This is a genomic window from Achromobacter aegrifaciens, assembly GCF_902859735.1.
GTDB classification, from domain to species: domain Bacteria; phylum Pseudomonadota; class Gammaproteobacteria; order Burkholderiales; family Burkholderiaceae_B; genus Achromobacter; species Achromobacter aegrifaciens.
Window position 1 is genome coordinate 1 of the sequence record NZ_CADIJY010000003.1, and the last position, 651411, is coordinate 651411.

Annotated in this window: 595 protein-coding genes, 8 tRNA genes, 2 pseudogenes and 2 riboswitches; of the genes and pseudogenes, 323 read left to right on the plus strand and 282 right to left on the minus strand. The window is 66.3% G+C overall.

All coding sequences use genetic code 11. The features are described from left to right. Together HV766_RS10000 and rsmA are read left to right on the plus strand one after the other, a co-directional pair. The coding region (locus HV766_RS10000; RefSeq protein ID WP_175181093.1) for a peptidylprolyl isomerase at positions 1-550 on the plus strand (550 nt) is incomplete at its 5' end. Positions 551-568: 18 nt separating this feature from the next. Further along, positions 569-1360 (plus strand): 16S rRNA (adenine(1518)-N(6)/adenine(1519)-N(6))-dimethyltransferase RsmA, encoded by a 792-nt coding sequence (rsmA, locus tag HV766_RS10005; RefSeq protein ID WP_119451439.1) that lies wholly within the window; start codon positions 569-571, stop codon positions 1358-1360. 55 nt (positions 1361-1415) lie between these two features. Here rsmA and HV766_RS10010 read toward each other — a convergent pair whose 3' ends face one another. Then, positions 1416-2558, minus strand: coding sequence for a glycerate kinase (locus tag HV766_RS10010; protein ID WP_175181094.1), 1143 nt, complete (start codon positions 2556-2558; stop codon positions 1416-1418). 106 nt (positions 2559-2664) lie between these two features. Here HV766_RS10010 and pyk point away from each other — a divergent pair, with 106 nt between their 5' ends. Next, on the plus strand, positions 2665-4107 hold the full coding sequence (pyk, locus tag HV766_RS10015) for a pyruvate kinase (RefSeq protein ID WP_054457531.1): 1443 nt from the start codon (positions 2665-2667) through the stop codon (positions 4105-4107). Positions 4108-4160: 53 nt separating this feature from the next. Here pyk and HV766_RS10020 read toward each other — a convergent pair whose 3' ends face one another. Then, positions 4161-5390 carry a nucleoside recognition domain-containing protein gene (locus HV766_RS10020; RefSeq protein WP_175181095.1) on the minus strand — a complete coding sequence of 410 codons (1230 nt, stop codon included), beginning with the start codon at positions 5388-5390 and terminating at the stop codon, positions 4161-4163. 153 nt (positions 5391-5543) lie between these two features. On the opposite strand from HV766_RS10020, the gene HV766_RS10025 reads away from it, so the two are divergent. Further along, positions 5544-7790 carry an acyl-CoA dehydrogenase gene (locus HV766_RS10025; protein ID WP_125473211.1) on the plus strand — a complete coding sequence of 749 codons (2247 nt, stop codon included), beginning with the start codon at positions 5544-5546 and terminating at the stop codon, positions 7788-7790. Positions 7791-7828: 38 nt separating this feature from the next. Here HV766_RS10025 and def read toward each other — a convergent pair whose 3' ends face one another. From def to glyQ, 8 genes are read right to left on the minus strand one after another with little or no spacing between them, the layout of a single operon-like run. Continuing rightward, positions 7829-8362 (minus strand): peptide deformylase, encoded by a 534-nt coding sequence (gene def, locus HV766_RS10030; RefSeq protein WP_054457527.1) that lies wholly within the window; start codon positions 8360-8362, stop codon positions 7829-7831. A 33-nt stretch (positions 8363-8395) separates the two neighbouring features. Then, on the minus strand, positions 8396-8791 hold the full coding sequence (gene gloA / locus HV766_RS10035; protein ID WP_054457526.1) for a lactoylglutathione lyase: 396 nt from the start codon (positions 8789-8791) through the stop codon (positions 8396-8398). A gap of 12 nt (positions 8792-8803) precedes the next feature. Beyond that, positions 8804-9946, minus strand: coding sequence for a 2-aminoethylphosphonate--pyruvate transaminase (locus HV766_RS10040; RefSeq protein WP_175181096.1), 1143 nt, complete (start codon positions 9944-9946; stop codon positions 8804-8806). 20 nt (positions 9947-9966) lie between these two features. Continuing rightward, the gene (locus tag HV766_RS10045; RefSeq protein ID WP_175181097.1) at positions 9967-10962 is read right to left on the minus strand and encodes a M48 family metallopeptidase; all 996 of its coding nucleotides are present in this window, start codon (positions 10960-10962) and stop codon (positions 9967-9969) included. Beyond that, positions 10949-11677 carry a lysophospholipid acyltransferase family protein gene (locus HV766_RS10050; RefSeq protein WP_054457522.1) on the minus strand — a complete coding sequence of 243 codons (729 nt, stop codon included), beginning with the start codon at positions 11675-11677 and terminating at the stop codon, positions 10949-10951. The genes HV766_RS10045 and HV766_RS10050 overlap by 14 nt, the downstream gene beginning before the upstream one ends. 4 nt (positions 11678-11681) lie before the next feature. Next, on the minus strand, positions 11682-12221 hold the full coding sequence (gene gmhB / locus HV766_RS10055; protein ID WP_175181098.1) for a D-glycero-beta-D-manno-heptose 1,7-bisphosphate 7-phosphatase: 540 nt from the start codon (positions 12219-12221) through the stop codon (positions 11682-11684). Further along, complete coding sequence (glyS, locus tag HV766_RS10060) at positions 12218-14356, minus strand: glycine--tRNA ligase subunit beta (protein ID WP_175181099.1); 2139 nt, start codon at positions 14354-14356, stop codon at positions 12218-12220. The genes gmhB and glyS overlap by 4 nt, the downstream gene beginning before the upstream one ends. Next, on the minus strand, positions 14357-15268 hold the full coding sequence (gene glyQ, locus HV766_RS10065) for a glycine--tRNA ligase subunit alpha (protein ID WP_025136700.1): 912 nt from the start codon (positions 15266-15268) through the stop codon (positions 14357-14359). A gap of 276 nt (positions 15269-15544) precedes the next feature. On the opposite strand from glyQ, the gene HV766_RS10070 reads away from it, so the two are divergent. Then, entirely contained in the window at positions 15545-16312 is a 768-nt protein-coding gene (locus HV766_RS10070) for a crotonase/enoyl-CoA hydratase family protein (RefSeq protein ID WP_054457517.1), read from the plus strand. A 159-nt stretch (positions 16313-16471) separates the two neighbouring features. After that, entirely contained in the window at positions 16472-17995 is a 1524-nt protein-coding gene (locus HV766_RS10075) for a fumarate hydratase (RefSeq protein WP_054457515.1), read from the plus strand. 452 nt (positions 17996-18447) lie between these two features. Here the strand turns inward: HV766_RS10075 and HV766_RS10080 are convergent, their stop codons facing one another. Genes HV766_RS10080 through HV766_RS10090 form a run of 3 tightly spaced genes read right to left on the minus strand, consistent with a single transcriptional unit; the run spans position 18448 to position 21462 of the window. Then, positions 18448-19683: a CaiB/BaiF CoA transferase family protein gene (locus tag HV766_RS10080; RefSeq protein ID WP_175181100.1), complete on the minus strand. Its 1236-nt coding sequence runs from the start codon at positions 19681-19683 to the stop codon at positions 18448-18450. Beyond that, a complete protein-coding gene (locus HV766_RS10085) occupies positions 19680-20540 on the minus strand; it encodes a MaoC family dehydratase (protein ID WP_175181101.1) in 861 nt (286 codons plus the stop codon). The genes HV766_RS10080 and HV766_RS10085 overlap by 4 nt, the downstream gene beginning before the upstream one ends. Positions 20541-20547: 7 nt before the next feature. After that, the gene (locus HV766_RS10090; protein ID WP_054457509.1) at positions 20548-21462 is read right to left on the minus strand and encodes an SDR family NAD(P)-dependent oxidoreductase; all 915 of its coding nucleotides are present in this window, start codon (positions 21460-21462) and stop codon (positions 20548-20550) included. A gap of 149 nt (positions 21463-21611) precedes the next feature. Between HV766_RS10090 and HV766_RS10095 the strand changes: the two genes are divergently transcribed. Both HV766_RS10095 and HV766_RS10100 read left to right on the plus strand, forming a co-directional pair. After that, positions 21612-22511 carry a LysR family transcriptional regulator gene (locus HV766_RS10095; protein WP_054457503.1) on the plus strand — a complete coding sequence of 300 codons (900 nt, stop codon included), beginning with the start codon at positions 21612-21614 and terminating at the stop codon, positions 22509-22511. A gap of 128 nt (positions 22512-22639) precedes the next feature. Next, on the plus strand, positions 22640-23635 hold the full coding sequence (locus tag HV766_RS10100) for a tripartite tricarboxylate transporter substrate binding protein (RefSeq protein WP_054457501.1): 996 nt from the start codon (positions 22640-22642) through the stop codon (positions 23633-23635). Here the strand turns inward: HV766_RS10100 and HV766_RS10105 are convergent. From HV766_RS10105 to HV766_RS10125, 5 genes are read right to left on the minus strand one after another with little or no spacing between them, the layout of a single operon-like run. Beyond that, on the minus strand, positions 23632-24594 hold the full coding sequence (locus tag HV766_RS10105) for an NAD(P)H-dependent flavin oxidoreductase (RefSeq protein WP_175181102.1): 963 nt from the start codon (positions 24592-24594) through the stop codon (positions 23632-23634). The two genes, HV766_RS10100 and HV766_RS10105, sit on opposite strands and share 4 nt — an antisense overlap. A 19-nt stretch (positions 24595-24613) precedes the next feature. Further along, a complete protein-coding gene (locus HV766_RS10110; RefSeq protein WP_175181103.1) occupies positions 24614-25588 on the minus strand; it encodes a Bug family tripartite tricarboxylate transporter substrate binding protein in 975 nt (324 codons plus the stop codon). 56 nt (positions 25589-25644) lie between these two features. Further along, a complete protein-coding gene (locus tag HV766_RS10115) occupies positions 25645-27165 on the minus strand; it encodes a class I adenylate-forming enzyme family protein (protein WP_175181104.1) in 1521 nt (506 codons plus the stop codon). A gap of 11 nt (positions 27166-27176) precedes the next feature. Beyond that, positions 27177-28349, minus strand: a complete 1173-nt coding sequence (locus HV766_RS10120) for a thiolase family protein (protein ID WP_054457495.1) — start codon at positions 28347-28349, stop codon at positions 27177-27179. Next, positions 28346-28750: a Zn-ribbon domain-containing OB-fold protein gene (locus HV766_RS10125; RefSeq protein ID WP_054457618.1), complete on the minus strand. Its 405-nt coding sequence runs from the start codon at positions 28748-28750 to the stop codon at positions 28346-28348. The genes HV766_RS10120 and HV766_RS10125 overlap by 4 nt, the downstream gene beginning before the upstream one ends. Positions 28751-28946: 196 nt before the next feature. Here HV766_RS10125 and HV766_RS10130 point away from each other — a divergent pair, with 196 nt between their 5' ends. Genes HV766_RS10130 through paaG form a run of 3 tightly spaced genes read left to right on the plus strand, consistent with a single transcriptional unit; the run spans position 28947 to position 32103 of the window. Continuing rightward, complete coding sequence (locus tag HV766_RS10130) at positions 28947-30137, plus strand: acyl-CoA dehydrogenase family protein (protein WP_119451449.1); 1191 nt, start codon at positions 28947-28949, stop codon at positions 30135-30137. Positions 30138-30172: 35 nt separating this feature from the next. Continuing rightward, the gene (locus tag HV766_RS10135) at positions 30173-31285 is read left to right on the plus strand and encodes an acyl-CoA dehydrogenase family protein (RefSeq protein WP_054457490.1); all 1113 of its coding nucleotides are present in this window, start codon (positions 30173-30175) and stop codon (positions 31283-31285) included. Further along, complete coding sequence (gene paaG, locus HV766_RS10140; protein WP_175181105.1) at positions 31282-32103, plus strand: 2-(1,2-epoxy-1,2-dihydrophenyl)acetyl-CoA isomerase PaaG; 822 nt, start codon at positions 31282-31284, stop codon at positions 32101-32103. The genes HV766_RS10135 and paaG overlap by 4 nt, the downstream gene beginning before the upstream one ends. A gap of 16 nt (positions 32104-32119) precedes the next feature. Here the strand turns inward: paaG and HV766_RS10145 are convergent, their stop codons facing one another. Next, entirely contained in the window at positions 32120-33013 is an 894-nt protein-coding gene (locus tag HV766_RS10145) for a LysR family transcriptional regulator (protein ID WP_054457486.1), read from the minus strand. A gap of 150 nt (positions 33014-33163) precedes the next feature. On the opposite strand from HV766_RS10145, the gene HV766_RS10150 reads away from it, so the two are divergent. The 4 genes from HV766_RS10150 to HV766_RS10165 are packed head-to-tail and all read left to right on the plus strand — an operon-like array spanning position 33164 to position 36943. Beyond that, complete coding sequence (locus tag HV766_RS10150) at positions 33164-33994, plus strand: HTD2 family dehydratase (protein WP_054457484.1); 831 nt, start codon at positions 33164-33166, stop codon at positions 33992-33994. Further along, positions 33991-35184 carry a CaiB/BaiF CoA transferase family protein gene (locus HV766_RS10155; RefSeq protein WP_175181106.1) on the plus strand — a complete coding sequence of 398 codons (1194 nt, stop codon included), beginning with the start codon at positions 33991-33993 and terminating at the stop codon, positions 35182-35184. The genes HV766_RS10150 and HV766_RS10155 overlap by 4 nt, the downstream gene beginning before the upstream one ends. Then, on the plus strand, positions 35181-36014 hold the full coding sequence (locus tag HV766_RS10160; RefSeq protein ID WP_175181107.1) for an HpcH/HpaI aldolase/citrate lyase family protein: 834 nt from the start codon (positions 35181-35183) through the stop codon (positions 36012-36014). Before HV766_RS10155 ends, HV766_RS10160 begins: the two co-directional genes overlap by 4 nt. A gap of 32 nt (positions 36015-36046) precedes the next feature. Continuing rightward, entirely contained in the window at positions 36047-36943 is an 897-nt protein-coding gene (locus tag HV766_RS10165) for a sugar kinase (protein WP_054457478.1), read from the plus strand. 23 nt (positions 36944-36966) lie between these two features. Here HV766_RS10165 and HV766_RS10170 read toward each other — a convergent pair whose 3' ends face one another. The 4 genes from HV766_RS10170 to hda are packed head-to-tail and all read right to left on the minus strand — an operon-like array spanning position 36967 to position 40217. Then, complete coding sequence (locus HV766_RS10170; protein WP_054457477.1) at positions 36967-37452, minus strand: 2-amino-4-hydroxy-6-hydroxymethyldihydropteridine diphosphokinase; 486 nt, start codon at positions 37450-37452, stop codon at positions 36967-36969. A 3-nt stretch (positions 37453-37455) separates the two neighbouring features. Continuing rightward, positions 37456-38820, minus strand: a complete 1365-nt coding sequence (gene pcnB, locus HV766_RS10175; RefSeq protein WP_054457475.1) for a polynucleotide adenylyltransferase PcnB — start codon at positions 38818-38820, stop codon at positions 37456-37458. Then, on the minus strand, positions 38821-39519 hold the full coding sequence (locus HV766_RS10180) for an HAD family hydrolase (RefSeq protein ID WP_013391641.1): 699 nt from the start codon (positions 39517-39519) through the stop codon (positions 38821-38823). Further along, positions 39516-40217 (minus strand): DnaA regulatory inactivator Hda, encoded by a 702-nt coding sequence (hda, locus tag HV766_RS10185; RefSeq protein WP_054457473.1) that lies wholly within the window; start codon positions 40215-40217, stop codon positions 39516-39518. The genes HV766_RS10180 and hda overlap by 4 nt, the downstream gene beginning before the upstream one ends. 368 nt (positions 40218-40585) lie before the next feature. On the opposite strand from hda, the gene purM reads away from it, so the two are divergent. Beyond that, the gene (gene purM, locus HV766_RS10190; protein WP_054457472.1) at positions 40586-41635 is read left to right on the plus strand and encodes a phosphoribosylformylglycinamidine cyclo-ligase; all 1050 of its coding nucleotides are present in this window, start codon (positions 40586-40588) and stop codon (positions 41633-41635) included. A gap of 61 nt (positions 41636-41696) precedes the next feature. Here purM and miaA read toward each other — a convergent pair whose 3' ends face one another. Then, positions 41697-42665, minus strand: coding sequence for a tRNA (adenosine(37)-N6)-dimethylallyltransferase MiaA (miaA, locus tag HV766_RS10195; RefSeq protein WP_054457470.1), 969 nt, complete (start codon positions 42663-42665; stop codon positions 41697-41699). 2 nt (positions 42666-42667) lie between these two features. Continuing rightward, positions 42668-44632 carry a DNA mismatch repair endonuclease MutL gene (gene mutL, locus HV766_RS10200; RefSeq protein WP_175181108.1) on the minus strand — a complete coding sequence of 655 codons (1965 nt, stop codon included), beginning with the start codon at positions 44630-44632 and terminating at the stop codon, positions 42668-42670. A gap of 102 nt (positions 44633-44734) precedes the next feature. Here mutL and HV766_RS10205 point away from each other — a divergent pair, with 102 nt between their 5' ends. Further along, positions 44735-45373 carry a VTT domain-containing protein gene (locus HV766_RS10205; protein WP_175163801.1) on the plus strand — a complete coding sequence of 213 codons (639 nt, stop codon included), beginning with the start codon at positions 44735-44737 and terminating at the stop codon, positions 45371-45373. 100 nt (positions 45374-45473) lie between these two features. Here HV766_RS10205 and HV766_RS10210 read toward each other — a convergent pair whose 3' ends face one another. Further along, positions 45474-46859: an N-acetylmuramoyl-L-alanine amidase gene (locus tag HV766_RS10210; RefSeq protein WP_054457465.1), complete on the minus strand. Its 1386-nt coding sequence runs from the start codon at positions 46857-46859 to the stop codon at positions 45474-45476. After that, positions 46787-47326 carry a tRNA (adenosine(37)-N6)-threonylcarbamoyltransferase complex ATPase subunit type 1 TsaE gene (gene tsaE, locus HV766_RS10215; protein WP_054457463.1) on the minus strand — a complete coding sequence of 180 codons (540 nt, stop codon included), beginning with the start codon at positions 47324-47326 and terminating at the stop codon, positions 46787-46789. Before tsaE ends, HV766_RS10210 begins: the two co-directional genes overlap by 73 nt. Before the next feature lie 163 nt (positions 47327-47489). Here tsaE and fumC point away from each other — a divergent pair, with 163 nt between their 5' ends. Beyond that, positions 47490-48884, plus strand: coding sequence for a class II fumarate hydratase (gene fumC, locus HV766_RS10220; RefSeq protein WP_054457461.1), 1395 nt, complete (start codon positions 47490-47492; stop codon positions 48882-48884). Between the two features lie 69 nt (positions 48885-48953). Here the strand turns inward: fumC and HV766_RS10225 are convergent, their stop codons facing one another. Beyond that, positions 48954-49853 (minus strand): AEC family transporter, encoded by a 900-nt coding sequence (locus HV766_RS10225; protein WP_175181109.1) that lies wholly within the window; start codon positions 49851-49853, stop codon positions 48954-48956. A gap of 241 nt (positions 49854-50094) precedes the next feature. Here HV766_RS10225 and HV766_RS10230 point away from each other — a divergent pair, with 241 nt between their 5' ends. Then, entirely contained in the window at positions 50095-51087 is a 993-nt protein-coding gene (locus HV766_RS10230; RefSeq protein WP_054457457.1) for a tripartite tricarboxylate transporter substrate binding protein BugE, read from the plus strand. An 87-nt stretch (positions 51088-51174) separates the two neighbouring features. Here the strand turns inward: HV766_RS10230 and HV766_RS10235 are convergent, their stop codons facing one another. Beyond that, positions 51175-52080, minus strand: coding sequence for a LysR family transcriptional regulator (locus HV766_RS10235; RefSeq protein ID WP_054457455.1), 906 nt, complete (start codon positions 52078-52080; stop codon positions 51175-51177). Between the two features lie 125 nt (positions 52081-52205). Here HV766_RS10235 and ggt point away from each other — a divergent pair, with 125 nt between their 5' ends. After that, positions 52206-53963, plus strand: coding sequence for a gamma-glutamyltransferase (ggt, locus tag HV766_RS10240; RefSeq protein ID WP_175181110.1), 1758 nt, complete (start codon positions 52206-52208; stop codon positions 53961-53963). 12 nt (positions 53964-53975) lie between these two features. On the opposite strand, the gene HV766_RS10245 is transcribed toward ggt, so the two are convergent. The 3 genes from HV766_RS10245 to HV766_RS10255 are packed head-to-tail and all read right to left on the minus strand — an operon-like array spanning position 53976 to position 57846. Further along, positions 53976-55103: a CaiB/BaiF CoA transferase family protein gene (locus tag HV766_RS10245; protein WP_175181111.1), complete on the minus strand. Its 1128-nt coding sequence runs from the start codon at positions 55101-55103 to the stop codon at positions 53976-53978. A gap of 11 nt (positions 55104-55114) precedes the next feature. Continuing rightward, positions 55115-56098, minus strand: coding sequence for a Bug family tripartite tricarboxylate transporter substrate binding protein (locus HV766_RS10250; RefSeq protein ID WP_054457449.1), 984 nt, complete (start codon positions 56096-56098; stop codon positions 55115-55117). Positions 56099-56145: 47 nt separating this feature from the next. Then, entirely contained in the window at positions 56146-57846 is a 1701-nt protein-coding gene (locus tag HV766_RS10255; protein ID WP_054457447.1) for an acyl-CoA dehydrogenase family protein, read from the minus strand. Positions 57847-57971: 125 nt separating this feature from the next. Here HV766_RS10255 and HV766_RS10260 point away from each other — a divergent pair, with 125 nt between their 5' ends. After that, positions 57972-58919, plus strand: a complete 948-nt coding sequence (locus tag HV766_RS10260; protein WP_054457446.1) for a LysR family transcriptional regulator — start codon at positions 57972-57974, stop codon at positions 58917-58919. A 3-nt stretch (positions 58920-58922) separates the two neighbouring features. On the opposite strand, the gene purU is transcribed toward HV766_RS10260, so the two are convergent. From purU to HV766_RS10290, 6 genes are all read right to left on the minus strand, one after another. Continuing rightward, a complete protein-coding gene (gene purU / locus HV766_RS10265) occupies positions 58923-59777 on the minus strand; it encodes a formyltetrahydrofolate deformylase (RefSeq protein WP_054457443.1) in 855 nt (284 codons plus the stop codon). A gap of 79 nt (positions 59778-59856) precedes the next feature. Continuing rightward, the gene (locus tag HV766_RS10270) at positions 59857-60966 is read right to left on the minus strand and encodes an NAD(P)/FAD-dependent oxidoreductase (RefSeq protein ID WP_175181112.1); all 1110 of its coding nucleotides are present in this window, start codon (positions 60964-60966) and stop codon (positions 59857-59859) included. Further along, positions 60963-61487 (minus strand): flavin reductase family protein, encoded by a 525-nt coding sequence (locus tag HV766_RS10275; RefSeq protein ID WP_059371570.1) that lies wholly within the window; start codon positions 61485-61487, stop codon positions 60963-60965. The genes HV766_RS10270 and HV766_RS10275 overlap by 4 nt, the downstream gene beginning before the upstream one ends. A 38-nt stretch (positions 61488-61525) precedes the next feature. Continuing rightward, complete coding sequence (gene pdxH / locus HV766_RS10280; protein ID WP_054457438.1) at positions 61526-62155, minus strand: pyridoxamine 5'-phosphate oxidase; 630 nt, start codon at positions 62153-62155, stop codon at positions 61526-61528. Positions 62156-62260: 105 nt separating this feature from the next. Continuing rightward, positions 62261-62923, minus strand: a complete 663-nt coding sequence (locus HV766_RS10285) for a gamma-glutamylcyclotransferase (RefSeq protein ID WP_054457436.1) — start codon at positions 62921-62923, stop codon at positions 62261-62263. A 2-nt stretch (positions 62924-62925) separates the two neighbouring features. After that, on the minus strand, positions 62926-64053 hold the full coding sequence (locus HV766_RS10290) for an MFS transporter (protein ID WP_054457615.1): 1128 nt from the start codon (positions 64051-64053) through the stop codon (positions 62926-62928). A 492-nt stretch (positions 64054-64545) separates the two neighbouring features. On the opposite strand from HV766_RS10290, the gene HV766_RS10295 reads away from it, so the two are divergent. From HV766_RS10295 to HV766_RS10310, 4 genes are all read left to right on the plus strand, one after another. Beyond that, complete coding sequence (locus HV766_RS10295; protein ID WP_175181113.1) at positions 64546-65733, plus strand: efflux RND transporter periplasmic adaptor subunit; 1188 nt, start codon at positions 64546-64548, stop codon at positions 65731-65733. A gap of 1 nt (position 65734) precedes the next feature. Then, entirely contained in the window at positions 65735-67693 is a 1959-nt protein-coding gene (locus tag HV766_RS10300; RefSeq protein WP_054457614.1) for a MacB family efflux pump subunit, read from the plus strand. Positions 67694-67698: 5 nt separating this feature from the next. After that, a complete protein-coding gene (locus tag HV766_RS10305; RefSeq protein WP_175159402.1) occupies positions 67699-69138 on the plus strand; it encodes an efflux transporter outer membrane subunit in 1440 nt (479 codons plus the stop codon). A gap of 653 nt (positions 69139-69791) precedes the next feature. Beyond that, positions 69792-70622, plus strand: coding sequence for a tRNA threonylcarbamoyladenosine dehydratase (locus HV766_RS10310; RefSeq protein WP_175159404.1), 831 nt, complete (start codon positions 69792-69794; stop codon positions 70620-70622). Between the two features lie 8 nt (positions 70623-70630). On the opposite strand, the gene HV766_RS10315 is transcribed toward HV766_RS10310, so the two are convergent. The 3 genes from HV766_RS10315 to HV766_RS10325 are packed head-to-tail and all read right to left on the minus strand — an operon-like array spanning position 70631 to position 72695. Then, on the minus strand, positions 70631-70942 hold the full coding sequence (locus tag HV766_RS10315; protein ID WP_054457428.1) for a non-heme iron oxygenase ferredoxin subunit: 312 nt from the start codon (positions 70940-70942) through the stop codon (positions 70631-70633). 17 nt (positions 70943-70959) lie between these two features. Beyond that, a complete protein-coding gene (locus tag HV766_RS10320; protein WP_054457426.1) occupies positions 70960-71433 on the minus strand; it encodes an aromatic-ring-hydroxylating dioxygenase subunit beta in 474 nt (157 codons plus the stop codon). A gap of 2 nt (positions 71434-71435) precedes the next feature. Then, positions 71436-72695: an aromatic ring-hydroxylating dioxygenase subunit alpha gene (locus HV766_RS10325; protein WP_054457613.1), complete on the minus strand. Its 1260-nt coding sequence runs from the start codon at positions 72693-72695 to the stop codon at positions 71436-71438. A gap of 210 nt (positions 72696-72905) precedes the next feature. Here HV766_RS10325 and HV766_RS10330 point away from each other — a divergent pair, with 210 nt between their 5' ends. After that, complete coding sequence (locus HV766_RS10330) at positions 72906-73808, plus strand: LysR family transcriptional regulator (protein WP_054457424.1); 903 nt, start codon at positions 72906-72908, stop codon at positions 73806-73808. Here HV766_RS10330 and HV766_RS10335 read toward each other — a convergent pair. The 3 genes from HV766_RS10335 to uvrA form a co-directional block, all read right to left on the minus strand. Next, on the minus strand, positions 73805-74437 hold the full coding sequence (locus HV766_RS10335) for an aminotransferase class IV family protein (protein ID WP_054457422.1): 633 nt from the start codon (positions 74435-74437) through the stop codon (positions 73805-73807). The genes HV766_RS10330 and HV766_RS10335 overlap by 4 nt on opposite strands. A 96-nt stretch (positions 74438-74533) precedes the next feature. Next, a complete protein-coding gene (locus HV766_RS10340) occupies positions 74534-75670 on the minus strand; it encodes an aminodeoxychorismate synthase component I (RefSeq protein ID WP_175181114.1) in 1137 nt (378 codons plus the stop codon). A 5-nt stretch (positions 75671-75675) separates the two neighbouring features. Further along, positions 75676-81438, minus strand: a complete 5763-nt coding sequence (gene uvrA / locus HV766_RS10345) for an excinuclease ABC subunit UvrA (protein WP_175181115.1) — start codon at positions 81436-81438, stop codon at positions 75676-75678. A gap of 242 nt (positions 81439-81680) precedes the next feature. Here uvrA and HV766_RS10350 point away from each other — a divergent pair, with 242 nt between their 5' ends. From HV766_RS10350 to HV766_RS30300, 4 genes are all read left to right on the plus strand, one after another. After that, a complete protein-coding gene (locus HV766_RS10350) occupies positions 81681-82466 on the plus strand; it encodes an IclR family transcriptional regulator (protein WP_054457416.1) in 786 nt (261 codons plus the stop codon). Between the two features lie 22 nt (positions 82467-82488). Continuing rightward, entirely contained in the window at positions 82489-83139 is a 651-nt protein-coding gene (locus tag HV766_RS10355; RefSeq protein ID WP_175181116.1) for a bifunctional 4-hydroxy-2-oxoglutarate aldolase/2-dehydro-3-deoxy-phosphogluconate aldolase, read from the plus strand. Continuing rightward, a complete protein-coding gene (locus HV766_RS10360) occupies positions 83132-84064 on the plus strand; it encodes a sugar kinase (RefSeq protein ID WP_175181117.1) in 933 nt (310 codons plus the stop codon). The genes HV766_RS10355 and HV766_RS10360 overlap by 8 nt, the downstream gene beginning before the upstream one ends. A gap of 229 nt (positions 84065-84293) precedes the next feature. Beyond that, positions 84294-84422, plus strand: a complete 129-nt coding sequence (locus HV766_RS30300; RefSeq protein WP_255423380.1) for a hypothetical protein — start codon at positions 84294-84296, stop codon at positions 84420-84422. An 89-nt stretch (positions 84423-84511) separates the two neighbouring features. Here the strand turns inward: HV766_RS30300 and HV766_RS10365 are convergent, their stop codons facing one another. Beyond that, positions 84512-85480 (minus strand): LysR family transcriptional regulator, encoded by a 969-nt coding sequence (locus HV766_RS10365; protein WP_119449706.1) that lies wholly within the window; start codon positions 85478-85480, stop codon positions 84512-84514. A 224-nt stretch (positions 85481-85704) separates the two neighbouring features. Here HV766_RS10365 and HV766_RS10370 point away from each other — a divergent pair, with 224 nt between their 5' ends. After that, the gene (locus HV766_RS10370; RefSeq protein ID WP_054457409.1) at positions 85705-86640 is read left to right on the plus strand and encodes a glycosyltransferase family 2 protein; all 936 of its coding nucleotides are present in this window, start codon (positions 85705-85707) and stop codon (positions 86638-86640) included. A 44-nt stretch (positions 86641-86684) separates the two neighbouring features. Here HV766_RS10370 and HV766_RS10375 read toward each other — a convergent pair whose 3' ends face one another. The 14 genes from HV766_RS10375 to HV766_RS10440 all read right to left on the minus strand — a co-directional run bounded on the left by HV766_RS10375 (position 86685) and on the right by HV766_RS10440 (position 104110). Further along, on the minus strand, positions 86685-87434 hold the full coding sequence (locus HV766_RS10375; protein ID WP_054457408.1) for an ABC transporter ATP-binding protein: 750 nt from the start codon (positions 87432-87434) through the stop codon (positions 86685-86687). After that, positions 87434-89227, minus strand: coding sequence for a branched-chain amino acid ABC transporter ATP-binding protein/permease (locus tag HV766_RS10380; protein ID WP_054457407.1), 1794 nt, complete (start codon positions 89225-89227; stop codon positions 87434-87436). The genes HV766_RS10375 and HV766_RS10380 overlap by 1 nt, the downstream gene beginning before the upstream one ends. Next, entirely contained in the window at positions 89224-90264 is a 1041-nt protein-coding gene (locus HV766_RS10385) for a branched-chain amino acid ABC transporter permease (RefSeq protein WP_119449705.1), read from the minus strand. Before HV766_RS10385 ends, HV766_RS10380 begins: the two co-directional genes overlap by 4 nt. A 235-nt stretch (positions 90265-90499) precedes the next feature. Beyond that, positions 90500-91651 carry an ABC transporter substrate-binding protein gene (locus tag HV766_RS10390; RefSeq protein WP_054457402.1) on the minus strand — a complete coding sequence of 384 codons (1152 nt, stop codon included), beginning with the start codon at positions 91649-91651 and terminating at the stop codon, positions 90500-90502. A gap of 190 nt (positions 91652-91841) precedes the next feature. Further along, a complete protein-coding gene (locus HV766_RS10395) occupies positions 91842-92570 on the minus strand; it encodes an SDR family NAD(P)-dependent oxidoreductase (RefSeq protein ID WP_059371593.1) in 729 nt (242 codons plus the stop codon). Positions 92571-92620: 50 nt separating this feature from the next. Continuing rightward, the gene (locus tag HV766_RS10400; protein WP_054457398.1) at positions 92621-93406 is read right to left on the minus strand and encodes a cyclase family protein; all 786 of its coding nucleotides are present in this window, start codon (positions 93404-93406) and stop codon (positions 92621-92623) included. A gap of 43 nt (positions 93407-93449) precedes the next feature. Continuing rightward, the gene (locus HV766_RS10405; RefSeq protein WP_175181118.1) at positions 93450-94691 is read right to left on the minus strand and encodes an SDR family NAD(P)-dependent oxidoreductase; all 1242 of its coding nucleotides are present in this window, start codon (positions 94689-94691) and stop codon (positions 93450-93452) included. Further along, the gene (locus HV766_RS10410) at positions 94688-95854 is read right to left on the minus strand and encodes a thiolase family protein (RefSeq protein WP_175181119.1); all 1167 of its coding nucleotides are present in this window, start codon (positions 95852-95854) and stop codon (positions 94688-94690) included. Before HV766_RS10410 ends, HV766_RS10405 begins: the two co-directional genes overlap by 4 nt. Beyond that, on the minus strand, positions 95851-97485 hold the full coding sequence (locus HV766_RS10415; RefSeq protein ID WP_175181120.1) for an AMP-binding protein: 1635 nt from the start codon (positions 97483-97485) through the stop codon (positions 95851-95853). Before HV766_RS10415 ends, HV766_RS10410 begins: the two co-directional genes overlap by 4 nt. A gap of 9 nt (positions 97486-97494) precedes the next feature. Then, a complete protein-coding gene (locus HV766_RS10420; protein ID WP_175181121.1) occupies positions 97495-97986 on the minus strand; it encodes an aromatic-ring-hydroxylating dioxygenase subunit beta in 492 nt (163 codons plus the stop codon). Further along, a complete protein-coding gene (locus tag HV766_RS10425) occupies positions 97983-99302 on the minus strand; it encodes an aromatic ring-hydroxylating dioxygenase subunit alpha (RefSeq protein ID WP_054457389.1) in 1320 nt (439 codons plus the stop codon). The genes HV766_RS10420 and HV766_RS10425 overlap by 4 nt, the downstream gene beginning before the upstream one ends. A 23-nt stretch (positions 99303-99325) precedes the next feature. Continuing rightward, positions 99326-100303, minus strand: a complete 978-nt coding sequence (locus tag HV766_RS10430; RefSeq protein WP_054457387.1) for a PDR/VanB family oxidoreductase — start codon at positions 100301-100303, stop codon at positions 99326-99328. 26 nt (positions 100304-100329) lie between these two features. After that, positions 100330-101874 (minus strand): indolepyruvate oxidoreductase subunit beta family protein, encoded by a 1545-nt coding sequence (locus HV766_RS10435; protein WP_175181122.1) that lies wholly within the window; start codon positions 101872-101874, stop codon positions 100330-100332. A gap of 13 nt (positions 101875-101887) precedes the next feature. After that, positions 101888-104110: a ferredoxin family protein gene (locus HV766_RS10440; RefSeq protein WP_175181123.1), complete on the minus strand. Its 2223-nt coding sequence runs from the start codon at positions 104108-104110 to the stop codon at positions 101888-101890. Here HV766_RS10440 and HV766_RS10445 point away from each other — a divergent pair. The 7 genes from HV766_RS10445 to HV766_RS10475 all read left to right on the plus strand — a co-directional run bounded on the left by HV766_RS10445 (position 104091) and on the right by HV766_RS10475 (position 110706). Beyond that, positions 104091-104279, plus strand: a complete 189-nt coding sequence (locus tag HV766_RS10445; protein WP_125472485.1) for a hypothetical protein — start codon at positions 104091-104093, stop codon at positions 104277-104279. The two genes, HV766_RS10440 and HV766_RS10445, sit on opposite strands and share 20 nt — an antisense overlap. Positions 104280-104480: 201 nt before the next feature. Then, on the plus strand, positions 104481-104978 hold the full coding sequence (locus tag HV766_RS10450; RefSeq protein ID WP_175181124.1) for a MarR family winged helix-turn-helix transcriptional regulator: 498 nt from the start codon (positions 104481-104483) through the stop codon (positions 104976-104978). Between the two features lie 188 nt (positions 104979-105166). Then, positions 105167-106738, plus strand: coding sequence for an ABC transporter substrate-binding protein (locus tag HV766_RS10455; RefSeq protein WP_054457379.1), 1572 nt, complete (start codon positions 105167-105169; stop codon positions 106736-106738). An 84-nt stretch (positions 106739-106822) separates the two neighbouring features. Continuing rightward, complete coding sequence (locus HV766_RS10460; protein ID WP_054457377.1) at positions 106823-107812, plus strand: ABC transporter permease; 990 nt, start codon at positions 106823-106825, stop codon at positions 107810-107812. Next, positions 107812-108726, plus strand: a complete 915-nt coding sequence (locus tag HV766_RS10465) for an ABC transporter permease (protein WP_054457374.1) — start codon at positions 107812-107814, stop codon at positions 108724-108726. Before HV766_RS10460 ends, HV766_RS10465 begins: the two co-directional genes overlap by 1 nt. A gap of 7 nt (positions 108727-108733) precedes the next feature. Further along, positions 108734-109714 carry an ABC transporter ATP-binding protein gene (locus tag HV766_RS10470; RefSeq protein ID WP_054457372.1) on the plus strand — a complete coding sequence of 327 codons (981 nt, stop codon included), beginning with the start codon at positions 108734-108736 and terminating at the stop codon, positions 109712-109714. After that, positions 109711-110706 carry an ABC transporter ATP-binding protein gene (locus tag HV766_RS10475; protein ID WP_054457369.1) on the plus strand — a complete coding sequence of 332 codons (996 nt, stop codon included), beginning with the start codon at positions 109711-109713 and terminating at the stop codon, positions 110704-110706. The genes HV766_RS10470 and HV766_RS10475 overlap by 4 nt, the downstream gene beginning before the upstream one ends. Before the next feature lie 58 nt (positions 110707-110764). On the opposite strand, the gene HV766_RS10480 is transcribed toward HV766_RS10475, so the two are convergent. Both HV766_RS10480 and HV766_RS10485 read right to left on the minus strand, forming a co-directional pair. Continuing rightward, positions 110765-111307 (minus strand): hypothetical protein, encoded by a 543-nt coding sequence (locus HV766_RS10480; protein WP_175181125.1) that lies wholly within the window; start codon positions 111305-111307, stop codon positions 110765-110767. A gap of 137 nt (positions 111308-111444) precedes the next feature. Beyond that, positions 111445-112242, minus strand: coding sequence for an AraC family transcriptional regulator (locus HV766_RS10485; protein ID WP_054457365.1), 798 nt, complete (start codon positions 112240-112242; stop codon positions 111445-111447). A gap of 100 nt (positions 112243-112342) precedes the next feature. Here HV766_RS10485 and HV766_RS10490 point away from each other — a divergent pair, with 100 nt between their 5' ends. The 4 genes from HV766_RS10490 to HV766_RS10505 all read left to right on the plus strand — a co-directional run bounded on the left by HV766_RS10490 (position 112343) and on the right by HV766_RS10505 (position 116117). After that, entirely contained in the window at positions 112343-113263 is a 921-nt protein-coding gene (locus tag HV766_RS10490) for a DMT family transporter (RefSeq protein WP_119449699.1), read from the plus strand. Positions 113264-113369: 106 nt separating this feature from the next. Beyond that, positions 113370-115043, plus strand: coding sequence for an energy-dependent translational throttle protein EttA (gene ettA / locus HV766_RS10495; RefSeq protein WP_054457363.1), 1674 nt, complete (start codon positions 113370-113372; stop codon positions 115041-115043). Between the two features lie 124 nt (positions 115044-115167). Further along, on the plus strand, positions 115168-115701 hold the full coding sequence (locus HV766_RS10500) for an isochorismatase family protein (protein WP_119449698.1): 534 nt from the start codon (positions 115168-115170) through the stop codon (positions 115699-115701). A 191-nt stretch (positions 115702-115892) separates the two neighbouring features. Then, positions 115893-116117 carry a YMGG-like glycine zipper-containing protein gene (locus HV766_RS10505; protein ID WP_042796532.1) on the plus strand — a complete coding sequence of 75 codons (225 nt, stop codon included), beginning with the start codon at positions 115893-115895 and terminating at the stop codon, positions 116115-116117. A gap of 84 nt (positions 116118-116201) precedes the next feature. Here HV766_RS10505 and minE read toward each other — a convergent pair whose 3' ends face one another. The 4 genes from minE to HV766_RS10525 form a co-directional block, all read right to left on the minus strand. Beyond that, positions 116202-116459: a cell division topological specificity factor MinE gene (gene minE / locus HV766_RS10510; protein ID WP_006217654.1), complete on the minus strand. Its 258-nt coding sequence runs from the start codon at positions 116457-116459 to the stop codon at positions 116202-116204. Between the two features lie 3 nt (positions 116460-116462). Then, the gene (gene minD / locus HV766_RS10515; RefSeq protein ID WP_041652327.1) at positions 116463-117278 is read right to left on the minus strand and encodes a septum site-determining protein MinD; all 816 of its coding nucleotides are present in this window, start codon (positions 117276-117278) and stop codon (positions 116463-116465) included. Positions 117279-117419: 141 nt separating this feature from the next. Continuing rightward, positions 117420-118286, minus strand: coding sequence for a septum site-determining protein MinC (gene minC, locus HV766_RS10520; RefSeq protein WP_054457360.1), 867 nt, complete (start codon positions 118284-118286; stop codon positions 117420-117422). Between the two features lie 160 nt (positions 118287-118446). Continuing rightward, a complete protein-coding gene (locus HV766_RS10525; RefSeq protein ID WP_054457358.1) occupies positions 118447-120213 on the minus strand; it encodes a glutamine--tRNA ligase/YqeY domain fusion protein in 1767 nt (588 codons plus the stop codon). A 136-nt stretch (positions 120214-120349) separates the two neighbouring features. Here HV766_RS10525 and HV766_RS10530 point away from each other — a divergent pair, with 136 nt between their 5' ends. Together HV766_RS10530 and HV766_RS10535 are read left to right on the plus strand one after the other, a co-directional pair. Then, positions 120350-121693 (plus strand): cytochrome ubiquinol oxidase subunit I, encoded by a 1344-nt coding sequence (locus HV766_RS10530; protein WP_054457356.1) that lies wholly within the window; start codon positions 120350-120352, stop codon positions 121691-121693. Then, the gene (locus HV766_RS10535; protein ID WP_054457351.1) at positions 121690-122742 is read left to right on the plus strand and encodes a cytochrome d ubiquinol oxidase subunit II; all 1053 of its coding nucleotides are present in this window, start codon (positions 121690-121692) and stop codon (positions 122740-122742) included. Before HV766_RS10530 ends, HV766_RS10535 begins: the two co-directional genes overlap by 4 nt. Positions 122743-122772: 30 nt before the next feature. Here the strand turns inward: HV766_RS10535 and recQ are convergent, their stop codons facing one another. Continuing rightward, positions 122773-124602, minus strand: a complete 1830-nt coding sequence (recQ, locus tag HV766_RS10540; protein WP_054457350.1) for a DNA helicase RecQ — start codon at positions 124600-124602, stop codon at positions 122773-122775. Positions 124603-124696: 94 nt separating this feature from the next. Further along, the gene (locus HV766_RS10545) at positions 124697-126001 is read right to left on the minus strand and encodes a fimbria/pilus outer membrane usher protein (protein ID WP_175181126.1); all 1305 of its coding nucleotides are present in this window, start codon (positions 125999-126001) and stop codon (positions 124697-124699) included. 217 nt (positions 126002-126218) lie between these two features. On the opposite strand from HV766_RS10545, the gene HV766_RS10550 reads away from it, so the two are divergent. The 5 genes from HV766_RS10550 to HV766_RS10570 all read left to right on the plus strand — a co-directional run bounded on the left by HV766_RS10550 (position 126219) and on the right by HV766_RS10570 (position 131729). After that, the gene (locus tag HV766_RS10550; protein WP_054457345.1) at positions 126219-126920 is read left to right on the plus strand and encodes a response regulator; all 702 of its coding nucleotides are present in this window, start codon (positions 126219-126221) and stop codon (positions 126918-126920) included. Next, entirely contained in the window at positions 126920-128482 is a 1563-nt protein-coding gene (locus HV766_RS10555; RefSeq protein ID WP_054457343.1) for a sensor histidine kinase, read from the plus strand. Before HV766_RS10550 ends, HV766_RS10555 begins: the two co-directional genes overlap by 1 nt. A gap of 87 nt (positions 128483-128569) precedes the next feature. Continuing rightward, positions 128570-129643: a Holliday junction branch migration DNA helicase RuvB gene (ruvB, locus tag HV766_RS10560; RefSeq protein WP_054457342.1), complete on the plus strand. Its 1074-nt coding sequence runs from the start codon at positions 128570-128572 to the stop codon at positions 129641-129643. 109 nt (positions 129644-129752) lie between these two features. Continuing rightward, complete coding sequence (locus tag HV766_RS10565; RefSeq protein WP_054457340.1) at positions 129753-130718, plus strand: threo-3-hydroxy-L-aspartate ammonia-lyase; 966 nt, start codon at positions 129753-129755, stop codon at positions 130716-130718. 102 nt (positions 130719-130820) lie between these two features. Next, entirely contained in the window at positions 130821-131729 is a 909-nt protein-coding gene (locus HV766_RS10570) for a complex I NDUFA9 subunit family protein (RefSeq protein WP_175181127.1), read from the plus strand. 7 nt (positions 131730-131736) lie between these two features. Here HV766_RS10570 and ruvA read toward each other — a convergent pair whose 3' ends face one another. The 6 genes from ruvA to HV766_RS10600 all read right to left on the minus strand — a co-directional run bounded on the left by ruvA (position 131737) and on the right by HV766_RS10600 (position 137258). Further along, positions 131737-132309, minus strand: coding sequence for a Holliday junction branch migration protein RuvA (gene ruvA, locus HV766_RS10575; RefSeq protein WP_013391723.1), 573 nt, complete (start codon positions 132307-132309; stop codon positions 131737-131739). A 125-nt stretch (positions 132310-132434) separates the two neighbouring features. Beyond that, positions 132435-132983 (minus strand): crossover junction endodeoxyribonuclease RuvC, encoded by a 549-nt coding sequence (ruvC, locus tag HV766_RS10580; protein ID WP_054457336.1) that lies wholly within the window; start codon positions 132981-132983, stop codon positions 132435-132437. Continuing rightward, entirely contained in the window at positions 132983-134572 is a 1590-nt protein-coding gene (purH, locus tag HV766_RS10585; RefSeq protein ID WP_054457334.1) for a bifunctional phosphoribosylaminoimidazolecarboxamide formyltransferase/IMP cyclohydrolase, read from the minus strand. Before purH ends, ruvC begins: the two co-directional genes overlap by 1 nt. Positions 134573-134673: 101 nt before the next feature. Beyond that, positions 134674-134913, minus strand: a complete 240-nt coding sequence (locus tag HV766_RS10590; protein ID WP_006217670.1) for a helix-turn-helix domain-containing protein — start codon at positions 134911-134913, stop codon at positions 134674-134676. Positions 134914-134949: 36 nt separating this feature from the next. Beyond that, positions 134950-135975, minus strand: coding sequence for a tRNA dihydrouridine synthase DusB (dusB, locus tag HV766_RS10595; protein WP_054457331.1), 1026 nt, complete (start codon positions 135973-135975; stop codon positions 134950-134952). A 113-nt stretch (positions 135976-136088) separates the two neighbouring features. After that, a complete protein-coding gene (locus HV766_RS10600) occupies positions 136089-137258 on the minus strand; it encodes a UbiH/UbiF/VisC/COQ6 family ubiquinone biosynthesis hydroxylase (protein ID WP_175181128.1) in 1170 nt (389 codons plus the stop codon). 79 nt (positions 137259-137337) lie between these two features. On the opposite strand from HV766_RS10600, the gene HV766_RS10605 reads away from it, so the two are divergent. Beyond that, positions 137338-137802 (plus strand): TM2 domain-containing protein, encoded by a 465-nt coding sequence (locus tag HV766_RS10605; RefSeq protein ID WP_175181129.1) that lies wholly within the window; start codon positions 137338-137340, stop codon positions 137800-137802. 23 nt (positions 137803-137825) lie between these two features. Here the strand turns inward: HV766_RS10605 and HV766_RS10610 are convergent, their stop codons facing one another. Next, positions 137826-139169, minus strand: a complete 1344-nt coding sequence (locus tag HV766_RS10610; RefSeq protein ID WP_119449696.1) for an aminopeptidase P N-terminal domain-containing protein — start codon at positions 139167-139169, stop codon at positions 137826-137828. 122 nt (positions 139170-139291) lie between these two features. After that, positions 139292-139486, plus strand: a riboswitch (yybP-ykoY riboswitch). A 52-nt stretch (positions 139487-139538) separates the two neighbouring features. Here HV766_RS10610 and HV766_RS10615 point away from each other — a divergent pair. The 5 genes from HV766_RS10615 to HV766_RS10635 all read left to right on the plus strand — a co-directional run bounded on the left by HV766_RS10615 (position 139539) and on the right by HV766_RS10635 (position 146677). Next, a complete protein-coding gene (locus HV766_RS10615; protein ID WP_119449695.1) occupies positions 139539-140543 on the plus strand; it encodes a sodium:calcium antiporter in 1005 nt (334 codons plus the stop codon). Between the two features lie 441 nt (positions 140544-140984). Then, the gene (locus HV766_RS10620; protein ID WP_054449923.1) at positions 140985-141338 is read left to right on the plus strand and encodes a hypothetical protein; all 354 of its coding nucleotides are present in this window, start codon (positions 140985-140987) and stop codon (positions 141336-141338) included. A 421-nt stretch (positions 141339-141759) separates the two neighbouring features. Beyond that, a complete protein-coding gene (gene mgtA / locus HV766_RS10625; protein WP_175159432.1) occupies positions 141760-144558 on the plus strand; it encodes a magnesium-translocating P-type ATPase in 2799 nt (932 codons plus the stop codon). A gap of 52 nt (positions 144559-144610) precedes the next feature. Continuing rightward, positions 144611-145714, plus strand: a complete 1104-nt coding sequence (locus HV766_RS10630; RefSeq protein ID WP_054449927.1) for a porin — start codon at positions 144611-144613, stop codon at positions 145712-145714. 87 nt (positions 145715-145801) lie between these two features. Beyond that, entirely contained in the window at positions 145802-146677 is an 876-nt protein-coding gene (locus HV766_RS10635) for a cytochrome c oxidase assembly protein (protein ID WP_156337297.1), read from the plus strand. A gap of 30 nt (positions 146678-146707) precedes the next feature. Here the strand turns inward: HV766_RS10635 and HV766_RS10640 are convergent, their stop codons facing one another. Continuing rightward, positions 146708-147556 carry a MerR family transcriptional regulator gene (locus HV766_RS10640; protein WP_125471652.1) on the minus strand — a complete coding sequence of 283 codons (849 nt, stop codon included), beginning with the start codon at positions 147554-147556 and terminating at the stop codon, positions 146708-146710. Between the two features lie 222 nt (positions 147557-147778). Here HV766_RS10640 and HV766_RS10645 point away from each other — a divergent pair, with 222 nt between their 5' ends. Together HV766_RS10645 and HV766_RS10650 are read left to right on the plus strand one after the other, a co-directional pair. Beyond that, a complete protein-coding gene (locus HV766_RS10645; protein ID WP_175181250.1) occupies positions 147779-149194 on the plus strand; it encodes an NAD(P)/FAD-dependent oxidoreductase in 1416 nt (471 codons plus the stop codon). 84 nt (positions 149195-149278) lie between these two features. Then, positions 149279-150724, plus strand: a complete 1446-nt coding sequence (locus tag HV766_RS10650) for an amino acid permease (RefSeq protein ID WP_175181130.1) — start codon at positions 149279-149281, stop codon at positions 150722-150724. A 28-nt stretch (positions 150725-150752) separates the two neighbouring features. Here HV766_RS10650 and galU read toward each other — a convergent pair whose 3' ends face one another. Continuing rightward, entirely contained in the window at positions 150753-151604 is an 852-nt protein-coding gene (gene galU, locus HV766_RS10655; RefSeq protein WP_054449934.1) for a UTP--glucose-1-phosphate uridylyltransferase GalU, read from the minus strand. Between the two features lie 57 nt (positions 151605-151661). On the opposite strand from galU, the gene HV766_RS10660 reads away from it, so the two are divergent. Further along, on the plus strand, positions 151662-153188 hold the full coding sequence (locus HV766_RS10660) for a M48 family metalloprotease (protein WP_054449936.1): 1527 nt from the start codon (positions 151662-151664) through the stop codon (positions 153186-153188). A gap of 36 nt (positions 153189-153224) precedes the next feature. Here HV766_RS10660 and HV766_RS10665 read toward each other — a convergent pair whose 3' ends face one another. From HV766_RS10665 to HV766_RS10680, 4 genes are all read right to left on the minus strand, one after another. Beyond that, positions 153225-154325, minus strand: a complete 1101-nt coding sequence (locus HV766_RS10665) for a YheT family hydrolase (RefSeq protein WP_054449938.1) — start codon at positions 154323-154325, stop codon at positions 153225-153227. A 17-nt stretch (positions 154326-154342) separates the two neighbouring features. Beyond that, positions 154343-154765, minus strand: coding sequence for a YybH family protein (locus tag HV766_RS10670; protein ID WP_054449940.1), 423 nt, complete (start codon positions 154763-154765; stop codon positions 154343-154345). A 37-nt stretch (positions 154766-154802) separates the two neighbouring features. Beyond that, positions 154803-155018, minus strand: a complete 216-nt coding sequence (locus HV766_RS10675) for a zinc-finger domain-containing protein (RefSeq protein WP_054449942.1) — start codon at positions 155016-155018, stop codon at positions 154803-154805. Between the two features lie 77 nt (positions 155019-155095). Further along, on the minus strand, positions 155096-156016 hold the full coding sequence (locus HV766_RS10680; RefSeq protein ID WP_054449943.1) for a branched-chain amino acid transaminase: 921 nt from the start codon (positions 156014-156016) through the stop codon (positions 155096-155098). Positions 156017-156212: 196 nt separating this feature from the next. Between HV766_RS10680 and HV766_RS10685 the strand changes: the two genes are divergently transcribed. From HV766_RS10685 to HV766_RS10695, 3 genes are all read left to right on the plus strand, one after another. Beyond that, complete coding sequence (locus HV766_RS10685) at positions 156213-156962, plus strand: AzlC family ABC transporter permease (protein WP_175181131.1); 750 nt, start codon at positions 156213-156215, stop codon at positions 156960-156962. Further along, positions 156959-157294, plus strand: coding sequence for an AzlD domain-containing protein (locus tag HV766_RS10690; protein ID WP_054449947.1), 336 nt, complete (start codon positions 156959-156961; stop codon positions 157292-157294). The genes HV766_RS10685 and HV766_RS10690 overlap by 4 nt, the downstream gene beginning before the upstream one ends. Before the next feature lie 323 nt (positions 157295-157617). Then, entirely contained in the window at positions 157618-159093 is a 1476-nt protein-coding gene (locus tag HV766_RS10695; protein WP_156337298.1) for a DEAD/DEAH box helicase, read from the plus strand. Between the two features lie 81 nt (positions 159094-159174). On the opposite strand, the gene HV766_RS10700 is transcribed toward HV766_RS10695, so the two are convergent. Then, positions 159175-159558, minus strand: coding sequence for a thioredoxin family protein (locus tag HV766_RS10700; RefSeq protein WP_175181132.1), 384 nt, complete (start codon positions 159556-159558; stop codon positions 159175-159177). A gap of 63 nt (positions 159559-159621) precedes the next feature. On the opposite strand from HV766_RS10700, the gene HV766_RS10705 reads away from it, so the two are divergent. From HV766_RS10705 to HV766_RS10715, 3 genes are all read left to right on the plus strand, one after another. Further along, entirely contained in the window at positions 159622-160431 is an 810-nt protein-coding gene (locus HV766_RS10705) for an EI24 domain-containing protein (RefSeq protein ID WP_054449954.1), read from the plus strand. Between the two features lie 34 nt (positions 160432-160465). Further along, positions 160466-161281, plus strand: coding sequence for a competence/damage-inducible protein A (locus tag HV766_RS10710; RefSeq protein WP_175181133.1), 816 nt, complete (start codon positions 160466-160468; stop codon positions 161279-161281). A 168-nt stretch (positions 161282-161449) separates the two neighbouring features. Then, positions 161450-162313, plus strand: a complete 864-nt coding sequence (locus HV766_RS10715; protein WP_119449688.1) for an IclR family transcriptional regulator — start codon at positions 161450-161452, stop codon at positions 162311-162313. 81 nt (positions 162314-162394) lie between these two features. Here the strand turns inward: HV766_RS10715 and HV766_RS10720 are convergent, their stop codons facing one another. Beyond that, the gene (locus tag HV766_RS10720; RefSeq protein WP_054449960.1) at positions 162395-163372 is read right to left on the minus strand and encodes a tripartite tricarboxylate transporter substrate binding protein BugD; all 978 of its coding nucleotides are present in this window, start codon (positions 163370-163372) and stop codon (positions 162395-162397) included. A gap of 376 nt (positions 163373-163748) precedes the next feature. Here HV766_RS10720 and phaP point away from each other — a divergent pair, with 376 nt between their 5' ends. Beyond that, positions 163749-164327: a TIGR01841 family phasin gene (gene phaP / locus HV766_RS10725; RefSeq protein WP_054449962.1), complete on the plus strand. Its 579-nt coding sequence runs from the start codon at positions 163749-163751 to the stop codon at positions 164325-164327. 149 nt (positions 164328-164476) lie between these two features. Here the strand turns inward: phaP and HV766_RS10730 are convergent, their stop codons facing one another. From HV766_RS10730 to HV766_RS10750, 5 genes are all read right to left on the minus strand, one after another. After that, positions 164477-165517: a quinone-dependent dihydroorotate dehydrogenase gene (locus HV766_RS10730; protein WP_175181134.1), complete on the minus strand. Its 1041-nt coding sequence runs from the start codon at positions 165515-165517 to the stop codon at positions 164477-164479. 67 nt (positions 165518-165584) lie between these two features. Then, on the minus strand, positions 165585-166322 hold the full coding sequence (locus HV766_RS10735) for an arginyltransferase (RefSeq protein WP_054449966.1): 738 nt from the start codon (positions 166320-166322) through the stop codon (positions 165585-165587). A gap of 42 nt (positions 166323-166364) precedes the next feature. Then, positions 166365-167138, minus strand: a complete 774-nt coding sequence (aat, locus tag HV766_RS10740) for a leucyl/phenylalanyl-tRNA--protein transferase (RefSeq protein ID WP_125471644.1) — start codon at positions 167136-167138, stop codon at positions 166365-166367. Next, positions 167135-167716: an NUDIX hydrolase gene (locus HV766_RS10745; protein WP_175181135.1), complete on the minus strand. Its 582-nt coding sequence runs from the start codon at positions 167714-167716 to the stop codon at positions 167135-167137. Before HV766_RS10745 ends, aat begins: the two co-directional genes overlap by 4 nt. A 10-nt stretch (positions 167717-167726) precedes the next feature. Next, entirely contained in the window at positions 167727-168659 is a 933-nt protein-coding gene (locus HV766_RS10750; protein ID WP_175181136.1) for a LysR family transcriptional regulator, read from the minus strand. 130 nt (positions 168660-168789) lie between these two features. Here HV766_RS10750 and HV766_RS10755 point away from each other — a divergent pair, with 130 nt between their 5' ends. Both HV766_RS10755 and HV766_RS10760 read left to right on the plus strand, forming a co-directional pair. Further along, entirely contained in the window at positions 168790-169191 is a 402-nt protein-coding gene (locus HV766_RS10755; RefSeq protein WP_125471643.1) for a DoxX family protein, read from the plus strand. A 97-nt stretch (positions 169192-169288) separates the two neighbouring features. Then, on the plus strand, positions 169289-169753 hold the full coding sequence (locus HV766_RS10760; RefSeq protein WP_175181137.1) for a nuclear transport factor 2 family protein: 465 nt from the start codon (positions 169289-169291) through the stop codon (positions 169751-169753). 9 nt (positions 169754-169762) lie between these two features. Here the strand turns inward: HV766_RS10760 and HV766_RS10765 are convergent, their stop codons facing one another. The 3 genes from HV766_RS10765 to HV766_RS10775 all read right to left on the minus strand — a co-directional run bounded on the left by HV766_RS10765 (position 169763) and on the right by HV766_RS10775 (position 171704). Then, the gene (locus tag HV766_RS10765) at positions 169763-170353 is read right to left on the minus strand and encodes a DUF2946 family protein (RefSeq protein WP_175181138.1); all 591 of its coding nucleotides are present in this window, start codon (positions 170351-170353) and stop codon (positions 169763-169765) included. Between the two features lie 119 nt (positions 170354-170472). Next, positions 170473-170679, minus strand: coding sequence for a hypothetical protein (locus HV766_RS30365; RefSeq protein ID WP_437340957.1), 207 nt, complete (start codon positions 170677-170679; stop codon positions 170473-170475). A 113-nt stretch (positions 170680-170792) separates the two neighbouring features. Next, a complete protein-coding gene (locus tag HV766_RS10775) occupies positions 170793-171704 on the minus strand; it encodes a LysR family transcriptional regulator (RefSeq protein ID WP_175181139.1) in 912 nt (303 codons plus the stop codon). Positions 171705-171802: 98 nt separating this feature from the next. Between HV766_RS10775 and HV766_RS10780 the strand changes: the two genes are divergently transcribed. Further along, complete coding sequence (locus HV766_RS10780; RefSeq protein ID WP_175181140.1) at positions 171803-172777, plus strand: D-2-hydroxyacid dehydrogenase family protein; 975 nt, start codon at positions 171803-171805, stop codon at positions 172775-172777. After that, positions 172774-173232 carry a hypothetical protein gene (locus HV766_RS10785; RefSeq protein WP_175181141.1) on the plus strand — a complete coding sequence of 153 codons (459 nt, stop codon included), beginning with the start codon at positions 172774-172776 and terminating at the stop codon, positions 173230-173232. The genes HV766_RS10780 and HV766_RS10785 overlap by 4 nt, the downstream gene beginning before the upstream one ends. 100 nt (positions 173233-173332) lie before the next feature. Here HV766_RS10785 and HV766_RS10790 read toward each other — a convergent pair. The 3 genes from HV766_RS10790 to HV766_RS10800 all read right to left on the minus strand — a co-directional run bounded on the left by HV766_RS10790 (position 173333) and on the right by HV766_RS10800 (position 174326). Continuing rightward, a tRNA-Cys gene (locus HV766_RS10790) sits at positions 173333-173406 on the minus strand. 55 nt (positions 173407-173461) lie between these two features. Continuing rightward, a tRNA-Gly gene (locus HV766_RS10795) sits at positions 173462-173537 on the minus strand. Positions 173538-173687: 150 nt separating this feature from the next. Continuing rightward, on the minus strand, positions 173688-174326 hold the full coding sequence (locus HV766_RS10800; protein ID WP_175181142.1) for a ProQ/FinO family protein: 639 nt from the start codon (positions 174324-174326) through the stop codon (positions 173688-173690). Between the two features lie 55 nt (positions 174327-174381). Between HV766_RS10800 and HV766_RS10805 the strand changes: the two genes are divergently transcribed. Then, positions 174382-174765 carry a hypothetical protein gene (locus HV766_RS10805; protein WP_175181143.1) on the plus strand — a complete coding sequence of 128 codons (384 nt, stop codon included), beginning with the start codon at positions 174382-174384 and terminating at the stop codon, positions 174763-174765. Here HV766_RS10805 and HV766_RS10810 read toward each other — a convergent pair. Further along, the gene (locus tag HV766_RS10810) at positions 174754-175389 is read right to left on the minus strand and encodes a hypothetical protein (RefSeq protein ID WP_125471636.1); all 636 of its coding nucleotides are present in this window, start codon (positions 175387-175389) and stop codon (positions 174754-174756) included. The genes HV766_RS10805 and HV766_RS10810 overlap by 12 nt on opposite strands. A 458-nt stretch (positions 175390-175847) precedes the next feature. Between HV766_RS10810 and HV766_RS10815 the strand changes: the two genes are divergently transcribed. After that, positions 175848-178802 carry an autotransporter family protein gene (locus tag HV766_RS10815; protein WP_175159442.1) on the plus strand — a complete coding sequence of 985 codons (2955 nt, stop codon included), beginning with the start codon at positions 175848-175850 and terminating at the stop codon, positions 178800-178802. Positions 178803-178974: 172 nt separating this feature from the next. Here HV766_RS10815 and HV766_RS10820 read toward each other — a convergent pair whose 3' ends face one another. Then, positions 178975-179589 (minus strand): hypothetical protein, encoded by a 615-nt coding sequence (locus HV766_RS10820; protein WP_054449988.1) that lies wholly within the window; start codon positions 179587-179589, stop codon positions 178975-178977. A gap of 111 nt (positions 179590-179700) precedes the next feature. Continuing rightward, positions 179701-179776: transfer RNA gene (locus tag HV766_RS10825), tRNA-Gly, on the minus strand. A 321-nt stretch (positions 179777-180097) separates the two neighbouring features. On the opposite strand from HV766_RS10825, the gene HV766_RS10830 reads away from it, so the two are divergent. The 10 genes from HV766_RS10830 (at position 180098) to HV766_RS10875 (ending at position 188615) form a co-directional block, all read left to right on the plus strand. Then, positions 180098-180832 carry a succinate dehydrogenase/fumarate reductase iron-sulfur subunit gene (locus HV766_RS10830; RefSeq protein WP_054449990.1) on the plus strand — a complete coding sequence of 245 codons (735 nt, stop codon included), beginning with the start codon at positions 180098-180100 and terminating at the stop codon, positions 180830-180832. Between the two features lies 1 nt (position 180833). Further along, positions 180834-181169 (plus strand): succinate dehydrogenase, encoded by a 336-nt coding sequence (locus HV766_RS10835; RefSeq protein ID WP_054449992.1) that lies wholly within the window; start codon positions 180834-180836, stop codon positions 181167-181169. Further along, complete coding sequence (locus HV766_RS10840) at positions 181166-181510, plus strand: succinate dehydrogenase/fumarate reductase transmembrane subunit (protein ID WP_054449994.1); 345 nt, start codon at positions 181166-181168, stop codon at positions 181508-181510. The genes HV766_RS10835 and HV766_RS10840 overlap by 4 nt, the downstream gene beginning before the upstream one ends. 1 nt (position 181511) lies before the next feature. Then, positions 181512-183251 carry an L-aspartate oxidase gene (locus HV766_RS10845; protein ID WP_175181144.1) on the plus strand — a complete coding sequence of 580 codons (1740 nt, stop codon included), beginning with the start codon at positions 181512-181514 and terminating at the stop codon, positions 183249-183251. A 12-nt stretch (positions 183252-183263) separates the two neighbouring features. Continuing rightward, complete coding sequence (locus HV766_RS10850) at positions 183264-184199, plus strand: fumarate hydratase (protein WP_054449999.1); 936 nt, start codon at positions 183264-183266, stop codon at positions 184197-184199. Next, positions 184193-184873 (plus strand): fumarate hydratase C-terminal domain-containing protein, encoded by a 681-nt coding sequence (locus HV766_RS10855; protein ID WP_119452069.1) that lies wholly within the window; start codon positions 184193-184195, stop codon positions 184871-184873. The genes HV766_RS10850 and HV766_RS10855 overlap by 7 nt, the downstream gene beginning before the upstream one ends. Positions 184874-184922: 49 nt before the next feature. Beyond that, a complete protein-coding gene (locus HV766_RS10860) occupies positions 184923-185756 on the plus strand; it encodes an amidohydrolase family protein (protein ID WP_125471633.1) in 834 nt (277 codons plus the stop codon). A 52-nt stretch (positions 185757-185808) separates the two neighbouring features. Then, positions 185809-186681: a LysR family transcriptional regulator gene (locus HV766_RS10865; RefSeq protein ID WP_054450007.1), complete on the plus strand. Its 873-nt coding sequence runs from the start codon at positions 185809-185811 to the stop codon at positions 186679-186681. 170 nt (positions 186682-186851) lie between these two features. Then, the gene (locus HV766_RS10870; RefSeq protein WP_119452067.1) at positions 186852-187853 is read left to right on the plus strand and encodes a Bug family tripartite tricarboxylate transporter substrate binding protein; all 1002 of its coding nucleotides are present in this window, start codon (positions 186852-186854) and stop codon (positions 187851-187853) included. A gap of 6 nt (positions 187854-187859) precedes the next feature. Continuing rightward, positions 187860-188615, plus strand: a complete 756-nt coding sequence (locus tag HV766_RS10875; protein ID WP_306650015.1) for a sulfite exporter TauE/SafE family protein — start codon at positions 187860-187862, stop codon at positions 188613-188615. A gap of 12 nt (positions 188616-188627) precedes the next feature. Here HV766_RS10875 and HV766_RS10880 read toward each other — a convergent pair whose 3' ends face one another. Then, positions 188628-190157: a CoA-acylating methylmalonate-semialdehyde dehydrogenase gene (locus tag HV766_RS10880; protein WP_119452066.1), complete on the minus strand. Its 1530-nt coding sequence runs from the start codon at positions 190155-190157 to the stop codon at positions 188628-188630. A gap of 119 nt (positions 190158-190276) precedes the next feature. Between HV766_RS10880 and HV766_RS10885 the strand changes: the two genes are divergently transcribed. Beyond that, positions 190277-191242: a LysR family transcriptional regulator gene (locus HV766_RS10885; RefSeq protein WP_119452072.1), complete on the plus strand. Its 966-nt coding sequence runs from the start codon at positions 190277-190279 to the stop codon at positions 191240-191242. Here HV766_RS10885 and HV766_RS10890 read toward each other — a convergent pair. The 6 genes from HV766_RS10890 to HV766_RS10915 form a co-directional block, all read right to left on the minus strand. Then, the gene (locus HV766_RS10890; RefSeq protein WP_054450013.1) at positions 191239-192240 is read right to left on the minus strand and encodes a Bug family tripartite tricarboxylate transporter substrate binding protein; all 1002 of its coding nucleotides are present in this window, start codon (positions 192238-192240) and stop codon (positions 191239-191241) included. The genes HV766_RS10885 and HV766_RS10890 overlap by 4 nt on opposite strands. A 62-nt stretch (positions 192241-192302) precedes the next feature. Continuing rightward, positions 192303-193934, minus strand: coding sequence for a thiamine pyrophosphate-binding protein (locus HV766_RS10895; RefSeq protein WP_175181145.1), 1632 nt, complete (start codon positions 193932-193934; stop codon positions 192303-192305). Between the two features lie 113 nt (positions 193935-194047). Beyond that, complete coding sequence (locus tag HV766_RS10900; protein ID WP_175181146.1) at positions 194048-195505, minus strand: catalase; 1458 nt, start codon at positions 195503-195505, stop codon at positions 194048-194050. Positions 195506-195589: 84 nt separating this feature from the next. Beyond that, entirely contained in the window at positions 195590-195823 is a 234-nt protein-coding gene (locus HV766_RS10905; RefSeq protein WP_054450019.1) for a hypothetical protein, read from the minus strand. 78 nt (positions 195824-195901) lie between these two features. Beyond that, a tRNA-Cys gene (locus HV766_RS10910) sits at positions 195902-195975 on the minus strand. Positions 195976-196245: 270 nt separating this feature from the next. Next, positions 196246-196321: transfer RNA gene (locus HV766_RS10915), tRNA-Gly, on the minus strand. A gap of 229 nt (positions 196322-196550) precedes the next feature. Between HV766_RS10915 and murB the strand changes: the two genes are divergently transcribed. Further along, a complete protein-coding gene (gene murB, locus HV766_RS10920) occupies positions 196551-197597 on the plus strand; it encodes a UDP-N-acetylmuramate dehydrogenase (RefSeq protein ID WP_175181147.1) in 1047 nt (348 codons plus the stop codon). A 67-nt stretch (positions 197598-197664) separates the two neighbouring features. Here the strand turns inward: murB and dapB are convergent, their stop codons facing one another. Beyond that, positions 197665-198456: a 4-hydroxy-tetrahydrodipicolinate reductase gene (gene dapB / locus HV766_RS10925; protein WP_054450025.1), complete on the minus strand. Its 792-nt coding sequence runs from the start codon at positions 198454-198456 to the stop codon at positions 197665-197667. 15 nt (positions 198457-198471) lie between these two features. Next, the gene (locus tag HV766_RS10930) at positions 198472-199008 is read right to left on the minus strand and encodes an outer membrane protein assembly factor BamE (protein ID WP_054450027.1); all 537 of its coding nucleotides are present in this window, start codon (positions 199006-199008) and stop codon (positions 198472-198474) included. 152 nt (positions 199009-199160) lie between these two features. Here HV766_RS10930 and fur point away from each other — a divergent pair, with 152 nt between their 5' ends. Then, positions 199161-199580 carry a ferric iron uptake transcriptional regulator gene (gene fur / locus HV766_RS10935; protein ID WP_043543731.1) on the plus strand — a complete coding sequence of 140 codons (420 nt, stop codon included), beginning with the start codon at positions 199161-199163 and terminating at the stop codon, positions 199578-199580. Between the two features lie 142 nt (positions 199581-199722). Here the strand turns inward: fur and recN are convergent, their stop codons facing one another. Continuing rightward, on the minus strand, positions 199723-201378 hold the full coding sequence (recN, locus tag HV766_RS10940; protein WP_119450762.1) for a DNA repair protein RecN: 1656 nt from the start codon (positions 201376-201378) through the stop codon (positions 199723-199725). A 13-nt stretch (positions 201379-201391) separates the two neighbouring features. Beyond that, positions 201392-202291: an NAD kinase gene (locus HV766_RS10945; RefSeq protein WP_054450031.1), complete on the minus strand. Its 900-nt coding sequence runs from the start codon at positions 202289-202291 to the stop codon at positions 201392-201394. Between the two features lie 141 nt (positions 202292-202432). Here HV766_RS10945 and hrcA point away from each other — a divergent pair, with 141 nt between their 5' ends. The 7 genes from hrcA (at position 202433) to dnaJ (ending at position 209271) form a co-directional block, all read left to right on the plus strand. Further along, complete coding sequence (gene hrcA, locus HV766_RS10950) at positions 202433-203437, plus strand: heat-inducible transcriptional repressor HrcA (protein WP_054450033.1); 1005 nt, start codon at positions 202433-202435, stop codon at positions 203435-203437. 45 nt (positions 203438-203482) lie between these two features. Beyond that, entirely contained in the window at positions 203483-204598 is a 1116-nt protein-coding gene (gene hemH / locus HV766_RS10955; protein ID WP_054451294.1) for a ferrochelatase, read from the plus strand. Next, positions 204588-204821: a hypothetical protein gene (locus HV766_RS10960; RefSeq protein WP_013391860.1), complete on the plus strand. Its 234-nt coding sequence runs from the start codon at positions 204588-204590 to the stop codon at positions 204819-204821. Before hemH ends, HV766_RS10960 begins: the two co-directional genes overlap by 11 nt. Positions 204822-205051: 230 nt before the next feature. Beyond that, the gene (gene grpE, locus HV766_RS10965; RefSeq protein WP_054450035.1) at positions 205052-205609 is read left to right on the plus strand and encodes a nucleotide exchange factor GrpE; all 558 of its coding nucleotides are present in this window, start codon (positions 205052-205054) and stop codon (positions 205607-205609) included. A gap of 14 nt (positions 205610-205623) precedes the next feature. Beyond that, positions 205624-206028 (plus strand): thioredoxin family protein, encoded by a 405-nt coding sequence (locus tag HV766_RS10970; RefSeq protein ID WP_054450037.1) that lies wholly within the window; start codon positions 205624-205626, stop codon positions 206026-206028. An 80-nt stretch (positions 206029-206108) separates the two neighbouring features. Then, positions 206109-208034: a molecular chaperone DnaK gene (gene dnaK / locus HV766_RS10975; protein WP_054450039.1), complete on the plus strand. Its 1926-nt coding sequence runs from the start codon at positions 206109-206111 to the stop codon at positions 208032-208034. Between the two features lie 109 nt (positions 208035-208143). Next, entirely contained in the window at positions 208144-209271 is a 1128-nt protein-coding gene (gene dnaJ, locus HV766_RS10980; RefSeq protein ID WP_059373782.1) for a molecular chaperone DnaJ, read from the plus strand. Between the two features lie 319 nt (positions 209272-209590). Here dnaJ and HV766_RS10985 read toward each other — a convergent pair whose 3' ends face one another. Continuing rightward, positions 209591-209980 (minus strand): DUF4148 domain-containing protein, encoded by a 390-nt coding sequence (locus HV766_RS10985; protein ID WP_119450764.1) that lies wholly within the window; start codon positions 209978-209980, stop codon positions 209591-209593. A gap of 284 nt (positions 209981-210264) precedes the next feature. Further along, positions 210265-213021, minus strand: coding sequence for a M16 family metallopeptidase (locus tag HV766_RS10990; protein ID WP_119450765.1), 2757 nt, complete (start codon positions 213019-213021; stop codon positions 210265-210267). A 121-nt stretch (positions 213022-213142) separates the two neighbouring features. On the opposite strand from HV766_RS10990, the gene HV766_RS10995 reads away from it, so the two are divergent. The 3 genes from HV766_RS10995 to HV766_RS11005 all read left to right on the plus strand — a co-directional run bounded on the left by HV766_RS10995 (position 213143) and on the right by HV766_RS11005 (position 215044). Continuing rightward, complete coding sequence (locus tag HV766_RS10995) at positions 213143-213742, plus strand: GNAT family N-acetyltransferase (protein ID WP_175181148.1); 600 nt, start codon at positions 213143-213145, stop codon at positions 213740-213742. 251 nt (positions 213743-213993) lie between these two features. Next, positions 213994-214371 (plus strand): hypothetical protein, encoded by a 378-nt coding sequence (locus tag HV766_RS11000; RefSeq protein ID WP_054450052.1) that lies wholly within the window; start codon positions 213994-213996, stop codon positions 214369-214371. A gap of 115 nt (positions 214372-214486) precedes the next feature. Beyond that, a complete protein-coding gene (locus HV766_RS11005) occupies positions 214487-215044 on the plus strand; it encodes a GNAT family N-acetyltransferase (RefSeq protein WP_119450767.1) in 558 nt (185 codons plus the stop codon). Positions 215045-215053: 9 nt separating this feature from the next. On the opposite strand, the gene HV766_RS11010 is transcribed toward HV766_RS11005, so the two are convergent. After that, on the minus strand, positions 215054-216226 hold the full coding sequence (locus tag HV766_RS11010; RefSeq protein ID WP_054450056.1) for a vWA domain-containing protein: 1173 nt from the start codon (positions 216224-216226) through the stop codon (positions 215054-215056). Positions 216227-216268: 42 nt separating this feature from the next. Beyond that, on the minus strand, positions 216269-217150 hold the full coding sequence (locus HV766_RS11015) for an AAA family ATPase (protein ID WP_042796600.1): 882 nt from the start codon (positions 217148-217150) through the stop codon (positions 216269-216271). A gap of 176 nt (positions 217151-217326) precedes the next feature. Here HV766_RS11015 and HV766_RS11020 point away from each other — a divergent pair, with 176 nt between their 5' ends. Together HV766_RS11020 and HV766_RS11025 are read left to right on the plus strand one after the other, a co-directional pair. Continuing rightward, complete coding sequence (locus tag HV766_RS11020; RefSeq protein WP_013391872.1) at positions 217327-217680, plus strand: c-type cytochrome; 354 nt, start codon at positions 217327-217329, stop codon at positions 217678-217680. Between the two features lie 12 nt (positions 217681-217692). After that, positions 217693-218055 (plus strand): c-type cytochrome, encoded by a 363-nt coding sequence (locus HV766_RS11025; RefSeq protein WP_054450058.1) that lies wholly within the window; start codon positions 217693-217695, stop codon positions 218053-218055. A 206-nt stretch (positions 218056-218261) separates the two neighbouring features. Here HV766_RS11025 and HV766_RS11030 read toward each other — a convergent pair whose 3' ends face one another. Continuing rightward, the gene (locus HV766_RS11030) at positions 218262-218687 is read right to left on the minus strand and encodes a DUF1841 family protein (protein WP_054450061.1); all 426 of its coding nucleotides are present in this window, start codon (positions 218685-218687) and stop codon (positions 218262-218264) included. A 203-nt stretch (positions 218688-218890) separates the two neighbouring features. On the opposite strand from HV766_RS11030, the gene icd reads away from it, so the two are divergent. The 3 genes from icd to HV766_RS11045 all read left to right on the plus strand — a co-directional run bounded on the left by icd (position 218891) and on the right by HV766_RS11045 (position 223292). Beyond that, positions 218891-220147 carry an NADP-dependent isocitrate dehydrogenase gene (icd, locus tag HV766_RS11035; protein ID WP_125472148.1) on the plus strand — a complete coding sequence of 419 codons (1257 nt, stop codon included), beginning with the start codon at positions 218891-218893 and terminating at the stop codon, positions 220145-220147. A 123-nt stretch (positions 220148-220270) separates the two neighbouring features. Then, a complete protein-coding gene (locus HV766_RS11040) occupies positions 220271-221530 on the plus strand; it encodes an O-antigen ligase family protein (protein WP_175181149.1) in 1260 nt (419 codons plus the stop codon). Between the two features lie 220 nt (positions 221531-221750). Then, positions 221751-223292, plus strand: a complete 1542-nt coding sequence (locus HV766_RS11045) for a methyl-accepting chemotaxis protein (RefSeq protein WP_175181150.1) — start codon at positions 221751-221753, stop codon at positions 223290-223292. On the opposite strand, the gene HV766_RS11050 is transcribed toward HV766_RS11045, so the two are convergent. The 9 genes from HV766_RS11050 to kdpF form a co-directional block, all read right to left on the minus strand. Next, positions 223270-224169: a 4-hydroxy-tetrahydrodipicolinate synthase family protein gene (locus tag HV766_RS11050; RefSeq protein ID WP_175181151.1), complete on the minus strand. Its 900-nt coding sequence runs from the start codon at positions 224167-224169 to the stop codon at positions 223270-223272. The two genes, HV766_RS11045 and HV766_RS11050, sit on opposite strands and share 23 nt — an antisense overlap. 3 nt (positions 224170-224172) lie before the next feature. Further along, positions 224173-224463: a hypothetical protein gene (locus tag HV766_RS11055; RefSeq protein ID WP_054450069.1), complete on the minus strand. Its 291-nt coding sequence runs from the start codon at positions 224461-224463 to the stop codon at positions 224173-224175. A gap of 177 nt (positions 224464-224640) precedes the next feature. Next, complete coding sequence (locus tag HV766_RS11060) at positions 224641-225417, minus strand: TorF family putative porin (protein WP_175181152.1); 777 nt, start codon at positions 225415-225417, stop codon at positions 224641-224643. A gap of 117 nt (positions 225418-225534) precedes the next feature. Next, the gene (kdpE, locus tag HV766_RS11065; protein WP_054450072.1) at positions 225535-226227 is read right to left on the minus strand and encodes a two-component system response regulator KdpE; all 693 of its coding nucleotides are present in this window, start codon (positions 226225-226227) and stop codon (positions 225535-225537) included. Between the two features lie 12 nt (positions 226228-226239). Then, the gene (locus HV766_RS11070) at positions 226240-229026 is read right to left on the minus strand and encodes a DUF4118 domain-containing protein (protein ID WP_175181153.1); all 2787 of its coding nucleotides are present in this window, start codon (positions 229024-229026) and stop codon (positions 226240-226242) included. A 51-nt stretch (positions 229027-229077) separates the two neighbouring features. Next, positions 229078-229686 (minus strand): potassium-transporting ATPase subunit KdpC, encoded by a 609-nt coding sequence (kdpC, locus tag HV766_RS11075; RefSeq protein ID WP_119450772.1) that lies wholly within the window; start codon positions 229684-229686, stop codon positions 229078-229080. Between the two features lie 25 nt (positions 229687-229711). Then, entirely contained in the window at positions 229712-231871 is a 2160-nt protein-coding gene (gene kdpB / locus HV766_RS11080; RefSeq protein WP_175181154.1) for a potassium-transporting ATPase subunit KdpB, read from the minus strand. A 9-nt stretch (positions 231872-231880) separates the two neighbouring features. Then, positions 231881-233683: a potassium-transporting ATPase subunit KdpA gene (gene kdpA / locus HV766_RS11085; RefSeq protein WP_175159456.1), complete on the minus strand. Its 1803-nt coding sequence runs from the start codon at positions 233681-233683 to the stop codon at positions 231881-231883. Beyond that, positions 233683-233772, minus strand: coding sequence for a K(+)-transporting ATPase subunit F (gene kdpF / locus HV766_RS11090; protein WP_013391886.1), 90 nt, complete (start codon positions 233770-233772; stop codon positions 233683-233685). Before kdpF ends, kdpA begins: the two co-directional genes overlap by 1 nt. A gap of 596 nt (positions 233773-234368) precedes the next feature. Between kdpF and HV766_RS11095 the strand changes: the two genes are divergently transcribed. Beyond that, the gene (locus HV766_RS11095; protein WP_054450082.1) at positions 234369-234647 is read left to right on the plus strand and encodes a DUF4212 domain-containing protein; all 279 of its coding nucleotides are present in this window, start codon (positions 234369-234371) and stop codon (positions 234645-234647) included. Further along, the gene (locus HV766_RS11100) at positions 234647-236737 is read left to right on the plus strand and encodes a sodium:solute symporter family protein (RefSeq protein WP_175181155.1); all 2091 of its coding nucleotides are present in this window, start codon (positions 234647-234649) and stop codon (positions 236735-236737) included. The genes HV766_RS11095 and HV766_RS11100 overlap by 1 nt, the downstream gene beginning before the upstream one ends. Here the strand turns inward: HV766_RS11100 and HV766_RS11105 are convergent. The 5 genes from HV766_RS11105 to trxB are packed head-to-tail and all read right to left on the minus strand — an operon-like array spanning position 236734 to position 240447. Further along, positions 236734-237825: a hypothetical protein gene (locus tag HV766_RS11105; protein WP_254593309.1), complete on the minus strand. Its 1092-nt coding sequence runs from the start codon at positions 237823-237825 to the stop codon at positions 236734-236736. The genes HV766_RS11100 and HV766_RS11105 overlap by 4 nt on opposite strands. 37 nt (positions 237826-237862) lie before the next feature. Further along, a complete protein-coding gene (locus HV766_RS11110) occupies positions 237863-238510 on the minus strand; it encodes a hypothetical protein (protein ID WP_175181157.1) in 648 nt (215 codons plus the stop codon). Continuing rightward, a complete protein-coding gene (locus HV766_RS11115) occupies positions 238507-238836 on the minus strand; it encodes a DMT family transporter (protein WP_054450090.1) in 330 nt (109 codons plus the stop codon). The genes HV766_RS11110 and HV766_RS11115 overlap by 4 nt, the downstream gene beginning before the upstream one ends. Then, positions 238833-239501 carry a Smr/MutS family protein gene (locus HV766_RS11120; protein WP_054450092.1) on the minus strand — a complete coding sequence of 223 codons (669 nt, stop codon included), beginning with the start codon at positions 239499-239501 and terminating at the stop codon, positions 238833-238835. The genes HV766_RS11115 and HV766_RS11120 overlap by 4 nt, the downstream gene beginning before the upstream one ends. Continuing rightward, positions 239488-240447 (minus strand): thioredoxin-disulfide reductase, encoded by a 960-nt coding sequence (gene trxB / locus HV766_RS11125; RefSeq protein WP_054450094.1) that lies wholly within the window; start codon positions 240445-240447, stop codon positions 239488-239490. Before trxB ends, HV766_RS11120 begins: the two co-directional genes overlap by 14 nt. 42 nt (positions 240448-240489) lie before the next feature. Here trxB and HV766_RS11130 point away from each other — a divergent pair, with 42 nt between their 5' ends. Together HV766_RS11130 and lolA are read left to right on the plus strand one after the other, a co-directional pair. Then, positions 240490-242874 (plus strand): DNA translocase FtsK, encoded by a 2385-nt coding sequence (locus HV766_RS11130; RefSeq protein ID WP_119450774.1) that lies wholly within the window; start codon positions 240490-240492, stop codon positions 242872-242874. Beyond that, positions 242874-243497 carry an outer membrane lipoprotein chaperone LolA gene (lolA, locus tag HV766_RS11135; RefSeq protein WP_054450098.1) on the plus strand — a complete coding sequence of 208 codons (624 nt, stop codon included), beginning with the start codon at positions 242874-242876 and terminating at the stop codon, positions 243495-243497. Before HV766_RS11130 ends, lolA begins: the two co-directional genes overlap by 1 nt. A 43-nt stretch (positions 243498-243540) precedes the next feature. Here the strand turns inward: lolA and HV766_RS11140 are convergent, their stop codons facing one another. From HV766_RS11140 to HV766_RS11180, 9 genes are all read right to left on the minus strand, one after another. Next, the gene (locus HV766_RS11140; RefSeq protein WP_118931699.1) at positions 243541-243954 is read right to left on the minus strand and encodes a RidA family protein; all 414 of its coding nucleotides are present in this window, start codon (positions 243952-243954) and stop codon (positions 243541-243543) included. Between the two features lie 53 nt (positions 243955-244007). After that, positions 244008-245462 (minus strand): N-acyl-D-amino-acid deacylase family protein, encoded by a 1455-nt coding sequence (locus tag HV766_RS11145; protein ID WP_175181158.1) that lies wholly within the window; start codon positions 245460-245462, stop codon positions 244008-244010. A gap of 13 nt (positions 245463-245475) precedes the next feature. Next, positions 245476-246348, minus strand: coding sequence for a MurR/RpiR family transcriptional regulator (locus HV766_RS11150; protein ID WP_054450103.1), 873 nt, complete (start codon positions 246346-246348; stop codon positions 245476-245478). A gap of 36 nt (positions 246349-246384) precedes the next feature. Beyond that, positions 246385-247386, minus strand: coding sequence for an ABC transporter ATP-binding protein (locus HV766_RS11155; RefSeq protein WP_054450105.1), 1002 nt, complete (start codon positions 247384-247386; stop codon positions 246385-246387). After that, complete coding sequence (locus HV766_RS11160; RefSeq protein WP_054450107.1) at positions 247383-248390, minus strand: ABC transporter ATP-binding protein; 1008 nt, start codon at positions 248388-248390, stop codon at positions 247383-247385. Before HV766_RS11160 ends, HV766_RS11155 begins: the two co-directional genes overlap by 4 nt. Positions 248391-248392: 2 nt before the next feature. Further along, the gene (locus HV766_RS11165) at positions 248393-249268 is read right to left on the minus strand and encodes an ABC transporter permease (RefSeq protein ID WP_054450108.1); all 876 of its coding nucleotides are present in this window, start codon (positions 249266-249268) and stop codon (positions 248393-248395) included. Between the two features lies 1 nt (position 249269). Beyond that, the gene (locus tag HV766_RS11170) at positions 249270-250211 is read right to left on the minus strand and encodes an ABC transporter permease (protein WP_054450111.1); all 942 of its coding nucleotides are present in this window, start codon (positions 250209-250211) and stop codon (positions 249270-249272) included. Between the two features lie 139 nt (positions 250212-250350). Further along, complete coding sequence (locus HV766_RS11175) at positions 250351-251907, minus strand: ABC transporter substrate-binding protein (protein ID WP_054450112.1); 1557 nt, start codon at positions 251905-251907, stop codon at positions 250351-250353. 118 nt (positions 251908-252025) lie between these two features. Then, entirely contained in the window at positions 252026-253297 is a 1272-nt protein-coding gene (locus HV766_RS11180; protein WP_054450114.1) for an amino acid deaminase, read from the minus strand. A gap of 153 nt (positions 253298-253450) precedes the next feature. Between HV766_RS11180 and HV766_RS11185 the strand changes: the two genes are divergently transcribed. From HV766_RS11185 to HV766_RS11200, 4 genes are all read left to right on the plus strand, one after another. Then, the gene (locus HV766_RS11185; RefSeq protein WP_082400636.1) at positions 253451-254242 is read left to right on the plus strand and encodes a deaminated glutathione amidase; all 792 of its coding nucleotides are present in this window, start codon (positions 253451-253453) and stop codon (positions 254240-254242) included. A 78-nt stretch (positions 254243-254320) separates the two neighbouring features. Continuing rightward, positions 254321-255661 (plus strand): replication-associated recombination protein A, encoded by a 1341-nt coding sequence (locus HV766_RS11190; protein ID WP_054450116.1) that lies wholly within the window; start codon positions 254321-254323, stop codon positions 255659-255661. 42 nt (positions 255662-255703) lie between these two features. Further along, complete coding sequence (serS, locus tag HV766_RS11195; RefSeq protein WP_175181159.1) at positions 255704-257062, plus strand: serine--tRNA ligase; 1359 nt, start codon at positions 255704-255706, stop codon at positions 257060-257062. Between the two features lie 232 nt (positions 257063-257294). Further along, the gene (locus tag HV766_RS11200; protein ID WP_082400638.1) at positions 257295-257543 is read left to right on the plus strand and encodes a hypothetical protein; all 249 of its coding nucleotides are present in this window, start codon (positions 257295-257297) and stop codon (positions 257541-257543) included. Between the two features lie 242 nt (positions 257544-257785). Here the strand turns inward: HV766_RS11200 and HV766_RS11205 are convergent, their stop codons facing one another. Together HV766_RS11205 and HV766_RS11210 are read right to left on the minus strand one after the other, a co-directional pair. After that, on the minus strand, positions 257786-258115 hold the full coding sequence (locus tag HV766_RS11205) for a virulence factor (RefSeq protein ID WP_119450778.1): 330 nt from the start codon (positions 258113-258115) through the stop codon (positions 257786-257788). A gap of 307 nt (positions 258116-258422) precedes the next feature. Further along, positions 258423-258935 (minus strand): ASCH domain-containing protein, encoded by a 513-nt coding sequence (locus HV766_RS11210; RefSeq protein WP_175159468.1) that lies wholly within the window; start codon positions 258933-258935, stop codon positions 258423-258425. A gap of 191 nt (positions 258936-259126) precedes the next feature. Between HV766_RS11210 and HV766_RS11215 the strand changes: the two genes are divergently transcribed. Both HV766_RS11215 and HV766_RS11220 read left to right on the plus strand, forming a co-directional pair. Continuing rightward, a complete protein-coding gene (locus tag HV766_RS11215; RefSeq protein ID WP_013391913.1) occupies positions 259127-259324 on the plus strand; it encodes a hypothetical protein in 198 nt (65 codons plus the stop codon). Positions 259325-259391: 67 nt separating this feature from the next. Next, entirely contained in the window at positions 259392-260588 is a 1197-nt protein-coding gene (locus HV766_RS11220) for an amidohydrolase family protein (protein WP_119450779.1), read from the plus strand. 10 nt (positions 260589-260598) lie between these two features. On the opposite strand, the gene HV766_RS11225 is transcribed toward HV766_RS11220, so the two are convergent. Further along, a complete protein-coding gene (locus HV766_RS11225; protein WP_054450126.1) occupies positions 260599-261477 on the minus strand; it encodes a LysR family transcriptional regulator in 879 nt (292 codons plus the stop codon). Between the two features lie 158 nt (positions 261478-261635). Here HV766_RS11225 and HV766_RS11230 point away from each other — a divergent pair, with 158 nt between their 5' ends. From HV766_RS11230 to HV766_RS11240, 3 genes are all read left to right on the plus strand, one after another. Next, positions 261636-262763, plus strand: coding sequence for a mandelate racemase/muconate lactonizing enzyme family protein (locus tag HV766_RS11230; RefSeq protein WP_054450128.1), 1128 nt, complete (start codon positions 261636-261638; stop codon positions 262761-262763). Positions 262764-262907: 144 nt separating this feature from the next. Continuing rightward, complete coding sequence (locus tag HV766_RS11235; protein WP_054450130.1) at positions 262908-263888, plus strand: Bug family tripartite tricarboxylate transporter substrate binding protein; 981 nt, start codon at positions 262908-262910, stop codon at positions 263886-263888. Between the two features lie 98 nt (positions 263889-263986). Continuing rightward, positions 263987-265573, plus strand: a complete 1587-nt coding sequence (locus HV766_RS11240; RefSeq protein WP_054450132.1) for an EAL domain-containing protein — start codon at positions 263987-263989, stop codon at positions 265571-265573. 15 nt (positions 265574-265588) lie between these two features. Here the strand turns inward: HV766_RS11240 and HV766_RS11245 are convergent, their stop codons facing one another. Then, on the minus strand, positions 265589-266428 hold the full coding sequence (locus tag HV766_RS11245) for an IclR family transcriptional regulator (protein WP_054450135.1): 840 nt from the start codon (positions 266426-266428) through the stop codon (positions 265589-265591). A 171-nt stretch (positions 266429-266599) separates the two neighbouring features. Here HV766_RS11245 and HV766_RS11250 point away from each other — a divergent pair, with 171 nt between their 5' ends. From HV766_RS11250 to HV766_RS11260, 3 genes are read left to right on the plus strand one after another with little or no spacing between them, the layout of a single operon-like run. After that, positions 266600-268252 carry an MFS transporter gene (locus HV766_RS11250; protein WP_054450137.1) on the plus strand — a complete coding sequence of 551 codons (1653 nt, stop codon included), beginning with the start codon at positions 266600-266602 and terminating at the stop codon, positions 268250-268252. Between the two features lie 14 nt (positions 268253-268266). Beyond that, complete coding sequence (locus tag HV766_RS11255) at positions 268267-269217, plus strand: carbon-nitrogen hydrolase family protein (RefSeq protein WP_175181160.1); 951 nt, start codon at positions 268267-268269, stop codon at positions 269215-269217. A gap of 3 nt (positions 269218-269220) precedes the next feature. Continuing rightward, positions 269221-269838: a flavin reductase family protein gene (locus HV766_RS11260; protein ID WP_054450141.1), complete on the plus strand. Its 618-nt coding sequence runs from the start codon at positions 269221-269223 to the stop codon at positions 269836-269838. Positions 269839-270651: 813 nt separating this feature from the next. On the opposite strand, the gene HV766_RS11265 is transcribed toward HV766_RS11260, so the two are convergent. Beyond that, positions 270652-270742, minus strand: a tRNA-Ser gene (locus HV766_RS11265). Positions 270743-271028: 286 nt separating this feature from the next. Here HV766_RS11265 and HV766_RS11270 point away from each other — a divergent pair. The 3 genes from HV766_RS11270 to yaaA all read left to right on the plus strand — a co-directional run bounded on the left by HV766_RS11270 (position 271029) and on the right by yaaA (position 273917). After that, positions 271029-272246 carry a cation:proton antiporter domain-containing protein gene (locus HV766_RS11270; RefSeq protein WP_054450164.1) on the plus strand — a complete coding sequence of 406 codons (1218 nt, stop codon included), beginning with the start codon at positions 271029-271031 and terminating at the stop codon, positions 272244-272246. A gap of 102 nt (positions 272247-272348) precedes the next feature. Then, complete coding sequence (locus HV766_RS11275) at positions 272349-273131, plus strand: 3-hydroxybutyrate dehydrogenase (RefSeq protein ID WP_119450785.1); 783 nt, start codon at positions 272349-272351, stop codon at positions 273129-273131. Positions 273132-273146: 15 nt separating this feature from the next. Then, the gene (gene yaaA, locus HV766_RS11280) at positions 273147-273917 is read left to right on the plus strand and encodes a peroxide stress protein YaaA (protein WP_054450168.1); all 771 of its coding nucleotides are present in this window, start codon (positions 273147-273149) and stop codon (positions 273915-273917) included. Between the two features lie 58 nt (positions 273918-273975). On the opposite strand, the gene HV766_RS11285 is transcribed toward yaaA, so the two are convergent. Further along, complete coding sequence (locus HV766_RS11285) at positions 273976-276198, minus strand: FUSC family protein (protein ID WP_175181161.1); 2223 nt, start codon at positions 276196-276198, stop codon at positions 273976-273978. 418 nt (positions 276199-276616) lie between these two features. Between HV766_RS11285 and HV766_RS11290 the strand changes: the two genes are divergently transcribed. The 4 genes from HV766_RS11290 (at position 276617) to pssA (ending at position 280934) form a co-directional block, all read left to right on the plus strand. Continuing rightward, positions 276617-278386: an acetolactate synthase 3 catalytic subunit gene (locus tag HV766_RS11290; protein WP_255423500.1), complete on the plus strand. Its 1770-nt coding sequence runs from the start codon at positions 276617-276619 to the stop codon at positions 278384-278386. A gap of 11 nt (positions 278387-278397) precedes the next feature. Beyond that, on the plus strand, positions 278398-278889 hold the full coding sequence (ilvN, locus tag HV766_RS11295) for an acetolactate synthase small subunit (RefSeq protein ID WP_054450173.1): 492 nt from the start codon (positions 278398-278400) through the stop codon (positions 278887-278889). A gap of 76 nt (positions 278890-278965) precedes the next feature. Continuing rightward, positions 278966-279982, plus strand: coding sequence for a ketol-acid reductoisomerase (ilvC, locus tag HV766_RS11300; RefSeq protein WP_013391929.1), 1017 nt, complete (start codon positions 278966-278968; stop codon positions 279980-279982). Positions 279983-280160: 178 nt separating this feature from the next. Continuing rightward, entirely contained in the window at positions 280161-280934 is a 774-nt protein-coding gene (gene pssA / locus HV766_RS11305) for a CDP-diacylglycerol--serine O-phosphatidyltransferase (protein WP_054450175.1), read from the plus strand. Positions 280935-281000: 66 nt separating this feature from the next. Here the strand turns inward: pssA and HV766_RS11310 are convergent, their stop codons facing one another. After that, positions 281001-281519, minus strand: coding sequence for a hypothetical protein (locus HV766_RS11310; protein WP_054450177.1), 519 nt, complete (start codon positions 281517-281519; stop codon positions 281001-281003). Positions 281520-281831: 312 nt separating this feature from the next. Here HV766_RS11310 and rpsO point away from each other — a divergent pair, with 312 nt between their 5' ends. From rpsO to HV766_RS11330, 4 genes are all read left to right on the plus strand, one after another. Continuing rightward, positions 281832-282101: a 30S ribosomal protein S15 gene (gene rpsO / locus HV766_RS11315; RefSeq protein ID WP_006223612.1), complete on the plus strand. Its 270-nt coding sequence runs from the start codon at positions 281832-281834 to the stop codon at positions 282099-282101. A gap of 90 nt (positions 282102-282191) precedes the next feature. Then, entirely contained in the window at positions 282192-284354 is a 2163-nt protein-coding gene (gene pnp / locus HV766_RS11320) for a polyribonucleotide nucleotidyltransferase (protein ID WP_054450179.1), read from the plus strand. Between the two features lie 287 nt (positions 284355-284641). Beyond that, complete coding sequence (locus HV766_RS11325) at positions 284642-285304, plus strand: hypothetical protein (protein WP_370127071.1); 663 nt, start codon at positions 284642-284644, stop codon at positions 285302-285304. 13 nt (positions 285305-285317) lie between these two features. Next, positions 285318-286535 carry a threonine ammonia-lyase gene (locus HV766_RS11330; protein WP_054450181.1) on the plus strand — a complete coding sequence of 406 codons (1218 nt, stop codon included), beginning with the start codon at positions 285318-285320 and terminating at the stop codon, positions 286533-286535. 15 nt (positions 286536-286550) lie between these two features. Here HV766_RS11330 and HV766_RS11335 read toward each other — a convergent pair whose 3' ends face one another. From HV766_RS11335 to HV766_RS11345, 3 genes are all read right to left on the minus strand, one after another. After that, positions 286551-287114 carry a PIN domain-containing protein gene (locus HV766_RS11335; protein WP_244958691.1) on the minus strand — a complete coding sequence of 188 codons (564 nt, stop codon included), beginning with the start codon at positions 287112-287114 and terminating at the stop codon, positions 286551-286553. A gap of 177 nt (positions 287115-287291) precedes the next feature. After that, a complete protein-coding gene (locus tag HV766_RS11340; protein ID WP_175181162.1) occupies positions 287292-287981 on the minus strand; it encodes a glutathione S-transferase family protein in 690 nt (229 codons plus the stop codon). Between the two features lie 523 nt (positions 287982-288504). Continuing rightward, the gene (locus HV766_RS11345) at positions 288505-289428 is read right to left on the minus strand and encodes a carbon-nitrogen hydrolase family protein (protein WP_175181163.1); all 924 of its coding nucleotides are present in this window, start codon (positions 289426-289428) and stop codon (positions 288505-288507) included. Between the two features lie 83 nt (positions 289429-289511). On the opposite strand from HV766_RS11345, the gene HV766_RS11350 reads away from it, so the two are divergent. The 5 genes from HV766_RS11350 (at position 289512) to HV766_RS11370 (ending at position 294805) form a co-directional block, all read left to right on the plus strand. Continuing rightward, the gene (locus HV766_RS11350) at positions 289512-290456 is read left to right on the plus strand and encodes a LysR substrate-binding domain-containing protein (RefSeq protein WP_175159487.1); all 945 of its coding nucleotides are present in this window, start codon (positions 289512-289514) and stop codon (positions 290454-290456) included. Between the two features lie 71 nt (positions 290457-290527). Next, complete coding sequence (locus tag HV766_RS11355) at positions 290528-291448, plus strand: LysR family transcriptional regulator (RefSeq protein ID WP_175181164.1); 921 nt, start codon at positions 290528-290530, stop codon at positions 291446-291448. Positions 291449-291617: 169 nt separating this feature from the next. Further along, the gene (locus HV766_RS11360; protein WP_082400642.1) at positions 291618-292826 is read left to right on the plus strand and encodes a CaiB/BaiF CoA transferase family protein; all 1209 of its coding nucleotides are present in this window, start codon (positions 291618-291620) and stop codon (positions 292824-292826) included. A gap of 70 nt (positions 292827-292896) precedes the next feature. Further along, entirely contained in the window at positions 292897-293856 is a 960-nt protein-coding gene (locus HV766_RS11365) for a Bug family tripartite tricarboxylate transporter substrate binding protein (RefSeq protein WP_119450837.1), read from the plus strand. A 22-nt stretch (positions 293857-293878) separates the two neighbouring features. Next, positions 293879-294805 carry a hydroxymethylglutaryl-CoA lyase gene (locus HV766_RS11370; RefSeq protein WP_119450838.1) on the plus strand — a complete coding sequence of 309 codons (927 nt, stop codon included), beginning with the start codon at positions 293879-293881 and terminating at the stop codon, positions 294803-294805. Between the two features lie 14 nt (positions 294806-294819). On the opposite strand, the gene HV766_RS11375 is transcribed toward HV766_RS11370, so the two are convergent. Both HV766_RS11375 and HV766_RS11380 read right to left on the minus strand, forming a co-directional pair. Continuing rightward, a complete protein-coding gene (locus HV766_RS11375) occupies positions 294820-295257 on the minus strand; it encodes a universal stress protein (protein ID WP_054450200.1) in 438 nt (145 codons plus the stop codon). A gap of 93 nt (positions 295258-295350) precedes the next feature. Beyond that, positions 295351-296907, minus strand: a complete 1557-nt coding sequence (locus HV766_RS11380) for an AMP-binding protein (protein ID WP_175159489.1) — start codon at positions 296905-296907, stop codon at positions 295351-295353. Between the two features lie 226 nt (positions 296908-297133). Between HV766_RS11380 and HV766_RS11385 the strand changes: the two genes are divergently transcribed. After that, the gene (locus HV766_RS11385) at positions 297134-298147 is read left to right on the plus strand and encodes a Bug family tripartite tricarboxylate transporter substrate binding protein (protein WP_054450205.1); all 1014 of its coding nucleotides are present in this window, start codon (positions 297134-297136) and stop codon (positions 298145-298147) included. 3 nt (positions 298148-298150) lie between these two features. Here HV766_RS11385 and HV766_RS11390 read toward each other — a convergent pair whose 3' ends face one another. Beyond that, positions 298151-299059 carry a LysR family transcriptional regulator gene (locus HV766_RS11390; protein WP_119450841.1) on the minus strand — a complete coding sequence of 303 codons (909 nt, stop codon included), beginning with the start codon at positions 299057-299059 and terminating at the stop codon, positions 298151-298153. An 87-nt stretch (positions 299060-299146) separates the two neighbouring features. On the opposite strand from HV766_RS11390, the gene HV766_RS11395 reads away from it, so the two are divergent. From HV766_RS11395 to HV766_RS11440, 10 genes are all read left to right on the plus strand, one after another. Then, positions 299147-300307: an acyl-CoA dehydrogenase family protein gene (locus tag HV766_RS11395; protein WP_175181165.1), complete on the plus strand. Its 1161-nt coding sequence runs from the start codon at positions 299147-299149 to the stop codon at positions 300305-300307. After that, on the plus strand, positions 300304-301443 hold the full coding sequence (locus HV766_RS11400; protein WP_175181166.1) for a CaiB/BaiF CoA transferase family protein: 1140 nt from the start codon (positions 300304-300306) through the stop codon (positions 301441-301443). Before HV766_RS11395 ends, HV766_RS11400 begins: the two co-directional genes overlap by 4 nt. 117 nt (positions 301444-301560) lie before the next feature. Beyond that, complete coding sequence (gene cobA, locus HV766_RS11405) at positions 301561-302352, plus strand: uroporphyrinogen-III C-methyltransferase (RefSeq protein ID WP_175181167.1); 792 nt, start codon at positions 301561-301563, stop codon at positions 302350-302352. Beyond that, on the plus strand, positions 302331-302678 hold the full coding sequence (locus HV766_RS11410; protein ID WP_082400648.1) for a c-type cytochrome: 348 nt from the start codon (positions 302331-302333) through the stop codon (positions 302676-302678). The genes cobA and HV766_RS11410 overlap by 22 nt, the downstream gene beginning before the upstream one ends. 7 nt (positions 302679-302685) lie before the next feature. After that, positions 302686-303855 (plus strand): cytochrome D1 domain-containing protein, encoded by a 1170-nt coding sequence (locus tag HV766_RS11415; RefSeq protein ID WP_175181168.1) that lies wholly within the window; start codon positions 302686-302688, stop codon positions 303853-303855. Next, entirely contained in the window at positions 303845-304843 is a 999-nt protein-coding gene (gene ahbB / locus HV766_RS11420; RefSeq protein ID WP_217472152.1) for a siroheme decarboxylase subunit beta, read from the plus strand. The genes HV766_RS11415 and ahbB (HV766_RS11420) overlap by 11 nt, the downstream gene beginning before the upstream one ends. Beyond that, complete coding sequence (locus HV766_RS11425) at positions 304836-305321, plus strand: Lrp/AsnC family transcriptional regulator (protein ID WP_175181170.1); 486 nt, start codon at positions 304836-304838, stop codon at positions 305319-305321. Before ahbB (HV766_RS11420) ends, HV766_RS11425 begins: the two co-directional genes overlap by 8 nt. Position 305322: 1 nt before the next feature. Further along, entirely contained in the window at positions 305323-305841 is a 519-nt protein-coding gene (ahbB, locus tag HV766_RS11430; protein WP_175181171.1) for a siroheme decarboxylase subunit beta, read from the plus strand. A gap of 13 nt (positions 305842-305854) precedes the next feature. Further along, the gene (nirJ, locus tag HV766_RS11435; RefSeq protein WP_175159506.1) at positions 305855-306994 is read left to right on the plus strand and encodes a heme d1 biosynthesis radical SAM protein NirJ; all 1140 of its coding nucleotides are present in this window, start codon (positions 305855-305857) and stop codon (positions 306992-306994) included. Next, positions 306995-307624, plus strand: coding sequence for a DUF4202 domain-containing protein (locus tag HV766_RS11440; protein WP_054450225.1), 630 nt, complete (start codon positions 306995-306997; stop codon positions 307622-307624). It abuts the gene before it with no gap. Positions 307625-307659: 35 nt separating this feature from the next. On the opposite strand, the gene HV766_RS11445 is transcribed toward HV766_RS11440, so the two are convergent. From HV766_RS11445 to HV766_RS11455, 3 genes are read right to left on the minus strand one after another with little or no spacing between them, the layout of a single operon-like run. Next, complete coding sequence (locus HV766_RS11445) at positions 307660-308652, minus strand: precorrin-2 dehydrogenase/sirohydrochlorin ferrochelatase family protein (RefSeq protein WP_217472153.1); 993 nt, start codon at positions 308650-308652, stop codon at positions 307660-307662. 14 nt (positions 308653-308666) lie between these two features. Beyond that, complete coding sequence (locus HV766_RS11450) at positions 308667-309014, minus strand: c-type cytochrome (RefSeq protein ID WP_054450228.1); 348 nt, start codon at positions 309012-309014, stop codon at positions 308667-308669. A 16-nt stretch (positions 309015-309030) separates the two neighbouring features. Further along, entirely contained in the window at positions 309031-310590 is a 1560-nt protein-coding gene (locus HV766_RS11455) for a nitrite reductase (protein ID WP_175181172.1), read from the minus strand. Between the two features lie 233 nt (positions 310591-310823). On the opposite strand from HV766_RS11455, the gene pdxR reads away from it, so the two are divergent. Then, a complete protein-coding gene (gene pdxR / locus HV766_RS11460) occupies positions 310824-312350 on the plus strand; it encodes a MocR-like pyridoxine biosynthesis transcription factor PdxR (RefSeq protein ID WP_119450852.1) in 1527 nt (508 codons plus the stop codon). 167 nt (positions 312351-312517) lie between these two features. Then, positions 312518-313879, plus strand: a complete 1362-nt coding sequence (gene ccsB / locus HV766_RS11465) for a c-type cytochrome biogenesis protein CcsB (protein ID WP_175181173.1) — start codon at positions 312518-312520, stop codon at positions 313877-313879. A gap of 47 nt (positions 313880-313926) precedes the next feature. On the opposite strand, the gene HV766_RS11470 is transcribed toward ccsB, so the two are convergent. After that, positions 313927-314014: transfer RNA gene (locus HV766_RS11470), tRNA-Ser, on the minus strand. A gap of 115 nt (positions 314015-314129) precedes the next feature. On the opposite strand from HV766_RS11470, the gene HV766_RS11475 reads away from it, so the two are divergent. The 4 genes from HV766_RS11475 (at position 314130) to HV766_RS11490 (ending at position 317574) form a co-directional block, all read left to right on the plus strand. Next, a complete protein-coding gene (locus tag HV766_RS11475) occupies positions 314130-315107 on the plus strand; it encodes an NAD(P)H-quinone oxidoreductase (RefSeq protein WP_054450236.1) in 978 nt (325 codons plus the stop codon). Between the two features lie 139 nt (positions 315108-315246). Continuing rightward, positions 315247-315993, plus strand: coding sequence for a triose-phosphate isomerase (gene tpiA, locus HV766_RS11480; protein WP_175181174.1), 747 nt, complete (start codon positions 315247-315249; stop codon positions 315991-315993). A 21-nt stretch (positions 315994-316014) separates the two neighbouring features. Further along, positions 316015-316506, plus strand: a complete 492-nt coding sequence (gene secG, locus HV766_RS11485; protein ID WP_054450241.1) for a preprotein translocase subunit SecG — start codon at positions 316015-316017, stop codon at positions 316504-316506. A 165-nt stretch (positions 316507-316671) separates the two neighbouring features. After that, the gene (locus HV766_RS11490; protein ID WP_225588996.1) at positions 316672-317574 is read left to right on the plus strand and encodes a MurR/RpiR family transcriptional regulator; all 903 of its coding nucleotides are present in this window, start codon (positions 316672-316674) and stop codon (positions 317572-317574) included. Here the strand turns inward: HV766_RS11490 and HV766_RS11495 are convergent. Further along, positions 317568-318407 carry an HAD-IIA family hydrolase gene (locus HV766_RS11495; protein WP_175181175.1) on the minus strand — a complete coding sequence of 280 codons (840 nt, stop codon included), beginning with the start codon at positions 318405-318407 and terminating at the stop codon, positions 317568-317570. The two genes, HV766_RS11490 and HV766_RS11495, sit on opposite strands and share 7 nt — an antisense overlap. A gap of 232 nt (positions 318408-318639) precedes the next feature. On the opposite strand from HV766_RS11495, the gene HV766_RS11500 reads away from it, so the two are divergent. From HV766_RS11500 to HV766_RS11560, 13 genes are all read left to right on the plus strand, one after another. Further along, the gene (locus HV766_RS11500) at positions 318640-319575 is read left to right on the plus strand and encodes a phosphate/phosphite/phosphonate ABC transporter substrate-binding protein (RefSeq protein WP_175181176.1); all 936 of its coding nucleotides are present in this window, start codon (positions 318640-318642) and stop codon (positions 319573-319575) included. 17 nt (positions 319576-319592) lie between these two features. Further along, complete coding sequence (locus tag HV766_RS11505; protein WP_054450248.1) at positions 319593-320432, plus strand: phosphonate ABC transporter ATP-binding protein; 840 nt, start codon at positions 319593-319595, stop codon at positions 320430-320432. Continuing rightward, positions 320429-321448: a phosphonate ABC transporter, permease protein PhnE gene (gene phnE / locus HV766_RS11510; RefSeq protein ID WP_054450250.1), complete on the plus strand. Its 1020-nt coding sequence runs from the start codon at positions 320429-320431 to the stop codon at positions 321446-321448. The genes HV766_RS11505 and phnE overlap by 4 nt, the downstream gene beginning before the upstream one ends. Before the next feature lie 86 nt (positions 321449-321534). Then, on the plus strand, positions 321535-321705 hold the full coding sequence (locus tag HV766_RS11515) for a hypothetical protein (RefSeq protein WP_166738396.1): 171 nt from the start codon (positions 321535-321537) through the stop codon (positions 321703-321705). Positions 321706-321742: 37 nt separating this feature from the next. After that, entirely contained in the window at positions 321743-323998 is a 2256-nt protein-coding gene (locus tag HV766_RS11520) for a phosphocholine-specific phospholipase C (protein ID WP_175159515.1), read from the plus strand. Positions 323999-324077: 79 nt separating this feature from the next. Continuing rightward, positions 324078-325499 (plus strand): YadA family autotransporter adhesin, encoded by a 1422-nt coding sequence (locus HV766_RS11525; protein ID WP_175181177.1) that lies wholly within the window; start codon positions 324078-324080, stop codon positions 325497-325499. Between the two features lie 86 nt (positions 325500-325585). Continuing rightward, positions 325586-326527: a LysR substrate-binding domain-containing protein gene (locus tag HV766_RS11530; RefSeq protein WP_119450858.1), complete on the plus strand. Its 942-nt coding sequence runs from the start codon at positions 325586-325588 to the stop codon at positions 326525-326527. Positions 326528-326608: 81 nt separating this feature from the next. Further along, positions 326609-328006, plus strand: coding sequence for a 2-oxoadipate dioxygenase/decarboxylase HglS (gene hglS / locus HV766_RS11535; protein WP_175181178.1), 1398 nt, complete (start codon positions 326609-326611; stop codon positions 328004-328006). Beyond that, positions 328003-329178: an alpha-hydroxy acid oxidase gene (locus tag HV766_RS11540; protein ID WP_175181179.1), complete on the plus strand. Its 1176-nt coding sequence runs from the start codon at positions 328003-328005 to the stop codon at positions 329176-329178. The genes hglS and HV766_RS11540 overlap by 4 nt, the downstream gene beginning before the upstream one ends. A gap of 98 nt (positions 329179-329276) precedes the next feature. Then, entirely contained in the window at positions 329277-330266 is a 990-nt protein-coding gene (locus HV766_RS11545; RefSeq protein ID WP_175181180.1) for a Bug family tripartite tricarboxylate transporter substrate binding protein, read from the plus strand. Positions 330267-330425: 159 nt separating this feature from the next. Beyond that, a tRNA-Leu gene (locus HV766_RS11550) sits at positions 330426-330510 on the plus strand. 283 nt (positions 330511-330793) lie between these two features. Next, a complete protein-coding gene (locus HV766_RS11555; RefSeq protein ID WP_119450861.1) occupies positions 330794-331063 on the plus strand; it encodes a hypothetical protein in 270 nt (89 codons plus the stop codon). Between the two features lie 41 nt (positions 331064-331104). Next, the gene (locus HV766_RS11560; protein ID WP_119450880.1) at positions 331105-331671 is read left to right on the plus strand and encodes a GrpB family protein; all 567 of its coding nucleotides are present in this window, start codon (positions 331105-331107) and stop codon (positions 331669-331671) included. 31 nt (positions 331672-331702) lie between these two features. Here HV766_RS11560 and HV766_RS11565 read toward each other — a convergent pair whose 3' ends face one another. The 13 genes from HV766_RS11565 to HV766_RS11625 all read right to left on the minus strand — a co-directional run bounded on the left by HV766_RS11565 (position 331703) and on the right by HV766_RS11625 (position 344844). Then, positions 331703-332911, minus strand: a complete 1209-nt coding sequence (locus tag HV766_RS11565; protein WP_119450862.1) for an NAD(P)/FAD-dependent oxidoreductase — start codon at positions 332909-332911, stop codon at positions 331703-331705. Positions 332912-333045: 134 nt separating this feature from the next. After that, entirely contained in the window at positions 333046-333225 is a 180-nt protein-coding gene (locus tag HV766_RS11570; RefSeq protein WP_054450268.1) for a hypothetical protein, read from the minus strand. Between the two features lie 256 nt (positions 333226-333481). Next, positions 333482-334114, minus strand: a complete 633-nt coding sequence (locus HV766_RS11575) for a helix-turn-helix domain-containing protein (protein WP_125472416.1) — start codon at positions 334112-334114, stop codon at positions 333482-333484. Between the two features lie 83 nt (positions 334115-334197). After that, on the minus strand, positions 334198-335652 hold the full coding sequence (locus HV766_RS11580; protein ID WP_175181181.1) for an N-acyl-D-amino-acid deacylase family protein: 1455 nt from the start codon (positions 335650-335652) through the stop codon (positions 334198-334200). A gap of 12 nt (positions 335653-335664) precedes the next feature. Continuing rightward, positions 335665-336678 (minus strand): ABC transporter ATP-binding protein, encoded by a 1014-nt coding sequence (locus HV766_RS11585; RefSeq protein WP_054450273.1) that lies wholly within the window; start codon positions 336676-336678, stop codon positions 335665-335667. 8 nt (positions 336679-336686) lie between these two features. Beyond that, the gene (locus HV766_RS11590) at positions 336687-337694 is read right to left on the minus strand and encodes an ABC transporter ATP-binding protein (RefSeq protein WP_054450277.1); all 1008 of its coding nucleotides are present in this window, start codon (positions 337692-337694) and stop codon (positions 336687-336689) included. 8 nt (positions 337695-337702) lie between these two features. Further along, on the minus strand, positions 337703-338578 hold the full coding sequence (locus HV766_RS11595) for an ABC transporter permease (protein WP_054450278.1): 876 nt from the start codon (positions 338576-338578) through the stop codon (positions 337703-337705). Between the two features lie 13 nt (positions 338579-338591). Then, positions 338592-339527 (minus strand): ABC transporter permease, encoded by a 936-nt coding sequence (locus tag HV766_RS11600; RefSeq protein ID WP_054450281.1) that lies wholly within the window; start codon positions 339525-339527, stop codon positions 338592-338594. A 52-nt stretch (positions 339528-339579) separates the two neighbouring features. After that, positions 339580-341151 carry an ABC transporter substrate-binding protein gene (locus tag HV766_RS11605; protein ID WP_119448993.1) on the minus strand — a complete coding sequence of 524 codons (1572 nt, stop codon included), beginning with the start codon at positions 341149-341151 and terminating at the stop codon, positions 339580-339582. 52 nt (positions 341152-341203) lie between these two features. After that, entirely contained in the window at positions 341204-342649 is a 1446-nt protein-coding gene (locus tag HV766_RS11610) for a M81 family metallopeptidase (RefSeq protein ID WP_175159527.1), read from the minus strand. A 127-nt stretch (positions 342650-342776) separates the two neighbouring features. After that, positions 342777-343193, minus strand: coding sequence for a RidA family protein (locus tag HV766_RS11615; RefSeq protein WP_054450287.1), 417 nt, complete (start codon positions 343191-343193; stop codon positions 342777-342779). A gap of 29 nt (positions 343194-343222) precedes the next feature. Continuing rightward, complete coding sequence (locus HV766_RS11620) at positions 343223-344359, minus strand: NAD(P)/FAD-dependent oxidoreductase (RefSeq protein WP_054450289.1); 1137 nt, start codon at positions 344357-344359, stop codon at positions 343223-343225. Positions 344360-344472: 113 nt separating this feature from the next. After that, positions 344473-344844, minus strand: a complete 372-nt coding sequence (locus tag HV766_RS11625; protein ID WP_119448997.1) for a tRNA-binding protein — start codon at positions 344842-344844, stop codon at positions 344473-344475. A gap of 181 nt (positions 344845-345025) precedes the next feature. Between HV766_RS11625 and HV766_RS11630 the strand changes: the two genes are divergently transcribed. After that, positions 345026-345625: a nitroreductase family protein gene (locus HV766_RS11630; protein ID WP_054450292.1), complete on the plus strand. Its 600-nt coding sequence runs from the start codon at positions 345026-345028 to the stop codon at positions 345623-345625. Positions 345626-345723: 98 nt separating this feature from the next. On the opposite strand, the gene HV766_RS11635 is transcribed toward HV766_RS11630, so the two are convergent. Continuing rightward, positions 345724-346491 carry an extracellular solute-binding protein gene (locus HV766_RS11635; RefSeq protein ID WP_175181182.1) on the minus strand — a complete coding sequence of 256 codons (768 nt, stop codon included), beginning with the start codon at positions 346489-346491 and terminating at the stop codon, positions 345724-345726. A 132-nt stretch (positions 346492-346623) separates the two neighbouring features. Here HV766_RS11635 and HV766_RS11640 point away from each other — a divergent pair, with 132 nt between their 5' ends. The 6 genes from HV766_RS11640 to HV766_RS11665 all read left to right on the plus strand — a co-directional run bounded on the left by HV766_RS11640 (position 346624) and on the right by HV766_RS11665 (position 353461). Further along, a complete protein-coding gene (locus tag HV766_RS11640) occupies positions 346624-347613 on the plus strand; it encodes a lysozyme inhibitor LprI family protein (RefSeq protein WP_306650121.1) in 990 nt (329 codons plus the stop codon). Between the two features lie 430 nt (positions 347614-348043). After that, positions 348044-348766 carry an META and DUF4377 domain-containing protein gene (locus tag HV766_RS11645; RefSeq protein WP_054450298.1) on the plus strand — a complete coding sequence of 241 codons (723 nt, stop codon included), beginning with the start codon at positions 348044-348046 and terminating at the stop codon, positions 348764-348766. A gap of 132 nt (positions 348767-348898) precedes the next feature. Then, a complete protein-coding gene (locus tag HV766_RS11650; protein ID WP_054450300.1) occupies positions 348899-349405 on the plus strand; it encodes a sigma-70 family RNA polymerase sigma factor in 507 nt (168 codons plus the stop codon). After that, on the plus strand, positions 349402-350385 hold the full coding sequence (locus HV766_RS11655; RefSeq protein WP_119449001.1) for a FecR domain-containing protein: 984 nt from the start codon (positions 349402-349404) through the stop codon (positions 350383-350385). Before HV766_RS11650 ends, HV766_RS11655 begins: the two co-directional genes overlap by 4 nt. Before the next feature lie 66 nt (positions 350386-350451). Continuing rightward, the gene (locus HV766_RS11660; protein ID WP_125472427.1) at positions 350452-352890 is read left to right on the plus strand and encodes a TonB-dependent siderophore receptor; all 2439 of its coding nucleotides are present in this window, start codon (positions 350452-350454) and stop codon (positions 352888-352890) included. Between the two features lie 127 nt (positions 352891-353017). Continuing rightward, positions 353018-353461, plus strand: a complete 444-nt coding sequence (locus tag HV766_RS11665; protein WP_125472428.1) for a CopD family copper resistance protein — start codon at positions 353018-353020, stop codon at positions 353459-353461. 40 nt (positions 353462-353501) lie between these two features. Here the strand turns inward: HV766_RS11665 and HV766_RS11670 are convergent, their stop codons facing one another. Further along, on the minus strand, positions 353502-353951 hold the full coding sequence (locus HV766_RS11670) for a DUF6389 family protein (RefSeq protein ID WP_054450307.1): 450 nt from the start codon (positions 353949-353951) through the stop codon (positions 353502-353504). Positions 353952-354045: 94 nt separating this feature from the next. Beyond that, positions 354046-354951, minus strand: a complete 906-nt coding sequence (locus HV766_RS11675; RefSeq protein WP_054450309.1) for a LysR family transcriptional regulator — start codon at positions 354949-354951, stop codon at positions 354046-354048. A 133-nt stretch (positions 354952-355084) separates the two neighbouring features. Between HV766_RS11675 and HV766_RS11680 the strand changes: the two genes are divergently transcribed. From HV766_RS11680 to mntP, 3 genes are all read left to right on the plus strand, one after another. Beyond that, the gene (locus HV766_RS11680; protein WP_125472429.1) at positions 355085-356668 is read left to right on the plus strand and encodes a sulfatase family protein; all 1584 of its coding nucleotides are present in this window, start codon (positions 355085-355087) and stop codon (positions 356666-356668) included. Between the two features lie 51 nt (positions 356669-356719). Further along, the gene (locus HV766_RS11685) at positions 356720-357688 is read left to right on the plus strand and encodes a Bug family tripartite tricarboxylate transporter substrate binding protein (RefSeq protein ID WP_054450312.1); all 969 of its coding nucleotides are present in this window, start codon (positions 356720-356722) and stop codon (positions 357686-357688) included. 33 nt (positions 357689-357721) lie between these two features. After that, a riboswitch (yybP-ykoY riboswitch) is annotated at positions 357722-357901 on the plus strand. A gap of 6 nt (positions 357902-357907) precedes the next feature. Beyond that, entirely contained in the window at positions 357908-358480 is a 573-nt protein-coding gene (gene mntP, locus HV766_RS11690) for a manganese efflux pump MntP (protein WP_119449005.1), read from the plus strand. Between the two features lie 43 nt (positions 358481-358523). Here the strand turns inward: mntP and HV766_RS11695 are convergent, their stop codons facing one another. After that, complete coding sequence (locus HV766_RS11695; RefSeq protein ID WP_054450316.1) at positions 358524-359474, minus strand: LysR substrate-binding domain-containing protein; 951 nt, start codon at positions 359472-359474, stop codon at positions 358524-358526. Positions 359475-359565: 91 nt separating this feature from the next. On the opposite strand from HV766_RS11695, the gene dsdA reads away from it, so the two are divergent. The 3 genes from dsdA to HV766_RS11710 are packed head-to-tail and all read left to right on the plus strand — an operon-like array spanning position 359566 to position 363779. Next, entirely contained in the window at positions 359566-360879 is a 1314-nt protein-coding gene (gene dsdA, locus HV766_RS11700) for a D-serine ammonia-lyase (RefSeq protein ID WP_175181183.1), read from the plus strand. A gap of 40 nt (positions 360880-360919) precedes the next feature. Beyond that, on the plus strand, positions 360920-362239 hold the full coding sequence (locus tag HV766_RS11705) for an MFS transporter (protein WP_054450320.1): 1320 nt from the start codon (positions 360920-360922) through the stop codon (positions 362237-362239). A gap of 16 nt (positions 362240-362255) precedes the next feature. Next, positions 362256-363779, plus strand: a complete 1524-nt coding sequence (locus HV766_RS11710) for a M81 family metallopeptidase (RefSeq protein WP_175181184.1) — start codon at positions 362256-362258, stop codon at positions 363777-363779. A 131-nt stretch (positions 363780-363910) separates the two neighbouring features. Here HV766_RS11710 and HV766_RS11715 read toward each other — a convergent pair whose 3' ends face one another. From HV766_RS11715 to HV766_RS11735, 5 genes are all read right to left on the minus strand, one after another. After that, a complete protein-coding gene (locus HV766_RS11715; protein WP_175181185.1) occupies positions 363911-365140 on the minus strand; it encodes a hypothetical protein in 1230 nt (409 codons plus the stop codon). A 94-nt stretch (positions 365141-365234) separates the two neighbouring features. Then, on the minus strand, positions 365235-366107 hold the full coding sequence (locus tag HV766_RS11720; RefSeq protein ID WP_175181186.1) for a nucleotidyl transferase AbiEii/AbiGii toxin family protein: 873 nt from the start codon (positions 366105-366107) through the stop codon (positions 365235-365237). Then, positions 366095-367165: a type IV toxin-antitoxin system AbiEi family antitoxin gene (locus HV766_RS11725; RefSeq protein ID WP_125472435.1), complete on the minus strand. Its 1071-nt coding sequence runs from the start codon at positions 367163-367165 to the stop codon at positions 366095-366097. The genes HV766_RS11720 and HV766_RS11725 overlap by 13 nt, the downstream gene beginning before the upstream one ends. A 110-nt stretch (positions 367166-367275) precedes the next feature. Further along, positions 367276-367794 carry a hypothetical protein gene (locus HV766_RS11730; protein ID WP_244300593.1) on the minus strand — a complete coding sequence of 173 codons (519 nt, stop codon included), beginning with the start codon at positions 367792-367794 and terminating at the stop codon, positions 367276-367278. Between the two features lie 14 nt (positions 367795-367808). Beyond that, positions 367809-368684 (minus strand): leucine-rich repeat domain-containing protein, encoded by an 876-nt coding sequence (locus HV766_RS11735; RefSeq protein ID WP_175181187.1) that lies wholly within the window; start codon positions 368682-368684, stop codon positions 367809-367811. Positions 368685-368823: 139 nt separating this feature from the next. Between HV766_RS11735 and HV766_RS11740 the strand changes: the two genes are divergently transcribed. The 4 genes from HV766_RS11740 to HV766_RS11755 all read left to right on the plus strand — a co-directional run bounded on the left by HV766_RS11740 (position 368824) and on the right by HV766_RS11755 (position 372062). Continuing rightward, positions 368824-369405 carry a CGNR zinc finger domain-containing protein gene (locus HV766_RS11740; protein WP_054451302.1) on the plus strand — a complete coding sequence of 194 codons (582 nt, stop codon included), beginning with the start codon at positions 368824-368826 and terminating at the stop codon, positions 369403-369405. A gap of 191 nt (positions 369406-369596) precedes the next feature. Then, positions 369597-370469 (plus strand): alpha/beta fold hydrolase, encoded by an 873-nt coding sequence (locus tag HV766_RS11745; RefSeq protein ID WP_054451303.1) that lies wholly within the window; start codon positions 369597-369599, stop codon positions 370467-370469. A gap of 129 nt (positions 370470-370598) precedes the next feature. After that, positions 370599-371540 carry a sensor domain-containing diguanylate cyclase gene (locus HV766_RS11750; RefSeq protein WP_054450338.1) on the plus strand — a complete coding sequence of 314 codons (942 nt, stop codon included), beginning with the start codon at positions 370599-370601 and terminating at the stop codon, positions 371538-371540. A gap of 78 nt (positions 371541-371618) precedes the next feature. Beyond that, positions 371619-372062, plus strand: coding sequence for a DUF695 domain-containing protein (locus tag HV766_RS11755; protein ID WP_119449014.1), 444 nt, complete (start codon positions 371619-371621; stop codon positions 372060-372062). 31 nt (positions 372063-372093) lie between these two features. On the opposite strand, the gene HV766_RS11760 is transcribed toward HV766_RS11755, so the two are convergent. Further along, a complete protein-coding gene (locus HV766_RS11760) occupies positions 372094-372954 on the minus strand; it encodes a DMT family transporter (protein WP_054450343.1) in 861 nt (286 codons plus the stop codon). Between the two features lie 118 nt (positions 372955-373072). Here HV766_RS11760 and HV766_RS11765 point away from each other — a divergent pair, with 118 nt between their 5' ends. Then, positions 373073-374458, plus strand: coding sequence for an aminotransferase-like domain-containing protein (locus HV766_RS11765; RefSeq protein WP_175181188.1), 1386 nt, complete (start codon positions 373073-373075; stop codon positions 374456-374458). Positions 374459-374603: 145 nt separating this feature from the next. Here HV766_RS11765 and HV766_RS11770 read toward each other — a convergent pair whose 3' ends face one another. After that, positions 374604-374927, minus strand: coding sequence for a hypothetical protein (locus HV766_RS11770; protein WP_175181189.1), 324 nt, complete (start codon positions 374925-374927; stop codon positions 374604-374606). A 551-nt stretch (positions 374928-375478) separates the two neighbouring features. Between HV766_RS11770 and HV766_RS11775 the strand changes: the two genes are divergently transcribed. After that, the gene (locus tag HV766_RS11775; RefSeq protein WP_175181190.1) at positions 375479-376534 is read left to right on the plus strand and encodes a hypothetical protein; all 1056 of its coding nucleotides are present in this window, start codon (positions 375479-375481) and stop codon (positions 376532-376534) included. A gap of 67 nt (positions 376535-376601) precedes the next feature. After that, positions 376602-377030 (plus strand): VOC family protein, encoded by a 429-nt coding sequence (locus HV766_RS11780; protein ID WP_054450349.1) that lies wholly within the window; start codon positions 376602-376604, stop codon positions 377028-377030. A 38-nt stretch (positions 377031-377068) separates the two neighbouring features. Here the strand turns inward: HV766_RS11780 and HV766_RS11785 are convergent, their stop codons facing one another. The 9 genes from HV766_RS11785 to HV766_RS11825 all read right to left on the minus strand — a co-directional run bounded on the left by HV766_RS11785 (position 377069) and on the right by HV766_RS11825 (position 386337). Then, positions 377069-377773: an ABC transporter ATP-binding protein gene (locus HV766_RS11785; RefSeq protein WP_088138874.1), complete on the minus strand. Its 705-nt coding sequence runs from the start codon at positions 377771-377773 to the stop codon at positions 377069-377071. Further along, positions 377773-378489, minus strand: a complete 717-nt coding sequence (locus HV766_RS11790) for an ABC transporter ATP-binding protein (RefSeq protein WP_175181191.1) — start codon at positions 378487-378489, stop codon at positions 377773-377775. The genes HV766_RS11785 and HV766_RS11790 overlap by 1 nt, the downstream gene beginning before the upstream one ends. Further along, on the minus strand, positions 378486-379499 hold the full coding sequence (locus tag HV766_RS11795; RefSeq protein WP_175181192.1) for a branched-chain amino acid ABC transporter permease: 1014 nt from the start codon (positions 379497-379499) through the stop codon (positions 378486-378488). Before HV766_RS11795 ends, HV766_RS11790 begins: the two co-directional genes overlap by 4 nt. Further along, positions 379499-380380 carry a branched-chain amino acid ABC transporter permease gene (locus tag HV766_RS11800; RefSeq protein ID WP_175181193.1) on the minus strand — a complete coding sequence of 294 codons (882 nt, stop codon included), beginning with the start codon at positions 380378-380380 and terminating at the stop codon, positions 379499-379501. The genes HV766_RS11795 and HV766_RS11800 overlap by 1 nt, the downstream gene beginning before the upstream one ends. Before the next feature lie 69 nt (positions 380381-380449). Then, the gene (locus HV766_RS11805; protein WP_119449019.1) at positions 380450-381709 is read right to left on the minus strand and encodes an ABC transporter substrate-binding protein; all 1260 of its coding nucleotides are present in this window, start codon (positions 381707-381709) and stop codon (positions 380450-380452) included. Between the two features lie 49 nt (positions 381710-381758). Further along, positions 381759-382988 (minus strand): serine hydrolase domain-containing protein, encoded by a 1230-nt coding sequence (locus tag HV766_RS11810; protein WP_175181194.1) that lies wholly within the window; start codon positions 382986-382988, stop codon positions 381759-381761. A 2-nt stretch (positions 382989-382990) separates the two neighbouring features. Continuing rightward, positions 382991-383920, minus strand: coding sequence for a phytanoyl-CoA dioxygenase family protein (locus tag HV766_RS11815; protein ID WP_175181195.1), 930 nt, complete (start codon positions 383918-383920; stop codon positions 382991-382993). Between the two features lie 24 nt (positions 383921-383944). Beyond that, complete coding sequence (locus HV766_RS11820; RefSeq protein ID WP_175159578.1) at positions 383945-385492, minus strand: class I adenylate-forming enzyme family protein; 1548 nt, start codon at positions 385490-385492, stop codon at positions 383945-383947. Beyond that, complete coding sequence (locus HV766_RS11825) at positions 385489-386337, minus strand: phytanoyl-CoA dioxygenase family protein (RefSeq protein WP_175181196.1); 849 nt, start codon at positions 386335-386337, stop codon at positions 385489-385491. Before HV766_RS11825 ends, HV766_RS11820 begins: the two co-directional genes overlap by 4 nt. Before the next feature lie 165 nt (positions 386338-386502). Between HV766_RS11825 and HV766_RS11830 the strand changes: the two genes are divergently transcribed. Further along, the gene (locus HV766_RS11830) at positions 386503-387468 is read left to right on the plus strand and encodes an AraC-like ligand-binding domain-containing protein (protein WP_175181197.1); all 966 of its coding nucleotides are present in this window, start codon (positions 386503-386505) and stop codon (positions 387466-387468) included. Positions 387469-387474: 6 nt separating this feature from the next. Here HV766_RS11830 and HV766_RS11835 read toward each other — a convergent pair whose 3' ends face one another. The 5 genes from HV766_RS11835 to HV766_RS11855 form a co-directional block, all read right to left on the minus strand. Beyond that, positions 387475-387795 (minus strand): DUF4148 domain-containing protein, encoded by a 321-nt coding sequence (locus HV766_RS11835; RefSeq protein ID WP_054450364.1) that lies wholly within the window; start codon positions 387793-387795, stop codon positions 387475-387477. A 301-nt stretch (positions 387796-388096) separates the two neighbouring features. Beyond that, a complete protein-coding gene (locus HV766_RS11840) occupies positions 388097-389182 on the minus strand; it encodes a helix-turn-helix transcriptional regulator (RefSeq protein WP_119449023.1) in 1086 nt (361 codons plus the stop codon). Positions 389183-389466: 284 nt separating this feature from the next. Further along, positions 389467-390552, minus strand: coding sequence for an ABC transporter substrate-binding protein (locus HV766_RS11845; protein WP_175181198.1), 1086 nt, complete (start codon positions 390550-390552; stop codon positions 389467-389469). Then, complete coding sequence (locus HV766_RS11850) at positions 390542-392011, minus strand: sensor histidine kinase (protein WP_225591409.1); 1470 nt, start codon at positions 392009-392011, stop codon at positions 390542-390544. Before HV766_RS11850 ends, HV766_RS11845 begins: the two co-directional genes overlap by 11 nt. Beyond that, entirely contained in the window at positions 391968-392675 is a 708-nt protein-coding gene (locus HV766_RS11855; protein ID WP_175181199.1) for a response regulator transcription factor, read from the minus strand. Before HV766_RS11855 ends, HV766_RS11850 begins: the two co-directional genes overlap by 44 nt. Before the next feature lie 156 nt (positions 392676-392831). Here HV766_RS11855 and HV766_RS11860 point away from each other — a divergent pair, with 156 nt between their 5' ends. Then, positions 392832-394172 (plus strand): CitMHS family transporter, encoded by a 1341-nt coding sequence (locus HV766_RS11860; protein ID WP_054450371.1) that lies wholly within the window; start codon positions 392832-392834, stop codon positions 394170-394172. A 38-nt stretch (positions 394173-394210) separates the two neighbouring features. Then, positions 394211-394951, plus strand: coding sequence for an SDR family oxidoreductase (locus HV766_RS11865; protein WP_054450373.1), 741 nt, complete (start codon positions 394211-394213; stop codon positions 394949-394951). Between the two features lie 10 nt (positions 394952-394961). Here the strand turns inward: HV766_RS11865 and HV766_RS11870 are convergent, their stop codons facing one another. Next, a complete protein-coding gene (locus tag HV766_RS11870; protein ID WP_175181200.1) occupies positions 394962-395927 on the minus strand; it encodes a tripartite tricarboxylate transporter substrate binding protein in 966 nt (321 codons plus the stop codon). A gap of 41 nt (positions 395928-395968) precedes the next feature. After that, positions 395969-397300 (minus strand): arylsulfatase, encoded by a 1332-nt coding sequence (locus HV766_RS11875; protein WP_054450376.1) that lies wholly within the window; start codon positions 397298-397300, stop codon positions 395969-395971. A gap of 96 nt (positions 397301-397396) precedes the next feature. Between HV766_RS11875 and HV766_RS11880 the strand changes: the two genes are divergently transcribed. Then, a complete protein-coding gene (locus HV766_RS11880; protein WP_175181201.1) occupies positions 397397-398290 on the plus strand; it encodes a LysR family transcriptional regulator in 894 nt (297 codons plus the stop codon). On the opposite strand, the gene HV766_RS11885 is transcribed toward HV766_RS11880, so the two are convergent. The 5 genes from HV766_RS11885 to HV766_RS11905 are packed head-to-tail and all read right to left on the minus strand — an operon-like array spanning position 398287 to position 402660. Then, positions 398287-399081: an SDR family NAD(P)-dependent oxidoreductase gene (locus tag HV766_RS11885; protein WP_175181202.1), complete on the minus strand. Its 795-nt coding sequence runs from the start codon at positions 399079-399081 to the stop codon at positions 398287-398289. The two genes, HV766_RS11880 and HV766_RS11885, sit on opposite strands and share 4 nt — an antisense overlap. Next, the gene (locus HV766_RS11890) at positions 399081-399875 is read right to left on the minus strand and encodes an ABC transporter permease (protein ID WP_054450381.1); all 795 of its coding nucleotides are present in this window, start codon (positions 399873-399875) and stop codon (positions 399081-399083) included. The genes HV766_RS11885 and HV766_RS11890 overlap by 1 nt, the downstream gene beginning before the upstream one ends. After that, entirely contained in the window at positions 399863-400672 is an 810-nt protein-coding gene (locus tag HV766_RS11895) for an ABC transporter permease (RefSeq protein WP_054450384.1), read from the minus strand. The genes HV766_RS11890 and HV766_RS11895 overlap by 13 nt, the downstream gene beginning before the upstream one ends. Then, the gene (locus HV766_RS11900) at positions 400665-401588 is read right to left on the minus strand and encodes an NAD(P)-dependent oxidoreductase (protein ID WP_054450385.1); all 924 of its coding nucleotides are present in this window, start codon (positions 401586-401588) and stop codon (positions 400665-400667) included. Before HV766_RS11900 ends, HV766_RS11895 begins: the two co-directional genes overlap by 8 nt. A 19-nt stretch (positions 401589-401607) precedes the next feature. Beyond that, positions 401608-402660, minus strand: coding sequence for a LacI family DNA-binding transcriptional regulator (locus HV766_RS11905; protein ID WP_175181203.1), 1053 nt, complete (start codon positions 402658-402660; stop codon positions 401608-401610). Positions 402661-402881: 221 nt separating this feature from the next. Between HV766_RS11905 and HV766_RS11910 the strand changes: the two genes are divergently transcribed. The 11 genes from HV766_RS11910 (at position 402882) to HV766_RS11960 (ending at position 414926) form a co-directional block, all read left to right on the plus strand. Next, complete coding sequence (locus tag HV766_RS11910) at positions 402882-403934, plus strand: ABC transporter substrate-binding protein (RefSeq protein ID WP_054450387.1); 1053 nt, start codon at positions 402882-402884, stop codon at positions 403932-403934. Positions 403935-403964: 30 nt separating this feature from the next. Continuing rightward, positions 403965-405278, plus strand: coding sequence for a sulfopropanediol 3-dehydrogenase (gene hpsN / locus HV766_RS11915; protein ID WP_054450388.1), 1314 nt, complete (start codon positions 403965-403967; stop codon positions 405276-405278). Between the two features lie 19 nt (positions 405279-405297). After that, a complete protein-coding gene (locus tag HV766_RS11920; RefSeq protein WP_254593310.1) occupies positions 405298-406059 on the plus strand; it encodes an SDR family NAD(P)-dependent oxidoreductase in 762 nt (253 codons plus the stop codon). Between the two features lie 24 nt (positions 406060-406083). Beyond that, positions 406084-407073: an alcohol dehydrogenase catalytic domain-containing protein gene (locus HV766_RS11925; RefSeq protein ID WP_054450392.1), complete on the plus strand. Its 990-nt coding sequence runs from the start codon at positions 406084-406086 to the stop codon at positions 407071-407073. A gap of 79 nt (positions 407074-407152) precedes the next feature. Beyond that, complete coding sequence (locus HV766_RS11930; protein WP_054450393.1) at positions 407153-407965, plus strand: ABC transporter permease; 813 nt, start codon at positions 407153-407155, stop codon at positions 407963-407965. Next, positions 407953-408771, plus strand: coding sequence for an ABC transporter permease (locus tag HV766_RS11935; protein ID WP_054450394.1), 819 nt, complete (start codon positions 407953-407955; stop codon positions 408769-408771). The genes HV766_RS11930 and HV766_RS11935 overlap by 13 nt, the downstream gene beginning before the upstream one ends. 68 nt (positions 408772-408839) lie before the next feature. Beyond that, positions 408840-409922, plus strand: a complete 1083-nt coding sequence (locus HV766_RS11940) for an ABC transporter substrate-binding protein (RefSeq protein ID WP_175181204.1) — start codon at positions 408840-408842, stop codon at positions 409920-409922. Positions 409923-409958: 36 nt separating this feature from the next. Beyond that, on the plus strand, positions 409959-410777 hold the full coding sequence (locus tag HV766_RS11945) for an ABC transporter ATP-binding protein (protein ID WP_054450398.1): 819 nt from the start codon (positions 409959-409961) through the stop codon (positions 410775-410777). Between the two features lie 12 nt (positions 410778-410789). Further along, entirely contained in the window at positions 410790-413018 is a 2229-nt protein-coding gene (locus HV766_RS11950) for an alpha-ketoacid dehydrogenase subunit alpha/beta (protein WP_175181205.1), read from the plus strand. Positions 413019-413041: 23 nt separating this feature from the next. Beyond that, on the plus strand, positions 413042-413494 hold the full coding sequence (locus HV766_RS11955) for a VOC family protein (RefSeq protein WP_175181206.1): 453 nt from the start codon (positions 413042-413044) through the stop codon (positions 413492-413494). A gap of 61 nt (positions 413495-413555) precedes the next feature. Next, on the plus strand, positions 413556-414926 hold the full coding sequence (locus HV766_RS11960) for an alpha/beta fold hydrolase (protein WP_175181207.1): 1371 nt from the start codon (positions 413556-413558) through the stop codon (positions 414924-414926). On the opposite strand, the gene gcvA is transcribed toward HV766_RS11960, so the two are convergent. Further along, positions 414889-415800, minus strand: a complete 912-nt coding sequence (gcvA, locus tag HV766_RS11965) for a transcriptional regulator GcvA (protein ID WP_054450403.1) — start codon at positions 415798-415800, stop codon at positions 414889-414891. The two genes, HV766_RS11960 and gcvA, sit on opposite strands and share 38 nt — an antisense overlap. Before the next feature lie 156 nt (positions 415801-415956). Here gcvA and HV766_RS11970 point away from each other — a divergent pair, with 156 nt between their 5' ends. The 4 genes and pseudogenes from HV766_RS11970 (at position 415957) to HV766_RS11980 (ending at position 420388) form a co-directional block, all read left to right on the plus strand. Further along, positions 415957-417168 carry a CaiB/BaiF CoA transferase family protein gene (locus tag HV766_RS11970; RefSeq protein ID WP_175181208.1) on the plus strand — a complete coding sequence of 404 codons (1212 nt, stop codon included), beginning with the start codon at positions 415957-415959 and terminating at the stop codon, positions 417166-417168. Then, positions 417165-418307: pseudogene (locus HV766_RS30200) on the plus strand (acyl-CoA dehydrogenase family protein); the annotation flags it as partial. The gene HV766_RS11970 and the pseudogene HV766_RS30200, both read left to right, overlap by 4 nt. Before the next feature lie 60 nt (positions 418308-418367). Beyond that, positions 418368-419375, plus strand: a complete 1008-nt coding sequence (gene acuI / locus HV766_RS30205) for an acrylyl-CoA reductase (NADPH) (protein WP_370528709.1) — start codon at positions 418368-418370, stop codon at positions 419373-419375. 44 nt (positions 419376-419419) lie between these two features. Further along, the gene (locus HV766_RS11980; protein ID WP_054450406.1) at positions 419420-420388 is read left to right on the plus strand and encodes a tripartite tricarboxylate transporter substrate binding protein; all 969 of its coding nucleotides are present in this window, start codon (positions 419420-419422) and stop codon (positions 420386-420388) included. A 51-nt stretch (positions 420389-420439) separates the two neighbouring features. Here the strand turns inward: HV766_RS11980 and norR are convergent, their stop codons facing one another. Further along, positions 420440-421963 carry a nitric oxide reductase transcriptional regulator NorR gene (gene norR / locus HV766_RS11985; RefSeq protein ID WP_054450408.1) on the minus strand — a complete coding sequence of 508 codons (1524 nt, stop codon included), beginning with the start codon at positions 421961-421963 and terminating at the stop codon, positions 420440-420442. A 152-nt stretch (positions 421964-422115) separates the two neighbouring features. On the opposite strand from norR, the gene ytfE reads away from it, so the two are divergent. Next, a complete protein-coding gene (gene ytfE / locus HV766_RS11990; protein ID WP_054450410.1) occupies positions 422116-422796 on the plus strand; it encodes an iron-sulfur cluster repair protein YtfE in 681 nt (226 codons plus the stop codon). A gap of 25 nt (positions 422797-422821) precedes the next feature. On the opposite strand, the gene HV766_RS11995 is transcribed toward ytfE, so the two are convergent. Continuing rightward, positions 422822-423130, minus strand: a complete 309-nt coding sequence (locus tag HV766_RS11995) for a DUF1272 domain-containing protein (protein ID WP_175181210.1) — start codon at positions 423128-423130, stop codon at positions 422822-422824. Positions 423131-423301: 171 nt separating this feature from the next. Between HV766_RS11995 and HV766_RS12000 the strand changes: the two genes are divergently transcribed. The 7 genes from HV766_RS12000 (at position 423302) to HV766_RS12030 (ending at position 431228) form a co-directional block, all read left to right on the plus strand. Beyond that, complete coding sequence (locus HV766_RS12000; RefSeq protein ID WP_175159617.1) at positions 423302-424219, plus strand: DUF808 domain-containing protein; 918 nt, start codon at positions 423302-423304, stop codon at positions 424217-424219. A gap of 205 nt (positions 424220-424424) precedes the next feature. Beyond that, on the plus strand, positions 424425-425294 hold the full coding sequence (locus HV766_RS12005; RefSeq protein WP_175181211.1) for an alpha/beta hydrolase family protein: 870 nt from the start codon (positions 424425-424427) through the stop codon (positions 425292-425294). 61 nt (positions 425295-425355) lie between these two features. Then, complete coding sequence (locus HV766_RS12010; RefSeq protein WP_054450419.1) at positions 425356-426300, plus strand: ABC transporter permease; 945 nt, start codon at positions 425356-425358, stop codon at positions 426298-426300. Next, positions 426297-427115: an ABC transporter permease gene (locus tag HV766_RS12015; RefSeq protein ID WP_054450421.1), complete on the plus strand. Its 819-nt coding sequence runs from the start codon at positions 426297-426299 to the stop codon at positions 427113-427115. Before HV766_RS12010 ends, HV766_RS12015 begins: the two co-directional genes overlap by 4 nt. Next, positions 427115-428770 carry an ABC transporter ATP-binding protein gene (locus HV766_RS12020; RefSeq protein ID WP_175181212.1) on the plus strand — a complete coding sequence of 552 codons (1656 nt, stop codon included), beginning with the start codon at positions 427115-427117 and terminating at the stop codon, positions 428768-428770. Before HV766_RS12015 ends, HV766_RS12020 begins: the two co-directional genes overlap by 1 nt. A 91-nt stretch (positions 428771-428861) precedes the next feature. Further along, on the plus strand, positions 428862-429482 hold the full coding sequence (locus HV766_RS12025; RefSeq protein ID WP_054450425.1) for a GntR family transcriptional regulator: 621 nt from the start codon (positions 428862-428864) through the stop codon (positions 429480-429482). Between the two features lie 186 nt (positions 429483-429668). Beyond that, complete coding sequence (locus tag HV766_RS12030) at positions 429669-431228, plus strand: ABC transporter substrate-binding protein (RefSeq protein WP_082400659.1); 1560 nt, start codon at positions 429669-429671, stop codon at positions 431226-431228. A gap of 45 nt (positions 431229-431273) precedes the next feature. Here HV766_RS12030 and HV766_RS12035 read toward each other — a convergent pair whose 3' ends face one another. From HV766_RS12035 to HV766_RS12075, 9 genes are all read right to left on the minus strand, one after another. Then, the gene (locus HV766_RS12035) at positions 431274-432269 is read right to left on the minus strand and encodes a Bug family tripartite tricarboxylate transporter substrate binding protein (RefSeq protein WP_175181213.1); all 996 of its coding nucleotides are present in this window, start codon (positions 432267-432269) and stop codon (positions 431274-431276) included. 43 nt (positions 432270-432312) lie between these two features. Further along, positions 432313-433239, minus strand: a complete 927-nt coding sequence (locus HV766_RS12040) for an allantoinase PuuE (RefSeq protein WP_175181214.1) — start codon at positions 433237-433239, stop codon at positions 432313-432315. Positions 433240-433263: 24 nt separating this feature from the next. Then, the gene (locus tag HV766_RS12045; protein ID WP_225588993.1) at positions 433264-433761 is read right to left on the minus strand and encodes an ureidoglycolate lyase; all 498 of its coding nucleotides are present in this window, start codon (positions 433759-433761) and stop codon (positions 433264-433266) included. Position 433762: 1 nt separating this feature from the next. Then, positions 433763-434401, minus strand: coding sequence for a GntR family transcriptional regulator (locus HV766_RS12050; RefSeq protein WP_054450430.1), 639 nt, complete (start codon positions 434399-434401; stop codon positions 433763-433765). 586 nt (positions 434402-434987) lie between these two features. Then, positions 434988-436553, minus strand: coding sequence for an ABC transporter substrate-binding protein (locus HV766_RS12055; protein WP_175181215.1), 1566 nt, complete (start codon positions 436551-436553; stop codon positions 434988-434990). A 36-nt stretch (positions 436554-436589) separates the two neighbouring features. Next, positions 436590-437726 (minus strand): C45 family autoproteolytic acyltransferase/hydrolase, encoded by a 1137-nt coding sequence (locus HV766_RS12060; RefSeq protein WP_175181216.1) that lies wholly within the window; start codon positions 437724-437726, stop codon positions 436590-436592. A 126-nt stretch (positions 437727-437852) separates the two neighbouring features. Continuing rightward, positions 437853-438617, minus strand: coding sequence for a polysaccharide deacetylase family protein (locus HV766_RS12065; protein ID WP_054450432.1), 765 nt, complete (start codon positions 438615-438617; stop codon positions 437853-437855). Then, complete coding sequence (locus HV766_RS12070) at positions 438614-439498, minus strand: polysaccharide deacetylase family protein (RefSeq protein ID WP_054450433.1); 885 nt, start codon at positions 439496-439498, stop codon at positions 438614-438616. Before HV766_RS12070 ends, HV766_RS12065 begins: the two co-directional genes overlap by 4 nt. Beyond that, positions 439498-440511 (minus strand): Bug family tripartite tricarboxylate transporter substrate binding protein, encoded by a 1014-nt coding sequence (locus tag HV766_RS12075; RefSeq protein ID WP_054450434.1) that lies wholly within the window; start codon positions 440509-440511, stop codon positions 439498-439500. The genes HV766_RS12070 and HV766_RS12075 overlap by 1 nt, the downstream gene beginning before the upstream one ends. A gap of 259 nt (positions 440512-440770) precedes the next feature. Here HV766_RS12075 and HV766_RS12080 point away from each other — a divergent pair, with 259 nt between their 5' ends. Then, a complete protein-coding gene (locus HV766_RS12080) occupies positions 440771-441541 on the plus strand; it encodes an IclR family transcriptional regulator (RefSeq protein WP_082400661.1) in 771 nt (256 codons plus the stop codon). A gap of 67 nt (positions 441542-441608) precedes the next feature. On the opposite strand, the gene HV766_RS12085 is transcribed toward HV766_RS12080, so the two are convergent. Genes HV766_RS12085 through HV766_RS12095 form a run of 3 tightly spaced genes read right to left on the minus strand, consistent with a single transcriptional unit; the run spans position 441609 to position 447321 of the window. Beyond that, positions 441609-443054: an efflux transporter outer membrane subunit gene (locus HV766_RS12085; RefSeq protein WP_054451308.1), complete on the minus strand. Its 1446-nt coding sequence runs from the start codon at positions 443052-443054 to the stop codon at positions 441609-441611. 2 nt (positions 443055-443056) lie between these two features. After that, positions 443057-446230, minus strand: a complete 3174-nt coding sequence (locus HV766_RS12090; RefSeq protein ID WP_175181217.1) for an efflux RND transporter permease subunit — start codon at positions 446228-446230, stop codon at positions 443057-443059. Next, positions 446227-447321: an efflux RND transporter periplasmic adaptor subunit gene (locus tag HV766_RS12095; RefSeq protein WP_082400744.1), complete on the minus strand. Its 1095-nt coding sequence runs from the start codon at positions 447319-447321 to the stop codon at positions 446227-446229. Before HV766_RS12095 ends, HV766_RS12090 begins: the two co-directional genes overlap by 4 nt. Positions 447322-447553: 232 nt before the next feature. Between HV766_RS12095 and HV766_RS12100 the strand changes: the two genes are divergently transcribed. Next, on the plus strand, positions 447554-448177 hold the full coding sequence (locus tag HV766_RS12100; RefSeq protein WP_119449046.1) for a TetR/AcrR family transcriptional regulator: 624 nt from the start codon (positions 447554-447556) through the stop codon (positions 448175-448177). An 18-nt stretch (positions 448178-448195) separates the two neighbouring features. Here HV766_RS12100 and HV766_RS12105 read toward each other — a convergent pair whose 3' ends face one another. After that, positions 448196-448576, minus strand: a complete 381-nt coding sequence (locus tag HV766_RS12105; RefSeq protein ID WP_054450441.1) for a VOC family protein — start codon at positions 448574-448576, stop codon at positions 448196-448198. A gap of 147 nt (positions 448577-448723) precedes the next feature. Here HV766_RS12105 and HV766_RS12110 point away from each other — a divergent pair, with 147 nt between their 5' ends. The 5 genes from HV766_RS12110 (at position 448724) to HV766_RS12130 (ending at position 457291) form a co-directional block, all read left to right on the plus strand. Next, positions 448724-450694 (plus strand): BCCT family transporter, encoded by a 1971-nt coding sequence (locus HV766_RS12110; protein WP_054450443.1) that lies wholly within the window; start codon positions 448724-448726, stop codon positions 450692-450694. 177 nt (positions 450695-450871) lie between these two features. After that, positions 450872-451999, plus strand: a complete 1128-nt coding sequence (locus HV766_RS12115; RefSeq protein WP_054450445.1) for an efflux RND transporter periplasmic adaptor subunit — start codon at positions 450872-450874, stop codon at positions 451997-451999. A 16-nt stretch (positions 452000-452015) separates the two neighbouring features. Next, positions 452016-455120 (plus strand): MexW/MexI family multidrug efflux RND transporter permease subunit, encoded by a 3105-nt coding sequence (locus HV766_RS12120; RefSeq protein ID WP_125473049.1) that lies wholly within the window; start codon positions 452016-452018, stop codon positions 455118-455120. 15 nt (positions 455121-455135) lie between these two features. Then, positions 455136-456581: an efflux transporter outer membrane subunit gene (locus tag HV766_RS12125; RefSeq protein ID WP_175181218.1), complete on the plus strand. Its 1446-nt coding sequence runs from the start codon at positions 455136-455138 to the stop codon at positions 456579-456581. Positions 456582-456634: 53 nt separating this feature from the next. After that, entirely contained in the window at positions 456635-457291 is a 657-nt protein-coding gene (locus HV766_RS12130) for a helix-turn-helix transcriptional regulator (protein ID WP_054450450.1), read from the plus strand. A gap of 4 nt (positions 457292-457295) precedes the next feature. Here the strand turns inward: HV766_RS12130 and oprZ are convergent, their stop codons facing one another. Genes oprZ through HV766_RS12145 form a run of 3 tightly spaced genes read right to left on the minus strand, consistent with a single transcriptional unit; the run spans position 457296 to position 463030 of the window. Further along, on the minus strand, positions 457296-458678 hold the full coding sequence (oprZ, locus tag HV766_RS12135; protein WP_054450454.1) for a multidrug efflux RND transporter outer membrane subunit OprZ: 1383 nt from the start codon (positions 458676-458678) through the stop codon (positions 457296-457298). Further along, the gene (locus tag HV766_RS12140) at positions 458675-461812 is read right to left on the minus strand and encodes a multidrug efflux RND transporter permease subunit (protein ID WP_175159636.1); all 3138 of its coding nucleotides are present in this window, start codon (positions 461810-461812) and stop codon (positions 458675-458677) included. Before HV766_RS12140 ends, oprZ begins: the two co-directional genes overlap by 4 nt. Positions 461813-461818: 6 nt before the next feature. Next, entirely contained in the window at positions 461819-463030 is a 1212-nt protein-coding gene (locus HV766_RS12145) for a MexX/AxyX family multidrug efflux RND transporter periplasmic adaptor subunit (RefSeq protein ID WP_054450461.1), read from the minus strand. Between the two features lie 223 nt (positions 463031-463253). On the opposite strand from HV766_RS12145, the gene axyZ reads away from it, so the two are divergent. The 7 genes from axyZ to HV766_RS12180 all read left to right on the plus strand — a co-directional run bounded on the left by axyZ (position 463254) and on the right by HV766_RS12180 (position 471204). After that, entirely contained in the window at positions 463254-463892 is a 639-nt protein-coding gene (gene axyZ, locus HV766_RS12150) for a multidrug efflux transcriptional repressor AxyZ (RefSeq protein WP_175181219.1), read from the plus strand. A 75-nt stretch (positions 463893-463967) separates the two neighbouring features. Then, positions 463968-464864, plus strand: coding sequence for a LysR family transcriptional regulator (locus tag HV766_RS12155; RefSeq protein WP_175181220.1), 897 nt, complete (start codon positions 463968-463970; stop codon positions 464862-464864). A 210-nt stretch (positions 464865-465074) separates the two neighbouring features. Continuing rightward, complete coding sequence (locus tag HV766_RS12160) at positions 465075-466577, plus strand: ABC transporter substrate-binding protein (protein ID WP_119449055.1); 1503 nt, start codon at positions 465075-465077, stop codon at positions 466575-466577. 185 nt (positions 466578-466762) lie between these two features. Next, positions 466763-468562 carry a gamma-glutamyltransferase family protein gene (locus tag HV766_RS12165; protein ID WP_175181221.1) on the plus strand — a complete coding sequence of 600 codons (1800 nt, stop codon included), beginning with the start codon at positions 466763-466765 and terminating at the stop codon, positions 468560-468562. Positions 468563-468641: 79 nt separating this feature from the next. Next, on the plus strand, positions 468642-469616 hold the full coding sequence (locus HV766_RS12170; RefSeq protein WP_054450469.1) for a diacylglycerol/lipid kinase family protein: 975 nt from the start codon (positions 468642-468644) through the stop codon (positions 469614-469616). Further along, on the plus strand, positions 469613-470395 hold the full coding sequence (locus HV766_RS12175) for a metallophosphoesterase family protein (RefSeq protein ID WP_175181222.1): 783 nt from the start codon (positions 469613-469615) through the stop codon (positions 470393-470395). Before HV766_RS12170 ends, HV766_RS12175 begins: the two co-directional genes overlap by 4 nt. Before the next feature lie 41 nt (positions 470396-470436). Then, entirely contained in the window at positions 470437-471204 is a 768-nt protein-coding gene (locus HV766_RS12180; protein WP_054450473.1) for a phosphatase PAP2 family protein, read from the plus strand. Here HV766_RS12180 and HV766_RS12185 read toward each other — a convergent pair. Genes HV766_RS12185 through HV766_RS12195 form a run of 3 tightly spaced genes read right to left on the minus strand, consistent with a single transcriptional unit; the run spans position 471175 to position 472663 of the window. Beyond that, a complete protein-coding gene (locus HV766_RS12185) occupies positions 471175-471612 on the minus strand; it encodes an NAD(P)-binding domain-containing protein (RefSeq protein WP_054450475.1) in 438 nt (145 codons plus the stop codon). The genes HV766_RS12180 and HV766_RS12185 overlap by 30 nt on opposite strands. After that, the gene (locus tag HV766_RS12190) at positions 471609-472052 is read right to left on the minus strand and encodes a PaaI family thioesterase (protein WP_054450477.1); all 444 of its coding nucleotides are present in this window, start codon (positions 472050-472052) and stop codon (positions 471609-471611) included. The genes HV766_RS12185 and HV766_RS12190 overlap by 4 nt, the downstream gene beginning before the upstream one ends. Beyond that, positions 472049-472663 carry a TetR/AcrR family transcriptional regulator gene (locus HV766_RS12195; protein ID WP_175181223.1) on the minus strand — a complete coding sequence of 205 codons (615 nt, stop codon included), beginning with the start codon at positions 472661-472663 and terminating at the stop codon, positions 472049-472051. Before HV766_RS12195 ends, HV766_RS12190 begins: the two co-directional genes overlap by 4 nt. 478 nt (positions 472664-473141) lie before the next feature. Between HV766_RS12195 and HV766_RS12200 the strand changes: the two genes are divergently transcribed. The 17 genes from HV766_RS12200 to HV766_RS12280 all read left to right on the plus strand — a co-directional run bounded on the left by HV766_RS12200 (position 473142) and on the right by HV766_RS12280 (position 492172). Continuing rightward, positions 473142-474251, plus strand: a complete 1110-nt coding sequence (locus tag HV766_RS12200) for a porin (RefSeq protein ID WP_125472577.1) — start codon at positions 473142-473144, stop codon at positions 474249-474251. A gap of 291 nt (positions 474252-474542) precedes the next feature. Next, the gene (locus HV766_RS12205; RefSeq protein ID WP_006217959.1) at positions 474543-474902 is read left to right on the plus strand and encodes an NADH-quinone oxidoreductase subunit A; all 360 of its coding nucleotides are present in this window, start codon (positions 474543-474545) and stop codon (positions 474900-474902) included. A gap of 39 nt (positions 474903-474941) precedes the next feature. Beyond that, positions 474942-475418 (plus strand): NuoB/complex I 20 kDa subunit family protein, encoded by a 477-nt coding sequence (locus HV766_RS12210; protein ID WP_006217960.1) that lies wholly within the window; start codon positions 474942-474944, stop codon positions 475416-475418. 75 nt (positions 475419-475493) lie between these two features. Next, complete coding sequence (locus HV766_RS12215; protein WP_054450481.1) at positions 475494-476120, plus strand: NADH-quinone oxidoreductase subunit C; 627 nt, start codon at positions 475494-475496, stop codon at positions 476118-476120. 3 nt (positions 476121-476123) lie between these two features. Next, complete coding sequence (locus tag HV766_RS12220; protein ID WP_054450482.1) at positions 476124-477380, plus strand: NADH-quinone oxidoreductase subunit D; 1257 nt, start codon at positions 476124-476126, stop codon at positions 477378-477380. Between the two features lie 47 nt (positions 477381-477427). Then, positions 477428-477922 carry an NADH-quinone oxidoreductase subunit NuoE gene (gene nuoE, locus HV766_RS12225; RefSeq protein WP_054450483.1) on the plus strand — a complete coding sequence of 165 codons (495 nt, stop codon included), beginning with the start codon at positions 477428-477430 and terminating at the stop codon, positions 477920-477922. Then, positions 477919-479286 carry an NADH-quinone oxidoreductase subunit NuoF gene (gene nuoF, locus HV766_RS12230; RefSeq protein ID WP_054450485.1) on the plus strand — a complete coding sequence of 456 codons (1368 nt, stop codon included), beginning with the start codon at positions 477919-477921 and terminating at the stop codon, positions 479284-479286. The genes nuoE and nuoF overlap by 4 nt, the downstream gene beginning before the upstream one ends. Positions 479287-479301: 15 nt before the next feature. Then, entirely contained in the window at positions 479302-481629 is a 2328-nt protein-coding gene (gene nuoG / locus HV766_RS12235; RefSeq protein ID WP_054450489.1) for an NADH-quinone oxidoreductase subunit NuoG, read from the plus strand. Further along, complete coding sequence (gene nuoH / locus HV766_RS12240; RefSeq protein ID WP_054450490.1) at positions 481629-482702, plus strand: NADH-quinone oxidoreductase subunit NuoH; 1074 nt, start codon at positions 481629-481631, stop codon at positions 482700-482702. The genes nuoG and nuoH overlap by 1 nt, the downstream gene beginning before the upstream one ends. Before the next feature lie 21 nt (positions 482703-482723). Beyond that, positions 482724-483212: an NADH-quinone oxidoreductase subunit NuoI gene (gene nuoI / locus HV766_RS12245; RefSeq protein WP_008161196.1), complete on the plus strand. Its 489-nt coding sequence runs from the start codon at positions 482724-482726 to the stop codon at positions 483210-483212. Between the two features lie 17 nt (positions 483213-483229). Then, positions 483230-483880, plus strand: coding sequence for an NADH-quinone oxidoreductase subunit J (locus tag HV766_RS12250; protein WP_054450491.1), 651 nt, complete (start codon positions 483230-483232; stop codon positions 483878-483880). Next, entirely contained in the window at positions 483877-484185 is a 309-nt protein-coding gene (gene nuoK / locus HV766_RS12255) for an NADH-quinone oxidoreductase subunit NuoK (RefSeq protein ID WP_006217969.1), read from the plus strand. The genes HV766_RS12250 and nuoK overlap by 4 nt, the downstream gene beginning before the upstream one ends. A 17-nt stretch (positions 484186-484202) precedes the next feature. After that, positions 484203-486224, plus strand: a complete 2022-nt coding sequence (nuoL, locus tag HV766_RS12260; protein ID WP_054450492.1) for an NADH-quinone oxidoreductase subunit L — start codon at positions 484203-484205, stop codon at positions 486222-486224. Then, positions 486221-487723 (plus strand): NADH-quinone oxidoreductase subunit M, encoded by a 1503-nt coding sequence (locus tag HV766_RS12265; RefSeq protein WP_054450494.1) that lies wholly within the window; start codon positions 486221-486223, stop codon positions 487721-487723. The genes nuoL and HV766_RS12265 overlap by 4 nt, the downstream gene beginning before the upstream one ends. Before the next feature lie 9 nt (positions 487724-487732). Further along, positions 487733-489217 carry an NADH-quinone oxidoreductase subunit NuoN gene (nuoN, locus tag HV766_RS12270; protein ID WP_119449060.1) on the plus strand — a complete coding sequence of 495 codons (1485 nt, stop codon included), beginning with the start codon at positions 487733-487735 and terminating at the stop codon, positions 489215-489217. Between the two features lie 15 nt (positions 489218-489232). Next, entirely contained in the window at positions 489233-489562 is a 330-nt protein-coding gene (locus HV766_RS12275) for a DUF2818 family protein (protein ID WP_054450498.1), read from the plus strand. A gap of 333 nt (positions 489563-489895) precedes the next feature. After that, positions 489896-492172: a TonB-dependent receptor gene (locus HV766_RS12280; RefSeq protein ID WP_054450500.1), complete on the plus strand. Its 2277-nt coding sequence runs from the start codon at positions 489896-489898 to the stop codon at positions 492170-492172. 88 nt (positions 492173-492260) lie between these two features. Here the strand turns inward: HV766_RS12280 and serB are convergent, their stop codons facing one another. Together serB and mfd are read right to left on the minus strand one after the other, a co-directional pair. Then, a complete protein-coding gene (gene serB, locus HV766_RS12285) occupies positions 492261-493118 on the minus strand; it encodes a phosphoserine phosphatase SerB (RefSeq protein ID WP_054450505.1) in 858 nt (285 codons plus the stop codon). A gap of 22 nt (positions 493119-493140) precedes the next feature. Then, positions 493141-496623, minus strand: a complete 3483-nt coding sequence (mfd, locus tag HV766_RS12290; protein ID WP_437340958.1) for a transcription-repair coupling factor — start codon at positions 496621-496623, stop codon at positions 493141-493143. Between the two features lie 29 nt (positions 496624-496652). On the opposite strand from mfd, the gene ispD reads away from it, so the two are divergent. From ispD to HV766_RS12305, 3 genes are all read left to right on the plus strand, one after another. Further along, positions 496653-497336, plus strand: a complete 684-nt coding sequence (ispD, locus tag HV766_RS12295; protein WP_054450509.1) for a 2-C-methyl-D-erythritol 4-phosphate cytidylyltransferase — start codon at positions 496653-496655, stop codon at positions 497334-497336. Next, a complete protein-coding gene (gene ispF / locus HV766_RS12300; protein WP_054450511.1) occupies positions 497333-497821 on the plus strand; it encodes a 2-C-methyl-D-erythritol 2,4-cyclodiphosphate synthase in 489 nt (162 codons plus the stop codon). The genes ispD and ispF overlap by 4 nt, the downstream gene beginning before the upstream one ends. 144 nt (positions 497822-497965) lie before the next feature. After that, the gene (locus tag HV766_RS12305) at positions 497966-500050 is read left to right on the plus strand and encodes a DUF4344 domain-containing metallopeptidase (protein WP_119450991.1); all 2085 of its coding nucleotides are present in this window, start codon (positions 497966-497968) and stop codon (positions 500048-500050) included. A 69-nt stretch (positions 500051-500119) separates the two neighbouring features. Here HV766_RS12305 and HV766_RS12310 read toward each other — a convergent pair whose 3' ends face one another. The 4 genes from HV766_RS12310 to risA all read right to left on the minus strand — a co-directional run bounded on the left by HV766_RS12310 (position 500120) and on the right by risA (position 503480). Beyond that, positions 500120-500638: a carboxymuconolactone decarboxylase family protein gene (locus HV766_RS12310; RefSeq protein ID WP_042796792.1), complete on the minus strand. Its 519-nt coding sequence runs from the start codon at positions 500636-500638 to the stop codon at positions 500120-500122. Between the two features lie 74 nt (positions 500639-500712). Continuing rightward, complete coding sequence (locus HV766_RS12315) at positions 500713-501261, minus strand: peroxiredoxin (RefSeq protein ID WP_006389231.1); 549 nt, start codon at positions 501259-501261, stop codon at positions 500713-500715. Between the two features lie 55 nt (positions 501262-501316). Next, positions 501317-502711: a sensor histidine kinase RisS gene (gene risS, locus HV766_RS12320; protein WP_059374934.1), complete on the minus strand. Its 1395-nt coding sequence runs from the start codon at positions 502709-502711 to the stop codon at positions 501317-501319. 34 nt (positions 502712-502745) lie between these two features. Next, positions 502746-503480: a response regulator transcription factor RisA gene (gene risA, locus HV766_RS12325; RefSeq protein ID WP_013392162.1), complete on the minus strand. Its 735-nt coding sequence runs from the start codon at positions 503478-503480 to the stop codon at positions 502746-502748. Between the two features lie 142 nt (positions 503481-503622). Between risA and tsaB the strand changes: the two genes are divergently transcribed. Both tsaB and HV766_RS12335 read left to right on the plus strand, forming a co-directional pair. Continuing rightward, a complete protein-coding gene (gene tsaB, locus HV766_RS12330) occupies positions 503623-504873 on the plus strand; it encodes a tRNA (adenosine(37)-N6)-threonylcarbamoyltransferase complex dimerization subunit type 1 TsaB (RefSeq protein WP_175181225.1) in 1251 nt (416 codons plus the stop codon). Then, positions 504870-505853, plus strand: coding sequence for a uracil-DNA glycosylase (locus tag HV766_RS12335; RefSeq protein WP_175164314.1), 984 nt, complete (start codon positions 504870-504872; stop codon positions 505851-505853). The genes tsaB and HV766_RS12335 overlap by 4 nt, the downstream gene beginning before the upstream one ends. A 75-nt stretch (positions 505854-505928) precedes the next feature. Here HV766_RS12335 and lplT read toward each other — a convergent pair whose 3' ends face one another. Continuing rightward, positions 505929-507242: a lysophospholipid transporter LplT gene (gene lplT, locus HV766_RS12340; protein ID WP_054450519.1), complete on the minus strand. Its 1314-nt coding sequence runs from the start codon at positions 507240-507242 to the stop codon at positions 505929-505931. A 298-nt stretch (positions 507243-507540) separates the two neighbouring features. Here lplT and smc point away from each other — a divergent pair, with 298 nt between their 5' ends. The 3 genes from smc to ligA are packed head-to-tail and all read left to right on the plus strand — an operon-like array spanning position 507541 to position 514309. Continuing rightward, positions 507541-511074, plus strand: a complete 3534-nt coding sequence (smc, locus tag HV766_RS12345) for a chromosome segregation protein SMC (RefSeq protein WP_054450521.1) — start codon at positions 507541-507543, stop codon at positions 511072-511074. Positions 511075-511120: 46 nt separating this feature from the next. After that, positions 511121-512200: a cell division protein ZipA C-terminal FtsZ-binding domain-containing protein gene (locus HV766_RS12350; RefSeq protein ID WP_054450522.1), complete on the plus strand. Its 1080-nt coding sequence runs from the start codon at positions 511121-511123 to the stop codon at positions 512198-512200. Further along, a complete protein-coding gene (gene ligA, locus HV766_RS12355) occupies positions 512201-514309 on the plus strand; it encodes an NAD-dependent DNA ligase LigA (protein ID WP_054450524.1) in 2109 nt (702 codons plus the stop codon). Between the two features lie 22 nt (positions 514310-514331). On the opposite strand, the gene HV766_RS12360 is transcribed toward ligA, so the two are convergent. Continuing rightward, positions 514332-515126 (minus strand): IclR family transcriptional regulator domain-containing protein, encoded by a 795-nt coding sequence (locus tag HV766_RS12360; protein ID WP_082400663.1) that lies wholly within the window; start codon positions 515124-515126, stop codon positions 514332-514334. Positions 515127-515275: 149 nt separating this feature from the next. Between HV766_RS12360 and HV766_RS12365 the strand changes: the two genes are divergently transcribed. The 4 genes from HV766_RS12365 to HV766_RS12380 are packed head-to-tail and all read left to right on the plus strand — an operon-like array spanning position 515276 to position 519288. Then, complete coding sequence (locus HV766_RS12365; protein ID WP_175181226.1) at positions 515276-516256, plus strand: Bug family tripartite tricarboxylate transporter substrate binding protein; 981 nt, start codon at positions 515276-515278, stop codon at positions 516254-516256. Positions 516257-516277: 21 nt separating this feature from the next. After that, positions 516278-517426, plus strand: coding sequence for a M24 family metallopeptidase (locus tag HV766_RS12370; RefSeq protein WP_175181227.1), 1149 nt, complete (start codon positions 516278-516280; stop codon positions 517424-517426). Between the two features lie 20 nt (positions 517427-517446). After that, positions 517447-518289: a TauD/TfdA dioxygenase family protein gene (locus HV766_RS12375; protein ID WP_054451310.1), complete on the plus strand. Its 843-nt coding sequence runs from the start codon at positions 517447-517449 to the stop codon at positions 518287-518289. Positions 518290-518298: 9 nt separating this feature from the next. Further along, a complete protein-coding gene (locus HV766_RS12380; RefSeq protein ID WP_175181228.1) occupies positions 518299-519288 on the plus strand; it encodes an alpha/beta fold hydrolase in 990 nt (329 codons plus the stop codon). Positions 519289-519372: 84 nt separating this feature from the next. Here HV766_RS12380 and HV766_RS12385 read toward each other — a convergent pair whose 3' ends face one another. From HV766_RS12385 to msrB, 4 genes are read right to left on the minus strand one after another with little or no spacing between them, the layout of a single operon-like run. Continuing rightward, on the minus strand, positions 519373-520149 hold the full coding sequence (locus HV766_RS12385; protein ID WP_175164515.1) for a peptidylprolyl isomerase: 777 nt from the start codon (positions 520147-520149) through the stop codon (positions 519373-519375). Between the two features lie 17 nt (positions 520150-520166). Next, a complete protein-coding gene (locus HV766_RS12390) occupies positions 520167-520436 on the minus strand; it encodes a BolA family protein (RefSeq protein WP_082400667.1) in 270 nt (89 codons plus the stop codon). A gap of 54 nt (positions 520437-520490) precedes the next feature. After that, a complete protein-coding gene (locus HV766_RS12395) occupies positions 520491-521069 on the minus strand; it encodes a septation protein A (protein ID WP_119450986.1) in 579 nt (192 codons plus the stop codon). Continuing rightward, positions 521070-521468 carry a peptide-methionine (R)-S-oxide reductase MsrB gene (msrB, locus tag HV766_RS12400; RefSeq protein ID WP_054450538.1) on the minus strand — a complete coding sequence of 133 codons (399 nt, stop codon included), beginning with the start codon at positions 521466-521468 and terminating at the stop codon, positions 521070-521072. It abuts the gene before it with no gap. Between the two features lie 52 nt (positions 521469-521520). On the opposite strand from msrB, the gene HV766_RS12405 reads away from it, so the two are divergent. The 7 genes from HV766_RS12405 to HV766_RS12435 all read left to right on the plus strand — a co-directional run bounded on the left by HV766_RS12405 (position 521521) and on the right by HV766_RS12435 (position 528576). Further along, the gene (locus HV766_RS12405; protein ID WP_054450540.1) at positions 521521-522198 is read left to right on the plus strand and encodes an energy-coupling factor ABC transporter ATP-binding protein; all 678 of its coding nucleotides are present in this window, start codon (positions 521521-521523) and stop codon (positions 522196-522198) included. Next, a complete protein-coding gene (locus tag HV766_RS12410; RefSeq protein WP_175181229.1) occupies positions 522195-522791 on the plus strand; it encodes an energy-coupling factor transporter transmembrane component T family protein in 597 nt (198 codons plus the stop codon). Before HV766_RS12405 ends, HV766_RS12410 begins: the two co-directional genes overlap by 4 nt. A 39-nt stretch (positions 522792-522830) precedes the next feature. Continuing rightward, positions 522831-523388 carry a biotin transporter BioY gene (locus HV766_RS12415; RefSeq protein WP_175181230.1) on the plus strand — a complete coding sequence of 186 codons (558 nt, stop codon included), beginning with the start codon at positions 522831-522833 and terminating at the stop codon, positions 523386-523388. A gap of 242 nt (positions 523389-523630) precedes the next feature. Further along, a complete protein-coding gene (locus HV766_RS12420) occupies positions 523631-524794 on the plus strand; it encodes an ABC transporter substrate-binding protein (RefSeq protein WP_054450546.1) in 1164 nt (387 codons plus the stop codon). A gap of 151 nt (positions 524795-524945) precedes the next feature. Then, positions 524946-525983, plus strand: a complete 1038-nt coding sequence (locus tag HV766_RS12425; protein ID WP_054450548.1) for a branched-chain amino acid ABC transporter permease — start codon at positions 524946-524948, stop codon at positions 525981-525983. Between the two features lie 5 nt (positions 525984-525988). After that, positions 525989-527824 (plus strand): branched-chain amino acid ABC transporter ATP-binding protein/permease, encoded by a 1836-nt coding sequence (locus tag HV766_RS12430; RefSeq protein ID WP_054450549.1) that lies wholly within the window; start codon positions 525989-525991, stop codon positions 527822-527824. Further along, the gene (locus tag HV766_RS12435) at positions 527824-528576 is read left to right on the plus strand and encodes an ABC transporter ATP-binding protein (RefSeq protein ID WP_054450551.1); all 753 of its coding nucleotides are present in this window, start codon (positions 527824-527826) and stop codon (positions 528574-528576) included. Before HV766_RS12430 ends, HV766_RS12435 begins: the two co-directional genes overlap by 1 nt. Before the next feature lie 51 nt (positions 528577-528627). Here HV766_RS12435 and HV766_RS12440 read toward each other — a convergent pair whose 3' ends face one another. The 14 genes and pseudogenes from HV766_RS12440 to fdxA all read right to left on the minus strand — a co-directional run bounded on the left by HV766_RS12440 (position 528628) and on the right by fdxA (position 542447). Beyond that, positions 528628-529026, minus strand: coding sequence for an ASCH domain-containing protein (locus HV766_RS12440; protein WP_054450553.1), 399 nt, complete (start codon positions 529024-529026; stop codon positions 528628-528630). Next, a pseudogene (locus HV766_RS12445) lies at positions 529023-531168 on the minus strand (phosphocholine-specific phospholipase C). The gene HV766_RS12440 and the pseudogene HV766_RS12445 overlap by 4 nt, the downstream one beginning before the upstream one ends. A gap of 71 nt (positions 531169-531239) precedes the next feature. After that, positions 531240-532085, minus strand: coding sequence for a branched-chain amino acid aminotransferase (locus HV766_RS12450; protein WP_054450557.1), 846 nt, complete (start codon positions 532083-532085; stop codon positions 531240-531242). Positions 532086-532171: 86 nt separating this feature from the next. Further along, positions 532172-533197, minus strand: a complete 1026-nt coding sequence (locus HV766_RS12455; RefSeq protein ID WP_175181231.1) for an ABC transporter substrate-binding protein — start codon at positions 533195-533197, stop codon at positions 532172-532174. A 106-nt stretch (positions 533198-533303) separates the two neighbouring features. Then, on the minus strand, positions 533304-534287 hold the full coding sequence (locus tag HV766_RS12460) for a branched-chain amino acid ABC transporter permease (protein ID WP_054450559.1): 984 nt from the start codon (positions 534285-534287) through the stop codon (positions 533304-533306). Continuing rightward, the gene (locus tag HV766_RS12465; protein WP_054450560.1) at positions 534284-535171 is read right to left on the minus strand and encodes a branched-chain amino acid ABC transporter permease; all 888 of its coding nucleotides are present in this window, start codon (positions 535169-535171) and stop codon (positions 534284-534286) included. Before HV766_RS12465 ends, HV766_RS12460 begins: the two co-directional genes overlap by 4 nt. Positions 535172-535268: 97 nt before the next feature. Then, complete coding sequence (locus tag HV766_RS12470; protein WP_054450561.1) at positions 535269-536483, minus strand: ABC transporter substrate-binding protein; 1215 nt, start codon at positions 536481-536483, stop codon at positions 535269-535271. 62 nt (positions 536484-536545) lie between these two features. Beyond that, on the minus strand, positions 536546-537256 hold the full coding sequence (locus tag HV766_RS12475; RefSeq protein WP_013392192.1) for an ABC transporter ATP-binding protein: 711 nt from the start codon (positions 537254-537256) through the stop codon (positions 536546-536548). After that, positions 537253-538026: an ABC transporter ATP-binding protein gene (locus HV766_RS12480; RefSeq protein WP_054450562.1), complete on the minus strand. Its 774-nt coding sequence runs from the start codon at positions 538024-538026 to the stop codon at positions 537253-537255. The genes HV766_RS12475 and HV766_RS12480 overlap by 4 nt, the downstream gene beginning before the upstream one ends. Positions 538027-538382: 356 nt before the next feature. Further along, entirely contained in the window at positions 538383-539018 is a 636-nt protein-coding gene (nth, locus tag HV766_RS12485; RefSeq protein ID WP_054450563.1) for an endonuclease III, read from the minus strand. Next, entirely contained in the window at positions 539015-539659 is a 645-nt protein-coding gene (rsxB, locus tag HV766_RS12490) for an electron transport complex subunit RsxB (RefSeq protein WP_119450984.1), read from the minus strand. The genes nth and rsxB overlap by 4 nt, the downstream gene beginning before the upstream one ends. A gap of 175 nt (positions 539660-539834) precedes the next feature. After that, on the minus strand, positions 539835-541061 hold the full coding sequence (locus HV766_RS12495) for a polyhydroxyalkanoate depolymerase (RefSeq protein ID WP_119450983.1): 1227 nt from the start codon (positions 541059-541061) through the stop codon (positions 539835-539837). A gap of 212 nt (positions 541062-541273) precedes the next feature. Beyond that, positions 541274-542074: a ferredoxin--NADP reductase gene (locus HV766_RS12500; RefSeq protein ID WP_054450568.1), complete on the minus strand. Its 801-nt coding sequence runs from the start codon at positions 542072-542074 to the stop codon at positions 541274-541276. Between the two features lie 49 nt (positions 542075-542123). Beyond that, positions 542124-542447, minus strand: coding sequence for a ferredoxin FdxA (gene fdxA, locus HV766_RS12505; protein ID WP_006389264.1), 324 nt, complete (start codon positions 542445-542447; stop codon positions 542124-542126). 156 nt (positions 542448-542603) lie between these two features. On the opposite strand from fdxA, the gene pncB reads away from it, so the two are divergent. Beyond that, entirely contained in the window at positions 542604-543779 is a 1176-nt protein-coding gene (gene pncB / locus HV766_RS12510; RefSeq protein ID WP_054450570.1) for a nicotinate phosphoribosyltransferase, read from the plus strand. A 72-nt stretch (positions 543780-543851) separates the two neighbouring features. Further along, positions 543852-544202: a RidA family protein gene (locus tag HV766_RS12515; protein WP_042796825.1), complete on the plus strand. Its 351-nt coding sequence runs from the start codon at positions 543852-543854 to the stop codon at positions 544200-544202. A 94-nt stretch (positions 544203-544296) separates the two neighbouring features. On the opposite strand, the gene HV766_RS12520 is transcribed toward HV766_RS12515, so the two are convergent. Next, positions 544297-544806 (minus strand): NAD(P)H-dependent oxidoreductase, encoded by a 510-nt coding sequence (locus HV766_RS12520; RefSeq protein ID WP_175181232.1) that lies wholly within the window; start codon positions 544804-544806, stop codon positions 544297-544299. Next, positions 544803-545636, minus strand: coding sequence for a M90 family metallopeptidase (locus tag HV766_RS12525; protein ID WP_119450980.1), 834 nt, complete (start codon positions 545634-545636; stop codon positions 544803-544805). The genes HV766_RS12520 and HV766_RS12525 overlap by 4 nt, the downstream gene beginning before the upstream one ends. 105 nt (positions 545637-545741) lie before the next feature. Here HV766_RS12525 and HV766_RS12530 point away from each other — a divergent pair, with 105 nt between their 5' ends. Continuing rightward, positions 545742-548009 (plus strand): RelA/SpoT family protein, encoded by a 2268-nt coding sequence (locus HV766_RS12530; RefSeq protein WP_054450575.1) that lies wholly within the window; start codon positions 545742-545744, stop codon positions 548007-548009. A gap of 40 nt (positions 548010-548049) precedes the next feature. On the opposite strand, the gene HV766_RS12535 is transcribed toward HV766_RS12530, so the two are convergent. Further along, complete coding sequence (locus HV766_RS12535) at positions 548050-549363, minus strand: MFS transporter (protein WP_059374811.1); 1314 nt, start codon at positions 549361-549363, stop codon at positions 548050-548052. A 120-nt stretch (positions 549364-549483) separates the two neighbouring features. Between HV766_RS12535 and argE the strand changes: the two genes are divergently transcribed. The 7 genes from argE (at position 549484) to HV766_RS12570 (ending at position 557424) form a co-directional block, all read left to right on the plus strand. After that, positions 549484-550635, plus strand: coding sequence for an acetylornithine deacetylase (gene argE, locus HV766_RS12540; RefSeq protein ID WP_054450578.1), 1152 nt, complete (start codon positions 549484-549486; stop codon positions 550633-550635). A 131-nt stretch (positions 550636-550766) separates the two neighbouring features. After that, on the plus strand, positions 550767-551966 hold the full coding sequence (gene trpB / locus HV766_RS12545; RefSeq protein ID WP_054451311.1) for a tryptophan synthase subunit beta: 1200 nt from the start codon (positions 550767-550769) through the stop codon (positions 551964-551966). Positions 551967-551976: 10 nt separating this feature from the next. Beyond that, positions 551977-552840, plus strand: a complete 864-nt coding sequence (trpA, locus tag HV766_RS12550; RefSeq protein WP_054450579.1) for a tryptophan synthase subunit alpha — start codon at positions 551977-551979, stop codon at positions 552838-552840. A 35-nt stretch (positions 552841-552875) separates the two neighbouring features. Further along, the gene (accD, locus tag HV766_RS12555; RefSeq protein ID WP_054450581.1) at positions 552876-553751 is read left to right on the plus strand and encodes an acetyl-CoA carboxylase, carboxyltransferase subunit beta; all 876 of its coding nucleotides are present in this window, start codon (positions 552876-552878) and stop codon (positions 553749-553751) included. A gap of 234 nt (positions 553752-553985) precedes the next feature. Further along, positions 553986-554534 (plus strand): acyloxyacyl hydrolase, encoded by a 549-nt coding sequence (locus tag HV766_RS12560; protein WP_054450583.1) that lies wholly within the window; start codon positions 553986-553988, stop codon positions 554532-554534. A gap of 288 nt (positions 554535-554822) precedes the next feature. Next, positions 554823-555830 (plus strand): Bug family tripartite tricarboxylate transporter substrate binding protein, encoded by a 1008-nt coding sequence (locus HV766_RS12565; protein WP_175181233.1) that lies wholly within the window; start codon positions 554823-554825, stop codon positions 555828-555830. Positions 555831-555876: 46 nt separating this feature from the next. Continuing rightward, positions 555877-557424, plus strand: a complete 1548-nt coding sequence (locus HV766_RS12570) for a UxaA family hydrolase (protein ID WP_054450586.1) — start codon at positions 555877-555879, stop codon at positions 557422-557424. 122 nt (positions 557425-557546) lie between these two features. Here the strand turns inward: HV766_RS12570 and HV766_RS12575 are convergent, their stop codons facing one another. Next, entirely contained in the window at positions 557547-558482 is a 936-nt protein-coding gene (locus tag HV766_RS12575) for a dihydrodipicolinate synthase family protein (protein ID WP_054450588.1), read from the minus strand. A gap of 173 nt (positions 558483-558655) precedes the next feature. Here HV766_RS12575 and HV766_RS12580 point away from each other — a divergent pair, with 173 nt between their 5' ends. Then, positions 558656-559552 carry a LysR family transcriptional regulator gene (locus HV766_RS12580; protein WP_054450590.1) on the plus strand — a complete coding sequence of 299 codons (897 nt, stop codon included), beginning with the start codon at positions 558656-558658 and terminating at the stop codon, positions 559550-559552. A gap of 142 nt (positions 559553-559694) precedes the next feature. Here HV766_RS12580 and HV766_RS12585 read toward each other — a convergent pair whose 3' ends face one another. Further along, complete coding sequence (locus HV766_RS12585) at positions 559695-562727, minus strand: Rne/Rng family ribonuclease (RefSeq protein WP_175181234.1); 3033 nt, start codon at positions 562725-562727, stop codon at positions 559695-559697. Positions 562728-563250: 523 nt separating this feature from the next. On the opposite strand from HV766_RS12585, the gene HV766_RS12590 reads away from it, so the two are divergent. The 4 genes from HV766_RS12590 to msrQ all read left to right on the plus strand — a co-directional run bounded on the left by HV766_RS12590 (position 563251) and on the right by msrQ (position 566671). Then, on the plus strand, positions 563251-564213 hold the full coding sequence (locus HV766_RS12590) for an RluA family pseudouridine synthase (protein ID WP_175181235.1): 963 nt from the start codon (positions 563251-563253) through the stop codon (positions 564211-564213). Between the two features lie 2 nt (positions 564214-564215). Beyond that, positions 564216-564866, plus strand: coding sequence for an HAD family hydrolase (locus HV766_RS12595; protein WP_054450595.1), 651 nt, complete (start codon positions 564216-564218; stop codon positions 564864-564866). Between the two features lie 182 nt (positions 564867-565048). After that, positions 565049-566011 (plus strand): protein-methionine-sulfoxide reductase catalytic subunit MsrP, encoded by a 963-nt coding sequence (gene msrP, locus HV766_RS12600; RefSeq protein ID WP_175181254.1) that lies wholly within the window; start codon positions 565049-565051, stop codon positions 566009-566011. A gap of 9 nt (positions 566012-566020) precedes the next feature. Next, positions 566021-566671, plus strand: a complete 651-nt coding sequence (gene msrQ, locus HV766_RS12605) for a protein-methionine-sulfoxide reductase heme-binding subunit MsrQ (RefSeq protein ID WP_175181236.1) — start codon at positions 566021-566023, stop codon at positions 566669-566671. 12 nt (positions 566672-566683) lie between these two features. On the opposite strand, the gene HV766_RS12610 is transcribed toward msrQ, so the two are convergent. Genes HV766_RS12610 through HV766_RS12620 form a run of 3 tightly spaced genes read right to left on the minus strand, consistent with a single transcriptional unit; the run spans position 566684 to position 568782 of the window. Then, on the minus strand, positions 566684-567469 hold the full coding sequence (locus HV766_RS12610) for an N-acetylmuramoyl-L-alanine amidase (protein ID WP_175181237.1): 786 nt from the start codon (positions 567467-567469) through the stop codon (positions 566684-566686). A gap of 3 nt (positions 567470-567472) precedes the next feature. Beyond that, positions 567473-568183, minus strand: a complete 711-nt coding sequence (locus HV766_RS12615; protein ID WP_054450604.1) for an SAM-dependent methyltransferase — start codon at positions 568181-568183, stop codon at positions 567473-567475. Then, positions 568180-568782 carry a Maf-like protein gene (locus HV766_RS12620; protein WP_119450972.1) on the minus strand — a complete coding sequence of 201 codons (603 nt, stop codon included), beginning with the start codon at positions 568780-568782 and terminating at the stop codon, positions 568180-568182. Before HV766_RS12620 ends, HV766_RS12615 begins: the two co-directional genes overlap by 4 nt. A gap of 240 nt (positions 568783-569022) precedes the next feature. Here HV766_RS12620 and HV766_RS12625 point away from each other — a divergent pair, with 240 nt between their 5' ends. The 18 genes from HV766_RS12625 to HV766_RS12710 all read left to right on the plus strand — a co-directional run bounded on the left by HV766_RS12625 (position 569023) and on the right by HV766_RS12710 (position 585866). After that, the gene (locus tag HV766_RS12625) at positions 569023-569571 is read left to right on the plus strand and encodes a YceD family protein (RefSeq protein ID WP_199728318.1); all 549 of its coding nucleotides are present in this window, start codon (positions 569023-569025) and stop codon (positions 569569-569571) included. Between the two features lie 52 nt (positions 569572-569623). Then, positions 569624-569806, plus strand: coding sequence for a 50S ribosomal protein L32 (rpmF, locus tag HV766_RS12630; RefSeq protein ID WP_013392223.1), 183 nt, complete (start codon positions 569624-569626; stop codon positions 569804-569806). Positions 569807-569865: 59 nt separating this feature from the next. After that, on the plus strand, positions 569866-570933 hold the full coding sequence (plsX, locus tag HV766_RS12635; protein WP_054450609.1) for a phosphate acyltransferase PlsX: 1068 nt from the start codon (positions 569866-569868) through the stop codon (positions 570931-570933). After that, the gene (locus HV766_RS12640) at positions 570933-571919 is read left to right on the plus strand and encodes a beta-ketoacyl-ACP synthase III (protein ID WP_054450612.1); all 987 of its coding nucleotides are present in this window, start codon (positions 570933-570935) and stop codon (positions 571917-571919) included. Before plsX ends, HV766_RS12640 begins: the two co-directional genes overlap by 1 nt. 98 nt (positions 571920-572017) lie before the next feature. Further along, on the plus strand, positions 572018-572953 hold the full coding sequence (gene fabD / locus HV766_RS12645; protein ID WP_054450614.1) for an ACP S-malonyltransferase: 936 nt from the start codon (positions 572018-572020) through the stop codon (positions 572951-572953). Between the two features lie 4 nt (positions 572954-572957). Next, positions 572958-573710, plus strand: coding sequence for a 3-oxoacyl-ACP reductase FabG (gene fabG / locus HV766_RS12650; RefSeq protein ID WP_054450615.1), 753 nt, complete (start codon positions 572958-572960; stop codon positions 573708-573710). A 215-nt stretch (positions 573711-573925) separates the two neighbouring features. Continuing rightward, a complete protein-coding gene (acpP, locus tag HV766_RS12655) occupies positions 573926-574165 on the plus strand; it encodes an acyl carrier protein (protein WP_003813816.1) in 240 nt (79 codons plus the stop codon). Positions 574166-574357: 192 nt separating this feature from the next. Further along, positions 574358-575587, plus strand: a complete 1230-nt coding sequence (gene fabF, locus HV766_RS12660; protein WP_054450616.1) for a beta-ketoacyl-ACP synthase II — start codon at positions 574358-574360, stop codon at positions 575585-575587. Positions 575588-576079: 492 nt separating this feature from the next. Next, positions 576080-576679 (plus strand): RNA polymerase sigma factor RpoE, encoded by a 600-nt coding sequence (gene rpoE, locus HV766_RS12665; protein WP_006389292.1) that lies wholly within the window; start codon positions 576080-576082, stop codon positions 576677-576679. A 12-nt stretch (positions 576680-576691) separates the two neighbouring features. After that, on the plus strand, positions 576692-577198 hold the full coding sequence (locus HV766_RS12670; RefSeq protein ID WP_054450617.1) for a sigma-E factor negative regulatory protein: 507 nt from the start codon (positions 576692-576694) through the stop codon (positions 577196-577198). Continuing rightward, entirely contained in the window at positions 577198-578280 is a 1083-nt protein-coding gene (locus HV766_RS12675) for a MucB/RseB C-terminal domain-containing protein (protein ID WP_054450619.1), read from the plus strand. The genes HV766_RS12670 and HV766_RS12675 overlap by 1 nt, the downstream gene beginning before the upstream one ends. Before the next feature lie 40 nt (positions 578281-578320). Further along, complete coding sequence (locus HV766_RS12680; RefSeq protein WP_054450621.1) at positions 578321-579808, plus strand: DegQ family serine endoprotease; 1488 nt, start codon at positions 578321-578323, stop codon at positions 579806-579808. Between the two features lie 199 nt (positions 579809-580007). Beyond that, positions 580008-581801 carry a translation elongation factor 4 gene (gene lepA, locus HV766_RS12685; RefSeq protein WP_054450623.1) on the plus strand — a complete coding sequence of 598 codons (1794 nt, stop codon included), beginning with the start codon at positions 580008-580010 and terminating at the stop codon, positions 581799-581801. A 22-nt stretch (positions 581802-581823) separates the two neighbouring features. Then, the gene (lepB, locus tag HV766_RS12690) at positions 581824-582708 is read left to right on the plus strand and encodes a signal peptidase I (RefSeq protein WP_054450625.1); all 885 of its coding nucleotides are present in this window, start codon (positions 581824-581826) and stop codon (positions 582706-582708) included. Between the two features lie 2 nt (positions 582709-582710). Further along, positions 582711-583472 (plus strand): ribonuclease III, encoded by a 762-nt coding sequence (rnc, locus tag HV766_RS12695; protein WP_054450627.1) that lies wholly within the window; start codon positions 582711-582713, stop codon positions 583470-583472. After that, the gene (era, locus tag HV766_RS12700) at positions 583469-584359 is read left to right on the plus strand and encodes a GTPase Era (protein WP_054450629.1); all 891 of its coding nucleotides are present in this window, start codon (positions 583469-583471) and stop codon (positions 584357-584359) included. Before rnc ends, era begins: the two co-directional genes overlap by 4 nt. Beyond that, entirely contained in the window at positions 584352-584939 is a 588-nt protein-coding gene (recO, locus tag HV766_RS12705) for a DNA repair protein RecO (RefSeq protein ID WP_054450631.1), read from the plus strand. Before era ends, recO begins: the two co-directional genes overlap by 8 nt. Before the next feature lie 18 nt (positions 584940-584957). Next, on the plus strand, positions 584958-585866 hold the full coding sequence (locus HV766_RS12710; RefSeq protein ID WP_054450632.1) for a LysR family transcriptional regulator: 909 nt from the start codon (positions 584958-584960) through the stop codon (positions 585864-585866). 24 nt (positions 585867-585890) lie between these two features. Here HV766_RS12710 and HV766_RS12715 read toward each other — a convergent pair whose 3' ends face one another. The 9 genes from HV766_RS12715 to HV766_RS12755 form a co-directional block, all read right to left on the minus strand. Next, positions 585891-586988, minus strand: coding sequence for a pyridoxal-phosphate dependent enzyme (locus HV766_RS12715; RefSeq protein ID WP_054450634.1), 1098 nt, complete (start codon positions 586986-586988; stop codon positions 585891-585893). 3 nt (positions 586989-586991) lie between these two features. Beyond that, on the minus strand, positions 586992-587972 hold the full coding sequence (locus HV766_RS12720) for a M14 family metallopeptidase (RefSeq protein ID WP_175181238.1): 981 nt from the start codon (positions 587970-587972) through the stop codon (positions 586992-586994). A 31-nt stretch (positions 587973-588003) separates the two neighbouring features. Further along, positions 588004-588966: a Bug family tripartite tricarboxylate transporter substrate binding protein gene (locus HV766_RS12725; protein ID WP_054450638.1), complete on the minus strand. Its 963-nt coding sequence runs from the start codon at positions 588964-588966 to the stop codon at positions 588004-588006. A 90-nt stretch (positions 588967-589056) separates the two neighbouring features. Beyond that, positions 589057-590346: an NTP/NDP exchange transporter gene (locus tag HV766_RS12730; protein ID WP_175181239.1), complete on the minus strand. Its 1290-nt coding sequence runs from the start codon at positions 590344-590346 to the stop codon at positions 589057-589059. A gap of 4 nt (positions 590347-590350) precedes the next feature. Further along, positions 590351-591268, minus strand: a complete 918-nt coding sequence (locus HV766_RS12735) for an aldo/keto reductase (RefSeq protein ID WP_054450642.1) — start codon at positions 591266-591268, stop codon at positions 590351-590353. A gap of 131 nt (positions 591269-591399) precedes the next feature. Next, positions 591400-592110, minus strand: a complete 711-nt coding sequence (locus HV766_RS12740) for a Bax inhibitor-1/YccA family protein (RefSeq protein WP_054450644.1) — start codon at positions 592108-592110, stop codon at positions 591400-591402. Positions 592111-592240: 130 nt separating this feature from the next. Beyond that, the gene (locus tag HV766_RS12745; protein WP_119450967.1) at positions 592241-592639 is read right to left on the minus strand and encodes a hypothetical protein; all 399 of its coding nucleotides are present in this window, start codon (positions 592637-592639) and stop codon (positions 592241-592243) included. A 46-nt stretch (positions 592640-592685) separates the two neighbouring features. Beyond that, positions 592686-593150 carry a DNA polymerase III subunit chi gene (locus HV766_RS12750; RefSeq protein ID WP_175181240.1) on the minus strand — a complete coding sequence of 155 codons (465 nt, stop codon included), beginning with the start codon at positions 593148-593150 and terminating at the stop codon, positions 592686-592688. Positions 593151-593172: 22 nt separating this feature from the next. Further along, the gene (locus HV766_RS12755) at positions 593173-594681 is read right to left on the minus strand and encodes a leucyl aminopeptidase (protein ID WP_054450650.1); all 1509 of its coding nucleotides are present in this window, start codon (positions 594679-594681) and stop codon (positions 593173-593175) included. A 57-nt stretch (positions 594682-594738) separates the two neighbouring features. On the opposite strand from HV766_RS12755, the gene lptF reads away from it, so the two are divergent. After that, the gene (gene lptF, locus HV766_RS12760; RefSeq protein ID WP_054450652.1) at positions 594739-595842 is read left to right on the plus strand and encodes an LPS export ABC transporter permease LptF; all 1104 of its coding nucleotides are present in this window, start codon (positions 594739-594741) and stop codon (positions 595840-595842) included. A 51-nt stretch (positions 595843-595893) separates the two neighbouring features. Here lptF and HV766_RS12765 read toward each other — a convergent pair whose 3' ends face one another. Then, positions 595894-596814: a LysR family transcriptional regulator gene (locus HV766_RS12765; RefSeq protein ID WP_054450654.1), complete on the minus strand. Its 921-nt coding sequence runs from the start codon at positions 596812-596814 to the stop codon at positions 595894-595896. Positions 596815-597036: 222 nt separating this feature from the next. On the opposite strand from HV766_RS12765, the gene HV766_RS12770 reads away from it, so the two are divergent. The 4 genes from HV766_RS12770 to HV766_RS12785 all read left to right on the plus strand — a co-directional run bounded on the left by HV766_RS12770 (position 597037) and on the right by HV766_RS12785 (position 601398). Next, the gene (locus tag HV766_RS12770; RefSeq protein ID WP_054450656.1) at positions 597037-598254 is read left to right on the plus strand and encodes an ABC transporter substrate-binding protein; all 1218 of its coding nucleotides are present in this window, start codon (positions 597037-597039) and stop codon (positions 598252-598254) included. A gap of 93 nt (positions 598255-598347) precedes the next feature. Further along, positions 598348-599841 carry a CoA-acylating methylmalonate-semialdehyde dehydrogenase gene (locus HV766_RS12775; protein WP_054450658.1) on the plus strand — a complete coding sequence of 498 codons (1494 nt, stop codon included), beginning with the start codon at positions 598348-598350 and terminating at the stop codon, positions 599839-599841. Between the two features lie 94 nt (positions 599842-599935). After that, the gene (locus HV766_RS12780; RefSeq protein WP_054450660.1) at positions 599936-600880 is read left to right on the plus strand and encodes a CysB family HTH-type transcriptional regulator; all 945 of its coding nucleotides are present in this window, start codon (positions 599936-599938) and stop codon (positions 600878-600880) included. Between the two features lie 194 nt (positions 600881-601074). Further along, a complete protein-coding gene (locus HV766_RS12785; RefSeq protein ID WP_054451313.1) occupies positions 601075-601398 on the plus strand; it encodes a DUF2325 domain-containing protein in 324 nt (107 codons plus the stop codon). Positions 601399-601554: 156 nt separating this feature from the next. On the opposite strand, the gene HV766_RS12790 is transcribed toward HV766_RS12785, so the two are convergent. Next, positions 601555-602214 (minus strand): C40 family peptidase, encoded by a 660-nt coding sequence (locus tag HV766_RS12790; protein WP_054450662.1) that lies wholly within the window; start codon positions 602212-602214, stop codon positions 601555-601557. A gap of 287 nt (positions 602215-602501) precedes the next feature. On the opposite strand from HV766_RS12790, the gene HV766_RS12795 reads away from it, so the two are divergent. From HV766_RS12795 to ltaE, 6 genes are all read left to right on the plus strand, one after another. Beyond that, positions 602502-604391 (plus strand): propionate--CoA ligase, encoded by a 1890-nt coding sequence (locus HV766_RS12795; RefSeq protein WP_175181241.1) that lies wholly within the window; start codon positions 602502-602504, stop codon positions 604389-604391. Then, a complete protein-coding gene (locus HV766_RS12800; protein ID WP_054450667.1) occupies positions 604388-604795 on the plus strand; it encodes a GlcG/HbpS family heme-binding protein in 408 nt (135 codons plus the stop codon). Before HV766_RS12795 ends, HV766_RS12800 begins: the two co-directional genes overlap by 4 nt. Next, a complete protein-coding gene (locus HV766_RS12805; protein ID WP_175181242.1) occupies positions 604792-606132 on the plus strand; it encodes an MFS transporter in 1341 nt (446 codons plus the stop codon). The genes HV766_RS12800 and HV766_RS12805 overlap by 4 nt, the downstream gene beginning before the upstream one ends. A 217-nt stretch (positions 606133-606349) precedes the next feature. Next, complete coding sequence (gene acs, locus HV766_RS12810) at positions 606350-608329, plus strand: acetate--CoA ligase (protein WP_054450671.1); 1980 nt, start codon at positions 606350-606352, stop codon at positions 608327-608329. 153 nt (positions 608330-608482) lie between these two features. Next, complete coding sequence (locus HV766_RS12815) at positions 608483-609370, plus strand: DMT family transporter (RefSeq protein WP_119450963.1); 888 nt, start codon at positions 608483-608485, stop codon at positions 609368-609370. A 38-nt stretch (positions 609371-609408) separates the two neighbouring features. Then, complete coding sequence (gene ltaE / locus HV766_RS12820) at positions 609409-610419, plus strand: low-specificity L-threonine aldolase (RefSeq protein WP_175181243.1); 1011 nt, start codon at positions 609409-609411, stop codon at positions 610417-610419. Between the two features lie 13 nt (positions 610420-610432). Here ltaE and aptA read toward each other — a convergent pair whose 3' ends face one another. After that, positions 610433-611767, minus strand: coding sequence for an omega-aminotransferase AptA (aptA, locus tag HV766_RS12825; protein ID WP_125472906.1), 1335 nt, complete (start codon positions 611765-611767; stop codon positions 610433-610435). A 159-nt stretch (positions 611768-611926) separates the two neighbouring features. Beyond that, positions 611927-612808 carry a GntR family transcriptional regulator gene (locus HV766_RS12830; protein WP_054450677.1) on the minus strand — a complete coding sequence of 294 codons (882 nt, stop codon included), beginning with the start codon at positions 612806-612808 and terminating at the stop codon, positions 611927-611929. A gap of 157 nt (positions 612809-612965) precedes the next feature. Here HV766_RS12830 and HV766_RS12835 point away from each other — a divergent pair, with 157 nt between their 5' ends. The 5 genes from HV766_RS12835 to HV766_RS12855 are packed head-to-tail and all read left to right on the plus strand — an operon-like array spanning position 612966 to position 619246. Beyond that, positions 612966-614072, plus strand: a complete 1107-nt coding sequence (locus HV766_RS12835) for a C45 family autoproteolytic acyltransferase/hydrolase (RefSeq protein WP_054450679.1) — start codon at positions 612966-612968, stop codon at positions 614070-614072. A gap of 50 nt (positions 614073-614122) precedes the next feature. Continuing rightward, positions 614123-615694, plus strand: coding sequence for an ABC transporter substrate-binding protein (locus tag HV766_RS12840; RefSeq protein WP_054450680.1), 1572 nt, complete (start codon positions 614123-614125; stop codon positions 615692-615694). Positions 615695-615700: 6 nt separating this feature from the next. Next, complete coding sequence (locus HV766_RS12845) at positions 615701-616645, plus strand: ABC transporter permease (protein WP_013392266.1); 945 nt, start codon at positions 615701-615703, stop codon at positions 616643-616645. A 7-nt stretch (positions 616646-616652) separates the two neighbouring features. Next, positions 616653-617474, plus strand: coding sequence for an ABC transporter permease (locus HV766_RS12850; RefSeq protein ID WP_054450682.1), 822 nt, complete (start codon positions 616653-616655; stop codon positions 617472-617474). After that, complete coding sequence (locus HV766_RS12855) at positions 617471-619246, plus strand: ABC transporter ATP-binding protein (RefSeq protein WP_175161939.1); 1776 nt, start codon at positions 617471-617473, stop codon at positions 619244-619246. The genes HV766_RS12850 and HV766_RS12855 overlap by 4 nt, the downstream gene beginning before the upstream one ends. Before the next feature lie 9 nt (positions 619247-619255). Here HV766_RS12855 and HV766_RS12860 read toward each other — a convergent pair whose 3' ends face one another. The 4 genes from HV766_RS12860 to HV766_RS12875 all read right to left on the minus strand — a co-directional run bounded on the left by HV766_RS12860 (position 619256) and on the right by HV766_RS12875 (position 623354). Further along, a complete protein-coding gene (locus tag HV766_RS12860; RefSeq protein WP_054450685.1) occupies positions 619256-619600 on the minus strand; it encodes an antibiotic biosynthesis monooxygenase family protein in 345 nt (114 codons plus the stop codon). After that, a complete protein-coding gene (locus HV766_RS12865; RefSeq protein ID WP_175161941.1) occupies positions 619597-620700 on the minus strand; it encodes a cytochrome P450 family protein in 1104 nt (367 codons plus the stop codon). The genes HV766_RS12860 and HV766_RS12865 overlap by 4 nt, the downstream gene beginning before the upstream one ends. Before the next feature lie 72 nt (positions 620701-620772). Next, a complete protein-coding gene (locus tag HV766_RS12870) occupies positions 620773-621633 on the minus strand; it encodes an NAD-dependent epimerase/dehydratase family protein (RefSeq protein ID WP_175181244.1) in 861 nt (286 codons plus the stop codon). 74 nt (positions 621634-621707) lie between these two features. Then, positions 621708-623354, minus strand: a complete 1647-nt coding sequence (locus HV766_RS12875; protein WP_054450691.1) for an electron transfer flavoprotein-ubiquinone oxidoreductase — start codon at positions 623352-623354, stop codon at positions 621708-621710. 112 nt (positions 623355-623466) lie between these two features. Here HV766_RS12875 and HV766_RS12880 point away from each other — a divergent pair, with 112 nt between their 5' ends. The 3 genes from HV766_RS12880 (at position 623467) to HV766_RS12890 (ending at position 625465) form a co-directional block, all read left to right on the plus strand. After that, positions 623467-623916 (plus strand): acyl-CoA thioesterase, encoded by a 450-nt coding sequence (locus tag HV766_RS12880; protein WP_054450693.1) that lies wholly within the window; start codon positions 623467-623469, stop codon positions 623914-623916. A gap of 185 nt (positions 623917-624101) precedes the next feature. Beyond that, entirely contained in the window at positions 624102-624800 is a 699-nt protein-coding gene (locus HV766_RS12885; RefSeq protein ID WP_025137174.1) for a CoA transferase subunit A, read from the plus strand. An 11-nt stretch (positions 624801-624811) separates the two neighbouring features. Further along, entirely contained in the window at positions 624812-625465 is a 654-nt protein-coding gene (locus HV766_RS12890) for a CoA transferase subunit B (RefSeq protein WP_054450695.1), read from the plus strand. 43 nt (positions 625466-625508) lie between these two features. On the opposite strand, the gene HV766_RS12895 is transcribed toward HV766_RS12890, so the two are convergent. Then, on the minus strand, positions 625509-625967 hold the full coding sequence (locus HV766_RS12895; RefSeq protein WP_054450697.1) for a GNAT family N-acetyltransferase: 459 nt from the start codon (positions 625965-625967) through the stop codon (positions 625509-625511). A gap of 190 nt (positions 625968-626157) precedes the next feature. On the opposite strand from HV766_RS12895, the gene HV766_RS12900 reads away from it, so the two are divergent. From HV766_RS12900 to HV766_RS12940, 9 genes are all read left to right on the plus strand, one after another. Then, positions 626158-627033, plus strand: a complete 876-nt coding sequence (locus tag HV766_RS12900; protein ID WP_054450699.1) for a MurR/RpiR family transcriptional regulator — start codon at positions 626158-626160, stop codon at positions 627031-627033. Further along, positions 627030-628010, plus strand: coding sequence for an isoaspartyl peptidase/L-asparaginase family protein (locus HV766_RS12905; protein WP_054450701.1), 981 nt, complete (start codon positions 627030-627032; stop codon positions 628008-628010). Before HV766_RS12900 ends, HV766_RS12905 begins: the two co-directional genes overlap by 4 nt. Positions 628011-628054: 44 nt before the next feature. Next, on the plus strand, positions 628055-629935 hold the full coding sequence (locus tag HV766_RS12910; RefSeq protein WP_054450703.1) for a dipeptide ABC transporter ATP-binding protein: 1881 nt from the start codon (positions 628055-628057) through the stop codon (positions 629933-629935). A gap of 66 nt (positions 629936-630001) precedes the next feature. Beyond that, a complete protein-coding gene (gene gsiB, locus HV766_RS12915) occupies positions 630002-631555 on the plus strand; it encodes a glutathione ABC transporter substrate-binding protein GsiB (protein ID WP_054450705.1) in 1554 nt (517 codons plus the stop codon). Positions 631556-631644: 89 nt separating this feature from the next. Next, entirely contained in the window at positions 631645-632565 is a 921-nt protein-coding gene (gene gsiC / locus HV766_RS12920; protein ID WP_013392281.1) for a glutathione ABC transporter permease GsiC, read from the plus strand. A gap of 7 nt (positions 632566-632572) precedes the next feature. Further along, positions 632573-633472 carry a glutathione ABC transporter permease GsiD gene (gsiD, locus tag HV766_RS12925; RefSeq protein WP_175181245.1) on the plus strand — a complete coding sequence of 300 codons (900 nt, stop codon included), beginning with the start codon at positions 632573-632575 and terminating at the stop codon, positions 633470-633472. Between the two features lie 108 nt (positions 633473-633580). Beyond that, entirely contained in the window at positions 633581-634675 is a 1095-nt protein-coding gene (locus HV766_RS12930; protein WP_119450955.1) for a DmpA family aminopeptidase, read from the plus strand. Between the two features lie 20 nt (positions 634676-634695). Beyond that, positions 634696-635520, plus strand: coding sequence for a M55 family metallopeptidase (locus tag HV766_RS12935; RefSeq protein ID WP_175181246.1), 825 nt, complete (start codon positions 634696-634698; stop codon positions 635518-635520). 14 nt (positions 635521-635534) lie between these two features. Further along, positions 635535-637325: an aminopeptidase P family protein gene (locus HV766_RS12940; RefSeq protein ID WP_175181247.1), complete on the plus strand. Its 1791-nt coding sequence runs from the start codon at positions 635535-635537 to the stop codon at positions 637323-637325. Positions 637326-637397: 72 nt separating this feature from the next. On the opposite strand, the gene HV766_RS12945 is transcribed toward HV766_RS12940, so the two are convergent. Then, positions 637398-638351, minus strand: coding sequence for a hypothetical protein (locus HV766_RS12945; RefSeq protein ID WP_225590355.1), 954 nt, complete (start codon positions 638349-638351; stop codon positions 637398-637400). Positions 638352-638619: 268 nt separating this feature from the next. Here HV766_RS12945 and pyrG point away from each other — a divergent pair, with 268 nt between their 5' ends. The 4 genes from pyrG to ftsB all read left to right on the plus strand — a co-directional run bounded on the left by pyrG (position 638620) and on the right by ftsB (position 642533). Continuing rightward, the gene (gene pyrG / locus HV766_RS12950) at positions 638620-640272 is read left to right on the plus strand and encodes a CTP synthase (RefSeq protein WP_054450715.1); all 1653 of its coding nucleotides are present in this window, start codon (positions 638620-638622) and stop codon (positions 640270-640272) included. Between the two features lie 203 nt (positions 640273-640475). Then, the gene (locus HV766_RS12955) at positions 640476-640760 is read left to right on the plus strand and encodes a DUF1330 domain-containing protein (protein WP_013392289.1); all 285 of its coding nucleotides are present in this window, start codon (positions 640476-640478) and stop codon (positions 640758-640760) included. A 4-nt stretch (positions 640761-640764) separates the two neighbouring features. Further along, positions 640765-642051 carry a phosphopyruvate hydratase gene (gene eno, locus HV766_RS12960; RefSeq protein WP_054450719.1) on the plus strand — a complete coding sequence of 429 codons (1287 nt, stop codon included), beginning with the start codon at positions 640765-640767 and terminating at the stop codon, positions 642049-642051. 68 nt (positions 642052-642119) lie between these two features. Next, positions 642120-642533, plus strand: coding sequence for a cell division protein FtsB (ftsB, locus tag HV766_RS12965; protein ID WP_054450721.1), 414 nt, complete (start codon positions 642120-642122; stop codon positions 642531-642533). 36 nt (positions 642534-642569) lie between these two features. Here ftsB and HV766_RS12970 read toward each other — a convergent pair whose 3' ends face one another. The 9 genes from HV766_RS12970 to HV766_RS13010 all read right to left on the minus strand — a co-directional run bounded on the left by HV766_RS12970 (position 642570) and on the right by HV766_RS13010 (position 651291). Then, positions 642570-643304, minus strand: a complete 735-nt coding sequence (locus tag HV766_RS12970) for a pilus assembly protein (protein WP_254593311.1) — start codon at positions 643302-643304, stop codon at positions 642570-642572. Between the two features lie 91 nt (positions 643305-643395). Continuing rightward, entirely contained in the window at positions 643396-644325 is a 930-nt protein-coding gene (hslO, locus tag HV766_RS12975; RefSeq protein WP_054450725.1) for an Hsp33 family molecular chaperone HslO, read from the minus strand. A gap of 73 nt (positions 644326-644398) precedes the next feature. Then, positions 644399-644920: a gamma carbonic anhydrase family protein gene (locus tag HV766_RS12980; RefSeq protein WP_175181249.1), complete on the minus strand. Its 522-nt coding sequence runs from the start codon at positions 644918-644920 to the stop codon at positions 644399-644401. 22 nt (positions 644921-644942) lie between these two features. After that, positions 644943-646637, minus strand: a complete 1695-nt coding sequence (locus HV766_RS12985; RefSeq protein ID WP_119450949.1) for an acetate--CoA ligase — start codon at positions 646635-646637, stop codon at positions 644943-644945. 127 nt (positions 646638-646764) lie between these two features. Next, positions 646765-647637 (minus strand): UDP-2,3-diacylglucosamine diphosphatase, encoded by an 873-nt coding sequence (locus HV766_RS12990; RefSeq protein ID WP_119450948.1) that lies wholly within the window; start codon positions 647635-647637, stop codon positions 646765-646767. Between the two features lie 143 nt (positions 647638-647780). Next, on the minus strand, positions 647781-648689 hold the full coding sequence (locus HV766_RS12995) for a DUF2167 domain-containing protein (protein ID WP_054450732.1): 909 nt from the start codon (positions 648687-648689) through the stop codon (positions 647781-647783). A gap of 147 nt (positions 648690-648836) precedes the next feature. Then, positions 648837-649355 (minus strand): RDD family protein, encoded by a 519-nt coding sequence (locus tag HV766_RS13000; protein WP_054450734.1) that lies wholly within the window; start codon positions 649353-649355, stop codon positions 648837-648839. A 129-nt stretch (positions 649356-649484) separates the two neighbouring features. After that, a complete protein-coding gene (locus tag HV766_RS13005; RefSeq protein WP_006389355.1) occupies positions 649485-649673 on the minus strand; it encodes a hypothetical protein in 189 nt (62 codons plus the stop codon). Positions 649674-649920: 247 nt separating this feature from the next. Then, entirely contained in the window at positions 649921-651291 is a 1371-nt protein-coding gene (locus tag HV766_RS13010; RefSeq protein WP_175181255.1) for a THUMP domain-containing class I SAM-dependent RNA methyltransferase, read from the minus strand. Between the last annotated feature and the right edge of the window lie 120 nt (positions 651292-651411).

The window sequence follows — 651411 nt, forward strand, 5'->3', positions numbered from 1 at the left end:
CCGCGCTCCGGCGCCGGCCCAGGCGCCGCAGCCCGCCGCCGCGCCCGCGCAGGCGCCTGCGCACCAAGGCCCTGTGGAAGTGATGCAGACTCGTGCGCGCCACATCCTGATCAAGACCTCCACCGTCATGAGCGACGAAATGGCGCGTCAGCGCCTGGAGCAGGTGCGCCAGCGCCTGGTGAGCGGCGGCGCCAAGTTCGAGGACATGGCGCGCCAGTATTCGCAGGACGCGACCGCCCCGCAAGGCGGCGAACTGGGTTGGTTGAACCCGGGCGAAACCGTGCCGCCGTTCGAGGCCGCCATGAACGCCCTGAAGCCGGGTGAAATCAGCCAACCGGTGCAATCGCCCTTCGGCTGGCACCTGATCGAAGTGGAAGAGCGCCGCCAGCACGACGCCACCGACGATATGGCTCGCATGAAGGCCCGTCAGACCTTGTTCGAACGCCGCGCCCAGCCGGCTTTCGAGGATTGGCTGGAGCAGCTGCGCGCCCAGGCGTACATCGACAATCGTCTGGAAAAGCAGCAGAAGATCCAGCAGAACAACCGCTAAACGCATTACAGGCTTTACATGTCCCAGCACCAGGCGCGCAAGCGCTTTGGCCAGAACTTCCTGACCGACGAGAGCGTGGTCGAGTCCATCGTCCGGGCGGTTTCGCCCGCCCGCGACGATACCGTGGTCGAGATCGGCCCGGGCTTGTCCGCGCTTACCCGGCCGTTGCTCGAACGCCTGGATCACCTGACGGCGGTCGAGATCGACCGCGACCTGGCGGCGCGCCTGCGCAAGCAGTTCGACGCCAGCCGCCTGACCGTGGTCGAGGCCGATGCCTTGACGGTGGATTTTTCCCAGTTCGGGCCTGCGCTGCGCGTGGTGGGGAACCTGCCCTACAACATCTCCAGCCCGTTGCTGTTCCATCTGATGACCTGGGCCGATCACGTCCGCGACCAGCATTTCATGCTTCAGCGGGAAGTGATCGACCGCATGGTCGCGCAGCCCGGTTCAGGCGACTTCAGCCGCCTGTCGGTGATGCTGCAGTCGCGCTACCGCATGCACAAGCTGTTCGACGTGCCGCCGGAAGCCTTTGACCCGCCGCCCAAGGTGGTGTCGGCGATCGTGCGCATGGTGCCCTTGCCGGCGGACCGTCTGCGTCCGGTCAGCGAGCGGGCCTTCGAAACCGTGGTGGCGCGGGCATTCTCACAGCGCCGCAAGATGCTGCGCCGGGTGCTGGCGGACTGGGCGCAGCAAGTGCCCTGGGAAGCGCTGGACATCGCGCCCACGGCGCGCGCCGAGGATATTTCGGTGGACCGGTACATCCGTCTGGCGGATGCGCTCGTGGCGGCCGGAGTGCTGCAGGCCGAGTGAGGCTGGATCCGCAAAATGAAGAAGCCCGCGCAAGCGGGCTTCTTCATTTGGGTTTCTACAACATGCGCTTCTGCGCGGTCATCCAGAGCTGCATGACGTCGCGGGCGCGGTCGGCCAGCAGTTTTTCGGCGTCCGTGAGCGCCTGCTGCAGCGTGATGGGGCCGGGCGCCAGGCTGAACGCGGCGCTGATGCCGCAGGCGTGCAGCGCTTCGTAGCCTTCGCCCAGCGAGCCGGCCAGCGCCACTACGGGCACGCCCGCGCGCTGCGCGATCTTCGCCACGCCGGCCGGAGTCTTGCCCCGCAGGGTCTGCGCGTCCATGCGGCCTTCGCCCGTGAACACCAGGGTTGCGCCTTCGACCGCCTGGGCCAGGCCGCCCAGTTCGGCCACGATCTCCACGCCGGGCCGGAAACTGGCACCCAGGAACGCCTTGGCGGCGAATCCCAGGCCGCCCGCCGCGCCCGCGCCTGGGTGGTCGCGATGGTCGGAGCCCAGGTGCTTGGCGCACACATCGGCGAAATTCGTCAGCATCTGATCCAGGATCAGCACCTGTTCAGGCGTCGCGCCCTTTTGCGGGCCGAACACATGCGAGGCGCCCTGTGGGCCGCACAAAGGGTTGTCCACATCCGAGGCGATGTCGATGCGGATCTGGGCCAGGCGCGGATCCAGGCCGTGGGTATCGATGCTGGCCAGCTTGCCGAGCGCGCCGCCGCCGGGCGGCAGGCTGCGGCCGTCAGCGTCCAGCAGGCGCACGCCCAGCGCAGTCAGCATGCCGGCGCCCGCGTCGTTGGTGGCCGATCCGCCCAGGCCCAGGATGATGCGCTTGGCGCCTGCGTTCAAGGCTGCCAGCATCAGTTCGCCCACGCCGTGGCTGCTGGCGCGCATCGGATCGCGCTTGGCAGGGGCGATGAGTTCCAGGCCCGCCGCCGCGGCCATCTCGATCACCGCCGTGCCGTCCTCGAGCAAGCCCCAGACGGCGTCGACCTTGTAGCCCAACGCATCGTTCACCGTCTGTTGGCGTTCCTTGCCGCCGGTTGCCGCGAGCACGGCTTCGACCGTGCCTTCGCCGCCGTCGGCCATCGGAATGCATACCGTGTGAGCGCCGGGAACAGCGGCCTTCACGCCGCGTGCAATGGCTGCCGCGGCATCGGGGGCGGACACGCTTTCTTTGAAAGAGTCGGGGGCGATGACGATTTTCACGGGTTCAGTCGAGCTCGTTTTTCGGTTGAGGTGATGCCCATGATACCTGCGCGGGCGCGGCCGGCGTACCATAGCGTTTTTGTTGTTTTAGCGAGAGTGGATCGTCATGCCCGTATTGCGCCGCACCAAAATTGTCGCCACCCTGGGACCTTCGACTTCGACGCCTGAACGCATAGAAGCGCTGATCCGCGCGGGTCTGGACGTGGCCCGCCTGAACTTCTCGCACGGCAGCGCGGACGACCATCGCGAGCGCGCCCGCATGGTGCGCGAGATCGCCGCCAAGCAGGGCCGCTTCGTCGCCATCATGGGCGACCTGCAAGGCCCCAAGATCCGCATTGCACGCTTCAAGGACAAGCTGGTCCAACTGCAGATCGGACAGCCGTTCACGCTGTCGCGCGTGCATCCCAAGGAAGAGGGCACGGCCAGCATCGTCGGCATCGATTACCCCGAACTGGTGCAGGACTGCCGCGTCGGCGACGAGCTGCTGCTGGATGACGGCCGCGTGGTGCTGGTGGTGGACAGCGTCGAAGGCGACGAGGTCCACACCACCGTCACCGTGGGCGGTCCGCTGTCGAACAACAAGGGCATCAACCGCCGCGGCGGCGGCCTGTCCGCGCCCAGCCTGACCGACAAGGACCGCGTCGACATCAAGCTGGCCGCCGAGATGGAACTGGACTACGTGGCCGTGTCGTTCCCGCGCTATGGCAGCGATATCGACGAGGCGCGCACGCTGCTGGCGGCCGCCGGCAGCCAGGCGTGGATCATCGCCAAGATCGAACGCGCCGAAGCCGTGGCCGACGACGAGGCGCTGGACGCGCTGATCCGCGCCAGCGACGGCGTGATGGTGGCGCGCGGCGACCTCGGCGTGGAGGTGGGCGATGCCGAACTCGTCGGCATCCAGAAGCGCATCATCCAGCACGCCCGCACGCTGAACAAGGTCGTCATCACCGCGACGCAGATGATGGAGTCGATGATCTCCAGCCCCATGCCCACGCGCGCCGAAGTGTCCGACGTGGCCAACGCGGTGCTGGACTACACCGACGCCGTCATGCTGTCGGCGGAAAGCGCATCGGGCCAGTATCCCGTGGAAACCGTGCAGGCCATGGCCCGCGTCTGCCTGGGCGCGGAAAAGCACCCGACCTCGACCAAGTCGCATCACCGCCTGGGCGAGACCTTCACCCGTTGCGACGAGACCATCGCGCTGGCGGCCATGTACGCGGCCAACCATTTCCCCGGCGTCAAGGCCATCATTTCGCTGACCGAAAGCGGTCACACGCCGCTGATCATGTCGCGCATCCGCTCGGGCGTGCCTATCTACTGCTACAGCCCGCACAGCATCACGCAAAACCGTGTGGCCATGTTCCGCGGCGTCTACACGATTCCGTTCGCGCCGTCGGACTACGAGCCTGCCGACCTGAGCAACGCCGCCATCGATGAACTGCGCAAGCGCAACCTGGTGCAGACCGGAGACTGGGTGATCCTGACCAAGGGCGACTTCTACCGCGACAGCGGTGGCACCAACGGCATGAAGATCCTGCTGGTGGATTGATACGGCGGGGCAGGAGCGCCGCCCGGGCGCTCCTTGCCGCCGCGCGGCGGGTTTCAGCCGAAGAACCAGTAGCACACGCCGATGGCCGCCAGCACGCCGGCCAGGTCGGCAATCAGGGCGCAGCCCACCGCGTGGCGCGCCCGCAATATGCCCACCGATCCGAAGTACACCGCCAGCACGTAAAAGGTGGTCTCGGTGCTGCCCTGGACCACCGCGGCCAGTAGCGCGGGGAAGCTGTCCACGCCGAAATGCGTCATGGTTTCCAGCATCATGGCGCGCGCCGCGCTGCCCGAGAATGGCTTGACCAGCGCGGTAGGCAGGGCATCCACGAAGCGCGTGTCCCATCCCGCTTGCACCGCCAGCCAGCGGATGCCGTCCAGCAGGAAATCCAGCGCGCCCGATGCGCGCAGCACGCCCACCGCGCAGAGCATCGCGACCAGATAGGGCAGCAGGCTCTTGGCGATGTCGAAGCCTTCCTTGGCGCCTTCGATGAAGGCCTCGTAGACCGGCACCTTCTTCCAGGCGCCCGCCACCAGGAAGGCGATCAGGATGCCGAACAGGACCAGATTGCCCAGCAGCGACGACAGCGAGGCGATGGCCGCCGCCGACATGCTGGCCAGCAGCGCCATGAATCCGCCCATGAGCAGCGCCGTGCCGCCCAGCCACAGCATCACGACCGGATCGATCAGGCGCAGGCGCTGGCAGGCCGCCACGGCCAGGAAACCTGCCAGGGTCGATGCGCTGGTGGCCAGCAGGATCGGCAGGAACACCAACGTCGGGTCCGGCGCGCCCTGCTGCGCGCGGAACATGAACAGCGTCACCGGCAGCAGGGTCAGCGATGACGCATTCAGCACCAGGAACAGTATCTGCGCGTTGCTGGCGGTTTCGGGCGTGGGGTTGAGCGACTGCAGTTCGCGCATGGCGCGCAGGCCGATGGGCGTGGCGGCGTTGTCCAGGCCCAGTCCGTTGGCGGCGAAGTTCAGCGTGATCAGACCGATGGCCGGGTGGTTGCGCGGCACGCCGGGCATCAGGCGCGCGAACAGCGGTCCCAGCACGCGCGCCAGTTTTTCCACCAGGCCCGCGCCCTCGGCGATGCGCAGAAAGCCCAGCCACAGCGTCAGCGTGCCGAACAGCAGCACCATCACTTCCACCGACACGCGCGCCATGTCGAACAGGCTGGCGACCATCATGCGGAAGACATCGGGGTCGCCGATGACCAGCCAGCGGTACAGCGCCGCCGCGGCCGCGGTAAGGAAAAAGCCCAGCCAGAGTTTGTTCAGCATGCGGAGACTGCCCGGATAGCGATGGATTGCGCGCTGCGCGCCGAGGCCCATTGTCGCAGAGTCGGCAGGCCGCAGCTTGGCCCGACGCCGCCAATTCTGGTACTTTGACCTGATACGCCCTGGGGCCTGGGGCCATAACAGTGAGGAAAACTCATGGACTTCAACGCATGGCGCCGGCGCCGCATCTCGGAACCCGCTTACCGCTGGGCGCGCAACGCGCTGCCCGCCATGTCGGCGACGGAGCGCGAAGCCATCGAGGCCGGCGACACCTGGTGGGATGCGGATCTGTTCACCGGCAATCCCGACTGGCGCAAGCTGCTGGACGTGCCGGCGGCCACGCTGACCGCGGACGAGCAGCGCTTCATAGACGGCCCGCTGGCGCGGCTTTGCGCCATGCTGGACGAATGGGACATCACCTGGAACCGGCGCGATCTGCCGCCCGAGGTGTGGGACTTCCTGAAGGCCGAACGCTTCTTCGGCATGATCATTCCGCGGCGCTACGGCGGCCTGGGCTTTTCGCCCTATGCGCACTCCGAGGTCGTGCGGCGCATTTCGGCCTACTCCATCACCGCGGGCGTCACCGTCATGGTGCCCAATTCGCTGGGCCCCGGCGAATTGCTGATGCAGTTCGGCACGCCGGCGCAGCGCGACTACTGGCTGCCGCGGCTGGCCGACGGCCGTGAGGTGCCATGCTTCGGCCTGACCAGCCCCGAGGCCGGTTCGGACGCCGCGTCCATGGTGGACACGGGCGTGGTCTGCCGCCAGGTGATCGACGGGCGCGAACTGATCGGCATCCGGCTGAACTGGCACAAGCGCTACATCACGTTGGGGCCGGTGGCGACGGTGCTGGGGCTGGCTTTCAAGCTATCGGACCCCGACGGCATCCTGGGCGGCGCCAAGGACATTGGCATATCGGTCGCGCTGGTGCCGACCGAAGCGCCCGGCGTGGAGATCGGGCGCCGCCACCTGCCCGCCATGCAGGTCTTCCAGAACGGCCCCAACCGCGGGCGCGACGTGTTCGTGCCCCTGGACGCGCTGATCGGCGGCGCCGAGCGCGCCGGGCATGGCTGGCAGATGCTGATGAGCGCGCTGGCGGCGGGGCGGGGCATTTCCTTGCCGTCGCTGTCGGCCGCGGCCGCCGTGATGTGCGCGCACACCACGGGCATGTATGCCCGCGTGCGCGAACAGTTCGGCATTCCCGTCGGCAAGTTCGAAGGCGTGCAGGAAGGGCTGGCCCGGCTGGCGGGCAATGCCTATCTGGTCGAAGCCGCCAGGCGCTTGACCTGCGCCGCGCTGAACCAGGGCGTCAAGCCGGCAGTGGTCTCGGGCATCATGAAGTACCACGCCACCGAGCGCATGCGCGGCTCGGTCAACGACGCGATGGACATCCATGCCGGCCGCGCCGTCATCGACGGTCCCAGCAATTACCTGGGCGCGCTGTACCGCGCCGTGCCCATCGCCATCACGGTCGAGGGCGCCAACATCCTGACGCGCAACCTGATCATCTTCGGCCAGGGCGCGATCCGCGCCCATCCCTATCTGATGCCGGAAATCCTGGCGTTGGGCAACCCCGACGAAGACCGCGGCATGGAGGTCTTCCACGACGTGTTCTGGCGGCATCTGCGCCACACAGGCATTAACGCGCTGCGGGCCATCGGCCGCGCCTGGACTGGCGGGGTGCTGGCGCCTGCGCCTTCATCCGGTCCCGTGGCTGGCCACTACCGGCGGCTGGGCCGCTATGCCTCGGGCTTCGCGCTGCTGGCCGATGCCACGCTGGCGCAGCTGGGCGGAGGCCTGAAGCGCCGGGAAATGATTTCCGCCCGCCTGGGCGACATCCTGTCCGAACTGTATCTGCAGTCGGCGGTGCTCAAACGCTGGGAAGACGAGGGCCGCAAGCACGACGATCTGCCGCTGGTGCAGTGGTGCCTGGAGCAGGGCTACGCCAGCATCGAGAAAAGCATGGATCAGGTCCTGCGCAATCTGCCGGGCCGCGTGTTGTCGTGGGGACTGCGCGCGGCCATCCTGCCGCTGCGCCTGGCCAAGGGGCCGAGCGACGCCTTGACCCGGGAATGCGCTGAACTGCTGCTCAAGCCTTCGCCCACGCATGTGCGCCTGGCGGCCGACCTGCATCGCGATGCCGGCGCTGCCGGCGACGATCCGGTAGGCCTTCTGACCCGCGCCTTCGCGCTGGCGGACGCCGTGCAGCCGCTGCGCGACCGCCTGCGCCAGTCCGGCGTGCGCGATTGGCGCGAAGCCCATCAGCGCGGCGCCATTACCGACGCGCAGGCGGCCTCGCTGGAAGAGGCCGAAGCCCTGGTCTCGCGGGTGTTGCAGGTGGACGATTTCGCGCCCGAGGAGTTGTCGCCGCAGGCCGCCAAGGCGGACTCCGGCGAGGCTTAGGGTAGGGACGCAAGCCCCCGCAAGGCGGGAGCGGGGCCTTAGTCGTCCTGATTCGGATCCATGTCCGGGAACAGGATTTCAGTGAACCCGAATTTGCTGAAGTCCTGGATGCGCGACGGGTACAGCCGGCCGATCAGGTGATCGCATTCGTGCTGCACCACCCGGGCATGAAAACCTTCGGCCTCGCGCTCGATGAGCTGGCCGTAGGGATCTCGCCCGCTGTAGCGGATGCGGCGGTAGCGCGGCACCACGCCGCGCAGGCCCGGCACCGACAGGCAGCCTTCCCAGCCGTCTTCCATCTCGTCCGACAGCGGCGTGATGACGGGATTGCACAGGATGGTCTGCGGCACGGCGGGGGCGTCGGGATAGCGCTCGTTGCGGTCAAAGCCGAAGATCACCAGCTGCAGATCCACGCCGATCTGCGGCGCGGCCAGGCCCACCCCTTGCGCGGCGGCCATGGTTTCGAACATGTCGTCGATCAGCGCATGCAACTCGGGCGTGTCGTAGCGCTCCACGGGCGCGGCCACGCGCAGCAGCCGCGGATCGCCCATTTTCAGGATGGTGTGGATCATGGAAGTGTCTTCCTGGCTTTGGCCGCGCGGGGCTCAGTCCTGGCGGCCCTTTTTCTGGATGAACTCGATCTTGTAGCCATCGGGGTCTTCGACAAAGGCGATGACCGTCTTGCCGTGCTTCATCGGGCCGGCTTCGCGCGTGACCTTGCCGCCTTTTTCCTTGACCTTGTCACAGGCTTCGTAGGCGTTGTCCACTTCCAGGGCGATGTGGCCGTAGCCGGTGCCCAGGTCGTACTTGTCCGTGTCCCAGTTGTGGGTCAGTTCGATGACGGCGCCTTCGGATTCGTCCTGGTAGCCGACGAAGGCCAGCGTGAACTTGCCTTCGGGGTAGTCGTTGCGGCGCAGGACGCGCATGCCGAGCACATTGGTGTAGAAGTCGATGGACTTGTCGAGATTGCCGACTCGCAGCATGGTGTGGAGCATACGCATGGGATGGTTTCCTTAAGCGGTGAGGGGGAACGGGAAGAATCCGCCGTTGCCGGCGGCTTCCCGGGTGATGCCGATGTCGCGCAGCGCGCCGCCCATGGCGTCGACTGCCTGCCGCATCTGGTCTGGCCCGAAGGCGCCGATGCAGCCGACCCGGAACGAAGGTTGTTCGGTGTTGTAGAAGTTGCTGAGCACGTAGCCGCGGCGCTTGAGGGCGTCCACGAACAATTGCAGGTTCCAGGTCGGCGCATCCGGGGCGCGGACGTTGACGACGATGGGCCCCTGCAGCGCGGGCGGCAGGTAAGGCGCCAGGCCCAGTTCCCTGACGCCATCATATAGCGTGTGCATGTTGGCGGTGTAGCGCGCCAGGCGGGCTTCGCGGCCTTCTTCGCGGTGCAGCTCCAGCGCCACGGCCAGCGCGGCCAGCGTGGGCGCGGGCGGCGTGAAACGCGGGCCGGCATTGGGCTGCTGGCTTTGCTGGTAGATGTCGGCCAGGTCCAGCGACCAGCTGCCGGCGATGCCGCGCGCCGCTTCCAGGCTGTCGCGCCGCGCCACCACGAAGGCGGCGCCGGGCATGCCTTCCAGGCACTTGTTGGCCGTCAACACCACTGCCTCCACGGCGGGCAGGGCGTGCAGCTCCAGGGGCAGCGCGCCGAAGGCGGATACGGCGTCGACGATGACGCTGCGGCCCAGCGCATGCGCGATGCGCGCGAGTTCGGGCACGTCGTGGCAGATGCCGCTGCCGGTTTCGCTGTAGACCAGCGCCAGGTGCGTGAGCGTGGGATCCTGTTCCAGCGCCTGCGCGACCGCTTGCGGATCGATCCGATCTGTGGGGCCTACGGGCAGCGGCACGGCGACGCGGCCGGCATCGCCGGCCAGCTTTTGCAGGCGGGCGGCGTAGGCGCCGGTGGAGGGCGCCAGCAGGCGGCCGCCGGCGGGGATGAGGCTGCGGATGGCGGCTTCCACCGCGAAGTGGCCGCAGCCCGGCAGCGCCAGCGCGGCATGCTCGTCGGGCGACGCCTGCGCCGCCCGCAGGACGCCATCGCAGACCTGCCGGTAGGTCTGACGGAAATCGTTGTCCCACGGTGCATAGTCTTGCGCCATGGCGGCCTTCACCCGCGCGTCGGTCGTGACCGGGCCCGGAATCAGCAGCAACATTTTCGTGTCTCCAGAATGCCTCAGAACTGAGGCAAGGATGCGGGGTCGTGACGTCGCAGGATGTTCTTGGCGTCTTCGAAATCGGGCAGGATCTGCCCTACTTCGCGCCAGAAGTCCTGACTGTGGTTCATTTCGCGCAAATGGGCAAGCTCGTGCGCGATGACGTAGTCGATGATGGCGGGCGCGAAATGGATCAGGCGCCAGTTCAGCATGATGTTGCCGTCGCTGGTGCAGGAGCCCCAGCGGGTGGCGGCCGAGGACAGGCGCCAGCGTTGGATCTTCAGGCCGCTGACCTGCAGGAAATGGGCCAGGCGCGCGCCGAACCAGGCGCCGGCGCGCTGCTGAAGCCAGGCTTGGGCCGAATCGCGGATGCGGCCCTGGTCCGCCGAGGACGGCAGCGCCAGCCACAGGGTGTCGCCGTCCTGGGGGGCGTCGGCATCGCCCGACAGGCTGGCCTGGCGGCTGTCGCCGCCCACGCCGATCACGATGCGCTTGCCCAGGTAGGGCAGTTCGCCTCCCGGCTGCCAGCGCGTATGCGCCATGGCCAGCTGCTGCTTGCGGGCATGCCATTCGCGCAGCTTGGTCAGGATCCAGCGGGCCTTCTCGCGCACGGCGTCGTCCACCTGCGTCAGCGTCACCCAGTTCGGGGCGGTGACGCGCAAGCCGTCGTCAGTGATCACGAAGCCTATGCTGCGGCGGCGCGAGCGCAGCAGCACGAAGCCGATGGACTGCTGCTCGGTCGCGACCTCGCGCCAACGCGCGCCGGGCGGCAGCGGGTCGGGGCAGGGCGTGGGGACGAGCGAGGCCGCGTTGGGCGACAGCGTCAGCAGCGGTTCGCCCGCAGGGGCGGCGGCCGGCGGCAGATCGGGGAAGAGGGGCTTGGGCGGGACCGGCTTGGGCGAGGCCGCCTCAGGCGCGGCCGGAGCCTTTGGCGCGGCGTTCAGCGGCGGCGCGCCCGTGGGCGCGTCGTGCTGCTGTTCGTCGAACAGGAGTTCGAGCTGATCAGTGCTGGCCATACCTTTCTGGATTGAGACGCCGCATTTCCCCTTCGATCCAGTCCTGAACCTTTTTGTTCAGTTCCTCGGGGGAGAGTCCCTTGGATTCTATCGCGGGACCGATGGACACGGTAACCATGCCCGGATACTTCACGAAGGCGTTGCGGCGCCAGCATTCGCCGGCATTATGCGCCACGGGGATGACGACCGCGCCGGTGCGCGAGGCCAGCAGCGCGCCGCCCATCTTGAAGCGGCCGGTCTTGCCGGGCGGCACGCGGGTGCCCTCGGGGAACAGCAGGGGCCAGCGGCCTTCGTCCAGGCGCGTCTGGCCTTGCTTGACCACTTGATCGAAGGCATCGCGACCCTTGGCGCGGTCGATCGGGATCATGCGCAGCAGCGCCAAGCCCCAGCCGAAGAACGGCACCATGTGCAGTTCCTTCTTGTAGACGAAGCAGACTTCGCGCGGCATGTGGGCCGGGAAGAACAGCGTTTCCCAGGCCGACTGGTGCTTGGACAGCAGCACCGCCGGGCCGTCGGGCAGGTTTTCCCAGCCCTTGACCTGCCAGCGGATGCCGCAGAAGAAGCGCGCGCCCCAGATGGCCAGGCGCGGCCAGCCCACGGTCAGCTTGTAGCGCCAGTGCAGCGGCAGCGGCGCCCACAGGATGCAGGCGAAGGCATAGGGAATGACCGTGACGGCCAGGAACAGGAAGTACAGCAGCGAACGTAGGCGGGCCATTGGATCAATGGTCCTGCAGCAGCGCGTCGACCACGGCCGACAGGTCGTCGCAGACGCGGGTGTTGTCAGGCAAACCGCCCTTGGCCAGCGCTTTCTTGCCGTTGCCGGTCAGCACCAGCCAGGGCGAGCAGCCGACCGAAGACGAGGCCTGCAGGTCGCGCAACGAATCGCCCACCGCCGGCACGCCAGCCAGGTCGACGTCGTAGCGGTGTCCGATCTGTTCGAACATGCCGGGCTTGGGCTTGCGGCAGGAGCAATTGTCATCGGGGCCGTGTGGGCACATGAAGACCGCGTCGATACTGCCGCCAGCGGCGGCCAGTTCGCGGCGCATCTTGGTATGGATGGCCGTCAGGGTGTCCATGTCGAACAGGCCGCGCGCCAGGCCCGACTGGTTGGTGGCGACCACCACCTTCCAGCCCGCCTGCGTCAGCCGGGCGATGGCCTGCAGGCTGCCGGGCAGGGCGATCCATTCGTCCGGATTCTTGACGAACGAATCGCTGTCCTGATTGATGACGCCGTCGCGGTCTAGGATGATGAGTTTCACTGTGCCAGCCTGGAGATGTCAGCGACCTGGTTCATCAGGCCATGCAACTGGCCCAGCAGGGCCAGCCGGTTGGCGCGCACGGCCGGGTCTTCGGCCATGACCATGACGTCGGCAAAGAAGGCGTCCACGGCTTCGCGGACCTGGGCCAGCGTGCTCAGGCTGCCGGCGAAGTCGCCCGCGGCCAGTTGCGCCTCGGCCTTCGGGCGCAGCGCGGAAACGGCGGCGGCCAGGGCCTTTTCAGCCGGTTCCACGAGCGCGGCGTCGTTCACCGCGCCGATCTCGCCTTCGGCCTTCTTGAGCAGGTTGCCGATGCGCTTGTTGGCGGCGGCCAGGCTGGCGGCCTCGGGCAGCTGCGCAAAGGCGGCGGCCGCGCGCACGCGCTCGGCCACCTGGTGCAACGGCGGGGTCAGCGCGATCACGGCTTCGACGGCATTGCGGTCGAAGTCATTGATCAGCTGGTTGCGGTAGCGTTCGTAGATGAAGGCGCGGACTTCGGCCAGCGTGTCGGCGGGGATCTTGCCGGCGGGGAAGGTCCCTGCGGCCAGTTCCAGCAGGCCGTCCAGCGACAGGGGGCCGGCCTCGCTGATCTTGAGCCAGCCGCCTGCGGCCAGTTGTTCGAAGGCGCTGATCAGGCCCAGCGCGGCGCGGCGCAGGCCGAAGGGGTCGCGCTCGCCGGTGGGCGCCAGGCCGATGGCCCAGATGCCGACCATGGTTTCCACGCGCTCGGCGATGAACAGGGTGGCCGCGGTCAGCGTGTCGGCGGTGACGGGCGCGTCGTAGCGGTTGCGGTACTGCGTGCGCAGGGCCTGCACCACGCTGTCGGGCTCGCCGTCGCCGGCCGCGTAGTAGGCGCCCATGACGCCTTGCAGCTCGGGGAATTCGCCCACCATGTTCGAGCCCAGGTCGGCCTTGGCCAGCATGGCCGCGCGGTCGGCGGCGGAGACGTCGCCGCCCAGTTGCTCGGCCACGCCGCGGGCGATGGCGCGCACGCGCTCCACGCGTTCCAGCTGGGTGCCCAGCTTGTTGTGGTAGACGATCGAGCCCAGTTGTTCGACGCGCGCCGCCAGCGGCGTCTTGCGGTCGGTTTCGAAGAAGAACTGCGCATCGGCCAGGCGCGGGCGCACCACGCGCTGGTTCCCTTCAATGATGTTCACCGGATTGTCGGTGTGCATGTTGCTGACGATCAGGAAGCGGTGCGTCAGGCGGCCGGTAGCCGGATCGAACAGCGGGAAGTATTTCTGGTTCAGCCGCATGGTCAGGATCAGGCATTCCTGCGGCACTTGCAGGAACTGCTCTTCGAACTGGCCCACGTAGGCGGTTGGGTGTTCGACCAGGGCCGTGACTTCGTCCAGCAGCGCGGCCACTTCGGGATCGTCGCCCAGGGTGGCGTTCAGGCGGCCGGCATGGTCCAGCAACTGGCGCTGGATCTCGTCGCGGCGACCTTCGAACGAGGCCACCACGCGGCCCTTTTCGGCCAGGGTGGCGGCGTAGGCGTCGGCGTCGGCGAAGGATACGGGGCCCGCGCTCATGAAGCGGTGGCCGAGCGTGTCGCGGCCGGCAGCCAGGCCCAGCGCGGACACCTGCACCACGTCGGCGCCGAACAGCGCGACCAGGCCGTGCGCCGGACGCACGAACTTGACGGTGGTGACGCCGTCGGCCAATTGGTAGCGCATGACCTTGGGAATGGGCAGGCCGTTGATGGCGGCGTCGATGCCTTCCTGCAGGCCGGCGGCCAGCTGGGCGCCGGGAGCGGTGCCGCGCGCGACCAGGTAGTCCTGCTTGCCGTCGGATTCACGTTCCAGGGTCGACAGGTCGATGTTCTCAAGGCCCTTGGCGGCCAGCTTCTTCTGCAGCGCGGGCGTGGCCTGGCCGTCTTCGGTCAGGCCGATCTTCACCGGCATCAGCTTTTCGGCATAGGGCTGGTCGGGCGCCTGAGCCAGCACGGCGGACAGGTGCACGGCCAGTCGGCGCGGCGTGGAATACGCGGTGGCGGCGCAGCCGGCGGCCAGCAGGCCGTGGCGCTCCAGCGTGGCGCGCACGCCTTCGGCAAAGGCCTGGCCCAGCTTCTGCAGGGCCTTGGGCGGGAGTTCTTCGGTCAGCAGTTCGACCAGCAGCGGGCGGATGTTCGTCGTCATTTATGCAGCCTCCCCGGCGGCCTTGTCGCGGCCCAGCATGGGAAAGCCCAGTCGTTCGCGGGAATCGTAGTAGGCCTGCGCGACGGCGCGCGACAGGTTGCGGATGCGGCCGATGTAGGCGGCGCGCTCGGTGACGCTGATCGCGCCGCGCGCGTCCAGCATGTTGAACGTGTGCGCGGCCTTCAGCGCGGCCTCGTAGGCGGGCAGCGCCAGCGGCACGTCCATCAGGCGCTTGGCCTCGGCTTCGTAGTCATTGAAGTGCGAGAACAGCATCTCGGCCGACGAATGCTCGAAGTTGTAGGTGGACTGTTCCACTTCGTTCTGGTGGAACACGTCGCGATACAGCACGCGGTTGCCGTTGGCGCCTTCGGTCCAGACCAGGTCGTACACGCTTTGCACGTCCTGCAGGTACATGGCCAGGCGTTCCAGGCCGTAGGTGATTTCGCCGGTGGTCGGCGTGCAGTCCAGGCCGCCCACTTGCTGGAAGTAGGTGAACTGGGTGACTTCCATGCCGTTCAGCCAGACTTCCCAGCCCAGGCCCCAGGCGCCGAGGGTGGGGTTCTCCCAGTCGTCCTCTACGAAGCGGATGTCGTGCTGGGTGGGATCGATGCCCAGCGCCTTGAGCGAACCGATGTACAGGTCCAGGATTTCCGGAGGCGCGGGCTTCAACACGACCTGGTACTGATAATAGTGTTGCAGGCGGTTGGGGTTTTCGCCGTAGCGGCCGTCCTTGGGGCGGCGCGAGGGCTGCACGTAGGCGGCGCGCCAGGGCTCCGGGCCGATCGCGCGCAGGAACGTGGCGGTATGCGAGGTGCCGGCGCCGACTTCCATGTCGTAGGGTTGCAGCAGGGCGCAACCCTGCTTGTCCCAGTATTCCTGGAGCGTAAGGATGATTTGCTGAAAGGTGAGCATAGGATTCTTGGAATTCGGCCGCCGGGCAAGGCTTGCCCTGGGCGTGGGAAACCCGACATTTTAACTGGCCTGGGGCGGTCCGGTTCCCGAATGCCGGGCGGACGGTTACATCTGGGCCTTCGGGGCGGTTCGCAGGGGGACAGTGTGCCGCTGGTGGACGCCCCGCGGGCCCGTCGCTGCGCCTGGAAACCAATGATCGTATGATTCCAGGTTGCGTACCAAGTCTTATATAAAACCCGGAACCCGATTCCGAGAATTCCCGGAAGGAGCAGTCCCATGTCAGACCTGATCAAGGTAGAAGTCACCGACGGCATCCAGATCATCACGATCAACCGTCCCGAGGCCAAGAACGCCATCAACCTGGAGACCGCGCAGGCCATGGCCGCGGCGCTGGACCAGTTGGACAGCCGCGACGACATCCGCATCGGCATCCTGACGGGCGGCGGCGGCACGTTCTCGTCGGGCATGGACCTGAAGGCTTTCGCCAAGTCGGGGCAGCGTCCCTACGTGGAAGGCCGCGGCTTCGCGGGCCTGAACGAGCGGCCGCCCAAGAAGCCGCTGATCGCGGCGGTGGAAGGCTATGCGCTGGCCGGCGGCTGCGAAATGGCGCTGGCTTCCGACCTGATCGTGGCCGCCAGCAACGCCAAGTTCGGCCTGCCTGAAGTCAAGCGCGGCCTGGTGGCGGGCGCTGGCGGCATGCTGCGCCTGCCGCGCCGCCTGCCGTACCACATCGCCATGGAAGTGATCCTGACCGGCGAAATGTTGACGGCCGAGCGCGCCCACTCCTTCGGGCTGGTCAACCGCATCACCGAGCCGGGCGCCGCCCTGGCGGGCGCTCTGGAACTGGCCCGCGCCATCGTCGAGAACGGCCCGCTGGCGGTGCAGACCGCCAAGAGCATCGTGGCGCAGTCGGGCGACTGGGACCAGGCCAGCATGTTCGACCAGCAGCGTCCGCTGATTGCGCACATCTTTTCGTCCGCCGACGCCAAGGAAGGCGCGACCGCCTTCGCCGAGAAGCGCAAACCGGTCTGGCAAGGCAAATAGGAAATGCCCCCACGCCGCGCCCCTGCGGGGCTAGCTGCCCCCCGAGGGGGCGCTGTTTGCCTTGGGGCGGCCCGGCGGCAAAAATAGTTCTTTCTCCATCGCGGCGGGCTAGTCACGCCGGCCGCGTTTTCACGTTTTTCATCTAGACCCGATATCGCCATGTCAGTCATCATCAAAGAAGAAGACTTCATCCAGTCGATAGCCGATGGCATCCAGTTCATCAGCTACTACCACCCGGTCGACTACATCCGTCACCTGGCCCGCGCCTACGAGCGCGAGGAAAGCCCCGCCGCGCGCGACGCGATGGCCCAGATCCTGACCAACTCGCGCATGTGCGCCGAGGGCAAGCGTCCGCTGTGCCAGGACACGGGCATCGTCAACGTGTTCCTGAAGGTCGGCATGGGCGTGCGTTTCGAGACCAAGCGCACGCTGCAGGAACTCTGTGACGAAGGCGTGCGCCGCGGCTACCTGAACCCGGACAATCCTTTGCGCGCCTCGGTGCTGGACGATCCGCTGTTTGCGCGCAAGAACACGCGCGACAACACGCCCTGTATCCTGCACGTCGAGCTTGTCCCGGGCGACAAGGTCGACGTGCAAGTCGCTTCGAAGGGCGGCGGTTCGGAAAACAAGTCGAAGTTCGCGATGCTGAATCCGAGCGATTCGCTGGTGGACTGGGTGCTGAAGACGGTGCCGACGATGGGCGCGGGCTGGTGCCCGCCGGGCATGCTGGGCATCGGCGTCGGCGGCACGGCCGAGAAGGCCATGCTGATGGCGAAGCAGTCGTTGATGGAAGACATCGACATGTACGAGCTGCTGGCCCGCGGTCCGCAGAACAAGCTGGAAGAGCTGCGTATCGAGCTGTATGAGAAGGTCAACGCGCTGGGTATCGGCGCGCAGGGCCTGGGCGGTTTGACGACGGTGCTGGACGTCAAGATCAGCACGTTCCCGACGCACGCGGCGTCCAAGCCCGTGGCGATGATCCCGAACTGTGCGGCGACGCGCCACGCGCACTTCGAACTGGACGGCTCGGGCCCCGCTCGCCTGGATCCGCCGTCGCTGTCGGAGTGGCCGGAAGTGCACTGGGCGCCGGACTACAACAAGTCCAAGCAGGTGGACCTGAATACGCTGACCAAGGAAGAAGTGGCCAGCTGGAAGCCGGGCCAGACGCTGCTGCTGTCGGGCAAGATGTTGACGGGCCGCGATGCGGCGCACAAGCGTATCCAGGACATGCTGGCCAAGGGCGAGCCGCTGCCGGTGGATTTCAAGAATCGCGTCATTTACTACGTGGGTCCGGTGGATCCGGTGCGCGACGAAGTGGTCGGCCCGGCGGGTCCCACTACCGCTACGCGCATGGATAAGTTCACGGACATGATGCTGGAGCAGACGGGCCTGATCGCGATGATCGGCAAGTCGGAGCGCGGTCCGGTGGCTATCGAATCCATCAAGAAGCACAACTCGGCTTATCTGATGGCGGTGGGTGGCGCGGCTTACCTGGTGTCGAAGGCTATCCGTGGCGCGAAGGTGCTGGGTTTTGCGGACCTGGGCATGGAAGCCATCTACGAGTTCGACGTGAAGGACATGCCGGTGACTGTGGCGGTTGACGCTCAGGGTACCTCTGTCCATACCACGGGGCCCAAGGAATGGCAGGCCAAGATCGGGAAGATTCCTGTCGCTGTGGCTTGATTCCGTAGGCTGTGAGAAAAACGGCTGCCAGGGGACTGGTGGCCGTTTTTTTTGGCTTTAGTGCTTAGTGCTTCGTAGGCCGCCCGTCGTCGCGGGCGTCTGGGTGGCGAGCGCCCACGATTGCGGTCCGGAGCGTTCGCTCCGGACTGCCCCGTTGTCATCCTCGTCCTCGCCTTCGGCGACTCCTACGGATTCCCTCGGGCGCATCGAGGTTGCTCGCCACCCAGACGCCCGCGCCGACGGGCTACGTTTGTCTTGGCCTGGCGCGCTACTGGAGCCGTGGTCGGGGGAGAGGCTTGATTTGCCCGTCATTATTGGCCGCCCGGGCGGCCAATAATGACATACGTGATTTATTTGATTGCTGTGGTGGCCGCTAGCGCGCATGCGGTGAGTGGCGTGTGGGGCTCATCGTCGTCCTGTGACTGGAGTCTTCGCTGTAGGCGCGGCCCGCGTCAGTTCGTCGTCTTTAATCCCTCGCGAAACACGGCGATCTCTTCTTGCGTCTTCCCCAGCACCTCCCGCAGCACTTCCTCCGTATGTTCCCCCAGCAGCGGCGGCGCGCGACGGTATTCCACCGGCGAGGCCGATAGCCGCAACGGGCTGGCTGTCACCGCCGCCATGCCGCCCGCCGGATGCGGCATATCGCGGCGCAGCTGACGTGCCAGCGCTTGCGGATGTGCCTGGGCCTGGGCGATATCGTTGATCGGTCCGCAGGGCACGCCCACGGCCTCGAGCTTGGCGATCCAGTCGTCGCGCTGGCCCTGGCGCATGATCTCGGTCAGCAGGCCGACCAGCAGCTCGCGGTTGGCCAGGCGCATGCGGTTGGTGGCGAAGCGCGGGTCGTCGCCCAGTTCGGGTGCGCCGATGGCGCGGCAGTATGCGCGGTACTGCGATTCATTGCCTGTGGCCACGATCAGGTGGCCGTCGCTGGCGGCGAACACCTGGTAGGGCACGACGTTCTGGTGGGCGTTGCCGGCGCGCTGGGGCGCCACGCCGGAGTTGAAGTAGTTCGAGTTCTGGTTGGCCAGCAGGGCGACGTGGCTGTCCAGCAGGGCGATGTCCAGGTGCTGGCCCAGGCCGCTGTTGTGGCGTTCCTGCAGGGCGGCCAGGATGGCCACGGTGGCGTACATGCCGGTGACGATGTCGGTGACCGCCACGCCGGCTTTTTGCGGACCGCCGCCGGGCAGGTCGTCGCGTTCGCCGGTGATGCTCATCAGGCCGCCCATGCCCTGGATCATGAAGTCGTAGCCGGGGCGTTGCGCGTAGGGGCCGTCCTGGCCGAAGCCTGTGACGGAGCAATAGATCAGGCGCGGGTTGATCTGCTTCAGGCTGTCGTAGTCCAGGCCGTACTTGGCGAGGCCGCCCACCTTGAAGTTTTCGACCAGGATGTCGCTGGCGGCCGCCAGTTCGCGGATCAGCGCGGCGCCTGCGGGCGTGGCCATGTCGGCTTCGACGGAACGCTTGTTGCGGTTGGCGCTGAGGTAGTAGGCGGATTCCTCGGTGTCTTGGCCCGCGCCGTCCTTGAGGAACGGCGGGCCCCAGGCGCGGGTGTCGTCGCCGACGCGCGGGCGTTCGATCTTGATGACGTCGGCGCCCAGGTCGGCGAGGTTCTGCGTGCACCAGGGACCGGCCAGGATGCGCGACAGGTCCAGTACGCGGATGCCGGTCAATGCGGGCGGGCGGGTCATGGCTTCAGCTCCGCGGTGCCGTGGCTCATGACCACCACGCCGCGTTCCAGCGCGCGGGCCTGGAAGCGGAGCTGGCCGTCGGGCAGGCGCCAGATGTCGCACTGCAGGGTTTCGCCGGGATACACCGGCGCCGAGAAGCGCGTGTTCAGGCTGACCAGGCGCGAGGCGTCGTAGCCGCAGCAGCTTTTGACGATGGCGTGCGCGACTACGCCGTAGGAGCACAGTCCGTGCAGGATGGGTTTGGGGTAGCCGGCCGCGCGTGCGACCTCGGGGTCTGCGTGCAGCGGATTGCGGTCGGCGTTCAGTCGGTACAGCAGGGCGGCGCTGGCGGGGATGCGGATTTCGCAGCTCAGGTCAGGGGCGCCGTCGGGCGCTGCGGGCAGGGCGGCGGGGCTGTCATCTCCCTGTCCGAAGCCGCCGTCGCCGCGGCAGAAGGTGCTTTGGCGCAGGGTGGCCAGGCAGGCGCCGTCTTCGCCGTGCAGGGTGCGTTCGGTGATGATGATGGCGCCCTTGTCGGCACCCTTGTCGATCACGTGCGTGTTGCGGCTTCTGCCGGTGACCACGCCCGCCGGCGGCAGGGGCGCATGCATGGTCAGCCGTTGTTCTCCGTGGACCACGCGTACCCAGTCGATGCCGGCGCGCGGATCCTGGACCCAGAAGCCCGGATAGCCCAGCACCACGCTCATGGTGGGGAAGGATTGCAAGCCTTTTTCGTACACGTAGCGCAACTGGCCGGCGTCTTCGGGGTCTTGCCCCAGGCCTATGCCCAGGGCGTACAGCATGGTGTCTTTTTCGTCGTAGCGCTGGCGGACTTCGTCGAAGCGCCAGTTCTTCACGGTTGCGTAGTCCAGGGGCATGGCGGCCTCAGATGGGATCCCAGTCGATGACGTCAGGCGAACGCTCCAACGCGTAGAAGTGCTTGCGCATGGCGGGCACGGCGATCTCGGCGATGCGCTCGGGCGTCCAGCCTTCGCCGTGGTGCACGGTGCGCAGCGGGCGCGGCTGGCTCATCAGCATGATCTCGTTGGCGCGCACCGCGAAGATCTGCGCGGTGACCTCGCTGGCCGCGTCGCTGGCCAGATACACGGCCATGGGCGCGACCTTGCCGGCTTCCATTTTCTTCAGCTTTTCGACGCGGGCTTTTTCTTCGTCGGTTTCGGCGGGAATGGAGCTGGTCATGCGGCTCCATGCGAACGGCGCGATGCAGTTGGAGCGCACGTTGTAGCGCGCCATGTCCAGCGCGATGGATTTCGACAGGGCCACGATGCCCAGCTTGGCCGCCGCGTAGTTGGCCTGGCCAAAGTTTCCGATCAGTCCGGACGTGGAGGTCATGTGCACGAACGCGCCGGACTCCTGTTCGCGAAAGTAGGGCGCCGCCGCGCGACTCATGAAGAAGGAGCCGTTCAGGTGCACGCCCAGCACCTGACTCCATTCCTCTTCGCTCATCTTGTGGAAAACCCGGTCGCGCAGATTGCCGGCATTGTTGACCACGGCATCGATGCGGCCGAAGGCGTCGATTGCCGTCTGCACGCAGCGGCTGGCGCTGTCGTACGCGGCCACGCTGTCGGTGTTGGCGACGGCCTGGCCGCCCGCCGCGACGATCTCCTTGACGACCGCTTGCGCGGGGCCATCCGCGCCGCCTTCGCCGGTGAGCGATACGCCGATGTCGTTCACCACCACCTTGGCGCCGGCCTGCGCCATGGCCAGTGCAATGCTGCGGCCGATGCCGCCGCCCGCGCCAGTCACGATCACCACTTTTCCGGAAACTATGCCGCTCATTGAAGCTGACTCCTGTGCTGCGGCGCGCGCGCCGTGTGGAAAACAGTTCCGCATCGAACGCTCTGGTTCGAGGGGATGCACCATGGTAGATTCGACGAGGCATGCGAAGAATTCAAAATTAGATATGCCCCCCTTCTGCGTGGTGGAACATGAGACACGATCTGACGGACCTGCGTTTGTTTCTGAACGTGGGGGAAACACTCAATCTGACCCGGGCTGCGGAACGCACCTTCCTGTCCCTGCCGGCGGCAAGCGCGCGGGTGAAGAACATGGAAGAGGCTTTCAAGGCCCGGCTACTGGTGCGCATGGCCACGGGCGTGGCGCTGACGCCGGCGGGCGAGGTGCTGCTCAAGCATGCGAACGCCGTGTTCCGCCAGCTGGAATGCCTGAACGCGGACCTGCAGCCCTATGCCAGCGGCCTGAAGGGACGCCTGCGCCTGCTGGCCAACACCACGGCCACCAATTCGTTCCTGGCCGACGCCTTGTCCACGTTTCTTGCGGAAAACCCTGACGTGGACGTGGAACTGGAAGAAAAAATATCTGGCGATATCGTCATCGCCATACGCGCAGGCCAGGGAGACCTGGGGCTGGTGGCGGGCAATATCGACGTGTCGGGCCTGGACGTCACGCCGCTGTTCCGCGATGAGCTCACCGTGGTCACGTCGCTGGACCACCCGCTGGCGGCCACGGAGTCCGCGCATTTCGCCGACTTGGTCGATGCCTACCAGTTCGTCGGCATCCATCCCGACAGCGCCATCCAGACCTTCCTGGAAGATATCGCCAGCGGCCTGGGCAAGCGCATCTGCCAGCGCGTGCACGTGGGTAGCTTCGAGGCCGTGTGCCGCATGGTGGAGGCGGGCGCGGGGATCGCGGTGGTGCCGCGCGCCTGCGCGGCGCGCTACAGCCGTCCGGATGCGCTGCACGTGCTCAAGCTGGATGACCCCTGGGCGTTGCGCGACCGTCTGCTGTGCCGCCAGCGCGGCCGCGACCTGCCCAGTTTCGCGGAATGCTTCATCGAACATGTGCAGCGTGCGGCCCGCGGTCTGTAGCGCGTTCCGAAGAGGGGCTTTTGCAAATATGTAGCGGTAGCTCCGCAGGTTCGGCAAATAATAAAAAAGGCGTCAGGCAGCAGTCCTAGAGCTTGGCCGCCCATAAAACCGAGAACCAGGAGACTGCCGTGACCGATCTACTACGCCGCCGCGCCGTTGCGCGGCTGGGCGCCGCGTGCGCCGCCGCCGCGCTGCCCGCGCTGTTCCCCAAGATGGCCCGCGCCGCCGCCTGGCCGGCGCATGCCGTGAACTTCATCGTGCCGTTTCCTGCGGGCGGCCCCGTGGACACGACCGCGCGCTTCACCACGCAGCCGCTGGGACAGCTGTGGTCGGTGCCCACGGTGGTCGACAACAAGTCGGGCGCTGGCGGCATCGTGGGCGCGCAGTTCGCGGCCAAGTCCGAGCCCGACGGCTACAACTATTTTTTTGCCTCCATCCACCATGCGGTGCTGCCCAGCCTGCGCGGCAATCTGAGCTACGACATTACGCGGGACTTCGTGCCGGTCGGCATGGCGGCGGTGTTTCCCATCGTGCTGGTGGTGAACGCGACGCTGCCCGTGAATTCGGTCAGCGAGCTGATCGCCTATGCCAAGGCCAATCCGGGCAAGCTCTCGTTCAGCTCGTCAGGCACGGGCGGCGGCACGCACCTGGCCGGCGAGTTGTTCAACGCCATGGCCGGCGTGCGCATCCAGCACGTGCCCTACCGCGGCAGCGCGCCCGCCATGCAAGACCTGCTGGGCGGACAGGTGCAGGTGATGTTCGCCGACGGTCCATCCGCCGTGCCGCATCTGAAGGGCGGCAAGGTGCGTGCGCTGGGGGTAGGCAATCCCACGCGTTCCAGCATGCTGCCCGACGTGCCTACCATCGCCGAGTCCGGTCTGCCAGGCTACGAGGCATACTCGTGGAGCGGCGTGATGGCGCCCAAAGGCACCCCGCCCGACATCGTGAAACGCGTGAATGCGGATCTCGTGAAGGTCCTGTCTGACCAGGCCACCGCGCAGGGCATGATCGCCGCAGGCGCCGAGCCCAAGCCCGGCACCCCAGAACAGTTCGGCGAGTTCGTCCGCGATGAAATCGCGAAATGGCGCGACGTCATCAAAACCGCCAACATCAAGCTGGACTAAAGCTGGCGCAGAGCTTCGCGCGCGGCGAGATATTCGGATTCCAGCTGATCCACCAGCATCGCGGCAGGCAGGATTTCCTGCGCCGCGCCCACGCCCTGGCCCGCGCTCCACACATCCTTCCAGGCCTTGGGCCGCGAACTCTTGTCCATGTTCGCGGGCGGGGCTACGCCGTTCCTGGCAAGCTCCAGGGGATCCAGGCCGGCTGCCCGGATGCTGGCCGACAGGTAGTTCGCGGGCACGCCCGAGAAGTAGGGCGTGTAGGTCACGTCTGCCGCCTGCGCCTGCAGCACCATTTCGCGATAGGCGTCGCCGGCCAGCGATTCCTGCGTCGCGATGAAGCGTGTACCCATGTAGGCGAAGTCGCAGCCCAGCACCTGCGCGGCCAAAATGTCCTTGCCGTGGCTGATGCAGCCGGACAGCGCCAGCGGGCCGTCGTAGAAGGCGCGGATCTCGTTGACCAGCGCGAATGGGCTGATCTGCCCTGCATGGCCGCCTGCGCCCGCCGCCACCAGGATCAGGCCGTCGACCCCGGCGTCCAGCGCGCGCTTGGCGTGCCGCACATTGGTGACGTCATGGAATACCAGCCCGCCATAGCCGTGCGCGGCGGCCACCACGGCTTCGGGGGCATGCAGCGAGGTGATGATGAGCGGCACGCGGCGCTCGGCGCAGATGGCCAGATCGCCCTGCCAACGCTGATTGCTGGGGTGGACGATCAGGTTGACGCCATAGGGCGCGATTTGCGCGTCGGGTGCGGCCTGGCGCTTCGCGGCCAGGCCGTTCTCGATGCGCGTGAGCCAGTCGTGCAGCTGCTCCTGCGGACGGGCGTTGAGCGACGGAAAGGTGCCGATGATCCCCGCCGCGCATTGCGCCACCACCAGGTCCGGTCCGGAGACCAGGAACATGGGGGCGCCGATGACGGGGAGGCGGGTGTGGGCGTGCAGCGCGAGCGGGGGATTCATCTGGATGCTCCGGTGGTACTCAATTGGCCTGGATGTTGGCGCTTTGGATGACGTCGGACCACAAGGCGTATTCACGGTCGATGCGCGATTGCAGCGCCTTGGAGTCGCCGGTGTTGATGGTGTAGCCGCCATCGGTCATGGCCTGGCGGAAGGCCGGATCGCTGGAGACTTCGTTCAGCGCGCGGGTCAGGCGGGCCGCGACGGCGTCGGGCAGTTTCTTCGGCCCAACCAGCGCGTACCAGCCGACCACTTCGTAGTCCTTCATGCCGGCTTCGACCATGGTGGGCACGTCGGGCAGTTCGGGGTTGCGGGTCTTGGACGTGACCGCCAGGGCGCGCGCTTTGCCGCTCTTGACGAAGGGGATGGCGGTGCTGGTGATGTCGAACATGAAGGTGATCTTGCCGCTGATCACATCGACCATGGCAGGCGAGTTGCCGCGGTAGGGCACGTGCAGCATGGGCGCGCCCGCCTGCTTCTTCAGCAGCTCGGCCGACAGGTGGTTGGACGCGCCGATGCCGGCGGAACCGAACGACACGGCATCCGGATGGGCGCGGGCGTAGGTGACCAATTCGCTGACGTTCTTGGCTGGGATCTGCGGGCCGATCAGCAGAACGTTGGCGTAGTCCACCACCAGCCCGATCAACGAGAAGTCCTTGCGCGGATCGAACAGCGTGCTGCGCTGTACCAGCGGCGACATGGTGAGGGTGGGGCTGGCGGCGAAGCCCAGCATGTAGCCGTCGGGCGCGGCCTTGGCGGTGGCGTCGGAGGCGATCATGCCGCTGGCGCCGGCGCGGTTTTCCACCACCACGGACTGGCCCAGCTTGTCGCCCAGGTACTTGGCGAAGACGCGGGCGGTGGTGTCCACAGGGCCGCCGGGGGCATAGCCCACCAGCAGCCGGATGGGGCGTTCGGGATAGGCGTCGGCCCAGGCGTTTGAGGCCGTGGCCAGCGCCGCCGTGGCGGCGGCCGCGGCGAGCAGGGTCTTGATGTTCACGCTGTAGTCTCCTTGTGGGTAAGTGGCGGGTCGTGCAGCGGAACAGCTAGCCGCGGCTACGCCAGCCTTTCTTTCAGCGGCTGCTTGAGGATCTTGCCGCTGACGGTGGTGGGAATGGTGTCGATGGGGATGATGCGGGCGGGCCGCTTGTACGGCGCCAGCTGTGCGCGCAGATGCAGCATCAGCAGGTTGGTGTTCACGGTGGCGCCGGGCAAGGGCTCGACGAAGGCGATGACTTCTTCGTTCTGGTCGGCGGTGGGGCGCCCGACCACGGCCGACAGGCGCACGCCGGGGAACGCGTTGATGACGGATTCGACTTCCAGCGGATAGACATTGAAGCCGGAGCGGATGATCAAGTCCTTGGAGCGTCCTGCGATGTACAGCGCGCCCTGTTCGTCGACGTAGCCGATGTCGCCGGTGTTGAGCCAGCCGCCGGGCAGCAGCGCCTGCGCCGTTTGTTCGGGACTGCGGTAGTAGCCCAGCATGACGCCCGGGCCGCGGATCAGGATGTCGCCGCGCTCTCCGGGTGCGGGCGCGCCGTTGTCGGGGTTGCCGATCCGCATTTCCACGCCTTCGACCGCATGGCCGGCCGAGCAGTCGCTGCGCGGCGCATCGATGCGGGTGACAAACATGGAGCCCGCGTATTCGGTGATGCCGTAGCCGTGGTGCATGGCGACGCCGAAATAGCGCTCGGCGTCGCGCTTTAGCGTGGGATCCAGCGCGGCGCCGCCCGTGTACAGGTAGCGCAGGGCAGGGGCCCGCAGCTCCGCGCGCGGCGGCGCCACGGCCATCATGCGGCTGAACATGGTGGGCACGCCCTGCAGGATGCTGACGCCGGGATGGGCCAGGGCCTTGAAGGCGTCGGCGGCGTCGAAGCGGCTGCGCAGCACCAGGCTGGCGCCGGCGTGCACCGTGGCCATCAGCACGGTGGCGATGCCGAAGATGTGCGACATGGGCAGTGCGGCGTAGCCGATGTCCTGCGGCGTCAGGCGGCGCGAGGCGGCGGACACGCGGGCGAAATGCAGCAGGCCGCGGTGCGGCACGAGGACGCCCTTGGGCGCGCCCGTGGTGCCGGACGTGTAGATCACGGTGGCCACTTCCGCGGCCGTGTCGTCAGTTTCGGCCTGCGTGGGCGCATCCGCTCTTGCGGTCTGCATGCCTGGGCCCCAGACGTCCGGGTCGGCATCGGCGGCGCCGGCGTGCTCGGCATGGGCTGCGGCGGCGGGCGAGACGCCGCTGGTGTAGAGCAGCAGTTCGGGCTGCGCGTGAACGCGGATGGCGTCGATCTCGCGCGCGGACAGGCGCGCGTTCACGCCCACCGGCCAGGCGCCCGCCACGCTGCAGGCAAACAACGCGGCGACCATGGCGGCGCAGTTTTCACCGGCGATCAGCACGCGGTGCCCGGGACGTACGCCCTGTTCTTCGAGCCATGCGGCCGCGGCCTGCACGCGCCGCCAGAACTGCGCGTAGCTCAGTTTGCCGCCGCCTTCCTCGTACAGAAAGGTGGCGTCGGGCCGCTGGCCGGCTTGCTGCGCCAGCAATTGATGGATGCGGGTAAGAGGGGCTGCCGGGGACATGGTTGCGTCGCTCAAAGCGTGGCCTGGGTGCCCAGGATGGCGGTGGATTGGCTGGACAGGGTGCCGCCGTTGCCGTGCACCAAGGCCAGATGCGCATCGGCGACCTGGCGCGCGCCGCATTCGCGGCGCAGCTGGCGGACGGCCTCGATCATGATGAAGACGCCGTACATGCCGGGATGCACGCAGCACAGCCCGCCGCCGTTGGTGTTGACCGGCAGCGCGCCGCCAGGGGCGATGGCGCCGCCCGCGATGAAGTCCTTGCTTTCGCCCTTGGCGCAGAAGCCCAGGTCTTCCAGGAACAGCAGGGTGTTGATGGTGAAGGCGTCGTACAGTTCCACCACGTCGATGTCCCGGGGCGCAACGCCTGCCATCTCGAAGGCCCGCTTGCCGGACTCGGCCGCGGCGGTCACGGTCAGGTCTTCCATGGACGAGATCTGGCGGTTCCAGACCGCGGTGGCGTTGCCCAGCACGTAGACCGGCGGACGCGGCAGGTCGCGGGCGCGCTCGGCGCGCACCAGCACGTAGGCGCCGGCGCCGTCGGTGACCAGGCAGCAATCGCGCACGCTCAAGGGATCGGACACCATGCGGGCCGAGAGGATCTGGTCCAGCGTGGCGGGTTCGCGCAATTGCGCTTCGGGATTCAGCTGGGCCCATTGGTTGGCGGCCAGCGCCACCTGTGCCAGGTGCTCGCGACGCGTACCGTATTGATGCATGTGGCGCGCGGCCGCCAGCGCGTAGGAGGACAGGGGACTCAGCGGCTCGTAGGGCGTTTCGTACGGCTGTGGATCGAACTGCTTGCGGACCCGGCCGATCTCGGCGCGGCTCAAGGTGGAAGTGCGCTGCGTGCTGCCATAGCAGACCAGCACCGCGTTGCACTGGCCGGATGCCAGCGCGTGCAGCGCGGGCAGCAGGTGCGCGACGAAGCTGGAGCCGCCCAGCATGGTGCTGTCGATGAAGCTGGGGCGGATGCCCAGGTGTTCGATGACCGGCATGGCCCACATGGGCGCGGCCACGCTGGCGGTGCAGATGCCGTCGATGTCGCGCATGGTGAGGCCGGCGTCTGCCACCGCGCGCTGCGCGGCCTGCACCAGGATTTCCATTTCGGTGTAGCCCGCGGCCTGGCCCAGGCCCGCGTGGCCCACGCCGGCCACTGCCACGGCGCCGCGCAGATCGTTCAGCGTCATTGCGCCTCCTGGTTGGGTCGGAAGATCAGGAGGCCGCGGCCGTCCTGCTGCGCCACCTGCGCGCGCACCGCCATGCCGATATGCACGGCGTCCGGCGCCACGCCTTCGACGCGGCTCATCAGCCTGACGCCTTCCTGCAGGTCTATCAGCGCCACGTTGTAGTCGCCGCCCGCCTCGGGCTTGCGGCGCACCACGGTGGTGGAATAGACCTCGCCGCGCCCGTCGGGCTCGGTCCAGGCGAGTTTGTCCGCGCCGCAATGCGGGCAGATCATGCGGGGGTAGAACACGGCGCGGTTGCAGCCCGCGCAATGCTGGATGAGGAAGCGGCCTTGGTCCAGCGCCTGGCGGTATTGCGCCTCGACGCCTTGCGGCGCGACGGCCTGCTGATCGGGAACGGTCATGATGCCTACGGGTTCCAGTGGATGACGCTTGCAAGTGTCGGCACTGGCGGCGGGTTCGGCCATTCTTCATTGCTGAAGCTGGCCTTCTGCCGGCCCGTAGTGGGGCGCCCTATGTCCTGCGCGAAGCCCGTCTTCGGAAGAGGCAGATTGTCCGGCGTGCCCCCGCGTGGCTAGATATCGGAAAAGGAGCCCGACCATGAATCTGACCTGGACGCCGCAGGAGCGGCTATTCCGCGAAGAAGTGCGCGCCTTCGCCACGGACAAGCTGCCGCAGGACATACGCGACAAGGTGCTGCGCCACCAGCGGCTGGAGCGCGAGGACTACGTGCGCTGGCATAACATCCTGGCCGACCAGGGCTGGGGCGCGCCGAACTGGCCGGTCGAGCATGGCGGCACCGGCTGGAATGCCTTGCAGCGGCTGATCTTCGAGGTCGAATGTTTCAAGGCCGGCGCGCCGCGCCTGTTGCCATTCGGCCTGTCCATGATCGGCCCGGTCCTGATGAAGTACGGCAGCGCCGAGCAGCAGGCGCGCCTCTTGCCTCGCATCATCCGCGTGGAGGACTGGTGGTGCCAGGGCTATTCCGAACCGGGGTCGGGGTCCGATCTGGCCTCGCTCTCGACCCGCGCCGTGCGCGACGGCGACGAATACGTCGTCAACGGCCAGAAGACCTGGACCACCCTGGCTCAGTACGCCGATTGGATGTTCTGCCTGGTCCGCACCGACCCCGAGGCCCGCGCGCAGCGCGGCATCTCCATGCTGCTGCTGGACATGCGTACGCCGGGCGTGACCGTGCGCCCCATCCGCACGCTGGATGGGGGGCACGACGTGAACGAGGTCTGGCTGGAGAACGTGCGCGTGCCCGTGGCCAACCTGGTGGGCGTGGAGAACCAGGGCTGGACCTATGCCAAGTACCTGCTGGGCCACGAGCGCACCGGCATCGCAGGCCTGGGCCATTGCCACCGCGAACTGGGCGTGCTCAAGCACATGGCGGTGCAGGCGCAGTCCCGGGGCAAGCCCCTGCTGGCCGACAGCCGGTTCCGCGACCGCATCTCGCGCATCGAGGTGGACATCATGGCGCTGGAAATGCTGCTGCTGCGTGTGGCCTCCAGCAACGACGGCACGCCGGGGCCGGAAGCGTCGGTGCTGAAGATCCGCGGCTCCGAGATCCAGCAGGACCTGGCCATGCTGCAGATGGAGGTGGCGGGGCCGGACGCCTGGCCCTATGACCCCGATTGGCTGCAGGCAGACCATGGATACAGCGGTCCTGGGCCGGAACTGGCGGCTGCGGCCGGCGCCGGCTATGCCGACATGCGCAAGACCTCGATCTACGGCGGCACCACCGAAGTGCAGAAGGGCATCATCGCCCGCCTGGTGCTGGGCCTGTAGGCCCGGCCTCGCGCAACCCGACAGGAAGACGACGCATGGATTTCATCTATACCGAAGAACAACGCATGCTGGCCGACAGCCTGCGGCGACTGGTGGACCAGGAATGGACGCACGCGCGCCGCCGGGCCCGGCAGGCGGCGGGCAAGCTGGATGCCGACGCCTGGGCCGCGCTGGCTGAACTGGGCGTTCTGGGCCTGACCATCCCGCAGGATTTCGGCGGCTTCGGCGAAGTGCCCGCCAGCCTGCTGCCCGTGCACGTGGAACTGGGACGCGGATTGGTGTCCGAGCCGGTCATTCCCAGCGCGGTCATGGGCGCGGCGCTGATCGAAGCCTGCGGCGGCGAAGCGCGCGGCTTGTGGCTGCCGGCCATCGCCTCGGGCGACGCCGTGGTCAGCGTGGCGTACCAGGAGCCCGGCCGCCGCTACGACACCGATCCGCGCGATTGCCGCGCCAGCAAGACTGCCGATGGCTGGCGGCTGGACGGCGCCAAGCATCTGGTCTGGCACGGCGCGGCGGCCACCGCGTGGCTGGTCAGCGCGCGCGGCGACGGGGGCGAGACCCTGTTGCTGGCGGTGCCGGCGGATACGGCAGGCGTGAGGATCACCGATACGCCCACGCTGGACGGCGCGCGCTGCGCCCGGCTGGATCTGAACGCGGTCAATCTGGCGCCCGAGGCCTTGCTGGCGCAAGGGACCGCCGCCGACCAGGCGCTGGCGCAGTCCTTGCAATGGGGCACGGCCGCGCTATGCGCGCACGCCGCGGGCGCAATGGAGCGGCTGCTGGAAATCACCGTCGACTACCTGAAGGCGCGCAAGCAGTTCGGCCAACCGCTGGCCTCGTTCCAGGCCTTGCAGCATCGCCTGGCGGAAATGCTGGTGGCCAAGGAACTGGCTTTGTCCATGGCTTATGTGGCAGTGGCGGCGCTGACCGAAACCGACGCTGCGCAGCGCCGCCGCATGATCGCCTCCGCGAAGTTGGAAGCCGCGCGCGCCGGACGCCTGGTGGCGCAACTGGCGGTGCAGCTGCATGGCGGCATGGGCATGACCGACGAGCTGGACGTGGGCGATTACTTCAAACGGCTGACCGTCGTGGACCAGCTGCTGGGCGATACGGCCGAACAACTGGCGGTGCTGGAGGAACTGGCATGAGCGCAGCGGCGACGACTCAGGTCGAAGGCGGCTACACCCAGATCCGCTTCACGCTGGAGCGGGGCGTGGGCGTCATCACACTGAACCGGCCCGACCGGCTGAACAGTTTCACGGAAGTCATGCATGCAGAGCTGGCGCGGGCGCTGGATGCCATGGAGGCGGACAGCGGCCTGCGCGGACTGATCATCACGGGCGCGGGCCGGGGCTTTTGCGCTGGGCAGGACCTGGGCGAGCGCAAGCCGGCTGAGGACGGAGCACGTCGCGACCTGAGCCTGATTCTTGAGCAGTGCTACCGACCGCTGATCACCCGGCTGCGTAACTTGCCGGTGCCGGTGGTGTGCGTGATGAACGGCGTCGCGGCCGGCGCAGGCGCCAGCCTGGCGCTGGCTTGCGACGTGGTGTTCGCAGGGGAGTCGGCGCGCTTCATTCAGGCCTTCAGCAAGATCGGCCTGCTGCCGGATGCCGGCGGCACCTGGTTCCTGCCGCGTTTGGTGGGCTCTGCGCGGGCCATGGGCGCCGCGCTGTTCGGCGAAGCGCTCAGCGCCAGGCAGGCGGAAGCCTGGGGCCTGATCTGGCGTGTGGTGCCAGACGCCGCGCTGGCGGACACGCTGGCCGAAGTCGCCGATACGCTGGCGGCCGGACCTACGCGCGCCTATGCGGCTACCAAGGCGGCGCTGCACGCGTCCAGCGGCAACACGCTGGCGCAGCAGTTCGATCTGGAATGCCGCTTGCAGCGCGAACTGGGCTACACCGACGACTACCTGGAAGGCATGCGGGCGTTCGCGCAGAAGCGCCCGCCGGCGTTCACCGGCGCCTGAGCTTTGCAGACGGCCGTCAGGGCGTCCGCGCCGCCTGGATCTGTTCTATGAGTTCGCGCGCGCAACCCGGCAGAGCGTCGATGTCGCGCACCAGTAGCTTGCGTTCGCGCACCACCCAGGGCTCGTCCAATTCGACCACGCGCAGCTTCATGTCGGCGCCATAGCGCCGCGCGGCGGAGTCGGGGATGACGCCGATGCCCACGCCCGCCTGCACCATCCGGCAGATGGAATCGAAGCTGTAGAGCTGGATGCGCTGGGGCAGGCGCTGGCCCACCTGTTCCAGCTGGTCGCGCAGGAAGGCGACCAGGGTGGAACCTTCGTGCATGGTGATGAAGGGGTAGCGCACCGCCTCGGCCAGCTTGATCTTTTCCTGATCCTGCAGCGGGTGGCCATTGGGCACCACCAGCACTAGCTTGTCGGTGCTGAAGTGGATGGTCTGCAATTCGGGCGCATCCACCGGGCCGGCCACAATGCCCAGGTCGGTGGTGCCGTCCAGCACGCCGCGCACGATGTCGCGGGTCAGGCGTTCCTGCAGGTCCACGGTGACGCCAGGGTGGCCGGACAGGAATTGCGCCAGGATGTCCGGCATGAATTCCGTGACCGCCGTGGTGTTGGCGAAGATGCGGATGTGGCCGGCGTCGCCGTCGGCCTGCTCCTGGAAGTCATGTTTCAGGTGGTCCACCTGGCGCATGATGACGCGCGCGTGCTGCAGCAGCTTCTGGCCCGCAGGCGTGATCTCCACTCCGCGGCTGTCGCGGTACAGGAGGCGGGTATTGAGCTGGTTCTCCAGCGCCTTGATGCGCACGCTGACGGCTGCCAGGGACAGGTGCGCCCGCTTGGCAGCCTGGGTCAGGCTGGGGGATTCGGCGATGTGGATGAACAGGCGTAGGTCGGCGAGGTCGAAGTGCATGGGCCATATATTACGGCGCGAGGCGTCGGGCCGGGAGGCAGGGGTGCGATTCAGGCAGCGCAAACCCCGCCTTGAGCAAAAACGAATTCACAAGCGGGACGGCTTGCGGGCATGCTTCAGTCTGTAAAAACCCCAGCAGAGGATATCGGCATGACATCTACAGATCCGGCCGCCTGGATCGGCAGCGGCGAACGCAGGGCGGACGCCATGGATCCTGGCCACGCCGCGCGCATCGCGGCAACCCTGGGCGGTCCGGCGCCGGTCCAGGGCGATGCTTTGCCGCCGCTGTGGCAATGGGCGTTCTTCATTTCCACGGTGGACATGGGCGGGCTGGGGACGGATGGCCATCCGGCGCGCGGCGGCTTTTTGCCGCCGGCCCAGGACCGCAACCGCATGTGGGCGGGCGGCCGGGTCGAGTTCCGCCGGCCGCTGTTGGTCGGCGTGCCCGCGGAGCGCGAATCCACGGTGATCGATGTCAAGGAAAAGGCAGGGCGCACTGGCGCACTGCTGTTCGTGACCGTGCGCCACGAGTTCCGCCAGGAAGGCGAGGTCGCCATCCACGAGGAGCAGGACATCGTCTATCGGCAGCCGACGCCGCCCAAGCTCACGGGCAGCGAGCCCGCGCCGCAGGCGCAGTGGCGCGATACCGTTGAGCCGTCGCCGGTGCTGCTGTTCCGCTACTCGGCGGTGACCTTCAACGGCCATCGCATCCACTACGACCATCCCTACGTGACGGGCACCGAGGGCTATCCCGGGCTGGTGGTGCACGGCCCGCTCATCGCCACCGAGATGGTTGCCGCCTTCTCCCGCGCCCATCCGCAGGCGCGCCTGACCCACCTGTCGTATCGCGGCCTGCGTCCGCTGATTGCGCCCGCACCCTTCCAGGTGGCCGGCCGCTTGACCGAGCCGGGCGTGGCCCAGCTCTGGGCTGAGCAGGACGGCACGCTGGCCCACCAAGCTGAACTGAGGTTTACAGAATGAGCATAGAGGCCCCCCGTCCCCTGGACGGCATCACCGTCGTCAGCCTGGAGCACGCGATCGCCGCGCCGTTCTGCACCCGCCAGCTCGCGGACATGGGCGCGCGCGTCATCAAGATCGAACGTCCCGGCGGCGGGGACTTCGCCCGCGGCTACGACGAGCGCGTGCGCGGCCTGTCCTCGCATTTCGTCTGGACCAACCGGTCCAAGGAAAGCCTGACGCTGGACCTCAAGCGCGAGGAGGCCGGCGGCGTCATGGAGCGTCTGCTGGAAACGGCCGACGTGCTGGTGCAGAACCTGGCGCCCGGCGCCGCCGCGCGTCTGGGGCTGTCGTTTGACGCCCTGCACAAGAAGTATCCGCGTCTGATTGTCTGCGATATCTCGGGCTATGGCGAAGGCGGGCCCTACCAGGACAAGAAGGCCTACGACCTGCTGATCCAGAGCGAAAGCGGCTTCCTGTCGGTGACCGGCACCAAGGACGATCCGGTCAAGGCCGGTTGCTCCATCGCCGACATCGCGGCCGGCATGTACGCCTATTCCGCGATCCTGAACGCCCTGCTGCTGCGGCAGAAAACGGGCCTGGGCAGCCGCCTGGACGTTTCCATGCTGGAGAGCATGGTGGAGTGGATGGGATTCCCCATGTACTACGCCTTCGACGGCGCCACGCCGCCCGTGCGCGCGGGCGCGGCCCACGCCTCCATTTATCCCTACGGGCCGTTCCCCGTGGGCGACGGCGCCACCATCATGCTGGGCCTGCAGAACGAGCGCGAATGGCGCGTGTTCTGCGCCCAGGTGCTGCGCCAGGCGGAACTCGCGGAAGACCCGCGCTTCATCTCCAATTCGCTGCGCACCGCCAACCGCGACGACTTGCGCGCGCTGATCGTGGCCGCCTTCGCCGACCTGTCCATCGAACAGGTGACGCAGCGGCTGGAGGACGCGCAGATCGCCAACGCGCGCGTCAACGACATGGCCGGCGTATGGGCCCATCCGCAGCTGCAGGCCCGCGGCCGCTGGAGCCAGGTGGAGAGTCCCGCAGGCGTTCTGCCCGCGCTGCTGCCTCCAGCCAGCAGCAACGCCTTCGCGCCGCGCATGGCCGCAGTGCCTGCGGTGGGCCAAAACACCGATGCGGTGCTAGCATCATTGGGATACGCGCCCGATCAGGTGGCGCAGTTCCATGCATCGGAGGTCGTGTGACGCATCCCGTTGTCCGTAGCGCGCTGTTCGTGCCGGCGTCGCGCCCCGAGCGCATCCCCAAGGCGCTGGCCGCGGGGGCTGACGCCGTCATCGTCGATCTGGAAGACGCGGTGGAGCATCTGGCCAAGGCGGCCGCCCGGGAAGCGCTGTGCGATTTCCTGGGGACGAATCCCCGCGCGCGGCTGTGGGTGCGTATCAATGATGCCTCCACCTCCTGGCACGACGACGACCTCAAGGCCTGTCGCGGCAAGCCCGGGGTGGCCGGAGTGCTGCTGCCCAAGGCCGAGAGCCTGGCTCAGGTGCGCCACGTGGTCCAGGCGGGCCTGCGGGTGATTCCCATCCTGGAGACCGCCCAAGGCATCCTCAACGTTGCGGAAGTCGCCGCCACGCCCGGCGTGGAGCGCCTGGCCTTCGGCAGTCTGGACTACGGCCTGGACCTGGGACTGACGCCCGATACGCCGGGGGCGCAAACCGTGCTGGACCAGGCGCGCGTGCAGGTGCTGCTGCATAGCCGCGCGGCCGGACTGGCGCCCGCGCTGGACGGCGTGTTTCCCGGCATCCAGGACCAGGCCGGGCTGGCGCATGCCGCCGGCCGCGCGCAGCAGATGGGCTTTGGCGGCATGCTGTGCATCCACCCCACGCAAGTGCCGGTGATCCACGCGGCCTTCGTGCCCGCCGCGCAGGAATTGGCATGGGCGCGCCGCGTCATCGCCACGCATCGCGACACTTCGGCCGGCACCTTCATGCTGGACGGCAAAATGGTCGACGCCCCAGTCATCGCACGCGCGCGGCTGGTGCTGGCGCAGGCGGGCGAAACCACCGGCGTCTAGGCCGGTTCCGATCACTACTTTCCGGCAGCTCCATGGGCGAAGCGCTCTTCATCGGACACACTTATATCGACGTCACCGTGCTGGCGGACGAATGGCCCACGGGCGATGAAAAAAGCGTGGCGCGCGACTACGCGGTGTCCTTCGGCGGCAACGCGGTGACGGCCGCGTTCGCCTGCGCGCGGCTGGGCACGCCGCCGGACCTGATCTGCTCGCTGGCATCGGATTGGCTGGGCCACATGTACACGGACATGGCGGCGGCGCACGGGGTGTCGCTGCATGCGCGCAAAGTGAGCCGTTCGTCCCTGTCCTTCATCATGCCCAATCACGGCAAGCGCGCCATCGTGCGTGCGCGCGACGTGGACTACCTGAACGACTTTCCGCGGCTGGACATCGGCGGCTACCGTGCCTTGCACCTGGACGGGCATCAGCCCGACGCCGCCCTGCATTACGCGCAGGCGTGTCGGCAGGCGGGCGTGCTGACCTCGCTCGATGGCGGCGGCGTGCGCGAGAACACCGACGAGCTGCTGCGCCACGTCGACGTGGCGGTCTGCGCGGAGCGCATGTGCGAACAATTGGGGCTTGCGCCGTCAGGCCTGCTGGAACTGCTGAAGGCGCGCGGCTGCCGCATCGGCGCGGTCACCATGGGCGAGCGCGGCATGCTCTGGTACGACGAGACGGGAACGGTGGATGTCCTGCCCGCGCTGGACGTGCCGGCCGCCAGCATTGTCGATACCTCGGGGGCCGGGGACGTGTTCCACGGCGCCTACGTCTGGTCCTATCTGAACCGGCCGGAACTGCCGTGGGCGGAGCACTTCACCTTTGCGCGCGCGGCTTCGGCCCACAAGATCCAGCATCTGGGCAATGAAGCGGGCCTGCCGCAGGTCGAGGACGTGGAGCGCGTGCTGATGGCCTACGCGCCGAAGGAATAGCGGGCGGGCTTGGCCGCCGGCGTTCAGTCCGCGATGCGCGTTATCGGCTGGTCGTGGATCGCGGCGATCCAGTCGCCGATGGGCTTGCCTTGCAGCGCCAGGCCGGGAGCCAGGTCGCGCAGGGGCAGCAGCACGAAGGCGCGCAGGTGCATGCGAGGGTGGGGCAGCGTCAGCCGCTCATGGTCCAGCACGGTGTCGCCGTACAGCAGCAGGTCCAGATCCAGCGTGCGCGGCGCATTCTTGTAGGGGCGCTCGCGGCCGTGCCGGTTTTCCAGCGCCTGCAGCGCATCCAGCAGGGCCAGCGGGGTCAGATGCGTGTCCAGCGCCGCCACGGCGTTGACGAAGTCGGGGCCGGTGGCTTCGACCGGCGCGCTGCGGTAGAACGGCGATGCCGCCACCGCGGCGATGCCGCCGGTTTCCTGCAATTCAGCCAGGACACTGCGCAGCGTGGCTGCGCCGTCGCCCAGATTGGCGCCCAGCGCGACGTAGGCGCGCACAGGAGCGGTCATGACTTAACCCGCTGCGGGCGGCGTGCCACGCGAGGGCGAACGGCGCGGACGGCGGCGCTTGCGCGGGGCGGAGGGGGCGTCGCCGGCATCGCGCGGTTGGCGGGACACCTCTTCGATCATCTCGCTGCGGGTGACGTCGTCGGCGTTGGCCAGGTCCATCCACCATTGCGCCAGCACGCTGTCGAACTCGCCGGCGGCGGCGCGCAGTTGCAGGAAGTCGCAGGCGGCGCGGAAGCGCGGCTGTTCGATCATGCGGTAGATGGTCTTGCCCATGCGGCGCTCGAAACGTGGCTGCATGAACCAGATCTCGCGCATGTCGGACGAGAAGCGGCGCTGGATGGCGAGCTTTTCGGTCTGTTCGTCCAGCACCGAATCGGCGGCTTGCGACAGGGCGGGGATGGTGTGCTCGCCCTGCGCGCGCAGCTGCTTCCAGCGCGCTTCCACCTGTTGCCACAGCAGCGCGGCGAACAGGAAGCTGGGGCTGATGGTCTTGCCCGAGCGCACGCGCGCGTCGGTGCGTTCCAGCGCAAGCTCCACGAAATGCTCGCCGCCGGGTTGCTCGAGCACCACGTCCAGCAGGGGCAAGAGGCCCTTGTGCAGGCCGTCGGCGCGCAGCTGGCGCAGGCAGTCCATGGCATGGCCGCAGGTCAGCAGCTTGAGCATTTCGTCGAACAGGCGCGAGGCCGGCACGTTCTCGATGAGCTCGGCCATGGTGCTGATGGGCTGGCGCGTGGCCGGGTCGATGGTGCCGTTCAGCTTGGCGGCGAAGCGCACGGCGCGCAGCATGCGGACCGGGTCTTCGCGGTAGCGCTTGGTCGGGTCGCCGATGATGCGGACCTGGCGCTTTTTCAGGTCGGCCACGCCGTTGTGGAAGTCGATGACTTCCTCGTTGTGCGGGTCGTAGTAGAGCGCGTTCATGGTGAAGTCGCGGCGCGCCGCGTCTTCTTCGTGCGAACCGAACACGTTGTCGCGCAGGATGCGGCCGTGTTCGTCGGTCTCCTGGTCTTCCGAGGCGGGGGCGCGGAAGGTGGAGGTTTCGATGATTTCCTGGCCGAAGACCACGTGCACCAGCTGGAAGCGGCGGCCGATGATGCGGGCGCGGCGGAACAGCGGACGGATCTGCTCGGGCGTGGCGTTGGTGGCCACGTCGAAGTCCTTGGGCTCCAGGCCCACGATCAGGTCGCGCACGGCGCCGCCGACGATGTAGGCGTCATAGCCGTGCTGGCGCAGCACCTCGCAGACCTTGATCGCGTGGCGCGAGACGTTGCGGCGGTCGATGCCGTGCTTGTCGCGCGCAATGCGCAACGGCCCCCGGGCTGCCGGCGCGAATAGTCGGCCGACGAATTTTTTTATAGTTTCAGTGATCATTTAGGACTTCGAATCTTCCATGTGGTCGAACAAGTCGATCACCTGCCAGCCGCGCTCCTGGGCGATGCCGCGCAGGGTGGGGCTGGGGTTGGCTGCGATCGGACGGGTCACTTTCTCCAGCAGGGGTACATCGTTGACCGAATCGCTATAGAAAAACGATTCCGAAAAATCCGCAAGCCCCAAACCCATGCCGGCCAGCCAGTCGTTGACGCGCACCACCTTGCCTTCCTTGAAACTGGGCGTGCCCAGGATGCGGCCGGTGTAGCGCCCGCGCAGGTATTCCGCGTCGGTGGCCACGAGGTGGGGCACGCCGAAGGCGCGCGCGATGGGAGCGGTGACGAAGCTGTTGGTGGCCGTGACCACCGCGCACAGGTCGCCGGCTTCCAGGTGCGATTGCACCAGGTCGCGCGCGGCGGGCGTCATGGACGGGCGGATCACTTCTTCCATGAAGGCTTCATGCCAGGCCGCCAGGTCGTAAGGCGTGTGCGCGGCCAGCAGGCCGAGCATGAACTCGGCCGCCTGCTCGGCGGTGAGCTCGCCGCGGTTGTAGCGATCCATCAGATCGTCGTTCTGGCGGCGGGCTTCGGCGGGATCCCCGGCGCGGCCCGTGCGTGCCAGATAGTCGGCCCATTGGTAGTCGCTATCCAGCGGCAACAGGGTGTGATCCAGGTCGAACAGGGCGAGACGTCGGGAGGTCATGTGCGTTGTGAATCAGGATCTGCGAGCATGGCCCGCAGCAGAGGTAGGGTGATGGGACGGCCGGTGGCCAGGGAATAGCGGTCCAGCGCGTCGATCAGCTCCGCCAGCTTGCGGATGTCGCGCTCGTGGTGCGTGAGCATCCAATTGATGATTTCGGGCGCCAGGTGCATGCCGCGGGCAGCCGCCTGGGCCGACAGGGCGGCCAGCTTGTCGGCGTCGGACAGCGGGTCCAGGCGGAAAACCAGGTCCCAGCCCAGGCGCGTGCGCAAGTCCTCGCGCAGCGGCATCGACAGCGGAGCGCGGTCGCCCGCCAGCGCCAGCGCGAAGGCGCGGCCGGTGGCGGCGGATTCGCGCCAGCGGTTGTAGAGCGCGAACAGGGCGGCCTGGCGGCTGTCGTTCATGCGGTGCACGTCGTCGACCGCCACGAACTTGGGCATGGGCGACTTGGAATCGGCTTCGGCCAGGCGGCGCAGCATGTTTTCGCCAGTCTCGGCGTCGATATAGACGGCGTCGGGGCGGGCGGTCAGCGCGCGCAGCAGATGGCTGCGGCCGCAGCCCGCGGCGCCCCAGATGTACAGGGCGCGGCCAGGAAGCAGCGCGCGCACTGCCGCCAGCGCTTCCCCGTTGGGGCCGGCGATATAGTTGTTCAGCGATGGCGCTGGCGCGGGAAGAACGTCAAGCAGCAGCTGGCGGTTCATGGGAGCTTACAGGGTGCCGAAACGAGGCGGGTAGTACGGGTCAATACGGCTACAGGTCAGTACAACGGGTCAAAACGTCGCTGGCCGGGCGCGAAACTCCGGGGTTTGCACCACGGAACCGACAAAATCAATACCGGCCAACCCTACACTTTAAACCACCTGGGGCCAGGGTGTCGCGTCGATGGGCCTGGGCTGGCTTGGGTTTGCGCCGATCCGGCCCCTCTTGCCCGCCCTGGCCGGGCGAGCCGGCGCGGTCGCCGTCCGGACCGCTTTGGCGGCGCCGATCCCTGCTAGTCCCCGCAACATCGTAAAATGCAGGGCGTTCCACCAAAATCCCAGCAATTGTTACATACCCCACGGCATTTCTCATGACGAATCAACCTACCGCCCCTATGACCTACCGCGATGCCGGTGTCGACATCGACGCAGGCGACGCCCTGGTCGACCGTATCAAACCGCTTGCGGCGCGCACCATGCGTCCCGGGGTGCTGGCCGGTATCGGCGGCTTTGGCGGCCTGTTCGAAGTGCCGAAGTCGTACAAGGAACCCGTGCTGGTCTCGGGCACCGACGGCGTGGGCACCAAGCTGCGCCTGGCGTTCGACTGGAACCGCCACGACACCGTGGGTATCGACCTGGTCGCCATGAGCGTCAACGACATCCTGGTGCAGGGCGCGGAGCCGCTGTTCTTCCTGGACTATTTCGGCTGCGGCAAGCTTTCGGTGGATACGGCGGCGGCCGTGGTGGGCGGCATCGCCAAGGGTTGCGAGCTGTCGGGCTGCGCGCTGATCGGCGGTGAAACCGCCGAAATGCCGGGCATGTATCCGGACGGCGAGTACGACCTGGCCGGCTTCGCGGTGGGAGCGGTGGAAAAGTCCGCCATCATCACCGGCCAGTCGATCAAGACCGGCGACGTGGTGCTGGGCCTGGCTTCCAGCGGCGCGCACTCCAACGGCTATTCGCTGTTGCGCAAGATCCTGGAACGCGCCAACGCCAAGCCCGACGACGATTTCCACGGCCAGCCGATGGTCGACGTGGTCATGGCGCCGACGCGCATCTACGTGAAGCAGGTGCTGGCCGCCCTGGCCAAGCACGGCACCAGCATCAAGGGCCTGGCCCACATCACGGGCGGCGGCTTGCTGGACAACGTGCCGCGCATCCTGCAGCCCGGCCTGTCGGCCAAGCTGCACCGCGCCAACTGGGAAATGCCCAAGCTGTTCCAGTGGCTGCAAGAGCAGGGCCAGGTCGAAGACACCGAGATGTACCGCGTTTTCAACTGCGGCATCGGCATGGTGCTGGTGGTGGATCCGGCGCAGGCCGAAGCCATCGCCGCCACGCTGCGCGAGCAGGGCGAGACCGTCAGCACGCTGGGCGAGATCGTTGAGCAGAAGGAAGGCATGGCGCAAACCTTCGTGGTGTAAGCCACGCTGTCCGCTACGAAGAACCGCGCCACGGCGCGGTTTTTTTGTGTCTGGCGCCTGGCTAGGCGCGTCCCGCCAGCGCGACGGCCATCGCGTCTATGGTTTGCGCCACGGCATCCGCCGCCAGGCAGTCGACGATGACGCGCTCGGGCTGCGCGCGCAGCCAGGTGATCTGGCGCTTGGCCAGCTGGCGCGTGGCGGCGATGCCTTGTTCGCGGGCGGTGGCGAGGTCGACCTCGCCGTCCAGGTGCGCCCACATCTGCCGGTAGCCCACGCAACGGACCGAGGGCAGGCCGGTATGCAGGTCGCCCCTGGCGCGCAGGGCGCGGACTTCGTCGAGCAGGCCGCGGTCCAGCATGGCGTCGAAGCGTTGCTCGATGCGGGCATGCAGCGCGGCGCGGTCGGAAGGCTCCAGGCTGATGGTGAGGTACTGGTTGCCCGTCGCGTCGCGCGGACGCTGGCTGCGCAGCAGCAGGGCCGACATGGGCTGGCCGGACAGCATGCAGATCTCCAGCGCGCGCTGGATGCGCTGGCTGTCGTTGGGCGCCAGGCGTGCGGCAGTGACGGGATCCAGCTGCGCCAGTTCGGCGTGCAGCGCGGGCCAGCCCTGGACGGCGGCGCGCGCTTCCAGCTCGGCGCGCAGCGCCGGATCGGCCTGCGGCAGATCGTCCAGGCCGTCGCGCAGCGCCTTGTAGTACATCATGGTGCCGCCCGCCAGCAGCGGGATGCGTCCGCGTGCGCGGATCTCGTCTATCAGGCGCAGTGCATCGGCGACGAAGTCGGCTGCGGAGTACGACTGGATGGGGTCGAGGATGTCCAGCAGATGCTGCGGCACCTGCGCCTGTTCCTCGGGCGAGGGCTTGGCCGTGCCGATGTCCATGCCGCGATAGATCGTGGCGGAATCGACGTTGACGATTTCCAGCGGCCAGCGCTCGGCCAGCGCCAGGGTGGAGGCGCTCTTGCCGGCCGCGGTGGGGCCGGCCAGGCAGATGACCAGCGGCGTCGCGTTGGGGGAGGAGGACGGCGACAAGCTTATTGTCCGCGCAGGAAGAGCTTGTCCAGGTCGGACACCGACCACTGGATCCAGGTGGGGCGGCCGTGGTTGCACTGGTCGGCGCGTTCGGTTGCTTCCATCTGGCGCAGCAGGCCGTTCATTTCTTCGATGGTGAGCTTGCGGTTGGCGCGCACGGAACCATGGCAGGCCATGGTGGACAGCAGCTCGTTGCGCTGTTCCGTCAGCAGGCGCGACACGCCCACGGCGCCCAGGTCGCGCAGCACGGCGCGGGCCAGCGTTTCGATGTCGCCGCGGGCCAGGATGGCCGGCACCGAGCGCACGGCGATCGAGGTGGGGCCGGACGGGCGCATTTCGAAGCCGAGTTCGTTCAGCTGCTCTTCGTATTCCTCGACCAGCGCCACGTCCTTTTCCTGGGCATGGAACACCACGGGCACCAGCAGATCCTGGCGCGGCAGGCTGCGCGCGTCCAGGGCTTGCTTGAGCTGTTCGTAGACCACCCGCTCGTGCGCGGCATGCATATCCACCAGCACGATGCCGCGGCGGGTCTGCGCCAGGATGTAGATGCCGTGCAGCTGCGCCAGCGCCATGCCCAGCGGATGTTCTTCGTCCGCGGGCAGGGCGGCGACGGGAGCAGGCACGGGTTCGCGCAGCGGCGCGGTTTTGGCGGCCGAGTCGTCATCCAGCGGGCGGTAGAGCGATTGCCAGTCCGCGGCCGGAATGCCGGCGGGTTCGGCGTGCAGGCGGAACGGCACCTGGGTGTGCGGGCGCTGCGGCGCGGGCGATGGGCGCAAGCCGTAAGACGATGATGATGAGTTGTCGCCGGCGTAGGCGGGCCGGGGCGCGTCCGTCATGGGCCGGGGGCTGCTGGCGGGCGCGTAAGGCGAGGCTTGCGGCGCGGCGTCGGTCGCCGCGGCGGTGGCGGGCCGGGCCACGGTTTCGAACCCGGCGTCGTCCGCGTCGTCGTTTTGCGCCGCGGGGGCTGCGGCGGACGCGCCGCCCGTCTGCGCCAGGGTCTGGCCGACCGCATGGGACACGAACCGATGCACCGCACCGCTGTCGCGGAAACGGACCTCATGCTTGGCCGGGTGCACGTTCACGTCCACGGCGGCCGGGTCGATGTCCAGGAACAGCACGTAGGCGGGCTGGCGGTCGCCATGCAGTACGTCCGCGTAGGCGGCGCGCAGAGCGTGGCTGACGGTGCGGTCGCGCACGTATCGGCCGTTCACGTAGAGATACTGGCGGTCCGCGCGGGCGCGGGCTGCGGTGGGACGGGTGATCATGCCCGCCAGGCTGACCGTGCCGACCGAGTGCGACAGCAGCAGGCCGTGTTCGGCGAATTCCGCGCCCAGCACGTCGCGGATGCGCTGCGGCGGTTCGGCGGGCAGCCATTGGCGCTGCGCGCGGTCGTGATGGAACAGGCGGAAGGCGATCTGCGGATGCGCCAGCGCGATGCGCTCCATGGCGTCGACGCAGTGGCCGAACTCGGTGGCCTCGGAGCGCAGGAATTTGCGGCGGGCCGGCACGGCGTCGAACAACTGGCGCACGTCCACCGTGGTGCCCGGAGGACCCGAGGCGGGGCTGACCTGCATGCTGCCTGCATCGATCTGCCAGGCGTGCTCGCCATCGCGGGTGCGGGAAATGATGGTGACCTGGGCCACGGACGCGATCGAGGCCAGCGCTTCGCCGCGGAACCCCATGGATGCCACAGATTCCAGTTCGTTCAAGGAGCGGATCTTGCTGGTGGCGTGGCGCGCCAGCGCCAGCGGCAGCTCTTCGGGCGGAATGCCGCCGCCGTCGTCGGTCACGGCAATGCGGCGTATGCCGCCGCCTTCCAGGCGCACTTCAATGGCGCGTCCGCCCGCGTCGATGGCGTTTTCGAGGATTTCCTTGAGCACGGATGCCGGCCGCTCGATCACCTCGCCGGCGGCGATCTGACTGATCAGCAGGTCGGGAAGCGCAAGAATGGAGCGGCGTTCGGTCATGTGGCTGGCGTTCAGGTATGGCTATGTGGACGATTTTAGCGTCATGGGCGGGTGGGCTATAGTCGCGGACTGATATCCCATTCCGCTGGCAGGGTTGCTTCAATGCTCGAATTCTTCAATATGGTGCTCCACATCGACAAGACGCTCGGCGTCTGGGTCGCGCAGTATGGCGTGTGGGTGTACCTGGTGCTGTTCCTGATCGTTTTTGCGGAGACGGGGCTGGTCGTGTTGCCCTTTCTGCCGGGGGATTCGCTGCTGTTCATCGCGGGCGCGTTCGGCGCGACCGGGCACATCGATCCGTTCCTGATGGGCGGGCTGCTGATCATCGCCGCCATCACCGGCAATACGGTGAACTACTTCATCGGACGCTATATCGGGCCGCGCGTGTTTTCGATGAACCTGCGCTTTCTGGACCGCGGCGCGTTGATGCGCACGCACGCGTTCTATGAAAAGCACGGCGGCAAGACCATCGTCATGTCGCGCTTCATCCCGGTCGTGCGCACTTTCGCGCCCTTTGTCGCGGGCGTGGCCGACATGCCGCAGTCGCGCTTCCAGCTGTTCAACATCCTGGGCGCGCTGCTGTGGGTGGTGAGCCTGGTGGCCGCGGGCTACTTCTTCGGCAACATCCCGCTGGTGCGCGAACACTTGAATACCATCGTGCTGTTGGGCCTGGCCGCCGCCATCGTGCCGGTGATCGGGGCGGGCCTGTTCAAGCTGATCAAGGCCAAACGCGGCGCGTGAAGCGCCGCAGAGCATGCTGCGGCACACGCGTCAAACCAGTGAATAGGGCGTTGCGCCGTGAAGCGCAACGCCCTTTTTCATGCGGCGGCAGACGTCGCCGTCAGCTCACATCGCCCAGCCGCGCCAGCGGCGGGTTGGCGGTGAAGTAACGCTGGATGCCCGTCATCATGGCCTGCGCCAGCTTGTCCTGATGCGAGGTGCTGCGCAGCAGGGCTTCTTCCTGCGGGTTGCTGATGAAGGCGGTTTCGACCAGCACCGAAGGAATGTCCGGCGCTTTCAGGACCGCGAAGCCGGCCTGTTCGACGCTGTTTTTGTGCAGGCGGTTGATCTTCTTGATTTCGTCCAGGAAGGCGCTGCCCACCTTCAGCGAATCGTTGATCTGCGCGGTGGTGGACAGGTCCAGCAGTACCTTGGCCACCTGGCGGTCGTGGCTGCCAAGGTTGACGCCGCCGATCAGGTCGGCCGCGTTTTCCTTGTCCGCCATCCAGCGCGCCTGGGCGCTGGTGGCGCCGCGCTGCGACAGCGCGAACACCGACGAGCCATTGGCCGAAGGCTTGATCCAGGCGTCCGCGTGGATCGAGATGAACAGGTCCGCGTGCACGCGGCGCGCCTTCTGCACGCGCACGTGCAGGGGCACGAAGTAGTCGTCGTCGCGCGTGAGATAGGCGCGCATGTAGGGCTGGCTGTCGATCAGCGCCTTCAGGCGCCGGGCGATGCGCAGCACCACGTCTTTCTCGCGCAGGCCGCTGCTGCCGATGGCGCCCGGGTCCTCGCCGCCGTGGCCGGGATCCAGCGCGATGGTGACCATGCGCTGCTTGCCGCGGCTGGCGGTGGCGGGCGGAGGCTTGGGCGCGGTGGGCAGCGGGGGCGCCGGCTGCTGGCCGCGCACGCGCGGCGGCTCGGGCGGATCGGCGCGGGTCACCGGGTTGCGCTGGATGTCTTCCAGGATGCGCGCCAGCGGGTCGTCCACGTCGGGGCCGGTCTGCTTGTTCAGGATCGCGACCAGCGGATCCTGGGCGATCTTCGGATACAGGTCCAGCACCAGACGGTACTGGTAGTCGGCCACGGGCTTGAGCGTGAACACCTGGGGCGCCACGGGCTGCTTCAGGTCGAACACCAGGCGCACCACGTTGGGGCGGTTTTGCGCCACCCGCAGGCTCTGGATGTAGGGGTCGTCAGGCCGGACCTTGGAAACCAGGTCGTTCAGGGCCGCGCTGATGGTCAGTCCCTCAATGTCCACCACCAGGCGGTGGGGGTTTTCAAGCGTGAACTGCTCAGCCTTGAGCTCGCTGTCGAGCTCCAGCGTGACGCGGGTGTATTCGTCGGCCGGCCAGGTGCGCACAGCCAGGATGGTCGCCGCCTGCGCCAGGCGCGGCAGGACCGGCAGGACGAGCAGGGTGGCGGCGACGCTGATCAGGCGGCGCCGGGTGGCGCCTGCCGAGGGGAGGGCGCCGACTGGGGCGGGGGGACAATCGCGTTCAACCATGTTTGTCCTCGAGCGGTGTACGCGGTCAGGGTGGCGTCGCGTCCGTCGCCTGCATAGGCTAGGGAAATCAGCAGGTCGGGAGGGGGCAAAAGGCCCCCGGCCCGCTCCGGCCATTCGATCAAAACGACTGCGTCGTCACGCAGTAAATCCCGGAATCCTGCGTCCAACCATTCTCGCGTATCACTAAATCTATAAAAATCAAGGTGATAGAAGTATAAGTTAGAAACTTTATAGGATTCAAGCAGCGCGTAGCTGGGACTTTTGATCCGTCCCGTGATGCCGCTTTCCCGCAACAGGGCCCGTGTGAAGGCCGTTTTCCCCGCGCCCAGGTCCCCCTGGAGGTGGATATGTCCCCCAGCCGGACCGGCCTGGCCGCCGGAAACCAGGGGGGCGAGCTGACGTGCCAGCGATTCCGTGGCGGCTTCGTCGGGCAGGTGCAAGGTCAGGCTGCAAAGAGGGGCGGACATGGCGCGGGGCGAGTGGTAAAAACGGTGGAGGGAGCACGGATGTTTGCGCAATTATAGGAATGCGGGTTTCTGCTAACCTATAACTGATTGTCATTCTCAACATTCTCGCGGCTGGCGCGCTGCCGTCAGCCGTAATCGACGTCGCCACGGAGTAGCACGCGCCATGAAGACCCGCATTGAAAAAGACACGTTTGGTCCCATCGAAGTCCCTGAGGATCACCTCTGGGGCGCCCAGACCCAGCGTTCGCTGCATTTTTTCGCGATTTCCACCGAGAAGATGCCGGTCCCCCTGGTCGAAGCGATGGCGCGGCTCAAGCGCGCGGCGGCCAAGGTCAATGCCGATCTGGGCGAACTGGATCCGAAGATCGCCGATGGCATCGTCCGCGCCGCCGATGAAGTCATTGCCGGTAAATGGCCCAACGAGTTCCCGCTGTCGGTCTGGCAGACCGGCTCGGGCACGCAAAGCAACATGAACATGAACGAGGTGCTGGCCAACCGCGCTTCGGAACTGATGGGCGGCGTGCGCGGCGAAGAACGCAAGGTCCACCCCAACGACCACGTCAACCGCGGGCAGTCGTCCAACGATACCTTCCCGACCGCCATGCACGTGGCGGCGGCGGTGCAGGTCGAGCATCATCTGCTGCCCTCGCTGAAGGCGCTGCGCGCCACGCTGGCGGCCAAGAGCGCCGAGTTCTACGACATCGTCAAGATCGGCCGCACCCACCTGCAGGACGCCACGCCGTTGACGCTGGGTCAGGAGCTGTCGGGCTACGTGGCCCAGCTGGACCTGGCCGAGCAGCAGATCCGCGCCACCCTGCCTGGCCTGCACCAGCTGGCCATCGGCGGCACGGCCGTGGGCACGGGCCTGAACGCGCACCCGCAGTTCAGCGCCAAGGTTTCCGCCGAACTGGCGCATGCCACCGGCACTGCCTTCGTGTCGGCGCCCAACAAGTTCCAGGGCCTGGCTTCGCACGAAGCGCTGCTGTTCGCGCACGGCGCGCTGAAGTCGCTGGCGGCCGGCCTGATGAAGATCGCCAACGACGTGCGCTGGCTGTCCAGCGGTCCGCGTTCGGGCCTGGGTGAAATCAGCATTCCCGAGAACGAGCCGGGCAGCTCGATCATGCCGGGCAAGGTCAACCCGACGCAATGCGAAGCCATCACGATGCTGGCGGCGCAGGTGTTGGGCAACGACGTGGCCATCAATATCGGCGGCGCCAGCGGCAACTTCGAACTCAACGTGTTCAAGCCGCTGGTGATCCACAACTTCCTGCAATCGGTGCGCCTGCTGACCGACGGCATGGCCAGCTTCAACGAGCATTGCGCCGCCGGCATCGAACCCAATCGCGAGCGCATCGCCGAACTGGTCGACCGTTCGCTGATGCTGGTGACGGCATTGAATCCGCATATCGGCTACGACAAGGCCGCGCAGATCGCCAAGAAGGCGCACAAGGAAGGCCTGTCGCTGAAGGAATCGGCGTTGGCGCTGGGCTACGTGACCGAAGCGCAGTTCGCCGAATGGGTGGTGCCGGCTTCCATGACCAACGCGCACAAGTCCTAGTAAGCGGGCCTGTGCGTGCATGAAAAAAGACCGCCGCCGCGGTCTTTTTTCGTTGTCGGGCCTTGCCGCTCAACCTGCGCCGGTGAGCATCAGCCACAGCGGAATCGTCAACGCCGAAAGCAGCGTGCCCAGCGATATCAGCACGGCCACCATGCGGCCGTCGCCGCCCATGCGCATGGCCAGCACATAGGCCGCGGACGCGGTGGGCAGGGCCGCGAACAATAGCAGCATCTGCGATTCCAGCGGCGGCAGCGCCAGCAGATGCGCGATCAGCAGGGCCGCCGCGGGCAGCGCCAGCAGCTTGACCCCGAGCATCCAGGCGATCAGCGCGCCATGGCCCTTGCCGCCTTCCCATGAAAGGCTGGCGCCCACGCACATGATGCCCAGCGCGAGCGCGGCAGCGCCCAGGCGTCCCAGCGCCGTGTCCAGCGGGCCGGGCAGATGCACGCCGGCCAGATTGCAGGCCAGGCCGGCCAGCGTGGAAATGACCAGCGGGTTGCGTGCCAGTTCGCGCAGCAGGTTGCCGCCGCTGTGGCGCGCCAGGCCGTAGACCGCCGCCATGTTGGCCATCGGCACGGCGAACCCGACGATCAGCGCCATGACCGTCTGGCCCTGGGCGCCGCCCAGGCTGGCCGACAAGGCCAGGCCGAGATAGGTGTTGAAGCGGTAGCCGCATTGCGCGGACGAGGCCAGGCTGAGCGGCGACGGCCGCAGCGCCCAGCGCGCCAGCCAGGTCAGCGCGACGCCGGTCGCGATGACGGCTGCGCAGGCCTGCAGCAGCATGGCGGCGTTGCCGGCGGTGATGGGGGTGCGCAGGATGGACTGGAACAGCAGTGCGGGGAGCAGGACGAAGTAAACCAGGCGCTCGGTGCCGGCGAAGAATTCGCGCGAGAAATCCAGTTTGTGACGCAGCGCCCAACCCAGCGCGACCAGCATGAAATCAGGGAAAACCAGAAGGGCAACGGACATGTGAGAGCAGGTATTTGATGCGCGTCAGAAGGGGATCCCGGCGCTATGCGTCTGTAAGCATTTGCTGCTATTCTCCGTCATTCTGGCGGGCGCATGTGCCACAAGCAACCTATAAAAGCAGTGCTCTCCCTGCGCACAGAACTTGCGCCCTCCCGCCGTTCATTGCTGACCTGTCTACAGGCAGGCGCATCACACAACGGTCCGTACACACACGGGCTCGCATATTGGAGGAAACACACCTATGAATAAAGTCCGCTCCCTGGCCGTGGCCATTGCCCTGGCCTCCGGCGTTGCCGGCACCTTTGGCGCCTCCGCCGCCTTCGCTGCCGACAAGTACCCGAGCAAGCCTATCCGCGTCATCGTTCCGTTCGCGCCTGGCGGCTCGACCGACATCATCGCGCGCCTGGTGACGCAGCGCATGAGCCAGGAACTGGGCCAGCCCATGGTTGTGGAAAACAAGGGCGGCGCCGGTGGCGCCATCGGCGCATCCGAAGCCGCGCGCGCCGATGCCGACGGCTACACGCTGTCGATCGCCACCGTGTCGACGATGGCCGTGAACCCCGCTTGCCGCCCCAATGACCTGCCCTACGATCCGATCAAGGACTTCCAGCCGGTCACCAACTTCGCCAACACCGCCAACGTGGTGGCCGTGAACCCGAAGTTCCCCGCCAAGGACTTCAAGGGCTTCCTGGAAGAGCTGAAGAAGAACCCGGGCAAGTACTCCTACGGCAGCTCGGGCACTTGCGGCGTGCTGCACCTGATGGGCGAATCGTTCAAGATGGCCACCGGCACGGACATCGTGCACGTGCCGTACAAGGGTTCGGGCCCGGCCGTGGCTGACGCCGTCGGCGGCCAGATCGAAATCCTGTTCGACAACCTGCCGTCGTCGATGCCGCAGATCCAGGCGGGCAAGCTGCGCGCCATGGCCATCGCGTGGCCGACCCGCATCGATTCGATCAAGGACGTGCCGACCTTCAAGGACGCCGGCTTCCCGGTGCTGAACCAGCCGGTCTGGTACGGTCTGCTGGCGCCCAAGGGCACGCCGATGGAAGTCGTGAACAAGCTGCGCGACGCTGCCGTGGTGGCCCTGAAGGACCCCAAGGTCATCAAGGCGCTGGACGACCAGGGTTCGGCGCCGTCGGGCAACACGCCGGAAGAATTCGCCAAGGAAATCAAAGAGCAGTATGACTGGGCGAAGGACGTCGTGAAGAAGCAGAACATCAAGCTGGATTGATGCCGCGCGGGGCGGGCGCTGCCTGCCCTGTCTGCACGCAATGACGGGCGCCTTCGGGCGCCCGTCTTTTTTTGTGCGCCGGCCGCTTCAGGCCGCGGCGTCGAGTCCGGCCTGCAGCGCTTCGCAGGCGGCGCGCAAGCGTTCGATGAAGTCGCGGTGCAGCGCTGACAGCGGATCCTGGTTGCGCACCATGATGCTGATCGGCACGCGCAGCGCGGGGTCCAGCCGGCGCAGGTTCATGCCGGGACGCAGCATCGCCTGCGCGGTGATGGCGTCCACGATGGCGTCGCCGCAGCCTGCGTCCACCAGCGCGCAGGCCACGTAGTGCGTTTGCACCTGGATGGCGACTTGCGGATCCAGGCCCTGCGCGTCCAATGCCATCTGCAGCAGGGCGCCGGAGGCGTCGGCCGCGTCCAGCACGATCAGCGTGTCGCCCGCCATGGCCGTCAGCTCCGCCAGCGGCAGCGGTCCCGTGCCTTCCTTGCGGCTGAGGTGCACCAGCTCCGTGTGGCCCAGCCCCATGCGGGTCAGGCCCGGATAGTCGTTGGTGTCGAAGGTGATGGCCAGGTCCAGTTCGCGCGTCAGCAGCCCCTGTACGAGTTCGGTGCTGTGATGCGTGTGGATGTCGAAGGTGATGCCGGGCTGCGCCTCCCGGCTGTCGCGCACCACGCCGGGCAGCAGCCCCAGGCCCAGCGCTGGCGCGCAGCCCAGTCGCAGGTGGCCGTTGGGATGGTCGCGCAGGCTGGCGGCCAGCCTGCGCACGCTGTTGAGGTCCTGGTTCAGGCGCGCGACTTCGGGCGTGAGGATCTCGGCTTCGCGCGTGGCGACGAGCCGGCCCTTGACGCGCTCGAACAGCTTGAAGCCCAGCTGCGCCTCGGCGTGCGCCAGGAGCTTGCTGGCCGCGGGCTGCGAGATATGCAGCGCGGCCGCGGCCTCGGTCAGGGATCCGGTACGGCGGATCGCTTCGAAAATCTCGATGTGGCGCAAACGCATGGCACGGTGGGGACGGTGGGCGGAAACCGCGATTCTAAGCCGGATGCGGCTGGCGTCGCGACAGCCGCGGGCGCCTTGACTATCATGAACCCCTGCCGGAAAGCCGGCGCACACTGGAGCTTCCCATGCGCGCACCCCGCCACGCCGCCGCCCTCATGCTTGCCGCCGCGCTTGCCGCCATGCCCGCGGCCTGGGCCCGCACGCCGCAGGCCGCCGAGGACCTGAACCCCGAGGCCGCCAGCGGCATACAGACGCGCCAACTGGTGCGTGCGCCGCATTTCATGATGGCATCGGCCAATCCGCTGGCGACGCAGGCGGGCGACGAGATGCTGCGCCGGGGCGGCAGCGCGGTGGACGCCGCCATCGCCGCCCAACTGGTCCTGAACCTGGTGGAGCCGCAATCGTCGGGCATCGGCGGCGGCGCCTTCATGGTGGTGTATTCGGCCAAGAGCGGCCGTATCCAGACCTACGACAGCCGCGAGACCGCGCCCGCCGCGGCCCAGCCGCAACGTTTCCTGGATGCGGACGGCAAGCCGGTGCCATTCGCCCGCGCGGTGAACAGCGGCCTGGCGGTGGGCGTGCCGGGCTTGCTGCGAGGCTTGGAGCTGGCGCACAAGGAGCAGGGCGCGCTGCCCTGGGCCGACTTGTTCCAGCCCGCGATCCGGCTGGCCGAACAAGGTTTTGCCGTGTCGCCGCGCTTGCATAAGCTTTTGGCCGGCAACAAGGAACTGCGCACGCAAGCCGCGGCCGCGGCCTACTTCTACGCGCCGGACGGCGCTCCCTGGCCGGTGGGCCACGTGCTGAAGAACCCGGAATTCGCGCGCACGCTGCGCGCGGTGGCGGAGCAAGGCGCGGACGCGTTCTACCAGGGCGACATCGCCCGGGATATCGTCGCCGCCGTGCGCAGCCACGCCGTACCCGGCGACCTGACCCTGGCCGACCTGGCGGGCTATCGCGCCAAGACGCGCGATCCCGTCTGCGGCGCCTATCGCGGCTACCAGCTGTGCGGCATGGGGCCGCCCAGCAGCGGCCCGATCGCGGTGCTGCAGATGTTGGGCGAACTGGAGCAGTTCCCCCTCGCCCGCTACAAGCCGGGCAGCCTGGAGGCGGTGCATTACTTTTCGGAAGCTGGCCGGCTGGCGTTCGCCGACCGCGATTTCTACGTGGCCGATCCGGACTTCGTGCGGGTGCCGGTGCGCGCCATGCTGGACCCCGCCTACCTGCGCGCGCGCGGCGCGCTGATCCAGCCGGACCGCAGCATGAAGGTGGCGCTGCCCGGCGATCCGGAAGGCAAGCTGCTGTCGCTGGGCAAGGACGACGCGTGGGCGCTGCCCTCGACCAGCCATCTGGTGGCGGTGGACGCCCAGGGCAATGCCTTGAGCATGACGACCACCATCGAAAACGAGTTCGGCAGCAAGATCTTCGTGCGCGGCTTCCTGCTGAACAACGAGATGACGGATTTTTCCTCGTCCTACAAGGATCCCGAGGGCCGCCTCGTCGCCAACCGCATCGAACCGGGCAAGCGCCCGCGCAGCTCGATGGCGCCGATGATCGTGCTGCGCGATGGCAAGCCCTATCTGCTGGTGGGGTCGCCGGGCGGTAGCGCCATCATCAACTATGTGGCCAAGACCATTGTGGGCGTGCTGGACTGGGGCCTGGACATCCAGGCGGCCATCGACCTGCCGAACATGGGCAGCCGCAACAAGGAGACCGAGCTGGAGAAGGGCACCGCGCTGGAGGCGCTGGCGCCAGAGCTTGAGCGCATGGGGCATCCGGTGCGCATCACCGAATTCCCCAGCGGCATCCACGGCATCGTGATCGATGCTGGCGGCCTGCAGGGCGGCGCCGATCCGCGCCGCGAAGGCGTGGCCCAGGGCGGCTGAGGCCGCGCGGGCCTATTCGCCGGCGTCAGCGGGACGCAGCGTCGGCGGCAGCTTGCGCAGCGTGGCTGGCGTGCGCGACAGCTTGATCGGCGAACCCACGCCGCGATAGTCGCCTTGCTCCAGCACCATGCCGCGATGGCGGGTATGCGGATGCGCCAAGGCCTGGTCCACGGTCTGTACGGCGGCGGCGGGGACGCCGCCACGCAGCAGACGGTCGGCCAGCGCAGCGGCGTCGTGGCCCGCCAGCAGCGCGGACAGGTCGTCGCGCAAGGATGAGCGGTTGCGCAGGCGGTCGGCGTTGGTGGCGTAGCGCGCATCGTCCGCCAATCCTGGCGCTTCCAAAGCCTGAGCCAGCTGCGCGAACTGGCGGTTGTTGCCGACCGCGAGAAAGATCGGGCCGCTGGCCGTGGGCAGCGTTTCGTAGGGCGCGATGTTCGGGTGCGCGTTGCCGCTGCGCGCGGGCACCTTGCCGCTGTAGAAGTAATTGGGCGCGTGCGGATGCAGCAGCGACAGGGCGCAGTCGTACAGCGTGATGTCCAGGAATTGCCCCAGTCCGCTGCGCGTACGCTCATTGAGCGCCAGCAGGATGGCCACGGCCGCGTTCAGGCCGGTCACCATGTCCACCACCGGCAGTCCGACCCGGGTGGCTTCGCCGTCCGCATCGCCGTTCACGCTCATCAGGCCGCACATGGCCTGGGCGCAGGCGTCGTAGCCGGGCAGGCCGCCCAGCGGACCGTCCGCGCCGAAGCCGCTGACCCGGCAATGGATCAAAGCGGGGAAGTCGCGGCTCAGCGTGTCGTATCCCAGGCCCCATTGCTCCAGCGTGCCGGGCTTGAAGTTCTCCACCAGCACATCGGCGTCGGCCAGCAGATGGCGCAGCAATTCCTGCCCAGCGGGCTGCGACAGGTCCAGCGTCATGCCGTCCTTGTTGCGGTTCACGCCGATGAAGTAGGACGCCGTATCGCCCAGGAAGGGGGGGCCCCAGCCGCGCGTCTCGTCGCCGCCGGGCGGCTCGATCTTCAGCACGTCGGCGCCGTGGTCGGCCAGGATCTGCGTGCAATAGGGGCCGCCCAGCACGCGCGACAGGTCTATCACTTTGCAGCCGGCGAGCGCGCCGGCGTTGGGCAGGGTTGCAGCCATGTGGGGTCCGTTCAGTCGATGGAAACGTGGGCGCTCTTGATGAGGTCGCGCCATTTGGGCACTTCGGCCGAGATGAAGGTCGCCAGGCCCTGCGGCGTCTGGTCCTGGGCTTCGACGATGCCCTGGCTGCGCAGCGTCTGCGCGACCTCGGGATCGGACAGTGCGGTCTTGAAGGCGCGGTTCAGCGTGTCCACTACGTCAGCCGGCGTGCCCTTGGGCGCGACGATGCCGAAGAAGACGCTGACGTCGTAGCCCTTGAGTCCCTGCTCGGAAAGCGTCGGCAGGTCGGGCAGCGCATCCGAGCGCTGGGCGCTGGCCAGGCCGATGGCGCGCAGCTTGCCCGCCTTGATGTAGGGCAGCGCGGTGAGGATGTCGGTGAACGACATCGACACCTGCCCGCCCAGCAGGTCATTGAGGGCCGGTCCCGTGCCTTTGTAGGGGATGTGCATGATCTGGGTGCCGGCCATATTGTTGAAGAGAATGCCGGCCAGGTGCGACGAGGCGCCGTTGCCCGACGAGGCGTAGCTCAGCTTTTCCGGATTCTTCTTGGCGTAGGCGATCAGTTCCTGCGCATTGTTGGCGGGCACTGACGGGTTCACCACCAGGATGTTGGGCAGGTGGCCGATGCGGATGATGGGCGCGAAGCTGGTCTCGGGGTTGTAGCCCTGCTTCTTGTACAGGCTGACGTTGATCGCCAGCGGCCCCGAGGTGCCGAACAGCAGGGTGTAGCCGTCCGGCTTGGCGGTCGCCACGTACTCGGAGCCGATGTTGCCACCGGCGCCTGCGCGGTTTTCGACGATGACGTTCTGGTTGAGCGGTTGCCGCAGCTTGTCGGCCAGCCTGCGCGCCAGGGCGTCGGTGGGACCGCCCGGCGGGAAGGGCACGATCAGCGTCACGGGCCGGGCCGAGGGATAGGCGTCCGCGGCCAGCGCGGGTGCGGCGGGGGCGATGGCGGCGGCAGCCGCCAGCAGCAAAGGGGCGAAGGTTCGGTTCATGCTTGTCTCCAGTGGTTGCGCGCCGGCTGTGCCGCCGGCGTCGGTTCTTACAGCGCGTATTGCAGGATGGCGCGGCACGCCGTGCTTTCGTCGGCCGCAATGGCATAGGGATCGCGCGGGCCCAGGCGATGCTGCAACACCTGGTCGGCCAGCAGCGCGCGGCTTTCCAGGCCGGGTTCGGTGGCTTCCCAGCGCAGGGCGGCCATGGAAACCGCGTGGTACAGCAGCGAAGCCGCCTGGCGCGCCAGCTCGGGGCGGTCGGCCTGCGCGGCGTGTTCGGCCAGGGCATAGGTCTGCTCCAGCGCGCGCGCCTGCATGTCGGCCAGTTCGGGCGGGCAGGGGCGGCCTGCGGCCAGCAGGCCGTCGATATGGCTGCGCAGCGCCGGCAGCGAGTTTTCCCGGGTGATGGCGCGCAGCACGTCCAGCGCCACGATGTTGCTGGTGCCTTCCCAGATGGAGCCCAGGTGGGCGTCGCGCACCAGACGCGGTTCGGTCCATTCCTCGATGTAGCCGCAGCCGCCGCGCACTTCCATGGCGTCGCCGGTCACTTTGCGCGCATCGCGGCAGGCGCGGAACTTGATCAGCGGCGTGAGGATGCGCGCCAGCGCCGGATCGGCCGCGCCCTGGTCCGCGTCGGCCAGCGCACGCGCCGTCTGGAACATCACGCTGCGGGCCTGTTCGGCCCAGACCGTCATCTTGACCAACTGGCGCTGCATCAGCGGCATGTCGATCAGGCGCTTGCCGAAGGCGCGCCGGTGCTGCGAGACATAGACCGCCTCGGTCACGGCGCGGCGCATCAGGCCGGCGGCGCGCATGCCGTTGGACAGGCGCGAATTATTGATCATGTCGGCCATGTGCTTGAAGCCGCGGCCGCGCTCGCCCACCAGCCAGGCCACCGCGCCTTCCAGGCGGATCTCGCCGCTGGCCATCGAGCGCGTGCCCAGCTTGTCCTTCAGGCGCAGGATGCGGTAGTGGTTGTGCGTGCCGTCGGCCAGGTCGCGCGGCAGCAGGAACAGCGATACGCCCTTCAGGCCGGCCTGGGCTTCGCTGCGCGCCAGCACCATGGCGTAGCCTGCGTCCGGATTGGAGCAGAACCATTTGTCGCCGTGGATGAGCCAGGTGCCGTCGTCCTGCGCCGTGGCGGTCACTTCGGTGGCGCTGACGTCGGACCCGGCGCCCTGTTCGGTCATGAACATGGCGCCCTGGCGCAGCGCATCGAAATCCTGCGAGGTCACTTCGGGCAGGACTCGCTCGACCAGTTCCGGGTCGCCGAACTTGCGCAGGGTGCGAGCCAGCGAGTCGGTCATGCTGACCGGGCAGCACAGGCCGAACTCCGCCTGCACGAACAGATGGCTGAGCGCGTACTTGGCGGCCGCGGGCATGGGTTCGGGCCAACCCAGGACGCCGCCGCGGTGCGACAGCGCCGCCAGGCCGAATTCGCTGTAGGCCAGGCGCTCCAGTTCGACGTAGGCCGGATGCTTGTCGATGCGGGACTCGTCGGCGCCGGCGCGGCTGCGCACGGACAGCGTGGGCGGGTGCTTGTCGGCGGTGGCGGCCAGTTCGTCCATGACGCCGCCTGCCAGCGCGCCCAGCCGTTCCAGGTGGGGCAGCAGGTGGGCGTGCAGCGCGGGCGGCAGGTAGCGCCGGCTGAGCGCCTCGGCGTAAGGGTCCGCGCTGAACAGGTTTTGTCCGCGCGAATCCGGAACGGGCGTGGCGGCGGTGGGCGCGGTCTTGACGGGGGTATCCATGGCGGCATCCTGCTGAAGACGGGAACGATGCCTGTGATGGTGCTTGCATGGATTAATCTATACAAATACTGTTTGTGTGTAGAACAATCCAAAAAAAGTATGGATTGCAGTCCCAGGGGAGACAAATGGACCTGGATCCGCGCCTGTTGCGCTATTTCATCGCCGTGGCCGAAGAACGCCACTTCAGCCGCGCGGCCACGCGGCTGCACATTTCCCAGCCGCCGCTCAGCTACGCCATCCGCCAACTGGAGGACAACGTCGGCGCGCGCCTGCTGACCCGCACCAGCCGCCACGTCGAGCTGACCGACGCCGGCCAGGTGCTGTACCGGGAAGCCCTGACGTTGCTGCGCCAGGCGGAAGAGGTGCGCACACTGGTGCAGCGCGTGGACGCGGGCCTGCGCGGCCGGCTGCGCATCGGCTTCGTCGGTTCCATGCTGTACCGCGGCCTGCCGGCGCTGCTCAACGCCATGCGCGCCGAGCTGCCGGACGTGGAACATGTGCTGACCGAATTGAATTCCCATGACCAGATCGAGGCCGTGCGCCGCGGCGAGCAGGATCTGGGCTTCATCCATGCCAATCCGGTGCCGCCAGGCGTGCTGGCGCGCGACTTGATGGCCGAGCCTTTCGTGGTGTGCCTGCCGCAGGCGCATCCCCTGGCCGGCCGGGAATCCCTGCGGTTGGCGGAATTGGCCGCGGACGACTTCGTGTTCTTCGCCCGGGCCGCTTCGCCCAGCTATTACGAGACGGTGCTGTCCATGTGCGTGTCGGCGGGCTTCATGCCCGTGATCCGGCACGAGGTCAGGCACTGGCTGAGCGTGGCGTCGCTGGTGTCGCAGGGGCTGGGCGTGTCCATCGTGCCGGCCTGCCTGTCGCGCAGCGGGCTGGCGGGGACGCGCTTCATTGCCTTCGAGCACGCGGCCCGCTCGGTCAGCCAGATGATCTGGCCCGAGGCTGCGCGTTCGCCGCTGCAGGAAAAGGCGGTGGAAATGGCGGCGCGCCAGTTCCCGCTGGGGGCAGGCGCGCCCGAGGATCCGCCGCCAGGCGAATCCGCCGGACGGCGATCCGCAAGCTGAGGATCAGCGGAAGACGACGGTCTTGTTGCGGTTGAGCAGGATGCGGTGCTCGACGTGGCTGCGCACGGCGCGCGACAGCACCAGGGATTCGATGTCGCTGCCGACCTGGGTCAGGTCCTGGGCGGTCATCGTGTGGTCCACGCGTTCGATGTCCTGGTCGATGATGGGGCCTTCGTCCAGGTCCGAGGTCACGTAGTGGGCGGTGGCGCCGATGATCTTGACGCCGCGCGCATGCGCCTGGTGGTAGGGGCGGGCGCCCTTGAAGCTGGGCAGGAAGCTGTGGTGGATGTTGATGGCGCGGCCGTTCAGCGCGCGGCACATGTCTTCCGACAGGATCTGCATGTAGCGGGCCAGCACCACCAGGTCGATGCCTTCCTGATCGACCAGGGCCAGCACCTGCTTTTCCTGTTCCGCCTTGGTGTCGGCGGTGACCGGCAGGTGGTGGAACGGGATGCCGTAGGACGCCGCCAGGCTGGCGTAGTCGTTGTGGTTCGAGACGATGGCGGCAACTTCGGCGTGCAGATGGCCGCTGTGCACGCGGAACAGCAGGTCGTTCAGGCAGTGGCCCTGCTTGCTGACCATGATCAGCAGGCGTTCCTTGCGGCGGGCGTCATGCAGCTTCAGCTCCATGCCGTATTCCGCCGACATCCCGTCCAGTCGCGCCCGCAGGTCGCTGGCGGCTACGCCCACCGGGACGTCGAAGTGCACCCGCAGGAAGAAGCGCCCGGTCTCTTCGTCGCCGAACTGCTGCGAATCCAGGATGTTGCAGCCCAATTCGAACAACAGGCCGCTGACGCGGTACACGATGCCCGTGCGGTCGGGGCAGGACAGGGTCAGGATGTAGTCGTTGTGCTGCATGGTTCAGGGAGAGGAGAAAAAGGAGAAGAGGTGACAGTATTTGTTGATGCCGCCACGCGCGGCATGCGCGGCGTGGGGATCATCCGTTCAGACGGGCCAGGGTCTCTTCGGCCAGGGCCAGGCTGGAGGTCAGCCCCGGGGATTCTATGCCGAACAGGTTCACCAGGCCGGGCACGCCATGCGCGGCCGGGCCGGCGATGACGAAATCGGCCGCCGGCTCGTGGGGGCCGGAGATCTTGGGGCGGATGCCGGTGTAGCCGGGCGCTAGCGCGTCATCGGGCAGGGCCGGCCAATAGCTGCGCACGGCCTCGTAGAAGACGTCGGCGCGGGCCGGGTCCAGCGTGTAGTCCTCGGTTTCGACCCATTCGGTGTCGGGGCCGAACTTGGCCTGGCCGCCCAGATCCAGCGTCAGATGCACGCCCAGGCCGGCATGCTGCGGCACAGGGTAGATCAGGCGCGAGAACGGCGCGCGGCCGGACAGAGTGAAATAGCTGCCCTTGCACAGGTAATCCTTGGGGATGCTGGACGCGGGCAGACCGTCGATGCGGCGCGCCAGCGCCGGCGCGTGCAGGCCGGCTGAATTGACCAGCACGTTGCAGCTCAGGGTCATGGCGTCGTCGCCGCCGAATTGCAGCTCGAAGCCGCCTTCGGGGCGGACCCGGCCGGACACCAGCGGCGTGTGGAAGACGCACTGGGCGCCGGCGTTTTCGGCGTCGCCCTGGAACGAGAGCATCAGCGCATGGCTGTCGACGATGCCGGTGGACGGCGAGGACAGCGCCGCGGTGCAGCGCAGCGCGGGCTCCAGGCGCATGGCGTCCTCGCCGGAAATGAACTGCAGGTCGTCCACGCCGTTGGCGCGGGCGCGCTGGGCAATGCCCTCCAGCTGCGCGGCCTGTTCCGTCGTGGTGGCGACGATGAGCTTGCCGAGCCGCTTGTAGGGCACGCCGCGCTCGGCGCAATAGGAGTAAAGCAGGTGCTTGCCGCGCACGCAGAGCCGGGCCTTGAGGCTGCCCGCCGGGTAGTAGATGCCGGCGTGTATGACTTCGGAGTTGCGCGAACTGGTGCCGGTGCCGATCGCCTCGGTGGCTTCCGCCACCAGCACCTCGCGTCCGGACTGGGCCAGCGCGCGCGCGATCGCCAGGCCCACCACGCCCGCGCCGATGACGACGCAATCCACATCCACGCTCATGGCGTTTTCCTTTCCGAACGGGCGCCAGCCGGGGTCAGGTCGAAACCGCCGGCATGGAAGACCAGCGGCGGCTCGCCGCTATGGCCGCAGCGCTCCACTTCGCCCACCATGATGACATGGTCGCCCTCGACGTAGCGGCTGCGGTTGTGGCATTCGAACCAGGCGGCGCAGTGGCCGTCCAGCATGGGCGTGCCGCCCGGCGCGTGGTGCACCGTGAGGCCTGCGTAGCGGTCCGGCGTCTTGCCGGTGGCGAAGCGGCGCGCCAGCGCGATCTGCTCCGCGCCCAATACGTTGACGACGTAGCGCTCGCACTGCTCGAAGGCGGCCAGCGACGACGAACTGCGCGACAGGCTCCACAGCACCAGTGGCGGGTTCAGCGACACGGAGTTGAAGGAGCTGACCGTCAGGCCGATGGGCGCGCCATCGGGGTCGGCGGTCGTCACGACGGTCACGCCCGTGGCGTAACGGCCCAGCGCGGTGCGGAAAAAGGCGGCGTCAAAATCAGGGGAGGAGGCGGTCATGCAATCGTTAATTGGGGGCGGGCGCGCGGCGCCCGGCATCAAGGCGACAGGCGTTCGATCTTCCAGGCCTGGCCGTCGGCGACATAGCGCAGGCGGTCATGCAGGCGCGAGGGCCGGCCTTGCCAGAATTCGAAGGCGGTGGGCTTCAGGCGGTAGCCGCCCCAGTGCGGCGGGCGCGGCGGCTGTTCGCCGAAGCGCTCGCGGAATTCCCGTTCGCGGGCTTCCAGCTCTTCACGGGTGATGGGCTGGCTCTGGCGCGAGGCCCAGGCGCCGATGCGCGAACCGGCGGGGCGGCTGTGGTAGTAGGCGTCCGACTCGTCGCCGGCCACTTTTTCGACCACGCCTTCGATGCGGACCTGGCGCTCCAGCGGCTGCCAGAAGAACAGCAGGCTGGCGCGCGGCTCGGCCTGCAGGTCCAGGCCCTTGCGGGATTCGTAATTGGTGAAGAACGTGAACCCGCGCTCATCGAAGCCCTTGATCAGGACGATGCGCGCGCTGGGCTGGCCGCTGGCGTCCACCGTGGCCAGGGTCATGGCGTTGGGTTCGGGGACCTTGGCGGCCAGGGCCTCGTCGAACCAGCGGGTGAACTGCTCGAACGGGGAGGCGGCGGCCTGGCCTTCGAGCAGCACGTTCTTGTCGTAGCTTTGACGCAGATCAGAGACGGACATGGGGCTAGTAGTTCAGCGTTGATAACAAGGAGTTTATACCGCCTGGGAGGCGGTACCCTCATTGACCCCGCTCAGGGCGCAGGCAAGATTTCCCGAGGCCGGGCCTCAGGCGCCTTCCGGCAGGGTGTGCCCGTCCAGCTCCAGCCGGCGCGCGATGGCGTCCAGGCGGGCGTCATGGATGCCGGCGGCGCGCAGCGCCTGGGCGGTCTGCACCACGTATTCGGTGCAGGGGCCGTAGCGTCCGGCGGCGCGGCGCACGATGGCCAGCAGCTCGGGTTCGGGCAGGGCGCGGATGTAGGCCGGATTGTCCCGGTTCATGATGAAGACCAGCGCCCGCACGGTGCCGGTATCGGTGGCGCAGTTGATCCAGCGGGGCAGATAGGCGCCAGTGGACATCTCGCGCTCCCAGAGCGCGGGGAAATAGGTTGGCACCTGGTCGCCCGCCAGGCGGTAGACCACCCCGCGGCAGGAGCCTCCCCGGTCCAGGCCGAATACCAGACCCGGACATTCCGGGGTGCCGCGGTTGACCCGCGACCACAGGCACAGCGCCCTGTGGTGGCCGCGCAGCGTTGCCAGCCGGCGCTCCACGAAGTCGAAGTCGGGCCGCCAGATCAGGGAGCCGTAGCCGTAGACCCACACGTCTTCGCCCGATTGCCAGTGGCGCAGCGCCTCGTCCAGTGATTCCTGCCGCTCTTGCGCAGTCCAAAGACGAAAGGGCAGGCTGGCGCCGGAATTGCCGGCGGCGGGAGGAGAGGACTGCATGTTCACGGCTACGCTTTGCGTTCAGATTCGATCGGGGGATTGCGGTTGGCCCAGCCTCCGGCCATCAGGGCCACGGAGTACGCCCAGAAGAGGGGGGCAACGCCAATTACCGCACCGAGCGCGCCGAAGGTCAACGGCAGGGACACCTGCGAGCCGTTGATCAGGGCCATCCGCAGGCCCACGGCCTCGGCGGCGCGGCCCGGCGGCGAATGCTGGTGCAGCAGGGAAAGCATACTCGGCTGACAGCAGCCCAGGGCCAGACCAAGGATGAAAGACAGCACGATCAGGACGTTAACGTCGGTGAACAGCGGGTAAAGCATGAAATCAATGGCGGCTGTCGCCATCGCTACCCGCACCAGCGTCCAGGACCGCACACGGCGCTGGATGAAGGGCAATATCAGGCGGATAACGAAAGTAGCCGCCGCGAAGGACGCAAGAATGACGCCAATGGTGGTGGCCGACAGGCCGATGGCGACGCCGAAAATGGGCACGACGAACAAATGGGTGTCCCACGCGCCGGACAAAATCGTGTTGACCATCAGGATGCGGCGCAATGCCGGCACTTCCAGCAATTCAGTAACGCGCCGCTTTTCAGCCTCTTTTTTGCCTGACAGCTGCGAATCCACCGCCTTCAATTGGTGACGCAAGACATAAAGGCCGCCCGCCGAAAGCAACGGACCCAAGGTCAGCAGGCCGAAGGCCAGACGCGTGCCCAGATGGTCGATCGCCAGCCCGGCGATCAGCGGGCCCGAGAATCCGGACCCCGCCAGCGCCAGCGACATAAAGGAGAAATTGCGTAGCCGTTGAGCCGGTTCCGCGTGGCCCAGCAGGTCTTGCGTGGCGACCTGATGCAACATGAAGCCGATGCCGATGCAACAGGAGGCTATCAGCAGGGCGAACTGGGTCTGTGAGATGAATGGCAGCGCGGTGCCCGAGGCGACCAGTGCCGTGCCGATGACCAGCGGCCGCACAATGCCGACCCGGTCGACCCAGCGGCCGGCGCGCACGGAGAACAGCATGGGCAGCACCGCGAACACCGCGACCAGCGTGCCCACCTTGAAGGTCGACAGCCCCATCTGCAGCGCAGTGAGGGAAACCGTGATCCGTCCCCCAGTGAGCGCCACGTGATTCATCATGGCCAGCAGGCACAAAAGCACCGCCCCGGAAAATTCTGGGGAACTGGGTGACGAAGAGGGGGATCTATGAGAAATGGACACGGATACGGCGTAACTGCGTTCATTCTGGCCATATCGTCGCCCTATGTCGAGGCGCTGCTGTTTTGCAGCGCCGCAAACGTATTTTGGCGCCAATCGCATGATGCCGGCTATCTAGGGGCGAAGTCGCATGCTTATGGCGCAAGATGGCGGCACGTTCGCCGCATCTGCGTGCGAGGGCTTGCGTGGGGGACGGACAAAGCGTTGTATCGTTCATGCAACGGAACAATCACGCGAACCTTGACGTTCCGTTCCGCTTTACTGTTTTTCACCGTTTCGCCACAGATCGTCGATGGTTCGGACGCACTAGACGTTTAGGATGTGCAGGCAGCGTGGGCAAGCCTCCCCTTGTCCGGTCCGCAATTCGCAATACCGGCGCTGGCTCGATTTCCAGCGCCACATCCGACAGGTTCAATGAAAAAGTCTCGCAGCAAGTTCAAGCGCTACGCCCTGATCGCCGTTTTTCTGCTTTTAGCCGGGTTCGGCGTGCGCGCCGCATTCTTTTCCGCGCCGCCGCCGCCCACTTTCGCGGTGGCCGAGGTCACCCGGGCCGACCTTGAAGACAGCGTGCTGGCCAGCGGCACCATCGACGCCATCGAACGCGTCAGCGTCGGCGCCCAGGCTACCGGCCAGCTCAAATCCCTGAAGGTGGCGCTGGGCGACCGCGTCAAAAAGGGCCAGTTGGTCGCCGAGATCGACGACATGACCCAGCAGAACGAGCTGCGCAACGCCGAGGCCGCCTTGCAGACCCGGCGCGCCGAGCGGGCCGCCAAGGTCGCCACGCTGAAGCAGGCCGAGCTGGCCTTCCGCCGTCAGCGGCAGATGCTGGCGGCCGACGCCAGTTCGCGCGAGGCCTACGAGAGCGCCGAGGCTACGCTGGGCGTGACCCGCGCCGAAATCGCCTCGCTGGAGGCGCAGATCGCGCAGGCCGAGATCCAGGTCGACACCGCCCGGGTCAACCTGGGCTATACGCGCATCGTCTCGCCCATCGACGGCATGGTGGTCGCGGTGGTGACCAAGGAAGGCCAGACCGTCAACTCGATCCAGAGCGCGCCCACCATCATCAAGGTGGCCCAGGTGGACACCATGACCATCAAGGCGCAGATCTCGGAAGCCGACGTGACCCGCGTGAAGCCCGGCCTGCCGGTGTACTTCACCATCCTGGGCGAACCCGACGAGCGTTACCGCGCCGCCCTGCGCGCCGTGGAGCCGGCGCCGGATTCCGTGCAGAAGGACGACGCGGCGTCTTCGCTTACCGGATCGACCAGCGGCAGCTCCACCACCGCCGCCGTCTACTACAACGGCCTGTTCGACGTGCCCAATCCGGACGAGAAGCTGCGCATCTCCATGACCGCCCAGGTCTTCATCGTGCTGGGCGAGGCCAAGAACACGGTCGTGGTGCCGGCCTCGGCGCTGGGCAAGCGCGGCGAGGACGGCCGCTACGCCGTGCGCGTGGTCCTGAAGGACAACAAGACCGAAACGCGCCAGGTCAGGATAGGCATGAACAACAACGTCCAGGCGCAGGTGCTGGAAGGGCTGGAGGTGGGCGAGCGCGTCGTGTCGGCGGATGCCGCGCCGGCCGCGGCTGCGCCGGGGGCCTGACATGAGCGGGCCTTTGATATCGCTTACGGGCGTGCGCCGCGAGTTTCCCGCGGGCGAACAGACCATCGCGGTGCTGAAGGACGTCAACCTGGCTATCGAGGCCGGCGAGATGGTGGCGATCGTGGGTGCGTCCGGGTCGGGCAAGTCCACGCTCATGAACATCCTGGGCTGCCTGGATCGCCCCACCCGCGGCGAGTACCGGGTCGACGGGCGCAGCACGGGCGAGCTGGACCCGGACGAACTGGCCGAGCTGCGCCGCGAGCACTTCGGCTTCATCTTCCAGCGCTACCACCTGCTGTCCGATCTGACCGCGCAGGGCAACGTCGAGGTGCCGGCCGTCTACGCCGGCAAGCGGCGCGAGGCGCGCCTGGAACGGGCCGATGAACTGCTCAAGCGGCTGGGATTGGGCGACAGGTCCGGGCACCGGCCCGGCCAACTGTCCGGCGGCCAGCAGCAGCGCGTCAGCATCGCGCGGGCGCTGATGAACGGCGGCGACATCATCCTGGCCGACGAGCCGACCGGCGCGCTGGATACGCACACCGGCCAGGAAGTGCTGCGCATCCTGGAAGAACTGAACGCGGCCGGCCACACCATCATCATCGTCACGCACGATATGAATGTGGCGCGCCACGCCCAGCGCATCATCGAGATCAGCGACGGCGAGATCGTCGCCGACAAGCGCAATCCCGACGCGCCGCGGCGCGAACGCGTCAAGGAAGATGCGCCGGCGCTGGCCGCGCGGCCTGTGTGGCAGGCCTACCTGGACCGTTGCCGCGAGGCTTTGCGCATGGCGCTTCTGGCGATGAATGCGCACCGGCTGCGCACCTCGCTGACGATGCTGGGCATCATCATCGGCATCGCGGCCGTGGTGTCGGTAGTGGCGCTGGGCGAAGGCTCGCGCCGCAAGATCCTGGACGACATCAGCGAGATCGGCACCAACACGGTGGAGATCTTTCCGGGCAAGGACTTCGGCGACGAGAAGGCCGTCAATATCCGCACCCTGGTGCCGGCCGACGCCGACGCCCTGGCGCGCGAATCCTATGTGGACAGCGTTACGCCGGAAGTCTCCACCAGCAACACGCTGCGCTATCGCAACGTGTCGGTGACCGGCGTGATCCAGGGCGTGGGCGAGCAATATTTCCGCGTGCGCGCCATCAAGCTGGCCCAGGGCAAGTTCTTCGACGAGACCAGCGTGCTGCGGCGTGCGCAGGAAGTGGTGATCGATGACGCCACCCGGCGCAAGCTGTTCGGCTCGCATACCGAGCCCATCGGGCAGGTGGTATTCCTGGGGTCGATGCCGGCGCGCGTGATCGGGGTGACGCAAAAGAAGGAAACCGTCTTCGGCAGCAATGATTCGTTGAACGTGTGGGTCCCCTACACCACGGCGCTGTCGCGCGTGCTGGGCCAGCAGCATCTGAAAAGCATCACGGTGCGCGTCAATGACGCCTCGCCGCCCGCCGCGGCGGAGCAGGCCATCGTGCGCGTGCTGACGCGGCGCCACGTGACCAAGGATTTCTTCGTGTTCAACACGGACGCGATCCGCAAGACCATCGAACGCACCACCGCCACCATGACGCTGCTGGTTTCCATGATTGCCTTGATCTCGCTGATGGTGGGCGGCATCGGCGTCATGAACATCATGCTGGTGTCGGTGACCGAGCGCACCCGCGAGATCGGCGTGCGCATGGCGGTGGGGGCGCGGCGCAGCGACATCATGCAGCAGTTCCTGATCGAAGCGGTGCTGGTGTGCCTGATAGGCGGCGCCATCGGCATCGTGCTGTCCCTGGGGCTGGGCGTGCTGGTGTCCAAGGCCACGGGCGGGTCGTTCCAGATGATCTATTCCACGACATCGATGGTGGCGGCGTTCAGCTGCTCGACGCTGATCGGTGTGCTTTTTGGCTATTTGCCGGCGCGCAATGCCGCGCGCCTGGATCCCGTCGAGGCCCTGGCCCGGGAATGAGGAAGATGAAAGCGGTTTCCCTGATCTGCAAACCTGCCGCCCTGGCGCTGCTGCTGGCCCTGGCCGGTTGCGGCAGCCTGCTGCACACCGACTACGAGCCGCCGCTGACGTCCATTCCAGCCGCCTGGACCCATGCGCCCGCAGGCGACTTCCAGGCCGGGCCGCTGGCCGATGGCGGCCAGTGGTGGCGCAATTTCAACGACCCGACGCTCAACGGCCTGGTCGACGCCGCGCTGGCGCGCAACAACAACCTGGCCGCCGCCGCGATCCGCGTGCGCCGGGCGCAGTACCAGGCTGGAATCACCGAGGACAAGCTGCTGCCGCAACTGGGCGGCAACGCCAATGTGACGCGCAACCGCAATCTGTACGGCGATCGCGCGATCTCTCGGACCAACGCGGCGGAGTTGACTGTCAGCTACGAAGTGGACCTGTGGGGCAAGCTGTCCAGCCAGCGCGACGCGGCGCAGTGGGATGCGCTGGCGACCGAGCAGGACCGCCAGAGTGCCGCGCTGTCCCTGGTGGGCACCACGGCCACGCTGTACTGGCAGACCGCCTTCATCAACCAGCGCATCGCCAGCAGCGCCGAGAGCATCGCGTACGCACGCAGGACGCAGGACCTGGTGCGCGCCCAATACGCGGCGGGCGGCGCGTCGGCGCTGGAAATGGCCGAGGCTGAACAGACCGTGGCCAGCCAGGAAGCCGCTCATACGCTGCTGGTGCAGCAACGGGTGGAATACGCCAACGCCCTGACCATCCTGTTCGACGGCCCGCCGGACCGCATGATGGCCGACCCGGCGCGATTGCCGGGCTATCCCTTGCCGCAAGCGCGCGCCGGCGTGCCGGCCGACCTGCTGGGCCGCCGTCCCGACTTGCGCGCCGCCGAGCTGCGCCTGCGCCAGTCCCTGTCCACCGTCGACGCAACCCGCGCCAGCTTCTACCCGCCGTTGACGCTGACCGGCGCCTTGGGAAGTTCGAGCCCTACGTTGTCCGATGTCCTGAAGAACCCGGTGGGCTCGCTGGGGGCGGCGCTGACGCTGCCGTTCCTGCAATGGAACCAGATGCAGCTCAACATCAAGATCTCCAAGGCCGACTACGAAGAGCGGGTGGTGAATTTCCGGCAGGCGCTGTACCAGGCGATGGCGGACGTGGAAAACGCGCTGTCCAATCGCACGCAACTGCGCTTGCAGGCAGAGCAGCTGGACGCGTCTCTGCGCGCGGCGCGCGAGGCCGAGCGTCTGTACGAAGTGCGCTACCGGGCGGGGGCGGTGCCGTTGAAGGACTGGCTGGACGCGCAGGAGAAGCGGCGGGTGGCTGAGGTTTCTCGGGATGAGAATATGTTGAATCGGTTGGTGAATCAGGTGACGGTTTATCAGGCGCTCGGGGGGGATGATGTTGTTGGCGGTGGTGCTGCTGAGTCTGCTGCTGGCGCAGCGGCGGGTTCTTAATCCGTCTGGCGCGTCGGTGCGCTGGGGCGCGCGGGGCAACGATTGCGGTCCGGAGCGTTCGCTCCGGACTTGCCTCGGCGGCCCCCCCCCTTCGTCATCGTCGTCCAGGCCTTCGGCCTTCCCTTCCGATTCCCTCGGGCTTATCGACGCCCCGCGCGCCCCAGCGCACCGACGCGCCAGACTCCGCTTTTGAAACTTGGCGTCAGCTGGGGTGACTGGTCTTCGTAGGATTCTCGCCGACGGTGGGGGTTGGGCGATGGTCTTGCGGGGCCCGCCCCAGGCCGGCCGCCCGGGCGGCCTTTTGGGGCTTACGCGGCGTCTTGCGATTGGTGATGCTGCTGTGCGCTGATGATGATCTGCGCTTGAGCAGGAATCGTTGCTGGGCGACGGATTGCATATGAGTGCATGCCTGCACCCGCGCGCAGCGCCATCCGTACAACTGACTGCAACCATATGCCAAAGAAGGCCGCCCGCGCGGCCGTCTTTGGCGTCCCTGCAAGATCTTTCTCTCTTCCTCGTCGGGGAGAAGAACGCCAAGCACACAACTCGTCCCAGCGGCCGGCAAGATTCAATCAGCCAGGGCGACGCCGTGCCAGGCGTCTCAAGAACCAGCACCCGTCCCCCAACACCCGCCTGCAATAAAATACGCCCTCATGAACACCCCAGAACCCCAAGCCGACCTCGACCGCCGCTTCGGCAGTCTTTCCCGCCTCTACGGCCCCGAAGCCCCGACCCGCCTGCGCAACGCCCATGTGGCAATAGCAGGCCTGGGCGGCGTGGGTTCCTGGACCGTCGAAGCTCTGGCGCGCTGCGGGGTCGGCGCGTTGACGCTCATCGACCTGGACCACATCGCCGAATCCAACGTCAATCGGCAGATCCACGCTTTGACCGAGACGCTGGGCCAGTCCAAGGTCGATGCCATGGCCGAGCGCGTGCAGGCGATCAATCCGGAATGCCGGCTGACGCGGGTGGATGACTTCGTTTCGCCAGAGAACGTCGCCCAGGTCCTGCCCGGCCCGTATTCGGTCATCATCGACTGCACCGACCAGGCCGCGGCGAAGATCGCGATGATCCTGCATGCGCGCGAAATCGGCGTGCCCATGCTGTTGTGCGGCGGCGCTGGAGGCAAGACCGATCCGCTGGCCCTGCGCGCCGGCGACCTGTCGGCTGCGGTCAACGATGCACTGTTGTCCAAGCTGCGCAACAAGCTGCGCCGCGAACACGGCTTTCCGCGAGCTTCCGATCAGAACGGCAAAGCACTGAAGCGCGTGCCGAAGATGGGCATCCATGCCCTATGGTTCGACCAGCCCGCCATCCTGCCCGACGCCTGGACTCGCCCCACGGAAGGCGAGGACGACATGGGCGCTTCGGGCCAGACCCTGGCGCCGCAAGGCCTGTCCTGCGCCGGCTATGGCTCGGTCGTGACCGTCACGGCCGCCATGGGCATGGCGGCCGCCAACGAGGCGCTGCGCCTCGCGGTCTGACAAAGACGCTACAACGCCACGAACACCACGCCGTCCTCGATCCTGACCGGATAGGCGGCAATGTTCTCGCGCAGCGGCGAACAGAGCGCGCGCCCGTCGCGCACGTCGAAGCGCCCCTGATGCAGCGGACATTCGATCTCATGCCCCTCCAGAAAACCGTCGCACAGCCGCGCATTGCCGTGCGTACAGAGATTGGCGGTGGCGTAGACCTCGCCGTCCACGCCATACAGCGCGATCTCGCGGCCGCCGGCCTGCACGGCGATGACGTCGTCTTCAGGCACCTCGTCCCGCGCGATGGCCTTGATCCATTGCGTGCTCATTGCTGTCGTGTCCTTTCTCAAATGGGGTAGATAAGCGAATTCGGCACCAGCTCGCTGTCGAAGATGCAGAGCCGCGATTCGAACTTGAGCCCGTCGGGGCCGCGCCGGACCACGTCCAGATAACGGCCCACGTTGAACACCGTGGTCAGTTGGCTGGGCTTGGTGCGGAACACGGCGTAGTTGGCCTCGGACTCGATGCGGTCGCCCTGTACCGACAGCACTCGCGGCGCGCCCACCACGTGGCGCTGGTAGTAGGGGTCGTGGAAGATGGTGTCGGTGGCGCCGTAGATGCGGTCCTTCAGCATGCCGCGGCTTTCGAAGGACATGGTTGCCAGCGGATAGCCGCGCTCGTGGTTCTCGCGCGGCAGCACCTTGTACACGCAGTCTTCCAGGAAAAACTCGGGCCACTTTTCCCATTGTTCCGCGTCCAGCGCGGCGGCGTAGTCGTTGTACAGGCAGGTCAGTTGGTAGTAGAGGGGAAAGTCCAGCATCGTCAGGCCTCCATGACCCGACGCCAATACGCGTACATGCCGCGGATCAGCGTTTCCGTGACCATGTGGTCGGTGTTTTCGGCGGTCTTGCCGCCCAGTTCCGCCACGCTGCGGTGCCAGGGCTTCTGTTCGAAGCCGGATTGCGAGAACTCGATGACCTCGCCGTCGTCCGCCGACACGAAGCCCGCCGGGCCGAACAGATTGGCCTGGCGCAGCCGGCGGCGCGTCATCTCCGGCGTGTCGTCGGCGAAACCGAAGTGCGTCCAGACGAAGTCGAAGGCGTCGTGGCCCACCGGCTGGATGTGGCGCGTGGACAGCGAGTTCACCTGCTGCTGGATGATGACGCTGGGAAACAGCGTCATCAGCACGGCGGTGGGGCCGTTCCACCAGGGCTCCGGCACGATGTCGAGAAAGCGGTCGTCGTTCAGCGACATCTGCTCCTTGAAGCTGGACACGCCGCTGGTCACGCTGCCCTTGCCGCCCTGGCCGCGCGTCGAGATCATGGCGGCGTGGCGCAAGTGCCGGTCCATCTTCAGCTCGGAGCGGTTGTCGGCCCGCCACAGGCCGAAGGTGACGAACCAGGTGTGCAGCAGGCCCGGATGATACGGATCCTTGATGTTTTCCTGCATCAGCTTCCAGTTGCCGGGGATGCGCTGGCGGCTGTAGCCGTGGATCACCAGTTCGCGGCCGTCGAAGACGCGGTCGAAATAATGCAGGATGTCCGGCCCCAGATAATCCTCCAGCGGCTCGACGTCGTGGTCGAACGAGGCGAACACCACGCCGTTGCGGCAGGCCACGGCCAGCTTGGTCAGGCCGTGCTCTTGCGGGTTGAAGTCGGGCGGCATGCCGCCGTTGACCTTGCCGTCCTGCTTGACGCCGCGGCGGAACGGCACGCCGATCAGATTGCCCTGCAGGTCGTAGTTCCACTGGTGGTACGGACAGACGAATTCGCTGCGGTTGCCCGAACGTTCGCGGCAGAACTGAACACCGCGGTGGGCGCACACGTTTTCCACCACGCGCACCTGGCCGTCATTGTCGCGCAGCAGGATGACAGAGCGTTCGCCCACCGCAGTGCGCTTGAAGTCGCCCGGGTTCGGGATCTCGGCTTCCAGGCCCACGTAGCTCCAGTGCGCGCGGTAGAAGAACCGCTCCATTTCGCGCTGATGCAGGGCGGCGTCGGTGTAGACGCCGAAGGGGATGCGGTGGGATCCGTCGTCCTGCCAGCGCGGGGCGAACTGGATGGGCTGCTCGGGGGCGTTCATGATCCGCTCCGGCGACAGGGCGCGGCGGCGGACAGCGTACAGGTACGCATGGCGTGTCTCCTTGGTTCGGCGGACCGCGGGCGCGATCCAGCAGAGCCGGCGCGGCATGGGCGCTGGCGTTTTTTGCATCATCGGGCAGAAGGTGAAATAAATAAATAGAATCTGCTTGATGAGATAAATCACCAGAATCAATATTGGTGGAGACAGCCCATGAACCTGCAAGACGTGGACCTGAACCTGCTGGTCGTCTTCAACGAACTGCGCAAGCACGGCCGGGTGTCGGCCGTGGCCGAGAGCCTGGGCATCTCGCAGCCGGGCGTCAGCAATGCGCTGGGCCGGTTGCGCAAGCTGTTGGGCGACGAGCTGTTCCTGCGGACCTCGCGCGGCATGGTGCCCACGCCCTACGCGCAGGATCTGGCGCAGCCCATCGCCGCCGCGCTAGAGGCGCTGCACAGCACCCTGAACGCGCGCGCCGCGTTCGACCCCGCGCATAGCGGTCGTGCCTTCGTGATCGGCGTGAACGATGTGGGCGAGACCTATTTCCTGCCGCGGCTGATGCGCGCGCTGGACCGCGCCGCGCCCGGCGTCACGGTGCGCACCGTGCGCACCACCTCGATCGACGTGAAGGACGAGATGGAGCGCGGCCGCATCGATCTGGCCATGGGCTTCCTGCCCGATTTGAAGAGCGGCTTCTTCCAGCGGCTGCTGTTCCGCCAGCCCTATGTGTGCATCTTCCGCCGCGACCATCCGCTGGCGCGCACCGGGGTCTCGGCGCGGCAGTTCCGCGCGGCCGAGCACGTGGCCATCGCCTCGGAAGGCACGGGCCACGGCGTGGTCGACCAGGTGATAGGGCAGGCCGGCATCCGGCGGCGCCTGCGCCTGACGGTGCCGCACTTCATTGCGGTGGGGCCGGTGCTGGCCGCCACCGACATGATCGCCGTGGTGCCGCAGCGCTTTGCCGACTGCGCCTGCGGTCCGTTCGGCCTGGCAACCGCGCCCTGTCCGGTGAAGATCCCGGAGTCCGTCATCAACGTGTTCTGGCATGCCCGCAACCACCGAGAGCCCGCCAACCAGTGGCTGCGGCAGGTGGTGGTCGACGAGTTTGCGGATTAAGTGTCGCGCAGCGTTACCGGAAACCAGCCGCGCAGCGCATTGGACAGGCGGATTTCCTCGGCGGCATGCAGGTCGGCCAGGGTCAGGACGCGTTCTTCCACCTTGCCCGTTTCGAGCAGTTCGGCGCGCTGCACGCCGGGCAGGCAGCCGCTGTCCACGGGCGGCGTGTACCAGTCGCCATCCAGGCGCAGATAAACGTTGCTGCGGCTGCCTTCGCAGAGTTCGCCGCGCTCATTCAGGTAGAGCAGATCGAAGATGTGCGGATGCGATGGCAGCCATTCGATGGTCTTGGTGTACCAGGGGCGGTAGGTGGTCTTGTAGCGCAGCAGCGGTTCGGATGAACGCAGCGCTTCGGGCGCCAGCATGGCTTCCTGTGCGGGTTGCAGGGGCGGCAGCGGCGCGGTCTGGATGTTGCGGCTGCCGTCGCGCGCCACCAGCAGGCGCAGCCGGTGCGGCCCCGGCGTGGCCAGGCCCAGCGCGGTGATCATGATGTCGGCTTCGACGGCCCGGCCTCCCCAGCCGTAGCCCAGGGCCTTGCAGGACGCTTCCAGACGCTTGAGGTGGCGCCCCAGCAGCGGCACGCGTCGTTCGGCATCGACCAGGATGGTCTCGATCAGTTCGGGTTGCATGGGACTCTCCTGGCGTAAAGGCGCGCTGCGGCCGCGCTCTATCCTACTACCGATGGCGGCCGGCGCGCAGGGGCGCCGGACATCCGGACTGTGGCCTCAGGCCCGCAAGATCCGGGCCTTCCAATGGCATTCCTGCCATTCCTCGGCCGGGTCGGAATCGTGCACGATGCCGCCGCCCACGCTATAGATGCCGTGGCCGGCGTGGTCCAGCACCAGGGTGCGGATGGCGACGTTCAGCGAGAAGTCGCCGTCCGGCGCCAGCCAGCCGATGCTGCCACAATACAGGCCGCGCGGCGCTGTTTCCATCTGGCGGATGCGGCGCATGGCCGCGACCTTGGGGGCGCCGGTAATGGAGCCGCAGGGAAACAGCGCGCACAGCACCTCTTCCAGCGAGGCGTGCGGCGCCAGCGCCGACACTGTGGACGTCATGGTCCAGACGGTGGGATAGCGCTCCAGCGAGAACAGCGCGTCGACCCGCACCGAGCCTGGCTCGGCCAGCCGGCCCAGATCGTTGCGCAGCAGGTCCACGATCATCAGGTTTTCGGCGCGGTTTTTTTCGCTGGCCAGCAGCGCCTGGCCCAGCCGTTCGTCCTCGGCCGGATCGGGGTCGCGCGGGGCCGTGCCCTTCATCGGGCGCGTGGTCAGGCGCGGGCCGTCGCGGCGCACGAACAGTTCGGGCGAAAACGACAGCACCGTGCGTTCGCCGTCCTGGATGAACGCGCCGTGCGCCACTGGGTTGCGGGCGGCGATGCGCCGGTACAGGGTGGCCGCGTCGCCCTGGAATTGCAGGTCCAGCGGCTGGGTGTAGTTCACCTGATACAGCTCGCCGTCGCCGATCAGGCCGCGGATGGCTTCGATCTGGCGCACGTAGTCGACCTCGGTCATGCGCGGCGCGGGCAGGTTGATGGCGGCTGGCGCGCTGTCTGCATCCGGCGCGTCCCAGGGCGCTTCGTCGTGCTTGCTTTCGAATGCAAGCGCCGTCAGGCGTGGCCTGCCGTCGTCGCGCGGCGGCGTCCAGGGGCCGGCGGGCGGCGCCAATGCGGCTTCGGGCAACAGCCATTCGCCCAGTTCGTAGTCCAGCAACAGGGCGATCCAGCGCCCCTGCTGCCGCTGCGCCTCGATGGCGGCCAGGGCCGGGGCGACCTCGGTGGCGCAGCGCGCCTCGATCCGCGAGCACAAGCCCTCGAATCGCAGCGCGCGGCCCGCCAGCCGGTCTTCAAAGCGACATTCCATGCTTCTTACTGCTGTTGATGTGCCAGGAATTCCTTCAGGACCCGCCCGGTATGGGAATGGTCGCTCAGGGTCATGACGTGTTCGGGCGAGCCTTCGCCCACCAGCTTGCCGCCGCCCGTGCCGCCTTCGGGGCCCAGGTCCAGCAGCCAGTCGGCTTCGGCGATCACGTCCAGGTTGTGCTCGATCACCACCACAGTATTGCCGGCTTCCACCAGCCGGTGCAGCACGTGGATCAGCTTTTCCACATCGGCCATCGACAGGCCGACGGTGGGCTCGTCCAGCACGTACAGCGTATGCGGGATGCGCGAGGCGCGGCCAGTCTTGATCAGACCGTCGGTGAGACGGGCCTTGGACAGCTCGGTCACCAGCTTGATGCGCTGTGCTTCGCCGCCTGACAGCGTGGGGGAGGGCTGCCCCAGCGTCAGGTAGCCCAGACCCACGTCCTGCATCAGCTGCAGGGGACGATGGATCTTGGGATGCGCGGCGAAGTAGCCGATGGCGTCGTCCACTTCCATGGCCAGCAGTTCGCCGGCGTTCTTGCCGCGCATCTGCACGCTGAGGGTGTCGTTGTTGAAGCGCGCGCCGTTGCAGGCGTCGCAAGGCACCTTCACGTCCGGCAGGAAGTTCATCTCGATGGTGCGCATGCCCTGGCCTTCGCAGATCGGGCAGCGGCCGTCGCCGGTGTTGAACGAGAAGCGCGCCGCGGTCCAGCCGCGCATGCGCGATTCCCGGGTGTCGGCGAACTGCTTGCGCACGTCGTCCCAGAAACCCACGTAGGTGGCCGGGCAGGAGCGCGGCGTTTTGCCGATAGGGGTCTGGTCCACTTCCAGCACGCGGTCGATGGCTTCCCAGCCCTTGATGCTGTCGCAGCCGGCCCAGCCCGGCGCCTTGCCTTGCGACACGGCCTGCATCAGATTGTCCAGCAGCACTTCGCGCGCCAGCGTGGACTTGCCCGAGCCCGACACGCCGGTCACCACGCTCAGGCGGCCGACCGGGATCTTCGCGTCCACGCTGCGCAGGTTGTGCAGGCGCGCACCCTTGATCTCGATCATGGGCGTGTCGGCCTCGACCGGCCGGCGGCCTTGCAGAGGATGCTGCAAGGGCTTGGCCAGGTAGCGGCCAGTGACCGATTCGGGCGCTTCGATCAGGTCCTGCGCGCTGCCCTGGGCCACCACGCGGCCGCCGCGGATGCCCGCGCCCGGACCGATGTCGATGATGTGCGAGGCGCGGCGGATGGTGTCGTCGTCGTGCTCCACCACCACCAGCGTGTTGCCGTTGCCTTCCAGGCGCGCCAGCGCGTCCAGCAGGATGCGGTTGTCGCGCGGATGCAGGCCGATGGTTGGCTCGTCCAGCACGTAGCAGACGCCCTGCAGGTTGGAGCCCAGCTGCGCGGCCAGGCGGATGCGCTGCGCTTCGCCGCCGGACAGCGTCGGCGCGGCCCGGTCCAGCGCCAGGTAGTTCAGGCCCACTTCCTGCATGAAGTTCAGGCGTCCGCGGATTTCCGTGAGAATGTCGCGGGCGATCTCGCCTTCGCGGCCGCGCGCCACCAGTCCGGTGAAGAAGGTATGCGCGTCCGACACCGGCAGCGAGGCGAGTTCGGCGATGGACTTGTCGCGCCAGCGCACGGCGCGGGCCACGCGATTCAGGCGGTCGCCATCGCACTGGGTGCAGACCTTGGCCTCTCCTTCGTACCACGCGTTCCATGCGGTTTCCTCGCCGGTCTGCTCTTCATCGAAGCCTTGCAGCTGCAGGCCGGTGCCGTAGCAGCCCGTGCACCAGCCATGCTTGGAGTTGTACGAGAACAGGCGCGGATCCGGTTCGGGGAAGCTGGTGCCGCAGGACGGGCAGGCGCGCTTGACCGAGAAGTGCTGCTGCTGCAGGTCGCTGTCCAGCGCCTCGTGCAGCTTGTTCACAGGCCAGACCACGGACATCACGCCCTGGCCGTTTTCCAGCGCGTTCTTGACCGCCGCGCGCAGCTCGGCCTCGTTGGCCGGATCCACGACCACGTCCGCGATCGGCAGTTCGATGGTGTGTTCCTTGTAGCGGTCCAGGCGCGGCCACGGGGCCACGGGAATGAACTCGCCGTCCACGCGCAGGTGCGAGTGGCCCTTGGATCCGGCCCATTTGGCCAGGTCCGTGTAGTAACCCTTGCGGGCCGTGACCAGCGGCGCCAGCAGGCCGATGTGCACGCCCTTGTGCTCGCGCAGCAGCCGCGCCACGATCTGGTCGGTGTTCTGCGGCTCTACCGCCACGTTGCAATCCGGGCAGTATTGCGTGCCCAGCTTGACGTACAAGAGGCGCAGGAAGTGATGGATTTCAGTCATCGTTGCCACGGTGGACTTGCGTCCGCCGCGGCTGGTGCGCTGCTCGATGGCGACCGTGGGCGGGATGCCGAAGATGGCGTCCACGTCCGGCTTGCCGGCCGGCTGCACGATGGCGCGGGCGTAGGCGTTGAGCGATTCCAGGTAGCGGCGCTGCCCTTCGTTGAACAGGATGTCGAAGGCCAGCGTGGACTTGCCCGAACCGGACACGCCGGTGATGACGGTGAACTTGTCGCGCGGGATTTCCACGCTTACGTTCTTCAGGTTGTGTTCGCGCGCATTGCGGATTTCGATCGCCATATTGGCCTGGCGGCGCTCGCGCATCAGGGACTGCAATGGGCGGCCGACGTCCGCGTTGTAGGTTTCGCCGGGCTCGGCGATGCGGGCCGTCAGGCCGGCCTGCTCGACTTCCTGCGCGTCGGCGTCGGTGCTTACCACCACGTCGGCCGGCAGGATGCTGACTTCGTAGTCGCGCAGGGCGGCGCCCGTATGCGACTTGGGGTTGTCCATCAGGTCCTGTGGCGTGCCGGTGCCGATGACCAGGCCGCCGGCGTCGCCGCCTTCGGGGCCCAGGTCGATCAGCCAGTCCGCCGCGCGGATCACGTCCAGGTTGTGCTCGATCACCAGCAGCGTGTGGCCGGCGGCCAGCAACTTGCGGAACGCGCGCATCAGCCGCGCCACATCGTCGAAGTGCAGGCCGGTGGTGGGCTCGTCGAACAGGAACAGGCTGCCCTTCTTGGCGACCTTGGCGGTGGAGATGCCGCTGCGCGCGGCTTCGGCCAGGTGGCCGGCCAGCTTCAGGCGCTGAGCCTCGCCGCCCGACAGGGTGGGCACGGGCTGGCCCAGCCGCACGTATTCCAGGCCCACGTCGGCCAGCGGCGCCAGGCCCGTCTGCACGTCGCGCAGGCCCTTGAAGAAGTCCAGCGCCTCGCTGACCGTCATCTCCAGCACTTCATCGATGGACGCGCTCTTGCCCAGATGCTCGACGCGCACTTCCAGCACTTCCGGGCGGAAACGCTTGCCGTCGCAGTCCGGGCAGCGCAGGTACACGTCCGACAGGAACTGCATTTCCACGTGTTCGAAGCCGGTGCCGCCGCAGGTGGGGCAGCGGCCGTCGCCGCCGTTGAAGCTGAACGTGCCGGCCGTGTAGGCGCGCTCGCGCGCCAGCGGTGCCTGGGCGAACAGCTTGCGGATCGCGTCGAACGCGCCCACGTAGCTGGCCGGGTTGGAGCGCGCGGTCTTGCCGATAGGGGTCTGGTCCACCATGACCACATCGGCGATCTGTTCGGCGCCCAGCAGGCGCTCGAAGGCGCCCGGCGCTTCCGATGGCTTGCCCTTCTGCTTGAGCAGGGCGGGGTAGAGCACGTCCTGCACCAGCGTGGACTTGCCCGAGCCGGACACGCCGGTCACGCAGACCAGGCGGCCCAGCGGCAGCTCGACGGAGACGTTCTTCAGGTTGTGCGCGCTGACGCCTTCCAGCAGCAGGCGCGGCGTGTTCGCCGCCACCGGCATGGGGCGCGGCGCTTCCACGCGCTGGCGGCCGCCCAGGTAGTCGCCCGTCAGCGTGCGCGCCGAGCGCAGCTGGGCCGGCGTGCCGTCGAAGACGATCTGGCCGCCGCGTTCGCCGGGGCCGGGGCCGATGTCGATGATGCGGTCCGCGGCGACCATGACCTGCGGATCGTGCTCCACCACCACCAGCGTGTTGCCGGCGTTGCGCAGCCGGTGCATGACTTCGACGACGCGGTGCATGTCGCGCGGGTGCAGGCCGATGGACGGCTCGTCCAGCACGAACAGGGTGTTCACCAGCGAGGTGCCCAGCGCCGTGGTCAGGTTGATGCGCTGCACTTCGCCGCCAGAAAGCGTTCGGCTCTGGCGGTCCAGCGTCAGGTAGCCCAGGCCCACGTCGCACAGAAACTTGAGGCGCGCGCGCACCTCGGTCATGAGCAAGTCGGTGGCGGCGTCCAGCGCGCCTGAGAACGACAGCGTGTCGAAGAAGGTCCGCACCCGTTCGATGGGCAGCAGCATCACGTCATGGATGGACAGGCCGCCCAGGTTGTCGAGCTGCTCGCGGCTCCAGTTGGCGCTCACCGGCATGAAGCGCTTGTAGCGGCCGTCTTCCGGCGGCAGCACGGTGTCGGCTTCTTCCTTGGTGCCCAGGCGCCAGAGCAGCGCGTCGGGCTTGAGGCGCGCGCCATTGCAGGTGGGGCAGGGCGTGTAGCTGCGGTACTTGGACAGCAGCACGCGCACGTGCATCTTGTAGGCCTTGGTTTCCAGCCAGTCGAAGAAGCGCTGCACGCCGTACCACTGGTGCTTCCAGGCGTCGTTGCCGCCCTTCCAGTCGGGAGTGCCATAGAGCACCCAGCGCTTGTGCTCTTCGCTCATTTTTTTCCAGGGCACGCCCAGCGGCACGCCGGCCTTGGGCGCGTATTTCTGAAGTTCGTCCTGGCATTCCTTGTACGACGGCGTGGTCCAGGGCTTGATGGCGCCTTCCAGCAGGGTCTTGTTTTCGTCCGGAATGACCAGGCCGAAATCGATGCCGATCACGCGGCCGAAGCCGCGGCAGGCCTCGCATGCGCCCAGGGGCGAGTTGAACGAGAAGCTGCTGGGCAGGGGATCGGTGTATTCGATGTCGCAGTCGGCGCAATGCAGGCGGTCGCTGTACTTCCAGATGTGGGCGTTGCCGCCCTCGGCGTCCATGACGTACACGGCCAGGTGGCCGGCGCCCATGCGCAGCGCCGTGTCCAGCGCTTCCATGACGCGTTCGCGTTCGGTGCCGGCGAAGCGGAAGCGGTCCTGCACCACGTGCAGGATGCGGCGTGATTCAGTGCTGCCTTTTGCGGCCTTGGCCTTCTTGGCGCCCTTGGCCGGGGCGGCTGTGCGCGGCGCGGCGTTTTCCTCGGCGTGCACGCGGGTGTAGCCCTGCTGCTCCAGGAAGCCGCGCACTTCCTCTTCGGTGAAGTTGGCGGGAACGGCAATGGGAAAAGTCACCACCAGCCGCGGATCGCCGGCGGCGGCGGCGCGTTCGGCCAGCGAGTGGTACACGGAATCCGGCGTGTCGCGCCGCACCACCTTGCCGCACCCGCGGCAATACAGTTTGGCGCCGCGCGCGAACAACAGCTTCAGGTGGTCGTTCAGTTCCGTCATCGTGCCGACCGTGCTGCGCGAGCTGCGCACCGGATTGGTCTGGTCGATGGCGATGGCGGGCAGGATGCCTTCGATGCGGTCCACCTGCGGCTTGTCCATGCGGTCCAGAAACTGGCGCGCATAGGGCGAGAAAGTTTCCACATAACGCCGCTGCCCCTCGGCGTACAGGGTGTCAAAGGCCAGCGAACTTTTGCCGGACCCCGACACGCCGGTCACGACGACCAGTTCGCCGGTGGCGATGGTCAGGTCCAGGTTCTTGAGATTGTTCTGGCGGGCGCCAACGATGCGAATTTGGGAGCTCATGGACGGTATCGTAGCCTGAGGGGAGAGGCCTGCCCGAGCGACAACCCATCGCTGGTTCCGAGCGCGGCGATATGGAATAATTGACTATATTGTGAGTCATGAGTCCAATATGTGGACAAAACAAGAACTCACTAGCTGTACAAATAAACAGTATCGCAGATTCGTCTGAAATTCGCGCTGTCGGCGTTGCACGTTCTGCAGATTCACTGCTAAAGGCATATGGCCATTAGCTGGAGACAAACTTGCTGGAAACCAAGGTCCCGGGCGCCGCGGCGTTCGCCAAATTCATGACGGTGCTGCAGGCGGTGGCGGATGCGCCCCAGCCGCCCACGGCCGCGTCGTTGGCGCGCAGCTGCGGCTATCCCCGGCCCACCGTCTACCGCATCGTCGCGGCGCTGGCCGAACAAGGCATGGTGGCCGAAACCGGCGGCGCCTACCGCCTGGGGCCGCGCCTGATGTCGCTGGCCAGCCGGGCCTGGTCGCAGTTCGACCTGCGCGCGGCGCTGGCGCCCGACCTGCAGGCCCTGCGCGATGAAACCGGCGAAACCGTGCACCTGGCCGTGCCTGCCGGACACGAGATGACCTATATCGACAAGCTGGAAAGCCCCGGTCCGGTGCGCATGGCCTCGCGCGTCGGGGCCAGCGTGGCGCTGCATTCCAGTGCGGTCGGCAAGGCTTACCTGGCGGCGCTGGATCCAGCCTCGCGGGAACGCCTCTTGCGCGAATTGCCGCTGACTGCCCGCATGCCCGGCACCGTGACCAGCCTGCCCGAACTGCGCGCCGTGCTGGACGCGGCCGCCGCCCGCGGCTACGCCACGGACGACGAGGAAAACGAAGCTGGCATCGTCTGCTACGGCGTAGCCTTGTGCGACGCGGCCGGGCGGCCCGTCGCGGGCGTCAGCGTCAGTACCCTGCTGTTCCGGCGGCGCGAAGACCCGCAAGCCGCCTATATCGAACCCTTGCTGCGGCTGCGCGATGCCGCCGCGGCCAAACTCGCCGTCCTGCCGGTATCGCCCGGCGGCGCCTGACCGTCTGCCCCCAAGGAATGCCATGACCGCAACCGCTGCCCCTCTTGCCTCCAAGCTCTCCACCCTCCTGGCCTCCCGGGTCGTCCCCGTGCTGCGCTACACGGACGCCGCCACCGCCGCCTATGCGGCCGAAGTCGCGGTGGCCGCCGGCTGCACCACGCTGGAACTGACCTGGACCATCCCCGGCGTCACCGACCTGCTGCGGGCGCTGCGCGACAAGCACGGCAGCGCGCTGCTGCTGGGCGTGGGCACGGTGCTGGACGAGCACCACGCGCGCGAGGCCTTGGTCGCGGGCGCGGACTTCCTCGTGTCGCCGGCGCTGGCCACCGACATCGTCGACCTGGCGCATGCGGCCGACGCGCTCTGCCTGCTGGGCGCCTTTACCCCCACCGAAGTGCTGGCGGCGCGCCGCGCGGGCGTGGACGTGGTGAAGATATTCCCCGCAGACACCGGCGGCCCCAAGCACCTGGCCGCGCTCAAGTCGGTGTATCCGGATACCATTTTCTGCCCCACGGGCGGCGTCACCCAGGACAACATGGGCTCGTACTTCGCTGCCGGCGCCGCCATCGTCGGCATCGGCAGCAATCTCTATGACAAGGCGGCCTTCGCTGCCCGCGACACCGCCGCGCTGGTGGCGCAGATCGTTCGCACCCGGGAGGCCGCCCATGGCTGATTTCGATATCGTCGCGTTGGGCGAGCCGCTGGTCGAACTGAACCAGACGCATCAGGACCAGCGCCAGTATCTGCAGGGCTTTGGCGGCGACACCTCCAACGCCGTCATCGCAGCCGCGCGGCAGGGCGCAAGCTGCGCCTATCTGACGCGTGTCGGCAACGACGCCTTTGGCCAGCAGTTCCTGGACTTGTGGCAGACCGAGGGCGTGGATACGTCAGGCGTGCAGGTGGATGAGCAGGCTCACACCGGCTTGTACTTCGTTCAGCACGGCCCCGACGGCCATGCCTTCAGTTACCTGCGCCGCGGCTCGGCCGCCAGCCTGATGACGCCGGCCAGCCTGGACTCGGGCCTGATCGAACGCGCCCGCTACCTGCACGTGTCGGGCATCAGCCTGGCGATCAGCACCAGCGCCTGCGACACCGTGTTCGCCGCCATCGAGCGCGCGCACGCGGCCGGCGTCCAGGTCAGCCTGGATTCGAACTTGCGGCTGCGCCTGTGGCCGGTGGACCGCGCCCGCGCCGTGCTGCGCGAAACCATGCGCACGGCCGACCTGTTCCTGCCCAGCATGGACGATATGCAGCATCTCACTGGCAACGACGATCCGGAACGCACGCTGGACTGGATCCGCGATGCCGGCGCCACCGGCGTGGTGGTGCTGAAGCTGGGCAAGGACGGCTCCATCATTGACGACGGCCAGCGCCGCGTACCCGTGGCCGCCTTGCGCGTGGATGCGGTGGACGCGACCGGCGCGGGCGACTGCTTCGCCGGCAGCCTGTTGGCGCGCCGTTGCCTGGGAGACTCCTGGGAAGACGCCGTGCGTTACGCCAATGCCGCGGCGGCCTTGTCCACGCTGGGCTATGGCGCGGTGGATCCGCTGCCGCGCAAGGAACAGGTGCTGGAGCGGCTGAAGAGCCTTTCCGGCTGATTGCAGGAGGGGCGTGGACGGGTGCGGGCGCCTATTCAGGCTGACTGGGGCGGCGTTCCGTCCCGCATTTTGATTGCGTCAGGCGCGAACGTGGCGGAAACGCCGCATTTTTCCGTCGCTGGCGCCGTCAGGGCATTTCAGGCTAAAATGCCAAGTTACCCGAATTTTCCGCCAGCCCAGTTTCCGGTTGTGCGGGCAACATTTCCGCAAATTCAACAGGAGAATCAACATGGCTGAACGCAAACGCGTGCGTCGCAACACCCTGGAACGTCGTTGCCTGGGCAAGGCTTTCAAGCGCTTGTTCGTCACGTCGCCCAAGGGCGTTTTCAAGATGCTGGAAAAGATCAAGCGCGTCTAAGTGACGCGTCCGGCCGTAGCCCAGGCTCGGCCAGATCAAAAAAACCGCTCGGTGCGCCGAGCGGTTTTTTTTGTCCTGCGGGGACCAGCCTATTTCTTGTCCTGGGGCGGACCGAGCTTGGGCCGGATGAAGTCCATGAAGGCCCGGGTCTTGGCCGGCTGGATGCTGGACGGATACACCACGTAGATCGAGATCGGATCCACCGACCAACCTGGCAGCACCCGCTTGAGCGAATTGCGCTTGATGATGGGCTCCAGCGCCAGGCAATGCGGCATGCGCGTGATCGCCAGATCCAGGCCCGCCAGGGTGCCCGCGATGCTCATGTTGTTGGCCGCCAGGTGGCCGCTGACCGGCACGCGTTCGCTGACCGCGCCGCGGCGCAGCGTCCAGTGCGAATGCGCCTCGTCGATGGTGGTGCGCAGGCACTGGTGCTGGGTGAGATCCGCCGGCGTCTTGGGCTCGCCGTAGCGTTCCAGGTAGCGGTCGGAGGCATACAGGTAGTTGTTCAGGGAGACCAGCTCCTGCACGACCGCCCCGCTGTGCATGCCCCGGTTGCCATTCAGATCGGCGGCGCTGGCCGACGCCAGCGGGTAATCCGCATTGCTGCCAAAGCGCAGCACGATGTCGAACGGCGTGCCTTGCGCGTCGGAGGCCGTCATCATGCTCAGGTCGAACTCGCATTCCACTTCCGGATAGCGGTCGGTGAAATCATTGATGGTTTCTGGCAACAGCCAGATCGCCAGGCTGTAGGGCATGGATACCCGGAGGTTGCCGGACGGACCGCCAGACAGGGATTGCAGCTGCTCGTGCGCCAACCTGGCTTCGTCGATCAGGCCCTGGCAGCGCCGCATATAGGCCGCGCCGGCTTCGGTGAGGTCGAGGCGGCGCGTGTTGCGGTTGATCAACCGCAGGCCGATGGCGCGCTCCAACTCGTTGATGCGGCGCGATAAAGTCGAGGTCGGCATGTTCAGCGCGCGCGCCGCCAGGCTGAAGCTCTTGCGCTTGGCAACCTCCACGAACAAGGCGATGTCATTGAGCTGGACGGTCGAAGCTTCCATAGGCATTCCGGTTTTGGCCGCCCGAGTGTACGCCACTACGGAGTGCGTCCCAAGGCAACTACGGCTTCGCGAAGTCCCGCGAATTGCAGTTTTTGTCAGATTTGATTGCAAATTTGAGGCCGACGGGGCCGGTACGCGCGAGCATATCCCCTAAACTTCAGGCGAAAACACCAAAACCAAGACCGCAGCGCTTGCTCGACGCATCGCAAAGGGGCTCAGTGGGCATGACCGACACACCAACTTTATTCACTGTTTTAACGCCCACCTACAATCGGGCGGGCACGCTGCACCGGGTATATGAATCCCTTTCCCGGCAGACTTTCCGGGATTTCGAATGGGTCGTGGTGGACGACGGTTCCACCGACAACACCCACGAATCGATCCTGGACTGGCAGGCGCGCGCCGATTTTCCCATCCGTTATTTCTGGCAGAACAACCGCCACAAGAAAACCGCCTTCAACCGTGGCGTGCGCGAGGCGCGCGGCGAACTCATCGTCGCGCTGGACAGCGACGACGAAATGCCGCCCGATGCCCTGGCCACATTCAAGGAGGCCTGGGACAGCATTCCGCCGGCGCGGCGCGAATCCTACGTGGCCGTGACGGGCCTGTGTGCGCGTCCCGATGGCAGCATCGTCGGCGACCGCTATCCGCAGGACGTGTTCGACAGCACGGCGGTGGATGTCTATTTCCGCTATCGCATCAAAGGCGAGAAATTCGGCTGTATGCGCACCGACATTCTCAGGAAGTACCCCTTCCCCGAGGATGTCGCGGGCTTTGTGCCCGAAAGCCTGGTGTGGTGGGCGATTGCGCGGGCGGGGTATCTCAGCCGCTTCATCAACCGCGTGGTGCGGACTTACCACGACACGCCCGGCGGCCTGAGCCAGGGCGCGGTTTCCGTGGGCAACAATGCCCAAGGCCTGTACCTGCTGGCCTGGGACGTGTTGCAGCATCACCTGGAATTCTTCCGCTACCGGCCGCGCGAATTCATCATGGCCGCGATCCGCTACACGCGCTTTCGGCTGCATCTGAAGCATTCCGGCGTGCCGACGGCGGTGCAAGCCTACAAGCTGACCAATCCCATGGCGAAGTTCATGGTCGCGGCCCTGTGGCCGCTGGGCTATGCCATGTACCGCCGCGACAGACGCCGCGGCGTGGCCTGAAGCCTGCCAAGCTGGCAGGCCCTTGGCAGGCTTCTGCCGGCGTTTCAGGCGGGCGTTGAGGCAGGGGCTCCGTGCCCCAGTCCCAGATACACCTCGACCACGCGCGGGTCTTCCGCCACCTGGGCGGCCGGGCCTTCCAGCGTGACGGCGCCTGTTTCCAGCACATAGGCATAGTCCGCCACCTGCAGCGCGGCGCGGGCGTTCTGTTCGATCAGCAGGATGGACACGCCCATCTCGCGCAAGCGCGTGACGATGCGGAACACTTCGCGCACGATGCGCGGCGCCAGGCCCAGGCTGGGCTCGTCCAGCATCAGGAGCTTGGGCTTGGCCATCAGCGCGCGGCCCACCGCCAGCATCTGGCGTTCGCCGCCGGATAGCGTGCCGGACAGCTGGGCGCGGCGCTCCTTCAAGCGCGGAAACAGTTCATAGACCTCGGCCAGCGTCTGGTCCTGGTCGCGCAGGCCGCTGCGGAAGCGGTGGAACGCGCCCAGCATCAGATTGTCTTCCACCGTCATCTCGGCGAACAGCTCGCGCTTCTCAGGCACCAGGTTCATGCCTGCCGCCACCATTTCCTCGATCTCGGCATGCTCCTGGACCTTGCCGCCAAAGACGATCCGGCCGCTGGACGGCAGCACGCCCATGATGGCAGACAGCAAGGTGGTCTTGCCGGCGCCGTTGGGGCCGATCACGGTCACGATCTGGCCTTCGCCTACTTCCAGGCTGACGCCCGAGACGGCCTCGACCTTGTCGTAGGCCACGCGCAGGTCGCGCACTTCCAGCAGTTTCGCGCTCATCATTCCACTCCGCCCAGATAGGCTTCAAGCACCGCGGGGTTGTTCTGGATCTCGGCGGGGAGGCCTTCGGCGATCTTTTCGCCGAAGTCCATGACCACCACGCGGTCCACCAAGCCCATCACGAAGTCCATGTCGTGCTCCACCAGCAGGATGGCCATGCCTTCGGCGCGCAGCTTCTTCAGCAATTCGGCCAACTCGCATTTTTCCTGGTAGCGCAGGCCGGCGGCGGGCTCGTCCAGCAGCAGGATGCAGGGGTCGGACGCCAGCGCGCGGGCGATTTCCAGGATGCGCTGCTGTCCCAGGGCCAGCGAGCCGGCCTCGTCGTGCAGATGCTTGCCCAGGCCCACACGCTCGACCTGGCGGGCGGCTTCGGCCAGCAGGCGCGCTTCCTCGGCGCGGTCCAGCCGCCAGGCGGCCGGCAGCACGCCGCGATGGCCGCGCAGATGGGCGCCGATGGCCACGTTCTCCAGCACGCTCATGCGGCCCAGCAGGCGCACGTGCTGGAAGGTGCGCGACAGGCCCAGCCGCGCGATGCGGCGCGCGCCGACGCCGGCCACGGAATGGCCCAGCAGCGTCACCGTGCCGGAAGTCGGCGTGTCCACGCCCGAGATCTGGTTGAACATGGTGCTCTTGCCCGCGCCGTTGGGCCCGATCAGCGCCAGGATTTCGCCGGCGCGGATTTCCAGGTTCATGGCGTTGTTGGCGACCAGGCCGCCGAACTTGCGGGTCACGTCCACGGCCTTGAGCACCACCTCGCCGCGCGGCGGCATGGGCTTGCGCGGCAGCGGCTCGGCGTTCATGTCCAGCTTGCGCTGTTGCTTCTTCACCGGCACGCAGCGCGTCAGCACCGGCCACAGGCCGCTGCGGGCGCGGTGCAGCAGCAGCACCATGCCGAAGCCGAATACGATCACCTCGAAGTTGCCGGTCTGGCCCAGCAGTTTGGGCATCCAGTCCTGCAGCCATTGCTTGAGCACGGTGAAGACGCCCGCGCCGACCAGCGCGCCCCAGACCTGCCCCGCGCCGCCGATGACGGTCATGAACAGGTACTCGATGCCCATCTGCAGGCCGAAGGGGTTGGGGTTCACGAAGCGCTGCATGTGCGCGTACAGCCAGCCCGAGGCGCAGGCCTGCAGCGCGGCGATGATGAAGATCACCATGCGCGAGCGCGCAGTATCGACGCCCATCGATTCGGCCATCACGCGGCCGCCCTTGAGCGCCCGGATGGCGCGGCCCTCGCGCGAATCCAGCAGGTTCTGCGTGGACCATACGGCCACCAGCAGGAAGGCCCAGATCAGGTAGTAGATGTTGTCGCCCTGGTTCAGCGTCCAGCCGAACAGGTTGATGGCGGGAATGTCCGGGATGCCGGTGTGGCCGCCCAGGCCCTCCACCGAGCCGAAGACGAAGTACAGCGACAGGCCCCAGGCGATGGTGCCCAGTGGCAGGAAATGCCCCGACAGCTTCAGCGTGATCGCGCCCAGCAGGTAAGCGATGACCAGCGTGAGCAACAGCCCCGCCAGCAGGGTCAGCCAGGGCGATGCGCCCAGCCATGCCAGCCAGGACGGCAGCGTGTCCGCGCGGGTGGTCAGCAACGCCGTGGTGTAGGCGCCCACGCCCACGAACGCGGCCTGCCCGAAACTCGTCAGTCCGCCGACGCCGGTCAGCAGCACCAGGCCCAGCGCCACCATGGCGTACAGGCCGATGTAGTTCAGCAAGGTGACGTAGAACGGTGGCAGCGCCAGCGGCGCCAGGGCCAGCAGCGCCAGGAATGCGAAGAGGATGTGGCGCGGGTTCATTCGTCTTCTTCCTCGACGTGATGGCTTTTCAGTGAACGCCAGAGCAGCACGGGGATGATCAGCGTGAACACAATGATTTCTTTGTAGGCGCTGGCCCAGAACGAGGAGAAGGCTTCGATCAGGCCGACCAGGATGGCGCCGGCCGCGGCCAGCGGATAGCTCACCAGGCCGCCGATGATGGCGCCCACGAAGCCCTTCAGGCTGACCATGAAGCCGGAGTCGAAGTACATGGTGGTGATGGGCGCAATCAGGATGCCCGACACCGTGCCGATCAGCGCGGCCAGGAAGAACGTGGCCTTGCCGGCGAAGATCGGCGAAATGCCCATCAGCCGCGCTCCCAGCCGGTTGAAGGCGGCTGCGCGTAGGGCCTTGCCGTACATCGAGCGTTCAAAGAACTGGTAGAGCACGACGATGAGCAAGGCCGACACCGCCACCACCCACAGCGCCTGGCTGTTGACGTTCAACGGCCCCAGCGCCAGGCTGGCGTCGCTGAAGGGCGCCGTGCGCGCGCCTTCCGCGCCGAAGGCCAGCAGCCCCAGGCCCACCAGCGCCAGGTGCACGGCAATGGAGACGATCAGCAGCACCAGCGTCGAGGCCGACGCGATGGGCTGGTAGAACAAGCGGTACAGCTGCGGTCCCATCGGCACCAGCAGCAGCAGCGTCAACAGCGCCTGCGCCGCCATCGGCAGCTGGGCCAGCGGCAGGTTGTAGAACAGCGCGGCCAGCACCAGCGGATAGGCCACCTTGACCGCCATGCGCCAGACGCCGCGGTTGCGCCCGGGGCGCTTGCGCCGCGCCAGCAGATCGGCGCCGACCTCGGCCAGCGCGAAGGCAAACAGCAGCCACACCAGCAGCACCGGCTTGCCGGCCTGCAACGCGGCCATGGTGAGCGCGCCGAACGCGACGAACTCGCCTTGCGGGATGAACAGCACGCGGGTGACGGTAAAGACCAGCAGGATGGACAAGGCCAGCAGCGCATAGATGGCGCCGTTGGTGATGCCGTCCTGCCCGAGTATCAGGGCAATCTGAGCATTCATGCGAAATTCCGGGTAAGACAGACAAGCACGCCAGGCACCTCATTCCCCATCCGCGCGCCCACGGAGCAAACTCTGCGCATCCTCGGGATGCCGCGGAGCCGGCTTTGCCGGTCCGCAGGCATGCCCCCTGGGGGGAAGCGCGGAGCGCTTCGGGGGGAGTCCACCTTGCGGAGCCGGGCTCTGCCGGTCCGCTGGCATGCCCCCCTGGGGGAAGCGCGCAGCGCTTCGGGGGGAGTTACTTCACTAGTGTCCAGGCGCCGTCCTTGACGGTGATGAGCTCGCGGCCGCGGTCGTCAAAGCCGCTGTGGTCGGCGGCCGTCATGTTGTAGACGCCTTGCGTGCCAACCAGCTCCTTGGTCTGTTCCAGCGCATCGCGCAGCGCGTTGCGGAACTCCTTGGTGCCCGGCTTGCCGGCCTTTTCCGCCAGCGGCACGGCCTTCTCAAGCAGCAGGCCGGCGTCATAGACGTTGGCGCCAAAGGTGGCGGGCTTGGAGCCGTTGAGCTTTTCGTAGGCGGCGATGTAGTCCGAAGCGACCTTCTTGGACGGGTTGCTGTCCGGCATTTCCGGCAGCACCAGCATCAGGCTGGCGGCCAGCACCGTGCCTTCGACCTTCTTGCCGCCCAGCTTCAGGAAGTCGGGCAGGGCCGCGCCGTGGGTCTGGTAGAACTTGCCCTTGTAGCCCTGGTCGAACAGGGTGGTCTGGGGCAGCACGCTGGCGGCGCCGGGGGCGGCCACCAGCACGGCGTCCGGCTTGGCGGCCAGGATCTTCAGCGCCTGGCCCGTGACCGAGCTGTCAAAGCGCAGGTAGCGTTCGTTGGCGGCGATCTTGATGCCCTTTTCGGCGGCCATGCCCGAGAAGACCTTGTACCAGTTCTCGCCATAGGGATCGTTCAGGCCGATGAAGCCGACAGTCTTGATGCCGGTCTTGGCCATGTGGTCGACCAGCGCGCGCGCAATGATGTCGTCGTTCTGCGTGGTCTTGAAGACCCACTTCTTCTGGTCGTTCATGGGCAGCACGACGGCGGCGGTGCCCACGGGCGCCAGCATCGGCACGCCGGCTTCCGCCGCGAACTGGATCACGCCCATGGCGTTGGGCGAGCCCGACGGGCCGATCAGCGCGTCCACGTTCTGCTCCGAGATCAGCTTCTTGAAGGCCGTCACCGAGTTGGTGGAATCGCTGGCGTCATCCAGCGAGATGTATTCCACGGTCAGGTCGCCGATTTTCTTCGGCAGCAGCGGCACGGTGTTCTTCTGGGGAATCCCCACCAGGGCCGTCGGGCCGGTGGATGAAGTGACGACGCCGACCTTGACTTGGGCCAGGGCGGGCAGGGCGAACAGCGCGGCTACCGCGGCGGCAGCGGCCAGGGGGAGTTTCTTCGACAGCATGGCAAAACCTCCGGATAGGGAGCAGGGTGGGGGTGCGGCTGGAAAACGGAGAAAACGGGTACTTCTGTGCTTGCTTGGTTTGCTTTAATACTTGTTGCTTAAACTTTCTGTGCGCAGGCTCGCACTGTAGACCTGGTCCGCAGTGCTTACCTATCCGTCAAAACCCGAAGCGGGCTCGCGCGACGCGTGTTCAGATGGTGATGGAGCTGACGCTGGCGCCGCCGCAGACGAACAGCGTCTGGCCGGTGACGAAGCTGTTGGCGGGATCCGAGAAGAACATGACGGCGCGCGCCACGTCGTCGGAACGCCCCAGACGCTTGACCGGTATGCCGGCCGCCAGCTGCTTTTCGCGCTCGCTGCCGGGCTCGATCACCTCGTAGAACATGTCGGTCTGGATCGGACCGGGAGCCACCACGTTGACCGTGATGCCATAAGGCGCCAGCTCCAGCGACCAGGTGCGCGCCATGCCCACCATGCCGGCCTTGGTGGCCGAATAGGCAGTGCGGGTCGGCAGGCCCAGTGCGCCGCGCGAGGACATCATCACGATGCGGCCGAACTTGCGCTCCTGCATGCCGGGCAGGGCGGCCTGCACCAGGCTGATGGCCGCGCCCAGGTGGATCTGGGTCAGGCCGTGCAGTTCTTCCTGCGTGACCTGCGGCAGCAGGTTGGGCCAGATGACGCCGGCGTTGTGAATGACGTGGCTGATGGGGAACCTGGCAGCGGCTTCGGCGCCCGCTTGCGCGGTGGCCTCGGCGTCCAGCAGGTCCACCTGCACGTTGTGCAGGCGCGGGTGGCTGAAGTCGGCGGCACGGCGTGCCATGGAAATCACTTCGTAGCCCGCGTCCAGCATGCTGCGGCAGATTTCGGCGCCGATGCCGGCGCTGCCGCCGGTGACGATGGCGACGTTGGTGTGCGTCATGGGTATCCCCCTGTTGTCGTTGTCGTGAGGCCGGCTCTGGGGCGGCCTGCTCAGGCCTTGGGCGCCAGCGCCAGCACGCGCAGCGGGCTGCCCGAGCCGCTGCGGATCTTGAGCGGCGCAGAGAAGATCACCGCGCCGGTGGGCGGCAGCTGGTCCAGGTTGGTCATGCATTGCAGGCCGTAGCGGTTGTTGCCATGCATGTAGTAGTGGCAAGGATAGGGGGGATCCAGGTGCTGCGCCTGGCCCGCGTCGGTGCCGACCGACTCGGTGCCGAAACCGTGCACGTCGCGTTCCTTGATCAGCCAGGGCACCACTTCAGCGTCCGGGCCGGGCGAGTGCGCGCCGTCTTCCTGCTGGTTCAGGTAATCGGCGGGCTTGGCGCGCTTGGACCAGTCGGTGCGCATCAGCACCCAGGAACGCGCGGGAATGCGGCCATGCTGCTCTTCCCATTTCTTCACGAAGTCGATGGTCAGCAGGAAATCGGGGTTGTCGCGCGACTCGGCCGAGCAGTCGATGACGCAGGCGCTGGCGATGAAGGCTTCCACCGGAATGGTGTCGACGGTGTTGTCCGGCTGGTCCTTGCCCGTGACCCAGTGGGCCGGCGCGTCAAAGTGGGTGCCGGTGTGTTCGGAGCACGAGAAGTTGTTCCAGTACCAGGCGGGGCCGCGCTCGTCGTAGCGCGAGATCTCCTCGATGCGGAACGGCCAGGCCTGGCCGAATTCCGGCGGCAGCACGATGGTCGGGAATTCCGGCGTCAGCGTTTCGGTCAGGTCCACCACGCGGATGCGGCCGGACATCAGTTCGGCCATGAATTGGGCAAGAATGTTTTGGCTCATGTGCTGTTCCTCTAGGTTCGTACGTTGTCGGGGCGGCGGGCCGTCAGGCTCCCAGCTCCCGTTCCAGTCCCTTGGGGTTTTCCGCCAGCCGGGCGCGGAATTCCTGCGCGACATCGCCGACGTAGACGTCCTCGATGCCGTCCTTGAGCGCGCGCACGATGGCGGCCGCGATCGCGGCAGGCGCCACGCGCGGGGGCGGCGTGCGCTGCTCCCATTCGTGATCCACCGGCCCGGGGAACACGTTCACCACCCGCACGCCCGCGCCGCGCATCTCGGCGCGCAGGCATTGCGCCAGGGACAGCGCAGCCGCCTTGGACGCCGACCACATGCCGCGCGACGGCAGGTTCATGTGGGCGTAGATGGACAGCACGTTGACCCAGGCCGTGGCGCTGTTCACGCCGTCCGCCGCGCGTCCGCACAGGGCCGGGCCGAAGCTCTGCGCCAGGCGCATCAGCCCCAGCACGTTCACGTCCATGGCGTCGCGCGCCGTGTTCACGTCCTTGCGGTTCAGCAGCCCGCCTTCGCGTTCCAGGTCGGCGGTGTTCACCAGGATCTCGACCTTGCCGCCGATGGAGGCGGCGGCGCGCTCGACTGAATCGGTATCGGTCACGTCCAGCACCACCGCCTGCACCCGCGGGTCTGCCGCCAGGGCCGCGTAGGCGGCGTCGCGCTTCCAGGCTTGCGGGTCGCCCAGGAACACGGTCGGGCAGCCGGCGTCCAGCAGGGCGCGCGCCACGGCCTGGCCCACCGCCGACTTGCCGTCGGTGACGAGCGCGCGGCGGAACTTCGGATCGCAAGAGGTTTCGCGCAGGGTCTTGTCGTCTTCCATGTTGGGCGTATTCCTTTCAGGCAGGGCGATCATCACGGCCTGGCCGCTGCGGTCCAGCTTCAGCGCCAGGCGCACGCGGTCGCCGTCGGCGCAGTCCTGGTGCACATGCGCCACCACGGATGGGCCGGCAGTCATGCGCACCGTGCCCACGCGCCAGGGCAGGCGTTCGCGGAAATACAGGTCGTTGCTGTGATGCAGGGTGGTGCTGACCAGCAGCACGCCGCTGGGATCGGCAGGCCGCCAGGGCAGATGCTCGGACAGGCAATGGCCGCAGACTTCGCGGGGCGGATACTGGACCGCGCCGCAATCGGCGCAGGTCTGCAGGTCGAAGCGGCCCTCGGCTGCGGCGGCGGTCAGCCCAAGCGCGCTGCGGCTGCGCCAGCCCGGCGGCAGCGTCGGCTGGCGGGTGCGGGCGATCGGGTTCTTGCGGGGCGGCTTGGCCAAGGGTTCGGTCATGCGTGGCTCCCCAGGATGGCCGCGGCCGTGCACAGCCCGCGGTCGTAATTGATCATGCCGAAGCCGCTCACCATGCCGAGGCGGGCGTCGGGCACTTGCGTGCCGCCGGCCGTGCCGCTCAACTGGCGCAGCGCTTCGACCATGCCCAGATAGCCGCCGGCGGCGCCGGCCTGGCCCACGGACAACTGGCCGCCGTTGGTATTGAAGGGAAAGCTGCCGTCCACGGTGAAGCTGTTGTTGCGCACGAAGTCGGGGGCCGCGCCCTTCGGGCAGAAGCCCAGGTCTTCCATCTGCATCAGGTTGATGACGGGATAGTCGTCGTAGGCCTGCAGGAAATCCATGTCGCCGGGCTGGACGCCGGCCTGGCCGTAGAGTTCGTCCAGGTCCACGGTCCAGCCGCCGCGGGTCTGGATCGGGTCCTCGATCCAGGCGTTGTGGCGTTCGATGGTGGAGAGGATGCGGGCGTAGGGCAGGTTCAGCGCGCGCGCCCGGTCTTCGCTCATGACCAGGAAGCCGTCGGCGCCGGCGCAGGGCATCACGCAATCGAACAGGTGTATCGGGTCGGTGATGACGCGGGCGTCCAGGTACTGGGCGAGCGTCAACGGCTTCTTCATCAGCGCGTGCGGATAGCGCAGGGCGTTGTCGCGCTGCGCCACGCAGAGCTTGCCGAAGTCCTCGCGGGTGGCGCCGGTCGCGCGCATGTAGTTGGCGGTCAGCAGCGCGAAGCTGGCGTTGGGGCCGCCTGCGCCATAGGGATAGACCGCGTCCTGCGCGAAGCGCGAGAACTGGCTGACCGTGTTGCGGAACGAGTCCACGTGGTTGGTGTCGCCTGCGACGCAGGCCACGATGCTGGCGTCGCCGGCCTGCACGGCGCGGGCCGCGCGGCGCAAGGCGGCCACGCCGCTGGCGCCGCCCATGGGGATGTGGTCCAGCCAGCGCGGGCTCATGCCCAGGTGCTGCACCAGGCCGACGGCGGTGTCGGGCGCCAGGGTGAAGCTGGACACGCAGAGGCCGTCCACCTCGGTCTTGGCGATACCGGCCTGGCGGATCAGCGCGCCCAGCGCCCGTCCCAGCCACCAGTGGGCCGCATGGGTGGAATAGCGTTCATACGGAATCGTGACGGGCAGGGCCGCCACCACGCCGTCATAGCCCAGGCGGTTCATCGCGCGGGCTCCTGGCGCTTCTTCATGTGGCCGGTGTCCACGCAGCGGGCCGTGCCGGGCAGCGTGGGCGCCAGAGCTTTCATTTCGCCGCGCTGGATCTTGTTGGTGGTGGTCAGCGGCAGGCTGTCGACGAAGGCGACGTAGCCGGGGGCCTTGTAATAGGCCAGCTGCTCCAGGCTCCATTGCACGATGCTGCGGGCGGCCTCGGCCATTGCGACGCCCTCGGCCGGCAGGCTTTCGGGCACCACGCAGGCCAGCACTTCGTCGCCGCGCACGGCGTCGGGCACGGCGGCGACCGCCACGGCCTTCACCAGCGGGTGCTGCAGCAGCACGCTTTCGACTTCCACTGCGGAGATGTTCTCGCCGCTGCGGCGGATGACGTTCTTCTTGCGGTCCACGAAGCGCAGCGCGCCGTCGGCGTCGCGGCGCACGATGTCGCCGGTATGGAACCAGCCGTCCTCCCAGGCCTGGGAGGTCGCGTCCTGGTCCTTGAGGTAGCCGGCGAAGAATCCGTAGCGCGGGTCATCGCCGGCGTGGCGCACCAGCAATTCGCCCGGTTCGCCGGCGGCGGCTTCCAAGCCGGAATCAGCGACGATGCGCACCAGCACGTCTTCTTCCTCGCGGCCGAAGCAGCTGCTGCCGATGTGGCGCGGCTCATGGTTGGCGATGATGACGGCGCCCGCGCCAGTTTCGGTCATGGCCCAGGCTTCCAGCAGCGGAAAGCCGAAGCGTTCTTCAAAGGGCTGGTGCAGCTTGCGGTCCACGCCCGCGCCGAAGCCGAAGCGGATGGCGGGCTGCTTATCCCGTGCGGACGGTTCGGCCTTCATCAGGATGGCGGGCATGACGCCCAGGTAGTGCAGCACCGTCGCGCCGGAATCGCGCACGCTGTCCCACCAGGTCTTGGGATGGAAGCGGTCCAGCGGAATCAGGCAGCCGCCGGTCAGGAGCATGGCCATGGCCGAGTACGCCATGGCGTTCATGTGGACCAGGGGCAGCGGCGTCAGCATGCGTTCCAGGCCAGGGCGCAGTTCGCACAAGCCGCCGATGCGCGCGTACCAACCGCCGGCATGCAGGAAATAGCGGTTGGGCAGGATGCAGCCCTTGGGCCGTCCGGTGGTGCCGGAGGTATAGAGCAGGGCGCATTCGGTCAGGATATCGGGCTCGCTGCCCGCCAGCGGCGCCGCAAAGGGCGCGGCGGGCGGCGTGTCGTCCGGTCCCATCACACGCAGTTCGCGGCCGGCGCGTTCTGCCGCGGCCAGCAGGTCGGCGTGGCGTTCGGGCAGGGCAACGGCCAAAGCGATCTCGGAATGCCCCGTCAGGTATTCCAGTTCCGCTGCGCGCAGATCGGGGTTGATGGGCACCACCGACACGCCCAGGGCGTTCAGCGCGAACCAGTGCAGGAAGAACGCGGGGCGGTTCTCCAGCAGCAGGCCGGCGCGGTGGCCGTGGCCGTAGCCGGCGCGCGCATAGGCCGCGCGCAGGGCCTCGATGGACTCGGCGGCCTGGGCGTAGCTTAGTTCGCCTGCGGCGATGCCATAGGCCTGGGCCGTTTCCGGCAGGATGCACAGGAAGGGCTGGGCGCCGTAGCGGGCCGCAGTGTCGCGGAATGCCTGATGGACCGTGGTGCTCACAAGCCGCTCCTACATGAACAATTGGATATTGCCGAAGGCCGCGTCGCAGTTGACGAGGTCCACGCGCTTGAGACGGATGCGCAAGACGCCGTCCTGCTCCACCAGGTGGTGGGTGGTCCAGCCTGCATACAGCGTCTGCGCGTCCTGCCGCGTCTCGACGTAATGGAAGGCGGTGCGTACCACGTGGCGGCCTTCGGCGGGGGCGGCATCGGGATGGCCGTGCTCCACCGTGGGCGCCTGCAGCAAGTGGTGGCAGCGGCTCTTGGGCTGTTGCGAAAACGTGCGCTGGCCGGCCAGCCGCTCCACGCGCACGCGCAGCAGCAGCTTGTCTTCGTACATGAGCGAGGCGTGCAGCCTGGGATCGGTCTGGCCATGGGCCAGCGGCATCCAGTAGTAGCCGTCTTCGGTGTACAGGTTCAGCCAGTCCTCGAAACGCAGCTCGTCCAGCATGCGCGCCTCGGCGTAGACAAAATCGATCAACTCGCGGTCGCTTGCGCTCATACCGACTCCGGTCCGGTCATGTAGCGGCCCCATGCGCGGTACTGGTTGCGCATCTGCCATTCATTGGTGCCATTGGTGGCGACGTTCTTTTGCCCGACCTCGTCGGGCGAGTACAGCCGGCCCACGTTGACCCAGTCCCGCGCCCGCGATTGCAGGCCGTCCTGGGCGCGCTCGTACATTTCCAGGTCGTCGTGCCCGACCACGGAGGTCGGCGCGTTGATGAGGCGGTTGTACATGAGCGTGCGTTCCAGCAGCAGGTCGGGCGCGCCCACCAGGCGGAAGGTCCAGGATTCCACCAGCGTGCGGTCGGCTGCGATGGGCTTGAAGACGCGCAGCGTCTGGATCGGGCCCTTGACCATGATGTTGGGGAAGTACACGGTGTTGTGGCGCACGTCGCCCAGGATCTGCTTGGCGCGTTCCTCGCCGTAGGCCGCGACCATGGAGTCCCAGTAGCCCGGAATGCCCGAGTACGAGGCATGGATGGAGTCCGACACGCCGGTATGGCCGTGGCCGTTCTCCCATACGCGGATGCCCATGTTCTCGAAGAACTCGTAAGGCGAGATGAAGGGGGCGAACAACTCGACGGCCATGGGCTTGGGCGTGCCTTCCGGCGCCTGTTCCCAGACCTTCACGGCGGTGCCTGCGGAGGACTCATGCGCCACCATCGGGTGGCAGGTGTCGGTCTGGTTGTCGACCAGCATCTTCCAGTTGCAGCGGTGCATGTAGCGCAGCACGCCGCCGGCGACTTCCAGCCGGCCCTCGGGCGAGCGGTCGACCATGTTGTCCAGGGTGGACAGCGATTCGCCGAAGAAATCCTCGAAGGACTGGCCCTCGGGGTTCAGGCGGCAGAACACGAAGCCGCGATGGTTCTTCACGTCCTTCACGGCAGCCATGCCCTGGCTGGCTTCGCAGTTTTCCAGGCCGGTGTTCTCGTAGCCCTTTTTCAGCGGGATGGACAGCAGGCTGCCGTCGGTCTTGAAGGTCCAGGCGTGATAGGGGCAACGGAAGAACTTGCCGGTGTTGCCGCAGGCTTCACCCGCCACCATGGTGCCCTTGTGCGGGCAGCGGTTGTGCAGCACCCGCACCGAGCGGTCGCTGTGGCGCACCATCACCACGGGCTGGTTGCCCACTGTGGTGGTGATGTAGTCGCCCGGGTTGGGGACCTGGCTGTCGTGGCCGACGTAGACCCAGGTGTTGGCGTACAGGCGTTCCATCTCCAGCTCGAACAGCTCCTGGTCGATGAACAGATCCTTGTGCACCTCGGTGTCGCGCAGCAGGGCGCGGATGGCGTCGGGGTTGTCGCGGTATTTGGCCATGAGGGCGCTTCCTTGCGTCGGGGCTACAGGTCCAGCACCAGGCGCGCCGATTTCGCGCGCGAGATGCAGATCTGGATGATCTTGCCGCTGGCCTTCTCGGTGTCCGAGAGGTAGTAGTCGCGGTGGTCGGGTTCGCCTTCCAGCACGGTGGCCTGGCAGACGCCGCATTCGCCGCGCTTGCAGTCGTACATCGGGTCGCAGCCTTCCTCTTCCATCACGTCGATGATGGTCTTGTCAGCGGGGATGGTCAGCACCCGGCCCGACTGGCGCAGCTCGACCTCGAAGGGCTGGTCGCCGGCCTGCGGTGCAGCGGTGGCGAAAAGTTCGAAATGGATATGGGCGTCGGGCCAGTGGCGTGCGTGCGCGCCCTGGATGACTGCGTCGATCAGGCCCTTGGGGCCGCAGACATACAGGTGCTGGCGCGGCGAGGATGCGTCCAGCAGCGCCTGCAGGTCGAAGCGGCAGGACGGATCGTCGTCCGCGTGCAGGCTCAGGTCGTCGCCGGCCAGGGCCTGCAGTTCGGGCAGGAAGGCCAGCTGGTCCTTGCTGCGGCCGCAGTAATGCAGATGGAAGGCGCGTCCCGCGGCCTTGAGCGCCGCGGCCATGGATGCCACCGGCGTGATGCCGATGCCGCCCGCGATCAGCACGACGGGTTCGTCGCCGGCAGGCGATTCGTGCAGCGGGAAATCATTCTTCGGGCCTTCGACATCGAGCGTGTCGCCCTCGGCCAGCGCATGCATGTGGCGCGATCCGCCCTGGCTGGTTTCCTCCAGGCGCACGCCGAGCCGGTACTCCGCGGGCTGCGCGAACTTGCCGGCTTCCGGCGCCAACTGCACCAGCGAATAGCAGCGCGGCTCGCGCAGGCCCGGCACCGTCACCTTCAGGTGCGCGCCCGGTCCGAAGGCAGGCAGGGGGCCGGCGTCTTCGCGCGCCAGCCGGAACGAGCGGATCAGCGGCGATTCCTGCCGGACTTCCCGGACGATGAGTTTCAGTGTCTGCACGGCGTTTGTCCCTATCTTTGCTTGTCTCAGGCCGCCAGCTTTTCAGCCAGCTGGCGTTCCATGGGGCCGCATTTCTCGTTGGCCAGCGCGGTCTCTCGCAGCGAGCGCAGCGTTTCGGCGGCGTCGGGCCGGCCGGCCAGTTGCTCTGCCGCCGCGATCAGCTGGCGGTACTTGCCGCCGCCGCGCACGTGGGTGTCGCTATAGCCTTTGACCAGGCGGCGGCAATTGACGGTTTCGACGGCCAGCGCGTAGTCGCGCGGGACCAGCCGGGCGATCAGGTCCAGCCATTGCGCGAGGCCGGCGGCCTCGGCCTGATGGCGCAGCGTGCTGCGGCGGAAGCGTCGCATGCCGGCCAGCGTGTACAGCATCAGGAAACCGCCCAGCGTGCCGCTCTGCATGCGACGGCCGTGGCCCAGCCGGCGTTCGACGAAGCCGCCGAACGACTTGGAGTTTTCGAGCCAGCGGCCCAGCCCGGCGGGCAAGGTGCCGCAGATCTCCTCCAGGCGCGGATGCATGAATTCGGTGGTGTAGACCAGCTGGTCCGGGCGCGCGCCCACTTCCTGGCGCACGCGGTCGAAACGCGTGGCGCGGGTCTTCAGGTCGGCGACACGGATCACGTCGTCGTAGGCCATGGCCGTGGCCACGTAGCGCGCGGCGGCACAGGTCAGCGTCCATTGCCGGGCCTCGCCGCCATGGGCGGCGTCCAGGTCGCGGATGGCCTTCATGTGGCGCAGGTATTCGGTGGCGTAGGCCAGGTCCTGGAATTCGATCTGGCGGCGCGTGCCCGCGGCCAGCATGGGCTGGGCACAGGCGGGAAAGTCGCGTTTGATCGTGTCCAGCAGGGCTTGGGCCTTGGCGCTGGCGGCGCGTTCCGGCACGGCGGGCACCGGCCGGGCCAGGTCGATGGGTGCGGGTTGCGCGGGCGCCTGGTCGGCGGATTCGTAGCCCAGCGCGAAGGCGCGCAGGCTGGCTTCCACGCCCAGGCCGGCGCGCCGCACCGTGGCTTCGAAATCGTCGCGCGAGAACGGCAGGGCGCCGCTGCCGGCTACCGCACCGAACAGGCTGGCGCTGATGACGCTGCCGGCGCGGTCGGCCAGGTCTTGCAGGTCGAAGCAGAGGAAGCGCTTGGCCGCGGCGCGGCCCGCTTCCAGCACCTTGTTGGGATCGGCGATACCGTTGCCGGGCGCGGATTTTTCGCTGACCGCGTAGCTGCGGTGCGACGAAGTGAGCAGCACCGTGCGTTCCGGCGTGACCAGTCCGCGCTGGATGGCGCGCCCGCCTTCCATCAATTCGGCGGCGACCACAAGGTCCACGTCGCCCGGGGTGGGCATCAGCGCCAGCGCGGGCTGGCGGCCGGCGCGTTGCACTTCGGCTTCGGGCAGCAGTTCCAGGTAATAGATGGTGGCGCCGGTGCGCTGGGCCACGCCTGGCACCGAGGTGGTCTGGGCCCACCAGCCGGCGTGCTCGGCCATGTCGACGATCCAGTCGGCCAGCACGCCGCCGCCTTGGCCGCCCATGGCCAGGATGGCGATCTTGATCGGATTGGCTTGTTGCATAGCGGCCGGGTTCATGGAACGGGAATCCTCAGAGGGCGTGGTGGGCCAGGCGCGCGGCGCGGCGGCGTTGCAGGAAGCCGATGACGGCGGTGCGCATGCGCGCCATGAAGCGGTCGCGGCCGGTCGGGTTGTGGACGATATCGGCGCGGTAGAAGGACGGGCAGAGCACCGCGGCATGGGCGACTTCGCCGCAGTTGCCGCAGCCTACGCAACTGCTTTCCACGTGCGCCACCGGATCTTCCTTCAAGGGGTCGCCGCTGTCCTTGACCGTCAGCGACGGGCAGCCCGACAGGCGAATGCAGGCATGGTCGCCGGTGCAGACGTCAGGGTCCACGCCGAAGCGTTCCTTGACCACGCGCTTGCCTTCCTTGACTGCCTTGTTGAACAGCGGCTTGATGCGGCGCTGCTTGTTCAGCATGCATTCCGATTGCGCGATGATGACCTTGGGGCCTTTGATGTCGGTGGTCAGCGCCTCTTCGATGGTGGCGCGCACCTTGGCCACGTCATAGGTGCGGTCCAGCGTGCGCACCCACTTCACGCCCACGCCGCGCACGGCCTGGTCGATGGGATTGTTGGTGGAGCGGTCCGGGTTTTCGGCGCGCGAGGACAGGATGTCCTGTCCGCCGGTGGCCGAGGCGTAGAAGTTGTCGACGATGACGATGACGCCGTCGTACTTGTTGAAGACCGCGTTGCCGATGCCCGAGGACAGGCCGTTGTGCCAGAAGCCGCCGTCGCCCATGATGGAGATGGGGCGCTTGGCGGCCGGCACGTTGAAGGCCGCCGCGCTGGAGGCGCCCAGGCCGTAGCCCATGGTGGTGGCGCCCAGGTTGAACGGCGGCAGGATCGAGAACAGGTGGCAGCCGATGTCGCAGGAAATATGGTGCTGGCCCAGCGTTTCCTGCGCCAGGGTCAGGGCCGAGAAGATAGGCCTTTCCGGACAGCCCGTACAGAAGCCGGCGGGCCGCGGCGGCACGACCGCCGCCAGGCCTTCGACGTGCTTGTGGAAGGTGATGGGCTGCTCGGCCGGACGCGCCGGCTTGGGCCGCGCCACCTCGGTGATCTGGAGCTGGCGTTCCGCGGCCTGGGCATCGGCCAGGGCGGCGGGATGCGTCTGCAGCGATTCCGGGCGTTGCCGCTTGAGGAATTCGCGCAGGCCGTCGCGCATGACCTGGGTGGTGTATTCGCCCGCCATCGGCAGCACGTCCTTGCCGGACAGCTTGGTGTCGATGCCGGCGCGGCGCAGCACGGCGTGCAGGTTCTGTTCGATGTAGTCCGGCTGGCCTTCTTCCAGCAGCAGCACGGCGCGCTTGCCGCGGCAGAAATCGATGACCTCGTCCTCGATGACGGGGTAGGTCACGTTCATGACGTACAGCGGGATGCGGCTGTTGCCGAAGTTGTCGGCCAGGCCCAGCAGCTGCAAGGCGCGGATCACGCCGTTGTAGAGGCCGCCTTGCAGGATCAGTCCGATATCGTCCTGGTCGCCGTCAAAGTGTTCGTTGAGCTTGTGTTCCTTGATGTAGCGGATGGCGGCGGGCCAGCGCTCCTTGATCTTTTCCTGTTCGTGCAGGAAGGAGGCAGGCGGCAGCACGATGCGGCTGGTGTCGCGCGCCGGGCTTTCCAGCGCCTGCGCCAGCGAGAAGGCGGGGCGCTTGTTTTCCTTGGCGATGAAGCGGCCGTGCACGTGGCAGCCGCGGATGCGCAGTTGCAGCATCACGGGCGTCTTGCTGGCCTCGGACAGCTCGAAGCCGTCTTCCACCGCCTTGACCATGCTTTCCAGGTTGGGGCGCGGATCCAGCAGCCAGATCTGCGACTTCATGGCGAACGCGTGCGAGCGTTCCTGCATGATGGACGAGCCTTCGCCGTAGTCTTCGCCCACGATGACCAGCGAACCGCCGGTGACGCCGCCGGAAGCCAGGTTGGCCAGCGCGTCGGATGCGACGTTGGTGCCCACGGTGGACTTCCAGGTGACGGCGCCGCGGATGGGGTACATGACCGAGGCGGCCAGCGTGGCCGCCGCGGTGGCCTCGGAGGCGCTGGCCTCGAAATGCACACCCAGTTCCTGGAGGATGTCGTTGGCGTCGGCCAGCACGTCCATCAAATGCGAGATCGGCGAACCCTGGTAGCCCGCGACGTAGCCCACGCCGGACTGCAGCAAGGCCTTGGTGACCGCAAGAATGCCTTCTCCGCGGAACTCTTCGCCCGCGCCGATGCGCAACTGCTGGACTTCTTTTTTGAAAGACCTTTCAGCCATTCTGGCACTCCTTCGCGGCCCGGCCTGCGGGTCTCAATGGTTGCTGCTGCGCAGCATCGTCACGTCAGGAAATTCTCGTCTTAAAAATACTTTAGGAGTCAACGTTTTAGCTGTCAACAAAAAAGATGAAATTTCATGGAAAACAAAAAATATCACGCTAAAACAATGACGTATATACTCGTTGTTCTCTAGGCCGCAGTGCTGTTCCGGCGCTGTGATGGTGCAAAAACGGGTTGCGATTCCGGGTATACCCTGTGCTGCGCAACAGCATTGCGGCACATCATGGCGCGCGCATGCGCCGGCGTGGTGCAATGCGCATTTCGTCGGGCCGGCGTCGGCCCTGGTTTCCGGTGCGTGGGAGCAAAGCAACATGCGGTTGGACAAGCAGCGGGACACGGCCGCGGCGGCGCACAAAGGCCGCTTCGTCGATGGCTATCTGGCCTATCTGCTGGCGCAGGCCAGCCAGCGCATTTCGGCGGAATTCCATCTGCAGGTGAAGGCGGCCGGCCTGTCGGTGACCGAGTGGCGGGTACTGGCCAGCTTGGAGGGCAGTCCCGGTGAAACCATAGGCACGCTGGCGGTGCTGGCGATCACCAAGCAGCCCACCTTGAGCAAGGTGGTGCAGCGCATGGAGGCCGAAGGGCTGGTGGCGCGCACGGGCGTGCGGGCGGACCGGCGGCAGACGCGCGTCTGCATCACCACCAAGGGCACGAATCTGATCGCCGCGCTGTGCGAGCAGGCCTTGCAGCACCAGAAGGCCGTGCTGGCCCCGTTCGGCGAGGAAAAGGCCGCGATGCTGATCGACATGCTGGAGGTGCTGATGACCGAGCACGTGCCGCTGGAATTGTCGGCGCCGGACGAGGAATAGGCGGGGGCGGGGGCGGGCCGCATGCCCAACACTGTTTACTTCGATTATTTTGTTACAAACTTATGTGTCCCCAATTGGTTCTCCCTCTGTGAAAACCGTCTACGGTACGCATAAACCCTCAATTGACGGAGGTCCTGCGGCTAGGCAATATCGCGCCGGTATTCAGACTACAGTCAGGAGTTGAACCTATGCGCCGCACTTTGATTGCTATCGCGATCGCCGCCGCCGTTGCCGTGCCCACGATCGGGCAGGCCAAGACCTTCCGCTGGGCCGCCCAGGGCGACATCCTCACCTTCGATCCGCACTCGCAGAACGAAGGCATGACGATCGCCGCCAACAGCTACGTCTACGAACCGCTGGTGGACTACGACAAGTCCTTCAAGGTCAACCCGCGCCTGGCGACGGAGTGGGAGCAGGTTTCGCCCACGCTGTACCGCTTCAAGCTGCGCCCCGGCGTGAAGTTCCATGACGGCGCCGCCTTCACCGCCGACGACGTGGTGTTCTCGATCCACCGCGCCATGGCGCCCACCTCGAACTACAAGGCCTACACCACCGGCATCAAGGAAGCCCGCAAGATCGACGACCTGACGGTCGAGATCGAGACCTCGGCGCCTAACCCGGTGCTGCTGCGCCAGCTGACCAACGTGTTCATCATGAACAAGGCCTGGTCGGAAAAGAACAACGTCGCCAAGCCGCAGGACTTCGTCAACAAGGAAGAGACCTACGCCGCGCGCAACACCAACGGCACCGGCCCCTACAAGCTGAAGTCGCGCGAAGTGGACGTGCGCACGGTGTTCGAGGAAAACAAGGACTGGTGGAACAAGGGCGGCAAGGTCGGCAACGTGACCGAAGTCGTGTTCACGCCGATCAAGCAGAACGCCACGCGTACCGCGGCGCTGCTGTCGGGTGAAATCGACTTCGTGCTGGATCCGGCGGCCCAGGACCTGGATCGCCTGCGCCAGTCGGCCAAGGTCGTGGAAGGCAACGAATACCGCACCATCTACCTGGGCCTGGACCAGAAGCGTCCGGAACTCCAGTATTCCAACATCAAGGGCAAGAACCCGTTCCAGGACATCCGCGTGCGCGAGGCGCTGTATCGCGCGATCGACGTGGACGCCATCAAGCGTGCCGTGATGCGCGGCCTGTCCGCGCCCACCGGCACGATGATCGCGCCGCAGGTGCACGGCTGGGCCCAGCAGCTGCAGGCGCGCGTGCCCTATGATCCGGAAAAGTCCCGTGCCCTGCTGAAGGAAGCCGGCTACGACGGCACGCTGAACTTCACGCTGGATTGCCCGAACAACCGCTACATCAACGACGAAGCCATCTGTCAGGCGGTGGTCGGCATGTGGGCCAAGGTCGGCGTCAAGGCCACCATGAACGCCATGCCGCGCTCCACCTATTTCCCCAAGGTGCAGTCGTTCGACACCAGCGCCTACCTGTTCGGCTGGGGCGTACCCACGTTCGACGCCATGTACACGCTGCAGAACCTGATTCGCACCAAGGGCGAGGGCGCGGACGGCATGTACAACCTGGGCAACTACAGCAACAAGGAACTGGACGTCATCATCGACCGGATCAAGACGGAAACCGATCCGGCCAAGCGTGACGCCGACATCATCACCGTGCTGCAAGGGCACGCCAAGGACTTCGGCCACATCCCGCTGCACGACCAGGTGATTCCCTGGGCCATGCGCAAGAACGTCACGGTCATCCACCGTGCCGACAATCGCCTCGTTGCCGATTGGGTCAAGGTTGACTGATCCAGGCTAATCAAACGGCGGGGCCCGTCAGCCTGTTCATGATGAACAGGCCGACGGGCTTTCGCTGTTTCGCCTTTTCCGCCTATGTTTGCTTTCATACTGCGTCGCCTGTTGCAGGCCGTAGCGGTGATGCTCACCGTCGCGCTACTGGCCTTTGTGCTTTTTCAATATGTCGGCGACCCTGTCACCATCATGCTGGGACAGGACGCCACCGATGCCGAGCGCATCGAACTGCGTGAGCGCCTGGGGCTGAACGAGCCCGCCATCGTCCAATTCGGCCATTTCGTGGCCAACGCCGTGCAGGGCAATTTCGGCATCTCCCTGCGCCAGAGCGAACCCGTATCTTCCTTGCTGAAATCCCGCCTGCCGGCCACGCTGGAGCTGTCCATGGTGGCGGCCTTGCTGGCGCTGCTGGTGGGCGTGCCGCTGGGCGTGTACACCGCGCTCAAGCGCAACAGCTTGCTGTCCCAGCTGCTGCTGGCCGGGTCGCTGCTGGGCGTGTCGCTGCCCACCTTCCTGATCGGCATCCTGCTGATCCTGGTGTTTTCCGTGCAACTGGGCTGGCTGCCCAGCTACGGGCGGGGCGACACCGTCAGCGTGGGCTGGTGGTCATCGGGGTTGTTCACCGCCACGGGCTGGAAGCATCTCATCCTGCCGTCCATCACCTTGTCGCTGTTCCAGATGACCCTGGTGCTGCGCCTGGTGCGTTCGGAAATGCTGGAGGTGCTGCGTTCGGACTACATCAAGTTTGCCCGCGCCCGCGGCCTGAAGCGTCGCGCCATCCACTTCGGCCACGCGCTGAAGAACACCATGGTGCCGGTCATCACCATCACCGGCCTGCAACTGGGCGGCATCATCGCCTTCGCCATCGTCACGGAAACCGTGTTCCAGTGGCCGGGCATGGGCCTGTTGTTCATCCAGGCGGTGCAATTCGCCGACGTGCCCGTCATGGCGGCCTACCTGTGCCTGATTGCGCTGGTGTTCGTGGTGATCAACCTGATCGTCGATCTTTTGTATTTTGTCGTGGACCCGCGCCTGCGTTCCGGGCTGACCCGCGGCGGGGGGGCTCACTGATGCGCGCCGTACTCAAACGCTGGTGGGACAGCGACATTGCCTGGGCCTGGCGCCGGGCGCCCGTGGCGATCATCGCCACCGTGATGCTGGCGCTCCTGCTGATCGGCTCCTTCGGGGCCGGTTGGGTGGCGCCGCACAACCCGTTCGACCTGACCAAGGTGGAACTGCTGGACGCCTTGCTGCCGCCCGCCTGGGAGGCCAATGGCCTGCCGACCTACCTGCTGGGCACCGACAGCCAGGGCCGCGACCTGTACTCGGCCATCCTGTACGGCACCCGCGTGTCGCTCTTGATCGGCCTGGCCTCGGTGCTGCTGTCGATGCTGATCGGCATCGTGCTGGGGCTGATCTCGGGCTACGCGGGCGGGCGCATCGATGCGTTCATCATGCGCATCGCCGACGTGCAGCTGTCGTTCCCCGCCATCCTGATCGCGCTGCTGATCGACGGTGTGGCGCGGGCGGCGGTGCCGCGCGAGCTGCATGAGCTGATCGCGTTCCCGGTGCTGATCGGCGCGATCGCGCTGGCGGGCTGGCCGCAGTATGCGCGCACGGTGCGCGGCTCCACCCTGGTGGAGAAGAACCGCGAATACGTGCAGGCGGCGCGCGTGATCGGCGTGGCCTCGCCGGTCATCATGTTCCGCCACGTGCTGCCCAATGTGCTGGGTCCGGTGCTGGTGCTGGCCACGGTGCACCTGGCCACGGCCATCATCACGGAGGCCACGCTGTCGTTCCTGGGCGTAGGCGTACCGCCGACCGCGCCGTCGCTCGGCACGCTGATCCGCATCGGCAACGACTTCCTGTTTTCAGGGGAGTGGTGGATCACCATCTTCCCGGGTGCGGCGCTGGTGCTGCTGGTGCTGTCGGTCAACTTGCTTGGCGACTGGCTGCGCGATGCGCTCAACCCGCGTCTGAATTGAGGTTTACATGAGCGCATTACTAGAAGTCCGCAACCTGCGCGTGGAATTCCCCACGCGCCGCGGCACGCTGCGCGCGCTGGACGACGTGTCCTTTTCCATCCAGGCTGGCGAAGTCCTGGGCGTAGTGGGCGAATCCGGCGCAGGCAAGTCCCTGACCGGCGCATCCATCATTGGCCTCTTGGAACCGCCGGGACGTATCGCCGCGGGCGAGATCCTGCTGGCGGGCCGCCGCATCGACAACCTGCCCGACGAGCAGATGCGCCGCGTGCGCGGCCGCGAGATCGGGGCCGTGTTCCAGGACCCGCTGACCTCGTTGAACCCGCTATACACGGTGGGCCGGCAATTGGCGGAAACCATCGTGACGCACCTGGACCTGAGCTGGTCCCAGGCGCGCGAACGGGCGGTGGAGCTGCTGGCGTCGACCGGCATTCCGGCCGCGCGCGAGCGCATCGACCACTATCCTCACCAGTTCTCCGGCGGCATGCGCCAGCGCGTGGTGATTGCGCTGGCCCTGGCGGCCGAACCCAAGCTGGTGGTGGCGGACGAGCCCACGACCGCGCTGGACGTGTCGATCCAGGCGCAGATCATCGAACTGCTCAAGCGCCTGTGCCGTGAAAACGGCACGGCGGTGATGCTGATCACGCACGACATGGGTGTGATCGCCGAAACCGCCGACCGCGTTGCGGTGATGTACGCGGGCCGCGTGGCCGAGATCGGCCCGGTGGCCGACGTGATCCACAAGCCCCGCCATCCCTACACGAAGGGACTGATGGGATCGATTCCATCGCTGGAAGGACACTCCGAACGGCTGGTGCAGATCGACGGCAGCATGCCGCGCCTGAACGCCATTCCGCCGGGCTGCGCCTTCAATCCGCGCTGCGGCCAGCGCCTGCCGCGTTGCGGCGTCGAGCGCCCGGAGCTGATGGCGGCCGGGACGTCCCGCGCGGCCTGTTGGCTGCACGACAACAACGATAAGGTGGCCGCATGACGACGCCCTTGGTGGAAGTAAAGGACGCCGCGCGCTGGTTCGATGTGTCACCGCCGTGGCTGGAACGTAAGCTCGCGGGCAAGCCGCGCGTGATGCTGCGCGCCGTGGACGGGGTGTCGTTCGAGATCGCGCGCGGCGAAACGCTGGCGCTGGTGGGCGAATCGGGCTGCGGCAAATCGACCGTGGCGCGCATGCTGGTGGGGTTGTATGGCCTGACCCGCGGCGACATCCGTTTCGACGGCCAGCCGTTGTCGCGCATGTCCGAGCCAGGCGGCCGCGCCTTGCGCAAGCGCCTGCAGATGATCTTCCAGGATCCCTATGCCAGCCTGAATCCGCGCTGGCGCGTGGGCCGCATCATCGCCGAACCCATGCTGACCCACACCACGATGACGCCTGACGAGCGCAGCGCGCGCGTGGGCGAACTGCTCAAGCAGGTGGGCCTGGACCCGGCCGACCAGGGCCGCTATCCACACCAGTTTTCCGGCGGCCAGCGCCAGCGCATTTCGATCGCGCGGGCGTTGGCGGTGAATCCGGAATTCCTGGTGTGCGACGAGCCGACCTCGGCGCTGGATGTGTCGGTGCAGGCGCAGGTGCTGAACCTGATGAAGGATCTGCAGCGCAACCTGGGGCTGACCTATCTGTTCATTTCCCACAACCTGGCGGTGGTGCACCATGTGGCCGACCGGGTGGGGGTGATGTACCTGGGCCGCATGGTGGAGGTGGCGCCGCGCGACGAGCTGTTCGCGCGGCCTCGCCATCCGTACACGCGCATGCTGCTGGAGGCCATTCCCGACATCAACGGCGCGGGCAAGCCGCGCACCGCGGTGGCGGGCGAGGTGCCCAATCCGCTGAATCCGCCGTCGGGCTGCACCTTTCATCCGCGCTGTCCGCATGCGAACGAGCGTTGCAAGTCAGAGGCGCCAGTGGCAATGGCCGCGGGAGTGTCGGTGGTGGCCTGCCACGCGGTGCAGGAAGGGCGGATCTCGGTCTGATCCGCGGACGGCGCGGTTGCGCGGCCATGCCGGCCGCAACCCGCCGCCCGGCCGCGCTTCAGTGGCGGTGGTTGTGGTCGTGAGAATGATCGTGGCCGTGGCCATCCGCATCATCCTCATCGTCCTCATCCGCTTCGTCCTCGTCGTCCTCGTCGTCCTCCGCGTCCGGGTCCTCCGGTACGGGTTCTTCCGTCAGGGCAAACGGCAGCACGTCTTCCAGATTGTCGGACCATGCGGACTCTTCGCCGTCGTGGTCCAGCTTGATGAAGCGCTCGCCTTCGTTCAGCGAGATCTCGATGGCCCAGAGGTAGAGACAGTCGTAGGTGTCGTCGTCGGACTGGGACAGGCCGCCGCGATTGCCCAGCAGGCGGGCGCCGGCGCCGCCCAGCTGCACGTGGGTCTGGTCTTCGTCGGGCTTGGCGTTTTCGTCCATGGGCACGCCATAGGTTACCCATTCGGTGCCATCATCGCCCAGCACCACTTCGGCCAGCACGGGCTTGCCCAGATAGGCGCTCAAGGCGTCGGCGGTCTTGGCCAGCATGTCCAGCTCGGCGGTGCTGAAATGGGTCAAGGAGGCGGGGGGAGTGGCGGAGGCAGACATGAAGGGGTTCCTGGGCGCGATGAAGCCGCGACGGCACGGCAAGATTCGGGCCCGCTGGCAGGCCCTGGCTACAGCCGTATTGTCTCGCGATCGGCCGCGCCTTGCATCAGGCGCTTGGATGACGCGGTTTTCCGGGGTCAGGGCGCGGGTGCGCCGCCCTGGCTGCGCCTACGCGCGTTGTCGGGCGATTGACCTGTAAGCCGCTGGAACATGGCGATGAAGGCCGACGGCGTGCTGTAACCAAGCTCGCGCGCCACAGATTGGACCGGCCGGCCCGCGTCCAGCATGCCCAGGGCGCTGACCACGCGCAGCCGCAGACGCCATTCATTGAACGACATGCCGAGGCGCTGCTGGCAGTGGCGCAGCAGCGTGCGCTCGGTGATGCCGGCCGTGGCTGCCCAGTGCGCGGCGCCGCGCTTATCGCCTGGACTGTGCTGCAGCGCCGACAGGATGGGTGCCAGCAACGGGTCGGAGGTGGAGGGCAGGTAGCTGGCGTAAGCCCGAGCCTGGCGGACCTGGTCGATGACGATCTGCGCCATGCGCCGGTCTTCCGGCGTATCCGGATAGCTGATGCCGCGCTGCTCGAAGTCGCCCAGGATCGCGCGCATGACCGGGCTGATCTCGAGCGTGCACGGTTCCGTGGGCAGGCCGGCGCAGGCCGCGGCGGGGATGTCGATGCAGGCGTAGTGCACTTCGCCTTCGTTCTGGCAGCAATGCTCGACATGCGGCGGTATCCAGATGGCGTACTGCGGCGGCGACAGGTAGGTGACGCCGCGTATGCCGATTTCCATGATGCCGGAGATGGCGAAGTTCAGTTCCGCCCAGGGCGAGCTGTGGCGCTTCATGCCGGAACGCGGCGTGAAATGCAGGATGCGGCAAGCCAGCGGGTAGGGCAGGTGGCTGGCCAGCGTGGGCGCGGAATCGATGGCGGACATGTCGGAACTTCGTCTGGTTTTGTCTGTTTTTCATTATATACATCAGGTCAGACAGATCCTACACTGGCCCTGTCTCCTCTACGCCTGTGCATTGCCCCTCATGACCCGCGCTTCCTCTCCGCATGTTCCCGCCCGTTATCTGCTTTATCCGTTGCTGGCAGCCTTGATCTGGTCGGTCAACATGATCGTCACCAAGATGGCGGCCAGCGCCATCGCGCCGGCCGCCATCGGCTTCTACCGCTGGGCCCTGGCCGGGGTGGTGCTGACGCCGTTCGTGCTGCCGGGCGTCTGGGCGCAGCGCCGCCAGATCCTGCCCCACCTGCCCAAACTGGCGGTGCTGGGCGGCTTGGGCATGGCCCTGTACCAGGGCCTGGCCTATGTGGCGGCCGCCAGCACCACGGCGACCAATATGGGCATCATCACGGCGATGATTCCGCTGATGACCATCGCGGTGGTGGCGCTGCTGCTGCGCGAACTGCCCTCGGTCATGGCCATGCTGGGTGGGCTGCTGTCGCTGGCGGGCCTGGCGCTACTGATCGGCGAGGGCGATCCCGCCCGCCTGCTTGAAGTGGGCGCCAACCGCGGCGATCTGCTGATGGGCGTGGGCGCGCTGGCCTATGCGCTGTACGGCGTGCTGCTGCGCCGCTGGGCACTGCCGGTGGGACCGTGGCAGTCGCTGTATGTGCAGGTCGCTTTCGGCGTGCTGTTCCAGCTGCCCGCTTTCCTGATGGCGCCGCCTTCACCGCTAAACGGCGACAACCTGCCCCTGGTGCTGTATGCGGCGGTATTCCCGTCGTTGTTCGCGCCCTTCCTGTGGATGCAGGGCGTCAAGCACCTGGGCCCCAACCGCGCCAGCATTTTCCTCAACCTCATGCCGGTGGCCACGGTGGCGATCGCGGCCGTGTTCCTGGACGAAAAGCCCCATCTGTTCCACATCGTCGGCGGGGCGATGGCGCTGGCTGGCGTGATGCTGGCGCAAATGCGCGCCGGCGGCCGGGCGACGCGGCCCAAGGCCGCCTGAAGGGCCGGGTACGCCGCAAGGGCCGGCCATTTGGCGGCGGACATACGCGGGTCAGGGTTCCGGCCTACAATCGACGGTTCATCAGCTATATCTCCTATACGAGCCCATGGCCCAATACGTCTACACCATGAACCGCGTCGGCAAGATCGTGCCGCCCAAGCGGCAGATCCTGCGCGACATTTCGCTTTCGTTTTTTCCTGGCGCCAAGATCGGCGTGCTGGGCCTGAACGGCTCGGGCAAGTCGACGCTGCTGAAGATCATGGCCGGCGTCGATAAGGAAATCGAAGGCGAAGCCATCCCCATGCCGGGCCTGAACATCGGCTACCTGCCGCAGGAACCGCAGCTCAACCCCGAGCACACGGTGCGCCAGTCGGTGGAAGAGGGCCTGGGCGCCGTCGTCTCGGCCAAGAAGCGCCTGGACGAGGTCTATGCCGCCTACGCCGAGCCGGATGCGGATTTCGACGCGCTGGCCGCCGAGCAGGCCGAGCTTGAGGCCATCATCGCCGCCGCCGCCTCCAGCGGCGCCGACGACATCGAACACCAGATGGAAATCGCTGCCGACGCGCTGCGCCTGCCGCCCTGGGACGCCATCGTCGGCAAGCTGTCCGGCGGTGAAAAGCGCCGCGTGGCGCTGTGCCGCCTGTTGCTGTCCAAACCCGACATGCTGCTGCTGGACGAACCCACCAACCACCTGGACGCCGAAAGCGTGGAGTGGCTGGAGCAGTTCCTGCACAAGTTCCCCGGCACCGTGGTGGGCGTGACCCACGATCGCTACTTCCTGGACAACGCGGCCGAATGGATCCTGGAACTGGACCGCGGTTATGGCATTCCCTGGAAGGGCAACTACAGCTCGTGGCTGGAGCAGAAGGAAGATCGCCTGAAGCAGGAAGAGGCGTCGGAGTCCGCCCGCCAGAAGACCATCAAGAAGGAACTGGAGTGGGTGCGCCAGAACCCGAAGGGCCGCCAGGCCAAGGCCAAGGCGCGTCTGGCCCGCTTCGAGGAACTGTCGTCCTACGAATACCAGAAGCGCAATGAAACCCAGGAAATCTTCATTCCCGTGGGCGAGCGCCTGGGCAACGAGGTCATCGAATTCAACAACGTCAGCAAGGCCTATGGCGACCGCCTGCTGATCGACAACCTCAGCTTCAAGGTGCCGCCCGGCGCCATCGTCGGCATCATCGGCGCCAACGGCGCCGGTAAGTCCACGCTGTTCCGCATGATCGCGGGCCGCGAGCAGCCGGATTCGGGCGAGGTCAACATCGGCCAGACCGTCAAGCTGGCCTATGTCGACCAGTCGCGCGATGCGCTGGAAGACAAGAAGACCGTGTTCGACGCGGTGGCCGACGGCGCCGACCTGCTCACGGTGGGCAAGTTCGAAATGTCGTCGCGCGCCTATCTGGGCCGCTTCAACTTCAAGGGCGGCGACCAGAACAAGGTCGTGGGCCAGCTGTCCGGCGGTGAACGCGGCCGCCTGCACATGGCCAAGACGCTGATCGCCGGCGGCAACGTGCTGCTGCTGGACGAACCGTCCAACGACCTCGACGTCGAAACGCTGCGCGCGCTGGAAGATGCATTGCTGGAGTTCCCCGGCAGCGTCATGGTCATCAGCCACGATCGCTGGTTCCTGGACCGGATCGCCACGCACATCCTGGCCTTCGAAGGCGACTCGCAAGTCGTGTTCTTCGATGGCAACTACCAGGAATATGAAGCCGACAAGAAGCGCCGCCTGGGCGAAGAGGGCGCCAAGCCCAAGCGCCTGCGCTACAAGGCCCTGAAGTAATCGGCGCCTGAAAACGATCCCGGCCTCGCGCCGGGATTTTTTTTGCCGGAGGTATGCTAAGGGCTGTTCAAGGCTTCGTTCTGCGTGAGCCTGCCTTGAGGACATCTTCCAGGAGCACCGCGCAATGTTGTTGTCCGCTACCGATTCCACCCTGCTGATCGTCGACATGCAGGGGCGCCTGATGCCCGTCATCCATGACAACGAGGCGGTGCTTCACGCCGCGCACAAGCTCGCGCAGGCTGCGCGACTGCTGGACGTGCCGGTGGTGGCTACCGAGCACCACGCCAAGATGCTGGGGACCACCGTGGAGCCGCTGCGCGAGCAAGTCCAGAGCGCCTTCCAGAAAATGCACTTCTCTTCGGCGCTGGAGCCGGGCTTTGAGGCCTGGTTGCCGGCCGCGCGCAAGACCATCCTGGTGGCGGGCTGCGAGGCGCACATCTGCGTGCTGCAAACCGTGATCGGCTTGATTGACCTGGGCTACCACGCGGTGCTGGTGGCGGATGCGGCGGGCTCGCGCAAGCCGGCCGATCATCACGCGGCGTTGCGCCGCGCGCGTGCGCATGGCGCTGAAATCGTCACGTCCGAGATGGCGATATTCGAGTGGATGCGCACTTGTGAACACCCGCGCTTCCGCGAGGTGTTACGTCTGGTCAAATAGCGGCCGCGCGCTGCAACAATGTCCCTGGGGCGCGCAAAGATTAACTCGCCCTTTGACACAATTCATGGGCAAACTTCACAGCCAGGGCAAGAATATTTTGCGATCCTGAAGGTTCCAGGCCCTTATGGGCGCCGCGCGCTCGCATCCAGTTTCATGCGCGGCTCCCGGGTACGAGAATAGGAACCACAAATATGAAAATCGCATCTCTCTCCAAAATCTGTGTCGCGCTGGCGATGACCGCCGCCATGGCTGGGTGCTCTTCGTGGGACGGCATGAGCCATCGCCAGAAGAGCGCCGTCGGCGGCGCTGCGCTGGGCGGCGTGGCAGGCGCTGTGATCACCAACGGCGGCATCCTCGGAACGGTGGGCGGAGCGGCGATCGGCGGCGTCATCGGCGATCAGGTCGGCAAGCGCTAAGCGTCCGTCGCCCCGAAGCAAATGCCCGGCATCGCCGGGCATTTTTTTTGATTGTGATGCGCGCCAGGGGCGCGCACAGCCGCATCAGGTCTCGTTCTGCGGCATTTCGATCTTGACCTCCAGGACCTCCAGCGTGTCCTGGCGTTCCAGGTGCACCTTGATGTCCTCGGGGTTGATCTTCACGTATTTCGAAATGACGGCGATAAGCTCCTGCTGCAACTGCGGCAGGTAATCGGGCGAGTCGCCGCGGCCCCGCTCGTGGGCCAGGATGATCTGCAACCGTTCCTTGGCGACGGATGCGGAGGTCTTCTTTTGACCAAGCAGAAACGACAGGAAGGACATTGCTTACTTGCCTCCGAACAGGCGTTTCAGGAAACCGGGCTTTTCATAGTCGGTAAAGCGCAGGGCCTTGTCTTCGCCAAGGTAACGGGCCACGACGTCCTTGTAGGCTTCGGAAACGTCGGTGTCTCTGAGGTGGATGGCCGGCAGGCCCTGGTTCGACGCTTGCAGCACCGCTTCGGATTCGGGGATCACGCCGATCAGCTTGATGCGCAGGATGTCCTCGATGTCGCCCAGCGACAGCATTTCGCCGTCGACCACGCGCTTGGGGCTGTAGCGCGTCAGCAGCAGGTATTCCTTGACCGGTTCATCGCCTTCCACGGCGCGCTTGGACTTGGCGGCGAGGATGCCCAGGATGCGGTCGGAGTCGCGCACCGACGAGACTTCCGGGTTGGTCACGACCAGCGCGTCGTCGGCGAAATAGGCGGCCATCAGCGCGCCCGTTTCGATGCCGGCGGGCGAGTCGCAGACGATGTAGTCAAAGCCCATGCCCTTGAGGTCATTGATGACCTTTTCCACGCCTTCCTGCGTCAGCGCGTCTTTGTCGCGCGTCTGCGAGGCGGGCAGGATGAACAGGTTTTCGAGCTGCTTGTCCTTGATGAGAGCCTGGTTGAGCGTGGCTTCGCCCTGGATCACGTTGACGAAGTCGTACACGACGCGACGTTCGCAGCCCATGATCAGGTCGAGGTTGCGCAGGCCGACATCGAAGTCGATGACAGCGGTCTTGTGGCCCCGCATCGCGAGTCCCGCAGAAAAACTGGCGCTGGTCGTGGTTTTGCCCACGCCGCCTTTGCCGGAAGTCACCACAACAATGCGTGTCATGACGATCAAACCCTTATGTTCGAATAAATCGCGTTATCGTAAAGCAAAAAGCCCTTGTAAGGCTTCTTACAGGATGTGTTGAAATTTGCGCGGGTGTCTGCGCGTGCGCATTGGCCGCCGCTGGCGGCCAGATTCCGGATATCAAGCCTTGAGGGCTTCGATGCGCAGCGTGTCGCCGTCCAGGCGGACCAGCGCGGGCTGGTTCTGCAGCGTGCGGTCCAGCTTGTCCTCGACCACGCGGTACACGCCGGCCACGGCCAGCAGCTCGGCGTCCAGGTGGGTCGTGAAAATGCGCGCGGAGGTATCGCCGCGTGCGCCGGCCATGGCCTTGCCGCGCAACGGGCCGTAGACGTGGATGTTGCCGTCGGCAATGACTTCGGCGCCCTGGCTCACCATGCCGATCACCACCAGGTCCGTGTGGCGCGCGTAGACGCGCTGGCCGGAACGCAGCGGCTTGGTAATGACCAGCGCCGATGACGAGTGCGGCGCGGCGGGCGTGGGACTGGAGGCCGAGGTGGTGTTGCTGGCTGCGCGCGCGGGCAGCGGTTCGCCCGCGGGTTTGTCGGCGGGCGCTTCCGGTTCGGCGGCTGCTTCGGTGGGAGCTGCCGCGGTTTCGATCGCGGCGGCCGGCACAGAAGGCACCGGCGTGGAGACGTCGTTGGGCGGCGCGGTGTCGATCACTGGCGCGGGTCGGGCCGCGGGCGTGGACAGTTCAACCGGAGTGAGGCCCGCCGCGCGCGCGGATTCCAGATTGGCGCCTTCGGCGACCACGCCGATGGGAGGCAGGTTATGGCCGCGCAATGCCGCCACCAGGGCGGTCCAATCGATTTTTTCCTCGACGCGGCTGGCGTCGACGACCACGGGTTCGTTTTCGAAGAAGCTGCCGGCATCGGCCATGCGCTTGGCCAGGGCGGCGTTCAGGCGTTCGGGGTCGGCGCTGTGCAGGACCACCCGGATGGCATAGAGGGTGGCGCTTTTGAAGTCCAGGGCTAGGGATTCAGTGTTCATCTTGATTGTGGCTGGCGGTCTTGGGGCCGGGAAACGGCGGGCTCGACCGGCTGCGGGGTTCGGGGGATGATAACCCGCCCAGGGGCCGCATGCGCAGGGGGCGGACCCAAAGAAAAAGGCGCCTTTCGGCGCCTATTTCCGGCAATGCGCGCGCGGCGCGTCAGCCTTGCGCCCAGGAGTCGCGCAGGGTCACGATGCGGTTGAGCACCGGCGCTTCGGGGCTGGATTCCTTCAGGTCGGCCGTGAAGTAGCCCAGGCGTTCGAACTGCCAGGTGGCGCCCGGCGTGGCGACGGTGCCCGGCTCCAGCCAGGCCGTGACGGTCAGCTTGGAATTCGGGTTCAGGCAGGCCAGGAAATCCTTGTCGCCGCCGTCCGGACGCGCGTCGGCGAACAGGCGGTCGTACAGGTGGATCTGGGCGGGCACCGCATGGGCCGCGCTGACCCAGGTGATGTTGCCCTTGACCTTGACGCTGTCGGCGCCCGGCGTGCCGCTCTTGGTTTCCGGCAGGTATTCGGCCTGGACCTCGATGACCTCGCCGGCTTCGTTCTTGGTGAAGCCGGTGCAGCGCACCACGTAGCCGTATTTCAGGCGCACGGTATTGCCCGGGAACAGGCGGAAGTACTTCTTGGGCGCTTCTTCGCGGAAGTCGTCGCGTTCGATCCAGAGTTCGCGCGACAGCGGGAACTCGCGCACGCCGGCTTCGGGATCGTGCGGGTTGCGCGGCGCGGTGCAGATCTCGGTCTGGCCTTCCGGGTAGTTGGTGATGACCAGCTTGAGCGGGTCCAGCACGGCCACCGAGCGCGGGGCGACCGGGTCCAGGTCGTCGCGCACTGCCTGCTCCAGCAGGCTGTAGTCGATGCGCGAGTCGGACTTGGACACGGCGGTGCGGTCGCAGAACAGGCGGATCGAGGAGGGCGTGTAGCCGCGCCGGCGCAGGCCGAAGATGGTCGGCATGCGGGGATCGTCCCAGCCGTCCACGTGGCCTTCGCGCACCAGTTGCAGCAGCTTGCGCTTGCTGGTGACGACGTAGCTCACGTTCAGGCGTGCGAATTCGTACTGGTGGGGCAGCGGCTGCGCCAGCTTGCCGAGTTCGGCCAGGCGCGCCAGGATCCAATCGTAGAACGGACGCTGGTCTTCGAATTCCAGCGTGCAGACGCTGTGCGTGATGCCTTCCAGCGCGTCTTCGACCGGGTGCGCCCAGCTGTACATCGGGTAGATGCACCACTGGTCGCCGGTGCGGTGATGGTGGGCGTGGCGCACGCGGTACATGACCGGGTCGCGCAGGTTGATGTTGGGCGAAGCCATGTTGATCTTCGCGCGCAGCACCAGGCTGCCGTCCGGATGCTTGCCGTCGCGCATTTCGCGCAGCAGCGTCAGCGACTCGGCGGCCGGGCGGTTGCGCCAGGGCGAGTCGGTGCCGGGTTCGGTCAGCGTGCCGCGGTTGGCGCGGATCTCTTCGGGGCTTTGCTCGTCGACGTAGGCGTGGCCGGCCTCGACCAAGGCCTCGGCGAACTCGTACATGTAGCCGAAGTAGTCGCTGGCGAAGTACAGGTTGTCATTGCCGTCGGCCTTCCAGTCGAAGCCCAGCCAGTGCACGGCCTCGATGATGGCGTCGACGTATTCCTGGTCTTCCTTTTCCGGATTGGTGTCGTCAAAGCGCAGATGGCAGACGCCGCCGAAATCGCGGGCCAGCCCGAAGTTCACGCAGATGCTCTTGGCGTGGCCGAGGTGCAGGTAGCCGTTGGGCTCCGGCGGGAAGCGCGTGCGGATGCGGGCCGAATCCAGTCCGCCTTGTTGTTGCAAGGCCGCCGGGCCAGGCTTGCCCGCCCAACGCTTGCCTGCGAAGCGCTGGGCTTCGAGGTCGTCTTGAACGATGTTGAGCAGGAAATTTGATGCGGCAGGGGTCGGCGTCGTGGCGGAGGTCATTCTTGAAAGAATAGGAAAAAGCAGCGACAAAGAGTCAATTTTGCCACGTTCCGCAGGCGGGGCCTTTTTGCTGCCGGTGCAACCGGTTTCAAACTGTCCCCACAGTCATGTAACTGGCTCTACACTACGGGCCATCATGGACATATCCACGTTATCCCTGGCCCGCACGCAGTTCGTGGCCAGCCTGAGCTTTCTGGCGTTTTTCCTGGCCTTCTCCCTGGCGCTCGCCTGGGTACTGCTGTTCTTCAAGATCAGGGCGCGCTGGTCCGGCCAGGGCGGCTGGACCGCCGCGTACCGCTTCTGGGTGCGGATATTCGCCCTGGCCTTCGTGCTGACGCTGGCGGCCAGCGTGCCGGTGCTGATCCAGCTGGGCAGCCTGTGGGCCGGCCTGATGGACAAGATCGGCAACGTGGCAGGCCCCTTGCTTGGCTACGCCATTCTCTCGGTCTTCATCCTCAAATCCTGTTTCCTGGGCGTCATGCTGTTCGGCCAACGCCGTGTGTCGGACGGCGCCCACACGCTGGCCGTGCTGATGGTGGCGGTGGGGCAGCTGGTGGCGGTGTTCTGGGTGCTCGCGCTGCAATCCTGGATGCAGACGCCGGACGGCGCGCTGCTGGTCGATGGACGCTATCAGGTCTATGACTGGATGGCCGTGGTGCTGAATCCCTCCGTGGGCTGGCGCATGGCGGTGGTGATGGTGGGTGCGGCGCTGGCCGCCGCGTTCCTGATGATGGGCGTGACGGCGCTGCAGGCCCTGCGGCGTCCGCTGGGCGACGGCGAGCGCAACGCGTTCAAGACCGCGCTGGTGGTCGCCGTGGTGGGGGCTTTCATGCAGTTGCCGGTCGCGACCGGCGCCGGGCAGATGATTGCCAAGCTGCAGCCCGCCAAGGCCGCCGCCGCCGCGGGCTATTGGGAAAGCGGCGCGGAGCCGCAACTGGTGCTGTTCGCCTGGCCCGATGCGCGCGCCCATACCAACGTGGCCGACGTGACCCTGCGCAACATGGGTGGGATGTGGCTGCACCGCAACCAGGACGGCACCTACCGCGGCCTGGACAAGTATTCAGGCATGCTGCCGCCGGTGGCGCTGACCTTCTGGTCGTTGCGCGTGGCGGCAGGGCTGGGCTTGCTGATGCTGGCCGTGGCCTGCGTGACCTTCCTGTGGACGTTCCGGCGCGGGCTGGACCCGTCCACGCTGCCGCCGTGGTGGCAGCGGGTGCTGTGCGGCATGATGTTCTCCGGCGCCATCGCCGTCGTGGCCGGGTGGTGGGTATCCATCCTGGGCTTGCAGCCGTTCGCGGTGAACGGCACCGTCACGCAGTCCGAGGTGCTGGGCATCGTGGCCTCCAGCACCGTGCTGTACGGGTTGATCGGCTATGGCGTGCTGTACCTGCTGCTGCTTGCGGCGTTCGTCGGCATGCTGTTCCACGCGGCGCGCTATGGCGTCGTGCCCGTGCGCAAACTGGCTGGAGGTACGCCATGATCGCCATGCTGGCCGCCTCCCAGGGCCTCAACCCCGACGATCCCTCTTTCTGGATGCCGCTGGCCTTCATGGCGCTACTGTTCGTGGTGATTGCCGCGGGCATGGTGCTGGACGGTTTCGACCTGGGCGTGGGCATCCTGCTGCAACTGGCGCCGGAACACGAGCGCGGCCGCATGATGAGCCTGCTGAGCCCGTGGCGCGACGCCAATGAGTTCTGGCTGCTGCTGGGCATGGGCCTGTTCGCGGCGGCGTTCCCGTTCGCCTGGGGCGCGGTGCTGGGCAAGCTCTACGGACCGCTCACCTGCATGGTGCTGGGCGTGGTGTTGCGCAGCGTCTCGTTCGAGTTCCGCATCCGCGCGCGCAACGAAATGAAGCCGCGCTGGATCTTCGGCTTCTGGGCGGGGTCGCTGATCACCGCTTTCGGCCAGGGCATGCTGCTGGGCCGCATCGCCACCGGCTACCAGTCCGATGCCGGCTACGGCTGGTTCTCCATGTTCGTCGGCCTGTGCGCGGTGGCGGCCTATGTGCTGCTGGGCGCGTCCTGGCTGGTCATGCGGGTGGACGGCGATCTGCAGCGCCGCGCCGCCAACTGGGCCCGCCACGCCATCCGCTGGACGGCGGTGGGCATGGTGGCCATCGCGGTCACGCTGGGTCTGGCCAACGCGGGTATCTTCTACAAATGGAGCAACATCGCCCACCTGAGCCTGGCGGCGACGGTCTGGGTGCTGATGCTGGCGGGTTTCGTCGCAGCCGAAATGCTGCTGGCGCGGTTGCCGGGCAAGGCCGACCGTTTCAGCTGGCTGCCGTTCGTGCTGTGCGTGGCGCTGTTCCTGCTGATGCTCAGCGGCCTGGCCTACAGCCTGTTCCCCTACCTGATCCTGGACGACATGACGCTGTGGGACGGCGCGGGCGCGCTGGGTTCGATGCGCCTGGTGCTGGCCGGGGCGGTGGTGGGCATACCGGTGGTGCTGGTGTTCAACATCCTGGCGTACCGCTCGGTGTTCGGCAAGGAACGCGCCCCGGTGCCGCTGCTGCCGCCGCCGAGCTGATCCGGCCGGGAAGTCCGGCCGGAGCCGTCGTCACAAGACCGGCTTCGCTACCCGCTGCAGGATTTCTTCGCCGTAGGCTTCCAGCTTGCGGGCGCCCACGCCGCTGATGTGGCTCAGCTCGTCCATGGATTCGGGTTGGGCCAGGGCGATTTCGCGCAGGGTCGCGTCGTGGAAGATGACGTAGGCCGGCACCCCGTGGCTCTTGGCGACTTCGCCGCGCCAGGCGCGCAGGGCCTCGAATACAGGTTGCAGTTCGGCCGGCAGGTCGATGGCTGCCGCCTTGGGGCGGCCGCTGCCGCTCTTGCCCGAGCGCGGTTTCTTTTCGGATTCCCGGCGCAGCATCAATTGGCGTTCGCCCTTGAGCACGGCGCGGCTGCCTTCGGTCAGGGCCAGCGTGCCGTAGCCTTCGTGGTCCACCGTCAGCAGGCCTTGCGCCAGCAATTGGCGCAGCACGCCGCGCCAGGCGGTGTCGCTCAGGTCCGCGCCCACGCCGAATACGCTCAGCGTTTCGTGGCCGTGCTGCTTGGTGCGGTCGGTGACCTTGCCGCGCAGGATGTCGATGATGTGGCCGGCGCCATAGCGCTGGCCGCGCTCCTTCCACAGGCGGTAGACGGCGGACAGCACCTTCTGCGCCGCGACCGTGCCGTCCCAGGCCTGCGGCGGTTCCAGGCAGACGTCGCAATTGCCGCAGGCCGTGATCTGCTGGCCGAAGTAGGCCAGCAGACGCACGCGCCGGCATTCCACCGTTTCGCACAGCCCCAGCATGGCGTCCAGCTGCTGGCCCAGGCGGCGGCGGTAGGACTCTTCGCCCGGCGATTCGTCGATCATGCGGCGCTGCTGCACCACGTCCTGCAGGCCATAGGCCAGCCAGGCCGTGGCAGGCAGGCCGTCGCGGCCGGCACGGCCGGTTTCCTGGTAATAGCCTTCCACGGACTTGGGCAGGTCGATGTGCGCCACGAAGCGCACGTCGGGCTTGTCGATGCCCATGCCGAAGGCGATGGTGGCCACCATGACCACGGCGTCCTCGCGCAGGAAGCGCGCCTGGTTGGCGGCGCGCACCTGCGCGCTGAGGCCGGCGTGATAGGGCATGGCGTCGATGCCCTGGTTGCACAGGAACTCCGCGGTCTCTTCCACGCGGGCGCGCGACAGGCAATAGACCACGCCCGATTCGCCTTCATGATCGGTCTGGATCATTTCCAGCAATTGCTTGCGCACCTCGTTCTTTTCGATGATGCGGTAGCGGATGTTGGGGCGGTCGAAGCTGGAAACGAAGTGGCGCGCATCGTCCAGCGACAGGCGCTGGGCGATTTCGCGGCGGGTGTCGGCGGTGGCGGTCGCGGTGAGCGCGATGCGCGGCACGTCGGGCCAGCGCTCGTGCAGCATCGACAGGCCCAGGTATTCAGGGCGGAAGTCGTGGCCCCACTGGGACACGCAGTGGGCCTCGTCGATGGCGAACAGCGCGATGCGGCCGCGTTCCAGCAATTGCAGGCAGCGGTCGGTCAGCAGGCGTTCGGGCGCCACGTACAGCAGGTCCAGCTCGCCGGCCAGGAAGGCCTGCTCGACGTCGCGGGCCACCCGCCACTCCTGCGTGGAGTTGAGGAAGGCCGCGCGCACGCCCAGTTCGGTCAGGGCGTCGACCTGGTCCTGCATCAGCGCGATCAGGGGCGACACGACGATGCCGGTGCCTTCGCGGACCAGGGACGGAATCTGGTAACAGAGCGACTTGCCGCCGCCCGTGGGCATGAGGACCAGCGCGTCGCCGCCGTCGATCACCTGTTCGACAATGGCTTGCTGGTCGCCGCGGAAGGATTCGTAACCGAAAACGCGCTGCAACACGCCGAGGGCGCGCGCGTCAGACATGGGGGTAGGCCGGGAGCATCATGGCAGGGATTTTAAGCCGCAATTCCGCCGGACCTTTTCCGGCAGGGAGATTTCTGTCCTGACCGCGGTCTGCCTACCAGCTCAGCCAGGTGCCGCGCATGAAGGTATCGACGGGCATGCTGAGGTTGGCGCGCCATTCGTAGTTGCCGGAAATGATGTCGCGGTCCGCGCCCACGGCCAGCTTGACCTTGGGCGCGACGAACATGCTGTGCGACAGGCCCACGCGCTGTTCGGCCAGCTCGGAGCCTTCCCGCAACCCCGAATAGGTGCCGCTGAGCACGCCCCAGCCGGTGATGGGGACGCCGGCGGAAAGCGTGTTGCGGGTGTGCGCCGCCGAAACCCCGCCGCCCGAGTAGCTGGACAGGTCGCCGTAGCCCGCGCCGACCTGCTCGTTGGAATAGCCCAGGTTGACGGCGTCGGCCAAGGCCACGTTGTAGTCGAAGCGATAACGCCACGCGCTGGCCGCGTCGAAGGTGCTTTGCGTGGCCCCGGCGCGGAAGGTTCCATAGTCGCCCGCGGCGTAGGTGGTACCCATGCCGCGCGTCGTCAGCGACGGCGCGCTTTGCATCTGGCCCTCCACGGTCAGCGCCGGCGTAAGGCCGTAGCGCACGCTGCCGCTGCCTACCGGGTCGCCGTAGTCCACGGCCCCGGAACTGGCGGCCGGGTCCATGCGGTTCAGGCGGCCCAGCGACGAGGAATAGCCGAAGCTGCCTTCCGGGGCCGTGGCGCCGGATCCGGCCCAGTTCGAGATCTGCAGCCCGCCCACCGGCGCGCCGCTGCCCCAGGCGGGCGCCCTGGCGTCGATGTTGCCGACGGCGACGGAGGGACCCGAGGTATTGCGGTAGACCCAGTTGCGGTTGCCGCCGTAGCGCAGGCCATCCTGGCTGCTGGCGGAGGCGAACCAGGGCCGGGAAGCGCGCGACACGCCAGAGATCATGACCACGGGTATGCGGGGCAGGTCGCCATCCTGGAGGGTGAGCGAGTAGTCCGGCGCAGGGTCTTCGGGCGTCGCGAGCACGGTGCAATCCTGCGGAACCGGCGCGGGCTGGGCATCGCCGGACAGTCCCAGTCCGGTGCCGGGGATCAGGTCCGTGTCGCCCGTGCTGTGTACGCTGGTGTCCAGCGCCGGCTCCATGGTCTGCATGTCGCAAGGGGACGGATCCAGCGGCACCGCGCGCGACGCCATCGAGGCTGCGGGGCGCACGGGCATGGGTTGAACCGGGGACAGTATGCCGATGCCGCGCGCAGAGGGCGGAGCGGGCATATAGGGGGACGCCGCAAGCGGATCGCCCAGGGCCGGGGCGATCGGGCAGGCAGAGGCCGCGACCAGCGCGGCGCGCAACAAGGGTTTTCGCCAGAGGAATGCAGGGGCGACCATAGGCACAGTGTAGAAAGGGAGCGCTGCCTTGCCTGTAAACGTTTTTTAGCAAAGCGGACAGAAGGCGGGCCGGGTTCCATTTTAGGGCCAGTCCGCATCGGGCGCTGCGCCGTGGCGGGAAAGCGCTGGTAAACGCGCTCAACATCGTGCAACAGGTATATTTCAGTTGATTTCCCGCCTCTTGCGGCTTGTAGCGGCGGGCCGCACTATGGCATCCATGGACAATCCCCACACCAAGCTGCTGGTCGTCGACGACGATCCGGCCCTACGGCAATTGCTGGCCGACTACCTGAACCGGCACGGCTACGACACCCTGCTGGCGCCGGACGCCACCGACCTGTCGTCCCGCATCACCCGCTACGCGCCCGACCTGCTGGTGCTGGACCGCATGCTGCCCGGCGGCGACGGCGCAGACGCCTGCCGCCGCCTGCGCGAGCAGGGCGAGGACATCCCCGTCATCCTGCTGACCGCGCGTGACGAGGCGGTGGACCGCATCATCGGCCTGGAGGCCGGCGCCGACGACTACGTCGGCAAGCCGTTCGATCCGCGCGAGCTGCTGGCCCGCATCGAAGCCGTGCTGCGCCGTAAGCGCGGCCCGTCCGCGCTGACCAAGGACGCGCCGGTCTCGTTCGGTCCCTTCGTGTTCGATCCCTCCACCCGCCAGTTGTCGCGCGAAGGCACGGTGGTCAAGCTGACCGGCGGCGAAATCAATCTGCTGGAGGCGCTGGTGCGCAACGCGGGCAAGCCGCTGTCGCGCGAACGCCTGCTGGCGCTGGCGCGCGACGACGACGCGGGCGAACGCAATGACCGCGCCATCGACATCGCCATCCTGCGCCTGCGCCGGGTCATCGAAGACGATCCCAAGCAGCCGCGCTGGATCCAGACCGTCTGGGGCATTGGCTACCGGTTTTCGCCCTGATGCGCTTTTCTCCTGGCTTCCTGGTGCCGCGTTCGCTGCGGGCAAGGCTCATCCTGCTGATCCTGGGCTCGGTCCTGCTGACGCAGGCGGCCACGCTGGTGACGGTGTCGTACTTCCGGCACAAGTTCATGGAAGACGTGGCCATCGGCTACATCGTCACCACCATCCGCACCTTGCGCGCCGCGGTGTCGCAGGTGCCGGCGGAGGAACGCGCCGACTTCGTGCGCGCCGCCTCGCAGAACCAGTGGCGCCTGTGGTCGCGGGTGCTGCCCGCCGAGGCCAAGCTGCAACGCTTCAATGGCCGCCGCCCGCCGCCGAAGGCCGCCCCGAAGCCGCCGCCTCCGCCGCCCGCGGACATGCAGATACACGGCCCTCCGGCGCCGCCCCCCCCGGAAGTGCGCGACGAGGAGCACGGCGATGAACGCGCCAGCGCCAGGGAAGGCGAGCGCGCGCGCGATCGCGACCGCGAAGAACACAGCCGCCGCTATCAGCCTGAACCGGATGACATCCGCCGCGACCTGCGGGTGCTGGTGCAGCAGCTCAATGAACGTTTGAACGACGGCACGCGCGTGGCGCTGTCGCGTGGACCCACGCCGGAGATCTTCATTTCGCTGGCGCCCAACCCCGCCAGCGAGGACGCGCCGCGCCTGCGCGAATGGCTGGTCATCCCGCTGGACCGCCTGGATCCGCCGGTTGCGACGCCGTTCATCGCCGCCTGGCTGGGCGGCCTGGGGCTGCTGCTGTTGCTGGCGGTGGGTTTTTCCTGGCACATCACGCGTCCCATCACCCGGCTGGCCGACGCGGCCGACCGGTTGGCGGCAGGGCAGCCGCAACGGGTCGAGCCCTCGGGCCCGCACGAAACGCGGGTATTGGGAGAACGCTTCAATGCCATGCTGGATGCGCTGTCCGAATCCGATTCGGTGCGCCGCACGCTGCTGTCGGGCCTGCCGCATGACTTGAAGGGTCCCTTGTCGCGGATGTGGCTGCGCATCGAGCTGGCCGACGACTCCAAGCTGAAGGAGGGGCTGCGCGCGGACCTGCAGGACATGCAGCACATGGTCGACCAGTTCATCGGCTTCGTGCGCGGCACCGACCCGGCCGCCTACCGCTACGCCTCGATGCTGCTGTCCGACTGGCTGACCGAGCGCGTGGGCGCCTGGCAGGGCGCCGGCACCGATATCAGCCTGCGGGCCGGCGACGACGTCGCGACCCTGGTGGTGCAGGCGGACGCCGTGGCGCTGGGCCGCCTGCTGGACAACCTGATCGGCAATGCGCTGAACCACGGCGCGCCGCCGGTCCAGGTCAGCCTGAGGCATGAGGGACGCCACGCGGTGCTGGACGTGGCCGACCATGGCTCCGGCATCGTGCCGGAACGGCGCCAGGAAGCGCTGCGCCCGTTCAGCCGCCTGGACGACGCGCGCACGCGCACCGGCAGCGTGGGCCTGGGGCTGGCGCTGGCCGAGGCCATCGCGCGGGCCCATGGCGGCTCGCTGGAGCTGCTTGAGGCGGAGTCCGGCGGGCTGTGCGTGCGGGTCAAGCTGCCGCTGTCCGAGACGCCCTAGGGGCGCCCGTAAGGGCGCTCGCTTCCCCCTGGGCGGGGCGCGCTACGGTACGATGCATCCTGCTCAGCATTTTGTCGTTTCCGCACCATGGCCATCCAGTCCGATTCGCTTTCCTCCCGTCCCGACGCCCCCCGTATCGTGGCGCCGCAGCCGGTCTCGCCCAACGAGGAGTCGATCGAACGCGCCCTGCGGCCCAAGGCGCTGGACGAGTATGTCGGCCAGCAGCGCGCCCGGGAACAGCTGGAGATCTTCATCGCCGCAGCCAGGAAGCGCGGCGAGGCCCTGGATCACGTGCTGCTGTTCGGTCCGCCGGGCCTGGGCAAAACCACGCTGGCCCACATCATTGCGCATGAAATGGGGGTGCAGCTGCGCCAGACCTCCGGTCCGGTGCTGGAACGCCCGGGCGACCTGGCGGCGCTCTTGACCAACCTGGAAAAGAACGACGTCCTGTTCATCGACGAAATCCACCGCCTGTCGCCCGTGGTCGAGGAAATCCTCTATCCGGCGCTGGAGGACTTCCAGATCGACATCCTGATCGGCGAAGGCCCGGCCGCGCGCAGCGTGAAGCTGGACCTGCAGCCCTTCACCCTGGTCGGCGCCACCACCCGCGCCGGCATGCTGACCAACCCCCTGCGCGACCGCTTCGGCATCGTGTCGCGGCTGGAGTTCTACAACGCCGCCGATCTCGGCCACATCGTCACGCGCAGCGCCGGCCTCTTGAACGCCGGCATCACGCCGGACGGCGCGGCGGAAGTCGCGCGCCGCGCCCGCGGCACGCCCCGCATCGCCAACCGGCTGTTGCGCCGGGTGCGCGACTATGCCGAGGTCAAGGCGGGCGGCACCATCGATGCGGACGTCGCGGGCCGCGCGCTGGCCATGCTGGAGGTGGACCCGCAAGGCCTGGACCTGATGGACCGCAAGCTGCTCGAGGCCATCATCCATAAGTTCGACGGCGGTCCCGTCGGCGTGGACAGCCTGGCCGCCGCCATCGGCGAAGAGCGCGACACCATCGAGGACGTGATCGAGCCCTATCTGATCCAGCATGGCTACCTGCAGCGCACGCCGCGCGGCCGCACCGCCACGCTGACCACCTGGCGCCACCTGGGGCTGACCCCGCCGGCCGGCGCCACGGCGGGCTCCGGCGATCTTTTCGGGAAGTAGGCTGCGGGCAAACCGGACCGTGCCCGGGCGCCGGAGGGCGCCCGAAGCCGGCCGCGGGTTTATCATCCGGAGGTTTTGATTATTCTCCGCGATCAAAGGACCCAAGCCCATGCAGCCCGAATTGCCCACCTATGACGACGTCGTGCGCGCCAGCGAGCGCCTGGCCGGCAACGCGCACCGCACGCCCGTACTGACCTCGGCTACCGCCGATGCGATCAGCGGCGCGTCGGTCTTCTTCAAGTGCGAGAACTTCCAGCGCATGGGCGCTTTCAAGTTCCGCGGCGGCTACAACGCCATCGCCCGCCTGACCCCGGAACAGCGCGCCGCCGGCGTGGTCACGTTTTCGTCGGGCAACCACGCGCAGGCCATCGCACTGGCCTCCAAGCTGCAAGGGGTGCAGGCCACCATCATCATGCCGTTGGACGCCCCGGCCGCCAAGCGCGCCGCCACCGAGGGCTATGGCGGCAAGATCGTCACCTATGACCGCTACACCGAGGACCGCGAGGCGATCGCCCGCCGCATCCATGCGGAAACCGGCGCCACCCTGATCCCTCCCTACGACCACGAAGACGTGATCGCCGGCCAGGGCACCGCCGCCAAGGAACTGTTCGAGGAAGTGGGCGAGCTGGACTACCTGTTCGTCTGCCTGGGCGGCGGTGGCCTGCTGTCGGGATCGGCCCTGTCCGCCTACGCGCTGAGCCCGCGCTGCCTGGTCTACGGCGTCGAGCCCGAGGCTGGCAACGACGGCCAGCAGTCCTTGCGCAAAGGCGAAATCGTCCGCATCCCGGCGCCCAAGACGCTGGCCGATGGCGCCGCCACGACGCACCTGGGCAACCTGACCTTCCCGCTCATCCAGAAGCATGTGCGCGACATCGTCACGGTGACGGACGAACAGCTGGTCACCACCATGCGGTTCTTCGCCGAACGCATGAAGATGGTGGTGGAGCCCACCGGCTGCCTGGGCGCGGCCGCCGTCATGCAGAACGTGGTGCCGGTGCGCGGTGCGCGGGTCGGCGTCATCATCAGCGGCGGCAACGTCGACCTTCCGGCCTACGCCAAGCTGCTGGCGGGCTGACCCCCTTCTGGCGGCCCCCTTGCGGGCCGCCGCCGCGCGCTTGCGGTTGTCGCGTGTGCAAGGCAGAATCGGGACTGAATCCTGACGAACAGGGGCTGCGACATGCGTATCCTTGTCATCGGCGGCACCGGTTTCATAGGCCGTCATCTGGTAGCGCGGCTATCCGCGGATCAGCATCAGATCGTCGTGCCCACCCGGCTCCACAGCCGCGGGCGCGACCTGCAGATTCTTCCCACCGTGACCTTGCTCGAAGCCGACGTGCACGACGACGCCACGCTGGACGGCCTGGCGCAGGGCTGCGACGCGGTCATCAACCTGGTGGGCATTCTGCACGGCAACGCCGGCCGGCCTTATGGCTCGGAATTCGCGCGGGCCCACGTGCTGCTGCCGCAGCGCATCGCGCAAGCTTGTCGCCGGCAGGGCGTGCGCAGGCTCATCCACATCAGCGCGCTGGGCGCCGATTCCAACGGCGACAGCATGTACCAGCGCTCCAAGGGCGACGGCGAAGCCGCCATCAAGCAGGAATTCCAGGGCAATCAGGACGGCGGCTGGACCATCTTCCGGCCCTCGGTGGTCTTCGGTCCGGACGACAAGTTCACCAATATGTTCGCCGGGCTGGCGCGGTGGCTGCCGGTGCTGCCGCTGGCCGGCGCGCATGTGCGCATGCAGCCGGTCTACGTGGGCGACGTGGTCGCTGCCATCGTCTCGGCCCTGGGCAATACGCACACCTGCGGCAAGACCTATGAACTGGGCGGACCCCAGGTCTACAGCCTGGGCGAGATCGCGCGCCTGTGCGCCGCCTGGAGCGGCCATCCGCGGCCGGTGGTCAGCATGCCGATGGGCGTGGGCCGCATGCAGGCCCGGCTGTTCGAATGCATGCCGGGCACGCCTTTGATGTCGCGCGACAATCTGGATTCCTTGCGCCGCGACAACATCTGCAGCGGGCCGATCGCGCCCGAACTGCACGTGGTGCCGACGGGCCTGGAAGCCGTGGCGCCGCGCTACCTGTAAGCCGGTTTCAGCGCACCAGTGCTTTCAATGCCTGCTTGATGCCGTCGGACACGCCCACGCCTTCGGGCAGCGTCTTCAGCGCCGACAGCGATTCCTTTTCTGAATAGCCCAGCGCCAGCAGCGCGTTCAGGATGTCCGACTGGTTGTCCGGCGCTGCATGCGGCGAGGCGCCGATGTCCGCGCCCAGTTTGCCCCGCATTTCCAGCAGCAGGCGTTCGGCGGTCTTCTTGCCGATGCCGGGCACGCGCGTCAGGCGGCCCGATTCCTGCAGCGTAATGGCCTGCGCCAGGTCAGCCACCGACAACCCCGACAGCACCGACAGCGCGGTGCGCGCGCCGATGCCGCTGACCTTGATCAGTTCGCGGAAAGCGCTGCGTTCGCCTGCCGAAGCGAAGCCGTACAGGATGTGGGCGTCTTCGCGCACCGTCAGGTGCGTGTAGAGCGTGACGCGCGCGCCCGTGTCGGGCAGCGAGTACAGCGTGCTCATGGGCACGTCGATGTCATAGCCCAGACCGCCCACGTCCACGCAGATGGTGGGCGGGAGTTTCTCGATCAGGGTTCCGGTGATGCGTCCGATCATGGTGATGGTGGCCTGGCAATGGTGAGGCCGCTGAATGCGCGGCGGATGCGGGGATTCTATACGCGCGGGCGCGCATGCGGCGGGAACGGGTCCCGCTTCGCGGCAAATCGCGGCGTGCCAGGCGTTCAGCCGATCAGGCGGCCGTTGCGGATGCGGGTCTTGCCGCTCATGCGCAGCGAGGCGCCCAGGCGTTCGAGCTTGTCCTGCAGCGGGCCGGCATGGGCATGGCAGATGGCACAGGCCAGCGCGTCCGCCGAGTCGGGCGCGGGCGCGCCGTCCAGCGACAGCAGGTGCTGCACCATCATCTGCACCTGCTCCTTGGCGGCGCGGCCGGTGCCGACCACGGCTTTCTTGATCTGCAGCGCGGTGTACTCGTGCACGGGCAGCGAACTGTCGGCCAGCGCGCACAGCGCGGCGCCGCGCGCCTGGCCCAGCAGCAGGGTGGAAGCGGGGTTGGTGTTCAGGAAGATGATTTCCAGCGCGGCCACGTCGGGTTGCGTGTCGCGAGCCACCTGGCGCAGATTGTCCAGGATGACCTTGAGGCGTTCGGATAGCGCCAGCGCCGGCGGGACCACGATGGTCCCGCTGGCCACATAGCGCAGCCGCGGGCCGTCGGCATCGATCACACCGAAGCCGGTGCGGCGCAGGCCGGGATCGATGCCGAGGACGCGCATCAGTGGCGGAAGTGGCGGGTGCCGGTCAGCACCATGGCGATGCCGTGCTCGTCGGCTGCGGCAATCACTTCGTCGTCGCGCACGCTGCCGCCCGGCTGGATCACGCAGGTTGCGCCCGCGGCCACCACCACGTCCAGGCCGTCGCGGAACGGGAAGAAGGCGTCCGACGCCACGGCCGAGCCCTTCAGGGTCAGGCCGGCGTTTTCCGCCTTGATCGAGGCGATGCGGGCCGAGTCGATGCGGCTCATCTGGCCGGCGCCCACGCCCAGGGTCATGCCGCCGCCCACGAACACGATGGCGTTGGACTTGACGTACTTGGCGACCTTCCAGGCGAATGCCAGGTCGTTCATTTCGGCTTCGGTGGGCTGGCGCTTGCTGACCACCTTGAGCGCGTCGCGCGGCACGTTGTAGGCGTCTGGGCTCTGCACCAGCCAGCCGCCGCCCACGCGCTTGATGTCGAAGGCGTTCTGGCCCGTGCCCATCGGCACTTCCAGCACGCGCACGTTCTTCTTGGCGGCCAGGATGGCCAGCGCGGCGCCGTCATAGGCGGGAGCCAGCAGCACTTCCAGGAACTGCGCGCTCACGGCTTCGGCCGTGGCGGCGTCGACCGGGCGGTTGAAGGCGATGATGCCGCCGAAGGCCGAGGTCGGGTCGGTCTTGAAGGCTTGCTGGTAGGCGCCCAGCGTGTCGGCCGCGACGGCCACGCCGCAGGGGTTGGCGTGCTTGACGATGACGCAGGCGGGCGCTTCGAAGCTGCGCGCGCATTCCCAGGCGGCGTCCGCGTCCGCAATGTTGTTGTAGGACAGTTCCTTGCCCTGCAGCTGGCGGTAGTTGCCCAGCAAGCCGGCCGGACGCTGCGCGTCCACGTAGAAGGCGGCGGTCTGGTGCGGGTTCTCGCCATAACGCAGGGCCTGTTCCTGCTTGACCTGCAGGGTCAGGGTGCCGGGCCATTCGTTGCGGGCCGGCACGGCTTCCTGCTTGGGCTCCGCTTCGGCCAGGCTGGTCAGGTAGGCGGCGATGGCGCCGTCGTAGGCGGCGGTGTGGGCGTAGACCTTGGAGGCCAGCGCCAGGCGCAGGCCATAGGAGGTGTTGCCGCCCTTGTCCATTTCGGCCAGCACGCGCGAATAGTCGACGGGGTCGATCACCACCGTCACGCCGCCGGCTTCGGTGCCGTGGTTCTTGGCCGCCGCGCGCAGCATGGCCGGGCCGCCGATGTCGATGTTCTCGACGGCGTCGGCGAAGGTGCAGTCCGGCTTGGCAACGGTTTCGCGGAACGGGTACAGGTTGACCACCAGCATGTCGATGCGGTCGATGCCCGCCGCCTTGATGGTGTCCATGTGCTCGGCGCTGTCGCGGCGCGCCAGCAGGCCGCCGTGGATTTTCGGGTGCAGCGTCTTGACGCGGCCATCGAGAATTTCGGGCGAACCCGTGTGGGCCGCCACTTCGGTGACGGTCAGGCCGGAGTCGGCCAGCAGCTTGGCGGTGCCGCCGGTGGACAGCAGGCGCACGCCGCGCGCAGCCAGGGCGCGGGCAAATTCAACGATGCCGGTCTTGTCGGACACCGAAAGCAGGGCGGTTTCGATTTTCATGGTGAGGGACGGAGTGGGGCGGGAGCGCCTTTCTCGTTCAGGTCGGATGGGAAATCTGGGGGAGCGGGCGGCGCGATGCGCCTGCCGCCCGCGCGCGAAAGCTATACCTGGATATTGTGCGCCAGCAACTTCTTGCGCAGGGTGTTGCGGGTGATGCCCAGCATTTCGGATGCCCGCGACTGGTTGCCGCCCGACCTTTCCAACGCCACTTCAAGCACCGGGCGCTCCACGCAGCGCATCACCATGTCCCACATGTCGTGGGGTTCGGATTCGCCCAAGTCTTCGAAATAGCGCTCCAGGCTGGCGCGCACGCATTCTTCCAGGACATCTTTCTTGCTCATTTGAGTACAGATATTTTTATGTTGGTGTTGAGGCGGTTATGCCGCCAGCAGGGCTTCTGCGACCGGCGCCGGATGGGATCCGCCGTCGCGCGAGATGAGGTCGAACCAGTCCGACACGGCCCGCCACTGGTCGCGGGTGTTGTCGATCAGATTCATGCGGGCGCAGAACGAATCCGCCCCCGGCAGGCCGTCCAGATACCAGCCTATGTGCTTGCGCGCCGTGCGTACGCCGGTGTGCTCGCCGTAAAACCGGTAATGGTCGTCGAGATGTTCGAGCAGCAGCTCGCGCATTTCCCCATAGGAGGGAGGGGCCAGTGTTTCGCCCGTGCGCAGGTAGTGGTCGATTTCGCGGAAAATCCAGGGACGGCCTTGGGCCGCCCGGCCGATCATGACCGCGTCGGCGCCAGTGTAATCCAGGACGTGCCGGGCTTTTTCGGGCGTAGTGATATCTCCGTTGGCGACAACGGGGATTTTCAGCTCGGCCTTGACGGCGCGGATAGTGTCATATTCCGCCTCGCCCGTATAGAGGTCGGCGCGGGTGCGGCCATGCAGGGTCAGGGCGGCGATGCCGGCGTTTTCGGCCATTTTCGCCACCCGCAGGGCATTGCGGCTTTCGCGGTCCCAGCCCGTGCGGGTCTTCAGGGTCACCGGCACGTCCAGCGGCGCGCAGGCGGATACCACCGCGTCCAGGATGCGGGCGATCTGGTCTTCATGGCGCAAGAGCGCCGACCCGGAGGCCACGTTGCAGACTTTCTTGACCGGGCAGCCCATGTTGATGTCGATGATCCGGGCGCCCTTGCTGGCGTTGAACACCGCCGCCTCCGCCATCATGGCAGGGTCGGCGCCGGCAATCTGCACCGAAATGGGGGCGATCTCGCCGTCATGGTTCAGGCGGCGGGAGGTTTTGACGCTATCCCACAGCTTGGGGTTGCTCGCGGCCATTTCCGAGACGGCATAGCCCGCCCCCAGCTTCTTGCAAAGCTGGCGGAAAGGACGGTCCGTGACGCCCGCCATGGGCGCGACCAGCACGTTGTTGGGAAGGGTCCATTGACCTATGCGCATGCTCACATTTTAACCGGCTCGTTCGCGCCCTCTTTGTCACCTGGAGAACAATTCGTAACAAAGGAAGGCGAAAGCAGACAACCGCCCCATTATCGGGGGCGGATAGGAAGAGTTCAGGCGCGGAAACCTTGCAGCAGATGCTGCGCCAGCGGCGCGCGCAGCGGAGAGGCCAGATCCATCCCCAATAAGGCCAGACCACAGGCGTGCTCCACCGGCGCCAGGCCGGTCGAGAAGATGCGGGGCATCAGATCGGTCAGGCCGGCGGTGATGAAGCGGTCCACGTGGCGCGCTCCGGCGAATTCCGCCAGGGCGGAGCCGGGATTGACCTCCGGGTGAGCCAGCCAGCCGGCCAGCGTCTGGGCCAGGCGGGCTGCGTCGCGCAGGCCCAGGTTCAGGCCCTGGCCTGCGACCGGATGCAGGGTTTGCGCGGCATTGCCGATCGCCGCCACGCGGCCGTGCACCTGGGCGCGGCGGGCGCTGAGCGCCAGTGGAAAGACATGCCGGGGCGCCTGGCTGGAAAGCCGTCCCAGGCGGTCGCCGAAGGCGACGGACAGCGCCCGCGAAAACGCGCCATTATCCAGCGCCGCCAGTTCGGCCGCGCGCTCGGGCGCGCTGCACCAGACCACCGAATAGGCGTCCGGGGTCTGCGGATGCGGCAGCAGCGCCAGCGGGCCCTCGGCGGTGAAGCGCTCCCAGGCCCAGCCGCGGCGGGGCAGGGTGGCGTGCGCCGTGGTCAGCACCGCGTGCTGGTCGTAGTCGCGGCGCACGTCGACCGCGCCCGCGCCGTCGGATTGCACCGCCACCCGGCACAGCAGCGTCGTGTCGCCTTGTTCGATGCGCACGCCGTCCGCGTCCTGCATGCCGATCCGGGCGGGCGGGCCCGGCAGCACGGTGACGCCGCAGGCGGCCACGCATTCGTCCAGCTTGGCATGCAGGCCGGAATAGGCGACCACGCTGCCCAGCTGCGGCACGCCGAAATCGGTGTTCTGGATCAGGGTCCGGCCCAGCCGGCCGCGTTGCGACACATGGATGTTGCGGATGTCGGCCGAGCGTTCGGGCCAGGCATGCAGCGACTCCAGCAGCACCCGGCTGCCGTGGTTCATGGCCAGCACGCGGGGATCCGTGGCGGGCGCCGCCGCCGACGGCGCGACCGGGGCGGGCGCGCTGGCGGCAAGCAGCGCGATGCGCGCGGGGTCGGGCGCCACGCGCGCCAGCATCAGGGCCAGCACGCGGCCCACCGGGCCCGCGCCTAGAATCGCTATGTCGAAGGCGGATGAAGTCATGCCCGGATTTTAACCGTCCACTACAATCCGCAGCAGCCGGCGCGTCTTGGCGCCGTGGTCCTCTTTCCGGTCGATCGACATGACGCAGCTACAGGCCTCATCCCCGTTGTCCGCAGCTTCCGCCCGCCGCCCGCGCGGCAAGGTCGCGGTCGGGCTGCTGGCCTGCCTGTTCGGGGCGGTGGGGGCGCATTGGTGGTATCTGGGGCGCCGCCACGCCTGGCTGGTGACCGCGTACACGCTGATCAGCCTGTTCTGTGCCGTCAGCTTCTACCCTGTCTGGTACGACAACCCCGCCTTCTTCCTGGTGTTCATACCCATGGTCGACGGGTTCATCGAGAGCGCGGTGTTCTCGTTGATGCCGGACGAGAAATTCGACCGCATCTACAACGACGGATTGGGCCGGCCGACCCAGACCGGCTGGGGGCCGGTGCTGGTTGCGATCCTGGCCTGCCTGGTCGGCGCCATCGTGTCCATGTTCGCCATCGCCATGGTGGTGGTCTACACCTGGATCGCCATGGGCTGGCTCGACGGCTACGTCTTTTAGCGCGGCTCTGGCGCGCCGCCAGCCTACTCGCGCATCAGCGCTTCGATCTCGCCGGCCTGCACCGGCACGCCGCGGGTGATGAGTTCACAGCCTTCGTCCGTGACCAGCGCGTCGTCTTCGGTGCGGATGCCGATGTTCCAGTAGGCCTCGGGCACGTCGTCAGCGGGCCGCACGTAGATGCCGGGCTCGATCGTCAGCATCATTCCCGGTTCCAGCTTGCGCCAGGGGCGTTCGGCGCCGTGGGCCGGGCCGGGCTGGCGGTAGTCGCCCACGTCGTGCACGTCCAGGCCCAGCCAGTGGCCGGTGCGGTGCATGTAGAAGCGGCTGTAGTCGCCGGATTCCAGCACCCCGTCCAGCGAGCCTTTCAAGAGTTTCAGGTCCAGCATGCCCTGCGCCAGCACGCGCAGGGCGGCCTGATGGCCGTCGTTGAAGCTGCGGCCGGGCGCCGTGGCCTGGGCGGCGGCATCCTGCGCGGCCACCGTCAGGTCGTACAGCGCGCGCTGCGGACCGCTGTAGCGGCCGTTCACCGGGAACGTCCGGGTGATGTCGCTGGCGTAGCTGTCGACCTCGCAGCCTGCGTCGATCAGCACCAGGTCGCCGTCGCGCAACACGGCTTCGCCGGCCGGGTAGTGCAGCACGCAGGCATTGGCGCCGGCGGCCACGATGCTGTTGTAGGCCACCGATTGCGCGCCGTGGCGGCGGAACTCGTACAGCAGTTCGGCCTCGATCTCGTATTCCCGCATGCCGGCGCGGGCGACGCGCATGGCGCGCACGTGGGCGCCGGCGGAGATCTTGGCCGCGCGCCGCATGGCCGCGATTTCCGTGGCGTCCTTGATCAGCCGCATCTCGGCCAGCAGCGGCCGGATGTCCTGTTGGCGCGAAGGCGGCGCATGGCCGCCGCGGCCGGCCTCGCGCGCCGCGGCCAGCCAGCGGTGCAGGCGCCCGTCGCTGCGCTTGTCGCCCGCCAGTGGGGCGTACAAGGTGGCATGGTCCTGCAGCAGCGCCGGCATCAGTTCGTCCAGCGCATCGAGCGGATGGGCGTCGTCGAAGCCGAAATGCGCGGCAGCCGCCTCGGGGCCGAAGCGCTTGCCCTCCCATATTTCATGTTCGATGTGGCGGGGGCGGCAGAAGAGCACGGCGCGGTCGGTCGCACCGGCGGTCAGCACCAGCCAGGCGCCGGGTTCGGTGAAGCCGGTCAGGTAGAAGAAGTCGCTGTCGTGCCGGTATGGATATTCCGCGTCGCGGTTGCGCGTGGCTTCCGGGGCGGTCGCCAGTATGGCGATGCCGCCGCCCTCCGCGCGCATCTGCGCCATCAGGCGTTGGCGCCGCGCGGCGTAAGGGGCGATGTCGTCGGGAGGCAGGCTCATGGTGGACTGGGGCGCGAACCCCGGCAGGGTGAGGATGCCGTTTACTTTACCTGCCATCCCCTGCTTGCGACAGCCCGCAAGGGGCGCACTGAATTCGCTGGACCGCGCAGGCCAAGCTGCTACAATCGCGGCTCTGTCATTGGGGAGTAGCCATCCTTTGTCCCCACAAAGGAGCTAGCGTCAACAGACTTGGTGGTTCAGCGCTGCGCAGCAGCCGCTAGAACTCCATGGCGCTAGTAGCGGTATCCATGCACGGCGGCACCCGCCGCATGGATCAGCCAGGCGAGACCTTTGGCCGCGTTGCGTTCACCCCAGCCGGGCGAGCCGCGACGTCGCGCCAATTGGTTTCTGCTCGTCCGGCTCGCCCATATGTTTCTCACCCTGTTCCTGTTTTTCCTGTCAGCGGCAGTGATCTACTTCGCCTGCGAGTTCTTCGTGAACGGCGTCGAATGGGTCGGCCATCGCTTCCAGCTTGGCGCCACCGCCACCGGCACCGTGCTGGCCGCGTTCGGTACGGCCTTGCCGGAAAGTGCCGTGACCTTCATGGCTGTCGTGTTTGGCGAAACCCCCGAGCAAAAAGACATAGGCGTCGGCGCCGCCATGGGCGGCCCGCTGGTGCTGGCGACGCTGGCGTATGCGGTGGTTGGCCTGGCTCTGTGGCGCTCGCGCCGCGGGCGGGCCACGCAGGCGGACTGTATCAACGCGGACCAGCGCCGGCTGGCCCGCGACCAGGCCTGGTTCATGGGCATCTTCATCTTCAAGGTGGGCCTGGGCCTGCTGGCCTTTGCCTGGAAGCCCTGGTTGGGCATCCTGTTCCTGGCCACCTACGGCCTTTACGTCAAGCGCGAGCTCAGCAACGACGAGGAGAGCCTGGACAGCGAGGACCTCGAACCGCTGAAGCTGCGCCCGCGCGACGAGGATCCGAGCATGTTCTGGGCAGTCACGCAGACGGTGCTGGCCCTGGTCGTGATCGCCGGGGCATCGCATGTGTTCGTGAACCAGATCGAGTTGCTGGGCGTGGCGATGGGCGCATCGCCTCATGTGGCCGCGCTGTTGCTGGCGCCGGTGGCGACCGAGCTGCCGGAAATCATGAACGCGCTGATCTGGGTGCGCCAGGGCAAGGAACGGCTGGCGCTGGCCAATATTTCGGGCGCCATGATGATTCAGGCGACCATCCCAAGCGCGCTGGGTATCTTCATGACGCCCTGGCTGCTGGACGGTCCCCTGCTCGCGGCAGGCCTGTTCACGATGCTGTCGATCGGCCTGCTGTGGCTCCGTTTCCGCCGCTCGGCCATGAGCGTGCCGGCGTTGTCGGCCGTGGGGGGCCTGTATGCCGTGTTCGCAGCCTATCTGGGCTGGCATTTCTACGTCTGACGGCGTTTAGTGCGCGGGGCTTGGGGCCCCGCGTTTTTTTCCGCATTCAGGCTCGATTTAGCGCCAAAAGCCTTGTCCATAAGTGGAAACCCGCGTAAAATCTTGCCCGTTATCCATCCCAGGAGCAGTCTTCGTGAATACCGATTCCGGCGAAAGTTGTCGATCTTGCATCGACGTCGCTGTTTAACAGGTCCACGCAGAACTCCGTCTGCCGCAGCCTGTTGAACAGGTTGCGGTTGTATCCCAAGCTCCAGGCGCAAGCCCGGGCAATCGCGCAAGCCAGCGGCTTGCCGGGAAACTCCCCAACATAAACCGCCAGAACCGCCGCTTCAGCCGCAGCGTCAGCGTTCGCGCACGTTTTTCTCGTGCCTGTCCGCCACGCGCAGCGCGCATGCGCGCGTATTCGCGATCACGCTCCCCATTCTTGCAATGGAGGTCGTTATGCGTTTCTTCGACTTGTTCCTACGCCGCGCCGGCGTGGACCGCGCCACCGCCCTGGGCCGCCGCCGCGGCACTTCGCGCCTGACGGTCATCTGTCCGCGCGACGAGCTGGGCGCCTTGCGCAAGCAGATCTGCCTGGACTTCAGCGCCGCCGGCCTGGACGTCTCGCAAGTGCAGATCGACCAGGGCCGGGATCCTGGCATGGCATCCGCCTGCATTACCGTCAATTGCCCCCCGGAGCTGCGGGGCGAACTGATGTCGCAGGCGCGCCGCCTGAGCGCCAATCCCGCCGTGCGCCACGTGCATTTCGGCACCCAGACCACGACGCCGGCCGCGCAGGCCGCGCTGGCCTGAAGCCGTCCTTTCTTCCACAGGAGAGATCATGCCCAGTGCCTTAGACCCCGAGCCTCGATTGCGCCCAGTGCGCGGCGCCGGCATGCCTGTCTGACCTGTCTCCTCGCTGCGAGCCGACAGGCAGGATAGTCATCCTGGCCCGTACGGAGTCCGCAGCCAAGAATCACCGGCCTGGCCCACGTCGCGTGCGCCTCTGCCGCCGGCACCGATTCCTCCGCTAGCTCCCATCCGTTTTCCGCACCCGGCGCATTTCATGCGATCCGGATACCGGCAACATTGCCCCGGCGCCTGCGCACGCCTGTACGCGGCGGTTTGACGGCTTTCTGCGCGAAAGCCGCGGACCGCTGCTGCCCGCGCGCAGCCAGCAGAGGGCAGGGTCGTCCGTGTCTCCAACAACTACACGTACAACCGGAGCACTCCGATGTTCAAGTTTCTCAAGTCCTTCTTTACGTCGGCGGCGGGCCTGCGCCATAGCGCCAGACACTTCCGCCGTTCGCCCATGCCGGAACGCGGCGTCGCGACCGCCGCGGCGTCTTCCGACACCGCGCGCCATGCCAACCGCCAGATGCTGGACCTGTCGCGCATGGGCTTCGGCGCCCTGTTCGCCCTGTTCGGCAGCAGCCGCGGCGGGCTGTCCGAGGCCCAGGCCCAGACCGCGCGCGAACGCTACGGCGCCAACGAGGTCGACCACGAAAAGCCGCTCTCCTGGTACACGCATCTGTGGCTGTCCTATCGGAATCCGTTCAACCTGCTTCTGACCGCGCTGGCGGCGCTGTCCTGGCTCACCGACGTGCGCATGGCCGTGCCGGACGACCAGTCCTGGACGGCGGTATTCATCATCGGCGCCATGGTGCTCATCTCCACCGTGCTGCGGTTTGCGCAGGAACAGCGCTCCAGCCGCGCCGCCGAGGCGCTCAAGGCCATGGTGCAGAACACCGCCACCGTGCTGCGCAGCGACCCGGCGACCCAGGCCGAGGGCGATGCCCGCCGCTATTTCGGCGTGGCGCTGCATGTCAGCGGCTCGCGCCAGATCGAGGTGCCGCTGGCGGAGCTGGTGCCGGGCGACGTGGTGCTGCTGTCCGCGGGCGACATGATTCCCGCCGACTGCCGCATCCTGAATGCCAAGGACCTGTTCATCGCGCAGGCCGCGCTGACGGGCGAATCGCTGCCTGTCGAAAAGTACGCCACGCAGCGCAGCGAGACCGCCAACGCGCTGGAACTTGAGAACATGGCGTTCATGGGTACCAACGTGGTCAGCGGCTCGGGCAGCGCCCTGGTGGTCGCCACGGGCTCGCGCAGCTACTTCGGCCAATTGGCCGGGCGCGTCACGCAGACCAGCCGTGCGCCGACCCAGTTCCAGCAGGGCATCAACCGCGTGAGTTGGGTGCTGATCCGTTTCATGCTGGTCATGGCGCCCATCGTCATGCTGATCAACGGCTTTACCAAGGGCGATTGGATGGAGGCGCTGCTGTTCGCGCTGGCCATCGCCGTGGGCCTGACGCCCGAAATGCTGCCCATGATCGTCACGGCCACCCTGGCCAAGGGCGCCGTGCGCATGTCGCGCCGCAAGGTCGTGGTCAAGCGGCTGGACGCGATCCAGAACCTGGGCGCGATGAACGTGCTGTGCACGGACAAGACCGGCACCCTGACCCAGGACCGCATCGTGCTGGAGCGCCACACCGACGTCTACGGCGCCAGCAGCGACGACGTGCTGGCCTACGCCTATCTCAACAGCTACTACCAGACCGGTTTGAAGAACCTGCTGGATGTGGCGGTGCTGCAGCACGCCGAAGTCGAGCGCAAGCTGGATCTGGCGGCAAAGTACCGCAAGGTCGACGAGATCCCCTTCGACTTTTCCCGGCGCCGCATGTCGGTCGTGGTCAACGAAACCGAGAATGGCCGCGAGCATCACGAATTGATCTGCAAGGGCGCGCTGGAGGAGATGCTGGCGGTCTGCACCCGCCTGCGCGTGGGCCACGAAGAGCATCTGCTGACCGATGCCCGCCGGGCCGACATCCGCCGGGTGACGGCGGACCTGAATCGCGACGGCCTGCGCGTCATCGCGGTGGGCGTCAAGGAAATGCCGCCCACCCAGCAAACCTACGGCGTGGCCGACGAGTCCGATCTGGTGCTGGTCGGATACATGGCCTTCCTGGATCCTCCCAAGGAATCCACCGCCCCCGCGCTCAAGGCGCTCAAGGATTCCGGCATCGAAGTGAAGGTGCTGACCGGCGACGTGGAGCTGGTGACGCAGAAGGTCTGCCGCGAGGTCGATTTCGAGGTGCGCAAGGTCTATCTGGGCGCCGATATCGAGGCAATGGACGAGGCGCAACTGGCCGCCGCCGTGCGCGAGGCCAATGTGTTCGCGCGGCTCACGCCGGCCCACAAGGAGCGCATTGTGCGCAGCCTCAGGGCCCAGGGAAACACCGTGGGCTTCATGGGCGACGGCATCAACGACGCGCCAGCCCTGCGGGCGGCCGACGTGGGCATCTCGGTGGATTCGGCGGTCGATATTTCCAAAGAGGCTGCGGACATCATCCTGCTGGAAAAGAGCCTGATGGTGCTGGAGGACGGCGTCATCGAAGGTCGCAAGACCTTCTGCAACATGCTCAAGTACCTGAAGATGACGGCCAGCTCGAACTTCGGCAATGTCTTCTCGGTCCTGGTCGCCAGCGCCTTTCTGCCGTTTCTGCCGATGCTGCCCATCCACCTGCTGGTGCAGAACTTGATGTACGACATTTCCCAGACCGCAATCCCGTTCGACAATGTCGACGAAGAATTGTTGAAGAAGCCCCAGCAGTGGGACCCTGACGGCCTGGGTCGCTTCATGGTGTTTTTCGGTCCGATCAGCTCCCTGTTCGACATCGCCACCTATGCGCTCATGTGGTACGTTTTCCAGGCCAATACGCCGGAACACCAGACGCTATTCCAGTCGGGCTGGTTCGTCGAAGGATTGTTGTCGCAGACGCTCATCGTCCATATGATCCGCACACGCAAGATCCCGTTCCTGCAAAGCCGCGCCGCGTGGCCGCTGATGGGCATGACCCTGCTGGTGGTGACGATGGGGTTGCTGCTGCCGTTTTCGCCCTTGGCCGAGTACCTCCAGCTGCAGCCGCTGCCGTTGAGCTACTTCCCCTGGCTGATCGGCATCCTGTTGGCCTATTGCACGCTGACGCAGTTCCTGAAGGGAATCTGGGTCCGCCGCTACGGCTGGCAATAAGTAGATGAGGCCCGCGGCGGGCGCAAGCCCGCCGCGCGATCAGGAGAAACACATGAGAATCGCTACTTTTGCCGCGCTGATGGCAGTGGGCCTGGCCCTTCCCTTGGCGGGTCGCTGCGCCGAGACCGGGCAGGGGCTGACGCTGTACGGGGTGGTGGACGCGGGGCTGGCCGTCACCTCGGTCTCGGGGCAGGGCAGTCACAGCGGGCTGCTCAACGGCGGATTGACCGATACCCTGTGGGGCATGACGGGGGCGGAAGACATGGGCGGGGGCTGGAGCGCCAGGTTCCAGCTGGAAAGCGGCTTCGATCCCTCGTCGGGCAAGCGGGCCGACGACGACCGCTACTTCAATTACGCCGCCTGGGTCGGCCTGGGGCATGACAGCTTCGGCGACCTGCGGTTGGGGCGCCAGCACACCATAGGCCAGGTCTACGGCAATTCCCTGGAAATCGCGTCCTGGAAGGAAATGGGCATGGGTGCCACCTTCAAGGCGTCCGACAACTACCAGCTCAGCAACCTGGTCAATTACTACACGCCGGTATGGCAGGGCTTCCAGGCAGGCATCGGCTATTCCTTCGACGCCGACGACCGCAGCCAGTTCAAAACGGCCAACAACAACCGCGCGCTCAGTCTCGGCCTGAAATATGAGGATGGACCCTTGCTGGCGGTCGCCACCTGGGACCAGCTGCGCCTGGCCGACGCGCCGCCGGGCAGCAACGGACGGCCGCAAGCGGTCCAGCTGGGCGCTTCCTATGACTTCGAGGTGCTGAAGCTGTCCCTGGCCTGGTCGCGCCAGCGCAACGGCGATGTCGGGCTGGACGGGGGCGATCCCGACGGACTGGGCATGGGCCTGGGACCGGCTGCCTTCGTGCGCGGCGGCACGGTCGATGCCTGGCTGGTCGGGGCCAGCGTGCCGGTCGGGCCTGGCGCCGTGCTGGTGCAATGGTCGCTGGCCCATCCGGACTGGCATTGGGACAACGGCATGACGGCGCGCAATGCGCAGGTGATGACGCTGGGCTATACCTACAGCCTGTCCCCGCGCACGACGCTCTATGCCTTCGCCGGCTATGCGTCGAACTACACGCTGGACGACCAGTTCGATCCTGCCCATTCCCACACCACGCGGGTGGGCACGGGCATTTCGCACCGTTTCTGAGCGCCGGGGCAGGGCGGGCCGGGGTCAACTACAATCGGCGAGTGCGGCGCATGGCGCCCGTCCTCGTACAGCCCCGACGTTTTCCGGATGGTTTGCATGGATAGTCTCGAATGGCTCATACCCTGGGAGTTCTCTCCCACGCTGGTGGCCTCCTTCCTGGTGGCCATCGTGCTGTTCGTGCGCGGCCAAAAGGTCCATCGCGTGACCGCCGCCCGCAGCATCCTGTTCTGGACCGGCATGGTGCTGCTGTACCTGTCCATGCATACCCGGCTGGACTACTACGCCGAGCGCATGTTCTTCATCCACCGCATCCAGCATCTGGTGTTGCACCATCTGGGGCCGCTGCTGGTGATGGCGGCATTCCCGGGGCAGGTGATGCGCGCGGGCCTGCCCATGCGCTGGCGCATCCGCCTGCGCGACTTCCTGCGCACCGGCGCCGGCCGTGCCACGGTGGCGGTGTTGACCCACAAGATCTTCGTGCCGACGCTGTTTGTTTTCCTGGTGCTGGTCTGGCTGATCCCGTCGGTGCAGTTCTATTCCATGCTGGACTGGCGCCTCTACCGCCTGATGAACTGGTCGGTGGTCATCAGCGGCTTCATGTACTGGAACCTGATCCTGGACCGCAGGCCCGCGCCTCCCGCGGCCATGACGCCGGGCGGCCGGGTCATTTCTCCCGTGCTGACGATGCTGCCGCAAATGGTGGCCGGCGCGGTCATTGCCTTCACTGAAAGCGACATCTATCCGCTGTTCGAACTATGCGGCCGCGCCATCGCCATGTCGGCCCAGACCGATCAGACCATAGGCGGCCTGACCATGTGGATTCCGGCCGCGCTGGTCGAGGTGATCGGCCTGATGGTGGCCCTGGGAACCTTGATGCGCCTGTCGGCCAAGGGGCGCTTGCGCAAGGCGGATCGCGATGCGCTGGCCCGTTCCAAGGCCCGTGCCCGCGCCGCTTCGGCCTGAAAACCGCGGCGGGTGGCATACGCCGTCAGCTTAGAAGCTCTTCGGCGTATTGACCCAGAACAGTTCCACGGTTTGCTCGCCGACGACTTTCCACGAATGAGGCCGTCCGCTCAGGAACGAAATGCTGTCTCCGGCGCGCAAGGTCACGGGCGCCGCCAGATCGACCGTAATGCTGAATTCGCCGGCGATGACGTGTATGCACTCCTCTCCATGGTGCGTATAGGCGCCTTCACTGCGGGCGCCCGGCGCCAGGACCCATTTCTGGCAGTCGAGCGAAGGCAGGCTCGTCGCGAGCTGCAGGATCTGGATGCCCGCGCCGAACGACGGGGCATGTCTTTCCTGGCCCTTGCGCACCACCTCGGCCGCGTTGCGCGACGGCTTGGGCGACACCTCCGACAGGGCCGTCAGCGACGTGCCATAACAGGTGGCAAGCAGCTTCAGGCTGGCGACGGTGGCCCCGCGGCCTGTCCGTTCAAAGGTGGAAATGAAGGACACGGGCAGGCTGGTTTCATCTGACGCTTCTTTCAGCGACAAGTCGGCGCTGCGGCGCGCGGTGCGAAAACGCAGTCCAAGCGCGGCGGCGTCAGCCATTTCACGGGCCTGGGATGCCGTGGCGCCTGAGGCGGTCGAGGGTGGCGCCGCGGACGCTGATCCGGCCTGCGACTCCTCCAGTACGCGACGGATCGCAGGCATGTTCAGGCCGTTGATCTGCCGCAGACGAACGATATGGGATACCCGAGCCAGATCTGCATCTGAATAGATGCGCTGTCCCGTTTCGGTGCGCGCCGGAACGAGGAGGCCGTGTTGCTCCCATAGCCGCAGCGTCGAAATGTTCGTGCCCGTGAGGCGCGCGACGTCGCCGATTCGATACTCAGACATGCGAGTGAAGTTCCTGTGCTGGTGCGGTGGATGGACCAGTGTGGCAGTTCGTACAGAATATATATAGATAAATTATATAAATCCGATCCTTCATGATAGGACCGGACATATTGGGGAAAGCCCCTATTTTTTGCAAAAATCAGCTTCGATAGGATCACAACCTACAGAAATTATGTAGATATATTCAATTCGAGGCGCGGCTGGATTAAAGCCGCTTTGCTCATGATCATTTCACGCCATACAAGCCAAGCCGAACCTTTCCTGCAACGCAGCTTCTGGATGCAGGAGGCGGAGCCCGCCATGCAGGCAAGTGCGCCCATGACCGGTAGCCAGGCCGCCGACATCGTGATTATCGGTGGAGGCTATGTCGGCCTGTGGACGGCGTTGAGCATCAAGGAGCTCAGCCCTTGGTCCAAGGTCGTGGTCCTGGAACGCGACGTTTGCGGCGGGGGCGCTTCAGGGCGCAACGGCGGCATGGCCATGTCCTGGTGGCCGAAAATCGCTTCGTTGCTTGCTTTCGCGGATGCCGACGAGGCGCTGTTCCTGGCCCAGGCCTCGGAACGCGCCATCGATGAAATCGAACAGTTCTGCGGCCGCCATCGCATCGATGCGCACATCCGCCGCGGGGGATGGCTCTGGACTGCCACTTCCGAGGCGCAACAGGAGTCATGGGACGGCACGCTCCAGGCCTGCGCCCGGGTCGGCGCGCGTCCCTTCGAGTACGTACTCCCGGAGGACGTTGCACGTCGAACCGGGTCTCGTATGCACAGGGCGGGCGTGTTCGAGCGCGGCAATGCCACGGTGCAGCCGGCACGGTTGGTGCGCGGTATGCGCAGGGTGGCCCTGGAGCGCGGCATCGTGATCCACGAGAACACGCCGGTGCTGGAGTTGAGCGACGGCTATCCGGCGGTGATCCGCAGCGCCTTGGGCACCATGCTGGCCAAAAGCGTCGTGCTGGCGACGAATGCATGGGCCGCGGCCATTCCTGAAATCTCAAGGCTGATCGTGCCCGTCAACAGTTCCATCGTCGTGACGCAGGCGATCCCCGAGCGCCTGGCTTCCCTGGGCTGGACCGGAGGCGAAGCCATCACCGATTCGCAGTTGATGGTCGGGTATTACCGGACCACAAGAGACGGGCGGATCGCGTACGGCAAGGGTACGGGGGCGCTTTCCCGGGGAGGCGTCATCGACGCCACCTTCAGCCGCCACGAAGAAAGCTGCCGGATGGCGGAACAGGATTTCCGCCGCGCCTACCCGATGCTTGCCGATGTGCGCGTCTCGCATGCGTGGTCGGGCCCGATTGATCGGACTTACGACAGCCTGCCCGTTTTCGGCACCTTGTCCGGTACGGGGCACATCCACTACGGAGTGGGTTGGAGCGGCAACGGCGTCGCTCCCAGCCTGTTGGGCGGCAGGATTCTGGCGAGCCTGGCGCTGGATCGCAACGATTCTTGGCGCCGCTGCGCCCTGGTTGGCCGCAAGCCCAAGCGGTTTCCGCCCGAACCCATCAAGTACTTCGGCGGTTCGCTGGTCCGCAACGCCGTACGCAGAAAGGAAGCGCGCGAAGCGCGGGATCTTGCGCCGCGCTGGCTGGACGCGCTCCTGGCCGGGTTCGCGCCCGCGGGACTTGAAGATTAGGGTCAGGCGCGCCCTGCATCAGGCCTGTGCGGAAAAAACAAAACAAGCGCGTTCCATACCGGGGGCGCGGTCAAAGGAGAAAGCATGTCTAAGGGTGAGGGACTCAAGGGTGGGCTGCAATCGCGCCACATGACGATGATTTCCATTGCCGGGGTCATCGGCGCGGCCTTGTTTGTGGGGTCCGGCAAGCAGATCGCGCTGGCCGGACCCGCAGTGATCCTGGCTTATCTGGGCGGCGGGATCCTGGTGTTTCTAGTCATGCGCATGCTGGGCGAGATGGCCGTGGCCCAGCCCGATACCGGTTCCTTTTCGACTTACGCGGATCGCGCTATCGGGCGCTGGGCGGATTTCACCATCGGTTGGCTGTATTGGTACTTCTGGGCGCTGCTGATGGGGTGGGAAGCCTATGTCGCGGGACAGATTCTGCATGGCTGGTTCCCCGTGGCGCCCAATTGGGTCTACGCGCTGCTCCTGACGCTTGGGTTGATAGGCGTCAACTTCATGAACGTCAGGAACTACGGGGAATTCGAGTTTTGGTTCGGCCTGATCAAAGTGGTGGCCACCGTCTTGTTCCTGGTGGTCGGAACGCTGGCGGTTGTGCACCTGTGGCCCTTTGGCGATGCCGGCGGCATGTCCAATCTCGCCGATCGGGGTTTCATGCCCAATGGGCCCGGCGCCGTGGTCACCGCATTGCTGGGCATCATGTTCGCAATGATGGGCGCGGAAGTCGTCACGGTGGCGGCGGGAGAGACCTCCGAGCCCGGTGGCCAAATCGTGAAAGCCATCCGATCGGTGGTCTGGCGGATCTGCCTGTTCTATGTAGGGTCCATCTTTCTGGTGGTTTGCCTGGTGCCCTACGACACGCCCGCCCTGGTCGACCCGACGCGTGGCAGCTACAACGTGGTGCTGGACGCGATGGGCATTCCCTACGCACAATTGATCGTCAACGCCATCGTGCTGACTTCGGTCTGCAGCTGCTTCAACTCGGCGCTTTACGTCTCGTCGCGCATGCTCTATTCATTGGCCCGTCGCGGCGACGCGCATCGCATCATGGCCGTTACTGGCGTTTCGTCCGGTGCGCCGTACGTGGGCGTGGTCATATCCAGCGTGTTCGCATTCGTTGCCGTCTACATGATGGCGACGTCCTCGATGGACCTGTACGACGTCCTCATGCAAACCACGGGCTGCGTAGCGCTGTTCGTCTACCTGACCATCGCATGCTGCCAACTGCGCATGCGGCAGCGCCTGCAGGCTCAGGGAGCCGAACTGAAGTTCAAGATGTGGTTGTTTCCCTGGCTGACCTGGGCGGTCATCCTGTTCATCTGCGCAGCCTTGCTGACGATGGTGCTGGAGGGTACGTACCGCCAGGAGGTGCTGTACACGTCCGCACTGGGCGCCGTGATCGTCCTGATGGGCGTGGCGGCACAGCGCTTTGGCATCGGCGGGCCGAAGGCCCATGAGCCCTCGGCGCGGAAGATTCTGGAACAAGGCTTCAACGGCCGGCGCGAGGCCGCGGCGCTCAAGCCTTGACGCGGCACGAATAGCCGCAGGCTTGCGGCTATTCCGGCAGCAGGCCGTGGTACTTCTTGCCCAGCGCCACGGTGGCCTGGAACATGCCGGCCTTGCTGCCACAGTCGTAGCGCACGCCTTCATAGCGGTGCGCATACACGGCGCGCTCGCGCATCAGCGAGGCGATGCCGTCGGTCAGCTGGATCTCGTTGCCGGCGCCCATCTTGGTCGAGCGCAGGTGGTCGAAGATCGCGGCTTCCAGCACGTAGCGGCCCACCACGGCGAGCGTCGACGGCGCGGCTTCGGGGTCGGGCTTTTCGACGATATGGGTGACGCGTTCCGTGCGGCCGCTGGCGCTTGCCTCTCCCTGGCGGGTGGCCACGATGCCGTACTTGCGGGTATCCGCGCGCGGCACGTCCTGTACGCCGAGCACACTGGCGTTCTGCGCCACGGCCACGTCGATCAGCTGCTTCAGCGCGGGCTGGTCGGAGTCGATCAGGTCATCGGCGAGCAGCACGGCAAACGGTTCGTCGCCCACGGCCGGCGCGGCCGACAGCACCGCATGGCCCAGTCCCAGCGGGGCCGACTGGCGGATGTAGAGGCAATTCACATGCGCAGGTAGAATGCCCCGCACCATGGCCAAAAGCTCGTGCTTGCCCTTGCTTTCCAGGTCCGATTCGAGTTCCGGCGCGGAGTCGAAGTGGTCTTCGATGGCGCGCTTGTTGCGCCCCGTCACGAAGATGAGATCGGTGATCCCGGCGGCCACGGCTTCTTCCACGGCGTATTGGATCAGCGGCTTGTCGACCACGGGCAGCATTTCCTTGGGCATCGCCTTGGTGGCGGGCAGGAAGCGCGTACCCATGCCGGCGACGGGGAAAACGGCTTTACGGACAGGACGCATTGAGACCTCGTTGGGGCTATCGATGAAACATTTTAAGCGCATCGCTATCATAGGCTTATGAACCGCAGGAAAATGCCATCCATTTGCTCGATTGCGAAACGGGGTGCAATCGTCGGGCTGTCCGTGGCCCTGGCCGTGCCCGCCCTCCCTATCGCCGCCTGGGCGCAGCCCGTAGGCCTGCCCTCGATGGGTGCGGCCTCTGCCGCTGAACTGTCCCCTGCGCTGGAGCGCAGCCTGGGCGAGGCCATCATGGCCCAGGGGCGGCGCGACCCGACCTATGTGGACGATTCCGAACTCAGCCAGTACCTCACCACCATGGGGCGCAAACTGGCGGCCTTTGCGCCCGGCGCGGTCCCCGAGGTCGAGATGTTCGGCGTGCGCGACCCCGAAATCAACGCTTTCGCCATGCCCGGCGGCTTCATCGGCGTCAATACGGGACTGATCGTGGCTTCCGCCAGCGAGTCCGAACTGGCGGCGGTGCTGGCGCACGAAATCGGCCACGTCGTGCAGCGCCACATCGCCCGCGGCATGACCCAGCAGAACCAGAACAGCATGGTGATGCTGGCGAGCCTGGCGGGGGCGCTGCTGGCGGCCCTGGCCGGGGGCGGCGGCAACCTGGCGGTGGGCGTGGCGGCATTCGGCCAGGCCGCGGCCATCAACCGCCAGCTGGGTTTTTCACGCGATGCGGAACGCGAAGCCGACCGGGCCGGGCTGCAGATGCTGACCAAGGCGGGCTACGACGCCGAAGGCATGGCGCAGATGTTCGGGCGCCTGATGAATGCGTCGCGCCTGAATGAAGGCGCGGGCGGCGGCTCATGGGCCAGCACCCACCCGCTGTCCATCGAGCGTATGTCGGACGTGCAGAATCGGGTGCGCAACCAGTCTCCGGTGGCGCGCCACGTGGATAGCGACGATTTCTGGTACATACGCGCCAAGATGCGCGTGGTGCAGGGCCGCGACGCGGTCAGCCTGCGCACCGCCGGCCAGCAATTGCAGGACGAGGCCCAGGCCCTGTCGGGCGTGCGCAAGTCGGCCGCCTACTACGGCCTGGCGCTGCAGGCGTTCCAGCGCAACAACCTGGCCGAGGCCGAGCGCAACTGGAACCTGGCGTCGGCGGACGGTCGAAGCTCGGCCCAGCTGGCCAAGCTCAGTGTGGATATCGCCCTGGCCCGCAAGGAGTACCCCCGGGCGCTGGAGCTCGCCCAGGCTGGCACCAAGCGCTGGCCCGCCCACCGAGCCCTGGGCATCGCCTACGCCCAGGCGCTGCAAAGCGTCGGCCGCCACACGGACGCGCAGGAATACCTGCGGGCCAAGATCAAGCAATGGGGCAGCGACGAGCCCAGCCTCTACCAGATGCTGGCGCAGAGCGAAGACCGCAACGGCAAGCCCGTGGCCGCGCGCCGCGACCAGGCGCGCTTTTACGTCATGACGGGCGCATACGCCGCCGCGGAATCGCAGCTGCAGCAGGCGCGCAACATGTCCACCGACTTCTACGAGCAGTCTCAGATCGACGTGCAGATCAAGGAAGTGAAGGACAAGCTGGCCGAAGAGCGCCAGTTGCTGGAACGCTTCAAGTCGGGCTGAGCGCCCGGCCGAGCCGGGCAGGGCGCAGGACGCGCCCTACAGGCCGGTTTCGAAGAAGCGTCCCAGCCGCTGGGGCAGCCAGTTCAGGTGGGCGGGGAAGCTGCCGGTCGGAAAACCGGCATGGCCGCCATCGGTAGGCTGATGCAGCAGGATGGTGGACGAGCATTCCTCGGGCGTCGGCAGCGACGCGGCCGGCACGAACGGATCGTTGCGGGCATTGAGCACCAGCGTCGGCACGGATATCTTCGGCAGCCAGGGCTTGCTGGACGCCCGCGTCCAGTAATCCAGCGCATTGCGAAAGCCGTGCATGGGCGCGGTGTACGTGTCGTCGAATTCGCGCAGATCATGCGCATGGGCGATGCGCATGACGTCCACGGCGCCGGGATAGCGGTGCGCCTTCTCCAGCACCTTGTGCTTGAGCGTCTTCAGGAAATGGGCGGTGTAGACCCTGCGGTTGAATATGCCGGTGGACAGCGTCTTGCCGCAGGCCACCAGGTCCAGCGGCACGGACACGCCCGCGCAGGCCGTCAGCCAGCCGGTATCCTCCTGGTGTTCGCCCAGGTATTTGAGCAGGGCGTTGCCCCCCAGCGATACGCCGACCGCATGCCAGCGAGCATGCGGGATGCGCTGGCGCACGGTATTCAGCATAAAACCGACCTCGGCCGAATCACCCGAGTAGTAGGCGCGGGCCAGGCGGTTGGGCACGCCCGAACAGCCGCGGAAATGCGCGATCACCACGATCCAGCCGCGCGCGCGGAAGTGATGCGCGATGGACTGCGCATAGCGGCTATTGCTGCCGCCTTCCAGGCCGTGGAACAGGATCAGAGCTGGGGTATCGGGCGTATGCGGCAGGGACTTCCAGTCCGCATCCGTCATCCACCGGGCCGCGGCGGTCTTGCCATTGGCAACCGGACGCTGGCCGCTGACGGGCGCACCGTCGGCGGACTTGTGTGGGAACAGGCCCGGACCGGTCCAATCGAAATCGACAAAGTCGGTGTCGGGCGTGTCCACCCGTTCGCGCACGAATGCGATGCGGTGATACTGCGCGAACAGGGCGGCATAAACCGTCTGGCTGTCGCCTCCGGGCAACCAGGAGGGGACGGGACAGGGCGTTGTATCAAGACGAGCAGCGGCCAACTAAAAATCCACCCGATTCAGTGCAGCATGTCGGGTACGTCGTGCAAGTCGAGCACCCCGGCTTCGGTGGGCGCCGGCGAGGCATGGTGCATGACCATGCGCCAGCCGGTGGGCCCCTTGTGGTAGATGTTGGTGGCGTAGCAATTGGCGAATTGCGTGCCTTCCCGCGTCTGCACCGCCACCTGTTCCACCAGCACGTGCACCGCGCACATCATGCTGAGCATGACCAGCGGGCGCAATGGGCGCACGTGCAGCGGGCCGTTGGCCAGCACCTGCTGCCAGGAATCGTGCACCGCCGAGTGGCCGACGATGCGCAGGCCCCCCGGATGGATGCAGACGACTTCCTCGTCGTCCGCCCAGACTTGCATCAGGCGTACGACGTCCGCCTGGTCGAGGGCTTCGTAGAACGCGTGCTCTGCTTCTTCGGGCGTGGCGAACATGGCGGCGGAAACGGGTGGACGTTGTAGAGCGGGTGACTCAGTGGCCGTGCAATACGGTGCCGGGCTTCAGGCGGTATTCGGCGCCGCAGTAGGCGCAACTGGCGGAGCCGGTGCGGGCCACGTCCAGGAACACGCGCGGATGCATGCTCCAGAGCGGCGCCTTGGGGCCCGGACAGAACACGGGCAGGTCGTCAGCGCCGACCTCGATGACTTCGTGGGGGTGGGGGACGGCGGCCGGAGCAGCAGCGGTCATGGATATTCCTGAAAAAAAACCGGTAATCGGCAGGTTGGGGCAATGATGCGGCCTGGTCATGGACCGGGCCGCGCGGATCAGACTTTACTCAGCCAGTGATGGTACTTCGGGTTGCGGCCATTCACCACGTCAAAAAAAGCTTTCTGCAGCCGCTCCGTGATCGGGCCGCGCCGGCCGGAGCCGATCTGGCGGTTGTCCACTTCGCGGATGGGGGTCACTTCGGCGGCCGTGCCGGTGAAGAACGCCTCGTCGGCGATGTAGACGTCATCGCGTGTCAGGCGCTTGGTCACCACGCGCAAGCCCAGGTCGGCGGCCAGCGCATGGATGGTGGAGCGGGTAATGCCGGTCAGGGCGGATGCGATCTCAGGCTCGCAGAGCACGCCGTCCTTGACGATGAAGAGATTTTCGCCGGAACCCTCGGCCACGAAGCCTTCCGTGTCCAGCAGCAGGGCTTCGTCGTAGCCGTCCTGCAGGGCTTCGGTATTGGCCAGGATCGAATTGGCGTAGGTGGTGGCCACCTTGGCGCGCGGCATCGTGACGTTCACGTGCTGGCGCGCGAATGACGACACCTTGACGCGGATGCCTGCGGACAGCGCCTCTTCGCCCAGATAGGCGCCCCAGGGCCAGGCGGCGATGGCCACGTGCACCCGGGCGCCCTTGGGCGACACGCCCATTTTTTCGGGGCCGTAGAACACCAGGGGGCGCAGGTAGCCGGCTTCCAGCTGGTTTTCGCGCACGACCGTCCGCTGCGCCTCGTTGATCGTGTCGCGATCGAAGGGCATCGGGATCTGGTAGATGTGAGCCGAATTGAAGAGGCGGTTGGTGTGGTCTTCGAGGCGGAAGATGGCGGTGCCGATCTCGGAGCGGTAGGCGCGCACGCCTTCGAATACCGACAGGCCGTAATGCAGGGAGTGCGTCAGGACGTGCGTGGTCGCGTCTCGCCACGGTACGAGCTTGCCGTCATACCAGATGAAGCCGTCGCGGTCTGCCATCGACATGGTCTACTCCCAAGCGCCCAAGAATCCCGAGGCCCGTATTGTATCAAGCAGCGAGGTTACAATACGCCCCTATTCGCGCCCCGGCGCGGCGCCGCCAGGCCCGCGCGTAGTGATCCCGGCGGGCGAACGGGTTGTCGTGCGTTCCTTTTCCTTAGAGTTTCCATGTCGTCCTGTCCGAATCGCCAGGGGCCAGCAGTTGTCCTCTGAATCCGCGCTTCCTGAATCCGAAGACCCCGTCGCGGTCCGCCAGGAGCGTATCGCTGCATTCCGGGCTGGCGTGCACGCCATCGTGCCCGCCCTGATCGCCACCGCAACTTGGGGGCTGGTCACCGGCGTGGCCATGGTCAAGTCGGGCTTGACCGAAACCATGGCGCTGGCCATGACCCTGTTGCTGTACGCGGGCTCGGCCCAACTGACGTCCCTGCCGCTCATCGCTACTGGCGCGCCGCTTTGGCTGATCTTCGCCGCCGGCTGCGTGGTGAACCTGCGCTTTCTCATTTTCGGCGCGGCGCTGCATCCCTATTTCCGCCACCTGTCCTGGCCCAAGAGGCTGGGGCTGGGGTATTTCACGACCGACATGGGCTTCGTGCTGTTCATGCCGCGCTTTGGCGATGCGGCCGTGCGCGGCACCCGCGAGCAGCTCTGGTTCTTCCTGGGCGCCATCGCGCCGGGCTGGTTCGTGTGGCAGACCTCGTCCATCGTCGGCATCTATCTGGGCTCCATGGTGCCCACGGACTGGTCGCTGGACTTTGCCGCGGTGCTGGCGCTGCTGGCCATCACGGTGCCGCTGGCCAGCACCAAGCCCATGCTGATTTCCATGCTGGCAGCCGGCGTGGTCGCCTGGACCGGGCAGGTCCTGCCGCTGCGCCTGGGCCTGGCCGCCGCCGTGGTGGCGGGCGTGGTCGCCGGCATTTGGGCCGAACGCTACTTCAAGGCCCGCGCATGACCCTCTGGCCTGCTGAAATCTACGTCTATTCCGCCATCCTGCTGCTGGCGCTGTGCAGTGTGCTGACGCGCGCCGGCTTCATGCTGTTCGGCGACTACATCCCCCTGCCGGAAGGCGTGCGCCGCGCCTTGCGCTACGCGCCCGCCGCCGCCCTGACCGCCATCATCGTGCCCGACCTGCTGCCCTGGAAGGCCGGCCTGGGGCCGGTGTTCGACTACAAGCTGGTCGCGGGCGTACTCGCCATCCTGGTATTCCTGCGCACCCGCAGCGCGGTGCTGGTCATCATCGTCGGCATGCTGGCGCTCTGGGGCCTGCGCTGGCTGGCCGGCTAAGAGTCATTACCCAAAACGTCCATCCAGTGGACGCGGCTGGTATGCCCGGCGGGCGCTTGCTGACAGCGGGCGGAAGGCGTTTGCAATGCCTTTCAGAAGGCGGCTGGACCGTGTGGTAATGCGGCTGCGCTAAAATCATGTTATCCACAGCAATCCGGGCCTGGTACTGCCCTCATAAGTATCGAATCCAGAATGCGCCGCCTGGCCAGCAAGGCAGGATGCAGATTGCGCGTGTTCAGGTTGTTCCGATGCATATGTAGTGCAGTGCGCGTAGCACTCTCGTTTTGTTCTTTTTCACTGGTCCCGGTATCTGCCTAACCCTGATGACTGAATCCACTCAATCCGTAGCACCTGCCGCGCCCGCGCCGACGTTCACCGATTTCGGGCTGCACCCTCTGCTTCTGCAGTCCATCGCCGAAACCGGCTACACCACGCCCACGCCGATCCAGGCGCAGGCCATCCCCGTCGTGGTGGAAGGGCGCGACGTCATGGGCGCAGCCCAGACCGGCACCGGCAAGACGGCCGCCTTTACGCTGCCCATCCTGCATCGCCTCATGCCGCTGGCCAATACCAGCGCATCGCCCGCGCGCCATCCGGTGCGCGCGCTGATCCTGACGCCCACGCGCGAACTGGCCGACCAGGTCTACGAAAGCGTCAAGCGCTACAGCAAGCAGACGCCCCTGCGTTCGGCGGTGGTGTTCGGCGGCGTGGATATCGGTCCGCAGAAGGAAGCCCTGCGCCGCGGCTGCGAAGTGCTGGTGGCCACGCCCGGCCGCCTGCTCGACCACGTCGAGCAAAAGAACGTGAACCTGAGCCAGGTCGGCATCCTGGTATTGGACGAAGCCGACCGCATGCTGGACATGGGCTTTCTGCCCGACCTGGAGCGCATCATCCGCCTGCTGCCCGCGCAGCGCCAGGGCCTGCTGTTCTCCGCCACGTTCAGCAATGAAATCCGCAAGCTGGGCCGCTCGTACCTGAATCAACCGGTCGAAATCGAAGTCGCGGCGCGCAACGCCACCGCCAACACGATCACCCAGATCGCCTACAAGATGCCCAGCGACGCCAAGCGCGCCGCGGTCGTGCATCTGGTGAAGTCGCGCGGCCTGAACCAGGTCATCGTGTTTTCCAACACCAAGATCGGCACGGCGAGGTTGGCCCGCGACCTGGAACGCGATGGCGTCAAGGCTGAATCCATTCATGGCGACAAGACCCAGGCTGACCGCATGAAGGCGCTGGAAGCCTTCAAGGCCGGCGAACTGGAAGTGCTGGTGGCTACCGACGTGGCCGCGCGCGGCCTGGACGTGGCTGGCGTGCCTTGCGTCATCAACTACGACCTGCCGTACAACGCGGAAGACTACGTGCACCGTATCGGCCGCACGGGCCGCGCGGGCGCATCGGGCGAGGCCATCGCCTTGTTCACGCCCGACGAAGAACGCTTCCTGCTCGACATCGAAAAACTCATCAAGCGCGAAGTGCCGCGCGGCACCCTGGATGTTCCTGCCGACCTGGTCGCGCGCAGCCACCGCCGCAGCGACGAGCGCCGCGGTTCGTCGTCGCGCGAAGGGCGCGAGGGTCGTGAAAGCCGTGACAGCCGCGGCGACCGCGGCCGTTCGTCCGACCGCCGCTCCGGCTATTCGTCCGGCGCGCCGCGCCAGCCCGTGGACGATTTCTTCCTGAAGCCCTACGAGCCCTCGGCGCCGTCCGCGCCCGCCGAAGAACCGGCGCCCAGGAGCAATGGCGCATCCTCGGGGCCGAAGCGCCAGATCGCCGTCCTGCTGGGCGGCAGCCGCAAGCCCTGAAAGGCGCCGGCATGAAAAAACCCGCAAGCCCTTAGGTTTGCGGGTTTTTTTATGGCTGGCCCGCGTGACGCCCGCTGCGGCTCAGGTGGCCAGCATGCGCGGCAGGTCCGGCAGCGCGGTGGCGACCGCAGGGCTGTTTTCATTCAGGCTTTCGAGCAGGCGTTCCAGGTGGCCGATGTGCGGCAGCATGGGGCCGTAGAACACCACCTTCGATCCGATCTGCACCAGCAGCGTGGGGAAGTTCTCCACGTCTTCGTCGCCCAAGAGTTCGGCGTGGTCCTCGATGTCGATCCAGGCGAAGACGTGCCGCGGCATGGCGGCGGCCAGCGCTTGCAGCTTGGGCTTGTATTGCTCGCAGGTGTCGCACCAGGCCGCGCAGAAGCAGGCCACCAGCCAGGCGTCGGGCGATGAGCCCAGCCGCGCGCGCAGCGCGGCCAGGTCGGTATCGGGTACAAGTAGGGACATGTGGGCAGATGAAGGCGTGTTTGACTATCATACCCGGGATGTCTACCCCCTCATTCCTCGTCCATGACTGCTTTGCGCACTGATTCCGCCACGCCCGACAACGGCCGATTTTCCGCTGCCGGGGCCGGCGCCGTCAGCGTGGGCCAGGCGTTCAAGCGCGCCCTGGTGTCCCAATGCCATCCCTCCATGCTGTTCGCGGTGCTGCTGCCGTTCCTGATCGCGCTGGTGGGGGCCCTGTTGCTGCTGTACCTGTTCTGGACACCGCTCAACGAATGGCTGGCGGCCGAGGCGGCGCGCTGGGACTTCGTCAACCGGGCCGAGGACTGGATGCTGGCGATGGGGCTGTTCTCGCTCAAGGTCTACATGATCCCCGTGATCGCGGTGGCCATCCTGTTGCCGGTATCGGGCATCCTCGGCCTGGCGATTGCCGCCGTGTTCGTGATGCCGCTGGTGCTGAACCACGTCGGCAAGCGTGAGTATGTGAGCGTCACGCGGCAAGGCAAGCATGCGACGGCGGTCAGCGTATGGAACGCGATCTGGGTATCGCTGGCCTTTGCCGCGGGCTGGCTGCTGACGCTGCCGCTGTGGCTGGTGCCGCCCATGGCTATCGCCTTGTCGATCTTCTGGTGGGCGTTCGCGTTTTCGCGCATGATGCGCGTGGACGCCATCGTCGAACACGCCAGCCCCGCCGAGCGCAAGCTGATCCTGGAACGCAACAACGGCGGCTTCTGGACCATAGGCCTGATCTGCTCGCTGTTGAACCTGTTGCCGCCCGCGTGGGTCATCCTGCCGGTGTTCTCGGCCCTGGTCTACGCCCACTACGGTCTGGAAGCGCTCAAGCGCTTGCGCGAGGACCGGGTCATCGACGTCTGAACCGCGTCATTCTTCTCAACTTCTGGAATCGGACATGGCCGCAGAATCCGCCGCCCGCCGCATTGGCCTCATCATCGTAGGGGACGAAATCCTCTCGGGCCGCCGTCAGGACAAGCATTTTTCCAAGGTCGTCGAGCTTCTGGGCGCGCGCGGCATGCAGTTGGGCTGGGCTGAAATCGTGCCCGACGACCGCGACACGCTCATCGCCACCTACAAGCGCAGCTTTGCCACCGGCGATGTGGTGTTTTCCTGTGGCGGCATCGGCGGCACGCCCGATGACCACACGCGCCAGGCCGCCGCGGCCGCGCTCGGCCTGCCGCTGGCGCTGCACCCGGAGGCCGAAGAGGCCATCGCGCTGCGCACGGCCGAGATGGCTGCCAAGGGGCAGGGCACAGCCGACATGAGCGCGCCGGAAAACCAGCAGCGCCTGCAGATGGGCGTGTTTCCGGAAGGCTGCGAGATCGTCCCGAATCCCTACAACCGCATTCCCGGCTTCTTCATCAAGGACCACACCTTCGTGCCGGGCTTTCCCGTCATGGCGTGGCCCATGCTGGAATGGACGCTGGACACGCGCTATCGTGCGCTGCAGCATGTGCGCGCCCACGCGGAGCATTCCTTCCTGGTATTCAGCATGCCCGAATCGCGTATTACGCCGGCCATGCAGGCCGTGGAAACGCGCTGGCCCGGCGTGCGCGCGTTCAGCCTGCCCAGCGTGGGCGAGGCCGGCGGCACCCCCCATATCGACCTGGGCGTGAAGGGCGAACCGGTCGCGGCAGCCGAAGCGCTGGAGTATTTGCGGGCCGAGGTGCTGCGCCTGGGAGGCAGGCTGGCGCCCCCGCCAGTAGCCTGAAGTCAGGGCCGCACCCGATGTGCGGCCCTTTTTTTGATACAAAAAGCGGTTGCCAAACGCGCCAGTAAATTTCACAATACGGGAAAGAACTGTTTGCTGCAATGCCGCAAGTCCGGTTCCCTAAGGTGGGGCCCTACAGGCGGCGCGGCTGTCCACGCCCCCCTTTCCATGTCCCGTCTCCCCACTACCCGCAACGCCCTGGACGCCGAGACCGAAGGCGCCTCCGCCCATCCCATCGCCATCCAGGTGATCGAACGCGCCATGCGTCTGCTCGATGCCCTGGCCGCGCAGCCGGATCCGGTAACGCTGAAAGAACTGTCCGCGACCACGGGCCTGCATGCGTCCACCGCGCATCGCATCCTTAACGACCTGGTCGTGGGCCGCTATGTCGAACGCGTCGACAACGGCCTGTATCAGCTGGGCATGCGCCTGCTGGAGCTGGGTTCGCTGGTAAAGGGGCGCCTGAACGTGCGCGAGGCGGCCATTTCCGCCATGCGCTCGCTGCACAAGCTGACCGGGCAGACCATCAACCTGTCGGTCCAGCAGGGCGACGAGATCGTCTACATCGACCGCGCCTGGAGCGAGCGTTCCGGCATGCAGGTGGTCCGCGCCATCGGCGGCCGCGCGCCGCTGCACCTGACCTCCACCGGCAAGCTGTTCCTGTCCACCGCCGATGCGCGCCAGGTCCGGGCCTACGCGCTGCGCACCGGCCTGGCCGGCCACACGCGCAACAGCCTGACCGACCTGGACCGCCTGGAGCGCGAACTGGCGTTAGTGCGGCGCCACGGTTATGCGCGCGACAACGAAGAACTGGAACTCGGCGTGCGCTGCATCGCCGCCGGCATTTTCGACGATACCGGCAAGTTGGTCGCCGGCCTGTCCATTTCGGCCCCCGCCGAGCGCCTGCAGGACGACTGGATCAAGGCGCTGGTCGACACCGCCGCCAGCATCTCGGAAGCGCTGGGCTACGAGCCCTCCGTTTCCACCGGCTTCAACGGTCTGGGCATGGCCGCAGAGGCTCTGCGCCCGTAATCCAGGGCCGGCCTGCAAAAAAAGAAAAGCCCCGGACGGGGCTTTTCTTTTTGCATGCGCCGCCAGGGCGCATGGTTTGGGTTACTGCTGTTCGACGCCAGCCTTCTTGAACAGCTCGCCCCACTGCGGGACTTGCTGCTTGACCTTGGCTTCCAGGGCTTGCGGGTTCGCTTCGGACGTCAGCACCGTCGCGCCCAGCTGCTTCATGCGTTCCTGGAATTTGGGATCGGCCAGGCCAGCCTGCAGGCTCTTGACCAGCTTGTCGACGACGGGCTTGGGCGTGCCCTTCGGCACCCACATGCCATGCCAGATGCCCACTTCGAAGCCCTTGTAGCCGGATTCGTCCATGGTCGGCAGGTTCGGCAGCGTGGGGACGCGCTTCAGGCTGGTGACTGCGTAGGCCTTCACCTTGCCGCTGTCGATCTGCTGGGTGGTGTTGGTGGTCTGGTCGCAGAGCAGGTCCACCTGCTTGCCCAGCAGGTCGTTCATGGCGGGCGCCGTACCCTTGTAGGGGATGGTCAGCAGCTGTACGCCCAGCGCCTCGACCAGCATGGTGCCGCACAGATGGCTGGCGGCGCCGATGCCGGCGTTGGCCAGGGACACCTTGTCCTTGTTCTGTTTGACGTACTCGGCCAGTTCCTTGATGTTGTTGGGCGGGAAGTCCGAACGCGCGATGATGGTCATCGGCACGTCGACCACCAGGCCGATGGGCTCGAAGCTCTTGTAGGGGTCGTACCCCGGATTCTTGTACAGCGAGGGCGCCGTCGAGAAGCCGGCGTGCATCAGCAGGACGGAGTAGCCGTCAGGCTGGGCGCGCGCTACCTGGGTCGTGCCGATGGTGCCGCCGGCGCCGCCCTTGTTCTCGACCACGACCGTCTGGCCCAGGCTCGGCCGCATGGCTTCCGCGAGCGAACGCGCGACGTTGTCCGTCGGGCCGCCAGCGGCGAACGGCACCACCATGTTGATGGGGCGATCCGGATATTCGGCTTGGGCGGCGCCGGCTGCGAGCATGGCGCTGGCCGCGAGCAAGGCCGAAAGCGTGCGGGGGATGAGGGTCATGGAGTCTCCAATTGCAGGGTTTGCTGCGATTTGCTGTTGCGCGCTGACTTGTGGGTTTATTTGTCTGTCATCAGCGTGAAAGCAGTTTAGAAAACAATTGATACGACGTCACTTCGGGTATTTCCTGAATCCTGGGAAACCTTTGTGCTGGATCAAACCCGGACAAGGCATGCACCGTCAAAGTGCAATTCTTTGTTGCGTCGCACAAAAACTCCTTGACAAGGATTTTTCTCAGCCTAGAATGTCAATTGTGCAGTGCATCAAACGGGCCGGCGGTAGCTTGTAGTACCAGTTTCCGCGCACGTTTCTATAGTTCGTCGCAGACAACCATTCCTTATTTGCCGGACAGCCTCCGGCTACCCTGAAGGAGCATTCTATGAGCGCTATCCCGCAACAAGTCCTGGACCGTCAAAAGGCCAGCATCAACACCATCGTGGCCGCCCAGTCGGCCGTGTTCGCCGGCTTCGAAAAGCTGGTCGAGCTGAACCTGAAGGTCGTCAAGGCCACCCTGGACGAAGTCGCCCAGAAGTCGCAGCAAGCCGCTGAAGTCAAGGATCCGCAGGAAGCGGCCGCTTTCGCCTCGGGCCTGCTGCAGCCGGGCGCCGAAAAGGCCATGGCCTACACCAAGCACGTGTACGACATCGTTGCCGGCGTGCAGACCAGCCTGGTCAAGCTGACCGAGGAACAGATCGCCGAAGGCCAGCAGCAGCTGAGCGAAGCCGTCGACCAGTTCTCCAAGAACGCCCCGACCGGCTCCGAAAGCGCCGTTGCCCTGATCAAGTCCTCGCTGGCCACCGCGACCAGCGCCTACGATTCGATGACCAAGGCCGCCAAGCAGGCCGCCGAAGTCGCCGAGTCGAACCTGAATGCCGCCGCCAACGCGACCTTCAAGGCTGCCTCGGATGCCGCCGACGCCGCCACCAAGGTTGCCAGCCGCAGCCGCCGCAGCGCCTAAGTTTTTGGCGCGCAGTGCTGCGCAAACCGCAGTTATGTAGTACTGTTGAGTGACAGAGCAGAGCTGGAATTAGGGCCACCCACCGGGTGGCCCCTTTTTTTGCCTGCTTTTTTCGCTGTACGGCCGGCGGATGCCGGCCGCGTCCGGGCTCAGCGCGCCACGGCGCGCACGCACTCGCCTACCAGCGCCGGGCCGCGGTAGATCAGGCCGGTATAGAGCTGCACGGCGTCGGCGCCCGCATCCATCTTTTCGCGCGCCTGGCGGCCAGACATCACGCCGCCCACGCCGATGATCGCCAGGCTGCCGCCCAGCTTTTCCTTCAGGCGGCGGATGACGGCCAGAGACAGTTCATGCACCGGGGCGCCCGACAGGCCGCCCGCTTCCTCGGCATGCGGTTGGCCGGTGACGGCGTCGCGCGAGAGGGTGGTGTTGGTGGCGATGACGCCGTCGATGCCGTGGCGCGGCAGCGTTTCCGCGATGGAATCGATCTGTTCGTTTGTCAGGTCCGGAGCGATCTTCACCGCCATGGGCACGCGCCGCTGGTGCTGGTCTTCCAGCGCGCGGCGCTTGTCCGCCAGTTGCGCCAGCAGGGCCGACAGTTCGTCGCCGCCTTGCAGCGCGCGCAGGTTCTTGGTGTTGGGCGAGGAAATGTTCACCGTCACGTAGTCGGCATGCGGATACACGCCTTCCAGCCCGATCAGGTAGTCATCCGCGGCGCGCTCGATGGGCGTGTCCGCGTTCTTGCCGATGTTCAGCCCCAGAATGCCGCCTTGCTTGCGCCAGGTGCTGCGCTGCACATTGGCCAGGAAGGCTTCCAGGCCCTGGTTGTTGAAGCCCAGCCGGTTGATCAGCGCATTGGCGCGCGGCAGCCGGAACATGCGCGGCTTGGGGTTGCCGGGCTGCGCGCGCGGGGTCACGGTCCCCACCTCGATGAAGCCGAATCCCAGGTTGCCCAGTGCGTCGATATAGGCGCCGTTCTTGTCCAGGCCCGCGGCCAGCCCGATCGGGTTGGCCAGCTGCAAGCCCATCAGCGTGCTTGGCGCCTTCGGCTGCGCGTGCATGAGCTTGCGGGTGGCACCGCATTCATAGGCGCGTTGCAGGCCCGACAAGGTGACTTCGTGGGCGGTTTCCGCGTCCATGGCGAACAGCGCCGGGCGGGCCAGGGGATAGGCGTGGAAGAGGATAGACATGGGGCGGAATTGTAGAGCGAATTTTGCCGGCCCTGCGCCGCCCCTGGCGCTTCAAAGAAGGGGCGGATCAGGCGGGCGGCAACGCGGGCTGGTCGCCCCACACGCCGTCGACCAGGAACTGGGCTGGATGGAAGCTGGATTTGTAGGACATCTTGCGGCTGTCGGCGATCCAGTAGCCCAGGTACAGCCAGGGCAGGTTCAGCGTGCGGCATTGTTCGATCTGCCACAGGATGCTGTAGGTGCCCAGGCTGCCGGCAATGTCGGGATCGTAGAAGGTGTAGACGGACGACAGGCCGTCGTCCAGCACGTCGATAATGGACACCATGACCAGCTCGCCGGTCTCGTCGCGGAACTCGACCAGGCGGGTGTTGACACGGCTGGTGAGCAGGAATTGCGCATACTGCGTGCGGCTGTCCTCGTCCATGCCGCCGCCCGGATGGCGGCCCTGCTGGTAGCGCGTATAGAGCCGGTAGTGCTCGGGCGACCAGGCCAGCTCCGCCACGAATGACTGCAAACCCTGGTGATCGCGCCAGGCGCGGCGCTGGCTGCGATTGGGCGCGAAGCCCGCCGTATCCACGCGCACCGGGATACAGGCGTGGCAGTTGTCGCAATGGGGCCGGTAGGTGAACAGCCCGCTGCGCCGAAAACCTTGCTCCACCAGTTGCGAATACGTCCCTGCGTTGATCAGATGGCCGGGCGCGGCAACCTGCGACCGTGCCTGGCGACCCGGCAGATAGCTGCAAGGGTAGGGAGCGGTGGCGTAGAACTGCAGGGTGGAGAAAGGGAGTTCTTTGAGCTGGCTCATCGGAGGTCCCGCAATGCGGCAGCAGGCCCGCAAGGGGAGTGGCTACATATTAACGCCGAACCCCGGGCCCGATGCTGTGTCGGGATGCAAGCGGCCAGCGCTGTCCAGCGTGCCCCGCGCCCACGCGACGGCAGGTAGCGCAGTGGCGGTGCGCACATGCTGCAGGAAAGCGGCGCGCGGGATGGGGCGCGCGCCCAGGCTGGCCAGGTGGCGCGTCTGCTGCTGGCAGTCGATGCGTTGCACGCCTTGCGCGGCCAGATAGCGCACCAGATAGGCCAGCGCGATCTTCGAGGCGTTGGGCGCGCGGGTGAACATGGATTCACCGAAGAACATGCGGCCCAGGCTGATGCCGTAGAGGCCGCCGGCCAGTTCGCCGTCAATCCAGGTTTCGATGCTGTGCACGTAGCCGGCCTCGTGCCAGGCGCGATAGGCCTGCTGCATGGCTGCGGTGATCCAGGTGCCGGGCTGGCCGTCACGTGGCGCGGCGCATTGCGCCATCACTTCGGCGAAAGCGGTGTCCACGCGTACCTGCACGCGCGGCGCGGCGCCTTGCTCCTGGCTGGCGATCTGCCGCAACAGCTTGCGCAGCGAATGCGAGGGCGCGAAGTCCTTCACGGCGAGCACCATGCGCGGATCTGGGCTCCACCACAGGATGGGCTCGCCCTCGGAGTACCACGGGAATATGCCGTTGGAATACGCCTCGATCAGCCTGGCCGTGGATAAGTCCGCGCCCGCCGCGAGCAGGCCGTCGGGATCCGCAAGCGCAAACTCCGCGGGCGGAAAAGGGGTGTCGACGGCGAGCCAGGGCAGTTTCAACGGTGCGATTCTAGGGTGTAGTGATGGGGGGGATACACGCCCTGCTTGCGGTCGTCGAAGTAGTGGCGCAGCGTGGTCGCCACGGTGCGGAACGCCAGGTCGTCCCAGGGGATCTCGGACTCGTCGAAAAAACGGGCCTCCAGGCTTTCGGGGCCGGGGTCCAGCGCGTCCGACAGCGCATCGGCCAGGTAGAACACGTGCACCTGATCGATCTGCGGCAGGTCGATGATGGTGTAAAGCTCGCCCAGCTTGATGCGCGCGCCGGATTCTTCCAGTGTTTCGCGGGCGGCGCCCTGCGCCGTGCTCTCGCCCAGCTCCATGAAGCCGGCGGGCAGGGTCCAGGTGTTGTAGCGCGGCTCGATCGCGCGCCGGCATAGTAGGACGCGGTTCTCCCAGACCGGCACCGTGCCGACCACCAGCCTTGGATTCTGGTAGTGGATCGCACCGCAGTGATCGCAGATGTCGCGTTCGCGGTTGTCGCCTTCGGGAACCCGGCGGCTGATGGGCGAGCCGCATTGGCTGCAGAAATGCGAACGGCGCGGCGCGGGGAAGTATTCGAGGGGCGATTTTGCGGTCATGGGTACGATTCTAACGGCTGCGGCGGGGGCTGGCGCGCCGGCCCGGAACGGCTGGGGAGGAGGCGCCGAAGCGGCCTTCCAGATGCTCCACGAAGGATCGTACCTTGGGCGACAGGAAGCGCCGGTGGGGGTAGACGGCGTACATGGAGATGGGGGTATGGGCGTAGTCGGTCAGCAGCGGAATCAGGCGCCCGGCGCGGACGTCGTCGCCCACCAGGAAATCGGGCTGCAAGATGACGCCGTGCCCGGCCAGGGCCGCGGTCCGCAGCACATCGCCGTTATTGGCCCGCAGGGCCGCGTTCACGCGCACCAGATGGGTCACGCCGTCTTTCTCGAAATGCCATTCGTTGCCGGTGCTGGCATAGGCGTAATGCAGGCAGCGGTGCTGCTTCAGTTCCTCGGGCGTCTGCGGCGTGCCATGGCGTTGCAGGTAGTCGGGCGCGGCGCAGACCAGCAACTGCTGCGGCGCCAGCGGCCGCGCGACCAGCGAGGAATCCTGCAGCGGCCCGATGCGCACCGCCACGTCGTAGCCGTCCTCCACCAGGTCCACCACGCGGTCGTTCAGGTCCAGGTCGATGATCACGTCGGGGTAGCGCTGCAGGTACTCGGCTATGGCAGGCCCCAGGTGCAGGATGCCGAACGACACCGGCGCGCTCACCCGCAGCCGGCCGCTGGGCCGTTGGCCCTCGGCCTGCAGCGACAGCTCCAGGTCCGCCACCTCGGCCAGGATGGGCCGCACGCGTTCATAGAAGGCGCGTCCGGCGTCGGTCATGCTCAGCTTGCGCGTGGTGCGGTTCAGGAGGCGCACGCCGTACTTCTGTTCCAGATAGGCGATCTGGCGCGTGACCACGGAACGGGCCTGGCCCATCTTGTCGGCCGCGGCCGCGAATGAGCCCAGTTCCACGACCTTGGCATAGGTCTGCATGGCGGTGTGCGTGTCCAAGATTGTTTCCTATCGGGGAACAATAATTTGCAATTCTGCATGTTTATCTTTGTTTTTGGAATCGCAAGAATAGCGCTCATCAAGAATCTTCCCATCCTGGGCGATTCCCCTACCGCTCTAGGAGAGTGCAATGGTTGATACCCGTACCGCGCCCTATGCCGCGCTGCTGCTGCGCGTGGCGCTCGGAGTCATGTTCCTGGCCCATGGCCTGACCAAGCTGCTGGTGTTCACGCTGCCCGGCACCGCGCAGTTCTTTGCCAAGATCGGCTTCGCCGGCTGGCTGGCATACCCGGTGACGTTTTTCGAGGTCGGCGCCGGCGTGCTGTTGATCCTGGGCGTCGTGCCGCGTTGGGTCGCCGTCATTGCCGTGGTGCAGTTGTTCGTGGCGTCGACGGTGCATTTTCCCAACGGCTGGGGCTTTGGCAATGCGGGCGGAGGCTGGGAATATCCGATCTTCCTGACCGTGGCTGCGGCCGTACTGGCGTTGCTGGGCGACGGCAAGTACGCGCTGGTCAAGAGCGGCCGCGGCTGATCGCTGCGCGCACCAGACTGTCTACCGCCACGGACGTGGCCGACAGGACGGCCGGACCATAGAATGGCCCGGCCGTTTTTCCATTCCGGAGTTCTCCATGTTCTTCTCCAAGCCGTATTTCAAGCGCGCCGCTGCCGCAGCCATGCTGGCCCTGGCGTTGTCTCCCGCCGCCCATGCGTCCGCCGAGCAGGAAGCCGCCAACAAGGCGGCCGTGCTGGCCTTCTACGAAAAGGGCCTGAACCAGAAGGACGCGGATGCCGCCTTGAAGTACGTCGGCGACCGCTATGTGCAGCACAATCCGAATGCGGCGGACGGCCCCGAAGGCTTCCGCAAGTTCATCGCCTTCCTGCGCGACAAGTTTCCGCAGTCACGCAGCGAGATCAAGCGAGTCTTCACCGATGGCGACTACGTGATCCTGCACGTGCATGCGGTGCGCCAGCCCGGCGATCGTGGCAGCGCCATCATCGATATTTTCCGCCTGGAGCAGGGCAAGATCGTGGAACATTGGGACGCGGTGCAGCCCGTTCCCGAGCAGTCCGCCAATTCCAACGGCATGTTCTGAACGCGCCGTTCAGGCGCGGGGATTCGCTTCGAAGCCCAATTCCCGCGCCACATCCTTTTGCGCTATCAGCGCCAGCGGCGCGGCCGCATAGGTTCCGGGCAGGACGGCCTGGACTGCGCCACCGGGCGCAAGATCCGCCAGCGCATCCAGCAGCGGGGCGCCGTCCGCCGTGGCCATCTTCTCCAACAGCGGCTGCAGATCGCGGTCCAGCACGATGCCGGCGCCCAGGGGCGTCATCGCATACAGCTGTCCCGCGTCGTCCAGCTTCCACGTATCGACCGAATCGACCGCGACGTTCGTGTGCGTGAGCAGTCGGCGGCTGTCGTCGCTCAGCCGCAGCACATAGGGCGCGGCGTCCAGCCGCAGGAACACGCGCTGCGGACCATTCTGGAAGAACCAGCAGCCCGCTTCATCGTGTTCGTAATTGCGGTTGATGAATTCCAGGATCTGCGTATTGGTGATGGACTCGCCCGGACCGCCTTCGGCTGATTGCCCTTGCGGATGCAGGCGCCAGCGGCCGCGCGCGTCCAGCGACAGCCAGCCGTATACCGCTGGCACGTCGGGCCAGCGGGCTAGCGCGTCCTTCACCGATTGATCCATGTTCAGGGGCGGATGATGATGGGGGGCGGGTTGATGACAATGGCGGGCGCCGGCATCACGGCCACCGGCTGCGGCACCTGCACATAGCCGTGGCGGTAGTCGTCCCGGCATTTGCGCTTTTACTGGTAGTCGCCATTGCGCTTCCATTTACGCTCGACCTTACAGGCGCCGTCCCAATACTGCTCTTTATACTCGCGCCCGTGGCGATGGCGGTGCTTGTCCGAATCGGCCTGCGCCGCAAGCGGGGCGAGCGTGAGCAATGCCGCCGTGGACAGCGTCAACAACGCGGAGGAGGGGCGGGCTCGAGAGTTCGGAATGGTACGCATAGGGTCCGTCATCAGTTGCAAACGGCGTCACCATAGCAATCATTTGATTGACGGCGCGTAGGGATGCGTAACCAGATGCTGGCAGAAAGCCGCAATCGTACCTGAGCCGCGGTTTACTGCGGCGCGGCAGGGCGCCGCTGCGAGCGTCTTTCGCGCCTTATGAATCCCAAGAGCGCTTCGGCAGCGGGTGAAAGGCTGCTGCCGCGGCGTTGCATCAGCACGAATGCCCGCGACACAGCGGGGCGCACCAAGGGCACCGCCGCCAGCATCGGATAGGCCCCAGGTTGCAGGGCGAGATCGGGAACGATGGCCACGCCCACTCCCGCCGCCACCATGCCCACCGCGGTCGTGCTTCTCTGGACCTCGAAGCGGGCCTGCAAGGCGATGCCCGCGGGCAGTTGATCATCAAGCAGGGGGCGGTTGCTGCTGCCCGCGCCAGGCAGGATCAGCGCTTCGTTCTCCAGCTCGGACCAGGGAACCGCCTTGCGCCGGGCCAGGCGGTGTTCATTTCCGCAAACCAGCACGAAACGGTCGTGCAGGAGTTCCTCGTATTCGATTTCGGGTACGAGTCTGTCCGCGATCCCTATGCCGAACTCGGCGGCGCGGTGCAGCACGGCCTGCTGCACGGCAGCGGAAGAGTGATCCAGCACGCTGACCCGGTTGTCCGGAAATGCCGAGGCATAGGCTTGCAGCACGCGTGGCAGAAAGCGGACGCCCACCGTCGGCACGCAGGCCATGGTCACGTTACCCGCGAGCGCCTGCCGTTGTTCCCGGATCTGCTGCAGAGCGCTTTCCAGTTCACCCAGCAGGCGCCGCGCCTGCGGCAGGAAGCTGCGGCCCACGGTGCTCAGCGAGAGCGTGCGGGTGGTGCGATCGACCAGGCGTACGCCCAGGTGGATTTCCAGGTTCCGGATGCGGCGGCTCAGCGCCGCCTGCGAGAGGAACAGCGACTCGGCGGCCTTGCCGAAACTTTCCCGTTCAGCCAATGCCACAAATGCTTGAACACCCAGGACGTCCAGTTTCATAGATTTTTTGCATCAATGAACGAAATCATTTCATTTTACGAGGGGCCCCGGGCAGCGTAAAAATTGAGCACTCACTCTCACCCAGCGGGGTACCGCAAATGAAGATCGCTATTCTGGACGACTGGTTCGACACTCTCCGTCGCCTTCCTTGCTATGCCCTCTTGCGAGATCACGAGGTCACCGTCTGGACGGATCACGCCGAAGATACCGATGTGCTCGCGCAGCGCCTCGCCGATACGGAAGCGTTGGTCTTGATCCGCGAGCGCACCACCATACGCCGCGAGTTGATCGAAAAGTTGCCCAAGCTGCGCCTGATTAGCCAGCGCAGCGTCTATCCGCATATCGACGTCGCCGCATGCAGCGACCATGGCGTCCTCGTTTGCTCGGACCTGCACGCCGATACGCCCTCTTATGCCGCGGCGGAGCTGACCTGGGCGCTGGTGCTGGCCGCCATGCGCCAATTGCCGCAGCAGGTGGAGTCCATGAGCCAGGGGCGTTGGCAGTGTGGGGTGGGCCACACCGTGCGGGGCAAGACCATGGGCATCTTTGGCTATGGGCGCATCGGTCGAGTGGTTGCGGGCTACGCGCGGGCGTTCGGCATGCGGGTGCTGGTCTGGGCGCGGCCCGAGTCGCTGCAGCGCGCACGCGAGGACGGGCACGAAGTCGCGGCCTCCAAGCAGGAGTTCTTCGCGTCCTGTGACGTGCTGTCGCTGCATATGCGCCTGGTAGCCGCCACCAAGGGCATCGTCAACGCGGCGGACCTCGCGGCCATGAAAGAAGGATCGTTGTTCGTGAACACCAGCCGTGCCGGACTTGTCGAACCTGGCGCATTGGAGCGGGCGCTGCGGGCAGGCCGTCCGGGTATGGCGGCGCTGGATGTCTTCGAGCAGGAGCCATTGACCGATACCGCGAATCCGTTACTGCAGATGCCCAATGTCCTGTGCACGCCTCACATCGGATACGTGACCTATGAGGAATGGGATCTGCAATTCAAGGACGTGTTCAACCAGATTCTTGCCTTTGCGGCAGGCCAGCCCGTGAACATGGTGAATCCGCAGGTGGCGTCGTCATGAACCTGTCCTTGGAACGCCTGGCGAAGCAGCTGGATCTGGCTGCCGCGAACCAGCAACGCCTGCGACTGGCTTTCGGCCTCGCCTGTGCGCAGCGGGTCGAGTATCTGCTCGAAGAACAGGAGGTCGTGGATTGCCTGGCGAGCCTGGGCCGTTATCTGGACGGCGCGATCGACCACGAACAGCTGGAGCAGATTTCCAGGCGGGCTGCGCGCCTGGCGAACCAGCACCAGGGATCGAAATCGTTGGACGGCTGCGGCCATGCCGCGGTGTCCGCGACCTATGCGGTTGCCAGCGCCCTGGCCGGCAAGGCGCTGCGCGCAGCCGAATACGCGGCTTACGCGGCGGTTTACGGACAGGGTGGTTACGGCGCCGTGTCTGATCCCGAAGCGTTCGGGGTGGAGTTCGCCTGGCAGACGAAATGTCTGGAGTCCTTGGCTGCCGGTAGGGTTGAATAGTCCGTATCGATGCTGTGGAACGGCGCCTTGTCGTGCGGAGCCCGGCATCTCGGAAAACAAAAAACCCGCAGATTTTCATCTGCGGGTTTCGGAAAATCGCTGGAGGCGCAAGCCGGAATCGAACCGACGTACACGGATTTGCAATCCGCTGCATAACCACTCTGCCATTGCGCCAGCACTTGCAAGAAAAAAGGAAGCGCGGTGTTGGCCGTTGCTTCCTTTTTGTATTTGGAGCGGGAGACGAGTCTCGAACTCGCGACCTCAACCTTGGCAAGGTTGCGCTCTACCAACTGAGCTACTCCCGCGGGGGTACTGCACTTTGGTGTGTTTTCTGATTTGGTTTTCAGAAAGGCCGTGTCCACCAAAGACAGCGATTATACACAGAATTTCGGGCTTGTGTAGCCTGGCGGGGCGGGGAAGTGAAAAATCCCCGCTCGCCGGGCCAAACAGTGTCCTCAGGGCGTATCGCTCGATGCCGGCGTCGTGACGGCCGCGGCTTCGGGGGCGGCTTCAGGCGCGGGGGCGTCAGCCGGGGCGTCAGCGGATGCGGCAGCCGGCGCGGCGGCCTTTTTCGCGGGACGAGCCTTGCCGGCCGGCCGGCGCGAAGCCTGGCGGCGCGCGTACGCGGCTTGTTCCGCCGTTACCGTGCCTGCGGGCTGGCCTTGCAGGTCGACGCGAGTGGCGTCCGCGACCATGCTGCTCCAGTAGCGGCTGCCCTTGCACCAGGTGGCGATGGCTTGTTTGAGCTGTTCTTCCGTCATGCCCAGCTTCTCGAGATGCTGGGCCGCGTCGGCCAGGATGCCTTGCTTGAGCGGCAGCTTGGGCGCGGGATTCTTGGGGAAAGCCTGCGGAAAGTGCTTTTGCAGGCGCCAGATGGCCTCGACCGCGGGGTCGACGGGCTCGCGTTTTTGCTGCGCGCGGGCGGCAGCCTTCGCTTGACCCGACTCGCGCTTTTGCTGCGGCCGCGCCGTAGGCTTCGCTTGATCAGGCTCCCGCTTCTTTGTCCGGCCTGCCGCCTTCGGTTGGACCGGCACCGCCTTTTGAGCCTGTGCCCGCAGCTGCTCGCGCAGGTCGGCAAGTTTTTCAAAACCCATTGTTATTTCCAAGACCTCAGATTTGTTCAGGCTGAAGGTTACCGCATGTGCGCGAATGCAGCACAGCCTGGGCGTTACGCGTGTGGCGCCGACGCCATGGCCGCAGGCGTCGGCGGATGCCGGTTTGCCGGCGGATCAGCGTTTGGAAGACGGGCAGGCGGGCTGGCCGGGCACCTGTATGTTTCCCTCGGTTTGCGGCGGGCCGGACCAGGCTGAGTCCGATCGGCGCGACGTCGATGATCTTGCGGTTCAGCGCGAGGCTGTCGATGAGCGCTGTCTGATGCCGTATCGCGGGCGAAACCAGCGTTTCCCTGATGTGGCGTACGCCCAGCTGGCGCCTTGGAAGCTGAAGGAGTCGCGGGCCAACCTTGCCGAGATCGAGCCGGTTGCGGAAGGAGAGGGGCCGCCGTGCAAGGCGACCCGGCTGTCATTGTCGTAAAGCGCATAGCTTGCGCCGTCGCTGGCGTGTTCCGCTGTGATGACGGAGGCGATGTCGTCGACTTCGAGTCCTACCCAGGTCTGCTCGTTGCCAGCCCCTTCGAGCGGCGTATACAGAAACAGATAATCGGTGGCGTCCGCTGTGGTGTCCGCCTAGCCGCGTGTCGTCCACCGCCAGGCGCGTCGAGCCGGGGCCTGCCAGCGTCGTGTAGACGATGCGCGCGTTGGCGGCGGCTACGTCCGCCCGGTTGCGGCGGGTAAGAATCAGCGCCCAATCGTAGGAGTCCGCCCCGTTCATCAGCGGGATGACGTTGACCTGTCCGGTCTGGCCGAAGGTCCTGGGCGTGTGCTGGGCTGGCATGCGGTCGGTGTTGCGCACTGACGAGGAGGCCACTGCCCGGAGCAGCGTTTCGCGCTGATCGAAGAATATCTGCGCGCGGTCAGCGGCGGCATTCATGCGGCGGCGGTAGCTGGAGACCTCGTCACTGAACGACCAGTACATCGACAGCATCGTGCCGATGAGTATGCATGCCTGCAGTGCCATGGCGAGCAGATGCAGCAGGATCATCGGCAATCTGGCGGTTGCCGGCGTGTATCCGTCGGGGAGGCTGGGGGCGGCCATCATGCCAGCGATGGTATGGGCCGGGCCGGGCTTCACGGATAAGAAAATTCTGGAAGCGCGATGGCGCCGGAGGCCTCGTTCCCATACGGCTATGTCAATTTGTTTCCCGATTGCCTCGGAAATCGGGAAATAGTGCGCCAGTTGTGTCGGCGTGGATGGTATCCGACAAGAAAATTTAAATAAATCGGATATTGGTCATTTTATTTATTTTCTACGTGCGGATGGTATCCATATTCAAATTCTGCGATTTTGGATGGTATCCAAGATACTGAATTAATTAATAAAGATGGTATCTATTCATTAATTTTAGATATTGAAAAAAAAGGGGTATAAATTGCCTCCTTTTTTCGCGAAAACTTGTTTCGGCCATTAGGTTTACCCGGTTACTTAATAATACTTTTATAGCGATCCGGTAATGCCTTGGATATCAGATTTATTAATCGACATATGGAGGATTTACGTTGATACACGACACGAAGAAATGGCTGACGGCGACGCTCGCGCTGAGCGCGTCCTACTGCGGTGGCGTTACGGCTGCGGACCTGACGGTTACGTCGGGCAATACGCAGGTGTTCGACGGCTCGGCCAATTTCCCCGGCGGGGTGGATGTCAACGGCGGCACGCTGGTGATCGGCGGCAATGGCGGCGGCTCGGGCGTTACGTTGGGCGGTAACGTCAATGCGAACTCGAACGGCACCGTCGCGGGCTTTGGCTCGATCAATGGCGACCTCAACGTGTCCGGCGCGCGCGTGGCGCCCGGCTATGAAGTCGGCACGCCCACTGGCGTCTCCAACGGCAATCTGGTCGTCAACGGCAACCTGTCGATGAACAATGCCGTGTTCAATTTCGAGACCGGCTACGCGGGGCTGCCGATTACGCAACCCGGCACCGGCGACAACATTACCGTGCGCGGCGATGCCGCCATCAACAACACCACGCTGAACGTCACGGTCAACACCCTGGGCGTCAATGCCGGCTACTACCGGATCCTGTCCTACGGCGGCAATCTGAGCGGCAACGGCCTGACGCTGGGTTCGGTCTCGGGTGATTCCGCCCCTGCCGCGACCATCCAGAACCTGACTGGCGACAAGCAGATCAACCTCATCCTGGGGCCGAGCACGACCAATCTGTGGAACGGCAACGGCGCGGCATCTGCAACCCGCTCGGGCGGCGGCAACGGCACCTGGAGCGCGGCCAGCACCAACTGGAACAGCCCGAGCAATGCCACGGGCGCTCTGCCCGACGGCGGCTATGCGATTTTCACGGGCGCAGCCGGCACGGTGACCGTGGACGGCAGCGCCGGGCCGGTGCGCGTGTCGGGCATCCAGTTCGCCACCGACCGCTATCGCCTGCAAGGCGCTCCCATCACCCTGGTCGGCAGCGGTGGCAACCCGCCCGCGATCGTGGTCGGTGACGGCACCTATGCTTCGGGCCAATTCGTCGACACCATCGACAACCCGCTGCAAGGCACGCAGGGCTTCGTCAAGACCGGCCCGGGATCGGTGATCCTGACCGCGGACAGCAGCGGCCTCACGGGCCCCATCCTGATCGCCGACGGCGCCCTGGAAATCGACGGCAAGCTGAACGGCCCGATGGACATCGGCCGCGAAGTCGTGCTGGCGGGCGTGGGCCAGGTAGGCACCACCAACCTCTATCCCACCGCGGTCATTTCTCCGGGCAATGACGGCACGCCCATGGGCACGCTCACCGTCAACGGCAACCTGACCTTTGGCCAGAACACCATCTACCGCGTGCATGCCGACCCGGCCAGCAGCCTCAGCGACCGCATCCACGTCACCGGCGTCGCCTACCTCGACGGCACCGTGGCGCATGTGGGGCCAGACGGCAACTACGCGCCGCGCACGACCTACAACATCCTGACGGCCGATGGAGGCATCCAGGGCCAGTTCACCGGCGCTTCGAGCGGATACGCGTTCCTGACGCCCACGCTCAGCTACGACCCGAAGAATGCGTACATGACCCTGACGCGCAACGACGTGCCGATCGGCAGCATCGGCGGCTCGGGCAACGAGAGCAACGTGGGTGGCGCGCTGGACCAGGAAGAGCCGCCCGCGACGGGCAACGGTTCGTCCTCGAACGGCAACGGCTCGACGTCGACGGGCAATGGCTCGTCTTCTGCCGGCAATGGTTCGACGTCGACGGGCAACGGTTCGTCTTCGGCTGGCAACGGTTCGACGTCGACGGGGAATGGTTCGTCTTCGACCGGCAACGGCTCGACATCGACCGGCAACGGTTCGTCCACAGCCGGCAACGAAACGCCCCCCGCCGGTAGCGGGTCCTCCCTGGTCGACAGCGGCGTCGCCGCGGGCAAGAACACCGGCGCCAGCCAGGTGGCGGCGGCCGTGCTCGCCATGACGCCGAACGAAGCGCGTTCGGCCCTGAAGATGCTGTCGGGCGAAGCCTACGCCAGCACCGCCAGCGTGCTGCTGAGCCAGGGCGACACCGTGCGCACGCTGCCGCTGTCGCATCTGCGCGGCAATCTCGACGCGCCGGTGCTTGCCGGACGGCCCACGGCCCAACTGGGCGCGCCGTCGTCCGACGCCATGCCGCAAAGCGGCGCCTCGCCGGTTTGGGCGCAAGCGTTCGGCAACTGGAGCAAGTTCGGCAGCGACGGCAACGCGTCCAGCGTGAGCCAATCGTCGGGCGGCCTCTTCGTCGGCGGCGATGGCGCGGTCGGCGGCGGCTGGCGCCTGGGCGCTGCGGTCGGCTACATCGGCAGCCACAACTCGATCGACGACGCGTCCTCGCGTACCAATGTGGACAGCTACACGGCCACCTTGTTCGGCGGACGGAACTTCCAGGCCGGCCCTGGTCACGTCCGGTTCATGGCCGGCGCGGCCTACACCTGGCATGACATCGACGCAAAGCGCGACGTGGCAGCCGGCAGCCTGAACCAGCGCCTCGAGTCGTCCTACCACGCCTCGTCGACGCAGGTGTTCACCGAACTCGGCTACAACCTGCCGCTGGGCGATGCCTACACCATCGAACCCTTCGCCGGGCTGGCATGGAACCAACTGCGCACGCGCGGCTTCGAGGAATCGGGCGGCACGGCGGCCCTGCACGGGTCCAGCAATTCCGATGACGTGACCAGCACCACGCTGGGACTGCGCGGCGGCTGGGAGTTCGGCTCTGACCGCACGCCGGGCCGTCTGACCGCGTCGCTGGGCTGGCGCCATGCCATGGGCGATGTCAAGCCCAAGCAACAGCTGGCCTTCGAAGGCGGCAGCACGTTCTCGGTGACGGGCGTGCCGATCGCCCGCGACGCCGCGGTGTTGGGCCTGGGCGCAGAAATGGCGATCACGCGCAACACGACGGCCGGCATTGCGTATGACGCGCAGTTCGGCGGCGGCAACCGCCAGCAATCGGGCGTACTCAAGCTGGCTGTGCGCTTCTGATTGGACGCCGCACAGGCACAACAGGCATCGCGATTGCGGCGCCCGTTGTGCCTGTGCGGGTTGGAATCCAGGCCAAATGAAAAGGGGCGAATCGAAAGATTCGCCCCTTTTTCCAGGACTTGCTCAAGAATGCGCGCTGAGCGAGGCCAGGGCGGACGAGACGCAGTTGGTCCTAGCGCTTATCGGCCCCTTGCCATCGCAGATAAGCCGAGCGGGTAACAGCAGACACTGAATCGAGGACTTTCCGGTGATCGACCTGATGCCGCAGCATCAGCCGTGCATCGGCCACGGCGCGGGATTTGCAGAACCAATGGCAACTGTGCTGCAGCAGATACAGCTCTGCCGAGAGGTGGTACGCGCGTTCTCTTGCATCCCAGTGGCTCTCGTTGTCCACGACATGGCGCAAGCCGGATGCATGGATGTACAGCAGTTCACGAAAATCCCGTGTCCTTGCAGGAAGAAAGCGCTCGATGTATGGCACGCAGAACGAGAGCGTGCTCACACGGGTAGCCTGCGGACTTTCCTTTTGCATGGCGTCGGCCAGCGACCGTACTTGTGCCGCCACGGCGCGTTCGGTCTGAGCGAAGGTTTCCAGCACCTGTAGCTGGCGTGTTTCGGCGTCTTCGCGGATGGCGCGTGTGTAGCCTTGCGTCAGGGTTTCCATGTGGCGCTCAAGCTGCAAACCGCCCAGATGACGGCCCAGCAGCGCGATGCGGGCGCGCTGGTAGCGCACGCGCAGCACCTGCCATGCAGCGACAAGCACCAGCAGGATCAATGCGGTATCCATTGCCCGTGTTCCTTCATTTTTCAAGCGGCGCAAACCGCAATGAAAAAAGGGCCCGTAGGCCCTTTCTCAAGGATTTTCAGAATTCCGAGAAGGAAGCTGGAAATCAAAATTTGGAGCGGGAGACGAGTCTCGAACTCGCGACCTCAACCTTGGCAAGGTTGCGCTCTACCAACTGAGCTACTCCCGCAATTTCTTGTCTGGAGCCAGCCCCAACTGGGCGGTTCCTGACAAGCGAGGCGGAAGTATACCCAATTTTTCCAAAGATGCACGCTGGCCGCGGAATGCCGCGATGCGGGCCCTCGAAGCGGCGCGCTGACGCTGCTTCGGCGCCCCGGTGGTCGCCATTGATTGAACATGCGGCGGCGCGGCATGCGCCGGATCGCCAGTCCGGCGCTATGAAAACTGGCAAATTATCTTCAAAAAATATCAACCAAATCCATATTGCTTCACTCATACGCGAGATTCAGAATTCTGTTCATGGGCGCAGCCTGTCGCCCGAGGGCGGAAAATGGATACCAAGAACTCCACGAATCAGAGACAACTCACGGTCCGCATTTCCCGGGGAACCGAGGACGGGGCCTACTCCACGTACTCGGTCCCCTGGCGCGAAAACCAGACGGTCCTGGATGTGGTGACCGAAGTCCAGCGCACGCAGGAGCCCAGCCTCTCGTATCGCTACGCCTGTCGCGTCGGCGTGTGCGGGTCCTGTGCCATGACGGTCAATGGCAAGCCGCGCTGGACCTGTCGCACGCATGTGAGCCGCGTCGAGGAAGGCGGCGTGATCGTGATCGAGCCAATGCGCAATATGCCGCGGATCAAGGATCTCGTCGTCGATATGAGCGAGTTCTTCCAGAAGTGGGCGCGCGCCGGGAACACCTTCGTCGGCACAGCCACACGCAACGATCCGCCGGCGTTGGTGTCGCCGCAGAGCAAGAAGCGCAAGCAGGCCGACGCGGCCATCGAATGCATCAATTGCGGCGTGTGCTACGCGGCCTGTGACGTGGTGTCCTGGGACAAGGACTATCTTGGCCCGGCCGCCCTGAACCGCGCATGGACGCTGTACAACGACGAACGACACGCCGACCCCAAGGACGTGCTGCGCAAGGCCACCTCCGGCAGCGGCTGCAATTCCTGCCACTCCCAGGGCAGCTGCATGAAGCACTGTCCGGTAAGCCTCAGCCCCACCGGCAGCATTGCCGGATTGAAGCGCAGCGCCATCTTCAGCCTGCTCAAGGGAGGCTGACATGGAAGCTCGTCTTTTCGCGCTCCAGCGTCTGACGGCGATGGTGATGGCGCCCTTTGTCCTGGTACATGTGGGCCTGGTCATCTATGCCGTGCGCGGCGGCCTGACCGCGGGCGAGATCCTCTCGCGTACCGAGGGCAACTGGTTCTGGATAGTCTTCTACGGCCTGTTCGTCGTGAGCGTCTCGGTCCACGTGCCGATCGGCGTGCGCAACATCCTGATCGAGTGGCTGCAGTTGGGCCGCGGCGCGGCGTCCGCGGTCGGACTGGCGTTCGGCCTGGGACTGCTCATCCTGGGCGTTCGCGCCGTCGCGGCGGTGGGAGGCCTGATGCCATGAGATCCGCGCGCAACCATCAGGCGTACTGGGCTTTCCTGGGGCATCGCATTTCCGGCCTGGCGCTGGCCCTGTTCCTGCCGGCGCATTTCTATGTGCTGGCGATGGCGCTGGACGAAGCGCGGCTGGACGGATTCCTGAAGCTCGCCGACATGCCGGCGATGAAGGTCGGCGAGTGGGGGCTGGTGCTGCTGCTGACCCTGCACATGTTCTTCGGGCTGCGCCTGCTCGCACTGGAGCTGCTGCCTTGGCGTTCGCCGCGGGACGCGCGCGTCGCGTGGATCGGCTGGGGCTTTGCGGTCTCCATGGCGACGGGCCTGGTTTTCATCGCGGGAGTGATCTGAGATGCGGATCGAGAACATCAAGACGGACATCCTTGTGCTGGGCACCGGCGGCGCGGGCCTGTTCGCGGCGCTGCACGCCAAGAAGGCGAATCCGTCGCTGCGCGTGACGGTGACGGTGAAGGGCCTGTTGGGCAAGTGCGGCTGTACCCGCATGGTCCAGGGCGGCTACAACGTCGCGTTGGCCGCCGGCGACTCGGTGGAACGCCATTTCATGGACACCATCGAGGGCGGCAAATGGCTGCCGCGCCAGGACCTGGCGTGGCGGCTGGTCGAAGGCGCCGTCGAGCGCGTGCGCGAACTGGAAAACGAGATCGGCTGCTTCTTCGACCGCAATCCCGACGGCACCCTGCATTCCAAGGCGTTTGCTGGCCAGAGCTTCGACCGCACTGTGCACAAGGCAGACCTGACGGGCATCGAGATCATCAACCGGCTCATGGAGCAGGTGCGGGCGCTGGACGTCGATGAACTGGAAGAGCATCGCGCCATCGAACTGATTCCCGCCGCCGACGGCTCTGGTATTTCCGGCGTGCTGTTCATCGACATGCGGACAGGCCTTTACCGCTACATCCAGGCCAAGGCCGTGCTGCTGGCAACGGGGGCGGGGCCGACCATGTACCGCTACCACACGCCTTCGGGCGACAAGACCTGCGACGGCCTGGCCATGGCGCTGCGCTACGGCTTGAAGCTGCGCGACATGGAGATGGTGCAGTTCCATCCCACCGGCCTGCTGGGCGGGCCGGACACGCGCATGACCGGCACGGTGCTGGAGGAGGGCCTGCGCGGAGCGGGCGGCTACCTGCTCAATGGCGACGGCGAGCGCTTCATGGCCAATTACGACAAGCGCGGCGAACGCGCCACGCGCGACGTGGTCAGCCGCGGCATCTACGCCGAAATGCGCGCAGGACGCACGGGGCCGATGGGCGGGGTCTACATCCAGATGAGCCATCTGGGCCCGGACAAGGTGGCCAAGACTTTTCCCGGCATGGTCAACCGATGCAAGGACTGCGGCTTCGATCTGGCGGGCGGCAAGGTGGAGGTGGTGCCGACGGCGCACTACCTGATGGGTGGGGTCGAATTCAATGTGGACGGTTCAACCGCGTCGCCGGGCCTGTATGCGGCCGGCGAGGATTGCGGCGGCGTGCACGGCGCCAACCGCCTGGGTGGCAACGGCGTCGCCAATTCCACGGTGTTCGGCGGCATCGCGGGCGATGCGATGGCGGCCTACGTTGCGAAGTCCGGCCAGTGGCGCGACCCCGACCAGGGCGTCATCGCGCGCGGCATCGAACGCGCCGAGTTCCCGTTTTCCCGGCCCGCGGGCCGCATCCACGAGCTGCGCGACGCGCTCTCGCAAACCATGTGGGACGACGTAGGCGTGCTGCGCCGCCAAGAGGCCATGGCGCATGGCCTGGATGCCATTGCCGGCCACCGCGCCGCCTTGCGCGATATCGGCGTGGCGGACGGCGACCGCCGCTACAACCTGACCTGGCACGACTGGCTCAACCTGGAAAGCCTGGTCGACATTTCCAAGGTCATCACGGTCTCGGCGCTGGCGCGAGAGAACAGCCGCGGCGCGCACTACCGCGAAGATTTTCCCGAAGCTGGCGACCTGCTCACCAGCTGCTACACGCGCGTGAGCGCGCAGGACGGCGAGGTGGCGCTGGAGATGGTTCCGGTTTCCTTCGACATCGTAAAACCCGGCGAATCGCTCATCGAGGGCGAGGCGGGCATTCCCCAGAGCTGAGGCACTCCAACCATGAGCATTCCTGTCCAGAAAGTTGAAGAGGCGGCGCTGGAGATCATGCGCCGCGCGGCCATCGAGATTCCGGCCGACTACAAGCGCGGCATCCAGGAGCTGCAGAAGAAGGAAACCGGCAAGCTGCCGCGTTTTGTCATCCACGCCATGGTGGACAACTGGGAAGCCGCCGATCAGGACCGGCGCCCAATGTGCGCCGACACCGGCCTGCCGCGCTACTACGTCAAGGTGGGCAACAACGCCTCGGTCGACAGCGGCTTCGTCGCCGTGGAACGCGCGCTGCGCCACGCCACGGCCGAGGCCACGGTCAGCGTGCCGCTGCGGCCCAACCGCGTGCATCCGCTCTGGCGTACCGACCATAACAACAACGTCGGCATCAATGCGCCAGAGGTCGAATGGTCCTTCGAGCCGGACTGCGACTGGATAGACATCACCACCGTGCACAAGGGTGGGTTGTTCGGCACCGACTACCGCATGCTGTTTCCAGGCGACGGCATAGACGGCATCAAACGCTTCGTGCTGGACACGCTGATCGCCTTCGGCAAGCGCGGGCTGGCCTGTCAGCCGGCCATCGTCGGCATCGGGCTGGGCGGCTCCAAGGACACCTGCATGCAGCTGGGCAAGCAGGCCGCCTGTCTGCGCACGGTCGGGGACCGTAATCCGGACCCCAAGGTGGCGGAGCTTGAATTGGAGCTGATGCAGCTGGGCAATTCCATCGGCATGGGCGCCATGGGTTTCGTCGGCTCCGGCATGGTGGTGGACTGCCATATCGAGTGCGGCTACACCCACACCGGGGGCATGCCCATCAGCCTGCACACTTTCTGCCTGTCTTCGCGCCGCGCCACTGCGCGGATCCATGCCAACGGGGAGATCGAGTACCGCACCGATCCCCAATGGTTCACGCCCTACATGCGCCGGGAGACGGTCGAATGGTAAGCAATGACGACGACATCAAGGTCTTTCATCTGGACCTGCCCGCCAGGCGCGAAGACATCGCCAAGCTGGAACTCGGCTCGGCCGTGTACTTGAACGGCGTGGTCTACACGGCCCGCGAAGGCGTATACAAGAAGGTGCTGGACCAGGGCCTGCCGCTGCCCGTGGACTTGCGCGCCATCAGCAATGTCAACTTCCATTGCTCGCCGGCGGCGGCGCCGGACGGTCGCGGCGGCTACAACGTGGGCGCCGTCACCGCCACCGCCTCGTTCCGATTCTCCAAGTGGATACCGCGTTGGCTGGAAGAGACCGGCTGCCGCATCCTGATCGGCAAGGGCGGGATGCCCGCCGACGATTACAAGCAGGTATTGGCGCCGGGCGGCGCGATCTACCTGACGACCGTGGGCTACGGCACGGGCGCACTTCTGGGCCGGGGCATCAAGCGCGTGCGCGAAGTGCATTGGCTGGACGAACTGGGCATAGCCCAAGCCATGTGGCTGTTCGAGGTCGAAAATTTCGGGCCCTTCATCGTCGAGAGCGACCTCGAAGGAAATTCGCTTTTCGCCCAGCACGCCGAGACCATCAATGCAGGCATCGAGAAACTCTACGCCGGGCTGAAGCCGCCCGCGTTGCACCGCTACGGCGAGACGGACGATCGCAAGGACGAAGTGATGTAGGCGTGCAAGCGCGGCCCGGGTAATTCCACCCCCTGACAAAGAGACTGCAATGATCATCGACTTTAGGCTGCGGCCGCCGGTAGGCGGCTTCCTGGATACGCTGATGTACTCGGCGGGAGAACGTCGCGATGGCTTTACGCGGACGGTGGGCTTCGAGCCCTCGGCCGCGGCGCAGCAGCAATCGATGGCGCTGCTGCTGAAAGAGATGGATGCCGCGCGGATAGACCGCGGCGTGGTCGTGGGACGCCTGGCCGGCGTGCTGGGCAGCGTGTCCAACGAGGACGTGCGAGGCATCGTGGCCGAGCATCCGGGCCGATTCATCGGCGCCGCCTCCATCGACCCCACCGACCGGCGCCGCGCGTGCCAGACCATCAGCCAGGCGCTGGAGGACGGCTTCAAGCTGATCAATATCGAGCCGGGCTCCTACCCGGTTCCCATGTACGCCGACGACAGACGCCTGTATCCGATCTACGGCCACTGCGAGGACCTGGGCCTGCCGGTGATCATGATGGTCGGAGGCACGGCGGGGCCGGACTTGAGCTATTCGGATCCGATACGGACCGACCGGGTGCTGGCGGATTTTCCCGCCCTGAACGTGGTGGTCGCCCATGGCGGGTGGCCCTGGGTCACTGAGATCCTGCACCTGGCGTTCCGGCGCCAGAACCTTTGGCTGTCGCCCGATATGTATTTTTCCCGCATGCCAGGCTGGGAGGAATACGTGAAGGCGGCAGACGGTTTTCTCTCGGACAGGATGCTTTACGCCAGCTCGTTCCCGTTCTGCCCGGTGCAAGGGTACAAAGAGTGGTTCGAGACCTTGCCGATCCGGGAAGATAATCTTGGGAAAGTCATGGGAGGGAACGCGCGGCGGCTGCTTGGCATCTGACGCGGCATACTCCTCCTTTCCGCAATGCCGTCAACACCAGGAACCTTCTTGCATGGATATCCGCACGCTCTACACGCTGATCGCGATTGCAGACCACGGCAGTTTCGCCGAGGCCGGCAATACCATCGGCCTGTCGCTGTCGGCGGTGAGCATGCAGGTTCGCGCGCTCGAGGACGAGCTGGGCATCACGATCTTCGACCGCAGCCGGCGTCCGCCCATCCTCACGGACACGGGGTTGGCGCTGGTGCACCGGGCGCGCGACCTGATCGCGCATTGGGAAAGCATGAGCGCCGCCTTGAAGAAGGGTACTTCGTCGGGATTGCTCAGGCTCGGCAGCGTCCATACCTGTGTGTCGGGCGTGCTGCCGCTGGCGCTGCGGCACCTGCAGAAGCAGGGCCACGGCCTGGAGGTCCATGTCACCACGGGACTCACGCACGACCTGGAGCGCGCCATCTATCACCGCCAGCTGGACGTGGCGATCGTGACCGAGCCCGATGCGCCGCGCTCGGGCCTGGATTTCCTGCCGTTCGTCGAGGAACAACTGGTCGTCATCGCCCACCGCTCGGTCAAGGGCGCCAGCGATCAGGAGATCCTGGAGCAGAATCCCTATGTCCGTTTCAATCGTTCGGCGCGCGTGGGGCATCTGGTGCAGGAAGAGATGGTGCGCAGGCGCATCACCGTGCGTTCGACCATGGAGATCGACAACCTGGAAGGCGTGATCGCCATGGTGGCCAATGGCCTGGGCGCATCGGTGGTGCCGGCCTGCCGCGGCAGGAACGAGTTTCCCCCGGGCATCCGCGTCATTCCGTTCGGCTCGCCCACGGTCACTCGTCGCCTGGGCATCCTGGCGCCGAAGGAGAACCCGCGGGCCCATCTTACGCAGTTGTTGCTCGACGCATTGAAGTCAGTCTGTGCCGGCCAGTAGTTCTTAGTCCGGTAGTTCTGTAGTTCAGCAGCCTAGTAGTCCGCAGAAAAACACCGCAACGCCCCAAAAAATCGAGCCATCGGCCCGAGGGTCAGTTGCTGCCTGGCGAATCGTCAGCCGGCCGAAAGCCGACCCGCTACGCCGTCCCGCGAACTGAAGGAGACAAAGCCATGAAGAACCAAACTCAACCCAATATTGCGCGCCGCCGCATCGTCAAGACGCTGGGCTGTGGCCTCGCGCTTACGCCGTTTATCGCCCTTCCGGCGCGAGCCGACTGGCCGGCGGACAAGGTCATACGCATGATCGTCCCGTTTTCGGCGGGCGGGGCCACCGACCTGCTGGGCCGCGCGTTGGCGGCCGAATTGGGCAAGGGCCTGAAGCAGAGCGTAATCGTCGAGAATCGCGCGGGCGCTGGCGGCAGCGTGGGCGCGCAGGCTGTCGCCAGCGCGCCGGCGGACGGCTATACGCTGTTGCTTGCGTCGGGCAGCATGTTCACGGTCAACCAGTTCATCTACAGCAAGCTGCCTTATTCGCTGACGGATTTCAGTCCCATCGGCAAGGTGGCAAACGGACCCATGGTCATCACCGTCAATGCCAACCTGCCGGTCAAGAACACGCGCGAGCTGATCGAGTACGCCCGCGCCAGGCCTGGCAAACTCAGCTTCTCGTCCGCGGGCGTGGGCAGCCAGACGCACATGGCGGGCGAAGCTTTCAGCGATGCGGCCGGGATCGAACTCATGCACGTCCCGTACAAGGGCGAGGGGCCGGCCTACACCGACCTCATGGCGGGCGTGATCGAAGTCGCCGTGGGCAATATCAATGCCATCGTGCCGTTGCTCAAGGGAGGACGCCTGCGGGCGCTGTCGGTGACGGGCAAGGAACGTTCCGCGTTGCTGCCGGACGTGCCGACCACGGCCGAGGATGGAGTGCCGGGGTTCGAGTTCACTGGGTGGTTCGCCCTGCTGGCGCCGGCGGGCACGCCCCAGGCTTCGGTCGACCGGCTGCTGGCCGATGCCAGGACGGCGGTGGCGCAGCCCAACATGCAGCGCTATCTGGCTGACCAGGGGATGTCGGCGACCATCGTGCCTGCCGCCGCGCTCAGGGAGGAGATCGCCAGGGAGTCCGCCAAGTGGAAGGCGCTGGTGGAAAAGAAGAAGATCACCGCAAGCTGAATCCGCATGATGCCGCCCGATACGCTCGCCTTTGCCGCACCCGTCGTCCTTGCCGCCTATGTCGTCTTCGGGATGACGGGATTCGGCGCGGCCATGGTGGCCGTGCCGCTGCTGGTCCAGTTCATGCCCTTGCAGTTCGCGGTTCCGCTGGTGGTGCTGTTCGACCTGGCCTGCACCGCGCTGGTGGGCGGCAGCAACTGGCGGCGCGTTTCCCTGGTCGAACTCAAGCGCCTGTTTCCCTGGCTGCTGCTGGGGATAGGGCTGGGTGTGACGCTGCTGCACAACGCCGGCGCTCGCTGGCCTTTGATCCTGCTGGGCAGCTTCGTGCTGGCGGTGTGCATCAAGGGCCTGCGGGGCGCGCGCGGGGCCAAGCCGTCGGCGCCGCTGAATACTTTCTGGGCCTTGCCGTTCGGCGTGTTCGGCGGCATCTTCAGTGCGCTGTTCGGGACCGGCGGGCCGATCTACACCATCTATCTGTCGCGCCGGCTGGATGCGCTGGACCAGTTCCGCGCCACGATCTCGGTGGTCATCCTGGCCAGCGGCCTCATCCGGGCGGCGGCCTTCGGCGCCGCCGGACTGTATGCGCAGCCGGAAATCCTGTTCGCGGCCGCCGTGCTGCTGCCCGTGGCCCTGATCGGCCTGTACGGCGGATCCCGCCTCAGGGTTCGGGTGTCCCCGGAACTGCTGAAGCGGGCCATCTTCGTTCTGCTCGCGATAGCGGGCGCAGGCGCCATCTATCGCGGATGGGTCTCGCCTGCGTGAGACAGGCTGCCGTTACTTGGCCGTCGGCATGGCGAACTCGGCGCCCTTGCCAATGCTTTCGGGCCAGCGCTGCATGATCGACTTCTGCCGCGTGTAGAAGCGCACGCCTTCTTCGCCATAAGCGTGCATGTCGCCGAACAGGCTGCGCTTCCAGCCGCCGAATCCATGCCAGGCCATGGGCACGGGGATGGGTACGTTGATGCCCACCATGCCAACCTCGATGCGGCGGCCGAACTCGCGCGCGACGTTGCCGTCGCGGGTGAAGCAGGCCACGCCGTTGCCGAATTCGTGGGCATTGATGAGATCCACGGCTTCTTTCAGATCCTTCACGCGCACGCAGCCCAGCACCGGGCCGAAGATCTCTTCCTTGTAGATGCGCATGTCCGGCGTGACGTGGTCGAACAGCGTGCCGCCCATCCAGAAACCGTCGCCGCAGCCTGCGCCTGCCTGAGAACCCTGGAAGCCGCGGCCGTCCACCAGCAGTTGCGCGCCTTCCTGCACGCCCAGATCGATATAGCCGCTGATGCGCTCATGCGCGGCGCGGGTCACGATGGGGCCCATCTCGGCCGCGGGGTTCTCGCCGTCCAGCACCTTCAGCGTCCTGGTGCGTTCGATCAGTCTGGGCAGCAGCCGGTCGGCCACGTCGCCCACCAGCACCGCCACGCTGATCGCCATGCAGCGCTCGCCGGCCGAGCCGTAGCCGGCGCCGATCAGGGCGTCGACCGCCTGGTCGATGTCGGCGTCCGGCATCACGACCATGTGGTTCTTGGCGCCGCCCAGGGCCTGCACGCGCTTGCCATGGCGTGCGCCGGTCTCGTAGATGTAGTTGGCGATGGGCGTGGAACCGACGAAGCTGATGGCTTTCACGTCCGGGTGTTCCAGCAGCGCATCAACCGCCACCTTGTCGCCCTGCACCACGTTGAACACGCCGTCGGGCAGCCCCGCTTCGCGCAGCAGTTCGGCGATGCGCAGCGATGCGCTGGGGTCGGTGGGGCTGGGCTTGAGCACGAAGGTGTTGCCCGCCGCGATCGCCACCGGGAACATCCACATGGGTACCATCACCGGAAAGTTGAACGGCGTGATGCCCGCCACCACGCCCAGCGGTTGGCGCAGCGTCCAGTTGTCGATGCCGGTGGAAACCTGCTCGGTGTGGGCGCCCTTCAGCAACTGGGGAACGCCGCAGGCGAACTCGACGATGTCGATGCCGCGAGTGACTTCGCCTTGCGCATCGCTGAAAACCTTGCCATGCTCGGCGGTGATCAGGTGGGCAAGTTCGTCGCGATGCTTGTTCATCAGTTCAAGAAACCTGAACAGCACGCGGGCGCGGCGGATGGGAGGGGTGTCCGCCCATTGCGGAAATGCCGCCCGGGCGCTGGCCACGGCGCGGTTCACCTCGTCGGGCGTGGCCAGCGCCACCTGCTTGGCGACGGCGCCCGTGGCCGGGTTGTAGACGGGCTGGCGGCTGCCTGTCCCGTCGACGAGGCTGCCGCCGATATAGTGTCCGGCATCGCGGGATTGGGCGCTGGCATTGCTTGCGGTCATGGCTGGCTCCTGGGCTCATGCATGGTGTTCTGGAGCTGGCAATGTCGCGCATTGCCGCCCGGACGTCCAGACCGCAGGGCTGGAATCAGTGTTTGATGTTTCGAACAATGGAGCAAGGCATGACGAAAACCAGGCGTCTGGAAGATCTGTGGTCGCATATCCATTGCCTTGGGGTGCTGGCCGATACCGGCAGCTATACGGCGGCCGCGCGCCGCCTGCAGATCAGCAAGGCGTCGGTGAGCCAGCGCATCGTGGAACTGGAGCAGGCGGCTGGCGTCCCCCTCGTGCGCCGCACCACCCGCAGCGTCGGCCTGACCGAGGCGGGGCAGAGCCTGGTCGACCAGACCGCGGCGGCCTTTCTGCGCATCGAAGAGGGCTTCTCGGCCGTGCGGGACCTGTCCGAGGGGCCGCGCGGCGTGCTGTCCGTGACCGCACCCGTAGCCCTGGGACGTCAGGTCATTGCGCCGCTGATACCCGGATTCCTGAAGAATTTTCCCGACGTGCGGATCCAGCTGGAACTCAGCGACCATCTGGCGTCCCTGGCCACCGAAGGCTTCGACCTGGCCATCCGGCATGTGGCCGGCGTGCCGGACACGCACGTCGCGTCGGTCATCTGCGAGACGCGCTCCGTGCTGGTTGCGGCCCCGGAGTACCTGGCGCAGCACGGCACGCCGAAGACGCCGATGGATCTGGCCGCCCACAATTGCCTGCACTACCTGCGGCGCAGCGGCAGCGCTACCTGGTCGTTCGAGTCGCGTGACGGAGACAAGCGCGTGGCGGTTCCGGTGCGCGGCAGCTTCACCGCGAACAACAGCGAAGTGCTGCGGGAGGTGGCTGCCGGATCCCTGGGGATCGCGCTGGTGCCGGATTTCAGCGCCAACCAGGCCCTGCGCAGCGGAGAGTTGGTCGAGGTCCTGCGCGGGTGGCGCGTGGTGGGCGAATATGCAGAACGGCTGTACGCAGTCAGGCCCTACACGCCGCGCGTGCCGCTGACCGTATCCTCATTCGTCGGTTACCTGCGCGAGGCGATCCCGGCGTCCGCCGGACTTGGCGGACCGCCTGGAGCGGGCAATGAGGCGGGTTAATTGACTTGCAACCCGGCCTTGGCCACAAGGTCGGCATAGATCGCGGCTCCCTGGCTGACGTATTTTTCCGTTTCCGCGGGGGACAGGACGTGGGGGATGCCGCCGAAGTTGGCGTTGCCGGCGATCCACTTCGGATCCTGTGCGATCTGCTTGAGCACGTCGGCCCATTTGGCCACCGCTTCGGGACTCATGCCCGGCGGCCCGAACAGTCCGCTCCAGCCTACGACAGCTTCGAGTTGAGGCAGCCCCAGCTCGCGCGCGGTCGGGATGTCGGGGAACTGCGCCAGGCGTTCGGGCGTGGTCGTCAGCAGGGCGCGCAGCTTGCCGCTGGCAAGTATGCCCGTCATCGAACTCAGGTTGTTGCAGGCGAAGTCCGCATCCTTGCTGAGCACCGCCAGCGCGACTTCGTTGCCGCCCTTGTAGGGGACGTTGACCACGGCCTCGGATTTCAGGCCGAGGCTGCTGAGCAGCAGCTGCGGCGCAAGATTCTGCACCGTGGCCGGACCGGAATGGCTGTAGTTGAGCTTGCCGGGATGGGCCTTCAAGGCCTGTGCCAGATCGCCGATTGTCTTGTAAGGGCTGTCCGGATGCACCACACAGACCACGGGGTTCAGCTCCAGCAGTCCGATGTACGTGAAGTCCCGGGCGGTATAGGGCGTGGTCTTGGGTTGTAGCGCGGGTAGCAGGACCTGGGAGCCTATTCGGCCGACGAGCAGGGTGTAGCCGTCGGGAGCGGCGTTCTTCACGGCGGCCGAGCCGATCGCGCCGTTCGCCCCGGCCTTGTTGACGACGACCAGCGGCTGGCCAAGCAGGCCTTGCGCGGCGGCGGACAAGTTGCGGGCCGCCATGTCGGCGTCGCCGCCCGCGCTGAACGGCACGATGAGCTGGACGGGTTTGGCGGGATAGGCTTGGGCGGTTGCCAGGCCCGGAAGCGCGGCCAGCATGCAAATCGCGGCGCGAGCGAACGCGCCCGGCCAGAGGCCGGTAGGTCTCATCATGAGAAGTCTCCTGTCGTGCTAAGGGACGAAACCGGACTGCAGCTGGGCTCGATGCTTCGAGGTCAATGACCGGTCGCGGACTGCGTTGATGCGCTGAAAACCGGAGCGGGTTCGCCCGCCAGGGATACGTTGACACATGCGGGCAGCCCGCTGTCCGCCGCCGCGCGCAGCGCGGTGGCGAGGCTGTCGCGGTCCCGGGCGGCGTAGCCGGCTCCGCCAAGCGCCGCGGCGACTTCGTGGTAGCGCGCGGTCGGCGCGAGTTCGCAGCCGATCAGCCTTTGCAGACCGTAGGTGCGCATCTGGATCAAGTGTTCCGCGTTCCAGCGCAGGTCGTTGCCGACCACGGCGACGATCGCGGCGCGCTCGCGTACGGCCGTGTCCAGCTCCATCAGGTGAAAGCCCGCCGTGCCGTCGCCCATGAGCACGGCCACGGTGGCCTCTGGTTGTGCGATCTTGGCGGCGATGGCGTAGCAGATGCCTGCGCCGATCGCGCCCGACATGCCGTTGATGATGCGCACCGGCGCCTGGCAGTATGCCTGCGCCCACTGGCCGAATTCGCCGCCGTCGCAGACCAGGATGGGATTGGGGGCGGACGTGAGAAACGCTTGGACCGCTTCACATAGCGCGCGCGGCCCCAATGCTCCATCGGCGCAAGCCGCGGCGCCCAGAGTGTTCCGGTTGCGCAGCGCTTCGTCCACGCGCGCGCGCCACGAGGCGCGCGCGGCCGGGGCTGGCGCCGCTGGCAATGCCGGCAGCACGGTGTAGGGATCGCCCTGCAGGGCCAGAGCCAGGCGGTCGCCCAGCAGGCGGGCCGCGCGTTCCAGCATCGCGGGGTCGGGGTCTATCGCCACGACCCGGGCCGTCTTGCCCAGCGCGCCCGTGCCGCCGAAGCCCAGCGTGAAGTCCAGGCACTTGCCGGCCAGCACGATGAGGTCCGCCTGCGGAATGATCTCGGCCAGGGAGCCCAGGGAAGGGTCCTTCAGGCCGCGCGGGCTTTCCATGGGGATGAGGTGCACGCCTAGCGTTGCTTCCAGCTTCTCGCGAACCGCGCGCATGTGCGGACGCGCTCCGGTGGGGCCTGCCAGCAACAGGGGGCGCTGCGCCGAGTCAAGCAGCGCGGCGAGCTGTTCCAGGCCGGCTGCGTCCACTGCAGCGGGCTCGCGCTTCGGTGTAGTGGCGGGCAGTTCTGCCAAACCCGTCTCCGCGGTCATCAGGTCGAAGGGCAGGGCCAGATGAACCGGTCCGCGCCGTGGGGCAAGCGCTTGCGCGACCGCGCGGTCGAGCGCGGGATAAAGCTCCTGCACGGTCCGCGGACGCAGCGATAGCTTGGTCAAGGAACGGGTGATGGAAACCTGGTCCAGTTCCTGGAACGCGCCCATGCCGTCTTCTCCTACCGAGGAGTCGCCGGAGATGAGGAGCACGGGGCTTTCCGCCTGCGACGCCGAGTAAAGCGGCGCCAGGCCATTGGTGATGCCGGGCGCGGCGGTCAGCATCGCGACGCCAAGCTCGCCGGTGATCTGGGACCAGGCGTCCGCCATGAAGACGGCGGCCGCCTCATGCCGCACATGGATGATGCGGATGCCTGCGTCGATACAGGCATCGTAGAGCGGCATGATCTGATTGCCGGACAGGCTGAAGATGGTCTTGACGCCCAGGCGATGCAGCGTACGGATAATCAACTGGGATCCAAGCACCTGTCTCTCCGCTGGGGCTGCGTCGGCTGTGCGCCGCGCGCCTGTTTTTTACCGGCTATGGGAGAGTTCAGTGTATCGGCTATCCGTGGCGGGTTGGTTGATGTTTTTTGAACCTAGGGGGCGGCCCGCGGACGGTCTTGTTCCGTCTGCGCGACCGCGTCGCGCACGCCTTGCCCATAGGCCGGGTCTGCCCGGGTGCAGTTGGCGATATGGCGTTCGATGACTTCCCTGGAGGCGCCGCGGATCGCGCGCGCGGTGTTCTGGAACAGTCTCTGTTTTTCGTCCGCCGCCATCAACCGGAACAGGTTGCCGGGCTGGGAGTAGTAGTCGGCATCTTCCCTGTGATCCCAGCGGGCCGCAGCGCCGCTGATCTCCAGCGGCGGTTCGGAATAGTCCGGCTGCGCCTGCAGGACGCCATGGCTGTTGGGCGTGTACGCGGGCGTGCTGCCGCCGTTGCCATCCACGCGCATCGCTCCGTCGCGGTGATAACTGTGAAATGGGCAGCGAGGCGCGTTCACCGGGATCTGCGGGTAGTTCACGCCCAGCCGATAGCGCTGCGTGTCGCCATACGAGAACAGGCGGCCCTGCAGCATCTTGTCCGGAGAGAAGCCAATGCCGGGCACGATTGCTGCGGGACTGAACGCGGCTTGTTCGACCTCGGCGAAGAAATTCTCGGGGTTTCGATTGAGCTCCAGGACGCCGACTTCGATCAGCGGATAGTCCTTGTGCGGCCAGACCTTGGTCAGGTCGAAGGGGTTGAGATGATAGGTATGAGCTTCGGCGTCGGGCATGATCTGTACATACAGGGTCCAGCGCGGAAACTCGCCGCGTTCGATCGCTTCGTACAGGTCACGCTGATTGCTTTCGCGGTCCGCCGCGATGACCTGACCGGCCTCGGCGTCCGTCAGGTTCTGGATGCCCTGCTGGGTCTTGAAGGTGAACTTGACCCAGAAGCGCTCGCGGGCGGCGTTGATGAAGCTATAGGTATGGCTGCCGAAGCCATGCATGTGGCGATAGCTCTTCGGAATGCCGCGGTCGCCCATGATGAGCGTCACCTGGTGCAGGGTCTCGGGCAGCAGCGTCCAGTAGTCCCAGTTGTTCTGCGGGCTGCGCATGCCGGTGCGAGGATCGCGTTTGACGGCCCGGTTCAGGTCGGAGAATTTCAGCGGATCGCGCACGAAGAAGACCGGCGTGTTGTTGCCGACCAAGTCCCAGTTGCCCTCCTCGGTATAGAACTTGAGCGCGAATCCGCGGATGTCGCGTTCCGCGTCGGCCGCGCCGCGCTCGCCCGCCACGGTCGAGAAGCGGGCGAACATTTCGGTCTGCTTGCCTACCTGGCTGAAGATCCTGGCCTTGGTGTAGCGCGTGATGTCATGGGTGACGGTGAACGTGCCGAAGGCGCCGGCTCCCTTGGCGTGCATGCGCCGCTCGGGGATCACTTCGCGGTCGAAGTGCGCCATCTTTTCCAGGAACCAGACGTCCTGCAACAGCGCCGGCCCGCGCCGGCCGGCGGTCATCGTGTTGTCGTCGTCGGGCACGGGGGCGCCGAACGCGGTGGTGAGTTTGCTCATGATGGGCTCCTTGCGTGGTTCAACGGGGCAGCGGCCTTCAAGAGCGGGAGCATCGCAACGGGCTCGGATCCGGCCGCGCCAATCTCAGACGTAGTGCTCGATGGGGGAATGGTCTTCCAGGCGCAGCACACGACCATCGATGACGAGGGACGGCAGGCGGGTGATGCCAAGCGCCCGGGCCTGGGCGGCGGACCCGGGCTGCCGCGCGAGATCGAATGATTCGTAGCGATGCTGAGGCGTCGCGAAGGCCGCGGCCATGCTGCGGTCTATGCCCAGGCAGAGATTGCAGCCGTCGTGGAACAGGGTGACTTGAATCAAGGCGATCTCCTTGGCGTGCCGCCAGGGCGGCTGCGTCCCGGCACCCGTGCCTCATGGGCCGACATGCCAGGCTGGTCTTGGAGGCGCGGGCTGGAATCGAACCAACCTCAGGAGATTTGCAATCTGCCGCATGACCACTCTGCCACCGCGCCGTTTTGTTTGTCCTAGGACGTAATGAATGGTACGGAAGCCGGGCAGGGCGCGGGCTTCCTCGAATCCACGAAAATTGTCCTGGCGTCCAGCATGAATGACGCAGGCCAAGGCCGCGTATGTCATAGGGCGTGTGACAGTGGGGGACGGAGAGGGCGGCGCAATATGGCCGCAGGCAGCGTGGGGAGATGCCCGCGTTGCGAGCAGAAATGAAAAAAGGGCCCGAAGGCCCTTTCTCAAGGATTTCCAGAAAGAATCTGGAAATCAGAATTTGGAGCGGGAGACGAGTCTCGAACTCGCGACCTCAACCTTGGCAAGGTTGCGCTCTACCAACTGAGCTACTCCCGCATGGGTTCTGCACTTGAAACAGCCAGAACCTGTTTTCTTATTCACTCTGATCAACTTGGTTATCGATCAGAAGGCGCGCATTCTACATGATTTTTTTGAGCTTGTCTTGGCCTGGACTTATTTGGGTCTGTTCACTGCAAGCAGTTTGCGAACAAAGCCTGAAATTCAGGGCAAGCACTCAATCAAGTAATATGAGCGAAGACAGAAACTATAGCAATCCGCAGCATCCATGTCAAATTCTCCCGCCAAAGTTCTTCCGTCCCCAGCCTTGTCGCCCGCCAGCCAGGATCTCACCCGGCTGAATACGTTGGGCCTGGCGTCGCGGACCGGGGCCTTTGTGACCCTGGAAGATGCGGCGCAGTTGCCGGCGTTGTCGCAGCTGGCGCACGAGGCGTCTTCCCTGCTGGTGCTGGGGGGAGGCAGCAATCTGGTATTGCCGAGCCAGGTGCAGGGATTGGTGGCTCGCGTCGCGTTCAAGGGCGTGCGCCTGCTGGAAGCTCGTCCGGATGCCTGGCTGATCGAGGCGGCGGGCGGCGAGACCTGGCACGGCTTTGTCGAAACCTGCGTGAACCAGGGCTGGGACGGGCTGGAAAACCTGGCGCTGATCCCGGGTACGGTGGGCGCGGCACCGGTGCAGAACATCGGCGCTTACGGCGTTGAACTGCAGGAGCGTTTCCACAGCCTGACCGCCTGGGACGTGCGCGCAGGGCGCCTGGTCGAAATGAGCGCGGCCGATTGCCGCTTTTCCTACCGCGACAGCCTGTTCAAGCACGACGAGCCCGGACGCTGGGTCATCGTGAGTGTGCGTTTCGCCTTGCCCCGGCCCTGGCGGCCTGTGCTGGGCTACCCTGATTTGCAGCGCCACGCGCGGCTGGCGGCGGGACAGCCGAGCGCCCGCGATATCTTCGACGCGGTGTGCGAGATCCGCCGCGCCAAGCTGCCCGATCCGGCGGTGACGGGCAACGCAGGCAGTTTTTTCAAGAACCCTATCGTGTCGGCGCAAGTGCGGGACAGGCTGCTGGACCGTTTTCCCGGTCTGGTGTCCTACGTCCAGCCCGACGGCGGCTACAAGCTGGCGGCCGGCTGGCTGATAGACCAATGCGGCTGGAAGGGCCGCTCGCTGGGGGCCGCGGGCGTGCATGAGCGCCAGGCTCTGGTACTGGTCAATCGCGGCGGGGCCACGGCGGCCGACATCATGGGCTTGGCGCATGCCATCCAGGCCGCGGTGTCCGAGCGCTACGGCGTGCGGCTCGAACCGGAACCCGTGGTGGTGTGAGGCCGTTTGGGCCGGGCAAGAAAAAAGGACCCCGCAGGGTCCTTTTTTGCAGGCGAGGGCTTGGGCTTCAGAGGCCCAGCACCGATTGCATGTCGTAAAGGCCGTTGTGCTTGCCTTCCAGGAAGCGGGCGGCGCGCAGGGCGCCTTCCGCATAGGTGGCGCGGCTGGCCGAGCGGTGCGTGATCTCGATGCGTTCGCCGGTGCCGCAGAAGGACACGGTGTGGTCGCCGACGATGTCGCCGCCGCGCAGCACCGAGAAGCCGATGGTGCCCGGCTTGCGCACGCCGGTATCGCCGTGGCGGCTCCAGGTGGCGACGTCCGGCAGGGCCACGTTCCAGGCCGAAGCAATGGTTTCGCCCATTTTCAGCGCGGTGCCCGAAGGCGCGTCGACCTTGTTGCGGTGGTGCGCTTCGAAGACTTCGACGTCGTAGCCGGAGTTCAGGATGCGAGCGGCCATGTCCAGCAGCTTGAGCGTGGCGTTCACGCCCACGCTCATGTTGGGCGCGAAGACGATGCCGATCTTCTGGGCGGCGACTTCGATCGCGGCGCGGCCGTTGTCGTCGAAACCGGTGGTGCCGATGACGGCGTTCACACCGTGCTTGACGCAGGCCTGCAAGTGTTCAAGCGTGCCTTCGGGGCGGGTGAAGTCGATCAGGCAGTCGGCCTGGGCCAGGGCGTCGAGGTCATCGGTGATGGCCACGCCCGTCTGCTTGCCCAGCGGCGCGCCGGCGTCCTGGCCCAGCGCGGCCGAGCCCTGGCGGTCCAGCGCCACGGCGAGCTGCAGGCCGGAGGCGTTCAGCACGGCTTCGATCAGCATCTGGCCCATACGGCCGCTGGCGCCGGCAATTGCGATACGCATAGATAGTCCTTGGTGTTACTTGAGCGGCTCTGGGGCGTTGCCGGGCTGGCCAGGGTACTGGTTGAGGGGGCTGACCGGGGCGGCGGAGTCGCGCTTGCGCTGGTCTTCCTCTTCCTTCTGGCGGGTTTCTTCTTCGATGAGGCGCTTGTCTGCCTTTTCGTCGGCGACGGCGTTGGGCGTATTGATCTGGTAAGGCTGCAGTTCTGGCTGCTTGTCGCCTTCCCAGCGGGTCAGGCGGTCGTTTTCGAACCAGACGGTGAATTTGCGTTCCTGGGCGTCGCCGTAGCCAGGCTTGTAGTAGTAGGGGTAGTCCCAGCGGTTGGCGTGCAGCACGCTGGTCAGCGTGGGGCTGCCAAGGGCGAAGCGCACCTGCTCGCGCGTCATGCCGGGCTGCAGCAGGGCGACCTGCTCCTGGGTGATCCAGTTTCCTTGCTGGACGCCGGCCTTGTAGGGGAAGCCCCACTTGTCCCCCGAGCATCCAGCCAGGGCGACGGCCAGAGCGGCCACCGCCAGGCCGGTCTTCAGCGAGCGGGAGGGAATTCGTGCAATCATGGACACTACGCGCCCCTATTATTTGGAAGCAGACAAAACCGTTATCATAAAGGTTTCATAAGGATAGTTCCGCGTGGCGGCATGATTTCGGTGAGCCGGCTCGCGGTGAACCTATCCTGCCCATGCCAACGCGGACGGAGAGCGATTACACCATGAGCGACCAAAGCGAACTGAAGAACATGGGTTTGAAGGCGACGTTTCCCCGCCTGAAAATTCTTGATATTTTCCGGAAATCGGATCAACGGCACCTGAGCGCCGAAGACGTCTATCGCGCCCTGATCGGCGAAAACGTCGAAATCGGGCTGGCCACCGTCTATCGCGTCCTGACCCAGTTCGAACAGGCCGGCATCCTTGCCCGCAGCCAGTTCGACAGCGGCAAGGCGGTGTTCGAGCTCAACGACGGCGATCACCACGATCACCTGATCTGCACGAATTGCGGCAAGGTGGTCGAGTTTTCGGACCCCGAAATCGAAAAGCGTCAGCAAAAGATTGCCAAGGACAACTCCTTCGCGCTGGAAAGCCACGCCATGGTGTTGTATGGCATCTGCGGCAGCTGCATGAAGGGCCGCTGATCCGGCCTGCCTACGGCCCGCGGCTACGCTCGCAGCGGGTCCGTGAGATCCAAATCCCCTTCAATGTGAAGGGGATTTTTTTATGGCGCGAATCGGCCCTGTTTTTTCCGGCGTCCCCGCCGTAAAGCGGCGGGCCAGCGCTTCAGTTCTGCCCGAAACCTTCCAGCATTTCGCGGGCGTGTTCGCGGGTGGTCGCCGTGAGCTTGATGCCGCCCAGCATGCGCGCGATTTCCTCCACACGGGAGGAAGCGTCCAGTTCCTCGATGCTGGAGCGGGTGGCGCCGCGCGATTCCGCCTTGCTGACCAGGAATTGGTTGTTGGCGCAGGCCGCGACCTGGGGCAGGTGGGTCACGCACAGCACCTGATGGCGTTCGCCGAGCTCGCGCAGCAGCTTGCCGACGGCCTCGGCCACCGCGCCGCCCACCCCGCTGTCGACTTCATCGAAGATCAGCGTCGGCACGCGCGCAGCGCGACTGGCGATGACCGACAGCGCCAGCGAAATCCGCGACAGTTCGCCGCCCGAAGCCACCTTGGCCAGCGGCCGCGGCGTGGTGCCGGCATGGCCGGCCACCAGGAATTCAACCTGCTCGTTGCCGTGCGCGGACGGCGCCGATTCGGCCAGCGTGGGTTCGAACTTGCCGCCCTGCATGGCCAGCGTCTGCATGGCTTGCGTGACCTGCTTGCCCAGGTCCTTGGCGACCTTGCGGCGCGCCGTCGTCAGCTTGGCGGCCGTGGCGTCGTATTGCGCCTGCGCAGCTTGCGTCTGGGCGCGCAGGGCATCGATGTCGCCCGCGGCTTGCAGCGCCTTGAGCTGCGCATGCAGCGTGTCGCGCAGCTCGCAAAGCGCGTCGGGCTCGACGCGGAATTTGCGAGCGGTTTCGAATACCAGGCCCAGGCGCGCCTCGACCGCTACGAGCCGCTGAGGATCGAGATCGACTCGGCTGACGTAGTTGTTCAGGTCCGATACGGCCTCGCTGATCGCGATGCGGGCCGATTCCAGTTCATCGTAGACGCCCTGCAAGCCGGGATCGTGGCGCAGCATCTGCTGGATGCGGTGGTTGGCCGCGGTGAGCCGGTGGTGCGCGGAATCGCCTTCGCCGTCCAGCCCTTCGAGGATCTGGTTGGCGCCATCCAGCAGGGATTGCGAATGCGACAGGCGGGTGTGCTCGGACTGCAGCGCATCCCATTCGTCGGGACCGAGATTCAGCTGATCGAGTTCGTCGACCTGCCATTGCAGGCGGTCGCGTTCGGTAGCCAGGCTTGCGGCGTCCTTTTCGGCGGATTCCAGCTGGCGCGCCAACGCGCGCCATTGCTTCCAGGCCTGGCCGACCGAGTTGCGCAGTTCGCCATGGCCGCCGTGGGCATCCAGCAGGTCGCGCTGGGCGTCGGCGCGCATCAGGCTCTGGTGCGCATGCTGGCCGTGGATGTCGACCAGGCTGTCGCCCAGTTCGCGCAATTGCGCCACGGTGGCCGGCGTGCCATTGATGTAGGCGCGGCTGCGGCCCTGGGCGTCGATGACGCGGCGCAGGGACAGTTCCGTGTCGGCGTCGATCTCGCGCTCTTGCAGCCAGGCGATCAGGCCCTTGGGGGTATCGAAGACCGCGGTGATGTCGGCGCGCGGCGCGCCCTCGCGCAGCATGCTGGCGTCGCCGCGTTCGCCCAGCGTGAGCGCCAGCGCGTCCACCAGTATGGATTTGCCTGCGCCGGTCTCACCGGAAAAGACGGTAAAGCCGGGGCCGAAATGGATCTCGGTCTGTTCGACGATGACGAAGTCGCGGATATGCAGGGTGCGCAGCATGTCGGGGCGCTTACTACTCTACGTTGTCGGAGGCTTCGGGCATCAGGTTCCAGTGCAGCTTGCGGCGCAGGGTGGAGAAGAAACTGTAGCCTTCGGGATGCACGAAGCGGATGGTATAGGGCGCGCGCTGCACGACGATGCGGTCGCCCGGCTGCAGGTCGGACCAGGTCTGCATGTCGAAATGCACGCTGGCGCCGACTTCCACGCGGCCCATGGCCGTGAGCGTCATGTTCAGCACGCCGGAGTCGGGAATGACGATGGGGCGGTTGGACAGGGTTTGCGGCGCCACCGGCACCAGCACCATGGCGTTCATGCCCGGATGCAGGATGGGACCGTTGGCCGACAGCGCATACGCGGTGGAGCCCGTAGGCGTAGCGATGATCAGGCCGTCGGCGCGTTGCGTGTACATGAAGGCGCCGTCCAGCTCCACCCGCACTTCGATCATGCCGCCGCGTCCCGCGCGGTTCAGCACCACGTCGTTCAGGGCCGACGCGGAATACATTTTCTGATCGCCGCGCCACACGCTGCCTTCCAGCAGCATGCGTTCCTCGATCTGGAAGCTGCCTTCGAGCACGCGCGCCAGCGCGCCATGCGCGTCCTGCAACGCGATGTCGGTGATGAAGCCCAGGCGTCCGTGGTTGATGCCGACCAGCGGCATGCCATAGGGAGCAAGGTGGCGGCTGGCGCCCAGCACGGTGCCGTCGCCGCCCATGACGACGGCCAGCGACGCGGTCTTGCCGATTTCCTCGAGCGTGGCGACGGGGTATTCGGTCAGCCCGGTGTTGCGCGCCGTGTCCGCATCGATGAGCACCTGCCGGCCCGCTTGCGTCAGCGCGTGGGCGAGTGCTCTCAGCGGTGTGTCCAGGCCGGTGTCCTGGTATCTGCCGATCAGGGCTACGGTAGGAAAATGCATGGCTGCTTGCGTATCAAAAAAGGCCGGACCAGAAGCCGAAACCTGCCCGGAATGGGCGGTTTAGCCGATTATATGGGGCCGCATATGTGCTTGCGGGACAAAAATCGCCTCAATTGAAAAAGATTCCCTAAAATACTTGTTATGGATGACCGCGCACGCGCACTACTGAAAGCGTTGATCGAACGCTATATCGCCGATGGGCAGCCAGTCGGCTCGCGGACGCTATCGAAAGTATTCGACTTGTCCCCGGCCACGATCCGCAATGTGATGGCGGATCTCGAAGAACTGGGACTGATCCACAGCCCGCACACCTCCGCCGGCCGCGTGCCCACGCCGCGGGGCTACCGCATGTTCGTCGATTCGCTGCTGGCGGTGCAGTCCTACCAGCTCGAACCGCACAACATGGGCGAGATGCTGGCGGCCGCCGAACCCACGCGCGCCGTCAATGCCGCCGCGGCCCTGCTGTCCAACCTGACCCAGTTCGCGGGAGTGGTGCTCACGCCCAAGCGCGCCCAGGTGTTCCGCCAGATCGAATTCATCCGCCTGTCCGATAAGCGCGTGCTGCTCATCATCGTCACGCCCGACGGCGATGTTCAAAATCGCATCCTTTTCGTTCAGCGCGACTATGCCGAAGCGGAACTGCTGGAAGCCGGCAATTTCTTCAACATGCATTTCGCCGGCAAGTCCTTCAATGTCGTGCGGCAAACCCTGTCGACCGAACTGGCGCAATTGCGCGAGGACATCTCGCGCCTGATGCAGGCCGCGGTCGAAGCCAGCGCGGAAGCCGCCGAGGACGGCGATGCCATGGTCATTTCCGGCGAGCGCAAGTTGCTGGACGTGACCGACATCGCCTCCGACATGGACCGCCTGCGCAAGATGTTCTCGCTGTTCGAGAAAAAGACCGACCTGCTGCAGCTCCTGGACGTGTCCACCCGCGCCCAGGGCGTGCAGATCTACATCGGCGGCGATTCGCAGCTGGTGCCGATGGAAGAGGTCTCGGTCATCACCGCGCCTTACGGCGTGGACGGCAAGGTCGTGGGCACGCTGGGCGTGATCGGTCCCACGCGCATGGCCTACGAACGCGTCATTCCCATCGTGGATATCACGGCGCGCTTGCTGTCCAACGCCCTCAGCCACAACCAGTAGGTCCATCCGAAGCTACGTCCTCCTTGCGGAGGAAGGGGAGTGTTTGTGTTTCTTCGCCTGTTCAAGTACCTGTGGCCTGAGCGCTATCTGCCGGAACCCGAGCAGGAGGACCCCTTCAACGAAGACCCCGCGCCTCGCGGGCCGGCCAAGGTCGGCGTGCTGCTGGTGAACCTGGGCACCCCGGACACCCCGGGTAAGCAAGACATACGCAAATACCTGGGCGAGTTCCTGTCCGACCCGCGCGTGATCGAGATCCCGCGCTATCTGTGGAAGCCCATCCTGCATTGCCTGGTGCTGACGATGCGGCCCAAGAAGCTGGAGCCGCGCTACGCCGGCGTCTGGATGAAGGAAGGCTCGCCCCTGATGGTGTACAGCCAGCGACAGGCCGATGGTGTGCGCGCGGCCCTGGCCGAGGCCGGAATCGACGCCGTGGTGGAGCTGGGCATGCGTTACGGCAACCCCTCGATCCCCGACGCCATTTCCCGGCTGCGCCGGCAGGGCTGCGAACGCATACTGACCGTCCCGCTCTATCCGCAGTACGCCGCCAGCACCACCGCCACGGTGGTGGATGCGGTCACCCGCCATGCCGGCCGCCTGCGCGACCAGCCCGAGCTGCGCTTCATCAAGCGTTTCCACGAAGAGCCGGCCTATCTGGACGCGCTGGCCGGTCGCATCGAACGCTATTGGCAAGAGCACGGCAAACCGCAGAAGCTGGTCATGAGCTTTCACGGCCTGCCGCGCTATTCGATCGAACTGGGCGACCCGTACTACCGCGACTGCATGGAAACGGCGCGCCTGCTGGGCCAACGCCTGTCGCTGCCGCGCGAACAGGTCGAGGTGACCTTCCAGAGCCGTTTCGGTACGGCCCGCTGGCTGGAGCCCTATACCGAACCGACCCTGAAGGCGCTGGCCGCCGCCGGGGTTACCGAGGTCGATGTGGTGTGCCCGGGTTTTGTGGCAGACTGTCTGGAAACCCTGGAAGAGATCAGCCTGGAGTGCCGCGACGCCTTTATCGGGGCCGGCGGCAAGCGTTTCCGCTACATCCCGGCGATCAACGACGATCCGGCCTGGATCGCAGGGCTGGCCGACCTGGTGGCACGCCACTTGCAGGGGTGGCCCACGCAAATCACGGACTTGAAGGAGAAGGCGCATGCACCATGATCCCAAGACTGGAAAGATCGTCAAAAAGGGGCAGGTCAGTACCCCGGTGGACGAAGATCAGGTGGAACACGAACTGGACGAGGCGCTTGCCGAGACCTTCCCCGCCAGCGACCCCATCGCGATCAGCCCCGAGCCGGACGAGGACCGCGCCGTGGACCGCGCCCTGAAGGACAGTTTTCCCGCCAGCGACCCGGTGGCGCCCGCACAGCCGCACAAGAAATAGCCTGGCGCAGAGGGCGTCCGCCATTTGCCGGATGGCGTCGAAAAGCGCTGAATCTATGCTTGCAGTCTGAGATTTGACGGCATTTGGCAGAAATTGGGCGGATTTCTGATTACATTCCGCCTGCCTCTGCTGGCTGGCGCCGTCAGGGAATATTTGCTTTCCCGGGCTTGAAATAGGGGTATTGGCCCCCATTCATGTCTGCGAAAGCCATACTTTTTGGAGGATTCCCCATGACGGCACCCAACGAGCCTGTAGATCAGACGCCCGAAGTCGGCCAGAACGCCGATGCGGCCTCCGCCGCCGAGGACGCCGTGCAGGCCGAGCTGAACGAGTTGCGCGCCCAGCTGGACGCCGCCCAGGCTACCGTCAATGAGCAGCAGGACCAGCTTTTGCGCATCCGGGCCGAAGCCGAGAACGTGCGCCGCCGTGCACAGGAAGACGTGTCCAAGGCGCGCAAGTTCGGCATCGAGTCGTTCGCGGAAAGCCTGGTCCCGGTCAAGGACAGCCTGGAAGCAGCGCTGGCCCAGCCTGAGCAAACCGTTGAAACCCTGAGCGAAGGCGTCCAAGTGACCCTCAAGCAGCTGACGGCCGCCTTCGAGCGCAATCTGCTCAAGGAAATCGCGCCGGCACAGGGCGACAAGTTCGACCCGCACCTGCACCAGGCCATTTCGTCCATCCCCGCCGAGCAGCCCGCCAATACCGTGGTCCAGCTGCTGCAAAAGGGCTACGCCATCGCCGACCGGACCTTGCGCCCCGCGCTGGTCGTGGTGTCCGCCGGCCAGGGCTGAGCAGGCGGCGTGCCATGACGGATCCCCGGTTCGACCCCGCCCAGATATTCCAGGTGTTCGGCATGCGGCACGTCGACACCGAGGGATTCGACGCGGCGGTGGTGCAGGCGCCGGGGACGGATCTGCGCTGCGTGTTCCTCTGGGGACAGGATTGCTATAACTGCAATATTTTCAAGCAGACCGCCTTGCTGCACCGGGACGCGCTGCTGGAGCTGGGGCTGACCTGGTTCGAAGCCGACGTCTACGCGGACGAAGCGCTGGGAAGGCGCTTCTCGCTGCATGGTGTCCCCACTTTTGTGCTGTACCGCGCTGGCAAGCGGCTGGGCCGCGTCACCGGCTGGCCCGGCCTGCCGCAATTCACCGCGGCCATGCGCCGCCTGCAGGAAACGGCTGTAGAAAATTCCGGCCAGGCGTCTTGAAAAACCCTGCGGGCAGCCCCAGTTATGTGGGGACAAGAAGTTTCTCCCTATTTTCATAGATTCAATCAAGGTAACCGACCATGAGCAAGATTATTGGCATTGACCTGGGCACGACCAACAGCTGCGTGGCTGTCATGGACGGCGGGCAGGTCAAAATCATTGAAAACGCGGAAGGCGCTCGCACCACCCCCTCCATCGTCGCCTACATGGACGATGGCGAAACCCTGGTCGGCGCGCCGGCCAAGCGCCAGGCCGTGACCAACCCGCGCAACACCCTGTATGCGGTGAAGCGCCTGATCGGCCGCAAGTTCGAAGAGAAGGCGGTGCAGAAGGACATCAACCTGATGCCCTATGCCATCGTCAAGGCCGACAACGGCGACGCCTGGGTGGAAGTGCGCGGCAAGAAGATGGCGCCTCCCCAAGTGTCGGCCGACGTGCTGCGCAAGATGAAGAAGACCGCCGAGGACTACCTGGGCGAAGAAGTGACCGAGGCCGTCATCACCGTGCCCGCCTACTTCAACGACAGCCAACGCCAGGCCACCAAGGACGCTGGCCGCATCGCCGGTCTGGAAGTCAAGCGCATCATCAACGAACCCACCGCTGCCGCGCTGGCGTTCGGCCTGGACAAGACCGAAAAGGGCGACCGCAAGATCGCCGTCTATGACCTGGGCGGCGGCACGTTCGACGTGTCCATCATCGAAATCGCCGATGTGGACGGCGAAAAGCAGTTCGAAGTGCTGTCGACCAACGGCGACACCTTCCTGGGCGGCGAAGACTTCGACCAGCGCATCATCGACTACATCATTGCCGAGTTCAAGAAGGAACAAGGCGTTGACCTGTCCAAGGACGTGCTGGCCCTGCAACGCCTGAAGGAAGCGGCCGAAAAGGCCAAGATCGAGCTGTCCTCGGCGCAACAGACCGAAATCAACCTGCCGTACATCACGGCGGATGCCTCGGGCCCGAAGCACTTGAACCTGAAGATCACGCGCGCCAAGCTGGAAGCGCTGGTCGAAGAACTGATCGAACGCACGATCGAGCCCTGCCGCGTGGCCATCAAGGACGCCGGCGTGAAGGTTTCCGACATCGACGACGTGATCCTGGTCGGCGGCATGACCCGCATGCCCAAGGTCCAGGAAAAGGTGAAGGAATTCTTCGGCAAGGATCCGCGCAAGGACGTGAACCCCGATGAAGCCGTCGCCGCTGGCGCCGCCATTCAAGGTTCCGTGCTGTCGGGCGACCGCAAGGACGTGCTGCTGCTGGATGTCACCCCCCTGTCCCTGGGCATCGAAACCCTGGGCGGCGTGATGACCAAGATGATCCAGAAGAACACGACCATTCCGACCCGGTTCTCGCAGACCTTCTCGACCGCTGACGACAACCAGCCGGCCGTGACGATCAAGGTGTTCCAGGGCGAGCGCGAAATCGCTGCGGGCAACAAGGCCCTGGGCGAGTTCAACCTCGAAGGGATCCCGCCGTCGCCCCGCGGCATGCCGCAGATCGAAGTCACCTTCGACATCGACGCCAACGGCATCCTGCACGTGTCCGCCAAGGACAAGGGCACCGGCAAGGAAAACAAGATCACCATCAAGGCCAACTCGGGTCTGTCGGAAGACGAGATCCAGCGCATGGTCAAGGATGCCGAGGCCAATGCCGAGGAAGATCACCGCGTTGCCGAACTGGCCCAGTCGCGCAACCAGGCCGACGCGCTGGTGCATGCCACCCGCAAGTCGCTGACCGAATATGGCGACAAGCTCGAGGCTTCCGAAAAGGAAGGCATCGAAGCCGCCATCAAGGAACTGGAAGACACGCTGAAGGACGGCGACAAGGCCGCGATCGACGCCAAGGTGGAAGCCCTGTCGACGGTTTCGCAGAAGCTGGGCGAAAAGATGTACGCCGACATGCAGGCGCAGCAAGCCGCCGGCCAGCAGCAAGCGGCCGACAACGCGAAGCCGGTGGACGACAATGTCGTCGACGCCGACTTCAAGGAAGTCAAGCGCGACCAATAATGGCCGGGCGCTGACCAGCCTCTGCCGCCCGGTAGCCGGAGAAATCCGCCTACCGGGCGTACTCATTCTGTAGCACTGAAAAGAAGGCTCGTTTTCGAGCCCACGGATCATGGCAAAACGTGACTATTACGAAGTCTTGGGCGTCGCGAAGAACGCCTCGGACGACGACCTCAAGAAGGCCTATCGAAAGCTGGCCATGAAGTACCATCCGGACCGCAATCCGGACAGCAAAGAAGCCGAAGAGAAGTTCAAGGAAGCCAAGGAAGCCTACGAGGTCCTGGGTGACGATCAGAAGCGCGCCGCCTACGACCGCTACGGCCACGCGGGCGTGGACCCCAACTCCGCCGGCATGGGCGGCGGCATGGGCGGCGGTTTCGCCGATGCGTTCGGCGACATCTTCGGCGAAATCTTCGGCGGCGGCGGCGGTGGCCGCCGTGGCGGCGGCCCGCAGGTTTACCGCGGCGCCGACCTGAAGTACGCGCTGGAAATCACGCTGGAGCAGGCCGCGGCCGGTTTCGACACCGAGATCCGCGTGCCCAGCTGGGAAAACTGCGACACCTGCCACGGTTCCGGCGCCAAGGCCGGCACCTCGCCCAAGACCTGCCGCACCTGCGGCGGCTCGGGCGCCGTGCGCATGCAGCAGGGTTTCTTCAGCGTGCAGCAGACCTGCCCGACCTGCCACGGCAACGGCAAGGAAATCACCGATCCCTGCCCCGCCTGCGACGGCGTGGGCCGCATCCGCCGCAACAAGACGCTGCAGGTCAAGATTCCGGCCGGCATCGATGACGGCATGCGCATCCGCTCCAGCGGCAACGGCGAACCAGGCATCAACGGCGGTCCTCCGGGCGATCTGTATGTGGAAATCCACATCAAGCAGCACAAGATCTTCCAGCGCGACGGCGACGACCTGCATTGCGAACTGACCATTCCGTTCACGTCGGCGGCGCTGGGCGGCGAGCTTCAGGTACCGACGCTGGGCGGCAAGGCCGAAATCTCGATCCCCGAAGGCACGCAGTCGGGCAAGACCTTCCGCTTGCGCGGCAAGGGCATCCGCGGCGTGCGCGGCAGCTACCCGGGCGATCTGTACTGCCATGTAGTGGTGGAAACGCCCGTGCGCCTGAGCGACGACCAGAAGAACATCCTGCGCCAGTTCGAGGCTTCGCTGAACGATGGCGGCGACCGCCATTCGCCGCAAAGCAAGTCCTGGACCGACCGGGTGAAGGAATTCTTCAGCTGAATTGGCTGAGGCATGCAAAAAGCCGCGATCATGATCGCGGCTTTTTTTTGCCCGGCGAGGGCGTGGGGGCGGGGGCAGCGCGCATATGAAAAGACCGCGGCTTGCGCCGCGGTCCAGTGCTACTGCTACTGCGAGTACTGCAACTGCTGTATCGACTGCAACTTCAACTTCAACTTCAGCTTCAGCTTCAGCTTCTACTGCTACTTTCACAGCTACTGCTACTTCTACTTCTACTGCTACTTCGACCGCCGCTGTCGCCGATAAAAACCGGCCTCAAACCATGATGCCGTCCGAGGCCGGCCGGGCCACAGCAAGCAGCTCACCGGGTGATCGGCGGGTACTCGAGTTCGCCGAACGTGTATTGGCCGCTGGCCTTGGCTTGCGCCAGTTCCTGCTGGACTTCAGCGCTGGTCTTGGCGCTGGCGGGGGCGGATACAGCCGCCGGGTATTCCAGTTCACCGAAGGTGTACTGGCCGCTGACCTTGGCTTGTTGCAGCTGGGCTTGCACTTCCTGCGAGCTCAGGCTGGTGGTCTGGGGCAGGGCGGGCGGATAGTCCAGCTCGCCGAAGGTGTACTGGCCGCTGATCTTGGCTTGCTGCAGTTCAGTGGCGACCTGGGCGCTGCTCTTGGCTTGTTCAACGCCGGCGGCTTGGGCGCCAACGCCAACCAGGGCCAGGGATAGCAGCAGGGTGGTGGTTAGGGTTTTCATGGTAGACCTCCAATTCGTCTTGGTTGGGGACCGAATCCGGCGGCCCTCCGTCGTGGTTCGTTGTGTGTTCCCGATGACTGAATTGTGCTCGTTATCCCACCTGGGATAAACCCGTATTTCTTGAAAACATCTTTCCAAATAATCGAGTAATCACGTTCGCTTTTATGATTTCATCCATTTTTGGCATAGTCGGGGGGGCGTTCTGGTGAATTTTGGTGAGCTGACCAGCGCCGGAAAGCCAAAAAAAGCCCCGCCGCAGCGGGGCTTGGGCGAGGCGGGCCTGGTCAGGGCGCCGGCTTCTTCTTGAAGTCGCCGGCAACCGCGGTGCTGAAACCGTCCGCGCGCAGATACTTGCGCAAAGCCGCATTGACCGAATCGGCCGTCAGCGCGGAGATCTTCTTGTCCATGTCGGCCGACCAGGCGAAGGTGCGGCCGCGCTGCATGTAATCCAGCCAGGTGCTGGCCAGGACGTCGTCCTGGGCGCGGGCCAGGTTGCGGTAGTTCAGCAGGGCCGTGATGCCGTCCGAGATTTCCTTGTCCGTGAAGCCGTCCTTCAGCACGCGCGCCAGTTCTTCGCCGATGGCCTTTTCCAGGCGCTCGCGGTTTTGCGGCGCGTAGATGGCGTACATGGTCCAGCTGGCGGAGGGCTCGAACGACGAGACCGACAGCGAGCTGCGCACGTTGTACGAGAGGCCGTCGGTTTCGCGTACGCGGTTCCACAGGCGCGAGGTTTCGGAGGCGCCGAACAGGTAGTTGGCCAGGTACAGCGCGGCGTAGTCCGCGTCCGTGTCCTGCAGCTTCAGCGGCATGCGCGAAATGTAGAACGCATTGGCCTTGTCGGGCGTGTCGATGTCGAACTGCTTGGCGGGAATGTCGCGGTACGGATTGGGCACGCGCGTGTAGCCAGGAGCCTTTTTCCAGCCGGCCAAACCGGTCTTGAGCGCCTTTTCCACGGCTGCGGGCTCGAAATCGCCCACCGCCGAGTACTCGATGTTGCCGGCGCCGTAGAACTTGGAATGGAACTTGACCAGGGCGTCGCGGTTCAGGGCGCGCACGCCGGCCAGCGATTCCTCGAAGGTCGGCACGTAGCGCAGGTCATTGGCGGGCCACGGATTGTCCTGGCGGGCCAGCGCGCGTCCGGCCAGTGCCGACGGTTCGGTCATGGCGTTCTGGATCGAGGTTTCGAGCTGGCGCTGATATTCCTCCAGTTGCTCCTTGGGGAAGTTGGCGTTGCGGACGATGTCCAACGCCAGCGCGGTGAGTTCGGGCAGGTTTTCGCCCTTGGTCGACATGGCGATCTTGAGCGTGGTGCCGCCGCCGCTGAAGCCGAGTTCGGCCTGCAGCTTGTCCAGGCGGTCCTGGATGTCCTGGCGCGACAGCTTGGCCGTGCCGCGGGTCAGCAGGTCGGCCACGGCGCTGGAATTCACGCGTTGGCCGAGCAGGTCTTTTTCGTTGCCGAACTGGATCAGCATCTGCGCCTGCACCCGGTTGCCGCGCGTGGCCTTGGGCAGCAGCGCCAACTGCACGGAGCCGTTGGGCAGGTCCAGCTTCTTGCGCTGCGTCAGCTTGTCGATGTTCTCGGGCGTGGGGTCGAAGGCCGATGCGGCCTTGAAGTCCGGATCGCCCTTGTAGTCCTTGAAGACGGCCGTCAGGTCCACCCGTTGTTCTTGCGGCGCGCGCACGGGCTTCTCGGTGGGGATGTAGCGGCCTTCGATGCTGTTGCTTTGGACCAGGTAGGTGGTCGCGGCGCGCTGCACTTCGGCCAGCGTGGCCTTGCGGGCGCGGTCGCGCTGCAGGAAGAACAGGCGCCAGTCGCCGGCGGCGATGGCCTCGGACAGCGCCACGCCGACCTGTTCGGGATCGCTATAGGTCTGTTCCCAGGCAGTCAGCCATTTGCTGCGGGCGCGGTCCAGCTCCTGCTGTGTGAAGGGCTTCTTGTCCAGGGTCTCCAGCGTGCCGGTCAGCGCCTTCATGGCGGCGTCCAGGCTCTTGCCCGGCGTCAGCTGGGCGGCGAACATCGCAAGGCCCGGATCCAGGTTTTCCATGGTGAAGCCGAACACGCCCGAGGCCAGCTTGGTCGGGACCAAGGCATGGTAGAGACGGCCCGAGGGCGTGTCGGCCAGGATGGTGGCGGCCAGGTCCAGCGGCACGAAGTCGGCGCTGCCGGCGGCAGGAATGTGGTACATGGCCGCGACCAGCGGCGTGCCGCCCGTGCGGCGCAGGGTTACGGAACGTTCACCGTCCTGCACGGGTTCCACCGTGTATTCGGGCGGGAGCTTGCGTTCGGGCTTGGGCAGCTTGCCCAGCGTTTCCTCGATGTCGGCCAGGGTCGCCTGCGGGTCGAACTTGCCCGCCACGATCAGCACGGCGTTATCGGGCTGGTAGTACTCGTGATAGAAGGCGCGCAACTGGCCGATGTCCACGTTCTCGACGTCGGAACGGGCGCCGATGGTGTTCTTGCCGTAGCTGTGCCACTGGAAGGCCGCGGCCTGCATCTTCTGCATCAGGATGCGGAAGGGGCTGTTTTCGCCGCTTTCCATTTCGTTGCGGACTACGGTCATTTCCGAGTCCAGGTCTTCCTTGGCGATCAGGGAATTGACCATGGCGTCGGCCTGCCAGCCCAGGTACCACTTGAGCGTGTCGGGGTTTGCGGCGAAGCTGGCGAAGTAGTTGGTGCGGTCGCTGGAGGTCGAACCATTGGCCTGCAAGCCGCGGCGCGAGAACTCGCCCATGGCGTTGCGGGTGGTCGAGGTGCCCTTGAACAGCATGTGCTCCAGTAGGTGAGCCATGCCTGTCTGGCCGTAGTTCTCGTTGCGCGAGCCCACCAGGTAGGTCATGTTGACGGTAGTGGACGGCTTGGATTCATCGGGAACCAGCAGCACCCTCAGGCCGTTGGCCAGGCGGTATTCGGTGATGCCTTCGATCGAGGCGGCCTCCGAGACGCCCGCCGGCAGGCTGGCGGCGCCGGCCTGAAAGGCCAGGAAGGAGGAAAACAGCAGCACGCTCAGCGGGCGCGGCAGCTTCGACAGGGACAGGCGCATGGCAGACAATTCCTTTGGCATGGCAGAATCCGTTGGAGTGTATACGTTGGCAATGGTTCAGGGGCGCGGCGCGGCGTTGTCCACGGCGCGCGGCCCGGGACCGCAAGCAAGGAAGTCCGTCATGTCTCTATCCCTGGAAGTCGAAACGCCACGCCTGGTGCTGCGCCAATGGCGCGCCGCCGACCGTGAACCTTTCGCGGCGCTGAACCAGGACCCCCGCGTCGCCGAGTACCTGCTGCCGCTGAATGCACAGGAAAGCGATGCGCTTGCCGACCGGCTGGCCGCCGGCATCGACGAGCACGGCTGGGGCTTCTGGGCCGTGGAGGCGCCAGGCGTGGCGCCCTTCATCGGTTTTGTCGGCATCAAGCCGCTGGCGCCCACTCTGCCGTTCGCGCCAGGCGTGGAGATAGGCTGGCGCCTGGCGCAGCGGCACTGGGGCAAGGGCTACGCCAGCGAAGCCGCCGAGGCGGCCTTGCGCGCGGGGTTCGAGCAGGTGGGACTGGATGAGATCGTGGCCTTCACGGCCACGGGCAACCAGCGTTCGCGCGCGGTGATGGACCGCTTGGGCATGAGGGAGGATCCGGAAGGTTTCGACCATCCCGCCGTTCCACAGGGGCATCCGCTGTGTCGACACGTGCTGTACCGCATTGGGCGTGAGGAGTGGCGATTGCGGCAAATTGGTGACACAGGTGAAGCAGCCGTGCCAGTTGCGGCGGCATAAGGGTCCAGGAGGGGCGTCCGGCTGTGATGTTGCGGCGCAATATGACGAAATGACGGGGCTGATTTGAGCTGTCCCGGCCCGCGGGTGTAAGCTTTTCAAGACGCAGTACCCAGTTGCAGACGGGATGCGCGACAGCCCGCCCACAGGTTTCCCGTCCAACGCCAGACGCCGTTTTCTGCCCGGCGCCGGTGCTTGTCGTTCGCGCCTTCGCCGCCGGCATTGTGCCGGCGCACTTACCGGAGGAACGACCCATGCTGACCGAGATCGTCACGCGTGCCTTGTCCCAATTGACCGGCAGCCCATTGAGCGGCGACGGGATCAAAGGACAGTTTCAGTACGCCTATGCCAGTGATGACGGCCAATTCGTGGCCATATTGACCCATGACATGACCACCTATGTGGTGGACTTGAGCACACAACGATATTTCGCGGAGTGCGGCGGCTCGCCACGGGGCTTCGCCGGGCACGTGCTGGAAATGGAAGGCGCGGCGGCGCGCAGCCATCCCTGGCCCGCCGCCAACGATCTGTTCGACCTGGACATGGATGCGGATGAGCTTGCATGGCGCAACTGCCCTGGCTTGCGTGGCGAGCCGCCCGCCGCCCGATCTGCTGAGAGCCGCGCCGCCTGAGAGTGGCCAGAAGCGGCAAGATCCAATTGAACCGGCGGCTCCGCCGGTTTTTTTTGCCTGTAGCGGCCGAAAGCCGAATCGCCGCAAGGCCTTGCGGGTCGCTACAATTTGCGCCATGACTACGCACGCCGAAACCCGCGCGCCGGATGGCGCAACCCTGGTCGATTGCACGCATGAGCGCCATGCCGACCAGATACTGGCCATATTCAACGACGCCATCGTCAATTCCACCGCGCTGTACGACTACAAGCCGCGGCCGCGCGAGGCGATGCTGGGCTGGTTCCAGACCAAGCAGCAGGGCGGTTTTCCGGTGCTTGGGTACGAGAATGCCGACGGCGAACTGATGGCCTTCGCCAGCTACGGCACCTTCCGCGCCTGGCCGGCCTTCAAGTACTCGGTGGAGCATTCCGTGTACGTGGACGGACGTTTTCGCGGACTGGGCTTGGGCGAGGCGCTGATGCGCGAGCTGATCCAGCGGGCGCGCGCCAATCAGGTGCACGTGCTGGTCGGCGGCATCGACGCGAGCAACCAGGGCAGCATCCGCCTGCACGAGAAGCTGGGCTTCACGCATGCAGGCACCATCCGCGAGGCAGGCTTCAAGTTCGGACGCTGGCTGGATCTGGCGTTCTATCAGCTGACGCTGGATACGCCTGAAAAGCCGGTCGACGGGTGACCGGCAGTCCTACTTCGATAGCACACGCATGGCCTGTTCCAGGCCGGCGACCGTCACCGGGTACATGCGGCCCTGCATGATGTCGCGCATCAGCGCGATGGACTGGCGGTATTGCCAGGACGCGGTGGGCTCGGGATTGAGCCAGACCGATTTGGGCCAGGCGTCCAGCAGGCGGCGCATCCATTCGGCGCCGGGCTCCTTGTTGTAGTGCTCGACGGAGCCGCCCGGCTGCAGGATTTCGTAGGGGCTCATGGTGGCGTCACCGACGATGATCAGGCGCCAATCCGGGTTGTACTTGCGCAGCACGTCCCAGGTGTCGAAGCGTTCGTTCTGGCGCCGGCGGTTGCTTTGCCACAGGCTTTCGTACGGGCAGTTGTGGAAGTAGTAGACCTCCAGGTTGCGGAATTCGCTGCGCGCCGCCGAGAACAATTCCTCGACGCGTCCGATGTGGTCGTCCATGCTGCCGCCCACGTCCAGCAGCATCAGCACCTTCACGGTGTTGTGGCGTTCGGGGACCATGCGCAGGTCCAGATGGCCGGCATTGCGCGCGGTGCTGGCGATGGTGTCGTCCAGGTCCAGTTCCATTTCGGCGCCTTGCCTTGCGAAGCGCCGCAGGCGGCGCAGCGCCACCTTGAAGTTGCGCGTGCCCAGCTCGACCTGATCGTCGTAGTCCTTGAACTGGCGCATGTCCCAGACCTTGACCGCGCTGCGGTTGCCGGCAGAGTCGCCGCCCACGCGTATGCCTTCGGGGTGGTAGCCGCCATTGCCGAAAGGCGAGGTGCCGCCGGTGCCGATCCATTTGCTGCCGCCGGCGTGGCGTTCCTTCTGCTCTTCCAGGCGCTCCTTGAAGAGCTCCATCAGCTTGTCCCAGCCGTGCTTTTCGATTGCGGCTTTTTCTTCCGGGCTCAGGCTTTTTTCGAACTGCTTGATGAGCCAGTCCAGCGGGATTTCCTTGCCTGGGGGCAGGGCGGCCGCGATGCCCTTGTAGTAGGCGCCGAAAGCCTTGTCGTAGCGGTCGTAGAGCGCCTCGTCCTTGACCAGCGTGGCGCGCGCCAGGAAGTAGAACTCGTCCAGCGTGGGCGCCATGAGATCCTGGCGCAGGGCGTCCACCAGGGTCAGGTATTCCTTGACCGAGACGGGCAGCTTATGCGCCCGGAGGTGATAGAAGAAGTCGATCAGCATTTGCGGGCTGCCGGTAGTTGCTGGCGGATCGTTGCTGGCAGATCAGCGGCGCTGGCCGCCGCGCGTCATGGCCGCCAGGCGTTCCAGCAGGTGCACGTCCTGCTCGTTCTTGAGCAGCGCGCCGGCCATCAGCGGCACCGCCGTGGCCGTGTGCGCGTCGATCTCGGCGGCGGTCGAACCCTCGGCCAGCAACAGGCGCAACCAATCCAGCAGTTCGGAGGTGGACGGTTTTTTCTTCAGGCCCGGCGCGTCGCGCAGCGCGAAGAAGGTGTCCAGCGCCGCGCGCAGCACGTCCTGCTTCAGGTGCGGGTAGTGCACGGCCACGATGTCGCGCATGGTTTCGCGGTCGGGGAAACGGATGTAGTGGAAGAAGCAGCGGCGCAGGAAAGCGTCGGGCAGATCCTTTTCGTTGTTGGACGTGATGATGACCAGCGGACGGTGCCGCGCGGAGATGGTTTCGCGCGTTTCGTACACGTGGAATTCCATGCGGTCCAGTTCGCGCAGCAGATCGTTGGGGAATTCGATGTCGGCCTTGTCGATCTCGTCGATCAGCAGCACCACCGGCTCAGGCGACTGGAAGGCCTGCCACAGCGTGCCCTGCACGATGTAGTTGCGAATGTCGCGGACCTTTTCGTCGCCCAGCTGCGAGTCGCGCAGGCGCGACACCGCGTCGTATTCATACAGGCCCTGATGGGCCTTGGTAGTGGACTTGATGTGCCACTGCAACAGCGGCCGTCCCAGCGCACGCGCCACTTCCTCGGCCAGCATGGTCTTGCCGGTGCCGGGTTCGCCCTTGATCAGCAGCGGACGCTGCAAGGTGAGGGCGGCATTGACGGCGAGTTTCAGGTCATCGGTGGCGACATAGTTGTCGGTCCCGTCGAAGCGGTCTGGCGAGGCGGAAGTAGCGGACTGGGCTGCGGACATGGTCTGATGGCTTCTGAGATTTGACGGTGATCAATACCATGGTAAAGGTATTAATCCTGAGCAATTATCGTACAATCAGGCGGTTTTGCTTTGGGTTCGACCCGCAACGTGTTTGCCGAGGGCCTTTTCGTGTGAGCAGGCCCTAGTCCTTAGCCATACCAAGAAGAGCCATTCCAATGAAGTTGCGAACCTCTCTGAAGTACACGGTATCCGTGTTGGCCGCGATGGCATCCTGTGCGATCGCCGGCCAGTCTGTTGCTGCAGACGCAGCAGTGGTCGGTAATGTCCAGAACGCCCGCGACAAGGTTTCCATGTGCATCGGTTGCCACGGCATCGAAGGCTACAAGGCAACGTTTCCCGAGCTGTACCACGTGCCGATGATCGCTGGGCAGAACGCCAAGTACATCGAAACCGCCCTCAACGAGTACAAGAAAGGCGCGCGCAGCCATCCCACGATGGACGCCATTGCCGGCAGCCTGTCCGACCAGGACATCGCCGATCTGGCCGCGTACTACTCGAATCTCAAGTAAGGGGGCAAACACATGAATCGCTACATGCTTGCCCTTGCGGGCGCGACCCTGGCCATGACGGGCGTTGCCGCCCAGGCGCAGGACCTGGCGGCCGGCAAGGCCGTCTTCGACAAATTCAACTGCGCTTCCTGCCACGGCGCCGACGCCAAGACGGCCGTGGATCCGGCCTATCCGACGCTGGCTGGCCAGCACGCGGACTACCTGGTTCACGCCCTGAAGGCCTACAAGCGCGGCGCGTCCGGCAGCGCGGCCACGGCCAACGTGCGCAAGAACCCCATCATGGGCGCTTTCGCGACCCAGCTGTCCGACCAGGACATCTCCAACGTGGCGGCATGGCTGTCGGCGCAGCCGAGCGACCTGGGCGTGCGCAGGTAAGCCGTCCGGATCCGTTCCGCAAACAAGAAAGCCCTCGGTCGAGGGCTTTTCTTTTTCCGCCGGGCCGTCCCAAGGAAAAATAGCCCCCTCGGGGGGCAGCAAGCCGAAGGCGCAGCGTGGGGGCTTTTCTTTTTCCGCCGGGCCGTCCCAAGGAAAAAAAGCCCCTCGGGGGGCGGCAAGCCGAAGGCGCAGCGTGGGGGCGGTGCTCAGCGGCTGGCGCGCTGGCGGATCAGGTCGATATAGGTGTCGCTGTCCAGCGGCGTGCCCAGGCGCTGCGCTTCCCACACCACCTGCCCCAGGCATTCCATGATTTCATGCGCGGCCTGGTGCGCGTCGCCGCGCGACACCAGCTGCTGGTAGGCCTGCCGGATTCCCGGCGGATGGTCGATGGACAGCTGCTCTGCAATGGCCAGATGCATGGACAGGTGCAGAAAGGGATTGGTGCGCCCCTTTTCCACCGAGTATTCGGCCGTCATGGCCTCGGGGTTTTCCAGGTCGCCGTGGTATTCGGGATGTTCGATGATCCAGTCCAGCGCGATGGCCTCGAGCGGTGTCAGCACTTCGGAGGCGCGATGCTTGCGCCAGGTTTCGATGAAGAATTCGCGGACTTGGTCGCGTGAGGGATTGAACATCTGATGGGGCTGAAAAGCGGGCTGGTGATGCATTATTTTACCGCCGCGCGCGGGCCGTCAGGCCCGCTGGCCCCTTTGCGATATAGAATTGGTTGCTATCGGCCATCCAGTGCGCGGTTCCCGTGGGCGATCTTCCCCGCCGGAACGGACGCTTCCCGATGCCGGCGCGTGCAGAAAAACCACTCGGAGCAAATGGAGCATTCATGTCCTACCAACATATCAAGGTTCCCGCTGGCGGCCAGAAGATCACGGTCAACGCTGATTTCTCGCTGAATGTGCCCGATCAGCCCATCGTCCCCTACATCGAGGGCGACGGCACGGGCGCCGACATCACCCCGGTGATGATCAAGGTCGTCGACGCGGCGGTGCAGAAGGCCTATGGCGGCAAGCGCAAGATCCACTGGATGGAAGTCTATGCCGGCGAGAAGGCCACCAAGGTCTACGGCCCCGACGTGTGGCTGCCCGACGAGACCCTGGACGTCGTCAAGGACTACGTGGTGTCGATCAAGGGCCCGCTGACCACGCCGGTGGGCGGCGGCATCCGTTCGCTGAACGTGGCCCTGCGCCAGCAGCTGGACCTGTACGTCTGCCTGCGCCCGGTGGCGTACTTCAAGGGCGTGCCCTCGCCGGTGCGCGAACCCGAAAAGACCAACATGGTGATCTTCCGCGAGAACTCGGAAGACATCTACGCCGGCATCGAATACATGGCCGAAAGCGAGCAGGCCAAGGAGCTGATCCAGTTCCTGCAGACCAAGCTCGGCGTGAAGAAGATCCGTTTCCCGAACACTTCGTCCATCGGCATCAAGCCGGTGTCGCGCGAAGGCACCGAGCGCCTGGTGCGCAAGGCCGCGCAGTACGTCATCGACAATGACCGTACGTCGCTGACCCTGGTGCACAAGGGCAACATCATGAAGTTCACGGAAGGCGGCTTCCGCGATTGGGGCTACGCGCTGCTGCAGAAGGAATTCGGCGCGACGCTGATTGACGGCGGCCCGTGGTGCAAGTTCAAGAATCCGAAGACGGGCCGCGAGGTCATCGTCAAGGACGTGATTGCTGACGCGTTCCTGCAGCAGATCCTGCTGCGCCCGGCCGAATACGACGTGATCGCCACCCTGAACCTGAACGGCGACTACATCTCGGACGCGCTGGCCGCGCAAGTGGGCGGCATCGGCATCGCCCCGGGCGCCAACCTGTCTGATTCGGTGGCCATGTTCGAAGCTACCCACGGCACTGCGCCGAAGTACGCAGGCAAGGACTACGTGAACCCCGGTTCCGAAATTCTGTCGGCCGAAATGATGCTGCGCCACATGGGCTGGACCGAAGCCGCGGACCTGATCATCTCCAGCATGGAAAAATCCATCCTGTCCAAGAAGGTCACGTACGACTTCGCGCGTCTGCTGGAAGGCGCGACCCAGGTGTCGTGCTCGGGCTTTGGCCAGGTGATGATCGATAATATGTGATTGCCCTGGGCGGCTTGCCGCGTATATTTTCCTTGAACCCGCCCGCCATCATGGCGGGCGGGTTTTGTGTACCTAGGCAAGTGGCATTGTGCATGCCGCGTCGCCTTTCTTTGGTTGAGTGTTGTGCCCCGACTGTATGTTTCCTTGGCCACATGGCTTACGTTGTTGGTTCCTGCCCTGGCTTTGACCAGTGCCGCTGGAGGACCGGCGATCATCTATTTGACAGGTTTGATTGCACTGATCGCGCTGGCCGCCAACGCGATCAAGCGCTACGAACCCATGGATTTCCGAGCCATGTGGCCCATGGCGCTGGCATTGCTGCTGCCGTTACTTTGCTTATTCATTACGTCCTTGGCGCGAGGCGTCTGGAGCGGCTCCGAATTGGAAAAACTGCTCCGGTTTGCGCTGGCGGTGCCGGTGCTCTGGCTATTGCTCAGGGCGCCGCAAGCGTGGTTGAAGCAGATCCAGTGGAGCATCCTGGCCGGTGCGCTGGCGGGGGCGGGAATTCTGATAGTCGCCATGACGTTCTGGGACAGAGGCGCAGTGGTCGATATTGGGGGCCGTTACAATGCAGTCGCCTTCGCCAACATGACCTTGCTGTTCGGTTCGATGGCCTTGTTATCCATCGGTTGGGGCGCCACGACGCGCTGGCCGCGAGCCGAAAATGGGCTCAAGGTACTGGCTTTCGTCCTGAGCGCATGGGCCACCTGGTTGTCCCAGACCCGTAGCAGCTGGATGCTACTTCCCATACTGGCCGTGGTGTTCCTGCTGGGGCTGCATGGCTGGAGCCGGCGCCACAAGATGTATTGCGCTTTCGCGCTCAGCGTGGTTCTGGTCGTTAGCGCGCTCGGAATCTGGAACTTCAGCAGTCGCATGAAAGAGGTTGTGACGGATTTTCAGAGCTTCTCCACGTCGGCCGACCGGGACACCTCGTTTGGCATCCGTCTTCAGCTCTGGCATGCGTCGATCCTCATGTTCCAGAAAAGCCCCGTCGTGGGCGTGGGCCCGAGCAATTTCCGTGGTGAATTGTTGGAGCTGGAAAAGCAAGGCGTGGTGTCGCACGAGGTCGTCGACGGTTATGGCGAACCCCACAATGACCTGCTGGCCGCCTTGTCCGGATACGGGCTGCTGGGCCTGCTGAGCAGCCTCGCACTGTATTTCGTGCCGGCTTACATTTTCCTGCGCCGGCTGGCCAGCAATGACCGTGTCATACGTGTCGGCGCACAGTTGGGCTTGCTGTTCTGCCTGGGCTATTGCGCATTCAGTCTGACTGAAATGATGTTCCGCAATATGCGCAGCGTACCGACGTATTCCTTGATCGTAGTGGCGCTGATCGCGTTGACCACGCCGCGCTCCGCAGGCGCCGCACGGGCTCCGGCCTAGGAAAGGGCTGTACAAAAGGCGGAATGAGCCGCCACGACGAAAAAAACGCAAGGCAAGCGCGCCTTGCGTTTTTTTTATGGGCCTTGCGTTAAATCAAACGCCCTCTGCAGTCTTGGTGAAAACCCTGGTGCTGTCCCTTATTCTGACGGAATACATACATAAACCGTCACATTCTGCCTTGATTAGTTTCATTGGGCGGGTGAAGAAGGATGAGAGGACTATGAAGAATTCCAGCTTGCGCAGGGAACTGCTGTGGTTTGTGTTCGCGGTCGGCGCCGTCGTGCTGGCCCTGGGCGCCTGGGACGCCTGGGAGCGCCGCGCCGAGATGGTGGCCGAGCGCAGGAGCGAGCTGCGCCACGTCCTCGATCTGGCGTCCGGCATCGTGCGCAATGGCAAGCAAAGCGTGCGCGAGGGCATGCCCCTGGACGAGGCCAAGCGCAATGTGGCGCGCCGATTGGCGCAACTGCGTTATGGCGAGGACGGCTATGTGGGCGCCTTCGGCGACGGCTACGACCTGCTGGTGCATCCCGATCCCAAGCTGGTCGGCACCAACGTCCGGGCCGTCAAGGACAGCGCCGGACAGCCGATCTTCGAAAACCTCTATGCCCAAGGCAAGGCGGGCGGCGGCTTTACGCGCTACCAGTTCCCGCGGCCGGGAACGGATCGGGCGCTGCCCAAGATCAGCTATGCCACCTACGACGCTGACTGGGGCTGGTTGTTGTTCACGGGCCTGTACGTGGATGACGTCGATCAGGCGTTCTACGGCACTTTGTGGCGGCAAGGCGGTGTGACGCTGGGCCTTCTGGTGTTGCTATTGGCGGCGGCGCTGCGCTTTTTCCGCACGCATATCCTCGGTCCGCTGGACCAGGCGGTGGTGGTGTGCGAGCGCGTGGCCAATGGCGACTTGTCGGGCAGCGTGCCGCGCAATCAGCGCGGCGAGATCGGCCGCCTGTTCGACGCCCTGGCGCGGATGCAGCAACGCCTGGACGGGGCGGTGCGCAGCATTGTGCATTCCACGGCTTCCATTGCCGCGGCCTCGCGGCAGATCGCGGCGGGCAGCATGGACCTGTCGGACCGCACCGAGAAGCAGGCCGCCGCGCTGGAGCAGACCGCCGCCAGCGTGGAGCAGATCACCGCGACCGCGCAGCAGAGCGCGCAACATGTGCGTGAGGTCAGCGCGCTGGCCGGTCAGGCAGCGCAACTGGCCAGGCAGGGTAGCGATGAAACGCAGCACGCCATCGACGCCATGCGCGAGATTTCGCATAGCTCGCAGCGCATCGACGAGATCATCCGGCTGATAGACGAGATCGCGTTCCAGACCAACATCCTGGCGCTGAACGCCGCGGTGGAAGCGGCGCGGGCCGGAGAACAGGGCCGGGGCTTTGCCGTGGTGGCGGGCGAGGTGCGCGCGCTGGCTCAGCGCTCGGCCACCGCCGCCAAGGAGATCAAGACGCTGATCGAAGCGTCGGCGGATTCGGTGGCTCGTGGCAGCCAGCGCGTCGAGCAGGCCAGCGCGACGATGGGCAACGTGCTGGAGTCCGCCGCCACCAGCGCGCCGCTGATGGGGGAGATTGCCACGGCCTCGGCCGAGCAGAGCGTGGGCATCGAACAGATCAATCAGGCCGTGACGCATCTGGACGGCGTGACGCAGCAGAACGCCGCGCTGGTGGAAGAGTTCGCCGCGTCGGCTGGCGCGCTGCGCGATCAGGCGGCCGAGCTGGCGAATGCGGTGTCCGTCTTCAGGCTGTCTGCAGCCGCCTAGGCGAGCCCTGCACCACGTTCATGGCCCGCTGCAGGCGCTGCCCAAGCTCTCGGCTGGCGCTGGTCATGGGCATGCGCAGCTCATCGGTGATCAGGCCCTGCATCGAGAGGGCGCGCTTGATCGGAGCAGGATTGGGTTCGGTAAACAGCAGGCGGATCAGGCCGCGCAGGGGCTCGAAGAGTTCGCGCGCGGCCTCCGCGTGGCCGTCTCGGGCCAGCTGCATGACCTCGACATAGCGCTCGGGATAGATATGCGCGGCGGCCGGGATGGCGCCGAGGCCGCCGGCCAGGAAGTGGTCCAGCAGGGCCATATCTTCCCCGCATAGCGGCGTCAGCGTGCCGCGCCGGTTCAAGGCCGCCAGTACCGCGGGATTGCATTCCTTGACGGCGCTGAAGTTGGGCAGCGCGGCCAGCGCTTCCATGGTTTCGACCGTCATGGTGACGCCGGTGCGCTTGGGGATGTTGTACAGGATGATGGGCCGCTGCGTGGCCCAGGCAATCTGGCGGTAGTGCCACAGGATGCCGGCCTGCGAAGGGCCCAGGTAGTAAGGCGGTGGCACCAGGTAGCCGGCCGGCTGGTACTTGTCCAGGCGCCGGATGGCGGTTGCGACGCCGCGCGTGTCCACGCCGCCCGCGCCGAACACCAGCGGCAGCGCGTGCGGATCGCTCGATATGGCTTCTATCATGTCGACCTTTTCCGGCACGCTCAGCAGATTGCCCTCGCCGGTGGAGCCAAACAGCACCAGGCCGGCGATACCTGCGTTGCGGTAATAGCGGGCCAGCGCCTGCGCGGCGTCCAGGTCCACATAGCCGCCGCGCATCGGCGTGACCATGGGCAGCCAGATGCCTTCAAACGCGGTCTTGCGTGGCGTGTCCATGGCTTACTGCCCCGTCATCGCGTATGCGGGAAGCACCGGACCGAACTCGGCGCGGGGCAGGCCCGACATCACCGCGTGCATCAGCGCATCCAGCTGCCCGCGTTCGCACTGCAGTTGCAGCACGCTTTGCGCATGGACGTGATCCACCGACAGCACATAGACGCCGATGCGTTCGCCCAATGCGCGATGCAGCGCCAGCCGCACGTTCAGTGCGTCCAGCGTGTCTATCCTGATGGTCAGCGCGACTCGTTCGACGCGGGCGTGCGTACGCTGCGCGGGCAGGATGTCGGACATGGGGGCGAGGCAGGCTTGAAGTCGGGGGATCATGGCGGGCAGCGGGACCGGAGGCGCCGCTTGCGGCGTTCCGGGGATCCGGTTGGTTAATGACGGTTCCACTATAGGAAGCGCGCCGTAAATCCTGCCGATAAAAGCGGACGCAGCGCGTAAAAAACGCGTCAACGTCCGGGGCGCTCAGAACGTCTTGGTCAGCGACAGCAAGCCCGTTGCGCGGCCCATGTCGCGGCCGCGCGTATTGGTGTAGACGGCGCGGTCCGCGTTGGTGTCCAGATAGGCCAACGAGACCGACAGGCCCCGGCCGAAGTCCTTCGTCAGCCCCAGCTTCCAGTCCGTGTAGTTGCCGTTGTCGACGTTGCGCACCAGTTGCCGGCCGACGTGCGCGTTGACGGTCAGGCCCCAGACGCCCGTATCGAAGTTGCCGGACAGGTCGAAGTACTGGCTGTGCTTGCTGTCGGCGAAGCCGAACAGGTTGGTCAGGGAGAGGGAGTACTTGAACATCAGAGGTCCATAGCCGATGCCGGCATACAGCTCGGTGGTGTCGGGACTGGTGTAGCCGGACGGATAGTCGCCAGGGTAGTAGTACTGCAGGACGCCCAGGTCGACGGGCACGTCCTGCGCGAGATTGCCCTTGTAGCCGCCGTAGAAGTCCATTTCCACGGGCGCGGACACGTCGCTGTTGCTGTCGTCGAGCCAGCTGATGCTGGAGTTCCAGTTGCCCAGGTAAAAGCCGCTGGAGTGGGCCAGGTCGAATCCGCCCTGGATGGCCGGCTTGTTATTGCTTTGCATCAGGCCGCGATAGCGGTATTGGCTGGCCAGGGTGACGTTGGCCGTCAACGTGAGGTCGGACGCGGCAGGCGCCGCTTCGGCGGGCGCGTCGGCGGCCAGTGCGTTGCCGGCTTGCGAGGCGGCCAGGGTCAGCAGCGCGAGCGCGGCCAAGGTGTGGCGGGGCATGGAATTGCTCCTACTGTTGGATGGGACCGCAACAATAGGAGCAAGCGCGTAAAGGCCGAGACAAGACTTGCGGGTTGCGCGTAAACGCGGCGTCAATGCGCGTCCGGGGCGCGTGCCTCAGCCGGCGAAGCGGTAGCCCACGCCGATCTCGGTGAGCAGGTAAACGGGCTGGGCGGGATCCGCTTCCAGCTTCTGGCGCAGATGGCCCATGTAGATGCGCAGGTAGTGGTTGCTTTCCACGTGCGACGGACCCCACACCTCGCGCAGCAGTTCGCGGTGCGTCATGACCTTGCCGCGATGCGCCAGCAGCGCCGCCAGCAGGCGGTATTCCATCGCAGTCAGGTGCACGTGCTGGCCGCTGCGCTCCACCACGCGTTTGGCGAAGTCCACGCGCACGTCGCCGAAGCTGATCTCGGAAGCATTGCCCGCGCCGCCTCTTGCGTGCCGCCGCAGCAGCACGCGCAGGCGCGCCAGCAGTTCGCTGACGCCGAACGGCTTGGTGAGGTAGTCATCGGCCCCGGCGTCCAGCGCGGCGACCTTGTCGGCCTCGGCGCTGCGGGCGGACAGCACCAGTACCGGCACCTCGGTCCAGCCGCGCAGTTCTCGGATCAGGATCATGCCGTCTTCGTCGGGCAGGCCCAGGTCCAGCACCACCGCGTCGGGCTGCCGGGTGCCGGCTTCGATCAGGCCGCGCTTGACGGTTTCGGCTTCGTGGACGACGCAGCCCTCGCTTTCCAGGGCCTGGCGCACGAAGCGCCGGATGTTGGCGTCGTCTTCAATGATCAGGACGGTAGGCTGGTAATCGAACATGCGTTGCGGCGTTCAAGGGGTTTCGGATTGGATCGGGGGCGGCGCGCCCAGTGGCAGCGTAAAGACGAACTGGGCGCCGGACTCCTGGCCCGGCGCGTGTTCTACCCAGATTTTCCCATGGTGGGCGGCGATGATGGCCTCGCACACGGCCAGGCCCAGGCCGACGCCCGGGGTGGCGGACTCGCGGTCGCCGCGCGTGAATTTTTCGAAGATGCGGCGCTCAGCGCCCGGCGGCACGCCCGGGCCGTTGTCGCTGACCGCCACGCGCAGTTCGCCCTCGTGTACGTCCGCATGCAGACGCAGGGCGCTGCCGGCAGGCGTGTACTTGGCCGCGTTCTCCAGCAGATTGCAGAGCACGCGTTCGATCAGTACGCCGTCGCATTCCACCAGCGGCAGATGCGACAGGCTGTCCACGGTGACGCGGTGCGCGGCCAGCGGTTCGCGCATGGCGGCAAGCGAAGCGCCGACCAGTTCTTCGATGGATTGCCATTCCAGGCGCAGCGGCGTGTCGCGGTTCTGCAGCCGCGCCATGTCCAGCAGATTGACCACCAGCGCGTGCATGCGCTGGGCCTGGTCGCGCATGGCGCGGACGGTGTCGTGGATGTCGGGCGGCAGCGTCGCCTGCTGGCGCATCAGCGTGTCCGTCATGCCGACCAGGCTGGTCAGCGGGGTGCGCAGATCGTGCGACACGGCCGCCAGCAGCGAGTTGCGCAGCTTTTCGGATTCCATGCTGACCAGCGCCTGCTGCGCCACTTCCACGTAGTGCAGGCGTTCCAGCGCGATGGCGATCAGGGTGGCGTAGGCCTCGATCTGGCGGCGCGAGTCTGGATTCAGGAACAGGCTGCGGCGCGGAGCGGCCAGCGCCAGCACGCCGCGGGTGCGCATCGGCGCCTTCAGCGGCAGGTACAGCAGTTCGCTGTTGGACAGGGTGGAGGTGCCTGCGCCGGCCGGCTGTCCGTGGTCGTAGACCCATTGGGCCAGCGCGGATTCCAGCGGCGGCATGTCGTCCGCGGCGGGAGACGCCAGCTTCAGGCGGTCGTCCATGCCCAGGATGTATAGCGCGCAGCGCGAACCGAAGGTGGCATGCACGAAGGCGCCCGCCAGGGTGACGATCTGCTCGGGCAGCAGCGCGGACGACAATTCGCGCGCGAATTCGTAGAGGCTGCGCGCATCGGCTTCGCGCTTGACCGAAGCCTGCGCCTGCAAGCGCAGGCCGGCCGTCAACTGGCCGATCAGCAGGCCCACCGACAGCAGCACGCCGAAGGTCAGCAGATACTGCACGTCCGATACGGCGAAGGACGCCAGCGGTTGCACGAAGAAGAAATCGAACAGCCCTACGCTGATGACCGAGGCCAGCGCCGCCGGTCCGCGTCCGTGGCGCAGCGCAACGGCCACCACCGCCAGCAGGAACAGCATGACGATGTTGGTCTGGTGCAGCGCCGGGAAGGCCAGCATGGACAGCGCGGTGGCCGCGGCGCAATAGCACAGCGCCCAGGCGTAGCCCGCCAGCGGCCGCGGATTGCGCTCGTCGGCGGCCTGGCGCGTACGTGGTCCCAGCGTGAGCGGATCGCGCCCCGGCGCGGATGCGGCCGGCAGCGGCGGCGCGCCCAGGCGGATGATGTCGATTTCGGGGCAGCCCGCGGCCAGCATGTCGGCAAAGCTGTGGCGGCGCCACAGCCAGCCCGGCGAGATGGCCGCGGTCAGCAGCGCGGACAGCGACAGGCGCAGGCGCTGCAGGCCGCTGGCGCGGGTGCGGCCGATGATGGCCTTGGTGATGTTGTGGCGGCGCACATAGCGCACCACGGCGTCGACCATGTCGCCGCCGGCCAGGACTTCGCTGCGCGCGCCCAATGCATCCGCCAGGGCCAGGCTGCGCTGGATGCGCTCCTGTTCGGCCTGGGGCGGCGGGGCCGCGCGCGGTGTGTCGATGGTGACCACGTGCAGATCGCATTCCAGCTGCTGGCTCAGGCGGTGTGCGCTACGGATGACGTACTCGGCGTCCACGTCCGGACCGATACACGCGACCACGGCTTCGCGCGTACGCCACACGGGTTCGATGGCGCGGTCGCGGCGGTAGGCCTGGACGTCGTCGTCGACGTGGTCGGCGGTGCGGCGCAGCGCCAGCTCGCGCAGCGCTATCAGGTTGCCCTTGCGAAAGAAATTGCGGGTGGCGTGGCGGGCCTGTTCCGGCAGATAGACCTTGCCTTCCTTCAGTCGGCGCAGCAGCTCGTCGGCCGACAGGTCCACCAGAATGACTTCGTCGGCCGCATCGAAGACCTCGTCCGGCACGGTTTCCCAGACGCGCACGCCGGTGATGCTGCCCACGGCTTCGTTCAGGCTGTCCAGGTGCTGCACGTTCAGCGTGGTCCAGACGTCGATGCCCGCCGTCAGGAGTTCCTGGATGTCCTGCCAGCGCTTGGCATGGCGCGAGCCTGGCGCGTTCGAATGCGCCAGCTCGTCCACCAGCACCAGGTCGGGATGGCGGGCCAGTGCGCCGTCCAAATCAAATTCCTTCAGCACGTGGCCGCGGTACGGCACGTCCTTGAGCGGCAGGACAGGCAGGCCTTCCAGCAGCGTGGCGGTTTCGCGCCGGCCGTGGGTCTCGACGATGCCGGCCAGCACGTTGGCGCCCTGGGCGGCCTGCGCGCGCGCCGCCTCCAGCATGGCGTAGGTCTTGCCCACGCCTGCCGACGACCCGAAGTAGACGCGCAGCTTGCCGCGCACCGCCTGGCGCGCGGCGTCGTCCAGGGTCTTCAAGAGCGCGTCGGGGTCGGGACGCTCGCCAGCGATATCAGCCATGAACGCGCAGTAGGTGTGAGGGAACGGCTGGCAATACTATACGCCGCGGCATCAGCGGGCTGGACGCAATTGGTCCAGCGCCAGGTTCAGCGTCAGCACGTTGACCGCGGGGTCGCCCAGCACGCCCAGCCAGGGCTTCTCGGTATGGGCCTGGATCAGCGCGTCGACCTGCGCGCGCGGCAGGTCGCGGGCGCGCGCCACGCGCGCCGCCTGGTAGGCAGCGGCGGCCGGGCTGATGTGCGGATCCAGGCCGCTGCCTGATGCGGTGACCAGGTCCACCGGCACCGGGACCGGGTTGTCCGGATCGGCCGCCTTCAGGGCAGCGATGCGCGCCTGGATGGCATCGGCCAGCGCCGGATTGCGCGGCCCCAGGTTCGAACCGCCGGAGCCGGCGCCGTTGTACGGCATGGGCGCGGTGGCCGACGGGCGGCCCCAGAAGTAGGCAGGCGAACTGAACGACTGGCCGATCAGTTCGGACCCGACGACGCGGTCGCCTTGCTTGATCAGCGAGCCGGCCGCTTCATGTGGGAAGACGGCGGCGGCGATGCCCGTGGTCAGGAAGGGATAGGCCAGGCCGGTCACCAGCGACAGCGCGGCGAAGACGACCAGCGCGGGACGCAGGATGCCGCCTTGGCGCGGCAGTGTGGCGGAATTTTTCATGATGGGTTCCTTGCGGTTTCGGGGCTCAGGCCCAGCCCAGGGCGGCCAGGACCATGTCGACCAGCTTGATGCCGGCAAACGGCACCAGCAGACCGCCCAGGCCATAGATGAGCAGATTGCGGCGCAACAGCACGGCCGCGCCCAGCGCGCGATAGCGCACGCCCTTGAGCGCCAACGGGATCAGCACCACGATGATCAGCGCGTTGAAGATCACGGCAGACAGAATGGCCGAGGCCGGTGTGGCCAGGCCCATGATGTTCAGCACGTTCAACTGCGGATAGACGGTGGCGAAGGCGGCCGGAATGATGGCGAAGTACTTGGCCACGTCGTTGGCCACGCTGAAGGTAGTGAGCGCGCCGCGGGTCATCAGCATCTGCTTGCCGATCTCGACGATCTCGATCAGCTTGGTGGGGTTGGAATCCAGGTCCACCATATTGCCGGCCTCCTTGGCGGCCTGGGTGCCCGAATTCATCGCCACCGCCACGTCGGCCTGCGCCAGCGCAGGCGCATCGTTGGTGCCGTCGCCCGTCATCGCTACCAGCCGGCCCTCCGCCTGGTAGGCGCGGATCAGCTTGAGCTTGGCCTCGGGCGTGGCTTCCGCGAGGAAGTCGTCCACGCCCGCCTCGGCGGCGATGGATGCGGCCGTAAGCTTGTTGTCGCCCGTGATCATCACGGTCTTGATGCCCATGCGACGCAGCTCCGCGAACCGCGATTGGATGTCCGGCTTGACGATGTCCTTCAGCTCGACCACGCCCAGCGCCCGATTACCGTCGCTGACCATCAGCGGCGTGCTGCCGCGGCGGGCCACGTCTTCGGCCAGGCGCAGGGCCTGTTCCGGCACGGTAGAGTCCTGCTCGGCCAGCCAGGCCTGCACGGCGTCGACCGCGCCCTTGCGGATCATGCGGCCATTAAGGTTCACGCCGCTCATGCGCGATTGCGCGGTGAAGGGCACGAATTCGGCATGCGCCGTGGGCGCGGCCGGGGCGTGGATGGACTTGTCGGCCAGCGCCACGATGCTGCGGCCTTCCGGCGTTTCATCGGCCAGCGAGGCCAGGCGCGCGGCCTCGGCCAGTTCGCGCGCGGACACGCCGGGGGCAGGTAGAAAGGTCGAGGCCTGGCGGTTGCCGAAGGTGATGGTGCCGGTCTTGTCCAGCAGCAGCACGTCCACGTCGCCAGCGGCTTCCACGGCGCGGCCGGACGTAGCGATGACGTTCGCGCCCATCATGCGGCTCATGCCGGCCACGCCGATGGCCGACAGCAGGCCGCCGATGGTGGTGGGGATCAGGCAGACCAGCAGCGCGACCAGCACCGTGACCGTCACCACAGAACCGCCGCCAGCGGCGTTGACCGCGTAGATCGAGAACGGCATCAGGGTCACGACCACCAGCAGGAACACCACGGTCAGGCCCACCAGCAGGATGGTGAGGGCGAGCTCATTGGGCGTCTTCTGGCGCTTGGCGCCTTCGACCATGGTGATCATGCGGTCCAGGAAGCTCTCGCCGGGGTCGGCGGCGATGCGCACGAAGATCCAGTCAGACAGCACCCGGGTGCCGCCGGTGACCGACGAGAAGTCGCCACCGGACTCGCGGATCACGGGCGCGGATTCGCCGGTGATGGCGCTTTCGTCCACTGACGCCACGCCGGCGATGACCTGGCCGTCGCCAGGGATGATGTCGCCCGCTTCGACCAGCACTACGTCGCCCCGGCGCAGCAGGCCCGAAGGCTGGCTGACTGCCTGGTTGCGCCAGGCGCCGGGCGCAGCCAGGCTGGCGTCGGCATCGCGAAAGCCCTTCAGCAGACGGGCGTCGATGGTGGTGCGCAGGCCGCGCAGGGTGGCCGCCTGCTGCTTGCCGCGGCCTTCGGCCAGGGCTTCGGCGAAGTTCGCGAACAGCACGGTGAACCATAGCCACACGGCGATCGCCAGGATGAACCCGGCGGGCGCTTCGGCCCGGCCGCGCAGGGCCATGACCCACAGCACCGTGGTCAGGATGCTGCCGACGTAGACCACGAACATCACGGGGTTCTTCAACTGCGCGGCGGGCGATAGCTTGCGCAGGCTGTCCAGCACCGCCGGACCGATCAGGGCGCGCGACCACATGCCGAACTGGCGTTCACGCGCAACGTCAGTCGCGGCGCGGGCGGCGCCGCCGCCGGCGCCGGTAGTAGAAGTTTCAATCTTGGCCATTTTTCATTCCTAGCCTTTAATTTGCAGGTGTTCCGCCACCGGGCCCAAGGCCAGTGCGGGCACGTACGTCAAAGCGCCTACCAGCAGCACCGCGCCGATCAACAGCACCACGAACAGCGGGCCGGTGGTGGGCATGCTGCCGGGACCGGCGGGCAGCCGGCGCTTGGCGGCCAGCGAGCCGGCCATCGCCAGGATGGCGACGATGATGGCGAAGCGGCCGAACCACATGGCGACGCCCAGCAGGACGTTGTAGAAGGGCGTGTTGGCCGACAACCCGGCGAAGGCGCTGCCGTTGTTGTTGGCGGCCGACGTCAGGCCATAGAGGATTTCGGAGAAACCGTGGATGCCCGGATTCAGCACGCCGGCCTGGCCGGCCGGCACCGAGACCGCCAGCGCCGTGCCGACCAGCACCAGCAGCGGGGTAGCCAGGATGACGATGGAGACCATCTTCATGTCATAGGCTTCGATCTTCTTGCCCAGGTATTCCGGGGTGCGGCCTATCATCAGTCCGGCGATGAAGACGCCCAGGATGGCGAAGGCCAGCATGCCGTACAGGCCCGAACCCACGCCGCCGAAGACCACCTCGCCCAATTGCATCAACAGCATCGGCGTCAGGCCGCCCATGGCGTTGAGCGAATCGTGCATGCCGTTGACCGCGCCGCAGGACGCCGCCGTGGTGACGGTGGCGAACAGCGAGGTGGCGGCGATGCCGAAGCGGGTTTCCTTGCCTTCCATGTTGCCGCCCGGCGAGAACGCGCTGAGCGCGCTGTCGGCGCCGGCCTGGGCCGCCATCGGATTGGGCTGCTGCTCGAAGTAGGCGGCGGATAGCGCAAACACCGCGAACAGCACGGTCATGGCCGCCAGGATCGCGATGCCCTGGCGCCGGCTGCCCACCATTTCGCCGAACGAGAAGCACAGCGCGGCGGGAATGGCCAGGATGGCCAGCATCTCCAGGAAGTTCGCCAGCGGCGTGGGGTTCTCAAAGGGATGCGCGGAGTTGGCGTTGAAGAAGCCGCCGCCGTTGGTCCCCAGCAGCTTGATCGATTCCTGCGAAGCGACCGGACCCATGGCCAGGGTCTGGGTCTTGCTGACGGCGGGATCGGTCACGGCCTGTCCCTGGGCGTCCAGCACGGGCTGGCCTTGGGCGTCCACGCGGGGCTGCTCGTAATGCACCGCCTCGATCGTCTGGACTTCCTGATAGGGGCTGAAATTCTGGATCACCCCCTGGCTGACCAGCGCCAGCGCCAGGACCAGGGACAGCGGCAGCAGCACGTACAGCGTGCTACGCACCATGTCGGTCCAGAAGTTGCCCACCGTGGCCGAGCAATGGCGCGACAGGCCGCGGATCAGCGCGAACAGCACGGCGATGCCGGTGGCGGCCGAGACGAAATTCTGCACCGTCAGCGCCAGCATCTGCGTCAGGTAGCTCATCGTCGATTCGCCGCCATAGCCCTGCCAGTTGGTATTGGCCACGAAGCTGATGGCGGTGTTCAGGGCTGAGTCCGGTGACACCGCGCCCATGCCGGCGGGATTGAGCGGCAGCATGCCCTGCAGGCGCTGCAAGGCGTAGACGGCCGCGATGCCGATGATATTGAAGGCCAGCACCGCCACGGCGTAGCGCTTCCAGCCCATTTCGGCCTGCGGGTCTATGCCCGCCAGCCGGTAGATGCCGCGCTCGATGGGACGGCCCCAGGCGGTCAGCCGGGATTGCCCGTTTTCCATGGCGATGCGGATATAACGCCCGAGCAGGGGCGCGATCGCAAGCAGGACTGCCAGGTACGCGACCAGCAATCCGACGAATTCGGCGGTCATCAGAATTTCTCCGGTTTGAACAGCGCGACCAGCAGGTACACGAACAACAAGGCGGCCGTCAGGCCGCTCAGCCAATAGAGCCAGTTCATGGCTGCTCTCCCGCAGACAAGGTTTCGCAGAACCGCAACAGGGCGAAAGTCAGCCCGGCCATGACGGCAAAGATGGCGATATAGAAGGCATCCACGTTTTTCCTCCCGGGAGCGGCGCTCCCTTCGAACGACGGGCCTGCTCGGCGAATAGGGATGCGCGCCGGGCAGGCGTAGTGACCAATCAGGACATCGGCAGGTTACGGAGCGGGGGGTAAAAACGGGGTATACGTTTGGGAGGGGGGTGTAAATGAAACGTAAAATCCCAATATTCAGTACGGGAACACCGAATTGCACCAAGTTGGTGCATGGAATATGTAAATGAATGCTCCTTCTTAGGGCATTCCCCTAGTGTGACAATCCCGCATCTGGTGCAGAATCTCTTCCCATGCAGGTGAGGAGACAAAGCCCTGCATGGGCAAATACCGGCGGCACCGGTACATAAAAAAAGTAAAGCAGTACCCAAAAAAAGCAAAACGCACAACGGCTGGCACCAGGTAGTGCCGGCCGTTGTCGCATAAAAAGCCGGCATTTCAAGCGCAAAGGCTTTTCAAGCGCCGCGTTTCGCGATAATCAGACAGGGTTCGCTCATCCCAGCTATGTCGGAATCGCGCCTTTCATCCTCGGCACCCGCCACGACTCCCTATTGGCGCCGCAACTTGTGGCTGATCCTGGTGTTGCTCGTCGCCTGGGCCGCGCTGACCTTCATTCCCGCTTTTTTTGCCCGCAGCCTGAACTTCGATTTCATCGGCTGGCCGTTCGCGTTCTGGATGGCGGCCTATGGCGCGCCGCTGGCCTACCTGGTCATCATCGGCATCTACGCCCGGATCATGAATCGCGCCGATGAGCGCTCCGACGACACGGGAGGGCACCGCTGATGCCGTTTTTCAGCGGAGACACGCCCCAGCAATTCAGAGTCCGGCTGCGCCGCATCTACGTGCTGTACACGGCGGGCTTCGCGTTGATGATCCTGTTGATGGCGCTGGCCGAGATCCTGGGCATGCCGCGCAACTGGATCGGCTATGTATTCCTGCTGGTCACGGTCAGCCTGTACGCCGGTATCGGCATCGTCTGCCGGACCTCGGATCAGGTGGAATACTACGTGGCCGGCCGGCGGGTGCCCGCGATCTACAACGGCATGGCCACCGCCGCCGACTGGATGTCGGTGGCTTCCTTCATCGGGGTGGCCGGCACGCTCTACCTGACGGGCTACGGTGGGCTGGCCTACATCATGGGCTGGACCGGCGGCTACGTACTGGTGGCGATGCTGCTGGCGCCTTATCTGCGCCGCTTCGGCCAATACACCATCCCCGACTTCATGGGTGCGCGCTATGGCGGCAACATGCCGCGCCTGGCGGGCGTGGCCTGCGCCATACTCTGTTCCTTCACCTACCTGGTGGCGCAGATCTACGGCGTGGGCATCATCACCACGCGCATGACCGGCATTTCCTTCGAGCTCGGCATCTTCGTGGCGCTGGGCGGCATGCTGGTCTGTTCGTTCCTGGGCGGCATGCGCGCGGTCACCTGGACGCAGGTGGGGCAGTACATCATCCTGGTCATTGCCTATCTGGTGCCGGTGGTCTGGCTGTCCATCAAGCACACCAACATGCCCGTGCCGCAGTTGTCGGCCGGGGTGGTGCTGCAGCAGGTCACTGAAAAAGAAATCTACCTGCAGAACGACCCGTCCGAAATCGAGGTGCGCAGGCTTTGGCAGGAGCGCGCCGACGAAATGGGCCGCCGGATGACGGCATTGCCAGAATCCTGGACACTGGAAAAGGACAAGCTGCGCAGCCGGCTGGCGCAGTTGACGGCGAACGATGCGCCCATGGTCGAGATCCGCTCGGCCGAACGCGAGCTGGCCGGCTATCCCCCCAGCGTGGAGGAGGCGCGTGTCGCATGGGCGCAGGCCAAGGCCGCCTTCGAGGCGCGGGCGGCGCCCGCCACACCGCATGCGGAACCGTTCCCGTCCAAGGATCCGGAAGAGCAGCGCAATATGCGCGTCAACTTCCTGGCGCTGGTGCTATGCCTGATGCTGGGCACCGCCGGCATGCCGCACATCCTGATGCGTTCATACACCACGCCTTCAGTCATCGAGGCGCGCAAATCGGTGTGCTGGTCGCTACTGTTCATCCTGCTGCTGTATTTCATGGCGCCGGCGCTGGCGCTGCTGGTGAAGTACGAGGTCTATACACAGGTGGTGGGGTCCAGCTTTCTCAGCCTGCCCAACTGGGTGCATGCCTGGAGCGCCGTCGACAGCAATCTGCTGGACGTGACCGACGTCAACCGCGACGGCATCGTGCAGTTGAGCGAAATCAGCATGGGTGCCGACGTGGTGGTGCTGGCCATGCCGGAAATCGGCGGGCTGCCCTACGTCATATCGGCCCTGGTGGCGGCGGGCGGGCTGGCTGCGGCGCTGTCCACCGCCGATGGCCTGTTGCTGACCCTGTCCAACTCCCTGTCGCACGACATGTGGTACCGCATGGTGTCGCCGCGCATGTCGGCGGCGCGCCGCGTGATGGTGTCCAAGATCCTGTTGCTGCTGGTGGCGTTCGGTGCGGCCTGGGTGGCGGCGCGCAAGCCGGCGGACATCCTGTTCATGGTGTCGGCCGCGTTTTCCTTCGCGGCTTCGTCGTTTTTCCCGGCGCTGGTCATGGGCGTGTTCTGGCGCCGAGCCAACAAATGGGGGGCGACGCTGGGCATGGCGGCGGGGCTAGCGGCGACGTTCGCCTACATGACGCACACGCATCCGTGGCTGCGCGAATGGGTGCTGGGCATTTCACGCACCCAGCCCGTGGACCTGTGGTGGGGCATCCAGCCGATCGCGGCGGGCGTGTTCGGCGCGCCGGTGGCATTCCTGACGATCATTGTGGTGTCCCTGCTGACGCCGCCTCCCGACCGGGCCACGCTGGCGCTGGTGGACTACCTGCGGCATCCGGGCGCACCCAAACCGCAGGGCGAACGCGCCTAAGGCGCTGCGCAGGCGTCGGCCTTCCGGTTTTCCGGATCGACGCAGGAAGCCCATGCCGCCGCGGGCATCGTTTGCAGCAGGGTATAGGTCTGGCCGGGCGCCCATAGCCATTGCACGCCGCCAGGCGTCTGGCCGGCGGCCTCCCAGACCCGTTTGCGTTGCGCGCTGGTCATGGGGAACTGTCCATCGTCGCCGCTTTTGCCTTTTGCCAGCACCTGGGCGGGGTCCCGCTTGGCGTCATAGATGCTGACCATGCCTGCGGCGGTCTGCTTGGGTTGCACGATGGTCCAGTCGTAGTTGTACGAATCCAGCGCTGGCGCTTTCCAGGCCGGACCGGGCAACACTAGTACGGCATAGTGGCCCGGACTTTCGCGGTAGGGCAGTCCCAGAACGGCGGGCTCGTCCGCCCACGCCGTCCGCTGGCGCAAGTAGCGCTGCGCCCTGCGGCCCTGAGCGTCATACGTCACGACTTCGAACGCGTCTTCGGATCTGTCTTGATAGGAAATCGTGCGCAACAGCCGGCCCGCCGCGTCATGCACGTAGCGGGCCATGGGCCGGGAGCGCGCCGAGCAATCGTTGGCGCCCAGCTCGGCCAGCCAGCCGTGGGCGTCGTAGCGCAGGCAGTAGCGCGCCGGCCGGTTGCGGCGGCCGTCCCATGCGCGCGAGCGCTCCTCGTAGCCAGTCAGCCGACCGGCGGCGTCATAGTAGAAGCGCGTTTCAGCGTCTGGCGGGGGCAGCTCGGCCTTGCCCGATGCGCGGGTTTCGTGGACTGCGTTGGCACTGTAACGGGCGATGCCGCACAAATGCTGGCGGCCGTCGGGGGCGCTTTCCCAGCGCAGCATCGTGACGCCGATGCGGGCGTGCGGCGCGGCGGCGTAGACGGACCAGTCCACCTGTTCGGCCCAGATGGCGGGGGAGGCGCGTCCGTCCGTGTCTATGGCGACGCCAGGCAGCCATGACCGGATGCGCGAGCCGTCCAGCGCCAGCAAGGTATTCGTGTAGTCCAGGGAAATGTCCATCACCCTGGTGTGGCGCTGCGCGGACGCCGCCAGTGGCTCGCAGAGCGCGCTGGCCAGCCCCGGCACCATGGAAAGTGCCGTCAGCGCAAGCAGACGCAGAGAGCAATCAAAGCGCGGCATTGTGCAGGTAGGCGATCAGCCCCCAGAGTTCGCTGCTGACGCCGCCCAGGCGCAAGGCGTTGTCGCGGGTGTCCATCAGCAGGAAGGGGTAGGCGTTGCGTTCCAGCTTGCCCGGAGGAGGTAGTCGGTAAGGCGTGAAGTGCTCGCCCGACAGCAGGTAGGTATTGGTCATGTCGCCGACATCCACATGCAGGTACCAGACGGTCAGCTCCGCGACGTTCAGGGCAGCATCCGCTTCCGGATACAGGCCGCCCTGGCCGGCGGGGATGGCACTGTCCAGCACGGCCATGAGCACGGCGCGCGGGCCAGGCTTCGGAAAGTTTGCGCCTTCACCGCCGCGCTGCGTGAACGCCTGGCGGATGAATCCCGCGCCGCGTGAGCCGGGCACCACCGTGCGGGCGAACATCGCCTCCAACTGGGCTTGCGACAAGGGGCCGGGCGTAGCGGACAACTGGTCCAGGTCCTGCTTGAAAGCGCTCAGCCAGGTGCGGTAGCGCACGAGCTCAGCCGCGCGGTTGCACTCCTGGGCCCAGGCATTGCCGGCCGGCAGCAAGCCCAGACAGCCCAGGCACAGCCAGGCCGCCAGCCAGCGGCGGATCCGGGAACTCGCCGTGGACCCGTCGCGGGGCTTCAATGCGAAACGGATTTCGAGAACACGTTCATCACCACCACGCCGGCGATGATGAGGCCGATGCCGATGAGCGCGGGCGTGTCCAGGTGCTGCTTGAACAGCACCGCGCCCACGATGGATATCAGCACGATACCCACGCCGGACCAGATGGCGTAGGCGATGCCCACCGGTATCTCGCGCAGGGTCAGCGACAGGAAGTAGAACGAGATCAGATAGCCGAACACCGTCACGATGGACGGCGCCAGGCGGGTGAAGCCTTCGGACCCCTTGAGCGCGCTGGTCGCGAAGATCTCGGCGATGATCGCTATGCCCAGATAGAGCCACTTCATTTGCGCGTTCCTTCGGCTTGTCGCAGCAGCACCAGCAGGGCGCCCGCGCCGCCTTCGCGCTCGGGCGCCTCGGAAAACGCCAGCACCTCGTTTTTCTGCACCAGCCAGGTGCGGGCCTTGTCCTTGAGCACCGGTTCCAGCCCCTGTGAGCCATAGCCCTTGCCGTGCACGATGCGCACGCAACGGATGCCGTGCTCCTGGCATTCGTCCAGGAACGACAGCAGGGCGTGGCGGGCCTGTTCCACCCGCAGACCGTGCAGGTCCAGTTCGGCGCCTGCGCGCCATTGGCCGCGGCGCAGGTTGCGCGCGGTGTCGGGCGCGGCGTCGCTGCGTACGAAGGCGGTGCCGCCTTCGGACAGCAGATGCGTGATTTCGCCGCCGTCTGAGACGCCGGCGTCGGCGCGCGTGGGCGTTTCGCCCAGCGCGTTGGCGCGGCGCAGCGCGGGCGCAGGCTGTGCCACGGGCTTGTGCTCCACCCGGGCGGCCTGCTTGATGGGCGTGACCGACTGCATCGTGCGCTTGAACGCCGCCATGTCGTCCACGGGGGCGGTGTCGGCTTTTTTCAGCACCGCCACCCGCTGGGCCAGGGCGGCGCGTTCGCGCTCGGCCTGCAGGTCTTTCTTCAGGCGTTTCAGGTCGGCCAGGCCGACCTTACTGCCCCGCATTCTCCAGCCACCGTTGTGCGTCCAGCGCGGCCATGCAGCCGGTGCCGGCGCTGGTGATGGCCTGGCGGTAGACGTGGTCCTGCACGTCGCCGGCCGCGAACACGCCCGGGACCGAGGTCATCGTGGCCATGCCGGACAGGCCGCTCTTGGTGACGATGTAGCCGTCCTTCATTTCCAGTTGGCCCTGGAAGATTTCGGTGTTGGGCTGGTGGCCGATGGCGATGAAGGCGCCGGTGGCCGCCATGTCTTCGGTGACGCCGGTGTCGACGTGGCGCACGCGCACGCCGGTGACGCCGCTGTCGTCGCCCAGCACTTCTTCCAGGGTATGGAACAGCTTGAGTTCCATGTTGCCGTTCTCGACCTTGCTCATGAGCTTGTCGACCAGGATGGGCTCGGCGCGGAACTTGTCGCGGCGATGGATCAGGGTGACCTTGCGGCAGATGTTCGACAGGTACAGCGCTTCTTCCACGGCGGTATTGCCGCCGCCGACGACGACGACGTCCTGGTTGCGGTAGAAGAAGCCGTCGCAGGTGGCGCAGCCGGACACGCCGCGGCCCATGAAGGCCTCTTCAGACGGCAGGCCGAGGTACTTGGCCGAGGCGCCGGTGGCGATGATGAGGGCGTCGCAGGTGTAGATCTTGCCGGTGTCGCCCGTGAGGGTGAACGGGCGCTTGGACACATCGACCTTGGCAATGTGGTCGAAGATCATTTCGGTGTTGAAACGTTCGGCGTGCTTCTGGAAGCGCTGCATCAGGTCCGGACCCTGCACGCCATCGGCGTCGGCCGGCCAATTGTCGACGTCCGTGGTGGTCATGAGCTGGCCGCCTTGGGCCAGACCTGTAACAAGAACAGGGCTCAGATTGGCGCGTGCCGCATAGACGGCCGCCGTGTAACCGGCGGGGCCGGAACCGAGTATCAAAACTTTAGCGTGCGTAGGCGTGGACATGGGCGGGTATCTTTAGGTTAACGCCCAATTATAATGAGCCGCATGCCGCGTATCTCGACTGCTTCTCCGCGCGCCTCGCGCAATACCCGTAACGGGCCTTCCCCCCTGCAGACGCGCTTGTCCGCTCTGCTGCGCGAAGCCCGCTGGATCCTCTTCGCCGCCCTGGCGGCCTGGCTGACGCTGGTGCTGGCCACCTGGAATGCGGCCGACCCTGGCTGGTCGCATTCCGTCCCCGCCGGCGCCATCCACAACAAGGGCGGGACCCTGGGCGCCTATCTGGCGGACATCCTGCTCTATCTGTTCGGCTTTTCCGCCTGGTGGTGGGTAATTTTGCTGCTGCACCGGGTGCGCGCGGGCTACCGCCGCCTGGCCAGCCATCTTCGCGTTACCAATAGTAAGCAGCCGGAAGTGTTGCCCCGCGTCCACTGGGAAGAGGGCATCGGTTTCTTTCTGCTGCTGGTGGGGTCGCTGGGCATGGAAGCCCTGCGCCTGGCCAGCCGCGGCACGCATCTGCCCGGCGCCTCCGAGAACACCAGCGGCGCCGGCGGCGTGATCGGCCAGACGCTGGCCGACCTGATCGGCCGCAGCATCGGTTTCACTGGCAGCACGCTGGCCTTTCTGGTCATGCTGGCCATCGGCCTGAGCCTGTTCTTCTCGTTTTCCTGGCTGTCCATCGCCGAACGCGTGGGCTCGTGGCTGGAGGGCCTGGTGCGTCGCGTGCGCGACTCCTACGCCGCCCGCGAAGACCGCAAGGTCGGCGAGGTCGCCAAGGCCGTGCGCACCGAACAGGTCGTGGCCAAGCAGGAAAAGCTGGTCCACGAGCAGCCGGTGCGGATCGAACCCGCCATTACCGTGGTGCCCAAGTCCGAACGCGTTGAAAAGGAAAAGCAGCAATCGCTGTTCTTCGCGCCCTCGGGCGGCGCCGAAGGCGATCTGCCCGCGATCAGCCTGCTGGATCCACCCCTGGCCAACCAGGAAACGGTGTCGGCCGAAACCATTGAATTCACTTCGCGCCTGATCGAAAAGAAGCTGGCCGACTTTGGCGTGTCGGTCACCGTGGTGGCGGCGCAGGCCGGCCCGGTCATCACGCGCTACGAAATCGAGCCCGCCACGGGCGTGAAGGGCAGCCAGATCGTCAACCTGGCCAAGGACCTGGCGCGCGCGCTCAGCCTGGTCAGCATCCGGGTGGTGGAAACCATTCCGGGCAAGAACCTGATGGGCCTGGAACTGCCCAACCCGCGCCGCCAGATGGTGCGCCTGTCCGAGATCCTGGGTTCGCAGACCTACCACGCCAGCCATTCCGTCGTGACGATGGCGCTGGGCAAGGACATCGCCGGCAATCCGGTGGTGGCCGACCTGGCCAAGATGCCCCACCTGCTGGTGGCGGGCACGACCGGTTCGGGCAAGTCCGTGGGGATCAACGCCATGATCCTGTCGCTGCTGTACAAGGCGGACGCGTCCCACACCCGGCTGATCCTGATTGATCCGAAGATGCTCGAAATGAGCGTCTACGAAGGCATTCCGCATCTGCTGGCGCCGGTGGTCACCGACATGCGCCAGGCCTCCAACGCGCTGAACTGGTGCGTGGGCGAAATGGAAAAGCGCTACCGCCTGATGAGCAAGATGGGCGTGCGCAACCTGGCGGGCTACAACACCAAGATCCGCGACGCCATCAAGCGCGAGGAACCCATTCCGAATCCGTTCTCGCTGACGCCGGACGCGCCGGAGCCGCTGTCGCCGCTGCCCACCATCGTGGTGGTCATCGACGAACTCGCCGACCTGATGATGGTGGTGGGCAAGAAGATCGAAGAGCTGATCGCCCGCCTGGCGCAGAAGGCGCGCGCCGCCGGCATCCACCTCATCCTGGCCACGCAGCGTCCCAGCGTCGACGTCATCACCGGCCTGATCAAGGCCAACATCCCGACGCGCATCGCGTTCCAGGTGTCGTCCAAGATCGACTCGCGCACCATTCTGGATCAGATGGGCGCCGAAACCCTGCTGGGCCAGGGCGACATGCTTTACATGCCGCCGGGCACCGGCCTGCCGGTACGCGTGCACGGCGCGTTCTGCAGCGATGACGAAGTGCACCGCGTGGTGGAAAGCCTCAAGGCGCAGGGCGAACCCAACTACATCGAAGGCCTGCTGGAAGGCGGCCTGGACGGGGATGCGGGCGAAGGCGCCAGCAGCGTCACCGGCATCGGCGGCGACGCCGAATCCGACCCGATGTACGACCAGGCTTGCGAAGTGGTGCTCAAGCACCGCCGCGCGTCCATTTCGCTGGTGCAGCGCCACCTGCGCATTGGTTACAACCGTGCTGCCCGGTTACTGGAGCAGATGGAGCAATCGGGTATGGTGTCGGCGATGCAGTCCAATGGCAACCGCGAGATCCTGGTTCCCGCAGCCGCCGCCGCCCGAGAGGAAGCTTGATGAAGATGTTCCGCCGACTGGCCGCCGTGGCGGCCCTGAGCCTGGCGCCCGCCATGGTGTTTGCCGCCAGCGCGCAGGAGCAGCTGCGCGCTTTCGTGGCCACGGTGACCTCGGCCACCGGCTCGTTCTCGCAGTACACGGTGAACAATCAGGGCCGCACGCAGCCCGCCCAGACCGGCGTGTTCTCGTTCCAGCGTCCCGGCAAGTTCAAGTGGGCGGTGCAGAAGCCCTATGAGCAACTGGTGATCTCGGATGGCCGCCAGGTATTCCAGTTCGATCCGGACCTGGCCCAGGTCACCGAACGCAAGGTCGATGCCGCCATCGGCACCTCGCCCGCCGCCATCCTGTTCGGCTCGGGGTCGCTGGAGCAGTCGTTCGACGTTTCGGCCCTGCCGTCCAAGGATGGGATCGATTGGCTGCGGGCCAAGCCGCGCACCGCCGATGCGGGCTTTTCGCGCGTGGACATCGGCATGAAGGACAACCTGCCGGTGCGCGTGGAGCTGCTGGATTCATTTGGCCAGACCACCCGCGTGGATCTGTCCGGCATTGCCGCCAATCCGCAGCTGCCGGCCAAGGAATTCCAGTTCGTCGCGCCCAAGGGTGTTGATGTCGTGAAGATGTGAAAAAAGCCTGGCAACGCCAGGCTTTTTCTTGTGTGGTGTCCGCTTAGGGACGCTTGTACGCGATGCAGTCGACCTCGACCTTGGCGTCGACCACCAGCGACGACTGCACGCAGGCCCGCGCCGGCGGGTTCTCGCCGAAGTATTCCTTGAACACCTTGTTGAACGACGCGAAGTCGCGCGCGTCGTCCAGCCACACGCCGCAGCGCACGACGTGTTCGGGGCCGTAGCCGGCTTCCTTCAGGATGGCCAGCACCTGCTGAATGGCCTTGTGCGATTGGGTCACGATGCCGCCTTCGACGACTTCGCCGTTGTCCATCGGCACCTGGCCGGACACGTGCAGCCAGCCGTCGGCCGCGACCGCGCGGGCAAAGGGCATGTGCGAGCCGCCCTGGCCCGTGCCGCCGGCGACGCCGTAGCGGGTGATGCCGTTGCTGTCGGCGGTGGGAGCATTGCTCATGGTTCTCTCCTTGAAATGAATGGCCGGTTTTGCACCGGGATTTCGCCCGTTGCTTACTGGAAGTTCTTGCGCAGGTCGCCACTGCGCGGCAGCCAGCGGCCGGCGCGGTCGCCGGTGGCCTCGCCCTGGCGATAGGACAGGGCGCCATTGACCCAGACCGCCTCGATGCCAGCGGCAGTCTGCACCGGCGCGGCGAAGGTGGCGCGGTCGATGACCGTGGCCGGATCGAACAGCACCAGGTCCGCGTGGTAGCCCTCGCGCACCAATCCGCGCTCGGCCAGGCCGAAGCGGGCGGCGGACAGGCCCGTCATCTTGTGCACGGCCTCCGTCAGCGGGAACAGCCCCACGTCGCGGCTGTAGTGGCCGAGCACGCGCGGGAATGCGCCCCAGAGCCGGGGGTGAGGCATGGGATCGTTGGGCAGGCCGTCGGAGCCCACCATGGTGAGCCGGTGCGACAGCACGCGGCGCACGTCGTCTTCATGCATGTTGTGGTACACGGCGCCGGCCGGCTGCAGGCGCGCGGCCGTTTCGAGCAGGCTCAGGCCCCAGTCGGCGGCAATGTCGGCCAGCTTGCGGCGGGCCTGCTCCGGATGCGGCACGGACCAGGTGATGTCGATGTCGAACTCGTCCGTGACCTGCTTCAGGTCCAGGGTCGAGGAGCTGGCGGAGTAGGGGTAGCAGTCGCAGCCCACGTGTTGCAGGCGGCCGGCGGTCTCGAGCGCGGACAGCACTTCTTTCGTGCGGCCCCAGTTGCCGGCGCCGGCGCATTTCAGGTGCGACACCACCACCGGCACGCGGGCATGCTGGCCGATGTCGAAGGCTTCCTGCATGGCCTCCAGGATGGCGGCGAACTCCGAGCGCAGATGGGTGGTGTAGAGCGCGCCGAATTCATCCAGCGCCTCGGCAAGCAGCTTGACCTCTTCGGTGTCCGCGTCGAACGCGGAGGCATAGGCCAGGCCGGTGCTCAGGCCGATGGCGCCATGGGCCAGCGCGTCGCGCAGCTGCTCGCGCATGGCCAGCACTTCCTCGCGAGTGGCGGCGCGGTCGAGCCGGTCCATGTGGTTGCTGCGCAGGGCGGTGTGGCCGACCAGCGCGGCCACGTTCACGGCGGGGCGCGCGGCCTCGATGGCGCGGGTGTAGTCCGCGAAGGTGGGGTAGCTGAAGTCCGCGCGGGCGCCCAGCAGGTTCATCGGGTCCGGCGGTTCGCCGCGCAGGGCCACGGGCGACGCGCTGATGCCGCAATTGCCCACCACCACGGTGGTCACGCCCTGGGACAGCTTGGGCAGCATGTCCGGCGTGCGGATGACGTTGGTGTCGTCATGCGTGTGCACGTCGATGAAACCCGGGGCCAGCGCCAGGCGGGTGCCATCGATGATCTTGCGCGCCGCCGCGCCGGGCAGGTCGCCGATGGCCGCGATGCGGCCGTCGGCCAGCGCCACGCTGGCGCGGTAGGCGGGTTCGCCGGTGCCGTCCAGGACCAGCACATTGCCTATGAGGGTGTCGTACATCTTGTGTTCCAGTTCAATCGCCCAGCGGCAGGCGGTTTGGACCGCCGCGGTGTTCGTCCAGCGCCAGCTTGATGCGGCGCAGGCGCTCCCGGTTTTCTTCTTGGTTCAGCATGGCCAGTTCGGTCGAGAGCAGGTCTATGGCCAGCATCATCGCGTAGCGCGATGCCGAGGGCTTGTAGATGAAGTCGGTTTCGTCGGTGCGGATGGGCAGCACCACGTCGGCCAGTTCAGCCAGGGCGGAGGTGGCGTCGGTGATGGCGACGATGCGCGCCTGGTACTGCTTGACGATGCGGGCCGCGCCCACGATTTCCGGCGTGAGGCCCGAGGCCGACAGGATCAGCACCGCGTCGCGTTCGTCCAGCGTGGCCGCGACCATGCGCAGCAGCACCGCATCGCTGTACACGGCAATGGGATAGCCCAGGCGCACCAGGCGCGACTGCACTTCCTGCGCCAGCACGGCCGACGCGCCGCCCATGCCGAAGACGTAGATCATGCGCGCGCCGTCCACAATGCCGGCGGCCGCCTCGAACAGTTGCTCGGTGAAGTTGGGCAGGTGGGCGCGCAGCGTGCTTTCGATGTCGGCGTAGATGCGGGCGTAGAAGGTGCTTTCCTCGGTTGGCGCGCTGGGGTCCAGGAAGCGGCTGCCCACTGTGCTGGCCTGGGCCAGCTTGAGCTTCAGGTCGCGGGTGTCGTCGCAGCCGACCGTGCGCGCGAAGCGCGAGATGGTGGCGATGCTGACGCCGGCCTTGGCCGCCAGCTGGTCGACGGTGGCGCTGGCGCCCCAGATGATGTCGTCCAGGATGGCGTCGGCGACCTTGCGTTCGGTCACGCTCAGCGAGTCCCGCCGACTGCGTATCTGGAAGACGATGTCGCGGATGATGTTCATGTGGGCTTCCTGGATCTGTTCTGGACTGGGCGGTTATCAGGCGGCCAGCTCGGCGTCGCCGATGCGCGAACACGCCACATAGTGGCCCGGGCCGACATTGGCGGCCTGCGCCTCGGTGGTTGCGCAGCTTTCGATGGCGTAGGGGCAGCGGGTGCGGAACACGCAGCCGGAAGGCGGGTTGACCGGGCTGGGGATGTCGCCCTTCAACAGGATACGCGAGCGCGGCGCGCGCGGGTCCGGCACCGGCGCGGCGGACAGCAGCGCGCGGGTATAGGGATGGCGGGGGCGGGCGTAGACCTCACTGGTCGGGCCGCGTTCCATGACACGGCCCAGGTACATCACCACGACCTCGTCGCACAGGTAGTCCACCACCGCCAGGTCGTGGGCCACGAACAGCATGGTCAGGCCCAGGTCGCGCTGCAGGTCCTGCAGCAGGTTCAGCACCTGCGCCTGCACCGACACGTCCAGCGCGGACACCGGCTCGTCGGCCACGATGAAATCGGGCTCGACTGCCAGCGCGCGGGCGATGCCGATGCGCTGGCGCTGGCCGCCGGAGAACTCGTGCGGATAGCGGCGGCTGTGGTCGGCGTTCAGGCCCACGCGTTCCAGCAGCTCGCCGATGCGGGCCATGCGGCGGTTCTGGGCAAGCCGGTGGGTGTCCAGCGCTTCGCCCAGGATCTCGGCCACCGTCATGCGGGGGTTGAGGCTGGCGTAGGGATCCTGGAACACGATCTGCATGCGGCGGCGCCAGGGCAGCATCTGCTTTTCGGACAGCTTGGTGATGTCCTGGCCGTCGAACAGGATGCGGCCGGCGGTGGGCGCGAACAGGCGCAGCAGGGCGCGGCCGGTGGTGGTCTTGCCCGAGCCGGATTCGCCGACCAGGCCGACGATGGTGTTGCGCGGCACGTCGAAGCTGACGCCGTCCACGGCCTTCACGACCGGCGCATGGCGCGCCTGCGAGGTGGGGAAGTGGACCTTCAGGTCCTGGATCCGCACCAGCGGCTCCTCGGCGCGGATGGGAATGGGGCTACTCGTCATATCGGATTCACCTTGATGCAGCGCGCGCGGTGGTCGGTCTGCACCGGCATGAGTTCGGGTACGGCGGCGCGGCAGTCGTCGGCAGCCAGCGGGCAGCGCGGCGCGAAGGTACAGCCGGCCGGCAGCGACAGCACGCTGGGCACGTTGCCCGGGATGGCGCGCAGCCGTTCGCCGGAGGCCAGCAGGGCGGCCGTGGGGATGCAGGACAGCAGACCGCGGGTGTAGGGGTGCGTGGGCTTTTCGAACAGGTCGTAGACGCCGGCGTCCTCGACCACGCGGCCCGCGTACATGACCGCCACGCGATGCGCGATCTCGGCCACCACGCCCAGGTTGTGCGTGATGAACAGGATGCTCATGTTCATCTCGGCCTGCAGCCGGCGCAGCAGGTCCAGGATCTGCGCCTGCACGGTCACGTCCAGCGCGGTGGTCGGCTCGTCCGCGATCAGCACGGCGGGGTTGCACGCCAGGGCCAGCGCGATCATCACGCGCTGGCGCATGCCGCCCGACATCTGGTGCGGGTACTCGTTGATGCGCCGCTCGGCCGCCGGGATTTCGACGCGTTCCAGCATTTCACGGGCGCGCCGCATGGCCGCGTCGCGGGAGCCGCCCTCGTGCTGCAGCACGGCTTCGGCGATCTGGTCGCCCACCGTGTACAGCGGATTCAGGCTGGTCATGGGCTCCTGGAAGATCATGGCGATTTCGGCGCCGCGGATCTTGCGCAGGGTGGCGGGCGAGGCCTGGGCCAGGTCGTGCTGCGCGCCCTGGCGGTCGCGGAACAGGATCTTGCCGGCCTCGATGCGACCCGCCGGCTTGGGCAGCAGGCCCATGATGGACAGGCTGGTCACGGACTTGCCGGAGCCGGACTCGCCGACGATGGCCAGCGTTTCGCCGCGGGCCAGGTCGAAGGTAACGCCGTCCACGGATTTGGCGATGCCGTCGCGGCTGTGGAACCAGGTCTTCAACCCTTCCACGGAAAGCACGACGTCTCGGGTGCTTGCGGTCATGATTACAGCTCCTTGCGCAGGCGCGGATCGAGGACGTCGCGCAGGCCGTCGCCGACCAGTTGCAGCGACAGCACGGACAGGACGATGGCGATGCCGGGGAAGATCATGATCCAGTCGGCCGAGCCCATGTACTGCTGGCCGGCGTTGATCATGGTGCCCCAGGTGGGGATGTCGGGCGACACGCCCACGCCCAGGAACGACAGGCCGGCTTCGGCGAGGATCGCGTAGGCGAAGATGAACGTGCCCTGCACCAGGATGGGCGACACCAGGTTGCGCAGCACGTGCACGGTGACGATGCGCCAGGTGGGCACGCCCAGCGCGCGGGCGGCTTCGACGAAGGGCAGTTCGCGGATCACCAGGGTCGAGGCGCGCACGATGCGCGCCAGGCGCGGCGTGTAGACGATGCCCAGCGCGATCACCACGTTGACCAGCGACGGCCCCAGCGCGGCCACCAGCGAGATCGCCAGCAGGATGTCGGGAAAGGCCATCATGGCGTCGATCAGGCGCGACACGAACTTGTCCGCCGTGCGGAAGAAGCCGGCGATCAGGCCCAGCGCGATGCCCAGGATGCTGGACACGATCACGACGGAGAAGCCCACCATCAGCGAGAGGCGGCCGCCATGGATGACGCGGCTGAACACGTCGCGGCCGAAGTCGTCGGTGCCGAACCAGTGCGCGGCGCCCGGCGCCTTCAACCGGTTCATGATGGACAGCTTGAACGGATCGTAGGGGCTGATCCAGGGCGCCAGCAGCGCAGCCAGGACCAGCACGACGATCACGATCAGGCTGATCAGCACGGTCTTGCGCGACACCAGCAGGCGCAGGACCTGCCAGCGGTCGGCGCCCGCGCCGGAATTAGCGGTAGTTGCGATAGCCATATCAGTAGCGGACCCGGGGATCGACCAGCAGGTAGAGCAGATCGATGAAGAGATTGATCAGGACGTAGATGGCCGCGATGATCAGCAGCGCGCCCTGGATGACGGGGTAGTCGCGGCGCAGCACGGCCGACACCACCAGGCTGCCCACGCCGGGCAGGCCGAACACGGTTTCGGTCACGACCGCGCCGCTGATCAGCAGCGCCGTGGTCAGGCCCAGCACCGTCAGGATCGGGATCAGCGCATTGCGCACGGCGTGCTTCAGGATCACCTTGCTTTCGGGCAAGCCCTTGGCGCGCGCGGTGCGCACATAGTCGTCGCGCAGCACGTCCAGCATGCTGGCGCGGATGAAGCGGGTGATCAGCGCCGAGTTCACCAGGCCCAGCACCACCGCGGGCAGGATCAGGTGCGACAGCCGGGTCATGAGCGAGGCGTCGGGGCCGCCATAGCCGGCCACGGGCAGCCATCCCAGCTTGACCGAGAACACCTGCATCAGCAGCAGCCCGAGCCAGAAGCTGGGCACGCTGGAGGTGAACATCGAGAACGACAGTACCGACTGGTCCAGCGTGGTGCCGCGTTTGACCGCGGACAGTATCCCCACCGGCAGCGCGATGGCGCTGGCGATCAGCAGCGACATGAGCGTCAGCAGGATGGTGGGTTCGGCGCGGTCGGCCAAGGCCGACAGCACCGGCTTGTTCATGAAGATGGATTGGCCCAGGTCGCCTTGGGCCAGCTTGCCCAGCCACGAAACGTACTGCACGGCCATCGGCTGGTCCAGCCCGAGCTGGGTGCGCAGGGCGGCGATGTCCTGCTGGCTGGCCTGCGGACCCAGCATCACGGCGGCGGGATCGCCTGGCGTGACGCGGATGATCACGAACACGATGGTCGCGACGATGAACATCACGGCCACCAGCCCGACCAGCCGGTTTAAGAGATAACGCAACACGATGGATGTCCTAAAAAAGCGTCGTATCGTGGGGAGGGGCGGCGCGCTTGTTGGAAGGGCGCGCTCTGCGGGTCATGCATTGATGCGTGGAGCGCGGCAGGAGGTCTTGTGTGCGCCTTTGCCCTGCCGCGCTACGCCATTACTTGGACTTCCAGGCGTTCCAGAAGTAGGGCCACGGCACGGCCTTGGTGCCTTGCAGCGACGGCGAGCGCGCGGCCTGGGCGTTGAAGTCGCCGACCTTGATGAAGGGCACTTCGTCGTACACGGCCTGCTGCACATCGGCCCAGCGCTTGATGCGCTCTTCCTGGTTGCTGGCCTGGTTGAAGGCGTCCAGCGCCTGGTTGCGGCGGGGGGTGTCCCACCAGCCCGGCGCGTCCTTGGACGGGAAGTCGATCAGGGCGGGTTCAGGCAGGAAGGGGCTGTGCGTGATGAAGACGTCCCACAGGGCCGGGTCCTGGCGGCGCTGCGTCAGCGTGGCCCAGTCCACCACCTGCATGTCCACGGTGAAGCCCGCGGCCTTCAGGTATTCGGCGGCGACCAGCGCCATCTTGTAGTGGAACTCGTACTGCTGGCTGGTCAGGATGCGGATCTTGCGGTCCTGCACGTTGGCGCCATCCACCAGCTTCTTGGCGCCGGCGGCGTCGCCCTTGTTGTAGACCTTGCCGCCCAGGGACGTGGCCCAGGGATAGCCCTCGGGATACAGGTCGCCGTTGAGCTTGTAGAAGTTCTTGTCGCCGAAGGCGGCGTACAGCATGTCTTCTTCGTTCAGCGCCAGCTGCACGGCCTGGCGGACCGCCAGGTTCGACATGATGCCTTGCTTGGTATTGAGCACCAGGCGCGGCCAGCCGAAGGGCTTGAGCATGACGGGGTCGGAGCGGCCGTTCTTGAGCTTGGGCAGCGATTCCACCGGCAGCGAGTCGACGTAGTCGAACTGGCCGGCCACCGCGCTTTCGACGCGGGTGTTGGCGTTGCTGACCGGCACGAAGCGGATCTCGTCCAGGTACTGCTTGCGCGCGCCGCCAAAGCCGTCGGGCTCGCCTTCGCGCTGCTTGTAGCCTTCGAAGCGGACCAGCTGGATGTACTGGTCGGGCACGCGCGCCTTCAACTGGTAGGGGCCGGTACCGACGAATTCGGTCAGGGCCGGAGCGATCTTGCCCTTGGGCATGATGACGGCGGCGCTGTTGTTCATGGCCAGCAGCGCGGTCAGGGGCGCATAGGGCTGCTTGAGCGTGATGCGGATGGTGTTGGCGTCCGGCGCTTCCATGCCGGTGATGATCTTGGCGGCCATCTTGCCGCGCGTGGCGGTCTCGGTCCAGCGCTTGAGCGAGGCCAGCACGTCGGACGAATCCATCTTGGATCCGTCATGGAAGGTGATGCCCTGGCGCAGCGGGATCGTGTAGGTCAGCCCGTCGGCGGAGACTTCCGGCAGCTTGTCGGCCAGGAGCGGGGTCAGGTTCCACTTGCCGTCGAAGGTGTACAGCGTTTCGAAGAAGTGCTGGGTCAGGATGCCCACCAGGTCGGCCGTGCTGGTCATCGGATCCAGCGTAGGCGGCTCGCCTATGGTGGCAACCGAAATCGTGCCTCCCTTGATCGGCGTGGCACAGAGGGCGGGGGTCGACAATGCGGTCAAGCCAATTGCGCCGGCCAGCAGCAGGCTATTGAGCCCACCGCCTCGCCGGGAGGTACGGAAGTTCATGATTCTCTCTCCAGAGGGTCAAAAACGGGTTTTGCTTGTAGTAATTAGAGGTTTGCGCCGGAATCCCGCGATTCCTCCTGCCCGCCGGGTACCGGCGCGGTGCGGCGGGCAGGGCCGTTCAGAAGAAGGTTTCGGCCACGTCGGTGACGCGGTATTGCTCGTCCACCAGCAGCACCTGGCGCCACTTGTCGAAGGTCAGGCACGGGTGGGAAATATCGAAGGCGATCATGTCGCCGACCTGGATGTCGTCGCCTGCGCCGATCTGCATGAAGGCGTGCTGGTCCATCATCGCGCTCAGCTTCCAGTGGCCGGGAGCCTGGCCGGGCGCGGCGTCACGGCCGGGGCGGTACAGCGCGGCGGGCGTGGGCAGGCCGGCGTCGAAGGCGGCGTCGCGCTTGCCCATGGCGACGATGGCGCGGCCCGGTTCGGGCAGAGACTGCACGTAGGCCCAGACCTGCAAGGCCGGCTGCAGGCCGGGTTCCATCTTTTGCGCGACCGGATTGTGGGCGTTGATGCGCTCGGCGGCCGAGCGGTAGATGCCGACGTCGTGCGACAGGTAGCAGCCAGGGCGCAGCACGATTTCCAGCGGCGCGCCGATGTCCAGTTGCGAGAATTCTTCGGCCACCACGTCGAACCAGGCGGAGCCGGCGCCAGAGATCAGGGCGGGGCCGTTCTTGCGCAGGCGGCCGGCGGCGGCGAGGCCGCGCAGGGCGTCGGCGGCGCGGCGCAGGAAGGCGCGGATGGCGTCTTCTTCCTGCAGCACGCCTTCGTAGACTTCGATGCCGGCCAGGGCCAGGCCGGGCCATTTGCCGATTTCGTCGACCAGCGCCCGCAATTGGGCGTCATCGCGCACGCCGGTGCGGCCACCCTGCGGGCCCAGCTCGATCAGCACCGGCAGGGTCAGGCCTTGTTCGCCGAAGTAGGCGCCCAGCTGGGCCGCGTTGGCCGGGGAGTCCACTATGCAGAAAAAGGTGAAGGCCGGGTCGCGCAGCAGGTGCGCGATGATGGCCATGTTGGCGCGGCCCACCAGCTGGTTGGCCATCAGGATCCGGCGCACCCCATGCTGGTAGGCGGCCCGGACCTGCGGGGCGGTTGCCAGCGTGATGCCCCAGGCGCCGCCGGCGATCTGGCGCTGGAACAGAGCCGGGCTCATGGTGGTCTTGCCATGGGGCGCCAGCTTGACCTTGTACGCTTCCATGAAGCGCTGCATCCATTGCAGGTTGTGGCGCACGCGGGCTTCGTACAGCACCGCCACGGGCAGGCTGACGTCCTCATTGAGCAGGTTCCAGTTCAGCGCCGCCACGCCGGCGGTGGTACAGGATTCCGGAAAGGCGCCCAGGCCTTTGCCGTTCACGTCCAGGGGGGCTGCGGGGAAGGAGGAGTTCGTCATGGGGGCGCCTGCTATGGAAAATATTTACGTCAAACCTGGTTTTTTTCATTATCGTGAAAATAATTTACAAGCGGGAGTTAGGAGTTTCCCGTAGTCGGCGCTGGCCGGCGGTTGGCGCGACAATAGGAAAAACCTCCGACACAAGGAAGCGTCATGCTGAAAGTTGCTTTGGGCCAGTTCGCCGTCAGCCGCGTCTGGGAAGAAAACGCCCAGGTCTGCATAGACTTGATGGAACGCGCCCGCGCCGGCGGCGCCGGCCTGCTGGTCTTGCCCGAAGGCATCCTGGCCCGCGACATCACCGATCCGCAGATCGTCCTGAAGGCTGCCCAGCCGCTGGACGGCCCCTTTATGAGCCGCCTGCTGGAAGCCAGCCGCGGCTCGCAGTTGGCGACCATGATGTGCGTGCATGTGCCGACCGGGGAAGGGCGGGTCTGGAACACGCTGGTGACGCTGCAAGACGGCAAGATCCTGTCGCAATACCGCAAGCTGCACCTGTACGACGCCTTCAACATGAAGGAATCCACCAACGTCACGCCCGGCGTCGACATCCCGCCGCTGCTGGACATCGGCGGCCTGCGCGTGGGCCTGATGACCTGCTACGACGTGCGCTTCCCCGAACTGGCGCGGCGCCTGGCGCTGGACGGCGCCGACCTGCTGGTGCTGCCGGCGGCCTGGGTTCGCGGCCCGTTGAAGGAAATGCACTGGGAAGTGCTGGTCACGGCGCGCGCGCTGGAAAATACCTGCTATGTGGCTGCCACCGGCGAATGCGGCGAACGCAACATTGGCTGCAGCATGGTGGTGGATCCGCTTGGTGTGGTGACGGCGCGGGCGGGCGAAGCCCCGGCTCTGGTTTTCGCCGATATCGACCCCGAACGCCTGGCCCATGCCCGCAAGGTATTGCCGGTGCTGGCGAACCGCCGCTTCGCGCCGCCGGGACTGGCCTAGGACCGCTAAGGGAGGCAGGCCCGCGCCATGGTGTAATGCTGGCTTGAATTACTTGCTGTCTCCCCTCATCTTCTGCCAATGAGCAACGATCTCTTCGCGGCCGATCCTGCGCATCGGCCCTATGTGCCCCTGGCCGAGCGGCTGCGCCCGCGGACCCTGTCCGACGTGGTCGGACAGTCGCATCTGCTGGGGCCCGACAAGCCCCTGCGCGTCGCCTTCGACTCGGGCCGGCCGCATTCCATGATCTTCTGGGGGCCGCCAGGCGTGGGCAAGACCACGCTGGCGCGCCTGATGGCGGACGGCTTCGACGCGCAGTTCATCGCCATCTCGGCGGTGCTGGGCGGGGTCAAGGACATCCGCGACGCGGTCACCGTGGCGCAGGTGGCGCAGGGCCAGGGACGACGCACCATCCTCTTCGTCGACGAGGTGCACCGCTTCAACAAGGCGCAGCAGGATGCCTTCCTGCCCTATGTGGAAAGCGGGCTGTTCACCTTTATCGGCGCCACCACCGAAAACCCCTCGTTCGAGGTCAATTCGGCGCTGTTGTCGCGGGCGCGGGTGTACGTGCTGCAATCGCTTACCGCCGAGGAGCTGCAACAGCTGGTCGACCGCGCCGTGCAGGCCCTGAACGACGGGCTGGAAGAGGGCGAGCGCATCCATGTCGAGGCCGACGCGCGCGAACAGCTGGCGGCCTGGGCCGACGGTGACGCGCGCCGCCTGATCAGCGCCGTGGAAGTGGTGGCCGAGTCGGCCCAGGCCGCCGGCCGCGATACGGTGGACGCGGCCTGGCTGGAGATCTCGCTGTCGCAGAACCTGCGCCGCTTCGACAAGGGCGGCGACGCGTTCTACGACCAGATCAGCGCACTGCACAAGTCGGTGCGCGGCTCCAACCCAGACGCCGCGCTGTACTGGTTCTGCCGCATGATCGACGGCGGCGCCGATCCCAAATACCTGTCGCGCCGGCTGGTGCGCATGGCGGTGGAAGACATCGGCCTGGCCGATCCCCGCGCCACCGACCTGGCCGTGAACGGCGCCGATATCTACGAACGCCTGGGCTCGCCAGAAGGCGAACTGGCCCTGGCGCAGGCGGTGGTCTACATGGCCTGCGCGGCCAAGTCGAACGCCGTCTACAACGCCTACAACCAGGCGCGCAAGTTCGCGGCCGAGCACGGCAGCGCGCCGGTGCCGATCCACCTGCGCAATGCGCCCACCAAATTGATGAAGCAGCTGGGCCATGGCAAGGCCTACCGCTACGCGCACGACGAGCCGCACGGCTACGCCGCCGCCGAGCAATATTTCCCCGATGGACTCAATCCCTCCTTCTATCGGCCGACCGATCGCGGCCTGGAGGCTAAAATCCAGCAAAAGCTGGCATTCCTGCGCGAGCTGGACGCACAGGAACGCGCCAAGAAACGGTAACGGGCGTCGCCCGTTGCTTCACGCAACCTCACCGATATCACCATGCTAGACCCGATACTGCTGCGCAAAGACCTGCAAACCGTCGTAGACCGCCTCAAGAGCCGTGGCGTGTCCTTCGACACGGAACGGTTCAATGAGCTGGAATCCCGCCGCAAGGCCGTCCAGACTGAAACCGAGTCCCTGCAAGCCCGCCGCAACGCGCTGGCCAAGCAGATCGGCCAGCTCAAGGCCAAGGGCGAGGACGCCAGCGCCGTCATGGCCGAATCGCAGGCCGTGCCCGTGCGCCTGAAGCAGCTGGAAGAAGAGCTGGCCGCCTTGCAGCAGCCGCTCAATGAACTGCTGATGTCGGTGCCCAACCTGCCGCACGCCAGCGTGCCGCTGGGCGAATCCGCCGACGACAACGTCGAAGTGCGCCGCTGGCTGCCGGGCGCGGCCGGCGCCGACGGCAATCCGCCGGCCCTGGCGTTCGAGGCCCGCGACCACGTCGCCATCGGCGAGCCCCTGGGGCTGGACTTCGACATGGCCGCCAAGCTGTCCGGCGCCCGCTTCTCGTTCATGCGCGGCCCGATTGCGCGCCTGCACCGTGCGCTGTCGCAGTTCATGCTGGACCTGCAGACGGGCACGCACGGCTACACCGAGTGCTACACCCCCTACATCGTCAATGCCTCGACGCTGTACGGCACGGGCCAGCTGCCGAAGTTCAAGGACGATATGTTCGCGGTGTCCAAGGGCGGCGGCGACGACGATCCCAAGGTCGACGACCAGGGCAAGCCGTACGTGCGTGAAGACCAGTACCTGATCTCCACCTCGGAAATCACCTTGACCAGCGTGGCGCGCGACACCATCCAGGCCGCCTCCGACCTGCCGCTCAAGCTCACGGCGCACACGCCGTGCTTCCGCTCGGAAGCCGGCAGCGGCGGCCGTGATACCCGCGGCATGATCCGCCAACACCAGTTCGACAAGGTTGAAATGGTGCAGATCACCCAGCCCGATCAGTCCTACGAGGCGCTGGAAGACATGGTGGGCCATGCCGAGCGCGTGCTGCAACTGCTGGGCCTGCCCTACCGCGTTGTGCTGCTGTGCACGGGCGACATGGGCTTCGGTTCGGCCAAGACCTATGACCTGGAAGTGTGGCTTCCCGCGCAGAACACCTGGCGCGAGATTTCCTCGGTGTCGAACTGCGAAACCTTCCAGGCCCGGCGCATGCAGGCGCGCTTCCGCAATGCCCAGGGCAAGCCGGAATACGTGCACACGCTCAACGGTTCGGGCCTGGCCGTGGGCCGCGCGCTGGTCGCCGTGCTGGAAAACCACCAGCAGGCAGACGGCAGCGTGCTGATTCCGGAGGCGCTGCAGCCTTATATGGGCGGCCTGACGGTGCTGAATCCGGCACCGAAAGCCTGACGCTTTTCAGCTGTCCATCCGTCATTTGGCGGAGTAAAAGACGGAGCCTTCGGGCTCCGTTTTTTTTTATTATCTGTACATATTCCTGTCGCCTCGGGCCTTTAAGCTGCCTGCGCGAGTGTTTGATTATGATGTGAGCAATTGTGTATTCCAATAAAAGGGCCGGATAGTTACGGCACAATATGCCCCGTGTGCTACACGCTTCATTCACTTAAATAACAAGGAGTTGCCCATGACTTCAAGAATGATTGGAGATTTTCGTGTGAGATGCTCCGTGGCTCAGGAAGACGAGCAGGGCTACCGTGTGCAGATATGGACGCGCCGGGTTGGCGGCACCGCGCCGGAAAAGTGCTGGACCGTGCCCGGACAGGCGCCGTTTTCGAGCCTGCACGAAGCCGAGCAGGAAAGCCTGCAACTGTTCCAGGGCATCAACGGCGTGCGTTTCAACGGTGAACCGGAGTTTGCCCATGCGTCCGCATAATGGTTGGTGGCGGTCGTCGAGCGAGCCCCGCCGTTGGATCGATCTCGTTCAGGAAACGCCGCGGTGGAGCGATGCCAAAGCCAGCAAGGCTCCGCAGCAACCGGTGGTGTTGGTCGGCAAACCCGTGCAGGCTCCTGCGGCCTGAGGTGCTTTCCGCGCGGCACCGGACATTGCCCCGCAGAAAAAAAGGCCACTCGCAAGAGTGGCCTTTGCTTTTTCTGGCGCCTGGCGGCCGTCACGCATTAATCGCGGTCATGTCCGCGGCCGCGGCCGTGGTGGTGGTCATGTCCGCGTCCGCGGCCATAGTAATAGCCGCGGTCGTAATAGCGGCCGCCGCCGCGGTAATACACCGGCGCCGGGTAGACCACCGGCGGCGCGACATACACCGGCGCGGGGCGGTAATAGACGGGCGGCGGGGGCGGCACATACACGGGCTGCGGCGCGACGTAGACCGGCGCGGGGTATACGATCCCCGGTATGCCGATCGAGATGCCGACGTCCACGCGAGCCAGGGCGACGCTGGAGATCAGCAGACCAGCGGCACCAGCACCAGCGATAAGCCATTTTTTCATCTTGCACCTGCCTGCCGCTTGACGCAGCAAAGTTGAGTATTCGTTGATGCCATTTTCGGGCTTTTCGATCAGGCAGACGTAAGCGGGCCCGCGTCAATCGCGACAATCCGCAACCGTCCCCGCCCATATGGCATGCGGCTTGCTGCTACGCAACAGCGTGAGTCCGCTCTGATGCGGCCGCGATTGAAATGGATTGAAATCGCCTGGAATCAGGTGAAGCCGGGTGGCCAGGTTACAGGCAGTCACCATCCGCCCCTGTTTCCGCGTAACGACGTTGCGCGGGCGCACCAGTTTTTTGGGGCAGGAGCTAGGCGTCCCGCTCCCCATCGGCCTGTTGGCGACGGAATTCGACCACCCAGACCCACGGGTTCGCTGCCCAGGCGTGCGAGCCGTAACGCTCGCACCAGGTCAAGGCGAAGGCGGTCTGCAGCGGCACGCCCGGCAACAGGGCGGAGCTTTGGTACAGGGCTTGCGTGCCTTCGGCGCGGGCATCGGCTTCGGACAGGGTTTGCAGGCGCTGGACGCGCACCCCCACGATAACGGCGGTGGCGAAGGTATTGCCGGCTTCGTCGGTCAATTCGATACTGTCGCCGGATTTTCCAAATGGGCACCTGACCCAGCTGGAGGTCTTGCGCAATTCGGATGGATTATCCAGCGACGGGCCCATGGCCACCCATCTGCCGGAATCCGCGGCGTCCGCATACCAGACCGTGGTCAGTTTGGTCGGTTGCGGCTTCAGGATGCGCCGGCTCTGCACTTTACGGCCGTCCAAAACAGCTTGTTTAAGCGGCTCGCTGAATTGAAGAGACTGCCTTTTCATACGCTCGCGGTTCCTCCAACGGTCAAAGCATATGCGCCAATGCGGCGACAGCCTGGTCGACGCATGCCTACTGTGCGGGCGGTTTGGGCCTGGAATCGGGAAGTATGCCGCCTCAAGGCCATCATGTCAGGCATGAGCTGGATTTATGTGTCTTTTTGAATACGGCGCGGGGATGTTTGTATACTCGAAACATGACTACGAACCTGCATGATCTCAAGCCGGGTTACTACTGGTACACCATGGCAAATGACCCGCTCGCCATCATTCATATCCATGAGGATGGCGGCGCCACGCTGATGGGTACGGATTACCGCATCGGCGCCGAAGGCGTGGCCGACATGGTCCGCCAGGGTGAACGTTTCTTCTGGATAGAACCGCCCCAAGCCTGAGCTTGATGGCGCGTGCCGCCTGGTCTGCGCAAGGCCGGCCGCCACGCGCGGCGCCTGGAATCCTGCCATGACCAATCTGTTTTTGAAGAATGTCCGCGCCCCGCAAGGAGGCCCGGTGGACGTGCTGGTGCGCGACGGGCGCATTCAGGGTATCGGGCCGGGCCTCGCCGCCGCGCCCGGCATGCCTGTCGAGGACGGCGCAGGCGCCTTGCTGCTGCCTGGCCTGGTCGAAGGCCATACTCACCTCGACAAGACCACCTGGGATTCGCCCTGGTACGTGAACGAAGTGGGCCCGGCGCTGACCGACCGCATCGAGAACGAACGCGTCTGGCGCGCCCGCAGCGGCCATGACGCGGCCAGCCATTCGCGCGCCCTGGCGCTGGCCTTCCTGCGCGAAGGCACGACCCGCATCCGCACGCACGTGGACATCGATACCGACGCCGGGCTGCGCCATCTGGAGGGTGTGCACGCCACGCGCCAGGAGCTGGCCGGACGCGTCGAGATCCAGACCGTGGCCTTTCCCCAGTCGGGCCTGCTGGTCCGGCCCGGCACGGCCGAGCTGCTGGACCAGGCGCTGGCGCAGGGCGCGGATGTGCTGGGCGGGCTGGATCCCTCGGCCATCGACCGCGATCCGGCGAGGTCGCTCGACGTGCTGTTCGGCCTGGCGGACAAGCATCACAAGCCCGTCGATATCCATCTGCACGAGCCGGGCGAACTGGGCGCCTTTACCCTGGACCTGATCCTGGACCGCGTCCAGGCGCTGGGTATGCAGGGCAAGGTTGTCATCAGCCACGCCTTCTGTCTGGGCGGCGTCGACGCCAAGCGGCTGGACGGCCTGCTGCGGCGGCTGGCCGCGCTGGACGTGGCCTTGCTGACGACCGCGCCGCCGTCGCGGCCCGTGCCGGCCGTGCGCGCCTGCCGCGAGGCGGGGGTGACGATCTTCGGCGGCAACGACGGCATCCGCGATACCTGGACGCCTTACGGCAGTCCCGACATGCTGGCGCGCGCCATGCTGATCGGGCTGCGCAACGACCTGCGGCGCGACGACGAGGTCGAATGGGCGTTCGATTGCGTGACCGCCGCCGCGGCCCGCGCCTGTGGTTTCAGGGACTATGGCCTGGCGCCGGGCGCGCGCGCCGACCTGGTGCTGGTCGACGCCAGCTGTATTGCGCAAGCCGTGGCAACGCGCGCGCCGCGCCGCCTGGTGGTGTCGGGCGGCGTGGTCGTGGCGCGCGACGGCCGCGACGCAAACGCACAGGGCTGATCTTCCGCGCTCAGTCCAGGCCGAGCTGGGTCTCGGCCATTTCCACGAAGGCCTGCATCAGCGCCGAACGCACGCCGGAGCGCAGCCAGACCGCGCCCACGGTGCGCACCGGGCATGGCGGCGGCAAGGGCCAGCGCCTGACGCGGGCTGACGGTTCACCGGTGGTCGCCCAATCCGGCAGCAGCGCCACGCCCAATCCTTCCGACACCAGTTTGGCAATGGAATCGATTCCATCCAGCTCGAAGCGCACGTGCGGCCGCAGGCTGCGCGCACGCAGGTAGTCGTCGGCCATCTTGCCGCCCACCACGCTGCGGTCATAGCAGATGTAGGGTTCGCGAGCGATGACTTCCAGCGGATCGCGCACCTTCATGTCGGCCGGCGTGACCAGCACCAGCGGTTCTTGCCGCAGGTCGCGCCAGGCGCAGGTCTTGGGGATGGCGAATAGCGGATGCACCAGCAGCGCGCCGTCCAGTTCGCCGGACAGCACCTTGCCGTAGAGCAGGGTGGTGGGCGCGGGTTCTATGTAGATTTCAATGTGGGGATGGCGCGCGGTCCAGGCGCGCAGCACGGGCGGCATGATGCCGGTCAGCGCGGTGGGCGTGGCGCCCAGGCGCAAAGGGCCCGCCGGCAGTTCGGTGTCGGACGCGGCCGAACGCAGGTCGCGCACGTCGCGCAGGATGGCGCGGGCGCGCTCCAGGATCCGCATGCCGGCCTGGGTGGGCTTCACGGTGCGGCCGGAGCGCGCGATCAAGGCGCTGCCCATGTCCGCTTCCAGCGCGCGCAGGCGCTGCTGCACCGTGGCGGGCGTCAGCCCCTGGTGGCGCGCGGCCTGGGCGATGGAACCCAGCTCCACCACGTGCACATAGGTTTGCAGAAAGCGCGAATCCACGAACCAGCTTCTCCTGAAAAGATGCTTTTTCCATATTCTAAAGATGGATGAAGATAATTGTTGTTTTCTTTTGCCGGGGCAAGAATACGTTCAGAGCGTTGAGGCCCCGCAAGCCGCGCAGGCCCCGCCCGACCATCCCGATTACCAAGGAGCCAGTTGTGCCCATCATTGAATCCATAGACGTGTGCGCCGCCGCGGTGCCCCTGGACAAGGTCACCTCGTTTTCGAACCGCACCGTGTCCACGCGGCACTACGGCCTGGTGAAGGTCCGTTCCTCCGACGGCGTGGAAGGCATCGGCTTCTGCTACGTGGGCAGCGCCGGCGGCGCCATCTTCGAAGCCGCGGTGCAGAACCTGCTGGGCCCCGTGCTGCTGGGCAAGGATTCGCTCGCCGTCGAAGGCCTGTGGCAGGCGATGTACCAGGAAGCCCTGCTGCAAGGCCGGCAAGGCACGGTAATGCGCGCATTGAGCGCCCTGGACATCGCGCTGTGGGACCTGAACGCCAAGACCGTCGGCCTGCCGCTGCACAAGTACCTGGGCGCGGTCGAGCTCGAAACCGTGCCGGCCTATGCCAGCGGCGGCTATTACCTCGACGGCAAGACGCCCCAGCACCTGGGCGAGGAAATGGCGAGCTACGTGGACAAGGGCTTTCGCGCCGTGAAGATGAAGACCGGCCGCCTGTCCCCGGCCGAGGAAGAGGCGCGCCTGAAGGCGGCGCGCGAGGCCATCGGCCCCGACGTCGAGCTGATGATGGACTGCAACAACGCCTGGCAGGACGTGACTCAGGCCATGCAGTACATCCGCCGCTTCGAACAGTACGATCCGTACTTCATCGAAGAACCCTTCGGCCCCGACGACATCGACAGCCACGCCAAGCTCGCGCGCCTGACGCGCCTGCCCATCGCCACCGCCGAGATTGGCTACGGCCGCTGGTATCACAAGGAGCTGCTGGACAAGGGCGCAGCCGGCATCCTGCAGACCGACGCCGCCGTCTGCGGCGGCATCACCGAATGGAAGCGCATCGCCGCTACCGCTGCCAGCTACGGCGTCGTGGTTTGCCCGCACTGGTTCCATGACGTGCATGCGCCGCTGGTCGCCGCGACGCCGAATGCACGCTACGTCGAATTTTTCTGGGACGATCAGGTCCTGAACTTCCGCAGGCTGGTCGACCGCCAGTTGACGCACAAGCAGGGGCGCGTGGTGTTGCATCAGGAGCCCGGCCTGGGCTTCGGCTTCGACGAGCGCATGGTCGAGCGCTATGGCAAGTGGAGCCGGGTCGCTGGTTGAGGGCAGGGCGCGCGGCCTGCCGGCCGCGCGCAGCAGCGCAGGAGCATCGCAGCCAGGCCGCGCCAGACGGCCGCTTGCGGTGAGCGGTGACAGAGTTTCGAGAACCAGTCGCCGGCCATCGGACCGGCGCGCGAGGAGACAGCAATGCAACGTAGGCAATTCATGACCGGCGCCGCGGCGCTGGGAGCCGCGCTGGTCCTGCCGGCGGCGGCGCGGGCGCAAGACCTGCCGCAGGGGCCGGTGAAGATCGTGGTGGGCTTTCCCGCCGGCGGCGGCACCGACGTGCTGGCGCGCCTGCTGGGGCAGAAGCTGGGCGTGATGTGGAATATTCCCGTCATCGTCGAAAACCGCGCGGGCGCGGCCGGCATCATTGCCGCCGAACAGGTGGCGCGCCAGCCCAACGACGGCAACACGCTGTTGATGGCGCACGTCAACAGCCACGGCATCGCGCCGGGCCTGCAGCCCAAGCTGGCCTATTCGGTGGACCGCGACTTCACGCCCATCGCGCTGGTCGGAAAGACGCCCACCATCCTGATCGGCGGCGCCTCTCAGCCCGCCAAGACGCTGCCCGAGCTGGTCGCGCTGTGCAAGGCGCAGCCGGGCAAGATCGTGTTCGGTTCGGCCGGCAGCGGTTCGGCGCAGCACCTGGCGCTGGAGATCTTCAAGGCCCGCGCCGGGATTGATGTGCTGCACGTGCCCTACAAGGGTTCGGCTCCCTTGATGAACGACCTGCTGGGCGGCCACGTGCAGTACTGCTTCGAAGGCATGACCACCGCCACGCCGCTGGTGCAGTCCGGCAAGGTGATCGCGTTGGCGCAGACTCTGCTGCAGCGCTCCAAGAGCCACCCCAATGTGCCGACCGTGGCCGAACAGGGCTATCCCGGCTTCGAGGCCAGCATCTGGTTCGGCATGGTCGGTCCGGGCAAGATGCCCGCCGCCATGGTCCAGCGCATGAACCAGGACATCGACCGGGCGCTGGCGATGCCGGATGTGCAGGAAAAGCTGGCGCAGGTGGGCGCGGAGGATGGCGGCGGCAGCGTCCAGCGCTTTGCCGACTTCATGAAGCAGGAGCAGCAGAAGTACGCCCAGACCATCCGCGACGCGAAGATCGTGGCGGAAGGCTGAAACGGCGGCTGCGAGCGGAAATTGATGGAGACACTGCCCCCTCAAAAAGTGTAAAAAGATATAACCTCGCCAGCCGGCGATCCCTGGGGACGGCCTCGATGCCGCGCAAGTTTGTAATCGGCATCGCCATCGCTCTCGCCGCCGCCGCGGCGCTGTTGCCCATCGGCTTCGCGCTGCACATGTCCTGGTCCCGCGCCGTCGCGGGCGAACAGCGCTATCTGGACGACCAGGCCCAGCGCATCCTGAGGGACACGCAGGACTTGCTGGACCAGACCGTGACCACGCTGCGCGATCTGGACGGGCTGGCATTCGAACCCTGTTCACCCCAGCATATCCGCCATATGCGGGCCCTGGCCCTGAGGGACCGGGCCGTGGACGATCTGGCCTACGTGGCGGGCGGCATCGTCCAGTGCACCACCTGGGGCGTGCCCAGCTACGAAGAGCCGCTGGTTCCGGCCCAGGTCGAACTGGCCAATGGTGGACGCCTGTTGCTGGACGCAGTGCCCGTCTTGAGCCCCGGCATCAGGATGGTGGCCGTGCGCCACGGCGATTACAGCGCCTTGTTCGAACCAGGCCGGTTCACCGAAAAGGCGCTCACGGACGGCGCGCAACTGGCCGTGGTCCTGCCGGGCGTGGGCATGCTGGGCACCCGCAACGACCCCGATCTCGTGCTGGTATCGCAGGCGCTGAATGGCGGCAAGCTGGACATCGACGAGGCCTATCTCAGCGCCGTCGCCCGCAATGCGGACCTGGCCGTCGTCCTGCTCGAACCTCAAACCGAAGCGCTGGACATGCTGCCGCGCGAACGCCTGTTCTGGTTGCCCATGGGGACGCTGGTCGCGGCGGCCATGATCGCGCTGGTCGTCTGGCTGTCGCGCCGGCGCCTGTCGATCGCGGGCGAATTGGCCGCCGGCATCAGGCGGCGGGAATTCGTCGTCCACTACCAGCCCATCATCGACCTGCGCACTGGCCGCTGCATCGGCGCGGAGGCGCTGGTGCGTTGGATCAGGCGCGGCGGCAAGACCCTGAGACCTGATCTGTTTATCTCGATCGCCGAGGACAACGGCCTGATGGCCCGCATCACCGAAGAGGTGTTTCGCCTGGTGATCCGGGATATGGAGGATCTGCTGGGCGAGGACCGGGGGGCGCACATCTCGGTCAACCTGAGCGCCAGCGATCTCAAGGATGGCGGGGCGTTGCGGGTGTTGCAGCGCATGCTGGAAGGCACGGTCATCGATCCCCGGCAGATTTGGCTGGAAGCCACCGAACGCGGCTTCATGGACGTGGACAAGGCCTGCAGCGTGATCGAACAGGCCCGGGCGCAAGGCCATGCCGTGGCCATCGACGACTTCGGCACGGGTTACTCCAGCCTGTCCTATCTGCAGCGGCTGCCGCTCGACTCGCTGAAGATCGACAAATCCTTCGTCGACACCATCGGCACCGATTCCGCGACCCACAAGGTCACGGACCACATCATCGACATGGCCAAGTCGCTGAACCTGTTGACCGTGGCCGAAGGCATCGAACGCCAGGAACAGGAAGACCACCTGAAAGCGCGCGAGGTGGATTTCGGCCAGGGCTGGCTGTACGGCAAGCCCATGCCGGCGCCGGAGTTCATCGCTTACTACAAGAAAAACGTGGCCAGCACGCCGCCGCCCAGCCGGCTGCCCGACGCGCGGAGGTGAGGGCGGCAGAAGCGCCTAGCGCGCCTGCGGCTCCACCCAGCCTGCCGTTGCCGAGATCGAGCGGGCTTTTTCACTGAGCAGCCGCGCCGTGTCGGATTGCAGGTCGTCGTCGATGGCGCCCACCGGGCCCATCAGCGTGATGGCCGCCTTCATCTCGCCCAGCATGTCGAAAATGGGCGCGGACAGCGACGTGAAGTGCGGCAGCAGCGCGTCGCGGCAACGGCTGAGGTGGTGTTCGAGCACTTCCTCGCGGATGGCCTGCACGTCCTTTTGCGTGTAGGACTTGCCGCCATATCCGTCCGAACCGGCCGAGGCCATTTCCTGTTCCAGCAGTTCGCGCGTGCTGGCTTCCGGCAGGTGCGCCAGGAAATTGCGGCCCAGCGCCGAGGACAGCAGCGGCAGCACGCTGCCCACGCGCAGTTCCAGCAGGGGGCGGCTGCGGGCGCCTTCGACGCGGTAGACGATGGTCGGGCCCTTGTTGCCCCAAACGCCCAGGAACACGGTGTGGCCGGTGACCGCGGCCACTTCGGCCATGATGGGCCGGGCGGTGGTGAATACGTCGAACTGTTCCAGGGCCGCCAGGCCCAGCCGCAGGGCATAGGGACCCAGGCCGTAGTGGCCCGTATCCGCGTGCTGCTGCACCACGCCGACCTTCTGAAAGCTGACCAGGTAGTAGTGGACGTTGGGTACCGTCAGTTCACAGGCATCCGCGATTTCCTTCAGGGGCAGGGGGCGGCCGGCCTTGCGGATGACGTCCAGGATCCGGAATCCCACTTCGATCGACTGGATGCCCCTGCGCGCGGCGGCAGGCGCCTGTTCCGCGTTCTTTTCCATCTTGCCGGCGGGCCTTGCCATTGCTGCCTCCACTGTTTTTCTGGCGGGAGTGTAGCAGCGGGGCGGACCCTCACCGCCCGGGCGCGCGGGCGGCTTCGCCGGGTTTCCCCTAGTTTTTCAGGCCCTGGGTTAAGTTTGATAATAGTTAATGAATACAGCATTATCAATCTAAAGCGATTGGGGAAAGCAAGCATGGAAGCGAATGTGGCAATGCCGCGGATCGACGCCGGTCCGACGCTCAGCAGGAAAGAGGAACGCCAGGTGGTGGTGGCCTCGACCCTGGGCACCTTGTTCGAGTGGTACGACTTTTTCATTTACGGGACCCTGGCCGTCTTCATGAGCCAGGTGCTGTTCCCGCAGGACAACCCCACGGTGGCATTGCTGGCCGCGCTGGGCGCGTTGGCGGTGGGCTTCATCATCCGGCCCCTGGGCGCCGTGATGTTCGGCTACCTGGGCGACAAGCTGGGCCGCAAGTACACCTTCCTCATCACCGTGGTGATGATGGGCGGCGCAACCGTCCTGATCGGCTGCCTGCCCACCTATGAATCGGCCGGCCACTTGTCATGGATCCTGCTGCTGACCCTGCGCGTGGTGCAGGGCCTGGCGGTGGGCGGCGAGTACGGCGGCGCGGTCATTTATGTGGCCGAGCACTGCGAGCCCAAGCGCCGAGGCCTGCTGACGGGCTGGATCCAGATCACGTCCTCGGCGGGCCTGATCCTGTCCCTGATCGTGATCCTGTGCACCCAGGCATCCATGAGCGCCGAGGATTTCCGCCAGTGGGGCTGGCGCCTGCCGTTCATCCTGTCGATCGTGATGCTGGCGATTTCGATCTACGTGCGCGCCAAGCTGCACGAGTCGCCCGTGTTCACGCGCATGAAGCAGCAGAACCGCCTGTCCAAGAACCCGGTCAAGGAGACCTTCGGCCAATGGTCCAGCCTGCGGCTGGTGCTGCTGGCGCTGATCGGCGTCACCGCCGGCCAGGGCGCTACCTATTTCACCGGCCAGTTCTACGTCATGATCTTCATGCAGCAGGCCGTGCAACTGGACCAGACCAGCGTCTACACGCTGATCCTGATCGGTTTCATCATCGGCGCGCCGACCTTCGTGCTGTTCGGCTGGCTGTCGGACCGCATCGGCCGCAAGTGGATCATGATGGTCGGCTTGTTCGTCGCGGCGCTGGGCTACCACTCCATGTTCGACGTGCTGCTCAAGGCGGGCAACCCGGCCCTGGCGCAAGCCATGCAGACCACCCCGGTGCGCGTGCATGCCGACACCAGCGGCGGCGCCTGCGATTTCGGACTGCAGGCCGCCATGATCGGTAGCCACGCCGACCACAAGAAGGTCTGCGTGCAGGCCAAGAAATTCCTGGTCGGCAAGGGCATCAACTTCGAATACGCCGCGCCGCTGCCCGGGCAGAGCATCGCCATGAGCGTGGGCGGCACGACCGTCAACGGCTTTGACCGCGCCGCCTACACCAGCGCGCTGACGGCCGCCGGCTATCCGGAGCGGGCCGACCCCGCACGCGTCGACCGCACGACCATCATCCTGATCCTGGTGCTGATGACGGCCGTGGTCGCCATGGTCTACGGCCCGGTGGCGTCCTATCTGGTCGAACTGTTCCCGGCCCGCATCCGCTATACGGCGCTATCCTTCCCGTACCACATCGGCGCCGGCATCTTCGGCGGCATCGTGCCCTTTACCGCCACCTACCTGGCTCAGGCCAGCGGCAATATCTTTGGTGGCCTGATGTATCCGGTCGTCGTGACCGCGGTGGTCGGCGTCATCGGCAGCCTGTTCCTGCCGAACACCCGCGCCCGCGCCATCGACGAAGACGCTGCACACTGAGAAAGAGGAGAGACATGTCCACGCAACAGAGCTTCAAGGCTGCCGTCATCCAGGCGGCCTCCATTCCCACCGACAGCGTCGCCTGCGCCGAAAAGGCGGCATCGCTCATTCGCCAGGCGGCCGAGCAGGGCGCCCGCGTGCTCGTGTTCCCCGAGGCGTTCCTGGGCGGCTATCCCAAGGGCAACTCCTTCGGCGCGCCCATCGGCATGCGCAAGCCCGAAGGCCGTGACGCCTTCGCCAGCTATCACAACCAAGCCATCCGGCTGGATGGCGAAGAGGTCGCGCTGGTGGCCCAGGCCGCGGCCGACACCGACAGCTTCGTGGTCATGGGCTGCATCGAGGCCGATGGCGGCACGCTGTACTGCACGGTGCTGTACTTCAATGGCCGTGAAGGGCTGGCGGGCAAACACCGCAAGCTCATGCCCACCGCCGGCGAACGCCTGATCTGGGGCTTCGGCGATGGTTCCACCATGCCCGTCTTCGACACGCCCTACGGCAAGATCGGCGCGGTCATCTGCTGGGAAAACTACATGCCCATGCTGCGCATGTACATGTACAGCCAGGGCGTGGCGCTGTATTGCGCGCCGACTGCCGACGACCGCGATTCCTGGATTCCCAGCATGCGCCACATCGCGCTGGAGGGGCGCTGCTATGTGCTCACGGCCTGCCAGCATCTGCGCCGCGATGCCTATCCCGGCGATTTTGAATGCGCGCTGGGCGACGCGCCCGACACCGTGCTGATGCGCGGCGGCAGCGCCATCATCGATCCGCTGGGCGAAGTGCTGGCAGGGCCGGATTTCTCAGCCGAGACCATCCTGTACGCCGACATCAACCCCAACCAGATCCTGCGCGGCAAGTACGACTTCGACGTCTCGGGCCACTACGCCCGCCCCGACGTGTTCCAGCTGCAGGTCGACACCCGTGAAAAGCGGGCCGTCTCGGCGCTGAATGCCGGGGAGGCTTGAATCATGCATTTTGATTTCAGCGCCTTGCCGACGCAGACGGTCTACAACGTGCTGACCTCGACCGTCACCCCGCGCCCGATCGCGTGGCTTACCACCATTTCGGACAAAGGCGTTGTCAACGCGGCTCCCTTCAGCTTCTTCAATGTCATGGGGCCTCAGCCGCCGACGGTCGCCATCGGCCTGATGCGCCATGCCAGCGGCGAACTGAAGGATTCCGGCGCCAACATCATCGAGAACGGCGAGTTCGTGGTGAACCTGGTGCCGGAGTCGCTGGTTGCGCAGATGAACCAGACCTGCGCCGATTACCCGGCGGACGTGGACGAGATGGCGGCGGCCGGCCTGACCGCGCTGCCGGCGACACACGTGCGTCCCCCGCTGATCAAGGGCAGTCCGGTGTCGCTGGAATGCGTCAGCCAGGCAACCATCGTGACCGGCCCGCGCCAGCTCGTGGTGATCGGCCGGGTGCTGGGCGCGCACATCGACGATGCCTATGTGCAGGACGCCGAGCGCGGCTACATGGACACGCCGGCCATGGGGCTGATCGCGCGCATGCACGGCGGCGGCTGGTACGCGCGCAGCACGGACCTGTTCCAGTTGGCGCGGCCAACGGCGCCCTTGTGATAGTCAGGCGGGGCGGCCCCGCCTTCGCTTGCTGCAATCCGATAGCGCTTCAGCAGGTTGAGGACATCGCCGGCGAAATTCCGGTCTCGAAAAGGCATGGGAGACGCCGATCTTCCTGTCTTGACAGGTATTGCCTCGCTCTGAATACTCCTGGCGCGCCGATGGGGGGGCTCGAGTCTGCGGCTTGCCATATGGTGCCAAAGTGACATGGGTCCATATCTGGCGATGGGGCGCTGTCGGGCCATTTCGATGCTCGCCCCGGTGGGGCTGCACTTCGGATCCCTCCGTCCGGCCACCGGCTCAAGGCATCTACCCATGAACGGGGTCCAAACCCAACGCATTAGGCAACTGCCAGCCGAGGACCCCGGAGCCATCCGAAGCGCAGCCCCACCGGGGCGAGCATCGGAATGGCGCAGGGCAGCCTCGGCGGCTAAAGGACTCTGGCATCCGCAAGCTCGAAGCCCTACCGCCCCGCACTTCGGTTTTGTGAGGCAGCGTTCTTGAGTCGCCGCCGTCCGGACTGCGGAATTCCGATGCTCGCCCCAGTGGGGCTGCGCTTCGGATCCCTCCGTCCGGCCACCGGCTCGCGGCATCTGCCCATTACGGGATCCAAAACCAACGCATTAGGCGCCTACCAGCCGAGGACCCCCGGAGCCATCCGAAGCGCAGCCCCACCGGGGCGAGCATCGGAATGGCGCAGGCTTGCCTACACGCAAGCCGGCGCGCGCCGAGCCTGTGCGTTTTTAGTTTTTATGAAGTCCGAAGGAAAAAGAAAAAGGCCAATCCCGAGGGATTGGCCTTTTTTGCAATACTTGGCGGAGAGGGTGGGATTCGAACCCACGGTACGGGGATACCGTACGCCTGATTTCGAGTCAGGTACATTCGACCACTCTGCCACCTCTCCGTGGCTGGGTTTCGTAACGGTGGTGTTCCTGGCTGGCCTGGGTTACCCCAAGGGCCGGGTCTTCCACTAAAGATCCCTGGTCGGAAGGATCTTCGTTGTCGAAGCAGCGAAGCCCGCAATTCTACAGGATTTTTTTTGTTTGTGTAAAGGGGGTGGTTGAAAGTCCCCCACAGCGGGTTTCAACCGGCTTTCAGCGGCGGCGATCTTTGCCCAGAATTCCGACATGCCCGGCGTCCCTGCCCGGCACTCTTCTCTTCTCGGCGCTCATCCCGGAACCGCTAGTCCCATGGATCTCATCCTTATCCTTTTGCTTGCGGCCGTGCTGTGCGTGCCCCTGACCCAGCTGCTGGGCCTGGGCGCGATCCCGGGCTATCTGCTGGCCGGCGTGCTGGTGGGGCCGTCCTGCCTCAGGCTCGTCACCAATGTGGACACCATGATCAATGTGTCCCAGTGGGGCGTAGTGATGATGCTGTTCATCATCGGGCTGGAGCTCTCGCCCAAACGCCTGTGGGCCATGCGCAACGAAGTCTTCGTGCTGGGTTCCTTGCAGATGCTGGCCTGCGGGCTGCTGCTGGCGGTGGTGTTCGGCGCGGCGCTGCGGCATCTGGCCGGCATGGAATGGCAGGCGGCAATCCTTTGCGGGCTGTCGCTGGCCCTGTCGTCCACGGCGGTGGCCTTGCGGCTGCTGGACGAACGCGTGCTGACGCGCACGCCCCTGGGCAGGTCGGCGCTGGGGATACTGCTGTTCCAGGACATGGCGGCGATCCCGATGCTGGTGGCGGCGGGCCTGCTGGGTTCGGATGGCGCCTCGGCGCCTTCCTTCAAGGAGGCGCTGATCGCCGTGGTGGTGGTCGCGGCGGCGTACCGGCTGCGGCTGCTGGGCTGGGCTGCCAAGGCGCAGTTGAATGAATTGTTCACGGCCGCCGCCCTGCTGATGGTGGTGGGCGCTGCTCAACTGTTCGACTACGCCGGCCTGTCCGCGGGCCTGGGCGGGTTCCTGGTGGGCGTGCTGATGGCCGAGTCGCGCTATCGGGATGACCTGGAAAAGGCCATCGACCCGTTCAAGGGGCTGCTGCTGGGCCTGTTCTTCGTAGCCATCGGCATGTCCGTGAATCTGAAGGTGGTGGCCAACCACTGGCCCTTCATTCTTGTAGGCGTATTCGCGCTGCTGCTCGTCAAGGCCTTGATTCTGTACGGCTTTTCGCGCTTTCTGGGCCTGCCGCGCTATCACCGCCTGCTATTCGCGCTGGCGCTGGCGCAGGGCGGGGAGTTCAGCTTCGCCATCTTCAACGAAGCCTGGGACAACAATCTGATGAACCTGGAACAGCGCGACTTGCTGTCCGTCATCGTGGCGATTTCGATGGGCGTGGTGCCGATGCTGATCAAGCTGCTGGAACGCATACCCGAGAACCGGGGCGGCATGGCCGATCTGCCGGCAGCGGAACCGGTACAGGACGAGGCGCCGAAACCTCCCGCGCCGCGCGATCCTCCTCCCGCTGCTTGACCCTGCGTGCCGTACGGGCATGGCATGATTGCCGTCATGCCGGGCAGCTACACTTGACCCTTGCTTGGCCCGTCCAATGTGCCCGACCACAGGAGAATGCTCATGCTTAAAGGAAAAGTCGCCCTTGTCACCGGTTCCACCAGCGGCATCGGCCTGGGTATCGCCACTGCCTTCGCCCAGCAAGGCGCCGATATCGTCTTGAACGGCTTCGGCGATGCGGCCGAAATCGAAAAGCTCCGCGCCGGCCTGGCCGACAAGCATGGCGTGAGGGTCATCTACGACGGCGCCGACCTGTCCAAGGGCGCGGCCGTGCGCGAGCTGGTCGAGAACGCCGTGCGCCAGTTGGGCCGCATCGACATTCTGGTCAATAACGCCGGCATCCAGCACACCGCGCTGATCGAGGATTTCCCCGCTGAAAAATGGGACGCGATCCTGGCGCTGAACCTGTCGGCAGTGTTCCACGGCACCGCCGCCGCCTTGCCGCACATGAAGAAGCAGGGCTTCGGCCGCATCATCAACATCGCCTCGGCCCATGGCCTGGTGGCTTCGGCGAACAAGTCGGCCTATGTCGCCGCCAAGCACGGCGTGGTCGGCTTCACCAAGGTCACCGCGCTGGAAACGGCCGGCCAGGGCATCACGGCCAACGCCATCTGCCCGGGCTGGGTACGCACTCCGCTGGTCGAAAAGCAGATCACCGCGCTGGCGGAAAAAGATGGCGTGGACCAGGAAACCGCCGCGCGCGAACTGCTGAGCGAAAAGCAGCCGTCGCTGCAATTCGTGACGCCGGAGCAACTGGGGGGCACCGCCGTGTTCCTGGCCTCGGACGCCGCCGCGCAAATCACAGGTACGTCCGTCTCGGTCGATGGCGGCTGGACGGCACGCTAAAAAAGGAATTCCCGAATGCTGTTTTTGCTTTCTCCCGCCAAGAAGCTGGATTACGACTCGCCGCTGCACATCGAGACGCATACCCAGCCGCTGTTCGTGGACCAGGCCGCCGGCCTCATCAAGGTGCTGAAGACCAAGTCGGCCGAGGACATCTCCGAGCTCATGAGCTTGAGCCCGGCGCTGTCCGAACTCAACGTGCAGCGCTATGCCCACTGGAAGCGCAGCTTCACGCAGGCCAACTCGCGCCAGGCGGTGCTGGCCTTCAACGGCGACGTCTACGAAGGGCTGGAGGCCGCGACCCTGTCGGCCAAGCAGCTGGACTGGGCGCAAGAGCACGTGGCCATCCTGAGCGGCCTGTATGGCGTGCTGCGCCCGCTGGACCTGATGCAGCCCTACCGCCTGGAAATGGGCACGCGCCTGGCCACGCCCAAGGGCAAGAACCTGTACGAGTACTGGGGCCCGGCCATCGCTGACTATCTCAACGAACGGCAGGCCGGCCAGAAGGCGCCCGTGATCGTCAACCTGGCGTCCGAGGAATACTTCAAGTCGGTCGACCTGAAGACGCTGAAGGCGCGCGTCGTGCAATGCGTATTCCAGGACTGGAAGAACGGCGCCTGGAAGGTCATCAGCTTCCACGCCAAGCGCGCGCGCGGCCTGATGGCGCGCTACGCGATCCTGCACAAAGTGTCCAAGCCCGAAGGCCTGCAAGGCTTCGACCTGGAAGGCTACAAGTTCGACGCCTCTGCCTCGTCGGAAGACAAGCTGGTGTTCCGCCGCAAGGTCTGATCCGGTCCCGGGCCTTGCGCCCGGGACTCCCCATTCCCGTCAGAGCCATCCACGCCGGTCATGCTGCCGCCGCCACCGGCGGCGCGTGCGTGGGATCGGCCAGCGCGTGCAGTTCCTGGCGGATCATGTGCGCCGCCTTCAGCATCTGCTTGACCGGATAGACCAGCGCCGCCTGTTCGCCTTCCGTGTCGAACTGGGTCGGCAGGCCGGCCGGCGCCTGTGCGCGGTTCTCATCCAACAGATCCACCATGCCGGTCAGCGCCCGCTGTACCGCTTCGGGCGTAGCCGGCAGGCTGGCCAGAATGGGGATGGCCGCTGTGATCTGCGAAGCCAGGATGTGGTTCTGGATCAGCAGGTTGTTCAGCTCCGGCACGCTTACCTGATGCGACGTGGGCTCGCTCATCATCCGGTAGAAAGCCTCGGCGAAATTGCTGAAGGAGATGTGCACGTTCTTGCGCGCCAGCCGCCAGGCCAGGTCGGCGTCCGTGACCGCCGGAGTCTCGCCGGCGGCGGCGCCCACGGGCGCGCCGTGGGCCTGCATGGCCTCGACGTAGCGCAGGCCGGCGATCAGGTATTCGCGGTTGGCGCGCGTGGCCGCGGCCGCCAGCGGTTTCAGGTAGCGGGCCTCCCACCAGGGCAGGATGTAGCTGCAGATCAGCGCCAGCGCGCAGCCGATCAACGTGTCGATGGCGCGTTCGCCGATCACCGACATGGACACCGTGCCCGGCGACACGAAGTGGAACACCAGCACCACGAACAGCGTGTTGAAGGTGGCGCTGGCCATGTAGTTCAGCTGCACCAGGCTGTTGCCCATGATGCAGGCGCCCAGCAGCGCGGCGAACAGCAGTTCGGGCCGGTCGGTCAGGTTGAACAGCAGCAGGGCCAGGATGCAGCCGATCAGCGTGCCCGTCAGGCGCCAGCTATTGCGCTGGCGGGTCAGCGCGAAACCCGGCTTCATGATGATGACGATGGTCAGCATGATCCAGTAGTTGTGCGCGGAAAACGCTGGCGAAAGCCATTGGCTGGCCAGCGTCATGGCGATGGCCGCGGCCGCGGTGACGCGCAGCGCATAGCGGAAGTGCGGCGAATCCAGGCGCAGGTTGCTGGTCAGGAGCCCCACGCGGAATTCCTGCCGCGAAATGAAGCGCGTCAGCGACTTGTTGATGCGCAGCACGTCGGTGGGCTTGGCGTCGGGCGAAGCCGCGGTGTGGTCGGCCAGGCGGTCGACGATGCGCGCCGAATTGCGCAGCCGGCGCAGCACCTGGACGATCAGCGCCAGCATCTCGGGCTCGCGCTCGCCCAGGCCCTGCTGCTTGAGCTGTTCGATCTCGTATTCGATGGCGCGCAGTTCGGCCTTGGCGCTGCTGCGGTACTGCACCTTGCGCCCGCGCGACACGTCCAGCGCGATGCGGTTGAGCTCCAGCGACATCTTCACCAGCGCATCGCGCATGAACATCAGGCAGTCGCTGCCGGCCAGCGCGCGGCGCAGCGCCGCGTAGTCGGTATGCGTGGCCACCAGCGTATCCAGCAGCTGCAGCATATCGACGAACATGTTCCAGATCATCACGCGCTGGCGGTCGCCCAGCCCTTTGCCGCGGGGCAGGGCGCGCAGCACCATGTCGCGCGCCGCCTGGTGCTTTTCCGTCATGACGGATTGGCGCTGGATCAGCTCGCGGTAGGCGTCGTCCAGATCGGCGGTTTCATCGTAGAAGGTGGCGCGCGCCGCCACGTAGTCGGCGGTGGCGAAGAGCGCCACCGACATGGCCTGCTGCTCCTCGCGCAGCCAGAACAGGCGCGAGACCCCCAGGCTGAATGCGACGTAGAACAGCGCCCCGCCCAGCGTGGCCGTGGCGTGCGCCAGCACCTCATGGGGCGCCAGCGGCGAATGCATGGTCAGGGTCATCAGCAACAGGCCGGCAAAGCCGATCAGCCCGCCGCGTTTGCCGAACACCGTGAACATCGAATAGACGAAGCACTGCACGATGACCGCCAGCCAGATCAGCACGGGGTGCGATGACGCCAGCCCTGTGATGATGACCGTCAGCGTGCCCAGCGCGGCGCCGCCCAGCATCTCGTTGGTGCGGTGGCGCTGCGGCCCGCCCGGCTGGTCGATGATGGCCAGGCATTGCGCCCCGAACGTTGCAACCAGACCCGTGGTGTAGTTGCCGAACAGGCCGCCCAGCACCAGCACGGGCAACAGCATCCCCACCCCCTGGCGCACCCCTCCGAAGAAGTAGTGGCTGTAGAGGAAGCGGCGGATGCTGGCAATGCGCAAATCCATGAGGCGGCGGCTCGGTTTCGGATGACGAAACAAGTATAGAGAGACTGCCTAAATTTTTGGGGTCGGATAGTTACCGAACCTTCCAAGCAACGGTCGAAGAAAAGTCGATTTGCTACCTTTGACGCAACGCGGTAAATTGCTCCACTTGCATCGGTCTGCCTATCCGAAACCGGTGCGTTGAGGCGGATTGCCAGGGTCACCTCCCAGCCATCCCGCAGCAGTTACACCTGCCGTTGGCCGCGCCACAAGCGTGTGTTGCCAAGGCTTCCATTTCGACCTCCAGCGTCCCCCAGGGGCGTTTGCACTGCGTTCTGTCGAGCGTGTGCCGGGTCGGCAAGGTGTCCGGGTGGCGTGGCTCCGTGAGCCGCAAAGCGCCGGATCATGTTGTCGGGACCGGTATGGGTTCAGTTGCCGCCGTATCCGGGCGAGCAGCAGTCAGGGTTGCAGGGCCGGTACTGAAAGGAATGACAACATGGAACTGAATGGCGCCGATATCGTCGTGCGCTGCCTGGCCGATGAAGGCGTGGAACACGTTTTCGGCTACCCCGGCGGCGCGGTGCTTTACATCTACGACGCGATTTTCAAGCAAGACAAATTCCAGCATATCCTGGTTCGTCACGAGCAGGCCGCCGTGCACGCCGCCGATGCCTATTCGCGCTCGTCGCAAAAGGTCGGCGTCTGCCTCGTGACCAGCGGACCGGGCGTGACCAATGCCGTCACCGGCATCGCCACCGCCTACATGGATTCCATCCCCATGGTCATCATCAGCGGGCAGGTGCCCACTGCGGCCATTGGCGAGGACGCCTTCCAGGAATGCGACACCGTCGGCATTACGCGTCCCTGCGTCAAGCACAACTTCCTTGTGCGCGACGTCAAGGACCTGGCCGAAACCATGCGCCGCGCGTTCTACATCGCGCGCACCGGCCGTCCCGGCCCGGTGCTGGTGGATATCCCCAAGGACATCACCATCGCGCAGTGCAAGTACACGCCGCCCAAGGGCGAGATCTCGATGCGCTCCTATGCGCCCGTCAACAAGGGCCACCAGGGGCAGATCAAGAAAGCCGTGCAGATGCTGCTGGCCGCCGAGCGGCCCATGATCTACACGGGCGGCGGGGTCATCCTGTCGAACGCCGCGCCCGAGCTGAACAAGCTCGTGTCGCAACTGGGCGCGCCCTGCACCAGCACCCTGATGGGTCTGGGCGGCTACCCGGCCAGCAGCGGCCAGTTCGTCGGCATGCCCGGCATGCACGGCACGTACGAGGCCAATATGGCGATGCAGCACTGCGACGTGCTGCTGGCCATCGGCGCCCGTTTCGACGACCGCGTGATCGGCAACCCCAAGCACTTCGCCCAGAACGCCCGCAAGATCATCCATATCGATATCGATCCCTCGTCGATCTCCAAGCGCGTGCGCGTGGACGTCCCGATCGTCGGTAACGTCAAGGACGTGCTGGCCGACCTCAGCGCGCAGTACGACATCGCCGCGGCCGAGCACAAGCCCGCTCCGATCGCCAAGTGGTGGGAGCAGGTCGAGTCCTGGCGCGGCAAGGAATGCCTGAAGTTCGCCAACTCGGACGAGGTCATCAAGCCGCAGTTCGTGGTGGAAAAGCTCTGGGAAGTGACTGGCGGCGACGCCTTCGTGACTTCCGACGTGGGCCAGCACCAGATGTGGGCCGCGCAGTACTACAAGTTCGACAAGCCGCGCCGCTGGATCAACTCCGGCGGCCTGGGCACCATGGGCGTGGGCCTGCCGTACGCCATGGGCGTGCAGATGGCCAATCCTGGGCACGACGTCGCCGTCATCACGGGCGAAGGGTCGATCCAGATGAACATCCAGGAACTGTCGACCTGCCACCAGTACCGCCTGACGCCGAAGATCATCTGCCTGAACAACCGCTTCCTGGGCATGGTCCGGCAGTGGCAGCAGATCGACTACGGTTCGCGCTATTCCGAGTCCTACATGGATTCGCTGCCCGATTTCGTCAAGGTGGCCGAGGCCTATGGCCACGTGGGTCTGCGCATCGAACGACCGGCGGACGTCGAGCCGGCGCTGCGCGAAGCGTTCAAGAAGCACAAGGATCGCCTGGTTTTCCTGGACTTCATCACCGACCGCACCGAAAACGTGTGGCCGATGGTCAAGGCCGGCCGCGGGCTGACCGAAATGCTGCTCGGCTCTGAAGACCTGTAAGGAGGCCACCCATGAAGCACGTGATTTCCGTCCTCCTCGAAAACGAACCCGGCGCGCTGTCGCGCGTGGTGGGCCTGTTTTCCGCGCGGGGCTACAACATCGAGACCTTGACCGTGGCGCCCACCGAGGACTCCACGCTGTCGCGCATGACCATCGTGACCACCGGTTCCGATGAAATCATCGAGCAGATCACCAAGCACCTGAACCGCCTGGTGGATGTGGTCAAGGTGGTCGACCTGACCGAAGGCGCGCACATCGAGCGCGAGCTGATGCTCGTGAAGGTGCGCGCGGTCGGCAAGGAGCGCGAGGAAATGAAGCGCATGGCGGATATCTTCCGCGGCCGCATCATCGACGTGACCGACAAGTCCTACACCATCGAATTGACCGGGGTGCAGGAAAAAGTACAGGCCTTCCTGGAGGCCCTGGACCGCAGTGCAATCCTTGAAACCGTGCGCACCGGCGTGTCCGGCATCGGACGCGGTGAACGGATTTTGAAGATTTGACCGGCCTTCCAGGCCAAGCCGCACCCTACATCTGAATTAAACAAATATCCAAAATACTGGAATCTGGAGCACAACCATGAAAGTTTTCTACGACAAAGACTGCGATCTCTCCCTGGTCAAGGGCAAGACTGTTGCCATCATCGGCTACGGCTCGCAAGGCCACGCGCACGCGCAGAACCTGCATGAGTCCGGCGTGAAGGTCGTGGTCGGCCTGCGCAAGGGCGGCGCCTCGTGGAACAAGGCCGCCAACGCCGGCCTGGAAGTCAAGGAAGTTGCCGACGCGGTCAAGTCCGCCGACATCGTCATGATGCTGCTGCCCGACGAGAACATCGCCTCGGTCTACAACAAGGAAGTGCACGCCAACATCAAGCCCGGCGCCGCCCTGGCGTTCGCCCACGGCTTCAACGTGCACTACGGCCAGGTCGTGCCGCGTGAAGACATCGACGTCATCATGATCGCCCCGAAGGCCCCGGGCCACACCGTGCGCAACACCTACAAGCAAGGCGGCGGCGTGCCCCATCTGGTGGCCGTGTACCAGGACAAGTCGGGCGCCGCGCGTGACGTGGCCCTGTCGTACGCCAGTGCCAACGGCGGCGGCCGTGCCGGCATCATCGAAACCAACTTCCGCGAAGAAACCGAAACCGACCTGTTCGGCGAACAGGCCGTGCTGTGCGGCGGTACCGTCGAACTGATCAAGGCCGGTTTCGACACGCTGGTGGAAGCCGGCTACGCGCCCGAAATGGCGTACTTCGAATGCCTGCACGAACTGAAGCTGATCGTCGACCTGATCTATGAAGGCGGCATCGCCAACATGAACTACTCGATCTCGAACAACGCCGAGTTCGGCGAGTACGAAACCGGCCCGAAGATCGTCACCGACGAAACCCGCAAGGCCATGCGCCAGTGCCTGACGGACATCCAGACCGGCGAATACGCCAAGAAGTTCATCCTGGAAAACACCGCCGGCGCTCCGACGCTGACCTCGCGCCGCCGCATCAACGCGGAATCGCAGATCGAGCAAGTGGGCGGCAAGCTGCGCGCCATGATGCCCTGGATCGCCGCCAACAAGCTGGTGGACAAGTCCAAGAACTGATCCATGCCATTGCGCGGGGCCTGCCCCGCGCAATCAGGGTCGAAGCGGCATGCCTGCGAGGGCATGCCGCTTTTTTTTGCAGGCTTCCCCTCGATTGGCCAGGCACGCGGCTTGCTCCGCCCCGCAAGCGGGGCCAGATGGGTTAACCTTTCAATGTTCGTTGTAAGTTATTGAGACCATGCCCAATTTTTCCATGCGCGATTCCGAGAACCGCCACCGCAGCATCTACCTGCTGCCCAACGCGTTCACCACCGCGGCACTGTTCGCGGGGTTCTACGCCGTCGTGCAGGCCATGAACGACCGCTTCGAAGTGGCCGCCATCGCCATTTTCGCGGCCATGGTGCTGGACGGCATGGATGGCCGGGTTGCCCGCCTGACCAACACCCAGTCCGCCTTCGGCGAGCAGTACGACTCGCTGTCCGACATGACCTCCTTCGGCGTTGCGCCCGCGCTGGTCATGTACGAATGGATCCTGAACGACCTGGGCCGCTGGGGCTGGCTGGCCGCGTTCGTCTATGTCGCCGGCGCCGCGCTGCGCCTGGCGCGTTTCAACACCAACATCGCCGTGGTCGACAAGCGCTACTTCCAGGGCTTGCCCAGCCCGGCTGCCGGCGCGCTGGTGGCGGGTTTCGTCTGGCTGGCCGTGGACAACAAGCTGCCCATCCATGACAGCCTGATGGCCTGGGCGGCGTTCACGCTGACCATGTACGCGGGCATTTCCATGGTGTCGAATGCGCCGTTCTTCAGCGGCAAGAGCTTCGCCCTGGGCCGCAGCGTGCCGTTCTGGGGCATCCTGCTGGTGGTGGCCGTGTTCGTGTTCGTGTCCAGCGATCCTCCGGTCGTGTTGTTCGGCCTGTTCGTGCTGTATGGCCTGTCGGGCTGGATCATGTGGGCCTGGCGCTGGAACCGCGCGCGCCGCCTGACGCAGGAACGCCGCAACCAATCGTCCTGATTGGTGAACGCCTTGAAAACAAAACCCGCCTGATGGCGGGTTTTGTTTTTTAGAGAGGCGGGGGAATCAGCGCCACATGAACCTGTCGTCGTCGTACATGGGGTCCGGGCCGGGATGGAAGTGCGTCAGCTTGCTGCCGTCGCGGCTCATGTAGACATACATCAGCGAGTTCCAGACGCCGTTTTCCTTGTAGCGGTACGACCAGACCACCTCGCGCTTTTCTCCCAGGCCGGCTTCCTCGATCTTGGCGGGCGGGCCGAATTCGCAGCGCACGCGGTCGGGACCCCATACGCCTTCGCTCAGCACCTTGAAGTGTTCGTCCGTCAGCAGCGGCACCACCTGGCCCACGCGTCCGTCGGCGCCGACGTTGGTGCCCCAGGCGTACTGGCCCATGGGCTGCTGGGTCCAGATCACGCGCCGCCCGCCATTGGCTTGCGGGCATTCGAAGTTGGGCCGGCCGAACTGGGCTTGCACGTCGGCGTAGGGCGTGCCGGGAGGAATCTGGGCCATGTTTGCGCAGGCGGCCAGGCCGGCCAACGCGGCGGCAGCCAGTGCCAGGCGCGCGCTTCTGTAATATTTAGACATATCTTCTCCTTACGTGGCATCGCGGCCTGCGGCGGGGCAGGCGGCCCTCATTGGGGTAATTCTAGCGAATCGGCTATAATCATCGAGCTTTATCAAGTGTATTGATCTTGCAACATCCTTTGCGCTGGCCGCAGAGCTGGTCCAGGTGCCAGGCCCCGGTGTCGAAACACCGCGTCCAACACCCGGATTCCAGGCTTCTGTTTGAGTCATCAATGGCAGCAGTGAGAAAGCGAATTCCGCCAGGTTCGCGCAAATTTTTTCCAAACCACGTCAGGGCGCCTCGGCCCTGTCGCATGTCCGAAGAGGTCATAAATGTCTGTAGCTGACATCAAGAAATCCGATATCGTCGCGCAATTCCAACGCGCTCAAGGCGATACCGGCTCCCCCGAAGTTCAGGTGGCTCTGCTCACCGCTCGCATCAACGAACTGACCGGTCACTTCAAAGAACACATGAAGGACCATCACTCGCGCCGCGGTCTGCTCCGTATGGTCAGCCGTCGCCGCAAGCTGCTCGACTATCTCAAGGGCCGCAATCCCGATTCGTACCGCGCACTGATCGAAAAACTCGGTCTGCGCAAGTGATCGACGGGGCTGGCTCCCCATGACGCAACCGTGGTCGGTGCGACGTATGTCGCGACGGCCACGGTTTTTCATTTGTAAGGAATAATCGTCATGTTCAACAAAGTGACAAAATCGTTCCAGTACGGCCAGCACACGGTCGTCCTGGAAACTGGCGAGATCGCTCGCCAGGCCTCCGGCGCCGTTGTGGTGTCGATCGAGGACACCGTCGTCCTGGCCACCGTCGTGGCTTCCAAGAAGGCCAAGCCGGGTCAAACGTTTTTCCCGCTGACCGTTGACTACATCGAGAAGACCTACGCCGCCGGCCGCATCCCGGGTGGCTTCTTCAAGCGCGAAGGCAAGCCCTCCGAGAAGGAAACGCTGACCTCGCGCCTGATCGACCGTCCCCTGCGTCCGCTGTTCCCCGAAGACTTCTACAACGAAGTCCAGGTGGTCATCCACACGCTGTCGGTCAATCCTGAAATCGATCCCGACATTCCCGCCATGATCGGCGCCTCGGCCGCGCTGGCCATCTCGGGCATCCCGTTCAACGGCCCCATCGGCGCCGCGCGCGTGGGTTACATCGATGGCCAGTACGCCATCAACCCGACCGCCTCGCAGCTGAAGTCGTCCAAGCTGGACCTGGTCGTCGCCGGTACCGAAAACGCCGTGCTGATGGTGGAATCCGAAGCCGACCAGCTGTCCGAAGAAATCATGCTGGGCGGCGTGGTCTACGGCCACCAGCAAATGCAGGCCGTCATCAACGCCATTCATGAACTGGTGAAGGACGCCGGCAAGCCCGATTGGGACTGGCAAGCGCCCGCCAAGGACGAAGCCCTGATCGCCGCGGTCACTGCAGCTGCCCAGGAAGGCCTGAACGCCGCCTACCAGATCCGCGAAAAGCAGGCCCGTACGACCAAGCTGCGCGAAGTGTCGGCTGACGTGTCGGCCAAGCTGGCCGCCGCCGCCGCCGAAAAGGGCGAAGCGCTGCCGGACGCCGTCGCTGTCGACAACATCATGTTCTCGCTGGAATCCGCCATCGTGCGCGGCCAGATCCTGAACGGCGAGCCGCGCATCGACGGCCGCGATACCCGCACCGTGCGCCCCATCAGCGTGCGTCTGGGCGTGCTGCCCCGCGCACACGGCAGCGCGCTGTTCACCCGCGGTGAAACCCAGGCGCTGGTCGTGGCCACGCTGGGCACCAAGCAGGACGAGCAGATCATCGACGCGCTCATGGGCGAATACCGCGACCGCTTCATGCTGCACTACAACATGCCTCCGTTCGCCACCGGCGAAACGGGCCGCATCGGTGTGCCCAAGCGTCGCGAAATCGGCCACGGCCGCCTGGCCAAGCGCGCGCTGATCCCGCTGCTGCCGGCTCCGGAAGACTTCCAGTACACCATCCGCATCGTGTCGGAAATCACCGAGTCCAACGGCTCGTCGTCGATGGCTTCGGTCTGCGGCGGCTCGCTGGCCATGATGGACGCCGGCGTGCCGGTCAAGGATCACGTGGCCGGCGTGGCCATGGGCCTGATCCTGGACGGCGGCAAGTTCGCCGTGCTGACGGACATCCTGGGCGACGAAGATCACCTGGGCGACATGGACTTCAAGGTTGCGGGCACCGAGAACGGCGTCACCGCACTGCAGATGGACATCAAGATCCAGGGCATCACCAAGGAAATCATGCAAGTGGCGCTGGCTCAGGCCCGCGAAGGCCGCCTGCACATCCTGGGCAAGATGAAGGAAGCGCTGGACGGTTCGCGCGGCGAGCTGTCGGCTTTCGCTCCGCGCATGCTGACCATCAAGATCAACCCCGAGAAGATCCGCGACGTGATCGGCAAGGGCGGCGCCACCATCCGCGCGCTGACCGAAGAAACCGGCACGCAGATCGACATCTCGGACGACGGCACGATCGTGATCGCCAGCGTCGACGAAGCGCAGGCCAAGGAAGCCCAGCGCCGCATCGTCGAACTGACCGCCGACGTCGAAGTGGGCCAGATCTACGAAGGCGCCGTGCTGCGCCTGCTGGATTTCGGCGCCATCGTGCAAGTGCTGCCGGGCCGTGACGGCCTGCTGCACATCTCGGAAATCGCCAACTACCGCATCGCCAACATCAACGATGTGCTGAAGGTCGGCCAGCAAGTCCGCGTCAAGGTCATCGAGGCCGACGACAAGGGCCGCCTGCGCCTGTCCATCAAGGCGATTGGCGGCATCGAGCAGCAGCAAGCCGCTGCGGCTCCCGAAGCTGCCCCGCAATCGGAACCGCAAGCTGAATAAGCCTGCTTGACCGGTAGCATGAAACGGCGCCTGCGGGCGCCGTTTTTCATGGGCCGGCGCGCACGCTTGTGGCCGGCATGATTCATCTTCTTGCTTCTTCAGACCCCGGACATCTCCCAACTGCGCTTACCTTCCTGTAAAGTCTTGCGCGAGAGCGAGGCCCCCCGACCACGGAGGATGGCCTGCGCAACGTGGCAAAGAAGGGGGAAACGGATGGGCAAGGCATGACGGCGTGGGCCAGATCCGCCAGTGCCGCGGCGCTGCTTGCGGCGTTGCTGAGCGGCTGCATGAGCAGCCCTGCGCCGGGCAAGGGCGGTCCCAAGAGCGAAGACATGTCCGCCGACCAGTTCGGCCAGACCGACTTCAACCGCACCGTCACGCTGGAGGTGCGCGACAACCTGGCCAGCCTGTATGTCCTGCTGGACAAGCTCTACCGCCGCAATCCGCGCGAATGGCGCAAGTCCGGCGCGCCCGACCTGGCCAAGGCGGTGTCGCTGGTCAAGCATTCCATCGAAGTCCGCATCCCGCCCAAGGACCTGGCGGGACTGCGCGACATCCAGATCCTGGCCGTGTCCCTGGACCCCAACTATTCGGGCGACCGGGTCGGCGCTTTCATTTACGGCCTGGCCGACACCATCATCGCCGCCCACAACGGCAAAACCCGCCTGTACGCCACCGACGCGCTGGACGGGCAGCGGGTCTACAATGCCGCACGGAACGTCGAGGCAGCCGCCTGGCTGCTGGCGTCGCGCCGCAATACCCAGGGCGAACCCTTGCTGCTGGCCAACGAAATGTCCCAGAACGCCACCAACCTCAGCTTTGAACGCGAATTCGGCGCCATCATCGGCCGCCTGGATCTGATCGCGAACCTGCTGGGCGAGAACACGCGGCGCATCGGGATCAACTACGCGCAGGGCCTGCTGCTGTTCAATTTCCTGCCGGTGCGCTAACAGGATTTCCATCGTGATCGATATTGCCTCCATTCAGACCGCCCGCGAGAACCTGCGCGGCCAGGTGCTGAAGACCCCGTTTACCCTGTCCCGCACGCTGTCCGACATCTTCGGCGCGGAGATCTGGCTGAAGTTCGAGAACCTGCAGTTCACGGCTTCGTTCAAGGAGCGCGGCGCGCTCAACCGCATGCTGACGCTGTCGGAAGCAGAACGCGCCAAGGGCGTGATCGCCGTGTCCGCCGGCAACCACGCGCAGGGCGTGGCCTACCATGCCCAGCGCATGGGCGTGCCGGCCGTGATCGTGATGCCGCGGTTCACCCCCACCGTCAAGATCGCCAACACGCGCCGCTTCGGCGCCGAGGTGGTGCTGGCCGGCGACACCTTCGACGATGCCAAGGCGCGCGGCTACGAGTTGGCGCAGGAGCGCGGCCTGATCATGATCCACCCGTACGATGACGAGGCGGTCATATCGGGGCAGGGCACGGTGGCGCTGGAGATGCTGGAAGACCAGCCGCAGCTGGACACCCTGGTCGTCGCCATCGGCGGCGGCGGCCTGATCTCCGGCATTGCCACCGCGGCCAAGGCGCTCAAGCCCGGCATCGAGATCATCGGCGTGCAGACCGAGCGCTTTCCGTCCATGTACGCCGCCGTCAAGGGCGTGTCCATGCCGCAGGGCGCCTACACCATCGCCGAAGGCATCGCGGTGAAGTCGCCGGGCGCGCTGACCCAGCCCATCGTCACCCAGCTGGTCGATCGACTGGAGCTGGTCAGCGAAAGCGATATCGAGCACGCCATCGTGGTGCTGCTGGAGATCGAGAAATCGGTGGTCGAAGGCGCGGGCGCCGCCGGCCTGGCCGCGCTGCTGCGCGCGCAGGAAGAGGGCAGCGACCGCTACAAGGGCAAGCGCATCGGCCTGGTGCTGACGGGCGGCAACATCGACCCGCTGATGCTGGGCGAACTGATCGAGCGCGGCATGGTGCGCGCCGGCCGCCTGGCGCGCATCCGCGTGGACCTGCGCGATCTGCCGGGCGCGCTGGCACACGCCACCAAGCTCATCGCCGACGCGCAGGCCAACATCACCGAAGTGCACCACCAGCGTGCGTTCACGTCATTGCCGGTGCGCAATGTCGAGGTGGATTTCGTGCTGCAGACGCGCGGCCACGAGCACATCCAGGAAGTGATCGACATACTGAACGCGGCGGGCTTTGCCGCCAGCAACCACGACCACTGAACACGCTGGCGCGGTTCAGGCGCCGCCGTTCTGCGCGGCGTCGCGCGCCAGCAGGTTCTTCAGGCCATACAGGCGCTCGCGGTGCAGCGTCGCCGACAGCGGCTCGGGTTCGCGCCCCAACGCCACATAGTCCGCGGGCACCTGTGCCGCCGCCGCACGGATGGCGTCGGGCGCGGCCTGCCACCATTGCGTCAGCATGCGGTCGGGGTTGTAGACGTCCAGCCCCTGGCGCCGCAGTTCGGAACGGTTGAAATCCTTCAGATTCCAGGTCAGCACCTGCACCACCGGCGGCTGTTGCAGGCCGCAGCGCGCGCGCCGCGCCAGGCCGGCCGCGATCACGTGGAAGTCCTTGGGGTCGCTGTAGCGCAAGGATGCCTCGTAGACCTGGGTGTCCGTCTCGCGGGCGCCGGGAAAGCGCGCGTTCATGTCGTCCCACATCTCCATCATCACCTCGGGCGGGATCTCCCAGATGCGCGAGGCGTTGCGGCGCCATTCCTCGCCGATGCGGTCGGTCCAGACCGGCGTGTACACGCCGGCTTCGGCCAGCCTGAGCAGCAGGCGGCGCAGGATGCCTGACATGAGGACGCAGGCGTCGAGGACGATGAAGGGCGGGGAGGAGAAAGCGGCGGTCAAGTGAGGTCTGAAGCCCCGCCGGCGCATGGCGGGCAGGGCTAAAACGTGGAAAACGAGGCGCAAGAATAACGTTTTTGGAAGCCGTCCGGGGCGGGCGGCCGCGCGCGGGAAGGGCGTCAGGCCTTAACCGAGTTCGGCGCGCACGGCATTGCACAGGCTCACCAGGTTGCGCCGCGACACCAGGCACTGTTTGAGCGGCGTGTCGATGGCGTAGAAATAGATATTGGCAAGAAAGCCGTAGAGCCCCGCGTCCACGCTACCCGGATTGGGGCCGAACATGAAGCCGTTGTCGCCCAGCAGGCTGGAGACGGCCTCCAGGTCGGCGATCCCGCGCGCATAGGCGTCTTCGGGGGCGTAGCGGCCTATGCCTTGGTAGTGGTAGCGCTGGAAGTTGTATTGGCGGGCGGCTTCCAGCTGCTCGGGTGTGACGTCCGGGTGGGCGTCCAGCAGCGCGCGGCGGAAGGTCGGCCAATAGCGGTCATCGCGCCAGCGCGAATAGGACATGACCCAGTACAGGTCGTCCAGCGCGCGGCGCACCAGCAAGTCCTGGCGCTGCTGCTCGGACGTGAGGGAATCGTCGATGGTCAGTTCGTACTGGCGCTTCAGGTAGGCGATGATGGCGTCGCTGTCGCCGATGCGCAGATCGCCGTCGGCGATGTAGGGCAGTTGGCCACGCGGGGCGGACTGTACGTCCAGCGTATGCCGGTGGTCGAACGGCAGCCGGCAGAGCTTCAGGAAGGCGTAGATCTTCAGGCCGTAAGGATTGTTGTCTTCCAGCCCATAGAGTCCGGGGTACGAGTAGAGGGTGATCATGGCGCGCTCCCTGGTTACCGGACTAGATTAGATCGGCGGGGGCAATTTTGCGCGCTTCAGTTTGACGAGGCAGGCGTTCGCCGGTTTGCGACGAAGGATGGACGCCTGGCCTGTGGCGGGGTGGTGCCCGAGACCGGAATCGAACCGGTACGGCCGCGAGGCCGAGGGATTTTCTTACCACTTCGGCTTTCGCCGCCAGCGCGGATGCGCTGTTCGTGGTCTGGAGCACGCCTTCACCATAGCCTTGCGGCCTTAGGTGCCCGCCGTCTGCTCTCTACACCTTCCCCGGCCGTGCGGCCAGGGCTTGGCTCGGCGTTGGCTCGGAACGGGTCCAGGGCATTCGCCGAGTTTGACGGGCTACACCTTTGGAGTTTCCCCCAAAGGGCTCAAATTAGTTCAAGTCCCTTGTGTCTACCAATTTCACCACTCGGGCGTTGCGCGGCCCGGAAGGGCCGGCAGCGGGCGAGACTATACCATCCCGGCGCCAGGTGCCCGGATTGCGGGCTCCCGTCAGCCGGGGCGTTCAGGAGACGAAGCGCACGGCGGGGCGCGGGCGTTCGTCCACGGTCAAGGAAAAGACGTCGGGGCGCGAGTAGTGGCCCACCACGTCGAAGTCGTAGCGGGCGCGCACCAGTTCCGCCGTGTCGACCTGGGCGGTCAGCAGGCCGGCCTTGCCGTGCAGCGGGCCCGCCAGCACGTCGCCCAGCGGGCCGACGATGACCGAGCCGCCGTTGATCAGAGGGCGGTTGGCGTCCCAGCCCGGCACGTCCTGGCCCAGTTCGGCGGGCGAGGGTTGCACCTGGCAGGCGCTGACCACGAAGCAGCGGCCTTCGTGGGCGACGTGGCGCATCGAGCACTGCCAGATGTCGCGTTCGTCCACGGTGGGCGCGCACCAGATTTCCACGCCCTTGGCGTACATGGCGGTGCGCAGCAACGGCATGTGGTTTTCCCAGCAGATGGCGCCGCCGATGCGGCCGGCTTCGGTGTCGACGACCGGCAGGGTCGAGCCGTCGCCTTGGCCCCAGATCAGGCGTTCGGTGCCGGTGGGCATGAGCTTGCGGTGCTTGGCGGCGAGGCCGGTAGCAGGTTCGAAGAACAGGGCGGTGCAATACAGCGTGTTGCCGCCGCGTTCGATCACGCCCACCACCAGGCTGGCCCCGGTGCGCTGCGACAGGGCGGCGAGCGCTTCGGTTTCGGGGCCGGGCACGTCGATGGCGTTGTCGTAATAGCGGGCATAGGCCTCGCGACCTTCGGGCAGGCGGTAGCCCAGGCGGGTGCCGAAGATCTCACCCTTGGGATAGCCGCCCAGCAGCGCTTCGGGCATGACCACGAGCGAGGCGCCAGAGGCGATGATCTCGCCCTCGTAGGCGAGGATGTCTTCCAGGGTGCGGGCTTTGCCCTCGGGGGAGGAGCCGATCTGCAGGGCGGCGACGGTTTTCGTGGTCATGGCGGGGGTCTCGGAAACGTGGCAATGGGCTTCAGTGTCCGGCCGGCCCTAAAATCAATCAATCCTGGTCAGAGATAAATGATATGAACCAGATTGATATCGAGTCAGCCGACCTGAACCTGCTCAAGATCTTCGAGGCCATCTATGACGAGGGCGGAGCGGGACGTGCCGCGCTGCGCCTGGGCGTGACGCAGTCCGCTGTCAGCGCGGCGCTGGGCCGCCTGCGCGCGCTTTACGGAGACCCCCTGTTCACGCGCACCGGCAGAGGGCTGACGCCCAGCCTGCGGGCGCGCGAACTGCGGCCCGTCATTGGCGAAGCCCTGGACAAGTGCCGTCAGAGCCTGTCGCTGGCGCGGCCTGGCGCGGCGGGCTTTGCCGGCAGGTCGGTGACGCTGGGGCTATCGGACGATTTCGAGATCGCACTGGGACGAGACGCGATCCACGCGCTGGCGCAGAGCGCGCCGGGGCTGCGCCTCATCTTCCGCCAGACCCACAGCCGGCTGGCGGCCGACATGCTGATGGCGCGCGAGGCGGACCTGGTGATCGCTTCGGGCGGACTGGCCTCGCAGGCCTTGCAGCGCGTGACGGTCGGGCAGGGCGGCTATGCCTGCCTGCTGGATCCCGCCAGCGTGGCGCCAGGCCAGACCACCTTGTCACTGGAGGAATTCATCCGCCGCCAGCACATTCTGGTGTCGTCCGGCGGCTTCATCGGGGTGGTGGATGAAGTGCTGCACGGGCTGGGACTGACGCGCCGGGTGCAGGCCTCGACCACGCATTTTTCGGCGTTGGCGTTCCTGTTGCGGGGCAGCGATGCCCTGTCGACCTTGCCCGCGCACGCGGCGCGCGGCCTGGCTGCCGCTTCCGGCCTGCGCATGCTGCCCTGCCCGGTCGCGATGCCGGGCTATGCCATCGAAATGGGCTGGCGCGCCGATGCCTTGCGGGATGAGGCGGTGGCCGTGGTCAGGCGCGGTTTGCTGGGCTTGCTGAATGGCTACGCATGGGAGGGCGGTATGGGCGTGCGGGGTTAAAGGCGCAAGGCGCCCCGGACCGGGAAAACCCCGATCCCTGCGCAGGCGCGCAAGGCACGACACTTCCCGGCATGAAGCCCGTCCCGTCTCCCCCGCCGCATCCCCGCGATATCGATCCCGTCTCGCTCCGCCTGTTCCTCGCAGCGCTGGAGGAAGGCAGCCTGGCGCGCGCCGCCGCTCGCGAGAATATCGTTCCTTCCGCCGTCAGCAAACGCATGTCGGAGATGGAGGATGCCTTCGGCGTGCCGCTGCTGGAACGCGGGGTCAGGGGCGTGCAGCCCACGCCGGCAGGCAATGCGCTGGCCACGCACGTGCGCATGGTGCTGCAGAGCATGGACCGCATGCGCCGCGAGATGGCGGGCTTTGCGACCGGCGTGCGCGGCAGTATCCGGCTCGCGGTCAGCGTGGCGGCGCTGTCCGGCGAACTGCCGGCGCAGATCCAGTCCTTTCGCCGCGCCTATCCCCAGATCGATATTTCCCTGGAAGAGGGCACCACCCAGGAGGTGTTCCGCGCGGTGCTCGACGGCCAGGCCGACGTGGCGGTGGGTTCCGATTTTGGTCATGACGGTTTGCAGGTCTTTACCTGTGGCCGCTGCGATCTGGCGGCGGTCGTGCCCGGCCAGCATCTGCTGGCCGACCGCGACACGCTGGACTACGCGCAATTGCTGCCCTTCGAGCAGATCGAACTGAACCGCGACAACGGCATCAGCGCGGTGTTCGAGCAGGCGGCGCAGGATGCGGGCGTGGCGCGGCGGATCAGCGCGCGGGTCAGCTCGCATGAAACCATCTGCATGCTGGTGGCGCGCGGCATGGGCGTGGCCGTGGTGCCCATGTATCTCAAGGCGCGCCACGCCAACCTGGACATCCGCTTCATTCCGCTCTCCGGAGCCTGGTCCAGCACTTCCTTGTGCATCGCCGTACTGGGGCTGGACGCCTTGCCGCCCGCCGCTCGCGTGCTGTTGGCGCATCTGGGCGTGGCGGACGCCGCCTGAAACGACGGGGCTCAGGGCTTTCCCGGACGTTCCCAAACGAGAATGCCCCCGTGCTGAAAGAGCGCTACCCGCTGATCCGGCTTGCCGCCGATGATGGGGCATGGGGCGGCGGCATGCATCGATCTTGCCGTTGCCTGTTTTTCAGCGCATCAGGCCCGAGGATATGCAGATGGCAGCAACACCGGCTTCACCCTTCATGGACCACACCGAATTACCGCTGCGCGGCATCAAGGTGCTGGAGCTGTCCCACATGATCATGGGCCCGGCGGCCGGCCTGGCGCTGGCGGACCTGGGAGCCGAGGTCATCAAGGTGGAGCCGATCGAAGGCGACCGCACCCGGCGCCTGAAGGGTTCGGGCAGCGGCTATTTCCCGGTCTTCAATCGCAACAAGCAAAGCCTGGCGATCGACCTGAAGGCGCGCGAGGGGCAGGCCGTGGTGCGCCAGCTGGCCTTGCAGGCGGACATGGTGGTGGAGAATTTTCGCGACGGCAGCCTGGCCCAGTACGGGCTGGACTATGAGTCGCTGTCGGCCGAGAACCCTGGGCTGATCTACGTATCGCTCAAGGGCTTTCTGTCCGGCCCCTACAAGCAGCGCACCGCGCTGGACGAAGTGGTGCAGATGATGGGCGGGCTGGCCTACATCAACGGCGGCGCGGACACGCCCCAGCGCGTGGCGGCCTCTGTCAACGACATCCTGGGCGGCACCTTCGGCGTGGTGGGCGCGCTGGCGGCGCTGCACGACCGCCACGCCACGGGGCGCGGCAGGCATGTGCGCTCCGGCCTGTTCGAGAACAACCTGCTGCTGGTCGCGCAGTTCATCGCGCAATACCAGCTGACGGGCGCGGCGCCCAAGCCCATGGGCGCGGAGCGCCGGCCGCCCTGGGGAGTGTATGACGTGTTCGAGACCGCCGACGGCCGCGTGTTCGTCGCCGTGGTGGGCGATGCGCAATGGCGCAACTTCGCCCAGAAATTCCTGCCGCCCGAGTGGGCCGCCGATCCGCGCCTGGCCACCGCCGTCGACCGCGAGGCGGCGCGGCCCTGGCTGGTGCCGGGCGTGGGCGAGATCCTGAAGACCTGGAAGACCGACGAGCTGTGCGCGGCACTGGAAGCCGCCGGCCTGTCCTATGGCCCGATACGCCAGCCGCACGACCTGCTGGACGATGCGCACCTGAACGCTGGCGGCGCGCTGCTCAAGACCCGGCTGCCGGACGGCGGGGAGATATCCGCGGCGGCGCTGCCCATCGAGTTCGACGGCCTGAAGGCCGGCAAGCGTTCCGATCCGCCGCGGCAGGGCGGCGACACGCAGGCCATCCTGCAGGGCCTGGGCTGGGATGCCGCGCGCATCGAGGTCCTGCGCAGCGCAGGCGTTATTGCATGAACGGGCGATAGCGCCCGATATCGGTCGAGGCGGCGCAGACCGCCAAGACTTCCATCAAAGAGGAGACAAGATGATCCGCAAACTGTTCGCGGTGGCCGCGCTGGCCGCCGCCTGTGCCGCACACGCCCAGGACTATCCCAGCAAGCCCATCCGCATCATCATCCCGTCCACGCCGGGCGGAGGCACCGACTACATCGGCCGCCTGATGAGCACCAAGCTGCATGAACTTAACGGCTGGTCAGTGATTCCCGAGAACAAGCCGGGCGCGGGCACGGCGCTGGGCCTGGCCGAAGCGGCGCGCTCGCCTGCCCAGGGTTACGACCTGGTGATCGGCCAGTCCGACAACGTCACCCTGATTCCGCTGCTGATGAAGGTGTCGTACGACCCGGTCAAGGACCTGGCGCCGGTGGCGCTGGTGGCCACTACGCCCATGGTGTTGCTGGTATCGGACAGCTCGCCCTACAAGACGCTGCCCGAAGTGATCGACGCCGCCAAGAAGGATCCGAACAAGATCTCCTATGGCACCTCGGGCACGGGTGGCGGCGTGCACATCGCCATCGAAATGCTGCAGCACGCGGCCGGCTTCAAGATGCAGCACGTGCCGTACAAGGGCTCGGCCCCGGCGCTGGCGGACCTGATGGGCGGACACCTGCAGTTCGCGGGCTCTTCGATTTCGTCGGCGGCCACGCTGATCAAGTCCGGCAAGGTGCGCGCGCTGGCAGTCACTTCGCCCAAGCGCAATCCGGCGCTGCCGGAGGTGCCCACGGTCGCGGAGCTGGGCTACAAGGATTTCAGCGTGGTGACCTACTACGGCGTGCTGGCCCCGGCCAAGACGCCGTCCGCGGTCGTGTCGCGCCTGAATAGCGACTTCAACAAGCTGCTGGCGCGCAAGGACGTGCAGGAGGCGCTGGCCTCGCAAGGCCTGGAAACCGATCCGGTGTCCACCGAACAGTTTGCCGCGTTGATCAATTCGGACATCGCCAAGGCGCGCCAGACCATCGAAAGCGCGGGCATCGTGGTGCAGCAGTAGGCCGGCCGGGAAAGGACAGCACATGAACCAGGAAATCAGGCTTTGCGAAGTGGGTCCGCGCGACGGGCTGCAAATGGCCAAGGGCATGATGTCCGCGGCCGACAAGCTGCGCTGGATCCGGCAGCTGGCCGACGCCGGCCTGCGCGAGATCGAGGCGGGCAGCTTCGTGTCGCCGCGCTTGGTGCCGCAGATGGCCGATACGGGTACGGTCCTGCCCGACGTCCTGAAGATCGAGGGCTTGACGGTGGTTGCCCTGGTCTGCAACCTCAAGGGCGCCATTGCGGCCTACGAGGCTGGCGCGCACGCGCTGTCGTTTCCTGTCTCCGTTAGCGACACGCATAGCCGCGCCAACGTCGGCAAGGGCACCGACGCACAGGTGGAGGTGCTGGCCTCCATCGTCGATTGGGTGCGGGCGCAGCCGCGGCCCGTGCGCATCGATGCGGCGGTCGCCACCGCCTTCGGATGTTCGATGGAAGGCGTGGTGCCGGTGCGTCGTGTCGCGCAGGTGGCCGCCGCCGCCGCGTTGGCCGGCGCCGACGAGATCTCGCTGGCCGACACCGTGGGCTATGCCCATCCGGCGCTGGTGCGCGATGCGGTGCGCGCCGCGCAGGACGCCGTGGGCGCGCGCCTGGTCAAGCTGCACCTGCATGACACGATGGGGCTGGGCCTGGCCAATGCGCTGGCCGGGCTGGACGAAGGCATCCGCGCTTTCGATTCCTGCCTGGGAGGCCTGGGAGGCTGTCCCTTCGCGCCTGGCGCGTCGGGCAATATCGTCACCGAAGACCTGGTCTTCATGCTGGAAAGCATGGGCTACCGCACGGGCGTGGATCTGTCGCGGTTGCTGCAGGCGCGGCCCTTGCTGGCCCAGGCGCTGCCGCAGGAAAGCCTGCGCAGCGGCGTGGCCGCCGCTGGCATACCGAAGACCTACGGAGCGCGCGCCGCGGTCTAGTCCAAGCGCCGGTCTTAGCGGTAGACGATCACCGGCAGCGTCGAATGCGCCATCACCTTCTGCGTCTGGCTGCCCAGCAGCACGGCCGCCAGTCCGCCGTGGCCGCGCGAGGCCATGGCGATCAGGTCGCAGCCTTGCGTCATGGCGATATCGATGATGGTCTGCGCCGGGTTGTTGCTTTCGCGCATTTCGGTGGTGCAGGGCACGCCCGCGGCGCTGGCTTGCGCGGCCGCTTGCGACAGGTACGACTTGGCGAGCTCCTGGGCCTCGCGCTCATATTCCGTATGCACGCCCTCCAGGTGCACCGTTTCCATGGAGGTCGGGCGGTAGGCGCTGTACACCGTCAGCACCGTGACGCTTGCGCCCAGGGCGCTGGCCAGGCCCAGTCCTTGCGCCAGGCCGGCATAGGAACGCTCGGATCCGTCGATGGGGATGAGTATGTGCTTGTACATGACAACCTCCTGAGGGTGTGGAGGGCGGCGCGAGTCCGCGCGGCCCTAGGAGCGTGAACAGCATCTATCCCCATACTACGCCTAGTGGTGCCCTTAGCCCACCTTTCTCTCCTCATGCGCCCAGTGCGCGTCCCTCAGTTGCTTGCGCGCGAGCTTGCCGTTGGCGTTCTTCGGCAACTCCGCCACCAGTTCGATGCTGCGAGGCTTCTTGAAATCCGCCAGGTGCTTGCGGCAATGCTCGATCAGATCGGCCGGGGTGGTGGTGTCGCCAGGCTTGAGCACGAGCACAGCCTTGACGGACTCGCCCCACACCTTGTCGGGCACGCCGAAAACGCAGGCTTCGTACACGCCCGGATGCTGATACAGCGCCTGTTCGACTTCAGTAGGGTAGATATTGAATCCGCCCGAGATGATCATGTCCTTCTTGCGGTCCACGACATAGAGGAAACCTGCATCGTCCATCCGAGCCAGGTCGCCGGTATGCAGCCGGCCATCGCGCAGGGCTTGGGCGGACAGCTCGGGTTCGCGCCAATAGCCTGCGAAGATGTCGGGGCCGGTGGCGGTAATCTCGCCGACCTCGCCGGGCGCGACCTCACGGCCGTCTTCATCCAGCAGACGAACCTCGCTTTCGCCGAATGGACGCCCGCAGGAGAGCAGCCGTTCCGGGTGGCCCGACATGGCTTCGGCATGGTCCAGGGCACTCAGCAGCACCAGGCCGCCGGTGGTTTCACCCGCGCCATAGCCCTGGCTGAGCTTGGGTCCCAGGGCTTCCCAGGCTTCGCGGATGCGGGCCGGCGCCATCGGCGCGCCGCCATAGGAAATCTGTCGCAGCGCGCTCAGGTCGTGCTGATGCAGCCGCGGATGCGCGATCAGCATGTTGACCATCGTGGGCACCATGAAGCTGAAGGCGGCGCGATGCCGGGCAGCGGAGGCCAGGAAGCTCTCGGGGTCGAACCGGTCATGCAGCAGGATCGTTCCGCCCTGGAACAGGAAGGGCTGCATGAACATGCCGCTGGCGTGGGTAATGGGGCCGGCGAGTGCCAGCACTTCGCCGGGATTGGCGCGCATGCGGCCCATCACGACCTTGCGCAGCGACGCCAGGCGGTTGCCTACCGTCTGCATGGCGGCCTTGAGCTTGCCCGTCGAGCCCGACGTAAAGTGCAGCACGGCCAGGTCGCCGGGTTGCATCGGCACGTCCGGGTTGCTGTCGGCGGCCGATTCCAGCAGGCGTTCGTATGAGCGCCAGCCTTCGATGTCGCTGGCGCCCATCACCAATCGATGCCGCACGTTCTCCAAGCCGTCCAGCAGGGATTGCGCTGCTTCCACATGGGCTGGGTCCACAATGAAGGCCGCCGCATCGGCATTGTTGACCGAATCCAGCACCTCCTGGTTCGACAGGCGCGCGTTCAGGGCCACTTTCACCAGTCCCGCCTTGTACAGCGCGCATTCGAGTTCGATGATCTCCGGGCAATTCCAGGCCAGAATGGCGACGCGATCGCCTTTCTTCAGCCCCAGGCCCAGCAAGGCGTTGGCCAGGCGGTTGGAGCGGGTTTCCAGCTGTCCGAAGCTCAGCGTCCTGTCGCCGAAAATGACGGCGGGACGGTCGCGCCAATAGCGCGCATTGCGGGTGGTGTATCGGCCTTGGTTCATGGTGTGTCCGTGTCTGGGTTTGGCTTGCCGCTATCCTGCGGGGCGGCAAGGCGCCCGCGGATAACCAGGACGCGAATCCTCATGCCGCGCCGTTATCGTGCGGGGGCGATTCCCCTGCGTTATGGAAATCGTTGGATGCGGCATGACGTTCAGGCGGCCTGCGGGTTACCTCTATGCGAAAGCGGGGCCAGCATCGGTCCCGCCTTGCACAAGAACAGGAGACAACATGAACCAGCGAAATTTCCGCCTGCGGGACAGGGCGGCCCGTTGCCTGGCGGCCGTCAGCCTGGGGCTTGCCGCGCTCATGGCGGGACCCGCGCAGGCGGCTGGCGCCGGGGCTGCCGGCTACCCCGACAAGCCCATACGCTTCATCGTGCCGTTCTCGGCTGGCGGCCAGTTCGACTACATCGCCCGCCTGGTCGCCGTGCCCCTGGGCAAGGAACTGGGCCAGACCATCATCGTCGAGAACGTGGGCGGGGGCGGCGGCAATCTGGGCGGCGCCAAGGTCGCGAACGCGCCTGCGGACGGCTACACCCTGCTGGAGTACGGCGGCAACTTCGCGATTGCCAAGCATCTTTCGCCCAAACTGTCGTTCGACCCCATCGCGGATCTGGCGCCTGTATCCGGACTCAGCATCGCTCCGCACGTGGTCCTGGTCAGCAGCGCCTTGCCGGTCAAGACATTCCAGGAGCTGCTCGCATACGCCCGCGCCAATCCAGGCAAACTGAGCTACGGCAGCCCGGGGGTGGGCTCATCCATGCATCTGACGTTTGAAACGCTCAAGCAGCATTTCGGCCTGGACGCCATACACGTGCCCTATCGGGGTGGCAGCAACGCGCTCAATGACCTTGCAGGCGGCCAGATCGATATCGGCATCGTTGCGGTCGCGCCCGCCATGCCCTTCATCGCCTCGGGGAAGATCCGCGCGCTGGCCGTCACCAGCGCCAAGCGCGCCGCTTCCCTCCCAGAGGTCCCTTCGGTGGCCGAGCTGGGTTATGCCGGCTTCGACAGCGGCAGCTGGGCGGGAATCGCCGTGCCGAAAGGCACGCCGCAGGAAATCATCGACCGGCTGAATGCCGCCGTCGGCCGCGCGATGCAGGATGCCCAGGTGCTAGAGGCCTTGGCGTCGCAATCGTTCACGCCCATACCCGGCACGCCGCAGCAGCTGCGCAAGCTCATCGATGATGAGTCCGCCCGCTATGGGCCGCTCATCGACAAGCTGGGCTTGCAGGCGGATTGAGGGCTAGGCGCCCGCCCGGGCGCGGGCATGCTCCCGCAGGATTTCCAGCAGCCGCTGCGTCAGCGGCGACTGGTAGCTATTGCGCCGCGTCAGCACGCCGATCTGCCGATGCCATGTCATGTCGTCCAGAGGCAGGATGCTCAGGCCCTGGCCGGCATGCGCGGACAGGGTGATTTCGCTTACCAGAGTCAGCAGGTCCGTGCTGTGCAGGATGCCCAGCAATCCCGATACCGACGCGTTGGATTCGATCGTCACGTTGGGCGGCGCCGACCCGTGTTGCTCGAACTTGGCTTCCAGCCAGCGCCGTGATGCCGCCTGCGGTCCCGGCAGCATCCACTGGCACCCCGCCAGATCGGCAAAGCGGATCTTGCGGCGGCCCAGCAAAGGATGGCCCGGACGCACGGCAACGAAAAGCTTGTCTGCGAACAAGGGTTCCCGCTCGAATTCCGCCGCGGAGGCGGATTCGAAGAGCGAACTGATGGCGAAGTCCAGGTCTCCCTGCCGTAACGCTGGAATCAAGGCATCGTTCAGGCTGACCATGACCTGGACCTTGGCGGCGGGTCGTTGCGCCAGCAGTTCGATGCAGGCCGGATTGAAGAACGATTCCGCGAGCAGCGGCGTGACGCCGACGCGCAGCAAGCCGATGCTTCCGCGGTGCAGGTCACCCGCTTCCTGCATGGCGTCGTCGAGTTCCCGCCTTGCCTGCATCGAGCGTTGATAGAACGCGCGTCCTGGAATTGTCAGCTCCATGCCCTTGGGCGTGCGGACAAAGAGCTGCAGTTTCAGTTCTTCTTCCAGGCGCCGGATGCCCTTGGTCAGTGCAGGCTGGCTGACGCCTATGCCGTCGGCGGCCCGGCCGACATGGCCCAGCCGCGCGACCGCCAGGAAATAGTCCAGATCTTCCAGCCTCATGATTCCGCCAGGTTATTGAAAACGAAGAAAAGATAATTGCGAGGATGCCGGGCGCTGTCAAGCTGGGGACTACTCAAAGGAGACGACATGGCCCAAGACGACAAACAGGCGCTGACCGGCCTGCGCACCCGGTTGCAGCAGTACCTGCAGGACGAACTCATACCGCTGGAACAGTCGCTCGGCCTGGGGTACGAGGACAAGTTCGGGCGCGACCTGGTGCAGTCCGTGTGGAAACGATGCCGGGCGCTGGGATTCTATGGAGCGCAACTGCCGCGCGAGCTGGGCGGGCAGGGGCTGTCCTACCGCGACCTGTGCGTGCTCAAGGACGACGTCGCGGCATCCGGCGCCATCCTGTTCCCCCATGTGCTGGGGGATTGGGGCGGTCCTTCGCGCATCGGCAACCTGGTCCAGTATGCGACCCCGTACCAGCACGACCGCTACATCATGCCCGTGGTCAACGCCGAGCGCGGCGCCTGCTTCGCCATGACCGAGCCGCAGTCGGGCTCCGACGCTACCCGCTTGCAGACCGTCGCGGTGGCCGACGGCGACGATTACATCGTGACCGGGGTCAAGCACTACATTACCGCCTCGACGTTCGCCGATTTCGCCATCACCATGTGCGTCACCGATCCTGACCGGGGCGCGGAAGGCATATCCGCGATTTTCATCGATCTGGACAGCCCCGGCGTACGGCTGGTGCACGATTGCGTGCCGATGACAGGCCAGTATGTCGATGCGGACATCGTGCTGGATCAGGTCCGGGTGCCGAAGAAGAACCTGATCGGCAAGGAAGGGCAGGGTTTCAAGATCGCCATGAACCGCGTCAGCGTAAACCGCCTGCTGCATTGCCCGACCATGATAGGCCTGGCGCGCCAGGCTTTCAGGCTGGCTGTGGACTACGCCAAGCACCGTCAGCAGTTTGGCGGCCCCATCAGCCGCTTCCAGGCCATCCAGCACATGCTGGCCGACATGGCGACGGCCCTCTATGCCTGCGAACAGATGGTGCTTGCCACGGCAGAGCGTGCCGACTCGGGCGAGGACGTGCGCGATGCGGCGTCGATGTGCAAGCTGTTCGTGTCCGAGCGTTGCTTCGAAATTGCCGACAAGGCCATGCAGATCCATGGAAACGTGGGAGTGACGAAGAACCATCCGGTGGAGTTCATCTTCCGCCGCCTGCGCCTGTACCGCATCGTCACTGGAACCAGCGAAATCCAGCGCAATACCATCGCAAAGGGGATACTCGCATGAGCGCCGGCGCAGAGCAGGGGGCGGCGGGCTACCTGAGCGGCATGTCTGTGCTCGACCTGGGCCAACTGCACCCTGGGCCGTACACCGCCATGTTGCTGGGACAGTTGGGGGCGACCGTGATCAAGGTGGAAAAGCCGCAGGGCGACACCGCTCGCCAGTTGGGAGCCGAGACCTTCGCCAAGTACAACCGGGGCAAGCAGTCCATCTGCCTCGATCTGAAGCGCGAAGAAGACAAGCGCGTCCTGCTGCAACTGGTGGCAGGCAGCGACGTCGTGGTGGAGGGTTTCAGGCCTGGCGTAATGGCCAATCTGGGACTGGACTACACGCAATTGGCGCGCGTCAATCCGCGGGTGGTGCTGTGTTCGATTTCGGGATTCGGGCAGACAGGGCCCTATGCGCAACGGCCCGGCCATGACGTGAATTACATGGCCCTGGCCGGATACTGGGCCGTGCCGTCGCAGGTGCGCGATGTCATGGCGCGGCCGCGATTGCGTCTGTCGGATTACTGCGCAGCCATGCACGCCGCGCTCGCGATACTGGCTGCCGTGCAGGACGCGCGCGAGTCCGGCGTGGGGCAGCATTTGGACGTGTCAATCCATGACACCATGACGGCATGGATGGCCCCTGCATTGCAGGCGATGAACGGTCCCGCTGGCCCGGAGGTGGCGCATCTGCCGCATGTCATGCCTGACAACGACGTCTTCGAGACGGCGGACGGCCGGCATCTTGCGCTCGGCATTCTGGAGGAATCGTTCTGGCGCAACCTTTGCGTGGCGCTGGCCCCGGTCTGCCCGGATCTGAACGCGCCGGGCTACCAGACGAGGGCGGGGCGGATGCGCGAAAAGCGGGTCTTGAACGATCGACTGCGTGAATTGTTCAAGAGCCGCAGCCTGGCGGATTGGGAACGCCTGTTCGACGGTCACGATATCCCCTGGGCGCCAGTACTGCGGCACGATGAAGTGTTCGAGGACCCGCACGTCAGACATCGCGGGGTCGTTGCCGATACGCCGGCAGGACGCGTGGTGGGCTTCCCGGTGAAGTTCTCCAAACCCCTGCCGTCGATGGCGCGGGAGGTCCCCGGCCTGGACCAGCATCGCGCACAGATCCTGGCGCGTTTGCGCGCCCAGGCGTCCTGAACGCCCCTGGCGCACCCATTGCACTTGCGTCGACCGTACCTATTGCAGCCGCCTGTCGCTTCCTACACTTCCTCCTGAAGCCTTATTTTGCGCAGCCTGGCTGCAAGGGAGGGAGTAGTGAGCGGAACGGTTTACCTGGTTGGCGCCGGTCCGGGCGATCCCGAATTGCTGACGGTGCGCGCCTCGCGGCTATTGCAGCAGGCCGATGCCGTGGTCTGCGACAGGCTGGTAGGCGGCGGCATCCTGCCCCTCATCAATCCCGCCGCGCAGTTCCATGACGTAGGCAAGATGGCGGGCGACTGCCGCCACCGGCAGGAAGACATCCATCAGCTGCTGTTGGCGCTGGCGGGGTCTTGCTCCCGCGTCGTGCGCTTGAAGGGCGGCGATCCGTTCATTTTCGGGCGCGGCGGCGAGGAGCTGCTGTTCCTGTCGCGGCACGGCGTGCAGGTTGAGGTCGTGCCGGGCATCAGCGCCGCCAACGGCTGCGCGGCAGCGCTGGGCATACCCCTGACGCATCGGGGCGTGGCGGCCAGCGTGCGTTTCATCACGGGTCATCTGCGGGACGACGCCGGCCTTGAACTGGACTGGAGTTCGCTAGCCGATCCCACCTGTACCCTGGTGTTCTACATGGCGGTGGCCAACGCCGCCGAGATCGTCGCGTCCTTGCAGCGGCATGGGCGCGGCGGCGACACGCCGGCCGCGCTGGTTCATTCCGGCACCACCGAAGCCCAGGACTGGACGGTGGCCCCCTTGCGCCAGATTCCGCAGCTGGTGGCCGGCTTCAAGCCGCCCACGCTGCTGGTGGTCGGCGACGTGGTGCGACTGGCGCAGCGCGCCTGGTCCGCCGCCGCGGCGGGACAGCTGTTGTTGCGTGACGCGGCCGAGCCATGCGCCCCGGTCGCGGCCTGACATGCCTGGCGCTGGCCTGTTGCACGGGGCTGGGAGCGGCGGTGGGCCGGACGCAGGCGGCGCCGGACCTCGATCCCGTCGATCAGCAGCGACTCATACACCTGGTGCGGCAGGACTGCGGCTCCTGCCATGGATTGCGCCTGAATGGCGGCCTGGGGCCGGCGTTGACGCCGCAAGCGCTTGCTGGCAAGCCGCCGGCCTATCTCGAACAGGCGATTCTGCACGGGCTGCCCGGCACCGCCATGCCCGGGTGGCGCGGCATGCTTGCGCCCGACGAAGCCGCCTGGATCGCCGCGCGGCTGCTCAAGGGCTTTCCAGAGGAATAAAACGTTCATGAAACTGCGTTTCCTGTTCGTCCTGGCCGCCGTTGTGCTGGCCGGCTGCGCCGCGGCCACCGACCCGCGCGGCACCAACGACCTGGGCATGGTGATAGAGCGTGCCGACGGCGCCGTCTCCATCGTCGAAACCAGCGGACAGACCCGGCTGGCGCGGGTCGAAGGGCTGGGCGACCTTTCCCATGCGCACATCGCCTATTCCCGCGATGGCCGCTACGGCTACGTCTTCGGCCGGGACGGCGGGCTGACCAAGGTGGATCTGCTGCGGAAACGCGTGGACCGTCGCAGCATCCAGTCCGGCAATGCGATCGGCGGCGCCATTTCGCAGGACGGGCGGCTGATCGTGGTGCAGAACTACACGCCCGGCGGCATCAAGGTCTTCGACGCTGTGACCTTGCGCCAGATCAGCGAAGTGCCCGCCGAGTATGCGCCGGGCAGGCGCTCCAAGGTCGTCGGCCTGGCGGACCTGCCTGGACAGAAGTTCGCCTACGCGCTGTTCGACGCGGGCGAGATCTGGATCACGGATCTGTCGGACCCCGCCCGGCCGTCCACACAACGCCACAAGGCCGGTCGCCAGCCCTACGACGCGCTGGTCACCCCGGACGGCCGCTATTACATCGCCGGGTTGTTCGGCGAGGATGCGCTGGCCATGATGGACCTCTGGCATCCGGAGGCCGGCGTGCGCAAGATCCTGCAGGGCTATGGGCGCGGCGAGGAAGCGTTGCCGGTCTACAAGATGCCCCACCTGCGAGGCTGGAGCGCGGCGGGCGGACGCCTGTTCCTGCCCGCCATCGGCAGGCACGAGGTGCTGGTGGTGGATACCGCCACCTGGCAGGAGACCGGCCGCATCGCCACGCTGGGCCAGCCGGTGTTCGTCATGGCGCAGCCCGATGGCCGCCGCGTCTGGGTCAACTTTGCGGTGCCGGACAACGGCCAGGTACAGGTCATCGACACCGAAACCCTGGCCGTGGTCCGGACGCTGGCACCTGGCCGCGGCGTGTTGCACATGGAATTCACGCCGCGAGGAGAGGCGGTATGGCTGTCGGCGCGCGACGATGACCGGGTGGTGGTGTATGACACCCGGACGCTGCAACGCGGCGCCACGCTGGACATTCCCAAGCCCAGCGGCATTTTCTTCACCAACAGGAGCGGCCGCATTGGCTTCTGAACTGTCCGATTCCGATCTGCGTCTGCTCGATGGCTGGCAGCGGGACTTTCCGCTGGTCTCGCGGCCCTATGCCTTGCTGGCCGAGCGCGTCGGCCTGGATGAAGACACGGTGCTGGCGCGCTTTCAGCGGTGGCAGCGCGAGGGGCTCGTGAGCCGTGTCGGTCCGGTGCTGCACCAGTCCTGCTTTGCCAGCGCGCTGGTCGGCATGCACGTGCCGTCCGCCCGCCTGGATCAGGTTGCCGCCTACGTCAGCAGCCTGCCACAGGTCAATCACAACTACGAGCGCGAACATGCCTTGAACTTGTGGTTCGTCGCCGCCTGCCGCAAGCCTGGCGCGTTGGCGCGCTTGCTGGCGCGGATCGCACAGGCCTCCGGCTGCGAGCCGCTGGCCTTGCCCATGGAGGCCGAGTACCACATCGACCTGGGTTTCAGTCTGAGCGCGCCACAACAACGCACGACGCCGCAGCGCAGCGGCGGACGAGCCGTGCTGCCACCCGCCGGCAGCGCGCAAGAGACCTTGCTCCATGCCGTGCAGGATGGGTTGGACCTTTGCGCGCACCCCTATCGCCGGTTGGGACTACTTGCGGGGCTGGATGAGGACGAGACGCTGCACCTGCTGGAGCGCTGGCAGCGCGCAGGCCTGTTCCGCCGTTTCGGCGTGGTGCTGAGACATCGCCAGCTGGGCTTTCGCGCCAATGCGATGTGCGTCTGGAACGTGGACGACACGCGGGTGGATGCGCTGGGGCAGCGGCTTGGCGCCGAGCCCGGCGTCACGCTTTGCTACCGGCGCACGCGGCGCTTGCCGCAATGGCCCTACAACCTCTTCTGCATGATCCACGGCAAGGAGCGGAAAGCGGTGCAGGCGCTGCGCAATGCCATCGCCGGCCGTCTTGGACTTGATGCCTGGCCGCATGCGGTGCTGTTCTCGACCAGATGTTTCAAGCAGCGCGGTGCGAGGTTCGTGCCGGAAGAGGCGACGCATGGTTAGGTCCAAGGACATTGCCGCGGGCATGCCGCTGGGCTTGGACGCTGCCGACCGCAAGCTGATCAACCGCCTGCAGGGCGGCTTTCCGATCAGCCCGCGTCCGTTCGCGGACGTCGCGCGGGCGCTGGGGCTGGACGAAGACGCCGTGATCGCGCGGGTAGCCCGCTTGCGCGAGTGCGGCGCGCTGAGCCGTTTCGGCCCGTTGTTCCAGATCGAGCGCGCCGGCGGCGCGTACTGCCTGGCGGCGATGGCCGTGCCGCAGGCGCAATGGGAGCGGGTCGTGGCCCTGGTCAACCGCCGGGTCGAAGTGGCGCACAACTACCGCCGCGAGCATGCGTTGAACATGTGGTTCGTGCTGGCGGCGGCTGATCCCGCCGAAGTTGCCGCCTGTTTGCGCGCCATTGAGCAGGAGACGGGCCTGCCCGTGCTGGCGTTTCCGAAGGAGCGCGAGTACTTCCTTGAAATGAAGCTGGAGGTCTGAGATGGACGCAGCCGGCCTGACTCCGTTCGAACTGTCCCTGGTCCGCGCCACGCAGGAGGGGCTGCCGATCCGGCGGGATCCATACCGGGCCGTGGCCGCGCGGCTGGGCGTCACCGAAGCCGAGGTGATGGCGCAGTTGCGCGACATGCTCGCGCGCGGCGTGATACGGCGCATCGGCGTGGTACCCAACCACTACGCGCTCGGATTCGTGGCCAACGCCATGTCGGTCTGGGACGTGGAAGACGGTCAGGCCGACGCTGTGGGAGCCTGGTTGGGTCAGCGCGCGGACGTGAGCCATTGCTACCGGCGTCCCCGGCATCCGCCGCTGTGGCGCTACAACCTCTACGCCATGCTGCACGGGACCGATCGCGCGGCGGTGCTGGCGCGCATCGATGACGTCGCCGAGGCTTTGCACGTGCGCTTTCCGGACGCCCTGCGTGCGCACGACGCGCTGTTTTCCTCGGCAATCCTGAAAAAGACTGGCCTGCGCCTGAAAGAAGGCCAGGGGCCGGCAGCATAGCGAGGAATTCCGCATGTTCCGCATCTCTGCCTTCGTGTCTGAACTGCTGCGTCCCACGCCGCTTGCGCCGCGCCGTGGGGCGGCCGGACCCGTGGTGATCTGGAACCTGATCCGGCGCTGCAACCTGCATTGCCGGCATTGCTACTCCGCTTCGGTCGACAAGGATTTCGCCGGCGAATTGGACTACGCCGAGGTCTGCGCAGTCATGGACGATCTGCATGCCTACGGTGTGAGGGCGCTGATCCTGTCTGGCGGCGAACCGCTGTTGCGGCCGGACATTTTCGATATTGCGCGCCGGGCCAAGGCCATGGGCTTCTACGTGGGCCTGTCGTCCAACGGCACCCTGATAGACCGGCGCAACATCGAGTCCATCGCCGGTTGCGGCTTCGACTATGTAGGTATTTCGCTGGACGGCCTGGGCGCGACGCACGACCGCTTCCGGGGCGAGGCGGGCGCGTTCGATGCCTCGCTGGCAGGCATCCGGCTGTGCAGGGACCGCGGCCTTAAGGTCGGCATCCGCTACACCCTGACCCAGGGCAACGCCGACGATCTTCCCGGGCTGCTGGCATTGCTGGACGCCGAGAATGTCGACCGCTTCTACTTTTCACACTTGAACTACGCCGGCCGCGGCGGCCGCAACCGGGGCGAGGACAGCCATCACCGCATGACGCGCGCGGCCATGGAGCGGATCTTCGAAACCTGCCTGGAACAAGCCGCGGCCGGCAGACCGCGTGAGTTCACGTCCGGCAACAACGATGCCGACGGCGTGTTCTTCCTGCACTGGGTGCGTCGCCGGTTCCCGCAGAGCGCGCCGCATATCGAGGCCAGGCTGCGCCTGTGGGGCGGCAACGCCAGCGGCATGAACGTCGCGAACATCGACAATCGCGGCAATGTCCATGCCGACACCATGTGGTGGCACTACACTCTGGGAAATGTGCGCTTGCGGCCCTTTTCGGAGATCTGGTCGGATCCCGCCGAACCCTTGCTCAAGCTGCTGCGGCTGCGGCCGCGGCCCGTCAAGGGACGCTGCGCCAGCTGCGCCCACCTGGACATCTGCAACGGCAACACCCGCATCCGTGCGCAGAAGCAGTCGGGCGACCTCTGGGCCGAGGATCCCGGCTGTTATCTGACCGAAGACGAGACAGGAGTGTGAATGGAATTCCCGCCCAACCCGGTGGATGCAGAAGACGCGCCGCTGCAGCGCGCCTGGCAGCTGTTCGATGAGTACAACCGGCGCGATCCCAATCTGGTCGCCTGGAATGGCGCGATGCAGCCGCGCGAATGGCTGCACGCCCAATTCCTCCACGCCTGGGTGACGAAGCTGGCCCCGCAGGCCGGCTCTGCCTTGCGGCTGGCCGCCCGCTGCCAGCACATCGGCCGCTGGGAGGTCCCGCGCGAGGCCTGTCCGGCCGGCAGGGCTGGCTATCTGCAATGGCGCAATACGCTCAAGGAGCATCACGCGGACGTCGCCGCAAGGCTGTTAGCCAGCGCAGGCCATGACGCGCAAACCATGCAGGCGGTGCTGAAGATCGTGCGCAAGCAGGGCATCAAGCGCGATGCCGACGTCCAATGCATGGAGAACGCGCTGTGCCTGGTGTTTTTGGAGCACCAGTACGAGGAATTCTGCGAACGCTATCCGGACAAGGTCGTCGCGGTGTTGCAGAAGACCTGGCACAAGATGGACGAAGCCGGCAGGCAGGCGGCTGCGTCGCTGTCCTTCAGCGAGCGGGGCCAGGCTTATCTGGCGGCTGCGCTGGCGGGTGGCGAGGAAGCGGGGACCTGACTTCCTGATCGCGGCGCTGCTCCGGGGCCGGACGTTCACAGGACGTTGCATGCCACGCCGCAAGCCGATATTCGTCGCGCCAGCAGCTTCGCGTCATGCGCGGTTCCCAGCAGCAGGACGGCGCGCTGGCCCGCCTGCACCTGGCGGGCCAGCCAGTCCAGTCCCTCGCCTGCGGCCACGGCCGGATCAGGCTGCAGGCCCGGGCCTTTCAGCTCGATTCTCGCCGCGTCCCGCCGTGCCTTGTCCAATATGGCCGGATTGACCGCCGGCACGTGCGCGACCAGGTCGGCCTGGTTCAGCAGGCGCAAGGCGCGCAGGGTCAACAGATCGGCGGGGCCGTCGGCGGCTGCCAGTATCGTCGCGCTGCCTGTGCGGGGCAGGGTATCGGCCTGCATCGCGGCTTCGAGGGCCAGACCGGCCTGCCTGCCGTCGCCGGCCGCCAGCAACGAGGGCAGCGGGCCGTCCAGCATCCAGTCGTAGAAGTCGCGACGTTGCTCCAGGTCGCGGAAGCGCGCAACGATGCGGTTGCGATAGCGTGCCGCGAGCCGCGCCAGATCTCCCGTGCTTTCGTCGAGCAAGGCTTCGAGCCGTTCGCGGATGCGCCGCGCCAGCACGGGCGCACAGCCTCCTGAAGAAATCGCCACCACCAGCGGAGAACGGTCCAGGATGGCGGGCACTTGTATCGTCGAAAGAACGGGATCGTCGACCACGTTGCAGGGAATGCGGCGCGCAAGCGCCGCCGCGGCAACCGCCTGGTTCGTGCCGCCGTGATCGGTCGCGGCCACCGCCAGCCAGGCGCCGTCCAGGCAGGCCGGCGAGAAGACGTCCGGCATATGCTGGAACTGGTCCTGGTCCGCGGCTGCGCGCAGCCAGGGCGTCAGGGCCGGCGCCGCCACGGCAACGGCGGCGCCGGCCCTGAGCAGCAGCCTGATCTTGCGTTCGGCCACGGCCCCGCCGCCCACCACGACCACCCGCCGGCCGGCCAGGTTGAAGTACACCGGGAAGAGCATCGCGGATGGCGCGTTCATGGCGGCCTGCTCCCTTACTTGCGGCTGGAGAAGTACTGGGCCAGTTCCTGGATGGCTTCGGGGCTCAAGGGCTCGGCCATCGAACTCATGACCGGGTCATTGCGCTCCCGGGTCTTGAAGGCATTGAGCTGTTTGACCAGGTACTCCATCTTCTGCCCTGCAAGATTGGGGTACAGGCCGACGGCGCTGATGCCGTCCGCGCCATGGCAGGAGGCGCATAGCGGCAGCATGGCGGAGACGCGGGGCGAGAGCGTGTCGGGATTGCCGCCGGCGACCAGGGCGGGCTGCCCGTCGGCGGCCAGCGCGTGCGCGGCGGCCTGGGACAGCAGCAGTGCCGTGAGTATGCGGAATAGCGTTTTCATATGTGGGTTCCTCGGCTCAGAATTTGCGCGTTTCGGACAGGCCGATGGTCAGCCAGCGGGTGCGGGCGCGGGAAAAAATGCCCGAGGGGCTTTCCATCTTGTGCTCCGCCACCAGCTCCAGGGTCTTGCTGTCGTAGATCTTGATGCGGTCGCCCCAGTAGCCCGAGCTGACATAGAGGTAATTGCCGGTGCGGTTGTAGTCGGGGAAGAAGGCATGCCCGCCCACGTCCAGCGTCTTGGCCACTTCCAGCGTGTTCTTGTCGATCAGCTGGATCCAGGCCGCGCGCTTGTCCTTGTCGACGATGTCCACCGCCACGTAGGGCGCGTTCGGATGCGCGGCGGGCGATTCGGTGGCTCCGGCCACCGGGATCTGCTTGACCACGGAAAAGTCCTTGGTGTCCCAGACCGTGACCACGGAGCCCTTTGCGCAGGTGCCGATGTTGGTGCCGAAGGCCAGGAAGCGGCCGTTGACTTCGGTCACCGCGCCCGATCCGACGTGAGGCTGGCAGCCGGCGGGTATGTCGCGCACCACCTTGTCGTCCTTGAAGTCGATCGCGACGATCTTGTTGTCGTCATAGGACGCGACCATGGAGTAGCGCCCGTCGGGCGTGAGGAAGGTGTCATGCAGCATGCGGCCGACCTTGGTCAGCTTGGTCACGGGCATGTCGGGCTTGTCGGGGTCGATGATCCAGATCTGGCCAGCCTGGCGCAGCGTCAGCGCGAACTTATTGTTGATCCGGCTGCCGATGACGGGCCCGCCGGCCGATTTGACGAACTTGCCGTCCGGATCTTCGCCCTCAAGGTCCATGTACTTGACCGGTTCCAGCGTGTCCGCCTTCAGGATGGCGACGCTCTTGGGCACGAACGAACTGATGGCCAGCCACTTGCCGTCGTTGGACAGGGCGATACCGGGGCCGGTCAGGCCGACCTTGGCCTTGCGCACGATCTGCAGCGAGTACAGGTCGATCTTGTAGACCATGCCATCGTCGCTCTTGAGCCAGGCCCAGCGTTCCGCCACGGGGCTGAAATCCATGATGTGCGGCGCCACCGGCGTGGCGACCTCGCCGACCACCTTGTTGGTCTTGCCGTCCAGGAACACGGTGCGCGCATTGTTGCCCGCGTCGCCGCGCCCATAGCGTCCGCGCGCCATGACCACCATCAGGTCGTAGACGGTGTCGATGGCGTAGGTCGGCTTGGCGGGCAGGGTGGCTTCGTCGACCACCACCTGCACGCTGGCGCGGATCTGGTCCAGCCCCCATTTGGGATCGTCCGCCGTCTGCGTCTTGATGAGCCGGGCCAGCGCCCGGATCTCTTCGTCGGACAGGCGACCCACGAAGGGCGGCATCAGCGTGTCGGGGATGCCGGTCATGATGGTGCCGCGCAGCGCCGCCTCGCTCTGGACCAGGCGGTCGCTGGTCAGGCCCGGCGCGATGTAGCCGCCGCGGTCGGCGCCATGACAGACGGCGCAGTTCTGCTGGAACAGCTGATTCGCCTTGAGGTACTCCCCGGTCGGCGCACTCCAGGCGGCGCCGGCCGAGACGAACAGCAAGGCCGCACTCAATAGCTTGATGTGCATGTCGATCTCTCCCGTAAGGTTTTGCCGAAACTGCGGCACATGCACTGTGTCATCGCGGCGCCGGGCCGATAAGGCACGGCTCATGCCTGCGCAATGGTTACGGTCCAATCTGTTTTTTGACATAGGACAAAGTGAGGCTGTGGCCAAAGCACTACCGTGATAGCAAACGGAGCGCGGCCGGCCCGCGCCGCTTCGAAAGGCCGGCGCCATTTTTTGTCCTGTGGTTGTCCGCCATGTTTTCACTCCCGCTCTCTCTATCCCGCCAGGATGCAAAACCCTACAAGCAGCAGATCGCCGACCAGATCGAGGCGTTGATACGCGCCGGACGGTTGCAGGAAGGGGACAGGCTGCCGGCCATCAATCGGATGTCATCGCTGCTGCAGGTATCGAAGAACACCGTGCTGGGCGCGTATGAACTGCTGATCGATTCCAGCTTGATCCAGAGCAAGCCCAGCCGCGGCTATTTCGTGACGTTGAATCGCAGCCTGGTCATCAATCCGCGTTGCCCCGATTTCGTCCAGGACCGTCCGCCGGTCTACGCCGACGCCGTCAGCCAGGCTCTGTCCAGCGGCGTCTGCGGCCAGTCGCCGCCGATGCCCCTGCGCTATGACTTCAAGGTCGGCCGTCCCTCGGTTCACGCCTTTCCGCTGCGCCAGTTCATCACGCTGTCGAACCAGCTGCTGCGGCATGCGGGCTGCGCCATGGCCGAATATGCGCCACCGGCCGGCCTGTGGGGCTTGCGCGTGCAGATTGCCGATTACCTGTCGGCGGCCAAGGCGTTGAAGGTCGAACCGGAACAGGTGCTGATCACGGCCGGCAGTCAGGAGGCTTTGAGCCTGATCGCCTCGCATTTCCTGGACCGCCACGGCAGGGCGGTGTTCGAGTCGCCCTGTTACGCGGGATTCAGGAATCTGGTGCGGCGGCATGGCGCGCAGGAGGCGCCGGTTCCGGTGGACGGGCAGGGACTGCGCACGGATCTGTTGCCGGAAGGGCCGGCCAGGCTGGCCTATGTGACGCCGTCGCACCAGTACCCCCTGGGCCACGCCATGTCGCTGTCTCGGAGACGGCAGTTGCTCGAATGGGCGGGCCGCAGCGGCGCGCTGATCATCGAGGACGACTACGACGGCGACTTTTGCTATGAGTCTGTACTGCCCATGCCGCTGGCCGCGATGAGCCCGCGGCAGGTCGTGTACTTGGGGACGTTCTCCAAGACGCTGGGGCCCGGCCTGAGGCTGGGATACATGGTTTGCCCGCCTGCGCTGGTCGACGATTTCGTCGAACGCAAGGCCTTGCTCAACAACGGCAGTCCATGGCTGACGCAGGCCGTGCTGGCGCGCTACTTCGATGAGAACTGTTTCGCGCGCCACCTGCAGACCTTGCGGCGGCGCTACCAGGCGCAGCGCGACGAACTGCTGCGCGGCATCCGCAAGGTCTGGGGCGGACGCGGCCGGATCAGCGGACAGAATTCAGGGATGCACCTGGCCTTCGAACTGCCGGCGGACAGCCCACCCGCCGACGCGGTCGCCGCGGCCGCGCTGGCGCAGGGCGTGAGGCTGTATCCACTGGCCCAGGCCGCCGCCTGTGCGGCCGAGGGCGCCGAGCCCCGACATCTGCTGTTCGGCTTTGCCGGTCTGGATACTGGCGAGATCGCCCAGGCCATGGCGCGCGTGCACGCGGCTTGCAAACAATTGCAGGAATCCTGTCAGGACCGGGCGGCGTCTCGCCCGTCTCTGGACGAAGCGCGCTGCGCGGGTGTCTAGCACGCCTGCCGCGTTTCCGGTAGGGACGGCGGCGCAGCGCGGGGACCGGCGGCATCGCTATGCGGCGCTGCCGCGTCGTTCGTAGAATCAATTTGTCCTATGACAATATAAGATTCGTTCGGCCTGTGGGCAACCTGGGGCGGACGGTCACGCATGGAGATGCTGCGATGCCGATTACCGCTACCGGGTCCGTCCCGCTGACTTCCCGCCGGCCCGTGCCGGAGGTTCCGAATGCCGCAGCCCGGACCGGCAGGCGCCTGAACCGGACCGATGCCGCGTTCCTGCTGATCTGCCTTGCCGGCTGCGCCTATGCGTTGGCGGAGTTCGGCCCGTTCCTGAACGGCTACGAGAAAGCGATGCTGATCGGCGCCGTGCCGGCCCTGGCCTGGCTGGGATGGTTGTGGCGCCCCTTGCGGACTCTGGCCCTGTCCAGCGGCGCCAGCGCGCTGCTGGCCGTGTGGCTGTATGCGGGCGGGGCAGGGCTGCTGCAGGGCGATCTAGGGCGCGCCGAAAGCGTCTTCCTGCTCAAGTACCTGCTGTCGTCGCAGTCGTCCATACTCTGGATGAGCTGCCTGTTCGTGCTGGGCACGCTCTGCTACTGGGCGGGACTGGCCCGGCCCGCGATCGCCTGGCTGGGCACTGTCCTGACGTGGGGCGGGGTATGGGCAGGGCTGACCGGCCTGCTGGTGCGCTGGCGCGAAGGGCATCTGCTGGGACCGGATGTCGGACACATTCCAGTCAGCAACCTGTACGAGGTATTTGTTTTTTTCGCGCTGGTCACGGCGCTGTTCTACCTCTACTACGAGGCCCGCTACGCCACGCGGGCGCTGGGCGGCTTCGTCATGTTGGTGGTTGCCTCGATGGTCGTCTTCCTGTCCTGGTATTCGCTCACGCGCGGCGCCCATCAGATCCAGCCGTTGGTCCCCGCGCTGCAAAGCTGGTGGATGAAGCTGCACGTGCCGGCCAATTTCATTGGCTACGGCACGTTCTCGCTGGCGGGCGCGGTGGGTTTCGCCTACCTGGTCAAGCTGCACGGGCAGAGCGCCGCAGGCAAGCGTCTGATTCCGGTTTTCCTGCTGGGTGCGCTGCTATGCGCCGAGCCGATGATCTTCGGCTCGCGGCGGCTGTCGCCTGTGTGGATGCTGTATTTCGGCGCGGGCGCCATCCTCGTGGGCGCGGTGCTGGCGCTGCGCCGGCCGATTGCCCGCCGGCTGCCGTCCCTGGAGGTGCTGGAGGACATCATGTACCGGGCCATCGCGCTGGGTTTCGCCTTTTTCACCGTGGCCACCGTGCTGGGCGCGTTGTGGGCCGCCGACGCCTGGGGCGCGTACTGGCAATGGGATCCCAAGGAGACCTGGGCGCTGATCGTATGGCTGAACTATGCCGCCTGGCTGCACATGCGGCTGCTCAAGGGGCTGCGGGGAGAGGTGGCGGCCTACTGGGCGCTCGCCGGCCTGGTGGTGACAAGCTTCGCCTTCCTGGGGGTGAACATGTTCCTGTCGGGGCTGCATTCGTACGGCAGCCTGTAGGCCCCTGCAGCCTTGCGGGCGGCGATGCGCGCTGGCATCGGGTGTCTTGGCGGAAGCGGTGAGATTCGAACTCACGAACGGTTGCCCGTTGCCGGTTTTCAAGACCGGTGCAATCGACCACTCTGCCACGCTTCCTGGTATTGCGTATATTCCGGCGATCCGGCCATCAGGCAAACAATCTGCCAGGCCGGGAACACGATACGCCGTAAAGGGCGCAATAATAATCCATTTGCTGCAAAGGAGGCACGCGATGCACGCCGTAGAAATCTCTCGCCCTGGTGGCCCCGAGGTCCTGGTCCCCGTGGAGCGCCCCACGCCGGAAACCGGCGCGGGTGAAGTTCTGATCAAAGTCAGCGCCGCAGGCGTCAATCGTCCCGACGTGTTCCAGCGCAAGGGCAACTACGCGCCGCCGCGCGGCGCCTCGGACCTGCCGGGCCTGGAAGTGGCCGGCGAAATCGTCGGCGGCGACCTGGCGGGCAGCGGTTTCGCCATGGGCGACAAGGTCTGCGCCCTGGTGGCGGGCGGCGGCTACGCGGAATACTGCGTGGCGCCCGCGGCGCAATGCCTGCCCATCCCCAAGGGTCTGTCCGACATCGAGGCCGCCGGCCTGCCGGAAACCTATTTCACGGTCTGGAGCAACGTCTTCGACCGCGGCCGCCTGTCCGAAGGCGAGGCGCTGCTGGTGCACGGCGGCGCCAGCGGCATCGGCACCACGGCCATCCAGCTGGCCCGCGCCATGGGCCACAAGGTCTATGCCACCGTCGGCAGCGACGACCGGGCCCGCGCCGTGGAAGCGCTGGGCGCCGAACGCGGCATCAACTACAAGACCCAGGATTTCGTGAAGGAAGTGCTGGACGCCACCGGCGGACGCGGCGTGGACGTGATCCTGGACATGGTGGCCGGCGATTACATCGGCCGCGACATGCAGTGCCTGGCCGACGACGGCCGCATCGTCATCATTGCCCAGCTGGGCGGTTCCCACGCCAATGTGGACACGGCCCAGGTCATGCGCCGCCGCCTGACCATCACCGGCTCGACCTTGCGTCCCCGTCCGGTTGCCTTCAAGGGCGCCATCGCCCGTGCGCTGCGCGAACAGGCCTGGCCCTTGCTGGAAAAAGGGGCCATCAAGCCCATCGTGCACGCCACCTTCCCGCTGGCCGAGGCTTCCCGCGCCCATGCCATGATGGAAAGCGGTGAAAACATCGGCAAAATCATCCTGACCATGTAAGAAATGGGGGCGCTCGGCATAGCGTCCCGCAACAGGATACAATCACGGGTTTCGCCTGGGATTTTTTCCAGGCAGGCCCGTGGGCGGTTGCTACGCAGCCCTTGGCTCGCCCCAGTCCAACCGATACAGATACCTCGCCATGACTTCAGTCGAAAACCGCGCCCGCCTCGTGCTGGGCAACTGGAAGATGCACGGCAACCTGGCCGAGAACGCCGCGTTGCTGACCGAGCTGCGCGCCGCGGATGCTGCGAGCCACTGCGAAATCGGCATCTGTGTGCCGTTCCCCTATCTCGCGCAGGCGGCGTCGGCCCTGACCGGCAGCAGCGTGTCCTGGGGCGCGCAAGACGTCAGCGCCCATGAAAAGGGCGCCTACACCGGGGAAGTCTCCGGCGCCATGCTGAAGGAATTCGGCTGCCGCTGGGCCCTGGCCGGCCACTCCGAGCGCCGCGTGCTGCACGGCGAGACCCACGAAGCCGTCGCCGCCAAGGCCCAGGCCGCGCTGGCCGCCGGCCTGACGCCGGTGGTGTGCGTGGGCGAGTCCCTGGCCGACCGCGAAGCCGGCAACACGCTGGCCGTGATCGAACGCCAGTTGAAGCCCGTGCTGGCGCTGGGCGCCGAGGCGGTTTCGCGCATGGTCCTGGCCTATGAGCCCGTCTGGGCCATCGGCACCGGCCGCACCGCCAGCCCCGAGCAGGCGCAGGAAGTCCATGGCGCCATCCGCGCCGCCCTGCGCGCGCTGGGCGCCGCGCAGGTGCAAGTGTTGTACGGCGGCAGCGTCAAAGCTGCCAATGCCGCCAGTTTGTTCGCCATGACTGATATCGACGGAGCCCTGGTCGGCGGCGCGTCGCTCGTGGCCGAAGAATTTTTGCGAATCGCCGCTATCTAAGTTTCCGTTCCGGAGTCTGTAATGCCCTTGATGCTCAAAATCCTGCTGGCCGTCCAAGTGATCTCGGCGCTGGCTATCATCGTCCTGGTCCTGCTTCAGCAGGGCAAAGGCGCCGACATGGGGTCCGCCTTCGGCAGCGGCTCGGCCGGCAGCCTGTTCGGCGCCACCGGCGCGGCGAACTTCCTCTCGCGCGCGACCAAGTGGGCCGCCGTGGTCTTCTTCGCGTCCACCGCCGGCCTGGCTTATGTCAGCCACAAGGGCAATAGCGGCCCGGCCGTCGACTCGGGCGTGATGCAGAGCTTCCCGGCCGACCGTTCGGTGCCGCAAGTGCCGGGCGCGGCGCCTGCTCCCGCTGGCTCGTCGGTTCCCGGCGCCGCCTCGGTTCCCGGCGCGGGTTCCGTGCCCGCCGCTCCGGCCAAGCCCGACGCGTCGGTGCCCTCGGCCCCGGCCGCTCCCGCCACCCCGGCCGCTCCGGCCGCAGGCGAAAAGCCCGCCGAAACGCCCGCGAAGTAAGGCACAGCAAACGGAAAGGCCGGCACATGCCGGCCTTTTTCATGGGCGGCGCGCGCCTGCCCGGACATCCTGTCATCGGCGGCCGTTAGCATGCGTCGTCGCCGCGCCGGCAGCGGGTAGGGTATCGTTGCCTGCGCACCCGGTTCCCGTCTCTCGATCTCCGCCATGGCCACATCCAAACGCACTCCCCGAACCCCGACCGCCGCCGATCAGCAGCGGGGCTCGCCGCAGGCCATGCTGGCGCGCATCCAGAGCCTGTTGCCCTCGATGGGGGCGGCCTCGCAGCGCATTGGCGAGTTCGTCATACGCAACCCCGCCGAGGTGGTGCACATGTCGGTCAGTGAAGTGGCCGAGCGCACCCAGTGCAGCGAAGGCAGCGTGGTGGGCTTTTGCAAGCTGCTGGGGGCCACGGGCTTTCAACAGCTGAAGATCGCGCTGGCGCAGCAGATCGTGCAGCCGGTGCAGTATATCCACGAAGACCTGGCCGCCCAGGACACGCCCGAGCAGGTCGTCAGCAAGATCTTCCATAGCAATATCCAGACCCTGCAGGAAACCGAATCGGTGCTGGACGTGGCAGCGCTGTCGGCCGCGGTGGACCTGATACGCGGCGCCCGCCGCGTTGAAATCTACGGCATCGGCAGCTCGGCCGTCATCGCGCACGACGCGCACTACCGCATGCTGCGCATCGGGCTGCATGCCACCGCAGTGACCGATTCCCACGTGCAGGCCATCAGCGCGTCGCTGACCGGGCCGGACGTCGCTGTGCTGACCATTTCGCACTCGGGCAGCACGCACGAGACCGTGCTGGCGACGCGGCTGGCCAAGGAAGCCGGCGCGCGCACGATCTGCATCACCAATTTCGGCAAATCGCCGATCCAGGAGCATGCGGACGTGGTGCTGCACACCATGTCGCGCGAGACCCGTTTCCGCACCGAGGCCATGACCAGCCGGCTGGCCCAGCTCGCCATCATCGACACCCTCATCGCTTGCCTGGCCTTGTCCGACTACGACAAGGCCGTCTCCACGCTGCGCAGCACCTTCGACGTGCTGTCGAACAAGCGCTACTGATCGTCTTCAATGCCCTCCGGCAGCGCATGTCGGCGCGGGCACGCGCTGTCCAGCAGCCTCGCCACGTCCGGCGCATCCGCGCAGGGCGCATTGCCCACCAGCAGGTAGCCGATACCCAGGCGTACCGCACCCAGCCCATCGGTGCGCACGTTGTCGCCGATGACCGTGACGTCCGCAGGCGCCAGGCCCAGCCGGCGCAATCCTTCCTCCAGCAGCATGGCTCCCGGCTTGCCGAGTATGTGCGGCCGCGTGCCGGGCGCGCAGGCCAGCACCGACTGCAGTAGCGCGCCCGTCTCCGGGACGATGGCGCCTTGCGGGCCGGGATGGGTGAGGTCGCCGTTGCTGACCATCAACGCCGCGCCCCGCGCCAGCTCGCCTGCCAGGGTCTGCAGCGTCCCGTAGCCGAAGGACAGATCGCGCGCCAGCAGCACGATGTCCGCATCGCGGTCGACCAACGCCAGCCCCAGTCCGACCGCGAAACCGCGCAATGCGTCCGAGGCGCAGAGCAGCACCGCGGCCCGCGGGTTTTGCCGGGCGATATGGCGCACGGCCTGTTCACCGGCCAGGACCAGCATTCCGGCCTGCACCGGCAGGCCCATCGCCCGTAAACGCGGCGCCAGGTCCGCCGCCGTGTCGGTGGAATTGTTGGACACGATGACGCAGCGCCCTGCCCAGCGGGTCAGCAGCTCGCTGGCGCCCGGTATCACTTCATGCCCCCGGATCAATGTCCCGTCCAGGTCCAGGATCAGGCCGCGTGATCGGGCGGTCCAGGGCGGTTCTGCCGTCGGCGCTTGGGGGAAGGAAGCGAGGGGAGTGCGGGCAATGCGGGTCATGGATCGGCGTGGTGGCGTCGAAGCGCGTGCAGGGTTGAAAGAAGTGGGCGCCCGCTACGGTTCGGGCCTGCCCGGCGGCTGTGATTCTATCTGAACAAAATTCAAAAATTCATTTTTTTGATTTGAGAAATTTTCATTTGCCTGTCATGTGCGGTGACTAATCTGCGTTCCGGAATCAGGGCCGAGCACGCTGCGCCCCGATGGCAACCTCAACAAGACTAGGAACAGAAAAATGAAGATCCGCACCTGCGCGTCCGCCCTGGCGCTGGTTTCCGTGCTGGCCGCCGCGCCTCTCGCACAAGCCCAATCCCTGGCAGACGGCTCGCAGCAACGTCCGCTGCGCGTGCTGCTGATACCCGCCGACGGCGGCACCGAGTCGGGCACCAAGGCCGACTACGCGCCGATCTTCAACGCGATCACGCGCAGCACCGGCCTGCATTTCCAACTGACCGTGGGCCAATCCTACGGCGCCGTGGTCGAAGGCATGTGCAACCAGTTGGCCGAGGTCGCGTTCCTGGGTCCGGTTTCCTACGTGCAGGCGCAAGAGCGCCAATGTGCGCAATTGCTGGCCGTGGGCGTGCAGAAGGGCGAATCCGCCTACTACGCCGCGATGTTCGCCAAGGCTGATTCGCCGATCAATACGTTGGCTGATCTGAAGGGCAAGCGCGCCGCGTTCGGCGACGTGAATTCGGCCTCCAGCTTCACCTTCCAGGTGGCATCCATGATCAAGGACGGCATGGACCCGGCCAAGGACCTGGCGGCGCTGCAACTGACCGGCAGCCACGCCAGCAGCCTCGCCGCGCTGGTACAGGGCCAGGTCGACGCGGCCGCGCTGTCGTTCGATTCCTTCGACAAGGCGGTGCGCCAGGGCGCGGTGGACCCGAAGTCCGTGAAGGTGATCTTCAAGAGCGAACCCATCCCGTATCCGCCGTTGGCGATGAACACCAAGCTGCCCGAGACGCTGAAGGCCACGCTCAAGCAAGCCTTTGCCACGGTCCATCAGGCGCCCGGTGTAACGCCTGACATGGTGCGCGGCTATGGCGGCGCCAAGCTGGATCGTTTCGACACCGAGTTCTCCGAGGCGCAGTTCGCCGGCCCGGCCTCGAAGATGGCCCTGCTGACCGACGAGATCAAGGGTGAAATCCTGCAGAAGGCGGCACAGCGGTGATCGGCGGAGCAAGCGAAATGGACATGCTGCGCTATGACGCTGTAGGCATGCGCTATGCCGATGGGACCGCGGCGCTGAACTCGGTATCGCTGCAGGTGCCGCGCGGCCAGTTCTGCGTGATCCTGGGCGCCTCGGGCGCGGGCAAGTCGACTTTGCTGCGCATGGCCAACGGCTTGACCGCGCCGACCCAAGGCGAAGTGTGGGTCGATGGCACGCAGGTGCAGCCCTCGACGCTGGCGGCCGTGCGGCCACGGATCGGCATGGTGCATCAGCACTTCAACCTGGTGTCGCGCGCGACGGTCGCGACCAATGTGCTGTCGGGCGCGCTGCCCGGCTTGCCGGCATGGCGCGCCTATCTGATGCGCTTCCCCGCGGAATTGCGCGAACGGGCCTGCAAGCTGGTGCGCGAAGTCGGCCTGCAGCCCGAGCACCTGCAACGCCGCGTGAGCGAATTGTCCGGCGGCCAGCAGCAGCGCGTGGGCATCGCCCGAGCGTTCATGCTGGCTCCGGCCTTGCTGCTGGCCGACGAGCCGGTGGCCAGCCTGGACCCGCGCATCAGCCGCGACATCCTGGAGTTGTTGCGCAATCAGGCACGCGAACGCGGCGCCACCGTGCTCTGCAGCCTGCATCAGGTCGACCTGGCCCGCGAGTTCGCCGACCGCATCGTGGCCCTGCGCCATGGCGTCATGGTGTTCGACGGACCGGCGGGCGCGTTCGATGAGGCCACTGCCCGTGCGCTGTATCAGGCGCCGCAGGCGGAAAGCGGCATGGCCGCGCTTGCGGGCCGCGGCCATGCTGAACCTCGCATGGCCAGGCCGATCCGGCCGGCGGTGCTGTCGGCGGGAGGCGCGCAATGAACACGCATGCATTGAAGACGCCGGCCGACAACGCGGCCTGGCGCCTGGATCCGCCCTATGGCGCCCGCGCGCTGCTGATCGTGATCGCCGCGCTGATGCTGTTCCTCTACACCGGGCAGCGGGTCGAGATGGGTCGCATGGCGGCGCTCACCCTGGACGGCGCGCTGGCGGCGGTGGGCCTGAAGGAGCAGTCCCAGGTCACCTCGGGCCTGGGCGCCCTGGCCGACAACCTGTTCCCGCTGCAGGTCTCGTACCGCACCGAGACTTCGCGCATAGAGGGCTTCGACCCGGACAGGCTGCCGTGGCTGGCGCATGTGGAAACGGTGCAGGTGACCGAGAGCCGGCTGAATCCGCACACGCTGAAGATGGAAGACGAGGTATCCACGCAGACCTATCTGGTCGAGCCGCTGGGCTATCTATGGCGGGTGGCGGTGAAGATGGTAGAGACCTTCGAGATCGCGATCTGGGCGACCTTGCTGGCCGTGCTGGGCAGTGCGCCGCTGGCCTATTGCAGCGCCCGCAACTACGCGCCCAACCGCCTGCTGTACGTGGCGGCACGCGCCCTCGTCAGCATGTTCCGTGCGATGCCCGAGCTGATCTGCGCGCTGTTCCTGGTGCTGGCCTACGGCTTCGGCCCGATTGCCGGGGTGCTGGCGCTGGCCATCCATTCGATGGGATTCCTGGGCAAGTTCTACGCCGAGGACATCGAAACGGCCGACACCAAGCCGCAAGAGGCGCTGGCCGCGATCGGCGCCAGCAAGCCGCGCGTGCTGGCCTACGCAGTGCTGCCGCAGGTCATGCCCAAGTTCACCGGCTACACCCTGTACATCCTGGACCGCAACGTGCGCATGGCGACCGTCGTGGGCCTGGTGGGCGCGGGCGGCATCGGCCAGGAACTCAAAGGCCGCTACGACATGTACCAGTACGCCCACGTCGGGACCATTCTCGTCGTGATCTTCATCACCGTGTTCTTGCTGGACCAGGTCGCCGCCCGCTTGCGGCGCCGCTTGAGCTGAGCCGGCGCGGCGGCCAGCCAGGCCGCCGCGCCCCGATAGGTTTTCTGCCGGACGGACCCGGCAACGTTCCCTGACCAGGAGTTTTCATGACCCCGTACTTTGCACTGGGCCGCGCCCTTGTTGCGGCCATCGCCTTGAGTTTGACCCTTGCCGCCTGCGGCGGCGATGACGACTCGGATGACGGCGCGACCACGCCGCCCGAGACCGGACAGCCAGAGACGCCGCCGCCCGCGCCGCAACTGCGCTGCGCGCCCTGAACGCCCGATCCGCCCAACCCCACGCAAGAGTAGCCCCATGACCAAGACCTATCCCTCGCATCCCGCCAGCGCGTCCCCGGCCTTGCCGGGCCGCCGGCAGTTTTTCCGCGCCTCGGCCCAGGCGGCCGGCGCCCTGTCGGCAATGGCCTTGCTGCCCGCCTCGATCCAGCGCGCGCTGGCGGTTCCGGCCGCGGTTGAAAGCGGCACCATCAAGGACATCAAGCACATCGTGATCCTGATGCAGGAGAACCGCTCGTTCGATCACTATTTCGGCACCATGCGCGGCGTGCGCGGTTTCGGCGACCGCTTCCCGATTCCGCTGGCCAGCGGTAAATCGGTGTTCTTCCAGCCCGACCCCAAGGGCGGCCAGGACATCCAGCCCTTCCGCCGCGATTCCAGGACCAGCAACGCGCTGATCGGATCGGGCACGCCGCACAATTTCCCGGACCAGCAGGCAGCCTGGAACCAGGGCAAGATGGACCAGTGGATCCAGTACAAGAACCAGGCCACCATGGGCTTCTTCATGCGCGAGGACATTCCGTACCAGTTCGCGCTGGCCGACGCCTTCACGGTCTGCGACGGCTATCACTGTTCCATCCTGACCGGCACCGATCCCAACCGCATCGTGTTCTGGTCAGGCGCTAACGCCAATCCCGAGCTGCGCAAGCTGGGCGTGAACAGCACCGACACCGATTCGGAACCCGTCAACTCGCGCTGCTGGCCTAATCCGTCCAACTGGGTGGCGGGCCGCGCGCAGCTGGCCGACGGTTCGGGCCAGGTCGACCCCGCGACCGGCGCCTACAACTACAAGTACGTGAACAGCGCCTTCAAGTGGGACACCTTGCCCGACCTGCTGCAGCGCGCCGGGGTCAGCTGGCACATCTACCAGAACATGAACAACAACTGGACGGGCGCCATGCACGGCTGCCTGGCCTTCAAGAGCTTCCGCACCGCGCAGCCGGGTTCGCCGATCTATGAACATGGCCTGACGGGCGGCCCCGAGAAGAACGACGGCGCCGTCAACTTCCTTGCCCAGCTCAAGCAGGACGTGGCCAATGGCACTTTGCCGCAGGTGTCGTGGGTGTTGCCTACGCAGGCCCTGGCCGAGCATCCTGGCAGCAGCGAAGGCGTGGCCGGTGCCGCCGATTTCATCGCCGACGTGCTGGACGCGCTGACCTCCAATCCGGAAGTCTGGAGCAAGACCGCACTGTTCGTGACCTTCGACGAGAACGACGGCTTCTTCGATCACGCCGCCATGCCCGCAGTGCCGTCCTATGACGCCAATGGCGTGCTGATGGGCAAGTCCACCGTGCCGCTGGAGGGGGAGTATTTCGATGCCTCGGTGGGCAACTACCTGAAGGCCGACGACAAGATCACCGGCAACATCCGGCCGTGGGGCCTGAGTTCACGCGTGCCGATGTACGTCGTGTCGCCGTGGAGCAAGGGCGGCTGGGTCAATTCCCAGGTGTTCGACCATACCTCGGTGGGCCGGTTCCTGGAGCAGCGCTTCGACATCAAGGTCGACGCCATCAGTCCTTGGAGCCGCGCGGTCTGCGGCGACCTGACCACCTGCTTCGACTTCGTCAGTCCCAACGATCCGCGCGTGCCCACGCTGCCCGACACCAGCAACTATCCCGCGGTCAACGCGGCGCAGAAGCTGTTGCCCACCACCGCCGTGACCCAGGCGCCCGCAATCCCGCAGCCGCTGTTCCAGGAGACCGGCACGCGGCTGTCGCGCGCGCTGCCCTATGAACTGCACACCAGCGCCCGGTTGGGGGCGGATGGCGCGGTCGAACTGCTGTTCAGCAACACGGGCGAAGCCGGCGCGGTGTTCCATGTGTACGACAAGCGCAACCTGGACCTGATCCCGCGGCGCTACACCGTCGAAGCCGGCAAGACGCTGTCCGACACCTGGACCGGCGGCGACTATGACCTGTGGGTGTACAGCAGCAACGGCTTCGTGCGGACCTTCTCCGGCAATACGCAGCGTGGCGCGGCCTTGGAAGTGCAGGTCTGCTACGAGCCGGCAGGCAGCGCGCTCTACGTGAAGGTGTCCAACCGCGGCACGGCCAGCCTGCAGGCGAACCTGCAATCCAACGCCTACCGCAAGGACGGCCCCTGGACCCTGGCGGTCGAGCCGGGCAAGGTCGCCGAACACCACTGGTCCATCAAGGAAAGCGGCAACTGGTACGACTTCACCGTCACCGCCGAAGGCTTCGAACGCCGCTTCGCGGGACGCATGGAGAACGGCCGCGCGAGCGTCAGCGATCCGGCCATGGCGCTGCATCTGTGATGGCTCAGGCATGAGCGGGCCGGGCGCGCATCGGGGTGCGCGTCCGGCCGGTCCGCAACAACAATCGATCAACATACAAATGAAGCACACATACGCAATTCTGGCCGCCAACGGCTTGTCGGTGGCGGTTCTGGTGGGCGCGCTGGCCGGGGGATCGGCCGCGCAGGCGCAGACCGCGCCGCCTGTGAAGTGGGACGGCAGCAACCTTGGTTATGGGCCGGGCGCCGCTCAGGGCGTGACGGGCAAGGGCAATCACGCGATCGGCAAGAACGCTGGCGCCAACGTGAAAGGCAGCAACAACATCGGCCTGGGCAATGGCGCGGGCCAGGACGTGAGCACCAACTGGAACCTGGCGATCGGCGAGGGCGCGGGCTCCAAGGTCGGCGGCAAGAACGCCAACCAGGCCATCGGCTATTACGCCGGCACCAATGTGCAGGGCGGCTGGAACCAGTCGTTCGGCCGCAGCGCCGGCCAGAACGTCACGGGCGACTACAACGATGCGTTTGGCTTCTGGGCCGGCACGGATACGGTGGGCAACAACAATGCCGCCTATGGCACCAACGCCGGGCGCAATGTCACCGGCAACGGCAATTCGGCCTTCGGCCAGGAAGCGGGCCGCAACGTCGTCGGTGACGGCAACCTGGCGCTGGGCCAGAACGCGGGGCAGAACGTGGAGGGCGAGGGCAATCTGGCGCAGGGCAAGAACGCCGGGCAGAACGTGACCGGCGCCAACAACACGGCTGCCGGCGCCTACGCGGGCTATGGCGTGCAGGGCGACGGCAATACGGCTGGCGGGCTGGCTGCGGGGCGCGACGTCGTCGGCAATAACAACATGGCGCAGGGCACGGCCGCGGGGTCGGGCGTGCGGGGCAACGACAACGTGTCGATAGGCTCGAACGCCGGACGCGGTTCCGTTGCCGACCGCAGCGTGTCGGTGGGAGCGGATTCGTCCGCGGCCACGCAGAGCGTCGCGGTCGGCGCAGGCGCGGTGGCCAGCGCGGGCAACAGCGTGGCGCTGGGGGCGGGGTCCTCGGCGGCGCGCGGCGCGCAGGAGAACTACGAAGCCTACGGCATGGCGCAGCCCCAAAGCTCCACGGGCGAGGTGAACGTGGGCGGACGCCAGATGACGGGCGTGGCTGCAGGCAGCGAGGACACCGATGCCGTCAACGTGGGCCAGCTGCGCGCCGCCAGCAGCGCAAGCGAGGCGCGCGTGGGCGCCGTCGAGCATTCCCTGCAGAACCTGCGCAGCGATCTGGAGTCCCAGGAGCGCATGCTGAGCGCGGGGGTGGCTGCGGCCATGGCGACGGCTTCCTTGCCGCAGGCCTACCTGCCTGGCCGCAACATGCTGTCCATGGCGGGCGGCACCTGGAACGGCGAATCGGGTTACGCCCTGGGGCTGTCGCGCGTGTCCAGCGGCGGGCGCTGGGTCTACAAGGTGTCGGCCAACGGCACGTCCCGCGGCGACTTCGGCGGCGCCGCGGGGGTCGGATACCAGTGGTGAGGCCGGGCCTGCGATAATGCCGCAAGCGCGGCGGCCGGCGATGGAACGCGGGCCGCCGCCAGCACAGGCATACCCGGATCGGCCCCATGGAAAAGCGTTTGATGCCATCGATGATGGCGCTGCAATGTTTCGAGGCGGTGGCGCGGCACATGAGCTTCACGCGCGCCGCCGAGGAACTGCACATGACCCAGAGCGCGATCAGCAAACAGATCGCGCAGCTGGAGGCGCTGCTGCGCAACCCGCTGTTCCTGCGGGTGCGGCGGCGCCTGCAACTGACGCCTGCGGGAGCCTTGTACCAGTCCGAGGTCAGGGCCATCCTGAACCAGGTGGACATGTCCTCGCGCTACATCCTGACCTACGGCAGCGAGACTCAGGTGCTGACCATCGGCACCCAGCCCACCTTCGGCGCGCGCTGGCTGATCCCGCGCCTGCAGGGCTTCATGGCCGCCCATCCCGACATCCAGGTCAAGGTGCGCAGCGAAACGCGGCCCTTCGACCTGATGCAGGCCAAGATCGACATCTCCTTCTTCTTCGGCCATGGCACCTTGCCGGGCGCCCAGTGCCGGGAATTGTTCGAGGCCGAGGTCGTGCCGGTGTGCGCGCCCGGCTTTCTTCCGGGTGACAGGGTCGACAGCCTGGAGGCGCTGAGCGCGCAGGCGCTGATCCAGTGCGCCTCGCGTCCGGAGGCCTGGCACGACTACTTCTCGCGCCAGCAATTCCAGTCCGACCGCAGCTACCACGGTCCCCGCTTCGATACCTTCTACATGTGCGTGCGCGCTGCGGAGGGCGGTTGCGGCGTGGCGTTGACGCCGCGCCTGCTGGCCGAAGAAGAGCTGCAGGCCGGCAAGCTGGTGATTCCCTGGGACTACGTGCAGCCCAGCGACGGCGCGTACTTCGTCGCCTATTCCGAGCACTCGGCCGAAGTGCCCAAGATCAAGCAGTTCGTCGCCTGGGTTGAGGAAGAGGCCGCGCGCAAGCGCGAGCGCGACGCCCAGCGGGCGCGGTCCATGAAAAAACGGACTGATTAAGCCGATTTTTTTCATTTGATCGCACGCGCGGCGCATGATTTCATGCGGGCCATCCTTGTTTACCGATGTGCCGAGCCCGCCATGAGTCAGAATTTCGTCAATCCGGACCAGATCCGCGCCTGGTTCTCCCGCGCCATGTCCGACATGTACAAGTCGGAAGTGCCGCTGTACGACACGCTGCTGGACCTGGTCGCCCAGGTCAACGCCAAGACGCTGGCCGAACAGCCCGAGTTGGCCGCCCAACTGGCCCGCACGGGCGAGATCGAGCGCCTGGACATCGAGCGCCACGGCGCGATCCGCGTCGGCACCGCGCAGGAACTGGCCAACATGCGGCGCGTGTTCGCCGTGATGGGCATGCAGCCGGTGGGCTACTACGATCTGTCGCCGGCCGGCGTACCGGTGCATTCCACCGCCTTCCGTGCCACCCACGAAGCCTCGCTGCAGGCCAGCCCCTTCCGCGTCTTCACCTCGCTGCTGCGGCTGGAACTGATCGCCGACGAGGCCCTGCGCGAGAAGGCCGCGCGCGTCCTGGCCGCGCGCCAGATATTCACCGCGCGTACGCTGGAACTCGCGGCCCGCTTTGAGGCGCAGGGCGGACTGGTTGAAGCCGAGGCCCGCGAATTCGTGGCCGAAGCCCTGCACACTTTCCGCTGGCACAGCGAGGCCACCGTCAGCCTGGACGACTACGAGGAACTGCACGGCCAGCACCGCCTGATCGCCGACGTGGTGGCCTTCAAGGGCCCGCACATCAATCACCTGACTCCGCGCACGCTGGACATCGACGAGGCCCAGGCCGAGATGCCGCGCCGCGGCGTGTCAGCGAAGGCCGTGATCGAAGGCCCGCCGCCGCGCAAATGTCCGATCCTGCTGCGCCAGACCAGCTTCAAGGCGCTGGAGGAAGCGGTCCTGTTCGCCGGCGCCGACGGCCAGTCCGCGGCCGGCAGCCACACGGCGCGCTTCGGCGAGATCGAGCAGCGCGGCGTCGCGCTGACCCGCAAGGGCCGCGCGCTCTACGACCAATTGCTGGACCTGGCCCGCAGCCGCATCAGCGGCGCGCCCAACGAAGGCAATGCCGCGGCCTATATGCAGAACCTGCAGGACTGTTTCGCCGCCTTCCCGGATGACTATGACGCGCTGCATGCGCAGGGGCTGGCCTATTTCCGCTATTTCCTGACCGGCAAGGACGGCGCGGATGCGCAAGCCAGCCTGCAGGACCTGATCGCCCAGGGCTACATCCGCTTCGAGCCGCTGGTGTACGAGGACTTCCTGCCCGTCAGCGCGGCCGGCATCTTCCAGTCGAACCTGGGCGACAAGGCCCAGGCCGAATACGCGCAGAACGCCAGCCAGGCGGCTTTCGAGCAGGCCCTGGGCGCCCAGGTGCAGGACGAGCTGGCGCTCTACCAGGACACGCAGGACCGTTCGCTGGCCGCCTGCATGCAGGCGCTGCGCGCACAGGCCGGCTCGCCGGTGGCCGCATGAGCCGTCTGGATCGTTGCCTGTCCGTGCGCGACTTCGAACGCGAGGCGCGGCGCATCATGCCGCGCTGCGTCGAAGGCTACGTCTGCGGCGGCACCGAGGACGGCGCCTCGCTGGCCGAGAGCGTGCGCGCATTGAGCGACGTGGGTTTCCGGCCGCGCGGCCTGCGCGTGGTGGACCAGCGCAGCAGCCAGGTCGAACTCTACGGCCAGCGCTACGCCATGCCGGTGGGCTTCGCGCCTACCGGGTTCTCCGCCATCGTCATGCATGAGTGCGACCTGGCGCTGGCGCAGGCCGCCCAGCAGGCCGAGATTCCCTTCATCATCAGCGGCGCTTCCAGCGTGCCGCTGGAACGCTTGCAGGAGGCCACGGGCAAGCGCTGCTGGTACCAGGCCTATCTGCCGGGCAATACCGAGCGCATCGGCAAGCTGATGGCGCGGCTGCGCCAGGCCGAGATCCCGGTGCTGGTCGTGACCATCGACACCTGCGTCGGCGCCAACCGCGAGAACCTGCAGAAGCTCTCGTTCACCGTGCCCTTCAAGCTCAGCCCCAGCGTGATGCTGGACGGCATGCGCCACCCGCGCTGGAGCTTCAACGTCTTCCTGCGCACGCTGCTGGGCAGCGGCATCCCCAGGTTCTCGAACCTGTACGAAGAGATCGGCCCGCCCATCACCCAGGACCCGCCCAACGGCTTTCGCGGCGAACGCGACAAGCTGTCGTGGGAACACATCCGCTGGATCCGCGAGAACTGGCCGGGCAAGCTGGTGCTCAAGGGCGTGATGCATCCCGATGATGCGCGCCTGGCCTGCGCGGCGGGCGCCGACGGCGTGATCGTGTCGAACCACGGCGGACGCCAGCTGGATGGCTGCATCTCGCCCTTGCAGGCGTTGCCCGACGTGGTGGCCGCGGTGCCGCCCGGCTTCCCGGTCATGGTGGATGGCGGTTTTCGCCGCGGCTCCGACGTGCTCAAGGCCGTGGCCCTGGGCGCGCGCATGGTCTTCACCGGCCGGCCCCAATTGTTCGGCGCGGCCGTGGCCGGCAGCGCCGGCATCCGCAAAGTGGCGGACATATTCCGCAGCGAGATCTCGACCAACATGGCGCTGCTCGGCTGCGCGACGCTGGCCGATCTCACGCCGGACCTGATCGCGCCCTTGCGGCCGGCAGGCGCCGTCTGACGCGGGCGGCTGTGCCGCTCCGGGCAGCAGCGCCCGCACAACAACAAAAAACGGCGCGCATCCCCATGCGCGCCCATCCGTTTTCGACAGGAGGAAACATGAAGAAGATCTATACCAAACTGGCCGGCGTGGCGGCAGTGCTGGCGTGCATCGCCAGCGGACCGGCGCAGGCCCAGGCCGGCGCCTATCCGACCAAGCCGGTGCGGCTGGTCGTGGGCTACGCCCCGGGCGGCACCACCGACATCAGCGCGCGCATGATCGCCGACGTGCTGGGCAAGGAGTTCGGCCAGACCTTCGTGGTGGAGAACAAGCCCGGCGCCAACAGCAACATCGGCGCCGAGTCCGTCGCCCGCTCGGCGCCCGACGGCTACACGCTGTTCGTCGGATCGATTTCCACCGCGATCAACCAGTCGCTCTATTCCAAGATGTCCTATGACGCGCTCAAGGACCTGGACGCCGTCGCCCTGCTAAACGTGGTGCCCAACATCCTGGCCGTCAACGCCAGCGTGCCCGTCAAGTCGGTGCAGGAATACATCGCCTACGCCAAGAAGAACCCCGGCAAGCTCACCTGCGCTTCGCCCGGCAACGGCTCGTCCGCCCACCTGGGCTGCGAACTCTTCAAGATGAAGACCGGCGTCGATATCCTGCACGTTCCGTACCGCGGCAGCGGCCCGGCCGTGGCCGACCTGCTGGGCGGCCAGGTGGACTCCATCTTCGACAACCTGCCGCCGCTGCTGCCGCATGTGCGCGCCGGCAAGCTGACGGGTCTTGCCGTCACCACCGCCAGCCGCGTGCCGTTCGCCCCGGAAATCCCCACCATCGCCGAATCCGGCGTGGAGGGCTTCGACGTGGCGGCCTGGTTCGGCGTGTACGCGCCGGCCGGCACCCCGCCCGAAATCGTCCAGAAGATCAACGCCGCCATCAACAAGGCCCTGACCTCCGACGCCGCGCTGGCCGCCAGCTATCAGACCAATGGCTTCCTGATGCCCCCGCCGCCCAACACGCCGCAAGCATTCAAGGCCTTCATGGAAAGCGAAACCCGCAAGTGGGGCGAAGTCGTCAAGGCGACCAACCTGCAGATCAACTGATAGGCGGGGAGAGGGGGCGTCCGCGGCTCCTCTGGATAATCCTTGGGGGGACGGATTGGTGGCATGCCAGCGACAAAGCGGCACGGAACCACCCGTTTCCCAATTTGCGTGATAGAATGTTCGACTTTCCAGGAAAGCACGCTTTTCTGGCTGAAGTTAGCCGACGTGGTGAAATTGGTAGACACGCTATCTTGAGGGGGTAGTGGCGAAAGCTGTGCGAGTTCGAGTCTCGCCGTCGGCACCAAGAATTTGTTCCAGGGGTCGCCCCTGGAAAACGCAAAAGACCCGCATTCCTTTGACCAGGATGCGGGTTTTTTCATTTCGCGGTGTTCCCAGCGCCGCGGCAACTATCGGGAACGCATGGCCAGCCAGCTGCGGCAGTCTACCCGCACTCAAAGGCGCTGCCATATGCCGCGAGCAGAGTCTTGCACCGTCAGACCGGCAATGTTTCGAAGCAATTGCCCGTGAATCCCTGATTCCAAGAGCCTGCTATAAAGTCGGCTACAGCTTTTCTGCAGGACCAGGAAATGTCCATTCAAACGTTGAGCCGCTGTGGTGTGGCGATTTTCGCGGCTGCGCTGATGGCCGGTTGCTCGTCCAGCGGTTCCAAGACTTCGGATCAGGCTGCCGCCAAGTCGTATTCCTCCTCTGCCCGCGCCGGCGGCGAGTGCGCGAGCCGCAGCAAGTGCATCTACAAGGGTGCCTACGAATCAGGGGAACGGAACTACGCCGAAGCGGAAGCCAAGCGCCTGAACATGGCCGAGCTGGAGCGCCTGCGTCGCGCTTTCGGCAATTGAACCCGGCTGGAAACCGGCGCGCGCCCACGCCGGAAGAAATCATGCGGCACTACGACTCGGATCCGGACGAGGATCCCTGGGTCCGTGGCAAGCCGGCGCCGGAATTGGTCGCGGTCGTACCCTATGACCCTGATTGGCCGGTCCGTTATGGCCAGCTTGCGACGCAGGTGCGCGAGGCCTTGGGACCGGCGGCGCTTGCGGTCGAGCATATGGGATCGACGGCGGTTCCGGGCCTGCCGGCCAAGCCGGTGATAGATATAGACCTGACAGTGGCCGACCCCGTCCAGGAGGACTCTTATGTCCCCGCGCTGGAGGCGGCCGGTTACGCGCTGGTCTTGCGGGAGCCGTCCTGGCATCAGCACCGTCTTTTGCAGCTGGCCGCGCCGCGCGTGAACCTGCATGTGTTCGGCCCGGACTGCCCCGAGAACGTCCGCCACCGGATGTTCCGCGACTGGCTGCGCCAGCACGACGCCGATCGCGATCTGTATGCCCAGGCCAAGCGCGAGGCGGCGGTCGGCGCGATGCAGGTCATGGACTACAACAAGCGCAAGGAAGCCGTCCTGCGCCAGATCTACCAGCGCATGTTCCGCGCCGCCGGCTTCATCTGAGGCGCGCCGGCGCGGACTTTCTCCATTCGCCTCAGTAGTGGCTTTTGAGCGGCACGGCCGGGTCGGCCAGCACGTCGCGGGGCGGGTTCAGACCCAGCTCCAACAGCTTGCGCGCCGCCAGGTGGTCCATTGGGGCGTTGATCGATTCGACGCAGACCAGATGGCCGTCGGCAAAGTGCAGGATCGAGAAGCTGCCGGGCTTGGCGCCCGGGCGCAGTACGCGCTCGGTGTCCGGCGGCGCCAGGCCGGCGATCTGCAGGCGCAAGGCGCCCTGGTCGGACCAGAACCAGGGCAGGGCGTGATACGGGGTCTTGGTGCCGAGCAGCACGCCGGCCAGGGTGCGGGCCTGGTCGTTGGCGTTCTGCACCGACTCCAGGCGCAGGGTCTTGCCCCAGCGCGCATACGGAAACGAGGTGCAGTCGCCGATGGCGTAGATGCCGGGCGCCGAGGTTTGCATCAGCCCGTCCACCACGATGCCGTTCAGGCAGTCCAGGCCCGCGGCCTGCGCCAGCGTGATCTCGGGCACGGCGCCGATGCCGGCGACCAGCAGGTCCACCGGATGCTCCACGTCGTTGACGACTACGCTGCGCACGCGGCCGTTCTCGGTCCGGATGTGTTGCAGGTCGGAGGACAGGCGCAGGTCGACGCCGGACTCGTGCAGCACGCGGGCGACGTGGTCCGAGGCTTCGGGCGACACGGAACGCGCCAGCAGGCGCGGCGCGGATTCGAAGACGGTGACCGGGCGTCCCAGGGCGCCGGCCGTGGCCGCGATTTCCAGGCCGATGAAACCGCCGCCCACGACCGTGACCGAAGGCGCGTCGGCGATCGCGGCGCGCAGGCGCGCGGCATCGTCGGCGTTGCGCAGGTAGATCAGGTTCTGGAGCTCATCAGGGACGTCCGGCAGGCGCCGCGCGCGCGTGCCGGTGGCCAGCACCAGCGCGTCATAGTCCAGCTGTTTGCCCGAAGCCAGCGTCAAGCGGCGCGCGTCGCGGTCTATGCCGACCGCGGGATCGGCCAGCAGCACCTGCACGCCGGCGTCGGCGTAGACCGCCTCGGCGCGCAGCAGCTGGATCGGGGCTTCCGGATCCTTGATGTAGGTCTTGGAGAGCGGCGGGCGGTGGTAGGGCAGCGAGGCCTCTTCGCACACCAGCGTCAGGCTGCCGGGAAAGCCGCCTTCTATCAGGCTGGCGCACAATTGCGCCGCCGCGTGGCCGCCGCCGACGATTACCACCTTCTGCATGCATGACTCCTGTTCTGCCTGGCCCGGTCTCGGGCCGAATCGGCAATGCTACCGCAGGTGGCAGCTGGAGGAAGTGCATGAAAGTGGGCACTGCGCGTCCGAACGAGATCGGGTCGCAGCGATTGGGGGCGGGTTCAGGCGCCCGGCAGCATGTAGCGGGCGGAAACGGCCAGGATGCGCTGCGCGGATTCTCGCAGCCTGCGCGCTTCGCGGTGGGCGTGGAGGGAAACCACGGCGTCGTAGCGGCGCGCGCTGAGCGGGCCGGCCAGTAGCACCGGGCGGCGGGTAAGTATCGGGGATATCAAGCGTTGCATGTGGAGCATTCCTGCGGGCGTCAGGCCCTGTCGATGCCAGGTATCGTAAGGCGGCCAGGGGCGGCGGCCAACGAAATACCTTTTATATGAATATCCGGCGCGCGCCCGGGATCGGGGGCTGGCGGATATCCGGACGCCAGTATCGCCCGCGAGTATGACAGCCATATGCCAGTGCTGCGCGCGGCCGCCCGGCAGGGAACGGGCAGGCCGGCGCACAGGCGTTCCGGGCGGCCGCGCCCTTAACGCGGCCGCCGCCTCAGGGCGCCTTCAACCGCGACGGCACCTCGCCCACGTCGCTGCAGACCGCCAGCACTTCGGCGGGCTTCTTGCTCATGGACAGGTACACGTGGCCGATGCTGCTGTCGAAGTAGGCGGTCTCCAGCTTGCCCAGCACGACGCTGTCGCCGTTTTCGAACTGGATGCGGACCTTGCCCGACAGCACCAGCGCGAATTCCTGGCCCGGGTGCCGGATGTAGTCCTCGAACTCCACCACCTTGCGCGAGTCGATGAGCGCCAGCATGGGCGTCATCTTCTTGCCGGGGTATTCGCCCATGAGCAGGCGGTAGTGGTAGTTCTCGGTGACGTAGTCGCGGGCGTCGCTGAGCTTGTTCTTGACGAAGGTGGGGGCGACGGCGGCCTGCGAGGCGTCCGGCAGCATGAACATGCGGGTCATGTCTATGCCGAGCGCGCCGGCCAGCGCGGCGAACTTCTCGTAGCTGAGGGCAATCTGCCCCAGCTCCGCCTTGGACAGCGTCGAGACCGCGATGCCGCTGGCGCGGGACAGCGCCTGCAGGGTCATCTTGCGCGCCTTGCGCTCGGCCCGCAGGCGAGCGCCCATTTCTTCCTTGCCGACGATCTCGGGCGGGGATGTAGTGCCGGGTAGGGCCATGTAGCGATCTGGCAGGTGGGAGGTGGTTGGGGCAGGGCCCGCAAGCCCCGCTGCGTATGCCGGATTGTAAGGGCTGGCCGGGATCAGGCTCCCGCCCGGTTGAGGACGCGGCCGGCGTGCTGGCCGGTGAAGGCCTGGCCTTCCCAGACGGGAGCGCCGTTGACGTACACCGAGTGGATGCCCGCGGCGCGCTCGGTGGGACGATCGAAGGTGGCCGAGTCGGCCACGGTGGCGGGGTCGAAGACCACCAGGTCGGCGTAGTAGCCGGGCTGCACCTGGCCGCGTTCGGCCAGGCCGAACTTGGCGGCGGTCAGGCCGGTCATCTTCCAGACCGCGGTTTCCAGCGGGAACAGGCCCAGGTCGCGTGAGTAATGGCCCAGCACGCGTGGGAAGGTGCCCCACAGTCGCGGGTGCGGACGCTCGTCGTGGGGCAGGCCGTCGGAGCCGATCATGGTGGGGCCGAACGCCAGGATGCGCTGCACGTCGGGCTCGTCCATCATGAAGTAGATGGCGCCCGCGGGCTGCAGCTCCGGCACCACGTCGTACTTGGACTTGCCGCGCTCGGCGGCGATTTCCTCCAGGTCGCGCCCGCTCAGTTCGGGAAAGGGCTTGCACCAGGTGATGAGCGTGCGGCCAGCCAGCAGCACGCGGTCCTGCTTGAGCATGGTGGAGCCGGCCACGTAGGGATAGGCGTCCAGCGACACGTCCTGGCTGGCCATGGCGGCCTCGATCAGCGCCAGCGTTTCCTTGGAGCGGCCGAAGTTGGGCTTGCCCATGACCTTGTGGTGCGAGATCACCACCGGCACGTCCAGTTCGCGGCCGATGCGGAAGGTCTCTTCCAGCGCCGCCACGATATGTTCGCCTTCGTCGCGCATGTGGGTGGCGTAGACGCCGCCATGCGTGCCCAGCGGGCGGCACACCTCGATGATTTCCTCGGTGCTGGCATGGGCCGCGGGCGGATAGAACGCGCCGGTGGAAATGCCGATGGCGCCGCTGGCGAGCGCGTCGTCGGCCAGCGCCTGCATGGCCTGGATTTCCGCCGCCGTGGCTTCGCGCTTCAGATCGGGCATGACGGCGGCGCGCAGGGTGGAATGGCCTACCATGCAGGCGGCGTTGACCGCGGGCGGCGCGGCGCGCAGGGCCTCCAGGTAGTCGGAGAAGCGCTCGAAGCGGAACGAGCCGCCTTCGTCCAGCAGGTCCAGCGGCGCGGGCGGGTTGGCGTGCGCCAACGGCGCCAGGCTGATGCCGCAGTTGCCGGTGACCACGGTGGTGACGCCCTGCGAGATCTTGGGCGTCATGTCGCGGTGCTTGAGCAGATAGTTGTCGTCGTGCGTGTGCGAGTCGATGAAACCCGGCGACACCACTTTGCCGGCCACGTCGATGCGCCGCCGGGCACTGCTGGCGCTCAGGTCGCCGACGGCGGCGATGCGGTCGCCGCGCACGCCGACATCGGCCAGCCGGCCCGGCGAGTTGGTGCCGTCGATGACGGTGCCGCCGGCAAGGATGTAGTCGAACGGGGTGGCGTCGGTCTGGGACATGCGTATCTCCGGCTAAACGGGGGTGGCGAAGTGGCAGGCGACCTGCTGTTCGGGGGCGATCTGGCGCGGCTGCGGCGCTTCCTCGGCGCAACGCGGCTGCGCCATCGGGCAACGGGTGCGGAAGGCGCAGCCCGAGGGCGGCGACAGCGGGCTGGGAATCTCGCCCTTGAGCACTTCCACGGGCTTGCGCTCGCCCTGTCGGGCCGAAGGGACGGCGGCCAGCAGGGCGCGGGTATAGGGATGGGCGGGCCGTTCGAAGATGGCCTCGCGGGTGCCGGTCTCGACGATCTTGCCCAGGTACATCACGGCGACGCGATGGCTGATGTGGCGCACCACGCTCAGGTCGTGCGAAATGAAGACATAGGTCAGCCCCAGGTCGCGCTGTAGGTCCATCAACAGGTTGATGACCTGCGCCTGCACCGACACGTCCAGCGCCGACACCGGTTCATCGCAAACGATCAGGCCCGGGTCCAGCGCCAGCGCGCGGGCGATCACGATGCGCTGGCGCTGGCCGCCGGAGAACTCGTGGGGATAGCGGTCGGCGGCGTCCGGGCGCAGGCTGACGCGGGCCAGCAACTGCGCGACTCGGTCGCGGATGGCCGCGCGGCTGTGGCCGAAGGCGCGCAGCGGCTCGCCGATGATGTCGCGCACCCGCATGCGCGGGTTCATCGACGAGAACGGATCCTGGAAGATGAACTGCATGCGCTGGCGCATGGCGCGCAGCTCGCGGCTGTTCATGGCGGCCAGGTCGCGGCCTTCCAGCAGGATGCGACCTTCGGTGGGATCGGTCAGGCGGATCAGGCATTTGCCGGTGGTCGATTTGCCGCAGCCGGATTCGCCCACGAGGCTCAGCGTCTGGCCGCGCGGCACCGACAGGGAAACGCCGTCGACCGCGCGCAGCACCTTGGCGCCGCTGCCGCTGTCCACGGGGTAGTGTTTCTTCAGGCCGACGACTTCCAGCATGGGCGGGGCGTCGGCGGCGGGCGCGGACACGGCGCTCGCAAGGGGGATGTCGTGCAGATTCATGGCGGGCCTCAGGCGGTCAGGGCGGCGGGGGCGGGTTCGGCCGCGCGGGCCCAGCACCAGACGCGGTGGCGGCTGCCGGCATCGGCGGCCGGAGGCGCCTGCTCGGAACAGCGCGGTTGCGCCTCCGGGCAGCGCGCCGCGAAGGCGCAGCCGCGCGACTCGGGCGTCATCACTGGCACGATGCCGGGCAGCTCGGCCAGCCGCGCCGTATGGTCCTGGCCGTCGGCGAAATCAGGCAACGAGCGGATCAGCGCCTGGGTATAGGGGTGCTGGGCGCGATCCAGGATGTCGTCGACGCTGCCTTCCTCGACCTTGCGCCCGGCGTACATCACGATGACGCGCTGGCACATCTGCGCGACCACGCCCAGGTCATGGGTGATCAGCACGATGGAGGTGCCCAGCCGCTGCTGGATTTCCCGCAGCAGGTGCAGGATCTGCGCCTGGATGGTGACGTCCAGCGCGGTGGTGGGCTCGTCGGCGATCAGGACCTTGGGCTGGCAGGCCAGCGCCATGGCGATCATGGCGCGTTGGCGCATGCCGCCCGACAGCTGGTAGGGATACTCGCGCACCCGGCGCGCCGGGTCGGAGATCTGCACCAGCTCCAGCAGCGATTCGGCCTGTGCCATGGCCTCGCGCCGCGACAGGCCCTGGTGCAGCATGAGCGATTCGCTGATCTGCCGGCCCACCGTGAACACCGGGTTCAGCGAGGTCATGGGTTCCTGGAAGATCATCGAGATCTGGTTGCCGCGGATCGCGCGCATGGCCTTTTCTGGCAGCGCCAGCAGATCCTGGCCGTCGAACTCGATGCTGCCGCCGGCCACTCGCCCGGGGGCGCGCAACAGGCGCATGATGGACAGGGACGTGACGCTCTTGCCGCAGCCGGATTCGCCGACCAGGCCCAGGGTTTCACCGGGCATCAGGTCGAAGGACAGGCGGTCCACGGCAAGCACTGTGGTTTCATCGCCATCGAAACAGGTGGTGAGGTCGTGCACGCGCAAGACGGGTTGGGTTTGCATGGGCGCTCCTACAGCTTTTTCGCCAGACGGGGATCGAGCATGTCGCGCAGCCCGTCGCCCACCAGATTGACGGCCAGGACGGCCACGCCCAGGAACAAGCCCGGATACAGGATGATGTGGAAAGCCACGGCCACGAAGTTGCGGCCTTCGGCCATTATGTTGCCCCAGCTGGGGATCTGCGGCGGTATGCCCACGCCCAGGAAGCTCAGTACGGCCTCGGTCAGGATGGCGGACGCCGCGATGAAGGTGGCCTGCACCATCAGCGGGGCGAACAGGTTGGGCAGGATGTGGCGCAGCAGGATCGCGGGCACGCGCGTGCCGGACGAAATGGCGGCCTCGATATAGGGCTGCTCGCGTATCGTCAGCACCAGCGCCCGCACCAGGCGCACCACGCGCGGCACCTCGGGGATGACGATGGCGATGATCACGGTGCCCAGGCCGCCCTTCAGCGTGGCCATCAGGGCGATGGCCAGCAGCACGCCCGGAATGGCCATCAGGCCGTCCATGATGCGCATGATGAAGGCGTCGATGCGCCGGAAGTAGCCCGCGGCCATGCCCAGGGCCACGCCGGCGACGGTGGAGACCACCGCCACCACGATGCCGACCACCAGCGAGACGCGGGCGCCCCAGACGGTGCGCGAATAGACGTCGCGGCCCAGCGCGTCGGTGCCGAAGAAGTGTTCGGACGATGGCGGCTTCATGCGCGCCAGCGGATTGATGTCCTGCGGATCGACGGTGGCCAGCCAGGGCGCGGCCAGCGCAATCGCGGCCAGCGCCAGCAGGATGGCGCCGCCGATGTAAAGCATGGGATGGCGGCGCAGCGAGCGCAGCACGCGGCGATGGCGCGGCCGGCGCGCGGGCAGGGACAGGGTAGTGGTCGTCATGCGTAGTCCCCGTTCAATAGCGGATGCGCGGATCGAAGAGCCGGTAGCTCAGGTCGACCAGCAGGTTGATCAGGACATAGATGCCGGAGGCCACCAGCAGCACGCCCTGGATCACGGGATAGTCGTGGCGCAGCACGGCGTCGATGGTCAGGCGGCCCAGGCCGGGAATCGCGAATACGGTTTCCGTGACCACGACGCCGCCGATCAGCAGGGCCACGCCCACGCCGATGGTGGTGACGATGGGATTGGCGGCGTTCTTCAGCGCATGCCAGACGATGGGGCCGGCCGCCAGGCCCTTGGCGCGGGCGGTGCGGATGTAGTCTTCGGACAGGGCTTCCAGCATGGTGGCGCGCGTCATGCGCGTGAGCAGCGCCATGTAGACCAGACCCAGCGACAGGCAGGGCAGCACCAGATGGCGCAGGTAGGGCACCACGCCGTCGGCCAGGGGCTTGTAGCCCTGCACCGGCAGCCAGCCCAGCTTGATCGAAAAGCCGTAGACCAGGCTGTAGCCGATCAGGAACACCGGCACCGAGAATGCGCAGACCGCGCCTATCATGACCAGCCGGTCGAGCCAGCGTCCCGCGTGCCAGGCCGCCAGCACGCCCAGCGGAATCGCCGCGATCACCGCGAACAGCATGGTGAAAATGGCGATGGACAGCGTCGGCCCCATGCGCTGGCCGATCAGCTGCGAGACCGGCATCTGTGTCGACATCGACGTGCCCAGATCACCAGTGGCGATGTGGCTGACCCAGATGCCGAACTGCTGCAGCAATGGTTTGTCCAGCCCCAGGTTCTGGCGGATCTTCTCCACGTCGTCGGCGGTGGCGTTGTCGCCCGCGATCACCGCCGCGGGATCGCCCGGCGACAGGTGGATCAGCAGGAACACCACGACCGCGACCACGGCCATGACAGGAATGACGGCCGCGATGCGGCGCAGTATGTATTTCACGCTGGTTTTCCCCCGGCTTGTGGCCGGGCGCTCATGGCGCCCGGCGCCCGCCTTACGGCTTCTCGATGTTCCACATCACCGGGATGCCGGTCTTCAGCAGCTCGGTGTGCTGCAAGCCGCGGAACGCGGACACGGGCTTGAATTCCCCCCACATGACATACGGCACGCTCTGGTAGGCGCGCGCCTGCATCTGCGCGGCGATGTCCTTGCGCTTGGCCGGGTCCGTTTCGCGGATCCAGCTGGTGCGCAGCGCGTCGAGTTCCTTGTCGCAGGGCCAGCCCGGCAGGCTGTTGCCGCAAGCGGCGGACATCCAGGGATTGGTCACCGGCGTGCTGGCGTCGTAATAGCCGCCCCAGGTCAGGAAGACGTTCCAGCCGCCTTGCGCGGGCGGATCCTTCTTCAGGCGGCGTCCGGCCAGGGAGGCCCAGTCCATGGATTGCAGGTCGACGTTGATGCCGGCCTTCTTCATGTTCTGCGTCAGCACCATGACGGCGGGCGCGCTGAGGTGGTCCGTGGGGTACAGCACCACGACTTTCTCGCCCTTGTAGCCGGCTTCCTGCAGCAGTTGCTTGGCGCGCGCCGGGTCGGTCTTGGCGTACGGCGCCGCGCCCGCGTCGCTGGCCAGCGGCGAGCCGCAGACAAAGAGGCTGGGGCAATAGTCCACGCGGTATTTCTCCGGGTAGCCCATGGCCGACAGCATTTCCTTCTGGTTCACCAGGTGGTAGAGCGCCTGGCGGGCAAGCTGGTTGTCGAAGGGCGGATGCAGCGAATTGAGGATGACCATGCCCTGCGTCGCGACGGACGTGTTCAGGGTGATGTCCTTGTTGGTCTCCAGCACGGGCAGGAAGTCGGGCGTGGTCTGTTCGATCATGTCGACTTCGCCGTTCATCAGGGCGGCGGTGGCCGTGTTGCCGTCGGGAATGTAGACCCACTCGACGCGGTCCACCTTGACGTTCTTGCCGCCCGCCAGGCCGTCGGCAGGTTCCGTGCGCGGCACGTAGGCCGGGTTTTTCACGTACACGACCTTGTTGCCCGGCACCCATTCATCGCGCTTGAAGAGGAAGGGGCCCGAGCCGACCATTTCCGTGACCTGGGTGTTCGGGTCCGTCATGGCCAGGCGCTTGGGCATGATGAAGGGCGGCATGCCGGAAGGCTTGGACAGGGCGTCCAGCACCAGGCCGAAAGGCTCCTTCAGCGTCAGCGTGAAGCTGTTGTCGCCGGTCACCGCGAGTTCGGCGCCCGCGGCCATCATGGCCTGGCCCAGCGTGTCCTTCTTGGCCCAACGCTGGATCGACGCCACGCAGTCCTCGGCCTTGACGGGCGTGCCGTCATTGAACTTCAGGCCTGGGCGCAAGGTGAAGCTCCAGCTCTTGCCGTCCTCGGATACGGTCCAGCTGTCCACCATCTGCGGCTTGACCTGGCCCTTGCTGTCCTGCGAGAACAGGGTGTCGAACACCATGTAGCCGTGGTTGCGCGTGATGTAGGCCGTGTTGAACAGCGGGTCCAGCGTCTTGAGGTCCGCGTGCGGCACCAGGCGCAGGGTCTTGGTCTGCGCCAGCGCGCCGGTGGCGGCCCCCATGGCCAGCAGGGCGGCTGCGCCCAGCAAACTGAAACGTCTGATCATTGTTATCCCCTTCGTTATTCCCATGCCCTGGTCGGGCGGCGATCGTTGAGCCTCAGGCCTTGAACGGCCACTTCGGCAATTTGCGCTTGGTGTAAGGCAGCGCGTTGTAGTCGGTGGTGATGGCGCCCGGCGTTTCCACGTAGATGACGTGGCGGCCGACCTGCGAATACGAGGCGTAGAAATGCTGCGACGATTTCACGATGATGAGCTTCATGGCCTGCAGGTCCACGCCGAACTGCGTGAACAGGTCGGTGCCCATGGCCTGGGTGCGGTTGGTGGTCAGGGCGATGGTCACGCCCTGGCTGCGCACGATGGCCACGTCGCCCAGCAGGGCGGGCGTGCCGGCCAGCCCGGTCATGATGGCGTCGCGCTTGAGCGCCACGATTTCGCAGTCCAGGTCCAGCGGCTGTCCCGATACCGGCGCGACCTTGCCGCCGATGCGCAGCTGGATGCGCGCGCCTTCGCCAGCTTCGAAACAGAGCTGCACCGCCACCGGATCCCAGAAGGGGCCGGTCGCGACGTCGGTGATGCCGCGCGCCAGCACGCGTTCCAGGATGAAGGTGGCGTCGCTGGGGGCGCCGCCGCCCGCGTTGTCGGCGGAATCGGCCAGCACCACCGGGAAGTCGTTCAACGCCAGGGCCTGGTCCAGCGCTTCGTCGGCGCCGGGGTAGGGCGGCGCCAACTGGTCGCGAAAGCCGATGATCTCTTCGCCCAGCGCGCGCGCCAGGGCGTTGGCCTGGGCCTGGTCGCCGTCGGTATAGACCAGCACCTTGGAACCCATGTCGGGGGTGTCGCCCCACGGGAAGCCATGCGCGATCGACACCGACAGCACGCCTTCCTTGCCTTCCATCGCGAGCAGGCGGTCGACGAAGCTGCGCATGGGTTCGCGGCTGGTGTGCATGATGGAGATCATCTCGCAGTCGTACACGGCGCGCGTTGGCTTGATGCGGCCTTCGGCGCGCGCCACGCACAGGTCCACCAGGTCGTAGGCGCGTTCCAGGATGTCCGTGTGCGGATATTCCTTGAAGCACACCAGGAAGTCGGCGCTTTCCACCATGTCCGCCGTCATGTGGCAATGCGGGTCCAGTTCGGCGCCGATCACGGTGTCGGGGCCCACGATCTCGCGCGCGCGGCGCAGCAGGTCGCCTTCGCAGTCGTCGTAGCCGTCGGCCACCATGGCGCCGTGCAGGCCGAACAGGGCGATGTCGACGCGGCCCGCGCGCTTCAGGTCGCCCAGCAGTTCGTCGCGCAGGGTTTCGTAGGCGTGGCGGGTGGTGATGCCGGCCGGCGTTGCGCCGGCGGTCAGGCCTTCGATCAAGGTCCAGTCCTTGCCTTGCGCGCGCTGGCGCGCCGCCCACAGCGGCCCCGAGAACATCTGCATGCGGTCCGGATGCTGGCCTGCGGGGTAGTAGCCGCGCGCCCGATAGGCCGACAGCCCGGTCGGGATGGGAGAGAAGGTGTTCGTCTCGGTCGCCAGGGACCCGGAAAAGATTTTCATGCTGCCGCTCCGCGTAAGGATGTGCACATGGGGGCGCAGGCGTTGCCGCGAGCGCAAGGAAAAGACCGCACCGCCTGGCGCGAGGGCCGGGCAGTGTCAAACCATCGGACAGGCCCGCGGGGCGGGATCAGGCTTCGGACACGGGGCCCGGCGTGTAGCCGCCGTGCGCGACTGCCGCGCCCAGCCAAGCCTGCACCTCGATTTCCACGTCCACGCCCATGGCCAGCTTGGCCTCGACCGTCGAACGCGAAGGGAAGTCGGACGAGAAATGGCTGCGGTAGGCGTCGTTGAACTGCGCAAAGAGCTCCAGGTCCGACAGCCATACCGTCACGCGCACCACGTCCTTGAGGGTGGCGCCCGCCAGGGCCAGCGTTTCCTTGATGCGCTCGATGGCGGCATGGGTCTGGGCGGTGATGTCGCCGCGCACGACCTGGCCGTTGGCGTCCATCGGGATCTGGCCCGACAGGAACAGGAAGCCGCCGGCCTGGGTGGCGCGGGAGAACGGCAGGGGCAGGGGGCTGGGGTAGCGGGCAATGGTGGTCATGGTGGACTCTCGCAGGCAAGGGGGTGGGTTCAGCGCAATCGCGCAGGACGCACGGCTTCGGCATTCACGCCGTGCGCATGCAGATGGGCGGGCAGCGGCTGGCGCGTGAGCAGCGCGGCAGCCAGCTCAGAAGTCGCCGCGGCCGTCTGGATACCATAGCCGCCTTGGGCCGCCAGCCAGAAGAAGGCGGGCGCATCGGCATCCCAGCCGACCACGAAATCGCCGTCGCGCACGAAGGAACGCAGGCCGGCCCAGGTGTGCTTGGGGCGGCGGATGGTGAGCGAGGTCGCGCTTTCGATGCGGTAGATGCCGGTGGCCACGTCCAGTTCTTCCGGCACCACGTCATGCGCGGCGACCGGATCGGCGTTGGCCGGCGATCCCAGCAATTGGCCGGCATCGGGCTTGAAGTAATAGCTTTCGTCGACGCCGACCACGGCCGGCCAATGGGCAAAGTCCACGTCCTGCGGGCCGGAGAACGTGAAGGCGGTGCGGCGGCACGGCTGAAGGCCGACGGGCGAGGCCCCGCAGAGGGCCGCGGTATGGTCCGCCCAGGCGCCCGCGGCGTTGACCAGCGCTCGCGCACGCAGGCTGCGGCCATCGGCCAGCGTCAGCGTCCAGACGCCGTCCGCATGGGCGGCCGACACGACTTCGGCATTGTTGTGCAGTACTGCGCCCTGGCGCGACATGCCGCGCAGAAAGCCCTGATGCAGCGCGTGCACGTCGATGTCGCGCGCGTCCGGTTCTTCGATGGCGCCGCAGATCTGGTCGGCGCGCAGACAGGGCACGCGCTCGACGGCCGCTTCGGCGTCGATCAGCGCCACATTGGGCGATTGGCTGCGGAAGTCGTCATAGACCTGGCGCAGCAGGTCCCGCTGTTCGGGCGTGGCGATGTACAGCACGCCGCGCGGGCTGAGCAGCGGATGCTCGCTGAAGCCCTGCGGCGGATTTTCGTAGAAGGCGCGGCTGGCGCGCGTGAGCGCCTTGATCTGGTCCGTGCCGTAGGTTTCCATGAACATGGCCGCGGAACGGCCGGTGGAGTGGTAGCCCGGCTGGGCCTCGCGTTCCAACACGGCCACCGAGGCCGTGGCGCTCAGGCGGTAGGCCACGGAAGCGCCGGCGATGCCGGCGCCGATCACGGCGTAATCGAATAGGGGTTCTGCTGTCATTTTGTCGGAAGCGAGAATTCTCTTATTTGATAATTCTCGAATACGATAGTTTTTTGACGGCAGACAAGTAATAGGGGAAAGCCCCGATGGAGGAAACTCTGGTGCTCGGGAGGTCAGGTCAGGCGGGTGCCATTGGGAACCTGATCGTCCGGCACTGCCAGCACGATGCCGCCGGACTCGTCCGCGAAACCCAGCACCAGCACTTCGGATTTCATCGGCCCGATCTGGCGCGGCGGAAAGTTCACCACCGCCATGACGCGCTTGCCCGTCAGCTGTTCCAGCGTGTAGCGATCGGTGATCTGCGCCGAACTCTTGCGGATGCCCACGCCGGCGCCGAAATCTATCGTCAGCTTGTAGGCGGGTTTGCGCGCCTCGGGAAAGGCTTGCGCCGACTGGATGGTACCGATGCGGATGTCGACCTTGAGAAAGTCGTCAAAGCCGATATCGGCGGCGGCGGGGGTGTTCGGGTCTTGGGTGTAATGCACGTTGGGTCCTTGGATTGGGCTGTCCGTCACCTTGCGCAGAGCCGATTTGGTCGATAGGCGGAACAGTTTGTTCCGCGCAATGGGGTGTTTTTTGGCTTCCTGGACGTATTCGGGACAATTGCCGGTCGGTAGAATTCGCCATGCATTTTCCTCTATCTACTCGTCGGAAGGCCACAACGTCATGAGCAACGCTTATCTGGACGCCCTCAAGCAGCGTCGCACGCAGTACTCGCTGGGCCGCAACCTGTCGATCTCCAAGGAGGAACTGACCTCCCTGATCCAGGAAGCGATCAAGCACAGCCCCTCGTCGTTCAATTCGCAAAGTTCGCGCGCCGTGATCCTGTTCGGCGCCGAGAGCGAAAAGCTCTGGAACATCGCGATCGAAGAAGTGCGCAAGGTCGCGCCGGCCGAGAGCTTTGCCCAGACCGAAGCCAAGCTCAAGAGCTTCGCCGCGGGCGTGGGCACCGTGCTGTTCTTTGAAGACCAGGGCGTGGTGCAGGGCTTGCAGGAAAAATTCGCTCTGTACGCGGACAACTTCCCGGTCTGGTCCGAGCAGGCGGGCGGCATGGCCCAGTTGTCGGTCTGGAGCACCCTGGCCAGCGCGGGCGTGGGCGCCAGCCTGCAGCACTACAACCCGCTGATCGACGCCGCCGTCGCTCGCGAATGGAACGTTCCGGCGTATTGGAAGCTGCGCGCGCAGATGCCGTTCGGCTCCAACGAAAACGGCTTCGGCGAAAAGGCGTTCATGGACGACGCCGAGCGCTTCCGCGTGGCCGGCTGAGTTTTCGGGACGCCTTGCGCGTCCCGGTCCGAGCGCATCGGAAAGCCCGCAATTCCCAGGGAATCGCGGGCTTTTTTACGTCCGGCTCCTGGCGGACTTCAATCCGTCTTCCAGCCCCATTTCTTGAAGATCGCCCGGCCTTCGGGCGCAGTCAGGAAGTCGATAAAGGCCTGCGCCTGGGCATTGCCCTTGCCTTTCCTGGTCACGACGGCGCCCGCGTCGCGATAGATGCGGTAGGGCTCTTCCACCTCGACCATGCTGGCGAGCTCGGGGTTGGACACCTGCCAGATGTTCCAGATCAGCCAGGCGTCTATGGTCTTGTCCTCGGTCCATTGGGTGCGCGCCTGTGCGCTGTTGCCGGCCTCCGGCAGCACGAGGTTGGCGCGGAAGGCGCGCACGGTTTCGATGTCGCCAAGACGGCCGGCCACGTCTTCCCACAGTCCCGTCTGGCCCGCGCCGGACACGGCCATGACCTTGATGCCGGGCTTGAGCAGATCCTTGAAGCCCTTGATTGCCTTGGGATTGCCCGGACGCACCAGGATGGCCGAGGGCCTCAGGTACAGCGTGCGGGCCTCGCGCAGCTCGAACACGCCGGGCAGCGCCGAGGCGAAACCACTCATCATGTTTTCGGCGCCGCTGTAGATCACGTCGGCGTCCTGTTTGGCCTTGTCGGCCCAGGCCGGCGTGGGGCCCGCGGTGACGCTGACGTCAATGCCGTGCAGCTTGCCGAACGCAGTGGCCGCTTCCTTCATCGCGGGCGCGGGACCGCCGGGGCCGTACACGTTCAGGCCTGGAGCGGCCCAGGCGCTGCCGGCGGCGGTGCAAGCCAGGGCAACGCCGCAGGCAAACGATCTGATCGACTTCATATCAAGACTTCCATTTCTGCGCTGACCGACGCCGGGCGTCCGGCGCGTTCGGCTGGTTGATCCGTGGCGTGCTGCGTGGTCTCTTGCGCGGCTTGCCACTGAGTAGACGAGCAAGGGAAGGGGAATATTCCAATGGACTGTGCAATCCGCGCTGCGTTGCAGAGCGTTGAACTCTGTTTCCAGTCTGTTAAAAAGTCGCGTGCAAAATTGCAGCCTTGCTGCCGCCTTGCGATGAATGGCTTAACGGTCTGCAAGCATCGAAACGCTGCGCAGCGCATTCTCAAAGAGAAACGTCACATGAAATCTGGAATCCCCGTGGGCCGCCTGCTGTGCGTCGCCGGCCTGTTCGCGCTTGCCGCGCCCGCCTATGCGATCGATTGCGCCAAAGCCGCCAGCGCCGTGGAAAAGCTGATCTGCTCGGACCGCAAGACCGTGGCGGCGGACGCCGAGTTGAACCGGGCTTACGCCGCGATTCTGAAACAGGCTCCCGACGGAGATATCCGCGCCATGCTGGCGCACAACCAGAAGCGCTGGATTGTGGCGCGCGACCGCGCGCTCACGAACCTGATCGAGGACCCGGGTTCGGTTCCCGACGGCAAGACGGCCGCAGGCGTCGCTCGCGATTTGATCCAAAGCCGCACGGCGCAGCTCAAGGAGACGCACAAGGGCGCAACGCTCCCCGACATGATCGGCAGCGCAGTCCGCCAGCAGCAGTTCCAGGCGCAATTCACCGGCGGCGCTTACGCCGGCTACTCGACTTCTTGCGACGTCTTCCCAGGCGAAAATGCCTACTACGGCTGCTTCGCGACGCGGCATTACCAGAATAACGACCGCATTTGCTCGGTCGACGAGTACTGGGCGTCGGGCGGCGTCTACACCAAGCGCTATGTCGCCAACGTCGTGGACGGCAAGCCGCAGTTGGCGGCATCCTGCTCGTTCAGCAGCTCGGACGAGGCATGCTCCGATAAGGCGGGCGAGACAAAATGGAACATGAAGCCGAAAAAGCCAGACTTTTCCTATCCAGCCCAGCCGCTGCCCAAGATCGATGGAGAGATCGTGGGCGATGACGACTATGAGTGGGCCCGAGCCTGCCTGACGGGCGCGGCCTACCCTGCCAATTGACGCTGGCGAGCCGATCGCGAGCGCGCGATCGGCCTTGTATTGCGGTGGTTTGCGCGTATTGCGTGCAGTTCGCGGTGGATTGGCAATACTTGCAGTATTTTGAGGGTTATGTATTTAGTTGTAAGTCAAGCGGAACCTCACGGTGATCCGCTGGCAGGCAAGAGCGCTATACGTTTACCTAGGGAAAACCCGTAGATTGCGTTGCTCAGAGGGTGTTTTTCAGGCCGGATCTGCGGCAAGATTTTGAAACCGACTGGATGGCTGCGTGTTTAAAACGTCCATCCCGCGAACGTAGAATCCCGTTTTTCATCAGTGCCATCCGGCTGACAGGAAACGAACCATGAAGAAAACCATCCTCCTTGCGTCCGTATGCGCCGCGCTGCTGCAAGCTTGCGCTCCGACTTCCTCTCCCCGTGAAGGATCGTCCTCCATGCCCACTACCGCCACCACGCCCGCCAGCCCTGAAGTTAGCCTGCCCGCCTATTACTGGCGCCTGGCTTCCGCCACCGATGCAGCGGGCAAGCCGATAGCCGCGCTGCAGGCTGGCGTCGAACACCAACTGCGCCTGTCGTTCACGCAGGACGCCTTGAACATCCGCGGCGGCTGCAATGCGCAGTTCGGGGGCTACACCTACAAGAACGGCGTGCTGCAGGTGGCGAACCTCGCGTCGACCATGAAGGCCTGCGACCAGAGCCTGATGCGCCTGGACGCCGAGATCGGCCAGCGCATGAAGGGCGACCTGCGCGCCACGCTCAGCGGACACGCTTCCGAACCCGGACTGGAGCTGGTTGCGCAGGACGGCAGCGTCCTGAAGTTCGTCGGCGAACCTACGCCCGAGACCCTGTACGGCAGCGCCGGCGAAATCATGTTCCTGGAAGTTGCCGCGAAGAAGACGGAGTGCAGCCACCCGCTGATTCCCAATTATCAGTGCCTGATGGTGCGCGAGCGCCGCTACAACGAAGCCGGCGTGCAGCAGCCTACCCAGGACAAGTGGCATCCGCTGTATCAGTCCATCGAAGGCTTCCAGCACCAGGATGGCGTGCGCACCGTGCTGCGCGTGAAGCGCTACGACTGGAAGAACCCGCCCGCGGATGCGCCCAAGCAGGTGTATGTGCTGGACATGGTGGTGGAGCAGGACGCGTCGAAGAAGTAAGACGCCAGCTTCCCTCTGGATTTCCCCATTGCGCCCGGCCCCTGGATTCAGCGGCCGGGCGCAGTCATTTCACCCGGTGCAGGGTACTATGTTGTAAATTGTAGTCATTCTCATTTATAACCGTGCGTCTTCATGGCCGCCTCCGATCCCTCTCCGCGGCACCCCCTGCATACGCTGTACCAGGAACACCAAGGCTGGTTGCAGGGCTGGCTGCGTAAAAAACTGGGATGCGCTTTCGACGCCGCCGACCTGGTGCATGACACCTATCTGCGTGTGCTGGCCCGCCGTGATCCGGGCGACATCCGCGAGCCGCGTTCCTATCTGGCGACCATCGCGCACGGTCTCATGGTGAATCACCTGCGCCGCAGGGATCTCGAACGCGCCTATCTGGAAACGCTGGCGCAGCTGCCCCAGGCGCAGTCGCCGTCACCCGAGGAGCGCGCCCTGGCGCTGGAAGCCCTGTGTGAAATCGACGCCATGCTGGATGGCTTGCCCGTCCCGGTGCGGCGCGCTTTCCTGCTTTGCCAGCTTGAAGGGCAGACGCACGCGGATATTGCCAAGACGCTGGGCGTGTCGGTCGGCTCGGTGCGGCTGTACATCGCGCGCGCCCTGCGCCAGTGCCTGGAGTTCGCGCCATGAGCGCCGGCGAGGCAGGGCGCATCGATCCGCGTGCATTGGACGGCGCGGTGGACTGGTTTTTGCGGCTGACCTCCGGCAGCGCCAGCCAGGCGGACCGGGACGCGTGGCAAGCCTGGCGCCAGGCCGATCCTGAACACGAGCGCGCCTGGCAGCGCACCGAAGCGCTTACGCGCCGTTTTGAGGCGTTGCCCAAGGGCATGCTGCCCGTGTTGGGGCGACCGCGCTCGTCCGCCCGCCGCGCCGCGCTGGGCAAGCTGCTGGTGCTGATCGGCGCCGGAGGCGCCATCGGCTACGCGCAGGTCGATGAAGCCTGGCGCGGCTGGGTGGCGCAATACCGCACTGCTGTCGGCGCCCGGCGCGAGGTGATGCTGGCGGACCATAGCCGCGTGGTGCTCAATGCCGCCACCGCCATGGACGTCCTGTTCGATGCCCAGCAGCGGCTGATCGCGCTGCACGGCGGCGAAATCCTGATCGAAACCGCGCCGGACCCGCAACAGGTTTCCCGGCCGTTCATCGTGCGCACCCGCGAAGGCAGCATCACCGCATTGGGTACGCGCTTCGTGGTCAGGCGCGACGATGGCGTATCGGCGGTACAGGTTCTGGAAGGCGCCGTGCGCGTGGCGCTACCGGGCGCTTCGGCGGATGCGGCGCGCATCGTGCCCGCCGGCATGGGCCTGCGCTTTGGCGGCGGCCATATCGATGACGCCCAAGCGCTGACCGGCGACCCCGCCGCCTGGCAGCGCGGCATGCTGCAGGTCGACGGCATGCCTTTGAATGAATTCCTGCGCGAGCTTCAGCGTTACCGCACGGGCTGGATCGATTGCGCGCCCGAAGTGGCGCATCTGCCGATTTCCGGCGCCTTCCCGCTGGCCGAACCCGACCGGGTGCTGGCCACGGTAGCGGACACCCTGCAACTCGGCCTGCGCCATCGCACCCGCTACTGGGTGTCGCTGGTGCCGCGCGGCGGGACTATTTTGTAACGGCGACTAGCACTTTCTGCGTCTTATCTGGCTACGAGGGTAAGACCAACATCTGGAGTGCATGTCATGCCCCGTCAGCTTCCCCCGTTGCGCGCAAGCGTCTCCTTCCCCGCCTTGCTCGCGGCAGGCGTATTCGCGCTGCCTCTGGCCGGGTTGATAACGCCTGCCCAGGCGCAGACGCAGGCGGGGCAGGTGAGCGTAGCCATCGAGCCCGGGCCGCTCAGCGCGGCGCTGTCGGCCTACGCGGCCCAGGCCGGCGTCCTGCTGTCGTTCGATCCTGCTCTGACGCGCGACCTCCAGTCGCCGGGATTGCGCGGCAGCTATGGCTTCGAGGAAGGGCTGCGCCAGCTGCTGGCCGGCAGCGGGCTGGAACCGGCGCGGCGCGCGGACGGCGGCTACACGCTGCGCAGATTGCCGCAGGGCGAAGTCACGGCCTTGCCCGCCGTGACCGTCACCGGCGCTGGCGACGAAGGTCCCTCCGAAGGGACGGGCTCCTATACCGTGCCGGCAACCAGCGCCGCCACCCGCATGCCGCTGTCGCTGCGCGAAACCCCGCAATCCATCAGCGTCGTCACGCGGCAGCAGATGGACGACCAGAACCTGAACACGCTGGACGAGGTGATGCGCCAGACGCCCGGCATCGCCGTCGACCGGCTGGATGAGCGCGTGCAATTCACCTCGCGCGGTTTTGCGTTGAACACCATGCTCGATGGCGTGCCCACGCTGTCGTTCAAGACGCCGTCGGCCGAGGCGGGCATGATCAACACCGCCATCTACGACCGGGTGGAAGTCGTGCGCGGCGCCGCAGGCCTGCTCAACGGCGTGGGCGAACCCGGTGGTTCGGTGAACCTGGTGCGCAAGCGCCCCACATCGGAGTTTGCCGGACACGTCACCGGCGGCGTCGGCCGCTGGAACAGCTACAACGCCGAAGCCGATCTGGGCGGCCCGCTGAACAGCGCCGGCACGCTGCGCGGCCGCGTGGTTGCCGCCCGCACCGCGGGCGACAGCTTCATCGACTACAAGAAGCGGTCCGACGATGTCTTCTACGGCATCCTCGAGGCCGACATCCTGCCCAGCACCACGGTCAGCCTCGGCTACGAGCACCAGAAGACCGCCATCGACGGCGCGAACTTCGGCCAGGCGCCGCTGTTCTACAGCGACGGCACGCGCACGAACTTTCCCAGGTCCTTCAATCCCGTGACGCCGTGGAGCCAATGGGACATGTATACGGACCGGATATTCGCGACCTTGGACCACCGCTTCGGCAGCGGCTGGCACGTCAAGATGGACGCCAGCCGCCTGAAAAACGAAAGAAAAGCCGCCTGGGGCTACGTCCTCGCGTATCAGCCCGTCGATCCGTCCGGCGCGTCCACCATCGAATTGCGCGACAACCCCGCAAGCTCCACCAACAAGTCCTTCGACGTCTACGCCGAAGGGCCGTTCCAGGCATTCGGCAGGGAGCACCGGGCCGTCCTGGGGCTGAGCTACAACCGCTACACCAGCGAACTCAACCTGAACTCGGCGAATCCCGCCGGCTGGGACCGTCGGCGCGTGAATCTCTACGAGCTGCGCGACGTGCCGCGGCCCGCCATGCCCTACACTTTCTACAACACCTTCCTGGATGCGAAGGAGACCGCCATCTACGGTTCCGCGCGCCTGAAGGTGGCCGAGCCGGTGTCGCTGATCCTGGGCGCGCGGACCACCTGGTACGAAGAAAACTCATCGGCCTACAACGGCCCCGCCAACACCTGGACCCACAACCCCACCGCAAAGGAAAACGGCGTCTTCACGCCTTATGCCGGCGTGGTCGTGGACCTGAGCAAGGATTATTCGGCCTACGCCAGCTACACCCGGATCTTCATTCCCACCACCTCGCGCGACGCCAGCAACGTGGTGCTGCCTCCTCAAACCGGCCAGAACTATGAAATCGGCCTGAAGGGCGAACACCTGGACGGCAAGCTGAACACAAGCTTCGCGATATTCCGCACCCAAGAGGAAAACGTTGCGGTGGAGGATCCGTCCAGCCCGCCGCTGCCGGACGGGAGCACTCCCTACCGCGCCGTCAAAGGCGCGCGCAGCAAGGGTTTCGAGCTGACCGCATCCGGCGAAGTGGCGCCGGGCCTGCAGCTGATGGGCGGCTACACCTACTTTGCCAAGCGCGACGCCGAAGGCGCATTGCTGTTGCCGAGCACGCCGCAGCGGCTGTTCCGCCTGGCCGCCAGCTACAGGCTGCCGGGCGAATGGAGCAAGCTTACGATCGGCGGCAACGTCAGCTACCAGAGCAGCATCTACTACGACGAAGCCGGCGGGCTAGGGCGCGCCAGCCAGGGCGGCGTCACGCTGTTTGGCCTGATGGCGCGCTATGACTTCAACAGGCATGTGTCCGCGTCCGTCAACGTGGAAAACCTGACCGACAAGTATTACTACAGCGGTCTGGGGGGCTACAACGGCTACAACTACGGCACGCCCAGGAACGTCTGGATGAAGGTGAGCTACAAGTTCTGAGGACCGGGCAAGCCAGGCGGCGGGGGCGCGCGGAGGCTTTCGCGCGGGGCGGGTTTGATGTTTGTCATGTCCGCGGCTTCCGGGTTGATGGGACAATCCTCGTTGATGGCCATTCCCGATCGCAGCCATGAACACCTACCCCTTGCTGCTCATCCTGCACCTGCTTGCCGCCTTCCTGTTCGTCGGCACCGTTACGTTCGAGGTGCTGTTCCTGGAACCCGTGCACAAGCGCCTGCCGCCCGACGTGCGGCGCGCGCTGGGCAGCCAGCTGGCGCCACGCGTGCGGGCCGTGCTGCCGTGGTCGGTCGCCGTGCTGTACCTGGCCGGCCTGGGGCTGGCCTGGCAGTACCGCAGCGCGCTCGCCAACCCGTTTGCATCGTCCTTCGGCGTCCTGCTGTCGCTGAAGATCGCGCTTGCCTTGAGCGTGCTGGTCCATGTCGCGACCGCCTTGACGCTCGCTCGCCGCAAGCGCCTGACTGGCGCATTGAGCCGGCGCATGCATATCAGCGTGTTCTGCCACATGGTGCTGATCGTGGTGTTGGCCAAGGCGATGTTCCACGTGGCCTGGTGAGCGCGGAGGCCGCGGCGCCGTAGGAGCCCCTGCCGCAGTGCTATGCCGGCAATGCGAGCGGCTCAAGCGTTCCGTAGCCTTCCTCCCCATATACCAGCGCCGGCAGCGGCGAACGGCCCTGGCCGTTCGTTTCCCATAGTTCCGCCACCCATTGCATCGCCGTATCGACGATGACGTCCTGGACGTTGAATCCACCTTCGTCCGACGCGAACAGAGGAACCTCGGGCTCGATGCCGTCTTCCGTGTGGCGCACATCGAACAGGTAGCGGTGGCCTTCGATGGCCTTGTTGAGCACGAACAGGTCCGGGCCTTCCAGGCTGGCCACCACGGAGAACGTGCCTTCGCCGTCCTGGTCGGGGAACACCACGAAGTGGATCTCGCGCGCCTTGGGCGGCAGGGCGGCGATCAGCGCTGTCAGTGTGGCGCGCGCCGCGGCGTCGTGGGCGCGCAGGATGCGCAGCAGTTCGGTTTCGTATTCGGATCGGTTCATGGCATTCCGTTCAGGACTGGTTGGCGCATTTTGTCGCCGACCTCTGGAGAGGCGGCAGGGAGTGCCGTGGATTATCTGCCATTTCCTGTCGCCGTCACCGCGCCAGCCGCAGGCACTCCATGAAGTACGCCGCATGTTCCGAGGCCAGCGCGGCGTCTCGCCACACCATGCCTGTAATCCCGCGGCTGCGCATCGCCAGCGGCAATACCTTGATCATGTGCTGCTTGGCGAAATGCTTTGCCAGCCGCTCGGAGATCGGCAGTACCAGATCCGATCCGTCCAATAGCGCCAGGTTGACCAGCACCGACGACGATTCCACCTGATGCCAGGGCGCGGGCTGGCCGGCCAGCGCCAGTTCGTAATCGATGCGTATCCGCATCGGTGTTGAAGCGCCGGGCGCGATCCAGGGGTATTCCTGCACGTCCTCCCATGTCACCTTGCGCTTGTTCGCCAGCGGATGCGCCGTGCCCACGGCCAGGCAGATGGGCTCGCCGTACAACTCTTCGTAGTGCAGGTTGCGCGGCAGCGAGTGCTGTTCCAGGCGTCCCACCAGCACGTCGAACGTGCCTTCCTGCATCAGCGGCAGCAGGTAGTCCAGCGTGTTCTCGGCCAGGCGCAGCAGCACGCGCGGATAGCGTTCGCGAAAGCGCCGGATGCTGGGCGGCAGCAGCACCGGCGCGATATTGGGCGTGACGCCCACTGCCAGCGTGCCGGTGGCGCCGCGGGCCAGCTGCGCCATGGTGTCCTGGGCGCGGCCCAGCTTGCCCAGGATCTCGCGCGCATGCGTGCGCAGTTCCAGTCCATACAGCGTGGGTTCGATGCCGCGCGCGTGGCGCTCGAACAGCGTCAGGCCGATGTCTGCTTCCAGGTCCTTCAGCCACTTCGATAGCGCCGGCTGTGTGATGTTGAGTTCCGACGCGACCTGGCTCAGGTTGCGGGTTTCGCACAGGCGCACCAGTATGGCCAGGTGGCGCAGGCGGATGCGGTGGGTCCAGTCCATGCGGGCATCCTTGAGGCATAAATGCAGGGTTATGGCTCGGTAATATTAATTCATTATCAATTTATGTCTCCTCTACACATAATGGCCTGACAACAGAGCCAAGCCGGCGCAAAGCTGGCGGCGAGGAGACACGATGCAGCCGAATTTCCTGCTATTCATCACGGATCAGCAGCGCGCGGACCATCTGGGCAGCTATGGCAACGCCATGCTGCGCACGCCGGAGCTGGACGCGCTGGCGGGGCAGGGGTGGTCGGCGGACCGCTTCTATGTGGCGTCGCCCATCTGTATGCCCAACCGCGCCACCCTGATGACGGGCCGCATGCCCTCGGTGCATGGCGTGCGCCACAACGGAATTCCGCTGTCGCAGCGCGCCACCACCTTCGTCGACCGCTTGCGCGGCGCGGGCTATTCCACCGCATTGATCGGCAAGTCGCACTTGCAGAACATGACCGGCAAGCCCGCCGTCTGGCCGCCGGCGAGCGACGGCGCGCAGGGCGAGGCCTGGACCGCCGAGCCCGGCAACTACGATCAGGAATGGGGCCCGCTGTGGCGCACGGATCCTGGGCATGATCTGCAGACGCCGTTCTACGGCTTCGAGCGCGTGGCGCTGGCGGTGGATCACGGCGACCAGGTCTGGGGCCATTACGAGCGCTGGCTGGCCCGCGAACATCCCGAGGCGCGGCGCCTGTGGGGGCCCGAGCATGCCCTGCCCGCGCCCGGCTATGTGCTGACAGAGCATCATCAGGCCTGGCGCACCCGCGTGCCGGAAGAATGCTCCACCACCGCCTACATCGGCGACCAGACCATCGCGCAGTTGCGCGACAACGCGGCCAACGGCAAGCCCTTCTTCATCCAGTGCTCGTTTCCCGATCCGCATCATCCTTTCACGCCTCACGGCAAGTACTGGGACATGTACCGCCCGGAAGACGTGACCTTGCCCGGGTCGTTCCACGCCAGCGCCGCGCCGGGCCACCAGCCGCCGCCTCACGTAGCCTGGATGCACCAGCAGCGCAATCAGGGCAAGGCCGTCAAGCACACGCCCGCCATCTTTGCCTGCACCGAGCGCGAGGCGCGCGAGGCCATCGCGCTGAACTACGGCTCCATCAGCCATATCGACGCCACCATCGGCCGCGTCATGCGGGCGCTGCGCGCGACCGGGCTGGACCACAACACCATCGTCATCTTCACCAGCGATCATGGCGACTACTTCGGCGACCACCAACTGCTGCTCAAGGGGCCGATCCATTATCAGAGCCTGATCCGCACGCCCTTCATCTGGCGCGATCCGCAGGCGGCGCCCGCCGCTGCGCGCAGTCAGGCGCTGTGTTCCACCGCCGACATCCCCGCTACCGTGCTGGCGCGCGCGGGCCTGCCTGCCTACAACGGCATGCAGGGCGCATCGTTGCTGCCGCTCATGTCGGGCGAGACCGAGCGCGTGCGCGACGCGGTGCTGATCGAGGAAGAGGGCCAGCGCACCATGTTCGGCTTTCCCGGCCGCACCCGCATGCGTACCTTGCAGACGCCGCGCCACAGGCTCAGCGTCTATGCCGATGCCGCCTGGGGCGAACTCTACGATCTACAAGAAGACCCCCACGAACTGCGCAACCTGTGGGACGACCCCGCCGCCGGCGCGTTGCGCGCAGAACTGCTGCTGGAACTGTCGCGCAGCATGATCCGGCACGCCGAGACCAGCCCGCATCCCACCGCCATCGCCTGATTCCGCCGCCACGGCGCCAGCCTGCGGGTTGGCGCCATCCAGGAGAAAAGCATGATCAAGTCCTTGTTGCTCTGTACGGCGCTGCTCGTGGCCGCAACCTCGGTCGCGGTGGCGTCCGACTATCCGTCGCGTCCCGTGCGCCTCATCGTCAACTTCCCGCCCGCGGGCCCGCTGGACCTGGAAGCCCGCGCCATCGCGCAGCATGCCGGCAAGATCCTGGGCCAGACCATCGTCGTCGAAAACCGCTCCGGCGCGTCCGGCAACATCGGCGCCCAGTCCGTGGCCCAGGCCGCGCCCGACGGCTACACGCTGCTGATGACGCTGGACACGCTCATGACCGTCAACCCATACATTTTCAAGGGCTTGGACAAGGACGTCACCCAGCGGCTGGAACCGCTGAGCCTGGCCGGCTCCTTCGGCCTGGCGCTGGCGGTGCGCCCCGAACTCGGCATCAATACGCTGGACGAATTCCTGCGCTACGCCAAGGCCAATCGCATCACCTATGCCTCAGCCGGCTACGGCAGTCCCGGCAACCTGGCCTTCGAAAAGCTCCGTCTCGCGGCTGGCATGGAAGTCGCGCATGTGCCATATCGCGGCAACGCGCCTGCCGTGAACGCGCTGCTGGGCGATCAGATACAGGCCGCCTTTCTTGCCACGCCCGGCGTCCTGCCGCATGTACGGGCAGGCAAGCTGAAGGCCTTGGCGGTGTCGGGCAAGGAACGCGACGCCGACCTGCCTGAAGTCCCCACGGCGGCGCAGTCGGGCGTGGCTGGCTTGAAAGACTACGACGTGTCGTTCGCCTTCCTGGTCATGGCGCCCAAGGGCACGCCCAAGGAGGTCGCGCAGGTCTGGGAAGACGCGCTGGCCAAGGTCTACGCCATGCCGGAGTTCCAGCAGAGCATGGCCGTGCTGGGCATGCGCGGGCCGTTCGCAGGCAAGGCGCGGGCACAGGCATGGGTGGACAGGGAGGCCAAGGGCTGGAAAGAGGTGATCGCGAAGGCGGGAATACGCGGGGAATAGCGCTGTAACACGCCGGTCAGCAGGCTCTGCTAGACTGGTTTCACTCTTTGGGGAGTAGCCTCCCTGCGGCCAGTACCGCAGGGGCTTGCGTCAACATTCTTGGCTTCCTCGGCCATGGCGCAAGCGGCATCCATGCTTGGCGAGACCACGGATTTTTCGCGCGATGCCGGGCGGCGCGGAGGATCCGTGCCGTTTCCGCCCAGCAGGATCCCCACTCCAATGAATCCCATCGCCATCATCGTTCTCGCGTTCGCCATGTCCACGGACGCGTTCGCCGCGGCCATCAGCAAAGGCGCCGCGCTCCACAAGCCCCGATTTCCGGAAGCCCTGCGCACAGGGCTGATCTTCGGCGTGATCGAAGCCATCACGCCGGTGATAGGTTGGGGACTGGGCTCGGTCGCGGCAAAGTATGTGATCGCCTGGGACCATTGGATCGCGTTCGCGATGCTCTGTATTCTGGGTTTGCTGATGATACGCAACGGCCTCAAGGAAGAGGACGAGGACGCCGCGCCCGTCACCCGGCATTCCTTCTGGCTGCTGGCGGCTACGGGCCTGGCCACCAGCATCGACGCCATGGCGGTCGGCGTGGGCCTGGCGTTCGTGGATGTGAACATCGTGGTGGCGGCCATCGCCATCGGCTTGGCCACGACGCTGATGGTGACGATAGGCGTGATGCTCGGACGCGTGCTGGGCAGCGTCGCCGGGAAGCGGGCCGAGATCCTGGGTGGAGTCGCGCTGATCGGTATAGGCGCGGCAATACTTTATGAGCATCTGAGCGCCGCAGCGGCTTGACGCCGCATGGGAAGGCGGCGCTCGTCGGCTCCGCGGATGATGCTTATCCGCGAGTACCCCCGATCAAGGCCGAACGCGCGCTGTCGAAGTTGCGGCACTCGGATTTCAACCACTCGGAAAAGATCCGGGTGCGCCGCTCTTCAGGCCGGCGCGACAGCAGCACATAGCGCGCTGGCGCGGGCACGTGCTTGCCGAACACGTCTACCAACCGTCCGCTGCGCAGTTCGTCGTAGACCATCGCGCTGCGCCCGATAGCCACGCCCTGGTGATTCAGCGCGGCGCCAATGGCCAGGCTGGCCAGATTGAACTGCGGCCCGTCCAGGTGGCGGATCCACCCCGGCCGATGCGCTTGCATCCAGGTGCGCCACTCGATGAACTCCGCGGCGCCGACCCAAGGAGAGGCGTCGTGCAGGAACTCGACGCCGTCGAGCGATTTGCCGGTGCGAAACGCGGGGTGCGCGGCCAGGTATTCGGGCGTTGCGACCACCAGCAAGTATTCGTCCAGCAAGGCGTCCGCCTGTAAATGGCTGTAGTGCGCCGGGTCATAGCGGATGGCGAGGTCTATGTCTTCTTCCTCCATCAGCTTGCGGTCCAGCAGTTGGAACTCCGCCTTCAACCGGACTGATACCTCCGGCTGTAGGCGATGGAATTCCGTCAGGCGCGGCATCAGCCATTGCAGCGCGAACGACGGCAGGCAATTGACCTGCAGCGCGGACGCCGGCAAGCCCAGCCGCTCGATTTCCTGCTGAATGTCGCCAAGCGCACGGCTGACCGTCGTGTACAGCGATTCGCCCTTGGGCGTGAACTTCAGGCCGCGTTGCTGGCGGACAAACAACAGGTAGCCCAGGCGGTCTTCCAACTGCCGGATCTGCTGGCTCACCGCGCTTTGCGTGAGGTTCATGGCCGACGCCGCCCTGGTGAAGCTGAGATGGCGGCCGGCCATGTCAAAACACCGCAGGGCTCCCAGGAGTGTCGAGTCGAAATGGGCAGACATAAGTCACGCTAATGGCTGAATTAGAAATGATCGCTATTCTTGCATGCCTTCGGAATCTACGATTTGCGCCGAACCATCAACCCGCAAGTCCATGATGACCGCCAATTTCGATCCTCAGCTATTAGAAAATCTTCAATCAAGAACGCCTTTGCTATGGCTCAACCCGGCTAGGGGAGGGCTCTTGCCCGGCTCCGCGCCGTCCCTGGCCCTGATCGATGAGGCCGAAAACCGCCTGGTGCGTTGCGCGCCGCTGCTGGCCGCGCTGTTTCCCGAGCTTGCCGCTGCGGGCGGGCATGTCGAGTCCCGGCTGATGCCCGCCAAAGCCTTGCAGCAGGCGCTGGGCGCCGGGGAGGTGTCGGGCAGCTGGTATCTCAAGCGCGATGATGAACTGCCAGTCGCCGGGTCCATCAAGGCGCGCGGCGGCTTTCACGAAGTGCTGGCCATTGCCGAGTCGATCGCGTTGGAGCACGGCCTGCTCAAGGATGAGGCGACGGACAGGCGCATCATGGCGACGCCGCAGGCTCGCGCCTTGTTCAGCCAGTATGCCGTGACCGTGGGCAGCACCGGCAACCTGGGCATGAGCATCGGCGTCATGGCCGCCGCGCTGGGATTCGATGCCGTGGTGCATATGTCCGCCGATGCCAAGGAATGGAAGAAGGACCGCTTGCGCAAACGTGGCGTGCGCGTGGTGGAGCATGCCGGCGACTATGCCGAGGCCGTCGCGGCCGGGCGGGCGCAGGCGCTGGCCGCGCCCCGCAGCCATTTCGTCGACGATGAGCAATCCGAGCTGCTGTTCTTCGGCTATGCCGCAGCGGCCCGCGGACTGGCGCGGCAACTGGCTGAAGCAGGGCGCGTGGTCGATGCGGCGCACCCTCTGTTCGTGTACATCCCCTGCGGCGTCGGCGGCGCGCCGGGCGGCATCAGCCATGGCCTGAAGGCGCTGTTCGGCCCCAACGTGCATTGCTTCTTCGCCGAACCCGTCGCGTCGCCGTGTTTTCTGGTGCAGCTGGCATCGGGCGCGGATTCCCCCGTGTCGGTCTACGACATCGGCCTGGACAACCGCACCGAGGCCGATGGCCTGGCCGTGGGCCAGGCTTCCGAACTGGTGGCGTCGCTGATGAGGCCCCAGCTAGGCGGCGTCTTCACCGTGTCGGATGACGAGCTCTACCTGAACCTGCTGGCGCTGAAAGACACCCTGGGCGTCGAGGTCGAGCCGTCGGCCGCGGCCGCGGTCTCGGGGCCTGGCTGGCTGGACTCTGCCGCAGGGCAGGTCTATGCGTCGGGCACCGATATGTCCGCAGCCACTCATGTCATCTGGGCCACCGGCGGTTCGCTGGTGCCCCCTGAAGCGCTGCGCGGCTTCCAGGAGCACGCCAGGAAACTCAGCCAGCGCCGCGCGGCATAAGCCGCAGCACCCAAAAAACGACATACCAAGGAGAAAACCCGTGAGCGGAAGTGCAACCCTCCCCGCCGGCCGCGCAGCGCGCCCGGACCAGCAAGCCTTTGAAGACGCGACCTACAGAAAGGTCGCGCTGCGGTTCATTCCCTTTCTGATGCTCTGCTACGTGGTCGCGTACCTGGACCGCATCAACATCGGCATCGCCAAGCTGAACATGCTGGCCGACCTGCAGTTCAGCGAGGCCGCCTACGGCCTGGGCGCGGGATTGTTCTTCATCGGCTATATGCTGTTCGAGGTCCCCAGCAACCTGATCATGCACCGCGTGGGCGCGCGCCTGTGGATCGCGCGGATCATGATCTCCTGGGGCATCCTGTCCGGCATCATGGCCTTCGTCACCGCGCCCTGGCAGTTCTACACGGTGCGCTTTCTGCTGGGCGTGGCCGAGGCCGGGTTCTACCCAGGCGTGATCCTTTACCTGACCTATTGGTTTCCCAACCGCCGCCGCGCCAAGATGACGGCCATTTTCCAGGCCGGTATACCGGTGGCCGGTCTTATCGGCAACCCGCTGTCGGGCTGGATCATGGAACGATTCCATCTGGTCGGCGGACACCCCGGCTGGCAATGGCTGTTCGTGTTGGAAGCGCTGCCCACCATTCCGCTGGCCATCGGCGTGCTGCTGATCCTGACCAACCGCGTACAGGATGCCGCGTGGCTCACGCCGGAACAACGCCAGCTGATCGAGCGGGACATCGCTGCCGACAACGCGGGCCGCGAGCACATGCCGCTGCTGCAGGCGCTGCGCGACGCGCGCATCTGGAAGATCGTCGCCATGACCTTTCCGGCGATGATGGCGCTGTACACGCTGGGCTTTTATCTGCCCACGCTGATCAAGGATGCCGGCGCCGAGGGCGGCTTGCGCATCGGCCTGCTGAGCGCCATTCCGTATCTGGTCGCCATGGTGGCGATGGTCCTGGTCGGGCGCAGTTCGGACCTGCGCCGCGAACGCCGCTGGCACCTGGTCTTCATCCTGGTGCTCGGCGCGGCGGGACTCGTCGCCAGCGTGTCCGCCGGCACCAACCTGACGCTGGCCGTCATCTCGTTGTCGGTGGCCGCCGCCGGCATCATCAGCTTTTCTCCCATCATGTGGACGCTGCCCACCGCCTTCCTGGGCGGGGCCACCGCGGCTGCGTCGATCGGCATCATCAACAGCCTGGCCAATCTGGGCGGTTTCGTCAGCCCCTACCTGATCGGCTGGATCCGCGACATCTATCACAGCACCGCGCCAGCCATCTACATCATCGCGGGTTCGCTCCTGGTCAGCGCCTTGATTGCGCTGAGCTTCGACCCCAAGAAAGTCAATCGCTGAAGGCAAGGAATACACCATGGAAAACGTTAAAGATGCCGCGCCGCGACTTGCCGTCGCCGGCCTGATCCATGAAACCAATACTTATGCCGCCGAGGTCGCCGGCCAGACGCCGTTGCGCGCGTTCGAGCAGTACGGCGGGGACGAGATACTGCAAGCCTTCGACAAATCGAATCACCAGGTCGGCGGTTTCATCGAAGGCGCCAGGCAGACGGGCGCCGAACTGAGCTACACCTTCGTCGGTCAGGCCACGCCCTCGGGCACGATCGAGGCCCAGGCCTACGCCGAAATGAAACGCAGAATCCTGGACGGTATCCGCGCCGCTCTGCCTGTCGACGGAGTGTTGCTGGCGCTGCATGGCGCGGGCGTCGCCGATGGCATCGAGGACATCGAAGGCGATCTGTGCCTGGCGGTCCGCCAGCTGGTTGGCGCCGATGTCCCGATTGCCGCTGTCTATGACCTCCATGGCAACATGACCGAGGCCATGCGGCAGGCTTGCGATCTGACCTTGCCTTGCAAGCTGTATCCGCATACTGACTTTCACGACCGAGCGGTCGAGGCGGTGGCGCTGTTGCTCGAGATCATCGGCGGCCGCCTCAAGCCGGCAACCGCCATGCGCCTCTTGCCCATGCTGCCCTACATCGTCACGACGCAGGAAGGCTTCATTCCCGCCGAGGTCAATGCCGTATGCGCCAAGCTGGCTGCGCTGCCGGGGGTCATCGACTGTTCGTGGTTCCACGGCTTTCCCCTTGCGGATATCGCCGCGCCTTGCCCGGCCGTGGTCTGCACCACGGCGGGCGATCAGGCGCTGGCAGAGCGCTGCGCGAATGAAGTCGCGCAATGGATCTGGTCGCACCGCGAAGCGTTCCGGCCGTCACTGCCAAGCCCGGAGCAGGGCGTCGCCATGGCGTTGGCCGCCTCGCACGGTCCCGTCGTCGTCAACGAGTACGCGGACAACCCCGGCGGCGGCACGCCCGGCGACGGCACCTACCTGTTGCGCGCCATCCTGGACGCCAAACCCGTGGCCGGAACCTGCTGCTTCGCTTCCATCAACGATGCGTCCGTCGTCGAGCAGGCTCGCCAGGCCGGCGTCGGCGCGACCATCAGCGTGTCGCTGGGCGCCAAGCAGGGCCGCTTCCAGGGGCAGCCGCTGCGGGTGCATGCCTATGTGAAAGCCATCACCGACGGCCGCTTCGTCAATCGCGCGGGCTCGATGTTCGAAGGTGTGCGCTTCGACCTCGGCGCCATGTGCCGCCTGGTCATCCAGGGCGTGGACGTGATTGTCGCCTCGCGCGCCGAACAGATCTACGACGAGGAGCCATTCTTCCTGCATGGCATCGACGTGACCGCATACAAGCTGATCGCCATCAAGGGCGCCAACCATTTCCGCGCGGGCTACCGCCGCCTTGCGGCGCAGATCATCTCTGTCGATAGCGTGGGCTTGAGCACTGCCGACATCACCTCGTTCCCACGGGAACGGCTCGCAGGCGAATACTGGCCGCTGGCGGACATCGCCGACTACGCGCCGTATTCCAACGCGTAGCGGCTTTGCACCTACGATGACTTGCCGAAGTGCTCTTTGAACCAGGACTGTTCCTGGTACGGCGACTGCTGGCCGTTGACCCGCCGGCATGCAGACGATGATTCAGGCCGGCGGACAGTCCGCCGGCGTGCTCAATCTGTCGCCAGATACGCCTGCCCGCCCGGCTTCAGATAAGGCGCCAGCGCTGTGAACGGTACGCTGGCATGCGTGCCCAGGCAAGCGCCCGCCGAGTGCCCGACCCCGGACACGGACAGGCTCAGCGCGCCGGGCGCCTGGACTCCTAGCGCCAGATAGTCTGGCCAGAGGTCCGCGCAGTCTTCCAGATTGGGACGATCCTCGGATTGTTGGACCGTTGTTCCCGCCTTGACCGCTTGTTGCACCAGCGCGAGCAGGGCAGGGCTTTTTTCGCCGCCGAAGCTGCGCTTGCCCGGCACATAGGCGTCGAACACGCGATTCCAGTCAAGGTACTCGCCGCGCAGCAGATCGTAGGTATAGGGTTCGAAATGGTTGTACGGATGGGCCCCGCCGCAGTCCAGGCTGCCCGATTCGGTCACCGTCATCAGCGCGCGCGACAGCCAGGTGACGTGCACGGCTTCTTCATCGAACCCGCCCAGCGTGCCCGCTCCGGGATTGTCGCTGGTGTAGGCCGATGCCATGCAACCCAGCGCGCCCAGGCTCTTCTGCCAATGACGCTGTTCCAGCAGAGTGTTCGTGCGCTGCAGGACCTGCGCATCGGGATGCCGGCTCAGCCGGGGATAGCTGAACTTGGTGCGCGGGTCGCGCCACATGCGATAGGCCACGGCGCCGTCGCCGATCTCCTTGCCGACGGGCTGGGCGTGTCCAGACAGTTTCAGCGTCTCGTAGGGCGCGCGCGTGGCGTTGATGCCTGCCTGGACATCGATGTCGCCGAGATTGACCTGACTGGCGCGGGCCTGCATGCGGTCTTTTTCCAGCTGCTCCGTGTCGTATTGCGCAACCTGCTTCAGGTCGAAGCGTAGCTGCTTGCCGCTCCTGGCGTCGGTCCAGAGACCGCGATAGCCCTTGGAATCGCGCGTGCCTTGCCAGCTTGCGGCCTGATCCGCCGGCTTGCCTTCCTGGCGGGGCTTCGGTTCGAAGAGCTCCTTGGCCGTGCCTCGCAGCGGAATATCCACACCGTGCCTGGCGTAGAAGTAGCGGCCGGTCAAGGTGCCGTCGGCAGCCGCTTCTGTGTCCAGCTCCAGCACGATGTCGCCGGCGCCTTGCAGTGTTCCGGTGTAGACGGTGCGGGGCGCGGCATGGGCCTGGGCTGCGGTCAGCAATAGCATGGAAAGCGTCAGCGCGGTGAGGTATGAATGGCTGGGGGCGGAGAGTGAGCGAAGCATCTGAGAGAGCATCCAAGGCCGCGAGGCGACTGCGTTGATGGAAGAAATCTAGGTTTTCGGGCGATGTGGTGAGCGTTTGCGAGATTTGAACCTGCTATTGAGTCCGCAGTCCCAAAGCCCGCAGCCAAGCGTCCACTTGCCCGAAGGCATCCTGCTGCCATTGATCCGCGGTTCGCTCTCCCAACACATTCGCGTCCTCGACAAACCGACGCACACAAGTTGGTCCGAAGCCATCGACGGTATCGAACTTGGCTGCGATGTAGGTGTAGCCTTTGACGCCGGACTCATGCTGCAGCAGAGGGAGGCAATCGTCCGCCAGCACCTCGGCGCCACCGGCATAGTTGCGGATACAGTAATAGATGTCGTAGGCGTCCTTTTGCTTGTAGCGGCCTTGGATGGCGTGGCCTTTCATTGCGAGTAGCGCCGGGATGGAGCAGACGGCGACTTCAACGCGGTTAGTTCCGCCGTTAGGCATCGATCCAGCGATAGCGACCATTTGGTAGAACCGTAGCGCGAGATCCGTTCCATCGGCGCGCTGTACCGCGAATTCGCTGATCAGCGCAGGCGAGTTCCTCACGATCTCGGCTTGCCTGGGCATGAGAAAGTCAATCACTACATCAATGGCAGGACCGCCGTCGTCCGCCTGGATCTGTCGCACCAGTTGGAATCGCCTGAGTTCCTTGCGCTGTGCATACCCTTGGCTCAACAGCGATTCGACCAGGTGCGCGTACTGACCATCGCCCAGCGCTTCGGCATCCAAACCCAGGTCCACATCCAGGGTGCCGACGTGGGGCATGTCTTCATTGCCCAGCAGCAGCCATGGCACGGCGCCGCCTACGACGGCAAAACGTCCCTTGAAGCTTCCAAGGATCTGTCCGATTTCGATAAGGACGGATTTGACTGCCGCCGTTGTGCGGTCGTCGTACTCGCTCGCTAACTGTGCCGCGCCACGCGTCATTCGTGCCATTGGAGCCTTTCCCGTCGCAGGTGATCGGCGGCCTCCTGTCCGCGTTCGCCTGCCACGCTGAGGTCCAGATAGGTCTGGATTGGGCTGGTGCAGACCACGCCGGGCGCCGGTTGCACAGTGTCACGGAACAGCCCCGGATCGTCCAGTACGGTCACCACCAGGTTTTCTCCCTTGCCGGCGGTTTCGAGCTTGAGTCGTGATCGCAGGAGTTCAAGGCCTGCAGCATCAGCATAGAAATAGTGTGTGCCAGTCCGTACAAACGGCGCCAGCCAGCGGGCTGCAGTGAACGAAGCGCGTGCGATCTGGCTTGTCGCGCCGGGTGACCCATCGTGCAGCGCCGCATCAAACGCCGTTCCGTGCAAAGTGGTATAGAAAGTCAGCCGTTGACCGGCCGGAGATTCGTAGGCTTCACGCCAGGCGTCCACAAGTGCGTCGGGCCTAGACAGGAACATTCCCTCGGGGCCCAGCTTCGCCCATTCGCGATCCAGCAGGCTATTGCGCACATTGCTGACGTGCCCCAGGCTGACGTCCGCGGCTTGCGCCAATTCGGCAACCCGCCAACCGCGGGACGACTTGCGCAGCATGACTTTGAGTATCTGGACTGATTTCGGTTTGAACAGCGACCGCAGTCCCCGCCGTTCTATCACCGGCTTCTTGGCTACCTGCCGTGAGATAAAGATGGTAGCGAAGGCAAGCCGAGCATTCCCTTCGAAATCGAGGTGCGCCACGCCGAACTCGCGGCACAACTCCTGAACCTGCGGCGACAGATAAGGCGCAATCAATATGGGCGTAACGTGATCGGACTGCCGTCCCACGTATTCACGCAACGAAAGTACGGCCAGGCGCGCGTGCCGCGGTTGTCCGCTGGGCAGTACCGTCGCGACCAGCTTGTGCCGGTTGCCGAATGTCGTCAGTTGGGCGGCGAGCTCGATTGCTGAGCTTGGATTCCGAGGGACGAGAGTGACCTCCAGGCTCTCGACGGCGGGTATTTCCTCCAACAGCGATCGGAGGGTACTCGCAGCTTGATCATCGATTTTCACTGGATTGTGCATTTTCATCGTCTGCTAAAAATAGCATTTTCAGTGAAAGTGTCAACGATAGTTTCACTGGAATAGTTATTTTAAGCCCGTGTTGAAATAGGAAAAATCAATGAAATTCGGTCTGCGTTCTACGCTTCGCCCTTTCCTTGAGTCGCAGGGGCTTGTGTTGGCCAGTCGGAGCAGCCCAGCAACGCAGCCGCCTCGCCATCCGCCAGCATCTGCTCAAACAGGTCTCCAAGACCGCTGGCCACCTCGCTGACCGCCTCGAACTCGGGCTCGACGCCATGCACGATCCTTCCCGAAATCCGGTCGATCGCGAGAAACTCGTAATCACCGTCCACGCTCATGAAGATCGGCACATGGCGCGCCCAGAAGGTCTCGACGGCGTGCCGGTCGGCATCGCTGATGGCGGCTTCCAGGCTGATGTCGCGAAAGGCGTCCCACCCGAAGGCGCTGTCGGCGGTTCCGGCATAGTCGGCCGCGCTCAGGAACCAGCGCGTATCGTCCGCGCTGCTCAGTTGCGTGTACAAGGACAGGAACGCTGCGTGTTCCGAGGCGTCAGCCGGTGCAGCCATGGCCGTCGCGCGTAGCACCGTCCAGCCGCGCGCGGCAAGCAAGCCCAGGAAACGTTCGTGCAAGATGCTCATCGGGTCCGCCATGGCTATCGCGTCGCCGCGATGTTCGCGCGCGGCAAGCGCGCCTTCAAGGTCTGTGCCAACTCGCCCAATCCCACATCGCCGCAGCCGACCAGCGTCAGCTCCCGCAATCGGGTCAGCATGTCCAGCACGCCGATATCCGCAATCCGTTTGCAGTACTGAATGTCCAACCGTTCCAGGTTTTCAAGGGCGCTGATCGGACCGATCTTCTCCAGCGCACCAAGGTTCTTCAGGCGCAAAGAGCGCAATCCTGTCAGTTGCTCGATGCCGGACAGCGTCTTCAAACCACGGCCCGCCAGCAAGCCCAGCGCCAACAGCGGCAGTCCCGCAATGCGGTCGAATATCGACGAATCGAACGGCACGTTCCAAAGGTTCAGTTCCTTGAGCGGCAGGCTCAAGGCGCGGTCCAGCAGCATGCCGCGCCGGTCTGGGACCATGGACAAGGAAATCAACGCCGGAAAGTCTTCCGGCTCGAACCGCAACGTGGCGCCCACTGTCAGCGCCTCCAGCCTGGGCAGCGGGCCGGCCTGCCAGGTGTACGTGCCAGGCTCGGGATGGATGGAAAGATGGCGCAGGCTGGCAGGGAGCATGTCTGCGCGCAATCTCGTCAGAACGCTGCCCGCGACCGCGCCGGGGCCGATGGACAGGTGCGCCAGCGCCGGCAGCCGGGCGAGGAGTCCGGGCAGCTCGCGCAGCGGGTCACCCGGCGGCGCCCATAGATGCACGTCTTCGATCGAGGCCAGGACGGCCTCTTGCGGCGGAGCATCGTAGAGCACGACGCGTTCATTCGCGCCGGCGAATTGCGAGTGCTGGCGGCTGTGCATGAAGCGCCAGGTCTGGGCGCGGTCCGGGAGAGGGATCGAAAACGGGATGAAGGACATGTGGCTTTCCGAATCCGTGAAAGGCTAGTTTACGGTGCTCATCGTCCGGGCGGAAAACTGTGCGATGACCGATGGGATGCTCTTCCTCCGTAACTTGATAGTCGCAAACTAAGTGGTTACATTCAAGATGGAGAACATCATGACCACCACTACCCCCACGCCAGAATTCCGCCTGCTTGGCGACCACGCGGCGTTAGATCTGATCAACACCGTCGAGCAATCCGACGATGGCCCTCGCGATCGCCTGCAATCAGACGACGATGTGCGAGCCTGGCTGGAGGCCTTGGGTTTTTCGCCCGCCCAGCGCAAGACCCCGAAGGGTCTGCTCGAATCCGCGAGGACATTGCGCGAGACGGTGCGCGCATTGGTCGCCCAGAGAAAGGCCGGGTTGCCGCTCAAGCTCAGCCCGCTCAACCGGGCGCTCGCCGCCGGAGGCAGCCATCTTGAGGTTTCCGTGGTGGCGGGCGCGCCCAGCCTTGCCCGTCGCTATGAAGCGGCTACGCCCGATCAATGGCTGCTTCCGGCCGCAGAGGCCGCCGCAGACTTGCTCGTGCATGGGGACTTCGAGCTGGTGCGCAAATGCGAAAGCCCGCTCTGTTCCCTCTGGTTCTACGACCGTACTCGCTCCCATCGCCGCAGGTGGTGCAGCATGTCGCTTTGCGGTAACCGCCACAAGGTGGCGGCATTTCGACAGAGAGAAGCCCAGGACGCTGCTTCCTGAGCGCTTGCTAGCCCACCCATCCGGCCGCCTGGCCGGATTTTTTTTTGAATGAGTCTCTCCATGTCATAGCTTTGAACTATTTAGGTAACCATTAAAACTTAATTTGACGGGTTACTAAAAAGGCGTAAGAATGGCCCGCACAGCCTGCAGGAATTCGGCTATTGATCCAGCCCCAGACCACGGAGATCGTCATGTCCAGCCCCCCAGAAAACCAGATCCAAACGCGCCGTTTGCAAGCCGACGGCCTGAACTTCTTCTATCGCGCGGCGGGCAACCCCGATGCGCCCGTGTTGCTGCTTCTGCATGGTTTCCCCAGTTCTTCGCACCAGTTCCGCAATCTGATCCCGATTCTGGCCACGCGTTTTCACGTGATTGCGCCGGATCTGCCCGGCTTCGGCTTCACGGAAGTACCTGGGGAGCGCGGCTACCGGTACACGTTTGACGACTTGGCCGTGTCGCTCGGCGCGTTCGTCGATGCCTTGGGCCTGAAACGCTATGCGATGTACGTTTTCGACTACGGCGCGCCTGTCGGGCTGCGCCTGGCGCTTGCCCACCCCGAGCGGGTGACCGGCCTGGTCTCTCAGAACGGCAACGCTTATCTCGAAGGGCTGGGCGATGCCTGGGCGCCAGTCCGCGCCTATTGGGCGGAGCCGACCGCGGCCAACCGGCAGGTCATCGCGGATGCCGTGCTGAACCTGGAAGGAACGAAGTGGCAGTACGTGCATGGCGTCGCCAATCCGGACGACGTGGCTCCGGAAAGCTACACGCTCGATGCCGCCTTGCTTGAGCGGCCTGGCAACAAGGAAATCCAGCTCGATCTGTTCCTGGACTACGCCAACAATCTGAAGCGGTATCCGGATTTCCAGGCGTTCTTCCGCGCGGCGAAAATCCCGACGCTCGCTATCTGGGGGCGCCACGATCCGTTCTTCATACCGCCCGGCGCCGAGGCGTTCAAGCGGGACAATCCGGAAGCGCAGGTCGAGTTGCTGGATACCGGGCACTTTGCGCTCGAGACGCATGCGGCATATATCGGGCGCCGGATTATCGAGGTGTTGGCGCCTTGAGGGATTCTGAAAGAGGCCGCGAATGCGGCCTTTTCAATACGGCTACCTTTCGGCGTTCATCACGCACACGCCACGGCCGACGGATTCACGCTAAAGTGCCCGTTCATTTGAATCGAGGATGGATAGGGTATGTCAAACGAAAGCCCGCTTCTTGATGACAACGCGGTGTACCGAACCTTGCTCGAGTCCACCAAGGCAATTCCCTGGAAGATCGATTGGGCCACGAAGCAATTCGCCTATATCGGTCCGCAGATCGAGGCGTTGCTGGGCTGGAAGGCCGCCAGCTGGGTGAGCGTGGAGGACTGGGCCATGCGCATGCACCCGGAGGATCGGGACTATGTGGTGAATTTCTGCGTCACCCAATCCCAGGCCGGCGTCGACCACGAGGCGGACTACCGTGCGCTGACCAAGGAAAACGGCTACGTATGGATCCGGGACGTGGTGCACGTAGTGCGCAATGACAGCGGCGAGGTCGAAGCGCTGATCGGCTTCATGTTCGACATCACCGAACGCAAGAAGACCGAGGAAAAGCTGCTGGCCTTGCAGAAGGAGCTGGAGGCGCTGTCCTTCAAGGACGGTTTGACGAATATTGCCAACCGGCGTCGCTTCGATAGCGGTTTTGAATTGGAGTGGGAGCGCGCGCGCAGCGAACGAAAGCCGCTGTCCATCCTGTTGTTCGACGTCGATTTTTTCAAGCAATACAACGATCTGTATGGCCACACCCAAGGCGACCAATGTCTGGTGGATATCGCCCAGACCCTGAGTTTGGCGCTGGATGGACCTCGCGATCTCGTTGCGCGCTACGGTGGCGAAGAGTTTGTCGTGCTGCTGCCGGAAGCCGATGCCGGAGTGGCGCGAAAAGTCGCTGAACGCTGCCAGCGCTTGCTCAAGAAAAAGGCTATCGTGCACGCGCTGTCACCGCACGACAGGCGCGTCACGGTCAGCATTGGAGCCGGAACGGCGGTGCCAGACGGACAGAGCGACCGTGCTGGCTTCATCAAAGCCGTCGACCAGCAGCTATATGCAGCCAAGAAAAACGGGCGGGACCGCATCGAGCATGTGCAGTTGTAGAGCCGACCGTGAATCCAAGGTTTTCTCAGTAACAAGCGCTGAACCTTCTGGTCCGGCGTCTATACAGGAATTGATTCAATGAGCAGTATTTTCCCAGGCGATCTGTGGGCAGTGGGTGAAGCACAGGTCGAAGGTTTGACGGTCATCGTTCGCTTTCGCACCGGCTTGCCGTCGGCGACTGATCGTGAGATCAATGAGAACCTGGTCATCATCTCTTGGCCGTACCAGGGCATCGAGTCCGGCATGCCCAATGACGAAGACAAGCAGAGCCACAATAGCTTTGAAGAGGCCATCGAGAAAGGCTTTGAGAATTCCGATATCGGGGTGCAGGTGGCTTGCCTGACTGGAAATCACCACAAGGAATGGCGTTACTACACGCGTGACGTCGAAGCCTTCCTGGATGCATTCAACGCATGCCTGGCGGGGCACCCGGTCTATCCCATACAACTGCGCATGTACAAGGATCCTGATTGGAATGCCTTGTCGGGCTTGCAGCCCCAGGGTTCAGATCAGCTTCATTGAAAGAGGTCAGGCGGCGCTTGCGCGCCGCCTGCTACGCATAGCGCTTGGCGCCCGCCACGCAAACCACCGCCGCCAGCGTCACGACCAGCATCGTCCAGCTGACCTGCTCATGCAGCAGCGCGGCAGCCAATCCCAGCCCCATGAAGGGCTGGAACAACTGCAACTGCCCCACCGCCGCAATTCCGCCCTGCGCCAGCCCGCGGTACCAGAACACGAACCCGATAAGCATGCTGAATAGCGACACGTAGGCGAGGCCTATCCACGCCGGCGTGCCGACGTGCTCGAACGAGGCCGGCATGGTCAACAGCGCGATGGGCAGCATGAGTGGCAGAGACAGCACCAGCGCCCAGCTGATGACCTGCCAGCCGCCCAGCTTGCGGGACAGCTTGGCGCCTTCGGCATAGCCCAGGCCGCAGACGATGATGGAGGCGAGCATGAGCAGGTCGCCGGTGGGCGAGGCCTCCAGGCCGCCCCAGGCGGCATAGCCCGCGACGCAAGCCGCGCCGACGATGGAGAACATCCAGAACGGCGGACGCGGGCGTTCGCCGCCGCGTATCACGGCGAAGATCGCGGTGCTGAGCGGCAGCAGGCCGAGGAAGACGATGGAATGGGCCGAGGTGACGTGCTGCAGGGCCAGCGCCGTCAGCAGGGGGAAGCCGACGACCACGCCCAGTGCGGTCAGCGCTAGCGAGGGGAGGTCGGATAGGGTAGGCCGGCGTTGGCGCAGCAGCATCAGCAGGGCCAGGCCAAGCAGGCCCGCGATGGCGGCACGCGCGCAGGTCAGGAAAATGGGATCCAGGTCCGCCACGGCGACCCGGGTCGCGGGCAAGGAGCCCGCGAAGATCACTACGCCGATAAAACCGTTCACCCAGCCGCTGGTGGCCTTTTGCATCTGAAGCTCCTTGATACCGGGCTCCAGTACAGCACGGCCTGAGCGCGCAGTCCAAGCACAATCCAGTACAATTTCAAGAAACTGTTATGTATTTAAAGCCAGTACGGCGGAGAATCCCATGGCGCGCGGCGGCACTCTCATCAAGCAGGTCATGGGCGAGATCCAGGGGCGGATTGCGGCCCGCACAGCCTTGCCTGGCTCCCGGCTGCCTTCGGTGAGAGTGCAAGCCAAGACGCTGGACGTATCGGTGTCCACAGTGGTGGAAGCCTACGAGCGGCTGGCGGCGGAAGGCGTGCTGGTGTCGCGCCCCGGCTCCGGGTTCTATGTGGCCGGGCAGGTGGCGCCGTTGGCGCTGACCGAGATGGGGCCGAAGCTGGACCGGGAAGTCGACCCGCTGTGGGTATCGCGTCAGTCGCTGGCGGCGGACGCGGATAGCTTGCGGCCGGGCTGCGGCTGGCTGCCGGTCAGCTGGATGTATGAAGACGGGTTGCGGCGCGCCATGCGTGGCATGGCGCGCGCCGAAACCGCGGAACTGACCGAGTATGGAACGCCGTTGGGCCATGCGCCCCTGAGGCAGCTGTTGGCGCGGCGCATGGCGGGCATGGGGATAGAGGCAGGGCCCGAGCAGATCATGCTGACCGATTCGGGGACTCAGTCCATCGACCTGATCCTGCGCTTTCTGCTGGAACCGGGGGACACGGTGCTGGTGGACGATCCCTGCTATTTCAACTTCCATGCGCTGTTGAAGGCGCATCGCGTCAAGGCGGTAGGGGTGCCGTACACGCCGAACGGTCCGGATGTCGCGGCGTTCGAAGCGGCGCTGCGCGAGCATTCCCCGCGGCTCTACATCACGAACTCCGGCATACACAATCCGACGGGGGCGACTTTGTCGCCCTTGGTCGCGCACCGTCTGCTGAAGCTGGTGGACGATTCCGAGCTGGTGATCGTCGAGGACGACATCTTCGCGGATTTCGAGAACACGCCCGCGCCGCGGCTGGCTGCGTTCGACGGGCTGTCGCGGGTCATACATATCGGCAGCTTCTCGAAGACGGTGTCGGCGTCGGTGCGTTGCGGCTACATCGCGGTGCGGTCCGATTGGGTGGAAAGCCTGACCGACCTGAAGGTCGCCACGACCTTTGGCAGCAGCCGGCTGGCGGCCGACATCATCTTCAGGACGCTGACGGGCAGCGGCTACCGCCGCCACATGGAGTCGACCCGGCTGCGCCTGGCGCAGCAGATGGACAAGACCGCCGCAAAGTTGCTGAAGCTGGGCATCAAGCCCTGGCTGACGCCCCGGGCGGGCATGTTTCTGTGGTGCCGCCTGCCCGAGGGCAAGGACGCGGCTACGGTGGCCCGTCTGTGTCTGAAGGAAGGGGTGTTGGTGGCTCCCGGAAATGCGTTCAGCCAGTCGCTGGCTGCGGGAGATTTCCTGCGGTTCAACGTTGCGCAGTCCACGGACGAGCGGATATTCACGGTGCTGTCCAAGGCGTTGAGCGCGGCTTGATGCAAGGGGCACGGTTGGTTGCCTGAAGCACTGGCAGCCGGCATTCACGAAAAATTTCCGTGTCGCCTGATACCTTTTGCTTTCTCGACGGACAGGCGCGGGCAATCCAGCGGCCCGCCTGGCCGCCGGACTGTCGTATTGATGACTACAGGTAGGCGAGCGTGATGATGTAGCCCTGGGTGTCTTGTTGCCCGGCGTGGCGCGCCCTGAGCGGCACGGTCTGCACGTCGACCTTCACTCGATTGGCGCTTACGCGGTAGCGGTCGGCGGGCTTGCCAGCGGCGCGGGCGCGTTCAGCATCGCATTCCACGCGGACGGTGGCTTTTCGGGATTGAACCTGCGGTGTGCATGACGCAGCCTCGACGATGGCGCCGTGGAAATAGATGGTTCCATCCGCGGCGCGGGCTGCGGGCAGGACGCTGGACGCGCACAGCAGAAGCAGGGAAAGGCGATATTGGAGCTTGGACATGACAGCGACTCCTTGCGACTGGAAACGGAGGGGGGGCTATGTCTGTCTTCACTTCTTTAACGGCATCCGGCAGCGAAAGTTAATCGCAATCCGCCTTCGGGCCGCGTTCGCGCGTGCGAGCGGTGCCTGACTTGCAACTGCAACGCAGGCGCGTCAGTCCGCACGGCGATATGCCGCCGTGGCGGAAAATCCGCGGCTGGACTGCTTTTTTGTAAGGAGAGAGTCGGCTCGCTACGCGAACACCGGAAGGACTATGGGCGGCATCGTGGGCTCCTTTGATCGCGCCCTGGAGGACGCGGTGATGGTCAGGGACCTGGAACGGACTGTCGGCCAATATGAAATGCGTGGTTTCATTGTCGCAGGTCGCGGGGAAAAATCAATACCTGGCGTCCGGCGCATGCGATCACTATCTTCCGGATTCTGGCGACGGGATGTTTCGCACCGTATTCGCTCTACCTTGAATGCTCGCTGCTGACGCGTCCTGCGCCGCTTCAGTAAACTCCGGGGCTGCCGCGCGGCGCTCACCGCCGCTTTCATGCTCGCTGATCTCCATGACTGCTTCCGACACGACATTCGCCGCCGCGCTTCGTACTCCCGTCTCCACCGCCGACGATCTTGATCCGCTGGATCAGTTCTTCCAGCGCCCCGAGGTACGCGCCTTTTTAGCCCAGGCCCGCAAACCTGGGCAGGCGGAAGTCTGCTTGCGGACCTGCGCCGATCTGCTGCCTACGCTGCACCCGGGCCGCGCCGCTGCCGTGGCCTTGATGTGCGGTTCGCTGGTGGAAGACGGCGCCGATCCGGCAATACTCTTTCCCGTCCTGCAGGACTTGCTGCGGCAGTGGCTGAGCACCCTGAGTCCGTATTGCGCGCAGGAGGTCGAGGACGACGACGATGAGGTGGAGGAGGCCGACCGCCGGGCTTGGCAGGATGCCAGGTCGCGGATGGCCGACGTACCCGAGGGCAGGCGCTGGGAAGTGGAAGCCTTGCATCAGGCGGCAGACCTGCTGGTGCTGCCGATGATGACCATGGTCTTGCGCGACCGCCGCAATCACGCCGCCCTGGTGTCCGACGCGGAGCTGATGGCGCTGCTGCATCCCATGGCCACCAGCAACGACAGCCTGCCCTTCGAGCATCTGCACTATCTTTGGCTGGCCTCGCAGTTGGGCTACGAGGAGGAGTTGGTAGTGGTGCTGCCGACTTCCATGACGGGCTTCATTGCGCGGGCGCATGCCGTAAACAACAACTTCCACGCCTTCACGCTGTTGCAGATCATCATCGGCGAACACGCGCAGGCCTTGGGCGTGAAGCGCGAGATCGCAGCGCGCGAACCGGACCAGGACAGCGATACCGCGGACTTCCAGTGGTTGCAGGCTGATGCCTACGCCGGCGGCGAGCTGGTCAACGCCATGCGTTACGCCTGGGGCGAGGCGGCGTTGCGGCACAACCTGTCCCGCCACGGCAAGCGAGTGCTCATCGCGTTGGAAACGGCCGAGGGCATGAAGCGCAATTGGTCGGGGTTCAACGGCGCCATGCATGAAGCGCAGCAACCGTCCATGACATTCACGCGCTATCTCACGCGTGACGAGGTGGCTTCGTATCTGGCTTGATCCGGCGCGGACGGGGCCGCATGGCGGGCGGTATATTCGAAAGCTCCCCTCTCAACAGGAGCGCCACATGCAGACCAATGAAATCCATCGGGGCCGGCTGATCGACCACATCCAGCTGGTGGTGCGGGACCTGGCAGCCAGCCAGCGGTTCTATCAGGCAGTCTTCGATGCGCTGAAAGTGCCGATGGGCGGCACGGGCGACGGCTATTTCTGGGCGGACGAGCTATTCGTTTCCACGCCCGACAACAAGGCTGCGGCGGGGCAGTTGACCGGACGCCATCATCTTGCGTTCCAGGCGCAGGACCAGGCCATGGTCGCTGCCTTCTACAAGGCGGCGCTGGCCCATGGCGGCACGGACAATGGCGCGCCGGGCTTTCGGGACTACCATCCAGGGTATTACGGCGCTTTCGTGCTGGATCCGGACGGCAACAACATCGAGGCCGTGTTCCATGGCGAGGCGCAGCGCAGCGCGCCTTCGGTGAAAGTGACGTTCTGAGCGGCGCGCGTTTGGCTCAGACGCGTGCCGCCCCGTAATCACACGCCCAGGTAGGCGCGGCGCAGCCCCTCATCGGCCAGGAGTTCAGCGCCCGGCCCGGACATGACGATTTCACCGTGCTCCAGCACATAGCCGCGCGCGGCCATGCTGAGCGAGCGGTGCACGTCCTGCTCCACCAGCAGGATGGTGATGCCGCGCGCGTTGATGAGCGGCAGCTTGTCGAAGATGTCCTTGACCATGATGGGCGCCAGGCCGATGGACGGTTCGTCCAGCAGCAGGAGCTTGGGCGAGGTCATCAGCGCGCGGCCGATGGCCAGCATCTGCTGCTCGCCGCCGCTGAACGAGCGAGCCAGCTGGCGGCGCCGTTCCCGCAGACGCGGGAACAGCTGATAGACCCAGTCCAGGTTGTCGCGGCTGCGGCGCTTGTCGCGCAGTACGTCGGCGCCGACCAGCAGGTTGTCCTCGACGTCCATGTGGCCGAACAGGCGGCGGCCTTCCATGACCTGGGCCATGCCCAGGCGCGCCACCAGGTGCGCGGGCAGGCCGCTGATGCGCTCGCCCAGGAAGCGGACCTCGCCGGCCAGCGCGGGCAGGGAGCCCATGACGGTGCGGATCAGCGTGCTTTTGCCGGCGCCGTTGGCGCCGACCAGACTGACGATCTCGCCTTCGCCCACGTGCATGTCCACGCCGCGCAGCACCTGCACGTCGCCGTAGCCGGCGTCCAGTTGACGGATCTCCAGCATCACGCGGCCTCCCCGAGATAGGCGCGCACCACCTGCGGATCGCGGGCGACCTGCTGCGGCAGGCCATCGGCGATCTTGCGCCCCTGCTGGATGACGACGATGCGGTCGGATAGTTGCATGATGGCCTTCATGTTGTGTTCGATCACCAGGACGCTGATGCCGTCGCAGCGCAGGGAAAGGATCAGCGCCACCATTTCCTCGGTCTCCACCGGCGTCAGGCCCGCCATCACTTCGTCCAGCAGCAGCAGGCGGGGTTGGGTCGCCAAGGCCTTGGCGACTTCCAGGCGCTTGCGGCCCGACAGCGTGAGAGTGCGCGCGATCTGATGCTCGCGTCCGGCCAGGCCGACGCGCGCCAGCACGGCCTGGGCGACTTCCTCGGCCTGGGCTGGAGCGCGGTGGCGCAGGAAGGCGCCGATCATGGCGTTCTCCAGTACCGTCATGTCGCCGAATGGCTTCACGATCTGGAACGTACGTGCGAGTCCAGCGGCGCAGATGCGCGCCGGATCCTGGCCGTTGATGCGGCTGCCATTGAAGCGGATGTCGCCGCTGCTGGGCGGCACGAAGCCGGATGCCATGGCGAACAGCGTGGTCTTGCCGGCGCCGTTGGGGCCGATCAGGCCGACGATCTCGTCGGCGCCGACGGCGAAGCTGACCTCGTCGGAGGCTCGCACGCCGCCGAAATTGCGGCTGACATTATGGAACTCGAGCAGGTTCATTGTGTGCCCCCCATCGCGGGACCGGCGGTCTTGGCTGGCGTGCCGGCCACGCGCGCAGGCGCCTTGGCGCGTCGGGACAGTATCGCCATCAGTCCTCGCGGCTCCCAGCGGATGATGATCATCAGCAAAAGGCCATACAGCATCATGTCGGCCCCCACCATGCCCCCGGTCAGGGAGCGCGCCAGCTCTTCGCCAGGCAGCAGCAGCAGCGCGCCCAGCACCGGGCCCCAAAGCGTGCCGCGGCCGCCGATGATGCAGACCACGGCGATGACGACGCTGAGATTGGCGCCGAATACCTTATCGGGGCTGATGTAGAGGACGAACTGCGCATAGAAGGTGCCGCCCAGCGCGGTCATGGCCGCGCTCAGCATGGCTGCGGTCAGCTTGTAGCGCCGCACCGGCACGCCCAGCGCCATCGCCGCGTCCTGGTCGTTGCGCACGGCCGTCAGGCAGTAGCCGAAGCGGCTGCGCAATACATGGCGGTTGATCAGCAACGCGGCGATGGTGAAGGCCAGCGCCACGATGTAGTAGTAGGCCTTGCCGGTATGCTGGAAGTACAGCGGAGCGTCGCGCAGCAGCGTGACCTCCATGCCGCGCGGCCCGCCCAGCAGGGTGTCGGCGTTTTCCACCAGCGTCTTGAGCACCATGCAGGAGGCGATCGTGGCCAGCGCGAAGTACGCGCCGCGCAATTGCAGGCAGGACAGCCCCACGATCAACGCCGCGCCCATGGCCACGACGGCGCCGGCCCACATGCCCAGCCAGGGACTGATGCCCAGGTTCACGAACAGCCAGGTCGAGGTATAGGCGCCCAGCCCGAAGTAGGCGGCATGGCCCAGCGAGAGCTGGCCGGCGATGCCGCCCAGGATGTTCCATGACAGCGCCAGATAGGCGTACAGCAGCGTCATGGCGCCCACCGACAGCAGGTACTGGTTGCCGCTGGCCAGCGGCAGCAGCGCCAACAGGCCCAGCGCGGCGATGCCGGCGGCCGAAGTCTTTGTGGTCTTGGCCATCATTCGTTCTCCACGCCGAACAGCCCGCTGGGCCGGAAATACATGGTGGCGAGAAACAGCAGGAAGATGAGCGCCTCGGCATAGGTGATGGGGATCAGCTGGCTGCCGACCGATTCCAGCACGCCAACCAGGATGCCGCCCCAGAACGCGCCTGCCACCGAGCCGATGCCGCCCAGCACGACGATGACGAAGGCGCGCAGGCCGAAGATGTCGCCGACGAAGGGGTTGACGGGATAGAGCGGCAGCAGCAGCGCGCCGGCCGCGCCCAGCACCAGCAGGCCGATGGCGAACGACAGCCGGTAGACGCGGGCGCTGTCTATGCCCAGCACGCTGGCGGCTTCGCGGTCCTGTCCGGTGGCGCGGATGGCGCGGCCTGTGCGCGTGTGGCGCAGGAACAGCACCAGGGCCGCCGTGATCAGGCAGGCGAAGAACAGGCCGGCGATCTGCGGATAGGTGAAGATCAGGTCGCCGGGTATCCAGACTTCGTTGGCCCAAGGCGCGTCGATGGTCCGGCTGTCGGGGCCGGCCAGCGCCAGGAAGGCGTTGTCCAGGAAGATCCACAGGCCGGTGGTGAAGATCAGAACGCCGATCGGCTCGCGCGAACTTTCCTTGCGGTAGATGCCGTCGATCAGCCAGCGCTGGCAGGCATAGCCGACGACGAACAGCGCGGCCGCCGTGAGTGGCATGGCGGCCAGCGGATGCAGGCCGAAGTGGCTGGTGAGCGCGAAGCAGACGTACATGGACATCATCAGGAAGGCGCCATGGGCGAAATTGATGATCTTCATGACGCCGAACTGCAGGCTCAGGCCCAGCGCGATCAGGCCGTAGACGGCGCCGCTGGCGATACCGCCCAGCAAGGCCTGGAGTAGGGTAGTGGTCAAGTGGAGGCTCCTAGCGGTAACGGGGCGCCGGCGCCACGCGCAGGGCGTGGCGCGGCGACGCCAGGTCGGTCAGGGCTGAGCGGCAGGCCAGACCATCTTGTAGGATTTGGAGGCCAGGTTCTCCGGCCACACGGTGCGGTACTGGCCGTCGGGCGTGATCTGCTGCATGACGTAGCGCTTTTCGGGGTTCTGGCCCTTGGCGTCGATCACGATGTCATAGCCCACCAGCTTGTTCAGGTCGGTGCCTTGCAGCTTGGTCTGGGCCAGGGCGTCGCGGATGGCTTCGGGATCCGCCTTCCCGGCGCGCTCCAGCGCGTCCTTGATGACCCAGACCGCGGCGTAGGCGCTGACCGACAGTTCGTTGGGATCGACCTTGTAGGCGGCGACGAAGTCGTCCCAGAACTTCTTGGCGAACGGCGTGGTGATGGACGACTCGTAGCCGGCCCAGCCATTGGTGGTGTAGACATTGCCCGCGATGTCCTTGCCGACCAGCGGGATGAAGGTACTGTCGATCTGGCCGGCCGCGCTGCCGACGTAGGTCGAGCCCACCCGCATCTGCGCCAGCAGTTTGTGCAGCTGCACGGCGTCGGCGCCATAGGAGGTCACGGTGACGACGTCGGGCTTCTTGCCCTTGATCTTCAGCACCAGCGGACGCAGGTCAGGCGAGTTGGGCGGGTATCCCTCGTCCAGCACCAGATCGATGCCGGCTGCCTTGAACTTGGCGCGCAACGTGTTGGCCATGTCCTGGCCCCAATCGGTGTTCTCGTAGACCATGGCGACCGTCTTGGCCGGCTTGCCGGTGGTCTTGCCCGCGTAGTCGATGAAGTCCGCCATGCTTTCGGCGTTGCCCGAGGCCGGGATCTGCGTGGGACGGAACACGTACTTGAAGCCGCGTTCGGTGATGTCGGCCTTGGCGGCCAGGTCCACCACCCATGGCACGCGGTTCTTTTCCGCGACGGCGGTGGCGGGGAAGGTCACGCCGCTCTGGAAAGCGCCCAGCAGCACCGGGGTCTTCTCGCGGGTGATCAGGCGTTCGACCTCGGTCATGGCGACCTTGGCATCGCCCCGGGTGTCGACCTCGACGAGCTGCAGTTGCGCGCCGCCCAGCGACTTGATGCCGCCGGCGTCGTTGATGTGCTTGACGGCCAGATGCGTGGCGCGCGACATGTCTTTGCCAATGGAAGCGGTGGCGCTGCCCGACAGAGGAATCAGATAGCCGATCTTGACGGGCTCGGCAGCCAGGGCGGCGCCCTGGACCAGCAACGTGGCGCCGGCCGCGGCGAACAGACGCCGCAGGGCGGCGGGGCGATAGGGGTTGCTCGTGTTCATGAGGATTTGTCTCCAGGTTTTTTTGTGATTCGAGAGTGCGGCGCGGGCTTCAGCCTGGCGGCCCTGCGCCGAGTGCCGCGTGCGTCGCGCATACCAGGCGATGGGCGCGTTCATCGAGCAGCACCGTGCGTCCCATGCGGTTCATGGTGTAGGCAAAGGAAAGCCGGCGCTGCGGCCAGGCGAAAGCCAGCGACCCGCCAGCGCCCGTGTGGCCGTAGGCCTCGTCGCCGAAGCAGGCGCTGTCCAGGCCTTGCGCGCGGTTATCCATCTGGCGCATGAAGCCGCTGGCGTAGCGCGTGGGTACGCGCAGGCAGGCGTCGTCGTCCGTGCGCGCCGACAGGGCCGTGGCCGCGGCCAGCGTGTCCTCGCGCAGCAGGCGCACGCTGTCGCGCTGGCCGCCCAGCGCCAGTGTGCCGTACAGACGCGCCAGGCTGCGCGCATTGCCGATGCCGCCAGCCGCGCACAGCCCGGCTGCGTGGCCGGCGCGGCTGTTGAAGCCGGAAGGGCGCCAGCCGCCGGTGTTCTTGGCGTACAGCGCGGTAGGGCTTTCGGGCTCGTCCTTCAGGGACTGCTCGAAGGGACTGAACGGCGCTTGCGGCGCAGGCGGAGGCACGATGGGTGCGACCCGGGCTTCCTCCGTTTCCGGCAAGCCGATCCAGAAGTCCAGGTCCAGCGGCTGCGCGATATGGCGGCGGAAGAATTCGCCGGGCATGCAGCCGCTCAGCCTGCGCACCAGCTCACCGACCAGCCAGCCGTAGGTCAGGCCGTGGTAGGCCACGCGTTCGCCCGGAGCCCAGAAAGGCGCGGCCCCGGCCAGCCGGCGGGTCATGCCCTCCCAGTCGAAAGCGGCGTCAGCGGGTAGCGGCTCGCGCAGCGCGGGCAGGCCAGCGGTATGGTTGAGCAGCATGCGCGGGGTGGTGGTGGCCTTGCCTGCTGCGGCGTATTCGGGCCAGTAGCGGGCGACAGGGGCGTCCAAATCCAGCTCTCCCGCCTCGGCCAGCATGTGGGCGCAGAGCGCCGTGGCCGGCTTGGTATTGGAGAACACGATACAGACCGTGTCGCGCTGCCAGGGCTGGCTGCGGTCCGTGTCGGCCCATCCTGCCCACAGGTCGACCACCGGATAGCCGTCGACTTCGATGGCGACGGACGCGCCGAGCTCGCCACCGTCCTGGAAGTTGCGCGCGAATGCTGCGCGTACTGGTTCGAAGGCGGGATCGCAGTAGCCGTGTATGGCCGGCGCCGCGGGTGCAAGCGCCGGAGACGAGGTTGCGGCGGCCATGGTCAGCGCGTCAATGGCGCGCGCGCGCCGTAGCCCAGCAGGTAGCGCGCGTCGTTGGACAGCGCGGCCGCGACGCCTTCGGGCAGCGTGCTGGTGAAGTCGGCGAAGCCGCGCAGCCAGGACACGTTGTAGTTGCAGAGTATGGCGCGGCGCTCGCGGTCGGTATGGTTCGGGCCGGAGCGGTGCCAGGTGTTGGACAGCCAGATGGCGACCGAGCCGGCGGGTGCGGTCAGCGTGACCTCGCCGTCCAGCGGGCCGCTGCCCCACGGTGGCGACTTGCGCAGCTTGTGGCTGCGCGGCATGACCCGCGTGGCGCCGTTGTCGGCGGTGAAATCGTCCAGCATCCAGACGTTCTGCAGCGTCAGCGGAAACTCCGGCAGCGGCTCGGCGATCTGGCCCAGCGGCGCATCCACGTGCCAGGCGCCGCCGCCTGTGCCGGGGCCGATGCTGGTGGCCTGGAAGTCGTGCAGGTTGCAGTCCTGGCCCATCACGCTGCGAACCATGGGCAACACCGCCGGGTGCTCGATCAGCGGGATCATGTCGGGCGCCTTGTTCAGCAGGTTCCAGACGCGTTGCGACTTGTCGTCGTCGAACAGGGTGGGCAAGTGCAGGAAGTTCTTCGACACTTTGTTGATGGGTACCGGCCAGCGCGTGTTTTCGTTGTCGCGGCGATACTGGTGCACGCGCGCCACCATGCGCTGCGCTTCCATGTCGCTCACCGTGTAGTGGCGCTTATAGTAGGCCAGGATGTCGTCATCGTCCTCGTGCCGTTCGTCGTCCAGCGGGAACGGATCGGCGCGTTCCGCGGCCATCAGTCCGGACACGCATTCGCGCGCCTGTTCCAGCTGTGCGGCGTCCAGCACGTTTTCAATGACGGCGTAGCCTTCTTCGGCGAGCTGGTGTTGCAAAGCCTGCAGATCGAGTTGCTTCATGTTCCTCCCCTTTTATGTGGAATGTCACTGCGAATTCGGGCCGGGCACGGCCACGGGCGCGAGAGCGCTGCGTGCGAGCTTGCCTATGCTGGTGCGCGGCAAGGCTGCCGTCGCGCCGATGCGGCGCGGCACTTTGTAGCCGGCCAGGTGCGCGGCGCAATGCGCCTGCAGGGCGGCCATGTCCAGGCGTTGGCCGGGCGCGGGCGTGACCCAGGCGTGGACCACCTGGCCCAGCCGCTCGTCGGCCACGCCGAAGGCGGCTGCTTCGCCGACTTCGGGGCGCGACAGCAGCACCTGTTCCACTTCCAGCGGATAGACCTTGAAGCCGCCCACGTTGATGCAGTCGTGCCGGCGGCCCCGCAGATGGAGATAGCCCTCGTCGTCCAGGATGGCGACGTCGCCGGTGTAGAACCAGCCTTCGCGCAGCGCTTGCGCGGACTCTGGCGCCGCTTGGCGGTAACCTGCCATCACGTGCGGCCCGCGCACGCGGATTTCGCCGGGCTGGCCCGGCGGCATGACGCGGCTGGCGCCATCCAGGTCCACCACCTGCAGTTCGCCGCCTGGCACGGGCAAGCCCACCGAACCGGGTTTGCGTGGACGGTGCATGGGATTGAAGGCCAGGCAGGGACCCGCCTCGCTCATGCCGTAGCCCTCATGGATGGGGCAACCGGCGCGCAACTCGAAACGCGTCAGGGTTTCGCGCGGCAGCGGCGCCGCGCCGGAGAAGCAGGCGCGCAGGCTGCCGAGTTTTTCAGGCTGGAAGGCCGTGCTCAGCAACAGGTCATGGAAGATTGCGGGCGCGCCCGGCAGCAGGGTCACGCCGTGGGCGGCGATGGCCTCGATGGTGCGGGCGGCATCGAAGCGCCGCATCACCACCAGCTCGCCGCGGGCATGCAAGCTCAAGTAGAGCGACATGGAGACGGCCGACACATGGAATAGCGGCATCACGCAGAGCACCACCTCCGAATCGCGCCGCGTCGGCAGCCAGGCTTCGCGCTGCGCGATGTTGTAGGCGATCTGTCGGTGCAGGATGTTGACGCCCTTGGGGCGTCCGGTGGTGCCGCCGGTGTATTGCAGCGTGGCCAGATCTTCATGCCGCGGCAGGTCTTCGGGCAGGGCGCAGGCCTGCGGCAGCATCTCCAGCAGGCCGGCGCCGTTGCCTGTGCGGAGAATGGCGCCGGCATCCAGGCCCGGGCACAAGGTGCTCAGATCCAGCTTCACGCTGTCGTCATGCAGCAGCATGCAAGGCTCGGCGTCTTCCAGCATATAGGCCAGCTCGCGCTCGCGATAGCCTGGGTTCAGCGGCACGGCCTGCGCGCGCAGCGCATGCACTGCAAAGGTGGCAACGGCCAGGTCCAGCGAGTTCTGCATCAACAGGGCCACCCGGTCGCCGGGCCGCACGCGTTCGCCCAGGCGGCGTGCCAAAGCTCCAGCCAAGCCGGCGTATTGCGCATAGTTCAGGCGCACGCCTTCGAAGGACAGCGCGGGAAGATCGGGCGCTTCGAGAGCGGCGTCGCGCAGCAGATGGATCACCGAATCCGGGACCCTGGGCAGGGCGGGGGCGTTCATCATGCCTTGCGCTCGGCAGCCTTGCGGGCGGCCTTGGCGTCGCTGGCCTGCCAGACCGTGGGCCGGCCAGCGCCGCCCAGCAGGGTGATGGGGTCGGTATTGTCGATGTGGCCGTACTGCCCCTTGTAGATGCTGTAGCCGCACAATTCCTGCAGGCGGCGCGGGAAGCTTCTCGCCACCTCGGCCGGAATGCCGAGCTGCAGGTTTTCCTGTTGCCGCATCCATCCGGCGCAGTAGTAGCACGACAACGCGTAACGGCGGGCGTTGCTGTTGTTGGCGCCGCCCTTGTGCCACAGCGCGCTGTCGAACAGCATGACACTGCCCGCCTTCATGGTGGCCTGCACGGTGTCTATGTCCTGCGCGCCGTAGGGCGGAGACGAATCGTAGCGATGACTGCCGGGCACGATGTGGGTGGCGCCGTTCTCGGCCGTGAAATCGCTCAAGGCCCAGATGGCATTGACCGCCAGCGGCGGGCGCGGGCGCGGCAGCGCCAGTTGCTGGGTATCTTCGTGCAGGGGCTGGGCGCCTTGGCCCGGCGCCAGCGTCAGTGAGCACAGCGACGACAGCAGCAGCTCGCGGTCCAGCAGGCGTTCGGCCAGGCTCAGCACGTCGGGCTGCAGCGGCACGTCCCAGAAGCGTGGATCGTAGACCAGCAGGTTGTTGATGCGCACCGTCTTGCGGCCTTCGAACGAGGTCTGGGCGTAACCGAGGTTGTGCTCGGCCTCGATCCGGATCAGGGCTTCCTGCAACTGGCTGACCTGCTCGGGCGGGATGATTCCCGGCAGCACCACGAATCCGTCGCGTTCAAAGGCTGCGATCCGCTCGTCGAGCGGTTCGGGCGTGGACATCTTTTGTCTCCTGATTGGGCCTGGATCTGAGTCCGGCGATATAGGTCTGTGCGTATAATCGGCCGGTAGTCTTCGCCCTGCCAGCGCGTAGCGTCCACGGCAGTGGCGCAAAGCGTCCATCCCCTAGAAGATGGCGGCCCCAGTCGGCATGATCCGGTACTCAACATGAGCGCGCAGGCCTACCACCACACCACCGATGTCATAGCGCCGCAGGAGCAGTTCGCGTATTGGCGCGATGCAATCTGCGATGCCTACGTGCCGCTCGAACCCGAGCGTGACGCCGCGCGCAGCTTTCGCGGCCAGATCGACGGCCTGCTGCTGCCGGACCTGCACGGCTCGACCATCACCGCCCAATCCCATGTGGTCAGGCTGTCCGCGGCCGGTCTCTCGGCCCGCAAGCAATCCCCATTCTTCGCCAATTTGCTGTGCGCGGGAGAGGCCCTGGTTTCGCAGGACGGAAGCGCCATGCGGGCGCGGGCTGGCGACGTCTACGTGGTGGATTGCGCTTCGCCCTGGGAAGTCGACTTCCGCACCGATTTCCGCATGTTCTGCATAGAAATCCCGGAAGGCCTCTTGCGGCCGCAACTGGGCCGGCGCGGGCGGCTGGCCATGCCGGTGCTGGACGGAAGTTCAGGGGCAGGGCGGGTGCTGGCCAGCTACATGCGCCTGGTCAGCGAACTGCCGGCAAACGAGTTGCAGCAGGTGCAGGCGCTGATGGTCAGGCATTGCAGCGAACTGCTGTCGCGGACGCAGCTCGAAGGGGCGGATGCCGGCGCGCAGATCGCCGAACGGGTGCGCCACGAAGTCCTGGACCGCATTCTGGCGCTGGTGCAGCGGCGTTTGGCCGATCGCGGCCTGACGCCGGCTTCGGCCAGCGAGGAGCTCGGCATCTCCCGCAGCTATCTGTTCAAGATCATGGCCGAGCATGGCCTGAGCTTCAGCGCTTACGTGCGGCAGTGCCGGCTGGAAAGGTGCCGCCTGGCCATCGAGGCCCAGCCTGGCCGCTCCATCGCGGACATCGCCGCCAGCTGGGGATTCGAGGAAGTTTCCACGTTCAATCGGGCGTACCGCGCGCACTATGGCCGCTCGCCAGGCAGCGAGCGCGGCGGTGCGCCCTTGCGGGCTGAATAGCGCGCATCACCATTTGCCCTGGCCCTGCGACTGCTGCATCTGCGGGGCGTTGGCAGGCCTGACCGTGTCGACATACTTCCGGTAGGCGGCGACATACTCGGGGCTATTGATGTCAGGGGTGCTGTCGCTGTCCCAGTTTCTTTCAACGCCGGATTGCTTCCAGGCGGCCAGGTCGCGTTCGACTTGATCGCGGCTGAGTTGGACGTCGGAGGGCGGAGCTGCGGTGGTTGGGGCGGCGGACATTTGCGCGGCCACGGGGCCGGAGAGCAGGGCGCAGGCCGCCAGGACGACGGGAATCATGGCGCGGACGGTTAGGGCAGTTTTCATGAAATGCTCCTGATGACGAGAGTGACCGCAGCATTGGAGACCGGTGTCCATGGGGGCTCGCGGCAATGCAGCCCGGTGCAGGGACAGCTGCGCAACCGGATTGGCGCATTGGTTTTTTTCTTGGGCAGGCCGGCCCGGCCCGCGGCGCGCGCGGACACGCACCTGGCGCTGGGTTCCACCGCCAGGTTTACGACTCGGGCCGGACCGGGCGTCCGGGCCTCATGCCTTTGTGCTCATCGTAGGACGGCGCGGGTGGGCGCCACATACTCAATATTGGGTACGTCATACCGATGGCGCGCGCTCAGAGCAGCGAGGCGAGCCTGACCAGTTCGGACTGGCGATTGCATTCCATCTTGTTGAGCAGGGACGCCACCTGTTTACGCACGGTCAGCACCGAGGCGTGGCGCAGGGTCGCGACTTCCTCCACGCTGTGTCCCATCGCAAGACCGGCCAGCACAGCGGCTTCCGCGTGCGTGATCGAGAACACGGATTCCAGTCTGTCGACGTCCGGTTGGGAAAAGGCGCTTTTTCTGCGCATGCGCACCAGCAGCATGCGGCTGCCGATCAGGCTCAGCGCTTGCGGGGCCGCGCTGATGTCGATCCAGGTCAATTCGCCCCATCCGGCGGCTGCCGCCAGGGACCGCGCCTTGCCGTCGCGCGCGACCGCCTGGCAATACGCGTCGAACAAGGCCTGTATCTTCGCGTCGGGATGGCGCAGCTTGCCGCCGCGCACGTTCCAGCCATGGCCGTCGCTCAGATAGTGCATGGCGAGGGCCGATCTCTTGTCTACCATCGCGTCGTGGCTGACCAGCAGCACGGCTTCGCCGACATCCGAGAGTGCGCTTTCAATGGCTGTCCAACCGATGGCGAGCGCCTTTTCGCGTTGGGCCAACCGGCTTTTCAGCAGGCGGAAGTAATGGGCTACGTCGCCGGACTGAAGCCGTTCGCTGGCCTTGTCGTCCACGGTCGAGCGTTGGAAGGCGATGGCGGCGCGCAGCATGGCGCTGGATTCGATTACCAGGCACAGCACTTGCGCCATCCGGTGCTTGAGCATGAAGTCCGTGTAGAACTCGGAACGCTGCAGCTGCTTGTGGCCGCACATGTTGGCGGTATCCAGCCACGTGCCCACGGGCAGCAGCCGCGAGTCCTGTTCGACGATGTCGCAGCTGTAGTAATGGTTGCGGTAGTCCGTGGCGGCGGCTTCGGGAAAGCTGACGGTGGACAGGTCCAGCAGCTTGTGGCGGGCATCGAAGACGATCAAGGTGCCGCTGTCCGCGCCCACCATGTCGCGGGCGGTCAGCAGGATGTCATGCCAGGGCGGATCGGGATCCGCCAGACGGTCCAGGGCTTCGATCGCGCGCCGGACGGCAATCTGGTGTTCGGCCATTTCGTGCCTCCAACTCTGGTTCAGACGCAAACGCTGTCACGTATCACAGATCGTTGTAGAGGTGGCTCCGGCCAGATCGGGGGAGCGCTGCGCGGCGGTGATTTGCCGGCATGGGAGAGGCTGGCCGGCCTGGATTGCCGCGGCGCTGCCACAAGGAAATTATCCTCGCAAAACCCCGGGGCGGATGAAAAAAGTGGGTGCATTTTCCGGACAAAAAGGGTCCGGATTCAGAGGTGGTCTTGGTGTACCGGGTTGTGTATACCAGTGCGGGCGGGGAGATCGCGTCAGTGGTGGACGCCGCCGGGCGGACGGACCGCCGCGCGCCACAGATCCAGGAAATGCCGCTTCTTGAGCGCATCCAGATACACCAGCAGTCCTACGCCCAGCGCCACCGGCCGCACGCCCGCTTCCGGGTTGGCCGATGCGCTCACGGGCCGCATGCCCGATTGCCGCGCGACCATTTCCTGGCCCCGCGGCGACAGCAGATAGTCCAGGAACATCGCGCCCAGATCCGCCCGCGGCGCCTGTCGGGGAATGATGGCGGAGCGCGACAGCATCAACGTGTAGTCCTGCGGATAGACGATGGCCAGCGGTGCGCCCAGATCGATGCGGTGCCGGGTGTAGGACTCCAGCAGGTTGTAGGCCAGCGTGATCTCGCCGCGTTCGAGCTTGTCCAGCGCGTCTTCGGTGGACGCGTGCACGGCCACGCGGTTGCGGCCCAGTTCGGCCAGCAGCGCGCCAGCCATGCTGTCCAGCCGCGTGTCCTGCGTGGCCGCCAGGTAGCCGATGCCGCTGCCCTCGACGTCGTAAGTGGAGATGGCGCCGGCCAGGGGCTGGTCCGGCGCCTGCAGCAGGGACAGCAGCTCGCGCCGGGTGCGCGGCGCCCTTGCGGACGCGAGCTTGCTGGTGTTGTAGACCATGACGATGGGATCGGTGCCGATGCTGAAGACCTCGTCGCGCCAGTTGGCCCAGGCGGGCAGGGCGCGGGTCTCCGGCGAGATGTGGGGTTGCGCGTAGCCGTCGTTGACCAGTTTGGTCTGCAGGTCCATCGCGCTGCTGATGACGATGTCGGGGCCGGATCTGGTTGCCGGCGCCTGCGTGGCGCGGGAGACCGTCCCGGCATACAGCTCCTGCGTGGACAGCTCGGTGTATTCCAGGCGCAGGCCGGGGTTGAGCCTGCTGAAGTCTTCCAGCACGCCGCGGAACACCTGCACGCTGTTGGAGGCGTGCACGACCAGTACGTTCCTGCTGTCCGCGGGCCCCAGCGTCAGGCCGTCGGCGCTGGTTTCCGCGGCGTTGCCGGCAGCAAAGGGCAGCAGCGCGGTGAGCGCCGCCAGCAGGCGCAGGGGTTTCAGGAGATCAAGCTTCATGGGGGCGGGGCGGCAGCGTGACCACGGCGTCCAGGCCGCCGCCCACGCGGTTGCTCAGGGCCAGCCGGCCCTGATGGATGTCGACCACGCGCTTGATGATGGACAGGCCCAGGCCGGCGCCGGACGCGCGCGGGTTGGGACCGCGCACGAAGCGCTCGAAGGCGGCGTTTGCCAGCGCCGGCGGTATGCCCGGACCCTGGTCGGATACGGATATGCGCCAGCCATCGTCCTCCGGCTCCAGCCGCACGTCGATGTGGCCGTCGTCCGTGGCGCCGTGACGCAGGGCGTTGTCGATAAGGTTCTTGAACGCTTCGCGCAGCATCAGGCTGTCGCCCAGCACGGTGGGCGGATTGCCGGGCGCAGTGGCGGGCAGATGCAGGCGCACGTCGGGCTGGGGATCGGCTTGCGGGACCGTGTCATACACCGCCTGCCGCAGCAGCTCGGCCAGGTCCACCGGCTGGAACTGGCGCACGTTGCTGCGGTGGATGACGCTGGCGTCGCTCAGCAGCTGGTTGACCAGGCGCGAGAGTTTCTCGGCGTTGCGCAGCACGGCCAGCAGGCTGCGGCGCTGTTCGGCGGGATCTTCCTCGTCCAGCGCCACTTCCATCTGTGCGTGCAGCGCGGCCAGCGGCGTGCGCAGCTGATGCGCGGCTTCGGCGATGAAGAGGCGCAGGGTGTCCAGGTTTTCCGACAGGCGCGCCATGAAGCCATCCAGCGAGTGCACCAGCGTGTCGAGTTCCTCCGGCACGGGAGCGGCGATGGGATGCAGGTCCGCCGCGCTGCGGGCGGCCAGTTCGCGCTCGATACGGCGGATCGGCGACAGCGAGCGCAGCAGGCCCCAGTAGGCCAGCGCCAGCGCCGCGGCGGTAAAGCCGATCAGCGCCAGCGTGCCTTGCCACAAGATGCCCGCTGCCAGCGCGTTGCGGGCTTCGCGGGTCTGCGCGACCTGGATGAGGGCGGTCTCGGCATTGCGGGGACCGGCGATCTTGCGTTCCATCCAGGCGATGCGCACCGGCTCGCCCTGGTAGCTGGCGTCGTACAGGCGGGGCGAGTACGCCGGGCCTTCGCTGCCACGGGCGGGCGGCGCTGGCAGGTCCGCATAGCCGGAAATCAGTGCGCCGCCCGCGTCGCCGACACGATAGAACACGCGGTCGCGCGGCGCCTGCTCCAGCAGCGCCAGCGAGGCATAAGGCATGTCCATGCGCCACTCTCCCTGCACCAGCTGCAGGCTGTCGGCGATGGACAGCACCGAGGAACGCAGCAACTGGTCGTAGGTGGTGTCGGCGGTCTGATTGGCGTAGCCGCGCACCAGCAGATACAGCGTGGCCAGGGCGGCGACGAACAGCGCAAGCAGCATGGCCAGCAGGCGGCGCTTGATCGAGAGGCGGCCCTGCGCGGCGGCGGGCGTGGCGGGGTCACTCCCGGCCGGGGCCGGGCGCGGCGGGGCGGTCGTGGTCATCGGTGACGGTCAGGAGGTAGCCGGTGCCGCGCTGCGTTTCGATGCGCAGCGGCGAGCCTTCGAGCTTGCGGCGCAGCCGGGCGATGTAGACCTCGATGGCGTTGGGCGCGGCATCGTCGTCGAAGGCGAACAGCTTGTTGGCGATTTCGGTCTTGCTGACGGCGCGGTTCATGCCGGCCAGCAGGATTTCCAGCAGGCTGTATTCGCGCTTGGGCAGTTCGATGCGCTGGCCGGCCAGCGTGACCTGGCGCGCGGCGCTGTCGATGACCAGCTCGCCAAAGCGCAGCATGCCGGACGCCTGGGGGCTGGGGCGGCGCAGCAGGGCGCGGCAGCGGGCTTCCAGCTCGCGGAAATCGAAGGGCTTGGCCAGGTAGTCGTCGGCGCCGGTATCCAGGGCGTGGACGCGGTCTTCGATGTCGATGCGGGCGGTCAGCGCCAGCACGGGCGTCTTGCTGCCGCGGTCACGCAGGCGGTGCAGGATGTCGAAGCCCGACATGCGGGGCAGGCCGATGTCCAGAATGACGAGGTCGAAGGTTTCGTATTGCAGCACGCCGTCAGCGCTGAGGCCGTCGTTCTGGCAGTCGACTGCATGGCCGAGACGGCGCAGCCGGCGCACGAGTGCGTCGGCCAGGTCCGCGTCGTCTTCGATCACCAGTATGCGCATAGGGGCGATTGTCGCATGGCTGGACTAGCCCCCCCGCGCCGCACCCGCGTTCAAAAACGACAGGTTGCCGACAGCTTTTATTTCTAGTCTTGCGGTCGCGCATCCCCAGCCGGAGGCGCGTTTACGCATAACAACGACTAGTCGGAGATAACCCTCATGCTTCTGACCCTGCTTGGCTTCGGCATGGTGATCACGTTCATGACGCTGATCATGACCAAGCGCCTGTCGCCGCTGGTGGCGCTGATCCTTGTCCCCATTATTTTCGCCCTGCTGGGCGGGTTCGGGTCGGGCATCGACAAGATGATGCTGGACGGCATCCGCAAGATCGCGCCCACCGGCGTGATGCTGATGTTCGCCATCCTGTATTTCGGGGTCATGATCGACGCCGGCCTGTTCGATCCCATCGTGGGCCGCATCCTGCGCGCGGTGAAGGGCGATCCGCTGAAGATCGTGGTGGGCACGACCGTGCTGGCGCTGGTGATTTCGCTGGACGGCGACGGTTCGACCACCTACATGATCGTGGTGGCGTCGATGCTGCCGCTGTATCGCCGCCTGAAGATGAACGCGCTGTCCATGACCTGTCTGGCGATGCTGGCCAGCGGCGTCATGAACCTGACGCCCTGGGGCGGCCCGACGGCGCGCGCCGCAAGCGCCTTGCACGTGGACGCGGGCGACATCTTCGTGCCGCTGGTGCCGGTAATGGGCGTGGCCATTGTCGCCATCCTGATCCTGGCGTTCTGCCTGGGCCTGCGTGAACGCCGCCGCCTGGGCGTGCTGTCGCTGCCGGACGGCGCTTCGCTGCACGCCGGCTATGACGAGGACGGTCCCAAGAACCTGCCCGAGATCGAGGTCGACCAGGACCTGCGCCGCCCCAAGCTGCTGTGGGTGAACGCCGGACTGACGCTGGCCCTGATGGTGAGCCTGGTGATGGGCGTGCTGCCGCTGCCGGTGCTGTTCATGATCGCCTTCGCGATCGCGCTGGTCATCAACTATCCGGACCTGGCCGAGCAGCGCCGCCGCGTCGCGCAGCACGCGGGCAATGTGCTGTCGGTGGTGTCGCTGATCTTCGCGGCCGGGATCTTCACCGGCATCCTGTCGGGCACGGGCATGGTCGAGGCGATGTCGCGCAGCCTGCTGGCGGTGATTCCCGACGCCATGGGCCCGTACCTGGCTGGCATTACCGCCCTGGTGAGCCTGCCCTTCACCTTCTTCATGTCCAACGACGCCTTCTACTTCGGCGTGCTGCCCATCCTGAGCGAAGCGGCCCAGGGCTACGGCATTTCGCCGGTCGAGATGGCGCGCGCCTCGCTGATCGGCCAGCCCGTGCACCTGCTGAGCCCGCTGGTGCCTTCGACCTACCTGCTGGTCGGCCTGGCCGGCGTGGACTTCGGCGACCACCAGCGCTATTCGCTCAAGTGGGCCACGATGGTCTGCCTGGTGATGCTGGCCGCGGCGCTGGCGTTCGGCCTGTTCCCGCTGGTCGGCCAGATCGGCTGAGCGGCGGCGCGATACCGTCTTTTCAAAAGGGGAAGTACATGGCTTTGCGCATTGCTTACGTCACCAGCGGAATGGGCCACACGGGCACCGCGATCTGCCAGGCGCTGCACAACGCGGGACACCGCGTGGTGGCAGGCTGCGGGCCGCGCTCCTCGCGCAAGGACCACTGGCTGAAGGAACAGAAATCCCTGGGCTACGACTTCGTCGCCTCCGAGGGCGACGCCACGGATTGGGCCTCGACCGAGGCGGCCTTCGCCAAGGTGCGGCGCGAGGTCGGGGAGATCGACGTGCTGGTGAACAATGCCGGCGCCATGCTGGACATGCGCTTTCGCCAGATGAGCCAGGCGGACTGGTCGGCGGTGCTGCGCAGCAATCTGGACACGCTGTTCAACACCACCAAGCAGGTGGTCGACAGCATGGCGGACCGCGGCTGGGGCCGCATCATCAACATCGGCTCCGTGGCCGCGGAGAAGGGCCAGATCGGCCAGATCAACTACGCCACCGCCAAGGGCGCCGTGATCGGCTTCACCCGTTCGCTGGCCCAGGAAGTCGCGGCCCGCGGCGTCACCGTCAACCTGGCCTCGCCGGGCTTCATCGCCGACGACACCGTGAAGGCGTTCCCGCCGGCGTTGCTGGACCGTATCGTCGAAAGCGTGCCGGTGGGCCGGCTGGGTACTGCCAAGGATCTGGCGGGGCTGTGCGCGTGGCTGGCGTCGGATGAGGCGGCGTTCGTGACGGGAGCCAACTACGCCATCAATGGCGGCGTGTATATGAGTTGAGGGAAGGTCCTCAATTCGCCAGCTTCACCGCCCCGCTGTCGATCAGCTTCTGCCACTTGGCGCTGTCCGCCTGGATGAACGACTGCAGTTCGTCCCGCGAGCCGCCGCCGGCGATCATGCCGGCGTTTTCCAGGGCGGCCTTGAATTCGGGCGTGGCGACGGCGGCGCGCAGCGCGGCGTTGACCTGGTCGAGTTGCGCGGCCGGGATGTCCTTGCTGGCCGCGACCGAGAACCACTGGGTGGCGGCGTAGCCCTTGAAGCCGGACTCTTCCACCGTGGGGACGTCGGGCAGGCTGTCCAGGCGGTAGGGCGTGGTGACGGCGTAGGCCTTCAGCGTGCCGGCCTTGATCTGCGGCATGACCGGTGCCGAACCCAGGATCGCCAGGGGGATCTGGCCGCCGGCCACGTCGGCCACCGCCTGGCCGCCGCCCTTGTAGGGCACATGCACGATGCGGGTGCCGGCATATTGGTTGAGCAGTTCGCCCGCCAGGTTTTGCGATGTGCCGTTGCCCGAGCTGCCGTAGCTCCATGCTTCGGGCCGCTGGCGGGCATCGGCCAGCACGTCCTGCAGGGATGCCCGGGCGTCCTTGGCGGGACCGACAATGACCATGGGGCCTTGGGCCATCAGGATGACGGGCGCCAGTTCGCGGCCGATCTCGGGCTGGGACGTGGGGTAGATCAGCGGGCCGGGCACGGTCAGCAGATAGCCGTCGCTGGCCTTGCTGCGCGCCACCAGCTGCAGGGCGATCGCGCCCGCCGCGCCGGGGCGGTTTTCCACGATAACGTTCAAGCCGCTGCGCCGCGCCAGTTCCTGCGCGGCGATGCGGGTCAGCACGTCGGCGGTGCCGCCCGGAACGAAGCCGATCACCCAGGTGATCTGCTTGCCGGGCCATTCCAGCTTGGCGTCTGCCGCGCCGGCGGTGGCGGTCAGCGCTGCGCCCAGCAGCAGCGCGCAGCAGCGGATAGCGAATTTCATGATTTCCCCTTTGTGTTTTTTTGCTCAGGCCGCCGCGCGTCTCAGCTCGGATCCGGCTTGCCGGGCGGCGTATTCGGATGCGCGGCGCAGGACTGATTGAAGGACTGCACCATTTTCAGGATGGGCCCCAGTACCCAGGTATTGAAGATGAGGATGTCGCTTTCTTCCTTGGGGTCCTGCTTCAGGTTGAAGAGGTACGGCGACTCCAGTTTTCCCTTGCCTTCGTTGACCTCGGGCTCCCAGTAGAAATGCAGCTTCCAGTCGCGCCATTTGACCGCGCGCAGGTCGTTCTTGATGTAGAACAGGAAGCCCTCGCGCAGCGAGGTCGGGCTGGCGCCGGTGAAGAAGTCGGTCTGGTCTATGCCATCGATGGGACGGTCCTGCGGCATGGACGCGCCGCCGATGCGCGACAGCGTGGTGTACAGGTCGGTGACGTGCACGATCTCGTTGGAGACCTGGCCGGGTTGGACCTTGCCCGGCCAGCGGATCATGAAGGGCACGCGCAGGCTGCCTTCCATGGCCGTGTGGTAGGTGCCGGTCCAGGGACCGGCGGTGCCGCGGTAGGGCTTGCGGAATTCCGGGCCATTATCGCTGCAGAAGATGAACACGGTGTCGTCGCGCAGCTTCAGTTCATCCACCGCCTGCACGATCTGGCCGACGCGGTGGTCCATTTCCACCATGGAGTCGGCGAAGTCGCCGGCGCCGGTGCGCCCCGCGAAGTCCGGGTGCGGCAGGGTGGGAAAGTGCAGGTGCACCAGCGGCAGGTACAGGAAGAAGGGGCGGCTGGCCTCTGCATGCTTGCGCATGAAGCCGATGGACCGGTCGACCAGTTCGGCGTCGATGCCGCGGCGGGTCTCCAGATCGTAGACCTTGACGTTTTCCGAAGGCGAGCCGGCCTGGCCCTGCATGATGTGCGGGATGTCGGCGACCGAGGGATCGAAGCCGATGGACGAGGTGAACTGGCTTTCGTCCGTGGTGCGCGGGATGCCATACCACTCGTCGAAGCCGCGATCGGACGGATAGCGGCCGGGGATGTCGCCCAGGTGCCACTTGCCGTAATGCGCCGTGGCGTAGCCCTGGCCGGACAATTGCTGGGCCAGCGTGATTTCGTCGCGCGCCAGGCCTTGTGGCAGGCCGGGAGGGACGGATTGCAGGCAACCGGTGCGGATGGGATGGCGCCCGCTCATCAGCGCGGAGCGCGTGGGCACGCAGTCGCTTTCCACGTTGAAGTTCTGCAGCAGCAGTCCTTCCGAGGCCAGCCGGTCGATGTTGGGGGTGGGCGCGCCGCGCAGCGCGCCGCCGCCGTAGCAGCCCAATTCGCCCCATCCCAGGTTGTCGGCCACGATCAATACGATATTGGGCTTCTTGTCCACGCGCTGCGTCTCCTGTCTGCGGGTTTATCCAGGGATTCTAGGAGCGCAGGCCCGGCTTAATATTCCTGAAGCTGAGTCTATGCATAACCAACGATTATGAATCTGTCCCTGCGCGACATCGAGTACTTCCTGGCCGTGGTGGAACACGGCAACCTGGACCGCGCCGCGGCCGCCTGCGGCGTCAGCCAGCCGGCGCTGTCCAAGTCCCTGCAACGGCTGGAAGCTGATACCGGGCTGGCGTTGCTGGACCGCGGCGGCCGCGGGCTGCGCCTGACCTCGGCGGGCCTGGCGTTCCGCGAGCATGCGCAGCGGCTCTGGGCGGAGTACCGCGACGCCGTGCGCAATGCGATGGAGCTGCGCCTGGGCGAGGCCGGGCTGCTGCGTATCGGCGCGACCGGCGCTACCGTGGACAGCGTGGTGATGCCGGCGCTGCGCCGCCTGCTGCCGCGCCGGCCCGCGCTGCGGGTGCAGCTGACGCAAGGCCAGTCGGACGATCTTAACGAGCAGGTCGCGGGCGGCAGGCTGGACCTTGCGGTGACGCCGATCTATGCCGACGTGCCGGGCTCGCTGCATCAGGAATCGATACGCGAGGACGGCCTGTGCGTGGCCGCCAGCCGCCAGCATCCGCTGGCGTCGCGGCGCAAGCTGGCGTTGCGAGACCTGGCAGGCCAACGCTGGATCCTGCCCATGCAGGGGTCGGTGGCGCGTCAGGCGCTGCAGGCCCGCTATGCCGAGGCGGGTCTGGCGCAACCTGCGGCGGCGCTGGAGGTGCAGCATTTTTCCGGGGGCGCGCTGGCGTTGTTGGCGGCCTCGGACCTGCTGGCGCTGATGCCGCATAGTGCGCTGGGTCCAGGCATTGCGGAACTGCCGGTGGCGCTGGGCCGGCCTCTGCGGCGCAGCATGGCGCTGGTTACGCGCCACGGCGCCACCTGGTCGCCGCTGATGCAGGAGTTCCGCGCGGCGGTGCTGGAGGCCACGCCCCGCGCTTAGCCAGCTTGCGGAAAGCCCCCGTAGGGCGCCCATCCAGATCCTGCGATGACGCCGCCGTCGCAGGGGATGGTGGCGCCAGTGATGACCGAGGCCGCCGGCGACAGCAGGAAGAACACCACTTCCGCGATCTCGCGCGGCTGCATCAGGCGGCCCAGCGGCGTGGCGTTCAGGATCGGCGTCATGTCGCGCTCGCCCTGCCGTTCCTTGGGTTTCAGGAAGGGCGTGTCGGTCCAGCCGGGCGCGATGGCGTTGACGCGCAAGCCGCGGCGCGCCCATTGCACCGCGAGGGCTTCGGTCAGATTTACCACCGCGGCCTTGGCCGGGCCATAGGCCAGTACCGGGCCGGGGCGGAACGACAGCACGGACGCCACGTTGACGACCGCCCCGCGTCCGCGTTCGGCCATCGCGCTGCCGAATACGCGGCAGGCGATATAGGTGCCTTTCAGGTGGGAATCCACCACACGGGCCCAGGCCTCCACCGGATAGTCTTCGATGGCGGTTGGAACCTGGGCGATACCGGCGCAGTTCACCAGTCCGTTGACCGCGGGTAGGAGGGCGGCAAGCCGTTCCTGAGTGGCCCGCAGTCCGGCCTCGTCCAGCACGTCGCCCGGGGCGGCCACCGCGCGCGGCCCCAGTTCCCGCGCCAGCGTATGCGCGGCTTCCTGGTTGAGGTCAAGGATGGCCGCGTGGCCGCCCGCTTCGATCACCCGCCTGCATACCGCCGCGCCGATGCCGCTTGCGCCGCCCGTGACAATGACCGACAAGGTTGAGTCTGGCGTTGCGTGGTCCATCAACGTCCCCAGCGCGCCTTCAGGCGCTGTTCAAACATGCGCAGCGCAACGTCGATGCAGATGCCGACGATGCCGATGGCGATCATGCCGGCCATGACGATATTGGTGGCGACGTTGAGCTGCCCCTGGACCATCATGTAGCCGATGCCGTTGCCCACCACGATCAGTTCCGCGCCCACCAGCGATTGCCAGCCGATGCCGGCGCTGACGCGCAGGCCGGCCAGGATGGAAGGCAGCGACGCCGGCAGCAGCACTTCGGCCACGATGCGCGGGCCACTGGCGCCCAGCGTGCGCGAGGCTTCCAGCAGTCGCGTGTCGACGAACTTGGCGCCGCGGTAGGCGCTGATCAGGCAGGGCGGAAAGGCGCCGGCGAAGATGATCAGGGTGGGTCCGCCGATGCCGGTGCCGAACCACAGGCCGGCGAACGGCACCCAGGCGATGGGCGCCACGAAGCGCAACGCATCGAAGAACGGACTGACCACGTCGTCCAGCCAGCGGTACCAGCCCATCAGCAGGCCCAGCGGTATGCCTACCGCCGCAGCCAGCAGGAAGCCGCAGGCGAAGCGGTAGAGGCTGGCGCCCAGGTGCGTCCAGAGCGTGGCGCCGGAATAGGGTTCGCTGCTGTACTGCGCGATGGTCTGCAGCACGGTCAGCGGGCCGGGCAGGTAGTTGGGCGGGAACACGCCTGCCACGCTCAGCAGATGCCAGGCCAGGAAGAAGCCGGCCAGCCCCAGGCAGGACAAGCCGAAGGTGAAGGCGGGCGGGTCGCCCGAGGCGCGTGTCAGCGTAGCCATGGCAAGGCCCTCTTTTCGATCCATTCCAGTCCGCGTGTCATCACCGCGCCCAACAGGCCCACCCAGACCATTGCGTACAGGATCATGCCGGGCCGGATGTCCAGCGCCGCGGTGTCCAGCACCTTGCCCAGGCCGATGAAGGCGCCGATGAGTTCGGCTGCCACCAGCGTCATCCACGCGGTCTGCAGCGACAGCCGCAGGCCGGTGAAGATCATGGGCATGGAGCCGGGTATCAGGACCTCGCGCAGCATGCGGACGGGATTGCCCGCGCCGTGCACGCGCGCGGCCTCGATCAGCGTGGGGTCGATGTTGCGCACGCCTGCGTAGGTGTTGATGACGGCAGGTGTGAACGAGGACACCCAGATCAGGAAGATCTTCGCCGGATCCCCCAGGCCCAGCCACAGGATGGCCAGCGGGATCCAGGCCAGTGGCGGAATCGGGCGCAGCAGCGAGAACACCGGCCCGACCAGCGCGTCGATGCGCTTGCTGAATCCCATCAGCAGCCCCAGCGGCACGCCGGTGCCGATCGCGACCAGGAATCCCAGGAATACCAGGCGCAGGCTGTGGCCGATGTGCTGGAACAGCGTGCCGCCGGCATAGCCGGAATCGCGCGAGAGCTGCACCGCGGCCTGCCAGGTGGTGAGCGGGGTGGGAAAGCGCGCGCCATTGACCAGGCCCAGCGCCGACACGATCCACCAGGCGGCAAAGGCGATGGCGACGGCCGCCACGCCCACGGTGATTCGGCGGCGCGATGCGCGCGGCCGCCGCGCGGGCAGGGTTGCGATGTGCTCACTCATGGCCGGACCCCGTCGCCTGGCGGTCCAGATGGGCCACGTCCTCGAGCAGCAGCAGCATGGCGGTGCAGTCCTGCTCCTGCCGTCCCCATGATTTGGCCAGCGCGAACATCTCGCGGGCGTAGCCGCCCAGGCCCAGCGGCGCGCCCACCGAGGCGGCCAGGTTCATGGCCAGGTTGATGTCCTTGTAGCCCATGCGCATGGGGAAGTCGGGGCTGATGTCGCCCGCCAGCACCTTGCCGGGAAAATTGGTCAGGAGCTGTCCGCGCCCCGCAGTGGTGTTGGACAGCACCTTGACGACAGTGGCGCGGTCCAGCCCGAGCTTGGCGGCGAACATCAGCGCTTCGCCCGTCAGTACCATGCCGACCATGGACATGTAGTTGTTGACCAGCTTGAGCCGGATGCCCGAACCGAAAGGGCCCACGTGCACGATCTCGTTGGCCATGGCGGCGAAGATGGGCGCGGCCTGGTCGAAGTCGGCCTGCGCGCCGCCGGCCATGATCAAGGCCTTGCCCTGCGCCGCCTCGCGCGGCGTGCGCCCCACGGGGGCATCCATGCAACGCAGGCCCAGGGCTGCGAGATCGGCGGCGATGCGGTCCGTCTCGACCGCGTCGCCCGTGCTCATTTCAATGACCAGGGCGCCCGGATTCAAGCCCGCCGCCGCGCCATCGGCGCCGAACAAGGCGTCGCGGACGTGGGTCGAGGTGGGCAGCATGGTGATCGCCACGTCGCAGCCGCGGGCGGCGTCCAGTGGCGTGGCGGCCCGCCGGAAGCCGGTGTCGGCCAGGCGCTCCATGGCTGCAGGAACGACGTCGTAGCCTGATACTGCATACCCTTGCGCGGCCAGGTTGCGCAGCATCGCGCTCCCCATGACGCCCAGGCCCAGGAATGCAATGCGGGGTGATTCGATGTGTTCCATGGGGCTTGCTCCGTTGTGGTCAGCGGCCTAGCCGCGCACTGGTGCTGCTGCGCGGCGGCGCGGTGGTGTCGCGGACGATCAATTCCAGTTCGATGCAGACGTTTTCGGGCGGCGTGTCGGCATCGGCGGCCAGCAGGATCTGGGCGGCGCGCTGGCCCAGCTCGAAGGCCGGCACGTTCAGGGTGGTGATGCCGGGCCGGCAATGGGCCGCCATTTCGATATTGTCGAAGCCCGTGATCGAAATCTGCTCGGGCACGCGCAGGTTTTGCCACAGGCATTCCTGCAGCGCCCCATAGGCCAGGATGTCATTGCCGCACATGACCGCGGTGGGCGGCTCGGGCAGGCGCAGCAGGGTGGCCATTGCGCGGCGGGCTTCGGGCACGGTGTAGGGCTTTTCGATGATGTATTGCGGCGGCAGTTCGATGCCGCGGCGCGTCAGGGCGCGCGTGAAGCCGGCGACGCGGTCGGCGGCGCGGTCGTTGTCCTTGGAGATGCCGGCGATCACGCCAAGTCGGCGGTGGCCGATGTCCAGCAGGTAGTCGGCGATGCGCTGCGCAGCCGCGGCGTTGTCCCAGCCCACCATGGGCCAGGAATCGGCGGCGTCGTAATGGCAGGTGGTGACGAAGGGGATGCCCTTGGAGTGCAGCAGTTCGTAGAGTTCCGGGTCGCGGCTACGCCCGACCAGCATCATGGCGTCCACGCCGCGCTCGATCAGCGCGCGCACTTCACCCGCTTCGCGCGCGGGGCTGTAGTTGGTGCTGGCCAGCAGCAGCTGATAGCCGTGTTCGTGGATCGCTTGCTGCATGCCGTCGACCAGCTTGGCGAACAGGGCACTGTCCACCGTGGGGATGATGGCGCCCATGGTCCGGGTCTTGCGGGAAGCGAGCGAACGGGCTGCGCCGTGCGGCACGTAGCCAGCCTCGGCCAGCAGGGCCATGGCGCGCGCGCGCAGGTCGGGCCGCACTTTTTCCGGGTGGTTCAACACCCGCGACAACGTTGCCGACGAGATGCCGCCGGCGGCGGCGATGGACTTCAGGGTGTCCCCGGATAGGGGAGCCGACTTTCGCTTCATGTTTTGAAAGCGCTTTCAGAAATTTGATGGTGTGAATATACAGTTATTGAAACGCGATGGTCTATCTCTAGGGTTTTCTCGGGGTTGAACGAGATTCTTCCGCGCTTATTCTTTGTATGCGCTTTCAAAAAACGAGCCCGAACGCAGATTTGGGCCTGCTATCCGGGGAATGTCGCGGCAGCTCGCGCATGCAGACCGGAATCCACTATCGGAGACTAAGCATGTCGAGAATCCCCCGCATCCTGGGTCTGTGCCTGGCGCCGCTGGGCGCCTTGTTGTTGAGCCCGTCCGTGTCGGCCCAGACGCCGACTCCCATCAAGGTCAGCTACCAGATTGCCTATTGGGCGCTGCCGATCTACATCGCTACGGAAAAGAACTGGTGGGCGGAAGCCGGCCTGAAGCCGGAGTTCGTGGTGTATCCGGCGGGAGCGCAGCAGATTGCCGGCGCCGCATCCAAGTCCTGGGACGTGGGCGGAACGGGGTCGCCGCCCGCGGTGCTGGGCGCGCAGCGCTATGGCATCGTGACCCTCGGCGTCACTAATGACGAATCGACCGCCAACGGCGTGATGGCGCGCAAGGAAAACGCCGCCGCCGTGCGCAGCAACGCGGCCAAGGAAGTGAAGGGCAAACAGATCCTCCTCAGTCCGAACTCGACGGGCGAATACGCCACCATGGCCTGCCTGAAGAAATGGGGCATGCAGCGCAGCGATGTCAGCGTGGTGACGCTGGCCCCGGCGCAGCTGGTGTCCGCCTACACCGGCGGCAACGGCATGCTGGCCGGCACCTGGGCGCCCAATTTCTATACGCTCAACGAACAGATCGGCGCGGAAGTCGTGTGCAGCGGCAAGGACGCGGGCGTGATGATTCCTGGCGCGCTGGTGGCCCGCGGTGAATTCGCCCAGCAGAATCCGGACGCGGTCGCCAAGTTCCTGGCGGTGTACTTGCGGGCCGTCAGCTTCGAGAAGAACAACAAGGCGGAAGCCATGGGCTACCTGCGCAAGCTGTTCCAGGCCAACGGCATCAAGCTCAACGACGGTTACCTGGGACAGGAGCTGGAACGGCCGATCTTCACGCTCGACGAGCAGCTCAAGCTGATGTCGCGCACTGGCGGCAAGTCCACGCTGGACAACGCCTACGAGGCGCTGTCGGGCTACCTGAAGAGCGTGGGCACGCTCACCGAGGTGCCGGACCCCAAGGCCTATATCACGGACGACTACATGAAGCGCGTCGACCAGACCCCGGCGCTCAAGACTTTCGCCAACAAGACCAACTGAGCTTCATCCATTCTTCCGCGAGGCCATACCATGGCAGTAAGCAAGCTCAAGTCCGCGTCCAGGCAGCCCCAGGCCAATGAGGCCGCCGCGCGCGAGGTCGCCGCCGAAATGCTGGCGAACATCAAGTCGGGCGGCGAGGCCGCGGTGCGCGACTACGCCCGGCGGTTGGATAAATGGGAGGGGGACATCCTGGTCGGCGCCACCGAGATGGAACGGCGCACCGCGTCCATTCCCGACGGCATCAAGCGCGACATCGAGTTCGCCGCCGGCCAGGTGCGCAAGTTCGCGCAGGCCCAGATGGCTTCGGTGCGCGAGTTCGAGCTGGAACTCGCGCCGGGCCTGGTCGCAGGCCAGCGCCTGATACCGGTCAACGTGGCGGGCTGCTATGTGCCCACCGGGCGCTACGCGCACATCGCTTCGGCCTACATGAGTATTGCCACCGCCAAGGCGGCCGGCGTGCCCATGGTCATCGCCTGCTCCACGCCGTACCGCGGCGAGGGCATACATCCGCAAGTGCTGTATGCCATGCAGGTGGCGGGCGTGGATGCCGTGATGACGCTGGGGGGCGTGCAGGCGATCGCCGCCATGGCCTATGGCCTGTTCACCGGCAAACCGGCCGATATCATCGTCGGGCCGGGCAACAAGTTCGTGGCGGAAGCCAAGCGCATGCTCTTCGGCAGCGTGGGCATCGACGTGTTCGCCGGGCCTTCGGAGGTCTGCATCATCGCCGACGCGTCGGCGGACCCGGCTATCGTCGCCTCGGATCTGGTCGGGCAGGCCGAGCATGGCCACGAGTCGCCGGCCTGGCTGATCGCCACCGACCGCAAGCTGGCCGAAGCGGTGCTCAAGCAAGTGCCCGAACTGATCGCGGCCCTGCCGCCCACCGCAAGGGACGCGGCCGGCGCCGCCTGGCGCGACTACGGCGAGGTGGTGCTGTGCGATACGCGCGAAGAGGCGGTCGAGGTCTCGGACCGCTACGCCAGCGAACACCTGGAGGTCCATTGCGAAGACCTGGACTGGTGGTTCCGGCATCTGACCTGCTATGGCTCGCTGTTTCTGGGCGAGGAAACCACGGTGGCGTTCGGCGACAAGGCCAGCGGCACCAACCACATCCTGCCCACCAAGGGCGCGGCGCGCTATTCGGGCGGCCTATCCGTGCACAAGTTCATCAAGACCGTCACCTGGCAGCGCATGACGCGCCAGGCCAGCCGTGACACCGCCCAGGTGACGGCGCGGATCTCGCGCCTGGAAGGCATGGAAGCGCATGCGCGCACGGCTGACGACCGCCTGGCCAAGTACTTCCCCAAAGAGTCCTTCGAACTGGGCGAACCCGTGCGGGAGTAAAGCCATCATGCAGAATGACATGTCCCGCCTGTTCGACCTCGACGGCCGCGTCGCGCTGGTAAGCGGCGGCAGTTCCGGCATAGGCCGGGCCATTGGCCTGGCGCTGGCGCGGGCCGGCGCCAGCGTGGTGCTGGTGGCGCGGCGCGAGCACGAGCTGGCTTGCGCCGCCAGCGAATTCGAAGCGCAAGGCCTGCGTGCGCGCGCGTTGCCCTGCGATCTGGCCGACCGCGATGCGTTGCGCGACTTTGCCGACCGCGCGGCGCAACCTTTCGGCGCGCCCGACATCCTGGTCAATGCCTCGGGCATCAATGTGCGCAAGTCCTTCGAGGACACGGCTGACGATGATTGGGACCGTTCGCTGGCGATCAACCTGACCGCACCGTTCCTGTTGACCCGCGCGCTGGCGCCGGCCATGCGCGAACGCGGCTGGGGCCGCATCATCAACATTACCTCGCTGCAGTGCGTGCGCGCCTTTCCTGACAGCGCGCCCTATGGCGCGTCCAAGGGCGGCCTGATGCAGCTGACCCGAGCCATCGCCGAGTACTGGTCGCGCCACGGAGTCACCTGCAACGCGATCGCGCCGGGCTTCTTCGAGACGCCGCTGACCGCGCCCGTGATGAGCGACCCGGCCCGCGTGCAGGCCCTGGCGGGCAGCACCATGATCGGCCGCAATGGCCGGCTGGAAGACCTGCACGGCGCGGCAGTGTTCCTGGCGAGCGAGGCGTCGGCCTACATAACCGGGCAGACCCTGTTCATAGACGGCGGCTTTTCGGCCCGCTGACCGGCATCTCCATGGAGCCTCGCCATGAAAGCCCTTGTCTACACCGCGCCCGGCCAGCTGACCTTCCGCGATGAACCCGATCCCGCACCAGCGGACGGCGATGCGCTGCTGCGCATCGAGGCTGTGGGCATCTGCGGCTCGGACATGCATGCCTACCATGGGCATGATCCCCGCCGCAATCCGCCGCTGATCCTGGGCCACGAGTTCGTCGGCACGCTGGTGGGCGGCAGCCGCGCCGGCCAGCGGGTCACCGGCAATCCGCTGATCCACTGCGGCCAGTGCGATTTCTGCGTGCAGGGCCGCAACAATCTCTGCCGCAACCGCGGCATGGTGGGCATGACGCGTCCCGGCGCCTTCGCCGAGTTCATGGCCATACCCGAACGCTGCCTGATATCCGTGCCGCAGGACATGCCGGCCGCCGCGGCCGCGCTGACCGAACCCGCGGCCACGGCCTTGCACGGCGTGGCACTGGCGCAGCGGGCGTTGTTCCGGCCGTTGGCCGAAGCCCGCGCGCTGGTCGTGGGCGGCGGCGCCATAGGCCTCCTGACGGCGTTGCTGCTGCGCAGCCAGGGCTGCCGCGTCAGCTTGGCGGAGACCAATCCCTTGCGGCGCGCTTCGGCGCAGCAGCACGCGGGCTGCACGGCCTTCGATCCGCGCGAGGCGGCACCCGAACCGGGCGCATATGAACTGGTGGTGGACGCGGTAGGCGGCAAGCTCACGCGCGCCGCGGCGCTGGCCGCGGTGCAGCCGGGCGGCGTCATGCTGCACATCGGCCTGCAGGACTGGGCCAGCGAGATCGACATGCGGCGGCTGACGCTGGAGGAGATCACCCTCATCGGCGCCTATACCTACACCAGCGCGGATCTGCGCGCCACGGTGGACGCGCTGCATCGCGGCGTCTTCGGCGACCTGTCCTGGATCGAGGAGCGCGAACTGGGCGCGGGCGCGCGGGCTTTCTCTGACCTCGATGGCGGACGCGCGGCGTCGGCAAAGATCGTGCTGAGGACGCATTGACATGGCCCGCCATCCTCTTTCCCCGCCCGTCGTCGGGGGCGTACCGGCCGCCCTGGCCCTGCTCGATCGGAGTGCCGCCATGACCGTCGCCAGGCCTCCCGCCCCTCCACCCGCGCCGGTGCGTCGACGCCTGTCCCTGCGCTGGCTGGTCAGCGGCGCGTCGGTCGCGGCGCTGCTCCTGGCCTGGTACCTGGCCACCGGCCCTTTGGAATTGTTGAGTCCGGTGCAGCTGCCGTCGCCCAGCGATGCCTGGGACGCACTACTGGAGATCGCAGGGGACGGCTATGCCGACGGCACGCTGTGGCAGCACATCGTGGCCAGCACCGGACTGGTGCTGTACGGGTTTGCAGCGGCGGCGCTGACGGGCGTGCCGCTGGGGATCCTGATGGGGCAGAACCGGCTGGTCGAGGCCTACGTCAATCCGGTGTTCCAGATCGTCCGTCCCATTGCGCCCATCGCCTGGATTCCGCTGACCATCCTGTGGTTCGGGCTGGGCACCAGCGCCAAGGTCTTCGTCATCTGGCTGGCAGCTTTCGCGCCGACCGTGATCAATACCTACACCGGCGTGCGCAACATCGACGACACGCTGCTCCAGGCGGCGCGGGTCAATGGCGCGGCGGGCCGCCTGATGCTGCTGGACGTCATCGTTCCAGGCGCGTTGCCCGCCATCTTCACGGGCCTGAGGACCTCGTTGCAGGCTTGCTGGATGGTGCTGGTGGCGGCCGAGCTGGTCGGCTCCTTCGTCGGCCTGGGCCACGTGCTGATCATCGCCACCCGCGACCTGAACTCGGGAATGATCGTGGTGGCCATGGCCGCCGTGGCCGGCATGGGCATGCTGATGTCGGCCCTGCTGGCGCAGGTCGAACGCAAGGTGATGCCATGGAAAGCCTGAACCGCGCCGGCCCGTCGCGCGCGCACGCCCTCGTGTCGCGCCGCGTGCTCGAACGCTGGCTGATGCCGGCGCTGGGCATCGCCACCTTGTTCGGCGGCTGGGCATTGCTGTCCGGGCTGGGCCTGGTATCGCCGGCCTTCCTGCCTGGACCGCTGACGGTGCTGCGCAGCATGGCCGAGCACACGCGCGAACCCTATGCGGGCTCGGTGCTGCAGATGCATCTGCTGGCCAGCCTGGAGAAATTCCTGATCAGCTTCTCCATCGCGGTCCTGCTTGGTGTCCCGCTGGGCTTGTTCATGGGGCGTTTCAAGGCGCTGGATTGGGCGGTGACGCCGGTGTTCGAAGCCTTCCGCTTCATTCCCCCAATCGCCTGGGTGCCGTTCGCGATCTTCTGGTTCGGCACGGGCTTCCTGTCGCCCACCCTGGTGATATTCGCCGGCGCCTTCGCGCCCTGTGTACTGAACGCCTATCGCGGCGCCAGGCAGATCGACCGCGCCTTGATCGAGGCCGGCCAGATGCTGGGGGCTGGGCGCTGGGCGACGTTGACGGAAATCCTGCTGCCGGCCGCATTGGCGCACATCGTCGCTGGCATCCGCGTCGGCGCGGGGTTCGGCTGGCAGTCCTTGATCGGCGCGGAACTGATCGTGGGTTCGACCGGGCTGGGCTACATGATCGTGCAGGGCGGCAGCAATCTGGAACCCGCCATCGTGATCAGCGGAATGATCACCATCGGCCTGATAGGCGCGGGTATCGACTACGGCATGCGCGCCTTGCAGCGCAGGGTGCAGCGCGACTGGTCGCGCTGACCCGGGAAAAAAGGAGGGAGTACAGGCAGGCAGTGCAGGCAGCGTCATTTCATACTGGAGAGAGACAGATGAAACACTACAAAGGCCTCAAGGCCTTGGCAGCGCTCGTGATCGGGTGCTGGCTGGGGGGACCCGGACAGGCGACGGCCCAGGCCGCGCCGGCGGGCGAGGAACTGTTCACCATCCGCATCGGGCAGCAGCCACAGCGGTGGGCGCTGGAGTGGTACATCGCCAGCGAGAAGGGATGGTGGAAGGAGGTGGGCCTGAAGCCTGAGATCTCGACCTTTGCTTCCGGCGCGGTCGAAATCGCGGCGGGCGCGTCCGGTTCATGGGACGTGGGCGGGGCGGGCAATATTCCGTCGCTGCTGGGCGCGTCGAAGTACGGCCTGCAGACCATAGGCATCGCCGACGGCGAGGCCGCCATCATCACGCTGATGGCCACCAAGGACCGGGCGGATGAGTACCTCAAGAACCCGGCGCTGCTCAAGGGCAAGACCATTCCGGTCACCAGCAACTCCACGGGTCAGTGGGGCGCGGCGCAATGCCTGTCACAGAAGTTCGGCCTCAAGCCCGACGACTACCGCTTCGTGAACCTGTCGCCGCCCGACATCAATGCCGCGGTAATGAGCGGCAAGTACGACATTTCCTCGGTGTGGGCGCCCAACACCTACATCCTGGAAGAGGCCATAGGCGCAAAGGTGATCTGTACTGGCGCCGAGCTGAAGATGCCTATCCACAGCTACCTGTTCACGACGCCGGCCTTCGCCAAGAAGCATCCCGACAAGGTCGCCCGCTTCCTGGCGGTTTACCTGCGCGCGGTGGCCTGGCAGCGCGCGCATCCCGAGGAGGCCAAGGCGTATCTGAAAGCCTTTTTCGGCAGCGTGGGCGTGAAGTTCCCCGACAAGTACCTGGCGCAGGAATTGCGCGACCGTCCGGCTTTCGACCTGGCGGAGCAGACCAAGCTGTTCGCGCCGGGCCCCGGCGGGTCCTCGGAGATCGTGGAGTGGTGGAACAGCGTGGGGGAATTCATGGTGTCCGTGGGCGTGGTCAAGAAGATCCCTGATCCCAAGACCATGGTCACGGGCAAGTATCTGCAGATGATCCAGGACGATCCCAAGCTCAGGGCCTTCGTCTCCGACGTCGCCAGGTAAGCCGGCGGCCGCGGCTCTCAACAAAGGAACGCAAGCATGAGTCAGATTACTTTCGAGCGGGTGCAGCGCACTTTCAGCCGGGGCGGGGAAAGCTTCCTGGCCCTGGACGACGTGAGTTTCGAGGTGGGCGAGAGGGAGTTCGTTTCCATCGTCGGACCGTCTGGCTGCGGCAAGACCACGCTGATGCGCATGGCAGCCGGCCTGGAGTTTCCCTCGGCCGGCAGCGTGCGGGTGGGTGGCAAGGAAGTCGAGGAACCGGGACCGGACCGCGCCGTCGTGTTCCAGCAGTTTGCGCTGTTTCCCTGGAAGACCGTGACCGAGAACATCGGCTTCGGCTTGAAGTGCAAGGGCGCCTCGCGCGAGGCGCGGGCGCGGACCGTGGCGCGCTACATCGAACTGATGGGCCTGGCGGGCTACGAGCAGGCCTATCCGCACCAGCTGTCCGGCGGGATGCAGCAGCGCGTGGCCATCGCCCGCAGCTACGCGCTGGATCCCGACGTGCTGCTGATGGACGAGCCCTTCGGCGCGCTGGACGCCCAGACCCGCGTGGTCATGCAGGAAGAACTGGTCAAGTTGTCCCGCCTCAATCCGCGCACCGTGCTGTTCATCACCCACAGCGTGGAAGAAGCGGTGTATCTGTCCGACCGCGTGGTGGTGCTGACCGGCCGCCCGGGACAGATCAAGGAAATCATCAACGTGGCCGACGTGCGCAAGCGCGAGGACTGGGACAGCATGGAGCGGATCGAGGACGTGATGGACATGGAGGCATTCGTGCACCTGCGCACGCACATCTGGAAGCTGCTGCGGGCGCAGGAAACCGAACCGCTGGATGCCGCCCTGGCCGCGGCTCACTGAAGGGAAGCGTAGATGAAGCACATCAATGAAGGCGCGGCGCCTGCCGCGAAACCCTCGCGGCTTGCCGCCCTGCACACCGACACGCCGTGGTGGCGGCTTACCGCCACCGCCGCGGATGCGGGGGCCATCGCGCCGCGCGAGATGGTCCGCATGCTGGAGCAGTTGATACTGATCCGGCGCTTCGAAGAGAAGCTGCTGAAGCTCAGCGTGGCCGGCATCCTGCATGGTCCGGCGCATTCCAGCATCGGCCAGGACGGCGGCGCCGTGGGCGCCATGTCGGCGCTGGAGTCGGCCGACAAGATCAACGGCACCCACCGCATGCACCACCAGTTTCTTGCCAAGGCGCTGAACCACGCCACACCGGCGGACTATTCGCCGTTGGACTCGGAAACGCTGGATTCGCACCGTGAGGTGGTCTACCGGACCTATGCCGAGATCCTGGGCCTGACGCCTGGCTATTGCGGCGGCCGTGGCGGTTCCATGCATCTGCGCTATCCCGAGGCCGGCATCTATGGGTCCAACGCCATCGTGGGCGGCAATCCGTCGCATGCGGTGGGTTACGCCTTTGCCGACAAGCTGCGCGGCCGCGACCATGTGTCGGTGGCCTTCTTCGGCGACGGCGCCATGCAGAGCGGGGCGGCCTACGAGGCCATGAACCTTGCGGCGCTCTACAACACGCCCACTATTTTCTTCGTGGAAAACAACCTGTACGCCGTGTCCACCCACGTGTCGGAACAGACCCGCGAAACCCGCTTGTCGGCGCGCGGCCTGTCCCTGGGCGTGCCGGCGATAGAATTCGACGGCATGGACGTGGTCGCTGCGCGCCTGGCCATGCAGGAAGCCCGGGCCATCATCCGCCGCGACGGCGGGCCGGTGCTGCTGGAGGCGCAGACCTACCGCTACCTGCACCAGTCGGGCGCGCTGAAGGGCAGCGCCTTCCGCTACCGCGACAAGGACGAGGAAGAAGCCTGGGGCGCGCGCGATCCCATTTCGACGTTTCCCGAGCAGCTGAAGTCGCTGGGCCTGATCGACGATGCCGGCATCGCCCGCCTGGAGCGCCGCGCGGAAGAACTGATAGACGGCGCGCTAGGGCGGCTGCTGGAGCACTACGGCGACGAGGCGGCGCAACGCATCCGGCCCGAACTGTGGCCGGACCCGGCCAGCGTGGACAGCGGCATCCGCGGCAACCTGGGCGAACTCGCCGGTCAGCGCGCCATCGAGCTGGAGGAGCAGACGCCAGCGAGTCTGGCGGACGCCAAGTTCCAGGACGTGATTTCGCGCGCCATGCTGCTGAACATGCAGCGCGACGACGGCATCTTCATCCTGGGGGAGGATGTGCATCGCCTGAAAGGCGGCACGGCTGGCGCTACCAAGGACATCGGCGACCATTTTCCGGAACGCCTCATCGGCACGCCCATCTGCGAGAACGGCTTCACCGGCCTGGCGCTGGGCGCGGCGTTGAACGGCATGCGGCCGGTGGTGGAGATCATGTACCCCGACTTCGCGCTGGTGGCGGCGGATCAGCTGTTCAACCAGATCGCCAAGGTGCGCCACATGTTCGGCGGCAAATTCGCGGTGCCGGTGCTGGTGCGCAGCCGGGTCACGGCGGGCACCGGCTACGGTTCGCAGCATTCCATGGACGCCAGCGGCCTGTTTGCCCAGTATCCAGGGTGGCGCATCCTGGCGCCGTCGCGTCCCTACGATTACATCGGCCTGCTCAATGCCGCGCTGCGCTGCGACGATCCGGTCCTGATGGTGGAATACAACGACCTGTTCAAGACGGTGGGCAAGGTGCCGGCCGAGGACTGGGACTACATCGTGCCCATCGGCCGGGCCCGGGTGGCGCGTGAGGGCACGCGCTGCACCATCCTGACCTATGGCGTCATGGTCGAGGTCTGCTGCCAGGCGGCGGAGCGCACGGGCATCGATGCCCAGGTGATAGACCTGCGCACGCTGGATCCGCTGGGCATCGATTGGGACACCATCGCGGCCGGCGTCAAGCGTACGCAGGCGCTGATGATCGTGGAGCAGACTACCCGCGGCACCTCGATCGGCTCGCGGGTCGCGAGCGAGGCGCAGTCGAGGCTGTTCGACTGGCTGGACCACGAGATCGTGCACGTCACGGGCGCCAATTCCTCGCCCGTGGTCTCCAAGGTGCTGGAGCGCGCCGCGCTGGCGGACGCGCAGGCCGTGGAGACGGCCCTGAAATCCATGGACAGCCGCCGCGGCGGCGCCCGCTGAACCGGACGCCATCGGAGAGAAAAATGCTCAAAGACAAACTGCTTGCCACGCATCACACGGCTGTCTGCGTCAATGATTTCGAACGCGCGCGCAATTTCTACACCGGCTTTCTTGGCTTCGAGCTGGAGGGCGAGATGGACCACCGCAGCGAGCCTGCGCTGGGCGAAGTGGTCGGCCTGCCGGGCGCGACCATACGCTGGGCCATGCTGCGCCACGGCGAACACCGGGTGGAACTGTTCAAGTACTACACGCCGGACGGCGACAGGCAGCCGCGCCGCCAATGCGATTTCGGCTACAGCCACATGGCGTTCGAGGTGGAGGACGTGGATGCCGTATACGAGCAGGCCACGCGCGCCGGCTATGAAAGCGTGTCTTCGCCGCGCGTCATGCGGCAAGGGCGCACCAAGGTGTTCTATCTGATGGAGCCTGAAGGCGCCATCACGGAGTTCATCCAGTTCATGAATCCGGCGGCCTGACGCCGCGCTGCGTCACGCTCCGCCGGCCGGGGCGCGCGCATCGATCTTCTGAGGAACAAGCATGACGAGAACGCTGGATATGGTCGTCCCGCCGACGGGCGAGGCCCTGGACGCCGCCCGCCTGGTCGCCTGGATCGTGGCGCCTGGCCAGGCCTTCAAGACGGGGGACGTGCTGGTCGAAATCGAGACCGACAAGTCCATCATCGAGGTGCCCGCGCACGACGACGGGATCATGGTGGAGCATCTGGTCGCGGTGGACGGCATCGTCAACGCGGATACGGTGATCGCACGCGTGCAGATGGAAGGCGAGGCTGCGCCGGCGGCGAGTGCTGCCGGCGTGCCGGCTCAACCCACAGCGGCAACGCCTGCGGCGGCCGCTGCCGCCCCGGCCGCCGCGCGGGCGCCGGCGGCGTCGCCGTCGTTGGTGCGTCCACTCGCGCAGCCTTCAGGAGCGCGCAAGTTCGCCACCCCTGCCGCCCGCCGCGTCGCGGCCGAGCGCGGTATCGCGTTGGACGCGGTTGCGGGGACCGGGCCCAACGGTCGCGTGACGGTGGCGGATGTCGGCCTGGCAAGCGGCAACGGACGGGAGGGCATGCTGGCCCGCGGCGCGCCAGGAGCAAAGCGCGAGGACTGGGCGGCTACCCGCCATGGCGAGATACGGTTCACGGTGTGGGAGGGCAGCCGTCCGGACAGCCAGACGGCGGTGCTGATCCACGGCATGTTCGGCGATCGCGACGCCTGGGCCAGCCTGGCGCATGCGCTCAGCCGCGCCGGACTGCGCGTGCTGGCGATGGATCTTCCTTGCCATGGCGCCACGCGTTCGCAGGCCACGCGCTTCGAGCATATCGTCGATGCGGTGGCCGACACGGTCGCATCCCAGTGCATCGGCTCCGTGAACCTGATCGGCCATTCTTTTGGCGCAGCGGTGGCGGCCCGGGCGGCGTCCCGCCCCGGCATGGCCGTGGACAGCCTGGTGCTGATCGCGCCGGTCGGCCTGGGCACTGAAATCGACCAGAGCTTTCTGACGGGCATGACGCATGCCGGCACCAACGAAGCGGCACAGCGCGAGCTGCAGAAACTCACCGTCTCCGGCATGACGCCGTCGGGAAACTTCATCGACGCCCTGCGCCAGAGCACGCAGGCGCGGCGCGAGCCCCTGATCGAGCTATGCCGGGAAGTAGGCTGGAACGGCGTGCAGCAACTGAGCATCGCGGCCGACCTGGCCAGCCTGCAATGCCGCTGCACGCTGATCCACGGCCGGCGCGACGCCGTCATCCCATGGCGCCACGCGCTGAACGCACCGGCCAGGACCGCGTTGCACCTGCTGCCGGATGCCGGCCACATGCCGCAATGGGAGGCGGGGAAGCTGGTGGCGGATATCGTGTTGGAGGCTTTCAACCGCCAGGCACCAGCGTCTCCATATGCTTGTTGAAGCGTTCGCCTTCCACCATCAGCCAGTCGCAGAAGGTCTTCAGCAAGCGGTCGTGGCGGCGCTCTTCGCGGATGATGAGGAAATAGCCCGGCGACTGCACCGTCAGCGGGCCGAAGGGCGCCAGCAGCCGGCCGTCCTCGATGTCGCTGGCCACCAGCGATGAATAGCCTATGGTCATGCCCAGCCCGTCGAGTGCGGCCTGGAGGGCGAAGTACAGGTGTTCGAGCTCCAGCGATTCGGCCGGCACGACCCGGCTGTGCTGCACGCTGGCCAGCCAGTCGTTCCAGGCGCTACGCCGCGCGCGGCAGTGCAGGAAGGTGTGGCGCGACAGGTCGGTGATGCGTTCCAGCGGCAGCCGCTGCAGGAGGCCGGGCGCGCATACGGGAAAGAAGCTCTCGTTCAGCACTCGGCGCTTGTAGAGGCCGGGGGTGGGCTCGGCCTCGCGCCGGATCACCACGTCCAGATTCGCGGGCAGGCGGCTGAAGGGCTCCAGTCCGGTGGATATCTCCACCTCCACCTCGGGATACTGCTCACGGAACCGGGCCAGCCGGGGAAACAGCCAGCGCATGGTGAAGGTGGGCAGGGCATTGACCCGCAGCACCTCGCGCGAACGCAGGCTGCGCGAGGCCGAGGCGATGGCGTCCAGCGCCGGGCTGATGGTGTCCAGATAGAGCCGGCCCTGATCCGTCAGTTCGATCTTCTTGCCCAGGCGGCGGAACAGCTTCACACCCAACCAGTCTTCCAGCGCCTTGATCTGATGGCTGATGGCGCCATGCGTGACGGATAGCTCGTCCGCGGCCTGGGTGAAGCTCAACTGGCGGCCCGCCGATTCGAAGGCGCGGATGGACGTCAGCGGCGGCAGTCTGGGTTTCATTGTGAAATTACCTCACAACAGTCGCTAGAAATGATGCCTGGCCCCGGCGTCCGCCCCGTGCTGGAATACGCCGCAAGGTTGCATACCGGGAAATCGGGGCGGCGGATGCCGTCCCGGAACACGCTGTGAATTTAACTCACCGGAAAGGGAGCAGGCATGCTGCAGGGCAAGGTCATACTGGATCTGACGTGGGTGCTGGGCGGGCCGTTTGCCGGCCAATTGCTGGCGCAACTGGGTGCCGAGGTCATCAAGGTCGAACCGGTGGGCGGCGATTACGCGCGCTCGGTGCCTCCCGTTTCCGACGTGCAGGATTCGCCGTTCTTCCTGTCGGTGAACCGGGGCAAGCGCAGCGTGGCGCTGGATCTGAAGCATCCTTTGGGCCGCCAGGCGTTCCAGGATCTGGTGCGCGAGGCGGATGCGGTGATCTATGGCTTCGCCTCGGACGTGCCGGCACGGCTGGGACTGGATCACGACACCCTGGCCGCAATCAATCCGCGCATCGTGGTCGGCCAGCTGATCGGGCTGGACGACCGAGGTCCCTATGCAGGCGCGCCAGCGTTCGACCTGATGCTGCAGGCCATGTCGGGTTTGATGAGCATCACGGGGGAGGCCGGCGGCAAGCCGGTGCGCGTCGGTTATCAGGTGGCGGATCTGGCGGGCGGGCTGTACCTGGCGCTGGGTGTCGCCGCTGCGCTGGTGCAGGCGCAGGCCAGCGGTGTGGGAGAGCAGGTGCAGGTGTCGCTGTTCGATGCGCAGATGGCCATGCTGACCTGGCAGGCCCAGGGCTATCTGCAGGGCGGTCCCGTGCCGCGCGCCAGCGGGGCGCGTCACGGCATGATCGCGCCCAGCGACATTTACCGCACGTCGGACGGGCGCTGGATCGCCTTGGCGCCCACCGGCGATGCGTTCTGGCAGGCCTTGTGCGCCGCGATCGGGCTGCCGGAACTGGCCACGGACGCCCGCTACGCCACGCCCGCGGCGCGCGTGGCCAACGTGGATGCGCTGACCGAGGCCTTGTCAGGCGCCATCGGCGCGCGCAGCGCGCAGGAATGGCTGGATATCTTCGAGGCGCGGCGCGTGCCCGCCGCGCTGGTGTTGGGCGTGGACGAGGCGCTGGCGCATCCGTTGGCGGCGTCGCGCGGCATGGTGGAAGAGGTGGCCAGGCCGCAAGGCGGCGAGCCCGTGCGCATGCTCGGCAATCCCTTCAAGTTCGCAGGCCAGCCGCAGCTGGACTATCCGCCGGCCCTGGGGCAGGACACCGAGGCGTTGCTGCGCGCCATGGCGGGTTATGACGACGCCAGCCTGGCCGCCTTGCAGGCGGCGGGCGTGATCCGGACTGTCGCCGCGACAGCGGGAGCAATGCAATGAACGCCGCCGCGGACGAGCGCGACGCAGGCTTGCGCGAGGACGAGCGCGCGCTGCTGCGCGGCCTGGCGTCGTTTGCGCAGGAGGCGGTGGCGCCGCTGGCCGCGGCCGGCTGCGGCGCGCAGGATTGGGCTGGCGTCCAGATCCGCGACGCCTGCCGGCGCGGATATGGCGGCATCGAGATCCCGGCGCGGGACGGCGGGCTGGGACTGTCCTACCGCATGCGGGCCCGGGCGGCGGAGACGCTGGCGGCGACGGATTTTGCCTTCGCCTTCGCGTTCATCAATCAGCACAACGTGGCCTTGCGCATTGCCGAACATGGCAGCGCCGCGGCGCGCGAGCGTTACCTGCCGGGGCTGCTGGCGGGCGACCTGATCGGGGGCACTGCCATGTCGGAGCCGCGCGCGGGCAGCGATTTCGCCGCCATCGCCACGCGGGCGCGGCGGCAGGATGGCGGCGGGTGGATCCTGGACGGCGAAAAGGCCTGGGTGGCCAATGCCGCGGGCGGCGAGCTGGCGCTGGTGTTCGCGCAGACCGATCCGGCGCGCGGGCCGGCCGGCATCGCCTGCTTCATCGTCGACCTGCGTGCGCCGCAATGCCTGCGTCTGACGGGCGCGGCGCTGGAAGGCCTGGGGGCGGCCGGCATCGCCGGCATCCGCCTGGAAGGCTATCGGGCCGAGGACAGCGACATGCTGTATGCGCCGGGCCAGGGTTTCCAAATGGCGCTGGCCGGCGTGAACAAGGCGCGCACGCACATCGCGGCGATGGCGGCGGGCCTGCTGGACAGCGCGCTGAGGCTGGCGGTGCGCCACGCGTCCGCGCGCCAGGCTTTCGGCCGCCCCATCATCGAACAGCAGGGTTTGCGCTGGTCGCTGGCGGACGTGTCGATGCGGCTGCAGATCCTGCGCATGTTGACGGACCGCGCCGCGGGCCTGATCGATGCCGGTTCGGACGAGGCGGTCCCGGCCGCGGCCATGGCCAAGAAATACGCCGGCGAGGAATGCCTGGACGGCGTTTCCGCCTGCATCCAGGCGCTGGGCGCAACGGGCTTGCTGCCGGCGCAGGGCATGGGACGGCGGCTGTTGGCGGCCAAGGCATTGTGTTTTGCCGACGGCACCACCGAAATGATGAACGAGCGTATCGCGGCCGGCCTGGCCTTGCGATTCGCAGGGACGGCGCCTGCCACGGTGGCTGGCGCAACGATGCACAGGGAGGAAGGAATGTCGTATCAGGCCTTGAAGCTGACGCGAGGCGAGGACGGCGGCACGCAGGCGCGCCTGACACAGATCGCGCAAGACGAGCTGCCTGAGGGCGAAGTGCTGGTGGAGGTGGCGTACTCGTCGCTGAACTACAAGGACGCCCTGGCGATCACCGGCAAGTCGCCGGTGGTGCGCAGTTTTCCCATGGTGCCTGGCATCGATTTCGCCGGTACCGTGCGCCGCAGCGCCGATCCGCGCTTCAAGCCGGGCGACGCGGTGCTGCTCAATGGCTGGGGCCTGGGCGAGACGCGCTGGGGCGGATTGGCGCAAGCCGCGCGCGTGCCAGCCGACTGGCTGCTGCCCTTGCCGGCGGGCCTGGATGCCCGCCAGGCCATGGCCATCGGCACGGCGGGCTACACGGCCATGTTGTGCGTGATGGCGCTGGAACGCCACAACGCCACGCCCGAAGGCGGGCCGGTGCTGGTGACAGGCGCCAACGGCGGCGTCGGCACCGTCGCCATCGCGCTGCTGGCGGGCAAGGGATACACGGTCACGGCGAGCACCGGACGTCCGCAGGAAGCGGACTACCTGCGGAGCCTGGGCGCCAGCGGCATCCTGGACCGCGCCGCGTTGTCGGCGCCGGGCAAGCCGCTGCAGAAAGAGGCTTGGGCGGCGGCGGTCGATTGCGTCGGCAGTCACACGCTGGCCAACGTGCTGGCCGGCATGCGGTACGGCGCGCCCGTGGCGGCCTGCGGACTTGCCCAGGGCATGGATCTGCCGGCCACGGTGGCGCCTTTCATCCTGCGCGGGGTGACGCTGATCGGCGTGGACAGCGTGTATGCGCCCATGGCGCTGCGCGCGGAGGCTTGGCGCAGGCTGGCCGATGAATTGCCGCGCGGCATGCTGGAGGCCAATACGCAGGAGCTGGGCCTGTCGGAAATCGCGGCCGCCGCCGCGCCGTTGCTGGAGGGCAGGATACGCGGCCGCATCGTCGTCGACGTGAATCGATAAGGGCCGCAGCATAGCGACCCGCATACCACCAAAGGAGACTGGGCATGATGAAGCAACGATGGCGTTCCGTCATCGCTGCGGCGGCGCTTTGCGCCACCGCTGGCGCGGCATGGGGACAGGGGTATCCGGACAGGCCGGTGCGGCTGATCGTGCCGTTTCCGCCTGGCGGTTCGGTGGATTACGTGGCGCGCAACATCGCGCCCGTGTTGTCGCAGAAGCTGGGCCAGACCGTGGTGGTGGACAACAAGGGCGGCGCGTCTGGCACCATCGGCACCGCCGAGCTGGCGCGCGCGCCGGCCGACGGCTACACGCTGATGCTGGCTTTCGACTCGCACGCGGTTAACGGTTCGCTGTACAAGAATCTGTCGTACGACACGATCAAGTCCTTCGACTACATCAGCCTGATCGGCACCATGCCCGCAGTGCTGCTAACTGCCAAGAAGACCGGCATCACCACCCTGCAGCAGTTCCTGGACTATGCGCGCGCGCATCCGGGGCAGGTGAACTACGGTTCTTCAGGCGTGGGCGGCTCCAATCACCTGAACCTGGCCGCCCTGGCGGCGCGCACGGGCATCAAGGTGACGCACGTGCCTTATCGAGGGGGCGGCCCGATGTTCAACGCGGTGCTGGGCGGCGAGGTGGATGTGGTCATCGCCAGCCTGCCGACCATCGTTGGCTTCGTGCAGGGCGGGCGCCTGAACGCGCTGGCCATCGGCACGGCGCAGCCCGCGCCCGCGCTGCCGGACGTGCCGCCCATCGCCACGCTGGTGCCCGGCTTCGAAGCCTATTCCTGGGTTGGCATGCTGGCGCCGGCGGGCCTGCCGCCCGAGGTGCGCAAGCGTGTGCAGCAGGCGCTGCGCGACACGCTGGCGACCCCGCAGGTCAAAGACAGCATGGAGCAGGGCGGCTTCAACATCGTGTCCAGCTCGCCGGAGGAATTTCAACAGCGCGTGCAGGCCGAATCGCAGCGTTGGGGCAAGCTGATACAGGACACCGGCATAAAGATCGAATAGCGGCCTGGCATGGGCAGGGCTGCGGGGGCTGCCGGCGCCCCACGCCGCGCCTCAGCCCTTCAGCCCGATGCGTCGCGCCAGCTTGTGCAGATTGCTGGAGTCCACGCCCAGCGCGCGCGCCGCATGGGCCCAGTTGCCCTGGTGCGTTTCCAGCGCCCGGCGGATGGCCTGGCGCTGGCAGGCGTCCACCGCCTCGCGCAGCGTCTGGCCTGGACCGGCGGGCGCGTCGGCATCCTCCTGCGGCGCGGCCAGCGGCATGTCGCCGTCGGACAGGTCCAGCAGCTTGGCGCCCAGCGTCACGATTTCATTGCGCGTGGCGCCGTGGCTGACGGCCTTGATCGCGGCGCGGCTGATGACGTGCTCAAGTTCGCGCACATTGCCGGGCCAGCGGTAGCGGCGCAGCATGTCCTCGGCCTCGGGCGACAGCCGCAGGCTGCGCAGGCCCAGCCGCGCGCGGTTCAGTTCCAGGTAGCGGCCCGCCAGCAGCAGCACGTCATTGCCGCGGTCGCGCAGCGGCGGAATGGGGATGGGATAGACCGACAGCCGGTGATAGAGGTCGGCGCGGAAATCACCGGCGCGCACCAGGTCGCGCAGGCTGCGGTTGGTGGCAGCCAGGATGCGCACGTCGACGCGGCGCGGCCGGTCGTCGCCCAGGCGCTGGATTTCGCCGTTCTGCAAGGTGCGCAGCAGCTTGGCTTGCACCAGCAGCGGCAGTTCGCCCACTTCGTCCAGGAACAGCGTGCCGCCGTTGGCGGCCTCGAAGCGGCCGGGGCGGTCGGCCACGGCGCCCGAGAAGGCGCCCTTGGCGTGGCCGAACAGTTCGCTCTCGGCCAGCGATTCGGGCAGGGCCGCGCAATTCACGTGCACCAGCGGCTTGTCGCGACGGCGGGAGAGCCGGTGCACGCGATGCGCGAACAGTTCCTTGCCGACGCCAGTCTCGCCTAGAAGCAGGATGGGCAGCTCCGAGTCCGCCACCACCTGGATCTCATGCAGCAGTCGGCCGATGGCTTCGCTTTGTCCCAGGATCTCGTTGTTGTCGGCGACGGCGCTGTCGGCCGGTTCGGCGCCGCGCGCCACGCGCAGCGCGCGGATTTCCGCTTCCAGGCGCGTGGTGCGCAAGGCGGCTTCCAGCAGCACGATGTAGTCGCGCAAGTCCGACTGGGCCTCGGCGTCGAAAGTGCCGACTTCCAGCGCGTCCAGCGTCAGCACACCCCAGGGGCGGCCCTCGATGTGCAGGCTGGTGCCCATGCAGTCGTGCACCGGCAGCGGTTCCCCGGCCATGCCGTTGATCAGGCCGTCATAGGGATCGGGCAGGGTGCTGTCGTGGTGGAAACAGGTGACGCCGCGCCGCGCCAGGATGGCCGCCAGCCGCGGGTGCTGCTGCACGGCGAAGCGGCGGCCCAGGGCATCTTGCGTCAGGCCGTCCACCGCGATGGGGCGCAGATGGTCTTCCTCCAGTTGCAGCAGCGCCACCGCGCCGCAACGGAAATGCGTGCGCAGGCTGGACACCAGCCGCTGCAGGCGGACGGCGGGGGGCAGGTCGGCGACCAGATCGGCAAGCAGGAGGTTTTGCATGGGGTGAATTTTACCGTTCTGGGTGGTTTAAACCTCACGTTTGCAGGGTGATATTCACCCTTTAATTTGCAGTTCATTGATAAATAGCAAGTTTTTCCTGGCACGGATTTCGCATTGCTTTCTGTACCCGTCACGAACTATGGAGAGACGCGATGAGCATGGTTGAGCAATCCCTGGGGCAGTTGGCCCGCAGCATCCCTGGCGCCACGCAGGTGTTTCATGAGTACCAGCTGGACTTCTGCTGTGGCGGCAAGAAGAGCCTGGCCGAGGCGGCGGCCCAGCGCTCGCTGGACGCGGCGCAGATCGAGGCGCGCCTGATGGAGCTGGCGCGCAGCCCGTCCCACGAGACGGATTGGGGGCTGGCCTCGCCGGCCGAACTGGTCGATCACATCCTGGCGCGCTACCACGAGGTGCATCGCCAGCAACTGCCCGAGCTGATCCGGCTGGCGCTGAAGGTGGAGCAGGTGCACGCCGACAGCCCGGACTGCCCGACCGGCCTGGCCGATCACCTGCGCGTGATGCAGCAGGAACTGGAAAGCCATATGCAGAAGGAGGAACAGGTGCTGTTCCCGATGCTGGCGCGCGGCCATGGCGCCATGGCCGGCATGCCCATCATGGTCATGCGCGCCGAGCACGACGACCACGGCGTGGCGCTGGAACGGCTGCTGGCGCTGACCCACGACATCACGTTGCCGCGCGCCGCCTGCAACACCTGGCGGGCGCTGTACCTGGGGCTGCGCACCTTCAAGGAAGACCTGATGGCGCACATCCACCTGGAAAACAACATCCTGTTCGAGAACGCGGCCAGTCCGGCGGCGCACGCGCGCAGCTAGTGTCCGCGTCCGGGCGCCGCAACAGCTAGCGGCGTTCCGGCGGAATGCCGTCCAGGCTGCGCCGCAGGGCCTCGTGCGCGGCCAGATCGACCGGGCGGTGCTCGCGCTCGGCGCTGGCTGGGTACTTGCCCAGGAAATTCCCGCCTTTGCGGTCGCTGGCCGGGCGCACGGGCCGGGACGCGAAGCCGCCACCGCAATTGGGGCAGACATTGCCCAGCAATCCTTCGGCGCAGGCAGCGCAGAAGGTGCATTCAAAGCTGCATATCCGGGCGGCGGTGGAGTCTGGCGGCAGCGCCGCATCGCAGTGTTCGCAGCTGGGTCGCAAGGCAAGCATGTGGCCTCCTGGGGCGAGTGTCGGGTTCTGGCGCCAGGGTAGGCCGGGATGGCCGGCGGCGCCATTGGCATTACGGACAGAAAAGAAGTGAAAACGGCCAGGCTGGTTACGCTTGGCGGGCGGCCGCCGCCTGTACACTCGAAAATCCTTTCGAGGCACAGGGGGTTCTTGATGGCTGGAAGCAGCTTCTTTGCACTGTTCGACGATATCGCGACCATCCTGGACGACGTGTCCGTGATGACCAAGGTCGCGGCCAAGAAGACGGCCGGGGTGCTGGGCGACGACCTGGCATTGAACGCCCAGCAGGTCACGGGCGTGCCGGTCAACCGGGAACTGCCGGTCGTCTGGGCGGTGGCCAAGGGCTCCTTCATCAACAAGCTGATCCTGGTGCCGGCGGCGCTGCTGATCAGCGCCTTCGCGCCCTGGGCCGTGACGCCCCTGCTGATGGTGGGCGGGGCCTTTCTCTGCTACGAAGGCGTGGAGAAGCTGGCGCACAAGTTCCTGCCGCACGGCGATTCGGACGAAGGCAATCACGCCGCGCGGGCCGAAGCCCTGCAGGACGACTCGGTCGATATGGTGGCGTTCGAGCGCGACAAGATCAAAGGCGCAATACGCACGGACTTCATCCTGTCGGCGGAAATCATCGTCATCAGCCTGGGGGCGGTGGCGGATGCGGACTTCACCCGTCAGGTGCTGGTGCTGTCGGTCATCGCCATCGCGATGACGGTCGGGGTCTACGGCCTGGTGGCCGGCATCGTCAAGCTCGACGACCTGGGCCTCTACCTCAGCCAGAAGTCGTCCCAGGCCATGGCCTGGCTGGGCCGGCGCATCGTGGGCGCGGCGCCCTATCTGATGAAGACGCTGTCGGTGGTTGGCACCGCCGCCATGTTCATGGTGGGCGGCGCCATCCTGACTCACGGCATCCCGCCGGTGCAGGCCGCGGTCGATCAGGCCGCCGCCGCGGTCGGCGGGGGCGGGGTGGTGCAGGCGCTTACGGCCACCTTGCTCAACGCCTTGTTCGGCATCGTGGCCGGAGCCGTGGTGCTGGGGGCGGTCAGCCTCGCCAAGCGGTTGTTCAAGAAAGGTTGAAGCGGGCAGGCGTCGTCCCGCCCGGCGGGACGCGCCCCGAGCCATCCAGGGGAGCGCCGCGGCGCTCCCTTTTTACGTTCCTAGGGAATCCCCTGCCTTGTTGGGCCGGAATACGTGCGCCTAAAATTGGCGCCAATTTATGTGATCATTATTTTGACCACCGGCACAGACCATCGGCCTCCGCGGCCATGGAAACGAGGAAATCATGCAGTCCAACGCAGCACTTGCCATCCAGCCCGACGCCGCCCGCGCGCGGGCCATGTACGACCTGGGCCACAGCACCGTCTTCGCCGCCCGCTCCGATCCGCGCTTTTCCTATTGCACCTATGTCCCGCCGCACATCGACAGCGCCAGGCATCCGATGCAGCTGGTGGTGATCATGCACGGCACCGGCCGCGCCTTCGTGGAATACCGCGACGCGTTCGCCGAGTTCGCCCGCTGGAACGACTGCATCGTGCTGTGCCCGCTGTTCCCCGTGAGCCCGCTGGGCGACGGCAATCGCGACGGCTTCAAGCAATTGCGCGAAGGCAACATCCGCTACGACGAGATCCTGCTGGACATGGTGGCGGAAGTGGGCGAGAAGTTCGGCTGCGACTTCAAGAAGTTCTGCCTGTTCGGCTACTCCGGCGGCGGCCAGTTCGTGAATCGATTCGCCTACCTGCACCCGGAAAGCCTGTGGGCCGTGTCGATCGGCGCGCCGGGCTCGGTCACGCTGCTGGATCCCAGCCAGGATTGGTGGGTGGGCGTGCGCGATGCCGAGACCCGTTTCGGCAAGCGCATCGACATCGAAGCGCTCAAGCAGGTGGCGGTCCACATGATCGTGGGCAAGGCCGACCTGGAAACCTGGGAAATCACTCACCGCGAAGGCGGAAAGTTCTTCATGCCCGGCGCCAACTCCGCCGGCAATACCCGCCCGGAGCGCCTGGAGTCGCTGCGCCGTTCGTTCGAGGCGCAAGGCGTGAACGCGGTGCTGGACGTGGTGGAAAACGTGCCGCATGACGGCTTGAAGTGCGTGGGCCAGGTGCAGGACTTCCTGGCCTCCGCCCTGCGCAAGCTGCGACATGAAGACAACTGAGACTGGCGGACGCGGCGCTTGCGGGCATCCGCGAGTCCGTGACCAGGAATAGGAGAGGGGCATGCTGCGTTTCGCGCTATCCCGGATCGTCATGGCCATACCGACGCTGCTGATCGTGGCGGTGGCGGTATTCGTGATGATCCGGCTCATCCCGGGCGACCCCGCCCAACTGCTGCTGGGCGACCTGGCGACGCCAGCCGCGCTGGCTGACCTGCGGGAGCGGCTGGGGCTGGACCAGACCTGGCTTACCCAGTTCGGCATCTGGTTCGGCAACATGCTGCACGGGGACCTGGGGTCGTCCATCAATACCGGCCAGCCGGTGCTGCCGCTGGTGTGGGACCGCTTCCTGATCAGCGGCCGCGTGGTGGTGGTGGCGGTGCTGTTCGCCGCGCTGGTGGCGGTGCCGGCCGGCATGATCGCCGCCTGGAAGCAGAACAAGGCGCCTGACCTGTTCCTGGTCGGCACGGCGACGTTGCTGGTGTCGATTCCGACCTTCTGGCTGGGTTTGCTGCTGCTGATCTTCTTCGGCCTCAAGCTGCAGTGGCTGCCAGTGGTGGGCTACGTGTCCATCGGCGAGGACTGGAAGGCCGGCCTGCTGTACCTGGCCATGCCCATCCTGACGCTGTTCCTGCATGAGATCGGCGTGCTGATGCGCATGGCGCGGGCCAGCACGCTGGAAGTGCTGCGGCTGGACTACATCACCCACGCGCGCGCCAAGGGGCTGTCGGAATCCGCGGTGCTGATGCGCCACGCGTTCCGCAATGCCTTCGGACCCACCTGGACGCTGATCGGCCTGGTGCTGGGCAACCTGCTGGGCGGCATCGCGGTGGTGGAAACGGTATTCACCATCCCCGGCCTGGGGCGTCTGCTGGTGGACTCCATCTTCGCCCGCGACTACCCCGTGATCCAGGGCTGTCTGCTGTTCGTGGGCGTGGTCTACGTGATCGTGAACCTGTTCATCGACCTTTGCTATCCCCTCTTTGACCCGAGAGTGACCGCCGAATGAAAAAGCGAATTGCAGCCAACGCGCTACTGGGCGGCGTCATCGTGGCGCTGATGCTGGTGGCGGCCGTCATGGGCGCCTTCTGGACGCCGCATGACCCGCTCAAGATCAACTTCGTGGCGCGCCTGAAGCCGCCTGGCGGCGAGTTCCTGCTGGGCACGGACGAATTCGGCCGCGACGAGCTGTCGCGCCTGCTGGCGGGGGCTTCCAGCAGCGTCTGGATCAGCCTGTTGACGGTAAGCTTCGCCATCGTCGCGGGCACGATCATCGGCACCCTGACCGGCTTTGTGCGAGGCTGGACCGACCGCATCATCATGGCCTTCAACAATGCCTTGCTGGCCTTTCCCGGCCTGCTGCTGGCGCTGGGCCTGCTGGCCGTGGTGGGCGCCAACAAATACGGCATCATCCTGGCGCTGGGCCTGGCCTACACGCCCTCGGTGACGCGCATCGTGCGCGGCACGGTGCTGTCGCTGCGCGAGAAGGAGTTCATCGAATCCTCGCGCGTGCTGGGCAACTCCGAGCTTTACACCATGTTCCGCCATGTGCTGCCCAATTGCGTGGCGCCGCTGACGGTGCTGGCGACCTCCATGTTCGGCTGGGTGATCCTGGCGGAAAGCGCGCTGTCCTTCCTGGGCCTGGGCGTACCGCCTCCCGCGCCCACCTGGGGCAACATGCTGGCCGCTGCCCGACCGTTCATGGCGCAGGCTTCCTATCTATCCATACTTCCCGGCCTGGCCATCGCGCTCGCGCTGCTGGGAATCAATCTGCTGGGCGACGCGGTGCGTGACCGCCTCGATCCCCGCATGAGGGGCGTGTAATGAGCGCATTGGTATCGGTATCGAATCTGTCGCTGACCGTCGGCCCCGGCGGGCGCGAGATCGTCAGCGGAGTGTCCTTCGAGGTGGCGCCCGGCGAGATGGTCGGCATCGTCGGCGAATCCGGCAGCGGCAAGACGCAGGCCGCGCGCGCCATCATGGGCCTGACGCCGTCGCCGTTGGTGGTGGCTGGCGGCTCCATCAAGTTCGAAGGCGTGGACGTGACGCAGGCGTCGCCGGCTGCGCTGCGCAAGCTGCGCGGCGCGCGCATCGGCATGGTGTTCCAGGAGCCGATGACCTCGCTGAATCCGTCCATGCCAATTGGCCGCCAGCTGGATGAGGGCCTGCGCCTGCATCGCAAGGACCTGTCCGCCGCCGCGCGCCGCGAACGCATCCTGGAAATGCTGCGACGGGTCGGCATCCGCGATCCCAAGGGAGCGATGGAAGCCTGGCCGCACGAGTTCTCCGGCGGCATGCGCCAGCGCATGATGCTGGCATCGGTGATGCTGCTGGAGCCAGCGCTGCTGATCGCCGACGAGCCCACCACCGCGCTGGACGCGGTGGTGCAGCGCGACGTGCTGGAACTGATGGTGGACCTGACCCGCGAACACCATACGGCGGTGCTGATGATCAGCCACGACCTGCCAATGGTCGCGCGCTACACCGAGCGCATGGTGGTGATGCAGCATGGCAAGGTGCTGGAGACCGGCGCCACCGCCAGCATCCTGGAGAGGCCGCAGCATCCCTACACGCGCAAGCTGCTGGACGCCATGCCGCGCCGGCTGCCGGCGCGCCAACTGGGCAAGGAGCCGCCCATTGTCGAGGTCAAGAATCTGGTGGTCGATTACGCCGGCCACCAGCGGCTGTTCTCGCGCACTGGCGCCAAGCGCGCGCTCAACGGCATCGACCTGCATGTCAAGCCGCGCGAAGTGGTGGCGGTGGTGGGCGGCTCGGGTTCAGGCAAGACCACGCTGGGCCGGGCCATTGCCGGACTGCTGGCGCCCACTTCGGGCCAGATCCTGTTCCGTGGCCAACCGGTGAACCGCCGGTCGGCGTCCTGGCGCGACTACCGGCTGAACTGCCAGATGGTGTTCCAGGATCCGTATTCCTCGCTGGACCCGCGCATGACCATCGGCCAACTGGTGGGCGAGGGCCTGCGCATGCTGGACGACATGCCCGCGGCGGAAAAGCGACGCCGGGTGGACGAAGTGCTGGCCGAAGTGGGCCTGGGCTCCGAGTACGCCAAGCGCTATCCGCACGAGATGTCGGGCGGGCAGCGTCAGCGCGTGGCGATCGCCCGCGCCATCGTGCGCCGTCCGGCCTTCGTCATCGCCGATGAGCCGGTGTCCGCGCTGGACGTGACCGTGCGCGCGCAGGTGCTGGACCTGTTTGCCGACCTGCAGGAACGCCACGGCTTTTCCTGCCTGTTCATCAGCCACGACCTGGGCGTGGTGGAGCAGGTGGCCGACCGCGTGGTGGTGATGCGTGACGGCGGCATCGTCGAGCAGGGCTCGCGCGACGCCGTGTTCGACCAGCCGCAAGAGGAATACACCCGCAGCCTGCTGTCGGCGATTCCGGCGCTGGAATCCACCGATACCGGCGGCGTGCGCCTGCGCTGGCGGCTGGACCAACAGGAGCCGTTGCGGGCCAGCGCCTGAGGGCCGGGTATCCCAGGGGGCGACGGCGCCGTCCCCCAGGGATACTTACGCATAAAATACGCGCTTCGGATTTGATAGACGGGAGTGGTCCATGCCGAAAGCGGCAACGGCGCAACCCGGCCTGGTTGATCGCATCGCCCACGATATACAGGCGGGCGTTTACGGTCCCGGCGCCTGGCTGAAACAGATCGACCTGCAGGAACGCTACGACGCCAAGCGTCTGGACGTCCGGCGGGCGCTAGACCAATTGGCCGCCAAGCGGCTGATCGCGCACATCCCGAACCGGGGCTATCACGTCTATGCCATGGATCCGGACCAGCATCTGCAGATCCGCGACATCCGCATCCTGCTGGAAACGGGCGCGGCGGCGGACCTGATGCCCAACGTCACCGCGGGCAAAGTCAAGGCACTGCGCACCCTGGCCGAACGCTTCGCCAAGCTGTTGCAGGACGGCACGCTGCTGGAACAGTACGAGGTCAACCTGGCTTTCCACGCGGGCATGTACGACATGTGCCGCAATCGCGAACTGGTCGCGCTGATCCACGAAACGCGCGCCCGCGGCCCGGCGGCGCCAGCCAAGGAATGGGTGACGCGTTCACGCATCGAGATCTCCGCGCGCGAGCATTTCGACATGGTGGACGCGCTGGAAGCCCGCGACGTCAAGCGTCTGCAAAAAATCATTGCCCAGCACGTGGGGCAGGACATCTCCTGACGCTGCCAGCGTGTCCCGCGCTGCACGCATGCGGCGGCCTTCGGAAAGAAGGCCGCCGTTTTTCATTCCGGCGGCGTCTTCAGGGATACCCCCGATAGCGGAGCGGCGCATTCCGCTCATAATGGGCAGCTAATTTTGGCGCCAATATATGCGTGAATTTTGCGCCGCACGCCGGGGAGTTTTTGCATGCACCACGTTTTCGTACCTAGAGCGCTCGCGCTCAGCCTGGCGCTGGCCGCCGCCGGTTCGGCCCAGGCCGCGCTGCTGACCATCGCCCAGCCCGCCGACATCCGCTCGACCAACCCCGGCGTCAACCGCGACAACACCACCGACGGCGTGGTGCTCAACATCGTGGAAGGTCTGGTCGGCTACCGCGAGAACGGCACTGTGGGCCCTCTGCTGGCGAAGTCGGTGGACCTGTCGGAAGACGGCCTGACCTACACCTTCAAGCTGCGCGACGGCGTCAAGTTTCACAACGGCGCCGCGCTGACCTCGGCCGACGTGATCTGGAGCTGGCAGCGCTACATGGATCCCAAGACGGACTGGCGCTGCCGCAGCGACTTCGACGGCCGCAACGGCCTGAAAGTGACGGACGTGTCCGCGCCCGACGCGCAGACCGTGGTGATGAAGGTGGACCGAAAGTCGGCCGTGTTCCTGGATTCGCTGGCCCGCACCGATTGCGGCATGACCGCCATCATCTCCAAGGATTCGGTCGCGGCCGACGGTTCCTGGATCAAGCCGGTGGGCACCGGCCCCTACATGTTCAAGGACTGGAAGCGCGGCGAATACACCTTGCTGACGGCCTACAAGGACTACGTCTCGCCCGCCGGCGACAAACCGGACGGCTACGTGGGGTCCAAGCGTCCGCTGGCCGACGAGGTCAAATTCCTGGTGGTGCCGGATCCTTCCACTTCGAAGGCAGGCCTGCTGTCGGGCGCGATCGACGCCGCGCAGATCACCAACACCGACGTGGGCGAACTGAAGAACGCCAAGAACCTGACGGTGTTCAGCCCGCATGACGCGGTCAAGCACGTGCTGCTGTTCCAGACCGAGGATCCGGTCCTGAAGAATGTGAAGATCCGCCAGGCCATCGCCGCCTCGCTGGATATTCCGCAGGTCGTGGCCGCCGCCTCCGAAGGCCTGGGCCAGCTGAACAATTCCGCCGTCTACGCGGGGTCGGCCTATTACAAGGACGCGGAAAAGCGCGGCTACAAATACGATCCGGCCCGGGCGCAGCAATTGCTGAAGGAAGCCGGCTACAAGGGCGAGCCCGTGGTCATCTACGCCAACAAGCGCGCCCACGTACCGAGCTATCAAGTCGCGGTGATCGCCCAGGCCATGATGCAGGCGGTGGGCATCAACGCCAAGATCGAGGTGCTGGAATGGGCCACGCAGCTGGACCGCTACAACACCGGCAAGTACCAGATCAGCTCGTTCTCGTTCTCTTCGCGCCTGGATCCGTCGCTGAGCTTCGAGCAATTTTCGGGCGACAAGGCCAAGCAGCCGCGCAAGGTCTGGGATGACCCGGCGGCGCAGAAGCTGATCGATGAGAGCTTCCTCGAATCCGATCCGGCCAGGCGCCAGGCGCTGTTCGACCAGCTGCACGCCCTGATGCTGGAACAGACCCCCATGCTGATGCTGTACAACGGCGCGGATGCATGGGCATCCAGCAAGCGCGTGGAAGGATTCTCGGTCTGGGAAGGCAAGCCGCGGGCCTGGGAAACCAAGGTCCGCGACGGCAAGTAAGACGCTTGACGGCGCCGGGCCGCGAGTGCGGCCCGGCCTGAATCGCTAGTCGAGCTTCACGCCCGCCTGCTTGATCACCGCGGCCCAATCGCGCACTTCACTGCCCAGGAACGCACTCAGCTCGGCCTGCGTGGACGGCGCCAGGATCAGGCCCTCGTCGGCAAAACGCTTGCGCAGCTCGGCGTTGGTCAGCACCTTCTCCAGCGCCGGTTGCAGGCGCTGCACCACTTCCGCCGGCACGCCTGCGGGCGCCATCAGGCTGTACCAAGTGGTGGCTTCCAGTCCCTTCACGCCTTGCGATGCGGCGGTCGTGACTTCGGGCAGGGCGGGCGACTTCTCGATACCCGTCACCGCCGCGGCGCCGACCCGGCCGCCCTTGTACTGCGGCAGCATCTCCACCACCTGCGTCACGCCCATGCTCAACTCGCCCGAGGCCACCGCCAGCAGCACGGGCGCGCTGCCCTTGTAGGGCACGTGCACCAGTTTCCCGCCCGTGGCCAGGTTCAGTACTTCGCCGGTCAGGTGGGTGATGCTGCCCGCGCCGGAAGAGCCGAAGGTCAGCTTGCCCGGATCCTTGTTCGCCAGGGCGATCAGCTCGGGCAGGTTCTTCGCCTGCAGGCCCGGATTGACCGCGAATACCAGCGGGCTCTTGCCCACCAGCGTGATCGGCGTGAAGTCCTTGACCGGGTCGTAGTTCAGGTTCGGATACAGGCTGGGCGCGATGGCCAGCGTGGACACGTTGCCCAGCAGCAGCGTGTAGCCGTCGGGCTCCGCTCGCGCCACCGCATTGGTGCCGATGGTGCCGCCCGCGCCGGCGCGGTTTTCCACGATGACCTGCTTGCCCAGCGTGTCGTTCAACTGCTGCGACAGAGCACGCGCCAGGGTGTCGGCCGCGCCGCCGGGCGGGAAGGGCACGACGATGCGGATCGGTTTGCTGGGATAGGCCTCGGCTTGCGCCGCCGGGCTCAGGCCCAGCGCCAGCAACCCGGCCAGGGCCGTGGCCAGCAGGCCGCGGCGATTGATTTTCTGGTACTTCGACATGCTGCTCTCCTGATGAGAAAACGTGGGCGATGCAGAAAATGAATCAGCGCGCGGCGTCCTGGGCGGCCGGATGGTGCGCATGCCAGTGGCGCGCGATGTCGGCGCGCCGGCAGACCCAGACGTCGCCGTGCGCCGCCACGTGGTCCAGGAAGCGCGCCAGGCCCGCCGCGCGGCCCGGCTGGCCGACCAGGCGCAGATGCAGCCCCACGGACATCATCTTGGGAGCCGTGGCGCCTTCCTCGTACAGCATGTCGAACGCGTCGCGCAGGTACTCGAACAGGTCCTGCCCCGTGGCCATGCCGCCGCGGATGAACTTGGCGTCGTTGTTGGCCAGGCCGTAGGGCACCAGCAGATGAGGCTTGCCGGCAACTTCGGTCCAGTAGGGCAGCTCGTCGTTGTAGGTGTCGGAGTCGTAGAGAAAACCGCCTTCCTCGGCCAGCAGGGCGCGGGTGTTCAGGCTGGGGCCGTAGCGGCAATACCAGCCCAGCGGCCGCGAGCCCACCGTGCGGGTGATCGATTCCACGGTGCGGCGGATGCGCTCGCGTTCCTCTTCCAGCGTCAGGTTCTGGTGCCGTTCCCAGCGCCAGCCGTGTGCGCACACGTCATAGCCCGCCGCCTTGATGGCCTCGCAGACTTCCGGATTGCGTTCCAGCGCCAGGCCGCAGCCCAGTATCGTGGCCGCCATGCCGCGCGCCTGCAGCAGCCGGTGCACGCGCCAGAAGCCGATCCGGCTGCCATACTCGAACATCGACTCGGCCGCCAGGTCCCGCCCGGCGAAGCCGCCCGCGCCGCCCTCGGTCAGTCCGGTTTCGGATTCAGCGTCGCCGTCCGGCACCGAAGGCTCGCCGCCTTCCTCGTAGTTGATGCAGAGATTCAACGCCAGGCGCGCGCCGCCCGGCCAACGGGGATCGGGCGGGTTGGCGCCGTAGCCGACGAAATCGCGGCGCAAGTGGGGATGATCGGTAGTCATAGCGGGCTAGCCATCGGGATAGAGTCAATCGGAAATCGAAACCAGGGCGTGCGGAGCCGGAGCCTGCCAGAACTCGTCGTCATCGCCGCGGCCGGTCTGGCCCATCAGGACCAGGAACTCCGCCGGCCCCCGCAGCACGGTCAGGCCGTGATGCCAGGCGCCCACGCGGTAGCACACGCCCTGGCTGCCGGTTGCGAGAAACGCTTCCAGCCGCGCCATGTCGGGCAGGTCGTCGGCCCCGGTAGGCGCCACCACCACCAGATAGGGCGAGTCCGTCAGCGGCACGAAACTCTGCGCCGCGTAGCGGTGGCGCTCCATCAGCCGGATCTCCACCGGCCCGGGCGGCGCCGCCTGCACCCGGCTGACCCAGCTGGCGTGCCGCACAACTTCGGGGCTGTGCCGCATGGGCTCGGTCAGATGGTGACGGCGCTCCGCGCCCTGGTGCGCGATCACTTCGCCATAAGGCGCGAAGGCCTCCGGCGTGAGCGGCCGCGGGCGGATCACGAGCGGGGAGACATCCATGTCACGCGCCATGGCTCAGATACCCCAGCGAATTCACGTAGCTGCGCCGCACGTTCTCCAGATGCGCCGCCATCGCCTGCCGCGCCCGGGTCGATTCCCCCGACAGCAGCGCTTCCACAATCGCCAGATGTTCTTCCCGCGCCTGCACCTGCCGCTGCGGCAGCCGCTCCACATCGCACATCCGCACCTGCCGCCGCGTCGCCGTGATCATCGTCGCCAGATTCCGGTTGCCGCAATACGCCGCCACCAGATCGTGCAGCGCGTTATCGACCTCCCAATCCGACTTCTCGTCCGGCGTCTTCGCATCCAGCAAAGCCTGCAGCCGCGCCCGCAGCCCTTCCAACGGCTCCGCCGGAATCCGCCCGGTCGCCATCGCCGCGGCTTCGCTCTCCAGCAGGCTGCGGATCTGTAGCAGCTCCAGCAGGTCCGTCACGCCAAACGAGCGCACCACGATGGACCCGTTGGACAGCCGCTCCAGCATCCCTTCACCCAACAACCGGTTCATGGCCGCGCGCAAAGGCGTGCGCGACACCTCCAGCTCATCCGCCAGTCGGCGTTCCTCCAACACTTCCCCCGCCGGAATCCGGCGCGAAACGATCTGGTCCAGCAGGGTTTGATAGGTGCGTTGCGTAGCGTTCATGTGTATTGCAGCGTAAGAAAAAGGCGCGGACGGCAGAGACTCCGAGTTGCCGTCCGGCGCAATGGACGAGAAGGTACCCCACTGGTATCCCAAAGAGATACCAGTAGTATCCCTAATAGGCCGGACTGATGCTGCCAGCCAATCTGAGAGGAGTGAGACGGGGAGAAGAAGAAAAAAGCGGAGGGAAAACTGCGGGGAGAGGAAACTGCGAGTAGGGAAAAAACAAGACCCACGCCAGCGCGCCAGCGCACACCGCCCCGACGCCCCACCACCACGTAAGCTGCTTGCGGCCGCCTGCGCGGCCGCAAGCGGCGGGCCCCGCAAACCTCGCCACTACCCACGGGTCTAACCGCGCAGCGAACCAAGAAACTCGTAGCCCGGCGGCGCGGGCCCTGAGGCTGCGAGCAACCTCGATGCGCCCGAGGGAATCGGAAGGAGCCGCCGCAGGCGGTGACGACGATGACGACGGGGCAGTCCGGAGCGAACGCTCCGGACCGCAATCGTGGGCGCGAGCAGCCTCAGGGCCCGCGCCGCCGGGCGACCTACGAAGACAACGAAGGCACCAACAAAGACAACAAAACCAACATCAAGGCGCCGAAACCCGCTCCACCTCCCAAGCCCGCGGCTTCTTGACCGCCCAAGGCTGATACCCCCTGATATCCGCCCGATAAGCCCCAATATCCAACCCGTTATACAAAGGAATACTAGGCACATCCGCCAGGAACAGCCTATGCAGCTGATCAAACGAAGCCTGCCGCTTCGCATGATCCGTATCCGACGACGCCGCCTCGATCAGCTTCAGCGCCTGCGGATTGTCCCAGACCTTGCGCGGCTGCTTCGCCTTGTCCCCCGTCACCATCTCGTAGTTCAGCGCCGCATCCAGCCGCGCCGAATAGGGGAACGTCATCATCTGGTAAGTGCCCGCGTTATAGCGGTCCAGCTGCGTCGCCCATTCCACCACCGACAACTGCGCCTTGATCCCCACCGCCTGCAGCATCGCCTGGATGATCACCGCCGAGTTGTACGACTGCGGATAGCGCTTGGTCGTCAGGATCGTCAGATCCTGCCCCTTGTAGCCCGCTTCGCCCAGCAGCTTCTGCGCCAGCGCCGGATCGTAGTTCCAGCCCTGCTTCTGCGCCGCGTCATAGTAGGGCGACACCAGCGGCACGATCGAATTGTTGGGCTGAGCCAGGCCTTCCGTCACCGCCGCCGCCAGTTGCTGGTAATCGATCGCGTGCGCCAGCGCCTGCCGCATCTTCGGATTGGCCAGCACCGGATCCTTGGTCTGCATCAGCAATGCCGTCATGCTCATCACCGGCGCATGCGCCACCTTGACGTTCGGCGTGCCTTGCAGCACCGGCACGTCGCTATTGGACACGTCCTCGATGATGTCGATGTTGCCGCGCTGCAGGGCCGCCTTGGCGGTGGAATCGTCCGGCACGATCAGGAAGCGCACCTCGTCCACCAGCGGCCGTTTCGATCCCGTATAACCGTCACGCTTGCCGTCCAGGTTCGAATAGCCCGCGAACTTCGTCAGCCGCACGTACTCGCCGCGCTTCCATTCCGCCAATTCGAACGGCCCGGTGCCGATGGGCTTGTCCCAGGAACCGTCCGCCCGCACCGAATCCTTGGACAGGATGCCAGTGCCGCCGCAGTCGGCGCGCGCCAGCGTCGCCAGGAACAGGCTGCTGGGCTTTTCGATGTGGTAGACCACGGTCTGCGCGTCCGGCGCTTCCACGCCCGTCACCTTGACCGTGCCGCGCCCGTCGAACTCGCTGGCGCAACGCCAGCCCGAATTGGCCGCGGTGTAATGCTGCCAGGTCCACAGCACGTCGGCCGACGTCATCGGCTTGCCGTTGTGGAACTTGATGCCTTCGCGCAGCTTGAAGGTATAGGTCTTGCCGTCCGGGCTGATATCCACCGACTTGGCCAGCAGCGGCCGCACCTCGGCGTCCTCGCCGTAGGCCACCAGGCCCTCGACGATGTGCAGCACCACCGCATCGCTGTTGCTGTCGCGGTTCACGCCGGGTTCGGTGGAGCGGATATCGGCCGTGAACGAAATGCGCAGCGGCGGGGCGGATTGCGCCCAGGCCGCGCCGGCCATGGAGCCCAGCGCCAGCGCAACCGCGGCGCTCAACAAATGGTTTTTCATCGATACGTTTTCCTGGGGTTGCGCGGGCGCGCCGCTTCAGGCGGCAGCCAGCAGTTCGGGTTCGGCGGTCAGGCTGTAGCGGGTGAAACTGCGGTTCAGCGCCGGCAGCGGCGCCACTTCCATCAGGCCGGCCTCGGGCTCCATGATCACCATCGCCACCGTGGCCGACAGATTGTCGTGGCTGCCGGGGCGCGGCGGACGGCACACGGAATAGGGCGCGCCGAAGTCATCGAACAGCGCGCGCTTCAAGTCTTCGCGCGTCAGCTTGGATTCCTCGTTCAGCAGGCGGCGCACGCGCCAGTCGCGGTAAGCGCTTTCCGGCGTGCTGGCGCGGCCCGTGTCGCGCAGCTTGCTCAGGGCCACTTCGCTGACCCAGTGGTTGGCGTGGACGATGAGATCGTCGCTGCCCGGGTAGATGGGGAAGGCTTCATCGGTGGTGCATTCGTAGTCGACGCCGAAGCCCGCCGCCATGCCGATCATGATGTTGTTCGAGCAGGACTTGGGCGTGGTCGCCACCGCCTTGATCGCCAGCGCGAAGTGTTCCTGTTCCAGCACCTTGCGGCGGATCAACGAAAGCGGCACGCCCAGCTGGCGGAAGTCGCGGTCGGACTCCAGGTAGTTGGCGGTGATCGAGACGCCGGCGCTGTTCAGGCCGCTGCGCGCCAGTCCGCCCGCTTCGACGAAGGTCAGCATGTCGGGGCCGTTGTCGTTGTGCACGCGCAGCACGATGGCGGTCTCGGCGCATTCCGCGCGCCAGTCCCAGTTCTGGCCATGGATCAGGCGGCCGTTGGCCGAGCGGGTCGGCAGGATCAGCGCGCCGGTGCAGCCGTCGCCCGGCTCCAATTCGGCGGCCTTCTTCTTCTCGGCGCGGGCCTTGGCGATGACTTCGGTGCGCGCGTTCACCATCACGATGTCTTCGAAAGGCACGTCGGCGCCCGCGGCGATACCGCGCATTTCTTCCAGGTAGTGCGGCGCGAAGTTCTCGATCTCGCGGGCGAAGCCATTGATCAGCTGGGTGCGCGCCATGGCGTCATAGCCCAGGTCGACCAGGGTCTGGCCGTACATCTTGGCGCTCTTGCGCACGCGGTCGGCGGCTTGCTGGCCATACGAGCGGCCGCGGGCCTCGGGCGCGCCCGAAACCGATACGAAGGGAAATTGGGTGATCTGGGTCATGGACTTGGGCGGCGCGCCGCGCCGCAATCTGGGGGTGGGAATTGGATGGCGAAAAAATGTTAGCTTATTTTGGCGCCAATATTGCTCAGGGTTTACCAGTGCAAGCACGCCATGGGCGTCTTGCGTTCAGCGCGTATGGGGGGAGGCGGCCAGCTCGGAGCAGGTCTTGAAGCTGGCGCCTGCGGTGCGGAAGCGCTCCAGCAATTGCTCGACTTTCACCAACCTGGCCGCGCGGCCGACGCCGTTGTCGGCGCGCGGATGCAGGGTCAGGCAGGCATAACCATCGGTCGCCAGCAGCGCATCGCCTTGCTCCACCCAGTGCGCATAGGCACGGTCCTGCGTCACGCGGCGGCTGAAATGGGTGGCGTCGCACAGGCCTTCGCTCCAGGGCAGCTCCACCATGCCGGGGCCGCCGTCCGCGTCCAGCGCGTAGGGGGCGTCGTCGTCGATGGCGCTGCTGTCGTAGCGATAGCCGAGCTGGTGCAGCAGCGGCACGGTATTGGCGGTAAACGCGCTGGCATAGCGAAAGCCTTGCGGGGCGGAGCCGGTCAGTTCGGCCAGCCGGTCGCGGGCCCGTTCCAGCACTTCGCCTTCGCGCTCGCCCAGCGCGGGCAGGTCTTCGTAGGCATTGCCGTGCGAGGCGGCCTCGTGGCCGTCGCGCAGGCTCTGCTCCAGCAGGCCGCGGCAGCGTTCGGCTTCGAATACCGGCCAGAACAGCGTGGCGCGGATGTCCTGGCGGCGCAGCATGTCCAGCACGCGCGCCAGGCCGCCGCCGTAGGTGTAGCGGCCATGCGCGTCGCGCCCGTGCAGCGAGGTTTCGGGCTGGGTCGCGGCTTCGGGGCCGATGCCCTGCACATTGATGGTGACCAGTACGGTTTTGTCGGCGCTCATGCGCTTCTCCAGGCGTCGGGGCGGGCCAGGCAGTGCCGCGCCAGCGCTTCCAGCGTCATGACGTGCACATCGGGTTGTGCGGCCAGATAGGCCAGGAAGCGGTCCAGCGCCGCGGCGCGGGCCGGCGTGCCGGAGCCGCCGGCGGCCTTGGGGTGTACGGTCAGGTGCACATAGCCTTCGGCTGCGCGCAGCGCCTCGAATTCCTGCACCCAGTTGTCATAGGCTTCCGCGGCGAGGCTGTGGCCCGAGAAGTAGAACGGATAGTCGTCGAGCGAGACCGTGTTGTTCGGCAGCATGATGAAGTCCGTCGTATCCGCCGGCAGGTAGGGACGGTCCTGGTCCTTTTCGCTGGCGTCGTAGCAGTAACCCAGCCGCCGCAGCGCGGGCAGGGTGCGATGGCTCTTGCGGCCCGAGGGCGAGCACCAGCCCGCGGGCGTTACGCCCAGCTCGCGCTGGATGATGCGGTGGGTCTTTTCCAGCAGCGCGGGCTCGTCATCGCCCAGGTCCCAGGCTTCGTGCAGATAGCCGTGGGCGGCGATCTCGTGGCCCGCGTCCAGGATGTCGTGGAAGGTCGCCGGATAGTGCTCGACGTCATAGCCGCAGGCAAAGAACGTGGCCGGCATGCCGTGGCGCGCCAGGATCTCCAGATGCCGCGCCACGCCGCGGCGGATGGCATAGCGGCCCGCGGTGTGGGGACCGGCCGGGAACTGCTTGCGGCCGACCTCGACGGCGGGGCCGTCGACGTGGACGGTGACGCAGACCACCGCGCGCACCGGCGCGGCGCCCGCGGCGCGCAGGCCCTGCGCGCGCAGCTCGCGGTCCAGCGCCAGCCAGGGATTGGAGTGGGCGTCCACGGGGACGCCATAGGGTATGCGTTGCATCAGGTGGCCTTGATGTTGGCGCTCTTGATCAGCGTGCGCCACTTTTCGCTTTCGGTGGCGACGAAACGGCTCAGTTCTTGCGGGGTGCTGCCGTGCAGCTCCAGCCCGTTCTGCGTCAATTGCTCCAGGGCGGGCTGCTTGAGCGCGCTTTGCACGGCGCCATTGAGCGTCTGGATGATGGCGGCGGACGTGCCCGCGGGCGCGAACACGCCGTTCCAGCCTATGGCCTGATAGCCGGGAAAGCCCGATTCCGCCACGGTCGGCACGTCGGGCAGCGCCTGCGCGCGCTGCGCCGAGGTCACGGCCAGCGGGCGCGACTTGCCGCCGCGGATGAATTGCTGCTGGTTGATCACCACATCCATCAGGATCGGGAACTGTCCGCCCAGGAAGTCGTTGACCGCGGCTGCCGCGCCCTTGTACGGCACGCCGGGCAGGTCCAGGCCGGCCGTGGCCTTGAGCAGTTCCATGGCCAGGTGCGCAGAGCTGCCGTTCTGCGTGATGCCATAGAAGTACTTGCCCGGATTGGCCTTGATGATGGCGACCAACTCCTGCAGCGTGCGCGCCGGAAACGACGGATGCACCACCAGCACGTTGTTGTAGTAGCAGACCATGGACACCGGTTCGAAGTCCTTGACCGGGTCATAGCCGATGTTCTCGTACAGGCTCTGGTTCACCGTGTGCGTACCGGTGGAGCCCAGCGCGATGGTGTAGCCGTCCGGCGCCGAACGCGCGGCCTGCTGGGTACCGATGTTGCCTGCGGCGCCACCCTTGTTGATGACGACCACGCTTTGTTTGAGCGCTTCGCCGATGCCCTGGGCCAGCGGACGCGCCACCAGGTCGGTGCCGCCGCCAGCGGGGAAGGGCACGATGAACTGGATGGCGCGTTCGGCCGGATAGCCGGCCGCCCAGGCGCGGCCGGGCCGCGCCAGCGCCGCGCTGGCCAAGGTGGCGGCCGAAGCCCCCAGGAAATGCCGGCGGCTGATGCCGCCCTTGGTGCCGCAAGACTGCTTCATGGATTTTCCCCTGATGTTTTCCGCAGGTGCAGTGGCGTGTTGGACGTCAATCTGCCCATTGCTTGAATATCATTATTCGATAAAAAATTATCTAATCCAATTAGTTTTTATCTATAAATGATAAAAAATAGAAAAACGATAGTTTGCGTCTGGAGGGAAATCAGGGTCTGGTAGTCAGCGCCTATGGCCCAGGCGCGCCGCGGGCATCCCTGTGATACGCTGCGCCCGATCCCGCGTTGTTCCCCGTCCCACGACCGCCATGTCCACCCTGAAGCGAGCCCTAGCGATACTTGACCTCTTCAGCCTGGAAACCCCGGTGCTGTCGGCGGAAGAGATCATTTCGCGCCTGTCGTATTCGGCGCCCACGGGCTACCGCTACATCCGCGACCTGACGGACCTGGGCTATCTGCTGCGCGTGACCGGCGAAGGCTACAAGCTGGGGCCGCGCATCATCGAACTGGACCACCTCATCATCGACGGCGATCCGGTGCTGGGCGTGGCGCGTCCGATCATGCGCGAGGTGGTGGATCAGGTGGGCGGCGACGTATTGCTCAGCGTGATCCACGGCCTGCGCATCCTGAACATCCACCACGAGCGCGGACCCGACGAACTGGGTATTCCGCACGGCCGCGGCCGCGCCCATCCGCTGTTCCGCGGCGCCACGGCCAAGACCATCGTGGCTTTCCTGCCGCGCAAGGATCAGCGCCGCCTGTACGAGGCCCATGCGGACGAGATCCGCGACCTGGGCCTGGGGGCGACGCAGGCCGAATTCACCGGCAAGCTGGACCGGATCCGGGTGCAGGGTTTTTATCTGGGAGTGGGCGAGATCTCGCCAGAACGGGCGGGCATCGCGGTGCCGGTGTTCCAGGAAGACCGGCGCGTGTTCGGCGCGCTGACCGTCACCTTTCTTGCGGCTCGGCTCAACACTATCGCGCAGGACAAGACCACGGCCTTGCTGCAGTCGGCCGCCCGCCGCATCGAATCGCTGGCGCTGGCCACGCGCATGAAGGAACAAGCCCCCGCGCCGTGAGCGCGAGGGTTTGCTTGCCGATCCGCCGCGGCCATGGCCGCGTGTCGCCGGATGTGGCCGGATGCGCCTATTGCTGCGCGGCGCGGGCCGGCGACCCCATGGCCTGGAACAGCGCCGCCGTTTCGGTCAGGCGCGCATTGGCGTATTCGATCTCGCGCAGGCGGGCCGCCACGTAGTGCTGCTCGGCGGCGTACTCGGTATATGGCGCCAGCGCGCCCAGCCGCACGCGGCTGGCGGTGTTGCGGTAGGACTGCTCCGCGGCGCGGCGCGACGCTTCGGCGGAGGCCAGCGCCTGCCCGTCGGCGTCCAGCCGCGACAACGTGTCGGCCACGTCGCGGAAGGCGGTCAGCACGGTCTGCTTGTATTGCAGCAACGCGGCTTCGTAGCGTTCCTTGGCCGCGCTGCGCTCGGCCAGTAGCGCCCCGCCATGGAAGATAGGCTGCGTGAGCGAAGCGCCGATGGCCCAGACGGCGCCGGCGCCCGACATCGCAGCGGGCCAATTGAAGCCGCTCTTGCCCATGGACGCGGACAAGGACAGGCTGGGGAACAGCTGCGCGGTGGCCAAGCCCACGTCGGCCGCCGCGGCCTGCACCACCGCATCGGCGAACAGGATGTCCGGGCGCGCGGCCAGCAGTTCGGACGGCACCACCACCGGCACTTGTTGCGGCACGGCCAGCATGCTGAAGGCGAGATCGGGCGGAGCCTGGTCCGGATTGCGGCCCAGCAGCACCGCCAGCGCATGGCGCGTCGCATGCCAGCGCGCGCGCAGGCCGGGTAGCGACGCTTCCAGCGTGGCGGCGTCCTGGTCCGCGTCCAGCGCGTCGTTCTGCGAGGCCGAGCCCAGCTCGTAGCGGCGCTGCGTGTCGCGCGCGACCTGCCGCGCCAGCACCACCTGCTTCTCCGTCAACGCCACGCGTTCGGCCAGCGCCGCAGCAGTGATGGCGCCTGTGACGATGTTGCTGGCGAGCGAACGGCGGGCCGACTCCAGCTGAAAGGCCTGCTGCTCGACCTGGGCCGCGAGCGAGGCGTTGGCAAAACGCGCCGCGCCGAACAGGTCCAGGTCGTACTTGGCGTGGACCTGGCCGGTGAAGACGTTGTATTGCGCCGTCGGTTCGGGCAGGTTCGGCATGGTCAGCGCGCGCCGGCGGGAGGCATCGGCGCCCGCGTCGACCGAAGGCAGTAACGATGAATTCACCTGGCCGCGCAGCTGTTCGCGCGCGCCGGCCAGGTTGCGTTCGGCGGCGGCAAGGTCCGGGCTGTTGGCGAGACCTTCGGCCACCAGCGCGTTCAGCGCCTCTGATTCATAGCGCTTCCACCATTCGGGCACGGGCCGCGCGCCTTGCTCGAAGCGCTGCGCAACGCCCTGGGCGGCGGCGCTCGCGGGGGGCGTGGCTTCGACGCCGTACTGCGCCGGTTGCGCGACCGCGGGCGGCTTGCTGCTGGGCGCGAAGGCGCAGGCGCCCAGCGCCAGCATCAAGGGCAGGGCGGCCACGCGCAAGGAAAGTTGGGTCATCGTCATGCTCCCCGTTCCACCGTGTCGCCGGCGTTGGCGCCCGGCGGCACGCCTTCGGGTTCGTCGCGCTCGTCGTGGCGGACGCGGAACCACGCGGCATACAGGGCCGGCAGGAAGAACAGCGTCAGCACGGTGGCGATGGTGATGCCGCCCATCAGGGCGGTGGCCATGGGGCCGAAGAAGTTGCTGCGCAACAGCGGAATCAGCGCCAGCACGGCGGCCGCGGCCGTCAGCGTGATCGGGCGGAAACGCCGCACCGTGGCGCCGACGATGGCGTCCACGCGCTTGTGGCCGGCGCCGATGTCCTGTTCGATCTGATCCACCAGGATGACCGAATTGCGCATGATGATGCCGAACATGGCGATCACGCCCAGCATGGCCACGAAGCCGAAGGGCTTGCCGAACAGCAGCAACGCCGCGACCACGCCTATCAGCCCCAGCGGCGCGGTCAGCACCACCATCAGCACGCGGGCGAAGCTTTGCAGCTGCAGCATCAGCAGGGTCAGCACGGCCACCGCCATCAGCGGCATCTGGGCATTGATCGAGGACTGGCCTTTTGCGCTTTCTTCCACCGGGCCGCCCACCTCGATGCGGTAGCCGACGGGCAACCCGGCGCGCAGGGTGTTGAGCTTGGCATCGATGGCGCGGGTGACGTCTATGCCTTGCGCGCCCGCCGCGACGTCCGCCTGCACCGTGATGGTGGGCTGGCGGTCGCGTTCCCAGATGACGCCATAGTCCAGGTCATAGCGCACGTGGCCCAGGCTGCCCAGCGGCACCGCGCCGTTGGGCGTGGGCATGGCCAGGGTGGCCAGGCGCGCGGGATCGATCCGCTCCTCTTGCGGCGCGCGCAGGCTCACGGTGATCAGCTTGTCGCGTTCGCGGTATTGCGTGACCGCGTAGCCCGACAGTGTCATGGCCAGGAAGTCCGAGATATCGCTGGAACTGACGCCCAGCTCGCGCGCCTTTTGCTGGTCGATCTCGAAGCGCACCGAACGTTCGGACGGTTCGTCCCAGTCGAACTGCACATTGGTCGAGCGCGGATCGGCGCGGACCTCGGCGGCCACTTGCTCGGCCACGGCGCGCACGTCGGCGATCCTGTCGCCGCTCACGCGGAACTGCACCTGGAAGCCCACGGGCGGGCCGTTCTCCAGGCGCGACAGGCGGCTGCGTATGGCCGGGAACTGCTCGCGCAGCACCGGCTGCAACCATTGCGCGAGCTTCTCGCGGTCCTCCACCGAATGCGTGGTGATGACCAGCTGGGCAAAGTTCGGGGTGGCGAGCTGCTGGTCCAGCGGCAGGTAGAAGCGCGGTGCGCCGGTGCCAACGAAGCTGACCGAGTGATCGATTTCCGGACGGCCCTCCAGCGCCTTTTCCAGCCGCTCAACCTGGCGCAGCGTAGCCGCGAACGAGGCGCCTTCCTGCAGGCGCACGTCCACCAGCAGTTCGCTGCGGTCGGAACTGGGGAAGAACTGTTGTGGCACGAAGCGGAAGCAGGCCATGGACACGACGAAGATCAGCGCCGTGGCGCCCAGCACCAGGTAGCGGCGGTCCACGCACCAGCCCACCCAGCCGCGCAGGCGCTGATAAAAGCGGGTGTTGTAGATGTCGTGTTCGTGGTCGTCGGGCAGATGGGCTTCGCGCTTGCGTTCCGGCAGCATGCGGTAGCCCAGCAAAGGGATCAGCACCACGGCGGCGAACCACGAGGTGATCAGCGCGATGGCGGACACCTGGAAGATGGAACGGGTGTATTCGCCCGTGCTGGACTTGGCCAGCGCGATCGGCAGGAAGCCCGCCACCGTGACCAGCGTGCCGGTCAGCATGGGAAAGGCAGTGCTGGTGTAGGCGAATGCAGCGGCGCGCGCGCGGCTCCAGCCCTGTTCAAGCTTTACCGCCATCATCTCGACCGCGATGATGGCGTCGTCCACCAGCAGGCCCAGCGCCAGCACCAGCGTGCCCAGCGATACCTTGTGCAGGCCGATGCCGAACATGTCCATGAACAGCGCCGTGACCGCCAGCACCACCGGGATCGAGATGACCACCACCATGCCGGTGCGCAGGCCCAGGGATACCAGGCTCACCGCCAGCACGATGGCCACGGCTTCGGCCACGGAGCGCAGGAAGTCGTCGACCGAATGCGATACCGCCTTGGGCATGCTGGAGACTTCCTTCAGCGTCAGCCCGGCGGGCAACTGGGCCTGGAGTTCCTCGAACTTGGCGCTCAAAGCCTTGCCCAGATGGACCACGTCGCGCCCCGGCTGCATGGTGATGCCTATGCCCAGTACGGCGTTGCCGCCCAGCCGCATCTGCTCGATGGCCGGATCCTGGTAGCCGCGGCGGATGGTGGCGATGTCGCCCAGCCGGATCGATTTGCCGTTGACCCGGATCAGCGTGTCGGCCAGGACGCGGCTGTTGGCGTACTGGCCGCTGGGCCGCACGAAGATGCGGTCGTCGGCGGTGGTCAGCGTGCCCGCGCTCGTCACGGCGTTCTGGCTGTTGATGGCCTGGGCGATCTGCTGCGGCGACACGCCCAGCCGCGTGAGCTGGGTGTTGGAGATCTCGACGTAGATGTGCTCAGGCTGATCGCCGAAGTAGTCCACCTTGGCCACGCCCGGCACGCGCAGCAGCACGGTGCGCAGCCGGTCGGCGTAGTCATGCAGCTGCGCGGGCGAAAAGCCGTCGCCCTGCAGCGTGTAGATGTTGGTATAGACGTCGCCGAATTCGTCGTTGAAGAAGGGGCCTTGCACGCCCGGTGGCAGCGTGGCTGCGATGTCGCCGACCTTCTTGCGCACCTGGTACCACTGTTCGGCCACGGTGCTGGCGGGCGCGGAGTCCTTCATGGTGTAGAAGATCAGCGATTCGCCCGGCCGCGAGTAGCTGCGCATGAAGTCCGTGTTGGGGGCTTCCTGCAGCTTCTTGGCGATGCGGTCGGTGACCTGCTCCTGCACCTGCTGCGCAGTGGCGCCGGGCCATAGCGTCTTGATGACCATGACGCGGAAGGTGAAAGGCGGATCTTCCGATTGCGCCAGCTTCGAGTACGACAGGACGCCGAAGAGCGTGATCAGCGTGATGATGAAGATGACCAGCGGCTGGTGCCGCAGCGCCCATGCCGACAGGTTGAACCGGCCTTCCTCGTGGCGAGGCGCCTGCACGGAAGCGTCATGCTGCGGGCCGCTCATGAGGCGAAATCCTCGGGATGCAGCGGCGGCACGGCGCGGACTTTCTCGCCGGCGGCCACCGCGTGCACGCCTTGCCAGACCACGCGTTCGCCCGCCTGCAGGCCCTTGGACAGGGTGACGGTGCGGGCGTCGTAGCGCAGCACCTCGACGCGGCGCAGCTCCAGCGTGTCGGCGTCCGGCTTGACGATCCACACGGCGGGCGCGGGGCCGTCATGGAACAGCGCGGTGGCCGGCACGGTGTAGGTCGTCAGGTTTTCGCCGGAGCGGTTGTCGAAGCTGATATTGGCCGTCATGCCCAGGCGCACGTCCGGGGTCGGGGATTCCAGCGTGAGCTTGGCGCGATAGGTGCGGCTTTGCGGATCCGCGGCCGGCGCGATCTCGCGCAGCACCGCGGAGAACGTCTGGCCGGGCAGCGGGCCGAGCGTGACGCTGGCGCGTTGGCCGATGGCCAGGCCCGCCAGCACGCTTTCCGGCACGTCGCAGATGGCGTCGATGTCGCCGGACCAGGCCAGGCTGTAGACCGGTTCGCCGGCGGCCACGTTCTGTCCGGTGTCCGCCTGCTCCGCGGTGATGACGCCAGCATGGTCGGCCTGCAACGTGGTGTATTTGAGCTGGTCGGCCGCCAACGCTGCCTGCTGTTGAGCTTGGTCGCGTTGCGCCAATGCCGCGGCGTAGGCGTTGCGGGTCTGTTCCAGCTGGGTCGCGGCGATCAGGTTTTCGCGGGCTTGGGCGCGGTCGCGGTCCAGCTGCTGGCGCGCGTAGTCCAGCTGGTGCTGGGCCGCCGACAGCTGTGCGCGGGCGCTGGCCGCGTTCTTGGCGGCGTCGGCCGGATCCAGTTTGGCGACGATCTGCCCGGGGGTGACGGCATCGCCCAGCCGGACCTGGCGCTCGATGATCTTGCCATTGACCCGGAACGACAGCGGGGTGCTGTAGCGCGCCTGCACTTCGCCAGGCAGCGTCCAGGCCGGCAGGCGTTCATCGGCCTGGGCGGGCATGGCGACCACAGGGCGCGGCGCGGGCGGCGGCGCTTCATTGCGGCCGCAGGCAGCGAGCAGCAGAGCGAGTGACGCGGCGGCAGGCAGCGACCACAGGCGCGGCCAATGGCGGGAGCGGTTGGAGGGTGAAAGCGGCGCCGCAGAGGCGGCCGCGGCGGCGCGCGCGGCAAAGCGCGCGGCAGGGCCAGGGCAAGTCACGGAACACCTCGCGGCGCGGAGATTCGGGAATAAGGGCCGGTTTCGACCCGATACGGCCTGGATTCTAATACAGGTATGAATTCGAATTCAATATTGAATCTGAAATGCTCCCCAGTGCTAAACTCCCGCCATGTCAAAAGTCCGCCTTACGCGAGAGCAAAGCCGTGACCAGACGCGCCAGCGTCTGCTCGACGCTGCGCAATCGATCTTTCTTGCCAAGGGATTCGTGGCTGCCAGCGTGGAGGACATCGCCGAGCAGGCGGGGTACACGCGCGGGGCCTTTTATTCCAACTTCACCAGCAAGTCCGAACTGTTCCTGCAACTGCTCAGGCGCGATCACGAGAGCGTGATGAGCGACATGCGCGCCATCTTCGAGGACGGCGAATCGCGTCCGCAGATGGAAGCCCGCGTGCTGGAGTACTACTCCACGCATTACCGCGAGAACGACTGTTTCCTGCTGTGGATGGAAGGCAAGTTGCAGGCGGCGCGCGATCCGGATTTCCGGGCTGGCTTCGTGGCTTGCATGCGGGAATTGCGCGAAGCCACCACGGAGTACATCCGCCAGTTTTCTGCGCGGGTCGGCACGCCGCTACGCATGCCGCCGGAACAGATGGCACTGGGCCTGCTGGCCCTGTCGGACGGCATGCAGTTCAGCTATGCCTTCGACCCGCAGGCCGTCACGCCGGAAATGACCGAGGCCGTGCTGGCCGGTTTCTTCCGCAGCGTGGTCTTCGGCGAACCGAAGACCGACTAAGGCGGCCGGTTCCCGGCCTCAGGCCAGCAATTCCGAGATTTCGATGAGATTCAGGTCCGGGTCGCGCAGGTAGACCGAGCGGATCTTGCCGGTGGCGCCAGTGCGCGGCACGGGGCCTTCGATGATCCGGGCGCCTTCGCGGTTCAGATGCGCGATCACGTCTTCCAGCGGGCGATCGGCGATGAAGCACAGGTCCAGCGCGCCCGGTACGGGCAGGTGGGCCTTGGGTTCGAACTCATGGCCGCGCACGTGCAGGTTGATCTTCTGGTTGCCGAAGCGCAGCGCCTGGCGGCCTTCGCCAAAGGTTTCCAGGCGCATGCCCAGGATCCGGGTATAGAAGTCCACCGTGGCGTCGGGGTCGGTACAGGTCAGGACCAGATGGTCCAGGTGATCGATCATGGGATATCTCTCCTCTGGCCGGCCCGGCTTGCGGTTTCAGATTGTCAGACGGCCTTAGGCCGTGATAGTAATACTTGCGGCGCGCGGCCGGACTGAGGGGGGACGCGTGCTGGGAATTTCCAACCCTCGGGCGAAAGGAGCGGCAGCATGACTTCAGAAACCCGACCATCCACCATCAATCGCCCAGTGTTCTTTCCGGCGGCCGTGTTCACGCTGCTGCTGGTGGGGTTCGCGATCCTGGCGCCCAAGGTCGCGCAAAGCCTGTTCGAGTCCGTGCAGGGCTGGATATTGGGCAACGCCAGCTGGTTCTATATCCTGGTCGTGGCCATCATCCTGATCGCGGTGGTATTCCTGGCGGTCAGCCGGTATGGCGACATCAAGCTGGGACCCGACCACAGCGAACCCGATTACCGCAACTTCACCTGGTTCGCGATGCTGTTCTCCGCGGGCATGGGGATCGGCCTGATGTTCTTCGGCGTGGCCGAGCCCGTGATGCACTTCATCGCGCCGCCCGTGGGCGAGGGGGGCACCGCCCTTGCGGCCCGTGAAGCCATGAAGATCACATTCTTCCACTGGGGCCTGCATGCCTGGGCCATCTACGCGGTGGTGGCGCTGATCCTGGCATTCTTCAGCTATCGGCACGGGCTGCCGCTGACCCTGCGTTCGGCGCTGTATCCGCTGATCGGCAACCGCATCCACGGGCCCATCGGGCATGCCGTCGACATCTTCGCCATCATCGGCACGGTGCTGGGCGTGGCGACTTCGCTGGGCCTGGGCGTGGCGCAGATCAACAGCGGCCTGAACCATCTGTTCGGCATTCCGGTGGGCGTGACCACGCAGATCATCCTGGTCATCGTCACCTGCGGCCTGGCGACCTTGTCGGTGGCCAGCGGCCTGGACAAGGGGATCCGCATCCTGTCCGAGACCAATCTGGTGCTGGCGGCGGTGCTGCTGCTGTTCGTGCTGGTGGTCGGCCCGACGGTGTTCCTGTTTCAGACCTTTGTTCAGAACACCGGCGCCTACCTGTCTGACATCGTCAACAAGACCTTCAACCTGTATGCCTACGAACCCACCGACTGGATCGGCGGCTGGACGCTGTTCTACTGGGGCTGGTGGATTGCGTGGTCGCCCTTTGTGGGCCTGTTCATCGCGCGCATCTCGCGCGGCCGCACCATCCGCGAATTCGTCACCGGCGTGCTGCTGGTGCCGGCCGGCTTCACGCTGTTCTGGATGACGGTGTTCGGCGATACCGCCATCCACATGATCCTGGTCGACAAGGTGCAGGGCCTGGCGGAAGTGGTGCAGGCCGATTCTTCCTTGGCGCTGTTCGCCTTCCTGGAACAATTGCCCTGGAGCGGGGTGCTGTCCGTCGTCGCGATCGCGATGGTGGCGGTGTTCTTCGTGACCTCGGCCGACTCGGGCGCGCTGGTGGTCGACCTGCTGGCCTCCGGCGGTTCGGACCGCACGCCCGTGTGGCAACGCATCTTCTGGTCGGTGCTGATGGGGGCGGTGGCGATCGCGCTGCTGCTGGCCGATGGCCTCACGGCCCTGCAAACCGCGACCATCGCCAGCGCGCTGCCTTTCTCCATCATTCTGCTGCTGTCGCTGTGGGGCCTGTTCAAGGCGCTCAAGCTGGACGCGACCAAGCGCGGCATCCGCTACCAGTCGCTGACCTTGTCACGCCCCGCGCGCGGCGGACAGTCATGGGAGCGGCGCCTGCGCAACATGGTCATGATGCCGCGCCGCGCCCATGTGCAGCGCTTCATCAGCGACGTGGTGCGGCCCGCCATGGAAGACGTGGCGGACGAACTGCGCAAGCAGGGCTACCAGGTGGAAGTGCGCGAGCACGGCAACGACGAGGGCGTGATCATGGAAGTCTCCCATGGCGAGCACCTGGACTTTTCCTACGCGGTGCAGCCCGAGGCTTTCGTGCGTCCCAGTCTCACGCCCGAGGAAGCGGCCGACGAGGACGAGCGCAAGTACTTCCGCGCCGAGGTCCACCTGCGCGAAGGCGGGCAGGATTACGACATCATGGGCTGGAGCCGCGACGCCGTCATCGGCGACATCCTGGACCAGTACGAACGGCATCGCCACTATCTGCACATGGTGCGGACCTAGCCGCGTTGCGCTCCACGAAACCGCCAGCCTGCTGGCGGTTTTTTTTTGCCCACACGGCCCGCAGGGGCTTGCGCGCCATAGTCCGCCGCTATGCAGGGGATTGGATTAACCCTTTTGACGAAATGCCCGATATCGTGGATTATCCAAGAACATTCTTTGATAAATAGCGAGTCAATCATGAAGGCGAAATCAGGAGCGTGGGCGGCTGGGGTCGTGGCGCTGGCGCTGGCGGGCGGCGGACTGTACTGGAAGTACGGCGGCGCGCAGCAAAAGGGCGGCTGGGCCATGGCGCCGGCCAAGGTCGCGGTGGCCGCCGCGCGGCAGGCGGACTTCCCTGTCACGCTGAGCGGCATCGGCTCGCTGGAGGCGGCGCGCCAGGTGCAGGTAGCGGCCGAAGTGGACGGCCGGGTCGACCGTATCCTGTTCGCCTCGGGCGCGCAGGTCCAGGCCGGCCAGTTGCTGGTGCAATTGAACGACGCGCCCGAGCAGGGCGAACTGGCCCGGCTGCAGGCCCAGGCGCGCAATGCGCGCGCCTTGCTGGACCGCACCCGCCGCCTGCTGCCGCAACAGGCCGCCACGCGCGAACAACTGGACCAGGCGCAGGCCGACTACGACCAGGCCGCGGGCGACATCAAGCGCGTGCAGGCCTTGATCGAGCAAAAGCGCATCAAAGCGCCGTTTGACGGCGTGCTGGGCGTGCGCCGCGTGAACCTGGGGCAATTCGCTCGCGCCGGCGATCCGCTGGTATCGCTGACCGACGCTTCCGCCATGTACGCCAACATCACCCTGCCCGAGCAGGCCATGGGCGCGTTGCGCGCGGGCCAGCCGGTGGCGGTGACCGTGGACGCCCATGCGGGACGCGTCTTCGAAGGTCAGATCACCACTGTGGAGCCGCAAGTGGACGCAGGGTCGCGCACCGTGCGCGTGCAGGCGACCCTGCCGAACGCCGACGGCGCGCTCGCGGCCGGCATGTATGCCCAGGGCCAGATCGGCCTGCCCGCGCGTCCCGGCGTGATCACCGTGCCGGAAACCGCGGTCAGTTACAGCGCCTATGGCGATTCCGTCTACGTGCTGAACCCGCCCAAGGCGGGCGAGGCGTCCGCCGGCCCGACGGTCCGCCAGGCCTATGTGAAGACGGCCGAGCGCGTGCGCGGCCGCGTGGTCGTGACCGAAGGCTTGCAGGCGGGCGACCAGGTCGTGACCTCAGGCCAGCTGCGCCTGCACAACGGCGCGGCGGTCGAGGTTGGCGCCGAGGACACCGTGGCGTTGGACGCCGCGCAGCAGACCGTGGCGCAAGTCCGGTAAGGGCGCGGAGCAGAACATGAAATTCACCGATCTCTTCGTGCGCCGGCCAGTGCTGGCGCTGGTGGTCAGCACGCTGATCCTGCTGCTGGGCATCAAGGCCCTGAGCGGCCTGCCGGTGCGGCAGTATCCGCTGACCGAAAGCACCACCATCACCATCACCACCCAGTATCCGGGCGCTTCGCCCGACCTCATGCAAGGCTTCGTCACCCAGCCCATCGCGCAGTCCGTGGCCACGGTGGAAGGCATCGACTACCTGTCGTCTTCCTCCACGCAGGGCCGCAGCGTGATCACGGTACGGATGAAGCTGAACGCCGACTCCAACAAGGCCATGACGGAGGTGATGGCCAAGGTCAACGAGGTCAAGTACCGCCTGCCGCAGGACGTCTACGACCCCGTGCTGGTCAAGTCCGCCGGCGAGGCGACCGCCGTGGCCTATGTCGGCTTTTCCAGCAGCACCTTGTCGCTGGCGTCCCTGACGGATTATCTGTCGCGCGTGGTGCAGCCGCAGCTCTCGTCCATCGACGGCGTGGCCAGCGTGGAACTCTACGGCGGGCAAAAACTGGCCATGAGGGTGTGGCTGGACCCGAACCGGATGGCGGCGCGCGGCATTTCCGCGGGCGAACTGGCCGACGCGCTGCGCGACAACAACGTGCAGGCGGCGCCGGGGCAGGCCAAGGGCCTGTACGTGGTGTCCAACATCCAGGTCAACACGGACCTGGTCAACGTCGCGGAATTCCGCGACATGGTGGTCAAGCGCGAGGGCGACGCGATCGTGCGCCTGGGCGACGTGGCCACGGTGGAACTGGGCGCGGCATCCACCGATTCCAGCGGCCTGATGGACGGCGAGCCGGCGGTGTACTTCGGCCTTAACGCCACGCCGGTGGGCAATCCGCTGGTGATCGTCAAACGCCTGAACGAGTTGCTGCCCAACATCAAGCAGAACCTGCCGCCCGGCACCAGCGTACAGGTGCCGTTCGAGCTGGCCCGCTTCATCAGCGCTTCCATCGATGGCGTGGTGCATACGCTGATCGAGGCCATCGCCATCGTGGTGGTGGTGATCTTCCTGTGCCTGGGTTCCTTGCGCGCCGTGCTGATTCCGGTGCTGACCATTCCCCTGTCCATGCTGGGCGGGGCTGCCATCATGGCGCTGTTCGGCTTCAGCGTGAACCTGCTGACCTTGCTGGCCATGGTGCTGGCTATCGGCCTGGTGGTGGACGACGCCATCGTGGTCGTGGAAAACGTGCACCGCCACATCGAAGAGGGCAAGTCGCCGGTGCGCGCGGCCCTCATCGGCGCGCGCGAAGTGGCGGGGCCTGTGATCGCGATGACCATCACGCTGGCCGCGGTCTACGCGCCGATCGGCCTGATGGGCGGGCTTACTGGTTCGCTCTTCAAGGAGTTCGCCTTCACCCTGGCCGGGTCCGTGGTCGTGTCGGGCGTCATCGCGCTGACCTTGTCGCCCGTGATGAGCTCGTTCCTGCTCAACAGCCGGGTCTCCGAGGGCTGGATGGCGCGCCGCGCCGAGCATTTCTTCGGACGCCTGGGCGATGCCTATGGCCGCGTGCTGGACGTCTCGCTGCATCACCGATGGGTGACCGGGCTGATTGCCGTGGCGGTACTGGCGAGCCTGCCGTTCCTCTACAACGCCGCGCAGCGCGAGCTGGCGCCGGTCGAAGACCAGTCGACAGTGCTGACCGCGATCAAGTCGCCGCAGCACGCCAATATCGACTACGTGGAGAAATTCGGCCGCAAGTGGGACGACGTCATGAAGACCCTGCCGGAACAGCAGGGGCGCTGGCTGATCAACGGTTCCGACGGCGTCTCCAACAGCATCGGCGGCGTGGACTTCGTGCCTTGGGAAAAGCGCGAGCGTTCGGCCGACCAGATCCAGGCCGACATGCAGGCCATGGTGAACCAGGTCGAGGGCAGCAATATCTTCGCCTTCCAGCTGCCGTCCCTGCCGGGCTCCACCGGCGGGCTGCCGGTACAGATGGTCATCATGAGCGCGTCCGACTATCCGGTGGTCTATGAGGCCATGGAGGGCCTGAAGAAGGCGGCGCGTGAAAGCGGCTTGTTCATGGTGGTCGACAGCGACCTGGACTACAACAATCCGGTGGTGCAACTGAAGGTGGACCGCGCCAAGGCCAACAGCCTGGGCGTCACCATGAAGGCCATCGGCGACACGCTGGCCGTGCTGGTGGGCGAGAACTACGTGAACCGCTTCGGCATGGACGGCCGTTCCTACGACGTTATTCCGCAGAGCCTGCGCGAACAGCGTATTTCGCCGGAGTCGCTGGCGCGCTACTACGTCAAGAGCGCCAGCGGCGCGCAGGTGCCGCTGTCCAACCTTGTGACCGTGTCCATGGGGGTGGAGCCCAACAAGCTGACGCAGTTCAACCAGCTCAACGCGGCCACCTTCCAGGCCATCCCGATGCCGGGCGTGACCATGGGCGATGCGGTGCAGTTCCTGACCCGGCAAGCCCAGTTCCTGCCTGCGGGCTTCAGCTACGACTGGCAGTCGGATGCGCGCCAGTACAGCCAGGAAGGCTCGGCGCTGATGATCACCTTCATCTTCGCCATCATCGTGATCTACCTGGTGCTGGCGGCGCAATACGAGAGCCTGCGCGACCCCTTCATCATCCTGGTGAGCGTGCCCATGTCGATCTGCGGCGCGCTGATACCGCTGGCGCTGGGCATGGCTACCGTCAACATCTATACCCAGATCGGGCTGGTGACGCTGATCGGCCTGATCAGCAAGCACGGCATCCTGATGGTGGAGTTCGCCAATGAAATGCAGGTCAGCCACGGGCTGGACCGGCGCACCGCGATGGAGCAGGCCGCCCGCATCCGGCTGCGTCCCATCCTGATGACGACCGCCGCCATGGTCATGGGCTTGATCCCGTTGCTGTTCGCCAGCGGCGCGGGCGCGCACAGCCGCTACAGCCTGGGCCTGGTCATCGTGGTGGGCCTGCTGGTGGGCACGCTGTTTACGTTGTTCGTGCTGCCCACCGTCTACACCGTATTCGCCCGGGATCACCGCGCAGCGCACGACACGCCGCGCGCCCGGGAACTGGCGCTGGCCCAGGCCGAGGACGCCGCGGCGCCCGGCGCCTCCGCCTAGCCGAAGGAAACCATCATGAAGCACTCACAACTTTCCATACGCATGCGCCGCGGCGCGGCCGTGCTGCTGGCCGCGCTGGCCACGGCCGGCTGCGCCGTCGGACCCGACTACCAGAAGCCCCAGGCTGCTCCGGTGGCGTTGGCCAGCCCTGAACAGGCCCTGTTCTCCACCGATCAATTGCAGCGCGACTGGTGGAAGCAATTGCAGGACCCCCAGCTGGACCGGCTGATCGATCTGGCGCTGTCGCGCAATCTGGATATCCGCATGGCGCAGGCGCGCCTGGCCGAGTCGCGCGCGGTGCTGGACGAGAAGGAACTGGACCAGTTGCCGGCGGTCGCGCTGGGCGGCGGCTATGAACGCAGCCTGTCGCAGGCCAATGCCGGCGTCGCGGGCCGGCGCAATCTGGCCGAGAGCTACCGGGCGGGCTTTGACGCCACCTGGGAGCTGGACCTGTTCGGCCGGCTGCGCCGGGCGGCCGAGGGCGCGGCCGCGCGCAGCGAGGCGCAGGCCGCGGACCTGGCCCAGACCCGCATCGTCGTGGCCGCCGAAGTGGCGCGCAATTACTTCGAGCTGCGCGGCGCGGAACAGCGCCTGGCCGTGGCGCGCGCCAACCTGGAAAGCCAGCGCGACAGCCTGCGCGTGATCCAGGCCATGGTATCGGCCGGCCGCGGCGATGAAGGCGACCTGGCCAGCGCCCGCGCCGAACTGGAGACCGTGCAGGCCAGCGTGCCGTTGCAGATCGCGGCCCGACGGCTGGCGCAGTACCGGATCGCGGTGTTGGCGGGCCTGCGGCCGGTGGAGCTGGGCGAGCTCGATGCGGGCAAGGCGCTGGCGCCCCTGGATACCCGCCTGCCGATCGGCGACGTGAGCGCCTTGCTGTCGCGCCGCCCGGACGTGCTGGCGGCCGAACGCGGCATGGCTGCGGCCAACGCCGATGTGGGCGTGGCGACTGCGGAGCTCTATCCGCGCATCGACCTGGGCGGGTTCCTGGGTTTCGTCGCCCTGCGCGGCGCGGATTTCGGCTCATCGGCCAGCCGCGCGTTCAGCGTGGCGGCCACGGCCAACTGGCCTGCCTTCCATCTGCCCACGGCGCTGGCGCGCAAGCGTGGCGCGGTGGCGCGCGCGGACGGCGCCGTCGCCAGCTACGAGCTGACCGTGCTGCGCGCGGTCGAGGAACTGGAATCGGCGCTGACGGAGTACGGCCAGACCCAGCAGCGCCTGGGCAGCCTGGCGCAGGCGGCCGCGCATAGCGGCAGGGCGGCGGAACTGGCGCAGCTGCGCTACCGTGAGGGCAGTACGCCGTATTTGACGGTGCTGGACGCGCAGCGTACGCTTTTGCGCGCCCAGGACGCCGTGGCCGTGGCTGAAACCGAGTCCTATACCCGCCTGATCGCGCTGTACAAAGCTTTGGGGGGCGGATGGGAGGCGCCCTCGATGGATCCGCCGGCCGCTTCCGGCTGACCGGCAGGCCAGGTTCATGGCACCATAGGCAAACAACCGGAGTATGCACATCCATGTCTGACAGTCCGTCCCATCCCGTGGTCTGGGAGCATCAGCCCGCCGATCGCGTGCTCATGACCCTGAAGACGCGGGGCCCGCAATCCGTCGCCGTCATTGCCAAGGCCCTGGACGTGACGGCCGAGGCCGTGCGTCAGCAGATGACGCGTCTGCATGCGGAAGGACTGGTGGATTCCGAAAGCCACAGCGCGGGCCGGGGCCGGCCCACGCAGATCTGGTTCCTGACCGATGCCGGAAACGGGCGCTTCCCGGACACGCATGCGGAAATGACGGTGCAGATGCTGGGCGCGGTGCGCCAGGTGTTTGGCGAAGAGGGCATCGAAAAGCTGATCCAGGCGCGCGAAGCCGCCATGCTCAGCAGCTACCGCCAGGCCATGCAGGGCGCCCGCAGCCTGAAGGAAAGGCTGGAGCGGCTGGTGGAAGTCCGCTCTGCCGAAGGCTACATGGCCGAGCTGCGCAAGGATGGCGCGGACTTCCTGTTCATCGAGAACCACTGCCCGATCTGCTCCGCGGCCAAAGCCTGTATGGGCTTTTGCCGCAGCGAGCTGGAACTCTTCCACAAGGTGCTAGGAGCAGAAGTCCGGGTGCGCCGCGAAGAACACATCCTCGCGGGCGCGCGCCGCTGCGCCTACCGCATCGACAAGGCTGGCTGACCAGTCATGAGCGGGGCTGCTCCCAGCCGCCCAGCGCCTTGTACAACTCCACCGCATTGACCAGCCGGCGCTGCTGCAGCCGGATGAACTCCTGTTCGGATTCGAACAGGCTGCGCTGCGCTTCCAGCATTTCCAGGTAGCTCGCCACGCCGCGTTCGTAGCGCCTTTCGGTCAGCCGCTGGCGGTCGCGGTCGGCGTCGCGGACCTTGCGCTGGGCGTCGATCTGGGCGCGCAGCGTGTCGCGCGCGGACAGCGCGTCGGCCACTTCGCGGAAGGCCTGCTGGATGCTGCCCTCGTACTGGGCCACCGCGATGTCCTTGCGCGCTTCCGCCAGCGACAGGTTGGCGCTGTTGCGTCCGGCGTTGAAGATGGGCAGCGTCAGCTTGGGCGCGAAGGTCCAGGTGCCCGTGCCCGAACCGAACAGGTCCGAGAAGCTGCCCGCCGTGGTGCCGATGTCGGTCGTCAGCTGCACCGACGGGAAGAACGCCGCGCGCGCCGCGCCGATGTCGGCGTTGGCGGCCCGCAGCGTGTCCTCGGCCTGGCGCAAGTCCGGGCGACGGACCAGCAGGGTTGAAGGCAGGCCCGCGGCCAGCGGTGTCAGGCTCTGGCTTTCCAGCGTGACGGCATCGGTGTCGGGCGGCAGCGAAAAGTCGCCCGCCAGCAGGCCCAGGGTGTGCACCGACTGCCGGTATTCCCGGCTCAGTTCGGCATGCGTGGCGCGCGAGGATTCCACCAGCATCTGCGCGGTACGCAGCCCCACGGCCGTTTCCAGTCCGGCGTCGTAACGGCGCTGGGTCAGTTTGAGCGAGGCCTCGCGTAGCGCCAGCGTGCTTTCGGTCAGGCGCAGCTGTTCGGCCAGTGAGCGCTGGTTGAAGTAGGCCGTGGCCGTTTCTGACACCAGCGACAGCGTGGCAGCGCGGTGCGCTTCCTCGCTGGCCAGGTAGCGCGACAGCGCCGCGTCGCTCAGGCTCTTCACGCGGCCGAAGAAATCCAGTTCGAACGCGGCGATGCCGACGGCGGCGCGGTAGCGGTCGGCCACCGGCATGCGCGGCTGGCCGGGCTCCGCGCCGCGTCCGCGGCTGAACTCGCCCGTACCGTCGATGGACGGCAAGCGGTCGGCCTGCTGTACGCCGTACAGCGCCCGCGCTTCCTGGATGCGCAGCGCCGCCACCCGCAGGTTGCGGTTGTTCTCGAGCGCGGCGGCGATCCAGGCCTGCAGCGCCGGGTCGTTGAAGTAATCGCGCCAGTCCTGCGGCATCGCCGCCAGTCCGTCCGCGGCGACCGTGTCATAGGCCTGGGGGACCGGCGCTGCCGGTCGCTCATAGGTGGGAGCCAGCGAGCAGCCGGCCAGGGCCAGCGCAAGCAGGGTCATTGCCATAGCCTTCATGGCGTGGTCTCCAGCGTTTCGCGGCCTTGCGGACGCGAGGGGCGCACGCGCATGCCCAGCGCGCGGCCCACGATCAAAAAGAAGAGCGGCACCAGGAAGATGGCCAGCACCGTCGCCGTGACGATGCCACCCAGCACGCCTGTGCCGATCGCGGCCTGGGCGCCCGAGGCCGCGCCGGTGGCCAGCGCCAGGGGCAGCACGCCCACGCCGAAGGCCAGCGAGGTCATCACGATGGGCCGCAGCCGCAGCCTGGCGGCCTCCAGCGTGGCGGACACGATGCCCTGGCCGTCGCGCACCAGGTCCTTGGCTACTTCCACGATCAGGATCGCGTTCTTGGCCGACAGCCCGATGGTGGCGATGAGGCCGACCTTGAAGTAGATGTCGTTGGGCATGCCGCGCAGCGTCACGCCCAGCACCGCGCCGATCACGCCCAGCGGCACCACCAGGATCACCGCCAGCGGTATCGACCAGCTTTCATACAGCGCGGCCAGGGCCAGGAACACGACCAGCACCGACAGCGCGAACAGCACGGGCGCCTGGTTGCCGGACAGCCGTTCCTCGTAGGACTGCCCCGACCAGTCGAAGCCGATGCCGCGCGGCAGTTCGGCCGCCAGCGCCTCCATGGCGCGCATGGCCTCGCCGCTGCTGTGCCCGGGCGCGGCCGAGCCGTTGATGGTGAACGACGGGAAGCCGTTGTAGCGGTTGAGCTGCGGCGGTCCCATCGACCATTTCAGGGTGGCGAAGGCCGACAGCGGCACCATCTGGCCCTGCAGGTTGCGTACATGCAGGCGCGACACGTCTTCCATGTCGACACGGCTCTTGCCGTCGGCCTGCACGGTCACGCGCCGCACCTGGCCATTGAGCATGAAGTCGCCGATATAGTCCGAACCGTACATTACCGCCAGGGCGGTGTTGATCTCGTCCAGTGGCACGCCCATGGCCTGCGCCTTGTCGCGGTCGACGCGCAGCTCCAGCTGCGGCGCTTCTTCCTGGCCGGCGAAGACAACCTCCGTCAGCGCGGGATGCTTGGCCGCCGCTGCCAGCAATTGCTGGCGCGCCTGCTCCAGGGCCTCGTAGCCCAGGCCGCCCCGGTCCTGCAGGCGGAAGTCGAAGCCCGAGGTGGAGCCCAGGTCCGGCAGCGGCGGGGAGTTCAGCGCATGCACCATGACGTTCTTGCGGTCGGCGAAGGCGGCGTTGATGCGTTCCACCACCGCGTTCACGTGCAGGTCGGCGCCGCCGCGCTGCTTCCAGTCCTTTAGCGTGACGAAGAACATGGCCGAGTTCGGTCCGCTGCCGTAGTTGCTGAAGCCGTTGACCGAATACACATATTCGACGGGCTCATGCTCCATCATGTAGCGCTCGACCTCTTTCACCATCGCCATGGTTTCGGCTTGCGGCGAGCCCTGGGGCAGGATGACCATGGCCATGAAGCTGCCCTGGTCTTCGTCCGGCAGGAAGGAAGAGGGCAGCCGGGCGAACAGCAGCGCCACCGCGGCGATCACCGCCAGATAGGCCAGGCCGAAGCGCACCGGACGGGCCAGCACGCCCGACACCCGGGCGGTGTAGCGCGCCGTCAGGCGCGCGAAGGCCCGGTTGAACCAGCCGAAGAAGCCGCGCTTCTCGTGGTGGCCGGCGGCGATCGGCTTGAGCATGCTGGCGCACAGCGCCGGCGTCAGCGACAGCGCCAGGAAGGCGGAGAAGGCAATCGACACGGCCAGCGTCACGGCGAACTGGCGGTAGATGTTGCCCACCGCGCCGTCAAAGAAGGCCATCGGCACGAACACCGACACCAGCACCACCGTGATGCCCACGATGGCGCCGCTGATCTGGCCCATGGCCTTGACCGTGGCCTCGCGCGGCGACAAGCCTTCCTCGGCCATGATGCGCTCGACGTTTTCCACCACCACGATGGCGTCGTCGACCAGGATGCCGATGGCCAGCACCATGCCGAACATCGTCAGCACGTTGATGGAATAGCCCAGCCCCAGCATCACGCCCAGCGTGCCCAGCAGCGCCACCGGCACGACCAGCGTCGGAATCAGCGTGGCGCGGAAGTTCTGCATGAACAGGTACATCACGCAGAACACCAGGGCTACGGCTTCCAGCAGGGTCATCAGCACCTTCTTGATCGAGATTTCGACGAAGGTGGATGTCTCGTACGGAATGTCCCAGGTCACGCCCGGCGGGAAATACTGGGCCAGCTCCTGCATGGTCGCGCGGATGCGCTTGGTGGTTTCGACCGCGTTCGAACCCGGCGCCAGCTTGATGCCCAGGCCTGTGCCGGTCATGCCGTTCACGCGCGACAGGTACATGTAGTCGGTGCCGCCCAATTCGACCCGCGCCACATCCTTCAGGCGCAAAGTGGCACCGTCCGGCTGCGCGCGCAGCGGAATGTTGCCGAATTGCTCGGGCGTGCGCAGGGACTCGCCCGCGACGATGCTGGCGTTCAGCGGGGCGTCCTTGGGCACGGCCTGGTTGCCCAGCTCGCCGATGGTGACGCGGGCGTTGTGGCTGCGCAGGGCCGAGACGATGTCGCCCGGGGTCAGGGACATGGCCGTCAGCTTGGCCGGATCCGGCCAGATGCGCATGGCGGCTTCCGCGCCGAACGACTGCACCTTGCCCACGCCTTCCACGCGGCGCAACGCCTGCAGCACGTTGGAGGCTGCCAGTTCGCCCAGCTGGATGTCATCCAGCCCGCCATCCGACTTCAGCGACACCACCAGCTGGATGTTGTCGGCCGCCTTCTCCACGCGCACGCCGTCGCGGCGCACCGATTCCGGCAGGCGCGGCTCCACCGCCTTCAGGCGGTTCTGCACTTCCACGGCCGCCAGGTCCGGGTTGGTGCCTTGCTTGAAAGTCAGGTTGATGCTGGCCCAGCCCGTCGAGTCGCTGCTGGACGAGGTGTACATCAGTCCCGGCGCGCCGTTCATCTCGCGTTCGATGATGGCGGTGACGGCCTCTTCGACCACCTTGGCCGAGGCGCCGGGGTAGCTGGCGCCGACGTTGACCACGGGCGGAGCGATGTCCGGATATTGCGCCACCGGCAGCGCACGGATCGACAGGATGCCGACCAGCACGATCAGCAGCGAGATCACCCAGGCGAAGACGGGGCGATCGATAAAAAAACGCGCCATTGCGGTTTATCCTTTTTGGCCCGGCGCGGACGTCCTAGCCTGGACGCCGGCCTCCGGGTTGCCGGCGGCGGGGGCCTGCGCACTGGGCGCGGCCCGCTCCACCGGTTTGATTTTCTGTCCCGCCGCCATATGCGCGGCGTTCTCGACGACGATGCGTTCGCCGCCTGCCAATCCCTGCGTGACGATCCAGTTCGGACCCTGCAGCCGCTCTGCGGTGACGGCGATCTTCTTCAGCTCTCCGTCTGCACCCGCGGCCAGCACGTGCGCGCCTTCGGCATTGCGCAGCAGGGCGTTGCGCGGCACCAGATAGGTGTCGCGGTTGATCGCCTGCTCCAGCCGCACCCGCACATACATGCCCGGCAGCAGATCGCGGCCCGGGTTCTCGAACAGCGCCCGCATGGTGACGTTGTCCGTGCCGGGATCCACCGCCAGATCGGCGAACGACAGCGTGCCGCCGCGCCCGTACTCCGAGCCGTCGGGCAGCAGCAGCCGCACCCGCACCTGGTCCGGCGCCACGCCTTCCAGGGCGCCCGCGCGGATCTGCTTCTGCAACTGCATCACCTCGGCCGCCGGCTGGGCGAAGTTCACGTAGATGGGATCGATCTGCTGCACCACCGTCAGCGGCGTGGCCTGGCCTTCGCCCACCAGTGCGCCTTCGGTCACCAGCGCGCGCCGCGCCCGGCCGTCGATGGGCGAAGTGACGCGCGCGTAATCCAGCTTCAGCTTGGCGCTCTGCAGGTTGGCGCGGGCCAGGGCGACCTCGGCCCGGGCCTGGCGTTCCTGCGCCACGCTTTCGGCGTGGTCGCGTTCGCTGATGGCGCGGTCCGACACCAGGTCAGCGTAGCGGCGCAGCTTGTCGGCGGCGGCGGAAAGATTGGCCTGCGCGCGCGCCAGGTTCGCGGCTTCCGAATCGTAGGCGGCCTGCAACGGCGCGGGATCGATCTGGAACAGGGCGGCGCCGCGCGTCACATCCTGGCCTTCTTCGTACAGGCGCGCGGTGACGATGCCGGCCACGCGCGCGCGCACTTCGGCTTCGCGGTAGGGCTCCAGCCGGCCCGGCAATTCGGTCGCGACGCTGGTGGGCGTGGCTTGGGCAACGATGACGCCGACTTCGGCGGGAGCCTCGGTGGCTTGTTGGGCTTCCGGTTTCGAGCAACCGGTAATAAGAATTAGTACGGAAGAAAGGGCGAGCGTGCGTAGAGAGACTCTTTGCTTCATTTTTAAAATTTCTGATGGGCCCGCAGAGGGCTGAGGTGGGGAAAGGCGCCGACTTTCCCGCGTGGGGAAGCGAGTCTATCATTTAATCCGTCACGCTTGATTAATTATTTTGTTCGGAAGTATGCTCCCCGCTTCACACTTATTCACAGTGACGAAAGAGGCGGCTTCTTGTTTTGAAGCCGCCGTTTTTTTGCAGCCGGTTTTTAAGAAGGAGGTCCCCCGCATGGCCCGCAAGACGAAAGAAGAGTCCCAACGCACCCGCGACCGCATCCTGGATGCCGCGGAGCACGTGTTCCTGTCCAAGGGGGTGGCCGCCACCACCATGAGCGACATCGCCGACCACGCAGGGGTGTCCCGGGGCGCCGTCTACGGCCATTACAAAAACAAGATCGACGTCTGCATCGCCATGTGCGACCGCGCGCTGGGCGAGGCTGCTCCCCTGACTCATGTCTCGACCGACGGCGAGGCGCTGGAATCGCTCTACACCTCCATGCGGCAATACATCCAGATCTACGCGCAGGAAGGCTCGGTGCAGCGCGTGCTGGAAATCCTGTACCTCAAATGCGAACGCAGCGACGAGAACGCGCCGCTGCTGCGCCGCCGTGACTTGTGGGAGCGCCACGCCCTGCGCACCTCGGAGAAACTGCTGCGCGCCGCGGTCAAGCGCGAGGACCTGCCGCGCGCGCTGGACGTGCGCCTGTCCAATCTTTATCTGCACGCCCTGGTCGACGGGGTGTTTGACAGCATCTGCTGGTCCGATCGCCTCAAGGGCGACATGTGGCCGCGCGTCGAGCGCATGCTCCGCGCCGCCATCGATACCCTCCGGTTTTTCGCGCACCTGCTGACGCCGAAAGCCGCCTGATTCCGCGGCGGGCGCTTTTCAACGGGATGCTCCTGAATTGAGCATCCCCATGCCGGACGCCCCTACAATCCGCGCATGACCCTCAAGCAACTCGAAGCCTTCTACTGGGCCGCCACCTGCGCAAGTTTCGCCGTGGCGGCCGAGCGCCTGCATCTGTCGGTATCGTCGTTGTCCAAGCGCATCTCCGAGCTCGAGGAAGGCCTGGGCCAGTCCTTGTTCGATCGCAGCGGCCACAAGGCGGTGCTGACCGACGCCGGCCAGCGCCTGCTGCCGCAGGCGCGCGACCTGCTGGCCTCGGCGGAGCAGATACGGGCGTCGCTGGCGCAAAGCGCGGGGCTCAGCGGTCGCTGCCGCTTCGGCGTGGGCGAGCTGACCGCGCTCACCTGGCTGCCGCGGCTGATCCGGGGCGTGCGCGCCGCCTATCCGGACCTGGTGCTGGAACCCTATGTGGACATCGGCCAGGTGCTGGAGCAGCGCGTGGCCGACGGCGAACTGGACTTTGCCGTGATCGCCGGCCGTTCCTCTCGGCCCAATATCGCTTCCACGGCCATAGGCCAGGCCGACTTTTCCTGGGTCGCCGCGCCGGCGCTGCTGGACGGCGCCACGCGCATGACGCCGGAGCTGCTTGCCCGCCTGCCGCTGGTCACGCTGCCGGCGGGGGCCGGCACCACGCGCATCATCGACGACTGGCTGGCGGGCCGCGATGCTGGCGGCGAACGCCTCTGCTGCAACAACTGGGGGGCGGTGGTCGGCCTTCTGATAGAAGGCACCGGGGTCGGCCTGCTGCCCAGCCATTGGGCCCGCGCCTTGCAGGCCGAGGGCAGCCTGCGCGTGCTGGAAGGCGATACGCCGCTGGCGGCCATGCCTTATGCATTCCAGTACCGCCGCGATGATGCCCGGCCGCTGGTCGCCAAGCTGCGCGCCGAGGTCCAGGCCGCCGTGGACTTCGCTGCCCCTTGCCGCATCCCCTGAGGGTGCGTCCGCAAGGCGGCCGTCCGGCGCGCATTTAGGCTTACGACAGCCGTCGCTCTATACAATCGCCGCGCGCCTGGCGCAGAATCCAACAAGAACGTGCGCAGCGGGGGATGGACCCGGATGCAGCACGGCTCGGGTCTGTTCCCTCATGCCGGGCGGCGCGTCCGCGTGGGGAACCAGGCCGACCTGAACCGACGGAGATCTTTCATGCGTAAACTTTGCCTCGCCATGGCCATGGCGGGAATGCTGGCCAGCGGATTGGCGCAAGCGCAATCCACCCTGCGTATCGGCTTGCAGGACGACCCCGACGTGCTGGACCCGGTGCGCGCGCGCACCTTCGTGGGCCGCATCGTCTTCGCTTCCCTCTGCGACAAGCTGGTGGAGATCACGCCGGACCTGAAGATCGTGCCGCAGCTGGCGCAATCCTGGACCTTCAGCCCCGACAACAAGGTCCTGACCTTCAAGCTGCGCACCGACGCCGTTTTCCATGACGGCACGCCGGTGAACGCCGCCGCCGTCAAGGCCAACCTGGACCGCGCCCGCACCTTGCCCGACAGCAACCGCAAGAGCGAGTTGGCCACCGTCGCCAGCGTCGAGGCCCCGGACGCCAGCACCGTGGTGCTGACGCTGTCCGAACCCGATGCCTCGCTGCTGTCGCAGCTGTCCGACCGCGCCGGGATGATGATGTCTCCCGCCAGCTTCGACAAGGACCCTGGCGGCAAGCCGGTGTGCTCCGGCCCCTACCAGTTCAAGGAGCGCGTGCAGAACGACCGCATCGTGCTCGAGAAATTTCCCAAGTACTGGGACGCCGCCAACTATCACTTCGACCGTCTGGTCTACACCCCGATTCCCGACAACACCGTGCGCCTGAACAACCTGCGCGCCGGCGACCTGGACATCATCGAGCGCGTCGCGCCCAGCGATGCCAAGGCGGTGAAGGACGACAAGAACCTGACCCTGGCGCCGGTGACCGGCCTGGGCTTCCAGGCCATTTCGGTGAACCTGGCCAATGGCGCGCGCGCCAACAACCCCCTGGCCAAGGACAAGCGCGTGCGTCAGGCGCTGGACCTCGCGATCGACCGTGACGTGCTCAATCAGGTGATCGGCGAAGGCATGTTCCAGCCCGCCTATCAGCCGTTCCCGCCGGCCAGCTTCGCCTACAACACCGCCTTCGAGCACAAGGGCCGCGACCCCAAGAAGGCGCAGGCGCTGTTGAAGGAAGCGGGCTATGACCGCGTCAAGTTCGAGATCACCTTTGGCAACAACACCACCATGCAACAGGTGTTCGAGCTGGTACAGGCCATGGGCGCCGAAGCGGGCTTCGACATCACACTGCGTCCGGTGGAGTTCGCGTCCCTGCAATCCTCGCTCGCGCGCGGCGACTTCGAAGTAGGGCAGAGCGGCTGGTCGGGCCGCGTCGATCCCAGCGGCAACATCCACCAGTACCTGAGCTGCAAGGGCAACCTGAACGACGGCAAGTTCTGCGACGCCGCCGTGGACAAGCTGCTCAACGACGCCCGCGCCGAATCGGACACCGCCAAGCGCCGCGCCATGTATGACCAGGTGCTGACGGCGATGCAGGACCAGCGCCCGATCGTCTACCTGTTCTACCTGCCGTGGACCTTCGGCGTGCAGAAGAAGGTGGAAGGCTTTGTGCCTTACCCCGACGGCCTGATCCGCCTGAAGGGCGTCACTGTGGCAAAAAAGTAGGCTCCCCCCTACCCGTTGGCGCGGGCCCCCCAGGGGGCGGCGCTGGCGGACCGGCGGAGCCGGATCCGCGGTGCCCCGGCTGGCAGCGTCCGCCGGCCTCTCCAGCGTGCCTGTTCTTTTGATCGCCAGGCGCCCGCCGTGCAGGAAGTGTTCCGCGTTTCAGCGGCAGCCCTATAGGAATCATCATGTTTACTACTCGCCCGGAAATCCTCGGCACCTTTGGTGTCGTGACGTCCACCCATTGGCTGGCCAGCGCGGCCGGCATGTCGCTGCTGGAGCGCGGCGGCAACGCCTTCGACGCCTGCGTGGCCTCGGCCTTCGTGCTGCAGGTGGTCGAACCCCATCTGGTGGGCCCGGCCGGCGAAGTGCCCGCGGTGTTCTATTCCGCGCGCACCGGCCGCGTCGAAGTGCTGTGCGGCCAGGGCACCACGCCCGCTGCCGCCACGCTCGAACGCTACCGCGCCGAAGGCCTCAAGCTCATCCCTGGCAACGGCCTGCTGGCCACGGTCATCCCTGGCGCCTTCGACGCCTGGATGCTGCTCTTGCGCGACCACGGCAGCATGCGCGTGCGCGACGTGCTGGAGCCCGCCATCTATTACGCGGAGCACGGCCACGCGCTCATGCCGCGCATCTCCAACACCATCGCCGGCCTGAAGGACTTCTTCCAGACCCATTGGCCCACGACGGCCGCGGTCTACGTACCGGGCGGCCAGGTGCCCGAGGCCCGCAAACTGTTCCGCAATCCGGCGCTGGCTCGCACCTGGACCCGCGTGCTGAAGCAGGCCGAAAGCGCCGGCGCAGACCGCGAGCGCCAGATCGAAGCGGCGCGCGACGCCTTCTACCGTGGCTTCATTGCGGAGGAAATCGACAAGTTTGCGCGCAACACCGATGTCAAGGACGAGAGCGGGTCCACCCACCGCGGCGTCATTACCGCCGAGGACCTGGCGGGCTGGTCGGCCAGCTACGACACGCCGGTCACCTACGACTATCACGGCTACACCGTGGCGAAAGCCGGCTCCTGGAGTCAAGGTCCGGTCTTCCTGCAGACCCTGGCGCTGCTCAAGGAGATGGATCTGGCAGGCGTGAGCCCGACCAGCGCCGAATTCGTGCACCGCGTGACCGAGGCCATGAAGCTGGCCTTCGCCGACCGCGAGGCCTATTACGGCGATCCGGCCTTCGTCGACGTGCCGCTGGACCATCTGCTGTCCGACGCCTATAACGCCGAACGCCGCGCGTTGATCGGCGAGTCGGCTTCGCAAGATCTGCTGCCCGGCCAAGTGCCGGGTTTCGAGGCGCAAGTGAAGCGCGTCATGGACACGCTGGAGCGCCTGTCCAAGGTATCCGCGCCCGGCAGCGCCACCAATGAACCCACGCTTGCCGACATGCGCGCCTCCGCCAAACGCGGCGACACGACGCACGTGGACGTCATCGACCGCTGGGGCAACATGATCTCGGCCACGCCTTCGGGCGGATGGTTCCAGTCTTCGCCGGTGATCCCGGAACTCGGCTTCGGCCTGAACACCCGCGCGCAGATGTTCTGGCTGGAAGAAGGGCTGCCTGGCACGTTGGCGCCCGGCAAGCGTCCGCGCACCACGCTGACGCCCTCGCTGGCGCTGCGCGATGGCAAGCCCTACCTGGCCTTCGGCACGCCGGGCGGCGACCAGCAGGAGCAATGGCAACTGTTGTTCTTCCTGCGTCACGTGCACCACGGCCTGAACCTGCAGGAAGCGATCGACCTGCCCATGTCCCACACCATGCATTTCCCCACGTCCTTCTATCCGCGCGACCGCAAGCCGGGGCATCTGGCGGTGGAGGCGAGCTTCGGCGCCGAGGTCATCGCGGCGCTGCGCCAGCGCGGGCACCAGATCGAGGAGGTGCCCGAGTGGTCGGTGGGCAGGTTGACCGCGGCTTCGCGCGATGCCGACGGCCTCCTGCACGCGGCAGCCACGCCGCGCCTGATGCAGGCTTACGCCATCGGCCGCTGAACGGAGGCGGCGGGCGCGCCTGGCGCGTCCGCCGCCAGCCTTGTTGCGGCGCTTTGCCGGCATGGGGTATGTTTGTCGCATGACGCCAACCCAGCATAAACCGGCAACAGCGGCCCATTCCCTGACGGGACAAGAACCCCTCTTCATCGTCCTCAATACCGGATCGGGACGCGGCGACGCGCAGATCCTCCAAGACACGATCCGTCGCATACTCGACGAGGCCGGGCGCCGTTACGAATTGATGCCCGTGCAGGATCCGTCGCGCCTGACCGCCACGGCCGAGGCCGCGGTCACGCGCGCGCAGGAACAGCAGGGCGTGGTCATCGCGGCAGGCGGCGATGGCACGCTCAATGCGGTCGCGGGTGTGGTGCTTGGCAAAGGAGTGCCGTTCGGCATCCTGCCCCAGGGCACGTTCAATTACTTCGGGCGCAGCTACGGCATTTCGCAAGATACCGAGGTGGCTTTGCGCGGCTTTCTGCAAGGCCAGCCCAGGCCGGTGCAGGTCGGCATGCTCAACGGCCGGCTGTTCCTGGTCAATGCCAGCCTGGGTCTGTATCCGCAATTGCTCGAGGACCGCGAAGCCTATAAACAGAAGTATGGCCGCAGCCGGATGGTGGCGCTGTGGTCCGGCCTGGTCACCCTGCTGCGCGCGCCACGCCAGTTGAGCCTGCTGCTGGATCATGGCGGGCAGGCCCGCAATCTGCGCTCGCCCACCCTGGTGGTGGGCAACAACAAGCTCCAGCTGGAGCACATCGGCATCGAATCGGCTGAGCTGGATCAGAACCGCCTGATCGCCATGGCGGCGCGGCCGGTCGGCACCTTGGCGCTCTATGGCCTGCTGTTGCGCGGCTTGTTCAGCCGCCTGGGCGAAGCCGAGCATGTGGTGAGTTTCGCCTTCGACCGTCTGACGGTGGCCGTGCGCGGGCGTCGCCGCGTCAAGGTGGCGATGGACGGCGAAATCTCCTGGATGGATACGCCGCTGGAATTCAAAGTGGCCGACGAACGGCTGCCGCTGGTGGTGCCGGCGGACTCGCAATATCTGGACCGTTCATGACCCGTATCCTGCATTTTTCCGATACCCACTTCGGCACGGAACGCAAACCCGTGGTCGAAGCCGCGCTGGACCTGGCCTGCACGCTTGCGCCTGACCTGGTGGTTCTTAGCGGTGACATCACGCAACGCGCGCGGCGCGGCCAGTTCGCCGCCGCCCGCAGGTTCATCGAGCGCCTGTCGCTGCCGGTGCTGACCGTGCCGGGCAATCACGACATTCCGCTGTTCAACGTGTTTGCGCGCGCGCTCAATCCTTACGGCAACTACAAGCGGGCTTTGGGGCCAGTGCTCGAACCCGTGTTCGAGAACGCCGGCCTGCTCGCCATCGGCGTCAACACGACACGCCCGCGCCGCCGCAAGGATGGCGAGATATCCGGCGCGCAGATCGCCCGGGTCGCCGAGAGGCTGCGCCAGGCCAGGCCCGGGCAGTTGCGCGTCGTGGTGGCGCACCATCCCGTGCGCGCCAAGGTCGAGTCGGACCTGTCCAATCTGCTGAACGGGCGCGAACGGGCTCTCGAAGCCTGGACGCAGGCGGGCGTGGACCTGATTCTGGGGGGGCATATCCATCTGCCCTATGTGCTGCCCGCGAACCCGGCGGCGCCTTCCGGCGGCTGGGTCGTCCAGGCTGGAACCACCTGCTCGCGCCGCGTGCGCGGCAATGTGCCCAATTCGGTCAATGTCATCATCTGCGAGGGGGCAGGCGAGTGCCATATCGAGCGTTGGGACTACGCCGCCGGGGCGCATGCTTTTGCACCGGTAGACAGGACCTTGGTCGCGCTGTAATTGAGAAGGATCGGGAGTTTCATCGTGGCGGGCTCTTATTCATGACGGACGCGTACGCGGCATGGGCCGCGGCCCATGCCTTGCAGTTGTTCATCGCGCTGCCGTTGCTGGCCGGCGGGGTGGCGCTCGTGTTTGCGCGCTGCGGCCTGAGTCTGCGCGGCCGTCGCCGCGACGCCCTCTTCATGACGGGTACGTGCGCCGCGCTCGTACTCTTCCTGGTCCTGGCTTTCGCGATAGAAAGCGAGGGGAGAGTAGTGGCGTTCGACCGGGCCCTGGCCAATTCCCTGAGCATGTCCATGTCCACGCCGTTGCTGTGGCTGCTGTCCTGGTTCACCTACCTGGGCGACCGGAAATTCCTGACCGGGGTCAGCGTGCTGATGACGCTGTTCCTGTTGTGGCGCGGAGAATGGCGGCTGGCCCTGGTTTGCGCCGTCGCCACGGGCGTGGGCGGCGCGCTCAACTGGCTGCTCAAGCACGCCTTCGAACGGGTGCGGCCAGAGCACGATCATGGCTACGCCAGCGTGGCGGGATGGAGCTTTCCCAGCGGCCACTCCTCTGCCGCGATGGCCGTCTACGGCATGGCCTGCTATCTGTTGTGGCGTCTGGCGCCGCCTGCCTGGCGCCTGCCCGGCATTGCGCTGCTGGCGGCGCTCATCATGGCGATCGGACTCAGCCGCATCCTGCTGCAGGTCCATTTCGCCAGCGACGTGCTGGCGGGCTTCGCGGTCAGCCTGGCCTGGTTGGCGTTGTGCGTGGCGGCGGCGCAGCGCCTGCGGCCCTCATGCGCCGCGGGCCAGCGCGTTCAGTAAGCGCGTCTCGGCGAGCGGAGCGTCCACCGCCGCGGCCAGGGGCGCGCAGGTGTAGCGGCCGCCCGCCGCGACGATGGCCTGGTCCAGGCTGCGCGCGCGTTCGGCGCAAGGCGGCTCCAGATCCACGATCAGCTTGCCTGCCACCGGCGCCGTCACGTTGCCGTCGCTGAAACGCTCCAGCGTGCGGTCGATCTCGCGTTCGCGTGGCAGGGCCAGCACGATGGTGTCGGATTCTTCCAGCGCTTCCCGCGCGGAGGTGGCCAGCGTCGCGCTGCCGCGGAAGTCTTCGCAACGCCCGGGCTCGATGTCGTAGAGGGTCAGCGCGATGTCCGGCTCGGCCGCCAGGAGGCGCTGTGCGGCCTGCGTGCCGATCCTGCCCATGCCGACGATGCTCACGCGCATGCTCATGGCTTGGGCACGGACCACGTGCTCACGATATGGGCAAGAGGTTCGTCCGAACCCTCGCCGGTCAGGATGACTTCCCCGGCGGACAGCCGGCCCACTTTCAGCAACCGGGCGTCGGCATAGATGGCGCCCGCGGGGCTCTTGCGCAGGAAATTGATCGTCAGGCTGGCAGTCACAGCGTGCGCCTGTCCGGTGGCGCCCACCACCGCCGCGTACATGGTCAGGTCGGCCAGGCCCATCAGCATGGGGCCGGCAACGATGCCGCCCAGCCGCTGGTGGGCGTCGCGCGCCGGCAGCACCGCGCGCGCCGTGCCGCGGCCGATGCGTATTACGTCTATGCCCAACAGCATGGAAAACGGATGTTGGTCGGCCAGCAATATATGGAAGTCGGCCAGGCTGATCAGCGGGGCGTCGGCCGGGGTGTCCAGGTCGGTTGCGGTCATCGTTGCTCCAGGGCGAGGCAGTAGTTGTCCAGCAGCGTTTCCGCTTGCTGGCCCAGGGATTTCAGGCGGCGGGTGTGCAGCAACAGCAGCAACCCCATCAAATAGGTGAAGAGATTCATCTGTTCGACGGCGACGGTCGCGGCCTCCCAGGACTTGGTCCGGGCCAGCGACACGCCCAGCAGATCTATGCACTGGCGCAGGCGGGCGTTGAGCCGTTCGTCCATTTCCCGGCCCAGGCCGCGCGGCCCCAGCCCCTGGAACAGGTACATGCCCAGCGAAAAGTCGGTCCGCCGCTCTGCGTAGTACCCGAAGAACGCATGGATCGCAGTGCGCGCCGCGGCCGGCGCCGGCCCGCTGGAGGCCGCCTCGGCCAGATGCGCATGCAGGCGTTCCAGCGATTCCTCCAGCAGTGCGCCATAAATGGTTTCCTTGCCGGCGAACCACGGATAGATGGCGCCGGTGGTGCAGCCGGCCTCCTTGGCGATCGCGCGGATCGTGGTCTTCTCCAGGCCGTCGCGCTCGAACACGCGCTGGGCGGCGTCCAGAACCAGCTGGCGGCGCAACGCATTCAGTCTTTCGGAACGGTCGGCGCGGGAGGTGGGCGTAGGCATATGGCTGAATGGTGAGACGACGATTCGATCATATCGGCGATTTTTATAAATAACAACGTTATTGATAGTGGACGAGTCGGCGCATTCCTGCTGTGGGGGCCTTATGGCGAAGGTGCGATTCCGATGGCTGGTTGGAGGCCGCGGCGACGCGGAAACAGGGCTCGGAAGGGAGCTGTATTTGATGGCGAGGATGGTATCCGGAGCATCCGGATAATTAGGGGCAGGGCTGAAAGTCGCATGAATAGGTGCTTGGCCTAAAAACTAAGGGTAAGCCCTAGCGTGTCCGGCCAGGCTTCGCTGAGTTGTTGCAATATCCCAACAAGCCTGTCGTAAACCTGCACTTTTCTGGCGCCGACCATAGCCAGCCCCCCTGATTTTTGATGCAATAGCGTCAACTTCCCTTCGCGGAGTTAGGGGGGCGGCAGGCTGGTTTGCTGGATTGCTGCTCTTGTCACTCAAATCAACGGAGATTTCTTAAATGAAAAAGACTCTGCTCGCTGCCGCCCTGCTCGCCGGTTTTGCCGGTGTCGCCCAGGCAGAAACGTCTGTCACCCTGTACGGTATCATCGACACGGGTATCGGCTACAACAAGATCAGCGGTGGTCCCGATGCCATGAACGGCAGCCGTTTCGGCATGATCAACGGCGTCCAGAACGGTTCGCGCTGGGGTCTGCGTGGTTCGGAAGACCTGGGTGACGGCCTGCGCGCTGTTTTCCAACTGGAATCCGGCTTTGATTCGGGTAACGGCAAGTCGGCCCAAGGTGGCCGCCTGTTCGGTCGTCAAGCCACCATCGGTCTGGCCAGCGACAGCTGGGGTCAACTGGACTTCGGTCGTCAAACCAACATCGCGTCGAAGTACTTCGGCTCGATCGATCCGTTCGGCGCTGGCTTCGGTCAAGCCAACATCGGCGTTTCGATGAGCGCTGCCAACACGCAACGCTACGACAACATGGTCATGTATCAGACCCCGTCGTTCAGCGGCTTCCAGTTCGGCGTTGGCTACTCGTTCAACGCTGACGACAACAACGCTGATCAAACCGGCTGGCGCACGGCTGACAACACCCGCGCCATCACGACCGGTCTGCGTTACGTGAACGGCCCCCTGAACGTGGCCCTCACGTACGACCAGCTGAACGCTTCGAACAAGTCGGTGTTTGCTGATCAAGACGCGACCCCGCGTATGTACGCCATCGGCGGTTCGTACGACTTCGAAGTCGTGAAGCTGGCCTTGGCCTACGCTCGCACGACCGACGGCTGGTTCGCTGGCCAAGGCGTGAACACCGGTTCGGGCTCCCTGAGCATCGGCACCAACATCTTTGCTGACGGCTTCAAGGCCAACTCGTACATGGTCGGCCTGTCCGCCCCGATCGGCGGCGCAAGCAAGCTGTTCGGTTCGTGGCAAATGGTTGACCCCAGCAACGACCGTATCAACGGTGCTGAGACGATGAACGTCTTCTCGCTGGGCTACACCTACGACCTGTCCAAGCGCACCAACCTGTACGCTTACGGTTCGTACGCCAAGAACTACGCCTTCATCGAAGACGTCAAGTCGACCGCCGTCGGCGTCGGTATCCGTCACCGCTTCTAATCCAAAGCAGGGCGCAAGTCCTGCCTGGATTTAAAGTGCACAAACGGGCTTCGGCCCGTTTGTATAAAACCACCCTTCGGGGTGGTTTTTTTCGTTTTTGCGCCTGTGTTTTTGCGTGTGTTTGTGCGTGCATCGGCAGGCTGCTGTATGCTTGCGTACCGGTGCTGAAAGCAGCCATTGTTCCATTTAAGGAATGCTGTCTTTCGCCTGCTGTTCGAGCTACAGAGTTCAGCCAGAAGTAACCGCGCGAATGCTACAATCCTAAGGTTTGCGCATTTGACGGACGCCTGAATGAACCTGCAACAGTATTTTCCCGTCCTGCTGTTTATCGTAGTGGCCACCCTTATCGGGTTCGCGCTTCTAACGGCCGGCTCCCTCCTTGGTCCGCGGCGTCCTTACGCCGAGAAGCTCTCGCCGTACGAATGCGGTTTCGAGGCCTTCGAAGACGCCCGCATGAAGTTTGACGTGCGCTACTACCTGGTGGCGATCCTGTTCATTCTTTTCGACCTGGAAATCGCCTTTCTGTTCCCGTGGGCCATCGCCCAGGGCACGGTCGGTCTCGTCGGTTTCTGGACGGTCATGGTTTTCCTGGCCGTGCTGACGGTCGGCTTCATCTACGAATGGAAAAAGGGCGCGCTGGACTGGGAATAACCCGCCGGGTTTTTTCACAGCACGCTATCAGAGACGAATATGGCTATAGACGGCATTCTCAAGCAAGGGTTCATCACAACCAGCGCCGACAAGTTCCTTAATTGGGCGAAGACCGGCTCCATGTGGCCCATGACCTTCGGTCTGGCCTGTTGCGCGGTTGAGATGATGCACGCGGGCGCGGCCCGCTACGACCTGGACCAATTCGGCATCATCTTCCGCCCCAGCCCGCGCCAGTCCGATCTGATGATCGTGGCCGGCACGCTGTGCAACAAGATGGCGCCGGCGCTGCGCAAGGTCTACGACCAGATGCCCGAGCCGCGTTGGGTGGTTTCCATGGGCTCCTGTGCCAACGGCGGCGGTTACTACCACTACTCGTATTCGGTGGTCCGTGGCTGCGATCGCATCGTACCGGTAGACGTCTACGTGCCAGGCTGCCCGCCCACGGCCGAGGCGCTGGTCTACGGCTTGCTGCAAATGCAGAACAAGATCCGTCTGACCAACACGATTGCGCGCTGAGTTCCGCCGCGCCAGGCAGCAGCCTTTGCAGCCGGCCCCGCGAAACCAGCATATCGGTTCACCTAAGCGTACAAGATGATGACCAGGCTCGAAACCCTGAAAAACAATTTGCAGACCACCCTCGGCGCGGATATCGCGCTGACCGAGGCGTTGGGCGAGCTGACGCTCGAAGTACCCGCGCAGCAGTGGTTCTCCGTCTGCAACAAGCTGCGCACCGAAGCCGGCCTGCGCTTTGAAACCTGTATCGACCTCTGCGGCGTCGACTACCTGACCTGGGGCAACGGCACGCGCCAACTGCCCGAGGAAACCAACGCCAAGATCCACCGCTCGCGTTTCGCCGTGGTTGCCCATGTGCTCTCGATCGAGAACAACTGGCGCCTGCGCGTGCGCACCTGGGCCGAGGACGACGAGTTCCCGATGGTCGCCTCGCTGATGGAATGCTGGCCGGCCGTGGGCTGGTTCGAACGCGAAGCCTTCGACCTGTACGGCATCGTCTTCGAAGGCCACCCGGACCTGCGCCGCATCCTCACCGACTATGGCTTCATCGGCCATCCCTTCCGCAAGGACTTCCCGCTGTCCGGCACCGTCGAAATGCGCTACGACCCGGAACAGCGGCGCGTCATTTACCAGCCGGTCACGATCGATCCGCGCGAGGTCACTCCGCGCGTGGTTCGCGAAGACTCTTACGGCTTGGGGCGTTAAATCATGGCAGAAATCAAGAACTACACGCTCAACTTCGGTCCCCAGCACCCGGCTGCGCACGGTGTGCTGCGCCTGGTGCTCGAGCTCGACGGCGAAGTGATCCAGCGCGCCGACCCGCACATCGGCCTGCTGCACCGCGCCACCGAAAAACTGGCCGAACACAAGACCTACATCCAGGCGCTGCCCTACATGGACCGCCTGGACTACGTGTCCATGATGTGCAACGAGCACGCCTACGTCATGGCCATCGAGAAGCTGCTGGGCGTCGAAGCGCCGCTGCGCGCGCAGTACATCCGCGTGATGTTCGACGAGATCACCCGTCTGCTGAACCACCTGATGTCGCTGGGTTCGCACGCGCTGGACGTGGGCGCCATGGCGGTGTTCCTGTACGCCTTCCGTGAACGCGAAGACCTGATGGACTGCTACGAAGCGGTTTCGGGCGCGCGCATGCACGCGGCCTACTACCGTCCGGGCGGCGTCTACCGCGACCTGCCGGACTCGATGCCGCAATACGGCGACACCAGCAAGTACCGCGGCGACAAGGAAGTGCGCGCCATGAACGACGCGCGTTCGGGTTCGCTGCTGGATTTCATCGAAGACTTCACCAACCGCTTCCCGGCTTGCGTCGACGAGTACGAAACTCTGCTGACCGACAACCGCATCTGGAAGCAGCGTCTGGTGGGCATCGGCGTGGTCGACCCCGACCGCGCAAAGGCGCTGGGTTTCACCGGCCCGATGCTGCGCGGTTCCGGCGTGGCCTGGGACCTGCGCAAGATGCAGCCCTACGAAGTCTACGACCTGCTCGATTTCGACATCCCCGTGGGTGTCAATGGCGACTGCTATGACCGCTATCTGGTCCGTATCGCCGAAATGCGTGAGAGCAACCGCATCATCCGCCAGTGCGTGGAATGGCTGCGCAACAACCCGGGCCCGGTCATGATCGAGAACCACAAGATCGCCCCGCCCAAGCGCACCGCCATGAAGACCAACATGGAAGAGCTGATCCATCACTTCAAGCTCTTCACTGAAGGTTTCCACGTGCCTCCCGGTGAAGCGTACGCCTCGGTGGAACACCCCAAGGGCGAATTCGGCATCTATATGGTGTCCGACGGCGCCAACAAGCCTTACCGCCTGAAGATTCGGGCCCCCGGCTTCGTCCACCTGCAATCGCTGGATGAAATGTCGCGCGGTCACATGATTGCCGACGCCGTCACCATCATTGGCACGCAGGACATCGTTTTCGGCGAGATCGATCGCTGATCCGCCCAGACAGTCACGAGCACGCCCGCATAACCCGGATTCAAACTATGCTGCTTTCCGAACAGGCCTACCAGAAAATCGACCGAGAACTCGCGAAGTTCCCGGGCGACCAGCGGCAGTCCGCCATCATGGCCTCGCTTGCCATCGCGCAAGAAGAGAAGGGCTGGTTGGCTACCGAAATCATTGAAGATGTGGCCAACTACATTGGCGTTCCGCCCATCGCGGTCCAGGAAGTCGCCACCTTCTACAACATGTTCGACGTCAAGCCCGTCGGCAAGAACAAGATCGCCGTCTGCACGAACCTGCCCTGTGCCTTGCGCGACGGCGAACGCGCCGGCGACTACCTCAAGCGCAAGCTGGGCGTCGATTACCGCGGCACCACTCCCGACGGCCAGTTCACGCTGGTGGAAGGCGAGTGCATGGGCGCTTGCGGTGACTCGCCCGTGCTGATCGTGAACAACAAGCATATGTGCGTGCGCATGACCGAAGAGAAGCTGGACGCGCTGGTCGCGGCCCTCAAGGTGCAAGGAGAGTCGGCATGAACGCGCCCGACCTGTACAAACAGTTCGCGCAGGGGCTGGACCCCAACCCGCTGAACGACGTTTCCAATTCGATGTGCCTGCATGGCCGGCACATCCAGCCGCAGATCCTGGCTGACGTCGACGGCGCCAACTGGCGCCTGGCCGACTACGTCAAGCGCGGCGGCTACGAAGCCCTGAAGAAGATCCTGACCACCGGCATGAAGCCGGAAGACGTGATCGCCGAGGTCAAAGCCTCCGGCCTGCGCGGCCGCGGCGGCGCGGGCTTCCCGACTGGCCTGAAATGGAGCTTCATGCCGCGCGCCTTCCCGGGCCAGAAGTACCTGGTCTGCAACTCCGACGAAGGCGAGCCTGGCACGTTCAAGGACCGCGATATCCTGCGCTTCAATCCGCACATCGTGATTGAAGGCATGGCGATCGCGGCCTACGCCATGGGCATCAGCGTCGGCTACAACTACATCCACGGCGAAATCTTCGAAGTCTACGAGCGTTTCGAAGAAGCGCTGGAAGAGGCGCGCGCCGCCGGCTTCCTGGGCGACAAGCTGCTGGGTTCGGATTTCAGCTTCCAGCTGCACGCGTTCCATGGCTACGGCGCCTACATCTGTGGCGAAGAAACCGCGCTGCTGGAATCGCTGGAAGGCAAGAAGGGCCAGCCGCGCTTCAAGCCGCCGTTCCCGGCCAGCTTCGGCCTGTACGGCAAGCCCACCACCATCAACAACACCGAGACGTTCGCGGCGGTGCCCTGGATCATCCGCAACGGCGGCCAGGCCTACCTCGAAGTCGGCAAGCCGAACAACGGCGGCACCAAGCTGTTCTCGATCACCGGCGACGTCGAGCGTCCCGGCAACTACGAGATCCCGCTGGGCACTCCGTTCTCGAAGCTCCTGGAGCTGGCGGGCGGCATGCGCGGCGGCAAGAAGCTGAAGGCCGTGATTCCCGGCGGTTCGAGCGCGCCGGTGCTGCCGGCCGACATCATCATGGAATGCACGATGGACTATGACTCCATCGCCAAGGCCGGCTCGATGCTGGGCTCGGGCGCCGTGATCGTCATGGACGAAACGCGTTGCATGGTGAAGTCGCTCCTGCGCCTGTCGTACTTCTATTTCGAAGAAAGCTGCGGCCAGTGCACGCCGTGCCGCGAAGGCACCGGCTGGCTCTACCGCATGGTGCATCGCATCGAAAACGGTCACGGCCGTCCGGAAGATCTGGACTTGCTGGACAACGTGGCGGGCAACATCATGGGCCGCACCATCTGCGCCCTGGGTGACGCCGCCGCCATGCCCGTCCGTGGCTTTCTCAAGCATTTTCGCGACGAATTCGCGCACCACATCGAGCACAAGTCTTGTGTGGTCCCGCAATATCTGTAGGTCTCAGGAACAGCAATGGTTGAACTAACCGTCGACGGCAACAAGGTCGAAGTGCCCGAAGGCAGCATGGTCATGCATGCCGCCCAGAAAGTCGGGCTTTACGTGCCGCATTTCTGCTACCACAAGAAACTGTCCATCGCGGCCAACTGCCGCATGTGCCTGGTTGAAGTGGAAAAGGCGCCCAAGGCGCTGCCCGCCTGCGCCACGCCCGTGACCAACGGCATGGTCGTCCACACCTGCTCCGAGAAGGCTCGCGCCGCTCAGAAGTCGGTGATGGAATTCTTGCTCATCAATCACCCGCTCGACTGCCCGATCTGCGATCAGGGCGGCGAATGCCAGCTGCAGGACCTGGCCGTGGGCTACGGCGGTTCTTCCTCGCGTTACCAGGAAGAAAAGCGCGTGGTCTTCCACAAGGACCTGGGCCCGCTGGTTTCCGCCGAGGAAATGAGCCGCTGCATCCACTGCACCCGCTGTGTGCGCTTCGGCCAGGAAATCGCCGGCGTCATGGAACTGGGCATGCTGGGCCGTGGCGAACACTCCGAGATCACGACCTTCGTCGGCCGCTCGATCGAGTCCGAACTGTCGGGCAACATGATCGACATCTGTCCGGTGGGCGCGCTGACCTCCAAGCCCTTCCGCTACAGCGCGCGCACCTGGGAACTGGCTCGCCGCCGTTCGGTCAGCCCGCACGACAGCCTGGGCGCCAACCTGGTGGTCCAAGTCAAGGGCGACCGCGTCATGCGCGTGGTTCCGTTCGAAGACGAAGCCGTCAACGAGTGCTGGATCAGCGACCGCGACCGCTTCTCGTATGAAGGCCTGAACAGCGAAGACCGCCTGTCGGCCCCGATGATCAAGGGCACCGACGGCAAGTGGCAGGAAGCCTCCTGGAGCGACGCGCTAGCCGCCGTGGCCCAGGGCCTGTCCCGCGTGCGCGACAGCTTCGGCGCCGGCCAGATCGGCGCCCTGGCGTCCGAATACGCCACCACCGAGGAATACGCGCTGCTGGGCCGCCTGGTCCGCGCGCTGGGTTCCGAAAACATCGACTTCCGCCTGCGCCAGACCGATGCCGCCTTCGACGCCGCCCTGACCGGCGCGCCGTGGCTGGGCATGCCCATCGCCGAACTCGACAACCTGGATCGCGTCCTGGTGGTCGGTTCCTTCCTGCGCAAGGATCATCCGCTGATGGCGCAGCGTCTGCGCCAAGCTGCCAAGCGCGGCACGCAGATCCTGATGGTCGACAGCGCTGCCGACGATCCCCTGATGCCCGTGGCTGCCCGTATCACCGTGGCCCCGTCCGAGCTGGCGCGCGCGCTGGCCGAAGTGGCAGTCGCCTTGGCCCAGGCCAAGGAACAGGCCGTGCCGGCCGAGTTCGCCTCGGTCACGCCCGGCGAAAACGCCAAGCTCATCGCTGCCAGCCTGGCTTCCGGCGCCAACACCGCCGTGCTGATGGGCAACCTGGCAGTGGCCAGCGCCCAGGCCTCGACCCTGGCCGCCAACGGCCGCGCCGTGGCTGAGTTGGCCGGCGGCAAGTTCGGTTTCCTGACCTCCGGCGGCAACACCGTCGGCGGTTACCTGGCCGGCGCCATTCCGGGCAAGGGCGGCAAGAACGCAGCCGCCATGCTGGCCGAGCCGCTGAAGGCCTACGTGGTCCTGCACGCCGAGCCGCTGCTGGATGCCGACAACGGCCAGCAAGCCATCGCCGCGCTGCGCGGCGCGCAGTTCGCCGTGGCCCTGACGCCTTACCGTTCGGCCGCCGCCGAATGGGCCGACGTCATGCTGCCGGTGTCGCCGTTCACCGAAACCTCGGGCACCTACGTCAACGCGCAAGGCCTGGCCCAGAGCTTCAAGGGCACGGTCACGCCGTTCGGCCAGACCCGTCCGGGCTGGAAGGTCCTGCGCGTGCTGGGCAACGTCCTGCATCTGGCTGGCTTTGACGACGAGACTTCCGAGTCCGTGCGCGACGCCGTGCTGGCTGGCGGCATCGAAGGCCGCCTGTCCAACGAGATCAAGGCCCCGCTGGGCCTGGGCCAGGCCGCCAGCGGCCTGGAGCGCGTCGCCGACGTGCCGATCTACCGCACCGACGCGATGGTTCGCCGCTCGGAGCCGCTGCAAGCGGCCCCGGCCTCGAAGAAGCCGGCTGCCGCCATGAACGGCCGCACGCTCACCAGCCTGGGCCTGACGGCCGGCGTCAAGGTGCGCGTGTCGAGCGGGCAGGGCGCCGTCGAACTCGAAACCGTGCAGGACGATGCCGTGGCCGACCGCGCCGTGCGCATCTCCGCAGCCTTTGAAAACACCGCAGCCCTGGGTGGCGCATTCGGTCAAATCAGCGTGGAGCGTGCCTGATGGAATGGCTTAATGTTCTTGAGAGCCAGGGTACGGCATTGCTGGGCCCGACGGTCTGGATGGTCCTCTGGACCCTCGTCAAGATTGTGGTCATCGCCGTGCCCATCATTCTGTGCGTGGCGTACCTGACCTACTGGGAACGCAAGATGATCGGCGCCATGCACGTGCGCATGGGCCCGAACCGCGTCGGCTTCAAGGGGCTGCTGCAGCCGTTCGCCGACGTGTTCAAGCTGCTGACCAAGGAAGTGGTGGTTCCGTCGCAGGCCAACAAGGTGCTGTTCATCGTGGCCCCGGTGGTCACGCTGATGCCGGCCCTGGCGGCCTGGGCGGTGGTGCCGTTCGGTCCCGACGTGGTCCTGGCCAACGTCAACGCCGGCCTGCTGTACATCATGGCCATCACGTCCGTGGGCGTGTATGGCGTGATCGTCGCGGGTTGGGCGTCGAACTCCAAATACGCCTTCCTGGGCGCGCTGCGCGCTTCCGCGCAGATGCTGTCCTACGAACTGGCCATCGGCTTCGTGCTGGTGACGGTGCTGCTGGTGTCCGGCAGCCTGAACATGTCCGAGATCGTGCACGTGCAGAACCGCGGCTGGTTTGCCGACAAGGGCCTGACGTTCCTGTCCTGGAACTGGCTGCCGCTCTTGCCGTTGTTCGTGATCTACGTGATTTCGGCCGTGGCCGAAACCAACCGCCACCCGTTCGACGTGGTCGAAGGCGAATCGGAAATCGTGGCCGGCCACATGGTCGAATACTCGGGCATGGCGTTCGCGCTGTTCTTCCTGGGCGAATACGCCAACATGATCCTGCTGTCCTGCATGGCCTCGATCATGTTCCTGGGCGGCTGGGCTTCCCCGATCGACATCGCGCCGCTGACCTGGATTCCGGGTTGGATCTGGCTGGGTCTCAAGACGTTCGTCGTGGTCTCGTTGTTCGTGTGGTTCCGCGCGTCGTTCCCGCGTTACCGCTATGACCAGATCATGCGCTTGGGTTGGAAAATCTTCATCCCGCTGACCGGCGTTTGGCTGGTCGTGGTGGCGATCTGGATGCAGACGCCCTGGAACATTTGGCGCTAAGCCGCCAGGCAGAGGCAGGATATGGAAGCGATCAAGGATTTCTTCGGCAGTCTGATGCTGACCGAATTGCTCAAGGGCATGCGCCTGACGGGCAAGTATTTCTTCAAGCGCAAGGTCACCTTGCGCTACCCCCAGGAAAAGACGCCTGCGTCGCCGCGTTTCCGCGGCCTGCATGCGCTGCGCCGCTACCCCAACGGGGAAGAGCGCTGCATCGCGTGCAAGCTGTGCGAAGCCGTGTGCCCCGCGCTGGCGATCACCATCGAGTCGGACCAGCGCGATGACGGCACCCGCCGCACCACGCGTTACGACATCGACCTGACCAAGTGCATTTTCTGCGGCTTCTGTGAGGAAAGCTGCCCCGTGGACTCCATCGTGGAAACGCACATCCACGAATACCACGGTGAAAAGCGCGGCGACCTGTATTTCACCAAAGACATGCTGCTCGCCGTGGGCGACCGCTACGAAGCCGACATCGCCCGCCGCCGGGCCGAAGACGCTCCCTATCGTTGAAGCCCAGGACCTGATCCATGACTTTTACCACTGTCCTGTTTTACATACTGGCCGCCGTGCTGGTGATCGCGGCGTTCCGCGTGATCACCGCGCGCAGCCCGGTCACCGCCGTCCTGCACCTGATCCTGGCCTTCGTCAACGCGGCCATGCTGTGGATGCTGCTTGGCGCCGAGTTCCTGGCGCTGCTGCTGGTGCTGGTGTACGTGGGCGCCGTGATGGTGCTTTTCCTCTTCGTCGTGATGATGCTGGACATCCGCATGGATGCCCTGCGCCAGGGCATGAAGACCTACCTGCCGCTGGGCCTGGTCATCGGCCTGGTGATGGTGGTCGAAATGGCCTTCGTGCTGGGTTCGACCTGGTACGGCGCGGGCCCGCAAGCCCCGGTTGCCGGCGACTACAACAACGCCCGCGCGCTGGGCGAGGCCATGTACACCCAGTACATCTACGCCATTGAAGTGGGCGCCGCGCTGCTGCTGGTCGGCATGGTCGCCGCCATCGCGCTGACCCTGCGCCGCCGCCGCGACGTGAAGTACAACGACCCGGTGGCCGCCGTCCGCGTGCGCTCGAAGGACCGTTACCGCATGGTGAGCATGCCCGCCCAGAGCGAGCGTGCCCAGGCGCAGAACGGCACCCCGACCGCCGCCGCGCCCCAAGGAGAACAAAAATGACGCTGACGCTGGCCCACTACCTGATCCTCGGGGCGATCCTGTTCGCCATCGGGATCTTCGGCATCTTCCTGAACCGCCGCAACCTGATCATTCTCCTGATGTCCATCGAGCTCGTGCTCCTGGCCGTCAACATGAACTTCGTGGCGTTCTCCAGCTGGTTCGGCGATACCGCCGGCCAGGTGTTCGTGTTCTTCATCCTGACCGTGGCCGCCGCCGAAGCGGCGATCGGCCTGGCCATCCTGGTGCTGCTGTTCCGCAACCTGAACACGATCAACGTTGACGAACTCGATCGCCTGAAGGGCTGACGGGGTATTGGAAGAAAATGTCTAGCTCACCCAATCTCTACTTGCTCATCGCGCTGGCTCCGCTGGCCGGGGCGATTCTCGCGGGCCTCTTCGGCACCGGGTTCCTGGGCCGTCCCATCGGCCGCCGTGCTTCGCACATGATCACCATCCTGGGCGTGCTCATCTCCACCATCGGTTCGGTGGTGGTGCTGAACGACGTGCTCAACGGCCTGCGCTTCGACGGCGCGGTCTACACCTGGAGCCTGATCGGCCAGACCAAGCTGGAAATCGGCTTCCTGATCGATCCCCTGTCGGCCATGATGATGGTCGTGGTGACTTCCGTGTCGCTGATGGTGCACATCTACACCATCGGCTACATGGCGGATGATCCCGGCTACCAGCGCTTCTTCTCGTACATCTCGCTGTTCACGTTCTCCATGCTCATGCTGGTGATGTCGAACAACATGGTGCAGCTGTTCTTCGGCTGGGAAGCGGTGGGCCTGGTGTCGTACCTGCTGATCGGCTTCTGGTACACCCGTCCCACGGCGATCTTCGCCAACATGAAGGCGTTCCTGATCAACCGCGTCGGCGACTTCGGCTTCGTGCTGGGCATCGGCCTGCTGTTCGCTTACGCCGGCACCATGCATTACGGCGAAGTCTTCGCCCAGGCCGACAAGCTGGCCACGCTGACGCTGCCCGGTTCCGACTGGATGCTGCTGACGGTCGCCTGCATCTGCCTGTTCATCGGCGCCATGGGCAAATCGGCTCAGGTTCCGCTGCACGCCTGGCTGCCTGACTCGATGGAAGGCCCGACCCCGATTTCCGCGCTGATCCACGCCGCCACCATGGTGACGGCCGGCATCTTCATGGTCGCGCGTTTCTCGCCGCTGTTCGAACTGTCCGACGTGGCGCTGTCCTTCATCATCGTGATCGGCGCCATCGGCGCGCTGTTCCTGGGCATCCTGGGCATCATCCAGAACGACATCAAGCGCGTGGTCGCGTATTCCACGCTGTCGCAGCTGGGCTACATGACGGTCGCGCTGGGCGCTTCGGCCTACTCGGTCGCGATCTTCCACCTGATGACGCACGCGTTCTTCAAGGCGCTGCTGTTCCTGGGCGCTGGCTCCGTCATCATCGGCATGCACCATGACCAGGACATCCGCAACATGGGCGGCCTGCGCAAGTACATGCCCATCACCTGGATCACCTTCCTGCTGGGCACGCTGGCCCTGGTCGGCACGCCGTTCTTCTCGGGCTTCTACTCGAAGGAACACATCATCGAGGCCGCCGGCGCCGCAAACGTCTGGGGCGCGAACTTCGCGTACTACTCGACCCTGATCGGCGTGTTCGTGACCTCGCTGTACTCGTTCCGCGTGTACTTCCTGGTCTTCCACGGCAAGGAACGTTTCGACACCAGCGACCACGGCCATGGTCATGGCCACGACGATCACGGCCACGACGACCACGGCCATCATGGCGGCAAGCCGCATGAGTCGCCCTGGGTGGTCACGCTGCCGCTGGTGCTGCTGGCGATCCCGTCGGTCATCATCGGCGCCCTGGTGGTCGATCCAATGCTGTTCGGCAAGTTCTTCGACGGCGTCATCAAGGTCCTGCCGCAGCATCCCGCCATGCACGAGCTGCATGAAGAGTGGCACGGCTGGGTGGCCTTCGGCCTGCACGCCTTCCAGACGGTTCCGTTCTGGCTGGTCGTGGCTGGCGCGGTCATCGCCTGGTACTGCTACCTGATCAATCCCAAGGTTCCGGCCAAGATCCAGTCCAGCCTGTCCGGCATCAACAAGGTGCTCGAGAACAAGTACTACGTGGATTGGGTCAACGAGCAGATCATCGCCCGCGGCTTGCGCTGCCTGGGCCGTGGCCTGTGGCAGACCGGTGACCGCGGCATCATCGACGGCCTGCTGATCAACGGCAGCGCCCGTGTGGTGGGCTGGGTGGCAGCGGTCAGCCGTCACCTGCAGTCCGGCTTCATCTATCACTACGCGTTCGCGATGATCATCGGCATCATGGCGCTGGTGACTTTCTTTGTGCTGATTCCCCAATGATGGCAAGCGAGATGGCATCCAACACTTTCCCCTGGCTCACGCTTGCGATCTTTGTCCCGATCGTATTCGGCCTGCTGGTGCTGGCGGTGGGCCGTGACGACCGTCCCGGCCTGACGCGCGGCTTGTCGCTCGTCGGCTCAATCGCCGGTTTCCTCGTCACGATCCCGCTGTACACCGGTTTCGACTCCACCACGGCCAAGATGCAGTTCGTGGAGAAGACCTCCTGGATCGAGGCCTTCAACGTCAATTACCACCTGGGCATCGACGGCATCTCGATGTGGTTCGTGCTCCTGACCGCCTTCATCACCATCATCGTGGTGCTGGCCGGCTGGGAAGTCATCACCAGCCGCGTGTCCCAGTACATGGCCGCCTTCCTGATCTTGTCGGGTCTGATGGTGGGCGTGTTCTGCGCGCTGGACGGCATGCTGTTCTACGTGTTCTTCGAAGCCACGCTGATCCCGATGTACATCATCATCGGCGTCTGGGGCGGCCCGAACCGCGTGTACGCGGCGTTCAAGTTCTTCCTGTACACGCTGATGGGCTCGCTGCTGACGCTGGTCGCCTTCGTGTACCTGTGGAACGTGTCAGGCGGCTCGTTCGACATCCTGACCTGGCAGCAGACCAAGCTGGGCTACACCCCGCAGATCCTGATCTTCGTGGCCCTGTTGGCGGCCTTTGCCGTCAAGGTGCCGATGTGGCCGGTCCACACGTGGTTGCCCGACGCTCACGTCGAAGCTCCCACCGGCGGCTCCATCGTGCTGGCCGCGATCATGCTGAAGCTGGGCGCCTACGGTTTCCTGCGCTTCTCGCTGCCGATCGCTCCCGACGCCTCGCACAGCCTGGCCGGCCTGATGATCACGCTGTCGCTGGTCGCCGTGATCTACATCGGCCTGGTTGCGATCGTCCAGGACGACATGAAGAAGCTGGTGGCCTATTCGTCCGTCGCCCACATGGGTTTCGTGACGCTGGGTTTCTTCATCTTCAACACGGCCGGCGTCGAAGGCGCCATCGTGCAGATGATCTCGCACGGCTTTGTGTCGGGCGCCATGTTCATGTGTATCGGCGTGCTCTATGACCGCATGCACTCGCGCCGCATCGCCGACTACGGCGGCGTGGTCAACGTCATGCCGCGTTTCGCCACCTTCTTCATCCTGTTCTCGATGGCCAACAGCGGCCTGCCGGCCACCAGCGGTTTCGTTGGCGAGTTCATGGTGATCATGGGCGCGGTCGAGCACAACTTCTGGATCGGCCTGCTGGCGGCGACCGCCCTGATTCTGGGCGCTTCGTATTCGCTGTGGATGGTCAAGCGTGTGGTCCTGGGCGACGTCGCCAACGACCACGTGCGCGAGCTGACCGATATCAACCGCCGCGAGTTTGTGATTCTTGGCGTGATGGCGATCGCCGTGTTGTACATGGGGATCTATCCCAAGCCCTTTACCGACGTGATGCACGTTTCGGTGGAGGCCCTGCTGCAACACGTTGCCGTCTCGAAACTGTAAGACAAGACAATGATGCAATCCCAAATCGATTTCGCCCTGGCGACACCGGAAATCCTCCTGCTGGTTTTCGGCCTGGCTATCCTGCTCGTCGACGCGGTCAGCAATCACCCCGAGCGCAAGCCGACGTTTCTGCTGACCATGCTTGCATTGGGCGTGCTGACCGTCGTGTCGGCCCTGCAATGGAAGAACGGCGTTGTTGGTTCGACCTTCAACGGCCTGTACGTTACCGACGAACTGTCGCATCTGCTCAAGATCGCGTCCTACATCGCCGTGGCCGCGACCCTGGTCTATGGCCGCGTCTACGCGCAATTGCGCGACATGATGCGCGGCGGCGAACTCTACGTCCTGACGCTGTTCGCCCTGCTGGGCCAGATGGTCATGATCTCCTCCGGGAACCTGATCTCCATCTACCTGGGCCTGGAGCTGATGTCGCTGGCGCTGTACGCGCTGATCGCGCTGCGCCGCGACAACGTCGTCGCCACCGAAGCCGCCATGAAGTACTTCGTGCTGGGCGCGCTGGCCTCGGGCTTCCTGCTGTACGGCATGTCCATGATCTACGGCGCCACCGGCCACCTGGATCTGGCCGAAGTGTCCAAGGTCATCGCCGCGGGCAAGGCCGAGAAGCTGGCCCTGGTGTTCGGCATCGTGTTCCTGGTGTCGGGCCTGGCGTTCAAGCTCGGCGCCGTGCCGTTCCACATGTGGGTTCCGGACGTCTACCAAGGTTCGCCCACCGCCGTCACCCTGATCCTGGGCGGCGCGCCCAAGCTGGCTGCATTCGCCATCACGCTGCGCCTGCTGGTCGATGGCCTGCACGGCCTGGCCGCCGACTGGCAGCCGATGCTGATGATCCTGGCGGTGCTGTCGCTGGCCATCGGTAACCTGACGGCCATCGCGCAGACCAACTTCAAGCGCATGCTGGCCTACTCGACCATCTCGCACATGGGCTTCGTGCTGCTGGGTCTGATGTCCGGTTCGGTCGCGGGCAAGCCGGAACTGTCGTCGGCCGCCTACGGCGCCTCGCTGTTCTACATGCTGACCTACGTGCTGACCACGCTGGCGAGCTTCGGCATCGTGCTGCTGCTGTCGCGCCAAGGTTTCGAGTGCGAACACATCGACGACCTGAAGGGCCTGAACCGCCGCAGCCCCTGGCATGCAGCCATCGTGCTGCTGCTGATGTTCTCGCTGGCCGGCATTCCGCCGTTGGTGGGCTTCTACGCCAAGCTGGCCGTGCTGCAGGCGCTGGTCAGCGCCGGCCACGTGACGCTGGCCGTGATCGCGGTGCTGTTCTCGCTGATCGGCGCGTTCTACTACCTGCGCGTGGTCAAGGTCGTTTACTTCGACGAGCCGGCCGCCGATGCCGCGCCGATGGTCGCCACCTGCGGCCAGCGCGGCGTGCTGTCGGTCAACGGCGCACTGATCCTGATCCTGGGCATCCTGCCGGGCGGCCTGATGGCCCTGTGCGTGCAGGCCATCCGCAGCTCGCTCAGCCTGTAAGCGGAAAACGGGGCCATGAACCAGACTCTGGCGGTATGGCTGCTGATCGCGCTGGCCCTGGTCAGCGCGAATCTCCCGTTCCTGACGGAGCGGGTTTTCGCCGTCATGCCCTGGAAGCAGGGCGGAGTGGCGGCAGTCAAGCCGTTCTGGATGCGCCTGATCGAAGTGCTGGTGTTCTATGCCATCGTCGGCGCGCTCGGTTTCGCGTTCGAATCCACGCTGGGCAACCGGTTTTCCCAGACCTGGGAGTTCTACGCGATCACCCTGAGCCTGTATCTGGTGCTGGCTTATCCGGGGTTCGTGTACCGTTATCTGTTCAAACGGCACCCGCGCCTGCGCACCTGAAGGCAGCTTGGTTCGTGCATGAAAAACGCCCCGCGGGGCGTTTTTTTTTGCGCAATGAGGGAATGTCCTCTCTTATGCGCTTTGGCTTCCCAGAGGCCCTTCCGGGCGTCTCCATCGGCATTCCGTAGCGTGAGAGCCTGTGGGGGCGCGAGGCTGAACCCACTAGCCGCACCGCGCGAAAGTTCGGTATTGACCCTATAAGTATTGAGTGTTGTTTTTTTTCATTTTATGTGAGCGTAAAGCTATTTTTCAGGTTCCGTTCAGCCCTCGAGTTCACAATCGCAACCGGTAAAAAAACAAGAATCGTTGCTATTTACATTCGGAGAAGCTGGTTTGAAGCCCCAAGATACGTATTCGCTGAATACGCTCACTACCTCCCTGGCCGCCGCGATAGCGGCCCCCGCGTTGTTCATCAGCCCGTACGCCGCCGCCCAATCCGCGGATTCGGGCGTGACGCAACTTGCGCCCGTGCGCGTGGAGGGTGAGGGGTCGTCGTACCAGACCTCCACGGCGCAGTCGCCGAAGTTCACGGCGCCTCTGCTGGACACCCCGCGCACGGTGCAGGTCGTGCCGAAGCAGGTGATCCAGGACCAGGCCGCGTCCACGCTGCAGGACGTCCTGCGCAACTCGCCCGGCATCACGTTTGGCGCAGGCGAAGGCGGCCGCCCGGGCGGCGACCTGCCCATCATCCGTGGCCAGAACTCCGCCGGCAGCATCTTCCTGGACGGCATCCGCGATTCCAGCACGCAGGTGCGTGACACCTTCAACCTGGAACAGGTCGAAGTCATCAAGGGGCCGGACTCGGTCTACTCCGGCCGCGGCGGCGCGGGCGGCAGCATCAACATGGTCAGCAAGACGCCCAAGGCCACCGACTTCACGGAAGCCACGGCGCAGATCGGCACGGACAACAACTACCGCGCGACGATCGACAGCAACTGGCGCCTGGCCGACAAGGCCGCGTTCCGCTTGAACGTCATGGGCAACAAGGGCGATGCGCCGGGCCGCGACGACGCGGTGGACTTCGAGCGCTGGGGCGTGGCGCCCTCGCTGACCTTGGGCGTGGGCACGCCGACCCGCATCACGCTGAGCTACTACCACTACCAAGACGACAGCATGCCGGATTACTCCATCCCGTATGACCCGAAAACGGGTCAGCCGGTGACGGAGACCATGGGCGTGAGCCGCAAGAGCTTCTATGGCCTGAAGGGCCGCGATTTCATGAAGACCCGCGACGACGTTGCGACGGTGGACTTCCAGCACGACTTCTCCGACAAGCTGCAGCTGCGCAACGTGACACGCTACGGCCGCGGCACGACCGACTTTGCTGCGACCAACCCCGACGACAGCAAGGGCAACATTCCGAATGGCCTGGTGTACCGGGCGCTCAAGTCGGGCTATTACGTCACCAAGAGCTTCGCCAACCAGACCAACCTGACGGGCGAGTTCGATACCGGCAGCCTGAAGCACTCGTTCGACCTGGGCTTCGAGTACAGCAATATCAAGCAAGACAAGGACGGCTACACCGAGTCGGGCGTTCCCGCCGGCACCAGCGGTTGCGTGACTGGCACGGCCAATGGCAAGAACACCTACGCCAACCCGGCGCTGTGCGCTTCGCTGTGGGATCCGGACCCGGGTACTTACTACCCTGGCCATCTGCAGCGCAACAACAATCCCGCGCGCTACAACACGGATACGGTCGCGCTCTACGGCTTCGACACGATCAAGTTCAACGAACAATGGCAGGCCAGCCTGGGCTTGCGCTGGGACAACTACCGCACCAGCGGCAGCAACATCGCCAAGGGCCGGAACGACCCGGCAAGCACCCCGGCGTTCTACAGCACCAGCCGCGAGGACAATCTCTTCAACTACCAGATTGGCTTGGCCTACAAGCCGGCGCCCAACGGCACCATCTACGCGACGTATGGCACTTCGTCCACGCCGTCGGCCATCGCCTCCAGCGCGATCAGCGACGCCGTGTCGGTCTCGAACCAGTCGCTCGAGCCTGAGAAGAGCCGTACGGTGGAACTCGGCACGAAGTGGCAGGTGTTCGATGACCGCCTGACGCTGTCGGCGGCGGCCTTCCAGGACATCCGCAAGAACACCAGCGTGGCCGTTTCGGCCACCGAGACCGCACAGGTCGGCGAAGCCAAGGTGCGCGGCATCGAACTGGGCTTCTCGGGCAGCATCACGCCCAAGTGGAACGTGTTCGGCGGCTACACCTTCATGGACAGCGAAATGACCAAGGGCGCCTACAACAGCGGCGCCGTGGGCCAGGACCTGCCCAATACCCCGCGCAATGCCTTCAGCCTGTGGACCACCTACAAGGTGTTGCCCAAGCTGACGGTCGGCGGCGGCGCCTACTACGTGGACAAGGTGTACGGCAATTCGGACGCGACCAAGAACGCCGACGGCTCGCCCAAGGCGCGCTGGGTGCCTTCCTACTGGCGCTTCGACGCCATGGCCGCGTATGAATTCAACGACCACATGTCGGCGCAGTTGAACGTGCTGAACATTTTCGACGAAACGTACTACACCAAGGCCTATGCGGCGCACTATGCGGCGCTGGGTACTGGCCGGGCTGCGCTGCTTTCGCTGCGCGTGCGGTACTGATACGCCGCTGCAATGAAAAAGCCACCGCGAGGTGGCTTTTTTCATGCTTGGCCGCCGGCTGCGAGCACAGGCGCCGGGCGTGGCGCGATCAGCTCTCGAACCAGTTCAGCACCCCGTCCAGCCCCGACACATTCAGCGCATAACGCGTCTGCTGACGCACCAGCGGCTTGGCGTGGTACGCGACGGGGAAGCCGGCGATGCCCAGCATCTTCAGATCATTGGCGCCGTCGCCCATGGCGATGATCTGCTCCTGGGAGGCGCCGTGCTCGCGGGCGAACTCGCGCAGGTGGGCTTCCTTGGCGTCGGCATCGAGGATGTCGCCCAAGACCTTGCCGGTCAGCACGCCGTTGGCGATTTCCAGGGTGTTGGCGTGCGCGCTGTCGAGGTTCAGGCGCTGGCGCAGGCGTTCGGTGAAGAAAGTGAAGCCGCCAGAGACCAGCAGCACCTTGATGCCGGCCGCCTGGGCCGTGGTGATCAGGCGTTCGGCGCCGGGGTTCAGACGCAGCTTGTCCGCATAGACCTGTTCCAGCGCATCGGCCGGCACGCCTTCGAGCAGGGCGACGCGGCGGCGCAGGCTTTCGGAAAAGTCCTTGATCTCGCCGCGCATCGCGGCCTCGGTGATTTCGGAGACCTTGTCCTTCAAGCCCGCCACGCCGGCGATCTCGTCGATGCACTCGATGTTGATCAGCGTGGAGTCCATGTCCATGGCCAGCACCTTGCACCCGGACAGCTTCAGGCCTGCGGGCAGGAAGGCGGTGTCGACGCCATGGCGTTCTGCCCAGCCCACGACGTCGGCGCGGGTCGAGTCGTCGTGCTGCACGTCGAGCAGGCGGGCGGCAGTGGCGCTGATGCGCGCGACGCCTTGCGCCTGGGCCAGGGCCGCCAACTGTTCAGCATGTTCCACGGTCAGGCCGGGGGATTGGACGACAAGGTGATGGGTAGTCATAGAAATCGGTGTGGTTTGACGGTTACTTCAAGGCGCGCAGCACGGCGCGCACGGCATCGGCGCGGGCAGGAATCTGCGCGGCCTTGATCTCAACCCGCAATTTATCCTGTCCCGCCAGTTTGATGTGGCGCTGGCGTTGCACCAGTTCGATGATCTTGCCGGGATCGACCGAGGTCTTGGGGCCGAACTGCAGCAGCGCCTGGGTTTCGCTGGCGTCGATCTTGACGATGCCCAGGGGCTGGGCGGCCAGGCGCAGGCGGTGCGTGGCGAGCAGCGTCTGCGCGGCCTCGGGCAGCTTGCCGAAACGGTCGATCAGTTCTTCCTGGATGTGGATCAGATCGTCTTCGTCCGCAGCGTGCGCCAGGCGCTTGTAGATGCCCAGGCGGGCATGGACGTCGGCGCAATAGTCGGACGGCAGCAGCGCCGGGGCGTGCAGATTGACTTCGCAGGCCAGGTTGAAGGGCGCGTCCAGGTCGGGCTCTTCACCGGCGCGCAGCGCGCGCACCGCTTCGTTGAGCATCTCGTTGTACATCGAGAAACCGACTTCCTGGATGTTGCCGGACTGCGAATCGCCCAGCACTTCGCCCGTGCCGCGGATCTCCAGATCGTGCATGGCCAGGTAGAAGCCCGAGCCCAGCTCTTCCATGGCCTGGATGGCTTCCAGGCGCTTCTTGGCGTTGTTGGTGATGGCGTCTTCACCGGGCGTCAGCAGGTAGGCGTAGGCCTGGTGATGCGAGCGCCCGACGCGGCCGCGCAGCTGGTGCAACTGGGCCAGCCCGAAGCGGTCGGCCCGGTGGATCACGATGGTGTTGGCGCTGGGCACGTCGATGCCGGTTTCGATGATGGTGGTGCACAACAGCACGTTGTAACGCTGCTGGTAGAAGCCCTTCATCACCTGTTCCAGCTCGCGCTCGGGCATCTGGCCGTGGGCCACGGCGATGCGGGCTTCGGGCACCAGTTCTTCCAGGCGGGCGCGGCGGTTGTGGATGGTCTCGACTTCGTTGTGCAGGAAGTAGCACTGGCCGCCGCGCTTGAGTTCGCGCAAGAGCGCTTCGCGCAGGGTGCTGCCGTCCTCGCGCCGCACGAAGGTCTTGATGGCCAGGCGCTTTTGCGGCGCGGTGGCGATGACGGAGAAGTCGCGTATGCCTTCCAGCGACATGCCCAGCGTGCGCGGAATGGGCGTGGCGGTCAGCGTCAGCACGTCGACCTCGGCGCGCAGCGCCTTCAAAGCTTCCTTCTGGCGCACGCCGAAGCGGTGCTCTTCGTCGATGATGACCAGGCCAAGGCGCTTGAACTTCACGTCCTTGGACAGGATCTTGTGGGTGCCGATGACGATGTCCACGCGGCCGTCGTTGATGCCTTCGATGGCGGCGGAGACTTCCTTGGCCGAACGGAAGCGCGACAGCTCCACGACCTTCACAGGCCAGTCGGCGAAGCGGTCGGAGAAGGTCTGTGCATGCTGTTCGGCCAGCAGCGTGGTGGGGCAGAGCAGGGCGACCTGCTTGCCATTGGCCACGGCCAGGAAGGCGGCGCGCAGCGCGACCTCGGTCTTGCCGAAGCCCACGTCGCCGCAGACCAGACGGTCCATGGGGCGGCCGGAGGTCATGTCAGCGATGACGGCTTCGATGGCGGCGGCCTGGTCGGCCGTTTCCTCGAAGCCGAAGCCCTCGGCGAACGCCTGGTAGTCGTTGAGCGGCAGGTTGAAGGCGTAGCCTTCGCGTGCGGCGCGCTGGGCGTACAGGGCCAGCAGTTCGGCGGCAGTGTCGCGGACCTGCCGGGCGGCCTTGCGGCGCGCCTTGTCCCATTGGCCGGAGCCCAATTGATGCAACGGCGCGGCCTCCGGATCGGCGCCGCTGTAGCGGGCGATCACGTGCAGCTGCGACACCGGCACGTAAAGCGTGCTGCCGTTGGCGTATTCCAGATGGAGGAACTCCATCCCGCCTTCGCCCATGTCCATGTTGACCAGGCCGTGGTAGCGGCCGATGCCATGCTGCGCATGGACCACTGGGTCGCCCGCGCGCAGCTCGGACAGGTCGCGCACCATGGCTTCGACGTTGCTGGCGCGTTCCTGGTCGCGCTTGCCGCGGCGGCCGGTGGTGGCCAGGCCCGGGTACAGGTCGTTTTCGGTGAGGAAGGCCAGATTGGCCTGGGGCAGCCCGAAGCCGGTGGACAGCGGTGCGGCGACGATGCCGAAATGGGCGTCCGAAGCGAGGAAGGCTTCGATGGTGTCGGGCTGCGCGTCAGGCGTGACGCCGAACTCGTTGAGCATCTGCACCAGGGTCTCGCGCCGGCCGGCGGAGTCGGCGCACAGCAGCACGCGCGTCTGGCCGGCCTGCACCAGCGCGCGCAGCTTGGCGATGGGATCTTCAGAACGCCGCGCCACGCTCACGTCGGGCGCCGCCCGGAAGTCCGGATGCGGCTGGCCGGCAGTCAGCGACAGCCGGCGGAAATCCTTCAGCCGTGCGTAGAGCGTCTCGTTGTCCAGGAACAGTTCGGAGGGCGGCAGCACCGGCCGTTCGCGGTCGCTCTTTAGGAAGCCGTAGCGGCTGGAGGTGTCCTGGTTGAAGCGCTGGATGGCGTCGTCGATGTCGCCCACGGTGACGGTGACCGTGCCTTCCGTCAGGTAGTCGAATAGCGTCGCCGTTTCCTCGAAGAAGAGCGGCAGGTAGTACTCGACGCCAGCGAACGGAATGCCGTTGCCGATGTCCTTGTAGGGCAGCGCGCGCGAGGGGTCGCCCTCGAAGACTTCACGGAAGCGCGCCCGGAAGCGGTTGCGCGCGTCTTCGTCCATAGGGAATTCGCGGCCGGGCAGCAGCTGCACTTCACGCACCGGGTACAGGCTGCGTTGCGTGTCCACGTCGAAGCTGCGGATGGTCTCGATCTCGTCGTCGAACAGGTCCAGGCGGTAGGGCACCACCGAGCCCATCGGGAACAGGTCGATCAGGCCGCCGCGCAGGCAGAATTCGCCGGGCGCCGTTACCTGGGTGACGTGGTTGTAGTTGGCCAGGGTCAGCTGGGCGCGCAGCGCGGCTTCGTTGAGCTTGTCCTTCTGCTTGAAGGAAAAGGTGTAGGCCGCCAGGAAAGAGGGCGGCGCCAGCCGGTACAACGCCGTGGTGACCGGCACCGTCAGCACGTCCACCGACTTGGTCATCAGCGAGTGCAGCGTGTGCAGGCGTTCCGAAATCAGGTCCTGGTGCGGCGAGAAGGCGTCGTAGGGCAGCGTTTCCCAGTCGGGCAGCTGGCGCACACGCAGGTCCGGAGCGAACAGCTGGATTTCCTCGGCCAGGCGCTGGGCCTCGACCGGCTCAGCGGTCAGGATGACCAGCGCCGCCGAGGCCTGCCGCGCCAGGTCCGCCAGCAGCCAGGCGTCGCCGGACCCTGGAGGGCGCGGCTGCGCATAGCGCGCGCCGGCCTTCAGCGCGGACAGGGTGGGGGCCGTAGCGGGGACGGGAGGCGCGAAGGTGGCGGGGGCGGAGGGGGCTGGCATCAGGCTGGGAGCAGGCATCAAGCGGAAGATTATAAAATCACCGCACCATGTCTGCCTCCCTCATTGCAATCGTGCCCGCTGCGGGCGTAGGGGCCCGCGCCAGCCGGCCCGGGCATGAAACCGTGCCCAAGCAGTACCGTCCGCTGTCCGGACAGCCCATGCTGCGCCATGCGGTATGCGCGCTGCTGGCCGATGAACGCATCTCGCAGGTGCGGGTGGCCGTGACGCCTGGAGACGGCTGGGTCGATGCCGCGCTGGCCGGCCTGCCGCGCACGGTGTGGCGCGCCTGCGGCGGCGCGACCCGCGCGGATACCGTGGCGGGCGCGCTGGCCGACAGCGGCGTGGCCGACGATACCTGGGTGCTGGTGCATGACGCCGCGCGCCCCGGGCTGCCGGCAACGGCGCTGGGCCGCCTGATCGACGCCTGCCTGGCGGATCCCGTGGGCGGCCTGTTGGCGCTGCCCGTGGCCGACACCGTCAAGGCCGGCCACGAGCGTGTGGAGCGCACGCTGGACCGCAATGGCCTGTGGCTGGCGCAGACCCCGCAGATGTTCCGGGCCGGCGTGCTGCGCGATGCGCTGACGGCGGCCTCGGTGAGCGGCGCGGCCGTCACCGACGAGGCCTCGGCCATCGAGGCGGCTGGCTATGCGCCGCTGCTGGTGCCCGGCGCCATGCGCAATTTCAAGGTGACGTGGCCGGACGATTTTGAACTGATGGAAAAATGGCTATGAGTATTCCTTTTCGCGTCGGCCAGGGTTTCGACGTGCACGCGCTGGTCGAGGGCCGCCCGCTGATCATCGGCGGCGTCACGATTCCCCACACGCATGGCTTGCTGGGGCATTCGGACGCGGACGTGCTGCTGCACGCCATTACCGACGCGCTGCTGGGCGCCGCCGGCCTGGGCGACATCGGCCGCCACTTTCCGGATACCGACCCGGCCTTCAAGGGCGCCGACAGCCGCGTGCTGCTGCGCGAGGCCATGGCGCGCGTGCGCGCCGCGGGCTGGACGCCGGTGAACATCGATGCCACGCTGCACGCGCAGGCGCCCAAGATCGGTCCGCACGCGCCGGCCATGGTGAAGAACATCGCCGCGGATACCGGGCTGGCCGAGACCGAGGTCAACATCAAGGCCAAGACCAACGAAGGCCTGGGGTACCTGGGCCGCAAGGAAGGCATCGCGGCGACGGTGGTGGCGCTATTGGGGCGGATTTCCTAGCCCGCCGCGGGGCCCGCGGGCAAGGGGCTTTCGCATATTCTCCGCAATTCATTTGGTTTTGATACATCTTTAACAAATGAATAAGCGGGTCGGATTGATCTGGCATATTCTGCGCTACTTCATTTCGACTACTGAGACATTCGGATGCATTTACGTGGCATCGCCCTGGCTTCCATCTTCGGCGCGGTAAGCCTGCCCGCGCATGCGCAGTACGAGCAGCAGCTCGGCCCGCTGGCCGGCGCGGTCAAGCAGCAGATGCTTGAGGGCTGGACCGCCGGCGTGCAGGATGGATGGTTCACCCTGCACAACGCGAACAAGGCCGACAGCGAACAGACGCTGTACATGAATGTCGGGCCGGCGCCGGAATCGGGCCGGGTGACCGACGTCAATGTGGTCGTCAAGTCGCCGAATCCGAAAGCGTCCATCGGCGTGGCGCTGAGCAACCGCGCCAACAAGAGCCTGTGCCTGCTCGAACTCACGGCCGACAAGAATACGCTGCTGTTCTGTCTGCAGGGGAAGGATCGCCGCGACATCGCTGCGCTGCCCAACGTAGCGAAGCTGGACGGTACCGACCGCATCAGAGTGGTCGAGCTGCCCGGCGCGGCCCGTTTCATCGTCAACGGCCAGCAGATCGGCGATGTCAGCAATGAGCCCGCCACGGGCGCCGAGCTGGGCATCATGGCCTACGACGTAGGCACCTTCGGCGTTGCCGATTTCAAGATCACGATGACCGGCGGCCAATCCGCCGCGGCGCCGGCGGCCGGCACCTTGCCCGCGCGCGGCGGCAACGCAGGCGGGGGCACGGCGCAAAAGCCCCAGGCGCAGGCTCCGGCCGCTGGACAGGGCGGCGGTGACTACAACCCTGCCTTGCCGGGGGAAGGCCCCTATCCGCGCTTTGGCGGCGACACCATGCGCATTGTGTCGGTGTACATCGGCATCATGCGCAGCATCTTCATGCACGAGTTCGGGCACGCCCTGATCGGCGAGCTGGAGCTGCCCTCGACGGGGGCGGAAGAGGACGCGGTCGACATCTATTCGGCGCTGCAGATCGTCGAGCCGACCATGTATCCGTCGGACAACAAGGAAGTGAACACCATGGCGCAGGACGCGGCAAAGTACGCGGCCTTGCAGTGGTACTACAGCGGCAAGGTGGCCGAGCGCAGGGGGGCCGACGCCTCCTCGGCCTGGCAAGACGAGCACACTGGCGACCTGAAGCGTTTTCGCAACATGCTCTGCATCATGTACGGCGGCAACCCCGCCGTGTTCGAGTCCATTGCCAAACACGTCGGGCTGGAGGACCGGACCCGGGCGCGTTGCGCGGATGAATTCAACAAGCAGAACCGCGCCTGGAACAAGATCCTGGCGCCTCACACGCGCGTGGGCACCTGGACGCCCGAAGGCCAGCAGCCGGCGAATGCGCCCGGCGCGCCGGTGAAGGTGGTGTTCCAGCCGTCCAAGCGCAAGATCGGCAACTTGTTTGCGAACAATCTGTCCGAAGCGATCTCGAACAACATCAAGCTGCTGGGCGAACGCTACGTGCTGCCGCGCCCGGTCAACGTGGTGTTCAAGGACTGCGGCCAGCTCAATGCCTGGTACAGCCCGCGCGAAGGCTCGATCACCATGTGCTATGAGCTGATCGAAAACATCGCGGTGATGATTTCCGACATCGAGATGGGTACCGTGGGCGGCGAGGTCGCTCAGGCAGGGGCGGCTCCGGGCTCGGCTGCGCCGCGGCAGCAGCCGGCGCAGCCGGGGCAGGGCCTGCCTGCCAGCGCCATCGACGAGCTGAAGGACTTTGGCGTGCCGGCCACGACCATGCTGTTCACCGCGCCGTACAAGGGGCCGACGCCCAACAAGATCTACCGGGCCCAGGTGATCACGACCGCCGACCTGGTCGGGATGATCAAGAAAGACAAGAATCTCCTCATCGTCGATACCAGCGGGCTGCGCGACACGGTGCCTATCGGCTATCCGCTGACCGATGCGGGTTCGGACGGCAGCGTTACGGATCACCTGCAGCAAGGCTTCGACGCCTGGCTGTTGAAGAACAACGGTGGCGATCGCAAGGCGCCCGTCGTGGTCCTGGGCGCCGGCATGAACGATCGTTCCGCCTACAACGCGGCGCTGCGCGCCGGCACGCTGGGCTGGACCGTGTACTGGTACCGCGGCGGCGTCGAGGCCTGGGTCGCGAACGGCCTGCCCACCACGTCGAGCATGCCGAAGAAATAAACGGTCGGCGACGTAAATAAAAAGCCCGCCTGCGGTTACGCAGGCGGGCTTTTTTTGCCGGACGGAGGCTTACTTGCCTTGGGCAGCCAGCGCCAGGGCGGCAGCGTTGACCACGGCGGCGATGCGGCCGGCATCGCGCAGCTGCTCGGTCGACAGGCCGTCATTCTTCAGGTTTTCGTAGTGCGAAGCCACGCAGAAGTGGCACTTGCCGATGATGGAGGCCACCAGGGCGAACAGCTCGAAGCGCTTCTTTTCCACGCCGCCGTGGGTGGCGTAGGCGTTCATGCGCAACTGGGCCGGCAGGCTCTTCAATTGGGCGTCGCCAGTCATTTCGACGTACGGATACCAGGTGTTGTTCATGCCCATGAGGGCCGAGGCCGTCAGCGCGGCGTTGGCGTCGCCTTCGGACAGGCCGCTCTTGAAGGCTTCGACCAGCACCGGGCTGCGCGCGGCGTAGGCGGCGGACAGCGCGGCGCCGACGGCATCTTCAGGAGCCAGCGTCGAGCGGGCGATCACGGCGTCCAGATTCAGGCGGATATCCTTGGCCCAATCCGGCAGTTGTTCCTTAATGGTCGTAAGAAATTCCATAGCTTTTACCTATAATCTAGAGCAGTTAAAGCCCAGCGCAGGACCCGCAATCGGGTCCCGGGCCGGGCTGGAAATTACAGCGTGGCGCCGCCAACCGTACGGTTGCACGGGCACAGCTCGTCGGTTTGCAGACCGTCGAGCAGACGCAGAACTTCTTCCGGGTTACGGCCGACGTTCAGGTTGTTCACCGAAACGTGCTGGATCGTGTTGTCCGGATCAACGATGAAGGTGGCGCGCAGGGCAACGCCAGCGCCCTTTTCACGCACGCCCAGCTGGTCGATCAGAGCGCCGGTGGTGTCGCCGAACTGGTAGTGACCCAGCTTGTTGAGGTCCGGGTGCTCACGGCGCCATGCCAGCTTGACGAATTCGTTGTCGCTCGAGCCGCCCAGCAGGACGGCGTCGCGGTCTTCGAAATCCTTGGCCAGCTTGTTGAAGCCGACGATTTCGGTCGGGCAAACAAACGTGAAGTCTTTCGGGTAGAAGTAGATGACCTTCCACTTGCCGGGGAACGAGCTTTCGGTGATGTCTTCAAACGCCGACACGCCGTTTTCTTCGTGCTGGTTGAAGCCGGGCTTGACGCCGGTGACCTTGAAGGGTTCGAGTTTGTCGCCAACAGTTTTCATGTTTACTCCCAGTTGTTGGTGGAATTAAGGCTGCGCCTCAAACCTTAATTCTACGCTATGGATTCTCGTTGTCTAATTGATAATTCCTAAACTTTGCTTTGGGCAACTCTATCCTTGCGGTCAGGCCGCCGCCCTCGCGCGGCAGCATGCGCAACGAGCCGCCGACATGCTTGAGCAGGCGTTCGACGATGGCCAGGCCCAGCCCCGCGCCGCTGACGCCAGTGCGCGCGGCTTCGCCGCGCGAGAACGGCCGCAACAGGCGGTCGACGTCTTCCGGCGCGATGCCGGGACCGCGGTCGGACACCTCGATCACGATCATGGAGCCTTCAGCTTGCAGTGTCATGACGAGATGCGCCATGCCATCGGCCGAACGGCCGTAGCGGCGGGCGTTCTCGATCAGGTTGCTGACGATGCGCTTGAGGTCGAGCGCCGTGATGCGGGCGCGCAGGCCAGGCTCCAGCGTGGCGTCCAGCTCCCCGCCCAGGGATGCGGTATGGCTGCGTTCGCGTTCGTAGAGCTCGGCCAGCACCGCGGAGATGTCCGTGGCCAGCTGCGGCAACGTGCCGGCGGGACGCGCGTACTCCATCAACTGGCCGATACTGTGGTCGATCTGGCCCAGGTCTTCGTCGATGGCCTGGCGGGCGTCCTCGGATACGCCGCTCAACTCGATCTCCAGCCGCATGCGCGCAAGCGGCGTGCGCAGGTCGTGCGAGATACCCGCCAGCATCAGCTCGCGGTCGGCCTCCGCCTGTCTGAGGTCCTTGGCCATGCGGTTGAACGAGGCGTTCAGGTCGCGGATTTCCAGTGGTCCCTGCTCGGGCAGGGCGGCGGGGGTTTCGCCCCGCGACAGCACCTGGGCGGCCCGGGCCAGCCGCGACAGCGGCCGGTTGACGAAGCCCACGCTGACTGCGGCGCCTACCAACGACAGCAATAGCGCCGTGGCGCCCCAGCCCAGCCATTCGATCCCGCCCGTCAGGCCGATCTGCTCGCGCTCGAACACCAGCCAATACAGGTCTTTTTCTATCTGGAAGCTGACCCAGAAGCCGGGTACCTGGTTGACGCCCCAGGCAATCTGCGTTTCCGGGCCGAAGCGCGTGCGGATGTGCTGGGCAACGCGTTGCCAGTAATCGTCGTCCGGGAGGGCTTCGGCGAAGTCGGTGACTTCGCGCGGATAGACCTGGATGCCTTCGTTGGTGGCCAGATCCAGCAGCAGCTTGCTGCGCTCGTCGTTATGCGAGTAGATCAGCGCGGTGCGCGTGATATTGACGGCCGTGATCACCCGCTGCGCCATTTGATTGGCGCGCGGTCCCAGCTCCATGCTGAAGAATACTTGTAGCCACGCGCCCAGGCTGACGAGCATCAGCGCGGCGAGCAACAGGAACGTGCGGCCGAACAAGCCGAGCCGCAAACGTGATGTCAGGTTCCTGAAGGTTCTGCGCAAGCGGGGCACGAGGCTGCGCTCCTGCCCGGGGCGGGCGAGTCGGTCAGCTACCACCGTCCGGCACAAACACGTATCCGAGACCCCAGACGGTCTGGATGAATACGGGCTTGGACGGATTCGGTTCGATCAGCTTGCGCAGGCGCGAGATCTGCACGTCCAGGCTGCGATCGAAGGCTTCGTATTCGCGGCCGCGCGCCAGTTCCATGAGCTTGTCGCGCGACAGCGGGATCTTGGGGTGGCGTGCGAACACCTTCAGCACCGAGAATTCGCCGGTGGTGATGGGCACCTGTTCGCCGTTGCGCGTGAGCGTGCGGGTGGACAGGTTCAGCGTGTAGGGGCCGAAGGCGATGGACTCGTTTTCCTGGCTGGGGGCGCCGGGATGTTCCTCGGTGCCGCGGCGGCGCAGGATCGCGTTGATACGCGCCAGCAGTTCCCGGGGGTTGAACGGCTTGGACAGGTAGTCGTCCGCGCCCATTTCCAGGCCGACGATGCGGTCGATTTCTTCCGCCTTGGCCGTCAGCATGATGATGGGGGTATTGTCGTGACCACCGCGCAGCCGGCGACAGATGGACAGGCCATCTTCTCCAGGCAGCATCAGATCCAGCACGAGCAGGTCGAAATGCTCGCGTTGCCAGAGTTTGCCCATCTCTTTGGCGTCTTCGGCAACGAAAACGTTGAATCCCTGCTCGGATAAGTACCGACGCAGCAAATCGCGCAAGCGCGGATCATCGTCGACGACGAGGATTTTTCGGGTGGGGGTGGTGTTTTGCGTATTCATGGCCGGAAATGTAACAGTGGCAAGAACCAGCGGCTAGTGGGCGTTCACAAGATATTACACATTGCGAACCATGGTTGAAATCCCCCTCGCATCCCCCTGATAACCGGGGGCGGAGTCGCGGTATTTCGTACAATCTGCATCTATGGAACTAAACCTGCTGGCTTTGGAAACTTCTTCGTCCCGTTGCGGCGTGGCCCTGTTGCGGGCGGCCGATGGCCGCCTGGAGGTCAGCGTCAGGGAACACGAGGGTTCCCAGGAGCACGCGGAACGGCTCTTGCCCATGGCCAACGAACTGCTGGCGGCGTTCGGACTGGCGCCAGCCGCCTTGCACGCCGTGGCTTTCGGCCAGGGGCCGGGCGGATTTACCGGCCTGCGGGTGGCCTGCGGAGTGGCGCAAGGCATGGGCCTCGGCCTGGGCATCCCCGTACTTCCCATTGTCTCTCATCAGGCGGTCGCCGCACAGGTGGAGGCCACGCCGGCGGACGCGATCGTGGTGGCGCTGGACGCCCGCATGAATGAGGTCTATCTGGCCGTCTACCGCCAGACGGACGTTTCAGATGGCGAAATCTCTTGGGAAGTCCTGCAGGCGCCGTTGCTGATCGCGGCGGCTGAAGTGGTGCCATGGACCGCCCATCACCTGCCGGCATGGTCGGCGCGCGCGGGCCGGCCGCTGGAACCTGTATTGGCCGGCGATGCCTGGGACGCCTACGCGTCCGAAATGGAATATCCCGGCGCCTGGCGCCGCGCCGACGCCAGGCGTCCGGAAGCGGCCAGCGTTGCCCGTTTGGGCCGGCAGGGCTGGCTGCGGGGCGAAGCCGTGGCGCCCGAGTTGGCCGCGCCGCTGTACGTGCGCGACAAGGTGGCGTTCACCACTGCCGAGCGCATGCGGGGCGAGGGCGGCAATCCGAAAGCCCAGCCTTCGCTGGTTCCCGCGGTGCCTCAACCGATGACCGACGCCGACCTGGACGAGGTCGTGGCGTTGGAAGCGCACGTGCAGGCCTTCCCCTGGACCCGTGGCAATTTCGCGGACGCCCTGGCGGCAGGCTACGGCGCCTGGGCGCTGAGGCGCGAGGGCAAGCTGGCGGGGTTCTGCGTGCTCATGTTCGCGCCCGACGTGGCGCACCTGCTGGTGATCGCGGTCGCCAAGCCGCTGCACCGCCAGGGCCTGGGCGGCGTGCTGCTGGACTGGTGCGAGCAGCAGGCGCGTGAGCGCGGCATGGAGGGCGTGCTGCTGGAAGTGCGCCCGTCCAACGAGTCGGCCGTCAGCTTCTACAAACGGCACGGATATCTGCAGATCGGCGTGCGCCGGGGCTATTACCCGGCCGAGAAAGGCGGCAGGGAAGATGCCCTGGTCATGCAGAAGCGCTTTGCGGCGGATGGAGCGGCGGCATGAGCCAGCCCAACATAGCGCCGCCGCCGGCCGCGCCCCGGGTCAATCCGCTGCAGCGCATCTGGCTGCGCGAGATCGGCATGGAGCGGCTGTGGCTGCGTCCAGCCCCTGCGCCCGGCAAACCGGCGGCCGAGGCGCAAGCCCTTGTTTCCAAGCCGGTTTTGCCGGCTGCGGCCCAGGATCCCGTCGCCGAGGCGCCGCTTGCGCCGCAGCCTGTCGCTCCGGTCGCGGCGGTCCCGGCGGTCCCGGCGCGCGAGGCATCACCCGCCGCCGCGGCGGCTCCTGCGGAACCCGCTCCCGGCCGCCCCGGCATACCGACGTCGATCCTGAACCGCAAAGGCCCGCCGCCGCCGCCGGCTCCCAAGGCCGAGGCCGAGGCGGCGCCTCCGCCGCCCGTGCCTGTGGCAGAAGCGATCCGGAATTCCACTCTGGAAGAAATGCACGACCAGGTCGTGGCCTGTTCCGCCTGCGGCCTGTGCAAGGGCCGCCGCAACGCGGTGTTCGGCCACGGCGGCCAACCTACGCGCTGGCTGGTGGTGGGCGAGGCGCCTGGCGAGCAAGAGGACCGGCAGGGGCAGCCCTTCGTGGGCCGCTCGGGCCAGTTGCTGGACGCCATGCTGTCGTCGGTGTCCATGAGCCGCGAGCGCGATGTGTTCATCACCAACGTCATCAAGTGCCGGCCGCCCGGCAATCGCAATCCCAAGCCTGAGGAAATCGCGGCTTGCAGTCCGTACCTGATGCGCCAGATTGCGCTGCTCAAGCCGGAGCGGATCCTGGTGCTGGGTCGTTTCGCGGCCCAGACGCTGCTGGGCACGGACGCCACGATCGGCAGCCTGCGCGGCCGCGTTCACCAGTTGAAGACGGATGAAGGGCGGGAGATTCCGGTAATCGTCAGCTACCACCCCGCCTATCTGTTGCGCAGTCCCAGCGAGAAGGCGCGCGCCTGGCAGGACCTGCGCCTGGCCGTGGCGCAATTGGCCTGAGCCTGGCTCCGCTATCTTTGGGCAAACAAAAACCGGGCGTCAGCCCGGTTTTTTCATTGCAGCGGAATCGCGCGCCTAGTGCGTGGAGTCCAGCGCGCGCCCATGGCCTTCCTGGCCGATCTGGTCGTGCAGTTCCGGGTTGGCCTGCAGGTTGCGCTTGCTCCAGCGCATGAAGACCACCATCAGCACGGCGACAACGGTGCCGAAGATCACGATGATGATGTTGATGGGCAGCTGCAGCCACAGCAGCAGCGTGTACATGGCGACCATCAGCAGGATGTTGAGCTGTTCGTTGAAGTTCTGCACGGCGATGGAGTGGCCGGCCGACAGCAGCACGTGGCCGCGGTGCTGCAGCAGCGCGTTCATCGGCACCACGAAGAAACCGGCCAGGCCGCCCGTGATCAGCAGCAGCAGGTAGACGCTCCAGGGCGAGTAGACCAGCGGCATCAGCAGCACGACTAGGCCCATGGCGGCGCCGACCGGCAACACGGCCAGCGCGCGGCGCAGCGGAATGCGGCCGGCCAGGATGGAGCCGACGACGGTGCCCAGCGCGGCCACGCCCATCAGCATCGAGGCCTTGTCCAGCTGGTATCCGAGATGGCTGCGGCCCCATTCGATGACGATCAACTGCAGCGTGGCGCCCGCGCCCCAGAACAGGGTGGTGACGGCCAGCGAGATCTGGCCCAGCTTGTCTTTCCAGAGCACACAGACATAGCCCCAGAAGGTGCGGATGAGCCGTACCGGGTTCTTTTGTTGCGGCGGGTAGCGCACGTGGGTGTGCGGAATCAGCAGGTTGCACAGCGCCGCCAGCAGGTACACGAAGGCGATGACCAGGATCGCGGCTTCGGCCGGGGTGTGGACCAGCTTGCCGATGAAGGAATGGCTGAGCAGGGCGGTGGAAACCGAGGACGAGATCAGCAGGCCGCCCAGCACCGTACCCAGGATGATGGAAAAGACCGTCAGGCCCTCGATCCAGCTGTTGCCCTTGACCAGCATGGCCGGGGGCAGCATTTCCGTGACGATGCCGTACTTGGCGGGAGAGTAGGCCGCGGCGCCGATGCCGACGATGCCGTAGGCCGCGCAGACCAGGTAGGTCTGGTATTCGGGGGCGACGCCGATGCTGGCATACGAGAACATCAGCATGCAGCCGGTCACTTTCAGGGCATTGGTGGAGAACATCACGCGGCCCTTGGGGAAGGAGTCCGCCAGTGCCCCGACAAAGGCGGCCAGCACGACATAAGCCAGCGCAAACGACCACTTCATCATGGGCGCCATCCAGTCCGGCCCATGCAGTTCCTGTATCAAGGCGATGGCTGCGATGAACAGCGCGTTGTCCGCCAATGACGAGAAGGCCTGCGCGGCCATGACCAGATAGAAACCACGTTTCAAGAATGTCCCCGTTCTCAGGCCTGGCCCCGGCCAGTCCGCGTGAAAATTTATGTGTCGTGCAAAAAAGTGTCAGGGAGTATAGCCGGACCCCAGACGGCGGCCATTGAGCGTTTGCCCGCGGATTGACCGCCGGCAAGCCTCAGGGACAACACGCCTTGACCCTTGCTGACGTTTGGGGACAGACTGCCTGCGGTATCATACGACCCATATGTGCGCCGGCCCTCCAGGGGCCGGTTTGCAATCTGTGCGGCAGGTCCGTTAACGCCTTTCGTTCAACCCACCCCGTCGTCATCGTACTGTGCGTCTTACTCAGCTAAAACTCGCCGGCTTCAAGTCCTTCGTCGATCCCACCGTGATTCCCGTGCCCAGCCAACTGGTGGGCGTGGTGGGTCCCAATGGCTGCGGAAAATCGAACATCATTGACGCCGTGCGCTGGGTGCTGGGCGAGGCCAAGGCCTCGGAACTGCGCGGCGAGTCCATGCAGGACGTCATTTTCAACGGCTCCGGCAACCGCAAGCCCGCGGCGCGGGCCTCGGTGGAAATGGTGTTCGACAACAGCGAGGGGCGCGCCGCCGGCCAGTGGAGCACCTACGCGGAAATCGCCGTGCGCCGGGTGCTGACCCGCGATGGCACCAGCAGCTACTTCGTCAACAACCAGCAGGTCCGCCGCCGCGACATCCACGACATCTTCCTGGGCACCGGCCTGGGTGCTCGCGGCTACGCCATCATTGGCCAGGGCATGATCAACCGCCTGATCGAGGCGCGCCCCGAAGAACTGCGGGTGTTCCTGGAAGAGGCGGCAGGGGTGTCGCGCTACAAGGAACGGCGTCGCGAGACCGAGAATCGCCTGTCCGACACGCGCGAAAACCTGACCCGCGTCGAAGACATCCTGCGCGAACTCAACAATCAGCTGGAAAAGCTGGAAGCGCAGGCCGAAGTGGCCACGCGCTACCGCGAACTCCAGGCTGACGGCGAAAAGAAGCAGCATGCGCTGTGGTTCCTGAAGGAAACCGGCGCGCGCGAAGAGCGCGCCAAGAAAGCCCAGGAGATGGCCCAGGCCCAGAATGAACTGGAAGCCGCCATCGCCGGCCTGCGGGCGGGCGAAGCTGCGCTGGAATCCCGCCGCCAGGCCCACTACGCCGCCAGCGACGCCGTGCACACCGCCCAGGGCGGGCTGTACGAAGCCAATGCGCAGGTCAGCCGCCTGGAAGCCGAAATCCGTCACGTGGTGGATTCCCGCAACCGCCTGCAGGCGCGTCGCGATCAGCTGCAGCAGCAGATCGGCGAGTGGACCGCCCAGCGCGAGCATTGCACCGAACAGATCGCCCAGGCCGAGGAAGACCTGGCCGCCGGCGCCGCCCGCACCGAAGAGGCGCGCGCCAAGGCCGAGGACGCCCAGGCCGCGCTGCCGGCCGTGGAGCAGCGCGTGCGCGAAGCCGCCTCGGGGCGCGACGAGATGCGCGCCGCGCTGGCCCGCGTCGAGCAGAATCTTGCCCTGGTGGCCCAGTCGCAGCGCGACGCGGACCGCCAGATGCAGGCCCTGGACCAGCGCCGCGAGCGCCTGCAACAGGAACTGCGCGAACTGCACAGTCCCGATCCGGTGCGCCTGGAGCAACTGGCTGGCGACCGAGCCGCCGGCGAAGACCAGCTCGAGGAGGCCCAGGAAGAGCTGGCCACCCTGGAAGGCCGCGTGCCCGAAGCGGACGCCGAGCGCAGCCGCGCCCAGGCCGCCGCCCAGACCGACGTGCAGAACCTGGCGCGCCTGGAAGCCCGCCTGTCGGCCCTCGTGAAGCTGCAGGAAGACGTGCAGAAGCAGGGGGCGCTGGAACCCTGGCTGGCCAAGCATGAACTGGCCGGGTTGTCGCGCCTGTGGCAGAAGCTGCACATCGAACCCGGCTGGGAAACCGCCCTGGAAGCCGCCCTGCGCGAGCGCATGGCTTCCATGGAAGTACGCAACCTGGATTGGGCCCGCGCCTTCGCCGAAGATGCGCCGCCGGCCCGGCTGGCTTTCTACCAGTTGCCCGCCGCGGCGCCGACGCCCGCCGCGCCCGCCGGCCTGACGTCGCTGGCCAGCCTGCTGCGCATAACCGATCCCGACCTGCGCACGCTGCTGAATGAGTGGCTGGGCGGCATCTACACGGCTACCGACGTGACCCAGGCGCTGGCCATGCGCGCCAGCCTGCCCGCGGGCGGCGCCTGCGTGGTCAAGGCCGGCCATCTGGTCGACGCCCACAGCGTGCGTTTCTACGCGCCGGATTCCGAGCAGGCCGGCCTGTTGGCGCGCCAGCAGGAAATCGAGAACCTGCAACGCGAGATCAAGGCCCAGCAACTGATCGCCGACCAGGCGCGCGCCGCGGTCGCCCGCGCCGAAGCCGCCTGGCAGCAAGTGTCCCAGGCCATCGCCCCGGCGCGCCAGCGGGTGGCCGAGGTCACGCGCCGGGTGCACGACATCCAACTGGAACACTCGCGCCTGCAGCAGCAGGCCGAACAGTCCGGCGAGCGCGCCTCGCGTCTGCGCCAGGACCTGGAAGAGATCAAGGTCCAGGAAGAAGACTTGCGCGCCACCCGCGAAGAGGCGGAAGCCCGCTTCGAGGCGCTGGACGAAGAGCTGGCCGAACACCAATCCCGTTTCGCCGACGCCGAGATCGACGGTGAAACCCTGGCGGCGCAGGCCGAAGCAGCCCGCGCCGGCCTGCGCGAACTGGAACGCGCCGCCCAGGAAGCCGAATTCGCCGAGCGCGGCATCCAGGTGCGTATCACCGATCTGCAGCGCAACCAGCAATTGGCGGCCGACCAAAGCCAGCGCGGCAGCGTCGAGCTGGAACAGCTGCTGGTGGACCTGGCCGAGCTGGACGCCTCGGCGTCCCAGGCTGGCTTGCAGGACGCCCTGGAAGCGCGCGCCGAGCGCGAGGAAGCGCTGTCGCGCGCCCGCCAGGAACTGGAAAATCTGGCGGCCCTGCTGCGCGGCGCGGACGAAGACCGCCTGCAGCAGGAGCAGACGCTGGAGCCGCGGCGCGCTCGCATCATGGAACTGCAGCTGCAGGAACAGGCCGCGCGCCTGGCTGAAGAGCAGTTCACCGAACAGCTGAACGCGCGCGAGGTCGACCGCGAGGCGCTGGCCCAGGATCTGGCCAATCAGCCCGACGAATGGCGCCGCGCCAGCTGGCTGCAGTCCGAAGTCAGCCGTATTTCACGCCAGATCGAAGCCCTGGGCTCGGTCAACCTGGCGGCGCTGGACGAATTGAATACCTCGCGCGAGCGCAAGGGCTTCCTCGATTCGCAGCATCAGGACCTGATGACCGCCATCGAGACCCTCGAGGACGCCATCCGCAAGATCGACCGCGAAACCCGCGAGCTGCTGCAAGAGACCTTCAACGTCGTCAACGGCCACTTCGGCGAGCTGTTCCCCAAGCTGTTCGGCGGCGGCGAGGCCAAGCTGACCATGACGGGCGAGGAAATCCTCGATGCCGGCGTGCAGGTCATGGCTCAGCCTCCAGGCAAGCGCAACAGCACCATCCACCTGCTGTCCGGCGGCGAAAAGGCCCTGACCGCGACCGCCCTGGTGTTCGCGCTGTTCAAGCTCAACCCCGCGCCGTTCTGCCTGCTGGACGAGGTGGACGCGCCGCTGGACGACGCCAACACCGAACGCTATGCGAACCTGGTCGCCAACATGAGCGAGCAGACCCAGTTCCTGTTCATCTCGCACAACAAGATCGCGATGCAGATGGCCAAGCAACTGATCGGTGTAACCATGCAAGAGCAAGGGGTTTCGCGTATCGTTGCGGTAGACATAGACTCGGCCGTCCAGATGATGGCCTCCGAAGCGGCATAAACCCAATATTCAGAAGGGCGTCGGGGTTTCGGCGCGGGATTGATACATGAGTGATTTGCAGATCGGGCTGATAGCCCTGGGCGTATTGCTGATACTGCTGGTGCTGGGATTCAACTGGTGGCAGGACCGGCGCGTCCGGCGCAAGATGCAGACCCATTTCCCCTCCACCGAGCAGGATCCGCTGTTGGGGGCGGGCGCGGCAGCCGGCGCGTCTGCAACCGCGGGCGCAGCGGCGGCGCGCCGTGAGCCTGGCATGGGCGGCGAGAGCGCCCGTGCCCAGCCCGGTCAGCCGGCCCCGGTCGATGCCGGCAGCGATGCCGACGATACCGAAGAACCCGATCCCGCTTGCGAGGTGGTCATCGAGATCAACTTCGCCGACGCCGTGCGCGGCGCCGATTTGCTGCCCTACATGCAAAGCCTGCGCCACGTGGGCCGCAAGCCCATGCGCGTGTTCGCCGAAACCGATCAGCGCCGCCACCGCGCGCGCGTCCACGCCGGCGAATCCTACGCCTCCATGCAGCTGGCCGTGCTGCTGGCCAATCGCAGCGGCCCGCTGACCGCCATCGAATGGTCGCAGGCCTGGGCTCGCGCCCAGGACATGGCCGAGCGTTTCGACGCCACCATCGAAGGTCCGGACCAGCAGGCCGTACTGGAGCAGGGCGCCCGATTGGACGACACCTGCGCCGCCCTGGATACCCAGGTCGGCCTGACCCTGCTGCTGGGCGCCGCCCAGCCCGCCGCCGAGGTCCTGTCCGTGGCGCGCGACATGGGCTTCGTTGCCGACGGCAGCCGCCTGGCCTGGCTGGCGGAAAACGGCGTAGCCCGTTTCACGCTGGCGCGCGGCGACGGTGCGGCATTCGATGCCGGCATGGGCGGCATCGAACGTCTGTACCTGCTACTGGACGTGCCTTGCAGCCCGGCGGACGAGCGCGCTTTCGGCCGCATGGTCGATGTGGGCCGCGACCTGGCCGCTCGCCTGCGCGCGGACCTGGTGGACGACCAGGGCAAGCCGCTGGCCGATGGTTCGGAAACGGTCATCGACGAGCGTCTACAGGTGCTGTTCGGCCAGCTCGAACAAGCGGGCCTGCCCGCTGGCAGCGAGCGCGCCCTAAGGGTGTTTGCATAAATGAGCGGCGCGACTGGCGGTGAAAACGCGGCGCAGGCCGCGGCGCGCTTGCGCGCCGAAATCGAACAGCACAACGTCCGCTACTACGTCTACGACGATCCGTCGATCTCGGACGCCGAGTACGACCGGCTGATGCGCGAACTGCAGGCGCTGGAGGCCGAGCATCCGGAGCTGGTGACGCCTGAGTCGCCGACGCAACGCGTGGGCGCGGCGCCTGTTTCGGCCTTTGGCAGCGTGCGCCATGTCGTGCCGATGCTGTCGCTGGGCAACGCCTTCGACGAAGAAGACGTGACCGCCTTCGACCGCCGCGTCACCGACACGCTGCGCGGCGCGGGCCTGCTGGGGCCGGCGCAGCAAGCCGATTACTTCTGCGAGCTCAAGCTGGACGGGCTGGCGATCAGCCTGCGCTACGAGGACGGCCGCCTGGTGCAGGCCGCGACCCGCGGCGACGGCCAGACAGGCGAAGACGTCACCTCCAATATCCGCACGATCAAGGCGATTCCGCTGCAGCTCAAAGGGGCGTACCCCAAGGTGCTGGAAGTCCGCGGCGAAGTCCTGATGAACCGCGCCGACTTCGAAAAACTGAACCAGGCCCAGGCCAAGCGCGACGAAAAAGTCTTCGTCAATCCGCGCAACGCCGCCGCGGGCAGCCTGCGTCAGCTGGATCCGCGCATCACCGCCAAGCGGCCGCTGCGCTTCTTTGCCTATGGCTGGGGCGAGGTCCAGGGCTTGGCGGGCTCCCAGGGAGGGCTGTTCGCCGAAGCCTCGGCGGGGGCGGCCGAAGCCTCGCAATTACCCGAGAAATCCCATGGCGCCATGCTGGACTGGCTGGCCTCGCTGGGCCTGCCGGTCAACGTCAAGCACAATCACCGCGCCAGCGGCGCCGAGGGCCTGATGGCCTTCTACGCCAAGGTTGGCAAACTGCGGCCTGAGCTGCCCTACGACATCGATGGCGTGGTCTACAAGGTGGATTCGCTGCCGGCGCAGAAGGTGCTGGGTTTCGTCGCGCGCGCGCCGCGCTTTGCGCTGGCGCACAAGTTCGCCGCCGAGGAAGCCACCACCACCTTGGTCGATATCGAAGTGCAGGTGGGCCGCACCGGCGCCATCACGCCGGTCGCGCGCCTGAAGCCCGTGTTCGTGGGCGGCGTCACCGTCACCAACGCCACGCTGCACAACGAAGACGAGATCCGCCGCAAGGACGTGCGCATCGGCGACACCGTCATCGTGCGCCGCGCGGGCGACGTGATCCCCGAAGTGCTGGGCCCGGTGCTGGATAAGCGCCCGGATGACGCCCGTGAATTCGTCATGCCCACGGCCTGTCCGGTCTGCGGCTCGGCCATCGAACGCCTGGAAGACGAGACCATCGCGCGCTGCACCGGCGGCCTGTTCTGCGGCGCGCAGCGCAAGCAGACGCTGTGGCACGCCGCCAGCCGCAAGGCGTTGGACATTGAAGGCCTGGGTGAAAAACTGGTGGATCAACTGGTCGACAGCGGCCGGGTCAAGACCCTGGCCGACCTGTACAGCCTGCGTCCGCTCGAATTGGTGGGCCTGGACCGCATGGGCCAGAAGTCCGCCGACAACCTGGTGGCCGCCATCGACAAGGCGCGCGCCCCCGGCTTGAACCGCCTGCTGTACGCGCTGGGCATCCGCCATGTGGGCGAGACCACGGCGCGCGACGTGGCGCGCCATTTCGGCAGCATCGACGCCATCATGGACGCCGATGAAGACGCCTTGTCCTCCGTGCCCGATGTGGGGCCGGTGGTGGCGGCATCGATCCGCCGTTTCTTCGCCGAGCAACACAATCGCGACGTGATCGAACAGCTGAAGTCGCAGGGCGTGAATCCCGTGGCCGAGGCTGCGCCGCAGGCTACGACGCTGGCCGGCAAGACCTTCGTGCTGACAGGCACGCTGCCCAATTGGACGCGCGAAGAAGCCTCGATGCGCATCCAGGCGGCGGGCGGCAAGGTCAGCGGTTCGGTGTCCAAGAAGACGGCCTATCTGGTGGCCGGCGAGGATTCCGGCAGCAAGCTCGCCAAGGCCCAGGAACTGGGCGTGGCGGTGCTGGACGAGGACGGCCTGAAAGCCTTGCTGGGCGAACAGGGCGGCTGAGGCCGCCCGCCCAGGCACAGAATCAGATGGTGCTGCGCGGCATCATGTCGCGGATGGCGGCGGCGGCGCGCTGTAAGGCCGGCAGATGCTGTTGCTTCAATTCGTCGGGCTGGCGGGAGCCCAGCACCATGCTGACGCTCAGGCCCGCCACCGCGCGGCCTTCGTGGTTGTACAGCGGCACGGCCACGCCCGCGAAACCATCCACCAATTCGCTGACCGAAATGCAGTAGCCGTCCTGGCGCACCTGCCGGATCAGCTTGCGCAGGGCGCTGCGCGACACGGTCGTGTAGGGCGTCAGGCGCTTCAGGTCCGCGCTTTCCAGATATGCGTCGAGCGCCTCGTCGTCCAGCGTCGATAGCAGCGTGCGGCCCAGGGAGTGGGCGTAGGCGGGCAGGCGGCTGCCCACCGACAGGTCCAGCTTGAGCAGCTTGGGGCCTTCTTCGCGCGCCAGGAACACGACATGTTGCCGGTCCAGCACGCCCAGCGAGCAGGTTTCCCCTACGGTCTGCGCGACTTCGCGCATGGTCGCGCGAGTCAGTTTGGGCAGGCTTAGCGAAGCGAAATACGCATAACCCAGGTCCATGACCTTGGGCGTGGGCGAGAAATTCCTGCCGTCCTGCCGCACATAGCCCAGTTTTTCCAGCGTCAGCAGAATGCGCCGCGACGCCGCGCGCGTCACGTCCAGTTGTTCCGCGGCCTCCTGCACGGTCACGCTGGCCACGCCCGTGGCGTAGATCTGCAGCAATTGCAGGCCGTTGGCCAGGCTGTCGAGAAACTCCTCTTTCCTTTCTTTCGGTTCCGGCAATGTCGTGTCCATGTATCGGCAGTCTTGTCGTTGGAGGCTCGATTGTAGTTTGACATCCGTGGCAATCTTCATAAAATGCCAATTAGCGAACAATTGTTCGTTAATTAGATGGGTCGGCCAGGGCACCCGCCCGGTACGTCCCGCAACAACGGAGACATGCCATGTGCAGGAGACTATTGCGCGCCTTGGGCGCATGCGCCCTGGCGGCGGGGGCGGCGGCCAGTTCCGTCGCCGGCGCGGCCGAGGCCTATCCCAGCAAACCCATCCGCTTCGTCGTGCCCGCCGCGGCCGGCGGACCTACTGAAATCGTCACCCGGTTGCTGGCCGAACGCATGACGCAGAGCATGGGCGTATCGGTCATCGTCGAGGCCAAGCCCGGGGCGGGCGGCAATATCGGGGCGGACGCCGTGGCCAAGGCGGCGCCGGACGGCTACACGATCCTGATGGGCACGATAGGCACCAACGCCATCAACCAGACCCTGTACAAGTCCATGCCGTTCCAGCCGTTGAAGGACTTCACGGCGGTGACGCAGGTCGTGTCGTATCCGCTGGTGGTGGTGGTCAACCCGAAGCTCCCGATCCACTCGGTGGCAGACCTCATCGCCTATGCCAAGGCCAACCCCGGCAAGCTCAACCGCGCCTCGGGCGGCAGCGGCACGTCCATGCACATGTCGGGCGAACTGTTCAACGAGATGGCCGGCGTGCAGATGCAGCACATCCCGTACAAGGGCAGCCTGCCCGCGCTCACGGACGTGATCGGCGGACAGGCCGACCTGGCCTTCGACAGCCTGGTCATCGCCCAGCCCCTGATCAAGTCCGGCAAGCTGCGCGCAATCGCCGTGACCGGGCCGGAACGTTCCCCAGCCGCACCCGACATCCCCACCGTGGCCGAAACCCTGCCGGGCTATGTCATGACGTCCTGGATCGGCGTATTCGCGCCCGCCGGCACGCCGCGTCCCATCGTCGAACGCCTGCAGCAGGAAATTGCCAAGGCGCTGGCCGATCCCCGCGTGCGCGAACAACTTGTTTCGCAGGCCGCGGATCCGGTGGCCAGCAAGCCCGACGACTTTGCGCGCTTCACAGCCGATGAAACCGAGAAATGGGCGCCTGTCGTCAAGGCTTCCGGCGCATCCGTTTCCTGAATCCCCAAGGAGGAGTGACACATGCAGTCCATCGATTTTCAGGCGCGCCGCAAGCGCGTCGCCCAACGCGCGCGCGAACTCGGCTTCGATGCCTACCTGGGCACCCGCCAGGGCGCGCTGCACTACCTGAGCGGCGCATTCATGCCCTGGCGCGGCGCCGTGCTGGTCACGGCTGACGGCCACTGCGAATTCATCTACTGGGCCATGGACGCCTCGCGAGTGCGGGTGGAAGGCCATGAGATGGAAATGTACGAGTTCGAGTTTTCCGACTTTCCGCAACTGATACGCCAGCGCCTGGAGCATCACGGACTGACGCGTGGCAAGGTGGCGCTGGACCTGTCGCACCCCGGGGCGGCGCAGGTGGCGCCGGGCATGCTGACTGCGGCCGAGTACTTCGACCTCACCAGCCATCTGCCCGACATCCGTTTCGCGAACGGCGTGGACGTGATCGACGACGTCATGCTGATCAAGGACGCTGCCGAGATCGAGCGCCTGCGCCATGCGGCGGAAGTCTCGGACTACGGTTTCGAGCAGGGCATGAATGCGGTGCGGGTCGGAGCGACCGAGAACGAGATCGCCGGCGAAATCGAGCGTGCGATCCGGCAACGAGGCAGCACCTGGTCCTGGGCGGTGACGGGCGGTACCGAAGTCGGGGCCGGCGAGCGCACGGGATTCCTGCGCGGCGTGACCCAGCAGGCGACCGACCGCGCCATCCAGCCGAACGAATTCGTGATCCTGGACCTGCATCCCTTGCTGGACCTCTACATGGCGGATACGGCATTGCCCGTGTTCCTGGGCAAGCCCGACCCGGTCCAGAGCAAGCTGATCGATTGCTGGGAAGAGACCGTGCAGACCATGCTGGCATCGTTGACGCCGGGCCGGCCGATAGCGGAGTGCGCCAGCCGCGGCATTGCCGTGTTCGAAAAGCACGGACTGAGCGAGTTCGGCCTGCCCCTGTTCGGCCATGGCCTGGGCACCTGCGCGCGCACCCGGCCCTTCATCAACCTGCGCAGCCGCGACGTCGTGACGCCCGGCATGGTGGTGGCGTTGGGCACGCACCTGTACCGCCCGGGCGTGGGCGGCATGCGGCTGGAGTATCCGGTGCTGATCGGAGAGCACGGCGCCGAGCCGCTGGTGCGCACCGAGGCCCGCGTGCACCGCCTTCCCTGAACCTCTGCCGGAGCCTGATGATGAAAGCGATACCCCTGAGCCCGCTGATCGGCGCGGCCGTCCATGGCGTGGATCTGGAAACCCTGGACGACGCCGCCTTCGCGGATGTGAATGCGCTGTTCCTGCGCCACCAGTTGCTGGTCTTCAAGAACCAGGGCCTCTCGCCCGAGGGCCAGTTGCGCTTCAGCCGCCGCCTGGGCGAGCTGGATATCCACGTGCTGGCCCAGTACAACCATCCCGAGTATCCCGAGATATTCGTGCTTTCCAACGAGGTCAAGAACGGCGTGCCGGCGGGCATCGCCGACGGCGGTTCGTACTGGCATTCGGATTTCGCCTTCCGCGAATGCCCGGCCAAGGCCACCATTCTGAATGCGCAACAGATTCCACCGGAAGGCGGCAACACCCTGTTCGTCAACATGTACCAGGCCTACGAGGAACTGGACGGCGCCGTGCAAAGCCAATTGGCGGGCCTGCGGGCGGTGCACCGCTACCGGCGCAAGAACACCAGGGCCGACGAAGGCACCCAGGTGAAGATGGACGCCAGCCAACTGGCCGGCACGCCTGACGTCGAACATCCCATCGTGCGCACGCATCCCGAGACGGGCCGCAAGGCGCTCTACGTCCATCCCGGCATGACCGCCGAGGTGTCTGGCTGGGGCGAAGCGGACAGCCAGGAATTGCTGGACCGCCTGTTCGCGCATTGCACGCAGGAGCAGTACCAGTACGCGCTGCAATGGGAGCCGGGCGACGTGGTCATGTGGGACAACCGCTGCGTGATGCACAAGGCCACCACCCGTGAACTGCCGGCCAGCATGCGGCGCACGATCTACCGCACCACGGTCATGGGCGAACGTCCCGTTTAGGCGCTGCCGATGTCCACCCGTCAGCCCTCAGGTCGCGCCGGTGGCGTGACGCAGTTGGATGCCTTGCCATTGGACGGCGGGGGAACGCTGGCGCCGGTCCGGCTGGCCTGGGCCCGCTACGGTCCGCCGCCGGAGCGCGCGCGCGCCGTGGTGTTGCTGCTGCATGGCATATCCGGCAGCCACCAGGCCTTGCTTGCGGCCGAGGGAGAGGTCCATCCCGATGCCGGCTGGGCCAGTCCCTGGCTGGGGTCGGGAGCGGCGCTGGACACGCGCGATACCTGCGTGCTGGCGCCGAACGCGTTGGGATCCTGTTTCGGCAGCAGCGCGCCGATCGGGGCGGCCGCCAGCGCATTTCCTGACATATCGATTGCCGATGGCGTGCGCCTGCAGGGGGAATGGCTGCGCGCGATCGGCGTCGAGCGCCTGGATGCGGTGGTGGGTTATTCCTACGGCGGCTATCAGGCCTTCCAGTGGGCCGTGGCCGCGCCGCTGCCCGTCGGGCGGGTGGTGGCGCTGGCGTCGGCGCCGCGCGGCGGCGGCAGCATGGCGGACGCGCAGCGCCTGCGCCGCATCGCCGCCGCCCTCGACGCGGGCGATGCGCATGCCTGGAACGAATGGGTCGAATTGCGCTGCGCAACCCTGCGTCGCTATGGCTACGCGCAATGGCTGGCCGATGCGGGCGAACCCGCCGCGGAGCAGCGTTTGCGGGCCGAGGCGCAGGCCTGGGCGGCGCGTTTTTCACCGTGGTCCATGGCGGCGCTCAGGACGTCCGCCTGCCGCTACGACGTGCGCGACGCGCTGCTGGAAACCGCTACGCCCGTGCGTTGGCTGCGCTGCGTATCCGACGAGCTCTTTGCGCCCGACGACCCGGGCGCGGGGGCGCGGATCGCGTATCCCGCCCATATTGTCCAGACCAGCGTGGCTGGGCGCTACGGCCATCTGTCGCCGCTGCTGGAAGGCCGTCTGTGGGATGCCCAGCTGCGGCAGGCGCTGGCATAGCAGAGGCTGTGCCACCCCGGCGCAGGAAAACCCGGGCGAAAAAATGCCCGCTTGCGCGGGCATTTTTCATCTGTGCGGCAAGGCTTACTGGATCTTGGCCTTTTCGCGCAGTTCCTTCTGGTAGTCGGCCAGGGTTTGCTGGCGCAGCATTTCTTCCAGTTGCGGGCGCACCTGATCGAGCGGCGGGAATTCCACCGGACGGGTGTCGTCGACCACGATGATGTGCCAGCCGTACTGGGTCTGGACCGGCTTGTCGACCATTTCGCCCTTCTTCAGCTGCGTCACGGCTTGCGCGAACGGCTGGACGTAGTTGGTCGGGGGAGCCCAACCCAGGTCGCCGCCCTTTTCGGCGCTGCCGGGGTCCTTGGAGTTCTTCTTGGCCAGATCGTTGAACTTGCTCTTGTTGCTCTTGATCTGGGCCAGCAGGTCATTCGCCGTCTTCTCGTCTTCGACGAGGATGTGGCGGACCTTGTATTCCATCTTGCCGGCCTGTTCCTTCTTGATCTTCTCGTATTCGGCCGTGACCTTGGCGTCCGACACGGGGTGCTTGGCCAGGTAGTCGGCCATCAGGGCGCGGACCAGGATGCCTTGGCGGGCCAGTTCGACTTCGGTCTGGACGTCGGCCTGCTTGGCGATACCGCTGGATTCGGCGGCTTGCACGAAGATCTGGCGGTTGATCATTTCCTGCTTGACCTGTTCGCGCAGTTGCGGCGAATCGGTGGCGCCCTGGCTGACCAGCAGCTTGACGAATTGATCCAGGCTCTTCTGCGAGATGGCCTTGCCGTTGACGGTAGCCACGTTCTGAGCGAAAGCCGGCACGGCGATGACGCAGGCCGCAGCCAGCATGACGATGCGTTTCATGAATATCCTTTTACTTTCTATTTGGGAGCCTGGGCATCTAGCGCAAGCGCATGAATCGGATAAGGGATCAAATCTTGCAAATGATGATACACCAGCCTATGCCGCGCAACGGGCGAAAGCCCCGCGAAGCAAGGCGCTACGATGATCACGCGATAGTGGCCGGCGCCGTTTTTACTGCCTTCGTGGCCGGCATGCAAATGCGAGTCGTCCAGAATGTCCAAACTGACAGGTTCCAGGGCGGCTAGCCGCTCCCGGATCAGGGAAATGCGGTCGGTGGTGTCTGACATGAGGAGTGAGGGTTGGTTCCGGCGCGGCGCGCCGGCCATGGATTTCGGAAGGGATCAGGGCTGAGGGGGCGGGGTGTCGGAGGAGGGGGCCTGTTCCTCCGTCTGGATATGCTTGCCCAGCCAGATCGACTGGCCGATCACGAAGACCACCATCAGGCCCATCAGGCCGAAGGCCTTGAAGCTGACCCACTGCGATTCGGTGAAGTGGCCGGAAAACGCCACATACAGGTTGAGCGCACCCGCGATCAGGAAGAAGCCGGCCCAGACCAGGTTCAGCCGTTCCCAGGCGGCGTCGGGCAGCTGGATCTGCTTTTCCATCAGGCGGCGGATCAGGTTGCGGCCGAACAGCAAGCGCGCAAAGACCAGCGCGCCGCCGAACAGCCAGTACAGCACCGTGGGCTTCCACTTGATGAACACGTCGCTGTGCAGCCAGATCGTGGCCCCGCCGAACACCAGGATGACGGTCAGGTTGATCCAATGCATGGCCTCGGTGGCGCGGCCCGTCGCTTTCAGCCAGACGATCTGCAGCACGGCCGCCGCCATGGCGACGCCCGTGGCGATGAAAATGTCCGTGTACCGATACGCAATGAAGAAAAGGAACAGCGGAAACAGGTCGAACAGGAACTTCTTCATTCAGTCTTCTATGGGTTCAAACGTCATCGACAGGGAATTGATGCAGTAGCGCAGTCCGGTGGGTTCGGGGCCGTCGGGGAAGACGTGTCCCAGATGCGAGTCGCAGACGTTGCACAGCACTTCGGTGCGGACCATGCCGTGGGTGGTGTCGCGCTCTTCGCGCACCAGTTCAGGGTCCAGCGGCTGGAAGTAGCTGGGCCAGCCGCAGCCGGCGTCGAATTTGGTGTCGGAAGCGAACAGCGCCGTGCCACAGCCCACGCAGCGGTAGATGCCGTGAGAGAACGTATTCCAGTAACGCCCGGTGAATGCCCGTTCGGTACCCTTTTCACGGGCGACGACGTATTCTTCGGGGGAAAGCTGGGCCCGCCATTCGGCGTCGGATTTTCGTACTTTGTCCATATGAGCTCTTGGAGTCCCGATGCCCGAAATGGTTCGGGCATAATCCCGCCCCATGTTAATCGAGTTTGATCAGGCGGTTGTTTCCACGCCCCAGGCGCAAGTGCTGAATGGGGTGAGCCTGACGCTGGCCGAACGACGCATTGGCATCGTCGGCCCCAATGGCGCCGGCAAGAGCACGCTGGCGCGCCTGATCAATGGGCTGGTCCTGCCCTCGGCCGGCAATGTGCGGGTGGGCGGGCTGGACACCCGGCGCGACTTGAAGGCCGTGCGCCGCCAGGTCGGGTTCGTGTTCCAGAACCCTGAAAACCAGATTGTCTTCCCCATCGTCCGCGAGGACCTGGCGTTCGGCCTGAAGCATCTGTCCCCGGACCGCCAGCAGCGCGAAGCCCGTATCGATGCGCAATTGGGCAGCCTGGGCGTCGGTCACCTGGCGGACCGGACCAGCCACACGCTGTCCGGCGGCGAACGCCAACTGGTGGCGCTGGCGGCAGTGCTGGTGATGGAACCGGCGCTGATCGTGTTCGATGAACCCACCACCCAGCTGGACCTGCGCAATCGCAATCGCGTGCGCGACGCCATTGCGGGCCTGCCCCATGATGCCATCGTCGTCAGCCACGACCTGGAGCTGCTGGAGGATTTCGACCGGGTGGTGGTGGTGCGCGACGGTAACGTCGCGGCCGATGACCAGCCGGCCGCCGCGCTGCGTTGGTACCGGGAGCACTGCGCATGATGGAGCCGCTTTACGTCGCGGGAGATACCTTTCTGCACCGCCTGCCCGCCTGGCTGAAGCTGCTGGCGCTGATGGCGGCGGGCGCGGGCCTGTTCCTGCTGCGCGACCCGCGCTGGCTGGCGCCTGCCTTCCTGGCGGCCGCCGCGCTGGTCTGGTCCACGGGCGTGGCCGGGGCTGCCGTCTGGCGGCAGGTCAAGGGCTTGGCCTGGGTGCTGCTGGCCGTCGGCTTGTTCACGGCCTGGTTCCAGGGCGGCCTGGAGGCGCTGGCCGTGCTGCTGCGCGTAGGCGCGATGGTGGGACTGGCCCTGGCCGTCACGCTGGCCACGCGCACCTCGGATCTGATTGCCGTCTGCGAAAAGGCGCTGATGCCACTGGAACGCCTGAGGCTTGTCGATGCCAGCAAGGTTGCGCTGGCCTTGGCGCTGGCCCTGCGTTTCGTGCCGGAGATCTGGCGCAACTTCCAGGAAATCCGCGAAGCGCAGGCCGCGCGTGGCCTGGGCGCCAATCCGGTCGCGCTGATCGTGCCCTTGATCGTGCTGACGCTGAAAAGAGCGCAGGAAGTATCCGAAGCGATAGACGCGCGCAGCCACTGAGGCCCGCGCGCCCAGTTCCATCTCCCAAAGGGGAAAACCGTGAAATCCAGTAATACCGTGCTGATTGCGCTGTTCGCGGCGCTGATCGTCGTCCTGAGCCTGATCCCGCCGATTCCACTGCCCGCCATACCGGTGCCGGTCACGCTGCAAACCTTGGGTGCCATGCTGGCGGGCGCAATGCTCGGACCCGTCCGTGGCGCGCTGGCCTGCCTGCTGTACCTGGCGCTGGCGGCGGTCGGGTTGCCCGTCCTGCCGGGAGGCCGGGGAGGGCTGGGCGCCTTTTTCGGGCCTACCGGCGGCTTTCTCGTCGGCCTGGTGGCGGGCGCCCTCGTGACGGGCTGGCTGGCGCGCAGCCTGGCCGGCCGCGCCGCGGGCGGCTGGGGGAAGTTCGCCGGCTATTTGGCGGCATGCGTGGTGGGCGGCATCGCGGTGGTCTACGCCTGCGGCGTGCCCTGGCTGGCCGCCGTGACGAAAATGGGTTTGGCCAAGGCTGCGATGGCGGTCGCGGTGTTCCTGCCCGGCGACCTGGCCAAGGCCGTGGTTGCCGCCTGGGTGGCGTCGCGGGTGGAGCGCGTGTGGCCGATGTTGGGGCGTTGAGAGGCGCGCCGCAGTCCAAGGGAATCCCCCAACTGACGGCCGCAAAGCTTTTCTAGTACAAGTTCGCCATTAACGAATGCGTTTGCTGAATTGCGTTTTTCGTAGCACATCAGGGAATTACCGGAGTTGCGCATCGTCATTTGATACTGTTTTAACCCTATAATATTTTTTTCTGTATAACTTTAACTAGGCTCGCCCTGCCTCGACCGAGGCGCCTCAGAGCCACCACAGGAGACAAAAACATGCGCAAGCACTTCGGCTTGTCCGCGGCGGCTGCCGCCATTGCCCTGGCCCTGCCGCTACTGGCGAACGCCCAGGTCAAGGTTGGCGTGACCGTGTCCAGCACCGGCCCGGCTGCCTCGCTGGGTATCCCCGAGCGCAACACCGTGGCGCTGCTGCCCAAGGAAGTGGCTGGCCAGAAGATCGAATGGATCGTCCTGGACGACGCCACCGACACCACGCAAGCCGTCAAGAACTCGCGCAAGCTGGCCTCCGACGACAAGGTCGACGTGCTGATCGGCACCTCGGTCACGCCGGGCTCGCTCGCCATGGTCGACGTGGCTGCCGAAGCCAAAGTGCCGATGATCAGCGTGGCCGCCAGCGCCAAGATCGTCGAACCCGTGGACGACAAGCGCCGCTGGGTCTTCAAGACCCCGCAGAACGACGCCCTGATGGCCGGCGCCCTGGCTGACGCCATGGCCAAGTCCAAGGTCAAGACCCTGGGCTTCATCGGCTTTGCCGACGCCTACGGCGACGGCTGGCTGGACGTGATGCAAAAGGCCGCCAAGGCCAAGGGCATCGAGATCGTCGCTATCGAGAAATACAGCCGCACCGACACCAGCGTGACGGGCCAGGTGCTCAAGCTGGTCGGCGCCAAGCCCGACGCCATCCTGATCGCCGGCGCCGGCACTCCGTCGGCCCTGCCGCAAAAGGAACTGAAGGCCCGCAACTACGGCGGCACCATCTACCAGACGCACGGCGCCGCCAACAACGACGTGCTGCGCGTTTGCGGCAAGGACTGCGACGGCATGCTGCTGCCGGCCGGCCCGCTGCTGGTCGCGGCCCAGCTGCCCGATAGCAACCAGGTCAAGAAGTCGGCCCTGGCCTACGTCGAAGCCTATGAAAAGGCCAACGGCGCCGGTTCGACCAACACGTTCGGCGGCCACATGTGGGACGCCGGCCAGCTGGTCGTGGCCGCGCTGCCCGTGGCGCTGAAGTCGGGCGCCAAGCCCGGCACGCCGGAATTCCGCGTCGCCATGCGCGACGCCCTGGAAGGCGTGAAGGACCTGGCCGCGTCGCAAGGCGTGTTCAACATGTCGCCCACGGACCACGCTGGCTTTGACGAGCGTTCGCGCGTCATGGTCAAGGTGGAAGGCGGCAAGTGGGTCTACCAGCCCGGCCTGTAATCCTCCAGGATCGCCCGATCCAAGGGTGTGCAAAGCGCGGCGGCGCCCGCCGCGCGGCACCCTAGCAATGCTTCGCACCGGCCTTTCCGGCCGGTGTGTCGTATCAGTGTCCCGGGTGCGGCCGGAACACCAGAATAAATAAGGTTGTTAGATGGATTCCTCAATTGCGCTGATCCTGCTGCAAGACGGTGTCGTCAACGGCGCCATCTATGCCCTCCTGGGCATGGCTCTGGTGCTGGTGTTCGCCGTTACGCGCGTCATTTTCATTCCCCAGGGCGAGTTCGTGGCGTTCGGCGCCCTGACCCTGGCCATGCTGGTGGACGGCAAAGTGCCGGGCACCGCCTATCTCCTGCCGCTGCTGGGCATCGTCTGCCTGGCGCTCGAGCTGCTGCGCGCGCTGCGCACCCGCAGCGCAGCCGCCTTGCCCAAGGCCATCGCCACCTGTGTGGTTCTGCCGCTGGCGCTGCTCTGGCTGACCGTGACCTACACCGCACCCGGCAATTCGCTGTGGCTGAACATGCTGCTGACGCTGCTGCTGGTGATCCCGATGGGTCCGATGGTCTACCGCATCGTCTACCAGCCGCTGGCCGAAGCCACCGTGCTGGTGCTGCTGATCGTTTCCGTGGCCGTGCACTTCGCGCTCACCGGCCTGGCGCTGGTCTTCTTCGGCGCCGAAGGCTGGCGCACTCCGGCCTTCGTCAGCGGCCAGGTCGACCTGGGCTTCATGACCTGGTCGGCGCAAAGCCTGTTCGTGGTGGCGACATGCGCCATCCTGATCATCGGCCTGTGGCTGTTCTTCGGCAAGACGCTGTATGGCCGCGCGCTGCGCGCCACGGCCGTCAACCGCCGCGGCGCCCGCCTGGTCGGCATCAGCACCACCATGTCCGGCAGCCTGACCTTCACGCTGGCCGTTGCCATCGGCGCCATGTCCGGCATGCTGATCGCGCCCATCACCACCGTGTACTACGACACCGGCTTCCTGATCGGCCTGAAGGGCTTTGTCGGCGCCATCATCGGCGGGCTGGCCAGCTACCCCGTGGCGGCCGCGGGCTCGCTGCTGGTGGGCGTGCTGGAGTCCTTCTCGTCCTTCTGGGCCAGCGCCTACAAGGAAGTGATTGTCTTCACCCTGATTATCCCGGTTCTGGTCTGGCGTTCGTTCAGCACCCATCACGTGGACGAAGAGGAATAAACGTCATGAACCGCATTCTGCTTGCCGTCTTCATCGTCGTCCTGGCGGGCCTGCCACTGCTGCCGGTCACGCCCGAATTCTGGGTGACGCAACTCAATTACATCGGGCTGGCCAGCCTGGTGGTGCTGGGCCTGGTGCTCTTGACCGGCGTGGGCGGCCTGACCTCGTTCGGCCAGGCGGCGTTCGTGGGCCTGGGCGCCTACACCACCGCCTACCTGACCACGCAATACGATGTCTCGCCCTGGCTGGCGTTGCCGGCCGGGCTGATCCTGACGGCCGTCGTGGCCTACCTGCTGGGCGCGATCACCCTGCGCCTGTCGGGCCACTACCTGCCGCTGGGCACCATCGCCTGGGGCCTGTCGCTGTACTTCCTGTTCGGCAATATCGACTGGCTGGGCAAGCATGACGGCATCGCCGGCATCGAGCCCATCAGCATCTTCGGCATGTCCCTGGCCAGCGGCCGCCACATCTATTACCTGATCTGGGTGTTCGTGCTGCTGGCGCTGTGGGCGACCCGCAACCTGCTGAACTCGCGTCCGGGCCGCGCCATCCGCGCGCTCAAGAGCGGCGCCGGCATGGCCGAGTCCATGGGCGTGAACACCGCCGCCTACAAGGTCGTGATCTTCGTCTGGGCGGCGCTGCTGGCCTGCGTCTCGGGTTGGCTCTACGCGCACATGCAGCGCGCCGTCAGCCCCAGCCCGTTCGGCATCAACTACGGCATCGAGTACCTGTTCATGGCGGTGGTCGGCGGCGCCGGCTATGTCTGGGGCGCCCTGCTGGGCTCCAGCGTCATCCTGGTGCTGAAGGACCAGTTGCAGAACTTGCTGCCCAAGCTGCTGGACACCAACGCCAACTTCGAGATGATCGTCTTCGGCGTGCTGCTGATCCTGATGCTGCAATACGCCCGCAACGGCCTTTGGCCGATCCTGGCGGGCTGGTGGGACAGCATCACCGGCGCCGACAGCTCGCGCCGCAATCTGGCGCCGCCCGCGTCCGCGCCGGCCCTGCCGACGCGCGTGCGCCCGCAAGCCGGCCAGGTGGTGCTTGAAGTCGACGCCATCCGCAAGGAATTCGGCGGGCTGGTCGCCGTCAACGATATTTCCTTCAAGGTCGCGTCCGGCGAGATCATGGGCCTGATCGGTCCGAACGGCGCCGGCAAGAGCACGACCTTCAACCTGATCAGCGGCGTGCTGCCGGTGACGCGAGGCAAGGTTACCTTCATGGGCCAGCGCATCGACAGCCGTTCGGCGCGCGACATCGCCAAGCTGGGCGTGGGTCGCACCTTCCAGCACGTGCAGCTGCTGCCCGGCATGACCGTGCTGGAAAACGTGGCGCTAGGCGCGCACCTGCGCTCCGACGTCGGCGTGCTGGCGGGCGCCCTGCATTCGGACCGCGCCCGCGAGGCGCAGCTGCTGCACGAGGCCGCCGAACAGATCAAGCGCGTCGGCCTGGGCGAGTACCTGTACGAGCAGGCCGGCAACCTGGCGCTGGGCCAGCAACGCATCCTGGAAATCGCGCGCGCCCTGGCCGCCGACCCCGTGCTGCTGCTGCTGGACGAACCCGCCGCAGGCCTGCGCTACAAGGAAAAGCAGGACCTGGCGCGCGTGCTGGAACAGTTGCGCGCCGAGGGCATGAGCATTCTGCTCGTCGAACACGATATGGATTTTGTGATGCGTCTGACCAACCACCTCGTGGTGATGGATTTCGGCACCAAGCTGGCGGAAGGCGTGCCGGCCGACGTGCAAAAGAACCCGGCGGTGCTGGAAGCCTACCTGGGCGGCATCGATGATGACCTGCCCGAAGCGGACCAGGCCAAGCCCGTGTCGGCAGGAGGCGTGTGATGAGCGCTCCCGTACTCGAAGTCAGCAACCTGTCTGCCCGCTACGGCAAGGTGGGCGCGCTGGTGGGCGCCTCGCTCACCGTGCCCGCCGGCAGCATCGTCACGGTGATCGGCGCCAACGGCGCCGGCAAGTCCACCATGCTGAACGCCATGATGGGCTCGCTGCCCCAGACCGGCCACGCGGCCGGCACCGTGCAATACGCCGGCACCGACGTATCGGGCTGGCAGGTCGAGCGCCGCGTCGCGGCTGGCATGTCGCTGGTGCCAGAGCGCCGCGAACTGTTCGGCACCATGTCGGTGGAAGACAACCTGCTGCTGGGCGGGTTCCGCCGCTACCGCGCCCGCGAAAGCGGCTGGCGCGACACGCTGAACGAAGTCTTCGACCTGTTCCCGCGGCTGCGCGAGCGCCGCGCCCAGCAGGCCGGCACGCTGTCGGGCGGCGAACGCCAAATGCTGGCCGTCGGCCGTGCATTGATGGCCAAGCCCAATCTGCTGATGCTCGATGAGCCCAGCCTGGGCCTGGCGCCGCGCATCGTGCGCGAGATCTTCCACATCATCGCGCGCCTGCGCGAGACCGGCGTGGCAATCCTGCTGGTGGAACAGAACGCGCGCGCGGCGTTGCAGGTGGCCGATTACGGCTACGTGCTGGAAACCGGCGAAGTCATCCTGCACGGCCCGGCGCGCGAGCTGGCCGGCGACCCGAAGGTCATCGAAAGCTATCTGGGCCTGGGCAAGGGCGGCGAGCAAAGCTGACCGACCCCGAGCACACGAAGAGCCGGACGCCGCAGGGTGTCCGGCTTTTTTTTATCGTTCGAAGACCTCGACCACCCGGAACCGTTCGCACACCAGCACCAGGTCCGGCGCATAGCCGCCGTTGCGGTCGAAATAAGCGATGTGCGCATCGCGCCATGCCTCGTACGGGCCTTCGCCTTCGGCCAGCGCGAACGCCTCGTCCACCTGATCGAAGCGCTGGATCAGCACGCTGAGCGTCTCGATCACGCAAGCCGGGCGGCCCGAGCCGTCCAGCACCACGTCACGCCGACCGGCCTCGGGCACAGGTTCCTGTTCGTTGAAGTCGCGCAACGCGCCGCAGGTGGCGGTCTTCGTGCCGGCCAGCACCAGCGCAAGCAATTCGTCGGCTAACTCGGGCGAGTCGCCGAACTGGAAGGTCACGGCGTTTTCATAGGGGGCAGGTGGTTTCATGCCTGGGGTATCCATTGCAATATCAGCTCCTGTCCCATCGCGGGATCGGAAGTGGAGGGGGCGCCGGTTTCGATGCGGCCGGCCAGACGCCGCGTGTAGGTTGGATCGCCGCTTTCGCGCACGGTCAGGTCATACCATCCCGCGCTGCGGGTCATGTCCCAGGACAGGCTGACCGTCTCGCCGGGAGCGAGCGTCGCATCCTCTTCCTGGGGATAGCCGTAGGCGTTGGCATCCACCCGGAATGAACGGGCCTGCGGGGCGGGGTTGCGCAGCGTCAGTTGCAGCGATGCGCCAGGCCCCTGGTAGGCGGCCAAGACCTCCAGCGCCGGCAGGCCGGCGCGGCCGGTGCAATGGCGATGGAAACCGTTGGGACCCAGCACCCACAGATCGTAGCGTCCATCGTCAGCGGCGGTCTGCCATGCGCCCTCCAGGTGCTTGCCGGCTTCCACGGTGTAGCGGCGCGGGCCGCGGTCCAGATGCAGCCGGTCATAGACGTGCAGCACCGCGCCCGCCGTGCCGCTGTTCTCGAAACGCAGCGTGACGCTTGCCGCGTCCGCGCGCGCGTGGACCTGCAACGCATAGGGTAGGGGGCGCGACGGGCGCGTGCCCGCCTGCTGCCGCGCCGGCCCCGGCTGCAGCGGCGCGGGCGGCGTGACGGTGCCCGGCAGCGCCGATGCGAGGCCGGCGCGTTCGGCGGTGGCTGGAAAGCCGCTGGGCAGGCCTGCGCCGTCCGGCGCGGCGAAAATCGAAGATCGAGGTCAGGTCGCCACAGACCGCGCGCCGCCACGGCGAGATATTGGGCTCGGCCACGCCGAAGCGTTGCTCGATGAAGCGCAGCACGGAAGTGTGGTCGAACACTTGGGAGTTGACCCAGCCGCCCTTGGTCCAGGGCGACAGCACGTACATGGGCACGCGCGGACCCAGGCCGTAGACGCCGTGCAAATGCGCCAGCGTGTCGTCCTTCTCTGCGCCGGCGACGATCTCGTGATACTCGCCGCGCGTATTTACCGTGGACGCCCCGGCCAGCGCGCCCGATGCATCGCGCGCAGGCGGTGCGGGCGGCGGCATGTGGTCGAAGAAGCCGTCGTTTTCGTCGAACATCAGCAACAGGACGGTCTTGCTCCAGACCTCCGGGTTGGCCGTCAACGCATCCAGCACCCGGGCCGTGTAGTCGGCGCCTTGCGCCGGGCTGGACGGGCTGGGATGCTCGGAGCCGGCCTTCGTGGCGCAGATCCACGAGACCTGCGGCAGCGTGCCGTCCAGCACGTCCTGGCGCAGCAGGTCCAGGCCGCGGGTGGTGAGCGCCTTTTCCTTCAGCGCGGCCGCCGCGCCCGGCGCGCCATGGTAGGCGTCGCGGTAGGCCTTGAAGCCGGCGGTCGGGTTCAGCGAATAATTGTCCGCCATGTTCTGGTAGATGCGCCAGCTGATGCCGGCGGCCTCCAGGCGTTCGGGATAGGTCGTCCAGGTGTAGGCGCGCGCCGGATCGCCGCCCGTGAGCTTGTTGTAGGTATTGCCCAAGGCCGGGCCGTTGCCGCGGCCCAGGCCGTCGTTGGTGCCGGTCCAGACGAACAGCCGGTTGGTGTTGGTGCCGCCGGTGAACGAGCAGTGATAGGCGTCGCAGACCGTGAAGGCGCGCGCCATGGCGTACTGGAAGGGCATGTCCTCGTCCGTGAAGTACGCCATCGAATGGTTCTTCTTGGCGGCCGGCCAGTTGCCCATGCGGCCCGCGTCCCAGGCGTCCTGCGCGTTGGACCAGGTGTGCGGCGTGCTGGCCACGCGCATGGTTTCGAAGGCCTCGCGCGTATCCAGATGGAAGGGCAGGACCGTGCGCGGCGCGCCTTCATCGGGTTTGTCGTTGTATTGCGCCCAGACGGTGCGATGGCGCGCGTCGGGGCTATCCGGCACGGGTATGGGAAAGCGGTCGCCAAACCCGCGTACGCCGGCCAGCGCGCCGAAGTAATGATCGAACGCGCGGTTCTCCTGCATGAAGATCACGATGTGTTCCACGTCGCGGATCGTGCCCGTGCGCCGCGCCGCGGGGATCGCGAGCGCGCGGCGGATGGAGGCGGGCAGCAGGGCCAGGGCGCTGCCGGCGCCGGCCAGCGTCGCGCCGCTGCGGAGAAAATCACGTCGGGTCTGCATGAGGCATTCCTGAGAACGACGCTGCCCGCACAGGGGCGGGCAGCAGGGAGGGGGCTGAAACGGCGGCGTTCCTACTTCGCGCCGGTGCTTTCCGCGTAATCCATGTACAGCTTGTGCGCGCGGCGGGCCATGGGGCCGTATTCCAGCTGGCGGTCTTCCACGCGGTTCACGTGCACCACCTTGCCGTAGTTGCCGGACGAGAACACTTCATCGGCTTCCTCGATGTCGGCGCGGGTCAGGCTGCGCTCCTGCACGTCGACGCCGTCGGCCTTCAACAGCGCCAGCACGCGGCGGCGCGTGATGCCGTTCAGGAAGGTGCCGTTGTCGGCGGGCGTGGACACCACGCCGTTCTTGGCGATCCACAGGTTGCTGGTGGCGAATTCGGCGATGTTGCCCGCGCCGTCCAGCATGATGGCGTTGTCGAAGCCCTTTTCGGCGGCCTCGCGGATGGCGCGCTGGCCGTTGGGGTACAGGCAGGACGCCTTGGCGTCGGTGGGCGCCATGTTGGGCCAGGAACGCGCAAAGCTGGAGAAGCAGGCGGAGAAGCCCTGGTCGCCCGGCATCGGCACCTTGAACACGTGCAGCACGAACTGGGTCTTGTCGGCGTCCGGCAGCAGGAAGCCGTCGGCGCAATAGAACATGGGCTTGATGTAGAGCTCGCTGCCTTGCGGGAACTTGGCTACAGCCTGCAGGCACAGCTTTTGGATCTCTTCCCAGCCGATCTGGGGCTTCATCAGCATTTTTTCGGCCGAGCGCACCACGCGCTGGCAATGCAGATCCAGGTCGGGCGTCAGGCCGCGGAATGCGCGCGCGCCGTCGAACACCATGCTGGCCATCCAGAAGGCGTGGTCGGCCGGGCCGAGCAATTTGGGGTTTTCAGTGGTCCAGTGACCGTTGTGCCAGAACAAGGCATCCATGGTTGTCTTCCTTCACTTGAATTGGGGTGGCGCTATCGGCGCGCCGAAACGTCAGGATACATGAGGCGGCGGCCGGCTTCGCGCCGTCATTCGCGCGCCAGCGCCGCCTGCACGCGGTCGGCTGCCTGCGCCGGCATCCATTGCCGCCAGACCCGGCCGTACTGCTTGAGGAAATAGCGCGCGGCGTCCTCGGGTTCCTTGCCTTCGTTTTCCAGCCAGCCCAGGGTGGCGTCGATGGCGTCGCTGGGCACCGTCAGCTTGCCCAGGAATTCGGCGATCTGCGGCGCCTGTTTCGCGAACTCGGCGTTCACGCCGGTGACGACGGGGTTGGGCTTGAACTCGGTGGGCACGGGATTCGCGCACTTGGGATCGGTCATGCAGGTGTAGGCGGCCTGGTCGAACGCGGGCAGTTCCAGCTTCACCAGATCCAGCGCGCCGACCAGCGAGGTGGGCGTCCAGTAGTAGAAGACGATGTCGCGTTTGCGCTTATAGGCGGACACGATGGCGGCTTTCTGCGCGGCGCCGGAGCCGGGCGCGAACATCGCGTAGTCCTTATCGAGCTTCAAGGCGCGCAGCAGGTTCTCGTTCAGGGTGCCGCAGGCCCAGCCCGCCGGGCAGCCGTAGATCCGGCCGCGGCCGGGTTCTTCGGGATCGGCGAACACGTCCTTGAAGCGCGCCAGGTCGGCCGCGGACTTCAGCTCGGGATGGCGCTCGACGGTGTAGCGAGGCACGTACCAGCCTTCGCCGGCGTCGTAGACGTGGCCCACGCCCAGCACCTTGCCGCTGGCCAGGGCCTTCTTCCATGCACCCTCGATCTGGCCGGGCCACACTTCCGGCGTGACGTCGACATCGCCGCGTTGCAGCGCCGCCAGCATGGGCAGGGTTTCGCCGATTTCGACCGTGGTCTTGCAGCCGTAGCCGTGTTCCAGCACATAGCGTTCGATGCCGGCCAGCACCAGGTTGGATTCCCAGTTCAGGCCGCTGAAGCGGACGGGCCGTTTGACTTCGCATACCGGCGCGGCGGAATCCGCGGCTTGACCAGCCGCGGGAAGGAGGGCTGCGGCCAGCGCCAGGGCGCCAAGGACGGGGGCGAGCGGATGCGGTTTGCGCATGGTCAGGCACCTGTTTGGTTGGGTGCCGTTCATTGTACGGGCGGCAGCCGCCGCGCCAAATGAAAACGGGGCCGCATAAAGCGGCCCCGTGCTTGCGCTGTCAGGATCAGGCGCGGGCGGCGCGGCGGCGATCGATGAAGGCGCCGACCTCGCCCACGATGCCGCGGCGGAAGGCCAGCACGCAGATCACGAAGATCAGGCCGATCACGATGGTGACCGATTCGCCCAGGCGCAGGAACCAGTCCACGCCGGTCAGGTTGGCCATCATCTGGCCGAAGTCGCCCACCTTGTTTTCCATCAGCACCACGATGAAGGCGCCGAGGATGGGACCGGTCAAGGTGCCCAGCCCGCCGATCAGCGTCATCAGGATGACCAGGCCGGACATCTGCCAGGTGGCATCGGACAAGGTGGCCGACACGAAGACCAGGGTCTTGGTGGCGCCCGCCAGGCCGGCCAGCGCGGCCGACAGCACGAAGGCCAGCAGCTTGAAGCGGTCGACGTCGTAGCCCAGCGAGATGGCCCGCGGTTCGTTTTCGCGCAGCGCCTGCAGCACCTGGCCGAAGGGCGAATTCACCGTGCGCCAGATGATGAAGTAGCCGATGACGAAGATGGCCATCACCACGTAGTACAGGTTCAGGTCCTTGGACAGGTCGATCAGCCCGAACAGGGTGCCGCGCGGCACGCTTTGCAGGCCGTCCTCGCCGCCGGTGAACTTCGCCTGGAGGAAGAAGAAGAACACCATCTGCGACAGCGCCAGGGTGATCATGGCGAAATAGATGCCGCTGCGGCGGATGGCGATGGCGCCCATCGCCAGGCCCAGCAGCCCCGCCACGGCCACGCCGAACAGCAGGCCGACCTCGGTGGGGAAGCCCCATACCTTGAGCGCGTGGCCGGTGGCGTAGGCCGCACTGCCCAGGAAGGCGGCGTGGCCGAACGACAGCAGCCCGGTGAAACCCAGCAGCAGGTTGAATGCGCAGGCGAAGAGCGCGTAGCACATGATCTTCATGGCGAAGATCGGATAGACCCCGATAAAGGGAAGAATGGCCACCACGATGGCCAGTACCGCATAGCCCAGGAATTGACGATTCATTTTTCTTTTCCGAACAGCCCGGCCGGGCGGATCAACAGAACGATGGCCATGATGATGAACACGACCGTGCTGGAGGCCTCGGGCCAGAACACCTTGGTCAGTCCTTCGATCACGCCCAGGCCCAGACCGGTCACGATGGCGCCCATGATGGACCCCATGCCACCGATCACGACCACGGCGAACACGACGATGATGAGGTTGGAGCCCATCAGCGGGGAAATCTGCAGCACGGGCGCGGCCAGCACGCCGGCAAAGCCCGCCAGCGCCACGCCGAAGCCATAGGTCAGGGTGATCATGCGCGGCACGTTCACGCCGAAGGCCTCGACCAGGCGGGGGTTTTCGGTGCCGGCGCGCAACAGTGCGCCCAGGCGGGTGCGTTCGATGACGAACCAGGTTGCCAGACACACTACCAGGGAGGCTGCCACGACCCAGCCGCGGTAATTCGGCAGGATCATGAAGCCCAGGTTGGTGGCGCCGCGCAAGGCGTCAGGCGTGGGGTAGGGCTGACCCGAGACGCCGTAGAAGCTGCGGAACAGACCTTCGATGAGCAGCGTCAGGCCGAAGGTCAGCAGCAGCCCGTACAGGTGATCGAGCTTGTACAGGTGTCGCAGCAACAGCTTTTCTATGATGATGCCGAACAGCCCGACGACCAGCGGCGCCAGGATCAGCATGACCCAGTAGTTCAACCCCAGGTACGACAGCCCCATCCAGGCGATGAACGCGCCCAGCATGTAGAGCGCGCCGTGCGCGAAGTTGATGACGTTCAGCAGCCCGAAGATGACGGCCAGCCCGAGCGACAGCATGGCGTAGAAGGAGCCGTTGACCAGGCCTAGCAAAAGCTGGCCGAACAAGGCCTGTATGGGGATGCCGAAAATGTCAGTCATCTTATGAAAATCCTGCGCGTACGGAGGGAAGCGAGCTAATCAAAACGCGGCCCGACGGGTAGGATCGCCGGGTCGCGTCTGGGGCACATGGGCTGGATTACTTCTTGACCAGCTTGCAGGTGGACTCGGACAACTTGGTGTAGACCTCGTCGCCGGGCAGCGTCGCCACGACCTTGTAATAGTCCCACGGGGCCTTGGATTCGGCCGGCGTCTTGACCTGCATCAGGTACATGTCGTGGATCATGCGGCCGTCTTCGCGCACATAACCGCCTTGCGCGAAGAAGTCGTTGACCTTGTTCGACTTCATCCACTTCATGACGGCGTCGCCGTCGTCCGTGCCGGTGGCCTTGATGGCGTTCAGGTAGAAAGCCGTGGCCGAGTAGTCGCCCGCCTGCAGCATGGAGGGCTTGCGGCCGACCTTGGCTTCGAACTTCTTGGACCAGGCGCGCGAGGCGTCGGATTGATCCCAGTACCAGCCGTCGGTCAGGTACATGCCTTGCGTGGCTTGCAGGCCCAGCGCATGCACGTCGTTGATGAAGACCAGCAGGCCGGCCATCTTCATGGTCTTGGTCACGCCGAATTCATTGGCGGCCTTGATCGAGTTGATGGTGTCGCCGCCCGCGTTGGCCAGGCCCAGGATCTGCGCCTTGGACGATTGCGCCTGCAGCAGGAAGGACGAGAAGTCCGACGCGCCCAGCGGCGCCCGCACCTGGCCCTTGACCTCGCCGCCCGCGGCCTTGACCACGGCCATGGTGTCGCGCTCCAGCGCGTGGCCGAAGGCATAGTCAGCGGTCAGGAAGAACCAGCTCTTGCCGCCGTCTTTCACCACGGCGGAGCCGGTGCCGCGCGCCAGCGCCACGGTGTCGTAGGCGTAGTGCACGGTATAGGGCGAGCATTGGGCGTTGGTCAGGTCCGACGCGCCCGCGCCGATTGCCATGAAGGGCTTCTTCTTCGCGGCGGCCACGCCGGCCATGGCCAGGCTGGTCGACGAGTTGGTGCCGGCGATGATGACGTCCACCTTCTGCTCGTCGAACCATTCGCGCACGCGCGCCGAAGCCACGTCGGCCTTGTTCTGGTGGTCTGCGGAGACGACTTCGATCTTCTTGCCGTTGATCGAACCGCCGGCGTCCTCGATCGCCATGCGCACGGCTTCCAGACCGGCCTTGCCGTCGATGTCCGAATACACGCCGGACATGTCAGTGATGAAGCCGATGCGGATGACATCGTCGGAGATACCTTGCGCGTGGGCGGTTGCCCCAGCAAATCCCAGGCCCGCCATGGCCAGTGCAGCAGTGATGGTGTGCAGCTTCATGGGATGACTCCTCTCTTCCCTACGGTGTAGTGTTGCCGGATTTCCGGCGGATGACACAGGTTCTAGACGCCCAGCAGTTCGTTGAGCGTGTCCTGTTTTTCTGAAAGTTCTGCGGCTTCGAAGTGCTCGACGATCTGGCCGTGCTCCATGACGTAGAAGCGGTCGGCCAGGGGCGCTGCGAAGCGGAAGTTCTGCTCCACCATGACGATGGTGTAGCCGCGCTGCTTCAGCGCCGTGATCATGCGAGCCAGCGCCTGCACGATGACAGGGGCGAGGCCTTCGGAGATTTCGTCGAGCAGCAGCAGGTTGGCGCCGGTGCGCAGGATGCGCGCCACGGCCAGCATTTGCTGTTCGCCGCCAGACAGGCGCGTGCCGGGAGAATTCCGGCGCTCCTGCAGATTGGGGAACATGTCGTAGATTTCTGCCAGCGACATGCCGCCGCCCAGCGAACCGACGACCGGAGGCAGCAGCAGGTTTTCTTCGCAGGACAGGCTGGCGAAGATGCCGCGTTCCTCGGGGCAATAGCCCACGCCCAGATGGGCGATCTTGTAGGTGGGCAGGTCGATGGCTTCGGTGCCATGGATGCGCACCGAGCCCTTGCGCGATCCCGTCAGGCCCAGGATGGCCCGCAGGGTGGTGGTGCGCCCGGCGCCGTTGCGTCCGAGCAGCGTGACCACTTCGCCTTGTCCAACGCGCATATCCACGCCGTGCAGGATATGCGATTCCCCGTACCAGGCCTGCAGGCCCGAAATTTCCAGTGCCGGGGTGCTCATGCGTGCGCTCCTTGAAGTTCGCCGTCGGTGGTGCCCATGTAAGCCTGCATCACGGCCGGATGGCGGGAGACTTCGGCGTACGATCCTTCGGCCAGCACGCTGCCGCGCGCCAGCACAGTAATGGTGTTGGCGATGGAGGACACGACATTCATGTTGTGTTCCACCATCAGGATGGTGCGTCCGGCGCTGACGCGCTTGATCAGTTGCGTGACGCGGTCCACGTCCTCGTGGCCCATGCCTTGTGTGGGTTCGTCCAGCAGCATCAGCTCGGGTTCCATCGCCAGCGTGGTGGCGATTTCAAGCGCGCGCTTGCGGCCATAGGGCAGGTTTACGGTGGTTTCGTTGGCGAAGGCGCCCAGATCCACCTGCTCCAGCAGGTCGCGCGCCGGCTGATTCAGCACGGCGAGCTGCCTGTCGCTTTTCCAGAAGTGGAACGACAGGCCGGTCCTGCGCTGCAGCCCGATGCGCACGTTCTCCAGCACGGTCAGGTGCGGAAACACCGCCGAGATCTGGAATGAACGGATCACGCCGCGGCGCGCGATCTGCGCGGGCCGCTCGCCGGTAATGTCGATACCGTTGAACTTGATGCTTCCCGACGTGGGAGAAAGAAACTTGGTAAGCAGGTTGAAGCAAGTGGTCTTGCCGGCGCCGTTCGGCCCGATCAAGGCATGAATCTCGCCCCGCTTGATACGCAAATCGACCCCATTGACCGCGACGAATCCGCGGAATTCCTTGGTGAGGCCTTTTGTCTCCAGGATCGTGTCGTCCATGTTCGCTGCACCGGCGTTGTATTTATTTCGGTCTCCACCTGCCGTCGTTGCGCCAGGCCCCCGCAGGGTCCGGAAAACTGTTCAGGAAATCGCAGTTTTCTTATGAGTTGCCGGCGAGTATGCGCACCTATTTATCAAAATTCCATGAGGGTTTGTCATAGGTTTTGCAGTGCGGAATGGGCAATTGTCGGCAGGCCGACAATGCTTGCGCCACAAGGGAATAAAGGCTTTCCATAATGGAAATGCAATGCAGCAAATATGCGTTGATCGTCATCAACGCCTGATGGATTTGAGAGGGAGGGAAAACCCGATTTGCGTGCACCGAATGCCGTGTCGGCGCGTAAGCTAACGCGCCGTCAGGCAGGCGTCTTCTGCTTGAATTCGCAGAGGTCGGAAATGCCGCATTGAGGGCATTTGGGTTTGCGCGCCACGCAGACGTAGCGGCCCAGCAGGATCAGCCAGTGGTGAGCGTCCTGCATGTATTCGCGCGGCACGAACTTTTCGAGTTTCTGTTCGACTTCCAGCACATTCTTGCCGGGCGCGATGCCGGTGCGGTTCGACACGCGGAAGATGTGCGTGTCCACCGCCATCGTGGGTTGTCCGAACGCCGTGTTGAGCACCACGTTGGCGGTCTTGCGCCCAACGCCGGGCAGGGCTTCCAGCGCTTCGCGAGTCTGCGGTACTTCGCCACCGTGCTGCTCGATCAGGATCTTGCAGGTGGCGATGGTGTTCTTCGCCTTGGTGCGGTACAGGCCGATGGTCTTGATGTAGTCGGCCAAGCCTTCTTCGCCGAGCGCCAGCAGGGCTTGCGGCGTGCCGTAAGCGGGGAAGAATTTGCGCGTGGCGATGTTGACCGATTTGTCGGTCGCCTGCGCCGACAGCAGCACGGCAATCAGCAACTGGAACGGCGTGTCGTATTCGAGCTCGGTGGTCGGATGCGGGTTGGCGGCCTGCAGGCGGGCGAAGATCTCTCGGCGTTTGGCTGCGTTCATGATTGAGTGGGGTTGCGGCGGGCCCGGGCGCGGGCCAGCGCGGATTCAATGGCGGAACGCTTGCGGTCCTCATTGCGCGCCTCGTCGGCGGCGGGAGCGGAAGCGCTGGGCGCGGCAGCCGCTTCGGGCGCCATCAGGCGCGCGTTGTCGGCAGCCAGGCGTTCGGTGCGTGCCAGATGGCTGCGGTGGCGCTGGCGGCTGATGGCGGCATCCTGCGAATTCCAGGCGCGACCTGCCGGCACCATCTGGATGCAATCGACCGGACAGGGCGCCACGCACAGGTCGCAGCCGGTGCACCAGTCGGCCAGCACGGTATGCATATGCTTGTTGGCGCCCACGATGGCGTCCACGGGACAGGCCTGGATGCACAGCGTACAGCCGATGCAGTGCGCTTCGTCGATGCGCGCGACCAGCAGCGGGCCGGGTTCGCCGCGGGTGGCGTCCAGCGGCAGGATGGGGGTATCGAGCAGGACCGCCAGCGCGGCGATACCGTCGTCGCCGCCGGGCGGGCAGCGGTTGATCGGGGCGGAGCCGTCCGCGATGGCGTCGGCATAGGGCCGGCAGCCGTCGTATCCGCACTTGGTGCATTGCGTCTGGGGTAGCAAGGCATCGATGCGGTCGGCCAATGAGCGACAGGACATGGATGTGAAGATGAAATCGTGGGACGGGGGCGCGAAAGGCAGGAATCAGGGACCCCAAACGCGAATCGCGCGCAACCCATCAAACAGCGCTGAGATTTCCAGTCACCGCTGTTTGATGGGTTGCGCGCGTCGGAGGTCCGGATTCTAGTCCGGCTTGACTCGCGCTACACCCATCCTACGCAGATTGCCGGATGAATTCGGCAATTTTAGGACAGATCATTTCGCGCCAGCGGCGGCCCGAGAAAATGCCGTAGTGGCCGCAGTTGGGCGCCGTGTAGTGCGTCTTGCGCTCGGCCGGGATGTTCTTGCACAGCTTGATGGCGGCGCGCGTCTGGCCCTGGCCGGAGATGTCGTCCAGTTCGCCTTCGATGGTGAGCAGGGCGACCTTCTTGATGTCCGCCGGACGCACCAGCTTGCCGTCCACTTCCCAGGTGCCGTTGGGCAGCTGGAACTCCTGGAACACCATGCGGATCGTGTCCAGATAGAACTCGGCCGGCATGTCCAGCACGGCGTTGTATTCGTCATAGAAGCGGCGGTGCGCTTCGGCGTCGCTGTCGTCGCCGCGCAGCAGGTCCAGGTAGAAGTCGTAATGCGACTTCATGTGGCGGTCGGGGTTCATGGCCATGAACCCCGCGTGCTGCAGGAAACCCGGGTAGACCTTGCGGCCCGCGCCCGGATAGCGCGGCGGCACCGGATGGATGACCTGGTTCTCGAACCAGCTGTAGGGCTTGGTCGTGGCCAGGCGGTTGACCTGCGTGGGCGACTGGCGCGGGTCGATGGGACCACCCATCATCACCATGCTGCGCGGCTGACAGGGATCGTTGGCGGAGGCCATCAGCGAGACGGCGGCCAGCACCGGCACCGTCGGCTGGCACACGGAAATCACGTGCACGTCCGGACCCAGGTGGCGGATGAAATCCTGCACGTAGCGCACGTAGTCGTTCAGATGGAACGGACCGGCCGACAGCGGCACCATGCGGGCGTCGACCCAGTCGGTGACGTAGACGTCGTGGGCCGGCAGCAGGGCGCGCACGGTGTCGCGCAGCAGGGTGGCGTGGTGGCCGGACAGCGGCGCCACCAGCAGGACCTTGGGATCGTCGCGGCCCGTGTGGCGGACATCGCGCTGGAAGTGCAGCAGGCGGCAGAACGGCTTGTCGATGGCCACGCCTTCGATGACGCGGACGGACTTGCCGTTGATTTCGGTGGTGGGCAGGTTCCAGGCAGGCTTCTGGTATTCCTTGCCGATGCGGGTCATCAGCTCATACCCGGCTGCCATCTGGCGGGAGATCGGGGTATAGGCGAGAGGGCTGTAGGGACTGGAAAACAGCTGAGAACCGGCGTCCGTAAATGCAGCGAACGGAGTCAGGAAGGCGCGCTGCATTTCGTGCAATTGATACAGCATTTGAGAAAAGTCCTTCTGGGTCGTGCGTGTGTCCCGATTATTGCTCCGGGCACTAACGATATTTCTAAACAGCCTGAAGAAACGCCGACAAAAAAAGCAAATCTGTTGCTAAAAAGCGACCCAATACCCATTGAGCACCAGTTTAGGGCGCTTTTTACAACGTGCTGTCATACCAAAAGAAGGATTTATGCACTAAGTCGGACGGACCGAAGCTACCAGTAGTTTTCCACTGCCAGGTTGCCGGGGATGCCGCGGCGTCCAGGCTTGAAGCCGCGTTCGCCCAGCAGCTTGCGGGCGTCGGCCAGCATGTCGGGATTGCCGCAAAGCATGATCTTGGCCTGCTCGGGGTCCAGCGGCTGGCCTGCGAGCTGCTCCAGGCGGCCGTCGGCGATCAGCGTGGTCAGGCGTTCCTGCGGCATGCCGGGCAGGGCTTCGCGGGTGGCGATGGGTAGGTAGACGAGTTTCTGCGGATCCGCCGCGAAGAACTCGGCCAGCGCCGGCTGGTTGCGCCAGGATTCGATTTCGGTGCGGTAGGCGAGCTCCGCGGCGGTGCGCACTCCGTGCACCAGGATGATGCGGCGGTAGGCCCGCCAGACTGCCGGGTCGCGCAGGATCGAAAGGTAGGCAGACAGGCCCGTGCCCGAGGCCAGCAGCCAAAGATCGCCGCCCGGCGCGAAGCGCTCCAGGGTCAGAAATCCGTAGGGCGTCTTTTCCACATATAGCGAGTCGCCAGGCTGCAGCCGCGCCATGCGCGGACTGAACAGGCCTTCGGGGACCACGATGGAATAGAACTCCAGCCAGGGTTCGTGCGGCGCCGACACCATGGAATAGGCGCGCCACAGCGTGGGTTCGCCTTCCGAGGCGCCGGCTTCCGGCAGACCGACCCGGGCGAACTGGCCCGGCTGGAACGTATACGCGTCGTCGCGCGTCACGCGCACGGAGAACAGCTTGTCAGGCACCCAGGTGTGGACGTGGGTAACGGTCTGGCGCGTGTATTTGGAGTCGTCGGTCATCGGTACATCGCGCGAGGCCGGCCGCCAGGGCGGGGCCGGCGTTCGCGGATTATTTTTCCAGGTATTGCAGCTTGTCCTGCTTGCCATTCCATTCGTCGGCGTCGGGCAGGGGCTTCTTGGCACGGCTGATGCTGGCGAACTCGGGCGAGAGTTCGGCATTCAGGGCGATGAAATTCAACTGGTCCTGCGGCACGTCTTCTTCGGCGTAGATGGCATTGGCCGGGCATTCCGGGATGCAGACGGCGCAGTCGATGCATTCGTCAGGGTCGATCACGAGGAAGTTCGGACCCTCACGAAAACAGTCCACCGGGCACACGTCTACGCAGTCGGTGTACTTGCACTTAATACAGTTTTCGGTGACAACGTGGGTCATTCAGGAACTCCGGGAGCGGCGGCTTTTGTGTCTTGTTGGGCGGATTTTACCCAATGCCGCGCCGATGTGCCGGCAATACCCGTATTGACATAGTGGCCCTTCGCCCTGAACAGCGGGAGCTCTATGCTATGGTGTCGCGAAACGAAACGCGCCATCATGATAATCACTTCGCTGCTCGACACCGATCTGTATAAATTCAGCATGATGCAGGTGGTTCTGCATCATTTTCCCGCTGCCCAGGTCGAGTACCGTTACAAATGCCGCACGCCCGGGGTCGACCTGCGTCCCTACCTGGACGAAATCCGCGAGGAAGTGCATCAGCTATGCCAGTTGCGCTTCACCGAGGACGAACTTAAATATCTGGGCGGCTTGCGCTTTATCAAAAGCGACTTCGTCGATTTCCTCGAACTGTTCCATCTGCCGGAGCGCTGCATTCACATCGGCGTGGGCGATGGGCCGGGCGAAATCAGCATCGAGGTCAAAGGCCCCTGGCTGCATACGATCCTGTTCGAGATCCCGGTGCTGGCCATCGTCAACGAGGTCTATTTCCGCAACACCCGCAAGAATCCCGACTGGGAAGAGGGCCGCAAGCGCTTGCAGTCCAAGATGCACCTGGTGCTGGACGATCCGGCGCTGGCCGATTTCCGCGTGGCTGAGTACGGCACGCGGCGCCGCTTTTCCAAGATCTGGCACGAAGAAATCGTGTCCACCATGAAGTCGCAGATGGGCGTGCATTTCGCCGGCACCAGCAACGTGCTGCTGGCCAAGCAACACGAAGTGCTGCCCCTGGGCACGATGGGCCACGAATACCTGCAAGCCTGCCAGGCGCTGGGTCCGCGGCTGCGCGATTCGCAGGTGTACGCGCTGGAGGTTTGGGCCAAGGAATACCGTGGCGACCTGGGCATTGCGCTGTCGGACGTCTACGGCATGGATGCCTTCCTGCGTGATTTCGACATGTATTTCTGCAAGCTGTTCGACGGCGCGCGGCATGATTCGGGCGATCCCTTCGTCTGGGGCGAGCGCCTGCTCGAGCACTACCGCAAGAACCGCGTGGATCCGCGCGCCAAGACGCTGGTGTTCTCGGATTCGCTGACTTTCCCGCGCGCCATCGAGCTGGCCCGCCAGTTTTCCGGTCGCTGCAAGGTGTCCTTCGGCATCGGTACCAACCTGACCAACGACCTGGGCCACGAGCCCCTGCAGATCGTCATGAAGATGGTCCGCTGCAATGGCCAGCCGGTGGCCAAGGTGTCCGACGCGCCGGAAAAGACCATGTGCGACGATCCGGCCTACCTGGCCTATCTGCGCCAGGTATTCCAGCTGCCCCCCGCCTGACGGCGGCTCGGGGTAAATTGCGGGTTCTTCAGTATCGTTCCACCCAACCCACTCGAATCTAGGGGACTATTCATGAGCAGCATCAAGCGCTTCCACGTGGCCAAGCGCCTGTCCGACATGGCCGTGTACAACGGCGTCGCGTACCTGGCCGGCCAGGTGCCGGACGATTCCACGCTGGACATCACCGGCCAGACCGAACAGGTGCTCGCCACGATCGACCGCCTGCTGGCCGAAGCCGGCACTGACAAGACCAAGATCCTGATGGCCCAGATCTACGTGGCCAACATGAAGGAATTCGATGGCATGAACAAGGCCTGGGACGCCTGGGTCGCCGACGGCAATTCGCCTCCGCGCGCCACCGTCGAAGCCCGCCTGGCCAATCCGGACTACAAGGTCGAAATCGTCGTGACGGCTGCCGTCTAAGACGCCTGCCGCGTCGGGCGCCCCGGGCGCCTGATGCGTGCACGGGGCGGGCTGGCGCGTGCGCCACCCGTCTCATCATCCCGCGTTGTGCCGGCTACTGCCCGAGCAACAGCGTCGCGGCCAGCAGGCCGCCCAATTCCTCGCATTTCGCAATATCCGCGCCGGCCATGATCTTGGGCGCCAGGATCTGCTGCGCCGTCTGCGCACCCATGTTGACGATGAGCGCCGGCGCCAGCGCGTTGAGCCGCCAGCCCGTGCAGATGCGCTCGACCTGCCGCGCCGCACCCGCGCCGTCGCTGCCCGCGCTGATGGCGCAGGCGTAGGGCAAGCCTTGTATCCGGTCCAGCACCGCGTAATAGTTGCGGTCGAAGAATTCCTTCATCTCGCCGCTCAGCGAGGCCAGGTTCTCGGGGGCGCAGAACAGGTAGGCCTGGCTGGCGAGCATTTCTTCGGCCTGCGTGTCGGCGGCGCGCCGCAAGACCACGTCCAGGTCTGCCGTCTGTTCCAGTTGCGCGGCGGCCGCGCGCGCGCCGCGCGCAGCGGCTTCGGCCATCTGCCGCGCGGCGCCGGTGCGCGAATGCCACACGATCAGCAGCTGTTTCATGCGTAGCGTTCCAGCGGATCCTGCCGGTAGTAGGCCCGCAGCAGCCCATACCATTGCGGCAGCGCTTCGTGCATGGGGTAGGGATCCACGAAGAAGTGTTCCGAGCTGACCGCGAAGAACTCGGCTTCGTCGGTGGCGGCATACGGGTCCATCGGCAGTTGGCCGTACCAGGCGTCGGCGGCCTCGCTTTCCGGATCCACATCATGCGGGATGGCGGCCTCGACCGCGTCCACGGCAGCGATGAAGCGGTCCAGGCTGTCGTCCAGGATGCGGCGCCAGGCCTGTGGCTTGAGTTCGGGGTGCGCGGCCAGCGAGGGCATGCCGTCGGCATAGCCCGAACGCAGGTCCAGTTTGTGGGCGAACTCGTGGATGACCACGTTGAAGCCGCCGTCGGAGAACTGCGTGTCTTCCCAGGACAGCACCAGCGGCCCGCCTTCCCAGGCTTCGCCGGCGGCGTCCTCCAGGTATTCGTGCACCACGCCGTCATCGTCCTGGCGCGAGCGCGGGATGCGGAAGCTGGCGGGGTACACGATGATCTCGTCCCAGCCTTCATACAGTTCGGGCGCCAGGTTGAGGATGGGCAGGCTGGCCTGGGCCGCGATGCTCAGGCGCATGAAGTCCGAGACCTCCAGTCCTTGCGCGCCGTTGATGTGCTTGCTGGCCAGCAGCCAGGCCGAACGCGCCTGCAACTGGGCCGCTTCATCGGCTTTCAATGCCGCCAGGAACGGGTGGGCGTCCAGCACCTGTTGCCACAGTTCCGGGGAGATGCGGGCCTGCATTTCGGCCACCGCGGAGGGGCGGGCGCCCCGGCCCTTGAGCCAGCGCAACATAAGCTTCGGTTCCTTCCATATGCCGGGGCTAGCGGCTGCTTTTGGTGTCTACAAACCCTAGTGTAGAGTGTCGGGATATCAAACTACATCCGCCTGCCGTCCGTCATGTCCGCCCCGCCTGTTCCCGACGCGCCTACGCCTTTCGACGCTACCTGGCGCCAGGAGGTAGGCGCCGGCCTGGATGCCGAGGGCGTGGCGCTGATCGACCAGGCCGTGGCCTGGGCCGAACCGCGTTTCGAAGGGCAGCAGGCGCTGACCGGCGAACCCCTGGCCGGACACGGCGCGGGCGTGGTCCGCATCCTGGCGGCCTTGCATACCGATGCCGCCACCCGCGCCGCGGCGCTGCTGGCTGCCTTGCCGACCGACCTGATGGCGCCCGCGCCGTCCCTGCGCAGCGATCCGGTCGCGGCCGCCTTCGGTCCCGAGATCGCGCGGCTGGTGCAGGGCACGCGCGCGCTGCTGCGCCTGGGCGTGGTGGCGCGGCAGGCGAGCGACGCCGCCGCCGAAAGCGGCTCGCAAAAGGAAATGCAGCGCAAGATGCTGCTGGCCATGGCGGCCGACCTGCGCATCGTGCTGATGCGGCTGGCCTCGCGCCTGCGCACCTTGCGCTGGCACGCGGAAAGCAAGGCGCCGTGCTCCACCGATTTCGCCCGCGAAACCCTGGACCTGTATGCGCCGCTGGCGAACCGCCTGGGGATCTGGCAGATCAAGTGGGAAATGGAAGATCTGGCGTTCCGCTTCCTGGAGCCCGACAAGTACAAACAGATCGCCCGCCTGCTGGAAGAAAAGCGGGTGGAGCGCGAAGCCTTCATCGCCGGCGCCATCGAGCGCCTGCAGACGGGATTGGCCAAGGCGGGCGTCGAGGCCGAGGTCAGCGGCCGGCCCAAGCACATCTACAGCATCTGGAACAAGATGCGCGTGAAGCGGCTGGATTTCTCGCAGATGTACGACCTGCGCGCGCTGCGCATCATCGTTGACGACGTGCGCGCCTGCTATACGGCGCTGGGCATGGTGCACGAAATGTGGACGCCGATCTCGGAAGAATTCGACGACTATATTTCGCGGCCCAAGCCCAACGGTTACCGCTCGCTGCACACGGTGGTGGCCGACGACGACGGCCGTCCCTTCGAAGTGCAGATCCGCACGCGCGAAATGCATCAGTTCGCCGAATACGGCATGGCCGCGCATTGGCGCTACAAGGAAGCGGGCGCCAAGGGCGGCCAGGTGGCGGCCTCCAGCGAATACGACCGGCAACTGGCGTGGATGCGGCAACTACTGGCCTGGAACAGCGATGTCGAGGGCGGCGGCGAACCCGCCCAGCCCGCGCCCGCCAAGCCGGCATCGGGCAGGCAGCGCGGCCCGGCGGCGGCGCCGGCCCATACCGATGAGCGCATCTACGTGCTGACGCCGCAGGCGCGCGTGATCGAACTGCCCGCCGGCGCCACGCCGGTCGATTTCGCCTATCACCTGCACACCGACCTTGGCCACCGTTGCCGCGGCGCCCGCGTCGACGGGCAGATGGTGCCGCTGCAGACCCATCTGTCCACCGGCCAGACCGTGGAGATCATCTCCGCCAAGTCCGGCGGGCCGTCGCGCGACTGGCTCAACCCGCAGCTGGGCTTTCTGGCCAGTCCGCGGGCCCGCGCCAAGGTGCGCATGTGGTTCAACGCGATCGAATTGCAGCAGCGCATCACGCAGGGCCAGGCGCTGGTCGAAAAGGAATTGCAGCGGCTGGGCAAGACTGCCGTCAATCTGGAACAGCTGGCGCAGAACCTGGGATTCGCCCGCGCCGACGACCTGTACGTGGCGGCGGCCAAGGAAGAGTTCAGCCTCCGGCAGATCGACACCCTGTTCCAGCAGCCCGGGCCGGTCGTCGAGCCGCAGCCGGCCGCCTTGCGCCATGCCAGCGCCGGCAGCGCCGAGAAAAGCGGCAAGAGCGGCGTGCTGGTGGTGGGGGTGGGGTCGCTCTTGACGCAGCTGGCGCGCTGCTGCCGTCCGGCGCCGCCCGATCCGATCGCCGGCTTTGTCACGCGCGGACGCGGGGTGTCGATCCACCGCAGCGATTGCCACAGCTATCTGGCGCTGGCCGCGCGAGAGCCGGAGCGCGTCATCGAGGTGGCCTGGGGCGAAACCGCCGACACGTTCTACCCGGTGGACATCAGTGTGCGCGCGCACGACCGTTCCGGCCTGTTGCGGGACCTGTCCGAAGTCTTTGCGCGGCTGCGCCTGAACGTGGTGGGCGTGAACACACAGAGCAAGCAGTCGCTGGCCCATATGGTGTTCACGGTGGAAGTGCGCGGCGGGGAATCGCTGTCGCGCGCGCTGGACGCCCTGGCCGAAGTGCCGGGCGTGTCGTCGGCGACACGCCGCTAGGCGGGAAACCCGGGCCGGGCGGCCCGGGTGGGAGCAGGACTCAGTTGTCCAGCTCTTCGTGCGCGCGGTCGCGCATGTAGAACGCGGCGATCAGCCCCAGCGCCACGCCGAACATCACGTAATAGGCGGGCGCCATCGGCGAGCCGGTGGTCTTGATCAGCCAGGTCACGATGAACTGCGCGAAACCGCCGAAGATCATCACGGCCACGTTGTAGGCCAGGGACAGGCCCACCGAGCGCACGCGCGCGGGGAACAGTTCCGCCATCACCGTGCTGAACACGCCGAAGAATGCCGACACGAACAGGCAGACCACGACCTGCACGGCCAGCAGGCGGCCGATGGAAGGCGCATCCGACAGCCAGTAGTACAGCGGGTACAGCACGATCAGGTAGCCGATGAGCGAGCCGATCACCAGGGGGCGTCGGCCGATGCGGTCGGACCAGGCGCCCATGAAGGGCGTCAGCAGCACCATCAGCGCCGCGCCCGCCATCTGCACCAGGAAGGTCTGGTTCAGCGGCAGCTTCAGGATCTGCGTAGAGTAGGTCACCAGATACGTGAAGGTGATGTAGATGGACACGGTCGCGGTCACGACCAGGCCCACGCCGATCAGCGCTTCGCGGGTATGCGTCTTCAGCATCTGGCCCAGGCTCAGGCGCTGCACGTCGCCGCGGGCGGCGGCTTGGCGCTCTTCTTCCTTGATCTGCTTGAACGCGTCGGTTTCATCGACGTTGCGGCGGATATAGATGGCGATGGGGACAATGACCAGGCCGAACGCGAACGGCAGGCGCCATGCCCAGTCGGCGATCTGTTGCGGGGTGAAGAACTCGGTGATGAGCGTGCCGCAGGCCGCGCCGATCAGCAGCGCCAGCATCTGGCCGGCCATCTGCCAGGAACCGTAGAAGCCGCGCTTGCCGTTGGGCGCCATCTCGATCAGCAGCGCCGTCGAGGTGCCGAATTCGCCGCCGGCGGAGAAGCCCTGCAAGAGGCGAGCGATCAGGATGAAGATCGGGGCCAGGATGCCGGCCGCGTGGTAGGTGGGGGCCACGGTGATCAGCGCGATCGACACGGCCATCAGCGAGGTCACCATGACCATGGCGGCCTTGCGGCCTTTCTTGTCGCCGTACAGGCCAAGGATGATGCCGCCCACGGGGCGCATGAAGAAGCCGACGCCGAAAATGGCGGTGGTCATCAGGATGGCGTTCAGCTCGCTGCCGGGAACGCTTGGGTCGGTGGGGAAGAACAGCTTCGAGATGATCGGCGTCATGAACGCGAACACCAGGAAGTCATACCATTCGAGGGCATTGCCTATTACTGCCGCCACGATGTTGCGTGTGGGAACTGCTTTGTGCTGCACGGTTTCTCCTTGGGGTTTGCCTAACCGGGCGACATTCTAGGCGCTTCGCGCGCCGGACCACGCCGAGACGCGGAGGCGCGCTGGCCTTACACTCCTGTTTTTCCCCAAGAGAGTAGTGACATGAACGCGCGCACCTGGCTGGAAACGCTGGTTGGCTTTGACACCACCAGCCGTAATTCCAATCTTGCCCTGATCGAAACCGTCCGGGATTGGCTCAAGGGCCAGGGCGTCGACGCATGGCTGGCGCACAATCCGGAGCGCACCAAGGCCAACCTGTTCGCGACCTTGCCCGCCCAGGACGGCGGCATGCAGGGCGGCATCGTGCTGTCCGGCCACACCGACGTGGTGCCGGTCGACGGCCAGGAATGGAGCACGGATCCGTTCAAGCTCGTCGAAAAGGACGGCCTGCTCTATGGCCGCGGCAGCTGCGACATGAAGGGTTTCATCGCCAGCTCGCTGGCAATGGTGCCGGAATTCCTGGCCATGCCGCGCAAGAAGCCGATGCACCTGGCGTTCTCGTATGACGAGGAAGTCGGCTGCGCCGGCGCGCCCTACATGCTGGCCGACCTGCACGAACGCGGCATCCGCCCCGAAGGTTGCGTGGTGGGCGAACCCACCGGCATGCAGGTGGTGGTGGCGCACAAGGGCATCAACCTGTTCCGCTGCAAGGTGCACGGCAAGGCGGCGCACTCGTCGCTGACCCCGCGCGGCTGCAACGCCATCGAATATGCCGCCCGCCTGATCTGCCGCATCCGCGACCTGGCCGACAGCTTCAAGGCCAACGGCCCCTACGACCAGTTCTACGACGTGCCGTTCTCCACGATGACCACCAACCAGATCCGGGGCGGCATCGCGGTCAATACCATCCCCGAACTGTGTGAATTCACCTACGAATTCCGTAACCTGCCCGGCATGCAGCCCGACGAGATCCAGGCAGAAGTTGAAAAATACGTGCGCGAAGAGCTCCTGCCGCGCATGAAGGCCGAGTTCGACGGCGCCAGCATCGAAATCGAGACGGGCGCGGCCGCGCCCGCCCTGGAAGCGTCCGAGGAAGCCGCCATCACCCAGCTGGTGCGCGCCCTGACCGAAGACCGCGCCACCCGCAAGGTTGCCTACGGCACCGAGGCCGGCCTGTTCCAGGGCATCGGCATCCCCACCGTGGTCTGCGGCCCCGGCCATATCGAACAGGCCCACAAGCCCAACGAGTACGTCGCGCTGGACCAGTTGGCTGCCTGCGACACCTTCCTGCGCCGCCTGGGGCAGTCGCTCTGAGGGCAGGCTGACGGTTCCCGGGGCGGCTGGGGCGTTGCCCCCGGCCGCTGCCGGCGTCAGGTAAAATGACGGGTTGCAAACCGGATTTGCGGCCGGCAGTGGCCTGCCGCGATACCCGGGGGAGATGCTTGGTGAAACCTTACGACTTTCCGGATGCCCAGGGCCATTTCGGCCCTTATGGCGGTGTTTTCGTGGCGGAAACGCTGATGCACGCGCTCGACGAGCTGCGCGCGGCCTATGACCATTACCGTGTCGACCCCGCCTTCCAGGAAGAGTTCAACTACGAACTCAAGCATTTCGTCGGCCGGCCCAGCCCGGTCTACCACGCACGCCGCTGGTCGGAAATGGTGGGCGGCGCCCAGATCTGGTTCAAGCGTGAAGACCTGAACCACACCGGCGCCCACAAGGTCAACAACTGCATCGGCCAGGCCTTGCTGGCCAAGCGCATGGGCAAGCCGCGCGTCATCGCCGAAACCGGCGCCGGCCAGCACGGCGTGGCCACCGCCACGGTGGCGGCCCGCTACGGCATGGAATGCGTGGTCTACATGGGCAGCGAAGACGTCCGCCGCCAGGCCTCGAACGTCTACCGCATGAAGCTGCTGGGCGCGACGGTGGTGCCGGTCACGTCCGGTTCGCGCACCCTGAAGGACGCGCTGAACGAAGCCATGCGCGACTGGGTCACCAACATCGAAAACACCTTCTACATCATCGGCACGGTGGCGGGTCCCGACCCCTATCCCCGCATGGTGCGCGATTTCCAGACCGTCATCGGCAACGAATGCCTGACGCAGATGCCCGAGGCCACCGGCCGCCAGCCCGACTACGTCGTGGCGGCGGTGGGCGGCGGCTCCAACGCCATGGGCATCTTCCATCCCTACATTCCGTACGAAAACGTGCGCCTGATCGGCGTCGAGGCGGCGGGCGAGGGCATGGACAGCGGCCGCCACGCCGCTTCCCTGGCCGCGGGCCAGGTGGGCGTGCTGCACGGCAACCGCACCTACGTCATGCAGGACGCCGACGGCCAGGTTCAGGAAACGCATTCGGTCTCCGCCGGCCTGGACTATCCCGGCGTGGGCCCGGAACATGCCTGGCTGAAGGACTCCGGCCGTGCCGAGTACGTCGGCATCACCGACGCGGAAGCCCTCAAGGCCTTCCACGATTGCTGCCGCATCGAAGGCATCATGCCCGCGCTGGAGTCCTCGCACGCCATTGCGCAAGCCGTGAAGATGGCCGCCACGCTGCCGCGCGACGCCGTCATCCTGGTCAACTTGTCGGGCCGTGGCGACAAGGACATGCATACCGTGGCCGAACAGGCCGGCATCGAGCTCTGAGGCCCTGTCCATGACCACTCGCATCGACCGCATTGCCGCCGCTTTTGCGCGCACCGCCGAATCGGGCCGCGCCGCGGCGCTGATTCCCTACATTGCCGCCGGCGATCCTTCGCCCGCCGCGACCGTTCCCCTGATGCATGCGCTGGTCGAGGCCGGCGCCGACGTCATCGAACTGGGCGTGCCGTTCTCCGATCCCATGGCCGACGGCCCGGTGATCCAGCGCGCCGCCGACCGCGCCATCGCGCAAGGCGTGGGCCTGGCCCGCGTGCTGGAGCTGGTGGCTGAATTCCGCCAGCGCGACGCATCCACGCCGGTGGTGTTGATGGGTTATGCCAACCCGATCGAACGCATGGGCCAGGCCGAGTTCGCGCGTCGCGCCGAGCAGGCGGGCGTGGACGGTGTGCTGGTGGTGGACTATCCGCCCGAAGAAGTCGTCGAGTTCGCCGCCACGCTGGGCGGGCACGGCATTGCGCCCATCTTCCTGCTGGCGCCCACGTCCACGGAAGCGCGCATCAAGGCCGTCGCCGAAGTGGCGCGGGGTTACGTGTACTACGTGTCGCTCAAGGGCGTCACGGGTTCGGGCTCGCTCAACACTGACGACGTTGCCGAGCGCCTGGCCGTGATCCGCCGCCACGTGCGCGACATTCCGGTGGGCGTGGGCTTCGGCATCCGCGACGCCGAAAGCGCCCAACGCGTGGCGCGCGCGGCGGATGCCGTCGTGATCGGCAGCAAACTGATTGAAACCATGGAGCAGGCGGCGGCGAATGCCCCCGCGGCCCAGAAAACCGACGCCGCAGTCACCGCCGCCAGCGGCTGGCTGCGCACCATCCGGCAAGCGCTGGATCAAGTAAAACGAGCAAGCGCGTCGGCCTGAGCGGCGGGCGTGACCTCATACGGGATGAATAATCAATGAGCTGGATCGAAAAACTCCTGCCTCCTCGCATCAATAAAACCAGCGAAAGCGGCCCCCGCCGCGTTCCCGAAGGCCTATGGGTGAAATGCCCGTCGTGCGAATCGGTGCTGTACAGCGAAGACCTCGCGGCCAACCTGCACGTCTGCCCCAAGTGCGACCACCACATGCGCATCGGGGCCCGTGCCCGCATCGACTCGCTGCTGGATGTCGAGGGCCGCGTCGAGATCGGCCAGACCACGCGTTCGGTCGACACGCTGAAGTTCAAGGACACCCGCAAGTACCCCGAGCGTCTGCAGGAAGCGGTCAAGCAGACCGGCGAAACCGACGCGCTGGTGGTCATGAGCGGTTCGATCCGCGGCGTATCCGCAACGCTGGCCTGCTTTGAATTCGAATTCATGGGCGGCTCCATGGGCTCGGTGGTGGGCGAGCGCTTCGCGCGCGGCGCCCAGGCCGCGCTGGACAACAAGACGCCCTTCATCTGCGTGGCTGCCTCGGGCGGCGCGCGCATGCAGGAAAGCCTGCTGTCGCTGATGCAGATGGCCAAGACCAATGCCATGCTGACCCGCCTGTCGGCGGCCGGCCTGCCGTTCATCAGCGTGTTGACCGACCCCACCATGGGCGGCGTGTCAGCCAGCTTCGCCTTCATGGGCGACGTGGTCATCGCAGAACCCAAGGCGCTGATCGGCTTTGCCGGCCCGCGCGTGATTGAACAGACCGTGCGCGAAAAACTGCCGGAAGGTTTCCAGCGCGCCGAGTTCCTGCTGCAGAAGGGCGCCATCGACATGGTCGTGGACCGCCGCCAGCTGCGCGAGGAAATCGCCCGCCTGCTGGCCTTGCTGACCAATCAACCGGCGGACGTGGTTACGGCCTGAGTTTGCCCCGGCCTGCGCCTGAGGGGACGGGCCAGACGAACAGCGCCAAGATGCCGCCGGCAGCCCAGGGCTTCCGGCGGCATTGTCATATGCGGCCCCGGGGCCGCATATGACGAACAATTTGCGGAACAGTGTTTTCCATCCGCGATGTTGCCTGCGTGCGACAAAGCTTGAGCCTTCCGGCCCGGATTTTGCTATGTTGCGTACTAGGTTTGAAATCTACGGAGTTTTCCAATGCAGTTGACCAAGAAGAAGATGCTTACCGGCCTTGTGGGACTTGCCCTGGCTGCAACCGCGTCGCTGGCAAGCGCCCAATCGTCCGAGGGTACTCAGGGCGGCGTCAGCGTGCATTACGGCATTGGAGACCACTATCAGCGCCTGACGATCAACTACGAAACGGCTTCGGTCTGGACCTACCAGTTCGGCGGCAACTGGGGCCGGCTGGACCTGACGCCCGAACTCGGCGCGTCGTACTGGAAGGCGAGCGGCTCGCGCTCCCCGGGCCATGTCTGGCAGCTCAACGCCATCCCGATGTTCCGCTGGTGGACCGGCGAACGCTTCTACATTGAAGCGGGTATTGGCGCCACGCTCTTCTCCAGCACGCGTTTCGCCGACGAGAACATCAGCACCGCTTTCCAGTTTGGCGACCACATCGGCATGGGCTTTCTCGTGACGCCGAACAATCGCATCGGCCTGCGCTATTCGCACTTCTCGAACGCCAGCATCAAGCGCCCGAACCCGGGCCTGGACGTGGTGCAGCTGACGTACACCTACCAGTTCTGATCACGCCATGTATGTGGGCGTGGCGCGGCCCCAAGGGCCCGCCGCACAGACAGATCCACCCTCAGGGGTGGATTTTTTTTGGGCTGCTGTGCTGCATTGCGGCAAGTCCAATTTGATACCTCAAAAATATTATGTTCTGACGCTGCGTATACATACTTGTTGGTAGGGAGTGCAATCGCCAGAATGCTCTGGCACTGCACAACACACAACGAGCCGCCGCGCGGCTCCGCCCGGCACGCTTGGCTGCGGCCGGGGAGGGGCGCGCCGATGGCATACGGAGACCAACGCATGAACACCCCCTGTACGCCCGCGCGTCCCCTGACGCGCATGACGGTAGCCCTAGGCCTGGGCCTCGCGCTTTTCTGCGGCTCATCCGCCGCCATGGCCGAGGAGTTTCCTAACAAGCCGCTGCGCATGGTCGTGGGCTTTGCCCCGGGAGGCGGCGCGGACATCGTGGCGCGCCTGGTCGGCGCCAAGATGGCAGAAAGCCTGGGGCAGCAGGTGGTGGTCGAAAACCGGGCCGGCGCCACCGGCACCATCGCCGCCGACAACGTCGCCCGTTCGCCTGCCGATGGCTACTCGCTGTTCCTGGGTTCGCAGTCCACCATGGTGGTGGCGCCTTCGCTGTTCCCGTCCTTGCCCTTCAAGCCCGAGAAGGACTTTGCGCCGGTATCGCAGATCGTGACCATGCCGCTGATCCTGGTGGTCAATCCAGCCTTGGTGGATGCCAAGACCGTACAGGAGCTGACGGAACAGATCCGCAAGGCCGGGGATGGCGCAATGAGCTATGCCTCGTCCGGCCAGGGCGGCCCGCAGCACATAGCCGGCGAGCTGTATGCGCACATGGTGGGCACCAAGGTGACGCATGTGCCGTACAAGGGCGAATCGGCCGCCATGGCCGACGTGCTGGGCGGGCACGTGCCGTACATGTTCGCCAATCTGCCTGTGGCCTTGCCTCACATCGCATCGGGCAAGGTCCGGCCGTTGGCCATTACCAGCCTGAAGCGCGACCCCAAGGCGCCGCAAATCCCGACCCTGGCCGAGTCCGGGTTCAAGGACTTCGAAGTGTCGACCTGGTATGGCGTGTTCGCGCCGGCCAATACGCCCAAGCCCGTGGTGGCCAAGCTTTCCGATTCCATCCGCGCCGCCGTGCAGCAGAACGATATGCAGGCCAAGCTCAGCGAGCAGGGTTTCACGGTGGTGGGCAGCGATTCCGATACCTTCACGCGTTTCGTGGGTACGGAGCTGCCGCGCTGGTCGGTGCTGATCCGCGACATAGGCATCAAACCCGAATAGGCGTCCAGCCCGCGCGGGCGAGCCTTTATCCCTACGAGATCCAGACATGATCGATTTCACTGAAAAACGTGCAGCCGGCCCCGTCATCCGGCTGCATTCCGCGGACAACGTCGTGGTGGCGCGCGTGCCCATCGGCATAGGCATGGCCGTACCCTCCGAAGGCATCGTCAGCCGCAGCCAGATCCCGGCCGGGCATAAGATCGCGGCGCGCGACCTGCGCGCCGGCGAGCCCATCCTCAAGTACAACGTCTGCATCGGCTTTGCAGCGGGCGACATTCCGGCCGGCACCTACGTCCATTCGCACAACATGGACTTCCAGGAGTTCGACCGCGACTACGCGCACGCCCGCGACTACGTCGCGACGCCGGTCCTGCCCGAGTCCGAGCAGGCGCGCTTTCTTGGTATCGTGCGCGCCAACGGACAGGTCGCCACGCGCAACTACATCGGGGTCATGGCGACGGTCAACTGTTCGGCGACGGTGGTGCATCGCATTGCCGAAGCTTTCACGCCGCAGCTGATGGCCGCCTATCCCAATGTGGACGGCGTGGTGGCGTTGAGCCATGGCATGGGCTGCGGCATGGAAATGTCCGGCGAACCCATGGATTTGTTGCGCCGGACGATGGGCGGTTACGCCTGTCACGCCAACTTCGCCGCCGTGCTGATCGTCGGGCTGGGCTGCGAGCGCAATCAGCTGGATGCCTTGCTCAAGGACCAGGGCCTGGAGGCGGGCGCGCGGTTGAAGACTTTCATCATGCAGGAGACCGGCGGCACGCGCAAAACCATCGAGGCGGGCGTCGCCGCGGTGCAGGCGCTGCTGCCCGAGGCCAATCGGGTCGAGCGCGTGCCGGTGCCGGCGCGGCATCTGACGGTGGGCCTGCAATGCGGCGGTTCGGACGGCTTTTCGTCCATCACCGCCAATCCCGCATTGGGGGCGGCCATGGACATCCTGGTGCGCCACGGCGGCACCGCCATCCTGTCCGAAACGCCTGAGATCTATGGCGTGGAGCACACCTTGACCTCGCGCGCCCGCAACCGCGAGGTCGGCGAAAAGCTGGTGCAGCGCATCCGCTGGTGGAAGGAAGAGTACTCGCCGGGGCGCGACGTGCAGATCAACGGCAAGGTCAGTCCGGGCAACCAGATGGGCGGATTGGCCAATATCTTCGAGAAGTCGCTGGGCTCTTCGATGAAGGGCGGCACCACGGCGTTGATGGAGGTCTACCGCTACGCGGAGCCGGTGCGCCAGCCCGGCATGGTGTTCATGGACACGCCGGGCTTCGACCCCGTGTCCGCGACCGGACAGATCGCCGGCGGGGCCAACATGATCTGTTTCACCACCGGGCGCGGTTCGATGTTCGGCGCCAAGCCCGTGCCCTCGATCAAGCTGGCGACCAATACGCCGATGTATGAAAGGCTGACGGAGGACATGGACGTCAATTGCGGCGACATCCTGGACGGCACCGCGACGCTACAGGAAGTGGCGCAGCGCATCTTCGAGGAAATCCTGCTGGTGGCCTCCGGCACGCGCAGCAAGAGCGAGCTGCTGGGACTGGGCGATCACGAGTTCGTGCCCTGGAACATCGGCGTGGTGAGCTGAGCGGCACCGCCAAAAGAAGCGCCCCGGCGCACGGCTTCAGGTCGCCGTGCGCCGGGGCGCTTCGTGCTGCGGATATTGCGCTGTTCAATCCCGCGGACAACTAGCGCCCGCGGGATTGGGCGCTAGTTGTCCGCCAGGGTCTGCGCGCCGGGCATGTCGAAGCCGTTCTCATCCAGGGCGGCCTGCAAGGCGGTGCGCTGTTCAGCGTTCAGTTCCACCAGGGGCGGGCGTACCGTCGCCCAGGCCGGATCGCCGGATTTCCAGGCAATCGCGGCCTTCATCGCGGGGATCATGGGGAATTTGCCGAACACGTTGCGGGTCGCGTTCAGACCGGCCTGGCGAGCGTCGGCGTCGGCTTCCTGCCAGCGCTGCTGCAGGGCGACGATGGGGCCCGGATTGACGTTGCCGGTGGCGGTGATGCAGCCCACGCCGCCCGCGCGCAGGGTCTGCAGCAGGAAGGCTTCGCTGCCCGCGTAGACCTTGAAGCCGCGCGGCGCGAAGCGTTCGATCATGGCCGCCGTGTTGTTCCAGTCCCCACCACTGTCCTTTACCCCGGCGACCTGGCCGGGATAGCGGTCGAGCAGGCGGTCGATCAGGTCCAGGCTCAGCGGCACCTGGCTCACGGGAGGGATGTGATACAGGTACATGCGCAACCGGTCGTCGCCCACGCCTTCGATCAGTTCGGCGTAGTAGCGGAACAGGCCTTCGTCGCTCACGCCCTTGTAATAGAAGGGGGGCAGGACCAGCACGCCCATGCTGCCGCTGCGCACGGCGTGGCGTGTCAATTCGATCGCGTCGGGCAGCGCGCAGGCGCCCGTGCCGGGCATCAGCGCCGACGGTTCCACGCCCGCTTCCAGCAGCGCGTCCAGCAGGCTGCGCTTTTCCGACAGGGCGAGCGAGTTGGCTTCCGAGTTGGTGCCGAATATGGCCAGCCCGACGGATTGTTCGCGCAGCCAGCGGCAGTGCTTCACATAGCGTCCCAGCGCCGGGCGATAGGCTGCGTCGAATGGCGTCAGGACCGGAGAAAAAACGCCGGGAATGCTGGCTTGGGTGCTCATTGTCTCTACTCGTTTTCTGATGAATGAAAAGGACGCGCCACGGGGCGCAGCGGCAACGTCTGATTCTGGCACCGAAGCGGCCAGTGAACATCTGCTGTTTAATTGCTTCAATCCATAAAATTGTTGTGGTTTGCCCTGGCGCAAACCATGCCTGCAGAAAAAGGGGGGACGCTTTGGATACGCGATATGTGCAGAGCTTTGTGTCGGTGGTCGAATGCGGATCGCTGGCGGAGGCCGCGCGCCGGCTGGACCTGACCCCCGCTGCCATTGCGGCGCGGGTGCGCACCCTGGAGGAAGAGCTGGGCGCCACGCTCATCAAGCGCGTGGGCCGCAGCGTCAAGGCGACCGAAGCGGGCCTGAAAGTGCTGGAACGAGCCCGCAGCGTGCTGCGCGAAGTGCGCGACCTGCGGGCCAGCGCCAGCGACGACGCGCCCTTGGGCGAGTTGAGGCTGGGCGTGTCGGTGTCGGCGCTGACGGGCATCATGCCCACCGTGCTGGCGCGCCTGTACCGGCGCCTGCCCAAGCTGGCCGTTTTCGTGGAGCCAGGCACCTCCAATCACCTGTACCACCGGGTGATCAACGGCGACCTGGACGCGGCCTTCATCGTCAAACCGCAATTCAACCTGTCCAAGGGCTACGCCTGGAAATTGGTGGCGGAAGAGCCGCTGGTGGTGCTGGCGCCGCCCGATACCGTAAGCAATGACGCCCACGAGCTGATGAGCACGCAGCCTTTCATACGCTATGACCGCAACGTCTGGGGCGGCCGGCTGGCGGACCAGTATCTGCGCCAGCACGGCATCGTGCCGCGCGAGCGCCTGGAGGTCGACGGCCTGATGGGCATCGCCTGCATGGTGTCGGAAGGGCTGGGCGTGTCGCTAGTGCCCGATTGGGCGCCGGATTGGGTGGACAGCCGGCGCGTCAAGCGAGTGCCGCTGCCGGGGCGCGCGCCTCTGCGCTGCATGGGGATCATCTGGGCCCGGCATATGCCGCATTCGGCGTTGGCGGAAGCGTTCGTCGAAGAGGCCGGCCTGGCTTTGAACCTGCCCGCGGAGCCGATAGAGGACGAGTGAGCGGCCGAGGGGGCGCGCTGCGAATCGCGCGGGGCGTCGCTGCCCTGCGGACCCACCATGAAAAACACCCCGTACGCTGGATCGGTATCCAGCGTACGGGGTGCGATGTGCTGCCAGTCGCAAGCCCTTGCGGGCCTGCGGCTTAGTGGCGCGTTTCGACCTGAACCAGCGGTTCGTTGGAAACGGCCGCGACCGGCTTGCGCTCGCGGCCCAGGCGGACCGGCGTGTGCGCAGCGGCGATACGCAGCTGGGTCTGGGCGTGGCGGTCCGGATCGGTCTCCACCCACTGCAGGCCAGCGGCATTCACCACGTCGTGCAGGGCCTGGGCCTTGGCCGACGGGGCGACAGCCGGCACCACGATGGGTTGGCTGGCTGCAGGAGCCGGGGCAGCCACTTCCTGTGCGACAGGCGCGACAGGAACTGCCGGGGCGACCGGTGCGGGGGCGGGAGCAACCACGGGCTCGACGGCGGCGGCTTCCACCGGCGCCGGCTCGGTCGCTGCGGGGGCGGAAACCTCGCTCGCGGCCTGCACGGACACCGGCTGGGCCACGGGTTCGACGGCTTGCTCGGCTTGGGCCTGCACGGGCGCTGCCGGCTGGGTTTCAACCGGAGCAGCGGCAACCTGGACGGGCTCGGCTGTCGTGGTTTCGGGCTGCTGGGCTTGCGCCGGAGCGGCCTGGACATGTGCGGCAGGTTCCTCGGTTTGCGCAGCGGTCACGGCGGGCTGGGCAGCGGCTTCTTCCGACTGTTCGATGCTGTCGTCGTCAGCGCCATCTTCCTGCTGGTCGTCGCTGCCGGCCAAGCCAGCTTCTTCCTGGCTGCGGCGGCCACGGCGGCTGCGGCGGCGGCGGCGCTTGCGCTCGGGATCGGCGGCGCCTTCGGCGCCTTCCACGGCGGGTACGCCATCGGCGGTCTGTTCGAGCACGGCTTCGGCTTCGCCGGCCTCGGCGGTCACCGCGGCGGCTTCAGGAGCCGGTTTGGTTTCGGGCAGGGCGGTGGCGACCGTCTGCGCCAGGGCGGCGACCATGCTTTCCTGTTCGCTCATCGGGGCGTCGGACTGGCCTTCCTCGCGGCGATTGCGGCCACGGCCGCGGCGACGGTTGCGGCCGGCGCCGCTGTCCTCGCCGCCAGCTTCCACGGCTTGCTCGGGGCGGTGGGACGCCAGGGCAGCTTGCGCAGCCTGGGTGTCGCGTTCGCCACGGGCGTCGTTGCGGTTGTTGCGGTCGCCGCGTTCCTGGCGCTCGCCCTCGGCGCGGCGGTTGCCGCGGACGTGGTGGCGGCCGCCTTCGCTGCCCTCGGCGCCTTCGCCGCGGGATTCGCCGCGGCGGTTGCGGTTGCGGTCCGAACCATGGCGTTCGCCACGGCGTTCCTGGCCGTCATGGCTGCTGCGGCCCTTGCCGCGGCCGGAGCTGGCGCGCTTGGCGCTGTCTTCCTGGGCAGCGGGAGCGGGCTTGGCCGCTTCGGAGCTGCCGCCCAGCCACCCGAACAGGCGCTTGAACAGGCCGCCCAGGCCGCCGGTTGCTGCCGGCGCGGGAGCCGGCGCAGCGGGAGCCGGGGTCGAAACAGGAGCGGGCTGCGAGGGCGTGATGCCCTTGACCAGCGCTTCCGGACGCGACTTGATTTCGTGCTCGCGCGGCTGCCAGGGGGCGTCCGTGGCCGGGGCTTCAACCAGTTCGAAGCTGGTCTTCAGTTCTTCCAGGCGCGGATCGTCGTGGCGCAGGCGCTCGATGTGGTGGTGCGGCGTTTCCAGATGCTTGTTGGGGATCAGCATCAGGTTGACCTTGAGGCGGGCTTCCATCTTGGTGATGTCGGCGCGCTTTTCGTTCAGCAGGTAGGTTGCAACGTCGACCGGCACTTGGGCGTGCACGGCGGCGGTGTTTTCCTTCATGGCCTCTTCCTGCAGCAGGCGCAGCACATGCAGGGCGCTGGACTCGGCGTCGCGGATCACGCCGGTGCCGTTGCAGCGCGGGCAGGTGATGTGCGAGCCTTCGTTCAGGGCGGGACGCAGGCGCTGGCGCGACAGTTCCATCAGGCCGAAGCGCGAAATCTTGCCCATCTGGACGCGGGCGCGGTCGAAGTGGAGGGCGTCACGCAGGCGCTGTTCGACGGCGCGCTGGTTCTTGCTGTCCTCCATGTCGATGAAGTCGATGACGATCAGGCCGCCCAGGTCGCGCAGGCGCAACTGGCGGGCCACTTCATCGGCTGCTTCCGAGTTGGTGCGCAGCGCGGTTTCCTCGATGTCGGCGCCGCGCGTGGAGCGGGCCGAATTGACGTCCACGGAAACCAGGGCTTCGGTGTGGTCGATGACGATGGCGCCGCCCGAGGGCAGCGTGACCGTGCGCGAGTACGCCGTTTCGATCTGGTGTTCGATCTGGAAACGGGAGAAGAGGGGGATATCGTCGCGGTAGCGTTTGACGCGCTGGACGTTGTCCGGCATCACCACGCTCATGAAGGCCGTGGCCTGGTCGGCGATCTCGTCGGTATCGATGAGGATCTCGCCGATTTCCGGGGAGAAGTAGTCGCGGATGGCCCGGATGACCAGGCTGGATTCCAGGTAGATCAGGATCGGCGCGGAGTTGTCGCGCGCGGCGCCGTCGATCGCGGTCCAGAGCTGCAACAGGTAGGACAGGTCCCACTGGAGCTCTTCGACGTTGCGGCCGATGCCGGCGGTGCGGGCGATGATGCTCATGCCCTGGGGCAGATCGAGCTGCTCCATCGTGTCGCGCAGTTCCTGGCGGTCCTCGCCCTCGACGCGGCGCGAAACGCCACCGCCACGGGGATTGTTGGGCATCAGGACCAGGTAGCGGCCGGCCAGCGAGATGAACGTGGTCAGGGCGGCGCCCTTGTTGCCGCGCTCTTCCTTTTCAACCTGGACGATCAGTTCCTGGCCTTCGCGCAGGGCGTCCTGGATGCGGGCGCTGCGGACGTCCACGCCTTCCTTGAAGTAGCTGCGGGCCACTTCCTTGAAAGGCAGGAAACCGTGACGGTCTTCACCGTAGTTGACGAAGCAAGCTTCGAGGCCGGGTTCGATCCGGGTGATGACACCTTTGTAGATATTGCCTTTGCGTTGTTCGCGGCCGGCAGTCTCGATGTCGAGGTCGATGAGTTTTTGCCCATCGACGATAGCGACGCGTAATTCTTCCTGATGCGTCGCATTGAACAGCATGCGCTTCATGAGAGGGGTTCTCCGTTGTCATGACGCGCCGATATCGGCGCGTGACCTCGGGTCACTCGGGCTGCGGGCTGAAGCGGGCAAGAGTTGCGGACCGTACCTGGGCGGCGCCCAGGCGTATCCGCCGCGGGTCAGGCGGGCACGTCGAGCCGTGGGGCTCGGGGTTCTGTCAGCAGGAGGGTCAGCTTCACTGAATGTGGTTTGACGGAAAAGTGCTGTGAACGGCAGTTGCGGTCGGATTGGTTGCCCACGCGCAGCTGGTGCTTTAAATATGCGACGATTCTTGCGGTGCTTCAGAGCCGCTTGCGGCATGCAACGGACCTGCTGGGACAGCGGGCAAAATGAATGCCACACCACTATCCGGCAGGGCGCGGTTGCGCCGGCGACCAAATGACCCCGGGGGTTGAATGAGCAGGCAGTACAATGGCGGCCCGCGCGCTCGACGGAGTTGCGTAACGTTGCATCTCTACGTCAGGCGGCTAGTTCAGCCCCTTTAGGCTGTCCCGATTATATGTCGCTTTTCGCAATGCGCAAAGAAACTTCCCCCTCGCTTTCCCTCTCTAAAGCTCCCCCTGCCGTCCGGATGGTGGAAGTCGATGCCGAGCATGCCGGCCAGCGTCTGGACAACTACCTTGCGCGCCTGTGCAAGGGCGTCCCCAAAACCCATATCTACAAGGCCATACGCGGCGGCGAAGTGCGGGTAAACAAGGGACGCACTTCGGCCGACTACCGCGTCGCCGAGGGCGACGTGGTCCGCGTTCCGCCGCTGCGGCTGCCCGACCCGGGCAAGCCCCGTCCGGTGCCTGGCGCCGAATTCCCCGTGGTGTTCGAGGACGAGGCGTTGCTTGTCGTGGACAAGCCCGCCGGCGTGGCGGTCCATGGCGGCAGCGGCGTGTCCTTCGGCGTGATCGAACAGCTGCGGGCGGCCCGGCCCGGCGCCAAGTTCCTGGAACTGGTCCATCGCCTGGACCGGGAGACCTCGGGTCTCTTGATGGTGGCCAAGAAGCGCAGCGCCCTGCTGGCGTTGCACGCCATGCTGCGCGAAGGAAAAGGGGACAAACATTACCTGGCCCTGGTCGAGGGCGATTGGGTCAATGACCGCCAGCACATCAAGCTGGGGCTGTCCAAGTGGACCACCCAGTCCGGCGAGCGCCGGGTCAAGGTCGATCCGGACGGCCAGTCGGCGCACACCATCGTCACGCTCAAGCAGCGTTTTGGTGGCTATAGTCTGGTCGACGCCGAATTGCGTACCGGTCGCACCCATCAGATCCGGGTGCACCTGGCCGCCAGCGGCTTCCCCATCGTGGGCGACGACAAGTACGGCCACGACGAAGTACGGGCGCAGTTCGCGCGCATGGGTTTTGGCAGGATGTTCCTGCACGCCCACCAATTGACCCTGGCCCACCCGGTGACGGGCGAGTCCCTGACGCTTACCGCCGAGCTGCCCCCAGCTTGCCGGAAAATACTGAAACAACTGGAGTCGGTCTGATTATGTCGTATTCGCTGGTCGTTTTTGACTGGGATGGCACCCTGATGGATTCCACGCACAGCATCGTGGCCGCCATCCAGGGCGCCTGCCGCGACCTGGAGCTGGCGGTGCCTTCGGCATCCGATGCCAGCTGGGTGATAGGCCTGTCCCTGGAAAGCGCCCTGCGCCGCGCGGTGCCGGAACTGACGCAGGCGATGCTGCCGCGCTTCCTGGAGCGCTACCGCACGCACTATCTGCTGCGTGATCCGGAATTGCGCCTGTTCGAGGGCGTGCAGGAACTCTTGGCCGAACTGGCCGGGCAAAACGTGCGCCTGGCGGTGGCTACCGGCAAGAGCCGCGTGGGCCTGACCCGCGCGCTGGCCGCGACCGGCCTGGGGCCGCTGTTCGATGCCACGCGCACCGCCGACGAAACTTTCAGCAAGCCGCATCCGGCGATGCTGCACGAACTGATGCAGGAGCTGGACGTGGATCCGGACCGCGTCGTGATGGTGGGTGACACCTCGCACGACCTGCAGATGGCGATCAATGCCGGCGTGCATGGCCTGGGGGTGACCTATGGCGCACATACCCTGAAGGAACTTGAGGGTTGTTCGCCCCAGGCGGTGCTCGACAGCGTGCCGAAGGTGCGCGAATGGCTGCTGCCGCGTATCTAGCGGCCTGGCGCCCGGGATTCTCCGGGCGTGCGCAGTCCGGGCGCGGAACGCCCGCCGTACGCGCGGGTCTATAGGAAATACCCGCAAGCGCCGGCTGCCGCGGAATATCATGGGGCGGCGCGGCGTCCATGGCTTGCGCAGGGCGCGTCCATGATCCTGCGGGCGCTACACCGGAGACCATGATGTTGATACGCAAGCCCGACGATATTCTTCCGTACGAGATCACCTCCGAGGACGTCTGGCGTTCGCGCCGCGAACTGATGCTGCGCGCGGGGCTGGTCGCGGCCGCCGCAGGCCTGCCGGGGTGGGCCATGCGCAGCGCGCACGCCCAGGAGGCCGGCGTTCTGCCGGGCAAGCTCAACCCCGCCTTGAGCGTCATGGACAAGCAGACGACGCTGGCCGACGTCACCTCCTACAACAACTACTACGAGTTCGGCGTGGATAAGGGCGATCCGGCCGCCAATGCCGGCAAATTGCAGACACGCCCCTGGAGCGTGAGCGTCGAGGGCGAAGTCGGCAAGCCGCGCACCTTTTCCATCGAAGAGCTGCTCAAGCTGGCGCCGATGGAAGAACGCGTCTACCGGCTGCGCTGCGTCGAGGGCTGGTCCATGGTGATTCCGTGGATGGGCTATTCGCTGTCGGCGCTGCTCAAGCAGGTCGAACCCACGGGCAACGCCAAGTACGTGGAATTCGTCACCGCCGTGCAGCGCGAGAACATGCCGGGCGTGCGCGCCGCGATCCTGGAATGGCCTTATGTGGAGGGCCTGCGCATCGACGAAGCCATGAATCCCCTGGCCATGCTGGTGTTCGGCGTCTACGGAAAGGTGCTGCCGAACCAGAACGGCGCGCCGCTCAGGTTGGCGGTGCCCTGGAAGTATGGTTTCAAGTCGGCCAAGTCCCTGGTCAAGATCCGCCTGGTCGAAAAGCCGCCCGTGTCGTCGTGGATCAAGGCCGCGCCCCAGGAGTACGGCTTTTACGCCAATGTGAATCCCGACGTGCCTCATCCGCGCTGGAGCCAGGCCACGGAACGCCGCATTGGCGAGGACGGGCTGTTCTCCCCCAAGCGCAAGACCTTGATGTTCAACGGTTATGCCGAACAGGTGGCGTCGCTCTACCAGGGGATGGACCTGAAGGCGAACTACTGAGGCGATTCCATGCCTGACGGCACTCCGCAGGTGGCTCCGGCCACGCCGCCGCGCAAGACCCAGCTTTCCGCCAAGACTGTGGGGCGCTTCAAACCGTTCCTGTTCCTGCTGGGGCTGGCGCCGTTCGCGCGTTGGATCTGGCTGGGCGTGAATAACGGGCTGACGGCGAACCCGGTCGAGTTCCTGACCCGTTCATCGGGTACCTGGACCCTGGTCTGCCTGCTCGTGACCCTGGCCATCACGCCGCTGCGCCGGCTGACTGGCCAGCCGGCATTGGTGCGTCTGCGGCGCATGTGCGGTTTGTTCGCGTTTTTCTATGGATCCATGCACTTCATGGCCTGGGTCTGGTGGGATCGCGGCTTCGATCCGGCGGGCATGCTGCGCGATATCGGCGAACGCCCCTTCATCATGGTGGGATTTGCGGCGTTCGTGCTGATGGCCGCTCTGGCGGCTACCTCCACGCAGTGGGCCATGCGCAAGCTGGGCAAGCGCTGGCAAAGCCTGCACCGCGCCATCTATGCCATCGGCCTGCTGGCGGTGCTGCATTATTGGTGGCACAAGGCCGGCAAGAACGACCTGACGCAGCCCGCCTTGTACGCCGCCGTGCTGGCCTTGTTGCTGGGCTGGCGGCTGGTCGCCTGGTTGCGCGGCAGGCGGTAGCGCTGCGCGTCCCTACAGCATCGCCAGCATGATGGCGGCAGTCTCCGCGTCCGGCTGGCCGTCGTACAGTGTCGGCCGGTAGTGCATCTGAAAGGCTGCCAGCGCGCCGATGGTGGCCGGGCTCAGTGTGCCGTCCTGTGGACACGCATAGCCCAACCGTGCCAGCTGTTTCTGGAACCATGCGACATCCGGGATGCCCTGGACCTGAAGGCGCGCGAGGTGTTCGGCGGCTCCGGTCTCGTCGTACCAGCGCCCGATTCCCGCCTCGGCCAACGTCTTCCACGGGAAAAGAGGGCCGGGATCCACCTTGCGCTGGGGCGCGATGTCGCTGTGGCCCACGATGTTCTCGGGCGTGACGCCATGCCGTTGCGCAATATCGCGCAGCAATATGGTCAGTGCGCGCAATTGCTGGTCGTTGTACGGATGCCAGACAGGCTTGCCGTCAGAGCCCTCCGTCCAGCCTGGGTTGACGATTTCTATGCCGATGGACGTGCTGTTCATGGCGATGTTGCCATACCAGGAGCTGGCGCCGGCATGCCAGGCGGCGCGGTTCTCGTCGACCAGCCGGTAGACGCGGCCGGCGTCGTTAACCAGATAGTGCGAACTGACCTTGCCCTTGGAGAGCAATTCCATGGAACGGGCGTTGTCCACGCTGGTGTAGTGCAGCACGATGCTGCGTACCCGGCTGGCCTGGCTGACCGCGGTGATCGAGGTGTCCAGGTCCAGGCCGGCGGGGCCGCGCGCGGCGCATCCCGCCAGGATGGCCGCGGCAAGCGGCACAAGGAATAGGCGGCGCATGGATCAGCGCGCCAGGAAGAGGAATAGCGTCGGCAGCTTGTCGAGCTGGGGCGCCGGCTGCTTTTTCCAGTCGGCCACGCTGCGGGTGACGATCCATTCGTCGGCGGTCGTGACCGAACGCGCCACGCACAGCTTGGTGTCGCCCTTCAGGCTGGCCAGCAGCGTGGCGAACATGGCGGCGTTGCGATAGGGGGTCTCGATCAGCAACTGGGTCTGGTTGTGCTTGGCCGAGTGCTGCTCCCAGGCGCGCAGCTGCTTGGCGCGTTCCGCGGGGTCCACCGGCGCGTAGCCATGGAAGGCAAAGCGCTGGCCGTCCAGTCCGCTGGCCATCAGGCCCAGCAGGATGGAAGAGGGGCCGACCCAGGGTTTTACCGTGATGCCCAGGCGGTGCGCGGCGTCCGCGACCTTGGCGCCCGGGTCCGCGACCGCGGGGCAGCCCGCCTCGGAGACCAGGCCGATTTCCGCGCCCTTGAGCGCCGGTTCCAGCCAGGCCTTGATCTGGACGGCGTCTACCTTGTCGTTCAGGGTGTGGATGGTGATTTCCTGCAGCGGCCGGGTTGTGCCGATCAGCTTGAGGAAGGCGCGCGCGGTCTTGGCGTTTTCGGCGATGTAGGTGTCCAGCTGGCCTGCCAGGGTGCGGACCTCGGCGGGGAGCCAGCGCTCGGGCGGGGCTTCACCCAGGCCGACCGGGATCAGGTGCAGCGCGCCGCTCATGCGGATGCTCCGGGGGCGTCCAGCGGATCCAGGCCGAACTGCGCCAGCATGCCGGTCAGTGCGATCAGCGGCAGCCCGATGATGGCGGTGGGGTCGTCGCTCTGGATGCTTTCCATCAGGGCGATGCCCAGGCTTTCCGCCTTGGCGCTGCCTGCGGTATCGTAGGGTTCTTCGGCGCGCAGATAGGCTTCGATCGCGCGGTCCGACAGCTGGCGGAAATGGCAGCGCGTGACGATGTCGGCTTTTTCCACCCGCTGGCCGTCCGTGACCGCCAAGGCGCTGTGAAATTCCACGATTTGACCCGACAGGGCCCGCAATTGCGCCAATGCGCGCGGGAAATCCCCCGGTTTGCCGATGGGCTGTCCGTCGATGGTGGCCACCTGGTCCGAGCCGATCACGATGCTGCCGGGGTAATTGGCCGCGACCGCCATGGCCTTGGCCACGGACAGGCGCAGTGCCAGGGCTTCGGGCGTTTCGCCGGAGTGTGGCGTTTCGTCTACATCGGGGGAAATCGCCGTGAAAGGCAGGCGCAGGCGGGACAGCAGTTCTTTGCGGTAACGCGAGCTGGACGCGAGGATCAGGCTGGGCTTGGAAGGCATGCGATATTTGACGTTAAGGCGTAAGTCACAGTATTATCTACGTTTTGCGGGATTTTTGCATGAATGGGCGCGCGAGCAAGCCGGTGGCGAAGCTTGGCGGCCTCGGCAAAATCATGGGTTCTGGGTTTTCCGGGGTTTAAACCCCCGGGGTTTTAAACCCGCGAGTTCGGGCTCTGTGAACAGCCCCGCGAATGCAAAGGACTGAACATCAAGCGCATCGATGCATACGCATTTGCCCAGATGGGCAAGGAAGCGCAAGGAACCATACCTCTTGTGCGGCTTACGCGCGTGGTTGACGGGCTGCCCGAACAACCGCAGGGCGATGCCGGACTCGTGACGTGGTCCGTGCGCGGCGAAATGGGTAGAACCGGCCTGCTGATGGGCCGGCCGCTACTGCATATCCATGTGCAGGCGAATCCGGTGCTGGTGTGCCAACGGTGCAACGAGCCGTTCGTGTATCCGATCGACAGCGAAGTCCTTTTGCAGCTGGTCAAGTCCGAAGCCGATCTCGACGACGATGCTTCCTACGGGGATCCATCCGGCGAGGACGACGAGGACGAAGAAGGAAATGGTTTTGTGTCCAACCTGCCTGAAAAGGTGGTGGGTTCGCATCATTTTGATCTGCTGGCCCAGATCGAAGATGAGCTCATTCTGAGCGTTCCGTATGTGCCCAAGCATGATGTATGCCCGGGCGCGCTGGCCAAGGTCAGCGAAGCTTCTCCCGAGGAGCCCGCTGTCAAGCGTCCGTCGCCGTTTGCGGTGCTGGAACAACTGAAGCACAAAGATTGAGATCAACATCGGGCCGCATCGCGTACAATGCGCCCCGTTTCTAGGAGTCATCATGGCCGTTCAACAAAACAAGAAGTCCCCGTCCAAGCGCGGTATGCACCGCTCGCACGATTTTCTGGTGAACCCGCCGACCGCGATCGAACCCAACACGGGCGAAGCGCATCTGCGTCACCACATCAGCCCCAACGGCTTCTACCGCGGCCGCAAGGTCCTGAAGACCAAGGCCGACGAATAAGGCCCCCGGGCCGAACTCGTACTCGGACCATTTCGGCTGAGCGCTGATACCTGGCACCCGTGATACGCATCGCCATAGACTGTATGGGCGGAGACTTCGGTCTGCCCGTCACGATTCCGGCTGCGATCGAGTTCGCCCGGCAATTTCCGGATACCCGGCTATTGCTGGTCGGGCTTCCCGACGCCATCGAAGCGGCGCTCTCCGAGCACCGCGGCGTGGCGCGTGATCGCATTGAGATCGTGGCGGCTTCCGAAGTCGTCACCATGGACGACCCGGTCGAGGTCGCCCTGCGCCGCAAAAAAGACTCCTCCATGCGCCTGGCCGCCCAGTCCGTCAAGGACGGGCGCGCCGACGCCTGCGTTTCCGCGGGCAATACCGGCGCGTGGATGGCCATTTCACGCTATGTGCTCAAGACGCTGGACGGCATAGACCGCCCCGCGATCGCCACGTCCATTCCGAACCAGACGGGCCGCGCCACCACGGTGCTGGACCTGGGCGCGAATGTGGACTGCACGGCCGAGCATCTACTCCAATTCGCCATCATGGGCGCCGCGCTGTCGCAGGCGGTGGACCATCGCGAGCGCCCCTCGGTGGGCCTGCTCAACATCGGCGAAGAAGTCATCAAGGGCAACGAAGTCGTCAAGGAAGCCGCCGAGCTCCTGCGCAGCAGCCCGCTCAACTTCTACGGCAACGTGGAAGGCAATGACATATTCAAAGGCACGGTCGACGTCGTCGTCTGCGACGGTTTCGTCGGCAACGTCGTGCTCAAGTCCGTCGAAGGGCTGGCGAAGATGTTGTCCAGCGTCATTCGCGAAGAGTTCAAACGCAATCTGATCACGCTGCTGGCTGGCGCGGTGGCCAAGCCGGTGCTCAACCGCCTGCGCACCCGCGTCGACAACCGGCGCTATAACGGCGCCGCGCTGCTGGGCTTGCGCGGCGTGGTCATCAAGAGCCATGGTTCCGCGGACGTCTACGCCTATGGATTTGCGTTGCAGCGCGCCCGTGAAGCCGTAGTGAGTAAACTGCTGGAGCGCACCGCTGAGACGGTCGCTCAGATTACCAAGCGCGTTCAATCTGGCGAAGGCCCCTCGGTGTCGTCGCCAAACGTGGCTGGGGACACCGCTTGATGGATACCGCAATGAAATATTCCGTGATCGCGGGCACCGGCAGCTTCCTGCCGGAACGCGTGGTTTCGAATGACGAACTGGCGGCGGAGCTGGCGACGCGCGACATCGCCACCTCCGACGAATGGATCGTCGAGCGCACCGGCATCCGCCAGCGCCATCTGGCCGAGCGCGGCGTGACCACCAGCGTGCTGGCGACCGAGGCCTCGCGCCGCGCGCTCGCCGATGCCGGCGTGGACGCCTCCGAGGTCGACCTGATCGTCCTGGCCACGTCGACGCCGGACTTCGTGTTTCCGAGCACCGCCTGCATCGTGCAGTCCAATATCGGCGCCAAGGGTTCGGCGGCATTCGACGTGCAGGCCGTGTGCAGCGGTTTCGTCTATGCGATGACCACCGCCGACAGCTTCATCCGTGCCGGCCGTGCGCGTTGCGCGCTGGTCATCGGCGCTGAAGTCTTCTCGCGCATCCTGGACTGGAACGACCGCTCCACCTGCGTGCTGTTCGGCGACGGCGCCGGCGCCGTGGTGCTCAAGGCTTCCGACAAGCCTGGCATCCTGGCCGCGCAACTGCACGCCGACGGCAGCCAGGCCAAGATCCTGAACGCTGCGGGCAACGTAGCCTATGGCGACGTGACCGGCGATCCGTTCCTGCGCATGGACGGGCAGGCCGTGTTCAAGCAGGCCGTTACCGTGCTGGACCGTTCCGCGCGCGACACCTGCGCCGAAGCGGGCGTCGAGATCGCCGACGTCGATTGGCTGATCCCGCACCAGGCCAACGTGCGCATCCTGAATTTCCTGGCGCGCAAGCTTGCCGTGCCGGTCGAGAAGGTCGTCGTCACCGTCGACAGCCACGCCAACACCTCTGCAGCCAGCGTGCCGCTGGCCCTGGACGCCGCGCGCCGCGACGGCCGCGTCAAGCCGGGCCAGTTGATCCTGATGCAAGGCGTGGGCGGCGGATTCACCTGGGGCTCGGTACTGGCCCGCATGTAAGGGCGCGCTCCGGCGCGGCGTGGCGCTCGGCGCCGCGGCCGCCGGAACGATGTGCCTGGCATTCCACACAGACACTGAATCAATCCAAACGGTCAAACATGAAAATCGCTTTTGTCTTTCCTGGCCAAGGTTCCCAAGCTGTCGGCATGCTGGACGCCTGGTCCGGCGTCGCGGCCGTCACGGACACCGTGGCGCGCGCCTCGCAGGCGCTGGGTCAGGACCTGGGCGCGCTGATCGCGCAAGGCCCTGCGGAACAGCTCAACCTGACCACCAACACCCAACCCGCCATGCTGACCGCTGGCGCTGCGTTCTACGCGGCCTGGTGCGCTGCTGGCGGCCGCAAGCCCGACGTCGTGGCCGGCCACAGCCTGGGCGAATACGCCGCGCTGACGGCCGCGGGCTCGCTCGCGCTTGAAGATGCCGTGCGTCTGGTGCGCGTGCGCGCCGACGCCATGCAGGCCGCGGTGCCGGTAGGCACCGGCGCCATGGCCGCCATCCTGGGTCTGGACGACGACGCCGTGCGCGCGGCCTGCGAAGCCGCCGCCCAGGGCGAGGTTGTCGAGGCCGTGAACTTCAACGCGCCCGCGCAGGTCGTGATCGCAGGCCACAAGGCCGCGGTCGAACGCGCTTGCGAACTGGCCAAGGCCGCAGGCGCCAAGCGCGCGCTGCTGCTGCCGGTGTCCGCGCCGTTCCACTCCAGCCTGCTCAAGCCCGCCGCAGACGTGCTGGCCGGCGCGCTGGCCGGCGTGACCGTGTCCGCGCCGCAGGTGCAAGTGATCAACAACGTCGACGTGGCTTCGCCTGTCGAACCCGATGCAATCCGGGATGCGCTGGTGCGCCAGGCATGGCATCCTGTGCGCTGGGTCGAAACCCTGCGCGCGATGAAGGCGCAAGGCGTCACGCACGTCATCGAATGCGGTCCCGGCAAGGTGCTGGCCGGCCTGACCAAGCGCATCGATCCCGAACTCACGGGCATGGCCATTACCGATCCTGCTTCGCTTGAAGCAGCGTTGGCCGCCGTCAACGGAAATTAAGAACATGGACAACACCTCGATCGAACTGCAGGGCAAGATCGCGCTGGTGACCGGTGCCACGCGTGGCATTGGCCGCGCCATCGCCCAGGAACTGGCTGCGCGCGGCGCCACCGTCGTCGGCACCGCCACGTCCGAATCGGGCGCTGCCGCCATCACCGAAGCGCTGGCGCCCGTGGGCGGCCGCGGCGTGGTGCTGGACGTGACCGACGCCGCTGCCTGCGATGCGCTGATCGACGCGCTGGGCAAGGAGGGCGGCGGTCCCCACATCCTCGTCAATAACGCAGGCATCACCCGTGATACGCTGGCGATGCGCATGAAGGATGAGGACTGGTCGGCTGTCATCGATACCAACCTGGCTTCGGTTTTCCGCCTGTCGCGCGCCGTGCTGCGCAGCATGATGAAGGCCCGCTGGGGACGCATCATCAACGTCACGTCCGTGGTGGGTTCCAGCGGCAACCCGGGCCAGGCCAACTACGCCGCGGCCAAGGCCGGCGTGGCAGGCATGTCGCGCGCCCTGGCGCGTGAACTGGGCAGCCGCAACATCACCGTGAACTGCGTCGCGCCCGGTTTCATCGATACCGACATGACGCGCGCGCTGGGCGAAAATCAGACTGCGGCCTTGCTGCAGCAGATTCCGCTGGGCCGCCTGGGTTCGCCTGCCGACATCGCCCACGCCGTGGCGTTTTTGTCCGGGCCGCAGGCGGGTTACATTACCGGCACCACGCTGCACGTCAACGGCGGGATGTACATGCAATAAGTCACGAATCGCGCGTAGGCGGCCAGTTCCGCCATGCCGCCGCCGGACACAAACGGCGAGGCAACGCGAGGTTCAACCGGAAACGCCGCACACCGGTTTCCTGCGCCATTCCCGGCGACAGATCAAGTGCGCGGTGTTATTTTTGTCACGGCCAGGCGTCGCAAAACTCCGCGCTTGGCTATAATTCGCGGGATTTTTCCCAATTGGAGATCTGCATGGAAAGCATCGAACAGCGCGTCAAGAAGATCGTCGCTGAACAACTTGGCGTCAACGAAGCCGAGATCAAGAACGAATCCTCCTTCCTTGACGACCTCGGTGCCGATTCGCTCGACATGGTCGAACTGGTCATGGCGCTCGAAGACGAATTCGAGACCGAGATCCCCGACGAAGAGGCCGAAAAGATCACGACCGTGCAACAAGCGATTGACTACATCAATTCGCACGGCAAGCAGTAAGCTGGGCTTTTACCCTTCTGGTTGCCTCGCGACGTCCGTCGCAGCCAGCCGGAAAATCGGGGCGGTTTCAGGAATTTGCCGTGCGGTCCGCATGCGGGAAGGGCGTAGTAATGCCCGACCCGCTTTCGCGTGGGCCGCACGTGCAGCGCATCCCGAAAACCGCCTTTCTTTTGTCTGTTTGAGGAGTCATCCGTGAAGCGACGTGTCGTCATCACTGGCCTGGGTATCGTTTCTCCCGTCGGGAACGACTTGACCACCGCTTGGGACAATATCGTCAACGGACGTTCTGGCATCAGCCGCATCACCCGTTTCGATCCCTCGGCCATCACCACGCATATTGCCGGCGAAGTCAAAGACTTCGACATCAGCACCTATATCTCGGCCAAGGAAGCCCGCCAGATGGATACCTTCATCCATTACGGCCTGGCCGCCGGGATGCAGGCATGGCGCGACAGCGGCCTGGAAGTCACCGAAGCCAACGCGGAACGCATCGGCGTGATCGTGGGCTCGGGCATCGGCGGTCTGCCGCGCATCGAGGAAACGCAGGTTGAATACCTGGCCAAGGGTCCGCGCCGCATTTCGCCGTTCTTCGTGCCGGGTTCGCTGATCAACCTGATCTCCGGTCATTTGTCCATCGCATATGGCATGAAGGGCCCGAGCTACGCGGTCGTGTCGGCCTGCACCACCGGCCTGCATTGCATCGGCGACGCTGCGCGTCTGATCGAGTACGGCGATGCCGACGTCATGGTTGCCGGCGGCGCCGAGTCCACCGTGTCGCCGCTGGGCATCGGCGGTTTTGCCGCGATGCGCGCCTTGTCGACCCGCAATGACGATCCTCAGACGGCTTCGCGTCCCTGGGACCGCGATCGCGACGGCTTCGTGCTGGGCGAGGGTGCGGGCGTACTGGTGCTGGAAGAGTACGAACACGCCAAGAAGCGCGGCGCGCGCATCTACGGCGAGTTCGTGGGCTACGGCATGAGTTCCGATGCGCACCACATCACGGCTCCAGACAAGGACGGTCCGCGTCGCGGCATCGTGAATGCGCTGCGCAACGGCGGCCTGAACCTCGAAGACGTGCAGTACGTCAACGCGCATGGCACCTCGACGCCCCTGGGCGACAAGAACGAAACCGACGCCTTGAAGCTGGCTTTCGGCGATCACGCCAAGAAGCTGGTGGTCAATTCGACCAAGTCCATGACCGGGCACCTGCTTGGCGCGGCCGGTGGTATCGAGGCGGTGTTCACCACCCTGGCGGTCTACAACCAGGTGTCGCCGCCCACGATCAACATCTTCAATCAAGATCCGGAATGCGATCTGGATTACTGCGCCAATGAGGCGCGGCAGATGAAGATCGATGTCGGCCTGTCCAACTCGTTCGGCTTCGGCGGCACCAACGGCTCGATGGCCGTTCGCCGGGTCTGATTTGGAAGAGGCGCTCGGGGAACGCTGGGCGTTTCGCGTGCCCGTCAGGCGGCCAGGAAGCGCCACGGCGCTTTTTGGCCTGGCGCTGGCCGCGGCTGGCGCCAGCGTGCTGACGGCGGCGTCCTGGCACGGCATGGCATGGGCAGCGGGCGCGGCGATTGCGCTCCTGCTTGTGCTGGCCGGGCTGTTACACTCGGCACGGAGCAGCCTGTCCCCCGTATCCGCGTTGCGCGCGGCAGCCGGGGCAGGGAGCTGGCAGGTACGCCTGCCGCAAGGCTGGCAGGACGCAAGGCTGTTGCGAGAACAGCGTGGTCCCCGCTGGCTGACGCTCACTTTGCAGCCCTTGTCCACCGGGAGTACGGCCTTTACCAACAGCACAATCACCCTCACCGTCTGGCAGCGGACGTTGCGCCCCGAGTCCTGGCGGCGCCTGTGCCTGCTGGCCGGCGCGGCGCGGCCTGCCCGTCCGGCGCCCAGCCTGCGGGAGGCGTCATGAGCGAGCGCGAAGTCGACGCCGAGCTTGTCGCGCGCGTCCAGCGGGGCGACAAGAAGGCTTTCGACCTGCTGGTGCTCAAGTACCAGCGCAAGATTCTCCGTCTGCTGGCCCGCATGATCCGCGACCCCGCGGAAATCGAGGACGTGGCCCAGGAGGCTTTCATCAAGGCCTACCGCGCCTTGCCCCAATTCCGTGGGGAGAGCGCCTTTTACACCTGGTTGTACCGGATCGCCATCAACACGGCGCGCAACTGGCTGGCCTCGCAGGGCCGGCGTCCCAGCGCGCCCAATGCGATAGAAACGGAAGACGGTGAAACTTTTAACGAAACCGACAACCTAACCGATATAAGCACGCCGGAATCCATGGTCGCCAGCCGCGAAATCGCCGAGACGGTGAACGCGGCTATTGAGGAATTGCCGGAAGAATTGCGTACCGCAATTGTCCTGCGTGAAATCGAAGGTATGAGTTACGAAGACATCGCCCAGAGCATGGATTGCCCGATAGGTACGGTGCGTTCCCGCATTTTTCGTGCGCGTGAAGCCATCGCCACCAAGTTGCGTCCGTTGCTAGGCACCGATGCCGAGCGTCGCTGGTAAGGAGTGGCAGTCATGCAAACAGCAGCCAAATCCGTTGTGATCGCCGAGTCCTCCTGGGAGGAGTCGGTTTCCGCCTGGATGGACGGAGAGGAATCCGACGACATCTTTCCCGGCTTGTTGTCCCGCGAGGGGCGCGAGACCTGGGACACCTATCATCTGATCGGTGATTCCCTGCGCAACGCCGATCTGGCGCTGACCCCCAGCGCGGCCTTCCAGGCCCGCCTGGCACGGGCGCTGGACGCGGAATTGCCCATTGTTGCGGCGCCTCGGCGCCGCTCGCCATTGCGGGTCGGCCTGTCCGGCCTGGCGGTGGCCGCTGCCGTGGCGACCGTCGCCTGGGTGGCGCAGCCTTACCTGACCGGCGAACCGGCGACCGAAGTCCGCGTACTGGCCGATGCCAGCTCGCCCGCCGCGGCTGCCGACGATTCGGGCTTGCGCGACTACCTGGAAGCGCATCGCCAGATGGCTGGCCCGAGCGCCGTGCGCCAGGTGTCCTTTGACACCGGGGTGGGGCGCTGATGGCGTTGGTGCTTCCATCGCGCTGGCCGGTGCTGGGCCGGGCCGCCACGCTGCAGGCCCACCGCGCCGGCTGGTTTGCCGCCACGCTTTTGACCGCTTTCCTGGCTGCGCACGAACCCGCGCGCGCGGCCGATGCCGCGCCTGCCGTCACCGATGACGTGGTCCAACTGCTGACCCGCATCCAACAAGCCGCCCGCAAGCAGGACTACGCGGGCGTCTTCATGTACCAGCAGGGCGAAACGATCCAGTCCTCGCGCCTGGTGCACGTGGTGGACGGCACCGGTGAACGCGAACGCCTGGAAATCCTCGACGGCCAGCCCCGCGAGTACCTGCGTCACAACGAAGACGTGCAGTGTCTGCTGCCCGAGCGCAAGACCGTGTTGCTGGAGCGCCGCCGAGGCGACCGCTTCCCCGGTCTGCTGCTGGGCGACGCGGCCAACCTGTCCGAGCACTACAAGATCCACGCCGAGTCCGCGCTGCACCGCGTGGCCGGGCGCGAATGCCGCCTGATCACGATCGAGCCGCTGGACAAGCTGCGCTACGGCTACCGGCTGTGCGCGGACGTCGAAACCAATCTGCTGCTCAAGGCCCAGACGCTGAACGCCGCCCGCGGCGTGGTCGAGCAGGTGTCCTTCACCTCGCTGCGGCTGGGCTCGGAAGTCGATCCCCAGTTGCTGAGCTCGCGCTGGAGCACGCGCGACTGGAAGGTGCTGGAACCCTCGATGAAACCGGTGGATCTGGCTGCCCAGGGGTGGCGCATCCCGGCGCCCAAGGGCTTCAAGGCCGTCATGCAGGTGGCCCGTTCGATGGGGAAGGGCATTACGGTCAACCAGATGGTATTGTCCGACGGACTGGCGGCCATTTCCGTGTTCATCGAACCCTACGACAGCCAGCGCGGCCACCGTCCTCCCCACGGCGCCGCGCAGCGCGGGGCGATCACGGTCTATGGCACGCGCATCGCTGATTTCTGGCTGACCGCCGTGGGCGAAGTGCCCATCGCGACGCTGGAGCAGCTGGCGCAAGCCACTGAATACGTGCCCGCCGCGCCTGCGGCAGCAGCCCCCGGGGCCGAGTCCAAGTGATCGGCCGGGTGTGGCAAGCAGCAATTTCGGAGTAACACTTATGAAAGCAATGACAGTGTCGAATGCTTTTTTCCGGCGCTTTCTGGTGGCGGCCGCGGCCAGCGTCATGTTGGCCGGCGCCTATGTGCCTGCCGCCGTCGCCCAGGCGCCGACGGTGACGCTGCCTGATTTCACTAGCATTGTCGAAAAGGCCGACCCCGCGGTCGTCAACATCCGCACCACGGCCACGGTGCCGGTGCGCGGCATGGGCCCCGGCGGCGGCAATGATCCCTATGAACTGTTCCGCTGGTTCTTCGGCCCCGAATTCCAGCCGCCCGGCGGCGGCGCTCAGCCCGGCCCCTCGCCGCGTCAGCGTCCGCAGCCATCCCAGCCCGAAGAGCGCACCGTGCCGCGCGGCGTGGGTTCCGGCTTCTTCATTTCCGATGACGGCTACATCCTGACCAACAACCACGTGGTGGTGGATGCGACGGACATCTACGTTACGCTGACCGACGGCCGCGAGTTCAAGGCCAAGGTCATCGGCACGGACGAGCGCACCGACGTGGCGCTGATCAAGATCGAAGCCAAGGACATGACCCCGCTGGTGATCGGCGATCCCAAGAAGCTGAAGAAGGGGCAGTGGGTGCTGGCCATCGGTTCGCCGTTCGGCCTGGATTCCACCGTGACCTCCGGCATCGTCAGCGCCATCGGCCGCGATACCGGCGAATACCTGCCGTTCATCCAGACCGACGTGGCGGTCAACCCGGGCAACTCGGGCGGTCCGCTGATCAACCTGCAAGGCGAGGTGGTGGGCATCAATTCCCAGATCATTTCGCGCAGCGGCGGCTTCATGGGCATTTCGCTGGCCATTCCGATCGACGAAGCCATGCGCGTGGTGGACCAGTTGCGCGCTACCGGCAAGGTCACGCGCGGCCGCGTCGGCGTGCAGATCGGCGAAGTGGGCAAGGACGTGGCCGAAGCCATCGGCCTGCCCAAGGCCGAAGGCGCGTTGGTCAGCAGCGTGGAAGCCGATGGTCCTGCCGAGCAGGCAGGCGTGCAGCCGGGCGACGTGATCCTCAAGTTCAACGGCGAACCCATCAAGCGTTGGTCCGACCTGCCCCGCATCGTGGGCGAAACCAAGCCGGGCACGCGCGCCGACATGGAAGTGTGGCGCAAGGGCAAGAACCTGACGCTGACGGTCAAGGTGGGCGAGATCCCGACCGAGAAGGCCGCGGGCGCCAGCAAGAAGGGCGCGCCGCCAGTCCCGGAAGTCACCAATGCGCTGGGTCTGGGCGTGGTCGACGTGCCGGCCGACGTGCAGAAGAAGCTGCGCATCAAGGGCGGCGTCCAGGTCAAGGTGGCCGAAGGCGCTGCGGCCAAGGCCGGCCTGCAGGAAGGCGACATCGTGTTGGCCCTGAACGACACCGACGTCACGGGCGCCAAGCAGTTCGGCGAACTCGTGGCCAAGCTGGACAAGGGCCGCGCCGCAGGGTTGCTGGTGCGCCGCGGCGACCAGACGCAGTGGGTGGCGGTGCCGGCATCGAAGTAATGCCGGGCCCGTCTTCCGAGTCCGCAGAAAAAAGGCGCAAGACCGGCTAAAATGCCTGGTTGCCGCAAGAGGGGGCGCATGGCGCCCCCTTGTTTTGCCCGGGCCAGGCCCGTTGGCACCCTCCTCGTCAGCCGTGCGTATTCCGGCGGCGGTGTCTTCCGGCCCAGTGCCGAGTGTTCCGTCCCTTATAACTTCAAGCATGCAGCATATTCGCAACTTCTCCATCATTGCCCACATCGATCACGGCAAATCGACCCTGGCCGATCGCCTGATCCAGCGCTGCGGCGGATTGGCGGATCGCGAGATGTCGGCGCAGGTCCTCGATTCCATGGAAATCGAACGCGAGCGCGGCATCACCATCAAGGCCCAGACCGCGGCCCTGCACTACAAGGCGCAGGACGGCAAGGTCTACAACCTGAACCTGATCGACACCCCGGGGCACGTGGACTTCTCGTATGAAGTCAGCCGCTCCCTGTCAGCCTGCGAAGGCGCGCTGCTGGTGGTGGACGCTTCGCAGGGCGTGGAAGCGCAGACCGTGGCCAACTGCTACACCGCCATCGAGCTGGGCGTGGAAGTGCTGCCCGTGCTGAACAAGATGGACCTGCCGCAGGCTGATCCCGACAGCGCCCGCCAGGAAGTCGAGGATGTGATCGGCATCGACGCCTCGCAGGCGGTGCTGGCCAGCGCCAAGACCGGCATGGGCATCGACGAGATCCTGGAAATGGTCGTGGCCCGCGTGCCGCCGCCCAAGGGCGATCCCGACGCGCCGCTGCAGGCCCTCATCATCGATTCGTGGTTCGACAACTACGTGGGCGTGGTGATGCTGGTGCGCATCATCAACGGCGTGCTCAAGCCCAAGGACAAGATCCTGCTGATGGCGTCCGGCGCCACCCACCTTTGCGAGCAGACCGGCGTGTTCACGCCGAAGTCGCAACAGCGTCCGCATCTGTCGGCGGGCGAAGTGGGCTTCATCATCGCCGGCATCAAGCAGCTGGAAGACGCCAAGGTGGGCGATACCGTCACGTTGGCCAACAAGCCTGCAGCCGAACCGCTGCCCGGCTTCAAGGAAGTGAAGCCGCAGGTGTTCGCGGGCCTGTACCCCGTGGAAAGCTCCGAATACGACCAGCTGCGCGATTCGCTTGAAAAGCTCAAGCTGAACGACGCCGCGCTGATGTTCGAGCCGGAAGTGTCGCAGGCGCTGGGCTTCGGTTTCCGTTGCGGCTTCCTGGGTCTTTTGCACATGGAAATCGTGCAGGAGCGCCTGGAGCGCGAATTCGACATGGACATCATCACCACCGCGCCGTCGGTGGTATACGAGGTCGAACAGCGCGACGGTTCCGTGATCACCGTGGAAAGCCCGTCGCGCATGCCGGAAATCGGCAAGATCGCCGACATCCGCGAACCCATCGTGAAGGTCACGCTGTTCATGCCGCAGGACTACGTAGGTCCTGTCATGACGCTGTGCAATAACAAGCGCGGCGTGCAGGTCAACATGAGCTACCACGGCCGCCAAGTGCACCTGGTGTACGAGATCCCGCTGGCCGAGATCGTGCTGGACTTCTTCGACAAGCTGAAGTCGGTGTCGCGCGGCTACGCTTCGATGGACTACGAGTTCCTGGAGTACCGCTCGGCCGACGTGGTGCGCGTGGACCTGCTGATCAACAACGACCGCGTCGACGCGCTGGCCGTGATCGTCCACCGCAGCAACGCGCGCCATCGCGCCCGCGACGTGGTCACGCGCATGCGCGGCCTGATTCCGCGCCAGATGTTCGACGTGGTGATCCAGGCCGCCATCGGCGCCGAAATCATCGCGCGTGAAAACGTCAAGGCGCTGCGCAAGAACGTGCTGGCCAAGTGCTACGGCGGCGACATCTCGCGCAAGAAGAAGCTGCTGGAAAAGCAGAAGGCCGGCAAGAAGCGCATGAAGCAGGTGGGTAGCGTGGAAATTCCGCAGGAGGCGTTCCTGGCCATCCTGCAAGTGGAAGACAAATAGAACCCGAAAAGGCGGTTAGCTGATGAGTTGGAACTTTGCCCTGATTCTTTTTGTTTTGCTGGTGTTGACCGGCATTATCTGGGTGCTTGATCTGGCAGTGCTGCGCAAGGGCCGCGAACGCCGGGCCCAGGCGGCAATGGCGCAATACGATACGGCCCTGGTCGGCGACGCCCAGGAAGCCGAGCGCCTGCGCCGCGAAGCCGGCGACGCCGCGCGCCGCATGCCGTGGTGGATCGAATACGCCGTCAGCTTCTTCCCCGTCATCCTGTTCGTGTTCATGCTGCGCTCGTTCGTGGTCGAGCCGTTCCGCATTCCGTCGGGCTCGATGCTGCCGACCCTGCAATCGGGCGATCTGATCCTGGTGAACAAGTTCAGCTACGGCCTGCGCCTGCCGGTCATCGACAAGAAGATCATCGAGGTGGGCAAGCCCCAGCGCGGCGACGTGTTCGTGTTCCGCTACCCCGTGGATCCGGACGTTGACTACATCAAGCGCGTGGTCGGCCTGCCGGGCGACGAGGTCGCCTACCTGGACAAAAAGCTCTACATCAACGGCGAATTGGTGCCGCATGAGCGCGACGGCGACTACTTCGAGCCGGATCGTGTGTCATATATTGCGCAATATAAAGAGAAGTTGGGCGACGTTGAGCACAAAATCCTGCTGGATGAGGGCAAGCCGCAGGAGTATGGCCCGATGTGGCAATTTCCCAACCGCCAGAACTGCCAATACAGCCGTAATGGGGTACGCTGCAAAGTACCCGAGGGGCAGTTTTTCGCCATGGGCGATAATCGGGATAACAGCGCCGACAGCCGATACTGGGGCTTCGTACCGGAAGCCAATATCGTCGGCCGCGCGTTCTTCATCTGGATGAATTTCAGCGATCTCAGCCGCATCGGCCGGTTCAACTGATTATGTCGCTAGCCACGCTAGAAAACCGCCTGGATCACCACTTCAGTGATTCGGCATTGCTCGAACAGGCGCTGACGCACCGCAGCCACGGTGCGCGCCACAACGAGCGCCTGGAATTCCTTGGGGATTCCGTGCTGAACTTCGTCGTTGCGGCGATGCTGTTCGAGCGTTATTCCAAAATCGACGAAGGCGATCTGTCGCGCCTGCGCGCCAATCTGGTCAAGCAGGCCTCGCTGGCGGATATCGCCCAGCGGCTGGAACTGTCGCAATACCTGCGTCTGGGCGAAGGCGAATTGAAGAGCGGCGGTTTCCGCCGGCCTTCCATCCTGGCGGACACGGTCGAAGCCCTGTTCGGCGCCGTGTTCCTGGACGCGGGTTTCGACGCCGCCCGTCGCGTGATCGTGCGCCAGTACCAGCCGGTGCTGGCTTCGGTCGATCCCAAGACCCTGGGCAAGGACGCCAAGACCTTGCTGCAGGAATTCCTGCAGGGCCGCAAGCTGGCGCTGCCGGTGTACACGGTGGTGGCCACGCATGGCGCGGCCCATAGCCAGCAGTTCGAAGTCGAGTGCGCCATTCCGGCGCTCGAGATCAAGGTGATGGCGCCCGGCGCCAGCCGCCGCGCCGCCGAGCAATCGGCGGCCAAGCTGGCGCTGGAGGCCGCGTTGGCCGTCAGCCCGGCGACCAAGGCTGCCCGCAAGTCGGGCAAGGCGCGCAAAACCGCGCAATTGTCGCTGCCGGTGGCAGTGGCTCAAGAGACTAAATGAGCGATACCCCTTTTCGTACCGGCTTCGTCGCCATCGTGGGCCGCCCCAACGTGGGCAAGTCCACCCTGACGAACGCCCTGATCGGTTCCAAGATTTCCATCGTGTCGCGCAAGGCGCAGACCACGCGCCACCGCATCCACGGTGTGTTGACGCGCGAGCACGAGCAGTTCGTATTCGTCGATACGCCGGGTTTCCAGACTCGCCATGGCGGCGCCATGAACCGCATGATGAACCGCGTGGTCACGCAGGCCCTGGCCGACGTGGACGTGGTGGTGCATGTGGTGGAAGCCGGCAAATGGTCCGAGGGCGACGCCAAGCTGCTGCCGCTTTTGCCCGCGCCGGAACGCACCATCCTGGTCGTCTCCAAGATCGACGCATTGAAGAACCGCGACGACCTGTTCGCCTTCGTGTCCAAGATCATGGCGCTGCATCCGTTCGGCGCCGTGGTGCCCGTCAGCGCCACCAAGAACCAGCAGCTGGATCAGCTGTTGCAAGAAATCGCGTCGCGCCTGCCGGAAGGCGAGCCGATGTTCGAGGAAGACACGCTGACCGACCGCCCCATGCGCTTCATCGCCGCCGAACTGGTGCGCGAGAAGATCTTCCGCCTGGTTGGCGACGAACTGCCTTACGGCTGTACCGTCGTCATCGAGCAATGGGAAGAGACCAGCAAGGGCGCCAGCATCAATGCCTGCGTGGTGGTCGAGCGCGACAGCCACAAGCCCATCCTGTTGGGCGCGGGCGGCATGCACATGAAGCGCATCGCCACGGAGGCGCGGCAGGACATCGCCAAGCTGCTGGACAAGCCGGTGCACCTGGAGGTCTACATCAAGGTGCGCAAGGGCTGGTCCGACCGCGAGGGTGCGCTCCGCGATCTGGGCTATGAGTAGACGGGCGCCTCGCGTCCAGGATCGCCCCGGATACATGTTGCACGCCACCGCGTGGCGTGAAACCTCCCTCATCGTTCAGACTTTCTCACGCGATCACGGCTGTGTGGCCATGGTCGCCAAGGGCGCGAAGCGCCCGTATTCCGTCCTGCGTCCCGTGTTGTCCGCGTTCCAGCCGCTGCTGCTGTCGTGGACCGGCAATGGCGAGGTCAAGACGCTGACGCGCGCCGAGATCGCGGGCATCCGGCCGCTGACCGGCACCGCGCTGATGTCGGCCTGGTATATGAACGAACTGCTGCTGCGGCTGCTGCCGCGCGAAGATGCCCATCCGCTGTTGTTCGACGCCTACGACTTCGCCTTGCAGCAGTTGTCCGGCGGCACCCGCGCCGCGGGCGCGCTGCGCCGCTTCGAATGGACGCTGCTGCGCGAAACCGGTTATGGCGTGGACGAGGATCCCCCCGATTTCGACGACCCGGCGATCGAGCCGGCCCTGCGCCGCGACCTGCGCGAACGGCTGGCCGAAATCCTGGCGGGCCGTCCCTTGTCGACCCGCCGCGTGTTGCTGGACCTGCAACGCATCTGAGCGCAGCGCGATCCGGCCATGACCTTCACGCTCAAGCAGGTCGAGACCTTCCGCACCGTCTATGAAACGGAAAGCGTCACCGCCGCTGCCAGACGGCTGGACGTGTCGCCCGCCACCGTCAGCGCGACCCTGGCCGCGCTCGAAGCCAGCATCGAGCTGCGTCTGTTCGAGCGCGTACGCCAGCGCATGCAGCGCACGCCCGAGGCGACCCTGCTGTATGAAGAAATCCGCCGCCTGAACGTCGGGCTGGAAAGCCTGGGCCGCAAGATCCGCGCCATCCGCGGCGCGGCGCAGCCACGGCTGCGCATCGGCTGCATCCATGCCTATAGCGGCGCCATCATCAGCGACACTATTGCTCGCTTTCGCGAGCGCTATCCTGATACCGGCCTGTATCTGCAGATCCGGGATTCCAATACCTTGCGCGACATGGTGGTGTCGGGCGAGCTGGACCTGGCAGCTGTGGCCGACGAATCCGAACTCGAAGGCTTGCGCGGCCACCGGCTGGCCAGTTTGCGCGCCGTGGCGGTTTTTCCCAAGGGGCATCCGCTGGCGCGGCTGGAGCAAGTGGATTTTTCGCACCTGGCCGACGCCGACGTGATCGCGCTGAACGCCGAGGACGGCTCGCGCAAGCGCCTGGACGCGCTGTTGGCGCAAGCGGGGCAGAGCCTGAAGGTGGCCATCGAGACGCCTTATTCCAGCACCGTGTGCCAACTGGCGCTGGCGGGGCATGGCGTGGGCATCGCCAACCCGGCCACGGCAGTCGGCATGGCGGCGGCGGGCCTGTGCTATCGCCCGCTGGCCGCGCCGGTGCATTTCGAATGCCACATGATCCTGCATGGCAGCCGCCCCTTGTCCGAGGCGGGCAAGTTCTGGGCGACCTGCCTGCGCGGCGCGTTGGCGCCGCTGGTGGAAAGCTTCGGCGTCTAGCGTGCCGAAGCCGGCCCCCGGGCGCTAGCCGCGGCGCCCGTCCGAGGTCACGATCAACACCACGGACGACTCCGCATCCAACAAGCCCGAGCGCCGCAGCCGCGACACGGCAGCCAGCGCCGCGGCCGATGACAGCTCGGTCGCCAGGCCGATGCGTTCCAGCCGCTGCTGCGCTTGCGCGGCCGCGGCGTCCGAGATCTCCACCGGCGTGCCGCCGGAACGCGTCAAGGCTTCCAGCGATTGCAGCGTGCTGGTGCTGCCCGCGATCGAATACTGGTCCGTCACGCCGTCCCATTGCTTGCGCGCGTCGCCCGTGGCGCGCGCGCGCGACAGGCGGGCGTACGGCTCCACCGCATGCAGGCGCGGCAAACGCGCGATGCGGCCGGTTTGCAGCAGATGCTGCCAACCCAGGAAGATGCCCCACAGCAGATCTCCGCGCGCGGTGGGCACCACGATGTCGCTGGGCACGCCGCAGCTTTCCAGGATCTCCTGCGCGATGGGCTTGTAGCCTTCCACGCCGTAGGGGTGGGTGCCCACGGGCGGATTCAGATAGTTCGTGCCGGCGAAGGCGCCGTGGTTGCGACACAGGTCCTCGACATGGGGCCAGCGGCTCAGGCTGTCCTCGAAGGCGGTCAGCCGGGCGCCGAAGCGCTGCATGGCCTCGCGCTGCAAGGGCGGGCAGTTGGTGGTGATGGCGATGTCGGCTTCCAGCCGCGCGGCGGCGCAATAGGCGGCCAGCGAGACGCCGGCATTGCCGCTGGAGGCGGCCGCCACGCGGGTGGCGCCGGCCAGGCGCGCGCGCGACACCAGTTGGGCCGCCATGCGGTCCTTGTGGCTGCCGGTGGGGTTGGCGCTTTCGCATTTCAACCAGAGTTGGCCCACGCCTTCGGTCTGCGCCAGCGCGGGCGCGGCGAGGCAGGGAGTGGCGCCTTCGCCCAGCGTGACGGCGTCCAGCACCGGCAGGGGCATGGCGCCGTCGGCCGAGGGTTCGTACAGGCACTCCAGGCTGGCGGGGTGGCCGGCTTCCAGGCAGCTGGGGCAGCCTTCGGGGTAATCGGCCGGCGGCCACAGGCTGGCGCAACGGATGCAGCGCAGGCCGGACAAGCTAGGGTTCATCTGCATGGGTCAATACTTCGAGGCAAGGGAATCGAGGGGAAGGGCGGGCGCGACTTGCAGCAGGCAATCGCCGTCGTCGCTGCGGGCGATGGCGCGCAGGCACACGACAGTGCCGGCCTGCGGACTGGTCAGCGCGCGCGGCGCCATGTCGGGTCGGGCGGGTTCCAGCAGTTGGCCGATGCGCTGGCGCGCATTGACCAGTTGTCCCAGTTCGACAGCGGGCACGAACACGCCAGCCTCGCTGGCGCGCAGGGTGGCGGCGGGAGCGTCCAGGTCATAGAGGCGGACCTCGGGGCGGCGCGCGGGCGGGCGGTCGGGCAGGAGGCCGAGCTCGCCCAGGCAGCCCAGCAGGCCGTCGCGGCAGCGGTCGACCAGCGCCTGGCTGGTTTCGCGGCCGCCCCCGATCTCGGCGCTCAGGCGCAGCACCCCATGGCGGCTGGCGGCGGCCGGCATGGAGCCGGACTCCGTGCCGCGGAAGTACATGCAATCGGGCAGCCCGAAGGCTCGCGCCAGGGCGGGCAGGCGTTCGTCGTAGGCGTCGTCGCCGTAGCGCGTGATGACCGACGAGGGCAGGTAGCGCAGCGACGCGCCGCCGCTGTGCACGTCCACCAGCGCCTGTATGCGCGGCAGCAGCCGGGCTTCCAGCGCGGCGGCCACGCTTTCCGTGTAGCCGCGCGCGGGGGCGCCCAGGAAAGCGCGGTTGAGGTTGCCGCCGTCGGACGGCGACAGGCGCGTGCCCGCCAGCGAGGCCTCGGCGTTGGCCGCGGGCAGCAGGTAGACCGTGCCGCGTTGCAGGATGCCGGGCAGCAGGCGCCACAGCTCCAGGATGGCGGCCTGGCCTTCCCATTCGTCGCCATGCACGCCCGCCATCAAGGCAACGGCGGGGCCAGGCCCCGCCTCGATCCGCAGCATCGGTATGGTGACGCGCCGGTAGGCCGACGCGTTGGTCGCCGCGGCGCAGGAAAAGTCCTCGCGGCTTACCGTGGCCATGCGGCGGCTCCTGCTGATGTGACGATCCGGTTCAATCCAGCGTCGTGCCGGCGGCCTTGATGATGCCTTCCCATTTGGGCAGCTCCTTGCGTATCTGGTTCTGTACGTCCTGCGGCGTGCCACCCAGCGGTTCCTGGGAGCGGCTGCGCAGTTCCTTGCTGACGCCGTCCGAGCGCAGCGCAGCGTTCATTGCCGCGTTCAGCCGCGCGATGACCTCGGGCGGGGTGCCGGCGGGCGCGACCAGCGCGCTCCAGGCCGATTGCTCGTAGTCGGGATACCCTTGCTCCGCCACCGTCGGCACGTCCGGATTGGAGGCGGCGCGGGTCTTGGTCGTGACCGCCAGCGCGCGCAAGCGGCCATCCTTCAGGTTGCCGATCAGTGGCGGCAGGTTTTCCATCATGGAATCGACATGGCCGCCCAGCAGGTCGGACAACTGCGCGGCCGTGGCCTTGTACGGGATCTGGCGCACGGCGGCGCCGGTCTGGGCGATGAAGAGCTTGACCCCGACCTCGCTGGTGGTGCCCGGGTCGGCGGAGGTCATCGTCAGGCGCTCCGGCTGGGCGCGGCTGGCCTCGATGAACCCCTTCAGGTCGCGATAGGGCGAGGACGCGTTCACCACGATGACGTTGGGCGTTTCGGCCACCAGCCCGATGGCGGCGATGTCGCGGTCCAGGTCGTAGAGCTGCTGCTTGAACAGGAACCGGTGCAGCACCAGCGTGCCGACGTGGGCATAGCCGATGGTGTAGCCGTCGGCCGGCGCGCGCGCCACGGCCTGGGTGCCGATACGGCCGCCCGCGCCGACGCGGTTCTCCACGACCACGGGCTGGCCCAGCTGGCGGCTCATTTCCTGGCCCACCAGGCGCGCGGTGATGTCGGCGTTGCCGCCCGCTGCGGCCGGCACGATCAGGGTGATGGCGCGTTCCGGATAGGCGGCCAGCGCGGCGGGCGCGGCCAGGCTTAGCAACACGGCGGCAAGACAGGCGGTGCGTTTCATGACGTTTCCCCAGGCATTGAGAGCTGCGCCATTGTGCGGTCGCGGCCTGGGGAATACGTTTGTTTCAATGAGATGGATGTTCAATAAAACCTAAGACCTGTCCGCATTGCGCCGGTCGGCGGTCCGTCCCAGCCCGTGGCCCACGGCGGCGGCCGCCAGCGCGCACAGGGCGCCCAGCGCGGCGATCAGCGCCGGGCCGTAGCCCAGCATGTCCACGCCCGCCTTGACCCAGCCGCTGGCCGCATCGCCCGCGCGGTAGACCACGGTGTCGATGACGTTCTTGGTCTTGTACTTGTCTTCGGGCGAGACTGCGGTGAACAGCATTTCGCGCCCCGGCCGGATCAGCGCGTACTCGCCGACCCGGCGCACGATCATGGCCGCGGCCAGCACGCCGAAGACGGGAAAGGCCGCCAGCGCCAGGAAAGCGGCCGTCATCGTCAGCGGCACGGCGGTCAGCAGGAAGCGCAGCCCCAGACGCGTGGCCACGCGCCCGGTGATGAAGAGCTGCGACAGCAGCGACAGCGCCTGCACCGTGAAGTCCAGCGCGCTGAAGACCCGGATGCGCTGGGCCGTGTCGGTAAAGGCATGCGCCACCAGCCGCGCCTGCTCCATGTAGAGAAACGTGTTGAGCGTGGCCAGCAGGATCACCAGCAGCGAAATCCCCAGCAGGTAAGGTGACTGGAAGATGCGCGAGAGGCCGGCCAGGATCGAACCTTCCAGCGGTCGGCGCATGTCGTCCGACGCCGCGTCCTCGCGGTGGGCCGCGCGCCAGCGCAGCAGCCAGCGCTTGAGGGGCAGGGTGGCGGTCAACAGCAGCGCCGACAGCAGCAACAGGCCGGCCGGACCGAGCGCGCCGGCCAGCAGGCCGCCCAACAGCGGGCCTGCCAGCCCGCCGGCGCTGGCGCCCGCGGCAATCAGCGCGAACAGGCGCTTGGCGGACTCCATGCGGAATACGTCGGCCATCAGGCTCCAGGCGATGGAGACCACGAACAGGTTGAAGACCGACAGCCAGACGTAGAAGCTGCGCGCCGCCCAGACGCTGCCGGGGCGCAGATGGAGCAGGGCGGCGAAGCCGGCCATGCTGAGCGCGAAGGCGGCATAGACCCAGGTCACCAGCATGGCGCGCGGCACGCGCGCCGACAGCCAGCCGAACAGCGGCACCACGGCCAGCATGGCGATGAAGGTCGCGGTGAACAGCCATTGCAGCTGGTCGACGCCCGCCTGGATGCCCATGGTCTCGCGTATCGGCCGCAGCATGAAATAGCCGCAGAACAGAAAGAAGAAAAACGCGAAGCCGCAGGCTGCCGGCGCCAGTTCTTCCTGCGGAATGCCCAAGGCCTGCGCGGCGCGGCCTGGCAAGCTGCCGGGGGCGGACGCCATGGCGTCAGGCCAGCAACGCGGCGATGCGTTCCCGCATGGCGGCGTCCGGCAGCGGCCCGAAGCCGGCCTGCGCGTTGTCCGCCATGTTGGCCGGCTTGGAAGTGGCGGGAATGACGGCGGTGACCGCGGGATGGCCGATGATGAACTTCAGGAAGATCTGCGCCCAGGATCCGCAATCGATCTCGGCGGCCAGCTCGGGCAGCGCCATCCCCTTGACCCGGCGGAACAGCGCGCCGTCCTGGAACGGGCGGTTGATCAGCACCGCGACGCCGTGGGCCTGGCAGGCGGGCAACAGGCGTTTTTCGGCGCTGCGGTCGGCTACGGACAGGTTGATCTGCAGGAAATCGGGCTTTTCGCGTTCGACCAGTTCGGTCAGTTCGTCGTGGGCATGGTCGGTGTAGTGCGTGATGCCCAGATAGCGGATCATGCCTTGCTGCTTCAGTTCGCGCAGCAGCGCCAGCTGGTTGGCGGTGTCGATCAGGTTGTGCACCTGGACCAGGTCGAGCTTGTCGCTGCCCAGCGCCTGTTGCGATTGGCGCACCTGGCGCATGGCTGACTCGTGGCCCTGCGTGCTGATCTTGGTCGCCAGGAAGGTCCTGGCCCGCACGCCGCCGTCGCGCGCCAGCAGCGCGCCGGTGACCGCTTCCGCCTGCCCGTAGCTGGGCGCGGTGTCGATCAGCTTGCCGCCCTTCTGCAGCAGCGTATCCAGCACCTGCGCCAGCGGCGCCATGGCGGCCTTGTCGGCGGGGGAGACGTTGAAGGTGTCGGCGGTGCCCAGGCCGATCACAGGCAGCGCCTCGCCGGAGGCGGGTATGTTCCGCCTGTGCATGGGAGTTACCACGCTGAGGGCGCGGGCCGTCCAGGCCGGCCCGGTCAGGGCGGCGGCGGCAGCGGTCTGGAGGAAGCGGCGGCGGTCGGGCATGGCGTGGCTCCAGCGGGAAAGGGCGCCCGGGAGGGGCAAAGAAAAGGGCCTACACGTGAATGCAGGCCCAAGGTAAAAAAAGAGCCTACACGTGAATGTAGGCTCTTTGTGCCGGTTTGGCAGCGTTGCGATTACTCGCGGTTGCCGCCGAAGATGCCCAGCAGCATCAGCAGGTTCGAGAAGACGTTGTAGACGTCCAGGTAGATGGCCAGCGTGGCGGACACGTAGTTGGTTTCGCCGCCGTTGACCACGCGCTGCAGGTCGACCAGCATGAAGGCCGAGAAGATGACGATGGCCAGGACCGAGATGGTCAGCATCAGCGCGGGCAGTTGCAGGAAGATGTTGGCCAGGGCCGCCACCAGGATCACGACCGCGCCGATGAACAGGAATTTCTGCAATCCCGACAGGTCGCGCTTGATGGTGGTGGCCAGCGTGGCCATCGTGCCGAACACGATCGCGGTGCCGCCGAAGGCCGTCATGACCAGCTGCGAGCCGTTGCTCATGCCCATGACGAAGCCCAGCAGGCGCGACAGCATCACGCCCATGAAGAACGTGAAGGCCAGCAGCAGGACCACGCCCAGCGAGCTGTTCTTGTTCTTTTCGATCGCGAACATCAGGCCGAACGCGCCCACCAGGAACACGATGGCGGACAGGCCGGGGCTTGCGCCCATGATGCGGTTGATGCCGGTGTACATGCCGACGGCCGCGCCCAGCACGGTCGGGATCAGCGAGAGCGCCAAGAGCCAATAGGTGTTGCGCAGCACCTGGTTGCGCGCGACCTCGCCCGGCGCGCCGGCTACGGCGCCGGAACGGTTAAAAGGGGACGGACGATATTCGTTCATTGAGAACTCCTGTGTGCGGCAGAGTAATGGTTGCCTAGAAGGCTTAGATGGGAAGGATACCTTACAGTTCCCTGAAGAATCCAGTTCTGCCTAGGATTAGACCAGAGGCGCGAAATAGGTTCCAGACGGGTCAACCCGGCCTGACGTCCTGCAGCACCCTGGCGACGATGCGCGGCAATTCCGCGTCCATGCGGGCCTGGATCTGTTCGATGGCCTCGGCCAGGGCTTCGCGCATCAGCTGCTCGACCTCGGCCTGAAGGCGGGCGCTCAGGACCGCGGCGTCCGGCGCCGCGGGAGGCGCAGCCAGGACGGCGGCTGCCGGCGGAATGATATCAGGGGACGCATCTGCGTCGTCCGCCACTTCCGTCAGTAGCGGAAAGGCGTCGTCGTCATGACCCTGCTCGCCATCGTCGGCCAGGTCGGTCAGCACGGGCATGTCCGCGTCGTCCGGGGACGCCGGCGGGTAGAGCGCGGGCTCGGCCCGCTGGGTCAGGGTAGGGATGCCGGGGTCGGCGTGGCGAGAGGGCATGATGGCTCCCGGGTGATCGAGGTGGCGCGCCGCAAGGCCGGCGCGTTCAGCCGTCCGGCTGCTGGCGGCTGAGGTCGTGGCTTTGCGGCGTGTGGCCCGCGGCCAGGTAGGTCCGCCAGCGCTGGCGGGCGGCCTGCTTGTCGTCGGGGTCGTCCGAGACGATTTCAAGCAGGCGCTCGAAGGCTTCGAAACCCGGAGGGCAGTCGAGGTCCAGGTTCAGCAGCCAGGACGGCTGGGGCTGTCCGCCCTGGCCCGCCGCGGCCGCGGCCTGTTTCGGATCGCCGGCAGTGAGAATTACAGGAGTCTCGCCCGCCAGCGGATCGTTGGCCAACACGTGCGGCACGAAAGAAGTGTCGTCGAAGGCCCAGAGCATGCGGTCGAACGCGGCCAGCCGGGAGCCATCCCTACAGTACACCACCAGCCGCTGCCCTGCCAGGTAGCGCTTGCGCACCACCTGGCAGGCGGTGCGCAAGCGGTCGGGCGCGCCGAAGGCGAAGTCGATGCGCGTCATGCCGGGTTCCGTTGCTGCCGTTTCAAGCCTGGTCCAGCAGGTACTGCATCAGGAGCGGCACGGGGCGGCCGGTGGCGCCCTTGTCCTTGCCACCGCGCCAGGCGGTGCCGGCGATGTCCAGGTGGGCCCAGCGGTACGAGGTGGCAAAGCGCGACAGGAAGCAGGCCGCCGTGACCGCGCCCGCCGGAGGACCGCCGATGTTGGCGAGGTCGGCGAAGTTGGACTTGAGCTGTTCCTGGTAGGCGTCGTCCATCGGCATGCGCCATGCGGTATCCAGCGACTGGCGGCCGGCCGCGGCCAGCGCATCGGCCAGCGCGTCGTCCTTGGAGAACAGGCCGCTATTGACGTTGCCCAGGGCCACCACGCAAGCGCCGGTCAGGGTGGCGATGTCGATCACGGCGGACGGCTTGAAGCGTTCCGCGTAGGTCAGTGCGTCGCACAGCACCAGGCGGCCTTCGGCGTCGGTGTTCAGGATTTCGATGGTCAGGCCAGCCATGCTGGTGACGACGTCGCCCGGCTTGTTGGCCTTGCCGCTGGGCAGGTTTTCGCAAGCCGGGATCAGGCCCACCACGTCCAGCGGCAGCTCCAGTTCGGCCAGGGCGCGGAACGAACCCAGCACGCTGGCGGCGCCGCACATGTCGTACTTCATTTCGTCCATGGTGGCGGCGGGCTTGAGCGAGATGCCGCCGGCATCGAAGGTGATGCCCTTGCCGACCAGCACGATGGGGCCTTGCGCGCCCTTGGCGGTCTTTTTGGCGGCCTTGTTGCCGGCATGGCGCAGGACGATGAAGCGCAGCGCCTCCTCGGAGCCGCGCGCGACCGACAGGAACGAGCCCATGCCCAGCGCTTCGACCTGCTTGCGGTCCAGCACTTCCACCTTCAGCGACTTGAACTCGCGGGCCAGGCGCTTGGCCGTCTCGCCCAGGTAGGTCGGCGTGCAGATATTGCCGGGCAGGTTGCCCAGCGTGCGGGTCAGGTCCATGCCGTTGGCGATGGCGCCGCCTTCGCGCAGGCCCTTCTGGGCCTGGGCCGCGTCGGCGCGCTCGACGACCTGGACGATCTTCTTGAGCTTGGGACGGGCGTCGCGGTCGGGCTTGCCGAAGCTGGCGTCGTAATGATAGGTGGCGTTGCCGGCTGCGATGGCGGCGCTGCGGGCGCGCGCGATGACAGCCACGTCGGCGATCGGATTGGCGACCAGCGTGGACACGCCTTCAGCCAGCTGCGCCGATACGCAAGCCGCGGCGAAGGCCTGCTCGGCCGAGGCGTGGGCGCGGGCAGAATATTCTTCCTGCTTGCCCAGGCCCACCAGCACCACACGCTGCGCGGACACGCCGGGCAGGTTGCGCAGGGTCAGCGTGGAGCCGGCGCGGCCGCGGAACTCGGCCTTGACCACCGAACGCACCGCGCCATTGGAAGCGCGGTCGATGAGATCGGCGGCGGGGCTCAACACGCCTTCCGCATAGACCCCGACGGCCAGGGCGGCGGTCTTGACTTGGTGCAGGGAAGCAGTGGTCTGTGTGCTAAATTCCATGAGGGTTTCCCGTGTACGTCTGTGTAGAATGCGGTCGATTATCCCGCATATTCTCCCATGTCTCTATTCAAACGCTCTGTCGTCAGCGAGATCACCAGTCACGCTGGCGTTGTCTTTTCCACGTTGCTCATCGTATGGCTCAGCGTGTTGCTCGTGCGCCTGCTCGGTGAAGCAGCGGGCGGCAACATCGGGGCGGACGTCGTGGTGGTGCTGGCCGCGCTGTCGACCATCACCGCATTGCCGACCATTCTCGCGGTCTCCGTCTTCATTGCGGTCCTCACCACCGTCACGCGCAATTACCGTGAATCGGAAATGGTGGTGTGGTTCGCCAGCGGCCTCTCGCTGGCCGACTGGTTCCGGCCGGTGCTGCGCGTCGCCATCCCCGTGGCGCTGGCGGTGGCGGGGTTGACGCTGGTGGCGGCGCCTTGGGCGTACCGCCAGATCGGCGAATACCACGAACGCTTCGAGCAGCGCTCCGACCTGTCCAAGGTCACGGCCGGCCAGTTCGCGGAATCGTCCGGCGGCAACCGCGTGTTCTTCGCCGAAGATCCGCTGGAGCCCAGCGATGAACTGGGCAACGTATTCGCGCGCGAAAATGGTCCCGAATGGCTCAGCGTGCTGACCGCCAGCAAGGCCCATAGCGAAACCATGCCCAACGGCGACCGCTTCCTGGTGCTGGGCGAAGGCCATCGCTATGACCTGAAGCCGGGCACGCCCGAGATCCGGCTGGTGCACTTCGACAAGTACGGCCTGCGCCTCGAAAGCAAGTCGGGCGGCGATCCCGTGGCCGAAGCGCGCGCCAACGCGGAGCGTTCCGCCAAGGCGCGCACGACCTCGCAATTGATTGCGGACAACACCAATAGCAGCTGGTCGCAAGTGATGTGGCGGGTCTCGCTGCCGCTGGCCGCGCTGAACCTGGCGTTGCTGGCGATTCCGCTGGGCGCCGTCAACCCGCGCCTGGGACGTTCGGGCGACCTGCTCATCGCCGGCCTGGTGGGCCTGCTCTACATGAACCTGATGAACCTGTCGCGCGCCTGGATCTCCAACGGCAAGCTCAGCTTTGGCGTGGGCGTGTGGGCGATCCATGCCTTGGTGGCGATGCTGACGGTCTTCCTGCTGATGCGGCGCTTGCGTGTGAAAGCGCCCAAGAACAGCGCCTGACGCCGGCACATCCAACGCCTTGCGGCCCGCCCAGCGCGGGCCGCGGCTTTTTCAGGGCAGGTACTTCATCGTGCCGCCCTTGCCGGCCAGCAGGTCGGCGTTCTTCAGCACTGACTTGCGAATGAACTCCCACAGGGCCGTCACGCGTTTGAGCTTGCGCAGGTCTTCATGGCAGTACATCCAGAACGAGCGCGTGATCTCGACCTCGTCCGCCAGCACGGGCGTGAGCCGCGGGTCCTGCGCGGCGATGAAGCAGGGCAGGATCGCCAGCGACTGGCCCTGTAGCGCGGCGTGGTATTGCGCCACCACGCTGGTGCTGCGCAATACCACCTTGCTGGCGGGCAGCAGGTCTTCCAGATAGCGCAGCCGCTCGCTGAACAGCAGTTCGTCGACGTAGCCGATGAAGGTGTGGTCGGCCAGGTCCGCGCGCTCTCGGATCGGCGGATGGCTGGCCAGATAGCCGGGCGTGCCGTACAGGCGCAGCGTGTAGTCGCACAGCTTGCTGCACACATAGGGGCCGCGCTGGGGGCGCTCGATGGTGATGGCCAGGTCGGCTTCGCGCTTGGACAGGCTGACAAAGCGCGGCACCGGCAGGATGTCCAGCGTGATGTGCGGATAGCGCCGCTGGAAGTCCGCCGCCAACGGCGTCAGTACATAGCTGCCGAAGCCCTCGGTGGCGCCGATGCGCAAGTGCCCCGACAGCGCCTGGCCGATGCCCGACAGGTTTTCGCGGGCGGAATGCACCGTGCTCTCCATCTGTTCGGCATGGACGAACAGGCGCTGGCCGTCTTCGGTCAGCACGAAGCCCGCGCCGCGCGACTTTTCGAATAGCAGGGTGTCCAGCTCAGCTTCCAGCGCGCGGATGCGTCGCGACACGGTCGTGTGCTCGACCCCGAGCTTGCGCGCCGCGGCGCTCACCCGCTGGGTGCGGGCCACTTCCAGGAAATATCTCAGGCTGTCCCAATCAAGCACTTCCGGCTCTCCAGGCCCGGCTGCGCGCTGCGCCGCCGGGCAAATTTTCTTTGTGCATGAATGCACAAGGAATGTGCATTTCTAGTGTTGCTTGTTGATTTTCACACATCTACACTGGGTCGGCGGGCTTGGGGCCTGTAGCCAGGCTCTCCGGGGCCTGAACCCCGGGACCGCAGGCCGCGTAGACGGCGCCATAACGAATAAAACTCAGGAGACAAATCCATGAAATTGCACGCACGCGGGCTGGCCGTAGGCTTGTGTCTGGGCGCCGCATTGGTCGGCCAGGCGCAGGCGGCGGATAAGCCGCCAGTGAAGATCGGCATTCTGACGGACATGTCTGGCACCTACGCCGGCATGGGTGGGCCTGGTTCGGTGGCGGCGGCGCAGTTGGCCATCGACGACTGCCTGGCCGCGGAATGCAAGGGCATGAAGATCGAGCTGGTGTCCGCGGACAACCAGAACAAGGCCGACGTGGGCGCGGCCAAAGCGCGCGAATGGTTCGACCGCGACGGCGTCACCGCCATCGCCGACCTGACCAACTCCGCGGTGGCGCTGGCGGTGCAGGGCATTGCGCGCGAAAAGAACAAGGTGGTGATGTTCTCCGGTCCCGCCACCACGGCGCTGACCAACAAGGAATGCTCGCCGGTGGGATTCCACTGGATGTTCGATACCTACTCGCAGTCCGCGGGCGGCGCCAAGGCCACGGTAAAGGCAGGCGGCAAATCCTGGTACTTCATCACCGTGGACTACGCCTTCGGCCATTCGCTGGAAGCCGACACGGCCAAGGCCGTGCAAGCGCTGGGCGGCACCGTCGCCGGCAGCGTGCGCCATCCCCTGAACGCGCCGGACTTCGCGTCCTACCTGCTGCAGGCGCAGGCCTCCAAGGCCCAGGTCGTGGCGCTGGCCAACGGCGGCCAGGACACGGTCAACGCGGTCAAGCAAGCGCGCGAATTCGGCATCGTGGCCGGCGGCCAGCGCCTGGTCTCGTTGCTGATTTTCCTGTCGGACCTGCGCGCGCTGGGCCTGGAAAGCGCCCAGGGCCTGTCGTACGTGGACGGCTTCTACTGGGATTACGACGACGCCACGCGCCAGTGGTCCGGGCGCTTCGAGAAAGCGTTCCGCGGCCTGAAACCCACCATGACGCAGGCCGGCGTGTACTCCAGCGTGCGGCACTACCTGCGCTCGGTCGCCGCTTCCGGCAGCACCGACGGCAAGGTGGTGGCGGACAAGATGCGCGCGCTGCCCATCGAGGATCCGATCATGCGCAACGCGTCCATCCGTCCCGACGGCCGCGTGATCCACGACATGTACCTGTATGAAGTGAAAAAGCCGTCCGAGTCCAAGGGCGGTTGGGACTATTCCAAGCTGGTGGCCACCATTCCGGCCGCCGAAGCCTTCCAGCCGCTGGCGGATTCGAGCTGCCCGCTGGTCAAGAAGTAAACCCGGGGCGCCGGCAGGCCCTTGCCGCCGGCGCCTCACCATCCATGTATGCGGATTCCATCCGCATCGACCATGCAGTGTGAGGAGCATCAAATGAGTGAAGTCCCCCGCGTTCCGCTATTGATCGGCGGCAAGCTCGTGCAGTCCAAAACCACCGAATGGCGGGACGTGATCAATCCCGCTACCCAGGAGGTCGTTGCCAAGGTGCCCTTCGCCACGCGCGAAGAACTGGACCTGGCCGTCTCCAACGCCAAGGAGGCTTTCAAGACCTGGCGCAACAGCGGGCAGGGCGCTCGCATGCGCGTCATGCTGAAGTTCCAGGAACTGCTGCGCGCCAATACCGGCAAGCTGGCCGAAATGATTACCCGCGAGCACGGCAAGACCCTGCCGGACGCCGAGGGCGAAGTCGGCCGCGGCCTGGAAGTGGTGGAGCACGCATGCTCCATCGCCAACCTGCAACTGGGCGAGTACGCCGAGAATGCCGCTTCCGGCATCGACGTCTATACGCTGATCCAGCCGCTGGGCGTGTGCGCGGGCATTACCGCGTTCAACTTCCCGGTCATGCTGCCTTGCTTCATGTTTCCGATCGCCGTGGCCTGCGGCAATACCTTCATCCTCAAGCCTTCCGAGCAGGATCCGACGTCCTCGCTGTTCCTGGCGCAACTGGCGCTGGAAGCCGGCCTGCCGCCGGGCGTGCTGAACGTGGTGCACGGCGGCCCGGAAACCGCCAACGGCCTGTGCGAACACCCCGACATCAAGGCGGTCTCGTTCATCGGTTCGACCCGCGTCGGCACCGAGATCTACAACCGTGCCTCCGCCGCCGGCAAGCGCTGCCAGTCCATGATGGGCGCCAAGAACCACTGCGTGATCCTGCCGGACGCCGATCCCGAGGTCGCGCTGAACCAGCTGGTGGGCGCCGCCTTCGGCGCGGCCGGCCAACGTTGCATGGCCTCGTCCGTGGCCGTGCTGGTGGGCGAAGCCCGCAACTGGCTGCCTGACTTCGTCGAACGCTCGAAGAAGCTCAAGGTCAATTCCGGCATGGACCGCGAAGCGGATCTCGGCCCTCTCGTTTCGCCCAACGCCAAGAAGCGCGTCGAAAGCCTGATCCAGAAGGGCGTGGATGAAGGCGCCAAGCTGCTGCTGGACGGCCGCAGCCTGAAGGTCGCCGGCTTTGAGCAGGGCAACTTCGTGGGCCCGACGATTTTCGACGGCGTCACCGAAAACATGACCATCTACACCGAGGAAATCTTCGGGCCGGTCCTGTGCGTGGTGGGCGTGGAAACGCTGGAGGACGCGGTTGCGTTCATCAACCGCAATCCCAACGGCAACGGCGTGGCGTTGTTCACCCAGGATGGCGGCGCGGCGCGCTACTTCCAGAACAACATCGACGTCGGCCAGGTCGGCATCAACGTGCCGATCCCGGTGCCGGTGGCCTGGTTCAGCTTCACCGGCTCGCGCGGCTCCAAACTGGGCGACCTGGGCCCCAATGGCAAGCAGGCCGTGCAGTTCTGGACGCAGACCAAGACCGTCACGGCGCGTTGGTCGGCCCATGCCAAGAGCGTGAACACCACGATCTCGATGCGCTGAACTGGGGACGCCTTGCATGTAAGCTTATATAAATAAGTTATATAACGAGGCGTCCTTATTACTTATAATTGGCCCGTCTAACAGGGGCCAATTCATGAACCTGCAGCAATTTCGTTTTGTCCGCGAAACCATCCGGCGCGACTTCAACCTGACCGAAGCCGCCCGGATGCTCTATACCTCGCAGCCCGGCGTCTCCAAGGCGATCATCGAGTTCGAGGACGAACTGGGCATCAAGATCTTCGAACGGCACGGCAAGCGCATCAAGGGGCTGACCAAGCCCGGCCTGGCGGTGTCGCAGGTCATCGACCGCATCATGCGCGAAGTGGACAACCTGAAGAAGGTCAGCGACGAGTTCGCGCGCCGCGACGAAGGCGGCCTTGTCATCGCTTGCACCCACACTCAGGCGCGCTATCTGCTGCCGCGCGTGATTCCCGCGTTCCGCAAGCAATTCCCCAAGGTGCACCTGTCGCTGGCCGAAGGCAGCCCGGCGCAACTGGCCGAAATGGTGCTGCATGAGCAGGCCGACCTGGCCCTGGCGACGGAATCGCTGGCCTTGACGCCGGGCCTGGCGACCTTGCCGGTCTATGCCTGGGAACACACCGTGGTGGTGCGCCCGGACCATCCCCTGGCCGAACTGACCTCCAGCGCCGCCAAGCGCCTGTCGCTGGCGCAGCTGGCCGAGTATCCCATCGTGACCTACGACCGCGCCTTCACCGGCCGCAGCACCATCGATGAGATCTTCGCCAACCAGGGTATCCACCCCGACATCGTGCTGGAAGCCATCGACGCCGACGTCATCAAGACCTATGTCGACGTGGGCCTGGGCATTGGCATCATCGCCGGCGTAGCCTACGATCCGCGCCGCGACAGCAACCTGGTGGGCCTGCCGGTGGGCCATCTGTTCGGCACGCATACGACCCGCGTCGGCGTGAAGGCGGGCGTGTTCCTGCGTGACTACGTCTACACCTTCCTGGAGATGCTGGCGCCTTCGCTGACCCGCGCGGTGGTGACCGAAGCGGTGCAGGGCACGCCCAAGTAGGCATCCGTTTCACGGGGGCGAGAGGCGCGGCGCCATTGGGCGGCGCGCCTTTTTTCTTGATGCGTCGCGGTCCGCGCTATCCCTTTTCATGGGCTCATAAAAATAATTAAATAAGAACTGATCTCATTTGAGTTGACTAAAAAATAGGAATCATTATCATTACATCCAGTCTCAACGACCCAGTGAGGTTCATCATGACGGCAGGATTAAGTGCAGTGGTAGTGGGCGCCGACCGCCTTGGCAACATCCCGGATCTGCTCAAAGGACACAATATTTCGATCACGCACCACATCAGCGGGCGTGATCCCTCGCATCAAAAGAAGACGTTGCAACTGCCCTCGGGCACCCAGCTGGTCATCCTGCTGACCGACTTCCTGGGCCACAACGTCATGAAAACCTTCCGCAACGCCGCGCAACGTGGCGGTATCCGAGTCGTCGCTTGTCGGCGTTCGGTATGCAGCATGCAGCAGGCCCTGCAGCAATGCGGCCTGTGCCAGCGGGCTGGCTCTGTGCACTGAAGACACGGTCTGCTGCCGCCAAACAAAAAACTGGGGAGGCCGAAACGGCCTGCGGCCCAAAGCGCCGCGAAGAGATGGAAAAACGCCGCCGGACTGGAAAGTCCGGCGGCGTTTTGCTTGTAGCGGGGAGAGCCTGGCGGCTATCCTGGGAATGTGTCAGTTGGAGGCGCGGGCGGACGCCATCAGGCTGTTGTCCAGGCGGCGCGCGCCGTTGTAGCGCTTGGACCAGTAGGCCATGGTCATGTTTTCGACGCGGACCACGCCGCCAGCGCTGGGCGAGTGCACGAAGCGGTCGTCGCCCAGGTAGATGCCCACGTGCGAGTAGCGGCGGCCCAGCGTATTGAAGAAGACCAGGTCGCCGGCCTTCAGTTCGTTCTTGGCGACCGAGACGCCTTGCTGCGCCATCTCGGCGGCGTTGCGGGGCAGCTTCAGGCCCAGCGAACGTTCGGCGGTGTAGGTCACCAGGCCGCTGCAGTCGAATCCGGTATCGGGGGAATTGCCGCCGAAGCGGTAGCGGATGCCCAGATGGTTCAGGGCTTCGCTGACCAGGGCGTTGTCGCTGCTGACGCCGGAGTGGGTCTTCTGGCGTTCGCGCTTGAATTTCTGGCTTACCAGTACGCCGATGGGATCATCGGAGGTGGCGACCCATTCCGTCTCGTAGGGGTCAATCTCGGACGTATGGGCGGTTGACTTTTGATTTGTAGCGGCACAACCTGCCAGACCCACCACGCATGCAACCAACGCCAGCAAGCGCAGACCGCGAGTTGCTTGGCCGGAGGATGAATTCAGTCTCGCGTGGTTGGAGTGTCGATGCATGCGCCTGGGGGTGATTTGCAGATAACGGCAAAAAACACGGAATTCGCCGTGAATGTGGCCGAGATGTCAGCAAAATCAACATTGTTCTACAACTTCGCGGGGATTCTACCAAACTTTTAAGACCAGTTAGTTACGAAACCGGCGTTAATGTCCATGCAGCGTGGACATTTGGTAGAACATTTTGACTTGCGGCAAGCCTCGTGCAAGGTTTGCCTACCAGAATGACCGAAGGATCAGAGAAGAAATCAATCAGCCTTAAGGCCTAAGAAAGATAACAGGAGACATAAATGCAAAAAACCCGGGATTTCCATTACCGCTCGATACATGACCGCGACGCGTTCTGGCGGGAAGAGGCCGGCCGCATCCACTGGGAGACGCCCTTCGAGTCCGTGCTGGACTTCTCCCGGCCGCCGTTCGCCAAGTGGTTCACGGGCGGGCGCACCAATCTCTGTTACAACGCCGTCGACCGCTGGCTGCCGACCCAGGCCGAAACGCCGGCCCTGATCTGGGTGTCCACCGAGGTCGACCGCGAGCGCGTCTACACGCGCCAGGAAATGTACGAAGAGGTCAACGCCGCCGCTGCCATGCTCAAGGAGCTCGGGGTGGGGCGCGGCGACCGGGTGCTGCTGTACATGCCCATGGTGCCGGAAGCCGTGTTCACCATGCTGGCGTGCGCGCGGATCGGCGCGGTACATTCGGTGGTGTTCGGCGGCTTCGCCTCGGTCAATCTGGCCCAGCGCATCGACGACGCGGCGCCCAAAGTGGTGGTCTGCACCGACGGCGGTTCGCGCGGCGGCAAGGTCGTGCCCTACAAACCCTTGCTGGACCGTGCCTTGGCGCTGGCCAAGACGCCGCCGGCCTCGGTGGTGGTGTTCGACCGCGGCCTGGCGCCGTTCGAACCCGTCGCAGGACGCGACCTGGATTACGAGACGCTGCGCCAGCGCCACCTGGGCGCGCGGGTGCCGGTGGAATGGCTGGAGTCCTCGGAGCCCAGCTATATCCTCTATACCTCGGGCACCACCGGCAAGCCCAAAGGCGTGCAGCGCGATACCGGCGGCTATGCCGTGGCGCTGGCCTCGTCCATGGAATACCTGTTCGACGGCCGCGCCGGCGACACCTTCTTCTGCACCAGCGACATCGGCTGGGTGGTGGGCCATTCGTACATCATCTACGGCCCCCTGATCGGCGGGCAGGCGACGGTGCTGTATGAAGGCACCCCGGTGCGTCCGGACGGCGCCATCCTGTGGAAGCTGGTGGAGGAGTTCGGCGTCAACACCCTGTTCTCGGCGCCGACCGCGGTGCGCGTGCTCAAGCGCCAGGATCCGGAGCTGCTCAAGCGCCACGACCTGTCCTCGTTGCGTGCGGTCTATCTGGCGGGCGAACCGCTGGACGAGCCGACCGCGCAATGGATCTCGGGCGGCCTGGGCAAGCCCATCATCGACAACTACTGGCAGACGGAATCGGGCTGGCCGATCCTGTCGGCCCAGCCTGGCGTGGAAAAGGTCCCGACGCGCTTCGGCAGCCCGTCGTTCCCGGTATATGGCTTTGACGCGCGCATCGTCAGCGAGTCCACGGGCGAGGATCTGGGCCCCGACCAGAAAGGCGTGGTGGCCATCGTGCCGCCGCTGCCGCCGGGCGCCATGTCCACCATCTGGGGCGACGACGAGCGCTTCGTGCAGACCTACTTCACCTCCATTCCCGGCCGCCAGGTGTATTCGACCTTCGACTGGGGCTTGGTGGACGCCGATGGTTACTGGTTCATCCTGGGGCGCACGGATGATGTGATCAATGTGGCGGGCCACCGCCTGGGCACGCGCGAGATCGAGGAATCCGTCAATAGCCACAACGCGATTGCCGAATGCGCGGTCGTGGGCGTGGCGGACTCGCTCAAGGGCCAGGTTGCGATGGCGTTCGCCGTGCTCAAGAATCCCGCCGGAGCCGAAACCGATGAAGGGGCAAAGCGCCTGGAAGGCGATATCATGCGGCTGGTGGAAGAGCAGCTGGGAGCGGTGGCTAGGCCCGCCAGGATCCGGTTCGTGGGCGCATTGCCCAAGACCCGTTCCGGCAAGGTCCTGCGCCGCGCGATCGTCGCGGTATGCGAAGGACGCGATCCCGGCGATCTGACCACCATAGAAGATCCCACCGCCCTGGAACAAATAAAGGAGTCGCTGCAATGAATACCAAGCCCGTGCTGAGCGCCGAAGACGTCAAGAAGATTTTGGCTGCGGCCGAAGCACACGCCCTGCAGAACAAGTGGGCCGTCACGATCTCCGTGGTCGATGATGGCGGCCATCTGCTGGGCATGCTGCGCCTGGACGGCGCGGCTCCGATTTCGGCGCACATCGCGCCGGCCAAGGCCAAGACCGCGGCGCTCGGCCGCCGCGAATCGCGCGTCTACGAGGAAATGATCAACAATGGCCGCGTTTCGTTCCTGTCGGCCCCCTTGATCGACGGCCTGCTGGAAGGCGGCGTGCCGGTCGTGGCCGATGGCCATGTGGTCGGCGCGGTCGGCGTGTCGGGCGTGAAGTCGAGCGAAGACGTGCTGATCGCTCAAGCTGGCATCGCCGCCCTGGGCCTATGAGCCACGGCGAGCCGTCGGATGCGCCGGCCGGCGCATCCGCGCAGAACGCTGGAGCAGGGGGCGACGGCCCCCTGAATCCCGGCGTGGCCAAACGCGAGGTCTGGGCCTGGGCCATGTACGACTTCGCCAATTCCGGCTACACCACCGTGATCCTCACGGCGGTGTTCAGCACCTATTTCGTCGGTGTGGTCGGCGGGCGCGCGCCCTGGGCCACGCTGGCCTGGACCGCGGCGCTGTCGCTGTCCTACCTCCTCATCATGCTGACCATGCCCACGCTGGGCGCCCGCGCCGATGCGCGCGCCAGCAAGCGCCGCCTGCTGTTTTCGAGCACGGTGGGTTGCGTGGCCGCTACGCTGGTGCTGACGCAGGCCGGGCCCGGGGACGTCTGGCTGGCGCTGGCCGCCATCGTCATTTCCAACTACTGCTATTGCGTCGGCGAATCCGTGGTCGCGGCCTTCCTGCCGGAGCTGGCGCGGTCCTCCGCGCTGGGCCGCGTTTCGGGCTGGGGCTGGAGCTTCGGCTATTGCGGCGGCATGCTCACGCTGGGCTTGTCGCTGGTGGTCGTGACGCTGGCCGAGGGGCGTGGCGAGACGGCCGAGCATTTCGTGCCGTGGGTCATCGTGGTCACGTGCGCGGTGTTCGCGCTGGCGGCGCTGCCATCCTTCTTCCTGCTGCGCGAACGCGCGAAGCCGCAGGCTGGCAAGCAGGAGGCGCTGCACATGCTCAAGCGCCTGGCCTATGCCTGGCGCGAAACCGGGCAGCATTTTCCGGAGTTCCGCCGCCTGCTCATGTGCATCGCCTGCTACCAGGCGGGCATTTCGGTGGTGATCACGCTGGCCGCGGTCTATGCCTCGGAGGTCATGGGCTTCACCACGCCGCAGATCATGCTGCTGGTGTTCACCGTAAACATCGGCGCGGCGGCCGGCGCGTTTTCGTTCGGCTACGTGCAGGACCGCATCGGCCACAAGCCGGCGCTGGCCCTGACGCTGTGCGGCTGGATCGTGATGGTGCTGGTGGCCTACGCCGCCGTGACCGCGCCCGTGTTCTGGGTCGCGGCCACGTTGGCCGGGCTGTGCATGGGCACCACGCAGAGCGCGGGCCGCGCCATGACCGGCGCGCTGGCGCCCGCCGGCCGGCTGGCAGAGTTCTACTCGCTGTGGACCTTCGCGGTGCAACTGGCCGCGGTGATCGGTCCGCTGACCTACGGCCTGGTGACCTGGGCCACGCACGGCAACCACCGGCTTGCGATCCTGGTGACCGGCCTGTTCTTCGTGGGCGGCCTCATCCTTTTGTCGCGCGTGGACGTGAAGCGCGGGCTGGAACGGCGCGCCGCCTGAGGCGCGCCGTTCGCGCAGGCTGCTATCCTTATGGACTGTCCGGTGCCGCCGCGTCGAGAGCGCGGCGGCACGCCTTGATTACCCGGCGCCGGCCTTGCGCCGCGGGCTCCGGCCCGCATTTTGCGTAAGGTGCCCGTAAGAGCGCGGCGATACGGTTGCGGTTGGGTAATGAACAAGCGGCACAAACAAACAGAATTACCGATTGGAGACAAAGATCATGTCGAACGCTATTGAGTCCGTACTGGTGGAAACCCGGGTGTTCCCGCCGCCCGAGCGCGCAGCAGAAGGCGCCGCGATTCCCAGCATGGAGGCCTACAACGCGCTGTGCGCGCAGGTCGAAAACGATTTCGACGGATTCTGGGCCGGGCAGGCGCGCGACAACCTGCAGTGGACCAAGCCGTTCACGCAGGTCCTGGACGAATCGGACGCGCCGTTCTACCGCTGGTTCGGCGATGGCGAATTGAACGTGTCGGCCAACTGTCTGGACGTGCACCTGACCAACGGCAATGCCGACAAGACCGCCATCATCTTTGAAACCGACGACGGCAAGGTCAACAAGGTCAGCTACCGCGAACTGCTGGCGCGCGTCTGCCGCTTCGCCAACGGCATGAAGGCGCTGGGCTACAAGAAGGGCGACCGCGCCATCATCTACATGCCCATGTCGATCGAAGCCGTGGTGGCCATGCAGGCCTGCGCGCGCCTGGGCGTGACGCACTCGGTGGTGTTCGGCGGCTTCTCGGCCAAGAGCCTGCAGGAGCGCATCATGGACGTGGGCGCGTCCCTGGTCATCACCGCCGACGAGCAGGTGCGCGGCGGCAAGACCATCCCGCTCAAGCCCGCGGTCGAAGAAGCCTTCACCATGGGCGGCTGCGAGGCCGTGAGCAAGGTCATCGTGTACCGCCGCACCGGCGGCAAGGTGCAATGGAACGAAGGCCGCGACCTCTGGATGCACGACGTCGAAGCCGGGCAGCCCGACACCTGCGAACCCGTGCCGGTCAACGCCGAGCATCCGCTCTTCATCCTCTATACCTCCGGTTCCACCGGCAAGCCCAAGGGCGTGCAGCATTCCTCGGCGGGCTACCTGCTGTGGGCGCTGCTGACGGTGAAGTGGACCTTCGACGCCCGCAAGGACGACGTGTACTGGTGCACGGCCGACGTGGGCTGGGTCACCGGCCACACCTACATCACCTACGGTCCGCTGGCCGCCGGCCTGACGCAGGTGGTGTTCGAAGGCGTGCCGACCTATCCCAACGCCGGCCGCTTCTGGGACATGATCGCGCGCCACAAGGTCACCACCTTCTACACCGCGCCCACCGCGATCCGCTCGCTGATCAAGGCCGCCGAGGCCGCGCCCGAAGCGCATCCGCAGAACTACGACCTGGACAGCCTGCGCATCATCGGCACGGTGGGCGAGCCCATCAATCCCGAAGCCTGGATGTGGTACCACAAGAACATCGGCCGCGAACGTTGCCCCATCGTGGACACGTGGTGGCAGACCGAGACCGGCGGCCACATGATCACGCCGCTGCCTGGCGCCACGCCGACCAAGCCGGGTTCCTGCACCTTGCCGCTGCCGGGCATCGCCGCCGCCATCGTCGACGAGACCGGCGGCGACGTGGAGCAGGGCAATGGCGGCTTCCTGGTCATCAAGCGTCCGTGGCCCGCCATGATCCGCAACATCTGGGGTGACCCGGAGCGATTCAAGAAGAGCTACTTCCCCTCGGAACTGCGCGGCTACTACCTGGCCGGCGACGGCGCGCAGCGCGATGCCGACGGCTATTTCTGGATCATGGGCCGCATCGACGACGTGCTGAACGTGTCCGGCCACCGCCTGGGCACGATGGAAGTCGAGTCCGCGCTGGTGGCGCACGAACTGGTGGCGGAAGCCGCCGTGGTGGGCCGTCCGGACGACACGACGGGCGAAGCCGTGGTGGCCTTCGTGGTGCTCAAGCGTTCGCGTCCGGAAGGCGAAGAGGCGCAAGCCATCGCCAAGGTGCTGCGCGACTGGGTGGCCAAGGAAATCGGCCCCATCGCCAAGCCCAAGGACATCCGCTTCGGCGACAACCTGCCCAAGACCCGCTCGGGCAAGATCATGCGCCGCCTGTTGCGCGTGGTCGCCAAGGGCGAGGAAATCACGCAGGACGTTTCCACGCTGGAGAATCCGGCCATCCTGGATCAGTTGGCCAAGTCGCTGTGATCCTTCCCGTCCACTTGATGGACGGGAACGGCCCGCCTGCAGCCTCCGCGGGAGGCAAGGCAGGCGCATAATGTCATACGCCCGTATCGGAACCGCCGGTACGGGCGTATTTGCTTTTTCGCGCCCAGAATTTTTTCCCACGGAGCCGTGCCAGTGAGCCGCAGCAGTTTCGATCGAGCAGGGCTAGCCCTGATGTTCAGCACCATCCTGGTCTGGGCGGGCAGCTGGATCGCGATGAAACTGATCGTTCCCTACATCGGTCCCTTCGACTTCGTGGCGCTGCGCTACGTTTCGGGCGGCCTGGTGCTGTTCGCGCTGGCCATCGCGATGCGGCGGCCGCTGGCGATGCCGCCCTGGAAGCTGACATTGCTGATCGGTCTGACGCAGACGGCCGGATTCCAGGGTTTTGTACAGACGGCGCTGGTGTCGGGCGGCGTGGGCAAGGTCTCGCTCATGGCGTACACGATGCCGTTCTGGGTGATCCTCTTCGCGTGGTGGCTACTGGGCGAACGTCCCACGGCGCGGCATGGGGTGGGCATTGCGCTGGCCGCCATCGGGCTGGTCTGCTTCGTCGAACCCTGGAACGGCCTGGGCGATATCCGGCCCGTGTTGCTGGGGCTGGGCAGCGGCCTGTGCTGGGGCGTGGGCACCGTGCTGTCCAAGCGCATGTTCGAGCGGCACGCGCCCGATGTGATGACATTCACCGCCTGGCAGATGCTGCTGGGCGGACTGGTCATGACGCCGGTCGCCTTTCTGGTGCCGCAGATGCCGGCCCAGTGGGGCTGGCAGCTCTGGGCCGGCATGGCCTACATCGTGCTGATCGCGACCGCCGCGGGCTGGTTGTTGTGGCTGCTGGTGGTGCGACTGGTGCCGGCGTCGATCGCAGGCCTGTCCAGCCTGGGCGTGCCAGTCGTGGCCATGCTGTTCGCCTGGGCGCTGCTGTCCGAGCAGCCTACCGCGGCTGAGCTGGGCGGCATGGCGCTGATACTGGCCGGCATCTGGGTAGTGAGCCGCGCGGCGCCGGCGGCGCGCGCCGAATAAGCGCTTTCCATATTCCTTTTCCTATCCTGGGATTTTCCATGATCGATCTGCGTAGCGACACAGTCACCCGGCCATCCGCAGCCATGTTGCAGGCCATGGTCTGCGCGCCCCTGGGCGATGACGTGATGGGCGATGACCCGACCGTGATCCGCCTGCAGGAGGCGGTTGCCGAGCGCACGGGCAAGGCGGCCGGGCTGTTTTTCCCCTCTGGCACGCAAAGCAATCTGGGGGCTCTGATGGCCCATTGCGAGCGCGGCGACGAGTACCTGGTGGGCCAGCTTGCGCACACCTATAAGTACGAAGGGGGCGGGGCGGCCGTGCTGGGCAGCATCCAGCCGCAGCCCATAGAACATGCGGCGGACGGCTCCTTGCCGCTGGACAAGTTGACCGCGGCGCTCAAGCCCGAGGGCGACGCGCATTTCGCCCGCACCCGCTTGCTGGCGCTGGAGAATACTTTCCACGGAAAGCGGATTCCGGCCAGCTACGTGCAGGCCGCGACCGACTGGGCGCGCCAGCATGGCCTGGCGACGCATCTGGACGGCGCCCGCGTGTTCAACGCGGCCGTCGCCAGCGGCAAGCCGGTGGCGGACCTGTGCGCGCCTTTCGACACGGTGTCCATCTGTTTTTCCAAGGGCCTGGGCGCGCCCGTGGGATCGGTGCTGGTCGGCAGCGTCGAACTCATCGCCCGCGCCCGCCGCTGGCGCAAGATGCTGGGCGGCGGTTTGCGCCAGGCTGGCGTGCTGGCCGCGGCCTGCCTGTATGCGCTGGAGCACAACGTGGAGCGCCTGGCCGAAGACCACGAGAACGCCCGGCTGCTGGCAGAAGGGCTGCGCGCCATTCCGGGCGTAAAGGTATTGAGCCAGGACACCAACATGGTGTTCGCGGAATTCGAGCCCGCGCGCTGCGATGAACTCACCGCCAAGCTGGCGGCTGACGGTATCCAGATGCGGGCTGTGTATGGCGGCCCGACCCGCCTGGTCACGCACCTGGACGTGTCCGCCGTGGACGTGCGGCAGGTGGTCCAGGCGGTGGCCCGGCACCTGGCATAAGCGGGGCGGGCGCTCAGGCGTCCGCGCGCAGCACGTCCGACAAGACCGAGAACAATTCGTCGATCTGCGCGCGCTCGATGATGAGCGGGGGCGACAACAGCATGGTGTCGCCCGCCGAACGGATCAGGCAGCCGCGTTCCAGGCAGGCCTGGTGCACGGCGTACGCCCGCTGGCCGGGCTTGCCTTCCAGCGGTTCGAGTTCGATGGCGGCCAGGAGGCCGATGTTGCGGATGTCCACTACGTGCGGCAGTCCCTTCAGGCTGTGCGCCGCGTCTTCCCAATAGCGCCAGAGTTCGCGGCTGCGCTGGAACAGGCCTTCGCGGCGGCAGATGTCCAGGGTCGCGAGGCCGGCGGCGCAGGCCACGGGATGGCCGGAATAGGTGTAGCCATGCGACAGCTCGATGGCGCTGTCCGGCCCCTGCATGAACGCATCGTAGACATGCTGCTGCACCAGCGTGGCGCCCATGGGGATGGCGCCGTTGGTCAGCCCCTTGGCGCTGGTGATGATGTCGGGCGTGACGCCGAAGTGCGATGAGGCGAACGCGCCATCGATGCGGCCGAAGGCGCAGATCACTTCGTCGAAGATCAGCAGGATGCCGTGCGCGTCGCAGATCTGCCGCAGCTTCTGCAGATAGCCCTTGGGCGGCACCAGCACGCCGGTCGAGCCCGCCACGGGTTCCACGATGACGGCTGCGATGGTGGAGGCGTCATGCAGCGCGACGATGCGCTCCAGCGTATCGGCCAGGTGGGCGCCCCAGTCCGGCTGGCCGCGCGTGTAGGCCATCTGGCTGCGGTCATAGGTGTGCGGCAGGTGGTCCACGTAGGGCAGCAGATTGCCGAAAGGCTTGCGGTGGCCGGCGATGCCCGACACCGACAGGCCGCCGAACCCCACCCCGTGGTACGAGCGCTCGCGCCCGATCAGGCGCACGCGCTGGCCCTGTCCGCGCGCGCGGTGATAGCCCAGCGCGATCTTCAGCGCGGTGTCCACCGCTTCGGATCCGGAGTTCGAGAAAAACACGTTGGAGAATCCGGCGGGCGCTTCCTGGCGCAAGGACTCGGCCAGCTCGAAGGCCAGGGGATGGCTCATCTGGAACGACGGCGCGTAGTCCAGTTCATGGGCGGTGCGGGCGATGGCCTCGACGATTTCCGGGCGGCGGTGTCCGGCGTTCACGCACCACAGGCCCGCAATGCCGTCCAGCACGCGGCGTCCGTCCGGCCGGATGTAGTGCATGCCCTCGGCGGCGCTGAACAGCACGGGCGCGCGCTTGTAGCGGCGGTTCGCGGTGAAGGGCATCCAATAGGCTTCGGCGTTGATGGCGGGAGTGGGATGAGGCGCTGACGATGGCATGGGTGTTCCGGCGTGAAGAGATATTCGGGCTTTCTATTTTGTATTAATCAATTGATAAATACAATACAAGAAGACCCGAAGGTACGCCGCAACGCGGACGCCATGCGTGCCGAGGGCCCGCGACGGCGGACTGGCGGATGAATGAAAGCGGAGAGGGTGTCAGGACACTTGCAGCGAGGTCTTCAAGTGGCGCCGCATGAGCTGCGAAGCCCACTCCTGGTCGCCGGCCTCGAGCGCGTCGATGATCTGCAGGTGTTCGCTGCTGGAGTTGATGAAGCGCGCGTCGCGGTAGAACGCGGCATGCTCTTCCAGCCGGCGCAATTGGTTCTGCTGCTGCACCGCCTGCAGGATGTAGCGGTTGCCCGAGAAGCGGGCCAGCATTTCGTGGAACGAGGCGTTGAGATTGAAGAACTCGGTGGCCGAGATGTCGGCGTCGCTGCGCGCGGCCAGCGCTTCATGCGCGGCGCGCATGCGGGCCAGCGCCTCGCGGTCCAGGCGGAACGTGGGTTCCAGCAGGCCGGCGCATTCGATCGTCATGCGGAAGCGGTAGCTCTCGTTGAGCGCGTCGCGGTTTTCCAGCGACGGCGCGAATTGCCAGCCATGGCCCTTGCGCTTCTCGATCAGGCCGTCCGCGGAGAGCTGCAACAGGGTCTTGGTCAGCACGCTGCGCGGCGCTGGATAGCGCTGTTGCAGGTCGCGCTCGGTAAAGGTTTCCGGCAGCTCGCGCGAGGCGCGGTCATCGATCAGGCGCCGGTATAGCTCGTCCTGGGTGGGGCCGGCGCCCTCGATGGCGGGGGGCGCGGCCGCCGCGTGCGCCGCTACCGTGTAGCCGCTGTTGGGGCGGTGCGTGATGAGGCCCTGCGCGGCCAGCAGCTTCAGCGCGCCGCGCACGGGCGTGCGCGACACCTCGTAGCTCGCGGCCAACGTTTCCTCGGACAGGTGGTCGCCGGGCGCATGGCGCCGGGCCACGATGTCTTCCGCGATAAGGCGCGCCAGGTCGACTTGCAGCGGAGTGGGGCGGGCGGGAGCGGCGTTGGACATGAAGGATGGGCGCGAAGGGCGACGGAGTCGGAATGGTACCGGAGAGCTACGCGCGCAACGTTCGCGATAGTGGCCCCGGGGAAACCCTTGTATTGAACTTTTTCTTATATTAGTACAAAATTTGCCCGTCTTGAACCTTGCTCCGGAGCCTTGAGCCGTGACTTTGCCCACCCCCTTCCCCCTGGTCGATGTACAGGGCAGCCCATACGAGCGGGGCCGCCAGCATGGCGCCGCCGTCCCCGAGCGCGTGGCGCGCAGCGTGGCCCTCTACCGCGGGCAGCTGGAGCGGCGCGGCGTCGCCGCGGACCGCTTGAAGGAACTGGCCGCCGCCATGGTGCCGGTGGTGGGCGACTATGACGCGGCCTACCTGGAAGAGCTGCGCGGCATCGCCGACGGATCGGGCCAGGCGCTGGAGGATGTGGTGGTCATCAACTGCCGCACCGAAATGATGTTCGGCCATGCCGAGCTGGGCCGCGCCCGCAAGGGGCTGGACGATGGCTGCACCGGCCTGGTCGTGCTGCCCGAGGCCGCCGCCGGCGGCAAGCTCATGCATGCCCATAACTGGGACTGGCGCGAGGAATGCGTGGACACCGGCATCGTGCTGCGCATGCGCCGCGAAGACGGCCCCGACCTGCTGGTGTTCACGGAAGCCGGCAGCCTCGCGCGCCACGGTTTCAACAGCGCGGGCGTTTCCCTGTCCGGCAATTTCCTGTCTTGCGAACACGACTATCAGCGCCCCGCCGAGGTGCCGCTGGTGCTGGTGCGGCGCAAGATGCTGGAAGCCAGCAACATCTGCAACGCCATGAAGGTGCTGTGGGCCTCGCGCCGCTTTTGCTCCAACAACCTGATGCTGGCGCAGGCGCAGGGCGAGGCGGTCGACCTGGAATGCTCGCCCGACGAAATCTTCTGGATCACCCCCGAGGACGGCCTGCTGGTACATGCCAACCACTGGATTAGCCCGCCCGCGCGCGCCAAGCTGTTCGACAAAGGGCTGGCGGCCAATCCGGATTCGATCTACCGCCAGCGCCGTGTGCAGGACATGCTGGCGCGCGCCACGGGCGGCATCGACTGGGACACGGTCAAGCGCATCCTGGCCGACGACTTCGCCGCGCCCGACGGCGTGCTGCGTTCGCCCAAGCCGGCCAGTTTCGACAGCATCTCGGCTACGGTGGCCACCACCTTGATGGAGCCGGCCAGCGGCGTGATGTGGATCGCGCGCAAGCCCTACGAAGGACGCAACTTCGCGGAGTACCGGCTCTTCTGAGCCGGCCCCCAGACCCGTATGCGGCGAGCGCCGCGCCTGGAGTGATCCCTATGAATTCGCATGCTACGCGCGCCAAGAACGCGCTGCTGTTGTCCGCCGCGCTGGCCGCCGCCGTGGCCGCTCTGCCCGCCGCCGTGCGGGCGCAGGCCGCCGCGCCAGAAATCCGCTACGCCGAAGGGTCGGGCACGCCGACCACGCTGCCCGGCGGGCGGTCCCGCAACACTTCCACCGACAACGTGCTGGCGCACGTGGTGGAGTCCCTGGTGGCGCTGCGCGCCGACATGAGCGTGGCCCCCATGCTGGCCGACAGCTGGACGCTGTCCGACGACAAGCGCGCCTATACCTTCAAGCTGCGCCAGGGCGTCACCTTCCATGACGGCACGCCCATGACCTCGGCCGACGTCAAATGGACCTACGACTACCTCAACGGCGCCCAGTCCGAGTACTCCTGCAAGAACCTCTACGACGGCAGCAAGGGCGCCAAGGTCGTGGCGGTGGAGACGCCCGATCCGGCCACCGTGGTGTTCAGGCTGGAGCAGCCCTACGCGCTGTTCCTGGACCAGATGGCCAGCGTGCAGTGCCCGATGCCGGTGCTGAGCGCCAAGAGCGTCGACGCCGACGGCAAGTGGGCCAGGCCCATCGGCACCGGTCCTTACGTGCTGGCGGAATGGAAGAAGGAACAGTACCTGCTGCTGACGCCGTACGCCGGCTACAAGCCGCGCGAGGAAGCGCCCAGCGGCATGGCCGGCAAGAAAGTGGCGCGGGCCAATGTGCGCTTCGTGGTGATTCCGGATGCGGCCGCGCAGAAGGCGGCGCTCATGGCGGGGCAGGTCGACGCCTACAACGCGGACGAAGACAATCTGCCGGCCAAGGACCCGCGCTGGAACATCGTCACCGAGCAGGGCCTGGACACCGTCAACCTGCTGATGCAGACGCGCGCGCCCTTGCTGTCGGATGTGAACATGCGCCGCGCCATCGCGCTGGCGCTGGACTTTCCCGGCATCGCCAAGGCTTTGAATAACGGCCAGGCGGCCTATAACCCGTCCCTGGTGCCCGCGGCCAGCGTCTACTACTCCGAGGCCGACCGCGCCGGCTACGAGAAGAACCTGAAAGAGGTCAAGCGCCTGCTCGATGCCGCCGGCTACCGCGGCGAGCCCCTGAAGCTGCAGGCCAACAAGCGCTATCCCTACCTGTACCGCGTCGCGGTGGTGACGCAGCAGCTGTTGGGCAAGGCCGGCATCAAGGCCGAGCTGGACATGCTGGAATGGGGCACCCAGGTGACCAACTTCCGCGAAGGCAAGTTCCAGCTGATGGCATTCGCGTATTCCGCGCGCACGGAGCCGGCGCTGATGTTCCGCGACGTGATCGGCGATAAGTCCAAAACGCCCATGGCCCAGTGGGAAAGTCCGGAGGCCGCGGCCATCCTGGAAGGCATAGAAGCCGAATCCGATCCTGCCGTGCGTAAGCAGGCCTTCGACAAGCTGCATGCCCTGATGCTGCGCGACACGCCGCTGCTGATGTACTACAACAAGCCCGGCTATGTGGTCGTTTCCAGCAAGCTGCAGGGCTTTACCGGCTGGCCGCTGCGCAAGCCGCGTTTCTTCAACGTGACCAAGAACTGAGGCGCCGTGCTGGGCTATCTACTCAAGCGCATCGCGGCGTCGGTGCCCACCGTGATCGTCGTCACGGTGCTCGTGTTCGCGCTGATACGCGCGATCCCCGGGGATCCTGCGTCGCTGATGCTGGGCGATATCGACAACCCTGCGCTGCTGGCGGAAATGCGCCACGCGCTAGGGCTGGACCGTCCTGTAGGCGAGCAGTTCCTGATCTGGGTGGGCAACGCGCTGCAGGGCGACCTGGGCATGTCCATCGCGCGGCGCGAACCCGTGATGCATCTGGTGCTGACGCATTTTGCGGTGACGGCCCAGGTGGTGCTGACCGCCACGCTGCTGGCCTGCCTGGTGGCGGTGCCCGCCGGCATGGTGGCCGCCTGGCGCCAGAACCGCCGCGCCGACACCGCCATCGTGTCGACCTCGATCCTGTTCGTGTCCATGCCCAGCTTCTGGGTCGGCATCCTGCTGATCTGGCTGTTCGGCGTGAAGCTGAACTGGTTGCCGGTGTATGGCTTCGAATCCATCGCCCAGGGCGGACTGGGCGCTGCTCGGTATCTGGTGCTACCGGTCTGCGCCATCGTGCTGACGGAAATCGCGGCCATCACGCGCATGATGCGCGCCAGCACCATCGAGACGCTGCGGCTGGAATACGTGGCGCATGCGCGCGCCAAGGGCCTGCCGGAAAAGCGCGTCATGCTGCGCCATGTGCTGCCCAATTCGTTCGGCCCCACCTTGACGGTGATCGGCCTGATGCTGGGCCATCTGCTGTCGGGCGCCGCGGTGATCGAGACCGTGTTCACGCTGCCGGGCATCGGGCGGCTGCTGGTGGAAAGCATCTATGCGCGGGACTACCCCGTGGTGCAGGGCTGCCTGCTGTTCATCGCGCTCTTGTACGTGGCGGTCAACCTGGTGGTGGATCTGCTGTATCCGCTGTTCGACCCGCGCGTGAAGCTTCAATAGGATCATCATGGGCTTTAAACATACCAATGCCGTCCTGGGCGGCGCGCTGGTCGGGGGCGTCGTGCTGCTGGCCCTGGTCGGGCTGGTGTACACGCCGCACGATCCGCTGGAAGGCGATCTGCTGGCGCGCTTTTCGCCGCCGTCGGCGGAGTACTGGCTGGGCACCGATGAATTCGGCCGCGACGTGCTGTCGCGGCTGATGGCGGGCGCCGGGGTCAGCGTGGCGGTCAGCGTGTTTTCCGTGCTGCTGGCGCTGCTCCTGGGCACGACGATAGGCGTCACGGCCGGCTATGCGGGCGGCTGGGTCGATCGCGGCATCACCGTGCTGGTGGAATCGCTGATGGCGTTTCCGGGCCTCCTGCTCGCGCTCGGGATCATGACCGTGCTGGGGCCGTCCAAATGGGGCGTGGTGCTGGCGCTGGGCCTGGCGTATTCGCCGTCGGTGTCGCGCATCGCGCGCGGCGCGGCGCTGTCCCTGCGTCAGCGCGATTTCGTCATTGCCTCGCGCGCCACCGGCCATGGGGGCCTATGGACCGTGTTCCGCCACGTACTGCCCAACTGCCTGCCGCCGTTGCTGATCTTCGCGACCTCGATCTTCGGTTCCGCCCTGCTGGCGGAAAGCGCGCTGAGCTTCCTGGGCCTGGGCGTGCCGCCGCCGCTGGCCACCTGGGGCGGCATGCTGTCCGAAAGCCGCAACGCCATGGACCAGGCCATCTGGCTGGCGGTGTTTCCGGGCGCCATGATTTCGTTGAGCCTGCTGGGCATCAATCTGCTGGGCGATGCGGTGCGCGATCTGCTGGATCCGCGCATGCGGGGGGTGATGGCATGAGCGCTGCGCAACCCTTGCTGTCCGTGCGCGACCTGGAGATCCGCTTTCCGGGCAAGCGCGACGCCGCGCCGGTGGTGAACCGGGTGTCATTCGATCTGCACGCAGGCGAATCGCTGTCCATCGTCGGTGAGTCCGGCAGCGGCAAGACGCTGATCGGCAAGACGCTGCTGGGCCTGTTGCCCGATTCGGCGCGCATCACCGGCGGACAGGCGCTGTTCGAAGGCCAGGACCTGTTGCAGCAGGCGCCGCGCGACTGGCTGGCGAAGCGCGGCACCGGCATCGGCATGGTGTTCCAGGAGCCGATGGTGTCGCTCAACCCGGCGTTCCGCGTGGGCGAACAACTGATCGAGGCGCTGGTTCTGCGCCGTGGCATGGCGCGCCGCGAGGCCTGGGACGAAGCCGTCCGGATGCTGGAGCGGGTGCGCGTGCGCGACGCGCAGGATTGCATGAAGCGCTATCCGCATGAATTCTCCGGCGGCATGCGCCAGCGCATTCTGCTGGCGGGCGTGATGCTGCTCAAGCCGCGCCTCCTGATCGCGGACGAACCCACCACCGCGCTGGACTGCGTGGTGCAGAAGGAAGTGCTGGACCTGATGTGCGAACTGACGCGCGAGCAGGGCACGGCGCTGATCTTCATCAGCCACAACCTGGCGCTGGTGGCCGCGTACACGCAGCGCGTGCTGGTGATGTGCCGCGGCCGGGCGGTCGAGACCGGGCCGGTGGCCGAGGTGCTGTCGCGGCCGGCGGATCCGTACACGCTCAGCCTGCTGGACGCGTTGCCCAAGCGCGGTCCGGCCCGGCCTGCCGTCGAAGCGGCGCCCATCCTGCAGGTGGACGGATTGGCGATCGACTACTCGGTCCGCGAGGGCTGGTTCCGCAAGCGCGCGGTGCGCGCCGTGCACCGCGCGACGTTCGCGGTGGCGCCGGGGGAAACGCTGGCCATCGTCGGCGAATCGGGCAGCGGCAAGACCACGGTCATGATGTCCATCCTGGGACTGGTGCCGCAGGCGCAGGGGCGCATCGAACTGGACGGCCAGGCCTTGCCCGCGGGCGGTTCGGGGCAGTCGTGGCAGGCGGCGCGCCGGCGGGTGCAGATGGTGTTCCAGGATCCCTATTCATCGCTGGATCCGCGCATGACCATCGGCGACCTGGTGGGGGAGGGCCTGCGGCTGGAAGCCGGCATGACGGCGGACATCCGCCGCAAGCGCGTGGCCGACGCGTTGCGGGACGTGGGCCTGGGCGAGGACTACGCCGAGCGCTATGCGCACGAGCTGTCCGGCGGCCAGCGCCAGCGCGTGGCCATCGCGCGGGCGCTGGTGCTGCGGCCCGAGGTCATCATCGCGGACGAGCCAGTGTCGGCGCTGGACGTCACCGTGCAGAAGCAGGTGCTGGAGACTCTGATGTCGCTGCAGCGTTCACACGGCTTTGCCTGCCTGCTGATCTCGCATGACCTGGGCGTGGTCGAGCAGATCGCCGACCGCGTGGTGGTGATGTTGCGCGGCCATATCGTCGAAGAAGGCACGCGCGACGAAGTGTTCGACCGGCCCACGCATCCCTACACGCGCCGCCTGTTGCAGGCGGTGCCGGAACTGCGCGGCAACCGGACCGAGGGCTTTCGCGTGGAAGTGCGCGACCTGCCGGCGGGCCCGGGCCGCGACGAGGCCGATTACTTCGATCCCTCGTCCGCGCCGGGCCTGCCCGCAATGACGGCGGTACTCGAATCGGGCGCGACCCACCGGGTGGCGCTGGCGGCAGCCGCGGCCGGGGCCTGAGGTGGGGCCTCAGCCGTGCCGCTCGCGGCTGTCGACGGGCGCAGCGTCGCGCTGGTTCATGCCGTAGTCGCGCAGCACCTGCGCCACGCGCAGGCGGTAATTGGCGAAGACGCCGCCGCGCCCGGCTTCCTGGGCCCGGCGGTGCGACTCCAGCGTGCGCCAGCGCTGGACCGCCGCTTCATCGCGCCAGAACGACAGCGACAGCAGCTTGCCCGGATCGCTCAGGCTCTGGAAACGTTCGACCGAGATGAAGCCATCAATGGCCTTCAGCTCGTCGATCAGGCTGGCGGCGATGTGCAGATAGGGATCGGGGTTGCCGTGGGCGGGTTCGACTTCGAATATCACTGCGATCATGGTGCTTGTTCCTCGGAAAAATCAAACTGCGGCACGCGCGCGTTGGGCAGCGGCCGGTAACGGAAACGGGCCGCCAGCGCCGCGGCATCCAGGCCTGCGCGCAGCAGGCGAGTGAGCGCGCCCGCCGCATGCAGGCGGGCCGGAAGGCGGCCCGGGCAGGCATGCCCGAAAGCGCCGAAAGTCCAGTGCGCCTCGGGTTGCACCGTGGCAGCCGCGGCCAGCACCAGCAGCACGGTCTGGCCGGCTTCGATGCGCAAGCCGCAGACGTCCATGCCCGCGGCGAGAAAGCGCCGCGTGTTGTGCAACGGCGGGTCGCTGCGTTCCACGTCGTCCACCAGTGCCAGCGCCGCAGCGTCCGTGAGATCCGCGCGCAGGCCGCGCCGTCCGGCCAGGACGATGGCGTTGCCCAGCAGGCCGGCGCCCGCCTCGCAGGACTGGAACAGCAGGCCGGCCAGGTTGGCGGCCAGCACCGCGGGCGCTATCTCCGCCCGCGCGCCGTCTTCGCGCAGCCGGCGCAGGGCCGGCGCGGCGTCGGGGGCTTGCAGATGCGATTCCAGGCGTGTCTGCAGGCGCTGCGCTGCGGCGTGTCCCGCTTCGATGCGATCCGCCGCTGCGGCGGCGGGCAGCGCGGACAGGAACGCCGCAATATCGGCGGCGCAATCTGCATACAGGTCAGGCGGCAGCCCCAGGAAGGCGGCTTGCGCATGCACCGGCGCGGCGCTCAGGTAACGGTCGACGGCGGCGGCGTCCAGGGGGCCGGGATCGGGACACGCGGGCGTACAGGGCCGCGCCGATTGTTCGCGGAGGTAGGCGCTCAGCAGGGCCTTCACCTGCGTGTGCGTTGCGCTGTCGTTCATGCGCACGAAGCGGCCGAAGAGTTCGCCCGCCGGGCCTGGACACAGCGCCTTGGGCACGGGCTCCGCGGCCGGGCGCACGCGCGCGGCCGGATGCTGCATGATGGCCGCTATCGCGTCCGGATGGCTGGCCACCCACAGGTCCAGCGCCGCCTCGCGATACAGCGGCCGCTCGCGCGCCAGCGCGGCGTAGTACGGGTAGGGGTCGGGGTGAGTGACCGCCTGCAGGGGATGGGCAGGATGCATGGCGATGGCCGGTAATGGATACGGCCGCCAGTATCCGCCAGCCTTGACGGCCACGATTCGATGCGCGGCGAACTATGCCTGCGGCGCGTCCGGGTTGCCTGCCGCCGCCAGCAGCGCGGCATAGCCGAGCCGCGAGTCCGGCCATTGCAGGGTGAAGCCGCTGGCACGCAGGCGGGCGTTGCTCAGCTTCTTGCTGCCGACGTTGGCCGGCGCCGGCGCCTCGCGCGGCGCGGGGGCGCCGATCAGCCTGGCAAGGTCGGCATAGAGCTCGTGCAGGGGCAGCGGCGTATCGTCGCAGCCTATGTAGACAGGCGCGACGTCGGGCAGCAGCGCCAGATGGACCACGGCCCCCGCCGCGTCGTCGATGTGGATGCGGTTGGCCCAGTGTTCGGGAGCGGTCGGCGCGCCTGCCGCGCCTTGGCGCAGGCGTTCGATCAAGTGCAGGCGTCCGGGGCCGTAGAGGCCCGCCAGGCGCAAGGCGGTCGAGGGCAGGCCGCGGGCCGCCAGCGCGGCTTCGGCCTCGAGCAGGATGCGGCCATTGACGCCCAGCGGCGCGGGCGGCGTGTCTTCGTCGACCCAGCCGCCTTCGTGTTCGCCGTAGACCGCGCTGGACGAGATGAACACGATGCGCTTGAGCTGTGTGGTGTCCAGCGCGTCCAGCACGTGTTTCAGGCCATCGACGAACACCGCGCGGTAGGCGGCGGCTTCGCGCGCGCCGGGCGCGGGCAGGTGGATGAGCCGCGTGACACCCGGGGGCAGGGCGGGCAGCCCGTCGGCGCGGGAGATGTCGCCCCGCAGCCAGCGGATGCCGGCCGCATCCCCGACCGGTGGATTGCGGCGCAGCGCGTAGACTTCGTCGCCGCGCGCCAGGAAACGCCGGGCCGCGCGCTGACCCAGGTCGCCGCAGCCGATAAGGAGTACGCGTTCGGTCATGGAGAGTTCTGCCTGTCGAAAAAAAAGCGCCCCGCGGGGCGCCTTCGGTGGCCGGGCGCGGGCGTCCGGTAGCGTTACATGCCGCTGTACACGGGCCCTTCGCCGCCTTGCGGGGCCACCCAGACGATGTTCTGGGTCGGGTCCTTGATGTCGCAGGTCTTGCAGTGCACGCAGTTCTGCGCGTTGATCTGCAGGCGGTCCTCGCCGTGGTCGTCCTTGACGAATTCGTACACGCCCGCCGGGCAGTAGCGCGATTCCGGGCCGCCATACTTGGCCAGGTTGACCTGCACTGGCACGGACGGATCCTTCAGCGTCAGGTGGACGGGTTCGTTCTCGTCATGGTTGGTGTTCGAGATGAACACCGAGCTGAGCTTGTCGAAGGTCAGTTTGCCGTCGGGCTTGGGGTAGTCGATGCGCGCGCATTGCGATGCGGGTTGCAGACAGGCGTGGTCGGGCTTGTTGTGGCGCAGGGTCCAGGGCATCTTGCCCTTGAGCAGCAGTTGTTCGACGCCGGTCATCACGGTGGCGATGGTGCGGCCCTTCTTGAACCACTGCTTGAAGTTGCGCGCCTTGTTCAGTTCCGCATGCAGCCAGGAAGACTCGAAGGCCGCGGGGTAGGCGGCCAGCTCGTCCTGGCGGCGGTCCGCGACCAGCGCGTCGAACGCGGCTTCGGCGGCCAGCTTGCCGGACTTGATGGCGGCGTGGCTGCCCTTGATGCGCGAGGCGTTGAGGAAACCGGCTTCGCAGCCGACCAGCACGCCGCCCGGGAAGGTCAGCTTGGGCAGGGCCAGCAGGCCGCCCGCGGTGATGGCGCGCGCGCCGTAGGCGATGCGCTTGCCGCCTTCAAAGGTGCCGCGGATGGCGGGGTGCGTCTTGTAGCGCTGGAATTCGTCGAACGGCGACAACCAGGGGTTGGCGTAGTCCAGGCCCACGATCATGCCCACCGCCACCAGGTTGTTGTCCAGGTGATAGAGGAAGGAGCCGCCGTAGGTGTCGGCGTCCAGCGGCCAGCCGGCGGTGTGGATCACCAGGCCGGGCTTGGATTGGGCCGGATCGACTTCCCACATTTCCTTGATGCCGATGCCGTAGGACTGAGGATTGCGGCCGTCGTCCAGCTTGTAGCGTTCGATCAGCTGGCGGCCCAGCTGGCCGCGCGCGCCTTCGGCGAACACGGTGTAGCGGGCGTGCAGCTCCATGCCGGGCTGGTAATGGTCGGTGTGCGAACCGTCGCGGGCCACGCCCATGTCGCCGGTGGCCACGCCGCGGACCGCGCCGTTTTCGTCGTACAGCACTTCCACGGCTGCGAAGCCCGGGAAGATGTCCACGCCCAGGGCCTCGGCCTGCTCGCCCATCCACTTCACGACATCGCCCAGACGGACGATGTAGTTGCCTTCGTTGTGGAAACAGGGCGGCAGCAGCCAGTTGGGCGTGGTGCGCGCGCCGGTCTCGGACAGGAACATGAACTTGTCATGCGTGACGGGCACGTTCAGGGGCGCGCCTTTTTCCTTCCAGTCGGGGATGAGCTCGGTCAGCGCCAGCGGGTCCATGACGGCGCCGGACAGGATGTGTGCACCCAGTTCCGCGCCCTTTTCAAGTACGCAGACGCCGATTTCCTGATTCTTCTCAGCGGCCAACTGCTTAAGACGGATAGCAGTGGCCAGGCCGGCGGGTCCACCGCCAACCACGACCACGTCATATTCCATCGACTCGCGTTCAGACATTGCAAAGCTCCCCGTATGTATTCCATATATGGCTGGAAGTATTATCGGCGATTGTATTGCAGGCGGAGGCCATGGTTGCCTTCGTATTTCTTTTAGCCATCAGGAGTAATTGGTGAACGCGGACAAAACCTCAGCGCGGATCCTGGCCGTGGGAGATATTCATCAAGTCGAACTGCCTTTGCGGTGGGGCGACTCGGACGCTCTGAATCATCTGAACAATGCGATGTATTTCCGCCTCATGGAAGAGGCCCGGATACAGATACTCTATGGCGCGGGTTTCGCGCTCCCCGCAGATCAGGGGCTCATCCTGGCGCATGCCTCCTGCGATTTTCTGCGGCCGCTGACCTATCCCGCCAATGTGCTCGTGACGCACAAGCTCATGCGCATAGGCCGATCCAGCGCCGAATTCGAATTGCTGCTGGAGAAGGCGGGCGACGAAGGCGGTCCGTATGCCCGCGCGCGCAACGTGCTAGTCTGGATGGACTATGTGGTCAATGCGTCCGCCCCGTGGCCGCAAGAGGTGCTGTCCAAGCTGGGCGCCATGTTCAAGCCCGGGGCTTGAATCGGCGCCGGCCAAAATAGCGCGTGCGTTGGCCGGCCATGCCGGTAAAATCAGCGCAAAATCAAAAAAGCAATAAGGGCGCGCCACCCTAGGCGCCAGCCGCACAGGACTCCGTACGGTGTTGCTGGGACCGGCGTCGGCAGCCGCGCCCTCTTCAAGTTCGACCTTAACTAGGAGTTGGAGCGATGGACAAGGTTTTTGCAAGCGCCCAGGAGGCGCTGGCAGGCATCGTCAAGGACGGCCAGATGATTGCCGTGGGCGGTTTCGGCCTTTGCGGCATTCCCGAGGCACTGATCGCCGCGCTGCGCGATTCGGGCGTGAAGGATCTCACTTGCATCAGCAATAACGCGGGCGTCGACGGCTTCGGCCTGGGCCAGCTGCTCAATACGCGCCAGGTCCGCAAGATGATTGCGTCCTACGTGGGCGAGAACAAGGAATTCGAGCGCCAGTACCTGTCCGGCGAACTCGAGCTGGAGTTCACTCCCCAGGGCACGCTGGCCGAGAAGCTGCGCGCCGGCGGCGCCGGCATCCCGGCCTTCTTCACCCGCACCGGCGTGGGCACCATCGTCGCCGACGGCAAGGAAATCCGCGAGTTCGATGGCCAGCAGTACGTGATGGAGCGTTCGCTGGTGCCGGACGTGTCGCTGGTCAAGGCGCACATCGCCGACCGCAGCGGCAACCTGGTGTTCCGCAAGACCGCCCGCAACTTCAATCCGAACGTCGCCATGGCGGGCAAGTTCACGGTGGTCGAAGTCGAGGAAATCGTTGACACCGGCAGCCTGGATCCCGATCAGATCCATCTGCCCGGCATCTATGTGCATCGGATCGTGCTGAATGCCACGCCCGAAAAGCGCATCGAACAACGCACCACTCGCCCGGCCTAAGGAGAACAGACATGGCATGGTCCCGCGATGAAATGGCGGCACGCGCCGCGCGCGAGCTGCAAGACGGCTTTTATGTGAACCTGGGCATCGGCTTGCCGACCCTGGTGGCCAACCACGTGCCCAAGGGCATGGAAGTGTGGCTGCAATCCGAGAACGGCCTGCTGGGCATCGGCCCGTTCCCCACCGACGATGAGGTCGACGCCGACCTCATCAACGCAGGCAAGCAGACGGTCACGACCTTGCCCGGCTCCTCGATCTTCTCGTCGGCGGATTCGTTCGCGATGATCCGCGGCGGCAAGATCAACCTGGCCATTCTTGGCGCCATGCAGGTGTCCGAAAAGGGCGACCTGGCCAACTGGATGATTCCGGGCAAGATGGTCAAGGGCATGGGCGGCGCCATGGACCTGGTGGCGGGCGTGGGCCGCGTCGTGGTCCTGATGGAGCACGTGGCCAAGAAAAAGGACGGCACCGAGGACATCAAGCTGCTGTCCGAATGCAACCTGCCGCTGACGGGCGTGGGGGTGGTCGACCTGATCATCACCGACCTGGGCGTGATGGAAGTCACCGAAAACGGCCTCAAGCTGCTGGAAACGGCGCCGGGCGTGACGGTGGACGAGATCAAGTCCAAGACCCAGGCCAAGCTGGACGTGTCGGCAGTCAAGTAATCCTTGCGCCGCACCCATGAAAAACGCCCCTCCGGGGCGTTTTTTATGCCGTTTCGTCGAGCCGCATCCCCACATGCGGGATGCCGTCCTCGATGTACTCCTCGGTGACCTGCACGAAGCCGTGGCCGCCGTAGTAGTTGCGCAGTCGGGCCTGCGCGCCCAGGTACATGGCGCGGCCGGGCCAGCGCAGGCGTACTTCCTGCATCGCGTGGCGGATCAGCTCGTGGCCCAGGCCCTGGCCGCGGGTCCAGGGGGCGGTGATGACGCGTCCGATCTCGATCTGGCCGTCCTTCAGCGACGGATCCAGGATGCGGCAATAGGCGGCGAGCTTGCCGTCCTGCCAGGCCATCAGGTGCGAGGTCTGCCCGATCAGATCCTTGCCATCCATGTCCTGGAAGATGCAATTCTGTTCAATGACAAAGACTTCCGTGCGCAACCGCAGGATCGCGTAGATCTCGGTCACGGTCAGTTCCTGGTGCGGCTTGCAGATCCAATCGGGCATAGCGTCAATCCGGTGTGGCGGGGTGGGGGCCATTAGGGCGGGCCTTAGCGTACCTCAAACCGACCCCGTTTTATTCGATGCACTGTTACATGTTTTCACGGGTATACCCTTAGTATGAAAATCTATTTTCTTCTCTAAAATTTGTTTGTAAACAGATTTACATAAACTCCCGCTACATCTCTCCCCCTCGATGACCAAGGCCGCACTCACGATTGCTGACCGGATCGCCCGGGCCCAGCCCGCGCTGAGCCGTACTCAGCACAAGATGGCCGAGTACGTGCTGGCGCACCAGTTCCGCGCCGCCACCATGACCATCGATGAGTTCGCCGCGGCGGTGGGAGTGTCGGTGGCGACGGCCAACCGCTTCGCGCGCGCCCTGGACCTGCCGGGCTATCCGCAGTTCCGCGCCGAACTCGCGCGCGGCTTCGAGGCGGCGCTGGAGCCGGTGGAAAAGCTGCGCACAGAGCTGGCGCATTCCGCCAGCGCCGTGCAGATCTTCGCCGCTACGCTGGAAGAAGACATCCGCAATGCCCAGCGCAACCTGCAGTCGCTGGACGCCGCCGCCTGCGAGCAGGCAGTGGAGGCCATCCTGGCCGCCGACCGCGTTTTCATCATCGGTTTCGGCGCCAGCGGCTTCCTGGCCGGCCTCCTGCAGCGCGGCCTGTGCATGCATCTGCATTCCGTCGAATCGCTGGCCGGTCCCGGCGGCGTGTCGCACGCGGCGCGCCAGATGGCGCGCATGACGTCCAAGGACCTGGTGATCGCCATCGGCTTTCCCCGCTACCTGGCCGACACGGTGACGTTGGCCGGCGCCGCCAAGCAGGCCGGCGTGCCGGTGCTGGTGCTGACCGACAAGCCCACCTCGCCATTGGCGCCCACGGCTTCCGTCCTGCTGTATGCGTATTCCGCGCGCCAGCTGATTCCCAATTCCGAAACCGCTGCGCTGGGGCTGATCGAAGCCCTGTCGGCCGCGGTGGCCTATCGGGCCAAGAATTCCGTCGCGGCCGCCGCTGGGGTGACCCAGTCCGTGATGCCGTGGCTCATCCATGGAGTAGGTAAACGATGATTCAACCCGTGATTGCGATTCACGGTGGCGCCGGCGCGATGTCCCGCGCGGCCATGTCGCCCGAGAAAGAACAGGAGTACCTGAGCGCGCTGGAATCCATCCTGACCGCCGGCCAGGCCGTGCTGGCCCGTGGCGGCAGCGCCCTGGACGCCGTGACCGAAGCCGTCCGCCTGCTGGAAGACTGTCCGCTGTTCAACGCCGGCCATGGCGCCGTGTTCACCAGCGCCGCCACCCACGAACTGGACGCCGCCATCATGGACGGCGCCACGCTGCGCTCGGGCGCGATCGCCGGCGTGCACCGCGTGCGCAACCCGATCTTCGCCGCGCGCAAGGTCATGGAAAACAGCAAGCACGTGTTCTTCGTGGGCGAGGGCGCCGAAGCCTTCGCCAAGGAAGAAGGCGTGGAACTGGTCGATCCCTCCTACTTCTCCACCGAAGCCCGCCGCGAACAGCTGCTGCGCGTGCAGCGCGAAACGCCGGAAGCGGCGGTGCTGGACCATGACGGCCAGGCGCTGGTCGCGCGCGGCCAGCCCGCACCGGCCGATCCGCTGGACTCGGACAAGAAGTTCGGCACCGTGGGCGCGGTGGCGGTGGACGCCCAGGGCAACCTGGCCGCGGCCACTTCGACCGGCGGCATCACCAACAAGCAGGTCGGCCGCGTGGGCGACGCGCCGCTGATCGGCGCCGGCACCTATGCCAGCAACAAGACCTGCGCGGTGTCCACCACGGGCACCGGCGAAATGTTCATCCGCATGGTCGCCGCCTATGACGTGGCGGCGCAGATGGAATATTGCGGCGCGTCGCTGGAAGCGGCCGCCGACCGCGTCGTGCATGAAAAGCTGCCCACCATCGATGGCAAGGGCGGCCTGGTGGCCGTCGACGCCCAGGGCAATGTGGCCTTGCCGTTCAACACGGAAGGCATGTATCGGGGTTACGCCCGCGTCGGCGAGAAGCCGGTCACCGCTATCTACCGATAAGCGGCGGCGGGTTCGTTTTTTCAGTATTTGGGGAATCAAAAGAGATGGTTGATCGCGCAAACAGCCTGGCGCTGCCGGAAAACCGCGTGGTCCAGGTCGACGACCTGACGGTGCGCTTCGTGGGATCGGAGCGCACGGTCGAAGCCGTGCGCAATCTGTCGTTCCATGTGGACCGGGGCGAGACCCTGGCCATCGTGGGCGAATCGGGTTCGGGCAAATCGGTGACGTCCCTGGCGCTCATGCGTCTGGTGGAGCACGGCGGCGGGCGCATCGCCCAGGGCAGCATGGCCCTGCGGCGGCGCAACGGTTCCGTGATCGACCTGGTCGGATCCAGCCAACGCGAAATGCGCAGTGTGCGCGGCGCGGACATGGCCATGATCTTCCAGGAGCCGATGACCTCCCTGAATCCGGTCTTCACCGCCGGCGACCAGATCGCCGAATCGATCCGCCAGCACCAGGGCAAGGACGCCGCGGCCGCGCGCGCCGAGGCGCTGCGCATGCTGGAGCAGGTCCGTATTCCGGAAGCCAAGTCGGTGCTGGACCGCTACCCGCACCAACTGTCGGGCGGCATGCGCCAGCGCGTGATGATCGCGATGGCGCTGGCCTGCAAGCCGGCGCTGCTGATCGCCGACGAACCCACCACCGCGCTGGACGTCACCATCCAGGCGCAGATCCTGCAACTGATCCGCCAGCTGCAGGAAGAAATGCACATGGGCGTGGTGTTCATCACCCACGACATGGGCGTGGTCGCGGAAGTGGCCGACCGCGTGCTGGTCATGTACCGCGGCGACAAGGTCGAGGAAGGCCCGTCCGAGCAGGTATTCGCCTCGCCGCAGCACCGCTACACCAAGGCGCTGCTGTCGGCCGTGCCGAAGCTGGGCGCCATGCAGGGCACGGACCTGCCCGCGCGTTTCCCGCTGCTGCAGGCCGAAGGCCAGGCCCAGCCCGAGGCAGCTCCGGTCAGCGCGCCCGCCGCGCCGGACGCCAAGCGCGAGCCTATCCTGAGCGTGCGCAAGCTGGTCACCCGCTTCGATCTGCGCGGCGGCATCATGAGCCGCGTGCAGCGCCGCGTGCATGCGGTGGAGCAGGTCAGCTTCGACCTGTTCCCCGGCGAAACGCTGTCGCTGGTGGGCGAGTCCGGTTGCGGCAAGTCCACCACCGGCCGCTCGCTGTTGCGCCTGGTCGACAGCCAGGGCGGCGAGATCCGCTTCGGCGGCCGCGACATCGTGCGCCTGAAGAACACCGAACTGCAATCCCTGCGCCGCGACATCCAGTTCGTGTTCCAGGACCCGTTCGCCTCGCTGGATCCGCGCGTGACGGTCGGCTTTTCCATCATGGAGCCGCTGCTGGTGCACGGCGTGGCCCGTGGCCGCGATGCCGAGCGCCGCGTGGCCGAACTGCTGGAACGCGTGGGCCTGCCGGCGGAAATGGCGCAGCGCTATCCGCACGAATTTTCGGGCGGCCAGCGCCAGCGCATCTGCATTGCGCGCGCCCTGGCTTTGAACCCCAAGGTCGTGATCGCGGACGAATCCGTGTCGGCGCTGGACGTGTCGATCCAGGCGCAGATCGTGAACCTGCTGATCGACCTGCAGCGCGACATGGGCATTTCCTTCCTGTTCATTTCGCATGACATGGCTGTGGTCGAGCGCGTCAGCCACCGCGTCGCCGTCATGTACCTGGGCCAGATCGTGGAGATCGGGCCGCGCCGCGCTATTTTCGAGAATCCGCAGCACCCTTACACCAAGAAGCTGATGTCCGCCGTGCCGATCGCCGATCCGGCCCGCCGCCACATGAAGCGCACGCTGTTGTCCGACGAAATCCCCAGCCCCATCCGCAAGCTCGGCGACGAGCCCGTGGTGCAGCCGCTGGTGCAGGTCGGAACGGATCACTTCGTCGCCCGGCATCCGGTCGGCGGAGCGTATTGAGTCAGTTGTCGTACTTGTTTTTCTTCCACCAAACCCCCTAATTCCTTTTTGGAACCAGGAGTTGCAATGATGAAAGTTCTGCGCCCCACCAAACTGATGGCCGCCGCTGCGCTGGCCTTCGGCGTGATCGCGTCGCCGCTGGCGCATGCCGCCAAGGACGTGACGTTCGCCGTCTCCATCGCGCTGGAAACGCTCGATCCGTACAACACCAACAGCACGCTGAACCAGGCGGCCGGCAAGGCCTACTATGAAGGCCTGTTCGAGTTCGACAAGGACCTGAAGGTCCAGAAGGTCCTGGCCACCGACTACACCGTTAGCGAAGACGGCCTGGTCTACACCTTCAAGCTGCGTCCCGGCGTGAAGTTCCATGACGGCACCGATTTCAACGCCGAAGCCGTCAAGATCAACTTCGACCGTCCGGCCAATCCGGACAACCGCCTGTCGCGCTACATCCAGTTCAGCGTCATCGACAAGACCGAAGTGGTCGACCCGATGACCGTCAAGATCACGCTGAAGAAGCCGTTCTCGGCCTTCATCAACGCGCTGGCCCACCCGGCCGCCATGATGATCTCGCCCGCCGCGCTGGCCAAGTACGGCAAGGAAATCGGCTTCCACCCCGTGGGCACCGGTCCCTTCGAGTTCGTCGAATGGAAGCCGGCCGAATACCTGAAGGTCAAGAAGTTCGACGGCTACTGGAAGAAGGGCTACCCCAAGGTCGACACCCTGACCTTCCGTACCGTGACGGACAACAACACCCGCGCCGCCGTGGTGCAGACGGGTGAAGCGCAGTTCGCCTTCCCGGTGCCGTTCGAGCAGGCCGCCGTGCTGAAGAAGAACGACAAGCTGGACGTGGTCGATCACCACAACTCGATCATGGCGCGCTACCTGTCGATGAACACGCAGCAAAAGCCGTTCGACAACGTCAAGGTGCGTGAAGCCATCAACTACGCCATCAACAAGGAAGCCCTGGCCAAGGTCGCTTTCTCGGGCTATGCCACCATCGTCGACGGCGTCGTGCCGCAAGGCGTGGACTACGCGCACAAGACCGGCCCGTGGCCGTACGACATCAAGAAGGCCAAGGCCCTGCTGGCCGAAGCCGGCTACCCCAACGGCTTCGAAAGCCAGCTGTGGTCCGCCTATAACGACGGCACCTCGGTGAAGGTGGTGCAGTTCCTGCAGCAGCAACTGGCGCAAGTCGGCATCAAGGTGTCGGTCGAAGTGCTGGAATCGGGCCAGCGTGTGCAGCGCGTCCAACAGGTGCAGAAGCCTGAAGACGCCAAGGTCCGCATGTACTACGCCGGCTGGTCGTCCTCGACCGGCGAAGCCGACTGGGGCCTGCGTCCGCTGCTGACCACCGCCGCGTTCCCGCCGGTGCTCAACAACGTGTCGTACTACTCGAACAAGTCGGTGGACGATGGCATCCAGCAAGCCCTGGCCACGACCGACCGCGCCAAGAAGACCGAAATCTACAAGAACGTTCAGGAAACCATCTGGAAGGACGCCCCGTGGGCCTTCCTGGTGACCCAGAACAACCTGTACGTGAAGTCGAAGAACCTGTCGGGCGTGTACGTTGAGCCGGACACCTCGTTCTGGTTCGGCGACATCGATCTGAAGCAGTAAATCTGGCAGTAACTCTCGGGGCCTAGTCGCCCCTGTAAGGCCACATACGGCGGGGGCGCGGTGTCCCCGCCGATGTTGCAGGAATTTCAATGCTGACCTACATCGTCAAACGTCTTTTGGGCATGATCCCCACGCTGCTGCTGGTAGCCGTGGTCGTGTTCCTGTTTGTGCACATGCTTCCGGGCGACCCGGCGCGACTGGCCGCGGGCCAGGAGGCCGACCAGCAGACCGTCGAGCTCGTGCGCAAGGAACTGGGACTGGATCTGCCGCTGCCGCAGCAGTTCGTGCGCTATTTCAGCCACATGCTGCAAGGCGACCTGGGTACCTCCTTGCGTACCAAGCGCCCCGTCTCGACCGAAATCGCCGACCGTTTCATGCCTACCCTGTGGCTCACGCTCGCCAGCATGGTGTGGTCAGTGACCTTCGGCATGATCATCGGGATCGTGTCGGCGGTATGGCGCAATCGCTGGCCCGACCGTCTCGGCATGACGCTGGCGGTGTCCGGCATCTCGTTCCCCGCGTTCGCGCTGGGCATGATGCTGATGCAGGTCTTCTCCGTGAATCTGGGCTGGCTGCCTACCGTGGGCGCCTCGACCTGGCAACACTACATACTTCCGTCCATCACGCTGGGCGCCGCCGTGGCGGCCGTGATGGCGCGCTTTACCCGGGCTTCCTTCGTGGAAGTCATCCAGGAAGACTTCGTGCGGACCGCCCGCGCCAAGGGCCTTACCGAGCGCCGCGTCGTGATCAAGCATGCGCTGCGCAATGCGCTGATTCCCGTCGTCACGATGATGGGCCTGCAGTTCGGCTTCCTGCTGGGCGGCTCCATCGTGGTCGAGACCGTGTTCAACTGGCCCGGCCTCGGCCGCCTGCTGGTGGACGCCGTGACCCAGCGCGACTATCCGGTGATCCAGGGCCTGGTGCTGCTGTTCTCGCTGGAATTCATCCTGATCAACCTGATTGTCGACGTGCTCTATGGCGTCATCAATCCCAGCATCCGTTACAAGTGAGGCGGCCATGAGCAATACGACACCCGCCACGACCATCGCCGCCGTTCCCAAGAACGACGTGCGCACTCCCGCCACCGAGTTCTGGCGCAAATTCAAGAAGCAGAAGCTCGCCGTCGGCGCGGGTCTCTTCGTCCTGCTGCTCGTCGTCGTCGCGGTCTTCGCGCCGTGGATCGTGCCGTTCGACCCCGAGAACTTCTTCGACTACGACGCCCTGAACGCCGGACCTTCCGCGACCCACTGGCTGGGCGTGGACTCGCTGGGCCGCGACATCTTCAGCCGCATCATCATGGGCGCGCGCATTTCCTTGGCCGCCGGCTTTCTGTCCGTCGCCATGGGCGCCGTCGTCGGCACCTTCATGGGCCTGATGGCGGGCTACTACGAAGGCTGGTGGGAACGCATCACGATGCGCATCTCCGACGTGTTGCTGGCGTTCCCCGGCATGCTGCTGGCCATTGGCGTGGTCGCCATCCTGGGTTCCAGCATGGTCAACGTGATCGTGGCCGTGGCCGTGTTCAGCGTGCCGGCGTTTGCCCGCCTGGTGCGCGGCAACACGCTGTCGATCAAGCAGATGACCTACGTCGAAGCGGTCAAGAGCGTGGGCGCGTCCGACTGGACCATCATCATGCGCCACATCCTGCCCGGCACGATCTCGCCGATCGTGGTTTACGGCACGATGCGTATTGGCACTTCGATCATCACCGCTGCCAGCTTGTCGTTCCTGGGCATGGGCGCTTCGCCTCCCACGCCGGAGTGGGGCGCGATGCTGAACGAAGCGCGCGCCGACATGGTGATCGCGCCGCACGTGGCGATCTTCCCGGCGCTGGCGATCTTCTTCACGGTGCTCGCGTTCAACCTGCTGGGCGACGGCCTGCGCGACGCGCTCGATCCCAAGATCGACCGCAAGTAATCCTGCCGCCGGCCCTCCCTGGAGGGCTGGCGTGGAGGGCGAATCTTTGCGCCGTCGCCCCAGGGCGGCGGCGTTTTACATTCAGGAGCGTGGCGACACGCAGCGAACATGGACAAACAAGCGCTGGACATCCCCCGCATCGGCGTACTGCCATCGGGACCGCTGGATTCGATCTGCGACGTGGGCGAGGTCGCCGTCGGCCACCGTACGCTGGCCGAAGGCCCGCTGCAGACCGGCGTAACCGTGGTGCGTCCGCATGCCGGCGATCCCTATCTGGATAAGGTGCCGGCTGCCGCCACCGTGCTGAACGGCTTCGGCAAGAGCACCGGCCTGGTCCAGGTGCAGGAGCTGGGCGTGCTGGAAACGCCCATTGCGCTGACCAATACGTTTGGCGTGGGTACGGTGGCCAATGCGCAGATCCGCGCCGCGGTCGCCGCGAACCCTGGCATTGGTCGCGGCATGGCTACCGTCAATCCGCTGGTCTTCGAATGCAACGATGGCTATCTGAACGATATCCAGGCGCTGGCGGTGCAGGAATCGCACTACGCCGAGGCGCTGGCCGCCGCGGGCAAGCCGTTCGAGCAGGGCGCCGTCGGCGCGGGCCGGGGCATGTCCTGCTTCTCGTTCAAGGGCGGCATCGGCTCGGCCTCGCGCCTGGCATCCATTCAGGCCGGACCGCAATACACGGTTGGCGCGCTGGTGCTGGCGAACTTCGGCCGCCTGCCCAACCTGACCGTGGCGGGCAGGCCCTTCGGCCGCCGGCTGGCGCAGCAGCTGGACAGCAGCCTCGCCCAGGCGGGCGAGAACGCCGCCATCGTGCCCGAGAAGGGTTCCATCATCCTGCTGCTGGCGACCGATGCGCCGCTGGACTCGCGCCAGTTGCGCCGCCTGTCGCTGCGGGCCGGGGCGGGGCTGGCCCGCACCGGTTCGGTGTACGGCCATGGCAGCGGCGACATCGCGCTGGCGTTTTCCACGGCCTATACGGTGCCGCAACTGCCGGAGCAGCCCATGCCGGCGGTGGCGATGCTGCACGAGGCCCGCATCGATCCCTTGTTCGAAGCCGCCGCCGAAGCCTGCGAACAGGCCATCATTTCCGCGCTGTGGCATGCCGAAGGCGTGACGGGGCGCGACGGCAACCACCGCGCCGCGATCCGCGACGCGGCGCCGCAGTGGCGCCAGTGGCTGTCCGAAACCGAATTCTGAAATCCTCCGAGGCTGATCCCATGAAGATCCTGATTTCCACCGATATCGAAGGCGTCGCCGGCGTCTTTCATTCCGAACAAGTCCGCGCCGGCAACGGCGAATACGAGCGCGCCCGCGCCTGGATGACCGCCGAGGCCAACGCGGCCGTGCAAGGCGCGATCGCCGGCGGTGCCGAAGAGATCCTGGTCAACGATTCGCACGGCGGCTTTCGCAACCTGCTGCCTGACGGCCTGGACGAGCGCGCCCGCCTGGTGCTGGGCAAGCCGCGCTACCTCGGCATGATGGGCGGCCTGGAAGAGGGCTGCGACGCCGTCTTCATGATCGGCTACCACTCGCGTTCGCAGGGCCGCGGCATCCTGGCCCACACCATCAACAGCTTCGCCTTCGCCCGCGTGCTCATCAACGGCATGGAGCTGGGCGAGGCCGGCCTGTACGGCGCGCTGGCGGGCGAGTTGGGCGTGCCCGTCATCCTGGGCACCGGCGACGATGCCTTCATCGCGGAGACCCGCGATACCTTCCCGGGCGCCGAATGGGTGCAGACCAAGGTGGCCCATGGGCAGGGCAGCGGCGTGACCCTGTCGCCGGCCGCGTCGCGCCGCGCGATCGCCGCCGCTGCGGAAACCGCCGTGCGCAATCTGAAGAAAGGCGCGGCAGTTCCTTTCCGCATTCCCGCCCCTATAGAATGCCGGTTGCAGACGCAGAGCTCGGCCCTGGCCGACCTGTTCTGCATGTGGCCCACGCTGGAACGCGTGGACGGCGTGACCTTGCGATTCACCACGGATAGCATGCAGTCCGCCGTCCGCACGCTGAACAGCCTGGCCGCCATGTCTTTCATGTTGCGCTAAGGATCCCATCCCCCATGTCTAGCACCGACGCCCGTATTGCCCAATTGCGGCAGGCCATGAGCCGCCGCGGCCTGTCCGCCTATGTCGTTCCGTCCTCGGACCCGCACCTGTCCGAATACCTGCCCGCGCGCTGGCAGGGACGGCGCTGGTTGTCCGGCTTCACGGGCTCGGTCGGCACGCTGGTGGTCACGGCCGATTTCGCCGGCCTGTGGGTGGACAGCCGCTACTGGGTGCAGGCCGAAGCTCAGTTGGCCGGCACCTGCGTGCAGTTGATGAAGATCGCGCTGGCCACGACGCCGGGCCATGTGGACTGGCTGGCGGCCAATGTCAAGGCGGGCGAGGTCATCGGGGTGGACGGACAGGTGCTGGGCCTGGGCGCTTTCCGCGCCTTGTCGGCGGCCGCGGCCTCGGCCGGCGCGGCGCTTGAAATCCGCGAGGATCTGCTGGAAGACATCTGGCAGGAACGCGCCGGGCTGCCCGGCGCCGCCATCTATGAACATGTGGCGCCCGAAGCCTGCGTGACCCGCGCAGACAAGCTGGCGCAGGTGCGCGCCGCCATGCGCACGCATGGCGCCGACGTGCATTTCATCAGCACGCTGGACGACATTGCCTGGCTCTTCAACCTGCGCGGCGCGGACGTGGATTACAACCCGGTGTTCGTCGGCCACGCGCTGGTCGGACAGGACCATGCCACGCTGTTCGTGGCCGACGGCAAGATCGACGACGCCCTGCGTGCTGTGCTGGCGGCCGATGGCGTGGAAGTCGCCGCATATGCCCAGGCCGCCGATGCGCTGGCCTCGCTGGAACTCGATCAGAAGCTGCTGATTGATCCGGCCCGCGTGACCTGCGGCGTGTTCCATGCGATGGACCCGGCCGTGCCGCGCGTCGAGGCCATCAATCCGTCCACGCTGCTGAAATCCCGCAAGACCGATGCCGAGCTGGCGAACGTACGTCTTGCCATGGCGCAGGACGGCGCCGCGCTCTGCGAGTTCTTCGCCTGGTTCGAAGGCGCGCTGGGCAATGAAACCATCACCGAACTGACCATCGACGAGCAGATCACCGCTGCGCGCGCGCGCCGGCCGGCCTATGTCTGCCCCAGCTTCGCCACCATCGCCGGCTTCAACGCCAACGGCGCGATGCCGCACTACCGCGCAACCCAGGAATCGCACGCCACCATCGAAGGCGACGGCCTGCTGCTGATCGACTCGGGCGGCCAATACCTGGGCGGCACGACCGACATCACCCGCGTGGTCGCGGTGGGCTCGCCCAGCGCCGACCAGAAGGTGGATTTCACGCTGGTGCTCAAGGGCATGATCGCGCTGTCGCGCGCCTCGTTCCCGCGCGGCACGCCTTCGCCCATGCTGGACGCCATTGCGCGCGCCCCTATCTGGGAAGGCGGCGCGGAATACGGCCATGGCACGGGCCACGGCGTGGGTTACTTCCTGAACGTGCATGAGGGCCCGCAGGTCATTTCCTACCGCGCCGTGCCGGGTCCGTACACGGCGATGGAGCCAGGCATGATCACCTCCAACGAGCCGGGCATCTACCGCCCGGGCCGCTGGGGCGTGCGCATCGAGAACCTGGTCGCCAACCGCGCCTGGCTGACCTCGGAACTCGGCGAATTCCTGTGCTTCGAAACGCTGACGCTGTGCCCGATCGACACGCGCTGCATCGAGCCGTCGCTGATGCGCGCCGACGAAATCGCCTGGCTCAACGACTATCACAAGACGGTGTACGAACGCCTGTCGCCGCTGGTCGAAGGCGAGGCGCTGGCCTGGCTGGAGCGCCGCACCGCCGCGATCTGAACCGCTGCGTGAGTGCATGAAAAAAGGCCGCGGGCGCAATGCCCGCGGCCTTTTGCTTCGCGCGGAGTCGGGTCAGCTTGCCGGCGTGGCCGTCTTGGCGCGGGGATACAGTGCGAGCCTGCCGATCAGGCAGCCCAAGGCCAGCAGCGCGCCATAGGCCAGCAGCGTCAGGCCGGCGGCCGCATGGGACTCCGCCGCGCGCATCAGTTGTCCCCAGGTCATCGCCCGGACGGCCAGGAATCCCAAACCTATGCCCAGCGCCTGCGCCAGCCAGAAGGCGATGGTGCCGTGGGCGACGGCCCGTCCGAACCGGGCCGCGCCGATCGGGCGCGGCAGGATGTTCAGGCAGACCAGGGTGCATAGCCCCAGCAGGGCCGCAGGCAGGACCAGGTAGCCCAGCGCGTACGCCGTCCAGCCAGCGCCCTGAGCCTGCATCTGCAGGAAACCGCCCAACCAGATCGAAACAGTCAGTTGCCAGACCAGCACGGTCAGCGCGGTAGTCCAGGCGGCATGGCGCCGTTCATAGGCGGGACCGCCAGCCGGGCCCGCAGGCTGCACGGTCCAGGCGGCAATGCGCACGATGACGCAGATGCCGATGATCTCAAGCACGATGGTCACGAGCTTGGTGATGATGTTCAGGGCCAGAAACTGCCCGATCATGCCGAAGCCGAGCCGTTCCTGCAGCACGTCGCGGTGGTCCATGACGAAGCGCATCAGCGTGTTCTGCAGGAAGGCGATGCCTGCCGCCACGGCCAGGGTGTAAAGCAGAAACAGCGCGATGAAGGTGCCGAACAGCTTGCGGGGCTCGGTCACCGCCTGGGTGTCATGGCGCGCCAGCCAGCCTCGCATGGCTCCCCAGGCGGTCAATCCGGCGATCACCGCGCCCGCGACGATATGGACCAGCAGCGGCGCCAGGAACTGCGGCTGGGTGTACATCTCCTGCATTTGCTCGAACTGGGGCAGGGCCAGCAGGCTGTACGACTGGACCAGCGCCGAGTAAGCAAGCCGCAGGAAAACTGCGGTCAACGCAAGGCGCCAGGCGAGCGAGTAGGAGGATCGGGCGGGATCGGTCATCGGCGGAAGCGGGAGTGTTGAGAAAAAACAGCAAGCAAAAAAATAGGGATCGAACATAGCACGGCGCTGCGCCGCGCCACACAAGGCGATTCCCCTTTCGGCGATTCGAGTGCTGCCAAATGTTACGCCCCGGAGCTAGGGGAAAACCCAAATAAGCTCCGCCTCCCGGCTATAATCCAAATTTCCCGCACGCGCCCGCTCGTCCCGGGTGCTCATTACGATGACCAAATACGTATTTGTCACCGGCGGTGTGGTGTCTTCCCTGGGCAAAGGCATCGCCGCTGCGTCGCTCGCCGCCATCCTCGAGTCGCGTGGCCTGCAAGTCACCATGCTGAAGCTCGACCCGTACATCAACGTCGATCCGGGCACCATGAGCCCGTTCCAGCATGGCGAGGTGTTCGTCACGGAAGACGGCGCCGAAACCGACCTGGACCTTGGCCACTACGAGCGTTTCATTTCGGCTCGCATGCACAAGGTGAACAACTTCACCACCGGCCAGATCTACGAATCCGTGCTCCGCAAGGAGCGCCGCGGCGACTACCTGGGCAAGACCGTCCAGGTCATTCCGCACATCACCAACGAAATTCAGGACTTCATCGCCCGCGGCGCCGAAGCCGCCTGGAACGGCAACACGGACGTCGCGATCGTCGAGATCGGCGGCACCGTGGGTGACATCGAGTCCCTGCCGTTCCTGGAAGCCGCCCGCCAGATGAGCCTGCGCATGGGCCGCAACAACGCCGCCTTCGTGCACCTGACGCTGGTGCCCTTCATCGCGTCGGCCGGCGAACTCAAGACCAAGCCGACCCAGCACTCGGTGCAGAAGCTGCGCGAAATCGGCATCTACCCGAACGCGCTGCTGTGCCGCGCCGACCGCCGCATCCCGGACGACGAGCGCGCCAAGATCTCGATGTTCTCCAACGTGCCCCTGGACGCGGTCATCTCCGTCTGGGACGCCGATTCGATCTACAAGATCCCGGCGATGCTGCATGCGCAGGGCGTGGACAACATCGTCTGCGAAGCGCTGGGCCTGACCCCGCCGCCGGCCGACCTGTCCATGTGGGACAACCTGGTCGAGGCGCTGGAGCACCCGCAGCACCAGCTCACCATCGGCATGGTCGGCAAGTACGTCGACCTGACCGAGTCGTACAAGTCGCTGACGGAAGCCCTGGTCCACGCCGGCATCCACACGCGCTCGAAGATCAACATCGAGTACATCGACTCCGAAGACATCGAAACCCGCGGCACCGACCAGCTCAAGCACCTGGACGCCATCCTGGTTCCGGGCGGCTTCGGCAAGCGCGGCACCGAAGGCAAGATTGCCGCGATCCGCTACGCCCGTGAAAACGGCGTGCCGTACCTGGGCATCTGCCTGGGCATGCAGCTGGCCGTGATCGAGTTCGCGCGCCACGTCGCCGGCCTGGGCGGCGCCAACAGCACGGAATTCGATCCCTCGGCGCCGCACCCCGTGGTGGCCCTGATCACCGAATGGATGGACCGCGAAGGCAAGGTCGAAAAGCGCAACCAGTCGTCCGACCTGGGCGGCACCATGCGCAAGGGCGCGCAGCGCGTGCCGATCAAGCCGGGCACCCGCGCGCAGTCGATCTACGGCGACGAAGTGAACGAGCGTCACCGCCATCGCTACGAGGTCAACAACGTCTACGTGCCGCGCCTGGAAGAAGCCGGCATGGTGATCAGCGCCCGCACGCCGACCGAGAACCTGCCGGAAATGATGGAATTGCCCGACCACCCGTGGTTCGTGGGCGTGCAGTTCCACCCGGAGTTCACGTCGACCCCGCGTGACGGCCACCCGTTGTTCGCCAGCTATATCCGCGCCGCCATCGAGCAGAAGGCTCGCCGCGGTCAGGAGGCGTAATGCGCGTCTGCGGTCTGGAGTTCCGTAAGCGGATCTTCGGGACCGCGGGCCGCCGCCTCAGCGCCGCCCTATACGGCGGCGCTTCTTTCGGATACAACCAATTAGCATCGGATATGCGTCGCCCGGCCGCCTTGCGCGACACTGGCGGCGTCGCCGTATCCGGCGTCAGACCGAAACCAACGCAACTGCTCTGAAGGAATCCCATGAGTGCCTACCTCATCGCCGACGTCTCAGTGACCAAGCCCGCGCAGTACGAGGACTACAAGCGTCTGTCCACGCTCGCAATGCGCGCGTACGATGCGAAGATCCTGGTGCGCGGCGGCGATTCCAGGCACCTCGAGGGCCGTGAGCCTGGCCGTACCGTCGTCATGGAATTCCCCTCCATGACCGCGGCCCAGGCTTTCTACGACTCCTGGCAGTACCGCCGCGCCCGCAATGCCCGCGAAGGCGCGGCTGTCATGAATATGTTTATCGTTCAGGGAATGTAAAGTCATGAGTGCTATCGTCGATATCATCGGCCGCGAGATTCTGGATTCGCGCGGCAACCCCACCGTCGAATGCGATGTGCTGCTGGAGTCCGGCGCCATGGGCCGCGCGGCCGTGCCGTCGGGCGCGTCCACCGGCGCGCGCGAAGCCATCGAGCTGCGCGACGGCGACAAGAGCCGTTATCTGGGCAAGGGCGTGCTGCGCGCCGTCGAGAACCTGAATACGGAAATCTCGGAAGCCCTGATGGGCCTGGACGCCCAGGAACAGACCTTCGTCGATCGCACCCTGATCGAGCTGGACGGCACCGAATCCAAGGAACGCCTGGGCGCCAACGCGATCCTGGCCGCCTCCATGGCCGTGGCCCGCGCCGCCGCCGACGAATCGGGCCTTTCCCTGTACCGCTATTTCGGCGGCAGCGGCCCCATGAGCATGCCCGTGCCGATGATGAACGTCATCAACGGCGGCGCGCACGCCAACAACACGCTGGACCTGCAGGAACTGATGATTCTGCCGGTGGGCGCAGGCAGCTTCCGCGAAGCCCTGCGCTGGGGCGCCGAAGTCTTCCACATGCTCAAGAAGCTGATCCACGGCCAAGGCATGTCCACGGCAGTGGGCGACGAGGGCGGTTTCGCGCCCAACGTGGCCAGCCATGAAGCCGCCATCCAGCTGATCCTGAAGGCCATCACCGAAGCCGGCTACGAGCCGGGCACGCAGATCGCCCTGGGCCTGGATTGCGCCAGCTCCGAGTTCTACCGCGACGGCAAGTACACGCTGGCCGGCGAAGGCGGCATCTCGCTGTCCTCGCAGGAGTTCACCAATCTGCTGGCCACCTGGTGCGACAAGTACCCGATCATCTCGATCGAAGATGGCATGGCCGAAAACGACTGGGAAGGCTGGAAGCTCCTGACCGACCAGTTGGGCAAGAAGGTGCAGCTGGTGGGCGACGACCTGTTCGTTACCAACACCAAGATCCTGCGCGAAGGCATCCAGAAGGGCGTCGCCAACTCGATCCTCATCAAGATCAACCAGATCGGCACCCTGACCGAGACCTTCGCCGCCATCGAAATGGCCAAGCGAGCCGGCTACACCGCCGTCGTGTCGCACCGTTCGGGCGAAACCGAAGACTCCACCATCGCCGATATCGCCGTGGCGACTAACGCCATGCAGATCAAGACGGGTTCGCTGTCGCGTTCGGACCGCATGGCCAAGTACAACCAGCTCCTGCGCATCGAGGAAGAGCTGGCTGAAGTCGCGTCGTATCCCGGCTTGGAAGCTTTTTACAACCTGCGTTGATGAGAAGCGCGGCCCCAGGCGCAATCCCGGGGCCGCATCCACGCCACGACTGCTGAGGGTTCCCGCGTATGCGCCTGTTGTTCCTGGTGCTGTTCGTGCTGCTAGGCCTGATCCAATACCCGCTGTGGCTGGGTAAGGGCGGGTGGTTCAAGGTCTGGGATCTGCAACGCCAGGTGGCGGAGCAACGCGAGACCAACGAAGGCCTGCGCGCGCGCAATGCCGCATTGGAAGCGGAAGTGCGCGACCTCGAAGGCGGCTCCGGCGCCATCGAGGAACGCGCCCGCGGCGAACTGGGCATGATGCGCGACGGCGAGGTGTTCGTGCACATCCTGCCGCAGAACACCCCGGCCCCGGCTGGCGGCGCCTCTTTGGCTGCCGACGCCGCGGCCAAGCCGGCCACCCCCGCGCGCGCCAGCGCGCCGGCGGCCCGCCCTGCGGCTACGCCTCCCAAGCCCGCCAATCAGGCCAACGCCCGGCACTGAGCGCCGGCTGCCGTTCCTGTTCATTCCCCGTTCCGTTCAACCGCAGCGCACGCTGCGGCACTCTCCGTACACGATGCCGGCGGGTTGCGGCGTCCTGCGCGCCCAATCCACCGGGTGCGAATGCATCTCCGTTTCCAGTTCCATGCGCAGGGGCAACAGGCCCCGGGTCTGCGCGTTTCCGGCAAAGCTGCCGCGATCGGAGCCCAGCGCGGCCAGCAGCGCCCGCAAGGGCGGCAGCAACGGCTTGTGCAGATAGGTCAGCCGCAGCTTCAAGGTGTTGGCCTGAAATATGGTCTGGCCGCCCGGCTGCGGCGGCCGGCGCGCATGCTGCAGGTCCTGGTAGCCGTTGTCGATGGCGCGCAGGCCTGACGCGGCGGGCACCTTGAGATCCGGGCGGGCGTGTTCGCGGAACGATTGCTCGTCGGGCAGCAGGACTTCGATGCGCCAGGGGTGGGTACCCGAAATGGCGGCCAGCTCGGCTTGCTCGTCTTCCTGGCGGCGGCGTGCGCCGGCCTGGCCCTGCGCATCGGCGTACCGCGGCAGCAGGGCCTGCAGAAAGGCCATGCGCATGCGCGCTGGATCGCCGTGCCCGGTGGCGCCGGCGCGTCCCGCCTCCATCAGCGCCAGATAGGCCATCTGGCGCACGCCCTGCCAGCGGGCCGTTTCGATCGCCAGCAGGCCCAGCAGCAGCACCACGGCGCCCGCCACCGCGAATTCGATGGCGGCGGCGCCGCGTTGCCGGCAGGAGGGAGCATGAAAAAAGGCGGTCATGGCTGCGCAGTCTGGCGCAGGCATGGCCGCCTGTCGATGAGGATAAGCCGGCGTGATCGAAACGTCCCGGCGGCCAGGCCGCCGGTGTGGATCAGTGCACCGTGGGAGGTTCGTCCGCGGCCGGAGCTGCGCCGGACGAGAACAAGGTGGCGCAGTCGACGGAGTCGAACTTATACGGTTTGCCGCAGAAGTCGCAGGCCACGTCGACCTGGCCGCGTTCGGCCAGGATGCTGTTGATCTCTTCCTGGCCCAGCGTGCGCAGCATGCTGGCCACGCGTTCGCGGGTGCAGGGGCAGTGCCAGCGCACCGCCAGCGGATCGAACGCCACCAGGGTTTCTTCCCAGAACAGGCGATGGATCAGCGTGTCGATGTCGGTGGCCAGCAGTTCATCGCGCTTGATGGTGCCGGCCAGGGCGCAGGCGCGGTCCCAGGTTTCGGCGGCGTTCTGCTCGGTAAGAGCGGGCGCGTCCGAGCCGCCGTGGTAGGGCAGGCGCTGGATCAGCATGCCCGTGGCATGGTCGGCGTCGGCCGCCAGCCACAGCCGGGTATCCAGCTGTTCGGAGGCTTTCATGTAGTGCTGCAGGGCTTCGGCCACGGTGTCGCCCTGCAGGGGCACGATGCCCTGATAGGCCTGCTGGCCCGGCAGCTTGCGCTGCGGATCCAGCACCACGATGAAACGGCCGTTGCCGCCCGGGTTCAGCAGGCTTTGCATGTTGCCGTCGCTGGGCACGTCGTGGCCTTCGCGCATCTTGACGGTGGCGCGCAGGCTCAGGTCGTTGCGGCATTCCACCACCAGCAGCGCAATGGGGCCGTCGCCCTGGATCTGCAGCACCAGCGAGCCGTCGAACTTGATGTTGGCGGCCAGCAGCGTGGACGCCGCCACCAGTTCGCCCAGCAGGTGGGTGATGGCGGGAGGGTAGTCGTGATTGGCCTGCACGGCCTTCCAGGTCGCGTCCAGGCGCACGGCCTGGATGCGGACGCTGCGGTCTTCGGTAAGGTATTTCTTGAGCTGATCGGTCATGGAGGAATGTTAGCCGATCAGGCCCGTCTATTCCCCCTGCCGCCAGCAGGGTCGAAGCGCCGCCCCGGGGCGCTCAGCCGATCCGTTTCAGCGCGGTCTTGTAGTGTTGGCCGCGCGCCACGTAATGGGCGGTGTTCTTGTGCAGATTGGCGATTTCCTCGTCCGAGAGCTCGCGGACGATCTTGCCGATGCCGATGACCAGGGAGTTGTCGGGAATGATGCGGTCTTCCGGAATGATGGCGCCGGCGCCGATCAGGCAGTTGCGGCCGATGACGGCATTGTTCAGCACGATGGCCTGCATGCCCACGAGGGCGCCTTCATGGATGCTACAGCCGTGCAGCATGGCCTGATGGCCTACCGTGACGTTGGGGCCGATGGTCATGGGACAGCCGTCGTCCACGTGCAGCACGCTGCCTTCCTGGATATTGGTGCCGCTCTTGATCAGGATGGCGTCGTTGTCGCCGCGGATCGACACGTTGGACCAGATGCTGACGCCTGCCTCCAGCGTTACGTTGCCGATGATGTCGGCGCTGTCGGCCACATAGGCCGCCGGGTCGATGCGGGGAATCAGGTCGTCGAGCTGGTAAATGGGCATGCCTAGGTCTCCGGTTGCGGCGTCACGCCTTGGGGGCGTGCGGCGCGTCTGTAATGGCTGCGGTCATCCGCGAGCGCTCTTCTTCGCGCAGGCGCAGGATGCGGCGCTGGATTTTACCGGTGGTGGTCATGGGCAGCTCGTCGACGAATTCGATCTCCTTTGGGTACTCATACGGGGCCAGGCGCTCGCGCACATGTTCCTGCAGGTTCTCGATGATGTCGTTGCGGTCGCGCTGCGCGAACTCCGGCGTCAGCACCACGTAGGCCTTGACCAGGGCGCCGCGCTCGGCGTCCGGCTTGGGCACGACGGCGGCGTTGGCCACGGCCGGATGCCCGATCAGGCAGCTTTCGATTTCGCCCGGCCCGATGCGGTAGCCGGCGGACTTGAATACGTCGTCGGCGCGGCCTGCGTACCAGAGGTAGCCGTCGGCGTCGATCTTGGCCAGGTCGCCAGTCAGGCACCAGTCGCCCTTGAACTTGGCCTGGGTGGCGGTTTCATTGCGCCAGTAGCCCAGGAACATCACGGGATCCGGGTAGCCATGGATGTCGAGCCGGTTGACGGCGATCTCGCCGGTGGCGCCGGGCGCGACCGGCTTGCCGTCCTCGTCCAGCACCGCGACGTTATGGCCCGGGTAGGGGCGGCCCATGCTGCCTGGTTTGGCGGGCCAGCGCTTCTGGCTGTTGCCCACCACGTAGTTCATTTCCGTCTGGCCGAACATTTCGTTGGGCGTTACGCCCAGCGCCGATTGGCACCATTCGAAGACGGTCTCGCCCACGCTTTCGCCGGCGCTCATGATGGAACGCAGGGCCAGCTGGTAGCGGCCGCGCGGCTCCGGCACCGCTTTCATCATCATCTTGAGCGCGGTGGGGAAGAGGAAGGTGTTGGTGACCTGGTAGCGTTCCAGGAGCTCGAATGCGCGCTCGACCGAGAAGCGGCCGCGCGTGCCGACGATGGGGTGGCCGAAGTACAGGGTGGGCAGAAGGGCGTCCATCATGCCGCCGGTCCAGGCCCAGTCGGCCGGCGACCAGAACACGTCGGCGGGCTTGGGGAACCAGTCCTGCGAGGCCACGAAGCCCGGCAGGTTGCCGATCAGCACGCTGTGCGGCAGCAGCGCGCCCTTGGGGGCGCCGGTGGTGCCGGAGGTATAGAGCAGGATGGCCGGGTCCGAGGAACGGGTCTGGACCATCTTGAATTCGCTGGGTTGGCGCGCCAGCAGGCTGCGCCAGGGCAATACGCGTTCGTCGGCGAAGCCGATGCCAATGATCTGCTGCAGGTTGGGACAGTTGTCGCTTACGGCCAGCAGGTTGGCGCTGGAGGCGTAATCCACGATCGCGACCCGGGTTTCGGAGTCGCGCAGGCGGCTTTCCAGGGCCTCGGGGCCGAACAGGGCGGACAGCGGCAGCACTACCGCGCCGACGCTGTAGATGGCCATATGGGCCACCACAGTCTCGGGCCGTTGCCCCAGCACCACACCCACGCGGTCGCCGCGCCCAACGCCCATTTTCACCAGGCCGTTGGCCAGCTGATTGGCCGCTTCCGCCAGGCGAGCATAGGTCCAGACCTCGCGGTTGCCAGATTCATCTTCGTAGTAGATGGCAATGCGCCGCGCATCCGGACTGCTGGATGCCCAGCGGTGGCAGCACGCTTCCGCGATGTTGAACTGGGTGGGTACCAGCCAGCGGAATGTTTGGTAGAGCGCCTGATATTGGTCGTTCATGGCCCTATGTTGTGAGCATGTTGCAGCGTGAACGGGTCAAGTTGGCCCGTTGCCCCAGATGCAAGCATGACCTAGAGGGCCGTGAACTGCAACATCCCCGTTGCGTAACGGGGACGCATACGGGTTATCACGGGTGTTTGCCTTGGCGGCGCAGTGCGGAGGGCAGGGCCGGCAGCGTCAGCGAGCGGGGCGGCCGGGCGGCGGGATCGGCTTCGCGATCCGCCATGACAGTGGCCCAGTCCAGCAACTGGAGCTGGCCGTCGTGCGTCTCCGCCAGGGCGGACAGGCTCTCCACCCAGTCGCCGTCGTTGCAGTAGAGGATCTCGCCCACGTAGCGCAGTTCGGCCTTGTGGATATGGCCGCAGACCACGCCGTCCAGGCCCCGTCGCCGGGCTTCGCCCGCCAGCGCCTCTTCGAAGTCCGTGATGAAGGACACGGCGTTCTTGACCTTGTGCTTCAGGTATTGCGACAGGGACCAGTAATGCAGTCCCAGGCGGTGGCGCAGCCGGTTGAAATGATGGTTGATCCACAGCGCCAGTTGGTAGAGCCCGTCGCCCAGGTGGGCCAGCCAGCGGCTGTGCTGGATCACGCCGTCGAACTGGTCGCCATGCAGCACCAGCAGGCGCTGCCCCTTGGCGGTGGTGTGCACGTCCTCGTCCAGGATCTCGATGTCGCCGAAGGCATAGCCAGCGAACTCGCGCGCGAATTCGTCATGGTTGCCCGGGATGAATACGACCCGGGTGCCGTTGCGCGCCTTGCGCAGGATGCGCTGGATGACGTCGTTGTGCGCCCGGGGCCAGTGCCAGTGCTTGCGCAGCTGCCAGCCGTCGACGATGTCCCCCACCAGGTAGAGCGTGTCGGAATCGTTGTGGTCCAGGAAGTCGAGGAGGAATTCCGCCTTGCACCCGGCGGTGCCCAGGTGAATATCGGAAATCCAGAGGGCGCGCCAGTGCGCGGGGCGGATTTCGTTCACGGTCGCTTTCCCAGGGGCTGTGCTCATGCCTGGGAATGAAACCATCCGGCGATGACCGGAACGTGAACGCTGCGTGACGCTGTTGTGACGGCGGGCGAGGTTCTGCGATGCACGGCGGACCGCCGTGCATCGGGTTCATGGGTTCGGGGGGCCGCGACCGGAGTCGGCGGTCAGGGCTGCTGCGGGTTGGCCTTCTTGGCCCGCAGGCGCTTCCAGATGCCGCCGCCCAGCGCGGCCGCGGCCAGCAGGCCGACCTTGGCGAACTTGGCCAGGAAGGCGGCGATCACGGCGAACAGGCCCAGTTTCTTGGCCGCTACGCCAGCCACCAGGGCGGCCAGGCCGTACTCGGCCACCTTGTCGGTCGAGGAGTTGAAGTCGGCGTAGCGCTTGCCTTCGACGTAGTTCAGGTTGTCCAGCAGGGTCAGCACGGCCGTCTTGTCCTTGGGCACCATGCTCTTCTGCGTGATCAGGTCCAGCGTGATGTAGCCGTCGCGGCCCAGCGCGTAGGTGTTGTAGTTGACGGTGGGGTTCTCGGTGGCGCTTTCGCCCTTGTGCTTGACCGCGACCGACCAGACCAGGCGCTGCGAGTTGCTGTCGTACTTCGGCGCCTCGACCCAGCCGTCCATGATCAGTTCGGGGAAGCCGCGCTTCTTGCGCTCTTCGTTGGATTGCTCGGTGCCTTCGCGCAGGCTGTCCAGCAATTCGTTGACGTTCCAGTTCTTGGCGTCGTCGTCCTTGATGTAGCCGGCCTTGTCGAAATTGACGGTGATGACCCAATCGTCATCGTCGCTCTTGGGCATCACCACGCCCAGCAGGGAAGGATCCTTGCCGTTGCCGTAGGCCGCCATCAGCCGGTCCGCCTGCAGGCGCGGCACGAAGAACATGGATTCGGGCAGATGCACGACCGCCTGCTCGCCCAGCTTGACGTCGGCGGGCCCTTCCTGGGCAGCGGCGAAGGCGGCCTTGGTGGCCGCTTCGATTTCCTGTTGGGCGGCGGCGTTCTGCGCCAGGGCGCCGGCGGGGAGCAGGAACAGGGCGCTGGCGGCGGCCAGCGCAACACGGGAAAGGAAAGCGCGCATGATGGTTCTAGGGCGTCTGAAAAAAGGGGCCCCATTGTCTTTGCGGTCGACTTTCAACTTTCTGAAAGCAAACGGCTAATTCGGCGCACGATGTTGCCGTTTGTCGCAGAATGTATGCGGCGGGTCGGCTGACGCTGCCGGCGCAGGCTAGCGGGCCTTCTTGTGGCGCGGCGCGTTGCGCAGCCGCGTGCCCAGGATGCGATCGTGCAGGAACTGGCCGTCGGGATCGAACCAGGACCAGACGAAGATGGTGAAGGGCGCGGCGACGATGAACATGTCCATCGAAGGCCAGCCGGTGGCGCTGGCGGCAGCCCACACGACCGCCGCGCCGGCCAGCACCAGAGGCCAGACCAGGACGTAGCGCAACATCAGGCGGGTCGTGGACGGGGTGTTGCCGTCGCGGTCGACCAGGCGGATGTTCCAGGTTTTCATGGGCAGGGTCTGGCCGCGGCGGCGCCAGCACAGCACGAAATACGCTCCGATGGCGACGAACAGCCAGGCCTGCCGGGCGCCGCGCAATTCCAGCGCGTTCTTGCTCTGGGTCAGGGTATCCAGCAAGTAGCCCGCCAGGAACACCACGCCAAACAGCAGCACGGCTTCGTACATCATGCAGGCGAACCGGCGCAGCCGGTTGGGGGTCTGGTCGAGGAGGGCGTCGGTCGTCATGGGTCGCTATTATCCGACAAAGCCCAGGCCTTCCAAGGCAAAAAAAAACCCACCGGTAAGGGCGGGTCTTAAAAGGGGCTATGCAGCCCCCAAGGGGAAAACTGTTCAGGCCGTAAGCCTGGGCCTTGCTCAGGCGGCGGAGTGCGCGTTCTTGGCGCTCGTCTTGCCAGCCAGGGCACGGATGCCGTGGGCCAGCTTACGCAGGCCGGCGGCCAACGCCCGCATCGGGTGCGGACGGAATTGTTCTTCGATAGCCTGGAGCATCAGTTGGCGCTCGAGTTCGTCGGTCAGGCGGATGGTGTTGTTCGGGTTGATCACAATAGCCTCCACGGGCTTGCACTGTTTGTTTAGCTACTAGGGATAACCCGAATTATAGGGGTTAACCCTGAACTTGTGCAAGTGCCTGGTGCATATTGGCAACACCTTGGTGCGATGATGCGCTCAAACGGTGCTGGGGAAAACCATAAGCAAAGATAAGCGCGCCATGTTGCGGCGCCTTTACAACGCGCTGTTCAAGGGGAAGGGGGGCGCCCGGGGGCCGAAACCTCCCGGGGCGCAGGGGCGCTCAGGCGTCGCGGTAACCGGCCGCGACCAGCTCGAAACCGAACAGGCGGCAGTCCAGCGAACCGTTGTGCAGCGGCACGCGGCGCTTGGGCTTCAAGCGCATCTGGTTGGGCAAGGTGAGGTCGCTGGTGATGACGTGCAGTTGCCAGCCCGCGAAATTGCGCTTCAGGCAGGTGGCCCAGTCGCGCCACAGATCCGCGTCCTGTTCCGTCCCCATGCGCTCGCCATAGGGCGGGTTGGTGACGATCCAGCCGTGGTCGGCGGGCGCCGTGACGTGGCGGGCATCGCCGACCTCGAAGCGGATCGAGTCTTCGGTCAGCCAGGCGCGTTCGGCGTTGTTGCGGGCGAATTCGATCGCGCGCGGGTCCAGGTCGTAGCCGACCAGCGGCGCGTCCAGTTGCGGCAGGATGCGCGCGCGGGCATCGTCCTTCAGGTCGCGCCAGCGGTAGGCGTCATGTCCGCGCAGGCGTTCGAAGCCGAACGGGCGCGAGATGCCCGGGGGCACGCCGAGGGCGATCCAGGCAGCCTCGATCAGGATGGTGCCCGATCCGCAGAACGGATCCAGCAGCGGGGCGGCCGGATCCCAGCCTGCCAGCGCCAGCATGCCTGCGGCCAGGTTCTCGCGCAGCGGCGCCTCGCCCTTGTCCAGGCGCCAGCCGCGCTTGAACAGCGACTCGCCCGAGGTGTCCAGGTAAAGCGTCGCGGTATGCCCGGTCAGGAACAGGTGCACGCGGGCGTCCGGACGCACGGTGTCGATGCTGGGGCGTTCGCCTTCCAGTTCGCGCAGGCGGTCGCAGATACCGTCCTTGGCGCGCAAATTGCAGTACTGCAGGCTTTGCACCGGGCTCTTGATGGCCGAGGTATCCACGCGCAGGGTCTGCTCCGCGCCGAACCAGCGCTCCCAGGGAGTGTCGCGGGCCAGGTCCAGGATGTCGTCTTCGTGCGAAATCTCGGCATGGGCGACCTGCACCAGGATACGGGTCGCCAGGCGCGAATACAGGTTGGCGCGCTGCACGCCGGCCCAATCGGCCGTGAACGAGCAGCCAGCGCGGCCGGCCTGGGCGTCCTCGAAGCCCAGCGCCTGCATTTCGGCAGTCAGCGCCTCTTCCAGTCCTTGGGGGCAGGGGGCGAAGATGGGAAATGTTTCCGCCTGGCGGGTTTCGCGCGGACGGCGGCTGCGGGTCTCCACGGCGGGCTCGCGCCTGCCACGGCCTTCGTCGCGGTCATGTCCATGGTCGCGGGTTTCGGCGAAATCTGCTTCCTGTGCGTGGTCGGGTTCGGGCAGGTACTCAGGCGCGGGGCCGTCGTCCTCGAACGGGTCGTAGAAGCGTCCCGCCGGCGTCGCGGGCGCGATGTACTGGTCGTCGCGCAGGCGCGGCGCGCGCTGCGGGGCGCGGCCGGAGCGGCCGCCGGATTCAGTTTCGCGGCGCGGGCTGTCGGCCCGCTTGCGGTCCGTAGCAGGTCGCCCCGATGCCGCCCGGTCCGAGGCGCC

Bases quoted from the DNA above. Each gene is read 5' to 3' on its own strand.
- HV766_RS11820 (WP_175159578.1), bottom strand. From the start codon at position 385,492: ATGATGAACGCCCCCGCCCTGCCCAGGGTCCCGGATTCGGTGATCCAT.
- nuoE (WP_054450483.1), top strand. From the start codon at position 477,428: ATGCTGCTTTCCGAACAGGCCTACCAGAAAATCGACCGAGAACTCGCG.
- fur (WP_043543731.1), top strand. From the start codon at position 199,161: ATGAGCGACCAAAGCGAACTGAAGAACATGGGTTTGAAGGCGACGTTT.
- lepB (WP_054450625.1), top strand. From the start codon at position 581,824: ATGAGTTGGAACTTTGCCCTGATTCTTTTTGTTTTGCTGGTGTTGACC.
- HV766_RS12085 (WP_054451308.1), bottom strand. From the start codon at position 443,054: ATGACCCAACTTTCCTTGCGCGTGGCCGCCCTGCCCTTGATGCTGGCG.
- HV766_RS12675 (WP_054450619.1), top strand. From the start codon at position 577,198: ATGGCGTTGGTGCTTCCATCGCGCTGGCCGGTGCTGGGCCGGGCCGCC.
- HV766_RS10315 (WP_054457428.1), bottom strand. From the start codon at position 70,942: ATGAGCACGCAATGGATCAAGGCCATCGCGCGGGACGAGGTGCCTGAA.
- HV766_RS11205 (WP_119450778.1), bottom strand. From the start codon at position 258,115: ATGAAAAAATGGCTTATCGCTGGTGCTGGTGCCGCTGGTCTGCTGATC.
- HV766_RS11845 (WP_175181198.1), bottom strand. From the start codon at position 390,552: ATGAAGCTTGATCTCCTGAAACCCCTGCGCCTGCTGGCGGCGCTCACC.
- HV766_RS10435 (WP_175181122.1), bottom strand. From the start codon at position 101,874: ATGAACCCGGCCGCTATGCAACAAGCCAATCCGATCAAGATCGCCATC.
- HV766_RS12365 (WP_175181226.1), top strand. From the start codon at position 515,276: ATGTGCAGGAGACTATTGCGCGCCTTGGGCGCATGCGCCCTGGCGGCG.
- HV766_RS11555 (WP_119450861.1), top strand. From the start codon at position 330,794: ATGTCCATTCAAACGTTGAGCCGCTGTGGTGTGGCGATTTTCGCGGCT.
- HV766_RS11050 (WP_175181151.1), bottom strand. From the start codon at position 224,169: ATGGACACGCCACGCAAGACCGCGTTTGAAGGCATCTGGCTGCCCATG.
- HV766_RS11840 (WP_119449023.1), bottom strand. From the start codon at position 389,182: ATGGCCGAACACCAGATTGCCGTCCGGCGCGCGATCGAAGCCCTGGAC.
- glyQ (WP_025136700.1), bottom strand. From the start codon at position 15,268: ATGCTCACCTTTCAGCAAATCATCCTTACGCTCCAGGAATACTGGGAC.
- HV766_RS11605 (WP_119448993.1), bottom strand. From the start codon at position 341,151: ATGATCAGACGTTTCAGTTTGCTGGGCGCAGCCGCCCTGCTGGCCATG.
- HV766_RS11165 (WP_054450108.1), bottom strand. From the start codon at position 249,268: ATGGCTATCGCAACTACCGCTAATTCCGGCGCGGGCGCCGACCGCTGG.
- HV766_RS11660 (WP_125472427.1), top strand. From the start codon at position 350,452: ATGCCCCGTCAGCTTCCCCCGTTGCGCGCAAGCGTCTCCTTCCCCGCC.
- HV766_RS10680 (WP_054449943.1), bottom strand. From the start codon at position 156,016: ATGTCGATGGCAGACCGCGACGGCTTCATCTGGTATGACGGCAAGCTC.
- pnp (WP_054450179.1), top strand. From the start codon at position 282,192: ATGTTCAACAAAGTGACAAAATCGTTCCAGTACGGCCAGCACACGGTC.
- ilvN (WP_054450173.1), top strand. From the start codon at position 278,398: ATGAAGCACGTGATTTCCGTCCTCCTCGAAAACGAACCCGGCGCGCTG.
- HV766_RS10535 (WP_054457351.1), top strand. From the start codon at position 121,690: ATGATCGCCATGCTGGCCGCCTCCCAGGGCCTCAACCCCGACGATCCC.
- nirJ (WP_175159506.1), top strand. From the start codon at position 305,855: ATGTTCCGCATCTCTGCCTTCGTGTCTGAACTGCTGCGTCCCACGCCG.
- ltaE (WP_175181243.1), top strand. From the start codon at position 609,409: ATGATCGATCTGCGTAGCGACACAGTCACCCGGCCATCCGCAGCCATG.
- HV766_RS10395 (WP_059371593.1), bottom strand. From the start codon at position 92,570: ATGACGCACACCAACGTCGCCATCGTCACCGGCGGCAGCGCCGGCATC.
- HV766_RS10930 (WP_054450027.1), bottom strand. From the start codon at position 199,008: ATGATTGCACGAATTCCCTCCCGCTCGCTGAAGACCGGCCTGGCGGTG.
- HV766_RS11215 (WP_013391913.1), top strand. From the start codon at position 259,127: ATGACTACGAACCTGCATGATCTCAAGCCGGGTTACTACTGGTACACC.
- hda (WP_054457473.1), bottom strand. From the start codon at position 40,217: ATGAACCGCCAGCTGCTGCTTGACGTTCTTCCCGCGCCAGCGCCATCG.
- HV766_RS10225 (WP_175181109.1), bottom strand. From the start codon at position 49,853: ATGTCCGTTGCCCTTCTGGTTTTCCCTGATTTCATGCTGGTCGCGCTG.
- HV766_RS11175 (WP_054450112.1), bottom strand. From the start codon at position 251,907: ATGAACTTCCGTACCTCCCGGCGAGGCGGTGGGCTCAATAGCCTGCTG.
- HV766_RS12450 (WP_054450557.1), bottom strand. From the start codon at position 532,085: ATGGATGCCTTGTTCTGGCACAACGGTCACTGGACCACTGAAAACCCC.
- HV766_RS10165 (WP_054457478.1), top strand. From the start codon at position 36,047: ATGGGCGAAGCGCTCTTCATCGGACACACTTATATCGACGTCACCGTG.
- HV766_RS11580 (WP_175181181.1), bottom strand. From the start codon at position 335,652: ATGTCCCAGACCGACGCCACCCCGTTCGACTACATCCTTGCCGGCGGC.
- HV766_RS12065 (WP_054450432.1), bottom strand. From the start codon at position 438,617: ATGAGCGCCGACAAAACCGTACTGGTCACCATCAATGTGCAGGGCATC.
- HV766_RS11930 (WP_054450393.1), top strand. From the start codon at position 407,153: ATGACCGTCGCCAGGCCTCCCGCCCCTCCACCCGCGCCGGTGCGTCGA.
- msrQ (WP_175181236.1), top strand. From the start codon at position 566,021: ATGCCTGACGGCACTCCGCAGGTGGCTCCGGCCACGCCGCCGCGCAAG.
- HV766_RS10605 (WP_175181129.1), top strand. From the start codon at position 137,338: ATGACGCAGCTACAGGCCTCATCCCCGTTGTCCGCAGCTTCCGCCCGC.
- HV766_RS11640 (WP_306650121.1), top strand. From the start codon at position 346,624: ATGGACTGTGCAATCCGCGCTGCGTTGCAGAGCGTTGAACTCTGTTTC.
- HV766_RS12570 (WP_054450586.1), top strand. From the start codon at position 555,877: ATGATCGATTTCACTGAAAAACGTGCAGCCGGCCCCGTCATCCGGCTG.
- HV766_RS10530 (WP_054457356.1), top strand. From the start codon at position 120,350: ATGGACATATCCACGTTATCCCTGGCCCGCACGCAGTTCGTGGCCAGC.
- HV766_RS12910 (WP_054450703.1), top strand. From the start codon at position 628,055: ATGGTTGATCGCGCAAACAGCCTGGCGCTGCCGGAAAACCGCGTGGTC.
- HV766_RS11925 (WP_054450392.1), top strand. From the start codon at position 406,084: ATGAAAGCCCTTGTCTACACCGCGCCCGGCCAGCTGACCTTCCGCGAT.
- HV766_RS12015 (WP_054450421.1), top strand. From the start codon at position 426,297: ATGAAAAAGCGAATTGCAGCCAACGCGCTACTGGGCGGCGTCATCGTG.
- HV766_RS12305 (WP_119450991.1), top strand. From the start codon at position 497,966: ATGCATTTACGTGGCATCGCCCTGGCTTCCATCTTCGGCGCGGTAAGC.
- HV766_RS12155 (WP_175181220.1), top strand. From the start codon at position 463,968: ATGACCCTCAAGCAACTCGAAGCCTTCTACTGGGCCGCCACCTGCGCA.
- HV766_RS10145 (WP_054457486.1), bottom strand. From the start codon at position 33,013: ATGCACTTCGACCTCGCCGACCTACGCCTGTTCATCCACATCGCCGAA.
- HV766_RS11910 (WP_054450387.1), top strand. From the start codon at position 402,882: ATGTCGAGAATCCCCCGCATCCTGGGTCTGTGCCTGGCGCCGCTGGGC.
- HV766_RS11235 (WP_054450130.1), top strand. From the start codon at position 262,908: ATGCAACGTAGGCAATTCATGACCGGCGCCGCGGCGCTGGGAGCCGCG.
- HV766_RS11545 (WP_175181180.1), top strand. From the start codon at position 329,277: ATGAAGAAGATCTATACCAAACTGGCCGGCGTGGCGGCAGTGCTGGCG.
- HV766_RS10820 (WP_054449988.1), bottom strand. From the start codon at position 179,589: ATGGATACCGCATTGATCCTGCTGGTGCTTGTCGCTGCATGGCAGGTG.
- HV766_RS10420 (WP_175181121.1), bottom strand. From the start codon at position 97,986: ATGAGCGCAAGCGACCGCGAGTTGATCGATTTTGTCTACGCCGAGGCG.
- HV766_RS12870 (WP_175181244.1), bottom strand. From the start codon at position 621,633: ATGACCGAACGCGTACTCCTTATCGGCTGCGGCGACCTGGGTCAGCGC.
- HV766_RS12385 (WP_175164515.1), bottom strand. From the start codon at position 520,149: ATGAAACGCATCGTCATGCTGGCTGCGGCCTGCGTCATCGCCGTGCCG.
- HV766_RS10755 (WP_125471643.1), top strand. From the start codon at position 168,790: ATGGTTGATACCCGTACCGCGCCCTATGCCGCGCTGCTGCTGCGCGTG.
- HV766_RS12395 (WP_119450986.1), bottom strand. From the start codon at position 521,069: ATGAAGAAGTTCCTGTTCGACCTGTTTCCGCTGTTCCTTTTCTTCATT.
- HV766_RS11685 (WP_054450312.1), top strand. From the start codon at position 356,720: ATGATCAAGTCCTTGTTGCTCTGTACGGCGCTGCTCGTGGCCGCAACC.
- HV766_RS12310 (WP_042796792.1), bottom strand. From the start codon at position 500,638: ATGGAATTTCTTACGACCATTAAGGAACAACTGCCGGATTGGGCCAAG.
- HV766_RS11360 (WP_082400642.1), top strand. From the start codon at position 291,618: ATGGCAGCAACACCGGCTTCACCCTTCATGGACCACACCGAATTACCG.
- HV766_RS11730 (WP_244300593.1), bottom strand. From the start codon at position 367,794: ATGAGCATCTTGCACGAACGTTTCCTGGGCTTGCTTGCCGCGCGCGGC.
- HV766_RS10995 (WP_175181148.1), top strand. From the start codon at position 213,143: ATGTCTCTATCCCTGGAAGTCGAAACGCCACGCCTGGTGCTGCGCCAA.
- nuoF (WP_054450485.1), top strand. From the start codon at position 477,919: ATGAACGCGCCCGACCTGTACAAACAGTTCGCGCAGGGGCTGGACCCC.
- HV766_RS11905 (WP_175181203.1), bottom strand. From the start codon at position 402,660: ATGAAGCGAAAGTCGGCTCCCCTATCCGGGGACACCCTGAAGTCCATC.
- HV766_RS11810 (WP_175181194.1), bottom strand. From the start codon at position 382,988: ATGGCCGCCGCAACCTCGTCTCCGGCGCTTGCACCCGCGGCGCCGGCC.
- HV766_RS12970 (WP_254593311.1), bottom strand. From the start codon at position 643,304: ATGACCGCCTTTTTTCATGCTCCCTCCTGCCGGCAACGCGGCGCCGCC.
- purH (WP_054457334.1), bottom strand. From the start codon at position 134,572: ATGAAAATCGAAACCGCCCTGCTTTCGGTGTCCGACAAGACCGGCATC.
- HV766_RS11765 (WP_175181188.1), top strand. From the start codon at position 373,073: ATGGCGCGCGGCGGCACTCTCATCAAGCAGGTCATGGGCGAGATCCAG.
- HV766_RS10250 (WP_054457449.1), bottom strand. From the start codon at position 56,098: ATGAACCGAACCTTCGCCCCTTTGCTGCTGGCGGCTGCCGCCGCCATC.
- HV766_RS11355 (WP_175181164.1), top strand. From the start codon at position 290,528: ATGAAGCCCGTCCCGTCTCCCCCGCCGCATCCCCGCGATATCGATCCC.
- era (WP_054450629.1), top strand. From the start codon at position 583,469: ATGAGCGATACCCCTTTTCGTACCGGCTTCGTCGCCATCGTGGGCCGC.
- HV766_RS10760 (WP_175181137.1), top strand. From the start codon at position 169,289: ATGTTCTTCTCCAAGCCGTATTTCAAGCGCGCCGCTGCCGCAGCCATG.
- trpA (WP_054450579.1), top strand. From the start codon at position 551,977: ATGACCACTCGCATCGACCGCATTGCCGCCGCTTTTGCGCGCACCGCC.
- HV766_RS12275 (WP_054450498.1), top strand. From the start codon at position 489,233: ATGAACCAGACTCTGGCGGTATGGCTGCTGATCGCGCTGGCCCTGGTC.
- serS (WP_175181159.1), top strand. From the start codon at position 255,704: ATGCTAGACCCGATACTGCTGCGCAAAGACCTGCAAACCGTCGTAGAC.
- HV766_RS10735 (WP_054449966.1), bottom strand. From the start codon at position 166,322: ATGAGCCAGCTCAAAGAACTCCCTTTCTCCACCCTGCAGTTCTACGCC.
- HV766_RS10095 (WP_054457503.1), top strand. From the start codon at position 21,612: ATGAGACACGATCTGACGGACCTGCGTTTGTTTCTGAACGTGGGGGAA.
- HV766_RS12175 (WP_175181222.1), top strand. From the start codon at position 469,613: ATGACCCGTATCCTGCATTTTTCCGATACCCACTTCGGCACGGAACGC.
- HV766_RS12030 (WP_082400659.1), top strand. From the start codon at position 429,669: ATGCACCACGTTTTCGTACCTAGAGCGCTCGCGCTCAGCCTGGCGCTG.
- HV766_RS12495 (WP_119450983.1), bottom strand. From the start codon at position 541,061: ATGCTGTATCAATTGCACGAAATGCAGCGCGCCTTCCTGACTCCGTTC.
- HV766_RS12680 (WP_054450621.1), top strand. From the start codon at position 578,321: ATGAAAGCAATGACAGTGTCGAATGCTTTTTTCCGGCGCTTTCTGGTG.
- HV766_RS10670 (WP_054449940.1), bottom strand. From the start codon at position 154,765: ATGTTCGCCACGCCCGAAGAAGCAGAGCACGCGTTCTACGAAGCCCTC.
- nuoI (WP_008161196.1), top strand. From the start codon at position 482,724: ATGGAAGCGATCAAGGATTTCTTCGGCAGTCTGATGCTGACCGAATTG.
- HV766_RS11285 (WP_175181161.1), bottom strand. From the start codon at position 276,198: ATGGATTTGCGCATTGCCAGCATCCGCCGCTTCCTCTACAGCCACTAC.
- HV766_RS11455 (WP_175181172.1), bottom strand. From the start codon at position 310,590: ATGCACATCAAGCTATTGAGTGCGGCCTTGCTGTTCGTCTCGGCCGGC.
- HV766_RS10305 (WP_175159402.1), top strand. From the start codon at position 67,699: ATGAAAGCGGTTTCCCTGATCTGCAAACCTGCCGCCCTGGCGCTGCTG.
- HV766_RS12090 (WP_175181217.1), bottom strand. From the start codon at position 446,230: ATGAGCGGCCCGCAGCATGACGCTTCCGTGCAGGCGCCTCGCCACGAG.
- HV766_RS11830 (WP_175181197.1), top strand. From the start codon at position 386,503: ATGAGCGCGCAGGCCTACCACCACACCACCGATGTCATAGCGCCGCAG.
- HV766_RS10135 (WP_054457490.1), top strand. From the start codon at position 30,173: ATGGATTTCATCTATACCGAAGAACAACGCATGCTGGCCGACAGCCTG.
- HV766_RS12885 (WP_025137174.1), top strand. From the start codon at position 624,102: ATGGACAAGGTTTTTGCAAGCGCCCAGGAGGCGCTGGCAGGCATCGTC.
- HV766_RS12735 (WP_054450642.1), bottom strand. From the start codon at position 591,268: ATGCCCGACCGCCGCCGCTTCCTCCAGACCGCTGCCGCCGCCGCCCTG.
- HV766_RS12865 (WP_175161941.1), bottom strand. From the start codon at position 620,700: ATGCATCCTGCCCATCCCCTGCAGGCGGTCACTCACCCCGACCCCTAC.
- HV766_RS11020 (WP_013391872.1), top strand. From the start codon at position 217,327: ATGAAGTTGCGAACCTCTCTGAAGTACACGGTATCCGTGTTGGCCGCG.
- kdpE (WP_054450072.1), bottom strand. From the start codon at position 226,227: ATGTTCGATTACCAGCCTACCGTCCTGATCATTGAAGACGACGCCAAC.
- HV766_RS12420 (WP_054450546.1), top strand. From the start codon at position 523,631: ATGCGCAAGCACTTCGGCTTGTCCGCGGCGGCTGCCGCCATTGCCCTG.
- HV766_RS10650 (WP_175181130.1), top strand. From the start codon at position 149,279: ATGTCTAAGGGTGAGGGACTCAAGGGTGGGCTGCAATCGCGCCACATG.
- HV766_RS12905 (WP_054450701.1), top strand. From the start codon at position 627,030: ATGATTCAACCCGTGATTGCGATTCACGGTGGCGCCGGCGCGATGTCC.
- ettA (WP_054457363.1), top strand. From the start codon at position 113,370: ATGGCCCAATACGTCTACACCATGAACCGCGTCGGCAAGATCGTGCCG.
- HV766_RS10340 (WP_175181114.1), bottom strand. From the start codon at position 75,670: ATGGAATGTCGCTTTGAAGACCGGCTGGCGGGCCGCGCGCTGCGATTC.
- HV766_RS11030 (WP_054450061.1), bottom strand. From the start codon at position 218,687: ATGTTCAATCCCTCACGCGACCAAGTCCGCGAATTCTTCATCGAAACC.
- ispD (WP_054450509.1), top strand. From the start codon at position 496,653: ATGTCTGCCTCCCTCATTGCAATCGTGCCCGCTGCGGGCGTAGGGGCC.
- HV766_RS10385 (WP_119449705.1), bottom strand. From the start codon at position 90,264: ATGAATGCTCAGATTGCCCTGATACTCGGGCAGGACGGCATCACCAAC.
- HV766_RS12795 (WP_175181241.1), top strand. From the start codon at position 602,502: ATGCAAAAAACCCGGGATTTCCATTACCGCTCGATACATGACCGCGAC.
- HV766_RS12475 (WP_013392192.1), bottom strand. From the start codon at position 537,256: ATGAGCACCCCGGCACTGGAAATTTCGGGCCTGCAGGCCTGGTACGGG.
- HV766_RS11920 (WP_254593310.1), top strand. From the start codon at position 405,298: ATGTCCCGCCTGTTCGACCTCGACGGCCGCGTCGCGCTGGTAAGCGGC.
- HV766_RS10630 (WP_054449927.1), top strand. From the start codon at position 144,611: ATGAGAATCGCTACTTTTGCCGCGCTGATGGCAGTGGGCCTGGCCCTT.
- HV766_RS10555 (WP_054457343.1), top strand. From the start codon at position 126,920: ATGCGCTTTTCTCCTGGCTTCCTGGTGCCGCGTTCGCTGCGGGCAAGG.
- HV766_RS10080 (WP_175181100.1), bottom strand. From the start codon at position 19,683: ATGACCCGCCCGCCCGCATTGACCGGCATCCGCGTACTGGACCTGTCG.
- HV766_RS12670 (WP_054450617.1), top strand. From the start codon at position 576,692: ATGCAAACAGCAGCCAAATCCGTTGTGATCGCCGAGTCCTCCTGGGAG.
- HV766_RS11680 (WP_125472429.1), top strand. From the start codon at position 355,085: ATGCAGCCGAATTTCCTGCTATTCATCACGGATCAGCAGCGCGCGGAC.
- HV766_RS10620 (WP_054449923.1), top strand. From the start codon at position 140,985: ATGCGTTTCTTCGACTTGTTCCTACGCCGCGCCGGCGTGGACCGCGCC.
- HV766_RS11715 (WP_175181185.1), bottom strand. From the start codon at position 365,140: ATGCTTCGCTCACTCTCCGCCCCCAGCCATTCATACCTCACCGCGCTG.
- HV766_RS11615 (WP_054450287.1), bottom strand. From the start codon at position 343,193: ATGACCACCATTGCCCGCTACCCCAGCCCCCTGCCCCTGCCGTTCTCC.
- HV766_RS10875 (WP_306650015.1), top strand. From the start codon at position 187,860: ATGATGCCGCCCGATACGCTCGCCTTTGCCGCACCCGTCGTCCTTGCC.
- HV766_RS11060 (WP_175181152.1), bottom strand. From the start codon at position 225,417: ATGCCCCGCCACACCTTGGCCGCGCTCGCGCTGCTGACCCTGGCCGCC.
- msrB (WP_054450538.1), bottom strand. From the start codon at position 521,468: ATGGACAAAGTACGAAAATCCGACGCCGAATGGCGGGCCCAGCTTTCC.
- HV766_RS12020 (WP_175181212.1), top strand. From the start codon at position 427,115: ATGAGCGCATTGGTATCGGTATCGAATCTGTCGCTGACCGTCGGCCCC.
- nuoK (WP_006217969.1), top strand. From the start codon at position 483,877: ATGACGCTGACGCTGGCCCACTACCTGATCCTCGGGGCGATCCTGTTC.
- yaaA (WP_054450168.1), top strand. From the start codon at position 273,147: ATGCTGTTTTTGCTTTCTCCCGCCAAGAAGCTGGATTACGACTCGCCG.
- HV766_RS10090 (WP_054457509.1), bottom strand. From the start codon at position 21,462: ATGAGCGGCATAGTTTCCGGAAAAGTGGTGATCGTGACTGGCGCGGGC.
- ftsB (WP_054450721.1), top strand. From the start codon at position 642,120: ATGCGCCTGTTGTTCCTGGTGCTGTTCGTGCTGCTAGGCCTGATCCAA.
- HV766_RS11130 (WP_119450774.1), top strand. From the start codon at position 240,490: ATGCCGCGTATCTCGACTGCTTCTCCGCGCGCCTCGCGCAATACCCGT.
- HV766_RS10855 (WP_119452069.1), top strand. From the start codon at position 184,193: ATGGTAAGCAATGACGACGACATCAAGGTCTTTCATCTGGACCTGCCC.
- HV766_RS11220 (WP_119450779.1), top strand. From the start codon at position 259,392: ATGACCAATCTGTTTTTGAAGAATGTCCGCGCCCCGCAAGGAGGCCCG.
- hrcA (WP_054450033.1), top strand. From the start codon at position 202,433: ATGGATGACCGCGCACGCGCACTACTGAAAGCGTTGATCGAACGCTAT.
- HV766_RS11850 (WP_225591409.1), bottom strand. From the start codon at position 392,011: ATGACCACGACCGCCCCGCCGCGCCCGGCCCCGGCCGGGAGTGACCCC.
- HV766_RS10505 (WP_042796532.1), top strand. From the start codon at position 115,893: ATGAAAATCGCATCTCTCTCCAAAATCTGTGTCGCGCTGGCGATGACC.
- HV766_RS10970 (WP_054450037.1), top strand. From the start codon at position 205,624: ATGACGGATCCCCGGTTCGACCCCGCCCAGATATTCCAGGTGTTCGGC.
- paaG (WP_175181105.1), top strand. From the start codon at position 31,282: ATGAGCGCAGCGGCGACGACTCAGGTCGAAGGCGGCTACACCCAGATC.
- HV766_RS10830 (WP_054449990.1), top strand. From the start codon at position 180,098: ATGGATACCAAGAACTCCACGAATCAGAGACAACTCACGGTCCGCATT.
- HV766_RS11120 (WP_054450092.1), bottom strand. From the start codon at position 239,501: ATGCGGGGCAGTAAGGTCGGCCTGGCCGACCTGAAACGCCTGAAGAAA.
- HV766_RS12405 (WP_054450540.1), top strand. From the start codon at position 521,521: ATGTTAATCGAGTTTGATCAGGCGGTTGTTTCCACGCCCCAGGCGCAA.
- HV766_RS12435 (WP_054450551.1), top strand. From the start codon at position 527,824: ATGAGCGCTCCCGTACTCGAAGTCAGCAACCTGTCTGCCCGCTACGGC.
- HV766_RS10745 (WP_175181135.1), bottom strand. From the start codon at position 167,716: ATGACCGCAAAATCGCCCCTCGAATACTTCCCCGCGCCGCGCCGTTCG.
- HV766_RS10050 (WP_054457522.1), bottom strand. From the start codon at position 11,677: ATGGCCCGCCTACGTTCGCTGCTGTACTTCCTGTTCCTGGCCGTCACG.
- HV766_RS10075 (WP_054457515.1), top strand. From the start codon at position 16,472: ATGTCAGTCATCATCAAAGAAGAAGACTTCATCCAGTCGATAGCCGAT.
- pdxR (WP_119450852.1), top strand. From the start codon at position 310,824: ATGTTTTCACTCCCGCTCTCTCTATCCCGCCAGGATGCAAAACCCTAC.
- HV766_RS10845 (WP_175181144.1), top strand. From the start codon at position 181,512: ATGCGGATCGAGAACATCAAGACGGACATCCTTGTGCTGGGCACCGGC.
- HV766_RS12860 (WP_054450685.1), bottom strand. From the start codon at position 619,600: ATGATCGCAGTGATATTCGAAGTCGAACCCGCCCACGGCAACCCCGAT.
- HV766_RS12070 (WP_054450433.1), bottom strand. From the start codon at position 439,498: ATGCAACGCATACCCTATGGCGTCCCCGTGGACGCCCACTCCAATCCC.
- HV766_RS11025 (WP_054450058.1), top strand. From the start codon at position 217,693: ATGAATCGCTACATGCTTGCCCTTGCGGGCGCGACCCTGGCCATGACG.
- HV766_RS11775 (WP_175181190.1), top strand. From the start codon at position 375,479: ATGACTGCTTCCGACACGACATTCGCCGCCGCGCTTCGTACTCCCGTC.
- dusB (WP_054457331.1), bottom strand. From the start codon at position 135,975: ATGCGCATAGGTCAATGGACCCTTCCCAACAACGTGCTGGTCGCGCCC.
- HV766_RS11620 (WP_054450289.1), bottom strand. From the start codon at position 344,359: ATGACAGCAGAACCCCTATTCGATTACGCCGTGATCGGCGCCGGCATC.
- HV766_RS10355 (WP_175181116.1), top strand. From the start codon at position 82,489: ATGACCGCAACCGCTGCCCCTCTTGCCTCCAAGCTCTCCACCCTCCTG.
- HV766_RS12775 (WP_054450658.1), top strand. From the start codon at position 598,348: ATGAGTGAAGTCCCCCGCGTTCCGCTATTGATCGGCGGCAAGCTCGTG.
- HV766_RS11525 (WP_175181177.1), top strand. From the start codon at position 324,078: ATGAAGCACACATACGCAATTCTGGCCGCCAACGGCTTGTCGGTGGCG.
- lolA (WP_054450098.1), top strand. From the start codon at position 242,874: ATGAAGATGTTCCGCCGACTGGCCGCCGTGGCGGCCCTGAGCCTGGCG.
- gsiC (WP_013392281.1), top strand. From the start codon at position 631,645: ATGCTGACCTACATCGTCAAACGTCTTTTGGGCATGATCCCCACGCTG.
- HV766_RS11095 (WP_054450082.1), top strand. From the start codon at position 234,369: ATGTCGGAATCGCGCCTTTCATCCTCGGCACCCGCCACGACTCCCTAT.
- HV766_RS11695 (WP_054450316.1), bottom strand. From the start codon at position 359,474: ATGTCTGCCCATTTCGACTCGACACTCCTGGGAGCCCTGCGGTGTTTT.
- ytfE (WP_054450410.1), top strand. From the start codon at position 422,116: ATGAGCATGGTTGAGCAATCCCTGGGGCAGTTGGCCCGCAGCATCCCT.
- HV766_RS12075 (WP_054450434.1), bottom strand. From the start codon at position 440,511: ATGAAGCAGTCTTGCGGCACCAAGGGCGGCATCAGCCGCCGGCATTTC.
- ruvB (WP_054457342.1), top strand. From the start codon at position 128,570: ATGGCCATCCAGTCCGATTCGCTTTCCTCCCGTCCCGACGCCCCCCGT.
- HV766_RS11855 (WP_175181199.1), bottom strand. From the start codon at position 392,675: ATGCGCATACTGGTGATCGAAGACGACGCGGACCTGGCCGACGCACTC.
- HV766_RS12785 (WP_054451313.1), top strand. From the start codon at position 601,075: ATGACGGCAGGATTAAGTGCAGTGGTAGTGGGCGCCGACCGCCTTGGC.
- HV766_RS10945 (WP_054450031.1), bottom strand. From the start codon at position 202,291: ATGCATTTTCCTACCGTAGCCCTGATCGGCAGATACCAGGACACCGGC.
- HV766_RS10885 (WP_119452072.1), top strand. From the start codon at position 190,277: ATGACGAAAACCAGGCGTCTGGAAGATCTGTGGTCGCATATCCATTGC.
- HV766_RS12930 (WP_119450955.1), top strand. From the start codon at position 633,581: ATGGACAAACAAGCGCTGGACATCCCCCGCATCGGCGTACTGCCATCG.
- HV766_RS10370 (WP_054457409.1), top strand. From the start codon at position 85,705: ATGACCGACACACCAACTTTATTCACTGTTTTAACGCCCACCTACAAT.
- recQ (WP_054457350.1), bottom strand. From the start codon at position 124,602: ATGTCTGACGCGCGCGCCCTCGGCGTGTTGCAGCGCGTTTTCGGTTAC.
- HV766_RS12720 (WP_175181238.1), bottom strand. From the start codon at position 587,972: ATGGCCACGGTAAGCCGCGAGGACTTTTCCTGCGCCGCGGCGACCAAC.
- HV766_RS10485 (WP_054457365.1), bottom strand. From the start codon at position 112,242: ATGTCCGCCATCGATTCCGCGCCCACGCTGGCCAGCCACCTGCCCTAC.
- HV766_RS11425 (WP_175181170.1), top strand. From the start codon at position 304,836: ATGGTTAGGTCCAAGGACATTGCCGCGGGCATGCCGCTGGGCTTGGAC.
- HV766_RS10785 (WP_175181141.1), top strand. From the start codon at position 172,774: ATGAACCTGTCCTTGGAACGCCTGGCGAAGCAGCTGGATCTGGCTGCC.
- murB (WP_175181147.1), top strand. From the start codon at position 196,551: ATGTCAAATTCTCCCGCCAAAGTTCTTCCGTCCCCAGCCTTGTCGCCC.
- kdpB (WP_175181154.1), bottom strand. From the start codon at position 231,871: ATGGCCAAGATTGAAACTTCTACTACCGGCGCCGGCGGCGGCGCCGCC.
- HV766_RS11760 (WP_054450343.1), bottom strand. From the start codon at position 372,954: ATGCAAAAGGCCACCAGCGGCTGGGTGAACGGTTTTATCGGCGTAGTG.
- HV766_RS10470 (WP_054457372.1), top strand. From the start codon at position 108,734: ATGAGCGCATTACTAGAAGTCCGCAACCTGCGCGTGGAATTCCCCACG.
- HV766_RS12585 (WP_175181234.1), bottom strand. From the start codon at position 562,727: ATGAAGCGCATGCTGTTCAATGCGACGCATCAGGAAGAATTACGCGTC.
- HV766_RS12045 (WP_225588993.1), bottom strand. From the start codon at position 433,761: ATGGATGTCTCCCCGCTCGTGATCCGCCCGCGGCCGCTCACGCCGGAG.
- HV766_RS10720 (WP_054449960.1), bottom strand. From the start codon at position 163,372: ATGACCCTCATCCCCCGCACGCTTTCGGCCTTGCTCGCGGCCAGCGCC.
- HV766_RS12140 (WP_175159636.1), bottom strand. From the start codon at position 461,812: ATGGCGCGTTTTTTTATCGATCGCCCCGTCTTCGCCTGGGTGATCTCG.
- HV766_RS11735 (WP_175181187.1), bottom strand. From the start codon at position 368,684: ATGTCCTTCATCCCGTTTTCGATCCCTCTCCCGGACCGCGCCCAGACC.
- pcnB (WP_054457475.1), bottom strand. From the start codon at position 38,820: ATGATCACTGAAACTATAAAAAAATTCGTCGGCCGACTATTCGCGCCG.
- HV766_RS11790 (WP_175181191.1), bottom strand. From the start codon at position 378,489: ATGAACCTGCTCGAGTTCCATAATGTCAGCCGCAATTTCGGCGGCGTG.
- HV766_RS10450 (WP_175181124.1), top strand. From the start codon at position 104,481: ATGCGGTTGGACAAGCAGCGGGACACGGCCGCGGCGGCGCACAAAGGC.
- HV766_RS11450 (WP_054450228.1), bottom strand. From the start codon at position 309,014: ATGAAAACGCTATTCCGCATACTCACGGCACTGCTGCTGTCCCAGGCC.
- kdpA (WP_175159456.1), bottom strand. From the start codon at position 233,683: ATGACCGCCGAATTCGTCGGATTGCTGGTCGCGTACCTGGCAGTCCTG.
- HV766_RS10070 (WP_054457517.1), top strand. From the start codon at position 15,545: ATGTCAGACCTGATCAAGGTAGAAGTCACCGACGGCATCCAGATCATC.
- minE (WP_006217654.1), bottom strand. From the start codon at position 116,459: ATGTCCTTCCTGTCGTTTCTGCTTGGTCAAAAGAAGACCTCCGCATCC.
- HV766_RS12525 (WP_119450980.1), bottom strand. From the start codon at position 545,636: ATGTTGCGCTGGCTCAAGGGCCGGGGCGCCCGCCCCTCCGCGGTGGCC.
- HV766_RS10590 (WP_006217670.1), bottom strand. From the start codon at position 134,913: ATGAGCAAGAAAGATGTCCTGGAAGAATGCGTGCGCGCCAGCCTGGAG.
- HV766_RS10490 (WP_119449699.1), top strand. From the start codon at position 112,343: ATGACCCGCGCTTCCTCTCCGCATGTTCCCGCCCGTTATCTGCTTTAT.
- HV766_RS10290 (WP_054457615.1), bottom strand. From the start codon at position 64,053: ATGATGAATCACGTGGCGCTCACTGGGGGACGGATCACGGTTTCCCTC.
- HV766_RS12360 (WP_082400663.1), bottom strand. From the start codon at position 515,126: ATGGACACGACATTGCCGGAACCGAAAGAAAGGAAAGAGGAGTTTCTC.
- HV766_RS10690 (WP_054449947.1), top strand. From the start codon at position 156,959: ATGACCCTCTGGCCTGCTGAAATCTACGTCTATTCCGCCATCCTGCTG.
- HV766_RS12500 (WP_054450568.1), bottom strand. From the start codon at position 542,074: ATGACCGACGACTCCAAATACACGCGCCAGACCGTTACCCACGTCCAC.
- HV766_RS10115 (WP_175181104.1), bottom strand. From the start codon at position 27,165: ATGTCCCCGGCAGCCCCTCTTACCCGCATCCATCAATTGCTGGCGCAG.
- HV766_RS10705 (WP_054449954.1), top strand. From the start codon at position 159,622: ATGACTGCTTTGCGCACTGATTCCGCCACGCCCGACAACGGCCGATTT.
- HV766_RS10810 (WP_125471636.1), bottom strand. From the start codon at position 175,389: ATGATGGCCGCCCCCAGCCTCCCCGACGGATACACGCCGGCAACCGCC.
- HV766_RS12935 (WP_175181246.1), top strand. From the start codon at position 634,696: ATGAAGATCCTGATTTCCACCGATATCGAAGGCGTCGCCGGCGTCTTT.
- HV766_RS10085 (WP_175181101.1), bottom strand. From the start codon at position 20,540: ATGCCCCTGGACTACGCAACCGTGAAGAACTGGCGCTTCGACGAAGTC.
- HV766_RS10645 (WP_175181250.1), top strand. From the start codon at position 147,779: ATGATCATTTCACGCCATACAAGCCAAGCCGAACCTTTCCTGCAACGC.
- HV766_RS11185 (WP_082400636.1), top strand. From the start codon at position 253,451: ATGCTGAAAGTTGCTTTGGGCCAGTTCGCCGTCAGCCGCGTCTGGGAA.
- HV766_RS11345 (WP_175181163.1), bottom strand. From the start codon at position 289,428: ATGACCACGAAAACCGTCGCCGCCCTGCAGATCGGCTCCTCCCCCGAG.
- HV766_RS11940 (WP_175181204.1), top strand. From the start codon at position 408,840: ATGAAACACTACAAAGGCCTCAAGGCCTTGGCAGCGCTCGTGATCGGG.
- HV766_RS10865 (WP_054450007.1), top strand. From the start codon at position 185,809: ATGGATATCCGCACGCTCTACACGCTGATCGCGATTGCAGACCACGGC.
- HV766_RS11490 (WP_225588996.1), top strand. From the start codon at position 316,672: ATGGCCACATCCAAACGCACTCCCCGAACCCCGACCGCCGCCGATCAG.
- HV766_RS11795 (WP_175181192.1), bottom strand. From the start codon at position 379,499: ATGGCCAAGACCACAAAGACTTCGGCCGCCGGCATCGCCGCGCTGGGC.
- HV766_RS10025 (WP_125473211.1), top strand. From the start codon at position 5,544: ATGGACTTCAACGCATGGCGCCGGCGCCGCATCTCGGAACCCGCTTAC.
- HV766_RS12410 (WP_175181229.1), top strand. From the start codon at position 522,195: ATGATGGAGCCGCTTTACGTCGCGGGAGATACCTTTCTGCACCGCCTG.
- HV766_RS11475 (WP_054450236.1), top strand. From the start codon at position 314,130: ATGCACGCCGTAGAAATCTCTCGCCCTGGTGGCCCCGAGGTCCTGGTC.
- HV766_RS10610 (WP_119449696.1), bottom strand. From the start codon at position 139,169: ATGAGCCTGCCTCCCGACGACATCGCCCCTTACGCCGCGCGGCGCCAA.
- HV766_RS12145 (WP_054450461.1), bottom strand. From the start codon at position 463,030: ATGAAGCAAAGAGTCTCTCTACGCACGCTCGCCCTTTCTTCCGTACTA.
- HV766_RS10475 (WP_054457369.1), top strand. From the start codon at position 109,711: ATGACGACGCCCTTGGTGGAAGTAAAGGACGCCGCGCGCTGGTTCGAT.
- HV766_RS12080 (WP_082400661.1), top strand. From the start codon at position 440,771: ATGTCCACCCTGAAGCGAGCCCTAGCGATACTTGACCTCTTCAGCCTG.
- HV766_RS10465 (WP_054457374.1), top strand. From the start codon at position 107,812: ATGCGCGCCGTACTCAAACGCTGGTGGGACAGCGACATTGCCTGGGCC.
- galU (WP_054449934.1), bottom strand. From the start codon at position 151,604: ATGCGTCCTGTCCGTAAAGCCGTTTTCCCCGTCGCCGGCATGGGTACG.
- HV766_RS11150 (WP_054450103.1), bottom strand. From the start codon at position 246,348: ATGAACATCATCCGCGACATCGTCTTCCAGATACGCAGTCGGCGGGAC.
- HV766_RS11870 (WP_175181200.1), bottom strand. From the start codon at position 395,927: ATGAAATTCGCTATCCGCTGCTGCGCGCTGCTGCTGGGCGCAGCGCTG.
- HV766_RS10405 (WP_175181118.1), bottom strand. From the start codon at position 94,691: ATGACCGAACCCTTGGCCAAGCCGCCCCGCAAGAACCCGATCGCCCGC.
- dsdA (WP_175181183.1), top strand. From the start codon at position 359,566: ATGATGACCGCCAATTTCGATCCTCAGCTATTAGAAAATCTTCAATCA.
- lepA (WP_054450623.1), top strand. From the start codon at position 580,008: ATGCAGCATATTCGCAACTTCTCCATCATTGCCCACATCGATCACGGC.
- HV766_RS11310 (WP_054450177.1), bottom strand. From the start codon at position 281,519: ATGTCTAAATATTACAGAAGCGCGCGCCTGGCACTGGCTGCCGCCGCG.
- HV766_RS12730 (WP_175181239.1), bottom strand. From the start codon at position 590,346: ATGGCGTCCGCCCCCGGCAGCTTGCCAGGCCGCGCCGCGCAGGCCTTG.
- HV766_RS11655 (WP_119449001.1), top strand. From the start codon at position 349,402: ATGAGCGCCGGCGAGGCAGGGCGCATCGATCCGCGTGCATTGGACGGC.
- HV766_RS10295 (WP_175181113.1), top strand. From the start codon at position 64,546: ATGAAAAAGTCTCGCAGCAAGTTCAAGCGCTACGCCCTGATCGCCGTT.
- glyS (WP_175181099.1), bottom strand. From the start codon at position 14,356: ATGACGACGAACATCCGCCCGCTGCTGGTCGAACTGCTGACCGAAGAA.
- HV766_RS10615 (WP_119449695.1), top strand. From the start codon at position 139,539: ATGTTTCTCACCCTGTTCCTGTTTTTCCTGTCAGCGGCAGTGATCTAC.
- ligA (WP_054450524.1), top strand. From the start codon at position 512,201: ATGAGCGGCGCGACTGGCGGTGAAAACGCGGCGCAGGCCGCGGCGCGC.
- HV766_RS11805 (WP_119449019.1), bottom strand. From the start codon at position 381,709: ATGAACACGAGCAACCCCTATCGCCCCGCCGCCCTGCGGCGTCTGTTC.
- HV766_RS11240 (WP_054450132.1), top strand. From the start codon at position 263,987: ATGCCGCGCAAGTTTGTAATCGGCATCGCCATCGCTCTCGCCGCCGCC.
- HV766_RS12105 (WP_054450441.1), bottom strand. From the start codon at position 448,576: ATGATCGATCACCTGGACCATCTGGTCCTGACCTGTACCGACCCCGAC.
- HV766_RS11575 (WP_125472416.1), bottom strand. From the start codon at position 334,114: ATGGCCCTACCCGGCACTACATCCCCGCCCGAGATCGTCGGCAAGGAA.
- HV766_RS12900 (WP_054450699.1), top strand. From the start codon at position 626,158: ATGACCAAGGCCGCACTCACGATTGCTGACCGGATCGCCCGGGCCCAG.
- HV766_RS12850 (WP_054450682.1), top strand. From the start codon at position 616,653: ATGGGCTTTAAACATACCAATGCCGTCCTGGGCGGCGCGCTGGTCGGG.
- HV766_RS10425 (WP_054457389.1), bottom strand. From the start codon at position 99,302: ATGGCCAAATACCGCGACAACCCCGACGCCATCCGCGCCCTGCTGCGC.
- HV766_RS11825 (WP_175181196.1), bottom strand. From the start codon at position 386,337: ATGTCCACGCCCGAACCGCTCGACGAGCGGATCGCAGCCTTTGAACGC.
- pyk (WP_054457531.1), top strand. From the start codon at position 2,665: ATGCCCGTATTGCGCCGCACCAAAATTGTCGCCACCCTGGGACCTTCG.
- HV766_RS11070 (WP_175181153.1), bottom strand. From the start codon at position 229,026: ATGGCTGATATCGCTGGCGAGCGTCCCGACCCCGACGCGCTCTTGAAG.
- def (WP_054457527.1), bottom strand. From the start codon at position 8,362: ATGATCCACACCATCCTGAAAATGGGCGATCCGCGGCTGCTGCGCGTG.
- HV766_RS11585 (WP_054450273.1), bottom strand. From the start codon at position 336,678: ATGAATCTGCACGACATCCCCCTTGCGAGCGCCGTGTCCGCGCCCGCC.
- rsmA (WP_119451439.1), top strand. From the start codon at position 569: ATGTCCCAGCACCAGGCGCGCAAGCGCTTTGGCCAGAACTTCCTGACC.
- gsiD (WP_175181245.1), top strand. From the start codon at position 632,573: ATGAGCAATACGACACCCGCCACGACCATCGCCGCCGTTCCCAAGAAC.
- mfd (WP_437340958.1), bottom strand. From the start codon at position 496,623: ATGCCTGCTCCCAGCCTGATGCCAGCCCCCTCCGCCCCCGCCACCTTC.
- kdpC (WP_119450772.1), bottom strand. From the start codon at position 229,686: ATGAAAAATTCCGCCACACTGCCGCGCCAAGGCGGCATCCTGCGTCCC.
- HV766_RS10660 (WP_054449936.1), top strand. From the start codon at position 151,662: ATGAACCGCAGGAAAATGCCATCCATTTGCTCGATTGCGAAACGGGGT.
- HV766_RS11675 (WP_054450309.1), bottom strand. From the start codon at position 354,951: ATGGACTGGACCCACCGCATCCGCCTGCGCCACCTGGCCATACTGGTG.
- HV766_RS10040 (WP_175181096.1), bottom strand. From the start codon at position 9,946: ATGTTGCTGCTGATTCCGGGCCCGGTCACGACCGACGCGCGGGTGAAG.
- HV766_RS12895 (WP_054450697.1), bottom strand. From the start codon at position 625,967: ATGCCCGATTGGATCTGCAAGCCGCACCAGGAACTGACCGTGACCGAG.
- pyrG (WP_054450715.1), top strand. From the start codon at position 638,620: ATGACCAAATACGTATTTGTCACCGGCGGTGTGGTGTCTTCCCTGGGC.
- HV766_RS11190 (WP_054450116.1), top strand. From the start codon at position 254,321: ATGAGCAACGATCTCTTCGCGGCCGATCCTGCGCATCGGCCCTATGTG.
- dnaJ (WP_059373782.1), top strand. From the start codon at position 208,144: ATGGCAAAACGTGACTATTACGAAGTCTTGGGCGTCGCGAAGAACGCC.
- hpsN (WP_054450388.1), top strand. From the start codon at position 403,965: ATGGCAGTAAGCAAGCTCAAGTCCGCGTCCAGGCAGCCCCAGGCCAAT.
- HV766_RS12215 (WP_054450481.1), top strand. From the start codon at position 475,494: ATGATGACCAGGCTCGAAACCCTGAAAAACAATTTGCAGACCACCCTC.
- HV766_RS11515 (WP_166738396.1), top strand. From the start codon at position 321,535: ATGACCCCGTACTTTGCACTGGGCCGCGCCCTTGTTGCGGCCATCGCC.
- HV766_RS12125 (WP_175181218.1), top strand. From the start codon at position 455,136: ATGAAGCACTCACAACTTTCCATACGCATGCGCCGCGGCGCGGCCGTG.
- HV766_RS10860 (WP_125471633.1), top strand. From the start codon at position 184,923: ATGATCATCGACTTTAGGCTGCGGCCGCCGGTAGGCGGCTTCCTGGAT.
- HV766_RS11540 (WP_175181179.1), top strand. From the start codon at position 328,003: ATGAGCCGTCTGGATCGTTGCCTGTCCGTGCGCGACTTCGAACGCGAG.
- HV766_RS12110 (WP_054450443.1), top strand. From the start codon at position 448,724: ATGACTTCAGAAACCCGACCATCCACCATCAATCGCCCAGTGTTCTTT.
- ispF (WP_054450511.1), top strand. From the start codon at position 497,333: ATGAGTATTCCTTTTCGCGTCGGCCAGGGTTTCGACGTGCACGCGCTG.
- HV766_RS10715 (WP_119449688.1), top strand. From the start codon at position 161,450: ATGTCCCGTCTCCCCACTACCCGCAACGCCCTGGACGCCGAGACCGAA.
- nuoH (WP_054450490.1), top strand. From the start codon at position 481,629: ATGGAATGGCTTAATGTTCTTGAGAGCCAGGGTACGGCATTGCTGGGC.
- HV766_RS12745 (WP_119450967.1), bottom strand. From the start codon at position 592,639: ATGCCCTCTCGCCACGCCGACCCCGGCATCCCTACCCTGACCCAGCGG.
- HV766_RS12040 (WP_175181214.1), bottom strand. From the start codon at position 433,239: ATGACTACCGATCATCCCCACTTGCGCCGCGATTTCGTCGGCTACGGC.
- HV766_RS10480 (WP_175181125.1), bottom strand. From the start codon at position 111,307: ATGTCTGCCTCCGCCACTCCCCCCGCCTCCTTGACCCATTTCAGCACC.
- HV766_RS10380 (WP_054457407.1), bottom strand. From the start codon at position 89,227: ATGAACCCGCGCCACATCCTCTTCGCATTCCTGGCGCTGCTGGCCCTG.
- HV766_RS11520 (WP_175159515.1), top strand. From the start codon at position 321,743: ATGACCAAGACCTATCCCTCGCATCCCGCCAGCGCGTCCCCGGCCTTG.
- HV766_RS12165 (WP_175181221.1), top strand. From the start codon at position 466,763: ATGTTTACTACTCGCCCGGAAATCCTCGGCACCTTTGGTGTCGTGACG.
- HV766_RS12185 (WP_054450475.1), bottom strand. From the start codon at position 471,612: ATGAGCATGCGCGTGAGCATCGTCGGCATGGGCAGGATCGGCACGCAG.
- HV766_RS10045 (WP_175181097.1), bottom strand. From the start codon at position 10,962: ATGGCCAGCACTGATCAGCTCGAACTCCTGTTCGACGAACAGCAGCAC.
- HV766_RS11635 (WP_175181182.1), bottom strand. From the start codon at position 346,491: ATGAAGTCGATCAGATCGTTTGCCTGCGGCGTTGCCCTGGCTTGCACC.
- HV766_RS12055 (WP_175181215.1), bottom strand. From the start codon at position 436,553: ATGAAAAACCATTTGTTGAGCGCCGCGGTTGCGCTGGCGCTGGGCTCC.
- HV766_RS12265 (WP_054450494.1), top strand. From the start codon at position 486,221: ATGATGGCAAGCGAGATGGCATCCAACACTTTCCCCTGGCTCACGCTT.
- HV766_RS11670 (WP_054450307.1), bottom strand. From the start codon at position 353,951: ATGAACCGATCCGAATACGAAACCGAACTGCTGCGCATCCTGCGCGCC.
- rpsO (WP_006223612.1), top strand. From the start codon at position 281,832: ATGTCTGTAGCTGACATCAAGAAATCCGATATCGTCGCGCAATTCCAA.
- HV766_RS10365 (WP_119449706.1), bottom strand. From the start codon at position 85,480: ATGGAAGCTTCGACCGTCCAGCTCAATGACATCGCCTTGTTCGTGGAG.
- minD (WP_041652327.1), bottom strand. From the start codon at position 117,278: ATGACACGCATTGTTGTGGTGACTTCCGGCAAAGGCGGCGTGGGCAAA.
- HV766_RS12620 (WP_119450972.1), bottom strand. From the start codon at position 568,782: ATGCCTTCCAAGCCCAGCCTGATCCTCGCGTCCAGCTCGCGTTACCGC.
- HV766_RS11955 (WP_175181206.1), top strand. From the start codon at position 413,042: ATGCTCAAAGACAAACTGCTTGCCACGCATCACACGGCTGTCTGCGTC.
- HV766_RS11665 (WP_125472428.1), top strand. From the start codon at position 353,018: ATGAACACCTACCCCTTGCTGCTCATCCTGCACCTGCTTGCCGCCTTC.
- HV766_RS12375 (WP_054451310.1), top strand. From the start codon at position 517,447: ATGAAAGCGATACCCCTGAGCCCGCTGATCGGCGCGGCCGTCCATGGC.
- HV766_RS12195 (WP_175181223.1), bottom strand. From the start codon at position 472,663: ATGCCTACGCCCACCTCCCGCGCCGACCGTTCCGAAAGACTGAATGCG.
- HV766_RS11865 (WP_054450373.1), top strand. From the start codon at position 394,211: ATGGCTTTGCGCATTGCTTACGTCACCAGCGGAATGGGCCACACGGGC.
- HV766_RS11260 (WP_054450141.1), top strand. From the start codon at position 269,221: ATGCATTTTGATTTCAGCGCCTTGCCGACGCAGACGGTCTACAACGTG.
- HV766_RS12315 (WP_006389231.1), bottom strand. From the start codon at position 501,261: ATGAAAACTGTTGGCGACAAACTCGAACCCTTCAAGGTCACCGGCGTC.
- HV766_RS11015 (WP_042796600.1), bottom strand. From the start codon at position 217,150: ATGTCCGCAGCCCAGTCCGCTACTTCCGCCTCGCCAGACCGCTTCGAC.
- HV766_RS10805 (WP_175181143.1), top strand. From the start codon at position 174,382: ATGCAGCACAGCCTGGGCGTTACGCGTGTGGCGCCGACGCCATGGCCG.
- HV766_RS13000 (WP_054450734.1), bottom strand. From the start codon at position 649,355: ATGACGACCGACGCCCTCCTCGACCAGACCCCCAACCGGCTGCGCCGG.
- HV766_RS10765 (WP_175181138.1), bottom strand. From the start codon at position 170,353: ATGGATCAATCGGTGAAGGACGCGCTAGCCCGCTGGCCCGACGTGCCA.
- HV766_RS10775 (WP_175181139.1), bottom strand. From the start codon at position 171,704: ATGAAACTGGACGTCCTGGGTGTTCAAGCATTTGTGGCATTGGCTGAA.
- HV766_RS12220 (WP_054450482.1), top strand. From the start codon at position 476,124: ATGGCAGAAATCAAGAACTACACGCTCAACTTCGGTCCCCAGCACCCG.
- HV766_RS10960 (WP_013391860.1), top strand. From the start codon at position 204,588: ATGCACCATGATCCCAAGACTGGAAAGATCGTCAAAAAGGGGCAGGTC.
- HV766_RS11105 (WP_254593309.1), bottom strand. From the start codon at position 237,825: ATGGTGCCGGGGCTGGCCAGCGCGCTCTGCGAGCCACTGGCGGCGTCC.
- HV766_RS11780 (WP_054450349.1), top strand. From the start codon at position 376,602: ATGCAGACCAATGAAATCCATCGGGGCCGGCTGATCGACCACATCCAG.
- HV766_RS11010 (WP_054450056.1), bottom strand. From the start codon at position 216,226: ATGCTGATCGACTTCTTCTATCACCTCCGGGCGCATAAGCTGCCCGTC.
- msrP (WP_175181254.1), top strand. From the start codon at position 565,049: ATGTTGATACGCAAGCCCGACGATATTCTTCCGTACGAGATCACCTCC.
- HV766_RS10020 (WP_175181095.1), bottom strand. From the start codon at position 5,390: ATGCTGAACAAACTCTGGCTGGGCTTTTTCCTTACCGCGGCCGCGGCG.
- ruvA (WP_013391723.1), bottom strand. From the start codon at position 132,309: ATGATCGGACGCATCACCGGAACCCTGATCGAGAAACTCCCGCCCACC.
- oprZ (WP_054450454.1), bottom strand. From the start codon at position 458,678: ATGAAGGCTATGGCAATGACCCTGCTTGCGCTGGCCCTGGCCGGCTGC.
- nth (WP_054450563.1), bottom strand. From the start codon at position 539,018: ATGAACGCAGCCAAACGCCGAGAGATCTTCGCCCGCCTGCAGGCCGCC.
- HV766_RS10600 (WP_175181128.1), bottom strand. From the start codon at position 137,258: ATGACTTCATCCGCCTTCGACATAGCGATTCTAGGCGCGGGCCCGGTG.
- HV766_RS12210 (WP_006217960.1), top strand. From the start codon at position 474,942: ATGGCTATAGACGGCATTCTCAAGCAAGGGTTCATCACAACCAGCGCC.
- HV766_RS10275 (WP_059371570.1), bottom strand. From the start codon at position 61,487: ATGACCGCCTCCTCCCCTGATTTTGACGCCGCCTTTTTCCGCACCGCG.
- HV766_RS12205 (WP_006217959.1), top strand. From the start codon at position 474,543: ATGAACCTGCAACAGTATTTTCCCGTCCTGCTGTTTATCGTAGTGGCC.
- HV766_RS12050 (WP_054450430.1), bottom strand. From the start codon at position 434,401: ATGAACGCTACGCAACGCACCTATCAAACCCTGCTGGACCAGATCGTT.
- HV766_RS12750 (WP_175181240.1), bottom strand. From the start codon at position 593,150: ATGACGCGCATCGACTTCGCCTTCGGCGCGCCCGACCGCTTGCGCACC.
- HV766_RS12725 (WP_054450638.1), bottom strand. From the start codon at position 588,966: ATGAAACGCACCGCCTGTCTTGCCGCCGTGTTGCTAAGCCTGGCCGCG.
- mgtA (WP_175159432.1), top strand. From the start codon at position 141,760: ATGTTCAAGTTTCTCAAGTCCTTCTTTACGTCGGCGGCGGGCCTGCGC.
- HV766_RS10155 (WP_175181106.1), top strand. From the start codon at position 33,991: ATGAGCATAGAGGCCCCCCGTCCCCTGGACGGCATCACCGTCGTCAGC.
- HV766_RS11950 (WP_175181205.1), top strand. From the start codon at position 410,790: ATGAAGCACATCAATGAAGGCGCGGCGCCTGCCGCGAAACCCTCGCGG.
- hslO (WP_054450725.1), bottom strand. From the start codon at position 644,325: ATGACCGATCAGCTCAAGAAATACCTTACCGAAGACCGCAGCGTCCGC.
- HV766_RS11560 (WP_119450880.1), top strand. From the start codon at position 331,105: ATGCGGCACTACGACTCGGATCCGGACGAGGATCCCTGGGTCCGTGGC.
- HV766_RS11610 (WP_175159527.1), bottom strand. From the start codon at position 342,649: ATGAAAATCTTTTCCGGGTCCCTGGCGACCGAGACGAACACCTTCTCT.
- HV766_RS11770 (WP_175181189.1), bottom strand. From the start codon at position 374,927: ATGTCCAAGCTCCAATATCGCCTTTCCCTGCTTCTGCTGTGCGCGTCC.
- HV766_RS12160 (WP_119449055.1), top strand. From the start codon at position 465,075: ATGCGTAAACTTTGCCTCGCCATGGCCATGGCGGGAATGCTGGCCAGC.
- HV766_RS11200 (WP_082400638.1), top strand. From the start codon at position 257,295: ATGACTTCAAGAATGATTGGAGATTTTCGTGTGAGATGCTCCGTGGCT.
- HV766_RS12625 (WP_199728318.1), top strand. From the start codon at position 569,023: ATGGGCAAGGAAGCGCAAGGAACCATACCTCTTGTGCGGCTTACGCGC.
- HV766_RS12005 (WP_175181211.1), top strand. From the start codon at position 424,425: ATGCAGTCCAACGCAGCACTTGCCATCCAGCCCGACGCCGCCCGCGCG.
- HV766_RS11370 (WP_119450838.1), top strand. From the start codon at position 293,879: ATGAACCAGGAAATCAGGCTTTGCGAAGTGGGTCCGCGCGACGGGCTG.
- HV766_RS11155 (WP_054450105.1), bottom strand. From the start codon at position 247,386: ATGACGAGTAGCCCCATTCCCATCCGCGCCGAGGAGCCGCTGGTGCGG.
- HV766_RS11565 (WP_119450862.1), bottom strand. From the start codon at position 332,911: ATGCAGAAGGTGGTAATCGTCGGCGGCGGCCACGCGGCGGCGCAATTG.
- HV766_RS10310 (WP_175159404.1), top strand. From the start codon at position 69,792: ATGAACACCCCAGAACCCCAAGCCGACCTCGACCGCCGCTTCGGCAGT.
- nuoG (WP_054450489.1), top strand. From the start codon at position 479,302: ATGGTTGAACTAACCGTCGACGGCAACAAGGTCGAAGTGCCCGAAGGC.
- HV766_RS12980 (WP_175181249.1), bottom strand. From the start codon at position 644,920: ATGCCCATTTACCAGCTCGACGACCTGATTCCCCGCATCGACCCGGCG.
- HV766_RS11275 (WP_119450785.1), top strand. From the start codon at position 272,349: ATGCTTAAAGGAAAAGTCGCCCTTGTCACCGGTTCCACCAGCGGCATC.
- HV766_RS10105 (WP_175181102.1), bottom strand. From the start codon at position 24,594: ATGAATCCCCCGCTCGCGCTGCACGCCCACACCCGCCTCCCCGTCATC.
- HV766_RS10545 (WP_175181126.1), bottom strand. From the start codon at position 126,001: ATGGTCGCCCCTGCATTCCTCTGGCGAAAACCCTTGTTGCGCGCCGCG.
- acs (WP_054450671.1), top strand. From the start codon at position 606,350: ATGTCGAACGCTATTGAGTCCGTACTGGTGGAAACCCGGGTGTTCCCG.
- HV766_RS11045 (WP_175181150.1), top strand. From the start codon at position 221,751: ATGAAGAATTCCAGCTTGCGCAGGGAACTGCTGTGGTTTGTGTTCGCG.
- HV766_RS10245 (WP_175181111.1), bottom strand. From the start codon at position 55,103: ATGGCTGCAACCCTGCCCAACGCCGGCGCGCTCGCCGGCTGCAAAGTG.
- HV766_RS11325 (WP_370127071.1), top strand. From the start codon at position 284,642: ATGAGCAGCCCTGCGCCGGGCAAGGGCGGTCCCAAGAGCGAAGACATG.
- lptF (WP_054450652.1), top strand. From the start codon at position 594,739: ATGTCTCTATTCAAACGCTCTGTCGTCAGCGAGATCACCAGTCACGCT.
- HV766_RS11960 (WP_175181207.1), top strand. From the start codon at position 413,556: ATGACGAGAACGCTGGATATGGTCGTCCCGCCGACGGGCGAGGCCCTG.
- HV766_RS12370 (WP_175181227.1), top strand. From the start codon at position 516,278: ATGCAGTCCATCGATTTTCAGGCGCGCCGCAAGCGCGTCGCCCAACGC.
- purU (WP_054457443.1), bottom strand. From the start codon at position 59,777: ATGCAGCACAACGACTACATCCTGACCCTGTCCTGCCCCGACCGCACG.
- aptA (WP_125472906.1), bottom strand. From the start codon at position 611,767: ATGCCATCGTCAGCGCCTCATCCCACTCCCGCCATCAACGCCGAAGCC.
- HV766_RS12530 (WP_054450575.1), top strand. From the start codon at position 545,742: ATGTCCGCCCCGCCTGTTCCCGACGCGCCTACGCCTTTCGACGCTACC.
- HV766_RS10335 (WP_054457422.1), bottom strand. From the start codon at position 74,437: ATGCAACCCGAACTGATCGAGACCATCCTGGTCGATGCCGAACGACGC.
- HV766_RS11000 (WP_054450052.1), top strand. From the start codon at position 213,994: ATGCTGACCGAGATCGTCACGCGTGCCTTGTCCCAATTGACCGGCAGC.
- hglS (WP_175181178.1), top strand. From the start codon at position 326,609: ATGAGTCAGAATTTCGTCAATCCGGACCAGATCCGCGCCTGGTTCTCC.
- HV766_RS12455 (WP_175181231.1), bottom strand. From the start codon at position 533,197: ATGCGCAAACCGCATCCGCTCGCCCCCGTCCTTGGCGCCCTGGCGCTG.
- nuoL (WP_054450492.1), top strand. From the start codon at position 484,203: ATGTCTAGCTCACCCAATCTCTACTTGCTCATCGCGCTGGCTCCGCTG.
- HV766_RS11390 (WP_119450841.1), bottom strand. From the start codon at position 299,059: ATGAGGCTGGAAGATCTGGACTATTTCCTGGCGGTCGCGCGGCTGGGC.
- HV766_RS11835 (WP_054450364.1), bottom strand. From the start codon at position 387,795: ATGAAAACTGCCCTAACCGTCCGCGCCATGATTCCCGTCGTCCTGGCG.
- HV766_RS10525 (WP_054457358.1), bottom strand. From the start codon at position 120,213: ATGACCTCCGCCACGACGCCGACCCCTGCCGCATCAAATTTCCTGCTC.
- pssA (WP_054450175.1), top strand. From the start codon at position 280,161: ATGCCCAATTTTTCCATGCGCGATTCCGAGAACCGCCACCGCAGCATC.
- HV766_RS12595 (WP_054450595.1), top strand. From the start codon at position 564,216: ATGTCGTATTCGCTGGTCGTTTTTGACTGGGATGGCACCCTGATGGAT.
- HV766_RS12060 (WP_175181216.1), bottom strand. From the start codon at position 437,726: ATGACCCAGATCACCCAATTTCCCTTCGTATCGGTTTCGGGCGCGCCC.
- HV766_RS12130 (WP_054450450.1), top strand. From the start codon at position 456,635: ATGTCTGACAGTCCGTCCCATCCCGTGGTCTGGGAGCATCAGCCCGCC.
- HV766_RS10880 (WP_119452066.1), bottom strand. From the start codon at position 190,157: ATGACCGCAAGCAATGCCAGCGCCCAATCCCGCGATGCCGGACACTAT.
- HV766_RS12715 (WP_054450634.1), bottom strand. From the start codon at position 586,988: ATGCAGATGAACCCTAGCTTGTCCGGCCTGCGCTGCATCCGTTGCGCC.
- HV766_RS10230 (WP_054457457.1), top strand. From the start codon at position 50,095: ATGAATAAAGTCCGCTCCCTGGCCGTGGCCATTGCCCTGGCCTCCGGC.
- HV766_RS10635 (WP_156337297.1), top strand. From the start codon at position 145,802: ATGGTTTGCATGGATAGTCTCGAATGGCTCATACCCTGGGAGTTCTCT.
- HV766_RS12380 (WP_175181228.1), top strand. From the start codon at position 518,299: ATGTCCACCCGTCAGCCCTCAGGTCGCGCCGGTGGCGTGACGCAGTTG.
- HV766_RS10840 (WP_054449994.1), top strand. From the start codon at position 181,166: ATGAGATCCGCGCGCAACCATCAGGCGTACTGGGCTTTCCTGGGGCAT.
- HV766_RS11245 (WP_054450135.1), bottom strand. From the start codon at position 266,428: ATGGCAAGGCCCGCCGGCAAGATGGAAAAGAACGCGGAACAGGCGCCT.
- accD (WP_054450581.1), top strand. From the start codon at position 552,876: ATGAGCTGGATCGAAAAACTCCTGCCTCCTCGCATCAATAAAACCAGC.
- HV766_RS11785 (WP_088138874.1), bottom strand. From the start codon at position 377,773: ATGCTGGAGATCCGTCAACTGGACGCCGGCTACGGCGACGTGCAGGTG.
- gsiB (WP_054450705.1), top strand. From the start codon at position 630,002: ATGATGAAAGTTCTGCGCCCCACCAAACTGATGGCCGCCGCTGCGCTG.
- HV766_RS10985 (WP_119450764.1), bottom strand. From the start codon at position 209,980: ATGAAAACCCTAACCACCACCCTGCTGCTATCCCTGGCCCTGGTTGGC.
- HV766_RS11570 (WP_054450268.1), bottom strand. From the start codon at position 333,225: ATGCAACGCTTGATATCCCCGATACTTACCCGCCGCCCGGTGCTACTG.
- rnc (WP_054450627.1), top strand. From the start codon at position 582,711: ATGTCGCTAGCCACGCTAGAAAACCGCCTGGATCACCACTTCAGTGAT.
- HV766_RS11270 (WP_054450164.1), top strand. From the start codon at position 271,029: ATGGATCTCATCCTTATCCTTTTGCTTGCGGCCGTGCTGTGCGTGCCC.
- HV766_RS11210 (WP_175159468.1), bottom strand. From the start codon at position 258,935: ATGAAAAGGCAGTCTCTTCAATTCAGCGAGCCGCTTAAACAAGCTGTT.
- HV766_RS12640 (WP_054450612.1), top strand. From the start codon at position 570,933: ATGGATACCGCAATGAAATATTCCGTGATCGCGGGCACCGGCAGCTTC.
- HV766_RS12430 (WP_054450549.1), top strand. From the start codon at position 525,989: ATGAACCGCATTCTGCTTGCCGTCTTCATCGTCGTCCTGGCGGGCCTG.
- HV766_RS11100 (WP_175181155.1), top strand. From the start codon at position 234,647: ATGCCGTTTTTCAGCGGAGACACGCCCCAGCAATTCAGAGTCCGGCTG.
- HV766_RS11495 (WP_175181175.1), bottom strand. From the start codon at position 318,407: ATGACCCGCATTGCCCGCACTCCCCTCGCTTCCTTCCCCCAAGCGCCG.
- HV766_RS12830 (WP_054450677.1), bottom strand. From the start codon at position 612,808: ATGTCCAACGCCGCTCCCGCCCGCCCCACTCCGCTGCAAGTCGACCTG.
- HV766_RS12190 (WP_054450477.1), bottom strand. From the start codon at position 472,052: ATGACCGCAACCGACCTGGACACCCCGGCCGACGCCCCGCTGATCAGC.
- mutL (WP_175181108.1), bottom strand. From the start codon at position 44,632: ATGACCGAACGCCGCTCCATTCTTGCGCTTCCCGACCTGCTGATCAGT.
- phnE (WP_054450250.1), top strand. From the start codon at position 320,429: ATGAACACGCATGCATTGAAGACGCCGGCCGACAACGCGGCCTGGCGC.
- HV766_RS12120 (WP_125473049.1), top strand. From the start codon at position 452,016: ATGAAATTCACCGATCTCTTCGTGCGCCGGCCAGTGCTGGCGCTGGTG.
- HV766_RS11250 (WP_054450137.1), top strand. From the start codon at position 266,600: ATGGAAGCGAATGTGGCAATGCCGCGGATCGACGCCGGTCCGACGCTC.
- HV766_RS11750 (WP_054450338.1), top strand. From the start codon at position 370,599: ATGTCAAACGAAAGCCCGCTTCTTGATGACAACGCGGTGTACCGAACC.
- HV766_RS11945 (WP_054450398.1), top strand. From the start codon at position 409,959: ATGAGTCAGATTACTTTCGAGCGGGTGCAGCGCACTTTCAGCCGGGGC.
- HV766_RS12100 (WP_119449046.1), top strand. From the start codon at position 447,554: ATGTCAAAAGTCCGCCTTACGCGAGAGCAAAGCCGTGACCAGACGCGC.
- HV766_RS10570 (WP_175181127.1), top strand. From the start codon at position 130,821: ATGCGTATCCTTGTCATCGGCGGCACCGGTTTCATAGGCCGTCATCTG.
- HV766_RS10360 (WP_175181117.1), top strand. From the start codon at position 83,132: ATGGCTGATTTCGATATCGTCGCGTTGGGCGAGCCGCTGGTCGAACTG.
- HV766_RS10125 (WP_054457618.1), bottom strand. From the start codon at position 28,750: ATGACCGTTCCCGATCAGCAGGCCGTCGCGCCGCAAGGCGTCGAGGCG.
- HV766_RS11500 (WP_175181176.1), top strand. From the start codon at position 318,640: ATGAAGATCCGCACCTGCGCGTCCGCCCTGGCGCTGGTTTCCGTGCTG.
- HV766_RS10270 (WP_175181112.1), bottom strand. From the start codon at position 60,966: ATGAGCGTGGATGTGGATTGCGTCGTCATCGGCGCGGGCGTGGTGGGC.
- HV766_RS10400 (WP_054457398.1), bottom strand. From the start codon at position 93,406: ATGAGCCAAAACATTCTTGCCCAATTCATGGCCGAACTGATGTCCGGC.
- HV766_RS12770 (WP_054450656.1), top strand. From the start codon at position 597,037: ATGAAATTGCACGCACGCGGGCTGGCCGTAGGCTTGTGTCTGGGCGCC.
- HV766_RS10990 (WP_119450765.1), bottom strand. From the start codon at position 213,021: ATGCGCCTGTCCCTGTCGAAGCTGCCGCGCCCGCTGAGCGTGCTGCTG.
- HV766_RS11335 (WP_244958691.1), bottom strand. From the start codon at position 287,114: ATGTCAGGCATCCTGCGCCGCCTGCTGCTCAGGCTGGCCGAAGCCGGC.
- HV766_RS11530 (WP_119450858.1), top strand. From the start codon at position 325,586: ATGGAAAAGCGTTTGATGCCATCGATGATGGCGCTGCAATGTTTCGAG.
- HV766_RS10255 (WP_054457447.1), bottom strand. From the start codon at position 57,846: ATGGATACCCCCGTCAAGACCGCGCCCACCGCCGCCACGCCCGTTCCG.
- HV766_RS11880 (WP_175181201.1), top strand. From the start codon at position 397,397: ATGAATCTGTCCCTGCGCGACATCGAGTACTTCCTGGCCGTGGTGGAA.
- axyZ (WP_175181219.1), top strand. From the start codon at position 463,254: ATGGCCCGCAAGACGAAAGAAGAGTCCCAACGCACCCGCGACCGCATC.
- HV766_RS11400 (WP_175181166.1), top strand. From the start codon at position 300,304: ATGAGCGCCGGCGCAGAGCAGGGGGCGGCGGGCTACCTGAGCGGCATG.
- HV766_RS10375 (WP_054457408.1), bottom strand. From the start codon at position 87,434: ATGAGCGCGAAACTGCTGGAAGTGCGCGACCTGCGCGTGGCCTACGAC.
- HV766_RS11415 (WP_175181168.1), top strand. From the start codon at position 302,686: ATGAAACTGCGTTTCCTGTTCGTCCTGGCCGCCGTTGTGCTGGCCGGC.
- HV766_RS11885 (WP_175181202.1), bottom strand. From the start codon at position 399,081: ATGGACCACGCAACGCCAGACTCAACCTTGTCGGTCATTGTCACGGGC.
- HV766_RS10890 (WP_054450013.1), bottom strand. From the start codon at position 192,240: ATGATGAGACCTACCGGCCTCTGGCCGGGCGCGTTCGCTCGCGCCGCG.
- HV766_RS12890 (WP_054450695.1), top strand. From the start codon at position 624,812: ATGGCATGGTCCCGCGATGAAATGGCGGCACGCGCCGCGCGCGAGCTG.
- HV766_RS11055 (WP_054450069.1), bottom strand. From the start codon at position 224,463: ATGTCCGACATCCTGCCCGCGCAGCGTACGCACGCCCGCGTCGAACGA.
- HV766_RS12440 (WP_054450553.1), bottom strand. From the start codon at position 529,026: ATGAAACCACCTGCCCCCTATGAAAACGCCGTGACCTTCCAGTTCGGC.
- HV766_RS12955 (WP_013392289.1), top strand. From the start codon at position 640,476: ATGAGTGCCTACCTCATCGCCGACGTCTCAGTGACCAAGCCCGCGCAG.
- phaP (WP_054449962.1), top strand. From the start codon at position 163,749: ATGAGCGCTATCCCGCAACAAGTCCTGGACCGTCAAAAGGCCAGCATC.
- HV766_RS10700 (WP_175181132.1), bottom strand. From the start codon at position 159,558: ATGTCCCTACTTGTACCCGATACCGACCTGGCCGCGCTGCGCGCGCGG.
- HV766_RS12010 (WP_054450419.1), top strand. From the start codon at position 425,356: ATGCTGCGTTTCGCGCTATCCCGGATCGTCATGGCCATACCGACGCTG.
- HV766_RS11745 (WP_054451303.1), top strand. From the start codon at position 369,597: ATGTCCAGCCCCCCAGAAAACCAGATCCAAACGCGCCGTTTGCAAGCC.
- HV766_RS10550 (WP_054457345.1), top strand. From the start codon at position 126,219: ATGGACAATCCCCACACCAAGCTGCTGGTCGTCGACGACGATCCGGCC.
- nuoN (WP_119449060.1), top strand. From the start codon at position 487,733: ATGATGCAATCCCAAATCGATTTCGCCCTGGCGACACCGGAAATCCTC.
- HV766_RS10565 (WP_054457340.1), top strand. From the start codon at position 129,753: ATGCAGCCCGAATTGCCCACCTATGACGACGTCGTGCGCGCCAGCGAG.
- ruvC (WP_054457336.1), bottom strand. From the start codon at position 132,983: ATGCGCGTCCTCGGCATCGATCCCGGCCTGCGCCGCACCGGCTTCGGT.
- HV766_RS12855 (WP_175161939.1), top strand. From the start codon at position 617,471: ATGAGCGCTGCGCAACCCTTGCTGTCCGTGCGCGACCTGGAGATCCGC.
- HV766_RS12465 (WP_054450560.1), bottom strand. From the start codon at position 535,171: ATGACTGACATTTTCGGCATCCCCATACAGGCCTTGTTCGGCCAGCTT.
- HV766_RS12800 (WP_054450667.1), top strand. From the start codon at position 604,388: ATGAATACCAAGCCCGTGCTGAGCGCCGAAGACGTCAAGAAGATTTTG.
- dnaK (WP_054450039.1), top strand. From the start codon at position 206,109: ATGAGCAAGATTATTGGCATTGACCTGGGCACGACCAACAGCTGCGTG.
- HV766_RS12460 (WP_054450559.1), bottom strand. From the start codon at position 534,287: ATGAATCGTCAATTCCTGGGCTATGCGGTACTGGCCATCGTGGTGGCC.
- HV766_RS12590 (WP_175181235.1), top strand. From the start codon at position 563,251: ATGCGCAAAGAAACTTCCCCCTCGCTTTCCCTCTCTAAAGCTCCCCCT.
- HV766_RS10260 (WP_054457446.1), top strand. From the start codon at position 57,972: ATGGACCTGGATCCGCGCCTGTTGCGCTATTTCATCGCCGTGGCCGAA.
- pncB (WP_054450570.1), top strand. From the start codon at position 542,604: ATGATAATCACTTCGCTGCTCGACACCGATCTGTATAAATTCAGCATG.
- HV766_RS10120 (WP_054457495.1), bottom strand. From the start codon at position 28,349: ATGACGCTGAACGATCTGCGCGGCGCCGTGGCAGTGGCCGGCGTGGGC.
- HV766_RS12995 (WP_054450732.1), bottom strand. From the start codon at position 648,689: ATGCGCGCTTTCCTTTCCCGTGTTGCGCTGGCCGCCGCCAGCGCCCTG.
- HV766_RS11145 (WP_175181158.1), bottom strand. From the start codon at position 245,462: ATGTACGACACCCTCATAGGCAATGTGCTGGTCCTGGACGGCACCGGC.
- HV766_RS10460 (WP_054457377.1), top strand. From the start codon at position 106,823: ATGTTTGCTTTCATACTGCGTCGCCTGTTGCAGGCCGTAGCGGTGATG.
- HV766_RS12990 (WP_119450948.1), bottom strand. From the start codon at position 647,637: ATGAGCACAGCCCCTGGGAAAGCGACCGTGAACGAAATCCGCCCCGCG.
- HV766_RS12335 (WP_175164314.1), top strand. From the start codon at position 504,870: ATGAGCCAGCCCAACATAGCGCCGCCGCCGGCCGCGCCCCGGGTCAAT.
- trxB (WP_054450094.1), bottom strand. From the start codon at position 240,447: ATGTCCACGCCTACGCACGCTAAAGTTTTGATACTCGGTTCCGGCCCC.
- recO (WP_054450631.1), top strand. From the start codon at position 584,352: ATGAGTAGACGGGCGCCTCGCGTCCAGGATCGCCCCGGATACATGTTG.
- HV766_RS11340 (WP_175181162.1), bottom strand. From the start codon at position 287,981: ATGATCACCCTCTACTCGTACCCCGGACTCTATGGGCTGGAAGACAAC.
- HV766_RS11160 (WP_054450107.1), bottom strand. From the start codon at position 248,390: ATGACCGCAAGCACCCGAGACGTCGTGCTTTCCGTGGAAGGGTTGAAG.
- dapB (WP_054450025.1), bottom strand. From the start codon at position 198,456: ATGCGTATCGCAATTGCCGGCGCCAGCGGCCGTATGGGCCAGATGCTG.
- fabG (WP_054450615.1), top strand. From the start codon at position 572,958: ATGGACAACACCTCGATCGAACTGCAGGGCAAGATCGCGCTGGTGACC.
- HV766_RS11890 (WP_054450381.1), bottom strand. From the start codon at position 399,875: ATGGCTACGCTGACACGCGCCTCGGGCGACCCGCCCGCCTTCACCTTC.
- HV766_RS12470 (WP_054450561.1), bottom strand. From the start codon at position 536,483: ATGAAGCTGCACACCATCACTGCTGCACTGGCCATGGCGGGCCTGGGA.
- HV766_RS10850 (WP_054449999.1), top strand. From the start codon at position 183,264: ATGAGCATTCCTGTCCAGAAAGTTGAAGAGGCGGCGCTGGAGATCATG.
- HV766_RS10180 (WP_013391641.1), bottom strand. From the start codon at position 39,519: ATGACCTCCCGACGTCTCGCCCTGTTCGACCTGGATCACACCCTGTTG.
- HV766_RS12805 (WP_175181242.1), top strand. From the start codon at position 604,792: ATGAGCCACGGCGAGCCGTCGGATGCGCCGGCCGGCGCATCCGCGCAG.
- HV766_RS11630 (WP_054450292.1), top strand. From the start codon at position 345,026: ATGAGCAACGCTTATCTGGACGCCCTCAAGCAGCGTCGCACGCAGTAC.
- HV766_RS12035 (WP_175181213.1), bottom strand. From the start codon at position 432,269: ATGTCGAAGTACCAGAAAATCAATCGCCGCGGCCTGCTGGCCACGGCC.
- HV766_RS12740 (WP_054450644.1), bottom strand. From the start codon at position 592,110: ATGAACGAATATCGTCCGTCCCCTTTTAACCGTTCCGGCGCCGTAGCC.
- risA (WP_013392162.1), bottom strand. From the start codon at position 503,480: ATGAATACGCAAAACACCACCCCCACCCGAAAAATCCTCGTCGTCGAC.
- HV766_RS30300 (WP_255423380.1), top strand. From the start codon at position 84,294: ATGGCTGAACGCAAACGCGTGCGTCGCAACACCCTGGAACGTCGTTGC.
- eno (WP_054450719.1), top strand. From the start codon at position 640,765: ATGAGTGCTATCGTCGATATCATCGGCCGCGAGATTCTGGATTCGCGC.
- HV766_RS12710 (WP_054450632.1), top strand. From the start codon at position 584,958: ATGACCTTCACGCTCAAGCAGGTCGAGACCTTCCGCACCGTCTATGAA.
- HV766_RS10150 (WP_054457484.1), top strand. From the start codon at position 33,164: ATGACATCTACAGATCCGGCCGCCTGGATCGGCAGCGGCGAACGCAGG.
- HV766_RS11995 (WP_175181210.1), bottom strand. From the start codon at position 423,130: ATGCTTGCCTTGCGACCCAGCTGCGAACACTGCGATGCGGCGCTGCCG.
- HV766_RS11365 (WP_119450837.1), top strand. From the start codon at position 292,897: ATGATCCGCAAACTGTTCGCGGTGGCCGCGCTGGCCGCCGCCTGTGCC.
- HV766_RS11935 (WP_054450394.1), top strand. From the start codon at position 407,953: ATGGAAAGCCTGAACCGCGCCGGCCCGTCGCGCGCGCACGCCCTCGTG.
- HV766_RS12000 (WP_175159617.1), top strand. From the start codon at position 423,302: ATGGCTGGAAGCAGCTTCTTTGCACTGTTCGACGATATCGCGACCATC.
- HV766_RS10320 (WP_054457426.1), bottom strand. From the start codon at position 71,433: ATGCTGGACTTTCCCCTCTACTACCAACTGACCTGCCTGTACAACGAC.
- HV766_RS11115 (WP_054450090.1), bottom strand. From the start codon at position 238,836: ATGAAGTGGCTCTATCTGGGCATAGCGATCATCGCCGAGATCTTCGCG.
- HV766_RS11710 (WP_175181184.1), top strand. From the start codon at position 362,256: ATGGAAAACGTTAAAGATGCCGCGCCGCGACTTGCCGTCGCCGGCCTG.
- HV766_RS10780 (WP_175181140.1), top strand. From the start codon at position 171,803: ATGAAGATCGCTATTCTGGACGACTGGTTCGACACTCTCCGTCGCCTT.
- HV766_RS10710 (WP_175181133.1), top strand. From the start codon at position 160,466: ATGGCCGCAGAATCCGCCGCCCGCCGCATTGGCCTCATCATCGTAGGG.
- HV766_RS10900 (WP_175181146.1), bottom strand. From the start codon at position 195,505: ATGAGCAAACTCACCACCGCGTTCGGCGCCCCCGTGCCCGACGACGAC.
- HV766_RS11720 (WP_175181186.1), bottom strand. From the start codon at position 366,107: ATGGCACGAATGACGCGTGGCGCGGCACAGTTAGCGAGCGAGTACGAC.
- HV766_RS11255 (WP_175181160.1), top strand. From the start codon at position 268,267: ATGTCCACGCAACAGAGCTTCAAGGCTGCCGTCATCCAGGCGGCCTCC.
- HV766_RS11755 (WP_119449014.1), top strand. From the start codon at position 371,619: ATGAGCAGTATTTTCCCAGGCGATCTGTGGGCAGTGGGTGAAGCACAG.
- HV766_RS12985 (WP_119450949.1), bottom strand. From the start codon at position 646,637: ATGAACGACCAATATCAGGCGCTCTACCAAACATTCCGCTGGCTGGTA.
- HV766_RS12480 (WP_054450562.1), bottom strand. From the start codon at position 538,026: ATGGACGACACGATCCTGGAGACAAAAGGCCTCACCAAGGAATTCCGC.
- HV766_RS10730 (WP_175181134.1), bottom strand. From the start codon at position 165,517: ATGTCTATCCTCTTCCACGCCTATCCCCTGGCCCGCCCGGCGCTGTTC.
- HV766_RS10170 (WP_054457477.1), bottom strand. From the start codon at position 37,452: ATGACCGCTCCTGTGCGCGCCTACGTCGCGCTGGGCGCCAATCTGGGC.
- rpmF (WP_013392223.1), top strand. From the start codon at position 569,624: ATGGCCGTTCAACAAAACAAGAAGTCCCCGTCCAAGCGCGGTATGCAC.
- icd (WP_125472148.1), top strand. From the start codon at position 218,891: ATGTCCTACCAACATATCAAGGTTCCCGCTGGCGGCCAGAAGATCACG.
- HV766_RS10205 (WP_175163801.1), top strand. From the start codon at position 44,735: ATGCTCGAATTCTTCAATATGGTGCTCCACATCGACAAGACGCTCGGC.
- HV766_RS11860 (WP_054450371.1), top strand. From the start codon at position 392,832: ATGCTTCTGACCCTGCTTGGCTTCGGCATGGTGATCACGTTCATGACG.
- HV766_RS10235 (WP_054457455.1), bottom strand. From the start codon at position 52,080: ATGCGTTTGCGCCACATCGAGATTTTCGAAGCGATCCGCCGTACCGGA.
- tpiA (WP_175181174.1), top strand. From the start codon at position 315,247: ATGACTTCAGTCGAAAACCGCGCCCGCCTCGTGCTGGGCAACTGGAAG.
- tsaB (WP_175181225.1), top strand. From the start codon at position 503,623: ATGGAACTAAACCTGCTGGCTTTGGAAACTTCTTCGTCCCGTTGCGGC.
- HV766_RS12575 (WP_054450588.1), bottom strand. From the start codon at position 558,482: ATGAGCACCCAAGCCAGCATTCCCGGCGTTTTTTCTCCGGTCCTGACG.
- HV766_RS12560 (WP_054450583.1), top strand. From the start codon at position 553,986: ATGCAGTTGACCAAGAAGAAGATGCTTACCGGCCTTGTGGGACTTGCC.
- HV766_RS11595 (WP_054450278.1), bottom strand. From the start codon at position 338,578: ATGACGACCACTACCCTGTCCCTGCCCGCGCGCCGGCCGCGCCATCGC.
- HV766_RS12515 (WP_042796825.1), top strand. From the start codon at position 543,852: ATGAGCAGCATCAAGCGCTTCCACGTGGCCAAGCGCCTGTCCGACATG.
- HV766_RS12840 (WP_054450680.1), top strand. From the start codon at position 614,123: ATGAATTCGCATGCTACGCGCGCCAAGAACGCGCTGCTGTTGTCCGCC.
- HV766_RS10325 (WP_054457613.1), bottom strand. From the start codon at position 72,695: ATGAACGCCCCCGAGCAGCCCATCCAGTTCGCCCCGCGCTGGCAGGAC.
- ahbB (WP_175181171.1), top strand. From the start codon at position 305,323: ATGGACGCAGCCGGCCTGACTCCGTTCGAACTGTCCCTGGTCCGCGCC.
- HV766_RS10130 (WP_119451449.1), top strand. From the start codon at position 28,947: ATGAATCTGACCTGGACGCCGCAGGAGCGGCTATTCCGCGAAGAAGTG.
- HV766_RS12350 (WP_054450522.1), top strand. From the start codon at position 511,121: ATGAGTGATTTGCAGATCGGGCTGATAGCCCTGGGCGTATTGCTGATA.
- argE (WP_054450578.1), top strand. From the start codon at position 549,484: ATGAACGCGCGCACCTGGCTGGAAACGCTGGTTGGCTTTGACACCACC.
- HV766_RS10330 (WP_054457424.1), top strand. From the start codon at position 72,906: ATGAACCTGCAAGACGTGGACCTGAACCTGCTGGTCGTCTTCAACGAA.
- kdpF (WP_013391886.1), bottom strand. From the start codon at position 233,772: ATGAACTGGCTCTATTGGCTGAGCGGCCTGACGGCCGCCTTGTTGTTC.
- HV766_RS11140 (WP_118931699.1), bottom strand. From the start codon at position 243,954: ATGAGCAATGCTCCCACCGCCGACAGCAACGGCATCACCCGCTACGGC.
- HV766_RS12250 (WP_054450491.1), top strand. From the start codon at position 483,230: ATGACTTTTACCACTGTCCTGTTTTACATACTGGCCGCCGTGCTGGTG.
- HV766_RS12115 (WP_054450445.1), top strand. From the start codon at position 450,872: ATGAAGGCGAAATCAGGAGCGTGGGCGGCTGGGGTCGTGGCGCTGGCG.
- HV766_RS12875 (WP_054450691.1), bottom strand. From the start codon at position 623,354: ATGTCTGAACGCGAGTCGATGGAATATGACGTGGTCGTGGTTGGCGGT.
- HV766_RS12755 (WP_054450650.1), bottom strand. From the start codon at position 594,681: ATGGAATTTAGCACACAGACCACTGCTTCCCTGCACCAAGTCAAGACC.
- acpP (WP_003813816.1), top strand. From the start codon at position 573,926: ATGGAAAGCATCGAACAGCGCGTCAAGAAGATCGTCGCTGAACAACTT.
- HV766_RS11395 (WP_175181165.1), top strand. From the start codon at position 299,147: ATGGCCCAAGACGACAAACAGGCGCTGACCGGCCTGCGCACCCGGTTG.
- ggt (WP_175181110.1), top strand. From the start codon at position 52,206: ATGCGCGCACCCCGCCACGCCGCCGCCCTCATGCTTGCCGCCGCGCTT.
- mntP (WP_119449005.1), top strand. From the start codon at position 357,908: ATGAATCCCATCGCCATCATCGTTCTCGCGTTCGCCATGTCCACGGAC.
- HV766_RS10835 (WP_054449992.1), top strand. From the start codon at position 180,834: ATGGAAGCTCGTCTTTTCGCGCTCCAGCGTCTGACGGCGATGGTGATG.
- gcvA (WP_054450403.1), bottom strand. From the start codon at position 415,800: ATGAAACCCAGACTGCCGCCGCTGACGTCCATCCGCGCCTTCGAATCG.
- HV766_RS10500 (WP_119449698.1), top strand. From the start codon at position 115,168: ATGTTGTTGTCCGCTACCGATTCCACCCTGCTGATCGTCGACATGCAG.
- HV766_RS12940 (WP_175181247.1), top strand. From the start codon at position 635,535: ATGTCTAGCACCGACGCCCGTATTGCCCAATTGCGGCAGGCCATGAGC.
- HV766_RS11590 (WP_054450277.1), bottom strand. From the start codon at position 337,694: ATGCAAACCCAACCCGTCTTGCGCGTGCACGACCTCACCACCTGTTTC.
- HV766_RS11645 (WP_054450298.1), top strand. From the start codon at position 348,044: ATGCCCACTACCGCCACCACGCCCGCCAGCCCTGAAGTTAGCCTGCCC.
- HV766_RS10440 (WP_175181123.1), bottom strand. From the start codon at position 104,110: ATGGCTGAAAGGTCTTTCAAAAAAGAAGTCCAGCAGTTGCGCATCGGC.
- HV766_RS12610 (WP_175181237.1), bottom strand. From the start codon at position 567,469: ATGCGCCGCCTATTCCTTGTGCCGCTTGCCGCGGCCATCCTGGCGGGA.
- HV766_RS12790 (WP_054450662.1), bottom strand. From the start codon at position 602,214: ATGCATCGACACTCCAACCACGCGAGACTGAATTCATCCTCCGGCCAA.
- HV766_RS11375 (WP_054450200.1), bottom strand. From the start codon at position 295,257: ATGTACAAGCACATACTCATCCCCATCGACGGATCCGAGCGTTCCTAT.
- HV766_RS11350 (WP_175159487.1), top strand. From the start codon at position 289,512: ATGAACCAGATTGATATCGAGTCAGCCGACCTGAACCTGCTCAAGATC.
- acuI (WP_370528709.1), top strand. From the start codon at position 418,368: ATGCACAGGGAGGAAGGAATGTCGTATCAGGCCTTGAAGCTGACGCGA.
- HV766_RS11005 (WP_119450767.1), top strand. From the start codon at position 214,487: ATGACTACGCACGCCGAAACCCGCGCGCCGGATGGCGCAACCCTGGTC.
- HV766_RS12780 (WP_054450660.1), top strand. From the start codon at position 599,936: ATGAACCTGCAGCAATTTCGTTTTGTCCGCGAAACCATCCGGCGCGAC.
- HV766_RS10390 (WP_054457402.1), bottom strand. From the start codon at position 91,651: ATGCTGTCGAAGAAACTCCCCCTGGCCGCTGCCGCCGCGGTAGCCGCG.
- uvrA (WP_175181115.1), bottom strand. From the start codon at position 81,438: ATGAGCTCCCAAATTCGCATCGTTGGCGCCCGCCAGAACAATCTCAAG.
- HV766_RS12390 (WP_082400667.1), bottom strand. From the start codon at position 520,436: ATGTCAGACACCACCGACCGCATTTCCCTGATCCGGGAGCGGCTAGCC.
- HV766_RS11380 (WP_175159489.1), bottom strand. From the start codon at position 296,907: ATGAACCAAGGCCGATACACCACCCGCAATGCGCGCTATTGGCGCGAC.
- HV766_RS10800 (WP_175181142.1), bottom strand. From the start codon at position 174,326: ATGGGTTTTGAAAAACTTGCCGACCTGCGCGAGCAGCTGCGGGCACAG.
- HV766_RS11980 (WP_054450406.1), top strand. From the start codon at position 419,420: ATGATGAAGCAACGATGGCGTTCCGTCATCGCTGCGGCGGCGCTTTGC.
- HV766_RS11815 (WP_175181195.1), bottom strand. From the start codon at position 383,920: ATGAAGCAACTCGATCTGCAGGCTTTGCAACACCAGCTCGCCGAAGAA.
- HV766_RS11900 (WP_054450385.1), bottom strand. From the start codon at position 401,588: ATGGAACACATCGAATCACCCCGCATTGCATTCCTGGGCCTGGGCGTC.
- grpE (WP_054450035.1), top strand. From the start codon at position 205,052: ATGACGGCACCCAACGAGCCTGTAGATCAGACGCCCGAAGTCGGCCAG.
- HV766_RS11970 (WP_175181208.1), top strand. From the start codon at position 415,957: ATGCTGCAGGGCAAGGTCATACTGGATCTGACGTGGGTGCTGGGCGGG.
- fumC (WP_054457461.1), top strand. From the start codon at position 47,490: ATGAAGACCCGCATTGAAAAAGACACGTTTGGTCCCATCGAAGTCCCT.
- fdxA (WP_006389264.1), bottom strand. From the start codon at position 542,447: ATGACCCACGTTGTCACCGAAAACTGTATTAAGTGCAAGTACACCGAC.
- HV766_RS10300 (WP_054457614.1), top strand. From the start codon at position 65,735: ATGAGCGGGCCTTTGATATCGCTTACGGGCGTGCGCCGCGAGTTTCCC.
- ccsB (WP_175181173.1), top strand. From the start codon at position 312,518: ATGCCGATTACCGCTACCGGGTCCGTCCCGCTGACTTCCCGCCGGCCC.
- norR (WP_054450408.1), bottom strand. From the start codon at position 421,963: ATGCAAAACCTCCTGCTTGCCGATCTGGTCGCCGACCTGCCCCCCGCC.
- HV766_RS10455 (WP_054457379.1), top strand. From the start codon at position 105,167: ATGCGCCGCACTTTGATTGCTATCGCGATCGCCGCCGCCGTTGCCGTG.
- rpoE (WP_006389292.1), top strand. From the start codon at position 576,080: ATGAGCGAGCGCGAAGTCGACGCCGAGCTTGTCGCGCGCGTCCAGCGG.
- HV766_RS11505 (WP_054450248.1), top strand. From the start codon at position 319,593: ATGGACATGCTGCGCTATGACGCTGTAGGCATGCGCTATGCCGATGGG.
- HV766_RS12520 (WP_175181232.1), bottom strand. From the start codon at position 544,806: ATGAAACAGCTGCTGATCGTGTGGCATTCGCGCACCGGCGCCGCGCGG.
- purM (WP_054457472.1), top strand. From the start codon at position 40,586: ATGACGAATCAACCTACCGCCCCTATGACCTACCGCGATGCCGGTGTC.
- HV766_RS10695 (WP_156337298.1), top strand. From the start codon at position 157,618: ATGACTGAATCCACTCAATCCGTAGCACCTGCCGCGCCCGCGCCGACG.
- HV766_RS11440 (WP_054450225.1), top strand. From the start codon at position 306,995: ATGGAATTCCCGCCCAACCCGGTGGATGCAGAAGACGCGCCGCTGCAG.
- rsxB (WP_119450984.1), bottom strand. From the start codon at position 539,659: ATGTCCTGTCGCTCATTGGCCGACCGCATCGATGCCTTGCTACCCCAG.
- HV766_RS12565 (WP_175181233.1), top strand. From the start codon at position 554,823: ATGAACACCCCCTGTACGCCCGCGCGTCCCCTGACGCGCATGACGGTA.
- HV766_RS11650 (WP_054450300.1), top strand. From the start codon at position 348,899: ATGGCCGCCTCCGATCCCTCTCCGCGGCACCCCCTGCATACGCTGTAC.
- HV766_RS12615 (WP_054450604.1), bottom strand. From the start codon at position 568,183: ATGAGCGGCGCGCTGCACCTGATCCCGGTCGGCCTGGGTGAAGCCCCG.
- secG (WP_054450241.1), top strand. From the start codon at position 316,015: ATGCCCTTGATGCTCAAAATCCTGCTGGCCGTCCAAGTGATCTCGGCG.
- tsaE (WP_054457463.1), bottom strand. From the start codon at position 47,326: ATGTCCGCCCCTCTTTGCAGCCTGACCTTGCACCTGCCCGACGAAGCC.
- HV766_RS11725 (WP_125472435.1), bottom strand. From the start codon at position 367,165: ATGAAAATGCACAATCCAGTGAAAATCGATGATCAAGCTGCGAGTACC.
- HV766_RS11180 (WP_054450114.1), bottom strand. From the start codon at position 253,297: ATGACGAACTCCTCCTTCCCCGCAGCCCCCCTGGACGTGAACGGCAAA.
- HV766_RS11895 (WP_054450384.1), bottom strand. From the start codon at position 400,672: ATGAGTGAGCACATCGCAACCCTGCCCGCGCGGCGGCCGCGCGCATCG.
- HV766_RS10410 (WP_175181119.1), bottom strand. From the start codon at position 95,854: ATGAACCGCCTGGGCTATGACGGCGTGGTGGCGGCCCTGCCCGTCACG.
- fabD (WP_054450614.1), top strand. From the start codon at position 572,018: ATGAAAATCGCTTTTGTCTTTCCTGGCCAAGGTTCCCAAGCTGTCGGC.
- ilvC (WP_013391929.1), top strand. From the start codon at position 278,966: ATGAAAGTTTTCTACGACAAAGACTGCGATCTCTCCCTGGTCAAGGGC.
- HV766_RS12180 (WP_054450473.1), top strand. From the start codon at position 470,437: ATGACGGACGCGTACGCGGCATGGGCCGCGGCCCATGCCTTGCAGTTG.
- HV766_RS11410 (WP_082400648.1), top strand. From the start codon at position 302,331: ATGCGCCCCGGTCGCGGCCTGACATGCCTGGCGCTGGCCTGTTGCACG.
- HV766_RS11740 (WP_054451302.1), top strand. From the start codon at position 368,824: ATGACCACCACTACCCCCACGCCAGAATTCCGCCTGCTTGGCGACCAC.
- HV766_RS10210 (WP_054457465.1), bottom strand. From the start codon at position 46,859: ATGGTTGAACGCGATTGTCCCCCCGCCCCAGTCGGCGCCCTCCCCTCG.
- HV766_RS10640 (WP_125471652.1), bottom strand. From the start codon at position 147,556: ATGTCTGAGTATCGAATCGGCGACGTCGCGCGCCTCACGGGCACGAAC.
- HV766_RS30365 (WP_437340957.1), bottom strand. From the start codon at position 170,679: ATGCGTACCATTCCGAACTCTCGAGCCCGCCCCTCCTCCGCGTTGTTG.
- HV766_RS10675 (WP_054449942.1), bottom strand. From the start codon at position 155,018: ATGACCGCTGCTGCTCCGGCCGCCGTCCCCCACCCCCACGAAGTCATC.
- gloA (WP_054457526.1), bottom strand. From the start codon at position 8,791: ATGCGTATGCTCCACACCATGCTGCGAGTCGGCAATCTCGACAAGTCC.
- HV766_RS11445 (WP_217472153.1), bottom strand. From the start codon at position 308,652: ATGAACGCGCCATCCGCGATGCTCTTCCCGGTGTACTTCAACCTGGCC.
- HV766_RS12025 (WP_054450425.1), top strand. From the start codon at position 428,862: ATGCCGAAAGCGGCAACGGCGCAACCCGGCCTGGTTGATCGCATCGCC.
- HV766_RS12200 (WP_125472577.1), top strand. From the start codon at position 473,142: ATGAAAAAGACTCTGCTCGCTGCCGCCCTGCTCGCCGGTTTTGCCGGT.
- recN (WP_119450762.1), bottom strand. From the start codon at position 201,378: ATGCTGCGCACCCTGCATATCCGCGACTTCGTCATCGTCGAACAGACC.
- pdxH (WP_054457438.1), bottom strand. From the start codon at position 62,155: ATGTCCGTCTCTGATCTGCGTCAAAGCTACGACAAGAACGTGCTGCTC.
- minC (WP_054457360.1), bottom strand. From the start codon at position 118,286: ATGAACACTGAATCCCTAGCCCTGGACTTCAAAAGCGCCACCCTCTAT.
- HV766_RS12425 (WP_054450548.1), top strand. From the start codon at position 524,946: ATGGATTCCTCAATTGCGCTGATCCTGCTGCAAGACGGTGTCGTCAAC.
- HV766_RS12170 (WP_054450469.1), top strand. From the start codon at position 468,642: ATGACGCCAACCCAGCATAAACCGGCAACAGCGGCCCATTCCCTGACG.
- HV766_RS10870 (WP_119452067.1), top strand. From the start codon at position 186,852: ATGAAGAACCAAACTCAACCCAATATTGCGCGCCGCCGCATCGTCAAG.
- HV766_RS11385 (WP_054450205.1), top strand. From the start codon at position 297,134: ATGAACCAGCGAAATTTCCGCCTGCGGGACAGGGCGGCCCGTTGCCTG.
- serB (WP_054450505.1), bottom strand. From the start codon at position 493,118: ATGACTACCCATCACCTTGTCGTCCAATCCCCCGGCCTGACCGTGGAA.